This window comes from Thermobifida halotolerans (genome assembly GCF_003574835.2).
In the GTDB taxonomy this organism is placed as follows: Bacteria; Actinomycetota; Actinomycetes; order Streptosporangiales; family Streptosporangiaceae; genus Thermobifida; species Thermobifida halotolerans.
Map to the genome: position 1 here is coordinate 3151905 of NZ_CP063196.1, position 922746 is coordinate 4074650.

The following is a 922746-nucleotide window of genomic DNA, read 5'->3' on the forward strand; positions in this document are numbered from 1 at the left end:
GCGCCGGGGAGATGCGGCTCAGTCCCTCGGCCATGCCCAGGGAGGTCATCAGCGAGCCGTCGTCCCTGCTGCCCTGTTCCCAGGCCCCGGTGACGATGATGACCAGGCAGGTCATGGTCACCACGACGATGGTGTCGATGAAGGTCTGGGTCATGGAGACCATGGCCTGGCGGACGGGCTGGTCGGTCTTCGCCGCGGCCGCGGCGATACCGCCGGTGCCCAGACCGGACTCGTTGGAGAAGATGCCGCGCGCCACGCCCTGCTGGATCGCGAACAGCAGCGCCGAGCCGAGCAGGCCACCCGTGGCCGCCGCACCGCTGAAGGCGTCGGTGAAGACCAGGACGAGCGCCGCCGGGATCTCCGGGACGTGCACGATGAGCACGACCACCGCGATGAGGATGTAGGCGACGATCATGATCGGCACGACGCCCGCGGCGAACCGGCCGATGCTCCTGATACCGCCCAGCACGACCGCGCCCACGACGACGACCATCACGGCCCCGGTGACCCAGGTGGGGACCGACCACACGCTGCCCAACTGGGCCGCCACGGTGTTGGCCTGCGTCATGTTGCCGATGCCGAACGCCGCGACCGCGCCGAACAGGGCGAAGAGGGAGCCGAGGACCATGCCGAACCCGCCGCCGATCCCGTGGCGCAGGTAGAACATCGGACCGCCGCTCTGCTCGCCCCTGGCGTCCTTGCGGCGGTACTTCACGCCGAGCAGCGCCTCGCTGTACTTGGTGGCCATGCCCAGCAGGCCGGTCACCCACATCCAGAACAGCGCTCCGGGACCGCCCACCCCGATGGCCAGGGCCGCACCGGCGATGTTGCCGACGCCGACCGTGGCCGCCAGCGCCGTGCTGAGCGCCTGGTAGTGGGAGATGTCGCCCTCGCCGTGCTGCTCCTTGCGGCGGACCAGCGCGAGCCACAGCGCGTGTCCGAGGATCCGGAACTGCAGTCCGCCGAGACGGACCGTCAGGAAGACTCCCGTGAGGAGCAGCAGCGGAATGAGGACGAATGGCCCCCATATGACGCTGTTCACCTCGGAGAGAATTGACTGGACTTCTTCCATCGCCGCTACCCGCCCTCTACCAGGTCACAGATTTTCCGCAGTATCCCTGTCACCCAAAGTGACCGAACGTGTCAATAATCGCGAGGAATGTGGGGATCATGGACGGTCATTTGGTTTTGCGCAACTGTAGCGCCGAGGCCACCCATTCACCCGTTTTCCGCCATTATGTCATGCACCACTTATGAATTCTTTATTTATCTGTTCCCTCTGACCAGGTTTGGGCCAGGCGGCTCAGCGCACGTGCCGCCGTCTCCGGGTCGGCGCCCCGACCCACCGCGATCCCCAGCAGGTAGGTGGTGAGCGGAGCCGCCGGCCGGGCCACCGAGTGTGCGGCGTCCCGGGCCAGGTCGAGGACGCGATCCACGTCCTTCCGGTCGACCTCCTCGGAAAGCTCCAGTTCGGCGCAGACCAGTCGCGCCCATTCCACGAGTGTCACCGTCTCTCCTCCTTCGTTCCGGCGGCGCCTTCCGCGCACCGCCCGTCACATCGTGCCGTGAACCGGCTCGGGGGCGCATCCGCCATGACACGGACCCCTCCGCGTCCTTTGGCGGCGCGGGCCCCGAGGACGCCGCGAAACGTCCCGTCCATCGACCTCCACCGGGCGTTCACTCCGCGAGCGGAACCGGTTCACACACGCTGCCTACCGTCGGTTCGGTAAGGCAGCCCATCCTCGTCCGTGAGGAGAAGCCGATGCCCTCCGTCCCCCCGACCGGTGACGCGCCGCTCCGGGTGGCCATCGTCACCGAATCGTTCCTGCCACAGGTCAACGGCGTGACCAACTCGGTCTGCCGCGTCGCCGAACACCTCGCCGCCACCGGGCACCAGGCGGTGATCATCGCCCCCGGCCGGGGCCCCACCCACTACGCGGGCTTCCCGGTGATCCGCCTGCCCGGAATGTCGCTGCCCGGTTACCGCTCCTTCTCCGCCGGACTGCCCACGCGCCGACTGATGACGGCGGCCCTGCGCGCCTTCGCCCCCGACGTGGTGCACCTGGCCTCGCCCGTGCTGCTGGGCCACGCCGCAGTCGAGGCCGCCCGCAGCTGGGCGCTGCCCACCGTCGCGGTCTTCCAGACCGACCTGGTGGGATTCGCCCGGCGCTACGGCATCCCCGCCTCCCGCACGCTCTGGCCCTACCTGCGCCAGATCCACTCGGCGGTGGACCGCACCCTCGTCCCCTCCACCCCGACCCTGCGGATGCTCTCGGCCCAGGGGTTTCCCCGGCTGAACCTGTGGCCGCGCGGCGTGGACGGCGAACGCTTCAACCCCGCGCACCGCGACGAGGAACTGCGGCGGCGGATCGCTCCCGACGGCCAGGTCATCGTCGGCTACGTGGGGCGCCTGGCGCGCGACAAGCGCGTCGACCTGCTCAGCCACGTGCAGAAACTACGGGGGGTGCGGCTGGTGGTGGTCGGCGACGGCCCCGACCGGGCCCGGCTGCGCCGCAGACTCCCCGACGCGGTGTTCACCGGTCAGCTCACCGGCGCGGACCTGTCCCGGGTGTATGCGAGCCTGGACGTCTTCGTGCACACCGGCGCCGACGAGACCTTCTGCCAGGCGGTGCAGGAGGCGCTGTCCTCGGGGGTGCCCGTGGTGGCCCCGGCCGCCGGAGGGCCGCTGGACCTGGTCGGCGACGGAGAGAACGGGCTGCTGTACGCACCCGACTCGGTCCGGGAGCTGCGCGTGGCCGCCGGACGCCTGGTGCACAACCCCGAACTGCGGTCACGGTTGGCCGCCGCGGCCCGCCCCAGCGTGCGGGGACGCTCCTGGGAGACCGTCAACGAACTGCTGGTCGCGCACTACCGGGAGGTCACCGCACCCAGCGCCAGCCTCGTCGACCGCCCCGGCAGCCGCGCCGCCTGACCCCGTCCGGAAGGCACGCCTGCCTCCCCGCCGCGGACGCGGCGGCACGGCTTGGCGCTACGCTGGCCCCGATGGTGCGGGGCGACCCGGTCCCCTTCCGCTCCGGTCGGGCCGCCCCGCACCACGGACCTGTCCTACCCCGTTTCAGCTCGCCATAGCGCTCAGCGCCGTGTTCTCCTCGCTGCACACCTCGTCGAGCACCTCGCTGAGCCGGTCCAGGTGGGCGCGGATCCACGGCAGTGCCGTGGGGTCCTCGGCCGCCAGGGCGCTGTAGCGCTGCGCCTCGGTCTCCCCGTACAGCAGGCTGGTGGCAGCCCGCATCCGCAGCGCCTCGGCGCCCTCCCCGAACTCCGCCGCGGGCAGCACCCCCATCCCGTAGCGCTCCAGCAGCATCCGGGCGAGCTCCGGTCCCGTGGTCACGTCGTGCTCGGCGGCCAGCCACTCCCGCCAGGCCCCGAAGTCCGGATAGAGGTAGAAGGCGGCCTGGGGGGCGATGACCGTCACCCCCGCGGCGAGGAACCGGTCGGCGACGGCCCGGGCGACGATCCCGTGCAACCGGCGGCTGCGGTTGACCATGTCGGCGATCTCGGAGGGCTCGCCGAAGGCGTAGGCCGCGGCCCGCTGGACCGGACCGGCGGGACTGGACCAGATCTCGCTGGCGATGCCCAGCAGGTCGGCGTGCAGCCGCCGTCCCGTCTCGCTGTGCGGTAGCCGGGCCACGCCGATCCGCCAGCCGCCCAGAGCGAGGTTCTTGCTCAGTCCGGTGGTGATGACGGTGCGCTCCGGGGCGAACTCGGCGGGGCTGTGCACCACCGTGGTGGGGGCGTGCACCAGGTCGCGGTAGATCTCGTCGGAGACGACCAGCAGGTCGAGTTCGCGGGCGACCTGGGCGAGGCGGCGGACCGTGCCGCGCGACGCGACGGTCCCGGTGGGGTTGTCCGGCGAGGTGACGATGACCGCGCGCACGTCGCGTCCCTCCGCGCGGGCCCCGGTGACGGCCTCGGCCAGCAGCTCCGGGTCGGGGACGCCGCCCTGGGCGGGAGGCGTCGGCACGAAGACGGGGTGGTGTCCCACCAACTGGGTCTGGGCCGCGTAGCTCACCCAGCTCGGCGCGGCGACGGCGACGTCTCCGCCGATCGCCAGCAGCAGCGCGTACAGCAGGGGCTTGCTTCCCGGACCGGCGACCACCAGGTCGGGATCGGTCGGCAGGCTCCGGCGCTCCCAGTAGCCCGCGGCGGCCTCGCGGAGTTCCCGCAGACCGGCGACCGGCCCGTAACCGTTCTGGTCACCCCCTGTCGACAGTGCGTCGCGCATCACCGGGTGGACCGGGAGTCCGGCCTCGCCGAACCCCATCGGTAGCACGGGGAGTCCCTGGCGGCGCCGGAGCGTCAGCGCCTCGTTGACGGCGAGGGTCGCGGAAACGGTTATCGGCATGGAGCTCAACTCCAATTGATCAAAGATCACGAGGACTGGCCCGATAAGGGCCGACCGGTTGCCCACTTCCCACCCTGCCGGTGTCCATCCGTTAGCACAAGCTAATCTTTCCGATGGATAGCGTAAGTTGGCCTTATGCTCGATCTGAGACGACTCCAGGTGCTGCACGAATTCGCGGTCCGGGGCACGATCGCGGCGACCGCCGCCGCCCTCGGCTACACCCCCTCCGCCGTCTCCCAGCAACTGTCGGCGCTGGAACGCGAGGTGGGCACGCAACTGCTGGACCGCACCGCGCGCAGCGCGGAACTGACCGACGCCGGACGGCTGCTGCTGGGCCACGCCGAACAGATCCTGGCCATGGTCGAGGCCGCCGAATCGGTGCTGGCCGCGCAGACCGGCGCGCCCCGCGGACGGGTCACCATCACCGCGTTCCCCACCGCGGCCGTCGCCTTCGCCCCGACCCTCGCGCACCGCCTGCGGGCCCACGACGGGATGCAACTGGTGCTGCGCCAGACCTCCGAGGGCAGCGGGACCCGCCAGGTCCGCACCGCGGAGGCCGACATCTCCCTCATCGACGACTGGTCGGGGCGCGCCCCCGACAGCGCGGCGGGCACCCTGCGGCACTACCCGCTGCTGCGCGACCCCCTGGTGCTCGCGGTGCCCGAGGGGCACCGCCTGGCCGATCCGTCCGTCCCCGTCGACCTGACCGGCCTCCTCGACGAGTCCTGGGTGACCGCCCCTTCGAGCGAACCCTCCCGCGCCGCCATCGACCGCCTGCTCAGCGACGTCGGCGGAGCCCCCGGAGCGGTCTGGGAGTTCGAGGGCATCGGCACCATCATGAGCCTGGTCGCCCGCGGCCTGGGCATCGCCGCGGTCCCCTCGCTGTCCTTCGTCTCGCCCACCCCCGGCCTGGTCCACCGCGGCATCCCCGGCGCCCCCGCCCGCGAGGTCTACGCCGTCGTGCGCGCCACGAGCGTGCGGTGCCCCGCCATCGAGGTCACCCTCCGGGCCCTGCACGAAGCGGCCGAGGAGGTCAACCGGTCCCTGGCCGCCGAACTGGGCGGACCGCCGCCCACCTGAGCGGTCTTCGCCGGTCCGCCCCTCCGCTACCCTCGCTGCCATGAACCGGATGCTCGCCACGGCGGTGGTGTTCCTCTCCTCCGCGGTCGTGCTGGTCCTGGAGGTCTCGGTCATCCGCCTGGTCGCGCCCTACTCCGGGGACACCCTGGAGACCTACACCGCGGCGATCGGGGTCGCCCTGGCGGCGATCGCGCTGGGCGCCAAGGCCGGAGGCGACGGCGCGGACCGCTGGCGGGCCGCGCCGCTGCTGGCGGCACTGCTGATCCTCGGCGGCGGCGGCACCCTGCTGGCCCGTCCCGTCGTGCTCCTCCTGGGTCCGCAGCTCGCGGGCGCCGGACCGATCACCGCGCTGCTGCTGGTCGCCTTCAGCATCGCGCTCCCGGTCGCCCTGCTGTCCGCGGTCGCCCCCGTGGTGGTCAAGACCCAACTGGCGGACCTGGAGCACGGCGGAAGCGTCGTCGGCCGCTTCAGCGCGTGGGGCACCGCGGGGGGTCTCGCGGGAACCGTCCTGACCGGCTACGTGCTCGTCGCCATGCTCCCGGTCTCCACGGTGCTGCTGGTCAGCGGCGGCGCGGTGGTCCTGCTGGGCCTGCTGTTCGCGCTGCGCGGCGGACTGCCGCACGGCCCGCGCGCCACGTTCGCGATGCTCGGCGTCTGCCTGGTCGGCGGCACGCTGCTGGTCGGGGTGGAGTCCCCCTGCGACGCCGAGACCGCCTACTACTGCGCCCGGGTGGAGGCGGACCCCGAGCGCCCCAGCGGTCGGGTGCTGTACCTCGACGACCTGCGGCACGGCTACGTGGACCTGGCCGACCCCACCCACCTGGAGTTCGCCTACACGCAGTGGCTGGGCGCCGCCGTGGACTCCCAGCTCCCCGAGGGGCCGGTGGAGAGCCTGCACGTGGGCGGCGGCGCCTACACGGTGCCGCGCTGGCTGGCGGCCTCCCGCCCGGGGTCGACCAGCACGGTCCTCGAAGTCGACCCGGCCGTCACCGAACTGGCCCGGCAGGAGCTGGACCTGCGCACCGGTCCCGGCCTCACCGTGGTGCCGGGCGACGCCCGCACCTCGGTCGTGGACCTCGCCTCCGACAGTCGCGACCTGGTGGTGGGGGACGCGTTCGGAGGGCTGAGCGTTCCCTGGCACCTGACAACCCGGGAGTTCGCCGCCCAGATCCGGCGGGTCCTGCGCCCGGAGGGGCTGTACGTCGCCAACGTCATCGACCGCGGCCCCCGCGCGTTCCTCGCCGCCCAGACCGCGACGCTCGGCGAGGTCTTCACGCACGTGGCGGTGGTCGCGGAGCGCGGCAGCCTCGACTCCCCCGCCGGGGGCAACCACGTGGTCGTCGCCTCCGACGCGCCCCTGGACACCGCAGCCCTGGCCGAAGCGGTGGCGGCCGCCCCGGAGGCGGGCGCCCTCGCCGACGGTGAACTGCTCGCCCGGTGGCGCTCCGAGGGACTGGTCCTCACCGACGACCACGCCCCCGTGGACCAGTTGCTGACGCCCTACCTGTCCTGAGGCCGACGCCGGGAAGCCAGGAGCGGAGGAGTCTCCGGGGGCCTCGGCCGAGGGGGTCGCATGCCCTCCTCCCCGAGGCGACAGGCCCCTCGGGGCCGGGCCACCCGAAACCCTGGAACCGGGTCCACCCGCTCGCCTGGGGCCGCGGCGGACCGGAAACTCCCTAGGTACCCCTGCCAGCAGATTCGCGAATTTTGGCCAGAATTTCCGCTCCGGCTTCCCGACTCTTCGGCGCCCGCAAACCCACAGGGGATATTCCTGTGCGAAGAGGCGGGTCCACCCCGATCGGGGTGGGGCTACCACCACCCCGATCGGGGGTGTTCTCCTCATAGATCGGGACATCGGCCGGTTTATAGCCTTGTGACAGCGAGGACGCAGCCGTCCGGCAGGATTCGGGGAGGAACGCGTGCACCGGAACACAGTTGCACACCGTGATGGGAAAGCCCTTTGACCTGGGCGATCGCGATCGCGCTGACAGGGGCGTTCTGTCTGGCGCTGGGCTCGGCCCTCCAGGAGCGTGACGCGATCCGCGCCCCGGGCGCCAGCGTGGCCCGTCTCGGCTTCCTGCTGCACCTGGCGCGCCGCCCCCGGTGGCTGTTGGGTTCCCTGGCCGCCGCGACGGGAGTCTGCCTCCACCTGGTGGCGTTGAGCGCGGCCCCGCTGACCATCGTCCAGCCCCTCGGAGTCACCGGACTGCTGTTCGCGATCGTACTGTCGGCGCTGTTCAATCGGCAGCGGATCCGGTTGGGACAACTACTGGCCGGTGCGGCCGTGATGGTCGGCCTGGTCGGTCTGCTCACCCTCTTCCCACACAGCGCGGACCCGCCGGTCCTGCCGGTCCCGGTCGCTCTGGCGCTGACCGGAGGGGTCGCAGCCGTGGGAACGGCGGGCTACCTGGTGGCCCACTGGATTCCCGCGGGTCCCCGGGCCGTGCTACTGGCCGTCTTCGGCGGGGCCGCGCTGGGCACCACGTCGGCGCTGACCCGTGTCGTGGCCGTGGGCGCCGCCACCGACCTGACCGCGGTGTTCAGTTGGCTCACCCTGCTGGCCGTGGCCATCGCGGTGTTCGGCGGGCTGCTGCAGCAGAACGCCTACCGGACCGGGCACTTCGCCGCCGCCTACGCCACGCTCCTGGTCGTCGACCCCGTCGTGGGCGCGGGCATCGGCGTGCTGGTGCTCGGAGAGGCGGTGCCGACCACCCCGCTCGCCCAACTGCTGGCAGCGGGCGCGGTGCTGCTGGCGGTCGCCGGAACCACCGTGCTGGCCCGGGCCGAGAACCGCAACCCCGAAGTGGCCCGACACTTCCCCACCCCCTCCGTAACCGACCTCGTCCACACCACACCGGGAGACCCCAGATGACCTCCACGAACCAGCGTGCGCGCACCCGTCGGAACATGCGCGACAGCGAGGCGCGGCGGCGCGTTCTCATCGCCACCGACACCTATCCGCCGGACGTCAACGGGGCCGGATACTTCACCTACCGCCTGGCCACCGGACTGGCGGAGCGGGGCCACGACGTGCACGTGGTGTGCGCGTCGGCGTCGGGACCGCCCCGCGTGGAGGTCCGCGACGGCGTGATGCTGCACCGGCTGCGCTCGGTCCCGGTCCTGGTCCACCCCACGATGCGCACCGCGCTCCCCCTCGGGGTGAGCGGGCACGTCGCCCGACTCGTCGACCAGCTCGCGCCGCACGTCGTGCACTCGCAGAGCCACTTCACCGTCAGCCGCGCGGCCATCCGGTGCGGTCGCCTGGCCGGTGTCCCGGTGGTGATGACCAACCACTTCATGCCGGACAACCTGTTCGCGCACGCGCACATCCCCGAGCGGCTGCACGGGGTCGTGGGGTCGCTGGCCTGGCAGGACATGATCAGGGTGGCGGAGACGGCCGACTACGTCACCACGCCCACCCAGCGCGCCGCCGAACTGCTGGCCGGCAAGGGATTCCGGCGCCCGGTCGAGGCGGTGTCGTGCGGCATCGACCTGGAGCGGTTCCGGCCGCGCCCGCACGAGCGCGCCGCGGCGCGCGTCCGCCTCGGGCTGCCCGACCGCGAGACCATGGTCTTCGTCGGCCGTCTGGACGAGGAGAAGCGCATCGACGAGCTGGTCCGGTCGCTGCCCGAACTGCTGCGCCGCCGCGACGTCCAGCTTGCGCTGGCGGGGACCGGGCAGCGCAGGGCGGAGCTGGAGCAGCTGGCCCGGTCGCTCGGGGTGGCCGAGCGGGTCCACTTCCTCGGTTTCGTGCCCGACGAGGACCTGCCGCTGGTCTACGTCGCCGCGGACCTGTTCGCGATCGGGAGCGTGGCCGAGCTGCAGAGCATCGCCACGCTGGAGGCCATGTCCACCGGGCTTCCCGTGGTGGCGGCCGACGCGCTGGCCCTGCCGCACCTGGTGCGGCCGGAGCGCAACGGCTACCTGTACCCGCCGGGGGACGTGGCGGCGCTGACCCGGCACCTGCTCGCGGTTCTGGAGTCGCCCGAGCGCCGTGCCGCCATGGGCACCGCCAGCCGGGAGATCGCGCAGACCCACGACCACCGGCGCTCCCTGGACCGGTTCGAGCAGATCTACGCCGAGGTACGTCCCGCGTCCCGGCTCTCGCGGCGCCGTGTTCCGCGGGTCGCCTCCGCCTCCTGGGAGCGCACGGCCGCGGCGTGACGCTGCGGGAGGTTTTGCCCGCGTGTCGCACCTTTCCGCGCTCTTTGCCCCTTCGGCTGTTGAATGTCGAGGAGACGGGATAGCCGAAGGGGCGTGTGGTTCGCCAGAAAGCGTCGGATTCGGGGAGCGGACGCGCTGAACGCGCTGCTCGCCGAGGTCAACCGCGCCGAACTCCAGGTTGAGACGTGCAACCGCGCGCTCGGTGTGTGCGAGCGCGAACACACCGACCTGGAGTCGCGCGTGCGGCGGTTGGAAGCCGAGCTCGCCGAGCTGCGCGAGGCGCGCATCGAGGCGTACTCCCGGTGGTGGGAGACCCGTGAGGCCCGCGACAGGGCGCTGCACGTCGCCCGTCGGCTGCGTCGGCGTCTCAACCGGCTCCAGCACCGACTGGCCTGCCGGGAGCGCTCCTCCGAGGAGGGGAGCCTGCCGTCGGGTCCCGTCTCCCTCGGGAGGGGCCGCCCGCGGGAGCGGCGTCAGGAGGTCTGAACGGACTCCTGCAGGGGCCGGGAGAGCGGGCTGGCCACCGTGGCGACCGGGAACCCCCGGTCGCGCCAGGCGATGACGTGGCCTGCCAGCGTCGCGAGCCGGTCCTGCGCCCGGACGGCCTTCTCCGGGGAGAACAGCACCGAGGGGTGGTTGCGCAGCGCGCAGGTCTCGTCCAGGTGGCCGGTTCCGGCCAGTGGGTATCCCGCGGAGTAGCCGGCGAGCGCTCCGGTGTCCAGCGCGGTGAGCAGCGCGTCGCGGTCGACCAGGCCGGGACTGGACAGGTTGATCAGGACCGCGCCCGGACGCATCCGGGCCAGTGCCCGCGTCCCGATGAGTCCCCGGGTGCCGACGGTCACGGGCACGTGCAGGGAGACCACGTCGGCCGTGCCGAGCAGTTGGGGCAGTTCCATCCGGGCGACCCCGCGGGGCCAGCTCCGCAGCCGCGACCCGGTACCGACGACCCGCCGGAACAGGGGCATGGCGAGATTGGCGAACCCGGTGGCCACCTGCCCCATCCCCACCAGCCCGAGAGTGAGATCGCTCACGCGGGGGGCTGGTTGGAGCCGCGCGAGGCTGTTGTTGGCGATTCTGCGCAACTGGGCCAGCGTCAGGGTGAGCGCACGGCCGGCCGCCTGGTCGACGTTCTCGCGTCGGGGCGGCCGGGAGACCCACAGTCCGCGCCGTTCGGCCTCGGCGACGTCGACCCCGGAACAGTCCTGGCGGGCGGTCATGACCAGACGCAGTGTCGGCAGCGCGTCCAGGAGTGCGGCGTCCACCCGGGCGTCGTGGACGATGAGGGCCACCGCCCCGGCGGCCTCGACCGCGATGCGTGCGGGATCGCAGGTCTGCAGCACCCGGGTCCGGAAACCGGCTTCGGTGAGCAGACGGAGCGCGGGAGCCGGATCACAGGTGCCGGTATCCGTGATGACCACGTACGGAGCAGTCATGGCCACCTCCAGTGGACGGCACGACCAAACAGCGATAACAGTCCAAAAAAGTACCTTTTGCCGCCCGGCGAAACCAGTGCGCCCCTCTGAAGCTCAGGACGCCTCGCGTTTGGAAGCGCTCCCATGACAGGGGATTCCGACTCTCGGAAGTGAAATTGTGATCTGCGTCACACTCCTTTACGCGATCGACATGTAACTTTTTGTTTGTTTCGACAGGTCGGTCCGCATCCCCCTTCTCCACCCCGAAAAGCCACGGGAAGAGCACCGCCCGGCCGACCCGGTCACCAGGTTGCTTTTTCTCCGCCCGGAACGACCGGATGCCCCCGATCCCCGCGGACGCGCCGTTCGCGACGGCGGATCCGTCCGGTTCACCCACCGGAACCCGTCGATTCGGTACCCGCCTCCGAACGACACGGGCACTTTTTGCAAGCAATCCATTACCGCCTGTGAGAATTTAGGAGCTGGCGGCGTCCCCTTTCAGCGCAGACGCCACCCACCGCTTTCTTTCGCAACAGCCAACCGAGAGGTTCACGATGCGCAAACCCCATAATCGGTGGACCGTGCTGGCGGGCGCGGCCGCCGTCTCTCTGGCAGCGTTCGGGTTTCCCGCCCTGGCCGCAGCCGACGGGGACGCGGCCCCGGCCTCGCAGACCGTCCACCAGAAGTCGACGTACCTGGTCGACGGATACCGGGTCGGTTACCTTCCGCCCGGCCTGAGCAACTACGGCTCCAGCACGGAGACCTCCACCGACGGCGAGGGCAACCGCACCTCGTACGTGATGTGGTCCCGGGGCGAGACGGTCCACGGGAAGGTGGGCGTGCGCCGCCGGGCCGCGGCCTTCACCCTGGACGAGGTCCGCGACCAGCACCACGGGCACCTGGACTCCCGGACGCTGCGCAGGGTCACCGTCAACGGCAGCCCCGGCTACCTCTCCAGGACCGCCGGCGAGGTGTTCTGGGTGGACCGGGAGGGCGCGGCCCTCTCCGTGTTCCTGGAGCCCAGCCGGTGGTCCCCGACCGAGCTGATGAAGATGGCCGAGGGCGTCACACCGCACGCGGAGTCGGCCTCGTCCTTCTCCGTCACCCACGAGGGCGACGGGTCCGCACTCGGCCTCATGCGGAACCTGGTCGGCGAGGGCGGCGAACGCTCATGGCTCATGGCCCCCTTCGGCGACCCCGCAACGGAGCAGACCGATTCCGCGGAGAGCGCGCAGCAGGACGAGGAGCAGCCCCGCCTGCTGCCCGCGCCCGCCGACGCGCCCTCCTCGCCGTCCTCGGACAGCACCGAGGACGGCGAGACGGGCGGACCGACAGACGAACAGGCCACCGAGGTCATGGTCTGCCTCACCGAGGAGGCCGACATGCCCCGCGAGGAGGTCCCCACCGAGGGCGGCGTCACCACCCCGTGGGGCGGAGCGAACTGGAACTCCGGGCTGTGGGAACTGGTTCCGCTGCCGACCCGCGAGGCCGCCGTCGTGGAGTGCGCCCGCCGGACCGGTCTGGAGCAGGCCGAGGTCCAGGAGGTGGCCGACTCGCTCGGCTCCGAGCGGTCCGCCTCCGACAGCGACTCCTCGGAGGAGGACACCGACCGCTCCTCCCAGGACTCCGAGTCCGTCGAGCAGTCCGAGGACAGCCAGCAGAAGAGCCCGTGGGACCTGCTTCCCTGGCTGTGACCCTCCCCCTCCACGGAGCGGGAGGGGCTTCCGGGCCACGCCGCCCGGTCCTCCGGTGAGTGGCCGGGTCCCGCACGAGCGGCACCGGCCGGGCGAACCCTCGCCCGGACACCGGACTCCGGGGAAGCGGGCGGGAAGTGACGTGCTCGATCCCGCCGTGCCGCCTCAGCGCCGCACCGTTCCGGCACCCGGGAAGCCGATCCGCCCGGCAGCGGATCGGCTTTCCGCGTCCGGTCCCCGCACGTCCCCGCCGGAAGCACCGTACGGCGGGTCGTCCGCTCCGGAAGGCCGACCATCCGCCCGCACGGTGCTCCTCACGTCGGCCACGGGAGGGCGGGGTCGAGCAGACCGAGACGTTCGGCGTCGACCACCGGGTCCCGGGTGCTGCACGAACCGTAACCGACGAACAGCTCCCGGACCCCGACCGCCGTCGCCCCGTCGATCCCGCGGACCCGGGCGAGCAGGCGGTCGGGGTCGGTGACGGCCAGCACCCTGGCCACCCTGTTGGGGCCGTCCCCCGCCAACGCCCCCGCGGTGGCGGCGAGCAGGTTGAGATAGCCGAGGGGGACGAACCCGGTGAGGGGGTCGGTGTGCCGGACCGCGTGGTGCGGTCCGGCGGCGACCCGGAACGGAACCCCGTGGTCGGCGCAGGCCACGATGAACGCGGCCACCTCGTCGGGGTCGGGGAACGCCTCCTCGCTGGCTCCGCCGCAGCTGATCCGGGCCCCCAGGCCGGGCACTCCGGAGAGTTGGGCGATGTTCTCACGCCCCTCGCGGCCCCGGTCGAACTCGACGTAGATCGGCGGCGGTGCCGCGGGGGTCCGCAGCCTCCGGGAGAGGAACCGCCTTCCGCGCACGGGGCGGGCCGCCGTCCGGAGGTAGCGGGCGGCCTTGCCGACGTCGGGACCGGACGCCCGGATCTCGTAGTGGGTGATCCGCGTCCTCGGGTCGGCCGCCCCTCCGTCACCGAGCAGCTCCCGCTCGGTGTCGAAGACCACGCCGACATCGACCCGCTCGCCGTCGTCGAGCCGGGAGCACAGTTCGGGCAGCGCGCCCACCGGGCACAGCAGACGCCCGGTGTGCATGGGATGGCCGACGGTCCGGTCCGCCCGGTGACGCGCCAGCGCCTGCCGCATCGGCAGCGCGGTCGGCGGAAACAGTCCGGCGTCGTCGACCAGGTCGCGCAGCAGGATCGCAACGGTCTCACTCATGGTCTGCGCGGCGCGGTCGCCCCGGTCCCCGACCGGAGCGGACGGCGCCGTCCCCCTTCCTCCGCACCCTGGGGCGGCCGATCCGCGGATCACGGTCACGGTGCGACACGCCCCCGTCCACGCCGGGGCCGCTCCCCTCCCGGGCACGGGCGGCCGCACGTACCGCCCCGGCGGCCGGCGCCGGACCTCTCCGGAAGCAGCGGGCACGCGGGCCGCGCCCCTCCGCCGCACCGGACGCAGCGGCGTCTTCCAGTGCTCTTCCCCGTCCTCCACCGGGCACCCCACCCTCCCCACACCAGAAGATCCGACACTCCTCCACAAAATCCATTATTGGGATTCCGGGTGCACAACACCCCATCCCTGCGGCTTCCCGGCGGTCCGCCAACCAGATCCCGTTTTTCTCGCGAAGTCCGGAATCGTCCGACCACAACGGAAGCAACACCGAAGCACGGCTGCGACCCCGGAAACGGTCAGGCAACAGCCGCGAACTCCCATGATTTCCGCTATTTTGGGGTTGATGGCAGCGGTGTGGGCCGCTCTTGCCAAAAAACCGGCAGCACTTTATGTTTGCGCATGAGTGTCAGCCACCGCGCCACAGCGGGCGTGCGTGGTCGGACAACCGAATACCTTACGCAGGGACGCCCTCACCGGACTCCCCCTCCCTCCGTGAGGGTTCCTGCCTCCCCCCTCCTGCCGAGCCAGCCCTCCCCTCCCGGTTGGTCTCATCGCCAGGAGGTCGAAGGGGACCACGCCGGCGCGGCGTGGTCCCCTTCTCCGTCTTCCGGCCGCGGAGGTCCGCGGCGCGGCTCAGTCGGCCACGTGTACCCGGACCACTCCGGCCATCTTGTGCGTGCGGACGTCGGTCACCTTCACCACGTCGCCGGTCCGCGGCGCCTCCAGCATCCTGCCGTCACCGAGGTAGATCGCCACATGGGAGATGTAGTCCGGAGCTGTCGGGTCGCTACGCCAGAAGATCAGGTCGCCCCGCCGGGCGTCGGCGTAGTCAACGTGCTCGCCGGCCCACCACTGGTCGTGGGTGACCCTGGGAATCTCCACGCCCGCCTGGCGGAAGGCCCACTGCACCAGACCGGAGCAGTCGAACCCCTCCCCCGGGGTGGTCCCGCCCCACACGTAGGGCACCCCGAGTTGGCTCTCGGCCGCGGCGATCATCCGCTCGATCACCGCACCGCCGACCGGTTCGCCGTCGGCGTCGGGGGAGTCCGTCCCGGACTCCTCGGCCAGCAACTGCAGACTGACGTCGGAGCCGAGGACCTCCAGCAGGTCCTCCCTGAGCTGCCACAGGTCGGTGTCGGGAGCCGAGACGACCAGCCCGTTGCCGCTGGGGAAGCCCAACTCCCCGGCGGACTCCCGGGAGATCAGCGCGTCGATCCCCGCCACTCCCGAAGTGGCGTGGGTCCACACCTCCTTGTCGACCGTTCCTCTGGCACCGGCCATGGCCACCGTGCTGCCCAGGTCGAGGTCCCGCTGCTTGCCCGCGTCGTTGGACAGCGCGATCCGCCCCTCGGCGATGCCCTGCCAGATCTCGTCGGCCTTCGCGGAGGGGGTCGGGGCGTAGTTCCGGAAGGTGGAGGGGTCCACCCCCAGAACGGACATGGTCACGCCGTCGATCCGGATCCGGGCCGCGTCCACCACCTCGACCGAGCGCACGCCGTCGATGTCGCGGACCCTGTCGACGAGATCGGAGTCCAAGGACGTGGCGGAGACCGCGAAGTACTCCCGCGAACGCGACTCGTCGAACGGAGCGACCTGACTGCCGCGTCCGAGCCGCTCCTTTCCGGCAACGGGAGGCGAGGGGGAATCACCGGCGTCGGTGGAAGCGCCCCCTCCCGAGGGGAGGGTGGAGGAGGTGGCGGATCGTCGATCCTCCGCACCGGGGTGGGGCTCGGCCCAGGCGGGCGAGCCGAAAGCGCTGAAGGCCACGACGAACACCATCGTGGTACCCGTACCGACCGTCAGCCGTCGCCGTACCGACACACTTGTGCCTTTCGGATATCCAGGGTGTGACTGTTGTCTCATACAAGAATGGAGGGAGAAACAAATTGTTTCAAGCCATAACAACAAACACTCCGTAAACGACACATAACACACCGGACGGTCCCCGGGGACGCACCGTGACGATCCCCCGCTTCACCAGCACCGATGCCGGCCCCGCCCGGGGAGGCGCCGCCGCGGCCGCTAGCTCTCGTCGAGACTGATCCGGTTGGCCAGCGGCTCGCCCGCGGCCCAACGACGCAACTGCTCGTCGACGAACCGCCTGGCCCGGGGATAGAAGGCAGCGGCCCCCCCGGCCACATGCGGAGTGAGGTAGACACCGGGGGCGCCCCACAACGGATGTCCGGGAGGCAGCGGTTCGGGATCGGTGACGTCCAGCGCGGCGCGCACCCGCCCCTTCTCGGCGAGCAGTGCCGCGGTGTCGACCACCGGCCCCCGGCCCACGTTCACCACGAGAGCGCCGTCCGGCAGCGCCGCGAGTTCGGTTCCGCCGATGAGCCCCTCGGTCTCAGGGGTGTGCGGGGTGGCGACCACGACGACGTCGGTGTCGGGCAGCAGTTGGTGCAGGTGCTCGATCCCGTACACGCCCGAGGCCGGACGGGCGCGGCGGGCCAGGCGCAGCACGGTGGCCTCGAAGGGCAGCAGCCGCGCCTCGATGGCCGCACCGATGCTGCCGTAGCCCACGATGAGCACCCGGCAGTCGGCGAGAGAACGGGTGTAGTGCGGATTCCACACGTGCTTCTGCTGGTCGGCTGCCCATCGGGGGAGGTCCCGCTGCGCGGCGAGGATGAGCGCGACGGCGTGCTCCGCGGTGCTCGCGTCGTGCAGTCCGCGTCCGTTGTACAGTCTGACGCCCCTCGGCAGGTCCGCCAGGACGTGCTCGTAGCCCGCGGTGAGCAGTTGGACCGCCCGCAGCCGGGGCATCCGCCGCATCAGTCCGACCCGCTGGACCCGGCCGTAGGGAACGACGTAGAAGACGACGTCGTCAAGGACGTCGGCAGGCGGTTCGCCCTGACCGTCGTAGACCTCCACGGTCAGTGCGGCAGGAGCGTTCTCCCTGTTCTGCTCCCAGGGCACCAGCACCCGCCCGTCCACTCCGACTCCTCCACTCCTCTGACTTTCCTGTTCTCGCACGCCCACGGTTCCCTGACGCTATCAGCCGTCCCCTTCCCGACCGATCGCGCGTAACCGGACCGTGCGCGGGAAGAGAGAACTCCACCGCCCAGCTTCGCGCCGTGGTCCCACGCCCCCTTCGGAGGTCCTGCCGTGCTTGTGATCAGCAACTCCCGGGCCGGGGGCAACGAGGACCGACAGTTGCGGGCCGCGGTGGGCGAACTGACCGTCTCGGGCACCGAGGCGGTGGAGGTCGTCTCGTGCGGCGACTCCGCGGAACTGGACGCGGCCCTGGACCTCGGCCACAGGACACTGGTGGTGGCGGGCGGGGACGGCTCCCTGCACGCCGTGGCCAACGCGCTGCACCGCCGCGGGGAACTCGACGACCACGTGATCGGCCTGCTTCCCCTGGGCACCGGCAACGACTTCGCCCGGAGCCTGGACATCCCCCTCGCCCCGGAGGCCGCCGCCCGCGCGTTCCTGGCGGGCAGCGCCCGGCCGCTGGACCTGTTCGTCGACGACACCGGGGAGGTGACGGTCAACGCCGTGCACCTGGGGATCGGCGCCGACTCCACCCGCGAGGCCGCCAGGTGGAAGAAGATGCTCGGCCCCGCGAGCTTTCCGGTCGGCGGGCTGATCGCGGGCTGGGCGGCCCAGGGATACCGCATGCTGGTGAAGGCCGACGGCGAGGAGGTGATCACGCCCCGGCGCAAGACCCTCATGACCGGTCTGGCCAACGGCCGCTACATCGGCGGCGGCGCGGGCACCCTCGATCCGGACGCGCGCCCCGACAACGGCATGATCAACCTGGTGGTCTCCCGCTCGCGCGGCCTCTGGCGGCGCGCCGCGCACGCCGTGCGCCTGCACCGGGGCACCCACCCGATGGAACTGGACGTCCACCGCCGTCTGGCACGCACCGTCACGGTTGTCAGCGAACCGGTGACGGCGAGCAGCGACGGCGAACTCACCGAAGGGATCACCGAGCGCACCTGGCGGGTGCTGCCCGGGGCATGGCGCTTCGTGGTGCCTCCGGGGCAGGGGCCGCGAGCCTGACCGGAAAGCCGTCAGCGGGTCAGTTCGTAGCAGGCGATGGCCGCCGCGGCGGTGACGTTGAGGGAGTCGACGTCGCGCGCGGCCATGGGGATGCGGGCCCGGACGTCGGCCTGCCCCAGCCACCGGGTGGACAGCCCGTCCCCCTCCGCCCCCAGCAGCAGCGCGTACCTGCCTTCTCCCTCCCCGACCGCCTCGGCCAGCGTCACCGCGTCCGGCGCGGGAGTCAGCGCCAGCAGGGTGAAGCCACGTCGACGCAGGTCGTCGAGTCCGCCGTACCAGTCGTCGAGCCGGGCGTAGGGAAGAGTGAAGACCGCTCCCATGGACACCTTGATCGCGCGCCGGTACAGCGGGTCGGCGCAGCGGGGGGCCAGCACGGCCGCGTCGACGCCCAGGCCGGCGGCGCTGCGGAAGATCGCGCCCACGTTGGTGTGGTCGACGATGTCCTCCAGGACCACGACGCGGCGCGCGTCCGCGACCACCTCGTCCACGCCGGGCAGCGGCTCGCGGTGGAAGGAGGCCAGGACGCCGCGGTGCAGGTGGAAGCCGACCAGTTGCTCGGCGACCGCGTCGTCGACCACGTACACCGGGGCCCCGAGGGCGCCGATGACGTCGTCCAGCGCCGCTCGGCGGCGGCGGGTGAGCAGCAGCGACCGCGGACGGTACCCGGCACGCAGCGCGCGGCGCACCACCTTCTCCCCCTCTGCCAGGAACAGCCCGTGTTCGGCCTCCAGGCTCCTGCGGAGGTTGCTGTCGCGCAACCGCACGTAGTCGGCCAACCGGTCGTCGGCCGCATCGGCCACCTCGATGACGCTCACGGCCCCATTGTCGCCGAGGCGGGCTAGTCGCGCAGTTCGACCAGTGGCCTGAGGCGCTGCCAGCGGGCCTCCTCGCAGGAGCCGACCCGGGTGACCTCGGTGTCGATCCGCACGTCGTTCCAGGTTCCGGTGACGACGGCGGTCTCCGGACCGTACACGTCGTCGGTGCAGATGGCGCCCGGGGCGACCTCCTCGAAGGGACCGGCCTCGTCCTCCTCTTCGGTGCTGGCGGCCAGTTGGGTGCAGACGGAGGGGTCGGAGAGGGGGTCACCGGTGCAGTCGAGACGCTGTTCGTAGGACTCCTCGCCGTCGTCCACCCGCACCTCGAGGCTCGCCACGGGCGAGTCCGGCAGTCCGGAGAGCCCGCTCATGGTCTGGGCCGCGGCCTCGGCCCGGATGTCGGGCACGGTCACGAAGGAGGCGCCCACCACGGCGGTGTAGACAACCGCTCCGCCCAGGCAGAGCGAACCGAGCACGGCACTGCCGACCGTGCCACGGAATTCCCGACGAGCGCCCAGCTTGGACATGGCCATCCTCTAAGAAGTCGAGCGATTCCGAATGGCCACGGCGGAGGTCTCCACCACGGCCGCCTCATCCCGCGACCCCCACCTCGCCGCCGGACCGGTCGGGTGTGCCACCAACGCCCCCGGCACAAACGCCACAACCGTGCGCATCCAGCACGCGAATCCCAGAAATCGACTGGCGCGAGCGATTCGTCATCCTAGCCCCGGTTTTCCCACGGCGGCATCCCGCCTTCGTCGCCACGGCGGCCGACACGCTGTCAGCACGGGGATGGGGGGGTTCCCATCCTGGGGGACAGGGCTGCGACCACGCCCCCCGCCCCCCAGCAGCGAGACGAAGGTCACAGCACGCACAGTCCCCGCCGGAGCCGATGCCGCCAGGAGGGCGGACTCCGGCCGCGGGCACCCCCGCCGCCCCACCGGTCATCACGTTTCGATAACTCACCGCGGACCCCACCGGACACTCCGACAAGCGGCGAACGATCTCCCATACCCCCCTGTAGGGCACAAATCACACATCTTCCCGCCCCCGGCCGCCGTCGCTCCCCTCCGCCCGCCCCCGCTGGCTGCCCTTTGTCCGAATCGCCGACTTGAGTACCGTTCCTCCTCAAACCCATCGGTAACAACTCCCGTGAGGTCATCTTGGGACGCCATCGCGGAACCAGCGCAGACGACCACGTCTCCGAGCCACGCCGCCGGGCGAGCCGGCGGCGGCGCCGCGGCACCGGACGTGCCCTCGCCGCGTTCGCCGCCGCGCTCGCCATCCTCGTCGGCCTCGGAGTCACCGGCTACTTCGTCCTGGACGGCAGGAGCGGCTGCGAGGACACCCCGCTGCAGGTCGCCGCGGCACCGGAGATCGCCCCCGTGCTCACCCACCTGGCCGCCGACTTCAACAGCGGCGAGCACACCGGCGGCCGGTGCGCGACCGTGGAGGTGCGCGGCGTGGACTCGGCCGACGTCGCCTACAGCATGACCGGCGCCGGACCGACCACGGGCGGGGCGGACTCCCAGGTGTGGATCCCCGACTCCACCCTGTGGGTCAAGGTCGTCCAGCGCGACGCGGACGACAACGCCGTCGTCAGCACCGGCACGTCCGTGGCCCGCTCCCCCCTGGTGCTGGTGACGACCGCGGGGAACGCCGCCGACGCCGAAACCCCGCTGTCCTGGGACAACCTGGTGCAGACCGAGGCGCTGGCCGGCCAGGAGTCGCTCCCCTACCAGGTGCACGTGGTCGACCCGGTCAACAGCTCCTCCGGGCTCGCCACACTCGCGCTCGTCAGCAACGCCATCGGAGACGAGGAAGCGGCCCAGACCCGGTTCATCGCCGCCCTGCAGGGGCTCCAGAAGTCGGTCGCCGCCGACGAGGAGGCCGCCCTCACCGTGCTCGGCGAGACCGCGGACAGCGAGGAGAAGGCACCGCTGCTGGTGCTGAGCGAGCAGGCCGCCTGGCGGCACAGCACCGAGGGCTCCGGTCCCGGGACAAGCGTCGTCTATCCCGAGGGCGGCACCTACACGCTGGACTACCCCTACGTCCTGCGCACCGACGACCCGGAGGTCCAACTCGCCGCCGAGAGGTTCCGCGCTTTCCTCACCGGCCAGGAGGCGCAGCAGGCCATCCGCGCCGACGGGTTCCGCTCCACCGACGACACGATCGACCCGACCGTGCTCACCGAGGACCTCGGCTTCCGCTCCGAGCACCCGGGAGAACTGCCCGTGCCCAGCGACCAGGCGACCAGGTCGCTGATCCAGGCCTGGAACCAGCTCAAACTCGGCACCCGACTGCTCACCGTGGTGGACATCTCCGGCTCCATGGCCGAATTCGTCCCCGGCACCGGACTCACCCGCATGCAGGTCACCAGCGCGGCCGCCACCCAGGGCCTCACCCTGTTCCCGCCCGACGCCGAGATGGGGCTCTGGGAGTTCTCGGTCCGGCTCGACGGCGACCTGGACCACCGCGAGACAGTTCCGATCCGTCCACTGGACACCGAGGTCGACGGCGGCACCCAGCACGAGGTGCTGACCGCGGCGCTGACCGGCCTGCAACCCAAGCCGGACGGCGACACCGGCCTGTACGACACGATCCTGGCCGCCTACCAGGAGATGACCGAGACCTACCGGGCGGACCGGGTGAACACCCTCCTGGTGCTCACCGACGGCAACAACGACGACGACGACAGCATCTCCCTGGAGGATCTGCTGGTCCGGTTGGAGGAGACGTACCTCCCCGACCGCCCGGTGAGCATCATCGCCATCTCCTTCGGGCCCGACGTGGACCCCGAGCCGCTGGAACGGATCGCCGAGGCCACCAACGGCGCGGCCTACGCCACGGAGGACCCCACCGAGATCGGCGAGATCTTCCTGAGCGTCTTCGCCCTGCGCATCTCCGACCAGGAGGGGTAGGGCCGCTGCCACGCGGCCGGGAGGTCGGGCGCGGGAAGGTCCGGGGGACCTCGGTCCCGGCTGCCCTGGGATCTCCCGGAGCCGAGGCCGCCAGCCCTCCGGGGGTGACCGGACGGATAGACCCTCCTTGCCGGGGGATGCCGTCTATGGACTTGCCGCACGTATTCGCATACGCAGTGGTTTGCGGAGTATGTGGACCCACTGAGAGGTGGCCGACATGGCCAACGCCTGGATGCCCGGCGCCAGAAGGGTGACCGGCACAGTGCCCGCGGGACGCAGCCGCGGCGGAGCGCCGCGCGCGGTCTGGTGTGTGAGCGAGTCCGATCCCGACCGGTGGTCCGCGCGTGCGGCCGCGCGGCAGCTCGACCGCACGGGGCGCACCGCCCATCTGGTGTGGAACCCGGTGACCGGCGACATCGCGCAGCTCCTCCCGGCCACCGCGGCCGCCGCAGGCCAACTCACCCCCGCCGGGAGCGTCGACCGGGCGCTGGAGGGCCGTGTCTGCATCCTCGTCCAGGTCGTCGGCCGCTCCCCGGCTCCCTTCACCGACAGCCCGCTCAACGGGCTCACCGCCATCCTCGACTGGCTGGACTCCTGGGAGATCCCCCGGTCCTGGCCCGCAGGACCTCCCGGGCCGCTGCCCCCGCACCGGGACGACGCCGACCGGGAACGCCTGTGGGCGCAGGGAGGACACTTCGGCCACTCCCAGGTTCCCGGTTCCGCGGCCGACGGCCCCGGAGCGATCGACGTCGAACGGATGCGCGACGGCCGGCTGCCCCGTCCCCGGCAGGAGCGTCCCGTCGCGTCAACGGCCCCGTCCCCCTCCAACGGGACGCGGTCCCGCCCCGTGCCCCGACACGATTGAACCGTCCGCATTGCGGCGGTGACGGGCGCAAACACCCTTGTGGTCCTGCCGAGTCCGAAAACCCTCTAGTCTGTCGCCCATGGGTGGATCGATCGAGCCAGGCTGGTACGCGGATCCCGAAGGAACTCCGGACCAGCTCCGTTGGTGGAACGGCAGCGAGTGGACGCAGCACGTCCGCACGCTGTCCGAGTTCACCTCAGATCAGCACGCCGCCGAAGGCTCGGCGGCAACCGAGAACCTGACCGACTCGGGCGACGGGACCGGCCCTGACCAGGCGACCGTCGATCTCAGCGGCGGCCCCTCCCCCGTCGACGCCACCATGCGCATCGACCCCCCGGCGGCCCCCACCCCCGACCACGACGACGAACCCACCGCCGACCTCTCCCCGCAGGCTCCCCCGACGGACCACGCCGACCAGGCGACCGTCGATCTCAGCGGCGGCCCCTCCCCCGTCGACGCCACCATGCGCATCGACCCCCCGGCGGCCCCCACCCCCGACCACGACGACGAACCCACCGCCGACCTCTCCCCGCAGGCTCCCCCGACGGACCACGCCGACCAGGCGACCGTCGATCTCAGCGGCGGCCCCTCCCCCGTCGACGCCACCATGCGCATCGACCCCCCGGCCGCCCCCACCCCCGACCACGACGACGAACCCACCGCCGACCTCTCCCCGGATGCCCCCGGCTCCCGCCTCCCCGGTGACGCGGGAGCCGACGACGCTCCGAAGACCGCGGTGTTCACCCCCGACGACGCGCCCCGGACCGCGGTGTTCAACCCCGGCGATCCGATGTTCACGCAGGCGGCCGAGGGCGGGAGCGCCGAGGAGGACAAGGACGGCGGCAAGTTCAACAAGTTCCTCGGCAACCTCAGGGAGGGAATCCAGGACTACCGGGCCGAACTGGCCGAGGAACGGAAGAAGCGCCAGGAGGAGCAGCACCGCAGGGCCGAGAAGGAGGCGGAGGAGCGTCGCAGGCGCGCCGAGGAGGAGCAGCGGCGCGAGCAGGAGGCCCAGGCCGCCCGCGCGTCCGCTCCGGAGGGCTCCTCCCCCCACCGGCCGGGTGACTCCGGCACCGGAGAGCCCCCCGCGGACCGCGCACGTCCGGCAACCGCCCCCTCGGGGCCCACCCCTGGCCACGCCCCCTCCGGCCCCAACGCCGGTTATCCGCCGGTCTCCCCTCCCAAGCAGACCCCCCACCCCGGCGCCCCCCAGCGGCCGTACCCGTATCCGCCGCAGACAGGACCGCAGCAGGGCTCCGTACCGGCCTACCCGGCGCAGCAGTACCCACCCTCCCGTCCGAATCCGGCGTCCCCGCCACACCAGCCGGTGCGCGGGCACGGCGCGGCACCGTCCCCGTCCGGGGGCTACCCCGCGGTTCCCCCCGGCCGCCCGCCGCAGGGTCAGATGCCCGTGCCGTACAACCGCGGCGGTCAGCCCCCGCGGGGAGTGCCCGGACAGCCCCAGGTTCCCGGACGGCCCCAGTGGGGCCCCGGTCAGGGCGGAAGCCCGTACCCGACACAGCCTCCCGCCCCCCGGAAGAAGAAGGGCGGCTGCTGCGGCTGCGGCTGCGCCTCCATGCTCATCATCCTCGTGGTTGTGCTGGTGGCCTTCGGGCTCGGCACCTACCTGTGGCTTGAGGAGAACGGACTGCTGGTCGCGATCTTCGGACACCCGAGCCTCGTGGGCCTGTGACACCGGTCTGCCTGCGCCCCGCGGCGGGCGGGAGCGCAGGCAGACGCCGTCGGCGGGGGACTGGACGTAGGGGAAAAGTTCTAAGCTATCCCCCATGAACGACAGCCTGGTGTGGATCGACTGTGAGATGACAGGGCTCGATCTGAAGAAGGACGCGCTGATCGAAGTGGCCTGTCTCATCACGGACGGCGAACTCAACCAGCTCGACGAGGGCATCGACGTGGTCATCAAGCCGCCGCAGGCGGCGCTGGACCAGATGGGCGAGTTCGTCACCCGGATGCACACCACGTCGGGACTGCTGGCCGAACTCGACAACGGGGTGACCCTGACCGAGGCCGAGCAGTTGGTCCTGGAGCACATCCGGCACCACGTCCCGGAACCGAAGAAGGTTCCGCTGTGCGGGAACTCCATCGCGACCGACCGGGCCTTCCTCGCACGTGACATGCCCCTCATCGACGAGCACCTGCACTACCGGATGGTGGACGTGTCCAGCATCAAGGAACTACTGCGCCGCTGGTACCCGCGGGTGTACTTCGCCAGTCCCGAGAAGCACGGCGGCCACCGGGCACTCGCCGACATCACCGAGAGCATCCAGGAACTGCGCTACTTCCGCGCCGCCGCCTTCGTTCCCCCGCCCGGCCCGGACAGCGCCACTGCCAAGGCCATCGCCGCCGACATCGTCGCGGGGAGAGCCGGCACCGGTGTGGGCGCCCCCACCGAAAAAGGGTGAGCGGACCACTCCCAGAACCCGGTAGTATTCTGCTGAACGCAGACGCCGACCGCGGTCCGGCTCCGCGCTCATGGTGGGTGTAGCTCAGTTGGCAGAGCACCTGGTTGTGGTCCAGGTTGTCGCGGGTTCAAATCCCGTCACTCACCCCAGCAGCCCCGGTCTGAGGACCGGGGCTCTTCTGTTTCCACTCCCATTCGCCACCGTGTCCCCTCTCCGGGACGGGGTGGGGCCGACGCGGGCCGTCCCACTCCGTTCTTCTCCGGTCTCCCCCGCCAGGTGTCCACGCCACGCCGTACGAGTCGGGCTCCCGCCCCGGCGCGCGGTATTTCCGGGAACGTCACACGGCACTCCGTGTTCCCGAAGGAAGCGATCCCTGTCCACAGCGTCATTGTGCGGGCTTGCTTTTTCCTGTTCTGATAACGCACCGTAGAGCGTGATGTCGGCAACGGTCCTTTCGTCGAATTCACATCCGGGGAGCCACCGCCTTCTCGTTACGATGAACCCCGCAGGATCGTTCGAGGTAACCCTCCACACCGACCAGCAACGTCCCAAGCGCCTCACCCCCTGGGAGCTTGTACCTTGTCCAGCGGCCGTTCGAGGTCCACGAGCGTCGTGGCCCTGCTCGCAGACGTACCGAGCACGGGCCACCTCGGCGATGCCCGGGCACGGCGCTTCCCGCTGGGCGGCGACGACCTCGCCGCCCAGACCGGCGAGTTCATCGACTTCGCCGCCCACCACGTCACCCACGGCAGGAAGGTCGTCGCCCTCTACCCCCGGTGGCAGGGCGGTCGGGCCGAACGCGCCGTCCGGTTCGCCCGCGGCGCGCTGCGCACCGACCACATCGCCGCCGTCCCCGTGGACGTGTCGCCACTGGCGCTCTCGCTCCTGGCCGACCAGGTCGCCTATCTGGCCCCCTACCTACCGGCCGGTCTGGTCGCCGAACTCGCCGACGAACTCGCCTCCCACGTCCTGGCCGGCGGCTGGCTCAGGAGCGTCGCCAACCTCTCCACCATTCCCATCACGGTCAAACAGCACATGGGCTCCTTCGCACCGGGTGTGGCCTTCCTCGCCTTCTGCGCCCCGGTCAAGCGAGTGGGCCGGGTGAAGAAGACCGACCCCGCGGCGAACATCCCGTTCCTCCCCGTGAACCCGGTGCAGATCCTGGTCTCCGCGGGCGGGGACGCCGACCGCACCGCCTTCGACACGCAGTTCCTCCCCGTGGTCGGCGCCACGGCCATGCGCGAACTCCCCGAACAGCCGCTCGGTGCCACCTACTGGGGCTCCCCCAGGTACGTCGAGTTCGTGGTGTTCAGCGCACACCAGGACGCGCTGGCCCACCCCGTGCGCGCCCTGCGCTCCACCACCTGCGCGTGGTGCGGCGAACGAGTCGTCGGTCCCCGCTGCCGGTTCTGCGGAGCCGCCAACCAGACCCCGGCGGGACGGCCGCCCGCCCACCGCGGGGCGGCCCCACCGCTGTCCTCCCCTTCCGCGCCCCCCGCCGCAGCGCCTCCGCGGGGAACGCCCCCTTCCCCCTCCGGCCCTCCGCCCCCGTCCGGTCCGCGCGTCCCCGGACCGCCTCCCCACCCGTCCTCTCCCGCAGGCCCCCCGAGCCCTCCGGAAGCGAACGGCCGCCCCCGCCCACAACCGCTCCCCCCGTCCCCCGTCCCACGCACCGAGACCGGGCCCGTGCCGGAATACCGTCCGGCACGGTGAACCCGGCGGTCGCCGCCCTGTCCTCCCGTCCCAGCACCGCCTGGTCAGAACTAGAAATGGAGCGCCATGAACCCCCGTCAACGACGCGGCGTTCTGCTCATGATCGTCGCCGCCCTCGGCGCGGTCCTCGTGTTCTTCACCGTCGTCTCGTACGTCAACACGCTCAGCAGCGAACTGGGCACCTACCGGACGGTTCTGCGGCTCACCCAGGATGTCGACCCCTACCAGCCGATCACCGAGGACATGGTCGAGCCCTACGAGGTCCCCGCCAAGTTCTTCGACGAGGAGGTCTTCCTGACGAACCTGGCCGAGGCCGACGAGTCCCTGACCCAACCGGGCAGTGAGGCGGTCTCCTCGACCTTCCTGCAGGAGGGCACACTGCTGCAGAAGAGCATGGTCATCCCCGCCCCCGCGCTGGAGAGCGGAGAGCGCGAGATCGCGATCATGATCAACGCCGAGACCGGTGTGGCGGGGAAGGTGTCCCGCCAGTCCAGAGTGGACGTCTACGCCACCTTCCAGCCCAACGACCAGTCCAACGCCTGCGCGGTCCGCATCCTCACCGACGTGGAGGTGCTCGACGTGGGAGACATCGGGTCGCAGATCGACGCGCAGACCGGCGGCACCAACGCGGTCGTCCCGGTCACCTTCCGGCTCACCCCCGAACAGGCGCTCCAACTCACCTACGCCGAGGCGTTCGCCTCCAAACTCCGCCTGGCACTGGTCAGCGCGCAGGGCTCGGGCGCCCCGGGCGACCTCGACTTCTGCGCCGAGGACCAGTTGGCCGCCATCGGACAGCAGGGCGACGAGGACGGAACGGACAGCGACCCGAGCGGCACCACCGGCGGCAACTGATGGCGACCACCCCTTCCGAGTCTCTGCGGGGCGATGACGGATGAGCACATACCAGGTCCTGATCGGCGTTCCCACCGACGAACTGGAGGACGTCCTCACGGCCAGGTTCGAGGAGATCCCCGACGCCGGCGTCGTGGGCGTGCACCGCTCGTCCCGGGAACTCGTCGAGAGTGTGGCCGGCATCCCCGGTCTCGACGTGGTACTGGTCCACGGGGATCTCGGCCCGATACCGGTGTTCGACCTCATCCGGGACATCTCCCGCAGCCACCCCCAGCTCGCGGTCATCCTGATCGTGGACGAGGCGGCGCCCGACACCTTCACCAACGCCATGGAGGCGGGCGCGCGCGGCCTCCTCCAGAGCGACGCCACGGTCGACGAGCTCAGAGCCCGGGTCGCCCACGCGGCCGAGTGGTCACGGACCCTGCGCCGCCATCTGGAGGCCGCCTCCCTGGACCTTCCACTGCCGGGGCGCCGCGGCCAGATCGTCACGCTGACCGGCGCCAAGGGCGGGGTGGGCACCACCACCACCGCGATCCACCTGGCCAGGGTCGCGGCCAAGGCGGGCCGGATGGTCTGCCTGGTCGACCTCGACCTGCAGTCCGGCGACATCCCCGGCTACTACGACCTCAAGCACCGCCGCAGCATCGTGGACCTGGTCGAGGCCGCCGACGACATCAGCGCCGCCATGCTCGCCGAGACCCTCCACGTCCACCACGACGGGCCGCACATCCTGCTGGCTCCCGTGCACGGCGAACACGGCGAGGACGTCACCGCGCGCGCGGCCCGCCAGATCCTGGGGGCGCTGCGCTCACGCTACGACCTGGTGATCATCGACTGCGGTTCCTCCGTCAACGACGCGACCGCGATGGCGGTGGAACTGTCCGACACCTCGGTGGTACTGGTCACCCCCGACCTTCCGGCGCTGCGCGGAGCCCAGCGGCTCATCGCGATGTGGGGGCGCCTGCAGATCCGCGACACCAAGAACGTCACGGCCCTGCTGACCCGCCACAGCCGGAGGAACGAGATCCAACCCGACTTCGCCCGCAAACTGCTGGGCACCGAGATGCTGCGCACCACCGTCCCCGCCGCCTACCGCGCGCTGGAGGAGGCGTCCAACACCGGAACCCCCGACCGGCTCACCGACGAGGGACTGCTCAAGGCGTTCGGTCGGCTCGCCGCAGAACTGGGAATGCTCACCCCGGCCCACGACGGCGGTCCCGCCGCCCCCCTGGGGGAGGCCGCCGAGGGGGTGTCGGCGCGCCGCCTGCGCGGCAGGGGGGATTCCGGCGCCTCGATCGTGGAGTTCGCCTCACTCGTGCCGTTCCTGGGGCTGGCCCTGTTACTGGCCTGGCAGATCGTCCTTCTCGGAGTGACCGGTCTGTACGCCTCGCACGCGGCCGGCGAAGGCGCCCGGCAGGCGTCCATCACCCCCGACGACTCCGAGGCGATCCTGGAGGCGGCCACCAAACGGGTGCTTCCCCCCTGGGACGAGGAGGGAACCTTCCGGCTGGAGCAGGTCGCGGTGGACGGCAACACCTACGTCGAGGTGACGATCGCGATGCCGGCGGTGCTGCCGGGCGTGGACAGCCCCTGGGACATCAGCAGCCGGTCACTGGTCTTCCCGGAGGGGGGAACCGATGCCGCGTAGCCCCTCCCGCTCCGGTCGCCGCAGACCCGGCCGCCGTGACGACCGCGGCTCCCAGATCCTGGAGTTCGCCGTCTATTTTCCGCTGTTCCTTCTGATGGCGGCGGTCGCGTTCGAGGTGTTCCTCGCGTTCGTCGCCGTGGAGCACGCCGAGAACGCCGCCCGCGTCGGTGCCCGCACGGTGCAGCGGGACGGCCCCCTCGGCGCGGTCGGGGTGATCCGGGACGCGCTCCCGGACTGGCTGGACGACGCCCAGGTCCGCGCGGGGGTCACCGCCGACCGCACCGCCTACGCCGAGGTCGAGATCGCCCTCCCCCTCTTCTTCGAGGTGGCCGACCTCGACTACACCGTGGTCCGTCGCGTGGACATGGCCGCATGATCTCCTTTCGAACACTTCTCCGCTTCACCGGGTAGGGCTCATGGCACTCAAGGACCGTCTCAACGAGGACCGCATCGCCGACCAGCACGCCGACCGCGGCAGCGTCGCCCACTGGCGCCAGCGTCTGCTGAGTGAGATCAACCTCGACGACCTGGCCATGCTCAGCCTCGAGCAGCGCCGCATCCGCCTGGAGAAGGTCGTCGGCCACATCCTGTCCCGCGAGGGGCCGGTGCTGTCCGACCGGGAACGCAGCAACATGATCCGCCGGGTCGTGGACGAGGCGCTGGGCCTGGGAGTGCTCGAACCGCTGCTGGCCGACGAGAGCGTCACCGAGATCATGGTCAACGGCCCCGACAACATCTTCGTGGAACGCCGCGGCCGGGTCGAGCGCCTCGAGACCACCTTCGCCAGCGAGGAGCAGCTCTACCAGACCATCGACCGGATCGTCTCCGCGGTGAACCGCCGGGTCGACGAGTCCAGTCCGATGGTGGACGCCCGGCTGCCCACCGGTGAGCGGGTCAACGTGATCATTCCGCCGCTGTCGCTGTCGGGGCCGGTCATCACGATCCGCCGTTTCCCCAAACCCTTCACCTTCGAGCAGCTGGTCTCCATGGGCAGCATCGACCAGGCCACCGGGGTGCTGCTGTCCTCGCTGATCCGCGCCCGTCTCAACGTGGTCGTCTCGGGCGGCACCGGCACCGGCAAGACCACCTTCCTGAACGCGCTGTCGGCGTTCGTGCCCTCCCACGAACGCATCATCACCATCGAGGACTCCGCCGAACTGCAACTGCAGCAGGAGCACGTACTGCGGTTGGAGTCGCGCCCGCCCAACATCGAGGGCGAGGGCGCCATCACCATCCGCGACCTGGTGCGCAACTCGCTGCGCATGCGTCCCGACCGCATCATCGTCGGTGAGGTCCGCGGCCCCGAGACCCTCGACATGCTCCAGGCGATGAACACCGGCCACGACGGCTCCCTGACCACCGTGCACGCCAACTCCTCCCACGACGCCGTGCACCGTCTGCTGACTCTGGCCTCCATGAGCGAGGTCAAGGTCCCCTTCGAGGCACTACGCGACCAGATCAACGCGGCGATCGACGTCATCGTGCACCTGTCCCGGTACCCGGACGGATCCCGCCGGGTGGCCGAGGTGTCGATGGTGGCCTCCACCCGCCACGAGGAGTTCCGCCTCGAACCGCTGCTGCGCTTCGAGGCGCACCGCTACGAGACGGGCCGCAGGGTCACCGGCGACTTCCGCCGTTTTCCGCTGCCCCGGAACATCGCCTCGCGCCTCCACAGCTCGGGCGAGACGGTTCCGGCGGCGTTCGGCGTCCGGTCCGCGCACTCCGCCCCGTTCCCCAACGGTCTGTCCTCCCCCGGAGGTTCGCTGTGATCTACCCGCTGGTCATCATGCTGGTCACGATCGCCGTCCTGGCCGTGGCCGTGTGGGGCTTCCTCGTCTACATGGACGGCGTGGCGCAGCGCCGGCTGCTGGCCGCACGCAGCGTGCTGGACGAGGTGGAGCGGCGGGCCAACACCCCGCTGGCGCGTCTGGACGTGTGGCTGCGCCGCACCGGCCCGGGCCACCAGGTCGAGATCCGGCTGGCCCGCGCGGGAGTCAAGACGAGGGTCGCCACCTTCGTGCTGCTGCTGACGGGCACGGCGGTGGCCGCGGTCGTCCTGGTCTGGCAGGTCCTCGCCCCGCTGCTGGGCGTGCTCGCGGCCGGTCTGGTGGGTTTCCTGTTCCTGGCCTACCTGCGCCAGCAGGAGGAGAAACGCCGTGAGCTGTTCACCGCGCAACTGCCGGAGCTGGCCCGTGTGCTGTCCAACGCCACCCAGGCGGGGCTGGCGCTGCCCACCGCGATCGACATGGCCGCCGACGAGCTGGACGATCCGGCGGGAACGGAGCTGCGCCGTGTCGCCGAACTGCTCAAGGTCGGCCAGCCCCTGGAGAGCGCCCTCGTCGACCTGCGGGAGCGGATGCCCTCACGGGAGATCGGGGTGCTGGTGTCCACCCTGCTGGTCTCGTCCCGTTCCGGCGGCGCCCTGGTCACCGCGCTGCGCACCATCTCCGAGACGCTGGAGAACCGCAAGGAGAACCGGCGTGAGGTCCACACGATCCTGAGCGAGACCACCAGCACGGCGTGGGCGCTGCTGATCATGGGCATCGGGTCGCTGTTCCTGCTGAACGCGCTCATGCCGGGGTCGGTGCAGCGGATGACGGAGACCCCCGCCGGACTGGCCGTCCTCGCCGTCTCCCTCTCCCTGTTCGGTGTCGGGTTCGTGGCGATCCGTCGCCTGGCCCGCATGGACTCCTGAGCCCCCGTCCCGCCGCTCGGGCCCACCCCCTCGATCGGAGCTCTCCCATGACCCTTGGTCTCCCCCTCGCCCTGGTGGCGGGGCTGGTCGGCGCGCTGTCCGTGGCCTGCTTCCTCTGGGGCGCCCACCTGGTGACCCGTCCAACCGCGGTCGCCGAGGACTTCGTTCCCGCCCTCCCGAAGAAGAAGCGAGAGGGCACGTTCCTCCTGCACCGCATCACCGAACTGCTGGGGCACCCCTTCGGCGCCACCCTGATGGACCTGCTGGGCCCCGAGGGCCAGGCCCGGATCCAGAAACGTATCGACGAGGCGGGACGTCCCGGCGGGATCACCGTGCTGCGCTACGTCCGGCGCAAGACGGGAGAGGTCCTGCTGTACGGCACGCTCGGGATCCTGTTCCTCCTCAACGACAGCCCCATGATCGCCCTGGTGGTCCTGGCCTTCACCCTGCTCAGCGACATCGTCCTGTACACCGCCAAGCAGCAGCGCATGGACGAGATCCAAAAGCAGCTGCCCGACTTCCTGGACGTCCTGGCGGTGACGGTGAGCGCGGGCCTGTCCTTCCGGCAGGCCCTGGCCCGGGTGGCCGACGCCATGCCGGGGCTGCTGGCGTCGGAGTTCCGGCTCGCGCTACGCCAGATGGAACTGGGCAGCAGCAGACGCGAGGCGTTCGAGACGCTGCGCCGACGCAACCCCAACGAGTCGCTGGGTCGGTTCGTCTCGGCCTTCCAGCAGGCCGAGGACCTCGGGGCGCCGCTGGCGCAGACCCTGCTGAACATCAGCCTGGACATGCGCCGCGAGGACGCCCAGTACCAGCGCCGCAAGGCGGTGCGTCTCAATCCCCGGGTGACCGTGATCACCGCCGCCACGATGCTCCCGGGCCTGCTCCTCCTCATCGGAGGCGGTCTGTTCCTCGGCTCCGGGATCAACCTGGCCGCCTTCTTCGGATGAGCCGTGGACGAGAAGGGGACTCCCGCGCCGGTCCGGTCGACCGGACCGGTTCGGCTGCTCGTCCGGTTGCGCTTCCTGCTCACCGGTATCGCGCTGCTCCTGCTGCCTCCCGAACGGGTCTCCGTGGGAATCGTCGTGATGCTGACCGGCTACGCGGTGTTCTCCTGGCTGCTGTCCCGCTACTGGGAGCGGCTCTCGCCCCACGCGTCGCGCTGTCTCCCGCTGATCGTCGCCGACACCTTCGTCGCCTCGGCGATCCTGGGAGTGGGCGGCCCGTCGGGAGCCTTCTTCCTGGCCACGCTGTTCACCAGCACCGCCGCGGGGGTGCGGTACGGGGTCAGGGGCGTGGCCGGAGTCTCCACCCTCCAGGTTCTCGGCTACCTGGCGGCGGTGTTCGTGCCCTCGGGCGGTCCGGTGGAGGCCGGAGCCACGGTCTGGACGGGGGTGCAGGTCGTCGTGGTCCATCCGCTGCTCTACCCGGTCGCCGGGCACATCGGGCTGCGGCTGCGCGGCCTGTTCGAGGAGTTGACGTCGGAGCAGGAACGGCGGCGTGTCGCGGAGCGTGCGGCGGCGGCGGCCGAGGAGCGCACCCGACTGGCCCGGGACATGCACGACTCGGTGGCCAAGACCCTGCGGGGCATCGCCCTGGCCGCCCAGGCCCTGCCGCTCTGGCTGGAACGGGACCCCGAACGTGCGGCGGCCACCGCCGCGCAGGTGGTGGCCGCCGCCGGGACCGCGGTGCGGGAGATCCGGGAGCTCATCACGGACCTGCGGGAGAGCCCCGCTGGTCCGTCCGTCGCGGACGGCGTCGCCGCGGTGCTACGCGAGTGGTCCGCCCAGACCGGGGTGGCGGCCGGACTGTGCGTCCGTGGCACTCCGCTGCCGCTGCCGGTCGTCGCCCGGCACGAGACCGTCGCAGTGCTGCGCGAGGCCCTCACCAACATCGACCGGCACTCCGCGGCGGAGACCGTCACCGTGGAACTCGCCGCCGAGGCGGAACACCTGGTCATGACGGTCCGTGACAACGGCCGGGGGTTCGATCCCGTCCTCCCCCTCCCCGGCCGCTACGGCCTGGTGGGCATGCGCGAACGCGCGGCCCGCGCCGGAGGCTCCCTGACCCTCACCTCGGCCACCGGATCGGGAACCACCGTGACCCTGCGTGTCCCGATGGCGGACACGCCCTCCGAAGACCGCGAGCCGTCCCCGTGATCCCGAAGGAGACTCCTCCCCCCATGTCCCCGATCACCGTTCTCGTCGTGGACGACAACATCGTCGTCCGCGCGGGCCTGCTCGCCCTGCTGGAGACCTCCGACGACATCCGGATCGCCGGCGAGGCGGGAAACGGCGTCCAGGCCGTGGAGAGGGCCCGGCAGCTCCGCCCCGACATCGTGCTGCTCGACGTCCGCATGCCGGTGCGCGACGGAGTCAGCGTGGTCGAGGAACTCGCCGAGCTGGCCAAGGTGGTCATGCTCACCCACACCGAGGATCCGGAGGTCGTTCGGACGGCCCTGCGCCGGGGAGCCTCCGGCTATCTGGTGCACGGCCACTTCACCCTGGAGGAACTGGGGCACGCCCTGCGGGAGGTGGCGCGCGGCACCGGCAGTCCGCTCTCGCCCGTGGCAGCGACCGCCCTGGTCACCTCACTCCGCTCCGCCTCGACCGCTCCCGGCCCGGCCGACCCCGCTGCCCTGGGCCTGACCGGCCGGGAGGCCGAGGTACTCGGGGCGGCGGCGCGCGGCCTGTCCAACGCGGAGACCGCCCGTGAACTGTTCCTTTCGGAGAAAACCGTGAAGAACCACATCAACCGAATTTTCCGGAAGCTCGGCGTGGGCACCCGGGCAGCCGCGATAGCCCGGTGGAACGGACACGCGCTCCCCGATCCGAAGCCCTCGTCCGGGCCCACTTGAGGTCCCGGTTTGGTTCTACGGACCCTAGTCACCTGACCAGTCGTTTTCTAGACTGTTCACCGTCGTCAGAACAGCGGGAAACCACAGCATCCGCAGGAGGAATCCCCCCATGCCGAACCCGATCACCTCCCTCTGCGTCAAAACGCAGACCGCACTCACCGGTCGCCTACACGCTTCGCGTGCCCACCGCGACCGGGGCGCCGGTTTCGTGGAATACGCGGCCATCATCGTACTGGTGGCCGCGATCGCGGGGGCACTGTTCGCCAGTGGCCTCATCAGCGATATTACGAACGGAATTACAACCAAGGTCTACGAGATCTTCAGCCTCACCCAGCAGCCCTAAACTATTAATGACACTGTTCTCAGAAATCCGCAGGAAAATCTCGCCGGGTTCTTCGCCATCCGACGACAGCGGACAGGCCAACTTGTTCCTACTCGTCGGTCTGACGCTGGCTCTACTCGCGCTGAGTCTGCTCTTCATACGGTTGGGGGACGCCAACCAGTTGCGCAGTCAGGCGCAGACCGCTGCGGACGCCGCTGCTCTGGCTGCGGTCACGGTCTCCCGGGACCAGGCCGCCGAGATGCTGGCCGACAACCAGATCCCGTATTCCCGGCTCTACGACCCCGCACGGGGCCGCGCCCAAGCGGAGAAGTACGCCCAGCAGAACGGAGCGATCCTGGAGGAAATTCGGGTCAGCGACAACAGCATGGGGCAACTCGGCAATTTCGTCCGGGTGGAGGTCCGCGGCGCCAACTGCCGCAAAGAACTCGAGGAGGACCGCAGCCGCGGCTGGTCGGACACGGTCTGCGCGGACGCGGATGGAAACGGCGGCTTCGCGCGGATCGGCAACGCCTCGGCCATCGCCCAGATGGTCATGCCCGACTGCCACTACGTCTTCGCCGAGTCCCAGATCTTCGGGGTCGAATGCGACGGACAACTGGTCCAGAGCGAGCAGCACGCCCGCACCCTCATCAACATCCGCCTGGTATCGGCGGAGGGACGCTACCTCTACAAACCTCTTGACGTAGCCGATAATGAAGAAGAGGAGAGTACTCCCACCCCGTCCCCCTAAGATTGCACCTATTCATCCAGATACCCTCTCATCGCCGGAACCTTGTTATCAAGTCTTTTCTCCTGTCCCTAGTCGAATCCAGTTCCGTTGGCTAGGCTGATGAGTTGTCTGTTCTCGATTGGAAGGCTGTCCGTGGACCGACTGAGACCCAAGTCTGGTTTTCCCTATATTCTTCGACTGCTTCTACCGGTCATGTTGGGCACGGCACTGCTATCTTCCTGCGTCTCTGTTCCGGACGGTTCAGAGCCTTCTGTCACCACTACAGGCAGCACTGGGAACGACGAAGCCAGCGGTTCCTTCAACACCGAGGAGACCGAATCCTCCATTTCCTCTTCTATTTCGAGCGCAACCCCCGAAGGAGACCGTCTCAAATTCGACATCTTCTCCCTGGAGCGCCACTCAGCAGACCTTCTTGTATTGAAAATGCGGATTACCAACACAGGACAGGAAACCGCACATGTCTTTCGGACTCTCGCAGACCCTGAAGGAGAAATGGCAACTCCTGACGGTGTCTCCCTAGTCGATATGCAAAACAATAAGCGATACATGCCGTTCACCTTGACTGACGGAGAAACCTGCCACTGCTCCAACTGGAGAGGTCAAGAAAAACTCGCCCCTGGTGGAAATATTGACATCTGGGCAGCCTTCCCTTCCCCGCCTGAGTCCGTTGAACTCGTAGCAGTGACTACCCCAGCCACCCCTGACTTTCTTGATATACCAATTACCGAGGCGACCTCGCCCGATTCGGCTATTGTGGACACACCGACATCCGAACCTCGGGTCTTGGATCTGCGGGCATTCCAAGATGACATGGACGGAAATAGTTCTCGTACCGAGTCAGCTGAGGAGACCAGCATCATGCTCTCCTCTGATGTGCTTTTTGGCTTAAATGAGGCGACTCTCACCGAGGCAGCTGAGGAGGCGCTTCGGAACGTAGCCGAGGAGATCAATTCCTCCTCCGGCACCACAATTCAAGTTAACGGCTACACCGACGACACCGGCAGCGACTCAATCAATAACCCGCTCTCCCAGAAGCGCGCCGAGGCTGTGGCATCTAGGCTCGAAGAACTTGTCACCCGGGATGGAATTACATTCGAAGTATCCGGGCACGGATCCGCTGACCCGGTGGGCGACAACTCAACCGAAGAGGGCCGAGCAAAGAACCGTCGCGTTACCGTTACCTTCACCAAATAAAAGGGATCCAGATATGTGGAAGCCTCGGCCATTTACCACGTTTTTCCTCATTGCAAGTTCACTTGCCGCCCTACTAACTTCACCAACCGCACACGCACAGGACACCAAAAATGAAGAATTAACTACCCCCCCTTCGGAATCCCTACCCTCCATAGGCTCCACCACAGCCAGCAATACCACATGGAAAGGTGCGTACATAGAGATCAATGAACTTAAACGTTCATCCACGGGGCGATATACATCATTAACATGGACACTACACAATGAGACCAGCAGCAATATATCCCTTAGCTACTTTGACAATAAGGTATATCTATACCCTTCAGGAAAATCTGGAGACGGAGTGGTATTAATTGACGAGAGTCACGGCCTAAGATTTAATACCTACATCGACGGAGAAAACGACTGTCTCTGCGCCGGAGTCGACGCTTCGCCTGGGGCATTTCAATTGATAACTGAACCCGGCTCCCACACCACCTACTGGGCCTCCTACCAGCTTTCCGAGGACACCGAGGAAGTGACGATCGAGATCCCCGGTTTCCTGCCGATCAAGGACGTTCCCGTCAGTTGATCCCCCGACATCAGAACGAGGAGTTCTCCGATGGCGAGATCACGTGCCCGCTCCCCCCGTCGTTCGAAGGGCGACCGCGGGACTTCCGTACTGGAGACCTCGGTCGTGACGATCCTCGCCGCGGGGATCGTCATCGCTGTGGTCCAGTCCCCGGTCGGGGACTACTTCCACGACAGTGTCCGCGAGATGGTGTGCGTGGTCGACGGCCCCGAATGCGGGGGTGAGACCTGGACCGAGGTCGAACGGCCGGAGCCTCCCGAGGAGTACCGGTTCAACCTCACCGGACTGGAGTGGACGGGCGAGGTCACCGGTACCGGGAAGGCGGTGGCCGCCATCGAGTGGGCACTGCAGCACGCCAGTATGAACACCCCCTACGTGTGGGGAGCCAACGGGCCGAACGCCTTCGACTGCTCCAGCTTTGTCCAGTGGGCGTGGCGGCAGGCGGGGGTGTCCCTGCCCCGTGTCACCTACCAGCAGCAGCCCGCCCTGCCCGCTGTGCCGAGCATCGACCAACTCCAACCCGGCGACCTGGTCTTCTTCAACACCAACGCCCCCGGCCCGCCGCCCACCCACGTGGGCATGTACATCGGCGACGGCAGTTTCGTGCACGCGGCCAACTCTCGGCGCGGCGTCGTGGTCGACTCGCTGTCCGGCTACTATCTCAGCGCCTACGCGGGCGCCGGACGCCCGCCGCAGGAATAGCCGCCCGGTGCGCCGCAGCCTCCATTTCCGCCGTGCCCCGTGCCTCCCTCCCTCCGCACCGCCGACCCGGACCCCGTGCCCATGCCCTCTCGCTCCCTGCTTCTGGTGGCCGCCCTGGTACTCACGGCCACGTCCTGCGTCTCCACCGACGGCGGCGCCACCCCCGACTCCGCGGCCCAGGCCGCCTCCGACAGCCACACCCCCGATCCGCGGGCCGACGCCCAGCGGGTCGCGGAGCGGTGCCCCGGGTGCGCGGACGAGGTCCAGGTGATCACGGGACTGGTCCACGAGGGGGAACCGGCGCGGCTGGTCCTCACCGAGGCCGAGATGGCGGCGAACTCCCTGACCGGAGCGGACCGCATGGCCGCGGTCTTCCTGGTCCGCAACAGCGACGACCGGGTGCTCGCCGACAACCTGGACCTGGCCGCCACCGGCTTCGTGCCGCTGCCGGACGGCGACCCCGACACCACCACGGCGTTCGACCGTGGCAACGGCAACTTCGTCCTGCTCACCCAGGACCAGGGGCAGCCCGAACGGCAGCTCCTCGCCTGGCTCAACCAGGACGACCTGGCCACGGTCCGCACCTTCACCCAGCGGGGCGTGGCCACCACGGGACAGTCCGGGATCGAGACGGTCGACACGGACCGCGACGGCAGTCACGAACTCGTGAGCTACCTCGGCGACGAGACGCCGGAGTGGGCCGACCGGGACGTGCGGTTCCTCCACCGGTTCCACCCCGAGAGCCTGGACTACCTGCCGTGGCGGTGCGCCGAGAGCGACGACGGCGGAGTTTCCTACCCCGACCCGGTGACCATGTACGAGGCGCCCTGCTACGAGTTCGGCAACGGCCCCCTGCCCTGGCACGAGGGCGAGTAGGCCACCGCCCGGCGCCGGAGCGTCCGGTTGCCCGCCTCCCCTGGTTCCCGGTGTGCGGAATGCGTAGGATGCGGGCGCATCCCCTTACGGTCGCGGACCACGGGCCGCGGTGGCAGAAAGCACAACGGTGTCCTCAGCCTCTTCCTCTCGACCGGAACCGGCCGGCGGCCGGCGGCACCCCGACGCCCGCCGGTCTCCGCCGGATGCGCCGCGGCCGGGAACGGCCGCGGACCTGACCTCCGAGTCGCTGCTGCGCCCGGCGAAGCGCCCGCCGGGTGAGGGATGGCGGCGCGCGGTGTTCGCGGCCAGCCGCGGCCTGATCAACCCGGGCGAGTCCAGAACCGAACGCCTCCGCCGGGAACTGCGGGAACAGGTGCGCGGCCCCGCGGTGAGCGGGCACCACCGGATCGCCGTGCTCAGCATGAAGGGCGGCGTCGGCAAGACCACCACCGCCGTCGGCCTGGGTTCGGTGCTGGCCGAGGAGCGCGGCGACCGGGTGATCGCGGTGGACGCCACCCCGCACGGAGGCGCCCTCACCGACCGGCTGCCCGCCGGGCTGCGCACCGCACGCACCGCCCGCGACCTGGTCGCCCACCGGGAGACCCTCAGGCGCTACTCCGACGTGCGCGGCTACACCAGCCAGGCCCCGTCCCGCCTGGAGTTCCTGGACTCGGGCACCGACCCCGAAACGCACCGGGTCCTCAGCGACGGCGACTACCGCCACCTGGCCCGGATCATCGAGCGCTTCTACTCCGTCTGCGTCACCGACTGCGGAACCGGCATGCTGCACCCCGCGATGTCGGCGATCCTGGCGTCGGTCGACCAGGTCGTGGTGGTCTGCCCGCCCTCCGTGGACGGCGCGCGCGGCGCCTCCGCCACCCTGGACTGGCTGGAGGCCAACGGGCACGCCGCCCTCGCCCGCTCCTGTGTCGCGGTCATCTCCCGCACCGGCGGGAACACCGGGGTCGATCTCGACCAGCTGCAGCGCCACTTCTCCGACCGGTGCCGCCGGGTCCTGCGCGTCCCCGACGACCCGCACCTGGCCGAGGGCGGCCCGGTCGACCTGGCCCGGCTGCGTCCCGCCACCCATCTGGCCTACCTGGAACTGGCCGCCGAGATCGCCTCCGTCTTCCGTTGAGGGTCGCCTCGGCTGGGCCCTCGGACCCAGCCGACAATGGGGTCCAGGGCTGCTGTCCGCCCGTGTGAGTCGCTCCGTACAGTCCCGGCATGCGTTGTTGGCACCGGAACGACAGCGGAGGCGGTCTCGTCGAGTACGCCGCCCTCGTCCTTCTCGTCTGCGCCGTCGCGGCGGCCGCCGTCCTGCTCGCCCTGCCCCGCTCCGTCGCCGACGGCATCGCGCGCGCCGTGTGCCTGGCGCTGCGACTCGACGACTGCGGCCCGTCCCCCGCCGAGGTCGCCGACGCCGCCTACGAGCCCGAGCGCTGTCTGCAGACCCGCGTGACGGACGTGTCGGGCTACCAGGTCGAGGTGGCTGTCACGTTCGGCGGGGAGTTCTCGTTCGTCACCGAGTCCTTCTCCGACGGCCGGACCCACGTGACCCTCGTGGACACCGCCAGGCTGGAGGCCTCCCTCGGGGCGGGCGCGGGCCTCAACGCCACCAAGGCGTTCCGGCTCGGGGCTGAGGTCGGAGTCGGCGGCGGCCTGAGCTTTCCCAACGGCAGCACCTGGGTCTTCGCCGGTCCCGAGGAGGCCGAGCGGCTCATGGCCGACCTGCGGCTGCGGCAGCGCATCGACATCGCCGCGAGCGTCAATCCGCTCGTCGGCCGGGGGATCGACCTGGTCTGGGGGCCCGAGGTCCCCGCCCCGCACATCACCCGGACCGGGGTGGAGACCGAGGTGGGCGTCCAGGCGAACGCCGGACTCTCTGTCGGCGACGAACGCGGCGGACAGCGGGAGGGCGGGGTCGAGGAGTGGTCGGTCAGCCCCGCGCTGCAGGCGGAGGGCGCGGTCGGGGTGACGGCGGTGCTCAGCGAGTCCGTCGACTCGCGTGACGGCGGCGTGGCCACCACGTACTCGCTGGGCGGGACCGCGAGCATCGGCGCGGACTGGGTCGTCGGCGCCTGGAGGCCGGGCGGGGAGCGCACCGGGACGATGACCGTCACGCGCGACGCCGACGGCCGGGTCACCGGTGTGCGCCTCACCCAGGTCGCCGCGTCCGACTCGGGGACCACGGTGACCACCACCGAACTGGCGGTGGAGACCGCCGAGGAGCGCGCGACGGCGGAGGACTGGCTCGGTCTGGTCGCCGACGACCAGGTGCTCCCGCTGACGTGGGACTCGATGGCGCCCACCGGGCTGGGTGAGGATCCGGGTCCGTTCGAGCGGTGGGTCTTCGAGAGGGGACGCACCTCACGGGTGCACTACTCCGGCAGCGACAACGTCCACGAACTGGGGGGCAACATCAGGCTCGGGGTGGGGCTGGGGCTGGGCGGTACCTGGGGGGACGAGTCGCTGACGGTGACCGACGCCGAGTATCTGGGCGCGCCGGTGGGTGGCATCCGCCCCTACGTCCCCTACGAGACCTGTGCCTGAGGAGGAGCCGGATGGATCTGGTCGTCTGCTGGCTGGTCGGTCTGGTGGCGTGGTTCGTCTGCAACGCCGCGGGGACGGGCGTGGTGGTGCGGGCGGCGCCTCCCGAGCAGTTGGCCGCCTTCGAGGGGGTGGTGCTGTGGTACGGCAGCGCCTCCCTGGTGTGCACCCTGGTCGCCGCCGCGTCGGCCGCTCTGGCGCACCGCGCGCCCCGGTGCGACCGGGTGGGCCGCGACGCAGCGGCGGCCCTGGGCGCGCCGGTGGCGTCGGTCGCCGTCAACTCCGTGCTCGTGGCCGCGGAGCCGTCCCCCGCCTGGGGCGTCTTCCTGGCCCCGGCGGCGCTGTCCCTGGTCGGCGCGGTGGCCGGATGGCTGCTGGTCCGTGCGCTGCGTTCCCGTCCCGAGGAGCGGCGTGGGGCCGCGGTTCCCACGTCGCGCCGACGGTGACGGTCCTCGCGGGCCGCGGCCGGTGCGCCGTCACGCGTGGTGGCAGGCGACCGCGTGGTCTGCGTCGTGGACCGGCCGAAGTTCGGGCGGCTGTGTGACACAGCGCCGCCGGTCCGGTTCGGGCAGGGTGCGGAACTTCGGGCAGCGGGTCCGGAACCGGCACCCCGACGGGGGGTCGGACGGGTCTGGCGGGTCGCCGTCCAGCACGATCCGGGTCCGGCCGCGTTCCCTCACGGGGTCCGGGACGGGCAGCGCCGACAGCAGGGCCCGGGTGTAGGGGTGTCGCGGGTCGGTGTAGACCGAGGCGGTGTCGCCGATCTCCACGACCACGCCCAGGTGCATGACGGCCACCCGGTCCGCGACGTGCCGCACCACCGCCAGGTCGTGGGCGACGAACAGGTAGGACATGCCCAGCCGGGTCTGGAGGTCCGTCAGGAGGGCGAGCACGCCCGCCCGGATGGACACGTCCAGGGCCGACACCGGTTCGTCCAGCAGCAGCAGCCGGGGTTCCAGGGCGATCGCCCGGGCGATGCCGACGCGTTGGCGTTGTCCTCCGGACAACTGGGCCGGGTGGCGTTGCGCGTGGGAGTCGTCCAATCCGACCAGGGCCAGCAGTTCCCGGACCCGGTGCGGGATGCGCTGTCGGGGATGGCGGTGGACGCGCAGCGGTTCGGCGACGAGTTCGGCGACCGGCATACGCGGGTCCAGGGCCGATGCGGCGTCCTGGAAGACCACCTGGAGGTCGCGCCGCAGGGCGAACCGCTCCTTCGGGGACAGTGTGCCCGTGTCCCTGCCCAGTACCGTGATGCCGCCGTGGTCGGGCCGGGTCAGGTCGAGGATCGCGGTCAGCGTGGTGGACTTGCCCGCCCCGGACTCTCCCACCAGGGCGAGGGTTTCGTGTTCTCGCAGGTCGAAGCTGACTCCGTCGACCGCTCGCACGGCGCCGACGCGGCGCCGCAGGATCGTTCCCCGGTACAGCGGGTGGTGTTTGACGAGGTTGTCGACGCGCAGCACGGTGGGGCGCCTGGCGCGGGGGGTGCGCGCGGCGGCCGGTGGGGCGTCGGGCCTCGGGTAGAGGTCGGCGGCGCTCCAGTGGTTGGCCGTGATCTCGTCGGCGCGGAGGCAGGCCACGCGGTGGGTGGAGTCGGGGGCGGAGCCGACCGGCAGCGGCCGCGGGGACTCGGTGTCGCACTGCGGCAGCGCGACGGGGCAGCGCGGCGCGAACGGGCAGCCGGGAGGGGGGTCGGTCGGTGTCGGCGGGGTGCCTCCGATGGGGGGCAGCGGCCCGCGTCCGGTGGTGTCCACGCGCGGGACCGTGCCCAGCAGCCCCATCGTGTAGGGCATGCGGGGCCGGTGGTACACCTCGGCCACGGTGCCCGTCTCCACCGGGCGTCCGGCGTACATGACCAGGACCCGGTCGGCGAGTGCCGCCACGACCCCCAGATCGTGGGTGATCACGACGATCGCGGTGCCGGTCTCGCGGCGGACGGTGGCGAGCAGGTCGAGGATCTGGGCCTGGACCGTGGCGTCCAGGGCGGTGGTGGGCTCGTCGCAGAGGATGACGTCGGGGTTGTTGGCCATCGCCATGGCGATCATGACGCGCTGGCGCATGCCGCCGGAGAACTCGTGGGGGAAGGCGTCGACGCGGCGGTCCGCGTCGGGGATGCCGACCAGGCGCAGGAGTTCGACCGCGCGCTCCCGCGCCCGGGCCCTTCCGGTTCCGGGATGGTGGACGCGGACGGCTTCGGCCAGTTGGTCGCCGACCGTGTGGACGGGGGTGAGCGCCGCCATCGGGTCCTGGAAGACCATGGAGACGGCCCTGCCGCGGATCGCGGCGAGCCGCCGTTCGTCGAGGCCGAGCAGTTCCCGTCCGTTGAGCCGCACCGAACCGGACACGCGGGCGCGGTCGGGCAGCAGTCCCATCACGGCCAGGGCGGACGCCGACTTCCCCGCGCCGGACTCTCCGACGATTCCCAGGATCTCGCCGCGGCGGAGCCGGTAGCTGAGCCCCCGTACCGCCCGGACGTCGCCGCCCTCTCCGGTTCCGGGAAAGGTGACGTGGAGGTCCTCGACGCACAGCACGGGCTCGTCCGGCGGGTGCGCTCCGGTCGTCTCGGGGGGAGACGCGGGATCGGGGTGCGTCTCGGTTCCGGTCACGGTGTGCATCCTAGGGCCTGCGCGGCGGTGCGTTCCGGGCGCGTCACGCGGCGGTCAGGCGCGGTGGGCCGCGCTGTCGGGGGCCAGGGCGTCGCGCAGGCCCTCGCCGAGGAGGTTGACGGCCAGCACCAGGGTGACGAGCAGCCCGGTGCAGAAGCCGAACACCCAGGGGTGGGTGACCGCGTGGCGGGTGCCGTCGGCGATGAGGGTGCCGAGGGAGACGTCGGGCGGTTGCACGCCCAGTCCGAAGTAGGACAGGCTCGTCTCCGCGATGATCGCCGCGCTCACGTTGACGGTGACGTCCGCGATGACCAGCGAGGAGAGGTTCGGAAGGATGTGGCGGGCGATGACCGCGGCGGGGGAGGCCCCCATGTAGCGGGCGGCGCGGACGTACTCGTGCTCCCGCAGCGAGATCGTGGCGCTTCGGACCATCCGGGCGGTCACCATCCAGCCGAACGCGGCCAGCAGCAGCACGAAGGCGATCCAGCCGCCCTTCTCGGCCACGGGGAGCAGGACGGCCAGGACGAGGAGCGGCGGCACCACCATGGCCAGGTCGGTGAGCCAGGTCAGGAGCCGGTCGGTGCGGCCGGGGAAGTATCCGGCGACCGTGCCCACGGCGACGGCGACCGCGGTGGTGAGCACCGCGGCGAGCAGTCCGATGACCAGCGACCTGCGCAGCCCCACCAGGGTGGCGACGTACAGGTCCCGGCCGGTGCTGTCGGTGCCGAACCAGTGGCGGGGCGAGGGCGGCTGCAGGAAGCTGGTGTGGTCGTGTTCGGTGAGGTCCCACGGCGCGGCCAGCGGGCCGAGCCAGGCGAGAAGCGCCAGCAGGCCGAGGAGGCCCGCTCCGACGAGGACTCCGGGGCGGCGCAGGGCCGCGTGCAGTGCCGGGGACCAGCGGCCGGGGAGGCGCGGGTCGCCGCCGCCCCGCTCGGCGCGGGGTCCGGTGTGCTGTCCCGGCCTGGACATGGTGGGCTCCTCTCCGGGGGAACGCCCCGCCCGGCGGGGTGTGCCGCCGGGCGGGGCGGCGGGTTCAGGGTCGGCTGGACACGCGCCAGATGTCGATACCGATGTCCGAGGCGTGCTGGTCGATCTCGGCGAGTTCGGTGTCGGTGAACTCCGCGGACCGCACCGCCGCGGCGTTGTCCTCCAGTTGCCGGACGCTGCTGGCCCCGATGAGCGCCGAGGTGATCCTGGGGTCGCGCAGGGTCCAGGCGATCGCCATCTGGGCGAGGCTCTGGCCGCGCTGTGCCGCGATCTCGTTGAGGGCGCGGATGCGGGCCAGGTTGTCCTCGGTCAGCCAGTCGGGTGACAGCGACTTGCCCGCCGCGGCACGGGATTCGGTGGGGATGCCGCCGAGGTACCTGTCGGTGAGCATGCCCTGGGCCAGCGGGGAGAAGACGATGCAGCCGACGCCCTCGTTCTCCAGGGTGTCGAGCAGGCCGTCCTCCTCGATCCAGCGGTTGAGCATGGAGTAGGAGGGCTGGTGGACGAGCAGCGGGGTGCCCGCCTGCCGCAGGATCGTCGCCGCCTCGGCGGTGTGCTGCGGCGAGTAGGAGGAGATGCCCGCGTACCGAGCCCTGCCCGACCTCACCGCGGTGTCCAGGGCCGACATGGTCTCCTCCAGCGGGGTGGAGGGATCGTGGCGGTGGCTGTAGAAGATGTCGACGTGGTCCAGTCCCATGCGTGCCAGGGACTGGTCCAGGCTGGCCAGCAGGTACTTGCGGGAGCCGCCGTTGCCGTAGGGGCCGGGCCACATCTCCCATCCGGCCTTGGTGGAGATCACCAGTTCGTCGCGGTAGGCGCGGAAGTCCTCACGCAGGACGCGTCCGAAGTTGAGTTCGGCGGAGCCGGGCGGCGGCCCGTAGTTGTTGGCCAGGTCGAAGTGGGTGATTCCCAGGTCGAAGGCGCGCCGCAGGATCGCGCGCTGGGTGTCCAGGGGGCGGTCGTCACCGAAGTTGTGCCACAGGCCGAGTGAGATCGCGGGAAGGTCGAGCCCGCTGCGTCCGGTTCTGCGGTACGGCATGCGGCCGTCGTAGCGTCCGGGGTCCGCCGTGTGGATTCCGGCGGGGGGAACGTCGCCTCTGTGCGCCATGGGGTGATCCTGCCATGTCCCGCTCCGGTGGAGGCGCGACCCGCCGTTCCCCGAACGGACCGGTGGCGGGAGCCGTCCGGGGCGGGACGTCGCCGGGCGGGGTGCCCGCACCACGGGGTTCCGTGGTGCGGGCACCGGTGGGCGCGGGTCAGGCGGAGCCCACCTTCTTGCCGTTGGCGTGCCAGATGGAGACCACCGAGGGCCGGGGGAAGTCTCCGTCGGGCCAGACGCTGGTGGGGTTGTCCACGGTGCCGTCCTCGCCCGGGTGCTGGGGGGCGATGAAGACGGTCTTCTCGTCGGGGGTGATGCAGGGGCCGCAGCACTCGGCGTCGACCGGGACGGTGGCGAAGGTCTTGAGTTCGCCCCGGTACCGCCCCTCGACCGGCATCACGTGCAGGGCGTCGTTGACGCCCAGGCTGCCGGGCTGTCCGTCGGTGGAGATCCACAGGTTGCCGGACTTGTCGAAGGTCAGGTTGTCGGGGGAGGAGACCGCCGCGACCCGGGACTTGTCGTATCCGGCGAAGTAGGTGCTGGGGTCCTCGGGGTCGCCGCAGACCACGACCACGGTCCAGGTGAAGGTGGTGGCGCCGGAGTCGTTCCGGTGCTCGCTGATCTCCAGGACATGGCCGTACCGGTTGGCGGCGCGCGGGTTGGCCTCGTCGACCTGGCCGGGTTCGCGGGCGGAGTTGTTGGTGAGCGCGCAGTACACCTTGCCGCTGGTGGGGCTGGCCTCGATGTCCTCGGGGCGGTCCATCTTGGTGGCGCCGACCCTGTCGGCCGCGAGCCGGGTGTGGACCAGCACCTCCTCGACGCTGAAGCCGTCGACGTAGCTGCGGGTGGCGTCGCACAGCGGGATCCACTCGCCGGTTCCGTCGAACGCTCCGTCCTCGGGCAGCGTGCCGGAGCCGTCGATCTGTTCGGCGGGGCTGTTGCCGGTGAGTCTGGCGACGTAGAGGGTGCCCGCGTCGAGCAGGCCGTCGTTGTGGCGGCGCGAGCCGCCGCGGTACTTCTTGTCGCTGACGAACTTGTAGATGTAGTCGAAGCGCTCGTCGTCGCCCATGTAGACGGCGGCCCGCCGGTCCTTGGTGAGTCGGACGGTGGCGGCCTCGTGCTTGAACCGGCCGAGCATGGTGCGCTTGCGCGGCTTGTAGTGGGGGTCGAACGGGTCGACCTCGACGATGTAGCCGAACCGGTTGGCCTCGTTGGGGTGCTTGGACAGGTCGAAGCGCTCGTCGACGCGGTCGAACCGGCGGTTGCCCCGGCGGGTGTCGCCGGAGGTGGCGATGCCGTAGCGCCGCAGGGCGGGCTTGGCCTCCTCGGGGGCGCCCTCTCCACCCACGAAGTACTGGTGGAAGTTCTCCTCGGCGGTCAGCACGGTTCCCCACGGGGTGGTGCCGCCGCCGCAGTTGTTGAGCATGCCCAGCACCTTGGTGCCGGTGGGGTCGGCCTCGGTGCGCAGCAGTTCGTGTCCCGCGGCGGGTCCGGTGAGTTTCATCGGGGTGGTCGCGGTGATGCGGCGGTTGTAGTAGCGCCGTCCCCTGGTGACCAGGCGCCACTCCCCGGTGCGGCCGACGCGCTCGACCTCGACGACCGATGCGCCGTGCGCGGCCATGGCGATCCTGATCTGCTCGGGATCGGCGGCGGAGCCGTCGGTGTAGCCGGCGAACATGAGGGCTTCGTTGGTGTACTCGTGGTTCACCCAGAGCAGGGCGCGCCGCGAGTCGATCTTGAAGAAGCTGACGTAGTCGCAGTTGTACCCGAACTGCTTCTCCTGCGCCTCGGCGGTCTGGTTGGCGAAGTCGAACTCGGGCGCGCCGGGGATGACCGGGTCGCCCCACCGGACGACGACGTTGTGCTTGTAGCCGGAGGGGACGGTGACCTGGTCGTCGACGTTGGGCTGGACCGAGGAGAAGTCGAGCCGGGAGTTCCTGCCGCGGCCGCCGTTTCCGGCGAGCGCCGGGGCCGCGCCGCCCACCGCCAGGGCGGAGACGCCCGCACCGACCGCGCCCGCGCGCAGGACGCCGCGGCGGGACAGCACCCCGGTGTAGATGTCACCGAAGTAGGGGTTGTCGCTGGTGTTGGGCGCCTCGTGGTAGCAGGCGTCACCGCAGCGGAAACGGCAGGTCGCCCGGGAGCGCCCACCGAGGGAGCCGATGATCGGCAGCGATCGACGGGGGGCGGTTTCGGTCACGTGGTCCTCCTGAGTCGTGTGCGAGGTGTCCCGCTCCACCGCACCGACGCAGGACCTCGTGCGGGGCGACGGACTGTCGGCGCGGGGTGAGAGACCGTCAAACCGCCACAACCGTCTCGGAATTGCTGGTCGAGACCGTGAATGTGTCATGAACGACACCGCAATTCGGCGTCACCGATCACGGTAGGGGAAGGAGGGGCTGAGCGGGTGGGACACGCCGTGGTCCTCACCCCGATCGACGGTCACGGTTGGTTGTCCACAGATTTCTTTTAGTACGCCCCCGCCTCGCTCACCGGGAGACAACGCCCGTATTCTTTTTCGTGGAGAAAAGTCCACAAAGCCACGACGCTCACCCGTAGCACCGCGGGGACCGCTTTCCCGGGCTGACCACGCTCGCGCCGTGACCCTGCCGGGCATGGACCGACCCACTTGTGGTGCCGGCCGGACAGCACCCGTCCACGCGGCCCTGTTCAATGGCGCGGGCCCTCCCGTGCCCTTGGGGAGTGATCACATGACCGACAGCTCGACAGCGCAGTCCTCGACCTGGCCGCCCGCCTTGGTCCCACGCCAACGCACCGGTCCCGTTGCCCACCCGTCCCCCCAAGCACCGGCGAAGCCTATGCACGAGCATTCCCTTCCCCACTCCGATGCGCGCGGCCTTCCCGTCCGACGCCGCTTCCCCGGGCTGGCCAGCCAGATCAGGCACGCCCGCCGTTTTGTGGCGCGCCAGCTCCACGACTGTCCCGAAATCTCCACCGTGACCCTGCTGACCAGCGAGATCGCCACGAACGCGGTGACGCACAGCGCGTCGGGCGCTCCGGGCGGCAAGTTCGAGGTGACGGTCTACACCGCCGCGAGCTGGGTCCGGGTGGAGGTCCGGGACCTGGGGGGTTCCGAGCTTCCGCGTCCCCAGCACCGCGACCCCTACGACGTCAGCGAGCACGGACGGGGGCTGGACCTGGTCGAGGCCCTGGCGGCCAAGTGGGGTGTGGAGGCCCGTGCGGACGGTCTGGGGCGGACCGTCTGGTTCGAACTGGTCTGGGACGGTGACTCCGCGCGGAGTTGCGGCTCCTCGGACGACTGAGGGGTCCTCCCTCGGGAAGACCCCCGTCTGTTGCCGGTGTGCTGTGCGGTCGACGTGCGCTCCGATCGGTTCAGGCGTCCGCCCCGGACTCGGTGGGGGTTGGGGGGGTGTCGGGCAGACGGTACTTCTCGTACAGGCGACGTGCGTAGTCCTTGGCCTCCTGCGAGGGCTCCGCTCCGAGTTCTTCGCGGACGAGTTCGTCGAGATCGTTGTTCGTGGTGGTTCCCATAAGGCGAAAGCTTGCCTGCCGTAACCTGCGTTTTACAAATCGGCCCGCCCGCTCCGCGCGGTGGGGCGCCGCTGCGCGGCGGCCGGACGGAGGGGCGCACTCCCTGTCGCGGAGTGCGCGGCGCGGGCGGGCCGCCGCGTGGACGCGGCGGCCCGCCCGTGGTCACGGCCTCGTGGCGACCGCGTCCGGTCAGTTCGCGGCGTCCTCCTTCGCCTTCTCCCGCGCGGCCTTCTCGGCCTCGGCGCGGGCCGCGGCGAGCGCGGCCTCACGCCTGGCGGCGCGGCGCGCGAGCCTGCGCTCCTTGGCTCCCTCGGTCATGGTGTAGAGCACCGGGACCAGGATGAGGGTGAGCAGCGTGGAGCTGACCAGGCCGCCGATGACCACGATCGCCAGCGGTTGGGAGATGAACGCTCCGCCTCCGGTGAGGCCGAGGGACATCGGGGTGAGCGCGCCGATGGTGGCCAGTGCGGTCATGAGGATCGGCCGCAGGCGGTGCCGGGAGCCCTCGACGACGGCCTCCCGCAGTTCCATGCCCTCCTCGCGGTACTGGTTGATCAGGTCGATCAGCACGATCGCGTTGGTGACCACGATGCCGATGAGCATCAGCATGCCGATCAGTCCGGGCAGGCTCAGCGTCGTTCCGGTGACCAGCAGCAGGCCCAGAGCGCCGGTGGCGGCGAACGGGATGGAGACCAGCAGCACCAGGGGCTGGCGCAGGCTCTTGAAGGTGGCCACCATGATGAGGTAGACGATCACGATGGCGACCAGCATGGCCACGCCCATCTGGACGAGCGCCTCGTTCTGGTCCTCGCTGACCCCGCCGATGGTGGCGGTGGCTCCCTGGGGCAGGTCGAGTTCCTGCAGGGCCCTGTCCAGGTCGACGCTGACCCGGCCGAGGTCGTCGGCGGTGGGGGTGGCGGTGACGGTCGCGGCGCGGAATCCGTCGCTGCGGCTCAGCTCGGGCGCCTGGAGCACCTCTTCGACCTCGGCGACCTCGGACAGCCTCACCTCGTCGCCGGTGGGGGTGGTGATCTCCAGGTCCTCCAGGTCCTCGACGCTGGCGGGGCTGTCGTCCACGCGCAGCACCATGTCGTGCTGGACGTCGTCGACGGTCACGGTTCCGACGTCGGTGCCGCGGAACGCGGCGGTCACGGCCTGGCCGATCTGGCCTTCGGTGAGTCCCTCCTCGGCGGCGTCCTCCCCGTCGACGCGGATCTCGAACGCGGGCTGGGTGGCGGCGATGCTGCTCTCCACGTCGGCCGCGCCGGGGATGTCGCGGACCGCCTCCTCGACGAGCGCGGTCGCCTCCTCCAGGGTCTCCCGGCTGTCGGCCCTGATCTCCACGGACAGCGAGGTGCCGAAGGCTCCGGCACTGCTGACGCGCGTCTCGCCCTCGGTGTCCACCTCGTCGAGGGCCTGACGCAGTTCCTCCTGGTAGGCGGCCTGGTCGCCGTCGGGGTCGGTGGTGATGGCGTAGGTGATGGAGTCGGCTCCGCCGCCGAACATGACGCTCATCGTGTCGTTGCCGCCGAAGGTCGCCTGGTAGGACTCGATCCAGGGCAGCTCCGCCAGCTTCTCCTCGACCTTGGCCGCTTCGGCGTCGGCCGCTTCCAGGGAGGTGCCCACGGGCAGGTCCTGGGTGACGTTGACGGTGTTCTGCCCCTGGTCGTCGAGGTAGCTGGTCTTGATGAACAGGGACATGGCCCCCGTGCCGACGAAGACCACGACGGCGGCCAGGAGGGTGACCAGCCAGTGCCTGGTGGCCCAGCGGATCACCGGCAGGTAGCCGCGCTGCAGCGGGGAGCGCAGTTCGCGCTCGTGCTCCTCGGCCCTGATCCGCTCCAGTTCCTCCGGGGGCACGATCTTGGGCCGCATGAACCAGTAGGCCAGCACCGGGATGATCGTGAGGGACACCAGCAGGGAGGCGGCGAGCGCGATGCTGACGGTCACCGCGAAGGGCCGGAACAGCTCACCGATCTGGCCGCCGACGAATCCGACCGGCAGGAACACGGCGATGGTGGTCAGGGTGGCCGAGGTGATGGCCAGCGCCACCTCGCGCACCCCCGTGAACACGGCCGTGTACTTGTCCTCTCCGTAGCCCAGGTGGCGCTTGATGTTCTCCAGCACCACGATGGAGTCGTCGACCACACGGCCCACCGCCACGGTCAGCGCGCCCAGTGTGAACAGGTTGAGGGTGTAGTCGAAGGCCCACATGCCCAGGACCGCGATGAGCAGCGAGACCGGGATGGAGACCGCGGTGACGAGGGTGGAGCGGACCGACAGCAGGAAGACCAGGATGACGATGACGGCGAAGGCCAGGCCCAGCAGGCCCTCCTCGGCCATGGCGACGATGGAGTCGTTGATGTAGGGCGCCTGGTCGTAGACCACGGTGATGTTGGTGTCCACGCCCAGTTGGTCCTCGAGGTCGGCGACCCGCTCCCGCACCTCCTCGGAGATCTCGACGGTGTTGCCGTCGGGGGTCTTGGTGATCGAGATGCCGAGGCTCGGCTCACCGTTGGTCCGGGTGATGCTGGTGGCGTCGTCGAGGACCAGTTCGACGTCGGCGACCTCGGACAACCGGACCGGCTCGGGGGTCGGGGCCTGGGGAACGCCGGGCATCGCCGCCACGGGCGCTCCGCCGGGGGTCAACCAGATGTTCTCGACGTCCTCGACCGACTCCAGTCGGCCGCCGGTGGTGACGGTGAGGGTGCGGTCCTCCTCGGTGATCTGGCCGCCGGGCAGCAGCCTGCCGCTGGCCTGCAGCGCGTTGGTGAGGTCGTTGACGGTGTAGCCGGCGTCCTCCAGTTCGTCCTCGTCGGGGGTGATGACGACGGTGGACTCCCGCACACCGGTGACCTGGACGGCGCGGACGCCGTCGACGGACTCCAGTTCGGGGACCAGCAGCTCCTGGACCGGTTCGGCGAGCGCCTGGGCGTCGCCGTCGCCCGCTCCGGCGGCCAGTGCGATGACGGGGAGGTCGTCCACGCTGAACGCCATGACGTAGGGGTCGACGTCCTCGGGCAGCATCGGCTCGACCTGGTCGACCGCCTGCTGGAGGGCGCGGACGGCGTCGTCGGTGGAGTCGCCGTAGTCGAACTCGGCGACGATCTGGACCGAGCCGGTGCTGGAGGTGGCGGTGTAGCCGATCACTCCGGGAACGCCCTTGACCGCCTGCTCCAGGGGCTGGGTGACCTCGGTCTCCACGACCTGCGGCGAGGCCCCCTGGTACTGGGCGCCGACCACGGCCATGGGCACTTCGAACGAGGGAATGAGCTCGCGCTTCATCGATCCCGCGGCGATCACGCCGAAAACGAGCGCGCTGAGTGTGATCAGCAGGATCAACGCCCGGTTGCCAAGGCTGAGCTTGGCCAGTTTGGACATGGGTATGGGGCTCCTCAACCAGGATGATTCACGTCAAATTCGGACACCGCATGGTGAGCGGTCGCGCTTGATCTGCCCGCGCCCGCCGGTGGGAGAGGCCACGCGGGTTCGTCAGCCGGGCACGCGCCTCCACGGTACTTCGCGTGACATTGAAGATCATGCCAGAGTGATACAAATCAGGGATATGTCAGGGAATCCATCCACAGCGGATCAGGGCTGAGAGCGGGAACCGGAATGGACAGTGGCGCGTCTGATGCCAAATCCCAGTTGATCGAGCGTCTCCAGGAGCTGGAGGCGCGTCAGCTCAGGTTGTTCGTACGGGACCGCTCGCTGCCCCTGTTGAGCACCACCCTGACGATTCAGCAGCTCAAGGTGTTGGTGGCGCTGGCCATCGACGGCAATACCCCCACCCATGAGCTGGCCGAGCGGATCGGGGTGAGTATGGCCACACTCACCGGGATCGTGGACCGGTTGGCCGCCCGCTCCCTGGTGCTCCGTCGCGAGGACCCCGCGGACCGGCGGGTGCGCCGCGTCGACCTGACCGAGGAGGGCCGCGGCCTCATCGACGACATGTGGGGCACGAGCAGGCAGCGCACCGAGGCGGCGCTGCGTTCGCTGGACGTGGAGACGCTGCGCGGCCTGGTCCAGGGCGCGGAGGCGCTGTACCAGGCGTTGGCCGGGAGCGCCGGAGCGACGCCGACCGACATGAGGAGGAAGTGACCTTGACCACTGCGACGGAGGGCTCCTCCGGCCTCCCCGACCGCCGCGTGTTCGACGCCCTCGCCGGACTGGGCGGCTATTTCGAACTGGTTCCCCTCGACAGCGCCGCTTCCGGGGGGCTGCACTCCTTCGCGGAGCTGTACGGAACGCCGGAGCTGCTGGACGCCCGGATCGCGTGGGTGGCGCACAGGTACGGCCCGGTCGAGCCGCGGGTGTCCGCCTCGGTCGCCCACCTGGGGTTCGCGGCCCGGCTGGTCTCCCCGGCCCTGGCCGCGGCCTGCGCGGGGACGGTACTGGACGTGCCCGCGGCGTCGCTGCTGTGGCGGGAGGGATCCGAGCGGGTCACGTCGTGGCTGGCCGGTCCGTACGGCGCCGCGGCCGTGCCGGACGGCGCGGACGGCGCCGCCGAGCTGTTGCGGCAGTCTCTGGTGGAGCGCCACCTGCGGCCGCTCGGCGCGGCGGTGCGCTCCCGGGTGCGCGTCTCGGAGCGGCTGCTGTGGGGCAATGCCGCCGCGGCGGTCGGAGGCGCGGTGCAGATGATCTCCCTCAAGCGTCCGGAGTGGGCCGACCGCGCCGCGGCGATCGCCACCGCGCTGGTCGAGCGCGCTCCGCTGGCGGGGCTCGGCCACCTGGTGCGGCCCGACGCCGACCGGCCGCACCGGTTCTTCGTGCGCCGCTCCTGCTGCCTGTACTACCGGGCACCGGAGGGCGGCAAGTGCGGGGACTGCGCCCTGCTGGACTCCGGGACCCGGGCGCGTCGGTGGCGGTCGGCCATGGCCGACCCGGCTGTCTGATCCGGGGTTCGGTCCGCTCAGTCCGCGGCCACGGGGAGGGACTCCCCCGGCGGGGTGTGTTCCACGGCCACGCCCCAGACCACGTGCAGCAGGTCCTCCAGTGCGTGCCGCAGCGACTCGTCCACCAGGGAGTAGCGGATCTGCCTGCCCTGCGCGACGGTGCGCACCAGGCCGCACTCGCGCAGGCAGGACAGGTGGTTGGAGACGTTCTGCCGGGTCAGTCCCAGTTGTTCGGCGAGTCTCGCGGGGTAGGCGGGGCCGTCCAGCAGGGCCAGGAGCAGGCGGCACCGCGTGGGATCGGCCAGGGCCCGCCCCAGGCGCTGGACGGCGGAGAGACGTTGCTCGGGGGTCAACACGGCAGCCATTTTACACTTTTTGCTGTATAGACAGCCATCACTGTATAAACAGTGATAGCTGAACTGTCGGTGCTTCACCGGATTGCCCACCGGAGACGGGAGAGAGCATGGGCCACGACCACCGGACCGCCGCGGGAGCGCACCGCGGGCGTCTGCTCCTCGTGCTGTGTCTGACCCTCGGCGTCATGGCACTCCAGGTCGTCGGCGGCCTGGCGACGGGCAGCCTCGCCCTGCTCGCCGACGCCGGGCACATGGCGGTCGACTCCTTCGGAATCGCGCTGGCCCTCCTCGCGATCTGGATCGCGAACCGGCCGTCCGGTCCGGGGCGCACCTTCGGCCTGCAACGGGCGGAGATCCTGGCCGCCGCGGCCAACGCCCTGCTGCTGTTCCTGCTGTGCGCGTTCGTCGGCTACGAGGCCGTCCACCGACTGCTGGATCCCGAACCCGTCGCCGGCCCCGCCATGCTGGCCTTCTCCGCCGCCGGCCTCGTCGCCAACCTGGTCGGCCTGGCGCTGCTGCACCGCGGACAGGCCGAGAGCCTCAACCTGCGCGGCGCCTACCTGGAGGTACTGGGCGACCTGCTGTCCTCGGTGGGGGTCGTGGCGGCCTCCCTGATCATCTGGGCCACCGGATGGGACCGCGTGGACTCGGTGGTGTCGATCGCCATCGCGCTGTTCATCGCGCCGCGCGCCTGGCACCTGCTCAACGAGGCCCTGCATATCCTGCTGGAGGCGGCCCCGCGCGACATCGACCTCGGTGAGGTCCGTCGGCACCTGCGCACCCAGCCCGGCGTGGTGGACGTACACGACCTGCACGCCTGGACCATCACCTCGGGCATGCCGGTGCTGTCGGCGCACGTGGTGGTCGAGGACGCCGCCCTGGCCGACACCGGACGCCTCCTGGACCGACTGCACGAGTGCCTCTCCGGACACTTCGCCATCGAGCACTCCACCCTCCAGGTGGAGCCCGTGGGGCACGTGCAACACGAAGGCGCCAGACACGAATGATTTTTGCCGTCCTAATATTTAGATCTGTGTCGATCGGCCGGTGGGGAGGATCCCCGGATCGCTCCGCCGACCCGCGCACCCCTGGACATGGGGCCGCGGCCCTGGCATAGTCGCCCGGGGCCCGCGGAGTCCGTACCCAGGCGCACTCCGCGGCGGGTCATGGTGTGCCGGGAAGTCTGGTCGGCGACGTGTTCGGCGAACGATTCTCGAGGGGCGGCTATGACCACGCACACGGCAGGCGGCAGACTGCACGCGATCGCTGATCTGTTCCGTTCCGACATCGTGGGCGGCCTCCTGCTCATCGGCGGCGCGGTCGCCGCCCTGATCTGGGCGAACTCCCCGTTCGGGCACTCCTACGAGGCCCTGCGCGAGTTCTCCTTCGGCCCGGAGGCCCTCCACCTGCACCTGTCGGTCGAGGCATGGGTCGCCGACGGCCTGCTCGCCGTCTTCTTCTTCGTCGTCGGCAACGAGCTCAAACAGGAGTTCGTCCACGGCGAGCTGCGCAACCCGCGCCGGGCGATGCTGCCCATCGTCGCCGCGGTCTGCGGCATGGTCGTGCCCGCACTGATCTATGTGGGCCTCAACGCCACCGATCCCGACCGCGTGTCCGGCTGGGGCATTCCGATGGCCACCGACATCGCCTTCGCCGTGGCGATCCTGGCGGTCGTCGGACGCTACCTGCCCCCGGCCCTGCGCACCTTCCTGCTCACCCTGGCGATCGTCGACGACCTCGGCGCGATCGTGGTCATTGCGATCTTCTACACCGACCACCTGTCCTTCCCTCCGATGTTCGCCGCGGCCGCGCTGCTCGCGGTGTTCGGCTACCTCCAGCGCGGCCAGGGACCGGCCGCCCGACTGAACGCCTCGGCGCTGCCCAACTGGGTGGTCTACCTGCCGTTGGCGTTTGCCATCTGGGCTCTGGTGCACGCCAGCGGGGTGCACGCCACCATCGCCGGGGTCGCCATGGGACTGCTCATGCGCACCGTGCCGCTGGCCGGTGAGGAGGAGTCGTCCAGCCACCGCGTCGAGCACCTGCTGAGCCCGTGGTCCTCGGGGCTGGTGCTGCCGGTGTTCGCGCTGATGTCCGCGGGTGTGGCCTTCGAGGGCGGACTGGGCGCGGTGTTCGGCGACACGGCCGCGCTCGGCATCATGGCCGGGCTCGTGGTCGGCAAGACGGTCGGCATCACCGGCGGCTCCTGGTTGACCACCAAGATCACCTCCGCCGAACTGAGCCCCTCCCTGCGTTGGATCGACATCGCCGGCATGTCCATGCTGGCGGGAATCGGGTTCACCGTCTCGCTGCTGATCACCGAACTGTCCTTCCCCGGCCAGCCGGGGGTTCTGGCGCACGCCAAGGCCGGGGTGCTGCTCGCCTCGCTCCTCGCGACGCTGCTGGCCGCCGCCGTGCTGGCGGCGCGCAACGCCCACTACCGCTCCCTTCGGGAGGCCCGGGCCGCCCGCTGACCCGAACCGCCCGTCACGGCCCCCGCACGAAGCGACCGGGCTCCGGGGTCGGCCCCGGAGCCCGGAAGACAGCGGAAACCCCGCCCCCTCTACCGTCGTCATAGGAATCGTAGGTCGGCTCGACGCCTCGGAGCTACGACGCTAACTTCGGTCTTCACGTGCCGATCGCGTCCGGCGATCGCTGGTTAGGACGGCGAACTGACGATGTGGGAGAGATTACGGGGTCTGCGCAGTTGGAGTCTGCGGCTGTTTCGTCGTGTCCCGTCCGGTGTCGTCGAGCGCGGCGCCAACGTGTCCCGGATGCTCTGGCGCAGGCCCGCCCGGCTGCTGGTGCTGCTGTTCGCCTCGGTGATCGTTCTCGGCACCGGCCTGCTGGCACTGCCCGTCTCCCACCAGGTTCCGGACGTCACCCTGGTCGAGGCGCTGTTCACCGCGACGACCTCGCTGTGTGTGGCGGGACTGAGCGTGGTCGACATAGGCGCGCACTGGTCCACCTTCGGCGAGGTCGTCATCCTGTCCCTGATCCAGATCGGCGGCATCGGCATCATGACGATGGCCTCGGTGCTGGGCATCGTGGTCATCCGGCGCTTCGGTATGCGCCTGCAACTGTCGGTGCACAGCGAGCAGCGCACCCTCAACGTGGGTGACGCCCGCGGGATCGTGCTGCGCATCGTGGCGACGAGCCTCACCTGCGAGGCCGTGCTCGCGGCCATCCTGGTTCCCCGGATGTGGCTGGCGCACGGGATGACACCTGGCGCGGCGCTCTACAGCGGCGTCTTCCACTCGGTGTCGGCCTTCAACAACGCCGGGCTGTCCATCTACAGCGACAGCCTCACCCGCTTCTCCGGCGACCCGCTGATCCTGCTGCCGGTCGCGTTGGCCACGATCCTGGGCGGTCTGGGCTTCCCGGTCCTGCTGGAGCTGCGCAGGCACCTGCGCACCCCCCGGCGGTGGAGTCTGCACTCCAAGATGACCGTGTGGACCTCGCTCCTGCTGTTCGGAGGCGGCATGGTCGCGGTGACCGTGCTGGAGTGGGGCAACCCCGCGACCCTGGGCCCGATGCCCTGGCCGCAGAAGCTGCTCGACGGAGCCTTCCACGGAATTATGCCGCGCAGCGGCGGGTTCAACGTGGTGGACGTGGGCGCCATGGAGTCGCACACCCTGTTCGTCATCATCATGCTGATGTTCGTGGGCGGCGGCAGCGCCGGAACCGCCGGAGGCATCAAGACCAGCACGTTCGCGGTGATCTGGTTCGTGGTGTGGGCCGAGGTCCGGGGCCACCCGCATGTGCACGCCTTCGGCCGCAGGCTCTCCTACGGAACGATCCGCCAGGCGCTCAGCCTGACCTTCCTGTCGATGACGGTGGTCGCCTTCGCGACGATCTACCTGACCGCCACCACCGCCCACACGCTCCAGGAGATCCTGTTCGAGGTGGTCTCGGCCTCCGCGGTGGTGGGCCTGTCCACCGGGATCACCCCCGACCTGCCACCGCACGCCCAGGTTCTGTTGACCATACTGATGTTCGCGGGACGCATCGGCCCGATCACCTTCGCCTCCGCTCTGGCGCTGCGCGAGCGCACCCGGCGTTACGATCTGCCCGAAGGCCGCCCCGTCATCGGCTGACACCACGAGGAGAAGCAGTGCCCCGCAGCACGACGAACGACAGACGGGTACTCGTCATCGGCCTTGGCCGGTTCGGCGGCTCGCTCTCCGAGGAGCTGGTCGCCCACGGGTGGGAGGTGCTGGGCGTGGACAGCAACCCGCGACGGGTCCAGTCCTACGCCGACACCCTCACCCACACCGTGGTCGCCGACACCACCGACGACGAGGCGCTGCGCCAGATCGGCGCGCACGAGTTCTCCCGCGCGGTCGTGGCCATCGGCAGCCACCTGGAGGAGAGCATCCTCACCACGTCCCTGCTGGTGGACATGGGGGTGCCGAACATCTGGGCCAAGGCGATCAACCGGCGCCACGGCCGCATCCTCCAGCAGATCGGCGCCCACCACGTGGTGCTGCCCGAGCACGACATGGGGGAGCGCGTGGCCCACCTGTTGTCGGGGCGGATGCTGGACTACGTCGAGATCGAGGAGAACTTCGCCCTCGGCACGACCCGCGCTCCCAAGGAGATCCTCGGCCGCAAGCTCGGTGAGACCGGCGTGCGTTCGGCCCACGGCATCACCGTGGTGTCCATCAAGCGGCACGGCGAGTCGTTCACCTACGCCACCGCGGACACCGTGCCCCAGAAGGGCGACATCATCATCGTCGCGGGCAAGACCAACGACGTGGAGAGGTTCGCCGAGCTGAAGTAGCCCCAAAGTGGACATAACTCCAAATTGACAATGGTTTTCACTTTCGTGATGATGGTTCCATGCGAGCTGGAATCTCAACAAAAGTGACCGCGGTCGGTGCCGCAGGAGTGCTGTTGGCCGCCCTGGGCGGATGCGCGGGCGACACCGCCGGTGAGGACTCCGGGGTCCAGGTGGTCACCAGCGTCTACCCGCTGGAATGGCTGGCCTCCCGAATCGGAGGCGAGGGGGTCACGGTCACCAATCTCACGGAGGCCGGCACGGACCCGCACGAAGCGGAGCTGAGTCCCCGCCAGATCGGCACGATCGGCGACGCCGACCTGGTCGTCCACATCGGGGGGATGCAACCCGCCGTCGACGAGGCGGTCGCCCAGCACGCCGAAGACAGCGCCCTCGACGCGGCCGAGGTGGTCGATCTGCTGCAGATCCCCGAGGACGGCCACGAGGAGCACTCGGAGGAAGGCCACTCCGAGGAGGAACACGCGGAGGAAGGCCACGCGGAAGAGGAGCACGGCGGCACGGACCCGCATCTGTGGCTGGACACCGACCGTATGACCGCCGTCGCCGGGGAGCTGACCGACCGGCTGAGCGAGGCAGACCCCGACAGCGCGGCGACCTACCGGGACAACCACGACGCGGTCGTCGCGGAGCTGGCCGAACTGGGGAGCGCCTACGGCGACGGGCTGGCCGGGTGCGAGCGGCGCGAGCTGGTGGTCACCCACGCCGCCTTCGGGTATCTGGCGGAGGCCCACGGCCTGGAACAGATCAGCGTCACCGGCGCCGACTCCCACGCGGAGCCCTCTCCCGCGCAGATCGCCGAGGTGGTGCACGCCGTCGAGGAGCACGGCGCCACGACGATCTTCACCTCTCCCCTGGAGAGCCCGTCCCTCGCCGAGACCGTCGCGGACGAGGCCGGGATCGGGATCGCGGTCCTGGACCCCCTGGAAAGTCTCACGGAGGAGTCTCCGGGAACCGACTATCCGTCCGTCATGCGGGCGAATCTGGACGCTCTCACCACCGCACTGGAGTGCTCCTGAACCTTCTCGACCTGCCCGGAGCACCTCCGAGCCCCTGGGCGCCGCACCGCCCCGGGTAACAATCGGGTCGCTCCGCGACCACCCCTCTGTCAGTTTTGTCAGCTTCTGTCATTGAATATCCGCAACGGCGGCCCCGCACTCCACGGCAGGGGCCGCCGAATCGTGTCGGCGTCCCAGGTGTTTCACGGGGAACTCACATGCTCATGCGATATCCTGAGCAAAATCCGGTGCGGATGCACGTGCATTTGAAGGTGCAATGGCATGCGCATCGCAGTAATCCCGCACCAAAGATGACAGAGGGAGCATGTACGTGAACGCTTACAACGGCATCTCCGCCGCCGACCTGGGCGACCTCACCTGGCAGAAGAGCCGCCGCAGCAACTCGATCGGCAACTGCGTGGAGATGGCCAGGCTCTCGGACGGTTCCATCGCCGTGCGCAATTCGCGCTTCCCCGACGGGCCGGCCCTGGTCTACACCCAGGCCGAGATCAACGCCCTGATCCTGGGCGCCAAGGACGGCGACTTCGACAACCTGCTCGGCTAGTCAGCCGCCACCGGGGCCCCGTGCGAGACGCGCACAGGGGCCTTCTTGCGTGGGCGCACCGCGGTGGAGCGGGCTCAGCCGCCCAGTTCCCCGATCATCTGCTGCAGAAGATGCCGGGTCTGCTCGGGGCGTTCGGCGACGACCGCCAGCCACTCGAGGGCCATCGTGTACTGCTCGACGTCGGAGCGCTTCTCCTGGAAGATGCCACCGGTGAGCTGCTCCACGTAGACGACGTCGGGCAGGTCGTACTCCGGATAGCGCAGGATCGTGAACGACCCGGTCTCGGCCGCGAACACGCCCTGGTGGAACGGGACGATCTGCAACGTGATGTTGGGTTCATCACTGAGTTGCCGCAAATGCTGCAATTGCGCCCGCATGATTGCAGCATTGCCCACGGGACGCCGCACAGCGGGCTCGTCGATGATCACCCAGAGCTTCACGTTCCGGTTGGTGCGGATGCGCTCCTGGCGGCGCATCCGCGTGGCGATCCGGTTCTTGGCGGTCTCGTCCAGCTTCCGCTTGCCGCCCCGGGTGATGACCTCGCGGGCGTAGTCCTCGGTCTGCAGCAGTCCCGGAACGAACTGGGTCTCATAGACGCGCAGCTGGGTGGCGGCCTCCTCCATGCCCACGTAGGACTGGAACCAGACGGGCAGGGACTCCCCGTACTTCTGCCACCAACCGGGCTCGTTGGCCTCACGGGCCAGGGTGAGAAACGAGGAACGAACCGCGGGGTCCTCGACCCCGTAGAAGGTCAACAGGTCCTCGACGTCGCGGATCTTGAAACCGACACGCCCCAGCTCGACACGGCTGATCTTGGACTCGGAACCGCGGATCTTGTAGGCGGCGTCCGCTCGGGAGATCCCCTTGGACTCACGCAACTGGCGGAGCTGGTACCCGAGCAGTATTCGACGGACAGTCGGGCCGCTTCCCGGCTCTGGTTGAGCCACGCTCACCGCTCCTGCCTCCCCACCCTCTGTGCCTCGTCGCAACCGGTGTCTCCTGGACAGCCGTTCCGTCGTGCCGTTTCCAATGGTTACACGATATCGCCGGAGAGAACCGGGTTTCGTGGCCTTCCAGCCTGCGGATCATCCGATAGTCCCACATAACGGACAGACCGCTTTTCCCCGAGCGGCGTCGAAGCTTTGCGGATCAGCTGAAAAGCGCCCACACGAATTTGCCGCCCACAGCGGTCGGCACCGCTCCCCAACCGCGGCTGAAGCAGGAGACCAGGTGCAGTCCCCGCCCGGTCTCGGCCATGAAGTCGGGCTCCCTGCGTATCGGCAGTCGGTCGCTGCCGTCACGGACCGCGCAGATCAACTCCATGCCCCGCCGCATCGCGCTGAGCTGGATCACGCTCTCCCCCGCCCCGTCGAGGCGGACCCCGGCGTGCCGCAGCGCGTTGGTGACGAGTTCGGAGACGACGAGTTCCACGTCGCCGGCGTAGCGGGCCATTCCCCAGTCGCGCAACGTGGCCATGGTGAGATCGCGCGCGATCTTCACCGCGCCGTAGTCGGGATCCAGGCTCCACAGCAGACTGTCGTGGCTGGCCGTTCCCGAACAGGAACTCCAGCAGGGCATGCCGTTGCGCAGCGCGGGAAGCCACCAGGCGCGCGCCGCCACGTCGAGAGTCGGCGATGACGCCGACTCCCGTCCCGGCGCCCCCCTGACAGACTCCTGGGCAGAATGTCCGGTCACCGCGATCCCCTTGCCGTCGTCTCGATCGCCACAGGTCTGAGGACTATGCAAATGCAAGGGCCGAATGCACGTGCACGAGCCTCTTGAGAGGCATCCTAGAACATTCACGCCCTTCTATCAGTTGAAGTGCGGACAAAAAAGACCGCGATTCTGCCCCACTCCCGGAGAGGTCCGGGAGAATTCTCGGCCGCGCCAGTGTGACCTGGGAAAACCCCACCCATCTTCATACCGTGGAGACGGCGGGCAACCTCAACGCGACACTCGCGGCCACCGGTCGGTCACCGGACATCCCGGCGCTCCACCGGGCCGCACCCCCGGACAGTCCCGGACACTGACGACAGACCCCGGCATACCACCTAGTCGGTAAGAATGGTTAGGATCGCCTCGACCGCGCACTGGACGGCCCGGGCCCGGACCGGTTCACCGATTGTCACTTGGAGGAGACACCATGTCCCAGACCCCTCGCGTCGCGATCGTCACGGGAGCGGCCCGTGGAATCGGCGCCGCCACCGCACAGCGGCTGGCCGCCGAAGGGCACTCCGTCGCGGTGCTCGACCTCACCGAGGACAGTGCCAAGGCCACCGTGGACGCGATCACCGAGGCAGGAGGCAGGGCGATCGCGCTCGGCGCGGACGTGAGCGACACCGAGCAGGTGGACGCCGCGGTCAGGACGACCGCCGAACGGCTCGGCCCGCCGGCCATCCTGGTGAACAACGCCGGCGTGATCCGCGACAACCTGCTGTTCAAGATGACCGACGACGACTGGGACACCGTGCTGCGGGTCCACCTGCGCGGCGCGTTTCTGATGTCGCGGGCGGCCCAGGCGTACATGACCGAGCAGGGCTGGGGCCGCATCGTCAACCTCTCCAGCAGCTCCGCGCTGGGCAACCGCGGCCAGGCCAACTACTCCGCGGCCAAGGCGGGCATGCAGGGCTTCACCAAGACCCTGGCGATCGAACTCGGCAAGTTCGGGATCACCGCCAACGCCGTCGCCCCCGGCTTCATCGCCACCGAGATGACCCGGGCCACCGCCGAACGGGTCGGCATGGACTTCGAGGAGTTCAAGGCCGCCCGCGCCGCCCAGGTCCCGGTGCGCCGGGTGGGTGTCCCCGAGGACATCGCCGCCACCGTCGCCTTCCTCGCCAGCGAGGAGGCCGGATACGTGTCCGGCCAGGTCATCTACGTCGCCGGCGGCCCGCTGGACTGAGCCGCCGTCGTGGACGGGACGGCGGGCCGTCCCGTCCACGACGATCCGCACACCGCCAGCAGCCTCCAGGAAGGTTCTGTCGTGACAACGACCAACGGCGCACCGCCGGACGCCGCGGACCTGCGCAAGCGGGTCGCCGACCTCGTCGCGGCACACGATCCCGCCACCACCGAGCAGACCGAGTTCCTCGCCGCCCGTTTCGACGCGGGCCTGGCCTGGGTGCACTTCCCGCCGGGAGCGGGCGGCCTGGGTGCGCCCCGCGCCCTGCAGACCGTCGTCGACGCGGAGTTCGAACGCCTCGGCTCCGTCCCCACCCACCGCGACGGCCTGTCCATCGGGCTGGGCATGGCCGCCCCCACCATCGTGGCCTTCGGCACCGAGCAGCAGCGGAGGCGGTTCCTCAAACCCCTCTACACCGGTGAGGAGGTCTGGTGCCAGCTGTTCAGCGAACCCGGGGCCGGATCGGACCTGGCCGCCGTGGGAACCCGCGCGGTCAGGGACGGCGACTCCTGGGTGGTCGACGGTCAGAAGGTGTGGACCTCGATGGCGCACCGGGCGCGCTGGGCCATCCTGCTGGCCCGCACCGACCCGGACGTGCCCAAGCACCGCGGACTGACCTACTTCGTCTGCGACATGACCGCCCCCGGCGTGGACGTGCGCCCGTTGCGCCAGCTCACCGGGGAGGCCGAGTTCAACGAGGTCTACCTCGACGGCGTGCGGCTGCCCGACAGCCTGCGGCTCGGTGAGGTCGGTGCGGGCTGGAAGGTCGCGCAGACGACCCTGATGAACGAACGGGTCTCCATCGGCGGCCGCCCGGAGCCCCGTGAGGGCGGACTGGTCGGGGTCGTCAGCGAACTGTGGCGCACCCGCCCCGAACTGCGCACCCGCGGACTGCACGAGGAGCTGCTGAAGCTGTGGGTGGCCGCGGAGGCGGCCCGGCTCACCAAGGAGCGGCTGCGTCAGCAGATGGCGGTCGGCCAGCCCGGCCCGGAGGGATCGGCCGCCAAGCTCTCCTTCGCCGAGCTCAACCAGCGCATCTCCGGTCTGGAACTGGAACTCCTGGGTACCGAGGGGCTCGCCTACGACGACTGGACGTTCCGCCGTCCCGAGGGGCAGGACCCGCTGCGTCGCGGCGCGGGTTTCCACTACCTGCGTACCAGGGGCAACTCGATCGAGGGCGGCACCTCGGAGATCCTGCGCACCATCATCGCCGAACGCGTCCTGGGGCTGCCCGCCGAGCCCCGGGTCGACAAGAACGTCGCGTGGAAGGACCTACCCAGGTGAGCGAATCCGAGCCGAACCTGCTGTACAGCGACATCGAGCAGGAGCTGCGCGCCGGCGTGCGGGAGCTGCTGGCCGCCAGGTGCCCGTGGCAGTCGGTGCTGGGACGGGTGGAGAACGACGCGGCCGAGGTCACCGACCTCGCGCTGTGGCGGGAGCTCGCGGCCATGGGCGTCGCCGGGCTGCCGATCGCGGAGGAGCTGGGCGGCGCCGGAGCGACATGGCGCGAGAGCTCGATGGTCGCCGAGGAGCTGGGACGCGCCGTGGCACCGGTGCCGTTCCTGGGCAGCGCCGTGCTGGCCGCCTCCGCCCTGACCGCGGTGGACGCGGACGAGGAGGTCCGATCGCTGGTGAGCGACCTGGCCGAGGGCAGGCGCACGGCCACCCTGGCGGTGCCGTTGTCCACCGCCCCCGGTTCGGCCTTCCCCGCCCTGGTACGCGCCGGGGACCGGACGCTGACCGGGACCGTCCCCGGCGTGGTCGACGCGCTCAACGCCGACGTCCTGGTGGTCCCGGCCGTCGGCGCGGACGGCCCCGGCCTGCACCTGGTGGCGGCCGAGGAGACGGTGCGCACCCCGGTGGTGAGCCTGGACCTGACCCGGCCGTTGACCGAGGTGCGGCTGGCCGGGGCTCCGGCGGTCGCGGTGGCGTCGGGGGACCGGGCGGTCGGCGCTGTGGAGTCCGCTCTTGTCGCGGGCGCGGCACTGCTGTCGGCCGAGCAGCTCGGCGTGGCCGAGTGGGCGTTGCGGACAACGGTCGACCACCTCAAGGAGCGCACCCAGTTCGGCCGTCCCCTCGGTTCCTTCCAGGCACTCAAGCACCGACTCGCCGACCTGTGGGTCTCGATCTCCCAGGCCCGGGCGGTGGTCCGCAACGCGGCCGGCGCGGTGGCCTCCGGAAGTCCGGACGCGCCGCTGGCCGCGGCCCTGGCCCAGGCGTTCGTGTCCGGGGTGGCGGTCACCGCGGCGGAGGAGGCGGTGCAGATGCACGGAGGCATCGGCTTCACCTGGGAGCATCCGGTCCACCTGTACCTGAAGCGGGCCAAGAGCGCCTCCATCGCCCTGGGCACGGCCGACCGCCACCGCGGCAGGATCGCCGAACTGGTGGACCTGCCTCCCGCCCCCTGACCGGAAGGGCCCCGGGACCTCCGGTGCCGGGGAGTTGAGGGGGAGGTTCCGAAGAGCCCGGCCCGGGGCTGTCCGGGAACTCCTCCCTCAGACCCAGTCCCCGCCCTCCAGTGCGGTGACGACCTCGGTGACGACGTGTTCGACGCACTCGATTCCACTGAAGTAGTCGCGGTGGTGGTCGGACAGCACCGCGATGAGGTACTCGTGGTCGGCGCCCGCGACGCGGCCCGCGCTGGTGACGGCCCACCGGTTCCCGTCGGTGCTCCGCGGCACCCAGCCGTTCTTCAACTCCACCGTGTCGCCCTCGGCCGCGGCGACCGACACCCCCCACGCCTGCTCCGGAGCGACAGCACCCAGCAGTTCCCGCGCGTACCGGCGGCTGCGCTCGGACAGCGGGCTCACGTCGGTGAAGACGACGCGCAGCAGCCGGATCTGGTCGGTGGTGGTGGTCCGGGTGGCGCCCCAGACACCCCCTCCTCCGGCTTCGGTGCCGCGCAGTCCGAGCCGTCTGTTGCCCTCGGCGAATCCCTGGTCGAAGCCGATGCGCGCGTACAGTTCGTCGGTGGCGTCGTTGTCGCTGTAGCGGATCATCGAGGAGGCCAGCGCGTGTTCGGACGCGGAGAGTTCGCGTCCCCCGTCGTCCGCCTGGAGCAGGAGCAGCACGAGGATGTTGAGTTTGACCAGGCTCGCGGTGATGTAGGTCTCCTGCGGCGCGTAGGAGTAGATGGCGCCGCGGCGCAGGTCGTGCAGTGCGATCGAGAGTCGGCACTCCTGTTCTTCGAGGTATTCGTCCAGGGAGCGGTCGAGCCGTTCGCGGTCGGCGTCGGACAGCGGCGGAAGCCGCTGTTCGGGCTCCGGCGTCGCCGGTGGTCTCTCCGGGCGCGGCGCCGCGGGGGCGGCGCTCCCCCGGGTGCGGGGCTCCTCGGGCGAGAACACCGCGAGCACCGTCGAGGTGAGCAGGAAGACCAACGCCGCCAGGAACGCCGTGCGCAGCGGCGCGGGCGGGTGGGCGGGCGTCATCGAACGCTTCTGCATGCCGAATGCCTTCGCGCAAGAAAACCGGGTGCCGCTGATCGCGGACTGGTGCTCCCAACCATGCCACACCGGAGCCGGATGATCACGCGCGGAAACATCTTCTTGATCTTGCCGACCACAGGCTCCCCCGGGTCCCGACCGGTTGCCGGCGGGCTCTCCCGCTGGAGGGGCTAGTCGACGCCCCGGGCGTTCATCGCCGCGCCGAGCGCCTCGGAGGAGCGGATCAGGTTCACGATGACCGGCACGACCATGCGGTGGGCTCCTCCCCTCAACCCGCGGGCCATGTACGCCTCGCGCGAGGAGCGCCACGACTCGGCCACCAGCGGGACGCAGCGGATGGTCAGCGCCAGTACCAGCGCCACCCGCTCCGAACGCACGCCCACGACCCGCAGCGGCCGGGCCAGCCGCTCGAACAGGTCGAGCATCTCGCTGACCCGTGTGGTGCGGGTGACCAGCCCGGCCAGCAGCACGGCCGCGGCGAGTTGGGCGCACACCCGGACCGCCGTCTCCACGTCGTTGAAGAGGACGTGGAAGACCCCGACGGCCGCGAGGAAGAGCAGCACCGGCCGGAAGGCGTGCCACAGGTGTCCGGCCAGGCCGAACACCGCGTACAGCAGCACGACCGCGACCGCGGCGCCCAGGGACACCCACGGGTTGCCCAGCACCAGCAGCACGGTGATCACGGCCAGCAGGACGAGCAGCTTGCCGCCCGCCGTCATCCGGTACGGCAACGACGTCCCCGGGACGTACAGTCCGGCCGTGTTCACGGGCGCCGCTCCATCGACTCGACGTAGTACTTGACGGCGGCATCCGGTTCGCCGTCGAACACGATCCTTCCCTCGTCCATGACCAGTACCCGGTCGAACCCCACGAGCGTGTCGAGGTGGTGGGTCAGCAGGATGACCTGCTGTTCCAGGCCGCGCAGGGTCTCGGTGATGACCCGCACGTTGCGCAGGTCCAGCAGGGTGGTGGGCTCGTCGCAGACGAGGACCCGCGGCTCGGTGACCATGACCGAGGCCAGCGCCAGCATCTGCTTCTGCCCTCCGGACAGCAGGTGGGCGGGGTGGTCGCGGTGGTCGGCCAGACCGTGGCGGTCGAGGATCGCGTCCACCCGTGCGTCGGTCTCGGCCCGGCTGAGCCCGCTGCCGCGCAGTCCGATCCGCACGTCCTCGGCGACCGTGGGCATGATGATCTGGGTGTCGGCGTCGGAGAACACGAATCCGACCCGCCGCCGGATCTCCCTGGCGTGTCCGCGGGTGTCCAGACCGTCCACGAGCACCCGGCCCGCATCGGGAACGACCAGGCCGTTGAGCATCCGGGCCAGGGTTGACTTGCCCGACCCGTTGGCGCCGATCAGCCCGATACGGTGCTCCTCCAACTCCAGTGAGACGTGGTCGACGACCACCCGCTCGCCGTAGGCGTGCGTCACGTCCACCAACCGGATCATGTGTTCCGACCTCGCTCAGGAGACCCGGTTCCCGGCGGGCGGGACGGGGTAGGACCGGTGCACGCCGGCGGCAACCAGGGTGGCCAGGACCGCCTTGGCGACGTCGCCGGGCACGAAGGCGGCCAGGGTGTACAGGGTGGACGTGACGCTCAGTCCGGCGGCCGCTCCCATCCAGGGTCCGCCGATCAGGTAGCACACCACGATCCCGCCGGTGAGGTTGATCGCCAGGCCCGGCCAGAACCGGTACTTCGGCAGCATGCGCCCGGTCAGGGCGCCGATGAACAGCGCGACGAAGATCCAGCTGATCAGGAAGCCGCCCGTGGCCCCGGCGAAGGCGGCCAGTCCCCCCTGGCCGCCGGACAGGATCGGCAGTCCCGCAGCCGCCAGTGCGAGGAAGGTCACGACCGCCAGGACACCGCGTTTCCAGCCGAGGATGCTGGGGGCCAGCATGACCACCAGGGTCTGCAGGGTGATCGGCGCGCTGCCGACAGGAATGCCGGGCACGATGCTCATCGCGGCGAGCAGCGCGGCGAACAGGGCGATGAGCGCGAGGTCGCGCGTGTTCAGTCCGCGGTGGCGGGGAGGGGACGGCTGGGAGACGGTCATGTTCCAGTCCTCGGTCGTTTGTCGGATTTTGGAGGAAATCTCCAGACCAATTGTGACCTCTATGCCATGAACAGCAGAGATGCGGACTGGAACAGCTTTCTCCCGTCAAAGCTTGTGGAGACCTTCCAAAGCTCCCGCCCCCTCCCCCAAGGGGTGAGCCGCGCCACATCCTGGCGTGGCTCACGGTGGCGCCCCTCTGTGCGAGGGGTGGGGAATCAGTCGACGGAGGCGGGCAGCACGCACACCGGGGTGGGGACGTCGAGGGTGTGGCGGGCCGGGCCGGGGATTCCGTCGGCGGGGTCCAGCGGAAGCGTGGTCAGTGTCGCGGAGTTCTGGTTGGCGACCACGAGGTACCGGCCGACCTGCGCGAAGTGGCGGGGCCAGGCGCCTCCGGTCGGCGTGTCGGCCAGGTGGCGCAGTCGTGTGCCGTCGGACGACACCTCGAAGGTGGCGATGGTGTCGGCTCCCCGGTTGGCGACGTAGAGGCGGCGCTCGTCGGGGGAGAGCGCGATCTCCGCCGGGAAGTTGTCCGCCGGCTCCTTGGTCGCGGGCAGGGTGTCGACGGTCTCGGCCCTGGCGGTGTCGGCGTCGAACCGCAGGACGTGCACCCGCGAGTCCAGCTCCCCGGCCACGTACAGGTGGCCGGAGGAGTGCGCGGCCAGGTGGCGCGGACCGCTTCCCGGGGCGAGCCGGGCCGCGACGTGCTGCGGTCCCGCGGGGCGGTCGGCGGCGGGGTCGAAGGGCAGGCAGCGCAGTTCGTCGGTGCCGAGGTCCACGGCCAGGAGGTGGCCGCCGCCCGGTGCGAGGTAGACGCTGTGGGCGTGCGGTCCCTCCTGCCGGTCGGCGTTGGGGCCCGAACCGGTGTGGGTGAGGCGCTGGACCGGTTCCTGTGGAACGCCGTTCGCGCCGATCGGGTGCACGCTGAGGCTTCCGTCGCCGTAGTTGGCGACGACCAGGTGCCGCCCCGCCGGATGGGCCAGCAGGTGGCACGGGGAGGAGCCGCCGGTCGGGGCGTCGCCCCGGTGCGTCAGCTCCCGTTCTCCGGTGATCGAGAACCCGCTGACCCGGCCGGTGTCGAGCTCGTTGACCGCGTAGACCATTCCGCCGTCGGCGGAGCGGACGACGAACGAGGGACCGCTGCTCGGCGCCGCCAGTCCCGCATCGGACAGGGTGCCGCTGTCGGTGTCCAGCCAGACGCTCTGCACTCCCGCGGCGCTTCCCACGATGCCGGAGTCGGGTGTGTAGGAGCCGATCCACAGCAGCCGACGTCGTGTCATCGTGTTCCTTCCGGTTGTCGCACGCCCCGGCTCTCGGGGCCAGCGACACTCTATGCCGCCGGCCGGACTGTGGGGAATCACCGCCTGTGGCCGACCGGGGAGGGAGGGGGCGGCTCAGTCCAGGAGCGCCAGGAGTGCCGAACGCTCGGCGTCGTCGAAGAAGTGGCCGCCGGGCAGCCGCTCCAGCCGGAACGGTCCGGTGGTGTGCTCCGCCCAGGCGCGCAGCCCCTCGTCGGTGACCACCGGGTCGTCGACCCCGGCGGCGACGGTGATCGGGATGTCCAGCGGGGGGCCGGAGGGCCACACGTAGGCGGCGAGCGCCTCGAAGTCGGCCCGCATGTCCTCGCCGAACACACGGGCCAACTCCGGGTCCTCCAGGAGGATCTCGGGGACGCCGCCGTAGCGGTCGGCCACGGCACGGACCAGTTCGGCCGTGTCCTCGGGCAGTTCCACGGTTGTGGGCAGGTGCGGGGCGTCCCTGCCGCTGACCACCAGGTGGACGACCTCGCGCCCACGCCCCAACAGCTCCCGCGCGGTCTCGTAGGCCGAGACCGCGCCCATGCTGTGCCCGTAGAGGGTGAGCGGCCCCTCGATCCCGCCCAGCGCGTCGGCCTGACGTCGGGCGTATTCGGCCCACAGGTCCCGCCCCGCTCCCGGGAGGTCGCGGTGGCGCACCGTGGCGACCCACACGGTGTACCGGTCGCCCACGTCGGCGACCCAGGGCTGGTACACGGTGGGCAGTCCTCCGGCGTGCATGAAGCAGACGAGGTCCGCCTCGGCCGGTGGCCCGGCGAAGCGGTGCACGCCGGAGCGCGTCGATGGGGTGGTCCGTGCCTGGCTCATGGGTTCGGTCTCACTTCCGTCCATGGACACAACGCCCCAAAACCTACCCATTCCCCCTTTGGAGGACACTCCGAGGAGGGGTGGGTTGCGTCTCGGCGCCGCCGGAACGCCGGGAGCGCTCAGCCGACCGGTTCACGCTCCGAACGCGACAGCGTGTACCGCAGCAGCCGCTTCAGCACGTTGCCGCTGGCCAGCCGGTCCCTCGCGTCGAACTCGACGATCGGGACCTCGGGGCCGACCTCGACGGCCTCGCGGATCTGCTCGACCGTGTAGTCCAACTGCCCGTCGAACTTGTTCAACGCGATGATGTAGGGGACGTCCTGCTTCTTCTCGAAGTAGTCGATCGCGTCGAAGCAGTCGGCCAGGCGGCGGGCGTCCACCACGACGACCGCGCCGATCGCCCCGCGCACCAGGTCGTCCCACATGAACCAGAACCGCGTCTGCCCCGGTGTGCCGAACATGTACATGATCAGCTCGTCGTCCAGGGTGAGGCGGCCGAAGTCCATCGCCACGGTGGTGGTCACCTTGTCCGGCGTGGCGGAGACGTCGTCATGGGCGATGCTCGCCTCGGTCATCACCGCCTCGGTGGTGACCGGCGGGATCTCTGACACCGAACTGACCAGAGTCGTCTTGCCGGCGCCGAAGCCTCCCGCGATGACGATCTTGGTCGACGCCACGGACGGGCGTTTATTGGAAGAGACGTTCGAGTCCACGGAGCGCCCTTTCCAGCACTTGGTTCTCGGACGGGCTGTGCCCGGTGATCGTGGGGTGGATGTAGACGAGTCCCTGGTCGGCCAGGTCGCTGATGAGTACCTGAGTGACACCCAACGGCATCTTCAGTTCCGCCGAGATCTCGGCCACCGAACGCACCTGGGCGCACAGACGGTAGATGCGCTCCGACTCCGGCATCAGGTTGCGCGGAGGTTCGGCCCGCTCATCCGCGATCGAGACCAGCGTCTGCACCATCAGCGGATGGCGCGACCGGGTGCGGCCGCCGGTGAAGGTGTACGGGCGGATCCGTGCTCCCCGTCGTCTGCGATGACTCCTCATAGGGGTGGCATCCTCTTCATCGTTTCAGAGTCCGTGCCGATGCGCCGGTCAGCGAACGACCTCGCGCAGTTCGGAACGCAGTTGCGGGGTGAGCACGTGGCCGGCGTTCTCCACGAGCAGGGTCATCTGGTAGGCGACGATCTTCATGTCGGCGTCCCTGGAGGTCAGCACAGCGAGCGAGGACCCGTCGCTGATGGACATGACAAACAGGAAGCCGCGTTTCATACGCAGAATCAGCTGCTCGGAGTCGCCCTTGGCGAACATCCGGGCGGTGCCCTCGGCCAGGCTCTGCAGGCCGCTGGCGATCGCTGCGAGCTGCTCGGCGTGTTCGTCGGGGAAGCCCTGGGAGGCGGTCAGCAGCAGGCCATCGGAAGAGACGACGATCGCATGTTCGACGCCTGGCACCTCAGCGACGAAGTTGGAGACGAGCCAGGTGAAATTTTCAGCGCTCTCACTCAAGCGGTTATCCATGTCCGTCCTGCTTCTGTTGTGGCGGGTGATGTGGCTGCGCGGTGCATCCGTCACTCATCCTCGGTGGCGGCGCGCTCACCTTCGAGGAACTCCTCGAGATCAGCACGGATGCTCGCGGCTCTGCTCTCGGCGTCTTCCGGCTCGGCCGCTCCGTCCGCGGACTCGGCGCCCGTCATGGGGAGGGCCGGCTGGTTCGTGCGGTGCGCCCCGCGTCGGGGCAGGCCCGCGGCGGTGAAGGCGGGACCGCTGTCGTCTCTGTTCTGCGGGGCGCGTGAGGTCGGCGAAGTCATGGGTGACGGGCTCACCGTTACTGGAGCGGTACTCGTTGTGTCGATGACGGGCTCGGGTTCGGGTTCGGGCCCGGTCGTGCTGACCAGTTCGGTCGGCACGACCACGTGCGCGCTGATGCCGCGGAAGGCACGTGCCTGCAACTGGACCTCGAATCCGTGCCGGTGCGCGATGCGGCCCACCACGAACATGCCCATGTGCCGGATGACGTCCTCTTCCAGGACGGGAGGCCCCTCCAGTCGCCGGTTGATCTCCGCGAGCTGGTCGTCGGGGATACCGATGCCCTCGTCCTCGACGGTGATCAGCAGGCGCTCCCCGCTCATGGCCTGCGCGCTGATGACGACCTGGGCGTAGTCGGGGGACTTGGCGGTGGCGTTGTCCAGCAGCTCGGCCAGCAGGTGGCTCAGGTCGTCGGAGACGCGGCCCGCGACGAAGAGCGTGGGCATGCGCCCCAGGCGGACCCGCTCGTAGTCGCCGATCTCGGAGATCGCCGCGCGGCAGACGTCCAGCAGCGGAACCGGTTCCAGGTGCGGGTCGCCGGTGTCCTGGCCGGCGAGGATGAGCAGGTTCTCGCCGTTGCGGCGCATCCGGGTGGCGAGGTTGTCGATCTTGAACAGTTTGCCGAGGAGGTCGGAGTCCTCGGTGGTGTCCTCCAGTTCCTCGACGATGTCCAGCAGCGACTCGACCAGGGTGAGGTCGCGCATCGCCAGGCTGGCCAGAGCGGTGGTGACGTCGTCCGGACGCACCGACTCCTCGACGACCACGGGGTGCGCCGCAACGGGCTCGGCCGTGTCGTCCGGGGTGGCGGGCTCGCCCACCGACGGGGCGGGGAGTGCGGCCTCCGGCGCGGCGGGGTCGCTCGCCGGTGGAGCGGCGGGCGCGGGAGGCGCGTCGGACTGCGGCGCCTGCTGGTCCGCGGGCGCCGGAAGGACGGCGCCGGGGGCCTGGGGGGCGGGGGCGGGCGGCTGTCCGTAGGGCGGCTGGGGGTAGCCGTGCGGCACGGACGGCGGCGCGTAGCCGTACGAGGGCGGGGCGGCCCGGGGGTGGTACTCCGGCGGGTAGTGGTATCCCTGTTGCGGCGCCGGTGGATAGCCGTACGGGGCCGCCGCGGGGGGAGCTGAAGCCTTCGGGGCCTTGCCGAGCCGGGCGAGGATCCGGGAGAACAGTCGGCGGGTCCCGGATCTTCCACCGCGGGAGGAGTCGGCCTCCGCCTGCATCATGTGCGACAGGGGGTGCCCCGTGTGCTCACCTGGTGACGGCACCTGTGCCACGGCACATCTCCTCAACGTTACGGGGGGCTGTTGACGTCGGCGGCGCGGTTCCGGCACGGACGACCGCCCTGATCACGGAGTCTTCCGACGGAAGTCGGTCACGTGGGGAGGCACCGCACGAGAGTACGGCGGCGTCGACCGCTACGGACACGGCCGCCATTCCTGACGGCGTGCCGCCTAAACACTGAAAACAAGTGAATCGGCGGTCACACTAGCACAGAAATCCTTACCCATCCGGCAAAGTAGACGTTTTGCGAGATGAGCGGCCAGATCCGGCGCCATCCCATTCGCCCGGCCCCGCTCCGGGGCCCCGCTCCGTCCCGCTCCGGGGCCCCGGAGCGGGACCGCAGGTCCCCCCACGTGTGCGGGGAACTTTCCCGCCCCCGCCCCCGTAGTGACCCTCGTCACTCTTGGGCGATTCTCCGGACAGTTCGGACGTTCGTGTGCTTCGCTCACTCCGGGCAGGAATTGCGAACAAACCGTGTGCTCTTCTTTTTCCTAGAGGTAAAACCCGCACCCCCGCAAATCAAAGAGGGGACTGCGGTATTCCGGTTTTCTCCGCAAATCGCAGGCCCCGCTTCCGGAGGCGCCACGTCCGCTCCTCCCCGCCCGCCGATGCGGGGGCCGACCGGGTTCAGCCCTGCCGCACCTCGTCGATCGCCCTGAGGATGCGCTTGTCGGAGACGGTGTAGGCGGTGCCCACCTCCTGCGCGAAATAGCTGATGCGCAACTCCTCCAGCATCCAGCGAATGTTCTCGTGCTCCGGACCGGGCGGCACTCCCGGGGGCAGCCGGTCCAGCAGTCGCTGATAGGCCTGGCGCATCTGCTCGACCTTGGCCGTGTTCACCTGGTCGCGGCGCGGGTTGTCCGGGAGCCTGTCCAGCCGGACCTCGATCGCCCTGAGGTAGCGCGGCAGGTCCCCCAGCCTCCGGTAGCCGGCGGCCGTGACGAAGCCGGGGCCGACGAGCTCGGCGAGCTGGCCCTGGATGTCGGCGATCGACGGCAGGACGGCCAGGCTCGTGGTGCTCCTGAGCCGCTTCTCCAGCCGCTGCGCCATGGCCAGGATCCTCTCCACCGCCGCGACGATCGCCATGACCCGCTCCACCAGGTTCACCCGGACGTGCTCCCGCAGTTTCGCGAAGGACTCCGGGTCCCACACCGGACCGCCCGACTCGGCGACCAGCGAGTCCACTCCGCAGGCCACGCAGTCGTCGAAGAGCGCGGCGACCGAACCGTGCGGGCTGCGGCTGAACACCAGCTTGCCCTGGTTGCTCAGGTGCCCCTGGAGAAACTTGGCGGGTGAGGGCACGGTGAGCATGAGCAGCCGCCGGGTCCCCTCGGTCATGGCGCGGCGCTGGGCGGCCTCGTTGTCGAAGATGCGCACGCCCACGCTCGTTCCCTCGTCCACCAGCGCCGGGTAGCCCTTGACCACGTGTCCGGCGGTGCGGCGTTCGAAGGTCCGGGGCAGCGGACCGAAGTCCCACGAGGTCAGGCCGGTGCGTTCGATCCCCGCGGCCTCCGCCGAGATCGCCTCGCGCAGACGGGGCTGCAGGCGGCGGCGCAGCTCCTCCAGGTCCTTGGCCTCGGCGAGCGCGCGCCCCCGGTCGTCGACGGCGCGGAAGGTCATGCGCAGGTGGTCGGGCACCCGCTCCCACTGCCAGTCGTCGACCGTCACCCGCGGGCCGCCCATCGCGGTGAGCTCGCGGGACAGCGCCTCCAGCAGCGGCTCGGAGCGGGGCCGGAGCCGCTTCAGCACCGAGCGGGCGTGGTCGGGCACCGGCACGAAACTGCGCCGGACGGCCTTGGGCAGCGACCGCATCAGCGCCGTCACCAGTTCCTCGCGCAGCCCGGGGATCTGCCACTCGAACCCCTCGGCGGTGACCTGGTTGAGCACCTTCAGCGGTATGTGCGCGGTCACCCCGTCGGCCGCGTCCCCCGGCTCGAACTGGTAGGTGAGCCGGAAACGGTGCTCCCCCTGCTGCCAGAAGTCCGGGTAGTCCTCCTCGGTGACGTCCCCGGCCGCGGGGCTGACCAGCATGGACCGGTCGAAGTCCAGCAGGTGGGGGTGTTCCCGGCGGGTCCGCTTCCACCAACTGTCGAAGTGCCGGGCCGAGACCACGTCGGCGCCCACCCGCTGGTCGTAGAAGTCGAACAGGGTCTCGTCGTCCACCAGGATGTCGCGGCGGCGGGCGCGGTGCTCGAGGTCCTCGACCTCCTCCAGCAGCCGCCGGTTGGCGTGGAAGAACGCGTGGCGGGTGTCCCACTCCCCCTGTACCAGGGCGTGCCGGATGAACAGTTCGCGCGCCACCCGCGGATCGATACGGCCGTAGTCGACCCTGCGCTGCGTGACGATCGGCACCCCGTAGAGCGTCACCCGCTCGTGGGCCATGACCGCGCCCCGGTTCTTCTCCCAGTGCGGCTCGCTGTAGGTGCGCTTGACCAGGTGTCCGGCGAGCTCCTCCACCCACTCGGGTTCGATCCGGGCGTTGACGCGGGCCCACAGCCGCGAGGTCTCCACCAGTTCGGCGGACATCACCCAGCGCGGCTGCTTCTTGAACAGCGCCGATCCGGGGAAGATCGCGAAACGGGCGCCCCGCGCGCCCACGTACTCGTGCTTCTCGGGGTCCTTCAGCCCGATGTGCGACAGCAGTCCCGACAGCAGGGACAGGTGGATCCGCTTCGGGTCGGCGGGCGCGGTGTTGACGTCGATGCCCAGCGTGCGCGCGATCTGCCTGAGCTGGGAGTAGACGTCCTGCCACTCCCGTACCCTCAGGTAGTTCAGAAACTCGCTGCGGCACATCTTGCGGAACTGGTTGCCCGACAGTTCCCGCTGCTGTTCGCGCAGGTGGTTCCACAGGTTCAGGTAGGCCAGGAAGTCCGACTCCGGCTCCGCGAACCGGGCGTGGCTCTGCGCGGCGGCCTGCTGCTGGTCCACCGGGCGCTCCCGGGGGTCCTGGATGGACAGCGCCGCGGCGATGACCATGACCTCGTGCACGCAGCCGTGGCGGTCGGCCTCCAGGACCATCCGGCCCAGCCGCGGGTCCACGGGGAGCTGGGCGAGCTTGCGGCCCAGCGGGGTGAGCCGGGTGCGTCCGCCCTCCGCGGTCTGCAGCGCGCCCAGTTCGGTGAGCAGCGCGACGCCGTCCTTGACCTGGCGGCGGTCCGGGCCGTCGACGAACGGGAACTCCGCGACGTCGCCGAGCCCCAGCGCGGCCATCTGCAGGATGACCGAGGCCAGGTTGGTGCGCAGGATCTCGGGGTCGGTGAACTCCGGGCGGGAGAGGAAGTCCTCCTCGGAGTACAGCCGGATGCAGACGCCCTCCGCGACCCGGCCGCAACGGCCCTTGCGCTGGTTGGCCGACGCCTGCGAGACGCGTTCGATGGGCAGGCGCTGCACCTTGGTGCGGTGGCTGTAGCGGGAGATGCGCGCGGTGCCGGGGTCCACGACGTACCTGATCCCCGGAACCGTCAGCGAGGTCTCGGCGACGTTGGTCGCCAGCACCACGCGCCGCCGGGAGTGCGGCCGGAACACGCGGTGCTGCTCGGCCGCGGACAGCCGCGCGTACAGCGGCAGGATGTCGACGGCGTGCGGACTGTGCTCGGGGTACCTGCGGCCCAGGTGCTTGCCCAGCGCCTCGGCGGTGTCGCGGATCTCGCGCTCCCCGCTGAGGAAGACCAGGATGTCGCCGGGGCCCTCGGCGCACAGCTCGTCCACCGCGTCGCAGATGCCCTGGATCTGGTCGCGGTCGTCGGTGACGGCGTTGGCGTCATCGTCGTCGTCCGCCAGCGCCTCCGCCTCCAGCGGCCGGTAGCGCACCTCGACCGGGTAGGTGCGGCCCGAGACCTCGATGACGGGGGCGTCGTCGAAGTGCCGGGAGAAGCGCTCGGGGTCGATGGTGGCGGAGGTGATGATCACCTTCAGGTCGGGGCGGCGGGGCAGCAACTGCCTGAGGTAGCCGAGGATGAAGTCGATGTTGAGGCTGCGCTCGTGGGCCTCGTCGATGATGAGGGTGTCGTAGCCGCGCAGCATCCGGTCCCGCTGGATCTCGGCCAGCAGGATGCCGTCGGTCATGAGCTTGACGAGGGTGTCGTCGCTGGAGGCGTCGGTGAAGCGGACCTTGTAGCCCACGGTCTCGCCCAGCGGGCTGCCCAGCTCCTCGGCGACGCGTTCGGCGACGGTGCGCGCGGCCAGTCGCCGCGGCTGGGTGTGGCCGATCTGGCCGAGGACGCCCCGGCCCAGCTCCAGACAGATCTTGGGCAGCTGGGTGGTCTTGCCCGAACCGGTCTCCCCCGCCACGATCACGACCTGGTGGTCGCGCACGGCGGCCAGAATGTCGTCCTTCTTCTGACTGATCGGCAGCTCGGGGGGGTAGTCGACCACGGGAGACGCTGATCGACGCCGTTCGACCCTGGCCTCGCAGGCGTCGATGTCGGCGGTGATCTCCGCGGCGACGGAGCGGCGCCGGTCGGGGTCGCGGATCTTCTCGGCCCCCTCGATCCGGCGGCGCAGTCGGTGGCGGTCGCGCGGCATCAGTCCGGGCAGACGACGCCGCAGGTCGGCGAGCGGGGATTTCACGGACGGCGTTTTCATCGCACAGCCAAGGATAGGCACCGTGCCAACCGGTTTTTGACCGGGCGGCACGAGCAGGGGAGGAAGCATGACCAGCATGGCCGTGGTGCCCGAGGACCGGATGGACATCCTCACCAAGCGCTCCTTCGCGCACGTGGCGACGTTGGGACCGCACGGGGAGCCGCAGTCGAACCCGGTGTGGTTCGAGTGGGACGGGGAGTTCGTGAAGTTCAGCCAGACCACGACCCGGCAGAAGTACCGCAACCTGAAGCGGGACAACCGGATCGCGCTGTCGGTGCACGACCCCGACGAGCCGCACCGCTACGTCGAGATCCGCGGCCGCGTCGAGAGGTTCGAACCGGACCCGGACAAGTCCTTCATCAACAAGATGTCCAAGAAGTACATCGGCCAGGACACCTACCCCTGGGGCGAGCCGGACGAGGAGCGCGTGATCGTCTACGTGCGGCCCGAGCACACCACCAAGCAGTAGGCGCACGGCCCGCGCAGCGCGCCTCCCCGCCCGTTCAGGCCGCGGGGAGGCCACCGCCGGTCGGGCCGGTCGGGCCCCGGGAGGCGTCCGCGGCCGGTCCGCCCCGGTGCAGCAGGATGCCGAGACCGCTCGCGGCCAGCAGCACCAGCCCCACGACCAGGAGCAGCAGCGCGCCGCCGATGGCGCCGTCGGTCCAGTCCCAGATCGCCTCGGGCACCGCGATGGTGATGCCGACGACCCCGGCGACGATGAGCACCCAGACCCGCCACCAGCGGTAGACCGCCAGGTACAGCACGGCGACCGCCGTGGTCAGCGCGTAGGCGAGCAGCGCGTAGCGGTCCCCGTCGAACAGCGGGGCCTGTGCGCCGAACAGCGTGAACGCCGCGCTGACGGTGAGCCCGGTGCGCTGGTTGGGCAGCCGCCGCCACAGCGCCAGCGCCCCCCACACCAGTCCGAGGGCCAGCGTGGCCAGACCGTAGGGCAGCATCTCGTTCTCGATCAGCCCCACGGCCTCCATGGCCGACCACAGCGCCCACACGCTGAAGGCCCCGCAGGACAGCAGCCCGACGGCGGTGGGTGCCGCCACGTATCCGGCGGCGGCGAGCACCAGTCCGAGCAGGGCCGGCGCGGTCAGGGTGTCGGGTTCGAGGGCCACGCCCAGCGCCATCGCCGCGGTGACCGCGGTCAGGACGAACAGGGTGCCGCCGACGCGGCGGCGGGTGTCGGGAACGGGCTCGCGGCGCAGCAGCCGCCCGCTCACCGCCGCGATTCCGCCGAGGCCCGACAGTACGGCCACCACCAGCAGCAGTCCGGCCCGCAGCAGCCGGTCCAGGTCCTCCCAGGAGGCCGCGACCAGTGCCACCGCCCCGGCGAACACCAGTCCGCCTCCGACGAAGCCGACGATCTCGGTCCACCGTGCCGACGAGCCGTCCCCCTCGGCCTCCCGCAGCGCGTCCTCGACCGCGCGGGCCTGTTCGGGGGAGAGGGTCCCCCGTGTGACCAGTGCCTGCAACGCCCTGGTCCGGGTCTCGTCCGTGGTGCGAGCGCTGACCATCGCGGCCCCTCTCAGTTCTCCGCCGATCGGCCCCGTGGCGGCGACCGGCCCCTTATCTTTACCACCCCTTTGACCGCTTGCCACCTGTGTGTGGTTCATGCGGATCGCGAAGTCCGCGCACAGGTGCGCGGAGCGCCGCCGACGCTCTAAGCTCTGTCTCCACCGCCCCGGCACACCCCAGGGACCGCACCGTGACACCGACAGCCCGCCGCGTGACCGCTGTTTCCCCCCTCCCCCGCCGTCCGTGCGCCCTCCGGAGCGCGCGGTGAGAGCGCGCGGCCCGCGCCGCCTGCGGCGGCTGCTGCCCGAGGACCCCCCGTCGATGGGGCCGTACCGGTTGATCGGACGGATCGGCTCGGGCGGGATGGGCACCGTGTACGCGGGCGTGGCCGACGGCATCGACGGCTACCTGGCGGTCAAGGTGATCCACGGCGAACACGCGGCGAACCCGGAGTTCCGCCGCAAGTTCGCCCGTGAGGCCAGGCTGATGGTGCGGGTGGACAGCCTGTGCGTGCCCCGGTTCATCCACGCCGACGTGGAGGCCGAGCGGCCGTGGCTGGTCACCGAGTTCGTCGCCGGGCCGACACTGCGCCACCACGTGGAACGGTTCGCTCCCCTGCGCGGCGGCATGCTGCTGGGGCTGGCGGCGGGAACGGTGGAGGCGCTGCGCGCCATCCACTTCGCGGGCATCGTGCACCGCGACCTCAAGCCGAGCAACGTCATCCTGTCCACGACCGGCCCCAAGGTGCTGGACTTCGGCATCGCCCAGGCCGAGGAGGACCCCACCCTGTACCTGCGGCTGCGTCGGATGCACCAGCAGGCGCGGGCGCGGGGGGTCACCCCGCCGCCGCGGCCGATGCGCCCGGGCCGCTCGCCCGCCGCCGCGCTGCGGCGCTCCCTGGCGGGCACTCCCGGCTGGATCAGCCCCGAGCAGTACCGGGGGCAGCCCGTCACCGAGCGTTCCGACGTGTTCCTGTGGGGCGCCCTCGTGGCGTTCGCGGCGGCGCGGCACGACCCGTTCGGCCACGGCTCCCCGCAGGAGCTCGCCCACCGGGTGGTGCACGAGGAGCCGGATCTGGACGGGCTGCCCCCGGGCCTGGAGCGGCTGGTACTGGCCGCCATGGCCAAGAACCCGGCCGACCGCCCGACCCCCGGTGAGCTGCTCCGCGAGGTCCTGTCGCTGGCCGGACCCGTGTCCGCGCCGGGGGCGGGTGAGCGGCAACGGGTGCGGGAGCTGCTGGAGCGTGAGTGGACGGGGGTGTCGGTCCGTCTGCCGAAGCCGCCGCGCAGGCCCCTGCGGGAATGGCTGGGGGCCGGGAGCTGAACGGGAAAGACCCCGGCGGCGTGCCGCGGAGGCGGCGTCCGACCGGGGTCTGTGCGGTGCGCCATCAGGGACTCGAACCCCAAACCCGCTGATTAAGAGTCAGCTGCTCTGCCAATTGAGCTAATGGCGCAGGCCCGAGGACCTGACGTCCTCGTGGCGACGGGGAAAACTCTACCCGATCTACGGAGTGGGCGATGCGGCCGGTTCGCCGACGGCGGTGGGCCGCTCCCGGAGGCTCCCGTCGGACCCGCGGCTTCGGCGGAGGCGCAGCAGCCAGAGCGGGATCAGGGCCGCGGCCGTCAGGGCGGCGGCCGCTCCGTAGCTCAGGGTGAAGGCCCACTCCTGCGGGTACGGGACGCCGGTCGGCGTGCCGAGGACCAGCACGGCCGCGGCGATCTGGGCGACGACCGCCATGGACACGTGCCGCACGATGGTGTTGACCCCGTTGGCGCCGCCGAGCTGGTCGAGGGAGACGGCGTCGGCGATGAGCACGGGCAGCGCCGAGTAGGTCACGCCGCCCGCCAGGCCGACCACCGCCCCGCCGACCACCAGCAGCGCGGGGGTGCCTCCGCCCACGGCGAGCAGCCCCAGCCCGAACGCGCCGGCCACCGCGCTGAGGGCCAGCGGCAGCCGGGTCCCGAACCGGGCGACGATGCGGCCGGTCACCGGTCCCGCGACGATGACCAGCACCGCTCCCGGCATGAGGAACAGTCCCGCCCGGTCCACGCCGACGCCCAGTCCCACCCCGCTGGCCTCCGGCAACTGCACCGCCTGCGGGATGAGGAAGAACAGGGTGCCCTGCCCGGCGGACACCAGGAAGGTGACCAGGTTCGCCGCCCAGACGTCGCGCTGCCGCATCACCCCCAGGTTGACGAGCGGCTGGGCGACCCGGCTCTCCACCGCGAGCAGCAGTGTGAACGCCGCCGCTCCGGCGGCGAGCAGACCGAGTGTCCACGGTCCGGTCCAGCCCCACTCCTCGGCCCTGCTGACCGCGACGAGCGGCCCGCCCAGGGCCGCGCTGAGCAGGACCGCGCCCAGCCAGTCGACGCCTCCTGCCCGCCCGCCCCGGTCGGAGGGGACCAGGAGCACGACGGCGAGCAGCGACAGCAGCGCCACCGCGGCGGTGGCCCCGAACAGGCCCCGGTGGCCGAAGCTTCCGGCGACCAGGCCGCCCAGGGGCAGGCCCAGCGCCCCGCCGACGCCGAACATGGAGCTGATCATCCCCGTGCCCAGTGCGGCGCGGTCGCGCGGCAGGTGGGCGCCCAGGATGGCGTAGGCCAACGGGAACACCCCTCCCGCGGCGCCCATGACCACCCGGCCCGCGACGATCGGCGCCAGGGACTCCCCCAGCGCCGCGAGCACGGCGCCGACCACGAAGACCACCAGCACCGCGCAGAGCACCCTCTTGCGGCCGAACAGGTCGCCCAGTCGCCCCGCGAGCACCGTGAGCCCGGCCGAGGAGACGAAGAACCCGGTGACCAGCCAGGCGACCTGGCTGGGGCTGCTTGCCGTGGTCTCCTGGACGTACGGCACGACCGGAACGATCGTGGTCTGCGCGGTGGCGTAGGCGAACGCGGCGAGGACCAGCGGCGCGATGACCCGGACCGGTGGGACGGGGGACTCTCCGGACGGTCGCGCCATACATCTCTCCTACTGACTGGTAAGCCAGAACTCAGACATCCAATCACAGGACGATATAGGGTCCGCCTTTCCCCGCGGTCGCCCGGGTGTGCGGTTTCCCGTGCTCACGGGCACGGGAAACCGCACGTCCGCTCAGAGTGCGAGGCCCAGCGGCTCCCGCAGGCGCTCCAGGTTGTTCTGGGTGATCGTCCAGAGCTTCTGCTGGCACTTGGCCACGTCGTCGACCATCGCCCGGTGGTCGTCGAGCACGGCCGTCGCGCGCTCGGTCAGCACCGCGCCCAGACGGCGGTCGTGGATCGACACCCCCCAGTCGGGACGCCCGATGTCGTCGAGGAAGTAGGCGAGCTTGGGATGCGAGATCAGGCTGATGATGGGGGTGCCGCAGCCGAAGGGGATCATCCCCGCGTGCCCGCGCATGCCGACGACCAGGCGGCAGTCGGTGTAGGCGGCCCAGATCTCGGCGTTGGACATGTCGTACATCGGCACCACGGGCAGCGAGATCCCGTGCTCGCGCCGCAGGTCGAACACGAACTTCTCGTCGCTGGCGATGTGCGCGGCGTAGCGCACGTCGGCGCGCTCGCGCAGCGCGGTGACGGCGTCGGCCATCTCCTTCAGGAAGTGGCCGTAGTCGTGCCCGAAGCGCAGCCCGGAGCGGTCGTAGGCGCAGTTGAGGAGGACGGTCTCGGCGCGTTCGACGGGCTCCTGCCATCCGGCGACCAGGTTGCGGGCGACCGTGGTCGGGCAGGGCTGGTAGACCACCCGCTCGGCCAGGTCGGCCGGGAGCAGCGCCCGGACCCGTTCGATCGACCCGTGGTTGCGCAGCCCGAAGAAGACCGACCCGCGCACCAGCAGGCGCAGGCTCTCCACGAAGCGCCGGTGGGCGTAGCTCTGCCCGTCGAAGACGTTGTAGCCCACGGCGAACACCACGACGGGGACGGTGATCCGCTCCAGCGTCTCGTCGGGCACGTTCCACTGCCAGCGGCTGTTGCCGTTGGGCGAGGTGTCGGGGATGAACAGGCCCCCGCCCCCGATCACCAGTCCCCGGCGGGCGTTGACCTCCTCCAGCAGCGGCTCGTCGAAGAGCCGGTGGGCGTGCACCGAGTGCCAGCGCCGGGGGGAGGCGTCGGCGTCGAAGACCAGCCGCACCGACTCGGGCAGCACCTTGTCGCCCGCGTTGCCCTGGTCGTCCATGTAGAACGCCACGTGCGCGAGCTGTTCGGCGGGGTCCGCCCCGGGTGCGGTCCGGCGCTCCTCGGCCCGGGCCCGCCGCAGCAGCAGTCCGCTCTTGCGGTCGGTGGGATCGGCGTCCAGACCCGCGCGGGCGTAGGCGACCTGGTGCTGCCGGTCCCCCCTGATCCAGGCGCACTCGGCGAGCAGCCCGAAGGCGCTCGCGGCGACCGCGGGGTCCTGGGTGGCCAGCAGCAGCCGGGCCTCGGCCTCGTCGTAGCGCGACACCGCCATCAGGGCGCGGCCCAGGGCCAGGTTGTGACGCGGGTCGAGCACCCCCTTCGGGTCGCGGACCCGCAGCAGGACGTCCACGGCCTCGTCGTAGCGGCCCATGGAGTGCAGCGCGGTCCCCGTGGCGAGCAGCGTCGCGGAATCGGCGCCGCACTCCTCCACCAGCCGCGTCCCGTAGTGCACCACCAGTTCGGGGTGCTTGTCTCCGGGCAGCGCGCAGAAGGCCCGGTACAGCTCCCGGTCGTCCAGGTCGTAGCGCCGCCACACCTCCTCGGCCCGCTCGTAGCCGACCTCGCCGCCGTTCCAGGGCTTGTGCCGTCCGGTGAAGTGGAGGACGACGACGTCGTCGGGGACGGGCAGGTCGCCCTCCAGGCGCCGCTTGACGAAGTTGAAGCGGCTGTCGAGGCGGACGAAGTCGCCGTCGAGCACGGCGTTGAGCACACCCTGGTCGTGCTTTTCCACGTCGTAGTCGCCCGAGCGGCCGACCTCGTCGAGGCGGGCGGCGAACTCCCCGGTCAGGTACTCGCGGTTGACGACCAGCAGGCCGCTGTTGAGCCGACCGGCCCCGCCCTCGGGGAAGAACTGCTCGACCGCGCCGATGCCCTCGCGCAGCTCCAGCAACTCCCCCAGGTCGCCCAGGACCACCATGTCGGTGTCGAGGGCGATGACGGTGTCGTAGTCGGACATCCGGAAGACGTCCAGGACGAAGTAGGCCTTGCGTACCAGGTAGCTGCCTTGGTCGCCCTTGACGTAGTCGTCGTAGCGGGCGGGGTCGACCCGCCGCAGCACGATCCGGGGGTACAGCCGCCGGATCGCCGAGACCGCCGCGGGACCGAGGTCGTCGTAGAGGACCACGAAGTCCGGGCAGGTCCGCGGGTTGTTCAGCACCAGGCTGCGCAGCAGGGTCAGGAAGCCGGGCAGGTAGTTGTCGTCCACGTAGGAGGCGAAGGCGACGCGCCGCTTTCCCGTGGCCGTCGTGGGGCCGGTCGCCGTGGTCGTCGGGGCGCTCATCGCAGCGAGATCCTCATGTCGGTCGTCCTCCTGGCGTGGGCCATGACCCACTCCTTCTCGTACCGGTAGGCGTGCACCGGGGTGATCGGCAGTTTCATGGCCGCCGGCAGCCGGTAGGCGCCCGTCTCGTAGAAGTCGAACCCGATCAGGTCGATCTTCGGACTGACGTCGAGGAAGTCGAGGAGACGGAGCATGTTGAAGCCGGTGGTCGGGATGTTCGGGGCCTCGGGGTCCGCGACCAGCGCGCGGTCGACGACCGGCCAGCGCAGGCTGCGGTCCCCCACGTACCGCTGCGCGCCCGGCACCAGTTTCCGGATCGACTGCTGCCAGGTGTGCTGCAGGCCGCCGAAGACGAGCCGGACCGTGACGGGCTCGCCCCAGTTGAAGGCGTGCTTGTGGATGGAGGCGTGGATGTCGGTGCGGGCGCCCGTGACCGGTTCGTCGATGACGTAGGAGTTGAACCGCACGACGAGGTCGTAGGAGTCGATCTCGGCGCCCATCGGGCACTGGCGCAGCCGGGCGGAGTTGGCGACCAGGCAGACGCTCCTGCCCTCGATGAGGTTCCGGAAGTCGCTGACCCCGATGACCCGGGTGCCGCCCAGCTCGGGGTCGGGCATCGGCGGGGTGCGGGTGGCGCGCAGGTAGTCGGTGACCGCCTCCACCAGCGCCCTCGACCCCGCCAACCGGTCGGGCTCCGCGGCGGCGAGGACGCCGACGTAGTCGCTCAGGGCGGCGCGCGTGTCGGCCTCCGGGCGCCCCTGGTCGATCAGCCGCAGCAGGGCGCGGGCCAGTCTCGGCCGGGCCTCGGACCACCGGCCCCGGTCCCGCAGGTCGAGTCCGGCGGCCCACTCCTCCTCGACCGGGACGTCGGTGTCGGTGTCCCCCGCCTGTTCGCGCAGCAGGTCGGCGCAGCGCCGCAGCAGCTCCCCCCGGCCGCGCAGCGCCGCCACGTGCGCTCCGACTCCTTGGTCGTCGCTGGTGACGAGGTTCAGGTACTCCTGGTGCGCCTCGACCGCGCCCTCGACGTCCCCCCGGGCCTCCAGGATGCGGGCGCGCAGCCGCCACCCGGCGCGGGACCTGGATCTGGCGACCAGGACCGCGTCGCAGGCGCACATGCCGAGCTCCGGCAGTCCGGCCCTGAGCGCCTGGTCCCCGGCGCGCAGGACGGCGTCCAGCAGCTTCGGGTCGACCTCGGTCCACGGCTGCCGCTCCTCGTACAGCGCGCGTGCCCGTTCCGGGTCGGCCAGCATCGCGGTGACCCGCTCCACCAGGGCACTGGTCGCCTCCCGCAGCCGGAGCAGGGCGGGATCCCGCCCGCTCTCGACCCTGCGGCTGTGGTCGACGAACCGGTGCACGCAGCCCAGCAGCGCCTCCAGCGCCGCGGACGCGTCCTGCCCGCCCGGGCCCTCCTGGCGTGCTGCGCCGGGACGGCCCGCGATCTGTCTGAGCCAGCCGGTGCGGTGCTTGAACATGGTCCTCCCGAGCAGACGTGTCCTTGTGCCGGAGACAGCCGCGGCCCCGCGCGGACCGCGGCGCTCTCCACGGGGCAACTGGGCCGCGGGGCGGCGTTCCCGGCTCTCCCGGTCTCGGCGGTGCCGCGCGCGACTGCCGGCGTGCGCTCCCGGGCCTCCGCGGGGATTCGCGGCCGAGGGGGAAGGACCATTGATCCAGGGCGGGATGGCGTTCAGGTGTACCGGTGGCGAAGAGCAGACCAACACCGTCCGTCATCCGCTCCTCTCCCACGGCAGAGGCGTCTCGGAACAACAAAAACCCCGGTGCCGAGGCTCGTGGTGAGCCTGCACACCGGGGGGAGTGGATCGGGTGCGCCATCAGGGACTCGAACCCCGAACCCGCTGATTAAGAGTCAGCTGCTCTGCCAATTGAGCTAATGGCGCCTGCCGCGTGGGCTGTCTCGGAGCGGCGGCCGAACCGCTCCGACTCCGGTAACTCTAGCAGGCCCCAGGCCTGCCCGCGAACGGATTCGCCCCGTCCGCCGTCGGGTGCCCGCCTCGGAAGACGGGCACCCGGCAGGACCCACGGGGGGCGGCGGTCATGACCATGTCAGGACCACGGTGAGGATGATGGCGATCGCCACGACCACGCCGACGCCGACAAGGACGTAGGGCAGGACGGGGCGCCGGGGCTCGGCCTCGGTCTCCCTGTTCTCGACGACGAACCGCTGGAAGCTCTGGGTCGAGCCAGCCGGGTCGGTCTGCTGTTCCTCGTTGTGTGACATGAGTCAGACCATAGCGACTCCTGACGGGTGCTTGGCGCGTCCGGCGTGGGTTTTCGGACGTTTCCCACCGTCAGAGGCGTGGTTTTCCCGGCGAGTACGGGGCCGCCTCAGCCGCCGCGGGCCCGGCTGATCAGCTCCTCGTGCACCCGGCTCGGGCGTCCGGCCCGGCGCAGCGCCAGGGCGGCGGCCCCGTACTCGCCGGAGACGGCGACAACCGGACGCACCCCGTAGCGGGCGACGAGCGCCTCGCGCACCCGTTCGGCCACGGGCCCGCCCCGCAGCACCGCCCCCGCCAGTACCAGCGGCGGCCGGACCGGTTCGGCGACCACCGCGGCCAGACTCCCCAGCAGTCGCGCCGCCGCGTCGGCCACGATCTCCGTGGCGGCCCTGTCGCCGCCCTCCGCCGCGTCGCACACCCGGGGCGCCAGGGAGCCGAGTTCGGCCGGGGCCACGGTGTAGGCCGCGCCGATGAGCGCCTGCTGGTTGCCCGCCGGAACTCCGAGAGCGACCGCCAGACTCTCGGTGAGAACCGTGTCACATCCGCGTCCGTCCAGAGCGGCCAGCGCGGCCCGCAACCCGGCGATCCCGATCCACACGGCCGAGCCCTCGTCGCCCAGCAGCCAGCCGTATCCGTCGCAGCGGCGCTCGATCCGGCCGTCGCGCACCGCCGCGGCCACCGCGCCGGTGCCCGCGATGAGAACCGCGCCGCTCGTCTGCGCGGTACCGGACGCGAACGCCACCACGATGTCGTCACCGACCTCGGGCAGGCCGGGGAGCCCCAGACCGCGCCAGGCCCGTCGCACGGTCTCCTCGGTGCGCGCCAGTCCCGCCGCGCCCGCTCCGGCCACCCCGAACACCGCGCCCACGACGCTGACCGGTCCCGCCGCGCGCAGCGACGTGGCCACCACGTCCACGAAGGACGCGGCGGGGTCGGCGCTGGAACGCTGGTTGGCCCCGCCCGCACGTCCGTGGCCGCGGACACTGCCGTCGAGGCCGACCACGAGGCAGCGGGTGTGCGTGCCGCCCGCGTCCACTCCGAGGACGACTTCCTCTTCCATGCCCCGCAACCTTACAGACGGCCGCCCTCCCACCCCCGCGACGCTCCGCGGCGCCCGCCGACCGCGTTCTTCCGCCGGACCGGACCGGTGCGGAGCGGGACATTTTGTCACCGAACACGTACCCTTCTTCTCCCCAGTCACTGTTGTCCGATTCTTTCCCTGCTGAGACGGGCAACCGGGGGTAGGGGCGACCTTGAGGCGCCCGCCGTCCTGTGCACGATCAGGGCGACCGCCCGATCACACTTATGTAGCGACCAAAACCGACCTTTGCTCCCTTACACCCATTGACGGGAGCTCTCGGAAGAAAGAAACTTTCCAACATGGACCAGACAGCGAAGAGAAGCGACAGCAACGGGCACTCCTCCCACGGAGACGGGTCCACGCCCAGCACGGTGCTGAAGATCCGCTCACTGCTGCCTTCGCTGGCGCCCGCTGAGCAACGTGTCGCCCAGCGGATCATCGACGACCCCGAACGGGTGGCGGCCTCCTCCATCACCCAACTGGCGAGGGACTGCGACACCTCAGAGGCCACCGTCATCCGGTTCTGCCGCACCATCGACTTCGCCGGCTACCGGGACCTGCGGCTGAGGCTGGCCGCCGAGGCGGGCCAGGCCCGGGGCGCGCGCGGCGGCACCCAGGAGATGACCGGCGACATCAACCCCGACGACACCCTGGTGACCGTCGTCCAGAAGATCGCCTTCGCCGACGCCCGCGCGGTGGAGGACACCGGCTCCCAACTCGACGTGGACACCCTCCAGCACGTCATCGAGATCCTCGCCGGAGCACGCCGCATCGACGTCTACGGCGTCGGCGCGAGCGCCTTCGTCGCCGCGGACTTCCAGCAGAAGCTGCACCGCATCGGCATGATCTCCCACGCATGGACCGACGCCCACTCCATGCTGACCAGCGCGGCGGTACTCCGCTCCGGCGACGTGGCCGTGGGGATCTCCCACAGCGGTTCCACCAGCGACACCGTCAACGCACTCGCCGAGGCGCGCCGCAAGGGCGCCTCCACCGTGGCGATCACCAACTTCCCCCGCTCGGCCATCAGCGAGGCCAGCGACCACATCCTCACCACCGCGGCCCGCGAGACCACCTTCCGTTCCGGCGCGACCGCCAGCCGTCTGGCCCAGTTGACGGTCATCGACTGCGTGTTCGTCGGACTCGCCCAACTGCGCTACACCGACACTCGCGCGGCGCTGGAGTCCACCTACGAGGCGGTGCGTGGACTGCGCGTCTCGCGCGAGGACCGGCGCAGATCCTAGGAGGTCCGACGTGCCCCGCCGGGGAAGGCCAGAGCAGCACGGACACGAGACAGCGGTAGGCGGTGACCGGAGCACGGTCGCCACCGGCGAAGGAGACGAGATGCGAACCGCACCGACAGAGATCGTGCGTGTGCCCACCGAGGCGCGCAACAGCGGCACCAACGACATCGACCTGCTGCCCACCGTGGACATACTGCGTCTGATCAACGCCGAGGACGTGACCGTGCCGCACGCCGTGGCGGCGGTCCTCCCCCAGCTCGCCAAGGCCGTCGACCTCGGTGTGGAGGCGCTGCGCGGCGGCGGCCGGGTGCACTACTTCGGAGCGGGCACCTCCGGCCGCCTCGCCACGATGGACGCCGCCGAGCTGCCGCCGACCTTCGGCGTCGCCAGCGACCGGGTGGTCGCCCACCACGCGGGCGGTCCCACCGCACTCGTGCACGCCCGTGAGGGGGTCGAGGACGACTTCGCCGGAGGGCGCGCCGACGCGGCCACCGTCACCGCAGCCGACCTGGTCATGGGCCTGACCGCGAGCGGACGCACCCCCTACGTGGCCGGCGCCCTGCAGCGCGCCCGCGAGGTGGGCGCGCGCAGTGTGCTGGTCAGCGCCGACCCCCGTTCCGCGCTCGCCGCCGACGTGGACGTGCACGTGGGCGTGGACACCGGCGCCGAGGTGATCGCGGGGTCCACCCGGATGAAGGCGGGAACCGCGCAGAAGCTCGTGCTGAACGCCTTCTCCACCGCGGTCATGGTGCGCCTGGGCTACACCTACTCCAACCTGATGGTCGGCGTGGTGGCCACCAACGCCAAACTGCGCGGACGCATGGTCACCATCCTCACCGAGGCCACCGGGCTGTCCGAGGAGGTCTGCGCCGAGGCCCTGGGCCGCGCCGACGGCGACACCCGCATCGCCCTGGTCTGCCTCCTCACCGGCGCGGAGGTGCCGACCGCGGCCGACGCGCTGCACGCCGCGCACGGATCGGTGCGCGCGGCCCTGCGGCAGCTCACGCGGCCGTGAGTCCGCGCCGCCGTCGCGGGGGCGGGATGGCCCGCCCCCGCGGGGCGGCCGCGTCACTCGGGACGCTCGGCCGCCAGCGCCTCGTCCACGCCCGTCTCGTAGGGGCCGAGGAAGGTCGGCTCCGGACGCAGCAGCATGTCGAAGAGCGCCTTGACCGCGGCGGGCACCTCGCGCACGTGCCCGTACAGCATGGCCGGAGCGCGGTCGTCCCACGCCGGGTCGCCGACGCCGACCGCGTCCAGCCCGGCCGTCCGGCACAGCGCCACCGCCCGGGGCAGGTGGAAGGTCTGGGTGACGACGGTGGCCGCCTCCACCCCGAAGACCTCGCGGGCCCGTACACACGACTCCCATGTGCTGAACCCCGCGTAGTCGCGCGCGATCTTCACCTCGGGCACCCCCGCGGCGACGAGGTAGCCGTACATCGTGTCGGTCTCGTTGTAGTGCTCCCGGCTGTTGTCCCCGCTGACCAGCAGCGCCTCGACCCGCCCCGAGCGGTACAGCTCGACGGCCAACTCCAGGCGGCGCTCCAGCAGCCGGGTGGGCTCCCCCTCGGGGGTGACCCCGGCCCCCAGCACCAGCGCGACCGGCCGCTCGGGGATCCGCGCCAACGGGTGCCGGTGCTCCGCCGTCGCCGCGTACAGCCAGCCGACCGGGGCGAACGCCGCCACCGCCAGCAGCCCCGCGGCGAGCCCCGCCCGCCGCCACCGCCGCCCGGTCCGTCCCCGGCGGCCGGATCCGCCCTGTTTCCCGTCCGAAGTCGAAGTCGTCACACCCGGTCAGACGAACCGACCGGCCGCGGTGTTCCGGACACGGGCCGCGCCTACCGGTTCCCGCCGAACAGCCGGCCGAGCAGTCCCGCGCCCCCCGCCTCCGGAAGCTGCGGCGACGGCGTGGCGCGCGGAGCCTCGTCCGGCAGTCCCACGAGGGAGCGCAGCGCCGCCCGCTTCCCGGGGAGTCCCCAGGCGGTCAGCACCTCGGCGAGTCCGCTGCCGTCCCAGCCCCCGCCGTCGACCTCCGCGACGGCGGTCAGCACGTTGCGCTGCTCCTGGTCGCAGCCGCCGAAGTCGACCGGCCCGGCGGGCCGCTCCCCGGTCGGCCGGGGGCCGAAGACCGATTCCAGGGCGTCGGCGACGACGATCCCCCAGCCGTCCGGCCCCGTGTAGGCGAGGACCCGCCGCAGCCGCTCGGTCCTGGCCGCGCGGAGCTCCTCGTCGTCGACCGCGCCGACCGCCAGCATGCCCAGATGCGCCGGTTCGACCGCCCCCGACTGCGGCAGGCACGTGGCGAAGTGGTCCTCCCAGTACTCGACGTCGAGGAGGCGGGCCACCGCCTGCTCCGGGACGGCCGGGCCGTGGACGAGGCCCAGCGCCAGGGCCGCGGCGAACACCAGGTCGTCGTCGGCGTCGTTGAGGAGCTGTCCCAGGTGCACGGTCACGGTGGCGTCGGCCGGATCGGCGAGCATCCCCAGCGCCCACACCTCCGCGGGCAGCGGACGCAGGTCGGGGTCGGCCTGGCGGGGGTCGCCCGCGTTCAGCAGGGCGGGCACGATCCGCTCGGCCTCCTCCGGATACCAGGCGAGGATGTAGGCGGCCCACTCGGCCACCGACTCCCCGCCCCGGTTGGCCCTGCCCTCCAGCACGCCCAGCAGGACGTCCAGCCGGTCGCGGACCGCCTCGTAGGCGGCGAGCTCGGCGGCCACGACGGCCGTGCCGTTGTCGTGTCCGAGCGCCCGGAGCCGACCGGTGATGCGGCGGCGCTCCTGTTCGTCGGGGGCCTCGGCCAGCCATCCGGCGTACTGGTCGCGCGCCGTCCCCGCGTCGGCTCCCGACACCCACGCGACCTCGTCGCGCCACAGCGCGAGATCCCGCCGGTCCGGCAGGTGGTCTGCCATGGCGGGTACGGCCAGCTCCTGTACCAGGTTGAGCACCTGGTGCCGACCGGGCACTCCCTGCTCGACCAGGTTCAGCAGGAACTCCACCGCCCGGGGAGCCGCCGCGTAGCCCGGTCCGGGGTAGGCGAGGATCTCGTGCAGCGCCACCAGGGACGCCTCCTGCTCCACGCCGCGCACCCCGCGCAGCAGACCGGGAATCTCCTTCCCGCGTTCGGGGGCGAGCGCACCCCAGTCGACGTCGTCCAGGCCGTGCAGCGGGTCAGCTCCGCGGTTGCCGTTCATACCCGCGATTATGTCGCGTTCGCGCGGCGGCCCGCTCCCTCCGGCCGCGCGGCCCCTCCCGACCCGGCGGGCACGGCGCTCACTCCGCCTCGACCACGATCTTGCCCCGGGTGTGGCCCTGCTCGGCGAGCCGGTAGGCGTCGGCGGCCTGCTCCAGCGGGAACACCTCGGCGACCTCGACGGTGACCTTTCCCTCCTCGACCAGTCCCACCAGCGCGGCCAGGTCCTCCGGGTCGGGGCGGACGAAGAGGTACCGGCCGCCGTACTCGGTGACCCCGGGGTCCACGACGGACACCAGTCGCACGCCGGGAGCGGACACCTCGGGCGTCACCGCGAGCGCCTCGCCGCCCACCAGGTCGAGGATCACGCTCACCCCGCCGGGGGCGATCCCGCGCACCCGCTCGGCCAGCCCGTCCCCGTAGGCCACGGGTTCGGCTCCCAAAGAGCGCAGGTAGTCGTGGTTGGGCGGTGAGGCGGTGCCGATGACGCGGGCGCCGTGCGCCACCGCGACCTGCGTCGCCAGCGATCCCACTCCTCCGGAGGCGGCGTGGACCAGCACCGTGTCGCCCTCGCCCACCCGCAGGACACGCACCAGCGACTGGTAGGCGGTGAGCCCCGCCAGCGGCAGTCCCGCGGCCTGCGTCCACGACAGGTTGGCGGGCTTGCGGGCGAGCGTGCGCACCGGCGCGGCCACCTGCTGGGCGAACGTGCCGCGCCGCACCACGTCCTCGCGGACGTAGCCGATGACCTCGTCGCCCACGGAGAACTCCGGAACCGCGACCCCTGGCCGCTCCACGACCCCCGCGACGTCCCACCCGGGGATCACCGGGAAGAAGACGTCCACGAGCTCGTCCATGTACCCCTCCCGGATCTTCCAGTCCACCGGGTTGACCGCGGCGGCCCTGACCCGGACCAGCACCGAGTCGGGTCCCACCTTGGGCTCGGGGACGTCGGCGGTCCTCAGCAGTTCGGGTCCCCCGTAGGAGTCGTAGACGACGGCCCTCATTCTCGCTCCCCTCTCGCAGGTCACCGCTCCTCGCGCCGCCGCTACCCGCGATCGGCGCCTTCGCACCCGCATTCCGCCCGAAGCGGCCGCAACCGGCTCTGTCTGTCATCACCCGCTGCTAATGATCAAAAGCGCACGCAGGTGGGAACGATGACCATGCGGGTCCCTCCCGCGAACGCGCACACCGGGTGAAGGAGGCTCATGCCGCGGCTTGCCATCGACGCGACGTGCCTTCCGCAGTACGACAAGCTGGACCGGCCCACCCGGGAGCGGTTGGCCGCGATCACCCGCAAGTTCCGGGAGCTGCCGCTGCCCGCGCTGCTGGCCCACCCCGACCTGCGCATCCGGGCGCTTCCCGAGGGCCAGGACCCGCGCGTCCGCACGTTCCGCATCAGCGACTCCTGGACGGGGGTGATGCTGGCGCCCGAGTCCGGCGAGACGTTCCTGCTGGTGCACCTGCTGCCGCGGGAGAACGCCGAGAAGTGGGCGGCCGACCAGCGCCACGACGTCAACACGGTGATGGGCACCCTGGAGCGGCGCGACGCCAGCGCTCTGGAGGAGCGCACCGGCCGCGCCGACCCGCTTCCCGCCCCCGAACCCGAACCCGAACCCGCGTCCGTCCCCGCTCCGGCCGCCGACCCCTCCCTGTTCTCCGACGTCGGCGACGAGGCGCTGCGCCAACTCGGCGTGGACGACGAGATCGTCCGGTTCAGCCGCACCCTGACCACCCGCGCCGAACTCGCCGACTGGGGACCGGCCATCCCGCAGGACCAGTTCGAGGTGCTGCTCCACCTGGCCGAGGGCACGCCCGTGGACCAGGTGATGCGCGAGGTCGTGCAGCCGCGCCGCGCGGTGTCGGGCGGCCCGGTCGCTCCCGACGACTACGACACCGCCATCCGCAACACCCGGCACCGGGTCATGCTGGTCGACGACGACGATGACATCGAGGAGGTGCTCAGCCGCGGGTTCGACGCCTGGCGGGTGTTCCTGCACCCCACCCAGCGCGCACTGGCCTACCGGCCGGTGTTCAACGGTCCGGCGCTGGTGTACGGCGGCCCGGGCACCGGCAAGACCGTGGTGGCGCTGCACCGGGTCAAGCACCTGGCGGAGAACCTGCCGCTAGGGGGCCGGGTGCTGCTGACCAGTTTCACCAACGCCCTGGTGGAGTCGGTCCGACGGGACCTGGCGCTGCTGCTCGACGAGGAGCTGCGCGCCGACGTGGACGTGATCACCGCCGACAAGCTCGCGTTGACCGTGGTGCGCGAGGAGTGGCCCGACGTGGGGCTGCGCCGCGACTCCGACGCGCGCGGCATGTTCGCCAACGTCGTCCGCAAGCACGGACTGCCCTGGTCCGCCGACTTCGTGTTCCACGAGTACCGGCACGTGGTGATGGCGCAGGGCATCACCACCGTCGACGGCTACCTCGACCCCGACGCGCGGCGCGGCCGCTCCACGCCGCTCACCGTGGAGCAGCGGCGCGAGATCTGGAACGCCATCTCCGTGGCGCGCGCCTGGATGCGGCGCACCAAGCAGTTGCCGACGCTGGAGTTGCACGCGGCGGCCACCCGCATCCTCGACGGCCGGTCGGACAGGCCGTACACCAACATCGTCGTCGACGAGGCCCAGGACCTGCATCCGGCACAGTGGCGGACGCTGCGCGCGGCGGTGGCGCCCGGCCCCAACGACATGTTCATCGCGGGCGACAACCGGCAGCGCATCTACGACAACACCGTCTCCTTCAGGCAGTTGGGCATCAACGTCGTGGGCCGGTCGCATCCGCTGCGGGTGAACTACCGCACCACCACCGAGATCCTGACCTGGGCCGAGCAGATCATGCGCGGCCAGCGGACCGCCGAACCGGGCGCGGGCACCCCGGAGCCGCCCGGCTCCACCCGGTCCCTGCTGCGCGGCAACCCGCCGGTGCTGTACGGGGCGCCCGACGCCGCCGCCGAACTGGCGGCCCTGGCCGAGCAGGTCCGTTCCTGGCTGTCCGGCGGGATCGCGCCGGGCGACATCTGCGTGACGGCGCGCACCCGCCGGGGCGTCACCGAGGTCGTCAGCGCGCTGCGCGCCCACGGACTGCCCGCCTCCCGCTTCAACCCGCAGCAGCACACCGTGGACGACTCGGCGGACACGGTCCGGGTCACCACCATGCACGGGGTCAAGGGGTTGGAGTTCCGCGCCGTCGCCGTGTCCGGGGTGACCGCCACCGCCCTGCCGCTGATGGAGGGCGTCACCAGTCCCGATCTGGACGAGAACCAGCACCGTTCGGACCTGGCCGCGCAGCGCAGTCTGCTGTACGTGGCGTGCACCCGGGCGAGGGAGGCGCTGTACGTGAGCTGGCACGGCGAGCCCAGTCCGTTCCTGCCGCCGGACTGAGGCGGCCGCGCGAGGGTGCGGGCTCAGCCGCCCACGCCGACGCTGTTGTCCGGCGCGCCGTCGCCGTGTTCGGGCAGGTCTCCGCGTTCCACCGGGCTCTCGGGGCCTCCCGGGGCCTCGACGGCTCCGCCGGTGGGTTCCTCCCCGTCCGTCGGCTGTGCCGGGGCGGCTCCGGCCGCGGCCGAGGCGAGGGCGTCGCGGTCGACGCTGTCGCGGTCGGCGTCGAGCCGGACGACGTGGTCGCCGTGGACGACGACGTACTCGTGCCGGTCGCCGCTGGTCCGGTACCAGCCGTTGGCGTCCTGCTCGCAGGTGACCGCGGAGTCCGCCGCCGCGACGCCGCCGTTGACGGTCGGCAGCCGGACGCAGTCCTCCTCACCCGTGACCGTGCCACGGGTGACGGTCAGCCACACGATGTCGCCGCCGGAGGTGTAGGCGGCCTGGTAGCCGTCCTCGCCGTAGACCCCCGCGGACTGCTCGGCCAGAGCATGTCCGGGCAACTGGACGCTGTAGATCAGTTCGGGTGCGGCGCCCTGCGCCGCGGCCCCCTCGCGCACCCCGGCGGGCAGTTCCGGGGCGCCTCCCGCCCCCTCCTCCTGGCTGGCGGCCCCACCGGAGCCCTCGACTGCCTGCCCGCACCCGGCGAGCAGCACCACCAACGCGGAAGCGCCCGCGTACCCGAAGATCCGTCTCATCCGTCCACGGTGCCATCCCGGCCGCGCCTCCGGCCAGAGGCCACGGCAGGCCGATTGCGGCCACCGCGGCGGCTCGGCGGTCGTCCGTGAAGACGACCGGGGGCGCCGCGTGGGGCGCGGGCGGATGTCCCGGCTCCCAGAACGCGGAGGCGTCAGCGCCTTCGGGCTCGCACCGGTACGGCAGTTCCCGCGCTCCGGTGAGCGCCGAGGCGGTCCCGTCACCGGCGTCGAGGAGCGGTCCGGACACCGGCCCGATGATCTCCACACGGCTGGAGTGTGCGCCCATCAGGAGAGCGAGAGGCGCGGCCCGGCCGCCGCACCGCCGTAAAGACCCCGGCCTCCGGGAAACCCGTCGACCGACGGAGCACGACACGTTCCCCTCCGCACCGCAACATGCCGGAACAGACGTTCGGGAAGATTCCCCCACCTCCCACTGCCCGGAGGGGCGGGAAGCGAGGCCGTCGCCCAGCCGCCCCCGTGGAGAGACCCCCCGGACAGAAGCGGGCGGCGGTAGAGTGCGAGGTGTCTGGTCACAGACCGTCGCCCGGTCCTCGCCGCCGTGTTCGCCGGGGGTTCCGGGCGTTCTCCGCACGCTGTTCCTACGTCTCAGGTTGGTCTTCTCTCATGCGCCTGGTCTTCACCAACGCCGATCCGGACACGTTCGACGAGTACCGGGGCCGGTTCGTCCGCCGGGTGCTCGACCACGGACGCGAACAGGACCTCAGGGTGCCCCGGCGCGCCCTGGAGGAACTGCTGGACTTCAAGTACGGCGGGCTCAACGAGGGCGGCGACGGCCTGCTGGCCCGCTGGCACGTCGCCGACGTGGCCGCCCTGATGCTGCACTGGCTGCCCAACCGCGGCGGCCGGCCCCCGCTCCAGGCCGCCGACGTACGCGCCGCCCTGGACGCCTGGCTGCGGTTCCTCGACGACCGCGGCCTGCTCGACGAGCGCTCCGACTCGCCGGAGGAACTGCTCGCCGTGGCCGCCTCGCTCGCCGATCCCTACCGCGAGGCGATCGCCAACCCCGCCGAACACCGGGTCGGCGCCTACCTCCACCGCCTGATGGACGACCTGGGCTACGACGTGGACGACCCCGAGCAGGTCGCGGAGTTCGAGGACCGGGTCGCCGACGGCGAGATCCCCGTCGACGAGGAACTCCTGGCGGCCGTCGCCGAGGGCGAGGCGGTCGGCCTCAAGCCGCTCGTCGCCGGTCCGGGGCGGGCGGGATACACCTGGCAGGCTCCCCGCCTGCTCTCCGACAGCGAGATGGACGCGGCGATCGAGGCCGCCCCCACCATCGCCCGCCTGCGCGCGCAGGCGCCCGACGAACTGCCCAAGGACTCGGCCGAGGCGTGGGGGGTGGCCTTCGCCGCGGTCGGTGACGCGGTCGCCGAGACGATGGACCTGGACGAGGACTCCTTCGTCGACGCCTTCGGGCTCGACCCCGACGAGTTCGCCGTGGCGATCCTGACCTCGCTGTTCATCGAGGACACGGCGCTGCCCGTGTCGCTGCTGGTGGAGACGGTGGCCGTGCTGGGCGAGTGGATCGACCTCGGCGGCGCGCTGCCCGACGCCGAGCAGGCCCGCTTCACCACGGCCGTGGGACTGGTCCTCGGCGAGCTGGAGAAGCTCGGCGCCGTGGAACGCGAGGAGCCGGACGCGGACGCCGACCCGCTCGACGAGCCGGTCTACCGGCTGACCCCGCTCGGCACGACCGAGGCGTTCGGCGAGTTGAGCTACGAGGGCTACCTGATCCGCGAGTTCGACGAGCTGATGGCCGAGGACGCCGAGGTGCTGCTGGAGCGCGCGGCGGCCGGGAAGACGTTCGGCGAGACCGACCTGGACGCCTGGATCTCGGCGCGCGGAGCCGGGACCGCCATGCGGGAGCTGGTCGCGGTGGCGCGCCGCACCGACGACTGCACCCACCGTGCCGCGGTGCGCGCCGTCACCGCCGAGCACGCCCCCGCCGCCCGTCCCGCCTACGAGGAGCTGCGCGACGACCCCGGTTTCGGCACCCAGGCCCGTAGCTGGCTCTTCGACGCCGGTTTCCTCAAGGAGAGCGACCTGCAGTCCGGCGACCTGCCCTGGGTGATGCTCGACAGCATCGCCGCCCTGGCCCGCATGGACCTGCTCGGTTCCGAGCAGTGGGAGGAGATGCCGGTCCGGGCGGGCGGCGCCTCCCTGTTCGACATGGCGCTGTCGCTGCGCCACCCCGAGACCCGGTTCCTGCTCACCTGGTTCGGGGACAACCACCCCGACCCCAAGGTGCGCAAGGAGGCCCGCACGACCCTGCACCGGTTCACCAGCGACGCGACCCGGCGCTCCTGAACCGCGTGGGCCGCGCGCGGCCCGCCGTCGCCTACCCTGGTTCGCCGGACCGAACGGGGAGGTGTGGTGCGCGGCAGCGGAGGTGTGCGGGAGTCCCGGGACGAGGCGAGGGGTTCCGCGACGCGCGGCAGGCTCGACGCCGAGTGGGAGTCGCACCGGCCCGTGGTGTTCGGGGTGGCCTACCGGCTGCTGGGTGAGGTGGGCGCGGCCGAGGACGCGGTACAGGACGTGTGGCTGCGCGCGGCCCGGGCCGACCTGTCCGGGGTGCGCGACCTGCGGGCGTGGCTGGTCAGGGTCACCGGGCGGCGCTGCCTGGACCTGCTGGGCTCCGCGCGCCGCAGGTACGAGGTCTATCCGGGGCCGTGGCTGCCCGAGCCGCTGCCCACCGGCGCCGACGCCGCACAGCCGGTGCTGGTGGAGGAGTCGGTCACCACCGCGGCGCTGATCGTGATGGCCGAGCTGAAGCCCGACGAGCGGGTGGCGTTCGTGCTGCACGACGTCTTCGACGTGCCGCACGCCGAGATCGCGGAGATGCTGCGGGTCTCCCCCGCCGCCTGCCGCCAGCTCGCCTCGCGGGCGCGGCGCAGGGTCCGTGCCGCCACCGCCCCGCCCGAACCCTCGCGCGGCGAGCGCGAACGGGTGCTGGCCGCGTTCCGCGCCGCCTACCGCGACGGCGACCTCGACGCCCTGGTGCGGCTGCTCCACCCGGACGTCGTCTACACCACCGACGGCGGAGGCCAGGTGTTCGCGGCCCGGATTCCCATCGTGGGCGCGACGCGGGTGGGCGGGACCATGCTGCGGGTGGCCCGCAGGCGCGGTCCGGCACTGCTGCTTCCGTTCGAGGTCAACGGGGAGATCGGCGCGCTGTGCTACTGGCGGGGCGAACTCGCCTCGGTGGACACCTTCGGCTGGGAGGGCGACCGCATCGCCGCGATCCGCCGGGTGCTCAACCCGCACAAGCTGTCACACCTGGGGTGGCTGCGTCGTCTTCCTGGCGACCCGGGATGACCGGGACGACAAGGAAGGAGCGACGTGACCGCCACTCGGATGAAACTCGCCCAGACCGCCCCCGGCCCCTCCGCCGCCTTCGCCGCGGTGGACCGCTCGCTGCGCGAGGGCCCGCTCGACCCGGTGCTGCGGGAACTGGTGAAGATCCGCGCCTCCCAGCTCAACGGCTGCGTGTACTGCCTGGACATGCACGCGGCCGAGGCGCGCAGCAACGGGGAGCGTGAGGACCGGCTGCTGCAGTTGGTGGTCTGGCCGGAGTCGGAGCTGTTCACCGACGCCGAACGGGCGGCGCTGGCCTACACCGACCAGGCCACCCGTCTGGTCGACGGTGTGGACGACCCCACGTGGGATGCGCTGGCCGAGCACTTCACCACCGAGGAGATCGGCGCGCTGGTCGCGCAGGTGGCGCTGATCAACGCCTACAACCGGATCGGGGTGCCCACGCGCCGACGCCCCGGGGACTGAGGCCGGGTGGGCCGCGTCCCGTCGGGGGCGCGGCCCCGCACCGGTCGGGACCTGGTCTGTCCACAGGACGCACGGCGGGGCTGTCGGAGAACGGCGCGGCGGCCTAGTGTGGAGTCCACAGCCGCGTCACCCGCCCCGGGTGGTTCTCGTCGCCCCACGCGGCAGGTCCTCGACCTGTCCGGGAGGCGTGCATGGGTGTTCGGGAACTGGTGTGGGCGGCCCGTACGGTGCCGTTGGTGCTTCGGGTCCAGGGGTTCTTGAGCTGGGTGGGCGCCCGACGGCAGGTGTCCCGGGAACCCGCGTCCGGATCGGTCGTCCGCTGCTACGACTATCTGAGTCTCGACTCGTGGGCGGAGCCCCGCGCCGACTCCCCGCGACCGCGCTCCGAGTGTCCCGAGGAGAGCGAACTGCTGGATTTCCTGCTGCTCGCGCGGATGCTCGAGGTGGTGGTGGAGCGGTGCGACCGCGTTCCCGGGGCGGTGGGCCGGGAGCACGGATGGGTGCTGCCCGGTCCGGAGTATCCGTCACTGCCCGCGGAGGCCGCGCGGGTGTGGCGTGCGGGGGTGGAGCTGCTGGCGGTGCTGTGGGCGCATCGCGTCCCCGGTGAGCAGGCCGGGGACCCGGTTCCGGCGCGGTGGCTGGAACTCCTGTGCGCGGCCGACGGCGGCACGGTTGCCGTGCGCGTTCTGGAAGGGCTGGACGGAGGGCTGGGAGACTTCGGGTGCTCTCTCGCCACCCGGCTGCTGGAGTCGCTGGGGCTGGTGTGCTTCCGCTACGACCTCGACCTCGGGGAGTGCTGCGTGCTCACCCCGTTGGGGCGGCACGCGGCGGCACTGCTGCGGCGCGGCGGCGTGCTCCCCGTTCCGGAGGCCGTGCGCTAGTGGGGCGGGTGTCCGGCGTCCCGCGGGGCGCCGGACACCCGGGTCCGCGCAAGGCGCGCGTCTTGCGCGGACGGGGTCAGTGCTTCACCACGTACCGCTCGTCGGGGACGCAGTGGGTCATGGTCAGTCCCGAGACGTCCCGGGGGCCGTTGTTGCCGAGGTTGGCCAGGCGGGCGCGGTCCTCGTCGGTGAGGGTCTGGCTCTGCAGCGGCTCCAGGTGTGCCACGTCCTGCGGGGTGATGCCCAGCCCCTCGCCCACGCGCAGTCCCAGTTCGTCCTCGGCGAGCAGGCAGTGCCACACCATGCGCTCCTGGATGGCGCGGTCGCACTGGGAGAGGTTGGCGACGAAGTTCTTGACCAGGTCGTCGCGCTCCCAGTCCTCCATGAGCCGGAAGCGCTGCCCCGCCTGCTTGTAGTCGTTGGTGCGCGGAATCCGCTTGCGGGTCACCCTTCCCGTGATCACCGGTCCCTGCTCGTCGGGGGTGGGGTACTGCGCCTCGCGCAGCCCACCGGTGATCGACGGCTCGTAGTTGACGTGCGGGTTGTCGCCGGTGTCGTCCACCGCGTAGGCCATCATGCCGCCCTGCTGGTTGGTACGCACCGCGGCGTTCTTGGCCTGGTTCACCGGGAGTTGCAGGTAGTTGGGCCCCACCCGGTAGCGCTGGGTGTCGCTGTAGGAGAAGGTGCGCCCCACGAGCATCTTGTCGTCGGAGAAGTCCAGCCCGTCGACGAGCACCCCGGTGCCGAAGGCGATCTGCTCGTTCTCCAGGAACTGGTTGGAGACGTTGCGGTTGAGCACCATGCGGCCGACCGGTTTGGGCGGGAAGTCCTGCTCGGGCCAGGTCTTGGTGTCGTCGAGCGGGTCGAAGTCCAACTCCGGGTGCTCGTCGTCGCTCATCATCTGCACCAGGAGCTCCCATTCCGGGTACTCCTCGCGGTCGATGGCCTCGCGCAGGTCGCGGGTGGCGTGTCCCAGGTCGGTGGCCTGGATGTTGGCCGCGTCCTCCTCCGTCATGCTGCGCACGCCCTGTCTGGGCATCCAGGTGTACTTGACCAGGTGTGTCCGGCCCTCGGCGTTCACCCACTTGTAGGTGTTCACGCCGAACCCCTGCATGTGCCGGTAGTCGGCGGGGATGCCGCGCGGGCTGAACAGGTTCACCAGCATGTGCATGGACTCCGGTGTCTGCGACATGAAGTCGAAGATCCGGTTGGGGTCCTGGCGGAAGGTCACCGGGTCGGGTTTGAGCGCGTGGATGACGTCGGGGAACTTGACGGCGTCGCGGATGAAGAACACCGCCAGGTCGTTGCCGACGAGGTCCCAGTTGCCGTCCTCGGTGTAGAACTTGACGGCGAAGCCCCGCGGGTCGCGCGCCGTCTCCGAGGAGTCCCGTCCCCCGATCACGGTGGAGAAGCGGACCGCCACGTCGGTGCGCTTGCCTCTGCCCTGGAAGAGCTTGGCGCGGGTGTAGCGGTCGATGGGCTCGTCCCCCCACATGCCGTAGGACTCGAAGTAGCCGAAGGAGGTCGTGCCCCTGGCGTGCACCACACGTTCGGGAATCCGTTCCCGGTCGAAGTGGCTGATCTTCTCCAGGAAGTGGTAGTTCTCCAGGGTCGCGGGGCCGCGGGCGCCGACCGTGCGCTGGTTCTGGTTGTCGTAGACAGGATGTCCCTGCCGGTCGGTCAGCAGGCGACGGTCGTCACCGGGTCGGGAACCCTGACTGGATACGTCCGTCATGCCGGGTGCTCCTCACTGCGTGCGGTCGGCTTGGCATGCCGCTGGCTGGCTCGAATCCTCCCGCCTACCCGGGACGCGCCTTCGCACCCCCGCCCCGGGGAGGTTGTTGACCCGCCGTTGCCGAGTCTTTGCCCGCGTGCGGTCGCATGCGCTCCGTCCCGGTCAGCGGCTCTGTGGGAGCGCAGGTCACCGACGGTGCGGAGAGGTGGTGCGGGGAGGGACTCGGGGACCGTACGCGGCGGGTCCGCCGTCATGCTCTAATTCCATCTATCGAGCCGCTTTGGGAGCCTTCCTTGGAATACCGCATCACCGCCGAGCTGACTCTTCCCGCCGGGATGGCCGAACTCGACGGGTTACAGCAGCAGGGTGCCGCCGCGCTGCTCTCCGAGTGGCTTGACCGGGTGGCGACGGTGGAGGGTCCCGAGGGAGTGGAGATCACCCCCTACGACCACCGCCTGGAGGTCCGCTCCACCGGCGCGGTGGTCGAACTGCTGGTGGACGCGCCCGCGTTGAGCTTCGCCGAGAACGGCGCCGAGGCCCTGCTCCAGGAGATCCTGGAGCGCACCGAACTGCTGGCGGAGTGGCGGGTCGGCAAGTGCGAGGTGACGGTCAGCGACGCCGAACTCGCCGAGGCGCTCGAAGGCGGGGCGGACGAGGGCGTGGTCTCGGCCGGGATCGGGCTGCCGGTCGAGGACGTCACCGCGCAGCGCCGCCGCCTGCTGGCGCTCAGTTCCCGGCTCCGCGCGTTCGAACTCGACTCCTTCGGTCCGCCCCTGGCGGATCCCGACGCCCGGTTCCTGGCGGCCGGTGCGCTCGTCGACCGGGCCTCGGTGCTGACCGAGGAGTTGATCATGGACATCATGACGTTGGACGAGGAGGCCGAGTCGCTGGACAAGGACGAGGCCAACTGGACGGCCGACGACTCCCAGGGCCTGTTCGTCCTGCACGATCTGCCGGTCCGCTACCGGCACCACTACGACGTCATCTTCGCCAAGAAGTTCCTGGTCGCCTCGGCGGTCGTCTACGCCCGCCTGACCGGCTCGCCGTGGCTGCCGCCCGCCTCCACCGCCGAGTCCCTGGCCCTGCACATCCTGATCGAGAACGCCAAGGACCTGCTGGTCTCGTTCGCGGCCGTGGACCCCGACGACGTCACCGCGATGTTCGCCGTCTTCGAGAGCAACGCCCACTCCCACCACGACCACGAGTGGCTCTACCTGGAGGACCTCGACTCCGCCGACCCGGACGACTCCTCCGCCGATCCGCTGGGGTTCCTCTCCCGTGACGCCCACTCCTGGTTCGCGCCGTATCCGGAGGCGAAGGACGCGCCGACGCACCCCTACCTGATCGACGACGATGACTGACTGGGGTGTGAGTGTTCGGTTCTGCGGTGGGCGCGGGGGTCTTCGCGGAGAGCCCGGGGGTGGGTGAGGTATTCCACCCCGGCCCCCGAAGCGGGCCACCACCGCGGGGGCTGGACTGGAACACCCCCGGACCGATCGGCCGACCCGCCTTCCCCACACGACCGACGCCCACCTCACTGAGGCCGGACGGGCACCGCGCCCGGCGCGCCCGGCCGGGGCCGCGGCGCGGTGGGCCGCGAACACGGCCCCGTGCGACCGACCGAAAATCCGCGCACCGGTCCTGTCGAAGACCTCGACGCGGGTGAGGAGCACCCCGGTCCGGGGCGGCCTCGGCGGCGGCCGGCCGGAACACGGTCGGACCGGCTTGACCGCCTGCGGTCGGGGGTGGTGCCGCCCGAACGGCCCTCCCCCGGCGCACTCCGCCGCGCACCGTGCCCCGGACACGCCCCCGCCCACCGCACCGGTTTCGGACGGTCACCAATTCCAATTAAGGCCACCGGAGCGCCAAGCAAACCCCCAGGTCACGGCACCCCTCGGAAAAACCTTCGGACATACCTTCGAAAACACCGGAATTAACCGCTCTGAGCTGGCGTTTTACTGTGGTGGAAGCCCTCGCCTCGGCTTCCGGTTCCTCCCCCCCAGAGAGGGGTTTGCCGGAATTCCCGGAAGCGCATCCCTATGAGTAGACGCGGTGGCCGCCACGCCTTCTTCCTCACGCGATGTCCCACGTCAGGCCGATGACCGGAGGGAACCAGTCCGTGCCGCAACTCGCGATCGCTCCGACCTTCCTCAACGACTTCTCCCGTCTGGACACCGGAGTCCAGCACACGGTCCTGACCGCGATGCGGTCCTACCTCGCCGGTGACGGCGACCACCTGGAGGCCGTCTCGGACGCGTCCGACCCGCGGGTCCGGGTCCTGCAGATCAACCCGGAGTGGTCCGGCATCGTCGCCCCCTCGCACGAGGGCGCCTACTGCCTGGTCGGGGTCCGACGGCACGACGAGGCCGTCTCCTACGCCCGTGTCTACCGGGCGGGAACCGGACCCGAACTCGACCTCGTGGAGATGCCCGAGCCGCCCGCCCCGGCCGAGGCGCTGCCTCCGGTGAGCGGCCCCGCGGAACTGGCGGGCGCCCTCGCGCTCCCCTTCTCCGAGTGGCGCATCACCCCGCACCCCGACCACCGGGGACTGGCCACCGCGAGCTTCGCGGGGTCGGCCCAGGTCACCGGAGGCCCGGGAACCGGCAAGACCGTGCTCGCGCTGCACCGCGCCGCCTACCTGGCCGAACTGGACGCCGCCCACTTCGGTCCCGCGGCCCGCCCCAGCGTGCTGCTCACCACCGGCAGCCGGCTGCTCACCCAGACCCTCGGCGCCCAGCTCGACCGGCTGGTCTCCGATCCCGACGTGCGCGCCCGCATCGAGGTCGTCACCGTCGACAGCCTGGCACGCGGCATCGTGCACGAACGCACCGGAACGCCGCCGGAGACCCTCGGCGACGAGACGCTCGCCGAACGGTGGCGCTCGGCCGCCCGCGCCGACGGCCTGCCGTTCTCGGGGCGCTTCCTCGTCGACGAGTGGCAGCAGGTGGTCCTGGCCCAGGACCTCGCCTCCCTGCCCGACTACGTCCGGTGCGAGCGCAGCGGCCGGATGCTGCACCTGGCCCCCGAGTTCCGCCCCCACGTGTGGGAGGCGATCCGGCGCTACACCGCCGCCATGCGCGCCGCGGGCGAGTGGTCCTATCCGCAGGTGGCGCAGGAGGCGGCGCGGCTGCTGCACGCCTCCGGGCCGCGCTACCGGCACATCGTCGTCGACGAGGCCCAGGACCTGCACCCCGCGCACTGGCGGCTGCTGCGCGCCGCCGTGCCCGAGGGTCCCGACGACCTGTTCATCGTGGGCGACCCCGCGCAGCGGCTCGTCGACACGCGGGTCTCGCTGGCGTCGCTGGGCATCAACGTCCGCGGCCGCGGCCACCGGCTGCGCACCGGCTACCGGGTCAGCCAGGAGATCCTCGACTGGGCGCTGCCGATTCTCGGCCGACCGGCGGCGGTCGGCCCGGACGGCTACTCCTCGGTGCTGCACGGCCCCCAGCCGGTGGTGCGCGGCTGCGTCAGCCGCGCCGAGGAGTGGGCCGCGTTGAGTGAGTGGCTCCAGGCGCAACTGGAGGTGGGCGCGCGGCCCTCGTCGATCGTGGTGGCCGGGCGCAACCAGTGGGTGGTGCGCAACGTCGCCAAGGAGCTGCACGTCAGTGGCATCGCGACCGCGCCGTTGGACGCCTCCACGGACGTGGACGCGGTGCGGTTGGGCACCCTGCACGGCCTGAAGGGCCAGGAGTTCCGCCACGTGGCCCTGGTGGGCCTGAGCGAGCCGCTGCTGCCGCCCAAGGCCGCGATCAGCGGCGCCGAGGGCGACCCGGTGGCGCTGGAGCAGGTCTACCAGGAGGAGCGCAACCTGCTCTTCACCGCCTGCACCCGCGCCCGCGACGCCCTGTACGTCTCCTACGTGGGCGCGCCCAGCCAACTGCTGCCCGAGTCGGTGCACCTGGCCCGCTGATCCCGCACGCAAGCGGTCGGCCCGACCCGGTGCCGGAAGGAGTCCGAGGCGGCCTCGGCCCCAGCCGAGGCCGCCTCGGGCGTTCCCGTGGAGTTGAGGTTCCCCGGCCCCCTCGAGGCGGGCAACCCGTTCCGTCGATGCCCTACTTCCGCCGGATCTGGCGGGTGATGGTGGGGTCGGTGATCTCGGTGTCGGCGGCCAGCAGGAACGCCTTGGACAGGATCAGCGACAGCCGTCCGCCGCCGCCCTCGAAGGGCAGGTACAGCGTGTCGGCGCCGCGCGCGTCCACGATGCACAGGTAGGAGTCGTCGGGTTCCATGAGGATGTTCGCCGACCCCAGGTGGATCCTGTAGGTGCGCAGGTCGCCGCGGACCCGCAGGAAGCGGTCGGTCACCTCCAGACGGTCGGCGATCCGCAGTCTGGGCACCAGACGCCGCAGCGCGGCGCGGCGCATCTCGGCGGACTCGGTGAGGTCGCCGAACGCGGTGCGCCGCCAGTAGGCGTTGTGGCGCCGCCTCCCGCGGTTGCCCCACTCGGGGTCGGCGGCGACGGAGGCCACTCCGACCGCCAGGTCCACGTCGCGCATCGCCTCGGAGAACACCAGGGGCGGCACCTGCTTCAGCGGGGCCGGGGCGTCCTCCCCCACCCGGGTGAACCGCACCTGGTCGGAGGAGCAGCAGGACGCGAGGGCGTGGTTGTCCTCCTCGTGCTCCACCAGGTCCAGGAAGAAGGCGGCCCGCCACTCCTGCCCGGTCGCGGCGTCCCGGTAGACCCGATGAGCCTCCCCGCTCTCCCCGCCGTCCCAGTACCCCAGTTGCGGCCCCTGCCAGCCGCGGCTGCCCAGCAGCGCCTTGGTCTGGCCGTACTTCAGGATGTGGGCGGCGTAGCGGTTGGAGTGGACGCGGGTGGCCTCCTCTGCCGGGGTGAGCAGGTAGACCTCGCGGAACGCCTGCTTGAACGGCTGGACGAGTTCGGCCGCCACCAGGTGGTCGCGCCAGGCGCGCACCGCCTCCGGCGTGGCGCGGATCGGGTGCCACAGCCGCAGCAGCGCCGTCTCCGCCCCGGCGGAGTCGAACACCTCCGCTCCGACCGCGTCGCGCAGCAGCCACCGCGCGCCGTCGCGGTCGGGCAGCCCCCCGCGCCAGGTCCTCCCGCCGTCGGTGGAGACCTCCCAGAGCAGCCGCCGCGCGTGGTGGCCGGTGACCGGGTGGTCCATGACGTGGCGCGGCCAGGAGGCGAGGTCCCAGATCCGCCCCTCTCCCAGCGCGGTCTCCAGCCGCCGCTGCTGCACCGGCAGCAGCGTCTTCAGTTCCCCGAGTTCGGCGCGCAGCTCCTTGAGCCGTGCGCCGTGCCGCTCGCGCACCGCCTTCGGTGGTGACTTGACCCTGCGGCCGGTGGGCGTGCGGAAGGTGAGGGCGGGCGAGCCGTCGGCTCCGATGCCCAACACCGCGGTGTGCTCGCCGAGGGCCTCCTCCCGCGCCCCGTCGGGGCCGAGTCCGTGGTCGGGGACGGTGCGGTCCATGAGTTCGTCGGGGGTGAGGCCGGTTCGTGCGGCCGCGCCGTCGAGCGCGCGCCTGGCGGTGTTCAGCACCGTCTTCTTCCTGACCGTGGTCAGCACCCGGGCCAGTGCGGCGGCCGCGGCGGCGTCACCGCGCGCCGCCAGGGCCTCGATCGCCGTGGTGGCCAGCCGTTCGACGCGCACGACCTTGGAGCCGCCGGGCCCCGTCCCGACGTGGCAGGCGATGTCGCCGAGCAGCGGGGCCACCCACTCCGCCTGCTCCGGCGGCATCTCGGCGGCGCTCCACAGCAGGCCGCGCAGCAGCAGAACGGCGGTCTCCGAGGCGAAGGAGTGGTCGTGGAAGCGCTCGTGGAGGACGTCGGCCAGGCGCGGAACCTGTTCGAGCACCGTCCGGACCTCGCCGGGCAGGTGCGTCCGCTCCGCCAGCAGGGCGGCGACCTCCCCGCGCCACCGCCGGTTGGGGCGGATCGTCCGCATCGCCGCGCAGAGCGTGAGCAGGTCGGCGAGGTCGGGGGAGTCCAGCGTGTCGGGGATCTCGGCGGCCAGCAGCGGGCCGACGTCGCCGCCGAAGCGCTCCCGGGCGCTGACCGGCGCGCCGCCCAGGCGTTCCACGATCCGGTCCAGGCGTGCCCCGATCTGGCGTTGGTCGGCGTATCCGGGCAGGTCGGCGCCTCCGTAGGAACGGTGCAGGGCGCGGATCTGCTCCGCGCACTCCCGCAGGACCGCGTCGTCGGCCCGCTCGCAGGCCGTCAGCGCCAGCCGGTAGGGCGCGACGGCCCGAGAGAAGCTGTGCTGGAGCAGGCAGCGCAGCATGAGGGACAGGTCGCGTGCGGTCCAGTCGATCCTGCGCCGGGTCAGCCGGGTGAGCGTCATCTGCCGGGGGACGTCGTAGGCGTTGGCCATCTGGCACAGCAGCACCCACAGCGCCAGCGGGCGGGCCCGGTCGGCGTCCAGGTCGCGGAGGAAGCCGTCGAGCCGGGTCCCCCTGATGTCGGGGAACTGGTACGTGGAGTACCGGGGGCCGAAGGCGTCGAGCACGGCCGCCTCGTACTCGTCGACGAGGCCGGGCAGTTCGGGGGTGTGGATCTCCACCAGGAAGGGGATCGACTGCTCCTTGACGAACCCGTCGGCCCGCATCCGCTCGGCCCACTCCCCGGGGTCGGCGGTCTCGGAGGGAAGCGGTCTGTTCCGGTCCATCGTCATCCTCCGACCAGCGGGACGAGCTTGATGAAGGTGATCTCGGGGTCTGCTGTCAGGTCGACGGTCTCGTCGAGGTCCTCGACCTGGCGGTCGCCCACGATGAGGACGAAGCCGTTGCGTTGGAAGGCGCGCTCGGCGGCCTCGACCTGGCGTCCGCAGTCGACGTGTCGCCTGCGGCGGGACGTGCCGTTCAGTTCGGCCTCGACCGGGCCCGGCTGGACCAGGCCCCGGAAGACCGCGGGCCGCCGGGCGTTGTGGCGCTCGACCTCCTCGCGCACGCGCAGCCGGACCAGTTCCCGCACGGTGGTCCGGTCGGGCAGGTCATCCAGTGCGAACGTGTCGAGCCGGTCCCCCATGGGGGACTCGTCGCGAAAGAAAGCGCGGGCCATCGGCTCCCCTTCCGTGAGTTGTCGGTGTCAGGGGGACCCTAGGAGCCCCCGGTGACAGGCACGGAGCCCGCCGTCCGGACGGCGGGCTCCGGCGCGTCAGCCGGGGATCAGCTTCCGGGGCGCACCCTGATGCCCTCGACGGTGAGGACCTGGCTCTGCGCGGCCGGGTGGGCCACGTCGACGTCGGTGACGATCATGTGGGGCAGCAGCAGCGGGGGCGGGAAGTCGGGCGTGAAGACCAGTCTGATGCCCAGCAGCCGCACCTCCATGCGGGTGATGTGCATCTGCACGTCACCCGACATCGTCATGTCGGGGAGGTCGATGGAGATCCTCTCCTCGCCGTCCATCCACCACAGCACGGCGTTGTCGAAATCCGCGCGGCTCATGTTGAGCTTGAGGTAGCGGTCCGTGCCGTCGGAGGTGGGGTACTCGACGACCCCGGCGAAGTAGGAGCCGCTCATGACGATGCTGTCCGCGGTCAGACCGCTGGTCACGGGGCTGGCGGTGAAGCGGTCGTCGGCCCGCGGGACCTCCACCTCGGGCGCCTCGCCGTCCTCGGCGGCCCGCTCGCAGGCCTCGACCGCGTCGAGGAACTCCTCCTCGGTGACCTCCTCCTCGGAGGGACCGGTCCGGATCTCGCACTCGGCGTCGGTCTCCTCGTCCTCCTCTTCGTCGTTCCCGGCGTCCTCCTCGCCGTCCTCCCGCGGTTCCTCCCCGGAGTCGGGCGGGGACGAGGGGGCGGGCGAGACAGAAGGGGCGGGCGAGACGGAGGGGGCGGGCGAGGGCGTCTCGGACGGGGGCTTTTCGCCCTGCTCGTCGTCCCGGTCGAACCAGTCGTCCCAGGGCCAACTCCAGTCGGCGGGAGCCGCGGCGAGAAGCAGGCTCAGCGCCAGGGGAACGGCGACCAGCGCGTGCACCGCGGCGTGCCCGTCCCCGTCGTCGGCGGACGCGGCGCGGTCGGCGTCCTCCCCGCCGTCGAACGCGGCAGCGTCCCACTCGCCTGCCCCCTCGTCCTCGTGGTCCTCGTCGGCGGCCGCTCGGCCGCCGTGTCTCGGGGGGCGCCGGGGCGACCAGGCGAAGACGAGCGCGCCGCCGATGATGCCGAGCAGCATTCCGACGACGAACCCGCCGAAGTTGGAGGTGAGGAAGGAGGTCAGCGCCAGCAGGACCGTGACGATGCCGTAGAAGGCGCGTTGGCTCGGGTGCAGCCAGGCCAGCGGGCCCAAGGCGATCAGCACGGCGCCGATCAGGTATCCGGAGACCCCGGCGATCCCCTGGTAGATGAGGAAGGGCAGGGGTGCCAGCGGCGCGGCCACGATCTCCGCTCCGGCGAGGACGGTCAGCAGTCCGCCCCAGAACGGCCGGGAGCGTCGCCATCTCGCGAACGGCCCCGCCGGGCGGCGGGGCGCTCGTGCGTGCTCGGTCATGGAATCAGAAGCATTCGTGGGTGCCGGGCTTGACGTTGAGTTTCAGTCCGGACAGCCGCAGGGTTCCGGAGTTGACCGCCCAGGCGACCATGGTGAGGTCGTCGATGACGACGGTGTCGGACTGCAGGGCGAACCCTCCGGGCTCGCCCTGGGGGCCGGAGACCTTGTTCAGGGTGCTGGCGTCGCGGCCGATCTCGATGGCGGAGAAGCTGGCGTTGCCTTCGAGCTGTTCGACGTCGACGACCATGTTGGTCGCGGTGACGGGGGTCTCCTCTCCCGCGTTGATGAGCACCGTCGCGGTTCCGATGGGCAGGTCGACCAGGGCCGACATGCACATGTCGGTGAGTTCGGCCTCTTCGATGACGGACAGCCCGACGGGGCGGGAGGTGTCGTCGACCGAGGTCGCGACGTCCCCGTACTGGGCGAACCCCGTGCCGTCCAGCTTCGCCGCGGAGATCTTGAAGTGGTCTCCGGACACCGCGAAGGAGGCGGCGAGCAGCCCCTGCGTGGTCATCGCCCCGAGGATGCCCGCCGCGGCCAGTCCGGGCAGGGCGACGAGGGCGAACCTGCGCCACGCGGTGCCGCCGTCGGGGGATGCGGTGATCGTCTCGTCGGCCATGGGTTTCCTCCTGGTCCCGTGCTCGACGCGGGGTCGGCGGAGTGAGTGGGGGGAGGAGGGCCGGGCCTTGCGCCGCCCTCCGATGGGTGTGTTACATGGACCACATCTACCGGCCAGTAGGAATCGAACATTACAATAGCCAATGTCACATTTCCAAGTGGCCCATTTCACACTTCCACACGAGCATCTGCGAACTTTCACCCTTTTGTCCTGATCTACCGGGGGCATCTGATGACCCATGACCACAACCCCGCCGCTCCCACCGGCGACGACGACCGGTTCGACTACGACGTGATCGTCATCGGCTCGGGATTCGGCGGCTCGGTCAGCGCGCTGCGCCTGACCGAGAAGGGCTACCGGGTCGGCGTCCTGGAGGCCGGACGCCGCTTCACCCCCGAGACCCTCCCCAGGAACTCCTGGGACCTGCGCAACTTCCTGTGGGCTCCCGGACTGGGCATGTTCGGCATCCAGCGCATCCACCTGCTGCGCGACGTCATGGTGCTGGCCGGAGCGGGCGTGGGCGGCGGCTCCCTCAACTACGCCAACACCCTGTACGAACCGCTGGACGACTTCTACGCCGATCCGCAGTGGCGCGCCATCACCGACTGGCGCGACGAGCTCGCTCCCTTCTACGACCAGGCCAAGCGCATGCTGGGAGTGCGCGCCAACCCCACCGTCACCCCCGCCGACGTCCACCTGCGGCAGGCCGCCGAGGCCATGGGCGTCGGCTCGACCTTCCGCATGGCCCCGGTGGGCGTCTACTTCGGCGACGGCGGGGACGGCTCGGGGGCGGGGACCGCCGCACCGGGCGAGGTCGGCGGCGACCCCTACTTCGGCGGCGCCGGACCCGCGCGGCGGGCCTGCCTGGAGTGCGGCGAGTGCATGACCGGCTGCCGGCACGGCGCCAAGAACATGCTCACCGAGAACTACCTGTACTTCGCCGAACGCGGCGGAGCCGAGATCCACCCCATGACCACCGTGGTGCGCCTGCGCGAGCGCGCCGCCTCCCTCGGCGGCGGATACGCGGTGGACACCCTGGCCACCGGCGCGCGGCGGACCCGGCGCAACGCCCGCACCTTCACCGCCCGACAGGTGGTGCTCGCCGCCGGGACCTACGGCACCCAGCGCCTGCTGCACTCCATGCGCGACTCCGGACTGCTGCCCCGCCTCTCCTCCCGGCTCGGCACCCTCACCCGCACCAACTCCGAGGCCCTGGTCGGCGCCATGACCAAGGCCGTGCGTCCCCCCGAGGACTTCACTCGGGGCGTGGCCATCACCTCCTCGATGCACCCCGACGAGCACACCCACATCGAACCGGTCCGCTACGGCAGGGGCTCCAACGCGATGGGACTGCTGACCACCGTGCAGGTCCCCGGAGGCGGGCGCGTACCGCGCTGGCTGCGCTTCCTCGGCGCGGTCGCGGCACACCCGTACGTGTTCCTGCGCAGCCTGTCGGTGCGCAACTGGTCCGAGCGGACCATCATCGGCCTGGTCATGCAGTCGCTGGACAACTCCCTGACCACCTACACCAGACGCGGACTGCTGGGCGGGCGCGTGCTCACCTCCCGGCAGGGGCACGGCGCGCCCAACCCGACCTGGATCCCCGCGGCCCAGGAGTTCGCCTCCCGGGTGGCCGGGCAGATCGACGGCTTCCCCGGCGGCAGCGTCGGCGAGATCCTCGACATCCCGCTGACCGCGCACTTCCTCGGCGGCTGCCCCATCGGCGCCACCGCCGCCGAGGGGGTCATCGATCCCTACCACCGGCTCTACGGGCACCCCGGCATCCACGTGGTGGACGGTTCGGCCGTCACCGCCAACCTGGGCGTCAACCCGTCGCTGACGATCACCGCCCAGGCCGAGCGCGCCATGGCGATGTGGCCCAACCGGGGCGGGGCCGATCCCCGGCCCGCTCCCGGCTCCGCCTACCGGCGGGTGGAACCGGTGTACCCGAACAACCCCGCGGTCCCGGCCGGGGCCTTCGCCGAACTGCGGTTCGGCGGGCGGCGTTCACTGTCGCTGGACGTCGTCCCGGCGGCGGGGGAGGATGCGCCGCGGTCGGCCTCCGGACTCACGCGCTCCGACGCTCCCCCCGCTCCCTGAGGTGGTCGATGACCGCCGCGAAGTGGTTGCCCAGTACCTCGTGCATGTGCCGGGACATGGCCTGGGCGAGGACGGCGTCGACCGCGATCTGCGCCAGGGGACGCACCCTGCGGATCACGTCGGCGACCTCGCTCAGGTCCTCGCTGTGGATGATGCCGTCGGGGGCGTAGGTGTTGACGATGTGCTCCGAGACCCGACGGTTGAGTTCGCCCGCGGCGGCGTCGATCCGGTCGCGCAGTCCCTGGGCGATGTCCAGGACCGTGTCCAGGGACATGCCGATGGCGACCAGTTCGGCTCCGGCGTGCAGCAGCCGCGGACTGGGCACCCGGAAGCGCTGCCCCTCCGGTTCGATGAGGCCGAGGGCGACCGCCCGCTCCACGGTCTCGGGGGTCACCTGGTCCGCGAAGAGCTCGCCCAGTTCGTCCGGGGTCACGTAGCCGGGGATCTCGTCGGACCAGGGGTCGCCCACCGCGGCCTCGAAGCCGAGGATCTCGGAGAGGTCGCCGCCCCGTTCCCACACCGTGACCAGTTCGGCGATGTTGGCGAAGGTGTAGCCGCGCTTGAGGAGCTGGCCGATCAGCCGCAGACGCGCGAGGTGGACCTCGGTGTAGATGCCGACCCGCCCCTGCCGGCGCGGAGGCGAGAGCAGTCCGCGGTCCTGGTAGACGCGGACGTTGCGGACGGTGGTGTTCGCCAGCCGGGCCAGCTCGTCGATGCGGTATTCGGCCATGTGTCCACTCTATGGATTCCGCGGGGCCCGACGGCCGGGGGAATCCGCGCGATCGGCCCGGACACCGTGTTCCTCCCCGCCACCGCGGCTCCGACCGGCGGCGTTTCTTGGGCCATTGCGTTGTGACAATAGCCATTGTAACGTTCACCATAGGAAGCATGGGGCGTCCGCGCTCCGCCCCGTGCGACCTCCTGGAGACGGGTCCCCACCGTCTCCAAGCCATCCGACCGGCTCCGCCACCCCCGCTCCCGGAGGAGGACCGCGATGACCACTCCCGCCAAGGCCGCCACGGACCGTGAGGACATCGCCAGACGGCTGCTGCGCTCCTCGGCCAAGGCGTCCTTCGACCCGCTGGTCGAGATCGACTGGGACGCCCCCGTCGACCCCGGCCGCTACGCCATCCGTCCCGAGCGGGTCTCGCTGTACGGAACCGAACTGTGGGAGCGGCTCAGCGAAGCCCAGCGCAGGGAGCTGAGCAGGCACGAGACGGCCAGCGTCGCCAGCATCGGCATCTGGTTCGAGACAATCCTGATGCAGATGCTCATCCGCCACGCCTACGACCGCGACCCCACCAGCAACCACATCCAGTACGCCTACACCGAGATCGGCGACGAGTGCCGCCACTCGGTGATGTTCGCCAAGATGGTGGGCAGGCTCGGCGCCCCCTACTACCGGGTCGACCCCCTCACCCAGTTCCTCGGCCGGGTCTTCAAGACACTGTCGAACAGCCCCCTCACCTTCAGCGCCGCGCTGTACGTCGAGGAGATCCTCGACCAACTGCAGCGCGAGACCATGGTGGACGAGGAGCTGGAGCCGCTGGTCCGCGCCGTCTCCCGCATCCACGTCGTGGAGGAGGCCCGGCACATGCGCTACGCGCGCGAGGAGTTCCTGCGCGTCTGGGCCCGGCGCGGCGCGCTGTCCAGGGCCTACAGCCGGCTGGTCCTGGCGCTGGTGGTCTACTTCGCCACCACCCGACTGGTCCACCCCGACTGCTACGCCGCGGTGGGACTCGACCCCCGCGCCGCCCGCAGGGCGGCGCGCCGCAACCCGCACTGGCGCAACAGCCTGACCTGGATGGCCCGCAAGGCCGTGGCGACCTTCCGGGAGGCGGGCGTGATCCGGGGACCCGGCAGGGGGCTGTGGCGCCGGGCCGGAGTGCTGGAGGACGAGGCGCGCGCCTCCGCCGCGGAGGCCGCCACGTGAGCGGCACGGGCGACGGCGAGGAGGAGTACCGCGGCCCCGTCACGGTGGTCGTCGACGGCGCCGAGGTCTTCGTGGACGCGCACCTGGCCGGTCACTTCGACCCGCTGACCGGCACCTACCGGTGGGTGGGGCGGCTCGCGCCCGCCCCGGAGGTGAGCGCCCGCTTCGCGGCGGGGCGGCGCGCGGTGCTGCTGCGCACCCCCGACGGCCACGAGGGCCGCGGCGAACTCCTCGAAGCCGACCTGTGGGGCGGCCACCGGGTCCGCGGCAGCGGCCGCCCCCCGTTCGCGGTGCCAGAGTTGCGCGCCGACGAGCTCTGAGCGCCGGACCTTTCGGAAGCAGGAGCGCGGGGCCTGCGGTGGAACACGCCGGCGGTCCCGCTCCTCCCACGCCCCGACGCCGCGCCCCGGCGCGGCGTCGGGGCGGCGCGGTGGGCGGCCGGGAGCCCACCGGAGGCTGCCGGGCCGCAACGGCTCCTCGGCCGCCGACCTACTCCCCCGCCGTGAACGGGAAGTGCTCGAACACCTCGGCGCGCACCGTGCGCAGCCGGGTCTGCACGGCGCGGCGCAACCGGCCCAGGCACTCGGCGATGGCGACGCTGTCGCCGACCAGGCCGCCCTTGGCGATCAGCGGCACGCCGTCCAGCGGTCCGCCGACGAGGACGCCGTGCACGGTGAGCGGCAGCACCTCCCCGCCGACGTCGAAGGCCCGTACGCCCAGCACGTCCAGCACGGCCGAGGTGAGGTCGCCGCCGGTGGTGAACAGACCGCTGGGACCGCCCGCGGCTCCGCCCTCCTGCTGGGCGTTCACGACGGCCGCGGCGACCACCTCGGCGAGCCGGTCCGGGAGGACACGGCGCTGCCGGAGCGGCAGCGCGGCGACCTCGGCCGCGGAGGCGTTGAGCCGCACCACCACCACGTCGGGGAAGACGTGGCTGGTGAGTGCGTCGGTCAGGGCCCGGGAGAGCTTCTCCCGCCCGTTGACGAGGGCGTCGGGGGCGGCGTCGACGAAGCTCACCGGTCCGGTGCGGGTGACCGCGTCGAGCTGGCGGCGGGTGAGTCCGGTGGTGCTGCCGACGGCGGCCAGCAGCGGTCCCGCCACGTGCCCCCGGCCGCGCAGGTGCAGTGCCTCGGCCAGCAGCGCCCCGAGCGGTCCGGGATCGGCGGTCAGCCACACGACACCGTGCTCCCGGTGGGCGCGGGCCGCGGCCTCGGCCAACTCGGTCAGGTACGACTCGGCGTGGGCGTCGCACAGCACCACCGGTTCGTCCCCGGCGGCGAGTTCGGCGGCCAGCAGCTCACCGGTGACCCGGCGGACGGGGACGCGACGCACCGCCAACCCGCTCTGCCGGGCGAACAGCTCGGCGACGTCCCCGCCGGCCGGAGGGCTGAGCGGGTCGAGTGTCGCCTCGGTGTGCTCCAGGGGTGTTCCGTCCAGCAGTTGCACGCCGTCGGCGGTGGTGCGGCCCGTCGCGGGGAAGGCCGGGGCCAGCAGCACGCGCGGACGGGCCTGCGGCGTGCCGCGTTCCCGCACCGCCTGCCAGGCGGCCTCCACCTCCGCGCCGAGGTTGCCGCGCAGCGTGGTGTCGATCCGCTTGACCACCAGCCCGACCGGCCACACCGCCTCGACCACGTCGGTGACGAGGTCCTTGGCCTGGTGCGGCGGCATGTGCCGACTGTCCAGGTTGGCGACGACGACGTCGTAGTCCTCGGCCGCGCGGGTGACGTGTTCGGGGGCGACCGTCGTGACGCGCTGCCCGGACCGGGCGAAGCGCGCGGCGGTCGCGGCCGCGCCGATGAGATCGTCTGCGATGACGAGTACCTGTGCCACCTGTCCATTTCTAGTGCACCATCGGGGATGGCGCGCCCGGCCCCGGGCGGCCGGGGCCGGTCCGGCCGCTCAGGTCCGCGGCGGTTCGACCACCTGCCCGGTGCGGGCGCTGCGCAGGGCGGCCTCGATGACGTCGAGTCCGTGGATGATCTCGTGCACGTCGACGGGCACCGGGTCCCCCTCGCCGACCGCGTCGCGCACCTGCGCGTAGAAGGCGGGGTAGTCGCCGCGCTGACCCGGTACGGCCTTGGTGTCGTCGGCCACGCCGAGCCGTCCCCACGCCGACTCCGGTTCGACTCCCCAGTCGGCTCCGCCGGGCCGCTCCCCCGCGCCCAGGCGCGCTTCCTGGCCGTCGAGGCCGTCCACGGTGTAGGCGGCCCGGTCGCCCAGGACCCGGAAGCGCGGGCCGGGCTGGGCGGCCATGGCGCTCATCCACAGGTGTGAGCGCACCCCGCCCGCGTGGGTGAGGGCCACGAAGGTGTCGTCGTCGGCGCCGCCGCGCAGCGACTCCAGTTCGGCGTAGACGGCGCGCACCGGGCCGAAGAGGTTGACGGCCTGGTCGATGAGGTGCGATCCCAGGTCGTAGAGGAGGCCCGCGCCGTCCTCGACGGCGCCGCTCTCCCGCCAGGTGCCCCTGGGCCGCGGCCGCCACCGCTCGAACCGGGACTCGAACCGGTGCACGCGGCCCAGTTCGCCGTCCTCGATCAGTTGCCACAGAGTGAGGAAGTCGCTGTCCCAGCGTCGGTTGTGGAACACGGTGAGCACCTGGCCGCGCCGTTCGGCCTCGGCCCGCAGGGCGCGGGCGTCGGCGGCGGTGACGGTGAACGGCTTGTCGACGACGACCGCCAGTCCCGCCTCCAGGCCGGCCCGGGCCAGCGGGGCGTGGGTCTCGTTGGGCGTGGTGACGACGGCGATCTCGAACTCGCCGGCGCGCCGCCACAGCTCGTCGGTGGAGGTGATGACCTCGGTGTGCGGGTAGCGGGCGCGCACCGCCGCGCCGCGTTCGGGGTTGGCGGTGACCACCGCCGCCAGGCGCAGCCCGGGGGTGGCGTCGATGAGCGGGGCGTGGAAGACCTCACCGCCCTTGCCGTATCCGATGAGGGCGACGTGCAGGTCCGGTCCGGTGCCGTGGTCGGTCGTCATGGTCCGATTATCGGAGATACTCTCCGCACACCGAAAAGGCCGAAGGGCACGTTTACCCCGTCTTGTGGACTGTCTGTCCCTCCGGCCGCTCCCGCACCGGCGTGGCGGGGCTTCTCCGCCCCTGACCGGTGAGGAGCCTCTCGCACACCTGGAGAAGGTGGGCGACGACACCGCAGGCGAAACCGGTGGAGTCCACCGCCCTCAGCCTGTTCGACCGTGACTTTCGCCGCCTCCCCAAGCACCAGCGAATGCTCCCGGCGACCCTCCGCCGGGACTTTCTCCCGGCCGTGGCCGCCGGTGCTTTCTCCGGAACTCCTCCCCGGCCGACGCGCCTCCGTCCCCACGAACTCAGCGGCCACGACGTCTACTCCCTGACGTGGAGCTTCCCGCCACCCGACGGGAGAGCCACCTTCCACGTGCAAAGGACGAGGCGGGCAGTCCCTGCTGGTGCGGCGGCGGATCGGCGACCACCCGGTCCACCGCAGTCCCTGACGCCGGCCGCTGGGCGGCCCGCCGCGGCGGGCCGCCCAGCCGGTCAGGCCGCCGCGGCGTGCGGGACCCGCGCCGCCGGTTCCAGCGCCGCGTCCAGCACCTCGCGGACGTCGCTGACGGGGTGCACGGTCAGTTCGTCGAGCACCTCGGCGGGCACGTCGTCCAGGTCCGGCTCGTTGCGCGCGGGGATCAGCACCGTGGTGATCCCGGCGCGGTGCGCCGCCAGGAGCTTCTGCTTCACACCCCCGACGGGCAGCACCCGTCCGGTGAGGGAGACCTCACCGGTCATGGCCACGTCCGCGCGGACCGGTCGGCCCGACAGCAGCGACGCCAGCGCCGTGGTCATGGTCACGCCCGCGCTGGGTCCGTCCTTGGGGACGGCCCCGGCGGGGACGTGGAGGTGCACGCCGCGCTCCCTGAGGTCGCCGACCGGCAGTTCCAGTTCGGCCCCGCGTGAGCGCAGGTAGGAGAGCGCGATCTGCGCGGACTCCTTCATCACGTCGCCGAGCTGGCCGGTCAGGGTCAGCCCGCTCGCGCCCGACTCGGGGTCGGCCAGCGACGCCTCGACGAAGAGCACGTCGCCTCCGGCTCCGGTGACCGCCAGTCCCGTGGCGACGCCGGGCAGCGCGGTGCGTTCGGCGGTCTCGGGGGTGTGGCGCGGGCGGCCGAGGTAGCCGGTCAGGTCGTCGGGGCCGACCACGACCGGCAGCGCCCGCTCCCCCAGCGCCACGGCGGTCGCCGTCCTGCGCAGCACGCGGGCGATGGAGCGCTCCAGGGAGCGCACCCCCGCCTCGCGGGTGTACTCGCGGGCCATGCGGCGCAGCGCGGCGTCGGTGAGGGTCACCTCGTCGGCGTCCATGCCCGCCCGCTCCAGCTGGCGCGGGAGCAGGTGGTCGCGGGCGATGACCACCTTCTCGTCCTCCGTGTAGCCGTCCAGCTCCACCAGTTCCATCCGGTCCAGCAGCGGGCCGGGGACGGTGTCCAGGCTGTTGGCGGTGGCCAGGAAGACCACGTCGGACAGGTCGAGGTCGACCTCCAGGTAGTGGTCGCGGAACGTGTGGTTCTGCGCGGGGTCGAGCACCTCCAGCAGCGCGGCCGTGGGGTCGCCGCGGAAGTCGCTGCCGACCTTGTCGATCTCGTCCAGCAGGACGACCGGGTTCATGGTCCCGGCCTCCTTGACGGCACGCACGATCCGGCCGGGCAGGGCGCCCACGTAGGTGCGCCGGTGGCCGCGGATCTCGGCCTCGTCGCGGACCCCGCCCAGCGCGACCCGGGTGAAGGCGCGGCCCATGGCGCGCGCCACGCTCTCGCCCAGCGAGGTCTTGCCCACGCCGGGCGGGCCGACCAGGGCGAGCACCGCGCCGCTGCGCCGGCCCCCGACGACGCCCAGTCCCCGGTCCTCGCGGCGCTTGCGCACCGCCAGGTACTCCAGGACGCGCTCCTTGACGTCGTCCAGACCGGCGTGGTCGGCGTCGAGGACACCGCGGGCTCCGGCGATGTCGTAGGAGTCGGTGGTCCGCTCGTTCCACGGCATGTCGAGAACGGTGTCCAACCAGGTCCGGATCCATCCGGCCTCGGGCGAGGAGTCGCCCGCGCGCTCCAGCTTGTCGACCTCGGCCAGTGCGGCCGCGCGGACGTGGTCGGGCAGGTCGGCCTCCTCGACCCGTCTGCGGTAGTCCTCCTCCTCGCTGTCCGGCGTGCCGGACAGCTCGTTGAGCTCCTTGCGGATGGCCTCCATCTGGCGGCGCAGCAGGAACTCACGCTGCTGCCGGTCCACGCCCTCCTGGACGTCCTTGTTGATGCTCTCGGTGACGTCGAGTTCGGCGAGGTGGTCGCGCGTCCACCCGATCAGCAGGGCGAGCCGCTCGGCGGCGTCGTAGGTCTCCAGCAGCCGCAGCTTCTGCCCGGTGTCCAGAAACGGGGAGTAGCCGCCGCGGTCGGCGAGCCGGCCGGGGTCGTCGAGTTGCCGGATGCTGTCGAGAATCTCCCAGGCACCGCGTTTTTGCAGGTAGGTGCCGAGCAGTGTCTTGTAGTCGCGCGCCAGTTCCCGCACCCTGCCGGGATATCCGCCCTCGGGGGCCGCGTCCCGGTGGACCTCGGCGGTGACCCACAGGGCCGCGCCGACCCCGGTGGTGCCGCTGCCGACGCGGGCCCGCGCCACACCGCGCAGCGCGGCGGCGGGCTCGCCGTCGGGGGTGCGTCCGATCTGCTCCACGAGGGCCACCGTGCCCACCGCGGAGTAGGAGCCGTCGACGCGCGGCACGATCAGCACGCGCGGCCTGCCGGTCGAACGCACACCCGGCAGCCGGGCGTTCTTCGTCGACTCGACGCTCTGCGCGGACTCGACCGCGGCGCGGATCTCGGAGTCGGAGATGTCCACCGGCACGACCATGCCGGGCAGGACAACGTCGTCATCGAGGGGCAGGACGGGCAACGTCACGCTGGTCTGCGCGTCTGTCATCAGACCCTCCTTCTTGAGTCACTAGGACTCAATAAAGAAGAGTCCCTCTTTGTTCCCCAAATCTTGTTCACTCATAGCGATCACATCACTAAGCGGCGGTTACCTCGGCAATCCCCTCTTAACTGGGACACTTCCCATGTGACAAAACCGTTACGGCAGGCATAAGCCAAATGTATGGACAATCACTGACAGAGCTACTTGCATCGGATGTCTATGGAGCAGGTCACACAACGACCGGGCGGTACTGGAGGTACGTGAATGCCCATGTTCCCTAACCCGCGCACCACAATCGCCACGGCGCTCTCCCTGGTCCTGCTGACCGGGGGATGCGCCTACCTGTCTGGGGAAGGAGGAACCGCGGGAGCCGACCCGGACTCTCCGGAGTGTGAGCCCTACGCACAGTGGCAGGACATCGGGGGCACCGTCTCGGTCTACGCCTCGATCCGCGACGAGGAGGCCGAGCGCATGGAGCGCTCCTGGCAGATGTTCGCCGAGTGCACCGGGATCGACATCCAGTACGAGGGCAGCGGCGAGTTCGAGGCCCAGGTCCAGGTGAAGGTGGACGGCGGCAACGCGCCCGACATCGCCTTCTTCCCCCAGCCCGGTCTTCTCGAGCGCTTCGCCGACTCCGGCGACCTGGTCCCCGCTCCCGAAGGCGTCCAGCAGTTGGCCGAGGAGGGATGGAGCCAGGACTGGCTGGACTACGCCACCATCGACGGCGAACTGTACGCCACCCCGCTGGGCGCCAACTTCAAGTCGTTCGTCTGGTACTCGCCGACGTTCTTCTCCGACAACGGCTACGAGGTCCCGCAGACCTGGGACGAACTGATCGCGCTGAGCGACACCATCGCCGCCGACGGCACCAAGCCCTGGTGCGCCGGTCTGGAGTCCGGTGACGCCACCGGATGGCCCGCCACCGACTGGATCGAGAACGTCATCCTGCGTGAGAACGGCCCCGAGATCTACGACCAGTGGGTCAACCACGAGATCCCGTTCAACGACCCCCGGATCGCCGACGCGTTCGGCCGTGCCGACGAGATCCTGCGCAACCCGGACTACGTCAACGGCGGGTTCGGCAACGTGCAGAGCATCGCCATCACCTCGTTCCAGGAGGCGGGCCTGCCCATCCTGGACGGCGACTGCGGCATGTACCTGATGGGTTCCTTCTACGCCGCGCAGTGGCCCGAGGGAACCGAGGTGTCGGAGACCGGCGACGTCTACGCGTTCAACCTGCCGCCGATCGACCCCGACCAGGGAACCCCCGTCATGGGCGGCGGTGAGTTCGTCGGCGCGTTCGCCGACCGGCCCGAGGTCGTCGCGGTCCGCGAATATCTGGCCACCGCGGAGTACGCTAACAACCGTGCGGCCGAAGGCGCCTGGTTCTCCGCACACCAGGGGCTCGACCTGGAGACTCTGGAGGTACCGACCGACCGTCTGGGCGCGGAGATCCTGCGCGACCCCGACACCGTGTTCCGTTTCGACGGAAGCGACCTGATGCCCGCCGAGGTGGGGGCCGGAACGTTCTGGCGAGGCATGGTCAACTGGATCAACGGCGAAGAAACCGACGCCATCCTCGACTACATCGAGAACTCCTGGTCTTCCTGACACAGTCCGCTGGTCCGGGTCCGGTTCCGACCGGACCCGGACCGCCCCGATCAAAGGAGGACGGGAATGGGTTTCTCCCTTGTCGAAGAGCTTCCCAAGCTCCTGTGGATGGTGATCGGTGTCGCGGCCTTCCTCGCCGTCATCGGTGCTCTGCTGTTCCTCGTGGACGCCGGTGCCAGGAAGAGCAGGGTCGAGTGGTGGCAGGCCACGCTCTTCCTCGCCCCCGCACTGATCCTGCTGTTCCTGGGTCTGGTCTACCCGGTGTTCCGCACCACCCTGCTGTCCTTCATGGACGGCCAGGGCGGCAACTGGGTGGGCCTGGACAACTACGTGCGGATGTTCACGCAGCCCGAACTTCTGACCGTACTGCGCAACACCCTGCTGTGGGTGCTGTTCGGGCCGGTGCTGGCCACCGCCGTCGGACTGCTCTACGCGCTCCTGGTCGACCGCCGGCGGTTCGAGTCGGTGGCCAAGTCGCTGGTCTTCATGCCGATGGCGATCTCGTTCGTCGGCGCCAGCATCATCTGGAAGTTCATCTACGCCTACCGCCCCGCCGAAGCCGAGCAGATCGGCCTGCTCAACCAGATCATCGTGTGGTTCGGCGGCGAACCACGGCTGTGGCTGCTGGAGACGCCGCTCAACACGCTGCTGCTGATCGTGGTGCTGATCTGGGTGCAGGCCGGGTTCGCGATGGTGGTGCTCTCCGCGGCCATCAAGGCGATCCCCGACGACATCATCGAGGCGGCCCGGATCGACGGCACCGGCCTGTGGTCGCACTTCTGGAACATCACGCTGCCCTCGGTGTGGCCGACGCTGACAGTCGTGCTGATCACCATCTCGGTGCAGACCCTGAAGGTGTTCGACATCGTGCGCACGATGACCGGCGGCCAGTACGAGACCAGCGTCATCGCCAACGAGATGTACGCCCAGGCGTTCCGCTACAACGAGTTGGGCATGGGGTCGGCGCTCGCGGTGTTCCTGTTTGTCCTGGTCATCCCGCTGGTCATCGTGCAGATGCGCACCAACCGACGTCTGAGGGAGGAGCAGCGATGAGCACGACTCCGCAGTCCCCTGCGGCCGAGGAAGAGGAGAGCGGGAGGTCGCGCAGGACTCCGGCCGTCCCGCTCGGGGCACGCTCCGACAGGCCCGGTCGGCGCTACCGGACCGCGGGCCGCGGGGCCGACTCCCGCGAGTCGGCCGCGGCCCGGGTGCGCAAGCGCCTGTCCAGCACCTCGGCGAGCGTCATCGCGATCATCATCGCCGCCCTGTGGACCCTGCCCACGGCCGGTCTGTTCCTCTCCTCGTTCCGCCCGGAACGGGAGTTGACGACCACCGGCTGGTGGACGATGTTCAGCGATCCGCAGTTGACCCTCGCCAACTACCGCGACGTGCTGTTCTCCTCCAGGGAGGGGCAGCTCGCCAGCTACTTCGTGAACTCGTTCGCCATCACGGTCCCCTCCACGGTGTTCGTGGTGGTCATAGCGGCGCTGGCCGCCTACGCCCTGGCGTGGGTGAACTTCCCGGGCCGCGACTGGCTGTTCCTGGGCGTGTTCGCCCTGCAGATCGTGCCCCTGCAGATGTCCCTGGTGCCGCTGCTGCGGTTCTTCTCCCAGGGGGTGAGCGTCGGCGGGGTCCAGGTGCTGCCCGCCTGGGACCTGCCGGGCGCGTTCGCGTTCACCAACGTGTGGGTGGCGCACACGATCTTCGGTCTGCCGCTGGGCATCTTCCTGCTGCACAACTTCGTGTCGCAACTACCGCACAGCCTCTTCGAGGCCGCGCGGGTGGACGGCGCCGGGCACGGCGTGCTGTTCCGCCGGGTGGTGCTGCCCCTGATCGTTCCCGCCCTGGTGTCGCTGGCGATCTTCCAGTTCCTGTGGGTGTGGAACGACCTGCTGGTGGCGCTGATCTTCGCGGGCGGCGACGTCAACACCGCGCCGTTGACGGTCCGCCTGGCCGAGTTGGCGGGCACCCGGGGCAACGAGTGGCAGCGGCTCACCGCCGGTGCGTTCGTGTCCATGGTGGTGCCGCTGATCGTGTTCTTCACCCTGCAGCGGTACTTCGTCCGCGGCCTGCTCGCGGGCAGTGTGAAGGGCTGAGACCGCCCCCGGACGGCCCCGGTCGGCCACCGCCGGCCGGGGCCGCTCCACGCCAGCCTCTGGCGGGAGGCGCCCGGACCCGGTGGTCGGCGCCGCACGGGGTGGCCGGTGGCGTCGCCGGTCCCCCGCCGGGGATCTCGTGGACGGCTTCCCAGCCGCCCGTGGCGGCGCGCCGCCAACGCGGACCGCTTCCCCCGCAGCGGTCAGACGCGCAGCGCGGCCCGCGCCGTCTCCAGCACCATGGTGCGGTAGGCGGCGCCGAACAGGCACACGTGCACCAGCAACGGATGCAACTGGTGCAGGGGCACCCGCGCCCGCCAGCCCGCCCCCAGCGGCGCGGTGTCGTTGTAGGCGTCGCGGACCCGGTCCAGGTACGGCAGACCGAACAGCGCCAGCATCGCCAGGTCCGCCTCCCGGTGGCCGCCGTGCGCCGCCGGGTCGACCACCGTCGCACCGTCGTCCTGCCACATCACGTTGCCGCTCCACAGGTCGCCGTGGATGCGGGCCGGAGGCTCGGGGTCGCCCGCCAGGTGGTCGAGCGCGTCGACGACCTTCTCCACCAGTCGGACGTCGGCCGGGGTGAGCGCTCCCCTGTCGGCGGCGCGGCGCAGGTAGGGCAGGATCCGCTGCTCGGCGTAGAACTCCGGCCACGCGGACCGCGGCGTGTTGTCCAGGGGCAGCGGGCCGATGTAGCCGTCCCAGCTCGCCCCGAAGGCGTCGGCGCCCGCCAGGTGCATGGCGGCGAGCTGGTGTCCGAACCGCTCGGCCGCCTCGGGACCGGGTGGGCGCTCCTCCACCCAGGTCAACGCCAGGGTGCGGTCGTCCCACCCGGCCACCTCGGGCACCGGGGAGCCGAACGACCGGCCCAGCCAGTCCAGGCCCAGCGCCTCGGCGCGGAACAGTCCGTCCATGCCCCGGGCCTCCTCGGGCAGCGCCTTGACGAACAGCGGGGTTCCGTCGGCCAGCTCGGCGCGGTACAGCCGCCACTCGTGGCTGGCGCCCAGCGAGGCGACGGCGGAGACCTCACGGCCGGTCAGTTCGGCCACCCTGGCGGCGACGGACCCCACACGTCCTCCTTCTCAGCGCGAACCGAGCAGCACGGCGAGTTCGCCGGTGAGCCCCTTGGCCGCGGCCTCGATCATGTTCAGCACGGTGATGAAGCCGTCGTCGCCCCCGTAGTAGGGGTCGGGCACCTCGGGGTTGGGGCCCGCGTCGGGCGCGAAGGAGCGGAACAGGCGGACGCGCGCCTCGGTCTCCGGATCGGGAGCCAGACGGAGCAGGTCGGCGAGGTTGTCGGTGTCCATGGCCAGGACCAGGTCGCGCTCGGCGAACCAGTCCGGGGAGAACTGGCGTGCGGCGTGCCCGGTCGGGTAGCCGTACTTGCGCAGGGTGGCCGCGGCTCGTGTGTCCATGTCCGCACCGACGTGCCAGTTCCCCGTCCCGGCGCTGTCCACCCGGACCCGGTCGGCGAGTCCGGCGCGTCCGAGATCGGTGGTCAGGATCTTCTCCGCCATCGGGGAACGGCAGATGTTGCCGAGGCACACCACGCAGACGCGGTAGGGCCCGGAGGGGTCACGGGGTTCGGGCAGGCTCATGGGACCAACGGTAGTCCACAACCCGGCCGTGCGCAGGAGGACCGTTCCGGCGCCGTCGGCGGAACCGTCCCTCTCGCGCGACGCGCGCCCGCCGGGGCCTCACCGCTGCGGCAGGCGCACCACGGTGACGAAGAAGTCGTCGATCTGGCGGACCACCTTGATGAACTGGTCGAAGTCGACGGGTTTGGTCACGTAGGCGTTGGCGTGCAACTGGTAGCTGCGGACGATGTCCTCCTCGGCCTCGGAGGTGGTCAGCACGACGACCGGGATGTGGGCCAGGTCCTCGTCCTGCTTGATCTCCTGGAGGACCTCGCGTCCGTCCTTGCGCGGCAGGTTGAGGTCGAGCAGCACGAGGTGCGGCCTGGGCGCCTGGGTGTACTCGCCCTCCCTGCGCAGGAAGCGCAGCGCCTCGACCCCGTCGGAGACCACGTGCAGGTGGTTGCCGACCTTGTGCTCCGCGAACGCCTCACGGGTCATGAGGGCGTCACCGGGGTCGTCCTCGACCAGCAGCACCTCGATAGGTTGCACCATGCGGACCTCGTTCAATCCCCAAACCTTCTCATCTGTCGGCGCCAACGGAGTCCTGTCCGGGCGTCGCGGTCAGCGGCGACGGCTCCTCCTCGGAGGGGTCGTCCTCCTTGTCCGTGTCTACCGGCAGCGACCAGCAGATCCGGGTTCCCGGCTCGTCGGGGTCGTCCGCGTCCAACCAGATGCGTCCGCCGTGGAACTCCACGATCTTCTTGCACATGGCCAGACCGATCCCCGTGCCGCCGTACTTGTCGCGCGTATGCAGTCGTTGGAAGATCACGAAGATCCGCTCGGCGTACTGCGGCTCGATGCCGATTCCATTATCGGCGCAGCAGAACACCCACTCGGTCCCCTCCTGGCGGACACTGATGTGCACGCGGGCCGGTTCCTCGCCGCGGAACTTCACCGCGTTGCCGATGAGGTTGAAGAAGACCTGGGTGAGCAGCGTCCGGTCGCCCTGGACGGCGGGCAGCGGGTCTCCGGTGACCACCGCCCCGGCCTCCTCGAGCGCCGATCCCAGGCTGTTGAGCGCGTCGTCGAGCGCGTCGTCGAGGTTCACGGTGGCGAAGTTCTTGGTCCGCCCCACCCTGGAGAAGGCCAGCAGGTCGTTGATCAGGGTCTGCATGCGCTTGGCGCCCTCGACCGCGAAGTCGATGTAGGAGTCGGCGCGCTCGTCCAGCTGGCCGTGGTAGCGGCGCTTGAGTAGCTGGCAGAAGCTGGCGACCTTGCGCAGCGGCTCCTGGAGGTCGTGTGAGGCGACGTAGGCGAACTGCTCCAGTTCGAGGTTGGAGCGGCGCAGTTCCTCGGTCTGGCGCTCCAGCAGCTCCGACTGCTCCTGGAGGGTGCGCCGGGCGGTGCCGACCTCGTCGAGTTCGTGCACGATGCGTTCGCGCATGGCGTCCACGTTGCGGGCGACCCGTTCGATCTCGGGCGGCGCCTCCAGTTCGATGCGGTGGGTGTAGTAGCCGTCCGAGACCTGCTGGAGGTGGCGTCCCAGCTCGTCGAGCGGGCGCAGCACCCAGTGCTGCAACATCACCCACAGGAAGCCGCACAGCACCACGATGACCACGCCGACCAGCATCAGCAGCGCCGCCAACTGCTGGGTGGCCGACGCCAGCTCCTGCTGGGCCTCGGCCAGTTCGACGCTGATGCGGCCCTGCGCGCTGCTGGACGCCTCGCGCAGGTAGTTGAAGCGCTCCTCGCCGAGTTGGGCGTCGGCGTGGGTGAGTTCCTCCCCGTTGCGGACCTTGTCCAGGACCGGTTCGGCGAACTCGTTGCTCCAGGACTCCCCCGCGGCCAGCAGCGCCTCGATGTCGGAGTCGATGGCGGGGTTGTCCTCGGCCGCCTTCTCCAGTTGGGGCAGGCTCGCCTCCAGGGTGCGGCGCCCCTGTTCGTACGGTTCCAGGGAGTCGATCGTTCCGGTGGCCGCGTAGCTGCGGATCCCGTTGTCCTGGTTGTAGTAGGCGGCCATGGTCTGGTGGAGCGCGCTCTGGGCCGGGGTGAGCTGCTCGACCTGGCGGACCACCGCCTCACGCGCCTCCAGCGCGGTGATCACGATGGTGGCCACCGAGGCGATGAGGACGACGCCCACCGAGATCAGCAGGACGGTGACGCGCCGCCGCAGCGGCCAGGGCCGGGCGAGGAGTCCCCCCGCGGCCGGGAGGGGCCCGTTCCGCGGTTCGGAGTCGAGGTTCACGTGGTTATTCCCCATGAGTGACGAGCAGCATCGCGACGTCGTCCTGGAGCGGCCCGCCGTTGTGCTGTTCGGCTTCGTCCACGAGACGCTCGGGCAGCTCGGCGATCGGGGTCCCCGAGGTGAGGACGCCTTCGACGATGCGGGCCAGCCCGGTGACACCGAGCCGGTCGGAGCCGTTGCCGTCGTAGGCGTCGACCAGGCCGTCGGTGTAGAGCATGAGGGTCGCTCCCCGGGGGAAGGAGAAGCTCTCGACCTCCACCTCGACGCCGGGGAACATGCCCAGCGGCGGGCGGGGGACGGCGTTGACCTCGGTGACCTGCCGGTCGGAGCTGAGGACCAGTGGAGGCGGGTGGCCGAACAGCCGGATGCGCGACTCCTCCGTCCCCTTGTCGATGCTGACCTGGCACAGCGTGGCGTACATCTCGTCCTGGGCGCGTTCGGAGATCAGGATCTTCTCCAGCGCGGGAAGCAGCCGCTCCTCCGCGACCCCGCCCATGACCAGGGCGCGCCAGGCGATCCGCAGGTTCACGCCCAGCGCGGCCTCGTCGGGGCCGTGTCCGCTGACGTCGCCCACGATGAGGTGGGTGGTGCCGTCCTGGTCCACCGCGTCGAAGAAGTCGCCTCCGACCAGGGCGCGCTTGCGGCCGGGCCGGTAGAAGGAGCGGGGCACCATGAGGGAGTCGTCGAGCAGCAACTGCGGCAGGAGCCCGCGTTCCAGCCGCATGTTCTCCCGGGCGTGCAGCTCGGCCTCGCGCAGTTGGCGCGCGTTCTCGTCGGCGCGTTGGCGCTCCACCGAGTAGCGCAGGCTGCGGGCCAGCAGGGAGCCGTCGACCTGCCCCTTGACGAGGTAGTCCTGGGCGCCGGCGGCCACCGCTGCGATGCCCTCGTGCTCGTCGTCCAGGCCGGTCAGGACGACGACCGCCGCCGAGTCCGCGGAGGTGAGCACCTCGCGCAGCAGGTCCATGCCGCGCGCGTCGGGCAGGTTGAGGTCCAGCAGCACGCAACCGCGGAACGCCGCCAGGTGCGACCTGGCCTCGGCGAGCGTGGTGACCCAGGTGATCTTCGCGTTCAGTGCGGTGTCTGCGAGGAATTCCTCGACGAGGAGCTTGTCCGCGGGGTCGTCCTCGATCAGGAGGATGTCTACTGATTCCACGGCGCCTCGGAGGGGTGCGCTTCTCGTGCCTGGGGGTGGGGGCACGTTCGGCGACTCGTGCTTGGTCTTCCTGTTGTCCACATATCGCCTCTACGTCGACTGATTCTTCAGCACCCGGGGACGGATCGTGCGGGGTTCGGTGTCATGACTCCCCTCCGTCCGGCACCGGCGTGCTGGGCGCCTGACAGGGCGAGCGCACCGGGGGCGCGGTCGTCCAGCCCGGCTCTCTCCCTCCAGGCTGGTTCGCAGGTAGTCCGTGCCAGTCAAACGATAATGGCCCGGCTCCGCACACCGCCAGCAGTGCAGGCCGGAAGACGTCCGACACCCGGTTCGGGGGCCACCGGGCTCCGAGCTCATGAGACATCGCGTCGTCTGTCACGACCAGGATACTCGCCGCGCTCCACCCGTGCTGGCGGCGGTGTCCGCGGCTCTGGCCGCGCGTGGGACGGCGCATTTTTGGTGACGCGCCGTCATAAAGGCATTGCGCTTCCCGGTTTTAAACGACATGATGTCATATCGAATGGCTCGCTCCCCGACCACCCCTTCGAGCACCGGAAAGAGTGGCCCCATGAGCACGGCACAGGAGCACCCCGAATCCCCCACGTTCTCCGAACGGCTCAAGACCGGCACCTGGCAGGCGCACGGCGCCGCCGAGGCCCACGGCTTCTCCCAGGCCCTGCTCTCGGGTTCGCTACCGCGCGAGGGCTACGTCGACCTGGTCGCCCAGCACCACTTCGTCTACGTCGCGCTCGAAGAGGTCGCCCAGGCGCTGGCCGACCACCCCGTCGGCGGCGCCGTGCACTTCCCCGAACTCCGGCGAGTGCCCGCACTCGAACGCGACCTGGCCTTCCTCCTCGGTCCCGACTGGCGCGACGCCGTCGTCCCCCTTCCGGCCACCCGCGCCTACGCCGAACGCATCCGGTGGACCGCCGAGTGGCCCGCGGGCTTCGTCGCCCACCACTACACCCGCTACCTCGGCGACCTGTCCGGCGGGCAGTTCATCAGGAGGGTCGTCCAGCGGGCCTACGGCCTCGACGACGGTTCGGGCCTCGAGTTCTACGTGTTCGACCGGATCGGGAGCCTGCCCCGGTTCAAGAACGGCTACCGCGCCGCCCTCGACGCCCTGGACCTGGACGAGGACGAACAGCACCGGGCCGTGGAGGAGGCGCGGCTGGCCTACCGGTTCAACAGCGAGATGCTGGCCGACCTCGACCGCTCCCACACCTCCTCCCGCACCCCCTGATCCCGCGCGACGGGGTCTGCGGGCTGCCGGTGCCGGTGAGACGTGTCACGATAGGGACATGCCCAAGATCTCGGCCCCGACCATCGCCGCACACCGCGCACAGGTCCTCGACCGCATCCTGGACGCGGTGGCCGTGCTCACCCGCGACCAGGGGATCGACGAGATCTCCATGACCGACGTGGCGACGGTGTCCGGGATCACCCGCACCGCCCTGTACAACTACTTCCCCGACAAGCCCGCGCTGCTGCTGGCCTTCACCGAGCGGGTGACCGCCAACTTCGTGCGGCGCTGCCAGGAGGAGCTTCCCAGGAACGCCTCGGCGGCGCAGCGGCTGGCCGGATTCGTCGGCTTCCAACTGGAGGCCATCGTCGAGCATCCGCACCCGGCGGCGGCCGAACTCGGCGCGAGTCTGGGCCCGCAGGCCTACCAGAAGCTCGCCGACCACGTCGCGCCGATGCAGCGGCTGCTGGTGGAGATCCTGCACGAGGGGACGGCGACCGGCGAGTTCGAGCCGGTCCCCGTGGAGCACACCGCCAGACTGCTGCTGGCCCTCATCGGCTCCCAGCGCGTCCCGCTGCTGCGCGGCGAGGTCTCCCTGGACGAGGCGCGTTCCCTGGTGACCGAGTTCGCGCTCCGGGCGCTGGGAGTGGAACGGAAGGACGCCGCGGCGGTGGCGCGACCCGAATGACCGGAAGCGGTCGGCGGCGTCCCGCCCCGCGCCGCCGTTTGGGACCGCCCCGAATGCGGGGTTGCCGACCGTCCCGGATTGTTCCCGCGCGGCCGGGTGACTGAGAATCGACGAGCGCTGGTGCCCGTTCCCCTCCCCCCGAAGGGACCACCGACGGTGTCGCTCATCCTGACCGTACTCGGAGCCGTCCTGGTGACGATCGCGATCACCAACCGCCTCCCGCGGTGGAACCGCCGCCCCCTCGCCGCCTCCCGCACGCGCGGACACCCGCCACGCCGCCGACTCACCGTCTCCGCCCGGCTCACCGAGAAGGGCCGCGCCACACTGACCACCCTGGGCGGCAGCATGCTGATCGTGGCGTTCTTCCTCGCCCTGTCGGGTCAGTGAGGGCCGCTGAGCCCCGCGGCGAAGCGCACGCCGCCTCTCGGCCGGGCCAGGACCGCCGCCACCGCCGTGGCCACCGCCGCCGCGGTGAACGCGGCGCCCGCCAGCAGCGCACGGCGCCGCCGCGACACCGCCCGGGCCCGGGCGACGGCCCGCTCACGTTCCTCCGCACCGAACCGGCCGGCGCACAACCGGGGATCGAGCTCCAGTCTCCGCCACACCCCGGGCCAGGACCGCAGCTCCCGCACCGGAACGGGACGGGACGCCGGATCGGCCATCCGCGCCGTTCCCGCCGACGACCGCCGCGGCTTGGTCCGCACCCCGTCCGGCTCCGCGGCCAGGGGCACCGGCTCGGGGCCCACGTAGTTCAGCCGCCCCGGAGCGTTGTGCAGCAGTTCGGCCAGCAGTTGGGCGCAGGCCCGCGCGTCCCCCAGAGCGGTGTGCTGGCCGGTGGGCCAGTCCCCGCCGAGTGCGTGGCTGGCCCGCGCCAGCGAGTAGCGTTCCAGACTGACCTGGGAGCGCAGCGTCCGCAGGGTACACAGCCCCGGAAGTCCGGTCGGCAGCCCGGCGGGAACGAACTCACCGGTGAGAAAGGCGTTCTCGAAGTCGAGGTTGTGGCCGACCAGGACCGCGCCGGAGAACAGCGACCGCAGTTCCGCGACGAGTTCGGCGGCCCGCGGCGCCCCCACCACGTCTCCGTCGGCGATTCCGTGGAACTCCTGGCCGGTGACCGCGGTCCGCGGGTCGACGAGCGTGGTGAACTCGCGCGTCACCGTGCCGTCCCCGCGCATGCGTATGACGGCGATCTCGCAGACCCTGGCGCCCTGCTCCGGACACAGCCCGGTGGTCTCGACGTCGACCACCGCGTACTCCAGGTCACGCGCGCAACGTCCGCTCCGGCGCCGGGTCAGCGCCCCCATCCGCACGGCCTCGTGGCCCGCGCGCTTCTCGTGCGGCACGTATCCGTCTCCTCGCCTCGTCCTGCGGCCCGTACCGCGTCGTGAGCGGCGGGTCAAGCCCCGACCTTACCCGCCACCGGTGACGGTCCTCCTCCCGAGCAGGACCGTCCACCCCTCCCGCCGTGGGCGGACACCTCCCGGGCACGTCGCGGAAACAGTCCGGCCCCCGTCGGCGTTGCCGATCCAGGGGCCCTCCGCCGACGCGGCCGGGGCCCGCGGCGCCGGACCCCGCTTGGTAGGTTCGACGCCGCGCACGACGTCACCGAACCGCGGAGCGACCGTTGCAGACCATCGTTATCGCCGGCGCCGGAATGGCCGGTCTCACCACCGCCGAGTCACTGCGGGAGGCGGGGTTCGACGGGACGATCACCCTCGTCGGCGCGGAACCCCACCCTCCCTACGAACGCCCGCCGCTGTCCAAGGAGGTCCTCACCGGTAGGGGCTCCGGCAGGGGCGTGGCGCTGCGCTCGGACACCGAACTGGCCGCGCTGGACCTGGACCTGCGCCTGGGGGTGCGGGCCGCGGCGCTGCGCCCCGCCGAACGGGCGGTGCGACTGTCCGACGGAACCGCCCTCCCGGCCGACGGAGTGGTCATCGCCACCGGGGCCCGGGCCCGGCGCCCCGAGGCCGACCTGCCGGGGCTGCACGTCCTGCGGACCATCGACGACGCCGAGGCGATCCGCGCCGACCTCCTGCGCCACCGGCGCGCCGTGGTGGTCGGAGCGGGCTTCGTCGGGGCCGAGGTCGCCGCCAGCGCCCGCGCGCTGGGCGTCGACGTCACCCTGGTGGAGGCCGCACCCACTCCCCTGACCCGGGTGGTGGACCCCAGGATCGGCTCGGTCCTCGCCGAACTGCACCGCGACAACGGCGTCGACCTGCGTCTGGGGGTCCCGGTGACCGGGATCGAGGGGGACGGAGGGGTGGAGCGGGTCCGGCTGGCCGACGGGACCGCGCTGGAGACTCCCCTGGTGGTGGCGGGCCTGGGGGTGCGGCTGAACACCGAGTGGCTGGCGGGGTCCGGCGTGGCGCCGGACACCGAGCTGGGCGGGGTGCGCTGCGACGAGTACTCGGCGACCTCGCTGCCCGGCGTCTACGCCGTCGGCGACCTCGCGAGCTGGCCCCACCCGCGCTACGGCGGCCGGCTCCGCCTGGAGCACTGGACCAACGCCGAGGAGCAGGCGCGTGTGGCGGCGCACAACCTGCTCGCGGGCGACGGCGCCCGGGAGCGCTACACCCCGGTTCCCTACTTCTGGTCGGACCAGTACGGCATGAAGATCCAACTCCTCGGGCAGGCCGCGCCCGCCGACACCGTGGAGATCGTGCACGGCTCCGTCGAGAGCCGCAAGTTCGTCGCCTTCTTCGGGCGGGCGGGCCGACTCGTGGGAGTTCTGGGGCTGCGCTCCACCCCCAGGGTGATGCGCCACCGTCCGCTGCTGGCCGAATCCACCTCCTGGACCGACGCCCTGGCGGCGGCGGGACGCTGACCGCCCGATGGGCACGCCACCGGGCGGTCGCCGACACGGTCTGCTCCGTCGGCGACCGCCCGACGCCTCACCGGTCGGCGAAGCGGTCGGTGGCCTCGATCAGCCGGTGCAGGATTCCCGGTTCGCTGAAGGCGTGCCCGGCGTCGTCGACCAGGTGGAACTCCGCCTGCGGCCAGGCCCGGTGCAGGTCGAACGCGGTCTTGGCCGGGGTGCACACGTCGTAGCGGCCCTGCACGATCACGCCGGGGATACCGGCGAGCTTGCCCGCGTTCTCGATGAGCTGCCCGGGGGCGAAGAACCCGCCGTGCACGAAGAAGTGGTTCTCGATACGGGCGAAGGCCACGGCGTAGTCGGGTTCGGCGTGCGCGGCGCGCACCTTCTCGTTCGGGTACAGCGTGATGGTGGTGCCCTCCCACACGCTCCACGCCTTGGCGGCCTCCAGCCGCACCTGCGGGTCGGGGGAGTTGAGCCGCCTGGCGTAGGCGCCGATCAGGTCGTCGCGCTCGGCCTCGGGGATGGGAGCGAGGTAGTGCTCCCAGGCGTCGGGGAAGAGGAAGGACGCCCCGCTCTGGTAGAACCAGCGCAGTTCCTCGTTGCGCAGGGTGAAGATGCCGCGCAGGACCAGTTCGGTGACCCGTTCGGGGTGCTGTTCGGCGTAGGCCAGCGCGAGCGCGCTGCCCCATGAGCCGCCGAACACCTGCCACCGCTCCACCCCGGTCATCAGCCGCAGCCGCTCGATGTCCTCGACCAGCGTCCAGGTGGTGTTGGTGTGCAGGTCGGTGTCCATCCGGCTGGCGTGCGGGGTGCTGCGCCCGCAGTTGCGCTGGTCGAACAGCATGATGCGGTACCGGTCGGGGTCGAACAGGCGGCGGTGGTCGGGGGAGCAGCCTGCCCCGGGCCCCCCGTGGAGGAAGACCACCGGTTTTCCGTTCGGGTTGCCCACCAGTTCCCAGTAGATCCGGTTGCCGTCGCCCACATCGAGCATCCCGCTGTCATACGGTTCGATGGGCGGATACAGCGTGCGCATGGAAAGCGCCCTTCTTTCAACGAGGCTGGGTTGTCGTACCAGGGGCCGGGCGTCGCTCGGAGGGCGGCGCCGGGGCTCGTGGCACGGGAGCGTCGGGAAACCGGGGCCCGATCCACCCGTGTCGGAACCGTGCGGCGCCGTCCGCCGCCGCGACGCACGGGGCGGCGAGTGCGGTGCGGGCGGTCACGGGCGGCTCTGGTGTGGACGGGATCGCAGCCGTCCGCGACCTTCCGGGACGTCCGGCGGAGCGGTGCCGTGGCCGCGGTCGAAGCAGCGACCGGCGGGAACGGCGGACCGGACGGTGGGCGACGGCCGGGTGGCGACCGCGTGCCGACCCGGTTCTTCGGCGGGCGACGGGGCAGCGTGCCCGCCGGTGCGGTTCCGATCCGGGGCCACGCGGTCCGACCGTCGCGTTCTCCCTGCGCCGCACAACTCGTCCATCGACTCTCATCCTAGACCGGAGACCGGTACCGAGCGGGTGTTCTTCACTCCACGGCACCTGCCACGGACGGAGGGTCGCCGCAATAGGCTGCGTTACGGGCACGTTAGGGTCTTTTGGGCGCCTGCCGAACATGCTTTCCAGCCCGGCCGCGGACGGTGCGGACACCGGGCGTGGTGACCGCCGGACGCCGGAGGCCGGTGCACGAGTCCCACGACGTGTCCGCCCAGAGCTCCACAAGGGCTCACGACCACCGTGCCGGGGCCCTCTTCGCACGCCCTCGCGCCAGCCACCGAGCCTGCGAGTCAGGAGAATGGACAAGGAACCCATGCCGAGTACCAACGACACACGTGTCGTCAGTTACCAGCCGCTCGTCGCCCCCCACGACATCCTGGCGGAACTTCCGATGGGCCCCGAGCGCACGGCACTGGTCGAGGACGCCAGAGCAGAGGTCAAACGGGTACTCGACGGCGAGGACGACCGGTTGCTCGTCGTCGTGGGGCCGTGCTCGGTGCACGACCCCGCCTCCGCCCTGGACTACGCGCGCCGCCTCAAGGCGCTGATCCCGACCGTCGCCTCCGACCTGTGCGTGGTCATGCGGGTCTACTTCGAGAAGCCGCGCACCACGCTGGGCTGGAAGGGGCTGATCAACGACCCCGGCCTGGACGAGAGCTTCGACGTGCACCGGGGACTGCGCACCGCGCGCAGGCTGCTGCTCGACATCGGCTCGCTGGGCATCCCCGCGGGCACCGAGTTCCTCGACCCCATCACCCCCCAGTACATCGCGGACGCCGTGACGTGGGGCGCCATCGGTGCGCGCACCACCGAGAGCCAGGTGCACCGCCAGCTCAGCAGCGGCCTGAGCATGCCGGTGGGGTTCAAGAACGGAACCGACGGCGACGTCCAGGTCGCCGTGGACGCCTGCCGGGCCGCCGCCGGTTCGCACACCTTCTTCGGCGTCGACCCCAACGGCTCCGCCGCGGTGGTGAGCACGTCGGGCAACCCGGACTGCCACGTCATCCTGCGCGGAGGGCGCTCCGGCCCCAACTACGACGCGGTCAGCGTCTCCGCCGCGCTCGACGTCGTGGAGGCCGCCGGCCTGCCGCGCCGCCTCATGATCGACGCCAGCCACGCCAACAGCAACAAGGACCACCTCCGCCAGCCGGGCGTGGCCCAGGACATCGCCGCCCAGGTCGCCGAGGGGCAGACCGGGATCATCGGCGTGATGCTGGAGAGCTTCCTGGTTCCCGGAGCGCAGAAGCTCGGCGACCCGTCCTCGCTCACCTACGGCCAGAGCATCACCGACAAGTGCATGGGCTGGGAGACCACCGAGGAGGTTCTCGCGGGTCTGGCCGACGCCGTGCGCACCCGCCGCAAGACCGCGGGCTGACCGTCCGCGGACGCCCGGCGGGCGGCCCCGGGAGGCCACCCGCCGGGACACCGGTGCTCCTTGCCCGCGGACGGCGCGCTGCTACGCTGAAGACACCGGACGCCGGTGCGGGAGAGCGCCCGGACGGTCGGCTCGGACAGCCGGAGGAACGCCTCCTCCCCGGAAAGGACGTCTCGGGCGCACGGGCGCTCCGGCCGGTGGAGCCGCGCGGTGTGACGTGTCCCTCGCCGAAGGCGCGGACCGTTCGCGCGGCGCGACTCCTCGGTGACGACGACAGCGGGGGAGGATGGCAGTCAACAGCCTTCGTTCACACCCACCCTCTTCCAGGAGTGTCCATGAGTCAGGCTCCGATCGGCGGTGTCCGCACCACCCCTCTGCACGAGGTCCACACGGCGCTCGGCGCCACCCTGGTCGACTTCGCCGGATGGCTGATGCCGCTGCGCTACGGCAGTGAGGGCGCCGAGCACCGGGCGGTCCGCGAGGCGGCGGGCCTGTTCGACCTCTCCCACATGGGGGAGATCCGGGTCCGCGGCCCGCAGGCCGCCGAGTTCCTCGACTACGCGCTGGTGGGACGGCTGTCCACACTCGCCGTGGAACGCGCGCGCTACACCATGGTCGTCGCCGAGCACGGGGGCGTGCTCGACGACCTCATCGTCTATCGGCTGGCCGACGACGAGTACCTCGTCGTCGCCAACGCGGCCAACACCGACACCGTCGTCGCCGCGCTGACCGAGCGCGCCGAGGGCTTCGACGCGACCGTCACCGACGAGTCCGCCGGGTACGCGCTGATCGCGGTCCAGGGTCCCCGGGCCGCGGAGATCCTCGCCCCGCTCACCGACGCCGAGCTGTCCGGGATCGGCTACTACGCCGCCCGGCGGTGCACCGTCGCGGGGGTTCCGGCGCTTGTGGCGCGGACCGGCTACACCGGCGAGGACGGCTTCGAGATCTTCGTCACCCCCGGCAACGAGGCCCCGGGGGTGTGGGAGTCGCTGGCCAAGGCCGGACAGCCGCTCGGGCTGCTGCCCGCCGGTCTGGCGGCCCGCGACACCCTGCGTCTGGAGGCGGGGATGCCGCTGTACGGCAACGAACTCAACACCAGCCTCACCCCCTACGAGGCGGGACTGGGCCGCGTGGTCCGACTCGACAAGCCGGGAGACTTCGTCGGACGCGCGGCGCTCACCGCCCGCGCCGCCTCGGGTCCCACCCAGACGCTCGTCGGTCTCGTCGGTCGGGGCCGCCGCGTGCCCCGCAAGGGATACGGGGTGCTGCGCGACGGTGTTCCCGTCGGCGTCGTCACCAGCGGGGCGCCCTCCCCCACACTGGGAAAGCCCATCGCGATCGCGGCCGTCGACGCGGGAACCGACCTGTCCGGCGGCGAGTTCACCGTGGACGTGCGCGGTCGGGCCGAGGCCGTGGATGTGGTGGATCTGCCCTTCTACAGGCGGGAGGCGTAGAGACTCCCGCCTGGGTGGGTACTGTCTGTCCTGCCGAGGTCGGCGGGACCCGTCGGGGCGGCACACGCAGTGTGCACTGCTGGATAATGGACAACACTCCTGGAGAGTTGAATTGAGCGTTCCCGCAGAGCTGGGTTACACCAAGGAGCACGAGTGGGTGGCCGTCAACGAGGACATCGCCACCGTCGGTATCACCGCCTTCGCCGCCGAGGCGCTGGGGGATATCGTCTACGTCGAGCCCCCGGAGGTCGGATCGACCGTCACCGCGGGTGACAGTTGTGGCGAGATCGAGTCCCACAAGTCGGTCAGCGAACTCTACTCACCGGTCAACGGAGAGGTCGTCGACGTCAACCAGGCAGCGGTGGACGATCCCGAACTGATCGGCTCCGACCCCTACGGCCGGGGCTGGCTGTTCAAGGTGGAGCTCGCGGAAGACCCCGCCGATTTGCTCAGCCCGGAGCAGTACACGCAGCTCACCGAAGGCGAAGGTTAAGGAATCCATGACCGCCGAGAGTAATCCGCTCAACCAGTCGCTGGCGCAGCTCGACCCGGAGGTCGCGGCCGCCGTGGACGCCGAGCTCGCCCGCCAACGCGACACCCTGGAGATGATCGCCTCCGAGAACTTCGCTCCCCGGGCGGTCCTGGAGGCGCAGGGCACGGTCCTGACCAACAAGTACGCCGAGGGCTACCCGGGTCGCCGCTACTACGGCGGGTGTGAGCACGTCGACGTCGTCGAGCAGCTCGCCATCGACCGCGCCAAGGCGCTGTTCGGTGCCGAGCACGCCAACGTGCAGCCGCACTCGGGAGCGCAGGCCAACACCGCCGTGTACTTCGCGCTGCTGCAGCCGGGCGACACCATTCTCGGTCTGGACCTGGCGCACGGCGGGCACCTGACCCACGGCATGCGGATCAACTACTCCGGCAAGGTCCTCAACGCCGTGGCCTACCACGTACGCGAGTCCGACGGCCTGGTCGACTACGACGAGGTCGAGGCGCTGGCCAAGGAGCACCAGCCCAAGCTGGTCATCGCGGGCTGGTCGGCCTACCCGCGCCAACTGGACTTCGCCCGGTTCCGGCAGATCGCCGACCAGGTGGGCGCCCTGCTCATGGTGGACATGGCGCACTTCGCCGGCCTGGTCGCGGCGGGGCTGCACCCCAACCCGGTGCCCCACGCCGACGTGGTGACCACCACCACGCACAAGACGCTGGGCGGTCCGCGCGGCGGACTCATCCTGTCCAGGGCCGATCTGGGCAAGAAGATCAACTCGGCGGTGTTCCCGGGCATGCAGGGCGGTCCGCTGGAGCACGTGATCGCCGCCAAGGCGGTGGCGTTGAAGGTCGCGGCGGGCGAGGAGTTCGCCGACCGGCAGCGCCGCACCCTCGCGGGCGCGAGGATTCTCGCCGAGCGGCTCACCCGGTCCGACGTCGCGGAGGCGGGGGTGCGTGTCCTGAGCGGCGGCACCGACGTGCACCTGGTCCTGGTGGACCTGGTCAACTCCCCGCTGAACGGCCAGGAGGCCGAGGACCGGCTGCACGAGATCGGCATCACGGTCAACCGCAACGCGGTTCCCAACGACCCGAGGCCGCCCATGGTCACCTCGGGACTGCGCATCGGCACTCCGGCGCTGGCCACCCGCGGTTTCGACGACGCCGACTTCACCGAGGTCGCCGACATCATCGCCGAGGCGCTCAAGCCCGGGTTCGACGCCGGGGCGCTGCGCGCCCGGGTTCGGGCGCTCACCGCCAAGCACCCCCTCTACCCGGGGCTGTAGCGGGCGCTCCTCGGTGTCCGACACCACAATCCGCAGGGGTCTGGCGTGGCCAGACCCCTTTCTGATTTCCACCGGCGTTTCCGTCTCGGTTCTCTCCCTCCTCCGCGTTCTGTTCCGGCCGGAGGGAACAACCGCGCCGACTCCTTCAGTGAGCGACCAGCGGATTCTTCGGTGCGGACACCCGGCCGTCCGCACCGGCGGTGTTTCGACGGGGAAACCGGGACCGTCGGGGACCGGATGCCCCTCGGAGGGCACCGGCTCTCCGCCGTCCCCGGCTACTCCGTCAGCGTCTTCGGGTCCATGTGGAGCACCTCCCACAGGTGTCCGTCGAGGTCCTGGAAGCTCCACGCGTACATGCCCTCGTGCTCGACGGGGTCGGCGGACGGCCGGGCCCCGGCCTCGAACGCCTTGTTGACCAGGTCGTCCACCTGCTGCCTGCTGTCGGCGGACAGCGTGACGATGACCTCGGTGTGCGTGGCGGCGTCGACAATCCTCTTTCCGGTGAACTGCGTGAAGAAGTCCTCGGCCAGCAGCATGACGAAGCTGTTGCCGTTGACGACCATGCAGGCGGCGTTGGCATCGGTGAACCGGGTGTCGAAGTCGAAGCCGAGTTCGGTGAAGAAGTCCATCGACCTCTTGAGGTCTCCGACCGGCAGATTGACGAAGAGGTTTCTGTTCATGGCAGAAACGTAACGGGGAGTGGTGACATTTTCCTCCGGTTCCCCGGTGCGCCTCCACGGCCGACCACGGATCTTCGCCGGTCCCGTGGCGCGGCCCGTTGCGCGCTCCGCCGGCAGAGCCTCCCGAACGCAGGTCCGTGGCCGGCCCCCGGATCTTCCGGGACCAAACACGGTGACCGCGGCCGGAGATCTCGGTTACCGTTGTCCCGACGTTTCGAGGAGAGGGTGAATGGGCGAACGGCTGGTCCTGTGGGACATCGACAAGACCCTGGTGGATGTGGAGTCTGTGGGAGGGTCGGTGTTCTCCGCCGCGTTCACCGCCTTCAGCGGCCTCGACGACTACGTTCCCTCACGGGGGCCCGGGCGCACCGAATGGCAGTGGTTCCTCGACACCCTCGCGGTCAACAACCTGACGCACCTCGCCGAGGGGTTCCCCCGCTTCCTGCGGCTGCAGGACGTCGAGTTCCGCCGCCGGGCGACCGAACTGCGCGCCCGCGGCCGGGTCCTGCCCGGTGCCCGCGAGGCCCTGGAGCGCTGCGCCGCCTCTCCCGACGTCCTCTCCTCCCTGCTCACCGGGAACGCGGTTGGCAACGCCCACCACAAACTCCAGGCGTTCGGCCTGGAGTCTCTGGTGGAGACCCGACTGGGCGGCTACGGCGACGACCACTGGAACCGCTCCGAGCTGGTCGGCATCGCCCGACGGCGGGTGCACGAGGCGACCGGTCTGGAGTTCACCCCCGCCACCACCGTCCTTGTCGGTGACACCCCCAACGACGTCCGCGCGGCCCTGGAGGGCGGTGCTCGCGTCGTCGCGGTCGCCACCGGCTACTGCGACGCGGACACCCTGCGCGCCGCGGGCGCCACCACCGTCCTGGACGACCTGTCCGACACCGAGGCGGTCATGGAGGCGCTGCTCGCCTGAGCGGCTCCCGGGGGTTCTGCCTCCGGCGCCGGGACGCTTCCGCGGCTCCGGCGCCGCCTCCTCCCGCGTGCGGGGCACGGTCGCGGCCGGGGTCGGCCCGCGGCGCCCGCTCCCGTCGCCCGCCTCCGTGGGCGCCGTACCGCCGCGGTTGCGGGTCCGGGGCCCGACGCTGTCGCCTTCATCCCCTGGTGTGGTGTACCTGCACCCGCACCCTCGGCTCCCTGACCAAAGACAGTTCGACGATCTTGTGCTCCACGGCCTGCTGGATCGCCGAGGACAGTTCCGCTGCGCGGTGCGTTTCGGTGTCGACACGCACCTTCACGCGACGGCGGGTCAGTGTGACGCGCGCGTCCCGCACACCGTCCACCTCCCGCGCCGCGGCGGCCAGGGTGCGGCGCAGCGTCGCCCTGGAGACCCCGGCGACAAACGCCGGGTCATGGGGGTGCCACGCCATCCCGCGCCCCCACCCCGGCACCAGGGCCAGCGCGATCAGCAGCAGACTGACCAGCACCAGGACGGCCGAGGCCACCTGCACCGCGGGATCGCTCCACCGCGCGCCGGAGGTGTACTCGGCCGTCCGGTCCACCGGCAGCAGGCTGAGCGGGCTTCCCACGAGCGCGGAGATGACCTCCGCCGCGGCCAGTCCGGTCACCGTCACGAGCAGCCCTCCGGCGACCAGGGCCGCCCACGAGCGATACGGCCGGAACGTACGCACGGCCACGCGATCGGCCCGTCCGGTGCTGCTCGTCTCCGAACGGCCCAACACCTCTTCCACCGTCGTCATGCCTGTCCCCCAATCTCTGGACGCCGACCGCGTGTCGACGCCCCGACTCGCTCTTCCACCCCGATACCTTCGTGAAGTCTGTGTGCTTTACCCGTTTCCCCACCTTTTGATCGGTGCGGCGGGGAGCAGTTCCAGTGCGCCTACCCCCGACCAGGCCGATGTCAGCACCCGGACACACCGCAATCGCGCACCAGATTTGTGGCGCAATGTCCGAACCGTTCTCGAACACCTCTCACCTGCGAGGACACCGCTTACGCCTGTCAACACACGGTGATTTTTGTGACTTTCGCCACTTGGTGCGCGCCAGCCCCTCCACTGCCACCCGAAACACCTGCTCAAACACGCAGAGTGACCAACTTATCGCAGGGCAGAGCGGCTCCCCGGGAGAGCCGCGTCCGGGAGGCGTATCGCCGCCGAGGCCGGGCGGGACCGCGAGAAGCACCGCCCCGCCGGGTGTCCTGCCGCTCCCCGTCCGGGGGCGCCTTCGGGCGCCGACCGGGAGGGGTCAGGCCACCGTCAGCGGAACACCACCGTCTTGCCGCCGTTCAGCAGAATCCGGTGCTCGGCGTGCCAGTTCACCGCGCGCGCCAGCGCCACCGACTCCAGGTCGCGTCCCACCGCGGTGAGCCGCTCCGGACTGAAGGTGTGGTCGACCCGCACGACCTCCTGCTCGATGATCGGCCCCTCGTCGAGGTCGGCCGTCACGTAGTGCGCCGTCGCTCCGATCAGCTTCACCCCGCGGGCGTGCGCCTGGTGGTAGGGGCGGGCGCCCTTGAAACTCGGCAGGAAGGAGTGGTGGATGTTGATGATCCGCCCCGACATCTTCTGGCACAGGTCCTCGGAGAGCACCTGCATGTACCGGGCCAGCACCACCAGGTCGACGTCGTAGCCCTGGACCAGCTCCAGCAGCCGCGCCTCCTGCTCCGGCTTGGTCTCCGGGGTCACCGGCAGATGGTGGAAGTCCACCCCGTAGGAGTCGGCGAGGAACTCCAGATCCGGATGGTTGGACACCACGGCCGTGATCTCGGCGTTCAGCAGACCGCTGCGCTGGCGGTACAGCAGATCGTTCAGGCAGTGCCCGAACCTGGAGACCATCACCAGCACCCGCGTGCGCGCCTCGCGCCGCCACAGGTTCCAGTCCATCCCGTACTCGGCCGCCAGCGCCGCCAGGGCTCCCCGCAGCACGTCCTCGCTCACCGCGGGGTCTTCGGCCGTGAGCTGCACGCGCATGAAGAACCGACCCGTGTAGTGGTCGCCGTACTGCTGGCTCTCCTCGATGTTGCACCTGTGGGCGGTGAGCAGATTCGCCACCGCCGCGACGATTCCACGGCTGTCGGGGCACGACAGCGTCAGCACGAACTCGCGATCACTCATGGTTCAGGGGACTTTCGACAAGGGAACGGCTGCATCCATCCGGTCTCATGGGCTTCCAGGGTAACCGTGTCCGTCCCGTTCGGCGGGGATGAACCCGCCGGTCCCCGCCGGGGACGGCTCTTCCCGCCCCCCGAAACATGAAAAAGTTTCGGATGGCTGTGGGATGCTCGTGCCATGAGCAGCGTCCGCGAACGGTACGAGACGGCCACCTCCCACCTGCGCGCCCCCTTCGCCATCGTCGACCTGGCCGCCCTGCGCGCCAACGCGGCCGACCTGGTCCGCCGTGCGGACGGAACGCCCGTCCGCGTCGCCAGCAAGTCCGTCCGCTGCCGCCACCTGCTCCGCGAGATCCTCGCCATGCCCGGTTTCTCCGGGATCATGGCCTACACCCTCGACGAGGCGCTCTGGCTGGCCACCGACCCCGGCAGCGCCGACTTCGCCTCCGACGTCCTCGTCGCCTACCCCACCGCCGACCTCCACGCCGTCGCCCGACTCGCCGCCGACCCCGAGGCCGCGGCCAGGATCACCCTCATGATCGACTCCGTGGGCCACCTCGACCTCATCACCGCCGCCGCGCCCGCCCCGGCCGCCCCGGTGAAGGTGTGCATCGACATCGACACCAGTTGGCAGCCGCTCGGTCCCCGCGTCCGCGTCGGCGCCCACCGCTCCCCGATCCGCACCCCCCGACAGGCCGCGGAGCTGGCCCGCGCCGTCGTCCGCCGTCCGGGACTGCGTCTCGACGGCGTCATGGCCTACGAGGCCCAGATCGCCGGCGTGGGCGACGCCCCTCCCGGCCGCCCCCTCTACGGCACCGCCCTGCGCTGGGTCCAGCACCGCTCCCGCCGGGAGCTCGCCCGCCGCCGCGCCGCCGTCGTCCGGGCCGTCCGCGAGGTCGCCGACCTGCGCTTCGTCAACGGCGGAGGAACCGGAAGCCTGCACAGCACCAGCCGGGAACGCGCCGTCACCGAGGTCGCCGCGGGCTCCGGTCTGTACCAACCCCGGCTCTTCGACCACTATCGGTCGGTCGCCCGGCAGCCCGCGGCCCTCTTCGCCCTCCCCGTCGTCCGCCGCCCCGCTCCCGGCGTGGCCACGGCCCTGGGCGGCGGCTATATCGCGTCGGGCACCGCCGACCCGGCGCGGCTCCCGCAGCCCCACCTGCCCCCCGGGCTGCGCCTCAGCACCTCCGAGGGGGCGGGGGAGGTCCAGACCCCGCTGCTCGGGGCCGCCGCCGACTCCCTCGCCATCGGCGACCTCGTCTGGATGCGGCACGCCAAGGCCGGAGAACTGTGCGAGCACTTCGACCGGCTGCACCTCGTGGACGGGGACCACGTCACCGCCAGCGTCCCCACCTACCGGGGCGAGGCGAAGACGTTCCTCTGACCCGTGACACGACGGCGGGGTCCGCCGGGGGCTGCCCCGGCGGACCCCGCCGCCACACACCGTGGGGTCAGCGCCTGCGTCGCCGACGGAGCGCGACCAGCACGCCCACGGCGACAGCGACTCCGACGCCCACTCCGATCAGCAGCACGGGAGAGGGCGGCTGACGCAGCTCGTACTCGGTCACCACCTCGTCCTCACCGCTGACGAGGACGGCGCCCTCATCGGGCGGGACCAGTCGGCTGCTGCCGCGGCGCACCGGGTCTCCGGCCAGCAGCGCGCGCGCCTCCTCGGCCAAGTGGCCACCGGCCTGACGCACCCTGTCCAGTCCGCGTCTGGCGGCGTTCTTGGGGTTGGCCCGATCGGCGAGCGCGTCGATCGACGCCGCCAGTCGCTGCTGCACCTGCTCGATCTCCGCCTGCACGGCCGCCGGGTCGCGTTGCGGACTCGCGGGGTCGCGTCCTTGCATACAGCCGCCTCCTTCCGCTACCGCAGGGTGGCCTGCGACGGACTCTCATCCGGGGTCTGGTTGATGACTTCTTCGCCAGGCGTGCGCGTGAGCCGCAGCGCGCTCTCGATCCCGTCCACCACCCGAAAGAAGTCCAGCGTGGACAACCACAGTTTATAGACGATCAAGATCTCGAAAGCGAGAAGCAAAACACCCGCGGCCACGGTGATCCAGACGACCGCCGCGGCCGAGAACACCGCTGCCAGCGGAGCCAGCACGAACACCGCGATCTGGAATTCGATCCCGCTCACCAGGTGGGTGCGGATACGTCGTGCCCTGAGGAAGTCCCAGAACCTCTGGTACCAGGGGAACCGGTTCCGGAACCCCTCGTGCAGGTCCACTCTCGGCAATCTCACGTCCGGCTGTTTGCCCGTGTCCCGGTCGGCGCGGTTCTCCCGCTCCGCCTGCGACCGCAGTAGCTGTTCCAGCACCGAGATTCCGTGCCTGAGGACCGCCTGTTCGCCCGTGTCGCTCATCGGCCGCCCCACCCGGGCGGGGTCGTCGGGCTCCAGCATCGACAGCGTCGCCCGCGCCCACTCCAGCACCCCGGCCAGGCGCGACCGCATCTCCCGGCGCACCTTGTACACCTGCAGCGCGTTCAGGTAGCGCAGCATGTCGCAGAACACCACAGCCAACGCCAGCCAGACGAAGACGACCCGGCCGGTCAGGACGTACTGGCCCCCCATGAGCGCGATCGCGCACACCAGCACCCGGAACCGGTCGAAGACGTAGTCCATCCAGGAGCCGAACAGCGACTCCTGGTCGGTCAACCGCGCCAGTTTGCCGTCCATGCAGTCCACGAGGAAGCACAGGTGGTACAGGACCGCGCCGACGATCAGGAACGGCCACTGGCCCAGTGCGAAGCAGGCCGCCGCTCCCAGCCCCAGCAGCAGGACCGTCACCGTCAACTGGTTGGGCGTGATCGACGTCCGGTTGGCGACCAGGCGGACCAGACGAAGCGCGATCGGATCGACCGCCCACACCGTCCACCAGGAATCGCGTTCCCGGCACACGCGGCTGCGGACCTCGTCCAGGGTGTAACTGGGCATCGTTGGTCAACTCCTCGAACACGAAGCTGGGGGGATGCTTCGGCCCGCCCCACCGGCGACCGTCCGAACCGCGAAGCCCTGTGCGACCGATCCGCGGGTCTGTGGTGTCCGGCTTGACAAGAGGTGGGCTTGGTCAACCTTAAGGCGAAGAAGTCCTGCCGGAGGCCGTCGAGTCCGAAGCGTTTCGACTCCGCCGCACAATCCGGACCCCCTCCTCCGCTCCGGCATTTCGGCCGGTCGCCTCCATGCTTCCCCACTCTGGCATCCGGTTCGCGCACTAGGGTGGAAAACAAGTGATTGGCGAAGAGTCCCCGAACCTCGAGGAGTCCACGTTGAGCGAGACCGCCATCCGTCTGCAACCCGGTGACATCGCCCCCGACTTCACTCTGGACAGCGCTGACGGCGCCTCCGTCACCCTCAGCGAGGTGCTCAAGGAGCACGACCGTGTGGTGCTGTACTTCTATCCGGCCGCCATGACTCCCGGCTGCACCACCGAAGCCTGCGACTTCCGGGACAACCTGCACGCCTTCGACGGCGCGGGGCTGACCGTCCTGGGCGTGTCCCCCGACTCCCCCGCCCGCCTCGCCAAGTTCGTGGAGCAGGAGGGTCTGACCTTCCCCCTGCTCAGCGATCCCGACCGTGCGGTCCTCACCTCCTACGGAGCCTTCGGCGAGAAGAAGAACTACGGCCGTACCGTGCAGGGCGTCATCCGTTCCACCTTCGTCATCTCCGCGGGCCGCACGGTGGAGAAGGCCTACTACAACGTGCGGGCCACCGGCCACGTCGACCGGATCAAGCGCGACCTGGGACTGTAGGGCTCCGCCGCACCGCAACAGACCGGCTCCGCCGCACCTCCGCCCGCCCTCCCCGCACATCCGAGGGCACGACCGCGTGGGTCCTCCGCACGACTTGCGTTCTTCACGTGTGAACTGCCACTCTCAGAAAGACAACCTTCGTGTTCTCCCCCAGCCACGGGAGGACCGAGCCACGGGGCCGTAGCCCAACGGCAGGAGGCGGCGGCTTTAGGTGCCGTACAGTGCGGGTTCGAATCCCGCCGGCCCTACGAGAACAACCGACACCACGGGGTGCGGAAAGGGAACCCTTCCGCACCCCTGCGCACACCGGGCGTGTGCCCGTCGTCCCCGGTTCCGCCGTGGAACGGACGGGCGGCAGCGCGAAGGGGGCGCGGGATCAGCAACCCGCGCCCCCTTCTCTTCCGCACGACTGGGTCTAGGCGCGAAACACCAGCGCCCACAGGACCACGGAGAGCAGGACCAGGACGAAGACCGCCACGCAGGCCACCACCGCCACCTGCTTCTTTCGGCTCCTGTCGCTGCGGTGCCTGCCGGAACTGGTCAGTCCCAGGGCGTCGGTCGACTCGCGGATGGAGGTGAGCAGGGTGCTCACCGACTCCGGGCGGTGCCGGTGCAGCGCGTCGGAGACGTGGCTGACCTGTTCGTGCAGGTTGTTGCGGATCACCTCGGCGCCCGCCCGGAAGTGGTCGACCGCGGACAGTTTCTCCTCGGTCTCCTGCCGAACGGCCTCGGCGCTGCGTGCCGCGGTCTCCGGGCTGGTCTCCGGGGCCCACGGCGCCAGAGAGGCGATACGCAGCATCGCGGTGGCGTTCTCGGCGGTCAACCGCGCATCGGGGGCGACCTTGAGCAGGCCCGCCAGCACCGGCGCCAGCGGTCCCGCGTTGGCCGCGGGCGCGGGCTCCTCCAGGTCGTCCCCGCGCAGGATCGCGATGTAGCCCTTGCGGTCGTACGGCGGGTGCCCTTCGACCGCCGCGTACAGGGTGGCGCCCAGGGACCACAGGTCCGAGGGCGGTCCCACGGGACCGGCCTTGGCGCGCTCGGGCGGCAGGTACGACGGGGAGCCGATGATGCGCCCCGAACTGCTCAGCGCGGACTCCCCGGTCCACGCGGCCAGCCCGAAGTCGGTCAGCACGACCCGACCGTCCTCGCTGATCATGACGTTCTCGGGCTTGACGTCCCGGTGCACGATGCCCTCGTCGTGGGCGGCCTTGAGCGCGCTGATCAACTGGAGGCCGATCTCGGCGACCCTGGGGTAGGGCAGCGGCCCCGCGATGTCGATGATCTCGGCGAGCGTGCGCGCCACGACCAGCTCCATCACGATCCAGGGACGCCCGTCCTCGTTGACCACGTCCAGGACGGTGACCAGGTTGGGATGGTTGAGCCGACCCGCCACCCGCGCTTCGCGCGTGGTGCGGCGCAGCAGCGAGTTGCGTTCGTCCTCGGTCAGGTCGTCGGGGAGACGCAGCTCCTTGACCGCGACCTCCCGGCCGAGGACGAGATCGGTGGCCCGCCACACCGTGCCGACACCGCCGCGGCCGACGGGCTCACGCAGGCTGTAGCGGCCCGCGAGTACGCGTTCGTCCCCGGACTGGTCATCGACCGCGACAGGGGGTGAGGAATCGGCGGATTCGGTTTTCGGCCGCTCTGTTGGAGGCTGTTCGATGGACACGGCTTCAGAACATCAGATCGTGGGCCATGGCGGCCTCCTGTGGACTGTTTACGGTGGTCGAGACGGACGAGGAGCGCGTCTTTCGGTTATACCAACGCCAACAGACGTCAGAGCAGGTAGTTGCCACATTACAGCCACTTAGGTTCACTTTTGTTATCTCCTATGGGCTGCGTCACACGCCACACTTTCCGCCTCTTGGGGGGTTTTGCCAGCCAAAACGGTTTGAAACCGGATCAGCCCCAAAGTGTGTCGGGGTCCTGGACGCTCACCGGGCCGAAACCGATCTCCTCCAGCGGTCCCCGCAGCGATGCGGCGTCGCCCGCGACGACCACCACCGCGTCGTCGGGGTGCAGGTGCTCGCGGGCGGACCGGTTCAGGTCCTCGGCGGTCAACTGCTCGTATCCGGCCCGCATCCGGTCCACGTGGTCCTCGGGCAGGTCGTACACGACCATCTCGATCAGCGCCCAGGCCATGCGGCCGGCGCTGGCATAGGCGACGGGCAGTCCCAGCGTGTGGGATTCGCGGACCGCCTGGAGCTCGCTCTCGGTGACTCCCTTCCGCTGGAGTTCGGCGATCTGCTCCAGGGTCACGGTGATCGAGTGGGCGGTGGTGGGCGCGTTCACCTGGGTGCTGATCACGAAGACACCGCTGTCGCGACGCAGATCGAACCGGCTTCCGACACCGTAGGTGTAGCCGTGCTTCTCCCGCAGTTCCAGGTTGAGACGCGAGGTGAACATGCCGCCCAGCACGTCGCTCATGCCCTCGACGCGGGGGAGGTCGACCTCGGAGCGCGCCGGTGCCCGGTGCGCCAGCACGAACGCGGACTGCACCGAGCCGGGACGGTCCAGGATGACGATGCGGGGCCGCTCCCCGGGGGCGGCCCCGGGGGCGGCGGTGTGCCGCTGCGGGGTGGGAGCGGCGTCGCCGAAGACGGCCGCGCCGAGCTCCTCCAGGTTCACTCCCGTCAGGTCCCCGACGATGACCAGCGTTCCGGCCACCGAGGCGATGTTGTCGGCGTGGAAGCTCCGCGCGATCTCGGGGGTGAGCCGCTGCTGGTAGACGTCGCCTCCGCTGGGCGGGACCGCGTAGCGGCCGGTGAAGAGCTGACTGCCGACGGCTCGGCTGGCGAGGGTGGAGGCGACGGAGTTCTCCAGCCGGAACCGCTCCACCAGTTGGTCGCGGCGGCGCACGATGTCGTCGGAGCGCAGGGCCGGCGTGCGGACGGCCTCGGCCAGCAGCGACACCGCGTCCTTGAGCCGCCTGGCGGGCGCGTCCACACCGGTGATGAAGCTGTCCCAGCCGACACGGCCCACCCATTCGGCTCCGTAGCGCTCCAGGGCGGGGGCGAGCGAGCTGTTGCCGTCAACACCGTCCTCGAGCGACTCGCCGACGAGTATGGCGACGCCCATGTGCTCGTGGGCTTCGTTGATCGCGCCCGCGGGGTGGATCAGCCGCACGGCGGCGTAGGGCTGGCCGGGAAGGTCGACGGCGACGACGGTCCCGCTGCCGACCTTGATCCGGGTGGGCTTGGGGAAGGTGTAGCGGACCGGCTCACCGAGTGCGGGGCGTGGCTGGAGGCTGCTCAAGAGGACTCTCCCTCGACTTCTCTGGCTGCGTCAGAGTGGGCGTGGATCGGATGCGGCGGGATCAGGCTTCGGCTTTCTCGGCTGCCTCGGACGTGGCGACCTCGTAGCGGAGCGAGAACCGGTTCTCCGGAGTGAGCAGCCGTTTGGCGTAGTCCACGACCTCGTCGGCGGTGATGGAGGCCCAGCGCTCCGGCCAGGTGTAGACGAGTTCGGGGTCGTCGAAGAGCTGGGTGTAGCTGCTGAGCGTGTTGGCGAGGCCGGCGGGGGTGGAGATGCTCTGGAAGTGGTCGCGTTCCAGGACCGCGCGCGCCCGCTCCAGCTCGTCCTCGCCGATCCCGTCGGCCAGCGCCGCGGTCTCCTCGAAGACGGCGGTTTCGAGTTCCTCCCCGCTCACCCCGTCGCGGGCGATCATGCTGATGAAGAAGAGGGACTGGGTGTAGCGGAAGTCGAACAGATCCGAGGAGGCGCCGCCGTCGTCGTTGGCGAGTCCGCGTTCGACGACGAGCCTGCGGTAGAGGCGGCTGCCCTGGCCCTGGCCGAGCACCGCGGAGGCGAGGTTCATGACGTCGAACTCGCGTGTGCCGTACGGGGGGACCCGGTGGACCACGAAGACGGCGGGGGCGGGCACCTGCTCCTCGACGACCAGGCTCTTGGAACCGATGGGGCCCTCGAGGGAGGCGTCGGGTGCGGTGGCCACGGTCTCCCGGGCGGGAATGCCGCCGAAGTAGCGTGCGACGCGCTCCCGCACGTCCTCCGGCTCCAGGGAGCTGACCACGGTGAGGACGAGGTTGTCCGGACCGTAGTGCGCCTTGTGGAAGGAGAGCACGTAGTCCAGGTCCGCGGCGTCCAGGTCCGCCATGGAGCCGATGGTGGGGTGGTGGTAGGGGTGCCCCTCGGGGTAGGCGTGCGCGAGGATGCGCTCGAAGGCCGTTCCGTAGGGCTGGTTGTCGTAGCGCTGGCGGCGCTCGTTCTTGACCACGTCACGCTGGTTGTCCAGGACTTCCTGGGTCACGCCGTCGCGCAGGGTGGCGAGCCGGTCCGCCTCCAGCCACAGGGCGAGGTCGAGCGCCGGCTCGGGGACCGTCTCGTAGTAGTTGGTGCGGTCGCTGGAGGTGGAGGCGTTGAGCTCCCCTCCGAGTGCCTCGATCACCTTGAAGTGCTCACCCTTGGGCACGTTGCCGCTGCCCTCGAACATGAGGTGCTCGAAGAGGTGGGCGAACCCGGTCCGCCCGGGGACCTCGTGCCTGGAGCCGACCCCGTACCACAGGTTGACCGCGGCCACCTGGCCCGTGGCCGCCGGGGCGGTGATCAGCCGAAGCCCGTTGTCCAGTCTGTACTGGCTGATCTGCCTGGCTGCACCGTTGCTCGTCACCAATCCCTGCACCCCCTGCTCAGCGGATGTCGTGTTGATCATTGAGCCTATAGCCCTTGGAGCAGCGGACGGGTACTGTCAGCCTGCCCCGGGCCGTCCCGGACATGCTTCCCGCTGTTCGCGGGCTGCCGGGAATCCCCGAGGCGGCTCTGGAGCGGTGCTGTCCGACTCCGCCCGGTCCAGGGCGCCCGAGGCCTTCTCGGGACGGGCCCGCTCGGTTCTCTTTCCGTTCTTCCCGAACCAACACCAACAGGGGACTACCCCCAACGCAAAAAAGAGAGGGGCCGCCCCTTGCGGGGGCGGCCCCTCTCCAACACTGTGTACGGCGGCGACCTACTCTCCCACCCCACCAAAGAGGCAGTACCATCGGCGCTGGACGGCTTAACTACCGGGTTCGGAAAGGGACCGGGTGGACCCCGCCCGCTATGACCGCCGTAACCCTCACACCCACCCACACACCCAACAAAGGCATGCAAGCAGGAAACCTCAACATGAACAACGTGCGCGAGCACCCAGCATCTGCGGTGGACAAGCCCTCGGCCGATTAGTACCGGTCAGCTCCACCCCTCACAGGGCTTCCACATCCAGCCTATCAACCCCATCATCTCTGGGGAGCCTTACCCACTCGAAGTGGAAGGAGACCTCATCTCGAAGCAAGCTTCCCGCTTAGATGCTTTCAGCGGTTATCTCTCCCGAACGTAGCCAACCAGCCATGCCCCTGGCGGGACAACTGGCACACCAGAGGTTCGTCCATCCCGGTCCTCTCGTACTAGGGACAGCCCTTCTCAAGTCTCCAACGCGCGCAGCGGATAGGGACCGAACTGTCTCACGACGTTCTAAACCCAGCTCGCGTGCCGCTTTAATGGGCGAACAGCCCAACCCTTGGGACCAACTCCAGCCCCAGGATGCGACGAGCCGACATCGAGGTGCCAAACCATCCCGTCGATACGGACTCTTGGGGAAGATCAGCCTGTTATCCCCGGGGTACCTTTTAGCCGTTGAGCGACGCCGCTTCCACACGCCGACGCCGGATCACTAGTCCCTGCTTTCGCACCTGCTCGACACGTCCGTCTCACAGTCAAGCTCCCTTGTGCACTTACACTCACCACCTGATTGCCAACCAGGCCGAGGGAACCTTTGGGCGCCTCCGTTACCCTTTAGGAGGCAACCGCCCCAGTTAAACTACCCACCAGACACTGTCCCCGAACCGGATCACGGCCCCAGGTTAGATGCCCGAAACAGCCAGAGTGGTATTTCACCAACGCCTCCACCCGAACTAGCGTCCGAGCTTCACCGGCTCCCACCTATCCTACACAAACCATCCCAAACACCAATGTCAAGCTGTAGTGAAGGTCCCGGGGTCTTTCCGTCCTGCTGCGCGAAACGAGCATCTTTACTCGTAGTGCAATTTCACCGGGCCCACGGTTGAGACAGCGGGGAAGTCGTTACGCCATTCGTGCAGGTCGGAACTTACCCGACAAGGAATTTCGCTACCTTAGGATGGTTATAGTTACCACCGCCGTTTACCGGCGCTTAGATTCCCAGCCTCGACCCGAAGGTCTAACCGGTCCTCTTAACGTTCCGGCACCGGGCAGGCGTCAGTCCGTATACCGCGTCTTACGACTTCGCACGGACCTGTGTTTTTAGTAAACAGTCGCTTCCCCCTGGCCTCTGCGACCCCACCCAGCTCCGGACGCACAGTCCATCACCAGACAGGGCTCCCCTTCTCCCAAAGTTACGGGGACAATTTGCCGAGTTCCTTAACCATGGTTCACCCGAACGCCTCGGTATTCTCTACCAGACCACCTGCGTCGGTTTCGGGTACGGGCCGCCCACACACTCGCTAGAGGCTTTTCTCGACAGTACGGGATCACTCACTTCGGCTCAACGCCTCGACATCACGCCTCACCCCTGTAACGGAGCACGGATTTACCTGCACTCCGGGCTACACGCTTGACCCGGGACAACCACCGCCCGGTAGAGCTACCCCCCTGCGTCACCCCATCACTTACCTACTACCTCCTCGGACCCCACGCCGACACCCACCATCATCCGAAGACAACAGCAGCGCCGGTGGTGGTTAGCATCAGAAGCCTCGGTATCGGGCGCATGCGGACGGGTACGGGAATATCAACCCGTTATCCATCGACTACGCCTGTCGGCCTCGCCTTAGGCCCCGACTCACCCTGGGCGGATTAACCTGCCCCAGGAACCCTTAGTCAATCGGCGCACACGTTTCTCACGCGTGTTTCGCTACTCATGCCTGCATTCTCACTCCCACGCAGTCCACCCCGGATCACTCCACGGCTTCACCCCACGCAGGACGCTCCCCTACCACACCAGGAAAACCTGGCATCCACGGCTTCGGCGGTGTGCTTAAGCCCCGCTACATTATCGGCGCACAATCACTCGACCAGTGAGCTATTACGCACTCTTTCAAGGATGGCTGCTTCTAAGCCAACCTCCTGGCTGTCTCAGCAACTACACAACCTTTCCCACTTAGCACACGCTTAGGGGCCTTAGCCGATGATCTGGGCTGTTTCCCTCTCGACCACGAAGCTTATCCCCCGCAGTCTCACTGCCACGCTCAACTTCACCGGCATTCGGAGTTTAGCTGACCTCAGTAACCTTGTCGGGCCCATCAGCCAACCAGTCGCTCTACCTCCGGCAAGCACCACGCAACGCTGCACCTAAATGCATTTCGGGGAGAACCAGCTATCACGGAGTTTGATTGGCCTTTCACCCCTACCCACACCTCATCCCCCAGGTTTTCAACCCTGGTGGGTTCGGGCCTCCACGAGGTCTTACCCCCGCTTCACCCTGGACATGGGTAGATCACCCCGCTTCGGGTCCACAGCATGCGACTCAAACGCCCTCTTCAGACTCGCTTTCGCTACGGCTCCCCCACCCGGGTTAACCTCGCCACACACCATGACTCGCAGGCTCATTCTTCAAAAGGCACGCCATCACCCACCCCAAAAGACAGGCTCTGACGGCTTGACAGCACACGGTTTCAGGTACTCTTTCACAACCCCTCACCGGGGCACTTTTCACCTTTCCCTCACGGTACTCGTCCACTATCGGTCACCAGGACGTATTCAGGCTTAGCAGGTGGTCCTGCCAGATTCACACGGAATTCCTCGGGCTCCGCGCTACTCGGGAACACATCCAACACCATGCCGACAGGCTTCGCCTACGGGACTCTCACCCACTCCGGTACCGTTTCCCACCGGTTTCGACTACCCACGACACAAGCGCTCCAGGCCGGCAGACCCAGACAGACACGCCCCACAACCCCACACACGCAACGACTGCCGTCTTTACCACGCATGCGGTTTAGCCACCATCCCCTTTCGCTCACCACTACTCAGGGAATCACTGTTGTTTTCTCTTCCTGCGGGTACTGAGATGTTTCACTTCCCCGCGTCACCACCAACTGCCCTATACATTCAGACAGCGGCGACGTGCCATAACGCACGCCAGGTTTCCCCATTCGGACACCCACGGATCAACGCCCGGTTGACAACTCCCCGTGGACTATCGCGGCCTCCCACGTCCTTCATCGGCGCCTGGTGCCAAGGCATCCACCGTATGCCACTCTCGCTTGGCCACCACAGAAACAAGATGCTCGCGCACACTATCCACAAATCAAAACACACACCACACACCCGACCACCACCAGACAGGACCCAACCAGACCCACGTCCAACCAAACCCCACCCGGAGTTCGTCGGGATGGCACCCGCGGAAACAACCACCCAGCACCCCACCCACCCGGGCAGGACACCAAGGAAACACGGTTGCTCCCTCAGACACCCAACAGCGCGCCCCCACCAGACCACAAAGACCCAGCAGGGGAAGTTCGCTCTCACAACCGAGTACCAGACCCCGGCCACCGACAACCGGCGACACCAGAGCTGGTTCCACTCACGAGCCCGCCAACCCATCGACAAAACGGTTGGCTCGAAAAGCTCCTTAGAAAGGAGGTGATCCAGCCGCACCTTCCGGTACGGCTACCTTGTTACGACTTCGTCCCAATCACCAGCCCCACCTTCACACGCTCCCTCCCCGAAGGGTTAGGCCACGCGTTTCGGGTGTTGCCGACTTTCGTGACGTGACGGGCGGTGTGTACAAGGCCCGGGAACGTATTCACCGCGGCGTTGCTGATCCGCGATTACTAGCGACTCCACCTTCATGGGGTCGAGTTGCAGACCCCAATCCGAACTGAGACCGGCTTTAAGAGATTCGCTCCGCCTCACGACATCGCACGCCCTCTGTACCGGCCATTGTAGCATGTTTGCAGCCCAAGACATAAGGGGCATGATGACTTGACGTCATCCCCACCTTCCTCCGAGTTGACCCCGGCAGTCTCCCATGAGTCCCCACCATCACGTGCTGGCAACATGGAACAAGGGTTGCGCTCGTTGCGGGACTTAACCCAACATCTCACGACACGAGCTGACGACAGCCATGCACCACCTGTCACCGATCCCCGAAGGACCCCACATCTCTGCAGGATTACCGGTGATGTCAAACCTTGGTAAGGTTCTTCGCGTTGCGTCGAATTAAGCAACATGCTCCGCCGCTTGTGCGGGCCCCCGTCAATTCCTTTGAGTTTTAGCCTTGCGGCCGTACTCCCCAGGCGGGGCGCTTAATGCGTTAGCTACGGCACGGAAACCGTGGAAAGTCCCCACACCTAGCGCCCAACGTTTACAGCGTGGACTACCAGGGTATCTAATCCTGTTCGCTCCCCACGCTTTCGCTCCTCAGCGTCAGGTAAGGCCCAGAGACCCGCCTTCGCCACCGGTGTTCCTCCTGATATCTGCGCATTTCACCGCTACACCAGGAATTCCAGTCTCCCCTACCTACCTCAAGCCTGCCCGTATCCACTGCACACCCGAAGTTAAGCCCCGGGCTTTCACAGCAGACGCGACAAGCCGCCTACGAGCTCTTTACGCCCAATAATTCCGGACAACGCTCGGACCCTACGTATTACCGCGGCTGCTGGCACGTAGTTAGCCGGTCCTTATTCCCCACCTACCGTCAACCCCCAGAACACTGGAAGCCTACGTCAGTGGTAAAAGAGGTTTACAACCCGAAGGCCGTCATCCCCCACGCGGCGTCGCTGCGTCAGGCTTCCGCCCATTGCGCAATATTCCCCACTGCTGCCTCCCGCAGGAGTCTGGGCCGTGTCTCAGTCCCAGTGTGGCCGGTCGCCCTCTCAGGCCGGCTACCCGTCATCGCCTTGGTAGGCCATCACCCCACCAACAAGCTGATAGGCCGCGAGCCCATCCCCAACCGAAACAACTTTCCACCCCCACCCATGCAGGCAGGAGTCATATCCGGTATTAGACCCGGTTTCCCGGGCTTATCCCAGAGTCAGGGGCAGGTTACTCACGTGTTACTCACCCGTTCGCCGCTCGTGTACCCCCGAAGGGGCCTTACCGCTCGACTTGCATGTGTTAAGCACGCCGCCAGCGTTCGTCCTGAGCCAGGATCAAACTCTCCATCAAAGGCCAAACACCAACCCCCGAGCAACCCCGGAGGCGGCAAACCTGAAACAGAGGCTCATCCCGACCAGACACCCAAACCAGGGTGCCGATCAAAGGAACCCCCACCCCCTCAAACCGAAGGAGTGGCAGGAGCCAAAATCACAAACTCGGCTGTAAAAACAAACACGCGCTGTTGAGTTCTCAAGAAACAACCGCCGACCGTCCACAAGCCACCAGGCTCTTCCCCAGCCGCGGCATTCCCGCTTCGTTGTCGGTTCCGACTCTAGCAGCTCCCCGCCCCGGCGCAAATTCGCGCCGATCCGGAAAACCACCGGAGAAGAAACCGGCCGGAGTTTCCCCGCGGAAACCATTCCGCCGTTCCGCTCCGTTGCTCCTTCACTTTATCGCTCTTCGACCACCGCACCAAATCGGTGCCTCGGTCCCGCGACCGCGGAATGAGGTCCCGAACTCCTCCCACTCCCGGGGACGCCGAAGCCGAAGCGACGACATCTCAGGAGACGGTCGTGGCGTTGTCGAACGAGTCGAGTTCTGCCACCGAGAGGGACTACGGGGGGCTGAACGCATCGCGTCAGCCTCACTCCGCGAGGCTTCGGACCCGGCTGCCCTCCACTCGAAACCCGAGGAGTTCAGTTCCCGGTCATCCGTGCCTGCTGATTCTACCCGCCCGAGTTCGGTGCTCTGACCGCCCCGCCTCCCGGTCGGTGCCGTTGCGGATCAGGCTGTGTGCCTTTTCCGTCCCGGCTCAAAGAACACTACCCCATGCCCGGGGAGACGCAAACCGGCCCGTCGGAACGGAGCGGACGGCTGTTGACCCTCCCCGTTCCGCGCGGTTACCCGGTCTTTGACCGACGTGGGGCGTGGTTGACCTCACCCCGCCGTCGGCGTCCCCACCGTCCCGACGGGCTTGCCGGCCCATGACCCAAAGATTGCCCGCACCCGACGTGTCGCCCACCCGGTCAGCCGAGGTCGCGCACCTTCCTGGCGAGGGCCCGGAACGCGGTACCGCGGTGGCTGACCGCGTTCTTCTCCTCCGGAGTCATCTCCGCGGTCGTCCGCGTCTCCCCCTCGGGCACGAAGATCGGGTCGTAGCCGAAGCCGTTCGCGCCCCGGGGCTCGGCGATCAGACTGCCGCGGAGCACCCCCTCGACGACGTGCTCCTCCCCGGTGGGCAGCACCAGTGCGGCGGCGCAGACGAACTCGGCGCCGCGCCGCTGCGGCGGAGTGTCGGCGAGCTGGTCGAGGACGAGCACGAGATTGGCGGAATCCCGGTCGCCGCTCTCCGTCCCGAACCTGCCCGACCACCGGGCGGACAGGACACCGGGCATGCCGTTCAGCTCGTCGACGCGTAGCCCGGAGTCGTCCGCGACGGCCGGGAGACCGGTGTGCGCGGTGATCGCCCTGGCCTTGAGCAGGGCGTTGCCGGTGAAGGTCGGTTCGGTCTCGGCCACCTCGGGCGCGTCCGGATACCCGTCGAGACCGCGGACCTCGACGTCGAGTCCGGCGTCGGCCAGGATCGCGCGCAGCTCGGGGACCTTCTTGGGGTTTCGGGTGGCGAGTACGAGAGTGTCGATACGGCTCAATCTGCCAGTGCCTTCTTCTGGATCTCGGTGAGTTCGGCGCACCCGGCGACGGCCAGGTCGAGGAGGGAGTCCAGGAGCTTCCGGTCGAAGGGAGCGCTTTCGGCCGTGCCCTGGACCTCGATGAACTCCCCGGCTCCGGTGACGACGACGTTCATGTCGGTCTGCGCCACCGAGTCCTCGAGATAGTTCAGGTCGAGCCGGGGCTGCCCCTGGATGATGCCGACGCTGACCGCGGCGACCGATCCGGTCAGCGGGTTGTTCTTGAGGTTGCGCTGCCTGCGCAGGTGCTTGACGGCGTCGACGAGGGCCACGTACGCGCCGGTGATGGCGGCGGTGCGGGTGCCGCCGTCGGCCTGGAGGACGTCGCAGTCGAGGGTGATGGTGTGCTCACCCATCGCCCTGAAGTCGATGACCGCGCGCAGCGAACGCCCGACGAGTCGGGAGATCTCGTGGGTGCGGCCACCGATCTTGCCCTTGACGGACTCGCGCGTGCCGCGGGTGTCGGTGGCACGGGGAAGCATGGCGTACTCGGCGGTGACCCACCCCTCTCCCGTGCCGCGGCGCCACCGGGGGACGCCTTCCTCCACGGTCGCGGCGCACAGGACGCGGGTCTCGCCGAACTCGATGAGCGCGGATCCTTCGGCGTGCCGCAGCCAGTTGCGCGTGATACGCACCGGGCGTAGCTGGTTCGGGGTTCGTCCGTCAGGTCGAGGCATGGGTCGAGCCTATCGGCGCGGGCGGGAGCCCACGGCCACTTGAGCGAACAGAGTCGAACCCGACCGCGTGCGCCGGTCCCCGGTGCGTCGAAGAACGCCGGTGGGCGGGGTCACCCGCCGGCGGTGATCTCGTGGACCCTTCCCGACTCGGCGAGTTCGATCGGACCGCCGTAGGTGCTCCGCGCCTCGGTCAGGGTGCGGTTGTTGTCGTTCCAGGGCACCAGGTGGGTGAGGACCAGTCTGCGGACGTTGGCCCGGCTGGCCTGCTCCCCCGCCTCGCTTCCGGTCAGGTGCATGTCCTTGGGGTTGTCCTTGTGGTCGTGGAAGGACGCCTCGCACAGGAACAGGTCGGCGTCGCGCGCGAGCTCGACGAGTTCTTCACAGACCCCGGTGTCGCCGGAGTAGGTGAGCACCGCGCCCTCGTGCTCGAGTCGGATGCCGAACGCCTCGACGGGGTGGTTGACGTGGTCCAGCGTGGCCGTGAAGGGGCCGATCCCACGGGTGCCGGGGGCCAGCTCGCGAAAGTCGAAGGTCTCGTGCATTCCGGGTTCGGGGTCGAGCCCGTAGGCCCGCGCCATCCGGTCGGCCACCCCGGGAGGGCCGTAGACGGGGATGGGGGGTTTGGGACCGCCATCGGGGTGGAAGGTGCGCGCCACCCAGTAGGAGCACAGGTCCATGCAGTGGTCGGCGTGCAGGTGGGAGAGGTAGACGGCATCGATGGCATAGATGTCGGCGTGGCGCTGGAGTGCTCCCAGTGCCCCGTTGCCCAGGTCGAGCAGCAGCCGGAACCCGTCGGCCTCCACGAGGTAACAGGACGCGGGTCCGGCTGGGCCGGGAAAGCTCCCCGAGGAGCCGATGATGGTGAGTCGCACGTCGTACAGCCTTTTCGATGAGGTGTCTTTCGCGGGGACGTCGCTGCGCCGCGGAGAGTTTCTCCGGGTTTTCCAAGTGGTTACGGGTGTACCCCACGTACCGGCGAGTAGGTATGGAATGTGGGCCGTTCCTCAGGCGATGTGAGTCACAGTGAAGGCGTCACAGATCTCCCCGTGTGACTCCCGGGACGGGGCGACAACCACGGGAAACCCGTGTGCGCGCCGTTCCGGGAACAGCGGGCGGGGGCGCGGCCGTCCGCGGAGCGGGGACACGCTCAGCGGCCGACCCTGGCGAGTTGGCGACTCTGCGCGACGAGGCGTCCTTTGGCGTCCCACAGGTCGACGTTCTCGTCGAACCACCCGTCGCTGACCAGGCTGGTGTGCGCCCGGAAGGCGAGCGGCCCGGGTTCGGGGACGGCCCGCAGGTGCCAGGTGAGTTCGACGGTGGGCGCCCAACTCCAGTCGGTCAGGAGGCTGACGACGGGCGGCAGGGCGTCGACGGCGAGCGGCAGGAACGCCTCGGGGTTCTCGGCCGAACCGCCGTCACGCGCGCTGAGGTCGACATATCCGTACAGTTCGGGAGAGTCGGCGGCGCGCTCGCCGGCGAGGGCGGCATAGCTGTCGGGGGCGAAGCCCACGTCGACCCGGCTGACGAAGCTGTCCTCGGCCAACCGGCTCTCCCGCGGGTCGAAGTTCCTGCACCGGTCGACCGGGGGGATCTCGACCGGGGGCGTCTCGTAGAGGGGCTCCGCCTGCGAGGCGAGCGCGGCCGTCGCGACGGTGCCGGTGATGACGGTCGCGCCCCGCTGGCGCAGGGTGACGAGGACGGTGGTGACGGTACGGCCTCGCTTGACCACCTCGGTCCCGATCTCGGCGGGTCCGCCGCTGCCGGGACGGAGGAAGTGGTAGGAGGAGGACACCGCGTGGGGGTGGTCGGATTCGGCGAGCGCGGCCCGCTGCAGCACCGACATGAGGTAGCCGCCGTTGAGCGCGCTCCCGATGAGGTACCCGGGGTCGAGCTCGGCGGCGTATCGATTCTCACCGACGCGGACGACGGTGGTCGCGGAGTCGAATCGAGTCATGGGGACCATTGAAGCGAACCGCGTCCCCCCGCGGGCGGGCAGGGGGCGGGTTGCCCGGTCCGGTGCCGCGGCCCTCGGCGCGAGGGCCGCGGCGGTGACGCTTCAGGCCCAGAGCTGGCCTTCGAGGCGTTCCTCCGCCTCTTCCAGGGTGCCCTCGTAGGCCCCGGTGGACAGGTACTTCCATCCGGCGTCGGCGACGACGAACGCGATGTCGGCGCGCTGTCCGGCCTTGACGGCCTTGGCCGCGACGCCGAGGGCGGCGTGCAGCACTCCGCCGGTGGAGACACCGGCGAAGATCCCCTCCTGGTCGAGCAGTTCCCGGGTGCGGCGCAGCGCCGCGTCGGAGGGGACGGAGAAACGGGTGCTGAGGACCTTCTCGTCGTACAGCTCGGGGACGAAGCCCTCGTCGAGGTTGCGCAGACCGTAGACGAGTTCACCGTAGCGGGGCTCGGCGGCCACGATCTGGATGTCCGGCCTCTGTTCACGCAGGTAGCGGCCGACGCCCATGAGGGTGCCGGTCGTGCCCAGCCCGGCGACGAAGTGGGTGATCTCCGGCAGGTCGGCCAGGAGTTCGGGCCCGGTCGTCTCGTAGTGGGCCTGGGCGTTGGCCGGGTTGCCGTACTGGTAGAGCATCACCCAGTCGGGGTGCTCGGCGGCCATGCGCTTGGCGACGCGGACCGCCTCGTTCGACCCGCCTTCGGCCGGTGAGTAGTGGATCTCGGCGCCCCACATGGCGAGGAGCTGGCTGCGTTCGGCCGAGGTGTTCTCGGGCATGACGCAGACCATCCGGTAACCGCGCAGCCTGGCGACCATCGCCAGGGAGATCCCGGTGTTGCCGGAGGTCGGCTCCAGGATGGTGCATCCCGGGGTGAGCAGGCCCTCCTTCTCGGCCTGCTCGATCATGAAGAACGCCGTCCGGTCCTTGATGGACCCGGTCGGGTTGCGGTCCTCCAGTTTGGCCCAGAGCCGGACCTCGGGCGAGGGCGACAGGTTCGGCAGTCCCACCAGCGGGGTGCGGCCGAGTGAGTCGAGCAGGGAGTCGAACCTCATGGCGGTCAGCGCATGCCACCGGCGACGGCCGGCAGGACCGTGACCGTGTCGCCGTCGGAGACGGGGGTGTCGAGGCCGCCGAGGAAGCGGACGTCCTCGTCGTTGAGGTAGACGTTGATGAAGCGGCGCAGCCGTCCGTCCTCGACGAGCCGCTCACCGATGCCCGGGTGGTTCTTGTCCAGGTTGGTGATGAGCTCGGCGAGAGTGGCGCCTTCGCCGTCGACCGCTTTGGCTCCACCGGTGAGGTTGCGCAGGATGGTCGGGATGCGGACCTCGATCGCCATGGATGTGTCTCCGTTAGAAGTCTGTGGGTGCTGACGGCGGAGGCGCGGCGCTCCGCCGGATAGGTTCAACATGCGTGGCGCACGGGTGATTCCGAACGCGCGGTTTTTCTCAGCCCGCGTCGACGATCTCGACCGGCTCCTCGGTGACGGCCCCGTCGACGATCCGGTAGGAGCGGAACTCGACGGTGTCGGGATCCCTGGTGGAGACGAGGACGTAGTGGGCGTTCGGCTCGGAAGCGTAGCTGACGTCGGTCCGCGACGGGTACGCCTCGGTGGCGGTGTGGGAGTGGTAGATGACGACGGGCTCCTCGTCCCGGTCGTCCATCTCGCGCCACACCCTGAGCTGTTCGAGCGAGTCGAAGCGGTAGAACGTGGGCGAACGTTCGGCGTTGATCATCTCGACGAAGCGTTCGGGCCGGTCGCTGCCCTCGGGCCCGGCCACGATGCCGCACGCCTCGTCGGGGTGGTCCCGGCGGGCGTGGGCGACGATCTTGTCGTAGATCGAGCGATCAATCCTCAGCATGACTCTCAGACTAGCCGAGTCGGAATCCCTACCCACCCACTAGGTATGACTTGGTGTGCCCTGGCCGCGGGGGCTCCGCGGCCGCGGACCCGCCCGGTGCGCCGGGGGTCGGGCCGGTCGCCGGCCCGGCGGCGCCCCGGCGTGTCACTCCCGGTGCTGCCAGACCGCCTGGACCAGGGTCTCCTGGAGGTGGGTCAGCCACTCGTAGATGTGCGCCGCGGCGGCCAGCGAGTCGTCCCGTGAGGCGGCGGCGCGCATCGCGTAGACGTCCTCCTCGGTCTCGACGCCCATGCGGGTGCCGAGGGAGAGTCGTACGTCGGTGAGGAGCTTGAGCCACGTCTGGGCGTCGTCCGCGTCCAGCGTGACCGCACCGCCCTCGGCGGGGATCGCGGCGACCACCCGTTGGGCGTTCTCGCGCTTGTGCCGACGCAGTCCGTTCTCGGTGTAGCGCCGGAAGTCTCCCGCCGAGGCGGGGTCGTCGGTGTAGGCGTCGGGGAGGAGCCGGGACAGCACCGGGTCCTTGGGCCTGGCCGCGGACTCGCTGATGCCGACGAGGGCGGCGAGTCCGTCCTGCTGTTCGGGCTCCTCGACGATGCGCAGGACCAGTTCGGCCATGGAGCGCAGCAGTCTGGCCTCGTCGCGGTCGATCTCGATGCGCGCACCGCCGTGCGGCGCGGCGTGGAATCCGGTGGTCATGGTCGGCTGGCCTCTGCTGTCGGGTACACGTCCTCGTCCGCGTTCACTTGTCCTGTTGCAGGGTCGCCCACAGCCCGTACTCGTGCAGGGTCGCGACGTGGCGCTCCATCTCCTCGCGGGTGCCGCTGGAGACGACCGCCCTGCCCTGGTAGTGGACGTCCTCCATGAGCTTGTGGGCCTTGGCCCGGGAGTATCCGAAGACCGTCTGGAAGACGTAGGTGACATAGCTCATCAGGTTGACTGGGTCGTTCCAGACGATCGTGACCCATGGCACGTCCGGCCGGTGGTGCTCCTCGATCCGCGGCTCGTCGAGTTCGACCGGCGTGGCGGTCATGGTTCCATCACCTTCTTCGCTGTTCTGACTCCGGGGCGGGGCCGACGGCGTGTCCTGCCGCTCACTGTCCATTCTGGGAAGCCCCACCCGCGCGTGTCGAAACACCGGACCGATTTTCTTCCTCAGAGACACAAACTAGGGTTGGGGCCATGACCGAACGCTGGAGCAGTGCGCTTCTCACCGACCACTACGAGTTGACCATGGTGCAGGCCGCCCTGCGCAGCGGCGCGGCACACCGGCGGACGGTCTTCGAGATGTTCGCCCGCCGACTGCCGGAGACGCGCCGCTACGGTGTCGTCGCCGGGACCGGACGGTTTCTGGACGCGCTGGAGCACTTCCGCTTCGACTCCGGGACTCTGGACTTCCTCGCCCAGAACGGCGTCGTGGACGACCTTACCCTCTCCTTCCTCGCCGACTACCGGTTTTCCGGTGATATCTGGGGTTACGCCGAAGGCGACTGCTTCTTCCCCGGCTCGCCCATCCTGGTGGTGGAGGGCTCCTTCGCCGAGTGCGTGGTGCTGGAGACCCTGGCGCTGTCGGTCTACAACCACGACTGCGCGATCGCCTCCGCGGCGTCGCGGATGGTGCGCGCCGCCCACGGACGCCCGCTGATCGAGATGGGGTCGCGGCGCACCCACGAGGAGGCCGCGGTGGCGTCGGCCCGCGCCGCATACCTCGCCGGATTCGCCGCCACCTCCAACCTCGAGGCCGGGCGCCGCCACGGGATTCCCACCACGGGCACCAGCGCGCACTCCTTCACCCTGCTGCACGACAACGAGCGCAGCGCGTTCGCCGCACAGCTGGCGTCGCTGGGCGAGGGGACCACACTGCTGGTGGACACCTACGACGTGATGCGCGCCGTGGGCACCGCCGTGGAGCTGGCCGGGCCGGAGCTGGGCGCGGTGCGGCTGGACTCGGGGGACCTGGAGGAGCTGGCGGTACAGGTGCGCCGGTTCCTGGACGAGAAGGGCGCCACCGGGACCCGCATCATCGTCACCGGCGATCTCGACGAGCACTCCATCCAGGCGCTGGCGATCGCCCCGGTGGACGGCTACGGGGTGGGCACCGCGCTGGTCACCGGTTCCGGCGCGCCGACCGCGTCGCTGGTGTACAAGCTGGTGGCGCGGGCGCTGGGCGACGGTCCGGAGGGCCCGTTGTCGCCGGTGGCCAAGCGTTCGGTGGGTAAGCCCAGCAAGGGAGGCCGCAAGTGGGCGGCACGGCGGTTGGACGACCGCGGAACGGCCGTGTCCGAGCGTGTCTTCGCCCACGAGCCGGAGCTGACGCGGTGGGAGCGGCCGCTGCTGGTTCCGCTGGTCCGCAAGGGCGAGATCGTGGGGCGGGAGCCGCTGGAGGCGGCCCGGGAGCGACACGTCCGCGCGGTCGCCGAACTCCCGGTGACCGCGCACCAGATGTCCCGGGGCGAGCCCGCGATCCCCACCGTCTTCGAGCAGCGGGCATCGCTGTGACCCGCGCGGTCGGGGCGGACGGTCCGGTCCGACGCAGGCGAAGGAAGGTTGCGACATGAAGAAGGCACTGATCGTCGTCGACGTGCAGAACGACTTCTGCGAGGGCGGGAGCCTGGCGGTGTCCGGCGGCGCCGACGTGGCCTCCGCCATCTCCGGGTACCTGGCGTCCCACGGGGGCGACTACGACCACGTCGTGGCCACCCGCGACCGCCACGTGGACCCGGGGCCGCACTTCTCCGACACCCCCGACTTCGTGGACTCCTGGCCGCCGCACTGCGTGGTGGGCACTCCCGGAGCGGAGTTCCACCCGAACCTGACGACCGGGCCGGTCGAGGCGGTCTTCGACAAGGGCGCCTACGAGGCCGCCTACAGCGGGTTCGAGGGGGCGACCGAGGGCGGTGTGCCCCTGGCCGACTGGCTGCGCGAGCACGGCGTCACCGACGTGGACGTGGTGGGCATCGCCACCGACCACTGCGTGCGGGCCACCGCCCTGGACGCGGCCCGCGCCGGGTTCGGGGTGCGGGTGCTGCTGGGGATGACCGCCGGGGTGTCCCGCCCGACGGTGGACAGGGCGCTGACGGAACTGGACCGAGCCGACGTGGTCCTGGAGGGCGAGCCGGTGGTGGCCTGACGGTGGAACGCCGCGAGGGGGCCTCCCGGTCGGGAGGCCCCCTCGCGGCCGGGGCGGCCGCGGGTCAGTCGATGCCGACGGCGGCGCGCACCCGGGACAGGACGCGGCGGGCGCGCTCGCGGGCGTGGCGGGCGCCCTCGGCGAGGATGTCGTCGAGTTCGCTGTCGGGGGCCATGAGCTGCTCGTAGCGCTCCCGCTTGGGGGCGACCTCGGTGTTGATGGCCTCGAACAGTTCGTTCTTCAGCTCACCCCAGCCCATGCCGCCCGCCTCCAGGCGCTTGCGGGTCTCGGAGACCCGCTCGGCGTCGGCGAAGTGGGTGAGGAGTTGGAAGACGACGGAGGAGTCGGGGTCCTTGGGGTCCTCGACCGGGGTGCTGTCGGTGGGGATGCGCCGGACCAGCTTCTTCAGCTTGTTCTCGGGCAGGAACAGCGGGATGTGGTTGTCGTAGGACTTGCTCATCTTGCGCCCGTCGACGCCCGGGAGCACGCTGGCGTCGCCGTCGGGGAAGACCCCCTGCGGGATGCGGAAGGTGTAGCCGTCGCCGAACAGGTGGTTGAAGGAACCGGCGATGTCGGCGGCGTACTCCACGTGCTGGGCCTGGTCGCGGCCGACCGGGACCAGGTCGGTCTCCATGATGAGGATGTCGACGGCCATGAGGATGGGGTAGTTGAACAGCCCCATGTTGACCCCGGCGTCCAGGTCGGCGAGTCCGGCGGCGGCGTTGCGGTCGCGCGCGGCCTTGTAGGCGTGGGCGCGGTTCATCAGGCCCTTGCCGGTGACGCAGGACAGGATCCAGGTCAGCTCGAACGTCTCGGGGATGTCGGACTGGCGGTAGACGACGGTGCGTTCGGGGTCGAGCCCGCAGGCCAGCCAGGTGGCGGCGACCGACCTGATGTTGTGCCGCAGCACCTCGGGGTCGCGGACCGTGGTGAGCGCGTGGTAGTCGGCGATGAAGTAGTACGCGTCGTACTCGCGCGCGGCCTCCAGGGCGGGTTTGAGCGCGCCGAGGTAGTTGCCCAGGTGGGGTTCACCGGTGGGTTTGACACCTGTGAGATAGGTCTTGGTCGCTGCCATGGGAAAAGCTTATCGGCGCGTCCGGTCGGTCAGCCCTTCTCGTCCTCGGCGCCGGCGAACTCGCCGTCGGCGAGGATCGCGTCGAGTTCGGTGATGCCGTACTCGTCCACGACGAGGATCTGCGACTCGGGCAGCAGCCAGGTCCGCTGCTCGTAGACTCCCGGTTCGCCGGTTCCCCAGGCGGCGCAGGAGATTCCGTACTCCCGGCGGAGCGCCTGGCGGTCGCCGACCGGGGCGAGTTCGGAGACGTTCGGCCGGTGGTGGTCGGCGGGGACGGAAGCGGGGGCGGCTGCCGGAGGACACATCCCGAGGCCGCTTCTCGGAACGTATGCTCCCCACTCGGGTTCCTCGGTGATCGGCTCCCACCCCTCCCCTCCGTACCGGATGCCTCCGGGGCCGAAGATCTTGACGTGCACGCAGTGGATCTCCTCCCCTCCGCCCCAGTACGTCTGCCGGTCCCAGTCGGCGCATCCGGGCTGTCCGGGCGGGTGGGCGAGCATCCAGTCATCGGTGACCGATCCCTGGTCGGGGTCTGATCCGTTGCTGAACTCCACGTCCTCGAACGTCGTGACGGTCCAGTCGGCGGGAAACGTCAGTGTCAGGTTCCGGAACCGGACCCGCTGCCCCTCCGGTTCGGCCGACGCCGACGCGGCGGGCGCCGGTTCCGCCGGAGCGGCCTCGGAAGATGCCGCCTCGGTCGGGTCCGGCTCCGCGTCGGGGGAGGTGCTCTGCTCGGCGGCTCCGGTGAACGGCAGGACCGGCAGGCCGGCGGAGGCACGGCCCGCGGCCCAGCCCCCGGCCACCGCCAGCACGACCGCGGCGATCCCGACCGCTGTCAGGGCGGTGGCCCCGACCCTCCGCGCGGTGGACGGGGCGGCGCCGGGCCGGGACCACGGCGAAGGGTGCTGAGGGGGGCGGGCGGCGGGCACGGCACCCTCCGGGTGTGTGGGACGGCGGTCGCGGTACTTTCCTACTCCGTCTCCACCGTCCTCCGCAGGGGGGTGGCCGCTCCCGGCCACGCGTTCCGCGGCCGCGCCCTCCGACCCCGGGCCGGCTGCCGGGACGCCCGGCTGGCCGGTGGCCACGCGCCCGGCGGTCCGGCCTGCGGCGATCACCGCCACGGCGGCGACCCCGGCCGCGGCCGCCACGGCTCGGGGAGGCTCCGGCCGCGTGGGACGCGGTTCGGAGGGCATGAACCCTCCGGGGACGGCGGAAGGCGGGAGCCGCGACGGTGGACCGACCGTGCGGACGGGGGGCGTGTGTCCGTCCCGGACCGGTGGCACCGGGACGTTGCGCCGGTCACCCTCGCTTCCGGGAACGGGCGTCCGGTTTCCCCGCACGGCTGTGCGGGAGGGCGGTGGCCTCAGTCCTCCCCCACGGCCCACGCCCGCAGCTTGGCGATGCGCTGACGCAGTTGCTCGGCGGTGGCCTGCGCGACGGGCGGGCCGCCGCAGGCGCGGCGCAACTGGGTGTGGATCGTGGCGTGCGGCTGGCCGGTGCGGTGGTGCCAGGCGCCCACCAGGCCGTTGAGTTCGCGGCGCAGGTCGGCCACCACCTCGTGCTCGGGGCGCTGCCGCTCCTGGGGCTCGACCCGCCGGGGGCGCTGCGTGGCCTGCTCCTGCCTGCGCTTGCGCAGCAGAGCGGCCACCTGGTCGGGCTCCAGGAGTCCGGGCAGGCCCAGGAACTCCTCCTCGTCCGGCTCTCCCCCGCCGAGTTCGCCGCCGTCGTAGAGGGCCCGGTCGAACTCGGCCGCCGACTCCATCGTCTCGAAGGGCAGTTCGTCGCCCGCGTCGGGCGTGTCGCGCTTCTTGCGGGCCTCGTTGACGAGCTCCTGCTCCGGGTCGAAGCCGTCGTCCTCCCTGACGGGCTTGTCCAGCACGTGGTCGCGTTCGCGCTCCATCTCGCTGGCGTACTCCAGCAGGACCGGGATGGAGGGCAGGAACACCGAGGCCATCTCGCCGCGGCGGCGCACCCGGACGAACCGGCCCACCGCCTGGGCGAAGAACAGCGGGGTGCTGGTGGAGGTGGCGTAGACGCCGACCATCAGCCGGGGCACGTCCACCCCCTCCGAGACCATCCTGACCGCCACCATCCACCGGTCGTCGGACTCGGCGAACTGCTTGATCTTCCTGCTCGCGGTGGGGTCGTCCGACAGCACCACGGTGGCGCCCCGGCCGGTGATCCGGCGCAGGATGCGCGCGTAGGCGCGGGCGTTCTCGTGGTCGGAGGCGATGACCAGTCCGCCCGCGTCGGGGGTGTGCTTGCGCACCTCCGACAGTCGCCGGTCGGCCGCGGTCAGCACCCGCTTGATCCAGTCGCCCTTGGGGTCCAGGGCGGCCCGCCACGCCTGGGAGAGGGCGTCGGGGGTGAGCGGCTCGCCCAGTCGGGCGGCCAGTTCGTCGCCCGCCTTGGTGCGCCAGCGCATCTCACCCGAGTAGGCCAGGAAGATGACCGGCCGCACCACGCCGTCCGCCAGCGCGGGCGCGTACCCGTAGCTGTAGTCCCAGGAGCAGCGGCGCACGCCGGTGTGGTCCTGGACGTAGTCGACGAACGGGATCGGGTTGGTGTCGGAGCGGAACGGCGTTCCGGTCAGGCAGAGCCGACGCGCCGCCGGGTCGAACGCCTCGCGTACGGCGTCGCCCCACGACAGGGCGTCGCCCGCGTGGTGGACCTCGTCGAAGATCACCAGGGTGCGGCGGGCCTCGGTGCGGTTGCGGTGCAGCATGGGGTGCGCGGCGACCTGGGCGTAGGTGACGGCCGCGCCGAGGAAGTGCTTGCCGAGCGCCCCCTGGCCGTTCTTGAAGTCCGGGTCGAGGGGGATGTTGAACCGTGCCGCGGCCTCGGCCCACTGCTTCTTCAGGTGTTCGGTGGGGCACACCACGGTGATGGAGCGGACCACGTGCCGGGCCAGCAGTTCGCTGGCCAGGGTCAGCGCGAACGTGGTCTTGCCCGCTCCGGGAGTGGCCACGGCCAGGAAGTCCCGCGGCTCACGCCGGAAGTACTCCTCGAACGCCGCCCGCTGCCAGTCGCGCAGACCGCGCAGCCGGTCACCGGTGCTGTTCGTCTGAACCAGAGTCATCGTGCGCATCCCCAGGTGTTCACGGGTCGAGGGTATCGGTGGTCTCCCCGACAGCACGGTGGAGGCCGAGCGAGTCGCTCGGCCTCCACCCGCGGTGTTCCGCGTGACCGGACGGTGCCCTACCCGTCCGCGTCGAGTACGGGCGTCTCCTCGGCCGGTGCTCCGGGCAGCGGGTCACCGCCGTCGACGGTCACGTCGTTGAACGGCAGGTACGGATCGGCCCACGGGAAGACGACGTACCACAGCAGCGCCGCCGCGCCCGTGGCCAGCGCGAGGGACACCAGGAGTTTGACGAACCAGGGGCCGGGGATGAGCCGCCAGATCAGACCGTACACGTGGCTCACTCCTCCTCGGTGTCGGGCGCCATGTGCGCGATGTTCTCGGGCATGCCCTGGTCCTTGGGCCGGGTGTCGGCGAGTTCGGCGTGGATGATCAGCCGGTGTGAGTTCTGCAACTTGGGGTGGCAGGTGGTGAGGGTGAGGTAGGCCGTCTCGGGGGCTTCCGTGGACTCGGGGTCGAACGGGTCGGGCGCGGTCACCTCGATCGCGTCGGGCAGCACGACCTTGCTCTCGACCACCCGGTAGGTGTAGAAGCTGTCCTTGTCCTCCAGGACGAGTTCGTCGCCCTCCGCCAACCGGTCGAGGTCCCAGAAGACCGCGGCCACGCGGTGCCCGGCGACCGCGTAGTTGCCGGGCTGCCCCGCCCGGGCCGCGGGCACCATGCCGTCGGGGGTCCACGACTCGGGGTACCAGCCCGGCCCGTACCTGATGTCCTCGGGGTCGACCCCGCTGACCACGACCCACTCCTGGTCGGTCGCGGGGATGTAGAGCCTGCTGTTGGCCGTTCCGGGCAGCGGTTCGGAGTCGGGCCCCTGCTCCTCCTGGGCCGCCCACTGCTCGGCCATGGCCTGGTCCAGGCGCTCCTGTTCGGCATCGGTCTGGAACTGCTTGCCCCAGATCTGGAACGCGGCGAAGAGCAGCATGACCACGCCCGCGGTGAACAGCAGCTCACCGATGGTGCGGAAGGTCACGCGCACGACCTCGCCGAAGGTGAGGCGGTTGTGCGACGCAGGGGCTCTCCTGCGGCCCCTGCCCGAGTTGCGGCGTCGATCGCCGGGGGGGCGTCGGGAAGTGGAAACCATGTGTCCTAACCCGTCGGGGTCGCCCCGTGCGGCGGTGGTCACCGTACCGGCAGAACCGGCGGGCCCCGGTGCGCGGGTGCGACACGAGCTCGACCTCGTATGAGAGTGACGTCGCTGAGCGGCCTGCGTTCACAGTGAGGAACCTCAGCGGGCGGCCCGCGCGCGATTCGTCCCTCGGAGGGTATCGCGACTTGGTCGGTGCGGGCGGCAGTCGGCGCCGAAACATGCGGGGCGGCCGTGGCCGCGTTGTCACCGGCGGGTGGGAACGGGCGGGTTCGACGCGGGGTCCGGGGCGGAGGGGGTTCTCGGGAGACCGCGCGGCCCCGACGGAGGGGACGTGGCGGCGTCGTCCGTCCGGCGGGCGGGGGACGCGCCTCCCCGTTCCCCCGCCGCCACCGGTCAGGCCATCAGTTCGTCGTAGATCTTCTGGCACTCGGGGCAGACCGGAAACTTCTTCGGGTCGCGGTTGGGCACCCACACCTTGCCGCACAGCGCGATCACCGGCATGCCCGTGACCGCGCTCTCGGTGATCTTGTCCTTCTGCACGTAGTGGGCGAACCGTTCGCGGTCGCCACCGTCGTGGGAGACGTCCGGACGGGTCTCGCTCTCCGGAACCACCTTGTTGATAACGTCCATTGTCATCGTGCCCTCACACCTCCTCGGTCACTGTCCACGGTATCGGGCGCGAAGCCGATCAGTTCAGCGTCGGATCGTCGGGGAAGGTCGACACGAGGGCGAGCTCCCCGCCCTGGCGACGCAGCACCCGCGACCACAGTCCGTGCGGATCGGCGCAGAACACGTCGTCGGCAGTCGCGGGGAGAACATACCAGGCGCCCTCGTCGATCTCGGTCCGCAACTGACCGGCGCTCCATCCCGCGTACCCGGCGAAGACCCGCAGCCGCCGCAGCGCTGCGGCGACGATCTCCGGAGGGGCGTCCAGGTCCACCGTGCCCAGACCGTTCGGCCACACGCCGGTGTCCATCGCGTCCAGTGAACGCCAGCCCAGCGGCTTCTGCCCGTCGTCGGGCACCGCCAGGGCCAGGCCCGTGTCCTCTCCGACCGGCCCTCCGGCGAACATCACCGCCGGGCGGGTGGCGTGGCGGCCCCAGTCCGCCAGGACGTCACCGACCTCCAGTTCCGAGGGCCGGTTGATGACGACTCCCAGCGTGCCCTCGGCCGGGTCGTCGTCGATCACGAAGACCACGGAGCGGTAGAAGTTCGGATCCTCCAGCAGCGGAGTGGCCACGAGCAGCGCTCCGGTCAGACTCAGCCGGTCCATGACTGCCTCCATACCCGGACCCGCTGTCCGCCTCACGCACCTTTGGTCACCGCTTGTCCGGAAACGGGGGGACGACGGGGTCCCGCACGCGGACTACCTCCCGGCCTCCGTGTCGCGGAGCGCCGCCTGGCGCACCGCCTCCGCCACCCGCTGGGACAGCCCCTGGTGGAAGACGCTGGGGATGATGTAGTGCGGGCTCAGCTCGTCGGCGGTGACGACCGAGGCCAGCGCGTCGGCGGCGGCCAGCATCATGTCGGAGGTCACCCGGTGGCTCTGGGCGTCCAGCAGGCCGCGGAAGAAGCCGGGGAAGACCAGCACGTTGTTGATCTGGTTGGGGTAGTCGCTGCGTCCGGTGGCCACGACCGCGGCGTGCAGGGAGGCGATCTCCGGGTCGACCTCCGGGTCGGGGTTGGCCAAGGCGAAGATGATCGAGTCGTCGTTCATCTCGGCGATGTCCTCGCCGGAGAGCACGTTGGGTGCCGAGACGCCGACGAACACGTCGGCGCCGCGCACCGCTCCCCTCAGGTTTCCGGAGTAGCCGGTCTGGTTGGTGTTGGCGGCGATCCACTCCAGGTTGGCGTCGAGGTCGTCGCGGCCCGGGTGCACGGCTCCGCGGACGTCGCAGACGACGACGTCCTTGGCTCCGGCGTGGAGCAGCAGTTTGAGGATGGCGGTGCCGGCCGCGCCCGCGCCGGACATGGCGATGCGGACCCCGCCGAGCTCCTTGCCGACCACGCGCAGCGCGTTCTTGAGCGCGGCCAGCACCACGATCGCGGTGCCGTGCTGGTCGTCGTGGAAGACCGGGATGTCCAGCAGCTCCCGCAGCCGGGCCTCCACCTCGAAGCAGCGGGGGGCGGAGATGTCCTCCAGGTTGATGCCGCCGAAGCCGGGGGCGATGATCTGCACCGTGCGCACGATCTCGTCGGTGTCCTGGGTGTCCAGGGCGATGGGCCAGGCGTCGATGTCGGCGAACCGCTTGAACAGGGCCGCCTTGCCCTCCATGACCGGCAGGGACGCCTCGGGGCCGATGTTGCCCAGGCCGAGCACGGCCGAGCCGTCGGTGACCACGGCGACGCTGTTGCGTTTGACGGTCAGGCGGCGGGCGTCGTAGGGGTTGGCCGCGATCGCGGAGGAGACGCGGGCCACCCCGGGGGTGTAGGCCATGGAGAGTTCGTCGCGGTTGCGCAGCGGCACCTTGGAGCGCATCTCGATCTTGCCGCCCAGGTGCATGAGGAAGGTGCGGTCGCTGACCTTGTGGACGGTGACGCCCTCGACGGCGTCCAGGGAGTCGACGATCGCCTGCGCGTGGTTGGTGTCGCGGGCGGCGCAGGTGACGTCGATGCGCAGCCGTTCGTGTCCGGAGGAGTTCACGTCGAGTGCGGTGACGATGCCTCCCACCCGTTCGACGGCGTTGGTGAGGCTGCTCACGGCGCTGGCGCGTCCGTCGATCTCCAACCGGACCGTGATCGAGTAGGAAACGCTGGGAAGGCTGGCCACGGGAAGCTCCTCGTTTTCACCTGTCGACCGTGTGCGGACGGGTCGCTGTCATTCATGGTGCCACCGTCCGCGTCGGTCGGGACGAGCGCCGTCCGACGGGAGAAGGCGGGCACGGGGCGGGGGTGCGGGATCGGCCGGGGTTGCGGGCGGTCCCGGGGGCGAGAACGCGGTGGGAACCGCCGCATCCGCGCGGCGGTCCGCTCGGGTCGGCGTTCTCCCGCGCGTTCCCGTGCCAGGCGTCCGATGATATCGACACATGTGGTGCGCGCGGTCAGTGCTGTGTCGAGGACCACCCGGTGGTGCTCGGGATGGGCGGGGTCGGCGCGGTGGAACCGCCGCACGTGGGCGCTGCGCGCCCGGCCGTGGGCGTCGGGGTCGCGCGGGGTGGGCGGACGCCGCCCGCCCGCCGCGGCGGCGCCGCGCGGAAGGGCCCCGGACCGCCCGGCCCCGCTCAGCGCCACGCCTGCCGCAGGCGCCGGTCCCGCGGCCCGCCGCGCCGTAGGTCGCGGAGATCGTCACCACGGGAGCCATCGGACACCGCCCCTCCGCCGGACCTCCCGGGGCTCTACCCGGGTGGACACCGCTCAGCCGGGGACCGCGGCGGGTCCCCGGGGACGGGCGGGGTCCGGTTCAGAAGAGCGCGGAGGTGAGGTTGCGGCGGGCCTTGGCGACACGCGGGTCGCCGGAGGGCAGCACCTCGAAGAGGCCGAGCAGGTGCTTGCGCGCCCTGTCGCGGTCGTCCTCACCGGTGCGGCGCACGGTCGTCACCAGCCGTTGGAACGCGTCGTCGACCTTGCCGCCGTACATGTCGAGGTCGGCGACCGCGCACTGGGCGTCGACGTCGGCGGGGTCGTCGGCGGCGGCCTTGCGGACCGCGTTGGCGTCGAGGTCGCGCACCCGGGCCATGAGGCGCACCTGCGCCAGCCCCATCCTGTGGTCGGCGTTGCCGGGTTCCCTCTCCAGCGCCGCGGTGTAGGCGGCCTCGGCCGCGGCGAAGTCGCCGCGCTGGACCGCCTCGGCGGCCTCGGCCTGGACGGGGTCGCGCTGCTGGGGCTGCTCCTGCTCGGCGGGCTGGGCCGGGCCGAGGCCGGTGTAGTCCTCGGGCAGCACCCCCTGCTGCCGCAGCGCGTCGAAGACCTGGGTGAGCAGGCTCCGCACCTGGTCCTCGTCCATCGGCCCGGCCGCGAGCGGCTGGATCTGGCCGCCGAGGGTGAGGTAGAGGGCGGGCACCCCCTGGGCGCGCAGGGCCTGGGCGAGCTGCGGGCTGGCCTCGGCGTCGACCTTGGCCAGCAGCCACTGCCCCCCGGCCTCGGTCGCCAGTCTGTCCAGCGCCTGCTCGGCCTGCCTGGACTCGCCCGACCAGCTCGCCAGGAGGATCAGGAGGACCGGGATCTGCAGGGACCGTTCCAGGACGTCTCTTTGGAAGTTCTCCTCGGTGACGTCCACGGCGTAGGGGTTGGCGGTTCCCGACGCCGCCTCGGCCTGCCGCTTGGCCTCGCGTTCCAGAGCCGCTTTGCGCGCGCCGAGATCGACCGCGCCGTGCATGGAGAGTTCCGAAGGCTGCATGTCTCCATCCTGCCGTATCCGTCACGGCCGCGGTGAACCTTCGTCCCCTCGAAGGCCGCGCGTCGGGCTCAGCTCTCGGCGGGGAAGTCCCCGTAGTCCACCCGGAGCTTCTTGAACAGGCTGTGGATCTGCCACAGCTCCTCGTCGGTGTAGCAGCTCAGGCCGAACTTCATGTCCAGCAGGTCACGGGTGGCCCGCTCCATCACCTCGCGTCCGGAGTCGGTGATCTCGGCGAGGGTGCCGCGCCCGTCGCTGGGGTTGGGCCTGCGGCGCACGAACCCCTGGCGCTCCAGGCGGTCGATGGTGTTGGTCACGCTGGTGGGATGTACCATCAGCCGTTCGCCGATCTTGCCCAGCGGAAGCGCGCCACTGGAGCTGAAGCTGAGCAGGACCAACGCCTCGTAGCGGGCGAAGGTCAGCGCGTACGGCTTGAGCGTGGCGTCCAACTGTGCGATGAGGAGCTGCTGCGCCCGCATGACCGAGGTCACCGCGGCCATCGCCGGGGACCTGCCCCAGCGGTCGGTCCAGTTGTCGTGTGCGCGCTCGATCGGGTCGAACGCGAGGTTCAGCGGGTTTCCCACACCGGACACTCTAGCGATCCCGCCGCGGGGGCCTGCGGGGGGTGAGAGGCGGCGTGGCCCCGGGCCAGAGCGCCGGGGCCACGCGCCGGAGGGACAGGGGCTCTCCTGTCGGCGCCGCCCGGATCAGGCCGCGGGCACCGACAGCAGCAGCGCGTCGCCCTGGCCTCCGCCGCCGCACAGGCCCGCGGCGCCCAGCCCGCCGCCGCGGCGGCGCAGCTCGTGCACCAGGTGCAGGACGATACGGGCACCCGACATGCCGACGGGGTGGCCCAGCGCGATCGCGCCCCCGTTGACGTTGACGATGTCCTCGGAGACGCCCAGGTCGCGCACGGACTGCAGCGCCACGCTGGCGAACGCCTCGTTGATCTCGACCAGGTCGAGGTCGGAGACCTCCCTGCCCGCCTTGGTGAGCGCGTGCCGGATCGCGTTGGACGGCTGGGAGTGCAGGGAGTTGTCCGGACCGGCGACGTTGCCGTGCGCGCCGATCTCGGCGAGGATCTCGCAGCCCAGCTCCTCGGCCCTGGTCCGGCTCATCACCACGACCGCGCACGCGCCGTCGGAGATCTGGGAGGAGGAGCCGGCGGTGATGGTGCCCCCGGCGTCGAAGGAGGGGCGCAGCCGGGCCAGGCTCTCGACCGTGGTGTCGGGGCGGACGCCCTCGTCGGTGTCGAAGACGCGCGGCTCGCCCCTGCGCTGCGGGATCTCCACCGGGACGATCTCGTCCTTGAACAGTCCCGCCTCGATCGCGGCGGCGGCGCGCTGGTGCGACCGCGCGGCGAAGGCGTCCTGCTGCTCGCGGGTGAGGCCGTGCCTGGCGTTGTGGCGCTCGGTGGACAGCCCCATGGACACGTTGTCGAAGGCGTCGGTGAGGGCGTCGTGGGCGGTGGCGTCGAGCACCTCGATGGAGCCGTACTTGTAGCCGTGGCGCGCCCTGGGCAGCACGTGCGGGGCGTTGGTCATGGACTCCATGCCGCCCGCGACGACCACGTCGAACTCTCCGGCGGAGATCAACTGGTCGGCCAGGGCGATCGCGTCGAGGCCCGACAGGCAGACCTTGTTGACGGTGACCGAGGGGACGCTCATGGGGATGCCCGCCCTGACCGAGGCCTGGCGCGAGGGGATCTGCCCCTGGCCGGCCTGCAGGACCTGCCCCATGATGACGTAGTCGACCCGGTCCCCGGGGATCGCGGCCCGCTCCAGCGCCGCCCTGATGGCCGTGGCGCCCAGGTCCACGGCCTCGAAACCGGCAAGGGCTCCGAGGAGCTTTCCTATGGGGGTGCGCGCGCCGCCGACGATGACCGATCCAGGCATTGAACAGCCCTCCTAAGTCGTCCCTCACCTGGTCTGTCACCATACAGACAGCCGGATCAGCGGCTTGGAGGCAGGGAGGACGTTTTGCTCACCCGTATCGACCACATCGGCATAGCCTGCCGGAACCTGGACGAGACCGTGCGCTTCTACCGGGAGACCTACGGCTTCGAGGTGACCCACGAGGAGGTCAACGAGGAGCAGGGGGTGCGGGAGGCGATGCTGCGGATCAACGGGACCGACGACGGCGGGGCGAGTTACCTGCAACTGCTGGAGCCGATCCGTGAGGACTCCCCGGTGGCCAGGTTCCTCGCCAGGAACGGCGAGGGGGTGCACCACATCGCGTTCGGGACCGCGGACGTGGCCGGGGCCGCCGCGGCGGTCGGCGGACGCGGGGTCCGGGTGCTCGACGCGGCGCCGCGCAGCGGTTCGATGGGGTCCCTGATCACGTTCCTGCACCCCAAGGACTGCGGTGGAGTGCTCACCGAACTGGTCCAGGCGCGTGAGGACGGCCCCGGGCACTGAGTCCCGCAGGAGAGGGGTGACCGGGGGACGCGGGCTTCGGCGCGGGCCGCGTGGCCGTCCGTGTCGAAGCGTCCCCAAGCCCGTACGGAGCGACCGAAAACCCAGGTTCTCCCCCAAACCACCTTCCGTTGGCGTCATGGCTTGATAAAGTCTTCTGGCTGCCGTTTCTCCTTCGGCGGCTTCTACTTCCAACCCCAGCGGTTCACGTCCTCGTTTCCAGGCGGACGCAAAACACCAGTTCGTCGGGCAATTGGCACAATCCCATAGCAATGTGGTGAACCCACCGCAGGGTCCACCACCGCGGAGTAGGCTCGCGCACAGAGACGCGGTCTTCGTGCCAAGGCAGTGCAGACACGGTCTCGACCGGACGCCGCGGCGTCCGCCGCACCGAAACGAAGACATCCGTCCGTAAAGTAGCCGTCTCGTCACCTGTTCAGGATTCCGCCACATGTCGTCCGATATTGACGCCCAGCTCAGTAATTTCTTCGACGAAAACAACCAGGCGACGGAGTTCGACGTTGTCCTGCGCGGCTACGACCGCACCCAGGTCAACGAGTACCTCGCCCAGCTCCGGCAAGAAGGCCGCCAGGCCCGCGAAGAGGCCGAGAAGTACCGCAAGGACCTGACCGAGGCCAAGCGCCAGTTGCAGGAACAGGAGCGTCCCACCTACTCCGGTCTGGGCGCCCGTATCGAGCAGCTGCTGCGCCTGGCCGAGGAGCAGGCCACCGAACTCGTGCACGACGCCCGCGCCAAGGCCAACGACATCAAGGTCGCCGCCAAGGTCGAGGCCGCCGAGATGCGCGCCGCCGCCGAGAACGAGGCCACCGAGCTGCGTTCGACCGCGCAGCGCGAGGCCGACGAGATGCGTCAGTCCGCCGAGATGGAGGCGGACGAGATCCGCACCTCCGCGCGGCGCGAGGCCGACGAGCTGACCTCCACCACCGAGCGCGAGGTGCAGAAGAAGCGTTCCGCGGTCGACCACGAGATCGCGGAGAAGCGCGCCACCTTCGAGGGTGAGATCGCCAAGCTGCGCACCACCACCGAGCGCGAGTGCGCCCAGGCGCGTGCCTCGGCCAAGCGCGAGCGGGACGAGATGATCCAGGCCGCCAAGCGCCAGGCCGACGAGATGCGGTCGCAGGCCCAGCGCGCCCTGGAGGAGAGCGAGGCTCGGCGGGCCCAGGAGGAGGCCGACTTCGAGATCCAGCTCGCCAGCCGCCGTGAGGAGGCCGAGCGCCAGGACGCCGAGCGGCTGGCCGCCGCGCAGGCCGCGACGCAGAAGCTGGTCGCCGAGGCCGAGGAGCGGGCCGCCAGCGCCGAGCAGCGGGCCACCAAGGCCAGCTCGCAGGCCGAGCAGACCCGCCGCGAGGCCGAGCAGCACGCCAAGCAGGTCGTGGCCAACGCCAAGAAGCACGCCGAGCAGATCACCTCCGAGGCCAAGGCCAAGGCCCAGCACCTGGTCAGCGACGCCAAGACCGAGGCCGACCGGATTCTGACCAAGGCCCAGCAGGAGGTCGACGAGCTCACCCGCCAGCGCGACAGCATCCAGTCCCACCTGCAGCAGCTGCGTCAGCTGCTGGGTGGCGGGGCCGGTTCCTTCCCCGCCCCTCCGGTGGCCGCGTCCGCGGAGCCCGCGGCGATCGAGTCGACCCCGTCCGCGCCGTCCGGCGGTGCCCCGAGCAACGGCCAGAAGCAGCCGGTGGCCGCTCCGTCCGGTAACAAGAGCAGCGGTGCCGACGACGAGGACTGGTGGCAGGAGTAGACCACGTCATCGTGGCGGTACTCCACTGAGCGGGGGCCCGGACCGGGCCCCCGCTTCTCTGTTCCGTTCCGCTCCCCGAGCGGGTTCGGGGGCCTCTGTCCGGGGAGGGCCTGAGGCCGGCGCCGGGAGTCAGGGGCGCGGCGAGGCGTTCCGGGGCCGTCACGGGTCGGCGGCGGAGGGGCAGGCGCGCGGAGCGCCCGAGCCACCCGCGCCGCGGGCTGGGCAGGCCCGTGCCTCGGCGATCCCGCACCACCGGCTCCCGCGCCCCGGTGGTGCGGGGCGTTCGTCTCTTCCCTCCGTGGAGGCGCTGAGCGGGTCGGGGACGCGCCGGCTCCGGCGGAGCCTGCTCGGCGCTGTCCCGCCCGCCCCCGGAGCCGAGGCTCCCGGGCTCTTCTCCGGGGCCGGAGGGTCAGAGGAGCGTGTCCTTCTCGTGGGGGCCGTCCCACTCGGTGGGCAGGGGATGGGCGCCGGGGGCGACCCGTCTGACGATCTCGTTCAGCACGATGCGCACGTAGGGTTCGCCCACCCACAGGTGTTTGGCGTTGTCCACACCGATCACCTCGGCCTGCGGGACGCGGGAGAAGCGCCGCCTGGCCTCCTCGGGACGCAGGTAGTCGTCGTGTTCGGGGACGAGCGCGACCAGGGGCCTGCCGAACTCGGCCCAGGCGTCCAGGTCGGCGTCGGTGGCGCGGTGCAGTGGCGGCGACAGCAGGATCGCGCCCCGGACGGCGGGGTCGTGCCCCCACTTCAGCGCCAGTTCGGTGCCGAAGGACCAGCCCACCAGCCACGGTTCGGGCAGGTCCTCGAACTCGGTGAACTCGATGGCCGCGGCGACGTCGTGGCGTTCGGTCTCGCCGCCGCCGAACTCCCCCTCGCTGGTGCCGTGCCGGGAGGAGGTGCCGCGCGTGTTGAACCGCAGCACCGCGACGTCGGCCAGTGCGGGCAGCCGGAAGGACGCCTTGCGCAGCACGTGGCTGTCCATCATCCCCTCCGCGGTGGGCAGCGGGTGCAGGCAGACGATCGTGGCCACCGGGTCGTTGTCCTGCGGCAGCGCGAGTTCTCCGACCAGCGCCAGGCCGTCCGCGGTGTGCAGGGTGATGGGGCGCCGCCGGGCGGGCAGCACGGTACTCGCGCGGATCTCCATGGTTCCTCAGGGGTCGCGGATCTGGTGGGGTGGGGCGGAGTCAGCGCCGGGGGTAGCGGACCGAGCGGTGGGCGCGCCTGTTCCAGCAGGAGCTGTGCCAGTGGCGGCGGTCGTCGCCGTCGCCGTAGGCGGACCAGGCCACCACGTGCGGCATGCCCGGAGGGATCTCCTGGTAGCAGCCGGGACAGCGGTAGGTCTTGACCGCCGCGGCCCCGCTGATCCGGCGGATCGCCCACTGCCCGTCCGGTCCGTTCTCGTACTGTTCCCCGCCGGTGATGCGGTTGACCAACGCGGACTCGTCGTCGCGGGGCCGGTTGGCTCCCTTTCTGCGGCGGGGAATGTTGCGGCGCGGACTCACCCTTCCAGCCTAGGAGAGAACCGGCTCGGACGGGATCTCGGGTCCTGCGCGGTGCGGCGGCCCCGGGAGCGTCCGGTGGCCGGGTCAGTCGCGCAGCGTGTCGCGTCCCCGCGCGGCCAGCAGGGTCAGCAGCGGAGCGACGTCGTCGGTGAACAGTCCCAGTCCCGCCAGGTCCGCCAGGGTCCCGGTGACGTTCTTGACGCCGCGCTCGTCCAGCATCTCGGCGAGGCCCCTGGGGTACCCGCAGCCCAGCCGCATCGCGGTGTCCACGTCGTCGGCGGTGGCGTAGCCGTCGCCGATCATGTGCGCCGCGTCGTTGATGTGCGGGGCCAGCAGCAGTCCGGCCAGGTCGACCTGTCCGGCCCCGTCGCCGACCAGGGCGGCGAGCGGGCCGGTCGGCTCCTGCTCGGCGGGGGTGCTGACGGAGTAGTCGTAGAATCCGCGTCCGCTCTTGCGGCCGAGCAGTCCCGCGGCGACCATGCGGCGCAGCAGGGGGGCGGCGGCGTAGCGCGGGCGGCGGAACTCCTCCCACAGCACGTCCATGACGTCGAGGAGCACGTCGAGGCCGACGAGGTCCATCAGGGTGAGCGGCCCCATGGGGAACCCGGCCGCCTCGGTGACGGCGGCGTCGATCTGCTCGCGGGTGGCCAGGCCGCGCTCGTAGACGGTGACGGCGTCGTTGAGGTAGGGCACCAGCAGCGCGTTGGCGACGAATCCGGCCCGGTCGGTGACGGCGACCGGGGTCTTGCCCAGCCGCTTGACGACCTCGGTCGCCACGTCCAGCACCCCCGGGTCGGTGACGACCGTGCCGACGATCTCGACGAGCTTCATCACCGGGGCGGGGTTGAAGAAGTGCAGGCCGATGACCTTGCCGGGGCGGTTGGTGAGCGCGGCGATCTCGGTCACCGACAGCGAGGAGGTGTTGGTCGCCAGGATCGATCCGGAGGGCAGGATGCGGTCCAGGTCGGTGAAGACGGACCGCTTGACGTCCATGCGCTCGGGCACCGCCTCGACCGCGAAGTCCGCGTCGGCCAGGTCCTCCCGGGACGTGGTGAACGTGACACGGCCCAGGATGTCCCGCCGTTCGTCCTCGGTAAGCTTGCCCTTGGCCACGGCCTTGGCCAGCGACTTCTCCAGGTGTCCGCGTCCCCGCTCGAGAGCGGCGTCGTTGACCTCGACCCCGGTGACGGCGAAACCCGCTCCGGCGAACACCTCGACGATGCCGGCGCCCATGGTTCCGAGCCCGACCACTCCGACCTTGCTGAATTCCTCCACCATGGCCCCCACCCTAAACGGTGCTCCGGTGGCCGCCGCCGACCGGGTCGCAGGGACCGGGGCGGGCGTGCCCGGTCGCCGACGGGGGCTTTCGGCGCCGGGCGCGGCCTCAGCAGTCCACCAGTTCGGGGGACTGGTTCAGCAGTTGGGCGCGGGGCGTGACGAACTCCTTGTAGGCGGCGTCGGCCTCCGGCCGGAACAGGGCCACCTTGTGGCAGTTCTGGAAGGCCAGTCGCAGTCCGAAGTGCCGCTGCACCGCGCCGCGCATGGCGTCGCTGGCGAGCAGGCGCAGCAACTGGCCGCGTTCCTTCTCGCCGGGGGGCGGCACCTCGTTGGCGGCGTGGTCGTCGTCGGTGGTGGCGACCTGCTCGGCCAGTCGGGTGATGACGCTCCAGGCGTAGGGGAGCGACTCGCGGATGCAGGAGACGAACTCCTCGTCGGTGACCGGGCCACGGCGGGCCTTGTCGAGGAGTTCGGGCGAGACCGTCAGCGACATGATGTTCCTTCGTGTCGGGTGTAGCGGTGGCTCGGTGGTCGAAGCGCTTCGGCCGGGTGACGCTCCGCGCACCTAGTGCGACGTTAGGTCCCCGTTCCACGGCCGTCACGGGACGGAGAAGTAACACCTGGCTTACCCATAGTACATGAAAATGATTTTCGTTTTCTCCAATGTTCGAGAGCTTCCCGAACTCCCTGGTCAGCTCGGGTCCGTCCACCGCGGCCGGGGCTCCGCGCCCACGCGCCCCCACCCCCGCCACCGCTTCGGAGCGGCCCCCGGTTCGTCCGGAACCGCGCGAAGCGGCGCGCCGGAACCGGTACCGTGGCTTCCCGTGCGTCTCGTTATCGCCCGTTGCAGTGTTGACTACGTGGGCCGACTGACCGCCCACCTGCCCATGGCCCCCCGCCTGATCCTGATGAAGGCGGACGGCTCGGTGTCGATCCACGCCGACGACCGCGCCTACAAACCCCTGAACTGGATGAACCCCCCGTGCACGGTCCGCGAGAGCCCCGGCGGAGAAGACGGCGGCGCCACCGTGTGGACCGTCACGCACAGCAAGTCCGGGGAGAAGCTCGTGCTGACGATCGAGGAGGTCCTGCACGACAGCAGGCACGAACTCGGCGTGGACCCGGGACTGCGCAAGGACGGCGTCGAGGCCCACCTCCAGGAGCTGCTCGCCGAGCACATCACCACCCTCGGGGAGGGCTACACCCTGATCCGCCGCGAGTACCCCACCGCGATCGGACCGGTCGACATCCTGTGCCGCGACGGCGACGGCGCGACCGTGGCGGTGGAGATCAAGCGGCGCGGCGAGATCGACGGCGTCGAGCAGTTGACCCGCTACCTGGAACTGCTCAACCGCGATCCCACGCTGCGGCCGGTGCGCGGCGTCTTCGCCGCCCAGGAGATCAGACCGCAGGCGCGCGTGCTGGCGACCGACCGCGGCATCTCCTGCGTCACCCTGGACTACGACGCGCTCCGCGGCATCGAACCCGACGTGATGCGGCTGTTCTGACCCCTCCGCCCGCGCCGTGGAGGCGGCCCGGGCGGAGAACGGGCACGGCGTCACATCGTGTTGACGATCAGCCCGATGTGCGTGTAGTAGTTCAGCGCGCCGAACAGCAGGAACACGACTCCGGACACCGCCCAGGCCACACCCACCGCCGTCGTCAGCGCCGTGGCACGCGTGCGCAGGGCGAACGGGAACAGGACCGCCCCGATCCCCACGAGCACGTAGAGGCCGGAGATGAACGAGGCCTCCAGGAGCGGCGTGTCGGCGAACGCGCCGGAGATCGGCTCCTGGGGCGGCGCCACGAAGAGGGTGAAGGCCCACCCCGACGCGGCGATCGCGAACGATCCCAGCCCCATGCCGAAGACGAGCACCGAGACGGGACCCGCGAGCCGGGCGGCGAGCGCGCCCGGGTCCGCCGCGGCGGTGAGCCGGTCGCCGCGGCGCCACAGGTAGTAGGCCGCCGCGAGCATCAGCACACCGAAGACCAGGCTCGGCTCCCCGAAGATGATGTTGTCGAACGCGAACCCTCCCGGAGCCAGCGGCCAGGTGAGAGTCATGTGCAGCCCGGTGGTGGACAGCAGTACGCCCAGCACGCCGAACGCCAGGGCCCATCCCTCGGGTTCGACGGCGTCCCCGCGCAGCAGCCTCCGGCCGAGCGCGACGACCAGGATCAGTCCGGCGCCCGCCGCGAGCGACATCACGGTGTTGTAGGTGGGCATCTCGGCCCAGTCGATCTCCAGTCCGCCCTCGACCCCCGTCAGGAAGTCCCCCAGGCCGTCAGCTCTTCGCATGCCGCTCCCCGTCTCGACGCACTCCACAGCGACCGGCGCGGAACCGGGCACCGGACGCGGGCGCGTGCCCCCGCACGACCGTGCTCGGTCCCCGCCGTGCGGGGCTCGTGCGCCGGCGGCCTTCCCGTGCGAGACGTCGTCGGCGCGCGAACCCCTCCCCCACCCCTGCCCCGAACAGGCCCCGATTCTCAGGGAGAAGACGGGGGCGTCCCTGATGCGTGGAGGAGGTGCGTACTGCCAGACTCGGAACTATGGTCAATACCATGAGCGACTCTTCCCTCCCCGACCGGAGCGAGATGCGCGCCTCCGACGCCGACCGCGACCGGGTGGCCGCGCGGCTGCGTGAGGCGTTGGCCGAGGGACGACTCACACCGGACGAGCACTCCGAGCGTCTGGACGCGGTCTACAGCTCCAAGACGCTGGGCGAACTCGCCCCGCTCGTCCGCGACCTGCCTGATGCGCCGGAGTCCGCCGCGGGAGTCGCGGACCTCCCCTTCGACTCGCCCCGCCCGGTCTACGGCAGGGAACGCGTCGTCGACACCGCGCCCGACGGCTACTTCTCACTGGCGCTCATGGGCGCGGCCGAACGCAGCGGCCACTGGACGGTCTCCAGGACCTACCAGGCGCTGGCCGTCATGGGCGGGGTCGAACTGGACCTGCGGGAGGCCAGGTTCGTCTCCCGCGAGACCACCATCGTCGCCAACGCCCTGATGGGCGCGGTCGAGATCATCGTTCCCGACGACATCGAGGTGCGGGTCAACGGCGTGGGCGTCATGGGCGCCTACGAGGTCAAGGGCGGCGCTCCCAGCAGCGTCGTGGAGCCCGGCACCCCGGTCGTGCGCGTGGTGGGAGCCGCGCTGATGGGCGCGGTCGAGGTCGTCCGCAAACCCCGCAAGCACCAGAAGCGCAGGAAGGAGCTCGAAGAGGACGACGACTGAGGGGCCTCCTCCCCGCACCGCGGTCGGCTCCGCCGCCTCCTCCCGCTCCCGGTCCCCCGCCGGGAATCACCCTCCGCCGCTCTTGCCCAGAGCCACCGTTCGGTGACAAGCTGCACTCATCTTCACACCTTTGTGTCCGTTTCGTCACCCTGGGAAGCGGACACCCGTCAGGAGGATGAGCGTGCGCACACCACCCGGACACCCCCCACTGACCGCGCGCATCAGATCGCGACTTCCCGTCGTCGCCGCCACGGCCGTGCTGCTGGGCGTCGGCCTCTCCCCCGCGGCCCACGCGTCCCCCCTTCCCGTGGGCGAGGCGGTGCTGCCCGACCTGGTCACCACCGAGGCCATCAGGGAGCACATGCGGAACCTGAGCACCATCGCCGAGTACAACGGCGGCAACCGAGCCACGGGAACCCCCGGTTACGACGTGGCCGCCAAGTACGTCATCAACGAACTCCGGCGCGCCGGATACAGGGTCACCAGGGACCACTACTCGTTCGACGAGTGGGTGGAGCACAGCGACGCGGTGCTGGCCCAGACCGCGCCCGAGACCCGGGAGTTCGCCGTCGGTGAGGACTTCTCGAGCATGAGCTACTCGGGCGCCGGAGACGTCACCGCCCCCGCGGTGCCGGTGGACGCCGCCGGTACCGACAGCGGCTGCGAGGCGGACGACTTCGCCGACTTCCCCTCCGGGGCGATCGCCGTGCTCAAACGCGGCACCTGCACCTTCGAGACCAAGGTGGCCAACGCCGCCGAGGCCGGGGCCGCGGGCGCGGTGATCTTCAACCACGGAGACAGCCCCGCGGACACCGGACCGATCAACGGAACCCTGAGCAACCCCGCGGCGATTCCGGCCGTGGGCGCGTCCGTCGAGGTCGGGGAGGTACTGCTCGCGGCGGGCGAGGACCTGCGCCTGCGCCTCAGGGTCGACGCGGCCGTCGAGACCTCCCGCTCCTACAACGTCATCGCCGAGACCAGGGGCGGCGACCGGGACAACGTGGTGGTCGTCGGCGCCCACCTCGACGGCGTTCCCGACGGCCCGGGGATCAACGACAACGGCAGCGGTGTCGCCACGGTCCTGGCGGTGGCCGAGCAGCTCCCCAGGCTCGGCAGGCCCGAGAACAAGGTGCGGTTCGCCTTCTGGGGCAGTGAGGAGGTGGGGCTCGTCGGCTCCACCAGGTACGTCGAGAGCCTCGACGACAGGGAACTGGAGAGGATCGCCCTCTACCTGAACTTCGACATGCTCGGGTCGAACAACTACGCGCGCCTGGTCTACGACGGCCGCAACGAACTCCCCGGCTCGGTTCCCGCCCCGTCGGGGTCGGGAGCGATCCAGAAGACCTTCGAGGACTACTTCGCCGCCGAGGGCCTGGTGACCGAGCCCACGGAGTTCAGCGGGCGCTCCGACTACCGGGCGTTCATGCTGGCCGGGATCCCGTCGGGCGGTCTGTTCAGCGGCGCCGACGGCGTCAAGACCGAGCAGCAGGTCGAGTACTACGGAGGAGTCGCCGGAGAACAGTACGACCCCTTCTACCACACCGCCGACGACACCTTCGACAACATCAACTGGGACAGCGTCGACGAACTCTCCGGAGGGGCCGCCTACGCCGTGGAGGCCTTCGCCACCAGCACCCTTCCGGTGAACGGGGTGGCGCCCTTCTCCGCCCGGGCGCTGTCCTCCGCCTCCTTCGACCGCGTCGGGGAACTCTGGGTGCGCTGATCCCGTCCCGCCCGGCCGCACCGGAGACCGGCGAACCGCGCGGCACACGGGGTTCGTGGAGTCTTCGGTGGGGAAGCTGACCGGGGCCGCCGGCCTGCCGGCGGCCCCGTGCCGCTTCGTGTCGTCCTCCCGGGACACCCGGTGCGGACGGTGTGTCCCGGGAGGACGACGGCCGGGCACCGAGCCAGTGGGAGGGGACCGCATGGGTGGCAGGCGGAGCGCGCGTGCGCTGATCGAACGGACTCTGGACGCCGGATCGTTCGTCTCCTGGGACGAACCTCCCGTCAATGTGCGCCCCGGCCCCGAGTACGCGGCCGAAATCGTCCGCGCCGCCGAGCGCAGCGGCTGCGACGAGGCGGTCCTCACCGGTGAGGGCAGGCTGCGCGGCCGCCGCGTCGCGATCGTGGCCAGCGAGTTCGCGTTCCTGGCCGGTTCGGTCGGGGTGGCCGCGGCCGAACGGCTGGTGCGGGCCGTGGAGCGCGCCACCGCCGAACGGCTCCCGCTGCTGGCCTCCCCCGCGTCGGGCGGCACCCGCATGCAGGAGGGCACGCTCGCCTTCCTGGCGATGACGAAGATCTCCGCGGCGATCGCCGCGCACAAGGCGGCGGGCCTGCCGTACCTGGTGTACCTGCGGCATCCCACCACCGGCGGGGTACTGGCCTCCTGGGGGTCGCAGGGGCACGTGACGGTCGCCGAACCCGGCGCGCTGATCGGCTTCTTGGGGCCGCGCGTGTACCAGGCCCTCTACGGCGGGGAGTTTCCCGAGGGGGTGCAGACCGCCGAGAACCTGTACCGCCGGGGGCTCGTCGACGCGGTAGTGGACGCCGACCACCTGCCCGTGATCGCCGACCGGGCGCTCAACGTGCTGCTGGCCCGGCCCCGCCCGCTGGACGAGGTCGCCGACCCCGGCCAGGAGGAGATCCCCGACCTCCCCGCCTGGGACTCCATCGTGCGGTCGCGCCGCCCGGAGCGCCCCGGGGTGCGGCGGCTGCTGCGCCACGCCGCCGACGACGTGGTCCCCCTCAACGGCACCGGGGAGGGCGAGTCCGACCCGGGGCTGCTGCTGGCGCTGGCCCGGTTCGGCGACTCCCCCTGCGTGCTGCTGGGGCAGGACCGCAACCGGCAGAGCATCGAGCACCCCCTGGGGCCGGCGGCGCTGCGGGAGGCCCGCCGCGGCATGCATCTGGCCCGGGAGCTGCGGCTGCCGCTGGTCACCGTGATCGACACCCCCGGCGCGGCGCTGTCCAGGGACGCCGAGGAACACGGCATGGCCGGGCAGATCGCCCGCTGCCTGGCCGAACTGGTGACCCTGGAGGCCCCGACCGTGTCGGTGCTGCTCGGTCAGGGCACGGGGGGCGGGGCGCTGGCCCTGGCCCCCGCCGACCGGGTGATCTGCGCCCAGCACGCCTGGCTGTCCCCGCTGCCGCCGGAGGGCGCGAGCGCCATCGTGTACCGCACCACCGAGCGCGCCCCGGAACTCGCCGCCGCCCAGGGCGTGCGCTCGGTGGAGCTGCGCGCGAGCGGCGTCGTGGACCGCGTCGTCGCCGAACACGACGACGCCGCCGACGAGCCCGAGGAGTTCTGCCGCCGCCTGGGAAGTGCCCTGGACTACGAGCTCACCGTCCTGCTCCACCGCGACCGGGACGAGCGCCTCGCCGCCCGCCACGCCCGCTACCGCAACCTGGGACTGCCGCCAGGGTCCGGCTAGGCACGGTCACCGGTTCGCGGGCGGGTCCTCCCCGGCCTCGGTCTCCTCCTCCGTCTCCGGACGGTCGGGTTCCTCGTTCTCGACGCCGAAGCCGGGCGCCTGCGGCGGCGCTCCCGGCCCGGGGTCGGCGGCGGCGATCTCCTCGCGGTCGAGCTGCGGATTGGGTTCGAACGGTCTACTGGTCATGACAGGCCCCTACCCGAGAGGCGCGGATTCATCGGGGTTTCCCGCAGTGCCCGTTCCGCGGCCGGGTCCCGCCTCGAAGAGCGCGTATCGGCGCTGGCTAGGGTGTGGCCATGAAGGAACGCGACATCGACAAGCCCGTCGTGCTGTCGAAGATCTACACCCGCACCGGGGACGACGGTTCGACGGCGCTGGGGGACATGAGCCGCACCGCCAAGACCGACCTGCGGCTGGCCGCCTACGCCGACGTGGAGGAGGCCAACGCGGCGATCGGGGTGGCGCTGGCCCTCGGTGAGATCCCCGACGACGTGCGCGCGGTGCTGGGACGGGTGCAGAACGAGCTGTTCGACCTGGGCGCGGATCTGGCCAACCCGGTGACACCCGATCCGGAGTACCCCCCGCTGCGGGTCGAGGCCGCCTACATCGAACGGTTGGAGGCCGACTGCGACCGCTACAACGCCGACCTGCCCACCCTGCGCAGCTTCATCCTGCCGGGCGGCTCCCCCGCCGCCGCGCTGCTGCACACCGCGCGCGTCGTCACCCGCCGCGCGGAGCGCTCCGCCTGGGCGGCGGTCGAGGCGCACGGCGACTCGGTCAACCCGCTGACCGCCTCCTACCTGAACCGGCTGTCGGACCTGCTGTTCATCCTGTGCCGGGTGGTGAACGGGGGCGCCGACGTCCTGTGGAAACCGGGCGGCGACCGGGACTAGCCGCCCGGGTGTGGTCCTGACGTGAGGGGGCGGCCACCCGCGGGTGGCCGCCCCCTCACGTCAGGAGCACCGGTGCTCACTCGTCGTCGTCCCGCCAGATGGTGCCCGGCGGTACCGACTCCAGCCAGGACAGGAAGCCGGTCAGGGCGGCGTCGCTCATCGCCAGCTCGTAGACCGGCTCCTTCGGGTCGGAGCCGTCGGAGGCGGTCCAGCCCACCTCGACGACCACCAGGTCGTCGGTCAGCTCCCGCAACTCCTCCCCCTCGGGGGCGCGACGCCCCACAACGACAAGACCGCGGCGCGGCAGCTCGACTGCCGGCCGCGGCCACAGGGAGAAAATGCGGTACCAGCGCAACTCCTCGATCCCGTAGCGACCGCATCCGATCCGCCAGGGGCGGCGTCGGCCCTCCACGGGACGCAGATAACACTCGACCGCTCCGCCACCGCGTTCCAGGGCGTAGCGCCGCAGGATCACCGCGACGAGCGCCAGCAGGGCGAGGGCGAGCAGCGAGAAGAACGACCATTCGGCGATCTCGAACCACGTTCCGATGTTCAGCTGCTCCCCCAAGAGTCACCCCCGCCTACGTGGGACGCCTTCCAACGTCCGCGCCGTCACCCGCTGCCGGGACGGTCAAGCGGCTTCTCCGGCCGCCCGCAGACGGCTGCGCGCACGGGCGACGCGCGCCTGTGCCTCCTCGTCGCCGAGCACCGAGCTCTCGGACCTGGTCAGCGCGGTCCGGGCCCGCTCCACGTCGATCTCCTCGGCCAGTTCGGCGATCTCCGCGAGGATCGAGATCCGGTCTCCCAGAGTCGCGGCGATGAAGCCGCCGTGTACCGCGGCGCGGACCTCGCCGGTCTCCCGGGCGCCCAGGATCCGCACCACCGAGCCGGGCGCGAGCATCGCCAGCACCGGGACGTGCCCCGGCTGGATACCGATCTCGCCTTCGACCGTCTTGGCGATCACCATGTCGCCCTCGCCCGCCCAGAGCTCCCGTTCGGGCGTGACGAGTTCGACAAAGAGTTTCTTCGACACTGCCACCACTCCTCAGATCGAGGGCCGCTTCGCCGGGGCGGGGGCGACGGCGGGATCGCGCCGCCGCCCTCCCCACGGCCGCTAGCCCTGCAGCGTCTTCGCCTTCTCGACGGCCATCTCGATGTTGCCGACGTCCAGGAACGCCTGCTCGGGCAGGTGGTCGTACTCGCCCTCGCAGACCGCCTTGAAGGACGCGATGGTCTCCTCCAGCGGCACGAACACGCCCGGGGTGCCGGTGAACTTCTCGGCCACGAACATGTTCTGCGACAGGAAGCGCTCCAGACGCCGCGCCCGGTGCACGATGACCTTGTCCTCTTCGGACAGCTCGTCGATACCGAGGATGGCGATCTGGTCCTGCAGGTCGTTGTTGCGCTGCAGGATCTCCTTGACCCGCTGGGCCACCTCGTAGTGCTCCTGGCCCACGTACTGCGGGTCGAGGATGCGGGAGGTGGAGGTCAGCGGGTCCACCGCCGGGTAGATGCCCTTCTGCGAGATCGGGCGGGAGAGCTCGGTCGTCGCGTCCAGGTGGGCGAAGGTGGTCGCCGGAGCCGGGTCGGTGTAGTCGTCCGCGGGCACGTAGATCGCCTGCATCGAGGTGATCGAGTGGCCGCGGGTCGAGGTGATCCGCTCCTGCAGCAGACCCATCTCGTCGGCCAGGTTCGGCTGGTAACCCACCGCGGAGGGCATGCGGCCCAGCAGGGTGGAGACCTCCGAGCCCGCCTGGGTGAAGCGGAAGATGTTGTCGATGAACAGCAGCACGTCCTGCTTCTGCACATCGCGGAAGTACTCCGCCATGGTCAGCGCCGACAGCGCGACCCGCAGACGGGTGCCCGGAGGCTCGTCCATCTGCCCGAAGACGAGAGCGGTGTCCTGGAGGACACCCATCTCCTCCATCTCCAGGAACAGGTCGGTGCCCTCACGGGTGCGCTCGCCCACGCCCGCGAAGACGGACACACCGCCGAAGTTGCGGGCGATACGGGTGATCATCTCCTGGATGAGCACGGTCTTGCCGACACCCGCGCCGCCGAACAGACCGATCTTGCCACCGCGCACGTACGGGGTGAGCAGGTCGATGACCTTGATGCCGGTCACCATCATCTCGGTCTTCGACTCCAACTGGTCGAAGGCCGGAGCCTGGCGGTGGATCGGCCAGCGCTCGGTGACCTGCAGTTCGGAGGCGGGAACGTCCTGGGGCTCGCCCAGGGTGTTGAACACGTGGCCCTTGATGCCGTCGCCCACCGGGACGCTGATCGGCACGCCGGTGTCGCGCACCTCGGCGCCGCGGACCAGACCGTCCTGCGGGGCGAGGCTGATGGTGCGGACCAGGTTGTCACCGAGGTGCTGGGCGACCTCGAGCGTGATGGTCTTGGTCTCGCCGCTGAGGGTGACGTCGGTCTTCAGGGCGTTGTAGATCGGAGGCAGGGAGCCGACGGGAAACTCCACGTCGACGACCGGGCCGGTGACCCGGGCGATGCGGCCGGTCGCCGTCGCGGGCGCGGCCGTCCCTTCAACAGTCGCAGTCACTTCTCTTACTCACTCCCCGCGCTGGCAGCAGCGAGGGCGTCGGCGCCGCCGACGATCTCGCTGATCTCGTTGGTGATCTCCGCCTGGCGGGCCTGGTTGGCCTGGCGGGTCAGGGTCTTGACAAGCTCCTCGGCGTTGTCGGTGGCCGCCTTCATCGCGGCGCGGCGCGACGCGTGCTGGGACGCGGCCGACTCGAGGAGCGCGAAGTAGATCCGGTTGGTCACGTACTGGGGAAGCAGTTGGTCCAGTACCTCCTCGACCGCGGGCTCGAACTCGTACAGCGGCAGGGGCCCCTGCTCCGCTTCGAGCACCCTGGGTTCGACCTCCTGGACCTCCAGCGGCAGGATCCGGGAGGCCCGGGCCTGCTGGGTGATCATGGAGACGAACTCGGTCGAGACGATGTGGATCTCGTCGACGCCGCCCTCCGCGGTGTCCTGGACGAACTTCTCCATCAGGACCGCGGAGATCTCCTTGGCGTGCATGTAGGAGGGGCGTTCGGTGAAGCCCTCCCAGGAGTCCGCCAGGGGACGCTCGCGGAAGTTGAAGAAGCCGATGCCCTTGCGGCCCACCATGTAGGTCAGGACTTCCTTGCCCTGCTCGGTGAGGAGCCGGGAGAGGCTCTCGGCCTCCTTGATCGCGTTGGCGGTGTAGGCGCCCGCGAGTCCCTTGTCGCTGGTGATGACCAGGACGGCGGCCCGGGTGGGGTTCTCCGCCTCGGTCAGCAGCGGATGCTCGCTGACCCGAGCGGCCACCGCGGACACCGCCCTGGTGATCTCCCGGGCGTAGGGGCCAGCCGCCTCGGCCGCCCGCTGCGCCTTGGTGATGCGCGTGGCGGCGATGAGTTCCATCGCGCGGGTGATCTTCGCCATCGACTTGGTCGAGCGGATCCTCCGGCGATAGACGCGAAGCTGTGCACCCATGGGTTACTTCCCGCCGGTCTTGGCGACCTTGATGGTCTCTTGGCCGACCTCGGACTCGTCCAGCGCCTCGGCCTGGGCCTCGGTGCTGAGGATGGTGCCGGCGCTGGTCTGGAAGGTCTTCTTGAACTCGCCGATCGCGTCGGTGAGCGCCTCGGCGGTCTCGTCCTCGAACTTGCCGCTCTCACGGATGCTGTCGAGGATCTTGCCCTGCTCGCGGCGCAGGTAGCCGAGGAACTCCGACTCGAAGCGGCGGATGTCCTCGACCGGGACGTCGTCCAGCTTGCCGGTGGTGCCGGCCCAGATGGAGACGACCTCCTCCTCCACCGGGAAGGGGGAGTACTGGCCCTGCTTGAGCAGCTCCATGAGGCGGGCGCCCCGCTCCAGCTGCGCCTTGGAGGCCGCGTCCAGGTCCGAACCGAAGGCGGCGAACGCCTCCAGGTCGCGGTACTGGGCCAGCCCCAGGCGCAGGGTGCCCGAGACCTTCTTCATGGCCTTGGTCTGCGCGGCGCCACCGACACGGGAGACCGAGATACCGACGTTGATCGCCGGACGCTGACCCTGGTTGAACAGGTCGGACTCCAGGAAGACCTGGCCGTCGGTGATGGAGATGACGTTGGTCGGGATGTAGGCCGACACGTCGTTGGCCTTGGTCTCGATGATCGGCAGGCCGGTCATCGAACCCGCGCCCAGCTCGTCGGAGAGCTTCGCGCAGCGCTCCAGCAGACGGGAGTGCAGGTAGAAGACGTCACCGGGGTAGGCCTCGCGGCCCGGCGGGCGACGCAGCAGCAGCGAGACCGCGCGGTAGGCCTCGGCCTGCTTGGTCAGGTCGTCGAAGACGATGAGGACGTGCTTGCCCTGGTACATCCAGTGCTGGCCGATGGCCGAACCGGTGTAGGGGGCGATGTACTTGAAGCCCGCGGGGTCGGAGGCGGGAGCCGCCACGATGGTGGTGTACTCCATCGCTCCGGCCTCTTCGAGAGCGCCGCGCACACCGGCGATGGTGGAGCCCTTCTGACCGACCGCGACGTAGATGCAGCGCACCTGCTTGTTCGGGTCGCCGGACTCCCAGTTGGACTTCTGGTTGATGATCGTGTCGATGCAGACCGCGGTCTTGCCGGTCTGCCGGTCGCCGATGATCAGCTGGCGCTGACCGCGGCCGATCGGGGTCATCGAGTCGATCGCCTTGATGCCGGTCTGCATCGGCTCGTGGACCGGCTTGCGCTGCATGACCGTGGCCGCCTGGAGTTCGAGCTCGCGACGCTGGGTCGTCTCGATCTCGCCCTTGCCGTCGATCGGCCGGCCGAGGGGGTCGACCACCCGGCCCAGGTAGGCGTCGCCCACCGGCACCGAGAGGACCTGGCCGGTCCGCCGCACCGTCTGGCCTTCCGCGATGTTGGTGAAGTCACCGAGAACGACGACACCGACCTCGCCGATCTCCAGGTTCTGGGCGATGCCCTGGGTGCCGTCCTCGAATTCCAGCAGCTCGTTCGCCATCGCAGAGGGAAGGCCACTGACGCGGGCGATGCCGTCACCGGAGTAGGTGACGGTTCCGATCTCCTCGCGTGCGGCGGCGTCAGGCTCGTACGACTGGACGAAGCGCTGCAGCGCGTCCCGGATCTCCTCCGGTCGGATCGTCAGCTCCGCCATCTCACGTATGTCCTTGCTCTCATTGGCGCCGCGGTGCGGCGCCGTGCGTCTTGCGTTCGGTGCGTCGTCGCGTCAGCCGGCCAGGCGTCGCCGAATCTCGGCGATGCGCCCCGCGATGGTGCCGTCGATGACCTCGTCGCCCACGCGGATGGAGAGTCCACCCACGACCTCCGGCGCGATCTCGATGTTCAGGTGGATGTCCCGCCCGTACGTCCGGGTGAGCGCGGCCTGCAGTCTGGACTGCTGCGCCTCGCTCATCGGAACCGCGGTCCGTACCACCGCGATGTAGTGCTTGGCCCGCTCGGCCACCAGCTGACTGAAATGGTCAAGACCCTGCTCCAGAGTACGTCCCCGCGGCCGGGTCGCGGCCTCGGTGATCAGGGCCAGCGTCGCGGCGCCGACCTTGCCCGAGAGCAGGTTCTCCACCAGGGTCCGCTTGTGTTCGATGGGGACGCCGTCCGCGGTCAGCGCGACGCGGAGCTCGGGCTGACCCGCGACGATCCGACCGAACCGGAACAGTTCGTCCTCGACTCCCTCGAGCTGCTGGGCGCTGCCGTGCTCGGCGATCGTCGCGAACACGGCGGCCTGCTCGGCGGCGTCGACCAGGTCGCGCGACGCGGACCACCTGGCCCGGACGACGTCGTTGGCCACGAGGAGGGTGGCCGGCGACACCTTCGCTTCCAGAAGGTCACTGACGAGGGCGGACTTGCTGTCCGGGGAACCGGCCGGGTCCGCCAGCCACCGGCGCAGGGAGTGCTCCTGCTCCAGCAGGGCCACGACCTCGAAGAGCTCGTGGCCCAACGTGGCCGTGTTGGCGGACGGCAGGATGTCGTCGAGGCGTCGGATCACCTCGTCCAGTGAGGTTCGGCTGACACCCTGCATCAACGCACCTCTGCCTGCTGGCTATTCCCGCTCTCCAGTTCGGCGAGGAACCGGTCGATGACCCGGCTCTGCGCGTCACTGTCGGCGAGGGTCTCCCCGACGATCCGAGCCGCCAGGTCGGCGGAGAGGGTCCCGATCTCGGTCCGCAGCTGCTCCATGGCCTGCTGGCGGTCGGCCTCGATCTGGGCGTGCGCCGCCTCGATGATGCGGCGCGCCTCGGCCTGGGCCTCCTCGCGCGCCTCAGCGATGATGGCCGCGCTCTGCTCGCTGGCCTTCTGCAGCTCGGCCGCGTAGGACCGGTGCGCCTCCTCCAGCTTCTCCCTGAACTGCTGGCGCAGTTCCTCGGCTTGTGCCTCTGCCTTCTTCGCCCGCTCGATACCACCTTCGATGGAGTCGGCGCGCTCGTCGAGCATCTTCATGACCCTCGGCACGGCGTAGCGGTACACCAGTGCGAAGATCACGGCGAAGGCGATGAGGCCGAAGACGAGTTCGTCGATGTGAATCCGTAGAACGTTCTCTTCGGCGGCCAGGCCCAACATGGTCAGCGCCCCTTCACGGTTGGTTGCCTACTTCCTTCGCCGATCCGCCCTAGATGGCGAACGCGAGGACGAAGCCCAGCAGGGCGAGCGCCTCGATCAGGGCGAAGCCGATGTAGATGTTGGTCTGCAGCGGCCCGCGGGCCTCGGGCTGGCGGGCGATGGCCTGCATGCCCAGGCCGAACACGATGCCCACACCGATACCGGCACCGATGACGCTGATGCCGTAACCGATGACGTTCAGGCTGCCTTCCATTGTCTCTCCTTGAGGATCGTGACCACAGGGCCAGATGGGTTGTCGCGCCTTCCGGGCGGGAGGCACGGAGAACGGGGTCGGTTCTGCGCGGCCTAGTGCGCTTCCTGGGCCTGCCCGATGTACAGGGCGGCGAGCAGGGTGAACACGAAGGCCTGCAGGAACATGATCACCAGCTCGAAGGCGGTGAACACGATGAACGCCAGCAGGGCCGAGCCGGAGAACAGCACCGAGATGGTGCCGAAGAGCGGTCCCGCGCTGGGGTTGAACATGTACCAGCCGCCCGCGGCGAACGTGGCGAGCAGCAGGTGTCCGGCGAACATGGTCGCGAACAGACGGATGGCGTGCGTCGCGGGGCGGATGACGAAGTTCGAGAGCACCTCGATCGGCACCAGCAGCGGCAGGATCCAGACCGGCGCCCCGGAGGGGACGACCCCGCCGTGCGCGCGGATGCCCACCACGATGAAGGTGATGTAGACGATCAGCGCGAGGCCGACCGGGTAGGACAGGTTGCTGGGCACCGGCAGCTGCAGGAAGGGGATGATCCCCATGATGTTCATCGCGAAGATGAACAGGAACAGCGAGACCAGCAGCGGCAGGTACTTGTCGCCCTTCTTCCCCATCATCGGCCGCGAGATCTGCTCGCGGACGAAGAGGACGACGGTCTCGATGATGCTCTGCCCGCGGTTCGGGACGACCGACAGCCTGCGCGTCGTCCACCACAGGAACAGCGCCACCAGCGCGGTGGCCACCAGGAGCAGCACCGCGTACTTGGTGATGCCGCTGGTGTAGGGAAGCGCCTCGCTGTAGTCGCCCCAGGACCACGGGGACGGGAAGAAGATGTCGACGGAGGGGGCCTCGAAGCCGGGGCCTCCCGGCGTGAACAGACCACCACCGCCCTCGGCAGCGAGGTTGAGCGTGTCAGCACTCACGGCGAACCCTTCCGTCGTGAATCAAGAAGATCTGGTCAGTCTTGAGCGGACCGGCAACGGCGGTCAGCGTGGGCTCCCCCGGCCGTCCCGGCTCGCGCCGTCGGCGGGTGGAGTTGGAGGAGGCGGTTACCGGGACCGGGCGTGGAGCCTGGCGAAGACCATGTACAGCGCCAATCCCAGCCCGAGCAGGATGCCGATGGGCAGGAACAGCGCCTGGTGGTCCGTTAATCGGTCGAGCAGCCAACCCGCACCGCCCCACACGACCATTCCGGACACGAGCAGGGAGACGATGCCGACTCCGTCGACCGCGGTCTCGGCGGGTTCCTGGGAGGTCTCGTCCGGTTTCCGCGGCTCGCTCATCTCGTCGCTCCGGAACATAGCAGGTTGTCGCGATTGTCCGTACAGCGGGGGGCGGATACCGGACGTCGTGCCGCACCGCGCACATCACGTGTTCTCACGCCGGGTCTCCAGACCGGAGGCGGCGCTCGGCTCCGGATCGACGTGCGGGGTCTTGGAGGTCGCCAGCACGCGCACGTGGCCGCCCAGCCAGGAGACCACGCACAGCAGCGAGGTGACCGCGAACGCGGTCGTGTCCAGCCATGCGGGGTCGACGTTGCGGAGCACGAGCAGCGCGACCGCCAGGATCACCGCCTTGACGAAGAAGGCGCCCAGCGTGGCCGGCATGAACAGTTCCGGGTTGCGTTTGCTGACCTGGGCCACCACCCACCCGGAGACACCGAAGAAGGCAAGAACCAGCAGCAGTGCGGACAGCGCGCCGAGAGCACCGGCCGTGCCCGAGATCAGGAAGAAGACGGCGGTACTGCCGCCTCCGACCACCAGTGTGGGAATCGCGGCGCCGCGGAGAACCTTGGCGTCGTGTTCCTGCATGCGTGAACTCCGGTGTTGTGCTGTGAGGTGCTTGCTCGTGAAAGCTATCACAAGGTTTCGACACCGTTTCCCACGGGCAGCTTTACGTCCCCCTTATCGGTCCCGGGATCGCCGCCGTGGTCGTGCCTCCCTCCGGGTTGTCTGTTAGGTCACCCTGCTGCTTTTTCGAGCGTTAAGGCCTGGTTCACGGGTCTTTACCCGGCTCTGTCCGCTGATCAAGTGCGCTGAATCACTTTTCCCCGAACGCTCCGTGGCCGTCCGTGACGGCGGTGTCAGCCGTTCGCGCCCTCAGCCGCGCGCGGCGCCGCAGCCGCGGCAGCGTGATCAGACCGACCGCGCAGATCGCTACCAATGTGGTAACGCTCAGGACGATCATCGGCGCGTCGAAGATCGACAGTGACACCGCCGCGAACGAGATGATCGCCGCCCACAGGTACATCAGCAGCACCGCCCGCGCGTGGGAGTGGCCGAGTTCCAGCAGTCGGTGGTGCAGGTGCTTCTTGTCGGGCGCGAACGGCGACTTGCCCGCCAGCGTCCGCCGCGCCACCGCGAGCACCAGGTCGGCCAGCGGAAGGGCGAGCGCCAGCAGCGGAAGCAGGATCGGCAGGAAGGCGACCAGGCCGCTGGAGTCGAAGTGGGCGACCGCGTTGGCCTGGAACTCACCGGTCACGGTGATGGTGATGGAGGCCAGGAGCAGGCCGATCAGCATCGAACCGGTGTCCCCCATGAACACCCGCGCCGGGTTGAAGTTGTGGATGAGGAAGCCCGCGCAGACCCCGACCAGGATGATCGCGATCATGGCGGGGTAGGACTGCCGGTCGAATCCCTGGTCGACGGCGACCACGTAGTAGTAGGTGAAGAAGGCCGCCGCCGCGATCGCGACGATTCCCGACGCCAGGCCGTCCAGTCCGTCGGCGAAGTTGACCGCGTTGATGGTGACCACGATCAGCAGCACCGACAGCAGGGTGCCGAGTTCGGGGCCGAGGACGAGCGTGGTGCCCGGCAGCGGCAGCCACAGCAACTGCACGCCCTGCGACACCAGGATGCCCGCGGCGACGATCTGCCCGGCCAGCTTGGGGACGGGCGCCATGCCCCACCGGTCGTCGATGACCCCGATCACCACGATCAGGGCGCCCGCCACCAGCAGTCCCCGCCACCAGGTCTGGTCGAAGAACACCTCGCGCAGGTGCGGTAGCTGCGCCGAGATGAGCAGCGCCGCGGCGAACCCGCCGTACATGGCGATCCCGCCCATCCGGGGGATGGGCTCGGTGTGCACGTCCCGGTCGCGGACCGGGGGGACCGCGCCGAAGGCGATCGCGGCGTTGCGGACCAGCGGGGTCAGCAGGTGGGTGACCGCCACGGCGATGACAAAGGTGAGCGCGTACTCACGCACGGCGTTGCGGAGCCTTCCGTGGACCGGCCGCGCCGTCTCGGCGGCGCGGCGCGTGTTCTGGGCTGAGAGGTGACATCGACGCTAGCACTGCGCGGCGGCGCCGGAGACCGCGACTCGCGGCGCCCCTGCCGGCGTCGCCGTTCGGTCAGACCGCGCTCGACCCGTTCTGCCCGGAGGGGGCGGGTCCGTCCTCCTCCGTCTTCTCCTCCGCCGCCTCCCCGGCCTTCTCAACGGGTTCCGGGGCGCTCGACGCGACGGCTCCCACCCTGCGGCCGGGACGCTTGAGCTCGTTGACGACGGTGCCGCACACGGCCCGCAGCCGCTCGATGCCGATCGCTCCCGAGCGCAGGACGCGCGGCACGGCGTAGGTCAGGTCGATGATGGTCGACGGCGGCGTGTCGACGCAGGGACCGGCGTCGAGGTAGACGCCGACGCTGTCGCCCAACTGCTCCACGGCCTGCTCGACCGTGGTGGCGACCGGGTTCCCGGTGACGTGGGCCCCGCTGACCGCCATCGGTCCGACCTCCTTGAGCAGTTCCAGCGCCACCGGATGCATCGGCATGCGCACCGCGACGGTGCCCTTGGTGTCGCCCAGGTCCCAGGAGAGGCTGGGGGTGGCCGCGCACACGAGGGTGAGCGGGCCGGGCCAGAACTCCTCGATCAGGTCCTGGCCGTGCCTGCCGAGGTCGTCGACGAGCGCCTGGGCGGCACGGACCGTGCCGACCAGCACCGACGGCGGCGCCTCGCGTCCGCGGCCCCGGGCCCTGCGCAGAGCCGCCACCGCGCCGGGGCTGAAGGCGTCCGCACCGACCCCGTAGACGGTGTCGGTGGGCAGGACCACCAGTTCGCCGCGGCGCACGGTGGAGGCCGCGTCCGCGATCCCGGTCTTGTGTTGTTCCTCGTCCGCACAGTCGTACCTGCGGCTCACAACCTCACCTCGGTCTACTCAGGGGTCGTCGGGCGTGCCACGCGGCCCGCTCAGTCCACGGCGCGCCGGGCCACCACGAACCGGTCCCGGTGCGCGAGGTCCTTGCGGTTGAGCACGTCACGCCAGCCGAGCGATTCGGGAAAGAGCGGCGGAATGTCGATTCCCTGTCCGTCGCCGTGCTCGATGGCCATGAACCCGCCCGGGCGCAGCAGTCGGCGTCCGACCGACTCCAGCGCGCGGATCATGTCGAGGCCGTCGGGTCCCGCCCACAGCGCGGGAGCGGGATCGTGGTCGCGGACCTCCGGCGGGATGTCGTCGGCGCCGTCGAGGGGCACGTAGGGGGGGTTGGTGATGACCAGGTCCACCTGGCCGTCGTAGTCGGGCAGGCAGGTTCTCATGTCGGCGTGGTGGGCGGTGATCCGTCCGGCCAGGCCGCTGTCCGCGATGTTGCGCCGCGCCCACGACAGCGCGGTCTCGTCCAGTTCGACGGCGTGGACGCGGGAGCGGGGCACCTCCTGGGCCACGGAGATGGCGATGGCGCCCGATCCGGTTCCCAGGTCCACCACCAGGGGGTCGGCGACGTCCATGGCGCGCAGGACGTCGATCGCCCAGGACACCATCATCTCGGTCTCGGGGCGCGGGACGAAGACGCCCGGCCCCACCCGCAGTTCCAGGTAACGGAAGTAGGCGCGGCCGGTGATGTGCTGCAGCGGCTCGCGTGCCGCGCGGCGGGCGACGCACTCCCAGTAGCGGGCGTCGAAGTCGCTGTCGGCGACGGTGTGCAGTTCCCCTCGACGGACGCCGTGCACGAACGCCGCGAGTTCTTCGGCGTCGGTGCGGGGCGAGGCGACTCCGGCCTCGGCGAGCCGGAGTGTGGCCCGTGCGACCTCGTCGAGCAGGAGGTTCACTGCTGGGCGGCCTCCAGCCGCTCCTTGGTGTCGGCGTCCATGAGGGCCTGGATCACCCCGCTCAGGTCTCCGTCGAGCACCTGGTCGAGGTTGTAGGCCTTGTAGCCGACCCGGTGGTCGGAGATGCGGTTCTCGGGGAAGTTGTAGGTGCGCACCCGTTCGGAGCGGTCCACGGTGCGGACCTGGCTCTTGCGTTCGGCCTGGGCCTCGGCGTCGGCCGCGGCCTGCGCCTCGGCCAGCAGGCGGGCCCGCAGCACGCGCAGGGCCTGCTCCCTGTTCTGCAACTGGCTCTTCTCGTTCTGGCAGGAGACCACGATGCCGGTCGGCAGGTGGGTGATGCGCACCGCCGAGTCGGTGGTGTTGACGCTCTGGCCGCCGGGCCCCGAGGAGCGGTAGACGTCGATGCGCAGCTCGTTCTCGTTGATCTCCACCTCGATCTCCTCGGCCTCGGGCGCCACCAGCACGCCGACGGCCGAGGTGTGGATGCGCCCCTGGGACTCGGTGACCGGGACGCGCTGCACGCGGTGCACCCCGCCCTCGAACTTCAACCGCTGCCACACGCCCTGGCCGGGCTCGGCGCCCCTGCTCTTGACCGCGACGGTGATGTCCTTGTAGCCGCCCAGGTCGGAGTGGGTGGCGCTGATGACCTCGGTCTTCCAGCCCTGGCGTTCGGAGTAGCGCAGGTACATGCGCACCAGGTCGCTGGCGAACAGCGCGGACTCCTCACCGCCCTCCCCGGCCTTGACCTCCAGGATGACGTCCTTGTCGTCGTTGGGGTCGCGCGGGACGAGCAGGGTGCGCAGTCGCTCGACCAGTTCCTCGCGTTGGGCGGTGAGCTGCTTGGCCTCGTCGGCGAAGGCCGGGTCCTCGGCCGCCAACTCCTGGGCGGCCTCGATGTCGCTCTCGACCTGGGTCAGTTCGCGGTAGGCGGCGATGATGGGGGTGAGCTGGGAATAGCGTTTGGCCAGGTTGCGCGCCTGCGCCTGGTCGGCGTGCACGGCTGGGTCGGCGAGCTGCTGCTCCAGCTCGTAGTACTCGCCGAGAAGGTCGTCCAGCTTCACTTCTTCTTACATCTCCACACGGCGTCGGATCGGACGGGAGCGGTGGTGCCGGTGGCGCGCCCCGTGGTTGCGGGCGCGCCACCGCCGACGCGTCTACCTGCGCTTGCCGAAGCGCTTCTCGAAGCGGGCGACCCGGCCGCCGGTGTCCAGAATCTTCTGCTTGCCCGTGTAGAACGGGTGGCAGGAGGAGCAGATCTCGGCCCGGATGGTGCCGCTGGGGGCGGTGCTCCGAGTGACGAAGGTGTTTCCGCAGGTGCAGGTCACCTGCGTGACGTGGTATTCGGGGTGGATGCCGGGTTTCATGTGTTCTCCTCGCTAGTGGCGGTCGCCGGACGCACGCGGCGTTCGCCTCGGAAGTGGGGCGGGCGTGCGCGAACCGGTACCGCGGCGGTCGCTGTACCAAGTCTGCCAGACCGTGGAACCGCAATCGTCCAGCGCGTATTCCTGGGCGGACGGTGCGTCGCCGACGGCGCGCGGGGTGAGAGAGCGCGGCGACCCCCGCGTCGCGCGATGGGTCGCCGGGCTGCCGCTCCGCCGGTGCGGGCGCCGCACCGGCGGAGACGTCAGTCGTTGGGTCCGACCGCGGTCTTCTGGACCTGCAGCAGGAACTCGGCGTTGCTCTTGGTCTTCTTCAGCTTGTCCAGGACGAGCTCCAACGCCTGCTGGGTCTCCAGGGCGTGCAGCACCCGACGGAGCTTCCAGATGATGTTGAGCTCCTCGGCCGACATCAGGATCTCCTCCTTGCGGGTGCTGGACGCCTCGACGTCCACCGCGGGGAAGATGCGCTTGTCGGCGAGGCCCCGGCTGAGCTTGAGCTCCATGTTGCCGGTGCCCTTGAACTCCTCGAAGATGACCTCGTCCATCCGCGAGCCGGTCTCGACCAGCGCGGTGGCCAGGATCGTCAGCGAGCCGCCGTTCTCGATGTTGCGGGCCGCGCCGAAGAACCGCTTCGGCGGGTACAGCGCCGTGGAGTCGACACCACCGGACAGGATGCGCCCGCTCGCCGGTGCGGAGAGGTTGTAGGCGCGTCCCAGACGGGTGATGGAGTCGAGCAGCACCACGACGTCGAGCCCCATCTCGACCAGTCGCTTGGCCCGTTCGATGGCGAGTTCGGCGACGGTCGTGTGGTCCTCGGCGGGACGGTCGAAGGTCGAGTGGATGACCTCGCCCTTGACCGTGCGCTGCATGTCGGTGACCTCTTCGGGCCGCTCGTCGACGAGGACGACCATGAGGTGGCACTCGGGGTTGTTCTGGGTGATCGCGTTGGCGATCGCCTGCAGCACCATCGTCTTACCGGCCTTGGGCGGGGAGACGATGAGGCCGCGCTGCCCCTTGCCGATGGGCGAGATGAGGTCGATGATGCGCGTGGTCAGGATGTTCGGCTCGCTCTCCAGGCGCAGCCGCTCCTGCGGGTACAGCGGCACCAGCTTGGAGAACTCGGGCCGGTTGCGCGCCCGCTCGGGCGGCATCCCGTTGACGCTGTCCAGACGGACCAGCGCGTTGAACTTCTCGCGCCGCTCGCCCTCGCGCGGCTGGCGCACCGCGCCGGTGATGGCGTCGCCCTTGCGCAGGCCGTGCTTGCGGACCTGGGCGAGTGAGACGTACACGTCGTTGGAGCCCGGCAGGTAGCCGGTGGTCCGCACGAACGCGTAGTTGTCGAGGATGTCGAGGATGCCCGCGACCGGCAGCAGGACGTCGTCCTCGTTGATCACCGGCTCCTGGTCCTGACGGTCGCGGTTGCGGCGGTCACGGCGGTCGCGTCGGCGGCCCCGGCGGCGTCCGCCGCCCCCGCCGCCGTACTCGTCGTCCTCGCCGCCGTCGCCCTTGTGGTTGTTCTGCTGCTGGGGCTGCTGGTCCCCGCCGCCGTCCCGGTTGCGGTTGCGGCGGCGCTGGCGCCCCCCGCCCTGGCCGTTCTGGCCGTTCTGGGCGGGCTGTGTGGTCGTGCCCTGCTCGGTGTCGGCGGGCGACGCCGGGGGCGCGCTCCTGGCGGCCTCGGCGGTGTCGCCGCCCTCCGTCGCCTGCGGCTCCGCGGAGTCGTCGCCCCGTCTGCGGGAGCGGCGGCTGCGGGTGGCACGTTCGGGACGTTCGGCTTGTTCGGTCTTGTCCCCCGCGTTCGCAGCGGACTCGGCTGCCGCCGGAGCCTCGGTCTCGGCGCTCCCCTTCGGCGCTTTGGCGCCCGTGTCGGCGCTCTTCGCCGTCTTGGTCTTGGGGGCGCTGACCGGCCCGCCCTGCTTGGCTTCGATCGCTGCGATGATGTCGCTCTTGCGCATCCGGCCGGTGCCCGTGATTCCGAGGTCGGACGCCAGACGCTGCAGCTCCGTGAGCCTCAGCGCGGCCAGCCCGGTACCTCCGGAGCGGCTACGGGACCGCGTTGACGCGCTCTTGCCGGCGGGGGGCGCGGCGTCGCCGACGTCCACTTTGGACGCGGTCGTGTTCTGCGTACCGACCGCCGCGTCCTGGTGGAGTTCGGTGGTGTCGCTCACTAAGGGTCCTTCCCAAGGAGCGGGCTGGTGCCGTCATGATGAACTGATCGGCCAGCCCGGTGGTGCGAACCGGCTGGGGCCGGGTCGGGCGTGCCCAACGTGGATGCCGGAACCGCTGCTGAACAACGAGTTTTTCACCCGATCGCGGCAGGCTCTGGACACAGCCAGACACTGGGACGATGGGCTGGATGATGCTGCCCTCGGGCCATCCTGTCGTTCCTGCGCCAGGAAGCCGGGACTTCAGTGGGTTGGGCAGAGCCACGGACACGCCGCGGATTCGACACAGTGGCAACCGTGCGAAGCGCTCGCGGAACAGAGACCACTCGCGCGCAAGACGCGGAAAACACTGCGGCGGATGAGCACAGGCCCCGTGGTGGGGCATCTGGTGCTTCACCTAGCCTAACATCACCGGAGCCCACAGCTATTCCTCGACACAAGTCTATGAACGGGGAGAAGTGGCACGCACCCCTACCAGATTGATTGCTAAGGGGCGTATGTGCCATTCAGTACCCGCTCGTCGCCGGATTGAATCAACCATCACGGTCTCGATTTGCGAGGGATCGCCGTGGCGGCCGCCCTCGGCGCCGGGAAGCCCCTCCCCCGCGTCGTGCCCCAGCACCAGCACGGTCGGTCCCGCTCCGGAGATCACCGCGGCCAGGCCGTCGCCGCGCAGGGACTCCACGAGCGCGGCGCTGGCGGGCATGGCCTCGGAGCGGTACGACTGGTGCAGCCGGTCCTCGGTCGCCTCGAACAGCAGCTCGGGGTGCTCGTGGACGGCCGCGACCAGCAGCGCGGCGCGCCCCGCCGAGAACGCGGCGTCGGCGTGCGGCACGGTCCCGGGGAGCAGCCCCCGCGCCCGTTCGGTGGACAGGCTCTGGTGCGGCACGCACACGACCGGCCGCACCCGCGGCGAGGGAGGCGTCGTCAGCGCCCGCCACGCCTTGGCACCGCGCCAGGCGATGGTGAACCCGCCGTAGACGCACGGGGCCACGTTGTCGGGGTGTCCCTCGATGTCGGCCGCGGTCTGGAAGATCCAGTCCCGGTCGAGACGGCCGGTTCCGTCGCCGCCGTGCCCGGCCAGGACCGCCGCCGCCGTCACGCCCGCGACGATCGCCGACGCCGAGGAGCCGAGCCCGCGGCCGTGCGGGATCGCGTTGCGGCAGCGCAGGTCGACTCCCGGCATGGTCTGGCCGACGGCCTCGAACGCGGCGCGCATGGCGCGTACCACCAGGTGCGAGTCGTCGAGCGGCAGGGAGTCGGCGCCCTGCCCCTCGACCGCCACCGTGACGCCGCGGTCGTCGCGGACACGGACCTCGATCTCGTCGGCCAGCTCCAGGGCGAGTCCCAGGGCGTCGAACCCGGGGCCGAGGTTCGCGCTGGTGGCGGGGGTGCGCACGGTCACCGCGGCGGGATGCGGCTGAGGCATTCAGTGACTCCGAACGGGGGGGGAGGGATCAGGTCAGGCCGAGCGCGGCTGCCGCGGCCCGGGCGTCGACGGGGACCGTGACGGCCGAGGAGGCTCCGGCCAGCGCCCAGTCCGGGTCCTTGAGTCCGTTTCCGGTGACCGTGCAGACGACGCGGCTGCCCCGCTCGATCTGCCCGGCCTCGACCGACTGGAGCAGGCCCGCGACGCTGGCCGCGGAGGCGAGTTCGACGAAGACCCCCTCCTCGCCCGCGAGCATCCGGTAGGCGGCGAGGATCTGCCGGTCGGTGACCGAGTCGATCCTGCCGTCGGAGTCGTCGCGGGCCTTCTCCGCGAACCGCCAGGAGGCCGGGTTGCCGATCCGGATGGCGGTGGCGATGGTGCGCGGCTGGGCGACCGGGGCGCCGTTGACGATCGGCGCCGCGCCGCTGGCCTGGAACCCGAACATGCGCGGCAGCCGGGTGGCGGAGCCGTCGGAGTGGTACTCCTGGTAGCCCATCCAGTAGGCGGTGATGTTGCCCGCGTTGCCCACCGGCAGGCAGTGGACGTCGGGGGCGTCGCCCAGCGCGTCCACGATCTCGAACGACGCGGTCTTCTGCCCCTGGAGCCGGAACGGGTTGACCGAGTTGACCAGCGCCACCGGGTAGTCGATGGAGAGCTTGCGGGCCAGTTCCAGGCAGTCGTCGAAGTTGCCGTCGACCTGGAGGAGCCGGGCGCCGTGGACGAGCGCCTGGGCGAGCTTGCCCATGGCGATCTTGCCCTGGGGGACCAGGACCGCGCAGGTCATTCCGGCGCGCACCGCGTAGGCGGCGGCGCTGGCGCTGGTGTTGCCGGTCGAGGCGCAGATGACCGCCTTGGCCCCGTCCTCGGCCGCCTTGGAGATGGCCATGGTCATCCCGCGGTCCTTGAAGGAGCCCGTGGGGTTGAGGCCCTCGACCTTGAGGTAGACCTCGCATCCGGTCAGCTCCGAGACCCGCGTGGCGGGTACCAGCGGCGTGCCGCCCTCAAGCAGGGTGACGACCGGGGTGTTCGCCGTGACGGGAAGGCGATCGCGATATTCCTCGACGATTCCTCGCCACGCCCGTGCCATGCTCATGACAGGGCCCTTTCGAGTGGTGTGACAGAGTGGACGGCCGGACGCCGCCGACGCCTCCGGCCGGGGTGAACGCCCGTCGGGCGGTCACGCACGATCTCGTGGTCCGCCCCCGATTTTAGGGCCCCCCGCCCCGTGGCGCGTATCGGGAGCCGGGCGTCCTCGCTGCTCGCACCGGCGGCGGCCGTCGTCCGCGGGCGGGGGCGTCGCTGTCGGCCGCTCATCGCGTGTCGCTGAAGGTCTCGACCCGCATGACGCTGGCCACCGCGCGGACCTCGCCGTGGCCGCGCAACTGCTCCACGGTCCGGGCGAGCGCGGCGTCGGGCGCGGGGTGGCTGACGAGGACGAGCTGGGCGTCGTCGCCGAAGCCCTCCTGGCGGACGTTCTTGATGGACACCCCGTTGGCGGCGAACACCTCGGCGACGTTGGCGAGCACGCCGGGCCGGTCGGCGACGTCGAGCGAGACGTGGTAGCTGGTGACGGTCTCGCCCATGGGGTGCACGGGCAGTCCGGCGTCGGCCTGCCCGTCGGCCACGAAGGTGCGCGCCAGCCGGTTGCGGGCCACCGCGACCAGGTCGCCCAGGACCGCGCTGGCGGTGGGGACACCCCCGGCGCCCGCTCCGTAGAACATCAGCCGTCCGGCGGACTCGGCCTCGACGAACACCGCGTTGTAGGCCCCCTTGACGCTGGCCAGCGGGTGCTCGCGCGGCAGCATCACCGGGTGCGCCCGCACCCCGACGGAGGAGCCGTCGGCGGAGCGCTGACAGATCGCCAGCAGTTTGACCACGCAGCCCATCGCCCTGGCGCTGGCGATGTCGGCGGCGGAGACCTCGGTGATGCCCTCGCGGTGCACGTCGGCGGCGGTCACGGAGGTGTGGAAGGCCAGGCGGGCCAGGATCGCGGCCTTGGCGGCGGCGTCGAAGCCCTCCACGTCGGCGGTCGGGTCGGCCTCGGCGTATCCCAGCGCCTGGGCCTCCTCCAGGGACTCGGTGAATCCGGCTCCGAGGGAGTCCATCCGGTCCAGGATGTAGTTGGTGGTGCCGTTGACGATGCCCAGCACCCGGTGGACGCGGTCCCCGGCGAGGGAGTCGCGCAGCGGGCGCAGCAGCGGGATCGCGCCGGCCACGCTGGCCTCGTAGTAGACGTCGACCTCGGCCGCGCGCGCGGCGGCGTGGATGGTCGCGCCGTCCTCGGCGAGCAGCGCCTTGTTGGCGGTCACCACGGACTTGCCCGTCTTGATCGCGGCGAGGATGAGCGACCGGGCGGGTTCGATGCCGCCGATGACCTCGACCACCAGGTCGATGTCGTCCCTGGTCACCAGGCCTATGGCGTCGGTGGTGAGCAGTTCGGGGGCCACGCCCGTGTCGCGCACGCGGTCCGGGCGGCGCACCGCGATGCCTCCGATCTCCAGAGGCGTCCCGATGCGGTCCGCGAGTTCGCGCGACTGCTCGTCGAGCAGCCGGACCACTTCAGAACCCACAACGCCGCAACCCAGCAGCGCCACCTTCAGTGCCATGAGGGGGTGACTCCCGTTTCTTCGTCCGTTGTCCGTGTCCGGACCCGTCCGCGCAGCGACCGGTCCGTTGGCGGCCGGGTTCAGCCTACGTCCAGCCGCAGCAGGTCCTCCTCGGTCTCCCGCCGCACCAGCGTGCGCGAGGCGCCTTCGCGGACCGCGACCACCGCGGGGCGCGGCAGGTGGTTGTAGTTGCTGGCCATGGAGTGGCAGTAGGCGCCGGTCGCGGCGACCGCCACCAGGTCGCCGGGGCGCAGGTCGGAGGGCAGGTACAGGTCGCGCACCACGATGTCGCCGCTCTCGCAGTGCTTGCCGACCAGGCGGGACAGCATGGGTTCGGCGTCGCTGTGGCGGGAGGCCAGCACGCAGGTGTACTCCGCACCGTACAGCGCGGTGCGGATGTTGTCGCTCATGCCGCCGTCGACGCTGACGTAGGTGCGGATGCCCTCCACGTCCTTGACGGTGCCGACCTCGTACAGGGTGACGCCCGCCGGCCCGGCGACGGCGCGGCCCGGTTCCACGGCGATGCGCGGCATCGGCAGGTTCTGGGCGGCGCACTCGTGGGCGACGATCGACGTCAGGCTCTCGGCGATGGTCTTGGGCTCCAGCGGGTCGTCCTCGGCCAGGTAGGCGATGCCCAGTCCGCCGCCGAGGTCCAGTTCCGGCAGGAAGACGCCGTGCTCGGCGTGGATCTTGGTGAGGAAGGTGCTGAGGCGGCGCGCGGCGACCTCGAAGCCCGCGGTGTCGAAGATCTGCGATCCGATGTGGGAGTGCAGGCCGACCAGACGGACGTGCTCGGAGGCGAGCAGGCGCCGCACCGCCTCGGAGGCGGCCCCGTTGCTCATGGCCAGCCCGAACTTCTGGTCGTCGTGCGCGGTGGCGACGAACTCGTGGGTGTGCGCCTCCACGCCCGTGGTGACCCGGACCAGGACCTCGGGGACGCGGCCCCGTTCGGCGGCCACCCGCTCCAGGCGGTCGATCTCGTCGAAGGAGTCGACGATGATCCGTCCCACGCCCGCCTCGACGGCGCGGGCCAGTTCGGCCTCGGACTTGTTGTTGCCGTGCATGCCGATCCGCTCGGGAGGGAAGTCCGCGGCCAGGGCGACGGCGAGTTCGCCGCCGCTGCACACGTCGAGCTTGAGCCCCTCCTCGGCCACCCAGCGGGCCACGGCCTTGGTGAGCAGGGCCTTGCCCGCGTAGTAGACGTCGGCGTCGTTGAAGGCGAGCCGGTAGTCGCGGGCGCGGGCGCGGAAGTCCGCCTCGTCGATGACGTAGAGGGGGGTGCCGTGTTCGCGGGCGAGTTCGGTGACTCCGACGCCGCCGATGGTGATCTCGCCGCCGACCCGTGTGGCGGTGCGCGGCCACACGCGGGGGTTGAGGTCGAGCAGGTTCGCCGGCGGGTTGGGCGGGTGCTCCTCGGGCAGCACGTCCGCGTGGCGCGGTCCGGCGGGGTGGGCGTAGCGGCTCATGGGCGGAACTCTCGGCTGGGTGGTGACAGGGCAGGGTCGACGCGCCGGCCTGGGCCGGGCGCTGCGCGATCGTGGCGTCTACAGCCTTGTGGGCGCGGACACTCCGACGAGGGCGAGTCCCGCGTGCAGCACACCGGCGACGGCGGCGCAGGCGTCGAGTCGGGCCGCCGTGGTCTCGGCGCGGGGGCCGTGGGTGTCGGCGGCGCGTCCCGAGAGGACGTCGTGGGACTCCCACCAATCATGGTAGGCAGCGGCGAGGCCCTCCAGGTAACGCACCAGGATATGGGGCTGGTTACGTCGCGTGGCGGCCTGGAGCGCGGCGGGGGCGTCGAAGAGTGCTCCCAGCAGTCTCTCGGCGGCCGGGTCGGTGAGGGCGGCCGTCTCCGCCTCGGTGAGGGTCCGGTGCGCGGGGGCGCGGGTCCGGCCGAGCGCCGCCGCCCACCGTTCGCAGGCGGTGCGGGCGTGGGCGTGGGCGTAGCGGACGGCGAAGGCGGGGTTGGCGTGGGTGGCGCGCGCCCAGGCGCCGGGGTGTTCCGGCGTGGGCAGGGCGGGCAGGTCCGGTCCGGTGGTCTCGCCGGGCCTCACCTGGTCGGCGGCGCTGCGGCAGAAGGCGACGCGGGCTCCGGCGGTGCCGGTCAGGGCGAGCAGTCGGGCGGTCTCGCCCACGGAGGCGTCCTGCGGCACGTCGCGCCAGCCGGTCTCGGTCGGTTCGGCGAGTGCCGCGGCGACGTCGGCGGCCGTGGCGGTGCCGACGGCCAGCGCGAGGCGGCGGCGCGCGTCGGCGCGGGCCCAGGCGCGGGCCCCGGCCGGGTCGGGGGCGCGTTCCAGCGAGGACAGCGCCCATCCGGGCGGGAGGTCGGCGCGTCCGCTCCTCCGGTGCCGCGGGGGCAGGCCCAGCAGGTGGCCGCCGGGGTCGCCGGCCACGGCCGGGGCGAGCGCGGCGCGCGCGGCCGGGCGGAGTGCGACGGTGACGAATCCGGGGCCGTCGACGCGGGCGTCGACGACCTGCGGGCAGTGCCGCAGGCGCGCGGCGACGTCGGCGGCGAGGTCGCGGGCGTCGCGCCCGGTCGGTCCGGCCAGGCGCAGCGGCAGGGCGGAGGTGTACTCCCCCGGTGTGTTCGCCGAGCGCCGGGTGGGCGCGTCGGGCAGTTCCCCCGACGGGATTCCGGTCGCGGCCGCGCAGGCCCGGCGGAGGAGGCCGTCGAGTTCCCGGGGGGCGGCCGCGGCCGGTGCGGGTGCGGCCACGGTCAGACGGGGTCGGCGGAGGCCAGGCCGCGGACGACGTCGATGAGCTCGGCCGGGTCGAAGGGCTTGGTGACAAACGCGTCCACCCCGATGCTGCTGCCCCGACGCCGGTCCGACTCCTGGGCGCGGGCTGTGATGAGCACCACCTTCATCTCCCGCGTCGCGGCGTCCCCCTTGAGCCGTTCGGCGGTGATCCAGCCGTCCAGTCGGGGCATCATGACGTCCAGGGTGATCACGTGGGGCGCCACCTGCCGCACGCGGTCCAGGCAGTCCTGCCCGTCCACGGCGGTGTGCACCTCGAATCCCTCCAATCTCAGGTTCAGGGCGATGAGCTGTCTGATCACCTCATCGTCGTCAACCACCAGCACGCGTCCCATCTCTTGTGTCACGGGCGCGACACTAGCGCCCCGCCCCCGTTTCCCGCGGGGAGATCGGCAAGCCCGATGATTAAGATCGCGCAACCCACTCACCGGCCCTGCTACAGTTGGGAACGCAGCGCGCCCCCTTAGCTCAGGGGATAGAGCAACGGCCTCCGGAGCCGTGTGCGCAGGTTCGAATCCTGCAGGGGGCACCCGATCGAACAACGAGAACCCCGGTGACCAGTGGTCCCGGGGTTTTGTTGTGCGCGCGGTCCGCCACGGGGCGGCGGGGTGGGCAGGCGCGAAGCACCCCGGCCGCCCGCGCCTCCGCCTACGGGGCGATCGGAGGAGCATCCGGCACCACGGGGCCGGGAAGCCCGTGGTGCACGGCACCTCCCCAGTACAGGCAGGTGGAGGCGCGGGCGGGTCGGCGCCCGGGGCTTCTCCCCGCTCCTGCGCCAGCCCACCCCCCCTCCGGCGGGCCTCTCCTGCAACGCGTCTCGCCCACCCCCACGGGGCTGAGGTCTCACACCTCCCGGGTCGAGGCCATCCGAAACCCCCTCCCCCTCGGCTTCCCGGCACGGCCCCACGGCGGTCCCGGCCGGGGTCGACCGGGAGTCCTCTTCCCGGTCTTCCGGCTCCGGGTCACAGCGGTACGCCGTCCCACAGGGCGCGGGTCTTCTCCCCCGGCTGCTCCACGACCGCCGACTCGGGGTGGTCGAAGCGCATGGTCGGGCGGGTCCGCGGGTTCCACTCGGGCCAGCCGGGGTCTCCGGTGGTGGCGAAGCGCACCCAGGCGGCGTGCACGGTCTCGGCCAGCTCCCCCGGCGGGTCCTGCCCGACCAGCGGGGCTGCGCGGTCCAGGGTGGCGAAGACGAAGGGGATCTCCACGGCGTGGCAGGCGCCCAGGCCTCCGTCGAGTTGCGGGGTGCGCCAGGCGAACTCGTAGCCGAAGGTGCGGCCGGACGCGCCGACGCGGGACTCGGCGACGCGGTGGGCGGGGATGCGGAACACCTGGTCGGTGATGACCGCGGCGAGGACGTCACCGGGCTCCTCGCCGCGCCCCTCGGCGGTGTAGGCCTCGGCGGCCGCGGCGTCCATCCCCGACTTGACCAGGTGCGCGGCCAGGTAGTCCCCGGTGACGAACGGCAGCACCCCGGTGGGGACCAGGAACAGCCGGTACTCGTCGGCGGTGGTGCCGAACAGCAGGTCGACGTCGCCTCCCGCGCCCGCCGCGATGGCCTCGGCGGGACGCTGCGCCAGCAGGCCGCCGTCGACGACCGGGGCGAAGGGCAGCAGCACGCTGCCGCCCGCGATCCGCTCGCCCCACACCGCCGGGTCGGGGCTGCCCTGGAGTTCCTGGGTGATCTGCCGCTGCGCCTCGATCAGCCGTTCCGTGGGCACCTCGCCCAGCGCCGCCGCGGTCGGTTCGACGCCCAGCCGTTCGGCGAGCACCCGGGTGATGGTGGCGGCGTCGTCCGCGGCCACGGCCACGTTGCCCGCCCCCGACTGGGCGACGGCGCGGCGGAACAGCCCTCGGGCGCGGGGCGTCGCCATCAGGGTGCACACGCTCATGGCGCCCGCGGACTCCCCGAAGACGGTGACGTTGCCGGGGTCGCCGCCGAAGCGGGCGATGTTGTCGCGCACCCACTCCAGTGCGGCGATCTGGTCGAGCAGGCCCCGGTTGGCCGGGGCGTCGGGCAGGCTGCCGAAGCCGATGACCCCGAGCCGGTAGTTGAAGCTGACCATGACCACGCCGTCCCGGGCGAAGGCCGCACCGTCGTAGACCGGTTCGGAACCGGAGCCGTTGGTGAACGCGCCCCCGTGGATCCACACCATCACCGGGAGCGCGACCGCGTTCGGGTCGGGGGTCCAGACGTTGAGGTTGAGGCAGTCCTCCCCCGGGATGAACCGCTCGACGAGCAGGCGGTCGATGGCTTCGGGGTAGGGCGGGCGGGGCGCGGTGGGACCGAATTCGAGGGCGTCGCGCACCCCGCTCCACGGCTCGGGCGGCCGGGGCGCCGCGAAACGGTCCGGACCGGCCGGGGGCGCGGCGTAGGGAATTCCGCGAAAAACCGCGACCCCGTTCTCCCTGCGCCCCCTGACCTCACCGTTTTCTGTTCCAACCACGATCTCCACTGATTTGCCCCTCTCTTTACCGACCAGTCGGTCTTTTCCTAATGAGGGGAGGCATGTGGTGTCAAGGGGCATCGGTGAGATTCCGCTCCCGCGCAAGCCTTTCTCCCGTTCAGAAGCACATGACAGGCTACTGTCGGCGAAATTCCCCCACAGCCTGGAAACCGCCGCCAACTGGTCGAATGCCACCGTCTGACGTCGACCGGTCGAGCAGCGCACCACGTCCGCGCGGCGACAGCGTCGCGCACATCGCACACATCTGTCCGGCAGACGCGTCGCCGCACTTCACCGTAGCCGTCGCGGCGCTTCCGTCCCGCGGGCCGCCGCCTCCGTCGACTCCGGCCCCCGGAAAGCTCATTCCCAACGTAACCGGCGTAAGCGGGCGCCGATCCGCGGTGCCCCTGCCACGGACTGTGAAACGAGGGGCTCATGCGCATCAGGCAGGCAAGCCGTCGCGGTGTCGGAGCGAGCAACGAGGACCGGCTCGGCGCCGGAGCGGACTGGGCGTTCGTCCTGGACGGGGCCACCGCTCCGTCCGGTGTGGCCAGCGGCTGCGTCCACGACGTGAGCTGGCTGGTGGACCGGCTGGCCGAGGCTCTGCGCGTCACCCTGGGCACGCCGATGCCGCTGCCCGACGCGCTCGCCGTCGCGATCGAGCGGGTCCGCTACGCGCACGGCGGGATCTGCGACCTGGACAATCCCGACAGCCCGTCGGCGACGGTGGCGCTGGCCCGGCGCTGCGCGGGCGGCTTCGACTACCTGGTCCTGGCCGACACCGCGGTGGTGTTCACCCAGGAGGACGGGACCGTGCGTGCGGTCAGCGACGACCGGGTGGACCGACTGCCGGGCGGACGCCCCTACAGCAGACAACTGGTGCGGGAGTCGCGCAACGCCCCCGGGGGGTTCTGGGTGGCCAGCACGGCTCCCGAGGCCGCCTACGAGGCACTGGTGGGGACCGTGCGGACCAGCGAGTTCGCGTTGATGTCGGACGGCTGCACCCGTCTGGTGGACTACTACGGGCACAGTTGGGAGAAGGTCTGGAACCACCTGCGCGTGCACGGACCGCACTCGCTGGTCGACTGGGTCCGCGCCGAGGAGGAGCGCAACGGCGTCACGCTGGGCAAGCTGCACGACGACGCCACGGTGCTGCACGCGATGTTCGCCCCCGACCAGACCAGGAGGCTGGCCAGGACCGCCCACTGACCGGGCGCCGGGCCGCGCGCCCGGTCCGTGTCCCGCGACGGCGGCCGCGGCCGGGGTTCGGGGAGCGGTTCGACGCTTCCCCCGCCGCCTTCGGGCCGCGGGTCCGCCGTCGCGGGACACGGCGCCTCGGTCAGGAGCGCGGGAGGAGACGACGGCTGCCCGCCCGGAATCGGTGGCCGCCGACGCGGGGATGTGGCTGGTCGCGTCCGCGGAGAGCACGGTCGAACGGCGCGGTCCGGAGCACCGGTGTTCTCCGGGAGAGGACGGTGTCCGTCCGGGGTCCGCTCACGTGTGGTTCCTCTTTTCCTCGTCCCGACCGTTCATCGGGTTCGGGCGGCCAAGAGCAGTGCGGATCGGTGTCGGCGCGACCCGGCCGACCGGGGGAGGCGGTCAGGCGCTGGACAGCTCCATCGCCACCTTGAACGCCTGGGTGTCGGCACGTCCCCGGTTGGCCAGTGCGGTGGCGAAGACGGGGGCGAAGGCGACGCACCATCTGAACAGGCGCTGGCTGGGCACGCCGATCCCGGCGGCCAGGACCATGCACCGCTCCTCGATCTCGTTGAGCGACGTGGCCTTCCACACCGCCCAGTCGACCGCGTCGTAGGCGGCGTCGCCCAGGCAGCCGCGCGGGTCGATGGCGACCAGGCCGCGCCCGGCCCCGCCCTCGAGGATGTTGCCCGGATGCAGGTCTCCGTGGAGCGGCACGGCGTTGTCGCCCTCCCAGGCCAGACCGCGGGCCAGGGAGTGCCCGTGGTGCATGAGGGGAGCCGGTACGAGTTCGGCGGCGGGTCCCTCGGCCCGCGCGCGTTCCCACAGGTCGAACAGGAAGTTGATCCGGCTGCCCAGCGGGTGCAGCTCCCAGCGCGTCGAAGCGCCGATCCTGATCTCGTGCAACTCGTTGATGAGGGCGCTGATCCGCTCCATCGGCGGGACCACGCCGATCTCGGCGATGGTGAACCCCGGTTCGACGGCCTCCATCAGGATGCCGCCGCGCCGCGCGTCCACCTCGTAGACCCGCGGGACCCGACTGGTGGACGCCCATATGTTCAGGACGCGCCCCTCGGCGCCGATGAGGGCGGGGTCGGGGCTCACCTTCAGCACGGCCGCCGTCCCGTCTGCGCGGCGGCAGCGCAGGACCACCGACGTCTGGCCGTGCGGGCCGATTCCCTCGACGGTGAGATTCCAGTCGGCGGCGAGATCTGAGACGAGGCTGGGGAGTCCGTCGAGCCAGTGCAGCGCTCCGGTACCGAAACGCCGGACCAATCGGTCTCGCTGTTTGTCATCGATCGGTTTCGCTGTGACGTCGTTCATGAGAACCACCCTATGGAGATCGTGTTTCCTCTATCCGTGCTTCCCCCGTCGGCTCCTGTCACTCCTGCCCCACCGGTGTTCCGTGAACCGGAGGGGCGTGCGGACGGCTCCTGTCCGCCCCGGAGCGGGTTCGGGAGAGCCTCCGATTCCGAAAATCGGGACCGGTTTTTCAGAACTCGGGGATTTTGGCCGGTGAAAAGGGCAACGCCCGGGAGACCGGCCTCCGGGCGGAGGCCGGTCTCCCGGGCGGAGCGCCGCGGGCCATTCCGGGCAGGGCATTCCCGCGGTCCGCCTTCGGTCGATGTCCCCACAACCGACCGAAGTCCCGGTTCACGCCGCCAGGCGGGCGGTGGCGGCCCGGTGCTGGGCCAGCAGGGTGTCGATGACGACGGGGGAGGGACCGAACGGCGCGGTGACCGCCGTCGCGCCGATCTCCCGCAGCCGGTGCAGGTCCGCGCCGTCCACGAGCTGCCAGGTGGCCACCGCGACCCGGTCGTGGCCGTTGCGGCGCAGACGTGCCACGGCGTCGGAGACCGAGGGAGCCCACGCGTGCAGGTAGCCGACCTGGACGGGGGTCTGGACGCGGCGGCTCAGCATGCGGGCCACGTCGATCACCTGGCGGCGTTCGCTGTTGCCGGGGAGTTCGGGGCCGCCGTCGGCGGCGAGGACGACGCCGTCGCCGGGACGCCACCCCTCGGCGTGCAGTCGGGTGACGAGCTGGGCGACGATCGAGGGCACGGCTCCCAGCGGGGCCGTGGCGCAGGCGTCGAACCGGCTGTCGAGGTCGAGTCCGGCCAGAAGTTCGGTGCTGGCGGCGTCGCTTCCCGCGAGGAAGGCCGGGACCACCACGAGCGGCCCCTCGATGGACTCCACCGCGGCGCGGAGTTCCGTCGGTGAACCGAAGGCCGCCTGTACCGGCGCCTCCCTGCGGTCGGCCACCGCCTCCGCCAGATCGTGCAGGGCCTCCTTCCGCCGGGTGTCGCGTGTTCCGTCCGCTACGAGGACCATAGTCGGGACCATAACCACTGCCTCCAAAAAGACCCGAGGTAACCCTGCCCGTTAACCCGGAAGCCTAATGAGCATGGGTTTCACACAAATGAAGCCGTGTTACGCGTGCGCTAACAGCGACCAATGGTGCCGCCCCGCCCGTCCAAAGACGGGGTAAAGACCGAGTCGGTTGGCTCCGGTGGTGCGCCGCAGGAACAGACCTCCGGCGACCAGCACTGGTAGCCACACGCCAAACAGAATAATCGATGGGAATTCCTTTTTCCATATCGCAACAATGTTGCGCCCATCACTCGCGATGTCGTTCCGCGGAACGCGGGGGATGCGGCCCCGCAGCGGGACTGGGGTGGCGTGTGGCGGTCAAGGGGCAGCCTTCCAGGAGTTTCACCGGAGCGACCGAGCTATTCCGGTCGGCGTGGTACTCAGGAAATACCCAGAATCGAACACGGTTTAACATAATTTCCCACACCGGGGGCGCGAATCCCCAGCCCAGAATGGTAGAAATCGAAAAAATCCGACATCAGGTGATGTGAATTGCCGGTCGGCACCGCTCCCGACCGGCGCCCCACCGGCCGCGCGGCCCCGCGGGCCGCTGACACGGTCGTGCGCCCCCTGCCGCCCGCCGCTCCCCGCGGTCACAATGGAACAGGCGACCCGAAGGAGGAGCGGTGCACCACAGCGCCGACGAGGAACTGACACGGGCGGACCCCCGTCTTCCGGGACTGGGCGTGCTGCTCTCTTCCCGATCCGTCCTGGACCTGCTCGACTCCCTGCTGCCGACCGGCGTCGAACGGCCGCGGCGCGTCGAGGTGGAGCGCGGACGCTACCTGCGGGGGACCGGCCTCGCCGCGACGCTGACCCTGCACTACGCGGACGGCCCGCGGCACGCCTTCGCCCGGGCGCTTCCCCCCGACGCGGCCGGGACCGCCGAGGAGGTCCGCTACGCCCGGCAGTGGACCGGGCGACCGGACGGACGCACCGTCGACCTCGGCGCGCTGGAGGAGCCGCGCCTGCGCGGACCGCTGTGCGCCGCGGACCTCGGCCTGGTCCTGGGACCCCCCGTGGACGACCGCGCGCTCCCCTCCGTGCGGCGCTTCGCCGCCGTGCCGCAGAGATTCGTCGACACCGCCGACGCCTCGGCACACACCCTCTCCTACCTGGCGGGACACCGCTGGGTCGGCCGGATCGACGACGCGGCCGGACACCCCCGCCTCGTGGTCCACGCCCGTTCGGGAGGGGTGAACGCGGCCTCCCACCTGGCTCCCGCCGTCGCCGGACTCCCGGTTCCCGACCTGGTCAGGGTGAGCCGCTACGGCCTCCTGGTGACCCGGTGGCTGCCCGGAGAACCCCTCGACCGACTGGCCGCCCGCGACGGGGCCGCCGGGCGGGCCGCACTGGCGGAGACGGGCCGCCTGCTGGCCCGACTGCACTCGGTTCCGCCGCCCCGGGAGCTTCCCCCGGCCGATCCGGCCCCACGGGTCGCCCGGGCCGCCGAGGAGGTCGCCGCGCTCCTTCCCGGCCTGGCCGGCCGGGTCCGGGCGGCGGCACGGGAGTGCGCCGCGGCGCTGGACGACGTCTCGGACGCGCCGCGGGCGCTGGTCCACGGCGGCCTGCACGCCGGACGGGTGCTGGTGGGCGACGGCGGTCCCGCGCTGACCTGTCTGGAGGAGGCGCACGTCGCCCACCCGGCGACCGACCTGGCCGACCTGGCCGCGGCCGAGTACGCGCGCCGACCGGCCGGCGGAGCCCCGCCCTCCGTGCCCGAAGCGCTGCTCGACGGCTACCTGGACGGACTCGGCTCCCCCGCCGCGGCGGAGCGGACACGCCGCGGCCTGGGCGCGCACTCGGCCGCGGCCCTGCTCCGCCGGGCGACCGTCCCCTTCCGGCTCGGCGCCGCCGACTGGGACGCGCGCGTCACCGACCTCGTCGCCGCCGCCGAGACCGCGCTCGCGGCCCGCTGACCGGGAAGCGCCGTCACGGCGGCAGCGGGGTTCTTCGGTACGATCCCCTTGTCCAAGCGAATATCGGCTCCCAAACTGGGAAGTGCAGGCACTCAGACCGTCTGCGCCCCGGACGGCCGGACACACGCCGCGGTGCACACCCGCCGGGGAAGGACCGCGGCCCGTCCCCGAACAACTGGACTGGAGAAGTGACTGATGGCTGTCCATCCACTGGTGCGAACCGTGGCCGAGGCGTTCCTGGGCGGCGCCGACGAGGAGGCCCCCGGTCTTGTGGAGGGTCTGTACCTCACCGGATCGGTGGCTCTGGGCGACTTCCGGCCGCACACCAGCGACATCGACTTCGTGGTGGTCACCACCGCCCGACTCGACGACGCCCAGCGCGCCGCGATGCGCCGGGTGCACTCCCGTGTCTGCGCCCGCTTCCCCCGTCCCCACTTCAACGGCATCTACGTCACCTGGGACGACCTCGCCGTCGACCCGCAGCACTGCGGTCCGGTGGCCTCCGTGCTGGGCGGCCGGTTCCGCGCCCGGGCCAGCGCCGACGTCAACCCCGTCACCTGGCGGGTGCTGGCCGAACGCGGGGTGACGGTCCGCGGTCCACTGCCGGTGGAGGTCGACATCTGGGACGAACCCGGCACGCTGCGCGCGTGGTCGCTGGGCAACCTGGAGGAGCACTGGCGGCGCTGGCGCGCCAAGGCGGGCCGCCTGGTCACCCCGCGCGGTCTGGCGGTCCTGGGTTCGCTGGCGCCCTCCTGGAGCGTGCTCAGCGTCAGCCGACTGCACTTCACCCTGCGCACCGGGGAGATCACCTCCAAGTCGGGCGCGGGGTTCTACGCCCTGCACGCCTTCCCCGAACACTGGGAGCGCATCGTCAACGAGTGCCTGCGCATCCGACGCGACTCGGCGCTGCCCTCGCTGTACCGCAACGCGTTGGAGCGGCGCCGCGCGGCGCTGGACTACATCGAGATGGTGCTGGACGACGCGTTGGCGCCGAACCCGGCCTGACCCGCGCCGGGACGGCCGGTCCCACCGCGGCTCGGGGCGGCGGGCCGCCGGGCGAGGCTACTCTTTGACCCATGAGCAAGCGCGCCATCGTCCTGTTCGGCGACCCGGTACTGACCGCGCCGACGACGCCGGTCACCACGTTCGACCGGCACACCAAGGCCCTCGTACGCGACCTGCTGGACACCGTGGACGCCCCCGGCCGGGCGGGGGTCGCCGCCACCCAGATCGGGGTCGGGCTACGTGCGTTCAGCTACAACGTCGAGGGCGCGATCGGCTACGTCATCAACCCCGAGATCGTCGAGTTGTCGGAGGAGACCCAGGACGACGGCAACGAGGGCTGCCTGTCCGTACCCGGGCTGTGGTACCCGACCAGGCGCGCCCAGCGCGCGGTGGTCAAGGGGGTCGACCTGCGCAACGAACCGGTCACCGTCGAGGGGACCGGACTGCTGGCCCGCTGCCTGCAGCATGAGACGGATCACCTCGACGGCCTGCTCTACCTGGACCGACTGGACCGGGACACCCGCCGTGCCGCCATGCGCGAGATCCGCCGCTCCTCCTGGTTCCTGCGCTCCCAGGAGCCCTCCGAGTCCGCGGCGCCCCTTCCGTCCGCTTTCGGAGGAAAGCCCTAGCCCGCGGACTCCTGTCGGTAAAAAGGAGACATTGACTAGGCATATCACGAGAAGATCTCATAAGGTCTGCTCAGCATCACGTGGCCCCTGGGAAACCCCCGCCCCACCTCTGTCCGGCCACAGGTCCCTCCCACGGAGCGAATCAAGTGAGCAGATCCGTCAATCCTTCCCCTTCACCGGTCCGCCGCCGCGGCGCAGTCGTCTCCGCCGCGCTGGTGGGACTCCTCCTGGTGTTCACCTCCCCCGGTCACGCGGACCCCGACGACGAGGAGCCGACCCTGGAGGAGCTGAACGAACGGGCCGAAGCCCTCGAGGAGGAGTACGACGCCGAACTCGTCCAGTACACCAGCGCCAAGGAGGAGGCCGAGAAGGCCTCCGACAGGGTCGAGGAACTCCAGAAGGAACTGGACGAGGCGCGCGGTGACGTGGCGGTGATCGCGGCCAGCCAGTACAAGGGCGGCGGCATGGACCCCGTCGTCGAGATCGTGATGAGCAGCTCCCCGGAGCAGATGCTCTCCGACGCGGCCCTGCTCGGCCAGGTCTCCCACATCAGCGGCTCACGGGTGGCCAACCTGATGGAGCTCAAGTCCGAGGCCGAGGAGGCCAAGGAGGAGGCCGACGCCGCGCTGGCCGACGCCGAGGAACTGGTCGAGGACCTGGAGGAGCAGCGCGACGAGGTTCTCGCCAAGATCGAGGAGTACGAGGCCGAGCAGGTTCCCGTCACCACCGGCACCGGTAGCGTCCCCGACAGCGCGCGCGGCTGGGGCTTCGACGGCGCCACCCCGCGCATGGCGGCCATCCGCGACGAGATCATCAGCACGTTCGGCGCCCCCTACCCGGTCGGCTGCCTGCGTCCGGGCGATTCGGGAGAGCACGGCTCGGGTCGGGCCTGCGACTTCATGATGAGCGCGGGCGGTGCGATGCCCAGTGCGGCCAACCGGGATCTGGGCTGGCAGATCGCCGAGTACGCCAAGGCCAACGCCGGACGTCTCGGCGTCATGTACGTGATCTGGGAGCAGAAGATCTGGGACTCCCGCAATCCGGGCGCGGGCTGGAAGCCGATGTCGGACCGCGGCAGCGTCACCCAGAACCACTACGACCACGTGCACATCTCGTCGTACTGATCCGCCGCGGGACCCGGGGCGGACCACCACGGGTTGGCGCTGGAGTGGGGAGGCGCCCCGGCGCCGCCCCACCCGCGCCCCCGCAGACAGGTCACCGGGGAGAACACCGGACACCCACCCCGACACCCCCCGGTGCGGGGGCGGGCTCGCCTGAGCGGCACCGAGTCGATCCGCACCCCGCCCGGGGGCCGCAGCCATCGCCGGACCCGCCGGGGGCGCGCCCCGTGGCCGCGCACAGGGGCATGCGGCCCACCGTGCCGCAGCACGCGCCTCGGCGCGGGGGAGGCTGCCTCTACCGAATTCCGCGTCACCGTCCCCGGCATGTCGCCCCACGGCACCCGTGTCACGGAAAAAGGCAAAGATCACCGGTTTCCCGGCACAACGGTCTTGTTATATCCGACCACACGGGTGACGGTAGAGGTGTTCCGCGTCACATGGGGGAACGCGGTGACGTCACCTCTGGGGGGAGTGGTGAGCATGGCGGACAGATCCGGTTCCGCGACCGCCGGCAGGGCGCCCACGGTCGACCGGCCCCACGACATCCGCAACGTGGTCCTGGTCGGCCATTCCGGTGCCGGAAAGACCACCCTGGTCGAATCGCTGCTGGCCGCGTCGGGAGTGCTCAGCCGGGCCGGTCGGATCGAGGACGGCACGACCGTCAGCGACCACGACGAGGTCGAGGTGCGGCAGCAGCGTTCGGTGAACCTCTCCGTGGCGCCGCTGTGGGTGGACGGAACCAAGGTCAACCTGCTGGACACCCCGGGATACGCCGACTTCGTGGGCGAGCTGCGCGCGGGGCTGCGCGCGGCCGACGCCGCCCTGTTCGTGGTCTCGGCGGTGGACGGGGTCGACGGGACCACGCGGATGCTGTGGGAGGAGTGCGCCGCGCTGGGCATGCCGCGGGCCGTCGCCGTCACCAAGCTCGACCACCACCGCGCCGACTTCTTCGAGGTGGTCGCCCAGTGCCAGGCCGAGTTCGGGGAGGGCGTCATGCCCGCCTACGTCCCCGTGTTCGGCGGCGAAGGCGGGACGCGCATGGTGCGGGGGCTGCTGGGACTGCTCTCCCAGCGCTACTACGACTACTCCGGCGACACCCCGGTGGAGACCGACCCCGACCCGGAACTGCTCCTCGACACCGAGCCGATGCGCGCCGCGCTGATCGAGGGGGTGATCCAGGAGAGCGAGGACGAGACGCTCATGGACCGCTACATGGCCGGTGAGCGTCTGGACAACGCGATGCTCGTCGCCGACCTGGAGGCGGCGGTGGCGCGCGGCGGCTTCCACCCGGTGGTGGCGCTGTCGGCACTGAACGGGGTGGGCGTGCCCGAACTGCTGCGGGAACTGCCGCTGGCCTGCCCGAGCCCGGTCGAACGGCCGCTGCCGCCCGTGGCCACCCCCTCCGGGGAGGAGGTCACCGGCCTGCGCTGCGATCCCGAGGGGCCGCTGCTGGCCGAGGTGGTCAAGACGGTCGGCGACCCGTACGTGGGCCGGGTGAGCCTGGTCCGGGTGTTCTCCGGAACGCTGCGTCCCGACCGGGCGGTGCACGTGTGCGGCCGCGGTCTGGCCGACCGGGGCCACCAGGACCACGAGAGCAACGAGCGGGTCGGTCCGCTGGGCGTCCCGCTGGGTCGGCGGAGCAGCCCGGTCGGGCGGGTCGTCGCCGGTGACATCTGCACGGTGGCGAAGCTGTCCGGGGCGGAGACCGGCGACACCCTCTCCGGTGCGGACCGGCCGCTGCGGATGCCGCCGTGGACCTTCCCCGAGCCGCTGCTGCCCACCGCGGTGCGCGCCGAGCACACGGCCGACGAGGACAAGCTCTCCCAGGCGGTCTCCCGGCTGACCGCCGAGGACCCGACGGTGCGGGTCGAGGTCAACTCCGAGACCCACCAGATGGTGCTGTGGTGCATGGGCGAGGCCCATCTGGACCTGGTGCTGGACCGGCTCGCCAACCGCTACGGCGTCGCGGTGCGGACCGAGGAGGTCGTCGTCCCGCTGCGGGAGACCTTCGCCGTTCCCGCGCAGGGGCTGGGGCGCAACGTCAAGCAGAGCGGCGGACACGGCGAGTACGGCATCTGCCGGATCAGGGTGGAGCCGCTGCCGTCCGGTTCCGGTCTGGAGTTCGTGGACGAGACCGTCGGCGGAGTGGTGCCGCGCCAGTACGTCCCCTCGGTGGAGAAGGGGGTGCGCGCCCAGATGGAGCAGGGGGTGCGCTCGGGGTATCCGATGGTGGACCTCCGCGTGACGCTGTACGACGGCAAGGCGCACTCGGTGGACTCCTCCGACATGGCCTTCCAGAAGGCGGGCAGACTCGCCCTGAAGGACGCGGCGGACAGGACCCGGGTCGCGATGCTGGAGCCCGTGGACCTGGTGGCGGTGCTGGTCCCCGAGGAGTACATGGGCGCGGTGATGAGCGACCTGTCGGCACGTCGGGGCCGTGTCGTGGGCAGCGACCCGGCGCCTGGCGGACGGATTCTGGTCAGGGCGGAGGTCCCCCAGTTGGAGATCGTCCGCTACGCCGTGGAACTGCGTTCGCTGTCGCACGGGACCGGCACGTTCACCCGCAGGTATCTGCGTCACGAACCGTTGCCGCCGCAACTGGCGAAGGAGTACGCGACCGCCGCGCCGTGAGCCGGGGCCGCCCGGGGGCTCTCCTCCCCCGGGTCCCCGGCCTCGGTCAGAAGATCCGGCCGGGGCGGTCACGGTCTTTGAGCGCGGCGAACCGCCAGGTGTTGACCGGGTGGGTGGCCAGCACGTTCACCAGCATCACGAAGAAACCCTGGTCGGTGTGGGCCCGGTCGGCGATGTCGTCGAAGTCCACCCGGTCGTACAGGTACTTGCCCGCCGCCAGGACGCGCAGGGCGTGCACACCCTCGGGGCAGAAGCGGTGGGCGTGGTTGTCGGCGGTGTACTCCTGCGCCCGGCTGAGGGAGCTGCCGAGGCCGGGGATGAGGTTGGCGATGGAGACGCCGACCTGCCGCCAGAAGGACGCGTGTCCGGCGGCGATGTGCCCCACCTCGTGGCCGATGACGAACCGGAGCGCGTCGGGGTCGCCGCGCAGGGCCCCGATCTCGAACAGGTCGCTGGTGATCGCGACGTAGCGGCGGAAGCCGTGCCCGGAGGCGAACGCGTTGACCCGCCCGTTGCCCAGGACCACGTAGGCGTCCGGTGTCTTCGGCAGGCCGAAGGCGTGGGCGGCGTCGACCACCATCCGGTACGCCTCGGGGAACTGCCGCTCGGTGATGCGCACGCCGTTGACCCGCTGGCGCGCGTACAACTGGCCGCGCGCGAAGAACACCAGGGTCGGCACGAGCAGGACCAGCAGCGGCTGGCTGCTGTGCTCGGAGATCGCCCGGTCGAGCGTACCGAACACGGTGAGGGCGGTGACGGCCACGCAGGTCCACAGCAGCCGGTTCTCCTGCGGATGGCGCAGCGACCGGCGCTGCCGACGGTCTCCCCAACCCCGGATCATGCGGCCGTTCCGTTCGGTTCCTGCGGGCGGCTCCGGTGCTCGACCGGTGTGTTCGACGGCTGTCCCCCGCGGGAGGCGGTATGGCCGCGTGGTCGCGCCTAGTAGTGGTGGGGCGGCTCGTCCTGGTGGGGCTGGGTGCCGGGGGGAGGGGGCGGCGCGTCGACCGGCGGCCCCGAGGGCGGTGGTGCGGAGAACGCGGGACCGGAGGGCGGACGGAACGAACTCGACGGTCCGGTCTCGGTGCCCTGGGTCGGTCCCCGCGGGGGCGGCGGGGGGTCGCGCAGGAGTTCGGCCATGTCCGTGTGCTGTGTGGACTCGTCCTCGTCGTCGTCGAGCAGCGCCCGCATGTCCGTGTTCTGCGTCGACTCCCCCTCGTCGTCGTCGAGCAGCGCCCGCATGTCCGTGTTCTGCGTCGACTCCCCCTCGTCGTCGTCGAGCAGCGCCCGCATGTCCGTGTTCTGCGTCGACTCCCCCTCGTCGTCGTCGAGCAGCGCCCGCATGTCCGTGTTCTGCGTCGACTCCCCCTCGTCGTCGTCGAGCAGCGCCCGCATGTCCGTGTTCTGCGTCGACTCCCCCTCGTCGTCGTCGAGCAGCGCCCGCATGTCCGTGTTCTGCGTCGACTCCCCCTCGTCGAGGGTGAAGGAGCGGCCGTTCCTCGCCAGACCGGAGGTCGCGCGTCCCGGTCCCGCGCTGCGTCCCAGATAGGTCAGGGCGGCGATGGTGAGGGCGGCGAGTCCGGCGCGCAGCGTGGGCTCACGGTCGGGGGCGAAGTGGGAGGAGTGGGAGCCGGGCACCGAGGCGAGCTTGTCGAACGGGGTGGTGCCGGGGGCGGCGGCCCACACCTCGTGCGGGGTGGAGCCGATGAGCCACAGGACGTACGGCACCGGGTCCGGATCGCCGGGCAGCCCGAACACGCCGAAGTCCTCTCCGACGGTGAAGGGCTCGGGCAGGTCGATCACGTAGGCGTCGCCGAAGTAGGCGCGGTGCGCGGCGGTCAGCGCGCGGGTCTGCTCGGCGTCGTTCCGGGTCAGCCCGGAGGCCCGTACGACGGTGACCTCGGGGTCGCGGGGCGCCGCGGAGGCCGCGGCCTCCGCCCTGACGACGCGCTCGATGGCGGCGTGCAGCCGGTCGGCCACCCGTTCGTTGAGGCAGCGCGTGTTGATCTCCAGGTACGCCTCGCTCGGCACGAGGTCGGACCTGACTCCGGCCCGCAGCACACCGACGGTGAGCACGGCCATCTCGCTGGGGTTGACCTCGCGCGCGACGATGGTCTGCAACCGGGTGACGATGGAGGCCGCGATGACCACCGGGTCGACACCCGTCTGCGGCTGGAACCCGCCGTGGCCGGTGCTGCCGAAGACCCGCACCCGCACGGTGCTGGACATGCCCAGAATGACCCCGGCGCGGTGCGCGATCATGCCCGCGGGCTGCGGTCCGACCCGCTGGGCGAGGGCGATGTCGGGCCGTCCGAAGCGTTCGTAGAGTCCGTCGGCGAGCATGGCCTCGGCGCCGTCGAGGGTCTCCTGGCCCGGTTGGGCGACCACCATCAGGGTGCCGCTCCAACGGTCCCGGGAACCGGCCAGCAGGTCGGCGGCGCCGACCAGGCAGGCGGTGTGCGCGTCGTGGCCGCAGGCGTGCATGATCGGCACCTCCTGGCCGTCGGCCGCGGTGCCGCGCGCCGTGCTGGCGTAGGGCAGGCCGGTCTGCTCCTCCAGGGGGAGGGCGTCCATGTCGCAGCGCAGCAGCACGGTCGGCCCCTCCCCGTTGCGGAGGACGCCGACGACGCCGGTGCCGCCCACGCCCGTGGTGACCTCGTAGCCCGCGCGGGAGAGCCATTCGGCCACGGCCCGGGAGGTGCGGTGCTCCTGGTACGACAACTCGGGGTTTCGGTGCAGGTCGACGTAGAACCCCTCGACGAGGGGGAAGATCTCGTCGACGAGACGCATGACCTCGCTGCCGTGTTCTGCGACACGTCGTGGATCGACCGCCTGCGGCACTGCTGCCACCGCCTTCGTGACTTCGGTTCGATGGGACGGACCGTGCTCGGGCCCCGTCGGAATCCACGTGACCCGCAATGATTGTCCCGACCCGGGTCCAGAATCTCAACACGGTTCCGGTGGCCGGGGCCCCACGGAGGTCGTCCGCCGGCCCCTCGCGCACGGGTCCGGTCGGGACCGGACCCGTGCGGCGGGGTCACTCTCCGGTGAGGATCCGCATCTCCTCGTTGAAGCTGCGGGTGGCGAGCCACAGCTTGTAGACCAGGATCGTCTCGAAGAGCATCAGCGCGGCGCTGGAGAAGACCGCCACCGGGACGATGAGGCTGTTCCAGGGGGTGAACAGCGAGACGACCGCGGTGAGCGGCGCGACCACGCAGACGAACATCTCGAACTCGATGCCGCTGAACAGGTGGGGCCGGACCCGGTGGCGCAGCAGGAACAGGCGCACCCTGGCGTACCAACTGAACTTCTGGAAGAACCCGCCGTGGATGTCGATCACGTGGGTCTCACCGTCGCCGTTCCCGTTGTTCCCGGCGACCATCCCGCGCACCTCGGTCGCGGTCAACTGCGGGTTCTCCCGCAGGATCTCCTCGACGAAGACCACCTGGCGGGCGGCGGCCGGCTGGAGTCCGGAGTCGCGGTAGCCGCTGTTCTCCTCGTCCTCGGAGTCCGTCTCCCCCTCGGCGGCCTCCGCCTCGGTCTCCGCGGGCGGGTTCACCTCGGTGCTCTCGGCGTCCTCCACCTCGGGGCGCTCCGTCTCACCCGCGACCGCGGCGCGCAGCTGGCGCCGCATGCTCCTGCGGATCTTGCCCATCTGGGGGCCGTTGAGGTAGCGCAGCAGGTCGAAGAAGGTCAGCAGGGGGGCGAGCAGCAGGTAGACGAGCTCACCGGTGTACATCCACTGGCCGATGAGGAGGGCCATCATGCAGACGAAGAAGCGGATGCGGTCGAAGACGAAGTCCACCCAGGCGCCGAACACCGAGCCCGTGCCCTTGAGCCGCGCGATCTTGCCGTCCATGCAGTCCAGCACGAAGCTGAGATGGAACAGCAACGCCCCCGCGACCAGCCACTGCCACTCCGCCATCGCGAAGCAGGCGGCCGAGGCGAGGCCGAGCAGTCCCGCCCCGAGGGTCAACTGGTTGGGGGTGATCGAGGTGTGATTGGCGGTCCACACGACCAGTCGCCCGGCGAGCGGGTCGACCAGAAATACCGTCCACCAGGCGTCACGTTTCTTGTACGTGCGTTCCTGGACGTCGGCGAGTGTGAATGATGTCATCGTCTTCTGTGCTCCTGTGCGGACTCTGGACTTCCTGGGGCTGGGAGAACGACTGCGACGGGTCCTCCGCCTTCCCGGAGGGGAGGGACGGAAACGGGCGATTCCCGGAGAACGGGACCACGGCCGGCGGGTATGGCGTCGGCAAAAGGCACGCACGACCGGTCCGGTCATAATTGGTGACGACCAGGGGGTGCGGGGTCCGGTCCGTGTCACGTCTTCCGAGTACCGCACCAGCAGCGACGACCGAGGGAGACACGTGCGCTTTCTCAACGACCAGGTGCCCACCCACGACCTGACCTACGGCGACGTGTTCATGGTTCCCCAACGTTCATCTGTTGGTTCCCGGATGAACGCCGACCTGGCATCGCATGATGGTACCGGGACCACGATCCCCATCGTAGTGGCGAACATGACAGCGGTCGCCGGTCGCCGGATGGCCGAGACCGTCGCGCGGCGCGGCGGCCTGGTCGTCATTCCCCAGGACATCCCCACCGACGTGGTGACGGACGTGGTCCGGTGGACGAAGAGCCGCCACCTGGTGCACGACACGCCCATCACCCTCGGCCCCGAGGCGACCGTCGGCCACGCGCTGAACCTGCTGCCCAAGCGGGCGCACAACGCCGTCATCGTCGTCGACGACAGGCGCCGCCCCGTCGGTGTGGTCACCGAGGCCGACTGCGCGGGGGTGGACCGCTTCACCCAGTTGCGCGAGGTCATGTCGACGGACCTGCTGACCGTCGCGGCGGGCACCGACCCCCGGGAGGCGTTCGGCACCCTGCACGACTTCCGGCACCGCCTGGCCCCGGTGGTGGACGGCGACGGTTCGCTCGTGGGTGTGCTGACCCGCACCGGGGCGCTGCGCGCCACCCTCTACCAGCCGGCGGTCGACGCCCGGGGGCGGCTGCGCGTGGCCGCCGCCGTCGGCATCAACGGCGACGTGGCCGCCCGGGCGGCGCGGCTGGTCGAGGCGGGCGTCGACACCCTGGTGGTCGACACCGCGCACGGCCACCAGGAGAAGATGCTCGACACGCTGCGGCAGGTGCGCGCCCTGGACCCCGGCGTGCCGATCGTGGCGGGCAACGTCGTCACCGCCGAGGGGGTCCGCGACCTCGTCGCGGCGGGCGCCGACATCGTCAAGGTCGGGGTGGGGCCCGGCGCGATGTGCACCACCCGCATGATGACGGGTGTGGGCCGCCCCCAGTTCTCCGCCGTGCTGGAGTGCGCCGCCGCGGCCCGCGAACTCGGCAGGTCGGTCTGGGCCGACGGTGGGGTCCGGCATCCGCGCGACGTGGCGCTGGCGCTGGCCGCCGGAGCGAGCAACGTGATGATCGGCTCCTGGTTCGCCGGGACCTACGAGTCCCCGGGGGACGTGCTGCGCGACGCCGAGGGCAGGCTCTACAAGGAGAGCTTCGGCATGGCCTCGGCCCGCGCCGTCCGGCTGCGCACGGCCGAGGACTCGCCGTTCGACCGGGCGCGCAAGGCGCTGTTCGAGGAGGGCATCTCCTCGGGGCGGATGTATCTGGACCCCGAGCGCCCCGGGGTCGAGGACCTGCTCGACCTGATCGTCGCGGGGCTGCGCAGCGCCATGACCTACGCCGGGGCCGCCACCCTGGAGGAGTTCCACGGGCGCGCGGTCGTCGGTGTGCAGAGTTCCGCCGGATACAACGAGGGGAAACCGACGCCGAGCGGTTGGTGACCGACCGCGCTTCGCCCGCCGCCTCCGGCGGCCCGCTCCGCCGCGGCCGGGGCGCACCCGCCCCCGCTTCCCGGAGCCCCGTGCGCGACCGCGCGCACGGGGTCGCGACCTCCTTCGAGGAACCGGCGCCCCGGGAACCGGTCCTGTCCGTCCGACACATCCGGGATGGTCCGTGGAGCTCTACTACCCCCTCCTGCCCATCGGCATCGGTCTGGTGTCCCTGCTGTGGCTGGTGCACGACATCGTCGCGACGTGGCTGCTGCGGCTGCGCGGCGACCACGCCGAAGGCAGGATCGTCGGCTACGAGGAGACCAACCGCACCTCGAAGATGGTCGTGCGGTTCCACACCGAGGACGGTGAGGAGGTGCTCGCCGTCCACGACAACTCCTCCTGGTCGGCCGCACGCCACGGTGACCCCGTCACCGTCTCCTACGATCCGCGCAACCCGCGGCGGGCCCGTGTCGTCGCCGCGTCGTGGCTGAGCCTGTGGCCGCGCGCGCTGTTCCTGTCGTTGGCGGCGGGCATTCTGCTCATCGGCTGTCTTCTGGGTTTTCTCGCCTGGTTCTGAGATCCGCCGCTCAGGGCCGTGACCACGGATTTCACTGTCGCTGCGGTGTTTTCCGGATGCTCCATGTCCGTCTCGACACGCTGTACGAAGTTGGACACGATACGATCCTTGCTGGTTTCCTTACCTTTTGACCGCTTCAGTGCTACAGCACACCCCGGTGCCCCCCTTCTCGCACAGGGGCTACTCCGGGTCTGGCCGTCATCCTCGGCGCAGTGTTCGCCGGACGTCTCCTCGTGTGCTCAGCGACCCCCCCGGTCCTCTAGGAGAGCAGTGCAGGCAGCCAAGAAAAAGCGGGACCCCCTGATCAGGACCCGTCTCCGCAGAATCGTCCTCGCCCCCACGTCGGCGCTGATCGTCCTGTGGCTGATCATCAGCGGCTACCTGGCCTACGGCGCGGTGGTGCACTACGGCTACGTCCAGGCCAACGAGAGGCTGCTGCTTCCCTCCGCCCTGGCGCTGGTCTCGGTCATGGACGAGCGCTCGGTGTCCTCCGCCTATGTGGACTCCCCGGAGGAGAACCAGGAGCAGCTCGTCCTCGCCCGCGAGGACGTCGAGCAGCGCATGAACAGCATCCTCGGCGACTTCCGCGAACTGGCGCCGCTGTCCCCCGAACCGGTCCAGGAGCGCATCGCCGCCCTGGACGAGCAGTTCGACGAGATCGACGAGTTCCGCGCCCGGGTGGACAGCGGACAGGTCGGCCACGCGGAGATCGAGGAGTACTACGGCGCGCTGATCATGGCCGGGGCGGACCTGTTCGACGAGCAGTCCCGGGTCATCCCGGCCTCGGAGGTCGTCGGCCCGGCGATCAGCGCCACCTACGTGTTCCGCATCGTCGACCTGCTCGCCCAGGCCGACGCCGCGCTGACCCACGGCTTCGCCACCGACGAGTTCTCCATGGACGCCCAGCACGTGTTCGTCCAGAGGATCGGCGCCTACCGGGGCATGCTGGAGGCGACCGACGACTACCTCGGCCCCGAGCAGGGGGACATGCTGGTCTCGCTCCGGGAGAGCGAGGAGTACGCCGAGCTGTCGGAGCTCATCGACCGGATCGCCGGTCGGGAGGTCGAGATGGAGACCGACCCGTTCACCGGTGGACTCGTCGAGGACCTGAGCATGCCGGTGAGCGAGGAGGAGTGGCAGGCGGTGTACCTGCCCGTCAAGGACTCCCTCACCGAGATCGGCGCCAGCCAGGCCATGCTGGCGGCGCAACTGCAGGCGGAGGTCGCCAACCAGGCGATCCTGACAGCGGTCCTGGGCAGCCTCGGCGTCGCCGCGGTCACCGCGCTGGCCCTGCTGTTCGCGGCCCGCTCCTCCCGGCACCTGGTCGAACGGCTGCACCGGCTGCGCGACCAGACCCAGGAACTGGCCGACCGGCGGCTGCCCGAACTGGTGCGCAGGCTGAAGGACAACGAGGCGGTCGACGTCGAGGCCGAGATCCTCTCGCTGAGCGACTCCGACGACGAGATCGGCCAGGTGAGCCGCTCCTTCAACGCCGCCCAGCGCACCGCGGTCGAGGCCGCGGTGCAGCAGGCGCAGTTGCGCCAGGGCATCAACCGGGTGTTCCTCAACATCGCGCACCGCAGCCAGACCCTGGTGCACCGGCAACTGCGCCTGCTGGACAAGCTGGAGCGCGAGCAGGAGGACCCCGACCAGCTGACCGACCTGTTCAAACTGGACCACCTCGCCACCCGGGCCCGGCGCAACGCCGAGAACCTGCTCATCCTGGGCGGCCAGAGCCCCGGTCGGACCTGGCACCAGCCGCTGCCGCTGATCGACGTGCTGCGGGGCGCCATCTCGGAGTCCGGTGACTACTCCAGGGTCAAGCGCCAGCGGATCGCTCCCGTCTCGGTGCAGGGAGGAGCGGTCGCCGACGTCATCCACCTCGTCGCCGAGCTGGTCGACAACGCGACCTCGTTCTCTCCCCCGCACACCAAGGTCCACCTGCGCGGTGACCGGGTGCCCAACGGGGTGACGATCGAGATCGAGGACCGCGGCCTGGGCATGAAGGAGGACGAGCTCGCCGCGGCCAACGCGATGCTGGCCAACCCGCCCGAGTTCGACGTGATGCGGTTGAACGAGAAGACGCGGCTCGGTCTCTTCGTGGTCTCCCACCTGGCTCGCCGCCACAGCATCAAGGTGCAGTTGCGGACCTCCCCCTACGGCGGGGTGCTGGCCATCGTGCTGCTGCCGACGAGCCTGATCTCCGACGCCGCCTCCTCGCCCGCGGGCGAGGAGGGCGACCTCGACGCGGAGGAGACGGCGTCCCGTCCGCACCCGGTGCGTGCGGCGCGCCCCTTCCCGGCCGCCGAGGACTCCGCGCCGCCCAGCGGTCCGGTGCCGGCCCTCCCTCCGCGGGACGACCGGGACGTGCTCGCCCCGTCCACCGATTCCGAGCCGCCCGCTCCGCCGGTGGCCGGGCTGCCGCGCCGGATCCCCGGGGTGAGCGCCTTCACACCTCCAGGCGACGGCAACGGCAACGGCAACGGCAACAACGGTGCGTCCGGTGGTGCCGTCCACGCGTCGGCCGAGCAGTCTCCTCCCGACACGGCACGGCAGCCCAGGCCCTCCCGCGACGGGCGTCCCCCGCTGCCCCGCCGTGTTCCCCAGGTGAACCTGGCCCCCCAGTTGTGTGATGACCTCGCCAACGGAGCGGACCCCTCCGACCAGGCGAGGCCGCCCGTCGACGATCCGGAGCGTCCGTCGCGACTGCGTCAGACCCTGTCAGCGTTCCAGCAGGGCACCCGCAGGGGCCGCGAGGACGGTAGGAAGCGGTTGAACGACACCAAGAAGGATTCACAGTGACCGACAACGCCCCCCGAGATCTGGATTGGTTGCTCGACGAACTGGTCGAACGCGCAGTCGGCGCCCAGTACGCGATCGTGCTGTCCTCCGACGGTCTGCCCATCGGCAAGTCCAGGGAGATGACCGCCGAGGACGCCGAGCACCTGTCCGCGATCGCCTCGGCCTTCCAGAGTCTCGCCCAGGGCACCGGACGCCAGTTCAGAGGCGGCCGGGTGCTGCAGACCGTGGTCGAGATGGAGAACGCCTACCTGTTCGTCACCGGTGCGGGCAACGGTGCCTGCCTGGCGGTCATCGCCGGAGAGGAGTCCGATGTGGGTCTCATCGCCTACGAGATGAACGTACTGGTGGAGCAGGTCGGACGGTTCCTGGAGTCCTCTCCCCGGCGCAACGCCCGGTCAACGGCCAACGGTCAGGCGCCCACCACCCCGACGCGATAGCGGAGAGCAGCCATGTCCGATCGGCACACGCCGGGCTCGGCTCCTGACAGTCCCGGTTCCCCGGTCAGGCCCTACGTCATGACAGAGGGGCGTGAGGGGGCGGACACGGTCCAACTGGACATGATCAGCGTGGTCATCGCGGTCCGCGGCGAGGTGGACGAGTTCTCCCTGGAGCCCGAACAACTCGCGATCCTCGACCTCTGCCACCGTCCGCTGTCGGTGGCGGAGGTCTCCGCCCGTCTCGACATCCCGGTGGCCGTGGTCAAAGTGCTGATGGGAGACCTGATAGCGCGTGGCCACATGCTCGCCCGCGCCCCGTACACGATCCAGCACCCGGTGGTTGGCCGGGACGTACTTCAGGCGGTTCTCGATGGCATCCAACGACTCTGAACGCGGTCCGGCCCCGCTGCCGGCGGCGCTCAAGATCCTCGTCGCGGGTGGATTCGGCGCGGGCAAGACCACCATGGTCGGCTCGGTCAGCGAGATCACCCCGCTCAGCACCGAGGAGGTGATGACCGAGGCCAGTCTCGGCGTGGACGACCTGTCGGGGGTGGAGAGCAAGACCACCACCACCGTCGCGCTGGACTTCGGGCGGATCACCGTCAGCTCCGAACTGGTGCTCTACCTGTTCGGCACCCCCGGCCAGGAGCGGTTCTGGTTCATGTGGAACGAACTGGCCTCGGGCGCGCTGGGGGCGGTGGTGATCGCCGACACCCGCCGCCTGGAGTCCTGCTTTCCGTCGGTGGACTTCTTCGAACGCCGCGGCATCCCCTTCGTGGTGGCGGTGAACTGCTTCGACGGGGCCGACGTGTACGAACCGGAGGAGGTGCGCGACGCGCTCGGCCTGGGTGCCGACATCCCGATCCTGCTGTGTGACGTGCGTCGTCGCGAGTCGAGCAAGGAGGTGCTGATCGCGTTGATCCAGCACATCCAGGGCAGGATCGTGAGCGGAGTGTGACCTTGGGTGGTCCGCGGACCACCGCGGGCCACCGGGAACGAATCCCCCGGTGGAAATTCACATCTCAACCGCTTCCCCGCGAGATTTCTTTGGTGTACGAATGGGATTCGGCGCCTCCCGCGACAGGAGCGGAGGCGGTGTTGGACACGGCAAGGCGACCGGCTGGAGACATCCCCCCGTGAAACGCTTCGACTGGTATGACGAGATCCACCGACTCGACGCCGAGGCGGACTGCCGTCGGATCACGGAGATCCTCAGCACGCACGAGTTCCCCTGGGACATCGAGCAGGCGTTGGGGCTGGCCCTGTACCGGACCTATGCGGTGCCGAGCATCGGACGGCTCCTCGGGGACACCCGCGAGTTCACCGAGCGCACGCAGTACCGCTACGACGACACCGCGCTGATCCTGAGCGAGATCATGCGGCACGGCTTCGAACCGGGCCGGGGACGGGACGCGCTGCGCCGGATGAACCAGATGCACCGCTCCTACGACATCAGCAACGACGACTACCTCTACGTGCTGAGCACCTTCGTGGTCATGCCGGTGCGCTGGCTCAACGACCTCGGCTACGGCTGGCGCAGGCTCACCGAGCACGAGATCACCGCCAGCACCAACTACTACCGGATGCTCGGTCGGCACATGGGCATCAAGGAGATCCCCGAGACCTACGCCGAGTTCCACGAGCTGTTCGACTCCTACGAGACCGCCCACTTCGACTACAGCGAGGGCGGCCGGGCCGTCTCCGACGCCACCCTGGACCTGATGGTCAGCTTCTACCCGAAGTGGCAGCAGCCCCTCATCCGGCCGTTCACCATGGGCCTGCTGGACGACCGGTTGGTCGAGGCGTTCCGGTACGACCCCCCGTCGCGGTTCTGGCGGGCCGCGTCCCGCCTGGCGCTGCGCACCCGCGCCAGGATCGTGCGGTTCATGCCCCCGCGCGTGGAGCCCTACCGCCAGGAGAAGAACCCGAACATCAGGAGCTACCCGCACGGCTACGACCCCAGCCGGATCGGAACCTTCCCCAAGGGCTGCCCCGTACCGCACGACATGGTCACCGTCGAGATCCCCGAGACCGGCGCCCGTGTTCCCGCACCGGGCCAGGAACTCGCTCCCGAGGAGCACACCGCGCGCTCCTGAGGTCCGGTGGCCGGAACCGGTCTGGAGTCGGACCGCCGTTCTGTGCGACTCTGGACCAAGCACCCGAGGTTTGGGGAGAGCGTATGGACGAGATCGCCGTCGCGGCCGCCACCGCGGGCAGGACCACCACGGACCTGACCGACGTGTCAGGACGGCCTCCGGTCCGGCCGCTCGGGAAACCGCTCGTCCGCCGTCCCGGGCGACCGGTGGGCGCGCGGACCCGCGGCGCCGCCGCGGGCCGCACCGGCGCCCCGGTCAGCGGCGCTCCCCCGGTTCGGGCGATCCACCCGTCGAGCGCCGCCCCTCGATGGCGTGACGGTCACCGTGGTGCCTAAGCTGAGTCGCGTGAGCGAACAGGTCGTCCCCTCCTCGTCCCCCGACTCCGCCCCCCTCACCGACCGGTCGGAGGTGGGTGTGGGCCCCTGGGAGGGCCCCTGGCCCGAAGGTGCTCACTACGACCCCGAACTGCTGGCCAACGGCGACCGCCGCAACGTCGTGGACCGCTACCGCTACTGGCGACGCGAGGCGATCGTCGCCGACCTGGACACCCGGCGGCACCCCTTCCACGTGGCCGTGGAGAACTGGGAACACGACTTCAACATCGGCTCGGTGGTCCGCACGGCCAACGCCTTCGGAGCCCGGGCCGTACACATCGTGGGACGCCGCCGGTGGAACCGGCGCGGCGCGATGGTGACCGACCGCTACCAGCACATCCACCACCACTCCACCGCCGCCGACCTCGTGGCCTGGGCCGACGCCCACGACCTGCCCGTGATCGGGATCGACAACCTCCCCGGCTCGGTCCCCCTGGAGACCTGTCCGCTGCCGCGCGACTGCGTCCTGGTGTTCGGTCAGGAGGGCCCCGGCCTGTCCGAGGAGGTCCGCGAAGCCTGCGTCTCGGTGCTGTCCATCGCCCAGTTCGGTTCCACCCGGTCCATCAACGCGGGAGCCGCCGCCGCGGTGGCCATGCACGCCTGGGTCCGCGCCCATGTGTTCCACCAGACCGTCTGATGTCCCGTGCCCGCGAACGGCGCCGACTCCGGCCGCCGTTCGCGGAGTCTTCCGGAAGAGGAAGGGAGGCCGCGTTTCCTCCCCGGCTTGACGGCCAGGGTCGCCACACCACGCACACCATGATGAACAGAGTCGAATCGGCCTACTGGCCAGGTGAACTGCGGCCCTACCAGCGCCAGGCGCTGGAGGCGCTGGAGGCGCGCTGGGCGTCGGGGGACCGGCGCGCCTGGGTGGTGCTGCCTCCCGGAGCGGGAAAGACGCTCATCGGCCTGGAGGCCGCACGGCGGATCGGTCGCCGCACCGTCGTCTTCGTCCCCAACACCGCGATCCAGAGCCAGTGGATCGCCCAGTGGCGCGAGTTCGAGCGCCCCGGGGGCTGCACCGCGGGAAGCCAGCGCTCCCTGGAGCACGACGTCACCGTCCTCACCTACCAGTCGCTCGCGGTGTTCGACCCCGACGCCGAAACCGACGAGGAGGGCAACGAACTGTCCCCCCTGGGCCGACTGCACGGCAACGGCAGCGCCCTGGTGGAGACACTGCACTCGGCGGGGCCGATCACCGTCATCCTGGACGAGTGCCACCACCTGCTGCAGATGTGGGGGCGGCTGCTGGCGGAGGTCCTGAGGGACCTGCCGGACGCCCACGTCCTCGGGCTGACCGGCACCCCGGCCGAGAGTCTGACGAGCAGCGAGGCCGAACTCGTCGACACCCTGTTCGGCGCGCCCATCCGCGGCGCCTCCATTCCGGCCCTGGTCCGCGACGGCTACCTCGCCCCGTTCGCCGAGCTGGTCTGGATCACCGAACCCACCCCCGACGAGCAGGACTACATCGTCGAGCAGGGACTGCGCTTCACCGAGCTGTGCACCGACCTGCTGTCTCCCGGATTCGCCCGGACCGACTTCCTGGACTGGCTGCGCCACCGTTTCGACGAGCGCCTCACCCGGGACGGGCAGCGCCTGGGCTGGACGCAACTGGCCGCGCGGGAACCCGGGCTCACCGACGCGGTGCTGCGCCTGCACCACGCGGGACTCTGCCCGCTGCCGACGGACGCGCGCGTCCTGGAGCGGCACCGCGGCGCCCCGACCGCCGACGACTGGATGGCGCTGCTCAGCGACTACGTCCTCAACTGCCTGCGGGGCGGGGCGAAGGAGGACGTCGGCGTGCCGACCGCGACCGCCGGCCGCGTCGACGGCCGCGACGCCGAGGCGTTGGAGCGCATCCGCACCGCGCTGCCCGCGATCGGCTACACGCTCACCCGTTACGGCATCCGCGGCGGCCGCTCCCCGGTGGACCGGGTGCTGGCGCGCAGCGCCGCGAAGTCCCGGAGCACGGTGGAGATCGTCGCCGCCGAGTCGACGTTCCTGGGGCCGCGCCTGCGCGCACTGGTCCTGTGCGACCACGAACGGGCCAGCGCGCGCCCTTCGGCTCGGCTGCGCGAGGTCCTGGGCGACCAGGCGGGCTCGGCGTGGCTGCAACTGGAGTTGCTGGTGGCCGACGAGCGCACCCGGCGACTGTCCCCGATGCTGATCACCGGCCGTACGGTGGCGGCGGCCCCCGAGACCGCCGAGGCGTTCATCGCCTTCGCCGCGCGGCGCCGCCCCTCACTGGAGCTGACCCTCGTCGAGGTGGGCTCCATCGGCTCCCTGGTCCGCGTCGAGGGGCGCTGGACCTCGCGCACCTGGGTCCGGCTGGCCACCGAGTACTTCGAGAGCGGCGACTGCCGTGTCCTGGTGGGGACCCGCGGCCTGCTCGGTGAGGGGTGGAACGCCCAGCGGGTCAACACCGTCGTCGACCTGACCACCGCCACCACCCCGACCGCCGTGGCCCAGGGGCGCGGACGCGCGCTGCGGCTGGACCCGTCCTGGCCCGACAAGACCGCGCACACCTGGACCGTGGTCTGCGTCAGCGACGCCCACCCCAAGGGCGGGGCCGACTGGGACCGGTTCGTCCGCAAGCACGAGGGCTACCTGGGGGTCGCCGCCGACGGCGAGGTGATGAGCGGCGTCGCGCACGTGGACCCGGCCCTGTCCCCCTACGAAGCGCCGCCGGTGGACCAGTTCCACGCGATCAACACCCGGATGCTGCTGCGCGCCGAGGACCGCGCCGACACCCGTGAGCGGTGGCGGATCGGCTCCTCCTACAGCGACGAACTCCTGGCGACGGTGCGGGTCCGCCCCCAGCGGCACCGGAGCGTGCTGGCCCCCCGCCCGGTGGGGCAGCGCCCCAGACCGCCGTCCGCGGTCCCCGCCAGGGTGGGCGTCGACACCTCCGAGCAGTTGTCCCTGCCCCCGCTGTGGCGGACGGCGGTCTCCGTGCCCACGGTCGCGGCGGCCGTGCTGCTGGTGGCCACGGCGCTGGTCGGCCTCCCCCTGCCGGTGGGCGGCACCGCGGCGCTGGGCGCCGCCGGGGCGGTCGGCGTGCGGCAACTGCTCTCCCGAGGTCCGCGCATCCAGCGCGCCGCCCAGTTGATCGAGAACGCGGCGGGAGACCCCGACATCCTCCGGTTCGGCTACGCCGTCGCCGACGCGCTGCACGAGGCCGGGCACTCCCCGGTGGGTGCCGAGGGACTGCGGCTGGACATCGACACCGACGGCACCTTCCGGCTGACGTTCGCCGGTGCCGGTCCCCGGGAGGCCGAGGCGTTCAGTGTCGCCCTGGACGAGGTGATCTCCCCGCTGGTGGGCAACCCCCGCTACATCGTGAACCGCTACCGGATCGACCGGCCCGCCGACCCGGTCCAGGCCCGCCGTATGGGGCTGGACTGGCTGCGGGGCAGGGCCCCGGAGAACCCCGTGGTCTTCCACGCCGTTCCCACCCTGCTGGGCCGCAGCCGCAGGGGTGCCGAGGCGTTCGCGCGGGCGTGGAACCGGTGGGTCTCGGCGGGGGAACCGGTCTACACCGCCAGTCCGGCGGGCTCGCGCCTGCTGTACACCTACTACGCCACCGACCCCTACCCGTCGGAGACGGAGTCCCGGCTGACCTGGCTGTGACGCCGGGGGCGGCCCGGGGCCAACGCCGGGAGGCCGGGGAGCGGAGTCTCCGGAATCCCCCCGCCCACGGGGCCGGGGACTCTCGGGCCAAGACGAAGGCCCGCCCCTCCGGGGAGGGACGGGCCCGGTCCGGGACTTCCCGGCCGCCTACAGCCTGCCGGACGCCAGGGCGCCCAGCAGGTCGTTGTTGAGCTGGGAGATGGTGTCCAGCGGGATGCCCTTGGGGCAGACCGCGGCGCACTCACCGATGTTGGTGCAGCCGCCGAAGTCCTCCTCGTCGTGCTGGTTGACCATCTTCACCACGCGGGAGGCCCGCTCGGGCTGCCCCTGCGGGAGCATGCCCAGGTGGGTGACCTTGGCCGCGGTGAACAGCATCGCCGAGGCGTTCGGGCAGGCCGCCACGCACGCGCCGCAACTGATGCAGGTGGCGGCGTCGAACGCGCGGTCCGCGTCGGCCTTGGGCACCGGGGTGGCGTGCGCGTCCGGCGCGGTTCCCGTGGGCGCGCTGATGTAGCCGCCCGCCTGGATGATGCGGTCGAAGGCGCTGCGGTCGACCACGAGGTCCTTGATGACCGGGAACGCCTTGGCCCGCCACGGCTCGACGTCGATGACGTCGCCGTCGGAGAAGCTGCGCATGTGCAGCTGGCAGGTGGTGGTGACCTCCGGGCCGTGGGCGACACCGTTGATCACCACGCCGCAGGCACCGCAGATGCCCTCACGGCAGTCGTGGTCGAACGCGATCGGCTCCTCACCCTCGAGTGTGAGCTTCTCGTTGAGGACGTCGAGCATCTCGAGGAAGGACATGTCCTGGTTGACGTCCCTGACCTCGTAGGTGACCATCCGGCCCTCGTCGTCCCTGCTCTTCTGACGCCAAACGCGCAGGGTGATGTTCACTTGTAGCTCCGCTGCTTCATCTCGACGTACTCGTATTCCAGAGATTCCTTGTGCAGCACGGGGGGCTCACCGACTCCGGTGAACTCCCACGCCGCGACATAGGCGAACTCGTCGTCTTGGCGCAGCGCTTCGCCGTCCTCGGTCTGGCTCTCGGCGCGGAAGTGGCCGCCGCAGGACTCGCGGCGGTGCAGCGCGTCGATGCACATCAGCTCGGCCAGCTCGAAGAAGTCGGCGACCCGGTTGGCCCGCTCCAGGGTCTGGTTGAGCTCCTCGTTGACGCCGGTGACCCTGACGTCGCGCCAGAACTCCTCCCGCAGCTCGCGGATGCGCGCGATGGCCTTGTTGAGGCCCTCCTCGGTGCGCTCCATGCCGCAGTAGTCCCACATGATCTGGCCGAGTTCGCGGTGGAAGGAGTCGACGGTGCGGCTGCCGTTGATGGACAGCAGCTTGTCGACGCGCGAACGCACCGACTCGGCCGCCTCCTTGGCCGCCGGGTGGCTCTCGTCGAGCTTCTCGAAGGGGCCGTCGGCCAGGTAGTCGTTGATGGTGTTGGGCAGCACGAAGTAGCCGTCGGCCAGGCCCTGCATCAGCGCGCTCGCGCCCAGGCGGTTGGCGCCGTGGTCGGAGAAGTTGGCCTCACCGGTCACGAACAGGCCGGGGATGGTGCTCTGCAGGTCGTAGTCGACCCACAGGCCGCCCATGGTGTAGTGCACCGCCGGGTAGATGCGCATCGGAACCTCGTAGGGGTTCTCCCCGGTGATGCGCTGGTACATGTCGAACAGGTTGCCGTACTTGGCCTCGACGGCCGGGCGTCCCAGTCGCTTGATGGCGTCGGCGAAGTCCAGGTAGACGCCCAGACCGCCGGGGCCGACGCCGCGTTCCTCGTCGCAGACCTTCTTGGCGGCGCGCGAGGCGATGTCGCGCGGCACCAGGTTGCCGAAGGCCGGGTACATGCGCTCCAGGTAGTAGTCGCGCTCGTCCTCGGGGATCTGGCGCGGGTCGCGCTTGTCCCCGATCTTCTTGGGCACCCAGATCCGGCCGTCGTTGCGCAGAGACTCACTCATCAGGGTCAGCTTGGACTGGTAGGAGCCGCTGACCGGGATGCAGGTCGGGTGGATCTGCGTGTAGCAGGGGTTGGCGAAGAGCGCGCCCTTGCGGTGGGCCCGCCAGGTGGCCGTGACGTTGCTGCCCATCGCGTTGGTGGACAGGAAGAACACGTTGCCGTAGCCGCCGGTGGCGAGCACCACCGCGTCGGCGAAGTGCGTCTCGATCTCACCGGTGACCATGTCGCGCACGATGATGCCGCGCGCCCGGCCGTCGGCGACGATGAGCTCCAGCATCTCGTGCCGGGTGTACATCTCGACCGTGCCCGCCGCGACCTGCCGCTCCAGCGCCTGGTAGGCGCCGATCAGGAGCTGCTGCCCCGTCTGGCCGCGGGCGTAGAAGGTGCGGGAGACCTGCACGCCGCCGAAGGAGCGGTTGTCGAGCAGACCGCCGTACTCGCGGGCGAAGGGCACGCCCTGGGCGACGCACTGGTCGATGATCTCGACGCTGACCTGCGCCAGCCGGTAGACGTTGGACTCGCGGGAGCGGTAGTCGCCGCCCTTGACGGTGTCGTAGAACAGCCGGTAGATGCTGTCGCCGTCGTTGCGGTAGTTCTTCGCCGCGTTGATGCCGCCCTGGGCCGCGATGCTGTGCGCGCGCCGCGGGCTGTCCTGGTAGCAGAACGACTTGATGTTGTATCCGGCCTCGCCCAGCGTGGCCGCCGCGGACGCGCCCGCCAGGCCGGTGCCCACGATGATGACCGACAGCTTGCGCCGGTTCGCGGGGTTGACCAGTCGCGCGGAGAAGCGCCGCTTGTCCCAGCGCTCCGCGATCGGCCCCTCGGGGGCCTTCTCGTCGCGGATCGGAGCGCCCTCGGTGTAAAGCTCGGTCATCTAACCCACCAGCCCAAAGAGAACGGAGAACGGGGGAATGAGGAACCCGACCGTGATGACCGTCGCGATGATCAACACCACGTAGTTGATGGTCTGCTGCCGCCGCGCCCTGTTCCGGCCGAGGGTCTGCATCGCGCTCCACAGTCCGTGGCGCAGGTGGAAGCCGACCGCGAGCATGGCGATCAGGTAGAGGAGGACGACCCACCAGATCTCGAAGCCGTTCACGACGCGCTCGTAGGGGCTCTCGGAGGCCCCGCCCGGTGCGATGTGGTTGGTGGTCAGGTGGAGCACGTGGTAGATCACGAAGAGCGCGATGACCACGCCGCCCCAACGCAGGGTGAAGGAGGCGTAGGTGCGCTGCACGCCCGTCAGGTTCTTGCTGCTGTGGTAGCGCCGCGACCCCTTGCCGCCGGTCGCCCGGCCCGCCCGCCGCCACAGGGCGAAGGCCGCGACCATGTGGATGATGACGCTCGCCAGCAGGGCGACGCGCATGATCCACAGGAAGCCGTTGGTCGGGAGCATCGGCTCGCCGAGCACTCTCAGGTGGTGCGAGTAGTTGTCGAAGACCTCCTGGCCTCCGAAGATCATCAGGTTGCCGTACATGTGGGCGATCAGGAACAACACCAGGATCGCGCCGGTGACCGCCATCGCGGCCTTGGCTGCCACCGTCGACCTGAATGCCGTCGATCGCTGCTTGGTCAGGGTACTGTTCGCCACAATGTGAACTTTAGATCTTTCTTAACAGGTTCGTCTAAGTCATGGGAATGCTGGTGACCATAGCCGTAGGCTATGGAGCGTGCAGTTCCAGCAACTCGCCTACTTCGTCGCGGTCGCCGAAACCCGGCATTTCACCCGCGCAGCCGAGATCTCCCGGGTCGCCCAGCCCAGTCTGAGCAAGCAGATCAGGGCCCTGGAGGAGGAACTCGGTGCGCCGTTATTCATTCGAGCCCGGGGAAATATCACACTCACTCCGGCCGGTGAGGCGCTGCTCCCCCTTGCGCAACGGATGCTCGCCGACCTGGAGACGGCCCGACGCGAGGTCCAGGAACTCGCCGGGATGCGTCGCGGCCGGGTGCGGCTGGGCGCGACCCCGTCGCTGTGCGCCGGACTGCTCGCCGACGCGCTGGCCCGGTTCCACGACCGCTTCCCCGGAATCGAACTGCACGTCGAGGAGGGGGGATCGCGCGACCTCATCCGCGCCCTGGGCCGGGGGGAGTTGGACCTGGCCCTGATCATCCTGCCCCTGCACAGCAGCGACCCCGAGTTCGTGACCCTGCCGATCCTGCGGGAGAGCCTGGTCGTGGTCAGCTCGAAGGCCCGCCCCTCCCCCACCGACCGCGCCTCGATGCGCATCACCGACCTGCGCGACCGGCCGCTCGTGATGTTCCGGCGGGGCTACGACGTGCGCGAGGCGACCCTGAACGCCTGCCGCGCCGCGGGCTTCGAGCCCCGCCTGGCGGTGGAGGGCGGGGAGATGGACGCCGTCCTGCGGTTCGTCGAGGCGGGCCTGGGTGTGGCGGTGGTGCCCAGCATGGTGCTGCGCAACCGCCCCGGCCTGCGCGGCACCCCGCTGGCCAGGCCGCGGCTGCTGCGCACCATCGCGCTGGCGCACCGCAAGGACGTCTCCCCCTCGCGCACCGCCCTGGCCTTCTGGCGGGTGCTGATGGCCTATCTCGGCACCCTCACCAGGGCCGAACTGGGCGAGGACCTGGAGGTCATCGCCCCGACCGAGGAGCTGGACGAGGTGTGAGGCGGGCGGTCACAGCAGCGCGGTCCGCGCCGGCGGCTGCCAGTCCAGGATCGAGCCCAGGTAGCGCGACACCGACCTGCGGGGGGCCAGCAGGCTCATGGTCCTGACGCCGATGTCACGCATCCGGCTCATCGTCGGCGACTCCGCCTGCACGAGTTCGGCGAGCTGCGCGATCCGCTGTACGACATGGCTGGTCCGGGCCAGCCGGGCGTCGGTGTAGGAGGCCAGCGCGGTCGGCAGGTAGGCGGCGGAACTGCTGGCGCGGTGGGCCAGCACCGCGGCGTCCTCCATCGCCTGGCAGACGCCCTGGTCCAGGTTGGGGGGCATGGCGTGCGCGGCGTCGCCCACCAGCGCGATCCGTCCCCGGTGGTAGGCGGGCAGCGGGGTGTCGAGGAGCCAGGCGTCGGCGCGCACCAGCGCCCGCGGCGCCACCGAGCGCAGCAGCGAGGGGACGGGATCGTGCCACTCGCCCATGAGGCGCAGCAGCTCGGCCCGCTCGTCCGCGCCGCGCCGCCCGGCCGGGGCGTTGGCGGTGGCGTAGCAGTACACCCTGCCGCCCGGCAGCGGCAGTACCCCGAACGCCGCGCCGCGTCCCCACGTCTCCCCGTGGGAGAACGGCCGGTCGGGGGCGGGGGCGACGAAGCGCCAGGTGGTGAACCCCGCGTAGACGGGACCGGGGTGGTCGGGGAAGAGCGCGTCGCGGACCGCGGACCGCAGGCCGTCCGCGGCGACCACGAGGTCGGCGGCGAGCTCCCCCGCGTTCGTGCGGACCCTGGCGAGTCCGTGGATGTCGCCCGCCTCCACATCGGTGACGGTGACACCGGTGTGGACCGTGGTGGCGGGCAGCCTGCCGAGCAGCGCCTCGACCAGCGCCGCGCGGGAGACCACCATCCCCTCCGCGCCGAACCGCCTGCGCAGGTCGGCCTCGTCGAAGCGGAGGAGCCTGCGGCCGTCGACGCGGCGCAGCTCGGTCCGGCCCTGCGGCACGGCCCTCGCGCGCAGGAGGTCGCCCAGACCGACCGAGTCGAGTGCGCGCAGTCCGTTGGGGGCGATCGCCAGGCCCACGTCGACCGCGGCGAACGACGGCGCCCGCTCGCAGACGGTCACGGTCCACCCCCTGTCGTGCAGAGCCGCGGCAGAGGTGAGCCCGCCGACGCCGCCACCGATGATGACCGCGTGAGGCTGCGCCATGGGATGTCCTTAATACTCGGCCACGTCGAAGTGGTGTCCCGCAGGCTGGTGGCGGGAAGGGAGTGTCGACCCACCAGGCTACGGCCGCGGCCGTGAGAAAGCCATGCGCCGTGGGGGATTTGGTGTTCTTCCGTTTTGTCCGTCCCGTCCGTCCGGAATGCGGTCGCAGGACCGGTGTCGGACGTGGGGGCGCGGGTGGGTCGGCGCCGGGGCGCCTCCCCACTCCAGCGCCGACCCACCCCCTCGGGCGGAGGTCTCCCGCAACGCTTCCCCCCACCCCGGGGATCGAGGTTCCACGACCCCTGGAGTGGGGGCGTCTCAGGCTCCCGTCACCTGGCGCGCTTGCGGTGGGCGAGGGCGCGGGCGCGCTCCTTCTGGTCGAGGACGACCTTGCGGATGCGCACCGCCTCGGGCGTGACCTCCACGCACTCGTCCTCGCGGCAGAACTCCAGCGCCTGCTCCAGGGAGAGCCGACGCGGCGGCACCAGCCGCTCCAGCTCCTCGCCCGTGGAGGAACGCATGTTGGTGAGCTTGCGCTCCTTGGTGATGTTGACGTCCATGTCGTCGCCGCGCGAGTTCTCGCCGACGACCATGCCCTCGTAGACCTCGGTGCTCGGCTCCACGAACAGGCTTCCGCGTTCCTGCAGGTTGAACATCGCGTAGGCCGTCGCCTGACCGCTGCGGTCGGCGACCAGCGACCCGGTGGGGCGGGTGCGCAGCTCACCGGACCACGGCGCGAAACCGTCGAAGACGTGGTGGGCGATTCCGGTCCCCCGCGTCTCGGTGAGGAACTCGGTGCGGAAGCCGATCAGACCGCGCGAGGGCACGACCCAGTCCATCCGGACCCAGCCGGTGCCGTGGTTGGTCATGTTCTCCATGCGGCCCTTGCGGACGTTGAGCAGCTGGGTGATGGCGCCCAGGTACTCCTCCGGGGCGTCCACGGTGAGGCGCTCGACGGGTTCGTGCAGCACCCCGTCGATGACCTTGGTGACCACCTGCGGCTTGCCGACGGTCAGCTCGTAGCCCTCACGGCGCATCTGCTCGACCAGGATCGCCAGCGCCAGCTCGCCGCGCCCCTGCACCTCCCAGGCGTCGGGGCGGTCGGTGGGCAGGACGCGCAGACTCACGTTGCCGACGAGTTCGCGGTCGAGGCGGTCCTTGACCAGCCGTGCGGTGACCTTGGCGCCCTTGACCCGGCCGACCAGCGGAGAGGTGTTGGTCCCGATGGTCATGGAGATCGCGGGCTCGTCCACCGTGATCGGCGGCAGCGGACGCGGGTCCTCGGGGTCGGCGAGGGTCTCGCCGATCATGATCTCGGGGATGCCCGCGATGGCGATGATGTCGCCGGGACCGGCCTGTTCGGCGGGCTTGCGCTCCAGGGCCTCGGTCATGAGCAGCTCGGTGATCCTGACCTGCTGGACGCTGCCGTCGTTTCTGATCCAGGCCGCCTGCTGGCCCTTGCGGATCTCCCCCTGGTGGATGCGGCACAGCGCCAGACGCCCCAGGAAGGGGGAGGCGTCGAGGTTGGTCACGTGCGCCTGCAGAGGGGCGCCGGGGGTGTACTCGGGCGCCGGGATGGTGTCGAGGATGGTGCGGAACAGCGGCTGGAGGTTGTCGTTGTCCGGGATGCTGCCGTCGGCGGGACGCTCCAGGGACGCCCTGCCGTCCCGCGCGCACGCGTACACGATCGGGAAGTCGATCTGCTCCTCGGTCGCGTCGAGATCCATGAAGAGTTCGTAGGTGTCGTCCACGACCTCGGCGATACGGCTGTCGGGACGGTCGACCTTGTTGATGACCAGGATCACCGGGAGTTTGGCGGCCAGCGCCTTGCGCAGCACGAAGCGGGTCTGCGGCAGCGGCCCCTCGCTGGCGTCCACCAGCAGCACCACGCCGTCCACCATGGACAGGCCGCGTTCGACCTCGCCGCCGAAGTCGGCGTGGCCGGGGGTGTCGATGATGTTGATGACGACGTCCTCGCCCTCGGGCGTCGTGTAGTGGACCGCGGTGTTCTTGGCGAGAATGGTGATGCCCTTCTCGCGTTCGAGGTCGCCGGAGTCCATGACGCGCTCGTCGACGTCCTGGTTGGCGCGGAAGGCCCCGGACTGCCAGAGCATGGCGTCCACGAGCGTGGTCTTGCCGTGGTCGACGTGCGCCACGATGGCGACGTTACGCAGGTCGCTGCGGCGAACCGTGCCTTCGGCGGGGGTGACGGTGGGCATGCGAAAGTCTCGATCTTTTCTGTTGGGGAAACACCGCGACTTCCGCGGCCATCCACCATTTTATGCGGCGATCGCCCCCGGACGGGAAAACGCACAGGTCAAGTGATGTGTACCGGGTCTCTTCTCATCTGTTGCCGAGCGGGCCGGCAACACCGTCCGGTTTCAGGGCGATCCGGACGTCGTCGAGGAACGGCAGGTCGGCGGGGAGCCAGTCGACCTCGGTGAGGGTGTCGGCGGTGAGCCAGCGCAGCGCCATGTGCTCCAGCGGCCGGGGCTCGCCGTCGTGCAGTTCGGCGGTCCACAGCCGCAGCACGGCCCGCGGGGCGCCGGGGCGCGCGGGGAAGTCGACCTCGCGGTCGAAGCGCCCCAGGGGTCGGACGTCGACGCCGAGTTCCTCCCGGCACTCGCGGACCAGGGCGATCTCCTCGGTCTCACCGGGATCGACCTTGCCTCCGGGAAACTCCCAGCGCCCGCGCATGTGTGCGGGCTCGGCCCGCTGGGCGGCCAGGACCGCGCCGCCCCGAATGATCGCGGCGCCGACGACGATCAGGGTCTCCGAGTCTGTCATGGGGGGACACTACCGCCCGTGGGGGACAGCCGGTCCGCCCGCGGGTTCAGGCCGCGCTGCGCAGTCCCCGGCCGCCCCGGACAGCGTCGCAGATCCGGCGGGACGCGCCCTCGGGGTCCCCTGCCGGGTGGGTCAGCCTGGCTCCCCGCTCGTCCGTCCAGCGGAAGAGTCCGTTCACGCACCAGACGGTCAGTCCCCTGCGGATCGACAGCACCGCGACGCCGCGGTGGCTGGCCCGGTAGAGGCGGTTCAGCCCGGCTGCCGAGAGGTGGTCGTGCAGCGCGGCGACCGCCTGCGCCGGGGTGGTCGGGGCATGGGGGGTGATCCAGGAGAGTGTGCCCACGTACGGATGCCTTTCCGGGTTGAGTCACAGAACGGTCACGACTCGCGTGCCGGACTGGTGATACCCCCGTGGTCCACTGCGGCAAACATCCCGGATTCTGGTGGTTTTTCCGAAAGGGCGCGCCCGCCCGTACCCTCAGACGGCCACCGCGAGGGCCTGGCGCAGAGCGGGGGCGGCGACCTCGGCCCACGCGTCGATGACGCTCAGCGGCTGGGCGAGTTCGGCGCCGGACAGCAGCAGTCCCGGCTCGGCCACCCACGCGCCCAGGTCCGACAGCAGCACCCGCAGGTCGCCCTCGATGTTGTGCCCGTTGCGCAGGTCGTCCACCACCGCGAACGGCAGCGCGATGACGTGGGAGAGCCCCAGCTCCGGAAGGCGGTCCAGGAAGACCTTGAGCAGTCCGGTGTAGCTGCCGTGCACCTGCGGGGTGGCCACGATCAGCACGTCGCTGCCGGCGATCGCGGCGAGCGCGTCCGCGACGCCGTCCTCGACCGTGTCGGCGAGCAGTGCCGGCCCCAGTTCGGCGAGGTCGATGACGTCGATGTGCGCGGTGACAGCGGTGTGCGCGGCGATGGCGTCGGCGGTGTGGACGGCCGCGGCGCGCAGGGCGGAACGGGTCCGGGGGGCGGCGACGAGCACGGTGAAGCGGGTCATGGTGATCTCCAGGTGGATGCGGCCGCGGGGCCGCGGGGGACGTAGCGCGAAGGAATCGTCGGAAAAACAGCAGCGGAAGGCGGTTCTCCCAGACACGGCGGGACACGCACGTTCCTGATCACCGGGGATCGACGTGGGCGTGGGCCGGGGGCTCTGGCGCGCGCAGGGAAACCGCGACGACGGCGGGGGCGACGGCCCCGCCACTGGCGCTAACTACGACAGAGCGCGCTCGCCTGCTGTCGCAGATCGACGTGCAGGCGCTGGACGAGCAGCTCACCGGCGGACATGTACACCATGATGAGTGGACACGGGGATCGCGTCAATGCGTGATCGACGGTTTTGTCAGGGTTATCAGGTGACGAAGGACACAGGAGATTCCCCGTCTGATGAGCACATTGACAAACGCGCAGATGGTGACCGCTGACGGGATTCTCGACGGCTGGCTGCGCGTCGAGGACGGGCGGATCGCCGAGATCGGTTCGGGTCCCGCGCCGCACGGCGCGGCGGAGACCGTCGACCTGGGCGGCCGCCTGCTCGCCCCCGGCTACGTCGACATCCACGTCCACGGCGGCGCCGGAGCGTCCTTCGGTGACGGCGACCCCGAACGGGCGCTGGCCGTCGTCGAGTCCCACCGGAGGCACGGCGTGACGACCCTGGTGGGCAGCCTGGTGACCGCCGCCCCCGAGGAGACGCTGCGCCAGGTGGCGGCACTGGCCGAACTGTGCGAATCCGGTGATCTGGCCGGAATCCACCTGGAGGGCCCGTACCTGGCTCCCGGCAGGTGCGGGGCGCACGACCCGGCGCTCCTGCGCCGCCCGGACCCGGCCGAGTTCCGGCGGATCCTCGCGGCCGGCCGGGGACACGTCGCGATGATCACGCTCGCGCCCGAACTCCCGGGCGCGCTCGACCTGGTCCGCGCGGCCGTGGCCGAAGGCGTGGTCGCGGCCGTGGGCCACACCGACGCCGACTACGACCGGACCCGCGCCGCCTTCGACGCCGGAGCCACCGTGGCCACGCACCTGTTCAACCAGATGCGCCCGGTCCACCACCGGGACCCCGGGCCGGTGGTGGCGGCGCTCACCGACGACCGGGTGGTGGTGGAGTTGGTCAACGACGGCGTGCACGTCCACCCGGGGGCCGCCCGGATGGCCTGGAACGCCGCCGGAGCCTCCCGGGTGGCCCTCGTCACCGACGCCATGTCGGCGACCGGGCTCGGGGACGGCGAGTACACCCTGGGCCGCCTGCGGGTCCGCGTCGTGGGCGGCACGGCCCGCCTGGCCACCACCGGAGCGATCGCCGGCAGCACCATCACGCTCACCGACGCGGTCCGCCGGGCGGTCCGCGAACTGCGGGTCCCTCCGGTCGAGGCGGTCCGCGCGGCCGGCGCGGTCCCCGCCGCCGCACTCCGCCTCACCGACGTGGGCGTTCTCGCGCCGGGGTGCCGCGCCGACCTCCTGGTGCTGGAGGAGGACCTGTCCGTCCGGACCGTCTACCACCGCGGGCGCCCCCTTCCTCCGTGAGACGGCACCGCACGACCCCCGTCGGTTACCCAACGGCGTGTCGCGATTACTTTCCGCGACATCACGGGCGTCAGAGGCAACAATGCGGAGAGGAATCAGTCCGGTCCGCCCGTGAGGACAGAAACACGATGGTCTACACCCGACGCAGCGCCCGTACCGTAGTCCCCGCGATGGTGCTCGCCCGTTCCAGCCAGCGACGGCACCTCGCCCGCCTGGCCGAGGCACTCGCCCCGCACGGGATCTGGGCGCGGGTGTTCGAGGACGGCCGCCCCTTCCTGCGGGTGAGCAATCCCGAGTCCGAGTTCGCCGTCGAGGACGTCACCTGTGAGCGGCGCGAGAACGGCCACGTCTTCGTGACGTCGTTCGGCATGTACCTGGGCGACTGCGACGATCTCGACCGAAGCGTCGAACGGACCGCCCGCCTGCTCGGCGTGACCCCGGTCTGACCGGCGGAGCCGGGTCAGGTCACTGTTCGCGCAGTTCGGCCTCGACAGCCTCGACCTTGCGGGTCAGGCCGTCGGTGACACCCTCGCGGATGTCGGCCTTGAGCACCAGGCTGATCCGCGACGCGCCCTCGCCAGCGGCTTCGACCGCGCGCCTGACCACGTCCATGACCTCCTCCCAGTCACCCTCGACGCTGGTGAACATCGCGTCGGTGCGGTTGGGCAGTCCGCTGTCGCGGACCACCTTCACGGCACGGGCGACAGCGGGCGCCACCGAATCACCGACACCTATCGGAGTCACAGAGAACGCGACGATCATGTCTCCAGTCTAGGGTCCGACGCCGGGAGATCGGGGGCGGACGGGCCGCCGAGTCGCCCCGGGACTTCCCGGGGCCGGTCGGGGGAGAACTGTCCGGGGGCGGGCCCCGGCACCTGGAAGAACGACGCGACGGCCGGTGCGGAACGCACCGACCGTCGCGGTCGAGAGTGGAGGTGGCGGGAATCGAACCCGCGTCCTTCAGTGCTGCAGCAGGGCTTCTCCGGGCGCAGTCTGCTCAGCGTTCTACTCGGCCCCGGCGCTCACGCAGACAAGTCGCCGACAGGCCCAGCCACATGAATGTCCCGATCAGACCCTGTGGCCTGATCTGACCGGTGAGTCTCCTCAACGATGCCGGACACTGGGGCGGAGACTCCCCCAGGCCGACAGAGTCGCTATCGCTTAGGCAGCGAGAGCGAGCTCAGTGCGCTTGGAATTGGCACTTATTGTTTTGCGGTCGCGGTTTAACGAGGTTGCGTCCGCCATCCTCGGCCCGCTTCCCCTACAACAACCACCGAAGTCGAAACCGATCACCCCCTGTGCAGTTGTCAACGGGCCCGTGAGCCCGCGAGTGGGACCAGCGTGATGATCCCCGCTGTTTCCCAGGCTACTGGTTCAACAGTCCGGGAGCCAACATGATTCCCGCCGTCCGGGATCTCCCGGCCGGATTCCTCCGGCCCGAAAAAGCCCCCGCGGGCGCGGACGAGATCCATCAACGCTGCCCGCGAGGGCGGCCGGCAGGGTCGGGCCGGCCTCGGACGACAGGGCCTCCCCCGAGACGAGGTCCTGTCTCGGACTGCAATCCGCGACCCCCCATCACGGACCAGTCACTGTAGAAGACGCAGGTGGGGGCGGGTAAGGTTGCTCGTCCGGGAGAAAATCCCCGACGCCGGAGGGCCGCCCTCCGCGGCTCCGCGGGGACGGCCCTCCGGCGTCGGGGCGGCGGTCAGGCGTTCCCCTGGCTCCCCTCGGCGGGCTGGGTGTAGTCGGCGGGCAGCAACTGCACGAACGACAGTGCGGAGTTCACCGCGAACTGGTAGGTGTGCGAGGGGTCGGTCTCCACGACCACCGCGAAGGCCACGTGCCCCTGGTAGCCGACGAACCACTGGACGGTCCTCTCCGAGCCACCGATCTCCTGCCGGGCCACCCCGGTCTGGCCGTGCACCGGGTTGGTGTAGTTGATGTTGAGCGGGGCGGCGCTGCCCTCCTGTACCGAGGCGAGCATCATGTCGCGCAGCGGCTCCAGCACCTCGGGGTCCACGGCGACGCTGGCGGCCTCGTCGTCCTGGTCCTCCTCCTGGCGGACCAGTCGGGGCGCGTGCCACTCACCGTCGGCCACCGCCCCGGCCACCAGGGCCATGCCCAGCGGGCTGACCGTGACCCCGTCGGCGCCCACGACCGCGGCGGCGATGGACGCCTCGTCCCCCGACGCGGTGAACTCACCGGGGAAGGCCGCGACCGGCAGTTGCCAGGGCTGGCCGATGCCGAACTTCTCCGCGGTCTCGGCCAGAGCGCCGACGCTCACCCTGCCCGCCAGTTCGGCGAACGCCGTGGTGCAACTGTAGGCGAAGTTCGTCCGCAGGTCCGGGGCCCCCAGCAGCATGCTGCCGTTGGGGTTGGTGAAGGTCCGGTCGCCGACCGTCGCCTCCTGCGCGCACGTGGCGGTGGTGTCGGCGGTGATGTCGCCCCCGCCCAGCATCGCCGCCGCCGAGACGATCGTGAACGCCTCACCCGGCCGGTACTGCTTGGTGAACGCGCCGTCGTTGGCGGTCCCGCGGGGCTGCTCGGCCGAGGCGAGGATCTCACCGGAGCGCGCGTCCACCGCCACCAGGTAGGCGGTGCCGTTGATCGTGGCCAGGGACTGCTCCGCGACCTCCTGTACCGTGCTGTCGATGGTGGTGGTCAGCGAGCCGCTCTCGACCCCCGTCCAGGTCTCCAGGACCCCGGTCTCCTCGCCACCGGCGTCGAGCGTGACGATCCTGGTGGTGGCGGTACCCGCGAGCCGCTGCTGGAAGCTGCTCTGCAGTCCGCTCAACCCCACGGTGTCACCCGCCTGGTAGGGGCCCGAGACGCGGTTGGAGACCTTGTGCTCGGCGGTTCCGGCGACCTCGCCGACGACCGCGGCGGCCATGCCCGGGGTGAGCGGCATCCTGCGCTGCTCGGTCTGCGCCCCGGGGATCTCGGCGACCTCGTCCAGGAGCGCGTCGGAGACGTCCTCCGTGCGTTTGAGGACCAGCGGCTGGAACTCCTCGGGCGGCGCCGAGCGGACCCGGTTGAGCAGCGGCTCGGGGTCCTCCTCGAGCAGTTCGGCGAGGCTGCTGACTCCCTCGGTCATGTCCCGCATGTCGGCGGGGCGCACCCCGAACGCGGTGACCTCGGTCTCGCCGACCAGCGGGGCGCCGTCGCGGTCGTAGATCTGACCGCGGTCGGGCACGTCGTAGGTGACGGCGAGCCGCTCACCGTCCCCCAGTTCCGGATGGATGACCGAGGGCGACCAGTCGATGGCCCACCCGCCGGAGGTGCGGGCCAGCGGGATGGCACCCGTGTAGCGCCACACCGGGTCACCGATACCGAGGTCGGCCTCCGCCGCGAACTCGGCCGTCGCCGTGTCCCCGACCATCTCGATGGGCCTGAGGGTCAACCGCAGGGCCGCCAGGTCGAGCTGGTCGTGGGCCTGCCGGAGCGCCTCGGCGACCTCGGCGCTGTCACCGTTGGTGTGCCGGGCTGCGGCCTCGTAGTCGCCCTCCTGCCAGTTCAGCAGGAAGTTCCGGACGGCCACCTCGGGGCTCGGCTCCGCGGCGCAGGCCGCGGCGCCCGCGGCCACGAGGAGTCCCGTGGCCGCGGCAAGGAATCGACGGAGGTTGTTTCGGGGGGGCAACCTGTTCTTCCTTTCAACGCCTGCGACGCAGAGCTCTCTCGATGTCGCGCTTCGCCTCGCGTTCGGCGATGTCGCGGCGTTTGTCGTACTCGCGCTTGCCTCGGGCCAGAGCGATCTCGACCTTGGCGCGCCCGTCGCGGAAGTAGAGCGACAGCGGCACCAGGGTGCGCCCCGACTCCTGGGTCTTGGCGTTCAGTTTGGCGATCTGCTCCCGGTGCAGCAGGAGCTTACGCGGACGGCGCGCCGCGTGGTTCGTCCAGGTTCCCAGCGTGTACTCGGGAATGTGCACGTTGTGCAGCCAGGCCTCGCCGTCCCGGATCTGGGCGAAGCCGTCCACCAGCGAGGCGCGTCCGGCGCGCAGCGACTTGACCTCGGTCCCGGTGAGGACCAGACCGGCCTCGTAGGTGTCCTCGATGTGGTAGTCGTGCCGCGCGCGCCGGTTCTGCGCGATGGTCTTCTGCCCTTTTTCCCGTGCCATGTCTGCCTGCTCCTCTCGGCTTGCCCACCTCAGACGCGCAGGTACCGCCGCAGCGTCAGGAAGGAGGCGATCGTACAGAGCAGCACACCCAGGATGACGGACATTCCGATGACGGAGAGCAGCGCTCCCGTGCCGAGCTGGACGCCGGAGTAGAACCAGTCCTGGATCTTGTCCAGCAGGAAGAACCTCGTCGCGACGATGAAGCCCGAGGCGATGATGCCGCCGATGAGTCCGCAGATCGCGCCCTCGAGGAGGAACGGGAGCTGGATGTAGAAGTTGGAGGCGCCCACCAGCCGCATGATGCCGGTCTCCCGGCGCCTGCTGTAGGCCGACAGGCGGATCGTGTTGCCGATCAGCAGCGCGGCGGCGGCCAACTGGACGACGGAGACGATCAGCGCCGCCCACTTGAGGCCGTCGAACAGTTCGAAGAACCGGTCGAGCACGTCCTTGTCGTTGGAGACCATGTCGACGCCGGCCCGGTTCTGGACGCTCTCCTGGACCTTCTCGTACTGCGAGGGGTCGGCCAACTGGACGCGGAAGTTGTCGGGGATGTCGCCTTCCTGGGTGGCCTCGACAAGAGCCTGCCGGTTGGAGAAGCGGTTCTGGAAGTCCTGCCACGCCTCGGCCTGGTCGACGTACTCGACACTGGCCACCTCGGGCATGCCCTCCAGGTCCGCCTGGATGGAGGCGCGGTCCTCGTCGGTCGCCGGCCCGTTCTCGATGCAGTGCTGGCTGGGCGAGCTCTCGGTGCACAGGTAGATCGTGATCGAGATCCGCTCGTCCCAGTACCCCCGCATCGCGCTGACCTGCTGGTTGATCAGCATGCCGGCGCCGAAGAGGGCCAGCGAGATGGCGACCGTGGTGATGACCGCGATGGTCATCGTCAGATTTCGCCGCAGGCCGATCCAGATCTCAGAGAGTACGAACTGTGCGCGCATGATGTGTCAAAGGTCCATCCTTGTGGGGCTCCGCGCCACTCGATCGGGGCGTGCGAACAGAGCCGCTGGGCGGTGTTCCGCTACAGGCTCTGCGAGCCCGGGATTCACGAAAAGCGGGACCTAGTACGCCTGGCCGTAGACGCCACGCGACTGGTCCCGGATGACCTCGCCGTCCTCGAGCTCGATCACGCGCTTGCGCATCGAGTCGACGATGGCGGCGTCGTGCGTCGCCATGACGACGGTCGTTCCGGTGCGGTTGATTCGGTCGAGCACCTTCATGATGCCGATCGAGGTTGCGGGGTCGATGTTTCCGGTGGGCTCGTCGGCCAGCAGGATCTGCGGCCGGTTGACGAACGCCCGCGCGATCGCCACGCGCTGCTGCTCACCACCGGAGAGTTCGTCGGGCATGCGGTCGGCCTTGCCCTCAAGCCCGACGAGCTCGACGACCTCGGGGACGACCTTGCGGATGAACCGGCGGGGCTTTCCGATGACCTCCAGCGCGAACGCGACGTTCTCGAAGACGTTCTTGTTCGGCAGCAGCCGGAAGTCCTGGAACACGCACCCGATCCGGCGGCGCAGGTGCGGAACCTTCCAGTTGGACAGTCGCGCGAGGTCCTTGCCCGCGACGTGGACTCGGCCCTTGGTCGGTTTCTCCTCTTTGAGGATGAGACGGAGGAACGTTGACTTACCCGATCCCGAGGGGCCGACGAGGAAGACGAACTCTCCCTTGTCGACGTCGACGGAAACGCCGTTCAGTGCGGGACGTTTCTGGGTCGGGTAGACCTTGGTGACGTTTTCAAACTGGATCACGGGCGCATCACAAGGATCTCGAAGGTTGGGGCCCACAAGCGGTGGGTCCGCTCGAAGCAGTACCGCGGCCACAGGGCCAATCGACAGTGTAGGGGGGAAAGCGACCCGGAATGTCCGGGTCCACAGCGAACCACGGAACGCACGGCACCGCTGTCCGCTCCCCAGCGCCGAGGTGTCTTCCGCCCCCCGCCTCACCGTGGTCTCGGAGGCAACACCAATCAGCAACCAAGAGCATAGAGGAAACGTCAAGCGGTGGTAACGTTCACATATACATGGCTCTTCGGGGTGTACGCCACCACCGTAGATCCTGTCGCCGACCGGCGTCCACCGACGGCGGCGACGGTGCCACCGCCGTGATCATCCCGTAGCCTGCTGGTCCCGCTCCTGGCTGCGCATCCACCTGATCTCGGCGTCGATGAACTCGTCGATCTGGCCGTCCAGGACGGCACCGGTGTTGCCGCTCTCCATCCCGGTGCGCACGTCCTTGACGCTCTGGTACGGGTGGAGCACGTAGTTGCGCATCTGGGTGCCCCAACTGCTGGTGGCCTCGCCGCGCAGTTCGGCGAGCACGGCCTCCTCCTCCTGGCGCTTGCGCTCCAGCAGCTTGGCCTGCAGGACCGACATCGCGGTGGCGCGGTTCTGCAACTGGGAGCGCTCGTTCTGGCAGGCCACCACGATCCCGGTCGGCAGGTGGGTGATGCGCACCGCCGAGTCGGTGGTGTTGACGCCCTGGCCGCCCGGGCCCGAGGAGCGGTACACGTCGATCCGCAGTTCGCTCTCGTCGATGTCGATGTGGTCGCTCTGCTCCACGACCGGAACCACGTCGACCCCGGCGAACGAGGTCTGGCGGCGGCTCTGGTTGTCGAAGGGCGAGATGCGCACCAGCCGGTGGGTGCCGTGCTCGCCGCGCAGCATGCCGTAGGCGAAGGGGGCCCTGACCACGAAGGTCGTGGACTTGATGCCGGCCTCCTCGGCGTAGGAGGTCTCGTAGATCTCGGTGGGGTAGCCGTGGCGCTCGGCCCAGCGCAGGTACATGCGCTGCAGCATCTGCGTCCAGTCGGCCGCGTCCACTCCGCCCGCCTGGGCGTTGATGCTGACCAGGGCCTCACGCTCGTCGTAGGGGCCCGACAGCAGCGTGCGCACCTCGAGTTCGCCGATGTCCCGGCGCAGCGACTCCAGTTCGGTCCGCGCCTCGGCGAGGGTGTCTGCGTCGTCCTCGGCCGCCGCGAGCTCGAAGAGCACCCCGATGTCGTCGAGCCGACCGCGGATGCCCTCGACCCTGGTGATCTCGGACTCCAGGAAGGACAGCCGACGGGTGACCTTCTGCGCGTTCTCCTGGTCGTTCCACAGCTCGGGATCGGCTGACTGCTCCCGCAGCTGCTCGATCTCCGTGCGCTTGGCGTCGAGGTCCAGCACGGCCTCGATGCTCTCCAGCGTGGACGAGAGTTCCTTGATCTGCTCTGCGGGGTCTAGTTCTGCCACACCGCCAGTCTAGACGGCCGGAACCGTCGGCTCGCCAACGCGGCGTCGCCTCCGCCGGGCCCGCGACCGTTCCGTCCGAGGTCACAGCCCCGCCTCGGCGCGGGCCCGGGCCACCCGGCGGTACAGGTCGGCCGCCTCCGGATGGTCGCGTTCGACGTCGCGCAGCCCGCGCAGCCTGGCCAGGGCGAAGACCGCGTCGGCGACCCGTCCCAGGCGCAGCTGCGCCTCGATGGCCTCCATGAGCGGCTCGGCCCCGCGGGAGCCGCTCCACCGGCTCAGCACCAGCTCGACGCACTCCGCGTCGTGGCCGCCGCGGGCCAGTGCCCGAGCGCCCCGCAGCAGGGGTTCGCCGCGGCGCGGCCCGCGCTCGCAGGCGGCGTCGAACAGCTCCACCGCCCGCTCCACCTCTTCCTGGTACAGGGCGCGTTCGCCCAGCATCACCGTGGCGCGCCAACTGTCCGGGGCGTACTCGGCGAGCCACCGGTCGGCCCGCGCCAGCCCGTCCTGGCGGGTGTGGTACCGCCAGCCCCACACCAGCGCGCCCGCGTGGTTCGGGTCGCAGCGCAGCGCGTTGGCCAGGGCGGTGGCGATGTCGGCGGCGCTTCCTCTGCGCTCTGCCAGCGGGACGAGCGCGAACCAGGTGTCGGCGTGGCCGCCGCGGGCCCTGATGTGCGCGACGAGTTCCCGTTCGGCCTGTTCGTGCCGGCCGCAGCCGCGCAGCGCCAGCGCGTGCAGCACGGCGCCCCGGTCGAGGTCGGGGTCGAGGCGGCGCACCCGCTCGGCCGCGGGCAGGATCTCCGGACCGAACCCCGCGTCGAGCGCGCCCCGGACCAGCGCACGCAGCCGGTCGGCGTCGTCCCAGGCGTCGTCCACCGCCTCCAGCAGCGCGTCGACGCTCGGCTGCTCCCTGTTCGGCTCCACACCGCCATGACACCAACTCCGGGCGGGCGGCGCCACCCCGCCCCCGTCTCCGGACGCCCGCGGGGGGTGTGCCCGCGGCGCGGACACACCCCCCTCACCGTCGCGGGGTCGCGGCTCAGCTACTGGAGTCCACCAGCGACCGGATCGAGCGCACCGCCACCGAGAGGGTGGGCAGGTCGAAGCGCTCGGTCTCCCAGATCTCGGAGAGCAGTTCGGCGGCCCGCCGGACCGCGTTGCGGTTCTGTTCGGTCCAGTGGGCGCGCAGTTCGTCCGGCCGCTCCCCGGGGTGGCCCGATCGCAGGATGATCGCACACAGGTCGGCCTGCGCGGCGTACAGGTCGTCGCGCACGGCACCGCGCGCCATCGTGCTCCAGCGGTCGTCCCGCGGCAGCGCGATGACGCGCTCGCGCAGCCGGCTGAGCTGCAACTGGTCGGCGAGGTCGAAGTAGACCTCGGCGACCTCGCGCAGCGACCGGCCGGTCTCCTCGGCCACCCGCACCAGGTCGAAGGTCGAGTAGGCGGGGACCATGCCGGCGACCCGCTCGGCCAGCGCCGGGGGGACTCCCCGGGCGGCGAGGGAACTGCGCCGCTCGTCGAAGGAGTGCAGGTCGCGCCCCTGCAGCATTTCGGGCAGTTGCGGGACGATCTCCCTGACCCCCTCGCGGAAGCGGGCGATCTCGGCGTTGAGGTCGGAGCCGAAGGAGCGGTGGCGCATCAGCCAGCGGGCCGAGCGCTCGACGAGTTTGCGGGCCTCCAGCAGCATCTTCAACTGCGTGTCGACGTCGAGTCGGTGGTCGAGGTCCTCCACCTCCGCCCAGAAGTCCCTGAGCCCGAAGACCTCCCTGACCAGCAGGTAGGCGCGGGCGATCTCGGGGGCGTCCGCTCCCGTCTCCTCGTTGAAGCGGAAGGCGAAGGTGGAGCCGCACCGGTTGACCATGTCGTTGACCACCATGGTGGTGATGATCTCCCGCCGCAGCGGATGCCGGGTCATGGCGTCGCCGAAGCGCTCACGCAGCGGTGTCGGGAAGTACTCCACGAGCACGGACCGCAGGTAGGGGTCGTCGGGCAGGTCGGAGGCGAGGATCTCCTCGGCCAGCGCGATCTTGGTGTAGGAGATCAGGGTGGCGAACTCCGGCCCGGTCAGGCCCTGGCCCGCGGAGCGGCGCGCCGCGACGGCCTTGTCGTCGGGGAGGAACTCCAGTCTGCGCCTGAGGTGGCCGTCGCGTTCCAGTCGGCGCATGTAGCGGGTGTGGACGTGCAGCATGCTGGGGCTCTGCTTGCGGGCCGCGGCCAGCACCACGTTCTGGTGGTAGTTGTTGCGCAGCACCAGGCGGGCGACCTCGTCGGTCATGCCGACGAACAGTTCGTCGCGCTCGGCCCTGCCCAGCCGTCCGGCCCGGATCTCCCGGTCCAGCATGATCTTGATGTTCACCTCGTGGTCGGAGGTGTCCACACCGGCGGAGTTGTCGATGAAGTCGGTGTTGACCCGGCCGCCCGCGAGGGCGAACTCGATCCGGGCCGCCTGGGTCAGCCCCAGGTTGCCGCCTTCGCCGACCACCTTGCAGCGCAACTGGGCGGCGTCGACGCGGACCGGGTCGTTGGCCTTGTCGCCGACCGCGGCGTGCGTCTCGGTGGACGCCTTGACGTAGGTTCCGATGCCCCCGTTCCACAGCAGGTCCACCGGGGCGGTCAGGACGTGCCTGATGAGTTCGTGCGGGGTGAGCGAGGTGACGCCCGAGGCGATCCCGAGGGCCTCGCGGACCTGCGGGGTGACCGGCACGGACTTGGCGGTGCGCGAGTAGACGCCGCCGCCCTCGGAGATCAGCGCCGTGTCGTAGTCGGCCCAGGAGCTGCGCGGCAGTCCGAACAGCCGTCGGCGTTCGGCGTGGCTCACCGCCGGGTCGGGGTCGGGGTCGAGGAAGATGTGCCGGTGGTCGAAGGCCGCGACCAGGCGGATGTGCTCCGACAGGAGCATGCCGTTGCCGAACACGTCCCCGGACATGTCGCCGATGCCCACGACCGTGAAGTCCTCGTTCTGGACGTCCACGCCCAACTCGCGGAAGTGGTACCTGACCGACTCCCAGGCGCCGCGGGCGGTGATGCCCATCGCCTTGTGGTCGTAGCCGACCGATCCTCCGGAGGCGAAGGCGTCGCCGAGCCAGAAGCCGCGTTCGGCGGCGATGGAGTTGGCGATGTCGGAGAAGGTGGCTGTCCCCTTGTCGGCCGCGACCACCAGGTAGGAGTCGTCGCCGTCGTAGCGGACCACGTCCTCGGGATGGCTGACGTGGCCGTTGACCAGGTTGTCGGTGACGTCCAGCAGGCCGCTGATGAACTGCTTGTAGCAGGACACCACCTCGGCCATGACGGTGTCGCGGTCCCCCCTGGGCAGCCGCTTGCAGACGAATCCGCCCTTGGCCCCGGTGGGCACGATGACGGCGTTCTTGACGGTCTGCGCCTTGACCAGGCCCAGGATCTCGGTGCGGAAGTCCTCGAGCCGGTCCGACCAGCGCAGCCCGCCGCGCGCCACCGCGCCGAAGCGCAGGTGGACGCCTTCGACGCGGGGGGAGTAGACGAACATCTCCAGCCTGGGCAGGGGCTGGGGCAGATCGGGGATGCGCCGCGGGTCGAGTTTGTAGACCAGGTAGGGCTTTGCTCCGCCGTCCTGGAAGTAGTTGGTGCGCAGGGTCGCCTCGACCGCGGCGAGGAAGAACCGCAGGATGCGGTCGGAGTCGAGGTTGTCGACCTGGTCGAGTTCCCCGCGGATCTCCTCGGTGATCCCCTCGCACCGCTCCTCCCGGCCCGTGCCCAGCCTCGGGTCGAACCGCGACTCGAACAGCCGGACCAGGAGTCGGGCGATGTGCGTGTGCGAGACCAGGACGTCGGCGATGTAGGCGGGGGTGAAGGTGCTGGCGGTCTGGCGCAGGTACTTGGCGTAGGCGCGCAGGACGGTGACCTGGCGCCAGTCGAGTCCGCCGCGCACGACCAGGGCGTTGAAGTCGTCGGATTCGACCTGTCCGCGCCACAGCGCGACGAACGCCTCCTCGAACAGGCTTCTCGCCTGGTGCATGGCGTCCCCGCCCTCCGGCGGGTCGGCGAGGCCGAAGTCGTAGATCCACGCCCACTCACGGCGCTGGCCGTCCTCCGCCGCGCGGTCGAAGGCGTAGGGCCACTCGTCGATGATCTCCAGGCCCATGTGCTCCAGCAGCGGAAGCACCTGGGACAGCGAGATGGGCCGACCGGTCCGGTACACCTTGCAGCGCCACTCCCCCGGTAACCGCCCCTCGGAGGGGTAGAGCCGGACCGAGAGGTCGTCGGGGCCGAGCCGGTCGATGCGGGCGATGTCGTCGACCGCGACGGAGGCGGGCACGTCGACCTTGTAGCTCTCGCGGATCGTGTCGAGGTAGGCGTCCAGCAGTTCGCGGGCGCGGGTCGCGCCGAAGCGTGCGGTCAGCTCCGCCGCGAAGTCGTCGTTCCAGGAGCGGGTGGCCCTGGCGACCTCGGCTTCGAGTTCGGCCCGGTCGACTCCCGCGAGCGAGGCGCCCTTTCCCGCGCGCACCACGATGTGCAGCCGCGCCAGCGACGAGGAGCCCACCATGACGCTGTGGTCCATGGTGGCGCCCCTGAAGGCCCTGGCCAGCACGTCCTGCACGGCCAGCCGCACCTTGGTGGTGTAGCGGTCGCGCGGCATGTAGACCAGGCACGACATGTACCGTCCGTAGATGTCGCGGCGCAGGAAGAGCCGGGTGCCGCGCCGTTCGCGCAGTCTCAGGACGCCCAGCACGATCTCCTGGATCTCGTCCACCGACATCTGGAGCAGCTCCTCGCGGGGGAATCCCGCCAGGAGCTCGATGGCCTCGCGGCCGTCGTAGCTGTCGGGGGCGAATCCGGAGCGCCGCAGGGTCTCGTCCTGTTTGCGTTGCAGGATCGGGATCTGGCTGTTGGCGCTGGTCTCGGCCTCGTGCGTGTACAGGCCGAGGAAGCGGTGCTCACCGACGACCCGGCCGTGCTCGTCGAACTTCTTGACCCCGATGTAGTCGAGGTGCTTGGGGCGGTGGACGGTGGAGCGGGAGTTGGCCTTGGTGAGCACCAGCACGTGCGGTTCGCGGGCCCTGCGGCGTCCTTCGGGCGGCAGGGGCCGGACCGCCTGGGCGTCGGAGGAGTCCATCCGCAGCAGTCCCAGTCCGGTGCCGAGGACGGCGCGCAGCCCCTCGACGCCGTTGTCGTCGGTGTCCAGCCGGTACTCCCGGTAGCCCATGAAGGTGAAGTGCCGGTCGGCCGCCCAGCGCAGGAACTCCGCGCTCTCCCCGATCTCGGTCTCGTCGACGCCTCCCGAGACGAGGGTGTCGGCGTCGGCGACGACGCGGTCGGCCAGCCGCAGCGCGGTGTGCCGCATCCTGGCGTGGTCCTCGTCGACGAGGCGCACGTCGGTGAGCACGTCGTTCAGGTCGCCCGCCAACTCCTTGAGCGCGGCCTCACCGGCCTGGCGGTCGATCTCCAGGTGGATCCACGACTCGTGCAGCGGCTGCAGGGTGTAGTCGTCGGGGTCGATCTCGACGATGTCGCCCAGGGGGTCGCGTTCCACCCGCAGTTGGGGGTGGATGATCAGCCGCACGCTGACGCCCTGTTCGGCCAGGCGCATGGCGACCGAGCTGACCAGGAACGGTGCGTCGTCGGTGACGATCTCCACGACGCTGTGCTCGGTGTCCCCGTCGTCTTCGGGGCTGCGCACCCGCACCTTGGCCCGTCCCTGCGTCCGCTGCGCGCCCAGCTCCCAGTGGGAGAGGGCGTGCCGTACGATCTGGGCGGACGGCCGTTCCTTGAGTTCTTCGAGGTCGACGTGCCGGTAGTACAACCGCAGGAACCGTCCGAACCGGTCGATGTCCACCGGAAGCGGTCCGGCCGATTCGGACCACTGACTGACGGCGTCGTCAAGCAGTTGGTCCTTGACGGCGTCGGGTTGCCCTGACATCTGCGATCTCACTCCTTTGTGAGTCGTAGGGGGTCACAGGCCGTGGCGCTCGCGACGCCACGCGTCCTATGTGAAGTTGTGTGACAGAGACGGATCACATTCACAGCCGTCTGTCCAGCCGGAACCGTCGGTGCGAGACCCCGTGCGCACAGGCGAAGACGCTGGTGGCCCGGACCTCGTTGTCCGGTCCGCGTCGCGGTTCCAGGCTACTGGGGTTCACAGAGAGCAATCGTGAGCGACTCGGTCAACAGTGTGTTTCACTCGTTAAGAGTGGGTTTCAGGCCAAAACCCTACTATCCACACATCGCACAACAAATCACACCCCGACCGCCCCCGCACGGTCCGGCGGTCGCCACATCCCTGCTTTCCGAGGTTACCGCCGTGGTCGCGGCCGTGGGGCGGACTCGGGAAGTTCCCACCCGGCGGGCGGGCGACGCCCCGGCTCAGTCCCCGCCCGTGGCCGCCCGGACCGCGGCCACCACCGCGGCCGGGTCGGTGAGGTCGGCCAGGATGTGCTCGGCGCCCGCCGCACGAAGCTGGGTCTCGGTCGAGGAGCCGCTGACCACGGCGATCGGCCGGACCCGGCCGATGCGGGCGGCCTCGACGTCGCGCGCGGACTCGGTGATGTAGACGGTCCGGTTCTCCGGAAACGCGCGCCCGTAGGCCTCCTCCGCCCGCATCCGGGTGAACTGGATGAGGCTGGCCTTGGGGTAGTGCTCCGACCCGAAGCCGCCGATACTCAGGTCGAGCCGACTGTCCAGGCCGAACGCGGCGAGCTTGACCTTCGCGTTGGCCATGATCGTCCCGGTGACGACCGTCTGCACGGTGTCGGGAAGCCGCATGAGCGCGTCGAGCGCCTCGGCGGCGCCCGGCATCATCCGCCCCCCGGCCGCGAGCTGGTCGCGCCGCCGCGCGAAGGCCGCGCCCAGCTCCTCGGTGAAGCGCGGCAGCAGCGCCTCGTCGACGTCGTCGACGTCGTTGCGGGCCAGGAAGTCGAAGAAGAGCTCGGAGTCGGTCCGCCCCGCCGCGGGCGCCAGGTACACCAGCGGAACGCCGGTCACCTTCTCGAAGGCCTCGGCGTAGGCCGCGCGCGTCACCCGGGCGACGTCGACGAGGGTGAGGTCGATGTTCCACAACACCAGGCGGCTGATGGGGAGCTCCTTCGCTCGGGGGTGGGAGACGTCGTTGACGCCACATACCGGTGCCTATTCTGCCGCACCCCCCGATTCCCGTCGGATCGTTTCGCCTGGGAACCCCGGCGCGCTCCGCGCGGTCAACGGTGAGAGAGCACACGCACCGAGACGGCAGGAGCACCGGTCAGTGGGTACGGACCCGACAGCCTGGCTGGTGGGCGGCGAGTTCCACCGGAACCACGGACTCGGTGGGCTCGGGGACGCCGTCGCCCGGGTCCGCTCCTCCGCGTCCGCGCGGCGGCGGCTCCGCTCCGAGCCGGGCAGGCTCGGCGGTCCCCCGGAGCAGCGGCTGAACCGGCTGTCGGCGGGCTTCGACGCCTCCGTCGAACCTCAGCGGTCGGCGCTCCCGGGCCTCTTCACCGCCCACGCCCGGGCACGGCACCGGGTCCGCCCTCTCCTGGCCGGCGGCGACCGCCGGGAACTCCCCCGATCCGGAGCGCACGCCCCCTCGCCGAGCGCTTCCAGCCCGACCCGCTGCCCGGCCTCTCCCCCGGGGTCCGACCCGCCCGGGTCGGCCCCCGGGCGGGTCACAGGTAGCGCAGTTCCTGGGTGGCGTACCACAGCAGTTCGTGGTCCTCGGCGCGCCCGGCGGCGATGTCGGGGGCCGCGGTCTCGTCGTCGACGTGGGCGGAGGCCACGCGCTTGAGCGGGACCTCCGCCTCCACCAGGACCGCCGCGGGCGAGTCGGCGCTGTCGGCGGCGCGGACGACGGCGTCGGGAACCTCGGCCGCGACCACCACCCTGCGGGCGGGCTCGTCGGGCGCCGCCCCCAGCAGCCGCAGCGACTCCTCGGCGGCCGCCTCCATGGCGGCGTACTCCAGTTCCTCCTCGTCGTCCGTGCCGTGGCGGGCGCGGAGGGCCGGGGTGACGGCGTAGGCGGTGTACGGAGCGCCGCGGAACCCCCCTTCGGCCAGGGCCTTGGTGAGGGCGCCGAGAGTGGCGGGCAGATAGATGCGCATGTGGACCATTGTCGCCGGACGCGCGGGGACCTCCCGGACGGGCGGGGCTCCGGCCACCCGTGTTCCGTGACGTGATTCATCTCACAGCAGAGAGGTCAGGCTGATCCCGCAGATCTCCTCCAGGCGCACCCGCGTCTCGCCGGGGTCGCGGTGCACGATGCCGGTCATGCCCAGCTCGACGGCGGCGGCGACGTTGCTCTCGACGTCGTCGACGAAGACGCAGTCCTGCGGTTCCAGGCCCACCAGCTCCAGCGCGTGCCGGAAGATCTCCGGTTCGGGTTTGCGCATGCCCACCTCGCCCGAGATCACCACGCCGTCGAAGGTCTCGGCGAACAGCTCGCGCGGGTAGCCGTTGCCCCAGGAGTTGGAGAGCAGGCAGGTACGCACCCCCTGGTCGCGCGCCGCGCGCAGCGCCGCGTACATCTCCTCGATCGGCTCGAAGCCCGCGAACATGCGCGCGATGAGCCCTTCGGCGGGCACCGGGCCTCCGTCGACCAGCCGCAGTCTGTCGGCGAGCATCCGCTCGAACTCGGGAATCTCGACCTCGCCCCGTTCCAGCGCGTGGACCGGGTTGCGCGTACCGCCGCTGTAGGCCTCCTGGACCCAGGTGCGCATGACGTCGCGGTAGGCGGCGCGGTCGATGCGCTCCTGCTCCAGCCAGGCGGAGATCGTCTCGGGCAGCGGCGTGGTCAGCACTCCGCCCCAGTCGGTGATGATTCCCCTGCGACTCTGGACCATTTCGCCTCCAGCCTCCCGATCTACCGGGCGATGATATTTCCCCGCGCGACGCCCGCTGAATCCTCGTGCCCCGGTAGGATACGCCCCCCGAGGTACCGACTGGTCGGTTCGGTGCGATACTCGTCCCATGGATTTCGAACTCAGCCCCAAGGCCAAGGACTACCTGGCCAACCTTCAGGAGTTCATGGACGAGCGCGTCTACCCGGCCGAGCCCGTCTACCACACCTGGCGCCGCGAGGCGGGCCCCGGCAACCACGAGCTTCCCCCGGTGATGGAGGACCTCAAGGCCGAGGCGCGCCGGCGCGGGCTGTGGAACCTGTTCCTGCCGGACGTGGGCGGGCTCAGCGTCCTCGACTACGCCCCGCTCGCCGAACTCACCGGCCGCTCCAGCCTGGCCCCGCAGGCGCTCAACTGCTCCGCCCCGGACACCGGGAACATGGAGGTGCTGCACATGTTCGGCACCCCCGAGCAGAAGAAGCGGTGGCTGGAGCCGCTGCTGGACGGCAGGATCAGGTCGGCCTTCGCGATGACCGAACCCGACGTCGCCTCCTCCGACGCCACCAACATCCGCACCTCGATCGTCCGGGACGGCGACGAGTACGTCATCAACGGGCGCAAGTGGTGGATCAGCGGCGCGGCGGACCCGCGCTGCGAGATCTTCATCGTGATGGGCAAGACCGACCCCGGCGCCGAGATCCACCGCCAGCAGTCGATGGTCCTGGTCCCGCGCGACACCCCCGGCGTGAAGGTGCTGCGCTCCCTGCCGGTCTTCGGCTACCAGGACCAGGAGGGCCACTGCGAGATCGAGTTCACCGACGTCCGGGTACCCGCGGAGAACCTGGTCGCGAACGAGGGCGACGGCTTCATGATCTCCCAGGCCCGCCTCGGCCCCGGACGGGTCCACCACTGCATGCGGGTCCTGGGCAAGGCCGAGCGCGCCCTGGAGCTGATGGTGCGCCGCGCCACCGGCCGGGTCGCCTTCGGCAGGCCCCTGGCCGACCAGGGTGTCGTCCAGGAGCAGATCGCCGAGTCGCGGCTGGCCATCGAGCAGGCCCGGCTACTGGTGCTCAAGACCGCCTGGATGATCGACAGGTACGGCGCGAAGGCCGCGCGCAACGAGATCGCCGCCATCAAGGTGGCCGCGCCCCGCGCCGCGGTGGCCGTCATCGACCGCGCCATCCAGGTCCACGGCGGAGCCGGGGTCAGCGACGTCGTACCGCTGGCGGAGATGTACGCGGGAGCGCGCGCCATGCGGATCTTCGACGGCCCCGACGAGGTGCACCTGCGCTCGCTGGCCCGCCGCGAGATCAAGCGGTATTCCTGACCCCCTCGCCGCGGGCCCCGAGGTCGTCCTCCGCGGGGCCCGCGGCACCTTCCGCGCGGCGTCGGCGGCCCGGAACCGACCCGCCCTCGGACCGACCGTGGACGCCCCGGAGGAGGGCCGCCGGGGGAGGGCTCCCCGGTGCCGGGGCGGTCAGCACCGAGTGGCCGGTCAGTAGCCCAGACCGTCGCCGAACACCAGGTCGGTTCCGGGGATGTCCACCGGCAGCCGCCCCGACGGGGACACCGTCCCGGCGATCACCCGGGCGGCGGCGGTGCGGGACACCTCCATCGACGAGTAGACGGCCAGGTAGGCGTCCAGCTCGGGCAGGGCGCTGATGTCGTAGGGGGTTCCCTGCGCCACCACGACGACCGGGGCGCCGGACGCCCGCGCCTGCGCCACCAGGTCCCGCTGCTCGGCGTCGCCGCGCGCCCCGTCGGTGCCCACCACGACCACGTCGGCGTCGGAGGCGGAGGCGGCGAGGGGGTGCCCGAGGTCCTCCAGCGCCGCGCCGATCCGCTCGCCTCCCGGCCCCAGCACCCGCACCGACGCGCCTTCCGCCAGCGGCAGCACGCCGTTGTTGCGCAGCAGGGTCACCGAGGCGTCGGCCGTCCGCTGGGCCGCCTCGCGGTGCCCGGTGTGGTCGGCCACCCCGGCCGCGGCCTCGGGGTCGACCGGCTCGGCGTCGAGGAGGCCGCGCCGCAGCTTGAGCCGCAGGATCCGCAGCACCGACTCGTCCAGCCGCTCCTCGCCGATCCGCCCCTCCTCCACGGCCGCCAGGACCGCGGAGTAGGCGAGGTCCAGGTCGGGCGGCATCAGCAACTGGTCGGCTCCGGCGAGCACCGCGCGCACCGCGACCTCGCCGTCGTCGTGGCTCTGGCGCACCCCCTCCATGTTGAGCGCGTCGGTGGTGACCACGCCGTCGTAGCCGAGCTCCTCGCGCAGCACGCCGGTGATGAGGTCGGGGGAGAGGGTCGCGGGCTCCTCCGAGCTGTCGAGCCGCGGCATGAGCACGTGCGCGGTCATGATCATGTCGATGTCGGCCTCGACCAGCCGCCGGAACGGCGGCAGGTCGATCCGCTCCCAGTCCTCGCGGGTCTTGTCGATGACGGGCAGGCCGGTGTGGCTGTCCACGTCGGTGTCGCCGTGGCCGGGGAAGTGCTTGGCGACCGCCACCACCCCGCCCGCCTGGAACGCCTCGGCCTCGGCCGCCGCGAGTTCGCCGACCAGGTCGGGGTCGGAGCCGAAGGAGCGGATGCCGATGACCGGGTTGTCCGCGTTGACGTTGACGTCGGCCACCGGCGCGTAGTCGAGGTTGATGCCGACCGCCGAGAGCTGCTCGGCGGTGGTCGAGGCCAGTTCGGCCGCCTTGTCGGGGTCGCGGGTGGCGCCCACCGCCATCGCGTCGGGGAAGCGCGCGCCGAACGGCAGCCGGGAGACCATTCCCTGCTCCTCGTCCACCCCGAGGAACAGCGGGATGCCCGCGCCGCTGGCCGCGGCGAGTTCCTGCAGTCCGTTGGACATGGTCGCGACCTGCGCCGGGTCCTGCAGGTTGTCGGGGAAGTAGATGAACCCGCCCGGGTGGTACCGCCCGACCACGTCGGCGTTCTCCTCTGCGGTGGTGCCGACGAGGACGGGGACGAACAACTGGCCGACCTTCTCCTCGAGGCTCATCTCCGCCAGCAGTTCCGCCGCCGCGGCCTCCGGGTCGGTCGAGGTGAGGGTCTGCGCCGGGCGGTCCCCCGGATGCGGGTCGGTCCCTCCTCCGCCGCACGCGGTCGTGAGGAGCAGGACTGCGGCGCCGGCCAGCACGGGGAGACGTCGAAAGGACATGGACACCTTCAGCGGACGTTCGACGGGACGGGGCCAGCCTAGAACGTCCGGCGGCCGCGCGCGGACCGACGCGGCCTTCCCCGGCCCCGCGACACCGCGTCCGACCTGCTTCTCGGTGGAACACACGTTTCACGGCGGACGTGGGGGTACCAGCCCCATGACACGGCGGGAGAACCGCCGCACACCGTGTCCGCGGCCAACCCCGCAGCGGTGCCTCCCGTCTTCTCCCTCCGAGGGACGTCGCGCCCTCCCCACGGGAAAGGAGAGCAGAGGCCGTGCCCCACACCAACGGACCGCGTCCGGTCTTCGACCCCGATCTTCCGTCCGAGGCCGCCGCGCGACTGCGCCGCGACCTGGAGCGGCTGCCCCGGGGCGGCGGGCCCCCGCCGCGCTGGCTCGCCTCCCGCTCCGCGCGGCTCGCCGTCGCGGCCGCCCCGCCGCTGGCCGCCGCCGGGCTGCTCCCGCTGTCGCTGTACTCCGGCTCCGCGCTCCTCGCGCTGTTCTTCCTGCTGGCACTGTTGGTCAACTGCGCCATCGGCATCACCGTCGCCGAGGACGTCGACCTCCACGACTTCGTCACCGCGCTGCTGCTGTCTCCGCTGACCGCCGTCCCCCTGTTCCTCCTCGCCCGGATCATCGAGTCCGGTCTGGTCGCGGTCGGCATCCCGCCCGACGGCGGCCTCGGCGCGGAGGACGGTCTCCTCTCCTCGATGCGCGTCTCGGTCGCGGTCCTGCTCGTCCTCGTCGGAACCGTCGCGCCCTGGGGGATTCTCCACGCCACCAGGTCCGCCGTGCTCGCGGCCACCCACCGCGGGCGCTATCTCGTCGAGCGGGACTTCGGCGGCTGGCCGCCCACGGTGGAGGCCAGGACGATGGCGGCCGTCCAGCAGGCCGTCGACCGCGTCCGGGAGGGGGCCGAGGTGCTCGGCGACTCCTTCGACAGGCGGGCCGCCCTGACCCTGCTGCGCGAACAGGAGTGGCGCATCGCCCAGGACCTGGTACGGCACCGCAGGCACCGGCTGGAACTGGAGGAGCGCCGCCGTGAGGCCGTCTCCGAGCGGGTCCGCGAGGCACTGCGCCCCCAGGAGGAGGCCGTACGGGCCTCCTGGGGGGCCATCACCGAGCGGGCGGACGCGGTCATCGACTACGGCAGGAGCGTGCACGACGCCGTGGTCGCCCACCGCGAGTGGGAGCAGTGCGAGGAGATCACCCGGAGCAACGACTCCTACGCCGACCTCGTCGCCTCCTCGACCTCCGGCACACTCGACACCGAAGCGCTGGCCGCCGACACCACCCAACTCCGGGCGGCCCGCGAGGCCCGCGACGAACGGGTGCGAGAGGCCATGCGGGCGGGCGAGTGGCTGACCCACGCCCTGAGATAGCCGACGCCGAGAGCCCCGTCCGCGACCGCGGGGCCCGTGGGGCCGCCGCGGCGGACGTCAGTCCTCGTCGGCGGCCGCGATCTCGGCGAGGCGGTCCAGCAGCTCCTCGGCGCCCTCGCCCTCGGCGGTGACCACGATCTCCTCGCCGCTGCGCACTCCCAGTGTCAGCACCGCCAGCATGCTCGTGGCCGGCACACCCGCGCCGCCGGGGCGGGCGACCCGCACCTCACCGTCGAACGCGGCAGCCGCCGCGACGAACCGCGCCGCGGGACGGGCGTGCAGTCCGACCGGGGAGGCCACCGTGACCCGACGTTCGGCCACGGCTCATCCCCGCCCCGCGAACGAGGACCGGGGCGGCTCCGGGTCGCGCAGCGAGAGCCGCGGCCAGGCCACCTGGGTCAGGTGCTCCACGACGAGGTCGGCCTGGGTCAGCGCCTCGGGCGGATGGGTGGTCGTGATGCCGACGACCCGCATCCCCGCGCCGCGGCCCGCCATGATCCCCGCCGGGGTGTCCTCGAAGACCACGATGTGCTCGGGCTCGTGGCCGAGGATCTCGGCTCCGCCGAGATACCCCTGGGGATGCGGCTTGCCCACGGTGACGTCGCCCGCGGTGACCAGTCCCCGGAACATCCCGCGAACCCCCAGCCATTCGAGGGCGCTTTCGGCCCACTCCCGTCCGGCGGAGGTGACCAGCGCGAACGGCACCCCTTGGGAGTGCAGGTGGTGCAGGAACGCCACCGACTCGGGCAACGGCGCCACCTGCGGCAGGTCGGGGTCCTGGCCGTGGCGCCACAGCTCGTCGAAGATCTGCTCCAGGCTCTCCCCGGGAAACAGGTGGGGGAGCTCGGCCACGACGTCCCCGCCGCGCCGCCCCATGAACCGGCGCAGCAGCGCCTCGTCGGGGGTGATGCCGCGTGCCCGCAGCAGTCTGGCCCACACGGCCGCGCTGCGGGGTTCGCTGTTGATCAGAGTTCCGTCGAGGTCGAACAGGGCCGCGCGCGGCGGCACGAACTCGGTGTCGGTTTCCCTCAGGCCCATCGAAACAGCAGTTCCCCTCGTTTGACTTCTCCGCTGACCGGCCGGGAGATGACGTCGCCGTCGGCGTCCAGCGCGACGATCGGCACGATCGGGGAGATCCCGCTGGCCACGACCGCGGCGGGATTCCATCGGATCAGCGGCTGGCCCGCCGTGACCTCCTGGCCTTCGGCGACCAGGAGTTCGAACCCCCGGATCAGGGGGAGGCGGACCGTGTTGATCCCCAGATGCACCAGGATTCCCTTGCCGCGGGCGCTGCGCACCACGAACGCGTGCGGATGGAAGCTGACGATCCGGCCGGTGATCGGCGCGATCGCCTCCTGGGGTTCCTGTCGGGGGTCGATAGCGGTTCCCGGACCGACCAGGCCCTGCGCGAACGTCGGTTCGGGGACCCTGGCGAGCCCCACAGCCGCACCCGTCACGGGGGCGAGTACCGCAAGCACGCTCCTACCTCCTTCACCGACCGGGGCGTCGTCGGACGGCAGCAGCCACCCGGACTCGCGAGGTGCCGTGGGTCACAGCAGAGCTTAGGCCGGAGCGTTCCGGAAACCTAGCCGGTGGGCGGAAAAACGCGTGGCCGCTCCCTGCCATCGGGAGGGGAGCCCCTCCCGATGGCGGGGCCGGCAGCGTGGACGGCGACGGCCCCGGGGCTCGGGGCCCCGGGGCCGTCGCCGTCCGGTGGTGTCACACGCGCGTCTTGGGAGCGCCGTGGCACTTCTTGTACTTCTTGCCGGAGCCGCACGGGCAGGGCGCGTTGCGCGGAGTGTTGGCGTACTCCGCCTCACCGTTCTCGGTGTGCTTCTCCACACCGCCGCCCTCGCTCGGACCGGTGTACTGCAGTTTCGCGGGCTTGGCGGCCCTGCTCAGCCCGGGAACCACCACCTCCGACTCCTTCGTTCCGTCGGCGGCCCCCACCTTCTCGGCCTTCGCGGCCCCCACCTTCTCGGCCTTCTCAGGTTCCTCGGCGGAGTCCCTCCCCGCCGCCTCGGCCTTCTCGGGCTCCTCGGCCTTCTCGGAGTCCGGGGTCACCACGGGGACCGCGGAGGCGGTGGTGGCCGCCGACGCGGCGGTGATCCCGTTCTCCTGCGGCCGGTTCACCCGGACCTCGACGTTGAACAGGAAGCGGACCGACTCCTCCTTGATGCCTTCGAGCATCTCCTGGAACATGTCGTAGCCCTCCCGCTGGTACTCGATCAGCGGGTTGCGCTGCGCCATGGCACGCAGGCCGATGCCCTCCTGGAGGTAGTCCATCTCGTAGAGGTGCTCACGCCACTTGCGGTCCATGACCTGCAGGATGATCTGGCGCTCGACCTCGCGCATGGTCTTCTCGCCGAGCTCGGACTCGCGGCGCTCGTAGACCTCGTGGGCGTCCTCGCGGACCCGTTGGCTGATGATCTCCGGGGTCAGCGAAGAGATGTCGCCGCCGTTCTCCTCGATCAACCGGTCGGCGGTGAAGCTCACCGGGAAGACCTGGGAGAAGGCGGTCCACAGGCGGTCGAGGTCCCAGTCCTCCGGCTCGCCCTCGACGGTGGCGGAGCGGACGTAGCCTTCGAGGACGTCATCGATCATGCCCTCGACCTGCTCGCGCAGGTCAGCGCCTTCCAGCACCTTGCGGCGCTCGGCGTAGACCACCTTGCGCTGCCGGTTGAGGACCTCGTCGTACTTGAGGACGTTCTTGCGGATCTCGAAGTTCTGCTGCTCGACCTGGCCCTGGGCGCTCTGGATGGCCTTGGTGACCATGCCCGACTCGATCGGCTGGTCCTCGGGGAGGTTCAGACGCTCCATGATCATCTGAACCCGGTCGCTGTTGAACAGCCGCATCAGGTCGTCCCTGAGCGACAGGTAGAAGCGGGACTTGCCGGGGTCGCCCTGGCGGCCCGAACGGCCGCGCAACTGGTTGTCGATCCGCCGGGACTCGTGGCGCTCGGTGCCGAGCACGTACAGCCCACCGGCCTCGACGACCTGCTCGTGCTCGGCCTCGACCTCCTTCTTGGCCTTCTCCAGCGCCTCCGGCCACGCCGCCTCGTACTCCTCGGGGGTCTCCAGCGGGGACAGGCCGCGCTGCTGCAGCTCCTCGTCCGCGATGAAGTCGGGGTTGCCGCCCAGCATGATGTCGGTACCGCGACCGGCCATGTTGGTGGCCACGGTGACCGCTCCGAGCTTGCCCGCCCGCGCCACGATGGACGCCTCACGCGCGTGGTTCTTGGCGTTGAGCACCTCGTGCGGGATACCGCGCCGCTTGAGCATCTTGGACAGCAGCTCGGACTTCTCGACGCTGGTGGTGCCCACGAGCACCGGCTGGCCCTTCTCGTGGCACTCGGCGATGTCCTCGACGACGGCCTCGAACTTGGCCTCTTCGGTCTTGTAGACGACGTCGCGCAGGTCCTCGCGGACCATCGGCTTGTTGGTGGGGATGGGCACGACGCCGAGCTTGTAGGTCTGCTGGAACTCCGCCGCCTCGGTGGCCGCCGTACCGGTCATGCCGGCCAGCTTGTCGTAGAGGCGGAAGTAGTTCTGGAGGGTGATCTTGGCGAGCGTCTGGTTCTCGTCCTTGATCTTCACCTTCTCCTTGGCCTCGATGGCCTGGTGCATGCCCTCGTTGTAGCGGCGCCCCCGCAGGACACGGCCGGTGAACTCGTCGACGATGAGCACCTCGCCGTCCTTGACGATGTACTCCTTGTCCTTGCGGTAGAGCTCCTTGGCCTTGATGGCGTTGTTGAGGAAGCTGATCAGCGGGGTGTTGACCGCCTCGTACAGGTTCTCGATGCCCAGCCAGTCCTCGACCTTGGCCACGCCGGACTCGGTGATGCCCACGGTGCGCTTCTTCTCGTCGACCTCGTAGTCGACGTCCCTGCGCAGCCGCGGGGCGATCTTGGCGAACTCGGTGTACCAGCGCGAGTTCTGCTCGGCGGGACCGCTGATGATCAGCGGGGTGCGCGCCTCGTCGATCAGGATGGAGTCGACCTCGTCGACGATCGCGAAGTGGTGTCCGCGCTGCACGCAGTCGTTGATCGACCGCGCCATGTTGTCGCGCAGGTAGTCGAAGCCGAACTCGTTGTTGGTCCCGTAGGTGATGTCCGCCTGGTAGGCCTTGCGGCGGGCGGCCTGGGACATCTCCGGGGAGACGACGCCGACCTCGAGCCCGAGGAACCGGTAGATGCGCCCCATGTTCTCGGCGTCGCGACGCGCCAGGTAGTCGTTGACGGTGACCACGTGGACGCCCTTGCCGGTGAGCGCGTTGAGGTAGACGGCGAGCGTCGCGGTGAGCGTCTTGCCCTCACCGGTCTTCATCTCGGCGATGTTGCCGAAGTGAAGGGCCGCGCCGCCCATGAGCTGCACATCGAAGTGTCGCTGTCCCAGAGTCCGCTTGGCCGCCTCCCGGACGGTGGCGAACGCCTCGGGCAGCAGGTCGTCCAGCTCCTCACCGTCTTCGAGTCGCTGTTTGTACTCGTCGGTGAGCTCTCGCAGTTCGGCGTCGCTGAGATCGACGAAATCATCCTCGATGGAGTTGATCTGGTCCTTGAGCTTCTTCAGCCTGCGCAGGATTTTGCCCTCGCCTGCGCGCAGGACCCTGTCGAGTATGCCTGGCACTTCTAATGCGCTCCTCGCGATCGTGGCCCGCATCCGGAGACGGGACGCATCCATCCCCCACAGCTTCCATCGTAGGAGAGCCTATTGCCTCCCCAGGCATATCTGCGTACCGCGAAGTCGGAAATACGGGGAGTGATCATCTGGAGCGGGAAGAAGTCCCGTCCCCGTCGGCGTCGTCGGCATCGAGGAACTTCTCCCGGATGGCGTAGACGGCCGCCTCGGTCCGCGAGTGCAACTGGAGTTTCTCCAGGATGTTGCGGACGTGGTTCTTCACCGTGTTGTCCGAGATGTAGAGCCGGTCGGCGATGTCGCGGTTGTTCAGCCCCCGCGCGACCAGACGCAGCACCTCGGTCTCGCGTCCGGTCAACCGGGGGACCGAGGCCGGCTGGCTGCGCCCCCGCTCCCCGTCCTTGCGCGCCAGTGCCGCGAACTCGCCGATGAGCTTGGTGGCCATGGAGGGGTTGATGAAGGACTGGCCGTTGGAGACCGCCCGCACGGCCTCGGGGAGTTCGACCACCGAGATCTCCTTGAGGAGGTAGCCCGTCGCGCCGGCCTTGAGCGCCTCGAAGAGGTCCTCCTCCTCGTCACTCATCGTGAGCATCACGATCTTGGCGTCGGGGACGGCGCTCTTGATTCCCGAGCAGGCGGTGATCCCCCCGGCCCTGGGCATGCGCACGTCCAGGAGCACGACGTCGGGGCGGAGCGCCGCGGCCCGGGCCACCGCCTCCTCCCCGTCTCCGGCCTCCCCCACCACGTCGATGTCCGGTTCCTCCGCGAGAACGGAGACCAGCCCTCTCCGGAAGAACGCGTGGTCGTCGACGACGAGCACCTTGATGGATCCCAGTCGGGTGGGGGGAGTCCCGCTCACTGCCTGTGTTTCCTTCCTCCCGCGCGGTGGCGTCACACGGGTGCGGGCATTGCGGCCCCCGGAGCCGTTTCTTCGCTTCCGGAAGGCGTGGCCATGCCCGGTTTCCGGCGTACCGGGAATTCCCGGAGGAATCCACCGAAGCGCCGTACCCCATGGTGCGCCGCGCCCGACCGCGGGCCGGACGCGGCGCACCGGGACGCTATTCAGATGTAGGAAACTTTATTCCATGAGGCGCAACACGCCATAGTTGAACCCCTTGCGGCGGTAGACCACGCTGGGCGAGCCCTGCTCCTTGTCGCGGAAGAGGTAGAAATCGTGTCCCACCAGCTCCATTTCCATTAGGGCCTGGTCAATGGTCATGGGTTCGGCGTGGTGGAATTTCTCGCGGACGACCACGGGGGCGCCGCCCTGCGTGTCGAGTTCGACGAACTCGTCGGCGAACGCGTCGTCCACGGCGGCTCCGTCGAACTCCTCCTCGGTCTCCACCGTCTCCTCACGGCGCTCCACGGTGGTCCGCGTCTGGGTCACCGTGTCGAGCGGGGACTCGGTGGGCAGTTGCGCGGTGGCGGCGGCGACGGAGACCAGGCTGCGGCTTCCCTTGTGCACCTTGCGGCGGTCGGCGACCTTGCGCAGCCGGGACTCGATTCGGTCGAGGGCGAGGTCCAGGGCGGTGTAGCGGTCGTCCGCGGCGGCTTCCCCCCTGATCACCGGGCCACCGGAGCGGATGGTCAGCTCAACCCGCTCGCGGTGGTCGGCGAGCTTCGGGTTGCGCTCCTTGGACACCTCCACATCGACGCTCATCATGTCCTTGTGGTCCCACTTGTGGAGCTTGGCCAGCTTGTGCTCGACGTGGCGCCGGAACTTGTCGCTGACTCCTGTGCGTCGACCCTTGACGATGATGTCCACAAGACCCCCTTCATCGCGTGGCCGCCCGTGTGCGGCGGCCAGCCGAGTGGTGTGTGCCCCGTTCGCTGTACGCGCCGGGTTGCTCGTCTCTTCCTCCTCTCTCGCCACAGCGGCCACAGGCCTTCCTGATGGGCGTATACCCCTGCGTCTCACGGTCCTCACCGGCCACTGGTCCCGTGTTCGACCGGAGGCGGCACGCCGCGGCCTGCCGTGAGGCGGCGGTCTGTCGGGGCGGGACGCGGATCACGTCCGCGGGAGGAAGAAGAGGCGTCGGGGCCGTCCGAACACGTGGGCTCCCGCCCACCGGTGCCGAATCCACAGGGGGGGCGCCCCTCCGGGCGCGCCCCGTGTGGACAGGAAGTGCCACCCGTCCGGCCGACCTGGTCTTCGTCCCCACATCCGCCTGCTGAGAGGCTCGCGGCGCTTGTGCGCCACTACTGCTCTTCTCCCTGGTCAGGAGGGCATCGGACCCTCCGAAGGGGCAGGACTTACCTCTAAGCCGCACCGTGATCAGTCGACGAAAAGTCGCCTTACGTGGGCCGTTTCGCCTGCGGCTGGCATCGGCTTGCCGACCCGGCGCCTCCACTGGGAGGGCGCCGCGTTCGACGCAACCACGGACCCGGACGGGTGCCATACCTGGAACGCTAGCCCGAGATCGGCCAGTTGTCAGGTGCTGTTTCCCAACGACTTCGCCGGCACGCCCCGAGAACTTCACAAACCCGACAACAAATCGGGGAACGGGCCGGTGTCGGAACCGCTCCCCCTCCGCCCGGTGTGGCCGTACTCACCTCCGAACCGCCCGGTCCCGGGCCCGCGCTCGGTCACCACGGCGGCGCCGCTGACCCGGACCCCCGTCGCGCCGAGCGCCCGGACCGCCTCGGCCAGGGTGGCGCCGGTCGTGAGCACGTCGTCGACGACGACGGCCGCCCCCTCCTCCGGCGGGAGGCCGCCGTGGGAGCGCGCCCGCATCGCACCGGCCAGGTTCGACCACCGCGCCGCCGAGTCGAGTCCCACCTGGTCGCGGGTGGCGTGGACGTAGCGCAGCGCGGACACCGCCCGGGCGTCGACCCCCTGTCCGCGCAACCGGGCCGCCGCGATCGTGCTCAGTGTCCGCACCGGGTCGTAGCCCCGCTGCCGGGTGGCCGCGGCCCGTCCGGGAACGGGGACCAGCCTGATCCGCCGCGCCGTGGGCGCCGCCGCCCGCACCGCGCCGGCCAGTCCGCGGGCCAGCCGCTCCCCGAGTGCCCTGCGTCCACCGTTCTTGAAGGCCAGCAGGACCGCGCGGCCTCGTCCGGCGTGGGGGCCCACCGCCCAGACCGGCGGGCAGCCCCGCCGGGACCGACAGCGCCACGGCCCCTGGTCGAGCGCCTCCGCGCACGCCGCGCACACCACCGCTCCGCCGAGGCCGCATCCGGCGCACCGCTGCTCCAGCACCAGGTCGCCCAGCGCCGCCGTCCATCCGGAGAGGACCGAGAGAATCGCCATGCCTCCACGGTGCGCCCGCGCCGCGGAACGTCGCCACACGGACCTTCCGCCTGTGGAAAACCCTCCGGGGTCCCCGCTCCCTTCGGCGTCAGCCCGGGTAGACCGGGTTGGTGCCCTCGACCGCGCGGCTCCACATGAGGCGGTCGCTGGAGGAGGAGACGGTGTCCTCCTCGGTGCCCGACAGCAGGGGCATGCCGGGAGCCGCGGTGATGGTCTTCATGTCGACGCCCGTCACCGCGCCCGCGCTGGTGGACTCCCCGCTCCCGTTGAGCGGAACCAGGTAGGCCTGTATCGCGCCGCGGTCCTTCTGCCCCAGGACCGCCAACTGGTCGGCGCCGCGCCAGGACAGGTCGGTGACGGTGGCCAGGTCGGTGGCCAGGGGCAGGAAGCCCCGGAGGGACACCTCCGACTCGTCGTGGACGACACGGCCGACCAGCACCCTGCCGGTGTCGGAGGTCCCGGTCAGGACCGCGACGCGGGTGCCGTCCCTGGAGACCTGCAGCCCGACGGCCGGGACCTCCGACAGTTCCGGCGCGTGGACCTCGACCGGGTCGGCTCCGTCGGGCAGCAGCCACAGCCGGCTGCGCCCGGTCTCCTCGGCCTCCGCGGACCGGCCGGACTGCTCCGCACCGGTGTCCCCCGGTTCGGTGTCGTCGTCGAGGGCCTCCTCCTGCTGGACCTCCTCCACCTCGGCGGAGAGGGCCTCCAGGACCCACAGGTTGCCGTAGCCGTCCCAGGACAGCGCGACGTAGTCGCCTCCCTCGAGGACGGTCGCGTACTCGCTTCCCGCGGCGAGCCGGGCGACGCGCACCGAGCCGTCGTCCGGTGAGATGCCCGCCACCCTCTCCTCGTCGAGGGAGACCGCGTGCTCCTCCAGCAGCACGTGCCCCTGCCCCGCCGCTCCCGGGGCGAGGGCCTCCTGCCCGTCGACGTCGAGCGACCACAACTGGCCGTCCCGCACGAAGTAGGCGCGCGGCGATCCGGTCATCCCCGCCGGGTTCACCGAGTTCCACTCCTGGCTGCTGGCCTGGAGAATGCCGTCCTCGACGCCGGGGAGCTCCACCTCCTCGCCGTTGATCAGCAGCGTGAACTCCTGGATCTCGGGGAGCTGCTTGAGGGTCCACACGAGCTGGGCGCCCATCCCGAAGAGCCGTTCGGAGTCGGCCGCCGAGGCCCGGGGGGAGTCGAGGTTCACGGTGACGTTTCCCGAGGAGTAGGCCACCGACGCCGTGGTCCCCTCGGGGAAGGACGTGCGCACCGCGGGGGTCAGCCAGTCGGTGGCCCCCTCCACCAGCATCCCGACCAGGCGCTGGGCGAGCTGCTCGGTGATGCCCACCGCGGAGTGCACCGGCAGGAAGACCGGGTCCGGCACGAGGGTGCTCAGGTCCTGGTTGAAGTAGTACAGGTTGAGGGGGCGGTACACCCGGTTCACGTCCTGGCGGCTCAGCAGGATGTCGTCGGGCAGGTCGTCGATCCGCCACTCGTCGTCCTCCTTGGTCAGGTGGAAGACGACGTCGATGGTCTGGCCCTGCTCGGCCGCCACGTACTGCCCGTCGGAGCGGATGGTCGCGTACAGCGGGGTGCGCACGCGCACCTGGGCGGTCCGCCCCTCCTCCACCGTCTCCACGTCGAAGCGGACGGCGTCCATCTCCTCGTAGACGAGCACCTGGTCGCTGGGTTCCCAGACCCTGCTCTGCTCCTCGGTCATGTACAGCCGGGCCGCCTCGTGGTTCTCCTCGAAACTGCCCATGTCCTTGAGGAAGCCGCGGACCAGGGTGTTCTCGCCCCATCCCGGCTGCGGTCCGGCGGGCAGCAGCCGGGTGAAGGTGTCGACCTGGTTGCCGAACCTGTCGCCCCTGCCCTCGAAGGTGGGCCCCCCGGTGGGCACGCTGGCGCACCCCGACAGCGCCGCCACGAGACAGAACGCCCAGACAGCGGCGTCGATCCGGCCTCGCCGTCCGATCACGTTTCCTCCCCCGCGCCCGCTCCGCGCACGGTCTCCAGACCCACCTGCTGGCCGCTGAACACCGACAGCGTTCCTCCCAGCGCGACCTCCGGCGGCACCAGCGGCAGCGGGGAGCCCCGCAGCTCGGTACCGGACACCCGCGGCAGCGACAGCCGGAACTGCGACCCCTCGCCGGGCCTGCCCCACGCCTGGAGCCAGCCCCCGTGCAGTTGCGCGTCCTCCTTGGCGATGGACAGCCCCAGACCGGTTCCGCCCGTGGTGCGCGCCCGGGCCGGATCGGCCCGCCAGAAGCGGTCGAAGCACAGGTGCTCCTCTCCCTCCTTGAGGCCGACCCCGAAGTCGCGGACCGCCACCGCCACGGCGTCCCGGTCCCCGGCCGCCGTCACGACGACGTCCTTGCCCTCGCTGTGCTCGATCGCGTTGACGATGAGGTTGCGCAGGATGCGGTTGATGCGGCGGGCGTCGAACTCGGCGGCGCACGGTTCCGCGGGCAGCCGCAGCACCACCTTGATCCCGCGCTTCTCCGCGATCTGCTCGGCCTCGCTGACGGCCTTGAGGACCGAGTCGCGGATGTCGGTGCGCTCGACGGCCAGCGTGGCGGCCCCGGCGTCGTGCCTGCTGATCTCCAGCAGGTCGGCGAGCAGCTCCTCGAAGCGCTCCAGTTGGCTCTGCAGCAGCTCCACGGAGCGCCGCATCGTGGGGTCGAAGCCGTCGCGCTCCTCGAACAGCAGGTCCCCCGCCATGCGGATGGTCGTCAACGGGGTGCGCAGCTCGTGCGAGACGTCGGAGACGAACTGGCGCTGGACCTTGGACAGCTCCTCCAACTCCTGGATCTTCTCCTGGAGGCTGCCCGCCATGTCGTTGAAGGACACCGCCAGGCGCGCGAGGTCGTCCTCGCCGCGCACCCGCATCCGCTCCGACAGGTCCCCGGAGGACAGCCTCTCGGCCGAACTCGCGGCCTGGCGCACCGGCGTGACCACCTGCCGGGTGACCACGTAGGCGATGGCCGCCAGCAGCAGGACCATCACGGAGGCGACCAGGACCAGAGTGCGCTGCACCAGGTCGAGCATCTGCTGCTCGTTGTCCAGGGGGAAGAGGTAGTAGAGCTCGTAGGCGCTGGACAGTTGGGCTCCCACGGCGAGTCCGGGCTCACGCTCGGCGCCGCGGACGATCTCGGTGTAGCGACCGTGCTGGGTGTCGCCGGCGCTGTCCTGCACCTCCTCCCGCAACTGCGCGGGCACGCTGCCCTCTCCGACCCCGCCGCTGGCCCGGCCGGTCATGCCGCCCACCGAGGGCAGGATCACCACGTCGTACAGGCCGGTGGACCCGCTGCGCGCGCTGAGTTCCTCGACGATCTCGTCGAGTTGGCGTTCGGGGTCCTGCTGGCCGCTGTCCTGGAGGATGCCCAGGGCGGTGGTCAGACCGATGTGGTGGTCGCTGAACGCGGCCTGCTCCTTGGCCTTGAGCAGGTCGGAGCGGACCTGCTGCACCATGAAGAACCCCAGGACCGCGGTGACCAGCACCGACGCCACCAGGGTGGTGGTGACCACGCGCAGCTGCAGGGAGCGCCGCCACCGCGAGTGCACGGCGGTGACGAGGGTGCGGGCCAGGCGCTGGGTGACCAGGTACCCGGCGCGCAGCGCGTTCCCCGTCCGCTGCCATCGCGTGGACGCGGCCTCCCCGTCCGTGGCGGGGACAGCCGCGTTCGCACCGGGGACGATGTCCGACACCGCTTCCGTCCTCGTCCGCCTCAGGCGACACCGGCCTTGTATCCGACGCCCCGCACCGTGACCACGATCTCCGGGTGCTCGGGGTCTTTTTCGATCTTGGCCCGCAGCCGCTGGACGTGCACGTTGACCAGCCGGGTGTCGGCGGCGTGCCGGTATCCCCACACCTGCTCCAGCAGCACCTCGCGGGTGAAGACCTGGCGGGGCTTGCGCGCGAGCGCGACGAGCAGGTCGAACTCCAGCGGGGTGAGGCTGATCGGCTGGTCGCCGCGGCGGACGGAGTGCCCGGCGACGTCGATGGTGATGTCACCGATCTGCAGCACCTCGGGAGCGGGCTCCTCGGTGCGGCGCAGTCGGACCCGGATGCGGGCCACCAGCTCCTTGGGCTTGAACGGTTTGACGATGTAGTCGTCGGCGCCGGACTCCAACCCGAGAACGATGTCCACCGTGTCGCTCTTGGCGGTGAGCATCACGATGGGGACACCGGACTCGGCGCGGATCTGACGGCACACGTCGATGCCGTCCGCGCCGGGCAGCATGAGGTCCAGCAGCACCAGGTCGGGCTTGGTCTCGCGGAAGGCCTCCAGGGCCTTGTCCCCGTCGTGGACGAACGACGGCTCGAAGCCTTCGCCTCTGAGCACGATGCCCAGCATTTCGGCGAGAGCGAGGTCGTCGTCGACGACCAGTACGCGTCCCTTCATCAGTTCTCCGGCGTCGGTCGACATCCCCCTCAGGGACGACTCCGGTCCGCCTTCTCCTTTCCGGACACTCTCAAGGGGCAGAAACTTCGAAAATCTTTCAGCCGGGTCCCCGTCGGCTCGACCGCAGACCCCGGTTGTGGCGGCGCAACGCCGTGGCGGCGCTCTCCGGTCGCACCGGACCGTCGCCGCTGGGCGGTCGGTTGCGGGCTCCTCCGCCCCACCCTGCCGCCTGTCCGCCCTTCCGTCCAGTGCGGACGGCGGCGTTCTTTCCAGAAACCAGGACGTCAGATAACAAAAGCATACAAAACCCGGAGATGGCCGCAGGTTGGGCGATATACGACCGACCCGCCCCCTTCTCCGACATCCTGACCGTGGGTCGAACTCGCATAACGTTGGGAGTGCCGCGTCACGGAACACCCGTACGGTCGACAGGAGGTCCCATGCCCGAGGAGGACGGTCAGGAGTGGCGTGCCCCCGGCGGGCCGCCTTCTCCCAGCCAGCCCCCCAAGCAGGACATTACCGCAGATCACATCCCCGGCGGAGAAAATCGCACATTCGCTCCCGCTCCCGGGCAGCCTCCTGCTCCGCCCCGGGGAGCGCCGGGTGCGCCGCCTCCCGCGGCCCCCGGGACGGGTGCTCCGCCGGACTGGGCGCCGCCGCCGGTGTTCCCCTGGTCCGCGCCGGGGGCGTCCCCCGGAGGTGCGCCCGCGCCTCCCCCAGGCCCGGCCGCACCGGGACGGACGCCGCCGTCCGGTCCCGGGGAAGCCGCCCCGGGCGGCTCCGAGCGGCCGGAACCGGCCGCACTGCGCCCCTACGCCCTGGGCGACCTGCTCAACGGCGGCTTCGGCTACCTGCGCGACAACCCGCGGACCGTCTTCGGCCTGGCCTTCGTGGTCGTCGCGTTCACCAGCGTGCTGCCCGCTCTGGGCCTGACCGACCTGTTCACCGGCTACGCGGAACTGATCCGCTCCGAGACCCTCCCCTCCACCGCCCCGGGGCTGTCGGGACTCGGCACGGCGGGCTTCTACGCCGGCGCGCTGGTGCAGTCCGTGGGCAGCGGAGTGCTCCTGGGACTGCTCAGCGGCGTCGTGGGCATGACCGTGCTGGGCCGTCGGCCGTCCCTGCGCGAGGCGTTCGCGCACGTGCGCGGCAGTTGGGGGAGCCTGGCCGCCCTGGCCGGCTTCTACCTGCTGCTCTCCGGCGCGGCGCTCGTCGTGCTGGGCGTGGTGCTCGCGCTCTCCCTGGGCCTGACACTCCTGCTGCCCCTCGCCGGTCTGCCGGTGCTCTTCCTGGGACTCGCCGGGTGCGTCGCGCTGTTCGGCTGGCTGGCCGTCAAGACCTCGCTGGCCATCCCCGCCGCGATCCTGGAACGGGCGGGGCCGGGGCAGGCGCTGGTGCGCTCGTGGCGGTTGAGCACGGGCAACTTCTGGCGGATAGCGGCCGTGCTGGTCCTCTCCCACCTGCTCGCCTACGTCCTCACCAACGTGCTGACCGTCCCGTTCTCCCTGGGCGCGCTGATCGTCAGCGCCTCCCTGACCGACCTGTCCGTCATCGCCGTGGTCAGCGGCGTGCTCTCCTTCCTCGGCATACTGCTGAGCGGCTGCGTCAGCGAACCGTTCACCGCGGGCGTCACCGCGCTGCTCTATCTGGACGTGCGGATGCGCCGGGAGGCGCTGGACCTGCGGCTGCGTGAGGCGGTGCGCTCCGGTGCGACGCCCGGCCCCGAGGCCTACCTGCTCGCCCGTCCCCTGGGAGCGATGGCTTGAGCGAGATGGTGAGCCGCGACGAGGGAGCCCGGATCGCCTGGGACGAGCTGTCCGACCCGGTCTACGGCGAAGCCCAGCCGTCCCTGCTCGAACGCCTGCTCCAGTGGTTCGACGACCGACTGGAGGACCTGTTGGGGCGGGCGGAGGCGGCTCTTCCGGGCGGCTGGTGGACCCTGGGCGCGCTGCTGGTGGTCCTCGCGCTCCTGGTCGCGGCGCTCATCTGGTACCTGCGCCCGGGCCGGGTCTCCCGGCGCGCGGCCCCCCTCGACTCCTCCGCCGAGATGACCGCGGACGACCACCGCGGGCTGGCCGAGCGGCACGCCGCGCGGGGCGCCTACGCCGAGGCGATCCGGGAGCGGCTGCGCGCGGTCGTCCGCGACCTCGAGGACCGCGCCGTGATCTCCCCCAGGCTGGGACGCACCGCCACCGAACTGGCGGCCGAGGCCTCCGCCGTGCTCCCGGAGCGGCGCGCCGAACTGCACCGGGCCGCGGCACTGTTCAACGACGTCTGGTACGGCGACCGCGAGGCGACCTCCGAGGGGTACGGTCTGCTGTGCGCACTCGACGACGCGCTGCGCTCCGCCGTGCCCTCGACCCCCGCGGAGCCGCCCCGATGACGCCGCCCCCCTCCCCCCCGCCCCCCGCCGCCACGGCCTCCTCCGCGCTCTCCCCCGGCCTCGCCGGACTGTGGCGGCGGCTCCGCGGCCCACTGGCGTTCCTCCTCGTCGCCGTGGGGATCGCCACCGTCCTGGCGTGGGGTGCCCAGCCGCTGCCCGAGGGCCCCCTCGACCCCGAGGCGCCCACCCCCGAGGGGTCCCGCGCCCTGGCGCAGATCCTCGAGGACCGCGGCTCCGAGGTCACCGTCGCGCGCACGGCCGAGGAGGCGGCGTCCGCGGTCGCACCGGACTCGGTCCTGCTGGTGGTGCTGGGCGACCGACTGCTCCCCGAGGACGTCGAGCGGATCGCCGGACTGCCCGGCGAACTGGTGCTGGTGGACCCGACCGCCGAGATGCTCGACGCGCTGGCCCCCGGGGTCGAGATGGACGGCCTCTCCGAGACCGGCACGCCCGCCCCCCGGTGCGGTCTGCGGGCCGCGGTCCTGGCCGGAGCCGTCGAACTCGACCACAGACTGTACGTCGGCGGCTCCGTCGCCTGCTATCCGGGGGACGGGGGCCACGGGCTGGTCCAGACCTCCGACGGGGGACGCACGGTCACGGTGCTGGGCTCGGCCACCCCGCTGTCCAACGAGCGCCTGGGCCACGAGGGCAACGCGGCGCTGCTGCTGAACCTGCTGGCCGGGCACGACGTGGTGTGGTTCGTTCCCGACTTCCCCGAGTCCGAGGCGCCCGAGCCCGAGAGCCTGGTGCACCCGGGCTTCTTCCTGTCCCTGCCCGTGCTGCTGGCCGCGTTCGCGCTGCTGGCGCTGTGGCGCGGCCGGCGGCTGGGGCCGCTGGTGGCCGAGCGCCTTCCGGTCGTGGTGCGCGCCTCGGAGACCACGGAGGGCCGGGCGCGGCTGTACGCGTCCCGCCGGGCCCGGGACCGCGCCGCCGCCGCGCTGCGCTCGGGGCTGGTCGGCCGCCTCCGTCCGGGACTGGGGCTCGGTCCCGACGCCACCCCCGAGACGGTCGTGGCGGCTGTCTCCGCGCGCTGCGCACGCTCCCCCCAGGAGGTGCGCGTCCTGCTGTACGGCGAACCGGCCGGCTCCGATCCCTTCACGCACGACGACGCGGGACTGGTCCGACTCGCCGACGAACTCGATCGACTCGAAAGAGAGGTAAGGCAGTCGTGAGCGACGTCCACCCGGGCTCCGAGCCGTCCGCCGACTCGGCCCGACACGCCCTGATCACGCTGCGCTCCGAGGTGGCCAAAGCCGTGGTGGGCCAGGAGGAGACGGTGACCGGGCTGGTCATCGCGCTGCTGTGCCGCGGGCACGTGCTGCTGGAGGGGGTGCCGGGCGTGGCCAAGACCCTGCTGGTGCGGACGGTCTCCGCCGCGCTGTCGCTGGACCACAGGCGCGTCCAGTTCACTCCGGACCTCATGCCCGGCGACGTGACCGGGTCGATGGTCTACGACGCGCGGACCGCGAAGTTCGAGTTCCGCGAGGGGCCGGTCTTCACCAACCTGCTGCTGGCCGACGAGATCAACCGCACGCCTCCCAAGACGCAGGCCGCGCTGCTGGAGGCGATGGAGGAGCGGCAGGTCACCACCGACGGGCGCCCGATGGCGCTGCCCGACCCGTTCGTGGTGACGGCCACGCAGAACCCGGTGGAGTACGAGGGCACCTACCCGCTGCCCGAGGCCCAGCTCGACCGCTTCCTGCTGAAGCTGATCGTTCCACTGCCCGAACGCGCCCACGAGGTCGAGATGCTCGGTCGGCACGCCGCCGGTTTCGACCCCGGCGACCTGACCGCGGCGGGGGTGCGCGCGGTGGCGGGGGCGGCCGAGCTCAAGGCCGCCCGCGACGCGGTGAACGCGGTGCACGTCGCCCCGCAGGTGCTCGGCTACATCGTGGACGTCTGCCGGGCCACGCGGACGTCGCCCTCGCTGCTGCTGGGGGCCTCCCCGCGCGGTGCGACCGCGCTGCTGCGCACCAGCCGGGCGTGGGCGTGGCTGTCGGGTCGCGACTACGTGACGCCCGACGACGTCAAGGCTCTGGCGAAGGCGACCCTGCGGCACCGTGTCGCGCTGCGCCCCGAGGCGGAGCTGGAGGGCGCGACCACCGACGGTGTCCTCGACGGCGTGCTGGCCTCGGTGCCGGTTCCCCGCTGACGGACCGCCCGGCGGTGTCGGCGGGCACAACCAGGAGAGGGTTTGGTCACTGATGGCTGTCACCGGTCGTGCGGTGTTCCTGGCGTTCGTCGGGGTGGCGGCGGCGTTCGTCGCCGCGCCCGCGGGCGCCTGGGTGCCGTGGGTGGTCCTGGGGTCACTGCTGGTGGCCCTGCTGGCGGATCTCGCGCTGGCCCCGAGCTCCCGCGCGGTGCGCCTGGAACACGGGGGCGACACCTCGGCGCGGCTGGGCGACAGCGCCGAGGTGTGGCTGGTCGTCACCAATACGGGGCGGCGCACCCTGCGCGCCACCGTGCGCGACGCCTGGCGGCCCTCCGCCGGGGCCGCGCCGCGCTCCCACAGCCTGGTGGTGCCTCCCGGAGGGCGGCGTCTGGTCCGCACGGCGCTGACCCCGAGCAGGCGCGGCGACCAGTCCTGCGCGCACGTCACGGTGCGCAGTCACGGGCCGCTGCGGCTGGCGGCGCGCCAGTCCTCGCACTCGGCGCCGTGGACCGTCCGGGTGCTTCCCCCCTTCCGCAGCCGACGCCACCTTCCCGGCAAGCTGTCGAGGCTGCGGGAGCTGGACGGCCAGCACCGCGCGATGATCCGCGGCCAGGGCAGCGAGTTCGACTCGCTGCGCGAGTACGTGCCCGGCGACGACGTCCGCTCCATCGACTGGCGGGCCACCGCGCGCCGCGAGACGGTCGTGGTGCGCACCTGGCGGCCGGAGCGGGACCGCCGCATCCTGCTGGTGCTGGACACCAGCCGCACCTCGGCCGGGCGGGTGGGCGACCTGCCCCGGCTGGAGCACTCGATGGACGCGGCGCTGCTGCTGACCGCGCTGGCCGCCAGGGCCGGGGACCGGGTGGACTTCCTCGCCTACGACCGCCGGGTGCGCGCCCGGGTGCGCGCGCACGGGCGCGGCAGCACGCTGCAGGCGATCGTCTCGGCGATGGCCCCGCTGGAGCCGGAGCTGGTGGAGGTGGACGCGGCGGGGATGGTCGCCGCGGTCCTGGGCGGCCAGCGCCGCAGCCGCCAGCTGGTGGTGCTGCTCACCGATCTCAACGCCGCCGCGCTGGAGGAGGGGCTGCTGCCCCGGCTCGCCGCGCTGACCGCCCGCCACCTGGTGCTCGTGGCGGCCGTGGCCGACCCCCGCGTCACGGAGATGGCCGCTGAGCGGGGGGACACCCGGGCCGTCTACAACGCCGCCGCCGCGCAGCGGACGATCGTGGAGCGCCGCCGGGTCACCGCCGAGTTGCGCCGCCGCGGCGTCGAGGTCGTGGAGGCCGTCCCGGAGGAGCTGGCCCCGGCCCTGGCCGACGCCTACATCACGCTGAAGGCCCAGGGCAGGCTCTGAGCGGCACGCCTCGGTCCACGGCGACGATCCTGACTCGGCCGTCGCGGGGCCGGGGGCGCCTCCGGGGGGCGCTGGCGAGCACTGGCCGGACTCCGGGCTGTTCCAACGCTGTGGCCGCGACCGTGGCGTCGATGGTGCACCGACCGTCTCGGCGGGCATCTCAGGCATAGAGACGCCGCACTTCTCCACGGTGCGTTCCCGGCCGGCACGGCGCTTCCGATCACTGCCTCTTTCCGACTCCCGCACCAGCGTTCATGCCGCCCAAGGCAGCAGACCGGACTGCGGTCCGCGGGGGTTTTCACCCCGCCACCGCGACCGTCTGCGGGGCGTCGGCGATGTCGCCGGTCTCGCCCTCGTGGACGGCGCGGCGGCCCAGGGTGAACACGTAGAGCAGGAACAGGGCCTCGGCGACCACGCCGATGCCGATGCGCAGCCAGGTGATGTGCACCCAGCCGGTCACGAAGCCCTCGATGAGGCCGGAGACGAACAGCACCACCACGAGTCCCAGCGCCACCCCCATGGCGGCCCGGGCCTCCTGGCCCAGCGCCTGGGCGCGGGTGCGGTGGCCGGGGACCAGGAAGGCCCAGCCGATCCGGATGCCGACGCCGCCCGCGACGAACACGGCGGTCAACTCCAGCAGGCCGTGCGGCAGGATCAGCCCGAAGAAGACGTCGGCCTTGCCGTGGGCGGCCATCAGTCCGCCCGCCACCCCCAGGTTGGCGGAGTTGAGCAGCAGGACGTAGACCGCGGGCAGGCACAGGAACGCGCCGAAGACGATCGACTGCGCCGCGACCCAGGCGTTGTTGGTCCACACCTGGGCGGCGAACGACGCGCCCGGGTGCTCCACGTAGTAGTTGGCGAAGTCGTGCTCGACGTAGGCGCTGATCTCCTCGGGGGTGCCCAGGGCCGCCTGCGCCTCGGGGGTGGTGGCGACCCAGGCGCCCACCCCGAAGGCCACCAGCAGGTTGGCCGCCATGGCCACCAGCCACCACCAGCGCAGCCGGTACAGGGCGGCGGGGAAGGAGCGGGTGAAGAACCGGCCGAAGTCGCGCCAGGAGCCCGCGTGGGCGCCGGTGATGACGGCGCGGGCCCGCGCCACGAGGCCGGACAGCCACCCGGCCAGGGCCGGGTCGTGCCCCGTCGAGCGCAGCACGGACAGGTCGGTGGAGACCCGCTGGTACAGCTCGACCAGTTCGTCGATCTCCTCGCCGGTGAGACGGCGGTGGCGGCGTACCAGCCTCTGCAGTCGTTGCCAGGAGGGGCGGCGCTCGGCGGTGAAGAGGTCAAGATCCACGTCTCGACTCTACTCACCGGGTGGCCGTCCGCGGCCGGGAGTCAGCCGTCGCGTCCGGCCGCCGCCCGCACCTGAGAGACTGGGAGCAGACCCCGGGGCGGGCCGCCGACGCGTCCCCTCCCGGCGGCCCGCCCCGGACCCACGGCCTAGGAGGAGACGACGGTGTCGCACAGCGCAGGGCACGGCGGACAGTCCCATCTGGTGACGGGGGACGCGGTCGTTCTGGACCTGCGGCCCGCCGGATTCGCCAGTCGCGCGGTGGCCGTCTTCATCGACCTGTCCGTGCAGTTCTTCTTCCTGTTGGCGGCGACGCTGGTCGTCGTGCTCCTGGCCGACGGGGCGCTGGACCAGGCGCTGCCCGCCGCCATCGAGCTGGCGCTCATCGTGCTGACCCTCATCGGCTACCCGGTGGCGTTCGAGACCCTCAGCCGCGGCCGCAGCCTCGGCAAGCTCGCGCTGGGACTGCGGGTGGTCAGCGGCGACGGATCGCCGGTGCGGTTCCGCCAGGCCCTCGCCCGGGCCCTGGCCACGGTGGTGGAGTTCTGGATGACCAGCGGAGCGGTCGCGCTGATCAGTTCGCTGCTGAACCGGCAGGGGCGCAGGGTCGGCGACTTCCTGGCCGGGACCGTCGTCGTGCAGGAGCGCACCGGCCGCCGTCCCGGACCGGTCATCGAGATGCCGCCCCCCATGTCCGGGTGGGCGCGGGTGGCCGAGCTGTCCCGGCTGCCCGCCGACGTCGCCGCGACGGCCCACCAGTACCTGACGCGCTACACCGAGTTCACCGACCAGACCCGCTACGAGATGGGCGTCGGCCTGGCCAACACCGTCTCGCGGTACGTGGCTCCGCCGCCTCCCCCGCAGGCCAGCCCGCCCGAGTACCTGGCCGCCGTGCTGGCCGAGCGCCGCCGCCGCGAGGAGGAGCGGCTCGCCCACCTCCGGGGGGGCCGGTCCTGAACCGCTCCGGAGGAGGCGTCCGGCTACCGGGCGGCGGTCGGGAACGCCTCCTCCGCGCCGCCGCGGGCCGTTCCCGACCGGTCGGGGACGGCCCGCGGCTCACGGGCGCCGGTCAGTACCGGTAGTGGTCGGGCTTGTAGGGGCCGGCGGCGTCGACGCCGATGTAGTCGGCCTGTTTCTTGGTGAGCTGGGTCAGCTTCACGCCGAGCGCGTCCAGGTGCAGCCGGGCGACCTTCTCGTCGAGGTGCTTGGGCAGCACGTGCACGCCGGTCGGGTACTCGTCGGTCTTGGTGAACAGCTCGATCTGGGCGATCACCTGGTTGGTGAAGCTGTTGGACATCACGAAGCTGGGGTGGCCGGTGGCGTTGCCCAGGTTCAGCAGACGGCCCTCCGACAGCACGATGACGGAGTGCCCGTCGGGGAACCGCCACTCGTGCACCTGCGGCTTGATCTCGATCTTCTCGACGCCCGGGATCGCGGCGAGCCCCGCCATGTCGATCTCGTTGTCGAAGTGGCCGATGTTGCCCACGATGGCCTGGTGCTTCATGCGGGCCATGTGGTCGGCCGTGATGACGTCGCGGTTGCCGGTCGCGGTGACGAAGATGTCGGCGGTCTCGACGACGTCGTCGAGGGTGGTGACCTGGTAGCCGTCCATCGCGGCCTGGAGCGCGCAGATGGGGTCGATCTCGGTGACGATGACGCGGGCGCCCTGGCCGCGCAGCGAGTCCGCGCAGCCCTTGCCGACGTCGCCGTATCCGGCCACGACCGCGACCTTGCCGCCGATGAGCACGTCGGTGGCGCGGTTGATGCCGTCGACCAGCGAGTGGCGGCAGCCGTACCTGTTGTCGAACTTGCTCTTGGTGACGGAGTCGTTGACGTTGATCGCCGGGAAGAGCAGCGTGCCCTCGCGGTCCATCTCGTAGAGGCGGTGCACGCCGGTGGTGGTCTCCTCGGTGACCCCCTTGATCCGGGCGGCGATCCTCGTCCACTTGCCGGAGTCCTCGGCGAAGTTCTTGTGGAGCAGTTCCAGGAAGACGCGGAACTCCTCGCTGTCGGCGGTGGCGGGATCGGGGACGGTCCCGGCCTTCTCGTACTGGGCACCCTTGTGGACGAGCATCGTGGCGTCGCCGCCGTCGTCCAGGATCATGTTCGGGCCCTCGCCGTCGGGCCAGGTCAGCGCCTGGTCGGTGCACCACCAGTACTCTTCGAGCGTCTCGCCCTTCCAGGCGAAGACGGGCACCCCGCGGGGGTCGTCGGGCGTTCCGTCGGGTCCGACGACGACGGCCGCGGCGGCGTGGTCCTGGGTGGAGAAGATGTTGCAGCTGACCCAGCGCACCTCGGCGCCCAGCTCGACCAGGGTCTCGATCAGGACCGCGGTCTGGACGGTCATGTGCAGCGAGCCCATGATTCTGGCGCCTCTGAGCGGTTTCGCGGAGCCGAACTCCGCCCGGGTGGCCATGAGTCCGGGCATCTCGTGTTCGGCGAGGCGGATCTCCTTGCGTCCGAATTCGGCCAGCGAGAGGTCGGCGACCTTGAAGTCGAATGCCATGCGTCTTACTCCAGTCCTGAGGATGCGCTCTGCAGTCTATGAGCGGGACGGGCGAAGCGGCGGTTCGACGCCCCAGCCCGATGGGACTTTGTCCGGTTTGTCTGATGCGGGAAACATTCCCGTTTCTGGGGCGAACTCCCGAACAGGAGTGTTCCACCGGTTCCCCGGCTTTTCTCCCGCCTCCGGGTGATCGGTCGGCATCGGGGAGGTTTCGCCGATTGCCTGCGGGTAACGGTGTGTTGTGTGAGTTCGCTACGCGGCTTTGAACCGGCCCCGGACCGCCTTCCGCACGACCTCCGAGTCCGGCTCGTCGAACTGGACCGGCTGCGTGAGGTGTGGACCGGCCACCAGAGACGACGCCCCAGCCACCAGTGGTCCGGCAACCGGGCCCGCCTGCTCCGCCGACACATCCTGGAACTGCGCACCCTGGCAGGACACCCACCGGCCGCCTCCGAGGCCGCCGAGCGACTGGTGAACGACGGTTTCGACAGCGGCGGCTTCCTGTCCCCCGAGGAACGCGAACGGCTGCACGCCGAGGAACGGGCGCTCGCCTCCCTGACCGAGGCGTCCCGGACCGGGCGCGAGATGACCCCGGCCTACCTCGACGACATCGTGCACTCCCTCACCGGCCGGTCCGTCCCCGGCCTGGGCGACCGCCTGACGGGCTGCCTGGCCGAGGCCACGGCGGTGTGGACCCACCCCGTCATCCGTGCCGCCCTGGTCTACCTGTGCGCGGAGCAGGCACTGCTCGCGGCCGAGGGCGCCGCTCCGCTCCCGCCGGGCACCGGACCGCTGCCGTGGGCCATGGCCTCGCTGGTGCTGATGCGCGCCAACCACCCTCCGCTGATCGCCGACCACCGGCCGGTCTCGGTGCGGCTGCCCCGGCAGCGCGCCCCGCTGCCGCAGGACCGGCTCGTCGCACTCGTCCGGCTCTTCGCCGAGTTGCAGATCGCCGTCATGCGCGGCGAGTTGAGCTGGACCGCGGTCGACGACGGCGAGTCCGGGGAGCACTGCCAGACCCTGGCCCGCGCCACCTACCGGCGGCTGCTGGAGCACCTGCGGCAGCGCGCCCCCGCGTTGTCGATGGTGCTGCGGGAGCTCGACCCGGACAGCAGGGTGCGGGTGACCTTCGGAGATCCCGCCGACGCGGGGGGCCACCGCGCCCGGATGGACCTCGCCGCCGACCGCGCCCTGCTGGCCCGCGGCGGCCCCTCCTGGTGGGTCTGCCTGGAGGCCGACTGCACCGACACCACGCTGCGGCTGCTGTTGAGCGTGCAGGAGGTCGGCACACCCGCGACCGGCGTGCTCGCGGTGACCGCCGACGCCCTCGTGGACTCTCCCGGGGGGTCTGAGGACGCACTCGACCTGGCTCCGACCGACTGTGTGACTCTTCTCTCAACCGACAGCGTCGACGAACGGTGGCCCGAGGTGGCGGCGCTGGCCGACGAGACGGTCTCGCGCGCGGTCGACCGCCTGACCTCGGTGATGGCCTGAGCGGAGAAGCCGACGGTCCCGAAGGGACCTCCGCCCCGGTGGCGCCCGACGTCCCTCCAACGAGTCCGCGGGTGGGGGCGCGGGTGGGGAGGCGCCCGGGGGCGCCCCCACCGACAGACCGGAGAGAAGAACACCGGCCACCACCGGAAGACAGGAGAAGCCCCGGCCCCCCGGACCGCCGGCGCGGCCTACTGCGCGATCGCCGTGAGCAGCAGGACGAGCAGCAGGACGATGATGGTGACGATCACGGCGGGCAGCACCCACCCCTGTGACAGCACCGGGTCCTCCACCGGCCGGCTCCGCTGTCCCGGGTGGCCGCCCGTGTATCCCTGGTTGGGGCCGGTCAGCGGCGGGCGCTGCGACATGGTGGGGGGCAGCCCGCCCGTCATGTTCGGATGCACCCCTCCGGTCACGGTGGGGTTGTGCATCGGCGGTGCGGGCCGGTGGTAGCCGGGGGACTGCTGCGGCCCGGTGTGCGGCGGCGCGGGAGGACCGGAGTGCATCTGGTGGGGGAAGGGGGTCTGCGGGCCGCTGGCCGTCGGATGGGGCGGGGAGTGGGGAGGAGGGGTCTGCGGACCGCTCGCGGCCACCGGTCCGACCGCCCGCTTCTCGCCCTCGGCGACCGCCTCGGAGGTGGGCACCCGCCCCTCGTCCTCGGTGCCGTGGCCGAGCAGCCGCATCAGCAGCTGCTTGGCGGTGGGCCGGTTGTCGGGGTCCTTGTCGAGGCAGTCGGCGACGATCTGCCGCAACTGCTCGGGCACCTCGCTGATGTCCGGGGGCGCGCTGACCACCCGGTGCACCACCGCCGGAACGCTGTCCGCGCCGAAGGGCGCGTTGCCGGTGGAGGCGAACGCCATGACACAGCCCCAGGCGAACACGTCCACCTTGTCGGTGATGTTCTTGCCCGCGATCTGCTCCGGCGCCATGTAGGACGGGGTGCCGACGATCGAGTTGGTCATCGTCGCGGTGCTGTCGGTGACCCGGGCGATACCGAAGTCGATCACCCGCGGGCCGTCGCGGCCCAGGAGCACGTTGCCGGGTTTGAAGTCGCGGTGCACGATCCCGGCCTGGTGGATGGCCACCAGCGCGGTCGCGGTGGACACGGCCAGGCGCTGCAGGGCCGCTCCCTTGCGCGGCCCCTCCTTGGCCACCGCCTCCTGCAGGTCCGGTCCCTCCACGTACTCGCTGACCACGTAGGGCGGCTCGGCGTCGAGGTTGGCCTCATGGATCGCGGCGGTGCAGAAGGAGGCCACCTTCTGTGCGGCCCGGACCTCCTTCTCGAATCGTTTACGCAGGTCGGTGTCTTGCGACCACTGTTCGTTGAGCACCTTGACCGCGTACTTCTGTCCCTCGGAGTCGCGAGCGAGGTAGACGATTCCCTGGCCCCCGCGCCCCAGGCGTCCAATCACGCTGTACTCACCGAACGAGGTGGGGTCGTTCGGCTGCAGCGATTCGGGACCGGGCATCGATCTCCTCCAGAGCGGTCGTGAGCGTCGCTATCGCACGACCAGAGTATTTGTTAGGGGTTCCACGGCATAAGCCACTGCGAGATACAGAGTGGCGTAATCGGTTAGAGCGATCAAACCGGCCAAACGTTCCATCGGACTTGTGCCCTGTGCGGCGACCTCGCTCACCCGGACTCCCGCTTCCTCGGCGGCGCGTTCGGCCGCCGCGAGGTCCGCGGCCTCCTCGGGCGAGGCCTGGTCGTCGCGGAGCAGCAGGACCCGCATGCGGATTCCGCTGTCATCCTCCGGGTCGTCAAAGATACTGCGCGGTCCGCTGGGGCCCAACGGCCCGGTCATCGCGGCCGCCTGCGCCCAGGCGGTCTCGGGCGAACCGGCCGCCAGCGCGGGGCAGCGGACGTTGGCGGTGAACTGGGCCGCCGCCCACCGGGCGGCCAGCGCCGCCACCGGGGTGGCGCCCCAGACCACGGGAAGCGAGTCCGCCAGGGCCAACGCCAACTCCTTGGCGGGGTTGGCGTAGGTGTCGGCGGCGGGACGGCAGCGGTGCGCGGTCTCCTCCAGAAGCGCGGCGGTCGCCTCGAAGTCCGCCTCGGTCGCCACCCGCACGCCGAGCTGCTCCATCGTGACGAGCAGCGGGACGAGCAGGGACCACACCAGGGTGCGGGGCTCCCCCGGCACGGGCAGCGCGACGTGGGGGGCCCGGGCCTGTTCGGCGACCCCGGCCAGCGGCCCGCCGCGCGGTCCCACGGCCACGAGGCGGCTGCCGCGGCGTACGGCCTCGACCGCCATCCGCACGGCGGGATCGGCCTCCTGGCCTGATGCGGCCGCCACGGCGACGACGAGGTCGTGGGCGCCCACCCACCCGGGCAGCCGGTATCCCGCCGCGGTGTGCACCGGGACCGGGCAGCCGCTGCCGAGCAGCACGCCCAGCGCGGTGCCGGCGAACGCCGCGACGCCGGTGCCCACGACCACCACGGAGCGCGGCCGACCGTCGTCGGCGAGCACCGCGATGCCGGACTCCAGCGCGGCGGTCCTGGCCTGGCGCACCTGGGCCGCGGCCGTGGCGGTCTGCCGCAGCAGGCCTCCCCGGTCGAGAGCGGGATCGGTTCCCACGTCGTCGAGCCGGTACTCCTCGAACACAAAAGCCATGACCCGCTCCCCTCTCGGTCAGCGGGACCGGCCCGGGGCTCCATCGCCCCGGGCCGGTCCTGACCGCACCGCTTCGGCGTTATCCGATCCTGCGTGCCTCGTCGACCAGCAGCACGGGAATCCCGTCGCGGATCGGGTAGGCCAGGCCGCTCTCGTCGCAGACGAGCTCACCGGCCTCCTCGTCCAGCCGCAGCGGGGCCCTGCTCTTGGGGCAGGCCAGGATCTCCAGCAGCCACTCGTCGATCTTGGTGCTCATAGCTCGCGTCTCTTTCTGTGGTCGGACAGCCGTGCGCGGCGGTCAGGCCCTGATGATCGCCAGGACCTCGTCACGCAGTTCGGCCATGGACTCGGCGTCGGGGGCCTCCACGTTGAGGCGCAGCAGCGGCTCGGTGTTGGAGGCCCGCAGGTTGAACCAGCTCCCCGAGGAGAGGTTCACCGTCAGTCCGTCGAGGTGGTCCACGCTCTCCACATCCTCGCGCCCCGCGAAGGCCGCCTCGACCGCGGCGGTGCGCTCGGCCTGGTCGGCGACCTCGGAGTTGATCTCGCCCGAGGATGCGTAGCGCGTGTACTCGGCGGTGATCTCCGACAGCGTCCGGGGGTCGGAGCCCAGGACCCGCAGCACGTGCATCGCGGCGAGCATCCCGGTGTCGGCCTTCCAGAAGTCCCGGAAGTAGTAGTGCGCCGAGTGCTCACCGCCGAAGACGGCTCCCGTCTCGGCCATGGTGGCCTTGATGAACGAGTGGCCGACGCGGGTGCGCACCGGGACGCCCCCGCGCTCCGCCACGATCTCGGGGACCGCCTTGGAGGTGATCAGGTTGTGGATGATGGTCGCGCCGGGCTCCTTGGCGAGCTCCTGCGCCGCCACCAGCGCGGTGACGGCCGACGGCGGGACGGGTTCGCCGCGCTCGTCCACGACGAAGCAGCGGTCGGCGTCGCCGTCGAAGGCCAGCCCCATGTCGGCCCCGGTCTCGCGGACCTTGGCCTGCAGGTCGACGAGGTTGGCGGCGTCCATCGGGTTGGCCGGGTGGTTGGGGAAGGTGCCGTCGAGGTCGAAGTAGAGGGGGACGATGTCCAGCGGCAGGGGGTCCAGCAGTTGGTCTCCCAGGACGGCGGGCACGGTGTGGCCGCCCATCCCGTTGCCCGCGTCCACCACGACCCTGAGCCTGCGGATGCCCGACAGGTCGACCAGCGAGCGCAGGTGCGCGGCGTAGTCGGCGAGCAGGTCGCGTTCGGTGACGGTTCCGGCGGGGCCGTCGTGCTCGGGCATCCCCTTCTCCGCGAGGGCGCGGATCTCCGCCAGTCCGCTGTCGGCGCCGATCGGCGCGGCCCCCGCGCGGCACAGTTTGATCCCGTTGTACTGGGCGGGGTTGTGGCTGGCGGTGAACATGGCCCCGGGGACGCCCAGCTTGCCCGAGGCGAAGTAGAGCAGGTCGGTCGAGCCGAGGCCCGCCATGATCACGTTGCGTCCCTGGCGGCTGGCGCCCTCGGCGAACGCCGCGGCCAGTTCGGGGGACGAGGGGCGCATGTCGTGCGCGACGACGATCTCGTCGCCGTCGACGACGTGCGCGAACGCCGCCCCCACTGCCCGCGCGACGGACGCGTCGAGCGTGTCGGGGATGACGCCCCGGATGTCGTATGCCTTGAAGATCTGACCGAGGTCACCCACAGCAGCTCCGGAGGTGTCGATATGCGGCCGATGGTCAATGGCGCGGACCGCGGGGGTCCGCAGGGTCAAACGTACAAGACCCCCGTTTCGCGGTGGCGGGGCGAAGCGGCGCCGCGGACACGGGCCTGCCGTATGATTCCCTGTTGGCCTCATGTGTTCCGGATCTCCAGCCGGAGTGGGCTCAAACGTCCCGGGAGGGCCGACGCGCGGAGCGGGGCTGGTTCCGCTCGTCGGGACGGACCGGTTCGGACCGGACCACGCGCAGATGGCCGCGGCGGGCGGTCTCGACCCCCTGCCCGGTGGGGGGAGGCTGCCGCGCGGTGGGCTTGCGGCCCGCCTCGCGCACCGCGTTGGCGAGGGCTTCGAGGTCGTCGCTTCCGGGGCCGCCGGTGGAGGTGTCGGCGGGCAGTCGCACGACCTCCCAGCCGAGCGGAGCGGTCAGGCGGTCGGCGTGCATCGCGCACAGGTCGTAGCAGTGCGGTTCGACGTAGGCGGCCAGCGGGCCGAGCACCGCGGTGGAGTCCGCGTAGACATAGGTGAGCGTGAAGACTGCCGGCTGCCTGCACGCGGTGCGCGAACAGCGTCTGCTAACGCTCACGGGGACAGACGGTATCCCTTTCCTGCCCGCTGCGCCACCTTCGCCGCACGGTGTCCCCATCTGCCGGAGGGAAATCGGACACGTCGGGGTGTCCCCGGGGCTGCGCGGCGAGGCTGTCATGGCTTAGGCTCGAAGTTGTGCGAAGATTGCACCTTAACCAATCCCAGGCCGGACGGATACGACGCAGGGACCGCCGAGGTCGTGGAATCCGGGGCCCGCTGACGCCTCCGGAGCTGCCGGTCACGCGCAGCAGAGCGCAGGTGTTCGACGATCTGGTCCTCGACGCGGTCGAGCGCCTCGAACGGGTCTGGGCCCGGGAACTCGCCAACGTGGAGTTCCTCGTCGAGGACGTCCCCCGTGTTCCGCGCGGGGTGACCGCCGAGGACGGCATTCCCTTCTCCAGACTCGAGGCCGCCAGACCCGGCCGGGCACGCATCATCGTCTACCGACGCCCCGTGGAGATCCGCACCAAGGACCCGGAGGAGATGGCCCTGCTCGTCTACGACACCGTGGTCGAGGAGGTCGCCAACCTGCTGGGGCTGGAACCGGAGACGGTCGATCCCGAGGCATAACGTCCGAAGTGTCCGAGGGGCCGCCGCGGGGAACGCGGCGGCCCCTTTTTTCCGTGTGCGCCCCGGCCGGGTCAGGGCACCACGGCGGTCAGGCTGTCGACCACGCGGGGCAGCGGCACCTCGGTCGGCGCCGGGTTCAGGGGCAGGACGCTGAGCGTGCCGTCGACGGTGAGGGTGCGGGCCGCGTACAGCGGGCCGCCGTCGGTGACCTCGACGATCCATGAGGCCGCGTCGGCGGGGTCGAGCTCGGGGACGAGCGTGGTGCCCGCCTCGACCGTGACCTCGTGCGTCTCGCCGCGGTCGCCGTCGGCGGCCACCGGGGTCAGAGCGACCGTGGCCGCCGCCTCCGGGGCGCCCAGCAGCAGGGCGGTGTCCGCCTCCTCCGGAGCGGGAGGGGCGACGGTGCGGGCGTTCGGGCCGGGGGTCAGGGGTTCGGTGGCCGCGGTGTGGGCGGTGTCGTCGTCGGAGCGTCTGACGGACACCCCCACCACGACCGGCTGGTCGGCCGTGACGACCACGGTCGCGGGCCTCTGCTCCAGCGGCCCCTCCAGGCTCACGCGGGCCGACGCCGCCGGGGGGATCTCCACCTCGGCCAGCGCCTCCGTCTCGACCTCGCCGTCGGGGGTGAGCAGGCGGACCTGCGCCGTGGTGGGTTCGTCCGAGGTGGTCGCGACGACGAGGCGCTTGTTGCCCTCCCCGCCGGGAACTCCCGGGATGACGTGGCTGGTCGCGGGGGCCGTGGAGACCGGGACCCAGTCGGCGCCGTCCGCGGAGCGCTCCGCGTACAGCGCGGCGGCGACCCGGCCCGCGTTGGTGCGTACGTGCACCACGACCGCCTCGGCGGCCTCCACCAGGGACGTCACCGCGAGCTCCAGCTCCGTGTGGGGGTCGACCGTGACGCCCCGGGTCTCCAGGGAGAAGGTGGGGCCGTCGGGCGCGTAGAGGTCGACGTTGACGGTGGCCGGGGTGTCGTCGATGTTGGCCAGGTGCAGCCGCAGGTCCTCCAGCTCCGCTCCGCCCGGCGCCGCGAACCACGTGCTCGACGAGGGTTCGGTGCAGCGGATCTCGGTCACCGACGCGTCCCCCGCGGTCGTCTGGGAGATCTCGGCTCCGGCGGCGAACACGCCCTCGGCGTGCGCGACGGTGCCGTTCCCGGTCTCCTCCGGTTCGTGCCGCCACGGCTGCCCGACCGTCTGGGTCGGCTCCGCGGGCACGGTGTCGGCGAGGTTGGGGGCGACCGCCAGGCTCCCCTCCCCGGCGCCGTTCTCCGTTCCGGGGGCGAATCCCCCCACCAGGGTCCGGCGGTCCTCGCCCTGGGGGGTCGGGCAGACCCGCGTGGTCGACTCCACGGGGGCCAGCACGAGCTCGGCCTCCTCGGCGGGCGGCGGCAGCGCGGCCGAGGACAGCCGGGCCGCTCCGAACAGCGCGGCCAGGGCCGCCACCACCAGGACCAGCAGCGCGAAGCGGTTTTCGACGAGCAGCTTCACCTGGACGATCCTCCTCGCTGTCGGGTGCGCCGCCGACCTCGGCGACCGCGGCCCGCGCGGCGGGTCCCCTCGGCCGCTCTGCGGCCGCCCGGCCGCCGGGGTCTCAGGGTCGGCTGCGTGGCCTGCTCCCGCAGGTCCTCCTCGGTCCGGGCGCCGGGCAGGGCCAGGGCCACCACCACGAGCACCAGCACCGCCTGGACGCCGAGCCAGATCTGGCGGGCCGGTTCGGTGTGGGTGAGCACCAGTCGGCCGCCCTGGGCGGGAAGCTCGAACTCCTGCATGCCCCACTCCGTGCGGGAGCCGGTGAGCGCGACGCCGTTCAGGGTGGCCTGCCAGCCGCTCCCGGCGGGTTCGGCCAGCAGCAGGCGGCGTCCCCCGGTTCCCGGGGGGATCTCGACCTCGGCGTCCACCGGACCGGACTGGAGCACGGTCGGCTCCTCCTCGCCGGAGGAGGCGATGCGCAGCCGCCCGGTCTCCTCCAGCAGCCGCCACAGCGCGAACTCCTCGGTGAGCTGGAGGCGTTCCAGGCCGGGCAGGGCGTCGACGGTGTCCACGAGCGTGCGGTCCACGGTGTCTCCGACCTCGGGGGCCGGGACCAGCAGGTAGCGGATGCCGAAGTCGGCCAGCGCGTCCGCCTCGTCGCCGCCGCGGCCCGCGACCATCGCGGCCACGACCTCGCCCAGCCGGGCGTCGACGTCGGGGTCCGGGGTGATCTGGGGTTCGCCGAGGCGGGGCGGGCGTCCGCGCAGCACGGCGTAGCTGACCGTGCCGTCGTCTCGGGGGGAGACCACCAGCGTGCGGGGCTGGGTGCCGTCGGCGCTCACCGACTCCAGGAAGGGGGGCAGGGAGGGCGGCGCGTCGCCGGTGAGGGGCCCCTGCACGCCGTGCCACATCCACAGTCCGGCCGCCGTCACCGGCGTGGTCAGCGCCAGCAGCGCGACCGTCGCCGCGAACAGCCTGCGGTGCCAGCCCAGCCGCCACAGGTCGCTGAAGGACTGCGCGGCGGTGGCCGCCGACAGCAGCATGGCGGTGGACGCGAAGGCCAGCGCCACCCCGGGCCAGGCGGTGGCGTCCTCGCCGGAGGCCAGGTTCAGCGGCAGCCGGCTGACCGCGATGGCGATGAGGACGCCGATCAGGGCGACGCACCAGCCGACGGCCACCAGCATCCGGTTGCGGCGCAGCAGCAGGGCGCACAGCGCCGCGGCGACGAACCCGGCGGTCACCCAGATCGGCGGGGTTCCGGGGCCGCCCGGGGAGAGCAGCAGCAGGGCCTCGGCGGGCAGTCGGGCGTCGACGGTGTCGGAGCGGTTGATCCCCGCCTCCAGCAGCCACAGCGACGGGTGCAGGAACAGCTCCAGCGTCCACGGCAGCAGCAGTACCAGCGGTGTGACCAGGCTGACGGCCAGGCTGACGTGGAGGCGGCGGCCGACGTGCCCGAAGGCGACCGCGATGAGGACGCCGCTGAGCAGGGCCAGCACCCACACCAGCGGCACGAACGCCATGAGGAGGGCCAGCACCAGTCCGAGCGCCCAGGCGGCCCGGCGGGAGCGGCGCGGGTTGAGGGTGAGGACGCTCGTGGCCAGCAGTCCCAGCACCGGGAAGAGCGCGTGGACCAGGGCGGTGCCGATGCGTCCCTGGGAGATCGCCCCGGTGGCCACGGGCAGCAGCGCGTAGGAGGCCGCCATCCACAGTTGGGCGGGGCGGTAGTGCAGGACCCTGCGGGCCAGCAGGTAGGCGGTGAATCCGGCCAGCGGCACGGAGCCGACCAGGACGACGGTGACCGCCAGCCACGGCTTGCCCAGGGCCAGGGTGGACAGCAGGGCGAGCACGGCGACGTAGGGCGGGGCCGTGGCGTCGGTGCCGACGCCGACGTCGTGCCAGCTCGCCAGGTACATCCCCCACAGGTCGGAGGCGCCGCCCCACACGGGCGGCAGGGCGCCTCCGGCGAGCCGGTCGCCGAGCAGGAGGGAGCGTTCGGCGACGAGGGCGACCACGGTCAGTCCGACGACCAGCAGGGCGGCGGGGTTGGTGATCGCCCGGCGCAGCAGGCCCGAGTCGTCGCGCAGGGGGTCGTCGTCGTCGACCTGGGGAGTGACGGTGACCGCCTGGTGCCGTCCCGCCGTGTCCAGGGAGGGCGGGTCTCCGCTGAGGAGGTTGGCGACGACCTCGGTGAACTGGCGCAGCGCCACCCCCCGGGCCATGAACGGCCGGATCGCGCTGTAGGTGCGGCGGCGCCCCCTGCGCCGTCTGATCCTGGCTCTGATCAGGCGGAACGGCATCACGAAGAACACCGACGTGATGGCGGCGGCCTCGTCGAGGGCGTTGGCGGGCTGTTTGGCGACCAGGTAGGTCAGCACGCGCAGGGCCGAGGCGAAGGAGTTGCGCAGCAGCGCGCCCAGCATCGCCCCGGCGGGCAGGTTGGCGAGCAGGACGTAGAGGGCGTTGCGCCGGTCGACCCGTCGGGGGTGGTCGCCGGTGGCGTGGATGCGCCGCCGTCTGCGCGCGGCGGCTTCGGCGTGGTAGGCGACGGCCTCGGTGACGACGAGGACCCGGTGGCCCGCGCCGCCCACGCGCCAGCAGAAGTCGATGTCGTCGCGGAACAGCCGCAGGGAGCGGTCGAATCCGCCGAGGGCCTCCCACACGTCCCGGCGGACGAGCATCCCGGCGCTGGAGACCGCCAGGACCTGGCGGGTGCCGTCGTGCTGCCCGTGGTCGTACTCGGAGGTCTCCAGGCCGGTCTCGCGGCGTCCCGCACCGTCGATGGTGACGCCGACCTCGAGCAGGAGCCTGCGGTCGAACCAGTCGCGCAGCTTGGGTCCCAGGACCGCGGCGCGCGGGTCGTCGTCGGCCGCGGCCAGGAGCTGTTCGAGGGCGTCCGGTTCGGGGGTGCAGTCGTCGTGGACCAGCCAGATCCACTCGACGGTTCCCTCCGACTCGGAGAGCCGGGAACGGGACCTCGGATGGTCCAGGGCCTCCTGGACGGCGCCGCCGTAGCTGGTGTTCCGGGGCAGGGTCAGGATCGCCTCGGGGTTGATGTACTCGGCGAGGATGGCGCCGCTGCGGTCGCGGCTTCCGGTGTCCACTCCGATGATCCGCTGCACCGGTCGGGTCTGGGAGCGGACCGCTTCCAGCGTCTCGGGCAGCCAACGGGCGCCGTCGTGGGTGACCACGACGGCGGTGACGATGTGCCGGGCGGAGTCCAGGGGTAACACTGCTGGTGGTCGCCTCAGAAGTTCATGAAACGGATAAAAAGGCTATTGCGGTCAGGTCGCTGCCGGAGGATCACGATACGCCACTCGCGCGCCCACCGGGGTGCCGCCGTCCACAGGCGCTGGTCGCGGCCCCGGTCCGCGCCCGCGGCGCCCGCGTCCGGCCCCCGCAAATCCCGCCGGGTAAAGAACTGACAAAAAAAGCGTGCGCCCCGGACAAAAAAGCCGGGACGCACGCCGTGATGCGTTGTGGCCTACATCGCGCCGGGTGAGAAATCGAAATCCTGGCCCGCGGCCTTCTTGAGGCGACGCCGCTCCCGTTCGGAGAGTCCTCCCCAGATACCGAAGCGCTCGTCGTGCTCCAGCGCGTATTCCAGACATTCCACCCGCACCTCGCACGAGTGGCAGACCTTCTTGGCTTCCCTGGTCGAGCCGCCCTTCTCGGGGAAGAACGCCTCGGGATCGGTCTGCGCACACAGTGCGCGCTCCTGCCAGCCCAGATCCTCGTCCGGGCCGTGCGCCAGCGGGATAACCTCGCTCATGCGCACCTCCTATTGCCCCCCTGGATGTACCTCCCCATTACGACCCCCGGGGAGGTGGAATCACACCTTGAAATTACACGTGCGGCCTCCGCTATGCGTCAACCGCGTTAGCTGGTAATCCCCTGAATATCATGTAACAAACAAGCTTCCGAAGCCGCTCGCACGGATCCAGGGGATTACCTCGTCCTTTTCGTCGGTGTTCGGGGGGACCGGGTCAGGGCCGGTTGTCGTCCCGGTACTGCCCCGACCACGAGCCGTCGGTCTCCGAACCGGAGTGCCGCTGCTGCTCGGAGGGGTAGCCGCCGGAAGTCTCGTAGGAGGGGGCCGCGTAGCCGCCGGAGCCGTACTGTCCGCCCTGCGCCGGGTCGGTGTAGGCCGGGTTCTTGCCGCTCTGGCTGTCCGCGGAGTCGGACGAGGGCTGCGACCAGCCGTGCTGGATCGCGTCCTGGGCCGCGCGCTCTCCGGAGAGGACGTCGTCTCCGGCCGGGTAGGAGCCGGGCGACGGGTCGGAGACCGCGGGCTGCACCAGGGTCGACTCGGAGTCGGCGGCGGGGTAGGAGCCCTGCTGGTACTGCTGACCGTAGGCCGCCTGGTCATAGCCCGCCGCAGCCTGCTGCCCACCGGTCTGGGAGTAGGAAGCCTGCTGGTCATAGCCCTGCTGGTACTGCTGACCGTAGGCCGCCTGGTCATAGCCCGCCGCAGCCTGCTGCCCACCGGTCTGGGAGTAGGAAGCCTGCTGGTCGTAACCCTGCTGGTACTGCTGACCGTAGGCCGCCTGGTCATAGCCCGCCGCAGCCTGCTGCCCACCGGTCTGGGAGTAGGAAGCCTGCTGGTCATAGCCCTGCTGGTACTGCTGACCGTAGGCCGCCTGGTCATAGCCCGCCGCAGCCTGCTGCCCACCGGTCTGGGAGTAGGAAGCCTGCTGGTCGTAACCCTGCTGGTACTGCTGACCGTAGGCCGCCTGGTCATAGCCCGCCGCAGCCTGCTGCCCACCGGTCTGGGAGTAGGAAGCCTGCTGGTCATAGCCCTGCTGGTACTGCTGACCGTAGGCCGCCTGGTCATAGCCCTGCTGGGCGTCGCCCTGCGCGGTCCCGGCCTGGGCGTAGGCGTCGCCCTGCTGCGGCCAGCTTCCGGTCTGGGCCGCGCCCGCCTGAGGCTGCTGCGGCCAGCTTCCGGTCTGGGCCGCGCCGGGCTGGGCGCCGGTGACGTACCCGGGCTGCTGCTGGCCGAACGCCTGCTGCGCGCCGGTCGCGGGGTAGGCGTTCGGGGCGCTGCGGGGCACCAGGTTGGGGTCGCCGAAGACCCGGATCAGGAACAGTCCCGCAAAGACCACGACGGCGAGGTTGGCGCCGGTGACGAAGAAGTGCTGGAAGGCGTTGGCGAGGGTGTCGCTGTAGGCGACGAACCCCATGATGAGCGAGATCACGCCGAGCAGCGCCCCGACGCCCAGTTCGATCATCGCCATCAGCACGATGCCGAAGGTGCGCGGCGAGCGGTTCGGCCCGGTCAGCACGAGCGCCACGGCGGCCAGGATCAGCGCGACCGTGCCGGGGCCGACGACGTGGCCGCCGATATCCACGAACGCTCTAGCGGACCCACCGCTGCCTGTATCCGGTTCTCCGCCGAATACGTAGATCAGTGCGCCGAGCATGACGGCCGCCACGGCGCCGAGGAGCGCCCAGGCGGCCGGCTCGCGCAACCGTTGGATTGCTTCGTTGTTCAAGAGAGGTTCCCCTCCGCTGGCTGCTTCTTGTCGCGTCGGTGGAAGCTTTGCACATCGCTGGTCGGGCAGCGGAATCCAGACGTGGAGGCGTCGCGGGAGGCCGCGACCCGATCGCCGCCCGGTACCGCACACGTCCGTGTGCCCGTCGGTGGCCGCGCGAGCACGCGACACCACAGGGGGCGCGGCGCACGTTCCCAGACTGCCAGACTTGATCCCATGCGGATAGTCGTACTGGCTGGCGGCATCGGTGGCGCACGGTTCCTCCGGGGCCTCAAGGACGCCCTTCACAACCGTGCCGACCAGGCCGATTCCCAGCCCGAGATCACGGTGATCGGAAACACCGGGGACGACATCACCCTCTTCGGACTGCGGGTCTGTCCGGATCTGGACACGGTGATGTACACCCTGGGCGGTGGAATCAACGAGGAACAGGGATGGGGACGCGCCGACGAGACCTTCACGGTACGTGAGGAACTCATAGCCTACGGCATGCAACCGCAGTGGTTCGGCCTCGGCGACCGCGACGTGGCCACCCACATCGTGCGGTCGCAGATGCTGGCGGCAGGATACCCGCTCTCGGCGGTCACCGAGGCGCTCTGCGACCGCTGGCGACCGGGGGTGCGCCTGCTGCCGATGACCGACGACCAGGTGGAGACGCATGTTCTCGTCGAGGACGGCTCCGGTCGGCGTGCCATTCACTTCCAGGAGTGGTGGGTGCGCTACCGTGCCCAGACACCCGCGCAGGCGTTCGTGAGCGTGGGCGCCGACTCGGCCGAGCCCGCACCCGGGGTGCTGGCCGCCGTCGAGGAGGCCGACCTCGTCCTGCTGCCGCCCTCCAACCCCGTGGTCAGCGTCGGTTCGATCCTCGGCGTCCCCGGCATCCGGGAGGCGGTGGCCGCCAAGACCGTGGTCGGGGTCTCCCCCATCATCGGCGGGGCCCCGGTCCGGGGCATGGCCGACGCCTGCCTCAGCGCCATCGGCGTGGAGACCAGCGCCCGGGCCGTGGCCGAGCACTACGGCCCCGAACTGCTGGACGGCTGGCTGGTGGACGACACCGACGCCGACGCGGCGGTGGACGGGGTGACGGTGCGCGCCATGCCGCTCTACATGAGCGACCCCGAGCGCACCGAGGCCATCGCGCGCGCCGCCGTGGACCTGGCGGTCGAACTGGGAGGACGGTCATGATCACGATCCGGGGGGTCGAGGGGCTGCCCGAGGTGCGCCCCGGTGACGACCTCGCCGAACTCCTCGCGGCGCACACGGAGCTGGCCGACGGCGACGTGCTCGTCGTCACCTCCAAGATCGTCAGCAAGGCCGAGGGACGCCTCCTGAAGGCGGACCGAGAGACGGCCGTCGACGCCGAGACCGTGCGCGTGGTGGCCCGCCGGGGCGCCACCCGCATCGTGCAGACCCGGCACGGCCTGGTCATGGCGGCGGCCGGGGTGGACTCCTCCAACGTGGCGCCCGGGCACGTGCTGCTGCTGCCCGAGGACCCCGACGCCTCGGCGCGGCGGCTGCGCGCGGGGCTGCGGGAGCGCCTGGGGGTGCGGGTCGCGGTCGTCGTCTCCGACACCTTCGGCCGCCCGTGGCGCGTCGGGCAGACCGACATCGCGATCGGCGCCGCCGGGATCACCGTGCTGGAGGACCTGCGGGGTCGGCGCGACTCCCACGGCAACGTGCTGGAGGTGACGCTCAACGCGGTGGCCGACGAGATCGCCTCCGCCGGTGAGCTGGTCAAGGGCAAGACGTCGGGTGTTCCGGTGGCGGTCGTGCGCGGCCTGGGCCACCTGGTCACCGACGACGACGGCGAGGGGGCGCGCGCCCTGGTGCGCCCCGTCGAGAAGGACCTGTTCCGCTACGGCTCCCGGGACGTGGTCCACGCGCGCCGCACGGTCCGCGAGTTCACCGACGAGGCGGTGGACCCCGAGGCGGTGCGCCGCGCGGTGGCCGCCGCGATCACCGCGCCCGCCCCGCACCACACGACCCCGTGGCGGTTCGTGCTGGTGGAGTCCGCGACCGAGCGCGGACGGCTGCTGGACGCGATGCTGGACGCCTGGGTGGCGGACCTGCGCGCGGACGGCTTCTCGGAGGAGAGCATCGCGAAGCGGACCCGGCGCGGCGACGTGCTGCGCCGCGCCCCCTACCTGGTGGTCCCCTGCCTGGTGGCCGACGGCGCGCACGCCTACCCCGACGAGCGGCGCTCCGCGGCGGAACGCGCCATGTTCCTGGTCGCGATGGGCGCGGGCGTGCAGAACCTGCTGGTCGGCCTGGCGGTGGAGGGACTGGGGTCGGCCTGGGTGTCCTCCACGCTGTTCTGCCCCGACGTGGTGCGGCGGGTACTGGCCCTGCCCGACGAGTGGCAGCCGATGGGCGCGGTGGCGGTCGGCCACGCCGCGGCCCCGCCCAAAGAGCGCCCGCCCCGCGACCCGGAGGCGTTCATCGAGGTGCGCTGAGCCCTTCGGCGCGCCCCGGCGGGGCCGGGGCGCGCCCGTCCGTCACACCACCGGCAGCCGGGGGCGGCGCAGGCTCGCGGCCACGCCGTCGTTGGCCTCGGCCACGGCCCGGCGTTCGGCGGGCACCTCCCGGTAGAGGGTGTCGCGCTGCCGCAGCGGTCGCCCCGTCGGCTCGACCAGGGCGCGGATGTCGCTGATGGTCTTGAACGAGCCGTTGTCGGAGCCCGCCATGCGGCTGATGGTCTCCTCCATCAGGGTGCCGCCGACGTCGTTGACGCCGCCGTCGAGCAGTTGGCGGCACTGCTCCTCGGAGAGCTTGACCCACGAGCACTGGATGTTGTCGACCGCGCCGTGCAGCAGCAGCCGGGCCAGGGCGTGCACCGCCCGGTTCTCCCGCGTGGTGGGGCCGGTCCGGGCCAGTCCGGCCAGGTAGATGGGCGCGTTGGTGTGCACGAACGGCAGCAGCACGAACTCGGTGAAGCCGGGGCGGCCGTTGCGCTCCAGGGAGCGCTCCTGGAGGGAGCGGATCAGCCTGATGTGCGCCACCCAGTGCTCGGGGGTGTCCACGTGCCCGTACATCATGGTGGACGTGGTGGGAATGCCCAGGTCGTGCGCCGTGGTGATGACGTCCACCCACTGCGCGGCGGGCAGTTTGCCCTTGGTGAGCACCCAGCGCACGTCGTCGTCGAGGATCTCGGCGGCGGTGCCGGGGACGGAGTCGAGTCCGGCCTCGCGCGCCCGCAGCAGCCACTCGCGCACCGGGAGATCGGTGCGGGCGGCCCCGTTCATGACCTCCATGGGGCTGAAGGCGTGGACGTGCACGCCGGGCACCCGCTCCTTGACCGCGCGGGCGATGTCGAAGTAGGCGGTGCCCGGCAGGTCGGGGTGGATGCCGCCCTGCATGCACACCTCGGTGGCGCCCGCCTCCCACGCCTCGGCCGCCCGGTCGGCGACCTGGTCCAGGGAGAGGGTGTAGGCGTCGGCGTCGGTGCGCCGCTGGGCGAAGGCGCAGAACCGGCAGCCGGTGTAGCAGACGTTGGTGAAGTTGATGTTGCGGGTGACGACGAAGGTGACGTCGTCGCCGACGGCGTCGCGGCGGACCCGGTCGGCCAGCGCCGCCAGCTCCTCCAGTTCCGGGCCGTGCGCGTACAGCAGGGCCAGCGCCTCGTCGTCGGTGAGCGCGGCGGGGTCGTGCTCGGCGCGGCGCAGCGCGGCGCGGATCTCGGGGTCGAAGCGGCGGGGCGCGCCGGTGCCGAGCGCGGGCCGGGCGACGCGCTCGCGCAGCCGCGCCCAGTCGCCGTAGACGGCGTCGAAGTCGCCGCGCCGGTCGCTGCTGCGGCCCTCGGTGTCCACCTCCACGTGCAGTTCGGTGCGGCCCGCCGCGGCCATGCCCGCCTCGGGCTCCTGCCAGGGGCGTCCGGTGACGACGGCGTCGGCGCGCGCCAGGCCGGTGGCGGGGTCGGCGAGCGCGGCCACGTGGCCCAGCAGCCGGGGGTCGATCCACGGTTCGCCCTGCCGCACGTACTCGGGGTAGACGGTGAGGCGCTCGCGGAGCGTGAAGCCCGCCTCGGCGGTGCGTTCGGCGAGCGCGTCGATCTGCGGCCAGGGGCGTTCGGGGTTGACGTGGTCGGGGGTGAGCGGCGAGACGCCGCCCCAGTCGTCGATCCCGGCGCGCAGCATCAGCGCGAACTCGCCGCCCGCGCCGTCTCCGGGGTCGCGCCCCTCGGTGATGAGGTTGGGCGGGGCCTGGATGCGGGCCTTCGGTCCCAGCACGACGCGGGTGACGGCGATGGTGGCGGCCAGGTCCTCCAGTTCGGCGTCGGGCCGGTCGCGCATCGCGGTGTCGGGCTTGGCCCGGAAGTTCTGCACGATGACCTCCTGGATCGCGCCGTACTCGCGGGCCGTCCTGCGGATGGCGAAGATCGAGTCGGCGCGCTCGGCGGGGGTCTCGCCGATGCCGATGAGGATTCCGGTGGTGAAGGGAACACTGGAGCGTCCGGCGTCCTCCAGGACGCGCAGCCGCACCGCGGGGTCCTTGTCGGGGCTGCCGTGGTGGACCTGGCCGCGTTCGGTGAACAGCCGCGTGGAGGTGGTCTCCAGCATCATGCCCATGGACGGGGCGACGGGCTTGAGGCGCTGGAGGTCGCCCCAGGTCAGCACGCCGGGGTTGAGGTGCGGCAGCAGGCCCGTCTCCTCCAGGACCATGATGGCCATGGCGCGCACGTAGGAGAGGGTGTCGTCGTAGCCCTGCTCGTCGAGCCACCGGCGGGCCTGCGGCCAGCGGTCCTCGGGGCGGTCGCCGAGGGTGAACAGCGCCTCCTTGCAGCCCAGGGCGGCTCCCTCCCGGGCGATCGCGAGGACCTCGTCCGGGGACAGGTAGGGGGCGGGCAGCTTCGCGGGGGCCGTGGCGAAGGTGCAGTAGTGACAGCGGTCCCGGCACAGTCGGGTCAGCGGGATGAAGACCTTGCGGCTGTAGGTGATGACGCCGGGACGTCCGGCCGCGGCCAGTCCGGCGTCGCGGATGCGGGAGGCGTGGTCGAGCAGGGCCTCCAGGTCGTCGCCCCGGGCGTGCAGCAGGATCTCGGCCTCGGTCGGGTCCAGCGGTTTGCCGTCCCTGACGCGGGCCAGCGCGCGCCGCATGGCCGAAGCGGTGGGGACACTCTTCCCGTTTCCAGAACCACTCATGGGCGCACAATACGCCCCAGACCTCCCGCCTCAGGGGACTGGTCGGGGTGTGTCCCGCTCTGTCTTGCTCGGCGTCGCCGATCCTGCCACATTTGTGATCATGGTTGTCGGTCCGGCGGGCGGTGTCACCGCCTGCGGGCGCGCAGCAGCACGATGCTGCCCCGGGTGTTGGGGTGGCGGCGGTCGCTCAGCGCCACCAGGGGGATCAGCGGGGCGGCGGCGTTGAAGCCGATCCGGCCCCCGTGGGCCGACAGCGTCAGGTAGGCGCGCTCGGCCGCGCGGGAGCGGAACTGGTAGGTGTGCTCCAGCACGTCGAGGCCGCACTCGTCGAGCAGGGCGCGCAGCGTCGCGTGGGTGTAGGTGCGCTGGACGTGGTAGCGGCGGCGGTGCGCGTCGAACAGGTGCGGCCACTCGCCGCGCCGGGACAGGCAGTCGGCGGACAGGACGAGGTCGCCGCCGGGCCTGAGTATCCGGGCCATCTCGCGCAGCGCGGCGGGCCCGTCGTCGAAGTGCTCGACGGCGCAGATCGACATGACCCTGTCGGCGGAGGCGTCGCGGAACGGCAGCCGCAGCGCGTCGCCCTCGACGAGCGCCGGGGCGTTGCTGAGCCGCCGCCCGCGCAGCATCTTGTGCCGGGCCAGGTCGACGGAGACGGCCCGCGCGCCGCGCCTGCGCGCCTGCGCCGCCCAGTAGCCGTCGCCGCCCGCGACGTCGACGACCACCTGCCCGGTCAGGTCGCGGCCGAGCCAGCGCAGCAGGGTGCCCGCCTCCCGGTAGCGGCACACGTGGATCTGGTGACCGGCGAAGGCCACGGCGTCGGACAGCACGGCCCCACCCTACAGCGCGACGACCGTGTCCCCAGGGTCACGCTCAGCGCGTGAGCGTGGCCCTGGGGACACGGTCACGCCCCGTGGTGGCGGGGCCGGGGCCGCTGCCATACGCCGGGGCCGCTTCGGCCAACAGTTTGATTTTTTACGCTGCTTCGGTGCTGTGAGAGCCCCGCGGGAGGTGTCCGCGGGGCTTGCGAGGTGTTGCTAGGCGTCGGTGCTCGGCGGACGCTCGGCGTTGCGCCACGGGCCGGGCAGAACGCCACCGCCGCGGAGCCAATCGTCTAGCGCGGCAAACGCGGCGTACATGTCCGGGAAAACGTCCGCACGATCGCGGAGCGCTTCCGAGAGCGCGTCATACAGCCAGTCCGCATGCTCCGCCGCATCCCAGAACGCGGGAGCGTCCACGGGCTCCGGTTCCGGCTCGTGCCCACGAGTCACTGTGAAGTTCCCTCCGCGCGTGCGATATCCAGCAGAACGGCAATACCGAGCCGCGAACGGTCGGTGCGCTCCCGTTCCTGCTCGCGCTCCCACGCGACCAGATACGGGCGGATCAACGCCGCTTCGGTGGCCACCGTGTGCGGCTTCGCGGGAAGCGTCACCGGAACGGGAGCGGCGTAGGGGTTGACGGGCATAGCCGCCGGAACCAGTTCGGCATAGGGGCGTCCGCGAGCGGCTCGAGGTGCGCTCGCGGTACCGGTCTCCGGCTCGCGGGGCTCTCGCGGGCTCTCCGCGGTCCGCTCGGCGACGTTCACGGGCTCTCCGCGGTGACCGGTCCGCGGCTCCGGCTCGAGCTGCTCGCCGCGAAGCGCGTCCGCGGTCCGCTCGGCGAGCGGCACGCGCTCGAGGTGCTCCCGCTCGGCGACGTTCCGGCGAACCGTCCGCGGGCTCCCCGCGGACCGCTCGAGGGGCTCGAGCTGCTCGCCGCGGCGAACGGCATGCGAGCCGCGGGAGGGACGGACCGCGCGCAAGACCAGCGCGCACAAGGCAAGTAGAGTTCTCACTGTCAGCGCTCCTTGGAAGCGTTGGCCACGCCCCCGGAGTGTTGGCGCACTCGCGGGGGTCTCTTCTGTTGTGGATCAAGCTCTGACAATACATCTGCCTTGTCTAGGACGTCTACGACGTCCGCCATATCTTCGCCGTGGCTGACGTGGTTAGCGTCCCCCGTATGCACGTTGACCGCTTCGACCCCATGCCGCTCTACCAACAGGTAGCGCGCGCTCTCCGCGACCGAATCAAGGCAGGAGAACTGAAACCGCGCGACGCCATCCCGTCGGAATCGGAACTCGTATCGGTGCACGGAGTAGCGCGGGAAACGGCGCGGCGTGCGGTCGCGCTACTCCGCGACGAAGGGTGGGTAATCACGTTGCCCCAGCGCGGTACCTACGTCGCCGAGCGGCTCCCGAACACGGACGCGGAAAGCTAGACCCACACCTCCCGGCAACGCGCGGCAACGCGGACCGCTCGAGGTGCACGCGCGCGCACGCTCGCCGAGCATTCCGCGGCAACGCTCGCCGAACCGAGCGGCAAGGCGAGCGGCAAGCTGTACCGCTCCGCGGCAAGGCTCCCGGCAACGCGTGCCGCTCGGCGGAACCTCCCGGCAACGCGTGCCGCTCGGCGGCAAGCGGCAACGCTCGCGGCACACCTCCCGGCAACCGCGGCAAACCGCACGTCAACGCGGACAAACACGCTTGCCGCTCGCCGCGGACCGTCCGCGCGGTTGCGCGAGGTGCTTCGCGTCCTGGGCGACACGAACGGCAACGCGCGGCAAGCAGTGAGCGGCACGGCTCGCCGAACGCGGCAACGCGGAAACCGCGGGAACCTCGAGCGGCACACGAACGGCAACGCGCTCCCGCGGCGAACGGCTCGGCGGGGCTCACCGGTTCGCCGAGCAGCTCCCGCACGCGCGGAACGCGGGAATTCTTGTCAGCGTCGCGCTGACACCTCGCGGTTCGCCGAGCAGCTCCCGCACGCGCGAGGTTCCCAAGCGCGGGGAGCGCGAGCCCTTCGCGGACCGGCGAGCAGCTCCCGCACGCGACCGGCTCGCCGAACAGCTCCCGCGGCGAGCAGCTCCCGCACGCGCGGAACGCGGACCGGAACGCGGGAACGCGGACCGGAACGCGGGAACGCGGACCGGAACGCGGGAACGCGGACCGGAACGCGGGAACGCGGACCGGAACGCGGGAACGCGGACCGGAACGCGGGAACGCGGACCGGAACGCGGGAACGCGGACCGGAACGCGGGAGGTGTCCGGTAGCGGCTCCGGCGACGTCACGGGCTCGGCGAGCAGCTCCCGACTCGCCGAACGGCTCCCGGCGAACGCGGACCGGCGAGCACCGCGCGACGTCGCCGAGCAGCTCCCACACGCGCGGCGAACGCGGGAGGTGTCCGGTACCGCTCCCGCGGCGAACGGCTCGGCGGGGCTCACCGGCTCGGCGAGCAGCTCCCGGCGAACGCGGGAACCTCGCGGGGCTCACCGAGCAGCTCCCGCGGCGAGCACCTCGCGGCACGGCTCGCGACGTCGCCGAACAGCTCCCGCGGCAAGCAACTCCCGGCGAACAGCTCCCGCGAACGGCGAACACCTCGCGAGGTGCTCCGCGGTGAGCACCGCGCGACGTCGCCGAACAGCTCCCGGCTCGCGGACCGGCTCGCGGACCGGCGAGCGGACCGGCGAGCGGACCGGCGAGCGGACCGGCGAGCGGACCGGCGAACCGCTCCCGTGGTTACTCTCCGTCGATAGTCGGCCTAACACAGAGTCACAGACGCGCGTGTTTTCCCTGCTCAAACGGTGCGCGGGACGCGAGCCGAACGCGGCACGGCTCGCGACGTCGCCGAACCGTTCCCGCTCGGCGAACCGCTCCCGCTCGCCGAACAGCCCCGCGGCAAGCAGCTCCCGCACGCGCGAGCCCCAAAACGAAAAAAGGGGAGGTCCGCGCGCTCTCACGCACGAACCTCCCCTACGCGCTCACCTCGCGGACGCTCCGCGTCAGCCGCGGCGAGCGGCTCCCACCCTTCAGACACCGTCGCCACTACCCGCGGAAACCCGCTGTCCGCGGAGCAGGTACATGCTTTAGGCGGCCAAAGCGAGCACACATAGGACACCGCGGCTCGGCAATCTGCGAGGTGCTCGAGCACGCTCGGCGAGTCGCCGGAAACGCCGCTCGCTCCCACCTCCCACGCGTACAACGCGAGCACTTCCGGAACCGCTACCGGAGGTGCGGCGGTCCGCGGTGCTCGGCGACGTCGCAGCGCTCTCACGCAACACCGTCCGCGTCAGCCGCGGCGAGAGCGCGTGCACGCTCCCACCGTTTCCGTGCGGCTTCGGACGCGCGCACGCTCGCCGGAGACCTCGCGGCACCCCCCGCGGACGCTTGCCCCATGCTCGCCGCGTCGGTCACGGCTCCCGCGTCCTCCGCGGTCAACGCGCGAAGAATGTTCCACGCCGCGGACCGCTGGTGACGCGCTTCCGCAACCGCGGGGTTGACCACAAGTTGTCCCGCGCTTCCGCGGATCATGGTTCCGTGCTCGCGGACCGCGCCGTCCAGCCGTTCGGCGTTGTCCAGGTGCTCACCGGCGAGCGCGAGCGCGGCACGCTGAGTCTCGTCAAGGTCGAATTCCGCTTCGTACTGCGCTAGCAGCCGTTTGCTCGCCGCGGCTCGCGCGGCCGGTTCGTCGTTCACTCCCGCTCACCTCCCAAATTCAGACAGTTTCGGCATGCGCAGAGCGACAAAGTCGCTATCCGCCCGCGAACGGGAACCCTCCTTAGGGGGGTCATCCCCCCTCCCCTTCGCTAGGTGCGCAACGTCGCCAAACGCATTGCCATACACCATTCCCGCGTTCACGTGTTGCGCACGCTGTACGCGACGCGAAGCGAGGTAAGACTTCTCATGTCTTCGTCGCCGAGCATGCGACCTTTGGGGTAATCGCCGAGCATGTCCATCAACCGCATGATTTCGTGAGCGTCCGCAGCGAGGTTCCTACCTCGCGGGGCTTTCTCTCGAGCAGCAATCGCGAGCGCGACCGTGTGGACCTTGTGGCACATTGCGCGACAGTACGGGAGTCGCGTAGTTCGCCTACGGCAACCAGGGCGAGCACACCTACCGCGGGAGGGACTCGCCGGGGGAGGGGTAGCGGTCAGAACGGTCATGGCAGAACTCCAAACGGGAAACGGGAGCCCTGCTAGTCGCGGGGCTCCCGCAAGGAACGGCTTAAATCAGATTGTGCTGCTTGAGAATTTGGCGCGCCTTTTGGGCCTGCTCGGCGCGGTGCTCCCGCTCGGCGCGCTGCTCTTCGGTCTCGTCGGGAATGCTGGCAAGCGGCACGGTAAGCGAGTCCGGAATAGGACCGGTGCCGAAGGGCTCCCGTCCTTCGATCCGAAGCCAGTGCGCTGCAATCCTTGCCGCCGCTTCCGCGTCCTTGTCGAACGTGTGCCGGTCATGGTTGCCCATGATGCTCCGCGGCTGCTGGTGCTTGAACGCCTCTGGGAGGTCCTTGCCCTTGAGAGCAGAGACTCGCGGACGCTCGCCGGGAGCGATCCGCGGATTGTCCATTTCGTTCACGCTCGCGGCCAACCGATAGACCTCACGACACTGCTCAAGCGCTTTCGCGAGCGCGACGCGCGCGGGCTCGGCGCGCTCCTCGAGCTGCCTAGCAAGCCGGTCGCGCCACGTCGGGTAATGCTTTTCAGCGGTCGCGTGGTATTCGTCCACCAGCCGCTTCAAATGCGCTTCTACGGCTTCGCGGTGCGCCACCGTGTCGCGATAATCACGTGCGAGCTGCTCGAGGTGCTCGTCAAGCACCGCGGTGCTCTCCGGAGTTTCGCCGTTCGCTACGGCTTCCCGCGCTCGCCGCTCAAATTCCTTCGGCGCGTCGCGGTACTCGCGGAAAAGCGCGAGCGCGGTCTTGTCCAGCTCGCCGATTAGCGCGGCGGCTTCGTTCATCCGCTTGCGCGCGTCCGCCACCTGCTTGGGAGGATTCGGAATCGTCGTGTAGGACGCAGATTCGTAGCGCTCGAGCGCTGTGCCGCGGTATTCGTCGCCTACGGAATACTTCCCCGCCGCGGTCACATGTCCGTTGGGTATTCCGCGGCGGTCGGTTTCAGCCATTGCTGTCCTCCCGTTCGGTGAGCGCGGTCGCGCGTGCAAGCAGTTCGGCGAGCGGAAGCGGCGGGAGCGGTTCCGCGGTCCGCACCTCCGCGGACACCTCCCGCGGCGGCAACTCCTCGCGCTCCCGTTCGGCGGTGAGCTGCTCGGCGTGCGCACGTGCGGCGGCGATGTGTTCGGCGAACACCTCCGAAGGGTCTTCAGACGAACGCACAACACCGAGAAACTCTGTCTGCGGGTACTTGCCGCGCTCAAGCCCGATTGTCGCCGGAGCGTCCATTTGGGGGTCTTCTGTGCCACGAGCCGCAAAGTTGGTTCTCACCGGCTTGAGTTCCCCGCGGCGAGTCAGTACCACGGGCACAGCGACCGCGCCAGTGGTCGCGGGAGCGTGCGGATTGCTCGGAACGTGCTCGTTAACCGGTCCGCCGAATACCACCGCGCTTCCACCCGATACTTCGCGAAAGCCAACTACCGGGTATGCCACAAAGCCGTTTTCCTGCTCAAGGTCGCGGAATACCGCGAGGTACGCGCCGTGTGGAACGGGCAAAATGTCGTTCACGTGGAACCTCCGGTTCAGTACGGCATGCGCGCGCGAATTGCCTTCGCGAGCGTGGCAGGGTCGGACGCGAGTTGCTGTTCTCGGTGCGCCTTGAGCGCTCGGATAGCGCGTTCGGTGTCTTCCGCGGTGAGTTCCTCGAGGTGCTCGGCGAGCCACGCCGGAGCTTCGTTGTCACGGTCGTTCACTGGTCATTCCTCCCGTTCATTGCCGCGCGTTTCCGCGCGACGTACGCGCGCTGTTTGCATGCCGCTGAACACCAGCGCGGCGAGCGTCCGCGGCCGGAGTATTCGATTGGGTTGTCGCACTGGGCGCATGTGAGATTGCCCGCGTTAGGTCCGAACGCTTCCGCAAACGCGGCGGCGAGATTGGGGCGGTGCTTGAGCGATTCGAGCATCTCGGTGAACACCTCGCGCGCGAATTCGTCGCAGATGTGCACATTCTCCGCGGGTTGTCTGCGGCTCTCGGCGATGAATTCGAGTGCGCGCCGGTAGGCGTCGCCGAGCGTGTGGGCAAACGAAGTCTTTCGGTGAGACATGGCAGCTTCCAAACAAAAAAAAGCCCGGTCGAACCAATAGCGGCACCTGCCCAATACCGCTATGGTCCGACCGGGCTTCCCCAGGGAAAGAACGAACGCGCGGGCAGTGCGCCGTGAGCCCTTCTAAGGGCTCACAGTGGTTATGCATCCGCGTGTTCGCTCGCGTATCTCACCACACTAGTTATGCGTCCCGTGTGCGGGAGGTGTTCGCGGCGAGCGTGGGTTTTCCGGTGCATGACGCAACAGGGCGCTTTTTCGTCAGCACGTGACGCAACGGGACGCTTTTCGTCAGTGTGCGTGACGCAACGGGGACGTTTTCCGCTCCCCGCGAGGTGCACCATGATGGTTGCATGACGCACGTCATGGTGCGTCATGTGCTCTGATCTGCGGTTCATGATGAGATGACGGTTTGGAGGTCAGTTCGGTATTTCTCCCTATATGTGCGTAGGGATACCGGAAAATTGATCAGAACCGTCATATCAGCATGCAGTTCATCATATGCGCTGGTCAGAGAGTTGCAGGGCATGGCGAACCGCTCCGGCGTCCGTCATGGTTCGTCATGCCGCGGCATGCTCCCGTTCGCTCGCCGCTTCGCGCGTTCCTTCGCGGGGCTTGAGCTGCTCGCCGAGCGGCTCCGTTCCCTCCCGCTCTCCGGTTCGCCGAGCCGTTCCCGCGCTTCCCGCTCGCCGCTCGAGGTGCCGCTACGCCGTGGGGAGGTAGGCGGGGTTGTCTGTGGTGATGGCGAGTGTGGAAGCGAGCCAGCATGCCGCGGCGTGCTCGGTTGTGCGGTGTTCGTCGACCAGCTCCGCAAGGCAGTCCCAGAATTCGAGGAGGACTGCCCGTGCGGCGGGGCACACGTCAGCGTGCGTGATGGCTTCGCGCGCTTCGCGCATGTTCATTCTGTTTTCCCTCCCGCGTCTCCGTTGACGTTGGAAAGGTCAGATTAGGCACGTGCGCGGTGGGTTGTCGATAAGGCGGGAATTGTTCAGTACTGGTCAATTCGCCGAGCGCGCGGAACCGCTCGAGGTGCGGGCACGGTGTCGATGACGTACCGCATGACGTCCCACGTGCCGCTCCGCATCCCGCACTAGGTGTCTGACCTGCGGGTATGCCGTTTCCCATGACGACATGACGAATCTGACGCCGATCTCGGTTTGCTATAGGGATTTTCTTATGGAATGTCAGAATGTACGTAATTTCGTCATACCGTCATGGAAAACGGCATAAGCACAGGTCAGCGCATCCCGCGTCCGCGCACCTCGCGTCACGGTTCGTCATGTCGCGTCATGCGCTCGCGCGAATGGTTGCCGCGGGGCTCGAGCGGGGCTCTCCCGCGGGGCTCGAGCGGGGCTCTCCCGCGTGCTCGAGCTGCTTCGCGCGGAGCGGTCCGCGAGGTGCTTCCGCTCGAGGTGTCGCCGAGCCGCTCGCGCGAGGTGCGTTCGCCGAGCCGCTCGCCGCGGGGCTCCGCGAAGGGCTCGCCGCGAAGGGCTCGCGGTCCGCGGTGCTCCGCGTCCGTTCCCGCTCCGGCTCCCCGCGTCCGTTCCCGCTCCGGCTCCCCGCGTCCGTTCCCGCTCCGGCTCCCCGCGTTCTCCGGTCCGCTCCCCGCTCCGCGTCCGCTCGCCGCGCTTCCCGCGTCCGCTCGCCGCTCGCCGAGCCGCGAGGTGCTCCCGCTCGAGGTGTCGCCGAGCCGCGGAGCGGTCCGCGAGGTGCTCCCGCTTCCCGCGCTTTCCGTTCCCTCGAGGTGTCGCCGAGCGGCTCACGCTCTCGCGACGTCGCCGAGAGTGTCAGTGTTGGGTTGACGTTTCCGCTTGAGCTGCTCGCCGCGGGGCTCACCGCTTCCCGCGGGCTCTCCGCGAGGTGCTCGCGTTCGCCGAGCCGCTCGCCGCGTTCCCGCGTTCTCCGCGGGGCTCCCGCGTTCGCAATCGACGCTCTCAAATCGCCACAGACGCGCGTTTAGCGTTCTTCGCGTGGAATTCCCTATGCGTGCAGGGTTGTGTCGTCTGTGTCGATCTGGGAGCCGTACAACAGAAAAGCCCCGGCAACCGCGGGTACGGTTACCGGGGCTTGGTGGGGTTCGGTTATGCGGCGAGCGGTTCCGCTATCGGGAGGTGTTCGGCGTTGCTGCCAACCCATACGGGTTCGATACGTCCGCCGGAGCGAACGGTCACGCGCTCGAGCACCAGGGCGAGCACCTCGCGGCGTTCGGCGAGTGTCGCGGGGCTGGTGTTGGCGAAGGTCTCCGCGGTTTCGGCGGGATCAAGCAGCGCAGAGATGTCCACGGTTGGTTCTGGGAGTTGCGCGAGCGCGCTTTCTACCGCGGCGAGTTGTTCGGCGATACGGGTACGAAACCGCGCATAGCGTGCGGGTCCTTCCGCGTCATCAAACTCGCCGCGCTCCCACTTCGCGGATTCGAGGTCTTCCAATCGCGCGCGGAGCGTGTCGGCGCGTTCGGCGAACTCGCGGCGTTGCGCGTCATGCTCGGGAGCGTGGCGGGCAATCCACTTGCGTGCGATAGCGGCGAGCCGCGGGTCTTCCGGCTCGAGCGCGGCGAGATGACCTAACACCGCGTCGATCACCGCGCGTTCCAAGTCGGGAACCGCAATCGATTTCAGCTTGCACGGGGTTGCGTCGGAACGTCCCGCACACCGGTAGCGCGGCAACTTCGGAGGTCTGCTACGGCTCCCACAAATCGCGTGTCCGCACTCGCAGACCACGAATCCGGTGAGCAGGTAGGCGGGAGGTCTCCCCGGCGACGCCTTGCCGCCGGTCCGCTTGCCGGGTTTGCGAACAACGGAGGTTTGCGAGGTGCGTCGCGCGAGGATTCGGCGACGTTCCGCCACGCTGATAATCGGCGAGTCGGTGACCATGACCGGCTCGCCGTGTTCGTCGTAAACCGGCTGATCTTTGTACGCCATCATTCCCGCGGTCACGGGGTTGACAAGGATGTTCTTCACACTGGTGGTGGTCCACACGTTCGCGGGCCGCTTCTTCGCGCGCGCTTCCGCTTCCTCGCGCTTGCCGCGCTCTCGCAACCGTGCGACACGCTCGAGGTACACCAGATAGCCGGGAGCGTCGATTCCGTCCGCGGTCAAGGCGCGGGCAATGGCGGACATGGACGCTCCGTCAAGGTAGGCGTCCGCGATGCGACGGACCACCTTCGCGCGCTCGGCGTGCTGGATGAGCCGCATGTCGCGGGTCTTGACGTACCCGTACGGGGTTTGCGCCGTCCATTTGCCCTCGCGGCGTTCTTTGGCCTTGCGCGAGGTCATCCGAAGCGCGGTGTTGCGCGACTCGCCGCGCGCCTGGTGTGCGGCGAACGCGGCGAGCAACTCCCATTCCGCATTGGCGGAGTCGAGATTGTCTTTCAGACAGATAAAACGCACTCCGGTTTCCTCGACCAGCTCGGACACCGCAGCAACGTCGCGAATGCCCTTACGGCTATAGCGGTCGAATTTCCACGCGATAAGGAATTCCGGGCGGTGCTCCCGAACGTAGGAGGTCATGGCGTCGAACGCTTTACGCTTCGCGGTCCGCTTGTATCCGCTCACGGTCTCGCGGAACACGACAACGTCTGTCGCGCCGAGCTGCTTGGCGCGCTCGCGACAGTCACGGTCTTGACGGTCGAGCCCGTCGGACACTTCGGTCTCTTGGGACAAGCGAAGGTACAGAACGGCGGTAGGCATGGGCGGTGAGCCTTCCCCTTGGGAGCCACTAGCCCGGTTTTGCGTCCGCCCTGCTCAGACTGTTCGTCTGGGGGTGGAAAAAATCAACGGGTAGTGGCCGGGAGGCCCGGCAGCCCTGTCCTCTCCTCGGGCTGGAGAGGGACCGGAAAGCGCGCGTGGAAGGATGCCCCGGAGCCGACCACCACAGTCCACCGCTCGACAGAGAAGCGTCAGGGGCCGCGTCTCGAACCATCCCCGCATGCGCGGGGAGCACGCCTCCTCGATCGGAGTCCGCGAGCCTCTCGGGGGACCATCCCCGCATACGCGGGGAGCACCACCCGGTGGGTGGGGTGTGCGCGTTGTCGTAGGGACCATCCCCGCATGCGCGGGGAGCACACGGTCACGTCCGGCTTCGGACCGTACCCCGCCGGACCATCCCCGCATACGCGGGGAGCACTCGACCGTGCGGTCCTCGATCGGGATGATCGGGGGACCATCCCCGCATACGCGGGGAGCACTTCCAGGATCTGCCTGACGAGCGGCAGTGAATGGGACCATCCCCGCATACGCGGGGAGCACGCCTTGCTCCACGGCGGCTTGCCGGAGTTGGGGGGACCATCCCCGCATACGCGGGGAGCACGGGTTGACCGGGCTGCCGCCCCACTACCTGGGGGGACCATCCCCGCATACGCGGGGAGCACGCTTAACGACCTGGGACTTTATCAGGGACACGGGCCGGTTTCCTTCACTTCCCGAAAATCGGACATAACACCCGCCAGGTGGGGGTCTCGTGAGGCGCCGGATGTACGGAGGCCGCGTACCGGTCCCGGGCCGGAGGCATTCCACCCCAGCCCCCCCGTGGTGGGGTGGAATACCCCGCCCTCCCCCGAACCTCCAATGTCAGCGGCCACCAGGAATTCTGCGAGTACGGCCGGTTGTCGCTCCCCGTGGGCGGCCACTTGTGGTCCCCACTGGCGGCCATCACGACATTGGGTGACGACAACGGGCCGTCGAGAACGCATCGCACTGACGGCGGCCTCAGAACGCGCCAGGACAGCTCCCGCGTCGGCGCTCTCGCTTACCCCCGCGGACCTGTGTCGTCGCCTTCCAGTGGCCGATCGCTGTGCGTCGGACCGCCCTCGCCACCACCACACGAATCAGTCCGACCTGCTCCACACGCTTGGCTACCCGATGTGGTGTCGGATGGCCAGATAGCTCCCCAGCAACTGGCCGCCTCCGGGGAATCTCAACTGGCCACTAACACTTCCAAGAAGAACCCGCACCGCCTCAGCGCCGCGAAACCATCCCCGCATGCGCGGGGAGCACGGGCGGGGGCGGGGCGACGTGGTCCAGGTGGCGGGGACCATCCCCGCATGCGCGGGGAGCACGACCCGCGCCTCCTGGAGTTGGTCATCGCTGCGGGACCATCCCCGCATGCGCGGGGAGCACTACGCGACGCGGATGAATGAGGAAACCGGGAAGGGACCATCCCCGCATGCGCGGGGAGCACTCTCGCACATGGCGTGGTCCTCTCTGGGGGTTGGGGACCATCCCCGCATGCGCGGGGAGCACTCTCGCACATGGCGTGGTCCTCTCTGGGGGTTGGGGACCATCCCCGCATGCGCGGGGAGCACTCTCGCACATGGCGTGGTCCTCTCTGGGGGTTGGGGACCATCCCCGCATGCGCGGGGAGCACTCTCGCACATGGCGTGGTCCTCTCTGGGGGTTGGGGACCATCCCCGCATGCGCGGGGAGCACTCTCGCACATGGCGTGGTCCTCTCTGGGGGTTGGGGACCATCCCCGCATGCGCGGGGAGCACGGCGTCTGGGGGCTGGCTGCTGGCGGGGTCGCGGGACCATCCCCGCATGCGCGGGGAGCACACCCGCGGCCTGGGCCGCCTGCTGTCGGCGAAGGAGGGCCGGGGACCATCCCCGCATGCGCGGGGAGCACCGTCTACGCGAAGATGAAAGTCGTCGACGTCGGGGACCATCCCCGCATGCGCGGGGAGCACGATGCTGCTGAAGAGGAGCCGGGTGTGATCGTGGGACCATCCCCGCATGCGCGGGGAGCACGACCAGCGCGACAGGGGGTGATGCCCTGTGGCGGGACCATCCCCGCATACGCGGGGAGCACGGCTCCGGCGGCGGCGCGGGCCTGGTCCCTGCGGGACCATCCCCGCATGCGCGGGGAGCACGTCGGTGGCGGCCGGGTTGATGGGCAGCGGGGGGGGACCATCCCCGCATGCGCGGGGAGCACAGGCTGTCATCGCGGCCTGACGAGAGGAACACGGGACCATCCCCGCATGCGCGGGGAGCACACCGAGTCGGGGTTGAGGATCGGGTCCAGGTCGGGACCATCCCCGCATGCGCGGGGAGCACCCGGGAACAGTGTTTCCGTGTTCTCGCCGCCTGGGACCATCCCCGCATGCGCGGGGAGCACCAGGCGGCGTTCGGGTTCGTCGAGGGCGCGCCGGGACCATCCCCGCATGCGCGGGGAGCACTACCCCAGGAAGTAGGTGCTCATGCGCTACTGGGGACCATCCCCGCATGCGCGGGGAGCACGCTGGGGGGTTGTTGTGGACCCCGGATTCTCGGGGACCATCCCCGCATGCGCGGGGAGCACAGGTAGACCACGGCGCCGCCGCGCGCGTTGACGGGACCATCCCCGCATGCGCGGGGAGCACGCGCACTGGCTCGACAAGAAGCTCCGCATGCCGGGACCATCCCCGCATGCGCGGGGAGCACAATCCGTTCATGGCGCTGGCCCAGCCGCGGAAGGGACCATCCCCGCATGCGCGGGGAGCACCTCACCGGCCACGACTGGATGGAACTGGTCGTGGGACCATCCCCGCATGCGCGGGGAGCACTGCGTAGAGTCCACGTCCGACCAGTCCGACCCGGGACCATCCCCGCATGCGCGGGGAGCACAGCGGACCGTAGTCGTGTTCTCGACCATTCCTGGGACCATCCCCGCATGCGCGGGGAGCACACTTAACGACCTGGGACTTTACCAGGGACACGGGCCGGTTTCCTTCACTTCCCGAAAATCGGACATAACACCCGCCAGGTGGAGTTTCGTGCGGCACCGGATGTACGGAGGCCGCGTGCCGGTCCCGGGCCGGAGACATTCCACCCCAACCCCCACGACGGGACACCACCGGCTGCCGGTGGCCGCCCATCCCGGACGGCCGGGGTGGAACACCCCGCCCTCCCCCGAACCCCGGAGGGGACCGTGCCCCCTCACCTCCTTCCAGCCCGTCGGTATCGGCGCCCGGTTCCCTCTCCGGGACGGCTTAGGCTGGCCGGGTGATCAGCCGTCTCCGTGCCAGCCGGTGGGTGCGCGCCGCCGTCGTGGTGGCCGTCCTGGGCTGCGCCGCCGTGGCGCTGCGCGCCCGGTGGGAGGAGGCGGGCGCCGCGCTGGCCGCCCTGTCCCCGTGGACGGTCGCGGGGGCGCTGGCCGCCGCGCTGGCCGGGCTCGGCGCGCAGATGCTGGCGTGGCGGGCGCTGCTGGCCGACCTGGGTTCCCCGCTGCCGCCGCCGGTGGCCGCCCGGGTCATGTTCGTCGGCCAGCTCGGCAAGTACCTGCCCGGGTCGGTGTGGGCGTTCGTCGCGCAGGTGGAGCTGGCCTGGGACCGCCAGGTGCCGCGCCGCCGAGGGGCCGCCGCGACGGTGCTGGCGGTCGCGGTGACGTTGACGGTGAACCTGCTGGTCGCGGCGGTCCTGCTGCCGTTGTCGTCGCCGGAGGCGGCGCGGCGCTGGTGGTGGGTGCTGGCCGCCGTCCCCTTCCTGCTGGCCGCGCTGCATCCGCGCGCGGTGACGTGGCTGCTGCACCGGGCGCTGCGCCTGACCGGCCGCCTGCGCGCGCAGGCCGACGCGGAACTGGACCGCGTCGGCGCAAGAGGCGTGGCCGCGGCCGTGGGCTGGTCCCTGGCCGCCTGGGTTCCGCTGGGTGTGCACGTGTGGCTGCTGGTCGCCGGGGTGGGCGGCGGGTGGGGGTCGTGGCCGGTGTCCACCGGCGGCTACGCGCTGGCCTGGACCCTGGGTGTGGTGGCGGTGTTCGCGCCCGCCGGGCTGGGGGTGCGCGAGGTCGTGCTGGTGGCCGCGCTGGCTCCGGTGCTCGACCCCGGTTCGGCGCTGGTCGTGGCGGGCCTGTCCCGCCTGGTGATGACCGTCGCCGACCTCGTGTGGGCGCTGCTGTGCCTGGCCGCCGTGCGCTCCCCCGCCGTGCCGGGCTCCCGCTGAGCGCCGGGCCGCCCGACCGGCCCCGGGCGCACCGGTCGGGCTACCGCGCGCGCGGGTGTTCCCGGACGGCGAGCCGGGGGCCGCGGATCACGAGCCAGAACGCCAGGAGGAGTTCGCCGAGGAAGGTGACCGTGGTGACCTCGAAGGCGGAGCCTCCGGAGAGCACGGCCGCCAGGCTGTCGGCCACGTAGCCGACGCCCGCGACGACGAGCAGGACGCCCAGGACTCTGGTGACGGGCCCCGAGGAGACGAAGTCCGACCGGTAGGCGAGGTAGCCGACGACCATCAGGTGCAGCCCGCACAGGATGAGGGCGGCGTCCCAGGCGTCACCGAACGCGTCGATGCGCAGCAGCGCCTGGGCGTGCGCCTGGTCGGCGCCGAGGATCGCGAGGTACTGCTCGTCGAGCAGGCGGGGCACGCTGACGAGTTCGCTGATCGCGACCAGGAAGGCCGCCGTGAAGGCGATCCTGAGCACGGCGGCGAGCAGTGAGACGCGCTCGCTGACCGGGCTGAACACGCGGTACAGGGCCGCGGCGACGATGACGTCGAGCACGATCACCACGTACAGGCCGAAGACGCCGAACCGGAACAGCCCCTCCGACGCCGCGATCCCCGCGGCGGTGCCCGCCGGGTCGCCCGGTACCACCAGCGCTTCCAGGGCGGCGAAGTTGACGTATCCGGCCAGCGGAGCCATCAGCAGCAGCGCGATACCGGCGACGACGCCCGCGCGCCGGATCGACCGGTTCGTGTCCGCTCCGGTCCCGTCTCGCGGGGGTGTGCCGGTCGCCGGGGCGGCGTGCTCCGTCGTCCGCTCGGTGGTTCCCATGATCGTTTCCTCTCTCGACGGGGCGGGGGCGTCGACGTGCTCGCCGCCCGCTCCCCACGGAACGCACCAAGCAACCGTACTTAGTACGCGTACTAAGTACGATAACAGGCGGCCACCGGCCCGACAAGCCGGACCGTGTCGGGCCACCGGCTAGGGTGGTCCGACGTCAGAGGAGGTGCAATGCCAGAAACCGACGCCGGTCCGGGCAGGCGGACGCCACTGACCAGGGAACGGGTGCTGCGCGGCGCCATCGCCGTCGCGGACGGGTCCGGCATCGACGCGCTGACCATGCGCTCACTCGCCGACGAGCTGGGCGTCAAACCCATGGCGCTGTACCACCACGTGGCGAACAAGCAGGAGATCCTCGACGGCATCATCGACGCCGTCTTCGCCGAGATCGAGCTCCCCCCACCCGGGACCGACTGGCGGACGGCGCTGCGCCGCCGCGCGCTCTCCGCCCGCCGCGTGCTGCGGCGCCACCCCTGGGCGGCGCCGCTCATGGAGTCGCGCACCGCCCCCGGCGCCGCCACCCTGCGCCAGCACGACGCGGTCCTCGGCACGCTGAGACGCGCCGGTTTCTCCGTCCCGACGGCGGCGCACGCCTACTCGCTGCTCGACAGCTACGTCTACGGCTTCGCCCTCCAGGAGGCCGCGCTGCCGTTCGCGCCCGAGACCGCCGCCGACACGGGACGGGCCCTCCTGGCGCGGTTCCCCTCCGAGCGCTACCCCCACCTCGCCGAGATGGTCACCGAGCACGCGCTCCGGCCCGGCTACGACTACGGCGACGAGTTCGAGTTCGGACTGGACCTCATCCTGGACGGCCTCCAGCGGCTCCTCCGCTGACCGGACCCGTGTCCGCTGAGGCTCCCCGGGGCGGCCTCAGCCCGCCAGGGCCGCCAGGTAGCGGTCCCAGTACGCCTCGGCGTCCACCGGCCGCACCCCGGCGCGCAGCTCGTCGAGGCGGCCGGGCGCGTAGCAGTCGGCGATGGCCCGCGCCAGGTCGCCGGGGTCGTCGGGGGCGCACAGCAGCCCGTCGACGCCGTCGCGCACGTGGTCGGGCAGGGTGCCCACGCGGGTGGCGAGCACCGGCAGGCCGTGTTCGTGGGCCAGCCACACGTTCTGGGTGGCGGTGGCCGACCGGTAGGGCAGCACCACCGCGTCGCAGTCGGCGAACAGGTCGGGCAGCTCCTCGGCGGGCACGTAGCCCTCGCGCCAGCGCACCCGGTGGGCCACGCCCAGCCGCTCCGCCAGCGCCCGCAGCTCCCGCGAGCCGCCCCAGAACTCCCCCGCGACGGTCAGGGAGACGTCGGGCGGTCCGGCCGCCAGGGCGCGCAGCAGCACGTCCACCCCCTTGTAGGGGCGGACGATCCCGAAGAACAGCAGCCGGTGGCGCACTCCCGCGCTCCGGGCGCGGCGGGGGCCGGTCTCGGGCAGGTGCGGGGGCATCTCGGCCGTCCGCACGTCCGGGTGTCGGCCCCGCGTCAGCCGCTCGGCGAGCGCGCGCTGCTGCGGGGAGTGGGTCAGGACCGTGTCGACCCGGTCGAGCAGCAGCCGCATGAGTGCGGTGTCGGCCCGCCCCCGCTCGTGCGGCAGCACGTTGTGGCACAGCGCCACCACGCGCGCGTGCCGCCCGCATCCGGCGCGCAGCACCAGATAGGGCGGCACCTGCACGGGCGAGAGGACGGCCAGCACCACCAGGTCGGCCTCGCGGCCCGCGCGGCGGCCGGTCCGGTACCAGCCGTCGGGCCGGTACCAGGCGAGGTCGCGGCGGGTGTGCGGGTAGAGCGGCCCCTCGGGCTCGTCGACGGTCTGCCGCCCCGGGTACAGCGCGGCCGGGTACTGGGCCCGCCACGACTCGACGGCCACGCGGTGCCCGGCGGCGGCGAGCCGGTGGGCGAGCTCGGTGGTGTGCCTGGCGCCCCCGCCCTTGTACGGGTGGGCCGGGCCGACCAGCGTGATCCGCATGTCCCGCCTTCCGCTCCCGGTCAGGAGCCGCCGCGCGAACGCACGATCAGGTCGGCCAGCAGCGCCATCGACGCGATCATGAGCCCCGTCATGAGCAGCATGATCGTGTTGTTGCGGATGTAGACCGGATCGGTGACGACGTCGTAGACCACCTTGAGCACGCCGATGCCGAGCAGCCACAGCGCGGGCGGCATGAGCACCTTGAGCGGGTTGAAGTACATGACCATGCGCAGCACCTGGAGGATGTAGCGGTAGACGTCGCGCACGAGGTGGAACTTGGAGTGTCCGGCCCGCCTGGCGTAGCTGATCGGCTCGTAGTGGACGGCGTGCTGGTTGGACAGGAAGGCCAGGGTGATCGTGGTGACGCAGGAGAAGCCGGGCGGCAGCAGCCGCAGGTAGGGCAGTGCCACCTCGCGGCGGAACGCGCGCATTCCCGAGTTCAGGTCGGGGATGCGCGTGTTGGTGAGCCGTTCGGCGAGTTTGCGGATCAGCCACTTGGTGGGCACGCGCAGGAACCGGTGGCTGCCCCTCTCCTGGTCGCGCGCGCCCACCACCTGGTCGATGCTGTCGTCCTTGAGCAGGATCGCCACCAGTTCGGGGATGCGCTCGTTGGGGTAGGACATGTCCGCGTCGGTCCACACCACGATCTCGCCGCGCGCCCGCTGGGTGCCGATCCGGCGCACCGTGCCCGATCCGCCGTTGGTGGCGAAGGCGGTGACCCTCAGGTGCGGGAAGCGGGGGGCGGCGGCGCGCAGGCGGACGAGGGTGTTGTCGGTGGAGGCGTCGTCGAAGGCCAGCAGTTCGTAGGAGTGGCCGCTGGCGTCCATCGCCGCGCAGATCCGCTCGACCTCGGCGACCACGTGGTCCTGCTCGTTGTAGCAGGGGAGCACGATCGTGACGCGGGGGGCGGCGGTCTGGGGACCGGGGCTGGTCTCTCTCACGGTGTGCTCAGCATACAGCGGAGCGCCGTCACCGTTCGGGGATGACGGCGATCCACAGGTCCCCGTTGAACCGCCACGCGCCCGAGGGCGGCTCCATCAGGGTGCTGGGGTCCTGCTCGGTGTGCACGTCGAACGGGTGGGTGGGGTCGACGCCGGGCGGCAGGTACGGCTCCAGCGCCTCGGCCCGGTCGGCGGCCAGGACCGCGTCGCGGCCCCGCGCGTGGACCTCGGCGACCAGTCGGCGCACGGTCGGGGGGTCGGGCGGGTCCACGTACGCCGTCGGCACCCCGCACATGCCCCGGACGAGCTGCATGAACTTGCTGGCCGTGTTGGGTTCGACGATGAGGACGCTGGCGTTGTCGGGGATCTCGGCGCAGGTCCGCTCGGTGGCCGCGATCGACCCGACGTCCATCCGGTAGGTCATGATCCCCGTCGCGGTGGCGGCGGTGGGCGCCAGCAGCGCCACGGCTCCGAGCGCGGCGGCGGCGGGGCGCAGCCACGTCGGCCACCGCGCCGAACGGTCCCGCAGGCGGCGGTCGGCCCAGGCCAGGAAGTAGACCGCGAACAGGACGAACGCCGGAAGCACCAGGGTGACGAGGCGGCGGCTGGCCCACGGGTGGTCGGGGGTGATGGCGGGGCGCAGCAGGGTGGTCGCGACCGTCCAGACCAGCACCATCAGCGGCAGCGCCCACTTCGGGTCGCGCAGCAGCGCGGTGCGGCGGGCCAGCAGGGCGACGCCGAGCGTGGCCAGCAGCACGGCGGCCGGTCCGACGTACCAGCCGACCCAGTTCAGGCTCATCTCCTCGTAGGTGCGGTCGGGGTCCACGGCCAGTCCCTCGATCTGCTGGACCTGGCCGATGTAGTTGGCGGTGATCGCGTTGCCGTGGCCGCGCTGGGTGATCAGCAGCGGTCGCAGCGCGAGTCCCGCCGTGGCCACGACGACGAGGACCGCGAAGGCCGCGGGCAGCCAGGAGGGACGGTCCAGCCTGGGGACCCCGCGCCGCCACAGGGCGAGCACGGCCGCCGCCGTGGCCGCGACGACGGCGGCGCTGAGGATCAGCAGCGGGTTCAGCGAGTCCGACAGGTAGTCCAGGTAGGGCCGGGAGAGGCCGAACCCGGCGACGAGCCCGTAGCCGACGCCGACGGCCAGCCCGGCGGCCATCGGCACGGCCTCCCGCCGCCGGGCGAGCAGCAGCAGTCCCACGAATCCCACGACCGGCAGCAGGTCGCGCAGGACGTCGATGCGCACCAGCAGGCCCAGGCCGAGGGCCAGCCCGGCCGCCGCGGCGAGGACGCGGCCCGCCGAGGAGCGGCCCCGCTCCTGCCGGGTGAGGGCGTCGTAGGCGAGCACGAGCCCGCCGAGCAGCAGGACCTGGGCGACCGGCTCGCTGTAGGTGGAGCGGCTGACCCACTGCTGGGGCAGGCACACCGCGAGGACGAGCGCGGCCAGCGGGGCCCAGCGGGCGCCGACGAGCCGGGCGGTCAGTCCCGCGAAGGTCAGCACGCCGAGCGCGCCCACGACCGGCGGCACCAGGACCATTCCGTCCAGTCCCGCGATCCAGAAGCCGACGGCGTACACCAGGGGCGCGCCGGCCAGGAACTGCGGCCAGACGACCTCGTCCACCTGGTAGTAGGCGAGGCTGTCGTAGGTCAGCGCGGGGTCGTCGCCCGCGATGAGCTCCCGCCGCTGCGGGATCGGCAGGAACCCGTTGTCCGCGATCCAGGCGGTGTACTGGGCGTAGGAGGCCGCGTCGCGTCTGATGACGAGCTGCTCGGAGTGGTAGGCGAGCTGGACCGCGGCGAAGGCGACGGCGACCAGCACGACCAGGGCCGTCGGCCACCACGGCGTGTCGTCGACCGGGGGCGCCAGCCGGGGGACCAGGGCGAGCGCCGCCACGACCGCGGGCGCGCCCAGCAGCAGTCCGGTCAGCGGGGTGAGGACCCCCAGGCACAGCAGGGGGAAGGCGACCAGCGACCAGGCCGCGACGGCCACGACCGGGGCGAGGGTCATTCGCGCGAGCAGGGACCCGGGGGACAGACGCATGACAGCAACGATGCCAGCTCCGCCCCGTTCCGGCAGCAGGGTCCTGCGAAAAGCCGCCGGCGGTCGGCCGCGCGGCGCCGGTGCGGCGGGCCCGGACACCGGCGGGTGGCCGCCGAGGGGGCCGTCCGTGGATAGCATGTGCGCGATCCGCAGCCGAGACCGGGAAGAGGACCGCCGTGTCAGCGCGAACACCGGGGGAGCTGTGGCGGGCGGCCAGTGCCGTGGACGCCACCCGCCCCTTCCTCACCTCCTACGACGCCGCCACCGACGCGCGGGTGGAGATGTCCTTCGCCACCTTCGACAACTGGGTGGCCAAGACCGCCAACATGCTCGTGGACGGGCTGGGCGCGCTGCCCGGGGAGCGGGTGGCGCTGGCGCTCCCGCTGCACTGGCAGAGCCTGGCCTGGGTGGTGGCGTGCTGGTCGGCGGGGACGGCCGTGGTGCTCGCCGACCGGGACCGGATTCCCGAGGCGGACGTCGTCGTCGCCGACCGGGACCGCCTGGACGCCGCCCTCGACTCGGGCGCGCGCGAGGTCGTCGGCGCCTCGCTGCACCCCCTGGGCCTGCCGCTGGGCGACTGTCCGCCCGTGGCCACGGACTACACGGCGGAGGTGCGCGGCTACGGCGACCGGTTCCCCGCCGGTCCGGTCGATCCGGGGGCGGTCGCCCTGGTGAACGGCGACATCGTTCGCACGGGAGCCGAACTGGTGGCGAACGGCGGGCGAACGGCGCGGGTCGGGAAGCTGACAGCCGGCGACCGAGTGGCTATCATCACTTCCGACCCCACCCCTCTTGCGGTGCTTGGGGATGATCTGTCCCAATTCTTGGGTGTGTTGTCGGCTGCCGCCGCGATGGTGCTCGTTCCGGGTCCGGACTCCACTACGCTGCAATCGCGACTCGGCACGGAGCACGTCACGGCAGCCGTCGGTGATCTTCCCGATCGTCTCCTGTCCCGGACCGCCGTAAGGTCGCTTCCCTGACGCCTATCCCCCCTCTGGTGTTCGATGCCCAAGAGATCCTCCTCCCGCAGGTCCGCAGGATCACGCGCCGTGCGACGCGGACTCAGCCTCGGCGGCTGGGTCGCCGTCGGGACGACGGCGCTCGTCATCGGCAGCAGTCTCACCGCCTACGGCGCCTACTACGACATCTACGGCAACATCAACCAGGAGACCGTCGACACCGACGCCTGGGACCGGCCGACCAAGATCGAGGGCGCGCTCAACATCATGGTCATCGGCTCGGACGTGCGCAGCGGCGACAACGCCGAGTACGGCGGCGAGGTCGAGGGGGAGCGTCCCGACACCCTGCTCATCGCGCACATCTCCCCCAGCTACGACGGCGCGATCCTGGTCAACCTGCCCCGCGACTCCATGGTGGACATGCCCGCCTGCGAGCCCAACGGCGACCGGCCGGGCATGCAGGCGCAGCGCGGCATGATCAACTCCGCGATGAACTACGGCGGGGTGCAGTGCCAGTGGAAGGTCGTCGAGCAGCTCACCGGCATCCACATCGACCACTTCGTCAGCGTGGACTTCACCGGGTTCAAGGAAATGGTCGACGCCATCGGGGGCGTGGAGATGTGCATCCCCGCACCGGTCGACGACCCCAAGGCCAAGCTGACCCTGGAGGCGGGGCAGCAGACGCTCAACGGCGAGCAGGCGCTGGGCTACATGCGCTCCCGCTACGGGCAGGGCGACGGCAGCGACCTGAGCCGGATCGAACGCCAGCAGGTCTTCCTCGGCGCCATGCTGCGCAAGATCATGAGCGGCGAGATCATGTCCAGCCCCACCAGCATCTACTCCTTCCTCGGCTCGGTCACCGACTCCATCACCGTCGACGACCAGTTCACCGTCGACAAGATGACCGACATCGCCATCCAGATGCGCGAGGTCGACATGGAGAACATCCGGTTCGTGACCGTGCCCAACGGGGCGCACCCCGACGACCCGAACCGGGTCGCCTGGACCCAGCCCGACGCCGACCAGCTGTTCCAGGCCATCGCCAACGACACCGAGATCGCCGAGGAGGAGTCGGACAAGCCCAAGGAGGAGGAGTCGCAGGAGAGCGCGGAGGAGCCCGTCACGGTCTCCCCCTCCGAGGTCTCCGTGGAGGTCATCAACGGCACCGACATCTCGGGGCTGGCCGGCGAGGTGGGCTCCGCCCTCCAGGAGAAGGGCTTCGTGCTGGCGGGCACCGGCAACCCGCAGGGCCTGGTCCCGGAGCGGACCACCGTCTACCACGGCCCCGGCATGGAGGAGCACGCCAGGGCCGTGGCCGCCGAACTGGAGCAGGCGGTCGTGGAGGAGAACCCGGCCCTGGGCTCGACGGTGCAACTGGTGATCTCCGCCGACTGGGACGGCCTCAAGGGCGGATCGTCCTCCGGGGCCAGCGACATCCCCGAGAACATCGACGCCAAGACCGCCGAGGAGTCCGAGTCGGCCTGCTAGGAGCCGTCGCCGCCCCCGTCGTCACGGTCGTGCCCCCGGAGTCACCCCCGCAGGGCTCCGTGACCCTGGGGGCACGACCGCCGGGGGCTACTTCCTGCCCCGGCCCCGCTGTCGCGCCGGGGGACGCCAGGCGGCCATGTCGGAGTCGGTGACGCCGGTGCGGTCCTTCAGGTCGGCGAGGTCCTCCTCCAGGTAGTCGGCGGGGCTCTGCCCGTAGGCGTCCGGATCGGAGTGCCACTGGCGCACCCACGGGCGCAGTTCCGCCAGTCCGGCGAGCAGCGGGGTCATCCTGTCCCGGTCCTCTGCCCAGCCGTGCTCCTCGATCCGGTCGAACGCCAGCCGGGTGAGCGCGTCGGCCTGCTCGGCGTGGTTCCAGCCCGCCCAGCCCAGCACCGGTGAGGAGTCCTGGCCCGCCTCCGCGCCGGGGTAGGAGACGAAGCGTTCCTTGGGGACGTCGAGCTTGCCGCGGTTGGCCCAGTAGGACGGCTTGCGGAAGTCGGCGGAGGTGTACTTCGGGGGCACGGGGATGGGCAGGCGGTGCTCCGGCTCGCCCTCGGCCCGGTCCGCGTTGAGGGCGTCCTCCTGGCGCTGCTTGTCCCAGACCTCCTCCCACTGCTGGCGCTTGCGCAGGCCGGAGTCCTTGTAGCGCAGCGCGGCCAGGTAGGGGACGTGCTCGGTGGCCACGATCTCGGCGACCACCTGCGCGAAGTCGGCGTCGGGGGCGTACAGCGCGGCGACGGTCACGGCGTCGGGGCACACGTCGCGCAGCCGGTTGGCCAACTCCAGCACGGAGCGGGTCCGGGGGACCTCCTGGCCGGTGTCGTCGGGGGCGAACCAGATCTCCCGTGCCTCGCAGCGGTCGAGCAGCCAGGACTTGAGGGCGGCCTTCTCCTTCTTCTCCCACGGCTCGGACTGCCAGCGCCGCTTGCACTCGGGGCGCTCGATGAGCGCGAGGTCCCGACGGTTCTCGATGAACTCGATGCGCTTTTCCACCACGCGCTTGTAGGCGTCGGGCCAGTGGACGGGGATCTCGGTGATCGGGGTGGAGCCGTGCCGGGAGAACCAGACAGTTCCCGTCTCGCCCGCCTTAACCCTGCGGGCGAGCACGATCTCGAAGGCGCGCTCCCCCAGGTTGATGCCGGGCACCTCGGCGGTGTCGGGCAGGACCAGCCCGGCGTGTTCGGCGTCGGTGATGAGGCCGTAGCGGTGGTAGACGTCCCAGTCCAGCTCCTCCTGGAGCGCGATCATCCGGGATCGGACGGCGGCGTACTCGGCGCGGGCCTCGTTCAGGGCGGCGCGGGTGGGGGTGGCGGACTCCATCACGGAGGAGGGTTCGAGGGAGGACAGACGCTGGGCGAGGGAGTCGAGTTCGCGGGCACGGTCCAGGGGGAGGGTAGGAGGGAGGGGGAACTCCTGGAGTTTGGTGCCGGTGAACTCGTAGAACCGTTCCCACTCATCATGCATAAATCCGCCAGTTCCCGACTGGCTGCCCTTGTCGTGGCAGACCTGCTTCAGCCAGAAGCACGCCGTCGAGGAGTTCAACACCCCGAGGAGTTCCAGGTGCTGGTCCTCCGTGGCGTCCTTGGGGAGCTTGATCACTGGGGCGGACTGCTTGAAGACCTTCCCGCCACGGTCAAGGACGAAGTGGTTGTGGGTGGCCACGAAAGCAAAGGCGACAGAAAAGGGGGTGTGGTACGCCGAAGCGGTGTGTTGCATATACTCCCACCACTCCAAACCGGCGTCTGACATATTTCCTTGGAAAGTTCGACGCTCAGCGAGGAACGTCCGGAATCGCCAAAGCTCACGCTCGAACTCCGAAGTTTCGAGCCCTTTGGAGTACGGGTACCAAATTGCTTCCTCTGGCGACTCCCCCCAGTCTCGAACAATCTCTCCAATCACCAACGGCTTGAGGGCAGCGCGGTCTGCGATTGTGTAGTAAGTCGGACGCAGCGGCCTGATGTAGGCTTCGTCAGCGCCAGCCCGAATTGCGCGCCCAGTAGGCTTCTCAATTCGGTCTGCCATCGGGACAGTTCTCTTTTGGATAGCTTGAACCAGAAACCCTGCCCCACCACCACTCAGGCTCCATGGGTGGCTCTTGAAAACCTCCCACGGGAAATCAACGGAGCTAACCCAATCGCTTTCACTTCCCGGGTTCTCGATCTGGTTGACGATTGCGGACCAGACCAGTCCTTCGGCGGGGTTCTGCGGCTGCGACGGCTCCCCCCTGATTCCCAGAACCGCCCGCACGGTTTCCTTGTGGAGGTTCTTCGTGTTGCGGCCGATGAGGATGACCGTCGGGGTGCCGTGGCCGGGAATATAGGCGCCGGAGGTGTCAATGATGTGGGTGAGTTGCACTTCGCTGTTGAAGAACTCGCTGATGAGTTTCTTGCCGAACTCGCGTTTCATGAAGGAGTTCGCGGTGATCTGCCCGACGAATCCAGCACTCGTCCGGTCGCCACCGGCCCGCTTGGCCAGATTGAAGAACCGTTCCGCGAAGGGTACCGACAGTGCGTAGGTTCCCGCGCAGGTGGCGTAGCGGTCCCGGTAGTTCTGGTTCTCCTGCTTGTCCCTGACGGTGATGTAGGGCGGGTTTCCGACCACCGCGTGGTAGCTGTGGACGCCGAGCAGGTCGTATGTGTCGACGTAGTCGTAGACGTCTTCGACCGAGTAGCGGTAGACGTCTTCACCGTCGTCGAACAGCATCTGCTTGCGCCCCGGCGCACCTCGGCCGTGGATCAGAGAGTCGCCGGTGGCCACCACGATGGGCCAGTCGGGGTTGCCCTCCGACAGTGTGGTGATGCCTGCTTCTTTCACCGCGGCGATAAACAGCCGGAATCGGGCGATGGCCACCGCGTAGGGGTTCTTGTCCACGCCGTGGACGCTGCGCAGGGTGCGGGCGATGAGGTCCCAGTCCGAGGCTCCGGGTTCGGCCTCGCGCCACTTGTTCAGCAGACGGTGGAACGCGCCGAGCAGGAAGTGCCCGGACCCGCAGGTGGGATCGATCAGCCGGAAGCCCGTGGACTCGGCTTGGTAGATCTTGCTGCCGTCGAGGCCGAACTCCTCGACCGCCGGTTCCAGGGTGTAGTCGAGGATGAACTCCTCCACGAACTCCGGCGTTTGAAGGAGTGCGTAGTTCTTCCGGATGTTCTCGGAGAGGTCCTGGTAGAGGTCACCGAGGAATCGGGTATTCCACTCCGGGTCGGCGAAGTCGTGCACTAGGTGCCCGTCATCGCCCACCTCGCGCCAGAAGCCGATGAGGTTTTTGGCCGCCTGGTGGGAGGGCGTGATCGTCCACATCGGATTGTGGGCGCGGTCGAACAGTCCGGCCATGACCGGCGACACGCTCATCGCCTCGAAGGAGTGGACGAGCCAGTCCCGGTCGGTGCGGGAGCGGTCCTCGGCGACCCACGCCTCTTTGAGTTCCTGGGCGATGTCGTAGCGTCCGGTCTCATCCCGTGGCCCGGCGATGAAGGGGTGCTCCAGCAGGCGGTTGTCCTCGCAGAACCGCACGAACACCGTGGCCAGCACCCAGGCCACCGCCGCCTGGGTCACCCGCTCGTCGCGCCAGGCTCCGTAGGTGGCGGCGGTGCGTTCGGCCTCGAAGGCGCGGTGGTACTCGCGCTTCAGTTCGTCCCGGAAGGGCTCACCGGTGTGTTCGTTGACCGCCTCCGGGTCCTCACTCCGTTCGCGGAGGTCGTCTTCGAGGACACGGACTTGCTTCTTCAGGTCTTCGAGCAGCGAAGCGTGGTTGACCACTGGCACTCCTGGCCACAACGGGGACGGGGGATGACTCAGACTTCCCCATTGTGGCCGAAAAGAGTGACAACAGCGTCAACATCCACAGAAACGCTAGACCTGCTCCTGCTGAGCCGCCCGCACGAAGGCGGCCCACTCGACTGCGGGGAAGAACAGCGCGCCGAGGTCACGGTTCTTGCTGTCCCGGACACCCGTCACCGGGCCTTCGGAGACCTCGACGCAGGCTGACTGTTCATGCGTGTAGCTGGCTGTGTGCCACTGACGAGCCGTGGGGAGCGGTCGGGAGATGGGACTGTTCTCAGGCATCAGTACCTTCCAGATCGGTGATCACTCGGCGAAGGAAAGCGGTGGTCTCACCCAGGGGCAGTGCTGCCGCCTGGATGTACTCAAAACTCCGAGTGTGGTTGGCGACCTCGTCTGCCCCCTCAAAGAAGTGTCCGTTGGGCGGAACATCGATGTATCCCACCCGTTCAGTCTCCCCGAGGCTCAGAAGCGTGAAGTTGTAGGGCTGGGTCATGCCGTTCGACAGGGGAAGCACCTGGATGTCCAGGTTGGGCCGGTCCGCCAGTTCGATGAGGTGTTCCAGTTGGGTGCGCATGACCTTCGGGCCGCCGATGAGACAGCGCAGGGCTGACTCGTCGATGATCGACCACATCTGAGGCGAGTTGTCGCGGTCCAGGATGTTGGCCTGTCGCTGAATGCGTGCATCGATTCGCTGTTTGCGTTCTTCCGGATCGCCCAGCAACCCGCGTCCCATCAGCGCGTGGATGTAGTCAGGGTGCTGGAGCAAGCCGGGAATGAGGCCGACGGCGTACTCCTGGATCTTGGTCGCCTCGTTCTCCAAGCCGTAGAAGGCGTTCCCGGCGACCTCCTCGTACTGGAACCACCAGGGCCTGTGCTTACGCGCGGCTTTGGCGATGCCGACAAGTTCCTCGCGCAGGGCGTCGTTGGCCTTGTACAGCCGACACAGCGCGGCAACCGCCTCGGTGCTGAGCCGGATGAACCTGCCGTTCTCGATTCGGTACAGCTTGCTGACGTCCCAGCCCATCTCATCGGCGACCTGCTCCTGGGACAGCTTCGCCTCTGCGCGCAACCGCTTGAGTTGGCTGACCAGATAGTGCCTACGCACCGGTGAGCCCTGGGCCACGACGGTCTCCTTCACTTGGCCGACTCCGCTTTGTGGGTGACGTGGCCATCATCCCATCGCACCAAACCAGACATTGCTACACAATGCAGACCGGTTTTTTTGCAGGGCTTGTAAATTACAGGCCCTCTTTCTAGCTTAGAGCTATCCGGTCACGGACCCGTACCCGCTGGTGACCGGAAGCCAGTCACGCCATCCATTGGGGAGAGCCATGTCCGCATCCTCGGCCGGTGACGTACGCCGGTCCTTGCTCGCTCAACTGCAAGAGGAGATCCACAGGCAGGGCGGGACCGCCCTGCTCGCCCTGTCCGCCACCTCCCACCCCGTGCTCTACGTCCGCACCTCCGGCCGTCTGGTGCCGGTGGTGGTCGTCCACGGCGTCACCGGGGGCTGGTGGTTCATCTGGGGCCGCACCGGGCAGGCGCCCACCACCCACGTGGCAGGGGCCGCCGCCGCGCTGTGCGCCGAGCACACCGGGTCTGCTCCTCGCCGGAACCTGGTGGCCGAGCGCCGCGCCACGCTGAGGGGAGCGGCGTGATGGGCGGGGCCTCCTCCGGTGGCCTGACCGCCGTCTCGGAGTTCTGGGAACTGCCCGGCGACCCCTCCGTCTGCCCCGAGCTGCGCCGCCGCGTCCGCGACCGCCTCTCGGGCTTTCCCCGGGTGGTCGAGGACGCCGAACTCGTGGCCGCCGAACTGTTCGCCAACGCCTGCCGCCACAGCGTCAGCGGCCAGGGCGGCAAGGTGTCGGTCAGCCTCTCGGCGCTGCGCACCGGCCTGGTCCTGGTGACCGTGACCGACCAGGGACCCCGGCCCGACCCGCACACCGGCCGCCCCCGAACTCCGCGCCCGGCTCCGGCCGATCCGCTCACCCCCGGCGGGCTGGGCCTGCGCCTGGTCGCGGCCCTGACCACCGACTGGGGCCACTGGAGAGCCGAGGACGGCGGCCACGCCGTGTGGGCCGTCTTCGAACCCCCGCTCCCCGCCTTCGCCCACCTGTCCTGACCCCCCGGCTTCCCCACCGCCAAGGCCCCGGGCGAGCCTCCACGCAGCCGCACCGCACAAGCCGTCCGCACCGCTCGCCCACCCCGCACCCGCTGATCTCGACGGCAGTGGGCCGTTTCCGCCCCTCAACGGCCCACTCACCTCGACCGCGTCAAGCCCGCACCCACCCCTCCCGTGAAAGCCCGCCCATGCCCGCACCCGACACCTTCGACGCCCGCCGCGAACCCCTGCGCTTCGGCTACACCCTCGCCGAACTCGACGACATCGCCGCGACCGCCGCCGCCACCGCCTACCACCGCAGCCACCTCAACCGGCAGGTGCGCACCGAAACCGCGTGGGAGGCCATCACCACCCACCTCTACGCCACCGACACCCCGCCGCAGCGCCACGAACTCCTGCGCGTCGCCTGGAACGCCATCAGAGACGCCGCCCGCGCCGACTGCTCCTTCCGCGGCTGGCACCCCGGCTACGACACCGTCACCCGCCCCGGCTTCGAGCGCTACTGGGCCCTCGCCGCCAACCCCCACCCCAGCCCCGAACCCGGCGTGGTCGAACGCCTCGCCCTCGCCCAGATCTGGCCCGCCCTGCGCCCCCGCCACCGCCGGGTCCTGCTCGCCCTGGCCGCCTGCGACGACCACACCCGAGCCGCCGAAGCGCTGGGCCTGAAGTACCACAGCTTCGTCTCCGCCCTCTCCCAGGCCCGCCGAGCCTTCCTCGCCCTGTGGCACCAACACGAGATTCCGTCCCGCCCCTGGGGCCACGACGTGCGCGGCAAACACACCCACGGCCGCCGCACCGTCACCGGCACCGTCCTGCGACTGCGCGAACGCAAGAAAGCCCGACGCGGCGCACCCGTCCCCCACCCCCGCCACCGCAGAAAGGACATCGGCATCCCCGACACCGAACTCGCCCGCCGCTACCTCGCGGGCGAAACCCTCGCCTCCATCGCCGAATCGGTCGGCCTCAGCAAGACCGCCGTGCGCAACCGCATCCAACCCCACCTCACCGGAAAACAACCCCCGGAGTGATCCCACCCGCCCCCGGACCGAGGCCCCAGGCCCCCGCCCCGGGGCCTGCCTCAGTCGTGGCGCGGTTCGGGGCGCTCGCCCGCCACGATCAGGCGGACCCACTCCTCCAGCACTCTCGGCAGGTCGTAGTTCTCGGTGATCTCGGCGCGGGCCTCGGCGCGTACCGGGTCGAAGCGGTCCTCGGTGACGACGGTGTGCACGGCGTCGGCCATCTCCGCGGTGCTGCGGTGGATCCACCGGGACGAGTAGACGGTGTCCGCGCCGGGCCAGTCCCACACCACGGGTACGCTCCCCGACGCCGCGCCCTCGGCCGCGGCCCGGTGGAAGCTCTCGTCGTCGCTGGTGGACAGCACGAAACCGACCCTGCGCAGCCACACCGCGACATCGGGGCCGTAGGGGTCGAACACCACCGCCTCCGCCAGGCTCCCCGAACGCTGGATGCGCCGGTAGGCGCGTTCGTAGTGGGCGCGCTCCTCCGGGCGGTTCCACACCCACCAGTAGTCCCACGGCTGCCGGGTCTTGACCGCCAGGGTGTAGCGGGGGTCGCGCCGCCGCAGTTCGGCGAGCACGTCCAGGGCCCGGTCGAGGCGCTTGCGCGACGGCGTGACGCCGAGCATCCCCAGCGTGTAGCGCGCGCCGGGCAGCTTGGGGCGCGACAGCAGCGCCACGTCGATCCCCTCGGGCAGCACCGCCACCCGGTCCGCGGGCCAGCCCGCGTGCTGACGGGCGCGCTCCGCGTAGTGCGGGCTGACGCAGACGACGGCGTCCACCTTCTCGATGTCGAGGCGGCGCGGCCACTCGGTGGACAGCTCGAACCGGTGCAGCCGCACCAGCAGCCGCTGCCCGGACCGCTTGTAGCGGGCGTAGAACAGCGCGTGCGGGCCGCACCACTCGCAGATCACCACGTCGGCCCAGGCCGCCAGCTCCCGGCTGCGGTACCGGTCGTGCGTGTGCGGCCCCTCCCACTCGTCGACGCGCAGCTCCACGCCGGGCAGGGTGTCCAGGTGCTCGACGAGCCGGGCGAGGCCGCTGAGGTCGGGACCGGCGACCGCCACCTTCAGCGGCAGGTTCGGATTGGTCCCCCGGGGGGCGGCGGGCAGGGCCGCGCGCAGCAGGGAGCGCAGCGTCCGCACCGCCCGCTCCGGGGTGAACGGCGCCGAGACGGCCGCGCAGCGCGCGCCCGCCGCCCGGCGGACGTCCGGGTCGGCCGCCCGCGCCAGCGCGTCGACCGCCGAGTCCGGGCCGGGGTCGGCGTAGAGGGGGTAGTCGGGGCCGAACAGCGCCTCGTGCAGGGGGGTGCGGTTGACCACCACGGGAATCCCGAGCAGCCCCGGCTCCAGTACCGTCAGCGCCGGGACCAGCGCGGTGTCGAGGTCGCCGCGGTGCCAGGACAGGGCGACGTCGCAGGAGGCGAGCAGGTCCAGCGCCTCCTCCCGGGAGCGTCCGCCGTGCCAGACCACGTCGGGGGTGTCCTCCAGGGCCCTGGTGGCGCGCCTGCTCCACTCGGGCGGCTCCCCGCGGGCCGGGTCGCCGACCACGTGCAGTTCGGCGGGGACGCCGCGCGCGGCGAGCGCCGCGGGCAGCTCCGTCATCTCCAGGACGTTGCGCGACGCGGCGAGCGACCCCGCGTAGCCGATCCGCAGCCGACCCCCCGGCCCGCCGTCGGCGGGCCTTCGGGGCTCGGCGAGCACGGGGGGCAGCAGCACGGCGCGCCCGCAGGCGGCCGGAACGGTCGATTCGAGGAAGCAGCGCAGCTCCTCGCTGGGGCACAGCAGGAACCGGGAGGCCAGCGCGACGTCGGTGAGTTCCGCGACGACGCCGGGCGTCATCCCCGCCAGGGTGTGCGGGATGTCGTCCAGGCAGGTCCACAGCCGTCCGGCGAGTGCCTCGGAGTGCGCGGCGACCGCGGCCGTACGCCGTCCCCGGAGCACGACGAGGTGGAAGTGCCGCTCCCCGTCGATCCGGGTGATCAGCTCCACGGCCTGCTCCGGGGTGAGCCCCCGGGGTCCGGGGTCGACGCGGTGCCTGCCCTGCTGGGGGTGGCGCACCGTGACGTCCGCCGTCTCCTCCAGGGACGCCGTCAGCCGCTCGGTGGCGGGCCGTGCCTTGAGCAGCAGCATGGTCGAGCATCCGGCCGCGGCCAGTGCCCGCGCCATGGACTGCGCCCACACGGCGGTCGCGTCCATGGAGTCGGGGTCGCCGTCGCCGTAGACGAGTGCGCGGATGCCCACGTGCTTCCCTTCTGCGCCTCGCGGTGGTGCGCCGGCCGGTGGGGCCGGGAGGCGGCGGCCGGTCGGCGCACGTACTCCTCCCAGTGTGCCGTCAGCCGACGTGTGCGTGGTCCGGTGCGGTGTCGTGGCCGGTGGGGCGCAGGTCGCCGAGGGCGAGGAGGCGGGCGCCGTGGCGGCTCCACACCCCCGGGTGCAGGCCCCTGCGCACCAGGGCGCGGCGGGCGAGGACCGGCCGCACCTCGTTGACGAACACGTACTCCTGCCCGGCGGCGGCCCAGCCCAGGTCGGAGTCGCGGTCGGAGCCGTCCTCGGCGCCTCCGGCGGTGGCCACGGCGGCGCCGACGGCGTCGGCTCCGGAGCACTCGGCGGCGCACAGGGCGTCGACCAGGAAGGCCGCGCCCGAGGGGCGGTCCCACAGCGCCGTCCACGGCGTGGTGGCGGCGGCGGCGAGCCGGGCCCACTCGGCGGGCGACCAGCGCTGCGCGGGGTCCGCGGCGGCCACCGCGCGGACCGTGAGGCCGTGGGCCCGCAGCCGTTCGACCCCGGCGAAGTCGGCGCGTGAGGCGGGCACGACGATCTCGGCGGGCTGGTGCCGCTGGCGGAGCATGTCGTCGGCCAGGGCCAGCGACTCGGTGTCGTCGAGCGGGCAGGCCAGGACCGCGACGTCCCGCCCGGCCAGCGGCTGGGTGCGGGAGCCGCCGCCCGGGAGCAGCCGCACCCGTCCCAGGAGTTCGGTGAGCAGGACGGGGGTGGCCCTGGTCAGGAAGAGGGAGCGCAGGGCCAGCCGCAGTTCGCCGGGGGTGAGGGGGCCTTCGGCGACGGCCCGGGCGAGGTCGGTGTCGCCGGTGGCGGCGCGCGCGGCCGTGGCCGGCAGTCCGGGTCCGGGGGAGCCGTCGGCGAGCAGGACGCGGGCGCCGCAGGCCAGCGCCCGGTCGGCCAGGGCCGGGGTGTCCACGACCGCGACCGCGGCGGTGCGCAGCACGTCGGGCAGGTCCTCCCAGCGCACGTCGGCGTGCAGCACGTCCCCGCCGCCCGCGACCAGGGGGTGGGGAGGCCGCCCGGTGCCGCAGACGCGCACCGGGCCGCTCGCGCGCTCCGGTTCGGCGGCGATCGGGTGGTAGCGGTGCAGGGGGACGCCGAGGTCGCCGTCGTGGACGTGGTCGAATCCGAGTCCGGCCAGGGCCGGAGGAGCGGGGGCGTCGCGGACGAGGATGGAGGCCACCCCGCGCGCGGAGGCCGCCTCCAGCACCCAGCGCAGTGCCCTGGTGCGGTCCACCGCGGCCGGGTCGCCCAGGTGCGCCCACGGGGTGCCCGGGCGGGTCGCCGAGGCGGTGACCAGCACCAGGTCCACGTCGGCGGAGTCGAAGACGACCTGGACGTCGTGCGGGCGCAGCGGGATGACCCGGGCGTAGGGCTCCAGGGCGGCACGGGCCTCGGCCGAGAGCACTCCCGCGACGACGATCCGGTCGTCGCCGAAGGCGGGCTGGCCCGCCAGCAGCCTGGCCTCCTGGCGTTCGGCCTCGTAGGAGCGGACCGGTTCGGGCGCGCGCCCGCGGGGCCCGGCCGCCGGGTCGGCGGACCGGCCGCTGCCCCGCCACAGCCGGTAGAGTTCCCGGGGCAGGCGCACCAGCCCCCGGGCGGGCTGTCTGGCGGCTCCGGCCAGGGCCCGGCCCACCTGGAGCGAGGTCGACCCCTCCAGGGCCGCCAGGCGCGCCTGAGCCTCCTGGAGTTGGGCCTCCCGCTCGGCCAGCGCCCTGCGGAGCTGTTCGGTCTGGCTCTGCTCACGCCGCTTCATAGTCCGTCCTCCCGGCGTGCTCGCACCCGCCTGCGTCCCGGTGCGGACACCGCCTCCGCCACTCCCTCCCACGTTGACGAACGCGGATGAACGGGTGATGAACTGGGCTCCACGCCCGACGGTCGTTCCGGCGATCCGCGCCCGGAACACCGCCATCGTAGTGCCCGCCCCGCCCGCGGCCGGGAAATCGCCCCCGCCCGACTCCCTGAGTTAATCGCCGAATGCAAGCAGTGACCCGCCGCCCCGACAAGATCATTAAATTTGTTGATGACAACAACACTATTTCTTTGCCGATCAAGCAATTCATCAATCTGTATGAAAACCTGTTTCTCACACCGCTCTCACGGGGTCTTTGGCCTGCGAGGGCGCTATCATCATGCGCGCGCCGGGAGCAGCCCGCAGCCGCATACCCAGATATCGCGAGTCCTATGTCTCCAGGGGCGAGAACGTCCTGATAAGGCCAGCGAGACATCGGAAGGCAACGCGGTCCCAATCTCGGACGTCTAGCTACCGGGAAAACGAACATCCCGCGAGCATGTTTTCCATACGAGGGAGATCAACTGTGGGCGTCTCGACCTACACTTCTGACCTGGTGGTCGTCGGACTGGGATACGTCGGGCTTCCGTTGGCGCACGAGGCCTCCCGGTCCGGGCTGAGGGTCACCGGACTCGATGTGAGTCGGCACGTGGTCGACGGGCTGAACGCCGGAAGGTCGCACATCGACGACCTCTCCGAATCCGACATCGCCGACATGCGCGTGGCCGGGTTCACCGCGACCTCGGACCCGAGCGTGCTGCGGGGCGCCCAGACCATCGTGATCTGCGTTCCGACCCCCCTGACCGCCGAGGGCTCCCCGGACCTCGGCGCGGTCACCGCCGCGGCCGAGTCGATCGCGGCGCACCTGTCCCCGGGCACCCTGGTCGTCCTGGAGTCGACGACCTTCCCCGGCACCACCGACGAGGTGCTCCGCCCGATCCTGGAGAAGTCGGGTCTGACGGCGGGGCGGGACTTCCACCTGGCGTTCTCCCCCGAACGCATCGACCCCGGCAACCCGGTCTTCGGGGTGGCCAACACCCCGAAGGTCGTGGGCGGCCACACCGAGCTCTGCGGCGAGCTGGCCGCGGCCTTCTACGGCAAGTTCGTGCGCACGGTGGTGCGGGCGCGCGGCACCCGTGAGGCCGAGATGGCCAAGCTGCTGGAGAACACCTACCGGCACATCAACATCGCCCTGGTCAACGAGATGGCGGTCTTCTGCCGGGAGCTGGGGGTGGACCTGTGGGACTCCATCGCCTGCGCCGCCACCAAGCCGTTCGGCTTCCAGGCCTTCTACCCGGGGCCGGGGGTGGGCGGGCACTGCATCCCCATCGACCCGAACTACCTGTCGTACAAGGTCAAGACGCTGGGCTACCCGTTCCGGTTCGTGGAACTGGCGCAGGAGATCAACGCGCGGATGCCCGACCACGTGCTGCGGCGCGCCCAGGACATGCTCAACGAGGCGGGGTTGGCGCTGTCGCGCTCCACGGTCCTGCTGCTGGGCGTCACCTACAAGGCGGACATCGCCGACCAGCGCGAGTCCCCGGCGCGGCCGGTGGCCGCGAAGCTCGCGGACAAGGGCGCGACGCTGGTCTACCACGACCCGCGCGTCAGCGAGTGGCAGGTGGACGGCCGTCCGGTGCCGCGCGTGGACGACCTGGACAGGGCGCTGGCCGAGGCCGACCTGACGATCCTGCTCACCGACCACCGCGAGTACACGCCGGAACTGCTCCTGGAGCGGAGTCGGCGCCTGCTGGACACCCGGGGAGTGCTGCGCCGCGCCACCCCCGAGGGCCCCGAGGGGCGGATCACCGCCCCGGTGGCCCGTGACGGCGTCCAGGTGCTCTGAGCGGCGGCGTCCGACCGCGCGTCCGTCCCCGGTTCCTCCGGTTGCGTCCCCGAGCGCTGCGCCGTGTGCCCGGCGGAGTGCTCGGAGACGGGACCGGAGGGACGCGGGGACCTCCTCGGACGGGACCACGCGCCCGGCGCCGGACGCGGAGACGGCCCACACCGCCGAGCGGTGCGGGCCGCGTGTGCTCCGGGCCTCCTGCCGGGCCTCAGATGACCGGCGGGCGGCCGTCCAGGGTCATCCGCCAGGCGGTGGACCACCTGATCGGCCTGCGCTCCCCCGGGTCCTCGCGCCAGCCCTCGCGGAAACCCGCGAACCAGGCGCGCAGCGCGTCGCGGGAGCGCTCGCGCAGCACCGTCAGCACCACCCAGACCCCCAGGTAGACCACTGCCAGCGGCCACGGCAGGTTCCGCCGGGCCAACCAGACCCGGTTGCGCGCGTTGAGCCGGTAGAAGTCCGCGTGCCTGGTCGGGGCGACCGCCGGGTGGTACATGACCGCCTCGGCGTCGTACTCGATGGAGAAGCCCGCGTCCAGGATGCGCCAGGCCAGGTCGGTCTCCTCGTGCGCGTAGAAGAACTCGCCGGGCAGTCCGCCGCCCCGCTCGAACGCGGTGCGCCGGACCGCCGAGGCGCCGCCGAGGAAGGTGGTCACCCTGCTGGAGCGCCCCGGATCGCCCACCCTCAGCCGGGGGACGTGCCTGCGCTGGTCGGGGCCGCCGTCGGGGTCGGCGATCCGGAAGGAGAGCGCCCCCAGTCCGGGCTCCTCGGCGAACCGGTCGTGCACGTGCCGGGCCAGGTCCGGGGAGCGGTACCAGCCGTCGTCGTCGAGGAACAGGATGACGTCGCCGCTGCTGGCCCGGACGCCCTCGTTGCGGCCGGCCGGAATGCCGACGTTCTCGGGCAGCCGCACCGTGACCACCCGCTCGTCCAGCTCCGGAAGGTCGGCCCCGTTGCCGACGACGACCACCTCGATGTCGACCCCCTCCTGCTCGAACACGCTGGCGATGGCCCGGCGCAGCTCGGCCGGGCGGTTGCCCATCGTCAGCAGCACACAGGAGAGCTTCAACCGCTGCGTACCTCCGCGTTCCGGCACGGATCCGCCCCGCCCGTCCACGGTCGGCGCAAGTCCGTCGTAGGGGTGTTTGTCCTGAGGGGACGCGACAGCCTCAGGGGACGTCGCGCTCTGCTTCGACGCGCGCGGAGAGACGGAACTGCTCATCGACAACCGTTCATCAAGATGTATGACAGACCAATGGAATCCAACGATCACATGAACTGAATAACGACCGTATCAACACCGGGACGAAAGACGGGAGCGATCGCGCTCACCTCGCTGAGGTGTGACGGCCGCCTTCGCGGCGCCCTCGGTCCGCCCGTGGAGGCGTGCCCGGACCCGGCGCCCAGGGCGCCTCGACCGGTCACGGCCAGCCGGTGGTCGCCCGCCCCGGGGGCCGGGGCGGAATGCCCCGCCTTCCCCCGGGCTCTTCCGAGAAGAACCCGCGTCCGCCGCAGAACCCGGCACTCACACCTCGGACAGCCGGTTGGACGCCAGGATGCTCACCAGGTGCAGGACCGTCTGCAGGGCCGCCACCGCGACGCACGCGACGACCAGCACCTGGGTGGCGAGCAGATCGCCGCGCACCGCGTCCACGACCGCGGCCACGACCACCAGCAGCGACAGCTCCACCGCCTGGATGATCCGGTGGAAGCGCAGCGCGGAGGCGACCGTCCGGGCCAGACTCAGTCCCGCGGAGCGGGGACGCAGGGCCTGCGCGGACACCTGCTCCCCCAGCCCCGCCTTGGCGCGGGCCACCACCACGTTGTCGGTCTCCGCCTTGATCAGCGCCGCGCCCAGCGCCGCCGCCAGCCCCGCGACCACCCAGCCCCCGGCCGCGAAGTCGCCCTGGGCGCGCACGCCCAGCCCGGCCAGCAGCGCGATCTCGGACAGGTAGTGGCCGATGCGGTCCAGGTAGACGCCGGCCACGCTGGTCCGGCCGGTGAACCGGGCGACCTCGCCGTCGGAGCAGTCCAGCAGCAGGTAGACCTGGACGAGCACGGCGGCCAGCAGTGCCGACCACAGCCCGCCGAAGGCCAGCACGACCCCGGCGAGCACGCCGCACCCCATCATCAGGTAGGTGATCGGGTTCGGCGGCACGCCCAGGCGGACGAAGAACGTGCTGACGTAGGGCGAGAGGTCACGCATGTAGAGGCGCCCCGCCCAGTGCTCCTCGTTGACCCGCTCCTTGATGCCTTCGGGCTGGCCGCCCGCCCGGACCTCAGCGACCGAGGGCTTGGACATAGTCGCGAACGCTCCGCCTGATCTCGTCTTCGGAAAGGTTGAGGTGCTCCAGGACCGTGTAGCGTCCCGGGCGCGTGGACGGCGCGAAGGCCACGGCGCGGGCGAACCGCTCCTCGTCCAGCCCCACGTCGGCGGGCACGGTCGGCAGCCCGTGGCGCAGCAGGCAGGCGCGGACGTCCTCGAACTGCTGCCGGCCCTCGTCCAGGTGCCGCACGCGCAGGAAGTAGGCGTACAGCGTGCCCAGCCCGGCCAGCTCACCGTGGTTGCTGGTCCCCGGGTAGAGCTGGTCGACGGCGTGCAGGATCTCGTGGTCGGAGCCGCTGGCGGGGCGGCTGGACCCGGCCACCGACATCGCCATCCCCGACAGCACCAGCGCCTCGGCCAGCGCGGTCAGGAAGTCCTGGGACTCGACGGAGTCGCCGCGGTGCAGGACCGCCTCGGCCGCGACGCGGGCGAAGGTGACGGCCATGCCGTCCACCGGTTCGCCCATCTCGGCTCCGGCCAGCTCCCAGTCGGCGATCGCGGACAGGTTGCTGAGCGCGTCGCCGATCCCCGAGCGGACCAGGCGGGACGGCGCCGCGCGCACGTAGTCCACGTCCACCACGACCGCGATCGGCATGTTCACCCCGTAGGAGCCCTTGCCGCTCTCGTGCTCCAGCGAGCTGACCGGGGAGGCGATGCCGTCGTGGGACAGGTTGGTGGCGACCGCGACCATCGGGATCCCCGCCATGGTGGCGGCGAACTTGGTGACGTCGATGGTCTTGCCGCCGCCGATGCCGGCGACCGCCTCGTAGGCCCCCGCCCGCAGCTTCTTGCCGAGCTCGTTGGCGGTGTCCACGGTGCAGTCCTCGACCCGGAAGACCTCGCAGTTGGGCAGGTCGAGGTCGGTGGCGATCTGGGCGCCCTGGCCGGGGCCGACCGCCACCGCGATCCGCCCCTCGTTGGCGATACGCCGGTCGACGAGCAGCAGGCCGAGGTCGCTGATCGCCCCCCGCCGCACGTCGATCGAGAGCGGCGAGGCGAGCATCCGGGCTAGTAGCGGCATGCGATCTCCCGTGCGCGGGCCAGGTCGTCGTGGTTGTCCACCTCGACCCAGTCGACCTCGCCGATCGGCGCCACGGCGATCCTGCCGCCCCGGTCGACCAGTTCCTGGTAGCCGTCCTCGTAGTAGAGCTGGGGGTCGCGCTCCCAGGTGGCCTTGAGCGCGTCGGCCAGCCGTCCGGCGACGCCGCCCTCGATGAGGGTGGCCCCGATGTACTCGCCCGCGGCCGTCGCGGGGTCCATCAGCTTGGTGATCCGCCTGAGGTGGCCCGACTCGTCCAGGGTCACCTTCATCTCCTCGTCGGCGAGTGTTTTCACATTGTCCACCGCGAGGAGGATCTCCGGTCCCCTGTTGCCGAGTAGTGTCTTCTCGACACCGACCGGGTGCACGGTGTCGCCGTTGACCAGGAGCACCCCCTCGGCGAAGTAGTCACGCGCGGTCCACAGCGAGTAGGCGTTGTTCCACTCCTCGGCCCTGTCGTTGAAGACCGTGGTGATCTTCACCCCGTGGCGGCGCTCCAGCGTCTCCCTGCGCTCCTCGACCGCCTCGGAGCGGTAGCCCACGACGACGACCACGTCGGTGAGTCCCACGGCGGCCAGGTTGCGCAGTGAGATGTCCATGATGGTGGTGTCACCGTCCACCGGCACAAGGGCCTTGGGCAGGGTGTCGGTGTACGGGCGCAGTCGGCGGCCCGCCCCCGCGGCGAGAACCATACCGAGCATGTCGGCGCCTCCCTCTCTCAACTGTCGGAGGCTTCGACGCCTCCTCGTGCGTTACGCGGCTCGTCCACCGCCGCTGCGGCCACCGGTGCCGCGAGCCAGCCCGCGGCGGTCTCCCACACGAGCAGGACCGCCAGATAGCCCAGGAGCAGACCGTAGGCGAAGGGGAACCACCCCATCACCCCTCCGGCCGCGATCAGGAGCATCCGACCGTCCCAGCCCAGCATGGCCCGCACGGCCCACTCGGGCGGCGGCACACCGTGGTGTGCCCGGCGTACGGCGGAACCGTGGTGGAGGACGACCACCGCGATGAGCGCGAACACCAGGGGACCCGGTACGCCTGAACCGTAGCCGAGCGCGAACAGGTACAGGTATTCGGCTCCGTGCAGCAGCGGCGGCACGACCCAGTCGTACCGTCCGTTGTGCGGATGGGCGGAGGCGACCCCTGACAGCAGGAGCGCCGCCGCCGGTGCGAACAGGGTAACCCCGCTCAGGTCACCGAGTCCGGTGGACAGCAGCACACCCATCACCAGAATCCCCGCGAACGCGGGCAGGACCGGCGGCAGCGCCCCCTGGACGAGGGCGCCGATTCCCGTGCTCAGGTGACCGTCGTCGCGCAGGAAACGCAGGTCGACGTGGGGGTTCTGCGGGTTCGGGGTCATGGGCGGCTCTCAGTGGGCGTCGCGTCGGGGAGTCGTCACCGCGGCGGCCACCGCGACGGCGGAACCGGCGATCAGCGCCGCGAAGGCCGCCAATGCGTCCCAAATCGTTACCGAGACGGCGATCACGAGAAGACGTTCGGACGGAGCGAAAGCGGTCAGGGCGCGCAGCGTGTCGCTCCCGCGCCCCAGCGGCGCCCGCGGGCGCCGCTGGGGCGCGGGGCCGGGACGGACACCGCCGCGTTCGAGGGGCCGCAGTCCCCCGCCTCGGCGCGGCGGGGCGGTGCGGATGCGGACGAGGCCCCCCGGTTCGGCGTCGTCGCCGTCGGCCGCGGGGACTCCGAGCAGTTCCGCGGTGAACTCGGGGTCGGCGGGCTCCCGGCTGCTCCGGCTGGGGTCCACCACATCGATCGGGGAGGGGTGCGCGCCGTCACCGCCGCCGGGAGACGGGGAGGGGCCCACCCCGCGCGCCGTCACCACGGACTCGCGCAGCGCGTAGGCGATGAGCGCCCCCGACGCCCACAGCCAGGCGTCGGCGCGCCCGGCCAGACCCGCCCCGAGCGCCAGACCGGCGTAGAGGGCGAACTCGCGCAGGTGGACCATGACCGCGACCGTCCACTCGGTGAGACGGTCGCGCGCCTGTCCGCCCAGCCGGTCGCCGACCGCGTCGCTGTACAGCACCAGCGCCAGCAGCAGCGCTCCGACCAGGTCGCCCAGCAGGGTCGTGTCGGTGAACCACACCGCCGCCACGACGGTGAGGACGCCTCCCGCCCGGGCCGTCGCGGCCGGGGTGGTCCCCCTGCGTGCGGCCCATCGCACGGCGGGTCCGGCCAGCGGCCGGAACCCGCGGGCGGTGAGCACTCCGGTCTCCGTCACGCGCCGCGCCTTTCCCACACGTGTGTTGTGGTGTAACCGTTACCCATGCGGGGACCGCTTGGCAAGCGGCCACACGGACGACGCGGCGTCCGCGACTCACCGAGGTTTGAGTGTTCGGCTGGCCACCACGGGGGTCGGTGTGGAACGCCCCGGGCCGACCGGCCGCCCCCTCTTCTCCACACGGCCGGTGTCCGTCGCGGAGGCGGCCGTCACACCTCGGTCAGGCGGCCTTGTCTTCCTTCTTCTGCTTGCGTTTGGCGATCTCGGCCTTGGTGTCGGCGTTGTAGGCGTCCAGCGCGGCCTTGATGTCGGTGTCCAGCACCAGCTCGCCCTTCTTGATGTAGAGGCCGCGGTCGCAGAAGCGCTTGAGGTCGCCCTCGTTGTGGGAGACCAGGACCATGGTGCGCTGGTTCTGCAGCATCCGCTCGATGGCGTCGTAGCACTTGTTGCGGAAGGACTTGTCGCCGACCGCGAGCACCTCGTCCACGAGCATGATGGGGTGCTCCAACTGGGAGATCAGCGCGAAGCCCAGCCGCACCTTCATGCCGCTGGAGTAGTGGCGCACCGGGGTGTCGATGAACCGGGACTCGATCTCGGCGAAGTCGACGATCTCGTCGAACCTGTCCTGCAGCATCTGGGGGCTCATGCCGTGCAGGGAGCCCACCAGGTACACGTTCTCGCGACCGGTGAGCTGGTCGTTGAAGCCCGCGCGCAACTCCAGCAGCGGGGCGACCCTGCCCCGGACGGTGACGGTGCCCTCGTCGGGGATGAGCACCCCGGCGATCAGCTTGAGCAGGGTGGACTTTCCGGTGCCGTTCTTGCCGACGATGCCCACGCACTCGCCCTTGGCCACCTCGAAGGAGACGTCGCGCAGCGCCCAGAAGTCGGTCGAGCCGCGGTTGGGATCGCGTTTGGTCCCGTGGATGAACATCTCCCGCAGGCTGCGCTTGCGTCGGCGGTTCGTCGCGAACTTGATGCCGAGCCCTTTGGCCTCGATGACCGGCTCCGCCATTACAACTCCTTAAGAACGGCGCTTTCGAGTCGTCGGAACGTGACATACCCGATCAGCAGCACGAGGACGGACCCCAGGAACGTGCTGCACAGGACGGACACCGGCGGCACCTCGCTGGGATACCACACCGCGTGGTGCAGTTGGAAGATACCGGCCAGCGGGTTGTGCGCGTAGAGCGTCTTGAACCACCCGGGCAGCGCGTCGACGCTCATGACCCGAAACATCGGGTAGATGACGGGAGTGCCGTAGAACAGCACCCGGTTCAGGATACGGACGATCCGCTCCACATCGCGCAGCAGCACGTTGATGGAGGACAGCAGCAGGGTGACGCCCAGCGACAGGACGAACTGCACCGCGATCGCCGGGATGATCCAGAAGAAGTGCCACCCGGTCTGCCCGCCCAGGAAGAACACGAACAGCAGCAGGATCGGCCAGGTGAGCAGGTACTCCACGAACTTGGTCTGCACGATGGCCAGCGGGAAGATCTCCCGGGGCACCTTCATCGTGGTGATGAGCTTGGCGTGGGTGATGAGCGCCTTGGGCGCGTCGCTCAGCGCGGTGCTGAACCACATCCACGGCAGCAGTCCCGACAGCAGGAACAGCGCGTAGCCGCCGGGGGCGTCGGGCCCGCCCGGGGCCTCGCGCGCCCCACCGGTCGCCGCGAACAGCACGCCGAAGACGAAGTAGTAGACGCAGGCCATCGCCAGCGGCTCCAACATCGACCAGGCGTAGCCGAGGATCGAGTTCTGGTATTTGACCTTCAGATCACGGCGGACCAGGTGTCCGACGACTTTCCGGTTCCGCCAGACGGCCAGCGTCCTCGACGCCACCGCCACCTCCTCGGGGTGCAGTCGTATGGGATCGATCGCGCGACGCGTATCGCCGTGGGATCAGGGGTTGTGCCTGCGGCATCCGGAGTCGCCGACAGGGGCGCCGGTACGCCGTGGTGGCGTGTCCGACCGCCGCGGACGTGTACGGCGACGTTCAGATGCTCGGGGGTTCGGCTGGGCCGCACAGGACCGGCCGATACACGACCGCCGCGCCTCCGGGGGAGCGCCGGGGCCGGACCCCATCCTCGCATGCTCGACGGAGCGACCTCGTGCTTCCAGGCGTCCTAAGGTTACCGGCCGGACGAACCGAGTGTCCCATTCGAGATGAATTGTTCCTTCATTGTTGAGTTGCGGTCGGGGTTCCTCCGGCACCGTGGGCTAACCTCTCCTCTGTTTTGCTGCCGTGTCCCATCTCATCTCATGGAGGGGGTGCCATGCCGATCGACCGGCCCGCACCCGGGCGACCCCACGTGACGGCCGCCGTGCTCGCCGGCGGGGTGGGCGCCCGCATGGGCGGTCCGCGCCCCAAGCAGTTGCTGCCACTGGCCGGACGGACCATCCTGGAGCGCTCCGTCGCGGCGTTCTGCGCCGCACCGCAGGTGGACGAGGTGGTCGTGGTCATGGTCCCCGACCTCGTCGCCGAAGCCGAGAAGATCGTCGCCGAGGGCGGGCACGGCAAGGTGTCCCGGATCGTCCCCGGCGGCGCGAGCCGTTCCGACAGCTCCCGCGCCGCGCTGCGCGCGGTCGCGCACCGCGGCGGCGGCGACCTGGTCCTGCTGCACGACGCGGCGCGCCCCCTGGTCAGCGGGCGGATCATCGCCTCCTGCGTGGCCGCGCTCGCCGAGGCCGGAGCGGTCGGCGTGGCCGTGCCGTCCAGCGACACGGTGGTGGAGGTCGCCGCCGACACGCGGGGGCACGAGGTGATCAGGTCGGTCCCCGACCGTGCGGTCCTGCGCCGGATGCAGACCCCGCAGGGCTTCCGGCTCGACGTGATCCGCCGCGCCCACGAGCGGGCGCTGGCCGACCCCGGCTTCGTGGCCACCGACGACTGCGGCGTGGTGCTGCGCTACCTGCCCGAGGAGCCGGTCCGGATCATCCCCGGCGAGGAGGGCAACATCAAGGTGACCCACCCGGGCGACGTCGCGGTGGCCGAGGTCCTGCTGCGCACCCTGGAGGAGGAACGGTGATCTTCACACCGACCGAGGTGATCGGGCACCGGGGGTCCGGACGCGGCACGGTCGACGGCCTGGCGGAGAACACCCCCGGGTCGTTCGCCGCGGCCGTGGCGGCCGGAGCCACGTGGGTGGAGGTCGACGTGCGGCGCAGCGCCGACGACGTGCTCATGGTGTACCACAACGCCGCCCTGCCCGACGGGCGGTTCGTCGTGGACCTGCCCGCCGAGGAGTCCCGGGCCGCCGGAGTGGCGACCCTGGACGAGGTGCTCGAGGTCGTCCCCCCGCACATCGGCCTGGACATCGACGTCAAGACGGTGCTGGAGGACGCCGTGGACGCCCCCGGGCGGCGCACCATGGCGCTGTTGACGCCGTACCTGAAGCGGCAGGCGCGGTCCCGGCGGCTCTTCGTGTGCTCCTTCGACCCGTCGGTGATCCTGGCGGTGCGCGAGGAGGCGCCCGGGGTGGCCACCGCGTGGATGCCGTTCGTCCGCAACCCGCTGGACCAGGCGGTGGCCGGTGCCGCGGGCATGGGCTGCGAGGTGGTCGCGATCGACGCCCGCTCCTTCGGCCTGGCGGGCGAACCGGAGCGCCCGGGCCGCCGCTCGGTGGAGGACACCGTGGAACTGGCGCACCGGGCGGGGCTGCAGGTGGTGTCGTGGTGTCCCGACCCGGTGGACTCGGCCCGCTTCGCCGCGGCCGGAATGGACGCCGTCGTGGTCGACGACGTCCCCGGCACCGTGCGGGCGCTCGCCGCCGTGGCGGCGGGCTGACCCCGACGCGGCCCGTACGCCGCCGCCCGCCCCCGGCGGCGCGGGGCCGCTAGGCGTTCTGGCGCTGCGCCCTGGCGGTGCGCGAGTCCGCGCCCAGCCCCGGCGGACTGGTGATGAACCCCGCGCCCCACGCCATGTGCATGGTGGCCAGCGCCACGGGGACGGCGAGGCGGGAGGCCGCGGGCAGCCCCGAGCCGAGCGGGACCGAGGCGACCAGGATCGCGGCGAGGTATCCGCCGGGCACCAGCCAGGCGGGCCAGAAGAAGAACCCGACGACCAGTCCCAGGACGATCCCGGCCAGCGCGACCGGGGGCGCGAGGTAGCGCAGGTTGAGGGTGCCCCTGTGCTGGCGGGCCACCACCCGGCGCCACCTGCCGTAGTGGAAGTACTGCCTGGCCAGTGCCCTGACGTTGGGCCTGGGCCGGTAGGAGACCCGCATGCGCGGCTGGAACCACACGGTGCCGCCGGTCATGCGGATGCGGTGGTTCATCTCCCAGTCCTGGGCGCGCAGGAACGCCTCGTCGTAGCCCTGGACCCGCTCCAGCGCCGAACGCCGGAACACGCCCAGGTAGACGGTGTCGGCCGGACCGCCCGCACCGCCGGTGTGGAACCGCGCGTTGCCCACGCCCACCTTCGAGGTCATGGCGGCGGCCACCGCCTTCTCCCAGGGGGTCTCCCCCTCCGCGGCCATGATGCCGCCCACGTTGTCGGCGCCGGTCTCCTCCAGCGTCTCCACGGCGACGCGCAGGTAGTCGGCGGGCATCATGGCGTGGCCGTCGATGCGCGCGACGATGTCGTGGGAGGAGGCGGCGATCGCCGCGTTGAGCCCCGACGGGGTGCGCCCCGACGGGTTGGGCACCACCTTGACCCGGGGGTCGGCGGCGGCGAGTCCGTCGGCGACCTCCTGGGTCCGGTCGCCGGACGGCCCCACGGCGAGCACGACTTCCAGCTCACCGGGGTAGTCCTGGCTCAGGACGTGGCGCACGGCGGAGGCGAGGTGGCGTTCCTCGTTCAGGACGGGCATGACAACCGACACGGCAGGCCAGCTCACGGGCATATCCACAAGAGTTCCACACGATCCGGAAAAGAATCTGGGTACTGGGGGTGCGGGAATCCGCTGTCGCAACGGTACTGCACGGCGGGCGCGGCCGGGAGCCGCCGCGGGTTCGGACTCCGATTCCGGGAGAAGCCGCCGGATTCCCGGCAACACGCCGTGGTCGGATTTTCCCGTCCCGGCACGGTGTTCCTGCCACCCTTGGGGGTGCGACGACACGTAGCGCTCCCGCGGGGGCGACGGGTCGATGGTTCGGGAGGACAGCCGATGAACGAGGACGACAGCGACACACCCCGACCGTCCGGAGACGTCCCGGAGTTCCGCCGTGTCCACTCGGGGCCCACGCCCCCCGGGACCGGCCCGCCACGGCGGCGGCGCGGCGGGAGGGCGTCCGCGTGGCTGCCGAGCGCCGCGGCGCGCCGCCGCCGCGCCGTGCTGCTGCTGTCCGGCTTCCTCTCCGCCGTGGTCCTGCTGACCTCGGGAACGGCGTGGGCCGTCACCGGGTGGCTCTCCGGGCAACTGCAGCGCCACGACGTGTTCGCGGGCCTGCTGGAGGAGGACCGCCCGGCCTCCGGCCCGCAGGGCGCGCTGAACTTCCTGGTGATCGGCTCCGACGACCGCAGCGGCATCGACCCGGAGGAGCGGTCCGCGCTCGGCGTGGGCAACGTCGGGGGGCGGCGCTCGGACACGATGATGCTGGTGCACCTGAACAACGAGCGGGACCACATCACCGTGGTGGGCATCCCCCGGGACTCCTGGGTGCAGATCCCCGGCCACGGACCGCACAAGATCAACGCCGCCTACTCCCTGGGCGGGCCGAGCCTGGCCGTGCGGACGGTGGAGTCGACCACGGGGGTGCGCATCGACCACTACGTCGAGGTCGACTTCAGCGGCTTCGTCGACGTCGTGGACGCGCTCGGCGGGATCACCGTGTGCCTTCCCGAGGCCATCCACGACGACAAGGCCAACCTGTCCCTGGAGGCGGGCACCCACGAGGTCGACGGCCCCCAGGCGCTGGCCTTCGCCCGCACCCGCAAGAGCGCCCACGGCGACCTGGACCGCATCGACCGCCAGCAGCAGGTGCTGGCCGCGCTGCTGGACAAGGCGCTCAGTTCGCAGACCCTGAGCGACCCGTCCAGGTTCGCCCGCTTCCTGGAGACCGCGCTCGGCTCGGTCACGGTCGACGAGGCGCTGGACACCGCCGCCCTCAACCAGCTCGGCGCGCAACTGCGCTCCATCCGCCTGAAGGACGTGACGTTCACCCAGGTTCCGGTCGACCGGATCGACTTCTGGACACCGAGCGGGGAGGTGGCGGTCACCTGGCACGAGCAGCGCGCCGCGGAGCTGTTCGGCGCGGTCGCCCGGGACGAGCCGATCTCGACGGAGGACGCCGCGGCGGACCCGGACCTGCCCGCCCCGGAGGAGGTGGCGGTGGAGGTCCACAACGGCACCACGATCCCCGGGCTGGGGGCCCGACTGCGTTCCCAGCTGGTCGAGGCGGGCTTCCGGGTCCCCGAGGAGGCGGGCAACTGGACGCGCCAGGACCTCGCCGAGACGCTGGTCCGCTACGCGCCCGGCCAGGAGGACGCCGCCCACCTGCTGCTGGAGAGCATTCCGGGGTCGCGGCCGGAGGAGGACCCGGCGCTGGACGACCGCGTCCAGGTGGTCGCGGGGGCCGGTCACACCGGGGTGGCCGTCCCGGCGCACGCGGCGGCCCCGACCGGGCAGCAGCCCGTGGACGTGGAGGGCCGGGACACGGTGCGGACCCACACCGCCGCGGACGACGTCTGCCGGTGACCTCCGCGCCCCGGCGCGCCGCACTCCGGGGCGCCGGGGCGCGGTGACCGCATCCGGCCATCCCCGGCCCCGGGAAACGGGAGGCCGCCGCCGTCCGTTGTCCCGGTGGGCCCGGACCGTGTTAGTTCCGCCGCTTCCGGTGGTACTGGGAGGGAACATCGGCACAAGGAGGCTTCTGTGTTGCGCCACTCACTCGGCCTGCTGGCCGGGATCGTCCTGACCCCGCTGCTGTGGGTCGGCGCGGCGTGGTCGACCGCCGAGATCGTCGGGCACGTCCAGGCGCAGCGGTTCGGCGACCCGCTGCTGACCGCCTGCGCGGCCATGATCGGGGTCGGCCTGGTCGGCGGGGTCCTGGCCGCGACCCGGGTCTCGCCGCTGGCCGCGTTCGTCTCGGGCGGGGTGCTGCTGGGTGTTCCCCTGTGGGCGCTGCTGGACCCGGCGTCGATGGACGCGACCGTCCCGGGCTGGCTCGTCGACCCCGAGTCGTTCCTGCGCCCGCTGGGGCCGGGGCTGCCGCTCTTCCTCGCGCTGGGCACACTGCTGTTCATCTCCTCGCTCGTGCTGTCCCGGTGGCGTCCGCCCCGCCGCGACCGGACCGAGGAGGCGTACCCGCCCGCCGCCGAGCACGCTCCCTCCCGGAGGCGGGCACCCGAACCCGCCTCTCCGCCTCCCGCTGGGCGGCCCGTCGCGCCCGACGCGGGATGGGTCGACGACCCGTCCGCCAAGACCACGACGCCGTTCCGCCGCGGCGAGGACGGCGTCCGTCCGCTCGGCCGAGAGGACGACGACCGCACACGGCTCCTCGGCGACGGCCGCTGAGACGTGTTCCCGCCCCGCCGCGGCCCTGTCCGGTGTTTGATGGTCCGGTGTGTTGTGCGGGAGTTCGACAGGGTCTCAACCAACCACGGTGACGCGGTAACCGTCCCTCCGGAAGGATGGGGAGAACGGTGTTCGGCCCGCACGGCCGGACGGCCCTGTGGCACTGGAGCGACCCGCAGGTAGCATTCCTAGGCCGGTCGTGAGGAAGGACTGATCCATTGGTGGACAAACAGCGCCTCAGAATCGCGGTGCTCGGCACCGGATACCTCGGAGCGACCCACGCCGCCTGCATGGCGGAGCTGGGTTTCGACGTCCTCGGTCTCGACACGGACCGGGCCAAGATCGCCAGTCTGTCCTCCGGTCGGGTCCCGTTCTACGAGCCGGGACTGGAGGAGGTGCTCACCCGCAACCTCGCCGCCGGTCGGCTGCGCTTCACCACCGACTACGCCGAGGCCGCCGAGTTCGCCGACGTGCACTTCATCTGCGTGGGCACCCCGCAGCAGAGCACGTCCAACGCCGCCGACCTGCGGTACGTGGACGCCGTGGTGGAGTCGCTGGCGCCCCTGCTGACCCGCCCCACCGTCGTGATCGGCAAGTCGACCGTGCCGGTGGGCACCGCCGCCCGGATCGCCGCCCAGTTCCACGCCACCGCCCCGGCGGGCGAGGCCGTCGAGGTCGGCTGGAGCCCGGAGTTCCTGCGGGAGAGCCACGGCGTGGAGGACACGCTCAACCCGAACCGGATCGTGATCGGCACCGACTCGCCGCGGGTGGAGCAGGTGATGCGGGAGCTGTCGGCCGACCAGATCGAGCGGGGCATCCCCTTCCTCGTCACCGACCTGCAGACCGCCGAACTGGTCAAGGTCTCCGCCAACGCCTTCCTCGCCACCAAGATCTCCTTCATCAACGCGATGGCCGAGGTGTGCGAGGCCGTCGGCGCGGACGTGATCCGACTGGCCGAGGCGCTCTCCCACGACGACCGCATCGGCGGCAAGTTCCTCGGCCCCGGCCTGGGCTTCGGGGGCGGCTGCCTGCCCAAGGACATCCGCGCGTTCATGGCGCGCGCCGACGAACTGGGCGTGGAGCCCGCGCTGTCGTTCCTGCGCGAGGTGGACGCCATCAACCAGCGCCGCCGGGCGCGCACCATCGACATCGCGCGCGGCCTCATCGGCGGCAGCTTCGCCGGACGCACCGTCGGCGTGCTGGGCGCGGCGTTCAAGCCCAACTCCGACGACATCCGCGACTCCCCCGCCCTGGACGTGGCGGCCACCATCGGCTCGCTGGGCGCGCGCGTCACCGTCTACGACCCCGAGGCGCTGGAGAACGCCGAGCGGGCCTACCCGCAACTGAACTTCGCGCACACCATGGTGGAGGCGGTGCGCGACGCCGAGGTGGTGCTGCTGCTCACCGAGTGGGCCGAGTTCCGTGACGCCGACCCCGACGAGCTGGGCAAGGTGGTGGCCGAGCAGCGGATCGTGGACGGACGCAACGCGCTGGACCCCGACCACTGGCGCTCCCGCGGCTGGACCTACCGGGCGCTGGGCCGCCCCTGAACCGGGGTCCCTCCCCCGAGAGGAGGACGGACGACATGGAACGACTCAACGATCCCGAGGTGATCCGCCGCCTGCTGGCGCAGACCGAGGTGTGGGCGGTGGTCGGTCTGGGCGACAACCCGGGCCGCCCCGCCCACGGGGTGGCCCGGTTCCTCCAGGAGCGGGGCAAGCGGATCGTGCCGGTGCATCCGAGCGCGGCGACGGTGCACGGCGAGCGGGGCTACGCCTCACTCGCCGACATCCCCTTCGACGTGGACGTGGTGGACGTGTTCCGCCGCTCCTCGGCGGCGGGCGCCGTCGCCGACGCGGCACTGGAGCGCCCCGAGGTCAGGGCGGTGTGGTTCCAGTTGGGCGTGGTCGACGACGCCGCGGCCGAGCGGGTGCTGGCTGCGGGCCGCGCCATGGTGATGGACCGCTGCCCGGCGATCGAGTGGCCCCGCCTCCTGGGGTGAGCGCCGGAGGGAACCCGTCGGCACCCCGGCCCGAAACCCCCGGTTCAGCGGGCTCCGAAGCCGAACGACGAGCCCTCCGAGAGCTTGCGGCGCAGCCGCTCCCCCTTGTCCTGGGCCTGCTGTCTCAGGTCGGCCTGGAAGTCGGTCATCCTCGCGCGCAGTTCGGCGTCGTGGGCGGCGAGCATGCGCACCGCCAGCAGTCCCGCGTTGCGGGCCGCGCCCACCGCGACCGTGGCCACCGGCACCCCGGCGGGCATCTGCACGATGGACAGCAGCGAGTCGAGCCCGTCGAGGTACTTCAGCGGCACCGGCACCCCGATGACCGGCAGCGGGGTGACCGAGGCGAGCATGCCCGGCAGGTGCGCCGCGCCGCCCGCACCGGCGATGACGACCTTCAGCCCGCGCTCGGCCGCCTCGGAGCCGTAGGCGATCATCTCGTGCGGCATCCGGTGCGCCGAGACCACGTCGGCCTCGTAGGGGACGCCGAACTCGTCCAGGGCCTGGGCCGCGTCCTGCATGAACGGCCAGTCGGAGTCGCTTCCCATCACGATGCCGACGGTCGGCGGGGTCTGGCTCACTGCGGGTCTCCCTTGAGGTACGCTGCGGCGGTTCGTGCTCGTTCCAGCAGGTCGGCGGGGTCGTCGCCGACCACGGTGACATGCCCGATCTTGCGGCCGGGGCGGACCTGCTTGCCGTAGAGGTGCACCTTCAGCTCGGGGTCCTTGGCCATGACGTGGATGTAGCGACTGTACACGTCGGGGTCGCGCCCGCCGAGCAGGTTGGCCATCACCGCGTACGGGGCCACGGTGCGCGGCGACCCCAGGGGCAGGTCGAGCACGGCGCGCAGGTGCTGTTCGAACTGCGAGGTGCGGGCGCCGTCGATGGTCCAGTGGCCGGAGTTGTGCGGGCGCATCGCCAGCTCGTTGACGACGACGCCGGTGTCGGTCTCGAACAGTTCGACGGCGAGCATGCCCACCACGTCCAGGGAGGTGGCCAGTTCGATCGCGAGTTCCTGGGCGGCCACGGCCCGGTCCTCGGCCAGGCCGGGCGCGGGGGCGACGACCTCGTGGCAGATCCCGTCGCGCTGCACCGTCTCGACCACCGGGTAGGCCGCGACCTGGCCGTAGGGGGAGCGGGCGACCTGCACGGCCAACTCCCGGCGGAACGCGACCCGCTCCTCGACCAGCAGCGGAACCCGCTCCCGGGCGGCGCGGTCGAGCACGGCCGCGGCCTCCTCGGCGTCGCCGACCACCCAGACGCCCTTGCCGTCGTAGCCGCCGCGGGCGGCCTTGAGCACGACCGGCCAGCCGGTCCCGGCGGCGAAGTCGGTGACGTGCCCGATCTCGGAGACCTCCCGCCAGCGCGGGCAGGGGGCGCCCAGTTCCCGCAGGCGGGCGCGCATCACCAGCTTGTCCTGGGCGTGGCGCAGCGCGTCGGGGCCGGGGCGCAGGACCGTTCCGGTACGCTCCAGCTCGCGCAGGACCGGCTGGGGCACGTGCTCGTGGTCGAAGGTCAGCACGTCGCAGTCCTCGGCGAAGGCGAGGAGGTCGTCGAGGCCCCGGTCGTCGCCGAAGCGCGCGTCGGCGCACACGCGCGCCGCGCTGTCGTCCGGACCGGCCGCCAACACCCGGAAGTCCACGCCCAACGCGATCCCCGCCTGGTGCGTCATCCGGGCGAGCTGGCCACCGCCCACCATTCCGACCGCGGGAACGGTCCGGCTAGTCTCGCTCACAGCTTCCTCAACTCTCGGTTCGCGACGTTGGGGTGCGGCCCCGCGACCGACGCGGGAACCCGAGAAAGTCTATTGAATCTCCTGGTCCGGATCGGAACGGCTCGTGCGATTGCTCTCGACGTTGTACCGGCGCTTCTCCCGGCTCATCCACGAGGTGGCCAAGTTCGGCACCGTGGGCGCCCTCGCCTACGTGACGCAACTGGCGACCACCAACCTGTTCTGGTACGGGCTGGGACTGCCGGAACTGGCCGGGCAGGCCCTGGGGACGGTCTGCGCCACCGTCGTGGCGTTCCTCGGCAACCGGTTCTGGACGTTCCGGCACCGCTCGCACAGCGGGCTGCTGCTGTCGTACGCGCTGTTCTTCGGGTTGAACGGGGTGGGGCTGCTGATCCAGCTCGCCTGTCTGTGGTTCACCGCCGCGGTGCTGGGCCTGGACGGTCCGCTGGCGCGCAACATCGCGGGCAACGTGGTCGGCGTGGGCCTGGGGTCGCTGTTCCGGTTCTGGAGCTACAAGAAGTGGGTGTTCCGCGCGCCGCGGCAGGTGATCTCCCGGGACCCCGGACCGGCCTGACCCCGGTGACGTGGGCCGACGTCGGCGTGGCGGTCCCGGGAGGGTCTTTGTCTCCCTCCAGCACCACCATTCACAAAACGGACAACTCCCCCGGCACTTCTCTTTCCACCCCAAGGGCGCGTCCCCCGGAGGAGCGTCCCCCGGTGGGGTGTTATGTGAGGTAAGAGCAGTATGTCGGAGACAGGGCTTGCGCATTTTTGGTCAACCGCTGGACCGTCGGCGCGCGTAATCCGAAAATCGCGGCGGGAGTCTTACGATCGGTGCTATGACCTGCGTTTTGCTGGCCGAAGACGATGCTTCGATCTCTGAACCGCTGGCCCGCGCGCTCCGCCGGGAGGGGTACTCGGTCGACGTCACCGTCGACGGCATGGAGACACTCGACCGCGCCCGCACCGGCGATATCGACCTGCTGGTTCTGGATCTGGGGCTGCCCGAACTGGACGGGCTCGAAGTGGCCAGGCGGCTGCGCTCGGAAGGGCACGGAACTCCCATCCTGATCCTCACCGCCCGCGCCGACGAGGTCGACACCGTCGTGGGACTGGACGCGGGAGCCGACGACTACGTCACCAAGCCCTTCCGCCTGGCCGAACTCCTGGCCCGGGTCCGGGCGCTGCTGCGCCGCGGCGGCGGCGAGGTCCCCGTCGTGCACGGGGTGCGGATCGACAACGACTCGCGCCGCGCCTGGCTGGGCGACCGGGAGCTTCAGCTCACCACCAAGGAATTCGACCTGCTGCGTGTACTCGTCCGCGACGCGGGCAAGGTGGTCACCCGGGAGCAGATCATGCGGGAGGTGTGGGACACCAACTGGTGGGGGTCCACGAAGACGCTGGACATGCACATTTCCTGGCTGCGCCGCAAACTCGGGGACGACGCCAACCAGCCCTCCTACATCACCACCGTCCGAGGAGTCGGCTTCCGGTTCGAGCGGGACTGACACACGCGGCGATGACGAGGCGACATGCGCAGGAGAATGCTGTTCTCCACCCTCGTGGTGGCCATCATCGCGGTGCTGCTGCTCGGGCTGCCCCTGGGCGCCCTGACCTACCAGCAGGTGAACAGCGCGAACATCGCCCAACTGCAACGCGAGGCCGAACTCATCGGGACCGAGGTGGACGCGCAACTGCTGCGCGAGGGCGAGATCGACACCGAGCACTTCGCGACGGTCTATCCCCGGCGCTACATCGAGATCACCCCCAGCGGCTCGCCCACCGTGGCCACCGGCGGCTGGGAGTACAACCCGCGTGATCCGGACGCGGCCGCGGCGCTGAGCGCGTCGGCCACCTCCGCGAGCGGCGCCTCGGTCGTGGTGTGGCGCGACACCCGCGGGGTGCGGGAGGAGATCATCAGCGCGTGGCTGGGCATCGCCTCGCTGTCCCTGCTGGCCATCGGCGTCGCGGTCGGACTGGCCATCCTCCAGGCCAGAAGGCTCACCCTGCCCCTGGTCGACCTCGCCGCGACCGCCGAGCGGCTGGGGTCGGGAGTGATCAGCCCGTGGGGGCACCGCTACGGCATTCCCGAAGCCGACGCGGTGGCCGAGGTTCTGGACCGCAGCGCCGAGCGCATCTCCAGTCTGATCTCGACCGAGCGGCACTTCGCCACCGACGCCTCCCACCAGTTGCGCACCCCGCTGACCGCGCTGTCGATGCGGCTGGAGGAGATCGTCGCCGAGGCGGACAAGCCCGACGTGGTCCGCGAGGAGGGCGAGGCCGCGCTGGCCCAGACCGAACGGCTCGTGGACATCGTGGAGAGCCTGCTGGGGCGGGCGCGCCGGACCCAGAACCCCAAGCTGGAGCCGGTCGCCATCGACGACGTGATCGAGCAGTTCATGGAGGAGTGGCGGCCGGTCTTCACCCAGGCCGGGCGGAAGCTGCAGTTGACCGGGCAGGCGGGCCTGACGGTCATGACGGTGCCCACCGACCTGGCCCAGATCCTGGCGACCCTCGTGGAGAACGCGTTCAAGCACGGCGCCGGTACGGTGACCGTCCGCCGCGTGGAGACCGGCCAGTCGGTGCGCGTCGAGGTCAGCGACGAGGGCGAGGGAATCCCCGAGGAGCTGGCTCCCCGCATCTTCGAACGCGAGGTCACCAGCGGCAACGGAACCGGACTCGGTCTGGCGCTGGCCCGGCACATCGCCGAGTCCGAGGGCGCCCGGGTGGAGTTCATCCATTCCAGGCCGACCACGTTCGCCCTCTTCCTGCCGCCCTACCGGGGCAGCCTGGCCCGCACCACCGGACCGGCGTGATCCCGCGCGCGGGCGCCGGGGTCAGCCGGTGAGGCGCGCCGCCTGGGCGGCGACCGTGGTGGAGCCGCCGTGGCCGGGGCGGACCGTGGTCTCGGGAGGAAGGGTGAGCAGGTGGTCGCCGATCGACACGAGGATCGCCGCGGGGTCCGAGTGCGGGCGGTCCGTGCTCCCCGGACCGTTCGCGAGCAGGGTGTCGCCGGTGAACACCGTCGCGAGGGCGGGCGCGTACAGGCAGACCGCGCCCGGGGTGTGGCCGGGGGTGTGCCGCACCTCCAACTCGACCCCGCCGACCTGGAGGCGCTCGCCGTGCAGCAGGGGCGCGTCGGGGGCTCGGTCGGGGTAGTGCAGGCTCCACAGGCGCTCGTCGGCGGGATGCAGCAGGATCGGCGCGTCGGCGAGGTCGGCCAGGGCCTCCGCCGCGTTGATGTGGGTCTCGTGGGCGTGGGTGCACACGATCGCCATCAGCTCGCGGTCGCCCAGCCCGCGGGAGATCGCGGTGGCGTCGTGGGCGGGGTCGACCACGATCGCGCCGCGGTCGTCCCCGACGATCCAGACGTTGGCGTCGGCCTCCTGCTCCGCCGCGCCGTCCCAGAAGGGCCCCGAGGTGACGACCCCGTCGACGGTGACAGAGGCCGCGCCGGTGTCTTCGGTCATCTGAGTCCTTTCGAGGAAACCCCGCCCTTCGGGAAGGGGAGGAAGTCGATGAGCGGACCACCGCTGTGCGTCCTGTCCGCACGCACCGCCCGGAGGCGGTCCTCCACAGGGCTGGTCTTCCCCTCCGGGGAGGGACCTAACGCGCGGTGACGCCGCTCACCCGCGCAGCGACACGTTCGCGCCGAAACTCCGGCGCAGCGCGTAGGGCTGGAGCTGTCCGAGACCGTGGGCGTGGCGGGCGCGCACGGCCACCACCTGGAAGCCGTCCTCGCCCTTGAGCTGGTCCGCCAGGGCCTCGTCGATGAGGACGGTCCCCGGCCGCGCGAAGGAGGTCAGGCGGCTGGCCCGGTTGACGGTGATGCCGAACACGTCGCCGAGCAGCGCCAGCACCGGGCCGTAGGCCAGGCCGACCCGCACGTCGGGAACCTCGACGTGGGTCTTGACTCCGGCGGCGAGCTGCAGGGCGATGTCGGCGGCCTGCCGGGCGTTGTCCGCGACGTAGAGGATCTCGTCGCCCAGGGTCTTGACGATCCGGCCCCCGCAGGAGGCGACGATGTCGGCCGAGGTCGCCTCGAACCCCTCCACCACGTCGGCCAGGCCGACCTCGTTCAGCTCCCGGCTGAGCGCGGTGAAGGACACCAGGTCCGCGAAGCCGACGACCAGCGGGAAGTAGTGGGGGGAGGCGTCCTCCCGCTGCTCCTGGACCGCCAGGCTGCGCGAGACCGACGCGGCGAGCTGGCGCCGCCAGATGTGCAGCAGCAGTGTCTCGACGTCGGGAAGCAGCTCCTTGGCCAGCCCCACCAGCGGTCCCAGGTGTCCGTCGAGGTCGACCTCGGGCTCGTAGGACAGGGTGGTCAGGATGCTGGTCTGCCATTCGGCGAGCCTGGTCATGGTCTGCCCCATGGCCCGGGCCAGGCGGACCGCGGCCTCCTCGGTGAGTGTGCCGCTGCGCAGCAGTTCGGCGGTGACCCGCATGGCCTCGACGTCGCTGTCGGTGTAGGCGGGCGTGTCCTCCCCGCGTGTGGCGAACCCCAGGGCCCGCCAGATGCGGGAGGCGAGCTCGGGCGAGGTCCCCGCGAGCCGCACCACCTCTTCACGGGTATACCGCGCCTCGCCTCCCAACAGGACGGCTTCGATCTCCTTGGGGTCGGGACGAGACGACATGGGTTCTCTCGTATTCGAGGTCGGGGCGGTGGGGGTGACGCCCGCCGGACATGAAATTCAGCCGGCACCCCTCCACAGCGGTGAGGCGCGCATGACTGTCGGTTTAGTACCTCCGGGGCGTCTCCGTCAAGAAACACCCGCTCCGGAGGACCTGCGCGGAGGAGGTCACGGAGCCCCGGGACGGACGTGGACGACGTCGCCCGCGCTGAGGGCCGTGGTCCGGCCGCCGTCCGTGCGCACGAGGAGGTGCCCCTCCTCGTCGACTCCGGCGGCCGTGCCCTCCAGCAGGCGGTCCTCCGGCAGGTGCACCCGCACCCGCCGGCCGAGGGTGGCGCAGCAGGACCGGTACTCCTCGGCGAGTCCGCCGGCCTCGGCGTCGCCGCCGTGGTCGGCCCAGACCGTGTAGCGCTCGGCGAAGGCCCGCAGGACCGCGCGGAGCAGGGGGTCCCGGTCGGCGCACACGGCGCCGGACAGGACGAGCGACGTGGCCGTGTCCACCGGGAGCTCCTCCTCGCTCTGGGAGACGTTGAGCCCCATGCCGAGCACGACCGCGGCGCCCTCGGGGTCGAAGACCGCCTCGGAGAGGATCCCGGCGAGCTTGCGGCCGTCCACCAGGACGTCGTTGGGCCACTTGAGGACCGCTTCGACCGCGGCGATCCGGCGTACGGCGCGCACCGCCGCGACTCCCATGAGCAGCGGCAGCCATCCGTAGCCGCGGGGCGGCGCGGTGGGACGCAGCAGCACCGAGAAGGTCAGCGCGGCCCGCGCCGGGGTCTGGAACGTGCGGTCCATCCGCCCGCGCCCGGCGGTCTGGTGCTCGGTGACCAGTACCGAGCCCTCGGCCGCCCCGTCGCGTGCCCGGGCGGCCAGTTCGGTGTTGGTGGAGCCCAGCGACGGCACGACGTCGATCCCGGTCCACAGCGTCTCCGGACGCACCAGCGCCCGTTCCAGCGCCCGCTGGTCCAGGGGCGGTCGGCTGAGGTCCGAGTACAGCGAGGAAGGCATGCCCCCATTCAACCAACGCTCCGCCGCGGACCGCTCCACTCGGGGGGTTCCGGGACCCGAAAGGCCCCGGAACCCCCGGTCGGGCGGTCAGCCGGTGTTCTGGAGTCCGGCGGCCACGCCGTTGACCGACAGCAGCAGCAGCCGCTCCAGGTGGCTGCGGTCCTCCTCGGAGAGCTGGGCGGCCTCGTCGCCGCGCAGCGCCTCCAGCGCGCGCAACTGCAGGTGCGACAGCGCGTCCACGTACGGGTTGCGCAGGTCCACCGCGCGGGAGAGCACCCTGCGGTTCTCCAGCAGGCGGGTGTGCCGGGTCACCTTGAGGACCAGTTCGCGGGTGCGGTCGTACTCGGCGAGCACCTGCTCGGTGAGTTCGGGCCGCTCCCCCAGGGCCAGGTAGCGCTCGGCGATCACCCGGTCGGTCTTGGCCAGGCTCATCTCCGCGTTGTCCAGCAGCGACGCGAACAGCGGCCACTCGACGTAGGCGGTGCGCAGCGCGTCGAGGTCGTCGACGGCCGCCAGGCCGCTGCCCAGCCCGTACCAGCCGGGCAGGTTGACGCGGGTCTGGGTCCAGGCGAACACCCAGGGGATCGCGCGCAGGTCGTCCAGTCCGGTGGCGGCCGAGCGGCGGGCCGGGCGCGATCCCAGGCGCAGCTCGCCCAGCTCCTCCAGCGGGCTCACCCTGGAGAACCACTCGGCGAAGCCCTCGGTGTCGACCAGCGAGCGGTAGGCGGTGTGCGCGGCCTCGGCGATCCGGTCGGCCAGCGCGCGGAAGCGGGCGGCGGCCTCGGTGGCGCGCCGCTGCACGCTGTCGGTGGAGGCCATCAGCACCGCGTGCCCCACCTGCTCGATGTGCCGGTGGGCGATCGCCCGCTGACCGTAGCGGGCGAAGATGACCTCTCCCTGTTCGGTGACCTTGAAGCGGCCGTCCACCGATCCCGGCGCCTGCGCCAGCACGGCGCGGTTGGCGGGGCCGCCGCCGCGGCCGAGCGCGCCGCCGCGGCCGTGGAAGAGGGTGAGCTTGATGTCGTTGGCGCGGGCCCACTCGGTCAGCCGCGCCTGCGCGTCGTACAGCCGCAGGGTGGCGCTGACCGGTCCGACGTCCTTGGCCGAGTCGCTGTATCCGAGCATGACCTCCATGCGGCGGCCGGTCTGCTCCAGGCGGCGCCGGACGCCGGGCAGCGCGAGCATGCCGTCGAGCACGTGCGGGGACGCGTCGAGGTCCGCTCCGGTCTCGAACAGCGGGATCACGTCCAGGACGGGGGCCTTGCCCTCGGGCAGGGCGTGCTCGGCGAGTTCGTGGACGGCGGCGACGTCCTCGGCGGAGCGGGTGAAGCTGACGATGTAGCGGCAGCACGCCTCGACGCCGAAGCGCTCCTGGATCCAGGCGACGACCCGCAGGGTGGCCAGGACCTCCTCGGTCTTCTCCGACAGCGGGCCGCCCGCGCGCAGCTCCGCGAGCGCGGCCGCGTGCACGGCGCTGTGCTGGCGGATCTCCAGTTCCGCCAGGTGGAAGCCGAAGGTCTCGGCCTGCCAGACGAGGTTCTGCAGTTCTCCGTAGGCCTGGCGGAGCGCGCCCGCGGCGGCCAGCGACTCCTGGACCACGCGCAGGTCGGCGAGGAACTCCTCGGGGTTGCGGTAGCCGAGGTCGGCGTCGCGCCGCCGGGTGGCGCGCAGCCGCTCCGCGGCCAGCAGGAGGAGCTGGCGGTGGGGTTCGTTGGGCGAGCGCTTGACGATCTCCTGCATCAGGCGCGGGTGGGCCGCCTGGGCGCTGGCCAGGGTGGCGCGCAGGTCGGCGCTGGGCCGGGTGAGGCCGGTGTACTCGGTGTGGATGCGTCCGATGCGTTCGCAGGCGGCCTCCAGGGCGAGCAGCACGTGCTCGGACTGGACGGCGATGGCCTCGCGGGTCACATCGTGGGTGACGAAGGGGTTGCCGTCGCGGTCGCCGCCGATCCAGCTTCCGTAGCGGACGAAGGCCTTGGCCGGGGAGGGGCGGCGTCCGCTGCCCTCGGGGTCGATGGCCCGGTCGAGGCTGCGGTAGACCTCGGGGATGACCCGGAAGATGGTCTCGTCGAAGGCGGCCATGGCGGTGCGCACCTCGTCGAGCGGGTCCATCTTGGTGTAGCGAAGCTGTGAGGTTCGCCACAGAAGGTCGATCTCCTCCAGAAGTCTGCGGCGCGCCTCGGCGGCGGCGCCGCTTCCGGGGTGGGCCGCGCGCAGCCGCTCCAACTGTCCGCTGATCCGCTGGATGGCGGTGGAGACGGCGCGGCGGCGCGCCTCGGTGGGGTGCGCGGTGAGGACCGGGCGGAACTCCATGCCGTCGACGAGTTCCCGCAGGCGTTCCTCACCGGCGTCGTCGCGGATGGAGCGGACCGCGGCGGCCAGTGACTCGCGCGGGGGGTTGGCCGCGTCGTCGCGTTCCCGCAACGAGCGGATGCGGTGGTGTTCCTCGGCCAGATTGACCAGGTGGAAGTAGACGGTGAAGGCGCGCGCCACCTGCTTGGCGCGCTCCAGCGGCCACGAGGCGACGAGGTCGGTGATCTCCTTGCCGTCGACCGACCCCTCACGGGCGCCGATGACGGCGCGTCGGAGTCGCTCCACGTCGTCGAGCAGATCCTGGCCGCCGCTCTCGGCGAGCACGGTTCCGAGCATCTCGCCGAGCAGGCGGACGTCGCCTCGAAGCTGGTCGGGCATCTCCTGGCGGGCGCTGTCGCGTGTCATGGCACAGACCATACCCAGATTGGTCTACTCCACTTGGAAGGTGGGGTGTCCCGTTGGTGGCTCCGGAACGACGCTTCAAGGAGAAACATGCGGACTGTTATCATTAACAGAACAGGATTCGGACACATATCCCCTGGTCAGAGCCTCGCTTCGAGGTCCTACCTACAAGTAACCCCTATCTCCTGATCGAAACAACGACCCGCACCTATACTCTGATGGCTTATGGCGACCCAAGCCCCTGAACCGCTGCCCGCGGCACAGATCGACATCCACACCACCGCGGGCAAGCTCGCGGACCTGCAGCGCCGCCGCCACGAGGCGGTGCACGCGGGCTCCGAACGAGCCGTGGAAAGACAGCACGCCAAGGGCAAGATGACCGCCCGCGAGCGCATCGACGCCCTTCTCGACCCGGGTTCCTTCGTGGAGTTCGACGCCTTCGCCCGACACCGGTCCAACAACTTCGGCCTGGAGAGGAACCGTCCCTACGGCGACGGCGTCGTCACCGGCTACGGCACGGTGGACGGCCGCCCCGTCGCGGTGTTCAGCCAGGACGTCACGGTCTTCGGCGGCTCCCTCGGCGAGGTCTACGGCGAGAAGATCACCAAGGTCCTCGACCACGCGCTCAAGACCGGCTGCCCGGTGATCGGCATCAACGAGGGCGGCGGCGCGCGCATCCAGGAGGGCGTGGTGGCCCTGGGCCTCTACGCCGAGATCTTCAAGCGCAACACCCACGCCTCCGGTGTCATCCCGCAGATCTCGCTGGTCATGGGTGCGGCGGCGGGCGGCCACGTCTACTCGCCCGCCCTCACCGACTTCACCGTGATGGTCGACCAGACCTCCCAGATGTTCATCACCGGCCCCGACGTCATCAAGACCGTCACCGGCGAGGACGTCACCATGGAGGAGCTGGGCGGCGCGCGCACCCACAACACCAGGTCGGGCGTGGCCCACTACATGGCCTCCGACGAGACCGACGCCCTGGAGTACGTCAGGACGCTGCTGTCCTACCTGCCCTCCAACAACCTGGAGGACCCCCCGGCCGAGCCGACCGAGGCGGAGCTGGAGATCACCGGGACCGACCTGGAGCTGGACACCTTCATCCCCGACTCGGCCAACCAGCCCTACGACATGCACCGGGTCATCGAGCACATCGTCGACGACGGCGAGTTCCTGGAGGTCCACGAGCTGTTCGCCCAGAACGTCATCGTGGGCTACGGGCGGGTGGAGGGCCACCCGGTCGGCGTCGTGGCCAACCAGCCCATGAACTTCGCGGGCTGCCTGGACATCGACGCCTCCGAGAAGGCCGCGCGGTTCGTGCGCACCTGCGACGCCTTCAACGTCCCCGTGCTGACCCTGGTGGACGTCCCCGGCTTCCTGCCCGGCACCGACCAGGAGTTCAACGGCATCATCCGCCGCGGGGCCAAGCTGCTCTACGCCTACGCCGAGGCGACCGTCCCGCTGGTGACGGTCATCACCCGCAAGGCGTTCGGCGGCGCCTACGACGTCATGGGCTCCAAGCACCTGGGCGCCGACATCAACCTGGCCTGGCCGACCGCGCAGATCGCGGTGATGGGTGCCCAGGGAGCGGTCAACATCCTGCACCGGCGCACCCTGGCCGCCGCCGAGGACGTCGAGGCGACCCGCGCGCAGCTCATCAGCGAGTACGAGGACACACTGCTCAACCCCTACAGCGCCGCCGAACGCGGCTACGTGGACGGCGTCATCATGCCCTCCGAGACCCGCACCTCCGTCGTCAAGGCGCTGCGCGCGCTGCGCGGCAAGCGCAAGCAGCTGCCGCCCAAGAAGCACGGGAACATCCCGCTCTGATGGCCGGCGACCGAACCCAGTCCGCCCCCTTCCTTCAGGTCGTGCGGGGCGACCTCAGCCACGAGGAGACCGCGGCGCTCGTCGCGGTCCTGACCGCCCGCGCGCGGGCCGTTCAGGCCGCCCGCGAACGGGCCGCCGCCACCGGAAGCCGCTCGGGCTGGAGCGACCGCGCCCGGCTGCTGGGGGTGCCGCGTCCGGGCCCCGACTCCTGGCGCCGCAGCTTCCATCCGGGATGATCCGCCCGTCCCCGGGTCCGTCCGCCGAGCCACGGCGGATCCGCCGTCCTCAGACCCGCCAACGGCATCGGCGACGAACGGCCGATGCCCCTCCAGGAGGAATGTTCGACCGTGCGTAAAGTTCTCATCGCCAACCGGGGCGAGATCGCCGTCCGGGTGGCACGCGCCTGCCGCGACGCGGGCCTGGGCAGCGTCGCGATCTACGCCGAGCCCGACCTCGACGCGCTGCACGTCAAGGTCGCCGACGAGGCCTACGCCCTGGGCGGGCAGACCCCCGCCGACAGCTACCTGAGCATCGACAAGATCCTGGCCGTCGCGGCCGAGTCCGGCGCGGACGCCGTCCACCCCGGATACGGGTTCCTCGCCGAGAACGCCGACTTCGCCCAGGCGGTCATCGACGCCGGACTGACCTGGATCGGCCCGCCGCCCTCGGCGATCACCGCGCTGGGCGACAAGGTCCAGGCCCGCCACATCGCGCAGAAGGTGGGCGCCCCGCTGGTGGCGGGCACCGCCGACCCGGTGTCGGGCGCCGACGAGGTGGTCGCCTTCGCCGAGCGGCACGGCCTGCCCATCGCGATCAAGGCCGCGTTCGGCGGCGGCGGCCGCGGCCTGAAGGTCGCCCGCTCCCTGGACGAGGTCGCCGACGCCTACGAGTCGGCGGTGCGCGAGGCCGTCACCGCGTTCGGCCGCGGCGAGTGCTTCGTGGAGCGCTACCTCGACCGCCCCCGACACGTGGAGACCCAGTGCCTGGCCGACACCCACGGCAACGTCGTGGTGGTCTCCACCCGCGACTGCTCGCTGCAGCGCCGCCACCAGAAGCTCGTGGAGGAGGCCCCCGCGCCGTTCCTCAGCGCCGAGCAACTGGAACTGCTGTATTCCTCGTCCAAGGCGATCCTGCGCGAGGCCGGCTACGTGGGCGCGGGCACCTGCGAGTTCCTGGTCGGCGCCGACGGCACCGTCTCGTTCCTGGAGGTCAACACCCGGCTCCAGGTGGAGCACCCGGTCACCGAGGAGGTCGCCGGGATCGACCTGGTGCGGGAGATGTTCCGCATCGCCGACGGCGCGGAGCTGGGCTACGACGACCCGGTGCTGCGCGGCCACTCCTTGGAGTTCCGCATCAACGCCGAGGACGCCGGACGCAACTTCATGCCCGCCCCCGGCACCATCACCTCGATGCGGCTGCCCAGCGGCCCGGGCGTGCGCGTGGACACCGGCTGCGAGACCGGCTTCACCGTGCCGCAGGCGTTCGACTCGATGGTGGCCAAGCTCATCGTGACCGGGCGGACCCGCACCGAGGCCCTGGAGCGGTCCCGACGCGCCCTCGCCGAGTTCGAGGTGGGCGGCATGCCCACCGTCATCCCGTTCCACCGGGCGGTGGTCGAGCACCCGGCGTTCGCCCCGGCCGACCCCGAGCAGCCGTTCAGCGTGCACACCCGGTGGATCGAGACCGAGTTCGACGGCGCCATCGAGCCGTTCGCGGGCGAGGTTGAGCAGGCCGAGGCCGCCGAGCGGGAGAAGGTCACCGTCGAGGTCGGCGGCAGGCGGGTCGAGGTCGTCCTGCCCGCCGGACTGGGCGCGGACCCGGCGGCGGCCCCGGCCGCGAAGAAGTCCGGCAAGCGCGGCGGCTCCCGGAAGAAGTCCGCGGCGGCGGTCAGCGGTGACGCCCTGGTCAGCCCGATGCAGGGCACCGTCGTCAAGGTTGTGGCCGCCGACGGCCAGGAGGTCGCCGAGGGCGACACCGTCGTCGTCATCGAGGCCATGAAGATGGAGCAGCCGCTCACCGCGCACAAGGCGGGCACCGTCACCGGCCTGTCGGTGGGCGCGGGCGAGACCGTCGGCAACGGCGCGGTGATCTGCGAGATCAAGGGTTCCTAGGGCGCGGCGCCGGAAGCGGTGCGACGTACTGGCCGGAGCGGGCCGTCCACTCGGGGCGGCCCGCCCCGCCGCGTTCCCGGGCAACCGGTCCGCACCCCGGGAGGAGCAACCGCAGCTCCGGGAGAATTCTCCCTGACCAGCACATCTAGGCTGTCCCCATGCTCTTCTGGCGTTGCCTGGCCGTGGGGGCGACCCTCCTCGCGGCCCTCTCCCCTCCCTCCGCCTCCGCGGCGGAGCGGCCCGCCAGCTACGCGGCCCACGTGGCCGCACAGCTCGCCGAGGACCCGGTCTACGTCAGCGACCACTACGCGGGCGCCCTGGACCCGGCGAAGACCCGCGCCCACATCCGCGACTCGGTCTCCCGCCTCGACCACCCCGTCTACGTGGTGGTGCTGCCCACCGTGGTGGGAGGCGACGTGCTGGACGAGGGCTTCCTCGCCGCCGTCCACGACCGACTCGGGGAGGACGGGGTGTACCTGCTCGCGGAGCACCGGGGCCCCGGTGTCACCGCGGCCGCCTACGGGGTCGACGCGCCCGCCGCGGACGCCGTCTTCGACTCCATCGACGCCGCGGGGCAGGACCGGATGCGCCGGGACCTCGGCACGCGGCTCGCCGCGACCGGGGAGCGGCTGGCCACGCTCACCGTGCCCGACTCCGAGGCGGCGCGGACCGCCCTCCAGCAGGCCCTGGACGCGCACCTGGCCGCGGGAAAGGTCCTGCTCGACCTGTGCGACGCCCACGCCGACCAGGCGGTCGCCGAGCGGTCGAAGCCCCGCCCGGTGCGGCACTGCTTCTTCGACCCGCTGCACGGCACCCGCACCTCCGCCACGCCGTGGCGCGGGCTCGGCACCCGCCGCAGGGCCACCCTGTGGGCCTGCGGCGACTGCGCCACCGCGCTCCGGAAGCACCGGCAGCCGAGGCGCTGGGCGCCGTCCTCGACGACGGGCGCCGGGTCCCCTACTACGATCTTCCGCCCGAGCTCAGTGTGTGGGCCGCCACGGGGTATGGGGCCCTCCGCGACGACCTGGTGGCCCGGGTGCTGCGCGGGGATCCCGACGCGGCGCGGTGACCCGTGGGGGCGGGGAGCATCAGAAAGCGTGGACGACGAGGAGCCACAGGGCGTAGCCGACCCCGGCCAGGCTGAGGGCCCCGAAGCCCAGTTCGACCACGTGCAGCAGCTTCATCAGCCTGTTCTCCCTGGCCTCCTCCGCGGCCAGGAGCGCTGGACGCTCCGACTCCAGTCGGTCGATCTCCTGGTTCACCCCGTCCATTTCTGTCAGGACCCGGGCACGCGCGGCCTCGTCCCCGCGCTCCACGGCGGCGGCCCCTTCCGCGAGCAGCGCCTCCTTTCTCTCCAGGAGGTCGATGAGCGCGTACGACTCGCGCAGTTCGACGCGGTTGCTCGCCACCACTTTGTCGCTGCCATTGGTTACCTGCGTCAACCCGTCGTAGACGCGGACGGCGGTCCACGCCGCTCCGAGCAGGATCACGGTGAAGACGATCACCCACATGCCGGTTTCTCCTCTGCCGTCGAGGACGACGGTGTCCTGTCGCCCGTCATGTCCTGCCACGTCCCCTCTGCTGCGGCTGCTGCGACCGCGTCTGCTGCGCCGGTCTCACGGGCTGCCGGGAATCGGGGCTCCGGTTACCGAGGGGGAGCTGGAGTTGGCCGGGGATGTCCGTGCTCCCCGCCGCCGGCAGTGCTCCCGTGGACGATTCCCCTGTCCGACCGGATGCCGGGGACTCACTATCGGTAATCCCCTCCGTCTCCTTTCTGATCCCCTCGATACGTCCTTTCAGCCCCTCGATGATCTCGCTCCCGTCCGTCATGAACTGGCTCGATTTCAGGTTCTTGAACTCGGCAAGGCTGCGCTCCAGCTTCCCCACCAGTTCCGGATCGAGTCCGTCCACGTCGACGAGGTTGTCGTTCTCGTCGAGCCGACCGGCCTCGCGAAGGAGTCCCAAAACCTCTTCGATCGCGCGGCGCTGCATATCGGCGAGACCATACAACACCTTTGAGTTTTCGAGTGACACCGTCCCCTGAAACAGATGCACTTTTCTCTCCTCAGCAACCTCCTCAACCTCGGAACCGAAACCATTGATTTCCCTACTCACGGATTCTGTTTCAGACTTAACAGCCCGGGACTGGTTCCCGATATCCTTCTCCCTGGAACTGGGCTCTTCTGTCAGGGATCTGCCCGCCTCGTTAATTCTGGTGACCAAGCTATTCGTTATTCTATCTGCCTCCTGTATCAATTTCTCCGCCTCCTCCACCCACTCCTGGTTCACTCTCTTGATATTGAACCAGGTCAGGACTCCCGCGAGGCCGGTCGAAACAGCGAAGGCCGCACCACCCCATCCCGTGAAACGGAGAGGTAGGACTGCAAAGTATTCAGTACAACATCCAAGAGGGCCCCTCAACGCAAGCCGTGAACCGTTTCATTCAGCACCGGCGGTCATCGCGATCCCGATACCAAGACACACGAGGACCAGCAGGTCCGAGAACGCAAGGTGGGAGAACACCCCGGCTTTCTCCGTCTCCCCTCGGGGGATGGCCCTACGTCCCCCGAGGACGACACGGGAGAGTACGGTTCGCGCGTCCGCCAGCCTGGAGGATCTTTCCTGAGCGCCTTCACGCACGGCTCGCCCCTGTCGGAGGTCATCCTCCTTCCCCTCCATCTCCAGTCGGACCCGGTACACGTTCAGTCCAGCGTCCGTGACGATATCTGACACGTCGAACGGTGAACCGGGCTTCCAGGGATCCCAGTAGATCCCCGACCGGTAGAGGAGAAAACGGAGCACGAAGTGCACGAGGAAGGCTCCTGAGACCAGGAGAGCTACCGAGTAGATTTCAACCACCCCAGACCGAAGGAGAATCCGGACGCCAGCACTGCTCCACCTCCTGTCACCGCCTCCGCCCCTGGCCCTGCTGCGATTCTCGGGCCCGCGGAGAACTCCTGGAACCTCCGGTCCTGCGCCCTGCCCCCCGGAGGAAGGACTTCAAGGCAGTGGAGACCGGGATCTTCGTTTCGTCCCCCTTCACCTTCTTCTTCCCGTCCTCCTGTCGCTTTTCCATGATCTCCCGCACCTTCGGGTCCGCGTCTCTGACCTTTTCGACAATGACCGCTATCGCCTTGAATGCGCTCTCGAGGCTCCGAAACCTCGATTCTAGGGCGGAGGCCTCCTTGGAGAGCCGACCAGCCCTCTCCTTGCTCTTCGCGTACTGCTCGATATTGTTATCGAGTTCCGCCTTCCGGCTTTTCAGCTCCGCCAACGACTCTTTGAGGTCCTGAAGCCTGCTGTTCAGTCTCTCGATCCGCCTGCTCTCCAAGGAGAGGAGCACATGGAATTCTTTTTTCAAATCTTTTGGAATGAATGAGTACGGACTGACGCCCCCCTTTCTTAAGTCCTTTTTAGTGAGGGGCCTAGGAAGTTTTCCAGAAATCCCCGGAAGGGAGGTGACTTTTTTCTTCTTCCAAGGGAGAAGCAGGCTCCTCCGCTCGATTTTTTCCCCGTTCTGAGGTATTTTCTCAGTTTGTTGACCCGCTTCTTGATGTGGACCTTCCAGCCCGCTGTGGCCACCGCCATAGCGACCACGCTTCCGGAGAGGTTCAGGGCGTTGAGCAGAGGTCCGATGGGGGGCATCCTCAGTCCTTCCGGCCGTTCGGTACCGAAATCCGCCGACGCGTGGGGCCACCGCGTATCCCGAGCCGTCCGCCGTCGGGGGAAAGAGCGGCCTCCTCCACGGGAAGCGACCGGGGGGAAGTGCGCCGACTCCCTACTGACGCGGGCATGCTCCCAAGAGGCTCCGCCCTACCGACCCGAGTCGCCACCGGCACCCCCGAACCGGAAAACGCCCCGTACTCGGCGGCCGCACGACACCGGTGGTACCACGCACCTCCGCCCAGTATGAATGAAACGCCACCGTTTCACCCTTCGCTTTCCCGTCCAAGCACGTGTCCCGGGCACCACGCCAAATCCGGTACCCCGACCTCGGCGTTTTTGTGGAATCCCACTCCCGGCACCGCCGGAGGACCAGGCCCATATTAGTGACGCTTCGACCACATCGTGAATAAACCTGGCGAATCTGGTTCCGTCCATTCCTGCTCGCGGTCCGGTCCGGCCACGCGGGCGTCCCACCCGGCCGGGCCGTGAGCGGGGAACCAGACCCCCGGTGTTCCTGGAGCGTGCGGGGCGCACCGCACCGGCCCCGCTCCTGTACGGCGCCGCCACGCACCCGCAGACACCGTCCTCGACGACGGGAACCGGATTCCCCGCCACAACCTTCCGCCCGAACGCGGTGTGCGGGCCGCCACGGGGTAGGGAACCCTCCGCGACGACCTGGTGGCACGGATACTGCGCGGGGACCCCGACGCGGCGCGGTGACGCCGCTCACCCACCGCGGTACGGTCGGCCACGACCCGCCCGTACGGGAACCGATCCCCCCGCCCCGTTCGTCTACACAGGTGAGAGAGGCGAGAGGAACGGATATGCTGCGCCGATTGGCAATCACAGTGCTCGCCGCGACGGCCACCGTCGTCGTGGCCGCCGCGCCCGCGAGCGCGGAACCCAGTGCGGACGAGGTAGCCGACGCGCTGAACAGCTCCAACGTCTACGTCGACCCCGACGCGACCGACGTCTCCCCCAGTGACGCGGACCTCATGAGCCAGGCCGCGGAGAACGTCGACACACCCGTCTACTTCGTTGTGGTCCCCGAGGGGGAGTTCTCCTCGCAGGCCGAACTCGGCTCGTTCATGGCCGACGTGCAGCAGGATGTCGGCGACGGCTCCTACCTGGTCTTCGTCGGCGACACCACCGCGGCCGACTCCACCGTGCTCTCCCCCTCCGACGTGGCGGCGGCCGAGCAGGCCGCCCAGCGCATGAGCACCGTGCCCGACGCGGCCGTCGCCTTCGCCAACGAGGCCGAGTCCCAGGCCGACTCCGCGGCGGCCTCCGGAGTGTTCGGCATGGTCCTGCTGGGCCTGCTCGTCGCCGCGGTCCTCGGCGGCGGCTTCTTCCTCTACCGCTCGAAGAAGCAGCGCGAGGCCAGGGAGGCCCGGGAGCTGGAGGAGGTCAAGAAGGCGGTCAACGAGGACGTCGTCCGGCTCGGCGAGGACATCGCGCGTCTGGACCTCGACCTGGGCAAGGCCGACGAGGCCACCCGCACCGACTACACACACGCGATGGACTCCTACGACCGGGCCAAGACCGAACTGGAGACCATCCGGCGGGCCGACCAGATCCAGCGGGTCACCAACGCGCTGGAGGACGGCCGCTACCACATGATCGCGACCCGTGCGCGGCTGGCGGGCGACCCGGTGCCGGAGCGCCGCGCCCCCTGCTTCTTCAACCCGCAGCACGGTCCGTCCGTCCGGGACGTCGACTGGGCTCCTCCGGGCGGTTCGGTCCGGTCGGTCCCGGTCTGCCGCATGTGTGCCAGTGACGTCCTGTCCGGTGCCCACCCCGACGTGCGCATGGTCGAGACCGGCGGACGCCGGGTGCCCTACTACGACGCCGGTCCCGCCTACGCCCCCTACGCGGGCGGCTACTTCGGCATGGACATGATGATGGGCATGTTCACCGGCATGATGATCGGCAACATGATGGGCTCGATGATGGGCGCCGGAATGATGGGTGCCGGAATGGCGGGCGACTACGGCGGCGACGCGGGCGGCGGTGACGGCTTCGGCGGCTTCGGAGGCGACGGAGGCGGCTTCGGCGACTTCGGCGGCGGCGGGTTCGACGGAGGCGACTTCGGCGGATTCGGCGACTTCTGAGGTCCCCGGACGCGACAGGCAGCACGAGAGGGGGGTTCCGGCCGCGGCCGGAACCCCCCTCTGCTTCGTGTGCCGGGCATGCCGGACTACTCGGGCGAGCCCTGCATGAGGGAGCGGGCCGCCTCGGTGACGCTGCCCGACAGCGACGGGTAGACCGCGAAGGTGTGCGCGACATCGTCGACGGTGAGCCGCTGCTGCACCGCCAGGGAGACACCCAGGATCAGTTCGCTGGCGCGCGGCCCGACGATGACGCCGCCCAGCACGATGCCGGTGTGCTGGCGGCAGATCAGCTTGACGAAGCCGTCGCGGGTGCTGTGCATCTTGGCGCGCGGATTGGTGTCCAGCGGCAGCTTCACGATCCGGCCGTCGACCCGGCCGGACACCACGTCGTCCTCGGTGACACCGACCGCCGCCAGTTCGGGGTGGGTGAACACGGTGGAGGCGACGGTGGACAGCTTCAGCGGGGCGACCGCCTCGCCGAGAGCGTGCCACATCGCGATGCGGCCCTGCATGGCCGCCACCGAGGCGAGCATGTTGACGCCGGTGCAGTCCCCGGCCGCGTACACCCCGGGAGTGGAGGTCCGCGACACCCGGTCCACCTGGACGAACCCGCGCCCGTCCAACCGCACCCCGGCCTCCTCCAGGCCGAGGTTGGCGGTGTTGGGGATCATGCCGACCGTCATGAGGCAGTGGCTGCCCTCGACCTCGCGGCCGTCGGCGAGCTTCACGAGCACGCCGCCGTCGGTGCGGGTCACCGACTCGGCCCGGGAGTTGCCCAGCACCGTCATGCCGCGGCGGGCGAAGACCTCCTCGAGCACGTGGGCGGCGTCGGCGTCCTGGGTGGGCATGACGCGGTCGCGGGAGGAGACCAGGGTCACGTCGGAGCCGAGCGCCTGGTAGGCGTTGGCGAACTCGGCGCCGGTCACGCCCGAGCCGACCACGACGAGCCTCTCCGGAAGCTCGTTGAGGTCGTACAGATGCCGCCAGGTGAGGATGCGCTCGCCGTCGGGGCGGGCGGTGGGCAGTTCGCGCGGGTGCGCCCCGGTGGCGACGAGCACCACGTCGGCGCGGATGCGCTGGTCGCCGACGGCGACGATGTGCGGGTCGACCAGCCGGGCCTCACCGGTGACGATCTCGACGCCCTCGGTCCGCAGCCGGGTGGCGGTGTCGACGGACTGGGCCTGCGCCAGCCGCTTGACCCGGGCGTTGACGGTTTTGAGCTCGACCCGGACGAGGTCCTTGTCCTCTGGTTCGTTGCCGACGATGATGCCCAGGTTCGCGGCCTCCTTGACGTAGGAGGTGCGCACCGAGGTGGCGATCAGTGTTTTGGAGGGCACGCAGTCGGTGAGCACGCACGCGCCGCCGATGCCGTCCCGCTCCACGACCGTGACATCGGCGCCCAGTTGGGCAGCGACGAGGGCCGCTTCGTATCCTCCGGGTCCACCTCCGATGATGACGACCTTCGTCACGTTCCATCCACTCCTTCGTCCTTCGGCCGCGAGGTCCGCTGTGGTGGACACACCCCGGCCGGGTGGGCCGCGGGCGCCGGTGTTGCCTACTGTTCGGTGTCTCCATTGTCGCGCATACCGGAGGGCGGCGGTTTGGGCGGCGCGGGAGCCGCGGAGGCCGTAGCATGGCCCGCGTGCCCCTATACGCCGCATACGCCAACAATCTCGATCCGGACCAGATGGCCGAGTGCGCGCCGCACTCACCGCTGTGGAACACCGGTTGGCTGCAGGGCTGGCGGCTGACCTTCGGCGGTGGCAGCGCCCAGGGCGACGGCGCGCTGGCCACCGTGGTGGAGGATCCCGAATCCAGTGTGTTCGTGGCCCTCTACGACGTGGCCGACTGGGACCTGCCGACCCTGGACGGCTGGGAGGGCGGTGACATCGGCGTCTACTCCCGGATCAAGGTCCGGGTCACCACCCTGCTGGACGGGGAGGTCACCGCGTGGACCCACGTCCTCAACGACTACGAGGGCGGACTGCCCACCGCGCGGTACCTGGAGATGCTCGCCTCCGCGGCGGAGAAGGCCGGAGCCCCCGCCGACTACGTGGTCGACCTGCGTTCCCGCCCCTGCGATCCGGGGTGATCCGCACCGGGCCGAAGGGAGCTCCCCCGGAGGAGAGGCCCGCGTCCGGCGCGCAAGCGCGCGGACGCGGGCCTCTCCTCCGACAGGCGTGGGGCCCGAACCCGCCGTACCGGCACCGGACGCGGCGTGGCGAACACCATCCCAGGGGCCTGGGACGGACCGCGCCGGTGCCGTCGCTGACGGTTCGTGACGCTGTGCACGCCCGGCGCTGATCCGCGCGATCCGCGCCGGGCCGTGCTCACCGCTTTCGGGTGACCCGCGTTTCACCCGGGGGCGTCGGGCCGTGGTCCGCGCTCCACAACCCGTTTCCCTTTAGGCATGCCTAACCTAATCTGTGGGGCGGGTCGGGGTCAAGGAGACAGAGGTCATATCAGCAGCAGCGCTCCCGCGAACAGCACCACCGGAACGGCCAGCGCCGCCACCGCGTCGGGGGCCCACACCACCGTCGGCCCCGCGGCGCCCTCCCGCGCCCCGCCCGCGGAGCGCGCCCTGCGCCGCTCCGCCTCGCCGCGCAGGATCCAGGCCACCCGCTCCGTGGGGCGCATCTCGCGCGGATCGTCCCGGTCCTCCCCGAACCCGCCGGCCCGCCGCAGGTTCTCCCGCACCTCGGACCGCTTGCCCTCCCGCAGCGGCCAGGACCGAAACACCTGGTCACCGGCGTGCACCCGCAGCACGTCGGTCACATCGGCCCAGGTGAAAGCGGTCCAGGGCACGAAGACCTCGCGCAGCGGGTTGACCAGACGCACCCCCTCCTCGGTCGCCACGACCTTGGGGCGCACCGCCAGCACGTACGCGGCTCCCACCGTGATCAGCAGCACCGCGCCGGAGACCACGGCCCGCATGTCGGTGCCCCGCACCACCAGGTCGACGAGCAGCAGCACCGAGACCGCCATCCAGGCCCACCCCATGACGTGGGAGACGGGTCGCCGGAAGGTCGTCACCGCACGGCCCACTTGAGCTGGGCGAACCCGGGCTTGATCCGGCCGTTGATGAGCGCCAGCCTCTCGTCGAACGGCAGGAAAGCCGATTTCATCGCGTTCACGGTGAACCACTCCAGATCGTCCCAGTCGTAGCCGAACGCGTCCACCAGCGCGGCCAACTCGTCAGACAGCGTAACGCCACCCAACAACCGGTTGTCGGTGTTGACCGTCACCCGGAACCGCAGCCGGCGCAGCAGTCCGATCGGGTGCGTCGCGATGGAGTCGGCCGCCCCCGTCTGCACGTTCGAACTGGGGCACATCTCCAGCGGGATGCGCTTGTCCCGCACGTAGGCGGCGAGCCTTCCCAGCCTCGCCCCGTCCGCGTCCCGTGCGTCGTCCACCGTGATGTCGTCCACGATGCGCACGCCGTGGCCGAGCCGGTCCGCGCCGCACCACTGCAGCGCCTCCCAGATCGACGGCAGGCCGAACGCCTCCCCCGCGTGAATCGTGAAGTGCGCGTTCTCCCGCCGCAGGTACTCGAAGGCGTCCAGGTGCCGGGTCGGCGGATACCCCGCCTCGGCTCCGGCGATGTCGAAGCCGACCACTCCCTCGTCCCGGTAGCGCACGGCGAGTTCGGCGATCTCCCGGGACCGCGCCGCGTGCCGCATCGCGGTCAGCAGCGTGCCCACCCGGATCGGCGTGCCGCGTTCGGCGGCCCGGCGGCATCCCGCCGCGAAACCGGCCTGGACCGCCTCGACGACCTCCTCCAGGCGCAGCCCCTCCGTCAGGTGCTGCTCCGGGGCGTAGCGGACCTCCGCGTAGACGACGCCGTCGGCGGCCAGGTCCTCGGCGCACTCGGCGGCGACCCGCTCCAGCGCCCCACGGGTCTGCATGACCCCGACCGTGTGCCGGAACGTCTCCAGGTAGCGGTCGAGCGAACCGGAGTCGGCCGCGGAGGTGAACCAGGCGCCCAACGTCGCCGGGTCGGCGGCGGGCAGCCCGGTGTAGCCGACGGTGTCGGCGAGTTCGATGATCGTCTCCGGCCGCAGCCCGCCGTCGAGGTGGTCGTGCAGCAGTACCTTCGGCGCGCGGCGGATCTGCTCCGGGGTCGGTTTACGGCTCATGCAGCCAGCATGCCACCCGGCCCCGCCCGCCGACGCGCGGGCGCGGTGAGGCGCCGCCGCTCAGACCGACTCCTCCACCTGACCGTCGAGGCCGGGACGGCGGTCCACCCGCAGCGAGGCCAGCGCGGCGGCGGCCAGGAGCCGCACGCCCACGCCGATCGCGCTCTCGTCGACGTCGAAGGTGCCGCGGTGCAGGTCGAGCATGGGCCGGTCGGCCCCGGAGGACCAGTGCGTGCCCAGACGCGCGTACGCGCCCGGAGTGCTCTCCAGGTACCAGGCGAAGTCCTCGCCGCCGAGGCTCTGCGGGGTGGCCGCCACCGCCTGCGCCCCCAGCACCTGGACGCAGGCCTCCCGGAGGATCTCGACGCTTCCCGGTTCGTTCACGGTCGGCGGCACGCCCCGGCGGTAGTTCAGCTCGGCCCGCACCCCGTAGGCCGCGGCGACCGACTCCATCAACTCCTTGACCAGGTCGGGAGCGGAGTGCCAGGCCTCGTCGTCCAGGCAGCGCACCGTCCCCTCCAGGACCCCGTCGTCGGGGATGGCGTTGGGGGCCGACCCCGCGCTGATCCGCCCCCACACCAGGCTGAGCCCGGCGCGCGGGTCCACCCGCCGCGACAGCGCGGCGGGCAGCTCGGTGACGATCTTGCCCAGCGCGTACACCAGGTCGGCGGTCAGGTGCGGACGGGCGGTGTGGCCTCCGGGCCCCGACAGACGCACCAGTAGCTGGTCGCAGGCCGCGGTGATCGGCCCGGACCGCAGCCCCACCTGCCCCACGGGCAGCCGCGGGTCGCAGTGCAGGGCGAAGATGCGGTCCACGCCGTCGACCCCGCCCGCGTTGATGACCTCGCGCGCCCCGCCCGGCATCTCCTCGGCGGGCTGGAAGACCAGCCGGACCCGACCGGGCAGCGCGCCGGCCCGTTCCTGCTGGGCCAGGAACAGGCCCACGGCCAGCACGACGGTGGTGTGCACGTCGTGCCCGCAGGCGTGCGCGACGCCCGGCACCGTGGAGCAGTAGGGAACGTTCTTCTCGTCGTTGAGGGGCAGCGCGTCGATGTCGGCGCGCAACGCCACCACGGGGCCGTCGCCCGCGCCGATGTCGCAGATCAGCCCGGTTCCCTGGGGCAGACGCAGCGGTTTGAGTCCGGCTTCGGTCAGCCGCTCCTCGACGCGCTGCGTCGTCCGGTGCTCGGCGAAGGCGAGTTCGGGGTGCCGGTGAAGGTCACGGCGGAACTCGATGAACTCCCGCTCCCGGCGCGCCAGGAATACGGCCAACTGCTCCCGCAGGTCACGCCCCTGCATGCGAGGGACCCCCATTTCTCGACGGATCTGTTCGACCATGGTCCGCTCCGACCGCGGGCGCTCCGGCCCGGAACTCCACGGCCAGCGCGTCGACCACGTCGTTGAGTGTGCCTCCCTGCCTGACGATGGCCCGCTGCCGCTCGTAGGAGGCTCCGTGGTGGAGGATCTCGGCGACGACGTCGAGGTCCTCCGCGCAGCCGAGGCGCTCCGCCACCGGCCGCAGTTCGTGCAGCAGTTCGTACAGGTCGTCGCGCAGGGAGACGGTGCTCCCGCGCTCATCGGTGATGATGTGGGTGTCCAGCCCGTAGCGGGTGGCCCGCCACTTGTTGTCGCTGACCACCCAGCTCGACGGGCTCGGCAGCCGGTAGCCCCGGTCGAGTTGCTGCTCGAACAGTTGCACCAGGCTCTGCGACAGCGCCGCGGCCATCCCGACCTCGCGCACGGTGGGAATCCCGTCGAACATCCGGATCTCGACCGTGCCGAACTCCGGGTGCGGGCGGATGTCCCACCACACCTCCTTGATGCTGGAGATGGTGCCCGCGCGCAGCAGGGTGTCCATGTACTCCTCGAAGGCGCCCCAGTGCGCCAGCCGCGGGGGCGGCCCCGACGTGGGCAGCGCACCGAAGACGATGGAGCGGCTGGAGGCCAGGCCCGTGTCGTGGCCGCTCCAGAAGGGGCTGGAGGCGGTCAGCGCGAGGAAGTGCGGCAGGTAGTTGGAGAGCGCGTTCACGATCGGGATGACCTTGTCCTGGTCGGTCACCCCGACGTGGACGTGGACGCCGAAGGTGAGGATGCGCCGCGCCAGCCACTGCATCTGCTCGACGAGTTCGCCGTAGCGCTGCAGCGGCGCGAACGCCTGGTCGCGCCAGTCGTCCAGCGGGTGGGTGCCCGCGCAGGCCAGATCCATCGACCGCCGGTCCGCGGCCTCGGCGAGCCGCGCGACGGTGCCGGAGAGGTCCTCCCGCGCCTCCTCCACGGTCTCGCAGATGCCCGTGACCACCTCGACCGTGCTCTGCATGAGCTCGTGCCGCAGCGGGGGGTTGTCCCCGGTCTCGCTCAGGTCGGGCAGCTCCCCGAGCACCTGCTGCGCCTCCTGGCGCAGGTGCCGGCTGTCCCGGTCCACCAGTTGCAGTTCCCACTCAACCCCGAGGGTGGCCCGCTTCGAGGAGTTGAATTGGATGGTCATGTCCGCCCTCCGCGCTCTCCGACCGGGGAGCGCCCCGGCCGCCGCGCACGCCGGACACCGGGACCGGTGTCGTGGGTGCACCGCATGGCCGTTCCGCTCCCTGTTGATCTTCGACGCACGTGGCGGCGGACCGCGAGACACCGGATGACGGGATCGGCGAAGCACCGATCCCTCCTGTCGAGGAACGCAGAGATCTCACCGGACTCGCGGTAAAGCGGCGAAACGTGTTCTCCGGCCGTGCCGCCCCGTCTGTTCGGGTCGCCGTCTCCGGGCCGGTCCGGTCGGGACGCGGGCTGCGGTGACGGACGTCGGGTGCGGCCGGTCGATTCCGAGAACCGCAACGCGTCGCCACCTACCACGCTACCGAAGGAACACGGAAACGGCCCCGAAGTGACCAACACGTAATGCCTCCGTCACACTCCAGCGGAGTTCCGCCACACGCGTCATTGCGTCCCTACCCAGCGAATGGCGCATATCCCCCCACCGAGGAGGGTCGCGCGTCCGCCCGTACAGTGGGAGCGGCACGGCACCGCCCGCGGCCTCCGCGGCGACCTGCGTTCCCACGGCCGCCTCGGCGCGGTCCCGGCGCCGGGTTCCCCGAAAGGAAGGACATCGTGAGGCTGTTCGGGTTCGGCCGCAGGGAGCCGACGGTCGACGACGGGGCCGTCGCGGCGTCACGGGCCGCGGACCGCGCGGAGGCGGCCTTCCGCTCCGCCTACGGCACGGCGCCGACCGGGGTGTGGTGGGCGCCCGCCACGCTTGCGCTGTGCGGCGACCACTTCGGCGGCGGCGACACGCGGGTTCTGTCGGTGGCCCTGCCCTGGGGGGCCGGGGTGGCGCTCGCTCCCGCCGACGACACGGCCGTGGAGGTCCGCTCCACCCGCTCCCCCTCCCGCCCGGTGCGCCTCCCCGGCCGCCACCCGCGCCGCGTGCCCGGGTGGGCCGCCGCCGTCCTGGCGGCTCTGGCCGTGTCGGGCGGCGCGGTCCCGGGTCTGCGCGTCATGGTCGACCTCGGTCCCTTCGACGCCGCGCCGCACGCCACGGTCGCCTGCGCGGTGCTGCTGGCCGCCACCGAGATCCACCGGGGCGCGGACGCCGCCGCGGACCGCGCGGTCCTGGCCCGCACCGCGCGGAAGGTCCTGGCCGACCACATCGCCTCCGACACCGCCGACGCGGTCCCCGAGACCGCGCTGCGCGCAACGGCCGACCACGCGTTCCTGCTGGACCGGCGCACCGGACGGGGCCGTCCGCTGCCGCTGCCGCTGGGGGAGGCGGGACTGCGGCTGCTCGTCGTCGACGCCGGGACCGCGGTTCCGGGGCGTCTGGCGGCCGAACGGCGCGCCGAGTGCGCCCGCGCCGCCGCGGCGCTGGGCGTGTCCGCCCTGCGTGACGTGGCCGATCTGGCCGGGGCGCTGGCCGCGCTGGACGACGCGACGCTGCGGCTGCGGGTGCGGCACGCCGTCGCCGAGACGCACCGGGTGAACGCGGTGGCCGGGCTGCTGCACTCGGGAGCGGCCGAGGAGATCGGGCCGGCCCTCAGCGCCTCGCACCTGTCCCTGCGGGACGCCTTCGCCACCGTGTGCCCCCGGCTCGACACCGCGGCCGACACGGCCGTGCGCCGGGGCGCCCGGGGCGCCCGGATGACCGGCTCCGGTCGCCGCGCCGTCGCCCTCGTTCCCGACGGGCGCGTGGCGGCGGTGCGCGCGGGCATCGACGCGGCTTTCGCGGCACGTCGCTGGCCCGCCCCGCGCTCGGGGGCCGCCGCCCCCGCCGGGGGCGCTCGCAGACTCCGCTGACCGGGGCGGGGAAACGTCGGCGACAGTCCGAACCCACATAGCATGTGGCACGTCCAAAGAGGACGTAAAACCAGGCGGACCGCCGCGAACGAAGAGGCGATCGACACGATGGCTGACAGACCGAACAGGAACGACCGCGTCCCCGGCGGCTCGTCGGAAGGCCAGGACCGGACCGGGGTGTTCCGGCGCGCCCCCGGTGGCGGCATCCCCGACAAGATCGACAGCCTCTACCGGCCCGAGCCGTCCGCGCGTCCCGGGCCGGACGCCACCGCGACCCGCCGCATGTCGCAGGTCGGCGGCGACACGCCGCGCCGCTCCTCCTCGCGCGGTCCCTCCCGCGGCCGGGTCTACGACGGCACGGGACGGGAGCGCCGGGAGCGGGAACGCCGTGCCAGGCGCCGCAGGAACATCGCGGTCACCGTGCTGGTACTGCTCGTGCTGCTTCCGACGGTCTTCTACTTCTGGGCCGACTCGCGGTTGCAGCGGGTGGAGGCGCTGGCCGACTACGAGGGCCGCCCCGAGGACCAGCCCGGCACCACCTACCTGATCGTCGGCTCCGACAGCCGCGAGGGGCTCAGCGAAGAGGACATGGACGAGCTGCGCACCGGCAGCGCCGAGGGCAAGCGCACCGACACGATCATGGTCCTGTACGTGCCCGAGGACGGCAGGTCCGCCATTATCAGCGTGCCCCGCGACTCCTACGTGGACATCCCCGGCATCGGCTCCAACAAGATCAACGCGGCCTTCGCCGAGGCGCTGGGCGGCGGACCCGCCACCCTGGTGCAGACGTTCGAGCAGGCCAGCGGGGTGCACATCGACCACTACGTGGAGATCGGGTTCGCCGGGTTCGTCGACATCGTCGACGCCGTGGGCGGCGTCGAACTGTGCCCGGAGGAGCCGATGCAGGACCCCAAGGCCGGACTGGACATCGAGGCGGGCTGCCAGGTGATGGACGGCGCGACCGCGCTGGGCTACGTGCGCACCCGGGCGACGCCGCGCGCCGACCTGGACCGCATCCAGCGGCAGCGCGAGTTCTTCAGCGCCCTGGTCGAGCAGGCGACCGCCCCCGGCACCCTGCTCAACCCCTTCCGCTCCGTTCCGCTGGTGCTCAACGGCACCGCGACGTTCAGCGTGGACGAGGGCGACCACCTGTCGGACCTGGCCTGGATGGCGCTGGCCATGCGGGAGTCCCCCGCCACGACCGCGATCCCGGTCGGCTCCACCCCCACCCTGGAGGTCGGTTCGGTGGTGCTGTGGGACGAGGCCCGCTCGGAGGAGATGTTCACCGCCATGCGCGAGGGCGAACCGATCCCCGACTCGGCGATGCAGGACTGATCCCGGCCCCGAAAACCAGAAAGAGGCCCCGCGCTTGTTCAGCTGCGGGGCCTCCCTGGTGACGCTCCGCGTCGTGCGCCTACCCCCCAGCGGCTGCACAACGGGTCACGTCGTCTTTCGGAGAAAGTCTCTGTGTTGTTCCCTCTGTGTCTTCAACACTAGGGGCCCGCGGGTAAAGAGCACCGGTGGCCTCATGTCAAGAGTAAGCAAACCCTCACCGCGCAGATATGGACATTCTCGGTGATCTTGTTTTCGCGGTCGTGACCGAGGGTCGGCCGCGGCCGCGACGCCGCTCCGACGGCGAGGAGAACCCCCGACGGCGAAGGGGTCGGCGGTCCGAAGACCACCGACCCCGTGGAGCGCCCTCCCGGGGCCGCGGTCCTCGGACCGCCGGTCCCCGCCAGCGCTCGATCAGCCCAGGCGCTTCTGCAGGTTCTCGTCGAGCGCGGCGAGGAACTGCTCGGTGGTCAGCCACTCCTGGTCGCCGCCGACCAGGAGCGCCAGGTCCTTGGTCATCTGGCCGCCCTCGACGGTCTTGATGACGACGTCCTCGAGGGTGTTGGCGAACTCGACGACCGCCGGGGTGTTGTCGAGCTTGCCCCGGTGCTCCAGGCCGCGGGTCCAGGCGAAGATGGACGCGATCGGGTTGGTGGAGGTGGGCTTGCCCTGCTGGTGCTGGCGGTAGTGGCGGGTGACCGTGCCGTGCGCGGCCTCGGCCTCGACGGTCCGGCCGTCGGCGGTGCGCAGCACCGAGGTCATCAGGCCCAGCGAGCCGAAGCCCTGCGCGACGGTGTCGGACTGCACGTCACCGTCGTAGTTCTTGCAGGCCCAGACGTAGCCGCCCTCCCACTTGAGCGCGGCGGCGACCATGTCGTCGATCAGCCGGTGCTCGTAGGTCAGCCCGGCCTTCTCGAACCTCTCCTTGAACTCGCTCTCGTAGATCTCGGCGAACACGTCCTTGAACATGCCGTCGTAGGCCTTGAGGATGGTGTTCTTGGTGGACATGTACACCGGGTAGTTGCGGTCGAGGCCGTAGTTGAAGCTGGCCCGCGCGAAGTCCTCGATGGACCTGCGGTAGTTGTACATGCCCATGGCGACGCCGCCGCCCTCGGGGAAGCGGGCGACCTCCATCTCGACGGGCTCGCCGCCGTCCTCCGGGGTGTAGGTGATGGTGACCGTGCCGGGGCCCGGGACCTTGAAGTCGGAGGCCTTGTACTGGTCGCCGTGGGCGTGGCGGCCGATGATGATCGGCTTGGTCCATCCGGGGACCAGGCGCGGCACGTTGGAGCAGATGATCGGCTCGCGGAAGACCACACCGCCGAGGATGTTGCGGATGGTGCCGTTGGGCGAACGCCACATCTTCTTGAGGCCGAACTCCTCGACCCGGGCCTCGTCGGGGGTGATGGTCGCGCACTTGACCCCGACGCCGTGCTCCTTGATGGCGTGGGCCGCGTCGACCGTCACCTGGTCGTCGGTGCGGTCGCGCTCCTCGATGCCCAGGTCGTAGTACTTGAGGTCGACGTCCAGGTACGGCAGGATCAGCCGCTCCTTGATGAAGGACCAGATGATCCGGGTCATCTCGTCGCCGTCGAGCTCTACTACGGGGTTCTCAACCTTGATCTTGGCCATGGCTCGTGGCTGTCCCTTCGTATGGCGTGTGGCCGGACCGCGGGCACGGCGCCGTGGTGTGACGGCTTCCCTGTCCGTGGCTCATGTGTTCGCCGCAGGAGTCCCTCCCCCGGTCCGCTCCCGGTCGCACCGGGCCACCGCGCCGGCGTGGAGGGCACTCCGTCTGTATCGACGCTGCGGTATCTCGATATCAAGCTTATTAGTCGGAGGCGTGGCTCACAGCTGCGGGGCCACCCACGCCAGGACGATGAGAAGCACCGCGAGCGTGACGAGTGTGGCCACATCCACCCAGCGGCGGCGTACCGCCAGCATTCCGACCCGCTCGGCGGGCAGGACCGCGCGCAGGACCGCGCCCAGCAGCAGCGAACCGGCGATGATGGCCGGACCGCGTTTGAAGTGGGCCGCTGCGACCACGACCGTCCCCGCGCCCATCATGGCGAGCACCAGAAGGTAGGGCACCTGGTTCAGCCAACCCGGGCCTTCGGCGTCGGAGACCCGCTCCGCCTCTTCGGCTCCGGCCGGTCCGCCCTCCCCTGTGGACTGTGACATGTCCGCTCGGCCCGCTGTCGCCGCCTCCACCGTTTCCTGGCTCACCGCACACCTCACGCTAGCGCATACCTGCCCCGGGACCGGCCGAGACGACGGGGCCCACCACGGCGCGACGCTCCCTGCGACCATGCGCGCCCGCGACCGGAAACTCTCCGCGGGCGGTGCCGCACACCACCGCCCCGGCGGCCCCGTGTCGCCGCTGGCCACACGTGATCCCATTCTATTGACCACCCACGGGCCGACTTGCCCGAAGAATCGGTCCGTCACCAAATCGCCGAAAACCAGTCTGATTCTCGGTGAAATGTCACGAATCTCCCGAGTTATCTACCCTACTGACCGGTAAGCGCATAGAAGCCCCACCTCACGGGTAACCACACATGAGATGAGTGCCACGGGCGAGCGAGGACAATCCCTATGAATCCCACTCAATCGACGGCATCCAGCCGTGCCGCGATCAGCGCGGCGCCTCCCGCCGTCTCCCGTCGCAGACATCCGCACCGGTCGCGCCCCACAACGGGAGGAACAACCGTGGACGACCCCTACATAAGGGTCGAGGAGAGCGGCGACGTCCACCCCCTGACCGCCGAGGTGACCACGGTCGGACGAGGCAGGGGCACCGACATCGTCCTCTCCGACCCGAGTGTCTCGCAACTGCACGCCGAGTTCGTCCGCCGCGGCCCCTACGTCTACGTCGTTGACCTCGGACTGTCCCGCAACGGCACCCGCGTCAACGGCCGCCCCATCGCCCGGCGGGTGCTGAACGAAGGCGACATCATCAGTTTCGGAGCCGCCCGCTGCAAGATCGGCGGGCTCCCCCGGGAGGATCTCCACCCCGAGGTCGAACTGCGCCGAGGCGGCGCCCCCGAACTCACCCGCCGCGAACTCGACGTCCTGACATCACTGTGCCGTCCCGCACTGTCCGACGACGCGTTCGTCGCCCCCGCGACCGCCCGACAGATCGCCGAGGACCTCGTGGTCACCGAGGCCGCGGTCAAACAGCACCTGCTCCGCCTCTACCAGAAGTTCCGCATCGCCGAAGGCGTCAACCGCCGCACCCGGTTGGCCAACGAGGTCGTGGCCCTGGGCCTGGTGCGTCCCATGCCGCCCTCCGAACGGGAACGCCAGGCGAGCTGACCGCCCGGCGAGAGACGCCGCGCCCCGGGTCTCTCGCCGGGTCCGTCTCAGGCCAGCGACCGCTCGGCCGCCTCGACCACGTTCACCAGGAGCATCGCGCGGGTCATCGGCCCCACACCGCCCGGGTTGGGCGACACGTGCCCGGCCACCTCGACCACGTCCGGGGCCACGTCGCCGACCAGACCGCTCTCGGTCCGCGAGACGCCCACGTCGAGCACGGCCGCCCCCGGACGCACCATGTCCCCGGTGATCAGCCCCGGAACACCGGCGGCGGCCACCACGATGTCGGCGCGGCGCGTGTGCTCGGCCAGGTCGCGGGTGCCGGTGTGGCACAGCGTCACCGTCGCGTTCTCCGAACGGCGGGTCAGCAGCAGCCCCAGCGGACGCCCCACGGTCACCCCGCGGCCCACCACGACCACCTCGGCGCCCTTGAGCGGCACACCGTAGCGGTTCAGCAGCTCCACGATGCCGCGCGGCGTGCACGGCAGCGGCGCCTCCTCCATCAGCACCAGCCTGCCCAGGTTGGACGGCTGGAGCCCGTCGGCGTCCTTGGCCGGATCGATCAGCCCGAGCACCCGGTTCTCGTCCAGCCCTCTGGGCAGCGGAAGCTGCACGATGTAGCCGGTGCACGCGGGGTCGGCGTTGAGTTCGGCCACCGCGGCCTCCACGTCGGCCTGGGTGGCGTCCGCCGGAAGGTCCCTGCGGATGCTGGCGATGCCCACCTCCGCGCAGTCGCGGTGCTTGCCCCGCACGTAGGAGTGGCTGCCCGGGTCGTCACCCACGAGGACCGTGCCCAGTCCCGGCACGACCCCCCTGGCGCGCAGCGCGGCCACCCGCTCCTTCAGCTCCGCCCGGATCGCCGCGGCGGTCGCCTTTCCGTCCAGCACCTGTGCTGTCACCGTGATGCCTCTCTGCTCGGCGGGGCCGGGTCGGCCCCGCGTTCCCTGCTCCGCCGGTTCAGTGGAAGAAGTGCCGCGTCCCGGTGAAGTAGAGGGTGACCCCGGCACGCTCGGCCGCGGCGACGACCTCCTCGTCGCGCACCGACCCGCCCGGCTGCACGACCGCGCGCACCCCCGCGTCGGTCAGCACCTCCAGGCCGTCGGGGAACGGGAAGAAGGCGTCGCTGGCGGCCACCGCTCCCTTGACCCGGTCCCCGGCGCGCGAGACCGCCAGCCGCGCCGAGTCCACCCGGTTGACCTGCCCCATGCCCACGCCCACCGTGGCGCGGTCGGCGGCCAGCAGGATCGCGTTGGACTTCACCGAACGCACCGCGCGCCAGGCGAACACCAGGTCCGCCAGCGTCGCCTCGTCGGCGGCCGGCCCGGCCCGTAGCTGCCAGGCGGCCGGGTCGTCACCGGGCGCGTCCACCAGGTCGGCCGACTGCAGCAGCAGTCCACCGCTGATCTGCCGCGTCTCCGGACGCGCCGAGCGGTCCGGTTCGGCCACCTCGAGCAGGCGGATGTTCTTCTTGCGGGTCAGGACCTCCACGGCCTCCGGCGTGAAGCCGGGAGCCGCCACGACCTCGGTGAACACCTCGGCGACCTGCGCGGCCATCGCCTCGTCCACGATGCGGTTGGCGGCGATCACCCCGCCGAACGCCGACACCGGGTCGCAGGCGTGCGCCTTGCGGTGCGCCTCGGCGATGCTCGCGCCCACCGCGATCCCGCACGGGTTGGCGTGCTTGATGATCGCCACGCACGGGTCGGCGAAGTCGTAGGCGGCGCGCAGCGCGGCGTCGCCGTCCACGTAGTTGTTGTACGACATCTCCTTGCCGTGCAACTGGCGCGCCCCGGCCAGCCCCCGGTCCGCCGGGTCCTGGGACCGGTACAGCGCCGCGCCCTGGTGCGGGTTCTCGCCGTAGCGCAGCGTCGCCTGCCGCGTGTAGGCGACCGCGGTGAACTCGGGCCACCCCGACTCCGCGGCCACCTCGTCGGGGGCGTAGACCGACGCGAACCAACCGGCCACCGCGGCGTCGTAGCTCGCGGTGTGCGCGTAGGCCGCCGCGGCCAGCCGCCTGCGCTGCTCCAGCGTGAAGCCGCCCGCGCGCACCGCCTCCAGCGCCTCGTCGTAGCGCGCGGGGTCCACGACCACCGCGACGCTCGGGTGGTTCTTGGCCGCGGCGCGCACCATCGCGGGACCGCCGATGTCGATCTTCTCGATGCACTCCTCCGGCGATGCGCCCGAGGCCACCGTGTCGGCGAACGGGTAGAGGTTGACGACGACCAGGTCGAACGGGGCGATGCCGAGTTCGTCGAGCTGGGCGCGGTGGTCGGCCTTGGTGCGGTCGGCGAGCAGACCCGCGTGCACGTTCGGGTGCAGGGTCTTGACCCGCCCCTCGAAGCACTCGGGGAAGCCGGTGACGTCCTCGACCGGGGTGACCGGGACCCCCGCCTCGGCCAGCCGGGAGGCCGTGGAACCGGTGGAGACGATCTCCACGCCCGCCTCGGCGAGGCCCAGGCCCAGCGCCTCCAGTCCGGTCTTGTCGTAAACGCTGATCAACGCACGCCGAACGGCCTGCTGTGTCACCGGTTCTCCTCTGTCACGTCCTTACTGGGCGCACCGCCCAGCTTCACCTGTCGATCGTTCAGGGCCCAGCCGTGGCGGGCGAGCCTGCCCACGACGTCCACGAGCATGCGGCGCTCCACCGTCTTGATGCGCTCGTGCAGCGAGGCGGCGTCGTCGCCGTCCTCGACCCGCACCACGACCTGCTCGATCACCGGTCCGGTGTCCACGCCCTCGTCGACGAAGTGCGCGGTGGCACCGGTGACCTTGACCCCGTAGTCCAGCGCGTCGCGCACCGCGTGCGCCCCGGGGAACGCGGGCAGCAGCGCCGGATGGATGTTGATGACCGTGTTCTCCCGGAGCACCTCGTGGCCGAGAATGCGCATGAACCCGGCGGAGACCACCAGGTCCGGGGCGAACTCCGCGATCCGCTCGGCGAGCGCGCGGTTCCACTCACTCCGGTCGGAGTACTCGGAGAAGGGGACCACGAAGGTGGGCACCCCCGCCTGCTCGGCGCGGGCCAGCCCGGCGGCTGCGCGGTCCGCCCCGACCGCGACGACCGTCGCGCCGTAGGCCGGATCCGCCGCCGCGTCGAGCAGGGCCGCCATGTTGCTTCCCGTGCCCGAGATGAGGACGACTACTCGCGCCGACAGTGCTTCCTCCCCTGTGTGCGGACGGTGCGGGGACAACGGGTCCCCGGCCCCGGGCGTGGACCACACGGTCCCCGGGGTGTGCTGCCCTGTGGCCGACAGGGCACGGCAGGGTGAACCACCCGTGCTGGGAATCAGCCTATCCCGCCACGCGGTGTCGCCGTGGAAGCCGGGGTCCGGTGGCGTATTCCTCCGGCCCGCCCGCGGCACCGGAACACCGCCGCGGACACCCGGTAGCGTCTAAGGAGACGAGATCCGCATCCACCCACTGTTGAGGAGCCCCCTGTGAACGGTGAGCCGTCGGCGCCGCAGCCCGAAGGACAGCAGGCCACTGTCGAACGCGGTGGCCTGTGGGGGCTCATGCTCTCCATCGCCGGTCTGCTGCTGCTTCCCTTCAGTGCGGTCCTGTCCGTGATCGGCATCGTGCAGGGCGCGCGCGCCCGCAGGAACGCGAAGTCCAGGGGCGGGCAGGCTCCGGGAGCCGTGCTGAGCATCGTCGTCGGCGCCGTCGGTGTCCTGTGGGGGCTGCTGGTGACCGTGGGCCTGGTGGTGTTCTTCGACGAGCTCACCGCCTACAGCCAGTGCAGCGCCCGCGCCAACACGGTCAGCGCCCAGGAGGAGTGCGACGACGCCTACGCCGAGGCGATCAGCGAGCGCTTCCCCGACCAGCCGTGGGTGCGGGAGCTGGTCGAGAACAACCAGGTCAGCCCGTAGGCTCCGCACCGTCCGACGCCGGGGGCGCGGGGTCGGCCTCGTAGGTGACGCCGTACAGCTCCTCCGCGTCGTCCTCCTCGCGGTCGGGTCCGCGGCGTCCGATCCGCCGCGGACGCGGCAGGCGGATTCGGGGCAGCCGCACGCGGGGCCGTCGGGCCGCGAGCCGCGGCGTGGACTCCGGTCCGGCGTCGTCGTCCCGGGGCTCCCCGTCGTCCCCGGCGTCGGCCGCGACGCGCCTGAGGTGCCGCCAGTTCACCACCCACGCGGCGATCGCGGCGCTCACCCCCACCTCCAACGCCGTGATCACGCCGACCTGCCAGGGCGAGGGACCGATGTCGACCAGTCGGTCCGCTCCCAGGGGGCCTCCGGCCAGTGACGCCAGCCCGGCCCACAGAGCGCCCGTGACCACACCGCACGCGAATCCCCACAGGGGCGCCGCCTCGTTGACCGGCACCGGCGCGCCGCGCAGCGTGCGCGCTCCGCCGACCGCGCCGGCGAGGAAGGGCGCCGCGAGCGTCAGCAGGGACAGCGCGGGCGCGGGACCGTTGTCGGGCAGCGCCGCCAGCATCGGAAACTCCGGCAGCGGCCCCAGCGCCACCCCGGTGGGCGCCACGACCGTGTCCGTTCCGATCGAGAAGCCCGGACCCACCGCGTAGGAGACGCCGAAGACGATCGCGTTGGGCAGGTACAGCAGTTGGATGACGAACAGCAGTACGCCGCCGACCACGCCGGGCCCGAGCTCTCGGGTGGTGGTGACCGCCTCGCCGAAGTCGGCCGCCAGTCCGGCGAAGAACAGCAGTGTGCCCGCCAGCAGCAGGATCGCCGCCGCGTTGAGGACGCCCGTCAGGAGCAGTCGGGGGCGGGTGGGCATGCGTTCCAGGAGCCTGCGCCGCGGAATGCCCCTGTCCCTGAGGAGCTGCCGCAGCACGCCCAGCCCTCCGGCGGTGAACGCGAGCAGGAATCCGGTGAGCAGCGCCTGGACCATGCTGGGCTGGACCGCCTCGTCGCGGCCCACCAGCGCCAGCGTGCCCGCGATGGCCGCGTACGGCCCGGCCAGGGCGAGCGCGCCCCGGAAGGCGTCCCTGAGCCTGGGGAGGACGCAGACGCGCGCCAGGCGCCGCCCGGAGTGGTACAGCAGCAGGCCGGGCAGGACCAGCAGGCCGATGGGAAACATTCCCACCCGGCCGTTGGAGGTGGTGAGTTCGACGTGGTGGCCGACCAGCCACACGCGGATCGCCACCCGGAACGCGTCGACGATGTCGTCGCCGAACGTGGCGAGCGGGGCGGCGATCCATCCGACCAGGGTGAGGGTGGTGAGTGTGGCCAGACCGACCGCGGCGGCCGACGCCGCTCCGATCCCGCCCGACGCGTACAGCGGGCGGGGCGGACGGCCGGGGACGCCCGGCCGCGTCCCGGCCGGACGGCTGCCGCGTCGGTCGGGGGTGCGGGATCTGCTACGGCCGGGCGGGTCCCGGCGCACGGACGGTCCTGGAGGCGCACTCACACGTCCATGCTCCCAGCCCGCCCGGCTCCCGGTCGCCTATTCGGCTGGCGTGTCGGAACTTGCCGGAAAAGCCCCGTGTGGTAGGGCGTGTCCCGGAGGAAGTCCAGGTGGCCTCGGCCCGAGGGGGTCTTCCAAGCTCGGCCCGTGGGGGTGGGCGGGAAACCGTGAGGGACACGCACGCCGAAGGGGATGTGCCGGCAACCGCTGGTGGCCCGTCCCGGACCGCCCTGGAACACCTCGCCCGCCCTCGGCTTCCCGGCCCCGCCCGGAAACGGGAGGACCCGCCGCGGCACGGCAGCCGCGGCGGGTCCTCCCGTGTGAAGCGCTAGAACAGCGCGCGCGCCAGCTTCGCGGTCTCGCTGGGCGTCTTGCCCACCTTGACTCCGACGGCCTCAAGGGCCTCCTTCTTGGCGGCGGCGGTTCCGGAGGAACCGGAGACGATGGCTCCGGCGTGGCCCATCGTCTTGCCCTCGGGAGCGGTGAAGCCCGCGACGTAGCCCACGACGGGCTTGGTCACGTGCTCCCTGATGTACTCCGCGGCCCGCTCCTCGGCGTCGCCGCCGATCTCACCGATCATCACGATCGCGTCGGTGTCGGGGTCGGCCTCGAACGCGGCGAGCGCGTCGATGTGCGTGGTGCCGATGATCGGGTCGCCGCCGATGCCCACGCAACTGGAGAAGCCGATGTCCCGCAGCTCGTACATCATCTGGTAGGTGAGCGTGCCGGACTTGGACACCAGGCCGATGCGGCCCGGCTTGGTGATGTCGGCCGGGATGATGCCCGCGTTGGACTGTCCGGGCGAGATGAGGCCGGGGCAGTTGGGGCCGATGATGCGGGTCTTGTTGCCCTTGCTCCTGGCGTGGGCCCAGAAGACGGCGGTGTCGTGCACCGGGATGCCCTCGGTGATGACCACCGCGAGGCCGATCTCGGCGTCGATCGCCTCGATCACGGCGTCCTTGGCGAACTTGGGCGGCACGAAGATCACGGTGACGTCGGCGCCGGTGCTCTTGATGCCCTCGGCCACCGAGCCGAACACGGGCACCTGGGTGCCGTCGAAGTCGACGCTCTGACCGGCCTTGCGCGGGTTGACGCCGCCGACGATGGTGGTGCCCGACGCGAGCATGCGTCGGGTGTGCTTGGTGCCCTCGGAACCGGTCATGCCCTGGACGAGGACCTTGCTGTCCTTGGTGAGGAAGATAGCCATGTCGTTTGAGTCCCCCCGCGCTTACTTCGCGGCCAGTTCGGCGGCCTGTGCGGCGGCGCCGTCCATGGTGTCCACCTGGCGGACCGCCGGGTGGTTGCGGTCGTTGAGGATCGAGCGGCCGAGTTCGGCGTTGTTGCCGTCCAGGCGCACCACCAGCGGCTTGGTCACGTCCTCGCCCCTGGCCTCGAGCAGCTCCAGCGCCTGCACGATGCCGTTGGCGACCGCGTCGCACGCGGTGATACCGCCGAAGACGTTCACGAAGACGCTCTTGACGGACGGGTCGCCGAGGATGATCTCCAGGCCGTTGGCCATGATCTCGGCGGACGCGCCGCCGCCGATGTCGAGGAAGTTCGCGGGCTTGACGCCGCCGCGCTCCTCACCGGCGTAGGCGACGACGTCCAGCGTGGACATGACCAGTCCGGCGCCGTTGCCGATGATGCCGACCTCGCCGTCGAGCTTGACGTAGTTGAGGCCCTTCTCCTTGGCCCTGACCTCGAGCGGGTCGCCTTCCGCGGCGGAGGCCAGCGACGCCAGGTCCTGGCGGAACTCGGCGTTCTCGTCCAGCGTGACCTTGCCGTCCAGGGCGACCACGCGGCCGTCCTCGGTGAGGATGAGCGGGTTGACCTCGACGAGGGTCGCGTCCTTGCCGACGAAGACGTCCCAGAGCTTGGTGATCACCTCGACGGCGCCCGCGGCGGCGGCCTCGGGCAGTCTGCCCTGGGCGACGATGTCGGCGGCGACCTCGGCGGGAGCACCCTTGAGCGGGTCGATCGCGACCTTCGCGACCGCGTCGGGGTTGGTCGCCGCGACCTCCTCGATCTCCACGCCGCCCTCGGCGGAGCAGATGGAGAGGAAGGTGCGGTTCGCACGGTCCAGCAGGAAGGAGAAGTAGTACTCCTCCGCGATGTTGCTGGCCTCTTCGACGAGGACCCGGTGGACGGTGTGGCCCTTGATGTCCATGCCGAGGATCTGCTCGGCCCTGGCGACCGCGTCATCGGGGCCGTCGGCCACCTTGACGCCACCCGCCTTACCCCGGCCTCCGGTCTTGACCTGGGCTTTCACCACGACACGGGTCTTACCCGCGGCTGCGAACTCTTCGGCGATGGCACGCACCTCCTCGGGCGTGCTCGCCACCTTTCCCTGGGGTACCGGAACCCCATACTCCGCGAAGAGTGCCTTCGCCTGGTATTCGAACAGGTCCACGAGGGTCCGTCCTTGTGACTCGCTGGCTGGGTGTTCTGCGGAGGTCGTCTCGCTCAGCGCGGGAACCTCTTCCGGTCGCACCGCGTTGAAATATGCTCGTAAGAGCCATCCGCACCATCGGGAAGCTTATCCAGCCCGCGTTGCGGCGACAGACACCGGGTTGCCGATGACCAGTGGCGGGACCTCCCCGAACTGGCTGCTTGTCCGTTATTCCCCGCTCTTCGCCGATAACCCGTGTGACGGTTCACACAGAATTCACAGGTCCGCCTGTACCGCCGTGAACGCGGTCGGAGTGTCCGCCCGCGGCCGAGGCGGCCCGGCGGCCCTCAGGCGAACTGGTCGATTCCGAGTCTGACGACGAGGAGGACCACGACCACCAGCAGGACGCCGCGGACGAATCCCGTGCCCCGGCTCAGTGCCATGCGCGCGCCCACCTGGGCCCCGACGATGTTGCACACCGCCAGGCCCAGGCCGATCAGCCACATCACGTCGCCGTTGAGAGCGAACACGGTGATGGCTCCGAGGTTGGTGGCCGTGTTGACGATCTTGGCCGAGGCCGAGGCGGTGACGAAGTCCAGACCGATGATCGAGGTCAACGCGATGATCAGGAAGGTGCCGGTGCCCGGCCCGATGAGGCCGTCGTAGCAGCCGACTCCCAGCCCGACGACCAGCACCGCGACGAGCACGCGGATCGGGGTGCGCAGTCTCGGCTCGGCGACCCTGCCCATGGCGGGACGCAGGACCACGAAGGCAGCGACGCCCAGCAGCACCACCATGATGATCGGGCGCAGCGCCGCGGAGGACACCGCTCCCGCGAGCGCGGCCCCACCTCCCGCTCCCAGGAGTGCGAGTCCGGCCGCCGGCCACACGACCCGGGCTTCGGTCTTGACTCCGCGGGCGTAGGTGATGGCGGCCGAGCAGGTGCCGAAGATCGCGGTCAGTTTGTTGGTCCCGAGCACGGCGGCCACCGGTGCCGTCGGGAAGGCCAGGAGGAGGGTCGGGAGCATGAGCAGTCCGCCGCCGCCCACGACCGCGTCGATCCATCCAGCGGCTGCCGCGGCGACCAGTAGCAGCGCGATGATCTCTACGTCCATGCGCTACCGGACCGGCGGGCGGAGGGATGTCCGGGGAGATCCCGGCGGGGGATACCTGTTGTCACGGAGTGGGAGCTTATTCCCCCCTCGTGTCGCCGTTGTGGGCGCCCTGTGTCCGCAGCGGGATGCCGCGCGTGGGCGCGGGTGGCGGTCCGGCGGGTAGTGGGCGGACATGAGCGAGGACTTCGACCGTATGGATACCGACGAGTTGCGGGAACGCGCGGTGGCTCTGGCCCGGAAGCGCTGGGACGTCGGCTACCTGTGGGAGTTGGTGGAGCACGTCCCGGGAGCCGAGGCGGTTGCGGGCCGCCCGGAGGCGGGCGAGGCCGGGGTGACCAAGATGTCGGGGTTGTTCAGCGCACTGGTCGCGGAACGTGAGGGGGACCAGCAGCTCCGGGAGGCGCTGCGCCCGCTCTATCTGGACTATCTGCGCAGGCACAACGATTCCTGACCTCTTCGGCCGCGCACGGGAACCGGTGAATGTGCTTTTCGGCACAGAACAGAAAAAGGGGCCACCACAAACGGTGACCCCTTTTTCGGGCAGGCAGAAACACAGAGACGGTCCCGCCTTCAGAACATCCCCCAACGCAAAAAAAGAGAGGGGCCACCCCTTGCGGGGGCGGCCCCTCTCCAACACTGTGTACGGCGGCGACCTACTCTCCCACCCCACCAAAGAGGCAGTACCATCGGCGCTGGACGGCTTAACTACCGGGTTCGGAAAGGGACCGGGTGGACCCCGCCCGCTATGACCGCCGTAACCCTCACACCCACCCACACACCCAACAAAGGCATGCAAGCAGGAAACCTCAACATGAACAACGTGCGCGAGCACCCAGCATCTGCGGTGGACAAGCCCTCGGCCGATTAGTACCGGTCAGCTCCACCCCTCACAGGGCTTCCACATCCAGCCTATCAACCCCATCATCTCTGGGGAGCCTTACCCACTCGAAGTGGAAGGAGACCTCATCTCGAAGCAAGCTTCCCGCTTAGATGCTTTCAGCGGTTATCTCTCCCGAACGTAGCCAACCAGCCATGCCCCTGGCGGGACAACTGGCACACCAGAGGTTCGTCCATCCCGGTCCTCTCGTACTAGGGACAGCCCTTCTCAAGTCTCCAACGCGCGCAGCGGATAGGGACCGAACTGTCTCACGACGTTCTAAACCCAGCTCGCGTGCCGCTTTAATGGGCGAACAGCCCAACCCTTGGGACCAACTCCAGCCCCAGGATGCGACGAGCCGACATCGAGGTGCCAAACCATCCCGTCGATACGGACTCTTGGGGAAGATCAGCCTGTTATCCCCGGGGTACCTTTTAGCCGTTGAGCGACGCCGCTTCCACACGCCGACGCCGGATCACTAGTCCCTGCTTTCGCACCTGCTCGACACGTCCGTCTCACAGTCAAGCTCCCTTGTGCACTTACACTCACCACCTGATTGCCAACCAGGCCGAGGGAACCTTTGGGCGCCTCCGTTACCCTTTAGGAGGCAACCGCCCCAGTTAAACTACCCACCAGACACTGTCCCCGAACCGGATCACGGCCCCAGGTTAGATGCCCGAAACAGCCAGAGTGGTATTTCACCAACGCCTCCACCCGAACTAGCGTCCGAGCTTCACCGGCTCCCACCTATCCTACACAAACCATCCCAAACACCAATGTCAAGCTGTAGTGAAGGTCCCGGGGTCTTTCCGTCCTGCTGCGCGAAACGAGCATCTTTACTCGTAGTGCAATTTCACCGGGCCCACGGTTGAGACAGCGGGGAAGTCGTTACGCCATTCGTGCAGGTCGGAACTTACCCGACAAGGAATTTCGCTACCTTAGGATGGTTATAGTTACCACCGCCGTTTACCGGCGCTTAGATTCCCAGCCTCGACCCGAAGGTCTAACCGGTCCTCTTAACGTTCCGGCACCGGGCAGGCGTCAGTCCGTATACCGCGTCTTACGACTTCGCACGGACCTGTGTTTTTAGTAAACAGTCGCTTCCCCCTGGCCTCTGCGACCCCACCCAGCTCCGGACGCACAGTCCATCACCAGACAGGGCTCCCCTTCTCCCAAAGTTACGGGGACAATTTGCCGAGTTCCTTAACCATGGTTCACCCGAACGCCTCGGTATTCTCTACCAGACCACCTGCGTCGGTTTCGGGTACGGGCCGCCCACACACTCGCTAGAGGCTTTTCTCGACAGTACGGGATCACTCACTTCGGCTCAACGCCTCGACATCACGCCTCACCCCTGTAACGGAGCACGGATTTACCTGCACTCCGGGCTACACGCTTGACCCGGGACAACCACCGCCCGGTAGAGCTACCCCCCTGCGTCACCCCATCACTTACCTACTACCTCCTCGGACCCCACGCCGACACCCACCATCATCCGAAGACAACAGCAGCGCCGGTGGTGGTTAGCATCAGAAGCCTCGGTATCGGGCGCATGCGGACGGGTACGGGAATATCAACCCGTTATCCATCGACTACGCCTGTCGGCCTCGCCTTAGGCCCCGACTCACCCTGGGCGGATTAACCTGCCCCAGGAACCCTTAGTCAATCGGCGCACACGTTTCTCACGCGTGTTTCGCTACTCATGCCTGCATTCTCACTCCCACGCAGTCCACCCCGGATCACTCCACGGCTTCACCCCACGCAGGACGCTCCCCTACCACACCAGGAAAACCTGGCATCCACGGCTTCGGCGGTGTGCTTAAGCCCCGCTACATTATCGGCGCACAATCACTCGACCAGTGAGCTATTACGCACTCTTTCAAGGATGGCTGCTTCTAAGCCAACCTCCTGGCTGTCTCAGCAACTACACAACCTTTCCCACTTAGCACACGCTTAGGGGCCTTAGCCGATGATCTGGGCTGTTTCCCTCTCGACCACGAAGCTTATCCCCCGCAGTCTCACTGCCACGCTCAACTTCACCGGCATTCGGAGTTTAGCTGACCTCAGTAACCTTGTCGGGCCCATCAGCCAACCAGTCGCTCTACCTCCGGCAAGCACCACGCAACGCTGCACCTAAATGCATTTCGGGGAGAACCAGCTATCACGGAGTTTGATTGGCCTTTCACCCCTACCCACACCTCATCCCCCAGGTTTTCAACCCTGGTGGGTTCGGGCCTCCACGAGGTCTTACCCCCGCTTCACCCTGGACATGGGTAGATCACCCCGCTTCGGGTCCACAGCATGCGACTCAAACGCCCTCTTCAGACTCGCTTTCGCTACGGCTCCCCCACCCGGGTTAACCTCGCCACACACCATGACTCGCAGGCTCATTCTTCAAAAGGCACGCCATCACCCACCCCAAAAGACAGGCTCTGACGGCTTGACAGCACACGGTTTCAGGTACTCTTTCACAACCCCTCACCGGGGCACTTTTCACCTTTCCCTCACGGTACTCGTCCACTATCGGTCACCAGGACGTATTCAGGCTTAGCAGGTGGTCCTGCCAGATTCACACGGAATTCCTCGGGCTCCGCGCTACTCGGGAACACATCCAACACCATGCCGACAGGCTTCGCCTACGGGACTCTCACCCACTCCGGTACCGTTTCCCACCGGTTTCGACTACCCACGACACAAGCGCTCCAGGCCGGCAGACCCAGACAGACACGCCCCACAACCCCACACACGCAACGACTGCCGTCTTTACCACGCATGCGGTTTAGCCACCATCCCCTTTCGCTCACCACTACTCAGGGAATCACTGTTGTTTTCTCTTCCTGCGGGTACTGAGATGTTTCACTTCCCCGCGTCACCACCAACTGCCCTATACATTCAGACAGCGGCGACGTGCCATAACGCACGCCAGGTTTCCCCATTCGGACACCCACGGATCAACGCCCGGTTGACAACTCCCCGTGGACTATCGCGGCCTCCCACGTCCTTCATCGGCGCCTGGTGCCAAGGCATCCACCGTATGCCACTCTCGCTTGGCCACCACAGAAACAAGATGCTCGCGCACACTATCCACAAATCAAAACACACACCACACACCCGACCACCACCAGACAGGACCCAACCAGACCCACGTCCAACCAAACCCCACCCGGAGTTCGTCGGGATGGCACCCGCGGAAACAACCACCCAGCACCCCACCCACCCGGGCAGGACACCAAGGAAACACGGTTGCTCCCTCAGACACCCAACAGCGCGCCCCCACCAGACCACAAAGACCCAGCAGGGGAAGTTCGCTCTCACAACCGAGTACCAGACCCCGGCCACCGACAACCGGCGACACCAGAGCTGGTTCCACTCACGAGCCCGCCAACCCATCGACAAAACGGTTGGCTCGAAAAGCTCCTTAGAAAGGAGGTGATCCAGCCGCACCTTCCGGTACGGCTACCTTGTTACGACTTCGTCCCAATCACCAGCCCCACCTTCACACGCTCCCTCCCCGAAGGGTTAGGCCACGCGTTTCGGGTGTTGCCGACTTTCGTGACGTGACGGGCGGTGTGTACAAGGCCCGGGAACGTATTCACCGCGGCGTTGCTGATCCGCGATTACTAGCGACTCCACCTTCATGGGGTCGAGTTGCAGACCCCAATCCGAACTGAGACCGGCTTTAAGAGATTCGCTCCGCCTCACGACATCGCACGCCCTCTGTACCGGCCATTGTAGCATGTTTGCAGCCCAAGACATAAGGGGCATGATGACTTGACGTCATCCCCACCTTCCTCCGAGTTGACCCCGGCAGTCTCCCATGAGTCCCCACCATCACGTGCTGGCAACATGGAACAAGGGTTGCGCTCGTTGCGGGACTTAACCCAACATCTCACGACACGAGCTGACGACAGCCATGCACCACCTGTCACCGATCCCCGAAGGACCCCACATCTCTGCAGGATTACCGGTGATGTCAAACCTTGGTAAGGTTCTTCGCGTTGCGTCGAATTAAGCAACATGCTCCGCCGCTTGTGCGGGCCCCCGTCAATTCCTTTGAGTTTTAGCCTTGCGGCCGTACTCCCCAGGCGGGGCGCTTAATGCGTTAGCTACGGCACGGAAACCGTGGAAAGTCCCCACACCTAGCGCCCAACGTTTACAGCGTGGACTACCAGGGTATCTAATCCTGTTCGCTCCCCACGCTTTCGCTCCTCAGCGTCAGGTAAGGCCCAGAGACCCGCCTTCGCCACCGGTGTTCCTCCTGATATCTGCGCATTTCACCGCTACACCAGGAATTCCAGTCTCCCCTACCTACCTCAAGCCTGCCCGTATCCACTGCACACCCGAAGTTAAGCCCCGGGCTTTCACAGCAGACGCGACAAGCCGCCTACGAGCTCTTTACGCCCAATAATTCCGGACAACGCTCGGACCCTACGTATTACCGCGGCTGCTGGCACGTAGTTAGCCGGTCCTTATTCCCCACCTACCGTCAACCCCCAGAACACTGGAAGCCTACGTCAGTGGTAAAAGAGGTTTACAACCCGAAGGCCGTCATCCCCCACGCGGCGTCGCTGCGTCAGGCTTCCGCCCATTGCGCAATATTCCCCACTGCTGCCTCCCGCAGGAGTCTGGGCCGTGTCTCAGTCCCAGTGTGGCCGGTCGCCCTCTCAGGCCGGCTACCCGTCATCGCCTTGGTAGGCCATCACCCCACCAACAAGCTGATAGGCCGCGAGCCCATCCCCAACCGAAACAACTTTCCACCCCCACCCATGCAGGCAGGAGTCATATCCGGTATTAGACCCGGTTTCCCGGGCTTATCCCAGAGTCAGGGGCAGGTTACTCACGTGTTACTCACCCGTTCGCCGCTCGTGTACCCCCGAAGGGGCCTTACCGCTCGACTTGCATGTGTTAAGCACGCCGCCAGCGTTCGTCCTGAGCCAGGATCAAACTCTCCATCAAAGGCCAAACACCACCCACACCCGCCAGGGCGCAGGCAGCAAACCTGAAACAGAGGCTCATCCCGACCAGACACCCAAACCAGGGTGCCGATCAAAGGAACCCCCACCCCCTCACAACCATGAGGAAGTGGCAGGAGCCAAAATCACAAACTCGGCTGTAAAAACAAACACGCGCTGTTGAGTTCTCAAGAAACAACCGCCGACCGTCCACAAGCCACCAGGCTCTTCCCCAGCCGCGGCATTCCCGCTACACCCCCCAGAAACCAACCGACTCGCGTCAGTCCTTGTTTCCGGGGTGTTTCCACTCTACCCCCTGCCCGAGACTCCTCGGACCACCCGGTTCGGAGTGGAACCAGAACCAGCCCGCCCGCGACCCTCGCCGCGTTCGTTCCGCTCAGTTCACTTCCCAGACTACCCGCTCCGCAGAGTGCTCCGCACAACCACCGAACGGACCCTGGACACGCCACCTCACACCCGGGAAACCCCAGGCCATCGGCGACGCCGAAAGACTCTAGCCGACCCCCGCCCATTTGGCGAACCAGGCCGGGCAAACCAGTACAACAGGCATCAGGCCCAGGCTATTCCCGGCCCCCTCCCGAAGGAGGTACCGCCTGCTGACGGCTCCGACTCGGTCCAACAGGATCAGGTCCGGGGTTATTCCCCGACCCCCTCCTACGGGAGGAGGAGCCACCTGCCGGCCGGTCCTACCCGCTACAACAGGCGCAGGCCCCGGATTGTTCCCGAACCCTCCCGCCTGTCCAGCGGACCGAACCAGTCCAACAGACGCCGGGGCCGGACTATTCCCGGCCCCCTCCCGAAGGAGAGACAGCCACCTGCTGACGGGTCCGACTCGGTCCAACAGGATCAGGTCCGGGGTTATTCCCCGACCCCCTCCTACGGGAGGAGGAGCCACCTGCCGGCCGGTCCTACCCGCTACAACAGGCGCAGGCCCCGGATTGTTCCCGAACCCTCCCGCCTGTCCAGCGGACCGAACCAGTCCAACAGACGCCGGGGCCGGACTATTCCCGGCCCCCTCCCGAAGGAGAGACAGCCACCTGCTGACGGGTCCGACTCGGTCCAACAGGATCAGGTCCGGGGTTATTCCCCGACCCCCTCCTACGGGAGGAGGAGCCACCTGCCGGCCGGTCCTACCCGCTACAACAGGCGCAGGCCCCGGATTGTTCCCGAACCCTCCCGCCTGTCCAGCGGACCGAACCAGTCCAACAGACGCCGGGGCCGGACTATTCCCGGCCCCCTCCCGAAGGAGAGACAGCCACCTGCTGACGGGTCCGAACCAGTCCAACAGACACGGGTCCCGGTTTGTTCCCCCGCCGTGGCGGTCCCTCAGAGCTTCTCGATCGGCGCGAACCTGACCATGAGGTCCTTCTCGCCGATGTCCGCCCCGAAGTCGACGCGGACCTTGGTACGGTCCCCCGTCCCGTCGACCAGGAGTACCGTGCCCAGCCCGAACGAGTCGTGGTTCACCTTGTCCCCCGGGCGCAGTGACGGCACCCGGCGCTCCGGCCTGCGGGTCGCCACCGAACCGCGCACGGGAGAGGCGGACCGTCCGAACGCGCCCATCGAGGACTCCGCACGGCGCCAGGTCACCAGCTCCGCGGGAATCTCGTCCAGGAAGCGCGACGCGGGGTTGTAGGCGGGCGCCCCCCAGGAGCTGCGCACCGCGGCCCGGCTGAGGTAGAGCCGCTCCTGCGCCCGGGTGATCCCCACGTAGGCCAGCCTCCGCTCCTCCTCCAGCGCCGACCGGTCGCCGAGCGTACGCAGGTGCGGGAAGACCCCGTCCTCCAGACCGGTGAGGAAGACCACGGGAAACTCCAGTCCCTTGGCCGAGTGCAGCGTCATGAGCGTGACCGCTCCCCCCTGCTCGTCGGCGTCGGGCACCTGGTCGGTGTCGGCGATGAGGGAGATCTGCTCCAGGAAGTCCACCAGCGTCGGCTCGGCGGCCTCCTCCGTGCCGGTCCCGTCCGCGTCGTCCGCCTCCTCGCCCGGCACGCCGCCGAAGGACGCCTCGAACTCGCGGGCGACCCCGACGAACTCCTCCAGGTTCTCCACCCGGCTCTCGTCCTGGATGTCCTTGGAGTTGACGAGTTCGCTCAGGTAGCCGGTGCGTTCCAGGACCGCCTCGACCATCTCGGCCGGGCTGCTCGTGGGGACCAGCGCCTCCAGCTCCTCCAGCAGGGCGACGAACTCCCGGATCGCCTTGAGCGAACGGGTCGCGATCCCCGGCGCCTCGTCCGCGCGGCGCAGCGCCCTGGCGAAGGTGATCCGCTCCCGGGCGGCGAACAGCTCGACCACCGCCTCCGCGCGGTCGCCGATGCCCCGCTTGGGCACGTTCAGGATCCGGCGCAGGCTCACCGTGTCCTCCGGGTTGGCGAGCACCCGCAGGTAGGCGAGGATGTCGCGGATCTCCCTCCGCTCGTAGAACCGCACTCCGCCGACGATCCGGTACGGCAGCCCGGTACGGACGAACACCTCCTCCAGCACCCGGGACTGGGCGTTGGTCCGGTAGAAGACCGCGACGTCACCGGGCGTGCAGGCGCCCTCGTCGGTGAGGGTGTCGATCTCGCCGACGACGAACGCCGCCTCGTCGTGCTCGTTGTCGGCGACGTAACCGACGATGGGCGGCCCCTCGCCCCTGGCCGACCACAGGTCCTTGGGGCGCCGCTCCGCGTTGCGCGCGATGACGGCGTTGGCCGCGGTCAGGATGTTCTGGCTGGACCGGTAGTTCTGCTCCAGCAGGATGGTCGTGGCCTGCGGGTAGTCGCGCTCGAACTCCAGGATGTTGCGGATCGTCGCCCCGCGGAAGGCGTAGATGGACTGGTCGGCGTCGCCCACCACGCACAGCTCCGGTCCCGGGAGCGCCGAGTCGGTTTCGGCGGGGCCCACGAGCGCGCGCACCAGTTCGTACTGGGCGTGGTTGGTGTCCTGGTACTCGTCCACGAGCAGGTGCCGGAACCGCCGCCGGTAGTACTCGGCGACCTCGGGGAACATCTGGAGCAGGTTGACGGTGACCATGATCAGGTCGTCGAAGTCCATCGCGCCCGCCTCGTACAGGCGCTGCTGGTAGAGCTTGTACGCCTCGGCGAGCGTCCGCTCCTGCTCGTTGGCCGCACGGTCGGCGAAGGTGTCGTAGTCCACCAGTTCGTTCTTGAGGTTCGACACCTGCGCGGAGAACGACTTGGGCGGGAAGCGCTTGGGGTCCAGGTCGAGTTCGCGGCAGACAAGCTGCATCAGCCGCCGGGAGTCGGCGGAGTCGTAGATGGTGAAGCTGCTCGGGTATCCCAGGCGTCCGGCCTCGCGGCGCAGGATGCGCACGCACGCCGAGTGGAAGGTCATGACCCACATGGCGCCTGCCACACGCTCACCCAGCAGTCCCTCGATCCGCTCCCTCATCTCGGCCGCGGCCTTGTTGGTGAAGGTGATCGCGAGCACCTCGCCGGGGCGCACCCCCCGCTCGGCCAGCAGGTAGGCGACGCGGTGCGTGAGGACCCGGGTCTTGCCCGACCCCGCTCCCGCGACGATCAGCAGCGGGCCGCCCTCGTGGAGCACGGCGGCGCGCTGGGGCTCGTTGAGACCTTCGAGAAGCTGCTCTTGGGAGGACACCCCACCAAGGGTAGACGTGGGCGGGGAGGTCGCGGGCCCTCGTGCGGCTACCCTTGGCCGGGTTCCGCGGGGAGCCCTGGGAATACGGTTGTGGAGGATCGGATGCGTGTTTTCATCGACTGCGATCCCGGGATCGACGACGCGCTGGCGCTGGCCTACCTGGCGGCGGAGCCCGGCGTCGAGCTCGTCGGGGTGGGCACGGTCTACGGCAACGCCGCCGTGGAGACCACCACGGACAACGCGGTGCGGCTGCTGCGGCTGTACGAACGCCCGGAAGTTCCGGTCGCGGCGGGCGCGGCCCGCCCCCTGGTGCAGCAGCCCAGTCTGGCCGCGCACGTCCACGGCGCCAACGGTCTCGGCGGCATCGAGGTACCCGCGGTGGAGACGTCTCCGGTCTCCGAGTCCGCCGCCGAACTGCTGGTGCGGCTGGCCCGTTCCGCTCCCGGGGAGATCTGCGTCCTGGCGCTCGGCCCGCTGACCAACCTGGCGCTGGCGCTGGCCCTGGAGCCGCGGCTGCCGCAACTGGTGGACCGCGTGGTGGTCATGGGCGGCGCGGTGCGGGCGCCGGGCAACGTCACTCCGTGGGCGGAGGCCAACGTCAACAACGACCCGGAGGCGGCCGAGGCCGTGCTCGGCGCGGGGTTCGACCTGACCCTGGTCGCGCTGGACGTCACCATGCGCGCCCTGGCGACGGAGCCGTGGCTGGAGGAGTTGGCGGCGCTGGCGGGGGAACGCGCCGGGTACGCGCGCCGGTTCCTCGACTACTACGTGGACTGGTACACCTCGGTGCTGGGCCGGCGGGCGTGCGCGATGCACGACCCCCTCGCGGCGGCGGTGCTGCTCGACCCCGAACTGGTGACGGAGTCGGTGACCGTCCCGGTCCGGGTGGAACTGAGCGGCACCCACACCCGCGGCATGACCCTCGCGGACCTGCGGCCGAAACCGGAGGCGGGCTCCCGGGAACCGGTCGTCCTGCCCACCGAGGTGGACGTCTCCGAGTTCCTCTCCCGCATGCTGCGGGCGCTGCGCTGACGGCCTCAGACGAGTCTGCGCGCGGTGGCCCAGCGGCTCAGCTCGTGCCGGTTGGACAACTGGAGCTTGCGCAGCACCGAGGACACGTGGGTCTCGACGGTCTTGACGGAGATGAACAGCTCCCTGGCGACTTCCTTGTAGGCGTAGCCGCGGGCGATCAGCCGCAGGACCTCGCGCTCCCGCTGGGTGAGGCGGTCGAGTTCGGGGTCCACGGGCGGCGCGTCGGTGGCCGCGAAGGCGTCGAGGACGAACCCCGCCAGCCGGGGGGAGAACACGGCGTCGCCGTCGGCCACCCGCACGATCGCGTCGGCGAGTTCCTTGCCGGAGATGGTCTTGGTGACGTAGCCGCGGGCGCCGCCGCGCACCACGCCGATGACGTCCTCGGCGGCGTCGGAGACCGACAGCGCGAGGAAGCGGATCTCGGGGTGCTTGGTCAGGACCCGGCGGAGCACCTCGACACCGCCCCCTCCGGGGAGGTGGACGTCGAGCAGGACGAGGTCGGGCCGCTGCTCGTTGATGACGTGCACCGCTCCGTCGACGTCTCCGGCCTCGCCGACCACCTCGACGGCGTCGCCGAGTTCACCGCGCACGCCGCTGCGGAACAGCCGGTGGTCGTCGACGATCACGACACGCGGGACACGGCCGCTCGCGAAGGTGTTCTCTTCTCCCACGCCGTGGACTCTACCCGCCGACTCCCCGCCGGGGAACACGGCGTCCGGCATCGGTCACGGCCGCGTCCGGGCCGGCGGGCCGGGCCGTCTAGCGGGTCTCGGGGGCGCGGGGCATACGCAGTTGCACCTCGGTCCCCTCACCCGGCGCGGTGCGGATGCGGGCGTCGCCTCCGTGGCGTTCCATACGGCCGATGATCGAGCCGCGCACGCCCATCCGGTCGGCGGGCACGGAGTCCAGGTCGAAGCCCGCGCCGCGGTCGCGGACGAAGACGAGCACCTCCTCCGGTTCGACCTCGCAGAACACCGAGATCGTGTCCACCCCGGCGTACTTGGCGGCGTTCACCATCGCCTCCCGGGCGGCCTTGAGGGTGGCGCGCAGCCCGTCGTCGAGGGGGCAGTCTCCGACGCAGACCACCTCGATGGGCACCCCGTGGGTCTCCTCCACCTCGGCGGCCGCCCGTTCCAGCGCGGGCGAGACGGTGGTCTCGTCGTCGGTGCGGCGCTGGTAGAGCCAGCTACGCAGGGCCCGCTCCTGGACCCGGGCCAGCCGCTGGACCTCCCGTGGATCGTCGGCGCGGCGCTGGATGAGGGTGAGCGTGTGCAGCACGGAGTCGTGGATGTGGGCGGCGAGCTCGGCGCGTTCCTGGCTGCGGATGCGTTCTCGGCGTTCCCTGTCCCGTTCCCGTACCAGGCCGATGATCCAGGGCGCGACGATCAACGCGATTCCGGCCAGCAGGGTGAGCGCGAAGGTGAGCCCCGCCCGCGCCTCGTGGAGCTGCTGCTGGAAGGCGAGGAAGCCGATGACGCCGATGATGACGAGCAGGATGCCCGCTCCGGTGCGGACCCAGCCCTTGCGGTCGCGCAGCACCGTGGAGGCGACCCACTCGTCGCGTTGGGCGGGGTTGGCCTGCTGCCACAGGATGGTGCCGCCGAGCGCGCCGAAGACCAGGAACCACAGCAGCGGATCGAAGACACCGCCGAAGAGGAGGAAGAGCACCCCCAGCCCGGCCGCCAGCGCGATGTAGGCGAGCAGTTGGCTGATGTCGCGCCCCCTGCGGCGGGAGCGCTCCGCTCCTCCGGCGGCGGTCTCGTCCGCGGACTCCGGTTCGACCGGGACGACCAGCATCAGGGTGAGGTAGACGGCGATGCCGACGCCGCCGATGGACAGCGCGAGCAGCGCCAGACGCGCCACGACCGGGTCGATGCCGAGGTGGCGGGCCAGTCCGGAGCAGACCCCGCCCAGGAGGCGGTCGGCGCGCCCCCGGTACAGCCGCGGTGTCTCTTCTCGCGTTGCGGTCACCGTCTCCTCGCATTCCTGTGGTCTTCCGCTCTCAGCATGCCGCCTGTCGGGTGCTTTCCGCATCGGGGTGGCGCCCCGGTCCTCCGGGTCCGGAGTTCAGGGTGGGGTCAGGGAGCTCCCCGATGGGAAGTGGGGCCGCGGACCGGCGACCATGGACGCATGGTGGATGGTGAGCCGAGGAGTGGGGTGGAACCGCCGGAGCCTCCCGCGCCGGAGACGGCGTCACCGGTCGGCCCCGCGGCGGAGCGGATGCTGTGCCGGGACGACGTCAACGGCGTGATCACCGGTGTGGCCGCGGGTCTGGGACGCCACACGGGAACCGACCCGGTGGTGTGGCGCACCGCGTTCGCGGTGACCGCCCTCGCGGGCGGTACCGGGGTGTGGCTGTACATCGCCGCGTGGCTGCTGACGCGGGACGCCCGTGGCGGTCCCGCCATGCTCGAACAGCTGCTGGACCGGCGGTTGAGCGGCGAGGCCGTGCTGGCGCTGCTCGGCGCGGGGCTGGCGCTGGGGGCGCTGTTCAGTCTGGTCGGCGGGTTCGGGTGGACGACGCTGGTGCTGGCGGTCCCGCTGATCCTGGGCGGACTGGTGGCGCACAACCGCGGGGTGGACCTGTCCCGGGTCGCCCGGCGGCTGCCGGAGTGGTTGAAGAGCCGGGAGCCGCCGCCGAGCGCGCCGGCTCCCGAGCCGAGCCCCGCCTACTACAACCCGGCGCAGCCCTGGGCGGCGGCTCCGAGCGGACCGATCGACCTGGCGGTCGTGGGGCGGCAGGCCGCGGAGGGCGGCGGGGACTGCGGTGCGCAGAGTCCGCCGTGGAAGACATCCCGCCGGGACCGCGACGGCGGCACGGCGACGAAGCGGGACCGGCGCCGGGGGGTGAGTCTGCTCGGTGTCGTGTGCTGGGTGGTCCTGGCGCTCACCGCGGTGGTGTTCGCGCTGTCCGACGAGGTGTCGGTGGGCGCCCTGGTGGGTCCGCAGGCGGCCCCGCTCTATCTGGGCGGGATCGTCGCGCTGCTCGGCGCGGCACTCGTCGTCGGCACGTGGGTGGGCGATCCGCGCGGGGTGACCTGGGCCGCCACGCTGGTGACGCTGCTGGCCACGGCCGCGACGGCGGTGGATCTGACACAGGTGCGGTTCGGGGAGACGGCCTGGCGTCCGGCGGCGGCCTCCGAGGTCCGGGAGCCGTTCGAGCTGACCGTCGGACAGGCCCGACTGGACCTGACCGCCCTGCCCCTGGAACCGGGGCAGGAGGTGACGGTGCGGGCGCGGGTGGGATTCGGCTCGCTGGAGGTGCTGGCTCCCGAGACGGCGCGGGTCGTGGTGCACGGCCGCGCCGCGTTCGGCAGCATCGAGCTCGGCGACAGCCTGTCCCAGACGGGCACGCGACTGGACCTGAACGACGTCCTGGAACCGGTGTCTGTCTCCGGGGAAGACGGGGAAGAGGGGACCGCGGTGGACGCTCCGACGCTGACCCTCGATCTGCGGTCCCACGCGGGGAACTTGGAGGTATGGCATGTCCCGACGTAGCGCCGACTGGGCCTCGCTGGTCGCCGGTCTGCTGTTCGTGCTGCTGGGCTTGGCTTTTGTCTTCAGCGGGACCACCGCGGGGGAGTTCAACGTCCTGTGGGTGCTGCCGGTCCTCGCCGTCGGGCTGGGACTGGTCGGCGTGGTCCGTTCGCTGACACGCTCCCGCGACCGGTCGGACCGGCGCTCCTCCTGAGTCCGCTGTCGGTCGGCGCAAAGTTTTCCCTGTCCGGGGGAAAAGACATCTTTCGCCCGCTCCGTTGCCGGGCCGCCGTGGCGGCCCGGTTGCCTAGAGTCGTGTGCACCGCGATAGTCCTGCCGCCGTACGCCTGAAACCGCAGGCAGATGCGTTGTTCCTGGACTCGGTGGCGTGAGGGGGAGGTTGGGGTCCGTTGCCCGACATCGGTGTCACCGTTGACGGCGTGCGCTACGACGACGAGGTCCAGGCACGCCTGCCGCTCGCCCACTACCTGCGTGCCCGGGGGGCCGGGAGCGACGTTCCCCCGGGGTGCGAGACGGGGGAGTGCGGGGCCTGCACCGTGCTGGTGGACGGGGCGGCGGTCAGGAGCTGCCTGATGCTGGCGGTGCAGGTCGACGGGCGCGCCGTCACCACCGCCGGGGGACTGCGCCGCGACGACGTGGCGCGTTCCGTTCGGCGGGCGTTTCGCCGGTTCCGCGCCGCGGGGTGCGCCCGGTGCTCCTCGGCGCTGGTCGTGGCGGCGGTGGAGCTGCTGCGGGAGTGTCCCGATCCCTCCGAGCAGGAGATCGGCGGAAGGCTGGCGGAGGTGCGGTGCCGCTGCGGCGGTCACGTCGAGGCCGTGCTCGCGGTGCGCGAGGCGGCGGATCGGCTGTGGGGGGCCGCGCGGCAGACGATCAGTGATCGGGTGATCGGGTGATGGGATACAGCGCGGTACTCCCTCCGATGTTCGAGTACGTCCGGGCACGCGACGTCACCGAAGCCGTCCAGGCCCTCGACGGCAGTGTGGAGGGCCGGGTGCTGGCGGGCGGTCAGAGCCTGCTGCCGCTGCTGCGGTCGCGTCGGGTCCTCCCCGATGTCCTGGTGGATCTGGACGGTGTGGCGGAGTTGCGCGGAGTGCGCGACGAGGGCGCCTCGCTGTGGATCGGTGCGATGACCACCCACCACGAGACGGCCCGTGACCCGCTGGTGCGCGCGCACTGTCCGCTGCTCGCGCGGGCGGCGGAGGCGGTCGCCGACCCCGCGGTGCGCCGCCGCGGCACCCTGGGCGGGGCGCTGTCGCACGCCGACCCGGCCGCGGACCTGCCCGCGGTGGCGCTGGTGCTGGGCGCGGAGTGCCGTGTCGCGGGTCCCGACGGCGAGCGCGGCGTCCCCGCCTCGGCGTTCTTCGTCGGCCCGGGGGCCACCGCGATGGGGCCGAACGAGGTGCTGACCGGGCTGCGCGTGCCGAAGTGGCCCGGATGGTCGTTCTGCTACGAGCGGTTCTGCGGGGGGACGCGGTCGTGGGCGGTCGCGGGTGCCGCTGCCGGGGTGCGTCTGCTGGACGGGCGCGTCGTCGCGGCCAGGGTGGCGTTGGCCAACACGGGGCCGGTCCCGCTGCGGGCCTCGGCCGTGGAGGCGGCGTGCGCCGGGCTTCCCGCCCGAGCCGCCCTGCTGCGCGCGGCTGCCCGTGCCGCCGACTCGGGCGCCGGGCCGCCCGGCGGCCTCGACGGCGACACCGGCCAGCGGCGCCGCCTGGCGCGGGTGCTGACCGGCCGGGCGCTGATCGCCGCCGCGGGGGTGTGACCCGCTCCGCTCTCCCGCTCGGCTCCGCCCCGGTGGGGTCCGGTCCACCGACCGCACCGCCCCGCCGGGCGGGGAACCGTCGTCGGCGACGCCGTCTTCTAGGCTGGTGTGGCCCGTCCTCCCGTCTGTTCTTGGAGTCGCCGCGTGGAGCCGCAGCACAACCCCCACGGGGGTGGTCCGCAGTATGGTCCCCCGCCCGGGCAGTACCCGCCCGGGCCGCCCGTCCAGGGGGAGGCCCCCACCCCGGTGTCCCCGGGCAGCCTCTTCAGGGGGGCGGACCGTATCCGGGCGGCCCCCAGCAGCCTCCCCCGTTCCCCGGTCCCCCCGGGTTCGGACCGCCTCCGCCGCGGCGCCGCACCGGGTTGGTCGTCGGGCTCGTCGCGGGCGGTGTCGCGCTCGTCGTGGTCGCGGTGGCGGTTGTCCTCATCCTGGACTCGCGCCCCACCCGTATCAGCGACCTCGCCGATCTGCACGACTCCATCGAGGCGGAGTACGAGACGGAGCCGTTCCTGGGGGTCGGCGAGATCGACGGTCGGCACACCGTCTACGTCTCGATGCACGTCTACGGGGTCCACGGCGCCGGTGAACTGCGCGGCAACGCCGACCGGGTGCTCGAACTCGTCTGGGAGGAGGTTCCCGGCTCCTTCGAGCAGGCGGCGGTGTCGCTGGTGGGGGATTCCGATGCCCCGTTCGTGCGGTCGATGACCACCGGGGAGTTGCGTGAGGAGTTCGGGTCGCGCCCCGGCGGCCTCGAGCCGGTGGAGACCAACGGCCGGGAACCCACCCTGCACCGGGCGGGGGAGTGCTCCCGCACCCGGGACTACTGCAACGCGCCGGCCGAGGCGTTGGTCTCGGAGAACACGCGGGCGCTGGTAGAGCGCGCGTGCCGGGAGGTCGACTGGCGCGGGTTTCCCGCCGAGCCGATCCAGATCCGCAACCACGACCAGGAGCGGTCCGGGGCCGAGTCGTCGATGACCTACCTGCTCTCCCCGCCGACCAGCGCCAGGACCGACTTCGTCACCGTCGCGGTTCTCGGCGGCCGCGACGCGTTCCTCGAGGTGTCGTGCCTGGTCGACGGGGACGCGGCGTACGAGACCTACACCCGGGCCGACTACGAGGACGCGGCGGGCTGAGAGTCCGCCTCCGCCGCCGGGAGGCGGTGGCCGCACGGGCCCCTCCCGGCGGGCGTCGCCCCGGGGTGCGGGTACCGTCTGTACGGCCTCCGTTGCGGTGGGCGCACCCCGCTCGGCCGCGTCCCGTCCCGCACACGGCGGCAGCGGAAGAACGCTCCGCTCCCGTCGGAGGAGCGGACAGACGGATCGCCTCGGGAGCACGACATGCCTCTCCCCACGCTGTTCAGACTTCCCCGACCGGCCGGCTCCCGGTCGGCGGGAGCCCTCCGCCGCGGCGGGGCGGCCGCGGCGGCCACGGCGGTCGCCGTCCTCGCCCTCGGCGGCTGCTTCTCCGGCGGCGCGTCCGGCGGTCAGGACACCGCCGACTCGCCCCCCGGCCCCTCCGGGGCGCCCGCTTCGCAGGACGCCCCGCCGTCATGCGACCTGTTCACCACGCCCGAGGGCTACGTGGCACGGCCGGAGGTGAACGCCCCGGACCTGGGCTGCGAGGAGGTGGCGCTCATTCTGGAGTCCTCCGTCTCGGAGGACGGCGGCGACGTGGCGCCTCCGGAGGGCTGGTGGTGTGTCTGGGGAGATCCGGACGCGGTCACCGGGGCCGCGCCCGGCGAACTGGTCGGCGAGTGCCACCACGTGGCGGGCGAGGGGAGTATCAGCCTGCTGAAGGCGGACTGACCCGCTCGCAGCACCGTCCGGACAGACCGCGGGGGCCGTCCCTACCGGGACGGCCCCCGCGCGCGTCGGAGAGGTCACTCCCACTCGATGGTGCCCGGCGGCTTGCTGGTGATGTCGAGGGTGACGCGGTTGATCTCGCGGACCTCGTTGGTGATGCGGTTGGAGATCGTCGCGAGCACGTCGTAGGGGACGCGCGACCAGTCGGCGGTCATGGCGTCCTCGCTGCTGACCGGGCGCAGCACGACCGGGTGGCCGTAGGTGCGGCCGTCTCCCTGCACGCCCACCGAGCGCACGTCCGCCAGCAGCACCACGGGGCACTGCCAGATGTCGCGGTCGAGTCCGGCGCGGGTCAGCTCCTCGCGGGCGATGGCGTCGGCCTCGCGCAGGACCGCCAGGCGCTCGGCGGTGACCTCGCCGATGATGCGGATGGCCAGGCCGGGGCCGGGGAACGGCTGCCGCCAGACCATCTCGGCGGGCAGGCCCAGCTCCTCGCCGACCCGGCGGACCTCGTCCTTGAACAGCTCCCGCAGCGGTTCCACGAGGGTGAACCGCAGGTCGTCGGGCAGGCCGCCGACGTTGTGGTGCGACTTGATGTTGGCGGTCCCGGTGCCGCCGCCGGACTCCACCACGTCGGGGTAGAGGGTGCCCTGGACCAGGAACTCGACCGCCTCGTCACCGTCTCCGGCCTCGGCGACGACCTCGCGGGCCGCCTGCTCGAAGACGCGGATGAACTCGCGGCCGATGATCTTGCGCTTGGCCTCCGGGTCGGTGACTCCGGCGAGGGCGGTCAGGAAGCGCTGCTGGGCGTCGACGACCTTCAGGGTGGCGCCGGTGGCGGCGACGAAGTCCTTCTCGACCTGTTCGGCCTCGCCCTTGCGCAGCAGTCCGTGGTCGACGAAGACGCAGGTCAGTTGGTCGCCGACGGCCCGCTGCACGAGCGCTCCGGCCACGGCGGAGTCGACGCCGCCGCTCAGCCCGCAGACGACCCGCTTGCCGCCGATCTGGGCGCGGACGCGTTCGACCTGCTCCTCGACGATGTTGACCATGGTCCAGGTGGGACGGCAGCCCGCGCCCTCGTACAGGAAGTGCCGCAGGACGTCCTGGCCGTGCTCGGTGTGCAGGACCTCGGGGTGGAACTGGACGCCGAAGAGCGCGCGTCCGGGGTCCTCCATCGCGGCCACGGGCGCGCCCGAGGTGCTGCCGGTGACCCGGAACCCGTCGGGCGCCCGGGACACGGCGTCGCCGTGCGACATCCACACCGACTGCTGCCGCGGCAGGGTGTGGAACAGGACGCTGTCGGTGGACAGTTCGATCTCGGTGCGTCCGAACTCCGACAGTCCGGTCCTGGCGACGGTGCCGCCGAGGGCCTGCGCCATGACCTGGAAGCCGTAGCAGATTCCGAAGGTGGGCACTCCGGTCTCGAACAGCCCCTCGGGCGCCTGCGGGGCTCCGTCGGCGTAGACCGAGGAGGGGCCACCGGACAGGATGATGGCCTTGGGGTTCTTGGCGAGCATCCGCTCGACCGGCATGGTCGAGGGCACGATCTCGCTGTAGACGTGGCATTCGCGCACCCGGCGCGCGATCAACTGCGCGTACTGCGCGCCGAAGTCCACGACGAGAACGGTGTCGAACGTGCTGTCGGGAGCACCGGCAACGGACACGTAACGGCCTTCCAGCAGACAGGGACGGGATTACCGCCAGTCTAGTGCGCCGCCGGACGACGGGGCGGCGGCGCGGGGCGGGGACGCGGGGCGGGGACGGGTTCCCCGCCCCGGCTGCCGTCCCCGCGGGCCGCGGGAACCGCCCGCGGTGTGCACAAGGTCACGGTCGACGGCCGGGGTCAGCGGATGCGCAGCGCCTTCATCAGCCGGGCCCCGGTGGTCATCGCCCTGGCCAGGGTCTCGGCGGGAGTGCCGGGAGGTCCGTCGAGGCCGACGAGGTGCTGGCTGGCGACGGTCTGCGCCTCGGTGTAGCGCAGCAGGCCCTCCTCGCCGTGCCGCCGTCCCAGGCCGGAGCGCTTCATGCCGCCCATGGGGGCTCCGTAGCTGGCGAACGCGGCGCCGTAGCCCTCGTTGATGTTGACCGTTCCGGCCCTGAGCCGTTCGGCGACGCGGCGTCCGCGGGCCGTGTCCCGGGTCCACACGCTGGCGTTGAGCCCGTAGGGGGTGTCGTTGGCGCGTTCGACCGCCTCGTCGTCGGTGGCGAACCGGTAGACGGAGACCACCGGTCCGAAGGTCTCCTCGGCGCACAGCGTCATGGACGGGTCGACGCCGGTGAGCACGGTGGGTTCGTAGAACAGCGGTCCGATGTCGGGGCGGGGCCGTCCCCCGGCCAGGACGGTGGCGCCCTTGGCGCGGGCGTCCTCCACGTGCTCCACGACCCGGTCGAACTGGCGCCGGTGGGTGAGCGAGCCCATGTCCGCGGTGTAGTCCAGGTCCGCTCCCATCCGCAGGTCGCGTGCTGCCGCGGCGAACCTCTCGACGAACTCGTCGTGGACCGCGTCGTGCACGTAGAGGCGCTCCATGGAGACGCACAGCTGTCCGGAGTTGCTGAAGCAGGCGTGCACCGCTCCCCGGACGGTCCGGTCCAGGTCGGCGTCCTCGCACACGATCATCGGATTCTTGCCGCCGAGTTCGGCGGAGCAGCCGACGAGCCGGGACGCGGCGCGCTGGGCGATGCGGGCGCCGCTCGCGGAGGAGCCGGTGAAGGCCACGTAGTCGGCCTCGTCCACCAGCGGGTCGCCGATCTCGGCGGGTTCGCCCAGGACGACGAGCCACAGGTCCTCGGGGAGTCCGGCCTCGACGAGCAGGTCGACGGCCCACAGCGCGCTGAGCGCGGTCTGGGTGTCGGGTTTGGCGACGACGGCGTTGCCCGCCAGGAGCGCGGGCACGGCGTCGGAGACGGGCAGTGTCAGCGGGTAGTTCCACGGGGTGACGACGCTGACGGCCCCCTTGGGCTGGCGGTGCACGGTGGTGCGGGTGGCCAGCGGGATCGCCCCCGGAACGCGCCTGGGGCGCAGCGTGCGGGGGGCGCTGCGGGCGTAGTGGAGGGTTCCCAGGGCGGTGTCGCAGACCTCCTCGAAGGCGTGTCTTCGGGCCTTGCCGGTCTCCCACTGCACGATGTCCAGGATCTCGGCCTGCCGGTCGAGGACGAGGTCGTGGAAGCGCAGGAAGGGGCCGACGCGCTGGCGCGGCGGTCGGGCCGCCCACGCGCGCTGGGCGGCGCGGGCGCGGCGGAACGCCTCGGTCACGTCCCGGGCGGAGGACCGGGGCAGTTCGGCGAGGGGTTCTCCGGTGAAGGGGGCGGTGGTGACGGTGGTCTCGCCGGTGGTGCTGACCACGTGTCGGGTCAGTCGTCGAACCAGTCCGTCGCCCGGTCGCGTGGGGCGCGCGGCTGTGCTGGTCGTCACAGTCTCCATGATCGGCAGCTTAGGCGACCTCCCCCCCCCTATTGCTACTGGTCGGTAATAAAAACCGGCACCTCCGGGCCGACTGGACACCCGGGAGCCGCGGAGGTTTAATTCATCAGGTGATGAATTCTCTCGGCTCCAGGAGTTCGCAATGACGCGACCGCCAACCTCCACCACGTGCGCGATCGCCGGCGGAGGTCCCGCCGGAATCATGCTCGGCCTGCTGCTCGCCCGCGCGGGAGTGGACGTCACCGTGCTGGAGAAGCACGGCGACTTCCTGCGCGACTTCCGCGGCGACACCGTGCACCCCTCGACCCTGACCCTCCTCGACGAGCTCGGCCTGCTGGACACCTTCGACGACCTGCCGCACCGCGACGTGGAACAGCTCTCCCTGGAGGTGTCCGGGCAGCAGGTCGTGGGCGTGCGCCTGGCCGACATCCCCGGCCCGCACAAGCGCATCGCGCTGGCTCCCCAGTGGGACTTCTTGACCCTGCTGTCCGAACGGGCCGCCCGCTACCCGACCTTCCGGCTGCTGATGAACTCCCCCGCCTACGACCTGATCGGGGAGGACGGAGCGGTGCGCGGCGTGCGCTACCGCGACGCCGACGGCGAGCACGAGCTCCGGGCGGTGCTCACCGTGGCCGCCGACGGCCGCCGCTCGACCCTGCGCGAGGCCGCCGGACTGGTCCCGGTCCAACTGGGCGCGCCGATGGACGTGCTGTGGCTGCGCCTGCCGCGCGTCGAGAGCGACCCCCAGGGGCTCGCCGGTCGGATCGGGCGGACGGGGATGGCCGTGGGCATCGACCGCGGCGACTACTGGCAGATCGGCTACCTCGTGCGCAAGGGCGGCCACGAGGAACTGCGGCGCCGCGGACTCGGCCCGCTCCGCGACGACCTCGCGGAGCTGCTGCCGTTCCTCGGCGACCGGATCGCCGAACTGGACTGGGACAGGGTGGCGTTCCTGGAGGTCGGCCTGGACCGGCTGCCGCGCTGGTCGGTGCCCGGCCTGCTGTGCATCGGCGACGCCGCGCACACCATGAGCCCCATCGGCGGAGTGGGCATCAACCTGGCGCTCCAGGACGCGGTGGCCGCCGCCAACCAGTTGGCCGACCCGCTGTACCGGGCGCAGGCCGACCCCGACCGCTTCGCCAGGACGCTCAACCCCGCCCTGCTCGATCGGGTGCGCCGCCGCCGGGAGCTGCCCACCCGGGGCACCCAGCTCTTCCAGCGCACCGTTCAGCGGCAGCTCGTCGAGCGGGCGCTGAACGGCGAGGTCGCCCTTCCCCCCGCGGTCTCCCGCCTGCTGTCCGACGGGGCCTGGAGCAGGGTGGCGGGCCGGGTGGTGGGCGCCTCACTCGGCCGGATGCTGATGTACGGCCTGCGCCCGGAACACGTCCGCACCCCGGAGCGGGCACCGGCGAGAGCCGGACGATCCTGACAGACGGGGGCATGGCCCGCGCCCCTGGCCCGCCGCTGCCGGGATCACCGGTGGAGTGGTCAGTCCCCGAAGCCGTTCGGGTTGGCCGACTGCCAGCGCCACACGTCGGCGCACGCCTCGTCCAGGGTGTGGGTGGTCTTCCAGCCCAGCTCCCGGTTGGCGGCCGAGGGGTCGGCGTAGCAGACCGCGATGTCACCCGGGCGGCGGGCCACCACCTGGCGCGGGATCTGCCTGCCGCAGGCCCGCTCGAACGCGGCGATGGCCTCCAGCACCGAGGTGCCGTGGCCGCTGCCGAGGTTGTAGGCCCGCATGCCGTAGGCGTCGCCCAGCCGTTCCAGGGCGGCCACGTGCCCCCGCGCCAGGTCCACCACGTGCAGGTAGTCGCGCACACCGGTGCCGTCGGGAGTGTCGTAGTCGTCGCCGTAGACGAGGACCTTCTCCCGGCGTCCCGCCGCGACCTGCGCGATGTAGGGGAAGAGGTTGTTGGGCACGCCGTTGGGGTCCTCCCCGATGAGGCCGCTGGGGTGGGCGCCCACCGGGTTGAAGTAGCGCAGCGCGATGATCCGCCAGTCGGGCGCGGCCTTCGCCAGGTCGGCGAGGACGCGCTCACCGAACAGCTTGGTGGCCCCGTAGGGGTTGGTGGCGCCCAGCGGCGCGTCCTCGCCGATGGGCACCTGCTCGGGGTCGCCGTAGACGGTCGCCGAGGAACTGAACACCAGGGAGCGCGCCCCGTGGGCGTCCATGGTCTCGCACAGGGTCAGCAGGGCGTCGAGGTTGTTCCGGTAGTACAGCAGCGGACGCTCCGTGGACTCGCCCACCGCCTTCAGCCCGGCGCAGTGGACGGCCGCGTCGATCCGGTGCTCGGCGAAGACCCGCTCCAGCAGCTCCCGGTCGGCGCAGTCTCCCACGTAGCGGGGGACCGGGCGGCCGGTGATGCGCTCCACCCTGCGGATCGCCTCCGCCCTGCTGTTGCTCAGGTTGTCGACGACGACCACCCCGTGGCCGCTGTCCAGCAGCTCGACGGCGATGTGCGTTCCGATGTAGCCGGCTCCGCCGGTGAGCAGTACGTTCATTGGTCACACCCGGATTCGCGTGGAGGGCCGCAGTGACGGTGCGGCCCCACCAGCATAGGTGCGGTCACCCCTCCTCCTCGACGGTGACCGACCCGTCGGTGGTGGTGACGGTGATGGCGGACTCGGCGTCGTCGTCCTGCGGGACCGTCACGTCGACGGAGCCGTCGGCGGCGGAGGCGGCCACCGCGTACGGGCCGCCGTCGCGCGGTGTGACCACCGTGGCGCCTCCGTCCCTGGTGACCACGTCGATGCTGGAGAACACGCCGCCGACGGCGACGTCGACCGCTCCGTCCTTGCCGTCGACGTCCAGTTCGTCGAACACCGTTCCGGCGACCTCGACCCGGCCGTCGCGGGCCGTGAGGGCGACCGTGTCCGCGGTTCCGCCGTCGAGCCGGACGCCGCCGTCGGAGGTCTCGACGGTCACCGCGTCCGCCTCCACCCCGGTGAGGACCACCTTCCCGTCGCGGGAGGTCACGTCGAGCCGCTCCACCGCTCCGGTCACGGTGACCTCGCCGTCGGAGGAGGTGACGGTCGCCTCCCCCTCGGTGCCGTCGACGTCGACGGCGCCGTCGACGCTCTCCACCGAGACGGCCGTCCCCCGGGGCACGGTGACGGTGTAGTCGATGTCGCACCACGCGATGCCCATGCTGATCCGGTCGCCGCAGCCCTCGGCGGTGATCGTGAGGGTCCCGTCCTGCTCGGTGATCCTCTCCTCGGGCGGCGTGTCGCCGGAGTAGCGCAGGACGCGCTCCACCTCGATCTCGGAGACGTCACCCCCCACGATCGTGGTGGAGCCGTCCCGGTTGCTCAGTTCGAGCACGTCGGCCCGCGCGTAGGAGTCGGTGCGGGTCTCCTCGGTGAGGTTCCCCGAGAACTCCACGTCGATCCCGCACCCGGTGAGTGCCAGTGCCGCGACGACGGCGCCTCCCGCCCACGCGGTCCGTGCTGTCCGGATCACCCCATGCCCCCTGTCTGGTCGCCCGTTCGGGTCCGTGCCGATCCTCCCACCGGACGACCGGACCGATCGAGAGCGCTACCAGGAAGACCGGGGTGGTGCCACCACCACCCCGACCGGTGGGCCCCGCTCCCCCGTGCTAGGGGGGCGCGTCCAGCGGCCGCGACGGCTCGTACCAGACCCGTTCGGCGGGCACGTCGACGATCTCCCGTTCGGGATGGCGCAGCGCGGTGAGCCGCCCGCCGAACACGCAGCCGGTGTCCACGCAGAGGGTGTTGTTGACCCACTCGGCGCGGGTGCCGGGCACGTGTCCGTAGACGACCGTGGCCCGCCCCCGGTAGTCCCTGGCCCAGGGCAGGCGCACGGGCAGCCCGTAGGCGTCGACCTCTCCGGTGGTCTCGCCGTACAGCGCGAAGGCGCGCACCCGGCCGGAGTCCCGGCCCTGGTAGGCCTCCTTGAGCCCGGCGTGCGCCACGACGAGGTTCCCGCCGTCCAGGACGTAGTGGCTCTCCAGGCCCGCGCAGAAGTCGAGGACCCGGGCGCGGAACTCCTCGGGTTCGGCGGCGAGCTGCTCCAGGGTCTCCTTCAGGCCGTGCGCGGTCCGCGTGGCCCTGCCGCGCAGGGCCCGCACGAGCCGGTTCTCGTGGTTGCCCGACACGCACAACGCGTCCCCGTCCGCGACCATGCCCATGACCAGGCGCAGCACTCCCGGGGAGTCGGGTCCCCGGTCCACCAGGTCACCGACGAACACCGCGGTGCGGCCGGGGTGGTGGGCGCCGGTCGGCCGTCCCCGCCCGTCGCGGCTCAGCCGGTACCCGAGTTCGGTGAGCAGCGCCTCCAGTTCGGCGCGGCAGCCGTGCACGTCACCGACGATGTCGAAGGGGCCGCGCAGGTCGGTGCGGTCGCTGGGCAGGCGCTCGGTCCGCACCACCGCGGCGGCGACCTCCTCCGGGTCGCGCAGCACGTGGACGCGGCGGAACCCCTCCCGGTCCAGGTTGCGGAGCGTGTGCCGCAGGTCGCGCAACTGCCGGGTGGTGACGTCACCGCCGAGGACGCGGTCGGCCCGGTTCTGTGTGCGCTCCCGGACCAGGTCGTGCGGTACGTCCAGGACGACCGCGACGCACGGCACGTCGTGGTCCCTGGCGATCCGCCGCAGCCGCTGGCGGGAGTACTGCTGGAGGTTGGTGGCGTCGACCACGGTGAGCAGGCCGCGCCGCAGCCGCTTGGCGACGATGGAGTGCAGCAGGTCGAAGGCGTCGTCGGTGGCGGACTGGTCGTTCTCGTCGTCGCTGACCATCGCCCGGCAGCGGTCGGAGCTGACCACCTGGGTGGGGGCGAAGTGGCGGGCGGCGAAGCTGGACTTGCCCGCCCCCGACACGCCGACGAGCAGCACCAGGGACAGGGCGGGGATGTCGAGGACACGTGGTCGTGCCACGTCCGCCTCCCTCCGTCGGTCGGGCCGGGCGGCGCTCAGAGCCGCGCCACCGCTGCCTGGGGCACGATGTCGGGGGCGCCGTGCTGGACGGCGTCGGCCTCGTGGTCGCTGTCCCGCTCCTGGGCGGCGCGCTCGGCCTCGATGCGCTTGCGGTAGTAGGCGACCTCGCGGCCGAGCTGCTCACCGCTCCAGCCGAGCGGGCCGGCCATCAGGCGGGCGGCCTCCTCGGCCGCGGCCAGACCGCGGTCCCAGGTCTCGATGGCGACGTGGGTGCGGCGGCTCAGCACGTCGTCGAGGTGGCGGGCGCCCTCGTAGCGGACGGCGTGGACGACCTCGGCGCGCAGGTAGTCGTCGGCTCCGGTCAGCGGCTCCCTCAGGTCGGGCTGCCCGGCGACGAGGTCCAGCACCTCGTCGATGAGGGAACCGTAGCGGCGCAGCAGGTGCTGGATCCGGGAGACGTGGACGCCCGCCCGGCGGGCCAGGGTGCGGCGCTGGTTCCACAGGGCGGCGTAGCCGTCGGCGCCGACCAGCGGCAGCCGGTCGGTCACCGACTCGGGCACTCCCCCGCCGAGGCCGTGCGCGACGGCGTCCACCGCGTCCTTGGCCATGACGCGGTAGGTGGTGTACTTGCCGCCGGCGATGAGCACCAGTCCGGGCACCGGGTGCGCCACTGTGTGCTCACGGGACAGTTGGGAGGTCTCGTCGGACTCCCCCGACAGCAGCGGACGCAGCCCCGCGTACACGCCTTCGACATCGTCCCTGGTCAGCGGGGTTTTCAGGACCGCGTTGACGCGGTCGAGCACGTAGTCGATGTCGGTCCGGCTGGCCGCGGGGTGTGCCTTGTCCAGGTCCCACGCGGTGTCGGTGGTGCCGATGATCCAGTGCCGTCCCCACGGGATGACGAACAGCACGCTCTTCTCGGTGCGCAGGATCAGCCCCGACGACGCCTGGATGCGGTCGCGGGGCACCACCAGGTGCACGCCCTTGGAGGCGCGCACGTGGATCTGGCCGCGTCCGCCCACCATCTGCTGGATGTCGTCGGTCCACACCCCGGCGGCGTTGACCACCTGCCTGGCGCGGACCCTGATCTCCCGGCCGGTCTCCAGGTCGACCACCCGCGCACCGGTGACGTGCTCGCCCTCGCGCAGAAAGCCCACGGCCTGGGCCCGCGAGGCGACGTGCGCGCCGTAGGTGGCGGCCGTGCGCAGCACCGTCACCACGTAGCGGGCGTCGTCGACCTGGGCGTCCCAGTAGCGGACGGCTCCCACCAGCGCGTCGCGGCGCAGCGCCGGGAAGATCCGCAGCGCCCCGCCCCGGGTGAGGTGCCGGTGGCCGGGCAGTCCGCGGGTGTGCGTGGAGGCCAGGGCGAGCGTGTCGTAGAGGGTGACGCCCGCGCCGATGTAGGGCCGCTCCCAGTGCCTGCCCAGCGGGAGGAGGAACGGGACCGGGCGCACCAGGTGGGGGGCGATGCGGCCGAGGAGCAGTCCCCGCTCGGTCAGCGCCTCGCGGACCAGTCCGAAGTCCAACCGCTCCAGGTAGCGCAGGCCGCCGTGGATCAGTTTGCTGGACCTGCTGGAGGTTCCCGACGCGAAGTCGCGGGCCTCGACGAGCCCCACCGAGAGGCCGCGCGACACCGCGTCCAGCGCGATGCCCGCGCCGACGATTCCGCCGCCGACGACCAGCACGTCGAGTTCTTTGTCGGCCATGTGGCCGAGGGCGGCGTCCCGTTCTCCTGGTCCCAACCGTGCTGCCGTCATCAGGTTCGCGGTGTCCTCGTCCCCGGGTCGCGGGCGAGCGCGAGGACGCCGCTTCCCTCCTCTCGCGGGGAGCCGCGCGTCGCGCGGTACGTGGAGCGGGTGGCTTTCCGTACGGTCTGTCCCGCGCTTCAGGCTATACCGGACGTTCGCCACAGTCCTGTACCCCACACGGAGGCGGTCAGTCCACGGCGTTGACGTAGTCGTCGGCGATGCCGAGGACCTCCTCGCCGTACCGCTGCGACCGGTTGTAGGAGAGGATGGCCTCCCACCAGCCCTGCGAGGTGGTCAGCACGCGGCCGTCCGCGCACAGGTAGCGGGCCGCGCTGAGGGCGGCGTCGTCGATGTCGTGGGGGTCGGGCTCCCCGCCGTCGGCGGAGGTCCCCCAGATCTCCCACGTGGTGGGGATGAACTGCATGGGACCGACCGCCCGGTCCCACTCGGTGTCGCCGTCGAGCACTCCCCCGTCGGTGTCGCGGATGGCCGCGGTGCCGCCGGAGCCGTTGAGCGGGATGCCGATCACCCGGACCGTGGTGACGCCGTCGGCGGCGATCTCTCCGCCCGTGTGGGTGCCGTGCTTGGACTCCACCTCGCCGATCGCGGCGAGGGTGGGCCAGGAGACCTGGCAGTCCGGCTGCTCCTCCACGAGCCGCAGTTGCGCGGTGGCGTACGCCTGGAGCGCGCGGTGGGGAATCCCGGTGGCGGACGAGACCCGGTCCAGCCATTCCGGGTTGATGCCCGGGTCGGCCGCCGGGTTCTGGGACGGCAGCGGTCGGGCGTCCGCGAGCGTCCCGGCGGCCGCGGAGGCCCCGGCGTCCGGTCCGGCCATGGTCTCGACGGCGCCGCCCGGTTCACCGGGCCCGGGCGGCAGCCCCGGGGGCGCCGCCGAGTCGGCGGTGAACACCACCACACCGAGGATTCCGCCGCTGACACCCATCACCGCGGCCACCGCGACTCCCGCGGCGAGCAGCGAACGCCGCGCGGACGGGACGCCGGACGCCTCGCCGGAATCCGGTTCCCCTGGGGCGTCGGGGAGCGTTTCGGTCACCAGAACCCCCACTCTCTGCCAGACATACGGAAAACCAGAGGAGAAAACTACTCGACCACACGGCTCCTGGACAGTGGGGCGCGGGGAGAAAATACGGCGGTTCGTGAGGATCCGCCTCGCGGCGGCGAAGTTTCCGAACGCCGTGACGCCCCCGTCCCGGAGGGGACGGGGGCGTCACGGGATGTCACCGGACCACGGGCCCTCGCGGCTCGACCGCCCGCTCAGTTCGGCGCCACCACGACCTCGACCCGCTGGAACTCCTTCAGTTCGGTGTACCCGGCGGTCGCCATGGTGCGGCGCAGTGCGCCCATGAGGTTCATCGACCCGTCGCTGGTGGAGGCCGGGCCGTGCAGGATCGCCTCCAGGGTGCCGATCGTGCCGACGTCCACGCGCTCGCCCCGGGGCAGTTCGTGGTGGTGCGCCTCGCTGCCCCAGTGGTAGCCGCCCCCGGGGGCCTCGGCCGCGCGCGCCAGCGGGGAGCCGACCATGACGGCGTCCGCGCCGCACGCCAGCGCCTTGGCGATGTCGCCGCTGCGCGTCATGCCGCCGTCGGCGATGACGTGGACGTACCGGCCGCCGGACTCGTCCAGGTAGTCGCGGCGGGCCGCCGCGACGTCGCCGATCGCGCTGGCCATGGGCACCGCCACCCCGAGCACGCTGCGGGTGGTGTGTCCCGAGCCGCCGCCGAAGCCGACGAGTACGCCCGCCGCGCCGGTGCGCATCAGGTGCAGGGCCGCGGTGTAGGTGGCGCAGCCCCCGACCACCACGGGGACGTCGAGGTCGTAGATGAACTGCTTGAGGTTGAGCGGTTCGGCGCGGCCCGAGACGTGCTCGGCCGAGACCGTCGTGCCGCGGATGACGAAGATGTCCACACCGGCGTCGATCACGGCCTTGTGGTACTGGGCGGTGCGCTGCGGGGACAGGCGCGCGGCGGTGACCACACCGGCCCGGCGGACCTCCTCGATGCGGCGGCCGATCAGTTCCTCCCTGATCGGCTCGGCGTAGATCTCCTGGAGCCTGCGGGTGGCCGTGTCGTCGTCGAGTTCCCGGATCTCGGCGAGCAGCGGTTCGGGGTCCTCGTAGCGGGTCCACAGCCCCTCGAGATCGAGCACCCCCAGTCCGCCCAGCTCTCCGACGGCCACGGCGGTCTTCGGCGAGACCACGCTGTCCATGGGACTCACCATCAGCGGCGTGTCGAACCGGTAGGCGTCGATCTGCCACGCGATGGAGACCTCTTCGGGGTCTCGGGTGCGTCGTGCGGGCACGATCCCGATCTCGTCGAGCTCGTACGCCCGCCGTCCGGCCTTGCCCAGCCCGATCTCAACCTGAGCCAACGCTGTGATCTCCTCTGCAGTCCGTGGAGCCGCCCCGCACGGCGGCGGGGGTTTCGGTCAGGGCCGGAGCACCGATGCGGTCGACCGGCGATGACCACCGGCCGCGAGTCTACCGCCGGGCGGGCGGGCCGCCCGTCTCCCGCCGCCCGCCCGGCGCGGGAACGGGGACGGGGAGCGGGCGGTCAGTTGCGCGCCTGGTAGTTCGGCGCCTCGACCGTCATCTGGATGTCGTGCGGGTGGCTCTCCTTGAGACCGGCCGAGGTGATCTGCATCAACTGGCCGCGTTCGCGCAGCTCGTCCAGGGTGCGCACGCCCGCGTACCACATGGACTGGCGCAGTCCCCCGACGAGCTGGTGGGCCACCGTGGACAGCGGCCCCCGGTAGGGGACGCGGCCCTCGATGCCCTCGGGAACGAGCTTGTCCTCGGTGGCCACGTCGGCCTGGGAGTAGCGGTCCTTGGAGTAGGAGCGGCCGCGCATCGCGCCGAGCGACCCCATGCCCCGGTAGGTCTTGTACTGCTTTCCGTTGACGAAGACGAGCTCTCCGGGGCTCTCCTCGACACCGGCCAGCAGGCTGCCGACCATCACCGCGCTGGCGCCCGCGACGACGGCCTTGGCGATGTCGCCGGAGTACTGCAGTCCCCCGTCGGCGATGACCGGCACGCCCGCCGGACCGGCCGCCTTGGCCGCTTCGAGGACCGCGGTGACCTGCGGCGCGCCCACGCCCGCGACCACCCGGGTGGTGCAGATGGATCCCGGTCCCACGCCCACCTTGACCGCGTCGGCTCCGGCGTCGACGAGGGCCTTGGCCGCCGCGCGGGTGGCGATGTTGCCGCCGATGACGTCGACCCGGGTGTTGGCCTTGAGCTTGGCGATCATCTCCAGCACACCGGCGGAGTGGCCGTGGGCGGTGTCCACCACGAGGAAGTCCACCCCGGCCTCCACCAGGGCCCGGGCGCGCCGTTCGGCCTCGGATCCGACGCCGACCGCGGCGCCCACGACGAGACGTCCCTCGGAGTCCTTGGTGGCCTCGGGGAACTGCTCGCTCTTGGTGAAGTCCTTGACCGTGATCAGGCCGCGCAGCCGTCCCTGCTCGTCGACCAGCGGAAGCTTCTCGATCTTGTTGTCGCGCAGCAGCGCGAACGCCTCGTCCCTGGAGACGCCCACCGGTGCGGTCACCAGCGGCATCGGGGTCATGACGTCGCGGACCGGGCGGGTGCGGTCGTCCTCGAAGCGCATGTCCCGGTTGGTGACGATGCCGACGAGGCGCCCGCCGGAGTCGACGACCGGGGCGCCGGAGATCCGGTAGTGCGCGCTGAGCCGTTCGACGTCGGCGAGGGTGTCGTCGGGAGCGCAGGTCACCGGGTGGGTGACCATCCCGGCCTCGGAGCGCTTGACCAGGTCGACCTGGGCGGCCTGGTCCTCGACGGAGAGGTTGCGGTGCAGGACTCCGGCCCCGCCCTGGCGCGCGATGGCCACGGCCATCCGCGACTCGGTCACGGTGTCCATCGCCGCGGAGACCAGCGGGATGCGCAGGGTGATGTTGCGGGTGAGTCGGGTGGTGGTGTCCGCCTCGCCGGGCTGAAGATCGGAGTAGGCAGGCACCAGCAGGACATCGTCGTAGGTGAGCCCGGGGGCGAGCACCTTCTCGAAATCCCCCCGGCCCCCTGTTGGGTTGAGCGACATGACACCTTCCAACCGCGCGGCAGCTTCCCTGCTCATCCTAGGGTGCGTCGACCACCCGCCGTGGCCGGTGGACGGCGTCGGGCCGCTCACAGCCGCAGGTCCGGTGGGGCGGTCAGCGCAGGCGGTTGGCCGTGGCGACCCGCCGCAGCCGGGCCAGGGCGCGGTGCTGGGCGACCCGGACGGCTCCGGGCGACATCCCCAGGACGTGCCCGGTCTCGTCCGCGGAGAGTCCCGCGATCACCCGCATGGACAGCAGCCGACGCTGCTGCTCGGGGAGTTCGCTGAGCAGTTCCCTGGCCTGTTCGGCCTCGACGATGCGCACGGCCGACTCCTCGGGTCCGGGGGCCTCGTCGGGACAGTCGGGCACCGAGTCGGTGGGCACGTCCGCGCGGGTGCAGCCGCGCAGGGCGTCGGCGACCTTGTGCGCCGCGATCCCGAACACGAAGGACGCGAACGGGCGCCCCATGTCCCGGTAGCGCGGGAGCGCGGACAGCAGGGCGATGCAGACCTCCTGGGCCACATCGTCGGAGTAGTGGGCGTAACCGGAGACGCGGGACAGTCGGGCACGGCAGTAGCGCACCACCATGGGACGGACCTCGCGGATCAGCGAGTCCACCGCGCCGTCGTCCCCCTGGGCCGCCAGCGAGGTCAGGTGGTTGAGCTCTGCGTCGTCCGCCCGCGGGCGGGCGGCGTACCTCCGCGCGAGCGTGCCCCCCGCGACGCGTAGATCCCTCACATATCGAATGATGCCCACTGGCGAAGACTCACTCGTCACGATTCCGGGCAACAGAATGGTTACATTCGGGACTATTCTCGCGTGGCCCCACGCGTGTCCCGGGCCTACACCCGGGACACGCGTGGTAGGCGTCCGCTGCCCCGCCGAAGCGGAGGGCGCCGGAATCAGTGGCCGTGGCCGTGACCGTGACCGCCCGCGGCGGCTTCCTCCTCCTCGGGCTTGTCGACGACCAGCGCCTCGGTGGTCAGCAGCATTCCGGCGATGGACGCGGCGTTCTGCACGGCCGACCGGGTGACCTTGACCGGGTCGATGATGCCCTGCGCGGCCAGGTCGCCGTACTCGCCGGTCGACGCGTTGTAGCCCTGGCCGGGCGCCATCTCGGCGATCTTGGCGGTGACGACGTAGCCCTCGGCGCCGGCGTTGACCGCGATCCAGCGCGCGGGCTCCACCAGGGCGCGGCGCACGATCCCGACGCCGGTGGCCTCGTCACCGGTCAGGCCGAGGTCGCCGTCCAGGGACTTGGCGGCGTGCACCAGGGAGGAGCCGCCGCCGGCGATGATGCCCTCCTCCACGGCCGCGCGGGTCGCGGAGATGGCGTCCTCGAGGCGGTGCTTCTTCTCCTTGAGCTCGACCTCGGTGGCCGCGCCCACGCGCAGCACGCAGACACCGCCCGCGAGCTTGGCCAGGCGCTCCTGGAGCTTCTCGCGGTCCCAGTCGGAGTCGCTGACCTCGATCTCCTTGCGGATCTGGGTGATGCGGTCGTTGACCTCGGTCTGCTCGCCGCCGCCGTCCACGATGGTGGTGGCGTCCTTGGTGACGGTGATGCGGCGGGCGCTGCCGAGCACGTCGAGCTCGGCGGTCTCCAGGCTGAGGCCGACCTCCTCGGCGATGACCTGGCCGCCGGTGAGGACCGCGATGTCCTGGAGCATGGCCTTGCGGCGCTCGCCGAAGCCGGGCGCCTTGACCGCGGCGACGCTGAGCGTGCCGCGGATCTTGTTGAGCACGAGCGCGCCCAGCGCGTCGCCCTCGATGTCCTCGGCGATGATGAGCAGCGGCTTCTTGGCCTGGAGGACCTTCTCCAGCAGCGGCAGCAGTTCGTTGAGGTTGCTGATCTTGCCCTGGTGGATCAGGACCAGGGCGTCCTCCAGCACCGCCTCCTGGCGGTCCCCGTCGGTGACGAAGTAGGGCGAGATGTAGCCCTTGTCGAACTGCAGGCCCTCGGTGAACTCCAGGTCCATGCCGAAGGTCTGCGACTCCTCGACGGTGATGACGCCGTCCTTGCCGACCTTGTCGAACGCCTCGGCGATGAGCTCGCCGATCTGCCGGTCCTGGGCGGAGTTGGTGGCCACGTAGGCGATGTCGGCGCGCTCGCCGATCTCGCGGGCCTGGGAGACCAGGGTGTCGGCGACGGCGCGCGCGGCGGCGTCGATCCCCTTCTTCAGCAGGGTGGGGGAGGCACCCGCGGCGACGCTGCGCAGGCCCTCGCGGACCAGCGCCTGGGCGAGCACGGTGGCGGTGGTGGTGCCGTCGCCCGCGGCGTCGTTGGTCTTGGTGGCGACCTCCTTGACGAGCTGGGCGCCCAGGTTCTCGTAGGGGTCGTCCAGTTCGACCTCACGCGCGACGGTGACACCGTCGTTGGTGATGGTCGGGGCCCCGAACTTCTTGTCGATGACCACGTTGCGGCCCTTGGGGCCGAGCGTCACCTTGACCGCGTTGGCCAGGTGGTCCACACCGCGCTCCAGGGAGCGCCGCGCGTCGTCCTTGAATTCCAGGATCTTGGGCATTGGTTCCTCGGGTTGTACAGATCGACTGCGGCGAACGAGCCGTGCCGCCGGACACGGCGCGGCGACACGGAAAGCGCGCGGGCGGGGGTACCCGCCCGCGCGCAGTCAAACCTTGCTCGGAAGGATGTTCCGGGGCTTACTTCTCGACGATCGCGAGCAGGTCGCGAGCGGAGAGGACGAGGTACTCCTCACCGTCGTACTTGACCTCGGTGCCGCCGTACTTGCTGTAGAGGACGACGTCGCCCTCCTTGACGTCCAGCGGGATGCGCTTGTCGCCCTCGTCGTCCCAGCGGCCCGGGCCCACGGCCAGGACCCTGCCCTCCTGCGGCTTCTCCTTGGCGGTGTCCGGGATGACCAGGCCGGACGCGGTGGTCTGCTCGGCCTCCAGAGGCTGGACGACGACGCGGTCCTCCAGCGGCTTGAGCACGGTCTTGGTGGCGGTCGACACGGTGTGACCTCCCCCTTCAGAATTTCTGAACAATGAATGGCATGCAGACAAAAGGGACGACCACGGCGGCCTGCCGTCGCGGGTGCCAGACCAACCTCGTCGCGGTTAGCACTCTACCCTTGAGAGTGCCAATACGAAACAGTAGTCAGGTACATCCGGGTCGTCAAACAACAGGTCACAGGGGAACGCGAAGGTGACGAACAGGCAGCTCGCAGGGTTTCACGCGCTTCTGACACCGGTGGGGCGCCGCCTGCTCGAAGACGTCTCCCCGGGCGAGTCCGCGGCCGACCCGCTGAAGGCCGCGGAGCGGCTGCGCCGGCATCCGGCGCTGTCGGGCATGCGCCGCGACGCGGCCACCGACCTGGTCAACATGGTCCTGACCCAGACGCGGCTGCGCATGCGGGCCGAGGAGAAGTTCGGACCGCTCGCCGACCGCCTCTTCTTCACCCCCGACGGCCTGGAGCAGGCCACCCGTGCGCCGGTCGCGGCCCACCGGGCGCGCCGCTTCGCCGAACTGGCCGCCCCGGACGCCGCGCCGGTGGCCGACCTGTGCTGCGGGATCGGCGCCGACCTGCTCGCGCTGGCCGGTGCGGGGCTCGCGGTGGAGGGCGTGGACCTGGACCCGCTCACCGCCGCCGTCGCCGAGGCCAACATCGGGGCGGCGGGGCTGTCGGAGCGGGCCCGGGTACGGCTCGGCGACGCCACCGAGATCCGCGCGGCGGAGTACTCGGCGGTGTTCTGCGACCCCGCCCGGCGCGGACGGCGCGGACGGGTCTTCGATCCGCGCGCCTACTCCCCCTCCTGGGACACGGTCGTGGAACTGGCCCGGCGCGCTCCCGCCGGATGCGTCAAGGCCGCACCGGGCCTGCCCCACGAGTCGATCCCCGACGGCGTGGCGGCCGAGTGGGTCTCGGTGGACTGGGAGGTCAAGGAGACCGCGCTGTGGTTCGGGGCGTTCACCGGGACCGGAACGCCGTCCCGGCGGGCCACGCTCCTGCGGACCCGCACCGGTTCCGGCGAGGTGGAGACCACCACGCTGACCGGTCGCGGCCTCGGCGCGCCCCCGGTGTCCGAACCGCTGCGCTACCTGTACGAGCCCGACGGCGCGGTGGTCCGCTCGCACCTGGTGGCCGAGGCCGCGGCGGCCGTGGACGGCGCGCTCCTCGACCCCGCGATCGCCTACATCACCTCCGACTCCCTGGTGCGCACCCCGCTGTGCCGGGTCTACGAGGTGCGCGAGGTCATGCCCTTCTCCCTGAAGCGCCTCCGGGCCGCGCTGCGGGAGCGGGGCGTGGGGACGGTGACGGTCAAGAAGCGCGGTTCGGCGGTCGACGTGCAGCGGCTCCGCCGCGACCTGAGGCTGGCCGGTCCGGAGTCGGCGGTGGTCGTGCTCACCCGCATCGGCTCCCGGCCCTACTGCCTGCTGTGCGCCGAGGTCGGCTCCGAGGAGGCGGGGTGAGCCGCGCGCCGCGGTCCTCCGGCCGCGCTCCCGTCAGGCCGCGGCGCCGCGCATAACGGTACGTACGGTTCTTTCGCCGTCTCATGGGACAACGGCCGCCATGTCGTTAGACTGGCCGCGCTGAATGTTTCCCCCCTCGACCCGCGACCGGTACGGCGGGCGCTTTTCGGCCCGTTCGTGCGGGCTTCCCGCAACGGTGTTGTCGCCTACCCACCGTAGGAGAGCGGTTTCGTACCGCCACGTCGGTGGGTCTCCGCGGCAGCGCCGCGGAGACCGCCGGACCGCGCGGGGACTCCCCGTCCGAAGTCGCCGAAAGGACGGGGAAGCGCCATATCCAAAGGAGCACCTCGGTGGAACAGACCAACCACAACTTCCTCAACGGGGGAGGTCAGGCCGGGATCTCTGATCGCATGCGGGAGCTGCTCTCCCGGGCTGCCCAGGAGCATCTCTCGGAGCAGAAATCGCAGGGCGCGATCACCGAGGAGATGCGTCAGCGGCTTGAGGGCATGGAGTGGCTGCTGCGCGAGTTCCGTGAACGGGAACTGGCCGCACTGTCCGAGAACATCACCACGGTCAAGTCCAGCGTCGACGAACTGTCCACCCGTCCCCCCGAGTGGGCCGAGACGCTCGCGGAGCACATCGAGCAGGTGGGCGTACGGGTCAGGCCGCTGTCGGAGATGGCTCCGCTGCGCTCGGACGTCACCGGGCTCGCCGGCGCTCTGGAGACCGCGCTGAGCCGTCTCGCGGAGCTCTCCGACACCGCCGCGCGCACCGCGGACCAGACCACCGCCCTCACCGAGCGGCTGGAGAGCCTGGCCGGTGCCGTCGACCTGCGCCTGTCCCGCATCGACGAGGCCATCGAGTCGCTGAGCACCCGGGCCGCGACCCTGGAGAACGCCGTGGAGTCCGTCGGGGAGCGCCTGGAGCGCCGCTTCGACACCGCCCGTGAACTGGCCGTGGCCGACCACACCGCGCTCACCACCGCCCTGGACGAACAGCGCGAAGCCCTCACCGCACGCCTGGACGAGCAGCACACCGCCCTCGGCGAGACCCGCACCCAGCTCGAACAGCGCATCACCGACACCACCACCTCCCTCAACCGGGAAGCCGCCGAACGCCACACCGCGCTCACCACCGCCCTGGACGAACAGCGCGAAACGCTCACCGCACGCCTGGACGAGCAGCACACCGCCCTCGGCGAGACCCGCACCCAGCTCGAACAGCGCATCACCGACACCACCACCTCCCTCAACCGGGAAGCCGCCGAACGCCACACCGCACTCACCACCGCCCTGGACGAACAGCGCGAAACGCTCACCGCACGCCTGGACGAGCAGCACACCGCGCTGAGCGGCACGCTCTCCCAGAGCGTGGAGTTCCTGACCACGCAGGCCGACGAGAACCACGCCGAGGCCACGGCCGCGATCGCCGACGTCACCAGCGCGGTCGCGAAGCTGGACGGCGCCACCGGGGAGCAGCTCGGCGAGATGCGCGAGCAGTTGCGCAGGAACCGCGCGGAGCTGTCGGAGCAGTTGGGCGTCCAGCACGCGGAGCTGCGCGAGCGCGACGACGAGCAGCACGAGGCGGTGCTGAACCGGCTTGGTGAGGCCGCCGAGGCGCTGCGGTCGGCGATCGACGACGGCCGCTCCGCGACCACCGCGGCGGTCGCGGAGCTGGCCTCCGCGCTGTCGGAGGCGCGGAGCGAGGCCAGGACGGACGTCGCGGCGCTGGAGGAGCGCGTCGCGGCCCGCGTCGAGGAACTGCGCGCCGCCGTGGCCGAGCACGTCCGTTCCCTCGGCGAGACCGTCGGGGAGCGCCACACCGCTCTGGCCGAGCGGTTCGAGGAGCACCGCACGTCCGTCCACGAGCGCCTCGACCAGCACGACCGCGAGTTGACGGAGCGGGTCGACGCCCACCTGGACGCCGTCACCACCAGGCTGGAGACCCAGCACGAGTCGCTGAGCGGCAGGTTCGAGCACGGGCTGGGCAACCTCGGCAGCCGCTTCGACACCTTCGAGGGCCGCTTCGACGGCAGCTTCGAGGGCATCGACGGCAAGCTCGACGGGCTGAACGGCCGCCTGGACGGCCTCGACGGCCGGGTCACCGGTGTGGAGGGCAAGTTCGACGGGGTCAGCGGCCACTTCGAGGGGGTCGACGGCCGCCTGGAGGCGATCGACGACCGGCTGGAGGCGGTCAACCAGCGCCTCTCCCAGCTCCCCGCCTCCATGGAGGTCAGCGAACTGCACCGGCGCCTGAGCGAACTGGTGGAGCGCCCGGTCATCGACCACGGCGACCGCCTCGACTCGCTCGGCCGCAAGCTGGACGAGGGCCTCGACCCGCTGCTGGGCGAACTGCGGGCCCGTCCCGACCGGCACGAGTTCGAGGAGACCATCAGCGAGGCCGTGGAGACGTCGCACGACGACATCACCAAGCGCCTGGCCGCCCTGGAGGAGACCATGCTCGCCCTGGCCGAGGCCCTGCTGCGCCCCGGCCGCGACGGCAAGAAGCGGCGCGCCGCCGCCGCGTTCGACGACGAGGACGACGAGTAGTCCCCGCCGGAACGCACGCGCGAGGGGCCGGTCCGCGCGGACCGGCCCCTCTGCCGTCTGCTCACCGGCTCACAGGCCGGCTCCTTGTCACCGCAGCGGTGTCAGACCGCCGCGACCCTGCGCACAGCGGCCAGATCCCGCTCCAGGTTCCGGATGGCTCGAAGAAGCTGGTCGCGGTTGAGCACCGCACCCGATCCGTCCGAGGCCGCCAGAGCGGCCTGCCGCACAAAAGCGGTGACCCTCATGTCGGCCCGCTCCGCGGCCTCTTCCAGCGCCTGCATCTTCCGCGTCCGGCAACCGGATGGACAACGTGATGTACCGGCCGCTCCGCCTGGGCTTGCGAGCAACCGTGACTTCCCCGCCCCCTTCGAGGTCGGCGAGGCCACGGTGAGTGTCGTGGTACTCCGCGAGTTCGGCCTCGCTCATGCCCTCGGTCGGGTCTTTGCCCTCAGCCATCACACCTCCCGCGCCGTGATCGGGCGAACCCTGTCCCGTTCCTGGTCGTAGCAGACCACCACCACCGCCTTCCTTCCTCCGTCGGTGAAGGAGGAGACGATGAAACGACCGTGGATCTCGGGATGGCGCTTCCACCGATCCGGGTTGAACGGGACCTGCTCGATCTCCTCACGGGTCAACCGGCGTGTCGCACGGCCGAGATCGGCCTCGTCCTTCCCTCACGGAAGAGGATCACAGCGACACCGGAGAATCCCTCACCCCGCCAGCACGCTGCTCACCGGCAGCGAGGTGTCGGTGGCCAGGTCCAGCGGGGACGGCGGCAGCCCGGCGGCCACGACCTCCGCGCCCAGGGCGGCGATCATCGCGCCGTTGTCGGTGCACAGCCGGGGCCGGGGCACCCGCACCTCGACGCCCGCCGCCGCGCAGCGCTCCTCGGCCAGCGCGCGCAGCCGCGAGTTGGCGGCCACCCCGCCGCTGATCACCAGGTGGTCCACGCCGTGCTCCCGGCAGGCGTCCACGGCCTTGCGGGTCAGCACGTCGGCGACCGCCTCCTGGAAGGCCGCGGCCACGTCGGGGACGCTGAGCGCGCGTCCCGCCCGGTCGGCGTCCTCCACCCAGCGGGCCACCGCCGTCTTCAACCCGGAGAACGAGAAGTCGTAGCTGCCGTCGCCCCACTTGCCGCGCGGGAAGTGGATCGAGCGGCCGTCGCCGTCGCGGGCCGCGCGGTCGATCGGCGGCCCGCCCGGGTAGGGCAGGTCGAGCAGGCGCGCCACCTTGTCGTAGGCCTCGCCCGCGGCGTCGTCCACGGTCTCGCCGAGCAGGTGCACGTCGGTGGCCAGGTCCCGCACCAGCAGCAGCGACGTGTGCCCGCCGGAGACCAGCAGGGCCACCACCGGTTTGGGCAGCGGGCCGTGCTCCAACTGGTCCACGGCGACGTGGCCGACCAGGTGGTTGACCCCGTACAGCGGCCGGTCCAGGGCCAGGGCGTAGGCCTTGGCCGCCGACAGGCCCACGAGCAGCGCCCCGGCCAGTCCGGGGCCCGCGGTGACCGCGATCGCGTCCACGTCGGACAGCCGCACCCCGGCGCGTTCGGCGGCCCGGCGCACGGTGGGCGTCATCGCCTCCAGGTGCGCGCGGCTGGCGACCTCGGGCACCACCCCGCCGAACCGGGCGTGCTGGTCGACGCTGGAGGCCACCTCGTCGGCGAGCAGTTCGCAGCCGCGCACGAAGGCGACCCCGGTCTCGTCACAGGAACTCTCGATCCCCATGACCAGGGGAGGGACAGTGGTCATCGCTCTTCCTCAACGGGCTCCAGGCGGCGCATGACAACGGCGTCGGCGCCGACGTAGTAACCGGGGCGCACCCCGATCTCGGTGAACCCGAACCGGCGGTACAGGTCCTGGGCGCGCGGGTTGTCCGAGCGCACCTCCAGGAACACCGCGCTGATCCCGCGGCGGCGCGCCTCGTCCAGCAGCGCGGACAGCAGGGTGCGGCCGATGCCGCGCCCCCACCGGTCGGGGGCCACGGCCATGGTCTGCACATCGCCCTCGGGCGGCACCGCGCGCAGCCCCGCGTATCCGACGATCCGTCCCCCGTCGTCCCGGGCGACCAGGTAGTGGCGGTCGGGCTGGGCGAGTTCGTCGCGCAGCATCCCCTCGGTCCAGGCGTCGTCGGGGAACAGTTCGTGTTCCAGCGCCATGACCTCGGCGACGTCGTCGGCGGTCATCGGGCGCAACACGGTACTCATCGGGTCCGCTCCAGTTCGGCCGCCGTGGGCTGGCGCACCCTCTTGGGCGCGCCCGGCTCCCGGGCGTCGGGGCGGCGCAGGTACAGCGGGCGCGGCTCGGGCAGTTCGACGCCGTCGAGCAGCGCGCGTACGGCGAGTTCACCGAGCGCGGCGGCCGACGGGTACAGCGGTTCGACCGCCTCCGGGTCCTGTCCGAAGACGTCGGCGTACAACCGCGCCCCGTGGCCGATCACCGGCGCTCCCCCGGGGTCGACGGCGGCGGGCCGGTCCACGGCGATGTCACCGACCCGGGTGGCGGAGTCGGCGTAGCGCGCCCAGAACACCTCTTTGCGGCGGGCGTCGGTGGCGGCGACGAACGGTCCGGTGCGTCCCGACGCCCACGCGAGGGCGTCCAGGGTGGCCACGCCCACGCACGGCACGCCCAGCGCCTCGGCGAGGGCGTGCGCGGTGGCCAGGCCCACGCGCAGCCCCGTGTAGGGTCCCGGGCCGATGCCCACGGCAACGTGGGTGACGTCGGTCAGCGCGGTGTCGGCCGCGGCCACGACGGAGCGGATCTGGGGGGCGAGCAGTTCGCCGTGGCGGCGGGCGTCGACGGAGGAGCGGGCAGCGCGCACCCGCACACCGTCGGTCCCGGGTTCGCACAGTGCCGTGGTGACGGCGGGGGTGGCGGTGTCAAAAGCCAGAAGCAGCACGGTCGACCAGCCTATTCGAGTTCGTCGGCGGAGAGGGCGGCCAGCGCTGTGCTCCAGCGGGCTCCGACGCGGCGGATCCGCACCGTCCGGGTGTCGTCGGCGTGCCGATCGATGGCGATCTCCAGGCGGTCGTCGCTGAGCCACTCGGCCATCCCCTCGCCCCACTCGACGACGGTCACCGCCTCCTCCATGCCCAGGTCGAGGTCGAGGTCGTCGAGTTCGTCGGGGCCGCCGAGCCGGTAGGCGTCGACGTGCACCAGGTCGGGGCCGCCGCCGAGGTTGGGGTGGGTGCGGGCGATCGCGAAGGTCGGCGAGGTGACGGGGCCGCGCACCCCGAGCCCCTCACCGAGTCCCTGGGTGAAGGTGGTCTTGCCCGCGCCCAGCGGCCCGGAGAGGATGAGCAGGTCTCCGGCGCGCGTCTCGGCCGCGACCGCGCTGCCCAGTGCGCGCATCGCGGTGTCGGTGGCGACGGTGACGGTTGTCGTGTCGGTCAAGGCGGTGTCGGTCATGTCCGTTCGGCTCACGGTGGTCGGCGGAAGGAGACGGGGGGTGTGGTCGCCGTACACCACCAGGGTAGGCACTGCGCGGAGCGCGCCGGACGGTCAGCGCACCGCGCCGGTGTAGGTGCGCGGCACGCGCCGCCCGATGCGGGTGACGATCTCGTAGGAGATGGTGTCCAGGACGTCGGCCCAGTCCTGGGCGGTGGGTTCGCCGTCGTCTCCGGGGCCGAACAGGATCGCGCGGTCGCCGGGGCGGACCGTGTCCTCGCCGATGTCCACGACGAACTGGTCCATGCACACGGTTCCCGCGATGGTGCGGCGGCGACCGGCCACGAGCACGGGGCCCCGGTTGGTGGCCGCGCGGGGCACGCCGTCGCCGTAGCCGAGGGGGACGAGCACCAGGTTGGTCTCGCGGTCGGTGACGTAGCGGTACCCGTAGGAGACGCCGCTTCCGGCGACGGCCCGCTTGCGGCCGACGAGCGCGGCGCTCAGGGTCATGGCGGGGCGCAGGCCCGGAACGGCGAGGTCGGGGATCGGCGACAGCCCGTAGGAGGCGATGCCGGGGCGCACCAGGTCGAACCGGGCGTCGGGCCGGGTCAGGACGGCCGCGGAGTTGGCGATGTGCCGGATCTCGGGGCGCAGTCCGGCCTTGTCGGCGACGGCCAGCGCCTCGTGGAAGGCCTCCAGTTGCGCGGTGGTGGCGGGGTGTTCGGGCTCGTCGGCGCAGGCGAAGTGGGAGAACACCCCGGTGACGGTGGCCACCCCCTCGGCCTCGGCGCGCGCGAGGGCGGCGACCGCGTCCGGCCAGTCGGCGGGGCCGATGCCGCCCCGGTTCAGTCCAGTGTCGGCCTTGAGCTGGACGCGGGCGACGCGTCCGCTGCGCCGGGCCGCGTCGACGACCTCGTCGACGACCCAGGAGGAGCCGACGCCGATGTCGATTCCGGCTTCGATCGCCTCGGTGAGCGGTTCACCCGGGGGGACGAGCCACGCCAGGACGGGCGCGTCGATCCCGGCGGCGCGCAGCCGCAGCGCCTCGGCGATGAACGCGGTGCCCAGCCAGGTCGCTCCTCCGGCGAGCGCGGCCCGCGCGGCGGGGACCATTCCGTGCCCGTAGCCGTCGGCTTTGACCACGCCCATGACCAGCGCGCCCTCGGCCCGCTCGGCGAGCAGGGCGATGTTGCCGCTGATGGCGTCCAGGTCGACCCTGGCTTCGGCGAAAGGTGGCATGCCTGCAAGTCTGGCACGAAACCGGATGATACGGCGCTGTGACCTGCGGGACGTCCCGGCCCCGGGGGGAGGGGCGAGGAAGCCCTGCCCCGGGAGGGCCCGGGACCTCCCCTTCCGGGAAGGCTGGGCAGCGTCCGGGGCCTTCCGGGTGTCTGCCCGTACCGTTCTCCCCGAGGGCCGAGGCCCCGAGCCCCCTCGGGCCGGGGACCCCTCCCTCAGCCTCCCGGCACTGGCGGAACCCCGGCCCCGGAGGCGGCGGGGTCTTCCAGGAGGCGGCTGGTGCTCTTCGGCAGCAGCAGCCCGAGCAGGCCCGCCGCGGCGGCGGGGAGCTGGCCGGGGGCGGCCACGCCCAGGATCGCGCTGACGGTGGCCCTGGGGGTGCGCAGGAAGTGGCGCAGGCTCGGATGGTCACGGGGCACCGTCCAGCCGCTCACCAGCAGCGACGCCAGGGCCAGCGCTCCGGCCAGCGCCCAGCGGGCGTCGGCGGTGGCGAGGGTGGCGAACCAGTCGCCCAGGGCCGTGGCGGTGGCGACCGCGTAGGCCCCACCCGGTCCGGTGCTCGGCGCGTCGAGCGGCGCGGCCACCACGGCCGCCGCGACCGCCGCCGTCGCCAGGGCCGCGGAGGCGGCCAGGCCGAGCCGCTCCGCCAGGTCGCGCGCTTCCTCGCCCAGTTCCGCGCGGTCGGGCACGCGCCGCCACGGCCGCCCCGCGGCACGGGCCGCGCCCATGGCGTGCTCGCGGCGGCGACGCAGGAACCGCCAGGCCGCGCAGAGCGCCACCGGTCCCCGGCTGGCCGCGGCGAGCTGCACCGCGAACTCGTGCAGGACGGACGCCGCCGCCTGGGTGAGAGTCACCGGGAACCGCGCCCAGACCAGGGCGGCCCTGCGGAAGAGGGGAGCGATGTCCCCGGGCAGGTGGGAGCGTCGCCACACCGCGCGGCCGTGGGCCCTGGCGGTGAGCCGCCGCAGCGGGGCCGTTCCCGGCGGGGGCGGCGCGCTCTCCGCGGCGAACCCGAGCATCCGGTGGTCCAGCAGTACCGCGCAGACCAGCAGGACCAGCAGCAGCCAGCGGGTCGCCGCCCCGTTGCCGTAGAGCGCGAAGACCGCCGAGGTGAGCGCGGTGGGTTCCAGGCCCGCCAGTACCGCGTTGTGGTTGAGGTGCTCCAGCGCGGCCGCGCCGAGGGCGAGCGGCGGCAGCAGCCACAGTCTGGCCCCGTACAGGCCGCGCCCCACGACGGCCAGGCCGAGTGCGGCGCCGACCAGACCGGTGGTGACGGCGTGCCCGGAGAAGCGGATGCCCGTGCCCGGCAGGTCCACCCAGCCGGGAAGCGGGGTGAGCAGCCCGCCCTGCGGCAGCAGCGGGTCGGGGAGCCCGCCGAACAGCAGGGTGCGCGCGAGCGTCTCCGCGAGCTGGAAGCCCGCGCCGCAGGCCGCCGCGGCCAGCAGGTAGTCCACGGCGGCGAAGCGCCGCAGTCGGTGCCGCGCCACCAGCCAGAACAGCAGAAGCGGAGTGAACTTGGCGATCTCCTCGACGGGAACCGCGAGGTAGGCGTAGGCGAGCGGGTCGGCGGGGTCGAGCCCCACGGCCGCGGCCACGCTCACCTCCACGAGCAGCACCGGCCAGGTGGTCAGCGCGCCGAGGACGGCCAGGCGCAGCAGCGCGGCGAAGCTGAGGGTCCGCGACCGGGCCAGCCAGGCGAGCTGGACGAGCAACCACACCGTCAGCAGGGTGGCGGGGAGCACACCGGAGGTTCCGGGGACGAACAGCAGGGCGAGGACGAGCACAACCGTCATCGCCCACCCCCACACGCCGCGCAGCGCGCGCGACAGGGCGGCGATCCGGGGCGTCCGTTCGCGGACCGCCTCGGCCCAGCCGAGGAGGCGCTCGGCCGGGTCGCGGCGGGGACGGGAGGTGCGCGCGTGTCGGCCGCCCTGCTCCAGGCAGCCGTAGCGGACGGCGGCGTCCAGCAGTTCGGGGTCGCGGGTGGTCCGCGCGGTCTCGGCGAACTCGGCACGCGCCCGGCCGATGTCGGCTCCGACGAGTGCGCGCACGTAGTCGGCGGGTCCGGCCGCCACGGTGAGCTCGTCGGCGGTGACCAGGACCGCGGCGGAGAGGTCCTCCAGGCAGACCAGGAAGTCGGTGGGTTCGTCGCCCCAGCTCCGGATGACCCCGACCAGGGACTGGGTGGCCGCCCGTACCTGGGTCACCGGATCGTAGGCGTGTTCGGACCTGGTGCGGCAGATCAGCAGGTGCTCCACGCCCACCGCGGCGGCCGCGGCGGTGATCCGCTCGATCAGGGAGGTGTCGCGCGATGCGGTGAACGGCGCCACCACCTTGCGGTCGAGTTCGATCCAGCCCCGGTCGAACTCGGTGGCGGTGGCGCAGATCCGCAGTACCAGATCGCGCGTGAGCATGGCCTGCTGGTCCATGGCCTCGTTTTCCCGTGTCCGGTGTGGTGGCACAACACGTCGCGCCGGAGCGGTCCGGCGAAGTGCCTACGTTATCGCGACGAATCCACCCTTTTTCAAGACGTCCGGCGGTTCTGTCCCACCCCGCGAACGGCACGCGCGCCGCTGTTTCCGGAATCGCCGAACGCACCGGACATCAGTCCGATGCCGGGAGGCCGGGGAGGGGATGCGGTGTTCCGGGTGGGGAGGCACGGGGTGGCGGCGGGCGGTCGGGGCGTCCCGGCGCCGCGTCCGCCCGCGTCTCCGCCTTCCCGCGCTTTCCGGGGTGGTCCGTACCGGGGTGTCGGGGTGTGGTGTCCGGTGTTCTTCCGGGTGGTCCGGCTGCGGGGGCGCGGGTGGGTCGGCGCCGGGGGCGCCTGGGAACCGATGCCGGGAAGTCAGTCTCCGGGGAGGACGAGGTCGGCCAGCACGGCGAGGTGGTCGCTGCCGGGGACGGGGTGGACGCCGGTCCGCGCGGTCCGGACGCGCGTGTCCACCAGGACGTGGTCGAGGACCAGACCGGGGCTGCCCCGTGCCGGCCAGGTGGTCGTGAGGCCGTTGCCGACGGCGGCGGCCGCGTCGGTGTAACCGGAGGCGAGCAGGTCCCGGAAGGCGGAGTGGTCGTGGGTGGCGTTGAAGTCCCCGGCCAGGATGCGGACCGTCCCGGCGGGCTCGGCCCGCGGCAGGTCCTCCAGGTAGGCGGTCCACTCCCGGGCCGGGGCCGCCCCCAGGGGCGGGAACGGGTGGACGGAGACGACTTCCACGGCGGGTGCTCCGGGGATCTCGACGCCCGCCCACGGCATCGCGGGCTCGTACCGGGTCGGCCCGGGCAGCGCGGTGAGCGGGTACCGGGAGTACAGGCCGCCGCCGGAGGCTCCGGGCAGGGCGTCGACCACCGCGTGCGGCAGCGGCTCGTCGAGTCCCGCCTCGGCCAGGGCGCGCGCCGCGTCGGGGGTGAGCTCCTGGACGCTGAGCAGGTCGGCGCCGGTGGTCCGGACCAGTTCGACGACGGTGCGCGCGTCCGCCCGGCCCAGCGCCATGTTCAGGGTGAGCACCCGCAGGGTCGGCCCGTCGGGGGCGGGGGCGGGCGGGGCGTCGGTGAGGGCGCGCGGCAGGAGGAAGGCCGCGAACGCGACGGCGACCGCCACGGCGGCCGCCACAGGCTGCCAACACCGCGTCAGGAGGGCCGCCGCCAGCGGCAGCACCGCCGTGGCCGCCGCGTACGGGGTGAGGGCCACGACCATGGCCAGGGGGTACCCTCCGTCCAGGCCGAGTCCGCGGACGAGCGCCCACAGCGCCCAGGGCAGCAGGAGCAGCCACGCGAGCGCGCCCGGCAGCCGCCACCGGCGGCCCCCGCCGCTCTTCGGCCGCCTCTCCGTCGGCGGGGTGGCGTTGGCGCTGCGGTCCACGGGCTCTCCCCTCGTCGCACTCCGCGCTCGGCGCCGCACGTGACGGCCCGAGGGATGGGATGCGTCCGGGACGCGCGGGGTTCGCGCTCCGTGACCCCGTGCCTCAGCTCCGCAGTTCGCGGGCGCGCCGCAGGCCGAGTCCGACGACGTCGGCGACGAAGGTGTGCCCGGGGTCCTCCGGGGTGGTCAGCATGTCCAGGCGGGACTCGTCGACCCAGGCGAACCCGGTGTGCCTGTCCGGTTCCAGCACGGGCGCGCCGAGGTCGCCCTCGACCCGCACCAGGTAGTCCACCTCGAACCGTTCGACCCCGTCGTCGGGGGTCCAGGCGAGGCGGCACAGTTCGGCGAGGACGCCGGTGAGCCGCCAGCCGGTCTCCTCGCGGACCTCCCGCTCCAACGCCTCGACGACGCCCTCCCCGGCCTCGACGTGTCCGCCGACGATGTCCCAGGCGTTGGGGAAGAGCGCGCGGTCCGGCGAGCGCCGCTGGACGAAGGCGCGCCCCTCCGCGTCGACGACCACGGCTCCGACCACCCAGCGGCGCCCGTCGTCGGTCTCCGGTATCTCGATTCCCTCCGCGATCTCCATAAGGGTGATCCTGGCAGCACGGGGCCGCGCTCCGCGTCCGCGCCCCCGGTGTCACAGTCCTCCGTCGACCGCCGCGAGCGCTCCCGGGATCGCGTCGAACAGGTCGGAGGCGCTGACGGGCGCGCCGTCGTGGGCGGTGCGGGCGGCCAGGCCGTGCAGGTAGGCGCCGCACGTGGCGGCCTCCCACGGGGCCAGTCCGGTCGCCAGCAGCGCCCCGATCATGCCCGCCAGCACGTCCCCGCTTCCCGCGGTGGCCAGCAGCGGCGTGCCCGTCGGGTTGGCCGCCACCGGCGCCCCCGGTTCGGCGACGAGTGTCGTGGAGCCCTTCAGCAGCACGGTGCAGCCGTACTCCTCGGCGGCGCGGACCACGTGGTCCAGCCGGTTCGCCTCGATGTCGGCGCGTTCGGCCCCCGGCAGCAGCCGGGCCAGCTCCCCGGCGTGCGGGGTGAGCAGCGTGGGGGCGCCGCGTCCGCGCACCAGCTCCGGGGAACGCGCCAGCAGGGTGGTGGCGTCGGCGTCCACCAGCACCGGCACGTCGGTGTCCAGCACCGCCGCCAACTCCGCCGCGGCCGTCGGATGCAGTCCCCGTCCCGGACCGATCACCCATGCCGCCACCCGCTTCGGCAGGCTGGCGACCGGGTCCATGGGGTCCAGGACCGACACCACCGCCTCCGGCCAGCGGCTCACCACCTCGCGTGCCACGCCCTGCTGCCCCGTGTAGCGCAGCATGCCCACGCCGGTGCGCAGCGCGCCCCCCGCGGCGAGCACCGCGGCCCCGCGGTAGCGGTCGCTGCCCGCGGCCAGTCCGAGCACGCCCCGGCGGTACTTGTCGGTCTCCGCCTCGGAGCGCGGCAGCAGTGCGGCGACGTCGGCGGCCTGCGGGGCGACCACGCGCGGCTCGGGCAGCTCCCCCGCCAGCCCGATGTCCACGAACTCGACCACCCCGGCGCGCTCCGCTCCGGGGTCGACGAACAGTCCCGGCTTGTGGGTCCCGAAGGTGACGGTGACGTCGGCGCGCACGCTGGCCCCGGGGACCGCGCCGGTGTCGGCGTCGATCCCGCTGGGCAGGTCCACCGCGACCACGGCGGCGTAGGTCGACTCGGTCAGCGCGGCCAGGTGGGCGTACGGCTCGCGCAGGGCGCCCCGCGCGCCGATCCCCACGAGTCCGTCCACGACGAGGTCGGCGGCGGCGACGAGCGCCTCGGCCTCCTCCACCGAAGCGCTCCGACCGCCGGCGGCGCGCAGCGCGGCCAGCCCGCGCCGGTGGGCGGACCCACCCGCCGCGACCGCGGCCACCGAGGCCCCCCGCCGGGCCAGTTCGGCCCCCGCGAAGAGCGCGTCCCCGCCGTTGTCTCCGCTGCCGACCAGCAGCACCACCCGCGCCCCGTACACCCGGGGCAGGATGCGCACGCAGACCGCGGCCAGCCCGGCGGCCGCCCGCCGCATCAGGGCGCCGTCCGGAAGCCGCGCCATGAGCGCGTTCTCGGCCGCGCGGACGGTTTCCACGGTGTGTGCGGTGCGCATGCTCTCCCCCATCCGGTCGGTTCTCGGGTACGCCGCACGTTATGCCCGCCTCCCGGTGCGATCATGATGGGGCGGCCCCATCATGGGGACGCGCCGTGGCGGCCCCACCCGGCTACCCCATCCGCGTACATGTGCCACCGTTGTCTCCTGGTTTACTTTTTCCACCGCGAAGATCAGTCGTCATTCATCGAGCAGCAGCACGGACACTTCCATGACCTACACCGACGACCGTGTCACCACCGAATCCGGCTTGACCGACCGCGTCTCCCTCCTGCAGAACGCCATGCACAAGCTCGGCGCGGACGTCATCCGGCTGCAGACCCAGCTCACCGAGATCGCGACCGCGGCTCCGCCGAAGCAGCAGGAGCGCTCCTCCACGTCGCAGTTCATCTTCAACCTGTCCCGCGAGGAGTACCGGGGGGAACTCGCCGCCCTCGTCTCCTGGGTGAACGACTTCCTGATGCCGGTCTACGCGGGTCCGGCGACCCGCTGGTGCCCCTCCTGGTGGGAGCACCACGAGGCGGTGGGGCGGCTGCACGCGGTGCGCCTGGCCTACCTGGAGCTGACCGACACCGCCGTCTCCGGGCCGTCCGGGCCGGGCGTCTGGCACCGCGACCACCTGGATCCCGCCCTGGACCGGCTGTTCGCGTCCGACGGTCCCTTCGCCGACTGCCTGGGGCCCACCGGCCACCACCCCAGGGGCGTCTGAGCGGCTCAGGTCTTGCGCAGCCGGACCCGGCGGACCCGGTGGTCCTCCCCCTTGTACAGGACCAGGGTGGCGCGCGGCCGGGTGGGGATGATGTTCTCCACGAGGTTGATCTCGTTGATGGTGCGCCACGTGCTCATCGCGAACTCCCGGGCCTCGGTCTCGGGCACGGAGGTGGCCATGTCGTGGAAGTAGGAGCGGGGGTCCCCGAACGCGGTGCGGCGCAGTTCCAGGAACCGGTCCAGGTACCAGGACCGGATGTGCTCCACCCGGGCGTCCACGTAGATGGAGAAGTCGAAGAAGTCGACCAGCGCCAGCCGTCCCGCCGGTGGCGGTTGGAGCACGTTGATGCCCTCGACGATGAGGATGTCGGGGCGGTGCACGGTCTGCGTCTGGTCGGGCAGGATGTCGTAGGCCAGGTGCGAGTAGATGGGGATCTCCATCTTGTCGGCGCCGGCCTTCATCTCCGAGACGAACCGCAGCAGCGCGCGCCGGTCGTAGCTCTCGGGGAAGCCCTTGCGGTTCATGATCCCGCGTTCCCGCAGCACCGCGTTGGGGTAGAGGAAGTTGTCGGTGCTGACCAGCTCGACGTTGGGATGGTCGGGCCACTGCGCCAGCAGCGCCCGCAGCAGCCTGGCCGTGGTGGACTTGCCGACGGCCACGCTCCCGGCCACCCCGATGACGAAGGGGGTGGGGCGGTCGCTCTCCCCGAGGAAGCCGCGTACCGCCGCGTGGCGTTGCCTGGTCGCCTTGACGTACAGGTTGAGCAGCCGGGACAGCGGCAGGTAGACGTCGCGGACCTCGTCCAGTGAGGTGGGGTCCGCGGTACCGCGGAGCACCTCCAACTCCGCTTCGGTCAGCGACAGCGGGGTCGCCGCGCGCAACTCTGCCCATGACTGGCGGTCGAGTTCCACGTACGGCGTCAGGAAGCCGTTCTTCGTCGCATGAGACACGTCTGCCCACCCTAGACGAACGGGATTCGGAACCGGCGCGCGGCCCGACTCTTCCCTTCCCACGGATTCCACGAGGTCACGCTCCCCGTCCGACTCCTGACGGAGCGGGCACCAAGCCCTTCCCCATGAGACGCAAAAAGACCCCATAAGCGAACTACCCGACACTTGGGGATAGTTGGTCCCAAATGACATTCGCCCGTCCGTTCGCCCCCCCCCTGGAGCAACCGGAGGAGTGGGAACCCTCATGTCCGTCTCCCGTACCCGTCCCCGAAGTCCCTCGGTCCACCCTCCCCCCGAGCGGAGGAGCGCCTCCTCGACCGTGTGGGCCCTGGCCCGGATCAACCTGGGGCTGGGCTACCTGTGGACGTTCCTGGACCTGACGTTCGGACTGGGCTGGCACGCCCCCGCCGACCGCGCCTGGCTCACCGGAAACAGCCCGATCCGGTGGTCCCTGGCCAACCTGGACGGTCCCCTCGCGGACCTCGCCCACCCCCTGGCCGGGCACCCCGTGCTCGACCTGTCCCTGATGGTCGTCCTCTTCCTGCTCGCCGCGGCCTTCACCCTGGGCGTCGCCCTGCGCACCGCCGCGGTCGGCAACGCGGTGGTGCTGGGCCTCTCGGCGCTGGTCCGGCTCCCCGACTCCGCGACCCTGCTCGTCAACACCCACCTGATGCTGATCCTGCTGGGTTTCGGACTGGCCGTAAGCAACGCCGGCGAGCTGTGGGGAGCCGGCCGGGCGTGGCGGCAGAGTCCGCTTGTGCGCCGTCTTCCCTGGTTGCGATGATGGGCCGACACGGGTCCCGCCAAAAATTCTTGTGTGAGAAGCCGGACGCTTCCGAAGGCTCACCCTGAGAGAACCCACCGGTCCCGACCTGCGTCGAATGCCGGGCACGAACCACTGGTCTATACCGTTACCTGCGAAAATCACGATTGGACCAGCCCGTGGCAACTCTCCTCGGACGCCTTTATTGGTTACTCTGACGCTCATGTGTGGAATCGTTGGCTACGTCGGGCCGAAACCGGCGCTGGAAGTCGTCGTTGATGGCCTGGCCAGGCTTGAGTACCGGGGATACGACTCCGCCGGAGTCGCCGTCCTCAGCGACGGCAAGCTCCAAACCGAGAAGCGGGCCGGCAAGCTGGCGAACCTGCGGTCCGCGCTGCAGAACAATCCGCGCTCCGCGGACGGCATCGGCATCGGCCACACCCGCTGGGCCACACACGGCGCCCCCACCGACGGCAACGCCCACCCCCACATCGACAACACGAGCCGGGTGGCGGTCATCCACAACGGCATCATCGAGAACTTCGCGCAGTTGCGGTTGGAGCTGGAGGAGCGCGGCTGCAAGTTCCTCTCCGAGACCGACACCGAGGTCGCCGCCCACCTGCTCAGCGAGGAGCTCAAGGACCGCGGCGACAGCGACCTGGCCGCGGCGATGCGTTCGGTCTGCCGCCGCCTGGAGGGAGCCTTCACCCTGGTCGCGATCTCGGTGGACGACCCCGAACTCGTGGTGGCCGCGCGCCGCAACTCCCCGCTCGTGGTCGGCCGCGGCAAGGGGGAGAACTTCCTCGCCAGCGACGTCGCCGCGTTCATCGCACACACCCGCGACGCCGTCGAACTCGGCCAGGACCAGGTGGTCGAGCTGCGCCCCGACTCGGTCACGATCACCGACTACGACGGCGCGCCCGCCCCCGTGCGCGAGTACTACGTGGACTGGGACGCCTCCGCCGCCGAGAAGGGCGGCTACGACTACTTCATGCTCAAGGAGATCGTCGAGCAGCCGTACGCGGTGGCCGACACCCTCCTGGGCCGCGTCGGCGTGGACGGCACCCTCACCCTGGACGAGATGCGGCTCGCCCCCCACGAACTCCGCCAGATCTCCAAGGTCGTCATCATCGCCTGCGGCACCTCCTACCACGCGGGCCTGATCGCCAAGTACGCGATCGAGCACTGGTGCCGCATCCCGTGCGAGGTCGAGGTCGCCAGCGAGTTCCGCTACCGCGACCCGATCCTGGACAGCCAGACCCTGGTCATCGCCATCTCCCAGTCCGGCGAGAGCATGGACACCCTGATGGCGGTGCGTTACGCCCGTGAGCAGCACTCCCGGGTCCTGGCCATCTGCAACGTCAACGGCTCCACGATCCCCCGCGAGTCCGACGGCGTGCTCTACACGCACGCGGGTCCCGAGGTCGGCGTGGCCGCCACCAAGACCTTCCTGACCCAACTGGTGGCCTGCTACCTCGTGGGCCTCTACCTGGCCCAGGTGCGCGGGCTGAAGTTCGGCGACGAGATCAACGCGATCATCGAGCAACTGGCCCGGATGCCCGAGCAGGTCGGCAGGGTGCTGGAGACCGTGGAACCGGTCCGGGAGCTGGCCCGCTCCCTCGCCGACGCGAAGACCGTGCTGTTCCTGGGGCGGCACGTGGGCTACCCGGTGGCGATGGAGGGCGCTCTGAAGCTCAAGGAGCTCGCCTACATGCACGCGGAGGCGTTCGCCGCGGGCGAGCTGAAGCACGGTCCCATCGCGCTCATCGAGGAGGGGCTGCCGGTGGTCGTCGTGGTCCCCTCCAGGGAGGGCCGCGGCGTGCTGCACGACAAGATCGTCTCCAACATCCAGGAGATCCGGGCCCGGGGCGCGCGCACCATCGTGATCGCCGAAGAGGGCGACGAGAGCGTGCGCCCCTACTCCGACGCGCTCATCGAGATCCCCTCGGTGCCCACCCTGCTCCAGCCGATCGTGGCCACCGTCCCGTTGCAGGTGTTCGCCTGCGAACTGGCCCTGGCCAAGGGCAACGACGTGGACCAGCCGCGCAACCTGGCCAAGAGCGTGACGGTGGAGTAGCGCCGCCGCCCACGCCGAAGGGGCTGGTTCTCCGGGAGAACCAGCCCCTTCGCCGCCTCCCGGAGTACTCACCGAATCCCGGTGACGGTGTCCGGGTGCGGCCGCGCAACCGGAACGCGGGGCGCTCCGGCCGCATGGGGGACCGCAGAGCCCCTCCGGTTGCTCGGGAGTGCGGACCCGCTGTGCCCAGCCCGGCCAGGGGCATTCCACGGAACCCTTCGGAGTGGGATGCCCCGGCTGCCAGCGGGCGGTCGAGGCACCCCGCCCCGCGCGTGAAGGACCATCCCGCACCGACAGGCACCGGCTCGTGGTGCCGATGTGCTTGCCAACGGATCCGCCTGTGGAAGCGCGGGCGGAGTCGGCGCCGGGGCGCCTCCCCCACCCGCTGCCGGCCCGGGGCCGCTCCCTCCGGCCTTCCGGGAGGAAGCCTCCACCCACCACAGAACCAGACCGTCAGACCTCGGCCGGTCAGGCCGGTCGAACCTCCCGGGGCGGAGCAGAGCTTCGGCGAGGCGGTCGTTCACCTTGGCGGGACAACGCAATGCCTCTTCGAACGCCTCAGCCTCCTCATTGAGAGAGACGAACGAGTCGACGACTCGCGGTGGCGCTGAGACGAGCGGCTCCGGTCGCCTCCTCCAGCAGTCGCTCCGCCGGGAGTCAACCGAGTTCGGCCCGCACCACCTGGGCGAGGCGCTCCGCGACGGCCTGGGCGCGGTCGTGGGAGGGGGCCTCGACCATCACCCGCACCATCGGCTCGGTGCCGCTGGGACGCAGCAGCACCCGCCCGTTGTCGCCGAGTTCCGCCTCGGCCCCGGCGACCTCCGCGGCGATCCGCGCCGAGGTCGCGACCCGCGTCTTGTCCACGCCGCGCACGTTCACCAGCACCTGGGGCAGCCGGTTCATGACCTTGGCCAGCTCCGCGAGCGCCACGCCCCTGCGGTTCACCGCGGAGAGCAGGTGCAGTCCGGTCAGCAGGCCGTCGCCGGTGGTGGCGTGCCGCTGCAGGATGACGTGTCCGGACTGCTCGCCGCCGAGTGAGTACGACCCGGCCCGCATCGCCTCCAGGACGTAGCGGTCCCCGACCGGGGTCTCGACCACGGTGATCCCGGCCTCCTTCATGGCGAGTTTGAGGCCCAGGTTGGACATGACGGTGACCACGAGGGTGTCCTCGGCGAGTTCGTCCGCCTCGTGCAGCTCCAGCGCCAGGATGGCCATGATCTGGTCGCCGTCGATGTCGGAGCCGTCCGCGGCCACCGCCAGGCAGCGGTCCGCGTCCCCGTCGTGCGCGATGCCCGCGTCGGCGCCGTGCTCCAGCACCGCCGCGCGCAGCGCGTCCAGGTGCGTGGACCCGCAGCCGTCGTTGATGTTGAGGCCGTCGGGGTTGTTGCCGACCGCGATGACCTCGGCGCCCGCACGGCGCAGCGCCTCGGGGGCGATTCCGACCGCGGCGCCGTTGGCGCAGTCCACGACCACCCTGAGACCGTCCAGCCGGTGGGGCAGGGAGTCCACCAGGTGCCTGATGTAGCGTTCGGCGCCGTCGGGGGTGTCGGTCACCCGGCCCACGTCCGCGCCGGTCGCGCCCGGCGCCGGGTCGCCCAGCCGCCGCTCGATCTCGTCCTCGGTCTCGTCGGGCAGTTTGTGGCCGCCCCGCGCGAAGAACTTGATGCCGTTGTCCGGGGCCGGGTTGTGACTGGCCGAGAGCATGACGCCGAAGTCCGCGTCCAGCTCCCCCGTCAGGAAGGCCACGGCCGGGGTGGGCAGCACGCCGAGCCGGACCACGTCCACCCCCGCGCTGGCCAGTCCCGCGACCATCGCGGCTTCCAGGAACTCTCCCGAGGCACGCGGGTCACGCCCGACCACCGCGCGGGGGCGTCTCCGGGCGGTGGTGTTCCGCTCCGGCAGTACCTCGGCCGCCGCGATCGCGAGCTCCAGTGCCAGTCCAGCGGTGAGGTCGCGTCCCGCGAGCCCGCGGACTCCGTCAGTGCCAAACAGCCGTGTCACGAACCAATCGCTCCGTTTCGTCCCAGTGATGGCGCTGGTGAACCGCCATGAGAACCAGTATGCGGCGGCCGACCGCGCGGATCGTCGACAAAAACGACTATGGCCCGCACTGGCCACCGTCGGTGCGACGAGTGACTGGCGGGCCTGGGACCTGTTCCTCCGGTGAGGACACGTCCAGTCGTGGCCGCGTCGTACGACGCGGCCGGGAAGGCTCCTACCGCTTGGAGTACTGCGGGGCCTTGCGGGCCTTCTTGAGACCGGCCTTCTTGCGCTCGACCTGGCGAGCGTCGCGGGTGAGGTAGCCGGCCTTCTTCAGCGTCGAACGGTTGTGCTCGGGGTCCATGGCGGCGAGCGCGCGGGCGAGGCCGTGACGGAGCGCGCCGGCCTGACCGCTGGTGCCGCCTCCGGTCAGACGGGCGAAGACGTCGTAGGCGTCCTCGAAGCCCAGCGCGACCAGGGGCTCCTTGATGAGCTGCTGGTGCACCTTGTCCGGGAAGTAGACCTCGAGCGGCTTGCCGTTGATCTTCCACTCGCCGCCGCCCGGAACGACACGGACGCGCGCGACAGCGGTCTTGCGCCGTCCGGTCCCCATGGCGGGCCCGGCAGCGGCCGGAATGTACGTCTCGCCGACCGTCTCGGGGCTCTCGGTTGTGTACTCGGCCGGGAACTCCTCGGAGTTCTCGTCGAATTCCTGAACGTCTTCGATGCCGGTGGGCTCGACCACGGTTCTCCTCGTACTTCCTTAGTCTCGCGAACGCCTACGCGGGCTGCTCGATCTTGGTGATCTCGAACGGCACCGGCTGCTGGGCCTGGTGCGGGTGCTCCGGCCCGGCGTACACCTTGAGCTTCTTGGCCATCTGGCGGCCGAGAGAGTTCTTCGGCAGCATGCCCTTGACCGCCTTCTCCACAGCGCGGGCCGGGTTCTTGGCCATCAGGTCGCTGTAGGGGACAGAACGCAGACCACCGGGGTAGCCGGAGTGACGGTAGGCCCGCTTCTGCTCCAGCTTCTTGCCGGTCAGCGCCACCTTGTCGGCGTTCACGACGATCACGTAATCACCGGTGTCGATGTGAGGCGCGTAGTACGGCTTGTGCTTACCGCGAAGCAGCACGGCGACGTGGCTGGCCAGCCTGCCGAGCACGACATCGGAGGCGTCGATGACGTGCCACTGACGCTGGACATCGCTGGGCTTGGGGCTGAATGTGCGCACGATCGTATTGCCTTCTCAGTCGGCGGTATCCGTCTCCACCTGCGGAGACGGGAAACTCGTATTACTGGCCCGAAAAGCGCCCGGTGCCCCGGGAGTCCCTTCGGTAGGTTTGAGTGCGCAGACGGTGATGCGTGATCGGCGCCCAACGAGGTCTGGTGGGAACCCACGGCAACTCAACGCACAACAACGGAGAATCATAACCCGCGCACGGGCCACAGGTCAAAGCGACCCATGATCATCCTGTTCATGCCATGGGTCGGCCAGCGCTCGTGTCGCGGTACGCGATTACTCCACTCTCATTATGCCTTGACCGACGAGTACTTTTGCACCGCCACCGGTCCCGACCCTCCGGGTCGATCACACCACCGCGCGTCTTTCGAGGTCAGCGGCTTGACCGCAGGGAACCGGACGGTGGAACGGTCCACTGCGGAAAGCACCTGACTAGGATGGTGCCGGCAGTGTCGCCACCGCCTTCCGACACACGAGGATAGCGCGTGGCCGAAAACCCCCCGTCACCGCTCTCCCACCTCCCGACCCCCTGGCGGTGTGTCCGCCTGAACGTGCGACGCTCCGACAGGACCGTTTCGCCCCCCTAGTCCGGTTCGCGGCTTTGCGACCGATCCTGTACAGGCGAGAATACGGAATTCGTGACGCAGCACGCGGTGGGGACGGGCCGCCTCCGGCCCCGTTCCCCGCCCCAGGACAGCATCCGGAGTCTCCCATCGCACCGCATCCGAACGAGCCCACCGACGGCCGTGCCCCCTACGGTCCGTCGTATCCTCCCGCGCCCGTGAACCAGGGCCCGGACGAGACCGCGCAGGCTCCGCGGTCAGCGCCCCCCGCTTCCCACCCCGGCCCCGCCCAGGGCGGAGACGTCCTCCGGTCGGGCCCCCGGTCTCCGCTGGATCCGCCTCCGTCGGCCGCGCGTCCGCCGCTGCCGCCGTCAGGCCCGCAGCAACCCGTGCCCGGCACCACACCCCCGCCCCACCCCGGCCTCGGGCCACAGCCGCCGCACGGAGCCCCCCTTCCCCCCGCGGCCCCGGGCCCCCAGCCCCCCGCCGCCGCTCCTCCGGGCCCACCCGGCGCCATCGCCCCCTCAGGCCCCCAGCAACCCCCCGCCCACCCGGCCCCCTCGGGACCGCAGCAGCCCCCGACCGCGTGGAACTCCCCCAGCGGCGCACAACACCCCCACCCACCCCACCAAGGGCCACCCCACCTCCCCGGACGCCACGGCCAGCACGGTCTCCCCGGATCGGCCGCGCGTCCGCCGCTGCCGCCGTCGGGCCCGCAGCAACCCGTGCCCGGCACCACACCCCCGCCCCACCCCGGCCCCGGGCCACAGCCGCCGCACGGAGCCCCCCTTCCCCCCGCGGCCCCGGGCCCCCAACCCCCCGCCGCCGCTCCTCCGGGCCCACCCGGCGCCATCGCCCCCTCAGGCCCCCAGCAACCCCCCACCCACCCGGCCCCCTCGGGACCGCAGCAGCCCCCGACCGCGTGGAACTCCCCCAGCGGCGCACAACACCCCCACCCACCCGGACAGCAGCCTCCCGCCGCCCCGGTGCCACCTGCGGACCAGCCGATCCAGGGCAGGGTGGTTCCTCCCGGAGGAATCGGCTCCGGAATGGAGGACGCGACCCAGATCGTGCCTCCGGTCGGCGACGACGCGGCCACCCAGGCGATCCCGCCGCTACGTGAGGACTCCGCGGCCACCCAGGCGATCCCGCCGCTGCGTGAGGACTCCGCGGCCACCCAGGCGGCCCCGGACGACGACATGTTCGGCGGGCTGCCGATGTTCCGCGACGAGGTCCCGTCCCAGCAGGACTCCCCGGACAGCACCGCCGAGATCGACATGTCCGAGTACGACGCCTACGAACGCGGTCGGCGGGGCCGCCGCGGCGTGTCCAGGGACAGGTCCCGGATCCTGCTCGTCGGCGCCGGGTTCGCCGCGCTGCTGCTGGTCGGCGGAGGCGGCGCGTTCCTCCTCGCCTCCACGGGCGGGGAGTCCGCTCCGAGCTCCGCCGGCGACTACGACGTCTCCAGGGTCGCCGACGAGTCGGCCGACCCCGAGGCGCTCAAGGCGGGAGAGCTGTTCGCCCAGGAGACCCTGGAGGTGAACGGTGAGACCTTCACCCTCCTGCTGACCGACGACACCGACAAGTGCGCGACCACCGCGCACGGCGACTACGCCCAGGTGCTCACCGACAACGAGTGCCGTCAGGTGGTGCGGGCGACGTACGTGAACGAGGACGGCACCCGCGCCGTCACCGTCGGTGTGGCCGCCATGTCCGACTCCGACGGCGCGAAGGCCGCCGGCGAGGCGCAGGACCCCGGGGCCACCCGGTGGTTCGCCGGACTGGCCGGACAGGAGGGCAGCGGGGCCGAGCGGATGGACATCGCGGGCGGCCACGCCTCCAGCGCCGTCTGGGGCCGCTACGTGGTCTTCTCCCTCGCCGCCAACGCCGACGGCCGCACCCCGCAGGAGGAGAACCCGGAACTGGCGGAGATCAGCGACTACTTCGTCGACGTCGCCCTGGCCCCCCTGGGGCAGCGCGCGGCGGCCTGAGGATTCCCAGGACCCCCGACCCGAGGGGCTACCGGTACCGGGGGAGTCGGGGGGAGAGGAGTTGCCGGGCGGCCCCGGCCCGAATCGGGTCTCCTGTGGTCTCGACCCCGGGGGGAAGCGGCGCAAGGAGACACCCGCCCCTCGACGTTCCCCCTCGGGGCCTGGGTCGAAGGCCCGGTGAGGCCGGGCGCCCCCGGCCTCACTCCTCCGCCTGCTCCTCCGGGCGCTCCAGGACGCGGAACCTGCGGGTGGCCGCGGCGCGTGCCGCCAACTCCTCGTCCGGGGGATAGCGCACCTCCTCCAGGGTGAGACCGTGCGCGGCGACCACGTGCACGGCGGAGTCGCGCACCCCGGCACGCAGCACCCGGGACGGCCATACCGGATCGCGCCGACCGTCCCCGACGGCGAGCAGCGCGCCCACGAGCGCACGCACCATGTTGTGGCAGAACGCGTCGGCCTGGACGGTGCCCGCGTACACGTGCCCGCTCTCCCGCGTCCACGCCACGCGCTGGAGTTCACGAACAGTGGAGGCCCCCTCACGCCTGCGGCAGTAGGCCGCGAAGTCGTGCTCGCCCAGCAGCGCGGCCGCGGCCTCGTTCATCCGCGCCACGTCGAGCGGGCGGCGGTGCCACAGGACGTCGCGGCGGCGCAGCGGGTCCACTCCGCCGGGCGCGTCGCTCACCCGGTAGACGTAACGGCGGAACAGCGGGGAGAAACGCGCGTCGAAGCCCGGAGGCGCCGGCCCCACCGCGTTCACCCGGACGTCCGGGGGCAGCACCCCCGCCAGGCGGCGCAGCAGCCGCTCCCCCTCGGTCTCCCACACCGCTGCCGGAACGTCCAGGTGGGCCACCTGGCCTCGGGCGTGCACCCCCGCGTCGGTACGGCCCGCCACCGTCAGCCGGGGCGCGCGAAGCCGCAGCACCCGGGCCAGCGCCGCCTGGAGTTCTCCCTGGACGGTGCGCCTGCCCGGCTGCTCGGCCCAGCCCGAGAAGTCGGTGCCGTCGTAGGAGATGTCCAACCGCAGCCGGACCAGAGTCTCTTCCGTCACTTCTGCTGTCTCCGTCTACGACGAGTGCCCGGTCCCTGCTCAGGGACCGGGCACTCAACCATCTGTGGAAGGCGTCGAGCTACTTCTCCTCGGCCGAGCCCTCGGCCTGCGAGGTCTCGGTGGCCTCGGCGGTCTGCTCGGAGGTGGCGCCCTCGGCGGGCTGGTCGCCGGCCTCGGCCGCGGGCTGCTCGGCCCTGGCCTCCTCGGCCTGGTCGTTCCTGCGGGTCGTGGCGGCGGGCGCACTCAGCGCCTCGACGAGCTCGATCACGGCCATGGGAGCGTTGTCGCCCTTGCGCGGACCGATCTTGGTGATCCGGGTGTAGCCGCCGTTGCGGTTCTCGTAGCGCGGGCCGATCTCGGTGAACAGCTCGTGCACGACGGACTTGTCGCTGATCTTGGTCAGCACCTGGCGACGGGCGTGCAGGTCACCGCGCTTGCCGAGGGTGATCAGCTTCTCGGCGTACGGACGCAGGCGCTTGGCCTTGGCCTCCGTGGTCTTGATGCGACCGTGCCGAAACAGCGAGGTCGCCAGGTTCGCCAGCATGAGCCGCTCGTGCGCCGGGCCGGCGCCCAGCCGAGGCCCCTTGGTTGGCGTGGGCATGTGTCGTTCTCCTCGTACGCGGCCGATCCGGTCGTTTCGCGACCGGATCGGCCAAGGTCTGTGGGCTAGTACTGCTCGGTCTCGACGTAGGACTGGTCGTCGTCACCGTAGGAGTCGGCCGCGCTCCCCGGGTCGAACCCGGGCGGGGAGTCCTTCAGGGAGAGCCCCATGTCGGTCAGCTTCTGCTTGACCTCCTCGATGGACTTCGCGCCGAAGTTCCGGATGTCCAGGAGGTCCTGCTCGGAGCGGGCGACGAGTTCGCCGACCGTGTGGATGCCTTCGCGCTTGAGGCAGTTGTAGGAGCGAACCGTGAGGTTGAGGTCCTCGATCGGCAGTGCCAGGTCCGCGGCCAGCGCGGCGTCCGTGGGAGAGGGACCCATGTCGATGCCCTCGGCGTCGACGTTGAGTTCGCGGGCCAGCCCGAACAGCTCCACCAGGGTCTTGCCCGCGCTCGCCACGGCGTCCCGGGGCCGGATGGCCGGCTTGGTCCAGACGTCGAGGATGAGGCGGTCGAAGTCGGTGCGCTGCTCGACACGGGTCGCTTCGACCTTGTAGGTGACCCGCATCACCGGGGAGTAGATGGAGTCGATCGGAATCCGACCGATCTCCTGCCCCGGCTGCTTGTTCTGGGCTGCGGAGACGTAGCCGCGGCCGCGCTCGACCGTCATCTCCATCTCCAGCTTGCCCTTGCCGTTCAGGGTCGCGATGTGCAGGTCGGGATTGTGCACCTCGACCCCGGCGGGCGGCGCGATGTCAGCGGCGGTGACCACCCCGGGCCCCTGCTTGCGCAGGTACATCAGCACCGGTTCGTCGTGCTCGGAGCTCACGACGAGGCCCTTGAGGTTCAGGATGATCTCGGTGACGTCCTCCTTGACGCCGGGCACGGTGGTGAACTCGTGCTCGACGCCCTCGATGCGGATGCTGGTGACAGCGGCACCGGGGATGGACGACAGCAGGGTACGGCGCAGTGAGTTGCCGATGGTGTACCCGAAGCCCGGCTCCAGGGGTTCGATGACGAACTTGGAGCGGAACTCGGAGATCGACTCTTCGGTCAGGGTGGGACGCTGAGCGATCAGCATGGTCCGTTACTTCCTTTCCCACGGCCGCCCGCTATATGACGGCCACTGGACGGCCCCGCGGTGTGCGGGACCACAACTGTGGACTGCCCGGCCCGCCCCTCCGCCAAGCATCGCGCGGCGGAGGCGGCGCCGGTCGGCGCGACCGGGGTCAGACCCGGCGGCGCTTCGGCGGACGGCAGCCGTTGTGCGGAACCGGCGTGACGTCCTGGATCGAGCCGACCTCGAGGCCGGTCGCCTGAAGCGAGCGGATCGCGGTCTCACGGCCCGAGCCCGGACCCTTGACGAAGACGTCGACCTTGCGCACCCCGTGCTCCTGGGCGCGGCGCGCGGCGGCCTCGGCGGCCATCTGCGCGGCGAACGGGGTGGACTTGCGCGAGCCCTTGAATCCGACCTGCCCGGAGCTGGCCCACGAGATCACCGCGCCGGTGGGGTCGGTGATGCTCACGATCGTGTTGTTGAAGGTGCTCTTGATGTGCGCGTGTCCGTGGACGACGTTCTTCTTCTCTTTGCGACGCACCTTGCGCGCGGCGCCCTGACGGCCCTTAGGCGGCATTCCCTACTCCCAAGATCATCGATCCGTTGCTGGTGCGGACCCGGCTGTGAAGGGTCGGGCCCGGACGGACTACTTCTTACCGGCCTTCTTCTTGCCGGCCACGGTCTTCTTCTTGCCCTTACGGGTCCGCGCGTTGGTCTGGGTGCGCTGGCCGCGGACCGGCAGGTTGCGGCGGTGCCGGATTCCCTGGTAGCTGCCGATCTCGATCTTGCGGCGGATGTCGGCCGCGACCTCGCGGCGCAGGTCACCCTCGACCTTGTAGTTGGTGTCGATCCACTCGCGCAGCCTGACCAGCTCCTCCTCGGAGAGCTGGTAGACGCGGGTGTCGGGGCTGACACCGGTGTTGGCGAGGGTTTCGGCCGCGCGGGTGCGACCGATACCGTAGACGTATGTGAGAGCGACCTCCACCCGCTTCTCGCGGGGGAGGTCGACGCCGGCGATGCGCGCCATCGGGGCGTACTCCTTGCTGTTCGGCGGAGGTCTTTCCCGTCCCGCCTCCCTCTCGCCGCCCAACGACGAGGCCCCGGCCTCCGACCGGGGGTGCTCCCGGGGCTGAGACGCCCGACGGGATGGGAACGGGATTCTTCACAGTGCGCCGCCGGTACGGCGTCTGCCGCAACCGACGGAGTTCTCGACGTCGAGAAGCGCGGGACTCAGCCCTGGCGCTGCTTGTGCCGCGGGTCCTGGCAGATCACCATGATCTTGCCGTGACGGCGGATCACTCGGCACTTCGCGCAGATCTTCTTGACGCTCGGCTTAACCTTCATGGTCGCTCCGGGTCCTGGGTCCGCCTGCGCCGACCGCGGAGCGGCGGACGCGAGCGGAGAAGCTACTTGTAGCGGTAAACAATGCGCCCGCGGGTGAGGTCGTACGGGCTCAGCTCCACAACGACTCGGTCGTCGGGAAGAATACGGATGTAGTGCATCCGCATCTTGCCGCTGATGTGGGCCAGCACCTTGTGCCCGTTGTCGAGCTCCACTCGGAACATAGCGTTGGGTAGGGACTCGATAACGGAGCCCTCAATCTCGATGGCGCCGTCTTTCTTAGCCATATCCTCCACGCTTCTGGAATCGGCCCCGTGGACACGGGGACTACGGGTGCGGATCGCTTCGAATGTGATCCGGCGCCCCGGTGATGAGAATTGATCGCTGAAATTTCAGGTCAACTGCAATATTTTACGCCACGTGAACCGCAGACGCTAATGGAGGCAGCCTGACCCAACAACCCGAGTGTGGGCAGAACCAGTCTACCCGCTCCGCGGATGTCTTCGCCCCGACCGCCCCGCGGGGCGCGCCCCGGCAGTCGGCCTACCCCCGGCGTGTCCGCTGGACCCCCAGGGCGACGACTCCCATGATCACGGCCCAGAGTCCGACCGCCGCGAGGTACCACGCAAGGTCCGCGCCGAGAGCGACGAAGACGATCATCTCAACAACGAGGAGGAGCGTGTTCATTCCGCCCCCGACCAGCCAGTAGCCGAACGGTACGGGAAGACCCGCGTCGCCGCGCGTGCGCGGGAGGGCGCTCGCCACCAGTCCGGGCAGGTCGGCCAGGTCCCTGCCGGGAAGATCCTCGGTGAGAAGGGCCAGCTCGCCACGGGTGCGCGCCCGGTAGACCGCTTCCATCCGCTCGGCGAGTTCGTCGTCGTCCAGGCGCCCCTGCGCGAAGTGCTCCCGCAGTCGCTCGGCGACGCCCTCCCGATCCGCATCGGAGGCCCTGATGTGGGGACTGGACCCAGACACCGCACCGCCCTTTCCCGTCCGACCGGACCCGACTCCTCACACGCTACGGTCCCGGCGGGAGAAAGGCCAGAAGAACCGTGCCCGCGTGGAAAAACGTCCGCGGGCCGCCCGTTCGACGGACGGCCCGCGCGGACCTCGGAGGAGCAGGGTCAGGAGTCGGGATCGGGGAACCCGAGAGAGGCGATCTTCTCCCGATTCTCCTCTCTGGCGGTGAGCACCAGCGGTCCCCCGGCGGTGATGGCCACCGAGTGCTCGAAGTGCGCCGAACGGCGACCGTCCCGGGTGACCACGGTCCAGCCGTCCTCCAGAACGTGGACGTGTCGCGTGCCGAGGTTCACCATCGGCTCGATCGCCAGGCACATCCCCTCGACCAGGCGGATGCCCCGGCCGCTCTGCGCGTAGTTGAGGACGTGCGGCTCCATGTGCATCTCGGTGCCGATGCCGTGCCCGCCGTACTCCTGGACGTTGCCGAACCGCCCCCGGGAGACGATGTGGTCCTCGATGGCCCGCCCGATGTCACCGAGTCGGTTGCCCGGCCGCATCTGGGCGATGCCCTGCCACATCGCCTCCTCGCACACCTCCATCACGGTGCGGTCCTCCTCGCGGACCGGTCCCACCGCGACGGTGATGGCGGAGTCGCCGTGCCAACCGTCGAGGATGGCACCGCAGTCGATGGAGATGATGTCACCGTCCGCGAGGATCTTGTCCTCCCGGGGGATCCCGTGCACCACCTCCTCGTTGACGGAGGCGCAGATGGACCCGGTGAAGCCGTGGTAGCCCTTGAAGGACGGCACGGCTCCCGCGTCCCGGATGCTGCGCTCGGCGATGGCGTCCAGTTCGAGCGTGCTCATCCCCGGACGCACCGCCGCGCGCAGCACATCAAGCGTGCGGGCCACGACCCGACCCGCGGCCCGCATCTTCCTGATCTCGGCCGGAGACTTCAGCTGGATCCTGGTTCGGCCTCTGCGCAACATCAGGCCTTGCTCTTCAACGCCGCCATGGCCCGCTGGGTGACCTCTTCGATCGGACCGACCGCGTCCACCCTCACCAGCAGTCCCCGCTTCTCGTAGAAGGAGACCAGTGGGGCGGTCTGCTCCCGGTAGACGACCAGCCGGTGCCGGATCGTCTCCTCGTTGTCGTCGCTGCGGTTGTCGATCCGGGCACGCTCGGCGAGCCTCCGGACCACCTCCTCCTCGTCGACGACGAGTTCCACGACGGCGTCGAGCCGCACATCCAGCTCGTCCAGCATCGTGTCCAGCGTCTCCGCCTGCGCGAGGTTGCGCGGGAAGCCGTCCAGGAGGAAGCCCGCACGGGCGTCTTCCTCGGCCAACCGGTCCTTGACCATGGCGTTGGTGATCTCGTCGGGGACGAGATCACCGCAGTCCATGTAGGCCTGGGCCTGTTTACCCAACTCTGTGCCACCGCTGACGTTGGCACGGAAGATGTCTCCGGTGGACACCTTCGGAATCGACAACTCGGACGCCAAGATCTGGGCCTGGGTGCCTTTTCCAGCCCCCGGAGGTCCCACCAGTACGGCACGCATCTATCGCAGAAAACCCTCGTAGTTTCTCTGCTGGAGGTGACTCTCGATCTGCTTCACCGTGTCCAGCCCGACACCGACCATGATCAGAATGCTGACGCCGCCGAACGGGAAGTTCGCCGCGGCCCCGGAGGTCCCCAGAGCCACCATCGGCAACAGCGCGATCACACCCAGGTACAGCGCGCCAGGCGTCGTCAACCGGGTGAGGACGTAGTCCAGGTACTCGGCCGTCGGACGTCCCGGGCGAATACTCGGGATGAACCCACCGTACTTCTTCATGTTGTCGGCCACTTCAGCGGGGTTGAAGGTAATGGCCACGTAGAAGAAGGCGAAGCCCACGATCAGCAGGAAGAAGGTGCTCAGGTAGACCGGGTGGTTGCCCATCGGGTTGAAGTAGGTGTTGAGGAAGCTCACCACTCCGCTGTCCGACTCGGCCCCCATCAGTCCGACCACCAGGGTCGGCAGGTACAGCAGGGACGAGGCGAAGATGACCGGGATGACACCGGCCTGGTTGACCTTCAGCGGAATGTAGGTGGAGCTGCCCCCGTACATCCGGCGGCCCACCATCCGCTTGGCGTACTGCACCGGGATGCGCCGCTGGGCCTGCTCGATGAAGACCACACCGGCGATGAGGACCAGTCCCGCCACGCAGATCAGGGCGAAGACCCACGCGGGGTTCTCGCTCCAGATGCGCATCATGCCGGAGGGGAACTCCGCGACGATCTGGGTGAAGATCAGCAGCGACATGCCGTTGCCGACACCCCGCTCGGTGATCAGCTCACCGAACCACATGATGACGCCGGTGCCCGCGGTCATCACGAACACGATCGTGATCAGGATGGGCAGCTCGTAAGAGGTCCCGAGGAAGGGCATGTACTGCTCGGGGTAGCAGGTCGTCCCCTGGAAGAGCTGTCCGGTCCGGGCCATCGCGATGATGCTCGTGGACTGCAGGACGGCCAGGGCGATGGTCAGGTAACGCGTGTATTGTGTGATCTTGCTCTGACCGGCCTGCCCCTCCTTCTTCAGCGCTTCGAGTCGCGGCACCACCACGGTGAGCAGGTTCAGGATGATGCTCGCGGTGATGTAGGGCATGATGCCCAGCGCGAAGACGGCGAGCTGCAGCAGCGCGCCACCGCTGAACAGGTTGATCAGCGAATAGACGTTCGAGGCACCGGTCTCGGTCGTCTGCTGGACGCACTGCTTGATGGCGACGCTGTCGATTCCCGGCGAGGGGATGACGGCGCCGAGCCGGAAGATCGTCAGGATGAACAGTGTGAACAGCAGCTTGTTACGTAGCTCAGGCGTGCGGAACGCACGGACGAACGCACCTAGCACGTCTCCTCCTGCCAGGCGTCGACGGCGCAGCCGATTCGAGACATCGCGGCCGATCCTGGATCGTCGTAATCGTTGGCTCGGTCAGAGCGACCTGAGCCCAGTCGGGTCAAGCAGATGGCACATTAGCAGCCATCGAACAATTGGTGTGGACCACGAAGTTCACAATAAGAACACACTCGGTGGCACACCGTACCAGGGAACCCCCCCAAAACGGACAGGGGCGTCCACCGGTCTTCCCAATCTAATGGGCATGACCGATGAACGCCCCCACCAGCACCCGGGGATGCCCTAAACCTCGGTGACGCTACCACCAGCCGCAAGGATCTTCTCCTTGGCGGAACCGGAGAACGCGTTCGCGCTCACCCGGACCGGAACCGAGATCTCTCCGGTCCCCAGCACCTTGACGGGCTGGTTCTTGCGGACCGCTCCCTTGGCGACCAGGTCCGCAACGGTGACCTCGCCGCCCTCGGGGTACAGCTCGCCCAGCTTGTCCAGGTTCACCACCTGGTAGGTGGTCTTGAACCTGGCGTTGCTGAACCCCTTCAGCTTGGGCACCCGGCGGATGAGCGGCATCTGACCGCCCTCGAAGCCGACCGGGACCGTGCTGCGTGCCTTGGTGCCCTTGGTGCCGCGACCCGCGGTCTTGCCCTTGGACGCCTCGCCGCGACCCTTGCGGGTCTTGGCCTTGTTCGCGCCGGGAGCCGGACGCAGGTGGTGGATCTTGAGCAACTCGTTCGGGGAGTGGCTCTCGCTCATGAGCTGACCTCCTCGACAGTGATGAGGTGCGCGACGACGTTGATCTGTCCGCGGACCTCGGGGCGGTCCTCGCGGACCACCGACTTGCCGATTCGCCCGAGGCCGAGGGAGGCGAGCGTGTCACGCTGTTTCCGCCTGCCGCCGATCTTGGACCGGACCTGCGTGATCTTCAGCTTCGCCATGGCCTACACCCCCGCCTTGGCTTCCGCGCGGGCACGCAGCATGGACGCCGGGACGACGTCCTCCAGCGGCAGGCCGCGCCGGGCGGCGATCTCCTCGGGACGGCTGAGGCTCTTGAGAGCGGCCACCGTCGCGTGCACGATGTTGATCGGGTTGGACGACCCGAGCGACTTGGTCAGGACGTCGTGAATGCCGGCGCACTCCAGCACGGCACGCACCGGACCACCGGCGATCACACCGGTACCGGGGGCGGCCGGGCGGAGCAGGACCACGCCGGCGGCGTCCTCTCCCTGGACCTGGTGCACGATGGTGCCCTGGATCCGGGGGACTTTGAAGAAGTTCTTCTTGGCTTCCTCGACACCCTTGGCGATCGCCGAGGGCACTTCCTTGGCCTTGCCGTATCCGACGCCGACCATGCCGTTGCCGTCGCCGACGACGACCAGAGCGGTGAAGCTGAACCGGCGGCCGCCCTTGACGACCTTGGCGACCCGGTTGATCTTCACAACGCGCTCGATGTAGGAGACGCCCTTGTCAGCGGAACCGCCGCGGCGATCGTCACGGCCGGAACGCCGCTCGCCACCGGCGCCGCGCCGCGGAGCTGCAGCCATCAGTGGTTCCTCTTCCCGTCGATGAAAATGCGGTTGTCAGGAGTCATCACTAGAACTCCAGGCCGCCCTCGCGCGCGCCGTCCGCCAGCGCCGCGACACGGCCGTGGTAACGGTAGCCGCCACGGTCGAAGACCACGGCGGTGATCCCGGCGGCCTTCGCACGCTCGGCGAGCAGCTTGCCCGTCAGGTGCGACTTCTCCGTCTTCTTGCCCTCTTCGCCGCGGATGGAGACGTCCAGCGTGGAGGCGGACGCCAGGGTGATGCCCTTGGTGTCGTCCACGAGCTGCGCGACGATGTGCTTGAGGGAGCGGGTGACAACCAGACGCGGACGCTCCGGCGTGCCCCGAACCTTCTTGCGGACCCGCAGGTGGCGGCGCGCCCGGGCGGCCGCGCGCGCGGAAGTGCCCCTGCGGGTAAGCGACGACCTCTTCGTCATGCTTACTTACCAGCCTTTCCGGCCTTGCGGCGGATTCTCTCACCCTGGTAGCGAATGCCCTTGGCCTTGTACGGGTCGGGCCTGCGCAGGCCTCGGATGTTCGCCGCCACCTGACCCACCAGTTGCTTGTCGATTCCCTCGACGTGCAGCAGGGTCGGCTTCTCCACCCGGAAGGTGATGCCCTCGGGCGGCTCCACGACGACGGGGTGGCTGTATCCCAGGGAGAACTCCAGGTTCGATCCCCTGGCCTGGACGCGGTAACCCACACCCGAGATCTCCAGGGTCTTGGTGTACCCCTTGGACGTGCCCTCGATCAGGTTGGCGATCAGCGCACGGGTCAGGCCGTGCAGGGAGCGCGTCTCCGGGTTGTCGTCCGGACGCAGCACCTTGATCTGACCGTCTTCCTGAGCGACCGTGATCGGCCGGGCGACGGTGTGCTTCAGTTCGCCCTTCGGTCCCTTGACTTTGACGTCTTGCCCGTCGATGGTGACTTCGACGCCCTTGGGGACCGAGATCGGCAGTCGGCCAATTCGCGACATGCTGAAATCTCTTCCTCTACCAGACGTAGGCGAGGACTTCGCCGCCCACGCCGTTCTTCTTGGCCTGCTTGTCCGTCATCAGGCCGCTGGACGTCGAAATGATGGCCACGCCAAGGCCGCCCAGGACCCGCGGAAGGTTGTCCTTCTTCGCGTAGACCCGAAGGCCGGGCTTGGACACGCGACGGATGCCGGCGATGGAGCGCTCACGGGTGGGACCGTACTTCAGGGCCACCACCAGGTTCTTGCCCACCGGCGCGTCTTCGGTACGCCAGCTCTGGACGTAGCCCTCCTTCTGGAGGATCTCGGCGATGTGCGCCTTGATCTTGGAATACGGCATGATCACGCTGTCGTGGTATGCCGCGTTCGCGTTGCGCAGACGTGTGAGCATGTCTGCGATCGGGTCGGTCATCGTCATGGCCGATTGGCCCTTCCTCGCTGCGGTTTCCCCGGAGACGGAGCTCTCCCTCGGAGTCCGCTCCCCCACTCCTGTGGGGACCGTCCGGGGACCTGCCGCGTGGTCACGGGCATCGGGCGGGCTGCTGCCCGGCGCGATGCCCTGTCGGTTGAGAACACGTGTCCGACGGCGGGTTCATCGAACCCCTCCGTCTATCTGCCGGGGGTCGGCCAGGGCGGCCGACCCTACGAGCTCACTCGTTACCAGCTGGACTTGGTGATGCCCGGCAGCTCGCCCCGGTGCGCCATCTCACGGAAGCAGATGCGGCACAGGCCGAACTTCCGGAAAACGGCACGCGGGCGCCCGCACCGCGAGCATCGAGTATACGCACGAACCTGGAACTTCGGCTTCCGGTTCGCCTTGGCGATCAGAGCCTTCTTGGCCATCCCTACTCCCCTACGCTTCCTTGAAGGGGAACCCGAGCCGCTTGAGCAGGCTGCGCCCCTCCTCATCGTTGGTCGCCGTGGTGACAACCGTGATGTCCATGCCGCGCTGCCGGTCGATCTTGTCGGGGTCCACCTCGTGGAACATGACCTGCTCGGTCAGGCCGAAGGTGTAGTTCCCGTTACCGTCGAACTGCTTGGGGGACAGCCCGCGGAAGTCACGGATGCGCGGAAGCGCCAGGGAGAGCAGTCGGTCCAGGAACTCCCACATCCGGTCGCCGCGCAGCGTCACGCTGGCGCCGATGGGCTGCCCCTCACGCAGCTTGAACTGCGCGATGGACTTCTTGGCCCGGTTGACCCTGGGCTTCTGACCGGTGATGGCGGCGAGGTCGGTGATGGCGCCCTGGATGAGCTTGGCGTCCCGGGCCGCGTCACCGACACCCATGTTGACCACGATCTTGGTGAGACCGGGGACCTGCATGATGTTCTTGATGTCGAACTCTTCACGCAGGGCCGAGATGATCTCCTCGCGGTACTTCTGCTTGAGCCGCGGAATCTGCGGAGCGGCGATCTCGTTCGTGACCGTCATCAGATTTCCTTACCGGTGCGGCGGGAGATCCGAACCTTGCTGCCGTCTTCCTTGAAGCGGTAACCGACCCGGGTGGGCTTGCCGTCCTCAAGGAGCGCGACATTGCTCACGTGGATCGGCGCTTCCAGGGTGACGACCTCACCCTGCTGGCCACCCGCCTGGTTCGCCTTCTTGTGCTTCTTGATGAGGTTGACGCCCTCGACGACGACGCGCTGCTCCCTGGGAAGGGCCTTCTTGACCTTCCCCGTAGCGCCCTTGTCCTTACCGGCGATGACGATGACCTCGTCGTCCTTCTTGATCTTCATCGCCTAGAGCACCTCCGGCGCCAGCGAAATGATGCGCATGAACTTCCTGTCCCGCAGCTCGCGGCCGACCGGGCCGAAGATGCGGGTTCCCCGCGGGTCCCCACCGTCCTTGATGAGCACGGCGGCGTTCTCATCGAAGCGGATGTAGGAGCCGTCGGGACGTCGGCGCTCCTTGGTGGTGCGCACGACAACGGCCTTGACGACATCGCCCTTCTTGACACCCGCGCCGGGCAGGGCGTCCTTGACGGTCGCCACGATCGTGTCACCGATGCCCGCGTAGCGCCTGCCCGAGCCGCCAAGGACACGAATGGTCAGGATCTCCTTCGCACCCGTGTTGTCGGCGACCTTGAGTCGCGACTCCTGCTGAATCACGTCTGCTCCTGATATGTGCGCGCGGGTGCACCACCCGCGCTCGCTAGCTGGTCCGCCCCACCGCGGCGGTCGGCCTCCACCAACCGACCACCGCGGTGGGTCAGAGATCGCCGCTGCGATCCCTTACTTGGCCTTCTCCAGGATCTCCACGACGCGCCAGCGCTTGGTCGCGGACAGCGGACGGGTCTCCATCAGGCGGACCCGGTCACCGACACCGGCGACGTTCGCTTCGTCGTGGGCCTTGTACTTCGTGGTCCGGCGGATGATCTTGCCGTACAGCGGGTGCTTGACCCGGTCCTCCACCTCGACGACGACGGTCTTGTTCATCTTGTCGCTGACGACGTAACCCTCGCGCGTCTTGCGGTAGTTACGCTCCTGCGCCGTGGTCTTCTCACTCATCCGGCTGCTTCCTTCGTCTTGTCAGCCGACTCCTCGGCAGCCAGCGGCATGATGCCCAGCTCGTGCTCGCGCAGCACCGTGTAGATGCGAGCGATCTCGCGCTTCACGGTGCGCAACCGGCTGTTGTTGTCCAGCTGCCCGGTGGCGGCCTGAAAACGGAGGTTGAACAGCTCTTCCTTCGCCTCCTTGAGCTTGCCGACCAGCTCCTCGACGGAGTAGCCGCGCAGCTCGGTGGCGGTTAGGGACTTGGCCATCACTCCCCCGCCTCTCGCTTCACGAATTTGCACTTCATCGGCAGTTTGTGCATCGCCCTGCGAAGAGCCTCCTTCGCGACAGGCTCGGGCACACCCGCCAGCTCGAACATCACCCGGCCGGGCTTGACCGGAGCGACCCACCACTCCGGGGAACCCTTACCGGAACCCATACGGGTCTCGGCGGGCTTCTTGGTCAGCGGACGGTCCGGGAAGATGTTGATCCAGACCTTGCCACCACGGCGGATGTGGCGGGTCATCGCGATACGCGCCGCCTCGATCTGCCGGTTGGTGACGTATGCGGACTCCAGAGCCTGGATGCCGTACTCACCGAAGTGGACACTGGTACCGCCCTTGGCACGCCCCCGGAGGCTGGGGTGGTGCTGCTTGCGGTGCTTGACCTTGCGGGGAATGAGCATTGTCAGCTCTCCTCGTTCCCGGACTTCTCGGCCTTGGGGGCCTCAGTCGCCTGGGCGGTCGCCTTCTCGGCCTGCTGGCCGCCGCCACCGCCGCCACCGCCGCGGCGACGGCGCGCCGGACGCTCGCGGCGCTGGCCGCTCGCCGCACGCTGCGCGGCCTGGGCGGCCTCACGCTCGGCGCGGGTGGCGGGCGCCTCGCCCTTGTAGATCCAGACCTTCACACCGATACGGCCGAAGGTGGTACGCGCTTCGAAGAAGCCGTAGTCGATGTCGGCGCGCAGCGTGTGCAGCGGCACCCGGCCTTCGCGGTAGAACTCCGAGCGCGACATCTCGGCACCGCCGAGACGACCGCCGCACTGGATGCGAATGCCCTTGGCCCCGCTCTTCATCGCACTCTGCATGGCCTTACGCATGGCACGGCGGAACGCGACTCGGCTCGACAGCTGCTCCGCGACCCCCTGGGCGACGAGCTGTGCGTCGATCTCGGGGTTCTTGACCTCGAGGATGTTCAGCTGAACCTGCTTCTTGGTCAGCTTCTCGAGGTTGGCGCGGATGCGGTCGGCCTCCGCACCGCGGCGGCCGATGACGATGCCGGGCCGGGCGGTGTGGACGTCGACGCGGACACGCTCACGGGTGCGCTCGATCTCGACCTTGGAGATCCCGGCGCGCTCCATGCCGCGGGTCAGCATCCGGCGGATGGCCACGTCTTCCTTGACGTAGTCCTTGTACAGCTTGTCGGCGAACCACCGGCTCTTGAAGTCGGTGGTCACTCCGAGGCGGAACCCGTGCGGGTTGACCTTCTGTCCCACTATCGGGTCCTTTCCTTCGTCCTGGCCGACGAGGCGCCCGCGGTGTCACGCGGCTCGACCACCACGGTGATGTGGCTCGTCCGCTTGGTGACTCGGAACGCGCGACCGAAGCCTCGCGGCCGGATGCGCTTCAGAGTCGGTCCTTCGTCCACCCACGCACGGCTGACGACCAGCGTTTCACGGTCCAACTTGTCGTTGTGCTCGGCATTGGCGATGGCGCTCGCGAGCACCTTGCCCACCGGTTCACTTGCCGCCTGAGGTGCGAACCGGAGCACCGCCTGAGCCTCGTCAGCGGGCAGCCCGCGAATAAGGTCCACCACTCGGCGGGCCTTTCGGGGCGTGACGCGGACGAACCGCGCTTGTGCCCTCGTTCCCATCGCTTTTCCCTCGCTCACGGAAATCACCCCCACCACCGTGGGGCCCTGTGCTTCTTACCTGACCGGACACCCGCTAGCGGCGGCTGCGGCGGTCCTCCTTGACGTGGCTGCGGAAAGTGCGCGTGGGGGCGAACTCGCCGAGCTTGTGGCCGATCATCGACTCGGAGACGAACACGGGCACGTGCTTACGGCCGTCGTGCACGGCGATGGTGTGCCCGATCATCTCGGGGACGATCATGGAGCGGCGGGACCACGTCTTGATGACGTTCTTGGTGCCCTTCTCGTTCTGCTCCTCCACCTTCTTCATGAGGTGGTCGTCGACGAAGGGGCCCTTCTTAAGGCTGCGTGGCATCAGACGTGCTCCTTACCGCTTCTTCTTGCTACGCCGACGCACGATGAGCCGGTCGCTGGCCTTGCCCTTCTTACGGGTGCGGCCCTCGGGGTTGCCCCACGGGCTGACCGGGTGACGGCCACCGGAGGACTTGCCCTCACCACCACCGTGCGGGTGGTCGATCGGGTTCATCGCCACACCGCGGACGGTCGGGCGCTTGCCCTTCCACCGCATGCGGCCGGCCTTACCCCAGTTGATGTTGGACTGCTCGGCGTTTCCGACCTGTCCGACGGTCGCCCGGCAGGCGACCTCGACCTGGCGCATCTCGCCCGAGGGCATGCGCAGCGTCGCGTAGGCGCCTTCCTTGGCGAGCAGTTGGATCTGCGTCCCGGCGGAACGGCCCAGCTTGGCGCCGCCGCCCGGCTTGAGCTCGACCGCGTGCACGAACGTACCCGTGGGGATGTTGCGCAGCGGCAGGCAGTTGCCCGGCTTGATGTCGGCTCCGGGACCGTTCTCGACCCGGTCGCCCTGCTTGAGTCCGGCAGGAGCCAGGATGTAGCGCTTCTCGCCGTCCACGTAGTGGAGCAGCGCGATCCGTGCCGTGCGGTTCGGGTCGTACTCGATGTGGGCGACCTTGGCCGGGACGCCGTCCTTGTCGTGGCGGCGGAAGTCGATCACCCGGTAGGCGCGCTTGTGACCGCCGCCCTGGTGGCGGGCGGTGATGCGACCGTGGCCGTTACGCCCGCCCTTGGAGTGCAGCGGACGGACCAGGGACTTCTCCGGGGTCGAACGCGTGATCTCGACGAAGTCGCTCACGCTCGACCCGCGGCGTCCCGGGCTCGTTGGCTTGTACTTGCGAATGCCCATCTTTTTCGTGCATTCCTTACGTGTTAATCGAGATGAAACGGCACGGCGGTGGGATCAGACGCCGAAGATGTCGATCCGGTCGCCGTCCTTGAGGCTCACGATCGCGCGCTTGGTGTCGGGGCGCTTGCCGTAACCGAACCTGGTGCGCTTGCGCTTGCCCTTCCGGTTGATCGTGTTGACGGAGGTGACCTTCACGTCGAAGATCTGCTCCACCGCCATCTTGATCTGCGTCTTGTTGGCCTCGGGCCGGACCAGGAACGTGTACTTGTTCTGGTCCAGGAGTCCGTAGCTCTTCTCGGAGATCACCGGCTTGACGATGATGTCCCGAGGGTCGGGGATCTTCACTGGTCGTCCTCCTGAGACGCCGCGGTCGTGGTGCCCCTGGCGTGCGCCAGGAACTCCTCGTAACCGGCTTCGGTGAACACGATGTCGTCGGCGTAGAGCACGTCGTAGGTGTTGACCTGGTCGGCGTCGAGGATGTGCACCTCAGGCAGGTTCCGCAGCGCGATCCGGTTGTGCTCGTCGTCGCGCGCGAGGACCACCAGCACCTTGTCGGAGTCGGTGACCTGGCGCAGCGCCTTCAAAGCGGTCTGGGTGCGCTTGGTGGTGACGTCCTCGGCGACGAAGCCGCTGATGACGTGCACGCGTCCGTGCTGTGCCCGGTTGGAGAGGGCTCCGCGCAGGGCGGCGACCTTCATCTTCTTGGGCGTCCGCTGGCTGTAGTCGCGCGGCTTGGGGCCGTGCACCGTGCCACCGCCGGCGAACTGCGGTGCGCGGACGGAGCCCTGACGGGCCCGACCGGTGCCCTTCTGGCGGTACGGCTTCTTGCCGCCGCCGCGGACCTCGCCCCGGGTCTTGGTGGAGTGCGTGCCCTGACGGCCCGCGGCCTCCTGGGCGATCACGACCTGGTGCATCAGCGGAATGTTGATCTTCTGGGCGAAGATCTCGTCGGGAAGCTCGACGCTTCCCTTGGCCGCGCCGTCGCGGTCCTTGACCTCGATGGTCGCCATGGCTTACTTGACCCCCTTCACGGCGGTGCGGACGAGGACCAGGCCGCCGTTGGGGCCGGGAACCGCACCCTTGACCAGAAGGAGGCCCTTCTCGGTGTCGACCGAGTGCACGGTGAGGTTCTGAACGGTCCGACGCACGTTGCCCATGCGACCGGCCATCCGCAGACCCTTGAAAACGCGGCCCGGAGTGGCACAGCCACCGATGGAACCGGGCGAGCGGTGCTTGCGCTGGGTGCCGTGAGAGGCGCTGAGGCCGCGGAAGCCGTGGCGCTTCATGACACCGGCGAACCCCTTGCCCTTGGTCTTGCCGGTGACGTCGACCTTCTGCCCGGCCTCGAACACGTCCGCGGTGATCTCCTGGCCCAGCGTGTACTCGCTGGCGTCGGAGGTGCGCACCTCGACGTAGTGGCGGCGCGGGGTGAGGTCGTGCCTGCGCAGGTAGTCGCCGAGCGGCTTCTTCACCTTGCGCGGGTTGATCTGGCCGTAGCCGAGCTGGACGGCGGAGTACCCGTCGGTCTCCGGGGTGCGGACGCGAGTCACGACAGCCGGACCGGCCTTCAGCACCGTCACCGGCACGACTTTGCCGGACTCGTCGAAGACCTGGGTCATGCCGAGCTTTTCGCCCAGAACTCCCTTGATCTGCTTGGTCGTCATGTCTTCAGCGTCCCTCAGAGCTTGATCTCGATGTCGACGCCGGCCGGAAGGTCGAGTCGCATGAGCGAGTCGACGGTCTTCGGCGTCGGGTCGATGATGTCGATCAGCCGCTTGTGCGTGCGCATCTCGAAGTGCTCACGCGAGTCCTTGTACTTGTGCGGCGATCGGATGACGCAGTAAACGTTCTTCTCCGTCGGCAACGGCACCGGGCCCGCGACCTGCGCGCCGGTCCTCGTCACAGTCTCGACGATGCTGCGTGCCGAGCTGTCGATGACCTCGTGGTCATAGGCCTTGAGCCGGATGCGGATCTTCTGTCCCGCCATGGTGGCCTTTTCGTCCTTCGCTTCAGTGTCCTAGAGGCGCGGCGCCGTAATGGGCCAGTGCGCTCCGGAGGAACTCCCCGTTGAGGCTCTATTCACCTGAGAAACTGCTACAGGGCTGTCCCCTGAGGTGGCATCACCGCTAAGAGCCCGATGACGTCCTTCATGGTGTCGGGCGGCCGAGTCACTGACGGACCCGACCGCCCGACAACGGTCGTGCTACTTGACGATCTTGGTGACGCGACCCGCGCCGACGGTCCGACCACCCTCGCGGATGGCGAACTTCAGACCCTCTTCCATCGCGACCGGCTGGATCAGCTGGACGCTCATCGCGGTGTTGTCACCCGGCATGACCATCTCGGTGCCCTCGGGCAGCGTGACGACGCCGGTGACGTCCGTGGTGCGGAAGTAGAACTGCGGGCGGTAGTTGTTGAAGAAGGGCGTGTGGCGGCCACCCTCGTCCTTGGACAGGATGACGACCTGAGCCTCGAACTCGGTGTGCGGGGTGGTGGTGCCCGGCTTGATGACGACCTGGCCGCGCTCCACCTCCTCGCGCTTGATACCGCGCAGCAGCAGACCGACGTTGTCACCGGCCTGGCCCTGGTCGAGCAGCTTGCGGAACATCTCCACACCGGTGACGGTGGTGGTCAGCTTCTCTTCCTTGATGCCGACGATGTCGACGGTCTCGTTGACGTTGATGACACCGCGCTCGATGCGGCCGGTGACGACGGTGCCGCGACCGGTGATCGAGAAGACGTCCTCGATCGGCATCAGGAACGGCTTCTCGATGTCACGCTCCGGCTCGGGGATGGTCTCGTCGACGGCCTGCATGAGCTCCAGGATCTTCTGGGCCCACTCGGAGTCGCCTTCGAGGGCCTTCAGAGCGGAGACGCGGACCACGGGGACCTCGTCGCCCGGGAACTCGTACTCGCTGAGCAGGTCGCGGACCTCGAGCTCGACCAGCTCGAAGATCTCCTCGTCGTCCACCATGTCGGCCTTGTTCAGGGCCACGACGATGTAGGGGACGCCGACCTGGCGGGCCAGGAGCACGTGCTCCTTGGTCTGCGGCATCGGGCCGTCGGTGGCGGCGACCACCAGGATCGCGCCGTCCATCTGGGCGGCACCGGTGATCATGTTCTTCACGTAGTCCGCGTGACCGGGGCAGTCCACGTGCGCGTAGTGGCGGCTCTCGGTCTGGTACTCCACGTGCGCGATGGAGATGGTGATACCGCGCTCGCGCTCCTCGGGAGCTTTGTCGATGTCCTCGAAGGGCGTGAACGGGTTCAGGTCCGGGTACGCGTCGTGCAGGACCTTGGTGATCGCCGCGGTCAGCGTGGTCTTGCCGTGGTCGATGTGACCGATGGTGCCGATGTTTACGTGCGGCTTGGTCCGCTCGAACTTGGCCTTCGCCACTGGATTTCTCCTAGACGTACAGGTTGCTTGGCTGGACTGGTAAGGGTGTCGTGGCTATTCGCCGCGGGCCTTCGCAACGATCTCCTGGGAGACGTTGGAGGGGACCTCCGCATAGGAGTCGAACACCATCGTGTAGTTGGCCCGACCCTGGGTACGGCCGCGCAGGTCGCCCACGTAGCCGAACATCTCCGACAGCGGAACGAGTGCCTTGACGACACGGGCCCCGGCACGCTCCTCCATGGACTGGATCTGACCGCGCCGGCTGTTCAGGTCACCGATCACGTCGCCCATGTAATCCTCGGGCGTGGTGACCTCGACCGCCATGACCGGCTCCAGGATGACCGGCTTGGCCCTGCTCGCCGCTTCCTTGAAAGCCATGGAACCGGCGACCTTGAAGGCAAGCTCGGAGGAGTCGACGTCGTGGTAGGCGCCGTCCTGGAGGGTCACCTTAATCCCGACCAGCGGGTATCCGGCGAGGACACCGAACTGGGCGGCCTCCTGGCATCCGGCGTCGACCGACGGGATGTACTCCCGCGGGATACGGCCACCGGTGATGTTGTTGACGAACTCGTAGCCCGCGCTGTCGCCGTCACCGTCGACCGCGAGCGGTTCGAGGTCGATGACCACCCGGCCGTACTGACCGGAGCCACCCGTCTGCTTCTTGTGGGTGTAGTCGACCTTCTCGACCTTGCGGCGGATGGTCTCACGGTAGGCCACCTGGGGCTTACCGATGTTGGCCTCGACCTTGAACTCGTCGCGCATGCGGTTGACGAGGACCTCGAGGTGCAGCTCGCCCATACCGGAGATGACGGTCTGCCCGGTCTCCTCGTCGGTGGCGACCCGGAAGGAGGGGTCCTCCTCCGCGAGACGCTGGATCGCGGTGCCGAGCTTCTCCTGGTCGCTCTTGGTCTTGGGCTCGATGGCGACCTCGATGACGGGAGCCGGGAAGGTCATCGACTCCAGGACGATCGGGTTCGCGGGGTCGCACAGCGTCTCGCCGGTGGTGGTGTCCTTCAGACCCATGACCGCGACGATGTCACCGGCACCCACACGCGCGATCTCCTCGCGCTTGTTGGCGTGCATCCGGTAGATCTTGCCGATGCGCTCCTTGCGGCCCTTGATGCTGTTGAGGACCTGCTTGCCGGCCTCCAGCACACCGGAGTAGACGCGCAGGTAGGTCAGCTTGCCCAGGTGCGGGTCGCTCATGATCTTGAACGCCAGCGCGGACAGGGGCTCCTCTTCGCTGGGCTTGCGGTGGAGTTTGGTCTCCTCCGACTCGTCCTTGGGGTCGTGGCCCTCGATCGCCTCGACGTCCAGCGGCGACGGCAGGTAGGTGACGATCGCGTCCAGGAGGGGCTGCACGCCCTTGTTCTTGAACGCGGTGCCGCACAGCACCGGAACCGCGGTGCCGGCGACCGTGGCGCGGCGGATGGCCGGAACGAGCTGCTCCACGGTGGGCTCCTGGCCCTCCAGGTACAGCTCCATGATCTCGTCGTCGGCCTCGGCGAGGGTCTCGACGAGCTGCTCGTGTCCTTCGCGCGCGGCGTCGACGTGCGTCGCCGGGATGTCGACGGTGTCGTACATCTCGCCCTTGCTGGCCTCGTCGCTCCAGACGTATGCCTTCATGCGGACGAGGTCGATGACGCCCTTGAAGTCGGACTCGGCGCCGATCGGCAGCTGGACGGGCAGCGGGTTGGCGCCGAGTCGGTCACGGATCATGTCGACACAACGCTGGAACTCCGCGCCGATCTTGTCCATCTTGTTGACGAAGCAGATCCGCGGCACGTTGTACCGGTCGGCCTGGCGCCACACCTGCTCCGACTGCGGCTCGACGCCTTCCTTGCCGTCGAACACGGCGACCGCGCCGTCAAGGACACGCAGCGAACGCTCGACCTCGACGGTGAAGTCGACGTGGCCGGGCGTGTCGATGATGTTGATCGTGGTGTCGTTCCAGTGGCAGGTCGTCGCGGCGGACGTGATCGTGATGCCGCGCTCCTGCTCCTCCTTCATCCAGTCCATGGTGGCCGCGCCATCGTGGACCTCACCGAGTTTGTAGTTGACACCGGTGTAGAAGAGGATTCGCTCGGTCGTCGTGGTCTTGCCCGCGTCGATGTGCGCCATGATCCCGATGTTGCGGACCTTGGCAAGGTCAAGAGCAGTGGTAGCCATGTGGCTCGTCTTCTCTCGGTCTCTCGTGTGGAAAACCCGCGGGGGTTACCAGCGGTAGTGCGCGAAGGCCTTGTTGGACTCCGCCATCTTGTGGGTGTCCTCACGTCGCTTGACAGCGGCGCCCAGACCGTTGCTGGCGTCGACCAGCTCGTTCATGAGGCGCTCGGTCATGGTCTTCTCACGGCGCTGGCGGGCGTACTGGACCAGCCAGCGCAGCGCCAGCGTGGTGCTGCGCGACGCGCGGACCTCGACCGGCACCTGGTAGGTGGCGCCACCGACACGGCGGCTGCGCACCTCAAGGGTGGGCTTGACGTTGTCGAGGGCCCGCTTGAGAACCACCAGCGGGTCCTGCCCGGTCTTCTCCCGGGCACCCTCAAGAGCGTTGTAGACGATCGACTGGGCCAGGGAACGCTTGCCGTCCAGCAGCACCTTGTTGATGAGTGCGGTGACCAGCGGCGATCCATAGACCGGGTCGGTGATCAGCTGGCGCTTCGGCGCCGGTCCCTTGCGCGGCATTTACTTCTCCTTCTTGGCGCCGTAGCGGCTACGAGCCTGCTTGCGGTTGCGAACGCCCTGCGTGTCGAGCGCACCGCGGACGATGCGGTAGCGCACGCCCGGCAGGTCCTTCACACGGCCACCGCGCACGAGCACGATGGAGTGCTCCTGGAGGTTGTGGCCAACACCGGGAATGTAGGCGGTGACCTCGATCTGGCTGCTCAGCCGGACACGGGCCACCTTCCGCAGCGCAGAGTTCGGCTTCTTCGGCGTGGTCGTGTAGACACGTGTGCACACGCCGCGACGCTGCGGGCTTCCCTTGAGCGCCGGGGTCTTGTTCTTCGAAACCTTGGTCTTGCGGCCCTTACGGACCAGCTGCTGAATCGTGGGCACCGCGTCTCCGTCTTCCCTCTTGACCTACGCCGGTTCCATAGCCGATGGATGCGCTATGACCTGCTGGATTTCCCGTTCCCCCCGACCCACGCATTCGGGCGTGTCGCCCCGGATTCCACGCACGGTGGAGCGAAAACGCCCGACCAGTGGCCGATTGTCATGGGAGGAGGTGTCACGCGCCGCTCTCCCCGTCGCCCGCTGAACAGGGACAGACACAAAAAGCGCACACGTGTGACCCGTAGACTCACGGGCACGAAGTTGGAGACTACCCAACAGAGATCACCCGGTCAAAATCAGGTGACCTCGTTGGGCGTCCGCACTTCGCAGCCTCATGCTGCCGTAGGTCTCCTCATAGTGTACGGCTTGTCAAGAGTGGTCGCGTTGTTTTTCCGGGCCGCACGGACACGCTTTCCCATAGCGTGGGCGAATTCTCGGTAAACCCTCCCACCCTGTCCCGACTCGCCTCCCGGGGTCAGGACAGCAGCAGGGCGCCACCTCCCGCGAGCACGCTCACCGCGATCCCGATGCAGGCGAGCACCGTGCCCGCCTTGACCAACTGCTCGCCTTCGAGGTGGCCGCGCGAGGTCCGGATGTTCCGCTTCGCCTTGGGTCCCAGAACCAGCGCGATCACCGCGAGCAGCAGACCGACGCCCGGGATCAGGGAGAAGATGCCGAGCCACAGGGTCGCGGTGGCCAGACCCTCCGTCTCGGGCCACACGTCGATGTTGTCGTAACCGGGGTAGTCGGAAGCCGTTCCGCCGAGCGGCTCGCTGAAGCCGGGGAACTCCTCGACGATCTTGTCCCTCTTCCGGGTACGGGAGCGTCCCTCCCGTACCGGCTCGGGGTAGTAGCGGTCGTCGACGTCGTCGTAGTAGTCGTCGTCCGGTTCCTCACGCCGGTCCCGGTCGTCGTCGTGGGAGGCGTCGTCCCCGCGCCATCCGCTGCCGTACCGCTCGGTCTCCGGGTCGACCGCCGCCAGAGTCTGGGTACCCTCCGCCTGGTCGAAACGGTGGTCGTCGTCCTCGTAGCCGTCATAGCCGTCGTGGTCGCGACGGCGGTCACCGCGGTCCGGGGCGTCGTAGTCGTAGTCGTCGTAGTCGTCGTAGTCGTCGGAACCGCGGTGGGAGTACTCGGTGTCCCGGCGTCCGTCGTAGCCCAACTCGTCGTAGCGGGACCCGTGGTCCGCGGAGTGATCGCCGTACTCCGTCTCACCACGGAGATACCGTTCGGCGGCCAGGGCGTCGTCTCCGAGTTCGGGCGGCAGAGGAACCGCGCCGGTGTTCTCCTTGACGATCCCTTCCGCCAGGTTCCAGTTGTCGACCTCGTTCTGGGAGGCCAGTTCCTTGGTGCGTGCCCTGGCCTGCTCGTCGGCGATGGCCAGCAGCGGGTCCGCGGACGCGGGGGCCTCCGGGGACGCCTCCTCGTGCCGTGCCTCGGGCTCGGACGCTCCGGCCTCCTCCTCCGCCGCGTCCAGAGTCTCGCCCGACCGGTCCCAGCGGTCGCCGTCGTCATCCGCCGTGTCCCAGGTGTTCTGGTCGGTCTCTCCAGGGCTCCAGGACAACTCCGTGTCGAGGGAGGCCGTCAGGGACGTGTCGACGTCGGCGGGCCGTCCGGCGGCCCGCTCCGCGATCTCGCGCACGCTTTCGGGCAACCGCGGATCATCCCGGCTGAACGCCCAGGTGTTTCCGCTGCCGCTGCCCAGCGACCCACCGAGCGAGGAGTCAGCCGCACCACGCGACTCCCACTCCTCACCCCGATCCCAGTCAGACACCCCGAGATCCGAAGCAGAAGCAGCACCCTCACCAAGACCGCCGCCCACACCGGAAGAAGTCCCCCACCCGGTATCAGCACCCAGCGACCCACCAAGCGAGGAATCAGCCGCACCACGCGACTCCCACTCCTCACCCCGATCCCAGTCAGACACCCCGAGATCCGAAGCAGAAGCAGCACCCTCACCAAGACCGCCGCCCACACCGGAAGAAGTCCCCCACCCGGTATCAGCACCCAGCGACCCACCAAGCGAGGAATCAGCCGCACCACGCGACTCCCACTCCTCACCCCGATCCCAGTCAGACACCCCGAGATCCGAAGCAGAAGCAGCACCCTCACCAAGACCGCCGCCCACACCGGAAGAAGTCCCCCACCCGGGGTAGTCGCTGCCGTGCTGCTGGTGGTAGGGCGGCACCAGTCGGTTCGGGTCGGACGGGGACTGGTCGCTGTCCCTGGTGGGAATGCGGTAGATGCTCGTGGGATCGAGCGGCCGGTCGGTCCGCCCGTCGACCGATTCGGCGCTCCGCTCCGCCGGCGATGCACCGCTGTTGTCGGCCGGAGCCGCGTGGGACCGCTCGGCCCCGGCGGAGTAACCGGTGAGGGAGTCGTCCGTGCTCCGCGGTGACCAGTCGTCGGTGGACCATTCCGGCTGGCTTTCCGGCCCCGCGGTGTCCTCGGCCGACCGCGCGCCGAACGTCGACGACAGACCGAGGTCGTACCCCGAATCACCGGAGGCCGAGGACTCTTCCGGCACCGGAGTGTCCAACCGGTAGGTGGCGCCCCGCTCAGCGCCCGTGTCGGCTCCCCATGCCTCCGGCCCCGCGGTGTCCTCGGCCGACCGCGCGCCGAACGTCGACGACAGACCGAGGTCGTACCCCGAATCACCGGAGGCCGAGGACTCTTCCGGCACCGGAGTGTCCAACCGGTAGGTGGCGCCCTGCACGAACGACGTGGTCGTTCTCTCGGCCCCTCCGGAAGCGGACGGAGACGCCGGGGCGGTCCCGGACGTGTACAAGTCCTCGGGCCGGTAGGACCGCGAGGAGAGGTCGTAGGAGGGCCCGGGGCCCGGATCACCGCCCGCCTCCACGGCGTCGTCCTGCTCGGTGCGTCCGGTCCCGCCCGCCGGTTCCCCCCCGTAGGGGGCCCGCGGCGGCAGATCGAAGGGGTAGTCGCTCGTCGAGGACCCGGATGCCGTGTCTTCGGGCTGCCCCAGGTCGCTCAATGCCGCGGGGTACGGCTCGGCCATTCCAGGGGTGCCGGCCCCGTACCCGCCGAGACCCGGGTATCCGCCGCTGTTCGGGTATCTCGGACTCGACAGAGCGTCGTGGTGATCCGATGACTCTCCACGCGCGGGATCGTCCTGGTCGTCCTGCCGATCCCCGTATGGGTCTCGGTACTCCGCCTGAGTCCGGTACCGCTCGTTACTCGGCTGGAACCAGGAGCCCGCAGCGTCCTGCGTCCGCTCCTGCCCGCCGTGGGGCCGGTCCGGCACTCCCCCGTTTTCGGTCACTGTCCTTGATCTCCCGACCGCACTTGCGCGCCCAACAGATTCTCCCACGAGTATGTCAACCGGTAACGACGGACGGCGGTAGTGCCGCCCTTCTCGAGATGCACTACCGCCGTCACTCAGGCTCAACCGGTCGTCACCGATCGGTTCCGGGTCACCTGTTGTAGGGCCCGAAATCGTAGTCCTCCAGCGGGACGGCCTCACCCGACCCCTGACCGAACGTGTACTCGCTGGGCTCCTCGTAGGAGGACACCGAGTACATCGAGGCCTTGGCCTCTTCCGTGGGCTCGACCCGGATGTTTCGGTACTGCGGCATACCGGTACCGGCCGGGATGAGCTTACCGATGATGACGTTCTCCTTGAGACCGAGCAGCGGGTCGCTCTTGCCGTGGATGGCGTTCTCGGTGAGGACCCGGGTGGTCTCCTGGAAGGAGGCCGCGGACAGCCACGACTCCGTGGCCAGCGAGGCCTTGGTGATGCCGAGGAGGACGGGGCGGGCCGAGGCGGGCTGGCCACCTTCGGCCACGACCTGACGGTTGATCGCCTCGAACTTGGGGCGCTCGACCATCTCACCCGGGAGCAGCTTGGTGTCGCCCGACTCCAGGATGTTCACCCGCTTGAGCATCTGCCGCACGATGATCTCGATGTGCTTGTCGTGGATCGAGACACCCTGCGACTTGTAGACCTCCTGGACCTCGGAGACGAGGTGCTGCTGCACCGCGCGCGGGCCGAGGATCCGCAGGACCTCGTGCGGGTTGACGGCACCCTGGATCAGCTTCTGGCCGACGTCGACGTGCTGCCCCTCCTCGACCAACAGCGGAGCCCGCATGGGGACCGGGTAGGCGATCTCGTCGGAGCCGTCGTCCGGGATGAGGATGATCTTACGGCTCTTCTCGGTCTCCTCGATCCGGATACGGCCCTCCACCTCGCTGATCGGGGCCACACCCTTGGGGATACGGGCCTCGAAGAGCTCCTGCACACGCGGCAGACCGTGGGTGATGTCCTGACCCGCCGAACCGCCCATGTGGAAGGTCCGCATGGTCAGCTGGGTGCCGGGCTCACCGATGGACTGCGCGGCGATGATGCCGATGGCCTCGCCGACGTCCACCGACTTGCCGGTGGCCAGGGAGCGGCCGTAGCACGTGCTGCACACGCCCACCTTGGCCTCGCACACCAGCGAGCTGCGCACCCGCACCCGGGTGACGCCCGCCGCGACCAGCCTGTCGATCAGGGCCTCGGTCGTGTCGCTCAGCCTGGGCGCGATGACCTCGCCGTTGACGACGACGTCCTCCGCCAGCGTCCGGCCGAAACCGGTGTTCTCGACGTTGTGCTTGCGCACGACGGTCCCGTCGGGACGCGCCTCGCCGATCTCCTGCCACAGGGAGCGGTCGGTGCCGCAGTCGATCTCGCGGACGATGACGTCCTGGGCGACGTCCACCAGACGCCGGGTGAGGTACCCGGAGTCGGCGGTGCGCAGCGCCGTGTCCGCCAGGCCCTTGCGCTGACCGTGGGTGGAGATGAAGTACTCCAGCACCGACAGGCCCTCCCGGTAGGAGGACTTGATCGGACGCGGGATCGTCTCACCCTTGGTGTTGGAGACCAGGCCGCGGATACCGGCGATCTGGCGGACCTGCATGGGGTTACCGCGGGCGCCGGAGTTGACCATCATCCACACCGTGTTGTCGGCGGGCGAGTTGGCCTCCATGTCCTCGGCGACCTCGTTGGTGGCCTTGGTCCAGATCTCGGTCAGCTCCTGACGGCGCTCGTCGTCGCTGATCAGACCGCGGTCGTAGTCGCGCTGGATCTTCTCGGCCCGCTTCTCGTAGTTGTCGAGGATCTGCTGCTTGTTCGGCGGCGGGACCACGTCGCTGATACTGATGGTCAGCCCCGAGCGGGTGGCCCAGTGGTACCCGGCGTCCTTGAGGGCGTCCAGCGTGGTGGCCACCTGGACCTTGGGGTACTTCTCGGCGAGTTCGGTCACCAGAGCGGACAGTTGCTTCTTGCCCATCTGGTGGTTGACGAACGGGTAGTCCTCGGGCGTGGTCTCGTTGAACAGGTACCGGCCGAGGGTGGTCTCCAGCAGGTACGGCTGTCCCGGCTGGTGGCCCTCGGGGGCCTGCCAGTCCGCCGGCGGCACGACGTCGCCCTCGACGCGCAGTGTGATCCGCGCCTGGAGGTCGAGTTCCTCCAGGTCGTAGGCCATGATGGCCTCGCCGGGGGTGCTGAAGGCCCGGCCCTCTCCCTTCGCGCCCTCCTTGAGGGTGGTCAGGTAGTACAGACCGATGACCATGTCCTGGGTGGGCATGGTGACCGGCTTGCCGTCGGAGGGCTTGAGGATGTTGTTCGTGGCGAGCATCAGAATGCGCGCCTCGGCCTGCGCCTCCGCCGACAGCGGCAGGTGGACCGCCATCTGGTCACCGTCGAAGTCCGCGTTGAACGCGGTGCACACGAGCGGGTGGATCTGGATGGCCTTGCCCTCGACCAGTTGCGGCTCGAACGCCTGGATGCCCAGGCGGTGCAGGGTGGGCGCACGGTTGAGCAGCACCGGGTGTTCGGTGATGACCTCTTCGAGCACGTCCCACACCACCGGGCGGGAGCGCTCGACCATGCGCTTGGCGCTCTTGATGTTCTGCGCGTGGTTCAGGTCGACCAGGCGCTTCATCACGAACGGCTTGAACAGCTCCAGCGCCATCTGCTTGGGCAGTCCGCACTGGTGCAGCTTGAGCTGCGGACCGACCACGATGACCGAACGGCCGGAGTAGTCGACCCGCTTGCCCAGCAGGTTCTGGCGGAACCGCCCCTGCTTGCCCTTGAGCATGTCCGACAGCGACTTGAGCGGACGGTTGCCCGGCCCGGTGACGGGACGGCCGCGGCGGCCGTTGTCGAACAGCGCGTCGACGGCCTCCTGGAGCATCCGCTTCTCGTTGTTGACGATGATCTCGGGCGCGCCGAGATCGAGGAGCCGCTTGAGCCGGTTGTTGCGGTTGATCACCCGGCGGTACAGGTCGTTCAGGTCGGAGGTGGCGAAGCGGCCACCGTCGAGCTGGACCATCGGACGCAGGTCCGGCGGGATGACCGGGACGCAGTCCAGCACCATGCCCATCGGGCTGTTGCGGGTGTTGAGGAACGCCGAGACGACCTTGAGCCGCTTGAGGGCGCGGGCCTTCTTCTGGCCCTTGCCGCTGCGGATGGTCTCGCGGAGCTTCTCGGCCTCGGCGTCGAGGTCGAAGTTGGCCAGACGCTCCTTGATGGCCTGGGCGCCCATGCCGCCGCGGAAGTACTTGCCGAAGCGGTCCCGCATCTCGCGGTAGAGCAGCTCGTCGCCTTCGAGGTCCTGGACCTTGAGGCTCTTGAAGCGGCTCCAGACCTCTTCGAGCCGGTCGATCTCGCGCTGGGCGCGGTCACGGATCTGCCGCATCTCACGCTCGGCGGCCTCGCGCACCTTGCGGCGCGCGTCGCCCTTGGCGCCCTGCTCCTCCAGCTCGGCCAGGTCGGCCTCGAGCTTGCGGTGGCGTTCCTCCACCGCGGAGTCGCGGCGCTGTTCCAGGTGCTGCCGCTCGACGGAGATCCTGGCCTCCAGGGACGGCAGGTCGCGCTCGCGGGCCTCGGTGTCCACCCAGGTGACCATGTAGGCCGCGAAGTAGATGACCTTCTCCAGGTCCTTCGGGGCCAGGTCGAGCAGGTACCCCAGGCGGCTGGGCACGCCCTTGAAGTACCAGATGTGGGTCACGGGCGCGGCGAGTTCGATGTGTCCCATGCGTTCACGCCGGACCTTCGCCCGGGTGACCTCGACACCGCAGCGCTCGCAGATGATGCCCTTGAAGCGGACGCGCTTGTACTTACCGCAGTAGCACTCCCAGTCCCGGGTCGGACCGAAGATCTTCTCGCAGAAGAGTCCGTCCTTCTCCGGCTTGAGGGTTCGGTAGTTGATGGTCTCCGGCTTCTTGACCTCGCCGTGCGACCACTGGCGGATGTCGTCAGCGGTGGCGAGGCCAATCCGGAGCTCGTCGAAGAAGTTGACGTCGAGCACTTAATTCGTCCCCTGCTCTTGGATTGCGGAATCAGACCTCTTCGACACTGCTCGGCTCACGCCGACCAAGGTCGATACCCAGTTCTTCCGCCGCACGGAAAACGTCCTCGTCGCTGTCGCGCATCTCGATCGACATACCGTCGCTGGAGAGCACCTCCACGTTGAGGCAGAGCGACTGCATCTCCTTGATGAGCACCTTGAAGGACTCGGGGATGCCGGGCTCGGGAATGTTCTCGCCCTTGACGATCGCCTCGTAGACCTTGACTCGGCCGGTGACGTCGTCGGACTTGATGGTGAGCAGTTCCTGGAGGGCGTAGGCGGCACCGTAGGCCTCCAGCGCCCACACCTCCATCTCGCCGAAGCGCTGACCGCCGAACTGCGCCTTACCACCCAGCGGCTGCTGGGTGATCATCGAGTACGGTCCGGTGGAACGGGCGTGGATCTTGTCGTCCACCAGGTGGTGCAGCTTCAGGAAGTAGGTGTAGCCGACCGCGACCGGCTCCTTGAAGGGCTCACCGGTACGTCCGTCGAACAGCCGGGCCTTGCCGTGCTCGTTGACCAGGACGTCGCCGTCCTCGTCGGGCAGGACGGAGGCCAGCAGGCCGCCGATCTCGTCCTCGCGCACACCGTCGAAGACGGGGGTGGCGACCCTGGAGTTCGGCTGGGCCTCGTGCGCCTCGATGGCGTGCAGCCTGCGCTTCCACTCGGTGTCGTCCCCGTCGACCTTCCACCCGTGTTTGGCGAGCCATCCCAGGTGGATCTCCAGGATCTGGCCGACGTTCATCCGGCCGGGCACGCCCAGCGGGTTGAGCACGATGTCGACCGGGGTGCCGTCCTCCAGGAACGGCATGTCCTCCTGGGGCAGGATCTTGGCGATGACGCCCTTGTTGCCGTGCCGGCCGGCGAGCTTGTCGCCGTCGGTGATCTTGCGCTTCTGGGCCACGTACACGCGGACCAGCTCGTTCACGCCGGGAGGAAGCTCGTCGCCCTCCTCGCGGCTGAACACGCGCACGCCGATGACCTTGCCGGACTCGCCGTGCGGCACCTTCAGGGAGGTGTCGCGGACCTCGCGCGCCTTCTCACCGAAGATCGCGCGCAGCAGGCGCTCCTCGGGGGTCAGCTCGGTCTCACCCTTGGGGGTGACCTTACCGACCAGGATGTCACCGTCGACGACCTCGGCACCGATGCGGATGATGCCGCGCTCGTCCAGGTCGGCGAGGACCTCCTCGCTGACGTTGGGGATCTCGCGGGTGATCTCCTCGGGCCCCAGCTTGGTGTCGCGGGCGTCGACCTCGTGCTCCTCGATGTGGATCGAGGACAGGACGTCGTCCTGGACGACGCGCTGGGACAGCACGATGGCGTCCTCGTAGTTGTGGCCCTCCCAGGACATGTACGCCACGAGGAGGTTCTTGCCCAGCGACATCTCACCGTGGTCGGTGGACGGGCCGTCGGCGAGCACCTGGCCCTCCTCGACCCGCTGGCCCTCGTCGACGATGGGCCGCTGGTTGAAGCAGGTGCCCTGGTTGGTGCGCTTGAACTTGTGCACCCGGTAGGTCTTGCGGGTGCCGTCGTCGGCCGCGACGGTGACGTAGTCGGCGGTGACGTCCTCGACGACACCGGCCTTCTCGGCCAGGATCACGTCTCCGGCGTCGGTGGCCGCACGGTACTCCATGCCGGTGCCCACCAGCGGGGCCTCGGCACGCAGCAGCGGGACCGCCTGGCGCTGCATGTTGGAGCCCATGAGCGCGCGGTTGGCGTCGTCGTGCTCCAGGAACGGGATCATGGCGGTGGCGACCGACACCATCTGGCGCGGCGAGATGTCCATGTACTGGACCTCGCCCGCGGCGACGGACTCGAACTCCCCGCCCTTGCGCCGGGCCAGCACCCGGCTTTCGGCGAACGTGCCGTCGGCGTTGACCGGCGTGTTCGCCTGGGCGATGACGTAGCGGTCCTCCTCGTCGGCGGTGAGGTAGACGACCTCGTCGGTCAGCCTGCCGTCGACCACCCTGCGGTAGGGGGTCTCGACGAAGCCGAAGGAGTTGACCCGGCCGTAGGCCGCGAGCGAGCCGATCAGACCGATGTTGGGGCCTTCGGGCGTCTCGATCGGGCACATGCGGCCGTAGTGCGACGGGTGCACGTCGCGGACCTCGAAGCCCGCCCGCTCACGGGACAGACCGCCCGGTCCCAGCGCCGACAGGCGGCGCTTGTGGGTGAGCCCGGCCAGCGGGTTGGTCTGGTCCATGAACTGGGAGAGCTGGCTGGTGCCGAAGAACTCCCGGATGGAGGCGACGACCGGCCGGATGTTGATCAGGGTCTGCGGCGTGATCGCCTCGACGTCCTGGGTGGTCATGCGCTCACGCACGACGCGTTCCATCCGGGCCAGACCCAGTCGGACCTGGTTCTGGATGAGTTCGCCGACGGTGCGCAGGCGGCGGTTGCCGAAGTGGTCGATGTCGTCGGTCTCGACCGGGAACGTGCCCTGGGGGCGCTCCAGCTCCTTCTCGCCGGCGTGCAGCCGCACGAGGTAGTCGACCGTGGCGACGATGTCCTCTTCGGTGAGCGTGCCCTGCGTGATGTCGGTGTCGAGCCCCAGCTTCTTGTTGATCTTGTAGCGGCCGACCTTGGCGAGGTCGTAGCGCTTGGGGTTGAAGTAGAGGTTCTCCAGCAGGGTCTGCGCGGACTCCTTCGTGGGCGGCTCACCCGGACGGAGCTTGCGGTAGATGTCCAGCAGCGCGTCATCGGTGCCGGCGGTGGGGTCCTTCTCCAGCGTGTTGCGGATGGACTCGTAGTCGCCGAAGCGCTCCAGGATCTGGTCGGTGGTCCAGCCCAGCGCCTTGAGCAGGACGGTGACGCCCTGCTTGCGCTTGCGGTCGATGCGGACACCGACGAAGTCGCGCTTGTCGATCTCGAACTCCAGCCAGGCGCCCCGCGACGGGATGATCTTGCACCCGTAGAGGTCCTTGTCGGAGGACTTGTCGACCTGGCGGTCGAAGTACACGCCGGGAGAACGGACAAGCTGGGAGACGACGACGCGCTCGGTGCCGTTGATGATGAACGTGCCCTTGACGGTCATGAGCGGGAAGTCGCCCATGAACACCGTCTGGCTCTTGATCTCACCGGTGTCGTTGTTGATGAACTCCGCCGTGACGAACATCGGGGCGGAGTAGGTCATGTCCTTGTCCTTGCACTCCTCTTCGGAGTACTTGGGCGGCTCGAACCGATGGTCGCGGAACGACAGCGACATCGTGCCCGAGAAGTCCTCGATCGGACTGATTTCCTCGAAGATCTCTTCCAGACCGGACTGCTCCGGAATATCCTTGCGGCCGGAGTTCCGAGCCGCTTCGACTCGGGCACGCCACTTCTCGTTGCCGAGCAGCCAGTCGAAGGACTCGGTCTGCAGGGCGAGAAGGTTGGGGACCTCAAGTGGTTCCTTGATGCGAGCGAAGGAAACGCGGTTCGGACCAAGGGCGTTAGCGGAGGCGATGCGCGAGGCTGCCAACAGGGGTCCTTCCGAAGGCTTGTGGCGGTTGATGCGCGCGCACGCCGGACGCTCCAACAGCCGAAGAACCACCAGACGGGGGTGGGTCTACGGTTTCGAGAGGACCGTGCGAACCGGGCTGTTCGACGCAGAACCAGCCTCTGCGCACGGACTCTGGACGAGGAAACGTCAAAGGGCAGCGCAAAAGGGCAGTGTAGCCGAATACTACACCGCTGTCCAACAGCGTCCCCCATGGTTGTTCAAGACACCTGGCAGCATCGCCGCTGACGGCCGATCCGTCAAGCCCAGAGGGGGCATTCCGGCCAGTTCCGGCAGAGTGAGAGGACACACAGGGCCCAACAGGTGTGAGCCAACCAACATCGGGGAAGGAAACAGAGTTCACGCTTTCGACAAAGAGTCTTCAATCTCCGGTGCATCTCCTGGTCCGGAGCCCCTCAGACCCAACCCCTGAGAACCTCCGAGATCTCCTTCACCTCGGACAGTTCTCCGGTGCACACCGCGATGACGAAGTCGTACGCCTGGTCGTCGGTTGGTTCCAGGCGGACGCCGTTCTTCCGCAGGAAGACTGTCGTCACCAGCCAGGCCGTCCGCTCGCTGCCGTCCACCAGCGGATGGTTGACCGCCAGCGACTGGATCGGCGCGGCAGCCCTGTCGAAGAGCCCCCGACAGGCCTCCTCTCCGAACATCTGCGATCCGGGGCGGTACAACGCGGAGTCGAACAGGCCGAGATCACGGACCCGGGGCGGCGCGCCGCAGGCGATGGCCGCGATCTGCAGAGCCTGTTCCAGCGCGATGGAGCGGACGCTCGTTCGCCGAGCCCGCGCAGCGCCTCGGTCCCAGCGTCATCGCCGTGACTCCCACCGCAAGAGTCCGATACCAGACTGATACCAGGAGCTGATCCCGGGGAAGGCCGCCGCGCACACGGGTCTTCTCCGCCCCCGGACCTTCGTTGGAAGCAGAAAGGCGGCCACCCCTCGGGGCGGCCGCCTTCGCGCGGTCCGAGCGGACTACTTCAGGGTCACGGTGGCGCCGGCGCCCTCCAGGGCGGCCTTGGCCTTCTCCGCGGCCTCCTTGTTCACGCCCTCCAGAACCGGCTTGGGGGCGCCGTCCACCAGGTCCTTGGCGTCCTTCAGACCCAGGCTGGTGAGGCCACGGACCTCCTTGATGACCTGGATCTTCTTGTCGCCGGCGGCCTCGAGGATGACGTCGAACTCGTCCTTCTCCTCCTCGGCGGCGGCCTCGCCGCCACCGGCGCCGCCCGGGGCCGCGACAACCGCGGCCGGGGCGGCGGCGGTGACGTCGAACTTCTCCTCGAACAGCTTGACGAACTCGGAGAGCTCCAGGAGGGTCATCTCCTCGAACGCGCCGAGCAGCTCCTCGTTGCTGAGCTTCGCCATGATTGCGCTCTCTCTTTCTCTACCGGCGTCCGCGTCCGGTGACGCGACACCGAGCCTGCAACGCCGACGCGTACCGCGCCGACCACGGATGGGAAATACGGAGCCTTCGCCGATGCGGGGAAGGCTCTACTGGGACTCCGCTCGCTTGTCCGCCAGAGCCTGGGCAAGGCGCACAGCCTTGGAGGGCAGCGCCTGGAACAGGGCGGCGGCCTGTCCCTGCTTGGCCTTGAGGGCACCGGCGAGCTTCGAGAGGAGCACCTCACGGGACTCGAGATCGGCCAGCTTGGTGATCTCCTCGGAGGTCATCGGCTTGCCGTCGATGACTCCGCCCTTGATCACCAGCGCCGCGTTGTCCTTGGCGAAGTCACGCAGCCCCTTGGCCGTCTCGACCACGTCGCCCTTGACGAAGGCGATGGCGGAGGGGCCCGTGAGCAGGTCGAGGACCTCGCTGCTCTCCAGGCCGGCCTCCCGGGCGGCGATCTTGGTCAGCGTGTTCTTCGCCACGCGGAAACGCGCGTTCTGGCCGAGGCTGCGGCGCAGTTGGGTGACCTGCGCGACAGTGAGCCCGCGGTATTCGGTCAGCACGGCGCCGCTCGAACTCTGGAATTCCTCCTTGAGTTCGGCGACCGCGGCTACCTTATCCGGCCTCGGCATGGGACTCCTTCCAACGGTGAACACCGGTCGAGGTCCCCGTGCGGCGGGCAGCGCGGTTGCGACAGAAAAAGCCCCGGCGCAGGCGCACGGGGCTCGGGACCACGAGCGTGACAGGGCACACAGGAGGTCCAGAAGCTCACAGCAACCTGCGCGGGCCGCCCAACGTGTGTGGGACCTTAGGTCACCCGACGGGTGACGACCAGCGGTCTTCGGCGACTACCAATGCTAGGCGATGCCGGACACCGCGTCGAACGGGAACGGCGGCACGGCGGATCAGCCGCCCATGCTCCCGAGTTCCTCACCGAGGGCCGACATGTCCATGATCTGGTCCTCGGCGGGGAACTCGATGGCGACCTCGGAGTTGAACTCCAGGAAGTCCATCCTGACCTCCGTGGCGTCGGAGTCGACGAACTCGAACCGGTGCGGCAGTCCGTCCTCGCGGACCCACAGGGTGAACGGCACCTCCGTGATCCCCGCTTCCTCGTAGAGGCGACGCGCCTCCTCCCCGGCCTGCGGATCGAGCCCCTCCAGCGCGTCATCGACGCTGTAGCTGCCGGCGTACCTGGTGGTGGGGACGCCGTCGACCTCCTCGGTCCCCTCTTCCTGGACGTCCTCGCTGGCGAGCAGCTTGTCCAGCTCCTCGAAGGGGTCCTGCATCCCCTCCTGCTGCTGGAACGCGTCCTCGCCCGCGTCCATGCGCAGCCAGCCGTCGGTGTCGTTGCCCATCAGCATCTCGCTACCGCGGACGAGGATGGTCAGCTCGCCTTCGGGCGTGCCCATCACCATCTCGACCGTGGGCTCGGGGGAGGCCATGTAGGCGATCTCCATTTCGAGGTCCTCCCCCTCGGAGCTTCCCGTCACCCTGGCGCGGTAGCTCTCCACCTCCTGGGTGTCGTCGACGAGGCTCTTGATCCGGTCGAAGACCCCCTCCGCGGATTCGGAGGCGGAACTCGACGGGGCCGCCGCCTGCGCGGTCTCCTCGGTGTCACCACTGCAGGCCGTCATCGCCACAGCCACCGCTCCAGCGGCGAGGGCAGCGCCAAACTTACGCACCATGTCCTGTCCTTCTAGGCCGCTCTCCGGCCTTCTGTACGGCACAGACCGAGACGACCCTATCCACGGACAGCGACGTTTCGGGCATCGGAGACTTTTTGCACCGCTGCTCCCGTCTCCACCGAAAACGCCGACGGGCGCCCCTCCCGGAGACGGGAGGGACGCCCGTGGACGCGTTCGGCGGTGGAACGTCAGGCCGCGGCGGTGACCTTCACGACGTTGGGGTCCACCGGGATGCCGGGGCCCATCGTGGTGGTCAGCGTGGCCTTCTTGATGTAGCGGCCCTTCGCGGCGGACGGCTTGAGGCGCAGCACCTCGTCGAGGGCGGCGGCGTAGTTCTCCACCAGCCTGTTCTCGTCGAAGGAGATCTTGCCGATGATGAAGTGGAGGTTGCCGTGGCGGTCGACGCGGAACTCGATCTTGCCGCCCTTGATGTCGGAGACGGCCTTGGCGACGTCCATGGTGACCGTGCCGGTCTTGGGGTTGGGCATGAGACCGCGCGGACCGAGCACGCGGCCCAGGCGACCGATCTTGCCCATCAGGTCCGGGGTGGCCACGACCGCGTCGAAGTCGAGGAAGCCCTTCTGGATCTCCTCGACCAGGTCGTCGTCGCCGACGTAGTCGGCGCCCGCGGCCCGCGCCTGCTCGGCACGCTCACCGGTGGCGAAGACCAGGACCCGAGCGGTCTTGCCGGTGCCGTGCGGCAGGTTGACGGTGCCGCGCACCATCTGGTCGGCCTTGCGCGGGTCGACGCCCAGACGCAGGGCGACCTCGACGGTCGCGTCGAACTTGACGGTGCTGGTCTCCTTGGCCAGCCTCACGGCCTCGACCGGCGTGTAGAGCCGGTCGCGGTCGATCTGCTCGGCCGCTTTGCGGTAGACCTTGCTGCGCTTCACGAGTACTCCTGTTGAGAGGTTTGTGGTGTGGGCCAGCGCCTGGCCCTGCCACGGAAGGAACGGGAAGAAGAGGGAGCGCCGGACGGCGGCCCGGCTACTTGACCTCGATGCCCATGGAGCGGGCGGTGCCGGCGATGATCTTCTCGGCGGCGTCCAGGTTGTCGGTGTTCAGGTCGGGCAGCTTGGTCTGCGCGATCTCCCGGACCTGGTCGCGGGTGATGGAACCGGCGGTGCTGCGGCTCGGGTCGGTGGCGCCCTTGTCCACACCGGCGGCCTTGAGGATGAGCGTGGGCGCGGGCGGCGTCTTGGTGATGAAGCTGAAGGTGCGGTCCTCGTAGATGGAGATCTCTACGGGGATGACGCTGCCGCGCTGGGACTCGGTGGCGGCGTTGTACTGCTTGCAGAAGTCCATGATGTTGACGCCGTGCGGACCGAGCGCGGTACCGACGGGCGGCGCCGGGGTGGCCTGGCCAGCGGGAAGCTGGACCTTCACCAGAGCCGCGAGCTTCTTCTTCGGAGGCATTTCGGGTCCTTGTCTGATTCGCGAGTGATCGTGGCCCCGGGCCCCGCGTGCGCGGCGGGGCGCACGGCCGCACCGTGACCAGGGCAGCCGGTGCTGTGGAAGCGCCCCCGGGCACACGGGGGCGTGCGCGACCGCCGGGACCGTGCCGGCCGCGCGGGCGCCCCGTGGGAACGGGGCACGACGGACCCGCCGGAGGCGGGCCCGTCAAGTCTAAGCGAACCGCCAGTCTCTCAGATCTTGGAGACCTGGTTGAATGCCAGTTCCACCGGGGTCTCGCGGCCGAAGATCGACACCAGCACCTTGAGCTTCTGGGTGTCGGGGTTGATCTCGCTGACCGTGGCGGGCAGCGTGGCGAAGGGGCCGTCCATGACGGTGACGGACTCGCCGACCTCGTAGTCGACGTCGCTGCGCGGCTCGGCCTCCTTCTTCCCGACCTGCTCCTCCTCGACCTCGGGCTCGGGCGCCAGCAGGTCCGCGACCTCCTGGAGACTCAGCGGGGCGGGACGGTTGGACAGGCCCACGAAGCCGGTGACCCCGGGCGTGTTGCGGACGGCCGCCCAGGACTCGTCGGTGAGATCCATGCGGACCAGCACGTAGCCGGGCAGCACCTTCTCGGTGACCTGCTGCCGCTTGCCGCTCTTGACCTCCGTGACCTCCTGCGTGGGCACCTCGACCTGGAAGATGTACTCCTCCATGTTGAGCGACTGGGTGCGGCTTTCCAGGTTGGCCTTCACCCGGTTCTCGTAGCCCGCGTAGGTGTGCACGACGTACCAATCGCCGGGCAGCAACCGGAGTTCGGCCTTGAATTCCTCGACCGGGTCGAGCTTGGGAGCCTGGGCCTCGGAGGCGTCGCTCTCCCGGGCCTCGACCTCGTCGGCAACCTCAGCAGCTTCCGCCTGCTCGGCACGCGGACCGGTCTCTTCCGCCGACGACTGATCCCGATCCTCGTTGGGGAGGTCGTCAGAGGTCAGTGGGGACTCGGACACGGCTGCTCTTTCTCTCGTCGGATAAGCGCTCACTGCTGGCTTGTGAAAACACAAGAGGCCAGCACTGCCAGCTTATGGTCTCACCGGAGACGATGAGACCGTTCTGACCGTGCCGACCTCGGATGTGCCGAATCAGGCCGCGGGGCCCACCAGGCCGTAGAGCCAGGTGACGCCTTCACCGAAGCCGAAGTTCAGAAGGGACACGTAGCCGATCATGACCAGCACGAACACGATGACCACAATGGTGTAGGTGACGAGTTCGCGCTGGGTTGGCCAGCGAACCTTGCGAAGTTCGGCGACGACCTGCTTGGTGAACGTCACCGGACCGGTACGACGCTTGCGCTCCTTCTCGGGCTTGGCGTCCGTGTCAGTCTGTGTCACCTCAGGTCCTTAGGATCGGGAACACTCTGCTCTCAGAGTCTCACTTGCAGGGCAGGAGGGACTCGAACCCCCAACCGCCGGTTTTGGAGACCGGTGCTCTACCAATTGAGCCACTGCCCTTGGTCGTGCTGGTTACACGATAGCCGGTCCCGGGACGTCACGACCATGACGGAGCACGAGCGTCCGTTATGGACCTGCCATCGGTTGCCAGAGTCTATGCCAATCCGGGGCGGGAACCAACCCGAAATCCGTATTCGCTGGTGAACACGGAGTTTCGGAGAGCGACCCTCCGTGACCTCTCCCCGCCCGTACAAGCCGACCGACACGTGGAGCGGTCGACCCGCGCATGGAACGATGGAACCATGACTGACCGACCTCGTATCTCCGCACGCATCGGCGGCATCTCCGAATCGGCGACCCTGGCGGTGGACGCCAAGGCGAAGGCCATGAAGGCCGCCGGACGTCCCGTCATCGGGTTCGGAGCCGGGGAACCCGACTTCCCCACGCCCGACTACATCGTGGAGGCCGCGGTGGCGGCCTGCCGCGAGCCCCGCTTCCACCGCTACACCCCGGCCGGGGGCCTTCCCGAGCTCAAGGAGGCCATCGCGGCCAAGACGCTGCGCGACTCCGGCTACCGGGTGGAACCGAGCCAGGTCCTGGTCACCAACGGCGGCAAGCAGGCCATCTACGAGGCGTTCGCCACCCTGCTCGACCCGGGTGACGAGGTCATCGTGATCGCGCCGTACTGGACCACCTACCCCGAGTCGATCAAGCTCGCCGGCGGGGTCCCGGTCTACGTGGTCACCGACGAGTCCACCGGCTACCTCGCCGACGTCGAGCAGTTGGAGGCGGCGCGCACCGAGCGCACCAAGCTGCTGGTGTTCGTCTCGCCCTCCAACCCGACCGGCGCGGTGTACCCGCCCGAGCGGGTCCGCGAGATCGGCCGCTGGGCGGCCGAGCACGGGCTGTGGGTGCTCACCGACGAGATCTACGAGCACCTGGTCTACGGCGGCGCGGCGTTCTCCTCGCTGCCGGTCGAGGTGCCCGAACTGGCCGACCGCACCGTGGTGGTCAACGGCGTGGCCAAGACCTACGCCATGACCGGCTGGCGGGTCGGGTGGGTCATCGGCCCCAAGGACGTCGTCAAGGCCGCGGGCAACCTGCAGTCGCACGCCACCTCCAACGTCGCCAACGTCTCGCAGGCCGCGGCGCTGGCCGCCGTCTCGGGCGACCTGTCGGCGGTGGAGGAGATGAGGACGGCCTTCGACCGCCGCCGGCAGACCATCGTGCGCATGCTCAACGAGATCCCCGGGGTGCTGTGCCCCGAGCCGCAGGGCGCCTTCTACGCCTACCCGTCGGTCAAGGAGCTCCTGGGCAGGGAGATCCGGGGCCAGCGGCCGCAGACCTCCAGCGAGCTGGCCACGCTGATCCTGGAGCACGCCGAGGTGGCGGTCGTTCCCGGTGAGGCCTTCGGCACCCCGGGCTACCTGCGGCTGTCCTACGCGCTGGGCGACTCCGACCTGGCCGAGGGCGTGGGCCGCATCGCCAAGCTGCTGAACGAGGCGAGCTGACCCTCCGCTCCGTCCGACGGCGCCGTCACGGTCGGAACCGGGACGCCGCCGTCCGCCACCGCGGTGGCGGACGGCGGCGTCCCCGCGCATCGGGCAGCGCCGGGGAGCGCTTTGCGGCACCCTTGTGTCATGAGACGTCCTATCGACCGACTTCCCAAAGCCCACCTGCACCTGCACTTCACCGGCTCGATGCGGCACACCACCCTCGTGGAGCTGGCCGCCGCGCACGGCGTGCACCTGCCGCACGCACTGGTCGAGGAGTGGCCGCCGAAACTGCGGGCCACCGACGAGCGGGGGTGGTTCCGGTTCCAACGGCTCTACGACATCGCCCGGTCGGTGCTGCAGGCCCCCGACGACCTGTACCGGCTGCTGCTGGAGACCGCCGAGGACGAGCGCGCGGCCGGAACGGGATGGTTGGAGATCCAGGTGGACCCCGGCGGCTACGCGTCGCGTTTCGGCGGGCTGACCGCGACACTGGAACTGGTGCTGGACGCCGCCCGGCAGGCCGAGGCGGCCACCGGGGTGGGCGTCGGCGTGATGGTGGCGGCCAACCGGACCAAACACCCGCTGGACGCCAAGACGCTGGCCCGGCTGGCCGTGCAGTACGCCGGACGCGGCGTGGTGTCGTTCGGGCTGAACAACGACGAGCGGCGGGGGCGGGCGCTGGACTTCGAGGGGGCGTTCCGGATCGCGCGCCGCGCCGGTCTGCTGTCGGCGCCGCACGGCGGGGAGCTGGGCGGGCCGCGCAGTGTCCGCGAGTGCCTGGACCTGCTGGCGGCCGACCGGATCGGACACGGCGTGCGCGCGGTCGAGGACCCCTCCCTGGTGGACCTGCTGGCCGCGCAGGAGGTCACCCTGGAGGTGTGCCCGACCTCCAACGTGGGGCTGGGCGTGGTGGACGACGTCGACCAGGTTCCGCTGCGCCGCCTCTTCGACGCGGGGGTACCGATCGCCCTGGGCGCCGACGACCCGCTGCTGTTCGGCCCCCGCGTGGCCGAGCAGTACCGGATCGCCCGCGAGGTGTTCGGTTTCTCCGACCCCGAACTGGCCGAACTGGCCCGGATGTCCATCCGCGCCTCGGGGGCGCCGGAGGACCGGAAGAAGGAACTGCTGTCGGGTGTGGACTCCTGGCTGGCGGCCCCGGAACCGGCGGCGTGACCCTCCCCGTCCCCTGCGACCGCCGCGGCTCCGGTGCCGCTCCTCGGTGCGCGGTCAGAACAGCAGCGCGCTGAGCCCCTGCCAGGTCATCACGAGGCCGGCGAGGAAGAAGAGGACGGCCGCACCGATCCGGATGGCCTGCTCGGGCAGTCTCTTGCCCAGCAGCATGCCGAGGGCGATGCCCAGGGCGTCGGCCGCGACCATGCCCACGGTGGAGCCGATCCACACCGCGAGCCAGGCCAGGGGGGCCGAGGCGTGGTCCGCGCCGACGGCGATGGTGGCGAGCATGGTCTTGTCGCCGAGTTCGGCGAGGAAGAAGATCGTGGCCACGGTCAGGAGGACCGGTCCCATCCGGCGGGTCGCGGCGCGCTCCTCGTCCCTGTCGGTGAGTTCGTCCCCGCGCAGTGTCCACACGCCGAAACCGAGAAAGGCCAGGCCCGCGACGAGGGAGATCCAGTCGCCGGGCAGCGCCATCCCCAGGACCTCGGCCAGCAGGACGCTGATGCCGTGGACGGCGACGGTGGCCGCGGTGATTCCGAGCAGCACGGTCCGCACCCGGTAGCGGCTGGCCAACGACATCGCCACCAACTGGGTCTTGTCTCCCATTTCGGCGACGAGGATGGCTCCGGTGCTCATGCCCAGAGCGCCGAGAAACGTCATTGGAATTTCTGCCCTTCGTTTCACACCGCCGGGCAGAAGAAAAGCGGACGCCGTTCTTCGACCCGGGAAAACCGACCGGATCGAAGGTCTCGTCCGCCTGGTACCTGCGGTGGCTCGTGTGACCGGGCCCACTTCCGGGTGCGGACCAGTGTGTCGACCACACGGATTGAGGACTACTCCCCCTCGACTGCTCCCACCGTAGTGAGGGAAACAGAAAACGGCAATTCATTGGAATGGCTATTTCCGACCGAACCCGAGGCAAATAAGAAAGTTCGGTACGCCTGACTTTTTTGTTGAGAGGACCGGGGATTTCCGGGCCCCGGGGTCGGGGCCCGGACTCCGGCACCTCCGGTCAGAGCGTGACGCCGACCATCACGGGTTCGTTCACCAGGGTGATTCCGAACACCTCCGCCACGCCCGCGCGCACCTCGCGGGCCAGCGCCAGCAGGTCGGCGGTGGTGGCGCCGCCCCGGTTGGTCAGCGCGAGGGTGTGCTTGGTGGAGATGCGGGCCGGGCCGGTGCCGTACCCCTTGGGGAATCCCGCGTGCTCGATCAGCCAGGCCGCGGAGGTCTTCACCCGGCCGTCCTCGCCGGGGTAGGCGGGCGGGGTCGCCTCCGGACCCAGCAGTGCCGCGACCCGTTTGGTGAAGTCCGCGAACTCGGCGGCGGACAGGATCGGGTTGGTGAAGAAGGAACCGGCGCTGCGGCTGTCGGGGTCGTTCGGGTCGACGACCATGCCCTTGCCCCTGCGCAGGGTCAGCACGGCCTCGCGGGCGTCGGCCAGCGGAACGCGCTCGCCCGTGTCCACCCCCAGGGTGCGGGCGAGTTCGGCGTACCTGACCGGGCGGCTCAGCTTGGACCGGGTCAACTCGAAGGCGACCTCGCACACCACGTAGCGGTCGCGGCCCTTGAAGACGCTGTCGCGGTAGGCGAAACCGCACTCGGCGGCCGGGAGGACGCGGACCCGGCCCTGTTCGCGGTCGTAGACCGTGACCTCGACGATGGTCTGGCTGACGTCCTGGCCGTAGGCTCCGACGTTCTGGATGGGGGTGGAGCCGACCCGGCCGGGAATGCCGGAGAGGCACTCGACGCCGGACAGCCCCTCGGCCACGCAGCGTGCCACGAACGGCTCCCACTCGACTCCGGCGTCCGCGCGCACCAGCACCGTGTCGCCGTCGACGTCGGTGTGGGAGACGCCGGAGGAGTCCACGTAGACGACCGTGCCCGCGAAGCCCTCGTCCGCCACGACCAGGTTGCTGCCGCCGCCCAGCACCAGCAGCGGCACCCCCTCGCGGTCGGCCTCGCGGACGGCGTCGACCAGTTCCTCCGTGCTGGCTGCGGACCGGAAGAGAGCGGCGGGGCCGCCGAGACCCAGCGTGGTGTACTCGGCGAGCGGCACGTTGCGGGCGGAAGCGGTGGACACGGTGGCACCTCTGGTGAGTGGAAGTGGAAACGGTCCCGTGCCGCGGCCGACCCCGGGCGGGCGGCACGGGACCGGCGCGGTCAGGCCAGGCGCACCACGGCGGTGGAGCGCGCCAGGACCTTGGCTCCGGCGGAGCGGGCCGTGATGGCGACGACGACCTGGTTGTTGTCGAGTTTCTTTGTGACGGTTCCGCCGACCACGAGTTCGGCGCCGGTGTCGTCGTCGGGAACGACCACGGGAGCGGAGAAGCGGACCCCGTACTCCACGATCGCTCCGGGGTCGCCCACCCAGTCGGTGACCAGACGGCCCGCCTGGGCCATGGTGAACATGCCGTGGGCGATCACGCCGGGCAGACCCACCTCGCGGGCGACCCGCTCGTTCCAGTGGATCTCGTTGAAGTCGCCGGAGGCCCCGGCGTAGCGGACCAGGTCACGGCGGCGTACCGGGTAGGTCCGTTCGGGCAGCTCGGTGCCCACCTCGACGTCGGCGTACCGGACAGCGGTCATCTGGGCTGCTCCTTCTCACTTCTCGGCCGGGGCGGCGCTGCGCACGACGAGCATGTTGACCGAGGTGACGACGTGCTCCCCGGCCACGGTGGCGATCTCGCTGTCCAGCGTGAGCATCTCGTTGCCGCCCAGCGCCTTGATACCGGTGATCGTGGTCCGGCAGGTCACCAGGTCCCCTGCCTGGAGGGGGCGGCTGTAGCGGAAGCGCTGGTCCCCGTGCACCACCCGGGAGAAGTCCAGTCCGAGTTCGGGGTCGGCGACGGCCTGTCCGACGCCCTCCATGCCCAGGATGACGGGGAAGGTGGGCGGCGCGATGACGTCGGTGTACCCGGCCTCCTTGGCGCGGGCGGGGTCGCGGTAGAGCGGGTTGGGGTCCGAGATCGCGTCCGCGAACTCGCGGATCTTGACGCGGGTCACCTCGTAGGGTTCGGGGAGTTCGTACACCCGTCCCAGATAGTCGCGGTTGATCGCCATCGACGTCCTTTCCACACCGTGTGCGTCTCATCATGCCGGGTCGCGCGCGGTGACCGGAACAGCGCCAACACACCGGTAGCCCAGTGAGCGGGAGTGCTCACTGGGCTACCGGGAAGTCCAGACCGTGTCCGGTCGGAACCTGGGGAATCCACCGCGACCGCTGGGGGTGGGCCGCTCCGCCCGCCTCTGGTGTCGACGGTCGGCGGAGCGCTGCCTAGCGGGTTTCCTTGTGCTCCCGATGCGTGCGGCAGTTCGGGCAGTACTTCCTCAGCTCAAGGCGGTCGGGGGTGTTCCGACGGTTCTTGCGCGTGATGTAGTTACGGTGCTTGCACTCCTGGCAGGCCAGGGTGATCTTCGGCCTCACGTCGGTGGCAGCCACGTTGGAGTGCCTTTCTCACTGAACAACAGACGGACACTGAAAAAAACCCGCGGGAACCCCGGTGTACCAGGGGATCTCGCAGGTAGTAGCGGAGGCCGGACTTGAACCGACGACACAGCGATTATGAGCCGCTTGCTCTACCGACTGAGCTACTCCGCCTAGAGCCGGGAATCCGTACTCATCTGCGATGATACCGGACCCCGATCAGACCGGCGGCCGAATCGTCCGCCGACCGACCACCTGAGTGGATCGGATCTCAATCAAGTGGTGGAGCCCCTTTACGGAATCGAACCGTAGACCTTCTCCTTACCATGGAGACGCTCTGCCGACTGAGCTAAAGGGGCACGCTCCTGCGGCTTCCCCCCTTTCGGGGTTCCGCCCTTCGCGTTGACTCGAATATACATGGCTTCCGGGGTGCTCTGCCAACTCGAAACCGTCCTGGGCCCCGCGGCCGGCCTCCCGCCGTCTCAGTCCGCCACCCAGACGTTGGACATGGCGTCGCGCTGGATGGTCCGGATGGTCGCCGCAAGACCGAGTCTGCGCAGCGCGTCGGGCAGGCGGGTGTCGTGGGTGAAAACGACGAGCTGGCGGTGGCGTCCCACCTCGGCCAGCACCGCGGCCAGCCCTTCCACGGTCTCGGTGTCCATCGCCTGGACGGGGTCGTCCAGCAGCAGGAAGCCGAACGGGTTGCCCGGCACCAGGGTGCGCGGCAGGCAGATGGACAGCGCGAGGGCCTGGAACTCGCCCTGGCTGAGCAGCCCGGGCGCGCTGTCCGGCCCGTCGGTGCCGTCCACGCTGACGTCGACCGCGACCCGCCGCTGCGCCCCCCTGCCGACCAGACGCAGCGACGCCAGGTCGATGTGCCGCTCCTGACGCAGCCGCGCCCACACCTTCTCGGCCTGGGCGGCCAGGGGGTTCAGCCGCTCGGCGCGCATCTCGCGGGCCACCGCGGTGAACCACTCGAGGGCCTGCCGGGCCGGTTCCAGCCTCCGGTGCGCCGTGAGCGCCTCACGCGCGTCCTCGACCCAGGCGCCCAACTGCTCGGCGAGTCCGGCCCATCCGTCGGTGGGGTCGGTGAGGCGCTCGGTGGCGGCCTTGCGCGCGGCGATCGCGGCCGAGCGCAACCGCCGCCCCTGGGTCTCGATGTGCGCGGCCAGTTCCGCCAGGTCGGTGATCTCGGCCCCGGCCGCCCAGTCGGCCCAGATCCGCCCCAGTTCGCTGTCCGGCGGCAGCCACGAGGGCGGCGGCGCCATGAGGAAGCGCGCCTGGTCTCGGGCGTCCTCCGCGCGCTGGTAGGCGGCGGCGGTGCTCGCGGCGACCGGCTCCAGCCGGGCGATCTCGGCGCGGGCCCGGTTCACCCAGGCGGGCCCCAGCGCGTTGTGGGCGCCGCAGGTGGGGCAGTCGGTCTCGGCGGGGTGCCGCTCGTGGTGGTCGAGGGCCTGCCGCAGCAGTTCGACCACGCCGCGCGCCCGGTCCCCCTTGGTGCCCGCGGCCATGGCGATCTCCATCGCGGCCCCGCGCAACTCACTGACCACGTCGTTGATGAGGGAGCGCTCGGGCACCGCCAGGCGGCGCAGGCGGCGCAGCACGACCTGCTGGGCGGGGTCGGCGGGTCCGTCGTCGGCGGCGATGGCGGAGAGTCGGTCGAGGTCGAGGGAGGACGCGGTCAGCAGTTCGGCGGCGGAGCGCGCCCGGGGATCGGCGCTGGCACGCAACTGGTCCAGCAGGTAGGGCAGGTCGCGGGCGGGCCGCTGCTCGGTCTTGGCGAGCTTGTCGCAGGCCCGGGCCAGGCGGCGTTCGGTCTCGGCGAGTTCGTTCAGGCCGAGCAGCGCGGTCAGGGTGTCGTACAGTTCGGCCGACCGCCCGGTGACGGTGCGTCCCAGTTCGTCGTAGGAGAGGAACGGCCGGTACCTGGAGAGGTCCTCGCCCCAGCCGAGGCTGGCCAGGCTGCCGGTCTCGCCCGTGGGCAGGACGACCTCGCCGCGTGCGGAGCGGACGCTGTCGCCGGTCCAGACGCGGGTGACCCGGGTGGTTCCGGGCTCCCCGGCGCGCTGGAGTTCGACGGTGACCTCGGTGACGTCGTCGAAGTGCAGGTTGCGCCAGCCGTCGCGCCAGGCCGCGGGCATGCCGTCCCAGCGCAGGTTGCGTCCGGTCAGCGCGGCCTCGACGGCCTCGGCGAAGCTGGACTTGCCGGAGCCGTTGCGGCCGACGATCACGGTCAGGCCGGGACCGGGCGGGAACTCGAGGGTGGCGGCGCGTCCGATGCCGCGGAAGCCCTGGACCCGGATCCGGTTGAGATAGCAGCGGCGGAAGTTCCGTGCCGGCGTGACCGGTTCGGGGGGCGGGTAGGGCAGGTCGATGCTCTCCCCGCGGGCGCAGGCGGCCAGGGCGTCGTCGCCGTGGGTGGCCGCGACCACCCACTGGCGCGCCACAGGGTCCAGTGGTGATCGGGACAGCCGGTCCCACAGGACTCCGGTCTGGGAAGACGCCGTCTGCCGCCCCGGCTGGTCCGCGGAGAATCCGTGCTGGGAGGTCGTCACCGTCGTCACAACACCTGCTCCGTTCGTGGCCTCGCCTTTGCAGATTAGGACAGATGGGGCGAATTACGTAGCGATCGCCGACTTTCGGCGGCGGGGCGGACGCGGTGTACCGCTTCCGCTCCGCCGCCACGGCCCTCCCGCTGCCCCGATCGACAACAGACGTGGCCGATATCACACTCCGTTGAGGCGGCGTCGGTTGCCGTCCCAGGTGAAGTGCAGGGTGGCGATCCCGGGTTCGGCGGGGTCGCGCAGACACTCGTAGATGTTGAGCCGGGGAACGCTCGGGAAGCATCCCCAGACGCGTTCGGAGGTGAGCACGAAGTCGAGGTCGAGTTCGACGAGCATGCCGAGGAGCCGACCGTGGGTGGGTTCGTCGACCTTGGCGAAGGCGTCGTCGAGCAGGATGAGTCGGGGGGTCTGCGGCGCGTCCAGCGCCAGCGCGCTGAACTGGGCCGCCGCGGCGGCGAACAGCACCAGGTAGGCGATGACCCGCTGCTCCCCCTGGCTGAGGGCGGTGCGGTGGGTGAGACGGCGTTCGCGTTCGGGATGCGCGGCGTCGGTGACGTAGACGGTGAAGGCGAACCAGGAGCGGTAGTCCAGGGCGGCACGCAACTGTGCCCCTCCGGTGGCGGTGGGATCGAGGCGGCGGATCGCCTCGATGCAGCGGCGCAGGGCGTCGCGCAGGCGGGTGGTCTCGACCCGGGTGCGCTTCTCGGCGGGGCGGCTCAGCAGCGGCACCACCGCGTGGATGTCCTCGTCGGCGTCGGGGGCGAGTGTCCAGTCCAGGCGGACCCCCAGCCCCTGGGAGGTGGTGACCTCGCCCAGGACGCTGTTCATGGCGGCGATGAGTTCCCGCGCCTCGTCGATCTGGCGGGACAGGTGCCCGGCGAGTTCACCGAGGAGATGCCGTTCGTAGGCCTCCTCCTCGCGCACGGCCGCGGTCTCCTCGGCCTCGGCGATGGCCTCGCGCAGCCGTTCGGCGTAGTCGACGATGTCGTGCGCGCCGTGGTCGTCGTGGATGGTGACCCGCTTGACGCCCGCGGGCTCGGCGAGCTCGGTCCGGGCGCCGAGGGCGGGGGCGGCGGCCAGGCCGCGGTGCAGCTCCTCGTGGCTGCGCAGGATTCCGCTGTCGTCGATGTCGGAGTCGGCGGGGTCGAGCCCGGCCTCGACCGCGGTGACCAGGGCGTCGAGGTTCCTGACGCGTTTGGTCAGTTCGTCGCCGTGTTCGGGGTCGCTCTCCGTCTCGTCGTAGGCGGCGACGGGTCCTCCGGGCGCGGCGAGGTCGAGAAGCCCGGCCGCGGCGAGCAGCCCCCGGTCGACCTCTCCGGACGGGGCGGCGAGCACGGCCCGCAGGCGGGCTCCGGCGGCCAGGGCGCGGCGGGCCTGCTCGGCCCGTTCGACGGTGGCGGCGCCGTGCCGGGTCTCCGCCGCGACCCGCTCGTCGCGGGCCCGCTGGGCGTCGCGTTCGAGTGCGGGCAGGGCCTCGTCGACCGCGCGGGCGCGGGCGCGCACCTGGGCGACGGCGGTCTCGACCTGGGCCGGGTCGGCGACGCGGGCCCGGTCGGTGAGCTCGGTCTCGCGGCGGACGGTGATCATGTCGTTGATGGCGGCGCCGGCCGCGTCCTCCGCGACGACGCGGGCCTCGCGGGCGCGTTGCCAGTCGGCGACGTGCTGCCGGTAGTCCTCCAGGCGGCCCGCGAGGATTTCGAGGTCGCGGTGGGCGGCGGAGATCTGCACGCGGAGCATGCCCAGGGAGCCGCGGATCTTGGCGAGTTCCTCGTAGTGGGCGGGCAGGCGGTGTTCCAGCGCGGGTTCGACGAGGGCGGCGCGTTGGGCGAGCGCCGTGGTGCGGGCGGCGTCGGCGGCGGCGCGGGCCGCGGTGTGGTCGCGGACGGCGGCGGCGAGCCAGGCGCGGGCGTCGTCGAGGACCGCCCAGGCCGCGACGAGTTCGGCGCCCGAGGGCACGGAGCGGTTGATCCGCAGCAGGCTCTCGTGCCGGTTGTCGATTCCCGCGCGGCGCTCCTGGGCCTCGGCGAGCAGCGCCTCGGCCATCTCGATGCGCCGCTCCGCCTTGGCCCGGTGGCGCTCCAGGGCCTGGGCGCGGGCCGCCTCGCCGATGTACTCGGCGGCGGCCTTGTGGTGGGATCCGTGGGCGACACCGAGCCGCCAGCGTCCGTCGAGGGAGACGTAGTTCTCCGGGCGGCGGCGGGGGCCGGTGGTGCTGTGGAACCAGGAGGTCTCGGACTGGGGCTGCTGGTCGTCCTCCTGGTCGGCGTGGAGCCGGACGGAGGAGAGGATGGCGACGACGGTGCTGCGGCTGATCTTCGGGGCGTCGGACTGTTCGAGTGGGACGAGGACGTCCAGGAGGGTGCGGCCGCGCAGTGGTTCGGCGGGGCTGAGCAGCAGGTCGCGGGTGTTGTGGTCGACGACGGTGCCGTCGGGGGTGATGAGTCCGGAGAGGAGGCCGGACGCCTCCAGGGCCGCTTCGAGTCCGGCACGCTCCTCGGAGGAGAGGTGGTCGGTGAAGTCGACCGCGAGGTACAGGGGGACTCCGGCGTCGGGGTCGCGCGGCGCGGTGGCCCAGGCGGGGCGGGGCGCGGTGACGGGCGCGGCGTCGTCGGCGCGGCGCTCGGCGAGCTCGTCGAGTTCGGCGGCGAGGTCGCGTTCCTCACCGATGGCCGCGTCCCGTGCCTCGCGTACCCGGTCCAGCAGTGGCTCGACGATGGCGTGGGCGTCGCGGGCGACGGTTTCGGGCAGGGCCGAGGGCAGGACCCGGAAGTCGTCGTCGAGTGGGGGCTCGACGCTCTCCTCCAGGGCGTCCAGGGCGGCGTCGATGTCGGCGTCGGGTGCCGCGGCGCGCAGTGCGTTGCACCATTCGCGCACGTCGGCGGCGTAGTCGGTGCTGGCCTCGCGGACCTTCTCGATGGCGGCGTGCTCGCGTTCACGGGCGCGTTCGACGTGGTTGTCGGCCCACTCCGCCTCGCTGTTGAGGTCGGCTTCGCGGCGTTCGGCCGTCTCGAGTTCCAGCGCTCGCCGGTAGAGGTCGGCGACGGTGGCCTCGCGTTCGGCCGCGGCGGCGTCGGCACGGCCGAGCCGGTCGTGCAGTTCGGCGAGCCTCCTGCGCAGGGCGGTGACCTCGATCCCGGGCACGGGCGGGCGCTCGACGGCCTGTTCGAGCCCCTCGAGGTTCACCTGGGTGGTGCTCTCGCGCGGGGCGAGGGTGACGCGGACGGTCTGCGGGACCTCGCCCAGGGTGGCGGGGTCGATTCCGGAGGCGCGTGCGGCGTCGCGCAGGCCGATGTGGAGGCGGCGCAGGCTGCCGATGCCGCGTTCGACGGCCGCGGTGTCGGTGGCGAGGCGGCGGCGGGCCTGGGCCTCGGCGGTGCGGGCGTACTCGCCGGCGACCCAGGCGGCCTCGGCGGCCCGGATGTAGGCCGACACGGCGGCGTGGCGGGCCTCGCGTTCGGCTCCGGTGGGCCCGTCCGCGGTCTGCGCCGCGCCCGCGCTCAGTGTCGCGGCGTCGGACTCGGCGGTGTCGCGGCTGCGGCGCAGGCGGTCGCGTTCCTCCTGGGCGCTGCTCTCGGCGGAGACCAGGGAGTCGAGTTCGGACTCGAGTCGGGCGAGTTCGGTGTCGCGCTCCTCGAAGGCGGTGATCTGGGCACGCACGGTCTCCGCCTGCTCGCGCAGAACACCGTGCAGGTAGCCGCGGTAGTCGCCGAGGAAGGCGGTGGCGTGCTCCTGTGCGGTGCGCAGGGCGGCCAGCCGGGCGCGGGCGCCCTCCAGGTCGGTGATGTTGCGGGCGACCTCGTCGAGGATGGCGTCGTCCATGGGCGGCAGCGCCTCGGAGAGCACGGACACGAGTTCGCCCGCTTCGAGGCGTTCGCCGACGGTGGGACGGCGCAGTCGGTAGAGCAGGTGGACGAGGTTGCGGTACCGCATGGGGTCGTTGAGGCCGAACAGGTCGCGCATGACCCGGGTGCGGTAGCCGAGCGCGGTGTCGTAGCAGTTGTCGGGGCCGACGGCGGCGCGGAGGCGTTCCACCGACAGGGGGCGGTCGCCGTCGACGAGGACCAGGTCGTCGCCGACACGGCGGTCTGTGACGAAGAACACCGCGCGCGCCTCGGGATGGTCGGGCACGGCGATGACGGCGGCGCCGAGGGTGCGCCGCTGCGGTCGGCCCTCCTCGCCGCGTCGGACGAACTCGACCCACAGGTAGCCCAGGCTGGTGTCGCCCGCCTCGGCGGTGGCGGTGTCGCCGGTCTCGGTGGCGGTGCGTCCCTCGAGCATCAGCCAGCGCAGGCTGGTGCGGCTGGTCCCGGTGGTGTCGAGGCGGCGGGCGTCGCCGTCGAGGAGGAAGGGCAGCAGCATCTCCAGCGCCTTGGACTTGCCCGCTCCGTTGCGTCCGCGCAGCAGCAGGCGTCCGTCGGCGAACTCGAAGACGTGGTCGTCGTACTGCCAGACGTTGTGGATTCCGGCGCGTTCGAGCCGGTAGCGCTTGGGGAGGGTCGTGTCCTGTCGGTTCATCGGCCGTCCTCCGCTCCGTACCGCTCGTGCTGGTGCCCACCGCGCCGGACGGTCGGTGCGCCGGGGGTGGTGCCATTGTCCCGGATCGGCGAGGTGTTGGGGAGGCTCTTGTCCGTGCTGTGGACGAGTGACGCGCTGGGCCCGTCCGGGGGGAGTTGTCCGCTCATTCCGCGCCGCTCCGGGGGAACGCCGAGTCGCGGTAGCGCGCGGCGGCGGCGAGGAGCCGCCAGCCCGCCGTCGGGTGGTCCGCGTCCACGGCGACGCGGTCCAGCAGACGGCTGTCGCGGAGCAGTTGCAGGACACGTGCGGCGAGGTCGTCGGGGTCGGGGACGTGGCTGAGGACGGTGCGCGACCACTGCCGGGTGTCGTCGTCGACGACCGAGGCGAGTTCGGCGTCGAGCAGCTCGGCGGGGATCGGGACGGCGTGGCTGAAGGACGGTGGGGCGAGCATGGTGGCGAGGCGGGACAGCAGGGTCAGGGCGGCCTGGCCGACGGGGCCGGGGCCGGGGAAGGTCGCGGGCTGCTCCGCTCCTCGGGCGTCGGCCGCGGTGTCGCCGGGCATGATCAGGGCCACGCCCTCGGCCCGGACCTCGGTGTCGCAGCCGAGCAGTTCGGCGAGTTCGGCCGCGGCCCGCCACTGGTGTCCGGCGAGTCGGGCGCGGTGGGCGGTGTCGAGTTCCGTGCGGTAGATGACGGCGGTCTCGGCGAGGAGGCGACGCAGGGTGAGTTCGACCGCGCGGGCGTCGGAGGAGACGGCGTCGCTCTGGGTGAGGTCGATGAAGTCCTCCGGGGTGGTGGTGGAGTGCGGTGCGCGGGCGAGCACGTGCGCGGCGACCCCGTGGTCGACGTCCAGGGCGACCTCGCGGGTTCCGTCCGTGGCGTAGTCGGCCAGGCTGCCGCTGGTCTCGGTGAGCGCGCCCCAGGCGACGAGCCTGGTGAGCCCGGCGACGAAGGCGCGGCGCTCCCCGAGGCGGCTGCGGGGGTCGATGTCGAGTCCGGCGTCCCGGGCCGCGGCGCGCACTCCGGAGGCGAGCTCGGCGACGGTGGTGCGGGGGTCGGCGTCGGCGAGGGCTGCGAGGGTCAGGGTCAGATAGGTGTAGGCGCGGGGGGTGAACGGTGCGCCGCTGTCCCGGTGCAGCGGGGTGGCGACCGTGTGGACCAGGCCGGTCTTGACGAGCCTGGCGTGGTCGTCGGCGACGACCAGTTCGTAGCCGAGGACGCGCTGGAAGCGCCGGATGAGCCAGTCGGAGTGGGCGTGGACGAGCGCGAAGTCCTCGGGGTGGCTCCGCGCGGTGATGAGCGGGTCCGTCAGCAGTCGACGGGCCGCGGCCTGGCGCTCGATGGTGAGAGCGATGTCCTCCTTGGCCGCCACGGTCTGGCGTCACCTTCCTGACTGGTGCGTGTTGGGTGGGCTTGCGGACGGTCGGGAGCGGGGCCGCTACGCCTGGGGGGCGGTGGTGTCCGGCGTCCCGTCCGTCTCCGTGTCGGTCTCCTCCGCCCCGTCCCGATCGTCCCGGTCCTCGGACCCGTCCCGGTCCTCGGTCTCCTCCGCCCCGTCCCGGTCCTCGGTCTCCGACCGGTCGAGGTCGACCTGGGCGTAGGAGGTGGCGCGCAGCCGCAGCCCGTTGAGGGTGAGATCGCCGCCGTCCTCTCCGATGACGAGTACGGCGCCGGGATCATGGCGCACGTGCAGGCGGATGTCGAGTTCGAGGTCTCCCGCGCTGACCGGGCCGGCGGTCGCGTCACCGGAGCCGAGGGCGCGGGTGAGGAGTTCCATGAGGACGCCCAGCGCGGCTTCGGCCATGGCGAGACGGCCGGTGCGGGGGGTCGGTGCGGCCAGCAGGGAGCGCACCTCCTCGGCGGCGGAGCGCCGCCAGTGGGCGGCGGCCTCGGCCGTGTCGCGCAGCCGCGCCTGCTGTGCGCTGTGGTCCTCCACCGCGGCGAGCGAGCCGTGGCCGCCGGGACGCGCCGTCGAGGTGTCGGCCGCGGGGGTGTCCCACCAACTGGCCGCCGCCGCGACGGCGTCCTCGGTGCTTCCGCCCAGGTGCCTGGCCGGGTAGAGGGCGAACGCGGCGGTGTACAACCGGTGCGCGGTGGCGGTGTCGGCCTGCTCGAACCAGGACGCCAGCCTGAGCACGGCGGCCCGGCCGTGCGGCGTCTCCGCACGTCGGCTCTCCGACTCCCGGATCACTGAGTCACCCACACCTCAGCAGACTAGAGACATCCCGCTACTGTTGCGTCCCGAATCCGCTGAGATCTGGCTCGCTCCTGTCCGAAATCCAGGTTGTGAGCTGCCGATTCACCGGGAGTGGAAGTCTTGGGAACCGGTGCGCACCGGGCCGGGTCCGGTCGCCGCCGGGAAGCGGCGGCGACCGAGCGGGCGCCGTCAGTCGCGGTCCTTGGCGTAGTCTCCCGAGGTCTCCCAGTCGAGGAGGACGACGGTCTGCTCGCCGACCACCCAGGCGTCGTGTCCGGGCGCGATCCGGATCGTCTCGCCCTGCGCGGCCTCGAACTCGCTTCCGTCGGCCATCCGGATGCCGAGCGTGCCGGAGAGGATGTAGCAGAAGTGGGTGTAGGTGCACAGGTCGGTGCCCGCGATCGGCTTCACGTGCTGCGACCAGCGCCAGCCCGGCTCGAAGACGGCGCGGGAGACGTCGTTTCCGTTCATCCGGAGCAGTTCCACGCGGCCCTTCTCGAAGGTGCGGACCTCGTCGGCGTCGGCGAAGGTCCGCTTCTGGGTGCGCGGCGGAGTGGCGGTCCCGCTCTCGTCCCAGGCCTGGACGCTGGACTGCCGCACGATCCTGCCGCTGCGCAGGTCGAGCATGGACATGACCATGACCTTGGAGTCGTCGGGGTAGGTGCACCTCTCGACGTAGGCGGCGTGGTCGCCCTGGACGACGAACTGCTGGACCTCGTGGCGCATGTCCTGGGCGAAGATGTCGCGCAGCGACCTGCCTATGGCGTCGCGGCCGTGCAGTGCCAGCGGTTCGCTCGGCGGCCGGGTCTGGTCGATGAGCACGTAGTCGGCGTCGTTGTCGAACCTGGCGAGTATCGCGTCGACGTCGCGGCTTTCAATGGCGCGGCTGATCTCTTCCTGAAGAGTCACGGCTGCCTCCAAACCGGGGTCCCGGTGGTTCCCCTCATAGGTCAGCCTGCACACGGCGGGCCCCCGGAGTAACCCAAGCCGGAGTCATCTCCGCGTGAAGTCTTCGGGTGCGCTCCGGTCGGCCTCACCCGGTGGGGCGCGCGGCGGTGATCCGGCGGAAGGCCGCTTCCATGGCCTCTGTGAGGCCGGTCCGGCCGCTCTCCGCGGCGACCAGCGCCGTGCGGTAGCACGCCACGGCCGTCCCCACGGCGAGGGTCGCGGTCTCGGGGGTGGCTCCGTACCGGGTGAGCAGGTCGGTGGCGGTCTGGACGTAGCGCTGTTCCTTCAGCAGGTTGCGCGCGGTCAGCGCGGGGTTGTCCCGGATCAGCCGCTCGCGCACGCTCTTCCACTCCGACCGGGCGATGCGCGCCGCGACCTCCCGCACGCCCGCGTGGGCGACGGCGAGGGAGTCCTCCAGCGAGTCACCGATGGGGGCCAGGGGGGAGGCGGCCCGTTCGATCTCCGCGGTGAGCGCGTCCAGCAGCACTCCGTCCTCGGCGAAGAGAACCTCCTGCTTGTCGGTGAAGTACCGGAAGAAGGTGGTGCGTCCGACCTCGGCGCGTTCGGCGATCTCGTTCACCGTGACCGCCTCGAAGCCGCGCTCGGCGAACAGGCCCATGGCCGCCTCGACGATCGCGTCCCTGGTGCGGAGCTGTTTTCGTGCGCGGAGTGAGAGACCGCTGCGCTCGTCCACTTCTGCCACGTGCCCAGGGTAACCGGGCCCACTTCCCCTATTTCGTGGAACCTAGTACCTTTTGGTACTGAGTTCCACATTGGTGCGCGGTACGCCGCGCGGAAAGGCGGAAGACAGATGAACGCGACCAGATCCGTGCTCGTCACCGGCGCGTCGTCCGGCCTCGGCAGGCACGCCGCGGCCGACTTGGCCAAAGCGGGCTGGCACGTGGTGCTGGGCTGCCGCGACGTACAGCGGGGAGCGGACGCCGCGGCGTGGATCCGCGGTCGGCACCCCGACGCGAGCCTGGAGGTCCTCGAGATGGACCTCGCCTCCCTGGCCTCGGTGAGATCGGCGGCGCCGCGACTCGCGTCGGCGGACCGGCCGCCGCTGCACGCCGTGGTCTGCAACGCGGGGGTCCAGGTGGTCGACGGCATCCGGAGGTCCGCCGACGGCCACGAACTGACCTTCGCCACCAACCACCTGGGCCATTTCCTGCTGGTCCGACTGCTGCTCGACCACATCGCCGAACCGGGGCGCGTGGTGTTCGTCGCCAGCAACACCCACCTCGGCCCGGAGCACAGCTACGGCTTCCCCGGGCCGGTGTGGGCGGATCCGATCCGGCTCGCCGACCCCGAGCGCTCCCCCGTGGACGGCTCCCCGAAGGGCGGTCGGCAGCGCTACGCCACCTCCAAGCTCGCCAACGTCTACACCACCTACGAGCTGGCCCGTCGCCTGGGCGAGCGGCGGATCACCGCCAACGCCTTCGACCCGGGGCTGATGCCGCAGACCGGCCTGTCCCGCGACTATCCGCCGCTGCTGCGGCGGATCTACCTGGCGCTGGCCCCGGTGATGATCCGTCTGCTGTCCCGCGCGTACTCGGTGGAGGACGCGGCCTCCGCCCTGGCCTGGCTGGTGGACTCCCCCGAACCGGCCGAGGTGACCGGCGGCTACTTCGTGCTCAGGCGGCAGCAGCCCAGCTCCCCGGAGTCCTACGACCAGGAGCGCGCGGCCGAGCTGTGGCGCGCCTCAGAGGAGCTGACCGGCGTGCGGGTCTGAACGGCCCCGGACGGGAGCGGCGGAGCGCAAAGAAGCGGCCTCCACCGGGTTTTCCCCGGTGGAGGCCGCTTCTGTGAGGTGTGGCAGGTGTAGGGTTCGAACCTACGTAGGCTGAGCCGGCAGATTTACAGTCTGCTCCCTTTGGCCGCTCGGGCAACCTGCCTGGTGGCGCGCTCGCCTTTCGCCTCGCGCATGAACGAGGATAGCGGACAGCGGCGCAGACACGAAATCGAATACCCGCGCCCCACGCCCCGCGCCCCACGGTGTTCGGACCTCCGGCGGGCTAAGCTCTGTCACTGCTGTGGCCGGGGCGGCGCGCCGCCCCGGCCACCGACCGATCGCCGTCCGGGGCCGCACCAGGCGGCCCCGGCCCAACACACCTCGGGGGTGCGAGCACACGTGGCTGCCGAATCCAGCTTCGACATCGTCTCCAAACTCGACCGGCAGGAGGTGGACAACGCGGTCAACCAGACCGGCCGGGAACTGTCCCAGCGCTTCGACTTCAAGGGGACGGGCTCGACCATCTCCTGGTCCGGCGAACACGCGGTGGAGATCAAGTCGACCTCCGAGGAGCGCGCCAAGGCCGCGCTCGACGTGTTCAAGGACAAGCTGGTCAAGCGGGGCGTCTCCCTGAAGGTTCTGGACGCTCCCGACGAACCGAGGGTGTCGGGCAAGGAGTACCGCCTGCCGATCGCGCTCAAGGAGGGCATCAGCTCCGAGAACGCCAAGAAGATCTCCAAGATGATCCGGGACGAGTTCCCCAAGGGCGTCAAGGCGCAGATCCAGGGCGACGAACTGCGGGTCAGCTCCAAGAAGAAGGACGACCTCCAGGCGGTCATCACCATGCTGAAGAACAGCGACCTGGACGTGGCACTGCAGTTCGTGAACTTCCGGTAGGGGTCCGGGCCGTCCCGGCCCCGGGCGGAGGGCGTCCAGGAGTGCCCCGCCGTCGGCCCGTGCCCCGGAGTTCCTCTCGCCAGGCCCTCGGCTCTCACCGGTTCCCCGGCCCCGGGGAGGCCGGATCAGTCGCGGCGCCACCGTTCGGCCAGGGCCTGCAGGCGCCGGACGCGCTCGCGGGTGGGCGGATGGACGGCGAAGAGCCGTCCCGCCCGCTGGTCGGCGAACGGGTTGGCGATCATCAGGTGCCCCGAGGTGAGCAGCCCCCGGTGGGCGGGCAGCGGATGGGTGCGGGCCGTGACCTCGATCCGGCGCAGGGCGTTGGCCAGACCGGTCGGGTCCCCGGTGAGGCGGGCCGCGGCCTCGTCCGCGTCGAACTCGCGCGCCCGGCCGACGGCGGAGCGGATGACCATCGCGGCGAGGGGGCCGACCGCCAGGAAGATCAGTCCCTCCAGCAGGCCCTGACCGTCCTCGTCCTCGGAGTCGGCCAGGGGCAGCAGGAGGGACAGCGCGGTGAGGGACGTGATGCTCAGCGCGAGCATCGCGGCCACCGTGCCCACGATGGTGTCGCCCCTGCGCAGGTGGGTCAGTTCGTGCGCGATGACGCCGCGCAGTTCGCGTTCGTCGAGCAGCGCGAGCAGCCCGGTGGTGCAGCACAGGGTGGCGCGTCGGCGGCTCCACCCGGTGGTGAAGGCGTTGGGCGCGACCGTGGGCGACAGGTACAGCCGGGGCATGGGCTGGCGCGCCTCGGTGGCGAGTTCCCGGACGATCCGGTACAGGCCGGGCCGCTCGATCTCACTGACGGGACGGGCGTGCATCGCACGCAACGTCATGGTGTCGCCGAACAGATAGACGAGGCCGTTGACAACGATGACGGTGACCACGGCCAGCTTGAGTCCGATGATCCCGCCGCACGCCCACCCCAGGACGATCACCAGCATGGAAAGACCGGCCACGAGCGCCACCGCACGGAACGCGTTGTGCCGCACGATCACTCCCCCTCCGTGCCCGCATGGTCTTGACCTGCCCGCTCAGTTCACCGTGACCAACGTCCGGGCCAGGCCTGTGCGTTCCCCGGAGGAGGCGAGGAACCTCACCTCCGCGCGGCGCGTCTCCCACGTCCACCCCTCCCAAACTGTGCGAACCATAGTCATCTATAGTGCGACTGTGATTTCCGCTACCAGGATCCCCTCCGGAGGGTTCACACCCGTCAGACGGCGACATGTGGACCTGCTCCGGATCAACGGCGGGCTGTGTCCGCCCTGAGACCGCGACCGGTTCTCGGGACCGCTCCCGGCGACCCGGCCCGCGGTCTCCCACCCCGACCCTTCCGGCATGTTCCTGTTTCGGATACGCGTAGGCTTCTTCAACGAAGTCTGAAGGCGAGTGCGGCTACGGCATGGCCGCCGACCGCCGCACTAGGGTGAGAGCACCTTGGAACAGCGACTGACGCCGTGGCGGACCAGCCACCCCTCGCCACGGCGAGACTGAGGCAAACCCCAAGCCGCCGCGTTCCGCGTGGCGACTTCACTAGGAGGTCGGCGATCTCAGTGCCCAAAGAGATCCAACAACTCGACCGTGTCATCATCCGCTTCGCCGGGGACTCCGGCGACGGCATGCAGTTGACCGGTGATCGGTTCACCCAGGAAACCGCGTCCTTCGGCAACGACCTGTCCACACTGCCGAACTTCCCGGCGGAGATCCGTGCCCCCGCCGGGACGCTGCCCGGCGTGTCCAGCTTCCAGCTGCACTTCGCCGACCACGACATCATGACCCCGGGCGACGCCCCGAACGTGCTGGTGGCGATGAACCCGGCCGCGCTGAAGGCGAACCTGGAGGACATGCCCAAGGGCGCCACGATCATCGTCAACACCGACGAGTTCACCAAGCGCGCCCTGGGCAAGGTCGGCTACGCCGCCAGTCCGCTGGAGGACGGGTCGCTGGCCGACTACAAGGTCAGCCCGGTGCCGTTGACCTCGCTGACGGTCAAGGCGCTGGAGTCCTTCGACATCTCCAAGAAGGACGCCGAGCGCGCCAAGAACATGTTCGCGCTGGGACTGCTGTCGTGGATGTACAACCGTCCCACCGAGGGCACCCTCGACTTCCTGCGGACCAAGTTCGCCAAGAAGCCCGAGATCATGGCCGCCAACATCGCGGCGTTCAAGGCGGGCTGGAACTTCGGCGAGACCACCGAGGACTTCGCGGTCTCCTACGAGGTCAAGCCGGCCGCGCTGCCCTCGGGCCGCTACCGCAACATCACCGGCAACCTCGCCCTGTCCTACGGGCTGATCGCCGCCTCCCGACTCACCGGGCTCCCGTTGTTCCTGGGCTCCTACCCGATCACCCCGGCCTCCGACATCCTGCACGAGCTGTCCAAGCACAAGCGGTTCGGGGTGCGCACGTTCCAGGCCGAGGACGAGATCGCCGGCGTGGGAGCCGCGCTGGGCGCCTCCTTCGGAGGGGCGCTGGGCGTGACCACCACCTCGGGTCCGGGCATGGCGCTCAAGGCCGAGACCATCGGCCTGGCGGTGATGACCGAGCTGCCGCTGGTGGTCATCGACGTGCAGCGCGGCGGCCCCTCCACCGGTCTGCCCACCAAGACCGAGCAGGCCGACCTGCTGATGGCGATGTTCGGCCGCAACGGCGAGTCGCCGCTGCCGGTGCTGGCGCCGCGTTCGCCGTCGGACTGCTTCACCATCGCGGTCGAGGCCGCGCGCATCGCCACCAAGTACCGCACCCCCGTCATCCTCCTGTCCGACGGGTACCTGGCCAACGGCTCCGAGCCGTGGCGGATTCCGGACGTGGCCGAACTGCCCGACCTGGAGGTGGAGTTCGCGCACCGGCCCAACGGCGACGACGGCGAGTTCCTGCCGTACCTGCGGGACGCGCAGACGCTGGCGCGCCCGTGGGCGGTGCCGGGCACGCCCGGGCTGGAGCACCGCATCGGCGGCATCGAGAAGAGCAACCGGACCGGTGAGATCTCCTACGCCCCGGCCAACCACGACCTGATGGTGCGCACCCGGCAGGCCAAGGTCGACGGCATCGCCGCCGACATCGAGCCGCTGGAGGTGGACGACCCGACCGGTGACGCGGACGTGCTCGCGCTGGGCTGGGGCGGCACCTACGGGTCGATCGCCACGGCGGTGCGCCAGATCCGCCGGGCGGGCGGCAGAGTGGCACACGCCCACCTGCGGCATCTCAACCCGTTCCCGGCCAACCTGGAGGAGGTGCTGCGCCGCTACGAGCGGGTGGTGGTGCCCGAGATCAACCTCGGCCAGTTGGCCCTGCTGCTGCGCGGCCGCTTCCTGGTCGACGTCATCAGCTACACCAAGGTGCGTGGCCTGCCGTTCAAGTCCGAGGAACTGGCGGGTGTGTTGCAGGAGGTCATCGACCGTGCCGAGTGAGAACAACAGCAACGGGTCCGCGTTCCGCGGCCTGAGCCTGGTGCCCGCGAGCACCACCCAGTACAAGATGAAGGACTTCAAGTCCGACCAGGAGGTGCGCTGGTGCCCCGGCTGCGGGGACTACGCCATCCTCTCGGCCTTCCAGGGCTTCCTGCCCGAGTTGGGGGTGCCGCGCGAGAACATCGTGGTCATCTCCGGCATCGGCTGCTCCTCCCGGTTCCCGTACTACCTGTCCACCTACGGCATGCACTCGATCCACGGGCGTGCGCCCGCGATCGCCACGGGTCTGGCGGCCTCCCGTCCGGACCTGAGCGTGTGGGTGGTCACCGGGGACGGGGACGCGCTGTCGATCGGCGGCAACCACCTCGTCCACGCGCTGCGCCGCAACGTCAACCTCAACATCCTGATGTTCAACAACCGGATCTACGGGTTGACCAAGGGCCAGTACTCCCCCACCTCCGAGACGGGCAAGGTCACCAAGTCCTCGCCCATGGGCTCGCTGGACACCCCCTTCAACCCGGTCTCGCTCGCGCTGGGCGCCGGCGCCACGTTCGTGGCGCGCACCGTGGACTCGGACCGCAAGCACCTGACCGGGGTGCTGCGCGCCGCCGCCGACCACCCGGGCGCGTCCTTCGTGGAGATCTACCAGAACTGCCCGATCTTCAACGACGACGCGTTCGCGCCGGTCAAGGAGCCGGGCGAGCGGGACATGCGGCTGCTGCGCCTGGAACACGGCCAGCCGCTGACGCTCGGTGAGGACCGGGGCGTGGTGTTCGGCGACTACGGCGAGCTGGCCGTCGCCGACGTGGCCGAGGTGGGCGAGGACCGGCTGGTGGTCCACGACGCCCACCGCGACGACCCGGCCTACGCCTTCGCGCTGTCCCGACTGGACGAGCCCGCGTTCGCGCACGTGCCCGTCGGTGTGTTCCGCAACGTGGACCGGCCCACCTACGACCAGGCCATGAGCGACCAGGTCGCCCTGGCCGAGCAGTCACAGGGCCCCGGTGACCTGGCCGAACTCCTCGCCGGCAACGACACCTGGACCGTCGGCTAGCAACGGGTCCGAAACGGTCCCCACGGGCGCGCACCGAGTCGGGTGCGCGCCCGTTGCGGTGCCCGCCCCGCCTCCACACGGCACCGGTCGGATTCCGGGCACACGCGATGACAAATATTCATGAAACGTTTCCTTCTTCGCCTCCGGACAAGGAAGGAAACGTTAACCTCTGTCATTTGTGACCACCTTCTTCCGCCGTTCCTCCGTTCCCGCACCCGTCGCTCCTCCACCGACCCGTCCGGGAGGCGGCGCCCGCCCCCTCCCGGACGCCAGAGGCACGCTGGCCGTGGTGGCGACCGCGGCCGCGGTCCCGTTCCTCTCCCTGGTCGCGCTGGTTGTCGGAGGCTGGGGTCCGCTGCTGTCCCTGGACTCCGCCGTCGCGGAACGGTCGTACACGTGGGTGCGCCCCCGCCCGGAACTGGCGCACGGACTCCAGTTGTGGACGGAGGCGTTCGGCACCTGGTCGATGCGGATCGTCTGCCTGCTGACCGCCGCCTGGCTGGCGGTGCGCCGCCTCTTCGTCACCGCCCTGTGGGCGTGCACGGCGGTGTTCACCGCGAATCTGGCCGGGCTGGTCACCAAGCTCACCGTGGCGCGCCCCCGACCCGAGTTCGCCGATCCGGTCTCCGTGGGCGTGGGCCCCTCCTTCCCCTCCGGTCACGCGCTGATGGCCGTCGTCGGCGCGGGGGTGCTGCTGCTCGCGGTTCTGCCGCTGCTGCGGGGGGTCTGGCGCGGCGTGGCGTGGGTCGCGGCGGTCGCCGTCGCGGCGAGCACCGCGCTGAGCCGTCCGCTGCTGGGCGTGCACTGGCTCAGCGACATCGCCGCCGGGGCGAGCCTGGGCGTGTGCGTGCTCGCGTTGACCCTGCTGGCCTGGACGTTCCTGCCCGCGGCGGTGCGCCGCTGGGATCTCCCGGTCCGTCCCTGAACCCGTCCGGTCCGCGACGGTCCGGGGATCTCACAGGACTGTCGGGCATCAGGCGTTACCCTTCGGTTATGCGTATCGTCATCGCCGGAGGACACGGCAAGATCGCCCTGCGTCTGGAGCGGCTGCTGGCCGCGCGCGGCGACTCCCCCGTGGGCCTCATCCGCAACCCCGACCATGCCGACGACCTGCGTGCGGCCGGAGCCGAACCCGTGGTCGTCGACCTGGAGACGACCACCGTCACCCAGTTGACCGAGAAGGTGATGGGCGCGGACGCGGTCGTGTTCGCCGCCGGAGCCGGTCCCGGCAGCGGAGCCGCGCGCAAGGGGACCGTGGACCACGCCGCCGCGGTCCTGCTGGCCGACGCGGCCTCGCTGGCGGGGGTGCGCCGCTACCTGATGGTGTCGGCGATCGGGGTGGACGAGGGGCCCCCGCCCGACGCCGACCCGGTGTGGGCGGCCTATGTCAACGCGAAGAAGGCCGCCGACGACGACCTGCGGAGCCGCGGCGAGCAACTGGACTGGACGATTCTGCGCCCGGGGCGGCTGACCGACGAGCCGGGAACCGGGAGGGTCCGGCTCGCGCCCAAGGTGGAGAGGGGACCGGTCCCCCGGGACGACGTCGCCGCGGTGCTCGTGGCCCTACTGGACGCTCCGGCCACCGTCGGCCACGTTCTGGACCTGGTCAGCGGGGACACCCCGATCAGTGACGCGGTGGCCGCCGTCGGCGGTTAGCGAACACGGTCGCGGGGCCGCGCCGTGGACCTCCCCGCCCCGCCGACGCGCGGTCGGCGCGCTCCACCACGGAGCCGGGGGTCCGGGCGCGTGCCCCGCACGCACCCGGCGGCGCGCCGAGTCGCCGGGGAATGTGCGCCGATTCGTGTCCTCCCACGGCAAACTCTCTCGGCCCCCGGTGGCTCTAAAGGGGCAAAGAGGGCATCATGGTGGAGATGGCCCACGGGTCTTCTCCGCGACAGGCGCGGATGACAGCAGCGCTCGACAGCGCTCGTCAAGGGCAGATGGGTACGGTTACAGATGAGCGTCACACAGGTCGTCAGGGACAGCACCGTCGTCGAGCACGCCAAGGTCGCAGCTCAGCAGAAACGCAGGATGTTCGTGGTGCAACTGCGCGTCAACACCTACGACGAGCCCTCCAGCAGCGTCCGGCCGGGCCTGACCCGCATCCTCGAGGGCATCGAGGAGGCCGGTTGGCGTCTGGAGCAGATCTCCTACACCCAGGACGCCAACGGTGAACCCGCCCAACTCTGCGTCTTCCGTCCCGCCCCCGGCAGCGAGCCCGAAGGGGCCGAGGAGAAGAAGGCCGAGGCCGAGCAGCAGCCCCAGCCGCAGCCGCACACCGGCCAGCAGCAGCCCTACCAGCAGGACCCCTACGCCAACAACTACCAGTACCCGCAGGGGCAGCAGTACGACCCGCAGCAGGGCTACGGGCAGCAGCCCTACCCCGGTTACGGCCAGCAGCAGGGCTACGGGCAGCAACCCTACCCCGGTTACGGCCAGCAGCCCTATCCCGGCTACGGCCAGCAGCAGTGGTGAGGTCCTGACAGTCGAACGGCCTCCGGCCCCCGTGGGCGCGGAGGCCGCCGTGTTCGGGCGGCCGGACCGGCTCCCGGCCGGTGCCGCGCGGTCTCACCGCCACGTGTGCCAGCGGGCCTCGGACACCTTGTCGAAACCGAGGTCAGCGCCCACCGCCAGCCCCTCGGGACTGGCGGCCGCGACCGCCCCCCGGTCCGGGCGGTCGGCGAGCGCACGGCTCAGCAGAAGCCGCGCGATTCCGCGTCCCCGCTGTTCGGGGAGGGTGACCAGCCAGTGGACTCCCACCGTGGCGCCGTCGTCGTAGGTGCAACACGCCGCGGCCGGGACCCGTTGCCTGCGGACCAGCCACACCCGCAGACCGGGCACGGCGAGCGCGTCGGCGGGCAGCAGCCGTCCCGGAACGGGCGGCCACAGGTCGAGGTGGGGGAATCCGTGGACGATGACGTTCTCGGCCTCGCGCAGTTCCTCCGGACCGGTGACCCGGAGGAACTCCAGGTCCGCTTTCTCCGGTGCTCGGCGGACCGGCATCGGCGGTCTGGCCATGATCGGCCGCCGGACCGTGCGGACTCCCGTGCTCCCGGGCGGGTGGAGCGTGCCGAAGGGGTCGTCGACCAGTCCCGCCTTGGCGTCGAGGAAGGCGCGGGCGGCGGCGGGGAGTTCGCGCAGTGGTCGGCGCGTGACGACGCGGACGAGACCGAGCCGCGGTTGGCTGAGGACCACCAGTTCGGGACTGTCGTGGAGAACCTCGGTGTGGGTGTGGCCCAGCGCGATCCACAGCGCGGCGGTGTTGGCCGCGTAGCTTTCCGGCATTGCCCGTCTCCGTGATGGAACCGACCTGCCTTCCGCAGCCTAGCCTCTCGTCCGCGGGCGCGGGGACCGAGGGGCGGGATTCCCGGTGTTTTCCGGCTTGCACCTGACGTCGCGTCAGGTCCTAGCGTCGTTTCCGCCGCCCCGGGGTGGGGCGGTGCGAGGAGGAAGAGATGCGTGAGCGCGGCGGACGGTTCTGGAAGGTCGGCGAACTGGCCCGGCTGACCGGGCTGACCGTGCGCACGCTGCACCACTACGAACACGTGGGAGTGCTGCGGCCGTCGGCCCGCACCCCGGCGGGGCACCGGCTCTACGGCGAGGCCGACGTGCGACGGCTCTACCAGGTGGTGGCGCTGCGCGAGCTGGGTCTGCCGCTGGAGGCGATCGGCACCGTGCTGGCCGGGGACGTCGACCTGGCCGAACTGCTGGGCGACCACCTGGCGCACGTCGACCGGAGACTGGCCGCGCTCCGGTCGCTGCGCGACAGGCTCACCGCCCTGGCGGCTGCCGCACGCTCGGCGCGCGGACTGCGTTCCGACGACCTCCTCGGTCTGATGGAAGAGGTGACCACGATGGAAGAGACCATCCGCAACCACTACACCGGGGAGCAGCTCGCCTACCTGGAGCGGCGCCGCCGGGAGCTCGGCGACGAGGCCGTCGCCGCGGTCGAGGCCGAGTGGCCGCGGCTCATCGCCGAGGTGCGCTCCGAGATGGCGGCGGGCACCGACCCGGCCGACCCGAAGGTGCGGGCGCTGGCCACACGGTGGACGGAACTGGTGGAGATGTTCCACGGCGGCGACGAGGGCGTGCGCGACTCCCTGCACCGGATGTACCAGGAGCGCGGCGACGGGATCGCCGAGCAGTACGGCGGCCCGACGTCCGACATGATCGCCTACGTCCAGCGGGCGATCGACTCCTCCGCGTCCTGAACCGGATGAGCGGCCCCCGCCCGCGGGTCAGGTGGGCGGGGGCCGCGGATCGGACGGCGCCGACCGGCGTGGCCCGGCGTGTCACACCGGCGGGCGCGCGGTGCGTCCTGACAGGTGTGAGCGTTGAGATCTTCGAACAGCACCGTGGCCTCCTCACCGGGGTGGCCTACCGGATCCTGGGCAGCGCGGCCGACGCCGAGGACGTGGTCCAGGAGGCGTGGCTGCGCTGGTCCGCCGTGGACGCCGCGGACGTGGCCGAACCCAGGGCCTACCTGATCAGGGTGGTCTCCCGGCTGGCGATCGACCGGCTGCGGCAGGCGGCGGCGCGCCGGGAGTCCTACGTGGGTCCGTGGCTTCCCGAGCCGGTCAGCACCGAGCCGGACGCCGCCGAGCGCGCCGAACTCGTCGAGTCGGTGGAGTTGGCGCTGCTGGTGGTTCTGGAGACGCTCTCCCCGCTGGAACGCGCGGTGTTCGTGCTGAGGGAGGCGTTCGACCTGCCCCACGCGGAGATCGCGCGGGCGGTGGGGCGGTCGGAGGCGGCCGTCCGGCAGCTCGCCCGCCGGGCCCGCGACCACGTCCACGAGCGCAAGCCCCGGTTCGACGCGGACCGGACGCGGCGGCGGCAGCTCACCGAGCGGTTCGCCGCCGCGTGCCTCACCGGCGATCTGGACGGTCTGACCGGACTGCTCGCCCACGACGTCACCCTGGTCGGCGACGGCGGCGGCAGGGGCAAGGCGCCGCTGCGGGTGATCACCGGAGCCGACAGAGTCTCCCGGTTCTTCCTCTCGATCACCAGCGAGCGGAACCTGCGCCGGGCACTGGAACCGCTCGGCGCGGCCCCCGACGCGCTCGGAGTCGCGATCACCGAGGTCAACGGCTGGCCCGCGGTCGTGGTCACGGCCGCGGGCCAGCCGATCACCGTGATATCGCCGGTGGTCGCGGCCGGGCGAATCCAGACGGTCTACCTCATCACCAACCCGGAGAAGATGTCACATCTGCGGCTGCCCGATCCGTCCCGGTGACATGAACACCATCACCGTCATCGGCGGCGGGATCTCCGGACTGACCGCCGCCATCGCAAGTGCTGAGCAAGGCGCCGACGTCACCCTGTTCGAGGCGCACCGAACCCCGGGCGGCCGGGCGCGTTCCACGGCCGCGCCCCACGTCGCCAACGACGGGCCGCACGTCCTCTACTGCGACGGCGCGCCCTTCTCCTGGCTCGCCGAACGCGGGCTGGTCCAGCCGTTCGTCCGGCCGGGCCTGCGGGAGTTGTCCAGGATACGGCTCCGCCACGAGGGGAGGATCACCGGGAGGCCGCCGTCGGGGCTGCTGCGGGCCGCCGCCAGGCGGAGGGCCGCCGCCCCGGTGGACCGCGACTTCGCGTCGTGGGGGACCGAGCTGTTCGGCGCCGAGGGGGTCCGCGCGGTCTCCGGACTGCTCGGCGTGGTCACCTACGACGCCGATCCGGGCCGGTTGTCGGCGGCGTTCGTCTGGGAGCGCTTCGGCCGGGCCGCCGCTCCGCGCTACCCGACCGCCAGGTACGTGGTGGGGGGCTGGCAGGCGATGGTGGACCGGATGGTCGAGCGTGCGCGCGCCCTGGGTGTGCGCGTCGAGACCGGGACGCGGGTCGACCGACTGCCGTCGGACGGGCCGACGATCGTGGCCACCTCCCTGGACGCGGCCCGGACCCTGCTGGACGACGACTCGCTGCGCTGGGAGAGTGGCCGGTCACTGCTGGTCGACCTGGGGCTGCGGAGCCGCAGGGGTGAGCCGTACCTGGTCTTCGACCTGGACGAGGGTGGTTTTGTCGGCAGGTACTCCCAGCCGGACCCCTCCCTGGCCCCCGCCGGTGAGGACCTGGTCCAGGCGCAGATGCCGGTGCGGCCCGGTGAGTCCCGCTCCGACGTCCGGGCGCGGCTGGAGCGGCTGGTCGACGCCGCGCTGCCCGGCTGGCGGGACCGGGTGACCTGGCGGCGCGACCAGATGATGGCGGGCCGCAGCGGCGCCCTGGACCTGCCCGGCCGCTCCTGGCGCGACCGCCCGGCCGTCGACCGGGGCGACGGCGTCTACCTGGCGGGGGACATGGTCGCCGCGCCCGGCCTGCTCGGCGAGGTGTCGATCACCAGCGCCCTGACCGCCGTCCGCGCGGCGCTGGGCCGGAGTGCGGCGCGCGTCGCCTGAGCGGCCCCGCCGGTCTCCTCCGGGCGGGAGGACGCTTGGCCCCCACCCCCTTTGACGTACAAGATCCTGTACGTCAAAGGGGGTTTCGATGAAGGTGATGAGCTACTCCGGGTCCCGCGCGAAGTACGCCGAGACCGCCTATCTGCTCCGCAGTCCGGAGAACGCCCGGCGGCTGGTCACCGCGATCGAGCGACCGGAGTCCGACGGCGGCGCACGGCACGGGCTCGTCGAGTGAAACCCGTCTGGGACGAGTCAGCCTGGGACGACTACGTCTGGTGGCAGGCCGAGGGCCGAAAGATCCTCACTGAGGTTTGACGGTCGCCTTCGCGACGGACACCGGCCGTGCGGAGAGGAGGGGACGGCCGATCGGCCCAGGGCGTTCCACACCAACCCCCACGACGGGACACCACCGGCCACGGCCAACCCGTGGTCGCCCGCCGCGGAACCGAACACTCAAACCTCAGTCAGACGCATCAGCGCTCTTGTCAAGGACGTCATGCGCAACGGCAACGAGGGGATCGGCAAGCCCGAGCCGCTCAAGCACGGTTTCCAGGGCTACTGGTCGCGCCGTGTCAACGACGAGCACCGACTGGTCTGCAAGATCGCCGGAGACGAGATCCGCATCGCTGCCTGCCGTTACCACTACGGGAGGTAGTCCGCCACGCGGTTCCGGGGAACCGGTGGCGGAAAGCCCCGCCCCGCGTCCCGGCTCCCCGACCGCGGACGTCCGCAGCGCCCTCCCCGTTCTCGGGGATGTTCCCCGACCGGGACACCTGCGGTACCGGAGGTCATCCCTCGGTGCTGGCCACCCCGATCGGGCAGGTCGCGCCCGTTCCGCCCACACCGCAGTAGCCGTGCGGGTTCTTGGCCTCCGACAGGTACTGCTGGTGGTAGGGCTCGGCGAAGTAGAACGGGGTGGCCGGGACGATCTCGGTGGTGATGGGGCCGTAGCCCATGCGGGTCAGCACCGGTTGGAAGGCGTCGCGGCTGGCCTCGGCCGCGGCGCGCTGGGCCTCGTCGTGGTAGAGGATCATCGAGCGGTACTGGGTGCCCACGTCGTTGCCCTGCCGCATGCCCTGGGTGGGGTCGTGGCCCTCCCAGAACACCTTGAGCAGTTCGGTGTAGGAGATGCGCTCGGGGTCGAAGACCACGCGCACGGCCTCGGTGTGGCCGGTGCGTCCCGAGCAGACCTCCTCGTAGGTGGGGTTGGAAGTGTAGCCGCCCGCGTAGCCGACGGCCGTGGTGATGATGCCGGGGCCCAGCCGCCAGAAGGTGCGCTCCACACCCCAGAAGCAGCCCATGCCGAACTCGGCGATCTGGGAGCCTTCGGGGTAGGGCGGAGCCAGCGGGGTTCCCAGGACCTCGTGGCGGTCCGGAACCGGCATCGGGGTGTCGCGGCCGGGCAGGGCGTCGGCCCGGTCGACCATCGTCGTCTTCGTGAAGCCGAACATGCTTTCAGGCTATCCGCGCCGTCCAGTGTCCGGACGTTCCCGGCGGGCGGGTCCCTGCGCGGGAACGGTATGCCCGTGGTCCGCCCGGTACCCCTTCTCTATAGTCTGACCCTCGTGCCTGATTCGAACAAGGGCGTGCTCTACGGCGCGAGCGCGTACTTCCTGTGGGGGTTTCTCCCCCTGTACTGGCCGTTGATCACTCCTCCCGCCACACCGACCGAGGCCCTCTTTCATCGGATGATTTGGTCATTGGTGGTTGTGGTGGGGGTGTTGCTGGTCCGGCGGGACTGGCGGTGGCTGGACGGCCTCCTGCGCAGCCCCCGGCAACTGCTGCTGCTCACCGCGGCCACACTGCTGATCACCCTCAACTGGGGCTGCTTCATCATCGCGGTGACCAGCGGCCACACCCTTCAGTCCTCCCTCGCCTACTTCATGAACCCGCTGGTGAGCGTGGCGCTTGGCATGCTGGTCCTCCGGGAGCGGCTGAGTCGGGCCCAGTGGGTCGCCGTCGCGCTCGGCGTGGTCGCCGTCGCCGTGCTGGCCCTCGACTACGACACGCCGCCCTGGCTGGCGATCGCCATGGCCCTCGCCTTCGCCGGCTACGGCCTGCTGAAGAAGTCCGTGCGGCTGGACGGGGTGCAGAGTCTGGCCGCCGAGACCGCGATCATGTTCCTCCCCGGGACCGCGGTCGTGGTCTACCTGGAGTCCACCGGATCGGGCACCTTCCTGTCCGTCTCCCCCACTCACTCGCTGCTGCTGGTCGGCACCGGAGTGCTGACCGCCGTTCCGCTGATGCTCTTCGGCGCGGCGGCGCAGCGCCTCCCGCTCAGCATGGTCGGCCTGCTCCAGTTCATCGCGCCGGTGATGCACTTCCTGATCGCGTGGCTGGTCTTCGGCGAGGAGCTGTCGGCGGTCAGGTGGTTCGGGTTCGTCGTGGTGTGGGCGGCACTCGCGGTGTTCGTCGTGGACATGCTCGGCCGCACCCGCCGCGCGTCCCGACCACCGCGCGCCGCCGCCCCGGAGCCGACGGCCGAACCGGGCTGAGAAACCGGTGCCGGGAAGTCAGGCGGGCAGGGCATTCCACTCCAGCGCCCGAGGCGACCCACCACAGACGCCCACCTGGATTGCCGCACCCTCTCCCCGGCTTTCCGGCATCGGTTTCCAGATGCCCCCGACCCCGGGGGATCGCAGGCAGCCTTCACCCCAGGGGCCTCGGGGCCGAGGTCCCACGACCAATGCCGGAAGGGCGGTCCACCGCGGTGGACCGCCCTTCCGTGTTCCGTCTCGGAACACCGCTCAGCTCCTACGGCGACGGGAGCGTCCGGATCCCCCCTCCTCCTCGTCGACCTCGATGTGTTCCTTGCGCAGCTCCCCGCGGACCCGCTCGGTGTCGCTGACCTCCTCCTTGGAGACGCGCACCCGCTCCACGGGCACCTCTTCCTTGCCGACCACCGGGCGCTCCTCGTGGAGGGTGATCTCCTCCTCCTGCTCGCCCATCCGGCCGGTGCCCGCCTCTCCGGTCACGGGCTCGCGCTCGACACGGAGCCTCTCACGGCGGACCGGGACGTCCTCCTCGAAGGGCTCGTTCTCCACGCTCTTGTGTACCCGCGCCCGACCGCTCTCCGTGCGCTCGACGCCGACCCTGGCCTGCTCCTCGGAGCGGGTGATGGACGCCTCCTCCCCCTCCCGGGGCATCGTTCCCGCGGCCTGCGCCCGGGGCTCGCGCTCCGCCGTGTCCTGCTCCTCGGTCGCCCGCGGTCCCGGAACGTTTGGCTGCACACCGTAGTGCCGGTAGAGCTCGGCTTCCTGCTCGGGGGAGAGGTGGCCGCCGACACCGAAGCGGGGAGAGTCCTTGATCAGGCTCTTGGAGAACGGAACACGCAGGTCCTGATCGGTGACCTCGGCTCCAGCCAGCGGGACGAAGCTCTCCTGGTTGCCGAACATGCCGGTCTGGACCGTCACCCACGTCGGTTGGTGGGTCTGGTCGTCGCGGTAGACCTGTCCGATCTTGCCGACGTTGTTGCCGTCCTGGTCGATCAGCCTGTGCCCGACCAGCTCCTGGATTCCGGGCCGAGGTGCCATGCGAATCAACTCCCTTGGTCTCTGCCGCCTCAGGCGGTTGCTCGCTGCGCTACCCAACCGGCATCGCAGCAGTTCAGAGACTCGGTTACCCGATCGGGCATGGGGTGACCCCCGGCCTTACCCGACACATACCCAGAAAAGGACATGTCGTGACCGTCCCGGCGACTCCTCGCAGATCAGCCGCTGCGCTCCACGACGTAGTCGCACAGTGCCAGGAACGCGTCCCTGGCCGGGCAGTCCGGAAGAGTGGTCAGCTCCGACCGGGCCCGATCCGCCCAGGACTCCAGGTCGGCCCGTGCCTCGCGCATCGCCGGATGGGCCCGCAGCAGGCCCAGGGCCTCGGCGGTCTCCGCGTCGTCCAGCGGACGTCCCAGCAGGGAGCGCAGCCGTGCGTGCTCGGGCTCCTCCCCCCGCAGCGCATAGAGCATCGGCAGGGTCAGCACCCCCTCCCGCAGGTCGGTTCCGGGAGTCTTGCCGGACTGGGCGGTCTCGCTGGCCACGTCCAGGATGTCGTCGGAGAGCTGGAAGGCCGTCCCCAGCGCCTCACCGGCCCGCGTGACCGTCTCGACCACATCGGGACCGGTCCGTCCGAACATCGCGCCGAACCGGGCGGAGGAGGCGATCAGCGAGGCCGTCTTGTCGGCGATGACGTCCAGGTAGTGCTTCATCGGATCGGCTCCCGCGCGCGGCCCCGCGGTCTCGAGGATCTGCCCCCGGACCAGGCGGCCGAAGGTCTGCGCCTGCAACCGCACCGCCTCGGTGCCCAGATCCGCCAGGATCTCCGAAGCGCGCGCGAACACGTAGTCGCCGGTCAGGATCGCGATCGCGTTGCCCCAGCGCCGGTTGGCGCTCGGGCTGCCCCGACGCAACTCGGCCTCGTCCATGACGTCGTCGTGGTAGAGGGTGGCCACATGGGTCAGTTCGACCACCGCCGCGGCCGGAACGAGGTCGGGGTTGCCCGCGTCACCGAAACGCGCGGCCAGCAGCACCAGGGTGGCGCGGAAGCGCTTGCCTCCGGCGGCCAGCAGATGCGCCGCCGCCTCGTTCAGCAGCGGGTCGCTCTCCGCCACCGTTTCGCGGAGCAGCTTCTCCACCTGCTCCAGCTCTGCCTGGACCTCCCGGGCGAGCGCTTCGTCAATACTCGGCAGCGTCAGAAACCCGCTCGGGACAGCACCGCTCACCTGAAAGCTCCACCTGTCAACAGGGCGCGCGATACCTCACGAAGCGAAGTACCGCGCGCTCTCGCAACGAACACAGACTGACTCAGAAGTTATCCGACGCCGACTCCGCGACCAAAGCGGGTGTCGGTTTCCTCCCGTCTACCGAACGAACAGGGCCTCGGAGACGGTTCCGTCCGCCGTCGTCTCACCGGCCGCTTCCGCCGACGGCTGCGGAACCAGGTTGTCCAGCACCGGTCCGGGGAACACCCCCAGGACCAGGGTCGCCGCGACCCCGAGTCCGACAACGCTTCCGGTGAGCGCCCCCGCCCTGAGTACCCGGGGCGCGGTCTCGGCGGGTTCGGCGAAGAACATCAGCACGATGATGCGCACGTAGAAGAACGCGGTCACCGCGCTGCTGAGCACGCCCACGACCACCAGCGGGGTCGCCCCGGCCGCCACCGCCGCCTCGAACACCGCGAACTTGCCGATGAATCCGCTGGTCAGCGGAATACCGGCGAAGGCGAGCAGGAACAGGCCGAGGGAGGCGGCCAGGAACGGCGAGGTGCGTCCCAGTCCCGCCCACTGCGTCAGGTCACCGGCTTCGGCGCCGCCCTCGGCGTTGCGTACCAGGGTGACGACCGCGAACGCGCCGACCGTGGTGAAGCCGTAGGCGGCCAGGTAGAACATGGCTCCGGCCAGGCCGTCGGCGCTGGCCGCCACGACCGCGGTCAGCATGAAGCCCGCGTGCACCACCGAGGAGTAGGCCAGCAGCCGCTTGATGTCGCGCTGGGTGACCGCGATGACCGCGGCGAGCACCATGGTGAGGATCGCCACGACCCACAGCATCGGCCGCCACTGCGCCACCGACGCGCCGAAGGCCACGTAGAACACCCGCAGCAGGGCGCCGAACGCGGCGACCAGGGTGCCGGAGGCCATCAGCGCGGTGATCGGTGTGGGGGCGCCCTGGTAGACGTCGGGCTTCCAGTTGTGGAAGGGAACCGCGCCGACCTTGAACAGCAGGCCCACCCCGATCAGCGCGATGCCGATGAGCAGCAGCGGCTCGCCTCCGTCGATCAGTCCGCCCTCGCTGGTCGCCCGGTTGACGGCGGCGAAGTTCACCGAGCCCGCGTAGCCGTACACCATGGCGATGCCGAACAGGAAGAACGCCGAGGAGAACGAGCCCAGCAGGAAGTACTTGACCGCGGCCTCCTGGGAGAACAGGCGACGGCGGCGGGCCAGCCCGCACAGCAGGTACAGCGGGAGGCTCATCACCTCCAGGGCGATGAACATGGTGAGGAAGTCGTTGGCGGCCGTGAACAGTTGCATGCCCAGCACCGCGAACATCACCAGCGGGTAGACCTCGGTGTGCTGGGTTCCGGCGAGGATGTGCGAGCGCTCCTCGTCGCTGCCGGGAACCGCGGCGGCCTGCGCGGTGAAGGCGCTCTCACCGTCCCGGTTCTCGGCGATCAGCAGCAGGCTGGCGAAGGCCAGCACCAGGATGACGCCCTGGAAGAACAGGGCGGGCCGGTCCACCACGACGGTCGCGAAGGCCACGGTGACGCCCGCGCCGTCCGCCGGCAGCGCGCCCACCTGGAGGACGGTCAGCACGAAGGCCGCGCCGATTCCGAGCAGGGCCAGCGTCAACTGGGTGATCCGGCGGTACCGCGCGGCCACGAACGCCTCGGCGAGCACGCCGAGGACACCGGCCGCGAACACCACCAGCAGCGGTGACAGCAGCCCGTAGTCGATGTCGGGAGCCTGGGTGACGACTGTCGGGGTCCCGGCCTCCGACAGGCTCAGCGGAATCATTCGTCTGCTCCTTCCTGGCCGCCGGCCTGGTCAACACCCACCGCCGGAGCGGGGTCGCTGACGTCGACCTGCTGCATGGTCTGCTCCACCGCGGGGTTGATCACGTCCAGCAGCGGCTGGGGGAAGACCCCGAAGAGGATGATCACGGCGATGAGCGGGGACACGGCCCACAGCTCGCGGCCGGAGAGGTCCCTGACGCCCGCCAGCTTCTCCTTGACCGGCCCGGTCATGGTGCGCTGGTACAGCCACAGGATGTAGAGCGCGGCCAGCACCACGCCGACGGTGGCGATGACCGCGGGCACCGGAAGGACCGTGAAGGTGCCGACGAACACCAGGAACTCGCTGACGAACGGAGACAGCCCCGGAAGCGCCAGGCTGGACAGTCCGGCCACCAGGAAGGTTCCGGCGAGCACCGGAGCCGTCTTCTGCAGGCCGCCGTAGTCGGCGATCAGCGCGGACCCGTTGTTGCGGGCGATGAGGAAACCCACGATGAGGAACAGCGCACCGGTGGAGAAGCCGTGGTTGACCATGTACAGCGCGGCGCCCGACTGCCCCTGCGAGGTCATCGCGAAGATGCCCAGGGTGATGAAGCCGAAGTGGGACACCGAGGTGTAGGCGATGAGGCGGAGCATGTCGCTCTGCCCGATCGCCGCGATCGCGCCGTAGACGATGCTGACGAGGCTGAGCGCGACCACCGGCCAGACGAACCACCTGGCGGCCTCGGGGAACAGTTCCAGGCAGTACCGCAGCATGCCGTAGGTGCCGACCTTGTCCAGCACGCCCACCAGCAGCACCGCGGTGCCCGGCCGGGAGCTTCCGGCTGCCGTGGGCAGCCAGGTGTGCACCGGCCACATCGGGGCCTTGATGGCGAAGGCGGCGAAGAACCCGAGGAACAGCCAGCGGGCCGCAGTGGTGTCCACCCCGGCGAGCAGTCCCTCGGAGCCGACCAGGTCGCTCCACAGGAACGTGCCGTTGCCGGCCTGGGCGCTGTAGACGTACACGCCGATCACCGAGACCAGCATGAGGAGTCCGCCCAGGAGGCTGTAGAGGAGGAACTTCACCGCGGCGCGGCGGCGCTCCTCGCCCCGGCCGTACCGTCCGATCATGAAGTAGACCGGGATCAGCATGGCCTCGAAGAGGACGTAGAAGAGGAAGACGTCGGTGGCGGCGAAGACCCCGATCATCATCGCCTCGAGGAGCAGGATGAGGGCGAAGTAGCCCTTGCCGCGGTCCGCGGCCTCGTCCTGCTCCTTCCAGGCCGCCAGGACGACCAGCGGCACGAGCAGTGCGGACAGTGCGATCAGGGTCAGCGCGATGCCGTCGACGCCCACCGCGTAGTGCACGCCGAAACGCGCGATCCACGGGTGGACCTCGGTGAACTGGAGGCGGGCGCCCGCGGGGTCGAAGTTCAGCGCCATCGCGCCGACGACGGCGAGCACGACCAGCGTGCAGGCCAGGGTGACCCGCTTGGCGAGTCCCACCCGCTCGCGTGGGATGAGTGCCACGATCAGCGAGCCCAGGGCGGGCAGCGCGATCGCGAGTGTCAGCCAGGGGATGGTCATTGGTTCAGATCCTCACCTGCTGGTCTGGTGTGCGGCCTGGGGAGGTGGTGTGCCTACGCAAAGCCCACTCCCAACGTGGTGGCCACGACGACGGCCGCGCCGAAGAGCATGGTCAGTGCGTAGCTGCGGGCGAACCCGGTCTGGATCAGGCGCAGGTTCTCCGAGCTGTCGCGGACCCAGCGCGCGACGCCGTTGACGACGCCGTCCACGGCGTGGTCGTCGAAGGCGACGGTGGCCCTGGTGAGCTGCTGTCCGGGCCGCATGAGCAGGCCCTCGTTGATGGCGTTGCCGTACAGCTCCTCGCGGGCCGCGACGGTGACGAAGTTGCCCCTGGGCGCCGTGACCGGCACCTCGCCGCGGGCGTAGCGCAGCCACGCGTACGCCACGCCGACGACCATGAGCGCCAGCGCGGCCAGCGAGTACGGGCTGGTCAGCATGTGGACCAGGTCGAACTCGTGGTGCGGGGCGCCCACGACGGGGGCGAGGAAGTGGGCGAAGGTGTAGTTGACCACCAGGATCGCGCCCAGCGCCACCGATCCGGCGGCGAGGATGCCCATCGGGACCGTCATGACGGACGGGGACTCGTGCGGGTGGGCGTCGTCGGCCCAGCGCTTCTCACCGAAGAAGGTGAGGAACATGATCCGGGACATGTAGAAGGCGGTGAGTCCGGCGCCCAGCACCGTGACCCAGCCCAGGATCTGGCCGGTGACGCCGCCGGAGTCGAACGCCGCCTGGATGATGCCCTCCTTGGTCCACCAGCCGGACAGGAACGGGACCCCGATGATGGCGAGGTAGCCCGCGCCGAAGGTGGCGAAGGTGACCGGCATGGCCTTGCGCAGTCCGCCGTAGCGGCGCATGTTCACCTCGTCGTTCATGGCGTGCATGACCGATCCGGCGCCCAGGAACAGCCCGGCCTTGAAGAAGCCGTGCGTGACCAGGTGGGCGATGGCCGCGGCGTAGCCGATCGGGCCGAGCCCGGCGGCCAGCGTCATGTAGCCGATCTGGCTCATGGTGGAGCCCGCCAGCGCCTTCTTGATGTCGTCCTTGGCGGAGGCGATGACCGCGCCGGCGAGCAGGGTGGCCGCGCCGACGACGGTGACCACCAGTTGCGCGGTGGGCGCGGCCTCGAAGATCGGCCCCGAGCGCACGATCAGGTAGACACCGGCGGTGACCATGGTCGCGGCGTGGATGAGGGCCGACACCGGGGTGGGGCCCTCCATCGCGTCGAGCAGCCACGCCTGCAGCGGAAGCTGCGCGGACTTGCCGCACGCGCCCAGCAGCAACAGCAGGCCCACGGCGGTCATGACGCCCTGGCCCGCTCCGTCGACCGCGTCGAACAGGGGGGTGAAGGCGACCGTGCCGAAGGTCGTGAACAGCAGCATGATCGAGACCAGCAGGCCGATGTCGCCGACCCGGTTGATCAGGAACGCCTTCTTGGCCGCGACCGCCGCCGACGGCTTGTGCTGCCAGAACCCGATCAGCAGGTAGGAGGCCAGACCGACGCCCTCCCAGCCGAGGAACAGCACCGCGTAGTTGTCGGCGAGGACCAGCACGAGCATGGCCGCGACGAACAGGTTGAGGTAGGCGAAGAAGCGCCGACGGTTCTCGTCGTGCGCCATGTAGCCCACCGAGTAGATGTGGATCAGCGATCCCACACCGGTGATGAGCAGCGCGAAGGTGATCGACAGCGGGTCGACGAGCAGACCGAGGTCGATGTCGAAGCCGCCGACCCTGATCCACTGGTAGACGTGGACCGCGACACTGCGCTCCTCGGGGGCGCGCCCGAGGAGCTGCACCAGGCTCAGCACCGCCCAGGTGAAGCTGGCCAGCGCCGCGGCGACGGCGAGCCAGTGCCCCCAGGCGTTGGTGCGTCTGCCGCCCAGCAGCAGAACCGCCGCGCCCAGCAGGGGGAGGGCGATCATGAGCCAGGCGTAGGAGAGTACGCCGCCGTCGGCCGCGGTGGTGACCGCGTGCACGTCGGCGGCCAGCGTGGACGTCATCGTCGTCGTGCCCCCGCCCTAGTTCTTGAGCAGGCTGGCGTCGTCAACCGACGCGGACCTGCGGGTCCGGAAGATCTGCATGATGATGGCCAGGCCCACGACGACCTCGGCCGCCGCGACCACCATCACGAAGAATGCGATGACCTGGCCTTCGATGCCGCCGTGCATCCGGGCGAAGGCGACGAAGGCGAGGTTGCAGGCGTTGAGCATCAGCTCGACGCACATGAACACGATGATCGCGTTGCGCCGCACCAGGACGCCGACGGCGCCGATGGTGAACACGATCGCCGCGAGCACGATGTAGTTCATCGGGTCCACGAGCCCTCGTCCTCCCGTTGTCCGTCGCCGTCGGCGGCCGGTCCGTCCGACCGTTCGTCCCTGTCGGGGGCCGCGCCGATCGTGTACCTCATGTCCTCGGGAACACCGTGCTGCTCCTCGGGGTTGCGTGCGGCCAGCACCGGGTTGAGCGAGAGCTCGGAGACCGAGCCGTCGGGCAGCAGCGCCGGCATGTCGATGGCGTTGTGCCGGGCGTAGGTGCCGGGACCGGGCAGCGGGGTCGGGTGGTCGCCGCGGATGCGGTCCTGCGACATCTGCCGCTGGGTGCGCTTCTTCTTGGTGCGGGCGGCGTGCGCCAGCACCAGGGCGCCGAGGACCGCCGTGATGAGCAGTGCCCCGGTGGCCTCGAAGGCGACGACGTAGCGGTAGATGACCTCGCTGGCGATCCACGGGATGCTGCCGCCCGCGGCGGCGACCCCGGCGGCCAGGCCGACCGGTGCGCCCGCCGTGATGGTGCCCAGCCCGCTGACCAGCGGGACGAGGAAGCACAGCGCGATGACCGCGGTCAGCAGCCGGTGTCCCCTGATCGTCTCCACCAGGGAGTCGGAGGAGCTGACGCCCACCAGCATGAGGACGAACAGGAAGAGCATCAGCACGGCGCCGGTGTAGACGACGATCTGCACGACCATCAGGAACGGCGCTTCGTTGACGCCGTAGAAGACCGCGAGGCCGATCATCACCACGGCCATCATGAGCGCCGAGTAGACGGCCTTGCGGCTGAAGACCACACCGAGCGCGGCGAGCACCACGACGGTGCCCAGGACGTAGAAGGTCGCGGTCTCGCCGCCTCCGACGGAGGCGGCGACGGCCGTTGTCTGGAGCGGGACGGTGTTCACTGAACAGCCTCGCTGTTCTGCTCGTCGGCACGGGCCGCCGCGGTGTCGTCGCGTCCGAGCCGGTAGTAGTCTTCCTCGGTCTCACCGAGCCGCATGGGGTGCGGCGGCGCCTCCATCCCCTCCCGCAGCGGGGCGAGCAACTGCTCCTTGGTGTAGATGAGGCTCTCGCGGCTGTCGTCGGCGAGCTCGTACTCGTTGGTCATGGTGAGCGCCCGGGTGGGGCACGCCTCGATGCACAGCCCGCACAGGATGCAGCGCAGGTAGTTGATCTGGTAGACGCGCCCGTAGCGCTCGCCCGGGGAGTAGCGCTCCTCCTCGGTGTTGTCGCCGCCTTCGACGTAGATGGCGTCGGCGGGGCAGGCCCAGGCGCACAGCTCGCAGCCGATGCACTTCTCCAGTCCGTCGGGCCAGCGGTTGAGCTGGTGACGACCGTGGAAGCGGGGCATGGTGGGCGCCTTGACCTCGGGGTACTCGACGGTCGGCACCTTCTTGAACATCGTGTGGAAGGTGACGCCGAACCCCTTGACGGGATTGAGCCACTCAAGCACCGGAAACCTCCTCACGCTTGGGGGCCGAGGTCGGCTGGAAACGGGGTTCCTCCGCGGCCACGCTGCTGCCGTAGTGCGGAGCGGTCATGGGGGGCACGGGGAAGCCCCCGTACATGGGGTCCTCGCGGCGGGCCCGCAGCTCGGCCTCGCGTTCGGCCGCCTCCCGCGCCTTCGCCTGTGCCGCGGCGCGGCTCCAGGCCCACAGCGCCGCGAAGACCAGCAGACCGAACACGCCGATGACGATCGCCGTGACGTAGCCGGGGTACTGCTGGTTGTTGAGCACCCGGATGACGGCGACCGCGGTGATCCAGACCAGTTGGACGGGGATGAGGACCTTCCAGCCGAGCTGCATGAGCTGGTCGTAGCGGACCCGGGGCAGCGAGCCGCGCGCCCAGATGAACAGGAACATCACGCAGGCGAACTTGACGAGCCACCACAGCGCGGGCCACCAGCCCTCGTTGGCGCCGGGCCAGAAGGTGGTGATCGGCGGCGGCGCGAGGTAGCCGCCGAGGAACAGGGTGACGCTCAGCGCCGCGACGGTGACCATGTTGACGTACTCGGCGAGGAAGAACATGGTGAACTTCATCGAGGAGTACTCGGTCATGAACCCGCCGACGAGTTCGCCCTCGCCCTCGGCGAGGTCGAAGGGCAGCCGGTTGGTCTCACCGATCATCGTGATCAGGTAGATCACGAAGGACGGGAACAGGATGATCGCGAACCAGATGCTCCGCTGGGCCTCGACGATCCCCGAGGTGCTGAGCGTCCCCGCGTAGATGAACACCGCGACGAAGGACAGGCCCATCGCGATCTCGTAGCTGATCACCTGGGCCGACGCGCGCAGACCGCCCAGCAGCGGGTACGGCGAGCGCGAGGACCATCCGGCGAGCACGATGCCGTAGACGCCGATGGAGGCGGTGGCCAGCACCAGCAGGACCGCGACCGGCAGGTCGGTCAGCTGCAGCCGGGTCTGCACGCCGAACATGGTGACCTCGGGGCCCACGGGGATCACCGAGAAGGCGATGAAGGCCGGGATCGCGGCGACCATGGGGGCCGCGATGTAGACGGCCCGGTCGACGGTGCGCGGGATGAGGTCTTCCTTGAGCGACAGCTTCACGCCGTCGGCCAGGGACTGCAGCAGGCCCCACGGGCCGAACCGGTTGGGGCCGTGGCGCTGCTGCATGCGGCCCATGACCTTGCGGTCGGCCATGATCATCATCAGCACGCACAGCATGAGGAAGACGAACACGGCCAGGGCCTTGATCAGGATGATCCACCAGGGATCGTTGCCGAACGCGTCCAACCCCGGTTCGGCGTTCAGGGCCGCCGCGCTGACGGCCGCGGCCGTGTCGGTGGTCGGTGTCACTTCTCACTCCCAGCACTCGTCGCGGCTCCGACGGTCGCGCCGTTGTCGGCGGACAGGGACACCACGGTCCCCGTGCTCGCGCCGAGGTCGCGCCGGACGGCGCAGCCCGCGGCGTTGGTCGGCAGCCACACCACGCGGTCCGGCATCTCGGTGATGACGGTCGGGACGCGCACCGCTCCGGCCGGTCCCTCGACCCGCAGCGTCTGCCCGTCGGCGAGGCCGATCTCGGCGGCGGTGGCGGCCGAGATCCGGGCGGCGGCGGGGCGGGCGGTTCCGGCCAGGTGGGGTTCGCCGTCCTGCATGCGTCCCCGTCCGAGCAGTTGGTCCCAGGTGGCCAGGACCGCCTGTCCGGCCCGCGGGGCCGGGGTCTCGGCGGGACGGGCCACCGGGGTGGGCGTCGGGGTGCCCTTCCAGGCGCCCAGTTCGGCGAGTTCGCGGCGGGCCGCGGCGGCGTCGGGCAGTCCCAGGTGGACGTCCATCTCGTTGGCGATGGCCGAGAGCACCCGCAGGTCCGACATGGCTCCGGGCACCTTCAGCGCGGTGCCGAAGGGGCGGCCCCGCCCCTCCCAGTCGACGAACGTCCCGGACTTCTCGGCGACGGCGGCCACCGGGAACACCACGTCGGCGCGGTCGGTGACGTTGCTGGCCCGCAGTTCCAGGCTGACGATGAACGGCACCTCGGCCAGTGCGGCGCGCGCCGCGGCCGGGTCGGGCAGGTCGTCCAGGTCGACGCCCGCGATGACCAGGGCGTCGAGCTGTCCCGCGGCGGCCGCGGCGAGGATGTCCGCGGTACCGCGGCCCTCGGCGGCGGGCAGGTCCGCGACCGACCAGGCGCGAGCGACCTCGGCGCGGGCCGCGGTGTCGCCGACCGGTCGGCCGACCGGCAGCAGGTTCGGCAGCGCTCCGACCTCGACGGCGCCGCGGTCTCCGGCGCGGCGCGGCACCCAGGCCAGGCGGGCGCCGGTGCTGTCGGCGAGGCGGGCCGCCGCCGACAGCGCTCCAGGGCTCTCGGCGAGGCGTTCGCCGACCAGGATGACCGAGCCCGAGGTGTGCAGCGCCTCCAGCGCCTCGGGCGAGGCGGTGCCGAGGGAGCCCAGGACCCCCGCCTCGCCGCCGGGGACGGTGGGGATCAGCGTTCCGTCGGTCTTGGCCAGGCCCCGGCTGGCGTAGGGGGCCACGGAGAACACCCGGGCGCCGTTCTTGCGGACGGCCTTGCGCAGCCGCAGGAAGACGATGGGCGACTCGTCCTCGGGCTCGAACCCGGCGAGCAGGACCGTGGGCGCCTTCTCCAGGTCGGTGTAGGAGACCTCGATGCCGTGTCCGGCGACGCGGGCGGCGAGGAAGTCGGCCTCCTCCTCCGAGTGGGGCCGGGCGCGGAAGTCGATGTCGTTGGTGCGCAGCGCGACCCGGGCGAACTTGGCGTAGGCGTAGGCGTCCTCCAGGGTGAGCCGTCCGCCGGTCAGCACGCCCACCCGGCCGCGGGCGGCGGCCAGGCCGCGGGCGGCGACGGTCAGCGCCTCGGGCCAGGAGGCGACCTCCAGCGCGCGGCTGTCCTCGTCGCGCACCAGCGGGTGCCTGAGCCGGTCGGGCTGGGTGGCGTAGGTGAACGCCCACCGGCCCTTGTCGCAGTTCCACTCCTCGTTGACCTGCGGGTCGTCTCCGGCCAGCCGCCGGGTGACCTTGCCGCGCCGGTGGTCGGTGCGCTGCGCGCATCCGGCGGCGCAGTGCTCGCAGACGCTGGGCGTGGAGACCAGGTCGAAGGGGCGGGAGCGGAACCGGTAGGCCGCGCCGGTGAGCGCGCCGACCGGGCAGATCTGCACGGTGTTGCCGGAGAAGTAGGACTGGAAGGGCTGGCCCTCGGCGGTGCCCACCTGCTCCTTGGCGCCGCGCTCCAGCAGCTCGATGAACGGGTCTCCGGCGATCTGCGCGGAGAAGCGGGTGCAGCGGGCGCACTGGATGCAGCGCTCCCGGTCCAGCAGGACCTGGGTGGACAGCGCGATCGGCTTGGGGAAGGTCCGCTTGACGTCGACGAAGCGGCTCTCGCCCTGCCCGTTGGACATCGCCTGGTTCTGCAGCGGGCACTCGCCGCCCTTGTCGCAGACCGGGCAGTCCAGCGGGTGGTTGATGAGCAGGAACTCCATGATGCCGCGCTGGGCCTTCTCCGCCACCGGCGAGGTCAGCTGGGTCTTGACGACCATGCCTTCCATGACGGTGATGGTGCAGGAGGCCTGCGGTTTGGGCATGCCGCGCCCGTTGCCCATGTCGGGGATCTCCACCAGGCACTGGCGGCACGCGCCGACCGGGTCGAGCAGCGGGTGGTCGCAGAACCGCGGGATCTGGATGCCGAGCAGCTCGGCCGCGCGGATCAGCAGGGTGCCCTTGGGGACCTGGATCTCGAAGCCGTCGATGGTGACGGTGACGAGGTCCTCCGGCGGTACCGCGGGGCCCCCGCCCGCGGAGGTGTTGGTCGTGACTGTCATCAGGCGTCCTCTTCCACGGACTCGTTCGCCCAGCGAGTGGTGCGCTGATACGGGAACAGCTCCCAGGCGGGGGTGTGGGTGCCCGCGATGAACTCCTCCCGGAAGTACTTGATCGCCGAGGTCACCGAGCTGGTCGCACCGTCGCCGAGCGCGCAGAAGGAGCGCCCGAGCAGGTTGTCGCAGATGTCGAGCAGCGTGTCGATGTCCTCCTGGGTGCCCTTTCCGGCCTCGATGCGGCGCAGCACCTGGACCATCCAGAAGTTGCCCTCGCGGCACGGCGTGCACTTTCCGCAGGACTCGTGCGCGTAGAACTCGATCCAGCCGCGCACGACCCGGACCACCGAGGTGGTCTCGTCGAAGATCTGGAGGGCGCGGGTGCCCAGCATGGACCCCGCCGCGCCGACGGCCTCGAAGTCCAGCGGGGTGTCCAGGTGCTCCTCGGTGAAGATCGGGGTGGAGGAGCCCCCGGGCGTCCAGAACTTGAGCCGGTGCCCGTCGCGGACGCCTCCGGCCATGTCGAGGAGCTCACGCAGCGTCACCCCGAGCGGGGCCTCGTACTGTCCGGGCCTCTCGACGTGGCCGGACAGGGAGAAGAAGCCGAATCCGGCGGACTTCTCGGTGCCCATGGAGGTGAACCAGTCGGCGCCGTTGGCGACGATGCCGGGCACGCTGGCGATGGACTCGACGTTGTTGACCACGGTCGGCGAGGCGTACAGGCCGGCCACGGCGGGGAACGGCGGCTTGAGCCGGGGCTGGCCCCGGTAGCCCTCCAGGGAGTCCAGCAGGGCGGTCTCCTCGCCGCAGATGTAGGCTCCCGCGCCGGCGTGCACGATCACGTCGAGGTCGAAGCCGCTGCCGAGGATGTCCTTGCCGAGCAGTCCGGCCTCGTAGGCCTCGGCGACGGCGTGCCGCAGCCGCCGGATGACGTGCAGCACCTCGCCGCGCACGTAGACGAAGGCGTGGTGGCTGTTGATCGCGTAGGAGGCGATCGCGATGCCCTCGACCAGCGCGTGCGGGTTGGCCAGCAGCAGCGGCATGTCCTTGCAGGTGCCCGGCTCGGACTCGTCGGCGTTGACGACGAGGTAGCGCGGCTTGGGGTTGTCCTTGGGCAGGAAGCCCCACTTCATGCCGGTGGGGAAGCCCGCGCCGCCGCGGCCGCGCAGCCCGGAGGCCTTGACCAGGTCGACGATGGAGTCGGGCTCCATGGTCAGGGCCTTGCGCAGGGCCTCGTAGCCGCCGTTGTCCCGGTAGGCGGCCAGGGTGAAGGAGTCGGGGCGGTCCCAGTTGCGGGACAGCACGGGAGTCAGCGTGGTCACTTGGTCCCCTCCTCGTCGGACGGGGCGGTCGGGGCCGCCGGGTCGGGCGCCTGCCAGCCGCGCTCGCGGGCCAGTTCGAGTCCGGCCAGCGACGGGGCCCCGGCCTGGGGTCCCTCGGCGGCGCGACCGTCGTCGAATCCGGCCAGCACCCGCGACGCCTGCTTCCAGGTGCACAGGCGGTCGGGACCGCGGGTGGGCTTGACGTCCTTGCCCAGGCGCAGGTCGTCGACGAGCTTCTTGGCCGACTCGGGGGTCTGGTTGTCGAAGAACTCCCAGTTGACCATGACCACCGGCGCGAAGTCGCAGGCGGCGTTGCACTCGACGTGTTCCAGGGAGACCCTGCCGTCCTCGGTGGTCTCGTCGTTGCCGACGCCGAGGTGCTCCTTGAGCGTGGCGAAGATCTCGTCGCCGCCCATCACCGCGCACAGCGGGTTGGTGCACACGCCCACGTGGTAGTCGCCGACGGGGCGGCGCTTGTACATCGTGTAGAACGTGGCCACCGCGGTGACCTCGGCGGTGGTGAGGCCCAACTGGTCGGCGCAGAAGGCGATGCCGTCGTTGCTGACGTAGCCCTCCTCCGCCTGCACCAGGTGCAGCAGCGGCAGCAGCGCCGACCTCGGTTTGGGGTAGCGGGAGATGATCTCCTTGGCGTCCAGTTCGAGGCGGGCGCGGTTCTCCCCGGTGAAGGCGCCGGGGGTGTCGGGGGTTTCGGGCGTGCTCATCGGTCGACGCCTCCCATCACGGGGTCGATGCTGGCCACGGCGGCGATGACGTCGGCGACGGTGCCGCCTTCGCACATGGCCGCGACGGCCTGGAGGTGGGTGAACGAGGGGTCCCGGAAGTGCACCCGGTAGGGGCGGGGGCCGCCGTCGCTGACCGCGTGGCAGCCGAGTTCGCCCTTGGCGCTCTCCACCGCCGCGTACGCCTGGCCCGGGGGCACCCGGAAGCCTTCGGTGACCAGCTTGAAGTGGTGGATGAGGGCTTCCATGGACCCGCCGCCGCCCATGATGTGGGCGATGTGGGAGGGCGCGTTGCCCATGCCGTCGGGGCCGATCGCGAGCTGGGCGGGCCAGCCGATCTTGGCGTCCTCGATCATCACCGGGCCCGGTTCGAGCCGGTCCAGGCACTGTTCGATGATCTTGAGGCTCTCCTCGATCTCGGCCATGCGCACCCGGTAGCGGGCGTAGACGTCGGCGCCGTCGGAGACCGGGATGTCGAACTCGTAGTTCTCGTAGCCGCAGTAGGGCTTGGCCTTGCGCAGGTCCCAGGGCAGCCCGGCGGCGCGCAGGAGCGGGCCGGTGACGCCCAGCGCCATGCATCCGGCGACGTCGAGGTAGGCGACGTCGCGGGTGCGTGCCAGGTAGATGGGGTTGGCGTCGAGGAGCTTGCGCATGTCCCTGAGCCGCTTGGGCATCTCGGTGAGCAGTTCGCGCACCTTGCCGGCCGTGCCCGGGGGCAGGTCCTGGGCCACGCCGCCGGGACGGATGTAGGCGTGGTTCATGCGCAGGCCGGTGACCATCTCGAAGATGTCCAGGACCAGCTCGCGCTCCCGGAACCCGCTGGTCATGATGGTCGTCGCGCCCAGCTCCATGCCGAACGTGGCCATCGCGACGAAGTGCGAGGAGATCCGGTTCAGCTCCATCATCATCACGCGGATGACGTTGGCGCGCTCGGGGATCCGGTCGGTGACGCCGAGCAGTTTCTCGACGGCCAGGCAGTAGGCGGCTTCGTTGAACATCGGCGTGAGGTAGTCCATGCGGGTCACGAACGTGGTGCCCTGCGTCCACGTCCGGTACTCCATGTTCTTCTCGATGCCGGTGTGCAGGTAGCCGATGCCGACCCGCGCCTCGGTGACGGTCTCGCCTTCGAGGGTGAGGATGAGTCGCAGCACTCCGTGCGTGGAGGGGTGCTGGGGACCCATGTTGACGACGAGGCGGTCGGTCTGGCCGCGTTGGGCGGCGGCGACGACCTCGTCCCAGTCGCCGCCGGAGGCGTCGACGTAGGTCTCGGTGGGAGTACTCATGCGTACGACCTCCGCTCATCCGGCGGGGGAACCTTGGCCCCGCGGTACTCGACCGGGATTCCGCCCAGCGGGTAGTCCTTGCGCTGGGGGTGGCCGTGCCAGTCGTCCGGCATCTGGATGCGGGTGAGCCCGGGGTGGCCGTCGAAGACGATTCCGAAGAAGTCCCAGGTCTCGCGCTCGTGCCAGTCGTTGGTGGGGTAGACGCCCACGATCGAGGGGAGGTGCGGATCGGCGTCGGGGCAGGTCACCTCGAGCCGGATCTCGCGGTTGTGCGTGATGGAGCGCATCTCGTAGACGGCGTGCAGCTCGTTGCCCGTGTCGTCGGGGTAGTGGACGCCGTTGACGCCCAGGCACAGCTCGAAGCGGAGCGCCGGGTCGTCGCGCAGCCGGGTCGCCACGTCCAGCAGGTGTTCGCGCTGGACGTGGAAGGTGATCTCGCCGCGGTCCACGACGACGCGCCGGATCGCGTCCTGGTAGGAGGCTCCGACCTCCTTGAGGGAGCGTTCCAGGGTGTCGGCGACCTCGTCGAAGTACGCGGTGCGCGGGTCGTCGGGGTCGCTGTAGGGGCGCTCGGAGGCGGTGGGCGCGGGGCGGTAGACCCGGAGCCGGCCGTAGCCGGAGGTGTCCCCCGAGGTCTTGGCGCCGAACATGCCCGTGCGGGCGATCGGCGAGTCGAGGCGCTGCCGACCCAGCTCCGCAGGAGGGTTGTCCTTCTCCGGTAGGTTAGGCTTACCTTGCTGCCCGTTGGAGGTCATCGTGTCGCTTCCTCCGTCTGCTGGATCAGCGGCAGTGTCCGCAGGCGCCGCTGCTCCAGTTCCTCGATCTCACGTTCGCGGTGCACGCCGAGCTTGGTGTTTTGGACCTTGTCGTGCAGTTTGAGGACGGCGTCCAGCAGCATCTCGGGGCGGGGCGGACAGCCGGGGAGGTAGATGTCCACCGGAACGATGTGGTCGACGCCCTGGACGATGGCGTAGTTGTTGAACATGCCGCCGCTGGAGGCGCACACGCCCATGGCGATGACCCACTTCGGCGCGGCCATCTGGTCGTAGATCGTGCGCAGGACGGGCGCCATCTTCTGGCTCACGCGCCCGGCCACGATCATCAGGTCGGCCTGGCGTGGCGTGGCCGAGAAGCGTTCCATGCCGAAGCGCGCGATGTCGTAGCGCGGGCCGCCGACCGACATCATCTCGATGGCGCAGCAGGCCAGGCCGAAAGTCGCGGGCCACATGGACGTCTTGCGGACGAAGCCGACAACCTGTTCGACCGTGGTCAGCAGGACCCCGCTGGGCAGTTTCTCTTCGAGACCCATCAGGCGAACCCCCTTTCCGGTTCTGCGATCTCAGTGGGACGACTGGGGATCAGGCGCAAACCGTTCATGGATCAGTCCCATTCGAGACCGCCGCGACGCCACTCGTAGGCGTAGGCGATCGAGACGTTGACGAGGAACAGGATCATCACGACCAGGCCGAAGATCCCGAGTGCGTCGAGGTGCACCGCCCAGGGCACCAGGAAGATGACCTCGATGTCGAAGACGATGAACAGCATCGCCGTCAGGTAGTACTTGACCGTGAACCGGCCGCCGCCCACAGGCTGCGGAGTGGGGTCGATGCCGCACTCGTAGGCCTGGAGTTTGGTGCGGTTGTAGCGCTTGGGCCCGGCGATCGCTCCGACGACCATCGAGACGATCACGAAGGCGGCGCCGATGCCGCCGAGCACGAAGATGGGGGTGTACAGCTCCATCGGCTAGCCGCTCCCTTGGGGTCGTACGCGGAAGAAGTTCATGCCTTACCGTCCTCGCGGAGTGGGTCTCCTGACTTGTCTCACGCGGCCGGCGCGATCCTGGACAGGCCGTTGATCACCCGGTCCATCGCGTCGCCGTGGCTGGGCTCGGTGAGGTTGGCCAGCAGTTTGAGGGTGAAGCGCATCAGGAGGGGCCGCGGGAGCCCGTGTTTGGTGGCGTACTTCATGAACTGCGGATTGCCGATCATCTTCACGAAGTAGCGTCCGAGCGTGTAGTAGCCGCCGTAGGTGTCCCGGAGGATCTCCGGGTAGCGCAGCAGGGTGCGTTCGCGCGCCTGCTGGGTGGGGCGGCCGAGTGCCTGGACGGCCACGTCCGCGGCGATCCTGCCGGCCTCCATCGCGTAGGCGATGCCCTCGCCGTTGAAGGGGTTGACCATGCCGCCCGCGTCGCCGACCAGCATCAGGCCGCGGGCGTAGTGCGGGGTGCGGTTGAATCCCATGGGCAGCGCGGCGCCGCGGATCGGTCCCCGCTGGTTGTCCTCGGTGTAGCCCCATTCCTCGGGCATGCTCTGGGTCCAGCGCCGCAGCAGTTTGCGGTAGTCGACCTTCTGGAAGGAGGCGGTGGAGTTGAGGATGCCCAGTCCCACGTTGCTGGTGCCGTCGCCGACGCCGAAGATCCAGCCGTAGCCGGGGAGCAGGACCTCCCTGCCGTCGCTGTTGTCCCACAGTTCCAGCCAGGACTCCAGGTAGTCGTCGTCGTGCCGGGGGCTGGTGAAGTAGGTGCGCACCGCGACGCCCATCGGGCGGTCGTCGCGTTTGCGGATGCCCATCGCGATCGACAGGCGCGAGGAGTTGCCGTCGGCGGCCAGGACGAGGGGGGCGCGGAAGTGGCGGGTGCGGCCTTCGGCGTCCTTGGCGGCGACCCCGACGACGCGGTTGCTGCGTCCGTCGATGACGGGAGCGGTGACGTTGGTGCGCTCCAGCAGGCGGGCGCCGGCCCCGACCGCCTGCCGGGCCAGGATCTGGTCGAAGTCGTAGCGGGTGCGGACCAGTCCGTAGCCGGGGTACTCGGCGAGGTCGGGCCAGGGCAGTTCGAGTCGGACACCGCCGCCGATGATCCGCAGGCCGCGGTTGCGGATCCAGCCCTCGTCGGTCACCGGGACGCCCATCGCGACGAGCTGCTTGACGGCGCGCGGGGTGAGTCCGTCACCGCAGACCTTCTCCCGTGGGAAGGCGGTCTTCTCCAGCAGCAGGACGTCGAGACCGGCACTGGCCAGGTAGTAGGCGGCCGTGCTTCCCGCCGGGCCCGCCCCGACGACGATGACGTCCGCCTCGTCCTGCGGGGCCGTGTTGTCTGTGGCTGGGATCGGTGCTGGCTGGCTCACGGATGGTCCTGACTGCTCGGCGCGGTCTCACACGGGGATCGGGTTTGTGGCTGTCCGGAAGAGGAGATAGAACTCGCCCCCTTGTGAAGTGCTTCACAAGGTCTTCAAGTGGAAGTCTAGACCTTTCGGAACCCGCGAGCGACCCCAGGCCCTCCTTCGCAGAGCTTTTGGTACACGCCCGCTACCTAGGGGTTTAAAAACCGGGTTAAGAGAACCAGAGCAGGATTTGACCGTTTTGCCGGTTTCGGGACTGAAGTCCCGACAGGGTCGTGAAAGATCCCAGAACCGGACGTCTGCCGCGGAACTTCCGGCACGAAGAGTCACTGACCTGTGCCGTCGTGTTCCGGACTCGGCAGCGAAACCCCCGCGTCCGCCCGGGACGCGGGAGCACGGCGTGCGCACGCCCCGACTCAGCGCTCGCGGTGGGCGCGGTGCAGCGCCACCACTCCGAAGGTGAGGTTGCGCCAGGCCACCCTCGACCAGCCGACCTCCTGGAGCCGCCCGGCCAGGGTGGGCTGGTCGGGCCAGGCCGCGATGGACTCCGACAGGTAGGCGTAGGCGTCGGGGTTGTCGCTGAAACCGCGCGCCACGAGGGGCAGGCCGATCTCCATTCCCCGGCCCAGCAACCGGTCCAGCGGGCGCACCGGAAGGTGGCTGAACTCACAGATGACCAGTCGCCCACCGACCCTGGTGACCCGGAGCAGCTCCGCCAGCGCCCGGTCCACGTCGTTGACGTTGCGCAACCCGAAGGAGACGGTGACGGCGTCGAAGGTCTCGTCCGCGAACGGCAGGTTCAGCGCGTCCCCCGCCACCACGGTGACTCCCCGCCGCGAGGCTCCGCCCCGCCGCAGCGCACCGACCCGGAGCATGCCGAGGGAGAAGTCGCAGGCGATGACCCTCGCGCCCCTGCGGGCGAAGGACTCCGAGGAGGTCCCGGTGCCGGCGGCCAGGTCGAGCACCAGTTCACCGCTGTAGGCGTCGACCGCGTTGACGACCGCCCGGCGCCAGTGGCGCTCCCGTCCCAGCGAGAGCACACTGTTGAGCAGGTCGTAGCGGCCCGCGATGGTGTCGAACATCGCGGCGACATCCCGGGGGTCCTTGTCCAGTTCGGCACGGGTCATGGTGCACAGCCTAGAGGGTGCGCCGTCCCCCGCCGCCGGGCCCGCCCCCGCCGCCGTGGCTCACGCGCGCGGTTCGGAACCGTCCCGTTCCGTCTCCCCGGAGGGGGCGGCGCCGGACCGGGTCTGCTGGAGGTGGTCCTCCTTGGCCGCGCCCGCGTCGAGCCGCTCGCCCATCCCGCGCAGCCGCCCCATTCCCCGCACCAGTGAGGCCGACATCGCGTCGCGCTGCCTGGACAGCAGTACGAAACTCACCAGTCCGCTGATCAACAGCGCGAGGACAGCCGCGAGCAGTCCCCGGGCGCCCAGCAGGTACACCACACCGAAGGCGATCGCGAAGAGCAGCAGACGGGCCGCGGTATAGGCGATGAAGTTGCGCATGAGACTGCCTCACAACAGGCGGGCCGACAGATGTTCGGGACGACGGCGCGTACCGCGGTCGAGGCCGCCGTCGGCGTGTGCTCCGCCCCGGGGTTGCGTACGGCCGCTGCGGGCGGGGCGTCGTCCCTCTTCAAGCCTAAGGGGCGGTCCCCGCGGGGACACACGGCCCCGCCACCCGGCGCGGACCGTCCGTCCCAGGCCCCGACCAGGGGTTTCGCCGGGAAACCGTTGAGACCGACATCACGTTCCGGTCACATCTGCCCAACCCCGCCCACGCTTCCCCCTATCTTTCCGAAAACTAGGGAGGAAACGGACCAACTCGTGCACACTAGGGGATCAAACGCCCGTACCTCGTTCGAGGCGGGAGTGAAGGGGGATAGTGAAGGTGGAAAGAGGAACTGAACGCTTGCTGACTCCAGGAGAGGTGGCCTCCCTCTTCCGGGTCGACCCCAAAACGGTCACCCGATGGGCCGCCTCCGGACGGATCAGCAGCATCCGCACTCCCGGCGGACACCGCCGCTTCCGGGAGTCCGAGGTCCGCGCACTGCTGCACGGGGAGGCCCCTGAGCCCTCGCGCTGACGGGAGTCCGCGCGGAGCCTTCCGACGACCCGACGGCACCGGTCCCACCCCGTGGTGTTCCACACCCGCACATCCAGGTCGCACCCCGGATAGGCTGGAAGACATGCTGTGGCTCGGTGGCCTGATTACGCTGCTCACAATCGTGCTCTGGGTGTACGCGTTCTTCGACGCGCTCACCAGCCCCTCAGAGGAAGTCCGCAACCTTCCCAAGGTGCTGTGGTTGATCATCATCGTCCTGTTCGCGGTGGTGGGACCGTTGCTGTGGCTCTTCCTCGGACGTCCCCGCGCGCACTCCGGCACGGCGGTCTCCTCCTCCGTGCCGGCCTCCTCCGCCGACCATCTGGACCCCTCGGACTTCCACCAGCCGTCCGGGCGGCAGCGCCCGCTCGGCCCGGACGACGACCCCGAGTTCCTCCGTCGGCTCGACAAGCGCATCAACCCGGAGGAGTGAGAGGCCGCCCGCTCACTGAGCGAGCGGGCGGCCTCTCACTCTTCCAGTCCCGTGATCCCGACACCGGCGGCCTGTTCCGCGCGGTTTCCGGCCCCGGTCCCGACGCCTTTCGGCGCTCGCCTCGCGCAAGAAATACGGCTGCTTTTGGCGTCAGGTAAGCAGCCACTCAAGGGGGATCATGCGACGGGGACCAGGGAAGTGCGCGACAGCCTGAGCAGGCGTCTCGCCGAGGTACGCGCGGGCCGCACCGTGACGATCACCGATCACGGCACTCCCGTCGCCAAGACCGTGCCGATAGACCGACCCAGCACCCTCGACCGGTTGGTCCTCGAAGGCAGGGTACAGCCCGCCCGCCGCACGGAACGACGGGTTCCCACACCACATGACGCCAAGGCAACGGTAAGTGACCTTGTTGCGGCCCAGCGCCGGTGATCTGCTATTTCGACACCTCGGCGTAGCCACGCCACTATCGACCACTGCCGGGAAGCCAGGGCACGTTTCCGGGCGGACTCGGCCCCGGGGCACCTCGACCGCTCCGCCAGCAGCACACCTCCTCCAGCGGGCGTCTTCTTGACAAGATCCCGCCCACCCAGGGGCTGGGATGGAAAGCCACCTCGGGCTGGGGTCCGCCGAAGCCACTCCCTTGGCTTCCCGGCATTGGGCTGAAGATCACCGCTGGTCTGCCGCGACGGGTCAGGCGTAGCTGTGCAGACCGCTGAACAGGTAGTTCACGCCGAAGAAGTTGAACAGCAGACAGGCGAAGCCCGCCAGGCTGATCCAGGCGGCCTTCTTTCCCTGCCAACCGGCCGTGGCGCGGGCGTGCAGGTAGGCGGCGTAGACGATCCAGGTGATGAAGGACCACACCTCCTTGGGGTCCCATCCCCAGTAGCGGCCCCACGCCTCGTCCGCCCAGACGGCTCCGGCGATGACGCCGAAGGTCCACAGCGGGAAGCCCAGCACGATCATGCGGTGCGCGAGTCGGTCCAGCAGTTCGGCGCTGGGCAGCTTGGCGGCGATGCCGCTGACCTTCTCCCCCAGGGCCTGCCTGGCCTCGGTCCGGTGCGCCACCAGGTAGGTGATGGTGGCCGACCCCGAGACCATGAAGGCCCCGGTGGCCAGGATCAGCGCCGAGACGTGGATGGCGATCCAGTAGGAGTCCAGCGCCGGAACCACCGGTCCGCTCTCGGAGTACAGCCAGCGGACCGCGACACCGAGCAGCAGCAGTACCGGGATCAGCACGAACGCGCCGAGGTAGTGAGCCTTGTAGCGGACGGCCGCGAACAGGAACGCCGCCACCCCGCACAGGCAGATCGCGACGACGAACTCGAACATGTTGCCCCACGGCCAGCGGTCGGCCGCCAGTCCCCGGGTGACGATCTGGGCCAGGTTGAGCAGCAGCCCCACGGTGGTGACGGCCATGCCGACCCTGCCGAGGAAGTGGCGGGACGCCCTGGCCTCGGGCTCCCGCTCGCGCAGGCTCACCCTCAGCCCCTCGGCGGTCTCCCCCTCGCCCGCGCCGACCGCGACCAGTCGGGTGCCCCTCAGGGACTCGCGGCGCCCGTAGGCGGCCTCGAACACGAAGAAGAACAGGGCGACCGCGTAGACCACGATCATCCCGAGGACCAGATTGTCGCTGAGATCCGACAGCGCGGGGTCGACCGCGCCGCCCGCAGCGAGAACATGCACCACCGGCTTACTCCTTCTCCGTGCCCGACTGGCGGTCCGACCGCCGCAGTCGCTGGTTCAACTGGGTGGCCAACTCGTGGAACCGCCGCAGGGGCGCGGTCCCCTCGCTCTTGACGAGCCCACCGATCTCGACCACGGTACGCCCGTCCTCTCCCCGGCGGGCGCGAACCCACGCCCGCCGGGGCTGCACGAACAGGGTGCACAGCAGGCCCAGCACCGCCGCGACCGCGCTGGCCAGCGCGTACGGCCGGGCGGGGTCGCTGGTGACCTGGAGGCTGACGTAGTCGCGGTGGCCGGTGAACTCGATGGTGGCCCCGTTGGGCAGCTCCCAACTGTCACCGGGAGACAGCGGCGGGGAGTCCCCGACCTCCTCCATCCGGTCGGTGTACAACTGGTACACCGACTGGGGGTTTCCGCTGTCCAGTCCCAGGTCGCCGACGAAGCCCCGGAGCACCACCACCGGGTTGCGCGCGTCCGGGAAGTCCGAGACGAGGTCGCCGCTGTCGTCGGTGGTCGCCGACGGCAGGAACACCCCGGTGAAGCCGAGCTGCTCGGGGGCGATGTCGGGGACCTTCACCACGCCGTCGGAGGTGAAGTTGCCGTCGCCCCGGTCCAGGAACGGCACCGCCTGGTCGAAGACCACCCGACCGTCGGCGTCGGTGACCCGGAAGGTCGGGGCGTAACCGTGGCCGAGCAGGTAGACCTGTGCGCCGTCCACCTGGAGCGGGTGGTTGACCTCCAGGACGTGGCTCCGCTCCTCCGCGTCGGGGCTCTCACGGTAGGTGAGGTCGGCGCGGTAGCTCGCGGCCTGGCCGGTCATGCTTCCCTCGTCGACGAAGGACGCCTCGAAGTCGTCGAGCCGCATCCAGAACGGCTGGATGCCGGCCGGGTCCACGGCGGTTCCCGGGTGGAAGGCGTCGTAGGAGGTCAGCGTGTTGGCGAACTCGTCCCCCTCGGTGACCAGCATGTTGCCCCGGTAGCCGAGGAAGGAGCCGCACGCCAGTGACACCAGCAGGGCCAGCAGCGACAGGTGGAAGACGACGTTGCCGGTCTCGCGCAGGTAGCCGGTCTCGGCCGACAGCGAGTCGCCGTACTCGGCGATCCGGTGCCCCCCGAGCAGGCTGCGGGCCTCGGCGAGCGCCCGCTCGGGGGCGGCGTCGGTGGCGAAGGTCGCCGAGTACGGCATCCGGTCGAGGCGCCGCGGGGTGCGGGGCGGGCGCGCGCGCAGCAGCCGGTAGTGCGCCGCCGCGCGCGGCAGCACGCATCCCGCCAGGGAGACGAACAACAGCAGGTAGATCGCGGAGTACCAGGGCGAGGAGTAGACGTCGAACAGGTAGAGCCGGTCCAGCACCGGAGCGAGGTCGGGGTGCTCCAGGTGGTAGTTGCGGACCTCCTCGACGCTGACCCCGCGCTGGGGCAGCAGCGATCCGGGAATCGCGCCCAGGGCGAGCAGGAACAGCAGGATGAGCGCGGTGCGCATCGAGGTCAGGACGCGCCAGGCCCAGCGCGCCCAGCCCAGGGGCGAGAGCGCGGGGGCGGGGGCGGGTTCGTTCCGGACCGGTTCGGTCGCCGTGTCCGGTTGGCTTGAGGTCACTACTAGATCACCGTTGTGAAGTTCGCGGTCCAGCCCTGCATGACGGCGGTGAGGTCGGTCCAGAGGCCGGTGACCAGGAGCAGTCCCACCACGACCAGCATCGCGCCGCCGACGGCGGTGACGAGCCGGTAGTGGCGCCTGACCCAGTCGAAGGCTCCCAGCGCCCGGCGGTAGAGCAGGGACGCCAGGACGAACGGCAGGCCCAGGCCCAGACAGTAGCTCAGGGACAGCAGCGCGCCCCTGCCTATGCTGCCCTCCATGAACGCCAGGGACTGCACGGCGGCCAGTGTCGGGCCGATGCACGGGGTCCAGCCCAGGCCGAACAGCACGCCCAGCAGCGGCGCCCCGGCCAGTCCGGCGCCGGGCAGCCGGTGGACGCGGAACTCGCGGTCGAACCCGGGGACGACCCCCATGAACGCCAGGCCCAGCACGACGGTCAGCGCGCCGAGGACCCGGGTGATGACGTCGGAGTGGTCGAGCAGCAGCCCGCCGACGCCGCCGACGAACACTCCGACCGACACGAAGACCGCGGAGAAGCCCGCGACGAACAGCAGGCTTCCGGCGAGCATGGTCCACCGCCGGGAGACCAGGAGGTCGTCGACCGTGGCGACCCCCACGGCGCCGTCGCCCGCGGGGCGTTCGGCCGCCGCGCGGCGGTGCGCGGCGATGTCGGCTCCCGTCAGGCCGGTCACGTAGGACAGGTATCCGGGCACGAGCGGGAGCACGCACGGGGACAGGAAGGAGACCAGACCGGCGGCGACGGCCAGCGGGACGGCGAGCAGGAGGGAGCCGGAGAGGATGGTCTCGGTGATCACGGGGAATCAGCGTCCTCGGCGGTGACCGTGTCGACCAGTTCGGTGAGTTCGTTGTAGGTGGTGGCGCCGATGACCCGGGCGGCGATGCGGCCCTGACGGTCGATGACGAGCGTGCTGGGGATGGCCTGCGGCGGGACGGTGTCGCGGAACGCCTGCGGCACCTCGCCCGGCTGGTCGTACAGGCTGGGGTAGCCGACCTCCTGGTTGCGTTCGAACGCCTGGGCGGCGGTGCGGTTGTCCTTGATGTTGATTCCGAGGAAGCGCACTCCCTCGTCCTCGTTCTCGGCGCTGACCTCGTTGAGGACCGGGGTCTCGGCGCGGCACGGCGCGCACCAGCTCGCCCAGAAGTTCACCACGACGACGTCGCCGGAGTAGTCGGCGAGGCTGACGGGGTCGCCGTCCAGCGTCTCGCCCTCGACCTCCGGGGCCGCCTCGCGCTCCCCCGGCTCGAACAGGGTGCTGGTTCCGTCACCCGAGATGTAGCGGTCGTCCTCGCCGGCCGCCCCGGAATCGACTCCCCCGGCTCCCCCGGCACAGCCCGCCAGCGCGACCAGTGTCGCCGCGGCGGCGACGCCGCGCAGCACAGCGGCACGCGCTCGGAAGCCGGTTCTGATGAAGGGCATCGCAAAAGACCTCGTCAGCGGGATGCGGCAGAAAATGCACCAACAACGACGAAGTGTAGTAGACGCCCGGGAGAGCCTGGCGGGGGCCTGTGGATACCGCCGTGAGGACGAGTCCGCAGGGGCGATGCCCCGCACCGCCCCCCGGGATCGACGGGATCAACCCGCCTCGACGAACGCCTCGCGGAGGTAGTCGTGTACGGCACGCTCCGGCACCCGGTAGGAACGCCCCACCCGGATGGCCGGCAGCGTCCCGGAGTGCACCATTCGGTAGACCGTCATCTTGGAGACTCGCATGATCGCGGCCACCTCGGCCACAGTCAGGAACCTCACCTCTCCCAGCGAACCCTTGTTCCCGCTCATGTCCTGACGCTCTCTTTCCCGGACGTGCGCCCGCGTCCCTGTCTGCCGCGCGTACCGGCTCCCACTCTTCGCCCCGGCCGCGCTCGTGTGTCGCCCGACAACTTTCGACCCGTCCATTCTCAGAGTAAATCTCGGGTCACGCTATTAAAAGGGCGTTTTTGCACCGCGGACGGGACCGGGGGCACGGAGGCGGCGGTCGAGGTTTACCTCCTGGGTAGACCACTGCCCCCACCGGGAAAGCCCTGCGTGAACTGTGTTTCCGTCCGGCCTCCGGACCTTTGCGGCCACGGGTCCGGATTTCAGACCAGTCCCGCTCGGTGGATCACGTAGTCCGAAAGCGGGCGGTAGGTGTCCGGGAGGTATCCGTCGTCCAACGGCACCGTGGTATGCAGTTTTCCTTCGTGTTCGCCCAGGAAGAGCGCAGGATCGTTACTGTCGGCGAAGCCGATGGTCTCCACCCCGGCCTCGCCCGCCGCCCCCGCGAACCCGTGGTCGGCGATGACCAACTGCGGCCACGGCGTTCCCTCCTCCGCCAGGCGGGACAGCACCGCGCGCATCGCGAAGGGGTGGTGGCTGTGCCTGGGGGTCCTGCCGTCGACCACCATTCCCACGTCGTCGCGCCAGACCAGGATGCGGCGGGTCGGCGGGTACTCCCCCGAGACGTCGTAGGCGTATCCGGCCGCGGCGGTGACCACCGTGCACCCGTGGTCGACCAGCAGGTCCTTCCAGGTCCGGTAGACCTCGGCCAGGTTCCTGGGGTGTCCGGTCGCGAACATGACGCGTTCGCGGTCGCGTGCGGCCCGGGCCATCCGGTCGGCGACCGACTCCAGGGCGTCCACGGTGCGGTCGGGGTCGATGGTGTCGATCCCCCACAGGTAGCCCTCGTCCGCGACGACACCGCAGCGCTTGGCCATCAGTGCGAGGACGTCGGAGAACGACCACTCCCGGGTGAAGGTCAGCCCGAACTGATGGTAGGGGTCCCCCTGAACCAGCCGCCGGTAGTGCTTGAGGTTGTTCTGCCGCGGGGTGTCGACCTGCCCGGCGATCCCGGTGCGCACCAGATGGTCGATGAGTTCCGCGCGGGAGGGCGGCGTCACAGGTGGGACCCCCTTCTCACGTGCATGTCAAGATTCCGACAATTGCGGATTATCCCGACACCGTCTTACCCCGTTCGCACCGTGTTCAACTCTTCCCCGACTTCGGCGTTTCTTTCCGGTGCCGTCTCCTGCGGTTCACCGTTGCGGATCACAGCATCGGATCGATGCCGTGGCAGGGGAACACCGCCCTGCGGGTGGCGCGGATCGCGCGGTCCACCGCGTCGCCGGGGTCGAAGCCCGCCTCGAACGGGGTGTAGTCGGCCTTGTGGCCGTCGGTCATGTGCAGCGGGGCCACCTCGCCGGTGCGCTCCTTGACGAACTCGTGCCACTCGTCGGGGGTGCGCGTCTCGGGGTCGATCGGATACCCCGACGCCTGGGCCAGCAGGTGGCTCCAGGCACGCGGCACCACCTGGACGAGTTCGTATCCGCCGCCGCCGAGCAGGACCCAGCGCCCCGCGGCGGTCTCCTTGGCCAACTCGTGCAGGGCCTCGTAGGTGCGGCGCTGCCCGTCCAGACTGACCGTCAGGTTGGCCAGCGGGTCGAGCGTGTGGGTGTCGCAGCCCTGCTGGGTGACCAGCACCTCGGGCTGGAACTCGCGCAGCAGCGGTGGGACGACCGCGTGGAAGGCGCGCAGCCACATGGCGTCGTTGGAGCCCGCGGGGAGCGCCACGTTGACCGCGTACCCCTCGGCGTCGGGCCCTCCGATCTCCTCGGGGTACCCGGTTCCGGGGAACAGCGTCAGCGGGGACTCGTGCAGGCTGATGGTCAGCACCCGGGGGTCGTTGTAGAACATCTCCTGCACGCCGTCGCCGTGGTGGACGTCCACGTCGACGTAGGCGACCCGCTTGGCGCCCTGCTCCAGCAGCCAGGCGATGGCCAGCGCGGCGTCGTTGTACACGCAGAAGCCCCACGCCTTCCTGGGCATGGCGTGGTGCAGTCCTCCCGCGATGTTGGCGCCGTGTTCGGCCTCTCCGGTCCACACCGCGCGCGCCGCCGCCACGGAGGCGCCCGCGATCAGCGCGGACGCCTCGTGCATGTTGGCGAAGACGGGGTTGTCGAGGGTGCCGAGGGAGTAGGTCTCGTCGGGCCGCAGGGTCTGCCCGGCCCGTTTGACGGCGGCGACGTAGTCGCGGTCGTGGACGAGTTCCAGCAGGGCGTCGTCGGCCGGTTCGACCGGTGCGAAGGAGATTCCGGGCGCGTCGAAGACACCGAGCCGACGGCTGAGGTCCATGGTCAGTTCGACCCGGATGGGCGCGAGCGGATGCTGCGGGCCGAAGTTGTAGCCGGTCAGCCCGTCGTTCCACGCGATACGCAGCGAACAGCCCATACGCTCTCCCCGTCAACAGCGGTGTTCCTCACCACATTAGTTGACCGGAAAGGGCGGCGACCGGCCGGGATCAGCTCGTTTGTCCGCCCGAACCGGACCGTCAGCCCTCGGAGAGCTCGCGGCTGCGTCTCCGCGCGGCCTCCACCGCGTCGGTGAGGGCGCTGCGCAGACCGCGCCGTTCCAGCTCCCGCAGCGCGGCGGCGGTGGTCCCGCCGGGCGAGGTGACGGCCTCACGCAGCAGGGCGGGATGCTCCCCGGAGTCGCGCAGCATCGCCGCGGAGCCGACAGCGGTCTGGGCGACCAGCCGCTCGGCGGTCGGACGCGGCAGCCCCATGAGCACTCCCGCCTCGATCATCGCCTCGGCGACGAGGTAGAAGTAGGCCGGTCCGCTGCCGGACAGCGCGGTGACGGCGTCCATGTGCCGCTCCGGCACGCGCAGCACCTCTCCCACCGGGCGGAGCAGGGCCTCGGCGCGCGCCAGGTGCTCCTCCGAGGCGTGCGTACCGGCCGCGAGGGCGGTCATGCCCTGTCCGACCAGGGCGGGGGTGTTGGGCATGGCGCGCACCACCGCGGTCTCCGCGGCGAGGTGCTTTTCCAGCACGGTCGTGGTGATCCCGGCGGCCACGGAGATGACCAGGCGGTCCGCCGGAAGCGACGCCGCGATCTCGTTCAACGCCGCGACCATGTCCTGCGGCTTGATCGCGAGGACGAGCGTGTCGGCGCGGGCCGCGGCCCGCGCGGCGGGGACGCTGGCGACTCCGTAGCGCTCCCGCAGCTCCTCGGCGCGTTCCCGACGCGCCTCGGTGACGAGCACGTCGGCCGGGTCGTGCCCGGTGTTCAGAATTCCGGCGAGCAGGGCCTCACCCATCCGGCCCGCTCCGATGATCGCGATCATGCAGTCACACCTTCCGACGTCTGCCACGGTACGGCATGGGCGGTCCGGCCCACAGGAAGGATACGTCCGCACATGGCGCTCCTGTGATCCTGTACCTGTGGTCGCGTTCAGCGAGCGGGCGCGACCGCGGGTACGGGATCGCCGCTGTCAGTGCCGCTTCCGTTCGGACAGTCCCATGACCAGGCGGACCGCCGGGGCGTAGTGGGTCACGACCTCCTCCGGATCGGCCGAGGCCAGCGGTTCGGCGCGGATGATGTAGCGCACCAGGACCATCCCGAACAGCTGGGAGGCGATCAGACCGGCCCGCAGCGGCTCCACCCCGATCCTGGGCGCGATCCGCTTGGCGAGGATGTCGGTCATGAAGCCGCGCAGGACGTCGGCGGCCCGCTCACTGGTCATGGCCGAACGGAGCAGGGCGAGGAAGGGGGCCCGGTCGTGCTCGTCCCCCCAGACCCGCAGGAAGAGGCGGACCACCGTCTCGGCGGGGTCGTGCTCGGGATCGAGCATGATCCGTTCCAGCATCTCGCCCGGGTCGTAGGGGATCTCCATCGCCGCGATGAACACCCGGTCCTTGGTGCCGAAGTAGTGGTGCACCAGGGCGGGGTCGACCCCCGCCCTCCGGGCGATGCCGCGCACCGAGGCTCCGTCGTACCCCTTCTCGCCGAAGTCGAGACGCGCCGCCCGCAGGATCGCCTCGCGTGTCCGGGTCGTTCCCGGGCGCCGACCGGTCCGAGCCACCCCGCCCCGTCCTGTCCGTTCCGCCGTCCGGGGCCGCTCAGAGCCTGCCGCTGACCGTGCCGTCGCCTCCGACCGAGAACACGCGGGGCTCCCCGGTGGAGGACGTCGAGTGCACCACGATCCGCTCGCGGTCCTGGGCGGTCTGCCGCGCGCTCCGCGCGAAGTGCAGCCGGGTGAACGCCAGTGCCTCGGCCAGGTCCGTCAGCCGTCCCTCGCGGTCGGACTTGCGGGTGTTGACCTCCAGCACGATCTGGCCCCGGTAGTCGGTGTGGGCGAGGTGCTCCAGGAGTTCGGCGCAGGGCTGGCCGCCCCGGCCGGGGATCAGGTGCTCGTCGAAGTTCTGCCCGCCGACGCCGTCGGCGAGGTGCACGTGGGAGAGTCGGTCGCCGAGTTGGCGCGCCATGTCCATGGCGTCGGAGCGCGACATGGCGGTGTGGGAGAGGTCCAGGGTGACGTCGGGGTAGTCGCGGTCCAGCGGGTTCCAACTGGGCGCGTAGGGAACGACCTCCCTGCCCCGCATGCGCACCTGGTACATGTTCTCGACCGCGAAGACGACGTCGGTCTCCTCCTGCATCCGCTGCACGCCGTCCTCGAACTCCTTGGCGTACTCGCGCTGCCACTTGAAGGCGGGGTGCACCACGACGGTGGAGGCTCCCAGCGCCTCGGCCATGTCCTTGGACCTGAGGAGCTTGGCCCACGGGTCGCGGCCCCACACCCGCTGGGTGAAGATCAGGCACGGGGAGTGGATCGCGGTGATGGGGATCTGGTGGTAGTCCGACAGGCGGCGGAGCATGTCGATGTCCTGGCTGACCGGGTCGGCGGTGACCAGCACCTCGACGCCGTCGTAACCGAGCTTGGCGGCGATCTCGAAGGCCGCGGGCGTCTTCTCCGGGTACACCGACGCCGTCGAGAGGACGACGGGGGCGTCTGGAACCTGGATAGCGTTCACTTGAACCACCATACGTGCTGTCGTAACAGGAATGCCTGCGCGCATGTGGCCCGTAGGAGGGACGGCGCGCTGTGTCGCCGGGCCGCGGCGGGGGTCCGCGTCATCGTTAGGGTCGCTTAGGTGAACAAAGCGCTCGCCGGGGCGATTCCCAGCCCCAACATCTGGAACGCTCCGCGGACCTACGAGACGGAGAACCGCGCCGCCGATCCCGACGGTCGGATCGAGGAGGCGATGCGCGCGGTCCGGGGGTGGGCCGGAGCGCACGTTCTGGACATCGGTTGCGGCACCGGCTTCCACCTGCCGCGCTTCGCCGTTGAGGCGCGGCGGGTCACCGGGGTCGAGCCGCACCGGCGGCTCGCCGAGGCGGCTCGGGCGCGTGTGCGGGCACTGCCCAACATCACCGTACACACCGGGGTCGCCCAGCGTCTTCCGGTCGCCGACGCCTCGGTGGATGTGGCGCACGCGCGGTGGGCGTACTTCTTCGGTCCCGGCTGCGAGCCGGGCCTTGCCGAACTGGAGCGGGTGGTGCGGCGCGGCGGTGTGGCGTTCGTCATCGACAACGACGCCACCCGCGGCACCTTCGGCGACTGGTTCCGCCGTTCGCTGCCGTCCTATGACCCGCTCGCCGTCGAGCGGTTCTGGAGCGGCCACGGGTTCACACGGCGGTCCGTGGACATGGGGTGGCGCTTCGAGCGCCGCGCGGACTTCGAGGCGGTGGTGCGGATCGAGTTCCCTCCCGACCTCGCCCAGGAGATCATCGACGGCCACCGGGGGCTCGAGGTCGACTACGCGGTCAACCTCTGGTGGCGGGAGTACTGAACCGTCCACGTCGCCTCCTCTCCCGGCGGTCTACGGCGAACGGGCGCGGTACGGGCCGCTGCCCTTCCGTCCCCTACCACTCCCCTGCCCTGTCCGATCGCGCGCGCGGCGATCCGGTTCCGGACCACCGCGGAGAAAACCCGTCCCCCCGTCCTCTCGGACCGCCCCGGTCGGGCCGCGGCTGTCACCGGCAGGCGCTAGCGTGCTTGTATGGCGAGGGCAGCGAAGCGGACGTTCCGGTGTACCGAGTGCGGCTGGACCGCTCCGAAGTGGGTGGGTCGCTGCGGCGACTGCCAGGCGTGGGGCACCGTCGAGGAGGTCTCGTCGCCGGTGCCGGGCGGGGTGGCCCCGGTCAGGGTCGGCACGCCCGCGCGGCCCATCTCCGAGATCGACGTCGAGGCCGCCCAGGCGTCCCCGACCGGTCTGGAGGAGCTCGACCGGGTGCTGGGCGGCGGGGTCGTGCCCGGCGGGGTGATGCTGCTCGCCGGTGAGCCCGGGGTGGGAAAGTCCACCCTGCTGCTGGAGGTCGCCGCGTGCTACGCGGAACTGGGTCCGGTGCTGTACGTCACCGGCGAGGAGTCGGCGGGGCAGGTGCGGTTGCGCGCCGAGCGGGTGGGGGCGCTGGCTCCCAAGCTCTACCTGGCGGCCGAGACCTCGCTGGCCACGCTGGCCGGCCACGTCGACGAGGTGGTGCCGCGGCTGCTGATCGTCGACTCGGTGCAGACCATGAGCGCGCCCAACGTCGACGGGGTACCGGGCGGTGTCTCCCAGGTCCGCGAGGTCGCCGCCGGACTGATCCGGCTGGCCAAGGAGCGCGGGATCGCCACCGTCCTGGTCGGGCACGTCACCAAGGACGGCTCCATCGCGGGGCCGCGGGTGCTGGAGCACCTGGTGGACGTGGTGCTGCAGTTCGAGGGCGACCGGCATTCGCAACTGCGCCTGCTGCGCGCGGTGAAGAACCGGTACGGTCCCACCGACGAGATCGGCTGCTTCGAGCTCACCGACTCCGGCATCGTCGGCCTGCCCGACCCGAGCGGCCTGTTCCTCACCCGCCGCAGCGAACCGGTGCCGGGCACCTGCGTCACGGTCACCGTCGAGGGGCGGCGTCCCCTGATCGCCGAGGTGCAGGCACTGGTGGCTCCCACCGCGCTGCCGCAGCCGCGCCGCGCCACCTCGGGTCTGGACTCCGCGCGGGTGGCGATGGTGTCGGCGGTGCTGGAGAAGCGGGTCAACCTGCGGATGGGGACGGCCGACGTCTACACCTCCACGGTCGGCGGGGTGCGCCTGGTGGAGCCGTCGGTGGATCTGGCGCTGGCGCTGGCGCTGGCGGGGTCGCACACCGATCTGGCGCTGCCGCGCGGGATGGTCGCCATCGGCGAGGTGGGGCTGGCCGGTGACGTGCGCGTGGTCAGCGGCCTCCAGCGTCGGCTGCAGGAGGCCCAGCGGCTGGGGTTCACCACCGCGATCGTGCCCGCCAGCGCCGACGATCCGGTCGAGGTCGAGGGCATCACCACCGTGGGCGTCACCGATCTGGGGCAGGCGCTGCTCACCGCCTTCCCCGACCTGCGCCGCTGATCCGGCAGCGGCGCACGGGCGCCCCCGGAGCCGTGCACCAGCGCCGGAAGGTCGAGAAGACGACCCGGTGAGCCCCGACTCCCAGGGGGAAAATGTGAGGTGACCTCAGCCCCAGGGGGAAGTCTGAGGTGGCCTCAACCCGAGGAGGGTTGTCACCTCGGCCCCGTGGGAGCGGGCGGGACAGGGGTGAAGGCACACGCCCGCGGGAGGGGGGTGCTGTCGGCGGCCGGTCGAGGCGCCCCGGCCCCGAACCCACCAGCGCCCCAGGGCGCCGAGTCCGGCCGCGGCCGACCCGTGGTCACCCGCCCCGGACGCTTTCCTGGAACACCTCGCTCTTCCGGTCACCCAGCGGCCTCCGCACACCTCCCCGGCATCCCGACACCGGGTGACACAGCCCATGGTGGTGACCCTGGGTGATCGGACGTTGACTTTTCTGATTTGGGTACTTTATGGTGATCCGCGCCACAGAAGTGGCGGCCGGCGGGCGGGCGACCCCCGATCTTCTCCTGTTGCCAGCCCGAGTCCCCTCCCCTGTTTGGGAGCGCTCCCAGCCCTCCTCCGGTCCCACCCACGCCCGTCCGGGCGTGCTCCCCCGAAAGGACACAGGCAGTGGGCACACCGACCCTCCTGATGAAACGAATACGCGTCGGCGCGGTCGCGGCCGCCCTCGCAGCGACCGCGCTCGTCCCGCTGGCGCCCTCTCCCGCCCTCGCCGCCGACGGCGACGACTGGCTGCACACCGACGGCAACCGGATCGTGGACGCCGCGGGCAACGAGGTGTGGCTCACCGGAGCCAACTGGTTCGGCTTCAACACCAGCGAACGCGTGTTCCACGGGCTGTGGGCCGCCAACATCGAGGACGTCACCCGGGCGATGGCCGAACGCGGCATCAACATCGTGCGCGTTCCCGTCAGCACCCAACTGCTCCTGGAGTGGAGGGACGGCCAGGCCGCGCCGAGCGGGGTCAACGAGTACGTCAATCCCGAGTTGACGGGCATGAGCAACCTCGAGGTCTTCGACTACTGGCTGCAACTCTGCGAGAAGTACGGCCTCAAGGTCATGCTCGACGTGCACAGCGCCGAAGCCGACAACTCCGGCCACGTCTACCCGGTGTGGTACAAGGGCGACATCACGACGGAGGACCTCTACGTCGCCTGGGAATGGATCACCGAGCGCTACAGGAACAACGACACCATCGTCGCCGCCGACATCAAGAACGAACCCCACGGCAAGGCCGACGAGGACCCCCGCGCCAAGTGGGACGGCTCCACCGACGTCGACAACTTCAAGCACGTCTGCGAGACCGCGGGCAACCGCATCCTCGCCATCAACCCGAACATGCTCATCCTGTGCGAGGGCATCGAGGTCTACCCCGAGGACGGACAGAACTGGTCCTCCACCGACAGCCGGGACTACCACTCCACCTGGTGGGGCGGAAACCTGCGCGGCGTCGCCGACCACCCCGTCGACCTGGGCGCGCACCAGGACCAACTGGTCTACTCGCCGCACGACTACGGCCCCAGCGTCTTCCAGCAGGAGTGGTTCGAGGGCGAGTGGAACAAGCAGACCCTGACCGAGGACGTCTGGCGCCCCAACTGGCTCTACATCCACGAGGACGACACCGCGCCGCTGCTGATCGGCGAGTGGGGCGGCTTCCTCGACGGCGGCGACAACGAGAAGTGGATGGAGGCGCTGCGCTCTCTCATCGTCGAGGAGCGACTGCACCACACGTTCTGGGCGCTCAACCCCAACTCCGGGGACACCGGCGGTCTGCTCGGCTACGACTGGGTGACCTGGGACGAGCAGAAGTACGCCTTCCTCGAACCCGCCCTGTGGCAGCACGACAACAAGTTCGTCGGCCTGGACCACCAGGTCCCGCTGGGCGGCAGCGGCTCCACCACCGGTCTGTCGCTGAACCAGTACTACGGCGACGCCCCGACCGACCCGCCCACCGACCCGACCGACCCGCCCACGGACCCCACCGACCCGCCCACGGACCCTTCGGGTGAACTCCAGGTCCAGTACCGCAACAACAGCCTCTCCACCGACGACAACCAGATCGGTCCGGGGCTGCGACTGGTCAACACCGGAGGCACCACGGTCGACCTGGCCGACGTGGAGATCCGCTACTACTTCAGCAACGAGTCCGGCGGCGCCCTCCGGTACTCGTGCGACTGGGCACAGGCGTCCTGCTCCAACGTCAGCGCGTCCTTCGGCTCGCTGTCCGCCCCGGGCGCCGACTCCTACCTGGCGCTCACCCTCAGCGGCAGCCTGGCCCCCGGCGCCTCCACCGAGGTCCAGGGGCGCGTCCACACGTCGAACTGGGCGAACTTCGACGAGAGCGACGACTACAGCCGCAGCGCCGACACCGAGTGGACGGTCACCGGGACGGTGACCGCGCACATCGGCGGAACGGTGGTCTGGGGCGCCCCGCCCGCCTGACACGTCCGCTCGGTCGGGAAGCGGAAAGGACCGCGCCGCCGCTGGCCACTCCTTGTGCGGCTGCGGCGGCGCGGTCCCCGTACGGCTACAGCACGGCGGCCAGCCGCTCGTCGTGCAGGCGCTCACCCCACGACGGCGGCAGCGGCGCGATCTCGCCCACCCGCCAGCGCAGCAGCAGGTCGGCGAGCGCCGGGTTGCGCGGCAGCGCCGGACCGTGCAGGTAGGTGCCGAGGATCTGCCCCTGGTAGGCGCCCTCGGTGGCGTCGTCGTTGCCGATTCCCCTGACCGTGGTCGACAGGGGCTTGGCCGACGGACCGATCGCGGTGCGGCCCTGGTGGTTCTCGAACCCGGTGATCCGCCCCACGCCCAGGGCCGGGTCCACGTCCGCGACGATCTCCCCGACCGCCCTGGTCTCCCCCCGGCCGCTGCGCACGTCGAGAATGCCGACGCCGGGCAGCGGGTTGGCGGCGTCGTCGCCGTAGGTCTCGCCGATGATCTGGTATCCGGCGCAGACCGCGAAGACCGCCGCGCCCCGCTCGGCCGCCCGCTTGAGCCCGCCGTCGGCGCGCAGCCGCTCCGCCGCGAGGATCTGCGGCCGGTCCTCGCCGCCGCCGAGCAGGTAGATGTCGCCCTCCACCGGAACCGGATCGCTGGAGTGGACGCGCACGATCTCGGTGGCGATGCCGCGCAGTTCGGCGCGGCGCCGCAGGATCAGCACGTTGCCCTGGTCGCCGTAGGTGCTGAGCAGGTCGGGGTAGATCCACACGATCCGCAGTGCGCTGCTGGTGTCGCTCATGGGACTCCCCCTCTACTGGATACGGCCGTAGGCCGTGCGGATCTGCTGGAAGGCCGTGTAGTTGGCGATCACGTCGACCTTGGTGATGTCGGGCTGCTCCGACTTGAGTTCGGTGAGGATCTGCTCGACGCTGTCGGCCACCTCGAAGGGCACCTCGTCGGTCTCCAGGCGCAGCGCGAGGTCGGTGCGGCGCTCCCCCATCACGAACACGCGGCGGCCGCGCAGCACCGTGTAGTCCACGTCCCACAGCCAGGAGGTGTCGCGTCCGTCGGGGATCTGCGCGTTCACCGAGAGAATGACCGGCACCCGCGGCGGGTCCAGGACGGCGAACGACTCCAGCCAGCCCGCCGGGTTCTTGGCCAGCAGCAGCCTGACCTCGACCCCGTTGGTGACCACCGAGGTGTAGCGTCCGGCGACCGACTCGATCTCGCGCAGCCGGGGCAGCGCCTGCTCGGGGCGGATTCCGTAGGCGGCGGCCGTGGCCAGCGCGATCGCCGCGTTGGCGCGGTTGGCGTCCCCCGGCAGCCGCAACTGGAGTTTGTGCTTCTGGCCTTCGGGGTCGGTGACCGTGTCGGCGGTGTTGTCCACCGACCACGTGGTGGCGGGCCTGCTCAGCCCGCACTCGGGGCACTCCCAGTGCGGGTCGGGCTCACGCTTGAGGTGGCCTCCGCACTCGGGGCAGCACCACGAGTCCTCCTTCCACCGCTGCCCGGCCGCGACCCAGGTCGCGTGCGGCGCGCCGAGTCCGGCCCAGGTGACCAGGGGGTCGTCGGCGTTGGCGACGACGTGCGCCTGGCTCTCCGACAGGGCTTCCCGCCACTTCTTGGCCAGCAGGTTGATCTCGGAGGCGCGGTCCATCTGGTCGCGGCTCAGGTTCATCAGCACGACCACGACGGCGTTGGTCTCGCGCAGCACCTGCGGCAGGTACTTCTCGTCGGTCTCCAGGACACCGACCCGCGCCCTGGGGTGGTTGGACAGCGCGGTGATGTGGCCGGTCGGCATGTTCGCGCCGTGCTCGTTGGTGGCGATCTCACCGATCTCACGCAGGGCCGAGGAGATCAGCCGGGTCGTGGTGGTCTTTCCGTTGGTAGCGCTGACCAGGGCGATCCGGCGTCCGCGGGCGAGTTCGGCGAGCAGGTTCGGTTCGACCTTGAGCGCGATTCGCCCCCCGATGACCGAGCCGTCGCCGCGCCCGGTGGCCCGGGACAACGAGGCCGCGCCCCTGCCCAGCGCGGCAGCGAGCTGGGCACGCAAGGGAAGTTCGCTCATTGATCCCCACAACGTTCGATGGAAGAGAGTAAGAGACGCCTTCGCTACAGGCGGCCGTCCCAAGCCTATTGCCCTGTCAAGGGCGCAAACCGTCACGACGCCTCGGGTTGCGCCTTCTTCACATTTCCGGAGTGCCCGGTTAACACGTCCGTCCGGTCCCCGGGCCGGTGCGGGCGGCGCTCACCCCACCGGACGCCGCCAGTCGAGGCGTTCGGGGGGCGGGCCGACGTTGGCCTCCGCCTCCTCCCCGGCCGGTTCGGCCGTGTCCGTCCCGGCCTCGGCGTCGGCCTCCTCCGCGGTCCTCAGCGTCGCGGTGGGCAGGGTGAGGATTCCGGGATTGGTGTCGGCGACCACCGGGGCACCCGAGGGACCGGGCAGGACCATGGCGGTGTGCGGCAGCCGCCGCAGGCCGTAGACGTCCAGCTTCTGGGTGATGAGCCGGTCGGTGCTGTCCTCGGCCGACAGCGTGTCCTGCTCGGCCGCGTGCGTGGTGGCCTTGCCCCAGGCGGTGGCCGCGCGGATGTGCCGGACGAGGGTGAGCGGAGCGATCGACTTGGCGGCGTGGCGGACCGGGGAGGCCGCGGTGACCCGCTGGGAGGTGTCGGTGGTGTAGCCGTCGGCGGTGGTTCCGTCCAGCGCGGCTCCGACGATCTCGGTGAGCGGGTGCAGCCGCACCCGGCGGTCGGCGCCGAGGAAGTCGGCGACGGCCGCGGCCGAGTCCGCGTCGGGCTGGCGCATGACCACGGGCAGGACTCCTTCCGCGCGCAGTTGGGCCAGGGCGTTCTCACCCGCCCGCCGGTACAGCAGCACCACCCCGGTGGCCAGTCGCGCGGCGGCGTCGGTCAGGCGGCGCACCGCCCACTCGGGCAGCGCGTCGGCACCGCACAGGACGATCATGCGCGTCCACGGCCGTCCCGGTCCGCTCCGGGCGGCCCGCAGCTCCAGCAGTGTGCTGAGCGACTCGGCGGTGTAGGTGCCGTAGGCACGCTCGGCGAACTCCCCGGCGCTGCGGTCGGTGGCGATGATCTTCACCTGGGCGTAGGGCTCCTGCTCGGCGCGGATGCCCAGTCCTTCGAAGGGCAGCAGTGCCCGACGCAGCGCGCAGGCCCGTTCCGCGGCCGCGGGGTCGTCGGCGAACGCCTCGCGCAGCTCCTCGCGTTCCCGGCCGGTCAGCAGGGCCAGCGCCGGATCGTCGCGGGCGTCGTCCTCCCCCGGCAGTCCGAGCCACCCGAGTGCGGCGACGACCCGTACGATCTCGGCGTCACCGCCCAGCACCGCGAAGATCCGCTCCAGGACGCCCCGGTCGGCGTCGACGTCTCCTCCGGGATCGACGGCCCGGACCGTGGCGGCGAGGATCGCGGCGCGGCGGCGGGTGTTGAGGTTGGCTCCGAGCTTCATCCGGGGCAGGTCCGCGGGCAGCACCCAGACCCGGGGGATGAGACCGCAGCGTTGGGTGAGCGCGACGAACTGCCCGGCGACCGCACGCCCCGAGAGGTCGACGACGGTGAGGTCCCCGCCGTCCCTGATCAGGGCCGCGCCGACCGTGGTGAGCAGCGCGGACCAGCCGATCTCGGCTCCGCCCACGGCGACGACCCGGTGGGTGTCCTCGGAGACCTCGACGGCGTGCCAGCGAGGCTGGGCCTCGTAGACGCGCCTGCGGTGCTGCCACTCGGTGTACCGGGCGGCGTGCTCCTCCTGCCGCTCCCGGAGTTCACGCCGCTTCCTCTCCTGTTCCGAGGCGCGTCGGCCCCGTTCTCTGGCGAGCAGTTCTCCCATGTCGCTGCGGCTCTGGGCGAGGACGAGGAACACCGGGAACGCCACGGCCAGGCAGGCGAGGCAGCCGAGGACGGCGAGGAGGAGCGGCATCACCCCGATCATGGTCAGCAGGAGCATGACCGTGCCGATGAGGACGAGAAGGCACAGGCCGACCAGCAGGGGACGGTTGGTCTCGGCTTCGGAGCGGCGTTTGGCCGTCTCCCAGTCGGCGTCGGCGGCGCGCTCCTCGGGGGTGGGGCGACGCGGCGGCGGCCCCGGCGAAGGGACCAGCGTCTCGTAGCGCCAGCCGAGAAAGGGCCTGCCTGACCGTCTGCGCTCCGATCGGTCGTCGGGCAACGCTCACAACCTCCCACCCGGCCACGAGGGGACAGACCGGCGAATCCTCAGGCGATGGACACGACTGTGGCCAATTCGTAGCCATGGTGTCACGGCTTTGCGGAAACCGGTCCACCGGATCGGCGCTGCCCGCGTCAGTCCGGTCCCGCCTGGCACGCGGCCCGGTAGGTCTTGCCCTCGGTGGTCGCGGTGGCTCCGTCGGCCGCGCTGGCCGTGACCGACCAGGCCACCGAGGCGTCCAGGGGCAGTCCGCCGACGCTGGCGTACCAGTCGCCGGGGGCGTCGCCGGGGGCCATGGCGACCCGCTGGGAGCCGGAGGGACCGGTGACGGTCAGGGTCACCGCGGTCGCCTCTCCCCGGGTCCGGGCGGACACCGCCAGGGTCCAGGTGGCGGGGCACTCCTCCTCGGTGGCGTCCCGCGCACCGGCGGAGAGGGACAGCGGGACGGCCGGGGACTCGCCGTCTCCCGGCTCGGGCTCCCCGGCGTCCGGGGAGGCGGGGGCTCCGGAGACCGGGACCTCCGTCTCGACCGCGTCCGCCTCCGGGGCCCGGGGCTCCCGCGCGGTCGGGTCGGCCGCGGCCGTGGTCTCCGGAGAGGGGACGGAGAGGCGGGGTTCGACCGGTTCCAGGGAGACCACCGGTACCGCCTCGACCTCGTTGCCGCCCGCCGCCACCTCGGCCAGCAGCGGCAGCGCGGTCCAGCCCGCCAGGGCCAGGACCAGCAGCCCGGCGGCCAGCGTCAGCGCGGCGGACAGCCGCCCGGGACCGGCGGGGGTCCTGGTCGCTCCGTCGCCCCGCGCGGGGAAGCCGTCGCCGCGGTAGGGGCCGGCCTGGGCGGCGAACTCGGCGTGGTGGGAGACCAGTTCGGGGTCGAAGGCGTTGGTCAGCAACTGCTCGCGCAGGAAGGCGGGGGCCGCGGCGATGGGCAGCACGCCCAGCAGCGACGCGGGGGCCACCAGTGCGGCGCGTTCGCGTTCGCAGTTCTCACACGTGGCCAGGTGACGGTTGATCCGCTTGCGCCACAGCGGGCTGAACCGGCCGTCCCACCCCCGGAGCAGGGTGCGCAGCGCTTCGCAGTCGCGGCCCCGGGTACGTGCCACCAGCAGCGCGCCTATGGAGCGTTCGAGCTGGGCGCGCGCGGTGGAGGCCACCGCGTTGGCCTGTTTGACGCCGACGCCGAGGACCGCGGCCAGTGCGGGACCGTCCAGTTGGTGGCGCAGGGTCAGGTGGATGACCTCGTGCTCACGCGGGTTGAGACCCCTCATCGCCTCGTGGACGAGGTCGCGTGTCTGCTCCCGGTGGACTTCGGTCTCGGGAGGGCGCAGGGTCTCGTCGCTCATGTCCGTCGCCTCGTCGAGTGCGGTGAACCGGCCGCGGGTGCGGAGGACGCGGTGGCACCGGGAGCGGGCGATGGCGTACAGCCAGGGGCGCAGCGCGTCGGGGTCGCGCAACTGGGTGATCCGCTCGCGTGCGATGAGGAAGACGTCGTGCACCGTGTCGGCGGCCGCCTCGGCGTCGTCGAGCAGCCTCAGACTGTAGTCGTAGAGGCGATCGGCGTAGGCTCGGTACGCCTCGCTCAGTCCGTCCCGCTCGCCTCTCGCGATCGCGTGCACGATGTCTGCGTCACGCATGGCCAAGAGCCTAGCCTCGCTGTCGGTTCCGGCATAGTCCCGCCAACGGTGGTGGCGCGACCGCGGTCACGGTTCCCCGCTTCCGCGGTCGCGCCGTCTCGGGTGGCTGCGGAATCAGCCTTCGATGCCGTCGCCGTGCTGGTCGCGGCGCCGGTACAGCAGCAGTCCCCCCGCGCCGACCGCGGTGAGCAGCCCGCCCGTTCCCGCGAGCAGTGCCAGACCGGGGCCGGTCACCGGCAGCCCGCTGTCGGCTCGGGGCCTGTCGGCGGGGGCGTCGTGGGGCCTGTCGGCGGGAGTCTCCCCGGGCCCGTCGCCGGGTTCGCTCCCCGGCTCGTGGGGGGTGTCGGCGGGCAGGCAACTGTCGGAGACGTGGGTGAGGGGGCAGTCCGGCAGGGGGGTGTCCGGCGGCTCGGGGGTCCCGGGGCAGTAGACGTGGTCGTTCTTCACGAAGCAGCCGTCCTCGTCGAGGGGGACGGGGTGCTCGTCGCCCGGGCAGTACACCCGGCCGCGGTCGTCATGGTGGAAGAAGCACCCGCCGTCGGTCTCGGTCCAGCCGTCCTCCTCGGGCCCGCAGGGCTCCTCGACGGTGCACCCGTCGACCGGCGGGTCCTCCTCGCCGCTCTCGCAGCCCTCGTCGGGGCAGGGCGCCGGGGGAGTGTCCTCGGGCGACTCCTCGAGCTCGTCCAGCAGCACGAGGGGGCCGGACGGGAGCGGCAGCGGGGTGAACGGCACGGTGGGCTCGGCCTCGACGAGCGGGCCGCCCGAGGCCGGGCCGACGTCGTCGGCGAGCGCGGAGGAGGCCGTGGCCGGGGAGGCGATCCCCGTGCCGACGGCGAGGATCGCGGCGGTCAGTATCCGCCGGATACGGAGGGTGGGCATCGTCGCGGCTCCTTGGTGTGCGTCGTTTCTGCGCGTTCACCGGTAAGAGCCACACCGGGGGCCGGGGACAACGGTTTTTCGGCGCGAATCCCGGAAGAATCTTCCCGGCCCCGGAAACGCCGGTGGCGACGGGAGACCCTCCCGTCGCCACCGGTGGACGGCCGCGCCGCGACGGCCGTCCGACGATCAGGCCTGCACCTGCAGGTCGACGACCTTGCCGGTCTCGGCGTCCACCGCGTACTCGGCGGTGAAGCCCTTGGAGGCCAGCACCCGGATCTTCCACTCGCCGTCGGCGGCGAAGAAGCGGAAGGTGCCCTCCTCACCGGTCACGACCTCACCGACGAAGTCGTCGGAGGCGCTGAGCAGGCGCACGTAGGCGCTGGCGAGCGGCTGGCCGTCCCGGGTCACCGTGCCCTGGATGACCGCCTGGTCCCCCGCGTCGACGTCGGCGAGGGCCACTCCCCCGACCGGGGCTCCGCATGTGCTCACTTGGCCTCCCCCAGCTCCACCGGGACGCCCACCAGGGAGCCGTACTCGGTCCAGGAGCCGTCGTAGTTCTTCACGTTCTCCAGCCCCAGCAGCTCGTGCAGGGCGAACCAGGTGTGCGAGGAGCGCTCGCCGATCCGGCAGTAGGCGATGATGTCCTTGTCCAGGTCGACCCCGGCCTGCTCGTACAGCTCCTTCAGTTCCTCGTTGGACTTGAAGGTGCCGTCCTCGTTGGCGGTCTTGGCCCACGGGATGTTGCGGGCGGTCGGGATGTGGCCCGGGCGCTGCGAGGTCTCCTGCGGCAGGTGCGCGGGAGCCAGCAGCTTGCCGGTGAACTCGTCGGGCGAGCGGACGTCGACCAGGGCCTTGCTGCCGATCGCGGAGACGACCTCGTCGCGGAAGGCGCGGATGGAGGGGTCCTGCTCCTTGGCGGTGTAGGTGGTCCTCTCGCGCTGCGGGACCTCCTCGACCAGCTCGCGGGACTCCAGCTCCCACTTCTTGCGGCCGCCGTCGAGCAGGCGCACCTTCTCGTGGCCGTAGAGCTTGAAGTACCAGTAGGCGTAGGCGGCGAACCAGTTGTTGTTGCCGCCGTAGAGCACGACGGTGTGGTCGTTGGCGATGCCGCGCTCGGACAGCAGCGCCTCGAAGCCGGCCTTGTCGACGAAGTCGCGACGGACCGGGTCCTGGAGGTCCTTCTTCCAGTCGATCTTGACCGCGTTGCGGATGTGGCCCTTGTCGTAGGCCGAGGTGTCCTCGTCGACCTCGACGATGACGACATCCGGGTCGTTCAGGTGAGCCTCCACCCAGTCGGCGTCCACCAGGACGTCGGAGCGGCTCATGGGAACCTCCTTGGTTGTGTTTCTGCTGCTTGACACAGCGTGCGAATCTTCCGGAACGGAACGTCGCCGTCCGGGACGCACTCGTGCCCCCGTTGTCGTGGCGGGTCGGGTGCGTTGCGCGTCGGGAAGCGGAGAACGGCCCGTGTCACGGGTGTCGTCTCCGCGCGGAGTGGCGCGTGGGAGAGGGTGCGGCGGCGGGAAGGCCGCGAGGCCGTGAGCGTGGTCGCTCTAACAGGCAGCGTGACAGAGCGCCGTGGCGACACGGCAGAAGTCGACGGCGCGTCGCTTCGTCAAGAGCGCGTCTGTCAGGAAAGTCACGGAGACGATGTTACGTGCTTGACACTCCGATGTCACGGGTGGGCTGTTTCACAGGCCGCGGGCCGGAGCCGTCCGCCGCCGCCCGCGGCGGCGAACGCCGGTGGTGCGGGGTTTGCGCGGCAGGCCGGTGCCGCCCGCCGCGACCGCGGCGCCGTGGACGGGGCCGGGAAAGAACATCCCGCACCACCGGGTGCGGGAGTGGTGCGGGATGTTCTCGGTGTGCGGGCGGACGGCGGCGGGTCAGGCGTCGGAGGAGCCGACGATCTGCACGTCGCTGCCCACAGCGGTGGCCTGGATGCCGTTCGGCAGCAGTTCCACCTCGGTCACCCTCAGGTCGAAGGGCAGGCGGGGAAGCTGCACCGTGGGCGCGAGCATGGTCTGCGCCCAGCTCATCGGCACCAGTTCCTCACCCAGTTCGACGTCGCTCGGGGTGACGATGAGGACGTCGTCCTCCACCTCGATCTGGAACCTGCTGGAGACGGAGACGCTGAAGCCCTCGTAGGCGAGGTCGCCGGAGATGCGGGGCTCCCCGTTCTCGCTCTCGATCACCACGCCGGGGGGCAGCCGCTTCTGCAGCTCGCTGTAGGGCAGCAGCACCGTGCCCTCAACGCCTCCGGCCACCACGTTGGGCTGCGACAGCAGGTCGGAGAAGGGGGCCCTGACGTCGGTCAGCGTCACGTCGACCCGGTCGACCTGCACCTCCTCGACGGTCAGTGCGCCGGTGACCACGTGGATCTCCTGGTATTCCCCGCCGATGGCCTGGTTGAGGAACGGGAAGCCCCCGATGGTGACCTCCGGTTCGGCCGCCATGTCGTACTGCTGCGCGATCCGCTTGGCGATCTCACTCTCCGCCGCGTAGTGGGACCCGCGGTCGGCGGCCACCAGCAGCACCAGCAGGAAAATCAGGAAGACGAGGAACTTTCGCATCGGGCTTCCAGCACACTCCGTAGATTCAGCGAGCCACGCTGCGCTTCGAACGCACCGGACCCGGGTATCGCTAGGAGATTACTTCAGTCGTCCGGTTGGTCCGGATCCGCGGTGGAGTATCCCAGTGAACTTTGAGGAAGCACCCAGCTTCGGGAGCCTGCCGTCGGGTGCCCCGGCCGGGATCAGTGCGGCATCAGCATGTCGGGGAGGTTGTCGGCCGCCGACGCCCCCGCCAGGGACAGCTCGATGACGTTGGTGGCCACGATGTGGCGGACGCAGCGCCGCGCGAAGTCGATCACGTGCGGCTGCTGCTCGTGTTCCTCGTAGGCCAGGCGGTCGCGGTAGATGGCGTAGACGATGCGCTGCTGCGGAGAGCTGGGCACGGTGTGGCAGGCGTACAGGAGCGTGTCGGGCTCCAGTCGGCTGACCTCGTCGACGACCTCGTCCACGCAGTCGTCGAAGGCCGCCTCGTGGCCCTCTTTCAGCGTGTAGATGGTGATGATCCCCTGGACCTTGGGGGCTCTGCGCGGTTCGGGCTCCGGGGCGTCGAAGTCGCCGGGTTCGGCCCTGCGCCGCCCGCGTCGCACCGGCTCCTCGTCGAAGTCGTCGTGGTCGGCTCTGCGCCGTCTGCGTCGCACCGGCTCCTCCTCGTCTTCCTCGTCGGGGTCGTCGTCGAAGAACTCGTCCTCGTCGCGGTCACGGCCCCTGCCCCTGCGCCGGCCGCCGCGACGCGGCGGGGCGCTCGCCCTGAGCACCGCGACCCACAGCGCGCTCACCGCTCCCAGCATCATGAGCTGGCCGAGCGGGCCCAGTCCGAACCGGCTGACGAGGATCTCCAGCAGTGCCGCCAGCGCCACCAGTCCCAGCACGCCCAGTTCGTGCCGTCCCCGCGCCGGCGCCTCGGGCATGCGCCGTGCCGCCGAGACCGCCGCGGTCAGCAGCGCCACCAGGACGAACAGGTGCACGAGCGCGAGGACGCCCATCGGGATCGCGTCGTAGTGCTCCGACGCGGCCGGATAGCCGCTGTCGAAGCGTCCGCGCAGCCGGTCCAGGCTGAGGACCACCAGCGGGACGACGGTCAGCGTGGTGACCACCAGACGCGTTCCGAACCGGCCTCTGGGCGACTCCACCGCGTACTCGACGGCTCCCCACCCCAGGAACAGCGGTCCCAGCAGGCCCACACCGATCTGGAGGATGCGGAAGGTGGCGTTGGAGAAGTCCAGGAGGGCGGCGGGGAAGGCCGCGCTGAGCGCGACCGTGGTCGCCACCGCGGCCGTCACCCAGACGACGGTGGCGATTCCCGGATACCGATAAGCACGCGCGCCGAGCGCCGCGGTGGCGCTCCAGGCCACCAGGGCGCAGACGAATGCAAGTCCTACCTCGACCATCCCGACAATGATGCTGCACTTTTCGGACGGAACGCGCATTCGGTTCCGGAGCAATCCAACCCAGGAGTGGGATCATTCTGGCATATCGGTCATTTTTGACAGGGATATGTGACTTACCTCACTCCCCATGTCTTCGGGTTCCCCAACCGCGACCCACCCGCCATCCCTGCCCGTAGGCTCGTCTCCATGTGGAGCCGTCTCCGAGACCGTGACCACGGCCGCACCGCGCTCGCCGGAGCGGCCTCCGCCACGGCAGCCGCCAACACCCTCGTCCACACGGACGACGCGCACGCCTCCGACGAGCGTGCCGATCCCCACAGAACCGCCGCCTTCTTCGACGTGGACAACACGCTCATGCGCGGCGCGTCCATCTACCACTTCGCCCGCGGACTGGCCGCACGCGACCTGTTCACCACCCGTGACCTCCTCCGGTTCGGCTGGGGGCAGATGGTCTTCCGGATCAGCGGCTCCGAGCAGCGCAACCACATCAACGCCGCACGCGAGGCGGCCCTGGCGTTCGTGGCCGGGCACAAGGTCGACGACCTGGTCACGCTGTGCGAGGAGATCTACGACGAGACCATGGCCGACCGCATCTGGGAGGGCGCGCGGCGGCTGGTGCGGCGCCACCTCGACGCCGGACAGCGGGTCTGGCTGGTCACCGCGACCCCGGTGGAGCTCGCCGACATCATCAAACGCCGCCTCGGACTCACCGGCGCACTGGGCACGGTCGCCGAGTCCGTGGACGGCGTGTACACGGGCCGCCTGGTGGGCGACCTGCTGCACGGCCCCGCCAAGGCCGAGGCGGTCCGCGCGCTCGCGGAGCTGGAGAACCTCGACCTCACCCGGTGCACCGCCTACAGCGACTCCTACAACGACCTTCCGCTGCTGTCCCTGGTGGGCCACCCCAACGCGGTCAACCCCGACGACGACCTGCAACGGCACGCCCACACGCACGGCTGGCCCGTGCACGACTTCCGCAGGCACCGCACCGCGCTGACCGTCGGCCTGCCCTCCGCGATGGCGGGAGCGGTGGCGGGCGGGGTCCTGGTGGGCCTGCTACGCCGCCGCAGACCCCTCTGAGCGGCGGTCACGGCGCGCCGCCCGGAGAGGCGGGGAGGCCGCGGCGCGCCGCTCAGGCGCGCCGCTCAGGCGCGGCGCAGCGGGCGGCGCCGACGGCGGGCCGGGACCGTGCGCGACACCGCGCACCCGGCCACGTAACTGTCGAAGGCCTCCTGCGAGGTGTAGGTCGGCGACCAGTCGAGGGCGCGCTGCACCGCGCTGCAGTCCAGGAGGCGGCCGGAGTCCAACTGCCGCAGCCGCTCGGGGGAGTAGTCGAGCCGTCGGCGGCCCGCCAGGCTGCCCAGTACCCGCAGCCCCGGTTCGGGCACCGGCAGCATCATGGACCGCCCGGCCCGGCGCAGGCACTGCGACAGCGGGATCGCGTCCGGGGCGGCCACGTCGAAGACGCCGTCGCGGTCGGTGAGCGCCATCCTGCGGATGACCTCGACCCCGTCCTCCTCGTGCAGGAACTGCATCCGGGGGTCGTGGCCCCGCAGCACCGGCACCAGACGCCGCTCCAGGTACTGGGTGAGCGGAGACTCCACCGACGGCCCCATGAGATCGGCGAGGCGCAGCACCGCGATGGACAGGTCGGGCCGTCGGCGGCCGAGACCGCGCACATAGCGCTCCGACACGGCGGCCTCGGTGAGTTCTCTCGGTCGCGCCGTCCTCCGGACGCGGATCCTCTCGGCGTCCGGAACCTCCTGGCGCGGCTCGTGCGCACAGCCGTAGACCGCGGCCGTGGAGCGGACGACGAGCCGCCGCACGCTGCTGGACCGCTGGCACGCCTCCAGCAACTGCATCGTGCCCAGGACGTTGTTCTCCGCCGTCCGCGCACGCCCCGCCGTCTGCGGCGCGACGGCCAACCGGAGATGAAGGACGGTGTCGGCGCCCGAATCCCGTACGGCCGCGGCGACACCGCCGCCGTGCAACCCGGCCCGGACGAACTCCGTCCGTCCCAGCGGATGCTCGGGCGCCGCGGAGTCGACGCCGATGACTCGTTCCACGTCGGGGTGGTCCTGCAGGGCGGTTGCGACTCTGGCCCCCAGATAACCCGAGACCCCGGTGACAAGCACGACGCGGGCCATATCGACGACTCCTTCAACGGGCGGAGGTGGCGGAGGAGGGTTGTCTCCGCGTCGCTCGCAACCACCACACCCGCCGTGAGGGGAACCGGTCCTCGCGACACGTCCGCGGAGAGACAGGCCTACTTCTTGTTGCGGCGTGCGATACGGGTCTTCTTGAGCAGCTTGCGGTGCTTCTTCTTCGCCATGCGCTTGCGACGCTTCTTGATGACCGAACCCATGGGATCACCTCGGTTGCACAATCGGTGGAAAGAGCATGACGGCGTGACACGGGACAGGGGACCGATCCGCCGTCGGGGCGGGTGCGGCGGCACGCGACACGCGGCCCGACACCCGGGTGAGCCGCCTCGTCCGAAGCGGCGCCCAAAAAACTAGCCTACCCTCTCCGTCCGCGGGACGAACGCGGCCGTTTCCTCCTCGGCCCGGAACGGGCAGCTCAGGCCCCCGGTATGGCGGAACTGCCGGGGTACAGGGACGCCGCCGGTTCGGCGTAGGAGACGGCGACCAGTCGCTCCTCCTCGAAGGTCAGCGAGGTGACACTGGCCAGGTTGCACTGGCGTCGGTCCGGACGGTGCCACAGGCGCTGCTTCTCGGCGGCGCGCCGGATGACCCAGATGGGGAGCTGGTGGCTGACGCACACCGCCTCGCGCCCCCACGCCTCCTTGCGCACGTGGCGGACGACCTCGCTCATGCGCCGCACGATCGCGCGGTACGGCTCGCCCCAGGAGGGCAGGAACGGGTTGTACAGCCTGCTCCAGATGCGCGGGTCGGCGATCGAGCGGGAGGTGAAGGGCTTTCCCTCGAAGCGGTTGGCGGCCTCCAGCAGCCGCGCGTCGAGATGGACCTGCAGGTCGAGCCCGGTGGAGATCGGCTCGGCGGTCTCCTGCGCCCGTTCCAGCGGCGAGGAGTACAGCACCGCGACGTCACGGTCGGAGAGCCACTCCGCCGCGAGTTCGGCCATCTGGCGTCCCCGCTCGCTGAGATGGAAGTCGGGAAGCCTCCCGTAGAGGATTCCCTCGGGATTGTGCACCTCACCGTGGCGCAGCAGGTGGATGACGGTGGTCGTGGACATGGCGCCGGACCGCTTTCCTTCTGGTTCGTTCCTGGCCCGGTTCACGCGGTGACGGAACCGGGGCGGAGGTGGACCGTCCGCGTGGTCCCCACCGTATCGACCGCCTCGCGCAGGGCCTCCACCATCGCCTGCACCGCGGGACGGCGCCTGGACTCGCAGCGCCACACGATGTAGAGGTGGCGTACCAGGCGGGGACGGACCGGGACCGCGACAACCCCCGCAGGAAGAGTACCCCTGCCCAGGCGGGGCAGTAACGCGACACAGTGGCCTTCCGCGACCAGGGCCAACTGGGTGGGGTACTCCTGCGAGAAGTGCACGATGCGCGGTTCCATCCCGTGGGAGCGCAGCGTGTGGCACAGCCAGGCGTGGCAGATGTCGCTGGGCGGGGCGCCCACCCAGTCCTCGGTGGCCAGGTCGGTGACGGCCAGCGTCGCACGGTCGGCCAACGGGTGCGCGCTCGGCAGCGCGATCTCCGCCGGGTCGTCCATGAGGTGGAGCTTGTCCATCCCCTCGGGGAAGGACAGCGGCGAGCCGCGCCAGTCGTGGACGACGGCGAGGTCGAAGTCGCCGCGCAGCACCTGCGGCAGCGCGGCCTTGGGGTCGCACTCGTGCAGCTCCACGGTGAGTTCGGGGTGGGCCTCGGTCACCGTGCGCAGCGCACGCGGCATGATCCCGCGCGAGGCGGTGGCGAAGGAGGCGACCTTGAGCTTGCCCACGACGCTGCCGCGCTTGGCCTCCAGGTCGGCCTCGGCCTCGGCGACGAGACCGAGGATGCGTTCGGCGTGCCCGGCCAGCAGCATCGCGGCGTCGGTGAGCCGGACTCCGCGCCCGCTGCGTTCCAGAAGCCGGCAGGCGGTCTCCCGCTCCAACTTGGCGATCTGCTGGGAGACCGCGGAGGTGGTGATGCCCAGAACCTCCGCGGCCGCGCTCACCGAACCGTACTCGGCGATCGCGTGGAGCGCCCTCAGGCGGTCGAGATCGAGCATCACCCCATCGTAAAGATCTCTTTAACAGTGGGCCAGCGAAATCCGTAGCCCGACTGCGCGGGCGGCCCCGGCCTCCCGGACCTGGGCCGCCCGGAGCTCTTCCCGGTCAGCCCGCCTGGGCCGCCGCCTTGGCCGCGGCGGGCAGCGCGGAGACGATCCGGTCCAGGGCCGCGTCGTCGTGGGCGGCGGAGAAGAACCACGCCTCGAACGCCGCGGGCGGCAGGTAGACGCCCCGCTCCAGCATCGCGGTGAAGAACGCCGCGTAACGGGCGGTGTCCTGGGCGCGGGCGCCGTCGAAGTCGACCACCTCGGTGTCGGTGAAGAACACCGTGAACAGGTTGCCGCCGTGCTGGACGCGGTGCGGCACGCCCTCGGCGGTCAGCGCCTCGCCCACGGCCGCGGAGACCCGCGCGGCGGCGGCGTCGATGCGCGCGTAGACCTCGGGGGTGGCGTTGCGCAGCGTGGCCAGACCGGCGGCGGTGGCCAGCGGGTTCCCCGAGAGCGTGCCCGCCTGGTAGACGGAGCCGCTGGGGCTGAGCTGGTCCATGAGGTCGGCCCGGCCGCCGAACGCGGCGGCGGGCAGCCCGCCCCCCATGACCTTGCCGAAGGTCATGAGGTCGGGGGTGACCCCCTCCAGACCGAACCAGCCCGACGGGCTCACCCGGAAGCCGGTGAGGACCTCGTCCAGGACGAGCAGCGCGCCGTGCCGCGCGGTGATCTCCCGCAGCCTGGCGTTGAAACCGTCCCTGGGCGGGACCACACCCATGTTGGCGGGGCACGCCTCGGCGATGACGCAGGCGATCTCGTCGCCGGACTCGGCGAAGGCCGCCTCGACCGCGGCGGCGTCGTTGTAGGGCAGCACGATGGTGTCGGCGGCGCTGGCCCCGGTGACCCCGGGCGAGTCGGGCAGGGCGAAGGTGGCGACCCCCGAACCGGCGGCGGCCAGCAACGCGTCCACGTGGCCGTGGTAGTTGCCCGCGAACTTGACCACCTTGGCGCGGCCGGTGGCGCCGCGGGCCAGCCGGATCGCGGACATGGTGGCCTCGGTGCCGGAGTTGACCAGCCGCACCTTCTCGACCGGGGTGCGCGCCACGATCTCCTCGGCCAACTCCACCTCGGCGGCGGTCGGCGCGCCGTAGGAGGTTCCCCTCGCCGCGGCCTCGGCCAGGGCCTCGACGACGGCCGGGTGGGCATGCCCCAGGATCAGCGGACCCCACGAGCAGACGAGGTCCACGTAGGTGTTTCCGTCGACGTCGGTGAGGTGGGCCCCCCTGCCCGACGCCATGAACGGCGGGGTGCCTCCGACCGCCTTGAAGGCCCGGACCGGCGAGTTGACCCCGCCGGGGATCACGGCGCGGGCGCGTTCGAACAGCTCACGTGATGTCTGATGAGTAGCCACCTCTTCAGTCTGTCAGTACCTCGGCCGCACCCGTTTCCGGGACTCGGCCGCCCCGCCGGGTCGGCTCCGGGGGGCCGCGCCGGTGTCCGGACCGGCCCGCGAGCCCCTGCGAACCGGCGGGTAACTTTGGGGGCGCGTCCATGCCTCCCGGGGCCTTCCGCACGGGTTCCCGGTTCCCGACACCGACGACCACGTGGAGACCGCGATGTCCCAGACCTTCGCCACCGCCGACCTGATCGACGCCCACGGCGACGAACTCGCCAGTTGCGAGACCCAGTTCCGCCAGTTCGGAGGCGTCCGGGCGTTCTTCGGTCCGATCCGCACCGTCAAGTGCCACGAGGACAACGCCCTGGTCAAGGAGATCCTCAACCAGCCCGGAGGGGGACGGGTGCTGGTGGTGGACGGCGGCGGCTCGCTGCGGTCGGCGCTGATGGGCGACATGATCGCCGAGGCGGCCGAGCGCAACGGCTGGGCGGGCGTGGTGATCAACGGTGCGGTGCGCGACGTGGCCGAACTGGCCGGGCTGTCACTGGGAGTCAAGGCACTGGGGTCCAATCCGCGCAAGTCCGCCAAGGCGGGCGCCGGCGTGGTGGACGGTCCGGTCGCCTTCGGCCAGGTGGTGTTCGCGCCGGGCGCGTGGCTGTACAGCGACGAGGACGGGATCGTGGTCAGCGAGCGGGAACTGCCGCTGGACTGAGCCGGCGCCCCCGAGGGGGCGCCGGTGTCGTCGGTGGAGGCCGCGTCCCGACGTGCCCCCCTTTTTTCCATCTCCCCCTGGTACGCCGGGACGCGGCCCGTCTGTGACGGGTGGACGGAGCATGCCGGGGATGCCCGCCCACCCGGACCTGGACGCGCTCGCCGACCACCGCGACCGCAGGGGACGGTCGCCGTCGCCGTCCGAGAGAAGCGGACGCCGCACCTGCCCGGCGGGGCCGGAAAACAGCGCGTACAAACTCTCGGTGAGCACTCTGCTTCAGAATGTTACTCCCATGAGACGGAAGCGTGGGTCGATTCGCGATTTTCCCCAGACGGATCCCGCAGGACCCGGCGTTCCCGGCCCCGGAGGCCCGGCCCGCCGTCGCCGACGCTCTGACCGCCATCGGCGCCGCCGCGGCCGGATCTCGCGTTCCGGCCCTGCGGGAAGCCCGGGGCCTGGCAGGATGAGAAACGCGTGTGCCCCGAGAAGCCGAAGTGGATTTAGGGAGGCGCGGTGGCGGGCCGGAGAGACCGAGGCGGGCTACTGGACGACCTACGCCAGCAGGTCACACTGCTGGAGGACGACCTCCGCGCCCGAAGCGGGGAGGACGAGTGCGCGACCGTCCTGGAAGAGGAGTACCGCGAGGCCCTCGAGGCACAGCGCACCGCCGCCGCCTACCGGACGTGGCGGGACGAGCGGGTCACCCAGGTGGCGGCGGCGTGGGTGCTGGGAACCCTGTTCGTGCGGTTCTGCGAGGACAACGGACTGATCGAGCAGCCCTGGATCGCCGGTCCCGGCGACCGCCTGGACCTGGCCGAGAGCCGGCACCAGGCGTTCTCCGCCACCGCCCCCAACCTCGGCGACCGCGACTGGCTGGTCGCCGCCTTCATCCACCTCGCGAAGTGCCACCGCACCACCGAAGGACTGTTCAACCGCTCCTACAACCCGCTGTGGCAGATCACCCCCAGCCACGAGGCGGCCGGCGCCCTGCTCCGGTTCTGGCGCCGCCGCGGCCCCGACGGCGGACCGGTGCACGTCTTCACCGACCCCGACCTGGACACCCGTTTCCTCGGGGACCTCTACCAGGACCTCAGCGAACACGCGCGCAAGACCTACGCCCTGCTGCGGACCCCCGGGTTCGTCGAGGAGTTCGTCCTCGACCTCACCCTGGAACCGGCGATCGAGGAGTTCGGTCTGGATCCGGAACTGGAGGTGCACGACTCCTCCGGCGAGGTCGCCTGGCGGCACAGGGGCCTGCGGACCATCGACCCGGCGTGCGGCAGCGGCCAGTTCCTCCTCGGCCTGTTCACCCGCATCCTCGCCCGGCACCGCGAGGCCGCGGGGCCGGAGGCCGACGACTGGGAACTGGTCCGCAAGACCCTGGAGTCGGTGCACGGCTGCGACAAGAACCCGTTCGCGGTCGGCATCGCCCGGTTCCGCCTGCTCGTCGCCGTGCTGCGGGAGACCGGGACCCGGCGACTGGACCAGGCGCCCGACTTTCCCCTCCACGTCGCCGTGGGCGACTCGCTGCTGCACGGCCGGGGCGTGGAGACCATCGCCGACGACCTGCTCCCCGCTGGTCGGCGCATGTTCGCCTACACGACCGAGGACGTGTGGGAGCACTCCAGGCGGGTGGACCTGCTGGGCAGCAACAGCTACCACGTGGTGGTGGCCGACCCGCCCTACACCACCGTCCGGGACAAGCAGGAGAACGCCAACTACCGCTCCGCCTACGACGTCTGCTCGGGCTCCTACGCGCTGTCGGTGCCGTTCGCCCAGCGGATGTTCGGGCTGGCCACCCGTGAGCACGCGGGCTTCACCGGGCAGATCACCGCCAACTCGTTCATGAAACGCGAGTTCGGCAGGAGGCTCATCGAGGACTTCTTCGGCCGGAAGGTGAAACTGACCCACGTCATCGACACCTCCGGCGCGTTCGTCCCCGGCCACGGCGCCCCGACCGTCATCCTCGTCGGACGCAACACCATCCAGGGCTGGGCAGACCCGATCCGGGAGGTTCTGGGCGTGCGCGGGGAACCGAGCCCGCCCGAGGACCCGGCCCAGGGGCTGGTGTGGCGCTCGATCGTCGAGAACGTGCACCGCCCCGGCATCGAGACCTCATGGGTGAGCGTCCGCAACGGGGACCGCGACCTGCGTATCACGCACCCCTGGTCGCTCAGCGGCGGAGGCGCCGACGAACTGCGGCGTCGTCTGGAGAGCGCTCCGGAACGCCTCTCGGACCGCGTCGCCGAGATCGGCTTCGGCGGGGTGCTCCGCGAGGACTGCGCCTACATGGTGGGCGAGGCCGCGCTGGAGCGCGCCCGGATCGGCGCGGAGCACCGGCGGCCGGTCGTGGAGGGCGACTCCGTCCGCGACTTCCGGATCACCGACGCGGTCGTCTCGCTGTGGCCGTACTCCGCCGCGACGCTCACACCCGCCCTCTCCTTCGAGGCGCAACGCCTCCTCTGGCCCCGCCGCACCCTGCTGCGCAACCGGTCGGCCTACGGGAGCACCCAGCTCGAGCGCGGCCTGACCTGGTACGAGTACTCGACGTTTCCCGCCGAGCGCTACCGTGTCCCGCTGTCCATCACCTACGGGGAGACGGCGACGCACAACCACTTCGTGCTGGACCGGGGCGGGAAGGTCTTCAAGCAGACCGCTCCGGTGGTCAAGCTCCCGGAGGGGGCCACCGAGGAGGACCACCTGCGGCTGCTCGGGGTGCTGAACTCCTCCACCGCGTGCTTCTGGCTCAAGCAGGTGAGCCAGGGCAGAAGCGGCGGCGGGCCGGGGCGCACGCTCCTGGAGGAGGCGTGGGAGGAGCGCTACCAGTTCACCCCGACCAAACTCCACGGCTTTCCGCTGCCCACCCTGCTCCCCCTCGACCTCGGCCGCGCCCTGGACTCCCTCGCCCGGGAGGCCGCCTCCCACGAGCCCTCCGCCGCCGTGGCCGGGGGGGCGCCCACCCGCGGGAGGCTGGCCGAGGCCAGGGCCGCCGCCGAGTCGGTCCGCCGTCGGATGATCGCCCTGCAGGAGGAGCTCGACTGGCAGGTCTACGGCCTCTACGGGCTGCTCTCCGACGCCGAGGCCGCGGCCGTGGTCGCCTCCGACCCCTCGAAGACACCCGAGATCAGCCTGGGGGAGCGCGCCTTCGAGATCGTCCTCGCCCGCCAGATCGCGGTCGGCGACTCCGAGACCGCCTGGTTCTCCCGGCACGGCTCCACCCCCGTCACCGAACTCCCCCGGCACTGGCCCGAGGAGTACCGCAGGGTCGTGCAGGCCCGTATCGACCTCATCGAGAAGCGCCGCGACCTGGCGCTGGTCGAACGGCCCGAGTGCAAGCGCCGCTGGGCCGAGGAGCCGTGGGAGGGACGGGAGGCCGCCGCGCTGCGGTCCTGGCTGCTCAACCGGTGCGAACGGCGTGACCTGTGGTTCGTCTCCCGGGACGGGCGCGACGACGTGCCGCGCGCCATGATCCTGACCCAACTGGCCGACGCCCTCGCCCACGCATCCGACGGAGACGACGTCGTCACGGTCGCCGAGTGGTACGCCGCCGACCACCTGGGCCGCCCCGGCGCGCCCCTGGTCGAGGTGCTGGAGCGGCTCGTCGCCGACCAGCACGTGCCCTACCTGGCCGCGCACCGCTACAGACCGTCCGGGTTGCGCAAACGCGCCCGGTGGGAGCAGGTGTGGGCCCAACAGCGCGAGGAGGACCGCACCGGGCGGCGGTTGGACATCCCGGTGCCGCCCAGGTACACCTCCGCCGACTTCCGACAGCCGTCCTACTGGGCCCTCCGCGGCAGGCTCGACGTGCCGCGGGAGCGGTTCGTCTCCTATCCCGACGCCGCGCCCTCCGGTGGCCCCGCGCTCGTGGTCGGCTGGGCCGGATGGGACCACGCGCAGCGGGCCGAGGCCCTCATGGACCTCGTCGAGGCCCACTCCGCCACCGAGGACCGGACCCGCGAGCGGATCACCCCCCTGCTGGCGGGGGTGCACGAACTCCTGCCGTGGCTGCGCCAGTGGCACGGCTCCCCCGGCCACGGCGGCGGCACGGCCGAACGGACCACCCGGTGGCTCGCCGACCAGCAGGAGCGCCACCACTTGAGCGAGGACCACCTCACCACCTGGCGACCCGCCTGATCCGCGGCGCCCCACCGTCCGGGGGCTGCTTCCGCTCCGGAGTCCGCGTCCGGAGCCCGCGGCACACCGGCCGGGTCGGCACGCGGGCCTCCCTCAGGAGCCGGAGGGGGTGCCGCACACGTCGACGAGGATGCTCAGCACCGCGATCGGATCGGGCAACTGGACGGGGCCCTCCGTGGTGAACGGGGAGCGGATCCAGTCGACGGTGCGCCCCGAGGGCAGCAGCGACGGCGGAGCCGGCACGTAGCTGTCCCGGCAGTGCCAGCGCAGCCCCGCCGTGTCCTCGACCGTCTCGGGAAAGCAGTCGAGGCGGCACGACCACCACTCTTCCTCGTCGACGGGGGAGCGGGTGGCCACGAAGAACAGGTAGCGCTGGGCGTCCAGCGCCGCGACCGGTCCCGGGTGCAGTCCCGCCCGGTCCATCTGGGCCATGGCCATCACCCCCGCGCCGGCGGGCACGTCGAAGACGTCGAAGACCCGCCCCGTCGGCAGGATGATGTTCGCCTCGGGTGCGGAGCTCCACCAGCGCCTGATGGCGTCGGGATCGGTGCCGGCCTCCATCGCCCACGCCGCGCTGGTCGGGTGCACGCCCGGCGCCGGACAACCCAGCCGGTCGCAGGTGCACGCGCGCGGCCCCTCCCGGTCGGGGTGGGCCCCCCGGCACACCGGCCACCCGAGCGCCGCGTACTCCAGCGCGGCGTCGACCATGGCAGCCGGTTTCTGACGGCGGCGTCTGCGTCTGCCGCCCAGCACACCGACCATGAATCCCCCCTCACTCTCGTCCCGGCCCCCGACACCCGGTGTGCGGGAGCCCGTGGGACCGGGCCCGCGGGGCGTCGGGGCTGTCTGCGTCTCCCCGACGCCGTCTGGGCCGGCCGGGGAGTTCGGTCTCGTTCCCGGCTACCGGAGCAGTCGCGCCGCCTCGGTGGCCCAGTAGGTGAGGATCTGCCCGGCGCCCGCCCTCCGGTAGGAGGTGAGGGTCTCCAGGATCACCCGTTCGCGTTCCAGCCAGCCGTTGCGGGCCGCCGCCTCGACCATCGCGTACTCACCGCTGACCTGGTAGGCGGACACCGGCACGGAGACGGCCTCGGCGACCCTGGCCACGATGTCCAGATAGGCCAGTCCCGGTTTGACCATCACCATGTCGGCTCCCTCGGCCAGGTCCAGTTCGACCTCGCGCAGCGCCTCCCTCGCGTTGGCGGGGTCCTGCTGGTAGCTGGAGCGGTCACCGAACCGCGGCGCGCACTCGGCGGCGTCGCGGAACGGCCCGTAGAACGCCGAAGCGTACTTGGCGGCGTAGGAGAGGATCGCGACGCCGGTGTGCCCGGCCGCGTCGAGCGCGGTGCGGATCGCCCCCACCTGGCCGTCCATCATGCCGCTGGGGGCGACCACGGCCACCCCGGCCGTGGCCTGGGCCACCGCGACCGAGGCGTAGCGCTCCAGGGTGGCGTCGTTGTCGACCTCGCCCGTGTCGGTGAGCAGTCCGCAGTGTCCATGCGAAGTGTACTCGTCCAGACACAGATCGGCCATCAGTACGACGTCGTCGCCGAGGTCGGCGTTGAGGTCCCGCAGCGCCCGCTGCACGATCCCCTCGGGGTCGTCGGCGGAGGAGCCCCGCTCGTCCTTGGCCGCGGGCACGCCGAACAGCATGATCCCGCCGACACCGGCCTCGACCGCCTCGTGGGCGCTCCTGCGCAGGCTCTCACGGGTGTGCTGGTGGACCCCCGGCATGGAGGCGATCTCCTGCGGCGCGTCGATGCCCTCCTTGACGAACATCGGCAGGATGAGCTCTTCGGGCCGGACGCGCGTCTCCGCGACCAGCCGCCGCATCGCGGGCGTGGTGCGCAGCCGGCGCGGCCGGGCCACGGGGAAACGGGCGGTCATTCGGGTTCTCCTGTCCTGCGTCACATCATGGTCTTGCGGCGGCGGCCCCGGCGCTTCTGGCTGGGCCGCAGCACGGGCTTGCCCGCCTCGACCGCGGCCCGCCGCTGCGCCGCGCCGAACTCCGCGAGCGCCTCGGCCAGCACCGCCACCGACGGCTTCGGCGCCTGGACGTCCACGCGCAGCCCGAACTCCTCGGCGGTCTTGGCGGTCTCCGGCCCGATCACGGCGATGACCGTGGTGGCGTGCGGCTTGCCCGCGATGCCGACGAGGTTGCGGACCGTGGAGGACGAGGTGAACAGCACCGCGTCGAAGCCGCCGCCCTTGATGGCCTCGCGGACGGGCGCGGGCGGCGGCGCGGCGCGCACGGTGCGGTAGGCGGTGACGTCGTCGACCTCCCAGCCGAGCTTGTCCAGTCCCTGGGAGAGGGTCTCGGTGGCGATGTCGGCGCGCGGCAGCAGCACCCGCTCGATCGGGTCGATCTCGGCGTCGTAGGGCGGCCACACCTCGACCAGTCCGGCCCCGGACTGCTTGTCCTCGGGCGGCAGCAGGTCGGGTTTGATGCCGAACGCCCGCAGCGCGGCGGCGGTCTGCTCCCCCACCGCGGCGACCTTCACCCCGGCGAAGGCGCGCGCGTCCAGACCGTAGTCCTCCAGCCGCTCGCGGATGGCCCTGACCGCGTTCACGGAGGTGAAGGCCACCCACTGGTAGCGGCCGGTGACCAGGCCGCGGACCGCCCGCTCCATCTGCTGCGGGGTGCGCGGGGGCTCCACCGAGATGGTGGGGACCTCCTCGGGCACCGCGCCGTAGCCGCGCAACTGCTCCGACAGCGCGGCGGCCTGCTCGCGGGTGCGCGGCACCAGGACCCGCCAGCCGAACAGCGGCTTGGTCTCGAACCAGGAGAGCTTCTGCTGCCGCCGGACCCCCTCACCGACGACGAGCAGGGAGGGGCGGGCGACCGTGTGACCCTTGGCGTCGGCGGCCTTGAGGTCGGCCGCCAACCGGGCCAGGGTGGAGGTGACGGTGGTCTGCTGGGTGGTGGTGCCCATGCGGGTCACCGAGACCGGGGTGGTGTCGGCGCGTCCGCCCGCGACGAGGGTCTTGCAGATCCGGTCGAGACCGGGCCCCTTCGCCTCCGGGTCGTCCTCGCTGGGGGCGTCGGGGAACAGCACGACGAGGGTGGCCCCGCTCTGCGCGGCGCCAACCCAGTCGACGTCGGTGTCGGCGGCGTTGAGCAGCCGGACCTCGTTGACGCCCTCGGGCATCAGCTCGGTTCCCGCGTAGGCGGGGACCGCGGTGACGGCGGGGAGTCCGGGCACGATCTCGAACTCGATGCCCGCGTCCCGGGCCGCTTCGGCGAGTCCGGCGCCCGATTCGGCGAGCAGCGGGTCGCCGCCGTAGAGCCGGACCACGCGCAGCCCCCGGGCGGCCTGGGCGACCGCGAACGCGTCGCCCCTGTCCTTGTACTCGTCGGGGCCGACGACCGTGGCGTCCGGGCGGCAGTGGTCCAGCAGCGCCTTCCGGTGCCGGGCGAGCGCCGGTCCGGGCTCGCGGAACGTGAGGACGACGTCGGCCTGCTCCAGCAGCGCGGCACCCCGCAGCGTCAGCAGCTCGGCGTCGCCCGGTCCGGCGCCGACAAGCGCGACGTGGCCGGCGGCGGGCTTGGCGGCTTCCTCGGCCCCGGTGCCCGGGGTCTCAGTCTGCGGGTTCACTTCGCTCCTCTTCTCACCTGTCCGCGTCCCTGTGCTGCCTGGGACACGCTGGTCAGATCTCTTTTCCCTCCGCGGCGTCGGCCACGATCCGGTCGGCTCCCCCCTGGATCATCTCGTGGGCGAGCCCGCGACCGAGTGCGGCGGCCGCCTGGACCGTGTCGGGGAAGTCGGCGACGGCGACCGCCCGCTCACCGCGCACCGCCCGTGTCCCGTCGGTGGCGACCACGGCGGCGCGCAGGCGGAGGCGGCCGTCGGCCGTGAACTCGGCGTGGGCGCCGACCGGTGCGGCGCATCCGGCCTCCAGCTCGGCCAGGACGACGCGTTCGGCGGTGACCGCGGCCCGGGTGGGGGGATGGTCGACCGCGGCGAGCCAGCTCAGCGTGTCCCGGGCGTCGGCCTCGCGGCACTCCACGGCGAGCGCGCCCTGTCCGGGGGCGGGCAGCACCTGGTCGACCTCGAACACGTCGGTGACGTCGCCGAGGCGGCCCACCCGGCCCAGTCCGGCGCGGGCGAGCACGACCGCGTCGAGTTCCGCGGAGGAGACCTTGCCCAGGCGGGTCTCGGCGTTGCCCCGGATCGGCACGTAGCGCAGGTCGGGGCGGAGCGCGGCGAGCTGGGCGACGCGGCGCGGCGAACCGGTGCCGACGGTCGAGCCGGGGGGCAGGTCGGCGAACTTCAGGCCGTCGCGGGCGCACAGGGCGTCGCGGGGATCGTCGCGTTCGGTGACGGCCGCGAGGGTGAGGCCGTCGGCGGGAGCGGTGGGCAGGTCCTTGAGGGAGTGGACGGCGAACTCGATGTCTCCGGCCAGCAGGGCGTCGCGCAGCGCGTTGACGAAGACGCCGGTGCCGCCCAGTTGGGTCAGGTGGGCGCGGGTGACGTCGCCGAAGCTGGTGATGAGGACCAGTTCGACCGGCACCCCGGTGCGCGCGGTGAGGGTGTCGGCGACCCGCTGGGACTGGCTCGTGGCCATGGTGCTGCGGCGGGTGCCGAGCCTGGCCGGTGTGGTGGGCATGTCATCTCTCCTCGCCGGGCGCGGCGCCGGGTTTGACGACCGCGTCGGGAATCGCGGGGTCGAGGTCGAACAGTTCCCGCAGGGCCTCCGCGTAGGCGACCCCGTCGGGATCGGTCGCCAACTGCTTGACCCGTACGGTGGGCTGGTGCAGCAGCTTGTCGACGACCCGGTGCACGGTGCGGGTGATCTCGGCGCGCGTCCTGTCGTCGATGTCGGGCAGCCGACCGTTGAGCCGCTCCAGTTCGCCGTCCACGACCAGTTGGGCCTTGCTGCGCAGCGCGACCACGGTGGGGGCGACGCGTTCGGCGCTGCGCACCGCCTGGTACTCGGCCACCTCCTCGGCGACGATGTCGCGCACCGCCGCCAGGTCGGTGACCCGTCCGGCCGCACTGGCGCCGTCCTCGGCCACGGCCGTGCGCAGGTCCTCGATGTCGACCAGGTGGACGCCGGGCAGGTCGCGCACCGCGGGGTCGACGTCGTGCGGCAGCGCGAGGTCCAGGAAGACCAGGGGGCGGTCGGTGCGGTCGCCGACGGCGGCGGCCACCTCCGCGGCGGTGAGAACCACCCCCTGGGCGCCGGTGCAGGAGATGACCAGGTCGACGTCGGCGAGGTGGGCGGCGGCCTCCTCGAACGGCACCGCGCGGCCGCGCACCGACTCGTAGCCCTCCGTGAGGCACTCGGCCAGGCGTTCGGCGCGCTCCAGGGTGCGGTTGGCGACGAGCACCGTACTGGCGCCCTGCCGGGCGACGGTGTTGGCCGACAGCGCGCTCATGGAGCCCGCGCCGAGCACCATGACCCGGCGGCCGGTGAGGGTCTGGGGGGTGGGCAGCGCCGCGGTGACCTCCTCGGTGAGGTCCGCGGCGACGGGGCAGGCGGCGGAGGCGGTCGGCGTCCCGGACAGGGGCGCGGCGGGCAGGTGCCGTCGGGCGACGGTCAGGCCGAAGCTGACCATGTCGGCGCCGGCCTGGTCGAGGTGGGTCTCGGTGTGCGCGCGCTTGCCGACGCGCAGGGCGCGCTGGCCGAGGTCGTTGAGGACCCGGCCGAGGGTGCCGACGTACTGGGCGTCCTTGAGGGCGTTGCGGACCTGGCCGAGGATCTGCCCCTCCCCGACGACCATGGAGTCCAGGCCGCAGGCGACGGAGAAGAGGTGCTGGACGGCGCGTTCCTCGTAGTGCACGTAGCAGTGCCGGGCGAGTTCGTCCCGGGAGACGCCGGTGCGACGGGAGAGCAGCTCGCAGACGGCGGCCACGCCCGGATGGAACTGGTCGACGTCCGCGTAGACCTCGGTGCGGTTGCAGGTGGAGACCATCATCACCTCGTTCACGGCGGAGGTGTTGACCATCTCCGCCATGAGTTTGAGGCGGGTCTCACCGTTCAGCGCGACGCGTTCGAGCAGCGCCACGGGTGAGCTTCGGTGGCTCATTCCCAGGGCGAGGACACTCATCCGCACTCCAATGCAGGCATCTTCGCAACGCTCCCTTCCTGTGCGCGCGTCCGTTCGGGCGCCCGCCGCCCCGGCGGTCGGTCGGTGTCAGACCTCCAGGACGTCCATCCAGTCCGGCCCCTGGCGCCCCGCGGACTTGCGCTGCTCGTGGAAGGCCAGGATCTGGAGTTCGATGGACAGATCGACCTTACGCACATCCACGTGGTCAGGCACATTGAGTACCACGGGGGCGAAGTTCAGGATGCTGGTGACCCCGGCGGCCACGAACCGGTCGCACACTCCCTGTGCGGCCTTCGCCGGGGTCGCGATGACTCCGATCGAGACGTTCTCACCGGTGACAACGTCTTCCAGACCGTCTATATGCCGTACGGTCAGCCCCGCCACCTCCGAGCCCACCACCTCGGGGGCGGCGTCCAGCAGTGCCGCGATCCGGAACCCGCGGGTGCCGAACCCCCCGTAGTTGGCGAGCGCGCGTCCCAGGTTGCCGACGCCGATGATGGCCACGGACCAGTCCTGAGTGAGGCCGAGTTCACGGGAGATCTGGTAGATGAGGTACTCGACGTCGTAGCCCACCCCGCGGGTCCCGTAGGAGCCCAGGTGGGAGAGGTCCTTGCGGAGTTTCGCCGAGTTGACCCCCGTGGCCGAGGCCAGCTCCCCGGACGACACCGTCGGGATTCCCCGTTCGCTCAGCCCCTGCAGCGCACGTAGGTAGAGGGGGAGTCTGGCGACTGTCGCCTCCGGGATCCCCCTATCCCGAGGCCGTGACGGACGGCTGGTCACAGGTGCGCGCTCCTGGGCGACATCGGCGTCATGGGCCTTCTCCTGGCCGGTTCGGGGTCAGTCTCGGCGGAGTTGGGTGGTAGCCGCCACGTGACCGGCCGGAAGGAATTTGCCCTCAGGTTACGCCCTTGTGAAAGCACGCACAAAGTGGGGTCGGACGTCACACGGGAGAACGCGCGCGTGGGCCCGCCGCCCGCTCAGCGCAGCGCGTCGCGCAGCCGCCGCTCGTCCACCCTCCAGAAGTCGTGCTGCTCGCCGTCGACGAAGACGACCGGGATCTTGTCCCAGTACTCCTCCTTCTCCTCGTCGTCGGCCACGGTGATGTCGCGGACCTCGTAGCGCGCCCCGAGGTCGGCGCAGACGCGCGCGATGACGGCGAGCGCGTCGTCGCACAGGTGGCAGCCGGGCTTGCCCAGCATCGTGACCACGTGAGGATTCTCACTGTCCTCGGGTCGGCTCGGCCACAGGGCCATTCCTCTTCTCCTCAACTCCGGGACTCCGACGGGCCGCGGCCCGTCGTCGGCCGACGACTCACCCGCCCGCGAACGGCGGCAGCACCTCGACGGTCCAGCCGGGCTCCAGGGCGACCTCTCCGTGCGGTCGCGTACCCACCGGAGTGGAGTCCACCAAAAACGACGAACGATCCAAAACACCGAGCAATGTGGCGTTTCCCTCATGTTTCCGACGGACCTGTTCCAACAGGTCGCCCAGAGTCCCTGCGGCGAAGGTCTCCTCGGCGCGACCGGCGGCGGCCTTGGCCGCCGCCCAGTACCTGATGGTCCCGTGCGGCATCAACGGATTATCCTTGTGTTTACTCGGAGGCAATTTTTCCAGTGAGCATTCTTGTCGGGGGCAATGGGGCCTTCGTACACACCGTTCGCGGGTGACGGGAAGAGGCGCATGAGCCACCTTCTGCTACTGACCAACTCCAACGAACCGTCCGATCAGATCCTGCCCGCTCTGGGGCTGCTTCTCCACTCGGTGCGTGTCGCGCCGGCCGAGGCGAGCGCGCTGCTGTCTCCGGGGCACGACCGCGCGGCCGGACTGCCGGTGGACGCGATCCTGGTGGACGCCCGCACCGACCTCGCGTCGGTGCGGAACCTGTGCCGCCTGCTGAACACCACCGGTCTGGACTGCCCGCTCCTCGCCGTTCTCACCGAGGGCGGTGTCGCCGCCCTCACCCCGGACTGGCAGGTGACCGACTTCCTGCTCACCACCGCCGGCCCCGCCGAGGTCGAGGCGCGACTGCGGCTGTCGATCGGCCAGGCCGACAGCGCGGCCGACGACCCCGACGAGATCCGCCGCGGCGACCTGGTGATCGACGAGGCCACCTACATCGCCCGACTGCGCGGCCGCATCCTCGACCTCACCTTCAAGGAGTTCGAACTCCTGAAGTTCCTCGCCCAGCACCCCGGTCGGGTGTTCACCCGCGCCCAACTTCTCCAGGAGGTGTGGGGTTACGACTACTTCGGCGGCACCCGCACGATCGACGTGCACGTGCGGCGGCTGCGCGCCAAACTCGGCACCGAGTACGAGTCCCTGATCGGAACCGTGCGCAACGTCGGCTACCGCTTCGTCATGGACCCCGTGGCCAAGGCCGCGGGCGACGAGGCGGTACCGCAGGCGGACGAGGCGGAGCGACTGGCCAAGCACAAGGTCTGAGCCTCCCGCGTGTGCTCCCCCGCACCCCTGGCGCATCCTCCGTGTCACCGGACGACCACTCAGGGGTCGTATTCCGGAGCCGAAACACCTAGGATGCTGGAAACCGGTTGTCGTGCGACCGGCCGCCCCGCGGCTCGGTCGCACGCAGGTCTCCGGCCGACCGCGACAGGTCCGCACGGTCGAAAGCACGCGGTTTGGAACCGAGGAGGATCCTCCCATGCCCCCTGGGATGGAGGCGCCCCCGTCCCGCTCCTCGCGGCGTAGGCGGATCGGAATCCCGCTGGGCGCGATGTTCATCGGCTGCGTCCTGGTGCCCACGCTGCCCGCCTCCGCCGACGCCACCCTCGTCCTGAGGACGGAGAACCGGAGCGTCGCTCCGGGAGTCTCGTTCTCCCTGCCGCTGTCCGTCGAGAACACCCTCGGCTCCTCCGAGATCACCATCACCGACGCGACCGCGACGGCCGACTCGTCGGCGGTCCGGGAGCTCGAGGTCACGGGGCTGCCCGAGACACTCGGTCCCCAGGACTCCGCCGGGGCCGAGGTTGTGGGCGCCGCGGCGGAGAACGCGGCGGGCTCCGAGATCAGGGTCGATGTCGTGGTCAGCTACTCCTACGAGACTCCGTGCGCCCCGCCGTCCCCCTCCCACTCCCCGTCCCCCTCCCCGACTCCCTCCCCCTCGCCGAGCCCCTCCGGTCCGCCCTCCGCGTCCGCGAGCGCCGACCCGTCCGCGACCGCCGATCCGTCCGCTCGGCCCCGGCCGGGGACCTCCCCCTCCCCCACGGCGTCACCGAGCAGCGGCGAATGCGCGGTCATCCGCACCGGAACAGCGGAGATCAGCGCCTGGGTGACGGTGGACACGCCCATCCCGACGCCCACCTCACCGGCGCCCACGTCGACACCCACCAGAAGCCCCGACAGAGGGCAGGAGCCGGGCGGTCAGACCTCGGCGCCGCCCAGCACCTCCACACCGGACCGGACTCCCCCGGCCACGCGTTCCCCCTCGCCCGCGCGTACCCCCCAGCGTCCCCCCGCGCCGCACAGTCCGGTGTCCACTCGCACACCGGACTCCCCCTCCCCGAACCCCTCGATCCCGTCCCGGGGCCAGTTGCCGACCGACGCGGTCGATCTCCCCGAACTGGCGGGTCCGGCGGACGAGTACGCCGAACTCCCCATGGTCACGCCGGGCGAGGAGGACGGCGGGAACGACGCCGCCGCCACCGTCGCCCAGGAGGACGAGCGGGTCGACCCGCTCGTCACCCCGTTCGTCCTGCTGCTGGTCCTGATGCTCCTGCTGCTGTTGGCCACCCCCCTGGGGCCGGTCCGGCGGGTGCGCGTCAGACACGCCTACGTCGGCCGCCGACGCAGGCACTGAACGGCGTCGCGCACGGGCGGATCGGTAGGCTCGTCGCATGAGCCACATCCTCACCACCGACGCGCTCGACGCCGAACAGGTCGAGGCGGTGCTCGCGCTGGCCCGGACCGTACGCGAGACGGACGGCGTCGACGCGCTGTCGGAGCAGACCCTGCTGCGGGTCCGGCACGGCGCCCTCGGACGGTCGCGCTTCCACCTGGCCCACGTGTCGACCGACCGGGGGCAGGTCCTGGGCGGTTTCGCGTTCGCCGAGGCCGCGCCGGGCGAGCCGGACTCCGCGGAGTTGGCGGTCGCGCCCGCGTTCCGGCGGCGCGGGCTGGGGCGGCGGCTGCTGGACGACCTGTTCGCCAGCGCCGGCGCGCGCGGCCTGCGGGTGTGGGCGCACGGCGACCTGGCGGCGGCCCGGGCGCTGGCAGCCTCGGCGGGGCTGGAGCGGATGCGGGGACTGTGGAAGATGCGGCTGCCGCTGCGCGCGACGGAGCGGGCCGCCGCCCCGGAACTGCCCGAGCCCCGACCGGCTCCGAAGATCACCGAGATCCTGGAGATCCGGACCTTCCGGGTGGGCGCCGACGAGCGGGAGTGGCTGCGCACCAACGCCCGCGCCTTCGCCGACCATCCCGAGCAGGGCGGCATCACCCTGGAGGATCTGCGGCAGCGCGAGCGGGAGGAGTGGTTCGACCCCGAGGGCTTCTTCGTCGCGGTCGATCCGCGCGACGGCCGGATCGCGGGCTACCACTGGACCAAGACGCACGCCGACGGGGCGGGACTGACCGACGGCGAACCGGTGGGCGAGGTCTACGTGGTCGGTGTGGATCCCGCCTGGCAGGGCAGCGGACTGGGCCGGGTGCTGACCCTGGTCGGGCTGCGTCACCTGCGGGACCGGGGGCTGCCGTGGGTACTGCTGTACGTGGACGAGGAGAACCGTCCCGCGGTGCGGCTGTACCGGTCGCTCGGCTTCGAACTGTGGGAGAGCGACGTCATGTACGGGCGCACCGACCGGTGACCCGGCTCACGTTCACTCTCGGTGTTCACCTACCCCGCCATATGATGTCGTCCCAGGTTAATTAGGGACAATTACCCCAAAAGGTGCGTCGTTCACTCGATCTCCACCAGAAAGACGAACTGCCTTTGACGGCATTCATGGTGACGTTCACTACTCGTTCACCTTCTTTGGTACGACTGGCCACTTCGGCTCCCTACCTTGGCTTTCGGCGGGAGCGCCGACCGTTCCCCCGCACGAATGGTGAGTAAGCCAGAGGAAGGACACCGGGGCTGTGAAGCTCTCTAGGTATGGCAAGATCGCGGGCGCGACCCTCGCCGGCGCCCTTGCGCTCTCCGCCTGCGGTAGCGACCAGGCTGTCGACTCGACCGAGAACGGTGCCGCGGCTGCGGGCAGCGTCGACTGCGTCCAGGGCGGTGGCACCCTGGCCGGTGCCGGCGCCAGCTCGCAGGAGAACGCCATGGCCGCGTGGGTGGCCGCCTACACCGGCGCCTGCGCGGACACCACCGTCAACTACGACTCGGTGGGTTCCGGAGCGGGCCGTTCCCAGTTCATCGAGGGAGCGGTGTCCTTCGCCGGTTCCGACGCCGCCATGGACGAGGAGGAGACCGAGCAGGCCACCGAGCGTTGCGGCTCCGAGGTCGTCCACCTTCCCGCCTACATCAGCCCGATCGCCGTCATCTTCAACCTCGAGGGCATCGACTCGCTGAACCTGAAGCCCGAGGTGATCGCCGGGATCTTCAACCAGGAGATCACCGAGTGGAACGACGAGGCGATCGCCGCCGACAACCCCGACGTCGAACTGCCCGACACCCCCATCGTCCCGGTGAACCGCTCCGACGAGTCCGGGACCACCGAGAACTTCGTGGCCTACCTGTCCGAGGCCGCTCCTGACGCCTGGCCGCACGAGGTCAGCGGCGACTGGCCGATCGAGCCCGTCGAGGCCGCCCAGGGTTCCTCCGGCGTCGTCTCCGCCGTCCAGGGCGGCACCGGCACCATCGGCTACGTGGACGCCTCGCACGCCGCCGACTTCGGCACCGTGGCCGTCGGCGTCGGTGGCGAGTTCGTCCCCTACAGCCCCGAGGCCGCCGCCGCGATCGTCGACTCCGCCGAGCCGCGCGAGGGCAACACCGAGAACGACCTGGCCGTCGAGCTCGACTACGCCACCGAGGAGTCCGGGGTCTACCCGATCGTGCTGGTCAGCTACGAGATCGTGTGCATGGAGTACCCCGAGCAGTCCGAGGTCGACCTGGTGAAGAGCTTCCTCGGCTACGTCACCAGCGAGGAGGGCCAGCAGGCCGCCGCCGACGAGGCCGGCTCCGCGCCGATCTCCGAGGGCACCCGCGAGAACATCCAGTCCGTTCTGGACCAGATCCAGGCCGCGAGCTGATCAGCGCCACGCCTACCACTTCAAGGGTGGGGTTCCACAGCCAGCTGTGGGCCCCGCCCTTGGCTGCGTTGTCCGTCGCCGCCTCCCGGACGCGCCGGTGGCGCGGCGACGGAACCGCGATTCTCGCCCCGACCGAAGAAACCACCGCGTCGCCGGGTACTTGCGGACCGACGGCCGGGTTCCTTCCGTCGCGGTCGGAGCGAACTCCACAATGTAACGGGCCCTGCCCTCGTCTGGAAGGACCGCGTCGAGTGCAGACGCCGTCTCTCCAGACGAACCCGCACCATCTCGACCGGAGTCTCACATGACCACCACGGACCCGTCCACGACGGCCCGCGCGCCCCAGGGCAGACGTCGGATCGGTGACGTCCTCTTCGCCCGGGGAGCGCAGGGGTCAGGCATCCTGATCCTGGCGATCCTGGCGGGGGTCGCCGCCTTCCTGATCATCCAGTCCTTCGACTCCCTGGCCGCGAACACCGCGAACTTCCTCACCAGCACCGAATGGGACGCCAACACCCGTGAGGAGCCCGCGTTCGGCGTGGCCGCCCTGGCGTTCGGCACCGTGCTGGCCGCGGCGATCGCCCTCGTCCTGGCCACCCCCGTCGCCATCGGCATCGCCCTGTTCATCGCCTACTACGCGCCCCGCCGCATCGCCGCGGTCCTGGGCTACCTGGTGGACCTGCTCGCGGCGATCCCCAGTGTCGTCTACGGCCTGTGGGGCATCGGCTGGCTCGTCGTGCAACTGGTGCCGTTCTACGCCTGGCTGGAGACCTACTTCGGCTGGATCCCGCTGTTCGCCGGTCCGGTCTCCACGACCGGCCGCACCATGCTGAGCGCGGGCATCGTGCTGGCGGTCATGATCCTGCCGATCATCACCGCCATGACCCGCGACGTGTTCCTCCAGGTCCCGCAGGCGCACCGGGAGGCCGCCCTGGCACTGGGCGCCACCCGCTGGGAGATGATCCGCATGGCGGTGCTGCCCTTCGGCCGCCCCGGCATCATCGGCGGTGCGATGCTCGGCCTGGGGCGCGCGCTGGGTGAGACCATGGCCGTGGCCATGATCCTGTCGCCCTCCCTGGTCATCTCCTGGTTCCTGCTGCAGAGCGGCAACCAGACCATCGCCGCGCACATCGCCCTGCAGTACCCCGAGGCCACCGGTTACGGCGTCTCCGCGCTGATCGCGGCCGGTCTGGTCCTCTTCGCCATCACCCTGATCGTGAACATGGCAGCGCGCTTCGTCGTCTCCCGCCGCAAGGAGTTCGCGTAAATGTCCGCCACGAAACTGTCCGCTCCGGAGAAGACCGTGCCGCCCCGACCGATCACGTCCTCGCTGGGCGGCAGAACACTGCCCAAGCTCCTGCCGCCGGTACTGCTCGTCGGTGCCGCCCTGGTCGCCGCGGGAGCCCTGTACCTGTTCGACCTGTGGAACCCCGCGCTGTGGGCGATCGCCACCGCCGTGGGCTACGCGGTCGTCGTCACCGCGTTCTCCACCGTCGTGGAGAACGGCCGCAAGGCCAAGGACCGGCTGGTCACCTCGGTCGTCTACGTCTGCTTCGGCATCGCCATGGTGCCGCTGGTCTCGCTGCTGTGGACGGTGCTGTCGGAGGGCCTGATCCGGCTGGACGGCTACTTCCTGACCGTCTCCATGAACGGCGTCACCCCGAGCATGGACGCGGGCGGCGCCTACCACGCCATCGTCGGCACCCTGATGATGACCCTCATGGCCGCGGTGATCTCGGTCCCCATCGGCCTGATGACCGCCATCTACCTGGTGGAGTACGGCAGGGGAAGACTCAAGCAGGCCATTACGTTCTTCGTGGACGTCATGACCGGCATCCCGTCCATCGTGGCCGGCCTGTTCGTGGTGGCGCTGTGGATCCTGCTGTTCGGGCCGGGCAACACCAACGGCGCGGCCGGTGCGATCGCGCTGTCGGTGCTGATGATCCCGGTCGTGGTCCGCTCCTGCGAGGAGATGCTGCGCCTGGTCCCCAACGAGCTGCGGGAGGCCTCCTACGCGCTGGGCGTGCCCAAGTGGCTGACCGTGGTCAAGGTGGTCCTGCCGACCGCCGTCGCGGGAATCACCACCGGTGTGATGCTGGCACTGGCCCGCGTGATCGGCGAGACCGCGCCGCTCATCCTCACCGCGGGCTCCTCGGCCGTCGCCATCAACGCCAACCTCTTCGAGGGACAGATGATGAGCCTGCCGGTGTTCATCTACTCGCAGGTCCGCATGGGCGGTGCCATCAACTACGAGCGCGCCTGGGCCGGTGCGCTGACGCTGATCATCATCGTGATGCTGCTGTTCCTCGCCGCACGCCTGGTCTCGCGCTTCCTCGCTCCCAAGACGGGGCGCTGACCCGTCCGGGCCCTCCCCACAGTCTGTCCCCATCAACCACGGTCTTTAGGAAACACAGTGGCCAAACGAATCGACGTCTCCGGACTGCACGTCTACTACGGTGACTTCCTCGCCGTCGAGGACGTCTCGATGACCATCGAACCCCGGTCGGTCACCGCTTTCATCGGCTCCTCGGGCTGCGGCAAGTCCACCTTCCTGCGCACCCTGAACCGGATGCACGAGGTCACCCCGGGCGCCCGGGTCGAGGGCAAGGTCCTCCTGGACGACCAGGACATCTACTCCGCCGACGTGGACCCGGTGGCGGTGCGCCGCGAGGTCGGCATGGTCTTCCAGCGTCCCAACCCGTTCCCGACCATGTCCATCTACGACAACGTCATCGCCGGGGCCAAGCTCAACAACCAGCGGCTGCGCAAGTCCGAGGCCGACGACCTGGTGGAGCGGTCCCTGCGCGGCGCGAACCTGTGGGAGGAGGTCAAGGACCGCCTGGACCGTCCCGGCGCGGGCCTGTCGGGCGGTCAGCAGCAGCGGCTGTGCATCGCGCGGGCCATCGCGGTGGAGCCCAGCGTGCTGCTCATGGACGAGCCCTGCTCGGCGCTGGACCCGATCTCGACGCTGGCGATCGAGGACCTGATCGCCCAGTTGAAGGAGAACTACACGATCGTCATCGTCACGCACAACATGCAGCAGGCCGCCCGGGTCAGCGACGTGACGGCGTTCTTCAACCTGGCGGGCACCGGCAAGCCCGGAAAGCTCATCGAGATGGACGAGACCAACAAGATCTTCACCAAGCCGGAGAAGAAGGAGACCGAGAACTACATCACCGGCCGCTTCGGCTGACCCGGACCTCGGCTCCGACCGCGGCCCGCCTGGGAGCAGGCGGGCCGCCAACCGCGATGGTCTCGACACCAGAGGGCGATGTTGCGCGAAGAAGGCCCCCTGGTGTCGAGACCATCGCGGTTCAGAGCACGTCACCCCGGGGGTGGGGGCGGCCCCCACGCGGTCCGCCCCTGCCCGCCGTAGCCGCTCCCGCCGCCGCGTTCCCGGCCCCGCCCCGGAGACCGCCCGCTCCCTGCTGGCCGTCGCCGACGCCCTCGCCCACCACGCCCGGCATCCGTGGCGGCCCGTCTCGGGCCAAGGACCCCCACCTCTTCTCTCCCAGGGAGCACCTGGGGCATGTGGTCGAGGTCCTGGGTCGTTGCGGTTCCGTGGGGTGAGCGGCCTCAACTCGGGGCGAGGCCGCCCGGGGGCTCTGCCGCTCAGAAGACCAGCCGCACCAGTCCGTAGACGCAGGCCGAGAGCACCGCCGTCGCGGGGACGGTCAGCAGCCAGAAGCACACGATGTTGACGAACACCCCCCAGCGCACCGCCGCCAACTTCCGGGCGGTGCCCGCGCCCACGATGGCCGAGGTGGTGGTGTGGGTGCTGGAGATCGGCGCGTACCAGACCAGCGCGGTGAAACCCATGATGATCGAGACGGCCGCCTCCACCGAGAATCCCCGGGCCGGATCGATGTGGATCATCCGGCGTCCCAGGGTGCGCATGATCCGCCACCCGCCGGTGGCGGTGCCCAGCGAGATCGCCACCGCCGAGCAGACCACCACCCAGTCCGGGAGGTGGTAGGTGTCCTGTCGCCCGACGGTGATCAGGGCCAGGACCACGATGCCCATCGTCTTCTGGGCGTCCTGGAGGCCGTTGCCCAGCGCCAGGGCCGCCGCCGACACGCTCTGGGCGAGCTTGAAGCCCCGGTTCACCGAGCGCGGGCTCGTGTGCTGGAAGAGCCACAGGATCGCCAGCATGATGAGGTAGCCGAACAGCCACCCCAGCAGTGGAGCCACCAGCATGGGGATCAGGAAGCTGGTGGCGACGCCGCCCCAGTGGACGCTCCCCGCCGAGGCCAGCGCCGCGCCGACCATCCCGCCGACGAGCGCGTGCGAGGCGGAGGAGGGCATGCCCCGGTACCAGGCGAAGAGGTTCCAGGCGACCGCGCCGCACAGCGCGGCGAACAGCACCGCGAGGCCGTCGCCTCCCTCGGTGGGGCTGATGATGTTCTGTCCGATGGTGCGGGCCACGCCTTCGCCGAGGAACGCCCCCAGCAGGTTCATCAGCACGGCCAGCAGGATCGCGATCCGGGGGGTGAGCGCCCTGGAGGCGACGGAGGTGACGATCGTGTGCGCGGCGTCGTGGAGACCGTTGGTGAACGCGAAGACCAGGGCCGCCATGACCACCGCGAGCAGCGCGGGTTCGAGGAGCACGGGGGGAGGTGTTCCTGGGGTTGGGGAGAGGGGGGCGGGGGCGGGTCAGGATTCCTTGACCGCGATGCTCTCGACGGTGTTGGCCACGTGCTCGAAGGCGTCGGCCGCGGCTTCCAACTGGTCGACGACGTCCTTGAGTTTGAGGACCGTCAGCGCGTCGTACCTGCCGCTGAACAGGTGCGCCAGCAGCCTCCGGTACACATGGTCGGCCTGGTTCTCCAACCGGTTGATCTCGACCCAGTAGCCGGACAGGTTCCGCATGGAGCGCAGCCGCGGCATGGCCTCCGCGGTCAGTTCGGCGGCGCGCTCCAGGATCCCGACCTGGTCGATGATGCCCTTCGGCAGCCGGTCCAACTGGTAGAGCCCGATGAAGTCCACGGCGGCGTCCATCGAGTCCATGACGTCGTCCAGGCTGGAGGTCAGGCGATAGATGTCCTCACGGTCGAAGGGGGTGACAAAACTCTCGTTGAGCCGGCGCATGATCGCGTGGGTGCGTTCGTCCCCCGCCTGTTCACACTCCCGCATCTTCTCTGCGATGGTCTCTCGGTCGGCGTCTTCGCTGATGAGTTCCACCAGCAGCCGCGAGGCTATGACCAGGTTGTTCGCGAAGTCCGTGAACATTTCGTAGTAGCTGTCATCGCGCGGTGTCAGGCGAAGACGCACATCTTTCTCCCATGAGTGCGGTAAGGCTCGTGGTCCTCTGGGCTGTCGGGCCCTGTCCCGCGGAAGCCCCCTGTGGGCGCGACCGCACCACACCCCCGTCTGCGACGCGGGGTGCGTCACTCGATGTTCATTTACAGCTACCTCGGCGTCCGCCAGAATGCCGACGTAGTGGAGCAAATTCATCCTAACCGTCCCACCTCTGGCGGGGAGGTGTTACGGAAAACCGACTCGCTGACTGCCTTCAGAGGTATTGTTCGTGAACAAGACACAAACCGGTAAAGAACTCCACAGGCTCCAGGAGCTTCACCGGTAGGACATCATCACGAAACACAAGATTAACGCAAGAGGCACGACTTGTTCCCTTGATCGGCCAAACTGTTGACTTGCCCATCTCTGCCCGCCGCTCCGCGGTGCGGCGATCGTTCCCCGATCGTGACCTTCACCGATGGCTGACAGACCCACCGCGGCCCAGCGCCGCCACACCGCACTGCGCTCCGCCCTCGACGAGCAGCTCTCCGCGCTCGGCGAGCCGCCCTACACCGGCCCCGACCTTCCCCCGGCGGTCCTGGAGGCCTGCGCCCGCGCGCTGCTGCGCGCACGTCGCGGCGGTCGGGAACCCCACCGCCCCGCGCTCAAGGCCGTGGTGCGCGCGACCCTCGCCGAGCTCGCCGCGCGCCATCCGGGCCAGGCGCTGGAGGTCCGCGTCCCGCCGTACGGGGCGGTGCAGTGCCTGGAGGGTCCCCGCCACACCCGCGGCACGCCGCCCGGCGTGGTCGAGACCGATCCGCTGACCTGGACCGCTCTGGCCGTGGGGGATCTCACGTGGACCGAGGCTGTCGACTCCCGCCGCGTCTCGGCCAGCGGCGTGCGCGCCGATCTGGCGCCGATGCTGCCGCTGTGGCCCCGCCCCGGCGCCCCGACCCCGGTTGGCTCCGGGCCCGGGAACAGCGACTAAGCTGAAACACGTGTCGCAACCCGACGGCCGTCTCAGCCTGGACATCGATCCCCTGGAACGCGCACCGCAGGACGCCTGCGGAGTGTTCGGAGTCTGGGCCCCCGGCGAAGAAGTAAGCAAGCTGACCTACTTCGGTCTCTACGCGCTCCAGCACCGAGGCCAGGAGTCCGCGGGCATCGCCCTCAGCGACGGTGAACGCATCGTCGTCTACAAGGACATGGGACTGGTCTCCCAGGTGTTCAACGAGGTGACCCTCGACTCCCTCAAGGGGCACCTGGCGATCGGCCACTGCCGCTACTCCACCACCGGCTCACCCGTGTGGGAGAACGCGCAACCCACCTTCTTCAGCGCGCGTGAGGGCGGGCTGGCGCTCGGCCACAACGGCAACCTCATCAACACCCCGGAACTCGCGGCGATGCTGCCCTCCGACCGCCTGACGGCGACCACGGACACCGAGGTGCTGACGAGCCTGCTGGCCGCCAACCCCGACCGCACCACCGAAGAGGCCGCCCTGGAGCTGCTGCCCAAGGTCAGGGGCGCCTTCTCGCTCGTCTTCATGGACGAGCACACCCTGTACGCCGCCCGCGACCCGCAGGGCATCCGCCCGCTGGTGCTGGGGCGGCTGAACAGCGGCTGGGCGGTCGCCAGCGAGACCGCGGCCCTCGACATCATCGGCGCCCACCTGGTGCGCGAGGTCGAACCCGGGGAGCTGCTGCTCATCAACGCCGACGGCGTGGTCTCCCGGAGGTTCGCCCCGGCCGAGCCGAAGGGCTGCCTGTTCGAGTACGTCTACCTGGCCCGTCCCGACACCACCATCGCCGGGCGCAACGTCAACAGCTCCCGCGTCGAGGTGGGCCGCCGGCTGGCCAGGCAGCATCCGGCCGACGCCGACATCGTCATCCCGGTCCCCGAGTCGGGCACCCCGGCCGCCGTGGGCTACGCCGAGGGCAGCGGCATCCCGTTCGCCCAGGGGCTGGTGAAGAACTCCTACGTGGGTCGCACCTTCATCCAGCCCAGTCAGACCCTGCGCCAGCTCGGTATCCGCCTCAAGCTGAACCCGCTGCGCGAGGTCATCGAGGGCAGACGGCTGGTCGTGGTGGACGACTCGATCGTGCGCGGCAACACCCAGCGCGCCCTGGTGCGCATGCTGCGCGAGGCGGGCGCCGCCGAGGTGCACGTGCGTATCTCCAGCCCGCCCGTCATGTGGCCCTGCTACTACGGCATCGACTTCGCCACCAAGGCCGAACTGGCCGCGGGCAACCTCTCCGTCGAGGAGATCCGCCGGTCCATCGACGCCGACTCGCTCGGCTTCATCGACCTGGACGAACTGGTCGCGGCCACCCGGGTCGAGAAGGACCGGCTGTGCCGGGCCTGCTTCGACGGCGTCTACCCGGTCGAGGTCGACGAGGACTCCCGCGGCAAGTACCTGCTGGAGAAGTCCTGCGGCGCGCCCAAGCGCAGCTAGTCCCCGTCCCGTTCCCAGCCGTCTCCCCGCGGCGCGGCGGTCACCGCGTCGCGGACCCACCCACCACGGAAGAGGTTTCTGTCGTGTCAGAGGGCGCCACCAACGCCTACGCCGCCGCCGGGGTCGACATCGCCGCCGGTGAGCGCGCGGTGGACCTGATGAAGAAGCACGTGGCGCGCACCCGCAGGCCCGAACTCGTCCCCGACGCCAGCGGCTTCTCCGGCCTGTTCCGGCTCGACACCGCCAAGTACACCGCGCCGGTGCTGGCCACCTCCACCGACGGGGTCGGCACCAAGGTCATGCTGGCCCAGGAACTGGACCGACACGACACGATCGGCATCGACCTGGTCGCGATGGTCGTCGACGATCTCGTGGTCAGCGGCGCCGAACCGCTGTTCCTGACCGACTACATCGCCTGCGGCTCGGTGGTGCCCGAGCGGATCGCCGAGATCGTCGGCGGGATCGCCGAGGGCTGCTGCCGGGCGGGGTGCACGCTGATCGGTGGGGAGACCGCCGAGCACCCCGGCGCCATGGGGCCGGACGAGTACGACCTGGCGGGCGCGGGGACCGGCATCGTGGAGGCCGACGCGGTCCTCGGTCCCGACCGGGTCCGCGCCGGCGACGTGGTCATCGCGATGGCCTCCTCGGGACCGCACTCCAACGGCTACTCGCTGATCCGGCGCATCGTCGCGCAGGCCGGACTCGACCTGCGGGCCGAGGTCCCCGAACTGGGCGGGGTGCTCGGTGAGGTCCTGCTCACGCCGACCCGGGTCTACGCCAAGGACTGCCTGGCGCTCGTCGAGTCCGTCGAGGTGCACGCGTTCGCGCACATCACCGGCGGGGGCCTGGCGGCGAACCTGGCCCGTTCGCTGCCCGACTCGGTGGACGCCGTGCTGGACCGCGCCACCTGGACCCCCGATCCGGTCTTCGGCTACCTCGCCGAGCAGGGCGGGGTCTCGCGCGAGGACATGGAGGCCACGTTCAACATGGGCGTGGGCATGGTGGCGGTCGTCGCCGCGGACTCCGCCGAGCGCGCGCTGTCGGTACTCGCGGAGCGGAACGTGCGGTCCTGGGCCGTGGGATCGGTCACACCAGGTTCCGGACGGGCGGTCCTCGTCGGAGACCACCGTTAGCAGGCATGCGAAACCGGGGCTTCTCGTCGGTGAGACAGCCCCGGGTTTCGACTCTGTTCAGATCTCTGAGTCGGCGGATCCGCCCTCGTCAGTCAGCGCCACCTGGGTGGGCCGAACCGATCGTGACGGTGTCCGACGGACGAACCTGATCTTGTACGTCCCGCACCCTCTGGTCGACGGTGGGAGACAGCGGATCAGCGACGGTCCGAGTTGGAGTCGTCGCTCGGGTACTTCTCGGCATAGTCCGCGTAGCGTTCGATCAGGTCGTCGTAAGGGTCACCGTACGTGTCGTCCGGCGAATCCGAAGACTTCGACGCACCCTCACCGACACCCAGCTCTGACCGAAGCCGATCAAGGTCCGTATTACCGGTGCTGTACTTCAACCGCCGGGCGACCTTCTGCTGCTTGGCCTTGGCTCGGCCGCGCCCCATTGGCTCGACCCCCTCAACGATTGGGTTCTCGCAAACCCCAGTTCACTAGCAAAACCGCAATGCCGGGCTGGCGGCCATCACCGCACTGACGACAGGCACCAGCTTTACGTACGGATACAACCGTACCTGGTTCAGAGCCGACCTGCCTACGCCGCCCGCGCCCAACCGGGTGTGCCGTTCCCGTCACCCCCGTGGGAGTCGGGGTTTCGGAACACAAAAACCCCGAGATCCGCTTCACGGAAACCTGAAGCATGCTCCACCCCTCCCCCTCCCGGAAGCCGACCTCGCGGTCCGGTCCCGCCCTCCGGTCGGGCGGTGGCCCTGTGACCCTGGTCTCTCCGGGGCTTCCCCACGACCCGGGGAGCGATGACCGAAAACGGCCGCCGCCCGGAACCAAAATCCCCCGTTCCCCGGCTGTTGTGTGCCACTATGCGAACGTGCTCCCCTATACCGCCTATCTCCGCCTTTACCAGCCACTCGTGGCGTTCTCCAGCCGTGAGCGGGAGTACTGGCAGGTGTACGCGAACTCGCCGCACCGCCGTGGACGGACCGAGGCGATGACGGCCGAACACGGCGAGCGCCTGGCCGTCCTGCTGTCCGACCCGCCGCTGGCCGCGCCCCTGGCGGAGAGCGGCGAGGCCTACGTGCGCCAGGTCGGCGACGAACTGTTCGTCTGCCCCTGGCAGGTCCGGCTGCGGTCCTGGATCGCCTTCTCGACGTTTCGCACCGCGACGCCGCGGCGGCTCCGCCGGGCGTTCCTGCCCGACCTGGTCGTCCAGGAGACCGAACGCGACTTCGCGCGCTGGCGTGACCGCACCGGCCGGACCCAGTCGCAGATCCTGACGAGCGCCTGGGAGGTGCCCCCGGCCTGGTTCGTGCCGTTCGACGCCGGCGGGCGGCGCCTCGCCCTGGGGCGCTCCGACGACGCGTGCTCCGGGGAGGAGCCCGTCCGCCCGCCCCACGCCGTCGGGGCGTGCCCGCGGTGCGGGCACGCCCCGACGGCTCCGGAGCACGCCCCGCCCCGCACCCTGCTCTACGTCACGGAGGTGGCCCAGGCGCGCCCCCGCCTGGCCCGGGCCATACGGCTGGTGAGCGGGTTCTTCCCGGCCGGCTCCTCGTTCCTGTACGGCCTGGAGCGCCTGGAGGACTGGATGAACGCCCTGGCGCACCCCCGCGCGCTCCTGGAGCTCGACTACGGCGGTCTGGTACACCTGCTGGACGACGCGGCGCTGCGGTCGGACCACTCGGTCGCGGAGATCCACACGGCGCTCACCGCTCTGGAGCAGGAACGCCCGGAACTGGTCACGGCGATGCGCATGCGGTTGCGGGAGCGCTGGGACGCGGTCCGCGCTCTCCGGCACGCCAACTGAGCTCCGTGGATGTTTGCCCGATCGGGCGGCGATCCCGCCGGGGCCGGGCCTTCCGCCGCCGCCCCTCGCGCCGTCGAACCTGGTCTACCAGGTTTCTTCCGATGTGTTTTCGGTTTTTGGGCGGGTAGGGGCGGGATAGGTCAGGACGAGTCACTCAGTTGGCATCAACCTTACCGAAAATGGGCATAACATCCGATAGGTAGCGTTATAGACTGTGTTGGTATCGTCACAGAGTGCACCTCGGACGCCCGGAACCCTTGCCATGCAGGGGGTTCCGCGCCGTCCAGCCGAGCCGCTGGTCACCGTCGGCTCGCGCACTGACAACCCGATCCGCACGGAGAGGGAAGGTCGGACCACTGGCCGGGACCGCGCCTCACGCCAGGGGGCGACCCGTTTAAGTCCACACCGTCCTAGCACTTTCGGTCCGCCGGATCGAGAAAAACCAGGCCCGAGAACGAAGTTTTGACCGAATACGCCACATGCCACTAAACGTGTCGCTAGAATCACTCAGCGTGACGCGCTACATGTGCGGCTTTGCGGTCCCATTTGACAAAGTCGCGTTAAGTGGTCACACAATCACCTCGGGTGATGCCAATATAGACCTCAGGGCAATATTGGACATCCGGACCAAGCGCCAGGATTGAAAGTCTCAAGGATCAGTACCAGATCCGGGAGGAGAGGCCGTACACATGTCAACTCGCACGCCCGAGGCGGAACCCCTGTTGACCCCTGCCGAGGTTGCCACCATGTTCCGCGTGGACCCCAAGACCGTCACCCGTTGGGCGAAGGCCGGCAAGCTGACCTCGATCCGCACCCTCGGTGGCCACCGCCGCTACCGGGAGACCGAGGTTCGCGCCCTCCTGGCCGGAATTCCCAGCCAGCGCAGCGAGTAGCCTCCCTCGCCCCACACGAGTTCGGCGGGACGGCGGGGGGACGCCCGACACCCGAAAGTCCCGGGGGGTGGGTACCGGTACCGGTACCCACCCCCCAGCGTGTTTCGAGGCGCGATCCGACGGTTCCGGGTTCAGGACACCACTTCGCCCTCGATGTGGTCGGTCCCGATCCGCTCCCAGTTGATGAAGCGCTCGGTCTCGCCCAGCAGCGCGGCCGCCAGCCAGACCGCGACGCCCACGTCGTCGGCCACCCCCAGGAACGGGACGAACAGTTCGGGAACGAAGTCGACGGGGGAGAGGATGTAGCCGAGAGCCGCCACGAACAGCACGATCCGCGCGGTGGACAACTCCTTGTAGTGTCCCCGCATCCGGGCACCCAGCATGCGCGGGAGCGCCCTGACGCGGGCCATGACGGACGGTTTCCCGCTCTGGGTGCTCTCGTAGATCATCTTCCAGGCGGCGGCGCCGGCAGCGGCGCGGTTGGACTTGCGCATTCTCCACCTCGACACGGGGTCACGCGCCCGGAGCCCCTCCGGGCGCCTCTTGCGATATGACGCATCGCGTCCCTCTTCTGTTCCCCGCTGTCAGCGGGCCTATGCGTGTGCGGGAGTGACACTGTCGGCACCGCCGCACCGGACACACTCCGCCACCGATGTGGCGTAAGTTGGTTGCGGTCCCACCGACCGCGACCGCCCCACCCCCAAGACCACCAGTCCCGGAGGAAGCATTCCCGCCCCCCACCCGCCCGGACCGCACCGTCCCGTTCGGCTGCTCGCGGCCTCGGTCGGGCTGCTCCTGGTCTCCGCGTGCTGGTCACCCCCGTCGGGCGCCCGCCCCGACGCCGAGGTGACCGCGACACTGCCGCTGCCCGGGCCGGGCGGCGACCCCGCGCCCGAGGCCCCGTCCGCCGTCCCCACGCCCTCCCCAACGGCGACGCTGCCCCTGGAGGGCAGGACCGTGGTCGTGGACCCCGGCCACAACGGCGGCAACGCCGACGCCCCGGAGGAGATCAGCCGACCGGTCCCGGCCGGTCCCGACACCAAGGAGTGCGACACGGTGGGCGCGCGGAGCGCCGACGGCTACCCCGAGCACGAGTTCAACTGGGAACTGTCCCTGCTCGTACGCGACCGCCTGGAAGCGGCGGGCGCGACCGTGGTCCTGACCCGCGACAGCGACGACGGCGTCGGCCCGTGCATCGACGAGCGCGCCGCGATCGGCAACGAGGCCGGGGCCGACGCGGCGGTCTCCATTCACGCCGACGGGGCCGCTCCGGACTCCCGGGGCTTCCACGTGATCGTCCCCGGCGAGGTGTCCGGCTTCACCGAGCCCATCCTGGAGCCCTCCTACGAGTTGGGCGAGGCGCTGCGTGACGAGTTCCACGCCGCGACCGACCACCCCTACTCCGACTACCTGGGTGAGGAGGGCATCGACGTGCGCACCGACCTGGGCGGGCTGAACCTGTCGACCGTCCCCAAGGTCTTCCTGGAGGTCGGCAACATGCGCAACCCCGACGACGCGGAGAGACTCCGGGACCCCGAGTGGCGCGCACTCGCCGCCGACGGCATCGCCGCGGGCCTGACCCGGTTCCTGGACTGATCCGCGCTCCCGACGACCGGGAGGACCGTGGCGGCGCACGGCACGGAGGCGCGCACGGCGGGACACTCCCGAACCCGGACGGTGTGGTACCGCTCACGCTCAGTCGGCACAATATTGCTATGCCACTGACTTCCGGTGATGTGCGCGACAAGCGGTTCAGCACCTCACGTCTGCGCCTGGGATACGTCCAGGAGGACGTCGACGCCCTGCTGCGGAGGGTGGAGGAGACCCTCAGAGCGCTCGAACAGGGCACCCGCCCCTCGAAGGTCATCACCGCCTCCGACGTGATGCGGTCCCAGTTCCGGACCACCGTGATGCGGCCGGGCTACGACGAGGAGGAGGTGGACGCCTTCCTCGACGAGGTCGCCGAGACACTGCGGGGACTGGGGTTGTACTCGCAGCAGTTGCGGGCGGGCAAGCACAGCGCCGAGTACTTCCGGCGGACCGCCGCCCCCCGCCCACGCGCGCCCGTCTCCTCCCGGATGCGTCCCGAGGACATCCGCAACAAGGGCTTCAACACCACCCGACTGCGTGTCGGCTACTCGGAGGAGGAGGTGGACGCCTTCCTCGACCGCGCCGAGGCCACCATCGCCGCGCTGGTGAACGGACAGCCGACCGAGGCCCCCCTGACCGCGTCACAGGTGCGTGAGGTGCAGTTCTCCAGTACCCGACTGCGCTCCGGTTACGTGGAGACCGAGGTGGACGCGTTCCTCGACGAGATCGCCGACGAACTGGAGCGCTACGGGCTGCACTGACCGGCCGCGTCCGGAGAGCGGCTCCCGTCAACCGGCCCGCAGGCTCGCCAGCAGCAGGTCGGCGTAGTAGCCGCCCAACTGGGCGCCGTCCAGTTCGCCGTCGGCGCGGTACCACATGCCCAGGTGGTGGATCGAGCCGAAGAAGTAGTTGACCACGATGTCCGCCGGGACCTTCTCGTGGAAGACGCCTTCGCGCATCCCCTCCTCGATCAGCGACCGGAACAGCTCGTGGTACCTGCGGCGCTCCTTGCGCACCTCGCTCTGGCGGCCCGGGGAGAGCATGTGCAGCGAGCGGAAGAAGATGACCGTGTCGTCGAGGTTGTCCACCGTGGTCTGCACGACGTCGGAAGCGGCGGCGTGCAGGCGCTCGGCGACGCCGCCCCCACCCTCGACGATCTGGACCAGCCGGCTCATCTGCATGTCCAGGACGCGCTGGTAGACCGCGAAGAGCAGGTCGTCCTTGGAGGTGAAGTAGTGGTACATCGCGCCCTTGGTGACCCCGGCCGCCTCGACCAGCTCCTGGACCGAGACCCGGTCGAAGCCGTGCTGGGCGAACAGGCGGGTGGCTTCGGCCAGGAGACGGTCCGGCACCGAGGGGGATACCGTCTTGGGCTCGGCTGGCTGCGTCATGTTCCCCTGCCTCTCGCGTTCCGCCGCGTGGTCCGCGGCGCCGTCGCTCCCCGGATGTGAACGTTCCAAGCATAGGCCACCGGGCATACCAACCAGTATGTTGCGGATCTCATCCCACCGGGACAGCGCATCCCGACGATAACGGCGACCCGGCGGTAGGCAAATTCCCGCTATCGTCGGAGCCGACGGTGTGAACCGTCCCCTCGGGACGGAAACTCCGACGCGCCCCCGAAGAGCACCGAATCCGAACTCTTGTTCGATATGGTGCGCGGGTGAGTCTCTACAACGAACAGATCGACGTCCGTTCCACCACCGACGACGCCCCCGCCCTGTTCTCGTGGCGCGGCACCCTCTACCGCGTGCGCCGGGTCATCGGCACCTGGCGCGGCACGAGCCCCACCGCTCCCGCCGAGGTGCGGCTGGTCCGGGTGGCGGCGGAGTCCGACCACGGCCACGGGATCGCCGACATCGTTCTGGACACCGCGACCAACCACTGGACGATGCGGCGGCTGTGGCACTGACCACGGCCGGCGCGCGGATCAGTCCGCGCCGACCTCGACCTCCACGGTCGTCACTCCCTGCGGCTCGCAGACGGCCCGCCCGGCGGTGATCTCGGCGACCCACGCCGCGAACTCCGCCGGGTCGGCCCCGTCCAGCGCGACGTCCAACCGGACGTCGGCCCCGTAACGCACGTCCAACACCCGGTGCCGCGACTCCCGCAGGTCGCTCTCCAGCCGCCCGGCCTGCTGGTAGTCGGCCAACACCGTCATCACCGGCAGCGAGCGCCGCTCCAGCACCCCCACCGCGTCGACCGCCGCCGACACCGCGCTGCCGTAGGCCCGGACCAGTCCGCCCGCACCGAGTTTGACCCCGCCGAAGTAGCGGGTCACCACCGCGACGGTGTCGGTGAGGCCGCGGTGGCGCAGCACCTCCAGCATGGGAATCCCGGCCGTCCCGGCGGGCTCCCCGTCGTCGCTGGAACGCTGCACCCCGCCGTCCCCGCCCACCACGTAGGCGGTGCAGTTGTGGGTGGCGTTCCAGTGCTGCCTGCGCCGCCGCGCGATGAACGCCCGCGCCTCGTCCTCGTCCGCGACCCGCGCGAGCGCGCAGATGAACCGGGACTTCCTGACGTCGATCCGGTGCTCGCCGCCTCGTCTGATCGTTCTCATGCCGCTCCCGATCGTATGCGCCGCTCCGCACGCCGCCGAGGCGCTCTGTAGGGTCGTGCCCATGCCGACACCCTCTTTCGTCCTACGACTGCGCGAGCACGTGGGCCACGAACTGCTGTCCCTCGTGGGAGTGACGGCGGTGGTGGTCGACCCGGACGGGCGCATCCTGCTGCACCGCCGCGCCGACGACGGACGCTGGTGCACCCCCGGCGGCCTCGTGGAGCCCGGTGAGCAGCCCGCCGCCACGCTGGTGCGCGAACTACAGGAGGAGACCGGGGTGCGCGTCCACCCCGAGGCGCTGGTCAGCGCGGTCATGGAGGAGCCGTACACCTACCCGAACGGCGACCGGGTCCAGATCCTCGACCTGGCCTTCCGCTGCCGCCCGGTCTCGGGACAGGCCCGTGTCAACGACGACGAGTCCCTGGAGGTGCGCTGGTTCGACTACGCCGACCTGCCCGCGATGCCCGGCCGCATCATGCGCCGCATCGACCACGCCCTGGCGGGAACGGTCGGCTGGTTCGACCCCCGCGGCGGCCCGTGGCGCGAACCCTGACCCCCGGTGCGGCGTCGCGCCCGCGGCCTTCCGCGGTCGTGTCGGGGCGGGTCGGCCGCCGCGGACCGACCCCGCCGGGTCGGTTCCGATCAGTTCGGCAGGTTCTCCTCGATCGCGCTGATGATCTCGGGGTCCTCCGGCTCCACCCTGGGCCGGAAGCGGCCCAGCACCCTGCCCCCGGGAGCGACGAGGAACTTCTCGAAGTTCCACTGGACGTCTCCGGCGACCCCCCGGGAGTCGCGCGCCTTGGTCAACTCGGCGTACAGGGGGTGCCGGTCGGGGCCGTTGACCTCGGCCTTCTCCAGCATGGGGAAGCTGATCCCGTAGGTCGTGGCGCAGAAGAGCCGGATCTCCCCGGCGTCACCCGGCTCCTGATCCCCGAACTGGTTGCAGGGCACGCCGACCACGGAGAATCCCCGGTAGGCGTACGCCTCCTGGAGCCGCTCCAGACCGCTGTACTGGGGGGTGAGGCCGCACTTGGAGGCGACGTTGACGATCAGCAGCAGTTGGTCCTGCGGCAGTCGAAACGGCTCGCCCTCCAAAGAACGCAACTCGCTCTGGTAGATCTTCATGTTCGGGAGCCTAACCCGCGCCGCCCCGACCATCGGTCATCCAATCCCGTGAATACTCGGTGTAACGGTACGGACGACTCACGTCGCCGCTCCGGGGACGGGTTCTAGGATCATGGCACAGGCAATTCGGCCGAGGGAGTGCGAACGACATGCGCAGCGGGCGGCAAGGCTCTGTGCGGCTGGCGACCGGCGTGATCCTGCTGTCCGCCCTGGCGGCCTGCACCGGCGGCGGTGCGGAACCCGAGGCGCCGCCGTCCTCGCCGCGTCCGACGCCCACGGTCTACGAGGGCGAGGTCCCGCCCGGACTGGCGGAGACGCCGCTGCGGTACCTGCACGGCCCCGAGGAGCCCGGCCAGGACATCCTGGACGACCCCTGGGGTGTGCGCGTCCACGCGGTTGGTGACGCCTTCCTGATCAGCTCCAACAGCGAGGAGCGGCATCTGTTGCAGGACGCCGCCGACGGGAGCGTCCTGTGGCGGGGGCAGTCGGGCATCGAACGGTTCACCCAGGACCGGACCGGAGCGGACGTGTTCGAGGTGGGCGCGCGCGACGGCGACAGGGTCACCCGCACCGTCGTGGACGCGACCGGCGAGTCGGTGTGGACCGGCTCCGACCCCCGCGAGAGCTACCTCAACGGGCTGGTCGTGCGCGCCCCCGCCGAATGGGCGCCGAGCGACCCGTACGGCGAGTTCGTGCTCCGGGAGCCCGGGGAGGGCGGCGTCGAGTGGTCGTACGAGTTCACCGCCCCCGAGCCGGAGAAGACGGAGGACGAGGACGAGCAGACCGGCGGGGAGCCGGACGGGGACGAGGAGGACGAGGAGGGCGAGGAGCGGACCGAGGAGGCCGCGCACATGGGCGTCCCGGTGGCCGCACGCGACGACGTGGTGCTGCTGCACGACGGCGCCGGACTGCTGCAGGCCCGTGACCTCGCCGACGGGGGCGCACTGCTGTGGAGCGTCTCCGGTGACTCCGTGGAGTTCGACGACGGCCAGACGCTGTCCACCCCCCGGCCCCGCCTGGTCGGCTTCTACCCGCTGCCCGCCGAGGAGGCCCCGGACGCCCCGGAGGAGGAGCCGGACGAGCCGCGCCGGACCGTGCTGGTCCGCTGGAGCAGCCCCGAGGAGTCCTCCCTGCTCTCCCTGCACGACCTGCGCGACGGTGAGATGCTGTGGTCGCTGCGCGAGCCGGGCAGCAACCCCCCCGGCGACGTGTTCGACACCACACCGGTCACCGGAGTCGTCTGGGACCCCGCCACCCGCGTCCTGCTGGTGCCGCAGGCCGACGTCGCCACCTCGGTGATCGCCGTGGACCTGGCCGCCGGTGAGACGCTGTGGGCGTTCGAGGACGCCGAGGAGCGGTCGGTCTCGCCGCGCTTCGCCCTCGCGGGCCACGTCTACGGCGACACCCGCGCCGACGACGGAGGCTCCCAGGTGGTCATCGAGACCGAGACCAAGGACCTGGTCGCCGACGACCTGCCCGGCTACGTGGAGGCGGTCACCGCCGACGGCCACGCCCTCGTCGTGCAGGACCGCCAGCGCTTCGTCTTCGCGCCCGAAACACCGCCGGAGGCGACCGCCACTCCGTCACTGTCCCCCACAGAACGTGGCTGAGGTGCGCTTTCACCGACCCTGGTGCGCCCCAAACCGAATGCCGTTCTCTACCATCTCGAGGTATGAGCGTGCCGGAGAACACAGCCACGGCGTCCGGCGCCCTGACCTTGGCCGCCGACTTTCCCCCGGTGTCGAAGGAGCAGTGGCGCGATCTGGTCGCCGGAGTGCTGCGCAAGAGCGGGATGGCCGTCGACGAGGCGGCCGGGGCTCCCGAGAGCCTGTTGGCCACCACCACCTATGACGGAATCGTCATTCAGCCGCTGTACGACGGGGGCGACGACGTCGAGTCCGGGTTCCCCGGCATCGCGCCGTTCACCCGGGGGACGCGCCCGCAGGGAGCGGTGGCCGACGGTTGGGACGTACGGCAGCGCCACGCGGACCCGGACGCCGCGGCCGCCCGCAGGGCGGTGCTGGAGGACCTGGAGAACGGCGTCACCTCGGTCTGGCTGGGGGTGGGCGCGGCCGGAGTGCCCGTCGACCGGATCGGCGAGGTGCTCGCCGACGTCCACCTGGACCTGGCCCCGGTCACCCTCGACGCGGGAGCCGACTACGAGGCCGCCGCCGCGGCGCTGCTCGCCGCCTACGCCGACCGGGGCCTGCCGGACAGCGCGGTCTCCGGAAACCTGGGCATCGACCCGCTCGGCCTGGCCGCCCGCACCGGTGAGCGCGCCGACGTCGCCGCCGCCGCGCGGTTCGCCGTGCGGTTCGCCGCCGCACACCCCGGTCTGCGCCTGGTGGTCGCCGACGGCACCCCGGTGCACGAGGCGGGCGGCTCGGAGGCCCAGGAGCTGGGCGCCGCCGTCGCCTCGGGAGTGGCCTACCTCCGGGCGCTGACCGACGCCGGACTGGATCTGGCCGACGCGGCCGCGCGCGTCGAGTTCCGGTTCGCCGCGAACGCCGACCAGTTCCTCACCATCGCCAAACTGCGTGCCGCGCGCGCCATGTGGAACCGGGTGACCGAGGTGTGCGGCCTGCCCGAGGAGCACCGGGGCATGCGCCAGCACGCGGTCACCTCCGCGGCGATGGCCACGCGCCGCGACCCGTACGTGAACATGCTGCGCACCACCCTGGCCTGCTTCGCGGCGGGTGTGGGCGGCGCGGACGCGGTCACCGTCCGCCCCTTCGACTCGGCGCTGGGCCTGCCCGACGCGCTGGCCCGCCGCATCGCCCGCAACACCCAGTCGCTGCTGCTGGAGGAGTCGCACGTGGCCCGGGTCATCGACCCGGCCGGCGGTTCCTTCTACGTGGAGCGCCTCACCGCCGACCTGTACGAACGCGGCTGGGCGTACCTGCGGGAGCTGGAGGCCGCCGGGGGCGTGGCCGAGGCGCTGGCCTCGGGTCTGGTCGCCGAGCAGGTCAACGCGGTGTGGGAGAAGCGCCGTGCCAACCTGGCGCACCGCCGCGACCCGCTGACCGGGGTGAGCGAGTTCCCCGACCTGGCCGAACCGGCCCTGGAGCGCGTCCCCGCGCCCGCGGCTCCCGAGCCGAGTGCTCCGAACGCGCTGCCCGCACGCCGCTACGCCGCCGAGTACGAGGCCCTGCGGGACCGCTCCGACGCGGTCCTGGCCGCGACGGGGGCGCGTCCCCGGGTCTTCCTGGCCACGCTGGGACCGGTCGCCGTGCACACCGCGCGGGCGACCTTCGCCTCGAACCTGTTCCAGGCGGGCGGCATCGAGCCGATCACCGGCGGCGGTGCCGGACCCGAGGAGGCCGCCGCGGAGTTCCGGGACAGCGGTGCGCGCGTCGCCTGCGTGTGCTCCAGCGACAGGGTCTACGCCGAGCAGGCCGCCGCCGCCGTCGCCGCGCTGAAGGAGGCGGGAGCCGAACGGGTGCTGCTGGCGGGCAGGCCCTCCGACGCCCTCTCCGCCGCCGGGGTGGACGACTACGTGTTCACCGGCTGCGACGCACTGGCCCTGTTGACCGATCTCAGCGACCTCCTGGGAGCAGCCCGATGAACGCGCACATCCCGAACTTCGCGGAGGTCGCCTCGGGCACCCCCGCGGCGGCCTTCGGCCCCGAGCAGGCCGAGCGGTGGCGCCGGGCGGTGGCCGAGGCCACCGGCAAGGGACCCGACGCCCTGGTGTGGGAGACCCCCGAGGGAATCGGCGTCAAACCGCTGTACACCCGCGCCGACCGCGACGGCCTGGACTTCCTCGGCACCTATCCGGGCCTGGCGCCGTTCCTGCGCGGCCCGTACCCGACGATGTACGTCAACCAGCCGTGGACGATCCGCCAGTACGCGGGCTTCTCCACGGCCGAGGAGTCCAACGCCTTCTACCGCCGCAACCTGGCCGCCGGGCAGAAGGGCCTGTCGGTGGCGTTCGACCTGGCCACCCACCGCGGTTACGACTCCGACCACCCCCGGGTGGCGGGCGACGTGGGCATGGCCGGCGTGGCGATCGACTCCATCTACGACATGCGGCAACTGTTCGACGGCATTCCGCTGGACCGCATGAGCGTGTCGATGACCATGAACGGCGCGGTGCTGCCGGTGATGGCGCTGTACATCGTGGCCGCCGAGGAGCAGGGGGTGGAGCCTTCGAAGCTGGCGGGGACCATCCAGAACGACATCCTCAAGGAGTTCATGGTCCGCAACACCTACATCTACCCGCCGCAGCCGTCGATGCGGATCATCTCCGACATCTTCGCCTACACCTCGCAGCGGATGCCGCGGTTCAACTCCATCTCGATCTCCGGCTACCACATGCAGGAGGCCGGGGCCACCGCCGACCTGGAGCTGGCCTACACCCTGGCCGACGGCGTCGAGTACATCCGCGCCGGGCGGGACGCCGGCCTGGAGGTGGACGCCTTCGCGCCGCGCCTGTCGTTCTTCTGGGCGATCGGCATGAACTTCTTCATGGAGGTCGCCAAGCTGCGCGCGGCCCGGCTGCTGTGGGCCAAGCTGGTCAAGGAGTTCGGCCCGCACAACCCCAAGTCGCTGAGCCTGCGCACGCACTCGCAGACCTCCGGCTGGTCGCTGACCGCGCAGGACGTGTTCAACAACGTGGTGCGCACCTGCGTGGAGGCGATGGCCGCCACCCAGGGCCACACCCAGTCGCTGCACACCAACGCGCTCGACGAGGCGCTGGCGCTGCCCACCGACTTCTCCGCGCGCATCGCCCGCAACACCCAGCTGGTGCTGCAGCAGGAGTCCGGCACCACCCGCGTCATCGACCCGTGGGGCGGCAGCTCCTTCGTGGAGCGGCTCACCCACGACCTGGCCGTGCGCGCCTGGGGGCACATCCGCGAGGTCGAGGAGGCCGGCGGCATGGCCAGGGCGATCGACGCGGGCATCCCCAAGATGCGCATCGAGGAGGCCGCCGCGCGCACCCAGGCGCGCATCGACTCCGGGCGGCAGCCGGTGATCGGCGTCAACAAGTACCGGCCCGGCACGGCCGACGAGATCGAGGTCCTCAAGGTCGACAACAGCCGGGTGCGCGCCGAGCAGATCGAGAAGCTGCGGCGGCTGCGCGCGGAGCGCGACGAGGAGGCCGTCGCCGACGCGCTGCGCCGGCTCACCGCCGCGGCGGCGGGCGCGTCCGACGGTGCGACGCTGGAGAACAACCTGCTCGCCCACGCGGTGGCGGCGGCCCGCGCCAAGGCCACGGTCGGGGAGATCTCCGACGCCGTGGAGAAGGTGTTCGGACGGCACTCCGGCCAGATCCGTACCATCCAGGGTGTGTACCGGGACGAGGCGAGGGGCGCGGAGGCGGCACGGGTGTCCATGGACGAGGTGGCCGCGAGGGTCGCGGAGTTCGAGGAGTCGGAGGGGCGCCGTCCGCGCATCCTGGTCGCCAAGATGGGGCAGGACGGCCACGACCGCGGGCAGAAGGTGATCGCCACCGCCTTCGCCGACCTCGGCTTCGACGTCGACGTGGGTCCGCTGTTCCAGACCCCCGCCGAGGTCGCCGCGCAGGCGGTGGAGGCCGACGTGCACATCGTCGGCGTGTCGTCGCTGGCCGCGGGGCACCTGACGCTGGTGCCCGCGCTGCGCGACGAGCTGGCGGCGCTGGGGCGCCCCGACATCATGATCGTGGTGGGCGGCGTGATCCCGCCCGCCGACTTCGACGCCCTGTACGAGGCGGGCGCCGCGGCGATCTTCCCGCCGGGCACCGTCATCGCCGAGGCCGCACTGGGGCTCCTCGACCGGCTCCGCGAGGGCCTGGGGCACTGAGCGGACCCGGCGGGTGGACGCGGGGGCCCGCTCCGGGGTCCCCGCGGTGTCTCCCCCTTCCCGGCCGGGCCGGGAACCGATCTGGGAGCATCGAGGAGCCATGAGCAGAACCATCGACATCGACGCCTACGCCGAGGGTGTGCTCGCCGGCCACCGGCCCACGCTGGCGCGGGCCATCACCCTGGTGGAGTCGCGCCGCGCCGACCACGCCGAACTGGCCCAGCGACTACTCGTCCGGCTGCTCCCGCACAGCGGCGGGGCGCACCGGGTGGGCATCACCGGCGTCCCCGGGGTGGGCAAGTCCACGTTCATCGACTCGCTGGGCAGCATGCTGACCGGGCGGGGACACCGGGTGGCGGTGCTCGCGGTCGACCCGTCCTCGACCCGCACCGGCGGCAGCATCCTGGGGGACAAGACCCGCATGGCGCGGCTGTCCACGGACCCGAACGCCTTCGTCCGCCCCTCCCCCACGTCCGGCACCCTGGGCGGGGTCGCCCGCGCCACCCGCGAGACGATGGTCCTGATGGAGGCCGCCGGGTTCGACGTGGTGCTGGTGGAGACGGTGGGGGTCGGCCAGTCCGAGGTGGCGGTGGCCGAGATGGTGGACTGCTTCCTGTTCCTCACGCTGGCGCGCACCGGCGACCAGCTCCAGGGCATCAAGAAGGGCGTTCTGGAGCTGGTGGACGTGGTCGCGGTGAACAAGGCCGACGGCCCGCACGAGGCCGAGGCCCGCAGGGCGGCCCGGGAACTGGTCCGCGCGCTGCGCCTGTTGCAGCCGGTCTCCCGGTCGTGGACTCCGCCGGTGCTGACCTGCAGCGGCCTGGAGGGCACCGGGCTGGACACGGTGTGGGAGCGGATCCTCGCGCACCGCGCCGCCCTGGAGGAGACGGGCGAGCTGGCCGAGCGGCGCAGCCGTCAGCAGGTCGACTGGATGTGGGCCCAGGTCCGGGACCGGCTGCTGCAGAGTCTGCGCACCCATCCCGGGGTGCGGGCGCTGGCCCCCGATCTGGAGGAGGAGGTCCGGGCGGGCACGATCACCGCGACGCTCGCCGCGCAGCGACTGCTGTCCGCGTTCGCGGAGGTGCCGGAAAGCGACTGAGAGGCCGGGGATCTCCGCTTTCCTCCTATGACGTACACCGTGCTCAGATAGGTCACGTTCGGTGACGTGAAAATTTCTTGCTCCCAGCCATTCCCGATTGGCGTTTTGGCTAATACCGTGTGTGTCCAAAGCCTTACGAGCGACCAGGGGATCGGGGAGAGGCGCCCCCGTCGCGCGATGCGGATGAACATCGCATGGCGGGAGTATCGGCGCGAAAAGGGACCGCGCTGAGGGCAACCGGTCTGTTTTGTGGCCTATGGTCGCTGATGGGGATCCCTCATAACTCCGTGAGGCTGGGAGGAGTGACAACGTGTACAGGCTTGGGGTGAGCACCCGGGTCGAGAACCGCAGCGTGATCGTGTCGGTGGAGGGCGATCTCGACATCGCTACGGCGGGTGATCTGCGTTCCGCGGTCCAGTCCGCGATCGACGCGCACGGGCCGTGGCTGATCCTCGACTTCTCCGCACTGGACTTCATGGACTCCAGCGGGCTCAACGCCGTCATCAACGCCTACCGCCTGGTGCGGGAGCGTGGTGGCAGCCTCGCGCTCGCCGCACCCAACGAACGGGTCACCAAGGTGATCCGCCTGGTGGGTCTGCACCGTCAACTGCCGGTGCACCGTACCGTGGCGGCGGCGGTCGCCGCCATGCAGGCCCTGGTGGCCAAGCAGGCCGGCTGAGCCGACCGCACCGCCGCTTCCGTTTCCCTACGAGCGCCGCGGGCCCCGTCTCCGTGACCGGGCCCGCGCTTCCGGTCGTCCGCCGCGCCGTGTCGGCCCCCTCCGGAGGGCAGCCCTCCGCTGCCGCGGGGACGGGGGCCGCCGCCCTGTCACAGGTCGGTGACCGCGGGATCGGCCGCGTCCCGGACAGCCGCTCGGGCCCGCCGCGGCGTCGCCGCCTCCAGTGCCAGGGCGGCCAGGTCGCGGCAGTCCCGCAGGCTGTGGCCGGCCAGGGCGTGGCGTACGGCGGGCAGGGCGGGCGCGGCCATGGACAGCCCGGTGACGCCGAGCCCCACGAGGACCAGGGCGAGCAGCGGGTCGGCGGCGGCCTCCCCGCACACGCCCACCGGTCGGCCCAGTCTCCGGCCCGCCGCGCCGATCCGGCCGACCAGGTGCAGCAGCGCGGGCTGCCACGGGTCCAGCAGGTCGGGCAGGGTGTCCAGGGTGCGGTCGGCCGCCAGGGTGTACTGGGACAGGTCGTTGGTGCCGATGGACACGAAGTCCACCCGCTGCAGGACGCGGTCGGCGAGCAGCGCGGCCGAGGGCACCTCGATCACCGCACCGACCTCGGTGAGTCCGGCGCCGCGGGCTAGGGCGGCGAACTCCTCGGCCTCCTCGGGGGTGGCGATCATCGGCGCCATCACCCGGACGTGCGCCCCGGTGTCCCGGGCCGCCCGCGCGACCGCAGTGAGCTGGCGGCGCAGCAGTTCCGGCGCGGTGCGCGCGATGCGGAACCCCCGCACTCCGAGTGCCGGGTTGGGTTCGGTTCCCGGATCGGCGAAGGGCAGCGGCTTGTCCGTGCCCGCGTCCAGGGTGCGCACGGTCACCACACGCCCGTCGAAGGCCCGGAACAGCTCCGCGTAGACGGTGCGCTGCTCCTCGACGGTCGGCTCGGTCCTGCGGTCGAGGAACAGGAACTCGGTGCGCAGCAGCCCCACTCCTTCGCAGTCGTGCGCCGCCGCGCTCTCCGGCTCCTCCCCGCCCAGGTTGAGCAGCAGCTCCACACGGTGTCCGTCCGCGGTCCGCCCCGGTCCGACGGCGCTTTCGGCGAGGACCGCGCGGCGGCGGTGGCGGCGGGCCGCGGCCGCGACCCGTTCGGGTGCGGGACGTACGACCACCTCACCCCGGTCGCCGTCCACGGTGACCGGCACGCCGTCACGCAGCCGGTGCGCCTCGGCGCAGGCGACGACCGCGGGGATACCGAGCGAGCGGGCGAGGATCGCGGTGTGTCCGGTGGGGCCGCCGAGCCGGGTGACGATCGCCAGCACCGACCCGGGGTCCAGGCGGGCGGTCTCGGCGGGGGCAAGGTCCTCGGCGACCAGCACGAACGGGTGTCCGGGGGCGGGGAGTCGGGGCATGGGGACGTCCAGCAGCACCGCCAGGGCCCGGTCGCGGACGTCACCGAGGTCGGCGGCGCGCTCGGCGAGGTAGCCGCCCATGGAGCGGAACAGTTCCTGGTAGGAGGTGACCGCGGCGTCGAGCGCCCACTCCGCCGGGAGTCCCTCGCGGACCCGTTCGCCGATTCCGGCGGCCAGTTGCGGGTCGCCCGCCATGGCGGCCTGGGCCTCCAGGATCTCCCCGGCCGCACCGCCGGCTTCGGCGGCCCACCCGCGCAGCAGTTCGGCGACGCGCTCCAGGGCGGCCACGGCGCGGGCGGTCTCGGCCCCGGGGTCACCGATCCGGGGGCGCCGCTCGGGCAGCGTGGGCGGCGGCGCCAGCACCGCGACCGGTCCCGTGGCGGTTCCCGGGCCGGCCGCCACACCGGTCAGCGTCCGCTCTCCGGCCGCGGGGGTGCGCACCCGGTTCGGTTCCATCTGTCCTCCGTCCTCCCGAGAGGCTCCGCCGCGACCGGTGGCCGCCTCGGACCGGCCGCGGCGGCGCGCGGTTCCTCCATGGTGGTGCACTCCGCGCGCGGCGGCCAGCGGTTCCTGGCCGACAATGGGGAGGTGGACGAAGCTGACATCGACGCGGTCGGCGCGCTGGCCGATCCGCTGCGCAGACGGCTCTACGAGTACGTGGTCGGCAGGGAGGGCGAGACCAGCCGTGCCGAGGCCGCCGAGGCGGTGGGCGTGCAGCGCACCCTGGCAGCGTTCCACCTGGACAGGCTGGTCGAGGCGGGGCTGCTGGCGACGAGCCGGCGCAAGCCGTCCGGCCGCGGGGGTCCGGGCTCGGGGCGTCCGGCGAAGCTGTACCGGCGTGCCGACCGCCAGGTGGACGTGCACCTGCCTCCCCGCGACTACGAGACCGCGGCGCACCTGCTGGCGGAGGCGGTGCAGCGCTCGGGTGCCGAGGAGGCCCTCTACGCCGCGGCCCGCGCGGAGGGGTCGCGCAGGGGTTCGGCCGCGCCCGCCGAGCGGCCGGTCGACCTGGACCGACTCGGGGAGCTGCTGGCCGGTCTGGGCTACGAGCCCGCGGCGGAGGCCGAGGAGCCGCGGACGCTGCGGTTGCGCAACTGCCCGTTCCACACCCTCGCCCGCGCCTTTCCGCCTCTGGCCTGCGGAATGAACCTGGAGTTGCTGCGCGGTCTGCTCGAAGGCGCGCGGGCGGAGGGCTTCACCGCGCGTATGGCGCCCCGGGGAGAGCACTGCTGCGTCGCCATCTCTAAAAACAAAAATTCTTGACTTAGAAGTCGGCGGCGTGGTGGACTCTCCCCCATGAGCGGTCACCACCTCGCCCAGTTGAACGTGGGCACCCTCAAGGCCCCCCTCGACTCCCCGGCCCTGGCGGACTTCGTCGCCCTGCTCGACCCGGTCAACGCCCTGGCCGACGCCAGCCCGGGATTCGTGTGGCGCTTCCGCAGCGAGGGGACCGACGACGCCACCTCCGAACGCTTCTTCGGCGACGACCTGATCCTCAACCTCTCGGTGTGGGAGTCGGTGGAGGCGCTGTGGGAGTTCACCTACCGCAGCGACCACCTGGACGCACTGCGCCGCCGCCGCGAGTGGATGGTCCCGATGACCGGGCGCTTCCTCGTCCTGTGGTGGATTCCCGCGGGCCACGTCCCCACCCTGGCCGAAGCCGGAGAACGCCTCGACCTGCTCCGCGAGAAGGGGCCCACCGAGCACGCCTTCGACTTCCGCACCCGGTTCCCCGCCCCCGCGTGACGGAGTTGTCCACAGAAGACCTCAGCACACTGCACTTACTCAGGTACTTTGAGTAATCTATGCGGCTGAGCCTGTGAATTCTGTCACCTCCTGGGAGGCATCAGCCATGCGCACCCCGTCGACCGCCGTCGGTGTCGTCCTGTCCCTGTCCCTGCTGGCGGGCTGCGGCGGCTCCTCCGCCGAGGAGCACGCCGAGGCGGAACCGTCACACCGGGTCGAGGCCACCTTCGAGACCTGGAGTGAGGGGGCCACCGCCGTGACCTACGACGAGATGAACGTTCCCTCCGGGGCCACCGTCGAGGTCACGATCACCCCGGTCGGCCCCGGCTCCGACATCGCCATCACCGTCAACGGCCTGATCGGCGACCGCGACTACGGCGCCCACCTGCACACCGAGCCCTGCGGCGAGAACCCCGAGGACGCGGGGCCGCACTACCAGAACGAACCCGCTCCCGACCCCTCCACTCCGGACCCCGACTACGCCAACCCCCAGAACGAGGCGTGGCTGGACTTCCACACCGATCCCGAGGGGCGCGCCCACTCCCAGACCTCGGTGTCCTGGCAGCCCCGCGAGGGCGAGGCGAACTCGGTGGTGATCCACGCCGAACGCACCCAGACCGTCCCCGTCCTCGCCGGAACGGCCGGAGACCCGCTGGCCTGCGTCACCATCCCCCAGTGACGGCCCCGCGGGCGCCGCGGCCCGTACCCGGTGGGGGCGTCCCGCTGTCGACGTCAGTGCCGCAGGCCGATCGTGGCGCTGGCGCGGCGCTGCTCGGTGGGCAGCCACGGCAGCGGGACGAGGTCCGCCAAGAACCGGTACTCCCGGTTCAGCCGCTTCCAGGTCTCGTCGTGGCGGGCCGCGCACAACTGCCCCCACCAGGCGGCGATGTCGGCCCATCCGGGGGCCGACAGCGAACCGCCGGTGTGCTGCACCGACAGCGCGGCGCACAGGTTGGCGAACCGCAACCGCCGCTCCAGGGGCCATCCGGCCAGGGTTCCCACGATGAACCCGGCCCCGAACACGTCGCCCGCGCCGGTGGTGTCGACCGCGTCGATGACAACGCCTTCGACCTCGGCCTCCTCACCGGTGGTCTGGTCGATCGCGATCGCTCCCCGCGGGCCGTCGGTGACCACCGCGACCGGCACGTGTTCGGCCAGGGCGGCCAGCGCCAGCGCCGGACTGCCGGTCCGGGTGTACGACATCGCCTCGATCGCGTTGGGCATGAACGCGTGGCAGTGCCGCAACTGCTCCAGCACCGAACTCGACCACCGCTGGCTGTCGTCCCAGCCCACGTCGGCGAAGACCAGGGTGCCGTTCTTGGCCTGCTCCTGCGCCCACTGCGGCATCTCCCCGTCACTGCCCAGGCCGACGAAGGCGGCCCTGGCGCGGGGCAGGTCGCGGGCCAGGTCGTGCAGCGGTACGGGCGAGGGGTGCTCGTGGGTGACCATGCTGCGGTCCCCGCGGTAGGCCAGCGAGACCGTGAACGGGGAGTGCCAGTCGGGAATCCGCCGGGACGCCGACAGGTCCACCATCTCCTGGGTCTCCAGCGTCTCCCAGCAGAAGTCGCCGTAGACGTCCTCGCCGAACGCGGCGGCGACGGCGGTGCGCAGTCCCAGCCGGGAGGCGGCCACCGCCATGTTGGCCACGCCGCCGGGGCAGGAGCCCATCCCCTGGGCGCTGACCTCGGTGCCGCTGGCGGGCGGCGCGGCCAGCCCGGTCAGCACGATGTCGAAGAAGACGGTCCCGCTCAACGCCAGGTCGACCGCGGGCCCTCCGCTCTGCCGTGCCCTCCCCAGCACGTCCTTCGGCTCCCCGACCAGGGGAGTGGATTCGAGTTCTCCGTACTCCGCGGTCAGCTCCCGGGGGCTCGTTTCTCCGTCCGTGGCCATGCCGGCTCCCTGCGCGCTCGGTGTCCAAACCGTAGGGTAACCTCTTCGCCCCTGTTCACCTCGTGATGAAACACTTTCGTCCGGTTTTTCGCACCGCGGCACCGGCCGGTGCGGGCACGAGAGGAGACGACGTGCGACTGACCATCCTCGGCGGCGGGGGCTTCCGGGTGCCGCTGGTGCACCGGGCGCTGCTGGCCGACTCCCTGGGCCCGAATCCGCCCGTCACCGAGGTCGTGCTGTTCGACACCGACCCCGAACGGCTGGTCGCGGTCCGCGCGGTGCTGGACCGCCAGCGCGACGCGCACCGGGCCGAGCACGGCGAGCCCCCACTGACCGTGCGCGTCGCCACCGATCTGATCGACGCGCTGCGCGGCTGCGACATCGTCTTCTCCGCGATCCGTGTGGGCGGGACCGCGGGGCGGGTGCTCGACGAGCGGGTGGCGCTGGAATGCGGGGTGCTCGGCCAGGAGACGGTGGGCGCGGGCGGGATCAGCTACGGGCTGCGCACGGTGCCGGTGGCCGTCGAGATCGCGCGCAGCGTCCAGCGACTCGCCCCCGACGCGTGGGTGATCAACTTCACCAACCCGGCGGGGCTGATCACCGAGGCGATGTCGCGGGTGCTGGGCGACCGCGTGGTGGGCATCTGCGACTCCCCGGTTGGCCTGGGCCGCCGGGCGGCGCACGCGCTCGGCCTGGACCCGGCACGCGTCCACCTCGACTACGCGGGCCTCAACCACCTGGGGTGGCTGCGCGGTCTCCACGTCGGCGGACGGGACCGGCTGCCGGACCTGCTCGCCGACGAGGCCGCACTGACCTCGTTCGAGGAGGGCCGCCTGTTCGGCGCGGCGTGGCTGCGCGCGCTGGGTGCGGTGCCCAACGAGTACCTGCACTACTACTACCTGGCCCGTGAGGCGAGGGAGGCGATCACGCGCACCCTCGCCGAGGGCGGCCGCACCCGCGGCGAGCAGTTGGCGGACCAGCAGCGGGACTTCTACCGCCTGGCCGCGCGGCGCCCCGCCGACGCCCACGACCTGTGGGAGCGCACCCGGCGGGAGCGCGAGGAGACCTACATGGCCGACAACCGCCGGGCCGCGGGAGGGGTGGAACGCGACGAGGCCGACCTCGACGGCGGCGGCTACGAGCGGGTGGCGCTGGCGGTGATGCGGGCGGTCGCGCTGGACGAGCCCGCCCGGCTGATCGTCAACGTCCGCAACAGGGGCGCCCTGCCCGACCTGGACGCCGACGCGGTGGTGGAGGTGCCCTGCCTGGTCGACGCCTCCGGCGCCCGCCCGCTGGCGGTCGACCCGCTCACTCCCCACCAGGCGGCGCTGGTGCGGGCGGTCAAGGCGGCCGAACGCGAGGTCCTCGACGCCGTGCGCACCGGCTCCCGCGCCTCGGCGCTGCGCGCCTTCGCCACCCACCCCCTGGTGGACTCGGTGGCCGTCGCCCAGCAACTGCTCGACGGATACCTGCGGGCCTTCCCCGAGCTGGCGAAGACCCTGCCACACCCCTGACAGTTCAGCCGGTCCCGTTCCGCCTGACCAGGGCGACCGCTTCCCGTGCCCGGTACAGGTCCATTCCGGTCGCCTCGCGGACGGCCTCGACCGCCTCGGTCTCCCGGCCCTCGGCCAGGAGGATGCGCACCCTGGCCAGGACGTGCGGCGGCAGCACCGGCTCCTGTTCGGTGGCCTCGACGGGGAACGGCCAGTATCCGCCGACCCCGTCGGGCTCGGAGAGGGAGTCCACGCCGTCCGTCTCGAACGCCCGGGTTCCCTGGTACTCCACCCCCCACCGCACGACCGCCATCCCGACCGCCATCACCAGGACCGCCCCGAGCAGCGCGGCCAGCATCAGCAGCATGCTCATGCCTCGACACTAAGCGTCGCCGCACCGCCCTCCGGGGATTGGCACCGGGGCGTCGGAACAAACCGGATACCGCGCCGGTTGCCCCTGATACCCCCGGGGGTACAACAGGAAAGGAAGACGCCGCCGATGGCAACCGTCGAACTGACCAAGGACAACTTCAACGACACCGTGACCGGCTCCGACATCGTGCTCGTCGACTTCTGGGCCGGATGGTGCGGCCCGTGCCGGATGTTCGCTCCTGTCTACGAGCGGGTCTCCCAGCGGCATGACGGCATCGTCTTCGGCAAGGTCGACACCGAGACCCAGCCGGAGCTCTCCGCCGCGTTCCGGATCTCCTCCATCCCCACCCTCATGGTGATCCGGGAGGGCGTGGTCCTGCACTCCCAGGCGGGCGCCCTCCCCGAGCAGGCGCTGGAGGCGCTCATCGCCGACGCCCGCAACCTGGACATGGACGAGGTGCGGCGCGGGATCGAGGAGCAGAACCCGGCGGCCTGAGCCGGTCGGACGCGGGGAGGCCCCGGCCAGCCGGACGACCTTGTCCATCAGGACCAACGGCGCGCATGGCGGCCCTGCGAAGTGGATAGCTCCCTCGGGGACTGCTGCTCCACAGAGGAGGAACCATGCGTGCCGTGCAATACCTGGAGGTCGGGCAACCGCCGCGGGTGGTCGACGTCGACGTGCCCGAACCCGGACCGGGACAGATCCTGCTCAGGGTCACCGCGGCGGGGGTGTGCCACTCCGACCTGACGGTGATGAGCTGGTCCGCCGACAACTTCCCCTACCAGCTCCCGCTCACCCTGGGCCACGAGGGCGCCGGACGGGTCGAGGCCGTGGGCGAGGACGTGGGCAGTGTCGCGGTGGGCGACTCCGTCGTGGTCTACGGACCGTGGGGCTGCGGGACCTGTCGGCAGTGCTCGCTGGGCCGGGAGAACTACTGCCCGCGCGCGACGGAACTGGGCATCATGCCTCCGGGGCTGGGAAGGCCCGGCGCGCTGGCGGAGTACCTGCTGGTGGACTCCGAACGCCACGTGGTGGGGATCGGGGACCTCGACCCGGTACAGACGGTGCCGCTGACCGACGCCGGACTGACCCCGTACCACGTGGTCAAACGCTCCCTGCCCAAGCTCTACCCCGGCAGTGTCGCGGTGGTCATCGGCGCGGGCGGACTCGGCCACGTCGGCATCCAACTGCTTCGCGCGGTCTCGGCGGCCACCGTGGTGGCCCTGGACATCCGCGAGGAGAGCCGGGAGCTGGCGCTGCGCAGCGGCGCGCACCACGCGTTGCCCTCCGCCCCGGCCTCCGTGGACACGGTACGCGAACTGACCGACGGCGCCGGTGCGACCGCGGTGTTCGACTTCGTGGGAGCGCAGGCCACGCTGGACCTCGCCGGACAGATGGTGGGCATGGACGCCGACATCAACGTGGTCGGCATCGGGGGCGGGGCGCTTCCCGTGTCATTCGGGTCGCCCCCGTACGGCACATTCGTGGGGACCACCTACTGGGGGACCCGCTCTGACCTGATCGAACTGGTGGAACTCGCCAAGCAGGGCGCGCTCAACGTCCACGTGGAGCGCTACGGCCTGGAGGAGGGCCCGCAGGTGTACGAGCGCATGGAGGCCGGAAAGATCCAGGGCCGCGCGGTGCTGGTGCCGGAGGGCTGACCGGGGTCCGGGCGTCCGGTTCCGCGGTGGGCGCGGGCTCGGGCCCGAAACACCCCGGGTCAGCGGCCGACCGTCCCTGGACCGGCTCGCGGCCTCCGCGCACCCGACGCCCCCGAGAACCCCACCACCGAAGTCCGATGAGAGTTCGACCGGCGGAGCCCGTGAGGTCCTGCCGGTCTCTCTTCCGCACGTGTCCTTTCCCCGAAGCCACTCCCGAACTTCCGGACCGCAAAAACGGACACAGCGCAACCGGAGTCACTTCTGTACGCAGATCTCGGATCTTTGACCGAGACCGAATTCCCCGGTCAGGGTCCGCCGAGGAGTCCACTTCTTCCGCCGAGCGCGGCCCGGGCGTCCCGGCGATCTTCTTTTCCACTCGTGGCACGCGGAACAACTTCACTTCTCCCCCTGCAATCCGGCCAGGTCAGCAGAGCAGAAAGCAGCAGAATCCGCCGGAGGTCACCCTTCGGCGCCACGGAGGCTTCTCGGTGAAACAGTCCGGGTGTTCGCACGCACATCCCGTGGCGGCTTTTGTCCTTTCGGGTCCGCGACGGGAACCTCTGTCACCGGAGGCGGATACAATTCCACCGGTCCCGCGACCAGGGCGCGGTATTTCCGCCCCTATGATGCTCTTCGACCCCCCGAACGGAAAGAGGATCAGCATGTCCGACGAGGCCGGCGGAAATCCCATCGAAGGATACGAGGGCGCCGAGTTGGCCGAGGCCCTGGCCGAATCCATGGCAGGACTGGCCGACATGTTCGATCTGATCATGGAGGACGCGGAAACCGTCGTCCGCAGAGACGAGATCTCGGCTGCGCTGCGGGTGTATCGGGAGGAGTACGGTCCAGCCCTCGTCGAGGTGCAGGAACACGGTCTGCAACTCGCGGAGAACATCAAGGCGGGCGCCTCCGAAATCGCCCTGAACGACTACGAGGCCGCCGAGAACTACAGCACCCCCTGGGAGCTGGGCATGGACCTGCAGATCAACTTCTGACCCCCTGACCCGACCGTTTCTCCCCCCGAGCCCCCTCTGACAGCAGAGCGCAATGGCTTACTTCGACATCACCTTCCGGCCCCGCACCACAACCGCGAATCCCGAGACGATCAGAGCCCAGTCAGAAGATCTGGACGTCCTCCAGGCCCGACTCCTGGGCAGGGCCGACGATCTCGACGCCGGTTTCAACCACACGGCGACCCAGTTCACCGATCTCATGGCCTGGAACATCCGGGACCAGTCCGCCGAGGAACTCCAACTGTGGCGGGACGCCGGAACGGCGATCGTCTACGCGTCCTCCATGATCGAGTTGTGGGCGCAGCACGTGGAGGACTTCAAAGAGGAGCGCTCGGCCCAACTGTCCGAGTGGTGGGAGTTCCTGAAAACGAAGCGGTCCGAGATCCCCGACAAGTACCAGGGCCAGACCATCACCGCGAGCTACCCCGCGAGGGAAGGTCTCGGCTGGTTCGGAGACGAGAACAAGTGCCGTTCCGTCTACGACGAAGTCGTGGCGAAGGTGGAGGACCTGAAGGAGCGCGAACGCGCCAACTACCGGGCCTTCGAGGACAACGCCGAGGACGTCGCCGAGCGACTGCGGCAGGGGCCGACCAAGGAGAACGTCCAGGCGCTCATCGACGCGGGAATCAACTCCTGGGCCTTCTACAACCTCGACCCCAACCACTACACAATGCTGATCGACGGTCGGGAACTGACCGTGGAGAACGCCGAGGCGTGGGCCGAGGAACTGGGAGCCTACTGGTCCGGGGAGCGGCCCATCGACGACCGCTACCACGAGCTCATGCTCATGATGAGCATGATCAACTCCAATGCGATGCAAGCTCAGCAGGGGGGAACGAGCTACCGCACCGAGGAGATGGACTTCCTGCGGGCCTTCTACGACCGACTCGAAGAGGAGAATCCGAACGGTGACGGCGTGCTCGGCATCCCCGCCGAGATGGAGGGCGACCACCTGAGCGACGAGGAGCGCGAGCACGCGCTCGGCGTGCTCGGGAACGGAATCCTCGCCCTGTCCGACCACCGCCTCGGTGGCGGCTACGGCGATCTGCCGGAGAGCGTGCGCAGGGCGGCTGAGGGCCCGGCGCTTCAGCCCCCGGACTCCACCGACATCTACGGGATCGACGAATGGTCCGAAGACGCGGGCGCGCTGACGGACCTCCTCCGCCACACAGATCCCGACCTGGAAGGCGGCGAGGGATTTTCGAGCACTCTCACGCTCTCCATGGGGCTCTACGCGGGCGGACCCGAGGGAAACTTCAACGCCTGGCTGAGTCAGGAGGACGCGGGAATCCTCCTGGAGACCTCGACCCGGAACAACGACGCGAACCACGCCATCCTCACCGGCGAGTTCGTCCACCCCAACCTCCGGGGCGAGGACGGGGAGTTCCTACCGAACGCGATGCACGAATCCGCGGAGGACATGCTCGACCACGCGCTGACATCGCTGTTCACCGTCGACTGGGACGACGGCGGCGAATCGGTCCGCGGCCTCACCGACTGGATCGCCGAGGACGCCGCTGATCCCGAGGACCGTGTGCCGCTGGACGAGAACTCGGAGATCCGACCGGAACTCCCGCCTGACCAGCAGCGGTCCGCCGAAGCCCTCGCGGCGCTGGTGGAACGCATGGAGGACGAGGACTTCAGGAACGCCATGTTCTCCACCGGCCACGAGGTCACGGGCGACGACGACGTCACGTGGCGCGACGTCGCCGCCGGCCATCTCAACCCGGAACTCGCCGACTCCTGGTCCGACATCTTCATCGCCTACATGGACGTCTTCGCCAACACGGAAGGACTCGATGCGGTCAACGAGGAACAACGCAAAGAGAAGTACGACACACGCTGGGACGACGAGCAGAACCGCGTGTACCTGAGCCCGGACGGCCGGCGGTACTTCACGGAGGTCATCATGGGCGACCCCGACGCCGCGCAGAAGACCTACAACGAGGTTGTCTACTACGGGGCGGAGAGCATGGGGAACTTCGCCCTGGGCGACGGGGAGCGCGACCACGGCGGCGCCGACTCCTACGGTTCTCTGCTCGGGCTCGTCGACGTGGCCCTGGAGCAGGAGAGCGAGCGCCGGGCGACCGACAACACGGCGGCCGTCAACCACGCGAACAAGGTGCGCGGCGCGGTTGTGGACACCATCGCCGGATTCGCCACGGATCAAGGCGCGCCCGCGGTCGCCGTCGAAGTGGCGAAGTTCCTGGCCAAGGAAGCTCTTGCGATCTCGGACAACTCCTCCGCCGGTAGGACCGTCGACGCCGCGGGCAGTTGGATGGCGGTGGAGGACATGCAGCACCTCTGCATCAGTGCTCTGGCGGCCAACGACCCCGAGGTCATGGACGCCCTGGAGGAACTCCACTCGGGTGCCGTCATCGGCGAGGGGGAGGACCGCTACATCCCCCTCGATCCCGAGGAGTGGGAGATCAACGGGGAGAGCCGGAGCGCCGCGCGGGCCAACATGTACGACTACATCGACGAACTGCCGTGGGTCGACGGTCAGGGGACCACCAAGAGCGCGGTCGACAACTACCTGACCACCCTGGAAACCGCCTGGGGCAGGTGGGAGACGGTGGCTTCGTGATGCGGGCGAGGAGACGGGTGCGGCTGGCGGCTGCGGTGGGTGCGGTGGTGGTGTCGGTGGCCGGCTGCGGTGTCTTCTCCGGACACCGGCACACCACGGACGACGATCCCCGCGAACTCTCCCACCCGGAGCGGATCGAGCAGGTCGCCTGGGACTGGGAAGCCCCGGAAGGGGTCCGGATCGTCGCCACGGTCGCGGTGCCCGTCGGCGTGGTCGTGGTACTGGACGACGGCTTTGTGGCGTTGGCGGGCGACACCGGCGAGGAGGTGTGGCACTACCGCGTCGGAGAGGACGCCCGCGCGGCCTACGCCTCACGCCAAGGTGATTACCTGGCCATGGAGATCGAGGACCCGGAGGACGGCGCGATGCTGGTCGAACTCGCCCCGTCCACGGGAGAAGTACTGAAGCAGGCCGCGATCGAGGAGACCGACGACGAGCGCGGAATCAACGGGGCGTTCGGGCGGAACGTGTCCGACGGTGTGCTGATCCTCCGTGACCCCTTCGACGATCCCGCGCTGGAGGGACGCTCCTTGGAGACCGGCGAGGCCCTGTGGGTGCGGGAGGATCCCCCCGAGTGCACCAAGGTGGACGGCCCCAACACCGACACCGTCGCGAGTGCCGTCCTCGGCGAAGTGGTCCTGGAGGGCTTCTCCTGCACCGGAGGCGAGGACGACGACGGTGCCGGCCTGATCGGCCGCGACCTGTACACAGGAGAGGAACTGTGGCGCTTCGAGGAGGTCCTCGGCCCCTCCGTCCCCGGTCTGGGGGTGCTCCACCGTCGTTACGATCCCCTCACCGACCGGCATCTGGCCATGCGGACCGTGAACGGCCTCACCCGGGTGTTCGACGTGGTCAGCGGCGAACTCCTCGGCGAGTGGGAGGAGGAGGTGATCGGGGTTCTGGAGGACGGGTCGGTCGCACTCGAATCAGCGAAGCACAACCAGTACCGCAGGCTGGACCCGTCGGGGGAACTCCTGACCGCGCTGTCCATCCCCCGCGGAGTTGACCGGTCGGTGTATCCGGTGGTTGTCGAAGACGGTGTGGTCAGCCACGGACGCAGCACCCTGGAACCAGGAATACGGGTGTGGTTCCAGTCGTGGGAGTGGGAGAACGACGGTGAACCCGTGGTGATCGACGTGGACGACGAACGACTGGACGACCCCGAGGCCGCGATCTCCGCCACCGCCGTTCCCGGCTCCGTACTTCTCCGCTACTCCGAAGACGGCCCCGAAGCAAAAGAGATCCTCTTCGGACTCACCTGAAACCAGGCATGATCTTGACACGAGAGGGCGATAATCGCAGTTCACAGCCCTCATTCGTCAAGATCATCGACAAAGGGCCTCTCCCTGGCGTGGGAGAGGCCCTTTGGTCTGCGAGCCGCCTGAGGGAATCGAACCCTCGACCTACGCATTACGAGTCTGGCGAGCAATGTCCGGGGACGTCCGGGAATGGTGTCTGAGCTGGGTGGACGCCTTTTCGAGGGGCCGATGATTCCAGAGCTGTCCAGCCCTGTCCGGGGCCGGTGTTAGCAGCCGTGTTAGCACGGAGACAGCGCCGAGGGATTGGGGACCGCCCTGCGTCACCCGAGATTTCGGCAACCACAGCGGCGGGCAACCACGGTCCTCGGTCCGTGGTGCTCGATCGCGCCGGGGCGCTCAGCCACAGACAGGCAGGGTCGCGCGATCGAGCGCCACGGGACCCGAGGACATCAGGAACCACAGCTCGGTAACTGCGGCCGTTGGGCGGTCGCCTGCGGCAAGCGGAATCAGAAGCCGTCTGGGGGTGGCTCCGGACCGGGCGGCAGCCCGCAGCCGGAGCCACCCCCAGACGCCGCGACGGCGCGCAGCGCCGTCGCCTTGATCCCATACAGCTAGATTCGGCAAGTTCTCTTAGAACTTTGCGTTAACTGCCAGAGCCAAAGCCGGATGGAGAAGGAAAGGGCCGCTGGCGTTAAGTTCATTAAGGTTTCTTCGGTGGTAGAACTGGATATATTCTTCCCTTCCCCTTTTTATGTTTGCAATCGCCCCCGCAAGGAAAAGTTGATGCAAAAGTTGATCAATGGTGAAATTGTTTTTCTCTATGATTTCAGAAAACGCCTTCTCGAAATCGCTTCTCTGAAACCTTCGATCGAGGCTCCCCAAGATTCCTAAGGTTGCGGACGCCACTGAATGCGGAGTGAGTCCAGCCAGCTCATTGAGTATTTCGTTGGCGAAGTAGCTTTTGCAATAGTTGTTAACCCCGGCTCGCACCTCTTTAACGCTTAGCGTTCTATGATTTTCCTGAAAAGGGACTGATTTAGATATATTGCGAAATAGCATGAGTATGTCGCGAGGAGTTTGCCTCGTTAAATTCATCAAGTATGAATGCATGGGACGATGAACGTTTTTGCCGTAGATCATCTCGGGCGGAAGATAGTCGAGAAGTATATTGTCGAACTTCCCTCCTCCGGCCCTGGCTTTCTTTTCCACCAGGTCCCAAAGATAGCTGGATTCGGCTTCATTGTTTCCATACTCCCAAGTGAACTCAATTGCCCACCCTTGCCTTATTTTATTACTATCGGGGAGGTTTATCTTCATAAAGATATCACTTCTACACAGAAGGAGAATTCGAATTCTAGAGCGAGCCCTCCTTAGCTTTCTGTGCATGGAATAAGCTGCTCGCAAAAGGTTTGAAAGAACATTCCAATAGCTCTCGCTGCCGATTATTGCGCTGTCTAGGCCGTCCAAAGCAAGAACGTGCGTGGCCTCTGTCTCCGCTTCTATGACAGCATTTTCGAGAACTGAAGCCAGTTGATTTGCGTGAATTTCAATACTTCCAGTGTCTTCTCTTTGGAACTCATAAATCCTTTTTGGGAGCGTAAATTTATGCGTTCTCTTCCTTACCTCCCTGATGACTGTCCTAAATTCTCCATCAACCAATCCAGATCTCTTCAGCTTGTTATGGAGGTCTACATAGTCAGGGTCCCTAGAGATATCACTCCCCAAGTCGTTCATCACAGACTCAAAGAGCTTCAGCCAGAGGAACACTGTCCAAGCTAGCTCAGTGCGACCATTCTCGCTTTCTTCACCTATCTTTTTCTCAGCGGCAACAGACTGATGCAAAGACCCAAGGTCGCAGGAATCAACCCTGAATCCTGCTTGCTCCTCTTGTCCTTTAATCTTGAGATACTCTACAACCGTAGACTTTCCCACCCCCTTGGGGCCAATAAGTAGAAAAACTTCTCCGTCTTGGACCTGGTCTACGACGCCCCATGGGTCCATGAAGCTTTTCTTGAAAAGCTTCGGATTTTTCTCTGCCTCGTCCTCCGCCGCAGCTTCGCCGAATTTCAAACTCTTAAAAGGGGTAAGATTCACTGGATTATCCTCACTTGTCAATCGAGTTGATCAACTTCAAAGCTTCCTTCCAGGGGAATAGTTTTCTGAGGCTCCCCCCTTTGCCAGCCTCGTGTGGAGCAAAAATCCCTCTACCAAAAAGGATAGAAACCTTTTCTTTTGCAAGTGACGACAGGCTTCTTTGAAATGGTAGGCGCGCAGAGTAGGCGGAATTAATAAACGGAAGAATGGCAATGGGGATACTAAGTCCTATTGCTTCGTTTACTACGTCGAGGGCGTAGTTGTCGGCGATTCCGTTGGCGAGTTTGTTGATGGTGTTGAAGGTGGCCGGGGCGACGATAATGGCGTCGGCTCTCGGAGAGCGGGGTTGGCCGGGTTTGCGGTGGGTGTGGCGCACTGGGCGGCCGGTCTGCTTTTCCAGAGCCTCGACGTTGATAAAGCTGACCGCCGCCGGGGTGGCGATGACCTGGACGGTCCAGCCTTCCTCCTGGGCCATGCCGACGAGAATTCCGACGTCGGGAGCGGGGCCGGCGGCGCACACCACGATGTAGAGGGTTTTGGTCTGCTGGGTCATGCGGCGATTCCGGCACGCTCGGCGAGTTCGGTCATGTTGGCGCGCAGGTGGCCGGTGGAACGGGCGTGGATGTCGGTGATGACCTGGTGGACGGCCGGGCGGGTCCTCAGCTCCTCGGGGGCGAACCGCTCGGCGGTCATCAGCGCTTCGTAGGCGCGGTCCAACTTGTTCCACTGGGCGTAGGCGCGGGCGGCGTCGATGAACAAGGTGGCTTTGCGTTCGGTGACGTCGATGTTGTCCAACCGGACTTGGCGGGCGTAGTCGATGGCGCTGCCCGCGTCGCCCAGGGCGACGGCGATGTTGACCCGATGGAGGAGAACATTGGTGGGGCCGAAGGCGGTCCACTGGTAGTTGTGGTCTCCGCCGAGTCGGCGGCCCGCCTCCTCGGCCTCGTCCAGCAGAGTGAGGGCCTGGGCGCGGTCCTCGTTCTTGGCGGCGGCTGCGGCTCCCCTCAGCAGCAACGCGCCGTAGACCGAAAGTGAGTCCGGGGACGGTTCGGCGGTGTCGTGGTCGACACGTTCGGCCATGCTGGCGGCGAGCTCGGTGGCCGGGCCGTAGTGGCGGTCCTTCATCAGAGCGTGGGTGACGATGCGGGCGCTGGCGCCGATGGTGGTGGGGTTCTCGCTGCGCTCGGCGGCCTGCATGCTGCGGTCGGCGGCGAGCCACGCCAATCCGCGTTCCTCGGACTTGAGCAGCACGCTGGACGCCACGTGGTACGCCTCGGCCTGGAGGACGTAGGCGGTTCGGAGATCGTCACCGGTGAAGGTGGCCGTGGCGGCGGCGAGCCGGTCCAGCAGTGTGGGAAGTTGCTGGGCCACCGTGCCGTAGTGGCATGCCTGGTAGCCGATCTTGGCCGCCCGTACGGCCTTGGTCAGTGCCTCGACGGTGAGGTTGGGGGCGTGGGCCGTGGTCGGGGTCGTGTAGCGGGTGAGGGCGGCGGCGATGCGGTCCGCGCCGGTCAGTGATCCGGTGGTGGCGGCGATGCCCGCTCCGGCAAGGCTGATGAACTGGCGTCGTTTCACTCGGTCCTCCTTCTCCTCCACGCTAGGCGGGGAGAGTCGGGCCGTGGGGGCCGCGGCCGGTGCACTATCCCCGGTGAGGATGGCCAGGTTCAGGGGTGCCAGACCGAACAGCATGCGTGCCTGGTCGGGCATGCCCAAGCCGTCGGCGATGCGCTCGAACACCTCGAAGGCGGTCACGCGCTTGCGGCCGTTGAGGATTTCGCTGATGCGCCCCTGAGCGATTCCGGTGGCTGCGGCAATCCTGGTCTGACTGGCACCGCCGTAGTGCTGGGCGAACCTGAGCAGACCGGCGACGTCGCGTTCCTGCAAAATCCGGCGCGTTTCTTCACGTTTCCACGCCCATGCAGGAATGGCGATCGGTTCTGGTGCTCGTCCAGCCATCGCGGCCCCTCTCACGGTGGTGGGGTCGTCATTATCCCTACTTGGGATAGCTCGTGGGAATGGGTTTGCGATTTCGACCGCGGAAACCTGGGGTCATGGACGGTGACACGAACACGACGTGCACGAACTGTCGGGGCCGTGGCTGGCGGTGGGTGCGGCTGCGCCGGGGCTTCGACCGGACGACCATGGCCGGGCTGCGGGTGGAGCCTCAGCGGCAGGACTGCTGGGACTGTGCGGGATCGGGTCGGATCGCGGTTGCCTCGGTCGGGGAGACGGCGGCGTGATGGCCTCGACGCGGCAGGCGGGGCATCTCAACGCGCTGCGGGTCCGTCTGGACTGGCTGGGCCTCGGCGCTCGTTTCGTTCCGGTGCTGGGTGAGCTGCGGGTGGAGCATCCCGGCTATGTGGGGCCGGTGTGGGTCTCGGCCACCGAACGCGGGGCCTACGTGCTGCGGGACGGTTTCTACCGGCGGGCGCTGTGCGCGGACTCCCATGAGGCGGCCTACCAACTGGTGCGTTACTTCCGGGCGCGGTTGGTCGTCCGGTGACGGGCTCCGAATTGGAAGCGTCGATAGCGCGGCTGCGCGGGTTGATCGCCCGGGAGTTGCAGCGGGAGTTCTCCGGTGCGATCGTGCGTCCGCTTCCCGAGGGCGGATGGGTGGCGGTCTATCGCGGAACGCCCGTGACGGCGGGGGATGCGGTGATGCTGCGCGCCCGACTGGCGGCGATGAACAGTAGCTCCGTGGAGGTCCTCGACCTGCTGTGGAGCCTCTACGGCGGTTGACTGTGACAGGTTCTCCTGTCAGTGTCACTTGATAGTTCATGTTGGTTGAGCTGGGATGGAAACAACGATGGCTGGCGGCGAGCGCAAGTATGAGCGGGTGGCGCGGATCATCCGCGAACGCATCGCCTCGGGGGTCTACCGGCTGGGCGACGCCCTTCCCTCAGAGGGGAAGCTGAGCGAGGAGTTCGAGGTCTCGCGGCCCACGGTGATCAACGCCCTCAACGTGCTGCGGGATGAGGGGCTGATCTACACCCAGACCGGTTCAGGTTCCTACGTGCGTGCCGCCAAACCCAAGGTCGCCGAGGAGTCCGCGCGTCCCGGCCTGGAACTGCTGGAGGGCTCCGAGGAAGAGCAGGCGGCCGAACTGCTGCAAGCCGGGATCGTGGTGGCTCCTCCTCGGGTGGCCGGTCTGCTGGACCTCCCCGCTCCGGCCAAGGCGTTCCTACGTCAGTACGTGATCAGCGACGATGACGGGCCGACCGAACTGGTCTCGGCCTGGTTTCCGCTGGAACTAGCCTCCGGCACCCGGTTCGCCTCCCCTGAACCGCTGGGACCGAGCATCCGCCGTCACCTCTTCGAGCGCAAGAAGATCCGCTTGGACTACGCGGTGGAGCGCACCATCGCCCGTGCGGCCACACCGGAGGAAGCCCAGGTGTTGGAGATCGCGGCCGGTGCTCCGGTGCTCAACATCGTGGTGACCGGGCACGACGTCGACGGTGCGGCCCTTCAGATGATCGACGCCGTTCTTCCCGGCGACCGGCACGAACTTCGGGACGTCTACCCGCTCCACTAGTTCTGTCAGGAAATCCACCGAATCGAACTTGACCTATCAGGTCCGCACACCTACTCTCGAACCACAACCTGATAAGTCAGGTTGTGGTTCTTCTCTTTCCTGATAGATGGGATTTGGTCTGATGGCGATTCAGGGTGCGTTGCCGGTGGCGTTCGGGACGGTGTTCCCGCACGGGGCGTTCGCGCTGGGGGTGGAGGCGATTACCGACTTCGAGACCAAGCGGCCCCAGCTCGACAAGGAGTCGGGCCTGCCGTTGTGGGCGGTGGAGGTGATCGACGCCGATCCCAACGCGCGGGGCAAGGCCAAGTCGGTGAAGGTCAAGGTGGCGGCCGAGGTCTGCCCGACCCTGCCCGATGAGGTGGCGGGGCTGCCGTTCCGGCCGGTGGAGTTCGAGGGCATGTCGGTCATGCCCTACGTGGATGACTCCGGGCGCCGTCCTCGGGTGGCCTACTCGCTGCGGGCACGCGGCCTCAAGGCTCCCGGTGCTGGTGCTCGCCGTGCGGCCAAGGACGCCGCCTAATCCCTCCTGATGTGTAAGCGGGGCGGCTGATGCGCCAACATCCGCCGCCCCTTCAACCCCTCCGTATTTCCGTTCGGCTTCCCAACCGATGAACCACAGAAGAGGTGTGTCTGATTATGGCTGACCAGCCCTCTCCCGTCTCTCCTCGGGAGATCTCCGAGTTCCTGGCCCTGGTCCGTGAACGCTCGAAGAACCGCGCGCCGTCGACTCCGGCGGAAGACGTGGCGTTCTTCGAGCGCAAGGCGGACCTGCTCACCCGGATCGCCGCTGACTCCGTCGACCCGGAAGCCTTCGAGGTGGCGGCGATCGCGCGTGCCCAGCTCGACGCCGCCCGCGCTCGCCTGGCTCGCTCGACGGGGGGTGGGTGCTGATGTGGTGGTCTCCTCGTCCGGCGTCTCAGCAGGTGCAGGCGACGACTCCGGTTCCGGCGCAGGCGTTCCGGTTCGCCGCTCCGGTGTTGCCCACTCCGGTGGCGCTGATCGTGGCCCGCTGGCTGGCCCGGCTGGTGGTCCTGGTGGTCAAGCTGCCGTTCCGCTTCCCCGTGGCCGTGGCTGCGGCCGTCGCCTCGTTCCTCGTCTGGCGCGCCTTCGGCTGGATCACCGTGGCCGTGGCCTGGTCGCTGGTCGATGTCGGGTTGTTGGTGTGGTGGCGGCGCTGGCCGGTCTCGTTTCGCCGCTGGGTGGGGCTGCGCGTGCTCGCGGCCTGGCGGTGGTGGTGGGTGTATGCGCGGCAGTGGCAACCGGTGCTCGTGGTGGCCGGGCTGGCCGAGACCTACCAGGAACGCCAATACCTCCCCAGGATTCGGCGGGTGACCTGCTCGGCGTGGGCCGACCGGGTCCGCGTGCGCCTGGTCGCCGGAACCACACCCGCGGACTTCGAGAACCGGGTTGCCGAGTTGGCGCACGGGTTCGGCGCGCCTTCCTGCCGCGTGACCGTACTCGGGCCGCGGGATGTGGTTCTGGAGTTTCCCCGGTGGGACACCCTCGCCGAACCGATTGCCGCGCTCGACGTTCCGACCGTCCCTGACCTCGGCGCACTGCCCGTGGGGCTTCAGGAGGACGGCACGCCGTGGCGGCTGAGGCTGCATGGGACTCACGTCCTGGTGGTGGGGGTGACCGGCTCGGGCAAGGGGTCGGTGCTGTGGTCGGCGATCCGCGCCATGCTCCCCGCTCTGGAGGACGGCACCGCGCAGGTGTGGGCGGTGGACCCCAAGCGCATGGAACTGTCCTACGGGCGCTCGCTGTTCGCCCGCTACGCCGACACCGGGGAAGCGGCGGTGGCCCTGCTCGAAGAAGCGGTGGCCCAGATGCGGGAGCGGGCCGAACGGTACGCGGGCCGCCAACGCTCCCACACTCCCACGACCGAGGACCCGTTCACGGTGGTGGTCCTCGACGAGGTGGCGTTCCTGACCGCCTACCACCCCGACCGGGACGTGCGCCGCCGCGCCGAGAACGCGATTGCCACGCTCACCAGTCAGGGCCGGTCGGTGGGGTTCTGCGTCCTTGCCGCCCTCCAGGACCCGCGCAAGGAAGTCATGAACCTGCGCAACCTGTTCCCCGACAAGATCGCCCTGCGCCTGGACGAAGCGAGTCAGGTGGACATGGTCCTCGGCGAAGGCGCACGCGACCGGGGCGCGAACGCCCACCTGATCGACTCCACCCTTCCCGGGGTCGCCTTCGTGCGGTTGGAGGGCTCGCCCATGCCGGTCCGCGTGCGGGCGGCGTATGTGTCCGATGACGACATCGACACCATGACCGCCAATCACGCCCCGACCTCGTCGTCGGGGCTGTGCGCGGTGGGAGGGGCCGCGTAGATGCCCACACCGACCGGGAAGACCACGCGCGCCGAACGTCTGGCTCAGCCGTTGGCGCGGGACGTGGCCGAACAGATCGCCGCAGACCACGGGGTGTGCATCCGCCCGGTGAGTCTGCGGCGCATCGACACCGCCACCGGGGCCACCGAGGTCATCGACGTCCCCTGCGGGTCCACGCTGGAATCCCGCTGTCCGGCGTGTGCTCGCCGCAAGCGGTCCCTGCGGCGTTCGCAGTGTGAGGAGGGCTGGCACCTGGCCGAGGAACCGACCGTGGTTTCCGATGATCCCTCCGAGGTGCAGCGGGCCTGGGTGGAGCGGCGGGCCGTGGTCACGGCTGAGCGGGACCGGCTGGCCTCCTGCGGCGCTGACTCTGAGGCCCTGGCCGAACTGGATGCGGCGATCGCGGACCTTGACGAAGAGATCGCCGCCTCGGGGCTGCGGGGCAAGGCCGCTCCGGCTCCCTCCTCGGCAGCGGCGACTCGCTCTCGGCGGGTGCGGTCCACTCGGCGGCGGCAGGACGCTCCGGAGTTGCCCAAGCGGCCGATGGTGCGGCGCACCGTGGGCAGGGCCTTCACCGACCCGGACTCGGGCAAGGTGTTCCGGCCGTCGCTGTTCGTCACCCTGACCTGCGACACCTACGGGCGGGTGCGCTCCGACGGAACACCGGTTGATCCTGCGACGTACGACTATCGGCGGGCCGCACGCGACGCCCTGCACTTCTCCAAGCTGGTGGACCGGTTCGTGCAGAACCTCCGCCGCGTCGCGGGCTTCGAGGTGCAGTACTTCGCCACGGTGGAGCCGCAACGCCGGTTGGCTCCGCATCTGCACATGGCGATTCGGGGCACGATTCCGCGCGCTGAGTTGCGGCAGATCGCGGCGGCGACCTACCACCAGGTGTGGTGGCCCTCGACCGACCGGGTTGTCTACGACGGCGACCACCTGCCCGTCTGGGACGAAGAAACGGGCTCCTACTTCGACCCGGCGACCGGGGAAGTCCTGCCTTCTTGGGATGAGGCCCTCGACGCACTCGACGCCGACCCCAACGCGCAACCCCTGCACGTCTGTCGGTTCGGCCCTCAAGTGGACGCCAAAGGCGTGCTCGCGGGCTCTGCGGACGCCGACCGCTGCGTCCGCTACCTGGCCAAGTACCTGACCAAGGACATCGCCGAATGCCACGCCGTGGAAACCGTCGCGCAGGAACAGCACGTGGACCGGCTACTCGACGCCCTGCGCTATGAACCCTGCTCGCCTCGGTGCGCGAACTGGCTGCGCCACGGCATCCAACCCAAAGACGCCAAAGCCGGACTGCGGCCGGGCTTCTGCACCTCCAAAGCCCACCGGCGCGAACACCTCGGCTACGCGGGCCGTCGGGTGCTGGTCTCGCGCAAGTGGTCCGGCAAGACCCTCGCTGACCACAAGGCCGACCGCCTCGCCTGGGTCCTGCGCACCCTCGGCCTCGACCCGGACAACCCCGGCCACGCCCAGGAGGACGCGCAACCCGCCGCCTTCCCCCTGCGCGCACTCGGCGGCGGCGGTGACCACGTCGCCTGGGAACTGGCCCGACCCACCGACCCGGACGTGCCACCTCGTGAGCACCGCCTGTTGCGGGCGGTTGGCGAGACGTTGAAACGCCGCGCGGCACTCCAGGCGGCACAGCAGACCACTCTTTCGGCAACTGAACAGAGGGCAGCATGACCACCCCCCCGCGTCTCCTCCTGACCGTTCCCGAAGCCGCGCGCGTGCTGGCGATCTCCCGAAGCAAGCTCTACGAACTGCTCGCCTCCGGGGCGGTGCGCTCGCTGCGCATCGGCGGTTCCCGCCGTATCCCCGTCTCGGCGCTGGACGACTACGTCTCCGGGCTCCTCGACCAGGAGGAGGCGGCCTGATGGGCAAGCTCCGCGACGGCGTGATGAAACGCGGCAAGACCTGGTCCTACGTCATCCGCGTACCCGACCCGGAAACCGGGGTGAGCAAACCCAAGTGGGTCGGCGGCTTCGCCACCGAGGACGAAGCCAAGGCCGCCCGCGACGAAGCACGGGTCAAGGCCCGGCGCGGCGAGTACATCGAACGCTCTGACCTGACCGTGGCGGACTACCTCGCCGAGTGGCTGGACGGGCACGCGATGGAGGTCAAACCGCGCACGCTCGACGACTACCGCAACTGCATCCGGCTGTACGTGCTGCCGCGCATCGGGTCGGTGAAGGTCCAGGCGCTGCGGCCGTCCACGTTCACCAGGCTCTACCGGGACCTGCGGGCTCGCGGCGGCAAGGGCGGGCGTCCGCTGGCGGTGAGCACGGTGACCCATCTGCATGCCGTACTGCGCAAGGCGTTCCGCGACGCCGTGGAGGTCGACCAACTCCTACCCAGCAACCCGGTGGAGCGGGCCAAGCGGCCCCGGGACGTCTACCGGGAGGTGGGCGACGTCTGGACCAAGGCGCAACTGCGGGCCTTTCTGGAGGTCGCGCGCGGGCATCGCCTGTTCGCGTTCTTCCACCTGGCGGCCTACACCGGGGCGCGTCGGGGTGAGCTGCTGCACCTGCGGTGGCCTGACGTCGACCTCGACGGCGGGCGCATCACCATCACCGGGTCCACTGCGGTGGTCGGCGGGGTCCGGGTGGAGGGCACCACCAAGAGCGGCCGGTCCCGGGTGGTGACCATCGACGCCGGGACGGTGGGGGTGCTGCGCGCGCACCGTGTTCGGCAGTGCGAGGAGGCCGAGACTGCGGGTGAGGAGTGGCGCGGTGATCCCAACGGCTACGTGTTCACCACGGCGTGGGGTGAGCCGGTCTACCCGGACACGGTGACCGGGCTGTTCCGTACCTTCATCAGGATGCACAACGCTCCGACCGACCGTCCGGCTCCGGCTGAACCTCTCCCCCTGGCCCGGCTGCACGACCTGCGGCACCTGCACGCGACCACACTGCTCATGGCGGGCGTTCCGGTCCACGTGGTGGCGGCTCGGCTGGGCCACGCCGATCCGGCGATCACGTTGCGGGTCTACGCGCACGTGGTGCGCGACGCCGAGACGGCGGCGGCCGACGTCTTCGCCCAGGCGCTCGGCGACGTCGACGGCTGAGCGCGTGTTAGCAAGGGCGTTAGCAAAGGGCCTCTCCCAGCACTGGGAGAGGCCCTTTGGTCTGCGAGCCGCCTGAGGGAATCGAACCCTCGACCTACGCATTACGAGTGCGTCGCTCTGGCCGACTGAGCTAAGGCGGCATCGCCTCGGGGTGAGGCGGTGCCAGTCTAGCGTGTCCCGAGGCGTGGCCGAAACCGATGTCGGCCGGGTCAGCAGGCCAGGCGCGAAGGCAGGTCGCGGGTGTCGGGGAACCGGTCGAGGTAGGTGGAGAGGGCGAACTCCAGGAACCGCGACACGTCCCCCAGCGTGCTGGCCAGGCCGACGGAGACCCGGATCGCTCCGGCTGTGGGCATGCCGACGGCCGCCAGCACCTCGTCGAGGGTGGAGGCGGTGCGCAGCCCCGGCAGTCGCAGGTCCTCGCGGTGCAGCTCGAAAGCCGCCTCGCCCGCCCCCGGGTTACAGAAGCAGCCGGTGCGCAGGGAGATGTTGGCCGCCGCCGCGTCGCGGGCGACCACACGCTCGTCGACGACGCGGCCCGCCGGGTCGAGGAAGTTGAAGGCGACCGTGCCGCCACGCGCCTCGGTGGAGGTGGGCCCGTAGACCCGTACCAGCGGCGTCCCGGTGGAGTGGCGGGCCTCGGTCAACCGGTCGAGCAGCCATCCGGTGAGACATCGCACCCTGGTGTGCACGGTGTCCATCCCGATCGCCGACAGCCAGCGCAGCCCCACCTCCACGTCCGGGATCGACAGGTAGTTCACGGTGCCGTCCTCGAAGGCCGCGGCCCCGTCGGCCAGGTGGTACCAGTCGCCGAGCACGCTGGCGGCCTGGATCGTGCCGCCCGCGAACCAGGGCCGCTCCAGGCGCGCCAGCGCCTCCCTGCGCGCCACCAGACAGCCCAGGCCGGTCGGGTACCCGAAGAGCTTGTACCAGCTCACCGGCATGAAGTCGGGTTTGGTCCGGCTCAGGTCGATCCGGTTGGCGGGCGCGTAGGCGGCCGCGTCCAACAGCACGTCGAAGCCGTGGCGGTGGGCGAGGTCGATCCACTCCAGCGGATGCTGCACCCCGGTGAAGTTGCTCTGCGCCGGGTAGGCGAACAACCCGAAGCGTGCGCCGCCGTCGCCGTCGGGGGAGAACGGGCGCAGCGCCGAGGGCGCGGGGCGGTCCAGCGAGGCGCGCACCTCGGCCTCGGCGGCGCGCAACTCGGGCGGGACCAGGTCGACGGTGTCGATCTGCGCTCCCCTGGCCCGCGCGAACTCGCGGATCCCGTTCACCGAGTTGTGGTTGTCGGCCAACTGCACGAACCGCGTTCCCGGCTCGAACGGGTAAGCCTCCCCCACCAGGTGGCACGCCCCCGTGGCGTTGGGGGTGAAGACGGCCGTGTACTCCTCGGGGGAGGCGTTGAAGAAGCGCAGCACCGCGGCCCTGGCCCGCTCCACGAGCGCGGTGGAGGCCTCCGAGGTCGGGTTGGCCGAGTGGGGGTTGCCGAAGCACTGCCCCTCCACCCGTCGGGTGTGCGCTTTGACCTGCGCCTCGGCTGGCAGTCCGCCGCCGGTGTAGTCCAGGTAGAGGTGGTTTCTGTCGTCGAGGTAGCGGTACTCGGTCGCCCGGAGTTCGTCGAGCACGGCCGTGTCGACGTAGTCGGGGTAGGCGTCGACGAACGCGGTCTGCCCCGGAATCACCGACGACCGCGCCGGATGTGTCGCGGTGCCGCCGGTTGCCGTCCCGGAGGCGACCGGAACCGAGAGGTCTCTCATCCGCTTCATACCGTTCCCCCCGCTTTGTACCGTCCCCAGAGGGGCATTCCCCCGACACAGGCGGTGTCTCGACTCCGGGGTGAACTTTGGGCAGACTTTAAACAGCTCAGGGTAGTCGCTGGGATCGCATGCGTCTTCGCGTCGGAGGCGCGGCGCCCCTGTCCGGGGACCGTCCGGGACGAAGCTTCGGGCAGCGCCCGCTCTCACCTCGCCTGACCACTGGAGCGCGTGTCCGACACGTCGTCTCGCGGCTCACAGACGGTTCCGTCTTCGGGGACTTCCGTGCCCAGCAGGTAGGAGTCGACGGCCCGGTCGACGCAGGCGTCACCGGACCGGTAGGCGGTGTGTCCGTCCCCCTCCCAGGTGAGCAGCACCCCCGAGTCCAGGGCTTCGGCCAGTTCCTCGGACCATTCATACGGGGTGGCGGAGTCCCGGGTGGTGCCCACGACCAGGATGGGCGGCGCGCCGTCGCCGTCGATCTCGGCGACCGCGTCCTCGCGGGCCTCCTCGGGCCAGTAGGCGCAGGGCAGCGCTCCCCAGGCCAGTGACGGCCCGAACAGCGGCGACGCCTGCGCGGCGGTGCGCGCGGCCTCCTCGTAGACGCCGATGTCGCGGGGGGCGGGCCGGTCCGCGCAGTTCACCGCGACCAGCGCGGCCATGGAGTTCTGGTAGGTCTCGCGGTCACCGCGCTTGTACAGGACGTCGCCGAGCCGCAGCAGTTCGGTGCCGTCGCCGCCGTTGATCGCCTCGTCGAGGCCGGTGCGCACCCGAGGCCAGAACGACTCGCTGTACAGCGCGGCGAGCACGCCCAGTTCGACGCGGGGCCGGTTGGCTTCACGGTGGTCGATCCGGTTGGCCAGCGGCTCCCGCGCGGCGCGCTCCAGCAGCTCCCCGATCCGCGCGACACCGTCGTCCACGGTGGTGTCGGCTCCGTCCGCCAGCGGGCAGTCGGGGCGGCTCAGGCAGTCCTCGACGAAGGCGCGCAGCGCCGTGGTGAAGCCGCCCGCCTGTTCGACGCTGGTCTCCAACTGGCCGCCGTGCGGGGGGACCGCGCCGTCCAGCACCAGGGCGCGCACGTTGCCGGGGAACAGTTCGGCGTAGTGGGCGCCGATGGAGGTGCCGTAGGACTTGCCGAGGTAGGTGAGGCCGTCGTCGCCGAGCAGTTCCCGGAGCACGTCCATGTCCCGTGCGACGTCGGCGGTGCCCACGTGGTGGATCAGGTCGCCGGAGCGTTCCCGGCACGCCTCGACGAAGTCGCGGTTGAGGTCGGCGATCTCCTCGACTCCCGCGTCGGTGACCTCGGTGGGGTCGCCGTCGCCGTCGACGCTGTCGAACTGGAAGCCGAAGTATTCGTCCAGTTCCGCGCTGCTCAGGCAGTACACCGGGGTGCTCTGCCCCACGCCGCGCGGGTCGAAGCCGACGATGTCGAAGCGTTCACGCAGCTGTTTGCTGACGGCCGCGGAGGCGGAGGTGACGTAGCCGAGCCCGGAGCCGCCCGGTCCGCCGGGGTTGAGCACCAGTGAGCCGATCCGGTCGTCACCCGACGCGGGCAGCCGCTTCACCGCGATCTCCAGGCGCTCCCCCGCGGGATCGTCGTAGTCCACGGGGACCTCGAAGGTGCCGCACCAAAAACCGTCGCCGCAGTCCTCCCAGTCGATGCCCTGCTGGTGGAAGGCGGCCAGCGGGTCGTCTCCCGTTCCGGACTCCTGTGCGCGGTCCGACTCAGCGCATCCCGTCGCCAGCAGCGCCACCGCCAGCGCCGCGCCGATCCAGCCCTTCGCTTCCACTCGCTCCCGCTCTCCGTGTGCCGCCCCGGTGGGCGCTCTCGTATGCCTGCCTGGGGCCGCAGACGTCCGCGCGGTCGCACGCGCAGCGCCGTCCGCCGGCGTTGAGGCGGACCACGACCTTCTCCGCCGGAACCTCGTGTCCGACGACGACACCGTCGCCGTCGGGGGTGCGCACCCGGCTGCCTCGGGGAAGGTCCGCCCTGAACTCCCGGTACAGCTCGTGTTCGTATCTCAGACAGCACATGAGTTTGCCGCAGGCGCCGGAGATCCGCATCGGGTTGGGGGGCAGGTTCTGCGCCCTGGCCATGCGCATGGTCACCGGCTCGAAGTCGGTGAGGAAGGTGGCGCAGCACAGGTCGCGCCCGCACGGGCCGATGCCGCCCTGGATCCGCGCGCCGTCGCGTGCGGGGACCCTGGTGAGCCGTACCCGTGCGTCCAGGGTACGGCCCAGTTCCCGCAGCAGGGCGCGAAAGTCCACCCTGGACGGCGCGGTGAAGTAGACGGTGAAGGTGTTGCCCGCGGTGGCGTGGTCGACGCCGATGACCCTCATGTTCAGTCCGTGTGCGCGGATCAGCCGTTTGGCGGTCCGGCGCGCCTCGGCCCGGCGGCGGCGGGCGTGTTCGGCGCGGGCCAGGTCCTCCTCGGTGGCGATGCCCTGGCACACGGGGAGACCGTCGACGTCCTCACCGACCCACTGCGGCGCCCACACGCACTCGGCGACCTCGGGGCCCTCGTCGGTGGGTACGAGCACCTTGTCGCCCACGCGGGGGCTGGTCTGTCCCGGGTCGAGGTAGTGGAGCTGTCCGTACCGTTCGAAGCTCACCGCCATCATCATGGGCATGGGGGTCAGCCTAGGCGTCGGCGGGCGGGCGGTGCCAGGGGCGGCCGTGTCGGTCTCACCCCAGGTACAGCGACGCCGTCATCGCCTCCATGGCGATCTGGGGGTGGACGTTGGCGCCGATGCGGCGGCGGCACTCCATGATGGCGTCGATGCGGCGCAGGGTGGCCTCGGGGGTCGAGGAGCGGGCGACGCGGCGCAGGTCGGCGTCGTGGTCGCCGCTGGACAGTTCCACGGACGCGCCGAGTTGGACGGCGAGTACGTCGCGGTAGAAGGCGACCAGGTCCATCAGGGAGGTGTCGTAGGCGTCGCGTTTGAGGCGGGTGGCGCGGCGCTTCTGGCGCTCCTCCAGTTCCTTGATGGCTCCGGCCGCGCCCCGCACGGCCCTGGCCACGCCCCTGCCGGTGGCTCCCTCGCCGAACGCGGCCTTGAGGTCGGCCTTCTCCTGCTCGTCGAGGGCCGCCGTGGTCTCCTTGGCCTCGGCCTCGGCGATCTCGTACAGCCGCGCGGCGGCCTGGACGCAGGCGCCCAGGCTGTCGAGGCGGGCGGGAATGGCGAGGATCTCCTGGCGCCGTTCGCGGGCGGTCTGGTCGGTGGCCAGGGTGCGGGCCCGTTCGAAGTGCCCGGCCGCGGCGCGCGCCGCCTCGGCCGCGCGCCCCGGGTCGACGCCGTCGCGGTCGACCAGCGCCTCGACGACCGCCCGGGTGGCGGGGGTGCGCAGGGTCACCAGGCGGCAGCGGGAGCGGATGGTGACGAGCAGGTCTTCGGCGGTGGGCGTGCACAGCAGCCACACCGTGCGCGCGGCGGGTTCCTCCACGGCCTTGAGCAGGGCGTTGGAGGCGGCCTCGGTGGCACGGTCGGCGTCCTCGAACAGCACCACCCGGAAGCGGCCCCCCGTGGGGCTGGAGGCGGCGCGCATGACCAGTTCGCGGGTCCGCTCCACGCCGAAGCTGAGCCCACTGGGGCGCACGTACAGCACGTCGGGGTGGGTGCCGGCGAACACCTGGTGGCAGGAGGGGCAGTGGCCGCAGCCGCCGTCGGGGCACTGCAGGGCGGCGGCGAACGCCCGCGCCGCCTGCGCCCGTCCCGATCCGGGCGGTCCGGTGAACAGCCACGCGTGCGTCATGCCCGCGCCGTCACCGCCCGCGAGCAGGTCGTCGGCCGCGCGCGCGGCCGAGTGCAGCTGCTCGATCACCGTGTCCTGGCCCACCAGGTCGTCGAAGACGCTCATCACCGCTCAGCATAGGAGGACACGCCGACATCGGGGGCGGGTTCGGCCGTGTCCCCGGGACGGTCGCCGCGGCCCACCGCCGTGCCCAGCAGTTCGCACAGGGCCCGGCGTTCGGCGTCGGTCAGGCAGCCCAGCGGGGAGTCCTCGGTGAGCAGGTCGAGCAGCCGCGCCCGCAGGGCCGTGCCGCTGTCGGTGAGGACCAGCCGCCTGACCCGCCGGTCGGCGGGGTCGAGACGGCGTTCCAGGAGACCGCGGCGTTCCAGCCGGTCCACCACGAAGGTGACGTTGGACGGTTCGCAGCACATCCGCGCCGCGAGTTCGCGCATGGTCAGCGGGCCGGTGAGTTCGCGCAGGGCGACGGCCTGGGTGGCGGTCAGTTCGAGTCGGTCGCCGCGGGAGCGCACGTGGGCGTCGATGCGTCGGGCCAGTTCGGCGACCAGGCCGCAGATCTGCGCGTCGGCGTCGGACGGGGAGGTGGGAGCGGGATCGCTGGCCATGGACCCACTTTAGCCAGACCAGACAAACTTCTAGCTATAATCTTTTCAGTTAGTACTTCATGGTGGTCGACCACTCCACACACCGACACAAGAGACAGAACTCCATGCACTCCACTCGCCCTCTTCACCTCGGCATCCTCGGCGCGGGCCGGATCGGCTCGACGCTGGCCCGCCACTGGGTCCGTGCCGGACACACCGTGGTCCTGGGGTCGCGCTCCCCCGAACGCCTCACCGACCTGGTCGGGGAACTGGGACCGCGGGCCTCGGCCGACACCGCGCCGCGGGCCGCCCGGCACTCCGACGTCGTCGTGCTGGCCGTCCCCCACACGGCGCTCGCCGCGACGCTCGACGCCGTGGGCACGGCCCTGGACGGCAAGGTGGTCGTCGACACCACCAACCCCGTGACCTTCTCCCCCGACGGACGCATCGTCTCCACCCTTCCCGAGGGGCGGACCGCCGGGGAGGCGACCGCAGCACTGCTCCCCCGCTCCCGGGTGGTGCGCGCCTTCACCCACGTGATGTACGAACTGCTGGCGTCCCGGGGCCTGGCCCAGCCGCTGCTGTGGGCGATGACGATCGCCGGGGACGACGCCGACGCCAAGCGGACCGTCGCCGACCTGGTCCGCGACACCGGGTTCACCCCCGTCGACATCGGCTCGCTCGCCGAGTCCGCGCCGCTGGACCCGGGCGGGGCGCTCTTCCCGCAGACGTCCACCGCGGCGGATCTGCTCGCCAGGATCGCCTGACACACGAAGAAGGGGCGGCGCCGTGCCGCGGCGCCGCCCCTGCCGACCCGTCGGGTCACTCCTTGATGATCGGGATCATCCCGGTGATCTGCTCGGCGTCGTCAGGCACCGGGTCGGGCAGCAGCGGCCGCAGGTGCCGCCGGATGGCCCGGGTGACGGCCTCCTGCGGCTCCTGGGCGTCCAGCACCAGGTAGCGTTCGGGCTCACGGTCGGCCAGTTGCAAGAAGCCGCGGCGGACCCGCTCGTGGAACTCCAGGGACTCCGACTCCAGCCGGTCGGCGGGTCGGTCGGCGTGCCGCCTGAGCCCCTCCTCCACGGGCAGGTCCAGCACGATGGTCAGGTCCGGCACCAGCCGCCCGGTGGCCCAGTCGTTGAGCCGGGCGACCTCGTCCCCGTCCAGGTCGCGACCGGCGCCCTGGTAGGCGAGGGTCGAGTCGACGTAGCGGTCGCTGATGACGATCGCGCCCCGCTCCAGGGCGGGCCGGATCACCGTTTCGACGTGTTCGGCGCGGTCGGCCGCGTACAGCAGCACCTCGGTCCGCGCGGCCATGCCCGCGTGCGCCTTGTCCAGCAGCATCGTGCGCAGCCGCATGCCCAGCTTGGTGGCTCCCGGTTCGCGGGTGGTCAGCACGTCGAAGCCCTCCTCGCGCAGCCACACCGCGATCTCGCGGACCTGGGTGGACTTGCCGGAGCCCTCACCGCCCTCCAGCACCACGAACAGTCCGCCGGGCCGTTCGGGGGCGTCGTCCCCGGGCTTCCCGCCTCCCAGCGCGGTCCTGAGTTCGGCCAGCAGCGACACCTCGTGGTTGTCGTTCACCTGCCAGTAGGTGACCAGCGCCACCAGGATCAGCAGCGCCGCGGCGATCAGGAGCACCCCGGCCGACCCGTGGAAATCGTAGGCCAGCTCGCCCGCCTCGAAGCGGCGGGAGCCCATCGCTGCCGCGACCAGCGGAGCCGCTGCGGCCGAGCCCATCAGCACGACCCGGGCCATGGCGTGCAGGAACGCGAGGGTGCGGCCGCGGATGTCGCCCTCGACCTCCTGGCCCAGCATCGTCAGGCCGATCGCCCAGGCGATTCCCGCGCCGACGCCCAGGGCCGTGGTGAGCACCGCGGCCAGGACCATGTCGTTGACCAGTCCGACCAGCAGCAGCGCCACCCCGGACAGGCCCAGGGACAGGCCGAACAGGCGGCGGCGGCTGAGGTCGCGCAGTATCCGGGGACCGGCGAACATGCCGACCGCCATCCCGGTGAAGACCGCCGCGAACAGCACACCGAATCCGGCGTTGCCCGCGCCGAGGCTGGTCACGAAGATCCGTGCCACGCCGATGACCGCGCCGCCCGCGGCGGACGCGCCGAGCATGCCCAGCAGCAGGCCGCGTACCAGCCTGGTGGTTCCGGCGAACCGCAGGCCCTCCCAGATCGCGCGGAACGTCGACGGTCGGGTGGGGCTGTCGGAGCCGCGTGTGACGGGGATCGGCAGCCGCCAGGCGACGACGGCGGCGACGAGGAAGGCGACGCCGTTGGCGTAGAGGGCGAAGTCCGCCTCGGGCGTCCGCAGCGCGGGGAAGAGGCCGCCCAGCAGCGTGCTGAGGGCGGCCAGCAGCGCGAACAGTCCCGCGGCCACCGGCGCCGCGCCGTAGGTGGTGAGCAGGTTGAGCTGGTCGGCCTGCTCCAGCCGGTGCTTGGGCACCAGGGTGGGCACGGTGGCGTCCCTGGCGGACGCCCGGAACAGCGCCGCGCACCCGGCGAGGAAGTTGGCGATGAGCAGCCAGTCCAGGCGTCCGACGATGGGGATCGAGACGTAGAGCAGACCGCGGAGGATGTCGCTGACGACCATGGTGAGGCGGCGGTCGACGCGGTCGGCCAGCGCTCCGGCGATCGGGCCGAGCAGCACCGAGGGGAGCACCCTGAGGACCACCACGCCGCTCACCGCGAAGTACCGCACGACCGCTTCCTCGCCCTGGGTGAGGATGGCGGCCAGGGAGATGAGTGCCAGGAGGCTCAGCCAGTCACCGAGGCTGGACAGGGACAGCGAGATCCACAGCCGCCGGAACGGCGTGATCGCGAGAACGGTGCGCGCCTCGCCGGGCGCTCCGAGGGGTGCGGGTCGGCTCATGGCGAACAGCGTAGCGACGGGGACGAATCATGCAACGCTTACGGACAGCCCATTACCGGCAATTCCGGACATCTCTCCAGTTCTTCGGCAGCCACGATTTTTCTTCCCGGAAAGCGCGTGGGGGAGGATCCCGGGCACCCCGGGACCCTCCCCCACGCGGCGGCGGTTCAGGACTTCCTGGTGGTGTTCCTCTTTGCTGCCGTCTTCTTGCCCGTGGTCTTCTTGGCGGCCGTGCGCGTGGCCGGCTTCTTCGCCGGGGCCTTGGCGCGGCGGTCGGCCAGCAGCTCGGCGGCGCGCTCCACCGTGATCGACTCCACCGCGTCCCCCCTGCGCAGGGAGGCGTTGCTCTCGCCGTCGGTGACGTAGGGACCGAAACGGCCCTCCTTGATCACCATGGGCCTGCCGGTCTGGGGGTCCTCGCCGAGTTCGCGCAGCGGCGGCGCGGCGGCGCGGCGGCCCCGCTTCTTCGGCTGCGCGAACAGCTCCCTGGCCTGCTCGATGGTGACCGTGAACATCTGCTCCTCGGTCTCCAGCGAACGGCTGTCGCCGCCCTTCTTCAGGTACGGCCCGAACCGTCCGTTGTGCGCCGTGACCTGCTCGCCGTCGATCTCGCCGACCACGCGCGGCAGCGACAGCAGCCTGAGCGCGTCCTCCAGGGTGACCGTGTCCAGCGACATGGACTTCAGCAGCGACGCGGTGCGCGGCTTGGGCGCGGCCGTCTTCTTCCGTCCCTTCGCCTTGGTCTCGGCGGCCTCGGACTCCTCGATGACCTCGGTGACGTAGGGGCCGAACCGGCCGCTCTTGGCCACGATCGTGCGCCCCGTCTCCGGGTCCTTGCCGAGTTCGCGGTCCCCACTGGGCTGGGCGAACAGCTCCTCGGCCCGCTCCCTGGTCAGCTCGTCGGGGGCGAGGTCCTCGGGCACGTTGACCCGCTGGCCGTCCCGCTCCAGGTAGGGGCCGTAACGGCCGACCCGCAGCACGATGTCGGTGTCGGGCAGCGGGAAGGAGCTGATCTCCCTGGGGTCGATCTCCCCGAGGTGGTCGCCCACCAGCTCCTTCAGCCCGGCCTCGCCGTCGGCGCCGAAGTAGAACCGGCGCAGCCACGGCACCCGTTCGGCCTCGCCGCGCGCGATGGCGTCGAGCATGTCCTCCATGCGCGCGGTGAAGTCGTAGTCGACCAGGTGGCCGAAGTGGCGCTCCAGCAGTTGCACCACGGCGAAGGCCAGGAAGGACGGCACCAGCGCCGAGCCCTTCTTGAACACGTAGCCGCGGTCGAGGATGGTGCCGATGATGGTCGCGTAGGTGGAGGGGCGGCCGATCTCGCGCTCCTCCAGCTCCTTGACCAGCGAGGCCTCGGTGTAGCGGGCGGGCGGGCGGGTGCTGTGCCCCTCGGCCTCGACGCTCTCGGCCCGGAGCGCGTCGCCCTCCTCCATGGCGGGCAGCCGCCGTTCGCGGTCGTCGAGTTCGGCCTGCGGGTCGTCGGAGCCCTCGACGTAGGCCTTGAGGAAGCCGTGGAAGGTGATGATCTTGCCGGTGGCGGAGAACTCCGCCCGCTCGCCCGCGCTGGAGACGCCGTCGATGCGGACGCTCACCGACTCGCCGACGGCGTCCTTCATCTGGGAGGCGACGGTGCGCTTCCAGATGAGTTCGTAGAGGCGGAACTCGACTCCGCCCAGCCCCGTCTCGGCGGGGGTGCGGAAGGTGTCGCCCGCCGGGCGGATCGCCTCGTGGGCCTCCTGGGCGTTCTTGACCTTGCTGGCGTAGCTGCGCGGCTTGGCGGGCAGGTAGGCGTCACCGTACAGGCGCGCGACCTGGTCGCGGGCGGCGGCCACCGCGTTCTCCGACAGGGTGGTGCTGTCGGTGCGCATGTAGGTGATGTAGCCGTTCTCGTACAGCCGCTGCGCCACCTGCATGGTCTGCTTGGCCGACAGGCCGAGCTTGCGGGAGGACTCCTGCTGCAGGGTGGTGGTGCGGAACGGCGCGTACGGCGAGCGCCGGTAGGGCTTGCGCTCCACCGAACGCACCGTGTACTCGGCGCCGCCCAGGCGGGCGGCCAGTCCTCGGGCGGCCTCCTCGTCGAGGTGGCGGACGCCTCGGGCGGAGCGCAGCACGCCCTGGGAGGTGAAGTCGCGCCCCTGGGCGACGCGGGCGCCGTCCACCGCGGTCAGGGCCGCCGGGAAGGCGGTCGGCTCGTCCCCGCCCGCGCCGGTGAGTACGTCGAAGACGGCCTTCAGGCCCCAGTACTCGGCCGCGGTGAACGCGATGCGCTCGCGTTCGCGCTCCACCACCAGGCGGGTCGCCACGGACTGCACGCGGCCCGCCGAGAGCTTGGGCATGACCTTCTTCCACAGCACCGGGGAGACCTCGTAGCCGTAGAGCCGGTCGAGGATGCGGCGGGTCTCCTGGGCGTCGACCAGTCGCAGGTTGAGGTCGCGGGTGTGCTCGGCGGCGCGGCGGATGGCGTCCTTGGTGATCTCGTTGAACACCATGCGCCTGACCGGGATCTTGGGTTTGAGCTCCTCGCGCAGGTGCCAGGCGATCGCCTCGCCCTCGCGGTCCTCATCGGTGGCCAGGTACAGTTCGTCGGCGTCGGCCAGCAACTCCTTGAGCTTTCTGACCTGCGCCTTCTTGTCGGTGTTGACGACATAGAGGGGCTCGAAGCCGTGGTCGACGTCGACGCCCAGGCGCGCCCACGGCTTCTCCTTGTACCGGGCCGGGATCTCCGCGGCCTTGGTCGGCAGGTCCCGGATGTGGCCGATGCTGGACTCCACGACGTAGCCGCGGCCGAGGTAGCCCGCGATCGTCTTGGCCTTGGCCGGCGACTCGACGATGACGAGTTTGTTTCCTCCGCCCCGTGCGGTGTCCTTCGAGCCGTTTCCGGCGCTGCCCTTCTTGGGTGGCACGTCTTCCCCTACGTCTCGCCTCGCGTCCGCGCGTCCACTCCGCGACGCGCGATGTCGGTTGCCCAAACTTCGACGGTAACCGACGTCGCCCGGTGCCCTCCCGTATCCTCCGAGTCCGCGTGGTGGGCCGCGGTTCGGGTTTTCCCCGTGGAAGGCGCTGTCCTCGCTCCGTGCGGGTAAACGCTATGGCGTAACACCCGTCGGCAGTCGCAGAATAAACGCAATGCTTGAGTACGAATACCAAGAACTCCGCTTTCCACGCGGCACCTCGCGCAGCGCGGCACGTCAGGTCCTCACCGAGCACGCCGAGTACGGCCGGTGGGAGCTGGCCCGGGTACGGGTGTACCTGGACGGCAGCCGCCGTGTCACCTTACGGCGCCGGATCATCCGACAACCAAGATTAGTGTGATTTCACTCACAGAATACCGGGGGTGTGTTCTGTGTCCCGTACCTGTACGGGGGCGAGCTCCGGCTCGCCCCCGTACAGTACGGCATGGTTGGTTCTGATGGCGAAGAGCGTCCCGAGGCCGCGGCGGACCCCGGGTGTCTAGAGCGTCACCGGAAGAGATTCGGACGGTCGCTGCGGCCGAGGCCGTATCCGGCGTAGATCGCCACCCCGCCCAGCAGGAGTGTGGCGACCGCGGCGGTGAGCAGCGGCGCGTCCTCGGTACCGCTGGACGTGAGCGCGTAGGTGGCGCTCTCCAGCGTCTCGGGCCGCGCCGGCTCCTCCTCACCGGGCGTCCCGAGCCCCAGCGGGGGCGCGATGTCGGGGACTCCCGAGGCGGCCCCCCACTGCTCGAAGGACCGCGCATCGCCCTCGTGCGACGGCTGCCGACCGTCGTCCGCGGCCACCTGCTCCGGCTCCCCGGCGAGCGGCGGCTCGGACCGCGCGGGGGCGTCCTCGCCCGCCGGAGCGTCGGGCTGCTCGGCCGCCGTGTCCTCCTCGGGTTTCTGGAGCGCGCAGTGCTCGTCGGCCCCGCACCGGTCCGGCGCCTCCTCCCCCTCCGCCGTGGGCGCGGGCTGCTGCTCCGCGCCGGTCCCGGCGGGCGAGGCGCCGGTGGCGCAGACGGTCGAGCGCCGCAGGACCGCGATCGAGTCTCCGCAGACGTGGAACGGGTTCTCCAGCAGGGGTTCCCACTCGTTCTTGCCGACCACCGGTCCACGGTCGTCGGAGACCGTCTCGGCGTGGGCGGGCAGGGCGACCGCGAAGAGGCCCGCGGTGGCCAGGGCGGCGAACGTGGTGTTCCGTACGGATGCGCGCATGGGTGTTCTCCCTCTGAACGATGACTGGTCGACGGACGCGGAGGCGACCGGGCGGTGCGCGGACGGAGGACGCCGTCCGCGTGCGGGGCGCGGCGGACGGACACGTGCGCCGCGGTCACGCGCCGGCTAGTCGGGCGACGACGACGGGGTGTCGACGACGTCGCCGACCCGCGACACCGGACCGCCGGACCGTCCGGTGCGCACGGCGGCGGGGCTCGGCGACTCGATCCGCTGCGTCAGGTATCCGGCGGCCGGGTTCGGCTGCGACGGGGAGGAGCCCGCGGCGGAGTCGTCCGTGTCGCGGTCCGGAACGCCGAGCGACGACTCGGCCGGTGTGACGGGGGTGTTCTCCGCTTCCGCGGGTGCGGGGGCGTCGGTGCCGACCGGAGCGACGGGGGTGCCGCGGGTCGGGGCGGTGTCGTCCGTACCGGGATGACCGTCGAGGGAGAGAGGGACGGTCTCGGTGGCGGCGGGGGCGGTCTCCTCCGTCGAAGGGGGGCGGTCCTGCCGGGGCGCCGCGGCGGCGTCCGGGGCGGGGCCGCGGTCCGCCGGTGCGGCATCCGCCGCGACGATCCGGTCGACCTCCGCGCGGACGTGCGCCACGAGAGCCGGTACGGTCGCGGACCGCGGGCCGTCCCCGGGCGGTTCGGCGACCCGGCCGAGGATCTCCGGGGCGCCGCCCACCGGCGGGTCGGCGCGGCCGGCCGGGGGGAGGGACGCACCGCCGTCCCGGGAGAGGGCGGCGGTGGCCGTGGCGACCACCGGGACCTCCTCGGCCGTCGTCGCCACCGCGTCCCGCTCGTTGGGGAAGGCGTCGTCGGCGAACGCCTCGCCGACTCCGGCACACAGCCATCCGGCGGTGACAAGACCGCCGATGACCAGGACACGAGCGAGAGCGGGAGAGACGGAGCGCCGAACCGCAGGACCGGGAAGATCCCGCCGTCCGCGATCCGAGAACACCATGGACAACCCCTCAGTGACGACGGCCGAGGAGGGCCGATCCCACCACTGCGACGGAGAGCTATTATCTCCGAACGCAAAGTAACCGTAGCACTGGGTAAGGTCTTCGCATCAACAGACGGCACGGGCGTGTCCGCCGTGTCCCGTCCTCCGTGTCGCCGCCGGTCGGCGGCGACACGGGGAGCGGCGGCCGACGGCCCGCACCGCTCAGGCCAGGTCGAGGAACCGGTCGAGGACGCGCACCCCGAAGCGGAGGGCGTCCACGGGGACGCGCTCGTCCACACCGTGGAACATGCCGGAGAAGTTCAGGTCGGCGGGGAGCCGCAGCGGAGCGAACCCGAAGTTGCGGATCCCCAGTTCGGCGAAGGCCTTGGCGTCGGTGCCCCCCGACATGCAGTACGGCACGGCCCTGGCGCCCGGATCCTCGGCCAGCAGCGAATCGGTCATGGCGGTGACGATGCCGCCGGTGAAGTCGGTCTCCACGGCGGGCAGGTACCGGATGAACTCGCGGGTGACCTTCGGCCCCAGCAGCCGGTCGACCTCGGCGAAGAACTCCTCCTCCAGTCCGGGCAGGAAGCGTCCGTCCACCTGCGCGGTGGCCTCGCCGGGGATGACGTTGGCCTTGTAGCCGCCCGCCAGGACCGTGGGGTTGACCGAGTTGCGCAGGGTGGCGCCGATCATGCTGGCGACCGGGCCGAGCCGGGCCACGGTGGCCTCGACGTCGTCCTCGCGGAACTCCACGCCGAACGCCTCGCACACCTCCGTCAGGAAGGCGCGCACGGCCGGGGTGAGCTGGACCGGGAACTCGTGCCGGCCGAGGCGGGCGACGGCGGCGGCCAGTTCGGTGACCGCGTTGTCGTCGTTGACCATCGAGCCGTGCCCGGCGGTGCCGCGGGCGGTGAGCCGCATCCAGGCCAGGCCCTTCTCGGCGGTCTCGATGAGGTACAGCCGCCGGTTGTCGCCGACGGTGACGCTGAACCCGCCGACCTCGCTGATCGCCTCGGTGCAGTCGGCGAACAGTTCGGGGTGCTTGTCGACCAGCCAGTGCGCGCCGTGCGCGCCCCCGGCCTCCTCGTCGGCGAGGAACGCGAGCACGACGTCGCGCGGGGGCCTGCGTCCCTCACGCAGCCGCTGGCGCACCACCGCCAGCACCATCGCGTCCATGTCCTTCATGTCGACCGCGCCGCGACCCCACACGCACCCGTCGGCGACCTCGCCGGAGAACGGGTGGTGGGTCCAGTCGGCGGCGTCGGCGGGGACCACGTCGAGGTGCCCCTGCACCAGCAGCGGCGGCCGGGACGGGTCGGCGCCCTCGATCCGCGCCACCAGGCTGCTGCGCCCGGGGTGCGGCTCGTAGATCTCCGTCTCCAGGCCGACCTCGTCGAGCTTGGCGGCGACGTACTCGGCCGCCACCCGCTCCCCCGGTCCCGAGTGGTCCCCGTAGTTGGACGTGTCGATCGCGATGAGCTCCCGACACAGGTCCACCACCTCGGCCTCGGCCGCGCTCATCCCGCCGTTGTCCGCCATGTGCCGCACACCGCTCCTCTCGGTCTCACGTCTTCCCCACCATGGTCTCGCCCTCTGGCAAATTCAGGTACGGGTCACCTCGGAGTTTTGCTATGGTTGTCCTTGTGCGGCGGTGAGCAGCCGAGACGAACCCGGTCCGGGTGGCGGAATAGGTAGACGCGCTAGCTTGAGGTGCTAGTGCCCGTTAAGGGCATGGGGGTTCAAGTCCCCCCTCGGACACCAGCGAAGGCCCTGTTCGCAGGGCCTTTTTGCATGCCGGGAGCGTTGGTCTCGGCAGTATCGGGCCGAAATCGCCGGCGGTTTCTGGTGTTCAGCGCAAGTGAGTGTTTGTGCTGGGCAGAGGGCCGTGGTGGCGAGGCCTGGCGTGTTCGACTTCGCCGCCATCGGCCGGGGCGGGTCGGACCGGGCCGCTCGTGAACTCAACACCCGTCCTCGCCAGACGCAGGGGTGGGACACCCCTGCCCAACGCCTCAACCAGCCTGGCCATCAGTTGACCCGCTTGCACTCACCAGTTGGCGTCAAGGCGGTTCACAGGCCCTGTTCGTCAAGATCGCCGTTATTGGGGCGGGGCCAGACGGGGTGGGTGGGGGGTGGGGTGCGCCGAGTCCGGTGAGGAGGGCGATCTGCTCCTGGGTGATGGGAGTGAGGTCGCGGGCCTGGCGGACGAGGGCGGTGGTGTCGAGGCGGGCCACGGCCGGATGCGTCCAGAACTCTTTCGGGAAGACCGGAGAGTCCGGGTTGAGTTCGCGGGCGGTGATGGCGGCCTCGATCGCGGCGCGGGTGGTCAGCGGTGCGGGCACGGGCGGCTTCCCGGGGCCGCCGCGCCGGTGGGTGCGGCGGCCCCGGTGAGATCGGGCGGTGTTCCGGTCACCGGTCAGGAACAGGCGGTCCCGTTGAGGATGAACTGGTCGGGTGGGGAGGTGCTGCCGCTCTTGCTGGCGGCGAAGCCGAGCTGGGTGCTCTGTCCCGGTTGGATGGTGGGGTTCCAGGACGGGGCGTTCACGGTGATCTGGGAGCCGCTCTGGGACCAGTCGCCGTTCCAGCCGTTGGAGATGGTCACGCCGGAGAGGGTGAACCGCAGGGTCCAGTCGTTGATCGGGGACGATCCGGTGTTGCTGATGGTGATGGAGCCCTGCATGCCGTTGCCCCAGTCGTTGACCACGGTGTAGTCCACGTCGCAGGGGCCGCCGTTACCGGGGGGATCGGTCGGCGGGTCGGTGGGGTCGGTGGGCGGGTCGGTGGGATCGGTGGTGCCGCCCGGACCAGCGGGCAGGGTGAAGGTCCAGCCCTCGGCCTTCCACCGCGGGATGATCTGGTCCACGGCCTGGACCGTCTGGCTACGGTCGCCCCCGCCGTCGTGCAGGAGCACCACCGCCCCCGGCGTGACGCCCTCCACCAGACGCCGGACGAGTTCCTCTGTGCCGGGCGGCTCCCAGTCCGCGACGTCCATCTTCCAGCCCAGCGGCTGCATGCCCAGTTCGGCCGCCACCTGGGGCGTCTGCCCCCAGGAGCCGTAGGGCGCCCGGAAGTAGGGGATCCGGGCGTTCGGCACCGCCTCGCGGATCGCCGCGCTGGTCGCCTGCAGGTCCGCGCGGATGTCCTCCGCCGACCAGGCGCCCAGGTCGTCGTGGCGCATCGAGTGGTTGCACAGCGTGTGCCCCTCCGCCACGATCTGCCGGACGATCTCGGGGTACTGGCGCACGTGCTCGCCCCACAGGCAGAACACCGCCTTGACCTGGTGTCTGCTCAGTACGGAGAGCAGGGCGGGGGTGTCCTCCGGGTCGGGGCCGTCGTCGAAGGTCAGGGCCACGGTCCTGCCGTCCCGGCCGGTCGAGTCGACGATGTCGGCGGTGACGGGGTCGGCCTGTGCCGGAGTCGCGGCACAGAATACGAAGCCGATGGTGAACAGGGCTGCGAGGAGGCGACTCCGTATTCGGGGACGTCCGGGGGTGGTGGTCACACGGGTCTCCTTTGCACGACACAGAACTTCCGGAAAATTCCGAAAGTTAAGGGAAACCTAAAGAGCGCCGTACTTCTCTGTCAACACATCCGCACGGTCCGTGAGGATAGCGCGGGGACGACCGGGCGGGAGGGACTCCGTCCGGATCGGGCGGCGGCCCCGTCTTCGCCGAACAGGTGTCGGGGCCCGGTGCCCAACGAGTCGGGCCCGGCCGGAAACGGTCGGCTTTGACTTCCCGTGGGCCGCTCGGCTAGTGTTCCCCACCCTTGCCCGTCGGCGGTGTGCGGGACGGACCGGCCTTGTCGGGAATGTGGTCTGGGCTACCGGGTAGCCGCCGGGCAGAGCCCGTGCCCCCGACAGCGAGAGGTGCTCCCGATGCGGAAGGCCACCGTCGTCTGGCTCGCCGCGGCCACGCTGCTTCTGACGTCGTGCGGCGGTACGACCGGCCCGGAGTCGCCGGACGGCACGGACGCGGCCGACACGGCCCCGGACTCCTCCCCGACCGTCACCGTCACGCAGACCACGACGGTCCCGGCGGACGGCACTCCCGACGGGAGCGGAAACGGCGCCGACGCCTCCTCGTGCGAGGTGACCGAGGACTGGACCCTGCTCCCCGACGTCAAGCCGGGCAGCTCCGGCGATCCGATCCGGGAGGTGCGGACGGGCCGCCACGACTGCTTCGACCGCGTGGTCTTCGACATCCACGGCACCGACGAGGTCGGATTCGACGTGCAGTACCAGCCTGAGGTGCGGCAGCCGGGCTCGGGCAGGCCGATGCCGGTCGCCGGGGACGCCGCGCTGCGGGTGATCGTGCGTTCGTCGGCGCAGGGCGCCCCCGGCAGCGGCAGCGAGGAGCCGCTGGCGGCGATGGGGGAGCACTTCGTCCCCGAGAGCGAGCTCGCCGACTGGGGCGCGCTGCGCTCGGTGCGCTACGCCGGTTGGTTCGAGGGCCAGGTCACCTTCGCCCTCGGCGTGCGGGAGGAGCTGCCGTTCCGGGCCTTCACCTGGCTCAACGAGGACCGCGGCGTGCGCGAGGTGGTTGTCGACATCGCCCACGACCCGAACTAGACGCGGCGGAAGACTCCCCGCCTCTTCCGGGAACGCGGGCCGGGATGGATCACCACGGAGCGCCGGGCGGGGTGCAGCGCCAGCCTCCGGACCTCCACCGCGGAGGATCCGGTCCACGGCCTCGACCCGCGATCGCCCCGCCGCCGTGCGGGAGCACCACCGCCCCCGGCGCGGCGCCCTCCTCCGGGCGCCGGACGGGTTGGCCACGGCACAGAGCTTTCCGGAGCCTGCGGAATGGAGCGGAACCCCGGAGAGGACCATACCGCCCTGTCAGCGGACCGCCACGGAAAGTGCGGTCAGCCTCCCGCCGCCGCGGGCGGCACCATGGTGCTGTCCCGGACGACGAGTTCGGTCGCCAGCTCGACCCGCGGACTCTCGATCGTCTCACTCTGCACGAGCCGGTGCACGGTGCGCACCGCGAGCCTGCCCATCTCGGCCAACGGCTGGCGCACCGTCGTCAGCGGCGGCGAGGACCAGCGGGCCTGCGGCAGGTCGTCGAAGCCGACCACGCTGACGTCGTCGGGGACGCGCAGGCCGCGTCGGCGCAGGGCCTCGTAGACGCCCAGAGCCATCTGGTCGCTGGCCGCGAACACGGCCGTCGGCGGTTCGGCCAGGTCGAACAGCTGCTCGCCCGCGCGGAAGCCGGACTCGTAGTCGAAGTCGCCCGGTACGACGAGTGCGCTGTCGACGTCCAGACCGGCGGTCTCCAGTCCGGCGCGGTACCCGTCGAGGCGCGCGCGGCTGCACCACAGTTCGGGACGCCCCTCGACGAAGGCGATGCGCCGGTGCCCCAGTCCGATCAGGTGCCTGGTCGCGCTGAGCCCCCCGGCCCAGTTGGTGCAGCCGATCGTGGGCACGGCGAGGTCCGGTACGCCCACCGGGTCGATCACCACGACGGGAAGGTGCAGCTCCTCCAGTTCCGCGCGCAGGGTGGAGTGCAGGTCCGTGGTCACCAGGATGGCGCCGTCGCTGGCGCGCGAGCGGACGTTCTCCAGCCACTGCCGGGTCGAGCTCGCCTGCCGGTGGATGGCCGACAGCGCGATGCCGCCGCCCGCCGCGTGCGCGGCGTTCTCGACACCGCGGATGATCTCGACCGCCCACGGGCTGTCCAGGTCGTTGAAGACGAGGTCCAGTAGACCGACCCGCTCACCGGTCCGGCTGCCGCGGCGCCGGTAGCCGCGGGCCCGCAGCAGGCTCTCGATGCGCTCGCGGGTGGCGGGAGCCACGTCGCCCCGCCCGTTGAGGACACGTGACACCGTCGGCGCGGACACGCCCGCCTCCGCGGCGATGGCGGAGATGGTCACGGATCGGATCGGGGTGTCGGCCACTCCTCCTCCTCTTTGCTCGATGCTTACCCAGATTACGGGTGCGGAGGGGCGACGACCCCGAATCCTGGGCGGGTATTGACCTCCTGGCCGGTTGGCGCCTAGTGTCCCTCGTCACAGTCATCCGGAAGTTTCCGGAAATTAACATCGACTGATCGACTGGGAGTTCCCCCGATGAAACCCGTACGCCTCGCCGCCGTGGCCCTCACCACGGCCGCTCTGCTCCTACCGCTGTCAGCGGCGCCGGCCGCCGCCGGCCCGCATTCCGGCCACCAGGCCGCGCCCCACTCCAACGCCAGGTTCGACCGGCTGCGCTGGGCCGCCCCCGACGACTTCCTCATCGGTACCGCCGTCGCGGGTGGCGGCCACCACCTGGAGCAGGACTACCCCGACCCCTTCACCTCGGACCGCAAGTACCGCAGGATCCTCGCCCAGCAGTTCAGCTCGGTCTCCCCCGAGAACCAGATGAAGTGGGAGTACATCCACCCCGAGCAGGACCGCTACGACTTCGGGATGGCCGACGCCATCGTCGACTTCGCCGAGCGCAACGGCCAGGCCGTGCGCGGGCACACGCTGCTGTGGCACAGCCAGAACCCGGCCTGGCTGGAGGAGGGCGACTTCTCCGAGGAGGAGCTGCGCGCGATCCTGCACGACCACATCACGACCGTCGTCGGCCGCTACGCCGGTCGGATCCAGCAGTGGGACGTGGCCAACGAGATCTTCGACGACCAGGGCAACCTGCGCACCGAGGACAACATCTGGATCCGCGAACTGGGGCCGGACGTCATCGCCGACGCCTTCCGCTGGGCGCACGAGGCGGACCCCGAGGCCGAGCTGTTCTTCAACGACTACAACGTCGAGGGGATCAACGCCAAGAGCGACGCCTACTACGACCTGATCCAGGACCTGCTCGCCCAGGGCGTGCCGGTGCACGGGTTCTCCACGCAGGGGCACCTGAGCACCCGGTACGGCTTCCCCGGCGACCTGGAGGACAACCTGCGGCGCTTCGACGAGCTCGGTCTGGCCACGGCCGTCACCGAGTTGGACGTGCGCATGGACCTGCCGGAGAGCGGCGAGCCGACCGAGGCGCAACTGGAGCAGCAGGCCGACTACTACCAGCAGGCGCTGGAAGCGTGCCTGGCCGTGGAGGGCTGCGACTCCTTCACGATCTGGGGCTTCACCGACAAGTACTCCTGGGTTCCGGTGTTCTTCGAGGGTGAGGGCTCGGCGACGGTCATGACCGAGGACTTCGTCCGCAAGCCCGCCTTCCACGCTCTGCGGGACACCCTGAAGGACGCGCGACACGAGCGGAACCCGTGGGGTCCGTGGTCCCCGTGGTAGGACCGGAGTCGCACCCCGCCGGTTCCCCCCGAAGACCGGGGGCTCCGGCCACGGCCCACTGATCCGCTCCGGGACCGCGGCGGTCCTCTCCCCCGCGTACGGTCCCGCCCGCGGTTTCCCTCTCTCCACGAATACCGAGAGCGTCCCGCTCCACGGGCTCTGCCCCTGTGGCCCGGGATGCTCTCGGCGTTTGTGAGGCGCGGGCGCTCCGCGCCCCGGACGGCTGCGCCCGCGCCCCGGCGACCGGCGCCCGAGAGCCGAGCCGACGCGGCATCACCCCGGGTGTCCGCTCGGCCGGAACACAGCCCCACACCCGGGAGTCGACGCCGCCCTGAGCCACCGGCGGCTCAGGCGTCCCTGAAGCGGTCGGTGCAGACGTTCTCGGACGGGGCCACCTCGTCCACGCTGACGACGGCCACGACAGTGAAGCAGTAGTCGAACCCCGAGTTCAGTCCGGTGATCTCCACCCGGGTCGTCATCGGCTCCCCCTCGGCCACGGTCCCCGGCGCCGTGCCGACCGGACCTCCGACCACGTGGTAGGAGGCCCGCCCCTGGGAGTTGTCGGTCCAGGCCAGGGTGACGGTGTCCCGGGTGTCGGCGACGATCCGCACGTCGGTGGGCGTCCACCGCGGGTTCTGGGCCGCCTCCGGAAGCAGCGACGCGGCCGGGGGCTCCCCGTCTCCCGGAGGAGACGCGGTGGTCGGCCGCCCGGCCGTTTCCGACCCCATTCTCCAGGCCATGACCAGCGCCACCGCACCGATCACGGCGATCACGATGCTCGCCGCCAACGTCGCGGTGACCAGCATGCGACCGAACTCGGTGCGACCGGCCGCGCCCGTGGACGCGCGCGGGGTCTCCGCGCCGTCCGGCTCCCGGGAGCCGTGCCCGGCGGGCGCCTTCCCCTCTTCGGGGACCGCCGAAGCCGTCCCGCCGCCGGGAGGCCCGGCCCGGCCGGTGTCTGCGGGGACGGCTTCCGGCTCGGCGGGGCGTCCGGTGCTCCCGTCCTCCCGCTCCGGTCCGGCGACCGCCTTCGCGGGGGCGTCCGCCGTGTCGGGGAGCGTGCCCGGAGCTCCGGCACGGACCTCCGTCTCCTCGGGCGCGGGGAAGACCGGTTCCGGCGCGGCGGCGGTCTCCCCCGCGCCGACCGGAGCGCCGTCCCGGACCGGCTCCCCGGCGGTCGGCTCCACCGGGGCCGCCTCGGCCGGAGAAGACACCGTCGGCCCGGCCCCCGGTCCCTCCACGGCAGGAGCGGCCTCCTCGGGCTCGGGGAAGACCTCCGGCTCGGGGAGGACGGGCTCCGCCGACCGCTCCGGCTCCTCCGGCACGGAACGCCGCGGTTCGGACAGCGGCGTGCCGGTGTCCGGCTCCGGCGGCGCCGAAGCGCCGTCCCCCACCGCTCCGTCCCCGACCTCCGCCAGGGCCCGGGCGAACGCGCGGGCGTCGGGATAGCGGTCCTCCGGCGCCGGGGCCATGGCGGTGCGGAGCACCCGGTCGAGCCCGAGCGGCAGGTCCCCGCGCGGCACGCCGGGGCTCTCCGCGCCGGTCACCCGCTCCCGGTAGGTCTCGAAGTCGACGTCCTGCCCGGGCCCGTCCGCGTGGGGGCTGTGCCCCGCGAGCAGAGTCCACAGGGTCGACGCCAGACGGTAGACGTCCGACCGCGGCGAGACCCGCCCGCCGCCGAACGCCTCGGGCGGCAGGTGTGCCACGGTGTCCCGGTCGAGGACCAGCGGGGGGAACGCCTCCCCCGTGGCCAGCGGCGGGACGCGGGTGGCGGCGAGTTCGGCGCCGGGGCCGCGCAGCAGCAGCGTCCGGGGGCTGATGAAGTTGTGCACCATGCCGGTCTCGTGCAAGGGCTCCAGCTCCGCGGCCACCGCCAGCCCGGCCGTCACGACGTGGTCCACCGCCAACCGGCCCTCGCGCTCCAGCAGCGCCGCGTAGGAGTCGGGCGCCTCCTCCCGGACGACCGAGTACGGCGCCTCGGAGTCCGGGGCGCCGCGCACCACCCGCACCAGCACCGCCTCCCCGGTCCGCTCCGACCTCGCGTGGAACAGGTCCGTCCGTTCCCCTGAGCACAGCAGCCCGGTGATCTGGTAGCCCGGCACGTCCGGGGTGCTGCCACCGGCCGTCATCGCGTCCCCCTCCGAAGTTCTACGGTGTCCGCCAGAACAGCGGACGCGGATCGAACCACCACCCCCACCGCCGGAGGCGGCCCCGGCCTCCGCGCAGGTCCCGCACATAGGCGCGGACCTCCGCCACGGCGCGTTCCGCCCCCTGGGCCGTGACGCTTCCGGGCGCCCCGAAGGCCAGCGCGTTGACCGACCGGTGCAGGTAGCGCAGGCGGCGCGGGCCCTCCCCGGTCGGGTCCGCCTGCGCCGCGGTCCTGATCACGTCGGTCACCGTGGCACCGCGGCGCGGTCCCGCACCGGCCAGCCGCAGCGCCTCCCGGATCTCCCGCCAGGCGCCGAGCACCATGTCGGTCTCCGACCGTCCCGTGGCCAGCCGCCGCCTGGACCGGGCCGCCCGCAGCAGGGCGACGAGCAGCGCCGTGGTCGCGGCGGCCGCCGCGACCACGGCCGCCGCCTCCGGCAGGCCCGCCCCGGTCTTCTGAGGAGGGGACGGCGCGGCGATCTCGTGCGGCACCTCGTCCGGCCGTTCGGCGGCGGCCGCCGTGTCGGCGTCCGGGGCGCCGTTCGCGGACGTCTCCTCCGGGTCGCCGCCCGGTTCCCGCCCACCGGGGGTGACATCGAAGGGAACCCAGCCCGCGTCCTCGAAGTAGACCTCGCCCCACGCGATGGCGTCGCCGGTGGTGACGGTGAAGCCGCCGTCCTCTCCCCTCGTGCCGGAGTCGAACCCGACGACGACCCGGCTCGGCAGCCCGGCGGCCCGGGCGAGCACCGCGAACGCGCTGGCGAACTGCTCGGAAGTGCCCCCGCCGCCCTGCCGCCCCGGTTCGACCAGGAACCGGTCGAGGTCGGCGAGACCGTGCCCTCCGGGCGCCCACGGGTCGAAGGTGTAGCTGGTCCGCAGGTAGCGGGCCAGACGCACCGCGTGCTCGTAGGGGGTGCCTTCGGCCGTCGCGTGGCTGACGATCACGTCGACCGTCGGCGGCGTGCTCTCGGGCAGAAAGCGGTAGCGGTCGAACCGGGAGTCGGCGGGCGGCCGCAGGTCGGCCAACTCCTCCGGACGCCAGTGCGCCACGTCGCCGCTCACGGTGTAGCTCAGCCCCGCGGCCTCGCCGCCGACGGCGATGGCGGTGCCCGACTCCGCGTCGAAGCCCGCTCCGGCGGCGTCCAGCGACCTCGGCGCGCCGATGACGGGCAGCCAGGGGCCCGGGAGTTCCTCGACCGTCACCGTGGCCTCCTGTCTGGAGGCGTTGGGGGGCTCCGGTTCGGGGGCGGGCAGCAGCCGCCCCGTGGTGCGGTACCGGCCCTCCGGAAGCCAGGTGGTTCCGGTGAAGTCCGCCAGGGCCACCCACCGGAACTGGTTCGCCCGGTTGCTGCGCACCGTCATGAGCACGGTGTCGGGATCGGCCGCCCACGCCGACAGGTAGCCGAGGGGGTTGGGCGCCGGTTGCGCGGCGACCTGCGACCCGCCGTCTCCGCGCGGCCCGACGGGCTCGGCCCGCCAGCCCGCGAGGGCGACCGGCGCCGCCACCGCGACGGCGGCGCAGACCGCGACGCAGCCCAGCAGCCGGACGGTCCAGCGGCGCCCGCTTCCCGCCCTCCCGGCTCCGCTGTCCGCCTCCTCGAAGCGCGCCCCGGCGACGGCGGCACAACCCGCGGTCCGGTCCCCGGCGGACAGGGCGAGCAGTACGGCGGCCGAGCAGGCCAGCAGGCACGCGGGCCACACGGCCGCGTCCCCGCCCGCCGCGGCGGCGCAGACCAGCAGCACCGTTCCGGGGGCCAGGGCGGTGAGGGGACGGCCGGACCGCCACGCCAGGACGCCCGCCGTGCCGCCCAGCCACACCGCCAGGACCGGAAACAGCAGGGTGTCCACCATGAACGGAACCGGTGGGGCACCGTCCAGGAACCGGCTGCCCGCCCGCGGCAGCACGTCGAGCACGTCGGCCAGCGGGCCGCCGTGCCCGCCCGGCGCCCACGCGGCGAGCCCGATCGCTCCGGCGAACGCCACCGGGAGCCCGGCGAGCAGGGTGGCGGGCGCGGACAGCCGTCCGGCCAGGAACGCGGTCAGCGCCACGCCCGCCGCCGCCCACAGCACCAGGACCGCTCCGGCGCCGAACGGCGAAGTGTAGAGGGGGGCCACCGCGAGCCCGCCCGCCGCGGCCGCCGCCGCCAGCGCGACTTCGGCGACCGCGACGGGCGTTCGGGAGGCCGTCGCGGTCGCCGGGGTCGCGGTGCGCCGCAGGATCAACGTGTCCATGGGGCCCCGTTCCACACCTTGTCGAACTCCGCGGCGTCGCGCGCCGTCACCAGGGTGACGCCCGCCACCTCACCGGGACGGGGGTCCGGCCCCACGGCCGCCGCCACCAGTCTCGGGAAGCGGTCGCGCAGCGCCGCGAACTCCCGCAGGTCGGCCTCGCGCAGGGTGTCGCTGACGAGCACCACCGCCCCGCCGCCGCTCCGGGGCCGCAAAGACCGCAGCGCGGCCGCCAGGTCGGCGTTCGGCGCGGGGGCGGCCGCGGCCAGCAGGTCGAGCACGGCCGGGAGCCCGGCGCCCCCGTCCGCCCCGGGGCCGCTGGCCAGCACGAGGTCGCAGGGCAGCCGGGACAGGACCGCGGTCGCCGCGACACAGGCCGCCGCCTCGGCGGTCGCGTCGAGCCGTTCCCGTCCACCGGCGGCCCGGTCGTCGAGCAGCAGGGTCAGCCGCGTGTCGGAGGTGTCGGAGTACTCGCGTACCAGGAGTCGGCCGCTGCGCGCCGTGCTGCGCCAGTGGACATGGCGGATGTCATCGCCCGGAACGTAGTCGCGCAGCGCGCGGAAGGTGGGGCCGCCGACGTGTCCACCGCCGCGCACGCTGTCGGGGGTGCTGGCGTGCCCGGTCGGCAGCGCGCGCAACCGCCGCCAGCGCGGGTGCACCAGGACGCGGTCCACGGTTCCGCTCCGCCCGCCCGCGGCCGCCAACCCCAGGGCGTCGGTCCGCTCCACGCGCAGCGGACCGAGTTCCACGACGCCCCGCAGGGACGGCTCCAGGCGGTAGGCCGCTCCCAGCCGTCCCGTCCCCGGCGGGTCGAGGTCGGTCGGGGTGAGGACGATCTCGTCCTCCTCCCCCGGTCCGGCCACGCGCTCGCGCAACCGGACCGGGCCCGCCCGCCCGGCGCCCTCCACGGTCAGGCGCACCGTGACGGTGCGCCCCGGTTCGGTGCGCGCCAGCGGAACCCTCCGGCGTACCGCGACCCGGGTCGGACGGCTGCCCAGCACGAACAGGGCCGCCCCCGCGACGGCGAGAAGCGCGAGCGCGCCCAACAGGGCGACCCCCCGGTACCCGAGGAGGGTTCCGAGGACGCAGAGCACCAGTCCGCCGGCCGCGGCCAGGCGGCCCCTCGCGGTCGGCATCACGGCCTCCCCGCGGCGGGGGACCGCTCGGACGCGGCCCGCATCAGCGGTTCACCGCCTGCTCGGGTTGCGGCGCCGCGATCCCGGCGAGGACCTCACCGAGCACGTCGGTCTCCGTCTGCCCGCTCACCAGGGCTTCAGGGGTGAGCACCAGGCGGTGCGCCCACACCGGGGCGGCGAGGCGCTGCACGTCCTCGGGGATGACGTAGGGGCGTCCGCGGGTGAGCGCGTACGTGCGCGCCGCGCCGACAAGCGCCGCGGTCGCCCGGGGGGACAGTCCCAGCCGCAACCGGGGGTGGCTGCGGGTGGCCTCGGCGATGTCGCGGACGTAACCGTAGACGGTGTCGGCCGTGTGGACCCGGGCGGCCGCCTTCCGGACGCGGTCGAGCGTCTCCGCGTCGGCGCTTCCCTTCAGGCTTTCGGGCTCCGGCAGGCCGCCGCCCCGCATGATCGCGAACTCGGCGTTCCTGTCGGGGTAACCGAGGGACAGCCGCATCAGGAACCGGTCGAGTTGCGCCTCCGGCAGCCGGTATGTTCCGTCCAGTTCCACCGGGTTCTGGGTGGCGACGACGATGAAGGGGTCGGGGACGGCGTAGCGTACGCCGTCGACGGTGACGAGCCCCTCCTCCATCACCTCCAGGAGGGCCGCCTGGGTCTTGGGGGCCGCGCGGTTGATCTCGTCGGCGACCACGACGTTGGCGAAGACCGGACCGGCGTGGAAGTCGAACTCCCGGGTCTCCTGGTTGAAGACGTTCACTCCGGTGAGGTCCGAGGGCAGCAGGTCGGGGGTGAACTGCACACGGCGGTGGCTGCCGCCGAAGCTCGCGGCGAGGGAGCGCGCCAGTCGTGTCTTGCCCACTCCCGGCACGTCCTCGACGAGGACGTGCCCCCCGCACAGCAGCGCCACCAGCGCCAGGCGCGCCGCCTCGGTCGCGCCGACGACGGCCGAGCCGATGGCGGCGGCGATGCCGTCGACGGTGGCGGCGTGGTCGTTGGCTTCCGTCCCGGAGAGGGCGGAGGCGCGCGCCCACCCGGTGTCGTCGTTGTTGCTCGTGGTTGTCACTGGTCATCCCGTGGGTTGGTGTCCGGCCTCACCCGGAGTGTGGGCGCGTCGACCGGCGCATTCGGTGTTGCTGGGCTCGCTGGGGCCGCTGGCGGTCCCGGCCGCGTCCACCGCTCGCACGGTGAAGGAGTGGCAGCCCGGGTCCGGATCCCCGTAGATGGTGCTCTGGTACTGCTCTCCGTTGACCTCCACGGACTCGCCCACGGCGACGTCGCGGAGGTCGAGCGAGTCGTCCGCCGGGATGACCTCGTAGCCCACGGCGCCCTCCACGGGCGTCCAGTAGACATAGACCTGTCCGGTGTCGCTGAACGCGAACCACACGTTCTCCGGTGGGTCCAGCAGCGGCAGCGTCACGGTCGGGGCGGGGACCGCTGTGCTCTGCGCGCCGCCGCCGGTGCGTGCGGCGACGGTGAACGTGTAGGTTCCGCCCGGTTCCAGTCCGGCCAGTTCGATCTCGGTGTCGGTGGTGGTTCGGGCGGCGACGGCGCCGTGGTGGGCGGTCTCGCCGGACACGACGTAGTCGTGGGCTCCGGGGGCGGCGGTCCAGGTCAGCATGGCCGAGTTGGCGCCGGTGACTTCGACTTCCACGTCTGTGGGGGGCGGGGGCTCCTGTTCGCCGACCACGACCGGCGCCGACACCGCCGCGCTTCCGTGGCCGTGGGCGTTGACCGCCTGGACCTGGAACCGGTACGGGACGCCGTCGCGCAGGCCGTCGAGGACCACGCTGTGCTGCCACCCTTCCACGGTTGTGCTGCCGCCGTCCCAGCTCACGACGTAGCCGGTGACGGGGGAGGCCGGGGAGTGGGCGGGCTGCCAGGTGACGGTCACCCCGTCGGCCCCGGAGGACGCCGTGGCCGGGACGGGCGCTCCCGGGAGCGGGGTGACTTCTCCTCCGACGGGTGTCCCCCCGGTGGGACCTCCCACCGTGCCCACGGCCCCGGCGCCCGCCGCCGGGGCCGACGCGGGGATTTCCGGCGACACGCCCCCGGGGGCTCCGGGCTGCGGTGTCGGCGCCGGTCCGGTGGGCTCGGGCAGGACCGGGTCGACGCCGTCCTCCGGTTCGGTTCCGGGGTCCAGGTCCGGCGGGAGCGGGGCCCGTGCGGGCTCCTCCTCGTCCTGCTCCTGCGGGAGGGAGGGCTCCTGCTGCCCCGGTTGCGGCGTCTGCTGCCCGGGACCGGGGCCGGTCCCGGGTTCGGAGCCGTCCGTGGACTCGCCGCCCGGGCCGGGGGGCTCGTCGTACTTCTCGACCTCGGTGTCCTCCCCGGACGGACCGACGACCAGCGCGGCACCGGAGTCGGGGTCGTTGACGAACAGGTATCCCTCGCGCACCTCCAGGTCGAGGGGACCCTCGGCGCCGGGCACCTCCAGCGGTTCGGCCTCGCCGCCGTCGGCGTCGAACACCCGGACGGCGCCGTCCTGCCCGGGCAGGTAGACGCGGCCCTCGTAGGGGACCGCCGCGGCGGAGCCGACGTTCTCGGCGTCGACCACCGTGATCTCGGCCCCCTCGTGCGGACCGGCCAGGGTCAGGATGGCGTCGGCCTCGGGGACGGTCACCGCGGCCAGGGGGCCGGAGGTGCGCGGCGGCACGACCGCGTCCGCCAGGTCGACGGGGGACTCGGTCTCGGCCGCGACGCCGTCGCGCACCTCGACGATGGTGCCGTCGGAGCGGTTCACCACGAGGGGACCCCGGTCCCGCACGGTGAGCACGATGTCGTCCGCGGGGTCGGACACCCCGACCGCCCCGTCGGCCCTCGCGGTGCCGTCGGCGACCCGCACCCCGGCGACCGTCCCCTGGCTGGGGACGCCGACCCACAGCGTGCCGTCGGCGTCGAACGCCCCGCCCTCCAGCGGGGCGGGCAGTTTCAGCGCCTCACCGGTGGCCGTGAGGGTGACGGGGTCGATCGCGCGCACCTCTCCGGCGCTCCGGTCGACCACGACCCCGTACCCCCCGTGGAGGAAGACGCCGTGGTCCCCGTCCGCGCCCAGGTCGAGCCGTCCGGAGAACGCCATCTCCCCCAGGTCGACGGCGGTCATGCGGCCGGTGTCGAGGTCGTGCAGGATCAGGTGGTCGTCGGTCTGGGTGACCTCGACGCGGTTTCCGGCGGACTCGGGGACGTCGGTGACCAGGTCGACCCGCCCGTCGTGCGCGTCGGTGCGCACCAACTGGCCGACCGGGCTGCTCCACAGCCACACGTCGCCGTCGTAGAGCTCCACCGCGCGGCCGATCGCCCCCGCGCCGAACAGCGTGCAGGCCAGCGCGATCGTGAGCACGAGAAACGTGCTGGTGGAGGCGGCCCGACGTGCCACTGCGTACGCCGCGGCGATGCGCTGTCGCACAGTACCTCCACAGCTCGGGTCGCAGGACCGCGATGGCGGCTGGCCGGATATCAGCCCCGATAATACGGAGAAAAAACATTCGACGCATTCGGGAATCCACAACGGAGAACAGGGTCACCTCCCTCCTCACCGCTTCCCGGTGGACCGGTTTTCTCCGCAGGTCACAGGGCTGCCGGGAAAAACGGTCCCGCCCGCGCGAACCGCGCCCCTCCCCGCACCGGGGAAAACACCGCCCGAAGGCACCGGTTTTTCGAGGTGACCGCAGTTCGTGAATGGTGCCCTCGGCCTTTTCGGCGCCGCTGTCCGCCCGGCCTCAGTGAGGTGTGGCGGCCGCCTCCGCGCCGGGAACCGGCCGCGTGGAGAAGAGGGGTCGGCTGATCGGCCCAGGGCATTCCGCACCAACCCCCGCGACAGGCCACCACGGGCTGCCGGTGGCCGGTCGAGGCGCCCCCGGCGCCGAGCCCGGACACGGCCCCACCCACCCGCACCTTTGACAACGGTCCCGCCCCCCGGGGACACCGACCCGGGGTGACCGACGTCCCTGCGGCCCATCCCCCCGTGGAGGCGCGCCCCGAACACGGAGGTGGAATACCGCGCCTCTCCCCGGTCTCTCCGAGAAGACCCCGCGTCCACCGCAGAACCCCACACCCAAACCTCAGTCAGCGGAGCGTGCGGACAGCGTGGGAGGCCGCCACCGCCTTTCCCGAGGAAACCCCGTACCGTTCTGCTCCTCGGGGGCGCTCCTACGTCTTCACCGCCGTGGCGGTTTCCGGTCGGAACCGGGGGAGGGCCGCGACGGACGAGTTCTCCTCTCCGTTTCGGCTCCCTGGAGGGCAGCGATGAGCACGCGCGGTCAACCTCGTGGAGACGTGGTTGCGGATCTCGTGGGAAGGCGCGGTGCCGTTCGCCTTCGCGGCGGCGTTGGCCTTGCTGTTCAACTCCCGCCAGAAGTCGCTGCCGGAAACGGGACCGCTACTCATCGAGCACCGCTCTTCCGACCACCCGAGCCGCGATTTCCACGCCGAACTCCTCGTCATGGGCGAGCGGTCCGGCCACTCCTGGGTCCCGGTCCGGACCGGCCATGTCCTCCAGTGCCGCCGCCAGTGCGGTGCGCACCTTCTCCACCCGGTCAGGGAACTTGAGCGCGGCGTAGCCCAGGAGGTTGCGCGGCGGCAGCGAGGTGACCGGCAGGCGGCTCAGGAAGTAGTCCACGAACTTCGGCCCGGCGCCGGGGAATCCGTACTCGGCGGCCAGGGGCGCCAAGTCGCGGTACAGGTCGCGCAGGTCCACCAGGTCCTTGCGGACCGCGTTGGCCATGGCCTTGGAAATGCCGTCCGGATCATTCCAGTCGCGGACCAGGTCGATGATCGTGCGATGGGCCGTGGTCACCGCGACGCCCTCCCGCACGACCACCTCGTCGGGCCGCAGGGTTCCCCTCCTGAGAGCCGTTCCCGGTAGGGCGGTCCGCTCGTCGTTGACCGTGAACACCACCACGGGCGCGGGGGGACCGCTGATTCCGAGGACCTCGCAGGCCGACTCGTGCGACACCACGGCGTCCTCGTGGCGTGCGGTGGGACGCTCCCAGGCGAAACGTTCCTCGTCGAGTGCCATCCACGCCGCGTACCTGTACACGTGCTCGGGGGCGGTACCGCTGCCGGCGATCTGGTGGACGCTCCACCCCGGTTCCACGAGCAGGCCAGCCTCCGTGAGGCGGGCCAACTCCGCTCCGTCCACTCCGACTCGGCGCGCTTGGGCCGCGGTGACCATCCCGTGCTGCCGTGCGGCCACGTCCGACAGTTCACGTAAGGAAGAGACGAGTTCTGGTCGGTTCATGAGCTGGCCTTCTCGTTCGGGATCGAGACGCGGAGTCCGGCCGGGGGTCGGTACCGCAGTGGAAGCATACGGTCACCTGACCGGGCAGGGGCCGAAGACCCGAACGGCACTGCATGGGGTCCGGCCATCGTGGGGGTACCTGTCTCCTCGGGCCGTCACGGACGGCTGCGACGGGCCCTGGTCATCCCGGGGCCGTGGTGTTGGAGTCCCGCGTTCCTTTTCCGGTTCCCGCCCCTGAAAGGATGTCCGCTTCCGGCCATCGAAGCGACCGCAGCGTTCTCCGGGAAGGCGGTCTCACCTCGCTCCCCCAGCGACAACGCCCTTGGATGATCGCGCTCACCGCGCGGTTCCCGGAACCCGCAAGAAAAACCATCCCGCCCCCAACTCCGGACAAATATGATGAATGAACGGATTGGGAAACGCATCTCCACGAGCTTTCGGCCGTGGCGGCCCGTCACACGTTGGCCTGATGCCCGGCAGACGAGCGACATCGACCTGATGCGGACCGAGACCGTGCCGACCCAGGAGTTGGTCGCTGATCACAACGCCGCGCTCGGACTCGACTACGGGGATCATCTCGTCTTCGTCCCCAGAGATGTCGAGCTCATGGGGAACGGGACCACGGCGCGCATCCAGCACTCCGTGTACCTGGGTGGCGAGGAACTCATGGAGATCGGCAACGACGTGGTGCTGCCCGATCCCCTCCCCCTGCGGAAGCCACCGGAGACCACCGGGTTCCCAACCCACATCCACCCGTCCGGCGACGAGCGGGAGAATCCGGACCTGCCACTCATCTCCACCGCCGACACCCTGGCCCACAAGGCCGCGGGAATGTACACCCGGCATTGGCAGGGCGGTCCCCCGACCGGGTCCAAGACCTGGTCGACGCTCTTTTCATTGCTGATCGGGCCAGCTGGGACGGTCCCGAGATCCACACCGTCATCGGCGGGGAAATGGAGTGGAGGCGCGAGCACGGGAGGATTCTGGACGTGCTCGACCACTTCGAGGTATCCAACCCGGCGTGGCGGGAGGGGTTCGCCCGGTACGCGGAGTCCACGCCGGGACTCCCGTACAACTTCGGGAATCCACAACGGAGAACAGGGTCTCCTCCCTCCTCACCGCTTCCCGGTGGACCGGTTTTCTCCGCAGGTCACAGGGCTGCCGGGAAAAACGGTCCCGCCCGCGCGAACCGCGCCCTTCCCCGCACCGGGGAAAACACCGCCCGAAGGCACCGGTTTTCCGAGGTGACCGCAGTTCGGAAACAGCGTTGCCGCCCTGTTCGGTCCCCCCTTCGGAGACCGGCGGCCACGGTCATCGCCCCGTCGGCGAGTTGAGCGGCCCTTCCCCTCCGCGATCACATCCGCTTGGCCGTCCGCCCCTCTGTGGCGCGTTTCCGGAAACGGGGCACCCGCGGCCCCCTGACCACGTGCACCTCCCGAATCCCGCGGGAATCCGGGAGTGGTGTGGGCGGCGGGGCGACACGGCGGGCCCTCGGGGAACGCCCGTCGGAGCCGCGCCGCCCGCCCGTGCACGCGGCCGGGCAGGACCGCGTTCACCGCTGGTCATGGGGACCGCGTCGGTCGCCTCTCACTTCGAACGCGGTTTCCGACCGGAGAACGACGGGGGTTCGGGGCCTCTGCGGGCGGAAGCCGGCCTGTTGGCGCCACCACGGCCCGGACGGCCGGACGCGAATGGACCGCGCCCCGCCGGATGGTCCAGGGCGACGAACTCCGTGCCCCGTGCGATCTGTCCGCTCCGGGACGTGTCCACCGCACGACCGTCCGGCCCCAGAAGTCTCCCCCCGGCTCCCTGGACAGTGTGCCCGTGGGAGTCGACAGCGGAGCGCAATGACGCGTTGACCAGGGCTGTGGAGGCGTCACGCCAGGAGTACTCCTGCAGGACGGAGCGCAGTTCGGCAGCTCTGGCCACCTGTGTGGGATAGTCCTCGATCACGTTGCTGATCGCCCGCGCCCACTCCGCCACTCGCTCGTCAGGCCTGTCGTCCAGCCCCCGGTCGGGCACCACGAACGAGCGGCCGACTGCCTCTGGCACCCGGTTCGTGTCGGAGAGGAACTGCCCGAAGCCGCTCTCGGCATTGACCAGCACGGGAAGTCCGCGTGCCGCAGCCTCCGCGGCGACCAGGCCGTATCCCTCGGCCACCGACGGCATGACCGCCAGTTGCGCTCCGACGAAATCGGCTTCGAGTTCCGCGTCGTCGGAAGTGTACGGACGAATGTCCACGGCCTCCGCGCTCCCCAGGAGCGTAGCGGCACGCCTGGTCTCGGCCTCGACGTTCGACTCCGCAACCCCCCGGACCCGCAGGCGCACGTCGACTCCGTTCTGGCGCAGTTCCCCCACTGTCCGCAGCAGGTGATCGTAGCCCTTGATGGCGTCGTTGACCCGGCCGGTGAACAGAATGGTGGTGGACTGCCCCTGGACTGGGACGACTGGCGCACCGGTGATCTCGGCGCCCGGAATCATCTCGTGGAAGGCCGGAAGCCGGGGATTGTCCGCAGCCATCTCCCGGGCCACAGCGGTGAGCAGGGGCCCCACACCGACCACCAGGTCTGAGCGGGCCATGACCTCCTGCTCGATGCGGGCGATTCTGTCCTGTTCCTCCTTCGGCCTTCCCTGGATCTGGGCGTAGCGCCTGACAGGCATGTGCACGAAGTGACCGAGCCGGGCCTCGGGATACCACCGTTGCTGGATCGCCATCGCGGCTGGCCCGGAATACCGGGAGTGTCCGAAGACAAAGTCCGGCCGCCACTGCTCCGGAGACGGAAGACCGGGAACGTCCGACGGTCTTCCGTTTCGGGCGACGTCGAGCAACCGCACGGATTCCCAGTCATCGGTCGCGGGGATGAGCAGGATCCGGGCGTCACCGTGGTCCTCGGTGGAACCGACGGTGAGCAGGGTGACGTTGACGTTGGGCAGCGCGGCGAGGTTCTCCGTGATCTTGCCGCTGGCGACCGGCACCCCACCCAGCTTGCTGCCGCGGCCGCTGACATCCGAGACCATCAGGATCTCCAGGGGGGAATCCGTGGTCGCACCGGGATCAACCGGCTGTGAGGGCACGGTGGAACCGTCCTTTCAGGAACACGTGGAGCGGGTGGGCGGTGAAGTGCATCATTCCGGTACGCATGCCGGGGGTCAGCCGGGCGGCAAGTTCGTCCAGGAGTTCGGCGGCCACCAGCGCCGCCGACCGGGAGACGGCGACCCGTGCCCCGTCGGGTTCCGGGGTCTCCAGCACTGGATCGGCCGCCGAGGCGACGCGGGGTGCGGTCACCCCCGCGAGATCGGAGCGCAGTTCGGCGGCGCGTTCGGCGAATGAGAGCGGCCGTCCCGCCTTCTCGTCCCAGCGGTACCCCTGGAGCAGATGTCGTTCCGGTTCGATGTCGGGATAACGCTCCCGCCATCCCGGGGCGGCCTCTCCTTCGGTGATCCTCACCAGGTCGGCTGCCGCGTCGCGGGCGGCGGCCCGCACCGAGAAGTCCGCCCCGCGCTGGACGGCGACACTGCCGGGTACGGCACGAGCCGCGGACCGGGCGGTCTCGCGCAGCCGGGTGTAGTCCTCCTCAGCAACAGTGACGGACCGCGTCACCGCCGAGCCGTCCGGGAGCGGTGGCGCGGTGCCCACTCCCTCCGGAGCCGGTCGCTCCGTGAGAGGGCCACGGAAGGCCGCGGCCATCTCCCGCACCGCCCCGGCCAGTTCTCCGGCCTCCTCCGCGATGACGCACGCGGGACGGCCCGGGGCCAGGCGCTGGTCGAGTTCGTCGAGCAGTTCCAGCACCGCCGTCAGCCACACGGCCTCGACGACCAGTGCCCCGCCGTCCGCCGAGGTGCCGTCACCGGCGCTCGTCGGCCCCCGGCCAGCGTCGAGGCGGGTCTCCCATTCGCGCACCGCGGCTCCGAAGGAGAGCGCGCGACCGTCGTCCGCGCGCCGGGAGACGAGGTGGAAAGCGGGGTCGACCGGCCCCGGAGGCGGGGCGCATCCGGTCGGAGCCACCGAGAGCAGGGTCTCCAGTTCACGCCATCTCCACGCACGTTCCCGAGGCCAGCGGTCCCCTCTCCACGCGACGCCTCCCTGCGCCCACAACATGCGGGCCGCCGCCGAGTAGAGCCGCTGATAACGCTCGGCAAGATCGGAAACTGTGGTCATGCCACCCTTTCTTTCCCGGATTCGTCTTCGGCCTGCCGCGTGGACGGTCCAGATTCCGCCGTTCCGCGGTCCGACGGAACCGTTTCCCTCCCTGCACCGCCTCGTGTGTCCGTGCCGGTGGCCGGTTCCGGCCGCCGGCACGGACCATTACGCGCTTCCCGCTCCCAGGATCGTTGGACTCCCCTCCGCGTCCGTCGGTTCCCGGGCACCGGAAAATTCTTGTGCCAACTCCCAGAGACATGAAGACTTGCACTGAAATCTCAAAATTCCGCAGCATCACGGCAGAAGTCCTTGATCAGGGTTCCGCACCTCCGTCCGTGTCGAACCGCAGAAGCGACCTTCGGCCCCACCCCACGCCGACCCGTGAAATCCGTTCCGTCTGTCTTTACCGCTCAATAGAGTGAGATCATGAACTGGGAGCCGTCTTTCTATGAGTTGTCGACCATCGCGGCCCGCCAACAGGGTCTTGTCACCGCTGCCCAGGCCAGGCGCGTGGAAGTCTCCCCCGACGCACTCGACCATTTCCGCAAGATCGGCCTGATATCGGAAATCGATTCGTCGGTGTTCCAACTCGTGAGCAGTCTGGCCGATCCGATCTACGCCTATCCCTACGCCGCCTGGCTGGCTCTCTCTCCGGAGCGCTACGCCTGGGAGCGCGCCGCGACCCCCCACGAGGACGCCGTGCTCTCACATCACTCCGCGGCCCAACTGTTCCGTCTCGGCGCTCCCTCACCGTCGAACACCGTGTTCACCGCTCCGACAGAGATGGAGGCGCCGCCCGCCACGGCGATCCGGGTGTCCCCCCTCGCTCCGCACGAGGTCACCACAGAGGGCGGCGTCCCCGTCACCACTCCACACCGCACCATCGTCGACCTGGTCTGTGGAGGCCTCAGCCATGACGAGGTCGGCGGAGTCATGGTCAGCGCCGTCCGGCGCGACCTCGTCGACATCCGGATGCTGTATGCCGACCTCGCTCCCTTCGCTGACCGATATGCCTTCCCCGCAGACGGCCCCGGGTTCGTCGACCACTTCCTGGCCGACCTTCTCACAGCGTCACCTGTCCCGAAACTGTCCCCTCGCAACCTGCGGGGCCTCGCGGAACTCCGGTTCCCCGACAACGTGCGGGAGACGGAGGACGCCCTGAGAACGCTGGCAGCCGACCGCATCGGCTCTGCCTTCGCCGTACTGGCGGAAGACCCGGACTTCGCCCGTGAGATCGCGGCGGAGGTCGTCGGCCGGAAGGGGCTGCGTGGGTAATGGACAACGGTGCCCACTCCTACACCTCGTTCTGGAGAGAACTGAACGAGAAGGTCCAGGAACACGCCCGCCGGCGCGGCACCTCGCCTCGGAGCGAACTGCACCAGTGGGTCCTGCAACGGGTCATGGTCAGACTCTTCGACACCCAACCTGACGACTGGGTGGTCAAAGGCGGGCAGACACTCCTGGCGCGCTGGCCCGACGCACGCTCGACCGGCGACGTCGACCTGGTCTCCGCCGAGGAGACGACCTCCGACACCCTGGTGAACCGCTACAACCACGCTCTCAGCCGCGACTACGGGGACTATCTCACCTTCGTTCCGGACGAGATCGACCGCGGCATCATGGGCACCGGCAAGGCCGCGCGGATGCGCCACATCGCCTACTTCGGCGATATGAGACTCATGGAGGTACAGACCGACGCCGTACCGCCGGACAGCCGTCCGAAGTGGAAAGGTCTGGAGCAGGTTCCCTTCCCCGAGCAGATCCACGGATCGGGCACCGAACAGGAGAACCCGGATCTGCGGATACTGTCGGCCCACGATGCGCTTCTGCACAAGATCACGGGCATATTCATGAAAACCTGGCGCGGCGAGGCACCGGTCAGGAGCCAGGACCTGGTCGACACCCTCTTCCTCGCGGACCGGCTCGCCCTGGACGGCCCCGAGGCCCACGCCATGCTCCAGAAGGAAATCGCCTACCAGCACTCCCAACACGACCGGCTTGCGATCCCCGACCGCTTCGAGGTGCCCAACCCGGCGTGGCGGGAGGGGTTCGCCCAGCACGCGGAGTCCACGCCGGGACTCCCGTACAAGACGCTCGACCAGGCGGTTCCCGCCGCGCAGCGGTTCCTCGACCCGCTGTTGGCCGCGGAACCGCCCCAGGCCGACTGGGACCCGCAGCGTCGGCAGTGGGTGGAGCGGTCCGCCCAGGACAGCAGGGGCACCACGGCGCGGCAGGAGCAGAACCGCCTGACCGCCCTCGACCACCCCCGCGGGGCCGCCCCCGACATCGGTGCGTTCCTCAGCGGACAGAAGGGGCGGTCGACGCCCTCCCGCGGTCCCCGTCAGACACCCGGCCAAGGCCAGGACGGCCCCCGCAGGCGCGGCCCGCGCAGCGGTGCGTGAGTCCGGCCTGTGACAGCGGTGGGGCCCCTCCCGGACCCGGGAGGGGCCCCACCGGCAACAGCCCTACCACTCGTCCTCGAACCAGCCCTCGGGAGCGGGGTCGGCCGGGAGGGGGCGGGGGTCCTGGTGGCGGCGCGACGTGCACTCGCGGAACGGACCGGTGTCGCCCATGATGTAGGACATCTGGTAGTCGAGGTGGTCGCGGTACCACACCGCCATTCCGGTGCCCGGCTCCCAGCGCAGCACCTCCCAGGCGTGCCACAGGGCGTGGAAGCGGGAGACCGCCTCGGGGTGGCGCCACCACTCCTTGCACCAGCGGAACTGCCCTCCCTCGGGGCGGGTGTACATGGGCAGGAACCGGTAGGTGACGAATTCCTCGACGTTTCTGAAGACCGGCTTGGCGTCCGGCCCGCCGTTCTGCTGGAGTTCCTCCTCCTCCGGGTCGTACAGGTCCTCTTCGGGACCCGGCCGCACGCCGTCCTGTGCGGCGGCCGCGGTGTCGCCGCTCCGGCTCTCGGGGGTGGCCGTCATCGCTGCTGTCGTCCTTTCCTCGGTTCGCGGTCTCACAGGGTGGCGTGCCGCTCGGTGCTCTGCGTCTGGCGGCGCTCGTCGGGCGTGCGGCCCGACGGGTATCTGCTGAGGCTCTCCAGGGCCCGCTCGTCGATGTGGAGGTCGACCCCCCGCGCGTAGTCGGCCTCCGCGACGGCCCGGGGCGACGGTTCCGTTCCCGACCTGACGGCCTCGGTGAGCGCCAGGTCGTCTCCGGTGGACAGCCCCCGGGCGCTGTCGGCCGCGAGGGGCTCCTCCGGGGCGGATCCGGCCGCCCGCCGCTCCGGGAGGGGCCGGGCGGCGGGGTCGAAGGGGTGGCCGTCAAAGTTCCGGGACACCTCGACAAAAGCGCGGAGCGGCTCCCGCGTGTCCTCGAGCCGCTCCAGGAACTCGACGCCGGCCTCGCGGTTGGCTTCGAGCAGCCGGTCCCCGAACTCCGCGAGCGACCGCAGCGCCGGTTCCACGAGCACGGTGGGCGCCGTCTCCCCCAGGCCGCCGTGCGCGGTCCACGCGTCCAGCAGGTCGCGGATCTCCCGCTTCTCCATCTCACGCAGTCCGTTGGGGGAGGTGGTGACGCGGGCCCACTGCTCGGTGAGGCTGAGCGGCGCCCCGTCGGCGGAGGCCGCCACGTCGCCGGCGTACAGCGCGGCGTTCTCGGCCGCGCTGACCCGGTCGAGCGCCGCCGCGTCCACGCTGTTCCACCCGGTCCACACCGCCTCCCGCATCAGCCAGCGCGTGGACGCCTCGTAGAGTTGCGGCTCCCACCGGGCCACGAGTGTCTCGACGCGCCGCCGCGCGCCCGCGGCCTCGGTGTCCAGTGACGCGATGGCGCTCAACCACGCGGCGTTGAGGTGGTTGACCAGATCGTCGGTCGGCGCGGTCGCGGGGTCCCATTCCGCGAACCTCCGCCACGAGCCCTGCGGGTGTCCGGACAGGCCCGCACCGTCCGGGTCCCCGACAGCGGGGTTGACCACCGCGTACCGCCAGGCGTCCTCGAAGGCGCCCTCGAAGCCGAGCCCGTCGTTCCACTGCTCGGACACCCGGGTGATCAGCTCTTCCTGACGCCTGACGTGGCGCAGCGACATCGCCACACTCCGTACGTCCATCGTGGCCAGCACCCCGTCGACCGTCCGGTCGCCGTCCGGTCCGGCGACGTGCTCCCTGATTCTCGGCGGGATGCCGGGGTCGCGCGCGGCCGCGACCCGGATCGCTTCGGTGAGTCGGCGGTCCCCGGTTCCCGCCCGGGCGGCCCGGGCGATCTCGACGTTCACCGGGTTGGCGGTCCTCGGGTTGGCCACGTGCACGACCTGACCACCCTCCGTGCCGCTGCGCGCGGCCCGGTTCCGCAGCGCCCGGGCCAGCAGGGCGCCCGCGGCGAGCACGGCCATCCCGTCCCAGCTCCGCGCGCGCCGTCCCGACCGTCGGCCGGGGCGGACCCCGCCGCGCAGGAACGCCGTCAACACCTCCAGCACGGCCGCGCCCACCACGCCCGTGTTCTGCTGCGCCTGTTCGGCGACGGGGATGTCGAGATCCGCGCGTCGCGGCGCCGGGTCCGCGGGCGCCGCCGAGGGCCTGTCCCGGTCGGCGGCGCCGGACCGACCGACCGGTTGCCGTCCGTCGCTCATCTGTTCACCTACTCCTCTTCCGTCCTGCGTCTGTGCACCCCGGGGGCCTGGGGGCGACTTCCGTCATCGGCCTCACACGGTCCGGTTGTCGGTGTACCTGCGCTGCGCGCCCTCGGTGACCGACCGCTCGGCCTCCCGGATCGACGCACTGATCAGCGGCGCCTCCGCGCTTGTGTACCAGGGGCTCATCCGCAGCAGGGTCGCCTGGGCCGCGGTGGCGAAGAGCAGCGCCTCGCCCTTGCCGATCCTGCGGATGTCGGCGCCCTCCATGACCTCCTGGCGGCGCAACTGCACCGAGTGGTTGCCCTTCCCGTCGCCGTAGCTGAACGACGTGGTGGACACGTCGTGCTGGCCGATCAGCTTGGACAGCGCCTCGACGATCTTGTGGTCGTCCAGTCCGGCGCCGAACAGCTTGACGGTCGCGGCCGACCACATGGCCTCCATCCCGTTCTCCGTCCACACCCGCACCCCCTGGCGGTAGCTCTGCAGGATGGTGACGGGGACGATGCCGCGAGATCCCAGGTGGGAGTAGAGGTCGGGCAGGTCCGCGATCTTGCAGATGTTGGCGGCCTCGTCGAGCACCGCCACCAGCGGCGGGTCGAGCCTGCCGCCCATTCCCTCGGCGGCCTCCTCGGCGGCGATGAAGATCGCGTCGGTCATCGCGGCGATCAGCGGGGCGGCCGCCGAACGCGACTTGCTGAGCAGGTGCAGCGTCTGCCGGGACCGGACGAACTCGCGGGGGTCGAACTCGTCGACGCCGGGATCGTCCGGCGGGGTCACCCAGGCCATGATCTCCGGATCGTCCAGGCAGCGGGCCGCGGTGCGGGCGGTGGTGTAGATGCCGTCGCGCGTCTCGCTCACGATGTTCTGCGTCTCGCGCAGCGCCTCGGCGTAGGCGACGAACCCGTGGTCGAAGAGGATGTCGATCGGCCGCGGCTGCTTGGCGTCGTGCAGCCACTCGCCCACCCGCTCCATGCTCTCCCCCGCGAGCGCCGCGGCCAGCGTCAACTGCGAGATGAGCGCCTTCGCGGCCGGGCCCCACATGTCCTTCTTGGAGTCGTCGTCGTCGATCGTGAGCACGAAGTGGCTGGCCAGCCGGTAGGCGTCCTCGACGCTGCGGACGTTGCGCAGCGGGTTCCACCAGAAGGTCTGCGGCTGGTGGGTGACGTGCTGGGGGTCGAACAGCCAGACCCGCTCACCGGTGCGCTGCTCCCGCAGTTTCGCGGTCGCCGCCCAGACGTCGCCCTTGTTGCTGGTCGCCAGGGCAGGTCCGGGAGCGTTGAGCACGTAGGGGATGGCCAGGGCGGTGGTCTTTCCGGCCCGGGGCGCCATGTAGGCGAGGACGGTGTCCTCCCACGACGCGAACAGCCGCTTCCCGCTCCTGCCGTGGGGCATCTTCACGTCGCCGAGCACCAGCCCCACCTCGGCCTCCGGAAGCTCCTTCGGTCTCCTGCCCTTCAGGCTGGACCTGCGCAGCCGCAGCGCCTTCTCGGCGGCCTCGGGGAGCGCCAGTTCCGCGACGTCGGAGTTGTCCACGTTGAGCACGGTGACCGGGTCGTAGCCGCCGCCGATTCGGGCGCGCACCCGGGGCGCGACCGCACGGCCGAGCAGGACCAGACCGGTGGCCTGCGCGCAGCAGAACAGCACGACCAGGAAGGTGGGCGTGCCCGGCCACGCGCGGTCGGTGGCGCCGGTGAAGAGCCAGAACACCCACCGCGCGCCGAAGGGCGCGACCTCGCCCGGTGTGACCAGCGCGGCGAGCCACGCCGCCAGCCACACCAGGAACACCAGGCAGACCACGCCCCACAGTGCGAGCACGGCGAGCAGCGGCGGCGTGCCCGCCGCCATGACCCCGCCGCGCGGCTGGTACCTGTTCGTCTCCTTGGCCACCGCCCTCACCTCTTCCGGATCGCCTGGTCGGTGTCGTACAGTTCGAACTCGTCGCCGGTGAGCGTCATCTGCACGGGGATCCCCAACCGCTCGGCTCCGGTCTTGATGAGGTAGCGGCCCCGTCCGGGGTGCAGGGTGCCCGGCTGCCAGGAGTCCGGGGAGGACCACGACGACACCAGGTCCCGTTCCGGTTCGGTGAGCGGGGTGATCTGGTTGACCCGCGCCAGTTCCCGGGGCGGCAGTCCGGCGAGGATCGTGATGGCGGACCGGTCGACGAACCCGCGCGCCTTGGCCCGGTCCTCCTCGTTGGCCAGCGCCTCCAGGTCGCTCAGCGAGTGGGTGACCATCACCGACGCCATGCCCTTGCTGCGGTTCAGCCGGGTCAGCGAGTCGGCGTACTCGACCAGGCCGGGAGCGCCGCGCAGGGCGCGCCACAGCTCGTCCATGACCCCGATGTAGGACCGCGGCCGGATGACGCCCTGTTCGGCGAGCAGCGTCGCCGCGTCCACCATGCCGAACCCGTAGCTCCAGGTACACAGCATCGCGGCGGTCAGCAGTTTGTCTCCGGCCGCTCCCACCCGGGAGATGTCGACGCTGATCCCCGGGGCCGACAGGTCGATCGGGTTGGTCGTCGGCCCGTCGAACACCCCGGCCAGCGATCCGGTGCACAGCAGCCGCAGCGTGAACACCAGGTCGTCCACACGTTCGTCGTAGCGGTCCCCGCCCTCGGCGCGGGCCATGCGCCGCAGGTCATCGGGTCCCTCTTCGACAACGCGGAGCACGTCGACGACGGTGGGCGGGGTCTGCGGTCCCAGCCGCTCGTCGAGCAGGTCGATCGCGGCACCGAGCACGACCTCCTCGGCGTTGGTGATGCGGTCCTCGCGGACCAGCGTGCACAGTGCCATCATCAGCGAGATGCGCCGGGAGCGGACCTCCCACCGGAGTTGTTCGCGCTCGTCGGCGCTCAGGTGGAGCAGGGACGCGCCGAGCGGTCCGGCGTCGAGCGGGTTGATCCGGTCCATGCCCCGGCCGATCGTGACGACCTGCCCGCCCAGGTAGCGGATCAGGTTGGTGTAGTCGGGCTTGGTGTCGCCCAGGATGATCGCCTGCGTCCCGAAAGCGATCGCCCCGGTCACCATCCGTTTGACCAGCGTCGATTTTCCGGTTCCCGGTTGGCCGAGCACGAAGCATCCCGGGTTGGTGACGAGTCCGGCGCGCAGCCAGGCCAACGGGTCGAGGCAGACGACCTCGCCGGAGAGCAGGTCCCGGCCGATCGGGGTGCCGACGGCGGGCGGCTTGCTGCTGGTGACGAACGGGAAGAGGCCGCACGCCTGGGCGGTGGTGGCCTGGTACTCGGGGACGTTGGGGATGTTGACCGAGACGCCGCCGTCGCGGTGCGCCCAGCCCATGACCGGGGGCGGCATCTCCTTTCCGCTGTCGCGGGGGGCGGCACCGGTCCGCTTCCCGCCTCGTTCGCGCCCCGGACGCTTCTTTCCTCGGGCGGCGGCGCGCTGGGCCGCCCGCTCGCGCCGGGCGCGCGCCCGGCGCTCCTTGCGCTCGGCGCGGGACGGCCGCGCGGCCGGGGTGTTCGGGGCCGCGGGCTCGGTTCCGTCGCCGGTGGTGGAAACCATGCGGAATCTCCTGGGGTGGGGTCAGTTCCGTTGGGCGAGGTAGGGAGGGCAGACTCCCAGCGGAAGCGTGGTGGCGAACGCGACGTCCTGCGCGCCCCACGCACGGCGCAGGCGGATCCGCGACGTCTCGGCGGAGGACTCGGTGTGGGAGACGGCGCGGTCGAACTCCTCGGGGCTTTCGACGGTGACCGACGTGTAGAGGCTCATCTGCACCAGGCCGGCGCCCATGGTCTCCTCACGGGCGGCCTGCCGCGCGTAGGCCAGGTCCTGGCTGTCCCGGGCGCTGACCCGGTGCCGGACCCGGGCCGACAGTTCGCTCTTGTACTGGGCCGCGGTGTTCTGGCTTTCCAGGGCGCGCGCCGCGGAGGAGGCGGGCCAGGGGCGGAAGAGCAGCGTCGTCCGCTTGTTCCACCGGGTGGGGGTGAGCAACTGCGACAGGACGGTGCTGGTCACGTGGGTTCGCGGCGCCTGCTGCCAGACCCAGGCCACGCTCATGCCGCTGTCGTGGATGTAGCGGTCGTGCAGGGTTTCGGCGGCGACCGGTGTGGCCTCCGACCAGTTGGCCGTCTCGATTCCGTCCTTCTCGGCGTCGAGCATCTGCGCCATCACGCCGCGGGCGGCCGGGTCGTAGGCGCTGCGGACGGTGGCGACGAGCTGTTCGGGGGTGGCCCGTCCGACCACGCTGACACCGCAGCCGCCCAGTCCGTTCTCGATCTGGTTGAGGAAGTTGTTCACCTCCGCGGCGGCCTCCATCCGGCCTTTCGGGTTGGTGGGGAAGCGGCGGGGGTCGAAGGTGATGGAGACCCTGGTTTCGACCTGGGCGCTCACCGCGGGGGCCAGGGACACCAGTTCGCCCAGGATGCGGCGGGCCGGTTCGGGGGAGTCGGGGTCGACCTCGGCTGAGATCTGGCCGCGCAGGGTGGCTCCGGGGTCCGGGCTCGACTCGACGGTCACCGCGATCCACGGCACCCACGGCATGTAGCCGAATCCGGCGAGCCAGTTGTGCCAGTTGGCGACCCAGGTGTCGACGTCGCTCTCCTCGGCGAGCCACACCGAGTTGGAGGACACCAGGAGGGTCGCTGTCATGTGGCCGAGGCGGCGGTTCCAGGCGATGCCGAACCTGCCGTTGCGGCCGTCCTCGACCGAGAGGAGGGTGACGGGCGCGAGGACGCCGGGCAGTTGGAACGCGCGGGGGTGCTCCACCATGACTCCGGCGCGGTAGCGGGTGCGTCCGAGGACGGTCGCCCACCACCAGCGGACGCGGGTCAGCACGAATCCGAGCAGAGACGTACCCTGCACCGGGACGAGGGCCAGGGCGAAGACCACCACGAGGGGGGGCACGAGGTAGCCGGCGTAGCGCTGGTTGACGAACGCGACCAGCATGAGCAGGATCAGGCTGGCCATGAGGAGCATCGTCGAGGTGAAGCCCAGACCGAGCAGTCCGATGCTGCGTTTGCGGCGCCACCCGCCGTAGGTCCGCTGTGTCATCTTCTCCGTCCTTGGGGTCTAGACCGCACCGTCGGGGAGATCACCGGGGTCACCGGCGCCGGTGGGCAGAGAGGAGTGGTGGTCCAGGGCGCCGGTGGGCTGGGAGGGGCTGCTGTCCACGGCGCCGTCGGTGGCAGGGGGCGGCGCCGGGGTGTCCGGTGCCGGGGCCTGCTGTGCCGGGGGGTTCGGCGGCGGGTCTGTTCCGCCGGAGTCCGGGGCTCCGTCCGCGGGGGTGCCTCCTCCGCTGTCGGTCCGGCCCGCTCCACTGGGCGTCGACGGTTCCGGGCCGCCGCTGACCGCGCCCCCGGATCCCCCGGTCGCCCCGGTGGGGGTGGTGGCGGGGGCGCCGCCGGTCACCCCGGTGGGAGTGACAGCGGAACTCCCGCCCCCATCGACGGAAACACCACCTCCCCCCGCACCGGCCGCAACCGGAGACGACCCCCACCCGCCCGACTGGGCCGCACCCGCCGGGGTGACCGCCGCACCCCCCGACGAGGACCCGCCGTCCGAGGCGTAGGCCGCCGCACCCCCACCGGGCGCTCCCGAACCACCGGTCGCCCCGGTGGGAGTGACAGCGGGGGCGCCGCCGGTCACCCCGGTGGGAGTGACAGCGGAACTCCCGCCCCCATCGACGGAAACACCACCTCCCCCCGCACCGGCCGCAACCGGAGACGACCCCCACCCGCCCGACTGGGCCGCACCCGCCGGGGTGACCGCCGCACCCCCCGACGAGGACCCGCCGTCCGAGGCGTAGGCCGCCGCACCCCCACCGGGCGCTCCCGAACCACCGGTCGCCCCGGTGGGAGTGACAGCGGGGGCGCCGCCGGTCACCCCGGTGGGAGTGACAGCGGAACTCCCGCCCCCATCAGCGGAAACACCACCTCCCCCCGCACCGGCCGCAACCGGAGACGACCCCCACCCGCCGGTCGAGGCCGGAACCGCTCCGGGCGTTGCGGTCCGGGCCGCTCCTCCGGGAGTGGCGGTACCGGTTCCCCCGTTTCCGGAGGCCCCGGCCGTGTCGCTGTTCTCCGCGCCCGCGGGCAGCACCGCACCGCTCTGCGCCTCCGCGGAGCCGCTCTCGTCGACTCCGCCACCGGTCTGTGCCGCGCCGCCGTCGGCCGGTCCGCCCACCGCCGCGCCCGCGCCGCCCAGCGCGGCCGTTCCCGTCGCCGCCGCTCCCGTCGCGCCCGCACCTCCGGTCGCCGCGACGGTCGTCGCCGAGGGCAGTCCCTGGTCGACTGCCGCGGCCCGGCTCACGACGCCGGAGCCCTGCGCGGCGTTGCCGGCTCCCGAGAACCCGGTGCCGCCGAAGCCGCCGCCTCCGCCGCCGCCTGCGCCCGCGACGGCACCGGCCGCGCCGAAGGCGACCGCGCCTCCGGTCAGCTTGGTCGCCACCGTGCCGAGCAGGCTCCACAGCATCGGCAGCGCGCCGGTGGCGATGAGGATCAGCGCGACGCCGAGGAAGTACTGGAAGACTCCGTCCTCGTCTCCGCTCGACTCGTAGTAGAAGATGAAGCCGAGGGCGTAGATCAGCGCGATGACCGGCTTGTACAGGATGGAACCGAGCAGCCATCCCATGATCTTGGAGAAGATGGTGGTTCCCGGCCCCGGGATCATCGCCGCACTGGCCGCGAGCGGCAGTACGGCCGCGCAGATGTAGACGACCCCCTGGGTGTAGAAGAGCGCCACGATCTGGATCGTGGCGCCGACGACGACCGCGATCCCGATGATGACGCTGAGCAGCATCCGGAACGGACCCGCGATGATCCCCCCTTCGGGGATGCCCGTCAGATCCTGGGAGAGCCGTGCCCCGAAGTCCCCCGCGACCCCCTGGCTGAGCATGTACTCGGCCAGTCCGTTACCGAAGTCCACGAGCCCCTGGATGACGAAGACCCCGGCGAACGTGGTGAAGACGAGCACCAGGAGTCCCTTGACCGTGTCCATCATCGGGTCCAGGCGCCGGTACCACAGCAGCCGGATCGCCGCGACCAGCAGCCCCGCCGTGGCCAGCAGTGTCACCAGCGGAAAGACCAGGTTCTGGAAGGCGGAGATTCCTTCGCTGTTCTGGATGCCGCCGGTGTTGTCCACCATGGGGTTGTTCCAGAGGAACTTGAAGACCGTCTCGATGGCGGGCGCGATCAGTCTACCGATGTCCTCGGACAGTTCTTCGAGACTGGCCATTGCACTTCCTAGTCGTGGCTTCGGTGGTGCCTTCCGGGGCACGGAACCGCCGGGCGGGGCCTCGGAGCCGGTGCGCCGGGGACCGGTTCGGTCAGACGCCCGTCGGGCCGGAGGGGGAGGGGTCCAGGGTGGGCATGGGCACCGGATTGGAGTCCAGGTGGACTTCCAGGTAGGAGTACCAGGTGTCGAAGGCGTTGCCCGAGGATGCGCCCAGCAGCAGGGTGACGAGCGGGGCCGCGGTCATCAGCAGGACGACTCCCAGCAGCACCCACGGCAGCTCCCCCATGCCGCGGGCGGCGATCCAGGGGTCACCGGTGAGGTTCGCCTGCACCATCTTCCCGGCGATGATCAGGAGCGCGATGATCGCGATGACGGCTCCCAGGCCCATGACCCAGCCGAGGATGGTGTTCCCGCACGTCTGCCATGTCGCGTCCTCGGCTCCGCAGGGGGGCGCGGCGAGGACGGGGGCGGTCGGGGCGTCCACTTTCTCCTCCCTCACACGAACACGACGTCCGGTACGGCGTCCGGGTCGCTCCCCGAGAGCAGCGCCAGGACGATCGACGTGGCGGCGATCATGAGGAGGATCCCCATGACGATCCACAGCAGGCCGCCCACGCCGTCGACCGCCACGTCGGAGCGGCCGAGTCTGCCGACCACGATCTTCCCGGCGCAGTAGAGGACGCCGATGACGGCGATGACGGTGACGATTCCCCGACCCCACGCGAGCATCTGCTCGAGGGGTGGCAGGACACTGGTCGGAAGCTGCGGTTCGGGGGTCCAGACCTGCGTGAGCGGGACACCGCCCGCCTCCGTCGCTCTCATCGCCGCGGCCTGCACGCGCACCGACGCATTCAGCAGGATGGGCACGGTCTCTTCCTCGTCGTCTGGGTGCCGTGGCCGACGCGGAGAGCCTCTGGCCACGGCACGGCGGTATCCGCCACGGGGGTCGGGGACGGATCAGGTTTCGGTGCTGAGCGCCGGAAGCAGGGCTGTGATCAGTGGAACCGCGATCAGCATCAGCGAGATGCCGAGGATGGTCCACACCAGGCCGCCCACGCCTTCGGCGGCCAGGTCGGATCGGCCGAACTTGCCGACCGCCATCTTTCCGGCGCAGAACAGCACGCCGATGATGCCGATGACCACGACGACACCGCGGCCCCAGGAGAAGAGGGTGTCGATGGACGCGAGCGCGTCCGTGGGCAGCTCGATTCCTTCTCCCCAGTCCCTGTTCCTGATGTCCACACTGGGCGCCGTCGTGGAACTCGTCTGCATTTTGGTGAATCCGTAGAGCAGCAGATTCATGTTTACTCTTCTCGTCCCTTCGTGTCCGACGCTGCCGAACCCGTCGCCGCGCACACCTCACGGATCTCCGCGAGAGCGCGTTCGGCCTTTCTCGGCAACCTGACCTTGTCCGCGTCCGCGGTGTCGGCGTAACGCAGCCCCGCGACGAACGGAAACCGCACGATCCGTCCGACCCGGTCCTCGACGAGCCGGAACCGCACCGCCGCCTCGCGGGGTTCGGGGCCGGAACCGTCGGCGATGACCACCAGGCAGGAAATGGCCGCCCCGGATCCGCTGAGCCCGGTCACGGCCTCGACCGTCCGAGCCGAGGCCGGCGCGCTGTCTCTCGTGACCAGGAGCAGCGGCCGACCGAACGTCTCGATCCGCTGGGTCTGCGGCGTGTAGCCGCCCAGATCCCACGGCGTGCCCAGGAGAGTCGCCAGCGTGCTGGTCCCCGCACCGCCGTGGCAGCCGAGCAGGACCGCGTCCACGGATTCGGCCGTGTCCGGAACCGCCTTCACCGGGGCGCCACGACTTCCGGACTCCCGGCCCAGCCGACGGCCGAGTGCCACCACCACGACGGTCACCTCCTCATCGTGCACAACGGATTACCCGACGCCCCGGACATTTTTCGGGACGCCCGGCGTCTCCCGCGTAGATGCGGACCGCGACACAGAAGTTCCACTTCCTCAGAAAAGCCTCCTGGCCACTTCCGGCCAAATCCTGACAGAACCGAAACGGGGGAAACGGAATCCGATGATGGTGGCGACCCGAACAGCCGGATGGAAAACCGCGCTTTCCCGCTCGCCGCGACCGAAACGGACAGGGAGAACGGCCGAGAAACGACAGGAGCGCGCGGTGCGCGCCCGGACCTCTTCCCCCGGCCGACGCCGTGACCGGTTGTCGGCCGTCGTGAGCAGGACCGACGAAAGGCGATCGTGAGCAACCTCGACAGCAGTTCCCGGCGTGCGGTCCTCGTTGTCGCCGCCATCGCGGTCGTCGTGCTGACCGTGGGGCTGTCCGTGACGCGCATCCTCGGCGGCGGCGACCCCGCCGAGCCCTCCGCCGCGCCGTCCTCCTCCCCCACAGACGGCGCCGACTCCCCCACGGAGAGCACCGACGTGGCCGCCCTGCTGCCCAACTCCGAATCCGAACTCCGCCGGGCGGCCGCGGTCGCCACGGAGTTCACCGAGGTCTTCTTCGGAGCGGACGGCGACCGCGAGCAGCGGATCACGGAACTGGCCGTGCCCGAGTACGCCGACCTGCTGACAGCCCAGGAAATCCTCCCGCCGTCGGTCGGGGAGCCTCCCGAGGGGACGGCGGAGACCGCCGTCGCCGCGGAGGTCACCGGCATCCGCGCCCTCTCCACGGACAGCGTCACCTACCTGGTACGCGCCGACGTCACCGTGTCCGGCTCCACCGAGCGGCGGTTCGAGTACGCGGCCACCCTCGTCCTGCACGGCGACTCCTGGCTGGTCACCGGCTTCTACGACGCGGCCCTCGGTGACTCGGGGGCGGGCTGACATGGGCGTTGCGGCAGCGGAGTCGCGCCTGCGGGGGCTGTGGCGTGCCGTGCGCCGCCGACCGCGCCCCGCCCGCCCGAACGACCTGGGACGCAGCACGCTCTCCTACGGTCTGGCCGCCTCCCTCCTCCTGGGATCGGTCACGTTCGTGGTCGGCGGCGAGCACATCCTCGGCTACCTGGGGCTCACCGGCGGCACGGGCGGCTGCGCCACCTCGCTGGGCGGCTTCACCGGGGAGGCCGACCCCGACTCGATTCCCGAGAACTTCCTCGAGCACATCAAGGAGGCCGGGAAGCGCTTCGACGTCCCGTGGGAGTACGTCGCCGCTCTCTCCTGGCGCGAGACCAACCACGGCCGTATCGCCGACACTCTCGACTACAACGCCTACGGGCGGCTGCCGAGCGGCATCGTGTACGGCACCGCCAACCCGGCCGGAGCCGCGGGCCCCCTCCAGTTCGGCATCAGGCACCCGGACACCGGACTGACCGGCGGTCCGATGGGCGACGCCGCGAACACCTGGGGCGGTGAGGCGGACCAGCCCGCGAGTGAACGCGAGCACGAACCCGGCACGAACGGTCAGTGGTTCGGCATCGACGGCAACGGCGACGGTCGGGTCAACGTCTGGGACCCGGCCGACGCCGTGCACTCGGCCGCGGGCTTCCTGCGCTACTGGATGGACCGCGGCCACAGCATCGAGTGGGCCGTCGGCCGCTACCACGGCTCCGGTGTCGGCGGAACCTACCAGGTGGAGGTCAGCGGCAAGGCCGCGCAGTACCGCAGCGGCGACTTCACCGTCGCTCCGCCCAACGGGGTGCGGACCGACTGCGCCCAGGTGCCGAACGGCAGCGCCGTCGAGAGGGTCATCGAGTACGCGCGGGCGCAGACCGGCAAGCCCTACATCTGGGGCGGGGTCGGCCCCACCGGCTACGACTGCTCGGGGCTGCTCCTGGAGGCCTACCGTGCGGCCGGACTGCCGAAGCGGTACCTGGACCACCGCTGGACCACGCACACCATGTTCCGCATGGAGGAGGCCCGGACGGTTCCCTCCCTGGACCAGGCCCAGCCCGGCGACATGATCCTCACCGGCAGCGGAAGCTCCCCCACCCACGTGTCGATGGTGACCGGGCGGCGGGACGGAAAGCTCTTCGTGATCGAGGCGTACAGCTCCCGTGTGCCGCTGCACGCGCAGATCCACGAGCACGAGTTCAACTCGGGACTGTGGCCGCAGGGCGACCCGATTCTCAGGATCATCCGGCTCAGCCACCTCTTCCCCTCCGGCGACACCACCGAGGAGGTGTGACGTGCCGCCGCCCGACCTCCCGGAAGCCCTCCGCGGTCCATGCGACCGCCCCCACCCCAGAAGGGCGCAACGGTATGCGTGACCTGTTCCTGTTCCACCGCGAGCGGGTGGCGACCGGCGCGGTCGTCGCCGCGCTCCTCCTGCTCGCCGCCTTCGCCCTCACCCGCCTCACCGGCGGAGGCGGCGCCGAGACGGCCGGGACGTCGATGCGCGACCTCCTTCCGCTGACCGAGGCGGAGTTCCAACGGGCGCTGGCCACCGCGGTCGAGCACGGGCGGGCCATGGGCACGTTCGCCCCCGAGGCACCGGAGGAGGACTACTTCGACCGGTTGGGCGAGACGGCGGCCCCCGAGTACGCGCGGCACGCCTCTGTCGAGGGGTCGGCCGCCGGCACGGCGGTGCGTCGACTCGCGGAGTGGGGCCGTCCGACGTCGGGAGTCGCCGAGGTGACCGGAGCCCCGATGATCGCCACCGCGCTCGTCACCCTCGAACTGTCCCTGCGCGCCGAGGAGACCGCCTCGGCCGGGCGGGACTTTCTGGACCTCGGCGACGTCCAGGTCTCGCTGCGCGAGGACGGAGGCGAGTGGCTGGTCATCGGCGTGACCGACACCGAACGGCTGGAAGAGCTGCGGAACGAGGGGGTGCTCTGACGTGACCCGCCTCCTCCGGCGTCTCCTCCGGCGGCGGTCGGCCGACACGGGCAGGATGAGCCTCGGCGCGGGCGCCGCCGTCTGCTTCACCGGGCTCTTCGCCCTGGTCACCGGGGTGCAGGTGATCGACACCTACAACGTGGGCACCGCGGGCGGCGGCTTCCGTTCCGGTGACATCCCCTACCACGCGGACGACATCCCGCCGGGTTCCCTGGTCGGTTGCGGCACCGCGGGCCAGGTGACCGAGCTGACCTGCAACGCCTACCGGACCGTCCTCGCCAACTACCCGGAGTTCGACCGCCCCGGGTGGCGGGGCTGCTACCGGCCCGGTCCGCCCGACCACGGGACCGGGCAGGCCTGCGACTTCATGACCAACGTCGACAGGAGCGCCGGAACCGCCGAGCAGAACGCCCTGGGGTTCGAACTCTCCCGCTGGCTGATGCGCAACCACGAGCAGATCGGGGTCAAGTACCTCATCTGGCACCAGCGGATCTGGAACCCGAACCCGGGCTTCGAGGATCCGCTCTGTGTCGACGAGACCACCCCCGAGTCGTTCGCGCGGAGCTGCTGGAGGCAGATGGAGAACCGCGGAAGCAACACCGAGAACCACTACGACCACGTGCACGTCTCGTTCCTCCGCTGAGAGGGCGGCGGCCGTTCCGGGCGGTGCGGCCCGGACGGTGGAGAACCGGAAACCGAGAAGGAGAAGGAGGTGGGAGATGCCTGCTCCGCTACTGCTCGCCGGCATCGCGGGCAGAGCCGCGCTCTCCGTGGGCGCCAGGATGCTCGTCCGGCAGGGTGTCAAGGCCGGGGTCCGACAGGGAGTCCGGCAGGGGATCCGGGGTTCGCTGCGGCAGAGCGGCAAGGACTTCGCGTCGGATCTCGCGTCGGACGCCGTCAGCAGCCTGCTGCCCAACCCGCTCGACCCCACCGGGATCGTCGGCATCATCGCCGAGGAGAAACTCGGCTACAACCCGCTCGACCCCATGTCGACGGCTGGCCACTTCGCCGAGAAGAAGCTGGGATTCGACCCGTTCGACCCCGTCGAGGCGGGCGGGAGAGTCATCGACGAGGTGTTCGGGAACTCCTCCGAGGAGTCGGAGGAGCGTGCGCAGAGCCCGGGCGGCCGGGACTCGGACGACCGGCGGGGGACCGACCCCGGCGACCTCTTCGGTGACCTGGCCGCGATGGGCGGGATCGGCGTCGTGGCGGGGCTGCTCCTCGCCGCGATCAAAAGCCTGGCGGCCGCCGGGGACGGCAGGGACGAGGGCCGCAGCGACGACAGGAACAACGCAAGAGGCGACTCCCCCGGCGGAGGCGTCGTCATGGCCGGGTTCACCCCGATCGCCTCCGCCTACAGCGGTGACGACAAGGCACCGCAACTCCAGCAGGGCGTCCTGCTGGGCACCTGAGCCCACGACAGCAGCAGAGAGGACAGCGATGGTCGCAGCGGCGGCAAGACCGCTCTCCGTCGAGTTCGCCCCGTCCGGTCGGCTCGGTCCGGGCGGGGACGAGCACGACAGCGCCTTCCAGCCCCTGGCCGCGGACAGCGGCGTGTCCGTCCCGGCCACGTCCGCTTCCCCACCCGACATCGTCCAGGTGAGGGGAGGCAAGCCGGGCGGAGGCAGAAGGGGCGACAAGGGCAACGACAACGGCACCGAGCGCGGGCCCGAGAACAACGGCTCCAACCGCAGACCGGACGACGACAGGCGGGGGCAGCGCGGCAACAAGTACGAACTGGAGTTGGAGGACGGCCAAGGCCAGGGGCAGCAGGATCAGCAGCAGGGGCGATCGGCCTCCGGCGGTTTCCGCCTGGCCTGGGAGAACCCCCTCAACCTGGTCCACGAACTGGTGGACCTCTTCACCCATGACAAGACCCCCCGGCGGCCCGCCTACGGAATGACGGTGGGACACCGGAAGACGCGGAGCGCGCGCCGGTAACGGGTCCTTCCCGGAAGACTCCCTGCGGGGCTGAGGGGCCCGGCACGCCCGCGGCGGTCCCGTCCGGTCGGACGGGACCGCCGCCGACTCCGGTCACTCCACGTCGGTGAAGGCCCGGGCCGTGTAGACCGCCGTGCCCAGGGCGACCAGCGCCAGCAGGGCGAAACCGACCGTGTAGGCGCCGGTGGCCTGGAAGACGACCCCCATGACCAGCGGCGGGAAGTAGCCGCCGAGTCCGCCCGCCGCGCCGACCATGCCGGTCACGGTGCCCACGCGGGACGGCTCCACCAGCCTGGCGACCAGCGCGAAAACGCCTCCGGTGCCCAGTCCGAGGAAGGCCGCCATCAGCACGAACACGGTCCCCGCGGGGATCTCCGGCGGCAGGTCCAGCATCATCACGACGGCCATGGCCGCGGTGCCGACGAAGGAGGTCAGGCAGACCCGAACCGGGCCGACCCGGTCCGACAGGATGCCGCCGACCGGCCGGGCGACCACCGCGACCAGGGAGAACCCGGCGGCGCGCAGTCCGGCCTCGGTCTGGGAGAAACCGTAGTCGTTGCTGAGCAGCGTCGGCAGGTAGGTGGAGAACGCCACGAACCCGCCGAACGCCACCGCGTAGAGCAGGATGTTCTGCCAGGTCGCCCTGAGGCCGAGGGCCTCGCGCATCCGCGGCAGGATCGGCTGGGCGGACGGCCGCCGGTCGGGGGCGGTGCGGCACACCGCCAGCACCAGCACGCCCATCGCCGCCAGCGCGGCCGCCATGAGCAGGTGGGTCTGGACCCGCCCGACCGCCTCGGCGAGGTAGGGGGTGAGGAACGCCGAGAGCGCGGTGCCGCCCATGCCCGCGCCGAACAGGCCGGTGGCGAAGCCGCGGCGTTCGGGCGCGTACCAGGAGTTCACGAACGGCACGCCGACCGCGAACGACGCGCCCGCGATGCCCAGCAGGAACCCGAAGACCAGCAGCAGGAGGTAGGAGGTGCCGAACACGCCGAGCAGCACCACCGGGACGACCGTGACGAAGCAGATCCCGGCCAGCATCACCCGGCCGCCGTAGCGGTCGGTGAGCGCTCCGGCGGGGATGCGCCCCAGGGAGCCGACCAGCACGGGGCAGGCGATCAGTACGGAGGTCTGGGTGGGGTCGAGCCCCAGTTCCGCGCTGTAGGCGGGGGCCAGCGGTCCGATCAGGTTCCACGCCCAGAACAGCAGGGTGAACGCGGCCGTGGCCAGGGCGAGGTTGACACCCGCCGAGCCCCGCCTGACGGTGCCCGCTTCCGGTCGCGTCCTCACCGCGGACCGCCCTCGCCGACGCGCTCCCAGCCGCGCCGCCGCGCCCGGCCGCCCAGGCGGGGTTCCCTGCTGCGGTAGGGGACGTAGGGGCGCCACAGGTAGCCGACGGGCGCGCTGAAGACGTGCACCAGGCGGGTGAACGGCCAGAGCGCGAACAGCAGGAACGCGGTGAGCCCGTGCGCCTGGAAGGTGGGCGGCGCCTCGGCCATGAGTTCGGGGTGCAGGTCGAAGCGGAAGAGGCCGCGGAACCACACCGACAGGCCCTCGCGGTAGTCGTAGTGGTCGATGATGTTGCCGCCCACGGTGTTGGCCAGCCCCAGCACGATCACCACGGCCAGGGCCAGGTACATGACCTTGTCCATGCGGGTGGTGGCGCTGAACACCGGGCCGACGGTGCGGCGGCGGTAGATGAGGATGGCCATGCCGACCAGGGTGCAGAACCCGGCGACCGCGCCGATGCCGACGGCCAGGACGTGGTAGACGCCCTCGGTGATGCCGACGGCCTCGGTCCAGCTCTTGGGGATGCCCAGGCCCATGACGTGGCCGAGGAACACCGCGAGGATGCCGAAGTGGAACATGGGGCTGCCCCAGCGCAGCAGGTGGTCCTCGTACAGCTGCGAGGAGCGGGTGGTCCAGCCGAACTTGTCGTAGCGGTAGCGCCAGTAGTGGCCGACGACGAACACGGCCAGGCAGGCGTAGGGGATGACGACCCACAGCACCAGGTCGAGTGTGCTGGTCATACGTGCGCCTTCCGGTAGTCCACGGTTGTGTAGGGTTCCAGGCCGACCTCCTCGCCGGGAGGCCCCTCGGCGGCGAGGCGGGCGACGGCGTCGCGCAGGCGGCCGGTGAGCGGCGGCAGGGTGGCGCTGACCGCCGCCACCGCGCCCGCGTAGGGGGAGCCGGAGTCCAGCAGCGCCAGGCGCAGCAGCTCCAGTCCGGCGCGGTGCTGCAGCAGCAGGCGGGAGCCCGCGTCCGGGTCGACGGTGGCGGCGAACTCCAGCACGACGCACAGGTGGTCGGGGAGTTCGTCGGTGACCGGGTCGAAACCGGCGGCGCGGTAGGCGTGGGTGAAGGACAGCAGCGCCGTGCCGCGCTTGCGGGTGTCGCCGTAGGCGTAGTAGGTGAGGTGCAGGCAGCAGCGCCTGCGCAGGTCGAAGATCGCGACGTAGTCCTCGGCGAGCCGCTGCGGCGGGGTGCGCTCCAGGTGGTCGAGGATCTCGCCGAGTCCGGTGCGCACGGCGTCGGGCAGCTCGGCCGTCGCCGTGCGCAGCAGCGGCAGGTCGGCGAGCAGCCGCTCGTCGGGGTAGTCGAGGACGAACGCGGCGATCCGGTGGGTGAGCGCGCGGTCGCGCTCGGAGAGTCGGTGGCGGCGCAGGGCGCGCGGCAGGCGGCTCACGGCTTCGGCTCCGCTTCTCCACCGGGGTCGGTGCCCTCCATGAGTTCGGGGGCGGCGCGCTCCTGGCCGGGGCGGGGCGGAAACAGCCGTTCGGCGCCGCCCTTGCCGTCCCAGTTGAGCAGGTTGACGCGCTCCTCGCGGCTCTCGGGGTCGACGAAGGTGTCGGTGGTCTGGCGCTGCTTGAGCGCGTGGAAGTTCTCCACGGCGACGGGCGTGGTCCCGCCGGAGCTCTCCCCGAACGGACCCCAGCCGCCCATGCCGGGGCCGCCCTCGTAGTCGAGGCTGCACTCGGTGGCGAGCTCCTCCAGTCCGTGCGCCTGCTCGGCGTGGGCCGGGGGGATGACGTAGCGCTCGTCGTACTTGGCGAGGGCGAGCAGCCGGTACATGTCGTAGATCTCCTCGCCGGTCATGCCGACCGAGGCGGGGACGGACTCGTCGGCGTCGCGGCCCAGGTTGATGTCGCGCATGTAGGAGCGCATCGCGGCCATGCGGCGCAGCACGTCGGTGACCGGGGCGGGGTCTCCGGCGGTGAACAGTTCGGCGAGGTACTCCACGGGGATGCGCAGGGCCTCGATGGCCGCGAAGAGGTTGCCGCGGTCCTCGGCGTCCTCACCGGTCTCGGCGACCGCGTCGACCACGGGAGACAGCGGCGGGATGTACCAGACCATCGGCATGGTGCGGTACTCGGGGTGCAGCGGCAGCGCCACCCGGTAGCGGTTGATGAGCGACCAGATCGGCGAGCGCCGCGCGGCGTCGATCCAGTCGCGGGGGATTCCGGCGCGTTCGGCCTCGCGGGCCACCTCGGGGTCGTGGGGGTCGAGCAGCACGCCGCGCTGGGCGTCGAGCAGGTCGCGCTCGTTCTCCACGGAGGCGGCCTCCAGGACCGCGTCGGCGTCGTAGAGCACCAGGCCGATGTAGCGGAGCCGTCCCACGCAGGTCTCGGCGCACACGGTGGGCAGGCCGACCTCGACGCGGGGGAAGCAGAAGGTGCACTTCTCGGCCTTGCCGGTGCGGTGGTTGAAGTAGACCTTCTTGTACGGGCAGCCGGTGACGCACTTGCGCCAGCCCCGGCAGCGGTCCTGGTCGACCAGGACGATGCCGTCCTCGCTGCGCTTGTAGATCGCCCCGGAGGGACAGGAGGCGGCGCAGGAGGGGTTGAGGCAGTGCTCGCAGATGCGCGGCAGGTAGAACATGAAGGTCCGCTCGAACTCGAGGCGGATCTTGTCGGACACCCTGCTCAGCACCGGGTCGTCCTGGGCGAGTTCGGGGGCGCCGGCGAGGCTGTCGTCCCAGTTGGCGCTCCAGGAGATGTCCATGTCCTTGCCGCTGATCAGCGACTTGGGGCGGGCGACGGGGGTGTGCTCCTGCAGCGGCGCGTTGGTGAGGGTCTCGTAGTCGTAGGTCCAGGGTTCGTAGTAGTCCTGGATGGACGGCATCTTGGGGCTGGCGAAGACGGTGAGCAGGTTCTTCAGCCTGCTGCCCGCCTTGAGGACGAGGTGGCCCCGCTTGTTCAGCTTCCAGCCGCCCTGCCAGCGCTCCTGGTCCTCGTAGGTGCGGGGGTAGCCCTGGCCGGGGCGGGTCTCGACGTTGTTGAACCAGATGTACTCGGTGCCGCTGCGGTTGGTCCAGGTCTGCTTGCAGGTGACCGAACAGGTGTGGCAGCCGATGCACTTGTCCAGGTTCATCACCATTGCCATCTGCGCCATGACGCGCATCAGTACCGCACCTCCTGGGAGCGTCGGCGGATCACGGTCACCTCGTCGCGCTGGTTTCCGGTGGGTCCGAGGTAGTTGAGGGCGTAGGAGAGCTGGGCGTAGCCGCCGATGAGGTGGCTGGGTTTGACGAGCAGGCGGGTGATCGAGTTGTGGATGCCGCCGCGTTTTCCGGAGGTCTCCGAGCGGGGGACGTCGATGAGCCGGTCCTGGGCGTGGTACATGTACACGGTCCCCTCCGGCATGCGGTGGGAGACGATGGCGCGGGCCACGACGACGCCGTTGCGGTTGACCGCCTCGATCCACTCGTTGTCGCGCACGCCGATCCTGGCGGCGTCCTCCACGCTCATCCAGATCGTCGGTCCGCCCCGCGACAGGCTGAGCATCAGCAGGTTGTCCTGGTACTCGGAGTGGATCGACCACTTGTTGTGCGGGGTGAGGTAGCGCACCGCGACCCCGAGTTCCCCGGTCTCGCCGACGCGGGGTTCGGCGAAGAGCGCCTGCATGTTCAGCGGCGGCCGGTAGACCGGCAGGTTCTCGCCGATCTCGGCGATCCAGTCGTGGTCGAGGAAGAAGTGCTGGCGGCCGGTGAGGGTGTGCCAGGGCTTGTCGCGTTCCACGTTGATGGTGAACGCGGAGTAGCGGCGTCCGCCGCTCTCGCTGCCCGACCACTCGGGCGAGGTGATGACGGGCACCGGCGCGGCCTGGATGTCGGCGAAGGTGATCTGCTTGCCCTCGTGCTCGGCGGCGAGGTCGGCGAGCCGGGTTCCGGTGCGCCGCTCCATGGTGCGAAAGCCCTGGGTGGCGAGGTGGCCGTTGGTGGTGCCCGACAGCGCCAGGATCGCCTCGCACATGTGGACGTCGCGGGCCAGGGACGGGCGGCCGTCGGCGACTCCGCCGCGGACCGTGCCGTTCTTGCGCCGCAGGTAGTCGACCTCCCGCTCGACGTTGAAGGTCACGCCCTTGGTGGTGGCGCCGAGCCGGTCCACCAGCGGGCCGAGCGCGCCCATCTTGTCGGCGACCGCGGTGTAGTCGCGCTCCACCTCCATGAACTTGGGCATGGTCCTGCCCGGCACCGGCTCGCACTCCCCCGCCTTCCAGTCGCGGACGACCCCGTGCGGGTTGGCCAGTTCGTCGGGGGTGTCGTGGGTGAGCGGCATCGCGACGACGTCGGTGCGCGTGCCCAGGTGGTCGGCGGCCAGGCGGCTGAAGACGCGGGCGAGCGAGGTGAAGGCGTCGAAGTCGGTGCGGGTCTGCCAGGGCGGCGCGATGGCCGGGTTGAACGGGTGCACGTAGGGGTGCATGTCGGTGGTGTTGAGGTCGTGCTTCTCGTACCAGGTGGCGGCGGGCAGCACGACGTCGGAGAACAGGGTGGTGCTGGTCATCCGGAAGTCCAGCGACAGCAGCAGGTCGAGCTTGCCGGTGGGGGCCTGCTCGCGCCAGACCACGTCGGCGGGCCGCGCGTCGGGCGGGGCCTCCTCGGCGCGTACGGCGGCGTCGGTGCCCAGCAGGTGCTTGAGGAAGTACTCGTTGCCCTTGCCGGAGCTGCCGAGCAGGTTGGCGCGCCACACGGTGAGCACGCGCGGGAAGTTGCGCGGGTCGTCGGGGTCCTCGCAGGCGAAGCGGAGCCGCCCCTCCTTGAGCTCCCGCACCACGTACTCGCCCGCCGGAAGATCGGCCCGCTTGGCCTCGTCGGCGAGGTCGAGCGGGTTGCGGTCGAAGGTGGGCTGGGAGGGCATCCAGCCCATCCGCGCGGACTGGGCGATGACGTCGGCGACCGTCCTGCCCGCGAACAGCCCGCGGCCGTTGGCGGAGGTCAGCGCGTCGGCGCCGAAGTGGTCGTAGCGGAACTGGTCGGTGTGCAGGTACCAGTAGGCGGTCTGCACCATCTGGCGGGGCGGGCGCGACCAGTCCAGCGCTCCGGCGAGCTGGGTGTAGCCGGTGACGGGCCGCACCTTCTCCTGGCCGACGTAGTGCGCCCAGCCGCCGCCGTTGACGCCCTGGCAGCCGGTGAGCGTGGTCAGGGTGAGAAACGTCCGGTAGATGGTGTCGGAGTGGAACCAGTGGTTGGCTCCGGCGCCCATGATGATCATGGAGCGGCCGCGGGTCTCCTCGGCGTTGGCGGCGAACTCCCGGCCGATGCGTTCGGCCTGGCGCGCGGGCACGCCCGTGAACGCCTCCTGCCAGGCGGGGGTGCCCGGCTGGGTGGCGTCGTCGTAGCCGGTGGGCCAGGTGCCGGGCAGTCCGTCGCGGGCCACCCCGTACTGGGCGAGCAGCAGGTCGAAGACGGTGGTGACGAGGTGTCCGCCGACCTCGCGGACGGGCACGCCCCGCAGCAGGGTGTCCGCCGAGCCGTCGGGGGTGTCGAAGCGCGGCAGTTCGACGGTGGCCGTGTCGGCGTCGGGGCCGTACAGGCTGAGGCTCGGCCGGACCTCGCCGAGGTCGAGGTTCCAGCGGCCCTCGCCCTCCTGGGAGTAGCGGAAGCCGAGGGAGCCGTTGGGCACGGTCGGCTCGCCGGTGTTCTCGTCGAGCAGCACAGTCTTGAACGCGGCGTGCTCGCCGTCGTCGCCGAGGTCGGCGGCGGTGAGGAACTTGCCGGGCCGCCGGGTGTCGCCGTGGGCGTCGAGGCGGACGAGGAACGGCAGGTCGGTGTAGCGGCGGACGTAGTCGTCGAAGTAGGGCGTGGTGCGGTCGACGAAGAACTCCCTCAGCACGACGTGGCCCATCGCCATCGCCAGCGCGCCGTCGGTGCCGGGCTGGGCGGGCACCCACTCGTCGGCGAACTTGGTGCTGTCGGCGTAGTCGGGGGAGACGACGACCGTCTTCTGGCCGCGGTAGCGGGCCTCGACCATCCAGTGCGCGTCGGGGGTGCGGGTCACCGGCACGTTGGAGCCCCACATGATGAGGTATCCGGCGTCCCACCAGTCCCCGGACTCCGGCACGTCGGTCTGGTCGCCGAACACCTGCGGGGAGGCCACGGGCAGGTCGGCGTACCAGTCGTAGAAGGACAGCATCGCCGCGCCGATCAGCGAGTAGAACCGGGAGCCGACGGCCTGCGACACCATCGACATCGCCGGGATCGGGGAGAATCCGGCGATCCGGTCGGGGCCGAACTCCCTGACGGTGTGCACGTGGGCGGCGGCGGCCAGTTCCAGGGCCTCCTCCCAGGTGGCGCGCACCAGTCCGCCCTTGCCGCGGGCGGCCTTGTAGCGGCGGGCGCGCTCGGGGTCGGAGACGATGTCGGCCCAGGCGGCGACGGGGTCGCCGGTGCGCTGCCTGGCTTCGCGGTACATCCGCAGCAGCACGCCGCGCACGTAGGGGTAGCGCACCCGGGTGGGCGAGTAGGTGTACCAGGAGAAGGCGGCGCCGCGCGGGCAGCCGCGCGGCTCGTACTCGGGGCGGTCCGGTCCCACCGACGGGTAGTCGGTCTGCTGCCCCTCCCAGGTGATGATCCCGTCCTTGACGTAGACCTTCCACGAGCAGGACCCGGTGCAGTTGACGCCGTGGGTGGAGCGCACCACCTTGTCGTGGCTCCACCGGTCCCGGTAGAAGGTGTCGGCGTCGCGGCCGCCGACCCGGTGCTCGGTGCGCAGGTCCGCCGAGACCTCCCGGGGGCGCAGGAAGCGGCGGGTGCGCAGCAGGGCCTCGGTGACCGGGCCGTCCAGGGCCGGGGCCGGCCTGGGCGGTGCCTTGCCGGGGGGCTCTGCGGGGTTCGTCACGCGAAACAACCTTTCTTGGTCTGCGTCGCCCGTGGCCGCCTGTCGGCGGCCAGACCTGGCGGGCGCGTCTGCCCACGTCGCGCCGGGGTGAAACGTGGACCCGGTCTCGATCCGGTCACCGCGGCGGCGCGGACCGTCGGCCGCGGGGAGCCGGTGCCCCCACCCCATCAGTCCCCCTCCGAGGAACGGAAAGGCCGAGCGTCCACGGCCGGAGGGACGAAGGTCCCTGGCCCGGTCGGCGTGCCAGGTCACACAGGACCGCTGAGCTCGGTGGACGCCGGTCGGGGGGTGGGCCCAAGGTCCCGCGTGCTCCCCCGGATTTTTTACGGCCGAGACCGTATTTAAACTGGGGCCGTGGCAACCGACAGCAGGGACGTCCCCGGGTCTCGGGGCATCGACCCCGGGGAGCACCGGGTGTTCGCGGACGTGAGCCGGGTGGCCGTCCTGGAGACCGTCCGCGCCGCCCGGAGCCCGGTCACCGTCCGAGAGATCGCCGACCGGGTCGGCCTGCACGCCAACACCGTGCGGGGCCACCTGGCGATCCTCGCCGAACGCGGGTACGTGGTGAGCGCCGCCGAGGAGCGCGGGCGCCCCGGACGGCCCCGCCTGCTGTACTCCGCGGCCGACGTCGACGACGGCTCCTCGCGCAACTACCGGCTGCTGGCCGAGACGCTGGTCGCCTACCTCTCCGAACTGGACACCGACCACGCCGCGGCGGCGATCGCCGCCGGACGGAGGCAGGGCGGTCGGGCGGTCCGCGAGGCGGGGCCGCCCGACCGGGTGGACGCCGACACCGCGATCCGCTCGGTGACGGCGCTGCTGGACCGGGCCGGATTCCGGCCCCGGCGCAGCGCCGAGGGCATCGACCTGCACCGCTGCCCGTTCCGGGAGCTCGCCGAGAACGCCCCCGACATCGTCTGCGGCGTCCACCTGGGCATGATGCGCGGCGCGCTCGCCGAACTGGGCGCGCCGGTCGAGGCGGTGCGGCTGCGCCCGTTCGCCGAACCCGACCGCTGCGTCGCCGAGCTGCGCGTCGCCGGGGGGACCGCTCCGCCCCCGTCAGCGGAGGCCGCCTTCTCCCCCTCCGATCCGACCCCCGTGAGGAAGCCGTCATGACCTCCACGGACGTGCGCCTGGAACCGCCTCCTCGGCAGCCGCTCCCCGGCGGCCCGCCCCGGCGCTCCTCCTGGCACGCCCGCGCCAACGCGGTGGTGCTGGTGTGGCTCGCCCTGGCCCTGGCCGCCGCGGCACTGGGCGACCCGCTCGCCCTGCCGCGCTGGCTCCCGGTGCACCTGCTCCTGCTCGGCGCGGTGACCAACGCCGCGGTGACCTGGAGCGAGCACTTCGCCGTCGCGCTGCTGCGCCTGCCCCCGCCCCGCCCGCGCTGGTCGGGGCTGCGGCTGGCGGTGCTGAACACGGGGGTGACGGCCGTCCTCGCCGGTGCGGTGGGCGGCGTCCCGGCGGTCGCGGTGGGCGGCGCGGTGCTCGTCGTCGGCGTCGCCGTCGGGCACACGGCCGTGCTCGCCGTCCGCTCCCGCTCCGCGCTGCACGGGCGCTTCTCCTACCTGGCGCGCTGGTACATCTGCTCGGGGGCGGCGCTGGCGGTGGGCGCGGCCCTGGGGGCGGTGCTGGTCTCCGGCTCACTGCCGCAGGTGTGGCAGGAGCGACTGCTGGCCGCGCACGTCCACGCCAACCTGCTGGGCTGGGTGGGTCTGGCCGTCCTCGGCACGCTGTTCACCCTGTGGCCGACGGTGCTGCGCACCCGGATCGTCGAGGGCACGTCCGCGTGGGCGCGCCGGTCCCTGCCTCTGGCCGCCGTCGGACTGGTCGGCGCGGTCGGCGCGCTGACCGCCGGAATACGCTGGGCGGCCGTCGTCGGGCTGGCGCTGTACGCGGCGGCGGCCGTGCTCGCTCTCGTCCCACTGCTGCGCACCGCCCGGCAGCGACGCCCGCACAGCGGAGCCTCGTGGACGGTGGCGGCCGGAACCGGCTGGTTCGCCATCATTCTCGCCGCCGACGTCGCGGTTGTCGCGACCCATCCGGCGCACGCGGTCGCCGACGCCCTCGGGACGCTGCTGCCGCCGGTCCTGGTCGGCTTCGTCGGCCAGGTGCTGCTCGGTTCCCTGATGTTCCTGCTCCCGGTGGTGCTGGGCGGCGGACCGGCCACGGTGAAACGCGGCACCGCGCTGGTGGAGCGGTGGTGGCTGCCGCGCCTGATCGCGGTCAACGCGGCGGTGCCGCTGACCGTCCTGCCCGTGCCGCCGTGGGCGGAGACGTCCGCCTGGGCGCTGCTGCTGGCCGGGCTCACCGTGTCCGTGGCGCTGCTCGCGGCGGCGTTCCTGCGCTCGCGCGGCCTCACCTGGCACACCCCCTCCCCCGCGGTGGTCGGGACGGCGCTCGGCGCGGCGCTGAGCGCGGTCGCGATCGGGGTGGCGGGCAGCGGGCTCGGCCCCGCAACCGAGACCGAACCGGTCGCGGCCACCGGCGGGACGCGCACCGTGGAGGTGAGCCTCGGGAACATGACGATCGACCCGGGCGTGGTCAGTGTCGACATCGGCGAGGAACTGGTGCTCCGCGTGCGCAACGACGACGTCCAGGCGCACGACCTGTACCTGGACAACGGCGCGCGCACCCCGATGCTCGATCCGGGGCAGAGCGCCGTGCTGGAGGTCGGCGTGGTCACCGGCCCGATGGAGGGCTGGTGCACCGTCATGGGGCACCGCGCCGCCGGAATGGACATGCGCGTGGAGACCGGCGAGGGCTCCGACGCGGGGACGGACAGCGCCGCGGACGGTTCCGTCAGCGGTGCCGAGTCCGCCCACCTGGACCTGTCCGGGGAGATGAGCCCCGACTGGCGGCCCTACGACGCCGTGCTGGAGCCCGCGCCGGGCGGTACCGAGCACGAGGTGGAGATCCGGGTCGAGGAGACCGAACTGGAGGTCGCCCCCGGAGTGCGCCAGAGCATGTGGACGTTCAACGGCAGCGTGCCCGGCCCCGTGCTGCGCGGGAGGGTCGGCGACGTGTTCACCGTGACCTTCGTCAACGACGGCACGATGGGCCACGGCATCGACTTCCACGCCGGAAGCCTCGCCCCCGACGAGCCCATGCGCACGATCCGGCCGGGCGAGCGGCTCACCTACCGGTTCCGCGCCGAGATGGCCGGGGCCTGGCTCTACCACTGCTCCACCGCGCCGATGCTGCAGCACCTGGGCAACGGCATGTACGGCGCGGTGGTCGTCGACCCGCCGGACCTGGAGCCGGTCGACCGCGAGTACCTGCTGGTGCAGGGTGAGCTGTACCTGGGCGAGCCGGGCGGCGCCGAGCAGGTCGCGCGGATGGACGCGGGCGAGCCCGACGCCTGGGTGTTCAACGGCACCGCCGCCGGATACGACCACGCGCCGCTGGAGGCCGCCGCCGGGGAGCGGGTGCGGATCTGGGCGGTGGCGGCCGGACCGACCAGCGGCACCTCCCTGCACGTGGTCGGCGCGCGGTTCGACACCGTCTACAAGGAGGGCGCCTACCGCCTGCGCCCCGGTGACGACGGGGGCGCGCAGGCGCTGGACCTGGCGCCCGCGCAGGGCGGTTTCGTGGAGACCGTCTTCCCCGAGCCGGGCACCTACCCCTTCGTCGACCACGACTTCCGGCACGGCGAGAACGGCGCCCACGGGTTGTTCGAGGTGACGGAGTGACGATGCTGACGATCTGGACGGTGGTGCGGTTCCTGCACGTTCTGGGGGCCGCGCTGTGGGTGGGCGGGCAGCTCACCGTGTCGCTGGTGGTGCTTCCGCTGGCCCGGCGCGGCCTGGACGCCGAACGCCGGGGTTCGGTGCTGACCGCGATCGGCAGGCGTTTCGGCCTGCTCACGGTGGCGTTCTTCCTTCCGGTGCAGATCGGCACCGGCATCGCCCTGGCCTGGCGTCGGGGGGTGACCTGGGAGTCGCTGCTGGTCCCCGGCTACGGCCGGATCCTGGCCGCCAAGCTGGCGCTGTTCGCCGTGGTGATGCTCGCCGCCGCGCTGCACGGCGCGGCCAGTTCCCGGGGGTATCCGGTCCTCGCCCGGGTCATGGCCGTCACCAGCCTGGTGACCTCGGTGGGCGTGGTCGCCCTCGCCACCGCGCTGCCCGTGACCTGACCCTCCGGCCCGGCCGCGTGCCTGTTTGCGCACCCGCGACTCCGTCAGCACCGGAACTGCGCGCCGCGGCCCCTCCCCCGGTTCGGCCACCGACTTTCGCGAGGACGGTTCAGGGGCGACCCGTCTCCCGGAGTACCTCGCCGTTCCCCCTGTCCCGGCCTCCCGGCACTGCCGTTCGGACCGCTCGGCCGCCCCGTGCGCGGGCGTGGTGCCGGGCGGCCTTGGCGCGGTTGCCGCACGTCGCCATGGAGCACCAGCGCCGGGTGCCGTTCTTGGACGTGTCGAGGAAGCGCAGGACGCACGCGGGGTTGGCGCAGCGTCGGATGCGGTCGGGGTGCTCCGCCAGGAGGGTCAGGTAGTTGTCGGCGGCGGTCCACGCGGCCGCCCACGAGGGGTGGTCGAACTCCACCGTCTCCTCGGGTCCGCCCGAGCGCAGCGACCGGCGTACCAGGCCGTGGGCGAGCACGGCGTTGAGCGCCTCGGCCGCCTCGGGGTTGCCCGGGGTGTCGACCAGTCGATCCAGGATCTCGCGGGTGTGCACGAGGTTGGCGAGCGTGGGGAGGTCGGCGGGGCACCGCCCGGTCAGGTCGACGTCGTCGAGCCACCGCCGCAGTCCGTCGAGGGTCTCGAGCAGGTCACGGTCTGCGGAGCCCGCGATCCACCGGGTGTTGAGCAGGTCGAGGGCGACCGGTTCCCCGACGAGCGGTCGCGCTGGCGTCGTGCTCGATGCGGCCATCGACTCTCCTTGCCGGGACGGGAGATCGCTGTTCGCAGCCTATCCCGCCGACCGTGCGCAGCTCCTCGGGCGGCGACCCCCCTGATCTAACCCTCCAAACATATTTTAGTGGTTGCCAATCGAACACCTAACCTCTAAAGTCATTTTTGCCAGTTAGATCGAAGGGGTTTCGCCCCGGAGAGTTGAGGTGTGCCATGGCGCCGTCGAACCTGCGGACGGGTCACGTGGGGCTGAACGTCACCGACATCAGCCGCTCGGTCGACTTCTACGTGCGCGTCTTCGGCTTCGAGGTGGTGGACAGGAGCACGGAGCCGGGGCGGGAGTTCGCCTTCCTCGGCCGCGACGGCCGACTCGTCCTGACCCTGTGGCCGCAGGGCGGCACCCCGTTCGACGGGGGCACGGCGGGGCTGCACCACCTGTCGTTCCAGGTCGACTCCATGGAGGAGGTGCGCGCCGCCGAGGCGCGACTGCGGGAGTTGTCCGCCGACTTCGCCTATGACGGCGTCGTCCCGCACGGTGAGGGGGCCTCCTCCGGGGGCGTCTTCTTCCACGACCCCGACGGCATCCGGCTGGAGATCTACGCGCCCACCGGTGCGGAATCCGCCAGGGTCCCCGTCACCGCCGCTCCCACCTGCGGCTTCTTCTAGCCGTCCGCGGGGCGCCCCGGCGGGGCGCCCCGTCCTCCACCGCAGAAAGGACGATCGGGACATGTTCTCCTATCACCGGGGGGAGCGCGCGGTGCAGGAGCGGGCCGGCCTGACCGCCCGGGCGGACCACTCCGCCCGGGCGGTCGCCCGGACGATCCCGGAGGTGGCCGCCCGGTTCCTGACCGACCGGCCGATGCTCGTGGTGGGCGCGGCCGACGGGCGCGGCCGCGTGTGGTGCTCGGCGCTGACCGGACCGCCCGGCTTCCTGCGGGTCCCCGACGAGCGGACCCTGGAGGTCGCCGCGGTGCCGCGTGCCGACGACCCACTGGCCGAAACCCTCACCGGGGGCGAGACGAAGGTCGGCACGGTGGCCGTCGATCCGGCCACCCGCAGACGCATGCGGCTCAACGGCACCGCGCGTCCGGTCGACGGCGGCCTGCGGATCACGGCCGACCAGGTCTACGCCAACTGCCCCAAGTACATCCAGCGGCGCACCCCCGAGGCGCCCGCCTGCGGAAGCGCGGGCGAACCGCGGCGCAGCACCGGCCTCGACACGCGCCAGCGCGCCCTCCTCGCCCGGGCCGACACCTTCTACGTCGCCACGTCCGACGACGCGGGAAACGCCGACGCGAGCCACCGGGGCGGCGACCCCGGCTTCCTGCGGCCGCTCGCCCCCGACCGACTCGTCTGGCCCGACTACGTCGGCAACGCCATGCTCATGACCCTGGGCAACCTGGCGGTCAACCCCGGCGCCGGACTGCTCGTGCCCGACTGGGAGACGGGGGACCTGCTGCACCTCACCGGCACCGCGCGCCTCCTGTGGGACGTCGAGGTTCCGCAGACGCGGCGCGCCGTGGAGTTCACGGTCGCCGAGGTCGTCGAGACGCCGGGGGCGGGCCCCGTCGCCCGCGGCGGTGTCGAGCGCTCCAGGCACAACCCACCGGTCGTCCCGATGTCTTCGGCGGGCATCCGCTGAGGCCGCGGCGGCCCGGCCCCGGCCGGGCCGTCCCTACCACCAGTAGACGGGGTAGGGACGACCGGAGAGTCGGGCGCCGACCATGCCGACCAGCACGAGCACCGTGGTGGCCAGGGCCAGCAGCGCGGTGAACGACACAAGCGGAGGCGCGTCGACGGCGACGATGACGGCGGTGGCGGCGGCCGGGGAGTGCGGGGTGCGGGCCAGCGCCATGACGCCCAGCGCGAGTCCGCCCGCGACCGCGGCGCTCCAGAGCCCCGGACCGAGTACGGCGAGCACGGCGAAACCGGTCAGGGCCGACAGCAACTGTCCCCCGACGACACTGCGGGGCTGCGCCAGCGGGAGCGCGGGCGCTCCGGCGACGAGGGCCATGCTCGCCGCGAGCGGCGGGATGAGCAGCGGCACGTCCAGCAGTACCGCGAGGAGCGCCAGGACGAGCAGCGCGGTGACGCTGGTGGCGGTGGCCAGGAGCAGGACGCGCGGCCCCGGTGACGCGGGGGCGCGGCCCGCGAGACGGGCGAACGGGGTGGCGGGCCGCTTCGACACGGTCGGGGGGTGGGTCATCTCAGGTGATCCGATCGACGGAGAGACGAACTAACGGATGTATATATCCTCATCCGTTAGCAAATGCCTTGGAGGAGTCTGCCAGATTTCCTAACCGCAAGCAAGAGCAGATACCGTTAGTAGATGGACGTCTCCGCATCCGTGAAGGACATGCCGGTCCGCGGGGAGCATCCCGCGCTGGACCTGGTCAACACCACCTTCATCAGGGGAGGGCTGCGCGGGCAGCTCATCGACGTACTGCGCACCCCGGCCGACCTGGACGAGTGGATCGCCGACCACCGCGGCCCGCTGGACCTGGTCGAGCCGTACCCGGCACTCGACGGTCCGGATGGTCCGGCGGCGCTCGCGGCCTTCCTCGAACTGCGCGAGGCACTGCGCCGCCTGCTGCGCGCGACCGTCGACGGCGAGTCCCCCACCGCCGCCGACGTGACCGCCGTGAACTCCGCCGCCCGTGCCTGCGTGGACTGGATCGAACTGCCGCCCTCCGCCGACGGGCCGCCGCTGCGCCGCTCCTCCTCCGCCGACCCGGCCACCGTCCTGCGCGCCCGCGTCGCCCGGACCGCCGTGGAGTTGCTGACCGGCCCCGACCGCGCCCTCCTGCGCGCCTGCCCGGCCCCCGGGTGCATCCTCTTCTACCTGCGCAGCCATCCCAGGCGCGCCTGGTGCTCTCCCGCCTGCGGCACCCGCGTCCGCGTCGCCCGCCACAGCCGACGGCACGGCGTGGACCCCTCCCACGACCGCTGACCGGGCTCCCGCGCCTCAGCCGACCGGCTGCCGCCCTCCCACCGCCGTGGCCCCCTCCCTGTACAGGGTCAGCGCGGTGACGTCGTCCCGGAAGTGGTCACCGGTGAAGCGGCGCAGGTCGGCGGCGAGCGTCTCGATGACCCGCTCCGAGGGCACGTCCTCCCAGCCGCGCAGGCGCTCCTCCAGGGGATAGAAGGCGCCGCCGCGGTCGCGCGCCTCGGTGACGCCGTCGGTGCACAGCAGCAGGGCCCCGTCGGGCGGCAGGGCGAACTCCCCGAGGGCACGGGGTTCCGGGACGAGCCCGCCGAGCCCCAGGGGCGCGCCGGGCTCGGACAGGGCGACCGGACCGGTCCGACCCGGCCTCACCAGGTAGGGCGGGATGTGTCCGCAGTTGACGGCACACACCTTGGCCTGCTCGTCGATGTCGAGGATGAGCGCGGTGACGAAGCGCTCGGGTTCCTCGATCTGCTGGGCGTGGAAGTTGTACTGCACGACCGCGTCCTCCATGGCGTCCACCAGTTCGCGGATGTCCTTCGTCCGGTAGGCGGTACTGCGGAAGGCCCCGAGGACGGAGAAGGCGGTGCCGATGGCGGGCAGGCCCTTGCCCTGGACGTCGGCGATCAGCACCCGGACCCCGTGCGGGGAGTCCACCACCTCGTAGACGTCGCCGCCGACCATCCTGTCCTCCTCCACCGGCCGGTAGCGACCGTCCACGACGACACCGCCCGCGCGGGCGGGCAGCGGACGGAGGATACGCCGCTGCAGTTCCGCGACGGTCGACCGCAGGCGGCGGACCTCGTCCTCGTGGGAGCGCCGCCGGGCCGTCTCCTCGCCGTGGCGGATGCGGTACCAGCACGCCGCGGTGCTCAGCGCGCCGAACGCCGCGGCGAGAAGCAGTGAGTAGGCGTCGGTCACGTCGATTCCGCCCCGAAGGGTGAACGTCACGGCCGCCACGAGGAGGATCCACACCGAGACGGCCGCGGTCTGCCAGACCGCGCCCACGCCCGCGACGACCGCGGGAAGGAAGACGAGGAACGGGACCAGTCGGACGAGCGCCCCCACCTGGTAGCCGACGGCGAGGATGAGCGCGGCGACCCCGGCCCCCCAGAACACGAACGTGCGGAAGGAGAGGGACAGCAGTCGTGTCGCCCGGTGGTCGGGGGCCTGCTCCGTGCTCGCGGCTCCGTCAACGCCGGAACTGCGCATCGCGGTCTCCTCCCGGATCGGTGTCGTGCGTCTCCGGTTCCCGTGGGTGCACCGTGAAAACGTCACCACGGTGACCCGGAAAACTGCCGGACCGAAACCGCCGACGGCCGCCCCGCCGGAGGGGGTGGGCTGGCGCAGGAGTGGGGAGGCGCCCCCGGCACCGACCCACCCGCGCCCCACCTCCCCGCACTGCGGAGATGCCGTGCACCACAGGCTTCCCCAGCCCAGGAGGGGGAATCCAGGTGGCCCCCACCTCAGGGGGTCTTGCAACCCCACCCCCACGGGGCTGAGGCCACACAGCCCCTGAGGCGGAGGCCGCCCGAAAGCCCATGCCGGGAAGCCCCTCCGGCACACCGCCGCCGAAGGAGCCGGGCCGAGCCGGGAGCCGTGGCCTCAGCGCAGCGGGTCGAACGCGGCCAGTTCCGCGGGCCGCGTTCCGGTGGTGATCTGCTCGGCGAGCAGGCGCCCGGTGACCGGGCCGAGGGTCAGCCCCCACATGCCGTGTCCGCCCGCGACATAGACGCCCGGCGCCTTCGTCGCCCCGATCAGGGGGAGCCCGTCGGGGGTCACCGGGCGCGGCCCCACCCACTCGTCGGTGCGCTCCTCCCAGGCGACCCCGTCGAGCAGGGGCCGCGCGGAGGAGACGATCGCCTCGATCCGGCCCCGGTCCAGCGGGTCGTCGGGGCCGCGGAACTCCATGGTGCCCGCGACACGCAGCCTCCCCTGGTAGGGGGTGCAGGCCACCCGGACGGCGGGCAGGTACAGCGGCCCCGGCACGGGTTGCTCGGTGGGCACGGTGAAGGAGTACCCGCGTCCCGCCTGGACCCGCGTGCGCACTCCCAGTCTCCGGCCGAGCCCGCCCACCCAGGACCCGGCCGCCAGCACCGCGGCGTCGGCCCGGACGGTCTCCCCCTCCTTCGACCGGACGGCGACCGCGCCGCCCGCGGGCCGGACGTCGGTCGCGGTGAAGGCTCCGCGGACGGTTCCGCCCCGCTTCTCCACCGACTGCGCCAGCGACCGCGTGAACCCGCCCGGGTCCACGTAGCGCTGCCCGTCCAGCCGGATGCCGAACTCCACGCGCGGGGAGACCTGCGGCATCCGCTCCCGCAGCTCCTCACCGGTCAGTTCGGCGAAGCCGATGTCCTGGCCGGAGGAGCGGATGAGCGCCAACTCCCGCCGCAGGTCCTCGGCCTGCGCGCGTCTCTCGAACGCCGCCGTGATCGGGGCCTGGACCGTCGGGGCGGCGACCCCGCCCTCGGTGAGCCGGTCGTAGGCGTCCAGGCAGCGGGAGTTGATCGGAACGAACCCCCGCATCGCGCGCCGCCAGGACCGCATGGTGCAGTGCGCGGCGAACCGCAGCAGGAAGGACCACAGCCCCACGTCGACGCGCACCGGAACGTACAGGGGGGCGTCGCGGTCCAGCAGCGACCGCAGCCCGTAACGCAGGACCGCGGGTTCGGGCAGCGGGATCGACAGTCCGGGCGAGATCCACCCGGCGTTGCCCCACGACGCCCCCGCCGCCACGTCGTCGCGGTCCACCACGGTCACCTCGACGCCCCGCTCCTGCAGAAACCAGGCGGTGGACAGGCCGACCACTCCGGCCCCGACCACCACCGCCGTGCGCGGTGCGCCGCCGCTACGCGCCTCGCCCATCACCACTCCCGAAAGCCGCCGGTCTCCAGTCCCTCTGCCCTTGAGCATGGCGAAAAACGGCGCCCGGTGGTCTGTTCGCTCCGGACAAATCGACCCGTCAGGCCTGTTCGCTCCGGACAACGGGTCAGCCGTCCGCCTCCGCCGCCAGCGCGATGGCCAGGGCGAGCCGGGTACGCGGGCTGTCCAGGTCGACGTGCACCGCCTCGGCCATGCGCCGCATCCGGTAGCGGACGGTGTTGGGGTGCACGCCCAGCAGGTCGGCGGCGGCCCGGTGGTCCCCCAGCGCGTCGAACCAGGCGCGCAGCGTCTCGACGTAGCGGGTTCCGTTCTCGCGGTCGTGGCGGGCGAGTGCGGCGACCGGGTTCGCGGCGGGCACGCGCCCGGAGGCCGCCGCCCTGCGCAGCCGTTCCAGCAGGATCTCGTCCCAGGACTCGTCGTAGACGACGGCGTGCTCGGAACGGGGGCGAGCGGCGTGCAGGGCCAGGCTCTCGTCGGCCTCCTGGCGGCTCTGCGGGAGCCGGTCGAGTCCGACGGCGCCACCGATTCCGGCGTGCACCACCACGTCGCCCGGGGTGTCGGCGACCACCCCCGCCACCCAGTCGCGGGCCCGGTCGGCCGTCCCACCGCCCGGCAGGACCGTGTAGACGGTGGTGCCGAACAGCGCGCTGCGTCCCGGCCGCGCCCACCCGAACCCGGTGGTGACGTGTTCGAAGGTGAGCAGTGCCGCGGCGTGCTGGTCGTCGCCGACGTGCGCCTGCAGCGCGACAACCCTGAACGGGCCGGACGGCAGGCCGAGCTGGGCGGTCACCAGCGCGTCGGCTCCGCCCTCCAGCAGCCGGATCACGCCGTCGGACTCGACCTGGCGTTCCAGGTCGGCGCTGGCGCGGGCGCGCAGCAGGTGCAGCGCCGCCGTTCGGGCGCCGCTCTCCAGGGCCGCCGCCCGCGACGGCGGCAGCGGCGCGTCGGCGTCGACCCAGATCGATCCGAGCAGTTCGCGTCCCGCGCGCACGGCGACCACGACGCGCCCGTTGAGTCCGTGCTCGCGCAGCGGCGGCACGAACAGCGGCCGGTCGGACGCCGTCAGGTGGGCGAACACTCCGCGTTCGGCGAGCGCGGCACGCACCTGCCCGGGAACCCGCCGTCCCAGGATGGTCCGCGTCCGCGCCCGGTCGGCGTGCTCCTGGAGGCTGGAGTAGGCCAGCACCCGCGACAGTACGTCCTCCACGGTCACCGGGCCGCCGACCGTCCCGGCGATGGTGTCGGCGAGCGCGAACAGGTCCGTGGGGCCGCGCCCCGCCTCCGTCTCCCGGCCCTCCAGCACCAGTCCGTAGGCGACCGCGGCCAACTGGCTCCACGACACCGCGGGGTCGACGGCGGCCACCGCGAGCCCGTCGCGCCGCGCGCGGTCGAGGGCGTCGGCGTCGAGGGGAGGGGCCGCGCGCACCAGCGCGACCACGGCGTTCGCGGCCACCGCCAGGTCGACCGCCCGCGCCTCGGTCGCGACGCCCACCGCCAGGAAGACGTCGCCGCCGACCCGGCGGGGGTCGGTCGGGTCGTGCGTCACCACGCTGCGCAGTTCCGTGTCGCGCGCCCCCGGTTCGCAGTACAGCCGCACTCCGAACCGCCCGAGGACGTTCACCAGCCGGTCGAGCCTGATCATCCGCTTCCGCCCGCTCCTGTGGCACCGGCACCGAGCCTACGGGACGGTGTCCGCCTCCGGCGCCGGTGCGGGCGGAAGCGGATGATCAGCCGGTGGGCGGGGCGGTCCAGGGGAACGGCTCACCTGCGGTAGCCGTTGAGCAGCAGCTTCGCGATCTGCTCGGCCACCTCGTCGGCCGACAGCCTGCCCTCCGGATCGAACCAGCGGTAGGACCAGATCGAGGCGCCCAGCAGGGTGGCCGTGGCGACCGCCGGATCGACGTCCAGCAGTTCTCCGTTGGCCACGCCCTCGGCGTAGAGGCGCTGCATGACCTCGGTGTACTCGCGCTCCCGTTTGCGCATCTCCTTCTCCCGCTCGGGCGAGAGCAGGCCGCGCTCGTTGTAGAAGACCGTGTTGGCGTCGAGGTTCCGCAGGATCGTCCGGGTGTGCTCGACGAGGAGGGCGTGGACGCGTTCCCCGGGGCTGCCCGGTCCCTCGGCGATGGCGTGGAACCGTTCGAGCGCCTCGTCCACGATCCCGTTCACGATCGCGAACAGTACGTCTTCCTTGCTCTTGAAGTAGTAGTAGATGGCCGGCTTCGTGAACCCGATGCGGTCCGCGATGTCGTCCAGCGACGTGACGTGGTAGCCCTTCTCGCGGAACAGCGCGGTGGCGACCTCGATGATCTGGGCGCGCCGGTCGTTGCCCGTCTGCCCCCGGGTGCGGCTCTGCCGCCTGCCTGTTGTTGCCTTAGCCATCACATGGTCCGTATCCGGATCGTTGCCCCGCCTGCGTCGGCGTCGACGCCGTGCCACCCGGCCGGTCGGCACGGGCGGCGCCCTGCCCGCCCGGAAGCGGAAGGGGCGCGTCGTTCCCCGAACGCCGCCACGCCCTCCTGGTGGCCGCCGCTTCCGTGGCGGGCAGGGCGGTCGCCTCGACCGAGTCATCGTATCCCTCCGCACCGCCGCCGTTGGGAATCCGTTTCACCGCCTGCGGGGCGGGGGCGACTCCGGCGGTCGGGGGCCGGGTGACCGGGGCGCCGAGCGGCACGGGAGCGGCCGGCGGGGCCGCGGTCACGCGCTCCCGGGGGCACCGGGCGGGGCGAGCGCGTCGTCCCGCCCGAGGCCCCGAACCGGCCGACGCCCCCGACACCGGAAAACGCCTGGTCGCCGTCCCCTTCGCCGCGGTGGGCCCCGAGGCCCCCACCGACCCGCTGCTCGCCCGGGTCCGCCACTACCGCCCCGACCTGTTCGGCGGACGACCCGCGCAGACGCCGGGGCCGCGGGCACGAGGACCCGCGGCCCCGGCTACGGGATCGCCTTCCGGGAGCCCGTCACCCGATCGGAGGCCCCGAGTACGTCTCGGGCCACCGGCGGCACAGCGCCGCGTACAGCGCCGCGGCGACCGCGAAGGCCACCGGCACGCTGAGGTCCACTCCTCCGGTCATCACGGCGAGCGGTCCGACGTACATCGAGTTGTTGACCCACAGAATCCCGCAGACGCTGCCGACCGCGAAGGCGGCGACCGCGCGCGGGTTCACCCCGTTGCGGTACCAGTACCGGCTGTCCCCGGCGCCGTTGCCGGAGCGCAGTTCGTGCACCGCGTACCGTCCCCGATGGGCGGCGAAGCCCACGAGCATGACGGCGGCCCAGGGGGCCACCACCGTCAGCACCAGCGTGACGAACGCCGCCATCGAGTCCATCGCGTCGTAGACCACGGCCCCCAGGTAGAGCAGTGTCGCGGCCGCCACCGCCACCACCGCCGTCACCCGCGTCCGGGGAACCCGCCAGAACACCGCGTTGGCCGACAGCCCCGCCGCGTACAGGCACAGGGCTCCCTGCGGCAGGGTGCCGACGAACCCGAACAGGATGACCACCGCGGCGAACCACCCGGGCACCGCGTCGGTGAGCCCCTGGAGCCACGGGGTCACCGGGTCGGGGAAGAAGGTGGTCACGTACGCGCCGACGAGCAGCGCGACCAGGCAGCTGAGGAACATGCCGCCGCCGGTCCAGACGACGGCCCGCAGGTCGCCTCGGGCCGACATGTACCGGCTGTAGTCGCCCTGGAAGGTGGCGTACGACATCGGCACGGCCGACGACGCCGTGGCCGCCAGCAGCCAGGTCCGCGTGTGGTCGCCGAGCGCGTACTCCCCGCCCGCGTATCCGGGGTCGAATCCGGGGGCGAGGACGAGGACCAGTGCCGCGAGCACCGCTCCGCCGAGGATCGCGGTCACCTTGTAGGTGTTGACCAGGGCGTCGTGGCCTCGGACCGCGACCAGCGCCACCACCAGGGCGGCGAGGGCCATGGCCGCCGTGAGCGCTCCGCTTCCGGTGGGGGTGCCCAGCAGGCGCTCACCCGCGACCATGACCGCGGTGCCGCCGACCCAGACGGTGATCGCGAAGAAGCCGAGCGCCACCACGACGGTGATGAGGTTGCTGATCGCCCGGCCGCGCAGCCCGAAGTGGGCTCCGCTGGACATGGGGTCGTTCATGCCGGTGCGCAGACCGACCCGGACGAGGGGGGCGAGGACCGCGGTGCCCACCGCCACCCCGACGACGATCGACGTGACAGCCGACCACCAGCCCAGTCCGAAGGAGATCGGCAGCGCGCCGAGGACCACCGTGCCCAGGGAGAACTGGGCGGCGGGCCAGATCCAGGCGAAGTCGGAGGGACGTCCGGTGCGCTCGTGGTCGGGGATCGTCTCGATCCCGTCGACCCCGCTCCGGGGCGCGGTGCGCGCCCCGGAGCCGAGCGTCCCGTCCTGGGACGTGGTCATGGTCGTCCTTTCTGCCCGACGGGCACCACCGCGGCGTCCGCTCCGGTCTTCTCCGCGTCGGCCTCCGACAGGTCGACCACGATCCGCAGCGGATCGCAGCGGGGCCCCGCCAGACGTCGACCGTCCCGGATGTCGAAGGTGGACTGGTGCAGCGGACACCTGATGCGCAGCGTCCGGCCGTCCACGTGGCCGAACCTCAGCAGTCCGCGGCGGTGCGGGCAGTGCGCCTCCGCCAGGATCCTGCGCCCGGCCACCTCGATGAGCACCAGGTCCTCGGTGACCTGCCGCACCACGGGGCCGTCGGCCTGCCCGCTCATGGGGCCGTGACCCCGCGCGCCCGGGCGATCGCCGCCTCGTTGGCCTCGTCGACGATCGCGCTGGTGATCTCCACTCCGGCCCACACCTTGGCCGTGTCCAGTCCGACCTCCTCGTCCATCGCGCGGATCGCGATCCGCATCTGCTGGCTGTGGTAGCTGTCGATGTAGAGGTGCTCGGTGTAGTAGGCGTGCTTGTGGATGCCCAGGCGTTCCGCGGCCCGCGCGAAGCCGCGGAAGCCGTAGAGCACGCTGGCCTCGAAGTAGGCGTAGGCGCCCAGGAAGTAGTCGGGCGCGGGCGCCCGACTGGTCAGCCAGTAGAAGAGGTTGACGTAGGCGAGGCTCTCCGGCCCGGCCTCCTCGACGTAGTGCTCCAGGTCGGTGGACATGCCGAGTTCGGTCAGCAGGTCCCGGTAGAGCTGGGAGTGCGCCTGCTGCTCGTTGCCGCAGCCGAGTTCGTCGATGAGCACCCGGAACACGGCCATACCGGACCGGTAGGGCAGGCGGGGCACGATCGGCAGCAGCGACTGCGACTCGGTGAGCCCGTCCACGGCGAACTCGGCCACCACCTTCTTGAACTGCTCCATGGTGGCTTCCTCGGCGAGGAAGCGGTGGCTCTCGGACTCCCCGATCTCCGCCTCCTCCGCGGCGTGCCGCTCCCGCAGCGCCTTGAGCAGGTCGCCGCGGGTGGCGAAGTGGGGGGCGCGGCTCTCGAACTCCTGGACGCGGGGGATGATCCAGTTCCGCTCCAGTTCCAGCATCCGCGCGTAGTCCTCGGTGTCGGGCACCGAGCGGTAGTGCCGGTACAGCTTCTTCTGGTCGATGTCCGCGCTGCGGTGCCGCGCGTCGGTGTCCCGGGTGGTGGATGTGGTCATGCCTGCTCCAGGGAGGGTTGGGGGGTGATGACCCCGCGCCGACCGAGTTCCTGTTTGACCCGCGCGTACCAGTCGTCCTCGAAGACGCCGTAGTTCTCGCACACCGCGTTGATCACCTCCTGGCGATCGGGGGTGGGGTCGACCAGCATGGCGTTGCACAGTCCCGGTTCGAGGTTGGCCAGCGGGCCGACGAAGCCGTCGATCCCGGCGGAGGCGAGCAGCAGGTTCTCCCACCCCTCGAAGACCGGGACGCCGGTTCCGGCGGCGGCGAGCTTCCGGGTGAACTCGGGGGAGCCGCTGGACTCCTTGACGCCGACCACGCCGGGCAGTTCGCACAGGCGCAGCATGGTCTCGTACTCGATGCGGTTTCCGGAGACCGCCTCCTCGTTGTAGAGGAAGATCGGGAGGTCGACGCCTTCCCGCAGGGTCCGGTAGTGCTGGTAGATCTCCTCCTGGGTGATGTCCATGCGGAAGGGGGTGGTCACCACCACCGCGTCGGCGCCCATGGCCCTGGCGAGGCGTGCCCGCCGCAGGACCCCCTCGGTGTCGGGGAGTTGGATTCCGACCAGCACGGGCAGCCCGTGGGAGTTGGCCACGGTGTAGGACACCATGTCGTGCCACTGCCGCTCGGTGAGTCTCCAGCCCTCGCCGGAGCTGAGCGTCGGCATCAGCGCGGTGACGTCGGCGTGGACGTACTCGATGAGGCTGACGACGTCCCTCTTGGAGACGGCGCCGGTGGGGTCGAAGGGGGTGACCAGGGGGACGATGGTTCCGGAGTACACTTCGCTGCTCCTCACAACTGGTCGGCGACCACGGTCAGGACGAGGGAGTCCCGGTAGTGGCGCTCCAGGTGGTCGGGGAAGGAGGGTTCCCAGGCGAGCGGGCCGACCGCCTCGACGGGGAGGTCCGTGCGCGCGGCGAGCCTGGGGCTGGCGGTGTGGAGCCTGCCGCCGCGGTTGAGCGCCTGGGCCACCGCCAGCCGCTCGTGCGCCGGGAGGCCGTGCAGCCGGGGGTCGTCCCAGGCGGCGCGCACGTCCTTCTCGTCGTAGCCGACGCGGTGGATCTCCATGTCGGTGTGCAGGCGGTCCATGAACGGGTAGTAGGCGTCCTGCACCTCCCGCGGGTAGCCCCAGACCAGGTCGTCGCAGCGTCCGACCTGTTCCAGGCTCATCACCACGCGGCCGTCGATCCGGTCGGCGAAGAAGCGCTTGCAGGCGTTGCGGAGTTCGGCGTCGCGGCTGTGCATGCCCATGAACAGCGCGGCGTCGACGAAGACGTCACCGCTCATAGCGCGTCAGCATCCCGCTCATGCGTTCCATGGCCGCGGCGAAGGTCCGGGGCTCGCGCGCCAGGGCCAGTCGGACGAACCGCTCCCCCAGGGCCGGGCTGTTCCAGTAGAAGTAGGTGCCGGGCAGGACGTAGATCTCCTCCTTGAAGAGGTCCTCCTGCAACTGCGACGCGGTCAGTTCCTCCGATTTGATCCGGAACCAGGCGACGCTGGTCCCCACCACCGGTTTCTGGTATTCCAGGACGGCGCCGTCCAGGGCGCTTCGCGCCTCATCGTTGTTCTGGGTGATGACTTCGCGCACCGAGGCGAAACCGTCCTGGATCGAGTCCTCGACATATTGGGTGACCATGTTGAGGACGAATGGCGAGACGTTGAGCAGCACACTGGTGTGCAGGTTGTAGACCTCGTTGTGGATATTCCTGCTCGCGGTGAGCATCGCGCATTTGGCGTCCTGGATCGGCCAGGTTTTTCCGGTGTCCTCGATCACCATGTAGGTGACGCCGGACTCCTCCAGGAGTTCGTAGACGTCGACACGTCCGATTCTGCTGTCGCACAGCGCGAAAGAGGCGAAGCAGAAGTCGATCATGAGGAGTTTGTCGTGGTCGACGCAGAACCGCACGACTTCCGCGAATCCGTCCAGGCCGTGCGGCAGCAGGGTGAAACCGGTCGGGTTGTTGGGGTCGACGAGGTAGATCGCGTCGGTTTCCACCTGTTCCTTGAGCCGCTGGTATATCTGCCCGGGCTCCGCCAGGGTCTCCTCCGGCAGCGGGGACAGCGGGACCTTCATGTTGCGTAGCAGGTCGACGAGGTTGTCGAAGCACGGCTCGATCAGCGAGACCGACATCTCGTGCTGCTTGAGGTACATGCCGGCGACCATGGTGGACACGCTGGCCGAGTAGGAGAGCAGGGTCCGGTCCATGGTGCGCGCGGTCGGCTGCCGGTGCAGGCGGAAGAAGGCGTCGAGAAAGCGCTTCTCGAAGAACGCCTGCTGGTTGTTCTCGGATTCGTACCACAACTCGGGGAGCCTGGAGACGATTTTGTCCTGGCTGCCGGACTGACGCTGGTGCGTGTGCGCGTCGGCGAGGTTGAAGCGGGTCTTCAGCGCCTGGATCTCGTGCTGGGTCAGGTCGGCAAACGCGGAGACGTCGACGTTGTCGGAGTTTCCACCGATGCCGTTCGGCGTGAACGGAACGGGGTTGTTCTCGGCATGGGCTCCGGGCATTTGAAGTCCTTTCTGGACAGGGGAAACTCATATTCCGCGAGGTGACAGAAGGGGCGGAACAGAGCATCTCGGCGTCAGTTACGAACAATTCGACATGGCGGACATGTCAGATATTGCCCGAGCCAGAGATTAACCCGCAATACCGACTTTGCATAGAGGAAACATTTGCTGGCCACATTCGGCCACCCAAATTCCGAGGGAAGCACGAATAGGCATTCCGGTCCACCGGAATGCCTTCAGAAGTTCAGTTGTTATTTTTTGGGTGAACGGATTTTCCGGTCAGCGGCGTGGAGGGGCTGCGGCGGTTCGGCCCACGGCCGCCTTTCCGCGCGGTGCGGGCCGGCCCCGCCCGACCCCGGCGGTGCCCACGCGGACGGTCCTGTCACGGCCCGCCCGCCGGGAGGCCGTGTGCGGGCGGGCCGACCGCCCCGGCTGCCGCACGGCCTCCCGCGCCCCTGGACTCCCCCCACGGACGCCTCAGGCGCCCGGACCGCCTCAGGCCGCGGCGCGCAGCACGAGTTCCTCGTAGGCCTTGGGGTTGTCGGAGCGGATCACCGGCCAGCCGATGCCGTAGGACCCCTGCCAGCCGACGTCGATCCCGGGGTTGGCGTGGTCGGTACCGTCGGGGAGGAACAGGTGCGGGCTGCACACGACCCGGTCGGTCCGCGCGATCGCGGCCTGCTCCGACAGCGCCCGCCGGGCCCTGCCGTCGTCCAGCGCCTCGGCGAGGCGGTCCACGTCGACCGCCCCGGTGGCCTCCGCGGCGTCGAGGATGACCTTGCGGTGGCTGATGCAGCGCGACTCCGCCCAGAAGGCCCGCCGCAGGGCGAGGTCGAGCTGTTCGGAGGCGCGCGTGCCCTGTTCCTTGGCCGCCTGGACGGCCTCCAGGGCGGGCAGCGTCGTCGAGGGGTAGAGCCAGTCCTTGGCCTGCCACAGCTGCCAGCCGGCCTCGGGTTCCAGCGCCGCCATCCGACCGACCTCGCTGTCGGTTCCCGGGCGCGGGCTGGGGGCGTCGTTGAGCAGTTCCAGCGGGAAGGCGCGGTGGTCGAAACTCACCCGCTCCTCCAACCCGAGGCGGGCCCGGGCCTCGTGCAGGCGGTGGACGCCGATGTGCGCGAACGAGCACCAGATGTCGGAGAAGACGACGATGACGCCCGGGGGCGGGGTGAGCTGTGCTGCGGGCATGGTGGGATCCTCCGTCGGGATGTGTCGGGTCAGCGGTTCGTCTCGTGGGCGTCGAGTGCGGCTTCGAGGTCGAGGTCGGCTCCGGGCAGCCACTGCGGCAGCGAGGGGATCTCCGCCATGGCGTCGACCAGGGCGTCCACACGGCCCTCCACCGCGGGGCCGTGCGCGCTCAGCAGCCGGGCCGCCCGCAGGTCGCGCACCTCGGCGAGGACGCGGAGGAACCGGTCGGGGTCGACCAGCCGCGTCCACGGGGCGATGGCCCGGTTGAGCACGGCGAAGCCCTCGAAGAACTCCTTCTCCGGCAGGTCCTCCAGACGGTTTCCGATCCCCGGGACGACGGTGCCGAAGCTGTCGGAGCTGAAGAGAGTGGCGTCGGTGTGCTCGAAGACGGCGAGGGTGCCCGGCGAGTCGAAGGTCGGCGGCCGGAGGAAGCTGAACTCCCGGTCGCCCGCGCGCAGGCGGCCCCCCGGGTTCACCGTCACGACGCGGTCCGGCGGAATCCGGAACTCCTCCGACAGCCGGGTCAGCGAGATGGCGTTGGTGACCAGGGTGGCCCGGGGCGCGGCTTCGAGAATCCGCATGAGGCTTCCGGTGTGATCCCGGTCGTCGTGGGTGACGATCACCCAGCGCAGGTCCTCCGGGTCGATCAGCGGCCACAGCGTCGCTTCGAAGTCCTCCCGGTCGACGGGCATTCCGGCGTCGATCAGCACCGGTTCGCCGCCGCGGAGCAGGAACGCGTTCACCGGTTGCAGGCCGAGGTCGGGGATGGGCAGTTCCGAGGGCAGGGCGTGGATGTCCGGGCCCGCCAGGTAGGGCTCTCTCATCGTTCCTCCGTTGGGGTCAGAGCAGTTGGATCGCCAGGGAGCCCGCGAGCAGCAGGACCAGACCGGTGACGCGGGGGACGTTCATCGGGCGCCTGGGCATCCGGAACAGGCCGTAGTGGTCGATGGCGGCGGAGGTGAGCTGCTGGCCGGTCACGGTGAGGGCGATCGTGACGGCGGCGCCGATGACGGGGATCGCCAGGAACGTGCCGGTCACGTATCCGGCGGCGCAGGCGGCGCCGAGCCATCCCCACCACGGCATGCTCCGCAGCGGCGCCAGTCGGGGGCGCGGGGTGCGTCCGGTCGTGTACAGCACCAGCAGCACGGCCACGATCGTGGCAGTGGCCACGGTGAAGCTGACCAGGGCGACGGCGAGCGGCTCGCCGAGTTCGCCGCGCAGGCGGGCGTTGACCGCTCCCTGCACCGGCAGCACCGCGCCCGCCAGGATGCCCAGCAGGATCCAGCCGACGCGGCCCACCCCGGAGGGCGCCCCGCCGCCGGGCGCGGGCGCGGGGGGCGGGGCGGGAGAGCCGCCCGCCCCCCGGTCGCCGACCGCCGCGGCCGCGGGCGCGGGCGCGGGTACGGCTGTGGCCGCGGCGCGCTTCTGGCCCTGGATGATGACGACGATTCCGACCAGGACCGCGACGGCTCCGATCACCATCCCCGCGTCGAGCGGTCTGCGTTCCACGCCCAGCAGCCCGAGCAGGTCGAGGCCGAGGGAGGCGAACATCTGCCCCGCGACGAACAGTCCGACGGAGGCCACCGCGCCCAGGCGCGGGAACAGCAGGATTCCGCAGGTGATGTAGAAGGGGCTGGCCAGGCCGCCGAGGAGGTGCCAGCCCGTCGCCTCGGGCAGGCGGCCCAGCGCGCCCAGGGCGCCGACGGCCAGGGCGAGGACGGCGAGCAGTCCGGTCGCGAGCGCCAGTTGGATCGTCGACGCGCCGTAGGGCGTACCGACCGCTTTGTTGAGTTGGAGGTTCGCCGAGGCCTGAACGGCCAGCAGGCAGCCGATCAGCAGCGCCACAGCGAGAAGAGCGGTGTACATGACTCTCCCGGACACACTAAATGGACATTGTGTCCGTTTAATCTAAGCTGCCACCTGGTAAGCGGTCAACATGTCCACTTAGTGTTGGATGGTTTGTAGGATGAGGTTCATGAACGACGGCGACGAGCACGGCCGACCGGTCTTCCTGGATCTTCTGGAGGCGAGTCCGATCCCGGACGGCGCCGCGCCGACCGGTCCGGGCCGGGGCCACGGCACGCGGGGGTCACCGGGCGCCGCCGGGACACGCGGCAGGGAGCGGGCCGACGCGGCGCGCAACCGCGCGCGGATCCTGGCCGCCGCCGAGCAGTTGTTCGCCGAGGTCGACCCGCGCACGGTCACCATGGCCCAGATCGCCGAGGCCGCCGGGGTGGGCCGGGCCACCCTCTACCGGCGCTTCCCCACCCCCGCCGCCGTCGCGGTGGCACTCCTCGACGAGCACGAGCGCCGCCTCCAGGGGGCGATGCTGCACGGCCCGCCGCCGCTCGGCCCCGGCGCGCCGCCCGCCGAACGGCTGGCCGCCTTCTACACCGCAGCCGTCGACCTGCTGGAACGCCACCTTCCGCTGGCGCTGGGCGCGGAGACGGGGCAGCAGCGGTTCGCCACCGGCGCCTACGGGTTCTGGCGCGCCCACGTGCGCGCCCTGCTCGCGGCGGCGGACACCCCGGACCCGGACGCGCTCGTCGACGTGCTGCTCGGCCCGCTCGACCCGGAGCTGTACCGCCACCAGCGCCACACCGCGGGCCTGTCCCGCGAACGGATCACCCGCGCGCTGGGCCTGCTGGCCCGGCGCGTCCTCGGCTGACGCGACACGCGCCCCCGCCCCGGAGCCCCGGTGGCCCCGGGAACAGGTCGTGCTCCCTGAAGGTCACCCGCTTTCCGCGACCCCGGCCAGGAACTCCATCGCCCCCGGAACGTCGAGGGCCCGCGCGGCGTAGGAGCGGGACAGCAGGTCCTCCCCCAGGTAGTGGTCGTACTTGTGGCGGCGCTTGTCGGCGACCATCCGGGCCAGCTCCACGGGATCGGGAGGTCCGGCCGCCACCAGGTGCTGCGCGACGGCGCGGAGCCGGCTCCGGTCCATGTCCGGCACCGTTACGAGCGCCCCGGCGTGCGCCGCCCTGACTCCCACCCGGCGCAGCAGGTGGCAGATGGTCTCGGCGACCCGGTCCCCCCGCCACGGGAACAGCAGCGACTCCCCGTCGTACTCGTGGACGTACGCGTCGTCCAGACCCATCTTCCGGAATGCCGCGCGCCCCTCCTCCAGCAGGATCGCCCCCGCCTCGTCGAGATAGCGGGGCACGTCCGCGCCGAGGTACACCTCCCGCATGCGCTGCCGGACCCCGTCGCCGACCGGAACGGGCGACCCGACGAACCCGGGGGGCACGGCCTCGCCCCGGGCCGGGACGACGAGCACACGGCGTTCCGCGGGTTTCACCTCCACCACCTGCCAGGAGCGTCCACCGAACGCCAGCAGCGCCCCCGCGTCCACGGCCGGGCTGATCGGCATGGTGCCCATGTCGCCGTCGGCGGTGGCGATCGCGTACTCCTCGGCCGTGTCGAACGCCGAGTAGAACGAGTAGTGGTTGAGCAGCAGCTCCCCCACTTTCCCGGGTAGCAGCAGGCCACCGCGCTCCTGGGTGACCAGTTCGCGTTCCCCGAGGGCGCGCAGCAGGTCCGCGAAGGTCCGCTCGTCCATGCCCGGGAACGCGCCCTCAACGCACAGCTCCCGGTACAGCCGCAGCGCGCTCGCTCCACTGCGCTGGGCGAGCACCGACAGGACCTGCTGTACCAGTGTGGACAGGTGCGGCGTCTCCAGGTCGGGGGGTTCGCACCAGCGGCGCAGCAGCAGTTCCACCATGGCCACGGTCTGCACCAGGTCGAGACGCAGCCGCTCCACCGGGGTCTCGGGCAGGCTCTGCTCGGTGACGTACACGTACAGCTTCGCGGGCGCGCCGCTCCGCCCGGAGCGGCCGAGCCGCTGCCGCAGCCCCGCCACGGTGGGGGGCGCACCGAGCTGCACGACCGTGTCCACCCAACCCACGTCGATGCCGAGCTCCAGGGTGGCGGTGCACACGACCGTGGCGGGTGACGACCGGTTCTTCAACCGCTGCTCGGCGTGGGCGCGCAGCTCCGCCGAGAGCGAGCCGTGGTGGGGGGTGAAGGGATTGGGCAGCCGATCCTGTTCGGCGAGCGCCGACAGGGCGGCGGCGCAGCTCTCCGCCTCTGCCCGCGAGTTGACGAACACCATGTTGTGCCCGGTGCGCACCACCTGGTACAGGTGCTCAACGGCCGCGTCGCACGCCCCGCCTCCGGTCTCCTCCCGCAGGTCCGCCACGTAGCCACGCACCTGGAGCAGCAGTTCCTTGCCCGCTCCCCGGTCCTCCACGACCGCGACCCGCTCGCCCTCTCCGGAGCGGAGGAACTCGGCGGCGGCCCGCAGGTCCGCGAGGGTCGCGGACAGCCCGATCCGGGCGGCCCGATGACCCGCCGCGTGTTCCAGCCGGTGCATCAGGGAGCGCAGTTGCGCGCCGCGCGCGGTGCCGAGGAAGGCGTGCAGTTCGTCGACGACGATGTAGCGCAGGTCGGCGAAGAGCCGCGCCACCGTGGAGCCGCGCGTGACGAACATCGCCTCCAGCGACTCGGGGGTGATCAGCAGGATGCCGGAGGGCTCCTCGCGCAGCCGGTCCTTCTGCGCCGCACCGATGTCGCCGTGCCAGGCGGTGACCGGCACCCCGATCCGCGCGCACAGGTCGGTGAGGCGCGTGTGCTGGTCGTTGATGAGCGCCTTGAGCGGGCTCAGGCACACCGCCTGGATACCGGTGGTCTCACCGTGTTCGGCGTCGCGGGCCAGCACCGAGCACACGGGCAGGAACACCGCCTCGGTTTTGCCTCCGGCGGTCGCCGCGGCCAGGAGCACGTCGGTGTCGCCGCCGACGATCGGCCGGATGGCCTGCTCCTGGATGGGGCGCAGGCTGGTCCAGCGCTGTTCCCAGACCCAGCGCTGGACCCCCCGGTGCAGCAGCGCGAACGCGTCCGGTGCCGTCGTCTCAGAGCCGGAAGGAGGCGAGGGGCGAGTCATTGTCCACGTCGTCCTTGGCGGCCAGCGGCTGCAGGTCGGGGTTGGTCTCCTCGACGATCTCCACGTTCGGCAGCAGGGTGCGCCAGTCGGCGCCCTCGTTCTGCGCCAGCACGTCCATGAGGCCGATGAACTGCTTGATGGTGCTGCGCGGGGTGCGGAAGTAGGCGTCGCCGACCCGTTCCGCGCAGTGCCGCATGAACGCCTCGATCGCCTCGTCGGGCAGCGGGTACTTCTCGGGGTCGCCGCCCGCGTAGACGTGCCGGACCTTGCGCAGCAGCTCGTAGAAGTGCTCCTTGGTGAAGTGGCTGAGCCGCAGCACCGGGCCGTGGTAGTCGACGAGCCCGCCGGTGGCGTAGGGGTTCTCCTCCAGCCGGGAGCGCAGCGCCTCGTAGGAGTACAGGCCGCGCAGCGGGTCCTCCAGGAACTCGGGGGTGCCGCCGAACAGGAAGCCGATGTGCTCGGCGCGGCCCTGCTGGGTGTCGTTGACGATGTTGAGGATCTGCTCGTAGTTGGCGACCCGCGACCCCTTGTGGGTGAGCTTGTAGAGGTTGACGAGTTCGTCGAAGCAGACCAGCAGCCCCCGGTACCCGGCCATGGTGGTGAAGGCCGCCATGAGTTTGAGGTGGTCGAACAGGGAGCGGTCGTCGATGATCTCGCTGACGCCCAGGTCGCGGGCGGCCTCGGTCTTCTTCGCGTACTCGGCGCTGAGCCAGCGCAGGGTGTGCGCGCGCAGTTCCTCGTCCTGGTTGACGTGGGAGCGCCAGTAAGCCTCGATGACCTTGGCGAAGCTCGGTCCGCCGGGGAACTCGCGCAGCCCCCACAGGCGCTCGCTCAACTGCTGTTCGACGGTGGTGCCAGTGGCTTCGGCGTCGCGCCGCACCTGGGTCACGAACTGCTCGACGACGGTGGTGAGCGCCTGGCCACCGGGCTTGGCGCGGGTCGCCATGTTCGCCATGAGGGTGGAGTACAGCTTGCGGGCCCGCCCCTGGCTGCCCTGGAGGCGGCGGTCGGGGGTGAGGTCGGCGTGGACGGTGACCAGTTTCTCCTGGTGGGCGACGGAGCGCACGAGGTGCAGGAAGAACGTCTTTCCGGAGCCGTAGTCCCCGATGACGAACCGTACCGCGCCCGCTCCGCTCCTGACCTGCTTGATGCTGGTGTGCAGGGCTTCGAGTTCCCTGCCCCGTCCAACCTGGATGAGGTGGGCGCCGCGGTGCGGGACGACGCCGTTGCGCAGCGCGTCGAGCAGGGGACCCTTGTCCCGACTGCGGATGGGGAGGGGGGTCGCGGGGGCTTCGGTCACTGGGTCATCTCCTCGAAGATCACCGTGCGCACGGTGACGTGGTCTTCTCTTTCGTTGATCACGGCGGTACCGGTCAGGTCCAGCGCGGCCTCGTTGATCTCGTCGATCGCCTCGTACATGTCCATCCCGTACCAGCGCGCGAGCCGGGCGACGTCGGCTGGGCTCCATCGTTCCCGGGTGGCGAGGTCGATGAGCAGCGCGGCGTGGCGCTGGTCGAGTCCATTCACCGATTCAGTCGTTTCTGCGGGGGGTTTCACGTTGAGGAGGAACACGTCGACGTCAACCGCCCCCAGGGCGGTTTTTTCAGGTTGTGGGGCAATCCCCCTATAGCTCAACCGCAGCCGGAACACGGCCTCCTGACCGAGTATTCGGTGCGCGCCGAGCAGGAAGGACGTCTGGTCGTCGGTGATCTTTCCACCGCTCTCGGCGACACCAAGCAGTAAATCGCCGATTTTCTCCCGGTCACGCAAGGGAAGTTCAGCAAGACTGCGGCAAAGAGTGATGGGCGCTTTTCTGGCCGTGGACACGTACTCGTGGAGGTACAACTTCTGCCATTCCTCCTCGGCCAGGTCGACGAGGGTTTCGATGGCGCGCGCGACCGCCAGGCGGTGTTCCACGGTCAATGGCCCGTCCAGCGCCGCCAACTGAGCGGCGAGGTCCGCGAAGTCCCGGACGGTCTTCACGTGCTGTGCTGCCGGTTCGGAGGCCTTGGCCGGTGGTGCGGCGGGTTCCCGGGGGGCTTCGGCGGTCCGGGGTGTCGTCCAGTCGACGACTGTGGGCCGTTCCCCACCGGTCACCGCCACGGCCGCCGGGCGGCGCGGGGCCGTCCCCTCGCAGATCTCCCGCACTCGGCGTATGAGATCCTCCGGCGGAGGAAGCTGCGCCACGTCCGGTACTCCCCGCACCGGAAACCGCACCTCGCCCAATCCAGGGCAGGAAGCCTGGTAGACGTATTCGATTTCAGGAACTTTCGCCACCGTGTCCGGATCGAACCGGTACGGCAGCCGGTAATTCCAGAAAGGTGCCAGCTTCCGGTACCTCTCGGGATCATCGGGACGCAGGTGGTACAGCACCCACTCCAGCGCCCATTCCGCACTGGGGAACTGACCTTCCTGAGCCAGGAGCCCGAGGGTCAGCCGAAAATTAAACGGAGGAGTTCCGCTCTTGGGAGAATATCGGGAAGGCGCGTGCGGCCGTCTCGGATGTCTTCCTTCCGTCAGGTCGACAAGAGTGGTCAGTTTCCGTGTCTGGGCAGCAAATTTTGCGTCCACCCAGTGGAGGAGGTATGGCTTTTCCAATTCCTCGCGCAGCTTTGGAGGAACCTGCGCCAGCCCTTCTCTGGGAGCACGGACGCTCTCCACAATTCGACGTTCCAGGCCGTTGCGGAACAGACGAGCGAAGACTCCTGGGATGAGACCCTTGACGTTCCTGTTACTCAGCCAGACCAGATACTGGGCCCGTTGCCCGGCAGTGAGATCGGCGTACCCGGTCACCTCCTGTGCGATCTTGCCGCTCGGATCAGTGACGGTTTCGTCCCGCTCCTGGGAGAGATCGATCGCCGAGGCCCACTGCACGTTGTCGGTCTCCGCCGGTGCGTACCCCGTGTACACCATTCCCTCGGGGATGGTGTACCTGCCGATCCGCACGGTCGTCCCGGGTGCGTGCCAGGTGGACCAGCGGCTTGCCGTGGCCGTTCCGGCGGGCTTGGCCACTGGTCGGGTCAGGGGCGAGGCCGGAGTCTGCGGTACCCGGGTCTTCTTCCCGGCGTCCTCCACGTCGGCGAGCGCGGCGCGCACAACGCTTCCCAGGTGGTTCAGCGGGAGGGTGAGTCCGCTGATGTCGTCGACCTCGGCAACGGGAATCCGGACCGTGTCGAGGTCGGGGTTGGCGGGCTGGTAGCTCCAGGCGAATGTCTTTCCCCCGCTGAACGGGACGGGCAGCCCACCCGGGAACTTCTCGGTGAAGCGCTTCCGGAACGCCTCGTGGAAGTCCTCGGAGGTCCGCAGCGCCAGGGGCGGGCGTACCTGCTCGTGGTGTACGGCCCAGGACAGCGCCCAGTCGACCGGGATCTGCCTGTTTTGGGCTTTCAGCGCTCCCAACCCGTAGCGGAGTTCGTCGGGCACCGAGTCATAGGGGTCCTTGGGCGATGGCGGCTCACCCGGGTCATCGTTGTTCCCCCGAGCGAGGTACCCGACCACCGCGCGCAGCGCGCGCGCCCGCTGCCGGAAGCGCCGCATAACGCGGTACTCGCTGATCAGGCGGTCCAGTTCCGCGCGGATATCCGTCAGTCCGCTGGTGGGCGCACGGCCGGGCAGAATGTCGCACAGCACCCGCTGCTCCAGGCCGTAGAGGAAGAGGAAGAGCGGTGTGTCGTTGCTGAGCGTCCCCCTGCGGTCGGCGGCGAGCCAGTCCAGGTAACGGCCCCGGGTGTCAGGGAAGACCTGGTGGTAGCCCTTGCCGTGGTGGCCGGAGAAGGGCTTGGCCAAGGTGACCTCGGCGGGGAGGATCGGGTTGACCAGCGCGGCCCGCCGGTTGTCGCCGTCAGACGCTCCGACGTAGACCAGTCCAACCGTGATCTTTCGTCCCTGGACATAGACGGTCTCTCCGGCGTCGATCCAGGACGTTTTCTGGCTCTGATCCGCCCCGGAGGGTGTTGTGGTGCTGGGCGGCAGCACGTTTTCGGAGGCAGCGGGGCGCGGCTTCCCGGCTTCGGGTGTCCGCCTCTCGGCGGGGTCGGGCATCGCTCCCCGCTCCCGGAGTTCAGCCAGTACCTCGGGGTCCACTCTGACCACGTCGCCGTCCTCGTCGAGGAGTTCCATATCGACGAGGTCGAGGGCGTACTCGTTGATCTCCGAAAGTGCCGCGTCGACCATCAGTCCGTGCCGTCGGGCGAGCGCGGTGACGTCGGCGCGGGACCATTCCTGTCCGGTCACCAAGGCCGTGAGGAAGAGCCGACGGGTGGGTTCCAACTCGGGGAGCGCCGGGTTGTCGGCTTCGGCATCGGTGGGGACGGGCTTGGATTCAGCAAGGGCGACAACCGATGACGAAGGCGCCTCCTCGGTCTCCTCGTCGTCTTCGTCGTTGTACAGATCAGCGAGCAGCGCGTCGGCCCGACGCGCGTCGTCCTGCACGGTGGCGAGTCGGTTCAAGTCGAGGAAGTCGCTTCGCGCGGGGACCGATTCCGACCGCGCCGCTTCCTCCTGTGGTTTCTCCGACGGCTGCCCGGCCGAAATCACGGTGGGCTTTTTGATGCCGGGGACATCGTTCGGCAGCGCCGCCGGTTCCGGTCTCGCTGTCTTCCCTGCTGGCTGTTCGACCGGGAGGGTGATCGTCTTGGCCGGTTCTTCCTTCCGTGCCCGCCGCTCCGGCGGAGTGGCGGGCTTCACCGGAGCGCTGCCGGTCCCCTGTTGCTCCCGGTAGTGGAGCGGCTGGTGCCTGCGGCTGGCCGGAAGGTAGGTCTTCTCTCCCGGGGAGGGCTGCTTTTCCCAACTGAGCTGCCAGTCCTGTTCCCGGGTGCCTTCGAGGTAGGCGAGCAACTTGAGGAGACTCGTCGCCTGCTGTTTCAGCAGTGGGTCATCTCCGTAGACAGTCAGCAGCCGGTCCGTCTCCCTGCGGATGGCCGGGAGGTCGTCCGCTCGCTTGTTCTCCTTCAGCTTCCGCAGCACCCGGCTCTCCAAGCCGGTGAAGAAGAGGTAGACGAAGCTGATGGTCACGTCGCGTCTTTTTCGGCCGCTGGCAAGCCATCGCAGGTAGGCGGTCCTGGCCGAGGGGAGAAGTTCGTAGTAGGGGAGCAGTGAGACACCCGCCGGCAGGGGAGGGCGGAGGTCAGCGGCCCAGCCGATGGGCAGGGAGGGGTCGATCTCCGACAGTTCGGGGAGGGTGCTCCGCGGTGCGCGGACATCCCCGACATAGATCATCCCGTCGGGAATGGTCTGGTTCTTGACCACCACCGGAGTTCCGGCAGGGAGCCACCAGAGGTTGTCGCCTTCCTGCTGCCAGTTCTTCTGTGGCTTGAGACCGTTCTTTCTCGATCCCGTGGTAGACGACACTTTCTTGGCCAAGTCCTGCTCCTTGTCCTGCCGGGTTGCGCTCGGATCCAGCGGCGTGTCCCCGTGGCCGAACCACCCGATGCTCTCGGAGACGAAAAGCCGACCGGCTCCCCTTCGCCCTGCGTGCGCCCGAGGCCGCCGGGCCGCTTTTCGTGTGTGCGGACGTCTCCGCGCACACCTCCTTCTCCTATCAACCCCTCCGAGGAACCGCGTCCCGAATTGTGGTGATTTCCGGACGCCGCACTCCAAGGTGTGTCACGATCCCCTGGAATCCACCCGCCAACCATGTCTGTGTGAACTCAGCTAACAATATAATCTCCCCTCTCGACAGATCACAACCCCACCCGTAAGTTAGATCCGCGTCCGCGCCCATCCGTCCGACGACGAGGAACCCCGATGGCGAGCACAACCGAAGCCACCCTCTCCCCCGGCGCCCTGGTGGCGGTCCGGGGGCAGAAGTGGGTGGTCAGCCAGGTCGAACCGGCCGGAGAGCAGGCCACCCTGGTGGCCTTGCAGAGCGTCGAGGACGGCCGCTACGGCGAGACCCTGGAGGTGATCTGGGAGGTGGAGCCGGGCCGCCGGGTACTGCCCGCCGGTTCGCTGCCCGAGGTCTCCGCACACACCGGCTTCGACCCGCCCGAACGGTTGGCCGCGTTCCTCGACGCGGTGCGCTGGTCGGCAGTCACCTCCGCCGACGTGCGGCTGCTCCAGGCCCCGTTCCGCTCGGGGGTGACTGTCGAGGACTACCAGTTGGAGCCGGTGTCGCGCGCCGTGGCCGCGCCCCGCGTGAACCTGCTGCTCGCCGACGACGTGGGCCTCGGCAAGACCGTCGAGGCCGGGCTGGTCGCCCAGGAGCTGCTGCTGCGCCACCGCGCCAAGCGCGTCATGGTCGTCTGCCCGGCGGGCCTCACCGTGAAGTGGAAGGACGAGATGGCCGAGAAGTTCGGCCTGGACTTCACGATCGTGGACTCCGAGCGCTGCGCCGAGGTGCGCCGCGACTTCGGCAGCGCCGCCAACCCGTTCAACGTCTACCCGCTGACCATCGTCAGCCTGCCGTGGCTGCGCGGCGCGAAGGCCCAGCGGCTGCTCGACGAGGTGCTGCCCGCCGGCGGCCCCGGCTATCCGCGCGCCTTCGACCTGCTCATCCTCGACGAGGCGCACCACGTCGCCCCGGCCGCGCCCAAGCAGGTCTACGCGGTCGACTCCCAGCAGACCAAGCTGATCCGCCGCCTCGCCCCGCACTTCACGCACCGGCTGTTCCTGTCGGCGACCCCGCACAACGGCTACCAGGCGTCGTTCACCGCGCTGCTGGAGATCCTCGACGACCAGCGCTTCGCCCGCGGCGTGGCCCCCGACAGGGCGGCGGTGCGCGACACGGTGGTGCGCCGCCTCAAGACCGACATCGTCGACGCCGACGGCAACCCGCGCTTCCTGCGCCGCGAGGCGAAGGCGATCCCGGTGGTCTACCCCGACAGCGAACGCGAGATCCACGGCCTGCTCACCCGCTTCGCGGAGCTGCGCCGCGCCAAGATCGCGTCGCGCCGGGGCCGCAAGGCCACCGACCTGGTCACCCTGCTGCTGAAGAAGCGGCTGTTCTCCAGCCCGGCGGCGTTCGCGCACACCGTCTCCGTCTACCTCGACACGCTCCGGCGGCGCTCCGGCGCGGCCCCCGCGGTCGAGGACGACGTGCCCGAGTGGATGGAGGACTTCTTCGACGACACCGCCACCTACGACGACGAGCAGTTGGCCGAGGCCGAGGACGACGCGCTGGACCGCACCCGCCCCATGCAGCCCGACGCCGACGACGACGAGACGGCGCTGCTCACCCGGATGCTGGAGTGGGCCGAGCGGCACGAGGCCCAGCCCGACGCCAAGGCCCGCGAACTGGTCGGCTACCTGAAGGCGGTGTGCCGCCCCGACCGGCACTGGACGGACGAGCGGGTCGTGGTGTTCACCGAGTACCGCGACACCCTGCGGTGGCTGAAGGACCTGCTGCGCCAGGAGGGCATGGACGGCGACCGCGTCGCCGAACTGCACGGCGGCATGGACACCGACGAGCGCGAACGGGTGCGCCTGGCCTTCCAGAAGCACCCGTCCGAGCATCCGGTGCGGATCCTGCTGGCCACCGACGCCGCCGGTGAGGGCATCGACCTGCAACGCCACTGCCACCGCCTGGTCAACTACGACATCCCGTTCAATCCGAACAAGCTGGAGCAGCGCATCGGCCGCATCGACCGCTACGGCCAGACCCGCATCCCCGAGGTGCGGCACTTCGTGGGGTCGGGCTGGCAGGGCGCCGCCGACTCCTACGAGGCCGACCTGGAGTTCCTGTCCCGGGTCGCCACGAAGGTGGCGCGCATGGAAGAGGACCTGGGCCAGGTCAACGCGGTGCTGGCGGACGCGGTGCAGCGGCGCATGCTCGACAGGGGCGCCAAGGTCGACGTGGAGTCGGCCGGGTCCCGAAAGGAACGGCTGGCCTCCGACGCCAACGTCCGCGACCAGGTGCGCCGCCTGCGCGAGAAGCTGGACGCCACCGTCGAGGAGCTGGGCCTGGTCCCCGACCGGGTGAAGCGGGTCGTGGACACCGCGCTGGCCCTCGCCAACCAGCAGAGCCTCACCCCGCACGTCGATGAGCGGGAGCTCGCCGACGGCCTGTTCGACGTGCCCACGCTCACCGACTCGTGGGCGCGCGCCGCCGAGGGGTTGACCGAGAAGCTGCCGCCGGGCGGCGGCGAGCCCCGGCAGCTGCCGGTCACCTTCGACGCCGAGGTGGCGCGGGGCCGCGACGACGTGGTGCTGGCCCACCTCAACCATCCGCTGGTGGCGATGTCCACGCGGCTGCTGCGCGCGGCGGTGTCCAACGACCGGGTGGGGCTGCGCCGGGTGACGGCCGTGGTCAGCGACGACCCCGCGCTGGAGGACGTGCTGGTCGGCGCGTATTCGCGGTTCGTGCTGGTGGGCGCCGACGGCATCCGGCTGCACGAGGAGGTGCTGTACGCGGGCGGGTGGGCGCCCGAGCACGGCCGGTTCCGCCGCCTGGAGAACCTGGGCGCGCTCGGCGGTTTCCTGGACCGCGCGCTGTCCACCGGCCGCCCCGCCTCCGACGTGGTGTGGCAGCGGGTCGCGCAGCGGTGGCCGCGGATCTCCGACGGGCTCATGTCAGCGGTCAAATGGCGCAGGGACACCCGGAAGAAGTCGCTGCTCCGCCAGTTGGAGCAGCGCGCCACCGAGGAGCGCGCCCGCGTCACCTCCGTGTTCGACCAGTTCTCCGCGACCCTGCGCGCCGCGCTCGCGGAGAACCCCGACGACGCCGAGGACGCCCTGTTCAGTCGGACCGGCCTGGAGAAGTCCAAGGAGGAGTTGGAGCAGTACCGCCGCGACCGCCGCAACTGGCGGCGCCGCCTCGACGGGCTGGCCGCCGAACGCGAACGCGAACTGGCGGCGATCGAGGCCCGCTACAGCCACCAGAAAGCGCACCTGTTCCCCGTCGCCGTGGTGTTCGTCGTTCCGAGCCGGGAGGCCACCCGATGAGTTCCCCCCGTTCCCGCCGCCCCCGCCGCTCCGCCTCCGACAGCGCGCAGCAGCACCGCGAGTGGCTGTCGCTGATCGAGGTCAGCGGCCCGTTCCTGTCGCTGCCGGTGCTGCGCGCCACCTGGCCGAACCTGGAGTCGCTGACCAAGGACCAGGTCGCCGCGCTGCGCCGGGCGCACGCCGACTGGCAGGCCGCCCCGGCCGCCGGGCAGCGCCCCTGGATCGACTTCGTGCTCGCCGGTCTGCTCGACTGGCGGGAGGAGTACCGCACCGGCACCGAGGAGCTGGCGGCCCTCGCGATGGCGGTGCCCGAGCACGACACCACGGTCACGCCGTCGTTCGCCCTGGTGGAACCGGGCGAGGACGTCAAACCGGACACGGTGCGGCTGCTGGGCCTGATGTGCCCGCCCACCACCTCCCCCACGGCCCGCGTGAAGGGCGAGGCGTGGTCGGCCACGCCCGTGGACCGGCTCGCCCAGTTGTGCCGCCACCACGGCGTGGAACTGGGCCTGGCCACCGACGGCCGCTGGTGGGTGCTGGTGTGGGCGCCGCGCGGCGGCGTCACCACCACCGCCGTGTTCGACGCGGTCGCCTGGCCGGAGGCCGCCGAACGGGTCGTGGTGCGCGCGTTCTCCTCGCTGCTGGGCCGCGAACGGTTCTTCGCGGTGCCCGACGACGAACTGCTCGTGCCGCTGCTGCGCAAAAGCCTGGACTCCCAGGAAGACATCACCGAAGCCCTCGGCGTGCAGGTCCGCCAGGCCGTGGAGCTGCTGGTCACCGCGATCGGCCGCGCCGACACCTGGTCGCGCGAGCACGGCGGGTCCTCCGGTCTGGCGCACGTGCCCGCACACGAGGTGTACCGGGGCGCGGTGTCGGTGATGATGCGCGTGGTGTTCCTGCTGTTCGCCGAGGAACGGAAGCTGCTGCCGTCCGACAACGAGCTGTACGCCCGCGCCTACTCGGCGGGGCGGCTCTGCGCCGAACTGGAGCAGCGGGCGCTGGAGGGCTCCGAGGAGGAACTGGAGAACACCTACACCGCCTGGCACCGGCTGCTCGCCCTGTTCAACGCCGTCTACCGGGGCGTGGAGCATCCCCGGCTGAAGATGACCGCGCACGACGGGTCGCTGTTCAACCCGGACCAGTTCGGCTGGCTGCCGCTGCACATCGACGACCGCACCGTGCTGCACATGCTGCGCGCCGTGCAGTACGTCGAGATCGGGACGGGCCGGTCGAAGGAGCGGCGCGCCCTGTCGTTCCGCGCGCTGGACGTCGAGCAGATCGGCTACGTGTACGAGGGTCTGCTGTCCTTCGACGGTTTCCGCGCCGACGACGTGGTCGTGGGCCTGGTCGGCAAGGAGGGCCGCGAGGAGGAGGTGGCCCTCGCCGACCTGGAGGCATTGGCGGCCGGGCACTCGGATCTGGACGCGCTGGCGAAGGCTCTTTCGGACGCCTACAAGCAGTCGGGGATCGGTTCGACGCGGGCCGTGGCCAAGCGGCTGGCCCCGCTGTCGGGGACCGACCGGGAGGAGGCCCGCAAGAAGCTGCTCGCGGTGACCCGGGGCGACTACCCGCTGTCGGAGAGGCTGCTGCCGTTCTTCGGACTGCTCCGCACCGACCTGCGGGGGCTGCCCGTGGTGGTGCTACCGGGTGAGTTGTATGTGACCGAGTCGCCGCTGCGGCGGAATACCGGGACGCACTACACGCCGCGCTTCCTCGCCGAACAGGTCGTCGAGGGGGCGCTGGAGCCCCTGGTGTACGAACCGGGGCCGTTGCAGACCGCCGACCGCGACGAGTGGAAGCTCAAGTCGAGCGCCGAGATCCTGGGGTTGAAGGTCGCCGACATCGCGATGGGCTCGGCGGCGTTCCTCGTCGCCGCCGCCCGGTACCTCGGGGATCGGCTGGTTGAGGCGTGGGTCGCCGAAGGCGATGAACGGGTCCGCGACTACACGCCCACGGGTGACGAACTGGGCGCCGACGAGGACCCGGTGACCGTCGAAGCGCGGCGGCAGATCATCGAACACTGCCTGTACGGGGTGGACATCAACCCGATGGCCGTGGAGATGGCGAAACTGTCGCTGTGGCTGGTGTCCATGGACCCGAAACGGCCGTTTACTTTCTTGGACGACCGGTTGGCGGCCGGGGACTCGCTGCTCGGGGTGACGTCGCTGGAGCAGGTCGAGTACATGCACATGGACCCGAAGAAGGGGCGGAAGATCCACGAGCGGGCGCTGGTGGACTTCACAGCGGGGATTCGAGAACTCGTCGCGGATGTCGCTCAGGAACGGCGGGCACTCACCGACATTGAGGGAACATCGGTGGCGGCGTTGAACCGCAAGCGGTCCCTGCTGGCGGACGCGGAGTTGCGGACCGGTCGGGTAAAACTCCTGGCGGACCTGTGCGTGGGTGCGGCGCTGGCCAACGCCAAAAAGGGCGACACCGGCCTGCGGGACGGGTCCCTCGCAGCGGCCGACCTCGCCCGCCGTCTCAACACCGCCGAACCGGAGGCCCGGATCAAGATTCGGGAATGGCTGGAGACGGACCGGCCGGAGGGGGCATTCAAGAGGGTGCCGGTGCACTGGCCGCTGGTGTTCCCGGAGGTGTTCGAGAAGGGCGGGTTCGATGCGGTGATCGGGAATCCGCCGTTCTTGGGGGGAAAAAAGATCAGCGGGCCGATGGGGTCTGTGTATCGCGAGTATTTGGTTAACTGTATTGCAGGAGATCTCAAAGGACACGCCGACCTGGTCGCTTACTTCACACTGCGCGCGCATGGCGTCCTTAATAACAGTGGCCAGACCGGGTTGGTTGCGACCAACACCCTGGCTCAGGGGGATACCCGGGAAGTCGGATTAGACCAACTCACTGTCAACAAGGTCACTATCCGACAGGCCGTGAAGAGCAAGCCGTGGCCGTCGAAGAGTGCTGCGTTGGAGTACTGCGCGGTGTGGGGAAGCCGGGCCGGACTCGGCGAGAAGGCCAAACGGGTTCTTGACGGTAACGAGGTCAAGGGGATCACGTCTTCGCTTGACCCGGAGTCCCGGACTTCAGGCCATCCCGAACGCCTGGCCAAGAACTCCGGACTGGCATTCAATGGTCAATATATCATGGGAATCGGATTCACCATTGAAGCCAAAGAAGCCCAGAAACTAATTAGGAAAGAAGCTCGAAATTCGGAGATTCTTTTTCCTTATCTAAACGGACAAGATGTTAATTCACGCCCAGACTCATCAGCCAGTCGCTGGGTAATAAATTTCCACGATTGGCCAGAAGGAAGAGCCTCGGAATACACAGATTGCTTTAACCATGTAGTTAAGCAAGTCAAACCGGACAGGCTTCGCCAAAAAGACGAGCATGGAAAGCGCTACTGGTGGCAGTTTTTCCGCCAACGCCCCAAACTAAGGAAGGCAGCATACGGACTAGAACAAGTCGTCGTCATTACTCTCGTGAGCAAGACCGTAATGCCGATGATGGTGCCGACTGGCCAGGTCTTTGCCCACAAGCTTGGTGTCTTCGCTACCGATGACACTGCCATGTTGGCACTGCTGTCAAGCGCGCCGCACTACTGGTGGGTCGTTGCTCATGGATCGACGCTTGAGACCCGTATCAACTACTCCCCCTCTGACGTCTTCGAGACCTTCCCGCTCCCAGAACTCACCGAAGAACTCCGCGAACTCGGCTCCCGCCTGGACACCTTCCGCCGGGACGTGATGCTCTCCCGGCAGTCCGGACTCACCAAGACCTACAACCTGGTCTTCGACCCCGACTGCACTGACGACGACATCGAGGAGCTGCGCCGGATTCACCGGGCCATCGACGAGGCCACTGTCCGCGCCTACGAGTGGGAGGACCGCATCGAGGCGGTCGGCGGGCTCGACCACGGGTTCCATCCCGTCGGCAGTAAGGAACTCCGCTACACCATCGGCCCGGCCGCTCAGCGCGAGATCCTGGACAGCCTGCTTGAGCTGAACCACGAACGCTACGCCGAAGAGGTCGCCCAGGGCCTGCACGACAAGAAGAAGGGCAAGCGCGCCTCAGCGGAAACCCTGTTCGACTGACGCCGCCCACCCGACCCGGCAGCCAACAATCCCTCCAAGACCCGAGGAGCGGGCAAAGCTGCCGGGCCTCTCCCTGTTGAAGGGGATCGGCCGGTTCACCGCCCACAGCACCTCGGTCCGGCCCGCGAGCGGGTGACGGCTGTGGGTGCCGGGTTGTGGTTGCTGGTGTCCTCGGTTCCCGTGGCACTCGATCGCGCGACCCTGTCTGTCTGTGGTCCAGGGCTCCGGCGCGATCGAGCACCACGGACCGGAAACCGTGGTCACCCGCCGCTGTAGTCGCTGAACGGGGACCCGCCAGCGGGTGTCTGACCGCCCCAGACACCGACGATCGTGGCTGGTGAGGGTTCTGGGCTGAGGTGACGGCCCACTCTCAGCGAGATCATTGGTACCTGGGCGGGCGGTGTAGAGTCGGTTTGGGATATTCCGCCAGGAATGTGCGAAGGCCCCGGCGCTGCCGGGGCCTTCGTGCGTCCTCAGAACTGGTCGGAGCCCGCGACCTGGCCGATGGGGAAGGTGTGGCGAGAGGCGGCGCACACGGTCTCCAGTGCGTGGATCGGCATTTCGTCGGTGGACACGCTGACCCGCAGGATCTGGACCACCCACTCACCGGGCACGTCCAACAGGTCGGCCTCGTACGGTGTCGGCGGACGCACGGTCAACGTCTCTGTGGCGTGGGAGAACCGGTGTCCCAACTCCTCGATGGCGGCCTGGAGGGTCGGCAGCACGAACCCTTCCTCGGCCAGCCGGGTCCCCTCCGCGACGTCGGTGCGGAAGTAGCTGGTGGAGATGCGCACCGGAACTCCGTTGGCCCAGAACATCTTGCGGCGGGCGATGACATCCTCGCCCGGTTCGGTCCGCAGTCCGGCGGCGACATGGTCACTGGCCGGTTCGCGGCCGATGTAGAGCATCTTCCGTTCGGCGGTCAGCCCCTGCCGCTCGGCCTCGGTCAGGTACAGGCTCTTAGAGCCGCGCACACTCGGCGGTGTCGGCAGAGCACGCTCCACCAGAACGCGCGGCCGGGGCTCGGTCGGCCCGGGCGGCGCCTGGTGCGCCGGTCCCGCGCCCGCCTTCTTCATCTGCGACACGCGCCCCGGCGTCACGCCGAGATGCCGGGCGATGTCCTCCTGCCGCAGGCCGCCGGACTCCTGAGCTTCGATGATCGCCTGGCGGCGGATTCGGGACAGTTCGACGGACTGCCCCTGAAGGGTGGTCATGGCGCTCGACGCGGCACGCGCCCGGTCGAGCGGGTCGGGTATGGCTGCGATGTCGTGCAGCGTCCTGGCATCCACGCTGTTAGTCCTCTGTAGCTAGTCCGCCCGAAAAAAGTTTAGCCCCCCTATTGCAGAGCCCGCACAGTTGGGCTACCGTCACAGTACGCACCGAAGTTTAGCCCCCATAAACAAGGGGTTCTCGGGAACCTGTGGGGTGCGAGTGTGCGGCGGAGTTCGGGGGTCTCACACCGTCAGTCTGTCGCATACTTCCGAACTTCGGCGCTTCGGAACCCACGGCCGCGAGCCGCATGGTTCCGCATTCCTGGTGGACGCGGTTTCCCAGCCGCACTGAACCGAAGGTCACCCAATGATGCGTGTTCTACTGTTGCTGCCCTTCTTACCAGCTATGCTCGCCGAGTTCGGCGCGCTCGCCGTCCGGCGCCCGCCCCAGCCGCCCCGACGGCCGGTGGTGCACCGGCCGCGGCATGCCGCGCCGCCGCGCCGCCAGGCCCGGGAAATCCCCCGTATCCCGGACTACGCGGCCTTCGCCGCGACCGCCGAGGCGCACTCGGCCCGCTGGGAGACCACCTACGAGTACAGCTCTTCCTCCCCCTATCGGGCGCGCAACCGGGTGACCGGGCACGTGGTGGCCGTCAGCGACCTCAACCTGCTTGATCACATCCTGGCCACCTACGAACCCCCGCACCCCGTGCGCGGCTACTACGGCCAGCAGACGCGCGGGCGCATGCGCACCTACCTGGACGGGGGCCGCTGATGGCCGACCACGTCCTCACCTTCGACCAGGTCGCACTGCTCGCCGACGGCCGCGCCCACATCGAGGACCACGAGCACGGCCTGGCCGTGGTCCTCGGCCCCGACCGGCTGGTCCTGCCCGTCCACAGCGTGGAACGGACGGTCACCGCGCTGGCCAACCTCGACAGCCTCCTCGGCGCGGCCCTGTCGGCGGTGGCCCTGTACCGCCGCACCCGCCCGCCCCGCGGGGAGGAGCCCCGGTGAGCGTCGCGTTCACGTCCTTTCCCGGCCTGCCCACCAGCGTGGCCGCCGCCCGCCGGTTCGTGGCCGGCGCGATCCGGCTCTACCCGCACTCCGCCGCCCCCGGCGAGGTGGTGGATCGGGCCGAGCTGATCACCTCGGAACTCTGCACGAACGCACTGCGCCACACCCGTTCGGGGGAGCCCGGGCAGAGCTTCACCGTGTGGATACGGGTGGACGAACACGGCGTGCGCGGCGAGGTCCACACCCCGCCCGCCCGACTGCCCCACCTCATACCGCAGGTGGTGGAAGCCCACCCGTGGTGCGAGTCCGGGCGCGGCCTGTTCCTCGTCGACCAGCTCGCCACCAAGTGGGGCACCCTCACCCCCTGGCAGAACGGCGTGTTCTTCCTCCTCACCTGGCCCCAACCCCGATGATCTTGGCACCAGGGGCCAATATTCAGCGATCTCCGGCCCCTGGTGTCGATCCCAACGCCCGCAATCCGCTGTCCGCACCGACCCCGGGAAGCCGCCCGTGCCCGCACCGCTGATCACCCGCGCCGCCCTCAAGGCCGCCATCACCACCCGCGAACTCAACCCCGACCACCCCGTCTTCCCCACCGAGTTCTGGACCCATCCGGTCGTCGCCCGGGCCGTGGCCCGCCTCGACACCACCACCCTCATCCGCCAAGCCCGCACACTCACCCCCATCACCCAGGAACAACTCGCCCACCTCACCGGACTCACCCAGGCCACCATCTCCCGCATCGAACACGGCCGCACCCAACTCCGCGACCTCGACCGGATCCACACCCTCCTCACCGGCCTCGGCGCACCCCACCCCCCGTCTCTCAAGGGCACTGACCCCCTGGACGGCTACACCGTCCGCGCCGTCATCGCCGAAAACGAAGGCGGCCACCTGGTCGTCCTCCACGCCCCCACCCAGTCGATCACCCAAGCCCTCGCCCACACCCCCGAACCCGCCGCCACACCACTGCCCCCACCCCCCACCCACCCCGTCTGGCCCCCACCCCGATGATCTTGACGCGAGAGGGCCATGAACTGCGATTTTGCCCCTCTCCCGTCAAGATCATGGATGTGTCACTCCCCCGTGGCAGGGTGGTCGCCGTCAGCAGCGGCCCACCGTTCGGAGGACACATGGACGCCTTCTCCTGGGAACCTCCCACCCCGCAACAGGTCGTGGCGGCGCTGCGCTCAGCGGCGGAAGCCTCGGACGGCGGGGTGGTCCTGCTGCCGGGGATCAGCGACAGCGCCATGGACGCCTGGGAGGCCCCCGTACCCGAGGACATCCGCGCCACCGCCCGCGAGATCGGCGGGTTCGCCCCCGTGGGATGGAACGGGAAACCCGACCTCTTCGAAGCGTTCGGCTTCGAGAACGAGTTCAACGCCGAACCCGACCACCGGTGCGGCCCGCCGGGAACCTTCCGGGTCCTGCACACCAACGGCCTGGCCGAGGCTTACTACGTGGACGTCGATCCGGAAACCGGCGAATGGCACGGCGTCTTCTCCCTGTGGGACAGCATCGACGCCACCTTCGAGGCCCCCAGCCTGCCGCAGTGGCTGTGCCACCTGGCCGACGGCATCCGCCGCTCCGCCGGCGCGGTCCGCGCGGGCTGCTACCGGCGCCTCGAAGAGGCGTTCTTCCACTGGTTCCGTGCCACCGCCCCCGAATCCGGGAACGCCGAAGCCTTCCGCGACTGGGCGGAAAGGGAATTCGTCCGCCTCGTCCCGGGGAAGGGGGTCATCGACGCGCCCGCCGCCCGCGCCTCCGCCGACCCCGTCCTGGCCGAGGTCGGAGCCCAACTACCGGACTGCGCCTCGGTCATCGACCTGCGCGGAATCAACGCGCACACCTCTATCGAGACCATCGACAGCCCCGGCATGGGCATCGACGCCGGATTTCGCCGCTTCCACCACGGCCGTATCCTCGCCGCCGTCCCCTGGGACTGACCCGGCCCACGAACGGCGATCCTGACGAGCAGGGCGCCTGTGGACCGCGATTCTGGCCCTCTCTCGTCAAGACCATGGACGGGTTCCGGGGCGGTCTACCCCCCGCAGCCGCAGGAACCGGAGGCCGACGACCGGCACGAGCACGAGCGGCGGCGGTACATCCACCACGCCCCGGCCGCGAGCGCAGCGAGGGCGACCGCCAGCGCGGGCATCCACCCCGCCAGCGCCGCGGCGAAACCGCCGAGCGTTCCGGCGGCGATCAGGACGGGCAGCGCGCAGCAGGCCACGCACGCCAGCGCGGCCAGGCTCCCCAGGATGCGGTGCGTCCAGGGGGAGGCGGACCTAGATCCGGTCATCGACATGGCGGTTCTCCTCGGCGAGTTCGGGAAACGGCAGTGGACAGCAGGGGGCGTGCGCGCAGGTGGACAAGTCGTCGCAGCCCGCCTCCAGCGCGTCGGTCAGGGTGTCGCGGATCGTGGTCAGGTCGGCGATCTTCGCCTCGATCTCGGCGAGTTTGCTCCGGGTGCGCTGTTGCAGCCCCGGCCGGGGCCGGCCGTGCCGGTGCGTGCCCGCCTCCAGCAGTTCGGCGATCTCGTCAAGGCTGAAGCCCAACCGCTGCGCGGCCTTGATCATCCGCACCACGGTGACCGCCTCCGGCGGATACATCCGGTGCCCGCCGTTGCTGCGGCGCGGCTCGGCCAGCAGGCCGCGCCGTTCGTAGTAGCGCAGGGTCTGCAGGTTCACCCCGGCGGCCTGTGCGACCTGCCCGCTGCGCAGCGCCGCGCTCACCGCGACGCCCCGCGCAGCACGGCGACGGCCCGGTCGGCCAGCGCGTCCAGCACCGGCACCCGCGGGTCGGGGACCGAGACCTCCACGAGCAGGCGACCGCCGTACCGGGTGAAGGCGAAGGTGAAGAACGGGCAGCAGCGGCTCTCCCGGTCGGCCAGGTCGCGGGCGGCGGACTCGTGCGCCGGGTCCAGGGCCAACCGCAGCCGGGACGGCTCCGGCCGCGCCACCGCGCGCATCCCCGTGGCCAGCAGCAGGTCGAACTCCGCCATCCGGGCCGGTCGCTGGTCGGCCGGAAGAGCGCACTCCTGCGGTGCCCACGAGGCTTCGGTCTCGTCCTCGTCGCCCGGTGCGGCATCGTCGGCGCGGCAGGAACAGCTTCGGGCGGACCCGCACTCCGGGCCGCACGCCGCCCCCGCCGCCGCGAAAACAGTGCCCAGCACCGGAACACGGCGGATGCCTCCGCGCGGCGCAGCACCGCCGGAGGCGGGTGTGGGGTCATCCATGACCGGCTCCTTCACTGGCCGCCGCCCTCTCGACGGGGACAGCGGCCGGGCCACGCGACCGGTCCGTCCGGTCGGCTCCGCTGTCGACGGTAAACCCGTACCCGGGTACCGGTTGCAACCCCGAAGGCGCCCCTGGTGGAAACAGGCCGTGAGCCGCACCCGGGTCAAGTGGCCAGGTGGCTGCCCCCGGTCACCTCGGCTCCGTCGGACTGCGGTTCTGCCCCTCGCGTATCGGAAGTTTGACCATCAGGACACGAGGCGCTCCGGGAACGCCCAGGAGCGCGGTTCAGTGGCCATCATCCAAAGGCGGCATCCCCACTCGCCCCTCAGCCTCCGCGCGAAGCTTCTCACGCAGCCAGTCGGGGATGTAGTCCTCGTCACGTGGAAAGTACTTCAGATCCTGGGTGAACCCCTGGGATGTGGGAAACGTGATCCCCGGGTCCTTGTCGTAGTCGAAGTGGACGGTGTAGTTCCCGGGTCGGGTGACCACATACTCCATCGAGAATCAGGTCCCCTCGCCTTCCAGATACATTCCGGCCCGGAGTTCCTTGGCCATCGGGATGATTCTCACGGGAGCGAACTCCCTCTGGCGTGTTCCATCCGGGAACTCAACGAATTGGCATCACCGATTCCTTGCTCTCCAGACCGCCTATGAGACCGTAGATTCCACGAGATCCGTCAACCTTTCTCTTCCGGATCGATCGCCAGACTTGCCTCAATGATTTCCTGAAGCACTCCAGCCCACGTCTCCCCCTCGTCGACATCAGGCTCATATCCGCTCTTCCAAGTATTCTCGAAGAGATCTTCCAGTTCGCCCTCGGCAAGCCCCTCCCCCAAAAGCGCCTCCGCATCCCTTCGAATCTTTGGAGCCATAGAAACAAGCTCTTTTCTGTTTTTCATTATCTCTGCAACACTCCCACCATCAATACTCCAGTCCTGGTGGAGATAGGCTTCAACGAAGTACTCCAGACTTCCAAACTTCCCCCTGAAGCTTCTTTCAATATTCACCCAAGTCTCCCTCTAGACCGGAAACGAAGTTACAATATAGTACTCCAGTGGACTTGTCCCCGGAATTGGGTCAATTATTGTTTTCACCTTTCTCCGGGTGCCCCTGGATCCAACCCTGAGGGTTTCTCCTGCTTCCTATTCGGGCAAAAGAGACCCCCAGCATTCCCAAATTCACCTCTACGTCCAGCAGGACCAGACGCGGAGGATCTGGCATTCCGTTGCCCCCGCACTGAGGTTTTCTCAATGAATTGAGTGTTCGTAGCGGTGGAGGACCGGGGCGACCTGGACGATGCGGCCGACCGCGGAGGGTCTGAGGCTGATGCGACGCAGGGCTGTGTAGCGTCCGACCAGCACGGCCATGGCGCGTTCGCCCACCGCGCGCACGGCCCGGAGCAACCGGTTGTAGGCCCGGTTGTCGGCGTGCATGCGCGCATACGACACCTCCCGGGAGGCCCGGATCGGGGTGTGGACGCCTGGCTTCGGCGCCATCGAAGCCGCCGTCGGCCAACACGACCAGGCCCTCGTGTGCGGCCGCATACCGCAGCAGCGGCAGGGCGTGGGTGCGTGCGGCGGTGAGGCCGAACCGTGGACCCCGGCACGGCCTCGGAGACCCACAGTGGATGGCCGGCGGCGTCGGCGAGGAACCGCACGCCCGCACCGTGGTGGTGTTGGTGCGCCGAGTACCACACGTCCGTGCCGCGCTCACTCTGCTGGACGCAGCGGGTGGCGGCAACGATCTTGCCGTCCAAGACGGCCAGGAACTTTCCCTGCTCGCGGAGTTCGTCCAGCACTTGGCGCAACTGCGGGGCTTGGCCGGCCAGGACGTCGATGCCTTCGTGCACCTACTGGTAGGCGGTGGCCAGGCTGACGACGTGGTCGCGGGCCAGGGCGGTGATGCGGCTGCCGTCGCGGAAGTGGCGCAGCACCAGGAGTGCCTGGCGAAACGGAGTCAGTGCCCGGGAACGGCGGGGAGTGCCGAGGGCGCGGCGGTGGGCGGCCAGCAGGCGGGCCAGGTAGTCGACCACGGAGCGGAAAACGTCGAGCATGGCAGAACAGGGAACCACCGTGAAGCCTCTGGTGCAGTAGACGCGGTCTTGTGGTGAGAACCGTCCTGCCAGGGGCTTCACGCCTGTCAGAAGCCAGGGTCCCCCTCACCATCCCGTCCTCACCTCACCGCCCAGCCCATTTCATTGAGAAAACCTCACTGTCCTTCGGCGTCGAACCACACACCGGGGCCGACCAAGTCAACCCAGGCGACCTCAGCCTCGGGATATCCCGTGGGACGGCTCTCCAGGACGTATCCGACCATGCGAGGGTCGTCGAGTGGGAAGTCGTCCACAACCAGAGAGGTAGTGATGCCGATACCTCTACCGCGAATCCCCAGAAGCACTTGATGGCGTGCAGATTAAGCAGGTCATGCTTGGCGAGTGTCTCCGCCGTGCGGGCCGCAGCCCCAACCCGGATTCAAGCCCGGGGCGACAACATCGTCCAGGTCGAAGGCCCAGGAACCGTTCGGCTTGGGAGAACGCATCAAAAACGCCAAGGCGACCTTCAGATCCTTTATGCGCTTTGCAGGTCCTGGTCAACGCTGGACCGCGGTCTGCCACCACCAGTGGTGCGCCGGCATTCCCACCGGCACGGCGGCAGTGGAGGCAGGTGCTTCGGGGAGCAGTTCACGCAGCCGTTGGTCGATCTCGTCGAGCTCGGTCATGTCGACCAGGGAGAACGCGGCGCTGCCGAGGAAGTTCTCGAACACCGCCTCCAAGGCCGAGCGGTACAGGCACGCTCCGAACCAGTCCCGGTCGAAGGCCGCATCGGCGTAGTTGCGAGTCTGGTACAGGTAGCCGCCGAGGTCGCCGCGCCGCCGGGCGATCTGCCCGGCCGCCGCTATCCGCTGCTCGTCTTCCAGTGCCGACGGGGCGGTGCCGAGTGTGCTCGCCAGCAGCATCAGCATCGCCCGGTCAAACGGCACCGTGTCGTCGCGCAGGTCAGCCACCGCCTGATCGAAGTACTGCCCTTCGGGGCCGGTGAACACGTACACCGCGCTGGCGGTGGTGGTGGGCCAACCGAAGGAGTCCAACCAGACCACGCCGTCGGATTCCGCGCGCACCCGTGCCTCCAGCGTCACGGTGACACCCGTGGCCTCTTCAACGGTGCGGAAGAAGAGGAGGTGACGGTCGCCGTCGGGGGACTTCTGGTGGGCGGCGACGTGGCCGTCGCGCAGCGTGCGGGAGGCGGCCCGGTGGTAGGCCGCGATCGCCGATCCGGGGCCGCGTTCGGCCACCGGAAGTTCACGCAGCCGCTTCTTGGCCAGGGTGGCCGTCTGGACCGGGGAGTCGAATCCGAGCCGATCGGCCCGCTCACGTACTACGGCGACCAACTCTGGAACATCCCCTGCGGGGTCGGCGCGCACCTCGGCGTGGCCCAACGCACTCATCTCGGCCAGGTCCGCCATCAACTGCTGCCGGATCCGGCCGGGATCGGCCGCCAGGCGCGTTGCGGCAATCTCGTCCGCGGAAGGCTGCTCAGTCATCCCTACGTGACTCCTTGCTCTCCAGGTCGTCTATGGCATCGTAGAGTTCGTAGTTGATTCTTCGGTCCCGCTCTTCCGGGCTCATGTCCTTTCTCATCGGGGCCCGCCACCACCAGTGCGACTCCGGCACCCAGTCTGGGATCTTCTCTTCCGGGACGGGAGGCGCGTCCCAGGAAACCAGTCTGATGGTTTCATCAATCTCTTCGATATGTTCTTCGAACAGCTCACGGATCGCTGCACTACCAGGATGGTTCCAGTCCACACACACGTCGTGGAGGATCTGCGCCGAAGACCGCATCCAGCACGCGGGCTCAAAACCGTTGAGGTCACCGCGCTGGGCATAGCACAGACAGTCGAAGAGATAAACATCCATCTCCGCGAGGTTGCGTTCACGACTCATGAGCTCCGTGAACCTCACTCGGAAGTCCTGCAGTTCGGCTGGGGCATGGCCATCCCGCTGAAGGAGGTGGCTCAATTCAACCACCTGACCCATTAACCCCCTCATCTCAAAGACACTAACCCGCCCCGAAGAGGATTTTTTTTCAAGATAGATCAGAATACTTCTTTGAATCTCCGCCACCAAATCTTTCGAAGAACCTTCTTCTTTCATCTCGAAATTCCTCCGTATGTTGCCATGATCACAGATCCGTCCCACCCCACAAAGATCAAGGCTCGGAGATGACTTACTTTTTCCCGGGTGCCATCGTGCCAGGTCTCTGTGCGAGTGAACTCAAGCTTTATCCGCCCATCCTCTTGGGTTTCCATCAGAGACAACTCTCCTTCTCTGATGGTCCTTTCCGCACTGCCCAGGTAGTAGCGAACGCGGTTGCCAACCATTTCTTGCGGCGGAATCTCATGATGGTGCTTCAGGGCGTGGTAGGCGGCTGAAAACTCATGCCCCATGCCGATTTTCCCCGCATTCTCTCGTATAGCTTGCTCGAGCCCGTCTGCGGGGAGGTCAGGATCGATAGCTGTTGTTTCTCCCCGAACTTCTCTTATAACCTCCAAGTCTGACCTTAGACTTGATTCCACATCGCTTGCAACTACATTCTCCGCAGCAAACTGAACTTTCGATTTCTGCGACTTCTGAAACCGTTCCGCAAGTCCAACATCTTCGCCGATCAGCCTCCGATTCTCTTCAAAATTTGCAATGTAGTACTCGTAGAGATAGGAAAACTCCTTGGGGCCTGAAGCGAGATCGAAGGCGAACCTTGTCGCTTCTGGATGCAGAATATTGAAGGCCTTCTTGTTAATTCCTCCGAGTACAATGTCTCCGTTTGGCGTATCCTTCAACCTCATCGCACCGAAGAGTCTTTGCCAGGGGTGGCTGTCACGGGGATAACTTCCTCGGAGTTGAGCGATCTCCTCGTCTGTCAGTCCCCCTTCCCTCAGCTTCTCCTCAAGGCCGTCTGCCCTCCTGAGAAGCTTCTCCTGCTCAGGAGTCAGGGGCTCCTCACCAGCAGGTCCGTCTCCCTCAGGAGAACCCTCTCCGGTGTTCTGACCGCCACCCTGGTCTCCGGACTCCTCATGCTCATTGCGGAGGTCCGGACCGTCTGAGTCAGCATCGTGCTGACCGTCTCGGTCAGTGTGGCTGTCGTCGCCGTTTCCGTTGTCCGCACGGCTGTCCCAAGGCTCCCGATGTCCCAGATCAGGTACATCGTTGCCCCCAGAACCGCTGTGGCCGTTCCCGGAAGGCCTGTTGTCATTACCGTTGAAGCCACCGCTGCCGTCCCTGCCACCGGCGGAACCACCGTCACCGCCTCCGGAAAGGTTGACTCCGGAACCTCTGTCCCCGCCTCCCGAGCCAGGCAGGTCGGCGGGCCCCCCTGAACCGTCGCCCATGCCTCCACTGGGACGGGTGTTGGGTGTGTCGTGGTGGGCGTTGGCGGTGACCAGGTCGCGTTCGGAGACGTCGGCGTCGGCCTGGGTGTCACGGCCGGTGTCGATGAGGGTGATGAGGTCTTCGGGAGTGTCGACGTAGGAGTCGAGCATGTTCAGGGTCCACTCCATCTGGCCCGTGGTGGCCAGACGCTCCGAGGACTCGGAGGCGTGGATGTCCGCGTCGCTGTCCGCGGTGCGGTCGGCGGGACCACCGGACGCGGAGGCTTCCTCACCTGCTCCGGAACGGTCCGTGTCCGGGGCGGTGGAGGCAGGGGCGTCTGCCTCGGGAGTTCCGTCCGCGTCAGCGGAGGTGTCCCCGGCGGGGTGGGAGGACTGTTCGCCGTCGCTGTGGGGGGCGTCCTCTGCTGGGCTGGACGGGGACGCATCGGTGTCGGTGGAAGGGCTGGGAGCGGGGTCGGTGTTGCCGGGGGGCGGGGTGTGGGGTGTGGAGTCGGCGGGAGGCGGGGCGGGATTGCCGCCGGGTGAGTGGCCGTTTCCGCTGGGTGGGTGGCCGAAGTTCTCGGCGTTGGCCAGGGCGTCGTTGAGGGCGTCGGTGTGGGAGGAGGGAATCGACAGGGAGTCGTCGAGGGCGTCGCCCAGGTCGGTGGTGATGTCTCCGGGAGTGCGGCCGTCGGGCAGGTTGAAGCCGTCGGGCAGGTTGGGGCGGTCGGTGACGGACGCGTCCAGACCAGGAGTGGACGAGGAGGACATGTCGGGCACGGCGTCGCTGAATCTGCCGAGCTTGCTCAGCAGGCTGGCGCCGCGCCAGGCGGCCAGGGGCACGCCCACCACCGCGCCGTAGCCGGTGACGCTCAGCGCGGTGCCTCCGGCCACCGCGGCGGCGTCCAGCGCGATGCTGCCCAGGTTGAGGGCGGTGGTGGTGACCACGTAGCCGGGGCGGTCGCCCCACTCGGTCCAGGGCACCACGGAGTGGACGACCCCGCTCCAGGTGGAGGCCATGTTGGTCCTCCACTCCTCCACGGAGCCCACCACGTTCTCGCCGTTGTACAGGCCCAGCAGATAGGCCGGGGTGGTCAGGGTCTGGCCCCAGTGGTCTTTGAGGTTGGCCCTCCACTCGCTCCACGAGTCCGCGCCCCAGCCGCGTTCGTCGTGGTAGAAACCGAACTGGGCCGCGAGGTCCTGGGCCTCGCCCACCACGAAGTCGCCGATGGCCGCGCCCACGTCCACCCACCAGGGCGCGTCGTGCTCCTGGGGGGTGGCCCATTCGGTGGCCATGCCTTCGGGGGCTTCGGCCAGGCCGTAGACCATCTCGCCGTCGTCGGGCACGGTGGAGCCGTCGAGTTCGGCGGCGACGAAGCGGGTGCCGCCCTCGACCAGGGCGGTGATGGCGTTGGCGCACTCGCGCTCGGCCGCCTGGTAGTCGGTCTGCACCGCGGCCAGGTCGTTGTTGAGGACGCGGTGGGCCTCGACCCGGTCCTCGTCGTCGTTCCACTCCTCGCCCAGCTCGGCGATCTCGGCGGCCATGGTCTCGGCGTCGGATTTCAGGCTCTTCCATTTGGCGAGCAGGGGGCGGATCTCCTCGGCGAAGTCGATGAGCGCCTGGCCGACCGTGGTGATCCTGTCGTCCATGTCGTCGCCGTCGTCGGCCACCGGATCGACCGCGGCCAGCAACTCCTCCGACTCGGGGGCGATGTAGTGGCCCTCCAGGCCGGCCCAGGAGGCTTTGATGTCGTGGCCGGCCTGGGAGATGTCGCCCGCGTCGCCTTTGAGGGCCTTGCCCGCGGCCTCGATCGCGTCCGGGTCCGCGGCCGGAATCACGATCTTGCCGGGATCCAGCACCACGTCTTCTTCGTCGCTCACCCGTCGGCCTCCGCGCCCTTGGTCCGTCAGCCAAGCGACACAACCCTAGAGAAACCCGGAGAACAGCGGAGAGCACTCAAGAAACCGCGGAAACGGATCCGGGCAGATCACATCGGGAAAGGCCGGCAAACGAGCCAGAAGAATGGCCGAAACCGGCCACCCGCGCACGGCGAGCACGGAACCGCGGCCACCACCGACGCCAGAACCCGACCACAGCACCAACTTCGACATGTTCGGACCGTCTTCCACGAGACAGCGGGAACCCGTGCCACGACCGGTACCGGCGAACACCGCGATTACACCGTCCGCGAGGGCCTGCCGGACGAGTGGGTGCGGCGGTGGCGCGAGGAGATCGTTCCCCTACGGCTGGAACTCGGCTCCACCGAGAAGGCCACGGTCACCCAGGGGCACTGACCCCTATCCGATCCCCCGGCCTTACCGTTCCCCCGAACCACCGGAACGAGGGGGTGAACCATCGATGTCAAGGTCCCTGATGCGCTCTGCGAGGTCGGCGGCCTGCTCGCTGCCGATCTCGGCAAGCAGCGCCACGGCGGTCCCCAGGTGTTCCCGGGCTTCTTCGGTCCGTCCCAGCGCGGCACATGCCTCCCCCATGCCGATGAGCGCCCGCAACTCGTTGCGTTTGTTGCCGAAGGAACGGAACGTGGCCAACGCCTCGCGGTACCGGTCCAGGGCCTCGGACCACCGGCCCAGGTCGGCCAGGGCGCGTCCCAGCGCGCAGCGCCCCCACGCGAGGCTCCACCCGTCGTCGATGGCGCGGAACAACTCCAGCGCCCGCTCGCAACTGCCGACGGCCTGCTCCGGAACCCCGCGTTCGCGCTGACAGTCCCCCAGGGTCAGCAGGGCCATGCCCGCGCCCCGCCACTCCTCCCCGCTCTCGAAGACTGCCAGCGCCCGCTCGGCGACCCCGCTCGCCTCCTCGTACTGTCCCCGGTCATGCAGCAGGACCGCGGTCTGACGCAGCGCGAACCCCTCCACCCACCGGTCCGCACAGCGCGCCGCGCCCTCCGCGGCGGCCCGGTAGCACTCGAACGCCTCGTCGGTGCGTTTCAGCAGCCAGTTGGCGTCCCCCAGCCCGAGCCGGTTGCAGGCCAGCCCGTGCTCGTCACCGATCCGCTCGGCGGCCTCCACCCCCAGCAGGTGGAGGTCGCGCCACTGCGACCAGTAGCCGCGCATCTCGAAGAACCCGTACATGACGGCGGGCAGCCGCCACGCCAGGTCGTCGGCGCCGTTCTCCCCCGCGACACGGACCGCCGCGACCAGGTTCTCCCGTTCCGTCTCGAACCAGTCCATCGCCTCGTCCACCCCGCCGAACACCACGGGACCGACCGGCAGGTCGGCCTCGGGCAGCGCGACCCTGTGGAAGGCGGGCAGGACCACGCGGTGCCCGTTGGCGACGCTGCGCAGATACCAGAGCAGCACCCGGCGCAGCGCCCGTTCGCGCTCGTCCGACTCCTCGTCCCGCTCGGCCCGCTCCGCCGCGTACAACCGCAGCAGGTCGTGCAGCCGGTAGCGGTCGCGGCCGACCTCGGTGACAAGGTGGACGCGGGCCAGCCGCTCCAGCAGCCGCCGCGTCCTCGGCACGGTCGTCCCCGCCAGCACCGCGCAGGCGTGCACCCCCGCTTCCGCACCGGGATGCAGGCCCAACCGCCGGAACAACCGGGCCGCCTCGGCGTCGAGTCCGTTGTAGGAGGCCGTGAAGACGGCCCGCACGTCGCTCAATTCGTCGTCCTCGGTGCGTAGTGCGTCCAAGCGTTCCCTCTCATCGTCCAGTTCGGCGACGAACTCGGCGAGCGGCACATCCGGGCGGGCGGTGACGCGTTCGGCGACGATCCGCAGGGCCAGCGGAAGGAACACGCAGTGCCGCACCAGCCGCCGCGCCGCCTCGTGCTCGGCGTCGACCCGTTCGACGCCCACGATCCGCCGCAGCAGCACCAGCGACTCCTCCGGGGTGAGCGCGTCGAGCACCAGCCGCCGCGCCCCCTCCCGCGCGGTCAGCCCGGGAAGGCTGTTCCGGCTGGTCACGATCACCAGACAGTGCGGTGAGGCGGGCAGCAGCGGACGGACCTGGTCGGCGCTGGCCGCGTTGTCGATGAGCACCAGCATCCGCCTGCCGTCCAGCAGCGACCGGTACATCGCGGCGCGGCCGTCGAGGTCCGCCGGTATCCGGTCGGGGGCCACGTCCAGGCAGCGCAGCAGGGTCTCCAGCGCCTGCGCGGCCTCGAGCCTGGGGCCGGGACCGTACCCGCGCAGATCCACGTACAGGTCGCCATCACGGTACCGGGACCGCTCCCGGTGCGCCCAGTACACGGCGAGCGCGGTCTTGCCGACCCCGGGAGCCCCGGCGATGGTGGACACGGTCACCGACCGGACCGGCTCGGACGGGTCGTCGGTCTCCCGGGCGAGCGCGTCCAGCGCGGCGAGCTGGGCCTGGCGGTTGACAAAACCGCGCATGGCGAGCGGCAGTTGGCGGGGCACGGGAAGACCGGGGCGCCCGGGAACGCCGACGCGGACGTCGCCGTGGACCACCCCGGCCTGGACGACCGCTCCGGCGTCGCCCGTCATCTCGTTGTTGGTCATCAGCCTGTCGGGGCGGGGGAGTGGGGGTGCGCGGTCAGGAGTCGGCCCGTGCCGGCCGCATGAGGTCGTCGAACCCGGCCGCGTACTCGGCGAACGGCACGGACAGGTGGACGGCCTGGTCGCGCCAGACGTTGGCCTGGACGACCTGCTCGGGGTCGTCGACGAGTTCGGCGGACACGAACGTCCCGTCGTCGGCGTAGTCCATGCGCACCAGGACCGAGGAGTCGAACAGCCAGTAGTCGAAGCGCGGCAGTCCAGCGGGCCACCGCCCCTCCGGTACGGCGGCGATCCGCACGTCCTCCCCTGCCGGAACGGTGTGGCGGTAGGCCCACGCGCACTCGAAGCGCACGTAGTCGGAGAGCGGCTCGGTCACCACGTGGACCCGGTGGAACCGTTTGCCTGCGCGGACCCCTCGGGCGACCCGGTCGGCCCAGCGGGCGATACCGGGGAACTCGCCTCTCGCCTCACCCGCCTGGAACCGGGCGAACTCCGCCATCTCGTATGGCACGCCGTACACCTGGAGTGCTTCCAGCCGGTAGGCGGTGTAGTGGAAATCGTCGAACAGCCGTTGGAAATCCGGGTCGCTCAGCGACGTGAAAACCGTGCCCACCGTGGTTTTCCCCGCCGCTCACCGGTTGGCCTGGTACCGCTGGAGCGCCCCGATCAGCACTTCGGGGCTGATGCGGACGGCGGTCTCCCCGGGCAGCGGGTTCTCCAGTTTGGCGAGGTCCTCCGGGGCGAGCTGCGTGCCCTGGACGACGAGTTCCCCGGTGTCGGCGAGGTAGACGCTGGGGCAGCCCTCCGCGCCCGATCCCCCGTCCTTGTAGAGCATCGTCAGTTCCATCCGGCCTCTCCTCGGCAGGGGACAGTTGTCGCTGTGAGGCCATTCCCGGAAATGGTCCCGGATAATCTCCGACCATGGTTTTGGCGCCAATAGGCCTGAAAACTTCGGAAGCGGACCATTCCTGTCAGGGGCACGCGGGTGCGGAGGGGGATAATGGCGGGTCGAGCAGGTCACGTACTGGCTGCCGGAGTATCCGTTCTGGCCGGGGCTGGAGTTGCGGTGGTCACCAACGTGGCGACCAACCAACCGTCGTGGTCCTGGGGGCGGGTCTGGTGGTGGTGTTATGGGCGGGCATCGAGATGTGGCGGGCCTGGGGTCAGGACACCCAGAAGAACGTCCGCGCCGGCGGCCCCGGATCCGTCGCCGTGGGCGGGGACGCGGAGGACGTGGAGACGGACGTGGCCGGGGAAGAGTCCCCCTGACCGCAACGCCGGCGGGCCGGATTCCGCAACCGTTGTCCGCCCACGGCCGTCCTCGGATACCGGTTGCAACCCCGAACGGCGCCCCTGCCGCGGACGGGTCGAGGGCCGCGCCCGGTGGTCCGCGTGCTCTGCCGCTCACCGGACAGGTCGGTCGCATCCGGCCCGGTGCCGTCCGAAGACCAGGAGTCCCGGTTCCGTACCGTCCGGGGTGGCGAACTCGGACCGGGGGAGGACCGTGTGAAGCCCGGAACTCGCTTTGCGGCAGGTCGGGACCACCCGGTCGCTCCTGGGCGACCAGACACCTCGGCGTGCGGCTCAGTCGCCGTCCGCAGGCGGCGTTCCCACCTGTCCCTCAGCCTCGGCGCGAAGCCTCTCGCGCAGCCAGTCGGGAATGTGCTCCTCGTCGCGCGGGAAGTACTTCAGGTCCTGGGTGTACCCCTGGGGGGTGGGGAAGGTGATCCCGGGATCCTGGTCGTAGTTGAAGTGGACGTTGTAGTTCCCGGGACGGGTGATCACGTACTCCATCGAGAACCAGGTCCCCTTGCCCTCCAGGTACATTCCGGCCCGGAGTTCCTTGACCATCGGGATGATTCTCACGGGAGCGAACTCCCTCTGGCGTGCTCCATCCGGGAACTCGACGACAACCTGGTCCGAACCGTGCCCAGCGACCATCTTCATGGTGTAGACAATCCTCGTCCACTCCTCTGGAGCCTCTCCGACCACCAGGGTGCCGATATCACCGAGGATCTTCTGCCGCTCAGGAGGGCCGAGGTGCCCCCTCTGGAATTGCTGGTGCATCATCAGGTTCCTCCCTAGCACCGGAGTCTACGGAAAGAAGAAGACACCGGCGTTTCTCTTCGACTCATCCGAGATCAATCGTGTTGTTTTCCCGGCCACCACCGATGATCTCGATATGGGAGGGCCGTTCTCCGCGTTTTCGGCCCGCTGGCGTGAGGATCACCGTCGCGGTTGTCCACAGGCCGCCGACAGGACTCGGAGCCGGTCCCGCGCTGCCGCATTCTCTGGCCCATGGCACACCCCGGAAAGGTTCCCCCGTCCTGCCGTCCGGGCCGCTTGGGGCGGCGACGCCCGCCGGGCCGGAATGATCACCAGGGACCGGTTGCGCAACCGGCGGTGGCGGCGGGTCCTCCCCGACGTCTACGTGCACGCGGCCCCCGACGAACCGGGACTGCGAATGCGCGGTCCAACTGGCCGCCCGCCCGGGGCATTCCACAGAACTCTCCAGAAGCGGGACACCACCGGCTGCCAGTGGCCGGTCGAGGCGCCCCCGGCGCCGAGTCCGGACACGGCCCCACCCACCCGCACCCTCCACGGCAATCCCGCACCACAGAGCCCCCCAGGGATGACCGGTGTTCTCTCGACCGATCCACCCGCAGGGCGCGCCCGGACTCGGCGCCAGGGCGCCTCGACCAGCCGCCGCCAACCCGTGGAAGCCCACCCCGAACGGCTGGTGCGGAATACCCCGCCCTCCTCCGGCCCTCCGAAAAGAACCCGCACCCACCGCAAACCCCAACACTCAGACCTCAGTCTGATGTGAAGACCATCGTTCCGGTTGTCCACAGATCGCGGGTGGACCGCCGAATCAGGCCGGGTTGATCACCAAGGGGCAGCTGCGCAACCGGCAGTGGCCGCGGCCCGGACGGGCCGGTCCCGTCCGGGCCGCCGTTGGCCGGAAGCGGCCACTCCTCCGGTCGCACGGCCACCGGTGTTTGGGAGTGCTCCCAGAGATCTACCACCGCCAGCGGCTCGGGAACCCGCGTCGGGAATTCGGTTGCAAGTTTTTGATCTTGTGTCCTCCCTGGACGTCATTTTTCGGTACATCACACGCTAGGGTTTGGGTAGGCCCGGCGCGTGTCTCCCACGTCCTTCCCGGCACCCCGGAGGGCGTCGCCGCCGTGTGTCTTCTCATCGCCTGAGCACTCCGGACCCCGCCGTCAACCACCATCCCCGGCGGGTGATCGGGCAAGCCGCACCGATCGCGTCCGAGTCGCGCGTCCGCCCTCCGCCGCGCCCGCTCCGGCGACCCGGACGAACCTTCCGGCGGACCGGAAACGGGACCGAAACCCACTCCGGTTCTGCCCGTGTTGTGTCCGTCCACCCGTCCGCCGGACCGGCCGCGCACCGGTCCCGGTGGGCATCCGACGGCCCCCCGTCGGGGAGGGCGCCCGCCACCAGCCGTCTCCAGCACGCCCGTCCCTACGGCGTCCCCCGTCGAAGGCATGTGACCGTGTACCACCTCATCCCCTCCGAATCGCTGCGGCTCGCCCGCGAGGAGTTCCCCCACTACGAGATCTGCGTGCTCCACGACGACGCCGGAATCCCGGAGGTGACGGCCGTCCTCAAACCCCCCTACCAGGGGATCGGACTGGCCGTTCTGGTGTGCGCCGCCACCGTCTCCGAACTGGTCCACACACTCCGCACCGCGCCCAAGGCGCGCCTGCCCCGCCGCGACCCCGACCGCCGCTACTGGCCGCTGCCCCGCCAGCGCGACCACCACAACCACGCCGAACAGCACTGAACCCACGGCCCGGAGGTGCTCTGTGACCACCGGCTACTCGGCTTCCGTTCCCGTCCCGCTGCTGGGTCCCCTGGTAGCGGCGGGGATGTGGTCCCCGGAGCGGGCGCTGCGCGCGGCCCGTGCCCGTTCCGACAACGGGGCCCGCGCCCACGCGCTGACCGCACTGGCCCCGCACCTCGACGGCGAGCACCGCCGCCGCGCCCTGCACCACGCCGTCGATGCCGCGCTGGCCGTCGAGGACGAGGATGAGCGCGCCGAGGCACTGGCCGCACTCGCCCCGCACCTTGAGGCCGACCAGCACGCCCGGGTCCTCGCCGCGGCCCGCTCCCACCACGACCCCGCGCACCGCGCCTGGCTGCTGGCCGCGCTGCTTCCCCGCCTGGACGGCGACCGGCGCGCCCGGGCCGGGGCCGACGCTCTGGAATCGGCTCTGTCCCTCACCGACGCCTGGCGGCGCGCCTGGACGCTGGCCCGGCTCCTCCCCCACCTCGACGGTGACCGGCGTCGCCGCGCCGCCGCCACCGCACTCGACTCCATCGACAGCGTCGGCAATCTGAACCGCATCGCGGCGCTGACCGCGCTCGCCCCGCACCTCGACGCCGACCAGCGCCGCCGGGCGCTCGCCCAGGCGGTGGCGGACGCCCGCGCCGTCACCGGGGACGGGGACCGCGCCCGGGCGCTGGTCGATCTCGCCCCACACCTGGACGAAGCAGCGCTCCTTGAGGCGATGCGGCTCGTGTGGACCATTGACGACGCGGAGTTCCGCGCCTGGGCGCTGGCCGCGCTGCTTCCCCGGCTCGACGCCGAGTCGCGCCGCCGTGTCCTCACCCGCGCCGTCCGCCCCCTTGAGTGCTGCGACGGAACCGGACCGCGCCGCGACCGCCGCACCACGCACGCCGCGATCTGCGACCACTACCTGGCGTACTTCGGCGGGCTCGACCGCGGCCTGCCGCGTCTGGCCGCGGATCCGGGACTCGGCGGCGTCCACGGCGGCTACCCGCTGCGGCATCTGGCGTTCCACCTGGAACAGGCGGGCCGGGGCGCCGACCTGGACCGGCTGCTGACCGTGTACCTGCCGGGGTCGCCCACGGGGGAGGGGGTGTGGGTCGCCGCCCACGACCACCACGGTTGCCTGTGCCACTACCGCGACGCCCTGGACCGGGCCCTGCGCCGCGCCGAACGGGAGACCGACGCGGCGGCCGAGCGGGGTTTCCTGGCGCCCAGCCTCGGCCGGGAGGTGCGCTACACCACCGCGCGAAAGCGGCTGCCCGCCGCCGACAACCTCGTCCCCGCCCCGCCGCCGGGACTGTGGACGGCGGCGGCCGCGTGGCATCCGGAGTGGGTGCGGCCCGCCGCCCGCCCCGACCACGACCGGCTCGCCCGCGCCCTCGACCGGGTGTTCGCCGCCGAGCCGCCGGATACCGAGCGCCTGGCCGAACTGGCGCCCCGCCTGGACGGCGAACTGCTCGCCCGCGCCGTGTCCCGGGCGGTCGCCATCGGCCGCGACACCGAGGGGGCCGGTTCCGAACTCCTGGCGGAACTGGCCCCCACCCCGGACAGCGGCTTCCTCGTGACCGCCCTGGAGCTCGCCCAGGCCGTTGACGACCTGGGCGGCCTCGTCCGGGACTGGGGCAGGGTCCGGGCGCTGATCGTGCTCGCCCCGTATCTGGACCGGCCGGTCGGCCCCCTGGACGGCGACGTGGTGCGCCTGGTCCGGCTGGTGCGGGAGCACCTGGAGCGGTGACCGGTGGGCGACGTGCGTCCGGCCCCACAGTCCGAGGCCCCGACGACAGGTCGGGGCCTCGGACTGTGGAGCCGGCGGGTCATGCGCCGCCCTCGACGATCGCGCGCAGGGCGGCGATGTGGGACCGGTAGGCGGCGCGGCCCTCGTCGGTCAGCGACAGCCACACCCGCTGGCGGGTGTCGCGCACCGCGCGGTGCTGGTGGACGTATCCGGCGTTGACCAGGACGCCCACGTGCTTGCTGAGCACCGAGGCGCTGACGCCCAACTGCTGCTGGGCGGCGGCGAACTCGACCTCTTCTCCCACGTCCAGCAGGGCGCAGATCCGCAGCCGGTTGGGCGCGTGGATCGTGTCGTTGAATCCGGAGGGGGTGGAGTCGGTGCGTCTCATGCCGTCTTGCGCGCCCTCCGCCGCAGCATGAGGTCGATGCCCACGACCACCGCCACGTTGACCCCGGCGGCCAGCATCCACACCCACGCGCCGTGGGTGTCGGCGAGGAAGGATCCGCTCATCAGTCCGGCGATCACGACCGCCGTGCCCGCCACCAGAAGCGTGATCTCGAGTGCGCCGAAGCGCGGTTCGGTGTTGGGGCTGCGGCGGGAGGCCCACAGCAGCGCACCCAGACCCAAAGGACCGCCCAGCAGGGCGATGGGCGTCCAGTCGAGGCCGAAGACCGGGGCCAGCGGTACGGCGCAGAGGAACACGGCGATGATCAGCGTGGTCCACCACGGGTTGAGTTCGGCGTAGTAGGAGGAGCGGGTCTGCTCGACGTCGCGCAGCGCGGCGCGGGCCTGCTCAGGGGTGGGACGGGGGGAGGCGTTCCACTCTCTTTCCATGTCGGAAGGTCAACCACTGACTTTCCATCTTGTCAACTCACGAGTTTCCAACACGGAAAGCATCTTGAGTCCCCGCCGACAAGCCGACCCCCGCCAGCAGCGGCAACGTAAAACCTGTGAACCTGGTTAACAATATGGTCTCGGTGGTCGACGCTTCACACCGCGCGGCCCTAGGTTGGGAACCGCGGCACTCCCTCTTCCCAGGACGCGAGTGGAAGGCTTCTCTTCGCATGTCCGACGCACTCTTCCCGCACCCCCACGGCGAGCAGACCGCACTCGACACCTCCACCGGGCGGCCCCCGCCGGACCCGGCCGACCTCCTCGACCGGCCGCAGCGCTTCACCGGGGCACCCTCGTTCCGGGTCCGCGACGAGTTCCAGGACCTCCTCGCCCGCGACCTTCTCGGCCCGTGGGAGGGCGACCACGAACGCTTCCACCCCAACGCGCAGGCGCCGCGCGACCGCTACCTGGTGGGCATGCTCGGCCCCCGCCACCACGCGCCCCGGCGCGGCGAGTCCGCCGCCCCCCTCGACACCTCCGCCGGCGTCGCGGGCGAGGCACGCGGCGAAGACGCCGGAGAACTGCCCGAAGTGCTGCCCTCGCAGCCCCTCGGCCGCCTGTGGGCCTCGTCGATGGGACTGTCCTGCCGCGTGGCCGCCGACACCGACGCGCTCGCGGTCACCGCCTCCTGGGGCGAGTACACCCGAGAGAAGACCGAGACCGCCGACGGGAGCGAACGCACCGTGTGGGCGCGGGCGCCCCGCTCCCACACCCGCGAGATCCGCCTCGACGGCGACCCCGACCAGCGCATCAGCCTGACCGCCGACCACCCCGACGCCTCCTGCGTTTACCTCGCCGTCGCCGTGCGCCCCGACGGCGACCGGCGCACCGTCGAGATCTCCCTGGTCAACAACCAGCGCGAACCCGCCACCACCCCGGACACGGCGTGGCTGTTCCAGACGAAGCTCACCGTCACCGCGCTGGACGGAAACGCCCCCGTGTTCCTGCCCACCGACGACCCGCTCACCGACGACGCCGCCACGCCGGACGACCCCGAAGAGCTGCACCTGCGCCTCCTCTACCGCGACCAGCTCAAATACGCCTCGGGGCACAACGTCGCCGTGCACGCCGCGGCCGACCCCGAGCTGCGCCGCGCCCGCACCCTGGAAACCGCCTGGCTGCCCGTCCACGACGTGCCCGCCACCATCGCGCCCCTCGAAGGCACCCCGCTCGCCGCGGCCCTGCTGTCCATGGACTCCCTCGCCGAGGCCGACGTCGACACGCTGCGCGCCGGGCTGGCCCCGCTCGTCGACGGCTACGCCGCCTGGCTGGACGAGCGCGCCGCCGAGATCCCCGCGCTGCCCGCCCGGCTCGCGCAGGCGGCCGAAGGGGCGGTGTTCCGTGCCCGCCAGGCCGCCGACCGCATCCGCGCCGGAATCGACCTGCTCACCGACCCCGACCGGCCCGGCCACGACGACGCGCTGCGCGCCTTCCGCTTCGCCAACCGGGCCATGGCCGCGCAGCGCCGCCACACCGAGATCGCGCGGCTGCGCCAGGACCCCTCGGTCAGCTACCCCGACGCCGAACGCGCCGTGCGCGCCCGCGGCCCGGCCGTCGCGTCGTGGCGGCCCTTCCAGCTCGCGTTCGTGCTGCTGAACCTGCCGTCGCTCACCGACGTCGACCACCCGGAACGCACCTTCGCCGACGGCGTCGTGGACCTGCTGTTCTTCCCCACCGGCGGCGGCAAGACCGAGGCCTACCTCGGCCTGACCGCGTTCACCTTCGCCGTCCGGCGGCTGCAGGGCACGGTCGGCGCCGCAGAACAGGCGCGCGACGGCTCCGCCGGAGTCGCCGTGCTCATGCGCTACACCCTGCGCCTGCTCACCGCCCAGCAGTTCCAGCGCGCCGCCGCGCTGGTGTGCGCGGCCGAGGTGCTGCGCGCCGAGGACCCCGGCACCTGGGGCGCCGAACCGTTCCGCATCGGCCTGTGGGTGGGCACCGGCGTCTCTCCCAACTGGTTCGACCGGGCCGCCGCCCAGATCGCCGAGGCCCGCGACTCCGGCAGCGGCAGGCGCGCCAACGTGCTGCAGACCGTGTCGTGCCCGTGGTGCGGCACCGCCCTGGAGGCCCACCGCGACCTGCGCCCGGTCGAGGAGACCCGGCGGGTGCTGCTGTTCTGCGGCAACGCCGAGGGCGCGGGCGCCTGCCCGTTCTCCCGGAAGCACTCCGCCGAGGGACTGCCGATCCTCACCGTGGACGAGGAGATCTACCGGCTGCTGCCCAGTCTGGTCATCGCCACCGTCGACAAGCTGGCGCAACTGCCGTGGAAGGGCTACGCCGGAATGCTGTTCGGGCGGGTGAGCCGCCACTGTCCCCGGCACGGCTACCGCCACGACGACCTCGACGAGGCCATCGGCTGCGGCTCCCGGCACCTCAAAAAGGGCGCTCTGCCCGCCGTGGCCAGCCGCCCCGTCGTGCGGCTGCGCCCACCGGACCTGATCATCCAGGACGAACTGCACCTCATCTCCGGCGCGCTGGGCACCACCGTCGGCCTGTTCGAGTCGGCCGTGGACGAACTGTGCACCTGGACCACACCGGACGGAACCGAGACCGGCCCGAAGATCGTGGCCTCCACCGCGACCACCAAACGCGCCGCCGACCAGGTGCGCGGTGTGTTCGCCCGCGGCCTGGAGATCTTTCCGCCGCAGGTCACCGACGCCGCCGACACGTTCTTCTCCCGCCGGGCGCCCCTCACCGAGGAGACCCCGGGACGGCGCTACCTGGGGGTGTGCGCGCACGGCACCCGGCTGAAGTCCGCAGAGATCCGGCTCGCCGAGATCCTGCTCGTCGCGGGCCAGACCGTGTTCGACACCCACGGCTCGGCCGCCGACCCGTACATGACGCTGGTCGGCTACTTCAACGCCACCCGGGAACTGGCGGGCATGCGCCGCTACCTCGACGACGACGTGGTGACCCGGGTGCGCCACGACCGCCGCCGCGGCCTGCCACCGCGGCTCGTCGGCGGCACGACGATGCTGACCGTCCAGGAACTGACCTCCCGCATCTCCTCCGGCGACATCAGCGACGTGCTCCGACACCTGGAGGTGGGCTTCGACCCCGAACTCGACACCACCGGACGCCGCAGGGCGGTCAACGCCCACGTCAAGGAGGTGTTCGACCGGCAGCGCGGGTCGAAGCCGCGGGAGCGCCCCGCGATGCACCCGGTCGCCGAACGCCTCTACGAACGCCAGCGCGCCGACCGCGCCCCGGTGGACGTGGTGCTGGCCACCTCCATGCTCCAGGTCGGCGTGGACGTGTCCCGGTTCGGACTGATGATGGTGACCGGGCAGCCCAAGAACACCGCCGAGTACATCCAGGCGTCGTCCCGGGTGGGCCGCGACGCCGCCCGCCCCGGCCTGGTCGTCACCCTCTACAACTGGACCCGCCCCCGAGACCTGGCGCACTACGAGGACTTCGAGCACTACCACGCCACCTTCTACCGGCAGGTGGAGGCGCTCAGCGTCACCCCGTTCACCCGCCGCGCCCTGGACCGGGGCGCGACCGGCGCGTTCGTGGCGGCGCTGCGCCACGTCGCCGAACAGCACTCGCGTGAGGCCGACGCCCAGGACGTCGACCTGGACGGCCCCGAGGCGCGGCGCGTCACCGAGCGGATGCTGGCCCGCGCCGAACGGGCCGGTGGTCCGCGAGGCCGCGACTACCTGGAGGAGCGTCTCAAGCGGCTCAGGGACGTGTGGCAGTTGCGCAAGACCGGGGAGGTCCGGCTGGGCTACGACACCGGCACCGTCCGCAAGCAGCGCGTGGTGGGGCTGCTCACCCGCGCCGGAAGCGGCCGGTGGGACGACACCACGGTCGGCATGTCGATGCGGGAGACCGAGAACGAGATCAACCTGCTGGTCCCCGGAGGCGGAGACGTCTTCGAGGGGACCTACGGGGCGCCCGAGTGGTCGTTCGCGCCACCCGAGGACAGCCCCTCCGGCGACGCGGCGACCGGCGAGGAGGAACGGTGAGCGAGCAGTACCGCCGCAGGGTCGGCACGGTCCGCCCCAGCCACCTGATGTTCACCTCGGGCGTGGGTGCGCTGGTGGACCTGCCGAACTTCTCGGTGCTGGTGAGCGGCCTCGACGAGTGGCGCTACGACAGGGTCCCCGAGCAGACGGCGATCGCCGAGCCCCGCCTGCTGGAGGCCGTCCAGCGCCTGTCCGGCGGCCAGCAGGTCAAGGAACTGCGTCCCGCGCCGTGGATGGAGGACACCGACCCCGGCCCCAACAGCCCGGCCGCGCGGGTGGGCGTGCCGACCGTTCCGTTCCCGGCGTGGCTGCGCTGCACCGCCTGCAACGAACTCGCGCCGCTGGCGCAGCGGATCTTCCAGTTCGAGAACGACAAGCCGAGCCGCCCGCACGACGCGCGGTTCTTCCACGGCGACTGCCGCCGCAAACGGAGCGGACGCAGGCCGCTGGCGGTGCCCGCCCGGTTCGTGGTCGCCTGCACCGCGGGCCACCTCGACGACTTCCCCTACGCGCCGTTCGTCCACCGCGGCCAGCCCTGCCCCAAGGCCGCCCAGCCCCGGCTGCAGATGGAGGACCGGGGCGGCAACCTGGGCGCCAACGTCACCATCAGGTGCGTGAACTGCGGTCAGCGCCGGAACATGCGCGAGGCGCTGGGCCGCGACGGGCGGGGCGCCCTGCCGCGCTGCCGGGGCCGCCACCCCCACCTCGGCACGTTCGACCCGCACGGCTGCGACGGGGAGGTCAGGGTGCTGGTGGTGGGCGCGTCCAACCAGTGGTTCGCGCAGACCCTGTCGGTGCTGTCGGTGCCCAGGACCGACACGAGCGAACTGGACGACAGGGTCAACACCTACTGGGCGCAGGTGTCCCCGCTGGCCCCGGCGATGTACGGCTACGCGCGCGAGCACGTCCCGGCGTTCCAGGAGTTGCGGCGGTGGGACGACGGCGCCATCGCCGCCGCCGTGCAACGGGTGCGCGCCCGCCGGGAGAACGAGCAGGAGGACACCGACGACAGCCAGGGCGGCTACCCCGACCTGCGCACCCCCGAATGGGAGGCGTTCTCCGCACGGCCCGCCCCCGACCCCGGCGACGACTTCGCGCTGCGCCGCGACCCCGGCGGCGTGCCCGCCCCGCTCGACCGGCTGTTCTGCGACGTGGTGCAGGTGGAGCGGCTGCGCGAGGTGCGTGCCCTCGTCGGCTTCACCCGGCTGGACGCCCCCGACTTCGAAGACCCCGACCTGGTGACGCGCGCCCCGCTGACCCGGGGCGCACCCGAGTGGCTGCCCGCCAGCGAGGTGCGCGGCGAGGGCGTGTTCGTGCGCGTGTCCGAGGACGTGCTGTGCGACTGGGAGCGGCGGGTCGCCGACTCCGAAGCGCTGCGCCGCCACCGCGACGCCTACGCCCGGTACCGGCGCAACCGCTACTCCGACCGGATCAAGGGGCCGTTCGACCCGATGCGGCACTGGCCGGGCGCCCGCTACATCGCCCTGCACACCCTGTCGCACCTGCTGCTCCGCACCATCGCGCTGGACTGCGGGTACAACGCGGCGAGCCTGTCGGAGCGCGTCTACGCCGGAGGCCCCGAGGACCCGCGCGGCGGCATCCTCATCTACACGGCGGTGCCCGACGCCGAGGGCACCCTCGGCGGACTGGTGTCACAGGCCGAACCCGACCGGCTGGTGCGGCTGGTGCGGCGGGCGCTGCACGACGCCACGCGCTGCTCCTCCGACCCGCTGTGCCGGGAGCGGCTGCCGCAGTCGCACGACGACTTCCTGCACGGCGCGGCCTGCCACGTGTGCCTGTTCGTGTCGGAGACCACGTGCGAGCGCGGCAACCGGTTCCTGGACCGCCGGTTCGTGGTGCCCGTCGACGACCCGTCGCTGGCGCTCCTGCCCGAACTGCCATGACCCGCTTCGAGGAGGCCGCCGCCGCGGCGGCCGTGCTGGGCGCCGACGCGTTGGACGCGCTCGCCGAGCGGGTCGGCGCCGGATGGCCCGCCCACGCGATCCTCGGCGACCGGGGGTGGCGCTTCGACGATGCCGCCGCGCCCGTGCTCGCGGCGCTCGACGACGGCGTGCCGCCCGCCGAGGCAGCGGCCTACCTGCGCGGGCTCGCCGCCGGATTGCGCGGCGGCCGTTCCCCGGTGACCGTGGAGACGGTGTGGAGCGGCCCCGCCAGCCACGCCGTTCCGGTGCGCGCCACCGCGCAGGTCCTCCTCGACGTGATCGGTGCGGCGTCGGACGAACTGGCGGTGATGACCTACTCGGCCCGGCCGCACGGCGGCATTCGCGCGGCGCTGGCCGAAGCCGCCGCGCGAGGCGTGGCGGTCACCGTGGTGGTGGAGACGCTGCGCGGCGCGGGCGGCGCACTGGACGGCGCGGAACCCGCGGACGCGTTCGCCGGGATCGACGGGGTGCGGCTGTGGCACTGGCCGACCGGGCGGCGCACGGTGCGCCACGGCAGGATGCACGCGAAACTCGCTGTCTGCGATCGGAGGATGCTGCTGGTGTCCAGCGCGAACCTCACCCAGTCGGGAGTGGCCGCCAACATCGAGGCGGGCCTGCTGGTGCGCGGCGGTCCGGCCCCGCAGCGGGCCGCCGAGCACATCGACGAGTTGAAGGCCGCGGGCGTGCTCCGGCCGCTACGCGCGGGGCGGGACGCGTGAGCCCCGGACACGGCGACCTCCCCGAGGCGGTGGTCAGCGCCACCGACATCGCGCGGCTGACCGGTGTGCGGCGTCCGGCGGTGAGCAACTGGCGACGCCGCCACGCCGACTTTCCCCGCCCGGTCGCGGGGATGGCCGCCAACCCGCTGTTCTCCCTGGCCGACGTGGAGGCCTGGTGCGACCGGCACGGCAGACCGTTCCACGCCTCCCCCGCCGACCGGCTGTGGCAGTGCGCCCGGGCGGTTGTGGAGGGCGTGCGCACGGCCGAGTTCCTCGCGCACGCCGGAATGCGGCTGCTGCACCGCCCCGCCGACGCCCTACCCGCACCCGACCCGGGCTGGGAGCCGCTGCTCGCCGAAGTCGAACAGGCCGGACAGGCCGGGGAGCGCGGCGGACGACTGTACGCGGCCCTGTGCGACCGCCACGCCGCGTCCCACACACGGCGCGCCGGGACGGCCTCCGGCGGACTGGCCGACCTCATGGCCGAACTCGGCGGCGCCGGTCCCGCCGCCCGCGTGCTCGACCCGGCCTGCGGCACCGGCGCGCTGCTGCTGGCCGCCGCCGCACGGGGCACCCGCGCCCTGCTCGCCCAGGAACGCGACCCCGCGCTCGGCCACATCGCGCTGGCCCGGCTACTGCTGGACGGCCGCGACGCCCGCCTGGCCGTCGGCGACACGCTGCGCGACGACGGGTTCGCCGCCGAGACCGCGGACGTGGTGCTGTGCGACCCGCCGTTCCGGGACCGGCACTGGGGGCACGACGAGCTCGCCGGCGACGCCCGCTGGCGCTGCGGACTGCCGCCGCGCGGCGAGCCCGAACTGGCGTGGGTGCAGCACTGCCTGGCCCGAACCCGGCCCGGCGGGCGCGTGGTGGTCCACATGCCCGCCGCCGCGGCGCACCGCCGCACCGGTCGACGCGTCCGCGCCGACCTGCTGCGCTGGGGCGCGCTGCGGGCCGTCGTCGAACCGCACGCCGACGGCGACTCCGGCGCGCACCTGTGGCTGCTGCGCCGCCCCGACCCCGGCGACCGGCCCACCCACCTGCTCAGCGTGTGCGGGACGACCGACCGGGAGGAGATCACCGCCGCGTGGACGGCCTTCGACACGGGCCGCCTCGGCGCCCTCGGCGCGCACGCCGTCGCCGTCCCCGTCGTCGACCTGCTGGACGAGCGGGTCGACCTGAACCCGGCCGCGCACCGCGGCCGGGACGCACAGCAACCCCCCGGTCCCCGAGGAGCCCACCGATGACCCGTGACCCCCGGCGGAAGATGGTGCTCGACGACCGCTACGAACTGCGGCCGGTGCCGCTGGCGCACGGCGGCATGGGCGAGGTGTGGGAGGGCCACGACACCCGCCTCGACCGCGAGGTGGCCGTCAAGTTCCTCCGCTTCCCGAGCGGCGTGCACGACGAGCAGCTCGTGCGCCGGTTCGTCCGCGAGTCCCGCATCACCGCCCGGCTCCAGCACCCGGGGGTTCCGGCGGTGTTCGACGTGGGCACCCACCAGAGGCGGCCGTTCCTGGTCATGCAGCGCATCCACGGCATCGGCGTGTCCGACCTGATCGCCGAGCACGACGAGTTGCCGGTCGGCTGGGCCGCCGCCATCGCCGCGCAGGTGTGCGCGGTGCTCGCCGCCGCCCACCGGGTGTCCCTGGTGCACCGCGACCTCAAACCCGCCAACCTCATGCTGGAGCCGGAGGGCACGGTCAAGGTCCTCGACTTCGGGCTGGCCGTGGCCCTCGACCTGAACGACTTCTCCCAGATCACCCGGTCGGGGCAGTTGGTCGGCACCCCCGCCTACATGGCGCCCGAGCAGGTGGAGGCCGGGATGAGCACCCCGCAGAGCGACCTGTACGCCCTGGGCTGCACCCTGCACCAGATGCTGACCGGTCGGCAGCTGTTCACCGGCTCCACCGCCTACACCACCATGAGCAAGCAGGTCTCCGAGACGCCGCCGTCGGTGCGCGCCGACCGCCCCGACGCGCCCGACGAACTCGCCGACCTGGTCCTGCAGCTGCTGGCGAAGAAACCGGAGGACCGGCCCGGCAGCGCGCAGGAGGTCTACGAGCGGCTGCTGCCGTTCGCGACCGGCCTCGACCCGCTGCCCGGGGTGCTCGCCCCGCCGACCGTGCCCGGCCCGGCGCGGATGTACGCGGCGGTGGTGGGCCGGGTCTTCGGCGATACCGCGCCCCCCGAGGAGCCCGCCGCGGCGCCGGAGCCGCCCGCACCGGCGGCGCGGCGGTCCGACCCCGAACCGGAGCGGGACGGCGGGGCGTTCGACCGCGCCGACCTGGAGTACCTGCGCGGCGAGGCGCTGCAACTGGTCGCCGAGTCCCGCTACAGCCAGGCCGCCGACGTGCTGGAGTCCGCGCTCGCCGCCGCCGACCGGGCCTTCGGCCCCCTGGACGCCGACGTGGTGGACCTGCGTCGGCACCTGGCCGACGTATTGTTCGACGGCGGCGACTACCGGCAGGCCGCGCCCGCCTTCGCCGCCCTCGCCGCCGACCTGGCCGAACGCGACGGCCCCGACGGCGATCTGGTGTTCCGCTACCGGCTGCGCGAGGCGACCTGCCGCGCGCTCGTCGGCGACACCGCGGAGGCGCTGGAGCTCATGCGGCGGCTGCTCGCCGACGAGCGGCGCGTCTACGGCCCCGACGACCCGCGCGTCCTGGAGCTGCGCCGCCAGATCGGGGTGCTGCAGTTGAGCTCGGGGCAGCGCGACCGCGCCGAGGAGACCCTGCACACCCTGCTCGTCGACCTCGTCCGGCTGCACGGCCCCGGCCACCCCCAGGTGGCGGGTGTGCGCGCGCTGCTGACCGGCGATCCCGGGCCGTGACCGGATTCTCCGCAACTTTCCGAAAGGACCACGGACACCGCGATACGGTCGGACCGGACCGGAGGGAACCAATCGATGGCGCATCTGGCGATTGACCGCGACTTCCTGCGCGACTTCGCGAAACTGGAGAAGTCCGTCCAGGACCGGGTCACCGAGGTGTTCTCGAAGTTCGAGAACGCCCACCACACCGGGGTACACCTGGAGAAGATCACGCACGCCCGCGACGACCGGTTCCGCACCGTCCGCGTCGACCGGTTCTGGCGCGGGGTGGTCCTCGCCCCCGAGAGCGGAGACACCTACACCCTGCTGAAGGTGCTGCCGCACGACGACGCCTACGACTGGGCGCAGCGCCGCACCGCCTCCGTCAACACCGCCACCGGACGCATCGAGATCCGCGACGTCGAGGCCATCGCCGCCTCCCTGCCGCACCTGGAGCGGACCGCGCGGGACGCCCCCGCGCGGCTGTTCGACCACGTCGGCGACGCCGACCTGCGGCGGCTGGGGGTGGACGAGCAGACGCTGGCGTTCGCCCGCGCGATCACCGACCCGGTGCAGTTGGACGCGGCCAAGGCGTTCCTGCCGCCCACCCAGTGGGACGTGCTGTTCGGGCTGGCCGCCGGATACAGCCCCGAGGAGGTGTGGGAGGAACTCGGCGCCGCCATCACCGCCGGCGAGCGGGTCGACCCCGACGACATCGGCGCGGCGGTGCGGCGCAGCCGGGACCGGATCGTGCTGGTCGACGGCCCCGAGGAGCTGATGGCGGTGTTCGCGCACCCCTTCGCGCTGTGGCGGGTCTACCTGCACCCGGTGCAGCGCGGCGTGGTCGAGGCCCGCTACCGGGGACCGGCCCGGGTCACGGGCGGGCCGGGCACCGGCAAGACGGTGGTCGCCCTGCACCGCGCCCACCACCTGGCCGTCCACGGCGAGGGGCGGGTGCTGGTCACCACGTTCACCTCCACGCTCGCCGAGTCGCTGCGGGCGGGCATGAGGCTGCTGGCGGACTCCGACGACGTCGCCGACCGCGTGGAGGTCACCCACGTCGACCAGCTCGCCCACCGCGTCTTCCGCGAGGCGCACGGCGCCCCCGCGCTCCTGGACGACCGGCGCGAACGGGAACTGTGGACCTCCATCACCCGCGACCTGGACGTCCCGTTCACTCCCGCGTTCCTCGCCGAGGAGTGGCGCCAGGTAGTCCTCGCCCAGCGGGTGCGCTCGGCACAGGACTACCTCGCCGCCAAGCGCACCGGCCGGGGCCGCGCCCTCGGCTCCCGGCAGCGCGCCCAGGTGTGGCAGGCGATCTGGGAGTTCGAGGCGGCGCTGCGGGAACGGGGACTGTGGACCCACGAGACCGTCCGCGTCGAGGCCGCCCGCATCCTGGGCGAACGCGCCGACAAGCCGTACCGGCACGTCGTGGTCGACGAGGCCCAGGACCTCAGCCCCGAGCAGTGGCGGCTGCTGCGCGCGGCCGTGCCGGAGGGCCCCGACGACCTGTTCTTCGCCGCCGACACCCACCAGCGCATCTACCAGCACCGGGTGAGCCTGCGCGACGTGGGCGTGAACGTCACCGGACGCTCCGCCCGGCTGCGGGTCAACTACCGCACCACCGCCGAGATCCTCGCGTGGAGCCTGGAACTGCTGCGCGGGGAGCGGATCGACGACATGGACGGCGGCCTCGACTCGATCGCGGGCTGCCGCTCGGAGGTCCGCGGCCCCGCCCCGACCGTGCGGGGGTTCGCGGCCCGCGACGCCGAGTTGCGGCACCTCGCCGAGACGGTGCGCGGCTGGCTGGACGCGGGAGTGGCCCCCGACGAGATCGGGGTGGCCGTGCGGTTCAACCGGCTGGCCGGGGAGGTGGTCGCCGCCCTGGAGGCGGAGTCGGTTCCGGCGCGGCTCCTGGCCGGGGGCCGCCCCGCCGAGGACGCGGTGTCCGTGGGCACCATGCACCGCATGAAGGGCCTGGAGTTTCGCTGCCTGGCGGTGGCCGGGGTCAGCGAGGGCCAGATACCCGCGACGAACGCGGTCACCCCCGAGGCGGAGGACGAGGCCGCCCACCGCGCCGACCTGCAACGGGAACGCTGCCTGCTGTTCGTGGCGTGCACGCGCGCCCGGGAGCGGCTGCACGTTACCTGGAGCCGGGAGCCCAGCCCGTTCCTGCCCTCCCCCGCCTGAGCCCGCCGAGAGAACCCGCGAAGAGAGGTCCGTCCATGGCCAAGCTGTCCGCCCTGCTCGACCAGATCGACTCGGGCACGATCCTGCTGCCGGAGTTCCAGCGCGGCTACGTGTGGAACCGCGACCAGGTGCGCGGCCTGATGCGTTCGCTGTATCGGGGCTATCCGGTGGGCAGTCTGCTGCTGTGGGAGACCGACGCCGTCGGCGTGTCCGCCCGGGGCGGCGCGGCCGGGGTCGGCACCTACCTGATGCTGCTGGACGGCCAGCAGCGCATCACCTCGCTGTACGGCGTCATCCGGGGCAGGCCGCCCGCGTTCTTCGACGGCGACGCCAAGGCGTTCACCGGGCTGTACTTCAACGTGGCGGACGAGGAGTTCGCGTTCCACTCGCCCAGCAAGATGTCGGGCGACCCGCGCTGGGTGGACGTGACGGAGCTGTTCCGGCGCAATCCCGTCCACTACATCACGGCGTTCGGCGACGTCCCCGACCAGGCCGCCCTCTACCTGGAGCGGTTGAACCGGCTGCACCAGGTGACCGAGCGGGACTTCCACCAGGAGAAGATCACCGGGGCGGAGAAGGACGTCGACGAGGTCGTCGACATCTTCAACCGGGTCAACTCGGGCGGCACCAAGCTGTCCAAGGGGGACCTGGCACTGGCCAAGGTGTGCGCGCTGTGGCCCGACGCGCGCCGGACCATGCGCGCGGCCATCGACCGGTGGCGGGGGACCGGCTTCCAGTTCAGCCTCGACTGGCTGCTGCGCACCGTCACCGCGGTCGCGACGGGCCGCTCCCAGTTCGACGCGCTGTCCAGGGTGTCCGCCGAGCGGTTCCAGGAGGCCCTGGAGAGGGCGGTCGCGCACACCGACACCTTCCTGACCGCGGTGTCGGGGCGGCTGGGCCTCGACCACGACCGCGTGCTGAAGAGCCGGTCCTCCATCAGCGTGGCGGTGCGGCTGCTGGAACTCGGCGGGGGCTCGCTGGGCGACGGCGCCCACCGCGACAGGGTCCTGTACTGGTACATGCAGTCGGCGCTGCGGGCCCGCTACACCGCGATGACCGAGACCACCCTGCAGCGAGACTACGACGTGCTGGCCGAGGGCAAGGGCGTCGACGGGCTGATCGCCGCCCTGGAGCGCGCCCGCGGCGGTTCCCTGGAGGTCCGTCCGCACGACTTCGAGGGCACGCAGGGCGGCCGCTTCTACCCGCTGCTGTACCTGCTCACCAGGGTCAGGGGCGCCCGCGACCTCGGCACCGGACGGGAGCTGCGGGCCGACGCGCTCGGTTCGGTGACGGCGATCCAGCGGCACAACATCTTCCCGACCGCTCTGGTGCGCGGCCACGGCAAGGCCGACGCGATCGCGAACTTCTGCTTCCTCACCCCCGACAGCGACGCGGCGATCGGCAGGCGGACGCCGGAGGAGTACCTGGCCGAGGCGGAGGCCGCGCATCCGGGGGTGCTGGCCTCGCAGTGGATTCCCACCGATCCCGCGCTGTGGCGTCCCGAGCGCTACCGCGACTTCCTGGCGGCCCGCCGGGAACTGCTGGCCGAGGCCGCGCAGTCCTTCCTGGAGGAGCTGCGCTCCGGGCGGGCGGGCGCCGCCGAGGAGCCGCTGCGGCCGATCACCGTGGTGCCGCAGGAGGCCGACGACCCGCGCGCCGCCCAGGTCCGCGACCTCGTCGAGGAGCTGCGGCGGCTGGGGTGCGCCGAACCGTCCGTCGACACCGAGATCCACGACCCCGAGACCGGTCGGGGGCTGGCGGTGGCCGAGGCGTTCTGGCCGGACGGGTTGCAGACCGGGCAGGGCGCGCCCGTGGTACTGGAGTTGGATCCCGACTCCGCCGACCTGGCGCGGCTGAAGGAGCTGGGTTATGAGGTGTTCACCTCGGCGGACGCGCTGCTCGGCTACGTCAACCGGCGCAACGCGGACGTGGCCGGGGACCGGGTGGAGCGCTCCCCGGTCCCCGAGGAGGAGCGGGAGGAGCAGGAGCGGTCGGCGGGGGACACCGGACCGCTGCTGCGGGAGTTCGGCCGCGCCCTGCGCGAGGTCTACGACCGCTCCCGCGACGAGGCCGGGTACACGCCCACCCACCTGTTGAGCATGCTCGCCGACCTGGGTCCGCTGGGCGCGGCGCGCAGGCTGCTGCACGCGCCCACCGTCTCCGACGGGTTCTCCGCGCTGTGGGAGCGCGGCCGTCTCGACCTGACCGTCGAGGCGGTGGTGTGCGCCGAGCGTTTCGTCCCGCTGTTCACCGACAAGGAGCTGGAGGTGGCCCGCAAGCGCCTCAGCCAGTTCGGCTACCTGCCCTGACGGTCTCGCCGCCCAGAGGTCTCCACCTGCGGATTCGCGACCGCCGACACCAAGATCATCGTTTATGGGACGGGTGGTTCGGCTAGCGGCCCCCGGAAGGTTCGTCGAGGACGACTGAGGGGGAACCATGGCCGAGACGACCGCGACCCTGGTGGTGACGCGCTCACTGATCGCTCCGGCACGCTACGTCCAGGGGCGGGGGGTGCTCGCCGATCTCGGCAGGTACGTCGCCGCGATCGGCTCCACCCCGCTGATCCTGACCGACGACGTGGTGCGGCAGATGACCGAGTCCACGATCAACGAGTCGTTCCGGCAGGCGGGGCTGCCGACGCGGTTCGAGGAGTTCGGCGGGACTCCCACCGCGGCCGAGGCGCGGCGGGTCGCCGACGCCATCGGCGAACACGGCAGCGACGTGGTCATCGGCCTGGGCGGCGGCTCGGCGATCGACACCGCCAAGGCCGCCGGGGACGAGGCGGGTGTCCGCTGGGTGAGCGTGCCGACCGTGGCCTCCACCGACGCGCCCACGTCGGCGCTGTCGGTCATCTACACCCCGGACGGCGCGTTCGAGTCCTACCGGTTCTACTCGCGCAACCCCGATCTCGTGCTCGTCGACACCCAGCTCGTCGCGAACGCGCCGGTCCGGTTCCTGGTCGCCGGGATCGGGGACGCGCTCGCCACCTGGATCGAGGCCCGCGCGGTGCAGCGCGCCAGCGGGCCGACGATGGCCGGCGGGCTGGCCACGCACGCCGGTATAGCGCTGGCCCGGGTGTCCTGGGACATCCTGTGGGAGAACGCGCTGCCCGCGGTCGAGGCGGTGCGCCAGAACCTGGTGACTCCCGCCGTGGAGGCGGTCGTGGAGGCGAACACGCTGCTGTCCGGGATGGGCTTCGAGTCGGGCGGCCTGGCCGGGGCGCACGCGATCCACGACGGACTGACCGCCGTCCCGCACACGCACCACCTGGCGCACGGCGAGAAGGTCAACATCGGGTCGATCACCCAGCTCGTGCTGGAGGGGGCGTCATCGACCGAGATCCGCGAGTTCGTGGAGTTCACCGCGCGTCTGGGGCTGCCCACGACGCTCACCGAGGCGGGACTGGGCGACGCCGACGAGGAGGTGCTGCGCACCGTGGTGGCGGCGGCGACCGTTCCGGAGGAGACCATCCACAACCTGCCGTTCCAGGTGGCGGCGGACGACGTCCTGGACGCGCTCAGGTCGGTCGAGTCGCTGGGGCGGTCGGTGCGCGCCGAGGCGGGGTTGCCCGAGCCGCAGGCCCCGGAGGAGCACCTGGCGAAGGTTCCGACCGCCCGTATGGCCTGACCTCCTCCCCGCGTCGGCCCCGGGGCGGGAAGGGGCCGCCTTCTCCGGTGGCCCTCTCCAGAGAGGGCGCCGCGGGGGTCAGGGCCGCAGGACGACCGGGAACTCCTTCAGGCTGTTGACGATCACCGACGGGTTGGCCACGAGGTCGGAGTCGGCCACGGCCAGCCGCATGTCGGGGAAGCGCTCGACCAGCACGGGCAGCGCGACCTGCGCCTCCAGACGGGCCAGCGGCGCGCCCGGGCACACGTGCGGACCGTAGCCGAAGGAGATGTGGCGGCCGTCGGACCGGGTGATGTCGAAGGCGTCGGAGTTCTCGCCGTGCTGGGCGGGGTCGCGGCCGATCGCGCCGTAGGAGACCATCACCGGGTCGCCCTTGGCGATGGTGACGCCGCCGTACTCGATGTCCTCGGTGGCGAACCGGAAGATGAAGTTGGTGGTGGGCGGGTCCCAGCGCAGCGACTCCTCCACCGCCGCCTCCCAGGTGGCCCTGCCCGAGCGCAGCAGTTCGAGCTGGTCGGGGTGGGCCAGCAGGGCGCGCACCGTGTTGGTGAGCAGGTTGACGGTGGTCTCGTGTCCGGCCGCCACCACGACCTGGAGCGTGCCCAGCACCTCCTCGTCGGTCAGCGAGTCGCCGTTCTCGTCGGCCTGGAGCAGCGCGGTGGTGAGGTCGTCGCCGGGGTCGGCCTTCTTCTCCGCGATCAGGTCGGTGTAGAACCGCACCAGCGCCTCGCGGGTGGCGACGAAGTCCTCCGGCGCGGTGACGGAGCTGAAGAACTTGTCGTAGAGCGCCCGCAACCGGCCGTGCGCGGCCCCCGCCACCCCGAACAGCTCGCCGATCACCCGCATCGGCAGCTTGAACGAGAACTCCGACTTCAGGTCCTGGACCTGGTCGGCGCGCTCCTCCAGGGCGTCCAGCAGCTCGTCGGTGATCTGACGCACCCGGGGTCGCAGCAGCTCCACCCGCCGCGGGGTGAACGCCTGGGCGACGAGGGCGCGCAGCCGCCTGTGGTCGGCGCCGTCCGCGCCCAGCAGACTGGTGGGGGTCGGCGGGATGACGCTGAGCAGCGGCCAGGTCGGGGAGATCTCGCCGCGGTGGTAGGCGGCCCAGTGCGCCATGTTCTTCGACAGGCGGGCGTCGGTGAGCAGGTCGCGGGCGGCCCGGTGGTGGGTGATCGACCAGGTCCGCACCCCGCCGGGCAGCTCCACCCGGGCGATCGGCCCGGCAGCGCGCAGGCGTCCGCGCTCCCCCTCCAGGTCGGAGACGTAGGGGTCGAGGACGATCGGTGTGTCGGCGGGCGAAGTCATCACTGGCCTCCAAGGGGGGTGACGGGGGTGAAGGTGACCGGAAGCGCGACGAGGCCGCGCATCCACGGGGAGGGGCGCCACTGCAGTTCGCCGACTCCGACGGCGAGCTCCACGTCGGGCAGCCGGTCCAGCAGCACCTCGACACCCGCCGCGGCGATGATCTCCGCGAGCTCCTGTGCCGGGTAGGGACAGCGGTGCTCGCCGTGGGAGAACGACAGGTAGGCCTGGTTGCCCCGGCCCGGGGAGGCGCCGGGGCAGGGGCTGACGCGCGGGTCGGTGTTGGCTCCCGCCAGGCCGAGCAGCACGAGGTCTCCGGCGCGGAGCGGCTGACCGCCCAGTTCGACGTCCTGGGCGGCGTAGCGGCCCAGGTAGTTCTGGGTGGGGGTGTCCTCCCACAGGACCTCGGTGAGCGCCTCGCGCACACTGCTGCGCGCCCCCGTCAGCGACGCGGCGAACCGGTCGTCGGTGAGCATCAGGCGCAGGGCGTTGCCGAGCCACTCGGTGGTGGGCTGGTGGCCCCCGCCCAGCAGCACCACCAGGTTGGGGACGAGTTCCTGGTCACCGAGGTCCGCGGGGTGGGCCAGCAGCCGGGAGACCACGTCGGGGCCGGGCCGCTGCCGCCGGGCCGCCACCAGCTCACCCATCGTCTTCAGCAGGAACTGCTGGGCCCGCCTCGCCTCGGGACCGCCGTCGATCATGGTGGTCATCGCGTCCGCGAGCACGTCGGCGCGCGCCGGGTCCAGCCCGTACAGCCGTCCCAGCACCATGGCGGGCAGGCGCGCGGCGTAGTCGGCGCGCAGGTCGGCCTTCGACCCGGTGCAGAAGCCGTCGATCAGCCGGTCGGCGGCCTGCACCGCGTACTGCCGCACCTCGTGCTGGTCGGCCCCGGCCAGCGCGTCGTTGAGCGCCCCGGCCAGGCGGCGGTGCTCCTCCCCCTCCGAGCACAGCACGGTGGGGCTGCGCATCACCATCGGCATCAGCGGCCAGTCATCGGGCACCCGGTCCCAGGCGTTCCACCGCCGGGAGCTGCGGGCGAACAGGTCCGGGTGGCTGAGCACGTAGTGCAGTTCCCGGTAACCGATCACCAGCCACGCGGGGATGTCGCCGTCCAGCAGCACCGGGGCGACCGGCCCGTACCGGGTGCGCATCTGCCGGTACAGCTCGGTGGGCGCGGTCTGGAACCGCGGACCGTACAGGCGGAAGGCGGAGGGCGCGGCGGCGCTCCCGCCGTGCGGCGTGCTCATCGGACGACCTCCCGCACCGTCGATCGCACGTGGTGGACCAGGGTGATCAGCACCTGTTTGGCTGATTCGCGTCGGCGGGCGTCGCAGGACACCAGGGGGACCGAGTCCGCGAGGTCGAGGGCCGCGCGGATCTGGTCGAGGGTGTAGGACGTGCCGAAGTTGTTGTGGGCGACGACGAAGGGCGTGCGCTGCGCCTCCAGTCGGTCGATGGAGTACCAGGAGTCCTCCAGCCGCCGGGCGTCGACCAGCACGACCGCGCCCAGCGCTCCGGTGAACAGCCGGTCCCACAGGAACCAGAAGCGCTCCTGTCCCGGCGCGCCGAACAGGTAGAGCACGGACGTGGCGTCCACGGTGATGCGGCCGAAGTCGAACGCCACGGTGGTGGTGGTCTTGTCGGTGACGCCGCGGAGGCTGTCCACCCCGGCTCCCGCCTGGGTCATCGTCTCCTCGGTGTTGAGGGGGCGGATCTCGCTGACCGAGCGGACCAGGGTGGTCTTGCCGACGCCGAATCCGCCGACGACGACGAGCTTCAGGCCCTGTGCGGCGGTGGCGGGCAGGGCCGACGGCGGGTCGGGGTTCTCAGAGTTCGTGGAGCGCAACGAGCACCTTCTCCAGCACGTCCGGGGGAACGGGGGCCGCGGACCTCGCGGCGGTGGGATGGCGGGCGGTGATGTGCCCGGCGTCGAGCAGGTCGGTCAGCAGGATGCGGACCACGGTGACCGGGAGCTCCAGCCGGGCGGCGATCTCCACGACCGCCACGGGGCGTCGGCACATCCGCAGGATGCGGACGTGTTCGGACTGCATTCCGGGGACCGGGTCGGACTCGGTGACGATCAGCGTCACCGAGTCGAAGGAGTCGTCCCCGCCCCGGCTGCGCCCGGAGGTGATGACGTAGAGGCGGTCGGGGGTCTCCCGGTCGATGGGGCGGCTCATGCCCCACCGGGGGCCGGCCCGGCCGTGTCGCGGGAGTCGACGGTGAGGTACTCGCCGATCTGCTCGACGAGTTCGTTCATGTTGTGGCCGGTGAGGCCGGGGTCGGCGTCCTCTCCGGCGACGACGGCCAGGTGCGCGCCCGCGCCCGCCTCGACGATGAACAGCAGTCCGCCGTAGAACTCGGCCATGGCCTGGCGGACTCCGCCGCCTCCGTCGCCGAACTCGACGGACGCGCCGTGGGCGAGGCTCTGCATGCCCGCCGCGATGGCCGCCAGGTGGTCGGCCTGGTCGGTGCCCAGTCCGACGGTGTGGCACAGTTTCAGGCCGTCGCGGGAGAGCACGAGCGCGTGCCGGGCGCCGGGGGTGCGTTCCAGCAGTCCTTCCAGGAGCCAACCGAGTTTGGTGAGGTCCATCAGGATCTGTCCTCCTGGGTGCGGTGAGGGGGTGCCTTGCGTACCGCGGCGCGGAACGCCTTGAAGCCTTCGGACGGGGTGACCGGTGCGGATCGGGTGGGCGGCGGTGGGGTCCGGTCGCGCTGTGCCGCGGCGAGGGTCTGGCCGCGGCGCCGAATCGGCAGGCCGCTGTCGCCGCGGACGGCGCCCTCCGCGGCGGGTTCGCGCGGTGGCTGTCCGGCCGGGGCGGTCGGGGTCTCGGGCGGCGGGGTGTGCCGACCGGGCGCGGGCGGCGGTGACGGGAGGTCGGGGGTGACGGGGTCGCCGGGTTTGAGGATGCGCTGCGGCAGCAGCAGGACGGCCGCGGTGCCGCCTCGGGAGGAGGGGCGGAAGGAGACCGAGAGGCCGTACCTGCGGGCGAGGCTGCCGACCACGGCCAGGCCGAGCCGGGTGCCGGAGAGGGCGCTCAGGTCGGTGTCGCCGCTCACCGCCTCACGGGCCCGGCGCAGCGCCTCCTCTCCCATGACGAGGCCGCCGTCCTCGACGATGACCGCGGCTCCGGCCTGCACCTCCTCCACGTACACGTGGACCTCGGAGGTGGGCGGGGAGAACCTGGCGGCGTTGTCGAGGAGTTCGGCCAGAGCGTGGATGACGCCTTCGGCCGCGTAGCCCGCGACCGCGAGGCTGGAGGCGGAGTGGGTGCGCACCCGCTGGTAGTCGCCGATGCGCGCCATCGCGCCGCGCAGCACGCTCTCCATCGGGATGGGGCGGGTCCACCGCCGTCCGCTGCGGGCTCCGGTGAGCACCGCGATGCTGTCGGCGACCCGTCCGGCCTGGGCGGTGCTGTGGTCGAGGTGCATGAGGTCGCCGAGGACGTCGGCGGTGGGCGGTCCGTTGCCGTGCCGCTGCTGCATGTCGCGGAGGTCGGCGAGCATCGCGGTGGTGATGGCCTGGACCCGGCCCGCGGCGGTGGCGCACGCGGCCATCGCGGCGACGCGGCGGCGTTCGCTGCGCGCGATCTCGGTGGCGACCGTCTCCAGCACGGAGCGGTGGACGGAGCCGACGGACCGGTCGATGCCGTCCAGCGCGGTGGCCGCCGAGGCGCCCGCGCGCACCCGTTCGACCACGGCGGGGATGGCTTCTCCGGTGAGCCGTTCGGCGTCGGCCCGTGTCCGGTCGGCGTGGGAGGCGGCCCGGGCGGCCCGCACGGCCTGGTGGCGCAGACCCGCTCCGAAGGCGAGCAGCAGCAGGAGGGAGGTTCCGCCCGCCACCAGCACGGGTGGCAGGTGGGCCGCGGGGACGCGCCAGGCGGCCCACGTCCATCCCGCGGCCACGAGGACCACGGAGGCCAGCAGAAGGGGGACGCTCAGCGGCGTCGTGCCCGCTGGGGCGCGGGCGGGTTTCCGAGCAGTCATCGCAGTCCGCGTTCCGGCACGTCACTGAGTGGGGGAAGGGCGGCGGCCGGCGCGGCCATTCGACCGACCAGAAAAACAAATTGATTGTCATGAAATTAGGGTGGGACAGAACACATCTTTCCCACCCTGAACCCATGACGTTTTCGGTCTCGGTGCGCCTCACCGCCACCGCGGCAGCATAGCCGACATTTCCACACCACCAAAGCCGCCACCGAACGGCCATTTCCGTTCAAATCTCAATTAACGTGGACGAACAGCGCATTCGACTCACTGAGGTTTGACGCCCGCCTCCGCGACGGGCACCGGCCGCGTGGAGAAGAGAGGGCGGCCGATCAACCCACGGCATTCCACACCAACCCCCGCGGTGGACCACCACCGGCTGCCGGTGGTCACCCGCCCCGAACGCGGAGATGGAATGCCACGCCTTTCCCGGGTTTCTCCGAGAAGAACCCGCACCCACCACAGACACAGAACCCAAACCTCACCGAGGTGCGACGCCCGCCTCCGCGACAGACACCGGCCACGTGGAGAAGAAGGGATCAGCCGATCAACCCACGGCATTCCACACCAACCCCCGCGACAGGCCACCACGGGTTGCCGGTGTCCGGTCGAGGCGCCCCTGGGCGCCGAGCCCGGACACGGCCCCACCCACCCGCACCTTTGACAACGGTCCCGCGCCACGGGGTACCGGTCTGGGGTGGCCGACGTCCCTGCGGCCCATCCCCCGTGGAGGCGCGCCCGAACACGGAGGCGGAATACCACGCCTTTCCCCGGTTTCTCCGAAAACAACCCGCACCCACCGCAGAACCGAACGCTCAAACCCCGTCAGACCAGGGAAATTCCCCGTGCTCCCGGGCGGCTGCCGCTCCCGCTTCCCCGTGCCCTCCGCTCCCGTGTGCCACAGACATTCGGGGGACGCCCCGCCGGAGCGCCCCCCGAATCCCGAATTGCGTGCGACGCCGCTTCCCGGAACCGCCCCGGGTCAGCGGGCGGACGCGGCCGCGTCCCCCGGACGCAACTCCGGGAACTGGTCGTCGCGCCACTCCCGCGGAGCCGTTCCGCTTCCGTCCGCGGCGATCTCCTCCTCGCGCTGCCGCAGTTCCACGCGGCGGATCTTGCCGGAGATCGTCTTGGGCAGCTCCGCGAACTCCAGTCGGCGCACCCGCTGGAACGGCGCGAGGTTCTCGCGCGCGTAGCGCAGGATCGACAGCGCGGTCTCCCGCGTCGGCTCGTGTCCGGGAGCCAGCGCCACGTACGCCTTGGGCACCGCCAGACGCACCGGGTCGGGCGCGGGCACCACCGCGGCCTCCGCCACCGCCGGGTGCTCGATCAGCACGCTCTCCAACTCGAACGGGCTGATCTTGTAGTCGGACGCCTTGAACACGTCGTCGGTGCGTCCGATGTAGGTGATGTAGCCGTCGGCGTCCCGGCTGGCGACGTCGCCGGTGTGGTACCAGCCGCCCTCCATCGCCTCGGCGTTGCGCTCCGGGTCGCCCTGGTAGCCGGTCATGAGCATCGTCGGCGCCGCGGACAGGTCGAGGCAGATCTCCCCCTCCTCGGCGGGCTGCCCGCTGCGGGGGTCGACGAGCACCACCGGGCAGCCGGGCAGGGGGCGTCCCATCGATCCGGGCTTGACCGGGGAGCCGGGGGTGTTGCCGACGACGGCGGTCATCTCGGTCTGGCCGAAGCCGTCGCGCAGCGTCAGCCCCCACGCCCGGCGCACCTGCTCGATCACCTCGGGGTTGAGCGGCTCCCCGGCGGCGACGGCCTCCCGCAGCGCGCCGGGGCCGCCCGACAGGTCGGCGTTGATGAGCATCCGCCACACGGTCGGCGGCGCGCAGAAGGTGGTGACCCCGGCGCGGCGGATCTGCTCCAGCAGCGCCTCCGCGTCGAACCGGGAGTAGTTGTGGACGAAGACCGTCGCCTCGGCGATCCAGGGCGCGAAGAAGCAGCTCCACGCGTGCTTGGCCCACCCCGGCGAGCTGATGTTGAGGTGGACGTCGCCGGGGCGCAGCCCCAGCCAGTACATCGTCGTCATGTGACCGACGGGGTAGGAGACCTGGGTGTGCTGCACGAGCTTGGGCCGGCTGGTGGTGCCGGAGGTGAAGTACAGCAGCAGCGGGTCGTCGGGCGCGGTCTCGGGGTGCTTGACGCGCGGCTCGGCGACCGCGCGGGCGTCGCGGTAGTCGGCCCAGCCCGCCACCCCGCCGTCGACCGCGATCCTGCCGTAGTCGCCGGGGATCCCGGCGAACTTCGGCGCGTCCGCGCCGGAGGCGATGACGTGGCGGACGCCGCCGCGTTCGATGCGGTCGGCGAGGTCGGCCGGTCCCAGCGCGGTGGTGGTCGGCATGATCACCGCGCCGAGCTTCATCACCGCCAGCATCGACTCCCACAGCTCCACCCGGTTGCCGAGCATGAGCATGACCCGGTCCCCGCGCGCCACGCCCCGGTCCGCCAGCCAGGCGGCGACCTGGTCGGAGCGGTGGACCATGTCGGCGAAGCTGTACCTGGCCTCGCCGCCGTCCTCCTCGACCAGCCACAGCGCCGTGGCGTCGTTGTCGCGCGCGTAGGAGTCGAACCAGTCGATCGCCCAGTTGAACCTGGGGCCCAGGTCGGGCCACTGGAACGTCTCGACCGCGCCCCGGTGGTCCCCGGACAGCCGCAGCAGCGTGTCGCGGGCCCGGCGGTAGGCCTCGGTGGCAGAACCGGTGGTCACGTGTCCCCCCTTTTCCCTTGGCAGAGCGCGGCCCCACCGCGGGCTCTCCCGTCCCCGCGTGGGGCCGCGCCTGTGTCGGAAGCCATACTGCGCGGGGGTGACCTCGGTCACCACCCCCGAATTGAGGTAATGTGACGGGCACCACCATCGTGACCTCCGGGGGTGCGGCCTGTGGCGACCTCACCGGGTCGGCTTCTGCCCGACCCCGCCCCGCTGCTCGCCCGCGCCGTGCGGGACCTGCGCCGCGAGTCCGGCCTGCCGGTCGCCTTCGGCGGCCCGGTGACCCGCGACGGCCGGGGCTTTGTCATCGACCAGCTCTGCGGCACCCGGACGAGGTCACTGCTGAGTCTGCGGGTCGACGCGGGCGCGGGGCTGGGCGGCCGGGCCCTGGAACTGGCCCGCCCGTGGGTGGTCGACGACTACTTCGCCTCCGACACGATCACGCACGTCTACGACCACGCGGTCGCCCCCGAGCGGCTGCGTTCGATCGTCGCGATGCCGGTGCGGGTCGGCGGGTCGACGCGGGCCGTGCTGTACGCGGCGAGCAGGCGGCCCGTCGGCTTCGGGGACCGGGGGTTCGCGTCCCTGGCGCGCGTCGTCCAACGGGTCGAGCGGGACTTCGAGGTCGAGGGGGAGGTGCAGCGCAGGCTCGCCGCCGCGCTGTCCGCCGAGCGGGACGCCGACCGCGGCGCGCCCGCCGGGAGCGCCGCCGAGCTCGACGAGCTGCTGGCGGAGCTGTCGGACATCGCCGAGACGGTCGGGGACGAGGACGCGCGGCGCCGCCTGGTCGAGGTGTGCCGCCGCGCGCGGTCGCTGTCGCGCCGCCCGCCCGCGGACCGGCGCGCCGCCCCGCGGGCCCCGGCGGTCCGGCTGTCGCCCCGGGAGGTCGACGTACTGGCGGAGGTGGCGGTGGGCCGCACCAACGACGAGGTCGCCGCGGTGCTGGGCCTGCTGCCCAACACGGTCAAGTCGTACCTGAAGAGCGCCATGCGCAAGCTCGACGCCACCAACCGCGTCCAGGCGGTGCACCGCGCCCGCGAGACGGGGCTCCTCGGCCGCTGACCCCCACGCGGCGCGGGAGGTCTCTGGCAGCCCCCTCCTCGGGATGCGCGGGGGTCGGCGCGGGTGGTCCCGCCCGCGCCTCCGCCTCCCCGCGCCTTCGGGGCACTTCCGCACCACGGGGCCGAGGCCGCCCGGGACCTCCCTCCGGGGCCGCCTTCCCGGCTCCCGGGGCGCGCGTCACCGCGGGAGCCGGGCGCCCAGCTCCTCGCGCGCCCGCAGCAGCGACGGGCCGTACCAGGTGAGCAGCCGCCCGCTGACCAGCTCGGTGGATGTCCGGTGGAACGCCTCGGGGCCGTCGTCGGCGGTGAAGACGTAGGGCTCGTCGGGCAGCAGGACCAGGTCGACGTCGTCGCGGTCGATGTCGGCGAGCTCCACCCTGGGATAGCGGCCGGGGTGGTCGGCGAAGACGTTGGCCAGCCCGAGACGGCGGGCCAGGTCGCCGGTGAACGTCGCGCCGCCCACCACCATCCACGGATCGCGCCACACCGGGATCGCGACGCGCGCCGTCGGCGGCGGCACCGGGCGCGACCAGGCGCGGCGCGCCTCCACCAGCCAGCGGGGCACCGGCCAGCGCAGGGCCTCGGCGAACAGCCGCTCCATCGAGTCCAGCGCCTGCGGGACCGTCTCGATGACGGTCACCCACACCGGGACGCCGGCCGCGCGCAGCCTGCGGACGTCCAGTTCCCGGTTCTCCTCCTTGTTGGCCACGACGAGGTCGGGGCGCAGCGCCGCGACGGCGGCGCGGTCGGGGTTCTTGGTGCCGCGCACCCGGGGCACGTCGAGGTCGGCCGGGTGCGTGCACCAGTCGGTGGCACCGACGAGCGCCTCGCGCCGGGTGCGCGCGATCGCCTCGGTCAGCGAGGGCACCAGGGACACCACGCGCCGCACCGGACCGGTCAGGGGCACCGGATGCCCCATGTCGTCGTGGACCGCCACTTTGCCACCGCCTCTCCGGAAGGGTCGTCCCGGCGGCCGTCCCCTCCTCCGCCGCCGGGAGCGGGCGGGTCCGACCCAGCGGCCGGCCGGACCCGCCCGGCTCACACGTTCCTGCGGTACTGGCCGCCGACCTCGAAGAACGCTTCGGTGACCTGCTGGAGGGTGCAGACCCGGGCCGCGTCCATGAGGACCGCGAAGACGTTCTCGCCTGTGACGGCGGCCTGCTTCAGCCGTTCGAGTGCCCGGTCGGCCTCGTCGCGGTGCGCCTCCCGGAACTCCTTGACCCGCCGCAGTTGCGACTGCTTCTCCTCCTCGGTGGCGCGGGCCAGTTCGATCTTCTTGGCCGAGCCGTCGTCACCGGAGGGGTTGCGGAAGGTGTTGACGCCGACGATGGGCAGCGAGCCGTCGTGCTTGCGCTGCTCGTAGAGCATCGACTCGTCCTGGATGCGGCCGCGCTGGTAGCCGGTCTCCATCGCGCCGAGCACGCCGCCGCGCTCGCTGATCCGGTCGAACTCGGCGAGCACGGCCTCCTCGACCAGGTCGGTGAGCTCGTCGATGACGAAGGAGCCCTGGAGCGGGTTCTCGTTCATGGCCAGGCCCCACTCGCGGTTGATGATCAACTGGATGGCCAGGGCCCGGCGCACCGACTCCTCGGTGGGGGTGGTGACGGCCTCGTCGTAGGCGTTGGTGTGCAGGCTGTTGGCGTTGTCGTAGATCGCGATCAGCGCCTGCAGCGTGGTGCGGATGTCGTTGAACTGCATCTCCTGGGCGTGCAGGGACCGGCCCGACGTCTGCACGTGGTATTTGAGCTTCTGGGAGCGCTCGCCCGCGCCGTACCTGTCGCGCATGGCGACCGCCCAGATGCGGCGGGCCACCCGGCCGAGCACCGAGTACTCGGGGTCCATGCCGTTGGAGAAGAAGAACGACAGGTTGGGCGCGAAGTCGTCGACGTGCATGCCGCGGGCGAGGTAGGCCTCGACGTAGGTGAAGCCGTTGGCGAGGGTGAACGCGAGCTGGCTGATCGGGTTCGCCCCGGCCTCGGCGATGTGGTAGCCGGAGATGGACACCGAGTAGAAGTTGCGGACCTGGTTGGCGATGAACCACTCCTGGATGTCGGCCATCATCCGCAGGGAGAACTCGGTGGAGAACAGGCAGGTGTTCTGGCCCTGGTCCTCCTTGAGGATGTCGGCCTGCACCGTGCCGCGCACCGACCGCAGCGCGTGGGCGCGCAGTCCGGCGGCCTCCTCCTCGTCGGGTTCGCGGCCGTGCTCGGCGCGGAAGGCGTCGAACTGCTGGTCGATGACGGTGTTGAGGAAGAACGCCAGCACGGTCGGGGCCGGGCCGTTGATGGTCATCGACACCGAGGTGGTGGGCGCGGCCAGGTCGAACCCGGAGTACAGCTCCTTCATGTCGTCCAGGGTCGCCACCGAGACGCCGGAGGTGCCGACCTTGCCGTAGATGTCGGGGCGCGGGTCGGGGTCGCGGCCGTAGAGGGTGACGGAGTCGAACGCGGTGGACAGGCGGGTGGCGGGCTGGCCCTCCGACAGGAGTTTGAAGCGCCGGTTGGTGCGGAACGGGTCGCCCTCCCCGGCGAACATGCGGGCGGGGTCCTCGTTGTCGCGCTTGAACGGGAACACGCCCGCGGTGAACGGGAAGAAGCCGGGCAGGTTCTCCCGCCGCCAGAACGACACGAGTTCGCCGTGGTCGGTGTAGCGCGGCAGGGCGACCCGGGGGACCACGGTGCCGGACAGGGACTCGCGGGTGAGCGCGGTGCGGATCTGGCGGTCGCGCACCCTCACGACCTGCTCCTCGCCGGAGTAGGACGCCACGACGGCGGGCCAGTTCGCGATCTGGTCGGTGATGTCGGGCGGCAGCTCCCGGCGCGCCGCGGCGAGCAGTTCCTCGACGGCGGTGGTGTCGTGGCCCGCGGCGGCCAGGTCCCCGGCGGTCTCCTCCAGCCGCTGCACCCGGCGGGCGGCCTCGGCGAGCCGCCGGGTCTCGGCGCGGTAGGCGCGCACGGTCTCGGTGATCTCGGAGAGGTAGCGGATCCGGTTGGCGGGGACGACCTGGGTGATGCCGCTGGAGTGGCGGACGTCGACGCGCGGCAGGACGCCCTCGGCGACCCGGAGTCCCCGTTCGGCGAGGACGCCGCGCAGGTGCTGGTAGAGGGCGGTGACGCCGTCGTCGTTGAAGGTCGCGGCGGAGGTGCCGTACACCGGCATGTCCTCGGGGCGCGCGCCGAACGCCTCGCGGTTGCGCACCAGTTGGCGGCCCACGTCGCGCATGGCGTCCTTGGCGCCGCGCCGTTCGAACTTGTTGATCGCCACCACGTCGGCGAAGTCGAGCATGTCGATCTTCTCCAACTGGGAGGCGGCGCCGAACTCGGGGGTCATCACGTACATGGAGACGTCCACGAACGGCACGATCGCCGCGTCGCCCTGGCCGATGCCGGGGGTCTCCACGATGACCAGGTCGAATCCGGCGGCCTTGACCACGGCGATCACGTCGTCGAGGTGGTCGGGCAGTTCGCGGCTGCCGCGGGTGGCCATGGAGCGGAAGAAGATCCGGTCGCCGTCGAGGGAGTTCATGCGGATGCGGTCGCCCAGCAGCGCGCCGCCGCCGCGGCGGCGGGTGGGGTCGATCGCGAGGACCGCGATGCGCAGCTTGTCCTGCTGGTCCAGGCGGAAGCGACGCACCAGTTCGTCGGTGAGGGAGGACTTGCCGGAGCCGCCGGTACCGGTGATGCCCAGGACGGGGATGTCGGCGGCCCCGGAACGCAGCTTCCCGAGCAGGTCGTCGGGGAGGCGTCCGGTCTCGGCGCCGGTGACGGCGCGGGCCAGGGCGAGCCGGTCGCCGGAGAGGACGGCGTCGGCGTCGACCTGCCGGTGCTCCCACAGGTCGACGTCGCAGTCGCGGACGAGGGCGTTGATCATCCCGGCGAGGCCCAGCCGCTGTCCGTCCTCGGGGGAGAAGATCCGCACTCCGCGGGCGCGCAGCCGTTCGATCTCCTCGTGGACGATGACGCCGCCCCCGCCGCCGTACACCCTGACGTGGTCGGCGCCCTGTTCGCGCAGGAGTTCCACCAGGTATTCGAAGTACTCGACGTGGCCGCCCTGGTAGGAGCTGACCGCGACACCCTGGACGTCCTCCTCCAGCGCGGCGTCCACCACCTCGCGCACCGACCGGTTGTGTCCCAGGTGGATGACCTCGGCGCCCTGCGACTGCAGGATGCGGCGCATGATGTTGATCGACGCGTCGTGGCCGTCGAAGAGGCTGGACGCGGTGACGAAGCGCACGGGGTGTGCTGGACGGTGGAGTGAGCCGGACTCGGCCTTGTCACCCATCTGGATCCTCCCGGGTGGCGACAACTGGATAGTAGGATGCCCAACTAAATAGTAGGACATCCTAGTTTCTGGTGTACACACCACTCTTCTTCTTCCCGCGGATTCCGGAAACATGGCGGCGTCCCGGAGCCGCCGCACCCCGTCCGCCCGCCGAACGCCGCCCCCTCCGGAAAAACCACCCACCCAGCACATTCCTCGCGCCAACGCGGGTACCGGTGGCCGAAGCGACCATTCCCGTGCGAACGCACGGTCGTCCACTCATCCGGCCTCGATGGAAACGACATGCGGCTGCTACGCGCTCTCCTCCACGCCGGACGGCGGCGGCTGACGGCCGAGGCCCCGGCCGCGTGGGACCGCCTGTCCGGCAACGCCTGGTCGGTCGTGCACGCCATCGTCGCCGGAACGGTGGCCTGGCTGATCGCCAAGTACGTCACCGACAGCCACGAACCGTTCTTCGCGCCGATCGCGGCGGTCATCGCGCTCAACGCCGCGGGCGGGGAGCGGGGCGCCAACGCCGTCCGCCTGCTGCTGGGAGTGGTCATCGGCATCCTCGTGGGCGAACTGTCGGTGATGCTCGCCGGAGCCAACTACCAGGGCCTCGCGGTCGCCATCGGCGTGGCGATGGCGGTGGCCATCGTGGTCAACTTCGCCCGCCTGGTGATCGGTCAGGCCGCCGTCAGCGCGATCCTCATCGTGACCTTCGCCGAGGAGGCGGGACTCCACCGGTTCGCCGACGCGCTCATCGGCGCCGGAACGGCTCTCGTGATCAGCCAACTGCTGTTCCCGGTGCGGGTGGTCGCCATCCTGCGCCGCGCCGAGGCCGACGCGCTGGCGGAGATGGCGCGGATGCTCGACGACACCGGACGCGCGCTGGCCCGCGACGACAGCACCTCCACCGAGGAGACGGTCGACCGGCTGGGCGGCCTGAGCCAACCGATCGCCGACCTCACCCAGACCCGGGAGAGCAGCAGGCGCACCGTGCGCAGCTCCACCATCCGGTGGGGGGACCTGACACCGATCCTGCGCGAGGACGAGCACGTCGACCGGCTCATCTACCTGGGCGAGAGCTGTCTGACTCTGGCCCGCACCACCGCGGCCATGAGCCCCGACGAACGGCACCGGTTCGCCCCGATGGTGTGCGAGATCGCGGCGGCGCTCGACATGCTCGCCAAGGACCTCAACGGCCACGCCACCCGCCAGCGCGCGGTCGACCGGGCGCTGGAGGCCGCCCGCCCGTTCGGTGGGCGCCCCACCGACGACGACCCGTTGACCGTCTCGACGCACCTGGCCGTGCTGCTGGTCGCCACCGACATCATGCTGTTCGCCGGGATCGACCCCCATGACGTCGAGGGGGTGCTCCAGGAGGACATCGACCGGCCGCGCGTCGCCCGCCCGGCCGCGGTCCCGTGGCTGCCGTGGGTGTCGTGGCGTCCGCAGCTTCCCCTGCGCACCCGGCTGCGAACCTGGCGCGCCCGTCTTTCCGACTTCGTCTCTCGGGAAGAGAGTCGGAAGGAGAGCAGTGAGAGGGACCGACAACGGTGAGGCGCCGAGCGAAGGAGAAGGCATGCGAGCTCTGACAGTGGTACCCGGAAAGGCCGGATCGGTCGAGGTGAGCGAGGTCGACTCCCCCGTCGCGGGCGAGGGGGAGCTGCTCGTCGACGGCGTGGCGCTGGGAGTCTGCGGCACCGACCACGACATCGTCGGGGGCGAGCACGGCGCGGCCCCGCCCGGAGCGGACCGGCTGGTCCTCGGCCACGAGTCGCTGGGCCGGGTGCGCGAGGCGCCGCAGGGCAGCGGCTTCGCACCGGGCGACCTGGTGGTCGGCGTCGTCCGCCGCCCGGACCCCGAACCGTGCGGGGCGTGCGCCCACGGCGAGTTCGACGCCTGCCGCAACGGCCGGTTCACCGAGCGCGGCATCAAGGAACTCCACGGCTACGGCTCCCAGCAGTGGACGGTGGCGGCCGACTACGCCGTCCGGCTCGATCCGGACCTGGAGGAGGTCGGCGTCCTGCTGGAGCCCGCCTCGATCGTGGCCAAGGCGTGGGAGCAGATCGAGCGGATCGGCGGCCGGTCCTGGTTCGAACCGCAGCGCCTGCTCGTCACCGGAGCCGGGCCGATCGGTCTGCTGGCCGCCCTGCTCGGCGTGCAGCGCGGTCTGGAGGTGCACGTCCTCGACCAGATCGAGGAGGGGGCGAAACCGGAGCTCGTGGCGGGCCTCGACGCGACCTACCACACCGACGACATCTCGGACGTCGCCTCCGAGATCAGGCCGGACGTGATCATCGAGGCCACCGGGGCGGGGCCGCTCATCATGGAGGCGATCACCAACAACGCGGCCTTCGGGGTCGTCTGCCTCACCGGCATCTCGTCGGCCGGTCCGAAGGTCACCGTCGACGCCGGTTCGCTCAACCGCGAGATCGTCCTGGAGAACGACGCGTTCTTCGGCTCCGTCAACGCCAACCTCCGCCACTACGAACTGGCCGCGCGTGCGCTGTCGTGGGCCGACCGGTCCTGGCTGGCGGGGATGATCACCCGGCGACTGCCCCTGGAGCGCGCGCACGAGGCGTTCACCGCCGAGGGGGACGACGTGAAGGTCGTCATCGACCTGTGAGCCCGAAGAGGAACGGCGGTGCGCCGGGGACCGCCCCGGGTGACGGCGGTGCGAGGAGGGCAGACGGGTGAGCACAGAGGGAAGCAGGAGGGCCATCTTCGCCGCGCTGGCCGCGAACCTGGGCATCGCGGTCACCAAGTTCGTGGCCTACCTGCTGACGAACTCCTCCGCGATGCTGGCCGAGTCGATCCACTCCGTCGCCGACTCCGGCAACCAGGCGCTGCTGCTGGTCGGCGGGAGGAGGGCACGGCGGACCGCCACCCCCGAGCACCCGTTCGGCTACGGGCGGGCGCGCTACGTCTACGCGTTCCTCGTCGCGATCGTGCTGTTCAGCCTCGGCGGGCTGTTCGCGCTGTACGAGGCGTGGCACAAGATCAGCGACCCGCATCCGATCACCGCGTGGCACTGGGTTCCGGTCGTCGTGCTGGTCGCCGCGATCGTGATGGAGACGGGGTCGCTGCGGACCGCGGTGAAGGAGTCCGACGCGGTACGCGGCGGGGCCTCGTGGGCGCAGTTCGTCCGCCGCTCCAAGTCCCCGGAGCTTCCGGTGGTCCTGCTGGAGGACGTCGGCGCACTGCTCGGCCTGGTGTTCGCGCTGGTCGGCGTGGGCCTGACACTGCTCACCGGCGACGGCGTGTGGGACGGGCTGGGCACCGCCGCGATCGGCTTCCTGCTGGTGGCGATCGCGGTCGTGCTCGCGGTGGAGATGAACAGCCTGCTGATCGGGGAGTCGGCGACCCCCGAGCACGTCCGGAGCATCGAGGAAGCGCTGCTGGACAGCGACGACATCCCCGCCCTGATCCACATGCGCACCCTGCACCTGGGACCGGACGAGTTGCTGGTGGCGGCCAAGATCGCCGTCGACGTCAGGAACGACGCCCGCGAGATCGTCCGCGCGGTCAACGGCGCCGAGGCCCGGATCCGCGCGGCGGTCCCGATCGCCCGGATGATCTACCTGGAGCCCGACCTGCCGCGCGAGGAGGACCGTGCCGGCCGACCGTCCCCGGGACGGCTTCCTCGCTCGGACTCCCGGTAGGTCGCGCCCCTGGCGGTCCCGGCGGCACACGCGACGTCGCTGACGCCGGTCCTGGCGGAGCCGTGCCGGGCGATCCGCTCCGCTCGCTCCGTTCCCACCGTGTGGCTCCACGACCGATCCGGTTCCTCCGGTCCCGGAACAACCGCGCACGCCCGGGGCGGCCCGCGCCGAACCGCTCCGCCGGGTCCGTCTCCCGTCGCCGAGAAAAGACAGGGACGGCTACCCGGGAACTCCGCATCGGATTTCCCGGTTCGACAAAGACACTCCGAAAGGACGCAAAGGCTTTCCACGGAATTTTTACTGACACTGCCACCCAAAGGCGACAACCGTCTCACCAGGGAAAATGCGGCGATAAATGTTTGGTGCGACATCTGTCGGAAATCAGAGAACAGAGTCCGAAAAAGGATTCTCCGTGCTACACACAGAGCGCGGCACCGACCCTAAGGATTCGGGGGAGTCATGAAGAGATTTCTTGTCGCACTCGGCCTGTCCCTCTCCCTGGTGGCCGTCCCGTCCACCAGCACCGCCATCGCGGAGGAGGCTCCGGCGACGGTCCAGGCCGCGGCCGTCTCCGTGGCCGAGCAGCAGATGCCCCAGCAGCAACAGCAGCAGGACGACTGGGACGGCTGGGGCCTGTGGGGCCTGGTCGGACTCCTGGGGCTCCTGGGGCTGCTCGGCATGCGCAAGAGCAAGGAGCAGCAGGGCAGCTCCGCCGCCGGACGCGGCATGCCGCCGCGTTGACGCCCCGCACGGCCCCGGCGAAGCACCCGTCCCCGGCTCTCGCCGCACCGGGGACGGGACCGGCCTCCTCCCCTCCCGAGGAGGGGAGGAGGTTCACGCGTGCCCGCTCCGGCCTACAGCAGGGGCCGCCACGGCGCCAGGACGGCCTCGCTGAACTTGGCCATGAACGGACGCCGCTGCCACTCGTCGAGTGTCAGCGGGCGGGCGTTGGCAAGGTCGTTGGCGAACACCTTCTCCAGGCGGGCCGCGACCCCGTCGTCGATGATCTCCACGTTGATCTCGTAGTTGCCGGTGAGGCTCAGCCGGTCGACGTTGGCGGTGCCGACCGTGCTCCAGTGGCCGTCGATGGTGGCGGTCTTGGCGTGCACCATGGCGTCCCGGTACAGCCACAGGCGGACGCCGCCGCGCAGCAGCGCCGTGTAGCAGCCGCGCGACAACCAGTCGGCGATGACGTGGTTGGACCGCTCCGGCACCAGGATGTTCACGTCCACCCCGCGGTGGGCAGCGGCGATCAGCGCGCTCAGGATCTCCCGGTCGGGAATGAAGTACGCCTGGGTGATGAGGATGCGCTCCTTGGCCCGGTCGATCGCCTCCAGGTACATCCCGCGGATGGGGTAGATGAGCACCTCGGGAACGTTGCGGTGGGCGCGGATGCGCGAGTGCCAGTGGTCGGTGCCGACGTCCTCCAGACGCGGCTGCCCGCTCCTGCGGTTGGCGTTCCAGAAGTCGCAGAAGGCGTTCTCCAACTCCCACACCGCCGGGCCGACCAGGCGCAGGTGCGTGTCCCGCCACTCGGTGGCGTACACCGCCCCCACGTTGTAGCCGCCGACGAACCCGGTCCGGCCGTCCACGGTGAGGATCTTGCGGTGGTCGCGTCCGAACTTGCGCACGTTCAGCAGCAGCATCCCGGGCCGGAACGCCGGGTAGCGGATGACGTTGACCGTAGCCGGGAACTCGAAGAACCGCCTGGGCACCACGAGGTTGGCGAACCCGTCGTAGATGACGAAGACCTCGACGCCCCGCTCGGCGGCCTCGATCAGCGCCTGTTTGAACTCCGCCCCCACACCGTCGCCCTTGAGAATGTAGGACTCGAACAGGATGCGGTGCCGCGCGGACCGGATCGCCGCCAGCATGTCCCGGTAGACGTCCTCACCGTAGGTGTAGACCGCGACCGCGGTCCCGTCCACCGCCGCCTCCGCGGGCTCGGTCCGCGGGAACACCGCCCGGCGCGGACGGACCCGCTTGCGCCAGGTGTCGATGGCGACGAGCGCGGCGGCGACCCCCAACTGGGCCGCGAGCACACCGAGCAGGACCCGCCTGATGACGGTCATGACGGTCTTTCGTCGCACCACTTCTGTCGTCTCCCGTTCCGTGCGCGCCGTTCGTGGTCGCGGCCCGCCCCGACCACCGCGGACCGGGGCCGCCCGAGTCCTCCCCGCTCCGCCGATGGGTCTCCCTGTTCTCCCATACCGCCCGTGACTCGGAGCCAATCGTCGGACACGCATCGTGATGGCACCGTTTTCGCGGGTGAGACGTCTGGTGCGAGGAAGATCCCGGTCGGCACCCCTACCAACCCAACCGTACTGACCGCCCGGTTCGAGGGAGGACACCTCTCCGGCGGTCCTCTCCCAACCACGGGACGGGCTCTCCGGCAGCGCCGTCAGGATCACCCTCGCGGTCGCCGTACCGCTCATCGCCGTCACGGGAGCCGCCGTCCCGTTCCCGGCGGGCCGACCCGCCCCGCCGGAGCCGTCCGGGAGACCACGGCGGCCCCGGCGTCCCGGAAATGTCACCGCCGTGTGGCACAGTGTCGCCACTGATCCCTATCCAGGAGAGCGGACATGGCCTTCCTGCTGTTCATCGGCACACGCAAGGGCGTCTTCCGGGCGATCAGCGACGACCGGCGCACCTGGGAGGTGCGCGGTCCGCTGCGGCTCGCCGCCGAGGAGCACATCAACGTCGCGGGAGTGTACGCGGTCGGCGTCAACCCGCACACCCGCCGCGTCCTCGTCAGTGCCGAGAGCACGCACTTCGGCCCCAGCGTGTGGTTCAGCGACGACCTGGGCGACAGCTGGAACGAGCCCGACCGGGCGCCGATCGCCTTCCCCGAGGACGTCGACGCCTCCTTCACCCGCGTGTGGCAGTTCGCCTTCGGCGACGATCCCGACACCGTGTACGCGGGTGTCGAGCCCACGGCGCTGTTCACCTCCACCGACGGCGGCACCAGCTTCGAGCTGGTCCGGTCGCTGTGGGACCACCCGCACCGGTCGGGCTGGTACCCCGGCGCGGGCGGCGCGGCCATCCACACCGTGCTGCCCGGACGGGTGCGCGCCGACGGCGTCGACCCGCGGGCCGTGACCGTGGCCATGTCCACCGGCGGCGTCTACCAGACCCGCGACGGCGGCACGACGTGGACCGCCGCCAACCGGGGCATCAGCGCCGTCTTCATGCCCGACCAGTTCCCCGAGTACGGGCAGTGCGTGCACAAGGTGTCGGTCGGCTCCGACGGCGTGTTCTACGCGCAGAACCACCACGGCGTCTACCGCACCGCCGACCCGGCGGCCGGATGGACGTCCATCGCCGACGGCCTGCCCAGCGACTTCGGCTTCGCCGTGGTCGCCCACCCGCGCGTTCCCGGAACCGCGCTGAACTTCCCGGTGATCAGCCAGACGGTCCACCTGCCCCCGGAACACCGCCTCCAGGTCCAGCGCACCGACGACGGCGGAGCCACCTGGCGGCCGATGACCGACGGCCTCCCGACGGAGCCGTACTACGGCATCGTGCTGCGCGACGCGGCGTGCACCGACAGCTCGGACCTCCCCGGGTTCTACTTCGGCACCCGCACCGGGGACGTCTACGCGGCCGTCGACGGCGACCGGTGGCACCGGGTCGCCGCGCACCTGCCGGACGTGCTGTGCGTGCGCGCCGTCGAGGTGTGACCGCCATGGATGTGACGGTCTTCCTGCCGCAGGCGCTGCGGGCCGAGTCGGACGGAGCCGCCCGCGTCACCGTGTCGGTGGACGGCGACGACGAGGTGCCGCTGCGCCGGGTCCTCGACAACCTGGTGGCGCGGTACCCCCGCCTGGACCGGCGGCTGCGCGACGAACGCGGTCGGCTGCGGCGCTACGTCAACGTGTTCGTCGGCGACGACGAGTGCCGCGCACTGGCCGGTCTGGACACCCCGGTCCCGGCCGGAACCGAGATCCGGGTACTGCCGTCGGTGGCGGGCGGCTGACCCACCGGGACCGGCGGCGAAGGCGTCCCGGGCGCCTCGCGGGTGGCCAGTTCCGGGAACCGGGGGGAGGTTCCCAGACACCCCCGACCCCAGGGGTCCTGTGGCCTCGGCCCGAGGGTGGTTTTCGGGTGGCCTCGGCTCCGGGGGGCCGAGGTCCAAGCCCTTCTGGGTCGGGGGCGTCCGAAGCCCCCTGCGGGGCTGAGGCCGCCCTGTTCTCCGGGCTCCGGGTCACCCTTCCGAGGGGAGTCACTACGCTGTGCCTTCGAGCCATCCCATCCAGTCGGAGGCACATCCGCGATGAACCGTTCCGCCACGACCGTGACCGCAGGTCTGCTCAGCGCAGTGCTCCTGGCGACCACCACGGCCTGCCAGTCCGAGGACTCCCCGGAGGCCGCCCCCTCCGTCGCCGACGTCACGGGGGCGACCCTGCACACCAGCCTCGGCGACATCGAGGTGGTGCTGTTCCCCGAGGAGGCGCCCGAGACGGTGGCGAACTTCGTGGGACTGGCCGAGGGCGACAAGGCCACCAACCCGACCACCGGAAGCGACCGGTTCTACGACGGTACGGTCTTCCACCGGGTCATCCCCGACTTCATGATCCAGGGCGGCGACCCCGAAGGCACCGGGCGGGGCGGTCCCGGCTACACCTTCGCCGACGAGATCCACCCCGACCTCGTGTTCGACGAGCCGGGCAAGCTCGCCATGGCCAACTCCGGCCCCGACACCAACGGGTCGCAGTTCTTCGTCACCACGGCCGAGACTCCCTGGCTGGACGGCCGACACACCATCTTCGGGGAGGTCGCCGACAGCACCAGCCTCGACGTGGCCGTCGCCATCTCGCTGGTTCCCACCGACGACTCCGACCGGCCCGCCGAGGACGTCGTGCTGGAGTCGGTGACCGTCCACCGCTCCGACGACTGACCCCGGCCCGCCGTCCCGCTCCCGTTCCGGCGGGAGCGGGACGGCGGGGCAGCCACTCCCCCGCCGGATAGGCACGGACGATCCGGGTAGTGGAGGTGTCCCGCGGCCTCGACCGCGAGGCGGCGCCACGGACACCGGTCGGCAGGGGAGGTTCGAGATGGCGGCTCCGCAGCACCGATCCCGACTCGGCGGCGCTTCGCACCGGTGATGGCGCACGGCACGGGGCCCGACCCCGGACGGAGCCGCCCCCTCCCCGTCCGTGGCGGCCTCACCAGCGAGGAAGCCGCCGAACGGCTGCGCCGCGACGGCCGCAACACCCCGCCCGCGCCCCGGCGGACCCTTCCCCTTCTGCTGCTCCTCAGCGAGTTCACGCACTTCTTCGCCGTGCTGCTGTGGGGCGCTGCGGCGCTGGCGCTCATCGCCGGACTGCCGGAGGCGGCCCTGGCCGTTGTCACCGTGATCGCGGTCAGCGGCGGATTCGCGTTCGTCCAGGACTACTGGGCCGACCGGGTCAGGCAGCGCGTCCTCGCGCGTGTGCCCGCGGCGGCGACCGTGGTCCGCGACGGCCGGTTGACCCGCGTCGAGGCCACCGACCTGGTCCGCGGCGACGTGGTGCTGCTCGGCGCGGGCGACCGCGTCCCCGCCGACCTGCGCCTCACCGAGGCGCACGGGCTGGCCGTGGACGAGGCTCCGCTGACCGGGCGGCGCACGGCGGCGCCCCGCGGCGACGGCGACACCGTGTTCGCCGGAACCCACGTGGTGGCGGGCGAGGCCGAGGGGGTTGTGGTCACCACCGGCCCGTGGACCCGGCTCGGCCAGGACGTCTCCCCGCTGCGCCAGGCGCGCCGCCCCTCCGGTCCGCTGACCCGGGACCTGCGGGACCTGGTCACGTTCGCCTCGGGTGCGGCGGCGGGCGTCGCCCTGCTGCTGCTCCTGCTCTCCTTCGCGTTGGGCGTCCCAGCCTCCGCGGGCTTCCTTCCCGCCGTCGGCGCGGCGGTCGCTCTCGTGCCGCTGGGTCTGCTGCCCGCCGTCAACCTCTGCCTGGCCTGGACCGCGCAGCGGATGGCGCGCGCGGACACGCTGACGCGCCGCCCGGAGGCGACCGAGCGGCTCGGCGCGGCCACGTTCCTGTGCGTCCACCAGACCGGGCTGCTCACCCGGGGCGAACCGGTCGCGGTCGAGGTGTGGACCCCCGGGGGCACCGTGCACGTGGCGGGCGAGGGGTACGTGCCCGAGGGGAGTCTGGTCGGTGACGGCCCCGCCTTGGCCGCCGCCCACGACCTGGCCATGTCGGCCGCGCTGTGTTCCGGCGGCGGCATCCGGTTCACCGACGGGCGCTGGCAGCCGGTCGGCGACCCGATGGAGGCCGCCCTGCACGTACTGGCCGGACGGACCGGCGCGGACACACCGCTCTCCGCGGTGGAGCGCCGCTACCCGTTCGACCCGGACCGCCGTCGCGCCTCGGCGTTCGCCAAGGGGTCGGTGCACGTCAAAGGGGCTCCCGACGCCGTGCTGCCGCGCTGTCGGAACCCGGAGGGCGCCGAGGAGGCGCTCGCCGACCTGGCCGGGCGCGGACTTCGGGTGCTGGCGGTGGCCCGCCGCGACCTCGCCGCCCCACCGGAGCGGGCCGACGCCGCCGAGCAGGACCTCACCCTGCTCGGACTGGTCGGCCTGGACGACCCGCCGCGGCCCGACGCCCGCGCGGCGCTGGCCCGCTGCCGCCGGGCGGGCCTGTGGGTGGCGCTGGTGACCGGCGACGATCCGCGCACCGCCCGTGCCGTGGCCCGCGCGGTCGGCCTGACCGAGACGGACGACGCGCCCGTGCTCACCGGCGCGGACCTGCCCCAGGACCTGCGCGGCATCGAGGAACTGCTGGACCGGGACGGCGCGGTGGTCGCCCGGGCCTCCCCCGAGGACCGGCGGCGCATCACCGTCGCCCTGCAGCACCGCGAGCACGTCGTCGTCACCACCGGCGACGGCCCTGACGACGCCGCGGCGCTGCGCCGCGCCGACGTGGGAGCGGCCTCGGGCACGACAGGCGCCGACACCGCCCGGGACGCCGCCGACCTCGTCCTCCTCGACAACCGCCTCGCGGCGATCGCCGCGGCCGTGGAACTGGGCCGTGCCGCCCGCGTCAACCTGCGCCGCGTCCTCACCTACCGACTGACCGGCGTCGTCGCCGTGACCGTGCCGTTCCTGGTGTGGGCGGCCACCGGCGACGCGGTGCCGCTCGCGCTGGGCGTCCTCCAGGTTCTCGCCCTGGACGTGGGCGTCGACCTGCTTCCGGCGCTCGCGCTCGGCGCGGAACCGCCGGGCCGCGCCACGACGCGCACGGGCCCTCCGGCCGGGGAGCCGGTGGTGGACCGACGGCTGGCGGTCCGGGTCCTCGGGGTGCTCGGCCCGGTGGAGGCCGTCACGGCGATGTTCGCGTTCCTCGTCGTGCTGGGGGTCGGCGGCTGGGAGTGGGGGACCGCCCCCGCGCCGTCCCTGCTGGCCCAGGCGTCGGGCGCCGCCTTCGCCACGGTCGCGCTGGGACAGGCCGCCACCGCGCTGGCCTGCCGCAGCGAGACCGAACCGTTCGACGTCGGTCCCTGGTCGGGCAACCCGCTGCTGCTGGGCGCGGTCGGCGCGCAACTGCTGCTGCTGTGGGTGCTCCTCACCGTGCCGCCGCTGCCCGAACAGTTGGGCGCCTCGGTGCCGCCCGGCTACGTGTGGCCCGCGGTTCTGTGCGTGGTCCCGGCGCTGCTGGCCGCCGACACCATCCACAAGGTGGTCCGGGCGCGCCGCTCCTGACCCGCCCGGGTCACCCGCTGTGCGGGACCCCCGAGACCAGACCGCCGTCGACCACGAACTCCGCGCCGGTGCAGTACGCCGAGTCGTCGGCGGCCAGGAACACCACCAGGGGCGCCACATCGCCCGGTTCGGCGGCGCGGCCGAGCGGGATCTGCAGGACTTCGGGGTCGAGGTTCTCCGTCATGGCCGTCCTGACGAACCCCGGGTGGACGGAGTTGACCCGGATGCCGTGCCGACCGAGTTCCACGGCCGCCGACTTGGTGAGGCCGCGCACCCCGAACTTGGCGGCGACGTAGCCGTGCAGTCCCGCGCTGCCGCGCAGTCCCTCGACGGAGGAGACGTTGACGATGGAACCGCCGCCGCGCTCCCGCAGCGCGGGAACGGCGGCCCTCATGCCCAGGAAGGTTCCGGTCAGGTTGACCGCGAGGGCGCCGTTCCACTGGTCGAGGGTGTGCTCCTCCAGGGGCGCGCCCACCGCGATCCCCGCGTTGTTGACCAGGACGTCGAGGCCGCCGAACGTCTGCCGCGCCTCGGTCACGGCGGTCCGCCAGGCGTCGGCGTCGGTCACGTCCAGGTACACGTAGTGGGCGGAGTCCCCGAGTTCCTCGGAGAGCCTGCGGCCCTCCGCTTCCAGCAGGTCGCCGATGACGACGCCCGCGCCCTCGTCTGCCAGCGCCCGGGCGCAGGCGGCGCCCAGTCCGCGGGCCGCTCCGCTGATCAGCACGGTCTTTCCGGTGAGGCGTGCCATGTGTCTCCCCGTGGTCGAGGTCGATGCGTCCCGACCCCTCTTCCCGCGCGTCCACCGGCCAACCAACGCCCAAGTCGGCGGCGGGGCGCCCGGAGCGGGCGGGGCGGGCGCCGCGCGCGGATGCCCGTCCCGGCGCCGGCCCGCTCCCTCCGAGCCCCTTCACCGTGCTCCGCCCTCCCCGGGGCCGCCCTCGGCGCTCCTCGCACGGTCCGCTGTCAGCTCGTGAGGAGCTCCTTGATCAGGACCGCCACCTGGTCGGTCTCGACCAGGAAGCCGTCGTGGCCCGCCGCCGACTCGATGACGCGGACCTCGTCGACTCCGGGGATGCCCGCCGCCAGCTCCCGCTGCTGGGCCAGCGGGTACAGGTGGTCGCTGCTGACCCCGCCGACCATGGTGCGCGCGGTGACGCGGCGCAGCGCCTCGGCGACCCCGCCGCGGCCCCGGCCCACGTCGTGGGTGTTCATGGCCCGGGTGAGCACCACGTAGCTGCCCGCGTCGAAGCGGCGGGCCAGTTTGGCCGCGTGGTGGTCCAGGTAGGACTCGACGGCGAACCGGCCGTCCGCCATCGGGTCCTCGCCGTCCTGGGCGGAGCGCCCGAAACGCTCGTCGAACTCGGTGGCCCCCCGGTAGGTGATGTGCGCGACGCGCCGGGCGATGCCCATACCGGCGACCGGTCCGGGGCCGGGCCGGTCGTAGTAGTCGCCGCCGTGCCAGTTCGGGTCGGACCGGATGGCGTGCAGTTGGGGCGCGGCCCACGCGATCTGCTGTGCGGAGCTGGCCGCGGGGCTGGCCAGCAGCAGCAGCCTGCGCACCCGCTCGGGGTGGGAGGCCGCCCACTCCAGGGCGCGCATACCGCCCATGGAGCCGCCGAGAACCGCGGCCCACGCGTCGATGCCGAACTCGCGCAGCAGGGCGAGTTCGGCGTGCACGGTGTCGCGGATGGTGATGCGGGGAAACCGGGAGCCCCAGGGCCTGCCGTCGGGTGCGGTCGACGACGGGCCGGTGCTGCCCTGGCAGCCGCCCAGCGCGTTGGGGGCGACCACGAAGTACCGGTTGGTGTCCAGCGGCAGGCCGGGGCCGATGATGCCCTCCCACCAGCCGGGGCTGGGGTGGCCGGGGCCCTCGGGGCCCACCACGTGGCTGTCCCCGGTCAGGGCGTGCAGGACCAGGACCGCGTTGGAGCGGTCCGCGTTGAGCCTCCCCCACGTCTCGTAGGCCAGGCGGACGCCGGGCAGCTCGCCGCCGGTCTCCAGCGGGAGCGGATCGGCGAGCTCCACCCAGTGCCGGTCCCCCGGCGGGTCCCCCTCCCGCCACGCCCCGGTGGCGGGAGGGGGACCGGCGGTGCCTTCGCTCACTGGTGCGCCTTGGCCGCGCGCAGACCGGCCTCCAGGTCCGCTCGCAGGTCGTCGACGTGCTCCAGGCCCACGGACAGCCGCACGAGACCGGGGGTGACCCCGCCCGCGAGCTGCTCCTCGGGGGTGAGCTGGCTGTGCGTGGTGCTGGCCGGGTGGACGATCAGGCTGCGCACGTCACCGATGTTGACGAGCTGGCTGAACAGCTCCGTGCCGTCCACCAGCGCCCGTCCCGCGTCGACACCGCCGCGCAGCTCGAAGGAGACGATCGCGCCCGCGCCCCTGGGCAGGTACTTCTGGGCGGCGGCGTAGTAGGGGCTGGAGGGCAGGCCGGGGTAGTAGACCCTCTCGACCTCGTCGCGGGACTCCAGCCACTCGGCGAGGGCCTGGGCGTTGGCGACGTGCCGGTCCATGCGCAGCGACAGCGTCTCGACGCCCTGCAGGATCAGGAAGCTGTTGAGCGGGGCGATGGCCGCGCCGGTGTCGCGCAGCAGCTGCACCCGCAGCTTGGCGGCGTAGGCGCCCGGGCCGAGGGCCTCCCAGTACTTCAGGCCGTGGTAGCTGGGGTCGGGCTCGACGAAGCCGGGGAAGCGGTCGCCGTGCGCGCCGAAGTCGAAGGTGCCGCCGTCGACGACGACGCCCGCGACGGTGGTGCCGTGGCCGCCGAGGAACTTGGTGGCCGAGTGGACCACGATGTCCGCGCCGTGCTCGATGGGTCGCAGCAGGTAGGGCGTGGGCACGGTGTTGTCCACCATCAGCGGCACGCCGACCTCGTGGGCGGCGTCGGCCACGCCGCGCACGTCGAGCACGTTGTTGGCCGGGTTGGGCAGGCTCTCGGCGAAGAACAGCCTGGTGTTGTCGCGGGCCGCCGCGCGCCAGGCGTCGAGGTCGTCCTGGTTCTCCAGGAAGGTCACCTCGATGCCGAGCTTGGGCAGGGTGTAGCGGAACAGGTTGTAGGTACCGCCGTACAGCGACGGGCTGGCCACGATGTGGTCGCCCGCACCGGCCAGGTTGAGGACGGCGGCGGTGATGGCGGCCGACCCGGACGCGAACGCGACCGCCGCGGCGCCGCCCTCCAGGGCGGCCAGGCGCTGCTCCAGCACGTCCTGGGTGGGGTTCATGATCCGGGTGTAGATGTTGCCGGACTCGGCGAGGCTGAACAGGTCGGCGCCGTGCTGGGTGTCCCGGAAGACATACGAGGTGGTCTGGTAGATCGGGGTGGCCCGCGCGTTCGTGGCCGGGTCGGGTGCGGCTCCGGAGTGGATCTGCTTGGTCTCGAACGACCACTCTCCGGCCTCGGCGGATTCGGGCGTGGTGTCTTCAGCGGTCATGGTGCTCCTGTCGAAACGCACTGCTGGGCGGTACGGGAAGGCGGGTGACGGCACGGGCGGACCGGGCCGGGTGCGGTCGGCGGTCCGGTGCTGACGTGCGGTTGGCGCGCGCCGGTGGCTGCGGGAGACGTCCGGGAAAGAGGCGTCGCTGATCAGCGCATGCCGCGACAGAGCATGCTGCTCACGCGTGCGTAGTCGACGTGTCGGCGCGAGACGAGCTCAACCATGACAACGAGGTTAACCGCAGTCTCAGGATTCCGTCCAGGAGTCTCACATTCCGGACGCGGGTGCCTGTCGGCCCCGGCCGTGGCCCCGCGCGCCCGCCGCGTCGGACGGCGGTCGTGCGTGTCGCCATGCTGGGTCCGTTCGAACTGCGGGACAGGGACCGCCACCCTGTCGACCTGGGCGGACGCAGGGTCGCGGCCCTGGTCGCGCGCCTCGCCCCGGCCCCCGGCGCGCTCGTGTCCACCGACACGCTGGTCGCGGCCCTGTGGGACGGCTCCTCCGACCGTGGCGGCGCCAACGCGGTGCAGCGCCCGGTGTCGCGCGCCCGTCGGGTGATGCGGGAGCACGGCGCGGACGACCTGGCGATCGTCTCGCGGCGGGGCGGCTACCTGCTCGACGTCGACCCCGGGAGGTGGACGTCGTCGCCTTCGGGCGGCTGGCCGCCGCTGACCGAACCGCCGTCCTTCGGCTGGAACCGCTTCGACCGACTGGCCGCCGCCCTGCCCGCGGACCGGACGCTGCTGGTCCTGGACAACTGCGAGTACCTGGTCGACGAGGTCGCCGCGTTCGTCCACCGCCTGCCGGGCCGCTGCCCGGGGTTCGCCGTTGACGTGGACACGGCGGGAGCGGTCGTCGAGATCTGCCGTCGGCTGGACGGGCTGCCGCTGGCCATCGAGTTGGCCGCCGCCCGGATGCGCACGATGACCGCCCACCACATCGCCGACCGCCTCGACGACCGGTTCCGGCTGCTCTCCGGCGGCAGCCGCACCTCGACCGCACGGCACCGCACCCTGCGCGCGGTGCTGGACTGGAGCTGGCACCTCCTCGAAGACGCCGAGCGGACACTGGCCCGGCGGCTGTCGGTCATGGTCGGCGACGCGACCGCCGAATCGGCCGCGCGGGTGTGCGCCGGAGCGGACCTGGCCCCCGACGACGTGCTCTACCCGCTGTCCTCCCCGGCCGAGAGATCGCTCGTGCGGGTGGTGGAGCAGGCGCCGGGGAGGCCGCGCGGCTGCTCGGCGAGGCGGTGCGGTTGCGCGGGGGGCGCGACGACGGCAGTCCGCGGGTGCGGTCCCTGACCGCGTCGCTGCGCGCGGCGCTCGGCGACGACGGGTACCTGCGGCACTACCGGGCCGGGTGCGGGAGTGCCAAGTTAGGGGTGTAACTGTTTTTCCTGGTCAGTGGCGTGTCGCGCTGAGGCGGCCGTCGAAGGTGATGGCGAAGGCGTTCAACGCGCGCTTCCAGCGGGCGCTCCAGCGTTTGCGGCCGGTGCCCTTGGGATCCAGGCTCGTCAACGCCAGATAGACGCACTTGAACGCGGCCTGCTCGCCGGGGGGGTGCCCGCGTGCCTTGACCGCGCGGCGGATACGGGCGTTGATCGACTTCGATCGCGTTGGTGGTGCAGACGATGCGTCGAATCTCGATGTCGAAGACCAGGAACGGCACCCTCTCGGCCCAGGCGTGGCCTCCGTTCGAAACGGAGCGGTAGGCAACTTCCATGTGACATGCGCCACACACATTTTCCATCCTTGCCGTTGCGGGGGAGAGGCCGACAGCACACCACCACCGCGGCCCCCGAGGGCGCCCTGGACGCCGACGGGTGGTCCGATCACCCCGGTCCGGCCCCGCCGCCGGAGTCTGCGCCCCCGGACCGGGCGGACGGCCCGGTTCCCGCTTTCCCCGCGTGTCCCCACCGTGCTATTGAAACGAACAAATCACTGGATCCGCCCGGCACCGCTCCCCCTCGCGGTGCCGGTCGCCCCTCGGACGCGGGACCCACCGCCAGCCGCCCGGAGAGACGGTCTCCGCCTCTCCGCCCCAGAATCCCGGGAAAGCCAGGAAGCAGGGGGAACACCGTCCCCAGGGACATCTCGGGCGATTCCGGCACGGATCGGTTCCCGCTGCCTCTTCCCTCCCTCCTGCGGTCCGATATAGCTTTGAAACGATCAAATTCGTAGGATCGCCCAGCCGTTCCCCCACACTCCCGGCACCGAGAGGACCCATGCGGATCGCGCTGTTCATCACCTGTGTGAACGACACCCTGTTCCCGCGCACCGGCCAGGCCGTCGTACGGCTGCTGGAGCGGCTGGGCCACGAGGCGGTGTTCCCGACCGAGCAGACCTGCTGCGGACAGATGCACTTCAACACCGGCTACCGCCGCGACGCCCAGAAACTGGCGGTGCGCTTCGTGCGGACCTTCGCCGACCACGACGTGGTCCTCGCCCCGTCGGGCTCGTGCGCGGCCATGATCCGCGACAACTACGCCCGACTGGGGCGGACCGGCAGCCGCCTGGAGCGCGCCGCCGCCGAGGTCGCCCCCCGCGTGCTCGACCTGTCCGAACTCCTGGTGGACGTCCTCGGCGTCACCGACGTGGGCGCCTACTTCCCGCACCGGGTCGCCTACCACCCCACCTGCCACGGCATGCGCCTGCTCGGCCTGGGCGACCGCCCCACCCGGCTGCTGCGCGCGGTGCGCGGCCTGGAACTGGTGGAACTGGCCGACGCCGAGGAGTGCTGCGGCTTCGGCGGCACCTTCGCGGTGAAGAACCCGGACGTGTCCGCCGCGATGGGCTGGGACAAGGCCCGCAACGTCGCCGCCACCGGCGCGGAGGTGCTGTGCGCCGTGGACAACTCCTGCCTCATGCACATCGGCGGCACCCTGCGGCGGCAGCGCTCCGGAGTGCGGGTCATGCACCTCGCCGAGATCCTCGCCTCGACCGAGAAGGAGCCCGCCCGGTGAGTGGAACCTTCCTGGGAATGCCCGCGTTCCCGACAGCCGCCGAGTCCGCCGTCGCCGACCCGCAACTCCGCCACAACCTGCGCAAGGCCACCCGCACCATTCGCCGCACCCGCCGCACGGTGGTCGGGGAGGTCGACGACTGGGCCGGACTGCGCGCGGCGGGCGCGGCGATCAAGGACCGCACGCTGCGTCACCTGGACCGCCACCTGGAGCGGTTGGAGGAGGCGGTCACCGCCGCGGGCGGGCACGTGCACTGGGCCGCCGACGCCGACGAGGCCAACGCCATCGTCACCGGCCTGGTACGGGCCACCGGCGAGAGCGAGGTGGTCAAGGTCAAGTCGATGGCCACCCAGGAGATCGGCCTCAACGAGGCGCTGGCCGCCGCCGGGATCACCGCCTACGAGACCGACCTGGCCGAACTCATCGTGCAGCTCGGCGAGGACCGCCCCTCCCACATCCTGGTCCCCGCGATCCACCGCAACCGCGCCGAGATCCGCGAGATCTTCCTGCGCACCATGGCCGACTGGGGGGTGCCCGCACCCGACGACCTCACCGACGACCCGCGCGCGCTCGCCGAGGCCGCCCGCAGGCACCTGCGCGACCGGTTCCTCACCACCAGGGTCGCGGTGTCGGGCGCGAACTTCGCGGTCGCCGAGACCGGCACCCTCGTGGTGCTGGAGTCCGAGGGCAACGGCCGGATGTGCCTGACCCTGCCCGAGACGCTGATCTCGGTGGTGGGCATCGAGAAACTGGTGCCCACCTGGCAGGACCTGGAGGTGTTCCTGCGCCTGCTGCCGCGCTCCTCCACCGGCGAGCGCATGAACCCCTACACCTCGATGTGGACCGGCGTCGCCCCCGGCGACGGGCCCCGGGAGTTCCACCTGGTGCTGCTGGACAACGGGCGCACCGACGTGCTCGCCGACGAGGTGGGCCGCCAGGCGCTGCGCTGCATCCGCTGCTCGGCCTGCCTGAACGTGTGCCCCGTCTACGAGCGGACCGGCGGCCACGCCTACGGCTCGGTCTACCCCGGGCCGATCGGCGCGATCCTCACCCCGCAACTGCGCGGCACCGCCTCCGAGGTGGACGCGTCCCTGCCGTACGCGTCGTCGCTGTGCGGCGCGTGCTTCGAGGTGTGCCCGGTGGCGATCGACATTCCCGAGGTGCTGGTGCACCTGCGTGAACGGGTCGTCGAGCAGGGCGGCCGTCCGGGGGAGCGCGCGGTGATGGCCGCCGCCTCCTGGGCGTTCGGCGACGAGCGCCGCCTGGGCTGGGCGCAGCGCACGGCGGGCGGGGCGCGGTCGCTGGTGCCGCGGCGGCTGCCGCTGGGCCCGGCGGTGGCCTGGACCGACACCCGGGACCTGCCCGAGATCCCGCCCGAACCGTTCCGGGACTGGTGGGCGCGGCGTGAGAAGGAGGATGGACGGTGAGCGGATCGCGGGAGCGCATCCTGGCCAGGGTGCGGGCGGCGCTGGCGGACGTGCCGCGCGACGAGGAGCCCGCGGAGGTCGCGGTGCCGCCCGGACGGGCCGCGACCGACCTGGTGGACCTGTTCGTGGACCGGTTGGAGCACTACCGGGCGCGTCCGCACCGGGTGCGCGCCGCCGACCTGCCCGAGGCGGTGGCCGCGGCGCTGCGGCGGCGCGGGGCCGGGCGCGTGGTGGCGCCCGCCGACCTGCCCGGAACCTGGACGGAGCGGGCCGAGACGGCCGTGGTCGCCGACGGCGGTCTCGACCTGGCCGCGCTCGACGCGGTGGACGGGGTGATCACCGGGTGCGCCGTGGCCGTGGCCGAGACCGGCACGATCGTGCTGGACGGGGGCGCGGCCCAGGGGCGGCGGGCGCTGACCCTGGTGCCCGACTACCACCTGTGCGTGGTGCACGCCGACCAGATCGTGCCGGACGTGCCCGACGCGGTGGCGCGCCTGTCCCCCACCCGCCCGCTGACCTGGATCAGCGGCCCGTCGGCCACCAGCGACATCGAACTCGACCGCGTGGAGGGCGTGCACGGCCCCCGGACCCTGGAGGTACTGGTCGTCTCCCCGTGATCCTGTCACCGCGGTCACCCCGGACTCCCGGAGTGACCGCGGGAGCGGACAGGCAGCGGACCGCTCCTCCGCAGCTCGGCCCCGCCGGGTTCAACGGGGAGTGACCAGCCTCTGCACCCCCGGGGCGTACAGTTCCACCACCCGTTCGGTGTCGGCCGTGCGGCCGGTGGCCCGGTAGTGGACGTTGAGGGTCGCGCCCAGACCGAGCAGCTGGGCGACGACCAGTTCCGCGCGCAGGCGGACATCCGGGGGGTCCAGGCGGGTCGCCACCGCGTCGGTGACCTGGGTGTGGAAGTACTCCCGCACCACCGTGCGCTCGTCCTGGGCACCGCTGGAGAAGACCACGCGCAGCAGCGGGTCGGCCCCGTTCCTCTCGCGCAGTGCGACGAGGGTGCGGACCATGTGCTCGCCGAGCCGCTCCGCCGGGGCGTCGAGCAGCAGCTCGGCGGCCTCCGCGAAGTCCGCCGAGGCGCGCAGCAGGCGTTCCTTGGTGCCGAAGTGCTTGATGACCAGCGCCGCGCTGACGCCCGCGTCGGCCGCGATGGAGCGGATGGTCACGTCGGCGTAGGGGTGCAGCGCGAAGGCGCGGCGCGCGGCCCGCAGGATCGCCGGACGGCTCGACTCCGCTGTCCGCGCTGCCTGCTGACCGCTGCTGTGGTTCACCCGCGACTCCCGGTCGAGACTGCTCAGTGGTCTTTCTGTATATCGGAACCGGGCCTCCGGTCGGACACCAGCAGGGTGGTCACCAGCGCGCCCACCGCCACACAGCCCGCCACGAAGAAGATGGTCAGATAGGCCTCGAACGCGGGCGCGGTCCCGTCGCCGACCTCCATCGTCATTCCGCCGAGGACGGCGGCCACGACGGCGCTGCAGATCGCCTGGCCCACGACCCGCATGAGGACGTTGACACCGTTGGCCGCACCGGTCTGCTCCCTGGGGACGTGCCGCATGAGCAGGGCGGGCAGCGTCGAGTAGGGGAAGGCCGTGCCGATGCCGACCACCGTGGCGCCCACGATGATCATGACCAGGCTCTCACTGGTGAACAGCCGCAGGGCGTAGCCGGCGGCCATGAGCGCGATCCCCGCCGCGATGGCGGTCTTGGGTCCCCGAGCCGCGGCGACCCGCGCCGCGATCGGCGCGAACAGCAGCATGGAGATCGAGGAGGGCAGCATGCACAGCCCTCCGGCGAGGACGGAGAAGCCCAGACCGTAGCCGGTCTCGGACGGCTCCTGCACCAGTTGGGCGGTGACCAGGGAGTTGACGAAGAAGGAGAACCCGATCAGCAGGGTGGCGAGGTTGGTCAGCAGCACGGCGGGACTGACCATGCCGCGCAGTTCCACGATGGGCGAGGGGACGCGCGTCTCGTAGTACACCCAGCCCGCGCCCACGGCCAGTGCCGCGGCGAGCAGGCCCAGCACCGCCGCGGAGGTCCATCCCCATTCCGCGCCCCGCGACACCGCGACCAGGAAGCAGACCAGGACGGCGGTGAGGCCGAGCGTGCCGAGGGCGTCGAAGCGGCCGCCGCGCGCCGCCGACCGGGGCACGAAGGCGAACACCAGCGCGAAGCAGAGCAGGCCGAGTCCCCCGCTCATCCAGAACACCGCGTGCCAGTCGGCGTAGCGCGCGATCAGCGAGGTCAACGGGACGCCGAGGGCCGCGCCCAAACCCAGCGTGGTGCTCATCAGCGCCGCCGAGAACGCCACCCTCTCGGGCGGCAGCACGTCACGCAGGACGCCGATGCCCAGCGGCACCACCGCCAACGCGATCCCCTGGAGCGTGCGTCCCATGACGAGCGTCAGGACGTGCGTGCTGAGGGCGGCCAGCGCGGAGCCCGCCACGAGGGAGGCCAGTGCGCACAGCATCACCTCGCGTCTGCCGTACATGTCGCCGAGGCGCCCGAGCACCGGGGTGGACACGGCTCCGGCGATCAGTGCGGCGGTGACCACCCAGCTCGCCGTCCCGTGGGTGGTGCGGAGTCCGTCGATGAGGGTGGGCAGCAGCGGCACCGCGAGGGTCTGCATGACCGCGGTGACCGCACCGGCGAAGACCATCGCGACGAGGAGGAGGCGGGGGTGGCGGCTGGGATGGACGGAGACTTCGGGCATGCGGGCTCCCTTGGGCCGAGGGAGGGGACTGCGCTGGGGTAAACAACTGTTTACCTCTGCGTATCCTAGCCAGCCGGGTGGTCAGCGCCCTCCACCGCCCCTCGGTCCGACGGCGTACGGCCCGCCCGGCCGTGCCTCCGAGCCCCCGCGCTTGACGGCCCCGGACGCACACCGCCGCCTCCGCCCGCCGCAGGAGACGGTCAGGTTTTCTGAAACTTTTCGCGATCAGTACGGAACCGGGACTTTCTCCCCCGCATCTCAGTAACCGCAAGACCGCCACCGCGACCAACGCGGTGGCGATCGCGGGCGCGCAGTCGTCTGGTCCGGGAGAGCACCCCGGGCCAGACGGTGACCGGTTGTGGACAATTCCGTTGCCGGACCGAAACCCGGCCGCTAGGTTCTCGGCAACAGCGGTTCCCGCGCACCGAGACCGCGGCTCGCGGAACCTCACACGCGGAGAGGGGTTGCGGCAGACCGGCATGAGCGACTTCTTCACGGCCGCCCTCGGGTTTCCCACCGTCCTGTTCAGCTTCGCCCTGGTCGTGGTGGTCAGCTACTGGTGTCTCGTCGTCCTCGGCGCTCTGGGGGTCGACGCGCTCGACGCCGACGGCGCCGACACGGACGGTCTCACCGGTGCCATGTCGGCCATCGGTCTCGGAGGAGTCCCGGTCACCGTGTCGCTCTCGGTCATGATCGCCGTGGCGTGGTTCGCCAGCCTCAGCGGCACCGCCCTCCTGGACGGCGTCGACCTGTCCGATCCCGTGATCGTCGCGCTCGGGATCGTCGTCCTCGCCGTCGCCGTGGTCTGCGCCTGGGCGGCGGCCGGTTTCTTCGCGCTGCTGTGGCGGCGCTTCCTGCCCGGCGGCGGCGAACCCTCCAGACACGACTTCGTCGGACGGGTGTGCGTGGTCCGCACCGGACGGGTGGACACGGACTTCGGCCAGGCCGAGGTCGCCGCCGCCGACGGCTCCACCGCGCTCGTCCAGGTGCGTCAGACCGGCGAGGAGCCCCTCACCTCCGGCAGTACCGCGCTGATCGTCGACCACGACCCCGACGGGGCGTTCTTCTGGATCACCGCCTACGACGCCGAACTCGATCCCCACCGCCCAACCCCCTGAACCCCCGAACACCGAACGCTAGGACCCGCCCATGGACACCATCGCTGTGGGGGTCGGCGTACTCATCGCTGTCCTCCTGCTTGTCCTGCTCGGACTCGTCATCGTCATCAGCCGCCTGTTCCGCAAGGTCGAACAGGGCAGGGCGCTGATCGTCTCCAAGATCCGCAGGGTCGACGTCACCTTCACCGGCGCCGTCGTCCTGCCCGTCCTGCACAAGGCCGAGGTCATGGACATCTCGGTCAAGACCATCGAGATCTCCCGGACCGGTAAGGACGGCCTCATCTGCCGGGACAACATCCGCGCCGACATCCGCATCACCTTCTTCGTGCGGGTCAACAAGACCGTCGAGGACGTCATCAAGGTCGCCCAGGCCATCGGCACCGAACGCGCCAGCGACCAGGCCACCCTCCAGGAACTGTTCAACGCCAAGTTCTCCGAGGCGCTCAAGACCGTCGGCAAGCACCTGGACTTCGAGGACCTCTACACCAAGCGCGAGGAGTTCCGCGACCGGATCATCAGCGTGATCGGCACCGACCTCAACGGCTACAGCCTCGAGGACGCGGCGATCGACTACCTGGAACAGACCCCGCTCGTCCAGCTCGACCCGGCCAACATCCTCGACGCCCAGGGCATCCGCAAGATCACCGAGCTGACCGCGCGGCAGAACGTCAGCACCAACGAGCACCGCCGCACCGAGGAGAAGGAGATCGAGCGCCAGAACGTCGAGGCGCGCGAGACCATCCTCGAACTGGAGCGCCGCCGCGAGGAGGCCGAGGCCAGGCAGAGGCGCGAGGTCGAGACGATGCGCGCGCAGACCGAGGCCGAGACCGAGATCGTGCGCGCCGAGGAGATGCTGCGCGCCGAGACCTCGCGCGTCCGCGCCGAGCAGGAGCTGGGCGTGCAGCGCGAGAACCGGGAACGCGAGATCGCGGTGGCGGCGAAGAACCGCGAACGGGTCATCGCCATCGAGACCGAGCGCATCGAGAAGGACCGCCTGCTGGAGGTCATCTCCCGCGAACGCGAGACCGAGCTGTCGCGCTACGCCAAGGACAAGGAGCTGGAGGCCGAACGGCGCGAGATCGCCGAGGTCGTCCGCGAGCGCGTCGCCGTCGAGAGGACCGTCGCCGAGCAGGAGGAGAACATCAAGAGGCTGCGCGCGGTCGAGGAGGCCGAGCGCCAGCGCCAGACCGCGGTCATCCTCGCCGAGGGCGAGGCCCAGGAGGAACTGGTCAAGAGCATCAAGGCCGCCGAGGCCGCCGCGCAGGCCGCCGAGCACGCCGCCCGCGAGCGGCTCACCCTCGCCGAGGCGCGCCAGCAGGCCGCCGAACTGGACGCCGCCGCCAGCGTCCGCCTGGCCGAGGGCAAGCAGGCCGAGGCCGCCGCCGAGGGTCTGGCCCAGGTGCAGGTGAACGAGCGCGAGGCCGAGGTCCTGGAGAAGATGGGACGCGCCGAGGCCGCCGTCGCCCGCGAGAAGGCGCTCGCCCAGGCCGAGGAGACCGAGAAGGTCGGCCTCGCCCAGGCCGCCGCCGACCGCCAGAAGGCCCTCGCCCAGGCCGAGGCCGTCCGCGAGAAGCTCAAGGCCGAGGCCGAGGGCATCAACGACAAGGCCGAGGCGATGGCCGCGCTCGACGAGGCCACCCGGGAGCACGAGGAGTACCGCCTGCGTCTGGAGGCCGACAAGGAGATCCGCCTCGCCGGGATCGAGGCGCAGCGCCAGATCGCCGCGGCCCAGGCCGACGTGCTCGGCAGGGGCCTGGAGAGCGCCGACATCGACATCGTCGGCGGCGACGGGGCGTTCTTCGACCGGGTCGTCAACGCGGTCGGCGCGGGCAGGGCCGTGGACGGCTTCCTGGCGCACTCCGGCGCCGCCCGCACCATGGTCGAACCGTGGCTGGACGGCTCCCGGAGCCTGCCCGAGGACCTGGCCGGACTGCTGGGGTCGGTCGACTCCGCGGACGTCAAGAACCTCACCCTCTCGGCCCTGCTGCTCAAGCTGATCAACGAGGGCGACCCCAGGGCCGACGGCCTGTCCGCCCTGCTGCGGTCGGCCCGGAAGCTGGGCGTGGCCGACACGCCGCTGTCGGAGCCCACCGCCACCGCGCCGAACCCGCCGAAGCTGTGAGGACGCCGTGACCGACCCCGTCACGACGCCGGACGACGGCCGGGCCGGGCTCGACATGGGCACCTACGAGGTGCTCCGGGCCCGGCTGGGCGAGCAGGCCGCCGAACTGGCGCGCCGCGCCGAGGCCCTCAACGCCGCACGGCTGGAGGTCTTCGGCGGCGCCGAACTGGAACTGCTGGGCACCGAACGCATCCGCACCGCCAACAACTGCGTACCGCGCGACATCGTGCCCGTCGGCGACCTGATGCTGTTCGGCTACAACGTCTTCATCGGGATGAAGACGGAGACGCACGTCTCCGACGTGTTCTCGCTGCACCGCTTCGCCTTCGACGGCGGCGCCTTCTCCTTCGCCGAGACGGCGGCGGAGGAACTGCCCGAACTGCTGGCCGACGAGCGGTTCCGGCGGGACTTCGCCGAACTGTACCGGTACTTCCGCGACACGCGGCTGCTGCAGTTGCGGCGCGTCGAGGGCCGCCTGCTGGCGGTGTTCCAGACCGGCCCGGCCGTCTCCGACATCCGGGTGCTGCGCTGGCGGATCGGTGCCGACGGCAGCCTGTCCTACCTGGACAACAAGGGCGAACGGGACCACGTCTTCCCGCCGCAGCAGGACTTCGCCTGGGTCGAGGCCACCCGCGAGGACCACGTTTTGGGCCGCCACCCGCACATCTCCGTCTACGACGAGGTGTTCGTGGAGACGGTCGGCGGCGACCTGACCATCAAGATCGAGAACAACACCGAGACCGGCGAGGGCGTCTACAGCGAACCGGTCGCCGAACCGCTGCAGAGCCTCGCCGACGCCGACGTGCGCCACGCCCGGGTGGGGCCGCTCATCCTGCTGCGCGTCCTGCCGTACAAGGAGACCGAGTACCGGTACCTGGTGTTCAACACCCGCACCAGGGACGTGGTCCGCCTCGACGGCATCGGGCAGGCCTGCCAGCGGCTGCCCGACGACCAGGGGCTGATCTTCCCCGGCGGCTACTACCTGTCCACCGGGCTGGTCAGGACCTTCGACACCGACGTCACCGACCTGGAGTTCCAGTCGCTGGTCCGCTCCCCCAACGGCGAGGACGTGCTCTACGTCTTCCACTCCCGGGCCGAGGGGCGCAGCCTGCTGCTGCCCTACAACGTGATCCGCAAGGAGGTCGCCACCCCGATCTCCTGCCACGGCTACTCGGTCTTCGACGACGGCACCATGGTGGTGTTCCGCGCCCTGTCGGACGAGCCCACCCGCGTCCACCCGATGCAGGTGTGGCAGACACCGTTCCAGTCCGACGCCCACGCCGCCCGCCAACCCGCCGGAACCGGCCCCCTGGAGCGGGTCGGCAACGCCGACCTGGTGCGGGGCATCTCCGACGTGCTGTCGGTGACCCGCATGGTCCACGAGATGACCCCGGCGGGGCCGGTGTTCGAGGGGCTCATCGCCGCCTGTGCGCGCACCCTCGACCAGTACCACTGGCTGGGCGAGGACGAACTGCACAACCTGGCCGAGCCGCTGTCGCGGGTGCGGGCCACCGCCGGACAGGTGCTGGAGGAGTTCGAGAAGGTCCAGGAGCTGACCGCGCAGGCCGCGCGGGCGCTGGACGAGGCGGAGACCGACATCACCGCGCTGGTCCGCCGGGTCCGCTCGGAGTCGCCCGCCTCCGCCGACGGGTGGGTGCGCCGTCTGGCCGGACTGCGCCGCGCCCGCGGCCGCCTGGAGACCCTGCGCGACCTGCGCCACATCGACACCGACCGGCTGGAGTCCCTGGCCTCCGCCCTGGAGGAGGACACCGCCGACGCCGGGCGGCGAGCCGTGGACTTCCTCGGCGGCGCCGACGCGTTCACCGGCTACCACGCCGCCGTGGACGCGCTGATCGGCGACGCCGAGTCGATCGGGGCCACCGCGGACGCCGAACCGCTCCAGCGGCGGCTGGCCGAGCAGACCGAGGGCCTGGAGACCGTCACCGAGGTCGTCGGCTCCCTCGACATCGCCGACGCGGCCGTGCGCACCCGCATCCTGGAGCGCGTCGCCGAGGTGCTGGGCACCGTCAACCGGGCGCGGGCCACCCTGGACGCGCGCCGCCGGGAGCTGCTGTCGGTGGAGGGGCGGGCCGCGTTCGCCGCCGAGTTCGCGCTGCTGGGCCAGTCCGTGACCGGCGCGCTGGCGATGGCCGACACCCCCGAGGCGTGCGACGAGCAGCTGGGGCGGCTGCTGCTGCGGATCGAGAACCTGGAGTCGCGGTTCGCCGAGTTCGACGACTTCCTCGGCGAACTGGAGGCCGAACGCGAGAACGTCTACGAGGCGTTCAGCGCACGCAAGCAGGCCCTGCTGGACGAGCGCGTCCGCCGCGCCGACCGGCTCGCCGCCTCCGCCGAGCGCATCCTGACCAGCGTGCGCCGCCGCGCCGCCGCACTGGACTCCCTCGACGAGGTCAACACCTACTTCGCCGCCGACCCGATGGTGGCGAAGCTCCGCGCCACCGCCGGGGAGCTGCGCGGCCTCGGCGACCAGGTGCGCGCCGAGGAGATCGAGGGGCAGGTCAAGGCCGCCCGCCAGGAGGCCGGGCGGGCGCTGCGCGACCGGCTCGACCTGTTCACCGACGGTGGCGAGGCGATCCGGCTGGGCAACCACCGCTTCGCCGTCAACACCCAGCCCGTCGACCTGACGATGGTGCCGCACGAGGGGCGCATGGCGTTCACCATCACCGGCACCGACTACCGGTCCCGGGTGGACGACCCCGGCTTCGAGGAGACCGAACCGTTCTGGGACCAGCCCCTGGTGTCGGAGTCGCCGGAGGTGTACCGGGCCGAGTACCTGGCCGCCGAGATCCTCGCCGCCGCCGAGGCCGGACAGGGCGGACTGTCGGCGGCCGTGCTGCGCGAGGCCGCCGAGACCCCGGGCGGGCTGCCGGCCGTGGTGCGGCGGGAGGCGGAATCCCGCTACGACGAGTGCTACGAGCGCGGCGTCCACGACCATGACGCCGCCGCGATCCTGGCGGTGCTGCTGCGCCTGTCCGACGGGGCGGGGCTGCTGCGCCATCCGGGCGCCGCACGCGCGGCGGCCCAACTGTTCTGGGCGTTCGGCGCCGAGGAGGCGGACCGGCGGACGTGGACGACGCGGGCGCGCTCCCTGGTGCGGGCGCGGTCGCTGTTCGGCACGGGGGTCGCCGACGCGGTCGCCGGGCTGGCCGCGGAACTGGCGGCGCGCGTCGCCGCGTTCCTCGACGGCGCCGGACTGGCCGACCACCGCGACCACGCCGCCGACGCGGGCGGGTACCTGGTGGAGGAGTTGGCCGCCGACCCCGGCGGGTTCGCCGTGAGCGGCGGGGCGCGCCTGCTCGTCGACCGGTTCCTGCGCGCCCTGGGGCCCACCGGCTCGGCCGAGCGCCGCGAGTTCGACGCCGACCTCGCCGCGCTCGGACCGGACCTGGCGGCCCGCCACCAGTTGGCGACGGCGTGGCTGACGGCGTTCCGGGCCACCCGCGACGACGCCGACGCCGCCGACCTGCCCGAGGCGGTCGCCCTGCTGCTCGCCGCCGACCTGGAACGCTACGAGCCGTCCGGGCCGCTGACGGCGACGGTCGAGGGGCTGCTGGGCGCGCACCCCCGCGTCCGCGAGCGGCGCCTGGAGCTGCGCCTGGACCAGACCCTGGAGCGGCTGCGCCGCTTCCGCGCCGAACGGGTCCCCGCCTACCGCGCCTACCTGCGGCGGCGCAACGAACTGGTGGCGGCCGAACGCGCCCGGCTGCGCCTGGACGAGTACCGGCCCGCGGTACTGAGCGCGTTCGTGCGCAACCAGTTGCTGGACGAGGTGTACCTGCCGCTGATCGGCGACAACCTCGCCAGGCAACTGGGCGCGACCGGCGACGCCAGGCGCACCGACCAGATGGGGCTGCTGCTGCTCATCTCCCCGCCCGGCTACGGCAAGACCACGCTCATGGAGTACGTGGCCAGCCGCCTGGGCCTGATGTTCGTGAAGGTGAACGGCCCGTCGCTGGGGCACGCGGTCACCTCGCTGGACCCGGAGGCGGCGCCCGACGCCACCGCGCGCCAGGAGGTCGAGAAGATCTCGTTCGCGCTGGAGTCCGGGAACAACGTGCTGCTGTACCTGGACGACATCCAGCACACCTCGCCGGAGCTGCTGCAGAAGTTCGTCTCGCTGTGCGACGGCCAGCGTCGCATGGAGGGCGTGTGGAACGGCCGCACCCGCACCTACGACCTGCGCGGCAAGCGGTTCGCGGTGTGCATGGCCGGAAATCCCTACACCGAGGAGGGCAGGCGGTTCCGCATCCCCGACATGCTCGCCAACCGCGCCGACGTGTGGAACCTCGGCGACGTGCTCAGCGGTAAGGACGACCTGTTCGCGCTGAGCTACGTCGAGAACGCGCTGACCGCCAACCCGGTACTGGCACCGCTGTCCGCCCGCGACCGCGGGGACGTGCGGCTGCTGGTGCGGCTGGCCCGCGGCGAGGAGGGGGTCCGTCCCGACCAGCTCGACCACCCCTACTCGTCGGTGGAGTTGGAGCAGATCCTGTCGGTGCTGCGCAAGCTGCTGCGGGTGCAGGCGGTGGTGCTGGCCGCCAACCGCGCCTACATCGCCTCGGCGGCGCAGGCGGACGACGCGCGGACCGAGCCGCCGTTCGTGCTCCAGGGCTCCTACCGGAACATGAACGCGATGGCCGAGCGCATCGTGCCGGTGATGAACGACGCCGAGGTGGAGGCGGTGATCGACGATCACTACCTGGGCGAGGCGCAGACGCTGGCGTCGGGGGCGGAGGCCAACCTGCTGAAGCTGGCCGAGCTGCGCGGCCGGATGACCGAGGAGCAGCGGGAGCGCTGGTCCGGGGTGAAGGCGGCGTTCCGGCGCTCCCGGGCGCTCGGCGGCGCCGAGGACGACCCGCTGACCCGTGCCGTGGGCGCGGTGGGGCTGCTCGCCGACCGGGTGGGCGCGGTGGAGACCGCCATCGAGAGGGCGGCGCAGGCGGTGACCGAGCGTTGAGACCGACGCCAGGGGCCAAAGATCCGGGTGGGAGTGGCCCCCGGCGTCAAGATCACCGGTGCTGGGAGCGCAGCAGGTTGGCCAGGTGGAGCGGTCTCGCCTCCGGGTGGGCCTGGGTCACCTGTACGCGGCAGCTGAAGCCCTCGGTGAGGACCGCGTCGTCGGGGCCCGCCGCGCGCACCGCGGGCAGCAGGGCCTTCTCCGCGCAGGCCAGCGACACCTCGTAGTGGCCGTCGGCGAACCCGAAGTCGCCCGCCAGGCCGCAGCAGGAGGTCTGCGGCACCTCGACGGCCGCTCCGGCCCGCTCCAGCAGAGCGCGCTCGGCCTGCCAGCCCGACCCGGCGTGCTGGTGGCAGTGCACCTGCGCGACCACCCGGCCCCGGATCGGCGGCGGCTCCCAGTCGGGGGTGAACTCGGCCAGCGCCTGGGCCAGGGTGCGCACCGCGCCCGCCACCTCGGCGGCCTCGTCCGTGCCCAGCAGGCGCGGCAGCTCGCGGCGCAACTGCTCGGCGCAGCTCGGCTCCAGGCCCACCACGACCGCGCCCGCGCGCACCGCGGGCAGCAGGGCGCGCACCGTCCGCGCCGCCACGGCCCGCGCCACCCCCAGTTGCCCGGTGGAGGTCCACGTCAGCCCGCAGCACAGGCTCTGCGGGCTGTCCAGCACCTCCCAGCCCGCCTCCCGCAGCACCGCGCGGCCGTCGGCGAGCACGTCCGGGGAGAAGGCGGGGTTGAAGCTGTCGGTCCACAGCACCGCGCGCGGCCGGTCGGTGGCGAACCCGCGCCGCAGCGGGGTGCGGCCCGCGTTCGCCGCGCGCCGCCGGGCGCGGGAGGCGAACACCGGCAGCTCCCTGCGCCGGTCGATGCCCGCGACCCGTTTGAGCGGTCCCGCCAGCGGGGACCGGCTCACGGCGTTGACCAGCCACGGCACCAGGCCCGCCGGTTTCAGCCACACCGGCAGCCACCCCATCGAGTAGTGGGCGCGCGGCCGGAGCCCGCGCCCGTAGTGGCGGTGCAGGAACTCCGACTTGTAGGCGGCCATGTCCACCCCGACCGGGCACTCCTTCGCGCACGCCCGGCACGACAGGCACAGCTCCAGCGCCTCGCGCACCTCGGTGGAGCGCCAGCCGTCCGTGACGACCTCGCCGGCCAGCATCTCCCCCAGCACCCGCGCCCGGCCGCGCGTGGAGTCCTTCTCCTCGAGGGTCACCTGGTAGCTGGGACACATCGCCCCGGTGTGGGCGCGGCACCTGCCCACGCCGACGCAGCGGCGCACCGCCCGCGCGAAGTCCCCCCGGTCCTCGGCGAGGTGGAGGACCGGGCGCACCGGGTCGGCCATGGCGAGCGGACGCACGTCCTCGTCCAGCGGGCGGGGCCGCACCACCATGCCGGGGTTGAGCGTGTCGTCCGGGTCCCACGCCTGTTTGGCGTCGGCGAACGCGTTCAGCAGGGCGGGCGAGTAGACCCGGGACAGCAGTTCCGAGCGGGCCTGGCCGTCGCCGTGCTCGCCCGACGGCACGCCGCCGTGTCTGACCACGATGTCGCAGGCGGACTCGGCGAAGCGGCGGTAGCGGGCCACGCCCTCGGGGGTGGTCAGTTCCGTGTTGAGCCGCACGTGCAGGCAGCCCTCGCCGAAGTGCCCGTAGACGGCGCCGGACAGCCCCTCGTCGCGGCAGAGCGCGCCGAAGTCGCGGAGATAGGCGGCCAGGTTCTCGGCGGGGACGGAGGCGTCCTCCCAGCCGGGCCAGGCCTCGTCGCCGCCGGGCGGGCGGGTGGCCAGTCCGGCGGCGTCCTCGCGGATGCGCCACAGGCGGGCGCGGCCCGCCGGGTCGGCGACCACCAGGGTGGAGCGGGCGTGCGGGGCGAAGACGCGTTCGGCGCGGCGGGCCGCGTCCAGCGCCTCGGCGCGGGTGGCGCCGCCGAACTCCACGTACAGCCAGGCGCCGCCCTCGGGCAGGTCGGTGACGCGGGGGCCGAGGAGTTCGGTGTCCATGCCCTCGACGGTGAGCGGGCCGTACTCCAGGAACGCCGGGGCGAGTTCGGCGGCGGCGTAGCGGTCGGCGCATCCGACGAGGAGGAGGACCCGTTCGGCGGGGGCGGGCACCAGGGCGAGGGTGGCGGAGGTGACGACGGCGCAGCCGCCCTCGGTGCCCACGAGGCTGCGGGCGTAGTGGCGGCGTTCGGGCAGCAGGTGGTGGAGCGGGTAGCCGGACACCTGCCTGCGGAAGCGGTCCAGTTCGGTGCGGACGGGCGCGAGGTTGCCCTCGGCGACGGCGTTCAGCCCCTCCATGAGGGCGCGGTCGGGCAGTCCGTCGGGGTCGCTGATCAGGTCGGCGGTGACGGTGCGGCGGCGTCCGTCGGCGGTGAGGACCTCCAGTGCGGTGACGTTGTCGGCGGTGGTGCCCCAGGCCACCGAGTGGGAGCCGCACGCGTTGTTGCCGACCATGCCGCCGAGGGTGCAGCGGTTGTGCGTGGAGGGGTCGGGGCCGAAGGTGAGTCCGTGCCCGGCGACGGCGGAGCGCAGGGTGCCCAGGACGACGCCCGGTTCCACGACGGCCCGCCGCGCCTCGGGGTCCACGCTCAGCACGCGGTTGAGGTGGCGGGAGGTGTCGACGACCACCCCGGCGCCGAGCGCCTGCCCGCCGCACGAGGTGCCGCCGCCGCGCATGGTGACGCTCACGCCCCGCTCCCGGCAGATCTCCAGCGCCGCCGCGATGTCGTCGGCGCTCCGGGGGAGGACGACGCCGAGGGGGGCGCGGCGGTAGACGGAGGCGTCGGCGGAGTAGAGCGCCCGGGCCAGCGGGGAGAAGTCCACCTCTCCGCTCACGGCCGCGGCGAGCGCCCTGGCGAGCGGGGCGTGTTCCTGGGTTGGGACAGTGGTCATGACTACCGTCCTACCCCCTGCGGGGCCCGTGGCGGGTGGTCGCGGTCGGCCTTCGGAGGAGCGCCGATTACTCCGTGGCATTTTTCGAGGTCAAAGCGTTATGTAATGATTTGCTCACTTTCCCGCCCCAAACCCATTGACATCTATGAAGCGCGCCACAAATAATGGGTATCGACCGCTTGGGAGCGCTCCCAAAAGGTCAGGAGAAGATCCCTTGTTGGGCGGTGGCTGCCTTCCTCCACTCCTCCCATCCTCAGGGTGGCCACCGTTCATCCTCCAACAAGAGGTCTTTGAGCCCCGAACCGGCGGCCCTTCCCGGGAGGGCCGACCCGGTCACCGGAACCTTCACCATGGATGGCTCACCCCCACTTGAGCCACTCCCAGAAGGGCCGGGGTGCGTGCGGGCGCCCCGGCCCTTCACCCCCCGAAGGGCTCGTCTCCGAGGCTTGAGCCAGCCCTGGAAGGGTTGGGGTGCGTGCGGGCACCCCGGCTCTTCGCCACCTGAAGAGCTCGCCTCGAGACTTGAGCCACCCAGGGGCCGGGGTGCGTGCGGGCACCCCGGCCCCGACTTCCTCCCCGTGGCGCTCACGCCGCGGGCTCGAAGCTCTCCGACATCCGGTCCAGCAACCGCGCGCCCGTCTCCTCCCAGCCGTCCTCCGGATACACCAGGAACAGGGCGTAGCCCTTCTCCTCGGTGTGGAAGCCCCGGTTGACCGCGTGCATCCGACGGCCGCCGCTGGTGAAGGTGAACTCCCAGTCCGAGGCGGTGACGTAGCGCTCCATGGAGGGGTGGTCGGAGTTCTCGATCCCGATCAGCTCGTAGTCGGAGAACCGCCCCGACGCTCCCCGCTCCTGGACCTCCCAGTCCTCCTTGGCGTCGTCGCCGGGGGAGTCGGTCTGGTCCACCTGGAGGTAGCCGCCGTCGGGGTTGCGGAAGAAGACACTGCTGCCCTGCCGGTCGACCGCCCAGTCCTCGGGGACGTCGAGGGAGAAGCCGGTGGAGTCCTCGTGCCGGGTCAGCGGCGGACCGGAGTAGTCGTCCTCCCCGTCCCCGCCGCCGTCCCCGTTTCCGTCCTCGTCCGCGGGCGGCTCGGCGGTCTCCGGGGACCGCGCCTGCCCCGGCTCCGCCTCCTCGGACTCCTGCGGAGCGCCCGTCGCCTCCGCCTGCCCGCCGCCCGACCGGTCCTCGCCCATCGGAGGCACCAGCAGCACCACGGCCGCGATCACCGCCCCCACCACGACCAGTGCCACGGCCAGCAGCGCGACCACCCTGCCCCCGCCGCCTCCGTCCCCGCTCCGCGGCACCGGAGACAGCGGCAGTGAACTGGTGTCCTCGACCGATCCGTCGGAGACCGTTGCGGCGGTGGCGCCCTGCCTCACCTCCGGTTCCGGATCGGACGCGGCCGGCACCGCCGGAGGCGAGCTCATCACGACCCGCTGCAGCTCCTCGACGGCCTCGTGGACCGTGGGACGCCCCTGCGGGTCCTTGTCGAGCAGCCGCTCCAGCAGCGGCCGCAGCGGCCCCGCCTGCACCGCCGGGGGCACCTCGTCGACCACGACCGCGGTGAGCGTCGCCATCGGGGTGGAGCGCTGGAACGGCGGCGCCCCGTGGACGGCCGCGTACAGGGTGGTGCCCAGCGCCCACATGTCGGCGGCCGGGCTGGCGGGCTCCCCGCGGGCCTGCTCCGGCGCGAGGTAGCTGGGCGAGCCCAGCAGGTTCCCGGTGCGGGTCAGCCGGCTGCTGCCCTCCAGGTAGGCGATGCCGAAGTCGGTGAGCACCGCCCGGTCGCCCCGGGCCACGAGTACGTTGCCGGGTTTGATGTCGCGGTGCACGATCCCGCGCTGGTGGGCCACGGAGAGCGCCGCGGCCACCTGGAGCCCGATGTTGGCGGCCCGCTCGGGGGTGACGGTCCCCTCCTCCTTGATGATCTCGCTGAGGGACCTGCCCTTGACGAGTTCCATGACGATCCACGGAAAGCCGTCCTTCTCCACCACGTCGAACACGGTGATGATCGACGGATGGCTGAGCTGGGCGGCGCTGCGGGCCTCACGCAGCATCCGGGCGCGCAGGACCTCGATCTCCTGCGGCGGAAGGTGCTCGTTGATGGTGAGTTCCTTGATGGCCACCGGCCGGTCCAGGAGTTCGTCGACCCCCTCCCAGACACGCCCCATCCCTCCCTCGCCGATGAGCCGGTGCAGCCGGTACCGACCGGCGAGCAGAAAATCGGGAGGCTGGGGGGAATCAGTGCTCATCGGCGGCTTCCTCGGTCTGGTACTGGCGCGGCCTACCGGTGCGGCGCCCCATCCGGATTTTAGAAGGATCGGGGCGTGCCGAGCCCCGCGCCGGACGGCGCTTCCTCCTCCCGGTGTCGGGGTTTCGCCCCTCGCACCGGGACGACCTGCGGTCTTCTCCGGTCCGGGGGGATGTCGACCGATTTCGGTCGCACGGTTCAGTGGAGGCGTTGCCCAAGGAAGGGCGGTGCCGCATACGATGGCAGCGTGATTTGTCCTAAGTGCCAAGGCCGCATGCGTACCTTCGACCGCATGGGCGTCCACATCGACCAGTGCGAAAGATGCCGGGGGGTCTTCCTCGACGCCGGTGAGCTGGAGCAGATCGTCGCCGCCGAGCAGCGCCACTACGCTCCCGCTCCCCCGCCGCCCCCCGCGGCTCCGCCCCACGCGGCGCCGCCTCCGGGCTACCACCACCGGCCGGACTCCCCGCGCCCCTACGGCTACGCCGACTCGCCGCGCCCCTACTACGGGGACTCCCCGCGCCCCTACGGGCACAAGCGGCGCCGCAAGAGCTTCCTCGAGGAGCTGTTCGACTAGACCCCGACTGTGAATCCGCTGATCTGTGCGCGCTGCGGCGCGTACACGGACACCCCCGTGGTCGCCCCGGACGGGCCGGTGCTCCACTGCGTCGAGTGCGGGCACCGGCAGCCGTTCCGGCGGCTGCCCCTGTTCTCCGTGACCGGTCCCAGCGGCACCGGCAAGTCCACCGTCGGACGGCTGCTGACCGAGTGGCTGTCGGACCGCTACGTGGTGCTGGAACAGGACGTCCTGTGGGTGGCCGGACTGCGCGACGCCTCCCACGACCACCGGACGTTCCGCTCGACGTGGCTGCGGATGATCGCGATGATCCACCAGAGCGGCCGCCCCGTCGTGCTGTGCGGCACGGTGGTCCCCCCGGAGTTCGAGCCGCTGCCGGAGCGCGCGCTGTTCTCCGAGATCCGCTACCTGTCCCTGATGTGCGACCCCGACGTGCTCGCCGAACGGCTGCGGGCCCGACCCGCGTGGCGGGAGTGGGACGAGCCGCGCATCGCCGAGATGCTGGAGTACGCGGAGTGGATCCGGGCGAACGCCGCCACGATGTCCCCGCCGATGTCGCTACTGGACACCACCAATGCTCCGGTTGAGGAGACCGCGAAGGCCGTCTGCTCCTGGGTCACGGGAGAGCCCCGACCGCTGGACCGACAGCAGCGGTGAGCACGCACGCCACCGCCGGCCGGTTGCCCGCCGACGGCCGTCGGCGGGCAACCGGCCGGCTCCCGCTCAGCTCACGGCGTGGGGCCGGAAGCCGCGCAGGCGCAGGCTGTTGCTGACCACGAAGACGCTGGAGAACGCCATGGCCGCGCCCGCGATCATCGGGTTGAGCAGTCCTGCCGCGGCCAGCGGCAGGGCGGCGACGTTGTAGGCGAAGGCCCAGAACAGGTTGCCCTTGATGGTGGCCAGGGTGCGCCGCGACAGCCGGATGGCGTCGACGGCCACCCGAAGGTCGCCGCGGACCAGGGTGAGGTCGCCGGCCTCGATGGCGGCGTCGGTGCCGGTGCCCATCGCCAGCCCGAGGTCGGCCTGGGCCAGGGCCGCGGCGTCGTTGACGCCGTCGCCGACCATCGCCACGGTCCGGCCCTCGTCCTGCAACCGCTTGACCACGTCGACCTTGTCGGCGGGCAGCACCTCGGCGATGACCTGGTCGATACCGACCCGGTCGGCCACGGTACGCGCCACGGCCTCGTTGTCGCCGGTGAGCAGGATCGGGGTCAGCCCCAGCTCGCGCAGGCGGCGCACCGCCTCGGCGCTGGTGGGCTTGACCGCGTCGGCGACGGCGAGGACCGCGCGGACGCGGCCGTCCCAGGCGACCGCCACCGCGGTCTTCCCCTCCGCCTCGGCCGCCGCGCGCGCCCGCTCCAGCTCCTCGGGCAGCGCCAGGGACCACTCGGCCAGCAGCGCGGGCCGCCCGACGACCACCGCGTGGCCGTCGACGACGCCCCGCACGCCCAGTCCCGCTTCGTTGTCGAAGTCGGTGACCGGGGGCAGGTCGCCGACACGGTCGGCGGCGCCGCGGGCGACGGCCCGGGCGATGGGGTGCTCGGAGGCGTGCTCCACGGCTCCGGCCAGGCGCAGCACCTCGGTCTCGTCCTCGCCGTCGGCGACGACCGCGTCGACCAGGGTCATGGTGCCGGTGGTGACGGTTCCGGTCTTGTCGAGCACGATCGTGTCGACACGGCGGGTGCTCTCCAGCACCTCGGGGCCCTTGATGAGGATGCCCAGTTGCGCGCCGCGGCCGGTACCCACCATCAGGGCGGTGGGGGTGGCCAGGCCCAGCGCGCACGGGCAGGCGATGATGAGCACCGCGACCGCGGCGGTGAACGCCGCTCCCACCGGCCCTCCGGCGCCCACCCAGAACCCGAGCGTGGCCACGGCCAGGGCGATCACGACGGGCACGAACACACCGGAGATCCGGTCGGCGAGCCGCTGCACCTCGGCCTTGCCGCTCTGGGCCTCCTCCACCAGCTTCGCCATCTGGGCGAGCTGGGTGTCGGCGCCCACCCGGGTGGCGCGCACCACGATGCGGCCGCCCGCGTTGACGGTCGCGCCCGCCACGGTGTCGCCCGCGCCGACCTCGACCGGCACGGACTCGCCGGTGAGCATGCTCATGTCGACGGCGGAGGTGCCCTCCTCGACGACGCCGTCGGTCGCGATCTTCTCTCCGGGGCGCACCACGAACCGGTCGCCGACGGCCAACCGCTCGACCGGGACCCGCGTCTCGTGTCCGTCGCGCAGGAGCGTGACGTCCTTGGCGCCCAGTTCCAGCAGGGCGCGCAGCGCGGCTCCGGCCCGCCGCTTGGAGCGGGCCTCGAAGTAGCGTCCGGCCAGGATGAAGGTGGTGACTCCGGCGGCGACCTCCAGGTAGATGTTGGTGGAGCCGTCGGTGCGGGTGATGGTGAGTTCGAAGGGGTGGGTCATGCCGGGCATGCCCGCGTCCCCGAGGAACAGCGCGTACAGCGACCACGCGAAGGCGGCCAGGGTGCCCATGGACACCAGCGTGTCCATGGTGGCCTCGCCCAGGCGGAGGTTCTTGGCCGCCGCGACGTGGAAGGGCAGCGCCCCCCACACCACGACCGGCGCGGCCAGGGTCAGCGACGCCCACTGCCAGTAGGTGAACTGCAGCGCCGGGACCATCGCCATGGCGATGACCGGGATCGACAGCACCGCGCTGACCACCAGTCGGGTGCGCAGCGCGTCGACCGGGTCGGCGGGGCGCGGCTCCTCGCTCCTCTCCGCCTTCGGCGGCTCGGGCAGGGCGGCGGTGTATCCGGCCTTCTCGACCGTGGCGATCAGGTCGTCGGCGGTGACGCCGCCGCCGAACTCCACCGACGCCTTCTCGGTGGCGTAGTTGACGCTGGCGCTGACCCCGTCGAGCTTGTTGAGCTTGCGTTCGATCCGGTTGGCGCACGACGCGCAGGTCATGCCGCCGATGGCCAGTTCGATCCGCTCGGCGTCGCGGCGCTGTGTGGTTTCGCTGCTCATCAGTGCTCCTGCTCCTGCATGGTCGCGGGCGCGGTCTCCGTCCCGGTCGGACCGGTCAGCGTCCCCGCCCAGAACGCGATTCCGAACACGGCCACGAGCACCAGCCCGTAGATTCCGAGTCTGCCCAGAACACTCACGACTGCCTCTTCCCGCAGAACCGATGTCTTCCTCCCACAGGAGCAATATACCCCCATAGGGTATTCCACGGACAATCGTCCCCGGGAAACCCCTGGCCGCCGTCGCCGCCGATCTGGTGGACTGGGGGCCATGGACGTCGTGCCCCCACCTCCCCGGGACGAGACCGACCTTCTGGTCAGGATGGAGCGCAACCTGGCCGAACACGCCTCCTGCCTGCAACGGGACACCCCCGCGATGACCGTCGCGGAGACGGGCGACCTGGTGGTCGCCGACAGCCGCCTCGACGACGACACCTTCAACATCGTCGCCCTGGCGCGCTTCACCGCCGACACCGCCGACGCCCGCATCGCCCGGACGGTCGAGGAGCTGACCGCGACGGGGCGCCGCTTCTCCTGGTGGGTCGGCCCCGCATCGACCCCGCTCGACCTGTCGGCCCGACTGGCCGCCGCCGGTCTGGACGTGTCGGAGCGCGAGACGGCCATGTGGGCTCCACTCGACGACCTCCCCGCCCAGCCCCCGCCCGACGGACTGGCCATCCACCCGGTCGCCACCCCCCAGCAGTTGGCCGACTACGCGGCCGTCATCGCCGCGAACTGGGACCCTCCGGCGGCGACCGTCCACCGGTTCTTCGCCGAGGCCGCCCCGGCGGCGCTCGCTCCCCACTGCCCGGTCCACTACCTGGTGGGCTACCACGCGGACCAGCCGGTCTGCTCGGCCGAGGTCTGCCACCACGCGGGGGTCGCGGGCGTCTACAACATCTGCACGCGGGCCGAGTACCGACGGCGCGGCTTCGGCGGCGCCATCACCCTCGCCGCGCTGCGCTCCGCCCGGAGCCGGGGATACCGGACAGCGGTCCTCCAGGCGTCGCCCGAGGGAGAACCGGTCTACCGGCGTCTGGGCTTCCGTCCCTGCGGCGCCTACACCGAATACGCCGTCGTCCCCTGACTCCCGCACCCGCCCGGAGCGCGTCCGTCCGTTCCGGGCGTCGGCCGCCCGGGGCCGACTAGGCGCGCTCGCGCAGCCGGGCCATCTCGGAGCGCAGGGCCCGGAGTTCGGCGAGGATCTCCTCGTAGCGCGCGTCCGCCTCCGCGCCGCCGCCCTCGTGCTCCAGAGCCTCCACGGCGACCGCGATGAACAGGTTCAGCGCGATGAAGGTGGAGGCGAGGATGTAGCCGACGAAGAAGATCCACGACAGCGGCTCGTGCTCGGTCACCGTCTTGGCGATCTCCCCCCAACTGTCCCCGGTCATGATCTGGAAGAGGGTGAACGGCGAGGCGAAGAGGTCCCCGAAGTACTCGGGTGAGATGTCGCGGAACAGCTTGGTCGCCATCACCGCCGCCACGTACAGCAGCAGCGTCACCAGCAGCGCGATGGAGGCCATTCCCGGCAGCGCCTTGAGCAGGCCCGCGACGACGTGCCGCAGGCTGGGGACCGCCGAGAGCAGCCGAAGTACCCGCAGCATCCGCAGCACGGCGAACGGCCCCGAGGTGGGCAGCAGCGCGGCGGCCACGATGACCAGGTCGAACCAGCTCCACGGATCGGCGAAGAAGTCCCTGCGGTGGGCGTAGATCCGCGTCGCGAGCACGCCCCGACCCCCGCTTTCCGCATCCGAATCGGAACTCTCCGCAACATCGGCGCATCGGAGGGGGTAGAGGGGGGTGGGCCGCGGAGGAGGAGTGCGATGGAGCACAGGCAGTCAATTCCGCTCGGTCTCGGCATCGGGACCGGCATGGGCATCGCCCTGGGCAGCCTGGTCGGGCTGCTGCTCGGCGGAGTCCCCGTGGGGATCGGCGTCGGGTTCGCCGCCGGATCGAGCACCGGGATCTTTCTCGGCGTGCTGTGTGGCAGACGGGCCCCGACCGAGTGACCGTGTGGTGCGGCCGGGCGGAGCAGGAGCCCGCCCGGCCGCACCGCGGTCGGTTTCTCCTCACGAGGCGAGACACCCGGTGTGGTTGGATAAGCAGAACTCAGAAAGGGTGCGTATGGGAGAAACCCCCCAGAACAGTGTCCCGGCTCCGGTGTTCGACGTGGTGTTGCGCGGCTACGACCGCGGCCAGGTCGAGGGATTCGTCGCGCTTGTGCTCGGCGCGGACGGCGATGGGGAGTCCCTGCCCGCGGGCAGCTACCCACCGGCGTTCGACGTGGTGCTGCGCGGCTACGACCGGGCCCAGGTCGACCGGTGGATCGCCGAGACCGCGGGCGCCGTCGCACAGTCCGCGCCGGGGGCGGGCGAGGAACGTGTCCGGCTGCCCGGAACGTATTCGATCCCGGTGTTCGACGTGGTGTTGCGCGGCTACGACCGCGGCCAGGTCGACGCGGTGGCCCGCCGGATCTCCGCCACCGTCGCGGGGGACGGCTCCGTCCCGGCCATCACCCGGGAGGAGGCCAGGACGGCGACCTTCCGCGTGGTGCTGCGCGGCTACGACCGGCCCCAGGTGCAGTCCTGGATCGAGGAAGCGCTTCCGGGACTTCCCGACTGACCCGCCCTCCTCTCCTCCGACCAGGAACCGGGCACCGCCCGCGTCCGTCGGAAAAGAGAGCGAAGCAACCGACCACGGCGGGGAGACGGCATGGCGGACCGCAAAGCGAACAACGCGAGCGCGGGCATGGGCGCGGGCCTGGCCATCGGCATCGCGATCGGCGCCAGCCTGGGGATCGCCCTGGACAACCTGATGCTGGGCCTCGGAATCGGCCTGGGCATCGGCGTCGCGATCGGCTCGGGCATGGGGGTGGCCGCCAACAGCGGGAAGCGGAAGTCCGGAGACTGAACCGGGCCGCTTCCGGGGGCGCCCGGCACGCGGTTGTGCGAGGTTGCCGTTCCGGACCCCGGGGTAGGAAGGTCACACCGGCGTGCCGGAGCCGGTCAGCGCTCCGGCCGCCCACCCGCCCCGACACACACCGAGAAGCCGAGACCCGCGATGCTCCGTCCCATCGGCCCAGGCCCCGGTTACCGCCTGGCGCACACCCTGACCTCCGACCCCGGACCGACCGCGGTGCTTCCCCGGTACGAGACCTGGCCCATACCCATCGCCCGGGTTCCCGGCCGCACCGCGCGGGCCGCGGCCACCTGCGGAACCTGCGGGCTGACCCTGCGGTACCGGTTGCTCAGCACGGGCCCCACCGTCGCGCTGCGCGCCCTGTGGGCGGTGCTCTTCGCGGTCTTCGCCCTCTGCTTCGCGGCGACGATGTACTACTTCCTCATGGGGCCAGCGGACAACACGGTCCGCCTGCCCGGTGCGCTGCTCTTCCTCGGCACGCTGGCGGCACCGGTCCTGGCCTACTCCACCGGCCGCCAGCTCCTCCTGGAGACCGGCCTGCACGGCCCCGGACGGCTGGTCGGCCACAAGGGCCACGTCCTGACCCCCAGTCCGGACAGGGACATCCCCGACTGAGAGAAACCAGAAAGCCCGGAACCTCAAGGGTTCCGGGCTTCTGCGCTGCCTGTCGGAGTGGCCAGGGGCGGGGTCGAACCGCCGACCTTCCGCTTTTCAGGCGGACGCTCGTACCAACTGAGCTACCTGGCCCCAGCCACACTCTACCGTGAGCCGAGCGGTCCTGACGGGATTTGAACCCGCGGCCTCCACCTTGACAGGGTGGCGAGCACTCCAAACTGCTCCACAGGACCTTGCTATTTATTTTGTCCGCCTTGTCCGCGTCTTTCCTGATTCTATCAGGTCTTTCGCGTCCTCCGCGCGGTCTTCATTCTGTCAGACTTCGACAGTGCTTCGGACCGTTGCCGTACCCCCAACGGGATTCGAACCCGCGTTACCGCCTTGAAAGGGCGGCGTCCTAGGCCACTAGACGATGGGGGCCTCGACGACGAACGAGTCGTCATTTCCCGTTTCGTCTGCCGTCGGGGACGGGTTAAGCATAGGGGACATCGGGACCAAGTGCCAAAGTGGTTTCCCGCCCCGTCACTGCGGCGACCCCGTGGCGGTGGGAGTGGGCGTCGGCGCCCCCGTGGGCGTGGAGGTGGGCGACGGCGTCACGGACGGTCCGGGAGTGGCCGGCAACGGGACGATCTCCCGGTCGGGGTCGGTCTCCACGTGCCGTTCGATCTGCGCCGAACTCAGCCCCAGTCCGCCCAGGGTGATGTCGTCCCACGCGTGGAGACGCTTGGTCTCGGCGTCGAAGTACAGCACCGACGCCTCGTACGGAGTGGGCTCGTCGTGCTCCAGACCGCGCAGCCCCGCACCGCCCGTGGAACCCTGCACGAAGAACCGGGTGCCGGTCTCCCGCACCTCCGTCCAGCGCTTGTGGCCGTGCCCCGACAGCACCAGCGGCACCACCCCGCTGAACGCCGCCCCCTGGAGCGGATCGTGCAGCACCGCGACGTCCACCGGCGGGTCGGCGTCCTCGATGCCGCGCGCCTGCTCCGCGCCGATCGCGGCGACCTCCTCGTTGGTCGGGTTGTCCAGCGCCTTGTCCGGCGTGAAGCGGGGGTCGCCCGCCCCGTAGAAACGCAGCCCCGCCACCTCGGCGATGTCGTCGTCCAGCACCACCGCGTTGGGCTGCGCCGCGACCGCGCGCTGGGTGCCCATCGAGTCGTGGTTGCCGCGCACCCACACGTACGGCACGTCCAGGTCGGCGATCTGGTCCATGAAGACGTCCTCGGCGGCGCTGCCCCGGTCGCTGATGTCCCCGGAGTCGACGACCACGTGCACCTGGAACTGCTCCACCAGGGAGCCGATGACCTCCCACGCCGCCGGGTTGAGGTGCAGGTCCGAGACGTGCAGGACCCGGATGGTGGAGGCGTCCTGCTCGTAGACGGGCAGCGCCGACGTCACCTGGTACAACTGCGAGACGTTGCCGACCAGGCCCGCCAACTGGGCCTGGTACTCGGAGAAGTGGTTGATCACGTCCTCCGCGCTGCCCACCACCTGCGGGGCGCCCGCGAGCAGACCGGTGTAGCGGGGTTCGGCGATCGCTCCCGGGTTGAAGGTCAGGTACGTCGCCCCGCTCCCCGCGACCAGCATCGTCAGCGCGGTGAGCGCGCTGAGCAGGGCGCGCGCCCAACTGCGGAAGAGCAGCAGCGCCCCCAGGGCCGCGGTGCCGACCGAGAACAGCACGGCCCGCCACGCCAGGGCCACGATCCCCTGCTTCAGGTCCGAGACGATGCTCGCGCCGAGCCGGTTGATCGAGTCGGGGTTCTGGAACATCTCCTCGGCCGCGGCGAGCCGGATCTCGGCGATCGTGGCCTCGAAGCGCAGCGGCGCGGCGTGCGTGTCGAAGGCCAGCTTGCCGAGGGGGGCGATGTTGATGACGGTCTCGCCGTGCCATGAGGGGCTGACACTGAGATTGACGTCGGCCGGGCCGACCGGGGTGAGCACCTGGCCGCCCACGGCCAGTCCGACCCATCCGCCGGCGATTCCGGCGAGGAGAACCGCCGCGACACGCCACACCCAGCCCCGGCGCACCCGCCCGAACCAGTTCCGCAGCCTCCCCCAGACCTCCGGGTGGAAGGCCGGACCGATCCGGGCAAGGACTGCTCGCCGCTCCACCGCGTCGCCTCCCAAGGTCACCAGTGCTCACGGACGCCGCTGCCACGGCCCTTCGCTTTCCCTACCCCTGTGGCGCACAATACGAGACGTGATCGAAACTTCCCGCCGCCACTTCGAGGAGCTCGTCGCGGACGCCCTGGACTCCATTCCACCCGAACTGACGAGCTACATCGACAACGTGGTGATCACCATCGCCGAGAACCCCCCGGTGCCGGGACTGCTCGGTCTGTACGAGGGCGTGCCGCTGACCGAGCGGGGAGACAGCTACAGCGGGGTGCTACCGGACCGGATCCTCATCTACTGGCGGGAGATCCTCGCGATCTGCGACACCGAGGAGGACGTCGTGGACGAGGTGCGGATCACCGTGGTCCACGAGATCGCCCACCATTTCGGGATCGACGACGAACGCCTGCATGAACTCGGCTGGTCCTGAATCGGACCGGAATCGCCGACAACGCGACCGAAACCGCGGACGGACAACCGCCAAAAGCGCGATCAACGGTGTGAGATGCCGAACGAAACCGCGCGATTTCGGTAAACCGCTTGCCAATCTCGCCAGCTCCAGGGACGCTATGTCATCAGACGACGACTTATAGTGACTGAGTGCGAGGGGTCGGCGAAGAGTGCGTAATCCGCGTGCGGACAGTTTCGGCCATGGTATTCCACGACAGAGCGACGGACGGCACGAACAGCTGCCCGCGTTCGAGGACTCCGGCCACGCCGACCCGCCCGCAGCCCCCTCGCCGCCCTCCAACTGGCGCAGCGGCTACCGAGACGTGCTCCGCATCGGCGAGTTCCGGGCGCTGTGGTTGGCCCACGCGCTGTCGATGACCGGCAGCTACCTGCTGAACATCGCCGTGGCGGTGCTGGTGTACCAGCGCACCGACTCCGCTCTGGCCACCGGCCTCACCCTCGCGTTGACCTTCCTGCCCCCGCTCATCGCGGGACCGCTGCTGTCGGGCCTGGCCGACCTGCTGCCCCGCCGCCGCATCATGATCGTCAGCGACGTGGTGCGCGCCGTGCTGGTCGCGTGCATCAGCATTCCCGGACTCCCGGTGGGGGCCATCTGGCTGTTGCTGTTCTGCTCGGTGCTGCCCACCATCCCGTTCGGCGCGGCCCGGGCCGCGCTACTGACCCAGATCGCCCAGGGCGAGCGCTTCGTCGCCGGTTCCACCCTCATCAACCTCACCTCCCAGGCGGGCACCCTGGTGGGCCTGGCCGCGGGCGGCGCCGTGGTCGCCCTGATCGACGCCCGTCCCGCCGTGCTCTACAACGGACTGACGTTCCTGGCCTCGGCGGCCATCATCGCGCTGTGGGTGCGCCCCAGGCCCGCGCCGACGGCCAGGGAGTCCGACCGCCCCTCCCTGTGGCAGGTCATGCGGGACGGACCGCGTCTGGTCCTCACCGACGCGCGGCTGCGCACCCTGGCCCTGCTCGCCTGGCTCGCCGGGTGCTACGTCATCCCCTACGGGATCGCCACCCCGATGGCCGCGGAGATGGGCGGCGGGGCGGCGACCGCGGGTCTCATCATGGCGGCCCCGTCGATCGGGGCGATACTCGGCGGTCTCCCGCTGACCCGCCTGGTCTCGCCGGAGACACGCACCCGCCTGCTGGGCCCCCTGGCGGTGGTCGCGTCACTCCCCCTGGTGGCCTGGGTGCTCGAACCCCCGCTGTGGGCGATGGTGCTGCTCCTGGTGGTCTCGGGCATGGCCGCGTCCTACCAGTTCGTGGCCAACGCCACGTTCGTGCTGTGCGCGCCCTCGGTCGGCCGCGGGGCGGCGTTCGGCCTGGTGGCGGCGGGACTCCAGGTCGCCCAGGGGATCAGCATCGCGGTGGCCAGCTTCCTGGTGGAACACATCGGCGCCCACCTCGTCATCGCCTCAGCGGGCGCCGTGGGTGCCCTGGGCGCCGCCGCCCTGGCGCTGCCCTGGTCCCGCCTGTCCCCCGGCGCGGTCAGGATGATGCAGGACGGCCCGGAGCGGTAGGACCCGTTCGGCGGGCCGTCGGCGCCGTCTCCCGCCGCCGCGGCGCCTCAGGCGCGCCCCCCGGCTCCCCCACCCGCTGGAAGATGTCACTGGGAAGCCGGGAGACCCGTCCGGACAGGGCGCGCAGAGTCCAGCTCACAGCTTGGACTCCTTGCCCTGGAAGGTGCGGATGATGTGCTCCAGCACCGAGGAGCCCGCCCCCTCCTCGGGGATCACCAGCCAGGCGATGATGTAGAGCAGGACGCCGCTGCCGCCCAGCAGGGTGAAGACGGCGAAGGCGAGACGGATGAGGTTGGCGTCCACCCCGAGGAACTCGCCGATACCGCCGCACACTCCGGTGATTATCCGGTTGCTGCCACTGCGTCGCAGGGTCTTCTTCGTGAAGTTCTCGCTCATGTTTCCAGACTGCCCGCGGTGGAGCGGTTCTCCCATCGGGAAGTCCCCTGGGCCGCCCCTGAGCCGACCCTGAGCGCGTTCCGGTGGACGCGGGGACGGTGCCGGCCCCGGCCGCGGGGAGATCCGCCCGCGGCCGGGGCCGGCACCGGGGAGGCCCGGCCTCCGGGTCAGTCGGCGACGGCCACGTCGGGGCTACGGTCGGCCGTCTCGGGCTCGTCCCAGCACTGCACTCCGGTCACGCCCGGCAGCCGGTCCCGGGTGAACACCGGGTTGAGGCCCTGCTTCCGCTGGTCGGTGTAGTCCTTGAGCAGGCGCACCGCCAGCGCCCCCATCGGCAGGATGGCGGCCAGGTTGAGCACCACCATGACCCCCATCGTCACGTCGGCCATGGTCCACACCAGGCTCAGCGAGGCGACGGAGCCGATGAACAGCATCAACAGAAAGACCGCCCGGTAGGCGGTCATCAGCGCGGGCTTGCTGGTCAGGAACCACAGGTTGGACTCGCCGTAGTAGTAGTTGCCCAGGGCCGAGGTGAACGCCAGGAGGAAGATGATGAGTGTGAGCATGTGCAGCGACCACGTGCCCAGGTTGGCCTCCAGCGCGTTCTGGGTGAGGGACGCGCCGACCTCCTCGCCGTAGACGGGGTTGGAGACCAGGATGATGAACGCGGTGATGGAGCAGACGACGAGGGTGTCGAAGTAGACCCCGAAGGTCTGCGTCAGCCCCTGCTTGACCGGGTGGCTCACCGCGGCGGTGGCTCCCGCGTTGGGAGCCGACCCCATGCCCGCCTCGTTGGAGAACAGGCCGCGGCGGATTCCCATCATGATCGCGGTGCCGACGCCGGCCGCGCCGATCTCGCGCAGCCCGAACGCGGAGGCGACGATGTCGGCGAGCACCGCGGGGACCCGGTCGATGTTCATGGCCACCACGGCGATGCCCATGAGCAGGTAGATCAGGGCCATGAACGGCACCGCCGTCTGGGCGACGTGGGCGATGCGGCGCACGCCGCCGAGGACGATGGCGCCGATCAGGACCACCAGTCCGACGCCGATGGCCGGGGCCAGCCACGACGCGGCCTCGGCGCCGGTGGCGGTGCTCACCGAGTTGGACACGGCGGCGACGATGCTGTTGGCCTGGACCGAGGTGAAGACGAAGCCGAACGTGAAGATGGTGACGACGGCGAAGACGGCGCCCAGCCAGCGGGACCTGAGCCCGTACAGCATGTAGTAGGCGGGGCCGCCGCGATATCCGGCCCTGTCGCGGACCTTGTACAATTGGGCCAGGGTCGACTCCACGAACGCGGCCGAGCCCGCGATGATGCCCATGACCCACATCCACAGGACGGCTCCGGGGCCGCCGAGTGCGATCGCGATCGCCACTCCCGCGACGTTGCCCGTCCCCACCCGGGCGGCGGCCGAGACCGAGAACGCCTGGAAGGACGAGATGGCCTTCTTGCCGTCGGGCGCGGTCCCGGACGGCTCGAACATGGTGCGGGCCATCTCCGGTACCAGCCTGAGTTGCACGGCTTTGGAGCGGACGGTGAAGTAGAGGCTGACGACCACGAGGAGCGGGATGGCGACGAACGTCCAGAGCTGGTCGTTCACGACGCCCAGGGCGTCGGTCAGTGCTTGCATGAGGTAGCTTTCTTCGTGTCGGGGGAAGTGGGGGTCCTGCGTCCGGCGGAAGACCCCGTGATCTGGTGTGGGGATGGCTCTCTGTCGGCTTCGGTCCGGTCAGGCGTTCCTGGGCGGCGCTGAGTCCGCTGGTGCGTTCCTGCCGCTCACCTCCTTCCTGACGACTGTCGTCCGCCGCGTCCGACCCCGTGGCCAGACGGAGTCTCCGCGGCGGCGGCCAGTTCTCCGGTGGCGCGCAGGCGGCCCACCACCCGTCCTCCGCCGAGCACCGGTGCCTCGGCGAACTCCGTGAGCAGCGACGGGTCCACGCCGCAGACGGCGAGCGCGGCCGCGGTCGCGGGCATCCGCGCACGGTCGCTCCCGTCGGCGATCTTGACGCCCACGGCCCGCCCGTCGGGCAGGGCAGCCACCTGTACGGCTTCGAACCCGTCCTTGGCGATGAGGCCCGGCACCGCCCGCATGAGGCCGAAGTTGTCCCTCCGGGTGCCCGAGACCATGTCGGGGTGGCGGACCATCGCCTCGGCGAGGAGTCCCTCCCCGGTCGAGGCCGGAGCGCTTCCGATGCGGCCGATCGCCCGGGTCAGTCCGAGCAGGGAGACCGCGAACAGCGGCGCGCCGCATCCGTCGGTGCTCACCCCGGCGACGGACTCCCCGGTGAGCTCCTCGGCGGTCTCGGCGATCGCCTGCTGCAGCGGATGCCGGGGGTCGAGGTAGTCGTCGGTGGACCAGCCCCGCCGGACCGAGGTGAGCAGCATCGCCGCGTGCTTGCCCGAGCAGTTGTGGACGATGGGGCGCGGACGGCGGCCGCTGGCGATCCACTCGGAGCGCTCCCACGGGTCCAGAGGCAGGTCGGCGGGGGTCCGCAGGGTGTCCTCGGTGAGTCCCGCCTGACGGAGGATGTCCCGTGCCGCGGTGATGTGCTGTTCCTCGCCGGAGTGGCTGGCGGTGGCGACGGCGAGGAGTCCGCCGCGCAGCGGAAGCCCCGCCCTGAGCATGGCCGCCGCCTGCACCGGCTTGAACGCGGACCGGGGGTAGCAGGCCGCCTCGACGTCGCCCGCCGCGAACTCGACGTCGCCACCGGGACCGAGCACGACGACCGATCCGTGGTGGACGCTCTCGACGATGCCGTCGCGCACCAGGTGCACGAGCGGGACGTGGCGGGGGACACGCACGGGGGGAGGAGGCGTTCGCATCGCGGTTCGGTCCTTCGCTGCTCGGAATCCGGTTGGGGGCCGGGGGTGTCAGGAGGTCGGTCGGTCCTCGGTTCCGCCCACGTCCTCCTCGGCGATCCGGTACTCGGACGCCGGGCGGAGCACGATGATGTTCAGGCTCGTCTCGACCTTCGCCAGGTGGGCCTGCATGGCCGCCATGGCCTCCTCCCGGTCGCCGTCGGCGATCGCCCTGACGATCCGCCGGTGCTCGTCGTCGGACTGTTCGCGGCGGCCGTGGATCTGGTTGACGAAGGTCGACTGGTGGGCCAGGGCGTCCCGGATCTCCTCGATGACCTTGCGGAAGACGGGGTTTCCGGACGCCTGGGCGATGGTGATGTGGAACAGGGTGTCCAGGGTGGTCCAGGCCAGGTCGTCGGTCTCCCCGGCCATCCGGTCGAGCAGGCGGGCCAGCGTGTCGAGGTCGTCCTCGGTGCGTCGGAGCGCCGCGTAGCCGGAGACCGGGATCTCCACGTGCTGGCGGACCTCCATCAGGTCGCGAGCCGAGTACGAGCCGAAGGTGGGGTTGTCGACCGCCCGGTCGCTCTGGACGAACGTCCCCCTGCCGGTGCGCGAGACGGTCATCCCGATGGCCTGGAGGGTCCGCAGCGCCTCACGTACCACGGAGCGGCTGACCCCGTACTTCTGGGCCAGGGCCGACTCGGCGGGCAGCTTCTCCCCGACCGGGTAGGTGCCCTCCTCGATCGCCTCACGCAGGTCGGCCAGCACGGCTTCCATGGCGCTCATCCGCCCTGGAGGGCCGTGCTGTCCGGCTGTCTGCCTGTCTGACAGGTTCATGCGCACCAGAATGAGAGGCACGGGAAGACCTGTCAATGGCGCGAGGGCGGTTGTTCACTCGGCCGTCTCCGGTCGTTTCCGACTGCCTCCCAGCCCGGAGCCCACACGCGGCACACAAACCCCGCGTGGATATGATATGAATCACTTCTCCTTGGGTAATCCCCGGCGGTTTCCGTCGACGGCACGTGGACAGCGACTCGGCGGCGCCGCCCCGCCCCCCGCACGTTCGGGGAGTACCGCTCACGTCCCGGCGGGCTCCGGAAGGTCCTCTCCGAGGGCGGCGGAGACCACTCTGCGGGTCGTCTCCCGCAGCTCCCGCGGCACCCTGCCCTGTGCCAGACCGTGGTCGGCCATGCGTTGCGCGGCCCGCAGGACGTGCCGGGCCTCCAGTTGCTCGCCCAGCCTGCTCAGGATGCGGCCGAGCAGCAGTTGGGTGCGCAGTTGTCCGGAAAGGTGGTTCAGCTTGGCGTATCCGTCCCAGGCTCGCTCGGCGAACTCCCGGGCCTCGGCGAACCGCCTGATCTCGGTCAGGGTCTCGGCGGCGCGGCGCAGGGTGCGGGCCTCCCACCAGCCGTCGCCGAGTTCCCGGAAGCCCTCGGCGGCCTCCTCGAACTCCCGGCGGCCGTGGGCGGGGTTCTCCCGCATCCGCTGTTCGCCCAGGGCGCGCAGGGTCCGCAGCCTGCCCCAGGAGTCCCCGATCCCGGAGAACAGCTCGTGCGCCTGCTCCAGCAGTTCGATGTGGTGGCGCAGGGTCCACCGCTCGCTGGCCTGACGCACCCGCTCGGCTCGCTCCCGCCACCGGGGCAGCGGTGTGGCGGGCGAGGGCAGACTCACGTAGTCCTCCCACTGCTCCTCGTCAAGCCACTCCCTGACCTGCGCCAGCCGGTTCTCATACCACTCCTCGGCGATGCGGTGCCCGCGCTCGCGCATCCTCGCTGGGGACCCCAGGCACCGCTGCCACACGTGGTCCCTGAGCACCTCCTCGCGCTCCCTGCCACGGTCCGGGGAGAGCAGCAGGTCGCACCGCTCGAACTGGTGATGCAGTCTCCGCGGATCAAGCTGGCCCAGTTCCCGCAGGCAGCGGGCGCGGTACCACACGGCGCCCTCCGTCTGCTCGGCGTCGGCGAGCAGCGAGTCCAGGGCGATCCAGGCGCCCAGTTCCCTGCCCATGCGGCCCAGGACCTCGCCCGTCTGCAACCGCACCTTGAGGAGCTGTTTGGCGTCGGCCTCGTCCTGCAGCAGGATGCGGGCGCCGCGCAGCAGGTCGCGTGCCCGGTGCAGATCCCCCTGGAACCGGTAGAGGTCGGCCTGGTTGCACAGGGTGCGCGCGTACCACCAGTGCTCACCGGCCGCGGCGAAGATCTGCCCGGCCTCGGCCAGTGCGGTCCGTCCGTCGTCGAGGTCGCCGCGCCGGAGCAGGTTGACGCCGATCACCCGGGACGCGCGGGCCCGCCAGAGTTCGTTCGCCCTCTTCCTGCCCAACCTCTGCTCGGCCTCGCGGGCCCTGCTCAGCGCCTCGTCGTAGCCGCCCTGGCTGCCCGCGATCTCGGCGAGGTCCAGCAGCGAGATCGCGTGGGCGAGGTTGTCGCCGAGTTGCCGGGAGAGGGCCAGCGCGGTCTCGGCCGAGGACCGCCAGTCCTCCCAGTAGACCCGGCCGTTCTGGCACAGCGCGCTGAGCGCACGCGCCAGCCGCCACTCCATGTGCCGGTCGCCGCGCTCCCGCGCCAACTGGACGCAGGCGTGCAGGCACTGGCGCTCCGCCTCCAACCAGGCCTCCGGATTGCCGGGAGTGCGCAGTTCCAGTCCGTCCGCCGGGGTCAGCGGGGACACGGCGGGCTGGGGGAACCCGCTCTCCTGCGGGGCGCGTCGGCGGGCGGCGCTCTCGGCGAGCCAGACGTAGGCTCCCAGGAGGCGATCCACGGCTGCGGCGAACCGCCTGTCCGCCCACTCCGCGCGCTCGTGCCTGGGAACGTCGAGTTGCTCGGGACCGTGGTCGAGCAGAATGCCGCGAACGTGGTCGTGCAGTTGGAAGCGGACGTGGCCGGTGTGGCTGTCGGGCAGTTGGACCACGAGGTAGCGGTCGGCCATGTCGGTCAACCAGGACCGGACGTCGCGGGTGGCCGCTCCGATGAGCGCCGCCGCGGCCCACGGGGTGAAGGTGGGCAGCCCGGTGCGCGCGACCCTGACGAGCAGCAGCCGTTCGGTGGCGGAGCACTGCTGGAAGCTGAACCCGAAGGAGGTCGTGATCCCGGCCGGTCCCAGCAGGGCGCGCTCCTTGTCCCGGCGCATGTACCGCAGCAGGTGCTGGGGGGTGGGGGCGTTGCGGGCGCTGAGCTGGCTGCCGCACCAGCAGATGGCGAGCGGCAGCCGGTAGCACTCCCGCACGATGGCGGCCAGGGTCCCCTCGTCCACGGACTCCGCCTCCGGGGCGTCGCCCACCAGGCGGCGCAGCAGTCGCACGCCCTGCTGCCCGGTGAGCCGGTCGAGCGGGTACTGCCGCACGGTGTAGCCGGTGATTCCGGCGAACGCGTTGCGGCTGGTGATGAGTACGGCGCTGCCGGTCCCCTTGGGCAGCAGCGGCTCCACCTGCGCGAAGTCCTTGGCGTTGTCCAGCACGAGGAGCAGGCGGAGGTCGCGGGTGAGGGTACGCCACTGCTCCCGCAGCTCGTCCAGCGGCAGGTCGGGGTGGGGAGGCGTGCCGATCTTGGCCAGCAGTTGCGCGAGGACCTTCTCCGGGCTCCGGGGGGTGTACCGCGCCGGAGCGAGCCCCCGCCGCCGCCCGCGCGGTTCGACCGCCTCGCCGTAGAGCTGGAACTCCAGCTTGCCGTCGGGGAAGCGGTCCTCGACCCGGCTGATCACCTGGTTGGCCAGTTCGGTCTTGCCCACTCCGCCCTCGCCGGTGACCGCGACGACCAGGGGGCCGGTGGCTCCGCGCAGGGCTCGGGGCCGCAGCCCGGCGCGCCAGCGCGCGCGTCCGCGGGGGAAGCGGCGGAACAGCCGCACGATCTCGTCGAGGGTCTCGGTGTGACCGGTGAAGTGCTCGCTGCGCGGAGGCAGTTCCTCGCGCATCACGCGGCCGGGGGTGCGGCTCGACCGCCGGGGCACGCCCCCGTCGTCCTCCCAGAAGACCAGGGCGAGTTCGAAGACTGCCGTAAGGACCGCGCCCACGAGAGCGAGGCCGAGAGCGAGGAGACCCCACGGTCCGCTTCCCTCGGGGAGCACCTCCCCCAGTCCTCCGAGGGCTCCGGCCGCACCGATCACGGCCAGGGGCATCAGACGACGCCAGTGCCGGTTCCTGCCTCGGCTGGAACCGGAAGGGGGCGAAGTGGTGAGGTCCGAACCGGATCTTGCTGCACTGTCCGACGGGGGATCGTTCACCGACAATCAGAATCCTGTCGCGCCGGGAATCCGTTTTCTCTTCTGCGCTCGTTTGTGACGGGGGTCCCACCAGTGTTGGCAGAAACCTTCAAAACGTCCACGGCCCGCCACCGAGGGCAAGAACAATTCACGGTTCTTTCATTCGGGTTTCACCGGTTTCCTCCGCCCGACAGCGCCGACGGGGCTCGGTCACGGGGCGCCCCGCCCCGCTTCACGAGGGCACGGATTCGGAGGGGGACGGGCCGCCGTGGTCGTGGACCGCGGGCGTCCCCGGCTCGTCGGTCCCCTCGCCCACCGCGCCGGACCGGTCCGGTGCCGGGACCACGAGTGTCAGCATCGCGGCGGCCACCGCGATGGCGGCGAAGATCCCGAAGTTCCACCCCAGGCCGAGCTGGAGCGCGACGATGTAGCCGCCCAGCAGCGGCCCGCAGACTCCCCCGAGCCGCCCCACGCCGGTGGTGTGGCCGAGCGCGGTGGCCCGGTTCGCCGTCGGGAAGGACAGGGCGACGTAGCCGAACAGCATCATCTGGGTGCCGATGGTCGCCGCTCCGGCGATCGCCACCAGGAGGTAGAGCACGGCGGTGGGCAGCGGCAGGCCCAACGCCAGGATGGACGCCGCCGCCACGACGAACGCGCCGGTAGTCGCGGCCCGGGAGCCGAACCGGTCCGCCACCGAGGAGCCGACCAGGCCGCCCACGACCGCCCCGAAGTTGAGCACCAGCAGGAACGCCATCGCCGGGCCGAGCGCGTACCCCGCGCCCCTCATCAGCTCCGGCAGCCAGGTGTTGAGCCCGTAGACGAGGAGCATGCTGCAGAAGTTCGCGAGGGCGAACAGGACGATCGCCGCAAGCGCTCTTCCCGAGGTGATCCGGGCACGCGGCGCCTCCTGCGGCGGGGTGCCGGGACGCGCACCGCCCTGCCGGGCCCGCCGCTCCCGCAACGTGGCGAAGCCGGGGGACTCGGGCAGGAACCGCAGCGCCAGTGGGACCACGGTCACCAGGGGGACGCCTCCCAGGGCGAAGAGGACGCGGAAACCGTACTCGGGCAGCAGCCAGACCGCCAGGACCGCGGCGAGGACCCCGCCGACGGGGAAGCCGGTGAGCATGAGGGCGTTGTAGAAGCTCCGGTGCCGCTCCGGCGCCCATTCCACGGTCAGCGTGATCGCCGTGGGTACGACCCCGCCGAAGCCGAGGCCGGCGAGGAAGCGCAGCGCTCCGAGCAGCTCCGGTGAGGGCGCCACCGCCACCAGCAAGGTCGCCACGGAGAACCAGACGAGGCAGCCGATGAGCGTCCGGCGGCGGCCGATGCGGTCGGTCACCGCACCGACCGCCACCGCGCCGAGGAACATGCCGATCAGCGCGTAGCTTCCGATCATCCCGGCCTGCTGGGGGGTCAGCGTCCACTCCGGATGCTCCAGCAGGGCCGGCACGACCGCGCCGTACACGATGAGGTCGTAGCCGTCGAACACGATCGCCGCGAAGCAGACGGCGACGACAGCGAGACGCGGGGACAGCTTGGGCCGGGAGCCGACTTCTTCGGATGAGGGCATGCGGTTCTCCTGGGATTCCGCAGCCTGCCCCGGCGCTTCGACCGTACTGCCGGGAAGCGCGGTCAGGCCGGAGGGGTCAATCGGCGCCCGTGTCGGGGAGCCGGGAGTCGTCCCTCCCCGACACGGGCCGGAGGAAGCCGTCCAGGACGCCGAGCACCTCGTCCGCGCTCTCCTCCGCGAGGTTGTGGCCGCCGGGCACCTCGACGTAGCGGGCTCCCGGGATACCCGCCGCGATCTCGCGGGAGTGACGCGGCGTGGCCAACTGGTCTGCCCTGGCCGCCACGACCAGGGTGGGGACGTCCACCTTGGCCAGGTCGTCTCGTACGTCCACGCGCTCGACCAGGTCGAGGTGATCGTCGAGCGCCTCGGGAAGCGCCCGGGCCAACTCCTCGGTCCTGGCCCGGACGGCGTCCCGACTCTGGGCGTTCAGCCGGTCCTCGCCCGTGATCAGCGCCGTGACGAACCGGGCCAGCAGGTCCCGGTCTCCGAGCGCCGCGAGTGCGCGCCACACTCCGACCAGCAGTCGCAGCCGGGAGTCGGGACGCGCGAAGCCCGCCATGAGGACCAGGGATCTGACGCGCTCCGGATACCGGACCGCCAGCCGCACCGAGACCGGGCAGCCCAGCGAGTAGGCCACCACGGAGAAGGTGTGGACTCCGGCGTCCGCCGCGGTCGCCACCAGGCGGTCCGCCAGGTCGTCCAGGTCCAGCGGCTCGGTCTGCCTGGGGGTCGCGCCCACGCCCGGGTAGTGGGGGAGCACCACGGTGAACCGCCTCGACAGCGGACCGATGAAGGGAGCGAAGTCGACGGTGCCGCCCCCGCCCCCGTGCGCGAGCAGGAGGCCGGGTCCCCCGCCCCGGACGACGGTGGAGAGGGGGCCGCGACCGGTGTCGGGGACCGTCATGGGAGCTCCTCTCTGGGATCTGGAGGCGGGCGGTGCGGCGCGGTCAGCGGGGAGGGGTCAGGCCAACCCGCCCGAGACCCCGATGGTCTGTCCGGTGATCCACCGCGCGTCGTCGCTGGCGAGGAAGGCCACGACGTCGGCGATGTCCTCCGGACGGCCCATGCGGCCCAGCGGCGTCATGGCGATGACCCCGTCGGCGTTGGCGCGGATGTCCGGCCGCACTCCCTCGGTGTCGGTGAGTCCGGGCAGGACCGAGTTGACGGTGACCTGGCGCGGGCCCAACTCCTTGGCCAGGGAGAAGCCCATCTGCTCGACGGCGGCCTTGGTTCCCGCGTAGACCCCGGTGAACGGGAGCGTGACCCGAGTGTTGCCGGTGGAGATGTTGATGATGCGCCCACCGTCGCTGACCATGTTCGCCGCGTGCTTGAGGGCGAGGAAGGTGCCCTTGAAGTTGACCGCCACGGCCCGGTCAAACTCGTCCTCGTCGATCTGGGCGATGGGGCCGATGATGTTGACGCCGACGTTGTTGACAACCACGTCGATGCCGCCGAACGTGTTCTTGGCCTCCTTGAACAGCCGCTCGATGTCGGCCGGGACACCCATGTCCGCCTGGACGGCCACGGCGGTCCCGCCCTCTGAGGTGATCTCCTGGACCAGCTCCTCGGCGGCCTCGGCGTTGCTGTGCCAGTTGATGGCGACGCTGGCCCCGTCGGCCGCCAGCCGCTTGGAGATCGCGCGGCCGATACCGCGCGATCCCGCGGTGACAACGGCCTTCTTCCCTTCCAGGGTGGTCATGTGCTGCTCCCATCCTCCGGCCAGTGCAGCTGGCCCTCAACGTGGAACGACTTCTCCGAACCGCCGGGCAGCGGGAAGCGCCCCGCTCCCGTCCGCGGCCTCTCTCCTGGAGTCTCGCCCTCCGCACCCAAGAACCGACCAAGGACCGACCAACGCGGTCCGGCCCCGCGTCAGGGCAGCCGGACCGACTGGGCGTGCCGGAACACGTTGCCCGGGTCCCAGTGGGCCTTGACCTTTTGCAGGCGGGAGTAGTTGTGCGCGTAGTAGAGCTCGTGCCAGGGGGAGTCGGACCTGTTCCAGTCGGGGTCGCCGAGGTCCACGTCCGGGTATCCGATGTAGCAGCCGTCGGTCACCTCGCCGGACACGGGCACGCCGCCCGTCGCCGAGTAGACGTCCGAATAGAACTCCCGCACCCAGGCGATGTTGCGGTCGTCCTCGTCCGGCGCAGCCCACAGGGAGACGTACTGGAGTTTCATGACGGAGTCGCGGGCGGCGACGGCGGTGGCGTCCGGGGCGACCGAGTTGATCCTCCCCCCGTAGGAGGAGATGAGGAGAAGCGCGTTCGAATTCGGGTAGTCGGATCGGGTGAGGTTCCGGTAGACGGCCGCCACCTGGTCGTCGGGGAAGTTCCCGCGCATGTGCGCCGACTTGATCTTGAACCGCATGACGGTCGGGTCGGAGGGGTTGAACCCCTGCCAGTGCAGCGCGTGGTGCCAGGGCAGTCGGCGCGGGGGCGCCCCCTGGTAGGCGACGCCCACCCCGTCGTTGACCTCGGCGATGAAGTCCTCCAGCAACTGCTGGGCGTTGTCGGCGGTAGCGTCGATCTGCGTCGCCATGGCGACCACCCCGGCCGCCCGGTTGAGCAGTTTGAGCTGGCTGAAGAGACCCGCGTACGGCGAGCCCGGGTCGCTGTTGCGCTCGTGCCAACCGCCGAAGTTGCGCACCAGCCTGCCGAACGCCTCCTGGGTCAACTCGCTCCACGGCCAGACGATCGAGCTGACCAGGACCTCGGAGGGCGGGCGGGGGAGCAGGTCGGAGGGCTCGTTTCCCCGCGCCTCGGGCGAGCGGAGCAGGTAGCGGGTGACGATCCCGAAGTTCCCGCCACCCCCGCCTGTGTGGGCCCACCACAGGTCCTGCTTCTTGCCTCTGGAGTCGCGGGTGGCGACGGTGACCTTCGCCCTCCCGTCGCGGCCGACCGTGACGACCTCCACCCCGTGCAGGTGGTCCACGGTCAGCCCGTGCAGTCGGGCCAGGGGGCCGTAACCGCCGCCGATGATGTGGCCCCCCGCACCGACCGTGGGACACGATCCGCCGGGGACGGTGACCCCCCAGCGCTTGAACAGCGACTCGTAGACGTCGAGCAGGGACGCTCCCGCCTCGACCGCGAACGCCCTGTGCTGGTGGTCGTAGTAGACCGACGACATCTGGGAGACGTCGATCACGGCCTGGACCTCGGGATCGCTCACGAAGTTCTCGTAGCAGTGGCCGCCGCTGCGCACCGCGATCCGCTTCCCGTCCCGCAGCGCCCGGTCCACGGCGGCCACGACCTGCTCCGTGGTGCCGATCACCTGGATGTAGTCGGGCTTTCCGATGAATCTCTGGTTGGCTCCGCTGCTGAGGTCCACGTACCGGACGTCGCCGGATCTGACCGTCACCGGTCCGAACTCCGGTGGGCAGGCGTCCTGTGTATACGCGATCGCCACACCGGTTCCGGAGTCGGGCGCGCCGATCAGCGCCGCTCCGCCAAGAACGGCCGCCCCCGTGAAGAATCCCCGACGTGTCGCAGCTCCCATTGCTTTTCATCTCCACTGTGGAAACTATTCAACGGGCGCCTGACATACCGCCGCCCGCTTCTCTGAATCGACGGATCGAATATCTCAGGAAGCGGCCAAAGAATAGTCAAGAGACAGCCAAGGAAACCAGAATCTCGATCACCGGGCGGAGCAATCTGATAACGCAGAGAAATTAAAGTGATTTCCTCAGCGATTTTCCCAGGAATCGCTCGGGCCGAACCTCCGGGCGTCGGTGAACCGTTCGTAAGGCATTCCGTCGGGCATGTTCAGCACCTCCATCTGGAATCCCGACGGGGCCTTGAAGTAGACCCAGTAGTCCCCGTGGATGGGGCCGCCGTCCTGGATCAACTGGGGCTCGCCGAGGACCTCGACCCCGGGGACCGTCCGCAGCCAGGCCACTGCCGCGTCCACGTCGTCGACGAAGAAGGCGAGGTGGTGGCCACCGACGTCGCTGTTGCGCGGCCGTTCGGTCCGCTGGTCGGAGACGGTGTACTGGGCGAGTTCCACGTTGGTGACCGGACCGAGCCGCACGACCGCGGTCTCCACCTCGACGGCCTGGTCGATCGCGAACTGCCGCGAGGCGTAGTCGGCGTCGAACCGGAGACTCTCCCGGTAGAGCACCTCGCCGCCCAGGACGTTGACGTGGAAGGCGACGGCCTCCGCCAGGTCCGCCACGGTGTAGCCCGCCTGCAGGACGCCGCGCGCCCCCGGAACGCCGTGCTTGCCGGGGCCCCACCAGCCCGGTTCGGGGCGGTACAGCCGTTCCTCCCCCGCGGCCTCGAAGGGCAGCACGTCGGGTACCTGTCGCAGTTCCAACTGCATCCCCCACGGCGCCTGGAAGTAGATCCACCGGCACCCCGCCGCCGGGCCCTCCTTGACTTCCTGCGGCTCACCCTGCACCCGCGCCCCGTCCACGGAGCGCAGATACTCCAGCGCCCGGTCGAAGTCCTCGGTGTCCACGGTCAGCCGGTGGCCGCCGACGTCGCTGTTGCGCGGCGGTTCGGTCCGCTGGTCGGGGGAGGTGTACTGGAACAGTTCCAGGTTGGCTGTCGGCCCGAACCGCAGCAGCGCGATGTCGGTCGCGGCGCGGGGATGGACGTCCAGGTGCCGCGTCATCCAGTCGCCGTCGGGGTCCGAGACGCCTTCGAGCGTGTAGAGCAGGTCCGCTCCGAGCACGTCCCGGAAGAAGTCGACCGCCTGGCGGAGGTCGGGGACCGTTCACCTCCAGCAGCAGTCGCTGCTGGGGGTCCATGAGCTCGGCCTCCCTCGGGGTGATGCCGAAGAAGGCGGCGTCGAATCCGGCCGCGTCGGGCAGGAAGCCGCCGTAGCGGGTGACGTCGCGCATCGCCGCGGCGTTCTCCGGGTTGGACCTCAGGTAGGAGTCCCAGCGCCCGTCGGGAACCTCCACGATTCCGTCGGCGCCGTCCAGCAGGAATTTCCAGAGTTCCTCCGGCGAGTCGACCCCGCCGGGGAAGCGGCATCCCATGCCTACTATCGCGATCGGCTCCACGCCTTCCCGCACGTTGTTCTCCTCTTCTCTGACGGACATCCGATCCGTTCCTCCGGTGGGAACGGGAAAGCTTTTCGCACCGTTCGGGTGCTGCGTCAGGAACGGCCGGACCCGCCGCACCGGCGCCGGTTCACGTCCAGGAAACAATCAGGTCAGTTCGGTGCTTCGGGAACAGAGTTCCGCGAGGAGGCGGCCGGGGGCCGCCATCTGTTCCGCTTCTGAGTTTTACACCGGGAAATCAAGAACCGACCAAGATCAAACCAAGCCGATAAATGGCATCGGAATGCCGGGTGACCGCACTGTTCAGCTCCCGGAGCCGGGGAAAAACAATTCCGGACAGCCGAAAGCCGCCGGGGTCTGCTGTTTCCCCGGCGGCTGGAGGCTGTGGGTCGGGTGGGCGTCAGCGTGGCGCGGCGGGCCGGTCACGGTGCGGGAGTCTGCGCCGCTCCCCGTGGGGCGGCGGGGCTCCCGGCCCGGTCGCGCGCCAGCTCGCGGAGGCTGACCAGGAATCCCAGCAGGGCGACGGCGGCGCCCGCGACGATGACGGTCCGCAGTCCCCGGCCTCCGTCCAGTACCGCTCCGCCGAGCCAGGCGCCGAAGGCGATGCCGATGTTCATCGCGGAGATGTTCACCGCGACCGCGAGCGTCGGAGCGCCGGATCCGGTGGACTGGAGGATCCGGGCCTGGAGTCCGGGCAGGATCGCGCCGAACGCGGCACCGAAGACGAGCACTCCGCCGACCGCGGCCCACCCCACCGAGACGGCCAGGGCGAACGCGGCGAGCACCACGGTGAGCACGCCCAGCAGCCCCGACAGCGAGGGCATCAGCGCGCGGTCGGTGAGGCGTCCCCCGAGCAGGCTGCCCGCGAACGTGCCGAGCCCGAAGAGCAGCAGCAGCCAGGTGACCGCGCCCGGGGAGAATCCGCTGACCTCGGTCAGCACCGGCGAGATGAACGTGTACGCGGTGAAGACCCCCGCGCAGCCCAGCGCGCTCATCACGACCGCCATCTGCACCCGGCGCACGCCGAGGACCTTCAGTTCGGCCAGGGCACCCGCCCGGACGTCACCGCGGACCGACGGGATCGCGACGAGGAGCAGCAGGGTGGCGGCCGCGCCGCACAGGGCGACCGTCCAGAACGTGGCGCGCCAGCCGTACTCGCTGCCGACCAGCGTGCCCAGCGGCACGCCGAGGATGTTGGCGAGGTTGAGGCCGATGGCCAGGTGGGCGATGGCCGCTCCCTGCCGGTCCTCGGGGACGAGCCGGACGGCGACGACGATGCACAGGGCGAAGAAGGTGCAGTGGGTGAGCGCGCCGAGCATCCTGGCCGCCATGAGCACCCCGTAGTCGGGAGCGGCCGCCGCCACGACGTTGCTCGCCGTGAAGACCGCCATGAGTGTCGCCATCAGGGGCTTGCGGGGGACGCGGGTGGTCGCCAGGGTGATCAGCGGCCCCCCGATCATGACGGCGACCGCGTAGCCGCTGACGAGCAGTCCCGCCGCAGGGAGGGACACGTCGAGGTCGGCCGCGATCCCGGGCAGGATCCCGGCGATGACGAACTCTGCGCTGCCCACGCTGAACAGGCAGAGCATCAGCACGAGAACGGGACGAGACATGGGTTCCCAACCGTGAGAAGGGGGTTCGCAGGACGCGTGGGCGCGGTGGGGCGGGCGGCCGTCACGGGGTGACGAGCAGTTTGCCCCTGGTGCCGCCGGCCGCCATTCTGCGGTGCGCCTCGGGGGCCCGCTCGTAGTCGAAGACCTCCGCGACCCGCAGCGTGAGGACTCCCTGCTCGACCAGCCGCGCCAGGTCGGCCAGTCCGGCTCCGTCCTGCTCGACGAAGGACATCCGGACCTCGATCCCCCGTTCGGGTTCGGGCTTGGCCGACGGGACGATGGACACGGCCCGACCGCCGTCGCGCACGGCGCTGATCGCCTCGGGGACCCCGGCGGTCTCCAGAAGCAGGTCGCAGGCTGCCGTGGGAAGGCTCGCCCCGTCCGTCGCCACCTGCTTGGCGCCCAACTCGTGGGCCAGCGCCGTGTCCTGGGGGCGCACGTAGGCGACGACCTCGATCCCGCGGGCCGTGGCGAGCTGTACGGCGTATCCGCCGACCGCGCCCACCGCCCCGGTGACCAGGAGCGTCTGACCGGGGCTCGGGTCCAGTACCGCCAGCGCCTGCGCGGCGGTGAGTCCCGCCAGCGGCAGGGCCGCGGCGCCGCGCAGGCTGACTCCGCGGGGCGCGTGCGCCGCGATCGCCTCGTCGAGCGCGACCAGTTCCGCGTGGGTGCCGACTCCGGTCGCCATCTGGGCCGACATGGCGATGACGCGGTCGCCGACGGCGAAGCGGGACACGCCCGGTCCGGTCTCGACCACCTCTCCCGACAGGTCCCAGCCGAGGATCATCGGGAAGGAGGCCGAGACGTTGGCCGCGGCGCTGCCCGAGCGGACCTCCAGGTCGACCGGGTTGACCGCGGAGGCGGCGGCACGCACCAGGATCTGTCCGGGGCCGGGCCGGGGATCGGGCAGCTGCGCGGTCCGCAGCCGCTCGGGTCCGCCGTACCCCTCCAGTATCACTGCCCGCATCCGTGCTGCTCCTTCCCCGAGTGGCATGGGATCACGGGGAGCATCGCAGGGCGCGGCCAAGAGCCGACCAAGGATCGCGCAGGGCGCGGGAAGCGCCTCCTCCCGGACGGACCGGCGGTCAGGACGCGACGTACTGCTCGGTGCTGCCGGACGGGGCGGCGCCCCGGTCCTTCAGCAGCGCCTCCAGCGCGGCGGGGACGGGTTCGTCCCCGAGCTCGTCGACGTACAGGCGGACCAGTTCGGGAAAGCGGAACCACAGCCGCCCGTCGCCGACGTCGCTGGTGACCCGCAGCAGGTGGGCGTTGACCAGTTCGGCCGTCGGGCACTCCGCGGTGAGCGGGTCCGTGCCGAGGGCGGCGGCCGCGGTCGTGAGGTTGAACCTTCCCGACCCGATGGCGCACAGTCTGCGTAGCGCCCAGCGGTAGTGCGGGGCCAGCCGCCGGTAGGCGCGGGCGAAGCACGTGCGGATGTCCAGTGTCCCCGTACGCAGTTCGTCCAGTCGGCGGTCCTCGTCCAGGAGCCGGATGGCAAACCCCTTGATGCTCCACGGCGGTCGGGCCGCCAGTTTCTCGCCCGCCGCGCGGACCGCCAGGGGCAGCCGTTCGCACAGTCGGACGACCTGGAGGGCCGACTCCGTCTCCCGCTCCACCCGGTCCCTACCGACCACGTTCACGAGCAGTTGGAGTCCCTCCTGGTCCGTGAAGGGTTCGAGTTCGAGGATGTCCACACCGGGCAGGCCGGGGAGCCCCTCCTGGGCGGTGATCAGGACGGCGCACTCGGCCCCGCCCGGCAGGAGGGGGACAGTCTGCTCCACGGACACGGCGTCGTCGAGCACGACGAGCACCCGTCTCTCCGCCGCCCAACTGCGGAACGCCCGCATCCGGTCGTGCAGGTTGCGGGGCAGGTGCTCGGGGTCGCAGCCGAGGGAGACGAGGAAGGAGCCGAGGATCTCCTCGGCGGCGACGGGCGCTCCGTCACGGCTCCGCAGCGTCGCGAACAACTGGCCGTCGACGAAGTGCTCGCGCATCCGCTGCCCGGCTCGCACGGCCAGGGTCGTCTTGCCGACGCCGGGCTGTCCGGTCACCACGACGACGGGGGCTGCCGTCCCCGTGTCGGGGCCGTTGGCGCGAGTCGCCGCGTCGATGGCCTTCAGTTCCGCCTCACGGCCCACGAAGTCGCGGATGTCCCGCGGCAGTTGGGCGGGAACGTTGGAGGCGGGACGGCGCGGAGTGGCGAACGCGGTGGTCGAGGGCAGCTCCAGCTCGTCGGCCTCGCCGCGCATTACGCTCTGGTGCAGCCGCTGCAGCCGCTCCGAGGGGTCGAGTCCGAGCTCCTCGACCATTCTCCGCCGCAGCCGCTGGTAGACCCGCAGCGCCTCGTTGCGGTCCCCGGAGCGGGAGAGCGCCACCATGAGCTGGGCGTGGAACCCCTCGTGCAGCGGGTGCTCGGCGGTGAGCGTGTTGAGCTCGCCGATCAGGTCGCGGTGCTCGCCCAGGTGCAGGGAGAGCTCGACGCGCTGCTCCAGGACCCGCAGCCGGGTCTCCTCCAGGTGGGCGATCCGCGCCGCCAGGCGCGCTCCCGGGAGCAGGTCGGACAGGGCCGGTCCGCGCCACAGGGAGAGCGCGGAGCGGAACTCCTCGGCGGCCCGGGGGGCGTTGTCGAGCCGCAGCGCCTCCTTGGCCGCGGCGGCTCTCGCCTCGAACTCCCACAGGTCCAGCTCACCGGACTCCAGGCGGATCAGGTAGCCGCGGCGGCACGTCTCGACCACCGGTCTGGTCTCGCGGCTGTTGAGTTCCTTGCGGAGCTGGTAGACGTACGTCTGCACGGTCTTCCTGGCCAGCTTCGGCGGGTTGTCCTCCCACAGTTCCTCGATGATCGCGTCGGTCGACACCGGTCTGTTCGGGTTGCACAGGAGCATCGCAAGCACCCGCCGGGGCATCGGCGCGGACAGCTCCCTCTTGGCACAGCCGTCTCGGATCTCCAGCGGCCCCAAGATGTCGAAGCGCATGTTCCTCTCCTCATCCTCCTGCTGTCTTGGCGGTCATGCGTACACCGGGCGCCGCCGACAAAGTGATCAAAAACTCGACGGTTGAAAAATGGACATCTAACGCGGCGCGGCATGCCGGACTGAACGTTCGGTGGTGACACCGACAGGAAAACCAAATGAGACATGCCAGAAATCCGCGTCGCCACTTCTGGCATTCACCTGGAATCCCGTTGGACAAGTCCAAGAAGACTACTCACAGTGGCAGTACCACGTGAAACCGATGATCTTCGGGGGAAACATTCCCCCGAAGCGGGCGCCGCACGCACGCCACCGGGACTTCCTGGGAAATCCGCAGGTCACTCGATACCCGCCGACGGACTTCCGGGAACCCTCTCCAAGCTTGCGGCTTTGCCTTCGCTACAGGAGACCACAGACCCGTCCCACAAAAAAGGGTTGGCATAATCCGGCCATTACCCACTGGCAGTGGATTCTGATACTGTCTGATTACAGAAAGTAATTACCGCAGTTCTTCGAAGACCGGCGGAACGCGGTTCCGCCGCACGGGCAACGTGGGACGGATCGTGTGTTCTATATCACAAGTCAGTGCCGTCATTTCCCGGGATCCGCCCCGCACAGGACGCGGCGGCCGGCCGACCGCCCCCGACAACGCCGACGGGGCGCACCGGCCCCTGCTCGGTGCGCCCCGTCGGGTCGTCGGTCAGATCACTCCTCGGACCCGCCGCCCCTGAGACCGGAGGAGATGAGGTCCATCACCGACGAGTCCGCCAGCGTGGTGACGTCGCCGATCTCCCGGTTCTCCGCCACGTCGCGCAGCAGGCGGCGCATGATCTTGCCGGAACGGGTCTTGGGCAGCTCCGGCACCACCATGATCTGCCGCGGCTTGGCGATCGGACCGATCTCCTTGGCCACGTGGTCGCGCAGCGCCCTGATCGCCTCCTCACCGCTGGCCTCGTCCTGGGCGACGCCGCCGCGCAGGATCACGAACGCCACGATGCCCTGCCCGGTCGTGGGGTCGGAGGCGCCCACGACGGCGGCCTCGGCCACCGTGGGGTGCGACACCAGCGCCGACTCCACCTCGGTGGTGGAGATGCGGTGCCCGGAGACGTTCATGACGTCGTCCACCCGGCCCAGCAGCCAGATGTCGCCGTCGTCGTCGTACTTGGCGCCGTCACCGGCGAAGTAGAAGCCCAGGTCGGCGAAGCGCGACCAGTAGGTGTCGCGGTAGCGCTCCTCGTCGCCCCAGATGCCGCGCAGCATCGACGGCCACGGCTTGTCGAGCACCAGGTAGCCGCCGGAGCCGTGCGGGACCTCCTCGCCCTTCTCGTTGATGACCCTGGCACTGATGCCCGGCAGCGGACGCTGGGCGGAGCCCGGCTTGAGCGCGGTGACGCCGGGCAGCGGCGAGATCATGACCGCCCCGGTCTCGGTCTGCCACCAGGTGTCCACGATCGGCAGCGAGCCGTCGCCGATGTGCCTGCGGTACCACAGCCACGCCTCGGGGTTGATGGGCTCGCCGACGCTGCCCAGCACGCGCAGCGAGGACAGGTCGTAGCCCTCGGGGATCTGCTCGCCCCACTTCATGAAGGTGCGGATGAGGGTGGGCGCGGTGTAGTAGATCGTCACCTTGTAGTTCTGCACGATCTCCCAGTGGCGGCCCTCGTGCGGGGTGTTGGGCGTGCCCTCGTAGACGACCTGGGTGGCGCGGTTGGACAGCGGCCCGTAGACGATGTAGCTGTGCCCGGTGACCCAGCCGATGTCGGCGGTGCACCAGTAGACGTCCTCGCCGGGCTTGTGGTCGAACACCACGTGGTGGGTGTAGGAGGTCTGGGTGAGGTAGCCGCCGGAGGTGTGCAGGATGCCCTTGGGCTTTCCGGTGGTTCCCGAGGTGTAGAGGATGAACAGCGGGTGCTCGGAGTCGAACGCCTCGGGGGTGTGCTCGGTGGACTGGGAGTCGACCAGGTCGTGCCACCACAGGTCGCGTCCCTCGGTCCACGGCGTGTCGATGTCGGTGCGCTTGACGACGACGACGCGCTCGACCGTCTCGGCGCCCTGCAGCGCCTCGTCGACGCCCGCCTTCATCGGGACGGCCTTGCCGCGCCGGTACTGACCGTCGGCGGTGATGACGACCCTGGCGGCGGCGTCGTCGACCCGCGAGCGCAGCGCGGCCGGGGAGAACCCGCCGAAGACCACGCTGTGCACCAGGCCCAGCCGGGCGCAGGCCAGCATGGACACGATCGCCTCGGGGATCATCGGCAACTGGATGGCCACCCGGTCGCCCGCGCGCAGGCCCAGCGAGGCGAGCGCGTTGGCGGCCCGGCACACCTCGTCCTTGAGTTCGGCGTAGGTGATGTCGCGGGTGTCGCCCGGCTCGCCCACCCAGTGGATGGCGACCTGGTCGCCGTGGCCGCTCTCGACGTGCCGGTCCACGCAGTTGTAGGCGACGTTGAGCCTGCCGCCCACGAACCACTTGGCGAACGGCGCGTCGGACCAGTCCAGGACCTGGTTCCACCCGGTCTCCCAGTGCAGCCGCCCGGCCTGCTTCGCCCAGAAGCCCTCACGGTCGGCCTCCGCCTCGGCGTAGAGGTCCGCGGTGGCGTTGGCCTGTGCCGCGAACTGCGCGTCGGGGGGGAAGACCTGACTCTGCTGCATCAGGTTCGCCAGCACTTCGTCGCCCATGTCAACTCCTGACCGGTGTGATGCCCGCTACTGCCCCCACGGTAGGACGTGAGGTGTTTCATGGGAAACAGGTGGTGCGGCGAAGTGCGGGTCTCCCGCGACGGAAAGCCCCGAAAACGGGACGAACGGTCGCTGAGGCCTCCTCCTGCGGCTGTTCGCAAACTACTATTTACCTTCACGTATCCATCTCACGGGAGTCGCCAGTCGCATCGATGCTGAGGCCGCACATGGATTCGTCGGCCGGTCCACCGCCCCGCCCGGAGCAGTCCAGGGCGCGGCGGTCCCGGTCGCGCCACGATCCCCTGAGGGTGCTGCGCTCCGCTCGCGCGGTCGTGAGCGACCTCAAGGACGGACTCTCGGGGCCGGGCGCCCGCAGGGCCGCGCGGCGGCTGCGGCGGCTGCTGGACGTTCCCGGCCTGGGGTTGGCCGACCTGTCGGGGGCCCTGGTGTGGTCGGGGCAGACCGCCGGCACCGAGGCCGTCTCCGCGCTGGTCGACCAGGTGCTGCGCGGCGAGGTCGCCAAGGACCGGCCGCCCCTGATGGCCGTCCCGGTGTACGCGGGCGACGGGCTCGCCGGGGTTCTGGTGGTCGTCGGGCAGGTGCGCCGGGCCGCGGCGCGCGAGGCCGCCTCCTGGGTCGCCGACGCGGTGGAGCGCGGCCGCCTGGAGGCGTCCGCGGACCGCGCCGAACAGGCCGAACTGCGGGCGCTGCGGGCGGAGATCTCCCCGCACTTCGTCTACAACGCGCTCACCGTGATCTCCTCCCTGATGCGCTCCGACCCCGACCAGGCCAGTGAGCTGATGCTCGACTTCGCCGACTACACCCGCTACAGCCTCGCCCAGCGCGGCGACTACACGACACTGTCCGACGAGTTCCACGCGATCGAGACCTACCTGGCCCTGCAGCGGGCGGTGCTGGGCGACCGGCTCCGCGTCCAGGTCAGGGTCGCCCCCGAGGTGCTGGGTGTGGCCGTGCCCTACCTTGTGCTGCAGCCGCTGGTGGAGAACGCCGTCCGGCACGGCGTCGAACCGCGGGCGGGCACCGGACTGATCCAGGTCACCGGGGAGGCCCAGGGCAACGACTGCGTGATCAGCGTGGAGGACGACGGCGTGGGCATGGACCCCGAGCGCGCCCGGGACATCCTGGCGGGCCGGGGCGGCTCCGACAGCGTGGGGCTGGCGAACGTGGACCGCCGACTGCGCCACGTCTACGGCCCCTGGTACGGACTCGTCGTGGAGACCGCGGTGGACGCGGGCACCCGCGTGGTCGTGCGCGTCCCCAGATTCCAGCCAGGAGTGATGCCGTGATGCTGCCCTCCCCCAACGGCCTACGCGTGCTGGCGGTCGACGACGTCCCGTTGGCGCTGACCGAACTGTGCCGCCTGCTGCGCGCGGCGCCCGAGGTCGGTGAGGTGGTCGCCGCCGACGACCCGCTCAGCGCGCTCCGCAGCATCCAGGGCGACCGGTTCGACGCGGTCTTCCTGGACATCTCGATGCCCGGACTCGACGGGGTGGAGCTCGCCTCGCTGCTGGCCAAACTCAGCGAACCCCCGGTGATCGTGTTCGTGACCGCGCACGAGGAGCACGCGGTCACCGCCTACGGCATCGGCGCGGTCGACTACCTGCTCAAACCGGTCCGGGCCGAACGGCTGGCCATGGCGTTGGCGAAGGTGGTCCGCATGGCCTCGGCCGGCGGCGCTCCCGTGAACACGGGGGCCGTGCGGCGACCCGACGCGATGGCGGTGCTGCCGGTGGAGACGGCCGGGCGCACCCGCTACGTGCGCCGCGGTGACGTGCGGTTCGTCGAGGCCAACGGCGACTACGTGCGGCTGCACACGCCCGAGGGCGTGCACCTGGTCCGGATGCCGATCTCCCGGCTGGAGGAGTACTGGTCCGACTCCGGTTTCCTGCGGGTGCACCGCGGCTACCTGGTGGCGCTGGGCGCGATCCGCGAGTTGCGCAGCGACTCCGCGGGCGGACTGCTGGCGCACACCGATCTGGGAGACGTTCCGGTGAGCCGCCGCCACGCCCGTGAGCTGCGGGAGCAGTTGCTCCGTGCCGCGCAGACCGGTGTGTTCGACAGCTCCGAGCGGGGGGCGTGATGTCGCACCGGCCCAGACGGGTGGCGGTGACGAGCCCGCAGACCCGGCTGGCGCACCTGCGCGGCAGGGCGCGCGGCCGGTGGCGGGTGCCGCGCCTGGACTCCGAGGACGCCGAACGCGCGGCCGTGCTCTACCGCGCCCAGCGCAGACAGGGACTGATCGCCCTGGCGACGGCCGTCACGGTGCTGCTGGGACTGCCGATGGCCTTCGCCGCCTGGCCGGTCCTGGACGGGGTCCGCCTGGCGGGCATCCCGCTGTCCTGGCTGATGCTGGCGGTCCTGCCGTACCCGGCGATGGCGCTGCTGGCCTTCTGGCAGTTGCGCCGGGCCGAACGGCTTGAGCGGCGCTGATGGCGGCGCTTGTCGCGGTGGCCGTCGTCATGGTGGTGACCCTGCTGATCGGGCTGCACGGGGTGGCCGCGATGCGCACCACCTCCGACTTCCTGGTGGCCTCCCGGCGGGTCTCACCGCTGCTGAACTCAGCGGCGGTGTCGGGCGAGTACCTGTCGGCGGCGTCGTTCCTGGGGGTGGCGGGGCTGGTGGTCCGGGACGGGATCGGCGCGCTGTGGTACCCGGTGGGGTTCACCGCGGGCTACATCGCGATGCTCATCCTGGTCGCCGCGCCGATGCGCCGCTCCGGGGCGTTGACCGTCCCCGACTTCGCCGAGGCGCGGCTGGCCTCGCCGGGGCTGCGCCGGCTGAGCGCGCTGGTGGTGCTGGCGATCGGAACGCTCTACCTGGTGCCGCAGTTGCGCACCGCCGGACTGGTGCTCGGCGCGGTCAGCGGTCTGCCCTACTGGGTGGGCGTGGTGATCGCGGGCGTGGTGGTCAGCGCGACGCTCGCGCTCGGCGGGATGCGCGCCGCCACCTACGTGCAGGCGTTCCAGTTCCTGGTGAAACTGCTGCTGTTCATCGTTCCGGCGGTGTGGCTGATCGTGGCGGTGGGGCCGCAGGTGCGCCACGACGCCGTGCACCCGGTGGAGTTCACCCGCTTCTCCGAGGACACCACCGTGGAGTTCCAGGTGGACGTCACGCTGGAGCTGTCCGAGCCGGTGGCGGTGCGCTCCTCCGACGGGACGGACGTCGTGCTCGGCCCCGGCGAGGTGACCGTGGAGGCGGGCGAGACCCTGGAGTTCCCCGGGGGAGCCCCCGTTCCCGGGGTGGGGGGCGGCGGCCCTCCGGGAGGCGAGGGGTGGCACCGGCCGCTGCTCAACCTGAGCGACTACGGGCATCCGCTGCTGGCCACCCTGGCGGTGCTGACCGCCACCGCGCTGGGCACGATGGGGCTGCCGCACGTCCTCATGCGTTTCCACACCAGTCCCGACGGGCGTGCGGCGCGGCGCACCGCGGCGTTCACGGTGGCGCTGCTGGGGGTCTTCTACCTGTTCCCCGGCGTCTACGGGGCGTTGGGGCGGGTGCTGGTGCCGGAGTTGTACCTGTCGGGTGTCACCGACACCGTGGTGGTGGCGCTGCCCTCCCAGGTGTCGGACGGCTGGACGGGCACGCTGATGACCACGCTGCTGACCGTGGGGGCGTTCGCGGCGTTCCTGGCGACCTCGGTGGGGCTGCTGCTGGTGATCTCCGGGGCGATCGCCCACGACCTGCTGCCCGGCGGACTGCGCAGGCTGCGGATCACGGTGCTGGGAGCGGCGGCCGTTCTGGTGCTGTTGGCGCTGCCGTCCGCGCCGCTGGCCGCCGGAGTGCTGGTGACGTGGGGGTTCACGGTGGCCGCGGCGACGTTCTGCCCGTTGCTGGTGCTGGGCATCTGGTGGCCGCGGCTGACCAGGACGGGAGCGGTCAGCGGGGTGCTGGCGGGGCTGCTGAGCACGCTGGGCGCGATCGCCGTGGCGCTGTTCGGTCCGCCGTTGGAGGGGTGGCAGGCGCTCCTCATCACCCAGCCCGCGCCGTGGACGGTGCCGTTGGCGTTCGCGACGATGGTGCTGGTCTCCCTGCGCGGCCAGGCTCCGCCGTGGTCGCGTACCGCGATGCTCCGCCTGCACCTGGACGAGCCGCCCCGCGACGAGCCGCTGGGCCGGTAGGGGCCGCGCCTCGGGGCTGGCTTCCCGGTGGCGGGGACCGGGGCCGACGGCCGGAGCGGTGCCCCACCCGGTCCGCGGGCGCACGACTCTCCCGTTTTGGGTGGTTCTGTCACGCTCGTGTGCCGTTCGTCGACCGTTGGTCGCGTACCTCGTCGCACAGCTCGTCGTTCGATCTCGGGGGTCTTATCGCCCCCATCCCCGCATGCCTACTGTGGCGCAAGCCACATGTGTTCTCCCGCACATCCTTACTGCTGGGGAGGTCCACCAGTGACCCATACCGAGTACGGAAAACCCGTCCAACACGGCCCCGAGCCCGACTGGGAGGCGGTACAGACCAGTCCCGAGTTCCAGGAGCTACGGAGGCGGCTGCGCGTCTTCGTGTTCCCGATGACCGCCTTCTTCCTCGCCTGGTACCTGCTCTATGTCGTGGTCGCCGCCTACGCGTCCGACTTCATGGCGGTCAAACTCGTCGGCAACATCAACATCGGCATCGTCTTCGGGCTGCTGCAGTTCGTGTCGACCTTCGTCATCACCGGTCTGTACGTGCGTTACGCCGGCAGCCGCCTCGACCCCATCGCGGACAAGATCCGCCACGAGATCGAAGGTGAGGACAAGTGACCGAAACGATGCACTCCGCACAGGTCCTGGACTCGATCAACCCGGTCCTCAACTTCAGCGTCTTCGCCGCCTTCGTTCTGATCACCCTGGTGATCGTGTTCCGGGCGAGCCGCAACTCCAAGACCGCCGCCGACTACTACGCGGCGGGACGCTCCTTCAGCGGCGCGCAGAACGGTCTGGCGATCTCGGGCGACTACCTGTCCGCCGCGTCCTTCCTCGGCATCTGCGGCGCCATCGCCATCAACGGCTACGACGGCTTCCTGTACTCCATCGGGTTCCTGGTCGCCTGGCTGGTGGCGCTGCTGCTCGTCGCCGAACTGATGCGCAACACCGCCAAGTACACCATGGGCGACGTGCTGGCCTTCCGCATGCGGCAGCGGCCCATCCGCGCGGCGGCGGCCGTCTCCACCCTCGCGGTCTCCTTCTTCTACCTGCTCGCCCAGATGGCCGGCGGCGGCGCGCTGGTCAACCTGCTGCTGGGCATCGACGGCGAGGCCGCGCAGAACGCGATCATCGCCACCGTCGGCGTCGTGATGATCCTCTACGTGCTGATCGGCGGCATGCGCGGCACCACCTGGGTGCAGATCATCAAGGCCGCGCTGCTCATCAGCGGTGCGGCCGCGATGACCGTGTGGGTGCTGGGCCTGCACGGGTTCAACCTCTCCACCCTGCTCGCCGAGGCGGTGGCCATGGAGGGCGGCAAGGGCGAGGCGCTTCTGGAGCCGGGCGCCAAGTACGGCATCAACGAGATCACCAAGCTGGACTTCCTGTCGCTGGGTCTGGCGCTGGTGCTGGGCACCGCGGGCCTGCCGCACGTCCTGATGCGCTTCTACACGGTGCCCACCGCCAAGGAGGCGCGTCGCTCGGTGGTGTGGGCGATCGCCCTGATCGGCCTGTTCTACCTGTTCACCCTGGTCCTGGGCTACGGAGCGGGTGCGCTGGTGGGTGCCGAGGAGATCGCGGCGGCACCGGGCGGGGCGAACTCCGCCGCTCCGCTGCTGGCACTCGCCCTGGGCGGTCCGGTGCTGCTCGGATTCATCGCCGCGGTGGCCTTCGCCACCATCCTGGCGGTGGTCGCGGGCCTGACGATCACCGCGTCGGCGTCGTTCGCGCACGACGTCTACGCCAGCGTGCTCAAGAAGGGCAACACCGCCCCGGGCAGCGAGGTCCGGGTGGCCCGGATCACCTCCCTGGTGATCGGCGCGGTGGCCATCGTCGGCGGCATCCTCGCCAAGGAGCAGAACGTGGCGTTCCTGGTGGCGCTGGCCTTCGCGGTGGCGGCCTCGGCCAACCTGCCGACGATCCTCTACACGCTGTTCTGGAAGCGGTTCAACACCCAGGGCGCGCTGTGGAGCATCTACGGCGGTCTGGTCATCACGATCACGCTGATCGTCTTCTCCCCTGCGGTGTCGGGGACGGAGACGTCGATGATTCCCAACGCGGACTTCTCCTTCTTCCCGCTCTCCAACCCCGGCCTGGTCTCCATCCCGCTGGCCTTCTTCCTCGGCTGGCTCGGCACCGTGCTCTCCTCGGAGCACAACGCCAAGAAGCAGGCCGAAATGGAGGTCCGCTCCCTCACCGGAGCGGGCGCGGAAAAAGCCGTCTCCCACTGACCAGCCACAACCCGAGACCGCCCCGGAGTTTCCTCCCCTCCGGGGCGGTCTCCCCTTTTCGGACGGCCCCGCCCCGAGGGGGTCGAGACCACAAAACCCCCGGGTCGACCCCCGGAGCCTTCCCCTCGGTGTTCCGTTCGGTGCGGAGACGTCGCGGGAGGGTCAGCAGCACGGTCCAGCGTGTTCCTCCGGGAGTTCGTCGTCGGCGCGGCGGCGTTCCAGGAAGATGGTGTCGCGCCAGCGGCCGTCGAGGCGGCCGATGCGCTCGCGTACGCCCAGGGTGCGAAAGCCCGCGCTGCGGTGCAGGGCGAGGCTGGCCTTGTTCTCGGGGAAGATCGAGGTCTGCAGGGTCCACAGACCACCCCTGTCGGCGGCGGTGACCTGCTGGTACAGCAGTGACCGGCCCACGCCCCGGCCCCGCGCCCCCTCCCCCACGTACACGGAGGTCTCGGCGACGCCCGCGTAGCACTCGCGCGCGGAGACGGGGGAGGCGGCCGCCCAGCCGACGACCGCGCCGTCGATCTCGGCGACCCAGCGGTGGTCGGGCAGCCACCTGGCGTCCAGCTCCGACACCTCGGGCACGTCGGTCTCGAAGGTGGCGTTCCCGGTGGCGATCCCCTCGGCGTAGATGCGGCGCACCTCGGGGAAGTCGCCGTGCTCCATGTGCCGGACGTGCACGTCGGCGGGCAGGTCGGCCGGGCAGCAGGGGCGGGCCGCGAGCACGCCCATGACGACGTCGGCCGCGTGCGGCAGGCCGGTGCAGCAGGCCAGGTTGATCGACACGCGGGTGGCGGTGCCCTCCTTCCGCAACTGCACGAACCTGACGTCGGCGAGTTTGCGCAGGTGGTGTGAGCAGGTGGCCTGGCTGATGCCCAGGACGGCGGCCAGTTCGCCGACCGTGACCTCACCGGGGGCGGTGGCGACCGCGTGCAGCAGTCGCACCCGGGTGGGTTCGGCCAGGGTGGCGAACCAGGAGGCGTAGGTCGCGGCGGCGTCGGCGTCGATCGGGGCGGGAGGTGGCGACACGGTCATGACTTCATTATCGACCACGATCGATGGTTGCGTCCATCGATGAATGTCGATAGATTCGCATCGATCGATTTCCGTCGATGAAAGGATCGGACGATGTCCGAACAGCTTCCTGTCGTGGTGATCGGCGCCGGACCGGTCGGCCTGGCCGCCGCCGCGCACGCGGTCGAACGCGGTCTGCCGGTCACAGTGCTGGAGAGGGGTTCGGGGCCGGGCGCGGCGGTGCGCGAGTGGGGACACGTGCGGCTGTTCTCGATGTGGCGGGACCTGGTCGACCCGGCCGCCGAGCGACTGCTCACGCCGACCGGCTGGACGCGCCCCGACGACGCCCGCTACCCCACCGGCGCCGAGTGGGTCGAGGACTACCTGGCCCCGCTGGCCGCGGCGCTGGGCGAGCGGGTGCGGTTCGACGCCGAGGTCGTGGGCGTGAGCAGGCGGGGCCGGGACCGTCTGGTGGACGCCGGACGCGCCGAGTCCCCGTTCACCGTCCGGGTGCGCACCGGCGGCGGCGAGGAGCGCCTGCTCGCCCGCGCCGTGGTCGACGCCTCCGGCACCTGGGTCGCCCCCAACCCGCTGGGCGGCGACGGCCTGCCCGCGATCGGCGAGACGGCCGCGGCCGAGCGGATCACCTACCGCATCCCCGACCTGTCCGACCCCGCCACCCGTGAGCGGTACGCCGGGCGCCGCACCGCCGTGGTGGGCCGCGGCCACTCGGCGCTGACCGCGCTGGTGGCCCTGGCCGAACTCGCCGAGACCGCACCCGGCACGCGGGCGGTGTGGGTGCTGCGCCGCGGCGAGATCGGCGACGCGTTCGGCGGCGGGGAGGCCGACCAGTTGGCCGCGCGCGGCGCGCTGGGCCTGCGCGCCAGGGCCGCGGTCGAGGCCGGCTCCATCGAGGTGGTGACCGGGTTCCGCACCACCGAGGTGCGCCGCGACGGCGACGGCGTGGTGCTGGTCGACGAGAGCGGCCGCGCTCTGGAGGCGGCCGGGGTGGTGGCGCTGACCGGGTTCCGTCCGGACCTGTCGTGGCTGTCGGAGATCCGGCTCGGCCTGGACCCCGCCCTCCAGGCCCCGGTGAAGCTGGCCCCGCTGATCGACCCCAACGTGCACTCGTGCGGCACCGTCTACCCGCACGGGGCCGCCGAACTGGCCCATCCCGAACCCGGTTTCTTCCTGGCGGGCATGAAGAGCTACGGCCGCGCTCCGACCTTCCTCGCGCTCACCGGCTTCGAGCAGGCGCGCAGCGTGGTGGCGGAGATCGCCGGGGACCACGAGTCGGCGGCACGTGTGGAGCTGACCCTGCCGGAGACCGGGGTGTGCGGCGGATCCGGCCTGTTCGACGACCCGGACTCCACGGCCGAGGGCGGCTGCTGCGGCGGAGGGGCGCCCCAGGTCGTCGAACTGGGACAGCCGTCCCTGTCGAGCTGACCGACCGTATGGAGACAACCGACACCTCCCGCGCGGCCGGACCGGTCCGGGTCCGGCCGCGCGGGGCGGCGGCGGCCCTGGCCGCCCTGTGCGTGACGGTGACCACGAGCTACGGGGTGCTCTTCTACGCCTTTCCGGTGCTGGCGCTGCCGATCACCGCCGACACCGGGTGGCCTCTGGTGGCGACCACGGCCGCGTTCTCCCTCGCCCAGGTCGTGGGGGCGCTGGTCGGCGTCCCGGTGGGCCGGTGGCTGGACCGGTACGGGCCGCGCACGGTGATGACCCTCGGCGCCGCCGTCGCCGCCCCCGCCCTGGCGGGGATCGCGCTCGCCCCCGACCTGTGGTCCTTCGCCGCGGCGTGGCTCGTGGCCGGGGCGACGATGGCCGCGCTGTTCTACCCTCCGGCGTTCGCGGCGCTCACCCGCTGGTACGGCCCCGACCGGGTGCGCGCGCTGACCGCGCTCACCCTGGTCGCCGGACTCGCCAGCACGATCTTCGCGCCGCTGACCGCCGCCCTCGACGGCTGGCTGGGCTGGCGGGGCGCCTATCTCGTACTGGCGGCGGTCATGCTGGTGGTCGCCGTACCGCTGCACGCCCTCGCGCTGCGGCCGCCCTGGACCCCCGCGGCCGACGCGCCGCCGCACGACGACGCGCGGGAGCCGGGAACGGTCCGCTCCGTGGTGCTGAGTCCGGCGTTCCTCGCCCTGACCGGAGCGCTGACGCTGGGCGCGTTCGGGGTGTACGCGGTTCCGGTCAACATGGTCCCGCTGCTGGACGAGCGTGGTGTGGCCGCGGGTGCCGCGGCGTGGGTGCTGGGCGTCACGGGCATCGGCCAGGTGCTCGGCCGCCTCCTCTACGCCCCGCTGGACCGGCACACGGGTGCCGCCACCCGCCTGGCGGCCGTACTCGCGGTCTGCGCGCTCACGACGGCGTTGCTCGCCGCGGTGCCCGGACCGGTGTCGGTGCTCCTCGCCGTGTCGATGCTGGCGGGGGTGGGGCGGGGTGTCTTCACCCTGCTGCACGCCACCGCGGTCAGCGACCGGTGGGGCACCGCCCGCTACGGCACCCTCAACGGCATCCTGCACGCGCCGCTGTCCCTGGTCAGTGCGGTGGCCCCGGCGGCGGGCGCCTTCCTGGCCGGGCTCCTCGGCGGCTATCCCGCGCTCTTCGCGCTGCTCGCGGCCACCGCGGTGGCGGGTGTTGTCCTCGCGCCGCTTTCGCGGCCCTCCCGCGGGTGATCCCGCGCGCCGGAGAGCGCCCGCACCGACCTGACCGTGGAAAGGAGGAGTCTCCGTGGCGTCCGCGCCGGTTCCCGTTGGCACCGGGGTGTCTCGTCGAGGTCTGAGTGTTGGGTTCTGCGGTGGGCGCGGGGGTCTTCGCGGAGCACACGAGGAAAGGACGAGGCATTCCACCCCGGCCGTCCGGAGTGGGTCCCCACGGGTTGGCGGCGACTGGTCGAGGCGCCCCGGGCGCCGAGTCCGGGCACGCCTCCACGGGCGGACCAGCCGAAGGAACACCGGCCACCCCGGGGGCAGCGCCCTGTGGGGCGGGACCGTCGCCGAGGGTGCGGGAAGGTGGGGCCGTGTCCGGACTCGGCGCCCGGGGCGCCTCGACCGGACATCGGCAGCCGGTGGTGTCCCGCTTCTGGAGGGTTCTGTGGAATGCCTCGACCTCGTCGGGGCGCGGCGGAACCGCATCCGCCGCGAACCCGACCATCAAACCTCGACCGGTGTCGTGCAGCGGCGCGCCGAAACGGCGCCGGCACGGGGAACCGGGTGCCCCCGACCATTTTCTTCGCAGGTCAAAGGAGTGTCGCCGGAGAAGCGGAGTTCGGCGAACCACCGAACTGGAACGCCGCTCCGTGCTCCACTTACTGTATGGAGTCAATTGGTGACGCTTATGTAATAAATACAGTTCAGAGCAGGTCTCACCGGGCGACAACGGTACTGGTGACGCTGTGCGTCACCGTGACCCTCAGTCGCGGCGTGCTGTACTACAGCTTCCCGGTGCTGGCGCTGCCGATCACCGCCGACACCGGGTGGCCGCTGGTGGCGACCACGGCCGCGTTCTCCCTCGCCCAGATCGTCGCGGCGGTGGCCGGAATCCCGGTGGGCCGGTGGCTGGACCGGTACGGGCCGCGCACGGTGATGACCCTCGGCGCCGCCGTCGCCGCCCCCGCCCTGGTCGCCGTCGCGTTCGCCCCCGGCCTGTGGTCCTTCGCCGCGGCGTGGCTCGTGGCCGGGTCGACGATGGCCGCCCTTTCCTACTCCCCCGCGTTCGTGGCGCTCACCCGCTGGTACGGCCCCGACCGGATACGGGCGTTGACGACGTTGACCCTGGTCGCCGGACTCGCCAGCACGATCTTCGCCCCGCTGGCCGCCGCCCTCGACGGCTGGCTGGGCTGGCGGGAGGCCTACCTGGTCCTGGCGGCGGTCATGCTGGTGGTCGCCGTACCGCTGCACGCCCTCGCGCTGCGCCTGCCCTGGCCGCCGGATTCCGCGGACCGGTCGGAGGACGCCGCGCGGGAGTGCGGCGGCGTCCGCTCCGTCGTGTGCAGCAGGGCGTTCCTCGTGCTGACCGGGGCACTGACCCTGGGCGCGTTCGGTGCCTACGCGGTACCGACGAACCTGGTGCCGCTGCTGGTCGAACGCGGACTGGACACCAACGTCGCGGCGTGGGTCCTGGGCGCCGGCGGGATCGGCCAACTGCTCGGCCGACTCGCCTACGGTCCGCTGCACCGGCGCACCGGAGTCCGCGCCTGCTCGGTCACCGTACTCGCGACCTGCGCGTTCACCGTCATGCTGTTCGCCGCGGTGCCCGGACCCGTGGCGGCGCTGTTCGCCGTCTCCGTACTGGCGGGAACGGGACGGGGCCTGTTCATCCTGCTCCAGGCCACCGCGGTCAGCGACCGGTGGGGCACCGCGCACTACGGAACCCTCAGCGGTGTCCTGCACACTCCGGCGACCGTCGCCATCGCCCTGGGCCCCGGAGCGGGCACCCTCCTCGCCGAGTTCCTCGGCAGCTACCCCGAACTCTTCGCCCTGCTCGCGGCCACCGCGGCGACCGGCACCGCCCTGGCGTCGGGTTCGTGTCCCCCGCGGCGGTCACACCCGCGGGAGTCCGCGTGCCCGGGAAGCCCGGAGGGCGCCTGAACCTCTCCCTCCTCCCCTCCCCTCTCCCCACTCTCTTCGGAAGGCGGTCATGGAACGTTTCCCCCTCATCGTCATCGGCGGCGGCCAGTCCGGTCTGGCCACCGCGCACGCCGCCGCCCGGATGGGCGTGCGCGCCCTCGTCCTGGAGGCCGCCGCCGTGACCGCCGCGACCGGAGGTTTCTCCCGGCCGCACCGCCCCGACCTTCCCGGTCTGGCCGACTTCACCGGACGGGTGCTGCACTCGGCCGAGTACCGCACGCCGGAGCCGTTCGCGGACCAGCGGATCGTGGTGGTGGGCGGCGGGAACTCCGCGGTGCAGATCGCCGTGGAACTGGCCGGGACCGCGCGCGTCAGCCTGGCCACGCGCGCGCCGCTGTCCTTCCTCCCCCAGCGCCCGCTCGGCCGCGACCTGCACTGGTGGCTCGTCCGCAGCGGTCTGGACGCCGCCCCGATCATGCGGCTCCCGCGCTCCGGGGCCACCCCGGTGCTCGACGACGGCCGCTACCGCGCCGCGCTGGCCTCGGGCAACCCGGACCGGCGCCCCCTGTTCGCCCGGCTGCGGCGGGGAGTCATCGAACTCGACCCGCTGGGCTACACCCTGCGGGTCGCGGGCCGCCTGGTCGACCTGTCCCCGCGCGAGTTCGAACTGCTGCGCCACCTGCTGGAGCACGCGGGGCGGGTGGTCAGCCGGAACCAGTTGTGGCGCGAGGTCTGGCGCAAGACCACGCCCATGGCGAACAACACGATCACCGTCCACATCCGCCGGCTGCGCAACAAGCTCGGGGAGAGCGAGATCAACCCCCGCTTCGTCCACACCGTGCGCGGCCTGGGCTACCGGCTCGACCCGGAGGGGTGAGCCCCGGCCGGGAGCCCGTCTCCCGGCTCCGCGCGCGGTCCGCCACGCGCTCCGTGGCGCCGCCGCCACGTCGGAGGTCCTGGGGAGCCCACTAAACTGCGGCTGTGAACCAGGCGGATTTCAGCACGCATCCCGCGGAGCCGGGCACGGGGGACGGACGTCCGCCGCCCAACTCCGAGGCCGCCCTGTCCGCCGAGACCGCCGAACGCATCGCGGACACCCTGCGCGCCCTCGCCGATCCCACGCGGCTGCGGCTGCTGACCATGCTGCTGAACGCCCCCTCGGGAGAGGCGTGCGTGCAGGACCTGGCCACGCCGCTGGCGACCTCGCAGCCCACGGTCAGCCACCACCTGAAGATCCTCGCCGCGGCCGGGCTGGTGCGCCGGGACAGACGCGGCAAGCGGTCGTGGTACTCCATCCGTGAGGAGCGGGTCGCTCTGGTACGCGGTCTGCTGGGTTGAGGTCTCTCATCCGTGGACAGTCATATAGACAACCATAAAAATAGGAGAGTGTCTATATCTCCCATGCTTGCCGACGCCACGGCCCAGCGGTTGGCCGCCCAACTCAAACTCCTCGGCGAGCCGGTGCGCCTGCGCCTGATGAGCCTGGCCGAGGCCGCCCCCGCCTCCGGGGTGCGCGCGGGTGAGCTCGCGGCCGCCTTCGACCTGACCCAGCCGACCGTCAGCCACCACCTCAAAGCCCTGAACGAGGCGGGGCTCGTGGCCTGCGAGCGGGACGGCAACCAACTCCTCTACCGGGCCACCCCCGCGGCCCGGCGGCTGCTCGCGGTCCTGCGCGGACTGCTCGGCGGAGACGGCGGAACGCTTCCCGACTCGGCCGACGACCTGCGCGGCATCCTCGACGCGCTCGGCGGCGCGGAAGAGCCCCGCCCCTCCTCCCCGCCGCGGCCCTCGCCCCGCCCGCTGCCCGGTCTGCTCGACCCCGAGGACCTGCTCCACCGTGTGCAGGAGCGCCTCGTCATCCGCTTCACCGGGGTCTTCAGCGCCGAGACCGTCCGCCGCTACCTGCGCGACTCCTACGAGCGACTCGCCGCCAGCGCCGCCGTCACCGCCCACCTGCCCGCGCTGACCGAGCGCTTCGCCGCCGACCGTCTGGCCTCCATCGCCCGCCGCGAGGGCCTCCTGCACAAGGCCGTGCCCGAGGTGCTGTTCGTGTGCGTGCACAACGCGGGCCGCTCCCAGATGGCCGCCGGCCTGCTGCGCAGCCTGGCGGGCGAGCGGGTCGTCATCCGCTCGGCCGGCTCCACCCCCGCCGAGGGCGTCGACAGCGGGGTCCGCGCCGCGATGGCGGAGATCGGCATCGACCTGGCCGCCGAGTACCCCAAACCGCTCACCGACGACGTGGTGCACGCCGCCGACATCGTGGTGACCATGGGCTGCGGCGACGCCTGCCCCGTCTACCCGGGCAAGCGCTACCTGGACTGGGAGATCCCCGAACCGGCGAACCGCTCCACGGTGGACGTGCGGGGCATCCGCGACGAGATCGAGCGGCGCATCCGCACCGAACTCCTCCCCGAACTGCTGCACGGCGCTCCCTAGAACGCGTGCGGCGGCGGACGGGCCACGCCGTCCGCCGCCGTCGGGAGGGATCGGGGATCAGGCGGTATCGGCCGCCTTGACGGGGGTCGGCCGCTCCGTGCCGCCCGGGAAGAAGCGCCGCACCCACAGCGACACGTAGACCAGGCCGACCAGCACCGGCACCTCGATGAGCGGACCGACGACCCCGGCCAGCGCCTGGCCGGAGGCCGCGCCGAACACGCCGATCGCCACGGCGATGGCCAGCTCGAAGTTGTTGCCCGCGGCGGTGAACGCCAGCGTCGTCGCCCGCTCGTAGCGCAGCCGGACCAGCCATCCCAGCAGCATCGACAGGCCCCACATGAGGGCGAAGTAGAGCAGCAGCGGGTTGGCGATGCGCGCCACGTCCAGCGGCTGGGAGGTGATCGCGTCGCCCTGGAGGGCGAAGAGGAGCACGATGGTGAACAGCAGTCCGTACAGGGCGACCGGGCCGATACGGGGCAGGAAGCGCTCCTCGTACCAGGCGCGGCCCCTGGCGCGCTCGCCGAGGGTGCGGGTGAGGTAGCCCGCGACCAGGGGGATGCCGAGGAAGATCAGCACGCTCTTGGCGATGTCCCAGGCCGACACGTCGATACCGGACTGCGGCAGGCCCAGCCAGCCGGGCAGCACCTCCAGGTAGAACCAGCCCAGCACGCCGAACATGAACACCTGGAAGACGGAGTTGAGCGCCACGAGGACGGCGGCGGCCTCGCGGTCGCCGCAGGCCAGGTCGTTCCAGATGATCACCATCGCGATGCAGCGGGCCAGGCCGACGATGATCAGCCCGGTGCGGTACTCGGGCAGGTCGGGCAGGAACAGCCAGGCGAGCGCGAACATCACCGCCGGGCCGACCAGCCAGTTCAGCACCAGGGAGGGGATGAGCAGCCGGTGGTCGCGGGTGACGGTGTCCAACCGGTCGTAGCGGACCTTGGCCAGCACCGGGTACATCATCAGCAGCAGGCCCAGGGCGATCGGCAGCGACACCCCGTCGATCTCGACGGCCTCCAGCACTCCCTGGAGCCCGGGCACCATCCGGCCCAGCAGGAGTCCGGCGGCCATCGCCAGGCCGATCCACACCGGCAGGAACCGGTCGAGCGTGGACAGCCGTCCGGTCGCCCGCGCGGCGGGCGCGCGGCTGTCCATCGTGGATTCAGCCACCGTCGCGACCTCCTCTGTCATCGTCGTGTCAGTGTGGGAAACACCCCGAACACCATACATCGACTCACGTTGATATCAACAGCTATTGATGTATCGTCGTGGTGTCGCACAATATCCCCTGGTCCGCCACTGACCAGGGGACCGTTCCCGAAGAGAGGTCGTCCCGGTGTCGGACAAACCCAGCGTGCTCTTCGTCTGCGTGCACAACGCAGGCCGCTCCCAGATGGCCGCCGGCCTGCTCGCCCACCTGTCGGGCGGCGCGGTGGAGGTCCGCTCCGCGGGCTCCGCCCCCGCCGAGTCGATCAACCCGGTCGCGGTGGAGGCGATGCGCGAGATCGGCATCGACATCACCGCCGAGCACCCCAAGGTGCTCACCGACGACGCGGTGCAGGCCAGCGACGTCGTCATCACCATGGGCTGCGGCGACGCCTGCCCCTACTTCCCCGGCAGGCGCTACCTCGACTGGGAGCTCGACGACCCGGCCGGGCAGCCCCTGGAGAAGGTGCGTCCCGTCCGCGACGAGATCCGCCGCCGCGTCGAGGGCCTGCTCGCCGAGCTCGGCGTCACCCCGGTGCGCTGACCCCCGGCTCCGCCGCCCTCGGGCGGCACAGCCATGGACTTTCACATAGAGACTCATCAAAATAGACATGTCCCTATTTAGACAGTTGTCGTAGTTGTCCTGGAAGGCGGAGACCACAACGATGAGGCCCGACCAGCCGCTGCCCGGCCTGCTCTCCCCCCAAGCCCTGCTCGGACGGGTCAGCGACCGGCTCGCCGCCCGCTTCACCGGCGTGTTCGCCGCCGAGACCGTACACCGGCACGTCGACGAGGCCTATCGGGCGCTCGCCGTCACCGCGTCGGTCGCCGCCTACCTGCCCGCGATCACCGAGAAGTTCGCCGCCGAACAGCTCACCGCGGTGGCCCAGGCCCGGGGCCTGATTCCCAAGGAGCGTCCCGAGGTGCTGTTCGTGTGCGACCACAACGCCGGGCGCTCCCAGCTCGCCGCGGCGCTGCTGCGCGAACACACGGGCGGCCGGGTCGGCATCCGCTCGGCCGGTTCGCGTCCGGCGGACTCGGTCGACCCGAACGTGCGCGAGGCACTGCGCGAGATCGGCCTGGACACCGCCGACGCCTTCCCCAAACCGCTCACCGACGCCGTGGTCCAGGCGGCCGACGTCGTGGTGACCATGGGCTGCGGCGACGCCTGCCCCGTCTACCCGGGCAAGCGCTACCTCGACTGGAACGTCTCCGACCCCATGGGCCGCCCCCTGGACGAGGTCCGCGCGATCCGCGCCGCGATCGAGGTGCGGGTGGTACGGCTGACCGCCGAACTCACCCGGGCCGACAGCGCCGAAGGGGAGTCAGGCGTCCGGTCGCAGTGACGCGGTGATCTCGGCGACCGCCTGCTTGGCGGCCCGACCCGCGCCGATGATCGTGGCCGACGCCGGACCGGTCCAGTCGCCGTAGCCGACCAGGTGCAGCCGGGGCTCGGCCACACTGCGGGTGCCCTCCGTGGCGATCCGGCCGTCCGGGCCGCGCGGGTCCAGCGGCGCCAGGTGGTCCAGTACCGGACGGAATCCCGTGCACCACAGCACGGCGTCGAAGTCCCGCGCGGTGCCGTCGGCCCACACCGCCCCGGTCTCGGTCAGCCGCTCGAACATCGGGTCGGCCTTCAGCGCGCCCCTCTCGCGCGCCGCCCGGACAGCGGGCACCACCACGATGTCCCCCAGTCCCGCCACCCCGCCGTCGCCGTCCGCTCCCGCGGCACGCGCGCGGACGTGGCGGGTGGCGACAGCGAACAGCGCACGCCCGTCCAGGTCGTCGGGCAGGAAGCGGGGCGGCCGCAGTGTCGCCCACACGGTGTCGGCGACCTCGGACACCTCGGCGAGGATCTGCGCCGCCGAGTTGCCGCCGCCCACCACGAGCACCCGCTGCCCGGCGAACCCGTCGGGACGGCGGTAGTCGACCGTGTGCAGCTGCCGCCCGGCGAAACGGTCGCGGCCGGGGCAGTGCGGCACGTACGGCGCACGCCAGGTCCCGGTGGCGCTGACCACGCGGCGCGCCCGCCACGTACCGGCGTCGGACTCCACCGCCAACAGCCGCCCGGCACGGCGCACCGCCGCCACCCGGACGGGGCGGCGCACCGGCAGCGCGTAGCGCTCCTCGTAGGCGGTGAGGTAGCGCACGACGTGGTCGGCGGTCGGGTACTCCTCCCCCTCCTGCTCGGGCATCCACCAGCCGGGCAGCGGGCTGTGCGCGGCGGGGGAGAACAGCCGCAGCGAGTCCCAGTAGTGCTGCCAGGAGCCGCCGGGGCGCTCCTCCGCGTCGAGGATCACATACGCAAGCCCCGAGCGGCGCAGGAAGTACCCGGCAGCCAGTCCGGCCTGGCCGCCGCCGACCACGACGACGTCGTGGATCCGGTCGGGTTCGGCCATCAGTCGCACGGCCGGTAGGAGCCCCGCGCCCGCTCGGCGTCGGCCGCCAGGCTCCCGATGGCCCGCGCCACCTCGGCGACGGCGTCGGGACGCAGCCGGTAGTAGGTGAACCGGCCTCTCGGTTCGGTCTCCACGAACCCGGCCTCCCGCAGGATCCTCAGGTGGTGGCTGATCGTGGGCTGCCGCGCCCCGGTCTCCTCGACCAGGTGGCAGGTGCACATCTGCTCCCCGGCCAGCAGGCGGACGATCCGTGCGCGCAGCGGATCGCCGAACAGTTTGACCACGGCTTCGTCTGCGACCCCGTCAGCAGATATCAACATTCTTTGATATCACCATGCCTCCCGCGCCCCGTCAAACCTCTGCGCCGCGGCGTCGGCGCGCCCGGCCCGCCGCCCGTCTCCACGAGCGTCCACAGCGCGGCCCACTGCCGCGCGGTGAGGTCCTTGGGCAGGGCGCGCGGGGCCACGCGGTGGGCGCACAGCCAGTCGCGCAGCGCCGGGCGGGGAATCCGGCCGGTCCGGGCGAGGATCTCGGCCAGGCCGCGCCCCGGTCCGGTGAACACCTGGGCGACGAACCGCTGGTAGCGCCTCCGGTCGGCGACCAGGGGCTCGGGTCTGCGGGTGACGGAGAGCAGACCGCCGTCGACGGACGGGACCGGCCGGAATGACCGTGCGGGGATGCGCGCGTGCACGGTGAACTCGTACCAGGGCCACCAGGACGCGGTCAGCAGCGACGCGCCTCCGATTCCGGCCCGGCGGCGGGCGGCCTCCCACTGCGTCACCAGGATCGCGGTGTGCCAGTGCGGTACCGCGAGCAGGCGGCGCAGCGCGGCCGTGGTGAGGTGGAACGGGATGTTTCCGACAACGACGTGCGGGACCCGCGGCAGCCGGAACCGCAGCAGGTCGTCGTTGACGACGGTGACGCCGTCGGCGACCCGCCGCCTCAGCCGCCGCGCGCGCCGGGGGTCGAGTTCGACGGCCGTGAGCGGCCTGCCCAGTCGGCTCAGCGGGAGGGTGAGGGCTCCGTCGCCCGCCGCGATCTCGACGATCGGCCCGCGGATCGCGGAGACGAGATGGTGGATGTCGGCGATGACCGCCCGGTCGACGAGGAAGTTCTGACCGAGTTCGTGGCGTCCGCCATGACGGGAGTGGGACATGGGTGTGGGCTCCGCGTAGCAGGTGGAGCCGGGCAGCACAGAACGCCGCACCGGCGCTGGACCCGGACGCGGCGGAACCGGAGACGGTGGTCGGCTCCGCCGCTAGGCGCGGCGGAGCCGGATCATGAAGAACGCTGCTGTTGCACCCACGGACGGCACCGTAACAGGATGGCGGGGCGGCGGCACGCCGTTTTCTCCGCCGCCCCGGCGGACGCCGGAGCGCGCCGGTCAGCCCACGTGGGGAGGCCAGGGGTACTGAGGAGGGTGGGAGGGCTGGGGGGCGTACGGGGCGAAGACGGGCTGCGGCGGATACAGCTCACGGAGCCGCTTCTCGTCAATGACCACCGTCCTGGCCACCTTGTCGTGCAGGCACTGCCACCCCGGCCGGTCCCACACCATCCACAGCACGTTGAGCTGCGCGAGCACGGGAATCCAGTTGACCAGGTAGTAGAGGCCCGGCGAGTAGCACAGCGCCCGCAGCGCGGCCCGCCCGGAGGAGACCCGACCGCCGTCGGCGGCGTTGACGATCCGCATGCCGAGCAGGCGTTTGCCGGCACTCTGGCCGAGGGAGCGGACCAGCAGCCACTCGTACCAGAAACCCGCACTGACCAGAGCCCCGGGCAGGAAGAACATCTGCCACAGGGGCGCGTTGTCCAGGTCACCGCCGTTGATGACGAGGAGTACGGCGGTCACGGTCAGCCCGGCCACGAGACTGCAGATGAATACCAGGGCCCCGTCGAGAATCCGGGCGAGCAGGCGCATGAAGGGGTCGGCGATCGGCAGCAGCGGCGGCTGCCCCGGCTTCGGCTCCGGCACCTGGTAGAGCCTGTCCTGCGAGGTCGGCGCCGTCGCAACGTAGGGGTGGGGTCCGGCGGGGAACCGCTGCGGGACGGGTTGATGGGGATAACCGCCCTGGTGAGGCTGTGGCGGCATGGGCTGTTGGGGGTACATGGGGTCTCCTGGTTCCGCTTTCGTGGGGAGATCCGCGGGCCGGCGGCTCGCCGCGTGCGTCGCGTGGAATAGCGCCGGGTGTGACTCGATCGGAGCGCGCCGACCGGTTCCGTAGGCCGCGGCGAACAGGACGCCCGGTCGTGGCGACCGCGTCAAGAGTGGGAGGAATCTCCTCCGGAGTCAAGTCGACACCGACGGTGGCCGTGGACGTCACGGAAGACCGCCCCGACCCGGGCGTGCCCACACGGGTCCCGAGACGGTTTCCGAAGCGCCGCCTCGGTTCTCCGACGACAGCGCTGGTGTGAGGCCCGGTGGCGTGCGCGGCATCCCACCGCCGGGCCGCGCGACCGTGCGAAGCGGCGCCTCTCGACTCACGGAGCGCCCGGGGCGAACGGTCCCGCTTCAGTGGCCGTATGTGGCCATCCGGTCGGCGTGTCGTTCCCGCCTCGCGGACGCGGGACTCGCCTCTGTGAGGCGGCACAACCCGGCCTTACGCCCCCGGATGCCGCACTCCGCCCGAAAAACCGTTACGCTTACAGGAGCGTGTATGGCACCCTAGGCGGTGCGACGCTCGGGCCATTAGCTCAACTGGCAGAGCAGCGGACTTTTAATCCGCGGGTTCAGGGTTCGATCCCCTGGTGGCCCACCACACAACCCCAGGTCAGAGCCGGTTTCACCGAGGCCCGGGCCTGGGGTTTCGCGCTGTGTTGGCTCTGTGTTGGCTCTTAAGTTCGCGCTCCCAACATCCGCGCAGGCCGAACCTCCGATTGCGGGTTCTCCCAGCCACCAGAGATGGCCGGTATCGGCCATGTGCCCTGTTCCGCCGCGATCAGATAGGGGCGCACCAACGGGCCGGGATCGTTGTCCTCAACGTCCACGGACCGGCGGGGGGTGGGAACCAGGACCGGTTCACTGCCGCGGTGGCGTCCCCGGTAGGTCTGCCCGCTCGCCCCGGAACCGGGAGCACCTTGCTGGTGGCCACGCAGGGCGGCCCACTGGCGGATCAGCGCGGCGAGTTGCTGGTCCGCCGGGTCCTGCTCTGCTTTCTCGGTCCGCCACCGGATGGGCGGGACGTTTTGGACGCTCGGCGCGGGAGTGCGGTCGTGCGGGGCCCGCGCCGGGGTGGGCGGTCGGGGTCCGGTCGCGGTGCCCTCTGGCCGGAGCCTGCGGACGGGGGCTGGTTCGCAGACGAAGAGGTGTTCCGTACCGGGTTCTTTAGAGACTCGGAACCAACGCTTCGACTTCTGCTGAGGCAGACTCATACTGGTAGAAGTCGTCTTCGAACTCCGCTGGCGGGACCAGGCCGATCTCGCCGTGCAGACGGCGGTGGTTGAACCAGTCCACGTACTCGGCCACCGCGATCTCCACCTCGTCCAGGTTCTTCCAGCGCCCGCGGTTGCGGATCAACTCGGCCTTGAACAAGGAGTGGAACGCCTCGGCCAGGCGTTGGGTGGAGCGCACCGCCAGGTACCGCACGCCCCGGTCGGAGTGGTGGACCAGGCCGTCGACGCTGCGGCCGACGTGCGCCCGGTTGCCCACCGCCATCTCCAACGCGTCCAACGCCAGGTCAGTGCGCAGCGACTTCGACACCTGCCAGCCCACCACACGGCGGGAGAACACATCGATCACGAACGCCGCGTAGACCCACCCGGCAAAGGTGCGGATGTAGGTGATGTCGGCCACCCACAACCGGTTGGGCGCATCAGCGACGAACGCGCGTTCCACCAGGTCCGGGCGCGTGTCCGGGACTGATCCCGGCACGGTGGTGCGCGGGTTCTTGCCGCGGGTGATGCCGCGCAGACCCGCCCGACGCATCAGCCGGTGGACGGTGCAGCGGGCCACCCGGTGGCCTTGGCGGTTGAGTTCGGCGTGGACCTTACGCACCCCGTCCACGCCGTGGTTGTCGGCGTGCACGGGGCGGATCTTTTCGGTGGTGGCCTCATCGGTACGTGAGCGCAGCGAGGAAGGCCTGGTCTTGGCCGCGTGGTAGGTGGATGGGGCGACCTGCAAAGTGGTGCAGATCGGCTCGACCCCGAACTGGGCACGGTAGGTGTCGATGTAGGCCACTACCTGGTGTGTGGGCGGTCGAGCTCCGCCGCGAAAAAAGCCGAGGCCGACTTCGGGATCGCGTTGGCCCGGCGCAGTTCACGCACCTCGCGCTCGAGCTCGGCCAGACGCTGGGCCTGGTCGGTGGTGGTGCCAGGCCGGTCACCGGCATCCACCTCGGCTTGGGTGACCCAGTTGCGCAGAGTCTCGCGGTTGACACCGAGCTGATCGGCGATGCGTGCGATGGCGCCGTCGCGGGTGGCCGCGTTCCGGCGGGCCTCCACTGCCAAGCGGGTGGCGCGTTCGCGCAGCTCATCGGGGTACTTCCTCGGTGCTGGCATGTCTCTCACCCTTCCCAGGATTGAAAGCCTCCATCACACCCGGCACGAAACAGCTCACTGTCGGAATCGGTTCGTGGCACTCGAGCAGCTCGGATCTGCAAGGATCGCCGGGCGGATCGAGGCTACGGGGCTGCTCGGTCTGGCTGACAGGGACTGTGTCAGCCAGACCCCGAAAATGGCGTTCGTTCAAGGGGCGGAGAAAGCCTGCAGCGGAAGAAAGACGTCAACTTCACCCACACCAGGCTCCGTGGCCCCGGTGAGCAGGCTGTCACTCAACTCAAGGGTCGGCACGTCCTTTGCAGGTTGCGCTGCTGCCCCCACCGGGTCGGTGAACTCGTCCGAGCGGTACTGGTCCTTCAACTTCCGTGAAGCAGGATGAAAAGACCCATCAAGAAAACCCCAATAGAGATTAAATGTCATCCGAAGGAGAAGTGTCTCTCTTCTCATTCCAAACTTTGATTATAGATTCTCGGGCGTCCAGCCTGAGTTCTCCGTCAGGCGTAAAAGCGACCACAATAGCACTTATTTCCGAGCCCACTTCAGGGAAGCATTCCTCATAGGCCCTCGAGCGGTCGTCAAAAAGAAGAACAGCGTCAACAAAGGCAGGAAATTTAATCTCTCTGGAGATTATTTCAACATCCACCCCAAAGCGGCCGCGGTGAGCAGTCACACGAACTCGAACCAGCATTCCTCGATACAATCCGGTTTTCCGCTGCATTTCAAGATCACTCGTTACCACGTGCAACCCCCATAGAAGTTTACCCAGCGCTGACCAATGATCAATTCATTGAATCGAGGAATTTTATCCAAGGGGATCTTCCACTGAAGCCCTGGACCTCCGCCATGAGGAAAACCAACAAATTCATTCAGGAAATCCGGATGCATTTCGTATTCATAGTATCCATGCTCATATCCTCCTTGGCCCGCGTAGCTCTCGGTAACAACTGACTTATCACCGACATATGCGCTTTTACTCCGACCTGATGCAGTTCCGGATTCAGACTGTTGGCCTCAGCTGCCCTGTTACCTGCCCTAGGGGAGCGGTAAACCATGGGGTTGCAGTTGTGAACGAGTACCGGGGTCTTGTCCGCGAATACATGGTAGGTGTGGATGTCTTGGACGGTGAGGTTGTGGACGGTGGCTGCCTGGATCCATGCCTGGATGGCGGTGATCTGGACCCAGGTGCCGGCCGAGGTCTGCAGCCACATCCCGGGGACCAGGTCGATGGCATCGACCCACTGGCCGAGTTCGGGGACCCAGAAGGGGTGGCCGTCGGTGGCGAGAATGACGTCGCCGGCCGCGGTCGGCCCGGGAACGCCGTTGCCGTCTCCCTCGTCACCCGCGGGTTTCTCGGTGGTGGCATCCACGGTGATCTCGACCAGGGTCTTGGCCCCCGTGCCGACGATGGTGGCCAGCACTGTTCTGGGACCCTGTTCGCCGGTTTCGGGATCGGTGGCCAGCACTGTTCTGGGACCCTGTTCGCCGGTTTCGGGATCGGTGGCCAGCACCTGGTCGCCGGCCTTGACCTTCTCAATCGGCTTGGACGTGCCATCGGCCATCAACACCCGGGTACCGGGCACGAAGCTGTTGCATCCTCGAACGGCGTTCCGGACCTTCTGCCAGCCGCTCCTCACAGCACTGCCCGCACTCCTGGCGCCGTTCGCCGCAGCCGCCCCCAGTCCCCTCAGCCCGCTCGCCGCCCTGGCTCCGGCGCCGGCCCATCCTCCCGGGGAGATCAGCGTGCCGACGAAGGACTGGATGTAGCCCGCCTTGTACCAGCCGGAGTCCTTGTTCACCCCGAAGACCCGCATGCCCTCGGACATGGTCGTTCCGGTGAGGTGCTCGGTGGCCCACGACATGGGTGACATCTCGTACAGGGCCATCATGGAACCGACGCTGGCATCCCTGAACTGCGGGGCGAACGGGACCCGGTTCACCATCGAGTTCGCTCTGTGGATGCTGTGGCGGACCGTCTGCTGGAAGGTCGGGCGCGGCGGGCGCCACCACCGTCCTACCGCCCCCGAAGAAGGAGCGCTGCTCGCAGCCCTGGCCTTGGCCGCCGCCCTGGCCTTGGCTTTGAACATGCCGCCACGTCTCGTGTACCTTCTCACCTTCAGCCCGTCGGGGTCGCTGAAGCTGACGGGGTTGTTGTTGGCGTAGACGTAGCCGTGGACCTGCTGGGGGTCGGTGAAGTCGATGACCGGGTCGATGGAGACGAACCGGCCGATCGCCGAATCGTGGGCGCACGCCCCCAACTGGACCAGCCCGGTCGACTCGTCGAGGGTGCCGCCCACGAACCCCTTCTCGTCCACCCACTGTCCGGTGGAACTGCGGACGGAGCCGAACGCGGTGAACCGGCGCTGCACGGTCTGCCCACTCTGCGCGTCGATGGTGAGTCCGCCGGTGCCGTGGTGGTCGGCGAACAGCCAGTGAAGGGTTTCGTCGTCCTGGCGGAACGCGACCGTCTCGCCGCCGTGGTCGTAGTAGCGGGTGGCCTCACGCAGCAGCGCGATCTTGTCCAGGCGCACCTCTATGCCGGGCAGGTACAGGGTCGCGTCCTGGGGTGTTTCGCGGATCAGGCGCTGGCCGTCGGCGTCGTAGCGGAACTCTGTCTCGCCGCCGTTCTCGACGACCCGGACCAGGTGGCCTTCGGCGTCCCATTCCAGTTCCTGGCCGTAGTTGGGGGTGAGGCGGCTGGTCATGTTGCCCGCACCGTCGTAGCCGTACTGCTCCAACTGGGTACCGGTGGGGCCGGTCTGCTCGACCTGGGTGAAGGTGTGCGGCTGGGGCTGCCCGGCCGCGACGTCGGCGAGGAACTGCACGTCTGCACTGTGGCAACGACCTTGCTGTCACCGTGACCAGGGATCTGACCTGGACATGCAGCTCGTCCAAGACCTGGCGCAGTCGCGTGGCCTTCCTGGCCAAGCACGTCGATGCCTTCGTGCACCTACCGGTAGGCAGTGGCCAGACTGATGGAATGGTCGCGTACCAGAGCGTCGATGTGGTTGCCGTCACGGAAGCGGCGCAGCACCAGGACCACTTGGTGACGAAACGGGGTCAGTGCCTGAGATCGGCGGGGAGTACCGACGGCGCGGCGGGGTGATCAACCACGGGGCCGTGGAAGGTCAAGCACGGCAGAACAAGAAACCATCGGGAAGATTCTTTCAGTGGGCGTGGTCTTGTGGCGAGAACCGTCCTGCCAGGGATTTCACTCCTGTCAGAAGCCAGGATCCCCCTCACCGCCACCCAGCCCATTTTGTTGAGAGAAACCCACTGAAACTCCCAATCCATAAAGACTTTTCACAAAGTTGCCAGAAAAGCAAGGAGGGTGAAGAACCCGACATACGAACCAATAACTACAGAAATTCCCATTACGGGAATCCTCAGCTGTCCCAAGAGGACATCAGGTTCGCCTTCCAATCGAGAAAGCAGTCTGGAACGCTCCAGATGCTTCTTCGCAATCCGCACCAGTCTGCGGTGTGTGAGGTAACCGGTCAGCTCTCCGATCAACGACCCTCCGTACTGCACGGAGACTATCTCTTCCCCCGAGACAAGTCGAATCATAAAACTACCATTCTGTTCTACTGACTCCACATGACACCAGGGGATACGACTGTAGAAAAATCCATTGACGACCGTAATACCCTGATCATCGACTCGGACTCGGGAATGCCATCCTATGAGCCAGAGAAAGGCCAGCAGGCAGGCAAAAACTCCAGAACCGAAGAACATCTGCCACGGAGCCGGAGATTCCGCCCACATTGCAATTCCAGGAAGAAGCGAGAAAGAAGAAGAGAACCACATCAGGATCTGAAAGAGAGGCCTCCGCACAACCATTCTTCCCACCTATCCATGAAGAAGGGAGAGTACGTAGTTGACAGAGAATCCCAAACCAGAGACCACCGAATTGACCCCCATGTTCTTTGCGTTTTCCCTGAAGTTTATTGAGGTTTTCTCAACGACTTGAGTGCTCGTAGCGGTGGAGGACCAGGGCGGCCCGGACGATGCGGCCGACCGCGGAGGACCTGAGGCTGATGCGGTGCAGGGCGGTGCAGGGCGGTGCAGCGTCCAACCAGCACAACCATGGCCCGTTCGCCCACCGCGCGCAAGACCCGGAGCAGCCGGCCGCGGGCCCGGTTGTCCACGTGCATGCGCGCATGGGAGACCTCCCGGGAGGCCCGAAACGGCGTGTGGACGCCGACACCGGCACCGTCGTAGCCACCGTCGAAACACCACCAGGCCCTCGTGCGCGGCCGCATACCGCAGCAACGGCAGAGCATGCAGGCACGCGGCGGTGAGGTGCACCGCCTTCGTCATCGACGTGTTCTCCCGCCGCGTGGTGGGCCGGCAGGTGTCGAAGTCGCTGCGCACCGACCCGGCCCTGGACACCCCGGAGATGGCAGCGGGCAACCGCGAGCAGCACATCGGCCGCAGCGTCGACGGCCTGGTCCACCACTCCGGCCGCGGCGTGCGGTATCTCGCGGTGCGCTCCACCCAACGCCTGGCCGAGGCTCGCGCGGTGGTCTCGGTCGAATCCACCGGCGACTCCTACGACAATGCCCTGGCCGAGGCGCTCCACTCGCTGTTCAAGGCCGAGCCGGTCCGCAACCGCGGCCCGTGGAAGAACATCGACGACCTTGAACTCGCGGTCGCCGAGTACATCGACTGGTTCAACCACCGCCGCCTGCACGGCGAGATCGGACTGGTCCCACCAGCGGAGTCCGAGACCGACTTCTACCAGCACAATCCCGCTTCGGTATCCGTCGACGCGTTGGTTCCCAGCCTCCAAAAACCCGGCACGAAACACCTTGTAGCCGATGCCGAGTTCGGCCGCCACCTCGGCGAGCCTGCGCCCCTCCAACCGGGTGGCGCCGATCAGCTCCGCCTCAAAGCGGGTGACCACGCCCGCGGCCACGGCCGCGTCCAGCACCTGGTCGGGATGGCCTTCTGCGACCGGCGCGCCGATCCGCGCCTCCACGGCCTCCCCCTCCGGCTCGGGCCGCTGCACCTCGGCCCGGCGGGCGCTCAGCGCGGCCCGCTGTGCCCGGCAGCGCAGGTACCAGGCCAGCCGCGCGTACCGCAGGTCGATGTTGCGCACCGCCTCCACGAACCCCAGCAGTGCCGCCGCCTCGACCTCGGCCACTCCCTCGGCGTCCAGGCCCCGCGTCGCCCGGCGGGCCACCGCCCGCAGCCCCGGCATGCCCAGCCCGACCGCGCCCACCATCCAGTCGGCCGAGACCCGGGCCGAGCGGATCACCCGCCGCCACACCTCATCGCGCAGCCTCTGCTCGGTGGTGCGCGCCATCAGCACGTCGCGGACTTCCACCAGTCCGTAGCCGCGGTCCTCCAGCCCGTCGAAACCGCCGCCGTCCACGCACAGCACATCGGGCACCAGCCGCAGGAACTCCCGCTCGGCCATCCGCAGCGGAGCAGTACCGAACCCCATCACAGACCTCCCTGGTCAAACATCCAGAAACGGACGCCCACCAGGGAAGGCGGCCCCGCGAACACCCGACGGGCAGCGGGCAGCCGCACCGCAGGCAGACCGCGATCAGGACGCTGCCACAGCGTCGGCACCGGAGAGGGAAAGCGGGGCCAGGAGCGGCACCGCCGAAGCCCGCGGCAGAGGGACTGACAGCCTACTGCACACCGTATGAGCTGAGAAAACGTGCCAGATCCCGCCAGTGACAGCCAAGAGCTAACCCGCTTTCCAGCTCTCACCCACTCTGCTCATGTTGCGATCCTCAGCCGTCCCGGAAAGCGGCTGCCAGCTCGATCTCGATGGGCAGGAAGTCGGCGATGTTGTTGTTGCGATCCTCAGCCGCCCCGGAGGGCGGTTGCCACGGCAGCCCCTCGGTGGCCGGGGTTTCCCCGTCGTAGTTGCGATCCTCAGCCGCCCCGGAGGGCGGCTGCCACGGCGCCTGAAGTGCGCAAACGCCACATCGCTTGGCGATGCTCACGACTCAGAAAGGAGTGAAAGTTCCCAAGCAGGCACGAACCTCCTTGGGAACCTCCCTGTAGATCCATGACCACTTCAGGTTCCGAACTACAGCATCAACAAGGCTGTCTTATGGGGGAAGGTGTCGGACTGGATACTACTCCGACCCTCTGTCACAGATCTTGAGACCGGCTCTCAAGGCCCAGGAAACAAAGCCCCCGGACCAATGCGGACCATGTTCGCTCCGTGTTGGCTCTTAAGTTCCGTACGTCGCTGGCACCGCGCGGCACGGCCCGGCATTCGGTGGCTCCCCGAACCGCAGCCTCGGTACCGCAGTGCCGGAAGTGCCTACCCCGCCGCATGACCGGCATCCCTTACTCCACCGGGGTTTCCGCCCCATCCCCGCAACGCCTCTTCCCTCGCCGTCGAGGGGTCTTTTAATCCGCGGGTTCAGGGTTCGATCCCCTGGTGGCCCACCACACAACCCCAGGTCAGAGCCGGTTTCACCGAGGCCCGGGCCTGGGGTTTCGCGCTGTGTTGGCTCTGTGTTGGCTCTTAAGTTCGCGCTCCCCGCATCCGCGCAGGCCACAACCCTGGAGCGGGTGCTCCACCCGGTGCTCCACTGACCGCACGCGGACGGTTCCTCTCAATCCTCGACGTCCGGATTGACCAGATCGTCACGGTTGATGGTCACCGGTCGCGCGGTTCCTAGTCTGCTGGCCGAGACGACCCACTTGGCCCAGACCGTGGCGAGGTACACCCGCACCCCGGCGAGGTCGATGTAGGGCGGCCAGGTCTTATACTCGCCGTCGGTCGGCAACTCCAGTACTCCAGTTGGACTTCCGGTTTGAAACACAATGATCGTGTTCGTAGGGATCTAGTGGTGTTCGACCGCGCTGATCTGGTCGTTTCCCGGACACAGCAACGGCCACCGCCCGATCATCGATGGTTGTGAAGACAACAAATCCCGAGGCGGTGGCCGCAGCCACCACCCTAGCGGCCAACCGCTGGCCCCACCTGCTGAACGAGACCACCAACACGATCATCGACCCCCACCTGGCCCGGCCCGAGACCCGCACCAGTGCCCGCGAGGTGATCCGAGCCCTGCTCGCTCCGCTGGCCCGCAAGAACTGCTGGACCCTGGCCGAGCACGCCGGACATCCCGCCCCTTACCGGATCCAGCACCTGCTCAACCGGGCTGTACTGGACGAAGCGGCCCTGGCCGCCTGCCTGCGCGGCTACGTCATCAGCCACCTGGGCACCGAGGACGTGGTCCTGGTCGTGGACGAGACCGGCGATCTGAAGAAGGGCACCCACACCGCCGGGGTGGCCCGCCAATATACGGGCACCACCGGCCAGATCGAGAACTGCCAGGTCGCGGTCTACCTCGCCTACACCACAGGCGACGCTCACGCGTTGATCGACCACCGCCTCTACCTCCCCTCTTCCTGGTGTGAGGATCCCGACCGACTCCGCACGGCGGGGGTGCCCGAGCAAGTGGAGTTCGCCACCAAGCCGGAGCCGGCCCGCCGGATGATCGCCACCGCCTTGGAGCACACACCCCACGCGTGGGTGGCCGGCGACGAGGTGTACGGCCGTAACCCCGGTCTGCGCGCCTACCTGGAGAAACGAGGGGTGGGGTATGTGATGGAGATGGCCGCCACCGACACGGTCACGACCCCGCGCGGGCCTTTGGCGGTCAAGGAGCTGGCCGTCCTGGTTCCCGGGCAGGCCTGGCGGAAGCGCTCGGCTGGGGCCGGTGCCAAGGGTGAGCGGTTCTACGACTGGGCGCTCATCGACGACCACGCCGACACCCGCGGGGTGCGGTGGGTGCTGATCCGGCGTAGCCGCACCAGTGGTGATCTGGCGTTCTTCCACTGCTATGCACCCGAGGCAGTGCCGTTGGCGAGGTTGGTGGCGGTGGCCGGACGCCGGTGGCGGGTGGAGGAGTCCTTCCAGCAGGGAAAGGGCCTGGCCGGACTGGACGAACACCAGGTGCGGACGTGGACGTCGTGGCATCGGTGGAGCTTGCTGGCCATGACCGCCTACGCCTTTCTCGCCCTGTGCCGGGCCCGGGAACTGCGCCACCATCCGGTGCCGATCGGGGTGGTAGAGCTGGCCTGCAACGAGATCGCCCGTCTGCTGGAGGCCCTGTTCCCGCCCGAGTCCGATCTGGAGCACGTGCTGGCCTGGTCGGTGTTCAGACGCGTCCATCAAGCACACGCTCGGCGCTGCCACTACCGGAGACAGACGGTCCAGGAATCATGACAAACCGGAAGTCCAACTGGAGTACCGGGCAGGCCACCACCTGCACGTTCATGCCGTGCCGGCGATGTTTGCCCGAGGAGAACGGTCGATCAGCCGCCAGACGATCAGCGGCAATGAGGGTGCCGTCGACCACCACGCAAGGCGTGGCCGCGTCGTCGGACGCGGCGTAGCCCCTGTTCCAGGGTGGGGGCCTGGGCAGCGAGCAGGCGGGTGGTTGTGCGTACGTACCGCCAGGCGGTGGTGGTCGAGACGCCGAACCCGGCGGCCAACTGGGTGGAGGGGTTCGTCTTTACGCGGGTGGGCCAGGACGAGCAGGGCCTGGGCAGCGGGTTCCAGCTTGCGCCACCGCGACCGGTTGGCGGTGCGGTGGGTGCGGATGGTGCGGGCGAGGAGGTTCAGGGTATGGCGTGACCACGGTAGACAGGCACGGTGGAACAGCATCCAAGCCTCTGGCGGAACGGTTGATCTTGGTCGACAACCCGTTTACCAGGGGCTTCCTGCTGTTCAGAAGGAGACTGGGGCAACCGGTACGAGGCTGTGACCAGCACCGCCAGGATGAAAAAGACTCACGACCTGCGATGCGTCGGCGAGCGCGATGGCGGTACCCACCACCAGCCCAGGAAGGGTGTTGCGCCGCACCACGACGAGCCCGCCCGCGCCCGGTGCGTTAGAGAGGGCGGCCCCTCCATTGTCCGGAGACGAGCATGAAAGTCAGGGGTATAAGAAGAAAGCTCAGGGGCAGCCAGATACCCCCCTGGAAGGGGAGCAGGCCGACCAGAACGAGAGCTACTATCCCACAGCCCACCCGAAAGCCGGACCCGCCGGCCATCTGCCTTTTCGCGATCTCCAGGACCTCATGCCCCGAAGGTGGCCAGGAGACAGTCGCCTTCCTCCTTCCACCTGCGAACAGAACACCCCCGACATCAAGCACCAAACACACAAGAACAACGAAGACAGCATAGACCGGAAAGAAGGAAGTCTTGTGAATAACAAGAGTTCCAGCCACCATAAGCACAATGGCAACCGATATCTCCCACCAGGTCCTGGCTTTTTCTCTTCTGTTCGCGACATCACCCATCAATGAATTCCATTTCTTGACAATCTACGAACGGCGGGGCCTGAAGTCCTCCCCGGACTGCTGGTCAAGACCGGGGAGGACTTCAGGCCCCTCTTCGCTTCAGAAGCTCAGTACTTCAGAAGCGCCCAGGAGGCTTGGGCATACTGATTCCCAGACCTCGTCTCCACGTGTAGAACAAGTTCACCAGGTCCTTGAGCTCGTCCAGTTTACTCAGCGATCCCGAACCGATGGCACCGATTGCAGTAAATATCAAGAGCTCTATCCAGTTTCTGGAATCCCTGTCAGGATTGCTGATGAGATAGATGATTGCACCGGTGACCGCCCCGATTGCCGACAGCCATATCACAGCAGCTGGATCACATATTCCCACAGTGGACATAGCGCATACAAGCCCGGCGATAGCGAAGAACACCGTGGCAGCTGCGGGGAGCCATTTGACGAACCAAGGGGGCACAGACTTGAGGAACTCCTCGAGCTGCAAGTCGAGTTCGGCAATCCAGGCATTGAACCCTATTACCAGTTCGGCAAACGGATCCACGATCAGGCATTGATACATGTTCGGCAAGCAATCGAAATGCTCAAGAGGAGGAACTGGGCTGTATCCAGCCTTGACTCCATCCGGCGACCGGTTCGGTGTCAACGCGATGAGCGCGATCAGCCCCACCGGCAAGCTGTACTTCACCGTGTTCGAGGACTCCTTCACCGCCCAGGTGTTCCTCGGCTTCCTGGATCGGTGGGTGGGGCACTTCAGCACCAAGGTGCACCTGGTCGTGGACCAGCACTCGGTCCACGGGTCCCGGGCGGTGCGGGAGTGGGTCCACGATCATGCCGAGCGGATCGAGCCGCACTTCCTACCGCCGTATTCGCCCCATCTGAGCCCTGACGAGCTGGTCAACGCCGATCTGAAGCGGTACCTGGCCGATGAGGTCATGACCGATCGCCACCGTATGCGGGCCCAGGTCCGCTCGTTCTTCCGTAGCGTTCAGCGACTCACCGGCCATGTCCGGGGTTACTTCCAGGCCCCGCACACCAGCTACACACCACCAGAACCATCTAGTTCCGGTTCATTCCGGCTCAATAGGCCCTTCCACGCAGTGAACTCCAGGATGGTCTACTTGAGCGCGGATTCCTCACCCTCGGTGAGGAACCGGCCCGTTCCGGTATTGCGGCCCGGCTTGCCCGAGCGGAGCGCCTCGGCCCCTCCAGCCTCGCTGCGAGCCTTCCACCGCGCGATCGACTTGGTCGAGACCCCGAAGACCTCGGCAGCCTGGTCCTCCTCCAGACCGCGGTCGATGGCGTCCATCACCCGCATCCGCACCGCTTCCTGCTGCGCCGGAGAGAGTTTCCGCATGTCCACCAGAAGTTCATCAGCCACAACTACACAACGAACGAGACACCGTTGAGTGATGGATCACTATCGCCGATCAGCACCCCGCATGGGACGTGCGAGCGTCCCATGCGGGGTGTGGTCGTAGGTATCTCCGTTGCAGAGAGTTCGTCCCACTGCTGGTCACAGCAATCGGCCGATGATTGCCCTGAGCGCTGTCACATCGTCGGGCCCGAGTCGGTCCAGCAGGTGACGATGGGTCGAGGCGTCCAGAGCCGGCACCGAAGCCTCGATCGTGCGTCGCCCCTCCGGTCGCAGCGCCACTTCGACACCGTTCGCGACCTTGTCCCGCACCACATAGTCCCGTTGCTCCATTCTGGTCAGTAGGTGCGAAAGCCGTGTCCGATCCCAGCCCAGGGCCGCGGCAATGGCCGCCTGCCGCAGGACACCACCGGCATCGTGCAGGCACACCAGGACGCTCAACTCGGGCTCCGAGAGACCCGACGCCACAGTCATGTCGGCGATGACCGCAGCGCGAACCGTCTCGTAGGCACGCTTCCACAGCAACCACAGCGCAGTAGCCTCACCCGGCCTTGGTGTTGACATATCAACACCTTTCTTTAGAATCCAAGACCACAAGACAAACTACAAGCAAGGATTACAGCGATGCTCGATCCCCGACGGCCCTATCTCAGCCTGCGCGTCGTGGCGCTACTTCCGCTCGTGCTGTTCTTCCCAGCCGTGGTCGCCTTCTTCGTCAACCCGACAGTGGTGTGGGGCGAATACCTGGGGGTCTTCTTCCACCTCTCCATCCTCTTCCTCGTCTCGCGCCTGGATGCGGCATCGTGGGCCAAGGCCGCCGGCTACGGATGGGTGACCTTGGACGTGCTCGCCGGCATTCTGATGATCAACGACATTCCCTACGACACGGCCTGGGCGGTCCGGCTCGGCGGGCATGTCCTCGCCGGCGTCTGGATCGTGTCGAGCTCCCTGGTCTCCAAAGTCTGGCCGGTCCGCATAGTCGGTGTGATCACCGGACTCTGGCTCGCCTCGTACTCTTTCGTAGGGGACGTGCTTCCGGAGTCGTTCCTGAGTCCGGCCGGCATCTGCATCCTGGTCTGGTTCGCCCTCCTGGCGATCTTCCACCGATCAACCGGGGAGCGATCCGCGGGCTCGGCGAGCCCGGCGTTGGTGTAACGGCTCTCTTGTCTGTCGCGACCTGCCCGGTCCCCTATTGAGCCGGAACTAGATGGTTCTGGTGGTGTGTAGCTGGTGTGCGGGGCCTGGAAGTAACCCCGGACATGGCCGGTGAGTCGCTGAATGCTACGGAAGAACGAGCGGACCTGGGCCCGCATACGGTGGCGATCGGTCATGACCTCATCGGCCAGGTACCGCTTCAGATCGGCGTTGACCAGCTCGTCAGGGTTCAGATGGGGCGAATACGGTGGTAGGAAGTGCGGCTCGATCCGCTCGGCATGATCGTGGACCCACTCCCGCACCGCCCGGGACCCGTGGACCGAGTGCTGGTCCACGACCAGGTGCACCTTGGTGCTGACGTGCCCCACCAACCGATCCAGGAAGCCGAGGAACACCTGGGCGGTGAAGGAGTCCTCGAACACGGTGAAGTACAGCTTGCCGGTGGGGCTGATCGCGCTCATCGCGTTGACACCGAACCGGTTGCCGGTCCCGGCCGTGGTCGGGGTGTGCCCTCGCAGACCCCAGGTGCGACCCGCCGGGTGGTCTGAGCGCACCCCGACCTGGTCGGCGAACACCACCCGCTCCCCGTGGGCGCGGGCCCGCTCGCGTAGAGCGGGCCAGGTGCGCCCGGTCCACTCCTGCTGGGCCCCGGGGTCGGTTTCGAACGCGCGCCGGTCCGGGCGTTGGAAGGTCAGCCCCAACGGCGCAGGATCTTGCGTATGCCCCGGTCGGTGAAGGTGGTGCCGAACAGCTGTTGGACCAAAGCGGCGACCTTGACAGCGGTCCACAGGGTGCCGCCCAACCCCAACTCTTGGGGCTCGTACTCCAGGAGCGCCTGGGCCAGGGCCTGTTCCTGGGCAGGGGTGAGCTTGGTGTGCTCACCGGGTTTTCGGCCCGGCCTGCCCGAGCGCAGGCCTTGGGCCCGGTCTGCTTCTTGGCGGCGGCGCCAGTTGCGGATCGAGTCGGGGCTGACGCCGAAGACGCGCACGGCTTCGGCCGGGCCCATGCCGTCGTTGACCGCGCCCATCACCCGCATCCGCAGTGCTTCCTGTTGGGCGGGTGCGAGTCTGCGCATGTCCACCCGCAGGTCACCGTCATCGCTCATGTACCTGTAACACCACAGGAACCAACAGATTCCGGCTCAATACCAGACCCCGGCCGCGCCTCTCACCCTACTCGTAGGTACAGAAAACACCATCACTCAGCGGGGTCGAGGAGGGCTGCGGTGGCTGCTGCGGCGGCTTTGGCGACGTCGGGGTAGACGTGCTGGTAGGTGTCCTGGGTGAAGTGGGTGGTGGCGTGCCCCAGCTCAGCGGAGACCACCTTCACGTCGACTCCGGCGGCGAGCATCATCGAGGCTGCGCCGTGGCGTAGCCCGTGCAGCCCGATCGGGGGCAGGCCCTCCCAGGAGGCGATGCGGTGGAACTGGTCGGTCACCCACGCCGGATGCAGCGCTTGGCCCTGTTCGTCGGTGAACACCAGGCCTGAGTCCTGCCAGTCGGCTCCGGCTCTGAGCCGTTCGGCGGCCTGCTGTCTGCGCCAGGCGCGCAGGACTCTGGTGGTGCCGTCGTCGAGGGTGACGGTGCGCTGCCCGGCCAGGCTCTTGGGAGTGGTGGTGATCGTCTCCCAGCCCAGTTGCACGATCTGGATGCGGATGTCGATGGTGCCTTCGGCCAGGTGGGTTTCGGTCCAGGGCAGGCCCACGGCCTCGCCGCGGCGCAGTCCCTTCATCGCGATCAGGTGGAACAGCGCGTAGAGGCGGTGGCCTCTGGCGCGGCGCAGGAAGGCGCGGGTCTGCTCGGGCGTCCAGACCATGACCTGGCAGAGCACCCGACCGCTCCATTTCCACTGGGCAACGCGTTCGGGGGTCCAGACCAGGGGCCGGGTGCGGGGCGCGCTCGGCAGGTGCACGTGGACGGCGGGGTTGAGGGACAGGGGCAGGTCGGGGCGGCGCAGTGCGGTGTTGAGTGCGCTGCGCAGGGTGGCGCGGACGCGGTGCTGGGTGGCGGCGCCGACGGTGCGCAGACCCCACACCCAGGCCCGCTGGATCCGCCGCCTCAGCTCCTGTCGATCAGGCGGCGGTAGAGGTCCAGGTGGCTGACGGCCGCCCTCTCCCAGCTGTAGCTGGCCGCGAGGGTTCGCCCCGCCGCTCGCAGGGACTCCGGGTCCTCGAGCGCGGCCCGCATCTGGACCGCGAACCCGGCGGGATCGGCGGCGAATCGGGCGGCACCCCCGAAAACCTCGCGCAGCACGGGAAGTTCACGGGTGACCAGCGGCACGCCAGCGGCGAGGGCCTCCATCGCGGCCAGCCCGAATCCCTCCTTCGTCGAGGGGAAGGCGAACACGCTCGCGGCGGCCACCAGAGACGGAAGGTCGCCATGGTCCACCGCGCCGAGCACCACCGGCTCGACGCCCAACTCGGCGGCGCGCTTGTCGAAACGGGTGCGGTAGTCGCGGTAGTCGAACAGGGTCTCCCCACCGGCGATCACGAGCCGCACACCGGGCACGGACCCGCGCAGGAGAGCGTAGGCCTCGAGCAGGTCCAGCGTGCCCTTGCGCGGCTCGATGCCGCCGACGGTGAGCACGTAGCGGCCCAGCTCCGAGCGCCACCGCCGCGTGGCGGCTCGGTCCTCGGCGGCGAGCGCGAACCGGCGCGCGTCGACGCCGTTGGGAATGACGGCGGCCTCGATTCCCCAGCCCTGCCGGAGTTCTTCCGCCACCGCCGCGGACACGCAGACATGGGCGAACGGGCGCACGATGGCCCGCTCGTGGCAGGCAGCCAACTCCGGGGTGGTGAAGTGGTCGACGTGGTGCACCGTCCGGACGCACCGTTGCGCCGCGTTGGCGCTGATGCAGTCCTGGGCGTGCACGATGTCGTGGTCGGCCGGTTCGAACGCGGCGCGCAGCGTCTCGATCGAGCGCAGGATGCGCGGGCCGACGCCTTCGCCCTCGCGGTCGGGGAACGGCACGATCCGCAGCCGGACCCTGGGGTCGACCGGCCGGAAGAAACCGCTGTCGCCACCCCGTCCCAGGGCCCACACGGTGACCTCCTGGCCAGCCGCGGCCAGCGCCTCGGCGAGCGCGAGGGTGTGCACGACTCCACCGCGTGGCCTGGTCGAGTAGCTCAGCAGCGCGATCCTCACAGGGTTCTCCGGTAGGCGGCCACCTTGCGTTCACGGAGGTGGTCATGCACGCGCCGGGCGTTGGCGATCGCCATGGCCACGTCGACCTCGGCGACCGCGATTCCGGCCTTGCTCCAGGTGCGGGCCAGGATGTCCCCGCCCGGCCCGACCACCTTGGCCTGGCCGAGGAAGCGCATCCCGCCCATCGCACCGGTCTGGTTCGACGAGGCCAGCACCACCTGGTTTTCGGCGGCCCGCGCCTGGTCGTAGAGATCGAAGAGGCGGGACTGCCGGTCCTGCGCCATCCGGGGCGCGCGGTTGGTGATGCTCGTCGGCCACGCCGACAGGCAGGCCACGATCTCCGCGCCGTCCAGGGCGAGGCTGCGTGCCGACTCGGGGAAGGTCTTGTCGTAGTCGATGAGCATGCCGACCCGGCCGACCGGGGTGTCGAAGGCGGCGAAGGTGTCCCCCGCGGAGTACGCGGCGACCTCACCCGGTGGCTGGTGCACCTTCCGGTGATGCCCGAGAATCCCGTCCCCGGTCACGCACACCGCGGCGTTGTACCGGTCGCCCCCCGCCGCTTCGCAGTATCCGACGCACACGACCATCTCCGCCGCCAGCGCCGCGATCTGCTTGAGGCGGGGGCTGTCCCGCTCGAGCGCGGGCGGCAGCACCTCCGGGTCGGGATGTCGCAGGTCGGCCAGGTAGCCGCCGAGCGCGGCGTCCGGCAGCACCAGCAGGGAGACCCCGGAACCACGGGCGTGCTCGATGAGCGTGGCGATGCGCTGCAGGTCGAAATCGAGGTCGCGGCCGAAGTGCGCGGCCACCGCCCCGATGCGTGTCACACCCATACGGTCAGCACCTCGTCGCGGCGAGGTCTTCGTAGGCCTCGGGTCGCCGGTCCCGCAGGTGGCTCATGGACCGCCGAGCCGTCTCCAGCGCCTGCCGCACGTCGAACTCGGCGACCGCGAGGCCCTCGCGGACCCCGGTGTCGGAGACGATCTCGCCGCCCGGGTCGACCACCTTGGCGCTGGCCACGAACCGCAGGTCGCCGAAGGTACCGGACTGGTTCGCCGACAGCCACACGATCTGGTTCTCCAGTGCGCGCGCCCGGTCGAACAGGTCGAAGCGGCGCTTCCACCGGTCCTGCGTGAGGTCCGCCGCGGCGTTGGTCCGGCTACCGGGCCAGGCCGACACACACACCACGATCTCGGCGCCGTCCAGTGCCAGGGACCGCGCCGCCTCGGGGAAGGCCTTGTCGTAGCAGATCATCATGCCGAGTCGGCCGACCGGCGTGTCGAAGGCGGCGAACTCGTTGCCCGCCCAGTAGGTGGCGTCCTCGGACAGCGGCTGGTGCACCTTGCGGTGGTTGCCGAGCACGCCGTCGCCGTGGACGCAGACCACGCTGTTGTACAGGCGGTCACCGGCGTCCTCGCAGTATCCCGCGGTCACCACCATGTCGCCGGCCAGCGCGGCGAGCCGGCGGATCTCGGGACCGTCCAACGCCAGCGCCGGCGGACCGGCCGCGCCCCCGTCGAGGTTCGCCAGGTACCCGCCGAGGCACGCTTCGGGCAGGGCGAGCAGCCGGACCCCACTCGCGCGTGCCTGGTCGATCAGGGAGGAGATCCGCGCGAAATCGGCCTCCAGATCGCGGTCGAACGGCGCGGCCACCGCCGCCATGCGCAGGCTACTCAAGAAATCCCCAATCCCGTCACACCGGACTCGATCACCCGGGTCCGCTCTCCATCCGGCCAGCGCAGCATCACGCCGCTGCCGGTCACCAGCTCCCCGCACTGGGCGCTCACCGCTGGTCCGGCCGGCAACGGCTCGCCGCCGGGTGCGTCCGCGGTGAGCATCGCGAACCCCGGGAAGCAGGTGAGCCAGTCCCCGACCGTCGCCCCGGCCGGCCGCGGCACGTCGGCGACGTCCAGCACCGCCCCGCAACCGCTGGCCTCGGCGAGCATTCCCAGGGTGCCGACGATGCCCGCCATCGACACGTCCTTGGCGGCGGCGGGCCGGGCCGCCGCGACGGAGGCCAGCATCGCCCGTAACTCGGGGGTCCGCCGCGAGGTGGTGGAATCCCACTGCCTGCCCGCGTGTCCGGGCCGCCAACGCCCGGCGAGGTCGGCGGTGAGCCGCACCCGGTGCCCGGCTTTCCCTCCGCCGCCCGGAACCGGCCGGGCGGTGCGGCCGAGCGCGGTGACCGACAGTGCGGCGGGTACCCCGAGCTGCGTGTGCCCGCCGAGCACGGGCACGTCGTACGCCTGGCTCGCCCGCCGCAGGCCGGCCAGCACGCGGGAGGCGAACGACCGGTCCCTCGCCCCCAGCGCGTCGAGCAGGCCCACCGGGGCGGCGCCCATCGCGGCGAGGTCGTTGACGTTGACCAGCACCGAGCACCAGCCCGCCCAGTCCGGATCGCGCTCCACCATCGACGGAACGATCGCGTCGCACGCCGCCACCACATCGCTGCCCGGCACCGGAACGCCGTCGTCACCCACGAAGCCCGGGACACCGGTCAACCCGGTCAGCAGCGGCCCGAGATCGCTCTTGGTGGTCTTCGCCAGCGCGGCGATCCGGCCGATCGGCCACCGCATCAGCACGTGCGGGCGGTCGGCCACGGTCACCGGGCGCACGGCGTCCCAGCCGAGCCGGCGGAACAGGCGCTCGTTGCGGGCCTGCACCGTGGCCTCGAACCGCAGCACGCCGGCGTTCTCGGCATGCGCGCACGCCGCCCGGACCAGTGCGGGGCCGATCCGCCCGCGGCTCGACGGGGCGACCACCAGCCGCCCGCCGAGCCACCAGCCCAGGTCCGGTCCCGCGTCGGCGGGTCCCAGCCGGACCCCGCCGAGGACCGCGCCCTCACGGTCACGGGCGACCAGCACGATCGTCCGGGGGTCGTCGTCGTGCGCGTCGAGGTCGTGCCCGGTGAACAGGCCCTGCTCGTGCACGAACACCTCGGTCCGCAGGGCGCGGTAGGCCGCGACCGTCGCCGCGTCCTCGGCCCGCTCGATGCGGAAGGCCGGCTGCCGCGCGATGCTGGCCTGGTCGCCCAAGACCGCGAGGACGTCCATCATGGTCACGCCCCCGCCGCGCTCAGGGCACCGCAGGCCCCGCACGCCGCGCATCCGGCTCCCTGGTCGGCACCCCTCATCCCGGCCCCGCGCAGCAGGGCGGCCACCCGCTCGGTGACGTCGCGGACCAGCGCCGGCTCGGGGGCCTTGGCACCGTCGCGGCGGGCCAGCGTGCCCAGCATCGGCCGCATCGGCACGACGAACGGGTACACCCCGCGCTCGATCAGCCGTGCCGCGCCGTCCACCAGCTCGTCGGGATCCTCGCCGAGACCGATCAGGAGGTAGGTCGAGACCCGGTTACGGCCGAACACGCGCACCGCCTCGTCCCACGCGGCCTCGTACTCGCCCAACGGCACGGTCGACTTGCCCGGCATCCACCGTCTGCGCACCTCGTCGTCCAGTGACTCGACGTGGATGCCGATCGAGGTCGCTCCCGCCTCCCGTAGCTCGGCCAGCACCGCGAGGTCGCCGGGCGGCTCGATCTGGACCTGGACCGGCAGGCCGGGTACCGCCTCCAGCACCGCCCGCACACACCGCACGAGGTGCCGCGCACCGCGATCCGGCCCAGCGGTGGTGCCGGTGGTCATCACCATCTGCCGGACGCCGTCCAGCCGCACCGCGGCCTCGGCGACCTCGGCCAGTTGCGCCGGGGTCTTCGCCGCGACCGTCGAGCCGGATCGCAACGACTCCTCGATGGTGCAGAACCGGCAGCGCTGGTCCTCCCCGTACCGGACGCAGGTCTGCACCACCGTGGTGGCGAGCACGTCCCGGCCGTGCAGCAGGGCGATCTTCCGGTACGGCACGCCGTCCGCGGTCGTCAGATCGTAGAACCGTGGCCGCGCGACGGGTTCCACCGACAGGCCGAGATCGATGGCGCCGTCGAACACCCGCCCGTCCCGGACCGTGTAGGGGCTCTCCGGGTTCAACGGCAGCGCCGCGTTGGCACCGTCGACCACCAGGTGTCCGTCATCACTCGGCCCGGCGCCCTTGCTCCGTCGCACCGGCGTGTCCACCCGCACGCCCCGCACGGCGAGATCGACCCTCGCCGCGAGCTTCTCCGCCGTCTGCTCATCTACGTCAACGCGCACGACACTCCCTGAAAGCTCCGGCCCCGTCGGAATCGAGTCAATACGGGGTCCGTTTCCTCGCCATGACATCCGGACTACGGCTGTATTAGCCGTGCTATGTGGATACTTCGGAAGAAAACGGCGCGCGGGACGAGCGCGCCGCCGCGCCCACCCCGCGCACTGACACTCGGGCCTCCCTGCGTTGTGGGATCGACTTGCCCAGCGCGGGCGGCACGGCCGGGGTCGGGAAGACGTACAGCGGGGCGGGGGTGAGATCACACCGAGCACCTTTGCCCGGCATCCGGTCGTACGTGGGGTCACCGCGACGGACAGGAAGGCGGTCAGCCGGACGACCGGGACCGGCGACAGCACCGGCTTCCGTCGGGGAACTCCCACCAGAACAGCGGCACGGTCGCCACCGCGACAGCGAGGTTGCCGATCGGTTGGGGACCGGGCCTCCTGTCGGACCGAGTGCCACGGAGAACGTGACGGTTCCCGTACGGGGAACTCCCGTGGCACCCGGTACCGTGGCGATGACGATGGCGGCCCGCGCGGAACCGGCGATGTCGGCAAGCCGCCCGGACGGACGGCAGCCCACGGACACGGACTGGTCCGCGGCGGTTACCACATGTAGGTGGAGTTGATGATCGCACCCTTGCGGGCGTAGTGGATCAGGGCGTCCTGCACGTCGAGCGGGTGCGTCGGAATGACACCCTGGATCAGGTCCTCCTCCCGGAGTCCGTGCAGCGAGAGACCGAAGCGGCAGCAGTACACCTTGCCGCCCTCCTTGATGAAGGTCTTCAGCTGGTCGTTGATGTTGTGCTCACCGGGAAACGCGGAATTTCCGGTGGTCGGGAATCCACGGGTCGCCATGCAGTTCATCGCGCCGGGTCCGTAGAAGTAGATCGCGGACTCGAACCCCTTGCGCAGCGCGCGGGTCGCCTGCAAGATCGCCACGAAACTCACCGACGACTCGTGCGCGATGCCGTGGACGAGGGTGAAGTACGACTGACCGGGCTCGGCCTGGTAGTCGGGAAAGACCTTCG

The 922746-nt window shown here is 70.9% G+C and carries 788 protein-coding genes, 15 tRNA genes, 6 rRNA genes, 1 other RNA gene, 9 pseudogenes, 2 CRISPR repeat arrays and 1 other annotated feature (2 of these 822 running past the window's edge); of the genes and pseudogenes, 298 read left to right on the plus strand and 521 right to left on the minus strand.

What is annotated here, in order from left to right:
* Both NI17_RS14115 and NI17_RS14120 read right to left on the minus strand, forming a co-directional pair.
* Positions 1-1072, minus strand: the 5' portion of a protein-coding gene (locus tag NI17_RS14115) for an alanine/glycine:cation symporter family protein (protein ID WP_068688694.1). 338 nt of this gene lie to the left of the window's left edge; only the first 1072 of its 1410 coding nucleotides appear in the window; its start codon is at positions 1070-1072; its stop codon lies off the left edge, out of view.
* A 190-nt stretch (positions 1073-1262) separates the two neighbouring features.
* The gene (locus tag NI17_RS14120) at positions 1263-1508 is read right to left on the minus strand and encodes a DUF6457 domain-containing protein (RefSeq protein ID WP_068688693.1); all 246 of its coding nucleotides are present in this window, start codon (positions 1506-1508) and stop codon (positions 1263-1265) included.
* 254 nt (positions 1509-1762) lie between these two features.
* Here NI17_RS14120 and NI17_RS14125 point away from each other — a divergent pair, with 254 nt between their 5' ends.
* The gene (locus NI17_RS14125; RefSeq protein ID WP_068688688.1) at positions 1763-2932 is read left to right on the plus strand and encodes a glycosyltransferase family 4 protein; all 1170 of its coding nucleotides are present in this window, start codon (positions 1763-1765) and stop codon (positions 2930-2932) included.
* A gap of 144 nt (positions 2933-3076) precedes the next feature.
* Here NI17_RS14125 and NI17_RS14130 read toward each other — a convergent pair whose 3' ends face one another.
* Positions 3077-4366, minus strand: coding sequence for a pyridoxal phosphate-dependent aminotransferase (locus tag NI17_RS14130; protein WP_068688686.1), 1290 nt, complete (start codon positions 4364-4366; stop codon positions 3077-3079).
* A 135-nt stretch (positions 4367-4501) separates the two neighbouring features.
* Between NI17_RS14130 and NI17_RS14135 the strand changes: the two genes are divergently transcribed.
* The 5 genes from NI17_RS14135 (at position 4502) to NI17_RS14155 (ending at position 10096) form a co-directional block, all read left to right on the plus strand.
* Positions 4502-5446 carry a LysR family transcriptional regulator gene (locus NI17_RS14135; RefSeq protein ID WP_068688684.1) on the plus strand — a complete coding sequence of 315 codons (945 nt, stop codon included), beginning with the start codon at positions 4502-4504 and terminating at the stop codon, positions 5444-5446.
* 49 nt (positions 5447-5495) lie between these two features.
* Entirely contained in the window at positions 5496-6959 is a 1464-nt protein-coding gene (locus NI17_RS14140) for a fused MFS/spermidine synthase (RefSeq protein ID WP_243597516.1), read from the plus strand.
* A 447-nt stretch (positions 6960-7406) separates the two neighbouring features.
* Complete coding sequence (locus tag NI17_RS14145; protein ID WP_068688680.1) at positions 7407-8318, plus strand: DMT family transporter; 912 nt, start codon at positions 7407-7409, stop codon at positions 8316-8318.
* 35 nt (positions 8319-8353) lie between these two features.
* Complete coding sequence (locus tag NI17_RS14150; protein WP_481571774.1) at positions 8354-9610, plus strand: glycosyltransferase; 1257 nt, start codon at positions 8354-8356, stop codon at positions 9608-9610.
* A gap of 93 nt (positions 9611-9703) precedes the next feature.
* Positions 9704-10096 carry a hypothetical protein gene (locus NI17_RS14155; RefSeq protein ID WP_068688677.1) on the plus strand — a complete coding sequence of 131 codons (393 nt, stop codon included), beginning with the start codon at positions 9704-9706 and terminating at the stop codon, positions 10094-10096.
* Here the strand turns inward: NI17_RS14155 and NI17_RS14160 are convergent.
* A complete protein-coding gene (locus tag NI17_RS14160; protein ID WP_068688675.1) occupies positions 10084-11043 on the minus strand; it encodes an NAD(P)-dependent oxidoreductase in 960 nt (319 codons plus the stop codon). The genes NI17_RS14155 and NI17_RS14160 overlap by 13 nt on opposite strands.
* A gap of 533 nt (positions 11044-11576) precedes the next feature.
* Between NI17_RS14160 and NI17_RS14165 the strand changes: the two genes are divergently transcribed.
* Entirely contained in the window at positions 11577-12716 is a 1140-nt protein-coding gene (locus NI17_RS14165) for a hypothetical protein (RefSeq protein WP_068688673.1), read from the plus strand.
* A gap of 314 nt (positions 12717-13030) precedes the next feature.
* On the opposite strand, the gene NI17_RS14170 is transcribed toward NI17_RS14165, so the two are convergent.
* From NI17_RS14170 to NI17_RS14180, 3 genes are all read right to left on the minus strand, one after another.
* Complete coding sequence (locus tag NI17_RS14170) at positions 13031-13927, minus strand: hypothetical protein (RefSeq protein WP_068688671.1); 897 nt, start codon at positions 13925-13927, stop codon at positions 13031-13033.
* A gap of 807 nt (positions 13928-14734) precedes the next feature.
* Positions 14735-15880 (minus strand): C40 family peptidase, encoded by a 1146-nt coding sequence (locus tag NI17_RS14175; RefSeq protein WP_068688669.1) that lies wholly within the window; start codon positions 15878-15880, stop codon positions 14735-14737.
* 243 nt (positions 15881-16123) lie between these two features.
* The gene (locus NI17_RS14180) at positions 16124-17035 is read right to left on the minus strand and encodes a 2-hydroxyacid dehydrogenase (protein ID WP_068688667.1); all 912 of its coding nucleotides are present in this window, start codon (positions 17033-17035) and stop codon (positions 16124-16126) included.
* A 171-nt stretch (positions 17036-17206) separates the two neighbouring features.
* Here NI17_RS14180 and NI17_RS14185 point away from each other — a divergent pair, with 171 nt between their 5' ends.
* Entirely contained in the window at positions 17207-18106 is a 900-nt protein-coding gene (locus NI17_RS14185) for a diacylglycerol/lipid kinase family protein (protein ID WP_068688666.1), read from the plus strand.
* Between the two features lie 11 nt (positions 18107-18117).
* Here NI17_RS14185 and NI17_RS14190 read toward each other — a convergent pair whose 3' ends face one another.
* Both NI17_RS14190 and NI17_RS14195 read right to left on the minus strand, forming a co-directional pair.
* Positions 18118-18921, minus strand: a complete 804-nt coding sequence (locus tag NI17_RS14190; RefSeq protein ID WP_068688665.1) for a TrmH family RNA methyltransferase — start codon at positions 18919-18921, stop codon at positions 18118-18120.
* Between the two features lie 23 nt (positions 18922-18944).
* Positions 18945-19448, minus strand: coding sequence for a hypothetical protein (locus NI17_RS14195; protein WP_068688657.1), 504 nt, complete (start codon positions 19446-19448; stop codon positions 18945-18947).
* A 636-nt stretch (positions 19449-20084) separates the two neighbouring features.
* Between NI17_RS14195 and NI17_RS14200 the strand changes: the two genes are divergently transcribed.
* From NI17_RS14200 to NI17_RS14305, 23 genes are all read left to right on the plus strand, one after another.
* The gene (locus tag NI17_RS14200) at positions 20085-21842 is read left to right on the plus strand and encodes a substrate-binding and VWA domain-containing protein (RefSeq protein ID WP_068688655.1); all 1758 of its coding nucleotides are present in this window, start codon (positions 20085-20087) and stop codon (positions 21840-21842) included.
* A 217-nt stretch (positions 21843-22059) separates the two neighbouring features.
* Entirely contained in the window at positions 22060-22707 is a 648-nt protein-coding gene (locus tag NI17_RS14205) for a hypothetical protein (protein ID WP_068689109.1), read from the plus strand.
* 79 nt (positions 22708-22786) lie between these two features.
* Positions 22787-24400 (plus strand): DUF2510 domain-containing protein, encoded by a 1614-nt coding sequence (locus NI17_RS14210; RefSeq protein ID WP_243597517.1) that lies wholly within the window; start codon positions 22787-22789, stop codon positions 24398-24400.
* Between the two features lie 94 nt (positions 24401-24494).
* Entirely contained in the window at positions 24495-25130 is a 636-nt protein-coding gene (orn, locus tag NI17_RS14215) for an oligoribonuclease (protein WP_068688652.1), read from the plus strand.
* A 73-nt stretch (positions 25131-25203) separates the two neighbouring features.
* Positions 25204-25279 (plus strand) — tRNA-His (locus NI17_RS14220).
* Between the two features lie 463 nt (positions 25280-25742).
* The gene (locus NI17_RS14225) at positions 25743-26843 is read left to right on the plus strand and encodes a hypothetical protein (RefSeq protein ID WP_068688650.1); all 1101 of its coding nucleotides are present in this window, start codon (positions 25743-25745) and stop codon (positions 26841-26843) included.
* Positions 26844-26909: 66 nt separating this feature from the next.
* Entirely contained in the window at positions 26910-27695 is a 786-nt protein-coding gene (cpaB, locus tag NI17_RS14230; RefSeq protein WP_068688648.1) for a Flp pilus assembly protein CpaB, read from the plus strand.
* 40 nt (positions 27696-27735) lie between these two features.
* Positions 27736-29343, plus strand: coding sequence for a CpaE/TadZ family protein (locus tag NI17_RS14235; protein ID WP_068688647.1), 1608 nt, complete (start codon positions 27736-27738; stop codon positions 29341-29343).
* Positions 29333-29719, plus strand: coding sequence for a TadE family protein (locus tag NI17_RS14240; RefSeq protein WP_068688644.1), 387 nt, complete (start codon positions 29333-29335; stop codon positions 29717-29719). The genes NI17_RS14235 and NI17_RS14240 overlap by 11 nt, the downstream gene beginning before the upstream one ends.
* Before the next feature lie 40 nt (positions 29720-29759).
* Entirely contained in the window at positions 29760-31112 is a 1353-nt protein-coding gene (locus NI17_RS14245) for a TadA family conjugal transfer-associated ATPase (RefSeq protein ID WP_068688642.1), read from the plus strand.
* Positions 31113-31129: 17 nt separating this feature from the next.
* The gene (locus NI17_RS14250) at positions 31130-32038 is read left to right on the plus strand and encodes a type II secretion system F family protein (protein ID WP_084012462.1); all 909 of its coding nucleotides are present in this window, start codon (positions 31130-31132) and stop codon (positions 32036-32038) included.
* 47 nt (positions 32039-32085) lie between these two features.
* Positions 32086-32988: a type II secretion system F family protein gene (locus tag NI17_RS14255; protein WP_068688638.1), complete on the plus strand. Its 903-nt coding sequence runs from the start codon at positions 32086-32088 to the stop codon at positions 32986-32988.
* Between the two features lie 3 nt (positions 32989-32991).
* The gene (locus tag NI17_RS14260) at positions 32992-34197 is read left to right on the plus strand and encodes a sensor histidine kinase (protein ID WP_068688637.1); all 1206 of its coding nucleotides are present in this window, start codon (positions 32992-32994) and stop codon (positions 34195-34197) included.
* Positions 34198-34220: 23 nt separating this feature from the next.
* Entirely contained in the window at positions 34221-34895 is a 675-nt protein-coding gene (locus tag NI17_RS14265; protein WP_068688636.1) for a response regulator, read from the plus strand.
* A gap of 109 nt (positions 34896-35004) precedes the next feature.
* Positions 35005-35238, plus strand: coding sequence for a hypothetical protein (locus NI17_RS14270; RefSeq protein WP_068688635.1), 234 nt, complete (start codon positions 35005-35007; stop codon positions 35236-35238).
* Between the two features lie 82 nt (positions 35239-35320).
* A complete protein-coding gene (locus NI17_RS14275; protein WP_068688633.1) occupies positions 35321-35968 on the plus strand; it encodes a pilus assembly protein TadG-related protein in 648 nt (215 codons plus the stop codon).
* 132 nt (positions 35969-36100) lie between these two features.
* Positions 36101-37162, plus strand: coding sequence for an OmpA family protein (locus NI17_RS14280; RefSeq protein ID WP_243597518.1), 1062 nt, complete (start codon positions 36101-36103; stop codon positions 37160-37162).
* Positions 37163-37610: 448 nt separating this feature from the next.
* Positions 37611-37733, plus strand: coding sequence for a hypothetical protein (locus NI17_RS24455; protein WP_267887165.1), 123 nt, complete (start codon positions 37611-37613; stop codon positions 37731-37733).
* A 30-nt stretch (positions 37734-37763) separates the two neighbouring features.
* A complete protein-coding gene (locus NI17_RS14285) occupies positions 37764-38435 on the plus strand; it encodes a C40 family peptidase (RefSeq protein WP_068688631.1) in 672 nt (223 codons plus the stop codon).
* Between the two features lie 81 nt (positions 38436-38516).
* On the plus strand, positions 38517-39311 hold the full coding sequence (locus NI17_RS14290) for a hypothetical protein (protein WP_068689105.1): 795 nt from the start codon (positions 38517-38519) through the stop codon (positions 39309-39311).
* A 295-nt stretch (positions 39312-39606) separates the two neighbouring features.
* A complete protein-coding gene (locus NI17_RS14295) occupies positions 39607-40449 on the plus strand; it encodes a MinD/ParA family ATP-binding protein (RefSeq protein ID WP_084012430.1) in 843 nt (280 codons plus the stop codon).
* A gap of 89 nt (positions 40450-40538) precedes the next feature.
* The gene (locus tag NI17_RS14300; RefSeq protein WP_068688629.1) at positions 40539-41864 is read left to right on the plus strand and encodes a hypothetical protein; all 1326 of its coding nucleotides are present in this window, start codon (positions 40539-40541) and stop codon (positions 41862-41864) included.
* An 11-nt stretch (positions 41865-41875) separates the two neighbouring features.
* The gene (locus NI17_RS14305; RefSeq protein WP_234401697.1) at positions 41876-42307 is read left to right on the plus strand and encodes a hypothetical protein; all 432 of its coding nucleotides are present in this window, start codon (positions 41876-41878) and stop codon (positions 42305-42307) included.
* Positions 42308-42337: 30 nt separating this feature from the next.
* Here the strand turns inward: NI17_RS14305 and NI17_RS14310 are convergent, their stop codons facing one another.
* From NI17_RS14310 to NI17_RS14325, 4 genes are all read right to left on the minus strand, one after another.
* Positions 42338-44473 carry a dipeptide ABC transporter ATP-binding protein gene (locus tag NI17_RS14310; RefSeq protein ID WP_068688627.1) on the minus strand — a complete coding sequence of 712 codons (2136 nt, stop codon included), beginning with the start codon at positions 44471-44473 and terminating at the stop codon, positions 42338-42340.
* Positions 44474-44518: 45 nt separating this feature from the next.
* Positions 44519-45433, minus strand: coding sequence for an ABC transporter permease (locus NI17_RS14315; RefSeq protein ID WP_068688625.1), 915 nt, complete (start codon positions 45431-45433; stop codon positions 44519-44521).
* Positions 45434-45497: 64 nt separating this feature from the next.
* Positions 45498-46559: an L-glyceraldehyde 3-phosphate reductase gene (gene mgrA, locus NI17_RS14320; RefSeq protein WP_068688623.1), complete on the minus strand. Its 1062-nt coding sequence runs from the start codon at positions 46557-46559 to the stop codon at positions 45498-45500.
* A gap of 148 nt (positions 46560-46707) precedes the next feature.
* The gene (locus NI17_RS14325) at positions 46708-48750 is read right to left on the minus strand and encodes a PhoX family protein (RefSeq protein ID WP_068688620.1); all 2043 of its coding nucleotides are present in this window, start codon (positions 48748-48750) and stop codon (positions 46708-46710) included.
* Positions 48751-49369: 619 nt separating this feature from the next.
* Between NI17_RS14325 and NI17_RS14330 the strand changes: the two genes are divergently transcribed.
* Positions 49370-49834, plus strand: coding sequence for an ATP-binding protein (locus tag NI17_RS14330; protein WP_068688619.1), 465 nt, complete (start codon positions 49370-49372; stop codon positions 49832-49834).
* Between the two features lie 70 nt (positions 49835-49904).
* Here the strand turns inward: NI17_RS14330 and NI17_RS14335 are convergent, their stop codons facing one another.
* Positions 49905-50063 carry a hypothetical protein gene (locus tag NI17_RS14335; protein ID WP_170163055.1) on the minus strand — a complete coding sequence of 53 codons (159 nt, stop codon included), beginning with the start codon at positions 50061-50063 and terminating at the stop codon, positions 49905-49907.
* Positions 50064-50252: 189 nt separating this feature from the next.
* Complete coding sequence (locus NI17_RS14340) at positions 50253-53444, minus strand: efflux RND transporter permease subunit (protein ID WP_068688617.1); 3192 nt, start codon at positions 53442-53444, stop codon at positions 50253-50255.
* Between the two features lie 234 nt (positions 53445-53678).
* On the opposite strand from NI17_RS14340, the gene NI17_RS14345 reads away from it, so the two are divergent.
* Both NI17_RS14345 and NI17_RS14350 read left to right on the plus strand, forming a co-directional pair.
* Positions 53679-54164, plus strand: coding sequence for a MarR family winged helix-turn-helix transcriptional regulator (locus NI17_RS14345; protein WP_068688615.1), 486 nt, complete (start codon positions 53679-53681; stop codon positions 54162-54164).
* Entirely contained in the window at positions 54161-54958 is a 798-nt protein-coding gene (locus tag NI17_RS14350; protein WP_369974844.1) for a (2Fe-2S)-binding protein, read from the plus strand. Before NI17_RS14345 ends, NI17_RS14350 begins: the two co-directional genes overlap by 4 nt.
* Positions 54959-54975: 17 nt before the next feature.
* On the opposite strand, the gene cmtR is transcribed toward NI17_RS14350, so the two are convergent.
* A complete protein-coding gene (cmtR, locus tag NI17_RS14355; protein ID WP_068688611.1) occupies positions 54976-55323 on the minus strand; it encodes a Cd(II)/Pb(II)-sensing metalloregulatory transcriptional regulator CmtR in 348 nt (115 codons plus the stop codon).
* Positions 55324-55421: 98 nt separating this feature from the next.
* On the opposite strand from cmtR, the gene NI17_RS14360 reads away from it, so the two are divergent.
* The 6 genes from NI17_RS14360 (at position 55422) to NI17_RS14385 (ending at position 61672) form a co-directional block, all read left to right on the plus strand.
* Positions 55422-56321: a cation diffusion facilitator family transporter gene (locus NI17_RS14360; protein WP_068688609.1), complete on the plus strand. Its 900-nt coding sequence runs from the start codon at positions 55422-55424 to the stop codon at positions 56319-56321.
* A gap of 219 nt (positions 56322-56540) precedes the next feature.
* Positions 56541-57785: a Na+/H+ antiporter NhaA gene (gene nhaA / locus NI17_RS14365; protein WP_068688607.1), complete on the plus strand. Its 1245-nt coding sequence runs from the start codon at positions 56541-56543 to the stop codon at positions 57783-57785.
* 204 nt (positions 57786-57989) lie between these two features.
* Positions 57990-59408 carry a TrkH family potassium uptake protein gene (locus NI17_RS14370; RefSeq protein ID WP_068688605.1) on the plus strand — a complete coding sequence of 473 codons (1419 nt, stop codon included), beginning with the start codon at positions 57990-57992 and terminating at the stop codon, positions 59406-59408.
* Between the two features lie 17 nt (positions 59409-59425).
* Positions 59426-60094 carry a potassium channel family protein gene (locus NI17_RS14375; protein WP_068688603.1) on the plus strand — a complete coding sequence of 223 codons (669 nt, stop codon included), beginning with the start codon at positions 59426-59428 and terminating at the stop codon, positions 60092-60094.
* A 59-nt stretch (positions 60095-60153) separates the two neighbouring features.
* Positions 60154-61128: a metal ABC transporter substrate-binding protein gene (locus NI17_RS14380; RefSeq protein ID WP_068688601.1), complete on the plus strand. Its 975-nt coding sequence runs from the start codon at positions 60154-60156 to the stop codon at positions 61126-61128.
* Positions 61129-61438: 310 nt separating this feature from the next.
* Positions 61439-61672, plus strand: coding sequence for a DUF397 domain-containing protein (locus NI17_RS14385; RefSeq protein ID WP_068689100.1), 234 nt, complete (start codon positions 61439-61441; stop codon positions 61670-61672).
* A gap of 74 nt (positions 61673-61746) precedes the next feature.
* Here NI17_RS14385 and NI17_RS14390 read toward each other — a convergent pair whose 3' ends face one another.
* Positions 61747-62625 (minus strand): helix-turn-helix domain-containing protein, encoded by an 879-nt coding sequence (locus NI17_RS14390; protein ID WP_068688599.1) that lies wholly within the window; start codon positions 62623-62625, stop codon positions 61747-61749.
* A 196-nt stretch (positions 62626-62821) separates the two neighbouring features.
* On the minus strand, positions 62822-63367 hold the full coding sequence (locus tag NI17_RS14395; RefSeq protein WP_234401694.1) for an ATP-binding protein: 546 nt from the start codon (positions 63365-63367) through the stop codon (positions 62822-62824).
* A gap of 448 nt (positions 63368-63815) precedes the next feature.
* Between NI17_RS14395 and fabG the strand changes: the two genes are divergently transcribed.
* From fabG to NI17_RS14410, 3 genes are all read left to right on the plus strand, one after another.
* A complete protein-coding gene (gene fabG / locus NI17_RS14400) occupies positions 63816-64574 on the plus strand; it encodes a 3-oxoacyl-ACP reductase FabG (RefSeq protein WP_068688595.1) in 759 nt (252 codons plus the stop codon).
* 81 nt (positions 64575-64655) lie between these two features.
* Complete coding sequence (locus NI17_RS14405) at positions 64656-65858, plus strand: acyl-CoA dehydrogenase family protein (protein ID WP_068688593.1); 1203 nt, start codon at positions 64656-64658, stop codon at positions 65856-65858.
* A complete protein-coding gene (locus NI17_RS14410) occupies positions 65855-66982 on the plus strand; it encodes an acyl-CoA dehydrogenase family protein (RefSeq protein WP_068688592.1) in 1128 nt (375 codons plus the stop codon). Before NI17_RS14405 ends, NI17_RS14410 begins: the two co-directional genes overlap by 4 nt.
* Before the next feature lie 87 nt (positions 66983-67069).
* On the opposite strand, the gene NI17_RS14415 is transcribed toward NI17_RS14410, so the two are convergent.
* The 11 genes from NI17_RS14415 to hrpA form a co-directional block, all read right to left on the minus strand.
* On the minus strand, positions 67070-68017 hold the full coding sequence (locus NI17_RS14415; protein ID WP_068688590.1) for a serine hydrolase: 948 nt from the start codon (positions 68015-68017) through the stop codon (positions 67070-67072).
* A gap of 170 nt (positions 68018-68187) precedes the next feature.
* Entirely contained in the window at positions 68188-68784 is a 597-nt protein-coding gene (locus tag NI17_RS14420; protein WP_068688588.1) for an energy-coupling factor transporter transmembrane component T family protein, read from the minus strand.
* Entirely contained in the window at positions 68781-69464 is a 684-nt protein-coding gene (locus NI17_RS14425) for an energy-coupling factor ABC transporter ATP-binding protein (RefSeq protein WP_068688586.1), read from the minus strand. The genes NI17_RS14420 and NI17_RS14425 overlap by 4 nt, the downstream gene beginning before the upstream one ends.
* Positions 69465-69479: 15 nt before the next feature.
* The gene (locus NI17_RS14430; RefSeq protein ID WP_068688584.1) at positions 69480-70070 is read right to left on the minus strand and encodes a biotin transporter BioY; all 591 of its coding nucleotides are present in this window, start codon (positions 70068-70070) and stop codon (positions 69480-69482) included.
* A 215-nt stretch (positions 70071-70285) separates the two neighbouring features.
* On the minus strand, positions 70286-71347 hold the full coding sequence (locus NI17_RS14435; RefSeq protein ID WP_068688582.1) for a lactonase family protein: 1062 nt from the start codon (positions 71345-71347) through the stop codon (positions 70286-70288).
* A gap of 114 nt (positions 71348-71461) precedes the next feature.
* A complete protein-coding gene (locus tag NI17_RS14440; RefSeq protein ID WP_068689098.1) occupies positions 71462-72190 on the minus strand; it encodes a thioesterase II family protein in 729 nt (242 codons plus the stop codon).
* 119 nt (positions 72191-72309) lie between these two features.
* A complete protein-coding gene (locus NI17_RS14445) occupies positions 72310-72867 on the minus strand; it encodes a GTP-binding protein (RefSeq protein WP_068688580.1) in 558 nt (185 codons plus the stop codon).
* Between the two features lie 10 nt (positions 72868-72877).
* Positions 72878-73240, minus strand: coding sequence for a DUF742 domain-containing protein (locus NI17_RS14450; protein WP_084012428.1), 363 nt, complete (start codon positions 73238-73240; stop codon positions 72878-72880).
* 48 nt (positions 73241-73288) lie between these two features.
* Entirely contained in the window at positions 73289-73711 is a 423-nt protein-coding gene (locus NI17_RS14455; RefSeq protein ID WP_068688576.1) for a roadblock/LC7 domain-containing protein, read from the minus strand.
* A 50-nt stretch (positions 73712-73761) separates the two neighbouring features.
* Complete coding sequence (locus NI17_RS14460) at positions 73762-75270, minus strand: sensor histidine kinase (protein ID WP_157129680.1); 1509 nt, start codon at positions 75268-75270, stop codon at positions 73762-73764.
* Between the two features lie 634 nt (positions 75271-75904).
* The gene (gene hrpA / locus NI17_RS14465; RefSeq protein WP_068688572.1) at positions 75905-79861 is read right to left on the minus strand and encodes an ATP-dependent RNA helicase HrpA; all 3957 of its coding nucleotides are present in this window, start codon (positions 79859-79861) and stop codon (positions 75905-75907) included.
* A gap of 67 nt (positions 79862-79928) precedes the next feature.
* On the opposite strand from hrpA, the gene NI17_RS14470 reads away from it, so the two are divergent.
* Positions 79929-80330: a PPOX class F420-dependent oxidoreductase gene (locus NI17_RS14470; RefSeq protein WP_068688570.1), complete on the plus strand. Its 402-nt coding sequence runs from the start codon at positions 79929-79931 to the stop codon at positions 80328-80330.
* A gap of 34 nt (positions 80331-80364) precedes the next feature.
* On the opposite strand, the gene NI17_RS14475 is transcribed toward NI17_RS14470, so the two are convergent.
* Positions 80365-81384 (minus strand): DUF2157 domain-containing protein, encoded by a 1020-nt coding sequence (locus NI17_RS14475; protein WP_068688569.1) that lies wholly within the window; start codon positions 81382-81384, stop codon positions 80365-80367.
* A 265-nt stretch (positions 81385-81649) separates the two neighbouring features.
* Between NI17_RS14475 and NI17_RS14480 the strand changes: the two genes are divergently transcribed.
* Complete coding sequence (locus NI17_RS14480; protein WP_068688567.1) at positions 81650-82708, plus strand: serine/threonine-protein kinase; 1059 nt, start codon at positions 81650-81652, stop codon at positions 82706-82708.
* Between the two features lie 57 nt (positions 82709-82765).
* Here the strand turns inward: NI17_RS14480 and NI17_RS14485 are convergent.
* The 7 genes from NI17_RS14485 to NI17_RS14515 all read right to left on the minus strand — a co-directional run bounded on the left by NI17_RS14485 (position 82766) and on the right by NI17_RS14515 (position 90112).
* Positions 82766-82838, minus strand: a tRNA-Lys gene (locus NI17_RS14485).
* A 50-nt stretch (positions 82839-82888) separates the two neighbouring features.
* Positions 82889-84349: an MFS transporter gene (locus tag NI17_RS14490; RefSeq protein WP_068688565.1), complete on the minus strand. Its 1461-nt coding sequence runs from the start codon at positions 84347-84349 to the stop codon at positions 82889-82891.
* A 132-nt stretch (positions 84350-84481) separates the two neighbouring features.
* The gene (locus NI17_RS14495) at positions 84482-86818 is read right to left on the minus strand and encodes a glycosyltransferase (RefSeq protein ID WP_119267771.1); all 2337 of its coding nucleotides are present in this window, start codon (positions 86816-86818) and stop codon (positions 84482-84484) included.
* Positions 86815-88290, minus strand: coding sequence for a glycosyltransferase family 29 protein (locus NI17_RS14500; protein ID WP_119267772.1), 1476 nt, complete (start codon positions 88288-88290; stop codon positions 86815-86817). Before NI17_RS14500 ends, NI17_RS14495 begins: the two co-directional genes overlap by 4 nt.
* Before the next feature lie 350 nt (positions 88291-88640).
* Positions 88641-88713 (minus strand) — tRNA-Lys (locus NI17_RS14505).
* A 155-nt stretch (positions 88714-88868) separates the two neighbouring features.
* Entirely contained in the window at positions 88869-89054 is a 186-nt protein-coding gene (locus tag NI17_RS14510; protein ID WP_068688561.1) for a hypothetical protein, read from the minus strand.
* Between the two features lie 107 nt (positions 89055-89161).
* Complete coding sequence (locus NI17_RS14515; protein WP_119267773.1) at positions 89162-90112, minus strand: N-acetylglucosamine kinase; 951 nt, start codon at positions 90110-90112, stop codon at positions 89162-89164.
* A 320-nt stretch (positions 90113-90432) separates the two neighbouring features.
* On the opposite strand from NI17_RS14515, the gene NI17_RS14520 reads away from it, so the two are divergent.
* Together NI17_RS14520 and murQ are read left to right on the plus strand one after the other, a co-directional pair.
* Positions 90433-91377 carry a MurR/RpiR family transcriptional regulator gene (locus tag NI17_RS14520; RefSeq protein WP_068688560.1) on the plus strand — a complete coding sequence of 315 codons (945 nt, stop codon included), beginning with the start codon at positions 90433-90435 and terminating at the stop codon, positions 91375-91377.
* A 100-nt stretch (positions 91378-91477) separates the two neighbouring features.
* On the plus strand, positions 91478-92392 hold the full coding sequence (gene murQ, locus NI17_RS14525) for an N-acetylmuramic acid 6-phosphate etherase (RefSeq protein WP_068688558.1): 915 nt from the start codon (positions 91478-91480) through the stop codon (positions 92390-92392).
* A gap of 53 nt (positions 92393-92445) precedes the next feature.
* Here the strand turns inward: murQ and NI17_RS14530 are convergent, their stop codons facing one another.
* From NI17_RS14530 to NI17_RS14540, 3 genes are all read right to left on the minus strand, one after another.
* Positions 92446-93162: a SanA/YdcF family protein gene (locus NI17_RS14530; protein WP_068688556.1), complete on the minus strand. Its 717-nt coding sequence runs from the start codon at positions 93160-93162 to the stop codon at positions 92446-92448.
* Positions 93163-93212: 50 nt separating this feature from the next.
* Entirely contained in the window at positions 93213-94565 is a 1353-nt protein-coding gene (locus NI17_RS14535) for a hypothetical protein (protein WP_119267720.1), read from the minus strand.
* A gap of 79 nt (positions 94566-94644) precedes the next feature.
* Positions 94645-95571 (minus strand): NADP-dependent oxidoreductase, encoded by a 927-nt coding sequence (locus tag NI17_RS14540; RefSeq protein WP_068688553.1) that lies wholly within the window; start codon positions 95569-95571, stop codon positions 94645-94647.
* Between the two features lie 201 nt (positions 95572-95772).
* On the opposite strand from NI17_RS14540, the gene NI17_RS14545 reads away from it, so the two are divergent.
* Positions 95773-97950, plus strand: coding sequence for a UvrD-helicase domain-containing protein (locus tag NI17_RS14545; RefSeq protein ID WP_068688551.1), 2178 nt, complete (start codon positions 95773-95775; stop codon positions 97948-97950).
* Between the two features lie 23 nt (positions 97951-97973).
* Here the strand turns inward: NI17_RS14545 and NI17_RS14550 are convergent, their stop codons facing one another.
* Entirely contained in the window at positions 97974-98645 is a 672-nt protein-coding gene (locus NI17_RS14550) for a hypothetical protein (RefSeq protein ID WP_068688549.1), read from the minus strand.
* A gap of 624 nt (positions 98646-99269) precedes the next feature.
* Here NI17_RS14550 and NI17_RS14555 point away from each other — a divergent pair.
* The 4 genes from NI17_RS14555 (at position 99270) to NI17_RS14570 (ending at position 103327) form a co-directional block, all read left to right on the plus strand.
* Positions 99270-100973, plus strand: a complete 1704-nt coding sequence (locus NI17_RS14555) for a hypothetical protein (protein WP_068688547.1) — start codon at positions 99270-99272, stop codon at positions 100971-100973.
* A 66-nt stretch (positions 100974-101039) separates the two neighbouring features.
* Positions 101040-101981 (plus strand): RNA polymerase sigma factor SigJ, encoded by a 942-nt coding sequence (gene sigJ / locus NI17_RS14560; RefSeq protein ID WP_234401692.1) that lies wholly within the window; start codon positions 101040-101042, stop codon positions 101979-101981.
* A 24-nt stretch (positions 101982-102005) separates the two neighbouring features.
* Positions 102006-102446 (plus strand): carboxymuconolactone decarboxylase family protein, encoded by a 441-nt coding sequence (locus NI17_RS14565; RefSeq protein WP_234401691.1) that lies wholly within the window; start codon positions 102006-102008, stop codon positions 102444-102446.
* A 191-nt stretch (positions 102447-102637) separates the two neighbouring features.
* Complete coding sequence (locus NI17_RS14570) at positions 102638-103327, plus strand: hypothetical protein (protein WP_068688544.1); 690 nt, start codon at positions 102638-102640, stop codon at positions 103325-103327.
* A 76-nt stretch (positions 103328-103403) separates the two neighbouring features.
* On the opposite strand, the gene NI17_RS14575 is transcribed toward NI17_RS14570, so the two are convergent.
* The gene (locus tag NI17_RS14575; RefSeq protein ID WP_068688542.1) at positions 103404-105062 is read right to left on the minus strand and encodes a catalase; all 1659 of its coding nucleotides are present in this window, start codon (positions 105060-105062) and stop codon (positions 103404-103406) included.
* Between the two features lie 293 nt (positions 105063-105355).
* Here NI17_RS14575 and NI17_RS14580 point away from each other — a divergent pair, with 293 nt between their 5' ends.
* Both NI17_RS14580 and NI17_RS14585 read left to right on the plus strand, forming a co-directional pair.
* Positions 105356-106423, plus strand: coding sequence for a hypothetical protein (locus NI17_RS14580; protein ID WP_119267721.1), 1068 nt, complete (start codon positions 105356-105358; stop codon positions 106421-106423).
* 758 nt (positions 106424-107181) lie between these two features.
* The gene (locus NI17_RS14585) at positions 107182-108972 is read left to right on the plus strand and encodes a UvrD-helicase domain-containing protein (RefSeq protein ID WP_068689091.1); all 1791 of its coding nucleotides are present in this window, start codon (positions 107182-107184) and stop codon (positions 108970-108972) included.
* A gap of 142 nt (positions 108973-109114) precedes the next feature.
* Here NI17_RS14585 and NI17_RS14590 read toward each other — a convergent pair whose 3' ends face one another.
* From NI17_RS14590 to NI17_RS14605, 4 genes are all read right to left on the minus strand, one after another.
* Positions 109115-111688, minus strand: a complete 2574-nt coding sequence (locus tag NI17_RS14590) for a DUF4132 domain-containing protein (RefSeq protein WP_068688538.1) — start codon at positions 111686-111688, stop codon at positions 109115-109117.
* A 2-nt stretch (positions 111689-111690) separates the two neighbouring features.
* The gene (locus NI17_RS14595) at positions 111691-112080 is read right to left on the minus strand and encodes a hypothetical protein (RefSeq protein ID WP_068688536.1); all 390 of its coding nucleotides are present in this window, start codon (positions 112078-112080) and stop codon (positions 111691-111693) included.
* Positions 112081-112187: 107 nt separating this feature from the next.
* Positions 112188-113507, minus strand: a complete 1320-nt coding sequence (locus NI17_RS14600) for a DUF6114 domain-containing protein (protein WP_068688534.1) — start codon at positions 113505-113507, stop codon at positions 112188-112190.
* A 4-nt stretch (positions 113508-113511) separates the two neighbouring features.
* Positions 113512-114126: a DUF6230 family protein gene (locus NI17_RS14605; protein WP_068688532.1), complete on the minus strand. Its 615-nt coding sequence runs from the start codon at positions 114124-114126 to the stop codon at positions 113512-113514.
* Between the two features lie 231 nt (positions 114127-114357).
* Between NI17_RS14605 and NI17_RS14610 the strand changes: the two genes are divergently transcribed.
* On the plus strand, positions 114358-116226 hold the full coding sequence (locus tag NI17_RS14610) for a GMC oxidoreductase (protein WP_068688530.1): 1869 nt from the start codon (positions 114358-114360) through the stop codon (positions 116224-116226).
* On the opposite strand, the gene NI17_RS14615 is transcribed toward NI17_RS14610, so the two are convergent.
* Positions 116195-116956 (minus strand): MerR family transcriptional regulator, encoded by a 762-nt coding sequence (locus NI17_RS14615; RefSeq protein ID WP_068688529.1) that lies wholly within the window; start codon positions 116954-116956, stop codon positions 116195-116197. The genes NI17_RS14610 and NI17_RS14615 overlap by 32 nt on opposite strands.
* 264 nt (positions 116957-117220) lie before the next feature.
* On the opposite strand from NI17_RS14615, the gene NI17_RS14620 reads away from it, so the two are divergent.
* Positions 117221-118159 (plus strand): AurF N-oxygenase family protein, encoded by a 939-nt coding sequence (locus tag NI17_RS14620; RefSeq protein ID WP_068688527.1) that lies wholly within the window; start codon positions 117221-117223, stop codon positions 118157-118159.
* Positions 118156-118479, plus strand: a complete 324-nt coding sequence (locus tag NI17_RS14625; protein ID WP_068688525.1) for a DUF4873 domain-containing protein — start codon at positions 118156-118158, stop codon at positions 118477-118479. The genes NI17_RS14620 and NI17_RS14625 overlap by 4 nt, the downstream gene beginning before the upstream one ends.
* A gap of 169 nt (positions 118480-118648) precedes the next feature.
* Here the strand turns inward: NI17_RS14625 and NI17_RS14630 are convergent, their stop codons facing one another.
* From NI17_RS14630 to lon, 3 genes are all read right to left on the minus strand, one after another.
* A complete protein-coding gene (locus NI17_RS14630; RefSeq protein WP_068688523.1) occupies positions 118649-119989 on the minus strand; it encodes a four-carbon acid sugar kinase family protein in 1341 nt (446 codons plus the stop codon).
* A 69-nt stretch (positions 119990-120058) separates the two neighbouring features.
* Complete coding sequence (locus tag NI17_RS14635) at positions 120059-121132, minus strand: Gfo/Idh/MocA family oxidoreductase (protein WP_119267722.1); 1074 nt, start codon at positions 121130-121132, stop codon at positions 120059-120061.
* A 535-nt stretch (positions 121133-121667) separates the two neighbouring features.
* Positions 121668-124085 carry an endopeptidase La gene (gene lon / locus NI17_RS14640; protein ID WP_199859940.1) on the minus strand — a complete coding sequence of 806 codons (2418 nt, stop codon included), beginning with the start codon at positions 124083-124085 and terminating at the stop codon, positions 121668-121670.
* A gap of 258 nt (positions 124086-124343) precedes the next feature.
* Here lon and NI17_RS14645 point away from each other — a divergent pair, with 258 nt between their 5' ends.
* The 3 genes from NI17_RS14645 (at position 124344) to NI17_RS14655 (ending at position 127786) form a co-directional block, all read left to right on the plus strand.
* Positions 124344-125690, plus strand: coding sequence for an ABC transporter substrate-binding protein (locus NI17_RS14645; RefSeq protein WP_068688519.1), 1347 nt, complete (start codon positions 124344-124346; stop codon positions 125688-125690).
* A 66-nt stretch (positions 125691-125756) separates the two neighbouring features.
* Complete coding sequence (locus NI17_RS14650; protein WP_068688517.1) at positions 125757-126743, plus strand: carbohydrate ABC transporter permease; 987 nt, start codon at positions 125757-125759, stop codon at positions 126741-126743.
* Positions 126740-127786 (plus strand): carbohydrate ABC transporter permease, encoded by a 1047-nt coding sequence (locus NI17_RS14655; protein ID WP_068688515.1) that lies wholly within the window; start codon positions 126740-126742, stop codon positions 127784-127786. Before NI17_RS14650 ends, NI17_RS14655 begins: the two co-directional genes overlap by 4 nt.
* Before the next feature lie 203 nt (positions 127787-127989).
* Here NI17_RS14655 and NI17_RS14660 read toward each other — a convergent pair whose 3' ends face one another.
* The 5 genes from NI17_RS14660 to NI17_RS14680 form a co-directional block, all read right to left on the minus strand.
* Positions 127990-128853: a fructosamine kinase family protein gene (locus tag NI17_RS14660; RefSeq protein ID WP_119268073.1), complete on the minus strand. Its 864-nt coding sequence runs from the start codon at positions 128851-128853 to the stop codon at positions 127990-127992.
* Positions 128854-128865: 12 nt separating this feature from the next.
* The gene (locus NI17_RS14665) at positions 128866-129381 is read right to left on the minus strand and encodes a low molecular weight protein-tyrosine-phosphatase (protein WP_068688513.1); all 516 of its coding nucleotides are present in this window, start codon (positions 129379-129381) and stop codon (positions 128866-128868) included.
* A 99-nt stretch (positions 129382-129480) separates the two neighbouring features.
* Positions 129481-129912, minus strand: coding sequence for a response regulator (locus NI17_RS14670; protein WP_068689089.1), 432 nt, complete (start codon positions 129910-129912; stop codon positions 129481-129483).
* Positions 129913-129940: 28 nt separating this feature from the next.
* A complete protein-coding gene (locus NI17_RS14675; protein ID WP_068688511.1) occupies positions 129941-131605 on the minus strand; it encodes a sensor histidine kinase in 1665 nt (554 codons plus the stop codon).
* 4 nt (positions 131606-131609) lie between these two features.
* Positions 131610-132803 (minus strand): PP2C family protein-serine/threonine phosphatase, encoded by a 1194-nt coding sequence (locus tag NI17_RS14680; protein WP_068689087.1) that lies wholly within the window; start codon positions 132801-132803, stop codon positions 131610-131612.
* Positions 132804-133326: 523 nt separating this feature from the next.
* On the opposite strand from NI17_RS14680, the gene NI17_RS14685 reads away from it, so the two are divergent.
* The 3 genes from NI17_RS14685 (at position 133327) to NI17_RS14695 (ending at position 135076) form a co-directional block, all read left to right on the plus strand.
* Positions 133327-134001 (plus strand): biliverdin-producing heme oxygenase, encoded by a 675-nt coding sequence (locus NI17_RS14685; protein ID WP_068688509.1) that lies wholly within the window; start codon positions 133327-133329, stop codon positions 133999-134001.
* Between the two features lie 58 nt (positions 134002-134059).
* Positions 134060-134689, plus strand: coding sequence for a TetR/AcrR family transcriptional regulator (locus NI17_RS14690; protein ID WP_068688508.1), 630 nt, complete (start codon positions 134060-134062; stop codon positions 134687-134689).
* A 156-nt stretch (positions 134690-134845) separates the two neighbouring features.
* Positions 134846-135076 (plus strand): hypothetical protein, encoded by a 231-nt coding sequence (locus NI17_RS14695; protein WP_068688506.1) that lies wholly within the window; start codon positions 134846-134848, stop codon positions 135074-135076.
* Here NI17_RS14695 and NI17_RS14700 read toward each other — a convergent pair.
* A complete protein-coding gene (locus NI17_RS14700) occupies positions 135070-136032 on the minus strand; it encodes a 3'-5' exonuclease (RefSeq protein ID WP_369975081.1) in 963 nt (320 codons plus the stop codon). The two genes, NI17_RS14695 and NI17_RS14700, sit on opposite strands and share 7 nt — an antisense overlap.
* Before the next feature lie 281 nt (positions 136033-136313).
* Between NI17_RS14700 and NI17_RS14705 the strand changes: the two genes are divergently transcribed.
* The gene (locus NI17_RS14705; protein WP_084012424.1) at positions 136314-137516 is read left to right on the plus strand and encodes an NAD(P)/FAD-dependent oxidoreductase; all 1203 of its coding nucleotides are present in this window, start codon (positions 136314-136316) and stop codon (positions 137514-137516) included.
* A gap of 67 nt (positions 137517-137583) precedes the next feature.
* On the opposite strand, the gene pip is transcribed toward NI17_RS14705, so the two are convergent.
* Positions 137584-138543, minus strand: a complete 960-nt coding sequence (pip, locus tag NI17_RS14710; protein ID WP_068688504.1) for a prolyl aminopeptidase — start codon at positions 138541-138543, stop codon at positions 137584-137586.
* 767 nt (positions 138544-139310) lie between these two features.
* Between pip and NI17_RS14715 the strand changes: the two genes are divergently transcribed.
* The 4 genes from NI17_RS14715 (at position 139311) to NI17_RS14730 (ending at position 143598) form a co-directional block, all read left to right on the plus strand.
* Entirely contained in the window at positions 139311-140372 is a 1062-nt protein-coding gene (locus NI17_RS14715) for a 3-deoxy-7-phosphoheptulonate synthase (RefSeq protein ID WP_068689081.1), read from the plus strand.
* A 335-nt stretch (positions 140373-140707) separates the two neighbouring features.
* Positions 140708-141826: a glycine cleavage system aminomethyltransferase GcvT gene (gcvT, locus tag NI17_RS14720; protein ID WP_068688502.1), complete on the plus strand. Its 1119-nt coding sequence runs from the start codon at positions 140708-140710 to the stop codon at positions 141824-141826.
* A gap of 112 nt (positions 141827-141938) precedes the next feature.
* Entirely contained in the window at positions 141939-142319 is a 381-nt protein-coding gene (gene gcvH / locus NI17_RS14725) for a glycine cleavage system protein GcvH (protein ID WP_068688500.1), read from the plus strand.
* Between the two features lie 7 nt (positions 142320-142326).
* The gene (locus tag NI17_RS14730; protein WP_068688499.1) at positions 142327-143598 is read left to right on the plus strand and encodes a serine hydroxymethyltransferase; all 1272 of its coding nucleotides are present in this window, start codon (positions 142327-142329) and stop codon (positions 143596-143598) included.
* Positions 143599-143873: 275 nt separating this feature from the next.
* Here NI17_RS14730 and NI17_RS14735 read toward each other — a convergent pair whose 3' ends face one another.
* Entirely contained in the window at positions 143874-144278 is a 405-nt protein-coding gene (locus tag NI17_RS14735; RefSeq protein WP_068688497.1) for a VOC family protein, read from the minus strand.
* Between the two features lie 229 nt (positions 144279-144507).
* Between NI17_RS14735 and NI17_RS14740 the strand changes: the two genes are divergently transcribed.
* Positions 144508-145200, plus strand: coding sequence for an HAD family hydrolase (locus NI17_RS14740; protein ID WP_068688495.1), 693 nt, complete (start codon positions 144508-144510; stop codon positions 145198-145200).
* A 178-nt stretch (positions 145201-145378) separates the two neighbouring features.
* Here NI17_RS14740 and NI17_RS14745 read toward each other — a convergent pair whose 3' ends face one another.
* Both NI17_RS14745 and purU read right to left on the minus strand, forming a co-directional pair.
* Entirely contained in the window at positions 145379-145984 is a 606-nt protein-coding gene (locus NI17_RS14745; protein ID WP_068688494.1) for a DUF6286 domain-containing protein, read from the minus strand.
* A gap of 516 nt (positions 145985-146500) precedes the next feature.
* Entirely contained in the window at positions 146501-147358 is an 858-nt protein-coding gene (purU, locus tag NI17_RS14750) for a formyltetrahydrofolate deformylase (protein WP_068688491.1), read from the minus strand.
* A gap of 174 nt (positions 147359-147532) precedes the next feature.
* Here purU and NI17_RS14755 point away from each other — a divergent pair, with 174 nt between their 5' ends.
* A complete protein-coding gene (locus NI17_RS14755; RefSeq protein WP_119268023.1) occupies positions 147533-148738 on the plus strand; it encodes an amino acid deaminase/aldolase in 1206 nt (401 codons plus the stop codon).
* 67 nt (positions 148739-148805) lie between these two features.
* Here the strand turns inward: NI17_RS14755 and NI17_RS14760 are convergent, their stop codons facing one another.
* Together NI17_RS14760 and NI17_RS14765 are read right to left on the minus strand one after the other, a co-directional pair.
* Positions 148806-149204 (minus strand): DUF3618 domain-containing protein, encoded by a 399-nt coding sequence (locus NI17_RS14760; RefSeq protein ID WP_068688484.1) that lies wholly within the window; start codon positions 149202-149204, stop codon positions 148806-148808.
* Between the two features lie 17 nt (positions 149205-149221).
* Complete coding sequence (locus tag NI17_RS14765) at positions 149222-150292, minus strand: CDP-alcohol phosphatidyltransferase family protein (protein WP_068688482.1); 1071 nt, start codon at positions 150290-150292, stop codon at positions 149222-149224.
* A 332-nt stretch (positions 150293-150624) separates the two neighbouring features.
* Between NI17_RS14765 and bcp the strand changes: the two genes are divergently transcribed.
* Both bcp and NI17_RS14775 read left to right on the plus strand, forming a co-directional pair.
* Entirely contained in the window at positions 150625-151107 is a 483-nt protein-coding gene (gene bcp, locus NI17_RS14770) for a thioredoxin-dependent thiol peroxidase (protein WP_068689079.1), read from the plus strand.
* A gap of 174 nt (positions 151108-151281) precedes the next feature.
* Positions 151282-151355: transfer RNA gene (locus NI17_RS14775), tRNA-Leu, on the plus strand.
* 167 nt (positions 151356-151522) lie between these two features.
* Here NI17_RS14775 and NI17_RS14780 read toward each other — a convergent pair.
* The 15 genes from NI17_RS14780 to clpS all read right to left on the minus strand — a co-directional run bounded on the left by NI17_RS14780 (position 151523) and on the right by clpS (position 168384).
* Complete coding sequence (locus NI17_RS14780) at positions 151523-152776, minus strand: serine/threonine-protein kinase (RefSeq protein WP_234401689.1); 1254 nt, start codon at positions 152774-152776, stop codon at positions 151523-151525.
* Between the two features lie 233 nt (positions 152777-153009).
* On the minus strand, positions 153010-154362 hold the full coding sequence (locus tag NI17_RS14785) for a M16 family metallopeptidase (RefSeq protein ID WP_068688478.1): 1353 nt from the start codon (positions 154360-154362) through the stop codon (positions 153010-153012).
* 61 nt (positions 154363-154423) lie between these two features.
* Entirely contained in the window at positions 154424-155734 is a 1311-nt protein-coding gene (locus tag NI17_RS14790) for a M16 family metallopeptidase (RefSeq protein ID WP_068689075.1), read from the minus strand.
* 320 nt (positions 155735-156054) lie between these two features.
* A 5S ribosomal RNA gene (rrf, locus tag NI17_RS14795) occupies positions 156055-156171 on the minus strand.
* Between the two features lie 86 nt (positions 156172-156257).
* Positions 156258-159345: ribosomal RNA gene (locus NI17_RS14800) — 23S ribosomal RNA — on the minus strand.
* Between the two features lie 368 nt (positions 159346-159713).
* Positions 159714-161247, minus strand: a 16S ribosomal RNA gene (locus tag NI17_RS14805).
* Together the 16S, 23S and 5S rRNA genes form the textbook arrangement of a ribosomal RNA operon.
* A 956-nt stretch (positions 161248-162203) precedes the next feature.
* A complete protein-coding gene (rdgB, locus tag NI17_RS14810; RefSeq protein WP_068692328.1) occupies positions 162204-162827 on the minus strand; it encodes an RdgB/HAM1 family non-canonical purine NTP pyrophosphatase in 624 nt (207 codons plus the stop codon).
* Positions 162824-163543, minus strand: coding sequence for a ribonuclease PH (rph, locus tag NI17_RS14815; protein WP_084012674.1), 720 nt, complete (start codon positions 163541-163543; stop codon positions 162824-162826). The genes rdgB and rph overlap by 4 nt, the downstream gene beginning before the upstream one ends.
* Before the next feature lie 110 nt (positions 163544-163653).
* On the minus strand, positions 163654-164415 hold the full coding sequence (locus NI17_RS14820) for an MBL fold metallo-hydrolase (protein WP_068692320.1): 762 nt from the start codon (positions 164413-164415) through the stop codon (positions 163654-163656).
* Positions 164416-164690: 275 nt separating this feature from the next.
* On the minus strand, positions 164691-165497 hold the full coding sequence (locus NI17_RS14825) for a thioesterase family protein (RefSeq protein ID WP_234401988.1): 807 nt from the start codon (positions 165495-165497) through the stop codon (positions 164691-164693).
* Positions 165498-165599: 102 nt separating this feature from the next.
* Positions 165600-166547 (minus strand): PLP-dependent cysteine synthase family protein, encoded by a 948-nt coding sequence (locus tag NI17_RS14830; protein ID WP_068692318.1) that lies wholly within the window; start codon positions 166545-166547, stop codon positions 165600-165602.
* A 5-nt stretch (positions 166548-166552) separates the two neighbouring features.
* Positions 166553-166831, minus strand: coding sequence for a MoaD/ThiS family protein (locus NI17_RS14835; protein WP_068692317.1), 279 nt, complete (start codon positions 166829-166831; stop codon positions 166553-166555).
* A gap of 109 nt (positions 166832-166940) precedes the next feature.
* Complete coding sequence (locus NI17_RS14840) at positions 166941-167354, minus strand: M67 family metallopeptidase (protein ID WP_068692316.1); 414 nt, start codon at positions 167352-167354, stop codon at positions 166941-166943.
* A gap of 144 nt (positions 167355-167498) precedes the next feature.
* The gene (locus NI17_RS14845; protein ID WP_068692315.1) at positions 167499-168050 is read right to left on the minus strand and encodes a DUF2017 domain-containing protein; all 552 of its coding nucleotides are present in this window, start codon (positions 168048-168050) and stop codon (positions 167499-167501) included.
* Positions 168051-168093: 43 nt separating this feature from the next.
* Positions 168094-168384 (minus strand): ATP-dependent Clp protease adapter ClpS, encoded by a 291-nt coding sequence (gene clpS / locus NI17_RS14850; protein ID WP_068692313.1) that lies wholly within the window; start codon positions 168382-168384, stop codon positions 168094-168096.
* 149 nt (positions 168385-168533) lie between these two features.
* Here clpS and NI17_RS14855 point away from each other — a divergent pair, with 149 nt between their 5' ends.
* Both NI17_RS14855 and NI17_RS14860 read left to right on the plus strand, forming a co-directional pair.
* The gene (locus tag NI17_RS14855; protein WP_068692311.1) at positions 168534-169850 is read left to right on the plus strand and encodes a nicotinate phosphoribosyltransferase; all 1317 of its coding nucleotides are present in this window, start codon (positions 168534-168536) and stop codon (positions 169848-169850) included.
* Positions 169851-169905: 55 nt separating this feature from the next.
* The gene (locus NI17_RS14860) at positions 169906-170481 is read left to right on the plus strand and encodes an isochorismatase family protein (protein ID WP_068692309.1); all 576 of its coding nucleotides are present in this window, start codon (positions 169906-169908) and stop codon (positions 170479-170481) included.
* 64 nt (positions 170482-170545) lie between these two features.
* On the opposite strand, the gene NI17_RS14865 is transcribed toward NI17_RS14860, so the two are convergent.
* The 11 genes from NI17_RS14865 to NI17_RS14915 all read right to left on the minus strand — a co-directional run bounded on the left by NI17_RS14865 (position 170546) and on the right by NI17_RS14915 (position 182010).
* Positions 170546-171556, minus strand: a complete 1011-nt coding sequence (locus tag NI17_RS14865) for a tryptophan--tRNA ligase (protein ID WP_068692307.1) — start codon at positions 171554-171556, stop codon at positions 170546-170548.
* A 29-nt stretch (positions 171557-171585) separates the two neighbouring features.
* Positions 171586-172749, minus strand: a complete 1164-nt coding sequence (locus tag NI17_RS14870) for a hypothetical protein (RefSeq protein WP_147416958.1) — start codon at positions 172747-172749, stop codon at positions 171586-171588.
* 170 nt (positions 172750-172919) lie between these two features.
* Positions 172920-174635: a DEAD/DEAH box helicase gene (locus NI17_RS14875; RefSeq protein ID WP_068692351.1), complete on the minus strand. Its 1716-nt coding sequence runs from the start codon at positions 174633-174635 to the stop codon at positions 172920-172922.
* 119 nt (positions 174636-174754) lie between these two features.
* Complete coding sequence (locus NI17_RS14880) at positions 174755-174970, minus strand: hypothetical protein (RefSeq protein ID WP_068692303.1); 216 nt, start codon at positions 174968-174970, stop codon at positions 174755-174757.
* 5 nt (positions 174971-174975) lie between these two features.
* Positions 174976-175776 (minus strand): class E sortase, encoded by an 801-nt coding sequence (locus NI17_RS14885; protein WP_084012673.1) that lies wholly within the window; start codon positions 175774-175776, stop codon positions 174976-174978.
* Positions 175777-176175: 399 nt separating this feature from the next.
* The gene (locus tag NI17_RS14890; protein WP_068692299.1) at positions 176176-176418 is read right to left on the minus strand and encodes a DUF3039 domain-containing protein; all 243 of its coding nucleotides are present in this window, start codon (positions 176416-176418) and stop codon (positions 176176-176178) included.
* 52 nt (positions 176419-176470) lie between these two features.
* Positions 176471-177055, minus strand: coding sequence for a YqgE/AlgH family protein (locus NI17_RS14895; protein WP_068692297.1), 585 nt, complete (start codon positions 177053-177055; stop codon positions 176471-176473).
* A 93-nt stretch (positions 177056-177148) separates the two neighbouring features.
* On the minus strand, positions 177149-178552 hold the full coding sequence (locus NI17_RS14900) for an NAD-dependent malic enzyme (RefSeq protein WP_068692295.1): 1404 nt from the start codon (positions 178550-178552) through the stop codon (positions 177149-177151).
* 630 nt (positions 178553-179182) lie between these two features.
* Positions 179183-180118, minus strand: coding sequence for a tetratricopeptide repeat protein (locus NI17_RS14905; protein ID WP_068692293.1), 936 nt, complete (start codon positions 180116-180118; stop codon positions 179183-179185).
* 68 nt (positions 180119-180186) lie between these two features.
* Positions 180187-180699: a MarR family winged helix-turn-helix transcriptional regulator gene (locus NI17_RS14910; RefSeq protein ID WP_068692349.1), complete on the minus strand. Its 513-nt coding sequence runs from the start codon at positions 180697-180699 to the stop codon at positions 180187-180189.
* Positions 180700-180822: 123 nt separating this feature from the next.
* A complete protein-coding gene (locus NI17_RS14915) occupies positions 180823-182010 on the minus strand; it encodes an acetyl-CoA C-acetyltransferase (RefSeq protein ID WP_068692291.1) in 1188 nt (395 codons plus the stop codon).
* 84 nt (positions 182011-182094) lie between these two features.
* On the opposite strand from NI17_RS14915, the gene mce reads away from it, so the two are divergent.
* Positions 182095-182532 carry a methylmalonyl-CoA epimerase gene (gene mce, locus NI17_RS14920; protein WP_068692290.1) on the plus strand — a complete coding sequence of 146 codons (438 nt, stop codon included), beginning with the start codon at positions 182095-182097 and terminating at the stop codon, positions 182530-182532.
* Between the two features lie 448 nt (positions 182533-182980).
* Complete coding sequence (locus NI17_RS14925) at positions 182981-184291, plus strand: DivIVA domain-containing protein (protein WP_068692289.1); 1311 nt, start codon at positions 182981-182983, stop codon at positions 184289-184291.
* A gap of 409 nt (positions 184292-184700) precedes the next feature.
* On the opposite strand, the gene NI17_RS14930 is transcribed toward NI17_RS14925, so the two are convergent.
* From NI17_RS14930 to NI17_RS14945, 4 genes are all read right to left on the minus strand, one after another.
* Positions 184701-185435: an alpha/beta hydrolase gene (locus tag NI17_RS14930; protein WP_068692288.1), complete on the minus strand. Its 735-nt coding sequence runs from the start codon at positions 185433-185435 to the stop codon at positions 184701-184703.
* A 40-nt stretch (positions 185436-185475) separates the two neighbouring features.
* Entirely contained in the window at positions 185476-185793 is a 318-nt protein-coding gene (locus tag NI17_RS14935) for an ATP/GTP-binding protein (protein WP_084012672.1), read from the minus strand.
* A gap of 84 nt (positions 185794-185877) precedes the next feature.
* Positions 185878-187071 carry a 3-hydroxyacyl-CoA dehydrogenase gene (locus NI17_RS14940; RefSeq protein ID WP_068692286.1) on the minus strand — a complete coding sequence of 398 codons (1194 nt, stop codon included), beginning with the start codon at positions 187069-187071 and terminating at the stop codon, positions 185878-185880.
* A gap of 106 nt (positions 187072-187177) precedes the next feature.
* Positions 187178-187564: an SCO5389 family protein gene (locus tag NI17_RS14945; RefSeq protein WP_068692284.1), complete on the minus strand. Its 387-nt coding sequence runs from the start codon at positions 187562-187564 to the stop codon at positions 187178-187180.
* Positions 187565-187895: 331 nt separating this feature from the next.
* On the opposite strand from NI17_RS14945, the gene nucS reads away from it, so the two are divergent.
* The gene (nucS, locus tag NI17_RS14950; RefSeq protein WP_068692283.1) at positions 187896-188579 is read left to right on the plus strand and encodes an endonuclease NucS; all 684 of its coding nucleotides are present in this window, start codon (positions 187896-187898) and stop codon (positions 188577-188579) included.
* Positions 188580-188629: 50 nt separating this feature from the next.
* On the opposite strand, the gene NI17_RS14955 is transcribed toward nucS, so the two are convergent.
* A complete protein-coding gene (locus NI17_RS14955; RefSeq protein WP_068692279.1) occupies positions 188630-189367 on the minus strand; it encodes a DUF981 family protein in 738 nt (245 codons plus the stop codon).
* Between the two features lie 263 nt (positions 189368-189630).
* Here NI17_RS14955 and NI17_RS14960 point away from each other — a divergent pair, with 263 nt between their 5' ends.
* From NI17_RS14960 to NI17_RS14970, 3 genes are all read left to right on the plus strand, one after another.
* Complete coding sequence (locus NI17_RS14960; protein ID WP_068692343.1) at positions 189631-190305, plus strand: DUF1707 SHOCT-like domain-containing protein; 675 nt, start codon at positions 189631-189633, stop codon at positions 190303-190305.
* 175 nt (positions 190306-190480) lie between these two features.
* Complete coding sequence (locus NI17_RS14965) at positions 190481-192028, plus strand: M20/M25/M40 family metallo-hydrolase (protein ID WP_068692277.1); 1548 nt, start codon at positions 190481-190483, stop codon at positions 192026-192028.
* A 202-nt stretch (positions 192029-192230) separates the two neighbouring features.
* Complete coding sequence (locus NI17_RS14970) at positions 192231-193736, plus strand: acetyl-coenzyme A carboxylase carboxyl transferase subunits beta/alpha (RefSeq protein WP_119267972.1); 1506 nt, start codon at positions 192231-192233, stop codon at positions 193734-193736.
* 6 nt (positions 193737-193742) lie between these two features.
* Here NI17_RS14970 and NI17_RS14975 read toward each other — a convergent pair whose 3' ends face one another.
* The gene (locus NI17_RS14975; protein WP_068692275.1) at positions 193743-193922 is read right to left on the minus strand and encodes a hypothetical protein; all 180 of its coding nucleotides are present in this window, start codon (positions 193920-193922) and stop codon (positions 193743-193745) included.
* Positions 193923-194032: 110 nt separating this feature from the next.
* Between NI17_RS14975 and NI17_RS14980 the strand changes: the two genes are divergently transcribed.
* On the plus strand, positions 194033-194629 hold the full coding sequence (locus tag NI17_RS14980) for a cob(I)yrinic acid a,c-diamide adenosyltransferase (protein WP_068692273.1): 597 nt from the start codon (positions 194033-194035) through the stop codon (positions 194627-194629).
* A gap of 76 nt (positions 194630-194705) precedes the next feature.
* On the opposite strand, the gene NI17_RS14985 is transcribed toward NI17_RS14980, so the two are convergent.
* The 23 genes from NI17_RS14985 to NI17_RS15095 form a co-directional block, all read right to left on the minus strand.
* The gene (locus NI17_RS14985; RefSeq protein WP_068692272.1) at positions 194706-195197 is read right to left on the minus strand and encodes a DUF2550 domain-containing protein; all 492 of its coding nucleotides are present in this window, start codon (positions 195195-195197) and stop codon (positions 194706-194708) included.
* Positions 195198-195260: 63 nt separating this feature from the next.
* Complete coding sequence (locus NI17_RS14990; protein ID WP_068692267.1) at positions 195261-195662, minus strand: F0F1 ATP synthase subunit epsilon; 402 nt, start codon at positions 195660-195662, stop codon at positions 195261-195263.
* An 81-nt stretch (positions 195663-195743) separates the two neighbouring features.
* Complete coding sequence (gene atpD, locus NI17_RS14995) at positions 195744-197186, minus strand: F0F1 ATP synthase subunit beta (RefSeq protein ID WP_068692266.1); 1443 nt, start codon at positions 197184-197186, stop codon at positions 195744-195746.
* Positions 197187-197191: 5 nt separating this feature from the next.
* Positions 197192-198106: a F0F1 ATP synthase subunit gamma gene (locus NI17_RS15000; protein ID WP_068692265.1), complete on the minus strand. Its 915-nt coding sequence runs from the start codon at positions 198104-198106 to the stop codon at positions 197192-197194.
* 3 nt (positions 198107-198109) lie between these two features.
* Entirely contained in the window at positions 198110-199753 is a 1644-nt protein-coding gene (atpA, locus tag NI17_RS15005) for a F0F1 ATP synthase subunit alpha (RefSeq protein WP_068692263.1), read from the minus strand.
* A 72-nt stretch (positions 199754-199825) separates the two neighbouring features.
* Positions 199826-200635 (minus strand): F0F1 ATP synthase subunit delta, encoded by an 810-nt coding sequence (locus tag NI17_RS15010; protein WP_068692262.1) that lies wholly within the window; start codon positions 200633-200635, stop codon positions 199826-199828.
* Entirely contained in the window at positions 200635-201174 is a 540-nt protein-coding gene (locus NI17_RS15015) for a F0F1 ATP synthase subunit B (RefSeq protein WP_068692261.1), read from the minus strand. Before NI17_RS15015 ends, NI17_RS15010 begins: the two co-directional genes overlap by 1 nt.
* A 49-nt stretch (positions 201175-201223) precedes the next feature.
* The gene (gene atpE / locus NI17_RS15020) at positions 201224-201427 is read right to left on the minus strand and encodes an ATP synthase F0 subunit C (RefSeq protein WP_068692259.1); all 204 of its coding nucleotides are present in this window, start codon (positions 201425-201427) and stop codon (positions 201224-201226) included.
* A 92-nt stretch (positions 201428-201519) separates the two neighbouring features.
* Entirely contained in the window at positions 201520-202356 is an 837-nt protein-coding gene (atpB, locus tag NI17_RS15025; protein ID WP_068692256.1) for a F0F1 ATP synthase subunit A, read from the minus strand.
* 126 nt (positions 202357-202482) lie between these two features.
* Positions 202483-202716, minus strand: coding sequence for an AtpZ/AtpI family protein (locus NI17_RS15030; protein ID WP_068692340.1), 234 nt, complete (start codon positions 202714-202716; stop codon positions 202483-202485).
* Positions 202717-202800: 84 nt separating this feature from the next.
* Entirely contained in the window at positions 202801-203244 is a 444-nt protein-coding gene (locus tag NI17_RS15035; RefSeq protein ID WP_068692254.1) for a Cg1360 family ATP-synthase-associated protein, read from the minus strand.
* Between the two features lie 229 nt (positions 203245-203473).
* Positions 203474-204637 carry an MraY family glycosyltransferase gene (locus tag NI17_RS15040; protein ID WP_068692252.1) on the minus strand — a complete coding sequence of 388 codons (1164 nt, stop codon included), beginning with the start codon at positions 204635-204637 and terminating at the stop codon, positions 203474-203476.
* Between the two features lie 145 nt (positions 204638-204782).
* Entirely contained in the window at positions 204783-205565 is a 783-nt protein-coding gene (locus NI17_RS15045) for an L-threonylcarbamoyladenylate synthase (RefSeq protein WP_068692250.1), read from the minus strand.
* A gap of 50 nt (positions 205566-205615) precedes the next feature.
* Positions 205616-206473 (minus strand): peptide chain release factor N(5)-glutamine methyltransferase, encoded by an 858-nt coding sequence (gene prmC / locus NI17_RS15050; protein ID WP_068692249.1) that lies wholly within the window; start codon positions 206471-206473, stop codon positions 205616-205618.
* Positions 206470-207534 carry a peptide chain release factor 1 gene (prfA, locus tag NI17_RS15055; RefSeq protein ID WP_068692248.1) on the minus strand — a complete coding sequence of 355 codons (1065 nt, stop codon included), beginning with the start codon at positions 207532-207534 and terminating at the stop codon, positions 206470-206472. Before prfA ends, prmC begins: the two co-directional genes overlap by 4 nt.
* 93 nt (positions 207535-207627) lie before the next feature.
* Positions 207628-207837 carry a 50S ribosomal protein L31 gene (gene rpmE / locus NI17_RS15060; protein WP_068692247.1) on the minus strand — a complete coding sequence of 70 codons (210 nt, stop codon included), beginning with the start codon at positions 207835-207837 and terminating at the stop codon, positions 207628-207630.
* 260 nt (positions 207838-208097) lie between these two features.
* Positions 208098-210017: a transcription termination factor Rho gene (gene rho / locus NI17_RS15065; RefSeq protein ID WP_243597519.1), complete on the minus strand. Its 1920-nt coding sequence runs from the start codon at positions 210015-210017 to the stop codon at positions 208098-208100.
* A 439-nt stretch (positions 210018-210456) separates the two neighbouring features.
* Positions 210457-211443 carry a homoserine kinase gene (gene thrB, locus NI17_RS15070; RefSeq protein WP_084012671.1) on the minus strand — a complete coding sequence of 329 codons (987 nt, stop codon included), beginning with the start codon at positions 211441-211443 and terminating at the stop codon, positions 210457-210459.
* Between the two features lie 28 nt (positions 211444-211471).
* Complete coding sequence (thrC, locus tag NI17_RS15075; RefSeq protein WP_068692243.1) at positions 211472-212536, minus strand: threonine synthase; 1065 nt, start codon at positions 212534-212536, stop codon at positions 211472-211474.
* A gap of 217 nt (positions 212537-212753) precedes the next feature.
* Positions 212754-214049 carry a homoserine dehydrogenase gene (locus NI17_RS15080; protein ID WP_068692241.1) on the minus strand — a complete coding sequence of 432 codons (1296 nt, stop codon included), beginning with the start codon at positions 214047-214049 and terminating at the stop codon, positions 212754-212756.
* Positions 214050-214129: 80 nt separating this feature from the next.
* The gene (gene lysA, locus NI17_RS15085; protein WP_068692240.1) at positions 214130-215515 is read right to left on the minus strand and encodes a diaminopimelate decarboxylase; all 1386 of its coding nucleotides are present in this window, start codon (positions 215513-215515) and stop codon (positions 214130-214132) included.
* Positions 215516-215593: 78 nt separating this feature from the next.
* Positions 215594-216760: a DALR anticodon-binding domain-containing protein gene (locus NI17_RS15090; protein ID WP_068692235.1), complete on the minus strand. Its 1167-nt coding sequence runs from the start codon at positions 216758-216760 to the stop codon at positions 215594-215596.
* Positions 216761-216762: 2 nt separating this feature from the next.
* A complete protein-coding gene (locus NI17_RS15095) occupies positions 216763-217137 on the minus strand; it encodes a response regulator (protein WP_068692233.1) in 375 nt (124 codons plus the stop codon).
* Between the two features lie 122 nt (positions 217138-217259).
* Here NI17_RS15095 and NI17_RS15100 point away from each other — a divergent pair.
* Positions 217260-217331, plus strand: a tRNA-Arg gene (locus NI17_RS15100).
* 433 nt (positions 217332-217764) lie between these two features.
* On the opposite strand, the gene NI17_RS15105 is transcribed toward NI17_RS15100, so the two are convergent.
* Positions 217765-219258, minus strand: a complete 1494-nt coding sequence (locus NI17_RS15105) for a carboxylesterase/lipase family protein (protein ID WP_068692232.1) — start codon at positions 219256-219258, stop codon at positions 217765-217767.
* 426 nt (positions 219259-219684) lie between these two features.
* On the opposite strand from NI17_RS15105, the gene NI17_RS15110 reads away from it, so the two are divergent.
* Positions 219685-220458: a protein phosphatase 2C domain-containing protein gene (locus tag NI17_RS15110; protein WP_068692231.1), complete on the plus strand. Its 774-nt coding sequence runs from the start codon at positions 219685-219687 to the stop codon at positions 220456-220458.
* Between the two features lie 390 nt (positions 220459-220848).
* On the opposite strand, the gene NI17_RS15115 is transcribed toward NI17_RS15110, so the two are convergent.
* Positions 220849-221769 carry an aminoglycoside phosphotransferase family protein gene (locus NI17_RS15115; protein ID WP_068692230.1) on the minus strand — a complete coding sequence of 307 codons (921 nt, stop codon included), beginning with the start codon at positions 221767-221769 and terminating at the stop codon, positions 220849-220851.
* A 330-nt stretch (positions 221770-222099) separates the two neighbouring features.
* Positions 222100-222789, minus strand: a complete 690-nt coding sequence (locus NI17_RS15120) for a sirohydrochlorin chelatase (protein ID WP_068692225.1) — start codon at positions 222787-222789, stop codon at positions 222100-222102.
* A gap of 653 nt (positions 222790-223442) precedes the next feature.
* Between NI17_RS15120 and NI17_RS15125 the strand changes: the two genes are divergently transcribed.
* From NI17_RS15125 to NI17_RS15145, 5 genes are all read left to right on the plus strand, one after another.
* On the plus strand, positions 223443-224735 hold the full coding sequence (locus tag NI17_RS15125; protein ID WP_068692224.1) for a phosphotransferase: 1293 nt from the start codon (positions 223443-223445) through the stop codon (positions 224733-224735).
* A 195-nt stretch (positions 224736-224930) separates the two neighbouring features.
* Positions 224931-225740, plus strand: a complete 810-nt coding sequence (locus NI17_RS15130; RefSeq protein ID WP_068692223.1) for a nucleotidyltransferase domain-containing protein — start codon at positions 224931-224933, stop codon at positions 225738-225740.
* Between the two features lie 71 nt (positions 225741-225811).
* Complete coding sequence (gene def, locus NI17_RS15135; protein WP_068692219.1) at positions 225812-226369, plus strand: peptide deformylase; 558 nt, start codon at positions 225812-225814, stop codon at positions 226367-226369.
* Between the two features lie 146 nt (positions 226370-226515).
* Positions 226516-227493, plus strand: coding sequence for a coiled-coil domain-containing protein (locus NI17_RS15140; protein WP_068692217.1), 978 nt, complete (start codon positions 226516-226518; stop codon positions 227491-227493).
* 477 nt (positions 227494-227970) lie between these two features.
* A complete protein-coding gene (locus NI17_RS15145) occupies positions 227971-230121 on the plus strand; it encodes an elongation factor G-like protein EF-G2 (protein ID WP_068692210.1) in 2151 nt (716 codons plus the stop codon).
* Positions 230122-230167: 46 nt separating this feature from the next.
* On the opposite strand, the gene NI17_RS15150 is transcribed toward NI17_RS15145, so the two are convergent.
* The 3 genes from NI17_RS15150 to NI17_RS15160 all read right to left on the minus strand — a co-directional run bounded on the left by NI17_RS15150 (position 230168) and on the right by NI17_RS15160 (position 234235).
* Positions 230168-230962 (minus strand): M48 family metallopeptidase, encoded by a 795-nt coding sequence (locus tag NI17_RS15150; RefSeq protein WP_068692209.1) that lies wholly within the window; start codon positions 230960-230962, stop codon positions 230168-230170.
* Between the two features lie 98 nt (positions 230963-231060).
* Positions 231061-232959 (minus strand): amidohydrolase, encoded by a 1899-nt coding sequence (locus NI17_RS15155; protein ID WP_243597717.1) that lies wholly within the window; start codon positions 232957-232959, stop codon positions 231061-231063.
* A gap of 196 nt (positions 232960-233155) precedes the next feature.
* Complete coding sequence (locus NI17_RS15160; RefSeq protein ID WP_068692207.1) at positions 233156-234235, minus strand: CDP-alcohol phosphatidyltransferase family protein; 1080 nt, start codon at positions 234233-234235, stop codon at positions 233156-233158.
* A gap of 256 nt (positions 234236-234491) precedes the next feature.
* On the opposite strand from NI17_RS15160, the gene NI17_RS15165 reads away from it, so the two are divergent.
* The 9 genes from NI17_RS15165 (at position 234492) to NI17_RS15205 (ending at position 245835) form a co-directional block, all read left to right on the plus strand.
* Positions 234492-235931 carry a GuaB1 family IMP dehydrogenase-related protein gene (locus NI17_RS15165; protein ID WP_068692206.1) on the plus strand — a complete coding sequence of 480 codons (1440 nt, stop codon included), beginning with the start codon at positions 234492-234494 and terminating at the stop codon, positions 235929-235931.
* Between the two features lie 172 nt (positions 235932-236103).
* On the plus strand, positions 236104-236499 hold the full coding sequence (locus NI17_RS15170; protein ID WP_068692204.1) for a DUF3592 domain-containing protein: 396 nt from the start codon (positions 236104-236106) through the stop codon (positions 236497-236499).
* Positions 236500-236769: 270 nt separating this feature from the next.
* Positions 236770-239301: a sensor histidine kinase gene (locus NI17_RS15175; RefSeq protein ID WP_068692202.1), complete on the plus strand. Its 2532-nt coding sequence runs from the start codon at positions 236770-236772 to the stop codon at positions 239299-239301.
* Positions 239298-239738: a roadblock/LC7 domain-containing protein gene (locus NI17_RS15180; protein WP_068692200.1), complete on the plus strand. Its 441-nt coding sequence runs from the start codon at positions 239298-239300 to the stop codon at positions 239736-239738. The genes NI17_RS15175 and NI17_RS15180 overlap by 4 nt, the downstream gene beginning before the upstream one ends.
* Before the next feature lie 12 nt (positions 239739-239750).
* Positions 239751-240128 carry a DUF742 domain-containing protein gene (locus tag NI17_RS15185; protein WP_068692198.1) on the plus strand — a complete coding sequence of 126 codons (378 nt, stop codon included), beginning with the start codon at positions 239751-239753 and terminating at the stop codon, positions 240126-240128.
* The gene (locus NI17_RS15190) at positions 240109-240696 is read left to right on the plus strand and encodes a GTP-binding protein (RefSeq protein ID WP_068692189.1); all 588 of its coding nucleotides are present in this window, start codon (positions 240109-240111) and stop codon (positions 240694-240696) included. Before NI17_RS15185 ends, NI17_RS15190 begins: the two co-directional genes overlap by 20 nt.
* A gap of 178 nt (positions 240697-240874) precedes the next feature.
* Positions 240875-241834 carry an oxygenase MpaB family protein gene (locus NI17_RS15195; RefSeq protein WP_068692188.1) on the plus strand — a complete coding sequence of 320 codons (960 nt, stop codon included), beginning with the start codon at positions 240875-240877 and terminating at the stop codon, positions 241832-241834.
* 345 nt (positions 241835-242179) lie between these two features.
* The gene (locus NI17_RS15200) at positions 242180-242845 is read left to right on the plus strand and encodes a TrmH family RNA methyltransferase (protein ID WP_068692186.1); all 666 of its coding nucleotides are present in this window, start codon (positions 242180-242182) and stop codon (positions 242843-242845) included.
* Positions 242846-242967: 122 nt separating this feature from the next.
* Entirely contained in the window at positions 242968-245835 is a 2868-nt protein-coding gene (locus tag NI17_RS15205) for a DEAD/DEAH box helicase family protein (protein ID WP_068692338.1), read from the plus strand.
* 147 nt (positions 245836-245982) lie between these two features.
* Here NI17_RS15205 and NI17_RS15210 read toward each other — a convergent pair whose 3' ends face one another.
* The 3 genes from NI17_RS15210 to NI17_RS15220 are packed head-to-tail and all read right to left on the minus strand — an operon-like array spanning position 245983 to position 249383.
* Positions 245983-246729, minus strand: a complete 747-nt coding sequence (locus tag NI17_RS15210) for a succinate dehydrogenase/fumarate reductase iron-sulfur subunit (protein WP_068692184.1) — start codon at positions 246727-246729, stop codon at positions 245983-245985.
* Complete coding sequence (locus NI17_RS15215) at positions 246726-248666, minus strand: fumarate reductase/succinate dehydrogenase flavoprotein subunit (RefSeq protein WP_068692183.1); 1941 nt, start codon at positions 248664-248666, stop codon at positions 246726-246728. The genes NI17_RS15210 and NI17_RS15215 overlap by 4 nt, the downstream gene beginning before the upstream one ends.
* Complete coding sequence (locus NI17_RS15220) at positions 248667-249383, minus strand: succinate dehydrogenase cytochrome b subunit (RefSeq protein WP_068692182.1); 717 nt, start codon at positions 249381-249383, stop codon at positions 248667-248669. It lies immediately after the preceding gene.
* 79 nt (positions 249384-249462) lie between these two features.
* Between NI17_RS15220 and NI17_RS15225 the strand changes: the two genes are divergently transcribed.
* Positions 249463-250416, plus strand: coding sequence for a LysR family transcriptional regulator (locus tag NI17_RS15225; protein WP_068692179.1), 954 nt, complete (start codon positions 249463-249465; stop codon positions 250414-250416).
* Between the two features lie 9 nt (positions 250417-250425).
* On the opposite strand, the gene NI17_RS15230 is transcribed toward NI17_RS15225, so the two are convergent.
* From NI17_RS15230 to NI17_RS15250, 5 genes are all read right to left on the minus strand, one after another.
* Positions 250426-251607 (minus strand): FAD-dependent monooxygenase, encoded by a 1182-nt coding sequence (locus tag NI17_RS15230; protein WP_068692177.1) that lies wholly within the window; start codon positions 251605-251607, stop codon positions 250426-250428.
* A 329-nt stretch (positions 251608-251936) separates the two neighbouring features.
* Positions 251937-253826, minus strand: a complete 1890-nt coding sequence (gene typA, locus NI17_RS15235) for a translational GTPase TypA (RefSeq protein WP_068692176.1) — start codon at positions 253824-253826, stop codon at positions 251937-251939.
* A 124-nt stretch (positions 253827-253950) separates the two neighbouring features.
* Entirely contained in the window at positions 253951-254394 is a 444-nt protein-coding gene (locus NI17_RS15240) for a (deoxy)nucleoside triphosphate pyrophosphohydrolase (protein WP_068692170.1), read from the minus strand.
* A gap of 46 nt (positions 254395-254440) precedes the next feature.
* Positions 254441-254737, minus strand: coding sequence for a hypothetical protein (locus NI17_RS15245; RefSeq protein WP_068692168.1), 297 nt, complete (start codon positions 254735-254737; stop codon positions 254441-254443).
* Positions 254738-254872: 135 nt separating this feature from the next.
* Positions 254873-255391 carry an NADPH-dependent FMN reductase gene (locus tag NI17_RS15250; RefSeq protein WP_068692166.1) on the minus strand — a complete coding sequence of 173 codons (519 nt, stop codon included), beginning with the start codon at positions 255389-255391 and terminating at the stop codon, positions 254873-254875.
* Positions 255392-255777: 386 nt separating this feature from the next.
* Between NI17_RS15250 and nagA the strand changes: the two genes are divergently transcribed.
* Together nagA and NI17_RS15260 are read left to right on the plus strand one after the other, a co-directional pair.
* Complete coding sequence (gene nagA, locus NI17_RS15255; protein WP_068692164.1) at positions 255778-256911, plus strand: N-acetylglucosamine-6-phosphate deacetylase; 1134 nt, start codon at positions 255778-255780, stop codon at positions 256909-256911.
* Positions 256912-257039: 128 nt separating this feature from the next.
* Complete coding sequence (locus NI17_RS15260) at positions 257040-257357, plus strand: hypothetical protein (RefSeq protein ID WP_068692163.1); 318 nt, start codon at positions 257040-257042, stop codon at positions 257355-257357.
* A 19-nt stretch (positions 257358-257376) separates the two neighbouring features.
* On the opposite strand, the gene NI17_RS15265 is transcribed toward NI17_RS15260, so the two are convergent.
* The 12 genes from NI17_RS15265 to NI17_RS15320 all read right to left on the minus strand — a co-directional run bounded on the left by NI17_RS15265 (position 257377) and on the right by NI17_RS15320 (position 273036).
* The gene (locus tag NI17_RS15265) at positions 257377-257673 is read right to left on the minus strand and encodes an MTH1187 family thiamine-binding protein (protein ID WP_084012669.1); all 297 of its coding nucleotides are present in this window, start codon (positions 257671-257673) and stop codon (positions 257377-257379) included.
* A 165-nt stretch (positions 257674-257838) separates the two neighbouring features.
* Positions 257839-258208: a transfer-messenger RNA gene (ssrA, locus tag NI17_RS15270) on the minus strand.
* A 408-nt stretch (positions 258209-258616) separates the two neighbouring features.
* Complete coding sequence (locus tag NI17_RS15275; RefSeq protein ID WP_068692162.1) at positions 258617-260548, minus strand: penicillin-binding transpeptidase domain-containing protein; 1932 nt, start codon at positions 260546-260548, stop codon at positions 258617-258619.
* A 13-nt stretch (positions 260549-260561) separates the two neighbouring features.
* Positions 260562-261026: an SsrA-binding protein SmpB gene (gene smpB, locus NI17_RS15280; RefSeq protein ID WP_068692160.1), complete on the minus strand. Its 465-nt coding sequence runs from the start codon at positions 261024-261026 to the stop codon at positions 260562-260564.
* Positions 261027-261055: 29 nt separating this feature from the next.
* Positions 261056-261964: a permease-like cell division protein FtsX gene (gene ftsX / locus NI17_RS15285; protein WP_068692156.1), complete on the minus strand. Its 909-nt coding sequence runs from the start codon at positions 261962-261964 to the stop codon at positions 261056-261058.
* 120 nt (positions 261965-262084) lie between these two features.
* Positions 262085-262774 (minus strand): cell division ATP-binding protein FtsE, encoded by a 690-nt coding sequence (gene ftsE / locus NI17_RS15290; RefSeq protein WP_068692154.1) that lies wholly within the window; start codon positions 262772-262774, stop codon positions 262085-262087.
* A 357-nt stretch (positions 262775-263131) separates the two neighbouring features.
* Entirely contained in the window at positions 263132-264256 is a 1125-nt protein-coding gene (prfB, locus tag NI17_RS15295; protein ID WP_068692152.1) for a peptide chain release factor 2, read from the minus strand.
* An 81-nt stretch (positions 264257-264337) separates the two neighbouring features.
* A complete protein-coding gene (locus NI17_RS15300; RefSeq protein WP_068692151.1) occupies positions 264338-265177 on the minus strand; it encodes a tetratricopeptide repeat protein in 840 nt (279 codons plus the stop codon).
* A 115-nt stretch (positions 265178-265292) separates the two neighbouring features.
* The gene (locus tag NI17_RS15305; RefSeq protein WP_068692149.1) at positions 265293-270146 is read right to left on the minus strand and encodes an NAD-glutamate dehydrogenase; all 4854 of its coding nucleotides are present in this window, start codon (positions 270144-270146) and stop codon (positions 265293-265295) included.
* Positions 270147-270589: 443 nt separating this feature from the next.
* On the minus strand, positions 270590-271282 hold the full coding sequence (locus NI17_RS15310) for an HAD family hydrolase (RefSeq protein ID WP_199860080.1): 693 nt from the start codon (positions 271280-271282) through the stop codon (positions 270590-270592).
* 584 nt (positions 271283-271866) lie between these two features.
* Entirely contained in the window at positions 271867-272298 is a 432-nt protein-coding gene (locus NI17_RS15315) for a DUF6912 family protein (protein WP_119267963.1), read from the minus strand.
* 81 nt (positions 272299-272379) lie between these two features.
* Positions 272380-273036 carry an HAD family hydrolase gene (locus NI17_RS15320; RefSeq protein WP_068692144.1) on the minus strand — a complete coding sequence of 219 codons (657 nt, stop codon included), beginning with the start codon at positions 273034-273036 and terminating at the stop codon, positions 272380-272382.
* A gap of 127 nt (positions 273037-273163) precedes the next feature.
* On the opposite strand from NI17_RS15320, the gene NI17_RS15325 reads away from it, so the two are divergent.
* Positions 273164-274360: an acyl-CoA dehydrogenase family protein gene (locus tag NI17_RS15325; RefSeq protein WP_068692143.1), complete on the plus strand. Its 1197-nt coding sequence runs from the start codon at positions 273164-273166 to the stop codon at positions 274358-274360.
* Between the two features lie 168 nt (positions 274361-274528).
* Here NI17_RS15325 and NI17_RS15330 read toward each other — a convergent pair whose 3' ends face one another.
* Positions 274529-276190, minus strand: a complete 1662-nt coding sequence (locus tag NI17_RS15330; protein WP_068692141.1) for a glycoside hydrolase family 3 protein — start codon at positions 276188-276190, stop codon at positions 274529-274531.
* Positions 276191-276465: 275 nt separating this feature from the next.
* On the opposite strand from NI17_RS15330, the gene NI17_RS15335 reads away from it, so the two are divergent.
* Complete coding sequence (locus NI17_RS15335; RefSeq protein ID WP_243597520.1) at positions 276466-277572, plus strand: hypothetical protein; 1107 nt, start codon at positions 276466-276468, stop codon at positions 277570-277572.
* A gap of 57 nt (positions 277573-277629) precedes the next feature.
* On the opposite strand, the gene NI17_RS15340 is transcribed toward NI17_RS15335, so the two are convergent.
* The 10 genes from NI17_RS15340 to mtrA all read right to left on the minus strand — a co-directional run bounded on the left by NI17_RS15340 (position 277630) and on the right by mtrA (position 289851).
* Positions 277630-277893, minus strand: coding sequence for an HPr family phosphocarrier protein (locus NI17_RS15340; RefSeq protein ID WP_068692139.1), 264 nt, complete (start codon positions 277891-277893; stop codon positions 277630-277632).
* A 3-nt stretch (positions 277894-277896) separates the two neighbouring features.
* Entirely contained in the window at positions 277897-278610 is a 714-nt protein-coding gene (locus NI17_RS15345) for an HAD family hydrolase (protein ID WP_068692137.1), read from the minus strand.
* Positions 278601-279050: a PTS sugar transporter subunit IIA gene (locus NI17_RS15350; RefSeq protein WP_068692136.1), complete on the minus strand. Its 450-nt coding sequence runs from the start codon at positions 279048-279050 to the stop codon at positions 278601-278603. Before NI17_RS15350 ends, NI17_RS15345 begins: the two co-directional genes overlap by 10 nt.
* A gap of 241 nt (positions 279051-279291) precedes the next feature.
* On the minus strand, positions 279292-282198 hold the full coding sequence (gene secA / locus NI17_RS15355; RefSeq protein ID WP_068692135.1) for a preprotein translocase subunit SecA: 2907 nt from the start codon (positions 282196-282198) through the stop codon (positions 279292-279294).
* A gap of 136 nt (positions 282199-282334) precedes the next feature.
* Positions 282335-283066 carry a response regulator gene (locus tag NI17_RS15360; RefSeq protein ID WP_068692133.1) on the minus strand — a complete coding sequence of 244 codons (732 nt, stop codon included), beginning with the start codon at positions 283064-283066 and terminating at the stop codon, positions 282335-282337.
* 219 nt (positions 283067-283285) lie between these two features.
* Positions 283286-283972, minus strand: a complete 687-nt coding sequence (hpf, locus tag NI17_RS15365; protein ID WP_068692131.1) for a ribosome hibernation-promoting factor, HPF/YfiA family — start codon at positions 283970-283972, stop codon at positions 283286-283288.
* 711 nt (positions 283973-284683) lie between these two features.
* Positions 284684-285457 carry a ComF family protein gene (locus NI17_RS15370; protein ID WP_157129750.1) on the minus strand — a complete coding sequence of 258 codons (774 nt, stop codon included), beginning with the start codon at positions 285455-285457 and terminating at the stop codon, positions 284684-284686.
* An 88-nt stretch (positions 285458-285545) separates the two neighbouring features.
* Complete coding sequence (locus NI17_RS15375; RefSeq protein ID WP_068692129.1) at positions 285546-287423, minus strand: LpqB family beta-propeller domain-containing protein; 1878 nt, start codon at positions 287421-287423, stop codon at positions 285546-285548.
* Positions 287420-289153: an MtrAB system histidine kinase MtrB gene (gene mtrB / locus NI17_RS15380; RefSeq protein ID WP_119267931.1), complete on the minus strand. Its 1734-nt coding sequence runs from the start codon at positions 289151-289153 to the stop codon at positions 287420-287422. The genes NI17_RS15375 and mtrB overlap by 4 nt, the downstream gene beginning before the upstream one ends.
* 20 nt (positions 289154-289173) lie before the next feature.
* Positions 289174-289851 (minus strand): MtrAB system response regulator MtrA, encoded by a 678-nt coding sequence (gene mtrA / locus NI17_RS15385; protein WP_068692330.1) that lies wholly within the window; start codon positions 289849-289851, stop codon positions 289174-289176.
* A gap of 662 nt (positions 289852-290513) precedes the next feature.
* Here mtrA and NI17_RS15390 point away from each other — a divergent pair.
* Genes NI17_RS15390 through NI17_RS15410 form a run of 5 tightly spaced genes read left to right on the plus strand, consistent with a single transcriptional unit; the run spans position 290514 to position 295740 of the window.
* A complete protein-coding gene (locus NI17_RS15390) occupies positions 290514-291617 on the plus strand; it encodes a hypothetical protein (RefSeq protein ID WP_267887204.1) in 1104 nt (367 codons plus the stop codon).
* Positions 291618-291622: 5 nt separating this feature from the next.
* Positions 291623-292234 carry a DUF4129 domain-containing protein gene (locus tag NI17_RS15395; RefSeq protein WP_068692329.1) on the plus strand — a complete coding sequence of 204 codons (612 nt, stop codon included), beginning with the start codon at positions 291623-291625 and terminating at the stop codon, positions 292232-292234.
* Positions 292231-293406, plus strand: a complete 1176-nt coding sequence (locus NI17_RS15400; RefSeq protein WP_068692125.1) for a DUF4350 domain-containing protein — start codon at positions 292231-292233, stop codon at positions 293404-293406. Before NI17_RS15395 ends, NI17_RS15400 begins: the two co-directional genes overlap by 4 nt.
* A complete protein-coding gene (locus NI17_RS15405) occupies positions 293403-294386 on the plus strand; it encodes an AAA family ATPase (protein WP_068692123.1) in 984 nt (327 codons plus the stop codon). Before NI17_RS15400 ends, NI17_RS15405 begins: the two co-directional genes overlap by 4 nt.
* Before the next feature lie 52 nt (positions 294387-294438).
* Positions 294439-295740 carry a DUF58 domain-containing protein gene (locus NI17_RS15410; RefSeq protein ID WP_068692121.1) on the plus strand — a complete coding sequence of 434 codons (1302 nt, stop codon included), beginning with the start codon at positions 294439-294441 and terminating at the stop codon, positions 295738-295740.
* 298 nt (positions 295741-296038) lie between these two features.
* On the opposite strand, the gene NI17_RS15415 is transcribed toward NI17_RS15410, so the two are convergent.
* Positions 296039-297034, minus strand: a complete 996-nt coding sequence (locus tag NI17_RS15415; RefSeq protein ID WP_068692119.1) for a stage II sporulation protein M — start codon at positions 297032-297034, stop codon at positions 296039-296041.
* 162 nt (positions 297035-297196) lie between these two features.
* On the opposite strand from NI17_RS15415, the gene NI17_RS15420 reads away from it, so the two are divergent.
* Positions 297197-297988, plus strand: coding sequence for an RDD family protein (locus tag NI17_RS15420; RefSeq protein WP_119267655.1), 792 nt, complete (start codon positions 297197-297199; stop codon positions 297986-297988).
* Positions 297989-298100: 112 nt separating this feature from the next.
* Here the strand turns inward: NI17_RS15420 and ahcY are convergent, their stop codons facing one another.
* Positions 298101-299537 (minus strand): adenosylhomocysteinase, encoded by a 1437-nt coding sequence (ahcY, locus tag NI17_RS15425; RefSeq protein ID WP_119267656.1) that lies wholly within the window; start codon positions 299535-299537, stop codon positions 298101-298103.
* Between the two features lie 243 nt (positions 299538-299780).
* Between ahcY and NI17_RS15430 the strand changes: the two genes are divergently transcribed.
* Positions 299781-301031: a hypothetical protein gene (locus tag NI17_RS15430; RefSeq protein ID WP_234401983.1), complete on the plus strand. Its 1251-nt coding sequence runs from the start codon at positions 299781-299783 to the stop codon at positions 301029-301031.
* Between the two features lie 188 nt (positions 301032-301219).
* On the opposite strand, the gene NI17_RS15435 is transcribed toward NI17_RS15430, so the two are convergent.
* From NI17_RS15435 to NI17_RS15455, 5 genes are all read right to left on the minus strand, one after another.
* Positions 301220-302497 (minus strand): serine/threonine-protein kinase, encoded by a 1278-nt coding sequence (locus NI17_RS15435; RefSeq protein WP_068692115.1) that lies wholly within the window; start codon positions 302495-302497, stop codon positions 301220-301222.
* Positions 302498-302527: 30 nt separating this feature from the next.
* The gene (locus NI17_RS15440; RefSeq protein WP_068692113.1) at positions 302528-303643 is read right to left on the minus strand and encodes an SIS domain-containing protein; all 1116 of its coding nucleotides are present in this window, start codon (positions 303641-303643) and stop codon (positions 302528-302530) included.
* Positions 303644-303722: 79 nt separating this feature from the next.
* The gene (locus NI17_RS15445; RefSeq protein ID WP_084012667.1) at positions 303723-303899 is read right to left on the minus strand and encodes a Trm112 family protein; all 177 of its coding nucleotides are present in this window, start codon (positions 303897-303899) and stop codon (positions 303723-303725) included.
* Between the two features lie 42 nt (positions 303900-303941).
* Positions 303942-305309: a phosphomannomutase/phosphoglucomutase gene (locus tag NI17_RS15450; RefSeq protein ID WP_068692111.1), complete on the minus strand. Its 1368-nt coding sequence runs from the start codon at positions 305307-305309 to the stop codon at positions 303942-303944.
* A gap of 181 nt (positions 305310-305490) precedes the next feature.
* Positions 305491-305907 carry a DUF3499 domain-containing protein gene (locus tag NI17_RS15455; protein ID WP_068692109.1) on the minus strand — a complete coding sequence of 139 codons (417 nt, stop codon included), beginning with the start codon at positions 305905-305907 and terminating at the stop codon, positions 305491-305493.
* A 176-nt stretch (positions 305908-306083) separates the two neighbouring features.
* Between NI17_RS15455 and NI17_RS15460 the strand changes: the two genes are divergently transcribed.
* Positions 306084-306479: a metallopeptidase family protein gene (locus NI17_RS15460; protein ID WP_199860079.1), complete on the plus strand. Its 396-nt coding sequence runs from the start codon at positions 306084-306086 to the stop codon at positions 306477-306479.
* A gap of 71 nt (positions 306480-306550) precedes the next feature.
* On the opposite strand, the gene NI17_RS15465 is transcribed toward NI17_RS15460, so the two are convergent.
* The 4 genes from NI17_RS15465 to NI17_RS15480 form a co-directional block, all read right to left on the minus strand.
* A complete protein-coding gene (locus NI17_RS15465; protein WP_068692105.1) occupies positions 306551-307966 on the minus strand; it encodes a DUF5719 family protein in 1416 nt (471 codons plus the stop codon).
* Positions 307963-311178, minus strand: coding sequence for a glycosyltransferase family 2 protein (locus NI17_RS15470; RefSeq protein ID WP_068692103.1), 3216 nt, complete (start codon positions 311176-311178; stop codon positions 307963-307965). The genes NI17_RS15465 and NI17_RS15470 overlap by 4 nt, the downstream gene beginning before the upstream one ends.
* A 251-nt stretch (positions 311179-311429) precedes the next feature.
* Positions 311430-311717 (minus strand): WhiB family transcriptional regulator, encoded by a 288-nt coding sequence (locus tag NI17_RS15475; RefSeq protein WP_068692101.1) that lies wholly within the window; start codon positions 311715-311717, stop codon positions 311430-311432.
* Between the two features lie 214 nt (positions 311718-311931).
* On the minus strand, positions 311932-313440 hold the full coding sequence (locus NI17_RS15480) for a hypothetical protein (protein WP_243597521.1): 1509 nt from the start codon (positions 313438-313440) through the stop codon (positions 311932-311934).
* A 216-nt stretch (positions 313441-313656) separates the two neighbouring features.
* Between NI17_RS15480 and cofD the strand changes: the two genes are divergently transcribed.
* Entirely contained in the window at positions 313657-314625 is a 969-nt protein-coding gene (cofD, locus tag NI17_RS15485; protein WP_068693997.1) for a 2-phospho-L-lactate transferase, read from the plus strand.
* Positions 314622-315893 (plus strand): coenzyme F420-0:L-glutamate ligase, encoded by a 1272-nt coding sequence (locus NI17_RS15490; protein ID WP_119267649.1) that lies wholly within the window; start codon positions 314622-314624, stop codon positions 315891-315893. Before cofD ends, NI17_RS15490 begins: the two co-directional genes overlap by 4 nt.
* A gap of 42 nt (positions 315894-315935) precedes the next feature.
* On the opposite strand, the gene NI17_RS15495 is transcribed toward NI17_RS15490, so the two are convergent.
* The 3 genes from NI17_RS15495 to NI17_RS15505 form a co-directional block, all read right to left on the minus strand.
* A complete protein-coding gene (locus NI17_RS15495) occupies positions 315936-318578 on the minus strand; it encodes a bifunctional FO biosynthesis protein CofGH (RefSeq protein WP_084012877.1) in 2643 nt (880 codons plus the stop codon).
* Between the two features lie 125 nt (positions 318579-318703).
* The gene (locus NI17_RS15500) at positions 318704-319405 is read right to left on the minus strand and encodes a class I SAM-dependent methyltransferase (protein ID WP_068693992.1); all 702 of its coding nucleotides are present in this window, start codon (positions 319403-319405) and stop codon (positions 318704-318706) included.
* A 437-nt stretch (positions 319406-319842) separates the two neighbouring features.
* A complete protein-coding gene (locus NI17_RS15505) occupies positions 319843-320409 on the minus strand; it encodes a hypothetical protein (protein ID WP_157129813.1) in 567 nt (188 codons plus the stop codon).
* A gap of 188 nt (positions 320410-320597) precedes the next feature.
* Between NI17_RS15505 and NI17_RS15510 the strand changes: the two genes are divergently transcribed.
* The gene (locus tag NI17_RS15510; protein ID WP_234402156.1) at positions 320598-320831 is read left to right on the plus strand and encodes a GntR family transcriptional regulator; all 234 of its coding nucleotides are present in this window, start codon (positions 320598-320600) and stop codon (positions 320829-320831) included.
* 1829 nt (positions 320832-322660) lie between these two features.
* Here the strand turns inward: NI17_RS15510 and NI17_RS15515 are convergent.
* From NI17_RS15515 to NI17_RS15545, 7 genes are all read right to left on the minus strand, one after another.
* The gene (locus NI17_RS15515) at positions 322661-323086 is read right to left on the minus strand and encodes a hypothetical protein (RefSeq protein ID WP_147416929.1); all 426 of its coding nucleotides are present in this window, start codon (positions 323084-323086) and stop codon (positions 322661-322663) included.
* A gap of 528 nt (positions 323087-323614) precedes the next feature.
* Positions 323615-324511: a hypothetical protein gene (locus NI17_RS15520; protein ID WP_147416930.1), complete on the minus strand. Its 897-nt coding sequence runs from the start codon at positions 324509-324511 to the stop codon at positions 323615-323617.
* Positions 324504-325067: a hypothetical protein gene (locus tag NI17_RS15525; RefSeq protein ID WP_147416931.1), complete on the minus strand. Its 564-nt coding sequence runs from the start codon at positions 325065-325067 to the stop codon at positions 324504-324506. The genes NI17_RS15520 and NI17_RS15525 overlap by 8 nt, the downstream gene beginning before the upstream one ends.
* Positions 325068-325081: 14 nt before the next feature.
* Positions 325082-325252: a hypothetical protein gene (locus NI17_RS15530; RefSeq protein ID WP_157129812.1), complete on the minus strand. Its 171-nt coding sequence runs from the start codon at positions 325250-325252 to the stop codon at positions 325082-325084.
* The gene (locus NI17_RS15535; RefSeq protein ID WP_147416932.1) at positions 325249-325602 is read right to left on the minus strand and encodes a hypothetical protein; all 354 of its coding nucleotides are present in this window, start codon (positions 325600-325602) and stop codon (positions 325249-325251) included. Before NI17_RS15535 ends, NI17_RS15530 begins: the two co-directional genes overlap by 4 nt.
* 701 nt (positions 325603-326303) lie before the next feature.
* Positions 326304-326501, minus strand: coding sequence for a hypothetical protein (locus NI17_RS15540; RefSeq protein ID WP_068693982.1), 198 nt, complete (start codon positions 326499-326501; stop codon positions 326304-326306).
* A gap of 1179 nt (positions 326502-327680) precedes the next feature.
* Complete coding sequence (locus NI17_RS15545) at positions 327681-329285, minus strand: recombinase family protein (protein WP_068693979.1); 1605 nt, start codon at positions 329283-329285, stop codon at positions 327681-327683.
* 224 nt (positions 329286-329509) lie between these two features.
* Positions 329510-329966: a CRISPR direct-repeat array (repeat unit 29 nt; unit sequence GGGACCATCCCCGCATGCGCGGGGAGCAC).
* Between the two features lie 595 nt (positions 329967-330561).
* Positions 330562-332253: direct repeats of the CRISPR family, unit length 29 nt; unit sequence GGGACCATCCCCGCATGCGCGGGGAGCAC.
* Between the two features lie 317 nt (positions 332254-332570).
* Between NI17_RS15545 and NI17_RS15550 the strand changes: the two genes are divergently transcribed.
* Positions 332571-333506, plus strand: a complete 936-nt coding sequence (locus NI17_RS15550) for a lysylphosphatidylglycerol synthase domain-containing protein (RefSeq protein WP_157129811.1) — start codon at positions 332571-332573, stop codon at positions 333504-333506.
* A gap of 40 nt (positions 333507-333546) precedes the next feature.
* Here the strand turns inward: NI17_RS15550 and NI17_RS15555 are convergent, their stop codons facing one another.
* A complete protein-coding gene (locus tag NI17_RS15555) occupies positions 333547-334332 on the minus strand; it encodes a DUF4386 domain-containing protein (protein WP_084012875.1) in 786 nt (261 codons plus the stop codon).
* A gap of 180 nt (positions 334333-334512) precedes the next feature.
* On the opposite strand from NI17_RS15555, the gene NI17_RS15560 reads away from it, so the two are divergent.
* Positions 334513-335175, plus strand: coding sequence for a TetR/AcrR family transcriptional regulator (locus tag NI17_RS15560; RefSeq protein WP_068693977.1), 663 nt, complete (start codon positions 334513-334515; stop codon positions 335173-335175).
* A 36-nt stretch (positions 335176-335211) separates the two neighbouring features.
* Here NI17_RS15560 and NI17_RS15565 read toward each other — a convergent pair whose 3' ends face one another.
* Genes NI17_RS15565 through NI17_RS15575 form a run of 3 tightly spaced genes read right to left on the minus strand, consistent with a single transcriptional unit; the run spans position 335212 to position 339282 of the window.
* Positions 335212-336297 (minus strand): glycosyltransferase family 4 protein, encoded by a 1086-nt coding sequence (locus NI17_RS15565; protein WP_068693975.1) that lies wholly within the window; start codon positions 336295-336297, stop codon positions 335212-335214.
* Positions 336298-336317: 20 nt separating this feature from the next.
* A complete protein-coding gene (locus NI17_RS15570) occupies positions 336318-337238 on the minus strand; it encodes a glycosyltransferase family 2 protein (protein ID WP_068693973.1) in 921 nt (306 codons plus the stop codon).
* Between the two features lie 28 nt (positions 337239-337266).
* Entirely contained in the window at positions 337267-339282 is a 2016-nt protein-coding gene (locus tag NI17_RS15575; protein ID WP_119267786.1) for a hypothetical protein, read from the minus strand.
* Between the two features lie 176 nt (positions 339283-339458).
* Between NI17_RS15575 and NI17_RS15580 the strand changes: the two genes are divergently transcribed.
* Together NI17_RS15580 and NI17_RS15585 are read left to right on the plus strand one after the other, a co-directional pair.
* Positions 339459-340262: a TIGR03089 family protein gene (locus NI17_RS15580; RefSeq protein ID WP_068693971.1), complete on the plus strand. Its 804-nt coding sequence runs from the start codon at positions 339459-339461 to the stop codon at positions 340260-340262.
* Between the two features lie 24 nt (positions 340263-340286).
* On the plus strand, positions 340287-341729 hold the full coding sequence (locus tag NI17_RS15585) for an LCP family protein (RefSeq protein ID WP_068693969.1): 1443 nt from the start codon (positions 340287-340289) through the stop codon (positions 341727-341729).
* Between the two features lie 87 nt (positions 341730-341816).
* Here NI17_RS15585 and pglX (NI17_RS15590) read toward each other — a convergent pair whose 3' ends face one another.
* From pglX (NI17_RS15590) to NI17_RS15600, 3 genes are all read right to left on the minus strand, one after another.
* Entirely contained in the window at positions 341817-345485 is a 3669-nt protein-coding gene (gene pglX / locus NI17_RS15590) for a BREX-2 system adenine-specific DNA-methyltransferase PglX (protein ID WP_068693968.1), read from the minus strand.
* 93 nt (positions 345486-345578) lie between these two features.
* Positions 345579-345791 (minus strand): DUF397 domain-containing protein, encoded by a 213-nt coding sequence (locus NI17_RS15595; protein ID WP_068693967.1) that lies wholly within the window; start codon positions 345789-345791, stop codon positions 345579-345581.
* Positions 345784-346647 carry a helix-turn-helix domain-containing protein gene (locus NI17_RS15600; protein WP_234402154.1) on the minus strand — a complete coding sequence of 288 codons (864 nt, stop codon included), beginning with the start codon at positions 346645-346647 and terminating at the stop codon, positions 345784-345786. The genes NI17_RS15595 and NI17_RS15600 overlap by 8 nt, the downstream gene beginning before the upstream one ends.
* A 193-nt stretch (positions 346648-346840) precedes the next feature.
* Between NI17_RS15600 and NI17_RS15605 the strand changes: the two genes are divergently transcribed.
* From NI17_RS15605 to NI17_RS15615, 3 genes are all read left to right on the plus strand, one after another.
* Positions 346841-347167 carry a hypothetical protein gene (locus tag NI17_RS15605; RefSeq protein ID WP_068693965.1) on the plus strand — a complete coding sequence of 109 codons (327 nt, stop codon included), beginning with the start codon at positions 346841-346843 and terminating at the stop codon, positions 347165-347167.
* On the plus strand, positions 347167-347631 hold the full coding sequence (locus tag NI17_RS15610) for an ATP-binding protein (RefSeq protein WP_119267787.1): 465 nt from the start codon (positions 347167-347169) through the stop codon (positions 347629-347631). The genes NI17_RS15605 and NI17_RS15610 overlap by 1 nt, the downstream gene beginning before the upstream one ends.
* Positions 347632-347819: 188 nt before the next feature.
* Complete coding sequence (locus NI17_RS15615) at positions 347820-348659, plus strand: hypothetical protein (protein WP_119267788.1); 840 nt, start codon at positions 347820-347822, stop codon at positions 348657-348659.
* 50 nt (positions 348660-348709) lie between these two features.
* On the opposite strand, the gene NI17_RS15620 is transcribed toward NI17_RS15615, so the two are convergent.
* Positions 348710-350845 carry a glycosyltransferase family protein gene (locus NI17_RS15620; protein WP_199860151.1) on the minus strand — a complete coding sequence of 712 codons (2136 nt, stop codon included), beginning with the start codon at positions 350843-350845 and terminating at the stop codon, positions 348710-348712.
* A gap of 136 nt (positions 350846-350981) precedes the next feature.
* Positions 350982-352685: a hypothetical protein gene (locus NI17_RS15625; protein WP_068693208.1), complete on the minus strand. Its 1704-nt coding sequence runs from the start codon at positions 352683-352685 to the stop codon at positions 350982-350984.
* Between the two features lie 535 nt (positions 352686-353220).
* On the opposite strand from NI17_RS15625, the gene NI17_RS15630 reads away from it, so the two are divergent.
* On the plus strand, positions 353221-354567 hold the full coding sequence (locus NI17_RS15630) for a nucleotide sugar dehydrogenase (protein ID WP_068693209.1): 1347 nt from the start codon (positions 353221-353223) through the stop codon (positions 354565-354567).
* A gap of 208 nt (positions 354568-354775) precedes the next feature.
* Here the strand turns inward: NI17_RS15630 and NI17_RS15635 are convergent, their stop codons facing one another.
* From NI17_RS15635 to NI17_RS15670, 8 genes are all read right to left on the minus strand, one after another.
* The gene (locus tag NI17_RS15635) at positions 354776-355606 is read right to left on the minus strand and encodes a glycosyltransferase family 2 protein (RefSeq protein WP_068693289.1); all 831 of its coding nucleotides are present in this window, start codon (positions 355604-355606) and stop codon (positions 354776-354778) included.
* Positions 355607-356089: 483 nt separating this feature from the next.
* Positions 356090-356866, minus strand: a complete 777-nt coding sequence (locus NI17_RS15640; protein ID WP_068693210.1) for a CDP-alcohol phosphatidyltransferase family protein — start codon at positions 356864-356866, stop codon at positions 356090-356092.
* The gene (locus tag NI17_RS15645; protein ID WP_068693211.1) at positions 356844-357893 is read right to left on the minus strand and encodes an iron-containing alcohol dehydrogenase family protein; all 1050 of its coding nucleotides are present in this window, start codon (positions 357891-357893) and stop codon (positions 356844-356846) included. The genes NI17_RS15640 and NI17_RS15645 overlap by 23 nt, the downstream gene beginning before the upstream one ends.
* A gap of 5 nt (positions 357894-357898) precedes the next feature.
* Positions 357899-358630 carry a phosphocholine cytidylyltransferase family protein gene (locus NI17_RS15650; RefSeq protein WP_068693212.1) on the minus strand — a complete coding sequence of 244 codons (732 nt, stop codon included), beginning with the start codon at positions 358628-358630 and terminating at the stop codon, positions 357899-357901.
* A 17-nt stretch (positions 358631-358647) separates the two neighbouring features.
* Complete coding sequence (locus NI17_RS15655; RefSeq protein ID WP_068693213.1) at positions 358648-359289, minus strand: DUF5941 domain-containing protein; 642 nt, start codon at positions 359287-359289, stop codon at positions 358648-358650.
* Between the two features lie 9 nt (positions 359290-359298).
* On the minus strand, positions 359299-360162 hold the full coding sequence (locus NI17_RS15660; protein WP_068693214.1) for a hypothetical protein: 864 nt from the start codon (positions 360160-360162) through the stop codon (positions 359299-359301).
* 220 nt (positions 360163-360382) lie between these two features.
* The gene (locus NI17_RS15665) at positions 360383-361174 is read right to left on the minus strand and encodes an ABC transporter ATP-binding protein (protein ID WP_068693219.1); all 792 of its coding nucleotides are present in this window, start codon (positions 361172-361174) and stop codon (positions 360383-360385) included.
* On the minus strand, positions 361174-362004 hold the full coding sequence (locus NI17_RS15670; protein ID WP_068693221.1) for an ABC transporter permease: 831 nt from the start codon (positions 362002-362004) through the stop codon (positions 361174-361176). Before NI17_RS15670 ends, NI17_RS15665 begins: the two co-directional genes overlap by 1 nt.
* A 434-nt stretch (positions 362005-362438) precedes the next feature.
* Here NI17_RS15670 and NI17_RS15675 point away from each other — a divergent pair, with 434 nt between their 5' ends.
* Together NI17_RS15675 and NI17_RS15680 are read left to right on the plus strand one after the other, a co-directional pair.
* Positions 362439-363191, plus strand: coding sequence for an IspD/TarI family cytidylyltransferase (locus NI17_RS15675; protein ID WP_068693223.1), 753 nt, complete (start codon positions 362439-362441; stop codon positions 363189-363191).
* Positions 363188-363949, plus strand: a complete 762-nt coding sequence (locus NI17_RS15680; protein WP_068693224.1) for a glycerophosphodiester phosphodiesterase — start codon at positions 363188-363190, stop codon at positions 363947-363949. Before NI17_RS15675 ends, NI17_RS15680 begins: the two co-directional genes overlap by 4 nt.
* Before the next feature lie 49 nt (positions 363950-363998).
* Here NI17_RS15680 and NI17_RS15685 read toward each other — a convergent pair whose 3' ends face one another.
* Positions 363999-365000, minus strand: a complete 1002-nt coding sequence (locus NI17_RS15685; RefSeq protein WP_119267757.1) for a glycosyltransferase family 2 protein — start codon at positions 364998-365000, stop codon at positions 363999-364001.
* Between the two features lie 270 nt (positions 365001-365270).
* Between NI17_RS15685 and NI17_RS15690 the strand changes: the two genes are divergently transcribed.
* From NI17_RS15690 to NI17_RS15705, 4 genes are all read left to right on the plus strand, one after another.
* Complete coding sequence (locus NI17_RS15690; protein ID WP_243597522.1) at positions 365271-366800, plus strand: LCP family protein; 1530 nt, start codon at positions 365271-365273, stop codon at positions 366798-366800.
* Positions 366801-366977: 177 nt separating this feature from the next.
* Positions 366978-367619, plus strand: a complete 642-nt coding sequence (locus NI17_RS15695; protein ID WP_068693226.1) for a hypothetical protein — start codon at positions 366978-366980, stop codon at positions 367617-367619.
* A gap of 218 nt (positions 367620-367837) precedes the next feature.
* A complete protein-coding gene (locus NI17_RS15700) occupies positions 367838-369169 on the plus strand; it encodes a UDP-glucose dehydrogenase family protein (RefSeq protein ID WP_068693228.1) in 1332 nt (443 codons plus the stop codon).
* A 35-nt stretch (positions 369170-369204) separates the two neighbouring features.
* Positions 369205-369621, plus strand: coding sequence for a CoA-binding protein (locus NI17_RS15705; RefSeq protein WP_068693230.1), 417 nt, complete (start codon positions 369205-369207; stop codon positions 369619-369621).
* A gap of 44 nt (positions 369622-369665) precedes the next feature.
* Here NI17_RS15705 and purE read toward each other — a convergent pair whose 3' ends face one another.
* Together purE and NI17_RS15715 are read right to left on the minus strand one after the other, a co-directional pair.
* Entirely contained in the window at positions 369666-370166 is a 501-nt protein-coding gene (purE, locus tag NI17_RS15710) for a 5-(carboxyamino)imidazole ribonucleotide mutase (RefSeq protein WP_369975128.1), read from the minus strand.
* 29 nt (positions 370167-370195) lie between these two features.
* Positions 370196-371353, minus strand: a complete 1158-nt coding sequence (locus NI17_RS15715) for a 5-(carboxyamino)imidazole ribonucleotide synthase (protein ID WP_084012793.1) — start codon at positions 371351-371353, stop codon at positions 370196-370198.
* Between the two features lie 103 nt (positions 371354-371456).
* Here NI17_RS15715 and NI17_RS15720 point away from each other — a divergent pair, with 103 nt between their 5' ends.
* From NI17_RS15720 to NI17_RS15730, 3 genes are all read left to right on the plus strand, one after another.
* Positions 371457-371924, plus strand: coding sequence for a GtrA family protein (locus tag NI17_RS15720; protein WP_068693234.1), 468 nt, complete (start codon positions 371457-371459; stop codon positions 371922-371924).
* A gap of 265 nt (positions 371925-372189) precedes the next feature.
* Positions 372190-372858, plus strand: coding sequence for a response regulator transcription factor (locus tag NI17_RS15725; protein WP_068693235.1), 669 nt, complete (start codon positions 372190-372192; stop codon positions 372856-372858).
* Between the two features lie 24 nt (positions 372859-372882).
* The gene (locus tag NI17_RS15730) at positions 372883-374166 is read left to right on the plus strand and encodes a sensor histidine kinase (RefSeq protein WP_068693237.1); all 1284 of its coding nucleotides are present in this window, start codon (positions 372883-372885) and stop codon (positions 374164-374166) included.
* Between the two features lie 21 nt (positions 374167-374187).
* Here the strand turns inward: NI17_RS15730 and NI17_RS15735 are convergent, their stop codons facing one another.
* From NI17_RS15735 to NI17_RS15750, 4 genes are all read right to left on the minus strand, one after another.
* Positions 374188-374820 (minus strand): MBL fold metallo-hydrolase, encoded by a 633-nt coding sequence (locus tag NI17_RS15735; RefSeq protein ID WP_068693239.1) that lies wholly within the window; start codon positions 374818-374820, stop codon positions 374188-374190.
* 156 nt (positions 374821-374976) lie between these two features.
* Positions 374977-375984 (minus strand): adenylate/guanylate cyclase domain-containing protein, encoded by a 1008-nt coding sequence (locus tag NI17_RS15740; RefSeq protein ID WP_068693241.1) that lies wholly within the window; start codon positions 375982-375984, stop codon positions 374977-374979.
* 165 nt (positions 375985-376149) lie between these two features.
* Positions 376150-376989, minus strand: coding sequence for a biotin--[acetyl-CoA-carboxylase] ligase (locus NI17_RS15745; protein ID WP_068693243.1), 840 nt, complete (start codon positions 376987-376989; stop codon positions 376150-376152).
* Between the two features lie 87 nt (positions 376990-377076).
* The gene (locus NI17_RS15750; RefSeq protein ID WP_267887217.1) at positions 377077-379677 is read right to left on the minus strand and encodes a phosphoenolpyruvate carboxylase; all 2601 of its coding nucleotides are present in this window, start codon (positions 379675-379677) and stop codon (positions 377077-377079) included.
* A 249-nt stretch (positions 379678-379926) separates the two neighbouring features.
* Here NI17_RS15750 and NI17_RS15755 point away from each other — a divergent pair, with 249 nt between their 5' ends.
* From NI17_RS15755 to NI17_RS15765, 3 genes are all read left to right on the plus strand, one after another.
* Positions 379927-381531, plus strand: coding sequence for an acyl-CoA carboxylase subunit beta (locus NI17_RS15755; protein ID WP_068693245.1), 1605 nt, complete (start codon positions 379927-379929; stop codon positions 381529-381531).
* A complete protein-coding gene (locus tag NI17_RS15760; protein ID WP_068693247.1) occupies positions 381531-381767 on the plus strand; it encodes an acyl-CoA carboxylase subunit epsilon in 237 nt (78 codons plus the stop codon). The genes NI17_RS15755 and NI17_RS15760 overlap by 1 nt, the downstream gene beginning before the upstream one ends.
* A 111-nt stretch (positions 381768-381878) precedes the next feature.
* Complete coding sequence (locus tag NI17_RS15765; protein WP_068693293.1) at positions 381879-383642, plus strand: acetyl/propionyl/methylcrotonyl-CoA carboxylase subunit alpha; 1764 nt, start codon at positions 381879-381881, stop codon at positions 383640-383642.
* Between the two features lie 517 nt (positions 383643-384159).
* Here NI17_RS15765 and NI17_RS15770 read toward each other — a convergent pair.
* Positions 384160-384492 carry a hypothetical protein gene (locus tag NI17_RS15770; RefSeq protein ID WP_147416904.1) on the minus strand — a complete coding sequence of 111 codons (333 nt, stop codon included), beginning with the start codon at positions 384490-384492 and terminating at the stop codon, positions 384160-384162.
* Between the two features lie 18 nt (positions 384493-384510).
* On the opposite strand from NI17_RS15770, the gene NI17_RS15775 reads away from it, so the two are divergent.
* Positions 384511-384711 (plus strand): hypothetical protein, encoded by a 201-nt coding sequence (locus NI17_RS15775; RefSeq protein WP_068693249.1) that lies wholly within the window; start codon positions 384511-384513, stop codon positions 384709-384711.
* Positions 384712-384730: 19 nt separating this feature from the next.
* On the opposite strand, the gene NI17_RS15780 is transcribed toward NI17_RS15775, so the two are convergent.
* From NI17_RS15780 to NI17_RS15800, 5 genes are all read right to left on the minus strand, one after another.
* On the minus strand, positions 384731-385213 hold the full coding sequence (locus NI17_RS15780; protein ID WP_157129783.1) for a hypothetical protein: 483 nt from the start codon (positions 385211-385213) through the stop codon (positions 384731-384733).
* Entirely contained in the window at positions 385200-385931 is a 732-nt protein-coding gene (locus tag NI17_RS15785; protein ID WP_147416905.1) for a hypothetical protein, read from the minus strand. Before NI17_RS15785 ends, NI17_RS15780 begins: the two co-directional genes overlap by 14 nt.
* A 150-nt stretch (positions 385932-386081) precedes the next feature.
* The gene (locus NI17_RS15790; protein WP_068693255.1) at positions 386082-386453 is read right to left on the minus strand and encodes a hypothetical protein; all 372 of its coding nucleotides are present in this window, start codon (positions 386451-386453) and stop codon (positions 386082-386084) included.
* A gap of 94 nt (positions 386454-386547) precedes the next feature.
* Positions 386548-386985 (minus strand): serine--tRNA ligase, encoded by a 438-nt coding sequence (locus NI17_RS15795; protein WP_068693256.1) that lies wholly within the window; start codon positions 386983-386985, stop codon positions 386548-386550.
* A gap of 59 nt (positions 386986-387044) precedes the next feature.
* Positions 387045-387287 carry a hypothetical protein gene (locus NI17_RS15800; protein ID WP_147416907.1) on the minus strand — a complete coding sequence of 81 codons (243 nt, stop codon included), beginning with the start codon at positions 387285-387287 and terminating at the stop codon, positions 387045-387047.
* Between the two features lie 845 nt (positions 387288-388132).
* On the opposite strand from NI17_RS15800, the gene NI17_RS15805 reads away from it, so the two are divergent.
* On the plus strand, positions 388133-389419 hold the full coding sequence (locus tag NI17_RS15805; RefSeq protein WP_068693258.1) for a chemotaxis protein CheA: 1287 nt from the start codon (positions 388133-388135) through the stop codon (positions 389417-389419).
* A gap of 86 nt (positions 389420-389505) precedes the next feature.
* On the opposite strand, the gene NI17_RS15810 is transcribed toward NI17_RS15805, so the two are convergent.
* On the minus strand, positions 389506-390888 hold the full coding sequence (locus NI17_RS15810; protein WP_068693261.1) for an NAD(P)H-quinone dehydrogenase: 1383 nt from the start codon (positions 390886-390888) through the stop codon (positions 389506-389508).
* A 173-nt stretch (positions 390889-391061) separates the two neighbouring features.
* Here NI17_RS15810 and NI17_RS15815 point away from each other — a divergent pair, with 173 nt between their 5' ends.
* The gene (locus tag NI17_RS15815) at positions 391062-391511 is read left to right on the plus strand and encodes a gamma-glutamylcyclotransferase family protein (protein WP_068693295.1); all 450 of its coding nucleotides are present in this window, start codon (positions 391062-391064) and stop codon (positions 391509-391511) included.
* 365 nt (positions 391512-391876) lie between these two features.
* Here NI17_RS15815 and NI17_RS15820 read toward each other — a convergent pair whose 3' ends face one another.
* From NI17_RS15820 to NI17_RS15835, 4 genes are read right to left on the minus strand one after another with little or no spacing between them, the layout of a single operon-like run.
* Complete coding sequence (locus NI17_RS15820) at positions 391877-392452, minus strand: PH domain-containing protein (protein ID WP_234402097.1); 576 nt, start codon at positions 392450-392452, stop codon at positions 391877-391879.
* Positions 392449-393555, minus strand: coding sequence for an adenosine deaminase (locus NI17_RS15825; protein ID WP_068693263.1), 1107 nt, complete (start codon positions 393553-393555; stop codon positions 392449-392451). Before NI17_RS15825 ends, NI17_RS15820 begins: the two co-directional genes overlap by 4 nt.
* 60 nt (positions 393556-393615) lie before the next feature.
* Positions 393616-394854, minus strand: a complete 1239-nt coding sequence (locus tag NI17_RS15830; RefSeq protein WP_068693265.1) for a M20 family metallopeptidase — start codon at positions 394852-394854, stop codon at positions 393616-393618.
* Complete coding sequence (locus NI17_RS15835; RefSeq protein ID WP_068693267.1) at positions 394841-396040, minus strand: glutamate--cysteine ligase; 1200 nt, start codon at positions 396038-396040, stop codon at positions 394841-394843. The genes NI17_RS15830 and NI17_RS15835 overlap by 14 nt, the downstream gene beginning before the upstream one ends.
* Before the next feature lie 614 nt (positions 396041-396654).
* On the opposite strand from NI17_RS15835, the gene NI17_RS15840 reads away from it, so the two are divergent.
* Complete coding sequence (locus NI17_RS15840; protein WP_084012794.1) at positions 396655-397836, plus strand: galactokinase family protein; 1182 nt, start codon at positions 396655-396657, stop codon at positions 397834-397836.
* A gap of 108 nt (positions 397837-397944) precedes the next feature.
* Complete coding sequence (locus NI17_RS15845; protein ID WP_068693269.1) at positions 397945-399171, plus strand: LCP family protein; 1227 nt, start codon at positions 397945-397947, stop codon at positions 399169-399171.
* Between the two features lie 411 nt (positions 399172-399582).
* On the opposite strand, the gene NI17_RS15850 is transcribed toward NI17_RS15845, so the two are convergent.
* Positions 399583-400800 carry an NADP-dependent isocitrate dehydrogenase gene (locus NI17_RS15850; RefSeq protein WP_068693271.1) on the minus strand — a complete coding sequence of 406 codons (1218 nt, stop codon included), beginning with the start codon at positions 400798-400800 and terminating at the stop codon, positions 399583-399585.
* A gap of 216 nt (positions 400801-401016) precedes the next feature.
* Entirely contained in the window at positions 401017-401349 is a 333-nt protein-coding gene (locus tag NI17_RS15855) for a DUF3017 domain-containing protein (RefSeq protein ID WP_068693273.1), read from the minus strand.
* 528 nt (positions 401350-401877) lie between these two features.
* Between NI17_RS15855 and NI17_RS15860 the strand changes: the two genes are divergently transcribed.
* On the plus strand, positions 401878-402483 hold the full coding sequence (locus NI17_RS15860; RefSeq protein ID WP_068693274.1) for an FHA domain-containing protein: 606 nt from the start codon (positions 401878-401880) through the stop codon (positions 402481-402483).
* Positions 402484-402530: 47 nt separating this feature from the next.
* On the opposite strand, the gene NI17_RS15865 is transcribed toward NI17_RS15860, so the two are convergent.
* Genes NI17_RS15865 through purN form a run of 3 tightly spaced genes read right to left on the minus strand, consistent with a single transcriptional unit; the run spans position 402531 to position 405638 of the window.
* The gene (locus NI17_RS15865) at positions 402531-403382 is read right to left on the minus strand and encodes a bifunctional methylenetetrahydrofolate dehydrogenase/methenyltetrahydrofolate cyclohydrolase (protein WP_068693276.1); all 852 of its coding nucleotides are present in this window, start codon (positions 403380-403382) and stop codon (positions 402531-402533) included.
* Between the two features lie 58 nt (positions 403383-403440).
* On the minus strand, positions 403441-405009 hold the full coding sequence (purH, locus tag NI17_RS15870) for a bifunctional phosphoribosylaminoimidazolecarboxamide formyltransferase/IMP cyclohydrolase (protein WP_068693278.1): 1569 nt from the start codon (positions 405007-405009) through the stop codon (positions 403441-403443).
* Positions 405006-405638 (minus strand): phosphoribosylglycinamide formyltransferase, encoded by a 633-nt coding sequence (gene purN, locus NI17_RS15875; RefSeq protein ID WP_084012796.1) that lies wholly within the window; start codon positions 405636-405638, stop codon positions 405006-405008. The genes purH and purN overlap by 4 nt, the downstream gene beginning before the upstream one ends.
* Before the next feature lie 282 nt (positions 405639-405920).
* Here purN and NI17_RS15880 point away from each other — a divergent pair, with 282 nt between their 5' ends.
* Entirely contained in the window at positions 405921-406349 is a 429-nt protein-coding gene (locus NI17_RS15880; RefSeq protein WP_068693282.1) for a hypothetical protein, read from the plus strand.
* Here NI17_RS15880 and NI17_RS15885 read toward each other — a convergent pair.
* From NI17_RS15885 to NI17_RS15900, 4 genes are all read right to left on the minus strand, one after another.
* Positions 406339-407829, minus strand: a complete 1491-nt coding sequence (locus NI17_RS15885) for a cell division protein PerM (protein ID WP_234402098.1) — start codon at positions 407827-407829, stop codon at positions 406339-406341. The genes NI17_RS15880 and NI17_RS15885 overlap by 11 nt on opposite strands.
* Before the next feature lie 349 nt (positions 407830-408178).
* Positions 408179-409057, minus strand: coding sequence for a succinate--CoA ligase subunit alpha (sucD, locus tag NI17_RS15890; RefSeq protein ID WP_068693284.1), 879 nt, complete (start codon positions 409055-409057; stop codon positions 408179-408181).
* Positions 409058-409078: 21 nt separating this feature from the next.
* A complete protein-coding gene (gene sucC, locus NI17_RS15895) occupies positions 409079-410260 on the minus strand; it encodes an ADP-forming succinate--CoA ligase subunit beta (protein ID WP_068693286.1) in 1182 nt (393 codons plus the stop codon).
* A gap of 326 nt (positions 410261-410586) precedes the next feature.
* The gene (locus NI17_RS15900) at positions 410587-411354 is read right to left on the minus strand and encodes a sulfite exporter TauE/SafE family protein (RefSeq protein WP_068693287.1); all 768 of its coding nucleotides are present in this window, start codon (positions 411352-411354) and stop codon (positions 410587-410589) included.
* Positions 411355-411526: 172 nt separating this feature from the next.
* Here NI17_RS15900 and NI17_RS15905 point away from each other — a divergent pair, with 172 nt between their 5' ends.
* A complete protein-coding gene (locus NI17_RS15905; RefSeq protein WP_068693288.1) occupies positions 411527-411805 on the plus strand; it encodes a hypothetical protein in 279 nt (92 codons plus the stop codon).
* 189 nt (positions 411806-411994) lie between these two features.
* Here NI17_RS15905 and rrf (NI17_RS15910) read toward each other — a convergent pair.
* The 4 genes from rrf (NI17_RS15910) to pcrA all read right to left on the minus strand — a co-directional run bounded on the left by rrf (NI17_RS15910) (position 411995) and on the right by pcrA (position 420807).
* Positions 411995-412111, minus strand: a 5S ribosomal RNA gene (gene rrf, locus NI17_RS15910).
* Positions 412112-412197: 86 nt separating this feature from the next.
* Positions 412198-415285: ribosomal RNA gene (locus tag NI17_RS15915) — 23S ribosomal RNA — on the minus strand.
* A 368-nt stretch (positions 415286-415653) separates the two neighbouring features.
* Positions 415654-417187: ribosomal RNA gene (locus NI17_RS15920) — 16S ribosomal RNA — on the minus strand.
* 1343 nt (positions 417188-418530) lie between these two features.
* Positions 418531-420807 carry a DNA helicase PcrA gene (gene pcrA / locus NI17_RS15925; protein ID WP_068688395.1) on the minus strand — a complete coding sequence of 759 codons (2277 nt, stop codon included), beginning with the start codon at positions 420805-420807 and terminating at the stop codon, positions 418531-418533.
* Positions 420808-420909: 102 nt separating this feature from the next.
* Between pcrA and NI17_RS15930 the strand changes: the two genes are divergently transcribed.
* The gene (locus tag NI17_RS15930) at positions 420910-421839 is read left to right on the plus strand and encodes a nucleoside hydrolase (protein WP_068688394.1); all 930 of its coding nucleotides are present in this window, start codon (positions 420910-420912) and stop codon (positions 421837-421839) included.
* A 5-nt stretch (positions 421840-421844) separates the two neighbouring features.
* On the opposite strand, the gene NI17_RS15935 is transcribed toward NI17_RS15930, so the two are convergent.
* On the minus strand, positions 421845-422510 hold the full coding sequence (locus NI17_RS15935) for a response regulator (RefSeq protein ID WP_068688470.1): 666 nt from the start codon (positions 422508-422510) through the stop codon (positions 421845-421847).
* An 88-nt stretch (positions 422511-422598) separates the two neighbouring features.
* The gene (locus NI17_RS15940; protein WP_234401674.1) at positions 422599-423810 is read right to left on the minus strand and encodes an ATP-binding protein; all 1212 of its coding nucleotides are present in this window, start codon (positions 423808-423810) and stop codon (positions 422599-422601) included.
* A 186-nt stretch (positions 423811-423996) separates the two neighbouring features.
* Here NI17_RS15940 and NI17_RS15945 point away from each other — a divergent pair, with 186 nt between their 5' ends.
* The 6 genes from NI17_RS15945 to NI17_RS15970 all read left to right on the plus strand — a co-directional run bounded on the left by NI17_RS15945 (position 423997) and on the right by NI17_RS15970 (position 428901).
* Entirely contained in the window at positions 423997-425337 is a 1341-nt protein-coding gene (locus NI17_RS15945; protein WP_234401673.1) for a PspC domain-containing protein, read from the plus strand.
* Positions 425324-425530: a hypothetical protein gene (locus NI17_RS15950; protein WP_068688390.1), complete on the plus strand. Its 207-nt coding sequence runs from the start codon at positions 425324-425326 to the stop codon at positions 425528-425530. Before NI17_RS15945 ends, NI17_RS15950 begins: the two co-directional genes overlap by 14 nt.
* Before the next feature lie 196 nt (positions 425531-425726).
* Complete coding sequence (locus NI17_RS15955) at positions 425727-426230, plus strand: (2Fe-2S)-binding protein (RefSeq protein ID WP_068688388.1); 504 nt, start codon at positions 425727-425729, stop codon at positions 426228-426230.
* A 26-nt stretch (positions 426231-426256) separates the two neighbouring features.
* The gene (locus NI17_RS15960) at positions 426257-427096 is read left to right on the plus strand and encodes an FAD binding domain-containing protein (RefSeq protein WP_234401672.1); all 840 of its coding nucleotides are present in this window, start codon (positions 426257-426259) and stop codon (positions 427094-427096) included.
* A 362-nt stretch (positions 427097-427458) separates the two neighbouring features.
* A complete protein-coding gene (locus tag NI17_RS15965) occupies positions 427459-428229 on the plus strand; it encodes a hypothetical protein (protein WP_234401671.1) in 771 nt (256 codons plus the stop codon).
* Positions 428230-428433: 204 nt separating this feature from the next.
* Positions 428434-428901 (plus strand): hypothetical protein, encoded by a 468-nt coding sequence (locus NI17_RS15970; protein WP_068688385.1) that lies wholly within the window; start codon positions 428434-428436, stop codon positions 428899-428901.
* Between the two features lie 74 nt (positions 428902-428975).
* Here the strand turns inward: NI17_RS15970 and guaA are convergent, their stop codons facing one another.
* Both guaA and NI17_RS15980 read right to left on the minus strand, forming a co-directional pair.
* Positions 428976-430562, minus strand: a complete 1587-nt coding sequence (gene guaA, locus NI17_RS15975; RefSeq protein WP_068688383.1) for a glutamine-hydrolyzing GMP synthase — start codon at positions 430560-430562, stop codon at positions 428976-428978.
* Positions 430563-430741: 179 nt separating this feature from the next.
* Positions 430742-432319 carry a succinic semialdehyde dehydrogenase gene (locus NI17_RS15980; protein WP_068688381.1) on the minus strand — a complete coding sequence of 526 codons (1578 nt, stop codon included), beginning with the start codon at positions 432317-432319 and terminating at the stop codon, positions 430742-430744.
* Between the two features lie 142 nt (positions 432320-432461).
* Between NI17_RS15980 and NI17_RS15985 the strand changes: the two genes are divergently transcribed.
* Positions 432462-433748 carry an FAD-dependent oxidoreductase gene (locus NI17_RS15985; RefSeq protein WP_068688379.1) on the plus strand — a complete coding sequence of 429 codons (1287 nt, stop codon included), beginning with the start codon at positions 432462-432464 and terminating at the stop codon, positions 433746-433748.
* Between the two features lie 59 nt (positions 433749-433807).
* Here NI17_RS15985 and galE read toward each other — a convergent pair whose 3' ends face one another.
* The 10 genes and pseudogenes from galE to groES all read right to left on the minus strand — a co-directional run bounded on the left by galE (position 433808) and on the right by groES (position 446000).
* On the minus strand, positions 433808-434821 hold the full coding sequence (galE, locus tag NI17_RS15990; protein WP_068688377.1) for a UDP-glucose 4-epimerase GalE: 1014 nt from the start codon (positions 434819-434821) through the stop codon (positions 433808-433810).
* Positions 434822-434885: 64 nt separating this feature from the next.
* Positions 434886-435779: a DUF4097 family beta strand repeat-containing protein gene (locus tag NI17_RS15995; protein ID WP_068688375.1), complete on the minus strand. Its 894-nt coding sequence runs from the start codon at positions 435777-435779 to the stop codon at positions 434886-434888.
* A gap of 151 nt (positions 435780-435930) precedes the next feature.
* Positions 435931-437211, minus strand: a pseudogene (locus NI17_RS16000) (AAA family ATPase); the annotation flags it as partial.
* A 35-nt stretch (positions 437212-437246) separates the two neighbouring features.
* Positions 437247-438968 carry a glycerol-3-phosphate dehydrogenase/oxidase gene (locus tag NI17_RS16005; protein WP_119267676.1) on the minus strand — a complete coding sequence of 574 codons (1722 nt, stop codon included), beginning with the start codon at positions 438966-438968 and terminating at the stop codon, positions 437247-437249.
* A 178-nt stretch (positions 438969-439146) separates the two neighbouring features.
* Positions 439147-440013, minus strand: coding sequence for a lytic transglycosylase domain-containing protein (locus NI17_RS16010; protein WP_234401670.1), 867 nt, complete (start codon positions 440011-440013; stop codon positions 439147-439149).
* A 221-nt stretch (positions 440014-440234) separates the two neighbouring features.
* Positions 440235-441347 (minus strand): GuaB3 family IMP dehydrogenase-related protein, encoded by a 1113-nt coding sequence (locus tag NI17_RS16015; protein ID WP_119267677.1) that lies wholly within the window; start codon positions 441345-441347, stop codon positions 440235-440237.
* A 182-nt stretch (positions 441348-441529) separates the two neighbouring features.
* Positions 441530-443032 carry an IMP dehydrogenase gene (gene guaB / locus NI17_RS16020; RefSeq protein ID WP_068688466.1) on the minus strand — a complete coding sequence of 501 codons (1503 nt, stop codon included), beginning with the start codon at positions 443030-443032 and terminating at the stop codon, positions 441530-441532.
* Positions 443033-443144: 112 nt separating this feature from the next.
* Positions 443145-443768: a sigma-70 family RNA polymerase sigma factor gene (locus NI17_RS16025; RefSeq protein WP_119267678.1), complete on the minus strand. Its 624-nt coding sequence runs from the start codon at positions 443766-443768 to the stop codon at positions 443145-443147.
* Between the two features lie 164 nt (positions 443769-443932).
* Positions 443933-445552, minus strand: a complete 1620-nt coding sequence (gene groL / locus NI17_RS16030; RefSeq protein ID WP_068688369.1) for a chaperonin GroEL — start codon at positions 445550-445552, stop codon at positions 443933-443935.
* A gap of 136 nt (positions 445553-445688) precedes the next feature.
* Entirely contained in the window at positions 445689-446000 is a 312-nt protein-coding gene (gene groES / locus NI17_RS16035) for a co-chaperone GroES (RefSeq protein WP_068688367.1), read from the minus strand.
* Positions 446001-446193: 193 nt separating this feature from the next.
* Between groES and NI17_RS16040 the strand changes: the two genes are divergently transcribed.
* On the plus strand, positions 446194-447459 hold the full coding sequence (locus tag NI17_RS16040) for a class I SAM-dependent methyltransferase (protein ID WP_068688365.1): 1266 nt from the start codon (positions 446194-446196) through the stop codon (positions 447457-447459).
* Between the two features lie 350 nt (positions 447460-447809).
* Positions 447810-450008, plus strand: a complete 2199-nt coding sequence (locus NI17_RS16045; protein WP_243597524.1) for an apolipoprotein A-IV repeat region-like domain-containing protein — start codon at positions 447810-447812, stop codon at positions 450006-450008.
* Positions 450009-450109: 101 nt separating this feature from the next.
* Here NI17_RS16045 and NI17_RS16050 read toward each other — a convergent pair whose 3' ends face one another.
* The 11 genes from NI17_RS16050 to NI17_RS16100 form a co-directional block, all read right to left on the minus strand.
* Positions 450110-450289, minus strand: a complete 180-nt coding sequence (locus tag NI17_RS16050; RefSeq protein WP_068688363.1) for a hypothetical protein — start codon at positions 450287-450289, stop codon at positions 450110-450112.
* 174 nt (positions 450290-450463) lie between these two features.
* Positions 450464-450643, minus strand: a complete 180-nt coding sequence (locus NI17_RS16055; protein WP_068688361.1) for a BrnT family toxin — start codon at positions 450641-450643, stop codon at positions 450464-450466.
* 75 nt (positions 450644-450718) lie between these two features.
* A complete protein-coding gene (gene tsaD / locus NI17_RS16060; RefSeq protein WP_068688359.1) occupies positions 450719-451756 on the minus strand; it encodes a tRNA (adenosine(37)-N6)-threonylcarbamoyltransferase complex transferase subunit TsaD in 1038 nt (345 codons plus the stop codon).
* On the minus strand, positions 451753-452211 hold the full coding sequence (gene rimI / locus NI17_RS16065; RefSeq protein WP_068688357.1) for a ribosomal protein S18-alanine N-acetyltransferase: 459 nt from the start codon (positions 452209-452211) through the stop codon (positions 451753-451755). Before rimI ends, tsaD begins: the two co-directional genes overlap by 4 nt.
* On the minus strand, positions 452208-452903 hold the full coding sequence (tsaB, locus tag NI17_RS16070) for a tRNA (adenosine(37)-N6)-threonylcarbamoyltransferase complex dimerization subunit type 1 TsaB (protein ID WP_068688355.1): 696 nt from the start codon (positions 452901-452903) through the stop codon (positions 452208-452210). The genes rimI and tsaB overlap by 4 nt, the downstream gene beginning before the upstream one ends.
* 11 nt (positions 452904-452914) lie before the next feature.
* Positions 452915-453412: a tRNA (adenosine(37)-N6)-threonylcarbamoyltransferase complex ATPase subunit type 1 TsaE gene (gene tsaE, locus NI17_RS16075; protein WP_068688353.1), complete on the minus strand. Its 498-nt coding sequence runs from the start codon at positions 453410-453412 to the stop codon at positions 452915-452917.
* Positions 453413-453505: 93 nt separating this feature from the next.
* Positions 453506-454630, minus strand: coding sequence for an alanine racemase (gene alr, locus NI17_RS16080; protein ID WP_068688352.1), 1125 nt, complete (start codon positions 454628-454630; stop codon positions 453506-453508).
* A 215-nt stretch (positions 454631-454845) separates the two neighbouring features.
* Positions 454846-457059: a PrsW family intramembrane metalloprotease gene (locus NI17_RS16085; protein WP_243597525.1), complete on the minus strand. Its 2214-nt coding sequence runs from the start codon at positions 457057-457059 to the stop codon at positions 454846-454848.
* 416 nt (positions 457060-457475) lie between these two features.
* Positions 457476-458486, minus strand: a complete 1011-nt coding sequence (locus NI17_RS16090) for an endonuclease/exonuclease/phosphatase family protein (protein WP_243597526.1) — start codon at positions 458484-458486, stop codon at positions 457476-457478.
* 103 nt (positions 458487-458589) lie between these two features.
* Positions 458590-459072 (minus strand): NUDIX domain-containing protein, encoded by a 483-nt coding sequence (locus NI17_RS16095; protein WP_199859933.1) that lies wholly within the window; start codon positions 459070-459072, stop codon positions 458590-458592.
* Between the two features lie 51 nt (positions 459073-459123).
* Positions 459124-460596, minus strand: coding sequence for an NAD(P)H-hydrate dehydratase (locus tag NI17_RS16100; RefSeq protein WP_068688463.1), 1473 nt, complete (start codon positions 460594-460596; stop codon positions 459124-459126).
* A gap of 211 nt (positions 460597-460807) precedes the next feature.
* Here NI17_RS16100 and NI17_RS16105 point away from each other — a divergent pair, with 211 nt between their 5' ends.
* A complete protein-coding gene (locus NI17_RS16105) occupies positions 460808-461305 on the plus strand; it encodes a DUF4913 domain-containing protein (protein WP_068688348.1) in 498 nt (165 codons plus the stop codon).
* 5 nt (positions 461306-461310) lie between these two features.
* On the opposite strand, the gene coaA is transcribed toward NI17_RS16105, so the two are convergent.
* A complete protein-coding gene (gene coaA, locus NI17_RS16110; protein ID WP_068688346.1) occupies positions 461311-462216 on the minus strand; it encodes a type I pantothenate kinase in 906 nt (301 codons plus the stop codon).
* Positions 462217-462499: 283 nt separating this feature from the next.
* Here coaA and NI17_RS16115 point away from each other — a divergent pair, with 283 nt between their 5' ends.
* Both NI17_RS16115 and glmS read left to right on the plus strand, forming a co-directional pair.
* Positions 462500-463039, plus strand: a complete 540-nt coding sequence (locus NI17_RS16115; protein WP_068688344.1) for a hypothetical protein — start codon at positions 462500-462502, stop codon at positions 463037-463039.
* A gap of 202 nt (positions 463040-463241) precedes the next feature.
* A complete protein-coding gene (gene glmS, locus NI17_RS16120; protein WP_068688342.1) occupies positions 463242-465095 on the plus strand; it encodes a glutamine--fructose-6-phosphate transaminase (isomerizing) in 1854 nt (617 codons plus the stop codon).
* Positions 465096-465752: 657 nt separating this feature from the next.
* Here the strand turns inward: glmS and glmM are convergent.
* The 3 genes from glmM to rplM form a co-directional block, all read right to left on the minus strand.
* On the minus strand, positions 465753-467096 hold the full coding sequence (glmM, locus tag NI17_RS16125) for a phosphoglucosamine mutase (protein WP_068688340.1): 1344 nt from the start codon (positions 467094-467096) through the stop codon (positions 465753-465755).
* A 214-nt stretch (positions 467097-467310) separates the two neighbouring features.
* The gene (gene rpsI, locus NI17_RS16130; protein WP_068688338.1) at positions 467311-467820 is read right to left on the minus strand and encodes a 30S ribosomal protein S9; all 510 of its coding nucleotides are present in this window, start codon (positions 467818-467820) and stop codon (positions 467311-467313) included.
* A gap of 34 nt (positions 467821-467854) precedes the next feature.
* A complete protein-coding gene (gene rplM, locus NI17_RS16135) occupies positions 467855-468304 on the minus strand; it encodes a 50S ribosomal protein L13 (protein WP_068688336.1) in 450 nt (149 codons plus the stop codon).
* A 1621-nt stretch (positions 468305-469925) separates the two neighbouring features.
* Between rplM and NI17_RS16140 the strand changes: the two genes are divergently transcribed.
* Complete coding sequence (locus NI17_RS16140) at positions 469926-470867, plus strand: hypothetical protein (protein WP_234401667.1); 942 nt, start codon at positions 469926-469928, stop codon at positions 470865-470867.
* Between the two features lie 199 nt (positions 470868-471066).
* On the opposite strand, the gene truA is transcribed toward NI17_RS16140, so the two are convergent.
* From truA to NI17_RS16380, 48 genes are all read right to left on the minus strand, one after another.
* Positions 471067-471915, minus strand: coding sequence for a tRNA pseudouridine(38-40) synthase TruA (gene truA, locus NI17_RS16145; protein ID WP_068688334.1), 849 nt, complete (start codon positions 471913-471915; stop codon positions 471067-471069).
* Between the two features lie 79 nt (positions 471916-471994).
* Entirely contained in the window at positions 471995-472516 is a 522-nt protein-coding gene (rplQ, locus tag NI17_RS16150) for a 50S ribosomal protein L17 (protein ID WP_068688333.1), read from the minus strand.
* Between the two features lie 65 nt (positions 472517-472581).
* On the minus strand, positions 472582-473595 hold the full coding sequence (locus NI17_RS16155) for a DNA-directed RNA polymerase subunit alpha (protein WP_068688331.1): 1014 nt from the start codon (positions 473593-473595) through the stop codon (positions 472582-472584).
* A 148-nt stretch (positions 473596-473743) separates the two neighbouring features.
* Positions 473744-474148, minus strand: coding sequence for a 30S ribosomal protein S11 (gene rpsK, locus NI17_RS16160; RefSeq protein ID WP_119268191.1), 405 nt, complete (start codon positions 474146-474148; stop codon positions 473744-473746).
* A gap of 69 nt (positions 474149-474217) precedes the next feature.
* Positions 474218-474598 (minus strand): 30S ribosomal protein S13, encoded by a 381-nt coding sequence (gene rpsM / locus NI17_RS16165; protein WP_068688329.1) that lies wholly within the window; start codon positions 474596-474598, stop codon positions 474218-474220.
* A 203-nt stretch (positions 474599-474801) separates the two neighbouring features.
* A complete protein-coding gene (gene rpmJ, locus NI17_RS16170; protein ID WP_068688327.1) occupies positions 474802-474915 on the minus strand; it encodes a 50S ribosomal protein L36 in 114 nt (37 codons plus the stop codon).
* Between the two features lie 62 nt (positions 474916-474977).
* On the minus strand, positions 474978-475199 hold the full coding sequence (gene infA / locus NI17_RS16175; protein ID WP_017593374.1) for a translation initiation factor IF-1: 222 nt from the start codon (positions 475197-475199) through the stop codon (positions 474978-474980).
* Between the two features lie 256 nt (positions 475200-475455).
* Positions 475456-475887: a DUF1707 SHOCT-like domain-containing protein gene (locus tag NI17_RS16180; RefSeq protein ID WP_068688325.1), complete on the minus strand. Its 432-nt coding sequence runs from the start codon at positions 475885-475887 to the stop codon at positions 475456-475458.
* 149 nt (positions 475888-476036) lie between these two features.
* Entirely contained in the window at positions 476037-476861 is an 825-nt protein-coding gene (map, locus tag NI17_RS16185) for a type I methionyl aminopeptidase (RefSeq protein WP_068688324.1), read from the minus strand.
* The gene (locus tag NI17_RS16190) at positions 476861-477430 is read right to left on the minus strand and encodes an adenylate kinase (protein ID WP_068688323.1); all 570 of its coding nucleotides are present in this window, start codon (positions 477428-477430) and stop codon (positions 476861-476863) included. Before NI17_RS16190 ends, map begins: the two co-directional genes overlap by 1 nt.
* The gene (secY, locus tag NI17_RS16195; protein ID WP_068688321.1) at positions 477431-478762 is read right to left on the minus strand and encodes a preprotein translocase subunit SecY; all 1332 of its coding nucleotides are present in this window, start codon (positions 478760-478762) and stop codon (positions 477431-477433) included. It abuts the gene before it with no gap.
* 288 nt (positions 478763-479050) lie between these two features.
* Positions 479051-479518 (minus strand): 50S ribosomal protein L15, encoded by a 468-nt coding sequence (rplO, locus tag NI17_RS16200; RefSeq protein ID WP_068688319.1) that lies wholly within the window; start codon positions 479516-479518, stop codon positions 479051-479053.
* The gene (gene rpmD, locus NI17_RS16205) at positions 479515-479700 is read right to left on the minus strand and encodes a 50S ribosomal protein L30 (RefSeq protein ID WP_068688317.1); all 186 of its coding nucleotides are present in this window, start codon (positions 479698-479700) and stop codon (positions 479515-479517) included. The genes rplO and rpmD overlap by 4 nt, the downstream gene beginning before the upstream one ends.
* A 3-nt stretch (positions 479701-479703) precedes the next feature.
* The gene (rpsE, locus tag NI17_RS16210) at positions 479704-480306 is read right to left on the minus strand and encodes a 30S ribosomal protein S5 (RefSeq protein ID WP_068688315.1); all 603 of its coding nucleotides are present in this window, start codon (positions 480304-480306) and stop codon (positions 479704-479706) included.
* Positions 480307-480355: 49 nt separating this feature from the next.
* Positions 480356-480742, minus strand: a complete 387-nt coding sequence (gene rplR, locus NI17_RS16215) for a 50S ribosomal protein L18 (RefSeq protein ID WP_119268192.1) — start codon at positions 480740-480742, stop codon at positions 480356-480358.
* A 2-nt stretch (positions 480743-480744) separates the two neighbouring features.
* A complete protein-coding gene (rplF, locus tag NI17_RS16220) occupies positions 480745-481281 on the minus strand; it encodes a 50S ribosomal protein L6 (protein ID WP_068688311.1) in 537 nt (178 codons plus the stop codon).
* 16 nt (positions 481282-481297) lie between these two features.
* Complete coding sequence (rpsH, locus tag NI17_RS16225) at positions 481298-481696, minus strand: 30S ribosomal protein S8 (RefSeq protein ID WP_068688309.1); 399 nt, start codon at positions 481694-481696, stop codon at positions 481298-481300.
* A gap of 239 nt (positions 481697-481935) precedes the next feature.
* Positions 481936-482121, minus strand: coding sequence for a type Z 30S ribosomal protein S14 (locus tag NI17_RS16230; protein ID WP_068688307.1), 186 nt, complete (start codon positions 482119-482121; stop codon positions 481936-481938).
* A 10-nt stretch (positions 482122-482131) separates the two neighbouring features.
* Positions 482132-482707 (minus strand): 50S ribosomal protein L5, encoded by a 576-nt coding sequence (rplE, locus tag NI17_RS16235; protein WP_068688306.1) that lies wholly within the window; start codon positions 482705-482707, stop codon positions 482132-482134.
* Positions 482707-483012 carry a 50S ribosomal protein L24 gene (gene rplX, locus NI17_RS16240; protein WP_068688304.1) on the minus strand — a complete coding sequence of 102 codons (306 nt, stop codon included), beginning with the start codon at positions 483010-483012 and terminating at the stop codon, positions 482707-482709. The genes rplE and rplX overlap by 1 nt, the downstream gene beginning before the upstream one ends.
* Positions 483013-483015: 3 nt before the next feature.
* Entirely contained in the window at positions 483016-483384 is a 369-nt protein-coding gene (gene rplN / locus NI17_RS16245; RefSeq protein WP_068688301.1) for a 50S ribosomal protein L14, read from the minus strand.
* 123 nt (positions 483385-483507) lie between these two features.
* Entirely contained in the window at positions 483508-483783 is a 276-nt protein-coding gene (gene rpsQ / locus NI17_RS16250) for a 30S ribosomal protein S17 (protein WP_068688299.1), read from the minus strand.
* A complete protein-coding gene (gene rpmC, locus NI17_RS16255) occupies positions 483780-484037 on the minus strand; it encodes a 50S ribosomal protein L29 (RefSeq protein WP_068688297.1) in 258 nt (85 codons plus the stop codon). Before rpmC ends, rpsQ begins: the two co-directional genes overlap by 4 nt.
* Complete coding sequence (gene rplP / locus NI17_RS16260; protein WP_068688295.1) at positions 484037-484453, minus strand: 50S ribosomal protein L16; 417 nt, start codon at positions 484451-484453, stop codon at positions 484037-484039. The genes rpmC and rplP overlap by 1 nt, the downstream gene beginning before the upstream one ends.
* A 2-nt stretch (positions 484454-484455) precedes the next feature.
* The gene (gene rpsC / locus NI17_RS16265; RefSeq protein WP_068688293.1) at positions 484456-485262 is read right to left on the minus strand and encodes a 30S ribosomal protein S3; all 807 of its coding nucleotides are present in this window, start codon (positions 485260-485262) and stop codon (positions 484456-484458) included.
* A complete protein-coding gene (gene rplV, locus NI17_RS16270) occupies positions 485262-485639 on the minus strand; it encodes a 50S ribosomal protein L22 (RefSeq protein ID WP_068688291.1) in 378 nt (125 codons plus the stop codon). Before rplV ends, rpsC begins: the two co-directional genes overlap by 1 nt.
* A gap of 73 nt (positions 485640-485712) precedes the next feature.
* On the minus strand, positions 485713-485991 hold the full coding sequence (gene rpsS, locus NI17_RS16275) for a 30S ribosomal protein S19 (RefSeq protein ID WP_068688289.1): 279 nt from the start codon (positions 485989-485991) through the stop codon (positions 485713-485715).
* Positions 485992-486003: 12 nt separating this feature from the next.
* Positions 486004-486837 (minus strand): 50S ribosomal protein L2, encoded by an 834-nt coding sequence (rplB, locus tag NI17_RS16280; protein WP_068688287.1) that lies wholly within the window; start codon positions 486835-486837, stop codon positions 486004-486006.
* A 54-nt stretch (positions 486838-486891) separates the two neighbouring features.
* Positions 486892-487182 (minus strand): 50S ribosomal protein L23, encoded by a 291-nt coding sequence (gene rplW, locus NI17_RS16285; protein ID WP_068688285.1) that lies wholly within the window; start codon positions 487180-487182, stop codon positions 486892-486894.
* Positions 487179-487847 (minus strand): 50S ribosomal protein L4, encoded by a 669-nt coding sequence (gene rplD / locus NI17_RS16290; protein ID WP_068688283.1) that lies wholly within the window; start codon positions 487845-487847, stop codon positions 487179-487181. Before rplD ends, rplW begins: the two co-directional genes overlap by 4 nt.
* Before the next feature lie 3 nt (positions 487848-487850).
* A complete protein-coding gene (gene rplC / locus NI17_RS16295; protein ID WP_068688281.1) occupies positions 487851-488501 on the minus strand; it encodes a 50S ribosomal protein L3 in 651 nt (216 codons plus the stop codon).
* A 14-nt stretch (positions 488502-488515) separates the two neighbouring features.
* Positions 488516-488824: a 30S ribosomal protein S10 gene (rpsJ, locus tag NI17_RS16300; RefSeq protein ID WP_068688279.1), complete on the minus strand. Its 309-nt coding sequence runs from the start codon at positions 488822-488824 to the stop codon at positions 488516-488518.
* 216 nt (positions 488825-489040) lie between these two features.
* Positions 489041-490234: an elongation factor Tu gene (gene tuf / locus NI17_RS16305; RefSeq protein ID WP_068688277.1), complete on the minus strand. Its 1194-nt coding sequence runs from the start codon at positions 490232-490234 to the stop codon at positions 489041-489043.
* 54 nt (positions 490235-490288) lie between these two features.
* Positions 490289-492403: an elongation factor G gene (fusA, locus tag NI17_RS16310; protein ID WP_068688275.1), complete on the minus strand. Its 2115-nt coding sequence runs from the start codon at positions 492401-492403 to the stop codon at positions 490289-490291.
* 45 nt (positions 492404-492448) lie between these two features.
* A complete protein-coding gene (gene rpsG / locus NI17_RS16315) occupies positions 492449-492919 on the minus strand; it encodes a 30S ribosomal protein S7 (RefSeq protein ID WP_068756715.1) in 471 nt (156 codons plus the stop codon).
* Positions 492920-493291, minus strand: coding sequence for a 30S ribosomal protein S12 (rpsL, locus tag NI17_RS16320; protein WP_011293074.1), 372 nt, complete (start codon positions 493289-493291; stop codon positions 492920-492922). It lies immediately after the preceding gene.
* A 472-nt stretch (positions 493292-493763) separates the two neighbouring features.
* Positions 493764-496307 carry a hypothetical protein gene (locus NI17_RS16325; RefSeq protein WP_243597527.1) on the minus strand — a complete coding sequence of 848 codons (2544 nt, stop codon included), beginning with the start codon at positions 496305-496307 and terminating at the stop codon, positions 493764-493766.
* A 415-nt stretch (positions 496308-496722) separates the two neighbouring features.
* Positions 496723-500598, minus strand: a complete 3876-nt coding sequence (locus tag NI17_RS16330) for a DNA-directed RNA polymerase subunit beta' (protein WP_119268204.1) — start codon at positions 500596-500598, stop codon at positions 496723-496725.
* A gap of 31 nt (positions 500599-500629) precedes the next feature.
* The gene (gene rpoB / locus NI17_RS16335; RefSeq protein WP_068688266.1) at positions 500630-504097 is read right to left on the minus strand and encodes a DNA-directed RNA polymerase subunit beta; all 3468 of its coding nucleotides are present in this window, start codon (positions 504095-504097) and stop codon (positions 500630-500632) included.
* Positions 504098-504531: 434 nt separating this feature from the next.
* Entirely contained in the window at positions 504532-504891 is a 360-nt protein-coding gene (locus tag NI17_RS16340; RefSeq protein WP_068688264.1) for a type II toxin-antitoxin system death-on-curing family toxin, read from the minus strand.
* A gap of 213 nt (positions 504892-505104) precedes the next feature.
* Positions 505105-505494, minus strand: coding sequence for a 50S ribosomal protein L7/L12 (gene rplL / locus NI17_RS16345; RefSeq protein WP_068688262.1), 390 nt, complete (start codon positions 505492-505494; stop codon positions 505105-505107).
* A gap of 126 nt (positions 505495-505620) precedes the next feature.
* Positions 505621-506148 carry a 50S ribosomal protein L10 gene (gene rplJ, locus NI17_RS16350; RefSeq protein ID WP_068688260.1) on the minus strand — a complete coding sequence of 176 codons (528 nt, stop codon included), beginning with the start codon at positions 506146-506148 and terminating at the stop codon, positions 505621-505623.
* Positions 506149-506421: 273 nt separating this feature from the next.
* Positions 506422-507204 (minus strand): SCO4651 family lipoprotein, encoded by a 783-nt coding sequence (locus NI17_RS16355; RefSeq protein ID WP_068688258.1) that lies wholly within the window; start codon positions 507202-507204, stop codon positions 506422-506424.
* Between the two features lie 188 nt (positions 507205-507392).
* On the minus strand, positions 507393-508097 hold the full coding sequence (rplA, locus tag NI17_RS16360) for a 50S ribosomal protein L1 (RefSeq protein ID WP_068688256.1): 705 nt from the start codon (positions 508095-508097) through the stop codon (positions 507393-507395).
* A 94-nt stretch (positions 508098-508191) separates the two neighbouring features.
* Entirely contained in the window at positions 508192-508620 is a 429-nt protein-coding gene (rplK, locus tag NI17_RS16365; protein WP_068688254.1) for a 50S ribosomal protein L11, read from the minus strand.
* Positions 508621-508850: 230 nt separating this feature from the next.
* Positions 508851-509606 (minus strand): transcription termination/antitermination protein NusG, encoded by a 756-nt coding sequence (gene nusG / locus NI17_RS16370; RefSeq protein WP_068688252.1) that lies wholly within the window; start codon positions 509604-509606, stop codon positions 508851-508853.
* 132 nt (positions 509607-509738) lie between these two features.
* Positions 509739-509987 (minus strand): preprotein translocase subunit SecE, encoded by a 249-nt coding sequence (gene secE / locus NI17_RS16375; RefSeq protein WP_068688250.1) that lies wholly within the window; start codon positions 509985-509987, stop codon positions 509739-509741.
* Positions 509988-510034: 47 nt separating this feature from the next.
* A tRNA-Trp gene (locus NI17_RS16380) sits at positions 510035-510107 on the minus strand.
* Between the two features lie 242 nt (positions 510108-510349).
* Between NI17_RS16380 and NI17_RS16385 the strand changes: the two genes are divergently transcribed.
* The gene (locus NI17_RS16385) at positions 510350-511558 is read left to right on the plus strand and encodes a pyridoxal phosphate-dependent aminotransferase (RefSeq protein WP_068688248.1); all 1209 of its coding nucleotides are present in this window, start codon (positions 510350-510352) and stop codon (positions 511556-511558) included.
* 129 nt (positions 511559-511687) lie between these two features.
* Positions 511688-512716, plus strand: coding sequence for an adenosine deaminase (locus NI17_RS16390; RefSeq protein WP_068688246.1), 1029 nt, complete (start codon positions 511688-511690; stop codon positions 512714-512716).
* Positions 512717-512770: 54 nt separating this feature from the next.
* On the opposite strand, the gene NI17_RS16395 is transcribed toward NI17_RS16390, so the two are convergent.
* The 13 genes from NI17_RS16395 to NI17_RS16455 form a co-directional block, all read right to left on the minus strand.
* Positions 512771-513376 carry a TMEM165/GDT1 family protein gene (locus tag NI17_RS16395; RefSeq protein ID WP_068688244.1) on the minus strand — a complete coding sequence of 202 codons (606 nt, stop codon included), beginning with the start codon at positions 513374-513376 and terminating at the stop codon, positions 512771-512773.
* Positions 513377-513728: 352 nt separating this feature from the next.
* Positions 513729-514799 (minus strand): UDP-N-acetylmuramate dehydrogenase, encoded by a 1071-nt coding sequence (locus NI17_RS16400; RefSeq protein WP_068688242.1) that lies wholly within the window; start codon positions 514797-514799, stop codon positions 513729-513731.
* Between the two features lie 80 nt (positions 514800-514879).
* Entirely contained in the window at positions 514880-515305 is a 426-nt protein-coding gene (locus NI17_RS16405) for a MaoC family dehydratase (protein WP_068688240.1), read from the minus strand.
* Positions 515306-515320: 15 nt separating this feature from the next.
* Complete coding sequence (locus NI17_RS16410) at positions 515321-515779, minus strand: MaoC family dehydratase N-terminal domain-containing protein (protein WP_068688238.1); 459 nt, start codon at positions 515777-515779, stop codon at positions 515321-515323.
* A gap of 214 nt (positions 515780-515993) precedes the next feature.
* Positions 515994-516158, minus strand: coding sequence for a 50S ribosomal protein L33 (gene rpmG / locus NI17_RS16415; protein WP_083948166.1), 165 nt, complete (start codon positions 516156-516158; stop codon positions 515994-515996).
* A gap of 86 nt (positions 516159-516244) precedes the next feature.
* Positions 516245-516317 (minus strand) — tRNA-Met (locus tag NI17_RS16420).
* A gap of 109 nt (positions 516318-516426) precedes the next feature.
* Positions 516427-516502: transfer RNA gene (locus NI17_RS16425), tRNA-Thr, on the minus strand.
* Positions 516503-516625: 123 nt separating this feature from the next.
* A complete protein-coding gene (locus NI17_RS16430; protein ID WP_084012421.1) occupies positions 516626-518698 on the minus strand; it encodes an ATP-binding protein in 2073 nt (690 codons plus the stop codon).
* A gap of 171 nt (positions 518699-518869) precedes the next feature.
* The gene (locus NI17_RS16435) at positions 518870-523222 is read right to left on the minus strand and encodes a TIGR02680 family protein (RefSeq protein WP_243597528.1); all 4353 of its coding nucleotides are present in this window, start codon (positions 523220-523222) and stop codon (positions 518870-518872) included.
* Between the two features lie 163 nt (positions 523223-523385).
* Positions 523386-524594 carry a TIGR02678 family protein gene (locus NI17_RS16440; RefSeq protein ID WP_068688234.1) on the minus strand — a complete coding sequence of 403 codons (1209 nt, stop codon included), beginning with the start codon at positions 524592-524594 and terminating at the stop codon, positions 523386-523388.
* A gap of 66 nt (positions 524595-524660) precedes the next feature.
* A complete protein-coding gene (locus tag NI17_RS16445) occupies positions 524661-525413 on the minus strand; it encodes a DUF2397 family protein (RefSeq protein ID WP_084012408.1) in 753 nt (250 codons plus the stop codon).
* Between the two features lie 195 nt (positions 525414-525608).
* Entirely contained in the window at positions 525609-526328 is a 720-nt protein-coding gene (locus NI17_RS16450) for a nuclear transport factor 2 family protein (RefSeq protein WP_234401658.1), read from the minus strand.
* 124 nt (positions 526329-526452) lie between these two features.
* Positions 526453-527070 carry a TetR family transcriptional regulator gene (locus NI17_RS16455; RefSeq protein WP_199859932.1) on the minus strand — a complete coding sequence of 206 codons (618 nt, stop codon included), beginning with the start codon at positions 527068-527070 and terminating at the stop codon, positions 526453-526455.
* A gap of 108 nt (positions 527071-527178) precedes the next feature.
* On the opposite strand from NI17_RS16455, the gene NI17_RS16460 reads away from it, so the two are divergent.
* Complete coding sequence (locus NI17_RS16460) at positions 527179-528099, plus strand: SDR family NAD(P)-dependent oxidoreductase (protein ID WP_068688230.1); 921 nt, start codon at positions 527179-527181, stop codon at positions 528097-528099.
* 81 nt (positions 528100-528180) lie between these two features.
* On the opposite strand, the gene NI17_RS16465 is transcribed toward NI17_RS16460, so the two are convergent.
* A tRNA-Tyr gene (locus NI17_RS16465) sits at positions 528181-528262 on the minus strand.
* A gap of 236 nt (positions 528263-528498) precedes the next feature.
* Between NI17_RS16465 and NI17_RS16470 the strand changes: the two genes are divergently transcribed.
* Entirely contained in the window at positions 528499-528996 is a 498-nt protein-coding gene (locus NI17_RS16470; RefSeq protein WP_068688228.1) for a YajQ family cyclic di-GMP-binding protein, read from the plus strand.
* A gap of 125 nt (positions 528997-529121) precedes the next feature.
* Here NI17_RS16470 and NI17_RS16475 read toward each other — a convergent pair whose 3' ends face one another.
* On the minus strand, positions 529122-529985 hold the full coding sequence (locus NI17_RS16475) for a M48 family metalloprotease (protein ID WP_199859938.1): 864 nt from the start codon (positions 529983-529985) through the stop codon (positions 529122-529124).
* Positions 529986-530546: 561 nt separating this feature from the next.
* Between NI17_RS16475 and NI17_RS16480 the strand changes: the two genes are divergently transcribed.
* From NI17_RS16480 to NI17_RS16500, 5 genes are all read left to right on the plus strand, one after another.
* Positions 530547-532400 (plus strand): 2-oxoacid:acceptor oxidoreductase subunit alpha, encoded by a 1854-nt coding sequence (locus tag NI17_RS16480; protein WP_068688226.1) that lies wholly within the window; start codon positions 530547-530549, stop codon positions 532398-532400.
* Positions 532390-533454, plus strand: coding sequence for a 2-oxoacid:ferredoxin oxidoreductase subunit beta (locus tag NI17_RS16485; RefSeq protein ID WP_068688224.1), 1065 nt, complete (start codon positions 532390-532392; stop codon positions 533452-533454). The genes NI17_RS16480 and NI17_RS16485 overlap by 11 nt, the downstream gene beginning before the upstream one ends.
* Before the next feature lie 286 nt (positions 533455-533740).
* Complete coding sequence (locus tag NI17_RS16490) at positions 533741-534379, plus strand: phosphatase PAP2 family protein (protein ID WP_199859931.1); 639 nt, start codon at positions 533741-533743, stop codon at positions 534377-534379.
* A gap of 68 nt (positions 534380-534447) precedes the next feature.
* A complete protein-coding gene (locus tag NI17_RS16495; protein ID WP_068688220.1) occupies positions 534448-535110 on the plus strand; it encodes an SDR family oxidoreductase in 663 nt (220 codons plus the stop codon).
* 300 nt (positions 535111-535410) lie between these two features.
* Complete coding sequence (locus NI17_RS16500) at positions 535411-535929, plus strand: hypothetical protein (protein WP_068688218.1); 519 nt, start codon at positions 535411-535413, stop codon at positions 535927-535929.
* 93 nt (positions 535930-536022) lie between these two features.
* Here NI17_RS16500 and NI17_RS16505 read toward each other — a convergent pair whose 3' ends face one another.
* Complete coding sequence (locus NI17_RS16505) at positions 536023-536739, minus strand: GNAT family N-acetyltransferase (RefSeq protein WP_119267925.1); 717 nt, start codon at positions 536737-536739, stop codon at positions 536023-536025.
* A gap of 170 nt (positions 536740-536909) precedes the next feature.
* Here NI17_RS16505 and NI17_RS16510 point away from each other — a divergent pair, with 170 nt between their 5' ends.
* The 5 genes from NI17_RS16510 (at position 536910) to NI17_RS24460 (ending at position 540501) form a co-directional block, all read left to right on the plus strand.
* Positions 536910-537665, plus strand: coding sequence for a MerR family transcriptional regulator (locus tag NI17_RS16510; RefSeq protein WP_068688215.1), 756 nt, complete (start codon positions 536910-536912; stop codon positions 537663-537665).
* A gap of 116 nt (positions 537666-537781) precedes the next feature.
* Entirely contained in the window at positions 537782-538687 is a 906-nt protein-coding gene (locus tag NI17_RS16515; protein WP_119267926.1) for an RNA polymerase sigma-70 factor, read from the plus strand.
* 1 nt (position 538688) lies between these two features.
* A complete protein-coding gene (locus NI17_RS16520; RefSeq protein WP_068688214.1) occupies positions 538689-539846 on the plus strand; it encodes a phytoene desaturase family protein in 1158 nt (385 codons plus the stop codon).
* An 88-nt stretch (positions 539847-539934) separates the two neighbouring features.
* Positions 539935-540081, plus strand: coding sequence for a type II toxin-antitoxin system Phd/YefM family antitoxin (locus tag NI17_RS16525; RefSeq protein WP_170163058.1), 147 nt, complete (start codon positions 539935-539937; stop codon positions 540079-540081).
* A 69-nt stretch (positions 540082-540150) separates the two neighbouring features.
* A complete protein-coding gene (locus tag NI17_RS24460) occupies positions 540151-540501 on the plus strand; it encodes a Txe/YoeB family addiction module toxin (RefSeq protein ID WP_267887164.1) in 351 nt (116 codons plus the stop codon).
* A 133-nt stretch (positions 540502-540634) separates the two neighbouring features.
* On the opposite strand, the gene msrA is transcribed toward NI17_RS24460, so the two are convergent.
* A complete protein-coding gene (msrA, locus tag NI17_RS16535) occupies positions 540635-541297 on the minus strand; it encodes a peptide-methionine (S)-S-oxide reductase MsrA (protein WP_068688213.1) in 663 nt (220 codons plus the stop codon).
* A gap of 69 nt (positions 541298-541366) precedes the next feature.
* Between msrA and rarD the strand changes: the two genes are divergently transcribed.
* Positions 541367-542341, plus strand: coding sequence for an EamA family transporter RarD (gene rarD / locus NI17_RS16540; RefSeq protein WP_243597529.1), 975 nt, complete (start codon positions 541367-541369; stop codon positions 542339-542341).
* Positions 542342-542593: 252 nt separating this feature from the next.
* Here the strand turns inward: rarD and NI17_RS16545 are convergent, their stop codons facing one another.
* The 19 genes from NI17_RS16545 to NI17_RS16635 form a co-directional block, all read right to left on the minus strand.
* Complete coding sequence (locus tag NI17_RS16545) at positions 542594-543379, minus strand: PRC and DUF2382 domain-containing protein (protein ID WP_068688212.1); 786 nt, start codon at positions 543377-543379, stop codon at positions 542594-542596.
* Between the two features lie 176 nt (positions 543380-543555).
* Positions 543556-544560: a polyprenyl synthetase family protein gene (locus tag NI17_RS16550; protein ID WP_068688211.1), complete on the minus strand. Its 1005-nt coding sequence runs from the start codon at positions 544558-544560 to the stop codon at positions 543556-543558.
* Positions 544561-544698: 138 nt separating this feature from the next.
* Positions 544699-546348: an NADH-quinone oxidoreductase subunit NuoN gene (nuoN, locus tag NI17_RS16555; protein ID WP_068688210.1), complete on the minus strand. Its 1650-nt coding sequence runs from the start codon at positions 546346-546348 to the stop codon at positions 544699-544701.
* Positions 546345-547910 (minus strand): NADH-quinone oxidoreductase subunit M, encoded by a 1566-nt coding sequence (locus NI17_RS16560; protein ID WP_068688209.1) that lies wholly within the window; start codon positions 547908-547910, stop codon positions 546345-546347. Before NI17_RS16560 ends, nuoN begins: the two co-directional genes overlap by 4 nt.
* A gap of 53 nt (positions 547911-547963) precedes the next feature.
* Entirely contained in the window at positions 547964-549910 is a 1947-nt protein-coding gene (gene nuoL, locus NI17_RS16565) for an NADH-quinone oxidoreductase subunit L (RefSeq protein WP_068688208.1), read from the minus strand.
* A gap of 18 nt (positions 549911-549928) precedes the next feature.
* The gene (gene nuoK, locus NI17_RS16570) at positions 549929-550228 is read right to left on the minus strand and encodes an NADH-quinone oxidoreductase subunit NuoK (protein WP_068688207.1); all 300 of its coding nucleotides are present in this window, start codon (positions 550226-550228) and stop codon (positions 549929-549931) included.
* On the minus strand, positions 550216-551082 hold the full coding sequence (locus NI17_RS16575; protein ID WP_068688206.1) for an NADH-quinone oxidoreductase subunit J: 867 nt from the start codon (positions 551080-551082) through the stop codon (positions 550216-550218). Before NI17_RS16575 ends, nuoK begins: the two co-directional genes overlap by 13 nt.
* Positions 551079-551630 (minus strand): NADH-quinone oxidoreductase subunit NuoI, encoded by a 552-nt coding sequence (gene nuoI / locus NI17_RS16580; protein WP_068688205.1) that lies wholly within the window; start codon positions 551628-551630, stop codon positions 551079-551081. The genes NI17_RS16575 and nuoI overlap by 4 nt, the downstream gene beginning before the upstream one ends.
* Positions 551623-552993 (minus strand): NADH-quinone oxidoreductase subunit NuoH, encoded by a 1371-nt coding sequence (gene nuoH, locus NI17_RS16585; RefSeq protein WP_068688204.1) that lies wholly within the window; start codon positions 552991-552993, stop codon positions 551623-551625. The genes nuoI and nuoH overlap by 8 nt, the downstream gene beginning before the upstream one ends.
* The gene (locus NI17_RS16590) at positions 552990-555473 is read right to left on the minus strand and encodes an NADH-quinone oxidoreductase subunit G (RefSeq protein ID WP_243597530.1); all 2484 of its coding nucleotides are present in this window, start codon (positions 555471-555473) and stop codon (positions 552990-552992) included. Before NI17_RS16590 ends, nuoH begins: the two co-directional genes overlap by 4 nt.
* Positions 555473-556789: an NADH-quinone oxidoreductase subunit NuoF gene (gene nuoF / locus NI17_RS16595; protein ID WP_068688203.1), complete on the minus strand. Its 1317-nt coding sequence runs from the start codon at positions 556787-556789 to the stop codon at positions 555473-555475. The genes NI17_RS16590 and nuoF overlap by 1 nt, the downstream gene beginning before the upstream one ends.
* Positions 556786-557511: an NADH-quinone oxidoreductase subunit NuoE gene (nuoE, locus tag NI17_RS16600; protein ID WP_068688202.1), complete on the minus strand. Its 726-nt coding sequence runs from the start codon at positions 557509-557511 to the stop codon at positions 556786-556788. The genes nuoF and nuoE overlap by 4 nt, the downstream gene beginning before the upstream one ends.
* Positions 557508-558812, minus strand: coding sequence for an NADH-quinone oxidoreductase subunit D (locus tag NI17_RS16605; protein WP_068688201.1), 1305 nt, complete (start codon positions 558810-558812; stop codon positions 557508-557510). The genes nuoE and NI17_RS16605 overlap by 4 nt, the downstream gene beginning before the upstream one ends.
* Positions 558809-559567, minus strand: coding sequence for an NADH-quinone oxidoreductase subunit C (locus NI17_RS16610; RefSeq protein WP_068688200.1), 759 nt, complete (start codon positions 559565-559567; stop codon positions 558809-558811). Before NI17_RS16610 ends, NI17_RS16605 begins: the two co-directional genes overlap by 4 nt.
* Complete coding sequence (locus tag NI17_RS16615) at positions 559564-560121, minus strand: NuoB/complex I 20 kDa subunit family protein (RefSeq protein WP_068688199.1); 558 nt, start codon at positions 560119-560121, stop codon at positions 559564-559566. Before NI17_RS16615 ends, NI17_RS16610 begins: the two co-directional genes overlap by 4 nt.
* A 71-nt stretch (positions 560122-560192) precedes the next feature.
* Positions 560193-560552 carry an NADH-quinone oxidoreductase subunit A gene (locus tag NI17_RS16620; RefSeq protein ID WP_068688198.1) on the minus strand — a complete coding sequence of 120 codons (360 nt, stop codon included), beginning with the start codon at positions 560550-560552 and terminating at the stop codon, positions 560193-560195.
* Positions 560553-560632: 80 nt separating this feature from the next.
* The gene (locus NI17_RS16625; RefSeq protein WP_068688197.1) at positions 560633-561937 is read right to left on the minus strand and encodes a geranylgeranyl reductase family protein; all 1305 of its coding nucleotides are present in this window, start codon (positions 561935-561937) and stop codon (positions 560633-560635) included.
* Positions 561938-562347: 410 nt separating this feature from the next.
* A complete protein-coding gene (locus tag NI17_RS16630) occupies positions 562348-563058 on the minus strand; it encodes a demethylmenaquinone methyltransferase (protein ID WP_068688196.1) in 711 nt (236 codons plus the stop codon).
* Positions 563059-563118: 60 nt separating this feature from the next.
* Entirely contained in the window at positions 563119-563436 is a 318-nt protein-coding gene (locus NI17_RS16635) for a DUF4229 domain-containing protein (RefSeq protein WP_068688195.1), read from the minus strand.
* Between the two features lie 379 nt (positions 563437-563815).
* On the opposite strand from NI17_RS16635, the gene NI17_RS16640 reads away from it, so the two are divergent.
* Positions 563816-564016: a BldC family transcriptional regulator gene (locus NI17_RS16640; protein WP_199859928.1), complete on the plus strand. Its 201-nt coding sequence runs from the start codon at positions 563816-563818 to the stop codon at positions 564014-564016.
* Between the two features lie 103 nt (positions 564017-564119).
* Complete coding sequence (locus tag NI17_RS16645) at positions 564120-564467, plus strand: PLD nuclease N-terminal domain-containing protein (RefSeq protein WP_068688193.1); 348 nt, start codon at positions 564120-564122, stop codon at positions 564465-564467.
* A 693-nt stretch (positions 564468-565160) separates the two neighbouring features.
* On the opposite strand, the gene ccsB is transcribed toward NI17_RS16645, so the two are convergent.
* The 10 genes from ccsB to NI17_RS16695 all read right to left on the minus strand — a co-directional run bounded on the left by ccsB (position 565161) and on the right by NI17_RS16695 (position 574551).
* A complete protein-coding gene (ccsB, locus tag NI17_RS16650; RefSeq protein WP_068688192.1) occupies positions 565161-566156 on the minus strand; it encodes a c-type cytochrome biogenesis protein CcsB in 996 nt (331 codons plus the stop codon).
* 4 nt (positions 566157-566160) lie between these two features.
* Entirely contained in the window at positions 566161-567747 is a 1587-nt protein-coding gene (gene resB / locus NI17_RS16655) for a cytochrome c biogenesis protein ResB (protein ID WP_068688191.1), read from the minus strand.
* Between the two features lie 2 nt (positions 567748-567749).
* The gene (locus tag NI17_RS16660) at positions 567750-568562 is read right to left on the minus strand and encodes a cytochrome c biogenesis CcdA family protein (RefSeq protein WP_068688190.1); all 813 of its coding nucleotides are present in this window, start codon (positions 568560-568562) and stop codon (positions 567750-567752) included.
* Positions 568559-569185, minus strand: a complete 627-nt coding sequence (locus NI17_RS16665) for a TlpA family protein disulfide reductase (protein WP_068688189.1) — start codon at positions 569183-569185, stop codon at positions 568559-568561. Before NI17_RS16665 ends, NI17_RS16660 begins: the two co-directional genes overlap by 4 nt.
* A gap of 156 nt (positions 569186-569341) precedes the next feature.
* Complete coding sequence (locus NI17_RS16670; protein WP_068688188.1) at positions 569342-569545, minus strand: helix-turn-helix domain-containing protein; 204 nt, start codon at positions 569543-569545, stop codon at positions 569342-569344.
* A gap of 299 nt (positions 569546-569844) precedes the next feature.
* Positions 569845-570642 carry a phosphatase gene (locus NI17_RS16675; protein WP_068688187.1) on the minus strand — a complete coding sequence of 266 codons (798 nt, stop codon included), beginning with the start codon at positions 570640-570642 and terminating at the stop codon, positions 569845-569847.
* Between the two features lie 148 nt (positions 570643-570790).
* Positions 570791-571969 carry an acetoin utilization protein AcuC gene (locus NI17_RS16680; RefSeq protein ID WP_068688186.1) on the minus strand — a complete coding sequence of 393 codons (1179 nt, stop codon included), beginning with the start codon at positions 571967-571969 and terminating at the stop codon, positions 570791-570793.
* Between the two features lie 100 nt (positions 571970-572069).
* The gene (proC, locus tag NI17_RS16685) at positions 572070-572864 is read right to left on the minus strand and encodes a pyrroline-5-carboxylate reductase (protein ID WP_068688185.1); all 795 of its coding nucleotides are present in this window, start codon (positions 572862-572864) and stop codon (positions 572070-572072) included.
* Positions 572865-573011: 147 nt separating this feature from the next.
* Positions 573012-573602 carry a TetR/AcrR family transcriptional regulator gene (locus NI17_RS16690; protein WP_068688184.1) on the minus strand — a complete coding sequence of 197 codons (591 nt, stop codon included), beginning with the start codon at positions 573600-573602 and terminating at the stop codon, positions 573012-573014.
* Between the two features lie 37 nt (positions 573603-573639).
* Positions 573640-574551 carry a sugar phosphate isomerase/epimerase family protein gene (locus tag NI17_RS16695; RefSeq protein WP_068688183.1) on the minus strand — a complete coding sequence of 304 codons (912 nt, stop codon included), beginning with the start codon at positions 574549-574551 and terminating at the stop codon, positions 573640-573642.
* A 120-nt stretch (positions 574552-574671) separates the two neighbouring features.
* Here NI17_RS16695 and NI17_RS16700 point away from each other — a divergent pair, with 120 nt between their 5' ends.
* From NI17_RS16700 to NI17_RS16710, 3 genes are all read left to right on the plus strand, one after another.
* Complete coding sequence (locus NI17_RS16700; RefSeq protein ID WP_211329476.1) at positions 574672-575370, plus strand: class I SAM-dependent methyltransferase; 699 nt, start codon at positions 574672-574674, stop codon at positions 575368-575370.
* A gap of 210 nt (positions 575371-575580) precedes the next feature.
* Positions 575581-576945 carry a DNA repair protein RadA gene (gene radA, locus NI17_RS16705; protein ID WP_068688182.1) on the plus strand — a complete coding sequence of 455 codons (1365 nt, stop codon included), beginning with the start codon at positions 575581-575583 and terminating at the stop codon, positions 576943-576945.
* 609 nt (positions 576946-577554) lie between these two features.
* The gene (locus tag NI17_RS16710; protein WP_199859927.1) at positions 577555-579387 is read left to right on the plus strand and encodes a cellulase family glycosylhydrolase; all 1833 of its coding nucleotides are present in this window, start codon (positions 577555-577557) and stop codon (positions 579385-579387) included.
* An 85-nt stretch (positions 579388-579472) separates the two neighbouring features.
* On the opposite strand, the gene NI17_RS16715 is transcribed toward NI17_RS16710, so the two are convergent.
* The 11 genes from NI17_RS16715 to NI17_RS16755 form a co-directional block, all read right to left on the minus strand.
* Positions 579473-580183: a type 1 glutamine amidotransferase gene (locus NI17_RS16715; RefSeq protein ID WP_068688181.1), complete on the minus strand. Its 711-nt coding sequence runs from the start codon at positions 580181-580183 to the stop codon at positions 579473-579475.
* A 12-nt stretch (positions 580184-580195) separates the two neighbouring features.
* Positions 580196-581452, minus strand: a complete 1257-nt coding sequence (locus NI17_RS16720; protein WP_068688180.1) for a MurT ligase domain-containing protein — start codon at positions 581450-581452, stop codon at positions 580196-580198.
* Positions 581453-581632: 180 nt separating this feature from the next.
* Complete coding sequence (locus NI17_RS16725) at positions 581633-583564, minus strand: hypothetical protein (RefSeq protein WP_119268011.1); 1932 nt, start codon at positions 583562-583564, stop codon at positions 581633-581635.
* Positions 583565-583698: 134 nt separating this feature from the next.
* Positions 583699-585195 carry an RNA polymerase sigma factor gene (locus tag NI17_RS16730; protein ID WP_068688178.1) on the minus strand — a complete coding sequence of 499 codons (1497 nt, stop codon included), beginning with the start codon at positions 585193-585195 and terminating at the stop codon, positions 583699-583701.
* 114 nt (positions 585196-585309) lie between these two features.
* Complete coding sequence (locus NI17_RS16735; RefSeq protein WP_068688177.1) at positions 585310-586074, minus strand: hypothetical protein; 765 nt, start codon at positions 586072-586074, stop codon at positions 585310-585312.
* A gap of 186 nt (positions 586075-586260) precedes the next feature.
* Complete coding sequence (locus NI17_RS16740; protein WP_068688176.1) at positions 586261-586563, minus strand: DUF1416 domain-containing protein; 303 nt, start codon at positions 586561-586563, stop codon at positions 586261-586263.
* Positions 586560-587399 (minus strand): sulfurtransferase, encoded by an 840-nt coding sequence (locus NI17_RS16745; RefSeq protein ID WP_068688175.1) that lies wholly within the window; start codon positions 587397-587399, stop codon positions 586560-586562. The genes NI17_RS16740 and NI17_RS16745 overlap by 4 nt, the downstream gene beginning before the upstream one ends.
* A gap of 228 nt (positions 587400-587627) precedes the next feature.
* Entirely contained in the window at positions 587628-587753 is a 126-nt protein-coding gene (locus NI17_RS24720) for a putative leader peptide (protein ID WP_424565557.1), read from the minus strand.
* A 12-nt stretch (positions 587754-587765) separates the two neighbouring features.
* Complete coding sequence (locus NI17_RS24465; RefSeq protein WP_267887163.1) at positions 587766-587894, minus strand: hypothetical protein; 129 nt, start codon at positions 587892-587894, stop codon at positions 587766-587768.
* Positions 587895-587957: 63 nt separating this feature from the next.
* Complete coding sequence (locus tag NI17_RS16750; RefSeq protein ID WP_068688174.1) at positions 587958-588644, minus strand: LmeA family phospholipid-binding protein; 687 nt, start codon at positions 588642-588644, stop codon at positions 587958-587960.
* Positions 588645-588826: 182 nt separating this feature from the next.
* Positions 588827-590032, minus strand: coding sequence for a putative quinol monooxygenase (locus NI17_RS16755; RefSeq protein WP_068688173.1), 1206 nt, complete (start codon positions 590030-590032; stop codon positions 588827-588829).
* A 186-nt stretch (positions 590033-590218) separates the two neighbouring features.
* On the opposite strand from NI17_RS16755, the gene NI17_RS16760 reads away from it, so the two are divergent.
* Entirely contained in the window at positions 590219-591112 is an 894-nt protein-coding gene (locus tag NI17_RS16760; RefSeq protein WP_084012405.1) for an HAD family hydrolase, read from the plus strand.
* Between the two features lie 65 nt (positions 591113-591177).
* Here the strand turns inward: NI17_RS16760 and NI17_RS16765 are convergent, their stop codons facing one another.
* From NI17_RS16765 to hemL, 5 genes are all read right to left on the minus strand, one after another.
* The gene (locus tag NI17_RS16765) at positions 591178-592179 is read right to left on the minus strand and encodes an NAD-dependent epimerase/dehydratase family protein (RefSeq protein ID WP_068688172.1); all 1002 of its coding nucleotides are present in this window, start codon (positions 592177-592179) and stop codon (positions 591178-591180) included.
* 119 nt (positions 592180-592298) lie between these two features.
* Complete coding sequence (locus tag NI17_RS16770; protein ID WP_078760640.1) at positions 592299-592397, minus strand: 30S ribosomal protein bS22; 99 nt, start codon at positions 592395-592397, stop codon at positions 592299-592301.
* A gap of 215 nt (positions 592398-592612) precedes the next feature.
* A complete protein-coding gene (locus NI17_RS16775) occupies positions 592613-593248 on the minus strand; it encodes a histidine phosphatase family protein (protein ID WP_068688171.1) in 636 nt (211 codons plus the stop codon).
* Positions 593249-593289: 41 nt separating this feature from the next.
* Positions 593290-594234 carry a LysR family transcriptional regulator gene (locus NI17_RS16780; RefSeq protein WP_068688170.1) on the minus strand — a complete coding sequence of 315 codons (945 nt, stop codon included), beginning with the start codon at positions 594232-594234 and terminating at the stop codon, positions 593290-593292.
* Positions 594235-594340: 106 nt separating this feature from the next.
* Positions 594341-595633 (minus strand): glutamate-1-semialdehyde 2,1-aminomutase, encoded by a 1293-nt coding sequence (hemL, locus tag NI17_RS16785; protein WP_068688169.1) that lies wholly within the window; start codon positions 595631-595633, stop codon positions 594341-594343.
* Between the two features lie 205 nt (positions 595634-595838).
* On the opposite strand from hemL, the gene rraA reads away from it, so the two are divergent.
* Entirely contained in the window at positions 595839-596330 is a 492-nt protein-coding gene (gene rraA, locus NI17_RS16790) for a ribonuclease E activity regulator RraA (protein WP_068688168.1), read from the plus strand.
* Positions 596331-596843: 513 nt separating this feature from the next.
* Complete coding sequence (pglX, locus tag NI17_RS16795; RefSeq protein WP_068688167.1) at positions 596844-600464, plus strand: BREX-2 system adenine-specific DNA-methyltransferase PglX; 3621 nt, start codon at positions 596844-596846, stop codon at positions 600462-600464.
* A gap of 93 nt (positions 600465-600557) precedes the next feature.
* Here pglX (NI17_RS16795) and NI17_RS16800 read toward each other — a convergent pair whose 3' ends face one another.
* The 8 genes from NI17_RS16800 to NI17_RS16835 form a co-directional block, all read right to left on the minus strand.
* Positions 600558-601226 carry a bifunctional DNA primase/polymerase gene (locus tag NI17_RS16800; RefSeq protein ID WP_068688166.1) on the minus strand — a complete coding sequence of 223 codons (669 nt, stop codon included), beginning with the start codon at positions 601224-601226 and terminating at the stop codon, positions 600558-600560.
* Between the two features lie 138 nt (positions 601227-601364).
* Positions 601365-602348, minus strand: a complete 984-nt coding sequence (gene hemB / locus NI17_RS16805) for a porphobilinogen synthase (RefSeq protein WP_068688165.1) — start codon at positions 602346-602348, stop codon at positions 601365-601367.
* A 20-nt stretch (positions 602349-602368) separates the two neighbouring features.
* Positions 602369-604057 carry a bifunctional uroporphyrinogen-III C-methyltransferase/uroporphyrinogen-III synthase gene (locus NI17_RS16810; protein ID WP_068688164.1) on the minus strand — a complete coding sequence of 563 codons (1689 nt, stop codon included), beginning with the start codon at positions 604055-604057 and terminating at the stop codon, positions 602369-602371.
* A 52-nt stretch (positions 604058-604109) separates the two neighbouring features.
* On the minus strand, positions 604110-605069 hold the full coding sequence (gene hemC / locus NI17_RS16815; protein WP_068688163.1) for a hydroxymethylbilane synthase: 960 nt from the start codon (positions 605067-605069) through the stop codon (positions 604110-604112).
* A gap of 1 nt (position 605070) precedes the next feature.
* Entirely contained in the window at positions 605071-606513 is a 1443-nt protein-coding gene (locus NI17_RS16820) for a glutamyl-tRNA reductase (RefSeq protein WP_068688162.1), read from the minus strand.
* Between the two features lie 87 nt (positions 606514-606600).
* Complete coding sequence (locus NI17_RS16825; protein ID WP_068688161.1) at positions 606601-607293, minus strand: redox-sensing transcriptional repressor Rex; 693 nt, start codon at positions 607291-607293, stop codon at positions 606601-606603.
* Between the two features lie 197 nt (positions 607294-607490).
* Positions 607491-607712 carry a glutaredoxin family protein gene (locus tag NI17_RS16830; protein ID WP_341721527.1) on the minus strand — a complete coding sequence of 74 codons (222 nt, stop codon included), beginning with the start codon at positions 607710-607712 and terminating at the stop codon, positions 607491-607493.
* A gap of 112 nt (positions 607713-607824) precedes the next feature.
* Positions 607825-608085, minus strand: coding sequence for a MoaD/ThiS family protein (locus tag NI17_RS16835; RefSeq protein WP_068688451.1), 261 nt, complete (start codon positions 608083-608085; stop codon positions 607825-607827).
* 108 nt (positions 608086-608193) lie between these two features.
* Between NI17_RS16835 and NI17_RS16840 the strand changes: the two genes are divergently transcribed.
* The 7 genes from NI17_RS16840 to pstB all read left to right on the plus strand — a co-directional run bounded on the left by NI17_RS16840 (position 608194) and on the right by pstB (position 615910).
* Entirely contained in the window at positions 608194-608955 is a 762-nt protein-coding gene (locus tag NI17_RS16840) for a winged helix-turn-helix transcriptional regulator (protein WP_068688159.1), read from the plus strand.
* A gap of 217 nt (positions 608956-609172) precedes the next feature.
* A complete protein-coding gene (locus NI17_RS16845; RefSeq protein ID WP_068688158.1) occupies positions 609173-610327 on the plus strand; it encodes a hypothetical protein in 1155 nt (384 codons plus the stop codon).
* Between the two features lie 37 nt (positions 610328-610364).
* On the plus strand, positions 610365-611330 hold the full coding sequence (gene mshD / locus NI17_RS16850; protein ID WP_243597531.1) for a mycothiol synthase: 966 nt from the start codon (positions 610365-610367) through the stop codon (positions 611328-611330).
* Positions 611331-611601: 271 nt separating this feature from the next.
* Positions 611602-612717 (plus strand): phosphate ABC transporter substrate-binding protein PstS, encoded by a 1116-nt coding sequence (gene pstS / locus NI17_RS16855; protein WP_068688157.1) that lies wholly within the window; start codon positions 611602-611604, stop codon positions 612715-612717.
* 304 nt (positions 612718-613021) lie between these two features.
* Positions 613022-613984, plus strand: a complete 963-nt coding sequence (pstC, locus tag NI17_RS16860; protein WP_068688156.1) for a phosphate ABC transporter permease subunit PstC — start codon at positions 613022-613024, stop codon at positions 613982-613984.
* Positions 613985-615073, plus strand: a complete 1089-nt coding sequence (gene pstA, locus NI17_RS16865) for a phosphate ABC transporter permease PstA (protein WP_068688155.1) — start codon at positions 613985-613987, stop codon at positions 615071-615073.
* A gap of 57 nt (positions 615074-615130) precedes the next feature.
* The gene (pstB, locus tag NI17_RS16870; RefSeq protein ID WP_068688154.1) at positions 615131-615910 is read left to right on the plus strand and encodes a phosphate ABC transporter ATP-binding protein PstB; all 780 of its coding nucleotides are present in this window, start codon (positions 615131-615133) and stop codon (positions 615908-615910) included.
* A 419-nt stretch (positions 615911-616329) separates the two neighbouring features.
* Here pstB and NI17_RS16875 read toward each other — a convergent pair whose 3' ends face one another.
* On the minus strand, positions 616330-617325 hold the full coding sequence (locus NI17_RS16875) for an inorganic phosphate transporter (RefSeq protein WP_084012403.1): 996 nt from the start codon (positions 617323-617325) through the stop codon (positions 616330-616332).
* Between the two features lie 45 nt (positions 617326-617370).
* Positions 617371-617988 (minus strand): DUF47 domain-containing protein, encoded by a 618-nt coding sequence (locus NI17_RS16880; protein ID WP_068688153.1) that lies wholly within the window; start codon positions 617986-617988, stop codon positions 617371-617373.
* A 445-nt stretch (positions 617989-618433) separates the two neighbouring features.
* Here NI17_RS16880 and NI17_RS16885 point away from each other — a divergent pair, with 445 nt between their 5' ends.
* The 3 genes from NI17_RS16885 to purM all read left to right on the plus strand — a co-directional run bounded on the left by NI17_RS16885 (position 618434) and on the right by purM (position 621541).
* Complete coding sequence (locus tag NI17_RS16885) at positions 618434-618943, plus strand: sterol carrier family protein (protein WP_068688152.1); 510 nt, start codon at positions 618434-618436, stop codon at positions 618941-618943.
* A gap of 10 nt (positions 618944-618953) precedes the next feature.
* Positions 618954-620408, plus strand: a complete 1455-nt coding sequence (gene purF, locus NI17_RS16890) for an amidophosphoribosyltransferase (RefSeq protein ID WP_068688151.1) — start codon at positions 618954-618956, stop codon at positions 620406-620408.
* 83 nt (positions 620409-620491) lie between these two features.
* A complete protein-coding gene (purM, locus tag NI17_RS16895; protein ID WP_068688150.1) occupies positions 620492-621541 on the plus strand; it encodes a phosphoribosylformylglycinamidine cyclo-ligase in 1050 nt (349 codons plus the stop codon).
* 194 nt (positions 621542-621735) lie between these two features.
* Here purM and NI17_RS16900 read toward each other — a convergent pair whose 3' ends face one another.
* The gene (locus tag NI17_RS16900; protein WP_068688149.1) at positions 621736-621972 is read right to left on the minus strand and encodes a DUF3073 domain-containing protein; all 237 of its coding nucleotides are present in this window, start codon (positions 621970-621972) and stop codon (positions 621736-621738) included.
* Between the two features lie 437 nt (positions 621973-622409).
* Here NI17_RS16900 and NI17_RS16905 point away from each other — a divergent pair, with 437 nt between their 5' ends.
* Complete coding sequence (locus NI17_RS16905) at positions 622410-623342, plus strand: DUF8083 family protein (protein WP_170163066.1); 933 nt, start codon at positions 622410-622412, stop codon at positions 623340-623342.
* A gap of 689 nt (positions 623343-624031) precedes the next feature.
* Positions 624032-624235 carry a developmental transcriptional regulator BldC gene (bldC, locus tag NI17_RS16910; protein WP_011293174.1) on the plus strand — a complete coding sequence of 68 codons (204 nt, stop codon included), beginning with the start codon at positions 624032-624034 and terminating at the stop codon, positions 624233-624235.
* A gap of 131 nt (positions 624236-624366) precedes the next feature.
* On the opposite strand, the gene NI17_RS16915 is transcribed toward bldC, so the two are convergent.
* The gene (locus NI17_RS16915) at positions 624367-624729 is read right to left on the minus strand and encodes a YkvA family protein (RefSeq protein WP_068688148.1); all 363 of its coding nucleotides are present in this window, start codon (positions 624727-624729) and stop codon (positions 624367-624369) included.
* A 232-nt stretch (positions 624730-624961) separates the two neighbouring features.
* Between NI17_RS16915 and NI17_RS16920 the strand changes: the two genes are divergently transcribed.
* On the plus strand, positions 624962-625831 hold the full coding sequence (locus tag NI17_RS16920) for an N-acetylmuramoyl-L-alanine amidase (protein ID WP_068688147.1): 870 nt from the start codon (positions 624962-624964) through the stop codon (positions 625829-625831).
* Between the two features lie 119 nt (positions 625832-625950).
* Positions 625951-626586 carry a DivIVA domain-containing protein gene (locus tag NI17_RS16925; RefSeq protein WP_068688146.1) on the plus strand — a complete coding sequence of 212 codons (636 nt, stop codon included), beginning with the start codon at positions 625951-625953 and terminating at the stop codon, positions 626584-626586.
* A 27-nt stretch (positions 626587-626613) separates the two neighbouring features.
* Here the strand turns inward: NI17_RS16925 and NI17_RS16930 are convergent, their stop codons facing one another.
* The gene (locus tag NI17_RS16930) at positions 626614-627216 is read right to left on the minus strand and encodes a TetR/AcrR family transcriptional regulator (RefSeq protein ID WP_068688145.1); all 603 of its coding nucleotides are present in this window, start codon (positions 627214-627216) and stop codon (positions 626614-626616) included.
* 272 nt (positions 627217-627488) lie between these two features.
* Here NI17_RS16930 and NI17_RS16935 point away from each other — a divergent pair, with 272 nt between their 5' ends.
* The gene (locus NI17_RS16935) at positions 627489-627737 is read left to right on the plus strand and encodes a DUF6504 family protein (protein ID WP_068688144.1); all 249 of its coding nucleotides are present in this window, start codon (positions 627489-627491) and stop codon (positions 627735-627737) included.
* A gap of 18 nt (positions 627738-627755) precedes the next feature.
* Here NI17_RS16935 and NI17_RS16940 read toward each other — a convergent pair whose 3' ends face one another.
* Positions 627756-628385, minus strand: a complete 630-nt coding sequence (locus tag NI17_RS16940) for a YigZ family protein (protein WP_068688143.1) — start codon at positions 628383-628385, stop codon at positions 627756-627758.
* Between the two features lie 61 nt (positions 628386-628446).
* Here NI17_RS16940 and NI17_RS16945 point away from each other — a divergent pair, with 61 nt between their 5' ends.
* Positions 628447-628938 carry an NUDIX hydrolase gene (locus NI17_RS16945; RefSeq protein WP_068688142.1) on the plus strand — a complete coding sequence of 164 codons (492 nt, stop codon included), beginning with the start codon at positions 628447-628449 and terminating at the stop codon, positions 628936-628938.
* A gap of 89 nt (positions 628939-629027) precedes the next feature.
* Here NI17_RS16945 and NI17_RS16950 read toward each other — a convergent pair whose 3' ends face one another.
* Positions 629028-629510: a glutathione peroxidase gene (locus NI17_RS16950; RefSeq protein ID WP_068688141.1), complete on the minus strand. Its 483-nt coding sequence runs from the start codon at positions 629508-629510 to the stop codon at positions 629028-629030.
* A gap of 149 nt (positions 629511-629659) precedes the next feature.
* On the opposite strand from NI17_RS16950, the gene NI17_RS16955 reads away from it, so the two are divergent.
* The 5 genes from NI17_RS16955 to NI17_RS16975 all read left to right on the plus strand — a co-directional run bounded on the left by NI17_RS16955 (position 629660) and on the right by NI17_RS16975 (position 637072).
* Positions 629660-631120 carry a hypothetical protein gene (locus NI17_RS16955; RefSeq protein ID WP_068688140.1) on the plus strand — a complete coding sequence of 487 codons (1461 nt, stop codon included), beginning with the start codon at positions 629660-629662 and terminating at the stop codon, positions 631118-631120.
* 62 nt (positions 631121-631182) lie between these two features.
* Positions 631183-633075, plus strand: a complete 1893-nt coding sequence (locus NI17_RS16960) for a methylmalonyl-CoA mutase family protein (protein WP_068688139.1) — start codon at positions 631183-631185, stop codon at positions 633073-633075.
* On the plus strand, positions 633072-635294 hold the full coding sequence (gene scpA, locus NI17_RS16965) for a methylmalonyl-CoA mutase (protein WP_068688138.1): 2223 nt from the start codon (positions 633072-633074) through the stop codon (positions 635292-635294). Before NI17_RS16960 ends, scpA begins: the two co-directional genes overlap by 4 nt.
* Positions 635295-635394: 100 nt before the next feature.
* Entirely contained in the window at positions 635395-636393 is a 999-nt protein-coding gene (gene meaB / locus NI17_RS16970; protein WP_068688137.1) for a methylmalonyl Co-A mutase-associated GTPase MeaB, read from the plus strand.
* Between the two features lie 310 nt (positions 636394-636703).
* A complete protein-coding gene (locus tag NI17_RS16975; RefSeq protein ID WP_068688136.1) occupies positions 636704-637072 on the plus strand; it encodes an STAS domain-containing protein in 369 nt (122 codons plus the stop codon).
* Positions 637073-637221: 149 nt separating this feature from the next.
* Here NI17_RS16975 and ptsP read toward each other — a convergent pair whose 3' ends face one another.
* Positions 637222-638925, minus strand: a complete 1704-nt coding sequence (gene ptsP, locus NI17_RS16980; RefSeq protein ID WP_068688135.1) for a phosphoenolpyruvate--protein phosphotransferase — start codon at positions 638923-638925, stop codon at positions 637222-637224.
* A gap of 78 nt (positions 638926-639003) precedes the next feature.
* On the opposite strand from ptsP, the gene NI17_RS16985 reads away from it, so the two are divergent.
* The 3 genes from NI17_RS16985 (at position 639004) to NI17_RS16995 (ending at position 640894) form a co-directional block, all read left to right on the plus strand.
* Positions 639004-639732, plus strand: a complete 729-nt coding sequence (locus NI17_RS16985) for a helix-turn-helix transcriptional regulator (RefSeq protein ID WP_234401651.1) — start codon at positions 639004-639006, stop codon at positions 639730-639732.
* A gap of 33 nt (positions 639733-639765) precedes the next feature.
* Positions 639766-640215: a DUF3291 domain-containing protein gene (locus NI17_RS16990; RefSeq protein ID WP_068688134.1), complete on the plus strand. Its 450-nt coding sequence runs from the start codon at positions 639766-639768 to the stop codon at positions 640213-640215.
* Positions 640216-640321: 106 nt separating this feature from the next.
* On the plus strand, positions 640322-640894 hold the full coding sequence (locus NI17_RS16995) for a hypothetical protein (RefSeq protein ID WP_068688133.1): 573 nt from the start codon (positions 640322-640324) through the stop codon (positions 640892-640894).
* Positions 640895-640947: 53 nt separating this feature from the next.
* Here the strand turns inward: NI17_RS16995 and NI17_RS17000 are convergent, their stop codons facing one another.
* Entirely contained in the window at positions 640948-642105 is a 1158-nt protein-coding gene (locus NI17_RS17000) for a carbohydrate kinase family protein (protein ID WP_068688132.1), read from the minus strand.
* Between the two features lie 131 nt (positions 642106-642236).
* Here NI17_RS17000 and NI17_RS17005 point away from each other — a divergent pair, with 131 nt between their 5' ends.
* Entirely contained in the window at positions 642237-643619 is a 1383-nt protein-coding gene (locus NI17_RS17005) for a 6-phospho-beta-glucosidase (RefSeq protein WP_068688131.1), read from the plus strand.
* Positions 643620-643623: 4 nt separating this feature from the next.
* On the opposite strand, the gene NI17_RS17010 is transcribed toward NI17_RS17005, so the two are convergent.
* Complete coding sequence (locus NI17_RS17010) at positions 643624-643971, minus strand: hypothetical protein (protein WP_068688130.1); 348 nt, start codon at positions 643969-643971, stop codon at positions 643624-643626.
* A gap of 126 nt (positions 643972-644097) precedes the next feature.
* Here NI17_RS17010 and trxA point away from each other — a divergent pair, with 126 nt between their 5' ends.
* The 5 genes from trxA (at position 644098) to NI17_RS17035 (ending at position 650494) form a co-directional block, all read left to right on the plus strand.
* Positions 644098-644466 (plus strand): thioredoxin, encoded by a 369-nt coding sequence (gene trxA / locus NI17_RS17015; protein ID WP_068688129.1) that lies wholly within the window; start codon positions 644098-644100, stop codon positions 644464-644466.
* A gap of 125 nt (positions 644467-644591) precedes the next feature.
* On the plus strand, positions 644592-645632 hold the full coding sequence (locus NI17_RS17020) for an NAD(P)-dependent alcohol dehydrogenase (RefSeq protein ID WP_068688128.1): 1041 nt from the start codon (positions 644592-644594) through the stop codon (positions 645630-645632).
* Between the two features lie 662 nt (positions 645633-646294).
* Positions 646295-646627 carry a hypothetical protein gene (locus tag NI17_RS17025; protein WP_068688444.1) on the plus strand — a complete coding sequence of 111 codons (333 nt, stop codon included), beginning with the start codon at positions 646295-646297 and terminating at the stop codon, positions 646625-646627.
* A gap of 52 nt (positions 646628-646679) precedes the next feature.
* Positions 646680-649232, plus strand: coding sequence for a TPR repeat domain-containing protein (locus NI17_RS17030; RefSeq protein WP_068688127.1), 2553 nt, complete (start codon positions 646680-646682; stop codon positions 649230-649232).
* 17 nt (positions 649233-649249) lie between these two features.
* A complete protein-coding gene (locus NI17_RS17035; protein ID WP_068688126.1) occupies positions 649250-650494 on the plus strand; it encodes an outer membrane protein assembly factor BamB family protein in 1245 nt (414 codons plus the stop codon).
* 627 nt (positions 650495-651121) lie between these two features.
* On the opposite strand, the gene NI17_RS17040 is transcribed toward NI17_RS17035, so the two are convergent.
* The 3 genes from NI17_RS17040 to NI17_RS17050 are packed head-to-tail and all read right to left on the minus strand — an operon-like array spanning position 651122 to position 654469.
* Entirely contained in the window at positions 651122-652585 is a 1464-nt protein-coding gene (locus NI17_RS17040) for a P-loop ATPase, Sll1717 family (protein ID WP_147416973.1), read from the minus strand.
* A gap of 10 nt (positions 652586-652595) precedes the next feature.
* The gene (locus NI17_RS17045; protein ID WP_084012400.1) at positions 652596-653138 is read right to left on the minus strand and encodes a flavoprotein; all 543 of its coding nucleotides are present in this window, start codon (positions 653136-653138) and stop codon (positions 652596-652598) included.
* Positions 653135-654469, minus strand: a complete 1335-nt coding sequence (locus NI17_RS17050) for a helix-turn-helix domain-containing protein (RefSeq protein WP_234401649.1) — start codon at positions 654467-654469, stop codon at positions 653135-653137. Before NI17_RS17050 ends, NI17_RS17045 begins: the two co-directional genes overlap by 4 nt.
* A gap of 352 nt (positions 654470-654821) precedes the next feature.
* On the opposite strand from NI17_RS17050, the gene NI17_RS17055 reads away from it, so the two are divergent.
* From NI17_RS17055 to NI17_RS17095, 9 genes are all read left to right on the plus strand, one after another.
* Positions 654822-655088 (plus strand): hypothetical protein, encoded by a 267-nt coding sequence (locus NI17_RS17055; RefSeq protein ID WP_147416974.1) that lies wholly within the window; start codon positions 654822-654824, stop codon positions 655086-655088.
* Positions 655089-655099: 11 nt separating this feature from the next.
* Positions 655100-655324, plus strand: coding sequence for a hypothetical protein (locus tag NI17_RS17060; protein ID WP_147416975.1), 225 nt, complete (start codon positions 655100-655102; stop codon positions 655322-655324).
* A 67-nt stretch (positions 655325-655391) separates the two neighbouring features.
* The gene (locus tag NI17_RS17065; protein ID WP_068688120.1) at positions 655392-656117 is read left to right on the plus strand and encodes a GntR family transcriptional regulator; all 726 of its coding nucleotides are present in this window, start codon (positions 655392-655394) and stop codon (positions 656115-656117) included.
* 121 nt (positions 656118-656238) lie between these two features.
* Entirely contained in the window at positions 656239-656637 is a 399-nt protein-coding gene (locus tag NI17_RS17070; RefSeq protein WP_068688119.1) for a plasmid replication, integration and excision activator, read from the plus strand.
* 116 nt (positions 656638-656753) lie between these two features.
* Complete coding sequence (locus NI17_RS17075) at positions 656754-657008, plus strand: hypothetical protein (protein ID WP_068688118.1); 255 nt, start codon at positions 656754-656756, stop codon at positions 657006-657008.
* Positions 657008-658450 (plus strand): FtsK/SpoIIIE domain-containing protein, encoded by a 1443-nt coding sequence (locus NI17_RS17080; protein ID WP_068688442.1) that lies wholly within the window; start codon positions 657008-657010, stop codon positions 658448-658450. Before NI17_RS17075 ends, NI17_RS17080 begins: the two co-directional genes overlap by 1 nt.
* Positions 658451-660145 carry a replication initiator gene (locus NI17_RS17085; protein WP_068688117.1) on the plus strand — a complete coding sequence of 565 codons (1695 nt, stop codon included), beginning with the start codon at positions 658451-658453 and terminating at the stop codon, positions 660143-660145. It begins immediately after the preceding gene.
* Complete coding sequence (locus NI17_RS17090) at positions 660142-660336, plus strand: helix-turn-helix domain-containing protein (RefSeq protein WP_068756014.1); 195 nt, start codon at positions 660142-660144, stop codon at positions 660334-660336. The genes NI17_RS17085 and NI17_RS17090 overlap by 4 nt, the downstream gene beginning before the upstream one ends.
* Complete coding sequence (locus tag NI17_RS17095) at positions 660336-661526, plus strand: tyrosine-type recombinase/integrase (protein ID WP_068688116.1); 1191 nt, start codon at positions 660336-660338, stop codon at positions 661524-661526. Before NI17_RS17090 ends, NI17_RS17095 begins: the two co-directional genes overlap by 1 nt.
* 66 nt (positions 661527-661592) lie before the next feature.
* On the opposite strand, the gene NI17_RS17100 is transcribed toward NI17_RS17095, so the two are convergent.
* The 6 genes from NI17_RS17100 to NI17_RS17125 form a co-directional block, all read right to left on the minus strand.
* Positions 661593-661666: transfer RNA gene (locus NI17_RS17100), tRNA-Thr, on the minus strand.
* Between the two features lie 69 nt (positions 661667-661735).
* Positions 661736-663289, minus strand: coding sequence for an aminotransferase class V-fold PLP-dependent enzyme (locus NI17_RS17105; protein WP_068688115.1), 1554 nt, complete (start codon positions 663287-663289; stop codon positions 661736-661738).
* A gap of 194 nt (positions 663290-663483) precedes the next feature.
* The gene (locus NI17_RS17110; RefSeq protein WP_068688114.1) at positions 663484-665067 is read right to left on the minus strand and encodes an alpha/beta hydrolase; all 1584 of its coding nucleotides are present in this window, start codon (positions 665065-665067) and stop codon (positions 663484-663486) included.
* Positions 665003-665908, minus strand: coding sequence for a PSP1 domain-containing protein (locus NI17_RS17115; protein WP_068688113.1), 906 nt, complete (start codon positions 665906-665908; stop codon positions 665003-665005). Before NI17_RS17115 ends, NI17_RS17110 begins: the two co-directional genes overlap by 65 nt.
* A gap of 55 nt (positions 665909-665963) precedes the next feature.
* Positions 665964-667136, minus strand: coding sequence for a DNA polymerase III subunit delta' (locus tag NI17_RS17120; RefSeq protein WP_068688112.1), 1173 nt, complete (start codon positions 667134-667136; stop codon positions 665964-665966).
* Positions 667136-667633, minus strand: a complete 498-nt coding sequence (locus NI17_RS17125; protein ID WP_068688111.1) for a MarR family winged helix-turn-helix transcriptional regulator — start codon at positions 667631-667633, stop codon at positions 667136-667138. Before NI17_RS17125 ends, NI17_RS17120 begins: the two co-directional genes overlap by 1 nt.
* 59 nt (positions 667634-667692) lie before the next feature.
* Between NI17_RS17125 and NI17_RS17130 the strand changes: the two genes are divergently transcribed.
* Entirely contained in the window at positions 667693-668379 is a 687-nt protein-coding gene (locus tag NI17_RS17130) for an NADPH-dependent F420 reductase (protein WP_119267838.1), read from the plus strand.
* A 55-nt stretch (positions 668380-668434) separates the two neighbouring features.
* Here NI17_RS17130 and tmk read toward each other — a convergent pair whose 3' ends face one another.
* Positions 668435-670495, minus strand: coding sequence for a dTMP kinase (gene tmk, locus NI17_RS17135; protein ID WP_119267839.1), 2061 nt, complete (start codon positions 670493-670495; stop codon positions 668435-668437).
* A 167-nt stretch (positions 670496-670662) separates the two neighbouring features.
* Positions 670663-673398, minus strand: a complete 2736-nt coding sequence (gene topA / locus NI17_RS17140; RefSeq protein ID WP_068688109.1) for a type I DNA topoisomerase — start codon at positions 673396-673398, stop codon at positions 670663-670665.
* A 223-nt stretch (positions 673399-673621) separates the two neighbouring features.
* On the opposite strand from topA, the gene NI17_RS17145 reads away from it, so the two are divergent.
* Entirely contained in the window at positions 673622-673807 is a 186-nt protein-coding gene (locus tag NI17_RS17145; protein ID WP_084012397.1) for a DUF5703 family protein, read from the plus strand.
* Positions 673808-673953: 146 nt separating this feature from the next.
* On the opposite strand, the gene NI17_RS17150 is transcribed toward NI17_RS17145, so the two are convergent.
* The 3 genes from NI17_RS17150 to NI17_RS17160 all read right to left on the minus strand — a co-directional run bounded on the left by NI17_RS17150 (position 673954) and on the right by NI17_RS17160 (position 677148).
* Positions 673954-674661, minus strand: coding sequence for an RTFC family protein (locus NI17_RS17150; RefSeq protein WP_068688108.1), 708 nt, complete (start codon positions 674659-674661; stop codon positions 673954-673956).
* Positions 674662-674787: 126 nt separating this feature from the next.
* The gene (locus NI17_RS17155) at positions 674788-675624 is read right to left on the minus strand and encodes a hypothetical protein (protein WP_068688107.1); all 837 of its coding nucleotides are present in this window, start codon (positions 675622-675624) and stop codon (positions 674788-674790) included.
* 204 nt (positions 675625-675828) lie between these two features.
* A complete protein-coding gene (locus NI17_RS17160) occupies positions 675829-677148 on the minus strand; it encodes a M20/M25/M40 family metallo-hydrolase (protein ID WP_199859926.1) in 1320 nt (439 codons plus the stop codon).
* 134 nt (positions 677149-677282) lie between these two features.
* Here NI17_RS17160 and NI17_RS17165 point away from each other — a divergent pair.
* A tRNA-Leu gene (locus NI17_RS17165) sits at positions 677283-677370 on the plus strand.
* A gap of 296 nt (positions 677371-677666) precedes the next feature.
* Here NI17_RS17165 and NI17_RS17170 read toward each other — a convergent pair.
* Together NI17_RS17170 and NI17_RS17175 are read right to left on the minus strand one after the other, a co-directional pair.
* The gene (locus NI17_RS17170; protein WP_068688106.1) at positions 677667-677948 is read right to left on the minus strand and encodes a hypothetical protein; all 282 of its coding nucleotides are present in this window, start codon (positions 677946-677948) and stop codon (positions 677667-677669) included.
* 74 nt (positions 677949-678022) lie between these two features.
* Positions 678023-679108 (minus strand): polysaccharide deacetylase family protein, encoded by a 1086-nt coding sequence (locus NI17_RS17175; RefSeq protein ID WP_068688105.1) that lies wholly within the window; start codon positions 679106-679108, stop codon positions 678023-678025.
* Between the two features lie 375 nt (positions 679109-679483).
* On the opposite strand from NI17_RS17175, the gene NI17_RS17180 reads away from it, so the two are divergent.
* Positions 679484-680176: an AMIN-like domain-containing (lipo)protein gene (locus NI17_RS17180; RefSeq protein ID WP_119267632.1), complete on the plus strand. Its 693-nt coding sequence runs from the start codon at positions 679484-679486 to the stop codon at positions 680174-680176.
* Between the two features lie 296 nt (positions 680177-680472).
* Here NI17_RS17180 and NI17_RS17185 read toward each other — a convergent pair whose 3' ends face one another.
* Positions 680473-681504, minus strand: a complete 1032-nt coding sequence (locus tag NI17_RS17185) for a LacI family DNA-binding transcriptional regulator (protein ID WP_068688102.1) — start codon at positions 681502-681504, stop codon at positions 680473-680475.
* A 171-nt stretch (positions 681505-681675) separates the two neighbouring features.
* Here NI17_RS17185 and NI17_RS17190 point away from each other — a divergent pair, with 171 nt between their 5' ends.
* Positions 681676-682842 carry an endo-1,4-beta-xylanase gene (locus NI17_RS17190; RefSeq protein WP_068688101.1) on the plus strand — a complete coding sequence of 389 codons (1167 nt, stop codon included), beginning with the start codon at positions 681676-681678 and terminating at the stop codon, positions 682840-682842.
* A gap of 347 nt (positions 682843-683189) precedes the next feature.
* Here the strand turns inward: NI17_RS17190 and NI17_RS17195 are convergent, their stop codons facing one another.
* The 8 genes from NI17_RS17195 to NI17_RS17230 form a co-directional block, all read right to left on the minus strand.
* Complete coding sequence (locus NI17_RS17195; RefSeq protein WP_068688100.1) at positions 683190-684971, minus strand: hypothetical protein; 1782 nt, start codon at positions 684969-684971, stop codon at positions 683190-683192.
* A gap of 19 nt (positions 684972-684990) precedes the next feature.
* Entirely contained in the window at positions 684991-687222 is a 2232-nt protein-coding gene (locus NI17_RS17200; RefSeq protein ID WP_243597533.1) for a transglutaminase domain-containing protein, read from the minus strand.
* Positions 687210-688355: a DUF58 domain-containing protein gene (locus NI17_RS17205; RefSeq protein WP_068688098.1), complete on the minus strand. Its 1146-nt coding sequence runs from the start codon at positions 688353-688355 to the stop codon at positions 687210-687212. The genes NI17_RS17200 and NI17_RS17205 overlap by 13 nt, the downstream gene beginning before the upstream one ends.
* Positions 688356-688398: 43 nt before the next feature.
* Positions 688399-689418: an AAA family ATPase gene (locus tag NI17_RS17210; protein ID WP_119267693.1), complete on the minus strand. Its 1020-nt coding sequence runs from the start codon at positions 689416-689418 to the stop codon at positions 688399-688401.
* Positions 689419-689421: 3 nt separating this feature from the next.
* On the minus strand, positions 689422-691755 hold the full coding sequence (locus NI17_RS17215) for a fibronectin type III domain-containing protein (protein WP_119267692.1): 2334 nt from the start codon (positions 691753-691755) through the stop codon (positions 689422-689424).
* 972 nt (positions 691756-692727) lie between these two features.
* The gene (locus tag NI17_RS17220; protein ID WP_147416957.1) at positions 692728-693588 is read right to left on the minus strand and encodes a type IV toxin-antitoxin system AbiEi family antitoxin domain-containing protein; all 861 of its coding nucleotides are present in this window, start codon (positions 693586-693588) and stop codon (positions 692728-692730) included.
* A gap of 1587 nt (positions 693589-695175) precedes the next feature.
* Positions 695176-696663, minus strand: coding sequence for a glycosyltransferase family 4 protein (locus tag NI17_RS17225; protein WP_147416956.1), 1488 nt, complete (start codon positions 696661-696663; stop codon positions 695176-695178).
* Positions 696644-697747 carry a hypothetical protein gene (locus NI17_RS17230; protein ID WP_147416955.1) on the minus strand — a complete coding sequence of 368 codons (1104 nt, stop codon included), beginning with the start codon at positions 697745-697747 and terminating at the stop codon, positions 696644-696646. The genes NI17_RS17225 and NI17_RS17230 overlap by 20 nt, the downstream gene beginning before the upstream one ends.
* Before the next feature lie 408 nt (positions 697748-698155).
* Between NI17_RS17230 and NI17_RS17235 the strand changes: the two genes are divergently transcribed.
* Positions 698156-699004, plus strand: coding sequence for a type IV toxin-antitoxin system AbiEi family antitoxin domain-containing protein (locus tag NI17_RS17235; RefSeq protein WP_147416954.1), 849 nt, complete (start codon positions 698156-698158; stop codon positions 699002-699004).
* Complete coding sequence (locus NI17_RS17240; protein ID WP_068688091.1) at positions 699004-700131, plus strand: nucleotidyl transferase AbiEii/AbiGii toxin family protein; 1128 nt, start codon at positions 699004-699006, stop codon at positions 700129-700131. The genes NI17_RS17235 and NI17_RS17240 overlap by 1 nt, the downstream gene beginning before the upstream one ends.
* A gap of 63 nt (positions 700132-700194) precedes the next feature.
* Here NI17_RS17240 and NI17_RS17245 read toward each other — a convergent pair whose 3' ends face one another.
* The 10 genes from NI17_RS17245 to NI17_RS17290 form a co-directional block, all read right to left on the minus strand.
* Entirely contained in the window at positions 700195-700662 is a 468-nt protein-coding gene (locus NI17_RS17245; RefSeq protein WP_068688438.1) for a DUF4913 domain-containing protein, read from the minus strand.
* 32 nt (positions 700663-700694) lie between these two features.
* The gene (locus NI17_RS17250; protein ID WP_119268019.1) at positions 700695-702305 is read right to left on the minus strand and encodes a hypothetical protein; all 1611 of its coding nucleotides are present in this window, start codon (positions 702303-702305) and stop codon (positions 700695-700697) included.
* Positions 702306-702377: 72 nt separating this feature from the next.
* Positions 702378-704195 carry a type IV secretory system conjugative DNA transfer family protein gene (locus NI17_RS17255; RefSeq protein WP_068688436.1) on the minus strand — a complete coding sequence of 606 codons (1818 nt, stop codon included), beginning with the start codon at positions 704193-704195 and terminating at the stop codon, positions 702378-702380.
* A gap of 5 nt (positions 704196-704200) precedes the next feature.
* A complete protein-coding gene (locus NI17_RS17260) occupies positions 704201-705826 on the minus strand; it encodes a hypothetical protein (protein ID WP_234401642.1) in 1626 nt (541 codons plus the stop codon).
* Between the two features lie 21 nt (positions 705827-705847).
* Positions 705848-707314 carry an SCO6880 family protein gene (locus NI17_RS17265; RefSeq protein WP_119268018.1) on the minus strand — a complete coding sequence of 489 codons (1467 nt, stop codon included), beginning with the start codon at positions 707312-707314 and terminating at the stop codon, positions 705848-705850.
* 18 nt (positions 707315-707332) lie between these two features.
* A complete protein-coding gene (locus NI17_RS17270; protein WP_243597534.1) occupies positions 707333-709495 on the minus strand; it encodes a hypothetical protein in 2163 nt (720 codons plus the stop codon).
* A gap of 91 nt (positions 709496-709586) precedes the next feature.
* Positions 709587-709979, minus strand: coding sequence for a hypothetical protein (locus NI17_RS17275; protein WP_068688089.1), 393 nt, complete (start codon positions 709977-709979; stop codon positions 709587-709589).
* Positions 709980-709990: 11 nt separating this feature from the next.
* Positions 709991-710362, minus strand: a complete 372-nt coding sequence (locus tag NI17_RS17280; protein WP_084012396.1) for a hypothetical protein — start codon at positions 710360-710362, stop codon at positions 709991-709993.
* Between the two features lie 90 nt (positions 710363-710452).
* The gene (locus NI17_RS17285) at positions 710453-710797 is read right to left on the minus strand and encodes a hypothetical protein (protein WP_234401639.1); all 345 of its coding nucleotides are present in this window, start codon (positions 710795-710797) and stop codon (positions 710453-710455) included.
* A 2-nt stretch (positions 710798-710799) separates the two neighbouring features.
* Entirely contained in the window at positions 710800-711378 is a 579-nt protein-coding gene (locus NI17_RS17290; protein WP_243597535.1) for a hypothetical protein, read from the minus strand.
* Positions 711379-711714: 336 nt separating this feature from the next.
* On the opposite strand from NI17_RS17290, the gene NI17_RS17295 reads away from it, so the two are divergent.
* The 6 genes from NI17_RS17295 to NI17_RS17320 all read left to right on the plus strand — a co-directional run bounded on the left by NI17_RS17295 (position 711715) and on the right by NI17_RS17320 (position 716190).
* The gene (locus NI17_RS17295; RefSeq protein ID WP_068688088.1) at positions 711715-712299 is read left to right on the plus strand and encodes a hypothetical protein; all 585 of its coding nucleotides are present in this window, start codon (positions 711715-711717) and stop codon (positions 712297-712299) included.
* Position 712300: 1 nt separating this feature from the next.
* Entirely contained in the window at positions 712301-713599 is a 1299-nt protein-coding gene (locus tag NI17_RS17300; RefSeq protein WP_068688087.1) for a C40 family peptidase, read from the plus strand.
* Positions 713600-713673: 74 nt separating this feature from the next.
* Positions 713674-714249: a hypothetical protein gene (locus NI17_RS17305; RefSeq protein ID WP_068688086.1), complete on the plus strand. Its 576-nt coding sequence runs from the start codon at positions 713674-713676 to the stop codon at positions 714247-714249.
* A gap of 1 nt (position 714250) precedes the next feature.
* Positions 714251-714892, plus strand: a complete 642-nt coding sequence (locus NI17_RS17310) for a VldE C-terminal domain-containing protein (RefSeq protein WP_068688085.1) — start codon at positions 714251-714253, stop codon at positions 714890-714892.
* A 76-nt stretch (positions 714893-714968) separates the two neighbouring features.
* Positions 714969-715661, plus strand: coding sequence for a hypothetical protein (locus NI17_RS17315; RefSeq protein WP_068688084.1), 693 nt, complete (start codon positions 714969-714971; stop codon positions 715659-715661).
* 28 nt (positions 715662-715689) lie between these two features.
* Entirely contained in the window at positions 715690-716190 is a 501-nt protein-coding gene (locus NI17_RS17320; protein ID WP_068688083.1) for a hypothetical protein, read from the plus strand.
* A 93-nt stretch (positions 716191-716283) separates the two neighbouring features.
* On the opposite strand, the gene NI17_RS17325 is transcribed toward NI17_RS17320, so the two are convergent.
* From NI17_RS17325 to NI17_RS17345, 5 genes are read right to left on the minus strand one after another with little or no spacing between them, the layout of a single operon-like run.
* Positions 716284-717477 (minus strand): nitrate/nitrite transporter, encoded by a 1194-nt coding sequence (locus tag NI17_RS17325; RefSeq protein ID WP_119267918.1) that lies wholly within the window; start codon positions 717475-717477, stop codon positions 716284-716286.
* On the minus strand, positions 717474-718217 hold the full coding sequence (gene narI, locus NI17_RS17330; RefSeq protein WP_068688082.1) for a respiratory nitrate reductase subunit gamma: 744 nt from the start codon (positions 718215-718217) through the stop codon (positions 717474-717476). The genes NI17_RS17325 and narI overlap by 4 nt, the downstream gene beginning before the upstream one ends.
* Positions 718214-718873, minus strand: a complete 660-nt coding sequence (narJ, locus tag NI17_RS17335; protein ID WP_119267917.1) for a nitrate reductase molybdenum cofactor assembly chaperone — start codon at positions 718871-718873, stop codon at positions 718214-718216. Before narJ ends, narI begins: the two co-directional genes overlap by 4 nt.
* Entirely contained in the window at positions 718870-720588 is a 1719-nt protein-coding gene (gene narH, locus NI17_RS17340) for a nitrate reductase subunit beta (RefSeq protein ID WP_068688080.1), read from the minus strand. The genes narJ and narH overlap by 4 nt, the downstream gene beginning before the upstream one ends.
* A complete protein-coding gene (locus NI17_RS17345; protein WP_267887162.1) occupies positions 720588-724304 on the minus strand; it encodes a nitrate reductase subunit alpha in 3717 nt (1238 codons plus the stop codon). Before NI17_RS17345 ends, narH begins: the two co-directional genes overlap by 1 nt.
* A 354-nt stretch (positions 724305-724658) precedes the next feature.
* Here NI17_RS17345 and NI17_RS17350 point away from each other — a divergent pair, with 354 nt between their 5' ends.
* Genes NI17_RS17350 through NI17_RS17360 form a run of 3 tightly spaced genes read left to right on the plus strand, consistent with a single transcriptional unit; the run spans position 724659 to position 728436 of the window.
* Entirely contained in the window at positions 724659-725420 is a 762-nt protein-coding gene (locus tag NI17_RS17350; RefSeq protein WP_084012395.1) for a helix-turn-helix transcriptional regulator, read from the plus strand.
* A complete protein-coding gene (locus NI17_RS17355; protein WP_084012394.1) occupies positions 725417-727993 on the plus strand; it encodes a multicopper oxidase domain-containing protein in 2577 nt (858 codons plus the stop codon). Before NI17_RS17350 ends, NI17_RS17355 begins: the two co-directional genes overlap by 4 nt.
* Before the next feature lie 2 nt (positions 727994-727995).
* A complete protein-coding gene (locus tag NI17_RS17360; RefSeq protein WP_068688079.1) occupies positions 727996-728436 on the plus strand; it encodes a hypothetical protein in 441 nt (146 codons plus the stop codon).
* 109 nt (positions 728437-728545) lie between these two features.
* Here NI17_RS17360 and NI17_RS17365 read toward each other — a convergent pair whose 3' ends face one another.
* Positions 728546-729172: a CGNR zinc finger domain-containing protein gene (locus tag NI17_RS17365; RefSeq protein WP_068688078.1), complete on the minus strand. Its 627-nt coding sequence runs from the start codon at positions 729170-729172 to the stop codon at positions 728546-728548.
* A 194-nt stretch (positions 729173-729366) separates the two neighbouring features.
* Here NI17_RS17365 and NI17_RS17370 point away from each other — a divergent pair, with 194 nt between their 5' ends.
* Together NI17_RS17370 and NI17_RS17375 are read left to right on the plus strand one after the other, a co-directional pair.
* Positions 729367-729819, plus strand: coding sequence for a VOC family protein (locus NI17_RS17370; protein WP_068688077.1), 453 nt, complete (start codon positions 729367-729369; stop codon positions 729817-729819).
* A gap of 61 nt (positions 729820-729880) precedes the next feature.
* On the plus strand, positions 729881-730795 hold the full coding sequence (locus NI17_RS17375; protein WP_068688076.1) for a pyridoxamine 5'-phosphate oxidase family protein: 915 nt from the start codon (positions 729881-729883) through the stop codon (positions 730793-730795).
* 33 nt (positions 730796-730828) lie between these two features.
* On the opposite strand, the gene NI17_RS17380 is transcribed toward NI17_RS17375, so the two are convergent.
* Positions 730829-731359, minus strand: a complete 531-nt coding sequence (locus NI17_RS17380) for an HPP family protein (RefSeq protein ID WP_068688075.1) — start codon at positions 731357-731359, stop codon at positions 730829-730831.
* 123 nt (positions 731360-731482) lie between these two features.
* On the opposite strand from NI17_RS17380, the gene NI17_RS17385 reads away from it, so the two are divergent.
* On the plus strand, positions 731483-732103 hold the full coding sequence (locus NI17_RS17385; RefSeq protein ID WP_084012393.1) for a CGNR zinc finger domain-containing protein: 621 nt from the start codon (positions 731483-731485) through the stop codon (positions 732101-732103).
* Between the two features lie 15 nt (positions 732104-732118).
* On the opposite strand, the gene NI17_RS17390 is transcribed toward NI17_RS17385, so the two are convergent.
* The 13 genes from NI17_RS17390 to NI17_RS17450 form a co-directional block, all read right to left on the minus strand.
* Positions 732119-733309 carry a PP2C family protein-serine/threonine phosphatase gene (locus tag NI17_RS17390; protein WP_068688074.1) on the minus strand — a complete coding sequence of 397 codons (1191 nt, stop codon included), beginning with the start codon at positions 733307-733309 and terminating at the stop codon, positions 732119-732121.
* Positions 733310-733702: 393 nt separating this feature from the next.
* On the minus strand, positions 733703-734962 hold the full coding sequence (locus NI17_RS17395; protein ID WP_068688420.1) for an NAD(P)/FAD-dependent oxidoreductase: 1260 nt from the start codon (positions 734960-734962) through the stop codon (positions 733703-733705).
* A 124-nt stretch (positions 734963-735086) separates the two neighbouring features.
* Positions 735087-736622, minus strand: a complete 1536-nt coding sequence (locus NI17_RS17400; protein WP_068688073.1) for a PucR family transcriptional regulator — start codon at positions 736620-736622, stop codon at positions 735087-735089.
* Positions 736623-736741: 119 nt separating this feature from the next.
* A complete protein-coding gene (locus tag NI17_RS17405) occupies positions 736742-737359 on the minus strand; it encodes a TetR/AcrR family transcriptional regulator (RefSeq protein WP_068688072.1) in 618 nt (205 codons plus the stop codon).
* A 575-nt stretch (positions 737360-737934) separates the two neighbouring features.
* A complete protein-coding gene (locus NI17_RS17410; RefSeq protein WP_068688071.1) occupies positions 737935-739377 on the minus strand; it encodes a purine-cytosine permease family protein in 1443 nt (480 codons plus the stop codon).
* Positions 739374-739694: a Rieske (2Fe-2S) protein gene (locus tag NI17_RS17415; RefSeq protein ID WP_068688070.1), complete on the minus strand. Its 321-nt coding sequence runs from the start codon at positions 739692-739694 to the stop codon at positions 739374-739376. Before NI17_RS17415 ends, NI17_RS17410 begins: the two co-directional genes overlap by 4 nt.
* Entirely contained in the window at positions 739691-740566 is an 876-nt protein-coding gene (locus NI17_RS17420; RefSeq protein ID WP_068688069.1) for an iron-containing redox enzyme family protein, read from the minus strand. Before NI17_RS17420 ends, NI17_RS17415 begins: the two co-directional genes overlap by 4 nt.
* Positions 740563-741348, minus strand: a complete 786-nt coding sequence (locus tag NI17_RS17425; RefSeq protein WP_068688068.1) for a dihydrodipicolinate synthase family protein — start codon at positions 741346-741348, stop codon at positions 740563-740565. The genes NI17_RS17420 and NI17_RS17425 overlap by 4 nt, the downstream gene beginning before the upstream one ends.
* A gap of 11 nt (positions 741349-741359) precedes the next feature.
* Entirely contained in the window at positions 741360-741854 is a 495-nt protein-coding gene (locus NI17_RS17430) for a DUF6190 family protein (protein ID WP_068688067.1), read from the minus strand.
* On the minus strand, positions 741844-743076 hold the full coding sequence (locus NI17_RS17435; RefSeq protein ID WP_084012392.1) for an aminotransferase class I/II-fold pyridoxal phosphate-dependent enzyme: 1233 nt from the start codon (positions 743074-743076) through the stop codon (positions 741844-741846). Before NI17_RS17435 ends, NI17_RS17430 begins: the two co-directional genes overlap by 11 nt.
* A gap of 495 nt (positions 743077-743571) precedes the next feature.
* Positions 743572-744261: a DsbA family oxidoreductase gene (locus tag NI17_RS17440; RefSeq protein WP_068688066.1), complete on the minus strand. Its 690-nt coding sequence runs from the start codon at positions 744259-744261 to the stop codon at positions 743572-743574.
* Between the two features lie 29 nt (positions 744262-744290).
* Positions 744291-745085, minus strand: a complete 795-nt coding sequence (locus NI17_RS17445; protein WP_068688065.1) for an oxygen-binding di-iron domain-containing protein — start codon at positions 745083-745085, stop codon at positions 744291-744293.
* Between the two features lie 16 nt (positions 745086-745101).
* On the minus strand, positions 745102-746127 hold the full coding sequence (locus NI17_RS17450; RefSeq protein ID WP_243597536.1) for a DMT family transporter: 1026 nt from the start codon (positions 746125-746127) through the stop codon (positions 745102-745104).
* Positions 746128-746236: 109 nt separating this feature from the next.
* Here NI17_RS17450 and NI17_RS17455 point away from each other — a divergent pair, with 109 nt between their 5' ends.
* Positions 746237-746929, plus strand: a complete 693-nt coding sequence (locus NI17_RS17455; protein ID WP_119268167.1) for a TetR/AcrR family transcriptional regulator — start codon at positions 746237-746239, stop codon at positions 746927-746929.
* A gap of 63 nt (positions 746930-746992) precedes the next feature.
* Here the strand turns inward: NI17_RS17455 and NI17_RS17460 are convergent, their stop codons facing one another.
* Genes NI17_RS17460 through NI17_RS17470 form a run of 3 tightly spaced genes read right to left on the minus strand, consistent with a single transcriptional unit; the run spans position 746993 to position 754564 of the window.
* Entirely contained in the window at positions 746993-749203 is a 2211-nt protein-coding gene (locus NI17_RS17460; RefSeq protein WP_068688064.1) for a DEAD/DEAH box helicase, read from the minus strand.
* Positions 749172-750503 carry an ATP-binding protein gene (locus NI17_RS17465; RefSeq protein WP_068688063.1) on the minus strand — a complete coding sequence of 444 codons (1332 nt, stop codon included), beginning with the start codon at positions 750501-750503 and terminating at the stop codon, positions 749172-749174. Before NI17_RS17465 ends, NI17_RS17460 begins: the two co-directional genes overlap by 32 nt.
* On the minus strand, positions 750500-754564 hold the full coding sequence (locus NI17_RS17470; protein ID WP_119268168.1) for a TerB N-terminal domain-containing protein: 4065 nt from the start codon (positions 754562-754564) through the stop codon (positions 750500-750502). The genes NI17_RS17465 and NI17_RS17470 overlap by 4 nt, the downstream gene beginning before the upstream one ends.
* 384 nt (positions 754565-754948) lie before the next feature.
* Between NI17_RS17470 and drmD the strand changes: the two genes are divergently transcribed.
* Positions 754949-758083, plus strand: a complete 3135-nt coding sequence (drmD, locus tag NI17_RS17475; protein WP_068688062.1) for a DISARM system SNF2-like helicase DrmD — start codon at positions 754949-754951, stop codon at positions 758081-758083.
* Positions 758080-762135 carry an Eco57I restriction-modification methylase domain-containing protein gene (locus NI17_RS17480; RefSeq protein ID WP_119268169.1) on the plus strand — a complete coding sequence of 1352 codons (4056 nt, stop codon included), beginning with the start codon at positions 758080-758082 and terminating at the stop codon, positions 762133-762135. The genes drmD and NI17_RS17480 overlap by 4 nt, the downstream gene beginning before the upstream one ends.
* A gap of 473 nt (positions 762136-762608) precedes the next feature.
* Here the strand turns inward: NI17_RS17480 and NI17_RS17485 are convergent, their stop codons facing one another.
* Positions 762609-763424: a UTRA domain-containing protein gene (locus tag NI17_RS17485; protein WP_068688060.1), complete on the minus strand. Its 816-nt coding sequence runs from the start codon at positions 763422-763424 to the stop codon at positions 762609-762611.
* Between the two features lie 292 nt (positions 763425-763716).
* On the opposite strand from NI17_RS17485, the gene NI17_RS17490 reads away from it, so the two are divergent.
* The 5 genes from NI17_RS17490 (at position 763717) to NI17_RS17510 (ending at position 766309) form a co-directional block, all read left to right on the plus strand.
* Positions 763717-764121, plus strand: coding sequence for a hypothetical protein (locus NI17_RS17490; protein WP_234401627.1), 405 nt, complete (start codon positions 763717-763719; stop codon positions 764119-764121).
* Positions 764121-764363: a hypothetical protein gene (locus NI17_RS17495; RefSeq protein WP_068688058.1), complete on the plus strand. Its 243-nt coding sequence runs from the start codon at positions 764121-764123 to the stop codon at positions 764361-764363. The genes NI17_RS17490 and NI17_RS17495 overlap by 1 nt, the downstream gene beginning before the upstream one ends.
* Positions 764360-764776: an ATP-binding protein gene (locus NI17_RS17500; protein ID WP_068688057.1), complete on the plus strand. Its 417-nt coding sequence runs from the start codon at positions 764360-764362 to the stop codon at positions 764774-764776. The genes NI17_RS17495 and NI17_RS17500 overlap by 4 nt, the downstream gene beginning before the upstream one ends.
* Before the next feature lie 97 nt (positions 764777-764873).
* Entirely contained in the window at positions 764874-765377 is a 504-nt protein-coding gene (locus NI17_RS17505) for a helix-turn-helix domain-containing protein (RefSeq protein ID WP_068688056.1), read from the plus strand.
* 119 nt (positions 765378-765496) lie between these two features.
* Positions 765497-766309, plus strand: coding sequence for an SMI1/KNR4 family protein (locus NI17_RS17510; RefSeq protein WP_068688055.1), 813 nt, complete (start codon positions 765497-765499; stop codon positions 766307-766309).
* A gap of 95 nt (positions 766310-766404) precedes the next feature.
* Here the strand turns inward: NI17_RS17510 and NI17_RS17515 are convergent, their stop codons facing one another.
* The 14 genes from NI17_RS17515 to NI17_RS17580 all read right to left on the minus strand — a co-directional run bounded on the left by NI17_RS17515 (position 766405) and on the right by NI17_RS17580 (position 779509).
* Positions 766405-766665 (minus strand): hypothetical protein, encoded by a 261-nt coding sequence (locus NI17_RS17515; RefSeq protein ID WP_147416940.1) that lies wholly within the window; start codon positions 766663-766665, stop codon positions 766405-766407.
* A complete protein-coding gene (locus NI17_RS17520) occupies positions 766652-767098 on the minus strand; it encodes a MerR family transcriptional regulator (RefSeq protein ID WP_068688053.1) in 447 nt (148 codons plus the stop codon). The genes NI17_RS17515 and NI17_RS17520 overlap by 14 nt, the downstream gene beginning before the upstream one ends.
* Positions 767095-767601, minus strand: a complete 507-nt coding sequence (locus NI17_RS17525) for a hypothetical protein (RefSeq protein ID WP_234401626.1) — start codon at positions 767599-767601, stop codon at positions 767095-767097. The genes NI17_RS17520 and NI17_RS17525 overlap by 4 nt, the downstream gene beginning before the upstream one ends.
* 286 nt (positions 767602-767887) lie before the next feature.
* Positions 767888-768100: a hypothetical protein gene (locus NI17_RS17530; protein WP_243597537.1), complete on the minus strand. Its 213-nt coding sequence runs from the start codon at positions 768098-768100 to the stop codon at positions 767888-767890.
* 179 nt (positions 768101-768279) lie between these two features.
* Complete coding sequence (locus NI17_RS17535) at positions 768280-768609, minus strand: contact-dependent growth inhibition system immunity protein (protein WP_147416939.1); 330 nt, start codon at positions 768607-768609, stop codon at positions 768280-768282.
* A gap of 240 nt (positions 768610-768849) precedes the next feature.
* Positions 768850-769098: a transposase family protein gene (locus NI17_RS17540; RefSeq protein WP_170163064.1), complete on the minus strand. Its 249-nt coding sequence runs from the start codon at positions 769096-769098 to the stop codon at positions 768850-768852.
* Positions 769099-769451: 353 nt separating this feature from the next.
* A complete protein-coding gene (locus NI17_RS17545) occupies positions 769452-769655 on the minus strand; it encodes a hypothetical protein (RefSeq protein WP_170163063.1) in 204 nt (67 codons plus the stop codon).
* Positions 769656-770191: 536 nt separating this feature from the next.
* The gene (locus NI17_RS17550) at positions 770192-771142 is read right to left on the minus strand and encodes a hypothetical protein (RefSeq protein ID WP_068688052.1); all 951 of its coding nucleotides are present in this window, start codon (positions 771140-771142) and stop codon (positions 770192-770194) included.
* A complete protein-coding gene (locus NI17_RS17555) occupies positions 771135-771752 on the minus strand; it encodes a hypothetical protein (RefSeq protein WP_147416938.1) in 618 nt (205 codons plus the stop codon). Before NI17_RS17555 ends, NI17_RS17550 begins: the two co-directional genes overlap by 8 nt.
* Positions 771749-774844 (minus strand): hypothetical protein, encoded by a 3096-nt coding sequence (locus tag NI17_RS17560; RefSeq protein ID WP_068688050.1) that lies wholly within the window; start codon positions 774842-774844, stop codon positions 771749-771751. The genes NI17_RS17555 and NI17_RS17560 overlap by 4 nt, the downstream gene beginning before the upstream one ends.
* Before the next feature lie 435 nt (positions 774845-775279).
* Positions 775280-777442 (minus strand): ATP-binding protein, encoded by a 2163-nt coding sequence (locus tag NI17_RS17565; RefSeq protein WP_119267953.1) that lies wholly within the window; start codon positions 777440-777442, stop codon positions 775280-775282.
* Between the two features lie 34 nt (positions 777443-777476).
* Entirely contained in the window at positions 777477-778052 is a 576-nt protein-coding gene (locus tag NI17_RS17570; protein ID WP_068688049.1) for a DUF6879 family protein, read from the minus strand.
* Positions 778053-778070: 18 nt separating this feature from the next.
* Positions 778071-778286, minus strand: a complete 216-nt coding sequence (locus NI17_RS17575; protein WP_068688048.1) for a hypothetical protein — start codon at positions 778284-778286, stop codon at positions 778071-778073.
* A gap of 737 nt (positions 778287-779023) precedes the next feature.
* Positions 779024-779509 (minus strand): antitoxin YezG family protein, encoded by a 486-nt coding sequence (locus NI17_RS17580; protein ID WP_068688047.1) that lies wholly within the window; start codon positions 779507-779509, stop codon positions 779024-779026.
* Between the two features lie 1441 nt (positions 779510-780950).
* Between NI17_RS17580 and NI17_RS17585 the strand changes: the two genes are divergently transcribed.
* Both NI17_RS17585 and NI17_RS17590 read left to right on the plus strand, forming a co-directional pair.
* Entirely contained in the window at positions 780951-781247 is a 297-nt protein-coding gene (locus NI17_RS17585) for a hypothetical protein (protein WP_068688046.1), read from the plus strand.
* A 22-nt stretch (positions 781248-781269) separates the two neighbouring features.
* On the plus strand, positions 781270-782991 hold the full coding sequence (locus tag NI17_RS17590) for a hypothetical protein (RefSeq protein ID WP_243597538.1): 1722 nt from the start codon (positions 781270-781272) through the stop codon (positions 782989-782991).
* A 79-nt stretch (positions 782992-783070) separates the two neighbouring features.
* On the opposite strand, the gene NI17_RS17595 is transcribed toward NI17_RS17590, so the two are convergent.
* Positions 783071-783379 carry a transcriptional regulator gene (locus NI17_RS17595; RefSeq protein WP_068688045.1) on the minus strand — a complete coding sequence of 103 codons (309 nt, stop codon included), beginning with the start codon at positions 783377-783379 and terminating at the stop codon, positions 783071-783073.
* Positions 783376-783825, minus strand: coding sequence for a hypothetical protein (locus NI17_RS17600; RefSeq protein WP_068688044.1), 450 nt, complete (start codon positions 783823-783825; stop codon positions 783376-783378). The genes NI17_RS17595 and NI17_RS17600 overlap by 4 nt, the downstream gene beginning before the upstream one ends.
* Positions 783826-784055: 230 nt before the next feature.
* Between NI17_RS17600 and drmA the strand changes: the two genes are divergently transcribed.
* The 8 genes from drmA (at position 784056) to NI17_RS17640 (ending at position 799144) form a co-directional block, all read left to right on the plus strand.
* Complete coding sequence (gene drmA / locus NI17_RS17605; RefSeq protein ID WP_119267606.1) at positions 784056-787853, plus strand: DISARM system helicase DrmA; 3798 nt, start codon at positions 784056-784058, stop codon at positions 787851-787853.
* Positions 787850-789757 (plus strand): DUF1998 domain-containing protein, encoded by a 1908-nt coding sequence (gene drmB, locus NI17_RS17610; RefSeq protein ID WP_119267605.1) that lies wholly within the window; start codon positions 787850-787852, stop codon positions 789755-789757. The genes drmA and drmB overlap by 4 nt, the downstream gene beginning before the upstream one ends.
* Positions 789754-790515, plus strand: coding sequence for a DISARM system phospholipase D-like protein DrmC (gene drmC / locus NI17_RS17615; RefSeq protein ID WP_068688043.1), 762 nt, complete (start codon positions 789754-789756; stop codon positions 790513-790515). Before drmB ends, drmC begins: the two co-directional genes overlap by 4 nt.
* The gene (locus NI17_RS17620) at positions 790512-791762 is read left to right on the plus strand and encodes an N-6 DNA methylase (RefSeq protein WP_068688042.1); all 1251 of its coding nucleotides are present in this window, start codon (positions 790512-790514) and stop codon (positions 791760-791762) included. The genes drmC and NI17_RS17620 overlap by 4 nt, the downstream gene beginning before the upstream one ends.
* Entirely contained in the window at positions 791759-793348 is a 1590-nt protein-coding gene (locus NI17_RS17625) for a serine/threonine-protein kinase (RefSeq protein WP_243597539.1), read from the plus strand. Before NI17_RS17620 ends, NI17_RS17625 begins: the two co-directional genes overlap by 4 nt.
* Positions 793349-793423: 75 nt before the next feature.
* Positions 793424-795517, plus strand: a complete 2094-nt coding sequence (locus NI17_RS17630; protein ID WP_243597540.1) for a UvrD-helicase domain-containing protein — start codon at positions 793424-793426, stop codon at positions 795515-795517.
* Positions 795518-795552: 35 nt separating this feature from the next.
* Complete coding sequence (locus NI17_RS17635) at positions 795553-797826, plus strand: GmrSD restriction endonuclease domain-containing protein (RefSeq protein WP_068688041.1); 2274 nt, start codon at positions 795553-795555, stop codon at positions 797824-797826.
* A gap of 127 nt (positions 797827-797953) precedes the next feature.
* On the plus strand, positions 797954-799144 hold the full coding sequence (locus tag NI17_RS17640; protein ID WP_068688040.1) for a glycerol dehydrogenase: 1191 nt from the start codon (positions 797954-797956) through the stop codon (positions 799142-799144).
* A 78-nt stretch (positions 799145-799222) separates the two neighbouring features.
* Here the strand turns inward: NI17_RS17640 and NI17_RS17645 are convergent, their stop codons facing one another.
* From NI17_RS17645 to NI17_RS17675, 7 genes are all read right to left on the minus strand, one after another.
* Positions 799223-800449, minus strand: coding sequence for a cytochrome P450 family protein (locus tag NI17_RS17645; protein ID WP_119267755.1), 1227 nt, complete (start codon positions 800447-800449; stop codon positions 799223-799225).
* Positions 800449-801693: a cytochrome P450 gene (locus NI17_RS17650; RefSeq protein ID WP_068688038.1), complete on the minus strand. Its 1245-nt coding sequence runs from the start codon at positions 801691-801693 to the stop codon at positions 800449-800451. Before NI17_RS17650 ends, NI17_RS17645 begins: the two co-directional genes overlap by 1 nt.
* Complete coding sequence (locus tag NI17_RS17655; protein ID WP_068688037.1) at positions 801690-802292, minus strand: GTP-binding protein; 603 nt, start codon at positions 802290-802292, stop codon at positions 801690-801692. The genes NI17_RS17650 and NI17_RS17655 overlap by 4 nt, the downstream gene beginning before the upstream one ends.
* Positions 802273-802626: a DUF742 domain-containing protein gene (locus NI17_RS17660; RefSeq protein WP_068688036.1), complete on the minus strand. Its 354-nt coding sequence runs from the start codon at positions 802624-802626 to the stop codon at positions 802273-802275. The genes NI17_RS17655 and NI17_RS17660 overlap by 20 nt, the downstream gene beginning before the upstream one ends.
* Positions 802623-803039, minus strand: coding sequence for a roadblock/LC7 domain-containing protein (locus NI17_RS17665; protein WP_068688035.1), 417 nt, complete (start codon positions 803037-803039; stop codon positions 802623-802625). Before NI17_RS17665 ends, NI17_RS17660 begins: the two co-directional genes overlap by 4 nt.
* Positions 803039-804433, minus strand: a complete 1395-nt coding sequence (locus tag NI17_RS17670) for an ATP-binding protein (protein ID WP_068688034.1) — start codon at positions 804431-804433, stop codon at positions 803039-803041. Before NI17_RS17670 ends, NI17_RS17665 begins: the two co-directional genes overlap by 1 nt.
* Positions 804434-805415: 982 nt before the next feature.
* Complete coding sequence (locus NI17_RS17675; RefSeq protein ID WP_068688033.1) at positions 805416-807149, minus strand: AMP-binding protein; 1734 nt, start codon at positions 807147-807149, stop codon at positions 805416-805418.
* A gap of 171 nt (positions 807150-807320) precedes the next feature.
* Between NI17_RS17675 and NI17_RS17680 the strand changes: the two genes are divergently transcribed.
* Complete coding sequence (locus NI17_RS17680; RefSeq protein WP_068688032.1) at positions 807321-808211, plus strand: LuxR C-terminal-related transcriptional regulator; 891 nt, start codon at positions 807321-807323, stop codon at positions 808209-808211.
* 177 nt (positions 808212-808388) lie between these two features.
* Here NI17_RS17680 and NI17_RS17685 read toward each other — a convergent pair whose 3' ends face one another.
* Both NI17_RS17685 and icmF read right to left on the minus strand, forming a co-directional pair.
* The gene (locus NI17_RS17685; protein WP_068688410.1) at positions 808389-809129 is read right to left on the minus strand and encodes a helical backbone metal receptor; all 741 of its coding nucleotides are present in this window, start codon (positions 809127-809129) and stop codon (positions 808389-808391) included.
* A 119-nt stretch (positions 809130-809248) separates the two neighbouring features.
* Positions 809249-812491 carry a fused isobutyryl-CoA mutase/GTPase IcmF gene (icmF, locus tag NI17_RS17690; protein ID WP_119267746.1) on the minus strand — a complete coding sequence of 1081 codons (3243 nt, stop codon included), beginning with the start codon at positions 812489-812491 and terminating at the stop codon, positions 809249-809251.
* A 282-nt stretch (positions 812492-812773) separates the two neighbouring features.
* On the opposite strand from icmF, the gene NI17_RS17695 reads away from it, so the two are divergent.
* The 4 genes from NI17_RS17695 (at position 812774) to NI17_RS17710 (ending at position 816879) form a co-directional block, all read left to right on the plus strand.
* Entirely contained in the window at positions 812774-814033 is a 1260-nt protein-coding gene (locus NI17_RS17695) for an FUSC family protein (protein WP_068688030.1), read from the plus strand.
* 22 nt (positions 814034-814055) lie between these two features.
* Positions 814056-815102 (plus strand): glucose 1-dehydrogenase, encoded by a 1047-nt coding sequence (locus tag NI17_RS17700; protein WP_068688029.1) that lies wholly within the window; start codon positions 814056-814058, stop codon positions 815100-815102.
* Positions 815103-815169: 67 nt separating this feature from the next.
* A complete protein-coding gene (locus tag NI17_RS17705) occupies positions 815170-816138 on the plus strand; it encodes a cation diffusion facilitator family transporter (protein ID WP_119267747.1) in 969 nt (322 codons plus the stop codon).
* A gap of 459 nt (positions 816139-816597) precedes the next feature.
* Positions 816598-816879: a WGxxGxxG family protein gene (locus NI17_RS17710; RefSeq protein ID WP_068688028.1), complete on the plus strand. Its 282-nt coding sequence runs from the start codon at positions 816598-816600 to the stop codon at positions 816877-816879.
* Positions 816880-816992: 113 nt separating this feature from the next.
* Here the strand turns inward: NI17_RS17710 and NI17_RS17715 are convergent, their stop codons facing one another.
* Positions 816993-818231 carry a phospholipase D-like domain-containing protein gene (locus NI17_RS17715; protein WP_068688027.1) on the minus strand — a complete coding sequence of 413 codons (1239 nt, stop codon included), beginning with the start codon at positions 818229-818231 and terminating at the stop codon, positions 816993-816995.
* 489 nt (positions 818232-818720) lie between these two features.
* Here NI17_RS17715 and NI17_RS17720 point away from each other — a divergent pair, with 489 nt between their 5' ends.
* The 4 genes from NI17_RS17720 to NI17_RS17735 all read left to right on the plus strand — a co-directional run bounded on the left by NI17_RS17720 (position 818721) and on the right by NI17_RS17735 (position 823828).
* Entirely contained in the window at positions 818721-819818 is a 1098-nt protein-coding gene (locus NI17_RS17720; protein WP_119267748.1) for a WD40/YVTN/BNR-like repeat-containing protein, read from the plus strand.
* Positions 819819-819823: 5 nt separating this feature from the next.
* The gene (locus NI17_RS17725) at positions 819824-820114 is read left to right on the plus strand and encodes a MoaD/ThiS family protein (RefSeq protein WP_068688408.1); all 291 of its coding nucleotides are present in this window, start codon (positions 819824-819826) and stop codon (positions 820112-820114) included.
* 297 nt (positions 820115-820411) lie between these two features.
* Complete coding sequence (locus tag NI17_RS17730; RefSeq protein WP_068688025.1) at positions 820412-821035, plus strand: peptidylprolyl isomerase; 624 nt, start codon at positions 820412-820414, stop codon at positions 821033-821035.
* 207 nt (positions 821036-821242) lie between these two features.
* Positions 821243-823828, plus strand: a complete 2586-nt coding sequence (locus NI17_RS17735; protein WP_243597541.1) for a cation-translocating P-type ATPase — start codon at positions 821243-821245, stop codon at positions 823826-823828.
* Positions 823829-823838: 10 nt separating this feature from the next.
* Here NI17_RS17735 and NI17_RS17740 read toward each other — a convergent pair whose 3' ends face one another.
* The 3 genes from NI17_RS17740 to NI17_RS17750 all read right to left on the minus strand — a co-directional run bounded on the left by NI17_RS17740 (position 823839) and on the right by NI17_RS17750 (position 827259).
* Complete coding sequence (locus NI17_RS17740; protein ID WP_068688024.1) at positions 823839-824576, minus strand: glucose 1-dehydrogenase; 738 nt, start codon at positions 824574-824576, stop codon at positions 823839-823841.
* 215 nt (positions 824577-824791) lie between these two features.
* Positions 824792-825931: a homoserine O-acetyltransferase MetX gene (metX, locus tag NI17_RS17745; protein ID WP_068688023.1), complete on the minus strand. Its 1140-nt coding sequence runs from the start codon at positions 825929-825931 to the stop codon at positions 824792-824794.
* A complete protein-coding gene (locus tag NI17_RS17750) occupies positions 825928-827259 on the minus strand; it encodes a bifunctional o-acetylhomoserine/o-acetylserine sulfhydrylase (RefSeq protein ID WP_068688022.1) in 1332 nt (443 codons plus the stop codon). The genes metX and NI17_RS17750 overlap by 4 nt, the downstream gene beginning before the upstream one ends.
* A 341-nt stretch (positions 827260-827600) precedes the next feature.
* Between NI17_RS17750 and NI17_RS17755 the strand changes: the two genes are divergently transcribed.
* Positions 827601-828563, plus strand: coding sequence for an AfsR/SARP family transcriptional regulator (locus NI17_RS17755; RefSeq protein WP_068688021.1), 963 nt, complete (start codon positions 827601-827603; stop codon positions 828561-828563).
* Positions 828564-828662: 99 nt separating this feature from the next.
* Here NI17_RS17755 and NI17_RS17760 read toward each other — a convergent pair.
* A pseudogene (locus NI17_RS17760) lies at positions 828663-828945 on the minus strand (transposase); the annotation flags it as partial.
* Between the two features lie 541 nt (positions 828946-829486).
* Here NI17_RS17760 and NI17_RS17765 point away from each other — a divergent pair.
* From NI17_RS17765 to NI17_RS17775, 3 genes are read left to right on the plus strand one after another with little or no spacing between them, the layout of a single operon-like run.
* Positions 829487-830224, plus strand: a complete 738-nt coding sequence (locus NI17_RS17765) for a (Fe-S)-binding protein (protein ID WP_068688020.1) — start codon at positions 829487-829489, stop codon at positions 830222-830224.
* Complete coding sequence (locus NI17_RS17770; RefSeq protein WP_068688019.1) at positions 830221-831651, plus strand: lactate utilization protein B; 1431 nt, start codon at positions 830221-830223, stop codon at positions 831649-831651. The genes NI17_RS17765 and NI17_RS17770 overlap by 4 nt, the downstream gene beginning before the upstream one ends.
* On the plus strand, positions 831648-832268 hold the full coding sequence (locus NI17_RS17775; protein WP_068688018.1) for a LutC/YkgG family protein: 621 nt from the start codon (positions 831648-831650) through the stop codon (positions 832266-832268). The genes NI17_RS17770 and NI17_RS17775 overlap by 4 nt, the downstream gene beginning before the upstream one ends.
* 90 nt (positions 832269-832358) lie before the next feature.
* Here NI17_RS17775 and NI17_RS17780 read toward each other — a convergent pair whose 3' ends face one another.
* Together NI17_RS17780 and NI17_RS17785 are read right to left on the minus strand one after the other, a co-directional pair.
* On the minus strand, positions 832359-832931 hold the full coding sequence (locus NI17_RS17780) for a TetR/AcrR family transcriptional regulator (protein WP_068688017.1): 573 nt from the start codon (positions 832929-832931) through the stop codon (positions 832359-832361).
* A gap of 23 nt (positions 832932-832954) precedes the next feature.
* Positions 832955-834373 (minus strand): MFS transporter, encoded by a 1419-nt coding sequence (locus NI17_RS17785; RefSeq protein ID WP_234401617.1) that lies wholly within the window; start codon positions 834371-834373, stop codon positions 832955-832957.
* A 479-nt stretch (positions 834374-834852) separates the two neighbouring features.
* On the opposite strand from NI17_RS17785, the gene NI17_RS17790 reads away from it, so the two are divergent.
* The 3 genes from NI17_RS17790 to NI17_RS17800 are packed head-to-tail and all read left to right on the plus strand — an operon-like array spanning position 834853 to position 842591.
* Positions 834853-835491, plus strand: coding sequence for a hypothetical protein (locus NI17_RS17790; RefSeq protein ID WP_068688406.1), 639 nt, complete (start codon positions 834853-834855; stop codon positions 835489-835491).
* Between the two features lie 31 nt (positions 835492-835522).
* Complete coding sequence (locus NI17_RS17795) at positions 835523-837613, plus strand: SPFH domain-containing protein (protein ID WP_068688016.1); 2091 nt, start codon at positions 835523-835525, stop codon at positions 837611-837613.
* Between the two features lie 55 nt (positions 837614-837668).
* Positions 837669-842591 carry a DNA repair ATPase gene (locus NI17_RS17800; protein WP_243597719.1) on the plus strand — a complete coding sequence of 1641 codons (4923 nt, stop codon included), beginning with the start codon at positions 837669-837671 and terminating at the stop codon, positions 842589-842591.
* A gap of 52 nt (positions 842592-842643) precedes the next feature.
* Here NI17_RS17800 and NI17_RS17805 read toward each other — a convergent pair whose 3' ends face one another.
* Positions 842644-845472: an FAD-binding and (Fe-S)-binding domain-containing protein gene (locus NI17_RS17805; protein WP_068688015.1), complete on the minus strand. Its 2829-nt coding sequence runs from the start codon at positions 845470-845472 to the stop codon at positions 842644-842646.
* A 585-nt stretch (positions 845473-846057) separates the two neighbouring features.
* Complete coding sequence (locus NI17_RS17810) at positions 846058-847725, minus strand: serine/threonine-protein kinase (RefSeq protein WP_119267689.1); 1668 nt, start codon at positions 847723-847725, stop codon at positions 846058-846060.
* Between the two features lie 246 nt (positions 847726-847971).
* Between NI17_RS17810 and NI17_RS17815 the strand changes: the two genes are divergently transcribed.
* Positions 847972-848301, plus strand: a complete 330-nt coding sequence (locus NI17_RS17815) for a TFIIB-type zinc ribbon-containing protein (RefSeq protein ID WP_084012388.1) — start codon at positions 847972-847974, stop codon at positions 848299-848301.
* 9 nt (positions 848302-848310) lie between these two features.
* Positions 848311-848958 (plus strand): AAA family ATPase, encoded by a 648-nt coding sequence (locus tag NI17_RS17820; protein ID WP_119267690.1) that lies wholly within the window; start codon positions 848311-848313, stop codon positions 848956-848958.
* 66 nt (positions 848959-849024) lie between these two features.
* On the opposite strand, the gene NI17_RS17825 is transcribed toward NI17_RS17820, so the two are convergent.
* Together NI17_RS17825 and NI17_RS17830 are read right to left on the minus strand one after the other, a co-directional pair.
* On the minus strand, positions 849025-851283 hold the full coding sequence (locus tag NI17_RS17825; protein ID WP_068688404.1) for a heavy metal translocating P-type ATPase: 2259 nt from the start codon (positions 851281-851283) through the stop codon (positions 849025-849027).
* Complete coding sequence (locus NI17_RS17830; protein ID WP_157129663.1) at positions 851283-851420, minus strand: hypothetical protein; 138 nt, start codon at positions 851418-851420, stop codon at positions 851283-851285. Before NI17_RS17830 ends, NI17_RS17825 begins: the two co-directional genes overlap by 1 nt.
* A gap of 130 nt (positions 851421-851550) precedes the next feature.
* Here NI17_RS17830 and NI17_RS17835 point away from each other — a divergent pair, with 130 nt between their 5' ends.
* Positions 851551-852366 (plus strand): GNAT family N-acetyltransferase, encoded by an 816-nt coding sequence (locus NI17_RS17835; protein WP_199859918.1) that lies wholly within the window; start codon positions 851551-851553, stop codon positions 852364-852366.
* 58 nt (positions 852367-852424) lie between these two features.
* Here the strand turns inward: NI17_RS17835 and NI17_RS17840 are convergent.
* Positions 852425-853003: pseudogene (locus tag NI17_RS17840) on the minus strand (ion transporter); the annotation flags it as partial.
* Between the two features lie 99 nt (positions 853004-853102).
* Between NI17_RS17840 and NI17_RS17845 the strand changes: the two are divergent.
* From NI17_RS17845 to NI17_RS17860, 4 genes are all read left to right on the plus strand, one after another.
* A complete protein-coding gene (locus NI17_RS17845; RefSeq protein WP_068688011.1) occupies positions 853103-853288 on the plus strand; it encodes a hypothetical protein in 186 nt (61 codons plus the stop codon).
* Positions 853289-853403: 115 nt separating this feature from the next.
* The gene (locus NI17_RS17850; protein ID WP_068688010.1) at positions 853404-853901 is read left to right on the plus strand and encodes a hypothetical protein; all 498 of its coding nucleotides are present in this window, start codon (positions 853404-853406) and stop codon (positions 853899-853901) included.
* Between the two features lie 90 nt (positions 853902-853991).
* Positions 853992-854189 carry a glycine zipper domain-containing protein gene (locus NI17_RS17855; protein WP_068688009.1) on the plus strand — a complete coding sequence of 66 codons (198 nt, stop codon included), beginning with the start codon at positions 853992-853994 and terminating at the stop codon, positions 854187-854189.
* Between the two features lie 150 nt (positions 854190-854339).
* A complete protein-coding gene (locus tag NI17_RS17860; protein WP_068688008.1) occupies positions 854340-854813 on the plus strand; it encodes a hypothetical protein in 474 nt (157 codons plus the stop codon).
* A 58-nt stretch (positions 854814-854871) separates the two neighbouring features.
* Here the strand turns inward: NI17_RS17860 and NI17_RS17865 are convergent.
* The 4 genes from NI17_RS17865 to NI17_RS17880 form a co-directional block, all read right to left on the minus strand.
* Positions 854872-854945 (minus strand) — tRNA-Phe (locus tag NI17_RS17865).
* A gap of 26 nt (positions 854946-854971) precedes the next feature.
* A tRNA-Asp gene (locus NI17_RS17870) sits at positions 854972-855046 on the minus strand.
* A gap of 114 nt (positions 855047-855160) precedes the next feature.
* Positions 855161-855233: transfer RNA gene (locus NI17_RS17875), tRNA-Glu, on the minus strand.
* Between the two features lie 102 nt (positions 855234-855335).
* Positions 855336-856922, minus strand: coding sequence for a metallophosphoesterase family protein (locus tag NI17_RS17880; RefSeq protein ID WP_369975035.1), 1587 nt, complete (start codon positions 856920-856922; stop codon positions 855336-855338).
* 88 nt (positions 856923-857010) lie between these two features.
* On the opposite strand from NI17_RS17880, the gene NI17_RS17885 reads away from it, so the two are divergent.
* Positions 857011-857355, plus strand: coding sequence for a metallopeptidase family protein (locus tag NI17_RS17885; protein WP_068688006.1), 345 nt, complete (start codon positions 857011-857013; stop codon positions 857353-857355).
* A gap of 190 nt (positions 857356-857545) precedes the next feature.
* Positions 857546-858907 (plus strand): MFS transporter, encoded by a 1362-nt coding sequence (locus NI17_RS17890; RefSeq protein WP_084012386.1) that lies wholly within the window; start codon positions 857546-857548, stop codon positions 858905-858907.
* 135 nt (positions 858908-859042) lie between these two features.
* On the opposite strand, the gene NI17_RS17895 is transcribed toward NI17_RS17890, so the two are convergent.
* The 16 genes and pseudogenes from NI17_RS17895 to acs all read right to left on the minus strand — a co-directional run bounded on the left by NI17_RS17895 (position 859043) and on the right by acs (position 880136).
* Positions 859043-859303, minus strand: a complete 261-nt coding sequence (locus NI17_RS17895) for a PspC domain-containing protein (protein WP_068688005.1) — start codon at positions 859301-859303, stop codon at positions 859043-859045.
* Positions 859304-859470: 167 nt separating this feature from the next.
* Positions 859471-860937, minus strand: coding sequence for an alanine/glycine:cation symporter family protein (locus tag NI17_RS17900; RefSeq protein ID WP_068688004.1), 1467 nt, complete (start codon positions 860935-860937; stop codon positions 859471-859473).
* A 146-nt stretch (positions 860938-861083) separates the two neighbouring features.
* Positions 861084-862130: an asparaginase gene (locus NI17_RS17905; RefSeq protein ID WP_068688003.1), complete on the minus strand. Its 1047-nt coding sequence runs from the start codon at positions 862128-862130 to the stop codon at positions 861084-861086.
* Positions 862131-862178: 48 nt separating this feature from the next.
* Complete coding sequence (locus NI17_RS17910) at positions 862179-862883, minus strand: FadR/GntR family transcriptional regulator (protein WP_084012415.1); 705 nt, start codon at positions 862881-862883, stop codon at positions 862179-862181.
* 300 nt (positions 862884-863183) lie between these two features.
* Complete coding sequence (locus NI17_RS17915) at positions 863184-866216, minus strand: tetratricopeptide repeat protein (RefSeq protein ID WP_068688001.1); 3033 nt, start codon at positions 866214-866216, stop codon at positions 863184-863186.
* A gap of 316 nt (positions 866217-866532) precedes the next feature.
* Complete coding sequence (locus tag NI17_RS17920; protein ID WP_068688000.1) at positions 866533-867870, minus strand: MFS transporter; 1338 nt, start codon at positions 867868-867870, stop codon at positions 866533-866535.
* 76 nt (positions 867871-867946) lie between these two features.
* Positions 867947-868774, minus strand: coding sequence for an alpha/beta fold hydrolase (locus tag NI17_RS17925; protein ID WP_068687999.1), 828 nt, complete (start codon positions 868772-868774; stop codon positions 867947-867949).
* Between the two features lie 57 nt (positions 868775-868831).
* Complete coding sequence (locus NI17_RS17930) at positions 868832-869569, minus strand: glucose 1-dehydrogenase (protein ID WP_068687998.1); 738 nt, start codon at positions 869567-869569, stop codon at positions 868832-868834.
* Positions 869570-869739: 170 nt separating this feature from the next.
* The gene (locus NI17_RS17935) at positions 869740-871362 is read right to left on the minus strand and encodes an FAD-binding oxidoreductase (RefSeq protein WP_068687997.1); all 1623 of its coding nucleotides are present in this window, start codon (positions 871360-871362) and stop codon (positions 869740-869742) included.
* Positions 871363-871548: 186 nt separating this feature from the next.
* Positions 871549-872184: a VOC family protein gene (locus tag NI17_RS24470; RefSeq protein ID WP_084012414.1), complete on the minus strand. Its 636-nt coding sequence runs from the start codon at positions 872182-872184 to the stop codon at positions 871549-871551.
* A pseudogene (locus NI17_RS24475) lies at positions 872182-872565 on the minus strand (VOC family protein); the annotation flags it as partial. The pseudogene NI17_RS24475 and the gene NI17_RS24470, both read right to left, overlap by 3 nt.
* Positions 872566-872593: 28 nt before the next feature.
* A pseudogene (locus NI17_RS24725) lies at positions 872594-872911 on the minus strand (beta-ketoacyl synthase N-terminal-like domain-containing protein); the annotation flags it as partial.
* A 383-nt stretch (positions 872912-873294) separates the two neighbouring features.
* Positions 873295-874485 carry an MFS transporter gene (locus NI17_RS17945; protein WP_068687996.1) on the minus strand — a complete coding sequence of 397 codons (1191 nt, stop codon included), beginning with the start codon at positions 874483-874485 and terminating at the stop codon, positions 873295-873297.
* 61 nt (positions 874486-874546) lie between these two features.
* Complete coding sequence (locus tag NI17_RS17950; RefSeq protein ID WP_068687995.1) at positions 874547-875452, minus strand: NADP-dependent oxidoreductase; 906 nt, start codon at positions 875450-875452, stop codon at positions 874547-874549.
* A 118-nt stretch (positions 875453-875570) separates the two neighbouring features.
* The gene (locus NI17_RS17955) at positions 875571-877460 is read right to left on the minus strand and encodes an AfsR/SARP family transcriptional regulator (protein ID WP_119268031.1); all 1890 of its coding nucleotides are present in this window, start codon (positions 877458-877460) and stop codon (positions 875571-875573) included.
* Between the two features lie 702 nt (positions 877461-878162).
* Entirely contained in the window at positions 878163-880136 is a 1974-nt protein-coding gene (acs, locus tag NI17_RS17960; RefSeq protein ID WP_068687993.1) for an acetate--CoA ligase, read from the minus strand.
* Positions 880137-880447: 311 nt separating this feature from the next.
* On the opposite strand from acs, the gene NI17_RS17965 reads away from it, so the two are divergent.
* From NI17_RS17965 to NI17_RS17990, 6 genes are all read left to right on the plus strand, one after another.
* The gene (locus NI17_RS17965; RefSeq protein ID WP_234401675.1) at positions 880448-881443 is read left to right on the plus strand and encodes a sensor histidine kinase; all 996 of its coding nucleotides are present in this window, start codon (positions 880448-880450) and stop codon (positions 881441-881443) included.
* Entirely contained in the window at positions 881443-882237 is a 795-nt protein-coding gene (locus NI17_RS17970) for a LytR/AlgR family response regulator transcription factor (protein WP_068687992.1), read from the plus strand. The genes NI17_RS17965 and NI17_RS17970 overlap by 1 nt, the downstream gene beginning before the upstream one ends.
* Before the next feature lie 26 nt (positions 882238-882263).
* A complete protein-coding gene (locus NI17_RS17975) occupies positions 882264-882587 on the plus strand; it encodes a hypothetical protein (protein ID WP_234401614.1) in 324 nt (107 codons plus the stop codon).
* The gene (locus tag NI17_RS17980; RefSeq protein WP_068687990.1) at positions 882587-884275 is read left to right on the plus strand and encodes a sodium/solute symporter; all 1689 of its coding nucleotides are present in this window, start codon (positions 882587-882589) and stop codon (positions 884273-884275) included. The genes NI17_RS17975 and NI17_RS17980 overlap by 1 nt, the downstream gene beginning before the upstream one ends.
* Before the next feature lie 267 nt (positions 884276-884542).
* A complete protein-coding gene (locus tag NI17_RS17985) occupies positions 884543-884893 on the plus strand; it encodes a DUF485 domain-containing protein (RefSeq protein WP_068687989.1) in 351 nt (116 codons plus the stop codon).
* A gap of 8 nt (positions 884894-884901) precedes the next feature.
* Entirely contained in the window at positions 884902-886506 is a 1605-nt protein-coding gene (locus NI17_RS17990) for a solute symporter family protein (protein WP_068687988.1), read from the plus strand.
* A 162-nt stretch (positions 886507-886668) separates the two neighbouring features.
* Here NI17_RS17990 and NI17_RS17995 read toward each other — a convergent pair whose 3' ends face one another.
* Positions 886669-887538 (minus strand): helix-turn-helix domain-containing GNAT family N-acetyltransferase, encoded by an 870-nt coding sequence (locus NI17_RS17995; RefSeq protein ID WP_068687987.1) that lies wholly within the window; start codon positions 887536-887538, stop codon positions 886669-886671.
* Between the two features lie 93 nt (positions 887539-887631).
* On the opposite strand from NI17_RS17995, the gene NI17_RS18000 reads away from it, so the two are divergent.
* The 6 genes from NI17_RS18000 to NI17_RS18025 all read left to right on the plus strand — a co-directional run bounded on the left by NI17_RS18000 (position 887632) and on the right by NI17_RS18025 (position 894530).
* Entirely contained in the window at positions 887632-888963 is a 1332-nt protein-coding gene (locus tag NI17_RS18000; RefSeq protein ID WP_068687986.1) for an FAD-dependent oxidoreductase, read from the plus strand.
* Positions 888964-888971: 8 nt separating this feature from the next.
* Entirely contained in the window at positions 888972-890201 is a 1230-nt protein-coding gene (locus tag NI17_RS18005) for an MFS transporter (protein WP_068687985.1), read from the plus strand.
* 729 nt (positions 890202-890930) lie between these two features.
* The gene (locus NI17_RS18010; RefSeq protein WP_234401612.1) at positions 890931-892115 is read left to right on the plus strand and encodes an MFS transporter; all 1185 of its coding nucleotides are present in this window, start codon (positions 890931-890933) and stop codon (positions 892113-892115) included.
* A 49-nt stretch (positions 892116-892164) separates the two neighbouring features.
* Entirely contained in the window at positions 892165-892971 is an 807-nt protein-coding gene (locus tag NI17_RS18015; RefSeq protein ID WP_068687983.1) for a winged helix-turn-helix domain-containing protein, read from the plus strand.
* Positions 892972-893075: 104 nt separating this feature from the next.
* On the plus strand, positions 893076-893432 hold the full coding sequence (locus tag NI17_RS18020; protein ID WP_199859915.1) for an ArsR/SmtB family transcription factor: 357 nt from the start codon (positions 893076-893078) through the stop codon (positions 893430-893432).
* Positions 893433-893480: 48 nt separating this feature from the next.
* Positions 893481-894530 carry a metalloregulator ArsR/SmtB family transcription factor gene (locus NI17_RS18025; RefSeq protein WP_199859914.1) on the plus strand — a complete coding sequence of 350 codons (1050 nt, stop codon included), beginning with the start codon at positions 893481-893483 and terminating at the stop codon, positions 894528-894530.
* 57 nt (positions 894531-894587) lie between these two features.
* On the opposite strand, the gene arsB is transcribed toward NI17_RS18025, so the two are convergent.
* Positions 894588-895688 (minus strand): ACR3 family arsenite efflux transporter, encoded by a 1101-nt coding sequence (gene arsB, locus NI17_RS18030; protein WP_068687982.1) that lies wholly within the window; start codon positions 895686-895688, stop codon positions 894588-894590.
* Positions 895689-895869: 181 nt separating this feature from the next.
* On the opposite strand from arsB, the gene NI17_RS18035 reads away from it, so the two are divergent.
* Entirely contained in the window at positions 895870-896283 is a 414-nt protein-coding gene (locus NI17_RS18035) for an arsenate reductase ArsC (RefSeq protein WP_068687981.1), read from the plus strand.
* A gap of 121 nt (positions 896284-896404) precedes the next feature.
* Entirely contained in the window at positions 896405-897085 is a 681-nt protein-coding gene (locus NI17_RS18040) for an arsenate-mycothiol transferase ArsC (RefSeq protein ID WP_068687980.1), read from the plus strand.
* Here the strand turns inward: NI17_RS18040 and NI17_RS18045 are convergent.
* The 4 genes from NI17_RS18045 to NI17_RS18060 all read right to left on the minus strand — a co-directional run bounded on the left by NI17_RS18045 (position 897065) and on the right by NI17_RS18060 (position 900110).
* Positions 897065-898138, minus strand: coding sequence for an ArsO family NAD(P)H-dependent flavin-containing monooxygenase (locus tag NI17_RS18045; protein WP_068687979.1), 1074 nt, complete (start codon positions 898136-898138; stop codon positions 897065-897067). The two genes, NI17_RS18040 and NI17_RS18045, sit on opposite strands and share 21 nt — an antisense overlap.
* On the minus strand, positions 898138-898458 hold the full coding sequence (locus tag NI17_RS18050; RefSeq protein WP_068687978.1) for an ArsR/SmtB family transcription factor: 321 nt from the start codon (positions 898456-898458) through the stop codon (positions 898138-898140). The genes NI17_RS18045 and NI17_RS18050 overlap by 1 nt, the downstream gene beginning before the upstream one ends.
* Positions 898452-899294 carry a 23S ribosomal RNA methyltransferase Erm gene (gene erm / locus NI17_RS18055; protein ID WP_119268079.1) on the minus strand — a complete coding sequence of 281 codons (843 nt, stop codon included), beginning with the start codon at positions 899292-899294 and terminating at the stop codon, positions 898452-898454. The genes NI17_RS18050 and erm overlap by 7 nt, the downstream gene beginning before the upstream one ends.
* A gap of 228 nt (positions 899295-899522) precedes the next feature.
* Complete coding sequence (locus NI17_RS18060; protein WP_068687977.1) at positions 899523-900110, minus strand: RDD family protein; 588 nt, start codon at positions 900108-900110, stop codon at positions 899523-899525.
* A 708-nt stretch (positions 900111-900818) separates the two neighbouring features.
* Here NI17_RS18060 and NI17_RS18065 point away from each other — a divergent pair.
* Positions 900819-900894 (plus strand) — tRNA-Lys (locus NI17_RS18065).
* Positions 900895-901460: 566 nt separating this feature from the next.
* Here NI17_RS18065 and NI17_RS18070 read toward each other — a convergent pair.
* From NI17_RS18070 to NI17_RS18080, 3 genes and pseudogenes are all read right to left on the minus strand, one after another.
* Positions 901461-902632: pseudogene (locus NI17_RS18070) on the minus strand (IS3 family transposase).
* Positions 902241-902354 (minus strand) — a sequence feature (AL1L pseudoknot). (Overlaps the previous pseudogene by 114 nt.)
* 866 nt (positions 902633-903498) lie before the next feature.
* Positions 903499-905454: a polymorphic toxin-type HINT domain-containing protein gene (locus NI17_RS18075; protein WP_243597542.1), complete on the minus strand. Its 1956-nt coding sequence runs from the start codon at positions 905452-905454 to the stop codon at positions 903499-903501.
* A 478-nt stretch (positions 905455-905932) separates the two neighbouring features.
* Complete coding sequence (locus NI17_RS18080) at positions 905933-906469, minus strand: PH domain-containing protein (protein WP_084012380.1); 537 nt, start codon at positions 906467-906469, stop codon at positions 905933-905935.
* Positions 906470-907028: 559 nt separating this feature from the next.
* On the opposite strand from NI17_RS18080, the gene NI17_RS24730 reads away from it, so the two are divergent.
* A complete protein-coding gene (locus NI17_RS24730; RefSeq protein WP_369975126.1) occupies positions 907029-908267 on the plus strand; it encodes an integrase core domain-containing protein in 1239 nt (412 codons plus the stop codon).
* 109 nt (positions 908268-908376) lie between these two features.
* Here NI17_RS24730 and NI17_RS18090 read toward each other — a convergent pair whose 3' ends face one another.
* On the minus strand, positions 908377-908592 hold the full coding sequence (locus NI17_RS18090; RefSeq protein WP_068687971.1) for a hypothetical protein: 216 nt from the start codon (positions 908590-908592) through the stop codon (positions 908377-908379).
* A gap of 624 nt (positions 908593-909216) precedes the next feature.
* A complete protein-coding gene (locus tag NI17_RS18095) occupies positions 909217-909390 on the minus strand; it encodes a hypothetical protein (protein ID WP_157129662.1) in 174 nt (57 codons plus the stop codon).
* Positions 909391-909590: 200 nt separating this feature from the next.
* Between NI17_RS18095 and NI17_RS18100 the strand changes: the two genes are divergently transcribed.
* A complete protein-coding gene (locus NI17_RS18100; RefSeq protein ID WP_424565562.1) occupies positions 909591-910838 on the plus strand; it encodes an IS701 family transposase in 1248 nt (415 codons plus the stop codon).
* A gap of 104 nt (positions 910839-910942) precedes the next feature.
* On the opposite strand, the gene NI17_RS18105 is transcribed toward NI17_RS18100, so the two are convergent.
* From NI17_RS18105 to NI17_RS18115, 3 genes are all read right to left on the minus strand, one after another.
* Complete coding sequence (locus tag NI17_RS18105) at positions 910943-911107, minus strand: transposase family protein (RefSeq protein WP_234401901.1); 165 nt, start codon at positions 911105-911107, stop codon at positions 910943-910945.
* A 398-nt stretch (positions 911108-911505) separates the two neighbouring features.
* Positions 911506-911916 (minus strand): hypothetical protein, encoded by a 411-nt coding sequence (locus NI17_RS18110; RefSeq protein ID WP_147416970.1) that lies wholly within the window; start codon positions 911914-911916, stop codon positions 911506-911508.
* Between the two features lie 115 nt (positions 911917-912031).
* Entirely contained in the window at positions 912032-912670 is a 639-nt protein-coding gene (locus NI17_RS18115; RefSeq protein ID WP_234401903.1) for a hypothetical protein, read from the minus strand.
* Between NI17_RS18115 and NI17_RS24735 the strand changes: the two are divergent.
* A pseudogene (locus tag NI17_RS24735) lies at positions 912561-912788 on the plus strand (transposase); the annotation flags it as partial. The gene NI17_RS18115 and the pseudogene NI17_RS24735 sit on opposite strands and share 110 nt — an antisense overlap.
* Before the next feature lie 239 nt (positions 912789-913027).
* On the opposite strand, the gene NI17_RS18120 reads toward NI17_RS24735, so the two are convergent.
* Both NI17_RS18120 and NI17_RS18125 read right to left on the minus strand, forming a co-directional pair.
* Entirely contained in the window at positions 913028-913291 is a 264-nt protein-coding gene (locus NI17_RS18120; RefSeq protein ID WP_147416969.1) for a helix-turn-helix domain-containing protein, read from the minus strand.
* 135 nt (positions 913292-913426) lie between these two features.
* Positions 913427-913849: a MarR family winged helix-turn-helix transcriptional regulator gene (locus NI17_RS18125; RefSeq protein WP_068691042.1), complete on the minus strand. Its 423-nt coding sequence runs from the start codon at positions 913847-913849 to the stop codon at positions 913427-913429.
* Positions 913850-913909: 60 nt separating this feature from the next.
* Between NI17_RS18125 and NI17_RS18130 the strand changes: the two genes are divergently transcribed.
* On the plus strand, positions 913910-914440 hold the full coding sequence (locus NI17_RS18130; RefSeq protein WP_068691044.1) for a hypothetical protein: 531 nt from the start codon (positions 913910-913912) through the stop codon (positions 914438-914440).
* A 182-nt stretch (positions 914441-914622) separates the two neighbouring features.
* On the opposite strand, the pseudogene NI17_RS24740 reads toward NI17_RS18130, so the two are convergent.
* The 9 genes and pseudogenes from NI17_RS24740 to NI17_RS18170 all read right to left on the minus strand — a co-directional run.
* Positions 914623-915228, minus strand: a pseudogene (locus NI17_RS24740) (IS630 family transposase); the annotation flags it as partial.
* Complete coding sequence (locus NI17_RS18135; protein WP_068691047.1) at positions 915132-915545, minus strand: helix-turn-helix domain-containing protein; 414 nt, start codon at positions 915543-915545, stop codon at positions 915132-915134. The pseudogene NI17_RS24740 and the gene NI17_RS18135, both read right to left, overlap by 97 nt.
* Before the next feature lie 92 nt (positions 915546-915637).
* Positions 915638-916483: pseudogene (locus NI17_RS18140) on the minus strand (tyrosine-type recombinase/integrase); the annotation flags it as partial.
* Positions 916484-916497: 14 nt separating this feature from the next.
* Entirely contained in the window at positions 916498-917583 is a 1086-nt protein-coding gene (locus tag NI17_RS18145; protein WP_068691052.1) for an MSMEG_0565 family glycosyltransferase, read from the minus strand.
* A complete protein-coding gene (locus NI17_RS18150) occupies positions 917580-918413 on the minus strand; it encodes a carbon-nitrogen hydrolase family protein (protein WP_068691054.1) in 834 nt (277 codons plus the stop codon). Before NI17_RS18150 ends, NI17_RS18145 begins: the two co-directional genes overlap by 4 nt.
* 4 nt (positions 918414-918417) lie before the next feature.
* Positions 918418-919257 (minus strand): carbon-nitrogen hydrolase family protein, encoded by an 840-nt coding sequence (locus NI17_RS18155; RefSeq protein WP_068691056.1) that lies wholly within the window; start codon positions 919255-919257, stop codon positions 918418-918420.
* Positions 919254-920636 (minus strand): MSMEG_0567/sll0787 family protein, encoded by a 1383-nt coding sequence (locus NI17_RS18160; protein ID WP_119268081.1) that lies wholly within the window; start codon positions 920634-920636, stop codon positions 919254-919256. The genes NI17_RS18155 and NI17_RS18160 overlap by 4 nt, the downstream gene beginning before the upstream one ends.
* 2 nt (positions 920637-920638) lie before the next feature.
* Positions 920639-921721 carry an MSMEG_0568 family radical SAM protein gene (locus NI17_RS18165; RefSeq protein WP_068691059.1) on the minus strand — a complete coding sequence of 361 codons (1083 nt, stop codon included), beginning with the start codon at positions 921719-921721 and terminating at the stop codon, positions 920639-920641.
* A gap of 600 nt (positions 921722-922321) precedes the next feature.
* Positions 922322-922746 carry the 3' portion of an MSMEG_0572/Sll0783 family nitrogen starvation response protein gene (locus tag NI17_RS18170; protein WP_068691061.1) on the minus strand. 88 nt of this gene lie beyond the right edge of the window, so the window shows 425 of its 513 coding nt (coding positions 89-513); the start codon falls outside the window, past its right edge; it ends in the stop codon at positions 922322-922324.

Coding starts and splice junctions, on each gene's coding strand:
- NI17_RS14125 (WP_068688688.1), top strand. CDS start 1,763: ATGCCCTCCGTCCCCCCGACCGGTGACGCGCCGCTCCGGGTGGCCATC.
- NI17_RS14130 (WP_068688686.1), bottom strand. CDS start 4,366: ATGCCGATAACCGTTTCCGCGACCCTCGCCGTCAACGAGGCGCTGACG.
- NI17_RS14135 (WP_068688684.1), top strand. CDS start 4,502: ATGCTCGATCTGAGACGACTCCAGGTGCTGCACGAATTCGCGGTCCGG.
- NI17_RS14140 (WP_243597516.1), top strand. CDS start 5,496: ATGCTCGCCACGGCGGTGGTGTTCCTCTCCTCCGCGGTCGTGCTGGTC.
- NI17_RS14150 (WP_481571774.1), top strand. CDS start 8,354: ATGCGCGACAGCGAGGCGCGGCGGCGCGTTCTCATCGCCACCGACACC.
- NI17_RS14160 (WP_068688675.1), bottom strand. CDS start 11,043: ATGACTGCTCCGTACGTGGTCATCACGGATACCGGCACCTGTGATCCG.
- NI17_RS14165 (WP_068688673.1), top strand. CDS start 11,577: ATGCGCAAACCCCATAATCGGTGGACCGTGCTGGCGGGCGCGGCCGCC.
- NI17_RS14170 (WP_068688671.1), bottom strand. CDS start 13,927: ATGAGTGAGACCGTTGCGATCCTGCTGCGCGACCTGGTCGACGACGCC.
- NI17_RS14175 (WP_068688669.1), bottom strand. CDS start 15,880: ATGGTGTTCGTCGTGGCCTTCAGCGCTTTCGGCTCGCCCGCCTGGGCC.
- NI17_RS14195 (WP_068688657.1), bottom strand. CDS start 19,448: ATGTCCAAGCTGGGCGCTCGTCGGGAATTCCGTGGCACGGTCGGCAGT.
- NI17_RS14205 (WP_068689109.1), top strand. CDS start 22,060: ATGGCCAACGCCTGGATGCCCGGCGCCAGAAGGGTGACCGGCACAGTG.
- NI17_RS14210 (WP_243597517.1), top strand. CDS start 22,787: ATGGGTGGATCGATCGAGCCAGGCTGGTACGCGGATCCCGAAGGAACT.
- orn (WP_068688652.1), top strand. CDS start 24,495: ATGAACGACAGCCTGGTGTGGATCGACTGTGAGATGACAGGGCTCGAT.
- cpaB (WP_068688648.1), top strand. CDS start 26,910: ATGAACCCCCGTCAACGACGCGGCGTTCTGCTCATGATCGTCGCCGCC.
- NI17_RS14235 (WP_068688647.1), top strand. CDS start 27,736: ATGAGCACATACCAGGTCCTGATCGGCGTTCCCACCGACGAACTGGAG.
- NI17_RS14240 (WP_068688644.1), top strand. CDS start 29,333: ATGCCGCGTAGCCCCTCCCGCTCCGGTCGCCGCAGACCCGGCCGCCGT.
- NI17_RS14245 (WP_068688642.1), top strand. CDS start 29,760: ATGGCACTCAAGGACCGTCTCAACGAGGACCGCATCGCCGACCAGCAC.
- NI17_RS14250 (WP_084012462.1), top strand. CDS start 31,130: ATGCTGGTCACGATCGCCGTCCTGGCCGTGGCCGTGTGGGGCTTCCTC.
- NI17_RS14255 (WP_068688638.1), top strand. CDS start 32,086: ATGACCCTTGGTCTCCCCCTCGCCCTGGTGGCGGGGCTGGTCGGCGCG.
- NI17_RS14265 (WP_068688636.1), top strand. CDS start 34,221: ATGTCCCCGATCACCGTTCTCGTCGTGGACGACAACATCGTCGTCCGC.
- NI17_RS14270 (WP_068688635.1), top strand. CDS start 35,005: ATGCCGAACCCGATCACCTCCCTCTGCGTCAAAACGCAGACCGCACTC.
- NI17_RS14285 (WP_068688631.1), top strand. CDS start 37,764: ATGGCGAGATCACGTGCCCGCTCCCCCCGTCGTTCGAAGGGCGACCGC.
- NI17_RS14290 (WP_068689105.1), top strand. CDS start 38,517: ATGCCCTCTCGCTCCCTGCTTCTGGTGGCCGCCCTGGTACTCACGGCC.
- NI17_RS14300 (WP_068688629.1), top strand. CDS start 40,539: ATGCGTTGTTGGCACCGGAACGACAGCGGAGGCGGTCTCGTCGAGTAC.
- NI17_RS14305 (WP_234401697.1), top strand. CDS start 41,876: ATGGATCTGGTCGTCTGCTGGCTGGTCGGTCTGGTGGCGTGGTTCGTC.
- NI17_RS14310 (WP_068688627.1), bottom strand. CDS start 44,473: ATGCACACCGTGACCGGAACCGAGACGCACCCCGATCCCGCGTCTCCC.
- NI17_RS14315 (WP_068688625.1), bottom strand. CDS start 45,433: ATGTCCAGGCCGGGACAGCACACCGGACCCCGCGCCGAGCGGGGCGGC.
- mgrA (WP_068688623.1), bottom strand. CDS start 46,559: ATGGCGCACAGAGGCGACGTTCCCCCCGCCGGAATCCACACGGCGGAC.
- NI17_RS14330 (WP_068688619.1), top strand. CDS start 49,370: ATGCACGAGCATTCCCTTCCCCACTCCGATGCGCGCGGCCTTCCCGTC.
- NI17_RS14335 (WP_170163055.1), bottom strand. CDS start 50,063: ATGGGAACCACCACGAACAACGATCTCGACGAACTCGTCCGCGAAGAA.
- NI17_RS14340 (WP_068688617.1), bottom strand. CDS start 53,444: ATGTCCAAACTGGCCAAGCTCAGCCTTGGCAACCGGGCGTTGATCCTG.
- NI17_RS14345 (WP_068688615.1), top strand. CDS start 53,679: ATGGACAGTGGCGCGTCTGATGCCAAATCCCAGTTGATCGAGCGTCTC.
- cmtR (WP_068688611.1), bottom strand. CDS start 55,323: ATGGCTGCCGTGTTGACCCCCGAGCAACGTCTCTCCGCCGTCCAGCGC.
- NI17_RS14360 (WP_068688609.1), top strand. CDS start 55,422: ATGGGCCACGACCACCGGACCGCCGCGGGAGCGCACCGCGGGCGTCTG.
- nhaA (WP_068688607.1), top strand. CDS start 56,541: ATGACCACGCACACGGCAGGCGGCAGACTGCACGCGATCGCTGATCTG.
- NI17_RS14370 (WP_068688605.1), top strand. CDS start 57,990: ATGTGGGAGAGATTACGGGGTCTGCGCAGTTGGAGTCTGCGGCTGTTT.
- NI17_RS14380 (WP_068688601.1), top strand. CDS start 60,154: ATGCGAGCTGGAATCTCAACAAAAGTGACCGCGGTCGGTGCCGCAGGA.
- fabG (WP_068688595.1), top strand. CDS start 63,816: ATGTCCCAGACCCCTCGCGTCGCGATCGTCACGGGAGCGGCCCGTGGA.
- NI17_RS14415 (WP_068688590.1), bottom strand. CDS start 68,017: ATGCAGAAGCGTTCGATGACGCCCGCCCACCCGCCCGCGCCGCTGCGC.
- NI17_RS14425 (WP_068688586.1), bottom strand. CDS start 69,464: ATGATCCGGTTGGTGGACGTGACGCACGCCTACGGCGAGCGGGTGGTC.
- NI17_RS14430 (WP_068688584.1), bottom strand. CDS start 70,070: ATGACCGTCTCCCAGCCGTCCCCTCCCCGCCACCGCGGACTGAACACG.
- NI17_RS14435 (WP_068688582.1), bottom strand. CDS start 71,347: ATGACACGACGTCGGCTGCTGTGGATCGGCTCCTACACACCCGACTCC.
- NI17_RS14440 (WP_068689098.1), bottom strand. CDS start 72,190: ATGAGCCAGGCACGGACCACCCCATCGACGCGCTCCGGCGTGCACCGC.
- NI17_RS14450 (WP_084012428.1), bottom strand. CDS start 73,240: ATGAGGAGTCATCGCAGACGACGGGGAGCACGGATCCGCCCGTACACC.
- NI17_RS14455 (WP_068688576.1), bottom strand. CDS start 73,711: ATGGATAACCGCTTGAGTGAGAGCGCTGAAAATTTCACCTGGCTCGTC.
- hrpA (WP_068688572.1), bottom strand. CDS start 79,861: ATGAAAACGCCGTCCGTGAAATCCCCGCTCGCCGACCTGCGGCGTCGT.
- NI17_RS14470 (WP_068688570.1), top strand. CDS start 79,929: ATGACCAGCATGGCCGTGGTGCCCGAGGACCGGATGGACATCCTCACC.
- NI17_RS14475 (WP_068688569.1), bottom strand. CDS start 81,384: ATGGTCAGCGCTCGCACCACGGACGAGACCCGGACCAGGGCGTTGCAG.
- NI17_RS14490 (WP_068688565.1), bottom strand. CDS start 84,349: ATGGCGCGACCGTCCGGAGAGTCCCCCGTCCCACCGGTCCGGGTCATC.
- NI17_RS14495 (WP_119267771.1), bottom strand. CDS start 86,818: ATGAGCGCCCCGACGACCACGGCGACCGGCCCCACGACGGCCACGGGA.
- NI17_RS14500 (WP_119267772.1), bottom strand. CDS start 88,290: ATGTTCAAGCACCGCACCGGCTGGCTCAGACAGATCGCGGGCCGTCCC.
- NI17_RS14510 (WP_068688561.1), bottom strand. CDS start 89,054: ATGTCACACAACGAGGAACAGCAGACCGACCCGGCTGGCTCGACCCAG.
- NI17_RS14515 (WP_119267773.1), bottom strand. CDS start 90,112: ATGGAAGAGGAAGTCGTCCTCGGAGTGGACGCGGGCGGCACGCACACC.
- NI17_RS14520 (WP_068688560.1), top strand. CDS start 90,433: ATGGACCAGACAGCGAAGAGAAGCGACAGCAACGGGCACTCCTCCCAC.
- murQ (WP_068688558.1), top strand. CDS start 91,478: ATGCGAACCGCACCGACAGAGATCGTGCGTGTGCCCACCGAGGCGCGC.
- NI17_RS14535 (WP_119267720.1), bottom strand. CDS start 94,565: ATGAACGGCAACCGCGGAGCTGACCCGCTGCACGGCCTGGACGACGTC.
- NI17_RS14540 (WP_068688553.1), bottom strand. CDS start 95,571: ATGAGGGCCGTCGTCTACGACTCCTACGGGGGACCCGAACTGCTGAGG.
- NI17_RS14545 (WP_068688551.1), top strand. CDS start 95,773: ATGCCGCGGCTTGCCATCGACGCGACGTGCCTTCCGCAGTACGACAAG.
- NI17_RS14550 (WP_068688549.1), bottom strand. CDS start 98,645: ATGAGACGGATCTTCGGGTACGCGGGCGCTTCCGCGTTGGTGGTGCTG.
- NI17_RS14555 (WP_068688547.1), top strand. CDS start 99,270: ATGCGCCTGGTCTTCACCAACGCCGATCCGGACACGTTCGACGAGTAC.
- NI17_RS14570 (WP_068688544.1), top strand. CDS start 102,638: ATGGGTGTTCGGGAACTGGTGTGGGCGGCCCGTACGGTGCCGTTGGTG.
- NI17_RS14575 (WP_068688542.1), bottom strand. CDS start 105,062: ATGACGGACGTATCCAGTCAGGGTTCCCGACCCGGTGACGACCGTCGC.
- NI17_RS14590 (WP_068688538.1), bottom strand. CDS start 111,688: ATGGACCGGAACAGACCGCTTCCCTCCGAGACCGCCGACCCCGGGGAG.
- NI17_RS14595 (WP_068688536.1), bottom strand. CDS start 112,080: ATGGCCCGCGCTTTCTTTCGCGACGAGTCCCCCATGGGGGACCGGCTC.
- NI17_RS14600 (WP_068688534.1), bottom strand. CDS start 113,507: ATGACCGAGCACGCACGAGCGCCCCGCCGCCCGGCGGGGCCGTTCGCG.
- NI17_RS14605 (WP_068688532.1), bottom strand. CDS start 114,126: ATGGCCGACGAGACGATCACCGCATCCCCCGACGGCGGCACCGCGTGG.
- NI17_RS14610 (WP_068688530.1), top strand. CDS start 114,358: ATGACCCATGACCACAACCCCGCCGCTCCCACCGGCGACGACGACCGG.
- NI17_RS14615 (WP_068688529.1), bottom strand. CDS start 116,956: ATGGCCGAATACCGCATCGACGAGCTGGCCCGGCTGGCGAACACCACC.
- NI17_RS14620 (WP_068688527.1), top strand. CDS start 117,221: ATGACCACTCCCGCCAAGGCCGCCACGGACCGTGAGGACATCGCCAGA.
- NI17_RS14635 (WP_119267722.1), bottom strand. CDS start 121,132: ATGACGACCGACCACGGCACCGGACCGGACCTGCACGTCGCCCTCATC.
- lon (WP_199859940.1), bottom strand. CDS start 124,085: ATGACAGACGCGCAGACCAGCGTGACGTTGCCCGTCCTGCCCCTCGAT.
- NI17_RS14645 (WP_068688519.1), top strand. CDS start 124,344: ATGCCCATGTTCCCTAACCCGCGCACCACAATCGCCACGGCGCTCTCC.
- NI17_RS14650 (WP_068688517.1), top strand. CDS start 125,757: ATGGGTTTCTCCCTTGTCGAAGAGCTTCCCAAGCTCCTGTGGATGGTG.
- NI17_RS14655 (WP_068688515.1), top strand. CDS start 126,740: ATGAGCACGACTCCGCAGTCCCCTGCGGCCGAGGAAGAGGAGAGCGGG.
- NI17_RS14665 (WP_068688513.1), bottom strand. CDS start 129,381: ATGAGCCTGCCCGAACCCCGTGACCCCTCCGGGCCCTACCGCGTCTGC.
- NI17_RS14670 (WP_068689089.1), bottom strand. CDS start 129,912: ATGGTGCAACCTATCGAGGTGCTGCTGGTCGAGGACGACCCCGGTGAC.
- NI17_RS14685 (WP_068688509.1), top strand. CDS start 133,327: ATGAGCACGGCACAGGAGCACCCCGAATCCCCCACGTTCTCCGAACGG.
- NI17_RS14690 (WP_068688508.1), top strand. CDS start 134,060: ATGCCCAAGATCTCGGCCCCGACCATCGCCGCACACCGCGCACAGGTC.
- pip (WP_068688504.1), bottom strand. CDS start 138,543: ATGCGCACGCTGTATCCGCCCATCGAACCGTATGACAGCGGGATGCTC.
- NI17_RS14715 (WP_068689081.1), top strand. CDS start 139,311: ATGCCGAGTACCAACGACACACGTGTCGTCAGTTACCAGCCGCTCGTC.
- gcvT (WP_068688502.1), top strand. CDS start 140,708: ATGAGTCAGGCTCCGATCGGCGGTGTCCGCACCACCCCTCTGCACGAG.
- NI17_RS14730 (WP_068688499.1), top strand. CDS start 142,327: ATGACCGCCGAGAGTAATCCGCTCAACCAGTCGCTGGCGCAGCTCGAC.
- NI17_RS14735 (WP_068688497.1), bottom strand. CDS start 144,278: ATGAACAGAAACCTCTTCGTCAATCTGCCGGTCGGAGACCTCAAGAGG.
- NI17_RS14740 (WP_068688495.1), top strand. CDS start 144,508: ATGGGCGAACGGCTGGTCCTGTGGGACATCGACAAGACCCTGGTGGAT.
- NI17_RS14745 (WP_068688494.1), bottom strand. CDS start 145,984: ATGACGACGGTGGAAGAGGTGTTGGGCCGTTCGGAGACGAGCAGCACC.
- purU (WP_068688491.1), bottom strand. CDS start 147,358: ATGAGTGATCGCGAGTTCGTGCTGACGCTGTCGTGCCCCGACAGCCGT.
- NI17_RS14755 (WP_119268023.1), top strand. CDS start 147,533: ATGAGCAGCGTCCGCGAACGGTACGAGACGGCCACCTCCCACCTGCGC.
- NI17_RS14760 (WP_068688484.1), bottom strand. CDS start 149,204: ATGCAAGGACGCGACCCCGCGAGTCCGCAACGCGACCCGGCGGCCGTG.
- NI17_RS14765 (WP_068688482.1), bottom strand. CDS start 150,292: ATGCCCAGTTACACCCTGGACGAGGTCCGCAGCCGCGTGTGCCGGGAA.
- rph (WP_084012674.1), bottom strand. CDS start 163,543: ATGCCTCGACCTGACGGACGAACCCCGAACCAGCTACGCCCGGTGCGT.
- NI17_RS14825 (WP_234401988.1), bottom strand. CDS start 165,497: ATGACTCGATTCGACTCCGCGACCACCGTCGTCCGCGTCGGTGAGAAT.
- NI17_RS14830 (WP_068692318.1), bottom strand. CDS start 166,547: ATGAGGTTCGACTCCCTGCTCGACTCACTCGGCCGCACCCCGCTGGTG.
- NI17_RS14835 (WP_068692317.1), bottom strand. CDS start 166,831: ATGGCGATCGAGGTCCGCATCCCGACCATCCTGCGCAACCTCACCGGT.
- NI17_RS14840 (WP_068692316.1), bottom strand. CDS start 167,354: ATGCTGAGGATTGATCGCTCGATCTACGACAAGATCGTCGCCCACGCC.
- NI17_RS14845 (WP_068692315.1), bottom strand. CDS start 168,050: ATGACCACCGGATTCCACGCCGCGCCGCACGGCGGTGCGCGCATCGAG.
- clpS (WP_068692313.1), bottom strand. CDS start 168,384: ATGACCGCCACGCCGGTCGAACTCGACGAGCCGCGGATCGAGGAGCAC.
- NI17_RS14855 (WP_068692311.1), top strand. CDS start 168,534: ATGACCGAACGCTGGAGCAGTGCGCTTCTCACCGACCACTACGAGTTG.
- NI17_RS14860 (WP_068692309.1), top strand. CDS start 169,906: ATGAAGAAGGCACTGATCGTCGTCGACGTGCAGAACGACTTCTGCGAG.
- NI17_RS14865 (WP_068692307.1), bottom strand. CDS start 171,556: ATGGCAGCGACCAAGACCTATCTCACAGGTGTCAAACCCACCGGTGAA.
- NI17_RS14870 (WP_147416958.1), bottom strand. CDS start 172,749: ATGCCCTCCGAACCGCGTCCCACGCGGCCGGAGCCTCCCCGAGCCGTG.
- NI17_RS14875 (WP_068692351.1), bottom strand. CDS start 174,635: ATGACTCTGGTTCAGACGAACAGCACCGGTGACCGGCTGCGCGGTCTG.
- NI17_RS14885 (WP_084012673.1), bottom strand. CDS start 175,776: ATGGTTTCCACTTCCCGACGCCCCCCCGGCGATCGACGCCGCAACTCG.
- NI17_RS14890 (WP_068692299.1), bottom strand. CDS start 176,418: ATGACAATGGACGTTATCAACAAGGTGGTTCCGGAGAGCGAGACCCGT.
- NI17_RS14895 (WP_068692297.1), bottom strand. CDS start 177,055: ATGGACCGGCTGAGTCTGACCGGAGCGCTGCTCGTGGCCACTCCGCTG.
- NI17_RS14905 (WP_068692293.1), bottom strand. CDS start 180,118: ATGCAGCCTTCGGAACTCTCCATGCACGGCGCGGTCGATCTCGGCGCG.
- NI17_RS14915 (WP_068692291.1), bottom strand. CDS start 182,010: ATGCCTGGATCGGTCATCGTCGGCGGCGCGCGCACCCCCATAGGAAAG.
- NI17_RS14925 (WP_068692289.1), top strand. CDS start 182,981: ATGTCGTCCGATATTGACGCCCAGCTCAGTAATTTCTTCGACGAAAAC.
- NI17_RS14930 (WP_068692288.1), bottom strand. CDS start 185,435: ATGGAGATCCGCGCGAGTACCGTGCTGCCCGCCCGGCGGCGCCCCATC.
- NI17_RS14940 (WP_068692286.1), bottom strand. CDS start 187,071: ATGGTGGAGGAATTCAGCAAGGTCGGAGTGGTCGGGCTCGGAACCATG.
- NI17_RS14945 (WP_068692284.1), bottom strand. CDS start 187,564: ATGTCGCTGACGGTCTCGCCCGAACTCCTCGACAAGGCCCGCCGTGGC.
- NI17_RS14955 (WP_068692279.1), bottom strand. CDS start 189,367: ATGCGAAGAGCTGACGGCCTGGGGGACTTCCTGACGGGGGTCGAGGGC.
- NI17_RS14960 (WP_068692343.1), top strand. CDS start 189,631: ATGAGCGACTCTTCCCTCCCCGACCGGAGCGAGATGCGCGCCTCCGAC.
- NI17_RS14965 (WP_068692277.1), top strand. CDS start 190,481: ATGAGCGTGCGCACACCACCCGGACACCCCCCACTGACCGCGCGCATC.
- NI17_RS14970 (WP_119267972.1), top strand. CDS start 192,231: ATGGGTGGCAGGCGGAGCGCGCGTGCGCTGATCGAACGGACTCTGGAC.
- NI17_RS14975 (WP_068692275.1), bottom strand. CDS start 193,922: ATGACCAGTAGACCGTTCGAACCCAATCCGCAGCTCGACCGCGAGGAG.
- NI17_RS14980 (WP_068692273.1), top strand. CDS start 194,033: ATGAAGGAACGCGACATCGACAAGCCCGTCGTGCTGTCGAAGATCTAC.
- NI17_RS15000 (WP_068692265.1), bottom strand. CDS start 198,106: ATGGGTGCACAGCTTCGCGTCTATCGCCGGAGGATCCGCTCGACCAAG.
- atpA (WP_068692263.1), bottom strand. CDS start 199,753: ATGGCGGAGCTGACGATCCGACCGGAGGAGATCCGGGACGCGCTGCAG.
- NI17_RS15010 (WP_068692262.1), bottom strand. CDS start 200,635: ATGCAGGGTGTCAGCCGAACCTCACTGGACGAGGTGATCCGACGCCTC.
- NI17_RS15015 (WP_068692261.1), bottom strand. CDS start 201,174: ATGTTGGGCCTGGCCGCCGAAGAGAACGTTCTACGGATTCACATCGAC.
- atpE (WP_068692259.1), bottom strand. CDS start 201,427: ATGGAAGGCAGCCTGAACGTCATCGGTTACGGCATCAGCGTCATCGGT.
- NI17_RS15030 (WP_068692340.1), bottom strand. CDS start 202,716: ATGAGCGAGCCGCGGAAACCGGACGAGACCTCCCAGGAACCCGCCGAG.
- NI17_RS15035 (WP_068692254.1), bottom strand. CDS start 203,244: ATGCAGGAACACGACGCCAAGGTTCTCCGCGGCGCCGCGATTCCCACA.
- rpmE (WP_068692247.1), bottom strand. CDS start 207,837: ATGAAACCCGGCATCCACCCCGAATACCACGTCACGCAGGTGACCTGC.
- thrB (WP_084012671.1), bottom strand. CDS start 211,443: ATGCCTCAGCCGCATCCCGCCGCGGTGACCGTGCGCACCCCCGCCACC.
- thrC (WP_068692243.1), bottom strand. CDS start 212,536: ATGAGCATGGCACGGGCGTGGCGAGGAATCGTCGAGGAATATCGCGAT.
- NI17_RS15080 (WP_068692241.1), bottom strand. CDS start 214,049: ATGGCACTGAAGGTGGCGCTGCTGGGTTGCGGCGTTGTGGGTTCTGAA.
- lysA (WP_068692240.1), bottom strand. CDS start 215,515: ATGAGCCGCTACGCCCACCCCGCCGGACCGCGCCACGCGGACGTGCTG.
- NI17_RS15095 (WP_068692233.1), bottom strand. CDS start 217,137: ATGGGACGCGTGCTGGTGGTTGACGACGATGAGGTGATCAGACAGCTC.
- NI17_RS15110 (WP_068692231.1), top strand. CDS start 219,685: ATGCGCATCAGGCAGGCAAGCCGTCGCGGTGTCGGAGCGAGCAACGAG.
- NI17_RS15115 (WP_068692230.1), bottom strand. CDS start 221,769: ATGAACGACGTCACAGCGAAACCGATCGATGACAAACAGCGAGACCGA.
- NI17_RS15120 (WP_068692225.1), bottom strand. CDS start 222,789: ATGGTCCCGACTATGGTCCTCGTAGCGGACGGAACACGCGACACCCGG.
- NI17_RS15130 (WP_068692223.1), top strand. CDS start 224,931: ATGGCTGTCCATCCACTGGTGCGAACCGTGGCCGAGGCGTTCCTGGGC.
- def (WP_068692219.1), top strand. CDS start 225,812: ATGAGCAAGCGCGCCATCGTCCTGTTCGGCGACCCGGTACTGACCGCG.
- NI17_RS15145 (WP_068692210.1), top strand. CDS start 227,971: ATGGCGGACAGATCCGGTTCCGCGACCGCCGGCAGGGCGCCCACGGTC.
- NI17_RS15150 (WP_068692209.1), bottom strand. CDS start 230,962: ATGATCCGGGGTTGGGGAGACCGTCGGCAGCGCCGGTCGCTGCGCCAT.
- NI17_RS15160 (WP_068692207.1), bottom strand. CDS start 234,235: ATGACATCATTCACACTCGCCGACGTCCAGGAACGCACGTACAAGAAA.
- NI17_RS15185 (WP_068692198.1), top strand. CDS start 239,751: ATGTCCGATCGGCACACGCCGGGCTCGGCTCCTGACAGTCCCGGTTCC.
- NI17_RS15190 (WP_068692189.1), top strand. CDS start 240,109: ATGGCATCCAACGACTCTGAACGCGGTCCGGCCCCGCTGCCGGCGGCG.
- NI17_RS15205 (WP_068692338.1), top strand. CDS start 242,968: ATGAACAGAGTCGAATCGGCCTACTGGCCAGGTGAACTGCGGCCCTAC.
- NI17_RS15215 (WP_068692183.1), bottom strand. CDS start 248,666: ATGACCGAGCTTTACACCGAGGGCGCTCCGATCCGCGACGAGAAGGCC.
- NI17_RS15230 (WP_068692177.1), bottom strand. CDS start 251,607: ATGGCGCAGCCTCACGCGGTCATCATCGGTGGCGGCGTCGGCGGGCTC.
- typA (WP_068692176.1), bottom strand. CDS start 253,826: ATGCCCACCGTCACCCCCGCCGAAGGCACGGTTCGCCGCAGCGACCTG.
- NI17_RS15240 (WP_068692170.1), bottom strand. CDS start 254,394: ATGACAGACTCGGAGACCCTGATCGTCGTCGGCGCCGCGATCATTCGG.
- NI17_RS15250 (WP_068692166.1), bottom strand. CDS start 255,391: ATGACCCGCTTCACCGTGCTCGTCGCCGCCCCCCGGACCCGTTCCGCC.
- nagA (WP_068692164.1), top strand. CDS start 255,778: ATGAGCACATTGACAAACGCGCAGATGGTGACCGCTGACGGGATTCTC.
- NI17_RS15260 (WP_068692163.1), top strand. CDS start 257,040: ATGGTCTACACCCGACGCAGCGCCCGTACCGTAGTCCCCGCGATGGTG.
- NI17_RS15265 (WP_084012669.1), bottom strand. CDS start 257,673: ATGATCGTCGCGTTCTCTGTGACTCCGATAGGTGTCGGTGATTCGGTG.
- smpB (WP_068692160.1), bottom strand. CDS start 261,026: ATGGCACGGGAAAAAGGGCAGAAGACCATCGCGCAGAACCGGCGCGCG.
- ftsX (WP_068692156.1), bottom strand. CDS start 261,964: ATGCGCGCACAGTTCGTACTCTCTGAGATCTGGATCGGCCTGCGGCGA.
- NI17_RS15305 (WP_068692149.1), bottom strand. CDS start 270,146: ATGTCAGGGCAACCCGACGCCGTCAAGGACCAACTGCTTGACGACGCC.
- NI17_RS15315 (WP_119267963.1), bottom strand. CDS start 272,298: ATGCGCATCTATCTGCCCGCCACTCTCGGCGCCCTCACCAAGGCCCTG.
- NI17_RS15320 (WP_068692144.1), bottom strand. CDS start 273,036: ATGGTCCAGAGTCGCAGGGGAATCATCACCGACTGGGGCGGAGTGCTG.
- NI17_RS15325 (WP_068692143.1), top strand. CDS start 273,164: ATGGATTTCGAACTCAGCCCCAAGGCCAAGGACTACCTGGCCAACCTT.
- NI17_RS15330 (WP_068692141.1), bottom strand. CDS start 276,190: ATGTCCTTTCGACGTCTCCCCGTGCTGGCCGGCGCCGCAGTCCTGCTC.
- NI17_RS15345 (WP_068692137.1), bottom strand. CDS start 278,610: ATGGGCCTGAGGGAAACCGACACCGAGTTCGTGCCGCCGCGCGCGGCC.
- NI17_RS15370 (WP_157129750.1), bottom strand. CDS start 285,457: ATGGCGATTCTCTCGGTCCTCTCCGGATGGACGGCGGCGCTGGGCGAC.
- mtrA (WP_068692330.1), bottom strand. CDS start 289,851: ATGAAGGGACGCGTACTGGTCGTCGACGACGACCTCGCTCTCGCCGAA.
- NI17_RS15395 (WP_068692329.1), top strand. CDS start 291,623: ATGGTGAGCCGCGACGAGGGAGCCCGGATCGCCTGGGACGAGCTGTCC.
- NI17_RS15400 (WP_068692125.1), top strand. CDS start 292,231: ATGACGCCGCCCCCCTCCCCCCCGCCCCCCGCCGCCACGGCCTCCTCC.
- NI17_RS15410 (WP_068692121.1), top strand. CDS start 294,439: ATGGCTGTCACCGGTCGTGCGGTGTTCCTGGCGTTCGTCGGGGTGGCG.
- ahcY (WP_119267656.1), bottom strand. CDS start 299,537: ATGGCATTCGACTTCAAGGTCGCCGACCTCTCGCTGGCCGAATTCGGA.
- NI17_RS15435 (WP_068692115.1), bottom strand. CDS start 302,497: ATGCCCGGTCCCGAATCGCTGCAGCCGAACGACCCCACCTCGTTCGGT.
- NI17_RS15440 (WP_068692113.1), bottom strand. CDS start 303,643: ATGGCTTTTGTGTTCGAGGAGTACCGGCTCGACGACGTGGGAACCGAT.
- NI17_RS15445 (WP_084012667.1), bottom strand. CDS start 303,899: ATGAGCACCAAGATCGACGAGTGGCTGCTGGAGATCCTGGCCTGCCCC.
- NI17_RS15475 (WP_068692101.1), bottom strand. CDS start 311,717: ATGAGCGAGGTTATCCCGCTGGCGCACGGCCCGGACGAGGATCTGGGC.
- cofD (WP_068693997.1), top strand. CDS start 313,657: ATGCGGATAGTCGTACTGGCTGGCGGCATCGGTGGCGCACGGTTCCTC.
- NI17_RS15490 (WP_119267649.1), top strand. CDS start 314,622: ATGATCACGATCCGGGGGGTCGAGGGGCTGCCCGAGGTGCGCCCCGGT.
- NI17_RS15495 (WP_084012877.1), bottom strand. CDS start 318,578: ATGAGTGGTTCTGGAAACGGGAAGAGTGTCCCCACCGCTTCGGCCATG.
- NI17_RS15510 (WP_234402156.1), top strand. CDS start 320,598: ATGCCGCTCTACCAACAGGTAGCGCGCGCTCTCCGCGACCGAATCAAG.
- NI17_RS15520 (WP_147416930.1), bottom strand. CDS start 324,511: ATGGCTGAAACCGACCGCCGCGGAATACCCAACGGACATGTGACCGCG.
- NI17_RS15535 (WP_147416932.1), bottom strand. CDS start 325,602: ATGTCTCACCGAAAGACTTCGTTTGCCCACACGCTCGGCGACGCCTAC.
- NI17_RS15540 (WP_068693982.1), bottom strand. CDS start 326,501: ATGAACATGCGCGAAGCGCGCGAAGCCATCACGCACGCTGACGTGTGC.
- NI17_RS15545 (WP_068693979.1), bottom strand. CDS start 329,285: ATGCCTACCGCCGTTCTGTACCTTCGCTTGTCCCAAGAGACCGAAGTG.
- NI17_RS15555 (WP_084012875.1), bottom strand. CDS start 334,332: ATGGGAACCACCGAGCGGACGACGGAGCACGCCGCCCCGGCGACCGGC.
- NI17_RS15560 (WP_068693977.1), top strand. CDS start 334,513: ATGCCAGAAACCGACGCCGGTCCGGGCAGGCGGACGCCACTGACCAGG.
- NI17_RS15565 (WP_068693975.1), bottom strand. CDS start 336,297: ATGCGGATCACGCTGGTCGGCCCGGCCCACCCGTACAAGGGCGGGGGC.
- NI17_RS15575 (WP_119267786.1), bottom strand. CDS start 339,282: ATGCGTCTGTCCCCCGGGTCCCTGCTCGCGCGAATGACCCTCGCCCCG.
- NI17_RS15585 (WP_068693969.1), top strand. CDS start 340,287: ATGCCCAAGAGATCCTCCTCCCGCAGGTCCGCAGGATCACGCGCCGTG.
- NI17_RS15595 (WP_068693967.1), bottom strand. CDS start 345,791: ATGCCTGAGAACAGTCCCATCTCCCGACCGCTCCCCACGGCTCGTCAG.
- NI17_RS15605 (WP_068693965.1), top strand. CDS start 346,841: ATGTCCGCATCCTCGGCCGGTGACGTACGCCGGTCCTTGCTCGCTCAA.
- NI17_RS15610 (WP_119267787.1), top strand. CDS start 347,167: ATGGGCGGGGCCTCCTCCGGTGGCCTGACCGCCGTCTCGGAGTTCTGG.
- NI17_RS15615 (WP_119267788.1), top strand. CDS start 347,820: ATGCCCGCACCCGACACCTTCGACGCCCGCCGCGAACCCCTGCGCTTC.
- NI17_RS15620 (WP_199860151.1), bottom strand. CDS start 350,845: ATGGACGCGACCGCCGTGTGGGCGCAGTCCATGGCGCGGGCACTGGCC.
- NI17_RS15625 (WP_068693208.1), bottom strand. CDS start 352,685: ATGAAGCGGCGTGAGCAGAGCCAGACCGAACAGCTCCGCAGGGCGCTG.
- NI17_RS15630 (WP_068693209.1), top strand. CDS start 353,221: ATGTTTTCCATACGAGGGAGATCAACTGTGGGCGTCTCGACCTACACT.
- NI17_RS15635 (WP_068693289.1), bottom strand. CDS start 355,606: ATGGGCAACCGCCCGGCCGAGCTGCGCCGGGCCATCGCCAGCGTGTTC.
- NI17_RS15640 (WP_068693210.1), bottom strand. CDS start 356,866: ATGTCCAAGCCCTCGGTCGCTGAGGTCCGGGCGGGCGGCCAGCCCGAA.
- NI17_RS15645 (WP_068693211.1), bottom strand. CDS start 357,893: ATGCTCGCCTCGCCGCTCTCGATCGACGTGCGGCGGGGGGCGATCAGC.
- NI17_RS15650 (WP_068693212.1), bottom strand. CDS start 358,630: ATGCTCGGTATGGTTCTCGCCGCGGGGGCGGGCCGCCGACTGCGCCCG.
- NI17_RS15655 (WP_068693213.1), bottom strand. CDS start 359,289: ATGACCCCGAACCCGCAGAACCCCCACGTCGACCTGCGTTTCCTGCGC.
- NI17_RS15665 (WP_068693219.1), bottom strand. CDS start 361,174: ATGGCGGAGCCGGTCATCGAGGCCAAAGGGCTCGGCATCAAGTTCGCG.
- NI17_RS15675 (WP_068693223.1), top strand. CDS start 362,439: ATGCCGATCGACCGGCCCGCACCCGGGCGACCCCACGTGACGGCCGCC.
- NI17_RS15690 (WP_243597522.1), top strand. CDS start 365,271: ATGAACGAGGACGACAGCGACACACCCCGACCGTCCGGAGACGTCCCG.
- NI17_RS15705 (WP_068693230.1), top strand. CDS start 369,205: ATGGAACGACTCAACGATCCCGAGGTGATCCGCCGCCTGCTGGCGCAG.
- purE (WP_369975128.1), bottom strand. CDS start 370,166: ATGGGAAGCGACTCCGACTGGCCGTTCATGCAGGACGCGGCCCAGGCC.
- NI17_RS15725 (WP_068693235.1), top strand. CDS start 372,190: ATGACCTGCGTTTTGCTGGCCGAAGACGATGCTTCGATCTCTGAACCG.
- NI17_RS15730 (WP_068693237.1), top strand. CDS start 372,883: ATGCGCAGGAGAATGCTGTTCTCCACCCTCGTGGTGGCCATCATCGCG.
- NI17_RS15735 (WP_068693239.1), bottom strand. CDS start 374,820: ATGACCGAAGACACCGGCGCGGCCTCTGTCACCGTCGACGGGGTCGTC.
- NI17_RS15740 (WP_068693241.1), bottom strand. CDS start 375,984: ATGTCGTCTCGTCCCGACCCCAAGGAGATCGAAGCCGTCCTGTTGGGA.
- NI17_RS15745 (WP_068693243.1), bottom strand. CDS start 376,989: ATGCCTTCCTCGCTGTACTCGGACCTCAGCCGACCGCCCCTGGACCAG.
- NI17_RS15750 (WP_267887217.1), bottom strand. CDS start 379,677: ATGCCCGACCAGCTTCGAGGCGACGTCCGCCTGCTCGGCGAGATGCTC.
- NI17_RS15755 (WP_068693245.1), top strand. CDS start 379,927: ATGGCGACCCAAGCCCCTGAACCGCTGCCCGCGGCACAGATCGACATC.
- NI17_RS15760 (WP_068693247.1), top strand. CDS start 381,531: ATGGCCGGCGACCGAACCCAGTCCGCCCCCTTCCTTCAGGTCGTGCGG.
- NI17_RS15800 (WP_147416907.1), bottom strand. CDS start 387,287: ATGCCCCCCATCGGACCTCTGCTCAACGCCCTGAACCTCTCCGGAAGC.
- NI17_RS15805 (WP_068693258.1), top strand. CDS start 388,133: ATGCTGCGCCGATTGGCAATCACAGTGCTCGCCGCGACGGCCACCGTC.
- NI17_RS15825 (WP_068693263.1), bottom strand. CDS start 393,555: ATGAGCCGTAAACCGACCCCGGAGCAGATCCGCCGCGCGCCGAAGGTA.
- NI17_RS15830 (WP_068693265.1), bottom strand. CDS start 394,854: ATGCAGGGGCGTGACCTGCGGGAGCAGTTGGCCGTATTCCTGGCGCGC.
- NI17_RS15835 (WP_068693267.1), bottom strand. CDS start 396,040: ATGACCATCCAATTCAACTCCTCGAAGCGGGCCACCCTCGGGGTTGAG.
- NI17_RS15845 (WP_068693269.1), top strand. CDS start 397,945: ATGGCTGACAGACCGAACAGGAACGACCGCGTCCCCGGCGGCTCGTCG.
- NI17_RS15850 (WP_068693271.1), bottom strand. CDS start 400,800: ATGGCCAAGATCAAGGTTGAGAACCCCGTAGTAGAGCTCGACGGCGAC.
- NI17_RS15855 (WP_068693273.1), bottom strand. CDS start 401,349: ATGTCACAGTCCACAGGGGAGGGCGGACCGGCCGGAGCCGAAGAGGCG.
- sucD (WP_068693284.1), bottom strand. CDS start 409,057: ATGGCTATCTTCCTCACCAAGGACAGCAAGGTCCTCGTCCAGGGCATG.
- NI17_RS15900 (WP_068693287.1), bottom strand. CDS start 411,354: ATGGACGTAGAGATCATCGCGCTGCTACTGGTCGCCGCGGCAGCCGCT.
- NI17_RS15905 (WP_068693288.1), top strand. CDS start 411,527: ATGAGCGAGGACTTCGACCGTATGGATACCGACGAGTTGCGGGAACGC.
- NI17_RS15930 (WP_068688394.1), top strand. CDS start 420,910: ATGCGTGTTTTCATCGACTGCGATCCCGGGATCGACGACGCGCTGGCG.
- NI17_RS15950 (WP_068688390.1), top strand. CDS start 425,324: ATGTCCCGACGTAGCGCCGACTGGGCCTCGCTGGTCGCCGGTCTGCTG.
- NI17_RS15960 (WP_234401672.1), top strand. CDS start 426,257: ATGTTCGAGTACGTCCGGGCACGCGACGTCACCGAAGCCGTCCAGGCC.
- NI17_RS15970 (WP_068688385.1), top strand. CDS start 428,434: ATGCCTCTCCCCACGCTGTTCAGACTTCCCCGACCGGCCGGCTCCCGG.
- NI17_RS15980 (WP_068688381.1), bottom strand. CDS start 432,319: ATGGAGACTGTGACGACCAGCACAGCCGCGCGCCCCACGCGACCGGGC.
- NI17_RS15985 (WP_068688379.1), top strand. CDS start 432,462: ATGACGCGACCGCCAACCTCCACCACGTGCGCGATCGCCGGCGGAGGT.
- galE (WP_068688377.1), bottom strand. CDS start 434,821: ATGAACGTACTGCTCACCGGCGGAGCCGGCTACATCGGAACGCACATC.
- NI17_RS16005 (WP_119267676.1), bottom strand. CDS start 438,968: ATGACGGCAGCACGGTTGGGACCAGGAGAACGGGACGCCGCCCTCGGC.
- guaB (WP_068688466.1), bottom strand. CDS start 443,032: ATGTCGCTCAACCCAACAGGGGGCCGGGGGGATTTCGAGAAGGTGCTC.
- groL (WP_068688369.1), bottom strand. CDS start 445,552: ATGCCCAAGATCCTGGAATTCAAGGACGACGCGCGGCGCTCCCTGGAG.
- NI17_RS16050 (WP_068688363.1), bottom strand. CDS start 450,289: ATGCAGGCGCTGGAAGAGGCCGCGGAGCGGGCCGACATGAGGGTCACC.
- tsaD (WP_068688359.1), bottom strand. CDS start 451,756: ATGACCACTGTCCCTCCCCTGGTCATGGGGATCGAGAGTTCCTGTGAC.
- rimI (WP_068688357.1), bottom strand. CDS start 452,211: ATGAGTACCGTGTTGCGCCCGATGACCGCCGACGACGTCGCCGAGGTC.
- tsaE (WP_068688353.1), bottom strand. CDS start 453,412: ATGACCGACACCGCCTTGACCGACACGACAACCGTCACCGTCGCCACC.
- alr (WP_068688352.1), bottom strand. CDS start 454,630: ATGCCACCTTTCGCCGAAGCCAGGGTCGACCTGGACGCCATCAGCGGC.
- NI17_RS16085 (WP_243597525.1), bottom strand. CDS start 457,059: ATGGACCAGCAGGCCATGCTCACGCGCGATCTGGTACTGCGGATCTGC.
- NI17_RS16095 (WP_199859933.1), bottom strand. CDS start 459,072: ATGGAGATCGCGGAGGGAATCGAGATACCGGAGACCGACGACGGGCGC.
- NI17_RS16100 (WP_068688463.1), bottom strand. CDS start 460,596: ATGCGCACCGCACACACCGTGGAAACCGTCCGCGCGGCCGAGAACGCG.
- NI17_RS16105 (WP_068688348.1), top strand. CDS start 460,808: ATGACCTACACCGACGACCGTGTCACCACCGAATCCGGCTTGACCGAC.
- NI17_RS16115 (WP_068688344.1), top strand. CDS start 462,500: ATGTCCGTCTCCCGTACCCGTCCCCGAAGTCCCTCGGTCCACCCTCCC.
- glmS (WP_068688342.1), top strand. CDS start 463,242: ATGTGTGGAATCGTTGGCTACGTCGGGCCGAAACCGGCGCTGGAAGTC.
- NI17_RS16140 (WP_234401667.1), top strand. CDS start 469,926: ATGGAGGACGCGACCCAGATCGTGCCTCCGGTCGGCGACGACGCGGCC.
- rplQ (WP_068688333.1), bottom strand. CDS start 472,516: ATGCCCACGCCAACCAAGGGGCCTCGGCTGGGCGCCGGCCCGGCGCAC.
- NI17_RS16155 (WP_068688331.1), bottom strand. CDS start 473,595: ATGCTGATCGCTCAGCGTCCCACCCTGACCGAAGAGTCGATCTCCGAG.
- rpsK (WP_119268191.1), bottom strand. CDS start 474,148: ATGCCGCCTAAGGGCCGTCAGGGCGCCGCGCGCAAGGTGCGTCGCAAA.
- rpsM (WP_068688329.1), bottom strand. CDS start 474,598: ATGGCGCGCATCGCCGGCGTCGACCTCCCCCGCGAGAAGCGGGTGGAG.
- rpmJ (WP_068688327.1), bottom strand. CDS start 474,915: ATGAAGGTTAAGCCGAGCGTCAAGAAGATCTGCGCGAAGTGCCGAGTG.
- infA (WP_017593374.1), bottom strand. CDS start 475,199: ATGGCTAAGAAAGACGGCGCCATCGAGATTGAGGGCTCCGTTATCGAG.
- map (WP_068688324.1), bottom strand. CDS start 476,861: ATGTTGCGCAGAGGCCGAACCAGGATCCAGCTGAAGTCTCCGGCCGAG.
- NI17_RS16190 (WP_068688323.1), bottom strand. CDS start 477,430: ATGCGTGCCGTACTGGTGGGACCTCCGGGGGCTGGAAAAGGCACCCAG.
- rplO (WP_068688319.1), bottom strand. CDS start 479,518: ATGAGCGAGAGCCACTCCCCGAACGAGTTGCTCAAGATCCACCACCTG.
- rpmD (WP_068688317.1), bottom strand. CDS start 479,700: ATGGCGAAGCTGAAGATCACGCAGGTCCGGTCCAAGATCGGCGGCAGG.
- rpsE (WP_068688315.1), bottom strand. CDS start 480,306: ATGGCTGCAGCTCCGCGGCGCGGCGCCGGTGGCGAGCGGCGTTCCGGC.
- rplR (WP_119268192.1), bottom strand. CDS start 480,742: ATGACGAAGAGGTCGTCGCTTACCCGCAGGGGCACTTCCGCGCGCGCG.
- rplF (WP_068688311.1), bottom strand. CDS start 481,281: ATGTCGCGAATTGGCCGACTGCCGATCTCGGTCCCCAAGGGCGTCGAA.
- rpsH (WP_068688309.1), bottom strand. CDS start 481,696: ATGACGATGACCGACCCGATCGCAGACATGCTCACACGTCTGCGCAAC.
- NI17_RS16230 (WP_068688307.1), bottom strand. CDS start 482,121: ATGGCCAAGAAGGCTCTGATCGCCAAGGCGAACCGGAAGCCGAAGTTC.
- rplE (WP_068688306.1), bottom strand. CDS start 482,707: ATGACGGTCACGAACGAGATCGCCGCTCCGCAGATTCCGCGGCTCAAG.
- rplX (WP_068688304.1), bottom strand. CDS start 483,012: ATGAAGATCAAGAAGGACGACGAGGTCATCGTCATCGCCGGTAAGGAC.
- rpsQ (WP_068688299.1), bottom strand. CDS start 483,783: ATGAGTGAGAAGACCACGGCGCAGGAGCGTAACTACCGCAAGACGCGC.
- rpmC (WP_068688297.1), bottom strand. CDS start 484,037: ATGGCCAAGTCCCTAACCGCCACCGAGCTGCGCGGCTACTCCGTCGAG.
- rplP (WP_068688295.1), bottom strand. CDS start 484,453: ATGCTCATTCCCCGCAAGGTCAAGCACCGCAAGCAGCACCACCCCAGC.
- rplV (WP_068688291.1), bottom strand. CDS start 485,639: ATGGGAACGAGGGCACAAGCGCGGTTCGTCCGCGTCACGCCCCGAAAG.
- rpsS (WP_068688289.1), bottom strand. CDS start 485,991: ATGCCACGCAGCCTTAAGAAGGGCCCCTTCGTCGACGACCACCTCATG.
- rplB (WP_068688287.1), bottom strand. CDS start 486,837: ATGGGCATTCGCAAGTACAAGCCAACGAGCCCGGGACGCCGCGGGTCG.
- rplD (WP_068688283.1), bottom strand. CDS start 487,847: ATGGCGACCATCGAGGTCAAGGACCGCGACGGCGCGGCCAAGGGAAGC.
- rplC (WP_068688281.1), bottom strand. CDS start 488,501: ATGACGACCAAGCAGATCAAGGGAGTTCTGGGCGAAAAGCTCGGCATG.
- rpsJ (WP_068688279.1), bottom strand. CDS start 488,824: ATGGCGGGACAGAAGATCCGCATCCGGCTCAAGGCCTATGACCACGAG.
- fusA (WP_068688275.1), bottom strand. CDS start 492,403: ATGGCTACCACTGCTCTTGACCTTGCCAAGGTCCGCAACATCGGGATC.
- rpsG (WP_068756715.1), bottom strand. CDS start 492,919: ATGCCGCGCAAGGGACCGGCGCCGAAGCGCCAGCTGATCACCGACCCG.
- NI17_RS16325 (WP_243597527.1), bottom strand. CDS start 496,307: ATGGCCGAGCCGTACCCCGCGGCATTGAGCGACCTGGGGCAGCCCGAA.
- rplL (WP_068688262.1), bottom strand. CDS start 505,494: ATGGCGAAGCTCAGCAACGAGGAGCTGCTCGGCGCGTTCGAGGAGATG.
- rplJ (WP_068688260.1), bottom strand. CDS start 506,148: ATGCCGAGGCCGGATAAGGTAGCCGCGGTCGCCGAACTCAAGGAGGAA.
- NI17_RS16355 (WP_068688258.1), bottom strand. CDS start 507,204: ATGGTGCGTAAGTTTGGCGCTGCCCTCGCCGCTGGAGCGGTGGCTGTG.
- rplK (WP_068688254.1), bottom strand. CDS start 508,620: ATGCCTCCGAAGAAGAAGCTCGCGGCTCTGGTGAAGGTCCAGCTTCCC.
- NI17_RS16385 (WP_068688248.1), top strand. CDS start 510,350: ATGACTGACCGACCTCGTATCTCCGCACGCATCGGCGGCATCTCCGAA.
- NI17_RS16390 (WP_068688246.1), top strand. CDS start 511,688: ATGAGACGTCCTATCGACCGACTTCCCAAAGCCCACCTGCACCTGCAC.
- NI17_RS16395 (WP_068688244.1), bottom strand. CDS start 513,376: ATGACGTTTCTCGGCGCTCTGGGCATGAGCACCGGAGCCATCCTCGTC.
- NI17_RS16405 (WP_068688240.1), bottom strand. CDS start 515,305: ATGACCGCTGTCCGGTACGCCGACGTCGAGGTGGGCACCGAGCTGCCC.
- NI17_RS16410 (WP_068688238.1), bottom strand. CDS start 515,779: ATGGCGATCAACCGCGACTATCTGGGACGGGTGTACGAACTCCCCGAA.
- NI17_RS16435 (WP_243597528.1), bottom strand. CDS start 523,222: ATGAACCGACAGGACACGACCCTCCCCAAGCGCTACCGGCTCGAACGC.
- NI17_RS16460 (WP_068688230.1), top strand. CDS start 527,179: ATGAACGCGACCAGATCCGTGCTCGTCACCGGCGCGTCGTCCGGCCTC.
- NI17_RS16495 (WP_068688220.1), top strand. CDS start 534,448: ATGCGTATCGTCATCGCCGGAGGACACGGCAAGATCGCCCTGCGTCTG.
- NI17_RS16500 (WP_068688218.1), top strand. CDS start 535,411: ATGAGCGTCACACAGGTCGTCAGGGACAGCACCGTCGTCGAGCACGCC.
- NI17_RS16505 (WP_119267925.1), bottom strand. CDS start 536,739: ATGCCGGAAAGCTACGCGGCCAACACCGCCGCGCTGTGGATCGCGCTG.
- NI17_RS16510 (WP_068688215.1), top strand. CDS start 536,910: ATGCGTGAGCGCGGCGGACGGTTCTGGAAGGTCGGCGAACTGGCCCGG.
- NI17_RS16520 (WP_068688214.1), top strand. CDS start 538,689: ATGAACACCATCACCGTCATCGGCGGCGGGATCTCCGGACTGACCGCC.
- NI17_RS16525 (WP_170163058.1), top strand. CDS start 539,935: ATGAAGGTGATGAGCTACTCCGGGTCCCGCGCGAAGTACGCCGAGACC.
- msrA (WP_068688213.1), bottom strand. CDS start 541,297: ATGTTCGGCTTCACGAAGACGACGATGGTCGACCGGGCCGACGCCCTG.
- rarD (WP_243597529.1), top strand. CDS start 541,367: ATGCCCGTGGTCCGCCCGGTACCCCTTCTCTATAGTCTGACCCTCGTG.
- NI17_RS16545 (WP_068688212.1), bottom strand. CDS start 543,379: ATGGCACCTCGGCCCGGAATCCAGGAGCTGGTCGGGCACAGGCTGATC.
- nuoN (WP_068688210.1), bottom strand. CDS start 546,348: ATGATTCCGCTGAGCCTGTCGGAGGCCGGGACCCCGACAGTCGTCACC.
- NI17_RS16560 (WP_068688209.1), bottom strand. CDS start 547,910: ATGACCATCCCCTGGCTGACACTCGCGATCGCGCTGCCCGCCCTGGGC.
- nuoL (WP_068688208.1), bottom strand. CDS start 549,910: ATGACGTCCACGCTGGCCGCCGACGTGCACGCGGTCACCACCGCGGCC.
- NI17_RS16590 (WP_243597530.1), bottom strand. CDS start 555,473: ATGACAGTCACGACCAACACCTCCGCGGGCGGGGGCCCCGCGGTACCG.
- nuoE (WP_068688202.1), bottom strand. CDS start 557,511: ATGAGCACGCCCGAAACCCCCGACACCCCCGGCGCCTTCACCGGGGAG.
- NI17_RS16605 (WP_068688201.1), bottom strand. CDS start 558,812: ATGAGTACTCCCACCGAGACCTACGTCGACGCCTCCGGCGGCGACTGG.
- NI17_RS16610 (WP_068688200.1), bottom strand. CDS start 559,567: ATGACCTCCAACGGGCAGCAAGGTAAGCCTAACCTACCGGAGAAGGAC.
- NI17_RS16615 (WP_068688199.1), bottom strand. CDS start 560,121: ATGGGTCTCGAAGAGAAACTGCCCAGCGGGGTCCTGCTGACCACGGTC.
- NI17_RS16620 (WP_068688198.1), bottom strand. CDS start 560,552: ATGGAGCTGTACACCCCCATCTTCGTGCTCGGCGGCATCGGCGCCGCC.
- NI17_RS16630 (WP_068688196.1), bottom strand. CDS start 563,058: ATGACCCGTGCCGAACTGGACAAGGACCCCCGGGATGTCGCCGCGATG.
- NI17_RS16635 (WP_068688195.1), bottom strand. CDS start 563,436: ATGCGCAACTTCATCGCCTATACCGCGGCCCGTCTGCTGCTCTTCGCG.
- NI17_RS16645 (WP_068688193.1), top strand. CDS start 564,120: ATGCTGTGGCTCGGTGGCCTGATTACGCTGCTCACAATCGTGCTCTGG.
- NI17_RS16665 (WP_068688189.1), bottom strand. CDS start 569,185: ATGCCCTTCATCAGAACCGGCTTCCGAGCGCGTGCCGCTGTGCTGCGC.
- NI17_RS16670 (WP_068688188.1), bottom strand. CDS start 569,545: ATGAGCGGGAACAAGGGTTCGCTGGGAGAGGTGAGGTTCCTGACTGTG.
- NI17_RS16680 (WP_068688186.1), bottom strand. CDS start 571,969: ATGGGCTGTTCGCTGCGTATCGCGTGGAACGACGGGCTGACCGGCTAC.
- proC (WP_068688185.1), bottom strand. CDS start 572,864: ATGATCGCGATCATCGGAGCGGGCCGGATGGGTGAGGCCCTGCTCGCC.
- radA (WP_068688182.1), top strand. CDS start 575,581: ATGGCGAGGGCAGCGAAGCGGACGTTCCGGTGTACCGAGTGCGGCTGG.
- NI17_RS16715 (WP_068688181.1), bottom strand. CDS start 580,183: ATGAGCGACACCAGCAGCGCACTGCGGATCGTGTGGATCTACCCCGAC.
- NI17_RS16720 (WP_068688180.1), bottom strand. CDS start 581,452: ATGAGCGAACTTCCCTTGCGTGCCCAGCTCGCTGCCGCGCTGGGCAGG.
- NI17_RS16730 (WP_068688178.1), bottom strand. CDS start 585,195: ATGCGTGACGCAGACATCGTGCACGCGATCGCGAGAGGCGAGCGGGAC.
- NI17_RS16735 (WP_068688177.1), bottom strand. CDS start 586,074: ATGCCCACCCTCCGTATCCGGCGGATACTGACCGCCGCGATCCTCGCC.
- NI17_RS16745 (WP_068688175.1), bottom strand. CDS start 587,399: ATGAGCCGCTCCGACGTCCTGGTGGACGCCGACTGGGTGGAGGCTCAC.
- NI17_RS24465 (WP_267887163.1), bottom strand. CDS start 587,894: ATGTTCTTTCCCGGCCCCGTCCACGGCGCCGCGGTCGCGGCGGGCGGC.
- NI17_RS16750 (WP_068688174.1), bottom strand. CDS start 588,644: ATGCGAAAGTTCCTCGTCTTCCTGATTTTCCTGCTGGTGCTGCTGGTG.
- NI17_RS16755 (WP_068688173.1), bottom strand. CDS start 590,032: ATGGTCGAGGTAGGACTTGCATTCGTCTGCGCCCTGGTGGCCTGGAGC.
- NI17_RS16760 (WP_084012405.1), top strand. CDS start 590,219: ATGTGGAGCCGTCTCCGAGACCGTGACCACGGCCGCACCGCGCTCGCC.
- NI17_RS16765 (WP_068688172.1), bottom strand. CDS start 592,179: ATGGCCCGCGTCGTGCTTGTCACCGGGGTCTCGGGTTATCTGGGGGCC.
- NI17_RS16770 (WP_078760640.1), bottom strand. CDS start 592,397: ATGGGTTCGGTCATCAAGAAGCGTCGCAAGCGCATGGCGAAGAAGAAG.
- NI17_RS16775 (WP_068688171.1), bottom strand. CDS start 593,248: ATGTCCACGACCACCGTCATCCACCTGCTGCGCCACGGTGAGGTGCAC.
- NI17_RS16780 (WP_068688170.1), bottom strand. CDS start 594,234: ATGCTCGATCTCGACCGCCTGAGGGCGCTCCACGCGATCGCCGAGTAC.
- rraA (WP_068688168.1), top strand. CDS start 595,839: ATGTCCCAGACCTTCGCCACCGCCGACCTGATCGACGCCCACGGCGAC.
- NI17_RS16800 (WP_068688166.1), bottom strand. CDS start 601,226: ATGGTCGGTGTGCTGGGCGGCAGACGCAGACGCCGCCGTCAGAAACCG.
- hemB (WP_068688165.1), bottom strand. CDS start 602,348: ATGACCGCCCGTTTCCCCGTGGCCCGGCCGCGCCGGCTGCGCACCACG.
- hemC (WP_068688163.1), bottom strand. CDS start 605,069: ATGCCCACCACACCGGCCAGGCTCGGCACCCGCCGCAGCACCATGGCC.
- NI17_RS16820 (WP_068688162.1), bottom strand. CDS start 606,513: ATGAGTGTCCTCGCCCTGGGAATGAGCCACCGAAGCTCACCCGTGGCG.
- NI17_RS16830 (WP_341721527.1), bottom strand. CDS start 607,712: ATGCTGGGCAAGCCCGGCTGCCACCTGTGCGACGACGCGCTCGCCGTC.
- NI17_RS16835 (WP_068688451.1), bottom strand. CDS start 608,085: ATGCCGCACGGGACCATCAGGTACTGGGCGGCGGCCAAGGCCGCCGCC.
- NI17_RS16840 (WP_068688159.1), top strand. CDS start 608,194: ATGAGCCACCTTCTGCTACTGACCAACTCCAACGAACCGTCCGATCAG.
- NI17_RS16845 (WP_068688158.1), top strand. CDS start 609,173: ATGCCCCCTGGGATGGAGGCGCCCCCGTCCCGCTCCTCGCGGCGTAGG.
- mshD (WP_243597531.1), top strand. CDS start 610,365: ATGAGCCACATCCTCACCACCGACGCGCTCGACGCCGAACAGGTCGAG.
- pstC (WP_068688156.1), top strand. CDS start 613,022: ATGACCACCACGGACCCGTCCACGACGGCCCGCGCGCCCCAGGGCAGA.
- pstA (WP_068688155.1), top strand. CDS start 613,985: ATGTCCGCCACGAAACTGTCCGCTCCGGAGAAGACCGTGCCGCCCCGA.
- NI17_RS16885 (WP_068688152.1), top strand. CDS start 618,434: ATGGCTGACAGACCCACCGCGGCCCAGCGCCGCCACACCGCACTGCGC.
- NI17_RS16900 (WP_068688149.1), bottom strand. CDS start 621,972: ATGGGGCGCGGCCGAGCCAAGGCCAAGCAGCAGAAGGTCGCCCGGCGG.
- bldC (WP_011293174.1), top strand. CDS start 624,032: ATGTCAACTCGCACGCCCGAGGCGGAACCCCTGTTGACCCCTGCCGAG.
- NI17_RS16915 (WP_068688148.1), bottom strand. CDS start 624,729: ATGCGCAAGTCCAACCGCGCCGCTGCCGGCGCCGCCGCCTGGAAGATG.
- NI17_RS16925 (WP_068688146.1), top strand. CDS start 625,951: ATGCCACTGACTTCCGGTGATGTGCGCGACAAGCGGTTCAGCACCTCA.
- NI17_RS16930 (WP_068688145.1), bottom strand. CDS start 627,216: ATGACGCAGCCAGCCGAGCCCAAGACGGTATCCCCCTCGGTGCCGGAC.
- NI17_RS16940 (WP_068688143.1), bottom strand. CDS start 628,385: ATGAGAACGATCAGACGAGGCGGCGAGCACCGGATCGACGTCAGGAAG.
- NI17_RS16945 (WP_068688142.1), top strand. CDS start 628,447: ATGCCGACACCCTCTTTCGTCCTACGACTGCGCGAGCACGTGGGCCAC.
- NI17_RS16950 (WP_068688141.1), bottom strand. CDS start 629,510: ATGAAGATCTACCAGAGCGAGTTGCGTTCTTTGGAGGGCGAGCCGTTT.
- NI17_RS16955 (WP_068688140.1), top strand. CDS start 629,660: ATGCGCAGCGGGCGGCAAGGCTCTGTGCGGCTGGCGACCGGCGTGATC.
- NI17_RS16960 (WP_068688139.1), top strand. CDS start 631,183: ATGAGCGTGCCGGAGAACACAGCCACGGCGTCCGGCGCCCTGACCTTG.
- scpA (WP_068688138.1), top strand. CDS start 633,072: ATGAACGCGCACATCCCGAACTTCGCGGAGGTCGCCTCGGGCACCCCC.
- meaB (WP_068688137.1), top strand. CDS start 635,395: ATGAGCAGAACCATCGACATCGACGCCTACGCCGAGGGTGTGCTCGCC.
- ptsP (WP_068688135.1), bottom strand. CDS start 638,925: ATGGAACCGAACCGGGTGCGCACCCCCGCGGCCGGAGAGCGGACGCTG.
- NI17_RS16985 (WP_234401651.1), top strand. CDS start 639,004: ATGGTGGTGCACTCCGCGCGCGGCGGCCAGCGGTTCCTGGCCGACAAT.
- NI17_RS16990 (WP_068688134.1), top strand. CDS start 639,766: ATGAGCGGTCACCACCTCGCCCAGTTGAACGTGGGCACCCTCAAGGCC.
- NI17_RS16995 (WP_068688133.1), top strand. CDS start 640,322: ATGCGCACCCCGTCGACCGCCGTCGGTGTCGTCCTGTCCCTGTCCCTG.
- NI17_RS17000 (WP_068688132.1), bottom strand. CDS start 642,105: ATGGCCACGGACGGAGAAACGAGCCCCCGGGAGCTGACCGCGGAGTAC.
- NI17_RS17010 (WP_068688130.1), bottom strand. CDS start 643,971: ATGAGCATGCTGCTGATGCTGGCCGCGCTGCTCGGGGCGGTCCTGGTG.
- trxA (WP_068688129.1), top strand. CDS start 644,098: ATGGCAACCGTCGAACTGACCAAGGACAACTTCAACGACACCGTGACC.
- NI17_RS17020 (WP_068688128.1), top strand. CDS start 644,592: ATGCGTGCCGTGCAATACCTGGAGGTCGGGCAACCGCCGCGGGTGGTC.
- NI17_RS17025 (WP_068688444.1), top strand. CDS start 646,295: ATGTCCGACGAGGCCGGCGGAAATCCCATCGAAGGATACGAGGGCGCC.
- NI17_RS17030 (WP_068688127.1), top strand. CDS start 646,680: ATGGCTTACTTCGACATCACCTTCCGGCCCCGCACCACAACCGCGAAT.
- NI17_RS17045 (WP_084012400.1), bottom strand. CDS start 653,138: ATGACCCAGCAGACCAAAACCCTCTACATCGTGGTGTGCGCCGCCGGC.
- NI17_RS17065 (WP_068688120.1), top strand. CDS start 655,392: ATGGCTGGCGGCGAGCGCAAGTATGAGCGGGTGGCGCGGATCATCCGC.
- NI17_RS17070 (WP_068688119.1), top strand. CDS start 656,239: ATGGCGATTCAGGGTGCGTTGCCGGTGGCGTTCGGGACGGTGTTCCCG.
- NI17_RS17075 (WP_068688118.1), top strand. CDS start 656,754: ATGGCTGACCAGCCCTCTCCCGTCTCTCCTCGGGAGATCTCCGAGTTC.
- NI17_RS17080 (WP_068688442.1), top strand. CDS start 657,008: ATGTGGTGGTCTCCTCGTCCGGCGTCTCAGCAGGTGCAGGCGACGACT.
- NI17_RS17085 (WP_068688117.1), top strand. CDS start 658,451: ATGCCCACACCGACCGGGAAGACCACGCGCGCCGAACGTCTGGCTCAG.
- NI17_RS17090 (WP_068756014.1), top strand. CDS start 660,142: ATGACCACCCCCCCGCGTCTCCTCCTGACCGTTCCCGAAGCCGCGCGC.
- NI17_RS17095 (WP_068688116.1), top strand. CDS start 660,336: ATGGGCAAGCTCCGCGACGGCGTGATGAAACGCGGCAAGACCTGGTCC.
- NI17_RS17105 (WP_068688115.1), bottom strand. CDS start 663,289: ATGAAGCGGATGAGAGACCTCTCGGTTCCGGTCGCCTCCGGGACGGCA.
- NI17_RS17115 (WP_068688113.1), bottom strand. CDS start 665,908: ATGCCCATGATGATGGCGGTGAGCTTCGAACGGTACGGACAGCTCCAC.
- NI17_RS17120 (WP_068688112.1), bottom strand. CDS start 667,136: ATGAGCGTCTTCGACGACCTGGTGGGCCAGGACACGGTGATCGAGCAG.
- NI17_RS17125 (WP_068688111.1), bottom strand. CDS start 667,633: ATGGCCAGCGATCCCGCTCCCACCTCCCCGTCCGACGCCGACGCGCAG.
- NI17_RS17130 (WP_119267838.1), top strand. CDS start 667,693: ATGGTGGTCGACCACTCCACACACCGACACAAGAGACAGAACTCCATG.
- tmk (WP_119267839.1), bottom strand. CDS start 670,495: ATGAGCCGACCCGCACCCCTCGGAGCGCCCGGCGAGGCGCGCACCGTT.
- NI17_RS17145 (WP_084012397.1), top strand. CDS start 673,622: ATGCTTGAGTACGAATACCAAGAACTCCGCTTTCCACGCGGCACCTCG.
- NI17_RS17150 (WP_068688108.1), bottom strand. CDS start 674,661: ATGCGCGCATCCGTACGGAACACCACGTTCGCCGCCCTGGCCACCGCG.
- NI17_RS17155 (WP_068688107.1), bottom strand. CDS start 675,624: ATGGTGTTCTCGGATCGCGGACGGCGGGATCTTCCCGGTCCTGCGGTT.
- NI17_RS17160 (WP_199859926.1), bottom strand. CDS start 677,148: ATGGCGGACAACGGCGGGATGAGCGCGGCCGAGGCCGAGGTGGTGGAC.
- NI17_RS17180 (WP_119267632.1), top strand. CDS start 679,484: ATGCGGAAGGCCACCGTCGTCTGGCTCGCCGCGGCCACGCTGCTTCTG.
- NI17_RS17190 (WP_068688101.1), top strand. CDS start 681,676: ATGAAACCCGTACGCCTCGCCGCCGTGGCCCTCACCACGGCCGCTCTG.
- NI17_RS17195 (WP_068688100.1), bottom strand. CDS start 684,971: ATGACGGCCGGTGGCAGCACCCCGGACGTGCCGGGCTACCAGATCACC.
- NI17_RS17200 (WP_243597533.1), bottom strand. CDS start 687,222: ATGGACACGTTGATCCTGCGGCGCACCGCGACCCCGGCGACCGCGACG.
- NI17_RS17205 (WP_068688098.1), bottom strand. CDS start 688,355: ATGCCGACCGCGAGGGGCCGCCTGGCCGCGGCCGGCGGACTGGTGCTC.
- NI17_RS17220 (WP_147416957.1), bottom strand. CDS start 693,588: ATGAACCGACCAGAACTCGTCTCTTCCTTACGTGAACTGTCGGACGTG.
- NI17_RS17230 (WP_147416955.1), bottom strand. CDS start 697,747: ATGACCACAGTTTCCGATCTTGCCGAGCGTTATCAGCGGCTCTACTCG.
- NI17_RS17235 (WP_147416954.1), top strand. CDS start 698,156: ATGAACTGGGAGCCGTCTTTCTATGAGTTGTCGACCATCGCGGCCCGC.
- NI17_RS17240 (WP_068688091.1), top strand. CDS start 699,004: ATGGACAACGGTGCCCACTCCTACACCTCGTTCTGGAGAGAACTGAAC.
- NI17_RS17245 (WP_068688438.1), bottom strand. CDS start 700,662: ATGACGGCCACCCCCGAGAGCCGGAGCGGCGACACCGCGGCCGCCGCA.
- NI17_RS17250 (WP_119268019.1), bottom strand. CDS start 702,305: ATGAGCGACGGACGGCAACCGGTCGGTCGGTCCGGCGCCGCCGACCGG.
- NI17_RS17260 (WP_234401642.1), bottom strand. CDS start 705,826: ATGGTTTCCACCACCGGCGACGGAACCGAGCCCGCGGCCCCGAACACC.
- NI17_RS17265 (WP_119268018.1), bottom strand. CDS start 707,314: ATGACACAGCGGACCTACGGCGGGTGGCGCCGCAAACGCAGCATCGGA.
- NI17_RS17270 (WP_243597534.1), bottom strand. CDS start 709,495: ATGGCCAGTCTCGAAGAACTGTCCGAGGACATCGGTAGACTGATCGCG.
- NI17_RS17285 (WP_234401639.1), bottom strand. CDS start 710,797: ATGAATCTGCTGCTCTACGGATTCACCAAAATGCAGACGAGTTCCACG.
- NI17_RS17300 (WP_068688087.1), top strand. CDS start 712,301: ATGGGCGTTGCGGCAGCGGAGTCGCGCCTGCGGGGGCTGTGGCGTGCC.
- NI17_RS17305 (WP_068688086.1), top strand. CDS start 713,674: ATGCGTGACCTGTTCCTGTTCCACCGCGAGCGGGTGGCGACCGGCGCG.
- NI17_RS17315 (WP_068688084.1), top strand. CDS start 714,969: ATGCCTGCTCCGCTACTGCTCGCCGGCATCGCGGGCAGAGCCGCGCTC.
- NI17_RS17320 (WP_068688083.1), top strand. CDS start 715,690: ATGGTCGCAGCGGCGGCAAGACCGCTCTCCGTCGAGTTCGCCCCGTCC.
- narI (WP_068688082.1), bottom strand. CDS start 718,217: ATGACCAGCACACTCGACCTGGTGCTGTGGGTCGTCATCCCCTACGCC.
- narH (WP_068688080.1), bottom strand. CDS start 720,588: ATGCGCGTCATGGCGCAGATGGCAATGGTGATGAACCTGGACAAGTGC.
- NI17_RS17355 (WP_084012394.1), top strand. CDS start 725,417: ATGACCTCCACGGACGTGCGCCTGGAACCGCCTCCTCGGCAGCCGCTC.
- NI17_RS17360 (WP_068688079.1), top strand. CDS start 727,996: ATGCTGACGATCTGGACGGTGGTGCGGTTCCTGCACGTTCTGGGGGCC.
- NI17_RS17365 (WP_068688078.1), bottom strand. CDS start 729,172: ATGGCCGCATCGAGCACGACGCCAGCGCGACCGCTCGTCGGGGAACCG.
- NI17_RS17370 (WP_068688077.1), top strand. CDS start 729,367: ATGGCGCCGTCGAACCTGCGGACGGGTCACGTGGGGCTGAACGTCACC.
- NI17_RS17375 (WP_068688076.1), top strand. CDS start 729,881: ATGTTCTCCTATCACCGGGGGGAGCGCGCGGTGCAGGAGCGGGCCGGC.
- NI17_RS17380 (WP_068688075.1), bottom strand. CDS start 731,359: ATGACCCACCCCCCGACCGTGTCGAAGCGGCCCGCCACCCCGTTCGCC.
- NI17_RS17385 (WP_084012393.1), top strand. CDS start 731,483: ATGGACGTCTCCGCATCCGTGAAGGACATGCCGGTCCGCGGGGAGCAT.
- NI17_RS17390 (WP_068688074.1), bottom strand. CDS start 733,309: ATGCGCAGTTCCGGCGTTGACGGAGCCGCGAGCACGGAGCAGGCCCCC.
- NI17_RS17395 (WP_068688420.1), bottom strand. CDS start 734,962: ATGGGCGAGGCGCGTAGCGGCGGCGCACCGCGCACGGCGGTGGTGGTC.
- NI17_RS17400 (WP_068688073.1), bottom strand. CDS start 736,622: ATGATCAGGCTCGACCGGCTGGTGAACGTCCTCGGGCGGTTCGGAGTG.
- NI17_RS17405 (WP_068688072.1), bottom strand. CDS start 737,359: ATGGCTAAGGCAACAACAGGCAGGCGGCAGAGCCGCACCCGGGGGCAG.
- NI17_RS17410 (WP_068688071.1), bottom strand. CDS start 739,377: ATGACCACGTCCCAGGACGGGACGCTCGGCTCCGGGGCGCGCACCGCG.
- NI17_RS17415 (WP_068688070.1), bottom strand. CDS start 739,694: ATGAGCGGGCAGGCCGACGGCCCCGTGGTGCGGCAGGTCACCGAGGAC.
- NI17_RS17420 (WP_068688069.1), bottom strand. CDS start 740,566: ATGACCACATCCACCACCCGGGACACCGACGCGCGGCACCGCAGCGCG.
- NI17_RS17430 (WP_068688067.1), bottom strand. CDS start 741,854: ATGAGCGGTGACGTCTTCGTCGACGCCGCGCTGTTCATGGGCATGCAC.
- NI17_RS17435 (WP_084012392.1), bottom strand. CDS start 743,076: ATGCCCGGAGCCCATGCCGAGAACAACCCCGTTCCGTTCACGCCGAAC.
- NI17_RS17440 (WP_068688066.1), bottom strand. CDS start 744,261: ATGCCCGCAGCACAGCTCACCCCGCCCCCGGGCGTCATCGTCGTCTTC.
- NI17_RS17445 (WP_068688065.1), bottom strand. CDS start 745,085: ATGAGAGAGCCCTACCTGGCGGGCCCGGACATCCACGCCCTGCCCTCG.
- NI17_RS17450 (WP_243597536.1), bottom strand. CDS start 746,127: ATGTACACCGCTCTTCTCGCTGTGGCGCTGCTGATCGGCTGCCTGCTG.
- NI17_RS17455 (WP_119268167.1), top strand. CDS start 746,237: ATGAACGACGGCGACGAGCACGGCCGACCGGTCTTCCTGGATCTTCTG.
- NI17_RS17460 (WP_068688064.1), bottom strand. CDS start 749,203: ATGACTCGCCCCTCGCCTCCTTCCGGCTCTGAGACGACGGCACCGGAC.
- drmD (WP_068688062.1), top strand. CDS start 754,949: ATGGCGAGCACAACCGAAGCCACCCTCTCCCCCGGCGCCCTGGTGGCG.
- NI17_RS17480 (WP_119268169.1), top strand. CDS start 758,080: ATGAGTTCCCCCCGTTCCCGCCGCCCCCGCCGCTCCGCCTCCGACAGC.
- NI17_RS17490 (WP_234401627.1), top strand. CDS start 763,717: ATGCGTGTTCTACTGTTGCTGCCCTTCTTACCAGCTATGCTCGCCGAG.
- NI17_RS17495 (WP_068688058.1), top strand. CDS start 764,121: ATGGCCGACCACGTCCTCACCTTCGACCAGGTCGCACTGCTCGCCGAC.
- NI17_RS17510 (WP_068688055.1), top strand. CDS start 765,497: ATGGACGCCTTCTCCTGGGAACCTCCCACCCCGCAACAGGTCGTGGCG.
- NI17_RS17515 (WP_147416940.1), bottom strand. CDS start 766,665: ATGACCGGATCTAGGTCCGCCTCCCCCTGGACGCACCGCATCCTGGGG.
- NI17_RS17525 (WP_234401626.1), bottom strand. CDS start 767,601: ATGGATGACCCCACACCCGCCTCCGGCGGTGCTGCGCCGCGCGGAGGC.
- NI17_RS17530 (WP_243597537.1), bottom strand. CDS start 768,100: ATGGAGTATGTGGTCACCCGACCCGGGAACTACACCGTCCACTTCGAC.
- NI17_RS17540 (WP_170163064.1), bottom strand. CDS start 769,098: ATGGCGCCGAAGCCAGGCGTCCACACCCCGATCCGGGCCTCCCGGGAG.
- NI17_RS17545 (WP_170163063.1), bottom strand. CDS start 769,655: ATGCTCGACGTTTTCCGCTCCGTGGTCGACTACCTGGCCCGCCTGCTG.
- NI17_RS17550 (WP_068688052.1), bottom strand. CDS start 771,142: ATGACTGAGCAGCCTTCCGCGGACGAGATTGCCGCAACGCGCCTGGCG.
- NI17_RS17555 (WP_147416938.1), bottom strand. CDS start 771,752: ATGAAAGAAGAAGGTTCTTCGAAAGATTTGGTGGCGGAGATTCAAAGA.
- NI17_RS17565 (WP_119267953.1), bottom strand. CDS start 777,442: ATGACCAACAACGAGATGACGGGCGACGCCGGAGCGGTCGTCCAGGCC.
- NI17_RS17575 (WP_068688048.1), bottom strand. CDS start 778,286: ATGGAACTGACGATGCTCTACAAGGACGGGGGATCGGGCGCGGAGGGC.
- NI17_RS17580 (WP_068688047.1), bottom strand. CDS start 779,509: ATGATGCACCAGCAATTCCAGAGGGGGCACCTCGGCCCTCCTGAGCGG.
- NI17_RS17595 (WP_068688045.1), bottom strand. CDS start 783,379: ATGAGACGCACCGACTCCACCCCCTCCGGATTCAACGACACGATCCAC.
- NI17_RS17600 (WP_068688044.1), bottom strand. CDS start 783,825: ATGGAAAGAGAGTGGAACGCCTCCCCCCGTCCCACCCCTGAGCAGGCC.
- drmA (WP_119267606.1), top strand. CDS start 784,056: ATGTCCGACGCACTCTTCCCGCACCCCCACGGCGAGCAGACCGCACTC.
- drmC (WP_068688043.1), top strand. CDS start 789,754: ATGACCCGCTTCGAGGAGGCCGCCGCCGCGGCGGCCGTGCTGGGCGCC.
- NI17_RS17625 (WP_243597539.1), top strand. CDS start 791,759: ATGACCCGTGACCCCCGGCGGAAGATGGTGCTCGACGACCGCTACGAA.
- NI17_RS17630 (WP_243597540.1), top strand. CDS start 793,424: ATGGCGCATCTGGCGATTGACCGCGACTTCCTGCGCGACTTCGCGAAA.
- NI17_RS17635 (WP_068688041.1), top strand. CDS start 795,553: ATGGCCAAGCTGTCCGCCCTGCTCGACCAGATCGACTCGGGCACGATC.
- NI17_RS17640 (WP_068688040.1), top strand. CDS start 797,954: ATGGCCGAGACGACCGCGACCCTGGTGGTGACGCGCTCACTGATCGCT.
- NI17_RS17645 (WP_119267755.1), bottom strand. CDS start 800,449: ATGACTTCGCCCGCCGACACACCGATCGTCCTCGACCCCTACGTCTCC.
- NI17_RS17650 (WP_068688038.1), bottom strand. CDS start 801,693: ATGAGCACGCCGCACGGCGGGAGCGCCGCCGCGCCCTCCGCCTTCCGC.
- NI17_RS17660 (WP_068688036.1), bottom strand. CDS start 802,626: ATGAGCCGCCCCATCGACCGGGAGACCCCCGACCGCCTCTACGTCATC.
- NI17_RS17665 (WP_068688035.1), bottom strand. CDS start 803,039: ATGGACCTCACCAAACTCGGTTGGCTCCTGGAAGGACTGCTGGAACGC.
- NI17_RS17670 (WP_068688034.1), bottom strand. CDS start 804,433: ATGACTGCTCGGAAACCCGCCCGCGCCCCAGCGGGCACGACGCCGCTG.
- NI17_RS17685 (WP_068688410.1), bottom strand. CDS start 809,129: ATGGGGCATCCGGTGCCCCTGACCGGTCCGGTGCGGCGCGTGGTGTCC.
- icmF (WP_119267746.1), bottom strand. CDS start 812,491: ATGGGTGACAAGGCCGAGTCCGGCTCACTCCACCGTCCAGCACACCCC.
- NI17_RS17695 (WP_068688030.1), top strand. CDS start 812,774: ATGCGGCTGCTACGCGCTCTCCTCCACGCCGGACGGCGGCGGCTGACG.
- NI17_RS17700 (WP_068688029.1), top strand. CDS start 814,056: ATGCGAGCTCTGACAGTGGTACCCGGAAAGGCCGGATCGGTCGAGGTG.
- NI17_RS17710 (WP_068688028.1), top strand. CDS start 816,598: ATGAAGAGATTTCTTGTCGCACTCGGCCTGTCCCTCTCCCTGGTGGCC.
- NI17_RS17720 (WP_119267748.1), top strand. CDS start 818,721: ATGGCCTTCCTGCTGTTCATCGGCACACGCAAGGGCGTCTTCCGGGCG.
- NI17_RS17725 (WP_068688408.1), top strand. CDS start 819,824: ATGGATGTGACGGTCTTCCTGCCGCAGGCGCTGCGGGCCGAGTCGGAC.
- NI17_RS17730 (WP_068688025.1), top strand. CDS start 820,412: ATGAACCGTTCCGCCACGACCGTGACCGCAGGTCTGCTCAGCGCAGTG.
- NI17_RS17735 (WP_243597541.1), top strand. CDS start 821,243: ATGGCGCACGGCACGGGGCCCGACCCCGGACGGAGCCGCCCCCTCCCC.
- NI17_RS17740 (WP_068688024.1), bottom strand. CDS start 824,576: ATGGCACGCCTCACCGGAAAGACCGTGCTGATCAGCGGAGCGGCCCGC.
- NI17_RS17750 (WP_068688022.1), bottom strand. CDS start 827,259: ATGACCGCTGAAGACACCACGCCCGAATCCGCCGAGGCCGGAGAGTGG.
- NI17_RS17765 (WP_068688020.1), top strand. CDS start 829,487: ATGCGGATCGCGCTGTTCATCACCTGTGTGAACGACACCCTGTTCCCG.
- NI17_RS17785 (WP_234401617.1), bottom strand. CDS start 834,373: ATGCCCGAAGTCTCCGTCCATCCCAGCCGCCACCCCCGCCTCCTCCTC.
- NI17_RS17790 (WP_068688406.1), top strand. CDS start 834,853: ATGAGCGACTTCTTCACGGCCGCCCTCGGGTTTCCCACCGTCCTGTTC.
- NI17_RS17795 (WP_068688016.1), top strand. CDS start 835,523: ATGGACACCATCGCTGTGGGGGTCGGCGTACTCATCGCTGTCCTCCTG.
- NI17_RS17800 (WP_243597719.1), top strand. CDS start 837,669: ATGGGCACCTACGAGGTGCTCCGGGCCCGGCTGGGCGAGCAGGCCGCC.
- NI17_RS17805 (WP_068688015.1), bottom strand. CDS start 845,472: ATGACCACTGTCCCAACCCAGGAACACGCCCCGCTCGCCAGGGCGCTC.
- NI17_RS17810 (WP_119267689.1), bottom strand. CDS start 847,725: ATGAGCACTGATTCCCCCCAGCCTCCCGATTTTCTGCTCGCCGGTCGG.
- NI17_RS17825 (WP_068688404.1), bottom strand. CDS start 851,283: ATGAGCAGCGAAACCACACAGCGCCGCGACGCCGAGCGGATCGAACTG.
- NI17_RS17835 (WP_199859918.1), top strand. CDS start 851,551: ATGGACGTCGTGCCCCCACCTCCCCGGGACGAGACCGACCTTCTGGTC.
- NI17_RS17845 (WP_068688011.1), top strand. CDS start 853,103: ATGGAGCACAGGCAGTCAATTCCGCTCGGTCTCGGCATCGGGACCGGC.
- NI17_RS17850 (WP_068688010.1), top strand. CDS start 853,404: ATGGGAGAAACCCCCCAGAACAGTGTCCCGGCTCCGGTGTTCGACGTG.
- NI17_RS17855 (WP_068688009.1), top strand. CDS start 853,992: ATGGCGGACCGCAAAGCGAACAACGCGAGCGCGGGCATGGGCGCGGGC.
- NI17_RS17860 (WP_068688008.1), top strand. CDS start 854,340: ATGCTCCGTCCCATCGGCCCAGGCCCCGGTTACCGCCTGGCGCACACC.
- NI17_RS17895 (WP_068688005.1), bottom strand. CDS start 859,303: ATGAGCGAGAACTTCACGAAGAAGACCCTGCGACGCAGTGGCAGCAAC.
- NI17_RS17900 (WP_068688004.1), bottom strand. CDS start 860,937: ATGCAAGCACTGACCGACGCCCTGGGCGTCGTGAACGACCAGCTCTGG.
- NI17_RS17905 (WP_068688003.1), bottom strand. CDS start 862,130: ATGCGAACGCCTCCTCCCCCCGTGCGTGTCCCCCGCCACGTCCCGCTC.
- NI17_RS17910 (WP_084012415.1), bottom strand. CDS start 862,883: ATGGAAGCCGTGCTGGCCGACCTGCGTGAGGCGATCGAGGAGGGCACC.
- NI17_RS17915 (WP_068688001.1), bottom strand. CDS start 866,216: ATGCCCCTGGCCGTGATCGGTGCGGCCGGAGCCCTCGGAGGACTGGGG.
- NI17_RS17920 (WP_068688000.1), bottom strand. CDS start 867,870: ATGCCCTCATCCGAAGAAGTCGGCTCCCGGCCCAAGCTGTCCCCGCGT.
- NI17_RS17925 (WP_068687999.1), bottom strand. CDS start 868,774: ATGACGGTCCCCGACACCGGTCGCGGCCCCCTCTCCACCGTCGTCCGG.
- NI17_RS17930 (WP_068687998.1), bottom strand. CDS start 869,569: ATGACCACCCTGGAAGGGAAGAAGGCCGTTGTCACCGCGGGATCGCGC.
- NI17_RS17935 (WP_068687997.1), bottom strand. CDS start 871,362: ATGGGAGCTGCGACACGTCGGGGATTCTTCACGGGGGCGGCCGTTCTT.
- NI17_RS24470 (WP_084012414.1), bottom strand. CDS start 872,184: ATGCAGTTGGAACTGCGACAGGTACCCGACGTGCTGCCCTTCGAGGCC.
- NI17_RS17945 (WP_068687996.1), bottom strand. CDS start 874,485: ATGTCTCGTCCCGTTCTCGTGCTGATGCTCTGCCTGTTCAGCGTGGGC.
- NI17_RS17950 (WP_068687995.1), bottom strand. CDS start 875,452: ATGCGGGCAGTGATACTGGAGGGGTACGGCGGACCCGAGCGGCTGCGG.
- NI17_RS17955 (WP_119268031.1), bottom strand. CDS start 877,460: ATGCGCTTCGACATCTTGGGGCCGCTGGAGATCCGAGACGGCTGTGCC.
- acs (WP_068687993.1), bottom strand. CDS start 880,136: ATGGGCGACGAAGTGCTGGCGAACCTGATGCAGCAGAGTCAGGTCTTC.
- NI17_RS17970 (WP_068687992.1), top strand. CDS start 881,443: ATGCTGCCCTCCCCCAACGGCCTACGCGTGCTGGCGGTCGACGACGTC.
- NI17_RS17980 (WP_068687990.1), top strand. CDS start 882,587: ATGGCGGCGCTTGTCGCGGTGGCCGTCGTCATGGTGGTGACCCTGCTG.
- NI17_RS17990 (WP_068687988.1), top strand. CDS start 884,902: ATGCACTCCGCACAGGTCCTGGACTCGATCAACCCGGTCCTCAACTTC.
- NI17_RS17995 (WP_068687987.1), bottom strand. CDS start 887,538: ATGACCGTGTCGCCACCTCCCGCCCCGATCGACGCCGACGCCGCCGCG.
- NI17_RS18000 (WP_068687986.1), top strand. CDS start 887,632: ATGTCCGAACAGCTTCCTGTCGTGGTGATCGGCGCCGGACCGGTCGGC.
- NI17_RS18005 (WP_068687985.1), top strand. CDS start 888,972: ATGGAGACAACCGACACCTCCCGCGCGGCCGGACCGGTCCGGGTCCGG.
- NI17_RS18015 (WP_068687983.1), top strand. CDS start 892,165: ATGGAACGTTTCCCCCTCATCGTCATCGGCGGCGGCCAGTCCGGTCTG.
- arsB (WP_068687982.1), bottom strand. CDS start 895,688: ATGGACAGCCGCGCGCCCGCCGCGCGGGCGACCGGACGGCTGTCCACG.
- NI17_RS18040 (WP_068687980.1), top strand. CDS start 896,405: ATGAGGCCCGACCAGCCGCTGCCCGGCCTGCTCTCCCCCCAAGCCCTG.
- NI17_RS18045 (WP_068687979.1), bottom strand. CDS start 898,138: ATGGCCGAACCCGACCGGATCCACGACGTCGTCGTGGTCGGCGGCGGC.
- NI17_RS18050 (WP_068687978.1), bottom strand. CDS start 898,458: ATGTTGATATCTGCTGACGGGGTCGCAGACGAAGCCGTGGTCAAACTG.
- erm (WP_119268079.1), bottom strand. CDS start 899,294: ATGTCCCACTCCCGTCATGGCGGACGCCACGAACTCGGTCAGAACTTC.
- NI17_RS18080 (WP_084012380.1), bottom strand. CDS start 906,469: ATGGTTGTGCGGAGGCCTCTCTTTCAGATCCTGATGTGGTTCTCTTCT.
- NI17_RS24730 (WP_369975126.1), top strand. CDS start 907,029: ATGGCAGCGGGCAACCGCGAGCAGCACATCGGCCGCAGCGTCGACGGC.
- NI17_RS18110 (WP_147416970.1), bottom strand. CDS start 911,916: ATGGGTGATGTCGCGAACAGAAGAGAAAAAGCCAGGACCTGGTGGGAG.
- NI17_RS18125 (WP_068691042.1), bottom strand. CDS start 913,849: ATGTCAACACCAAGGCCGGGTGAGGCTACTGCGCTGTGGTTGCTGTGG.
- NI17_RS18130 (WP_068691044.1), top strand. CDS start 913,910: ATGCTCGATCCCCGACGGCCCTATCTCAGCCTGCGCGTCGTGGCGCTA.
- NI17_RS18135 (WP_068691047.1), bottom strand. CDS start 915,545: ATGAGCGATGACGGTGACCTGCGGGTGGACATGCGCAGACTCGCACCC.
- NI17_RS18150 (WP_068691054.1), bottom strand. CDS start 918,413: ATGGGTGTGACACGCATCGGGGCGGTGGCCGCGCACTTCGGCCGCGAC.
- NI17_RS18160 (WP_119268081.1), bottom strand. CDS start 920,636: ATGATGGACGTCCTCGCGGTCTTGGGCGACCAGGCCAGCATCGCGCGG.